Origin of the sequence: Streptomyces pseudovenezuelae (genome assembly GCF_029892565.1) — a bacterium.
GTDB classification, from domain to species: Bacteria; Actinomycetota; Actinomycetes; order Streptomycetales; family Streptomycetaceae; genus Streptomyces; species Streptomyces pseudovenezuelae_A.
In genome coordinates this window covers 169651-1068611 of record NZ_JARXVH010000001.1, presented here as the reverse complement: position 1 = coordinate 1068611, position 898961 = coordinate 169651, and the positions used below count along the sequence as shown (strand labels likewise).

The 898961-nt window shown below is 70.9% G+C and carries 767 protein-coding genes, 1 tRNA gene, 7 pseudogenes and 1 riboswitch; of the genes and pseudogenes, 415 read left to right on the top strand and 360 right to left on the bottom strand.

Annotation, left to right across the window (positions count from 1 at the left end; all coding sequences use genetic code 11):
- Positions 1 to 105 precede the first annotated feature (105 nt).
- Genes M2283_RS04675 through M2283_RS04660 form a run of 4 tightly spaced genes read right to left on the bottom strand, consistent with a single transcriptional unit; the run spans position 106 to position 4563 of the window.
- Positions 106 to 708 carry a GTP-binding protein gene (locus M2283_RS04675; RefSeq protein WP_280874662.1) on the bottom strand — a complete coding sequence of 201 codons (603 nt, stop codon included), beginning with the start codon at positions 706 to 708 and terminating at the stop codon, positions 106 to 108.
- Entirely contained in the window at positions 695 to 1138 is a 444-nt protein-coding gene (locus M2283_RS04670) for a DUF742 domain-containing protein (protein ID WP_280874661.1), read from the bottom strand. Before M2283_RS04670 ends, M2283_RS04675 begins: the two co-directional genes overlap by 14 nt.
- 39 nt (positions 1139 to 1177) lie before the next feature.
- Complete coding sequence (locus M2283_RS04665; protein WP_123996961.1) at positions 1178 to 1654, bottom strand: roadblock/LC7 domain-containing protein; 477 nt, start codon at positions 1652 to 1654, stop codon at positions 1178 to 1180.
- Entirely contained in the window at positions 1651 to 4563 is a 2913-nt protein-coding gene (locus tag M2283_RS04660) for an ATP-binding protein (protein ID WP_280874660.1), read from the bottom strand. The genes M2283_RS04665 and M2283_RS04660 overlap by 4 nt, the downstream gene beginning before the upstream one ends.
- A gap of 360 nt (positions 4564 to 4923) precedes the next feature.
- On the opposite strand from M2283_RS04660, the gene M2283_RS04655 reads away from it, so the two are divergent.
- Positions 4924 to 5880 carry an ABC transporter substrate-binding protein gene (locus M2283_RS04655; protein WP_280874659.1) on the top strand — a complete coding sequence of 319 codons (957 nt, stop codon included), beginning with the start codon at positions 4924 to 4926 and terminating at the stop codon, positions 5878 to 5880.
- 87 nt (positions 5881 to 5967) lie between these two features.
- Here the strand turns inward: M2283_RS04655 and M2283_RS04650 are convergent, their stop codons facing one another.
- From M2283_RS04650 to M2283_RS04625, 6 genes are all read right to left on the bottom strand, one after another.
- Positions 5968 to 7356 (bottom strand): glycoside hydrolase family 43 protein, encoded by a 1389-nt coding sequence (locus M2283_RS04650; protein ID WP_280874658.1) that lies wholly within the window; start codon positions 7354 to 7356, stop codon positions 5968 to 5970.
- Positions 7357 to 7543: 187 nt separating this feature from the next.
- Entirely contained in the window at positions 7544 to 8494 is a 951-nt protein-coding gene (locus M2283_RS04645) for an ROK family protein (protein ID WP_280874657.1), read from the bottom strand.
- Complete coding sequence (locus M2283_RS04640) at positions 8491 to 10203, bottom strand: ABC transporter ATP-binding protein (RefSeq protein ID WP_280874656.1); 1713 nt, start codon at positions 10201 to 10203, stop codon at positions 8491 to 8493. The genes M2283_RS04645 and M2283_RS04640 overlap by 4 nt, the downstream gene beginning before the upstream one ends.
- On the bottom strand, positions 10200 to 11081 hold the full coding sequence (locus M2283_RS04635; RefSeq protein WP_280874655.1) for an ABC transporter permease: 882 nt from the start codon (positions 11079 to 11081) through the stop codon (positions 10200 to 10202). Before M2283_RS04635 ends, M2283_RS04640 begins: the two co-directional genes overlap by 4 nt.
- Positions 11078 to 12037, bottom strand: a complete 960-nt coding sequence (locus M2283_RS04630) for an ABC transporter permease (protein WP_280874654.1) — start codon at positions 12035 to 12037, stop codon at positions 11078 to 11080. The genes M2283_RS04635 and M2283_RS04630 overlap by 4 nt, the downstream gene beginning before the upstream one ends.
- A 3-nt stretch (positions 12038 to 12040) precedes the next feature.
- Entirely contained in the window at positions 12041 to 13798 is a 1758-nt protein-coding gene (locus tag M2283_RS04625; RefSeq protein ID WP_280874653.1) for a peptide ABC transporter substrate-binding protein, read from the bottom strand.
- Positions 13799 to 13980: 182 nt separating this feature from the next.
- On the opposite strand from M2283_RS04625, the gene M2283_RS04620 reads away from it, so the two are divergent.
- Together M2283_RS04620 and M2283_RS04615 are read left to right on the top strand one after the other, a co-directional pair.
- A complete protein-coding gene (locus tag M2283_RS04620) occupies positions 13981 to 15177 on the top strand; it encodes an ROK family transcriptional regulator (RefSeq protein ID WP_280874652.1) in 1197 nt (398 codons plus the stop codon).
- Between the two features lie 34 nt (positions 15178 to 15211).
- Positions 15212 to 16735, top strand: a complete 1524-nt coding sequence (locus tag M2283_RS04615) for a M81 family metallopeptidase (protein WP_280874651.1) — start codon at positions 15212 to 15214, stop codon at positions 16733 to 16735.
- On the opposite strand, the gene M2283_RS04610 is transcribed toward M2283_RS04615, so the two are convergent.
- The 8 genes from M2283_RS04610 to M2283_RS04575 all read right to left on the bottom strand — a co-directional run bounded on the left by M2283_RS04610 (position 16716) and on the right by M2283_RS04575 (position 24005).
- The gene (locus M2283_RS04610; protein WP_280874650.1) at positions 16716 to 17327 is read right to left on the bottom strand and encodes a GTP-binding protein; all 612 of its coding nucleotides are present in this window, start codon (positions 17325 to 17327) and stop codon (positions 16716 to 16718) included. The genes M2283_RS04615 and M2283_RS04610 overlap by 20 nt on opposite strands.
- Entirely contained in the window at positions 17314 to 17670 is a 357-nt protein-coding gene (locus M2283_RS04605; protein WP_280874649.1) for a DUF742 domain-containing protein, read from the bottom strand. Before M2283_RS04605 ends, M2283_RS04610 begins: the two co-directional genes overlap by 14 nt.
- A 1-nt stretch (position 17671) precedes the next feature.
- The gene (locus M2283_RS04600) at positions 17672 to 18103 is read right to left on the bottom strand and encodes a roadblock/LC7 domain-containing protein (RefSeq protein ID WP_280874648.1); all 432 of its coding nucleotides are present in this window, start codon (positions 18101 to 18103) and stop codon (positions 17672 to 17674) included.
- A gap of 14 nt (positions 18104 to 18117) precedes the next feature.
- A complete protein-coding gene (locus tag M2283_RS04595; RefSeq protein WP_280874646.1) occupies positions 18118 to 20517 on the bottom strand; it encodes a sensor histidine kinase in 2400 nt (799 codons plus the stop codon).
- Between the two features lie 130 nt (positions 20518 to 20647).
- Positions 20648 to 21649 (bottom strand): substrate-binding domain-containing protein, encoded by a 1002-nt coding sequence (locus M2283_RS04590; RefSeq protein WP_280874645.1) that lies wholly within the window; start codon positions 21647 to 21649, stop codon positions 20648 to 20650.
- Between the two features lie 249 nt (positions 21650 to 21898).
- Complete coding sequence (locus M2283_RS04585) at positions 21899 to 22717, bottom strand: SAM-dependent methyltransferase (protein ID WP_280874644.1); 819 nt, start codon at positions 22715 to 22717, stop codon at positions 21899 to 21901.
- Positions 22718 to 22923: 206 nt separating this feature from the next.
- Entirely contained in the window at positions 22924 to 23337 is a 414-nt protein-coding gene (locus M2283_RS04580; RefSeq protein ID WP_280874643.1) for a DUF6114 domain-containing protein, read from the bottom strand.
- A 14-nt stretch (positions 23338 to 23351) separates the two neighbouring features.
- A complete protein-coding gene (locus M2283_RS04575; RefSeq protein ID WP_432423027.1) occupies positions 23352 to 24005 on the bottom strand; it encodes a DUF6230 family protein in 654 nt (217 codons plus the stop codon).
- 658 nt (positions 24006 to 24663) lie between these two features.
- Between M2283_RS04575 and M2283_RS04570 the strand changes: the two genes are divergently transcribed.
- A complete protein-coding gene (locus M2283_RS04570; protein WP_280874641.1) occupies positions 24664 to 25320 on the top strand; it encodes a Tat pathway signal sequence domain protein in 657 nt (218 codons plus the stop codon).
- A 33-nt stretch (positions 25321 to 25353) separates the two neighbouring features.
- Here the strand turns inward: M2283_RS04570 and M2283_RS04565 are convergent, their stop codons facing one another.
- Complete coding sequence (locus M2283_RS04565) at positions 25354 to 26286, bottom strand: lytic polysaccharide monooxygenase auxiliary activity family 9 protein (protein WP_280874640.1); 933 nt, start codon at positions 26284 to 26286, stop codon at positions 25354 to 25356.
- Between the two features lie 388 nt (positions 26287 to 26674).
- Here M2283_RS04565 and M2283_RS04560 point away from each other — a divergent pair, with 388 nt between their 5' ends.
- From M2283_RS04560 to M2283_RS04525, 8 genes are all read left to right on the top strand, one after another.
- Positions 26675 to 27322: a ScbR family autoregulator-binding transcription factor gene (locus tag M2283_RS04560; RefSeq protein ID WP_280874639.1), complete on the top strand. Its 648-nt coding sequence runs from the start codon at positions 26675 to 26677 to the stop codon at positions 27320 to 27322.
- 22 nt (positions 27323 to 27344) lie between these two features.
- The gene (locus tag M2283_RS04555; RefSeq protein WP_280874638.1) at positions 27345 to 28523 is read left to right on the top strand and encodes a damage-control phosphatase ARMT1 family protein; all 1179 of its coding nucleotides are present in this window, start codon (positions 27345 to 27347) and stop codon (positions 28521 to 28523) included.
- 151 nt (positions 28524 to 28674) lie between these two features.
- Positions 28675 to 29538, top strand: coding sequence for an LLM class flavin-dependent oxidoreductase (locus M2283_RS04550; RefSeq protein ID WP_280874636.1), 864 nt, complete (start codon positions 28675 to 28677; stop codon positions 29536 to 29538).
- A 167-nt stretch (positions 29539 to 29705) separates the two neighbouring features.
- The gene (gene cyc2 / locus M2283_RS04545) at positions 29706 to 31907 is read left to right on the top strand and encodes a germacradienol/geosmin synthase Cyc2 (RefSeq protein WP_280874635.1); all 2202 of its coding nucleotides are present in this window, start codon (positions 29706 to 29708) and stop codon (positions 31905 to 31907) included.
- Between the two features lie 195 nt (positions 31908 to 32102).
- Positions 32103 to 32717, top strand: a complete 615-nt coding sequence (locus M2283_RS04540) for a PDZ domain-containing protein (RefSeq protein ID WP_280874634.1) — start codon at positions 32103 to 32105, stop codon at positions 32715 to 32717.
- An 88-nt stretch (positions 32718 to 32805) separates the two neighbouring features.
- Positions 32806 to 33441: a LysE family translocator gene (locus M2283_RS04535; protein ID WP_280874633.1), complete on the top strand. Its 636-nt coding sequence runs from the start codon at positions 32806 to 32808 to the stop codon at positions 33439 to 33441.
- A gap of 117 nt (positions 33442 to 33558) precedes the next feature.
- A complete protein-coding gene (locus tag M2283_RS04530; protein ID WP_280874632.1) occupies positions 33559 to 34686 on the top strand; it encodes an aminopeptidase P family protein in 1128 nt (375 codons plus the stop codon).
- Positions 34687 to 34736: 50 nt separating this feature from the next.
- A complete protein-coding gene (locus tag M2283_RS04525; protein ID WP_280874721.1) occupies positions 34737 to 35684 on the top strand; it encodes an aminoglycoside phosphotransferase family protein in 948 nt (315 codons plus the stop codon).
- 81 nt (positions 35685 to 35765) lie between these two features.
- Here the strand turns inward: M2283_RS04525 and treZ are convergent, their stop codons facing one another.
- On the bottom strand, positions 35766 to 37511 hold the full coding sequence (gene treZ / locus M2283_RS04520; RefSeq protein WP_280874631.1) for a malto-oligosyltrehalose trehalohydrolase: 1746 nt from the start codon (positions 37509 to 37511) through the stop codon (positions 35766 to 35768).
- A 173-nt stretch (positions 37512 to 37684) separates the two neighbouring features.
- Between treZ and M2283_RS04515 the strand changes: the two genes are divergently transcribed.
- From M2283_RS04515 to M2283_RS04505, 3 genes are all read left to right on the top strand, one after another.
- A complete protein-coding gene (locus M2283_RS04515) occupies positions 37685 to 38236 on the top strand; it encodes a DUF1707 and FHA domain-containing protein (protein WP_280874630.1) in 552 nt (183 codons plus the stop codon).
- 200 nt (positions 38237 to 38436) lie between these two features.
- Entirely contained in the window at positions 38437 to 39801 is a 1365-nt protein-coding gene (locus tag M2283_RS04510) for a M14 family zinc carboxypeptidase (RefSeq protein ID WP_280874629.1), read from the top strand.
- Positions 39798 to 40214: an SSI family serine proteinase inhibitor gene (locus M2283_RS04505; protein WP_280874628.1), complete on the top strand. Its 417-nt coding sequence runs from the start codon at positions 39798 to 39800 to the stop codon at positions 40212 to 40214. Before M2283_RS04510 ends, M2283_RS04505 begins: the two co-directional genes overlap by 4 nt.
- Positions 40215 to 40259: 45 nt before the next feature.
- On the opposite strand, the gene M2283_RS04500 is transcribed toward M2283_RS04505, so the two are convergent.
- From M2283_RS04500 to glgX, 3 genes are all read right to left on the bottom strand, one after another.
- Entirely contained in the window at positions 40260 to 41510 is a 1251-nt protein-coding gene (locus M2283_RS04500; RefSeq protein WP_280874627.1) for a M14 family zinc carboxypeptidase, read from the bottom strand.
- Between the two features lie 449 nt (positions 41511 to 41959).
- The gene (treY, locus tag M2283_RS04495; RefSeq protein ID WP_280874626.1) at positions 41960 to 44314 is read right to left on the bottom strand and encodes a malto-oligosyltrehalose synthase; all 2355 of its coding nucleotides are present in this window, start codon (positions 44312 to 44314) and stop codon (positions 41960 to 41962) included.
- A gap of 66 nt (positions 44315 to 44380) precedes the next feature.
- A complete protein-coding gene (glgX, locus tag M2283_RS04490) occupies positions 44381 to 46489 on the bottom strand; it encodes a glycogen debranching protein GlgX (protein ID WP_280874625.1) in 2109 nt (702 codons plus the stop codon).
- A gap of 183 nt (positions 46490 to 46672) precedes the next feature.
- Here glgX and M2283_RS04485 point away from each other — a divergent pair, with 183 nt between their 5' ends.
- The 4 genes from M2283_RS04485 to M2283_RS04470 all read left to right on the top strand — a co-directional run bounded on the left by M2283_RS04485 (position 46673) and on the right by M2283_RS04470 (position 51046).
- The gene (locus M2283_RS04485; protein WP_280874624.1) at positions 46673 to 47482 is read left to right on the top strand and encodes a Tat pathway signal sequence domain protein; all 810 of its coding nucleotides are present in this window, start codon (positions 46673 to 46675) and stop codon (positions 47480 to 47482) included.
- Positions 47483 to 47552: 70 nt separating this feature from the next.
- The gene (locus M2283_RS04480; protein ID WP_280874623.1) at positions 47553 to 48869 is read left to right on the top strand and encodes a copper amine oxidase; all 1317 of its coding nucleotides are present in this window, start codon (positions 47553 to 47555) and stop codon (positions 48867 to 48869) included.
- Positions 48870 to 48972: 103 nt separating this feature from the next.
- Positions 48973 to 50211, top strand: coding sequence for an SAV2148 family HEPN domain-containing protein (locus M2283_RS04475; RefSeq protein WP_432423026.1), 1239 nt, complete (start codon positions 48973 to 48975; stop codon positions 50209 to 50211).
- A 112-nt stretch (positions 50212 to 50323) separates the two neighbouring features.
- Positions 50324 to 51046, top strand: coding sequence for a 3'-5' exonuclease (locus tag M2283_RS04470; protein ID WP_123996920.1), 723 nt, complete (start codon positions 50324 to 50326; stop codon positions 51044 to 51046).
- 62 nt (positions 51047 to 51108) lie between these two features.
- Here the strand turns inward: M2283_RS04470 and M2283_RS04465 are convergent, their stop codons facing one another.
- The gene (locus tag M2283_RS04465) at positions 51109 to 51981 is read right to left on the bottom strand and encodes a phosphotransferase enzyme family protein (RefSeq protein WP_280874622.1); all 873 of its coding nucleotides are present in this window, start codon (positions 51979 to 51981) and stop codon (positions 51109 to 51111) included.
- 178 nt (positions 51982 to 52159) lie between these two features.
- On the opposite strand from M2283_RS04465, the gene M2283_RS04460 reads away from it, so the two are divergent.
- The 5 genes from M2283_RS04460 (at position 52160) to mgt (ending at position 57692) form a co-directional block, all read left to right on the top strand.
- Positions 52160 to 53068, top strand: coding sequence for a carbohydrate ABC transporter permease (locus tag M2283_RS04460; protein ID WP_280874621.1), 909 nt, complete (start codon positions 52160 to 52162; stop codon positions 53066 to 53068).
- A complete protein-coding gene (locus tag M2283_RS04455; RefSeq protein WP_280874620.1) occupies positions 53065 to 53898 on the top strand; it encodes a carbohydrate ABC transporter permease in 834 nt (277 codons plus the stop codon). Before M2283_RS04460 ends, M2283_RS04455 begins: the two co-directional genes overlap by 4 nt.
- Entirely contained in the window at positions 53898 to 55199 is a 1302-nt protein-coding gene (locus M2283_RS04450) for an ABC transporter substrate-binding protein (protein ID WP_280874619.1), read from the top strand. Before M2283_RS04455 ends, M2283_RS04450 begins: the two co-directional genes overlap by 1 nt.
- A gap of 365 nt (positions 55200 to 55564) precedes the next feature.
- The gene (erm, locus tag M2283_RS04445) at positions 55565 to 56344 is read left to right on the top strand and encodes an ErmE/ErmH/ErmO/ErmR family 23S rRNA (adenine(2058)-N(6))-methyltransferase (RefSeq protein WP_280874618.1); all 780 of its coding nucleotides are present in this window, start codon (positions 55565 to 55567) and stop codon (positions 56342 to 56344) included.
- A gap of 88 nt (positions 56345 to 56432) precedes the next feature.
- Positions 56433 to 57692, top strand: coding sequence for a macrolide-inactivating glycosyltransferase (gene mgt / locus M2283_RS04440; protein WP_280874617.1), 1260 nt, complete (start codon positions 56433 to 56435; stop codon positions 57690 to 57692).
- Between the two features lie 9 nt (positions 57693 to 57701).
- Here mgt and M2283_RS04435 read toward each other — a convergent pair whose 3' ends face one another.
- Positions 57702 to 58562, bottom strand: a complete 861-nt coding sequence (locus M2283_RS04435; RefSeq protein ID WP_280874616.1) for a DUF1963 domain-containing protein — start codon at positions 58560 to 58562, stop codon at positions 57702 to 57704.
- 143 nt (positions 58563 to 58705) lie between these two features.
- Positions 58706 to 60967, bottom strand: a complete 2262-nt coding sequence (locus M2283_RS04430; RefSeq protein WP_280874615.1) for an MMPL family transporter — start codon at positions 60965 to 60967, stop codon at positions 58706 to 58708.
- Between the two features lie 594 nt (positions 60968 to 61561).
- Here M2283_RS04430 and M2283_RS04425 point away from each other — a divergent pair.
- On the top strand, positions 61562 to 62116 hold the full coding sequence (locus M2283_RS04425; protein WP_280874614.1) for a DUF1697 domain-containing protein: 555 nt from the start codon (positions 61562 to 61564) through the stop codon (positions 62114 to 62116).
- Positions 62117 to 62137: 21 nt separating this feature from the next.
- The gene (locus tag M2283_RS04420) at positions 62138 to 63160 is read left to right on the top strand and encodes a ketopantoate reductase family protein (RefSeq protein ID WP_280874613.1); all 1023 of its coding nucleotides are present in this window, start codon (positions 62138 to 62140) and stop codon (positions 63158 to 63160) included.
- Positions 63161 to 63230: 70 nt separating this feature from the next.
- On the opposite strand, the gene M2283_RS04415 is transcribed toward M2283_RS04420, so the two are convergent.
- The 21 genes from M2283_RS04415 to M2283_RS04320 all read right to left on the bottom strand — a co-directional run bounded on the left by M2283_RS04415 (position 63231) and on the right by M2283_RS04320 (position 87145).
- Positions 63231 to 63968, bottom strand: a complete 738-nt coding sequence (locus tag M2283_RS04415) for a sirohydrochlorin chelatase (RefSeq protein ID WP_280874612.1) — start codon at positions 63966 to 63968, stop codon at positions 63231 to 63233.
- A 7-nt stretch (positions 63969 to 63975) separates the two neighbouring features.
- Entirely contained in the window at positions 63976 to 64866 is an 891-nt protein-coding gene (locus M2283_RS04410) for an ABC transporter permease (RefSeq protein WP_280874611.1), read from the bottom strand.
- Positions 64853 to 65638 (bottom strand): ABC transporter ATP-binding protein, encoded by a 786-nt coding sequence (locus M2283_RS04405; protein ID WP_280874610.1) that lies wholly within the window; start codon positions 65636 to 65638, stop codon positions 64853 to 64855. The genes M2283_RS04410 and M2283_RS04405 overlap by 14 nt, the downstream gene beginning before the upstream one ends.
- Before the next feature lie 31 nt (positions 65639 to 65669).
- The gene (locus tag M2283_RS04400) at positions 65670 to 66788 is read right to left on the bottom strand and encodes an aliphatic sulfonate ABC transporter substrate-binding protein (RefSeq protein ID WP_280874609.1); all 1119 of its coding nucleotides are present in this window, start codon (positions 66786 to 66788) and stop codon (positions 65670 to 65672) included.
- 235 nt (positions 66789 to 67023) lie between these two features.
- Positions 67024 to 68358: a sulfate adenylyltransferase subunit 1 gene (locus M2283_RS04395; protein ID WP_280874608.1), complete on the bottom strand. Its 1335-nt coding sequence runs from the start codon at positions 68356 to 68358 to the stop codon at positions 67024 to 67026.
- 2 nt (positions 68359 to 68360) lie between these two features.
- Positions 68361 to 69296, bottom strand: coding sequence for a sulfate adenylyltransferase subunit CysD (cysD, locus tag M2283_RS04390; RefSeq protein ID WP_280874607.1), 936 nt, complete (start codon positions 69294 to 69296; stop codon positions 68361 to 68363).
- A complete protein-coding gene (gene cysC / locus M2283_RS04385; protein ID WP_280874606.1) occupies positions 69293 to 69862 on the bottom strand; it encodes an adenylyl-sulfate kinase in 570 nt (189 codons plus the stop codon). The genes cysD and cysC overlap by 4 nt, the downstream gene beginning before the upstream one ends.
- A 2-nt stretch (positions 69863 to 69864) precedes the next feature.
- Positions 69865 to 70575 carry a phosphoadenylyl-sulfate reductase gene (locus M2283_RS04380; protein WP_280874605.1) on the bottom strand — a complete coding sequence of 237 codons (711 nt, stop codon included), beginning with the start codon at positions 70573 to 70575 and terminating at the stop codon, positions 69865 to 69867.
- Positions 70572 to 70751 carry a hypothetical protein gene (locus M2283_RS04375; protein ID WP_280874604.1) on the bottom strand — a complete coding sequence of 60 codons (180 nt, stop codon included), beginning with the start codon at positions 70749 to 70751 and terminating at the stop codon, positions 70572 to 70574. Before M2283_RS04375 ends, M2283_RS04380 begins: the two co-directional genes overlap by 4 nt.
- Positions 70748 to 72445: a nitrite/sulfite reductase gene (locus tag M2283_RS04370; protein ID WP_280874603.1), complete on the bottom strand. Its 1698-nt coding sequence runs from the start codon at positions 72443 to 72445 to the stop codon at positions 70748 to 70750. Before M2283_RS04370 ends, M2283_RS04375 begins: the two co-directional genes overlap by 4 nt.
- Before the next feature lie 124 nt (positions 72446 to 72569).
- Positions 72570 to 72653, bottom strand: coding sequence for a putative leader peptide (locus M2283_RS51600; RefSeq protein WP_309486338.1), 84 nt, complete (start codon positions 72651 to 72653; stop codon positions 72570 to 72572).
- A gap of 127 nt (positions 72654 to 72780) precedes the next feature.
- Positions 72781 to 73353, bottom strand: a complete 573-nt coding sequence (locus M2283_RS04365) for a GNAT family N-acetyltransferase (protein ID WP_280874602.1) — start codon at positions 73351 to 73353, stop codon at positions 72781 to 72783.
- Positions 73354 to 73370: 17 nt separating this feature from the next.
- Complete coding sequence (locus M2283_RS04360; protein ID WP_280874601.1) at positions 73371 to 74645, bottom strand: hypothetical protein; 1275 nt, start codon at positions 74643 to 74645, stop codon at positions 73371 to 73373.
- A 239-nt stretch (positions 74646 to 74884) separates the two neighbouring features.
- Positions 74885 to 76174, bottom strand: a complete 1290-nt coding sequence (locus M2283_RS04355) for a GAF domain-containing protein (RefSeq protein WP_280874600.1) — start codon at positions 76172 to 76174, stop codon at positions 74885 to 74887.
- 296 nt (positions 76175 to 76470) lie between these two features.
- Positions 76471 to 78105 (bottom strand): acyl-CoA dehydrogenase family protein, encoded by a 1635-nt coding sequence (locus M2283_RS04350; protein ID WP_280874599.1) that lies wholly within the window; start codon positions 78103 to 78105, stop codon positions 76471 to 76473.
- Positions 78106 to 78208: 103 nt separating this feature from the next.
- Positions 78209 to 79207 carry a 2,3-diaminopropionate biosynthesis protein SbnA gene (gene sbnA, locus M2283_RS04345; RefSeq protein ID WP_280874597.1) on the bottom strand — a complete coding sequence of 333 codons (999 nt, stop codon included), beginning with the start codon at positions 79205 to 79207 and terminating at the stop codon, positions 78209 to 78211.
- 35 nt (positions 79208 to 79242) lie between these two features.
- A complete protein-coding gene (gene sbnB, locus M2283_RS04340; RefSeq protein WP_280874596.1) occupies positions 79243 to 80271 on the bottom strand; it encodes a 2,3-diaminopropionate biosynthesis protein SbnB in 1029 nt (342 codons plus the stop codon).
- Positions 80268 to 81260, bottom strand: a complete 993-nt coding sequence (locus M2283_RS04335) for a TauD/TfdA family dioxygenase (protein ID WP_280874595.1) — start codon at positions 81258 to 81260, stop codon at positions 80268 to 80270. The genes sbnB and M2283_RS04335 overlap by 4 nt, the downstream gene beginning before the upstream one ends.
- A gap of 15 nt (positions 81261 to 81275) precedes the next feature.
- Positions 81276 to 83357: a non-ribosomal peptide synthetase gene (locus M2283_RS04330; protein WP_280874594.1), complete on the bottom strand. Its 2082-nt coding sequence runs from the start codon at positions 83355 to 83357 to the stop codon at positions 81276 to 81278.
- Complete coding sequence (locus tag M2283_RS04325) at positions 83354 to 85873, bottom strand: Pls/PosA family non-ribosomal peptide synthetase (RefSeq protein WP_280874593.1); 2520 nt, start codon at positions 85871 to 85873, stop codon at positions 83354 to 83356. The genes M2283_RS04330 and M2283_RS04325 overlap by 4 nt, the downstream gene beginning before the upstream one ends.
- Positions 85874 to 85903: 30 nt before the next feature.
- A complete protein-coding gene (locus M2283_RS04320) occupies positions 85904 to 87145 on the bottom strand; it encodes a heparan-alpha-glucosaminide N-acetyltransferase domain-containing protein (protein ID WP_280874592.1) in 1242 nt (413 codons plus the stop codon).
- A 498-nt stretch (positions 87146 to 87643) separates the two neighbouring features.
- Here M2283_RS04320 and M2283_RS04315 point away from each other — a divergent pair, with 498 nt between their 5' ends.
- The gene (locus M2283_RS04315; RefSeq protein ID WP_280874591.1) at positions 87644 to 88786 is read left to right on the top strand and encodes a YihY/virulence factor BrkB family protein; all 1143 of its coding nucleotides are present in this window, start codon (positions 87644 to 87646) and stop codon (positions 88784 to 88786) included.
- A 174-nt stretch (positions 88787 to 88960) separates the two neighbouring features.
- Here M2283_RS04315 and M2283_RS04310 read toward each other — a convergent pair whose 3' ends face one another.
- The gene (locus M2283_RS04310; protein WP_280874590.1) at positions 88961 to 89806 is read right to left on the bottom strand and encodes an NAD(P)H-binding protein; all 846 of its coding nucleotides are present in this window, start codon (positions 89804 to 89806) and stop codon (positions 88961 to 88963) included.
- An 81-nt stretch (positions 89807 to 89887) separates the two neighbouring features.
- Between M2283_RS04310 and M2283_RS04305 the strand changes: the two genes are divergently transcribed.
- Both M2283_RS04305 and M2283_RS04300 read left to right on the top strand, forming a co-directional pair.
- Positions 89888 to 90853: an AraC family transcriptional regulator gene (locus tag M2283_RS04305; protein ID WP_280874589.1), complete on the top strand. Its 966-nt coding sequence runs from the start codon at positions 89888 to 89890 to the stop codon at positions 90851 to 90853.
- 22 nt (positions 90854 to 90875) lie between these two features.
- Positions 90876 to 91556: a helix-turn-helix transcriptional regulator gene (locus tag M2283_RS04300; protein ID WP_280874588.1), complete on the top strand. Its 681-nt coding sequence runs from the start codon at positions 90876 to 90878 to the stop codon at positions 91554 to 91556.
- A 15-nt stretch (positions 91557 to 91571) separates the two neighbouring features.
- On the opposite strand, the gene M2283_RS04295 is transcribed toward M2283_RS04300, so the two are convergent.
- The 10 genes from M2283_RS04295 to M2283_RS04250 all read right to left on the bottom strand — a co-directional run bounded on the left by M2283_RS04295 (position 91572) and on the right by M2283_RS04250 (position 102856).
- Complete coding sequence (locus M2283_RS04295) at positions 91572 to 91967, bottom strand: VOC family protein (protein WP_280874587.1); 396 nt, start codon at positions 91965 to 91967, stop codon at positions 91572 to 91574.
- Positions 91968 to 92031: 64 nt separating this feature from the next.
- Positions 92032 to 92661, bottom strand: coding sequence for a VOC family protein (locus M2283_RS04290; protein ID WP_280874586.1), 630 nt, complete (start codon positions 92659 to 92661; stop codon positions 92032 to 92034).
- 162 nt (positions 92662 to 92823) lie between these two features.
- Positions 92824 to 93846, bottom strand: coding sequence for a DUF5954 family protein (locus M2283_RS04285; RefSeq protein ID WP_280874585.1), 1023 nt, complete (start codon positions 93844 to 93846; stop codon positions 92824 to 92826).
- Between the two features lie 157 nt (positions 93847 to 94003).
- On the bottom strand, positions 94004 to 95023 hold the full coding sequence (locus M2283_RS04280; RefSeq protein WP_432423025.1) for a LacI family DNA-binding transcriptional regulator: 1020 nt from the start codon (positions 95021 to 95023) through the stop codon (positions 94004 to 94006).
- A gap of 198 nt (positions 95024 to 95221) precedes the next feature.
- Complete coding sequence (locus M2283_RS04275; protein ID WP_280874583.1) at positions 95222 to 96844, bottom strand: family 43 glycosylhydrolase; 1623 nt, start codon at positions 96842 to 96844, stop codon at positions 95222 to 95224.
- Positions 96841 to 97749 (bottom strand): carbohydrate ABC transporter permease, encoded by a 909-nt coding sequence (locus tag M2283_RS04270; protein WP_280874582.1) that lies wholly within the window; start codon positions 97747 to 97749, stop codon positions 96841 to 96843. The genes M2283_RS04275 and M2283_RS04270 overlap by 4 nt, the downstream gene beginning before the upstream one ends.
- Positions 97749 to 98633 carry a carbohydrate ABC transporter permease gene (locus tag M2283_RS04265; protein WP_280874581.1) on the bottom strand — a complete coding sequence of 295 codons (885 nt, stop codon included), beginning with the start codon at positions 98631 to 98633 and terminating at the stop codon, positions 97749 to 97751. The genes M2283_RS04270 and M2283_RS04265 overlap by 1 nt, the downstream gene beginning before the upstream one ends.
- Positions 98634 to 98652: 19 nt before the next feature.
- On the bottom strand, positions 98653 to 99987 hold the full coding sequence (locus M2283_RS04260) for an ABC transporter substrate-binding protein (RefSeq protein WP_280874580.1): 1335 nt from the start codon (positions 99985 to 99987) through the stop codon (positions 98653 to 98655).
- A gap of 313 nt (positions 99988 to 100300) precedes the next feature.
- Positions 100301 to 101389 (bottom strand): LacI family DNA-binding transcriptional regulator, encoded by a 1089-nt coding sequence (locus M2283_RS04255; RefSeq protein WP_280874579.1) that lies wholly within the window; start codon positions 101387 to 101389, stop codon positions 100301 to 100303.
- 453 nt (positions 101390 to 101842) lie between these two features.
- Positions 101843 to 102856 (bottom strand): hydroxyacid dehydrogenase, encoded by a 1014-nt coding sequence (locus tag M2283_RS04250; protein ID WP_280874578.1) that lies wholly within the window; start codon positions 102854 to 102856, stop codon positions 101843 to 101845.
- Between the two features lie 295 nt (positions 102857 to 103151).
- Here M2283_RS04250 and M2283_RS04245 point away from each other — a divergent pair, with 295 nt between their 5' ends.
- From M2283_RS04245 to M2283_RS04215, 7 genes are all read left to right on the top strand, one after another.
- Positions 103152 to 104501 carry an extracellular solute-binding protein gene (locus M2283_RS04245; RefSeq protein ID WP_280874577.1) on the top strand — a complete coding sequence of 450 codons (1350 nt, stop codon included), beginning with the start codon at positions 103152 to 103154 and terminating at the stop codon, positions 104499 to 104501.
- Positions 104498 to 105553, top strand: coding sequence for a carbohydrate ABC transporter permease (locus M2283_RS04240; RefSeq protein ID WP_280874576.1), 1056 nt, complete (start codon positions 104498 to 104500; stop codon positions 105551 to 105553). Before M2283_RS04245 ends, M2283_RS04240 begins: the two co-directional genes overlap by 4 nt.
- Positions 105550 to 106437: a carbohydrate ABC transporter permease gene (locus M2283_RS04235; protein WP_432423019.1), complete on the top strand. Its 888-nt coding sequence runs from the start codon at positions 105550 to 105552 to the stop codon at positions 106435 to 106437. Before M2283_RS04240 ends, M2283_RS04235 begins: the two co-directional genes overlap by 4 nt.
- A 56-nt stretch (positions 106438 to 106493) precedes the next feature.
- Complete coding sequence (locus tag M2283_RS04230) at positions 106494 to 108029, top strand: glycosyl hydrolase family 28 protein (RefSeq protein WP_280874575.1); 1536 nt, start codon at positions 106494 to 106496, stop codon at positions 108027 to 108029.
- Entirely contained in the window at positions 108026 to 111400 is a 3375-nt protein-coding gene (locus M2283_RS04225; protein WP_280874574.1) for an alginate lyase family protein, read from the top strand. The genes M2283_RS04230 and M2283_RS04225 overlap by 4 nt, the downstream gene beginning before the upstream one ends.
- Before the next feature lie 27 nt (positions 111401 to 111427).
- Complete coding sequence (locus M2283_RS04220) at positions 111428 to 112678, top strand: alginate lyase family protein (protein ID WP_280874573.1); 1251 nt, start codon at positions 111428 to 111430, stop codon at positions 112676 to 112678.
- Positions 112679 to 112809: 131 nt separating this feature from the next.
- On the top strand, positions 112810 to 114402 hold the full coding sequence (locus tag M2283_RS04215; RefSeq protein WP_280874572.1) for a carboxylesterase/lipase family protein: 1593 nt from the start codon (positions 112810 to 112812) through the stop codon (positions 114400 to 114402).
- Here M2283_RS04215 and M2283_RS04210 read toward each other — a convergent pair.
- The 3 genes from M2283_RS04210 to mmuM form a co-directional block, all read right to left on the bottom strand.
- Positions 114284 to 116170, bottom strand: a complete 1887-nt coding sequence (locus tag M2283_RS04210; RefSeq protein WP_280874571.1) for a glycoside hydrolase family 127 protein — start codon at positions 116168 to 116170, stop codon at positions 114284 to 114286. The two genes, M2283_RS04215 and M2283_RS04210, sit on opposite strands and share 119 nt — an antisense overlap.
- A gap of 109 nt (positions 116171 to 116279) precedes the next feature.
- Positions 116280 to 117338, bottom strand: a complete 1059-nt coding sequence (locus M2283_RS04205) for a LacI family DNA-binding transcriptional regulator (protein WP_280874570.1) — start codon at positions 117336 to 117338, stop codon at positions 116280 to 116282.
- Positions 117339 to 117552: 214 nt separating this feature from the next.
- The gene (gene mmuM, locus M2283_RS04200) at positions 117553 to 118500 is read right to left on the bottom strand and encodes a homocysteine S-methyltransferase (protein WP_280874569.1); all 948 of its coding nucleotides are present in this window, start codon (positions 118498 to 118500) and stop codon (positions 117553 to 117555) included.
- Positions 118501 to 118598: 98 nt separating this feature from the next.
- Here mmuM and M2283_RS04195 point away from each other — a divergent pair, with 98 nt between their 5' ends.
- Entirely contained in the window at positions 118599 to 119726 is a 1128-nt protein-coding gene (locus M2283_RS04195; protein ID WP_280874568.1) for an aminoglycoside phosphotransferase, read from the top strand.
- Positions 119727 to 119772: 46 nt separating this feature from the next.
- On the opposite strand, the gene M2283_RS04190 is transcribed toward M2283_RS04195, so the two are convergent.
- Positions 119773 to 121884, bottom strand: coding sequence for an autotransporter (locus M2283_RS04190; protein WP_280874567.1), 2112 nt, complete (start codon positions 121882 to 121884; stop codon positions 119773 to 119775).
- Positions 121885 to 122088: 204 nt separating this feature from the next.
- Here M2283_RS04190 and M2283_RS04185 point away from each other — a divergent pair, with 204 nt between their 5' ends.
- A complete protein-coding gene (locus M2283_RS04185) occupies positions 122089 to 123159 on the top strand; it encodes a glycoside hydrolase family 43 protein (protein WP_280874566.1) in 1071 nt (356 codons plus the stop codon).
- Between the two features lies 1 nt (position 123160).
- Positions 123161 to 124570: an RICIN domain-containing protein gene (locus M2283_RS04180; RefSeq protein ID WP_280874565.1), complete on the top strand. Its 1410-nt coding sequence runs from the start codon at positions 123161 to 123163 to the stop codon at positions 124568 to 124570.
- Positions 124571 to 124578: 8 nt separating this feature from the next.
- On the opposite strand, the gene M2283_RS04175 is transcribed toward M2283_RS04180, so the two are convergent.
- Together M2283_RS04175 and M2283_RS04170 are read right to left on the bottom strand one after the other, a co-directional pair.
- On the bottom strand, positions 124579 to 125652 hold the full coding sequence (locus M2283_RS04175) for a pectinesterase family protein (RefSeq protein ID WP_280874564.1): 1074 nt from the start codon (positions 125650 to 125652) through the stop codon (positions 124579 to 124581).
- Between the two features lie 39 nt (positions 125653 to 125691).
- Entirely contained in the window at positions 125692 to 127371 is a 1680-nt protein-coding gene (locus M2283_RS04170) for a rhamnogalacturonan lyase B N-terminal domain-containing protein (protein ID WP_280874563.1), read from the bottom strand.
- 191 nt (positions 127372 to 127562) lie between these two features.
- On the opposite strand from M2283_RS04170, the gene M2283_RS04165 reads away from it, so the two are divergent.
- From M2283_RS04165 to M2283_RS04145, 5 genes are all read left to right on the top strand, one after another.
- Positions 127563 to 128636 (top strand): rhamnogalacturonan acetylesterase, encoded by a 1074-nt coding sequence (locus M2283_RS04165; protein WP_280874562.1) that lies wholly within the window; start codon positions 127563 to 127565, stop codon positions 128634 to 128636.
- A 111-nt stretch (positions 128637 to 128747) separates the two neighbouring features.
- Positions 128748 to 130457: a DUF2264 domain-containing protein gene (locus M2283_RS04160; protein ID WP_432423018.1), complete on the top strand. Its 1710-nt coding sequence runs from the start codon at positions 128748 to 128750 to the stop codon at positions 130455 to 130457.
- Positions 130458 to 130481: 24 nt separating this feature from the next.
- Positions 130482 to 132455, top strand: coding sequence for a PE-PGRS family protein (locus tag M2283_RS04155; protein ID WP_280874561.1), 1974 nt, complete (start codon positions 130482 to 130484; stop codon positions 132453 to 132455).
- A 182-nt stretch (positions 132456 to 132637) separates the two neighbouring features.
- Entirely contained in the window at positions 132638 to 133006 is a 369-nt protein-coding gene (locus M2283_RS04150) for a VOC family protein (protein WP_280874560.1), read from the top strand.
- A gap of 106 nt (positions 133007 to 133112) precedes the next feature.
- Positions 133113 to 133541, top strand: a complete 429-nt coding sequence (locus M2283_RS04145; protein WP_280874559.1) for an NUDIX hydrolase — start codon at positions 133113 to 133115, stop codon at positions 133539 to 133541.
- A gap of 18 nt (positions 133542 to 133559) precedes the next feature.
- Here M2283_RS04145 and M2283_RS04140 read toward each other — a convergent pair whose 3' ends face one another.
- From M2283_RS04140 to M2283_RS04130, 3 genes are all read right to left on the bottom strand, one after another.
- The gene (locus M2283_RS04140) at positions 133560 to 134291 is read right to left on the bottom strand and encodes a hypothetical protein (RefSeq protein ID WP_280874558.1); all 732 of its coding nucleotides are present in this window, start codon (positions 134289 to 134291) and stop codon (positions 133560 to 133562) included.
- A 40-nt stretch (positions 134292 to 134331) separates the two neighbouring features.
- Positions 134332 to 135684: a hypothetical protein gene (locus M2283_RS04135; protein ID WP_280874557.1), complete on the bottom strand. Its 1353-nt coding sequence runs from the start codon at positions 135682 to 135684 to the stop codon at positions 134332 to 134334.
- A gap of 141 nt (positions 135685 to 135825) precedes the next feature.
- Positions 135826 to 136407, bottom strand: coding sequence for a TetR-like C-terminal domain-containing protein (locus tag M2283_RS04130; RefSeq protein WP_280874556.1), 582 nt, complete (start codon positions 136405 to 136407; stop codon positions 135826 to 135828).
- Between the two features lie 237 nt (positions 136408 to 136644).
- Here M2283_RS04130 and M2283_RS04125 point away from each other — a divergent pair, with 237 nt between their 5' ends.
- The 3 genes from M2283_RS04125 (at position 136645) to M2283_RS04115 (ending at position 139769) form a co-directional block, all read left to right on the top strand.
- Positions 136645 to 138363, top strand: coding sequence for a PHP domain-containing protein (locus M2283_RS04125; RefSeq protein WP_280874555.1), 1719 nt, complete (start codon positions 136645 to 136647; stop codon positions 138361 to 138363).
- Positions 138360 to 138875, top strand: a complete 516-nt coding sequence (locus M2283_RS04120) for a hypothetical protein (protein WP_280874554.1) — start codon at positions 138360 to 138362, stop codon at positions 138873 to 138875. The genes M2283_RS04125 and M2283_RS04120 overlap by 4 nt, the downstream gene beginning before the upstream one ends.
- 297 nt (positions 138876 to 139172) lie before the next feature.
- The gene (locus tag M2283_RS04115) at positions 139173 to 139769 is read left to right on the top strand and encodes a hypothetical protein (protein WP_280874553.1); all 597 of its coding nucleotides are present in this window, start codon (positions 139173 to 139175) and stop codon (positions 139767 to 139769) included.
- Here M2283_RS04115 and M2283_RS04110 read toward each other — a convergent pair.
- The 12 genes from M2283_RS04110 to M2283_RS04055 all read right to left on the bottom strand — a co-directional run bounded on the left by M2283_RS04110 (position 139766) and on the right by M2283_RS04055 (position 155507).
- Complete coding sequence (locus tag M2283_RS04110; protein ID WP_280874552.1) at positions 139766 to 140929, bottom strand: MFS transporter; 1164 nt, start codon at positions 140927 to 140929, stop codon at positions 139766 to 139768. The genes M2283_RS04115 and M2283_RS04110 overlap by 4 nt on opposite strands.
- Positions 140926 to 141726 carry an ABC transporter permease gene (locus M2283_RS04105; RefSeq protein ID WP_280874716.1) on the bottom strand — a complete coding sequence of 267 codons (801 nt, stop codon included), beginning with the start codon at positions 141724 to 141726 and terminating at the stop codon, positions 140926 to 140928. Before M2283_RS04105 ends, M2283_RS04110 begins: the two co-directional genes overlap by 4 nt.
- A 5-nt stretch (positions 141727 to 141731) precedes the next feature.
- Positions 141732 to 142535, bottom strand: a complete 804-nt coding sequence (locus M2283_RS04100) for an ABC transporter permease (protein ID WP_280874551.1) — start codon at positions 142533 to 142535, stop codon at positions 141732 to 141734.
- A gap of 1 nt (position 142536) precedes the next feature.
- A complete protein-coding gene (locus M2283_RS04095; RefSeq protein ID WP_280874550.1) occupies positions 142537 to 143538 on the bottom strand; it encodes an ABC transporter ATP-binding protein in 1002 nt (333 codons plus the stop codon).
- Complete coding sequence (locus tag M2283_RS04090) at positions 143535 to 144710, bottom strand: MFS transporter (protein WP_280874549.1); 1176 nt, start codon at positions 144708 to 144710, stop codon at positions 143535 to 143537. Before M2283_RS04090 ends, M2283_RS04095 begins: the two co-directional genes overlap by 4 nt.
- Positions 144707 to 147583 carry a glycoside hydrolase family 2 TIM barrel-domain containing protein gene (locus M2283_RS04085; protein ID WP_280874548.1) on the bottom strand — a complete coding sequence of 959 codons (2877 nt, stop codon included), beginning with the start codon at positions 147581 to 147583 and terminating at the stop codon, positions 144707 to 144709. The genes M2283_RS04090 and M2283_RS04085 overlap by 4 nt, the downstream gene beginning before the upstream one ends.
- Before the next feature lie 34 nt (positions 147584 to 147617).
- Positions 147618 to 148484 (bottom strand): carbohydrate ABC transporter permease, encoded by an 867-nt coding sequence (locus tag M2283_RS04080; protein ID WP_280874547.1) that lies wholly within the window; start codon positions 148482 to 148484, stop codon positions 147618 to 147620.
- Positions 148481 to 149449, bottom strand: a complete 969-nt coding sequence (locus M2283_RS04075) for a carbohydrate ABC transporter permease (protein WP_280874546.1) — start codon at positions 149447 to 149449, stop codon at positions 148481 to 148483. The genes M2283_RS04080 and M2283_RS04075 overlap by 4 nt, the downstream gene beginning before the upstream one ends.
- 20 nt (positions 149450 to 149469) lie before the next feature.
- Positions 149470 to 150735 (bottom strand): ABC transporter substrate-binding protein, encoded by a 1266-nt coding sequence (locus M2283_RS04070; RefSeq protein ID WP_280874545.1) that lies wholly within the window; start codon positions 150733 to 150735, stop codon positions 149470 to 149472.
- Between the two features lie 258 nt (positions 150736 to 150993).
- On the bottom strand, positions 150994 to 152865 hold the full coding sequence (locus M2283_RS04065; protein WP_432423024.1) for a glycoside hydrolase: 1872 nt from the start codon (positions 152863 to 152865) through the stop codon (positions 150994 to 150996).
- Positions 152866 to 152876: 11 nt separating this feature from the next.
- Complete coding sequence (locus M2283_RS04060; protein WP_280874543.1) at positions 152877 to 154121, bottom strand: ROK family transcriptional regulator; 1245 nt, start codon at positions 154119 to 154121, stop codon at positions 152877 to 152879.
- Between the two features lie 141 nt (positions 154122 to 154262).
- Complete coding sequence (locus M2283_RS04055; protein ID WP_280874542.1) at positions 154263 to 155507, bottom strand: FAD-binding protein; 1245 nt, start codon at positions 155505 to 155507, stop codon at positions 154263 to 154265.
- A gap of 187 nt (positions 155508 to 155694) precedes the next feature.
- Here M2283_RS04055 and M2283_RS04050 point away from each other — a divergent pair, with 187 nt between their 5' ends.
- The 3 genes from M2283_RS04050 to M2283_RS04040 all read left to right on the top strand — a co-directional run bounded on the left by M2283_RS04050 (position 155695) and on the right by M2283_RS04040 (position 159652).
- Positions 155695 to 156387: a pyridoxamine 5'-phosphate oxidase family protein gene (locus M2283_RS04050; protein ID WP_280874540.1), complete on the top strand. Its 693-nt coding sequence runs from the start codon at positions 155695 to 155697 to the stop codon at positions 156385 to 156387.
- A gap of 162 nt (positions 156388 to 156549) precedes the next feature.
- Positions 156550 to 157890, top strand: coding sequence for a radical SAM protein (locus tag M2283_RS04045; RefSeq protein ID WP_280874539.1), 1341 nt, complete (start codon positions 156550 to 156552; stop codon positions 157888 to 157890).
- 268 nt (positions 157891 to 158158) lie between these two features.
- Complete coding sequence (locus M2283_RS04040; protein ID WP_280874538.1) at positions 158159 to 159652, top strand: cellulose-binding domain-containing protein; 1494 nt, start codon at positions 158159 to 158161, stop codon at positions 159650 to 159652.
- Positions 159653 to 159680: 28 nt separating this feature from the next.
- Here the strand turns inward: M2283_RS04040 and M2283_RS04035 are convergent, their stop codons facing one another.
- Entirely contained in the window at positions 159681 to 162629 is a 2949-nt protein-coding gene (locus M2283_RS04035; RefSeq protein ID WP_280874537.1) for a SpoIIE family protein phosphatase, read from the bottom strand.
- Between the two features lie 318 nt (positions 162630 to 162947).
- On the opposite strand from M2283_RS04035, the gene rutA reads away from it, so the two are divergent.
- From rutA to M2283_RS04005, 6 genes are all read left to right on the top strand, one after another.
- Positions 162948 to 164021 (top strand): pyrimidine utilization protein A, encoded by a 1074-nt coding sequence (rutA, locus tag M2283_RS04030; protein ID WP_280874536.1) that lies wholly within the window; start codon positions 162948 to 162950, stop codon positions 164019 to 164021.
- Positions 164022 to 164085: 64 nt separating this feature from the next.
- Entirely contained in the window at positions 164086 to 165621 is a 1536-nt protein-coding gene (locus tag M2283_RS04025) for an MFS transporter (protein WP_280874535.1), read from the top strand.
- Complete coding sequence (locus M2283_RS04020) at positions 165618 to 166262, top strand: isochorismatase family protein (protein ID WP_280874534.1); 645 nt, start codon at positions 165618 to 165620, stop codon at positions 166260 to 166262. The genes M2283_RS04025 and M2283_RS04020 overlap by 4 nt, the downstream gene beginning before the upstream one ends.
- 202 nt (positions 166263 to 166464) lie before the next feature.
- Positions 166465 to 167565: a ribosome small subunit-dependent GTPase A gene (gene rsgA / locus M2283_RS04015; protein ID WP_280874533.1), complete on the top strand. Its 1101-nt coding sequence runs from the start codon at positions 166465 to 166467 to the stop codon at positions 167563 to 167565.
- Between the two features lie 173 nt (positions 167566 to 167738).
- A complete protein-coding gene (locus M2283_RS04010) occupies positions 167739 to 169151 on the top strand; it encodes a DNA-3-methyladenine glycosylase 2 family protein (protein ID WP_280874714.1) in 1413 nt (470 codons plus the stop codon).
- The gene (locus M2283_RS04005) at positions 169148 to 169639 is read left to right on the top strand and encodes a methylated-DNA--[protein]-cysteine S-methyltransferase (RefSeq protein ID WP_280874532.1); all 492 of its coding nucleotides are present in this window, start codon (positions 169148 to 169150) and stop codon (positions 169637 to 169639) included. Before M2283_RS04010 ends, M2283_RS04005 begins: the two co-directional genes overlap by 4 nt.
- Here the strand turns inward: M2283_RS04005 and M2283_RS04000 are convergent.
- From M2283_RS04000 to M2283_RS03990, 3 genes are all read right to left on the bottom strand, one after another.
- On the bottom strand, positions 169636 to 170019 hold the full coding sequence (locus M2283_RS04000) for a PPOX class F420-dependent oxidoreductase (RefSeq protein ID WP_280874531.1): 384 nt from the start codon (positions 170017 to 170019) through the stop codon (positions 169636 to 169638). The genes M2283_RS04005 and M2283_RS04000 overlap by 4 nt on opposite strands.
- 115 nt (positions 170020 to 170134) lie before the next feature.
- Positions 170135 to 170617 carry a DUF456 domain-containing protein gene (locus M2283_RS03995; RefSeq protein ID WP_280874530.1) on the bottom strand — a complete coding sequence of 161 codons (483 nt, stop codon included), beginning with the start codon at positions 170615 to 170617 and terminating at the stop codon, positions 170135 to 170137.
- 71 nt (positions 170618 to 170688) lie between these two features.
- Positions 170689 to 171678 (bottom strand): helix-turn-helix transcriptional regulator, encoded by a 990-nt coding sequence (locus tag M2283_RS03990; protein WP_280874529.1) that lies wholly within the window; start codon positions 171676 to 171678, stop codon positions 170689 to 170691.
- Positions 171679 to 172130: 452 nt separating this feature from the next.
- On the opposite strand from M2283_RS03990, the gene M2283_RS03985 reads away from it, so the two are divergent.
- The gene (locus tag M2283_RS03985; RefSeq protein WP_280874528.1) at positions 172131 to 173840 is read left to right on the top strand and encodes a protein phosphatase 2C domain-containing protein; all 1710 of its coding nucleotides are present in this window, start codon (positions 172131 to 172133) and stop codon (positions 173838 to 173840) included.
- 73 nt (positions 173841 to 173913) lie between these two features.
- The gene (locus M2283_RS03980; protein WP_280874527.1) at positions 173914 to 175656 is read left to right on the top strand and encodes a pyruvate dehydrogenase; all 1743 of its coding nucleotides are present in this window, start codon (positions 173914 to 173916) and stop codon (positions 175654 to 175656) included.
- A gap of 33 nt (positions 175657 to 175689) precedes the next feature.
- Here M2283_RS03980 and M2283_RS03975 read toward each other — a convergent pair whose 3' ends face one another.
- Positions 175690 to 176979 (bottom strand): helix-turn-helix domain-containing protein, encoded by a 1290-nt coding sequence (locus tag M2283_RS03975; RefSeq protein WP_280874526.1) that lies wholly within the window; start codon positions 176977 to 176979, stop codon positions 175690 to 175692.
- A gap of 231 nt (positions 176980 to 177210) precedes the next feature.
- On the opposite strand from M2283_RS03975, the gene M2283_RS03970 reads away from it, so the two are divergent.
- Together M2283_RS03970 and M2283_RS03965 are read left to right on the top strand one after the other, a co-directional pair.
- On the top strand, positions 177211 to 177825 hold the full coding sequence (locus tag M2283_RS03970) for a hypothetical protein (protein ID WP_280874525.1): 615 nt from the start codon (positions 177211 to 177213) through the stop codon (positions 177823 to 177825).
- Between the two features lie 125 nt (positions 177826 to 177950).
- Positions 177951 to 178421 (top strand): hypothetical protein, encoded by a 471-nt coding sequence (locus M2283_RS03965; RefSeq protein WP_280874524.1) that lies wholly within the window; start codon positions 177951 to 177953, stop codon positions 178419 to 178421.
- 23 nt (positions 178422 to 178444) lie between these two features.
- Here the strand turns inward: M2283_RS03965 and M2283_RS03960 are convergent, their stop codons facing one another.
- Entirely contained in the window at positions 178445 to 181453 is a 3009-nt protein-coding gene (locus tag M2283_RS03960) for an alpha-mannosidase (RefSeq protein ID WP_280874523.1), read from the bottom strand.
- A 270-nt stretch (positions 181454 to 181723) separates the two neighbouring features.
- Here M2283_RS03960 and M2283_RS03955 point away from each other — a divergent pair, with 270 nt between their 5' ends.
- Positions 181724 to 182125: an ATP-binding protein gene (locus tag M2283_RS03955; RefSeq protein ID WP_348538894.1), complete on the top strand. Its 402-nt coding sequence runs from the start codon at positions 181724 to 181726 to the stop codon at positions 182123 to 182125.
- A 93-nt stretch (positions 182126 to 182218) separates the two neighbouring features.
- On the opposite strand, the gene M2283_RS03950 is transcribed toward M2283_RS03955, so the two are convergent.
- Both M2283_RS03950 and M2283_RS03945 read right to left on the bottom strand, forming a co-directional pair.
- Entirely contained in the window at positions 182219 to 183265 is a 1047-nt protein-coding gene (locus tag M2283_RS03950; RefSeq protein ID WP_280874522.1) for a DUF2637 domain-containing protein, read from the bottom strand.
- Between the two features lie 303 nt (positions 183266 to 183568).
- Positions 183569 to 184414 (bottom strand): (2Fe-2S)-binding protein, encoded by an 846-nt coding sequence (locus M2283_RS03945; protein ID WP_280874521.1) that lies wholly within the window; start codon positions 184412 to 184414, stop codon positions 183569 to 183571.
- 158 nt (positions 184415 to 184572) lie between these two features.
- Here M2283_RS03945 and M2283_RS03940 point away from each other — a divergent pair, with 158 nt between their 5' ends.
- On the top strand, positions 184573 to 185370 hold the full coding sequence (locus M2283_RS03940; protein ID WP_280874519.1) for a GntR family transcriptional regulator: 798 nt from the start codon (positions 184573 to 184575) through the stop codon (positions 185368 to 185370).
- A 104-nt stretch (positions 185371 to 185474) separates the two neighbouring features.
- Here M2283_RS03940 and M2283_RS03935 read toward each other — a convergent pair whose 3' ends face one another.
- Entirely contained in the window at positions 185475 to 186257 is a 783-nt protein-coding gene (locus M2283_RS03935) for a hypothetical protein (RefSeq protein ID WP_280874518.1), read from the bottom strand.
- A 137-nt stretch (positions 186258 to 186394) separates the two neighbouring features.
- Positions 186395 to 188065 (bottom strand): PucR family transcriptional regulator, encoded by a 1671-nt coding sequence (locus tag M2283_RS03930; protein WP_280874517.1) that lies wholly within the window; start codon positions 188063 to 188065, stop codon positions 186395 to 186397.
- Positions 188066 to 188366: 301 nt separating this feature from the next.
- Here M2283_RS03930 and M2283_RS03925 point away from each other — a divergent pair, with 301 nt between their 5' ends.
- From M2283_RS03925 to M2283_RS03905, 5 genes are all read left to right on the top strand, one after another.
- Entirely contained in the window at positions 188367 to 189257 is an 891-nt protein-coding gene (locus M2283_RS03925) for an FAD binding domain-containing protein (RefSeq protein WP_280874516.1), read from the top strand.
- Positions 189257 to 189841: a (2Fe-2S)-binding protein gene (locus M2283_RS03920; RefSeq protein WP_280874515.1), complete on the top strand. Its 585-nt coding sequence runs from the start codon at positions 189257 to 189259 to the stop codon at positions 189839 to 189841. The genes M2283_RS03925 and M2283_RS03920 overlap by 1 nt, the downstream gene beginning before the upstream one ends.
- 2 nt (positions 189842 to 189843) lie before the next feature.
- A complete protein-coding gene (locus M2283_RS03915; RefSeq protein WP_280874514.1) occupies positions 189844 to 192237 on the top strand; it encodes a xanthine dehydrogenase family protein molybdopterin-binding subunit in 2394 nt (797 codons plus the stop codon).
- A 156-nt stretch (positions 192238 to 192393) separates the two neighbouring features.
- Entirely contained in the window at positions 192394 to 193851 is a 1458-nt protein-coding gene (locus M2283_RS03910; protein ID WP_280874513.1) for an NCS2 family permease, read from the top strand.
- A gap of 50 nt (positions 193852 to 193901) precedes the next feature.
- Positions 193902 to 195053: an XdhC family protein gene (locus tag M2283_RS03905; RefSeq protein ID WP_280874512.1), complete on the top strand. Its 1152-nt coding sequence runs from the start codon at positions 193902 to 193904 to the stop codon at positions 195051 to 195053.
- Positions 195054 to 195089: 36 nt separating this feature from the next.
- Here M2283_RS03905 and M2283_RS03900 read toward each other — a convergent pair whose 3' ends face one another.
- Positions 195090 to 197345 carry a protein kinase domain-containing protein gene (locus M2283_RS03900; protein WP_280874511.1) on the bottom strand — a complete coding sequence of 752 codons (2256 nt, stop codon included), beginning with the start codon at positions 197343 to 197345 and terminating at the stop codon, positions 195090 to 195092.
- A 108-nt stretch (positions 197346 to 197453) separates the two neighbouring features.
- On the bottom strand, positions 197454 to 197894 hold the full coding sequence (locus M2283_RS03895) for an SRPBCC family protein (protein ID WP_280874510.1): 441 nt from the start codon (positions 197892 to 197894) through the stop codon (positions 197454 to 197456).
- Positions 197895 to 198272: 378 nt separating this feature from the next.
- Here M2283_RS03895 and urtA point away from each other — a divergent pair, with 378 nt between their 5' ends.
- The 5 genes from urtA (at position 198273) to urtE (ending at position 203104) form a co-directional block, all read left to right on the top strand.
- Complete coding sequence (urtA, locus tag M2283_RS03890) at positions 198273 to 199526, top strand: urea ABC transporter substrate-binding protein (RefSeq protein WP_280874509.1); 1254 nt, start codon at positions 198273 to 198275, stop codon at positions 199524 to 199526.
- A gap of 108 nt (positions 199527 to 199634) precedes the next feature.
- The gene (urtB, locus tag M2283_RS03885; protein ID WP_124001598.1) at positions 199635 to 200519 is read left to right on the top strand and encodes an urea ABC transporter permease subunit UrtB; all 885 of its coding nucleotides are present in this window, start codon (positions 199635 to 199637) and stop codon (positions 200517 to 200519) included.
- A complete protein-coding gene (gene urtC, locus M2283_RS03880) occupies positions 200516 to 201622 on the top strand; it encodes an urea ABC transporter permease subunit UrtC (RefSeq protein WP_280874508.1) in 1107 nt (368 codons plus the stop codon). The genes urtB and urtC overlap by 4 nt, the downstream gene beginning before the upstream one ends.
- Before the next feature lie 11 nt (positions 201623 to 201633).
- Positions 201634 to 202407 carry an urea ABC transporter ATP-binding protein UrtD gene (gene urtD, locus M2283_RS03875; protein ID WP_432423023.1) on the top strand — a complete coding sequence of 258 codons (774 nt, stop codon included), beginning with the start codon at positions 201634 to 201636 and terminating at the stop codon, positions 202405 to 202407.
- 4 nt (positions 202408 to 202411) lie between these two features.
- Entirely contained in the window at positions 202412 to 203104 is a 693-nt protein-coding gene (gene urtE / locus M2283_RS03870; protein ID WP_280874506.1) for an urea ABC transporter ATP-binding subunit UrtE, read from the top strand.
- 5 nt (positions 203105 to 203109) lie between these two features.
- On the opposite strand, the gene M2283_RS03865 is transcribed toward urtE, so the two are convergent.
- Positions 203110 to 203595 (bottom strand): Lrp/AsnC family transcriptional regulator, encoded by a 486-nt coding sequence (locus M2283_RS03865; protein ID WP_280874505.1) that lies wholly within the window; start codon positions 203593 to 203595, stop codon positions 203110 to 203112.
- Positions 203596 to 203674: 79 nt separating this feature from the next.
- Between M2283_RS03865 and M2283_RS03860 the strand changes: the two genes are divergently transcribed.
- Positions 203675 to 204733 (top strand): Glu/Leu/Phe/Val dehydrogenase family protein, encoded by a 1059-nt coding sequence (locus M2283_RS03860; RefSeq protein ID WP_280874504.1) that lies wholly within the window; start codon positions 203675 to 203677, stop codon positions 204731 to 204733.
- A 143-nt stretch (positions 204734 to 204876) separates the two neighbouring features.
- On the opposite strand, the gene M2283_RS03855 is transcribed toward M2283_RS03860, so the two are convergent.
- From M2283_RS03855 to M2283_RS51895, 6 genes and pseudogenes are all read right to left on the bottom strand, one after another.
- Positions 204877 to 206151 (bottom strand): NAD(P)/FAD-dependent oxidoreductase, encoded by a 1275-nt coding sequence (locus M2283_RS03855; RefSeq protein WP_280874503.1) that lies wholly within the window; start codon positions 206149 to 206151, stop codon positions 204877 to 204879.
- A gap of 100 nt (positions 206152 to 206251) precedes the next feature.
- Positions 206252 to 207293, bottom strand: a pseudogene (locus M2283_RS03850) (amidohydrolase family protein).
- 222 nt (positions 207294 to 207515) lie between these two features.
- Positions 207516 to 208112, bottom strand: a complete 597-nt coding sequence (locus M2283_RS03845) for a cupin domain-containing protein (protein ID WP_280874502.1) — start codon at positions 208110 to 208112, stop codon at positions 207516 to 207518.
- A 62-nt stretch (positions 208113 to 208174) separates the two neighbouring features.
- Positions 208175 to 208882, bottom strand: a complete 708-nt coding sequence (locus M2283_RS03840; protein WP_280874501.1) for an alpha/beta hydrolase — start codon at positions 208880 to 208882, stop codon at positions 208175 to 208177.
- A gap of 128 nt (positions 208883 to 209010) precedes the next feature.
- Entirely contained in the window at positions 209011 to 210096 is a 1086-nt protein-coding gene (locus tag M2283_RS03835) for a 2-oxo acid dehydrogenase subunit E2 (RefSeq protein WP_432423022.1), read from the bottom strand.
- 11 nt (positions 210097 to 210107) lie between these two features.
- Positions 210108 to 210467 carry a hypothetical protein gene (locus M2283_RS51895; protein WP_432423028.1) on the bottom strand — a complete coding sequence of 120 codons (360 nt, stop codon included), beginning with the start codon at positions 210465 to 210467 and terminating at the stop codon, positions 210108 to 210110.
- A gap of 9 nt (positions 210468 to 210476) precedes the next feature.
- Between M2283_RS51895 and M2283_RS03820 the strand changes: the two genes are divergently transcribed.
- The 3 genes from M2283_RS03820 to M2283_RS03810 all read left to right on the top strand — a co-directional run bounded on the left by M2283_RS03820 (position 210477) and on the right by M2283_RS03810 (position 213698).
- Entirely contained in the window at positions 210477 to 210968 is a 492-nt protein-coding gene (locus M2283_RS03820; RefSeq protein ID WP_348538893.1) for an Lrp/AsnC family transcriptional regulator, read from the top strand.
- 100 nt (positions 210969 to 211068) lie between these two features.
- Complete coding sequence (locus M2283_RS03815; protein ID WP_280874500.1) at positions 211069 to 211875, top strand: class II aldolase/adducin family protein; 807 nt, start codon at positions 211069 to 211071, stop codon at positions 211873 to 211875.
- A gap of 203 nt (positions 211876 to 212078) precedes the next feature.
- Positions 212079 to 213698, top strand: coding sequence for a purple acid phosphatase family protein (locus tag M2283_RS03810; RefSeq protein ID WP_280874499.1), 1620 nt, complete (start codon positions 212079 to 212081; stop codon positions 213696 to 213698).
- Positions 213699 to 213790: 92 nt separating this feature from the next.
- Here M2283_RS03810 and M2283_RS03805 read toward each other — a convergent pair whose 3' ends face one another.
- Positions 213791 to 214654 carry a helix-turn-helix domain-containing protein gene (locus tag M2283_RS03805; protein ID WP_280874498.1) on the bottom strand — a complete coding sequence of 288 codons (864 nt, stop codon included), beginning with the start codon at positions 214652 to 214654 and terminating at the stop codon, positions 213791 to 213793.
- A 161-nt stretch (positions 214655 to 214815) separates the two neighbouring features.
- Between M2283_RS03805 and M2283_RS03800 the strand changes: the two genes are divergently transcribed.
- Complete coding sequence (locus M2283_RS03800; protein WP_280874497.1) at positions 214816 to 215541, top strand: alpha/beta fold hydrolase; 726 nt, start codon at positions 214816 to 214818, stop codon at positions 215539 to 215541.
- A 5-nt stretch (positions 215542 to 215546) separates the two neighbouring features.
- Here M2283_RS03800 and M2283_RS51595 read toward each other — a convergent pair whose 3' ends face one another.
- From M2283_RS51595 to M2283_RS03780, 4 genes are all read right to left on the bottom strand, one after another.
- Complete coding sequence (locus M2283_RS51595; RefSeq protein WP_348538891.1) at positions 215547 to 215711, bottom strand: hypothetical protein; 165 nt, start codon at positions 215709 to 215711, stop codon at positions 215547 to 215549.
- A 154-nt stretch (positions 215712 to 215865) separates the two neighbouring features.
- Positions 215866 to 217062, bottom strand: coding sequence for a sensor histidine kinase (locus M2283_RS03790; protein ID WP_280874496.1), 1197 nt, complete (start codon positions 217060 to 217062; stop codon positions 215866 to 215868).
- A gap of 106 nt (positions 217063 to 217168) precedes the next feature.
- Complete coding sequence (locus M2283_RS03785) at positions 217169 to 218332, bottom strand: ABC transporter substrate-binding protein (protein WP_280874495.1); 1164 nt, start codon at positions 218330 to 218332, stop codon at positions 217169 to 217171.
- Between the two features lie 164 nt (positions 218333 to 218496).
- Complete coding sequence (locus M2283_RS03780) at positions 218497 to 219732, bottom strand: MFS transporter (RefSeq protein WP_280874494.1); 1236 nt, start codon at positions 219730 to 219732, stop codon at positions 218497 to 218499.
- Positions 219733 to 219864: 132 nt separating this feature from the next.
- On the opposite strand from M2283_RS03780, the gene M2283_RS03775 reads away from it, so the two are divergent.
- Positions 219865 to 220947, top strand: a complete 1083-nt coding sequence (locus tag M2283_RS03775) for an AraC family transcriptional regulator (RefSeq protein ID WP_280874493.1) — start codon at positions 219865 to 219867, stop codon at positions 220945 to 220947.
- 47 nt (positions 220948 to 220994) lie between these two features.
- Here M2283_RS03775 and M2283_RS03770 read toward each other — a convergent pair whose 3' ends face one another.
- From M2283_RS03770 to M2283_RS03760, 3 genes are read right to left on the bottom strand one after another with little or no spacing between them, the layout of a single operon-like run.
- Positions 220995 to 222407, bottom strand: coding sequence for an aldehyde dehydrogenase family protein (locus M2283_RS03770; protein ID WP_280874492.1), 1413 nt, complete (start codon positions 222405 to 222407; stop codon positions 220995 to 220997).
- The gene (locus M2283_RS03765; RefSeq protein ID WP_280874491.1) at positions 222404 to 223282 is read right to left on the bottom strand and encodes an SDR family NAD(P)-dependent oxidoreductase; all 879 of its coding nucleotides are present in this window, start codon (positions 223280 to 223282) and stop codon (positions 222404 to 222406) included. The genes M2283_RS03770 and M2283_RS03765 overlap by 4 nt, the downstream gene beginning before the upstream one ends.
- The gene (locus M2283_RS03760; protein ID WP_432423017.1) at positions 223279 to 224655 is read right to left on the bottom strand and encodes a flavin-containing monooxygenase; all 1377 of its coding nucleotides are present in this window, start codon (positions 224653 to 224655) and stop codon (positions 223279 to 223281) included. The genes M2283_RS03765 and M2283_RS03760 overlap by 4 nt, the downstream gene beginning before the upstream one ends.
- Positions 224656 to 224857: 202 nt before the next feature.
- Between M2283_RS03760 and M2283_RS03755 the strand changes: the two genes are divergently transcribed.
- The gene (locus M2283_RS03755; RefSeq protein WP_280874490.1) at positions 224858 to 225487 is read left to right on the top strand and encodes a TetR/AcrR family transcriptional regulator; all 630 of its coding nucleotides are present in this window, start codon (positions 224858 to 224860) and stop codon (positions 225485 to 225487) included.
- A 69-nt stretch (positions 225488 to 225556) separates the two neighbouring features.
- On the opposite strand, the gene M2283_RS03750 is transcribed toward M2283_RS03755, so the two are convergent.
- Both M2283_RS03750 and M2283_RS03745 read right to left on the bottom strand, forming a co-directional pair.
- Positions 225557 to 226042, bottom strand: a complete 486-nt coding sequence (locus M2283_RS03750) for an SRPBCC family protein (RefSeq protein WP_280874489.1) — start codon at positions 226040 to 226042, stop codon at positions 225557 to 225559.
- Between the two features lie 49 nt (positions 226043 to 226091).
- On the bottom strand, positions 226092 to 227471 hold the full coding sequence (locus M2283_RS03745) for a flavin monoamine oxidase family protein (protein ID WP_280874488.1): 1380 nt from the start codon (positions 227469 to 227471) through the stop codon (positions 226092 to 226094).
- A 281-nt stretch (positions 227472 to 227752) separates the two neighbouring features.
- Between M2283_RS03745 and M2283_RS03740 the strand changes: the two genes are divergently transcribed.
- Entirely contained in the window at positions 227753 to 230041 is a 2289-nt protein-coding gene (locus tag M2283_RS03740; protein WP_280874487.1) for an MMPL family transporter, read from the top strand.
- A gap of 90 nt (positions 230042 to 230131) precedes the next feature.
- Here the strand turns inward: M2283_RS03740 and M2283_RS03735 are convergent, their stop codons facing one another.
- The 5 genes from M2283_RS03735 to M2283_RS03715 form a co-directional block, all read right to left on the bottom strand.
- The gene (locus M2283_RS03735; RefSeq protein WP_280874486.1) at positions 230132 to 231802 is read right to left on the bottom strand and encodes a serine/threonine protein kinase; all 1671 of its coding nucleotides are present in this window, start codon (positions 231800 to 231802) and stop codon (positions 230132 to 230134) included.
- 160 nt (positions 231803 to 231962) lie between these two features.
- Positions 231963 to 233231 (bottom strand): hypothetical protein, encoded by a 1269-nt coding sequence (locus M2283_RS03730; protein ID WP_280874485.1) that lies wholly within the window; start codon positions 233229 to 233231, stop codon positions 231963 to 231965.
- Positions 233228 to 234451: a bifunctional glycosyltransferase family 2/GtrA family protein gene (locus M2283_RS03725; RefSeq protein WP_280874710.1), complete on the bottom strand. Its 1224-nt coding sequence runs from the start codon at positions 234449 to 234451 to the stop codon at positions 233228 to 233230. The genes M2283_RS03730 and M2283_RS03725 overlap by 4 nt, the downstream gene beginning before the upstream one ends.
- A gap of 149 nt (positions 234452 to 234600) precedes the next feature.
- On the bottom strand, positions 234601 to 235128 hold the full coding sequence (locus M2283_RS03720; RefSeq protein WP_280874484.1) for a hypothetical protein: 528 nt from the start codon (positions 235126 to 235128) through the stop codon (positions 234601 to 234603).
- Between the two features lie 10 nt (positions 235129 to 235138).
- Complete coding sequence (locus M2283_RS03715; protein WP_280874483.1) at positions 235139 to 235645, bottom strand: SigE family RNA polymerase sigma factor; 507 nt, start codon at positions 235643 to 235645, stop codon at positions 235139 to 235141.
- A 328-nt stretch (positions 235646 to 235973) separates the two neighbouring features.
- Between M2283_RS03715 and M2283_RS03710 the strand changes: the two genes are divergently transcribed.
- The 3 genes from M2283_RS03710 to M2283_RS03700 all read left to right on the top strand — a co-directional run bounded on the left by M2283_RS03710 (position 235974) and on the right by M2283_RS03700 (position 242820).
- Positions 235974 to 236939, top strand: a complete 966-nt coding sequence (locus tag M2283_RS03710; RefSeq protein WP_280874482.1) for a discoidin domain-containing protein — start codon at positions 235974 to 235976, stop codon at positions 236937 to 236939.
- A 254-nt stretch (positions 236940 to 237193) separates the two neighbouring features.
- Positions 237194 to 240754, top strand: a complete 3561-nt coding sequence (locus M2283_RS03705) for a choice-of-anchor D domain-containing protein (protein ID WP_280874481.1) — start codon at positions 237194 to 237196, stop codon at positions 240752 to 240754.
- Between the two features lie 92 nt (positions 240755 to 240846).
- Entirely contained in the window at positions 240847 to 242820 is a 1974-nt protein-coding gene (locus M2283_RS03700) for a discoidin domain-containing protein (RefSeq protein WP_280874480.1), read from the top strand.
- Between the two features lie 44 nt (positions 242821 to 242864).
- On the opposite strand, the gene M2283_RS03695 is transcribed toward M2283_RS03700, so the two are convergent.
- Entirely contained in the window at positions 242865 to 243632 is a 768-nt protein-coding gene (locus M2283_RS03695; RefSeq protein ID WP_280874479.1) for an AfsR/SARP family transcriptional regulator, read from the bottom strand.
- Positions 243633 to 243780: 148 nt separating this feature from the next.
- The gene (locus M2283_RS03690; RefSeq protein ID WP_280874478.1) at positions 243781 to 243978 is read right to left on the bottom strand and encodes a hypothetical protein; all 198 of its coding nucleotides are present in this window, start codon (positions 243976 to 243978) and stop codon (positions 243781 to 243783) included.
- Positions 243979 to 244176: 198 nt separating this feature from the next.
- On the opposite strand from M2283_RS03690, the gene M2283_RS03685 reads away from it, so the two are divergent.
- The 20 genes from M2283_RS03685 (at position 244177) to M2283_RS03590 (ending at position 268590) form a co-directional block, all read left to right on the top strand.
- Positions 244177 to 244761 carry a DUF4255 domain-containing protein gene (locus M2283_RS03685; protein WP_280874477.1) on the top strand — a complete coding sequence of 195 codons (585 nt, stop codon included), beginning with the start codon at positions 244177 to 244179 and terminating at the stop codon, positions 244759 to 244761.
- Positions 244758 to 245486 carry a carboxypeptidase regulatory-like domain-containing protein gene (locus tag M2283_RS03680; protein WP_280874476.1) on the top strand — a complete coding sequence of 243 codons (729 nt, stop codon included), beginning with the start codon at positions 244758 to 244760 and terminating at the stop codon, positions 245484 to 245486. Before M2283_RS03685 ends, M2283_RS03680 begins: the two co-directional genes overlap by 4 nt.
- Before the next feature lie 10 nt (positions 245487 to 245496).
- Positions 245497 to 247761, top strand: coding sequence for a phage tail sheath C-terminal domain-containing protein (locus M2283_RS03675; protein ID WP_280874475.1), 2265 nt, complete (start codon positions 245497 to 245499; stop codon positions 247759 to 247761).
- A gap of 42 nt (positions 247762 to 247803) precedes the next feature.
- The gene (locus tag M2283_RS03670; protein ID WP_280874474.1) at positions 247804 to 248259 is read left to right on the top strand and encodes a phage tail protein; all 456 of its coding nucleotides are present in this window, start codon (positions 247804 to 247806) and stop codon (positions 248257 to 248259) included.
- Position 248260: 1 nt separating this feature from the next.
- Positions 248261 to 249760, top strand: a complete 1500-nt coding sequence (locus M2283_RS03665; RefSeq protein WP_280874473.1) for a phage tail sheath family protein — start codon at positions 248261 to 248263, stop codon at positions 249758 to 249760.
- Positions 249757 to 250275, top strand: coding sequence for a phage tail protein (locus M2283_RS03660; protein ID WP_280874472.1), 519 nt, complete (start codon positions 249757 to 249759; stop codon positions 250273 to 250275). The genes M2283_RS03665 and M2283_RS03660 overlap by 4 nt, the downstream gene beginning before the upstream one ends.
- Before the next feature lie 5 nt (positions 250276 to 250280).
- Positions 250281 to 250466 carry a putative phage tail protein gene (locus tag M2283_RS03655; protein ID WP_280874471.1) on the top strand — a complete coding sequence of 62 codons (186 nt, stop codon included), beginning with the start codon at positions 250281 to 250283 and terminating at the stop codon, positions 250464 to 250466.
- Positions 250463 to 251134 (top strand): CIS tube protein, encoded by a 672-nt coding sequence (locus tag M2283_RS03650; protein WP_280874470.1) that lies wholly within the window; start codon positions 250463 to 250465, stop codon positions 251132 to 251134. The genes M2283_RS03655 and M2283_RS03650 overlap by 4 nt, the downstream gene beginning before the upstream one ends.
- Positions 251135 to 251144: 10 nt before the next feature.
- On the top strand, positions 251145 to 252326 hold the full coding sequence (locus tag M2283_RS03645) for a phage late control D family protein (RefSeq protein WP_280874469.1): 1182 nt from the start codon (positions 251145 to 251147) through the stop codon (positions 252324 to 252326).
- Positions 252323 to 253024 carry a phage baseplate assembly protein V gene (locus tag M2283_RS03640; protein WP_280874468.1) on the top strand — a complete coding sequence of 234 codons (702 nt, stop codon included), beginning with the start codon at positions 252323 to 252325 and terminating at the stop codon, positions 253022 to 253024. The genes M2283_RS03645 and M2283_RS03640 overlap by 4 nt, the downstream gene beginning before the upstream one ends.
- Entirely contained in the window at positions 253021 to 253434 is a 414-nt protein-coding gene (locus M2283_RS03635) for a GPW/gp25 family protein (protein ID WP_280874467.1), read from the top strand. Before M2283_RS03640 ends, M2283_RS03635 begins: the two co-directional genes overlap by 4 nt.
- Positions 253431 to 255377: a baseplate J/gp47 family protein gene (locus M2283_RS03630; RefSeq protein WP_280874466.1), complete on the top strand. Its 1947-nt coding sequence runs from the start codon at positions 253431 to 253433 to the stop codon at positions 255375 to 255377. The genes M2283_RS03635 and M2283_RS03630 overlap by 4 nt, the downstream gene beginning before the upstream one ends.
- Entirely contained in the window at positions 255374 to 257422 is a 2049-nt protein-coding gene (locus M2283_RS03625) for a putative baseplate assembly protein (RefSeq protein WP_280874465.1), read from the top strand. The genes M2283_RS03630 and M2283_RS03625 overlap by 4 nt, the downstream gene beginning before the upstream one ends.
- Complete coding sequence (locus tag M2283_RS03620; RefSeq protein ID WP_280874464.1) at positions 257419 to 259443, top strand: phage tail protein; 2025 nt, start codon at positions 257419 to 257421, stop codon at positions 259441 to 259443. The genes M2283_RS03625 and M2283_RS03620 overlap by 4 nt, the downstream gene beginning before the upstream one ends.
- A gap of 10 nt (positions 259444 to 259453) precedes the next feature.
- Positions 259454 to 260776 carry a hypothetical protein gene (locus M2283_RS03615; RefSeq protein ID WP_280874463.1) on the top strand — a complete coding sequence of 441 codons (1323 nt, stop codon included), beginning with the start codon at positions 259454 to 259456 and terminating at the stop codon, positions 260774 to 260776.
- A gap of 2 nt (positions 260777 to 260778) precedes the next feature.
- The gene (locus M2283_RS03610) at positions 260779 to 262827 is read left to right on the top strand and encodes a hypothetical protein (protein ID WP_280874462.1); all 2049 of its coding nucleotides are present in this window, start codon (positions 260779 to 260781) and stop codon (positions 262825 to 262827) included.
- Positions 262824 to 263963, top strand: a complete 1140-nt coding sequence (locus M2283_RS03605; RefSeq protein WP_280874461.1) for a hypothetical protein — start codon at positions 262824 to 262826, stop codon at positions 263961 to 263963. The genes M2283_RS03610 and M2283_RS03605 overlap by 4 nt, the downstream gene beginning before the upstream one ends.
- Before the next feature lie 2 nt (positions 263964 to 263965).
- Positions 263966 to 264496 (top strand): hypothetical protein, encoded by a 531-nt coding sequence (locus M2283_RS03600; RefSeq protein WP_280874460.1) that lies wholly within the window; start codon positions 263966 to 263968, stop codon positions 264494 to 264496.
- On the top strand, positions 264493 to 266256 hold the full coding sequence (locus M2283_RS03595) for a hypothetical protein (protein ID WP_280874459.1): 1764 nt from the start codon (positions 264493 to 264495) through the stop codon (positions 266254 to 266256). The genes M2283_RS03600 and M2283_RS03595 overlap by 4 nt, the downstream gene beginning before the upstream one ends.
- Positions 266257 to 266388: 132 nt before the next feature.
- The gene (locus M2283_RS03590) at positions 266389 to 268590 is read left to right on the top strand and encodes an ATP-binding protein (RefSeq protein WP_280874458.1); all 2202 of its coding nucleotides are present in this window, start codon (positions 266389 to 266391) and stop codon (positions 268588 to 268590) included.
- 474 nt (positions 268591 to 269064) lie between these two features.
- Here the strand turns inward: M2283_RS03590 and M2283_RS03585 are convergent, their stop codons facing one another.
- The 6 genes from M2283_RS03585 to M2283_RS03560 form a co-directional block, all read right to left on the bottom strand.
- Entirely contained in the window at positions 269065 to 269709 is a 645-nt protein-coding gene (locus M2283_RS03585) for a hypothetical protein (RefSeq protein WP_280874456.1), read from the bottom strand.
- The gene (locus tag M2283_RS03580; protein ID WP_280874455.1) at positions 269706 to 273191 is read right to left on the bottom strand and encodes a phage tail protein; all 3486 of its coding nucleotides are present in this window, start codon (positions 273189 to 273191) and stop codon (positions 269706 to 269708) included. The genes M2283_RS03585 and M2283_RS03580 overlap by 4 nt, the downstream gene beginning before the upstream one ends.
- Before the next feature lie 545 nt (positions 273192 to 273736).
- Positions 273737 to 275854 (bottom strand): bifunctional serine/threonine-protein kinase/ABC transporter substrate-binding protein, encoded by a 2118-nt coding sequence (locus tag M2283_RS03575; protein ID WP_280874454.1) that lies wholly within the window; start codon positions 275852 to 275854, stop codon positions 273737 to 273739.
- A gap of 51 nt (positions 275855 to 275905) precedes the next feature.
- Positions 275906 to 278101: a bifunctional serine/threonine-protein kinase/ABC transporter substrate-binding protein gene (locus M2283_RS03570; protein ID WP_280874453.1), complete on the bottom strand. Its 2196-nt coding sequence runs from the start codon at positions 278099 to 278101 to the stop codon at positions 275906 to 275908.
- Complete coding sequence (locus tag M2283_RS03565) at positions 278098 to 278976, bottom strand: hypothetical protein (protein WP_280874452.1); 879 nt, start codon at positions 278974 to 278976, stop codon at positions 278098 to 278100. Before M2283_RS03565 ends, M2283_RS03570 begins: the two co-directional genes overlap by 4 nt.
- Before the next feature lie 223 nt (positions 278977 to 279199).
- Complete coding sequence (locus M2283_RS03560) at positions 279200 to 280360, bottom strand: magnesium and cobalt transport protein CorA (RefSeq protein WP_280874451.1); 1161 nt, start codon at positions 280358 to 280360, stop codon at positions 279200 to 279202.
- 197 nt (positions 280361 to 280557) lie between these two features.
- Here M2283_RS03560 and M2283_RS03555 point away from each other — a divergent pair, with 197 nt between their 5' ends.
- Positions 280558 to 281676 carry a winged helix DNA-binding domain-containing protein gene (locus tag M2283_RS03555; RefSeq protein ID WP_280874450.1) on the top strand — a complete coding sequence of 373 codons (1119 nt, stop codon included), beginning with the start codon at positions 280558 to 280560 and terminating at the stop codon, positions 281674 to 281676.
- An 18-nt stretch (positions 281677 to 281694) separates the two neighbouring features.
- Here M2283_RS03555 and M2283_RS03550 read toward each other — a convergent pair whose 3' ends face one another.
- From M2283_RS03550 to M2283_RS03535, 4 genes are all read right to left on the bottom strand, one after another.
- Positions 281695 to 282342, bottom strand: a complete 648-nt coding sequence (locus tag M2283_RS03550; RefSeq protein ID WP_280874449.1) for a LysE family translocator — start codon at positions 282340 to 282342, stop codon at positions 281695 to 281697.
- Between the two features lie 186 nt (positions 282343 to 282528).
- Positions 282529 to 283320 (bottom strand): S1 family peptidase, encoded by a 792-nt coding sequence (locus M2283_RS03545; RefSeq protein ID WP_280874448.1) that lies wholly within the window; start codon positions 283318 to 283320, stop codon positions 282529 to 282531.
- Positions 283321 to 283524: 204 nt separating this feature from the next.
- The gene (locus M2283_RS03540) at positions 283525 to 286389 is read right to left on the bottom strand and encodes a helix-turn-helix transcriptional regulator (protein ID WP_280874447.1); all 2865 of its coding nucleotides are present in this window, start codon (positions 286387 to 286389) and stop codon (positions 283525 to 283527) included.
- 178 nt (positions 286390 to 286567) lie between these two features.
- A complete protein-coding gene (locus M2283_RS03535) occupies positions 286568 to 287404 on the bottom strand; it encodes a response regulator transcription factor (protein WP_280874446.1) in 837 nt (278 codons plus the stop codon).
- Positions 287405 to 287521: 117 nt separating this feature from the next.
- Between M2283_RS03535 and M2283_RS03530 the strand changes: the two genes are divergently transcribed.
- Together M2283_RS03530 and M2283_RS03525 are read left to right on the top strand one after the other, a co-directional pair.
- On the top strand, positions 287522 to 289195 hold the full coding sequence (locus M2283_RS03530; RefSeq protein WP_280874445.1) for an AMP-binding protein: 1674 nt from the start codon (positions 287522 to 287524) through the stop codon (positions 289193 to 289195).
- On the top strand, positions 289192 to 290811 hold the full coding sequence (locus tag M2283_RS03525; RefSeq protein ID WP_280874444.1) for an AMP-binding protein: 1620 nt from the start codon (positions 289192 to 289194) through the stop codon (positions 290809 to 290811). Before M2283_RS03530 ends, M2283_RS03525 begins: the two co-directional genes overlap by 4 nt.
- A 21-nt stretch (positions 290812 to 290832) precedes the next feature.
- Here the strand turns inward: M2283_RS03525 and M2283_RS03520 are convergent, their stop codons facing one another.
- Together M2283_RS03520 and M2283_RS03515 are read right to left on the bottom strand one after the other, a co-directional pair.
- Positions 290833 to 291339, bottom strand: a complete 507-nt coding sequence (locus M2283_RS03520; RefSeq protein WP_280874443.1) for a GNAT family N-acetyltransferase — start codon at positions 291337 to 291339, stop codon at positions 290833 to 290835.
- A gap of 88 nt (positions 291340 to 291427) precedes the next feature.
- Entirely contained in the window at positions 291428 to 292144 is a 717-nt protein-coding gene (locus M2283_RS03515; protein WP_280874442.1) for a hypothetical protein, read from the bottom strand.
- A 241-nt stretch (positions 292145 to 292385) separates the two neighbouring features.
- Here M2283_RS03515 and gcl point away from each other — a divergent pair, with 241 nt between their 5' ends.
- Positions 292386 to 294170, top strand: a complete 1785-nt coding sequence (gene gcl, locus M2283_RS03510) for a glyoxylate carboligase (protein WP_280874441.1) — start codon at positions 292386 to 292388, stop codon at positions 294168 to 294170.
- A 224-nt stretch (positions 294171 to 294394) separates the two neighbouring features.
- On the opposite strand, the gene M2283_RS03505 is transcribed toward gcl, so the two are convergent.
- The 5 genes from M2283_RS03505 to M2283_RS03485 form a co-directional block, all read right to left on the bottom strand.
- Positions 294395 to 294634, bottom strand: coding sequence for a hypothetical protein (locus M2283_RS03505; RefSeq protein ID WP_280874440.1), 240 nt, complete (start codon positions 294632 to 294634; stop codon positions 294395 to 294397).
- Between the two features lie 302 nt (positions 294635 to 294936).
- Complete coding sequence (locus tag M2283_RS03500; protein ID WP_280874439.1) at positions 294937 to 296409, bottom strand: catalase; 1473 nt, start codon at positions 296407 to 296409, stop codon at positions 294937 to 294939.
- 242 nt (positions 296410 to 296651) lie between these two features.
- A complete protein-coding gene (locus tag M2283_RS03495) occupies positions 296652 to 297542 on the bottom strand; it encodes a 2-hydroxy-3-oxopropionate reductase (RefSeq protein WP_280874438.1) in 891 nt (296 codons plus the stop codon).
- Between the two features lie 54 nt (positions 297543 to 297596).
- Positions 297597 to 298445, bottom strand: coding sequence for a TIM barrel protein (locus M2283_RS03490; protein ID WP_280874437.1), 849 nt, complete (start codon positions 298443 to 298445; stop codon positions 297597 to 297599).
- A 159-nt stretch (positions 298446 to 298604) separates the two neighbouring features.
- Positions 298605 to 299486: a helix-turn-helix domain-containing protein gene (locus M2283_RS03485; protein ID WP_280874436.1), complete on the bottom strand. Its 882-nt coding sequence runs from the start codon at positions 299484 to 299486 to the stop codon at positions 298605 to 298607.
- A gap of 181 nt (positions 299487 to 299667) precedes the next feature.
- Here M2283_RS03485 and M2283_RS03480 point away from each other — a divergent pair, with 181 nt between their 5' ends.
- The 8 genes from M2283_RS03480 to M2283_RS03445 all read left to right on the top strand — a co-directional run bounded on the left by M2283_RS03480 (position 299668) and on the right by M2283_RS03445 (position 307023).
- The gene (locus M2283_RS03480) at positions 299668 to 301095 is read left to right on the top strand and encodes an MFS transporter (RefSeq protein WP_280874435.1); all 1428 of its coding nucleotides are present in this window, start codon (positions 299668 to 299670) and stop codon (positions 301093 to 301095) included.
- Between the two features lie 209 nt (positions 301096 to 301304).
- Positions 301305 to 301556: a hypothetical protein gene (locus M2283_RS03475; protein WP_280874434.1), complete on the top strand. Its 252-nt coding sequence runs from the start codon at positions 301305 to 301307 to the stop codon at positions 301554 to 301556.
- Positions 301553 to 301921 carry a helix-turn-helix domain-containing protein gene (locus M2283_RS03470; RefSeq protein WP_280874433.1) on the top strand — a complete coding sequence of 123 codons (369 nt, stop codon included), beginning with the start codon at positions 301553 to 301555 and terminating at the stop codon, positions 301919 to 301921. The genes M2283_RS03475 and M2283_RS03470 overlap by 4 nt, the downstream gene beginning before the upstream one ends.
- Positions 301922 to 302055: 134 nt before the next feature.
- Positions 302056 to 302571 carry a 2-oxo-4-hydroxy-4-carboxy-5-ureidoimidazoline decarboxylase gene (uraD, locus tag M2283_RS03465; RefSeq protein WP_280874432.1) on the top strand — a complete coding sequence of 172 codons (516 nt, stop codon included), beginning with the start codon at positions 302056 to 302058 and terminating at the stop codon, positions 302569 to 302571.
- Positions 302568 to 302990, top strand: a complete 423-nt coding sequence (uraH, locus tag M2283_RS03460; RefSeq protein ID WP_280874431.1) for a hydroxyisourate hydrolase — start codon at positions 302568 to 302570, stop codon at positions 302988 to 302990. The genes uraD and uraH overlap by 4 nt, the downstream gene beginning before the upstream one ends.
- A gap of 5 nt (positions 302991 to 302995) precedes the next feature.
- A complete protein-coding gene (gene pucL / locus M2283_RS03455) occupies positions 302996 to 303943 on the top strand; it encodes a factor-independent urate hydroxylase (RefSeq protein ID WP_280874430.1) in 948 nt (315 codons plus the stop codon).
- Between the two features lie 104 nt (positions 303944 to 304047).
- A complete protein-coding gene (locus tag M2283_RS03450; protein WP_280874429.1) occupies positions 304048 to 305427 on the top strand; it encodes an 8-oxoguanine deaminase in 1380 nt (459 codons plus the stop codon).
- A 66-nt stretch (positions 305428 to 305493) separates the two neighbouring features.
- Positions 305494 to 307023: a nucleobase:cation symporter-2 family protein gene (locus tag M2283_RS03445; RefSeq protein ID WP_432423016.1), complete on the top strand. Its 1530-nt coding sequence runs from the start codon at positions 305494 to 305496 to the stop codon at positions 307021 to 307023.
- 9 nt (positions 307024 to 307032) lie between these two features.
- On the opposite strand, the gene M2283_RS03440 is transcribed toward M2283_RS03445, so the two are convergent.
- Positions 307033 to 307647 carry a 3'-5' exonuclease gene (locus M2283_RS03440; RefSeq protein WP_280874427.1) on the bottom strand — a complete coding sequence of 205 codons (615 nt, stop codon included), beginning with the start codon at positions 307645 to 307647 and terminating at the stop codon, positions 307033 to 307035.
- Positions 307648 to 307691: 44 nt separating this feature from the next.
- Positions 307692 to 308489 (bottom strand): AraC family transcriptional regulator, encoded by a 798-nt coding sequence (locus M2283_RS03435; RefSeq protein ID WP_280874426.1) that lies wholly within the window; start codon positions 308487 to 308489, stop codon positions 307692 to 307694.
- Between the two features lie 96 nt (positions 308490 to 308585).
- Here M2283_RS03435 and M2283_RS03430 point away from each other — a divergent pair, with 96 nt between their 5' ends.
- Positions 308586 to 309461, top strand: coding sequence for an NAD(P)H-binding protein (locus M2283_RS03430; protein WP_432423015.1), 876 nt, complete (start codon positions 308586 to 308588; stop codon positions 309459 to 309461).
- Positions 309462 to 309548: 87 nt separating this feature from the next.
- Here M2283_RS03430 and M2283_RS03425 read toward each other — a convergent pair whose 3' ends face one another.
- Entirely contained in the window at positions 309549 to 310979 is a 1431-nt protein-coding gene (locus M2283_RS03425; RefSeq protein ID WP_280874424.1) for an MFS transporter, read from the bottom strand.
- A gap of 96 nt (positions 310980 to 311075) precedes the next feature.
- Here M2283_RS03425 and M2283_RS03420 point away from each other — a divergent pair, with 96 nt between their 5' ends.
- Together M2283_RS03420 and M2283_RS03415 are read left to right on the top strand one after the other, a co-directional pair.
- The gene (locus tag M2283_RS03420; RefSeq protein WP_280874423.1) at positions 311076 to 311477 is read left to right on the top strand and encodes a winged helix-turn-helix transcriptional regulator; all 402 of its coding nucleotides are present in this window, start codon (positions 311076 to 311078) and stop codon (positions 311475 to 311477) included.
- A gap of 55 nt (positions 311478 to 311532) precedes the next feature.
- Complete coding sequence (locus M2283_RS03415; RefSeq protein ID WP_280874422.1) at positions 311533 to 312120, top strand: GNAT family N-acetyltransferase; 588 nt, start codon at positions 311533 to 311535, stop codon at positions 312118 to 312120.
- A gap of 9 nt (positions 312121 to 312129) precedes the next feature.
- Here the strand turns inward: M2283_RS03415 and M2283_RS03410 are convergent, their stop codons facing one another.
- The 6 genes from M2283_RS03410 to M2283_RS03385 form a co-directional block, all read right to left on the bottom strand.
- On the bottom strand, positions 312130 to 312552 hold the full coding sequence (locus M2283_RS03410) for an acyl-CoA thioesterase (RefSeq protein WP_280874421.1): 423 nt from the start codon (positions 312550 to 312552) through the stop codon (positions 312130 to 312132).
- A gap of 64 nt (positions 312553 to 312616) precedes the next feature.
- Positions 312617 to 313261, bottom strand: coding sequence for a hypothetical protein (locus M2283_RS03405; protein ID WP_280874420.1), 645 nt, complete (start codon positions 313259 to 313261; stop codon positions 312617 to 312619).
- A gap of 96 nt (positions 313262 to 313357) precedes the next feature.
- Positions 313358 to 313957 carry a histidine phosphatase family protein gene (locus M2283_RS03400; protein ID WP_280874419.1) on the bottom strand — a complete coding sequence of 200 codons (600 nt, stop codon included), beginning with the start codon at positions 313955 to 313957 and terminating at the stop codon, positions 313358 to 313360.
- A gap of 105 nt (positions 313958 to 314062) precedes the next feature.
- Positions 314063 to 314473, bottom strand: a complete 411-nt coding sequence (locus M2283_RS03395) for a DUF5955 family protein (protein ID WP_280874418.1) — start codon at positions 314471 to 314473, stop codon at positions 314063 to 314065.
- A gap of 12 nt (positions 314474 to 314485) precedes the next feature.
- Positions 314486 to 316825, bottom strand: a complete 2340-nt coding sequence (locus M2283_RS03390; RefSeq protein WP_280874417.1) for a hypothetical protein — start codon at positions 316823 to 316825, stop codon at positions 314486 to 314488.
- 137 nt (positions 316826 to 316962) lie between these two features.
- Positions 316963 to 318171: a pyridoxal phosphate-dependent aminotransferase gene (locus M2283_RS03385; RefSeq protein WP_280874416.1), complete on the bottom strand. Its 1209-nt coding sequence runs from the start codon at positions 318169 to 318171 to the stop codon at positions 316963 to 316965.
- A gap of 87 nt (positions 318172 to 318258) precedes the next feature.
- On the opposite strand from M2283_RS03385, the gene M2283_RS03380 reads away from it, so the two are divergent.
- Positions 318259 to 318900 carry a winged helix-turn-helix transcriptional regulator gene (locus M2283_RS03380; protein ID WP_280874414.1) on the top strand — a complete coding sequence of 214 codons (642 nt, stop codon included), beginning with the start codon at positions 318259 to 318261 and terminating at the stop codon, positions 318898 to 318900.
- Positions 318901 to 318976: 76 nt separating this feature from the next.
- On the opposite strand, the gene M2283_RS03375 is transcribed toward M2283_RS03380, so the two are convergent.
- Genes M2283_RS03375 through M2283_RS03365 form a run of 3 tightly spaced genes read right to left on the bottom strand, consistent with a single transcriptional unit; the run spans position 318977 to position 322595 of the window.
- Entirely contained in the window at positions 318977 to 319786 is an 810-nt protein-coding gene (locus M2283_RS03375; protein ID WP_280874413.1) for a hypothetical protein, read from the bottom strand.
- The gene (locus tag M2283_RS03370; RefSeq protein ID WP_280874411.1) at positions 319786 to 321051 is read right to left on the bottom strand and encodes a VWA domain-containing protein; all 1266 of its coding nucleotides are present in this window, start codon (positions 321049 to 321051) and stop codon (positions 319786 to 319788) included. Before M2283_RS03370 ends, M2283_RS03375 begins: the two co-directional genes overlap by 1 nt.
- A gap of 44 nt (positions 321052 to 321095) precedes the next feature.
- Entirely contained in the window at positions 321096 to 322595 is a 1500-nt protein-coding gene (locus M2283_RS03365; RefSeq protein ID WP_280874410.1) for an IucA/IucC family protein, read from the bottom strand.
- A gap of 93 nt (positions 322596 to 322688) precedes the next feature.
- Between M2283_RS03365 and M2283_RS03360 the strand changes: the two genes are divergently transcribed.
- On the top strand, positions 322689 to 324290 hold the full coding sequence (locus M2283_RS03360) for an IucA/IucC family protein (protein ID WP_280874409.1): 1602 nt from the start codon (positions 322689 to 322691) through the stop codon (positions 324288 to 324290).
- Here M2283_RS03360 and M2283_RS03355 read toward each other — a convergent pair.
- Together M2283_RS03355 and M2283_RS03350 are read right to left on the bottom strand one after the other, a co-directional pair.
- Positions 324220 to 325041 (bottom strand): SDR family oxidoreductase, encoded by an 822-nt coding sequence (locus M2283_RS03355; RefSeq protein WP_280874408.1) that lies wholly within the window; start codon positions 325039 to 325041, stop codon positions 324220 to 324222. The genes M2283_RS03360 and M2283_RS03355 overlap by 71 nt on opposite strands.
- A gap of 249 nt (positions 325042 to 325290) precedes the next feature.
- Entirely contained in the window at positions 325291 to 325890 is a 600-nt protein-coding gene (locus M2283_RS03350) for an alpha/beta fold hydrolase (protein WP_280874407.1), read from the bottom strand.
- Positions 325891 to 326004: 114 nt separating this feature from the next.
- Here M2283_RS03350 and M2283_RS03345 point away from each other — a divergent pair, with 114 nt between their 5' ends.
- Both M2283_RS03345 and M2283_RS03340 read left to right on the top strand, forming a co-directional pair.
- Positions 326005 to 326910 (top strand): HipA family kinase, encoded by a 906-nt coding sequence (locus M2283_RS03345; RefSeq protein WP_280874406.1) that lies wholly within the window; start codon positions 326005 to 326007, stop codon positions 326908 to 326910.
- The gene (locus M2283_RS03340; RefSeq protein ID WP_124001663.1) at positions 326907 to 327185 is read left to right on the top strand and encodes a SelT/SelW/SelH family protein; all 279 of its coding nucleotides are present in this window, start codon (positions 326907 to 326909) and stop codon (positions 327183 to 327185) included. The genes M2283_RS03345 and M2283_RS03340 overlap by 4 nt, the downstream gene beginning before the upstream one ends.
- A 15-nt stretch (positions 327186 to 327200) precedes the next feature.
- On the opposite strand, the gene aceB is transcribed toward M2283_RS03340, so the two are convergent.
- Positions 327201 to 328823 (bottom strand): malate synthase A, encoded by a 1623-nt coding sequence (gene aceB / locus M2283_RS03335; RefSeq protein ID WP_280874405.1) that lies wholly within the window; start codon positions 328821 to 328823, stop codon positions 327201 to 327203.
- Between the two features lie 205 nt (positions 328824 to 329028).
- Positions 329029 to 329628 (bottom strand): nucleotidyltransferase family protein, encoded by a 600-nt coding sequence (locus tag M2283_RS03330; RefSeq protein WP_280874404.1) that lies wholly within the window; start codon positions 329626 to 329628, stop codon positions 329029 to 329031.
- Between the two features lie 216 nt (positions 329629 to 329844).
- Between M2283_RS03330 and M2283_RS03325 the strand changes: the two genes are divergently transcribed.
- Positions 329845 to 330138 carry a DUF5955 family protein gene (locus M2283_RS03325; protein WP_280874403.1) on the top strand — a complete coding sequence of 98 codons (294 nt, stop codon included), beginning with the start codon at positions 329845 to 329847 and terminating at the stop codon, positions 330136 to 330138.
- Between the two features lie 20 nt (positions 330139 to 330158).
- On the opposite strand, the gene M2283_RS03320 is transcribed toward M2283_RS03325, so the two are convergent.
- The gene (locus M2283_RS03320; protein ID WP_280874402.1) at positions 330159 to 330854 is read right to left on the bottom strand and encodes a DUF6304 family protein; all 696 of its coding nucleotides are present in this window, start codon (positions 330852 to 330854) and stop codon (positions 330159 to 330161) included.
- Positions 330851 to 331645, bottom strand: a complete 795-nt coding sequence (locus M2283_RS03315) for an IclR family transcriptional regulator (protein WP_280874401.1) — start codon at positions 331643 to 331645, stop codon at positions 330851 to 330853. The genes M2283_RS03320 and M2283_RS03315 overlap by 4 nt, the downstream gene beginning before the upstream one ends.
- Positions 331646 to 331923: 278 nt before the next feature.
- Between M2283_RS03315 and allB the strand changes: the two genes are divergently transcribed.
- From allB to M2283_RS03300, 3 genes are read left to right on the top strand one after another with little or no spacing between them, the layout of a single operon-like run.
- Positions 331924 to 333261 (top strand): allantoinase AllB, encoded by a 1338-nt coding sequence (allB, locus tag M2283_RS03310; protein ID WP_280874400.1) that lies wholly within the window; start codon positions 331924 to 331926, stop codon positions 333259 to 333261.
- Positions 333262 to 333287: 26 nt separating this feature from the next.
- Positions 333288 to 334439 carry an allantoicase gene (gene alc / locus M2283_RS03305; protein WP_280874399.1) on the top strand — a complete coding sequence of 384 codons (1152 nt, stop codon included), beginning with the start codon at positions 333288 to 333290 and terminating at the stop codon, positions 334437 to 334439.
- A 54-nt stretch (positions 334440 to 334493) separates the two neighbouring features.
- Positions 334494 to 335504 (top strand): hypothetical protein, encoded by a 1011-nt coding sequence (locus M2283_RS03300; protein ID WP_280874398.1) that lies wholly within the window; start codon positions 334494 to 334496, stop codon positions 335502 to 335504.
- Positions 335505 to 335507: 3 nt separating this feature from the next.
- On the opposite strand, the gene M2283_RS03295 is transcribed toward M2283_RS03300, so the two are convergent.
- Complete coding sequence (locus M2283_RS03295; protein ID WP_280874397.1) at positions 335508 to 336266, bottom strand: 3-oxoacyl-ACP reductase family protein; 759 nt, start codon at positions 336264 to 336266, stop codon at positions 335508 to 335510.
- A 143-nt stretch (positions 336267 to 336409) separates the two neighbouring features.
- Between M2283_RS03295 and M2283_RS03290 the strand changes: the two genes are divergently transcribed.
- Together M2283_RS03290 and M2283_RS03285 are read left to right on the top strand one after the other, a co-directional pair.
- Positions 336410 to 337225, top strand: a complete 816-nt coding sequence (locus M2283_RS03290) for an AIM24 family protein (protein WP_280874396.1) — start codon at positions 336410 to 336412, stop codon at positions 337223 to 337225.
- 74 nt (positions 337226 to 337299) lie between these two features.
- The gene (locus M2283_RS03285) at positions 337300 to 337926 is read left to right on the top strand and encodes a dihydrofolate reductase family protein (RefSeq protein WP_280874395.1); all 627 of its coding nucleotides are present in this window, start codon (positions 337300 to 337302) and stop codon (positions 337924 to 337926) included.
- Positions 337927 to 337958: 32 nt separating this feature from the next.
- Here M2283_RS03285 and M2283_RS03280 read toward each other — a convergent pair whose 3' ends face one another.
- Positions 337959 to 338552, bottom strand: coding sequence for a hypothetical protein (locus M2283_RS03280; RefSeq protein WP_280874394.1), 594 nt, complete (start codon positions 338550 to 338552; stop codon positions 337959 to 337961).
- A gap of 265 nt (positions 338553 to 338817) precedes the next feature.
- On the opposite strand from M2283_RS03280, the gene M2283_RS03275 reads away from it, so the two are divergent.
- Complete coding sequence (locus M2283_RS03275) at positions 338818 to 339213, top strand: ribonuclease domain-containing protein (protein ID WP_280874393.1); 396 nt, start codon at positions 338818 to 338820, stop codon at positions 339211 to 339213.
- Between the two features lie 64 nt (positions 339214 to 339277).
- Here the strand turns inward: M2283_RS03275 and M2283_RS03270 are convergent, their stop codons facing one another.
- A complete protein-coding gene (locus tag M2283_RS03270; protein WP_280874392.1) occupies positions 339278 to 339478 on the bottom strand; it encodes a hypothetical protein in 201 nt (66 codons plus the stop codon).
- A gap of 169 nt (positions 339479 to 339647) precedes the next feature.
- Between M2283_RS03270 and M2283_RS03265 the strand changes: the two genes are divergently transcribed.
- The 3 genes from M2283_RS03265 (at position 339648) to M2283_RS03255 (ending at position 343152) form a co-directional block, all read left to right on the top strand.
- A complete protein-coding gene (locus M2283_RS03265; protein ID WP_280874391.1) occupies positions 339648 to 340907 on the top strand; it encodes a sensor histidine kinase in 1260 nt (419 codons plus the stop codon).
- Between the two features lie 212 nt (positions 340908 to 341119).
- On the top strand, positions 341120 to 341797 hold the full coding sequence (locus M2283_RS03260; protein ID WP_280874390.1) for a response regulator transcription factor: 678 nt from the start codon (positions 341120 to 341122) through the stop codon (positions 341795 to 341797).
- A 170-nt stretch (positions 341798 to 341967) separates the two neighbouring features.
- A complete protein-coding gene (locus M2283_RS03255) occupies positions 341968 to 343152 on the top strand; it encodes a cytochrome P450 family protein (protein ID WP_280874389.1) in 1185 nt (394 codons plus the stop codon).
- A 9-nt stretch (positions 343153 to 343161) separates the two neighbouring features.
- On the opposite strand, the gene M2283_RS03250 is transcribed toward M2283_RS03255, so the two are convergent.
- A complete protein-coding gene (locus M2283_RS03250) occupies positions 343162 to 344184 on the bottom strand; it encodes a Gfo/Idh/MocA family protein (protein WP_280874388.1) in 1023 nt (340 codons plus the stop codon).
- Between the two features lie 131 nt (positions 344185 to 344315).
- On the opposite strand from M2283_RS03250, the gene M2283_RS03245 reads away from it, so the two are divergent.
- From M2283_RS03245 to M2283_RS03210, 8 genes are all read left to right on the top strand, one after another.
- A complete protein-coding gene (locus tag M2283_RS03245; RefSeq protein ID WP_280874709.1) occupies positions 344316 to 345053 on the top strand; it encodes a GntR family transcriptional regulator in 738 nt (245 codons plus the stop codon).
- 235 nt (positions 345054 to 345288) lie between these two features.
- Positions 345289 to 346437, top strand: coding sequence for an ROK family glucokinase (locus tag M2283_RS03240; RefSeq protein ID WP_280874387.1), 1149 nt, complete (start codon positions 345289 to 345291; stop codon positions 346435 to 346437).
- Positions 346434 to 347027 (top strand): sugar kinase, encoded by a 594-nt coding sequence (locus tag M2283_RS03235; RefSeq protein ID WP_280874386.1) that lies wholly within the window; start codon positions 346434 to 346436, stop codon positions 347025 to 347027. The genes M2283_RS03240 and M2283_RS03235 overlap by 4 nt, the downstream gene beginning before the upstream one ends.
- A 98-nt stretch (positions 347028 to 347125) precedes the next feature.
- Entirely contained in the window at positions 347126 to 349942 is a 2817-nt protein-coding gene (locus M2283_RS03230) for a DEAD/DEAH box helicase (protein ID WP_280874385.1), read from the top strand.
- Positions 349939 to 352128, top strand: a complete 2190-nt coding sequence (locus M2283_RS03225) for an SWIM zinc finger family protein (protein ID WP_280874384.1) — start codon at positions 349939 to 349941, stop codon at positions 352126 to 352128. The genes M2283_RS03230 and M2283_RS03225 overlap by 4 nt, the downstream gene beginning before the upstream one ends.
- A gap of 122 nt (positions 352129 to 352250) precedes the next feature.
- Entirely contained in the window at positions 352251 to 353555 is a 1305-nt protein-coding gene (gene pcaC, locus M2283_RS03220; protein ID WP_280874383.1) for a 4-carboxymuconolactone decarboxylase, read from the top strand.
- A 110-nt stretch (positions 353556 to 353665) separates the two neighbouring features.
- Positions 353666 to 354301: an MBL fold metallo-hydrolase gene (locus M2283_RS03215; protein ID WP_280874382.1), complete on the top strand. Its 636-nt coding sequence runs from the start codon at positions 353666 to 353668 to the stop codon at positions 354299 to 354301.
- Between the two features lie 37 nt (positions 354302 to 354338).
- Complete coding sequence (locus tag M2283_RS03210; RefSeq protein WP_280874381.1) at positions 354339 to 355121, top strand: exodeoxyribonuclease III; 783 nt, start codon at positions 354339 to 354341, stop codon at positions 355119 to 355121.
- A gap of 45 nt (positions 355122 to 355166) precedes the next feature.
- Here the strand turns inward: M2283_RS03210 and M2283_RS03205 are convergent, their stop codons facing one another.
- Positions 355167 to 356954, bottom strand: coding sequence for a GDSL-type esterase/lipase family protein (locus M2283_RS03205; protein ID WP_432423014.1), 1788 nt, complete (start codon positions 356952 to 356954; stop codon positions 355167 to 355169).
- Positions 356955 to 357130: 176 nt separating this feature from the next.
- Between M2283_RS03205 and M2283_RS03200 the strand changes: the two genes are divergently transcribed.
- From M2283_RS03200 to M2283_RS03180, 5 genes are all read left to right on the top strand, one after another.
- Entirely contained in the window at positions 357131 to 357538 is a 408-nt protein-coding gene (locus tag M2283_RS03200; protein ID WP_280874380.1) for a DUF6278 family protein, read from the top strand.
- A gap of 126 nt (positions 357539 to 357664) precedes the next feature.
- The gene (locus tag M2283_RS03195) at positions 357665 to 358408 is read left to right on the top strand and encodes an amino acid ABC transporter ATP-binding protein (RefSeq protein WP_280874379.1); all 744 of its coding nucleotides are present in this window, start codon (positions 357665 to 357667) and stop codon (positions 358406 to 358408) included.
- 17 nt (positions 358409 to 358425) lie between these two features.
- Positions 358426 to 359340 (top strand): glutamate ABC transporter substrate-binding protein, encoded by a 915-nt coding sequence (locus M2283_RS03190; RefSeq protein WP_280874378.1) that lies wholly within the window; start codon positions 358426 to 358428, stop codon positions 359338 to 359340.
- Complete coding sequence (locus tag M2283_RS03185; protein ID WP_280874377.1) at positions 359337 to 359981, top strand: amino acid ABC transporter permease; 645 nt, start codon at positions 359337 to 359339, stop codon at positions 359979 to 359981. The genes M2283_RS03190 and M2283_RS03185 overlap by 4 nt, the downstream gene beginning before the upstream one ends.
- On the top strand, positions 359978 to 360856 hold the full coding sequence (locus M2283_RS03180) for an amino acid ABC transporter permease (protein WP_280874376.1): 879 nt from the start codon (positions 359978 to 359980) through the stop codon (positions 360854 to 360856). The genes M2283_RS03185 and M2283_RS03180 overlap by 4 nt, the downstream gene beginning before the upstream one ends.
- Before the next feature lie 46 nt (positions 360857 to 360902).
- Here the strand turns inward: M2283_RS03180 and M2283_RS03175 are convergent, their stop codons facing one another.
- Positions 360903 to 362468 carry a CocE/NonD family hydrolase gene (locus tag M2283_RS03175; RefSeq protein ID WP_280874375.1) on the bottom strand — a complete coding sequence of 522 codons (1566 nt, stop codon included), beginning with the start codon at positions 362466 to 362468 and terminating at the stop codon, positions 360903 to 360905.
- A 116-nt stretch (positions 362469 to 362584) separates the two neighbouring features.
- Complete coding sequence (locus M2283_RS03170) at positions 362585 to 363343, bottom strand: hypothetical protein (protein WP_280874374.1); 759 nt, start codon at positions 363341 to 363343, stop codon at positions 362585 to 362587.
- A 117-nt stretch (positions 363344 to 363460) separates the two neighbouring features.
- Between M2283_RS03170 and ggt the strand changes: the two genes are divergently transcribed.
- Positions 363461 to 365260, top strand: coding sequence for a gamma-glutamyltransferase (ggt, locus tag M2283_RS03165; protein ID WP_280874373.1), 1800 nt, complete (start codon positions 363461 to 363463; stop codon positions 365258 to 365260).
- Between the two features lie 3 nt (positions 365261 to 365263).
- Here the strand turns inward: ggt and M2283_RS03160 are convergent, their stop codons facing one another.
- The 3 genes from M2283_RS03160 to map all read right to left on the bottom strand — a co-directional run bounded on the left by M2283_RS03160 (position 365264) and on the right by map (position 366805).
- A complete protein-coding gene (locus tag M2283_RS03160; protein WP_280874372.1) occupies positions 365264 to 365392 on the bottom strand; it encodes a hypothetical protein in 129 nt (42 codons plus the stop codon).
- Positions 365393 to 365627: 235 nt separating this feature from the next.
- Positions 365628 to 365975 (bottom strand): sporulation protein, encoded by a 348-nt coding sequence (locus M2283_RS03155; protein WP_280874371.1) that lies wholly within the window; start codon positions 365973 to 365975, stop codon positions 365628 to 365630.
- A gap of 62 nt (positions 365976 to 366037) precedes the next feature.
- Positions 366038 to 366805: a type I methionyl aminopeptidase gene (map, locus tag M2283_RS03150; RefSeq protein ID WP_280874370.1), complete on the bottom strand. Its 768-nt coding sequence runs from the start codon at positions 366803 to 366805 to the stop codon at positions 366038 to 366040.
- Between the two features lie 32 nt (positions 366806 to 366837).
- On the opposite strand from map, the gene M2283_RS03145 reads away from it, so the two are divergent.
- From M2283_RS03145 to M2283_RS03105, 9 genes are all read left to right on the top strand, one after another.
- Positions 366838 to 367089, top strand: a complete 252-nt coding sequence (locus M2283_RS03145) for a helix-turn-helix domain-containing protein (RefSeq protein WP_280874369.1) — start codon at positions 366838 to 366840, stop codon at positions 367087 to 367089.
- Between the two features lie 169 nt (positions 367090 to 367258).
- Complete coding sequence (locus M2283_RS03140) at positions 367259 to 368866, top strand: hypothetical protein (RefSeq protein WP_280874368.1); 1608 nt, start codon at positions 367259 to 367261, stop codon at positions 368864 to 368866.
- A 180-nt stretch (positions 368867 to 369046) separates the two neighbouring features.
- Positions 369047 to 369889, top strand: coding sequence for a nitrilase-related carbon-nitrogen hydrolase (locus M2283_RS03135; protein WP_280874367.1), 843 nt, complete (start codon positions 369047 to 369049; stop codon positions 369887 to 369889).
- Entirely contained in the window at positions 369886 to 371172 is a 1287-nt protein-coding gene (locus M2283_RS03130; protein WP_280874366.1) for an aspartate aminotransferase family protein, read from the top strand. The genes M2283_RS03135 and M2283_RS03130 overlap by 4 nt, the downstream gene beginning before the upstream one ends.
- Positions 371173 to 371201: 29 nt before the next feature.
- Positions 371202 to 372767 carry a PucR family transcriptional regulator gene (locus M2283_RS03125; protein WP_280874365.1) on the top strand — a complete coding sequence of 522 codons (1566 nt, stop codon included), beginning with the start codon at positions 371202 to 371204 and terminating at the stop codon, positions 372765 to 372767.
- A gap of 155 nt (positions 372768 to 372922) precedes the next feature.
- Positions 372923 to 373765 (top strand): nitrilase-related carbon-nitrogen hydrolase, encoded by an 843-nt coding sequence (locus M2283_RS03120; protein ID WP_280874364.1) that lies wholly within the window; start codon positions 372923 to 372925, stop codon positions 373763 to 373765.
- A 103-nt stretch (positions 373766 to 373868) separates the two neighbouring features.
- Positions 373869 to 375272, top strand: a complete 1404-nt coding sequence (gene hydA, locus M2283_RS03115) for a dihydropyrimidinase (RefSeq protein ID WP_280874363.1) — start codon at positions 373869 to 373871, stop codon at positions 375270 to 375272.
- An 11-nt stretch (positions 375273 to 375283) separates the two neighbouring features.
- Positions 375284 to 376303, top strand: coding sequence for a TIGR03842 family LLM class F420-dependent oxidoreductase (locus M2283_RS03110; protein ID WP_280874362.1), 1020 nt, complete (start codon positions 375284 to 375286; stop codon positions 376301 to 376303).
- 131 nt (positions 376304 to 376434) lie between these two features.
- Positions 376435 to 377979, top strand: a complete 1545-nt coding sequence (locus M2283_RS03105; RefSeq protein ID WP_280874361.1) for an NCS1 family nucleobase:cation symporter-1 — start codon at positions 376435 to 376437, stop codon at positions 377977 to 377979.
- Positions 377980 to 378011: 32 nt separating this feature from the next.
- On the opposite strand, the gene M2283_RS03100 is transcribed toward M2283_RS03105, so the two are convergent.
- The 3 genes from M2283_RS03100 to M2283_RS03090 form a co-directional block, all read right to left on the bottom strand.
- On the bottom strand, positions 378012 to 378689 hold the full coding sequence (locus M2283_RS03100) for a hypothetical protein (RefSeq protein ID WP_280874360.1): 678 nt from the start codon (positions 378687 to 378689) through the stop codon (positions 378012 to 378014).
- A 143-nt stretch (positions 378690 to 378832) separates the two neighbouring features.
- Entirely contained in the window at positions 378833 to 379456 is a 624-nt protein-coding gene (locus M2283_RS03095; protein WP_280874359.1) for a class I SAM-dependent methyltransferase, read from the bottom strand.
- The gene (locus M2283_RS03090) at positions 379456 to 380454 is read right to left on the bottom strand and encodes a carboxymuconolactone decarboxylase family protein (protein WP_280874358.1); all 999 of its coding nucleotides are present in this window, start codon (positions 380452 to 380454) and stop codon (positions 379456 to 379458) included. The genes M2283_RS03095 and M2283_RS03090 overlap by 1 nt, the downstream gene beginning before the upstream one ends.
- 165 nt (positions 380455 to 380619) lie before the next feature.
- Between M2283_RS03090 and M2283_RS03085 the strand changes: the two genes are divergently transcribed.
- Genes M2283_RS03085 through M2283_RS03075 form a run of 3 tightly spaced genes read left to right on the top strand, consistent with a single transcriptional unit; the run spans position 380620 to position 383247 of the window.
- Positions 380620 to 381726, top strand: coding sequence for a sensor histidine kinase (locus tag M2283_RS03085; protein ID WP_280874357.1), 1107 nt, complete (start codon positions 380620 to 380622; stop codon positions 381724 to 381726).
- The gene (locus tag M2283_RS03080; RefSeq protein WP_280874356.1) at positions 381723 to 382385 is read left to right on the top strand and encodes a response regulator transcription factor; all 663 of its coding nucleotides are present in this window, start codon (positions 381723 to 381725) and stop codon (positions 382383 to 382385) included. Before M2283_RS03085 ends, M2283_RS03080 begins: the two co-directional genes overlap by 4 nt.
- Positions 382386 to 382425: 40 nt before the next feature.
- Positions 382426 to 383247, top strand: a complete 822-nt coding sequence (locus M2283_RS03075) for a class I SAM-dependent methyltransferase (RefSeq protein WP_280874355.1) — start codon at positions 382426 to 382428, stop codon at positions 383245 to 383247.
- 25 nt (positions 383248 to 383272) lie between these two features.
- Here the strand turns inward: M2283_RS03075 and M2283_RS03070 are convergent, their stop codons facing one another.
- A complete protein-coding gene (locus M2283_RS03070) occupies positions 383273 to 384265 on the bottom strand; it encodes a phospholipase D-like domain-containing protein (protein WP_280874354.1) in 993 nt (330 codons plus the stop codon).
- Between the two features lie 275 nt (positions 384266 to 384540).
- On the opposite strand from M2283_RS03070, the gene M2283_RS03065 reads away from it, so the two are divergent.
- The 8 genes from M2283_RS03065 (at position 384541) to M2283_RS03030 (ending at position 393206) form a co-directional block, all read left to right on the top strand.
- Complete coding sequence (locus M2283_RS03065; protein WP_280874353.1) at positions 384541 to 386388, top strand: gamma-glutamyltransferase family protein; 1848 nt, start codon at positions 384541 to 384543, stop codon at positions 386386 to 386388.
- A 148-nt stretch (positions 386389 to 386536) separates the two neighbouring features.
- A complete protein-coding gene (locus M2283_RS03060) occupies positions 386537 to 387382 on the top strand; it encodes an inositol monophosphatase family protein (RefSeq protein ID WP_280874352.1) in 846 nt (281 codons plus the stop codon).
- A gap of 162 nt (positions 387383 to 387544) precedes the next feature.
- A complete protein-coding gene (locus M2283_RS03055) occupies positions 387545 to 388957 on the top strand; it encodes a phytoene desaturase family protein (protein ID WP_280874351.1) in 1413 nt (470 codons plus the stop codon).
- A gap of 67 nt (positions 388958 to 389024) precedes the next feature.
- Entirely contained in the window at positions 389025 to 389537 is a 513-nt protein-coding gene (locus M2283_RS03050) for an O-acetyl-ADP-ribose deacetylase (protein WP_280874350.1), read from the top strand.
- Between the two features lie 49 nt (positions 389538 to 389586).
- Positions 389587 to 390411, top strand: a complete 825-nt coding sequence (locus tag M2283_RS03045) for an alpha/beta fold hydrolase (protein WP_280874349.1) — start codon at positions 389587 to 389589, stop codon at positions 390409 to 390411.
- A gap of 164 nt (positions 390412 to 390575) precedes the next feature.
- Positions 390576 to 391046: a DUF7144 family membrane protein gene (locus M2283_RS03040; RefSeq protein WP_280874348.1), complete on the top strand. Its 471-nt coding sequence runs from the start codon at positions 390576 to 390578 to the stop codon at positions 391044 to 391046.
- Between the two features lie 150 nt (positions 391047 to 391196).
- Positions 391197 to 392669, top strand: coding sequence for an AlkA N-terminal domain-containing protein (locus M2283_RS03035; protein ID WP_280874707.1), 1473 nt, complete (start codon positions 391197 to 391199; stop codon positions 392667 to 392669).
- A gap of 42 nt (positions 392670 to 392711) precedes the next feature.
- Positions 392712 to 393206 carry a methylated-DNA--[protein]-cysteine S-methyltransferase gene (locus M2283_RS03030; RefSeq protein ID WP_280874347.1) on the top strand — a complete coding sequence of 165 codons (495 nt, stop codon included), beginning with the start codon at positions 392712 to 392714 and terminating at the stop codon, positions 393204 to 393206.
- Positions 393207 to 393237: 31 nt separating this feature from the next.
- Here the strand turns inward: M2283_RS03030 and M2283_RS03025 are convergent, their stop codons facing one another.
- Positions 393238 to 394125, bottom strand: a complete 888-nt coding sequence (locus M2283_RS03025) for a LysR family transcriptional regulator (protein WP_280874346.1) — start codon at positions 394123 to 394125, stop codon at positions 393238 to 393240.
- 130 nt (positions 394126 to 394255) lie between these two features.
- On the opposite strand from M2283_RS03025, the gene M2283_RS03020 reads away from it, so the two are divergent.
- Positions 394256 to 394912, top strand: coding sequence for a dihydrofolate reductase family protein (locus M2283_RS03020; protein WP_280874345.1), 657 nt, complete (start codon positions 394256 to 394258; stop codon positions 394910 to 394912).
- A 14-nt stretch (positions 394913 to 394926) separates the two neighbouring features.
- Here the strand turns inward: M2283_RS03020 and M2283_RS03015 are convergent, their stop codons facing one another.
- Entirely contained in the window at positions 394927 to 395661 is a 735-nt protein-coding gene (locus tag M2283_RS03015) for an SIR2 family NAD-dependent protein deacylase (protein WP_280874344.1), read from the bottom strand.
- A gap of 78 nt (positions 395662 to 395739) precedes the next feature.
- Between M2283_RS03015 and M2283_RS03010 the strand changes: the two genes are divergently transcribed.
- On the top strand, positions 395740 to 395940 hold the full coding sequence (locus M2283_RS03010; RefSeq protein ID WP_280874343.1) for a DUF2191 domain-containing protein: 201 nt from the start codon (positions 395740 to 395742) through the stop codon (positions 395938 to 395940).
- Positions 395941 to 395950: 10 nt separating this feature from the next.
- Here the strand turns inward: M2283_RS03010 and M2283_RS03005 are convergent, their stop codons facing one another.
- Both M2283_RS03005 and M2283_RS03000 read right to left on the bottom strand, forming a co-directional pair.
- Positions 395951 to 396442, bottom strand: a complete 492-nt coding sequence (locus M2283_RS03005) for an NUDIX hydrolase (RefSeq protein WP_280874342.1) — start codon at positions 396440 to 396442, stop codon at positions 395951 to 395953.
- Between the two features lie 65 nt (positions 396443 to 396507).
- Positions 396508 to 397581, bottom strand: a complete 1074-nt coding sequence (locus M2283_RS03000) for an ADP-ribosylglycohydrolase family protein (RefSeq protein ID WP_280874341.1) — start codon at positions 397579 to 397581, stop codon at positions 396508 to 396510.
- Between the two features lie 213 nt (positions 397582 to 397794).
- Between M2283_RS03000 and M2283_RS02995 the strand changes: the two genes are divergently transcribed.
- On the top strand, positions 397795 to 398913 hold the full coding sequence (locus tag M2283_RS02995) for a glycerate kinase (protein ID WP_280874706.1): 1119 nt from the start codon (positions 397795 to 397797) through the stop codon (positions 398911 to 398913).
- 43 nt (positions 398914 to 398956) lie between these two features.
- Here M2283_RS02995 and M2283_RS02990 read toward each other — a convergent pair whose 3' ends face one another.
- Complete coding sequence (locus M2283_RS02990) at positions 398957 to 400153, bottom strand: PucR family transcriptional regulator (RefSeq protein WP_280874340.1); 1197 nt, start codon at positions 400151 to 400153, stop codon at positions 398957 to 398959.
- Between the two features lie 178 nt (positions 400154 to 400331).
- Between M2283_RS02990 and M2283_RS02985 the strand changes: the two genes are divergently transcribed.
- From M2283_RS02985 to M2283_RS02965, 5 genes are read left to right on the top strand one after another with little or no spacing between them, the layout of a single operon-like run.
- On the top strand, positions 400332 to 401144 hold the full coding sequence (locus M2283_RS02985) for an ABC transporter ATP-binding protein (RefSeq protein WP_280874339.1): 813 nt from the start codon (positions 400332 to 400334) through the stop codon (positions 401142 to 401144).
- A gap of 8 nt (positions 401145 to 401152) precedes the next feature.
- A complete protein-coding gene (locus M2283_RS02980; RefSeq protein WP_280874338.1) occupies positions 401153 to 402037 on the top strand; it encodes an ABC transporter ATP-binding protein in 885 nt (294 codons plus the stop codon).
- On the top strand, positions 402034 to 402924 hold the full coding sequence (locus M2283_RS02975) for a branched-chain amino acid ABC transporter permease (RefSeq protein WP_280874337.1): 891 nt from the start codon (positions 402034 to 402036) through the stop codon (positions 402922 to 402924). Before M2283_RS02980 ends, M2283_RS02975 begins: the two co-directional genes overlap by 4 nt.
- Positions 402917 to 403999 (top strand): branched-chain amino acid ABC transporter permease, encoded by a 1083-nt coding sequence (locus M2283_RS02970; RefSeq protein ID WP_280874336.1) that lies wholly within the window; start codon positions 402917 to 402919, stop codon positions 403997 to 403999. Before M2283_RS02975 ends, M2283_RS02970 begins: the two co-directional genes overlap by 8 nt.
- Positions 403996 to 405261 carry an ABC transporter substrate-binding protein gene (locus tag M2283_RS02965; protein WP_280874335.1) on the top strand — a complete coding sequence of 422 codons (1266 nt, stop codon included), beginning with the start codon at positions 403996 to 403998 and terminating at the stop codon, positions 405259 to 405261. Before M2283_RS02970 ends, M2283_RS02965 begins: the two co-directional genes overlap by 4 nt.
- A gap of 115 nt (positions 405262 to 405376) precedes the next feature.
- Here the strand turns inward: M2283_RS02965 and pssA are convergent, their stop codons facing one another.
- The 9 genes from pssA to M2283_RS02920 all read right to left on the bottom strand — a co-directional run bounded on the left by pssA (position 405377) and on the right by M2283_RS02920 (position 416288).
- Positions 405377 to 406159 carry a CDP-diacylglycerol--serine O-phosphatidyltransferase gene (gene pssA, locus M2283_RS02960; protein WP_280874705.1) on the bottom strand — a complete coding sequence of 261 codons (783 nt, stop codon included), beginning with the start codon at positions 406157 to 406159 and terminating at the stop codon, positions 405377 to 405379.
- Positions 406160 to 406217: 58 nt separating this feature from the next.
- Positions 406218 to 406874, bottom strand: coding sequence for a phosphatidylserine decarboxylase (locus M2283_RS02955; protein WP_280874704.1), 657 nt, complete (start codon positions 406872 to 406874; stop codon positions 406218 to 406220).
- A gap of 170 nt (positions 406875 to 407044) precedes the next feature.
- Complete coding sequence (locus M2283_RS02950) at positions 407045 to 408250, bottom strand: acyl-CoA dehydrogenase family protein (RefSeq protein WP_280874334.1); 1206 nt, start codon at positions 408248 to 408250, stop codon at positions 407045 to 407047.
- Between the two features lie 2 nt (positions 408251 to 408252).
- Positions 408253 to 408780: a MaoC family dehydratase gene (locus M2283_RS02945; protein WP_280874703.1), complete on the bottom strand. Its 528-nt coding sequence runs from the start codon at positions 408778 to 408780 to the stop codon at positions 408253 to 408255.
- 2 nt (positions 408781 to 408782) lie between these two features.
- Positions 408783 to 409754 carry an HpcH/HpaI aldolase/citrate lyase family protein gene (locus tag M2283_RS02940; RefSeq protein ID WP_124001729.1) on the bottom strand — a complete coding sequence of 324 codons (972 nt, stop codon included), beginning with the start codon at positions 409752 to 409754 and terminating at the stop codon, positions 408783 to 408785.
- Complete coding sequence (locus M2283_RS02935) at positions 409751 to 411778, bottom strand: protein meaA (RefSeq protein ID WP_280874333.1); 2028 nt, start codon at positions 411776 to 411778, stop codon at positions 409751 to 409753. Before M2283_RS02935 ends, M2283_RS02940 begins: the two co-directional genes overlap by 4 nt.
- 8 nt (positions 411779 to 411786) lie before the next feature.
- Complete coding sequence (gene ccrA / locus M2283_RS02930) at positions 411787 to 413124, bottom strand: crotonyl-CoA carboxylase/reductase (RefSeq protein ID WP_280874702.1); 1338 nt, start codon at positions 413122 to 413124, stop codon at positions 411787 to 411789.
- A 385-nt stretch (positions 413125 to 413509) separates the two neighbouring features.
- On the bottom strand, positions 413510 to 414322 hold the full coding sequence (locus M2283_RS02925) for a TetR family transcriptional regulator (RefSeq protein WP_280874332.1): 813 nt from the start codon (positions 414320 to 414322) through the stop codon (positions 413510 to 413512).
- A 160-nt stretch (positions 414323 to 414482) separates the two neighbouring features.
- On the bottom strand, positions 414483 to 416288 hold the full coding sequence (locus tag M2283_RS02920) for a 3-hydroxyacyl-CoA dehydrogenase family protein (protein WP_280874331.1): 1806 nt from the start codon (positions 416286 to 416288) through the stop codon (positions 414483 to 414485).
- 384 nt (positions 416289 to 416672) lie between these two features.
- On the opposite strand from M2283_RS02920, the gene M2283_RS02915 reads away from it, so the two are divergent.
- A complete protein-coding gene (locus tag M2283_RS02915) occupies positions 416673 to 417248 on the top strand; it encodes an adenylosuccinate lyase (protein ID WP_280874330.1) in 576 nt (191 codons plus the stop codon).
- Between the two features lie 7 nt (positions 417249 to 417255).
- On the opposite strand, the gene M2283_RS02910 is transcribed toward M2283_RS02915, so the two are convergent.
- The 4 genes from M2283_RS02910 to M2283_RS02895 all read right to left on the bottom strand — a co-directional run bounded on the left by M2283_RS02910 (position 417256) and on the right by M2283_RS02895 (position 421025).
- The gene (locus tag M2283_RS02910; protein WP_280874329.1) at positions 417256 to 417756 is read right to left on the bottom strand and encodes a GNAT family N-acetyltransferase; all 501 of its coding nucleotides are present in this window, start codon (positions 417754 to 417756) and stop codon (positions 417256 to 417258) included.
- Positions 417757 to 417788: 32 nt separating this feature from the next.
- Positions 417789 to 418187 (bottom strand): RidA family protein, encoded by a 399-nt coding sequence (locus tag M2283_RS02905; protein WP_280874328.1) that lies wholly within the window; start codon positions 418185 to 418187, stop codon positions 417789 to 417791.
- A gap of 80 nt (positions 418188 to 418267) precedes the next feature.
- On the bottom strand, positions 418268 to 419845 hold the full coding sequence (locus M2283_RS02900; protein ID WP_280874327.1) for an alpha/beta hydrolase: 1578 nt from the start codon (positions 419843 to 419845) through the stop codon (positions 418268 to 418270).
- Between the two features lie 136 nt (positions 419846 to 419981).
- Complete coding sequence (locus tag M2283_RS02895) at positions 419982 to 421025, bottom strand: Rv2578c family radical SAM protein (protein ID WP_280874326.1); 1044 nt, start codon at positions 421023 to 421025, stop codon at positions 419982 to 419984.
- 168 nt (positions 421026 to 421193) lie between these two features.
- Between M2283_RS02895 and M2283_RS02890 the strand changes: the two genes are divergently transcribed.
- The 5 genes from M2283_RS02890 to M2283_RS02870 all read left to right on the top strand — a co-directional run bounded on the left by M2283_RS02890 (position 421194) and on the right by M2283_RS02870 (position 428939).
- A complete protein-coding gene (locus M2283_RS02890) occupies positions 421194 to 421637 on the top strand; it encodes an SRPBCC family protein (RefSeq protein WP_280874325.1) in 444 nt (147 codons plus the stop codon).
- Positions 421638 to 421819: 182 nt separating this feature from the next.
- Entirely contained in the window at positions 421820 to 424243 is a 2424-nt protein-coding gene (locus tag M2283_RS02885) for an MFS transporter (RefSeq protein ID WP_280874324.1), read from the top strand.
- 196 nt (positions 424244 to 424439) lie between these two features.
- Positions 424440 to 426899: an ATP-binding SpoIIE family protein phosphatase gene (locus M2283_RS02880; RefSeq protein ID WP_280874323.1), complete on the top strand. Its 2460-nt coding sequence runs from the start codon at positions 424440 to 424442 to the stop codon at positions 426897 to 426899.
- 185 nt (positions 426900 to 427084) lie between these two features.
- Positions 427085 to 427810: a class I SAM-dependent methyltransferase gene (locus M2283_RS02875; RefSeq protein WP_280874322.1), complete on the top strand. Its 726-nt coding sequence runs from the start codon at positions 427085 to 427087 to the stop codon at positions 427808 to 427810.
- Positions 427811 to 427985: 175 nt separating this feature from the next.
- Positions 427986 to 428939: an SMP-30/gluconolactonase/LRE family protein gene (locus M2283_RS02870; RefSeq protein WP_280874321.1), complete on the top strand. Its 954-nt coding sequence runs from the start codon at positions 427986 to 427988 to the stop codon at positions 428937 to 428939.
- Positions 428940 to 429837: 898 nt separating this feature from the next.
- Here M2283_RS02870 and M2283_RS02865 read toward each other — a convergent pair.
- Together M2283_RS02865 and M2283_RS02860 are read right to left on the bottom strand one after the other, a co-directional pair.
- Positions 429838 to 430283 (bottom strand): annotated as a pseudogene (locus M2283_RS02865) (hypothetical protein); the annotation flags it as partial.
- A gap of 176 nt (positions 430284 to 430459) precedes the next feature.
- Positions 430460 to 431104: a TetR/AcrR family transcriptional regulator gene (locus tag M2283_RS02860; RefSeq protein ID WP_280874319.1), complete on the bottom strand. Its 645-nt coding sequence runs from the start codon at positions 431102 to 431104 to the stop codon at positions 430460 to 430462.
- A gap of 74 nt (positions 431105 to 431178) precedes the next feature.
- Between M2283_RS02860 and M2283_RS02855 the strand changes: the two are divergent.
- From M2283_RS02855 to M2283_RS02815, 9 genes and pseudogenes are all read left to right on the top strand, one after another.
- Positions 431179 to 431962: pseudogene (locus M2283_RS02855) on the top strand (dienelactone hydrolase family protein).
- 97 nt (positions 431963 to 432059) lie between these two features.
- Positions 432060 to 432473 carry a DUF6069 family protein gene (locus M2283_RS02850; RefSeq protein ID WP_280874318.1) on the top strand — a complete coding sequence of 138 codons (414 nt, stop codon included), beginning with the start codon at positions 432060 to 432062 and terminating at the stop codon, positions 432471 to 432473.
- 38 nt (positions 432474 to 432511) lie between these two features.
- Entirely contained in the window at positions 432512 to 433018 is a 507-nt protein-coding gene (locus M2283_RS02845; protein WP_280874317.1) for a MarR family winged helix-turn-helix transcriptional regulator, read from the top strand.
- Between the two features lie 71 nt (positions 433019 to 433089).
- Complete coding sequence (locus M2283_RS02840; protein WP_280874316.1) at positions 433090 to 433923, top strand: M55 family metallopeptidase; 834 nt, start codon at positions 433090 to 433092, stop codon at positions 433921 to 433923.
- Positions 433916 to 435220 carry a M20/M25/M40 family metallo-hydrolase gene (locus M2283_RS02835; protein ID WP_280874315.1) on the top strand — a complete coding sequence of 435 codons (1305 nt, stop codon included), beginning with the start codon at positions 433916 to 433918 and terminating at the stop codon, positions 435218 to 435220. The genes M2283_RS02840 and M2283_RS02835 overlap by 8 nt, the downstream gene beginning before the upstream one ends.
- Positions 435221 to 435236: 16 nt before the next feature.
- Positions 435237 to 437189, top strand: a complete 1953-nt coding sequence (locus M2283_RS02830) for a prolyl oligopeptidase family serine peptidase (RefSeq protein WP_280874314.1) — start codon at positions 435237 to 435239, stop codon at positions 437187 to 437189.
- Positions 437186 to 438109 (top strand): S66 peptidase family protein, encoded by a 924-nt coding sequence (locus M2283_RS02825; protein WP_280874313.1) that lies wholly within the window; start codon positions 437186 to 437188, stop codon positions 438107 to 438109. Before M2283_RS02830 ends, M2283_RS02825 begins: the two co-directional genes overlap by 4 nt.
- 130 nt (positions 438110 to 438239) lie before the next feature.
- Entirely contained in the window at positions 438240 to 438485 is a 246-nt protein-coding gene (locus M2283_RS02820; protein ID WP_280874312.1) for a LapA family protein, read from the top strand.
- A 19-nt stretch (positions 438486 to 438504) separates the two neighbouring features.
- Positions 438505 to 439104 carry a GNAT family N-acetyltransferase gene (locus tag M2283_RS02815; protein ID WP_280874311.1) on the top strand — a complete coding sequence of 200 codons (600 nt, stop codon included), beginning with the start codon at positions 438505 to 438507 and terminating at the stop codon, positions 439102 to 439104.
- Here the strand turns inward: M2283_RS02815 and M2283_RS02810 are convergent.
- Positions 439076 to 439423 carry a DUF6204 family protein gene (locus M2283_RS02810; RefSeq protein ID WP_280874310.1) on the bottom strand — a complete coding sequence of 116 codons (348 nt, stop codon included), beginning with the start codon at positions 439421 to 439423 and terminating at the stop codon, positions 439076 to 439078. The genes M2283_RS02815 and M2283_RS02810 overlap by 29 nt on opposite strands.
- A 165-nt stretch (positions 439424 to 439588) precedes the next feature.
- On the opposite strand from M2283_RS02810, the gene M2283_RS02805 reads away from it, so the two are divergent.
- A complete protein-coding gene (locus M2283_RS02805) occupies positions 439589 to 441550 on the top strand; it encodes a DUF5107 domain-containing protein (RefSeq protein WP_280874309.1) in 1962 nt (653 codons plus the stop codon).
- Between the two features lie 88 nt (positions 441551 to 441638).
- Here M2283_RS02805 and M2283_RS02800 read toward each other — a convergent pair whose 3' ends face one another.
- On the bottom strand, positions 441639 to 441986 hold the full coding sequence (locus tag M2283_RS02800) for a VOC family protein (protein WP_280874308.1): 348 nt from the start codon (positions 441984 to 441986) through the stop codon (positions 441639 to 441641).
- Between the two features lie 220 nt (positions 441987 to 442206).
- Here M2283_RS02800 and M2283_RS02795 point away from each other — a divergent pair, with 220 nt between their 5' ends.
- Together M2283_RS02795 and ligD (M2283_RS02790) are read left to right on the top strand one after the other, a co-directional pair.
- Positions 442207 to 444075 carry a transketolase gene (locus M2283_RS02795; RefSeq protein WP_280874307.1) on the top strand — a complete coding sequence of 623 codons (1869 nt, stop codon included), beginning with the start codon at positions 442207 to 442209 and terminating at the stop codon, positions 444073 to 444075.
- Complete coding sequence (gene ligD, locus M2283_RS02790) at positions 444072 to 445007, top strand: non-homologous end-joining DNA ligase (RefSeq protein ID WP_280874306.1); 936 nt, start codon at positions 444072 to 444074, stop codon at positions 445005 to 445007. The genes M2283_RS02795 and ligD (M2283_RS02790) overlap by 4 nt, the downstream gene beginning before the upstream one ends.
- A gap of 49 nt (positions 445008 to 445056) precedes the next feature.
- Here the strand turns inward: ligD (M2283_RS02790) and M2283_RS02785 are convergent, their stop codons facing one another.
- The 3 genes from M2283_RS02785 to M2283_RS02775 all read right to left on the bottom strand — a co-directional run bounded on the left by M2283_RS02785 (position 445057) and on the right by M2283_RS02775 (position 447730).
- Positions 445057 to 445227 carry a hydrophobic protein gene (locus tag M2283_RS02785; RefSeq protein ID WP_280874305.1) on the bottom strand — a complete coding sequence of 57 codons (171 nt, stop codon included), beginning with the start codon at positions 445225 to 445227 and terminating at the stop codon, positions 445057 to 445059.
- A gap of 42 nt (positions 445228 to 445269) precedes the next feature.
- Positions 445270 to 446091 carry a class I SAM-dependent methyltransferase gene (locus M2283_RS02780; RefSeq protein WP_280874304.1) on the bottom strand — a complete coding sequence of 274 codons (822 nt, stop codon included), beginning with the start codon at positions 446089 to 446091 and terminating at the stop codon, positions 445270 to 445272.
- 151 nt (positions 446092 to 446242) lie between these two features.
- The gene (locus tag M2283_RS02775; protein WP_280874303.1) at positions 446243 to 447730 is read right to left on the bottom strand and encodes a bifunctional phosphatase PAP2/diacylglycerol kinase family protein; all 1488 of its coding nucleotides are present in this window, start codon (positions 447728 to 447730) and stop codon (positions 446243 to 446245) included.
- A 70-nt stretch (positions 447731 to 447800) separates the two neighbouring features.
- Here M2283_RS02775 and M2283_RS02770 point away from each other — a divergent pair, with 70 nt between their 5' ends.
- The 3 genes from M2283_RS02770 (at position 447801) to M2283_RS02760 (ending at position 450503) form a co-directional block, all read left to right on the top strand.
- Entirely contained in the window at positions 447801 to 448448 is a 648-nt protein-coding gene (locus M2283_RS02770; RefSeq protein ID WP_280874302.1) for a histidine phosphatase family protein, read from the top strand.
- A gap of 79 nt (positions 448449 to 448527) precedes the next feature.
- Positions 448528 to 450147: an ABC-F family ATP-binding cassette domain-containing protein gene (locus M2283_RS02765; RefSeq protein ID WP_280874301.1), complete on the top strand. Its 1620-nt coding sequence runs from the start codon at positions 448528 to 448530 to the stop codon at positions 450145 to 450147.
- Between the two features lie 125 nt (positions 450148 to 450272).
- Positions 450273 to 450503 carry a DUF6158 family protein gene (locus M2283_RS02760; protein WP_280874300.1) on the top strand — a complete coding sequence of 77 codons (231 nt, stop codon included), beginning with the start codon at positions 450273 to 450275 and terminating at the stop codon, positions 450501 to 450503.
- A 1-nt stretch (position 450504) separates the two neighbouring features.
- Here M2283_RS02760 and M2283_RS02755 read toward each other — a convergent pair whose 3' ends face one another.
- Entirely contained in the window at positions 450505 to 450897 is a 393-nt protein-coding gene (locus M2283_RS02755) for a DUF2795 domain-containing protein (protein WP_280874299.1), read from the bottom strand.
- Positions 450898 to 451125: 228 nt separating this feature from the next.
- Between M2283_RS02755 and M2283_RS02750 the strand changes: the two genes are divergently transcribed.
- The 4 genes from M2283_RS02750 (at position 451126) to M2283_RS02735 (ending at position 455453) form a co-directional block, all read left to right on the top strand.
- Positions 451126 to 451920, top strand: coding sequence for an RNA polymerase sigma factor SigF (locus tag M2283_RS02750; protein WP_280874298.1), 795 nt, complete (start codon positions 451126 to 451128; stop codon positions 451918 to 451920).
- Between the two features lie 196 nt (positions 451921 to 452116).
- Positions 452117 to 452788, top strand: a complete 672-nt coding sequence (locus tag M2283_RS02745; RefSeq protein WP_280874297.1) for a hypothetical protein — start codon at positions 452117 to 452119, stop codon at positions 452786 to 452788.
- 275 nt (positions 452789 to 453063) lie between these two features.
- Positions 453064 to 454311 carry an aminotransferase class I/II-fold pyridoxal phosphate-dependent enzyme gene (locus tag M2283_RS02740; RefSeq protein WP_280874296.1) on the top strand — a complete coding sequence of 416 codons (1248 nt, stop codon included), beginning with the start codon at positions 453064 to 453066 and terminating at the stop codon, positions 454309 to 454311.
- Positions 454308 to 455453, top strand: coding sequence for an MBL fold metallo-hydrolase (locus M2283_RS02735; RefSeq protein WP_280874295.1), 1146 nt, complete (start codon positions 454308 to 454310; stop codon positions 455451 to 455453). Before M2283_RS02740 ends, M2283_RS02735 begins: the two co-directional genes overlap by 4 nt.
- Before the next feature lie 109 nt (positions 455454 to 455562).
- On the opposite strand, the gene M2283_RS02730 is transcribed toward M2283_RS02735, so the two are convergent.
- From M2283_RS02730 to M2283_RS02720, 3 genes are all read right to left on the bottom strand, one after another.
- Positions 455563 to 456351: an alpha/beta fold hydrolase gene (locus M2283_RS02730; RefSeq protein WP_280874294.1), complete on the bottom strand. Its 789-nt coding sequence runs from the start codon at positions 456349 to 456351 to the stop codon at positions 455563 to 455565.
- Positions 456352 to 456451: 100 nt separating this feature from the next.
- On the bottom strand, positions 456452 to 457078 hold the full coding sequence (locus tag M2283_RS02725; RefSeq protein ID WP_280874293.1) for a DedA family protein: 627 nt from the start codon (positions 457076 to 457078) through the stop codon (positions 456452 to 456454).
- Positions 457075 to 457848 (bottom strand): MBL fold metallo-hydrolase, encoded by a 774-nt coding sequence (locus M2283_RS02720; RefSeq protein ID WP_280874292.1) that lies wholly within the window; start codon positions 457846 to 457848, stop codon positions 457075 to 457077. The genes M2283_RS02725 and M2283_RS02720 overlap by 4 nt, the downstream gene beginning before the upstream one ends.
- Positions 457849 to 457931: 83 nt before the next feature.
- Between M2283_RS02720 and M2283_RS02715 the strand changes: the two genes are divergently transcribed.
- The 6 genes from M2283_RS02715 to dnaK all read left to right on the top strand — a co-directional run bounded on the left by M2283_RS02715 (position 457932) and on the right by dnaK (position 466083).
- On the top strand, positions 457932 to 458333 hold the full coding sequence (locus tag M2283_RS02715; RefSeq protein ID WP_280874291.1) for a hypothetical protein: 402 nt from the start codon (positions 457932 to 457934) through the stop codon (positions 458331 to 458333).
- 161 nt (positions 458334 to 458494) lie between these two features.
- Positions 458495 to 460513: a phage holin family protein gene (locus M2283_RS02710; RefSeq protein WP_280874701.1), complete on the top strand. Its 2019-nt coding sequence runs from the start codon at positions 458495 to 458497 to the stop codon at positions 460511 to 460513.
- Positions 460514 to 460650: 137 nt separating this feature from the next.
- A complete protein-coding gene (locus M2283_RS02705) occupies positions 460651 to 461712 on the top strand; it encodes an ATP-binding protein (RefSeq protein ID WP_280874290.1) in 1062 nt (353 codons plus the stop codon).
- Between the two features lie 62 nt (positions 461713 to 461774).
- A complete protein-coding gene (locus tag M2283_RS02700) occupies positions 461775 to 463508 on the top strand; it encodes a vWA domain-containing protein (protein ID WP_432423021.1) in 1734 nt (577 codons plus the stop codon).
- 121 nt (positions 463509 to 463629) lie between these two features.
- Positions 463630 to 464058 (top strand): OsmC family peroxiredoxin, encoded by a 429-nt coding sequence (locus tag M2283_RS02695; protein WP_280874288.1) that lies wholly within the window; start codon positions 463630 to 463632, stop codon positions 464056 to 464058.
- A gap of 144 nt (positions 464059 to 464202) precedes the next feature.
- Positions 464203 to 466083 (top strand): molecular chaperone DnaK, encoded by a 1881-nt coding sequence (gene dnaK, locus M2283_RS02690; protein ID WP_280874287.1) that lies wholly within the window; start codon positions 464203 to 464205, stop codon positions 466081 to 466083.
- Positions 466084 to 466102: 19 nt separating this feature from the next.
- Here the strand turns inward: dnaK and narJ are convergent, their stop codons facing one another.
- The 3 genes from narJ to M2283_RS02675 all read right to left on the bottom strand — a co-directional run bounded on the left by narJ (position 466103) and on the right by M2283_RS02675 (position 468553).
- On the bottom strand, positions 466103 to 466594 hold the full coding sequence (narJ, locus tag M2283_RS02685) for a nitrate reductase molybdenum cofactor assembly chaperone (RefSeq protein ID WP_280874286.1): 492 nt from the start codon (positions 466592 to 466594) through the stop codon (positions 466103 to 466105).
- A 164-nt stretch (positions 466595 to 466758) separates the two neighbouring features.
- Positions 466759 to 467574, bottom strand: a complete 816-nt coding sequence (locus M2283_RS02680) for an SAM-dependent methyltransferase (RefSeq protein ID WP_280874285.1) — start codon at positions 467572 to 467574, stop codon at positions 466759 to 466761.
- A 115-nt stretch (positions 467575 to 467689) separates the two neighbouring features.
- Entirely contained in the window at positions 467690 to 468553 is an 864-nt protein-coding gene (locus M2283_RS02675; protein ID WP_280874284.1) for a helix-turn-helix domain-containing protein, read from the bottom strand.
- A 328-nt stretch (positions 468554 to 468881) separates the two neighbouring features.
- On the opposite strand from M2283_RS02675, the gene M2283_RS02670 reads away from it, so the two are divergent.
- The gene (locus M2283_RS02670; protein WP_280874283.1) at positions 468882 to 469307 is read left to right on the top strand and encodes a hypothetical protein; all 426 of its coding nucleotides are present in this window, start codon (positions 468882 to 468884) and stop codon (positions 469305 to 469307) included.
- On the opposite strand, the gene M2283_RS02665 is transcribed toward M2283_RS02670, so the two are convergent.
- Complete coding sequence (locus tag M2283_RS02665; protein ID WP_280874282.1) at positions 469289 to 470137, bottom strand: helix-turn-helix domain-containing protein; 849 nt, start codon at positions 470135 to 470137, stop codon at positions 469289 to 469291. The two genes, M2283_RS02670 and M2283_RS02665, sit on opposite strands and share 19 nt — an antisense overlap.
- A 131-nt stretch (positions 470138 to 470268) precedes the next feature.
- Here M2283_RS02665 and M2283_RS02660 point away from each other — a divergent pair, with 131 nt between their 5' ends.
- Positions 470269 to 470574 carry a 4a-hydroxytetrahydrobiopterin dehydratase gene (locus M2283_RS02660; RefSeq protein WP_280874281.1) on the top strand — a complete coding sequence of 102 codons (306 nt, stop codon included), beginning with the start codon at positions 470269 to 470271 and terminating at the stop codon, positions 470572 to 470574.
- Between the two features lie 5 nt (positions 470575 to 470579).
- Positions 470580 to 471329, top strand: a complete 750-nt coding sequence (locus tag M2283_RS02655) for a class I SAM-dependent methyltransferase (RefSeq protein WP_280874280.1) — start codon at positions 470580 to 470582, stop codon at positions 471327 to 471329.
- Here M2283_RS02655 and M2283_RS02650 read toward each other — a convergent pair.
- Positions 471307 to 471774 (bottom strand): hypothetical protein, encoded by a 468-nt coding sequence (locus tag M2283_RS02650; RefSeq protein ID WP_280874279.1) that lies wholly within the window; start codon positions 471772 to 471774, stop codon positions 471307 to 471309. The genes M2283_RS02655 and M2283_RS02650 overlap by 23 nt on opposite strands.
- Positions 471771 to 472250 (bottom strand): hypothetical protein, encoded by a 480-nt coding sequence (locus tag M2283_RS02645; RefSeq protein ID WP_124001781.1) that lies wholly within the window; start codon positions 472248 to 472250, stop codon positions 471771 to 471773. The genes M2283_RS02650 and M2283_RS02645 overlap by 4 nt, the downstream gene beginning before the upstream one ends.
- 62 nt (positions 472251 to 472312) lie before the next feature.
- On the opposite strand from M2283_RS02645, the gene M2283_RS02640 reads away from it, so the two are divergent.
- Complete coding sequence (locus M2283_RS02640; RefSeq protein ID WP_280874277.1) at positions 472313 to 473272, top strand: helix-turn-helix transcriptional regulator; 960 nt, start codon at positions 472313 to 472315, stop codon at positions 473270 to 473272.
- Between the two features lie 39 nt (positions 473273 to 473311).
- A complete protein-coding gene (locus tag M2283_RS02635; protein WP_432423013.1) occupies positions 473312 to 475210 on the top strand; it encodes a rhamnogalacturonan lyase in 1899 nt (632 codons plus the stop codon).
- Between the two features lie 14 nt (positions 475211 to 475224).
- On the opposite strand, the gene M2283_RS02630 is transcribed toward M2283_RS02635, so the two are convergent.
- Entirely contained in the window at positions 475225 to 476226 is a 1002-nt protein-coding gene (locus M2283_RS02630) for an ArsR/SmtB family transcription factor (protein WP_280874276.1), read from the bottom strand.
- 128 nt (positions 476227 to 476354) lie between these two features.
- On the opposite strand from M2283_RS02630, the gene M2283_RS02625 reads away from it, so the two are divergent.
- Both M2283_RS02625 and M2283_RS02620 read left to right on the top strand, forming a co-directional pair.
- Positions 476355 to 476828: a peptidase inhibitor family I36 protein gene (locus M2283_RS02625; protein ID WP_280874275.1), complete on the top strand. Its 474-nt coding sequence runs from the start codon at positions 476355 to 476357 to the stop codon at positions 476826 to 476828.
- A 109-nt stretch (positions 476829 to 476937) separates the two neighbouring features.
- Positions 476938 to 477810, top strand: coding sequence for a hypothetical protein (locus tag M2283_RS02620; protein WP_280874274.1), 873 nt, complete (start codon positions 476938 to 476940; stop codon positions 477808 to 477810).
- 51 nt (positions 477811 to 477861) lie between these two features.
- Here M2283_RS02620 and M2283_RS02615 read toward each other — a convergent pair whose 3' ends face one another.
- Together M2283_RS02615 and M2283_RS02610 are read right to left on the bottom strand one after the other, a co-directional pair.
- The gene (locus M2283_RS02615; protein WP_280874273.1) at positions 477862 to 480522 is read right to left on the bottom strand and encodes a cellulose binding domain-containing protein; all 2661 of its coding nucleotides are present in this window, start codon (positions 480520 to 480522) and stop codon (positions 477862 to 477864) included.
- 241 nt (positions 480523 to 480763) lie between these two features.
- Positions 480764 to 483682, bottom strand: a complete 2919-nt coding sequence (locus M2283_RS02610; protein WP_280874272.1) for a glycoside hydrolase family 48 protein — start codon at positions 483680 to 483682, stop codon at positions 480764 to 480766.
- 307 nt (positions 483683 to 483989) lie between these two features.
- Between M2283_RS02610 and M2283_RS02605 the strand changes: the two genes are divergently transcribed.
- Together M2283_RS02605 and M2283_RS02600 are read left to right on the top strand one after the other, a co-directional pair.
- A complete protein-coding gene (locus M2283_RS02605; protein WP_280874271.1) occupies positions 483990 to 485474 on the top strand; it encodes a cellulase family glycosylhydrolase in 1485 nt (494 codons plus the stop codon).
- A gap of 13 nt (positions 485475 to 485487) precedes the next feature.
- Entirely contained in the window at positions 485488 to 487200 is a 1713-nt protein-coding gene (locus M2283_RS02600; RefSeq protein ID WP_280874270.1) for a glycoside hydrolase family 6 protein, read from the top strand.
- On the opposite strand, the gene M2283_RS02595 is transcribed toward M2283_RS02600, so the two are convergent.
- Positions 487197 to 488054, bottom strand: coding sequence for a phytanoyl-CoA dioxygenase family protein (locus M2283_RS02595; RefSeq protein ID WP_432423012.1), 858 nt, complete (start codon positions 488052 to 488054; stop codon positions 487197 to 487199). The genes M2283_RS02600 and M2283_RS02595 overlap by 4 nt on opposite strands.
- 177 nt (positions 488055 to 488231) lie before the next feature.
- Between M2283_RS02595 and M2283_RS02590 the strand changes: the two genes are divergently transcribed.
- Entirely contained in the window at positions 488232 to 489137 is a 906-nt protein-coding gene (locus M2283_RS02590; protein WP_280874268.1) for a class I SAM-dependent methyltransferase, read from the top strand.
- A 66-nt stretch (positions 489138 to 489203) separates the two neighbouring features.
- Here M2283_RS02590 and M2283_RS02585 read toward each other — a convergent pair whose 3' ends face one another.
- Complete coding sequence (locus M2283_RS02585) at positions 489204 to 490583, bottom strand: glycosyltransferase family 39 protein (RefSeq protein WP_280874267.1); 1380 nt, start codon at positions 490581 to 490583, stop codon at positions 489204 to 489206.
- Positions 490584 to 490887: 304 nt separating this feature from the next.
- Between M2283_RS02585 and M2283_RS02580 the strand changes: the two genes are divergently transcribed.
- Together M2283_RS02580 and M2283_RS02575 are read left to right on the top strand one after the other, a co-directional pair.
- Complete coding sequence (locus M2283_RS02580; protein WP_280874266.1) at positions 490888 to 494388, top strand: hypothetical protein; 3501 nt, start codon at positions 490888 to 490890, stop codon at positions 494386 to 494388.
- 145 nt (positions 494389 to 494533) lie between these two features.
- Positions 494534 to 495232, top strand: coding sequence for an SDR family oxidoreductase (locus M2283_RS02575; RefSeq protein WP_280874265.1), 699 nt, complete (start codon positions 494534 to 494536; stop codon positions 495230 to 495232).
- Between the two features lie 35 nt (positions 495233 to 495267).
- On the opposite strand, the gene M2283_RS02570 is transcribed toward M2283_RS02575, so the two are convergent.
- Together M2283_RS02570 and M2283_RS02565 are read right to left on the bottom strand one after the other, a co-directional pair.
- A complete protein-coding gene (locus tag M2283_RS02570) occupies positions 495268 to 495963 on the bottom strand; it encodes a glycoside hydrolase family 75 protein (RefSeq protein WP_280874264.1) in 696 nt (231 codons plus the stop codon).
- A 212-nt stretch (positions 495964 to 496175) separates the two neighbouring features.
- The gene (locus tag M2283_RS02565; protein WP_280874263.1) at positions 496176 to 497012 is read right to left on the bottom strand and encodes an aldo/keto reductase; all 837 of its coding nucleotides are present in this window, start codon (positions 497010 to 497012) and stop codon (positions 496176 to 496178) included.
- 405 nt (positions 497013 to 497417) lie between these two features.
- On the opposite strand from M2283_RS02565, the gene M2283_RS02560 reads away from it, so the two are divergent.
- From M2283_RS02560 to M2283_RS02550, 3 genes are read left to right on the top strand one after another with little or no spacing between them, the layout of a single operon-like run.
- Positions 497418 to 498602 (top strand): glycoside hydrolase family 88/105 protein, encoded by a 1185-nt coding sequence (locus M2283_RS02560; protein ID WP_280874262.1) that lies wholly within the window; start codon positions 497418 to 497420, stop codon positions 498600 to 498602.
- A 4-nt stretch (positions 498603 to 498606) separates the two neighbouring features.
- Positions 498607 to 503139 carry a glycosyl hydrolase family 28 protein gene (locus M2283_RS02555; RefSeq protein ID WP_280874261.1) on the top strand — a complete coding sequence of 1511 codons (4533 nt, stop codon included), beginning with the start codon at positions 498607 to 498609 and terminating at the stop codon, positions 503137 to 503139.
- Entirely contained in the window at positions 503136 to 505178 is a 2043-nt protein-coding gene (locus M2283_RS02550; protein WP_280874260.1) for a PQQ-dependent sugar dehydrogenase, read from the top strand. The genes M2283_RS02555 and M2283_RS02550 overlap by 4 nt, the downstream gene beginning before the upstream one ends.
- A gap of 22 nt (positions 505179 to 505200) precedes the next feature.
- On the opposite strand, the gene M2283_RS02545 is transcribed toward M2283_RS02550, so the two are convergent.
- Both M2283_RS02545 and M2283_RS02540 read right to left on the bottom strand, forming a co-directional pair.
- Positions 505201 to 507027: an AMP-dependent synthetase/ligase gene (locus tag M2283_RS02545; protein WP_280874259.1), complete on the bottom strand. Its 1827-nt coding sequence runs from the start codon at positions 507025 to 507027 to the stop codon at positions 505201 to 505203.
- A gap of 229 nt (positions 507028 to 507256) precedes the next feature.
- Positions 507257 to 508753, bottom strand: a complete 1497-nt coding sequence (locus M2283_RS02540; RefSeq protein WP_280874258.1) for an MFS transporter — start codon at positions 508751 to 508753, stop codon at positions 507257 to 507259.
- A gap of 148 nt (positions 508754 to 508901) precedes the next feature.
- On the opposite strand from M2283_RS02540, the gene M2283_RS02535 reads away from it, so the two are divergent.
- On the top strand, positions 508902 to 509882 hold the full coding sequence (locus M2283_RS02535) for an Lrp/AsnC family transcriptional regulator (protein ID WP_280874257.1): 981 nt from the start codon (positions 508902 to 508904) through the stop codon (positions 509880 to 509882).
- 145 nt (positions 509883 to 510027) lie between these two features.
- Here M2283_RS02535 and M2283_RS02530 read toward each other — a convergent pair whose 3' ends face one another.
- On the bottom strand, positions 510028 to 510891 hold the full coding sequence (locus tag M2283_RS02530; RefSeq protein WP_280874256.1) for a LysR substrate-binding domain-containing protein: 864 nt from the start codon (positions 510889 to 510891) through the stop codon (positions 510028 to 510030).
- A gap of 180 nt (positions 510892 to 511071) precedes the next feature.
- Between M2283_RS02530 and M2283_RS02525 the strand changes: the two genes are divergently transcribed.
- Positions 511072 to 512085 carry a bile acid:sodium symporter family protein gene (locus M2283_RS02525; RefSeq protein ID WP_280874699.1) on the top strand — a complete coding sequence of 338 codons (1014 nt, stop codon included), beginning with the start codon at positions 511072 to 511074 and terminating at the stop codon, positions 512083 to 512085.
- Here M2283_RS02525 and M2283_RS02520 read toward each other — a convergent pair.
- Both M2283_RS02520 and M2283_RS02515 read right to left on the bottom strand, forming a co-directional pair.
- Entirely contained in the window at positions 512021 to 513229 is a 1209-nt protein-coding gene (locus M2283_RS02520; RefSeq protein ID WP_280874255.1) for a DUF4185 domain-containing protein, read from the bottom strand. The genes M2283_RS02525 and M2283_RS02520 overlap by 65 nt on opposite strands.
- A 101-nt stretch (positions 513230 to 513330) precedes the next feature.
- Entirely contained in the window at positions 513331 to 514248 is a 918-nt protein-coding gene (locus M2283_RS02515) for a quinone oxidoreductase family protein (protein WP_280874698.1), read from the bottom strand.
- Positions 514249 to 514272: 24 nt separating this feature from the next.
- Here M2283_RS02515 and M2283_RS02510 point away from each other — a divergent pair.
- Positions 514273 to 514503: pseudogene (locus M2283_RS02510) on the top strand (MarR family winged helix-turn-helix transcriptional regulator); the annotation flags it as partial.
- Positions 514504 to 514522: 19 nt separating this feature from the next.
- Entirely contained in the window at positions 514523 to 515047 is a 525-nt protein-coding gene (locus M2283_RS02505) for an isochorismatase family protein (RefSeq protein ID WP_280874254.1), read from the top strand.
- A gap of 36 nt (positions 515048 to 515083) precedes the next feature.
- Here the strand turns inward: M2283_RS02505 and M2283_RS02500 are convergent, their stop codons facing one another.
- On the bottom strand, positions 515084 to 515803 hold the full coding sequence (locus M2283_RS02500; RefSeq protein WP_280874253.1) for an SDR family oxidoreductase: 720 nt from the start codon (positions 515801 to 515803) through the stop codon (positions 515084 to 515086).
- A 138-nt stretch (positions 515804 to 515941) separates the two neighbouring features.
- Here M2283_RS02500 and M2283_RS02495 point away from each other — a divergent pair, with 138 nt between their 5' ends.
- The gene (locus tag M2283_RS02495) at positions 515942 to 516751 is read left to right on the top strand and encodes a LysR family transcriptional regulator (RefSeq protein ID WP_280874252.1); all 810 of its coding nucleotides are present in this window, start codon (positions 515942 to 515944) and stop codon (positions 516749 to 516751) included.
- 71 nt (positions 516752 to 516822) lie between these two features.
- Here the strand turns inward: M2283_RS02495 and fdhD are convergent, their stop codons facing one another.
- From fdhD to M2283_RS02470, 5 genes are read right to left on the bottom strand one after another with little or no spacing between them, the layout of a single operon-like run.
- Positions 516823 to 517671, bottom strand: coding sequence for a formate dehydrogenase accessory sulfurtransferase FdhD (fdhD, locus tag M2283_RS02490; protein WP_280874251.1), 849 nt, complete (start codon positions 517669 to 517671; stop codon positions 516823 to 516825).
- A gap of 8 nt (positions 517672 to 517679) precedes the next feature.
- Entirely contained in the window at positions 517680 to 518540 is an 861-nt protein-coding gene (locus M2283_RS02485) for a 2Fe-2S iron-sulfur cluster-binding protein (protein ID WP_280874250.1), read from the bottom strand.
- Positions 518537 to 520369 (bottom strand): NADH-ubiquinone oxidoreductase-F iron-sulfur binding region domain-containing protein, encoded by a 1833-nt coding sequence (locus M2283_RS02480; RefSeq protein ID WP_280874697.1) that lies wholly within the window; start codon positions 520367 to 520369, stop codon positions 518537 to 518539. The genes M2283_RS02485 and M2283_RS02480 overlap by 4 nt, the downstream gene beginning before the upstream one ends.
- A gap of 5 nt (positions 520370 to 520374) precedes the next feature.
- Positions 520375 to 522294, bottom strand: coding sequence for a molybdopterin oxidoreductase family protein (locus M2283_RS02475; protein WP_280874249.1), 1920 nt, complete (start codon positions 522292 to 522294; stop codon positions 520375 to 520377).
- 31 nt (positions 522295 to 522325) lie between these two features.
- Positions 522326 to 523297, bottom strand: a complete 972-nt coding sequence (locus M2283_RS02470; protein WP_280874248.1) for a 2-dehydropantoate 2-reductase — start codon at positions 523295 to 523297, stop codon at positions 522326 to 522328.
- 261 nt (positions 523298 to 523558) lie between these two features.
- Between M2283_RS02470 and M2283_RS02465 the strand changes: the two genes are divergently transcribed.
- The 4 genes from M2283_RS02465 to M2283_RS02450 all read left to right on the top strand — a co-directional run bounded on the left by M2283_RS02465 (position 523559) and on the right by M2283_RS02450 (position 526942).
- On the top strand, positions 523559 to 524893 hold the full coding sequence (locus M2283_RS02465; protein ID WP_280874246.1) for an OFA family MFS transporter: 1335 nt from the start codon (positions 523559 to 523561) through the stop codon (positions 524891 to 524893).
- A complete protein-coding gene (locus tag M2283_RS02460) occupies positions 524862 to 524996 on the top strand; it encodes an MFS transporter small subunit (RefSeq protein WP_280874245.1) in 135 nt (44 codons plus the stop codon). The genes M2283_RS02465 and M2283_RS02460 overlap by 32 nt, the downstream gene beginning before the upstream one ends.
- 184 nt (positions 524997 to 525180) lie before the next feature.
- A complete protein-coding gene (locus M2283_RS02455) occupies positions 525181 to 526128 on the top strand; it encodes a beta-ketoacyl-ACP synthase III (protein WP_280874244.1) in 948 nt (315 codons plus the stop codon).
- Positions 526129 to 526267: 139 nt separating this feature from the next.
- Positions 526268 to 526942: a GntR family transcriptional regulator gene (locus M2283_RS02450; RefSeq protein WP_280874243.1), complete on the top strand. Its 675-nt coding sequence runs from the start codon at positions 526268 to 526270 to the stop codon at positions 526940 to 526942.
- A 34-nt stretch (positions 526943 to 526976) separates the two neighbouring features.
- On the opposite strand, the gene M2283_RS02445 is transcribed toward M2283_RS02450, so the two are convergent.
- From M2283_RS02445 to M2283_RS02435, 3 genes are read right to left on the bottom strand one after another with little or no spacing between them, the layout of a single operon-like run.
- Entirely contained in the window at positions 526977 to 527279 is a 303-nt protein-coding gene (locus tag M2283_RS02445) for a RyR domain-containing protein (protein WP_280874242.1), read from the bottom strand.
- The gene (locus tag M2283_RS02440; RefSeq protein ID WP_280874241.1) at positions 527276 to 528628 is read right to left on the bottom strand and encodes a toll/interleukin-1 receptor domain-containing protein; all 1353 of its coding nucleotides are present in this window, start codon (positions 528626 to 528628) and stop codon (positions 527276 to 527278) included. Before M2283_RS02440 ends, M2283_RS02445 begins: the two co-directional genes overlap by 4 nt.
- A gap of 11 nt (positions 528629 to 528639) precedes the next feature.
- On the bottom strand, positions 528640 to 529131 hold the full coding sequence (locus M2283_RS02435) for a DUF4231 domain-containing protein (RefSeq protein WP_280874240.1): 492 nt from the start codon (positions 529129 to 529131) through the stop codon (positions 528640 to 528642).
- Positions 529132 to 529360: 229 nt separating this feature from the next.
- On the opposite strand from M2283_RS02435, the gene M2283_RS02430 reads away from it, so the two are divergent.
- The 16 genes and pseudogenes from M2283_RS02430 (at position 529361) to M2283_RS02355 (ending at position 549771) form a co-directional block, all read left to right on the top strand.
- The gene (locus M2283_RS02430; protein ID WP_280874239.1) at positions 529361 to 530542 is read left to right on the top strand and encodes an ROK family transcriptional regulator; all 1182 of its coding nucleotides are present in this window, start codon (positions 529361 to 529363) and stop codon (positions 530540 to 530542) included.
- A gap of 109 nt (positions 530543 to 530651) precedes the next feature.
- Positions 530652 to 532169 (top strand): sugar ABC transporter ATP-binding protein, encoded by a 1518-nt coding sequence (locus M2283_RS02425; RefSeq protein ID WP_280874238.1) that lies wholly within the window; start codon positions 530652 to 530654, stop codon positions 532167 to 532169.
- Positions 532166 to 533185, top strand: a complete 1020-nt coding sequence (locus tag M2283_RS02420; RefSeq protein WP_280874237.1) for an ABC transporter permease — start codon at positions 532166 to 532168, stop codon at positions 533183 to 533185. The genes M2283_RS02425 and M2283_RS02420 overlap by 4 nt, the downstream gene beginning before the upstream one ends.
- 17 nt (positions 533186 to 533202) lie before the next feature.
- A complete protein-coding gene (locus M2283_RS02415; protein WP_280874236.1) occupies positions 533203 to 534252 on the top strand; it encodes a substrate-binding domain-containing protein in 1050 nt (349 codons plus the stop codon).
- 59 nt (positions 534253 to 534311) lie between these two features.
- Positions 534312 to 535520, top strand: a complete 1209-nt coding sequence (locus tag M2283_RS02410; RefSeq protein ID WP_280874235.1) for a Gfo/Idh/MocA family protein — start codon at positions 534312 to 534314, stop codon at positions 535518 to 535520.
- Positions 535521 to 535556: 36 nt separating this feature from the next.
- Positions 535557 to 536555, top strand: a complete 999-nt coding sequence (locus M2283_RS02405; protein ID WP_280874234.1) for a sugar phosphate isomerase/epimerase family protein — start codon at positions 535557 to 535559, stop codon at positions 536553 to 536555.
- A gap of 104 nt (positions 536556 to 536659) precedes the next feature.
- Positions 536660 to 539179: a PQQ-dependent sugar dehydrogenase gene (locus tag M2283_RS02400; protein WP_280874233.1), complete on the top strand. Its 2520-nt coding sequence runs from the start codon at positions 536660 to 536662 to the stop codon at positions 539177 to 539179.
- 14 nt (positions 539180 to 539193) lie between these two features.
- Positions 539194 to 540570, top strand: coding sequence for a ThuA domain-containing protein (locus M2283_RS02395; RefSeq protein ID WP_280874696.1), 1377 nt, complete (start codon positions 539194 to 539196; stop codon positions 540568 to 540570).
- Between the two features lie 112 nt (positions 540571 to 540682).
- The gene (locus tag M2283_RS02390) at positions 540683 to 541921 is read left to right on the top strand and encodes an inositol-3-phosphate synthase (protein ID WP_280874232.1); all 1239 of its coding nucleotides are present in this window, start codon (positions 540683 to 540685) and stop codon (positions 541919 to 541921) included.
- 53 nt (positions 541922 to 541974) lie between these two features.
- On the top strand, positions 541975 to 542967 hold the full coding sequence (locus tag M2283_RS02385) for an SCO3242 family prenyltransferase (RefSeq protein WP_280874695.1): 993 nt from the start codon (positions 541975 to 541977) through the stop codon (positions 542965 to 542967).
- Positions 542968 to 543002: 35 nt separating this feature from the next.
- Positions 543003 to 543872: pseudogene (locus M2283_RS02380) on the top strand (sugar phosphate isomerase/epimerase family protein); the annotation flags it as partial.
- Between the two features lie 413 nt (positions 543873 to 544285).
- Positions 544286 to 545110, top strand: coding sequence for an EboA domain-containing protein (locus tag M2283_RS02375; protein WP_432423020.1), 825 nt, complete (start codon positions 544286 to 544288; stop codon positions 545108 to 545110).
- A complete protein-coding gene (locus M2283_RS02370) occupies positions 545110 to 545970 on the top strand; it encodes a TatD family hydrolase (RefSeq protein ID WP_280874230.1) in 861 nt (286 codons plus the stop codon). The genes M2283_RS02375 and M2283_RS02370 overlap by 1 nt, the downstream gene beginning before the upstream one ends.
- Before the next feature lie 3 nt (positions 545971 to 545973).
- A complete protein-coding gene (gene eboE / locus M2283_RS02365) occupies positions 545974 to 547143 on the top strand; it encodes a metabolite traffic protein EboE (RefSeq protein WP_280874229.1) in 1170 nt (389 codons plus the stop codon).
- On the top strand, positions 547140 to 548621 hold the full coding sequence (locus M2283_RS02360; protein ID WP_280874228.1) for a nucleotide pyrophosphatase/phosphodiesterase family protein: 1482 nt from the start codon (positions 547140 to 547142) through the stop codon (positions 548619 to 548621). Before eboE ends, M2283_RS02360 begins: the two co-directional genes overlap by 4 nt.
- Positions 548622 to 548721: 100 nt before the next feature.
- Positions 548722 to 549771 carry a sugar phosphate isomerase/epimerase family protein gene (locus M2283_RS02355; protein WP_280874227.1) on the top strand — a complete coding sequence of 350 codons (1050 nt, stop codon included), beginning with the start codon at positions 548722 to 548724 and terminating at the stop codon, positions 549769 to 549771.
- Positions 549772 to 549841: 70 nt separating this feature from the next.
- Here M2283_RS02355 and M2283_RS02350 read toward each other — a convergent pair whose 3' ends face one another.
- The 5 genes from M2283_RS02350 to M2283_RS02330 all read right to left on the bottom strand — a co-directional run bounded on the left by M2283_RS02350 (position 549842) and on the right by M2283_RS02330 (position 557832).
- The gene (locus tag M2283_RS02350) at positions 549842 to 551248 is read right to left on the bottom strand and encodes an OFA family MFS transporter (protein WP_280874226.1); all 1407 of its coding nucleotides are present in this window, start codon (positions 551246 to 551248) and stop codon (positions 549842 to 549844) included.
- Between the two features lies 1 nt (position 551249).
- Positions 551250 to 552638 carry an OFA family MFS transporter gene (locus tag M2283_RS02345; RefSeq protein WP_280874225.1) on the bottom strand — a complete coding sequence of 463 codons (1389 nt, stop codon included), beginning with the start codon at positions 552636 to 552638 and terminating at the stop codon, positions 551250 to 551252.
- 120 nt (positions 552639 to 552758) lie between these two features.
- Positions 552759 to 554903 carry an acetate--CoA ligase family protein gene (locus M2283_RS02340; protein WP_280874694.1) on the bottom strand — a complete coding sequence of 715 codons (2145 nt, stop codon included), beginning with the start codon at positions 554901 to 554903 and terminating at the stop codon, positions 552759 to 552761.
- A gap of 4 nt (positions 554904 to 554907) precedes the next feature.
- Positions 554908 to 556137: a formyl-CoA transferase gene (frc, locus tag M2283_RS02335; protein WP_280874224.1), complete on the bottom strand. Its 1230-nt coding sequence runs from the start codon at positions 556135 to 556137 to the stop codon at positions 554908 to 554910.
- Positions 556138 to 556149: 12 nt separating this feature from the next.
- A complete protein-coding gene (locus M2283_RS02330; RefSeq protein WP_280874223.1) occupies positions 556150 to 557832 on the bottom strand; it encodes a thiamine pyrophosphate-binding protein in 1683 nt (560 codons plus the stop codon).
- A gap of 143 nt (positions 557833 to 557975) precedes the next feature.
- Between M2283_RS02330 and sucC the strand changes: the two genes are divergently transcribed.
- The 3 genes from sucC to M2283_RS02315 all read left to right on the top strand — a co-directional run bounded on the left by sucC (position 557976) and on the right by M2283_RS02315 (position 561709).
- Positions 557976 to 559106, top strand: a complete 1131-nt coding sequence (sucC, locus tag M2283_RS02325) for an ADP-forming succinate--CoA ligase subunit beta (protein WP_280874222.1) — start codon at positions 557976 to 557978, stop codon at positions 559104 to 559106.
- An 11-nt stretch (positions 559107 to 559117) separates the two neighbouring features.
- Positions 559118 to 560017 (top strand): succinate--CoA ligase subunit alpha, encoded by a 900-nt coding sequence (gene sucD / locus M2283_RS02320; RefSeq protein ID WP_280874221.1) that lies wholly within the window; start codon positions 559118 to 559120, stop codon positions 560015 to 560017.
- Between the two features lie 123 nt (positions 560018 to 560140).
- Positions 560141 to 561709: an aldehyde dehydrogenase family protein gene (locus tag M2283_RS02315; protein ID WP_280874220.1), complete on the top strand. Its 1569-nt coding sequence runs from the start codon at positions 560141 to 560143 to the stop codon at positions 561707 to 561709.
- 33 nt (positions 561710 to 561742) lie between these two features.
- Here M2283_RS02315 and M2283_RS02310 read toward each other — a convergent pair whose 3' ends face one another.
- On the bottom strand, positions 561743 to 562636 hold the full coding sequence (locus M2283_RS02310) for an LLM class flavin-dependent oxidoreductase (protein ID WP_280874219.1): 894 nt from the start codon (positions 562634 to 562636) through the stop codon (positions 561743 to 561745).
- A gap of 71 nt (positions 562637 to 562707) precedes the next feature.
- Between M2283_RS02310 and M2283_RS02305 the strand changes: the two genes are divergently transcribed.
- Positions 562708 to 563151 carry a MarR family winged helix-turn-helix transcriptional regulator gene (locus tag M2283_RS02305; protein WP_280874218.1) on the top strand — a complete coding sequence of 148 codons (444 nt, stop codon included), beginning with the start codon at positions 562708 to 562710 and terminating at the stop codon, positions 563149 to 563151.
- Between the two features lie 111 nt (positions 563152 to 563262).
- A tRNA-Leu gene (locus tag M2283_RS02300) sits at positions 563263 to 563347 on the top strand.
- Positions 563348 to 563657: 310 nt separating this feature from the next.
- On the opposite strand, the gene M2283_RS02295 is transcribed toward M2283_RS02300, so the two are convergent.
- Both M2283_RS02295 and M2283_RS02290 read right to left on the bottom strand, forming a co-directional pair.
- Positions 563658 to 564962 (bottom strand): recombinase family protein, encoded by a 1305-nt coding sequence (locus M2283_RS02295; RefSeq protein ID WP_280874217.1) that lies wholly within the window; start codon positions 564960 to 564962, stop codon positions 563658 to 563660.
- Between the two features lie 633 nt (positions 564963 to 565595).
- Positions 565596 to 566735: an aromatic ring-hydroxylating oxygenase subunit alpha gene (locus tag M2283_RS02290; protein ID WP_280874216.1), complete on the bottom strand. Its 1140-nt coding sequence runs from the start codon at positions 566733 to 566735 to the stop codon at positions 565596 to 565598.
- A 165-nt stretch (positions 566736 to 566900) separates the two neighbouring features.
- Here M2283_RS02290 and M2283_RS02285 point away from each other — a divergent pair, with 165 nt between their 5' ends.
- From M2283_RS02285 to M2283_RS02260, 6 genes are all read left to right on the top strand, one after another.
- Positions 566901 to 567614: a methyltransferase domain-containing protein gene (locus M2283_RS02285; protein ID WP_280874215.1), complete on the top strand. Its 714-nt coding sequence runs from the start codon at positions 566901 to 566903 to the stop codon at positions 567612 to 567614.
- A gap of 76 nt (positions 567615 to 567690) precedes the next feature.
- Positions 567691 to 568854 (top strand): nucleotide disphospho-sugar-binding domain-containing protein, encoded by a 1164-nt coding sequence (locus tag M2283_RS02280; RefSeq protein ID WP_280874214.1) that lies wholly within the window; start codon positions 567691 to 567693, stop codon positions 568852 to 568854.
- A gap of 34 nt (positions 568855 to 568888) precedes the next feature.
- Positions 568889 to 569686 (top strand): phytanoyl-CoA dioxygenase family protein, encoded by a 798-nt coding sequence (locus M2283_RS02275; protein WP_280874213.1) that lies wholly within the window; start codon positions 568889 to 568891, stop codon positions 569684 to 569686.
- Positions 569683 to 570666, top strand: coding sequence for a hypothetical protein (locus tag M2283_RS02270; RefSeq protein WP_280874212.1), 984 nt, complete (start codon positions 569683 to 569685; stop codon positions 570664 to 570666). Before M2283_RS02275 ends, M2283_RS02270 begins: the two co-directional genes overlap by 4 nt.
- Entirely contained in the window at positions 570663 to 571952 is a 1290-nt protein-coding gene (locus M2283_RS02265) for an activator-dependent family glycosyltransferase (protein WP_280874211.1), read from the top strand. Before M2283_RS02270 ends, M2283_RS02265 begins: the two co-directional genes overlap by 4 nt.
- Entirely contained in the window at positions 571949 to 572917 is a 969-nt protein-coding gene (locus M2283_RS02260; RefSeq protein ID WP_280874210.1) for an SRPBCC family protein, read from the top strand. The genes M2283_RS02265 and M2283_RS02260 overlap by 4 nt, the downstream gene beginning before the upstream one ends.
- Before the next feature lie 10 nt (positions 572918 to 572927).
- On the opposite strand, the gene M2283_RS02255 is transcribed toward M2283_RS02260, so the two are convergent.
- Complete coding sequence (locus M2283_RS02255) at positions 572928 to 573230, bottom strand: muconolactone Delta-isomerase family protein (RefSeq protein WP_280874209.1); 303 nt, start codon at positions 573228 to 573230, stop codon at positions 572928 to 572930.
- A 142-nt stretch (positions 573231 to 573372) separates the two neighbouring features.
- Between M2283_RS02255 and rfbD the strand changes: the two genes are divergently transcribed.
- Positions 573373 to 574263: a dTDP-4-dehydrorhamnose reductase gene (rfbD, locus tag M2283_RS02250; protein WP_280874208.1), complete on the top strand. Its 891-nt coding sequence runs from the start codon at positions 573373 to 573375 to the stop codon at positions 574261 to 574263.
- Here the strand turns inward: rfbD and M2283_RS02245 are convergent.
- The 7 genes from M2283_RS02245 to M2283_RS02215 form a co-directional block, all read right to left on the bottom strand.
- A complete protein-coding gene (locus M2283_RS02245) occupies positions 574256 to 575557 on the bottom strand; it encodes an activator-dependent family glycosyltransferase (RefSeq protein ID WP_280874207.1) in 1302 nt (433 codons plus the stop codon). The two genes, rfbD and M2283_RS02245, sit on opposite strands and share 8 nt — an antisense overlap.
- A 78-nt stretch (positions 575558 to 575635) precedes the next feature.
- Positions 575636 to 576073 carry a MarR family winged helix-turn-helix transcriptional regulator gene (locus tag M2283_RS02240; RefSeq protein ID WP_280874206.1) on the bottom strand — a complete coding sequence of 146 codons (438 nt, stop codon included), beginning with the start codon at positions 576071 to 576073 and terminating at the stop codon, positions 575636 to 575638.
- A 53-nt stretch (positions 576074 to 576126) separates the two neighbouring features.
- Positions 576127 to 577440: an activator-dependent family glycosyltransferase gene (locus tag M2283_RS02235; RefSeq protein WP_280874205.1), complete on the bottom strand. Its 1314-nt coding sequence runs from the start codon at positions 577438 to 577440 to the stop codon at positions 576127 to 576129.
- Between the two features lie 40 nt (positions 577441 to 577480).
- Entirely contained in the window at positions 577481 to 578275 is a 795-nt protein-coding gene (locus M2283_RS02230; RefSeq protein ID WP_280874204.1) for an SDR family NAD(P)-dependent oxidoreductase, read from the bottom strand.
- A 206-nt stretch (positions 578276 to 578481) separates the two neighbouring features.
- Positions 578482 to 579705 (bottom strand): nucleotide disphospho-sugar-binding domain-containing protein, encoded by a 1224-nt coding sequence (locus tag M2283_RS02225; protein ID WP_280874203.1) that lies wholly within the window; start codon positions 579703 to 579705, stop codon positions 578482 to 578484.
- A 17-nt stretch (positions 579706 to 579722) separates the two neighbouring features.
- The gene (locus M2283_RS02220; RefSeq protein WP_280874202.1) at positions 579723 to 580907 is read right to left on the bottom strand and encodes a class I SAM-dependent methyltransferase; all 1185 of its coding nucleotides are present in this window, start codon (positions 580905 to 580907) and stop codon (positions 579723 to 579725) included.
- A gap of 114 nt (positions 580908 to 581021) precedes the next feature.
- A complete protein-coding gene (locus M2283_RS02215) occupies positions 581022 to 581840 on the bottom strand; it encodes an NAD(P)H-binding protein (RefSeq protein ID WP_280874201.1) in 819 nt (272 codons plus the stop codon).
- Positions 581841 to 582048: 208 nt separating this feature from the next.
- On the opposite strand from M2283_RS02215, the gene fabG reads away from it, so the two are divergent.
- Positions 582049 to 582840 carry a 3-oxoacyl-ACP reductase FabG gene (gene fabG, locus M2283_RS02210; protein WP_280874200.1) on the top strand — a complete coding sequence of 264 codons (792 nt, stop codon included), beginning with the start codon at positions 582049 to 582051 and terminating at the stop codon, positions 582838 to 582840.
- A 59-nt stretch (positions 582841 to 582899) separates the two neighbouring features.
- Here the strand turns inward: fabG and M2283_RS02205 are convergent, their stop codons facing one another.
- The 3 genes from M2283_RS02205 to M2283_RS02195 all read right to left on the bottom strand — a co-directional run bounded on the left by M2283_RS02205 (position 582900) and on the right by M2283_RS02195 (position 585413).
- Positions 582900 to 583583: a DsbA family protein gene (locus M2283_RS02205; RefSeq protein WP_280874199.1), complete on the bottom strand. Its 684-nt coding sequence runs from the start codon at positions 583581 to 583583 to the stop codon at positions 582900 to 582902.
- Between the two features lie 64 nt (positions 583584 to 583647).
- Positions 583648 to 584421, bottom strand: coding sequence for an ABC transporter permease (locus M2283_RS02200; protein ID WP_280874198.1), 774 nt, complete (start codon positions 584419 to 584421; stop codon positions 583648 to 583650).
- Positions 584418 to 585413, bottom strand: coding sequence for an ATP-binding cassette domain-containing protein (locus M2283_RS02195; RefSeq protein WP_280874197.1), 996 nt, complete (start codon positions 585411 to 585413; stop codon positions 584418 to 584420). Before M2283_RS02195 ends, M2283_RS02200 begins: the two co-directional genes overlap by 4 nt.
- 308 nt (positions 585414 to 585721) lie before the next feature.
- Here M2283_RS02195 and M2283_RS02190 point away from each other — a divergent pair, with 308 nt between their 5' ends.
- Positions 585722 to 586660, top strand: a complete 939-nt coding sequence (locus M2283_RS02190) for an aromatase/cyclase (protein ID WP_280874196.1) — start codon at positions 585722 to 585724, stop codon at positions 586658 to 586660.
- A gap of 101 nt (positions 586661 to 586761) precedes the next feature.
- On the opposite strand, the gene M2283_RS02185 is transcribed toward M2283_RS02190, so the two are convergent.
- Positions 586762 to 587985, bottom strand: coding sequence for an acyl-CoA dehydrogenase family protein (locus M2283_RS02185; protein WP_280874195.1), 1224 nt, complete (start codon positions 587983 to 587985; stop codon positions 586762 to 586764).
- Positions 587986 to 588079: 94 nt separating this feature from the next.
- Positions 588080 to 588847, bottom strand: coding sequence for an NAD-dependent epimerase/dehydratase family protein (locus M2283_RS02180; protein ID WP_280874194.1), 768 nt, complete (start codon positions 588845 to 588847; stop codon positions 588080 to 588082).
- A gap of 132 nt (positions 588848 to 588979) precedes the next feature.
- Between M2283_RS02180 and M2283_RS02175 the strand changes: the two genes are divergently transcribed.
- From M2283_RS02175 to M2283_RS02150, 6 genes are read left to right on the top strand one after another with little or no spacing between them, the layout of a single operon-like run.
- Positions 588980 to 590320: a cytochrome P450 family protein gene (locus M2283_RS02175; RefSeq protein WP_280874193.1), complete on the top strand. Its 1341-nt coding sequence runs from the start codon at positions 588980 to 588982 to the stop codon at positions 590318 to 590320.
- A 16-nt stretch (positions 590321 to 590336) separates the two neighbouring features.
- The gene (locus M2283_RS02170; RefSeq protein ID WP_280874192.1) at positions 590337 to 591548 is read left to right on the top strand and encodes a class I SAM-dependent methyltransferase; all 1212 of its coding nucleotides are present in this window, start codon (positions 590337 to 590339) and stop codon (positions 591546 to 591548) included.
- A gap of 53 nt (positions 591549 to 591601) precedes the next feature.
- Positions 591602 to 592216 (top strand): dTDP-4-dehydrorhamnose 3,5-epimerase family protein, encoded by a 615-nt coding sequence (locus tag M2283_RS02165; RefSeq protein ID WP_280874191.1) that lies wholly within the window; start codon positions 591602 to 591604, stop codon positions 592214 to 592216.
- Positions 592213 to 593160 carry an NAD-dependent epimerase/dehydratase family protein gene (locus tag M2283_RS02160; RefSeq protein WP_280874190.1) on the top strand — a complete coding sequence of 316 codons (948 nt, stop codon included), beginning with the start codon at positions 592213 to 592215 and terminating at the stop codon, positions 593158 to 593160. The genes M2283_RS02165 and M2283_RS02160 overlap by 4 nt, the downstream gene beginning before the upstream one ends.
- Complete coding sequence (locus M2283_RS02155; RefSeq protein WP_280874189.1) at positions 593157 to 594656, top strand: NDP-hexose 2,3-dehydratase family protein; 1500 nt, start codon at positions 593157 to 593159, stop codon at positions 594654 to 594656. The genes M2283_RS02160 and M2283_RS02155 overlap by 4 nt, the downstream gene beginning before the upstream one ends.
- Complete coding sequence (locus M2283_RS02150; protein ID WP_280874188.1) at positions 594653 to 595918, top strand: class I SAM-dependent methyltransferase; 1266 nt, start codon at positions 594653 to 594655, stop codon at positions 595916 to 595918. Before M2283_RS02155 ends, M2283_RS02150 begins: the two co-directional genes overlap by 4 nt.
- Positions 595919 to 595987: 69 nt before the next feature.
- Here M2283_RS02150 and M2283_RS02145 read toward each other — a convergent pair whose 3' ends face one another.
- Positions 595988 to 596425 (bottom strand): nuclear transport factor 2 family protein, encoded by a 438-nt coding sequence (locus tag M2283_RS02145; protein ID WP_280874187.1) that lies wholly within the window; start codon positions 596423 to 596425, stop codon positions 595988 to 595990.
- 177 nt (positions 596426 to 596602) lie between these two features.
- Here M2283_RS02145 and M2283_RS02140 point away from each other — a divergent pair, with 177 nt between their 5' ends.
- Positions 596603 to 597382, top strand: a complete 780-nt coding sequence (locus M2283_RS02140) for a cyclase family protein (protein ID WP_280874186.1) — start codon at positions 596603 to 596605, stop codon at positions 597380 to 597382.
- Positions 597383 to 597437: 55 nt separating this feature from the next.
- Positions 597438 to 598148: a class I SAM-dependent methyltransferase gene (locus M2283_RS02135; RefSeq protein ID WP_280874185.1), complete on the top strand. Its 711-nt coding sequence runs from the start codon at positions 597438 to 597440 to the stop codon at positions 598146 to 598148.
- 38 nt (positions 598149 to 598186) lie between these two features.
- Here the strand turns inward: M2283_RS02135 and rfbA are convergent, their stop codons facing one another.
- A complete protein-coding gene (rfbA, locus tag M2283_RS02130; protein WP_280874184.1) occupies positions 598187 to 599068 on the bottom strand; it encodes a glucose-1-phosphate thymidylyltransferase RfbA in 882 nt (293 codons plus the stop codon).
- A gap of 129 nt (positions 599069 to 599197) precedes the next feature.
- Between rfbA and M2283_RS02125 the strand changes: the two genes are divergently transcribed.
- Positions 599198 to 600307 (top strand): DegT/DnrJ/EryC1/StrS family aminotransferase, encoded by a 1110-nt coding sequence (locus M2283_RS02125; protein WP_280874183.1) that lies wholly within the window; start codon positions 599198 to 599200, stop codon positions 600305 to 600307.
- 60 nt (positions 600308 to 600367) lie between these two features.
- On the opposite strand, the gene M2283_RS02120 is transcribed toward M2283_RS02125, so the two are convergent.
- Together M2283_RS02120 and M2283_RS02115 are read right to left on the bottom strand one after the other, a co-directional pair.
- On the bottom strand, positions 600368 to 600766 hold the full coding sequence (locus tag M2283_RS02120; RefSeq protein WP_280874182.1) for an antibiotic biosynthesis monooxygenase family protein: 399 nt from the start codon (positions 600764 to 600766) through the stop codon (positions 600368 to 600370).
- A gap of 128 nt (positions 600767 to 600894) precedes the next feature.
- Positions 600895 to 602838 carry an AfsR/SARP family transcriptional regulator gene (locus M2283_RS02115; RefSeq protein ID WP_280874181.1) on the bottom strand — a complete coding sequence of 648 codons (1944 nt, stop codon included), beginning with the start codon at positions 602836 to 602838 and terminating at the stop codon, positions 600895 to 600897.
- An 862-nt stretch (positions 602839 to 603700) separates the two neighbouring features.
- Between M2283_RS02115 and M2283_RS02110 the strand changes: the two genes are divergently transcribed.
- The 4 genes and pseudogenes from M2283_RS02110 to M2283_RS02095 all read left to right on the top strand — a co-directional run.
- Entirely contained in the window at positions 603701 to 604993 is a 1293-nt protein-coding gene (locus M2283_RS02110) for a beta-ketoacyl-[acyl-carrier-protein] synthase family protein (RefSeq protein WP_280874180.1), read from the top strand.
- A gap of 47 nt (positions 604994 to 605040) precedes the next feature.
- Positions 605041 to 606231 (top strand): ketosynthase chain-length factor, encoded by a 1191-nt coding sequence (locus M2283_RS02105; protein WP_280874692.1) that lies wholly within the window; start codon positions 605041 to 605043, stop codon positions 606229 to 606231.
- Positions 606232 to 606269: 38 nt separating this feature from the next.
- Entirely contained in the window at positions 606270 to 606527 is a 258-nt protein-coding gene (locus M2283_RS02100) for an acyl carrier protein (RefSeq protein WP_280874179.1), read from the top strand.
- 46 nt (positions 606528 to 606573) lie between these two features.
- Positions 606574 to 606783, top strand: a pseudogene (locus M2283_RS02095) (transposase); the annotation flags it as partial.
- 25 nt (positions 606784 to 606808) lie between these two features.
- On the opposite strand, the gene M2283_RS02090 reads toward M2283_RS02095, so the two are convergent.
- From M2283_RS02090 to M2283_RS51890, 3 genes are all read right to left on the bottom strand, one after another.
- Positions 606809 to 607462, bottom strand: coding sequence for a SpdA protein (locus tag M2283_RS02090; RefSeq protein WP_280874178.1), 654 nt, complete (start codon positions 607460 to 607462; stop codon positions 606809 to 606811).
- A 305-nt stretch (positions 607463 to 607767) separates the two neighbouring features.
- Positions 607768 to 609390 carry a cellulose binding domain-containing protein gene (locus tag M2283_RS02085; protein WP_280874177.1) on the bottom strand — a complete coding sequence of 541 codons (1623 nt, stop codon included), beginning with the start codon at positions 609388 to 609390 and terminating at the stop codon, positions 607768 to 607770.
- 160 nt (positions 609391 to 609550) lie between these two features.
- The gene (locus M2283_RS51890) at positions 609551 to 609907 is read right to left on the bottom strand and encodes a hypothetical protein (protein WP_432423011.1); all 357 of its coding nucleotides are present in this window, start codon (positions 609905 to 609907) and stop codon (positions 609551 to 609553) included.
- 83 nt (positions 609908 to 609990) lie between these two features.
- Here M2283_RS51890 and M2283_RS02075 point away from each other — a divergent pair, with 83 nt between their 5' ends.
- Complete coding sequence (locus M2283_RS02075; RefSeq protein WP_280874176.1) at positions 609991 to 610788, top strand: SAM-dependent methyltransferase; 798 nt, start codon at positions 609991 to 609993, stop codon at positions 610786 to 610788.
- A gap of 40 nt (positions 610789 to 610828) precedes the next feature.
- Here the strand turns inward: M2283_RS02075 and M2283_RS02070 are convergent, their stop codons facing one another.
- A complete protein-coding gene (locus M2283_RS02070) occupies positions 610829 to 612130 on the bottom strand; it encodes an MFS transporter (RefSeq protein ID WP_280874175.1) in 1302 nt (433 codons plus the stop codon).
- Between the two features lie 133 nt (positions 612131 to 612263).
- Between M2283_RS02070 and M2283_RS02065 the strand changes: the two genes are divergently transcribed.
- Positions 612264 to 612623 (top strand): ArsR/SmtB family transcription factor, encoded by a 360-nt coding sequence (locus tag M2283_RS02065; protein ID WP_280874174.1) that lies wholly within the window; start codon positions 612264 to 612266, stop codon positions 612621 to 612623.
- Between the two features lie 17 nt (positions 612624 to 612640).
- On the opposite strand, the gene M2283_RS02060 is transcribed toward M2283_RS02065, so the two are convergent.
- Positions 612641 to 613765 carry an acyltransferase family protein gene (locus M2283_RS02060; RefSeq protein ID WP_280874173.1) on the bottom strand — a complete coding sequence of 375 codons (1125 nt, stop codon included), beginning with the start codon at positions 613763 to 613765 and terminating at the stop codon, positions 612641 to 612643.
- A 181-nt stretch (positions 613766 to 613946) separates the two neighbouring features.
- A complete protein-coding gene (locus tag M2283_RS02055; protein WP_280874172.1) occupies positions 613947 to 614402 on the bottom strand; it encodes a tellurite resistance TerB family protein in 456 nt (151 codons plus the stop codon).
- Positions 614403 to 614627: 225 nt separating this feature from the next.
- Between M2283_RS02055 and M2283_RS02050 the strand changes: the two genes are divergently transcribed.
- On the top strand, positions 614628 to 615374 hold the full coding sequence (locus M2283_RS02050; RefSeq protein ID WP_280874171.1) for an alpha/beta hydrolase: 747 nt from the start codon (positions 614628 to 614630) through the stop codon (positions 615372 to 615374).
- A gap of 321 nt (positions 615375 to 615695) precedes the next feature.
- A complete protein-coding gene (gene fusA / locus M2283_RS02045; RefSeq protein WP_280874170.1) occupies positions 615696 to 617750 on the top strand; it encodes an elongation factor G in 2055 nt (684 codons plus the stop codon).
- 60 nt (positions 617751 to 617810) lie between these two features.
- Here fusA and M2283_RS02040 read toward each other — a convergent pair whose 3' ends face one another.
- A complete protein-coding gene (locus M2283_RS02040) occupies positions 617811 to 619613 on the bottom strand; it encodes a coagulation factor 5/8 type domain-containing protein (protein WP_280874169.1) in 1803 nt (600 codons plus the stop codon).
- Positions 619614 to 619824: 211 nt separating this feature from the next.
- Here M2283_RS02040 and M2283_RS02035 point away from each other — a divergent pair, with 211 nt between their 5' ends.
- From M2283_RS02035 to M2283_RS02015, 5 genes are all read left to right on the top strand, one after another.
- Positions 619825 to 621141 carry an ABC transporter substrate-binding protein gene (locus tag M2283_RS02035; protein ID WP_280874168.1) on the top strand — a complete coding sequence of 439 codons (1317 nt, stop codon included), beginning with the start codon at positions 619825 to 619827 and terminating at the stop codon, positions 621139 to 621141.
- Between the two features lie 8 nt (positions 621142 to 621149).
- Complete coding sequence (locus tag M2283_RS02030; RefSeq protein ID WP_280874166.1) at positions 621150 to 622142, top strand: carbohydrate ABC transporter permease; 993 nt, start codon at positions 621150 to 621152, stop codon at positions 622140 to 622142.
- Between the two features lie 13 nt (positions 622143 to 622155).
- Positions 622156 to 622995 carry a carbohydrate ABC transporter permease gene (locus M2283_RS02025; protein WP_280874690.1) on the top strand — a complete coding sequence of 280 codons (840 nt, stop codon included), beginning with the start codon at positions 622156 to 622158 and terminating at the stop codon, positions 622993 to 622995.
- 28 nt (positions 622996 to 623023) lie between these two features.
- Positions 623024 to 624382 (top strand): GH1 family beta-glucosidase, encoded by a 1359-nt coding sequence (locus M2283_RS02020; RefSeq protein ID WP_280874165.1) that lies wholly within the window; start codon positions 623024 to 623026, stop codon positions 624380 to 624382.
- Between the two features lie 177 nt (positions 624383 to 624559).
- Complete coding sequence (locus tag M2283_RS02015; protein WP_280874164.1) at positions 624560 to 626428, top strand: discoidin domain-containing protein; 1869 nt, start codon at positions 624560 to 624562, stop codon at positions 626426 to 626428.
- Positions 626429 to 626432: 4 nt separating this feature from the next.
- On the opposite strand, the gene M2283_RS02010 is transcribed toward M2283_RS02015, so the two are convergent.
- Positions 626433 to 626837 carry a winged helix-turn-helix transcriptional regulator gene (locus M2283_RS02010; protein ID WP_280874163.1) on the bottom strand — a complete coding sequence of 135 codons (405 nt, stop codon included), beginning with the start codon at positions 626835 to 626837 and terminating at the stop codon, positions 626433 to 626435.
- Between the two features lie 77 nt (positions 626838 to 626914).
- Here M2283_RS02010 and M2283_RS02005 point away from each other — a divergent pair, with 77 nt between their 5' ends.
- Positions 626915 to 627754 carry an SDR family NAD(P)-dependent oxidoreductase gene (locus tag M2283_RS02005; RefSeq protein ID WP_280874162.1) on the top strand — a complete coding sequence of 280 codons (840 nt, stop codon included), beginning with the start codon at positions 626915 to 626917 and terminating at the stop codon, positions 627752 to 627754.
- On the opposite strand, the gene M2283_RS02000 is transcribed toward M2283_RS02005, so the two are convergent.
- A complete protein-coding gene (locus M2283_RS02000; protein WP_280874161.1) occupies positions 627741 to 628133 on the bottom strand; it encodes an SCO5389 family protein in 393 nt (130 codons plus the stop codon). The two genes, M2283_RS02005 and M2283_RS02000, sit on opposite strands and share 14 nt — an antisense overlap.
- Before the next feature lie 68 nt (positions 628134 to 628201).
- Complete coding sequence (locus M2283_RS01995) at positions 628202 to 629149, bottom strand: ATP-binding protein (RefSeq protein WP_280874160.1); 948 nt, start codon at positions 629147 to 629149, stop codon at positions 628202 to 628204.
- 114 nt (positions 629150 to 629263) lie between these two features.
- On the opposite strand from M2283_RS01995, the gene M2283_RS01990 reads away from it, so the two are divergent.
- From M2283_RS01990 to M2283_RS01970, 5 genes are read left to right on the top strand one after another with little or no spacing between them, the layout of a single operon-like run.
- On the top strand, positions 629264 to 629800 hold the full coding sequence (locus M2283_RS01990; protein WP_280874159.1) for a GNAT family N-acetyltransferase: 537 nt from the start codon (positions 629264 to 629266) through the stop codon (positions 629798 to 629800).
- Positions 629801 to 629807: 7 nt separating this feature from the next.
- On the top strand, positions 629808 to 631298 hold the full coding sequence (locus tag M2283_RS01985; protein ID WP_280874158.1) for an ABC transporter substrate-binding protein: 1491 nt from the start codon (positions 629808 to 629810) through the stop codon (positions 631296 to 631298).
- 3 nt (positions 631299 to 631301) lie between these two features.
- Entirely contained in the window at positions 631302 to 633074 is a 1773-nt protein-coding gene (locus M2283_RS01980) for an ABC transporter permease subunit (RefSeq protein WP_280874157.1), read from the top strand.
- Complete coding sequence (locus M2283_RS01975; protein WP_432423010.1) at positions 633071 to 634342, top strand: MDR family MFS transporter; 1272 nt, start codon at positions 633071 to 633073, stop codon at positions 634340 to 634342. The genes M2283_RS01980 and M2283_RS01975 overlap by 4 nt, the downstream gene beginning before the upstream one ends.
- Before the next feature lie 10 nt (positions 634343 to 634352).
- Complete coding sequence (locus M2283_RS01970; RefSeq protein WP_280874156.1) at positions 634353 to 634790, top strand: GNAT family N-acetyltransferase; 438 nt, start codon at positions 634353 to 634355, stop codon at positions 634788 to 634790.
- A 90-nt stretch (positions 634791 to 634880) separates the two neighbouring features.
- Here the strand turns inward: M2283_RS01970 and M2283_RS01965 are convergent, their stop codons facing one another.
- Complete coding sequence (locus tag M2283_RS01965) at positions 634881 to 635669, bottom strand: CDP-alcohol phosphatidyltransferase family protein (RefSeq protein WP_280874155.1); 789 nt, start codon at positions 635667 to 635669, stop codon at positions 634881 to 634883.
- 107 nt (positions 635670 to 635776) lie between these two features.
- Between M2283_RS01965 and M2283_RS01960 the strand changes: the two genes are divergently transcribed.
- The 5 genes and pseudogenes from M2283_RS01960 to M2283_RS01940 all read left to right on the top strand — a co-directional run.
- Positions 635777 to 636748, top strand: coding sequence for a zinc-dependent alcohol dehydrogenase (locus M2283_RS01960; protein ID WP_280874154.1), 972 nt, complete (start codon positions 635777 to 635779; stop codon positions 636746 to 636748).
- A gap of 118 nt (positions 636749 to 636866) precedes the next feature.
- Complete coding sequence (locus tag M2283_RS01955) at positions 636867 to 637265, top strand: 6-pyruvoyl trahydropterin synthase family protein (RefSeq protein ID WP_280874153.1); 399 nt, start codon at positions 636867 to 636869, stop codon at positions 637263 to 637265.
- Positions 637262 to 638446 carry a glycosyltransferase family 4 protein gene (locus M2283_RS01950; protein WP_280874152.1) on the top strand — a complete coding sequence of 395 codons (1185 nt, stop codon included), beginning with the start codon at positions 637262 to 637264 and terminating at the stop codon, positions 638444 to 638446. Before M2283_RS01955 ends, M2283_RS01950 begins: the two co-directional genes overlap by 4 nt.
- Complete coding sequence (locus tag M2283_RS01945) at positions 638443 to 639495, top strand: class I SAM-dependent methyltransferase (RefSeq protein ID WP_280874151.1); 1053 nt, start codon at positions 638443 to 638445, stop codon at positions 639493 to 639495. The genes M2283_RS01950 and M2283_RS01945 overlap by 4 nt, the downstream gene beginning before the upstream one ends.
- Positions 639492 to 640670, top strand: a pseudogene (locus tag M2283_RS01940) (lysylphosphatidylglycerol synthase transmembrane domain-containing protein); the annotation flags it as partial. The gene M2283_RS01945 and the pseudogene M2283_RS01940, both read left to right, overlap by 4 nt.
- Positions 640671 to 640813: 143 nt before the next feature.
- Here the strand turns inward: M2283_RS01940 and M2283_RS01935 are convergent.
- Positions 640814 to 641578, bottom strand: a complete 765-nt coding sequence (locus M2283_RS01935; protein WP_348538890.1) for a creatininase family protein — start codon at positions 641576 to 641578, stop codon at positions 640814 to 640816.
- Positions 641579 to 641617: 39 nt separating this feature from the next.
- Between M2283_RS01935 and ribA the strand changes: the two genes are divergently transcribed.
- From ribA to M2283_RS01915, 4 genes are all read left to right on the top strand, one after another.
- A complete protein-coding gene (ribA, locus tag M2283_RS01930) occupies positions 641618 to 642277 on the top strand; it encodes a GTP cyclohydrolase II (RefSeq protein ID WP_280874149.1) in 660 nt (219 codons plus the stop codon).
- Between the two features lie 74 nt (positions 642278 to 642351).
- A complete protein-coding gene (locus M2283_RS01925; RefSeq protein ID WP_280874688.1) occupies positions 642352 to 643491 on the top strand; it encodes an NAD(P)/FAD-dependent oxidoreductase in 1140 nt (379 codons plus the stop codon).
- A complete protein-coding gene (locus M2283_RS01920; RefSeq protein WP_280874148.1) occupies positions 643488 to 644549 on the top strand; it encodes a saccharopine dehydrogenase in 1062 nt (353 codons plus the stop codon). The genes M2283_RS01925 and M2283_RS01920 overlap by 4 nt, the downstream gene beginning before the upstream one ends.
- A complete protein-coding gene (locus tag M2283_RS01915; RefSeq protein WP_280874147.1) occupies positions 644542 to 645696 on the top strand; it encodes a saccharopine dehydrogenase family protein in 1155 nt (384 codons plus the stop codon). Before M2283_RS01920 ends, M2283_RS01915 begins: the two co-directional genes overlap by 8 nt.
- A 33-nt stretch (positions 645697 to 645729) precedes the next feature.
- Here M2283_RS01915 and M2283_RS01910 read toward each other — a convergent pair whose 3' ends face one another.
- From M2283_RS01910 to M2283_RS01900, 3 genes are all read right to left on the bottom strand, one after another.
- Positions 645730 to 646959, bottom strand: coding sequence for a serine hydrolase domain-containing protein (locus M2283_RS01910; RefSeq protein ID WP_280874146.1), 1230 nt, complete (start codon positions 646957 to 646959; stop codon positions 645730 to 645732).
- 65 nt (positions 646960 to 647024) lie between these two features.
- Positions 647025 to 648413, bottom strand: a complete 1389-nt coding sequence (locus tag M2283_RS01905) for an MFS transporter (RefSeq protein ID WP_280874144.1) — start codon at positions 648411 to 648413, stop codon at positions 647025 to 647027.
- A complete protein-coding gene (locus M2283_RS01900) occupies positions 648410 to 649006 on the bottom strand; it encodes a TetR/AcrR family transcriptional regulator (protein WP_432423009.1) in 597 nt (198 codons plus the stop codon). Before M2283_RS01900 ends, M2283_RS01905 begins: the two co-directional genes overlap by 4 nt.
- Positions 649007 to 649107: 101 nt before the next feature.
- Here M2283_RS01900 and M2283_RS01895 point away from each other — a divergent pair, with 101 nt between their 5' ends.
- Positions 649108 to 649545, top strand: a complete 438-nt coding sequence (locus M2283_RS01895) for a PPOX class F420-dependent oxidoreductase (RefSeq protein WP_280874141.1) — start codon at positions 649108 to 649110, stop codon at positions 649543 to 649545.
- Positions 649546 to 649556: 11 nt separating this feature from the next.
- Here the strand turns inward: M2283_RS01895 and M2283_RS01890 are convergent, their stop codons facing one another.
- Entirely contained in the window at positions 649557 to 650489 is a 933-nt protein-coding gene (locus M2283_RS01890; RefSeq protein ID WP_280874687.1) for an NAD(P)-dependent oxidoreductase, read from the bottom strand.
- 157 nt (positions 650490 to 650646) lie between these two features.
- Here M2283_RS01890 and M2283_RS01885 point away from each other — a divergent pair, with 157 nt between their 5' ends.
- Entirely contained in the window at positions 650647 to 651249 is a 603-nt protein-coding gene (locus M2283_RS01885) for a TetR/AcrR family transcriptional regulator (RefSeq protein WP_280874140.1), read from the top strand.
- Positions 651250 to 651492: 243 nt separating this feature from the next.
- Here the strand turns inward: M2283_RS01885 and M2283_RS01880 are convergent, their stop codons facing one another.
- Together M2283_RS01880 and M2283_RS01875 are read right to left on the bottom strand one after the other, a co-directional pair.
- Positions 651493 to 652833, bottom strand: coding sequence for an MFS transporter (locus M2283_RS01880; protein ID WP_280874139.1), 1341 nt, complete (start codon positions 652831 to 652833; stop codon positions 651493 to 651495).
- Positions 652834 to 652997: 164 nt separating this feature from the next.
- A complete protein-coding gene (locus M2283_RS01875) occupies positions 652998 to 653663 on the bottom strand; it encodes a TetR/AcrR family transcriptional regulator (protein ID WP_280874138.1) in 666 nt (221 codons plus the stop codon).
- Between the two features lie 152 nt (positions 653664 to 653815).
- Here M2283_RS01875 and M2283_RS01870 point away from each other — a divergent pair, with 152 nt between their 5' ends.
- Positions 653816 to 654703 carry a shikimate dehydrogenase gene (locus M2283_RS01870; RefSeq protein WP_280874137.1) on the top strand — a complete coding sequence of 296 codons (888 nt, stop codon included), beginning with the start codon at positions 653816 to 653818 and terminating at the stop codon, positions 654701 to 654703.
- A gap of 75 nt (positions 654704 to 654778) precedes the next feature.
- Complete coding sequence (locus M2283_RS01865; protein WP_280874136.1) at positions 654779 to 656575, top strand: bifunctional sugar phosphate isomerase/epimerase/4-hydroxyphenylpyruvate dioxygenase family protein; 1797 nt, start codon at positions 654779 to 654781, stop codon at positions 656573 to 656575.
- Here M2283_RS01865 and M2283_RS01860 read toward each other — a convergent pair.
- The 8 genes from M2283_RS01860 to tkt all read right to left on the bottom strand — a co-directional run bounded on the left by M2283_RS01860 (position 656562) and on the right by tkt (position 667031).
- The gene (locus tag M2283_RS01860; protein ID WP_280874135.1) at positions 656562 to 658025 is read right to left on the bottom strand and encodes a membrane-associated oxidoreductase; all 1464 of its coding nucleotides are present in this window, start codon (positions 658023 to 658025) and stop codon (positions 656562 to 656564) included. The genes M2283_RS01865 and M2283_RS01860 overlap by 14 nt on opposite strands.
- A 175-nt stretch (positions 658026 to 658200) precedes the next feature.
- Positions 658201 to 658788 (bottom strand): histidine phosphatase family protein, encoded by a 588-nt coding sequence (locus M2283_RS01855; RefSeq protein WP_280874134.1) that lies wholly within the window; start codon positions 658786 to 658788, stop codon positions 658201 to 658203.
- Between the two features lie 7 nt (positions 658789 to 658795).
- A complete protein-coding gene (gnd, locus tag M2283_RS01850; protein WP_280874686.1) occupies positions 658796 to 659671 on the bottom strand; it encodes a phosphogluconate dehydrogenase (NAD(+)-dependent, decarboxylating) in 876 nt (291 codons plus the stop codon).
- A 10-nt stretch (positions 659672 to 659681) separates the two neighbouring features.
- Complete coding sequence (gene pgi, locus M2283_RS01845) at positions 659682 to 661328, bottom strand: glucose-6-phosphate isomerase (protein ID WP_280874133.1); 1647 nt, start codon at positions 661326 to 661328, stop codon at positions 659682 to 659684.
- Positions 661321 to 662256, bottom strand: coding sequence for a glucose-6-phosphate dehydrogenase assembly protein OpcA (gene opcA, locus M2283_RS01840; RefSeq protein WP_280874132.1), 936 nt, complete (start codon positions 662254 to 662256; stop codon positions 661321 to 661323). Before opcA ends, pgi begins: the two co-directional genes overlap by 8 nt.
- Positions 662253 to 663794, bottom strand: a complete 1542-nt coding sequence (zwf, locus tag M2283_RS01835) for a glucose-6-phosphate dehydrogenase (RefSeq protein ID WP_280874131.1) — start codon at positions 663792 to 663794, stop codon at positions 662253 to 662255. The genes opcA and zwf overlap by 4 nt, the downstream gene beginning before the upstream one ends.
- Entirely contained in the window at positions 663791 to 664936 is a 1146-nt protein-coding gene (tal, locus tag M2283_RS01830; RefSeq protein WP_280874130.1) for a transaldolase, read from the bottom strand. The genes zwf and tal overlap by 4 nt, the downstream gene beginning before the upstream one ends.
- Positions 664937 to 664955: 19 nt before the next feature.
- The gene (gene tkt, locus M2283_RS01825) at positions 664956 to 667031 is read right to left on the bottom strand and encodes a transketolase (protein WP_280874685.1); all 2076 of its coding nucleotides are present in this window, start codon (positions 667029 to 667031) and stop codon (positions 664956 to 664958) included.
- A 155-nt stretch (positions 667032 to 667186) separates the two neighbouring features.
- Here tkt and M2283_RS01820 point away from each other — a divergent pair, with 155 nt between their 5' ends.
- From M2283_RS01820 to M2283_RS01805, 4 genes are all read left to right on the top strand, one after another.
- Positions 667187 to 668092, top strand: coding sequence for a helix-turn-helix domain-containing protein (locus M2283_RS01820; RefSeq protein WP_280874129.1), 906 nt, complete (start codon positions 667187 to 667189; stop codon positions 668090 to 668092).
- Between the two features lie 206 nt (positions 668093 to 668298).
- Positions 668299 to 668706: a hypothetical protein gene (locus M2283_RS01815; protein ID WP_280874128.1), complete on the top strand. Its 408-nt coding sequence runs from the start codon at positions 668299 to 668301 to the stop codon at positions 668704 to 668706.
- Between the two features lie 112 nt (positions 668707 to 668818).
- Positions 668819 to 669523 carry a SigE family RNA polymerase sigma factor gene (locus M2283_RS01810; protein ID WP_280874127.1) on the top strand — a complete coding sequence of 235 codons (705 nt, stop codon included), beginning with the start codon at positions 668819 to 668821 and terminating at the stop codon, positions 669521 to 669523.
- Between the two features lie 27 nt (positions 669524 to 669550).
- The gene (locus tag M2283_RS01805) at positions 669551 to 669898 is read left to right on the top strand and encodes a hypothetical protein (RefSeq protein ID WP_280874126.1); all 348 of its coding nucleotides are present in this window, start codon (positions 669551 to 669553) and stop codon (positions 669896 to 669898) included.
- Positions 669899 to 669904: 6 nt separating this feature from the next.
- Here the strand turns inward: M2283_RS01805 and M2283_RS01800 are convergent, their stop codons facing one another.
- Both M2283_RS01800 and M2283_RS01795 read right to left on the bottom strand, forming a co-directional pair.
- Positions 669905 to 671302: a glycoside hydrolase family 16 protein gene (locus M2283_RS01800; protein WP_280874125.1), complete on the bottom strand. Its 1398-nt coding sequence runs from the start codon at positions 671300 to 671302 to the stop codon at positions 669905 to 669907.
- Positions 671303 to 671521: 219 nt separating this feature from the next.
- Positions 671522 to 672745, bottom strand: coding sequence for an MFS transporter (locus M2283_RS01795; protein WP_280874124.1), 1224 nt, complete (start codon positions 672743 to 672745; stop codon positions 671522 to 671524).
- Positions 672746 to 672833: 88 nt separating this feature from the next.
- On the opposite strand from M2283_RS01795, the gene M2283_RS01790 reads away from it, so the two are divergent.
- Both M2283_RS01790 and M2283_RS01785 read left to right on the top strand, forming a co-directional pair.
- Complete coding sequence (locus M2283_RS01790) at positions 672834 to 673595, top strand: DeoR/GlpR family DNA-binding transcription regulator (protein ID WP_280874123.1); 762 nt, start codon at positions 672834 to 672836, stop codon at positions 673593 to 673595.
- A 173-nt stretch (positions 673596 to 673768) separates the two neighbouring features.
- Positions 673769 to 675100: an MFS transporter gene (locus M2283_RS01785; RefSeq protein WP_280874122.1), complete on the top strand. Its 1332-nt coding sequence runs from the start codon at positions 673769 to 673771 to the stop codon at positions 675098 to 675100.
- A gap of 17 nt (positions 675101 to 675117) precedes the next feature.
- On the opposite strand, the gene M2283_RS01780 is transcribed toward M2283_RS01785, so the two are convergent.
- A complete protein-coding gene (locus M2283_RS01780) occupies positions 675118 to 676362 on the bottom strand; it encodes a L,D-transpeptidase (protein WP_280874121.1) in 1245 nt (414 codons plus the stop codon).
- Between the two features lie 317 nt (positions 676363 to 676679).
- Between M2283_RS01780 and M2283_RS01775 the strand changes: the two genes are divergently transcribed.
- Complete coding sequence (locus M2283_RS01775) at positions 676680 to 679370, top strand: FAD/NAD(P)-binding protein (RefSeq protein WP_280874120.1); 2691 nt, start codon at positions 676680 to 676682, stop codon at positions 679368 to 679370.
- Between the two features lie 7 nt (positions 679371 to 679377).
- Here M2283_RS01775 and M2283_RS01770 read toward each other — a convergent pair whose 3' ends face one another.
- The 5 genes from M2283_RS01770 to M2283_RS01750 form a co-directional block, all read right to left on the bottom strand.
- Entirely contained in the window at positions 679378 to 681480 is a 2103-nt protein-coding gene (locus M2283_RS01770; RefSeq protein ID WP_280874684.1) for an MMPL family transporter, read from the bottom strand.
- A gap of 192 nt (positions 681481 to 681672) precedes the next feature.
- Positions 681673 to 682371 carry a response regulator transcription factor gene (locus tag M2283_RS01765; RefSeq protein WP_280874119.1) on the bottom strand — a complete coding sequence of 233 codons (699 nt, stop codon included), beginning with the start codon at positions 682369 to 682371 and terminating at the stop codon, positions 681673 to 681675.
- Positions 682368 to 683570: a sensor histidine kinase gene (locus tag M2283_RS01760; RefSeq protein ID WP_280874118.1), complete on the bottom strand. Its 1203-nt coding sequence runs from the start codon at positions 683568 to 683570 to the stop codon at positions 682368 to 682370. The genes M2283_RS01765 and M2283_RS01760 overlap by 4 nt, the downstream gene beginning before the upstream one ends.
- A 160-nt stretch (positions 683571 to 683730) precedes the next feature.
- Positions 683731 to 684492: an IclR family transcriptional regulator gene (locus M2283_RS01755; protein ID WP_280874117.1), complete on the bottom strand. Its 762-nt coding sequence runs from the start codon at positions 684490 to 684492 to the stop codon at positions 683731 to 683733.
- Positions 684489 to 684920 (bottom strand): MarR family winged helix-turn-helix transcriptional regulator, encoded by a 432-nt coding sequence (locus M2283_RS01750; protein ID WP_280874116.1) that lies wholly within the window; start codon positions 684918 to 684920, stop codon positions 684489 to 684491. Before M2283_RS01750 ends, M2283_RS01755 begins: the two co-directional genes overlap by 4 nt.
- A gap of 271 nt (positions 684921 to 685191) precedes the next feature.
- Between M2283_RS01750 and M2283_RS01745 the strand changes: the two genes are divergently transcribed.
- Genes M2283_RS01745 through M2283_RS01730 form a run of 4 tightly spaced genes read left to right on the top strand, consistent with a single transcriptional unit; the run spans position 685192 to position 689006 of the window.
- Entirely contained in the window at positions 685192 to 686109 is a 918-nt protein-coding gene (locus tag M2283_RS01745; protein ID WP_280874115.1) for an SDR family NAD(P)-dependent oxidoreductase, read from the top strand.
- Between the two features lie 29 nt (positions 686110 to 686138).
- Positions 686139 to 687014: an amidohydrolase family protein gene (locus M2283_RS01740; protein ID WP_280874683.1), complete on the top strand. Its 876-nt coding sequence runs from the start codon at positions 686139 to 686141 to the stop codon at positions 687012 to 687014.
- A gap of 10 nt (positions 687015 to 687024) precedes the next feature.
- Positions 687025 to 688527 (top strand): o-succinylbenzoate--CoA ligase, encoded by a 1503-nt coding sequence (gene menE / locus M2283_RS01735; protein ID WP_280874114.1) that lies wholly within the window; start codon positions 687025 to 687027, stop codon positions 688525 to 688527.
- Positions 688528 to 688550: 23 nt separating this feature from the next.
- The gene (locus tag M2283_RS01730) at positions 688551 to 689006 is read left to right on the top strand and encodes a MaoC family dehydratase (protein WP_280874113.1); all 456 of its coding nucleotides are present in this window, start codon (positions 688551 to 688553) and stop codon (positions 689004 to 689006) included.
- Between the two features lie 21 nt (positions 689007 to 689027).
- Here the strand turns inward: M2283_RS01730 and M2283_RS01725 are convergent, their stop codons facing one another.
- From M2283_RS01725 to M2283_RS01695, 7 genes are all read right to left on the bottom strand, one after another.
- The gene (locus M2283_RS01725; RefSeq protein ID WP_280874112.1) at positions 689028 to 690701 is read right to left on the bottom strand and encodes a PHP domain-containing protein; all 1674 of its coding nucleotides are present in this window, start codon (positions 690699 to 690701) and stop codon (positions 689028 to 689030) included.
- Positions 690702 to 690728: 27 nt separating this feature from the next.
- Positions 690729 to 692555, bottom strand: a complete 1827-nt coding sequence (locus M2283_RS01720) for a LamG-like jellyroll fold domain-containing protein (protein ID WP_280874111.1) — start codon at positions 692553 to 692555, stop codon at positions 690729 to 690731.
- Positions 692556 to 692589: 34 nt separating this feature from the next.
- The gene (locus M2283_RS01715) at positions 692590 to 695514 is read right to left on the bottom strand and encodes a glycoside hydrolase family 2 TIM barrel-domain containing protein (RefSeq protein WP_280874110.1); all 2925 of its coding nucleotides are present in this window, start codon (positions 695512 to 695514) and stop codon (positions 692590 to 692592) included.
- On the bottom strand, positions 695511 to 696347 hold the full coding sequence (locus M2283_RS01710; RefSeq protein ID WP_280874109.1) for a carbohydrate ABC transporter permease: 837 nt from the start codon (positions 696345 to 696347) through the stop codon (positions 695511 to 695513). The genes M2283_RS01715 and M2283_RS01710 overlap by 4 nt, the downstream gene beginning before the upstream one ends.
- 12 nt (positions 696348 to 696359) lie before the next feature.
- On the bottom strand, positions 696360 to 697316 hold the full coding sequence (locus tag M2283_RS01705) for a carbohydrate ABC transporter permease (protein ID WP_280874108.1): 957 nt from the start codon (positions 697314 to 697316) through the stop codon (positions 696360 to 696362).
- Complete coding sequence (locus M2283_RS01700) at positions 697316 to 698602, bottom strand: ABC transporter substrate-binding protein (protein WP_280874107.1); 1287 nt, start codon at positions 698600 to 698602, stop codon at positions 697316 to 697318. The genes M2283_RS01705 and M2283_RS01700 overlap by 1 nt, the downstream gene beginning before the upstream one ends.
- A gap of 68 nt (positions 698603 to 698670) precedes the next feature.
- A complete protein-coding gene (locus tag M2283_RS01695; protein ID WP_280874106.1) occupies positions 698671 to 699729 on the bottom strand; it encodes a carbohydrate kinase family protein in 1059 nt (352 codons plus the stop codon).
- Positions 699730 to 699858: 129 nt separating this feature from the next.
- On the opposite strand from M2283_RS01695, the gene M2283_RS01690 reads away from it, so the two are divergent.
- The 5 genes from M2283_RS01690 to M2283_RS01670 all read left to right on the top strand — a co-directional run bounded on the left by M2283_RS01690 (position 699859) and on the right by M2283_RS01670 (position 707360).
- The gene (locus tag M2283_RS01690; RefSeq protein ID WP_280874105.1) at positions 699859 to 700623 is read left to right on the top strand and encodes a DeoR/GlpR family DNA-binding transcription regulator; all 765 of its coding nucleotides are present in this window, start codon (positions 699859 to 699861) and stop codon (positions 700621 to 700623) included.
- On the top strand, positions 700620 to 701957 hold the full coding sequence (locus tag M2283_RS01685) for a 6-phospho-beta-glucosidase (protein ID WP_280874104.1): 1338 nt from the start codon (positions 700620 to 700622) through the stop codon (positions 701955 to 701957). The genes M2283_RS01690 and M2283_RS01685 overlap by 4 nt, the downstream gene beginning before the upstream one ends.
- Before the next feature lie 44 nt (positions 701958 to 702001).
- Positions 702002 to 705055 carry an alpha-mannosidase gene (locus M2283_RS01680; protein ID WP_280874103.1) on the top strand — a complete coding sequence of 1018 codons (3054 nt, stop codon included), beginning with the start codon at positions 702002 to 702004 and terminating at the stop codon, positions 705053 to 705055.
- A 2-nt stretch (positions 705056 to 705057) separates the two neighbouring features.
- Positions 705058 to 706308: an alpha-L-fucosidase gene (locus M2283_RS01675; protein ID WP_280874102.1), complete on the top strand. Its 1251-nt coding sequence runs from the start codon at positions 705058 to 705060 to the stop codon at positions 706306 to 706308.
- Between the two features lie 146 nt (positions 706309 to 706454).
- A complete protein-coding gene (locus M2283_RS01670; protein ID WP_280874101.1) occupies positions 706455 to 707360 on the top strand; it encodes a sulfotransferase family protein in 906 nt (301 codons plus the stop codon).
- A gap of 32 nt (positions 707361 to 707392) precedes the next feature.
- On the opposite strand, the gene M2283_RS01665 is transcribed toward M2283_RS01670, so the two are convergent.
- A complete protein-coding gene (locus M2283_RS01665; protein WP_280874099.1) occupies positions 707393 to 709072 on the bottom strand; it encodes a carbohydrate binding domain-containing protein in 1680 nt (559 codons plus the stop codon).
- Between the two features lie 148 nt (positions 709073 to 709220).
- On the bottom strand, positions 709221 to 710369 hold the full coding sequence (locus M2283_RS01660; RefSeq protein ID WP_280874098.1) for an ATP-grasp domain-containing protein: 1149 nt from the start codon (positions 710367 to 710369) through the stop codon (positions 709221 to 709223).
- 315 nt (positions 710370 to 710684) lie between these two features.
- Here M2283_RS01660 and M2283_RS01655 point away from each other — a divergent pair, with 315 nt between their 5' ends.
- Both M2283_RS01655 and M2283_RS01650 read left to right on the top strand, forming a co-directional pair.
- On the top strand, positions 710685 to 711572 hold the full coding sequence (locus tag M2283_RS01655) for a metallophosphoesterase family protein (protein WP_280874097.1): 888 nt from the start codon (positions 710685 to 710687) through the stop codon (positions 711570 to 711572).
- A complete protein-coding gene (locus tag M2283_RS01650) occupies positions 711569 to 712255 on the top strand; it encodes a 4'-phosphopantetheinyl transferase family protein (RefSeq protein WP_280874095.1) in 687 nt (228 codons plus the stop codon). The genes M2283_RS01655 and M2283_RS01650 overlap by 4 nt, the downstream gene beginning before the upstream one ends.
- 40 nt (positions 712256 to 712295) lie before the next feature.
- Here the strand turns inward: M2283_RS01650 and M2283_RS01645 are convergent, their stop codons facing one another.
- Entirely contained in the window at positions 712296 to 712529 is a 234-nt protein-coding gene (locus tag M2283_RS01645) for a hypothetical protein (protein ID WP_280874682.1), read from the bottom strand.
- Positions 712530 to 712737: 208 nt separating this feature from the next.
- Here M2283_RS01645 and M2283_RS01640 point away from each other — a divergent pair, with 208 nt between their 5' ends.
- Complete coding sequence (locus tag M2283_RS01640; RefSeq protein WP_280874094.1) at positions 712738 to 713760, top strand: alpha/beta fold hydrolase; 1023 nt, start codon at positions 712738 to 712740, stop codon at positions 713758 to 713760.
- A 96-nt stretch (positions 713761 to 713856) separates the two neighbouring features.
- On the opposite strand, the gene M2283_RS01635 is transcribed toward M2283_RS01640, so the two are convergent.
- Together M2283_RS01635 and M2283_RS01630 are read right to left on the bottom strand one after the other, a co-directional pair.
- Complete coding sequence (locus M2283_RS01635; RefSeq protein ID WP_280874680.1) at positions 713857 to 714387, bottom strand: toxin-antitoxin system, toxin component; 531 nt, start codon at positions 714385 to 714387, stop codon at positions 713857 to 713859.
- Positions 714388 to 714419: 32 nt separating this feature from the next.
- Positions 714420 to 715070 carry a helix-turn-helix domain-containing protein gene (locus M2283_RS01630; protein WP_280874093.1) on the bottom strand — a complete coding sequence of 217 codons (651 nt, stop codon included), beginning with the start codon at positions 715068 to 715070 and terminating at the stop codon, positions 714420 to 714422.
- A 223-nt stretch (positions 715071 to 715293) separates the two neighbouring features.
- On the opposite strand from M2283_RS01630, the gene M2283_RS01625 reads away from it, so the two are divergent.
- On the top strand, positions 715294 to 715956 hold the full coding sequence (locus M2283_RS01625; protein WP_280874092.1) for a hypothetical protein: 663 nt from the start codon (positions 715294 to 715296) through the stop codon (positions 715954 to 715956).
- A gap of 69 nt (positions 715957 to 716025) precedes the next feature.
- On the opposite strand, the gene M2283_RS01620 is transcribed toward M2283_RS01625, so the two are convergent.
- On the bottom strand, positions 716026 to 716808 hold the full coding sequence (locus tag M2283_RS01620) for a cache domain-containing protein (RefSeq protein WP_280874091.1): 783 nt from the start codon (positions 716806 to 716808) through the stop codon (positions 716026 to 716028).
- A gap of 36 nt (positions 716809 to 716844) precedes the next feature.
- Complete coding sequence (locus M2283_RS01615; protein ID WP_432423008.1) at positions 716845 to 717591, bottom strand: FadR/GntR family transcriptional regulator; 747 nt, start codon at positions 717589 to 717591, stop codon at positions 716845 to 716847.
- A gap of 104 nt (positions 717592 to 717695) precedes the next feature.
- Here M2283_RS01615 and M2283_RS01610 point away from each other — a divergent pair, with 104 nt between their 5' ends.
- From M2283_RS01610 to M2283_RS01565, 10 genes are all read left to right on the top strand, one after another.
- Positions 717696 to 718739, top strand: coding sequence for an ABC transporter ATP-binding protein (locus M2283_RS01610; RefSeq protein WP_280874089.1), 1044 nt, complete (start codon positions 717696 to 717698; stop codon positions 718737 to 718739).
- A gap of 17 nt (positions 718740 to 718756) precedes the next feature.
- Positions 718757 to 719965: an ABC transporter substrate-binding protein gene (locus M2283_RS01605; protein ID WP_432423007.1), complete on the top strand. Its 1209-nt coding sequence runs from the start codon at positions 718757 to 718759 to the stop codon at positions 719963 to 719965.
- A gap of 3 nt (positions 719966 to 719968) precedes the next feature.
- Positions 719969 to 720859, top strand: coding sequence for an ABC transporter permease (locus M2283_RS01600; RefSeq protein WP_280874086.1), 891 nt, complete (start codon positions 719969 to 719971; stop codon positions 720857 to 720859).
- Positions 720860 to 720870: 11 nt separating this feature from the next.
- On the top strand, positions 720871 to 721686 hold the full coding sequence (locus M2283_RS01595; RefSeq protein ID WP_280874085.1) for an ABC transporter permease: 816 nt from the start codon (positions 720871 to 720873) through the stop codon (positions 721684 to 721686).
- A gap of 52 nt (positions 721687 to 721738) precedes the next feature.
- Positions 721739 to 722734: a LacI family DNA-binding transcriptional regulator gene (locus M2283_RS01590; protein WP_348538889.1), complete on the top strand. Its 996-nt coding sequence runs from the start codon at positions 721739 to 721741 to the stop codon at positions 722732 to 722734.
- 164 nt (positions 722735 to 722898) lie between these two features.
- Positions 722899 to 724245, top strand: a complete 1347-nt coding sequence (locus M2283_RS01585; RefSeq protein WP_280874084.1) for an ABC transporter substrate-binding protein — start codon at positions 722899 to 722901, stop codon at positions 724243 to 724245.
- 5 nt (positions 724246 to 724250) lie between these two features.
- Positions 724251 to 725210, top strand: a complete 960-nt coding sequence (locus tag M2283_RS01580) for a carbohydrate ABC transporter permease (RefSeq protein WP_280874083.1) — start codon at positions 724251 to 724253, stop codon at positions 725208 to 725210.
- Positions 725207 to 726082, top strand: a complete 876-nt coding sequence (locus M2283_RS01575; protein ID WP_280874082.1) for a carbohydrate ABC transporter permease — start codon at positions 725207 to 725209, stop codon at positions 726080 to 726082. Before M2283_RS01580 ends, M2283_RS01575 begins: the two co-directional genes overlap by 4 nt.
- A 40-nt stretch (positions 726083 to 726122) precedes the next feature.
- Entirely contained in the window at positions 726123 to 727739 is a 1617-nt protein-coding gene (locus M2283_RS01570; RefSeq protein ID WP_280874081.1) for a glycoside hydrolase family 13 protein, read from the top strand.
- Positions 727740 to 727819: 80 nt separating this feature from the next.
- Positions 727820 to 729961, top strand: coding sequence for a discoidin domain-containing protein (locus M2283_RS01565; protein WP_432423006.1), 2142 nt, complete (start codon positions 727820 to 727822; stop codon positions 729959 to 729961).
- Here the strand turns inward: M2283_RS01565 and M2283_RS01560 are convergent.
- Genes M2283_RS01560 through M2283_RS01545 form a run of 4 tightly spaced genes read right to left on the bottom strand, consistent with a single transcriptional unit; the run spans position 729930 to position 733287 of the window.
- Positions 729930 to 730742: an ABC transporter ATP-binding protein gene (locus M2283_RS01560; RefSeq protein ID WP_280874079.1), complete on the bottom strand. Its 813-nt coding sequence runs from the start codon at positions 730740 to 730742 to the stop codon at positions 729930 to 729932. The genes M2283_RS01565 and M2283_RS01560 overlap by 32 nt on opposite strands.
- Before the next feature lie 24 nt (positions 730743 to 730766).
- Positions 730767 to 731543, bottom strand: a complete 777-nt coding sequence (locus M2283_RS01555; protein WP_280874679.1) for an ABC transporter permease — start codon at positions 731541 to 731543, stop codon at positions 730767 to 730769.
- Entirely contained in the window at positions 731543 to 732316 is a 774-nt protein-coding gene (locus M2283_RS01550) for an ABC transporter permease (protein WP_280874078.1), read from the bottom strand. Before M2283_RS01550 ends, M2283_RS01555 begins: the two co-directional genes overlap by 1 nt.
- The gene (locus M2283_RS01545; RefSeq protein WP_280874077.1) at positions 732313 to 733287 is read right to left on the bottom strand and encodes an ABC transporter substrate-binding protein; all 975 of its coding nucleotides are present in this window, start codon (positions 733285 to 733287) and stop codon (positions 732313 to 732315) included. Before M2283_RS01545 ends, M2283_RS01550 begins: the two co-directional genes overlap by 4 nt.
- A 159-nt stretch (positions 733288 to 733446) precedes the next feature.
- Between M2283_RS01545 and M2283_RS01540 the strand changes: the two genes are divergently transcribed.
- On the top strand, positions 733447 to 734298 hold the full coding sequence (locus tag M2283_RS01540) for an IclR family transcriptional regulator domain-containing protein (RefSeq protein ID WP_280874076.1): 852 nt from the start codon (positions 733447 to 733449) through the stop codon (positions 734296 to 734298).
- On the opposite strand, the gene M2283_RS01535 is transcribed toward M2283_RS01540, so the two are convergent.
- Genes M2283_RS01535 through M2283_RS01525 form a run of 3 tightly spaced genes read right to left on the bottom strand, consistent with a single transcriptional unit; the run spans position 734213 to position 736379 of the window.
- On the bottom strand, positions 734213 to 735148 hold the full coding sequence (locus M2283_RS01535) for a PDR/VanB family oxidoreductase (protein ID WP_280874075.1): 936 nt from the start codon (positions 735146 to 735148) through the stop codon (positions 734213 to 734215). The genes M2283_RS01540 and M2283_RS01535 overlap by 86 nt on opposite strands.
- Positions 735145 to 735318 carry a hypothetical protein gene (locus M2283_RS01530; protein ID WP_280874074.1) on the bottom strand — a complete coding sequence of 58 codons (174 nt, stop codon included), beginning with the start codon at positions 735316 to 735318 and terminating at the stop codon, positions 735145 to 735147. The genes M2283_RS01535 and M2283_RS01530 overlap by 4 nt, the downstream gene beginning before the upstream one ends.
- Entirely contained in the window at positions 735315 to 736379 is a 1065-nt protein-coding gene (locus M2283_RS01525) for an aromatic ring-hydroxylating dioxygenase subunit alpha (RefSeq protein WP_280874073.1), read from the bottom strand. The genes M2283_RS01530 and M2283_RS01525 overlap by 4 nt, the downstream gene beginning before the upstream one ends.
- A 264-nt stretch (positions 736380 to 736643) precedes the next feature.
- On the opposite strand from M2283_RS01525, the gene M2283_RS01520 reads away from it, so the two are divergent.
- The 3 genes from M2283_RS01520 to M2283_RS01510 are packed head-to-tail and all read left to right on the top strand — an operon-like array spanning position 736644 to position 742565.
- Positions 736644 to 737630, top strand: coding sequence for a hypothetical protein (locus M2283_RS01520; protein WP_280874072.1), 987 nt, complete (start codon positions 736644 to 736646; stop codon positions 737628 to 737630).
- A gap of 46 nt (positions 737631 to 737676) precedes the next feature.
- Positions 737677 to 739524, top strand: coding sequence for an HSP90 family protein (locus M2283_RS01515; protein WP_280874071.1), 1848 nt, complete (start codon positions 737677 to 737679; stop codon positions 739522 to 739524).
- A gap of 2 nt (positions 739525 to 739526) precedes the next feature.
- Positions 739527 to 742565, top strand: a complete 3039-nt coding sequence (locus M2283_RS01510; protein WP_280874070.1) for a hypothetical protein — start codon at positions 739527 to 739529, stop codon at positions 742563 to 742565.
- Positions 742566 to 742593: 28 nt separating this feature from the next.
- Here M2283_RS01510 and ligA read toward each other — a convergent pair whose 3' ends face one another.
- Positions 742594 to 744723: an NAD-dependent DNA ligase LigA gene (gene ligA, locus M2283_RS01505; protein ID WP_280874069.1), complete on the bottom strand. Its 2130-nt coding sequence runs from the start codon at positions 744721 to 744723 to the stop codon at positions 742594 to 742596.
- A 379-nt stretch (positions 744724 to 745102) separates the two neighbouring features.
- Between ligA and M2283_RS01500 the strand changes: the two genes are divergently transcribed.
- Entirely contained in the window at positions 745103 to 745633 is a 531-nt protein-coding gene (locus M2283_RS01500; protein WP_280874068.1) for a lamin tail domain-containing protein, read from the top strand.
- Between the two features lie 118 nt (positions 745634 to 745751).
- Here the strand turns inward: M2283_RS01500 and M2283_RS01495 are convergent, their stop codons facing one another.
- The 3 genes from M2283_RS01495 to M2283_RS01485 form a co-directional block, all read right to left on the bottom strand.
- Positions 745752 to 746657 carry a TIGR03620 family F420-dependent LLM class oxidoreductase gene (locus tag M2283_RS01495; RefSeq protein WP_280874067.1) on the bottom strand — a complete coding sequence of 302 codons (906 nt, stop codon included), beginning with the start codon at positions 746655 to 746657 and terminating at the stop codon, positions 745752 to 745754.
- 111 nt (positions 746658 to 746768) lie between these two features.
- A complete protein-coding gene (locus M2283_RS01490) occupies positions 746769 to 747833 on the bottom strand; it encodes an AraC family transcriptional regulator (RefSeq protein WP_280874066.1) in 1065 nt (354 codons plus the stop codon).
- Positions 747834 to 747877: 44 nt separating this feature from the next.
- The gene (locus M2283_RS01485; protein ID WP_280874065.1) at positions 747878 to 748654 is read right to left on the bottom strand and encodes an alpha/beta fold hydrolase; all 777 of its coding nucleotides are present in this window, start codon (positions 748652 to 748654) and stop codon (positions 747878 to 747880) included.
- Between the two features lie 206 nt (positions 748655 to 748860).
- Here M2283_RS01485 and M2283_RS01480 point away from each other — a divergent pair, with 206 nt between their 5' ends.
- Complete coding sequence (locus M2283_RS01480; RefSeq protein WP_280874064.1) at positions 748861 to 751059, top strand: protein kinase domain-containing protein; 2199 nt, start codon at positions 748861 to 748863, stop codon at positions 751057 to 751059.
- 18 nt (positions 751060 to 751077) lie between these two features.
- On the opposite strand, the gene M2283_RS01475 is transcribed toward M2283_RS01480, so the two are convergent.
- The 9 genes from M2283_RS01475 to M2283_RS01435 form a co-directional block, all read right to left on the bottom strand.
- Positions 751078 to 751935, bottom strand: a complete 858-nt coding sequence (locus M2283_RS01475; RefSeq protein ID WP_280874063.1) for an endo alpha-1,4 polygalactosaminidase — start codon at positions 751933 to 751935, stop codon at positions 751078 to 751080.
- A complete protein-coding gene (locus M2283_RS01470) occupies positions 751935 to 752594 on the bottom strand; it encodes a spherulation-specific family 4 protein (protein WP_280874062.1) in 660 nt (219 codons plus the stop codon). The genes M2283_RS01475 and M2283_RS01470 overlap by 1 nt, the downstream gene beginning before the upstream one ends.
- On the bottom strand, positions 752591 to 753502 hold the full coding sequence (locus M2283_RS01465) for an NAD-dependent epimerase/dehydratase family protein (protein ID WP_280874061.1): 912 nt from the start codon (positions 753500 to 753502) through the stop codon (positions 752591 to 752593). The genes M2283_RS01470 and M2283_RS01465 overlap by 4 nt, the downstream gene beginning before the upstream one ends.
- A 7-nt stretch (positions 753503 to 753509) precedes the next feature.
- A complete protein-coding gene (locus M2283_RS01460; protein ID WP_280874060.1) occupies positions 753510 to 754223 on the bottom strand; it encodes a nucleotidyltransferase family protein in 714 nt (237 codons plus the stop codon).
- Positions 754224 to 754254: 31 nt separating this feature from the next.
- Entirely contained in the window at positions 754255 to 755256 is a 1002-nt protein-coding gene (locus M2283_RS01455; protein ID WP_280874059.1) for a GDP-mannose 4,6-dehydratase, read from the bottom strand.
- A gap of 91 nt (positions 755257 to 755347) precedes the next feature.
- A complete protein-coding gene (locus M2283_RS01450; RefSeq protein ID WP_280874058.1) occupies positions 755348 to 756754 on the bottom strand; it encodes a hypothetical protein in 1407 nt (468 codons plus the stop codon).
- Positions 756751 to 758283, bottom strand: coding sequence for a GT4 family glycosyltransferase PelF (pelF, locus tag M2283_RS01445; RefSeq protein WP_280874057.1), 1533 nt, complete (start codon positions 758281 to 758283; stop codon positions 756751 to 756753). Before pelF ends, M2283_RS01450 begins: the two co-directional genes overlap by 4 nt.
- A gap of 83 nt (positions 758284 to 758366) precedes the next feature.
- Positions 758367 to 760499, bottom strand: a complete 2133-nt coding sequence (locus tag M2283_RS01440) for a hypothetical protein (protein ID WP_280874056.1) — start codon at positions 760497 to 760499, stop codon at positions 758367 to 758369.
- A 433-nt stretch (positions 760500 to 760932) separates the two neighbouring features.
- On the bottom strand, positions 760933 to 761460 hold the full coding sequence (locus tag M2283_RS01435; protein ID WP_280874055.1) for a hypothetical protein: 528 nt from the start codon (positions 761458 to 761460) through the stop codon (positions 760933 to 760935).
- 364 nt (positions 761461 to 761824) lie between these two features.
- On the opposite strand from M2283_RS01435, the gene M2283_RS01430 reads away from it, so the two are divergent.
- On the top strand, positions 761825 to 763879 hold the full coding sequence (locus tag M2283_RS01430) for a phosphocholine-specific phospholipase C (RefSeq protein WP_280874054.1): 2055 nt from the start codon (positions 761825 to 761827) through the stop codon (positions 763877 to 763879).
- A gap of 25 nt (positions 763880 to 763904) precedes the next feature.
- Positions 763905 to 764684, top strand: a complete 780-nt coding sequence (locus M2283_RS01425) for a phospholipid scramblase-related protein (RefSeq protein ID WP_280874053.1) — start codon at positions 763905 to 763907, stop codon at positions 764682 to 764684.
- Positions 764685 to 764703: 19 nt separating this feature from the next.
- Here the strand turns inward: M2283_RS01425 and M2283_RS01420 are convergent, their stop codons facing one another.
- Together M2283_RS01420 and M2283_RS01415 are read right to left on the bottom strand one after the other, a co-directional pair.
- Complete coding sequence (locus M2283_RS01420) at positions 764704 to 765681, bottom strand: hypothetical protein (protein ID WP_280874052.1); 978 nt, start codon at positions 765679 to 765681, stop codon at positions 764704 to 764706.
- Entirely contained in the window at positions 765678 to 766523 is an 846-nt protein-coding gene (locus tag M2283_RS01415; protein ID WP_280874051.1) for a phosphatase PAP2 family protein, read from the bottom strand. Before M2283_RS01415 ends, M2283_RS01420 begins: the two co-directional genes overlap by 4 nt.
- Before the next feature lie 223 nt (positions 766524 to 766746).
- Here M2283_RS01415 and M2283_RS01410 point away from each other — a divergent pair, with 223 nt between their 5' ends.
- A complete protein-coding gene (locus M2283_RS01410; RefSeq protein ID WP_280874050.1) occupies positions 766747 to 767361 on the top strand; it encodes a TetR/AcrR family transcriptional regulator in 615 nt (204 codons plus the stop codon).
- Between the two features lie 144 nt (positions 767362 to 767505).
- Here M2283_RS01410 and M2283_RS01405 read toward each other — a convergent pair whose 3' ends face one another.
- The 3 genes from M2283_RS01405 to M2283_RS01395 all read right to left on the bottom strand — a co-directional run bounded on the left by M2283_RS01405 (position 767506) and on the right by M2283_RS01395 (position 771117).
- Entirely contained in the window at positions 767506 to 768534 is a 1029-nt protein-coding gene (locus M2283_RS01405) for a DUF2510 domain-containing protein (RefSeq protein ID WP_280874049.1), read from the bottom strand.
- A gap of 128 nt (positions 768535 to 768662) precedes the next feature.
- Positions 768663 to 769817, bottom strand: coding sequence for an anhydro-N-acetylmuramic acid kinase (locus tag M2283_RS01400; RefSeq protein WP_280874048.1), 1155 nt, complete (start codon positions 769815 to 769817; stop codon positions 768663 to 768665).
- A 4-nt stretch (positions 769818 to 769821) separates the two neighbouring features.
- Entirely contained in the window at positions 769822 to 771117 is a 1296-nt protein-coding gene (locus tag M2283_RS01395) for an MFS transporter (protein ID WP_280874047.1), read from the bottom strand.
- A 180-nt stretch (positions 771118 to 771297) separates the two neighbouring features.
- Here M2283_RS01395 and M2283_RS01390 point away from each other — a divergent pair, with 180 nt between their 5' ends.
- Entirely contained in the window at positions 771298 to 773967 is a 2670-nt protein-coding gene (locus M2283_RS01390) for an ATP-binding protein (protein WP_280874046.1), read from the top strand.
- A 47-nt stretch (positions 773968 to 774014) separates the two neighbouring features.
- Here M2283_RS01390 and M2283_RS01385 read toward each other — a convergent pair whose 3' ends face one another.
- From M2283_RS01385 to M2283_RS01350, 8 genes are all read right to left on the bottom strand, one after another.
- Positions 774015 to 774806: an SDR family NAD(P)-dependent oxidoreductase gene (locus tag M2283_RS01385; protein ID WP_280874045.1), complete on the bottom strand. Its 792-nt coding sequence runs from the start codon at positions 774804 to 774806 to the stop codon at positions 774015 to 774017.
- 79 nt (positions 774807 to 774885) lie between these two features.
- On the bottom strand, positions 774886 to 776004 hold the full coding sequence (gene pcaD / locus M2283_RS01380; RefSeq protein ID WP_280874044.1) for a 3-oxoadipate enol-lactonase: 1119 nt from the start codon (positions 776002 to 776004) through the stop codon (positions 774886 to 774888).
- Entirely contained in the window at positions 776001 to 777332 is a 1332-nt protein-coding gene (pcaB, locus tag M2283_RS01375) for a 3-carboxy-cis,cis-muconate cycloisomerase (protein WP_280874043.1), read from the bottom strand. Before pcaB ends, pcaD begins: the two co-directional genes overlap by 4 nt.
- Complete coding sequence (gene pcaG, locus M2283_RS01370) at positions 777329 to 777934, bottom strand: protocatechuate 3,4-dioxygenase subunit alpha (RefSeq protein ID WP_280874042.1); 606 nt, start codon at positions 777932 to 777934, stop codon at positions 777329 to 777331. The genes pcaB and pcaG overlap by 4 nt, the downstream gene beginning before the upstream one ends.
- A gap of 6 nt (positions 777935 to 777940) precedes the next feature.
- Positions 777941 to 778714 carry a protocatechuate 3,4-dioxygenase subunit beta gene (gene pcaH, locus M2283_RS01365; RefSeq protein WP_280874041.1) on the bottom strand — a complete coding sequence of 258 codons (774 nt, stop codon included), beginning with the start codon at positions 778712 to 778714 and terminating at the stop codon, positions 777941 to 777943.
- Between the two features lie 23 nt (positions 778715 to 778737).
- Positions 778738 to 779940 (bottom strand): thiolase family protein, encoded by a 1203-nt coding sequence (locus M2283_RS01360; RefSeq protein ID WP_280874040.1) that lies wholly within the window; start codon positions 779938 to 779940, stop codon positions 778738 to 778740.
- Complete coding sequence (locus M2283_RS01355; RefSeq protein WP_280874039.1) at positions 779937 to 780581, bottom strand: CoA transferase subunit B; 645 nt, start codon at positions 780579 to 780581, stop codon at positions 779937 to 779939. Before M2283_RS01355 ends, M2283_RS01360 begins: the two co-directional genes overlap by 4 nt.
- Positions 780581 to 781336 carry a CoA transferase subunit A gene (locus tag M2283_RS01350; RefSeq protein WP_280874038.1) on the bottom strand — a complete coding sequence of 252 codons (756 nt, stop codon included), beginning with the start codon at positions 781334 to 781336 and terminating at the stop codon, positions 780581 to 780583. Before M2283_RS01350 ends, M2283_RS01355 begins: the two co-directional genes overlap by 1 nt.
- Positions 781337 to 781532: 196 nt before the next feature.
- Here M2283_RS01350 and M2283_RS01345 point away from each other — a divergent pair, with 196 nt between their 5' ends.
- Entirely contained in the window at positions 781533 to 781997 is a 465-nt protein-coding gene (locus M2283_RS01345; protein WP_280874037.1) for a MarR family winged helix-turn-helix transcriptional regulator, read from the top strand.
- 25 nt (positions 781998 to 782022) lie between these two features.
- On the opposite strand, the gene M2283_RS01340 is transcribed toward M2283_RS01345, so the two are convergent.
- Positions 782023 to 783021, bottom strand: coding sequence for a DUF3048 domain-containing protein (locus M2283_RS01340; protein WP_280874036.1), 999 nt, complete (start codon positions 783019 to 783021; stop codon positions 782023 to 782025).
- A 248-nt stretch (positions 783022 to 783269) separates the two neighbouring features.
- Here M2283_RS01340 and M2283_RS01335 point away from each other — a divergent pair, with 248 nt between their 5' ends.
- A complete protein-coding gene (locus M2283_RS01335; protein WP_280874035.1) occupies positions 783270 to 784787 on the top strand; it encodes a hypothetical protein in 1518 nt (505 codons plus the stop codon).
- A gap of 31 nt (positions 784788 to 784818) precedes the next feature.
- On the opposite strand, the gene M2283_RS01330 is transcribed toward M2283_RS01335, so the two are convergent.
- Positions 784819 to 785889, bottom strand: coding sequence for an ATP-dependent DNA ligase (locus M2283_RS01330; protein ID WP_280874034.1), 1071 nt, complete (start codon positions 785887 to 785889; stop codon positions 784819 to 784821).
- 74 nt (positions 785890 to 785963) lie between these two features.
- Between M2283_RS01330 and ligD (M2283_RS01325) the strand changes: the two genes are divergently transcribed.
- Positions 785964 to 786989, top strand: coding sequence for a non-homologous end-joining DNA ligase (ligD, locus tag M2283_RS01325; protein WP_280874033.1), 1026 nt, complete (start codon positions 785964 to 785966; stop codon positions 786987 to 786989).
- A 53-nt stretch (positions 786990 to 787042) separates the two neighbouring features.
- On the opposite strand, the gene M2283_RS01320 is transcribed toward ligD (M2283_RS01325), so the two are convergent.
- Entirely contained in the window at positions 787043 to 789256 is a 2214-nt protein-coding gene (locus M2283_RS01320; RefSeq protein WP_280874032.1) for an OmpL47-type beta-barrel domain-containing protein, read from the bottom strand.
- The gene (locus tag M2283_RS01315; RefSeq protein ID WP_280874031.1) at positions 789256 to 791742 is read right to left on the bottom strand and encodes a ThuA domain-containing protein; all 2487 of its coding nucleotides are present in this window, start codon (positions 791740 to 791742) and stop codon (positions 789256 to 789258) included. The genes M2283_RS01320 and M2283_RS01315 overlap by 1 nt, the downstream gene beginning before the upstream one ends.
- A 189-nt stretch (positions 791743 to 791931) precedes the next feature.
- Here M2283_RS01315 and M2283_RS01310 point away from each other — a divergent pair, with 189 nt between their 5' ends.
- Together M2283_RS01310 and M2283_RS01305 are read left to right on the top strand one after the other, a co-directional pair.
- Positions 791932 to 792909, top strand: coding sequence for a multicopper oxidase domain-containing protein (locus tag M2283_RS01310; RefSeq protein ID WP_280874030.1), 978 nt, complete (start codon positions 791932 to 791934; stop codon positions 792907 to 792909).
- Positions 792910 to 792923: 14 nt separating this feature from the next.
- Entirely contained in the window at positions 792924 to 793859 is a 936-nt protein-coding gene (locus M2283_RS01305) for an ornithine cyclodeaminase family protein (RefSeq protein WP_280874029.1), read from the top strand.
- A 23-nt stretch (positions 793860 to 793882) separates the two neighbouring features.
- Here the strand turns inward: M2283_RS01305 and M2283_RS01300 are convergent, their stop codons facing one another.
- A complete protein-coding gene (locus M2283_RS01300) occupies positions 793883 to 794764 on the bottom strand; it encodes a hypothetical protein (protein ID WP_280874028.1) in 882 nt (293 codons plus the stop codon).
- 140 nt (positions 794765 to 794904) lie between these two features.
- Between M2283_RS01300 and M2283_RS01295 the strand changes: the two genes are divergently transcribed.
- On the top strand, positions 794905 to 795996 hold the full coding sequence (locus tag M2283_RS01295; RefSeq protein ID WP_280874027.1) for a LacI family DNA-binding transcriptional regulator: 1092 nt from the start codon (positions 794905 to 794907) through the stop codon (positions 795994 to 795996).
- Positions 795997 to 796035: 39 nt separating this feature from the next.
- Here the strand turns inward: M2283_RS01295 and M2283_RS01290 are convergent, their stop codons facing one another.
- Positions 796036 to 796821: a VOC family protein gene (locus tag M2283_RS01290; protein ID WP_280874026.1), complete on the bottom strand. Its 786-nt coding sequence runs from the start codon at positions 796819 to 796821 to the stop codon at positions 796036 to 796038.
- Positions 796822 to 797087: 266 nt separating this feature from the next.
- On the opposite strand from M2283_RS01290, the gene M2283_RS01285 reads away from it, so the two are divergent.
- Positions 797088 to 797333 (top strand): WhiB family transcriptional regulator, encoded by a 246-nt coding sequence (locus tag M2283_RS01285; protein WP_280874025.1) that lies wholly within the window; start codon positions 797088 to 797090, stop codon positions 797331 to 797333.
- A 101-nt stretch (positions 797334 to 797434) separates the two neighbouring features.
- On the opposite strand, the gene M2283_RS01280 is transcribed toward M2283_RS01285, so the two are convergent.
- The 3 genes from M2283_RS01280 to M2283_RS01270 form a co-directional block, all read right to left on the bottom strand.
- Positions 797435 to 798409, bottom strand: a complete 975-nt coding sequence (locus M2283_RS01280) for an acyl-ACP desaturase (RefSeq protein WP_280874024.1) — start codon at positions 798407 to 798409, stop codon at positions 797435 to 797437.
- Between the two features lie 239 nt (positions 798410 to 798648).
- Positions 798649 to 799425, bottom strand: a complete 777-nt coding sequence (ddaH, locus tag M2283_RS01275; protein ID WP_280874023.1) for a dimethylargininase — start codon at positions 799423 to 799425, stop codon at positions 798649 to 798651.
- A 126-nt stretch (positions 799426 to 799551) separates the two neighbouring features.
- Positions 799552 to 801159: an ABC-F family ATP-binding cassette domain-containing protein gene (locus M2283_RS01270; protein ID WP_280874022.1), complete on the bottom strand. Its 1608-nt coding sequence runs from the start codon at positions 801157 to 801159 to the stop codon at positions 799552 to 799554.
- Positions 801160 to 801487: 328 nt separating this feature from the next.
- Between M2283_RS01270 and M2283_RS01265 the strand changes: the two genes are divergently transcribed.
- Together M2283_RS01265 and M2283_RS01260 are read left to right on the top strand one after the other, a co-directional pair.
- Positions 801488 to 802126, top strand: a complete 639-nt coding sequence (locus tag M2283_RS01265) for a GOLPH3/VPS74 family protein (protein WP_280874021.1) — start codon at positions 801488 to 801490, stop codon at positions 802124 to 802126.
- A gap of 72 nt (positions 802127 to 802198) precedes the next feature.
- A complete protein-coding gene (locus M2283_RS01260) occupies positions 802199 to 803338 on the top strand; it encodes a GDSL-type esterase/lipase family protein (protein WP_280874020.1) in 1140 nt (379 codons plus the stop codon).
- Between the two features lie 4 nt (positions 803339 to 803342).
- Here the strand turns inward: M2283_RS01260 and M2283_RS01255 are convergent, their stop codons facing one another.
- A complete protein-coding gene (locus tag M2283_RS01255) occupies positions 803343 to 803759 on the bottom strand; it encodes an SsgA family sporulation/cell division regulator (RefSeq protein WP_280874019.1) in 417 nt (138 codons plus the stop codon).
- A gap of 274 nt (positions 803760 to 804033) precedes the next feature.
- Between M2283_RS01255 and M2283_RS01250 the strand changes: the two genes are divergently transcribed.
- The 4 genes from M2283_RS01250 to mmpA all read left to right on the top strand — a co-directional run bounded on the left by M2283_RS01250 (position 804034) and on the right by mmpA (position 806516).
- Complete coding sequence (locus tag M2283_RS01250) at positions 804034 to 805110, top strand: WD40/YVTN/BNR-like repeat-containing protein (RefSeq protein WP_280874018.1); 1077 nt, start codon at positions 804034 to 804036, stop codon at positions 805108 to 805110.
- 55 nt (positions 805111 to 805165) lie between these two features.
- Complete coding sequence (locus M2283_RS01245) at positions 805166 to 805495, top strand: plasmid stabilization protein (RefSeq protein ID WP_280874017.1); 330 nt, start codon at positions 805166 to 805168, stop codon at positions 805493 to 805495.
- A gap of 47 nt (positions 805496 to 805542) precedes the next feature.
- Positions 805543 to 806259, top strand: coding sequence for an endonuclease V (locus tag M2283_RS01240; protein ID WP_280874016.1), 717 nt, complete (start codon positions 805543 to 805545; stop codon positions 806257 to 806259).
- A 110-nt stretch (positions 806260 to 806369) separates the two neighbouring features.
- The gene (mmpA, locus tag M2283_RS01235; RefSeq protein WP_401712917.1) at positions 806370 to 806516 is read left to right on the top strand and encodes a morphogenic membrane protein MmpA; all 147 of its coding nucleotides are present in this window, start codon (positions 806370 to 806372) and stop codon (positions 806514 to 806516) included.
- A gap of 140 nt (positions 806517 to 806656) precedes the next feature.
- Here the strand turns inward: mmpA and M2283_RS01230 are convergent, their stop codons facing one another.
- Positions 806657 to 807115 (bottom strand): MarR family transcriptional regulator, encoded by a 459-nt coding sequence (locus M2283_RS01230; protein WP_280874015.1) that lies wholly within the window; start codon positions 807113 to 807115, stop codon positions 806657 to 806659.
- Between the two features lie 138 nt (positions 807116 to 807253).
- Here M2283_RS01230 and M2283_RS01225 point away from each other — a divergent pair, with 138 nt between their 5' ends.
- On the top strand, positions 807254 to 808351 hold the full coding sequence (locus M2283_RS01225; RefSeq protein ID WP_280874014.1) for an SDR family oxidoreductase: 1098 nt from the start codon (positions 807254 to 807256) through the stop codon (positions 808349 to 808351).
- A gap of 11 nt (positions 808352 to 808362) precedes the next feature.
- On the opposite strand, the gene M2283_RS01220 is transcribed toward M2283_RS01225, so the two are convergent.
- Positions 808363 to 808695 (bottom strand): hypothetical protein, encoded by a 333-nt coding sequence (locus M2283_RS01220; protein ID WP_280874013.1) that lies wholly within the window; start codon positions 808693 to 808695, stop codon positions 808363 to 808365.
- A gap of 35 nt (positions 808696 to 808730) precedes the next feature.
- Here M2283_RS01220 and M2283_RS01215 point away from each other — a divergent pair, with 35 nt between their 5' ends.
- Positions 808731 to 809834 carry an IS630 family transposase gene (locus tag M2283_RS01215; protein ID WP_280874012.1) on the top strand — a complete coding sequence of 368 codons (1104 nt, stop codon included), beginning with the start codon at positions 808731 to 808733 and terminating at the stop codon, positions 809832 to 809834.
- Positions 809835 to 809917: 83 nt separating this feature from the next.
- Here the strand turns inward: M2283_RS01215 and M2283_RS01210 are convergent, their stop codons facing one another.
- Positions 809918 to 811096 carry a saccharopine dehydrogenase family protein gene (locus tag M2283_RS01210; protein WP_280874011.1) on the bottom strand — a complete coding sequence of 393 codons (1179 nt, stop codon included), beginning with the start codon at positions 811094 to 811096 and terminating at the stop codon, positions 809918 to 809920.
- Between the two features lie 91 nt (positions 811097 to 811187).
- On the opposite strand from M2283_RS01210, the gene M2283_RS01205 reads away from it, so the two are divergent.
- The 7 genes from M2283_RS01205 to M2283_RS01175 all read left to right on the top strand — a co-directional run bounded on the left by M2283_RS01205 (position 811188) and on the right by M2283_RS01175 (position 820501).
- Positions 811188 to 811568 carry an MmcQ/YjbR family DNA-binding protein gene (locus tag M2283_RS01205; protein ID WP_280874678.1) on the top strand — a complete coding sequence of 127 codons (381 nt, stop codon included), beginning with the start codon at positions 811188 to 811190 and terminating at the stop codon, positions 811566 to 811568.
- A 176-nt stretch (positions 811569 to 811744) separates the two neighbouring features.
- Positions 811745 to 812875, top strand: a complete 1131-nt coding sequence (locus tag M2283_RS01200; RefSeq protein ID WP_280874009.1) for a CaiB/BaiF CoA transferase family protein — start codon at positions 811745 to 811747, stop codon at positions 812873 to 812875.
- Positions 812872 to 814014 carry an acyl-CoA dehydrogenase family protein gene (locus M2283_RS01195; protein ID WP_280874008.1) on the top strand — a complete coding sequence of 381 codons (1143 nt, stop codon included), beginning with the start codon at positions 812872 to 812874 and terminating at the stop codon, positions 814012 to 814014. Before M2283_RS01200 ends, M2283_RS01195 begins: the two co-directional genes overlap by 4 nt.
- A gap of 22 nt (positions 814015 to 814036) precedes the next feature.
- Complete coding sequence (locus tag M2283_RS01190; RefSeq protein WP_280874007.1) at positions 814037 to 815251, top strand: acetyl-CoA C-acetyltransferase; 1215 nt, start codon at positions 814037 to 814039, stop codon at positions 815249 to 815251.
- A 56-nt stretch (positions 815252 to 815307) separates the two neighbouring features.
- On the top strand, positions 815308 to 817482 hold the full coding sequence (locus M2283_RS01185; RefSeq protein WP_280874006.1) for a 3-hydroxyacyl-CoA dehydrogenase NAD-binding domain-containing protein: 2175 nt from the start codon (positions 815308 to 815310) through the stop codon (positions 817480 to 817482).
- 525 nt (positions 817483 to 818007) lie between these two features.
- Positions 818008 to 819636 carry a thiamine pyrophosphate-binding protein gene (locus M2283_RS01180; RefSeq protein WP_280874005.1) on the top strand — a complete coding sequence of 543 codons (1629 nt, stop codon included), beginning with the start codon at positions 818008 to 818010 and terminating at the stop codon, positions 819634 to 819636.
- Positions 819637 to 819760: 124 nt separating this feature from the next.
- The gene (locus tag M2283_RS01175) at positions 819761 to 820501 is read left to right on the top strand and encodes an IclR family transcriptional regulator (RefSeq protein ID WP_280874004.1); all 741 of its coding nucleotides are present in this window, start codon (positions 819761 to 819763) and stop codon (positions 820499 to 820501) included.
- Between the two features lie 79 nt (positions 820502 to 820580).
- On the opposite strand, the gene M2283_RS01170 is transcribed toward M2283_RS01175, so the two are convergent.
- Genes M2283_RS01170 through M2283_RS01160 form a run of 3 tightly spaced genes read right to left on the bottom strand, consistent with a single transcriptional unit; the run spans position 820581 to position 824219 of the window.
- Positions 820581 to 822071, bottom strand: coding sequence for a sugar ABC transporter ATP-binding protein (locus M2283_RS01170; protein ID WP_280874003.1), 1491 nt, complete (start codon positions 822069 to 822071; stop codon positions 820581 to 820583).
- 1 nt (position 822072) lies between these two features.
- Positions 822073 to 823137, bottom strand: a complete 1065-nt coding sequence (locus M2283_RS01165; RefSeq protein ID WP_280874002.1) for a sugar ABC transporter substrate-binding protein — start codon at positions 823135 to 823137, stop codon at positions 822073 to 822075.
- A gap of 44 nt (positions 823138 to 823181) precedes the next feature.
- Positions 823182 to 824219 (bottom strand): ABC transporter permease, encoded by a 1038-nt coding sequence (locus M2283_RS01160; RefSeq protein WP_280874001.1) that lies wholly within the window; start codon positions 824217 to 824219, stop codon positions 823182 to 823184.
- Positions 824220 to 824371: 152 nt separating this feature from the next.
- Here M2283_RS01160 and M2283_RS01155 point away from each other — a divergent pair, with 152 nt between their 5' ends.
- Positions 824372 to 825097 (top strand): SDR family NAD(P)-dependent oxidoreductase, encoded by a 726-nt coding sequence (locus tag M2283_RS01155; RefSeq protein ID WP_280874000.1) that lies wholly within the window; start codon positions 824372 to 824374, stop codon positions 825095 to 825097.
- Here M2283_RS01155 and M2283_RS01150 read toward each other — a convergent pair.
- Positions 825074 to 825787, bottom strand: a complete 714-nt coding sequence (locus M2283_RS01150; RefSeq protein ID WP_280873999.1) for a MerR family transcriptional regulator — start codon at positions 825785 to 825787, stop codon at positions 825074 to 825076. The genes M2283_RS01155 and M2283_RS01150 overlap by 24 nt on opposite strands.
- A gap of 234 nt (positions 825788 to 826021) precedes the next feature.
- On the opposite strand from M2283_RS01150, the gene M2283_RS01145 reads away from it, so the two are divergent.
- Positions 826022 to 827488, top strand: a complete 1467-nt coding sequence (locus M2283_RS01145; protein ID WP_280873998.1) for an amino acid permease — start codon at positions 826022 to 826024, stop codon at positions 827486 to 827488.
- A gap of 43 nt (positions 827489 to 827531) precedes the next feature.
- Positions 827532 to 828011, top strand: a complete 480-nt coding sequence (locus M2283_RS01140) for a macro domain-containing protein (protein WP_280873997.1) — start codon at positions 827532 to 827534, stop codon at positions 828009 to 828011.
- Between the two features lie 100 nt (positions 828012 to 828111).
- Here M2283_RS01140 and M2283_RS01135 read toward each other — a convergent pair whose 3' ends face one another.
- Positions 828112 to 829611, bottom strand: a complete 1500-nt coding sequence (locus tag M2283_RS01135; protein ID WP_280873996.1) for a M1 family metallopeptidase — start codon at positions 829609 to 829611, stop codon at positions 828112 to 828114.
- A gap of 210 nt (positions 829612 to 829821) precedes the next feature.
- Between M2283_RS01135 and M2283_RS01130 the strand changes: the two genes are divergently transcribed.
- Positions 829822 to 831771, top strand: a complete 1950-nt coding sequence (locus tag M2283_RS01130; protein WP_280873995.1) for a Xaa-Pro dipeptidyl-peptidase — start codon at positions 829822 to 829824, stop codon at positions 831769 to 831771.
- Positions 831772 to 831868: 97 nt separating this feature from the next.
- Complete coding sequence (locus tag M2283_RS01125) at positions 831869 to 832972, top strand: ArsR family transcriptional regulator (protein ID WP_280873994.1); 1104 nt, start codon at positions 831869 to 831871, stop codon at positions 832970 to 832972.
- Here the strand turns inward: M2283_RS01125 and M2283_RS01120 are convergent.
- Genes M2283_RS01120 through M2283_RS01110 form a run of 3 tightly spaced genes read right to left on the bottom strand, consistent with a single transcriptional unit; the run spans position 832927 to position 836318 of the window.
- Positions 832927 to 833550: a hypothetical protein gene (locus M2283_RS01120; RefSeq protein ID WP_280873993.1), complete on the bottom strand. Its 624-nt coding sequence runs from the start codon at positions 833548 to 833550 to the stop codon at positions 832927 to 832929. The two genes, M2283_RS01125 and M2283_RS01120, sit on opposite strands and share 46 nt — an antisense overlap.
- Before the next feature lie 13 nt (positions 833551 to 833563).
- Positions 833564 to 835807, bottom strand: a complete 2244-nt coding sequence (locus tag M2283_RS01115) for a glycoside hydrolase domain-containing protein (protein WP_280873992.1) — start codon at positions 835805 to 835807, stop codon at positions 833564 to 833566.
- A 28-nt stretch (positions 835808 to 835835) separates the two neighbouring features.
- Positions 835836 to 836318, bottom strand: coding sequence for an RICIN domain-containing protein (locus tag M2283_RS01110; RefSeq protein WP_280873991.1), 483 nt, complete (start codon positions 836316 to 836318; stop codon positions 835836 to 835838).
- A 211-nt stretch (positions 836319 to 836529) separates the two neighbouring features.
- Here M2283_RS01110 and M2283_RS01105 point away from each other — a divergent pair, with 211 nt between their 5' ends.
- A complete protein-coding gene (locus M2283_RS01105; RefSeq protein WP_280873990.1) occupies positions 836530 to 838230 on the top strand; it encodes a BCCT family transporter in 1701 nt (566 codons plus the stop codon).
- An 86-nt stretch (positions 838231 to 838316) separates the two neighbouring features.
- Here M2283_RS01105 and M2283_RS01100 read toward each other — a convergent pair whose 3' ends face one another.
- Complete coding sequence (locus M2283_RS01100; protein WP_280873989.1) at positions 838317 to 839279, bottom strand: FAD-dependent oxidoreductase; 963 nt, start codon at positions 839277 to 839279, stop codon at positions 838317 to 838319.
- A gap of 66 nt (positions 839280 to 839345) precedes the next feature.
- Between M2283_RS01100 and M2283_RS01095 the strand changes: the two genes are divergently transcribed.
- Complete coding sequence (locus M2283_RS01095) at positions 839346 to 840368, top strand: oxidoreductase (RefSeq protein WP_280873988.1); 1023 nt, start codon at positions 839346 to 839348, stop codon at positions 840366 to 840368.
- Positions 840369 to 840404: 36 nt separating this feature from the next.
- Complete coding sequence (locus M2283_RS01090; RefSeq protein WP_280873987.1) at positions 840405 to 842045, top strand: ABC-F family ATP-binding cassette domain-containing protein; 1641 nt, start codon at positions 840405 to 840407, stop codon at positions 842043 to 842045.
- An 87-nt stretch (positions 842046 to 842132) separates the two neighbouring features.
- Here M2283_RS01090 and M2283_RS01085 read toward each other — a convergent pair whose 3' ends face one another.
- Positions 842133 to 844544 (bottom strand): Tex family protein, encoded by a 2412-nt coding sequence (locus M2283_RS01085; protein WP_280873986.1) that lies wholly within the window; start codon positions 844542 to 844544, stop codon positions 842133 to 842135.
- Between the two features lie 156 nt (positions 844545 to 844700).
- Between M2283_RS01085 and M2283_RS01080 the strand changes: the two genes are divergently transcribed.
- Together M2283_RS01080 and M2283_RS01075 are read left to right on the top strand one after the other, a co-directional pair.
- On the top strand, positions 844701 to 845660 hold the full coding sequence (locus M2283_RS01080) for a GlxA family transcriptional regulator (protein WP_280873985.1): 960 nt from the start codon (positions 844701 to 844703) through the stop codon (positions 845658 to 845660).
- 10 nt (positions 845661 to 845670) lie between these two features.
- The gene (locus M2283_RS01075) at positions 845671 to 846321 is read left to right on the top strand and encodes a DJ-1/PfpI family protein (RefSeq protein ID WP_280873984.1); all 651 of its coding nucleotides are present in this window, start codon (positions 845671 to 845673) and stop codon (positions 846319 to 846321) included.
- Here M2283_RS01075 and M2283_RS01070 read toward each other — a convergent pair.
- Positions 846293 to 847048: an enoyl-CoA hydratase/isomerase family protein gene (locus M2283_RS01070; protein ID WP_280873983.1), complete on the bottom strand. Its 756-nt coding sequence runs from the start codon at positions 847046 to 847048 to the stop codon at positions 846293 to 846295. The genes M2283_RS01075 and M2283_RS01070 overlap by 29 nt on opposite strands.
- A gap of 66 nt (positions 847049 to 847114) precedes the next feature.
- Between M2283_RS01070 and M2283_RS01065 the strand changes: the two genes are divergently transcribed.
- Both M2283_RS01065 and M2283_RS01060 read left to right on the top strand, forming a co-directional pair.
- On the top strand, positions 847115 to 847747 hold the full coding sequence (locus M2283_RS01065; protein WP_280873982.1) for an HdeD family acid-resistance protein: 633 nt from the start codon (positions 847115 to 847117) through the stop codon (positions 847745 to 847747).
- Between the two features lie 174 nt (positions 847748 to 847921).
- Positions 847922 to 848431, top strand: a complete 510-nt coding sequence (locus M2283_RS01060) for an ATP-binding protein (protein ID WP_280874677.1) — start codon at positions 847922 to 847924, stop codon at positions 848429 to 848431.
- A gap of 3 nt (positions 848432 to 848434) precedes the next feature.
- On the opposite strand, the gene idi is transcribed toward M2283_RS01060, so the two are convergent.
- The 3 genes from idi to galE form a co-directional block, all read right to left on the bottom strand.
- A complete protein-coding gene (gene idi, locus M2283_RS01055) occupies positions 848435 to 849028 on the bottom strand; it encodes an isopentenyl-diphosphate Delta-isomerase (protein ID WP_280873981.1) in 594 nt (197 codons plus the stop codon).
- Positions 849029 to 849286: 258 nt separating this feature from the next.
- Positions 849287 to 850228 carry a cation diffusion facilitator family transporter gene (locus M2283_RS01050; protein WP_280873980.1) on the bottom strand — a complete coding sequence of 314 codons (942 nt, stop codon included), beginning with the start codon at positions 850226 to 850228 and terminating at the stop codon, positions 849287 to 849289.
- A gap of 135 nt (positions 850229 to 850363) precedes the next feature.
- Positions 850364 to 851374, bottom strand: coding sequence for a UDP-glucose 4-epimerase GalE (galE, locus tag M2283_RS01045; RefSeq protein WP_280873979.1), 1011 nt, complete (start codon positions 851372 to 851374; stop codon positions 850364 to 850366).
- 289 nt (positions 851375 to 851663) lie between these two features.
- Between galE and M2283_RS01040 the strand changes: the two genes are divergently transcribed.
- The 20 genes from M2283_RS01040 (at position 851664) to M2283_RS00950 (ending at position 872750) form a co-directional block, all read left to right on the top strand.
- The gene (locus M2283_RS01040) at positions 851664 to 853448 is read left to right on the top strand and encodes a DUF5941 domain-containing protein (RefSeq protein WP_280873978.1); all 1785 of its coding nucleotides are present in this window, start codon (positions 851664 to 851666) and stop codon (positions 853446 to 853448) included.
- The gene (locus M2283_RS01035; RefSeq protein ID WP_280873976.1) at positions 853445 to 854197 is read left to right on the top strand and encodes a phosphocholine cytidylyltransferase family protein; all 753 of its coding nucleotides are present in this window, start codon (positions 853445 to 853447) and stop codon (positions 854195 to 854197) included. The genes M2283_RS01040 and M2283_RS01035 overlap by 4 nt, the downstream gene beginning before the upstream one ends.
- Positions 854185 to 855246, top strand: coding sequence for an iron-containing alcohol dehydrogenase family protein (locus tag M2283_RS01030; protein WP_280873975.1), 1062 nt, complete (start codon positions 854185 to 854187; stop codon positions 855244 to 855246). The genes M2283_RS01035 and M2283_RS01030 overlap by 13 nt, the downstream gene beginning before the upstream one ends.
- Complete coding sequence (locus M2283_RS01025; RefSeq protein WP_280873974.1) at positions 855224 to 856003, top strand: CDP-alcohol phosphatidyltransferase family protein; 780 nt, start codon at positions 855224 to 855226, stop codon at positions 856001 to 856003. Before M2283_RS01030 ends, M2283_RS01025 begins: the two co-directional genes overlap by 23 nt.
- Positions 856004 to 856008: 5 nt before the next feature.
- Entirely contained in the window at positions 856009 to 856881 is an 873-nt protein-coding gene (locus M2283_RS01020) for a glycosyltransferase family 2 protein (RefSeq protein ID WP_280874676.1), read from the top strand.
- 94 nt (positions 856882 to 856975) lie between these two features.
- Positions 856976 to 857905: an ABC transporter permease gene (locus tag M2283_RS01015; protein WP_280873973.1), complete on the top strand. Its 930-nt coding sequence runs from the start codon at positions 856976 to 856978 to the stop codon at positions 857903 to 857905.
- On the top strand, positions 857898 to 858689 hold the full coding sequence (locus M2283_RS01010; RefSeq protein WP_280873972.1) for an ABC transporter ATP-binding protein: 792 nt from the start codon (positions 857898 to 857900) through the stop codon (positions 858687 to 858689). The genes M2283_RS01015 and M2283_RS01010 overlap by 8 nt, the downstream gene beginning before the upstream one ends.
- A 390-nt stretch (positions 858690 to 859079) precedes the next feature.
- A complete protein-coding gene (gene hpnC, locus M2283_RS01005; protein WP_280873971.1) occupies positions 859080 to 859982 on the top strand; it encodes a squalene synthase HpnC in 903 nt (300 codons plus the stop codon).
- A complete protein-coding gene (gene hpnD, locus M2283_RS01000) occupies positions 859979 to 860926 on the top strand; it encodes a presqualene diphosphate synthase HpnD (protein ID WP_280873970.1) in 948 nt (315 codons plus the stop codon). The genes hpnC and hpnD overlap by 4 nt, the downstream gene beginning before the upstream one ends.
- Complete coding sequence (locus tag M2283_RS51885) at positions 860926 to 861063, top strand: DUF6380 family protein (RefSeq protein ID WP_432423005.1); 138 nt, start codon at positions 860926 to 860928, stop codon at positions 861061 to 861063. The genes hpnD and M2283_RS51885 overlap by 1 nt, the downstream gene beginning before the upstream one ends.
- On the top strand, positions 861060 to 862487 hold the full coding sequence (gene hpnE, locus M2283_RS00995; protein WP_280873969.1) for a hydroxysqualene dehydroxylase HpnE: 1428 nt from the start codon (positions 861060 to 861062) through the stop codon (positions 862485 to 862487). The genes M2283_RS51885 and hpnE overlap by 4 nt, the downstream gene beginning before the upstream one ends.
- 62 nt (positions 862488 to 862549) lie before the next feature.
- Positions 862550 to 863617, top strand: a complete 1068-nt coding sequence (locus tag M2283_RS00990) for a polyprenyl synthetase family protein (protein ID WP_280873968.1) — start codon at positions 862550 to 862552, stop codon at positions 863615 to 863617.
- A gap of 119 nt (positions 863618 to 863736) precedes the next feature.
- Positions 863737 to 865743, top strand: a complete 2007-nt coding sequence (gene shc, locus M2283_RS00985) for a squalene--hopene cyclase (protein ID WP_280873967.1) — start codon at positions 863737 to 863739, stop codon at positions 865741 to 865743.
- The gene (locus tag M2283_RS00980; protein ID WP_280873966.1) at positions 865743 to 866384 is read left to right on the top strand and encodes a 1-hydroxy-2-methyl-2-butenyl 4-diphosphate reductase; all 642 of its coding nucleotides are present in this window, start codon (positions 865743 to 865745) and stop codon (positions 866382 to 866384) included. The genes shc and M2283_RS00980 overlap by 1 nt, the downstream gene beginning before the upstream one ends.
- A gap of 5 nt (positions 866385 to 866389) precedes the next feature.
- Positions 866390 to 867412, top strand: a complete 1023-nt coding sequence (gene hpnH, locus M2283_RS00975) for an adenosyl-hopene transferase HpnH (RefSeq protein WP_280873965.1) — start codon at positions 866390 to 866392, stop codon at positions 867410 to 867412.
- A gap of 4 nt (positions 867413 to 867416) precedes the next feature.
- Positions 867417 to 868574 (top strand): flavodoxin-dependent (E)-4-hydroxy-3-methylbut-2-enyl-diphosphate synthase, encoded by a 1158-nt coding sequence (gene ispG, locus M2283_RS00970; RefSeq protein WP_280873964.1) that lies wholly within the window; start codon positions 867417 to 867419, stop codon positions 868572 to 868574.
- Positions 868575 to 868601: 27 nt separating this feature from the next.
- Positions 868602 to 870506 (top strand): 1-deoxy-D-xylulose-5-phosphate synthase, encoded by a 1905-nt coding sequence (dxs, locus tag M2283_RS00965; protein WP_280873963.1) that lies wholly within the window; start codon positions 868602 to 868604, stop codon positions 870504 to 870506.
- On the top strand, positions 870503 to 871888 hold the full coding sequence (locus M2283_RS00960; RefSeq protein ID WP_280873962.1) for an aspartate aminotransferase family protein: 1386 nt from the start codon (positions 870503 to 870505) through the stop codon (positions 871886 to 871888). The genes dxs and M2283_RS00960 overlap by 4 nt, the downstream gene beginning before the upstream one ends.
- 122 nt (positions 871889 to 872010) lie before the next feature.
- Positions 872011 to 872634 carry a helix-turn-helix domain-containing protein gene (locus M2283_RS00955; protein WP_280873961.1) on the top strand — a complete coding sequence of 208 codons (624 nt, stop codon included), beginning with the start codon at positions 872011 to 872013 and terminating at the stop codon, positions 872632 to 872634.
- Positions 872631 to 872750 (top strand): DUF6126 family protein, encoded by a 120-nt coding sequence (locus M2283_RS00950; RefSeq protein WP_280873960.1) that lies wholly within the window; start codon positions 872631 to 872633, stop codon positions 872748 to 872750. The genes M2283_RS00955 and M2283_RS00950 overlap by 4 nt, the downstream gene beginning before the upstream one ends.
- Positions 872751 to 872763: 13 nt before the next feature.
- Here M2283_RS00950 and M2283_RS00945 read toward each other — a convergent pair whose 3' ends face one another.
- Positions 872764 to 873561 (bottom strand): tyrosine-protein phosphatase, encoded by a 798-nt coding sequence (locus tag M2283_RS00945; RefSeq protein WP_280873959.1) that lies wholly within the window; start codon positions 873559 to 873561, stop codon positions 872764 to 872766.
- A 179-nt stretch (positions 873562 to 873740) separates the two neighbouring features.
- On the opposite strand from M2283_RS00945, the gene M2283_RS00940 reads away from it, so the two are divergent.
- The 3 genes from M2283_RS00940 (at position 873741) to M2283_RS00930 (ending at position 878323) form a co-directional block, all read left to right on the top strand.
- Positions 873741 to 875819: an alpha-galactosidase gene (locus M2283_RS00940; RefSeq protein ID WP_280873958.1), complete on the top strand. Its 2079-nt coding sequence runs from the start codon at positions 873741 to 873743 to the stop codon at positions 875817 to 875819.
- Between the two features lie 306 nt (positions 875820 to 876125).
- A riboswitch (cyclic di-AMP (ydaO/yuaA leader) is annotated at positions 876126 to 876297 on the top strand.
- A gap of 2 nt (positions 876298 to 876299) precedes the next feature.
- Positions 876300 to 877292, top strand: a complete 993-nt coding sequence (locus M2283_RS00935) for a M23 family metallopeptidase (protein ID WP_280873956.1) — start codon at positions 876300 to 876302, stop codon at positions 877290 to 877292.
- 245 nt (positions 877293 to 877537) lie between these two features.
- Positions 877538 to 878323: an SGNH/GDSL hydrolase family protein gene (locus M2283_RS00930; protein WP_280873955.1), complete on the top strand. Its 786-nt coding sequence runs from the start codon at positions 877538 to 877540 to the stop codon at positions 878321 to 878323.
- A 116-nt stretch (positions 878324 to 878439) separates the two neighbouring features.
- Here M2283_RS00930 and M2283_RS00925 read toward each other — a convergent pair whose 3' ends face one another.
- Together M2283_RS00925 and M2283_RS00920 are read right to left on the bottom strand one after the other, a co-directional pair.
- Positions 878440 to 879060, bottom strand: coding sequence for a TetR/AcrR family transcriptional regulator (locus tag M2283_RS00925; protein WP_280873954.1), 621 nt, complete (start codon positions 879058 to 879060; stop codon positions 878440 to 878442).
- Between the two features lie 126 nt (positions 879061 to 879186).
- Positions 879187 to 880365 (bottom strand): glutamate dehydrogenase, encoded by a 1179-nt coding sequence (locus M2283_RS00920; RefSeq protein ID WP_280873953.1) that lies wholly within the window; start codon positions 880363 to 880365, stop codon positions 879187 to 879189.
- Between the two features lie 267 nt (positions 880366 to 880632).
- Between M2283_RS00920 and M2283_RS00915 the strand changes: the two genes are divergently transcribed.
- A complete protein-coding gene (locus tag M2283_RS00915; protein WP_280873952.1) occupies positions 880633 to 881829 on the top strand; it encodes an MBL fold metallo-hydrolase in 1197 nt (398 codons plus the stop codon).
- Between the two features lie 108 nt (positions 881830 to 881937).
- On the opposite strand, the gene M2283_RS00910 is transcribed toward M2283_RS00915, so the two are convergent.
- Positions 881938 to 882111: a CsbD family protein gene (locus tag M2283_RS00910; RefSeq protein WP_280873951.1), complete on the bottom strand. Its 174-nt coding sequence runs from the start codon at positions 882109 to 882111 to the stop codon at positions 881938 to 881940.
- A gap of 188 nt (positions 882112 to 882299) precedes the next feature.
- Here M2283_RS00910 and M2283_RS00905 point away from each other — a divergent pair, with 188 nt between their 5' ends.
- The 9 genes from M2283_RS00905 (at position 882300) to M2283_RS00865 (ending at position 889751) form a co-directional block, all read left to right on the top strand.
- Positions 882300 to 883148, top strand: a complete 849-nt coding sequence (locus M2283_RS00905) for a YhjD/YihY/BrkB family envelope integrity protein (protein ID WP_280873950.1) — start codon at positions 882300 to 882302, stop codon at positions 883146 to 883148.
- A gap of 78 nt (positions 883149 to 883226) precedes the next feature.
- The gene (locus tag M2283_RS00900; RefSeq protein ID WP_280873948.1) at positions 883227 to 884060 is read left to right on the top strand and encodes a DUF1206 domain-containing protein; all 834 of its coding nucleotides are present in this window, start codon (positions 883227 to 883229) and stop codon (positions 884058 to 884060) included.
- A 60-nt stretch (positions 884061 to 884120) separates the two neighbouring features.
- Positions 884121 to 884408 carry a hypothetical protein gene (locus tag M2283_RS00895; protein ID WP_280873947.1) on the top strand — a complete coding sequence of 96 codons (288 nt, stop codon included), beginning with the start codon at positions 884121 to 884123 and terminating at the stop codon, positions 884406 to 884408.
- A gap of 437 nt (positions 884409 to 884845) precedes the next feature.
- Positions 884846 to 887005, top strand: coding sequence for a sensor histidine kinase (locus M2283_RS00890; protein WP_280873946.1), 2160 nt, complete (start codon positions 884846 to 884848; stop codon positions 887003 to 887005).
- A gap of 68 nt (positions 887006 to 887073) precedes the next feature.
- Positions 887074 to 887508 carry a roadblock/LC7 domain-containing protein gene (locus tag M2283_RS00885; RefSeq protein WP_280873945.1) on the top strand — a complete coding sequence of 145 codons (435 nt, stop codon included), beginning with the start codon at positions 887074 to 887076 and terminating at the stop codon, positions 887506 to 887508.
- A 2-nt stretch (positions 887509 to 887510) separates the two neighbouring features.
- Positions 887511 to 887882, top strand: a complete 372-nt coding sequence (locus M2283_RS00880) for a DUF742 domain-containing protein (protein WP_280874675.1) — start codon at positions 887511 to 887513, stop codon at positions 887880 to 887882.
- A complete protein-coding gene (locus tag M2283_RS00875; RefSeq protein ID WP_280873944.1) occupies positions 887860 to 888459 on the top strand; it encodes a GTP-binding protein in 600 nt (199 codons plus the stop codon). Before M2283_RS00880 ends, M2283_RS00875 begins: the two co-directional genes overlap by 23 nt.
- A 61-nt stretch (positions 888460 to 888520) precedes the next feature.
- Entirely contained in the window at positions 888521 to 889102 is a 582-nt protein-coding gene (locus M2283_RS00870) for a GAF domain-containing protein (RefSeq protein ID WP_280873943.1), read from the top strand.
- Positions 889103 to 889157: 55 nt separating this feature from the next.
- Positions 889158 to 889751, top strand: a complete 594-nt coding sequence (locus M2283_RS00865) for a TetR/AcrR family transcriptional regulator (protein WP_280873942.1) — start codon at positions 889158 to 889160, stop codon at positions 889749 to 889751.
- 6 nt (positions 889752 to 889757) lie between these two features.
- On the opposite strand, the gene M2283_RS00860 is transcribed toward M2283_RS00865, so the two are convergent.
- Genes M2283_RS00860 through M2283_RS00850 form a run of 3 tightly spaced genes read right to left on the bottom strand, consistent with a single transcriptional unit; the run spans position 889758 to position 891932 of the window.
- Positions 889758 to 890363 (bottom strand): GOLPH3/VPS74 family protein, encoded by a 606-nt coding sequence (locus tag M2283_RS00860; RefSeq protein ID WP_280873941.1) that lies wholly within the window; start codon positions 890361 to 890363, stop codon positions 889758 to 889760.
- Positions 890364 to 890376: 13 nt separating this feature from the next.
- Positions 890377 to 891633: a YbfB/YjiJ family MFS transporter gene (locus tag M2283_RS00855; RefSeq protein WP_280873940.1), complete on the bottom strand. Its 1257-nt coding sequence runs from the start codon at positions 891631 to 891633 to the stop codon at positions 890377 to 890379.
- A complete protein-coding gene (locus M2283_RS00850) occupies positions 891630 to 891932 on the bottom strand; it encodes a muconolactone Delta-isomerase family protein (protein ID WP_280873939.1) in 303 nt (100 codons plus the stop codon). Before M2283_RS00850 ends, M2283_RS00855 begins: the two co-directional genes overlap by 4 nt.
- A gap of 138 nt (positions 891933 to 892070) precedes the next feature.
- On the opposite strand from M2283_RS00850, the gene M2283_RS00845 reads away from it, so the two are divergent.
- The 8 genes from M2283_RS00845 (at position 892071) to M2283_RS00810 (ending at position 898882) form a co-directional block, all read left to right on the top strand.
- Positions 892071 to 893000: a LysR family transcriptional regulator gene (locus M2283_RS00845; protein WP_280873938.1), complete on the top strand. Its 930-nt coding sequence runs from the start codon at positions 892071 to 892073 to the stop codon at positions 892998 to 893000.
- 184 nt (positions 893001 to 893184) lie between these two features.
- Complete coding sequence (locus tag M2283_RS00840) at positions 893185 to 893898, top strand: SDR family NAD(P)-dependent oxidoreductase (protein ID WP_280873937.1); 714 nt, start codon at positions 893185 to 893187, stop codon at positions 893896 to 893898.
- 15 nt (positions 893899 to 893913) lie between these two features.
- Positions 893914 to 894288: a YybH family protein gene (locus M2283_RS00835; protein ID WP_280873936.1), complete on the top strand. Its 375-nt coding sequence runs from the start codon at positions 893914 to 893916 to the stop codon at positions 894286 to 894288.
- Between the two features lie 151 nt (positions 894289 to 894439).
- A complete protein-coding gene (gene tdh / locus M2283_RS00830; protein WP_280873935.1) occupies positions 894440 to 895468 on the top strand; it encodes an L-threonine 3-dehydrogenase in 1029 nt (342 codons plus the stop codon).
- 54 nt (positions 895469 to 895522) lie between these two features.
- Complete coding sequence (locus M2283_RS00825) at positions 895523 to 896716, top strand: glycine C-acetyltransferase (protein WP_280873933.1); 1194 nt, start codon at positions 895523 to 895525, stop codon at positions 896714 to 896716.
- Positions 896717 to 896818: 102 nt separating this feature from the next.
- Entirely contained in the window at positions 896819 to 897721 is a 903-nt protein-coding gene (locus tag M2283_RS00820) for a LysR family transcriptional regulator (protein ID WP_280873932.1), read from the top strand.
- A gap of 46 nt (positions 897722 to 897767) precedes the next feature.
- Positions 897768 to 898349: a helix-turn-helix domain-containing protein gene (locus M2283_RS00815; protein ID WP_280873931.1), complete on the top strand. Its 582-nt coding sequence runs from the start codon at positions 897768 to 897770 to the stop codon at positions 898347 to 898349.
- Entirely contained in the window at positions 898346 to 898882 is a 537-nt protein-coding gene (locus M2283_RS00810) for a GNAT family N-acetyltransferase (RefSeq protein ID WP_280873930.1), read from the top strand. The genes M2283_RS00815 and M2283_RS00810 overlap by 4 nt, the downstream gene beginning before the upstream one ends.
- Positions 898883 to 898961: the final 79 nt, after the last annotated feature.

Below are 898961 nucleotides of genomic sequence, written 5' to 3'. Positions count from 1 at the left end.
CCGGGGGGGGGGGGGGGCGGCGCGCCGACCGGCTCCGAGCCTGGTGGGGGGGGGGGGGGGGGCCGGCCGGGCCGCCGCCGGCCCCCGCTTCTCGTGAGTCTCGTCTCAGGCCTGCGAACGCGCCAGCGCCAGCTCCAGCACGACGAGCAGGGCGTCGCGGACCGAGCCGCGCTCACGGGCGTCGAAGACCACCACCGGGACGGGCCCGGCGACGTCGAGCGCCCAGCGCACCTCCTCCAGCGTGTGCTCGATCTTCCCGTCGAAGGCGTTGACGGCGACCGCGAACGGGATCTGGCGGTGCTCGAAGTAGTCGACGGCCGCGTAGCAGTCGTCCAGGCGGCGGGTGTCGACGATGACGAGTCCGCCGACCGCGCCCTCCACGATGTCGTCCCACATGAACCCGAACCGCTCCTGCCCGGGCGTGCCGAACAGGTACAGCTTCAGGGTCGGGTCGATGGTGAGGCAGCCGAAGTCCATGGCCACGGTGGTGGTGGTCTTGCGCGGGGTGTGGCTGAGGTCGTCCACACCCGCGGCGACCTCGGTGATGGCGGCCTCGGTGGTCAGCGGCTCGATCTCGGAGATCGCGCCGACGGCGGTGGTCTTGCCCACGCCGAAGCCGCCGGCGATCACCATCTTCACCGGGAGCGGCGGGCGTACGGCGGCCACCGGAGCGGCCGTGCCGCGCGTGGCCGGTTCAGTCGGTGTCACGGACTGCCCCTCGGGAGTCGGGTATGGCGCGCAGGGCGTCGATGACCCTGCGCAGGACGGTTGCGTCATGGGTGACGCCGGAGTCGGGAACGTGCACCGCCAGATGCCCGGCGGCACGCAGGTCCTCGGCGAGGACCCGGACGACGTTGAGGTGCAGCCGCAGCCGGGCCGCCAGCTCCGCGATGGACTGCGGCACCCGGCAGGCGGCGACGATGTCGTGCTGTTCGAAGGAGAGCGAGTCGAGCACCGCGAGCCCCTCGGCGGTGGCCACCACCTGGGTCTCGACGGGCACCGGACGGCCGACCGCCGCGGTGGGCGCCACCCGCCCGGCGGTGACCAGGAACGGCCGTACGGCGGAGGCGGGGCCGACCGGGGCCTGGCCCGGGCGCTGCGTACCGTCCTCGCCGGCCGGTGCACGGCCGTCCGTCATCAGCTGTCGTCCTCCTCTTCGGACCGGTCGGTGACCGGGTCAGCGCTTCGACGGGACGCCGACGGTGTTCTTCAGTTCGAGCACGAGCTGGGGGCTGAGCGCGGCCCCGGCCCGGTTGGCGAACAGCGTCATCTCGTAGGCGATGTTGCCGAGCTTGGCCTCCTTGTCGGCGACCACGCCGAGCACGGCGCCGCTGCCGATCGCGGAGACGATGACGTGACCGCCCTCCAGGTCGATGATGACCTTGTTCAGACCACCGAGGCCGTAGTTGCCGGAGGCTCCGGCGGCCAGGCTGGTGATGCCCGAGACGATGGCCGCCAGCCGCTCGGAGTGCGCCCGCTCGCGCAGCTCCGACACGGCGATCAGCAGCCCGTCGGAGGAGACCGCGATGGCGTCCACGACGCCCGCGGTCTCGGTGGCGAATCGGTTGAGCAGCCAGTTGAAGTCTGCTGCGGCGGCCTGCAGATCGGTCGGCGTGGTGCTTCCCGTCGGAGTGTCACCTGTCGACGTACTCACTGCTCCGCTCCTTCCGGGAGATGGTTCTGGTCTTGCGGATCGGGGGTCGTGCGCACGGCGGGTCCGGTGCCCGTGCTGTCGCGGTTGGCGCGCTCCACCGCGGCCTCGAACTCGTCGAGGGAGTCACGGACGGCGTCCGCGTCGGCGGGCCGGGGGGCCTGCCGGGCCGACTGCTGGGCGTCGGCGGTCGTGTGCAGCGTCGCCCCGCGGACGCGGCGGCGCAGCGGGCGGGTCGCGCCGTCCTCGGCGGACACCGTTGTCGGCGCCGGGGATGTCTCGGTACGGGCTATGGGAATGAACGGCGGGTCGGGCTCCGTCGCTTCCCGCTTGGGGACGCGACGGGGAAGCGGGTCCGGCCGGCCGTCGTGCGGTACATGATCCGACAATCCGGGGCCCTCCTCGACACCGGGGTGCGGCCGGGGGCCGGCGGGCGGGTCCTCCTGAACGGCCCAGCTGGGGGTGTTCGCCGGGCCCGGCGCGGTCCCGTTGCGGGCGGCCGAGGAGTCACCCGGTTCGGTTGCGCCGGCACCGGCCGAGTCCCGCGCGATGCCACTGCCGGGACCGACCGCGTCCCACGCGGCCCGCACGGGAGCGCTCGCCGAGCCTCGCTCGGGCAAGCCGGCGGCGGTCGCCGAGTCCCGCGCGTCACCGTCGCCGGCACCTGCCGAGTCCCGCTCGACACCGCTGACAGAACCCGCCGAGTCCCATGTGGCCCCGCCGGTGATGGCCGCAGGGCCTCGCTCGGTCCTGCTGTCGGCACCTGCCGAGTCCCGCTCGGGCCGGCCGGAGGCGGTCGCCGGGTCCCACCCGGTGCTGCCGCCGGCACCTGCCGATTCGCTACCGACCCAGGTGTCCTGCGCGGCCCCGCGGCCGACCGGCGTCGAGCCGATTCCCGTCGAACCGCCGGAGGTCATCGCTCCGACGGGGCTCATCGTCAGCAGCAGGGACGAGGGGACCCTCACCTCGGCCGTGACACCGCCGCCCGGGGTGCGGGAGAGGGTGACGTCGACCTCCCAGCGGCGGGCCAGGGTGCCGACCACGAACAGGCCCAGCACCTTCGTCGGTACGAGGTCCAGGCGCTCGCGGCGGATCAGCCGGGCGTTCTCCTCGGCGATCCGCTCGCTGCTCATGCCCAGACCGTGGTCCGCGATGACGATCGAGGCACCCGAGCCGTCCTCGACGGAGGCGTCCCGTACGGCGACCTCGACCGGACTGCCGGCCGGCGAGAACGACACCGCGTTCTCCAGGAGCTCGGCCACCATCAGCGTGAGGTCGCCGATGATGTCGGGCTCCACCATGATCTCGGTGCGGGCCTGCAGCCGTACCCGCTGGAAGCCCTCGATCTGGCCGAGCGCGGCGCGTACGACGTTGGTGAGCTCGGTCGGCCCGGAGTCCAGGACCGTCTCGCGGATGCCGGCCAGCAGCATCAGGGAGTCGGCGTTGCGGCGCAGGCGTACGGCGATGTGGTCGATGGAGTAGAGGCGTTCGAGGAGCTCCGGATCCGTCTCGCCGCGCTCCACCGCGTCGATCAGGGCCAGCTGGCGGGCGGTGAGGTTGCTGACCCGGCGGCCGACGTTGCCGAACATCTCGGCGACGTTGCGGCGGCTGAGCACCTGCCGCTCCAGGAGCGCGATCGAGGTGGTCTGCACCCGGTTGAACACCTCGGCCAGCGTGCCGATCTCGTCGTTCGCCGTCACCGGCATCTCGCGCAGCATCGGCGGACCGGAGTCCTCGACGTCGTCGTCGGCCACCCGGGCCAGCTCGCGCCCGGCCACCTCGGCGACCTCCTGCGCGGCGCCGGTCAGCGCCATCACCGGACGGACCACCGAGCGGCGTACCACTACGGAGAAGGCGATCCACAGGACGAAGCCGAGCAGACCGATGCCGAGCAGCAGCGCGGCGCGCAGCGAGGCGTCCCCGGAGGCGTCGTCGGCCCGGTCGGCGATGTCGCCGATGAGCGAGGCGGTGATCTTCAGCCGGGTCGCGGACTGGTCGCGGTACTCGGGGTAGTCGGCCAGCGCGTCCGAGAGCGCCTTGCCGATCTGGGCCGGTGACTGTGCCGACAGTCCGCTCGGGTCGATCTGCAGCTCGGCGTAGTGCTGGGTGATCGTCGCCTGCGCGGTGTTGTGCTCGATGCCGCCCAGCCGGTCGGTCTGCTCCTCGGTGGCGAACCGGGCGAAGCGCTCCGACTGGTGGCCGTAGAGCTCGTAGGCGCCGACCGCGTTGATGAACTCGATCAGCGCGTTGGTGTCGCCGGTGCGCGCGGAGAACACGCTGGTCTCGAAGGAGCTGTGGGCGGCGTCCGCGCGCAGCAGCGAGTCCAGCAGGTTGCCGGTGAAGGTGGCGGCGAGGGACGCGTTGCGGTCCAGGCCGAGACCGTCGATCAGACCCTTGGAGGCGTTGGTGTACGCCGGGTCGATGTTGTCGGCGGGCAGATAGCCCTGCTCGATCGTCTCGCGCAGGCTGGTCAGACCCTCGACCTCGCGCAGTGCCTGTGCCTCGGTGCTCGGCAGCTGGTCGCCGAAGGCGTCGCGCACCCTCTCGACCTGCTGGCTCACCGCCTGCTGCGCCGTCCGGTAGCCGGCCAGCGAGGGCTTGGCGCCACCGCCGACGGCCTCGAACCGCACGGAGAGCAGGATGGCCTGCTGGTGCTCGGCCTCCACCCGGTCCACCAGCGTGGCGACCTGGGCGCTGTTGCGCACCAGTCGCGCCGCGTCGGACGCGGAGGTCGACTGACCCACCTGGTCGACGACGAGATAGGCGAGCAGGACGGCCACCACGGCGAGCGGAATGCCGACCAGGAGGTTGAGTTTGCGCCTGAACGGCCACCGGTCGGCGAAGCCTCGAATGCCGCCACTCGACGGCGGAGGGGCCTGCCGGGCGGGCGCGTCCACCTCGGTCGTGGACACCGGTCCTCCTTCGTGCATGTTCTCGTCGGACGCGGCGATGCGCGTGACCGATTCTGATCGATGGGCCGGACCCCGGAAATGGTGCCGAAGACACCGAAGCGGCCCCCGCACACCGCTGTGACCGACGCCAACTGCCGTGAGACTACCGTCTCTTTGAACGATCAAGCGCGTCGCCCTACGTCAAGAATCCGTTACAAAGAGCCTCCCGTTCCCCACCCGTCTGTTCGCGTTTCCTTCACAAGCGATCACGCATTGAGTCCAATCGGTGACCAGGCTGCTCTTGACTGGGTGAGAACAGGCTGGATTGGATCAGTTGCAGCGCTCACTTCACACCAATCCCCAAAGTCCGGAACGGGAATCGTGACTTCCAACGCCCCACGCAGCAGGTCCTTCAGGATTCATCCCGCGGCCGCCGTAGCGCTCGCCGCCACCACGGCCCTGCTGGCGGGATGTTCCTCTTCGTCCGACGACAATTCCGACCCCCTGGCCGGGGACAAGTCCGACGGCAAGACCGTCGTCGTCGGATCCAACAACTTCGCCGAGAGCATCCTGATCGCCGACATCTACGGCGAGGCGCTCAAGGCGAAGGGCGTCAAGGTCACTTACAAGCCGAACATCGGCAGCCGTGAGACCACCTACGGCCTGCTCAAGAACGGCTCCATCACCGTGCTGCCCGAGTACAACGGCGCGCTGCTGGCCTACCTCGACCCGAAGGCCACCCCGAAGACGGTGGAGGCCACCACGGCCGCCATCGACGCCAAGCTGGACACCAAGCTGACGCTGCTCGACCCGGCCTCGGCGCAGGACAAGGACTCGGTCACGGTCAACGCGGAGACCGCGAAGAAGTACAACCTGACCACCGAGTCCAGCATCGCGGACCTCAAGGACATCGCGAAGGACCTGTCCATCGGTGCCTCGCCGGAGTTCCAGACCCGCCAGCAGGGCCTGGTCGGCCTGAAGTCGGTGTACGGCCTGGAGTTCAAGTCCTTCAAGGCGCTGGACGCGGGCGGCCCGCTGACCCAGGCGGCGCTGAAGAAGAACACCGTGCAGGCGGCGGACCTCTTCACCACGGACCCGACCATCGTCCAGGAGAAGCACGTCGTCCTCCAGGACCCGGAGAACCTCTTCGGCTTCGAGAACGTGCAGCCGCTGGTCTACAAGAGCGGCCTGTCCGCGGACGGCGTCGCCGCGCTCAACGCGGTCTCGGCCAAGCTCGACACCAAGGCCCTGCTCGACCTGGACTCGCAGGTCCAGCTCGACAACAAGGACCCGCTGGACGTCGCGAAGGCCTGGCTGAAGACGGTCGGCCTGGACTGACCCACCGGACCTCCGGGGCGGGCGTTCCTCCCAGGGCCCTTCCGAGCCCTTGTGGGAGGGACGCCCGCCCGCGTCCGCCCCGCGCGCTCAGTACCCGACGTAGAAGGTCGCGTCCTGCTGCTCGGCCGACGTGGAGACCGGGTCGATGCGCAGGACGTAGTTGGAGTGGCGGATGTAGCGGGTCGGGTTGTTGTACGAGCGGAACGACGCCCAGCCCGCATTGGCGAGGCCCGCCGTGCGGTAGAAGGTCGCGTCACCCGCGAACGTCGACGTGCCGTCGTTGACGTCGAGTTGGAGCGCGTAGTCGTAGTGCCGCAGATACCGGGTCGGGTAGTTCACCGACTGGAAGGACACCCCCGAGCTGTCGGCGAGACCGGGCACCAGCTTCCACTGGGAGTCGGTGTACGGATCGAAGGCGTACTCGTCGATCCGGCCGATGAAGTTGCTGTGGCGGACGTACCGGGCCGGGTAGTTGTAGGACTTCAGCCGGTTCCAGGCGGGCGTGCCCCACTTGGCGACCAGGTTGGTGTACTGGGCCGTGGTGATCGGCTGGATGCCGCAGTGCTTGGAGTTGAGCGGCTGGGTGTAGGTCTTCTGGTCGAGCGCGGTCCAGGTGCCGGCCGCCAGGCTGCCGGTCTGCCAGGCGTAGAAGACGCCGTTGGGTGACCAGGTGTCTCCCCAGAGGTACCAAGTGCTGCTCGACGTAAGGGACTTGACCAGCGTCGGGGCCTCGGTGCCGTTGTGCGAGACGGCCGTGCTGAACTCGGTGAAGCTGCCCGGGTTCAGCGACGTGGAGCGGGCGCCGACCAGGGTCGAGTTCTTCTTGAAGTACAGGTAGTTGTAGCCGCCCACGCCGACGGCCATGTCCCCGTCGATGACGTCGTAGCCGGGGTCGAAGAAGACCTGCGGGGAGCCGGCGGTCGTGAAGTCGGTGGTGTAGTTCACCATGATCACGTTGTGGCCACTGGAGTTGACCGCCGAGTAGATGACCGCGTACTGGCCGCGCCCGGCGTCCCAGAACGCCTCCGGCGCCCAGCTGTGGGTGTCCATGTCGTGCAGCTTCATCCGCCGGTAGCCGGTGAAGGTGCGCAGATCGGCGGAGTCCCAGACGTGGATGTACTGGCTGACGTACGTCCAGTCGGTGCCGTTGAGGTCGGTCGCGAGTACCACGAACGTGCCGTCCTGCTTGCGCAGGATGAAGGGGTCGCGCAGGCCGAGGGAGCCGGCGGTCGGGGTGGCCACAGGGGCGTTCTGGTTGAGCGGGGTCCACTGCAGACCGTCGGTGCTGACGGCGAGATGCAGGCCGTAGTTGGCGGCGAGCATGTCGGGGGACTCGGTGAAGTAGGCCATCACATACGCCGAGTCGGCTGCGTGGGCGGTGCCGGCACCGAGCGTCAGGGCGCCGGTGGCGGCGAGCGGCACGGTCGCGGCCATGCCGAGGAACAAGCGGCGGGACGGGTGTGGTCTGGCGTTCATCTGCTCTCCAGGGGGCGTGCGGGGGTGCCCGAATGTCGGTATATCGAACAAGGTTCGGTAAACCGATCAGAAGGTAGGGATGTGGTGCGTGAGCGTCAATCACTCGGTCACGCTTGGCTGGATCCGATCGTTGATCCACAAGCACGCCACAGGTGGGACATGGGTGCGCCACGGGGGCGGGCGGGGCCTACGCCCGCGCCCGCTCCTCCGTCGCCCCGACCGCACCCAGCTCCGCCCACGCCCGAGCCGCCGCCCCGACCGCCACCGCGTCCCCGCCGAGAGCCGCGGGCAGCACGCGCAGGGGATGGCCGCTGACGGGCGGCTCGGCGGTCAGCGTCCGGCGTACGGTGGGCTCCAGCAGTGCCCACGACCGGCTGACGCCCCCGCCGATCACGCAGGTCGTGACGTCCAGCAGCCCCGCCGTGATCAGCAGCGCCCGGGCCACGCCGGCGCCCGCCGCCTCGTGGACGGCGAGTGCGTCCGCCTCGCCCCGGGCCGCCGCGTCGGCGACCTCGTGGGCGGTCAGGTCACGGCCGGTGCGCTCGCGGTACCGGGCGGCGATCGAGCGGCCCGACGCCAGCGTCTCCAGGTGGCCGCGCCCGCCGCAGGTGCACGGCAGGTCGCCGAAGCCGGGCACGTGCCCGATCTCGCCGGCCGCCCCGTGCGGGCCTTCGTACAGGGCGCCATCCAGCCACAGCGCCCCGCCGACCCCGGTGCCCAACGTCATGCCCAGCACATACGGTTCGCCCGCGACCGCACCGGCCGTCGCCTCGCCGCGCAGGAACGCGTTGACGTCGTTGTCGAGGAACGCCGGTACCCCCAGGGCCCGTTCGACCGTCGCCGTCACCTCGAACCCGGCCCAGTCCCGGAAGGAGTCGCTGGCCACCAGGATCCGCCCGGCCCGCACGTCCACCAGCCCGGCCGCCCCGACCCCGACTCCGAGCAGCCGCCCGGGAGTTCGGTCGAGCAGCTGTCGTACGGCGTCCAGTGCGGCGCCGACCATCGCCGTCCCGCCCCGGTCCGCGGGAGTGGGTACCTCCAGGCGGTCGCCGATGCCGAAGTCCTCGGCGCACAGCACCACTTGGGTGGTCGTGCCGCCGATGTCGACGCCCGCGACCACCTCGGGAGAGCGCGTCACGCGGTGACCCCCGTACGCAGGGCTTCCCGGCGGCGGCGCTGCATCACCGGGTCCGGTACGGGCACGGCCGCGATGAGCCGGCGTGTGTACTCCGTCTCCGGGCGCAGCAGCGTGGTCATGGTCGGCCCCTGTTCCTCGACCTGCCCGGCCCGCATGACGACGACCCGCTGCGCGAACTGCTGGACCACCGCGAGGTCGTGCGACACGAAGAGACACGCGAACCCGAGTTCGCCCTGCAACTCCGCGATCACCTCCAGCACGGTCCGCTGCACACTCACGTCCAGCGCACTCGTCGGCTCGTCCGCGACCAGCAGCCGCGGTTCCAGGACGAGCGCCCGCGCGAGACTGACCCGCTGCCGCTGACCGCCGGACAGTTCACGGGGCCCGCGCCCCGCCAACTCCCTCGGCAGCCGCACCCGTTCCAGCACCTCCGCGACCCGCGCCCGCCGCTCGGCCGCCGACAGGCCCCGACGGTGCATCCGCAGCGGCTCGGCCACGCACTCCCCGACACTCATCCGGGCGTCCAGCGAGGCCACCGGATCCTGGAGCACCACGCCGACCCCGGACAGCAGGGCCCTGCGCGCACGCCCCCGGGTCCGGCCGAGCTCCCGACCGAACAAGGACACGGTCCCGCCGGCCGGCGCGACCAGCCCCAACGCCACCCTCGCGGCCGTCGACTTGCCGGACCCGGACTCGCCCACCAGCCCGACCGTCTCCCCGGGCCGGACCGTGAGCGACACCTCCTGAAGCGCCTGCACGGCACCCGGACCACGGCCGAACCGCACGGAGACGCCCCGGAGTTCGACGACGGCTTCCCCCTCCGGGGTCGCGGGTTCGGCCTTCTCCACCACCGGCTCGCCGGCCACTTCCCGGGGCACGCTCTCGACCACAGGCGCCTCCACCTCCAGCCGAGGAACGGCCTCCAACAGCCGCTGCGTGTACTCGTGTTCCGGGTGCAACAGCACCTGCTCCACCGACCCGCTCTCCACGACCTCACCGTTCAGCATCACCGCGACCCGGTCGGCGAAGTCGGCGACCACGCCCATGTTGTGCGTCACCAGCAGCACGCCGGTGCCGGAGTCGGCCGCCAACGCCCTGAGCAGATCCAGGATCTCGGCCTGCACGGTGACGTCGAGGGCGGTCGTCGGCTCGTCCGCGATCAGCAGACCCGGCGAGTTGGCGATCGCCATCGCGATGACGACCCGCTGCCGCTGCCCGCCCGACAGCTGGAACGGAAACGCCGACGCCCGCCGCTCCGGCTCGGGAATGCCGACCCTGCGCAGGAGTTCGACGGCCTCGCGGGCGGCCTCGGCACGGGAGACGGACCGGTGATTGCGTACGACCTCGGCGATCTGCGCGCCCACCCGCGTCAGCGGATCGAGCGCGGTGGCCGGTTCCTGGAACACCATCGACGCGGTACGGCCGCGCAGCCGGGCCAGTTCGGCCTCGCCGGCCCCGACGACCTGCGTGCCGTCGACCGAAACCCGCCCCGACGCACGGGCGTTGGACGGCAGCAGCCCCATCGCCGCGAGCGCCACCGTCGACTTCCCGGACCCTGACTCGCCGACCAGCGCCAGCGTCTCGCCGGGCCGGACGTGCAACGACACCTCGCGCACGGCGGGCACGTCGCCGGTGTCAGTGCCGAAGGTGACCCCGAGATCCTCGACCTCCAGGATGTTCGCCACCTTCAACTCCTCTGTTTCCTTCACCCTCGGCCCCTCACGTCGAAGGCATCGCGCAGCCCGTCGCCGATCGCGTTGAACGCGCACACGACGAGGATGATCGCGAGACCCGGCGGAACGATCAGCCACCAGCGCCCGGAGTACGCCGCCGTCAGACCGGCGGACAGCATGCCGCCCCAGTCGGTCTTCGGCGGCTGGACACCCAGGCCGAGATACGAGACGTACGCGACGAGCAGGATCGCGTCGGCGACCTGGAAGGTGGCCGCGACGACGATCGTCGACACCGAGTTCGGCAGGATGTGCCGCCGGATGGCCCGCCCGTGCGTACCGCCGGTCGCGCGCAACGTCAGCACGTAGTCCCGGCTCTTCAGCGTCAGTGTCTCGGCGCGAACGAGCCGGGACGGCACCAGCCAGGACACCAGCCCGAGCACGATGATCAGGCCCAGCGTGTCCGGGGTCGTGATCGCGGAGACGACCAGCAGGATGAACAGCGCGGGGATGGCGATTCCGGCGTCCACGATCCGCATCATCACCGCGTCCAGCCAACCGCCGGCGTACCCCGCCGTGGCGCCCCACAGCGTGCCGATGACGGTGGCCAGGACCCCGGCCGCCAGCCCGACGAGCATCGAGACCTTGCCGCCGTACATCAACCGCCCGAGCTCGTCGTGCCCCACGGCGTCGGTACCGAGCCAATGGGAGCCGCCCGGACCGAGGTTGACCTGCGTGAGGTCCGTGTGGGTCTGGTCGGTGGAGTACAGGAGAGGGCCCACGAAACAGAACAGGAGGAAGAGGACGACCACGGCGAGTCCGGCCACGGCCAGCTTGTTGCGCGTGAACCGCCTCAGCGACAGGCGGTAGTTGGCCACCGGCTCCGCCGTGGGCGTGGTCTGCAGTACGGCCGTCATGCCTGGCCCGCCTTCACTCGGGGATCGACGATCCGTTGGACGACGTCCGCGAGCAGCGTGCCGACGACCGTCGCCACGGAGATGACCAGCACGCACCCCAGCAGCACCGGATAGTCGGAGGACTGCGCCGCACTCCAGAACAGCAGTCCCATCCCCGGGTAGTTGAAGAGCTGCTCCACCACCAGCGCACCGCCGAACAGCACCGGCACGTAGTACCCGAGCATCGCGATCACCGGCGTCAGCGAGTTGCGGAACACGTGCCGGAAGAGAATCGCCCCCTGCCGGGCACCGCCGGCCCGCGCGGTGCGGACGTAGTCCTCGGAGAGGTTCTCCAGCGTCGAGGCCCGCATGTAGCGGCTGAACACGGCGATCATGGACGCGGCGCCCGTGACGACCGGCAGGACGAGCCCCACCGGGTCCGCGAACACCTGAGCCAGCGTGTCGCCTTGGGGTGCCTGGGAGGGGAACCAGTGCAGGGTCTGCGTGAAGACCAGCACCAGGATCAGACCCAGGAAGTACACCGGCGTCGAGTAGGCGACGAAGCTCAGCGTGGTGATCACGTAGTCGGTCGGCTTATTGCGCCGCACCGCCTGCCACATGCCGAGCGGAATCGCGAGCAGCAGCCCGACCAGGGCCGACAGCACGGTCAACACCAGTGTCTTCGGCAGCCGTTGCTCGATGAGCTTGGAGACCGCCTCGTTGAGCGTGTACGAGGTGCCGAGGTCACCGTGCAGCAGGGTGCCCAGGTAGTAGACGTACTGGACCGGGAGCGGGCGGTCGAGGCCCTGTTCGTGGTTGAACGAGGCGATCTGCTGGGCCGTCGCCTGCGGCCCGAGGATCCCGCGTGCGGGACCCCCGGGCAGCGCGTGCAGCAGGCAGAAGACCACGACCGTGACGATGAGGATCACCACGAGGGACTGGAGCACCCGCCGGGCCAGGTAGACGAGAGTCTCCATGCCTCAGCTGGTCCACTTCCACTGTGCCGGGTGGAAGTTGGCGAGCGAGTCCTGCGAGAAGCCGCCCAGGCCCTTCTTCACCACCGAGATCTGGTAGTCGGGCTCCGGCAGCCAGATCACCGGCAGATCCTTGGCGAGGGCCGCGCTGTACTCCTGGACCGCCTGGTTCGAACTCGACGTCGTGGACGCGGAGATGAGCTGGTCGACCGCCGTGTCGGAGTAGTTGCCGAAGTTCGAGCCGCCCTTGGACTGGAAGAGCGAGTCACCGGTCGGGAAGGCGTTGAAGTACCAACTGCCCATCGTGCCGAAGAAGGACAGCTGCCACTTGCAGATCGACTGGCTCGTGGTGCACTGCGGGGTCTGCGACAGCACCGAGTTGACGGGCGCGGTCTTGATGGAGAACTTGATGCCGGTCTTCGCGAGCGAGGACTGGATCGCGCTCATCATGTTGTCGGTCACCGTCGAGCCCGACTGCGACAGCACCTGCATCTGGAACTTCGTTCCCTTGGCCACGCCCTCACCGCACTGCGAGGCGCCCGTGCCCGGGCTGGTGCAGGTCATGACGCCGCCCTGCTCGGTCCAACCGTGCCCGGTCAACAGGGACTTGGCGGCCGAGGTCGAGAACGGGTACGGGTTGGCCTTCTGCGTCGGCGACACGAAGTTGGACGTCTGGGCCTGCGGGATGGGCCCGTAGCCGGGGACCGCCGTGCCGTTGAAGACGACTTTCGCCAACGTCGTCTGGTCGATCGACCGCTGGACGGCCTGACGGGCGTAGAGCTGCTTGAACACCGCGCCCATCGAGGGGTTGTTGAAGTTGTAGGGCATGTACGTGATCGCCCAGCCGGACCACGGCTTCACCTCGTAGCCCTGCGCGGTGAAGCTGTCCTTCTGGTCGAGGTCGGTCGCCTCGATGTAGCCGTAGTCCACGGTCCCCGACCGCAGCGCGTTCTTCTCGGCGTCCGCCGTGGTGAAGGGGAGGAGGTTCACCGTGGGGATGCCGGGCTTCTCGCCGCCGTCGTACTTCTTGTTGGCGGCGAGGACGACCTTGCCGGCCGTCGAGAAGGACTTCACGTCGTAGGGGCCGCTGGTCGTCTTCCAGAGGGCGTTGGTCGCGTAACCGCCGATGTTCTTCGCCGCGTCGTTCAGGTACGTCCAGTCCTTCTTGGCGTCCCCGGGCTTGTCCCAGGCGTGCTGGGGGAGCGGGTTGATCTGGCTCAGCTCGTTGGCCAGCATCCACTGCGGGTTGTAGGCCTTGTCGAAGGTGATCGTGAAGTGGCGGGCGTCCACGGTCTTGAAGGACGTCCAGTTGTCCGGCGCCTTGCCCGGGCTGTAGCCCGCCCACTCGGCTTTGTTCGCCTTGACGAGGTCGAACCAGAACTTCACGTCGGCGGAGGTGATCGGCTTGCCGTCGCTCCAGTGCCGGTCGCCCAGCGTGATCGTGACGCTCTTGCTGTCGGCGGCGAAGTCGGCGGCCGTGGCCACCGACCCCTTCTTGTTCCAGCCGATGGTGCCGGTGGAGCCGTCGTAGGCGACGAGCGGCTCCCACAGCGCGTTCGAGATGGATTTGTTGTTGGTGTTGAGGTGCGCGGCCGTGCCGATCGGCAGGATCCAGTTCGGCGTGAAGTTGGCCGGCAGCGCGTAGTTGATCGAGTCGTGTGACCCGGAGGACGACGTACCGCTCGACCCGGAACAGCCCGCGAGCAGCAGCGTGCCCGCGCTGAGGGCGGCTCCGGTGAGGAGTCTTGTGCGAGCAGGGGACATGGCTCTCCTCGAAGGCAAAAGGTCTGAGGGGCGGAGTGAGCCCAGTGAACGACTCGTGGTGGCGAAGAAACAGGCGTGCCGCTGTAAAAAGCCTGTTACTGCTGTTCTGAAAAAACCCTTGAGGGTGCCCGTGAGGCTTACTCTCGACGCCCCGGCCGTCGAGATCGGAAGTTACTTCGCCCATGGTCGAAAAAAGCCATCCGCCCCGGCGCCACGCAGCGGGCTTCTCCTCACTGGCCGAGCGCGTCCTGGAACTCCTCGCCTCCGGACAGGCGGCTACCCGCACGGAACTGGCCGGTCTGCTCGGTGCCGCACCCTCGACGATCTCGTTCACGGTGGGCCAGCTGCTCGACCACGGGCTGGTCGCCGAGGAGGGCACGGTGGCCTCCGCCGGCGGACGGCCCCGCAAGGTGCTGCGGCTCGGCGGCAGTGACGGGTTCGCGGTGGCGGCCGAACTCGGGGGCCGGCACGCGCACGTGGGTGTGGTGCTGCCGGGCGGCGGGCTCACCGACGTCTCCACCGTGCCGTTCCCGACGGCGGACGGGCCGGAGGCGGCGCTGCCGGGCCTCGCCGAGACGCTGGAGGCGCTCGCCGACAAGCACGGCCGGTCGCTGCTGCGGGGCGTCGGCCTCTCCCTGCCGGGCCCGGTCGACGTCGAGCAGGGTGTCGTCACCCTCCCGTCCCGGATGCCGGGCTGGAACCGCTTCCCCGTCCGCGCCTGGCTGGACGACCGCTTCGGCGTGCCCGCGGCCATCGAGAACGACGCCAACTGCATGGCCGTGGGCGAGCACACCGTCCAGCCCGTCGGGCGCCGCCAGTCGATCATGGTCAAGACCGGCACCGCGATCGGCGCCGGCGTCATCGCCGACGGCCGCCTCTACCGGGGCGGCACGGGCGCCGCAGGCGAGATCACCCACGTCCGGGTCGAGGCCGCCCACGACATCCCCTGCTCCTGCGGGAACACGGGCTGCCTGGAGACGGTCGCCTCGGGTGCGGCGCTGGTCCGCATCCTGCGCGAGCGGGGCCTGCCGGTCACCTCCACCGAGGACGTCGTACGCCTCGCCTCCGACGCCGACCCCGAGGCGACCCGCGCGGTCCGCCAGGCCGGCCGCTACCTCGGCCAGGTGCTCGCCGCCAACGTCAACTTCTTCAACCCCGACGCCGTGTACCTCGGCGGCATCCTCTCCACCCTGGAGCCGTTCGTCGCCGCCGTCCGAAGCCAGCTCTACGAGGGCTGTCATCCGTTGGTGACCGAGCACCTGGTGATCGAGCGGGCCAGCCTCGGCGCGGACGCCGGCCTGGTCGGCGCGGGCCAGTTCGCGCTCCAACGCGCCCTGGCGCAGGCCCTACAGAGGGTCACCGGCCACCACCAACCTTGACCGCACGCAGCCCATCACGCAGCCCGGAGAAGCCATGTCGCAGCCCCGCAGCTCCGTCCCCCGCCCCGTGATCGCGATCGCCGGACTCGGCATCGAGTCGTCGACCTTCTCGCCCGCCCGCACCGAGGCCCCCGCCTTCCACCCGCAGCGCGGCCAGGACGTCCTCGCCCGCTACCCCTTCCTGGACCCGGGCACCCCGCTGCGCACCGCCGCCGAGTGGCGCGGCGCCCTGGTCGGCAAGGCACTTCCCGGCGGCACGGTGACGGCGTCCGCGTACGCCGACCTCACCGCCGAACTCCTGGACCGGTTGCGGGAGTTGGGGCCGATCGACGGCCTCTGGTACGACACCCACGGCGCGATGACCGTCGAGGGCGTGGACGACGCCGAGGCCGAACTCCTCGCTCGCATAAGGGAGTTGATCGGCCCGGACGTCATCGTCTCCACCTCCATGGACCTGCACGGCAACGTCTCCCGCGAACTCGTCCACGGCAGCGACCTGATCACCTGCTATCGCATGGCCCCGCACGAGGACGCCATGGACACCAAGGAACGCGCCGCCCGCAACCTCGTGGACCTCCTGGCCAGCGGCGGGCCCCGACCGGTCAAGGCCTGGGTGCCGGTACCGGTGTTGCTGGCCGGTGAGCAGACCTCGACCCGGATCGAGCCCGCGAAGAGCGTGTACGCGGCGGTCGAGGAGGTGGAGGCGGCCGACGGCGTGACGGACGCGGCGATCTGGGTCGGCTACGCCTGGGCCGACGAGCCGCGCAACCGGGCCGCGGTCGTGGTCACCGGGCCGGCCGAGGCGGCCGTCGCGGCGGGCGCCGAACGCCTGGCCCGCGGCTTCTGGGAGGCACGGCACGACTTCGCGTTCGTCGCCCCCACCGGCACCCTGGACGAGTGTCTGGACGCGGCCCTCGCCTCTGCCGCCCGCCCCTACTTCGTCAGTGACACGGGCGACAACCCGACCGCGGGCGGCGCGGGAGACGTGGCCTGGGGTCTCCAACACCTGCTGTCCCGCCCGGAGTTCAAGGACGGCACCGGCCCGGTGGCGATCTACGCCTCCCTGCCGGGCCCCGCCGCCGTCGACGCGGCCGAGCGGGCCGGCCTCGGGGCGACCGTCACCGTCACCGCGGGTGCGGAGGTCGACGACCGCCACGCCGGACCCCTCACCCTCACCGGTGTGGTGCACGCGATCCGGCACGGCGACCGGGACGCCGGGACGGAGGTCGTCCTGAAGGTCGGCAGCGTGCATGTGATCCTGACCCGGCTGCGTAAGCCGTACCACCACGAACACGACTTCACCGACCTGGATCTGAGCCCCCGTCAGGCGGATCTCGTCGTCGTCAAGATCGGCTACCTGGAGCCCGAGCTGTTCGCGATGGCCGCCGACTGGAAGATGGCCCTCACCCCGGGCGGCGTCGACCAGGACCTGACCCGCCTGGGCCACCACCGCATCCGCCGCCCGATGTTCCCGTTCGACCCGGAGATGGCCGAGCCCGACCTCACGGCACGGCTCGTCGCCCCGTCCGACCAGCCCCTCACGGGCCCTGACGAGTGAGCCTGCCGTTCCCGTCGGACCCCGACGCGGTGGCGATCAACTGGTCGATCAGCGCGATCAACACGTCCCGGCAGGAACCGCGTTCACGCGCGTCGCACAGCAGGACCTTCACATGGTCCGGCAGGGCCAGGGAGTCGCGGATCTCCTCGGCCGGGTAGGGGTGGCTGCCGTGGAAGCCGTTGACGCCGACGACGAAGGGAATGCCCCGGCGTTCGAAGAAGTCGATGGCGGCGAAGCTGGACTCGGGGCGGCGGACGTCGATCAGGACGACCGCGCCGAGGGCGCCGATGGCCAGGTCGTTCCACATGAACCAGAAGCGCTGCTGGCCCGGGGTGCCGAACAGGTACAGGACCAGTTCCTGGCTGATGGTGATGCGGCCGAAGTCCAGGGCCACGGTGGTGGCCGTCTTCTCCTCGATGCCGTCGAGGTCGTCGACGTGCATGCCCGCCGAGGTCAGCGGCTCCTCGGTGCGCAGCGGGACGATCTCGCTGACCGCGCCGACCATGGTGGTCTTGCCGACGCCGAACCCCCCGGCGATCAGGATCTTGACCGTGTCGGGTGCCGTCCGGGTGGTGACGTCAGAGCCGGCCAAGGCCGTCCCTCACTTTCTGCAGCAGGTCCATGTCCGGGGTGCGGGAGACGGGGTGCGGCGGGCGGGCGGTGATCCAGCCCTCCTCCAGCAGGTCGCAGAGCATGATGACGACCACGCTCACCGGCAGGTCGAGCAGGGCCGCGAGCTCCGCGACGGCGATCGGCTGGGCGCACCGGCGCAGGATGCGCTGGTGCTCGGGCTGTGACCGGGTGGCCCAGGTCGGCGGCGGGTCCACCGCGGTCACGGTCGTGATGAGGGTGAAGTCGGCGCGGCTGGGCGAGGTCCGCCCGCCGGTCAGCGTGAACGGCCGTACCAGCCGGCCCGCCGTGTCGCCTCCGCTCACCTCACGCGCCGGAGTCGGCGGTAGGCCCGATGCCCGCCCGCGGTGCCGCGCTCAGGTGCTCGCCGATCTTCTTCACCAGCATGTTCATCTGGTACGCCACCACACCGACGTCCGCGCCCTGGGTGGTGAGCACGACCAGGTGGGCGCCAGGCCCGGCCGTGGTCAGGATCAGATAGCTGTGCGCCATCTCGATCAGCGCCTGCCGCACCGGGCCGCCGCGGAAGTCCATGGAGACGCCCTTGCTCAGGCTCATCAGACCCGACGCGGTCGCCGCCAGCCGTTCGGCGTCGTCCCGCAGGAACCCGGTCGACTTGCTGACCACCAGCCCGTCCTCGGACAGGACGACGGCGTGGTTCACCTCGGCGACCCGGTCCACAAGACCGGTCAGCAGCTGGTCCAGTTGAGTGTGCGTGGCGGGTATCGGGCGTGTCATGGCGGTGTCCTTCGTCAGCTGTCGGCGGCGGGCGGAGTCGAGGTGACAGAGGTGCCGTTGGCGGGAACGTGGGCATCCGGTGCCGGCGGTGGGGACGGTTCCTCCCGGTCGTACCGCTCCTCGGTGTCGTCGTCACGTGCCTGGAGCGTGCCGCGCTGGAAACCGGCGAGCGAGGACGCGGCGCGATCGGCGGTGAACTCGTCGCCGTCGACGTCCTCCTCGGCGGGCGCGGCCTCCTCGCGCAGCTCGGCGGCCAGACTGGTCTGCGGGACCCGGCGGGGGAGCGGCGTCAGCCCCTCGGGGCGGGCGGCGGAGGCCGGCGGCGCGCTGCGCGCCGGAGCGGAACGTGGCTCCCGTACGGCCTCCGAGGGGCTCTCCTCGGCATGGCTGTGGCTCTCCTCCCGGGCGTCCTCCTGCTCGGGTGCCTGCCGCGGGGCGGGCACGCCCGATGGGTCGGACGCCCCGGGCGCAGCCGAACTCTCCGGTGCTTCCTGTACGACGATGTCGTGCGGGAGCAGCACGATCGCCGTCGTGCCGCCGTACGGCGAGGGGCGCAGGGTGACCGCGATGCCGTGCTGGGTGGCAAGGCGGGCGATGACGAACATGCCCAGCCGCAGGTCGTCGGCGAGCGCCACCACGTCGAACTGCGGCGGCTGCGCCAACTGGGCGTTGAGCGAGCCGTACTCCTCCTCCGACATGCCGAGACCGCGGTCCTCGACCTCGATGGCCAGGCCCCTGGCGACCAGGGCGGCCCGCACGCCGACCGGGGCCGGTGCGGGCGAGTACACGGTCGCGTTGTCGATCAGCTCGGCCAGCAGGTGGATCACGTCGGCCACCGCGGGCGGCGCGAGGTACACGTCCTCTTCGGTGTGCACCTCCACCCGCTGGTACTCGGCGACCTCGCCGACGGCGCTGCGCAGGATGTCGATCAGCGCGACCGGCTCCCGCCAGCTGCGCCGGGGCTGCTCACCGCTGATGATGACCAGGTTCTCCTCGTACCGGCGCAACTGGCTGGCCGTGGAGTCCAGTTCGTACAGGCCCTTGAGGACGTCCGGGTCGTTGTGCCGGCGCTCCAGCAGGTCCAACTTGGTGAGCTGCAGGTTGACCAGGTTCTGGCTCTGCCGGGCGATGCCCAGGATGACCTTCTGGAAACCGCGCCGGGTGTCGGCGAGTTCGACGGCCGTGTGCACCGCTGTGCGCTGTGCCTTGTTGAACGCCCGTGCCACCTGGCCGAGTTCGTCGTCGCCGTAGTCCAGCGGCGGGGTCGCGAGGTCGGCGTCGACGGTCTCGCCCCGGTCCAACCGGGCGACCACGTCCGGCAGTCGCTCCTCGGCGAGGCTGAGGGTGGCCTCCCGCAGGCCGCGCAGGCGGCGGGAGAGCGAGCGGGTGATCCGCCAGGACATGCCCACGCACAGCAGCAGCGCGACCAGCCCGCCCAGGCTCAGCGAGGCGGCGGTGATCAGCAGGCTGTCCGCCTTGTCGGAGCTGCGGTCCAGCAGGCCGGTCGTCTGGCGCTGGATCAACTTCCCGTACTCGTCGCCGACCTCCACCAGCGCGGCCCGCCACTGCTTCGCCTCGTTCGGCAGCGCGACCTTCCCGTCGGCGCCCGTGGGCCGGGCCGCGAGCACCCGGTCCTCGATGCTCTGCAGGGTCCGCCACGCGGGGCTCTGCAGGATCTTCTCGGTCTCCGTCTTCGCGCTGCCGCGCAGCGAGGGGACGATCTGGTCCGAGACCAGCCACCGGCGGGTGTCGACGACCCGGGTGAACGCGGTCCAGGACTTGGCGTCGAAGTGCCCGGTCGGGAAGGCCAGGGTGAGCTGCGCGTCCTCCTGGGAGACCAGCTCCGCCGCGTGCTCCAGCGCGACCAGCGGGCCGGCCTGCGAGGTGAGGTCGCCGTCGTCGACCTGGGACAGCTCCTGGAAGGCGTGGATCTGGTCGTCGATGATCGAGCTGTACTGGTCGAGGGACTGCGCCGCGGTGATGTCCGTCGGCCGGTCGACCTGACCGCGGTAGTACTCCAGGCTGCCCACCGAGCCGAGGACCGAGTAGAGCCGGTCCGAGATGCGCGCGGGCGCGCTCTGGATCGCGTCGGACTGGCGGACCAGCTTGGCGACCGCCCGGTCGGTCTCCGTGCGCTGCTTTTCGAGCGCCTCCCGGGAGCCCGTCGGCGCACCGGCCAGCCAGACGGCCGACAGACTGCGCTCCCGCTGCAGCGCGAGGGTCGCGTCGGTGCCCATGGCGCCGGTGGAGCGGCTCAGGTCCGTCTGTCCGCGCAGCCGCAACCCCTCGGCGAACATCTGGGTCGTCGTCACGCCCCACACGGCGGCGAGCGTGACGCTCGGCACCAGGGCCAGAAGGATCAGGGAGAGACGTATGGAGCCGAGACGGCGCCGGGCACCTGTCCGTGGAGACATCGTCGTCCTAGGCGATCAGCGGGGCGGGAACGGGAAGGGGACAAGGGGTGTTCAGGATGCTATCCGTACAAGTGACCGCACGTGGCGCAGGTCACCGAATCGGAGCCGACAACCGGAACGGAAGTGTCCGTCAGCGGGTGCCGTCTGCCGCGAACCTCGCCACCGAGGCCACGTTGGTCTTGGTCACGAACGCCGGGCCGGTCAGTACGGGGGACACCCCGCCGCCGCTGACGTTGCCGTTGGACTTGTACAGCCACAGCGCGTCCACCGCCAGATAGCCCTGCAGATACGGTTGTTGATCCACCGCGAACTGTACGTCGCCGCTCTGCACGGCCTTGACCAGGTCGTCGTTGAGATCGAAGGTCGCGACATGGGCCCTGCTGCTCGCCGACTTCACCGACTTGACTGCGGTGAGCGCGAACTGCGCGCCGTTGGCGATGACTTCGTCGATCGTCGGGTCCTGGCGCAGCCTGGCCGTGATCATGGCCTCGGTCGCGTCGAAGTCGGTGCCCTCGACGTAGAGCATGTCGGTCTGGCCGTCGAAGGTCTTCTTCACGCCCGCGCAGCGCGCCTCCAGGGCCACGTTGCCGCGCTCGTGGATGACGCACAGGGCGTGCTTGGCCTTGAGGTCGTCCAGCTTGTCGCCGACGGCCCGGCCGGCCACGCTCTCGTCCTGGCCGAAGTACTCCAGCAGCCCCACGGACTGCCAGGCGTCGATACCGGAGTTGAGGCCGACCACGGGGATGCCCGCAGCCTTCGCCTGGGCCACCGGGCCCGTCATGGCCTGCGGCTTGGCGAGGGTCAGCGCGATGCCGTCGACCTTGTCGCGGACCGCGTCCCGCACCAGTTCGGCCTGGCCCGTCGGGTCGGGGTCGCTGGCGTACGTCAGTTGGACGCCGTCCTTCGCGGCGGCGGCCTCCGCCCCCTTCCGTACGCGGTCCCAGAAGGCGTCGCCCTTGCCGCCGTGCGTGACCAGAGTGATCTTGAGCCCGGTGCCCGCCTTGCCGGCGGAGTCCGTGCCGGAGTCCGACCCGCCGCCGGAGGAGCAGCCGGCCACGAGCAGCCCGACCACGGCCGCAAGGGCGGCGGCGCGGGGGAGTCTGTGGGACGCGGGGGGTGGGGGAGTGTTCATGAGGGTGCGGCACCTCGCTGTGCGCAGAGCTGGAGGAACGGCGAGAAGGAGCCTTCCGGGCGGCGTTCGCTGCGTAGTACGCCGACCGGGTGACTCTCGCTCGCCGGAGCCAATCGTGTGTGACCACCGGTAGTCAAGTGAGCAGCCACTTGGAGTGAGTTGTCGACGCCCCATCGTGATGATGTTCCGGCCAGTGGGACGTGGTGGATTCCGGCTGGCGGGACGTGGTGGTTCCGGCTGGCGGGAGCATCACGGCTTGCGCGCCACGGCCCCGTACATCGCGATGTCCTCGTCGCGGATCTTGCCGGAGTCCGTGCCGTCGGGGTGCCAAGTGTGGACCTGGACGACGCCCGGATCGACGAGTTCGAGCCCCGTGAAGAACTCGTTCGCCTCGGCCAGGGTGCGCAGCCGCATCGGCATGTCGCGGGCCGCGTACTCGCGCGCGACCCGGCCGACCTCGTCGGGCGCGAACTCGGCCGTGCCGATGGACATCGCCAGGTAACTGCCGGACGGGAGCGGCTCCATGAGGCGGCGGACGATGCCGACGGCGTCGTGCTCGTCGAGGAGGAAGTGGACGATGGCGACGACGGTCAGGGCGACCGGCTCGGTGAGGTCGAGGGTGTCGCGGAAGGCGGGCGCGTCCAGGACGGCCGCCGGGTCGCGCATGTCCGCCTCGATGTACGCCGTCCGGCCCTCGGGGGTGCTGCTGAGCAGGTCCCGGGAGAGTTCGAGGACCAGCGGGTCGTTGTCGACGTAGACGACCCGGGAGGACGGGGCCGCCGCCTGGGCGATCTCGTGGATGTTCGGCGAGGTGGGGAGACCGGTGCCGATGTCGAGGAACTGGCGCACGCCCGCCTCTTGGGCAAGCCAACGCACCGCGCGGTTCAGCCAGTCGCGGTTGGCGCGCATGTGGATCGGCAGGGCGGGCCACTCCCGGCACATCGCGTCGGCCGCCTCCCGGTCCGGCGGGTAGTGGTCCTTGCCGCCGAGGATGTAGTCGTAGATCCGCGCGGCGTGCGCGGTCCCGGTGTCGATGCGGCCGGGCGGCGGGGCACTGTCGTCGGGCACGTTGGTCGCTCCTCTCGTCGGGCGGTCGGGTCTCTCGGGTACCTCGTCAACTCCCGGACACCGCAAACCACTTGAGCCTCACCGGACACGGGCCGGTCCTGCTGGACAGGCACACCGAAGGGGCCCTCGGTGGAGAGGGACTGCGCGATCGCGCGACCGGCGGACCCACGGACGTGGACCCGCAGTCGGGGGAGCGGCCGAGGGGGTTACAGCTGGACCGCCTCCGCCGCCCGTGCCTCTTTCCTGCGGCGCCGGCGGCTGACGCGGGGCTCCTGCTCCGGGAGCCAGCCGAAGATCATGCTGCTGCCGATCAACCCGAGGAGCAGCCCGATGAAGAAGCCGCCCAGGTTCGAGGTGACCCAACTGGCCAGGGCGGCCAGGACGCCGACGATCGAGTAGAAGAGGCGCTGGGCGGGACTGAAGAGCGTCAGCAGACCGCACAGCACCATCAGGGCGGGCAGCAGATAGCCGGTCAGGCCCTGCATGCCGATGTGCATGGCGACCTTCAGCGAGACCTTCTCGGTGACCAGGATCTCGGCCCCGCCCAGGGTGAGCAGCAGCCCGCCCCAGAACGGGCGGGCGGCCCGCCAACCGCGGAAGGCGGACCGCACGTCGTGCATCGAACGGCCCTTCATCAGCAACCCGTGTCGCTGAAGCTGAGCTTCAGGCCCGGCAGCTTGAACACCCCGGCCGTGGTCGCGTAGTTGGTCTGCCGCAGGTTGGCGATGTGCACGGTGTCGGCCTGCTGGCTGAAGACGCCCTTCTTGCCCTTCACCCCGGCCTTGGTCAGCGTGCTGGCGTCGTTGCCGATCTCGATGTTGTTGAAGGCGGCGTCGCCCGACAGCTCGGTCGAGTCGGTGGTGAGGTCGCTCGCGGTGACCTTCGTCGCGCCCGAACCCGCCTTGATGAGCAGGTTGATGCCGCCGAGGTCGACGCTCTGGCAGAGGCTGTCGAGCGTCGCGTTCTTGATCGCGGACGTGATGATCAGCACCTGACCGCCGGTGTCGCCCGCGTTGGGGCTGTTCTCGATCATGTTGTCGAGGTCGCCGAACTGCTCGAAGCCGGTGCCGTCCAGCGACTTGGCGGTGACCGTGAAGGGCATGCCGGAGATCGAGAACTGCACGCCCAGGGCGCCTTCGGCGGTGAGGATCGCGAGGCCGGCGGTGACCGCGACGGCGGGAACCGCCATCACGGCGGCGCGGCGCATCCGGACCCGGCCGCGTCTGGCGGGTTCGGTCGAGGAACCGCTTTCGGGGTTCTCGGGGGTGTTGTCGGCGGACGAGGCCATTTCTGCTCCCATGTGCATAGTTAGTGCGGGTTGGGCATCACGGCACGTTGTCCTGGCGCGGACAGCGGCTGCGGCGCACGCTCCTCACTGCTCCCGGTGGGCGCAAGGGCTTACTCGTACTCCGCAGTAGCCGCCGAGGAAGTTACCGGGGGTTACATTTGGTGGTCAAGGGAGTTGTGCAAAAAGAGTGTTGGTTATGTGTCATCTGTGCGTCACGGGCACGATGCGTCCCCCGCCGGGTTTTTGAACGAACGTCAACTCCCTTGCGAGCTATTGACGTTGACTGACTCTCAGGTCTAGAACTGCCCCTGGCTTCCCTTGGATCCGTGGCGCCGGATCCCGCCACGCGGCACTGCCCGCGTCTCCCGGAACCCTCCTGTCCAGCACGGGCACTTCCCCCTGGGTCCGTGTCGGACGCCCTCCCCGCCCGGCCCCGCCGACGGCCCTCCCCACGGATCTTCGGCGGGACACCGGCCGGTCGTCGTCGCCGGTCCGTTGCGTACGGAGAAGGCGTAACGGGCCGGCGACGACGGGCGCCCCTTGGTGTCCCCCATCCACGGCGGACACCCGTCGGCGCCCTCCATCCCCCCAATCCCCGAGGGAGTTCCCTCGGTCCCCCCAACCCTCAAGCCCCACTCCTGGAAAGAGGCACGCCCGCATGCGCACTCGCACCCTCATCACCCTCGTCGGAGCCGTCGCCGCCCTCTCGATCCCGGCGGCCGTCGTGCCCGCCTCGGCGGCCGACACCGCCGTGCTGACCACCGGCTCCCTCGGCGGTACCGCCGTCGCCGTCGGCGATGTGCTGACCGCACCGCTCGCCGGCGGCACCACCGCCACGCTCTACTCCAGCGCGACCGGCACCAGCGGCATCAAGTGCACGGCGTCGCAGCTCACCGCCACCGTCACCGACAACCCGGCGGCGCCCGGCACGGCCACCGAGACGGCCACCGCCCAGACCTTCGACTCCAGCAGCTGCACCAGCAACGTCCTCGGCGTGCTCGGCGTCAGCAGCATCACGGTCGACAACCTGCCGTACAACACCACCGTGGCCTCGGACGGCACCCTCACCGTCACCCCGGCCGGCGGCTCCACCATCCAGACCACGGTCAAGCTGACCACCCTGCTGGGCAGCATCACCTGCGTCTACCAGGCCCCGAGCCTGAGCGGCACCACGAGCAACACCGACACCAGCATCGCCTTCGCCAACCAGGCGTTCACCAAGACGTCGGGCTCGTCGCTCTGCTTCAGCGCCGGCTACTTCACCGCCAAGTACTCCCCGGTCACCGACAACGGCGCGCCGGTCTACGTCAACTGACGATCTGTCAACAGTGCTGCGCCGGCGCCGACTTCAGCGTCGGCGCAGCCGCAGCGCCAGGGCGACGCCGCCGGTGAGCACGAGCACCGCGGCGGCGCCGCCCGCCATCATGGGCGCGGACGGGCTCGAGTCGGCGGTGGGCGTGGAGGCGACCGGAGTGCTGTCGGGCGTCGACGCGGCCGGCGAATCCGCGGTCGCCGGCGTGGGACTCGCCTTCGCGGGGCTCTGCTTGGCCGTCGGCGAAGGGGACTTGCTCGCGGGCTTCCTCATGCTCTGCCCGCTTCCCCCGCTCGACGAGGAGGCCGTCGTCCCCGTACCGCCGGACTTCGCCGTCGGGAACACCACGTCGGAGCAGGAGTAGTAGGTGTCCGACGTGCTGGTGTTCTGCCAGATCGTGTACAGGACGTGGTGTCCCGTGCGGTCCGCCGGGGGCTTCGCGGTGATGCGGTAGGCGCCGTTCGTCAGGGCCGGGTCGGTGACCGCGGCGAAGGGCTGGTCCGGGATCTCGGACCAGGTGAGCGGCTTGGCCGGGTCGTAACCGGGCTTGGTGAGATAGAGCTTGAAGGTGCCGGTGTGCGGGATGGTCGAGGCGTACTTCATCGTCATCGTCGCGCCGGGCTTGAGCTGGGTCGACGGCCAGTCGGAGCGGGTCAGGTCCAGGCCCTTGTAGGCGGGCAGATTGCCGCTGCACAGCTTGCCGTCCGGAATCGTCTGCCGGTCCCGGCCGTTGACGTCCGCCACCCGAAGGTTGTCCCACAGCGTGAAGGGCGCGCCGTTCGCGGCGATCGCCGCCCGGCAGGCCGAGGTGCCCGCCGAACCTCCGTCCGGGGAGCAGGCGTACACCCGGCTGACCGGATCCGTCGGGGCGCCGTGCGCCTGCGCTGGACCGGCCGCCCACAGGGGCAGCAGGAACGGGGTCACGAGGACTGCCGCCAGGGCGGTGCGGTGTGCGGTCATCCGGGACATCCGGAACGTCTCCTCGGCCGGCGCGGGAACGGGGTACTCCCGAGGAGTACGGGAAAAGGGGGCGGCGCGTTCATCGTGTGACACCGGGCGTGAAGACGGGTAATACCGGTCAACGGGGCGAGGGTTACGGGCCAGTCCACGCCGCATTGAAAACCAACCGGTCGCCTCGTACTCTTGGCGGTCAACGGCACGGGAACCTGTCCGTCCGGTTTGTCGGCGCGAGTACCACGGTGACACGTGTCGTCGAAACCCGTCGGATGAGCCTCCCGGTCGGGCCGGCGATCTCAAGGTGCGCAGGTCGGAGCCGTCGTACGGTGAGCTATCGTCTACGGGGAGTGAAGAACAAACGGCATGACCCGTTCTTTCCAGTCCCAGGAGTGTTCAGTCGATGCCGAGGCAGTTACGCGCCGAGCAGACCCGCGCGACGATCATCGCAGCCGCCGCCGACCTGTTCGACCGGCACGGCTATGAATCGACCAGCCTCAGCGACATCGTCGAACACGCCCAAGTCACCAAAGGCGCCCTGTACTTCCACTTCGCCGCGAAGGAAGATCTCGCGCACGCCATCATGGAGCTCCAGTCCAGGGTCTCGCGCGAGGTGGCGAGCGAGCTGGAGGGCCGGGGCTACTCCTCCCTCGAATCCCTGATCCGCTTCACGTTCGGCGTCGCGCGCCTGTCCGTGGAGGACCCCGTCCCGCGCGCCGGACTCCGGCTCGCCACCGGGGTCGTCGCGATGCCGCCGCCCCTCACGCACCCGTTCACCGAGTGGCGGGACCTGGCCGCCCGCAAGCTGCACGGCGCGGTCAAGGAGTCCGACGTCCACCCGGACATCGACGTCGAGGCCGTCGCCCACGCCCTCGTCAGCTGGTTCGTCGGCACCCGCGTGGTCGGCCGCTCCCTCGAACCCGTCGCCCGCCAGCCCCGCCGGGTCGCCGAGATGTGGCACGTCATGATCCGCGGCCTGGTCCCGGTCACCCGCCGCGCCCGCTATCTGAGCCTCGCCTCGCGCCTGGAGCGGGAGATCCGCCCCGCCTGACCCGCGCGATACGGTGAGGCGCATGCCCGCCACCCCGTCCGCGCCCGTGCTTCTGGCCGACGAACCCGGATCGTTCCCGCACAGCGTGCTCGCCGAGCGCCACCCCGCGATCATCCGGCAGGTACGGGAGGCCTTCCCGTACGGCCCCGCACAGCACCGAGCGCTCGACGCGCTCCTCGCGAACTGCACCAAGGGCGTCATCGAACCCCTCCCCACCGACGCGCCCGACCAGGACCGCTGGACGGCCTGGGGCCTGCCCGAGTACACCGGCCGGTCCTGGTTCGACGTACCGTGGCTGTGGTCGGAGAGCTGGTTCTACCGTCAACTCCTCGACGCCGTCGGCTACTTCACCCCCGGACCCTGGCAGGGCATCGACCCCTTCCGCCCCTTCAAACTGGCCGAGCTGGACGGCCCGGAGACGGACGAGGAACTCGCCGCCCTCGACGACCTCGCGAACAAACCGGCCGACGAGCGCGGGCGGGCCCTGCTTCACGGCTCCCTCTGGGGCAACCGCGCCGACCTCGGCTTCCGCCTCTCCGACGCGAGCGCGGCCGACGCGGAGGTCGCCCCCGCACTGGTCGCCGACGACAGCGAGGCCTTCTGGTCGCTGCTCCCGCCCGCCGGCGCGGGCACGCTGCACCTGATCGCCGACAACGCGGGCCGTGAACTCATCCCCGACCTCCTGCTCATCGCCCACCTCCTCGATGAGGGTCACGTCCGGCGAGCCGTCCTGCACCTCAAGCCGTATCCGTACTACGTCTCCGACGCCACGACCGCCGACTTCGTCGACGCCCTGCGGAAGTTGACCGGGGCGAGCGGCGCCGCCGCCGGTTACGGCCGCACCCTGTGGTCCGCGACGGCCGACGGCACTCTCACGGTCCGCGCCCATCCCTTCGCCGCCGCGCCCCTGCCCTTCTCGGAAATGCCCGACGACCTGCGCGCCGAACTCGCCACCGCCGAGCTGACGGTGGTCAAGGGCGACCTCAACTACCGCCGTCTGGTGGGCGATCGCCGCTGGCCGCCGACCACTCCCTTCCAGGACGTCACCGCGTACTTCCCCGGCCCGGCCGCCGCCCTGCGCACCCTCAAGTCCGATGTCATCACCGGCCTCGACGCCGACACGGAGACCGCGCTGGTGGCGGCCGAGGGACAGCGCTGGCGGACCGGCGGCACCCACGCACTGCTCCAGGTACGCGTCTGACAGCACGTCAACTTCGTCTGGGGAACGTGCATACGGCCGGAGATGACGTGGTGCGCGGGCCTATGTCTGACAGTCCGCACAGGCGCAGACGTAGCCTTTAGCGTGGTCGGTCAAGGAACCAGCACCGCCGGACGAGGGAGTACCGAACCGCATGCTGCGTATCGGAGTGGCACCGCACTGTCTGTGGCCCGCGCGGGACGAGGAGGTCGACGGGGTCCTGGCAATCGCCGGCACGGCCGAGGAGTTGGGCTTCGACCACGTCTTCGCGAGCGGCCACGCCCTGGCGGGCGACTCCGGCGTGACCCCGGACCCGCTGGTGACGCTGGCCGCCGTGGCCGGGGCCACCGAGCGCATCGGCCTTGTCACCAGCATCCTCGTCCTGCCGCTCTACAACACGATCGTCCTCGCCCACCAGGCCGCCACCCTCGACCGGCTCTCCGGCGGCCGGTTCACCCTGGGCGTCGGCACCGGCTGGGACGCGTCCGAGTTCGCGGCCGTCAGCGTCCCGTTCGCCGGCCGGGGCCGCCGGATGGACGAACAGCTGGGCACCGTACGGAAGTTGTGGCGTGGTGAGGGCGAGCCGCGGCTCGGGGTGCTGCCGCGCACCGAGGGCGGCCCGCGGGTGTGGGTCGGCGGCGGAAGCGACGCGGCGCTGCGCAGGGCGCTGCGGTACGGCGACGCCTGGCACGGGGCCGGGCTCGACGCCGCCGGACTGACCGCCGTACGGGAGCGGTTGGACGGCCTCGCCGAGGGAACCGGGCGCGACCCGGGGACGCTCGCGCTGACGACGGGCGCCTTCCTGGTGCCGCCGGGCTTCGCGCCGGCCGTTCCGGTACCCGGACGGCCACTCGGTGGCGCGGACGCGAGCATCGAGAGCGTGCGCGACGAACTCGGCGCGCTGGCCGAGGCCGGGCTCGCCGCCTGCTCGCTGTGGCTGCCGGTCGCCACCGAAGAGCTGCCGGAGGCGCTCGGCTGGGTCGCCGACGAGATCCTTCCGCACTTCGCCAAGGACTGACGTCCCTCCGTCATGGACTGACGCCACTGACGAGTCGGACTGCCCCGCGCGGGGGTGAACGTCACAAGAGGCCCTCACAGCTCCCGACTTCGCCCCTGATTCACGCGATGGTGTGATCATGTGTCGCCGCGCGGATGCCCCCGGAGGGTCGCGGGTAGGGCCCGGCCATGACGCAGCAGCCCTTTGAACTCCCGCACTTCTACATGCCGTATCCCGCGCGGCTCAACCCGCATGTCGACGAGGCGCGCGCCCACTCGACCGTGTGGGCGCGCGAGATGGGCATGCTGGAGGGATCCGGGGTCTGGGAGCAGTCCGACCTCGACGCGCACGACTACGGCCTGCTGTGCGCCTACACCCATCCCGAGTGCGACGGCCCCGCCCTCTCCCTGATCACCGACTGGTACGTGTGGGTCTTCTTCTTCGACGACCACTTCCTGGAGATCTTCAAGCGCACCCAGGACCGCGCCGGCGGCAAGGCCTACCTGGACCGGCTCCCGCTGTTCATGCCGATGGATCTCTCGACGCCGATGCCCGAGCCGCAGAACCCGGTCGAGGCCGGCCTCGCCGACCTGTGGATGCGTACGGTGCCGGCGATGTCCGAGGAGTGGCGGCGCCGTTTCTCGATCGCCACCGAGCACCTCCTCAACGAGTCGCTGTGGGAGCTGTCCAACATCAACGAGGGCCGGATCGCCAACCCGGTCGAGTACATCGAGATGCGCCGCAAGGTGGGCGGGGCGCCCTGGTCGGCCGGGCTCGTGGAGTACGCGTGCGCGGAGGTCCCCGCCGCAGTCGCCGGGGCGAGGCCGCTGCGGGTGCTGATGGAGACGTTCTCGGACGCCGTGCACCTGCGTAACGACCTGTTCTCCTACCAGCGCGAGGTCGAGGACGAGGGCGAGTTGAGCAACGGCGTGCTCGTCCTGGAGACCTTCTTCGGCTGCACCACCCAGGAGGCCGCCGAGATCGTCAACGACGTACTGACCTCACGCCTGCACCAGTTCGAGCACACGGCGCTCACCGAGGTGCCCGCGGTGGCCCTGGAGAAAGGTCTCACCCCGGCCGAGGTGGCCGCGGTCGCCAAGTACACGCAGGGACTGCAGGACTGGCAGTCCGGCGGCCACGAATGGCACATGCGCTCCAGCCGCTACATGAACGCACGCGCGCGTGCCACCACCCCCTGGCAGGGCCCGACCGGCCCCGGCACCTCCGCCGCCGACATCGGCGCACTGCTCGCGTCGGCCGGCGCCGAGCGGCTGCGCGCGTACACGCACATGCCGTACCAGAAGGTCGGCCCGTCCCTGCTGCCCGACTTCCACATGCCCTTCGAGGTCGAGCTGAACCCGCACCTGGACGCCGCCCGGCCCCGGCTCACCACCTGGATGCACGCCATGGGCATGCTGGAGGAGGGCGTGTGGGACGAGGACCGGCTCGCGGCGGCCGACCTGCCGCTGTGCGCGGCGGGCCTCGACCCGGACGCCACGGCCGACTCCCTGGACCTCAGCTCGTGCTGGCTCGCCTGGGGGACCTACGGCGACGACTACTACCCGCTCTTCTTCGGCCACCGCCGCGACCTGGCCGCCGCCCGGCTGACCACCCTGCGTCTGTCGGACTGCATGCCCGTCGACGGGGAGGCGGTCCCGGTCCCGGCGAACGCCATGGAGCGCGGGCTGATCGACCTGTGGGCGCGCACCACGGCGGAGATGTCCTCCGAGCAGCGAGGCACCCTCAAGGTCGCGGTGAACAAGATGACCGAGAGCTGGGTGTGGGAGCTGTCCAACCAGATCCAGAACCGCATCCCCGACCCGGTCGACTACCTGGAGATGCGCCGCTCCACCTTCGGCTCCGACCTCACCGCGGGCCTGTGCCGCATGGGCCACGGCCCCGCCGTCCCGCCCGAGGTCTACCTCAGCGGCCCCGTCCGCTCCCTGGAGAACGCGGCCTTCGACTACGCGTGCCTGATCAACGATGTCTTCTCGTACCAGAAGGAGATCGAGTACGAGGGCGAGATCCACAACGCGATCCTCGTCGTGCAGAACTTCTTCGGCATCGACTACCCGACCGCGCTGTCCGTCGTCCACGACCTCATGACCCAGCGCATGGACCAGTTCCAGCACGTCGCAAAGCACGAACTGCCGGTCATGTACGACGACTTCAACCTCTCCGAGGAGGCGCGCGAGGTAATGCAGGGCTATGTCGCGGACCTGCAGAACTGGCTGGCCGGGATCCTCAACTGGCACCAGAAGGTGGACCGATACAAGGCGGAGTACCTGGCCGGCCGCACACACACCTTCCTGCCGGACCAGGCGCCGGCGCCGGTGCGGATGGGGGCCTTGACGGGGATGCCGACGGGGGTGTCGGTGCCTGTCGGCTGAGGTCCGAGGCCTGTTTCACCACGGCTCGCGTCGGCGCCCGGACACCGGGTGCGGGCGCGAGCCGCCGTGCGTCGGGGCGGCGGAAGGGTCCCTCTTCCCGCCTTTGACCGCATGTCAGTCTCACTCTTTCGTGGCACGTCGGGCGCCGGTGCCCCGGGTAGATCCCTCCCGGAGGCCGAACCACGGAGGCGATCCATGGCACAGACCGCGTTGCGTCCCAAGCCCATGCCCGGCCAGGAGCCCGGCGGCGGCGCCCCGACCGACCCCGCCCGGCGCCCGCACGCCGCGCGTCGGCGCGGGCGCCGGCTCAGGGCCCTGCTGTTCGGCCTGTTCGTCGGCACGGTCCTGGTGCTCTCCGGGGTCGGCCTCGGCACCGTCGGCGCCACCGTGATCGGCATGAGCAAACTCGCCGACATGCAGCGCCAAGCGGCCGGGCAGGCGCCGAGGTCCCAGGCCGGCGCGCTCCCCAAGCCCCCGGCATCGACGGCGACACCGGGCTCGTCGGTGACGCCGGACTCGTCGTCGACCCCGTCATCGGCCACCCCGGCCGCCACCCTCGGCGTCGAGGCCGTGGACGCCGAGAAGACCGGCGCCCTAGTCGTCGGCGTCCACGTGCCCGGCCCCGGCTATACGGCGGGCCTGGTGCGCGGCGACGTACTCCTCAACCTCGACAAGACCCGCATCGACTCGGCCGCCGATCTCGCCCGAGCCGTCGCCCACGCCCGCCCCGGCCAGGAGGTCACTCTGACGGTTCGTCACCAGAGCGGCGGCTACCAGCAGTTGACCGCCGTACCCGGCATCGTGACCTGACCGCCCGGCGGCGGAGGGTGAGCCGCCGCGTCCGGGCGACCGGGAAATCCGGTGGCCCGGCTCCCCGGCACGGGCCACGATGAGCGCCATGCTGAGCACCCTCCTCGCCTTCCTCGGCGCCTGCACGCTCATCGCGGCCTCGCCGGGCCCCAGCACCGTGCTGATCATCAAGCAGTCCCTGCGCAGCCGACGCTCCGGCTTCCTCACCGTGCTCGGGAACGAGACCGGTGTCTTCGTCTGGGGCGTCGTCGCCGCGTTCGGCCTGAGCGCCCTGCTCGCGGCCTCCCAGATGGCCTACGACGTGATGCGGATCGTCGGCGCGGTCGTCCTGGTCGGCTTCGGCGTGCAGGCGCTGCGCCAGGCGAGCCGTACGAAGGGGGCGGCGGAGGGGGTGGCGGACGGTGAGTCCGGGGACGCGCCGGGGGAGAGTGGCTGGGCGGCCTATCGGCGCGGGCTGCTGCTCAACCTCGCCAACCCCAAGGCGGCCGTCTTCGCCCTCTCCTTCCTGCCGCAGTTCGTGCCCCAGGGCGCCCCGCACCTGCTCACCACGGTGGGCCTGGCCGCGCTCTGGGCGGTCTACGAGGTCGGCTACTACGGCCTGTACGTGTGGTTCGTGGGCCGACTGCGGACCGTCCTGTCGCGCGCGGGAGTGCGTCGGCGCCTGGAGCAGGTCTCCGGCGGTGTGCTGCTGCTCCTCGGCGTCCGCCTCGCCCTGGAGGGCTGACGGCATGCCCGTCGGGCGCCCGCGAGACCCGCGAACCGGCTCGCGCGACCCCCTGGGTCCGGGCAGGATGCTCCCCGTAGGCCCCAGTGGTTCCCTCACCCGTCCCGGGAGGCCCGGATGACCGGCAGCACGCCCGCGCCCTTCACCGCCGACGACTACCGGGCCCGCATGGAGCGCGCCGCCCGGTCCGCCGCCGAGGCCGGCCTCGCCGGGCTCCTGGTGGCCCCGGGGCCCGACCTCGTGTGGCTCACCGGCTACGCGCCCACGGCGATCACGGAACGCCTCACCCTGCTGGTCCTCGCCCCGGGCCGGGCCCCCGTCCTCGTCGTCCCCACCCTGGAGGCCCCGGACGCCGCGAAGGCCGCGGGCGCGCCCGCGCTGAACCTGCGCGACTGGACCGACGGCAAGGACCCCTACGCCGCCACCGCCGCGCTGCTCGACAGCACCGGCCGCTTCGGCGTCAGCGACAACGCCTGGGCGATGCACCTGCTCGGCCTCCAGCGGACCCTGCCCGGCACCACGTACGCGGCCCTCACCGAGGCCCTGCCGATGCTGCGGGCCGTCAAGGACGCGGCGGAACTGGAACTGATGGCAGCCGCGGGCGCGGCTGCGGACGCAACGTTCGAGGAGATCCGGAAGGTTCCCTTCGGCGGCCGGAAGGAGTCCGAGGTCGGCGCGGACCTCGCCGGCCTGCTGCGCCGATTCGGCCATTCCCAGGTCGACTTCACCATCGTCGCCTCGGGTCCCAACGGCGCCGACCCGCACCACGAGGTCGGCGAGCGGGTCATCGAGCAGGGCGACATGGTCGTCCTCGACTTCGGCGGCCTCAAGGACGGCTACGGCTCCGACACTTCCCGCACGGTCCACGTCGGCGAGCCCACCGACGAGGAGCGCCGGGTGCACGACCTGGTGCGCGCGGCCCAGGAGGCGGGCTTCCGGGCGGTGCGGCCCGGCGTCGCCTGTCAGGAGGTCGACCGGGCCGCCCGCGCGGTCATCGTGGACGCCGGGTACGGGGAGTACTTCATCCACCGCACCGGGCACGGCATCGGCGTCACCACGCACGAGCCGCCGTACATGATCGAGGGCGAACAGCAGTCCCTCGTACCCGGGATGTGCTTCTCCGTGGAGCCCGGCGTCTATCTGCCGGGCCGGTTCGGCGTGCGCATCGAGGACATCGTCACGGTCACCGAGGACGGCGGCCGGCGCCTCAACAACACCGATCGCGAACTGGTCGTGGTGGACTGACCGGCCGCGTGGACAACCCCAGCACACCCCCGAGCGACAACGGCGCGACCATGACCCAGGCATCGACACCCACCGCGGACACCGTCCGCCGACTGGTCCGTTCCCTGCTCAAGGACGGCACCGACAGCGGCACGGGCCCCGAGGTGCGGCCCGTCGCCGAGAGCGGCGAGCACTCCACCTGGTGGGTCGGCTCCCGCCATGTGCTGCGCCTCGCCCCCGACCGCGAGGCCACCGTCCGGCAGCGCCGCGAACTGCGTCTGCGCGACCTGGTACGCCCGCACCTGCCGGTCGCGGTGCCGACCAGCGTGGCGCACGGCGAGTGGTCGCCCGGGCTGACGTACACGCTCGACACCCTGGTGCCCGGCGGCACGGCGCGCGAGCACGACGTGTCCGCCGTCGGCGAGGCCGACCTCGCGGGGCTGCTGACGGGGCTGCGCGAGGTGCCCACGCGACAGGCCGAGGTGTTCGGGGTACCGCGCGTCCCGCCGCGCTCCCTGGAGGCGCTGCGACGGATGGCGGTGCAGGACGCCGAACGCCTGGGCGCCGCCGACGAGTTCGACCCGGCACGGCTGCACCAGCTGCCGCCGCAGGCCGCCGTCCAGTTGGCGGCGGCCCAGCACGGCGGCGCGGTCCTCGTCCACCACGCCCTCAAGGGCGAGCACCTCGTGGTGAGCGCCGACGGCCGGGTGCGCGGTGTCCTCGACTGGACCGACGCGGCTCTCGGCGACCCCGCCGAGGACATCGCCGGACTCGCCGTCGCCGTCGGCTCACCCGCCGCCGTCCGCGCCGCCACCCTCGCCGGCTACGGTGCCCGTCCCTGTCTGCGCGGCCTGTGGCTCGCCCGCTGCGACACGGTGATCCGCCTGGCCGCCGCCCTGAACGGCCACGGCACCGACCCCCTGCCCCTGCTCGCGCTCCAACTCCGGCACGCCTGGGAGGCGATCCTGCTGGAACGGGTCACGGAACTGCGGGAGGACGGCCCGGACGGGGAGCCCTGACGGGCCGGCTCGGACGAGGGACTCTGAGGAACTCCGAGGCGCCCGTCGCCCGGCCTTGGTTCCTTCCCCCGGCCCCGGCGCCTACCCCTGCAACAGCACCACAGCCGACTCCCCGGGCACGTTCAGCACCCCGTCCGCCCCCGGTGCCTCGACCGGCTCCCACGCGGCGAGCACGCGCGCCTGACGCGGCCCCAGCGGGATCGCCGCCGGCTCCTTCGCCAGGTTCACGGCGACGCGGACGTCGCCGCGCCGGAAGGCGAGCCAGCGCTCGCCCTCGTCGTACGCGACCTTGGTGTCGGCGAGGTCGGGGTCGGTGAGGTCGGGCTGTTCCTGACGCAGGGCGAGGAGGCGGCGGTACCAGGCCAGTACGCGCGCGTGGGGCTCGTCGTCGAGTTCGCTCCAGTCGAGGCAGGAGCGGTCGCGGGTCGCCGGGTCCTGCGGGTCGGGCACGTCCTCCTCGGCCCACCCGTGCGGCGCGAACTCCCGCCGCCTGCCCCGCCGTACGGCATCCGCGAGCTCGGGATCGGTGTGGTCGGTGAAGAACTGCCAGGGCGTGCCGGCCGCCCACTCCTCGCCCATGAACAGCATCGGTGTGAAGGGCGCCGTCAGCATGAGGGTGGCCGCGCAGGCGAGCAGGCCGGGGGAGAGGATGGCGGAGAGGCGGTCGCCCTGGGCGCGGTTGCCGACCTGGTCGTGCGTCTGGGTGTAGCCCAGCAGGCGGTGCGCCGCCACACGCACCCGGTCCAGCGGGCGCCCGTGGTGGCGGCCGCGGAAGCTGGAGTAGGTGTTGTCGTGGAAGTAGCCGCCGGTGAGCGTCTTGGCGACCGCGGCCAGCGGGGCGCGCGCGAAGTCGGCGTAGTAGCCCTGCGACTCGCCGGTCAGCGCGGTGTGCAGGGAGTGGTGGAAGTCGTCGTTCCACTGCGCGTGCAGCCCGAGTCCGCCCCCCGCGCGCGGGGTGATCAGCCGCGGGTCGTTGAGGTCGGTCTCGGCGATCAGGAACAGCGGCCGGCCCAGGTCGGCGGAGAGAGCGTCGACAGCGCTCGACAGCTCCTCCAGGAAATGCAGCGCGCGCGTGTCCGCCAGCGCGTGCACCGCGTCCAGGCGCAGCCCGTCGAGCCGGTAGTCGCGCAGCCAGGACAGCGCGCTGCCCAGCAGGTAGGGCCGCACCTCGTCGGAGCCCGGCGCGTCCAGGTTCACGGCCGAACCCCACGGCGTGTGGTGCGTGTCCGTGAAGTACGGCCCGAACGCGGGCAGATAGTTGCCGGAGGGACCCAGGTGGTTGTGTACGACGTCCAGGACGACGCCCAGGCCCAGTTCGTGCGCCCGGTCGACGAACCGTTTCAGCGCCTCCGGCCCGCCGTACGGCTCGTGCACCGCCCACAGCGAGACGCCCTCGTAGCCCCAGCCGTGCCGGCCGGGGAAGGGGCACAGCGGCATCAACTCGACGTGCGTGATGCCCAGTTCGACGAGATGCTCAAGCCGCTCGGCAGCCGCGTCCAGGGTGCCCTCGGGCGTGTACGTGCCCACGTGCAGCTCGTACAGGACCGCGCCCGGCAGCGGCCGTCCGGCCCACTCGGCGCGCCACTCGTAGCGCCCCTGGTCGAAGACCGCGCTCAGCCCGTCGGGGCCGTCCGGCTGCCGGCGCGAGCGCGGGTCCGGCAGCACCGGGCCGTCGTCCAGCGCGTATCCGTAGCGCGTGCCGTCCCGCGCCGTCGCCTCGCCCCGCCACCAACCCTCCCGCTGCGGATCGCGCTCCAACGCGCGCGTGGCGCCGTCGCAATGGAGCGTCACACGGTCTGCCTGCGGTGCCCACACCTCGAACTGCACGGACGGTTCCCCTTCGTCTGCTCACCGTGATGTAGCCCGTCCATGGTGCTTCAAACGAGATCAATCCGCTTTTGGATCCGCCCTTTTGTGGCGGGTGTCGTCAGGTACGCACGTGTGGTGACCGTTTTCTCGTTTTCTGGACACCCGGAGTTCGCTGCCCGACAATCACGAACGTGACGTCGTCATTCGAGTTCAACACGTACCCCGCGCGGCTGTCCGACGCGGAGCGCGACAAGGCGCTGAAGGTGTTGCGTGACGGCGTCGCCATGGGACGGCTGTCGCACGACACGTTCATCCGCCGGATGGAGGTGGCGCTGGCCGCCCGCCGGTCCGACGAACTGGCCGCGCTCACCGCCGACCTGCCCACCGAGAGCCGCGTCTCGCGCCTGGTGTTCGGCACGGTGGAGGCCGTCTCCGGCTTCACCGTACGGCTGCGCAGGGCCTGGCAGGCCGAGCGCCTGCCCAAGCTGCTGCTGCCGCACCCCGCGAGCGGCTACCCGCTGCGCATCGGCCGCGACCCGGCGAACGGGCTGCGCCTGACCCATGAGACGGTCTCCCGGGTGCACGCCGAACTCAGCCGGCAGGGCGGCATGTGGGTCCTGCGGGACCTCGGCTCGACCAACGGCACGACCGTGAACGGACGCCGTGTCATCGGTGCCGCCGTCGTCCGCGAGGGCGACCAGATCGGCTTCGGGCGGATGACGTTCCGGCTCGCCATCACCTGAAGCCTTTCCGCGACGCTTTCAGTGCCCCCTCCCGCCGACTTTCGACTGCTTGCTTTCGGCCAGCCTTGGCCCGAGCATGACAGGCTGTTGATCTCTTGTGGTGGCCCGAATCCCTTTCCTGGCAGCGCTGTTGACGTACCTCCCCAGCCGTGACTGACTGTGCGTACACCATGCACATCCGGTGAATCGACGGCACCACTATGTGGAGGTGTGCCCTGGTACCCCTCCTCCGCTACCCGACCGTCGACGAACTCGGCGCGCGGGCGGCGGATCTCGTCGCCCGGCGCCCCGAGGACGCCCGGCTGCGCAGGGTAGGCACCTCACGCGCGGGCACCCCCCTGTGGCTGCTTTCCGTCGGACACGGCGTCAGACAGGCCCTCGTCGTCGCCGGACCCCATGCCAACGAACCGGTCGGCGGCGCCACCGTCCTGCGCCTGGCCGAACGCGCCCTCGCCGACCCCCGGCTCACCGAGGGCGCCGACGCCACCTGGAACCTGCTGCTCTGCCTCGACCCCGACGGACTGCGCCGCAACGAGGGCTGGCTGCCTGGCCCGTACACACTCGGCCGGTACTTCCGGAACTTCTTCCGGCCCGGCTTCATGGAACAGCCCGAATGGCTGCCCGACGGCGCGGCGGGCGCCGCACTGCCGGAGACCCGCACCCTCCTCGACCTCCAGGACGAACTGCGGCCCTTTCTGCAGTGCTCCCTGCACGGCGTCGACGTCGGCGGCGGCTTCGTCGAGCTCACCCACGACCTGCCCGGCCTCGCCCGCCGCGTCGCGCACACCGCCGCGCGCCTCGGCGTACCGCGCGAACTGGGCCCGTACGACACCCTGTACTGGCCGAACCTGGGGCCCGCCGTCTACCGCATCCCGCCGCCGCAGCGCGGCGACCTGGCCGCGGCCATCACCGAGGCCGCCGTCGAGTCGACCTGGTTCCACCCCTACCGGCACGGGACCGTGACGGCGGTCGTCGAGGCGCCCATGTGGGCCGTCGACTCCGTGGCCGACGGTTCGCCGCCCGCCGACGGGGCCGCCGTCCTGCGCACGGTCAGCCACACCCTGCGCCACGACGCCCGGCGCCTGGCGGACCTCCTCGCACGCATCCGCCCGCACCTCGTGGGCGTGCCGGACGCGGCGCGCCTGCTCGCCCCGGTGGACGACTATTTACTGGTCTGCCCCGGCCTCGCCGACACCTGGGACCCCGACATCGCCGCCGGCGCGCGCCCGCTGCCACCGCTCAGCACCGCCCACCTGGCCGCCCTGCGCATCGCGGGACGGCGCCTGGCGCTGCGCACCGCCGGACTGCTGCACCAGCTCGTCACGCGCGCGGGCCGCGACCTGGCCCGTGTACGGCAGGACCTCGACCGCCTGATCGACGAGTGGTGCGCCGACTACCGGGACGGCTGCGGGGCGCGGTGGATCCCGGTCGCGCGCCAGGTCGAGTACCAGGCGCGGGTCGTGCTCGCCGCGTTCGAACTCGCCGGGCGGTACGCGCCCGGGCGCTCCCGTTCGGGTGAGCCGGGGTGGGGATCCGAGGCCGCCGTGCCGATGCCTCTGGAATGACTGCATCTGCTTCGACCGCGACCCGGGGCGGGCTGTTGTCGGCCGCCCTCCTGCTCCTCGCCAGCGCGGCCCCCGCGGTGGCGGCGCCCGCGGACTCCTTCCCCGGCAACCACCTCTACCTCACCGTCACCAAGGGCGACGCCCGCTCCAGCGACACCCGCGGCACGCTGCTGCTGTGCGACCCGCCCCAGGGCCACCGGCACGCGGCCGAGGCCTGCGCGGAACTCGCGGCGGTGGACGGCGACATCACCGCGATCCCGGCCAAGGACGTCTTCTGCTCGATGATCTACGCGCCGGTCACCACGCACGCGCGCGGGGAGTGGCACGGGCGCCCCGTCGAGTACACCGAGACCTTCTCCAACGGGTGTGTGATGGCGGCACGGACGGGATCGGTGTTCGCACTGGACAGCTGACGGCAGGGAGCGACGGTACGGCGATGAGCTGTACGCGTGCGTGACTCACGCCGCCCGTTCGCGCGCGTACAGCGCCGCCGCCACGACCGTGCGGGACTGGTGCTCGACCTGGTGCTCCAGCGGGACCCAGCGGGCGCGGAAGCGTTCCGCGAAGGCGTCGCTCCAAACCGCCACGAGACGGTCCAGGCGTGGTGCCGCGAGGTCGTCGGTCTCCCGCAGGACCCGCAGCAGCATGGCGGCGGCCCGCAGCGGCAGCCGCCGGGCGAAGGCGTCCACACTGCCGACGTACGCCATCGTGTTGTCGGCGGGCGGCGTGTGCATCCAGTCCGCGGCCAGACCCGGCACCAGCTCCAGCGCCCACCTGGCGGCCCGCAGCAGCGGCCCGTCGACACCCTCCAGCCGCGGCAGCGCCTCGGCGAGCACGCGGTCGACCTCCGTGCCGTCCCGCAGCAGTCGGCGCGCCAGCCGGCGGATCGCCGCGGCGGGCGCGGGATGCTGCGCCGCGTCGTCCACCAGGTCGCTCGCCCACATCGGCACCTCGACCACCGCGGTCAGGCCGCCGTAGCGGTGGGCGTGGTACCAGGTGCTGTGCCGTGCGTCGTCCGGCATGCTCGGGTACGCGGCGCCCGCGCCGGGCGAGGGCATCACATGCACGCCGGGACCGGACGCCGACCAGCCGGCCGCGTCCGAGGCGCCCGTCTCCACCGGGATGTGCAGCTCCGCCGCGGACTTGGCGAACGGCTCGGCGAGCCCCGGCAGGTCCTTGGTCAACTGGACCCAGCTGCCGCCCAGATCGGTCCCGTGCAGGGTCACCTGGAGGTAGGGGCGCAGCTCGTCGATGACCCCGGTCAACGCCTGGGTCTCCGGCGGCAGTCGGTCCGGCGGCAGCACCGACGGCGCCCACTCCGGCTGTTCCTCGGCGGCCGGCCGGAAGAAACCGAGGTGGTACTCGTACAGGCTGCGCGGTGCGGGCGTGACGTGCAGGCTCGCTCCGTCGGGGTCGGCGCAGAGCAGGAAGTGCCAGGACGTGTCGGAGCGTAACTCCCGTTCCCCCAGCACGCGTTCGGCGAGCGCGAGGAGCGTGGCGCCGCCGGTCGGCTCGTTGGCGTGGGCCCCGGCGACGACGAGCACGGCGCGTCGGGCATGGCCCACGGACAGCAGGTGGATGGGCCTGCCCGCGCGGGAGACGCCCACTTGTCGCAGCGCGCAGAGGGCCGGCCGACGTAAGGCCAATGCCCGTGCGAATGCCACGAGTTGGGCCACGGTGGGGTAGCGCAGCTGCGGCAGGAGACTCACCCCCGTCACGTCCGCCCGGCTTCGCAGTTCGCAGTACCCCACGGCCGCTCGGGGGCTGTCAAGGACGGAACGGGGGAGGCTCCAGGGGGCGCCCAGAGGCATTTACCGCCAGCGGGAAGGGCCGTTGCTGCCAGCGGGGGCGTGGTGCTCGCGAGCCCGGGGGCGTGGGCACCGGCGTGCGGGCGTCGGGGCCCACCGGGTGCATGCCGAACGCCCGGTCGCCGGCCGCTTCTTCGTGAACGGCGGGTGGGTCGGCCCGATTCTGCCGCCGCCCGGTACCGGTACGGCCGTGGGGAGCCCGGGCGCGCACCGGGCGTCGGCGCTCGGCACCGCGCGCCGGCCGTCCGGCTCCGGCCCCGGGAGCGTGCGCCGACATGAGCCGGTGGCCGGCCCGATGTACCGGCGCGCCAGGAGGTTCCGCACGCCGGGCGCCGGACCCCCGGGGCCCCTCAGGCGTCCTCGACCCGCTCCAGCAACACCACCGGCAGGCGCTCGAAAAGCTCCTCCACGCGTGCGTGCCCGGTGAACTCCCGTTCCGGAGCCAGTACGTCGGCCCAGCGGCCCGGCGGCAGCGTGAGGTGGGTGTCGCGCCAGCCGCCCGCCTCCGCGAGGCGCAGCGACAGGCGGGTCACGGCCGTGACGGTCTCTCCGGAGCGCGTGAACGCCACGCAGTGGGCCGCAGCCGGGCCCTCGGCCTCCAGCGCCGTGCAGGTCGCCGTGTCGCCGAAGACGCCCGGCCTGCGGGCGCGCAGTCGCAGCGCCGCCTCGGTCACCGCGTCCTTCTCTCCGGGATCGGCCGCCGGGAACGGCACCGGGCGCCGGTTGTCCGGGTCCACCAGGGCCCGGTACTCGCTCTCCGTCCCCTGGTAGAGGTCCGGCACCCCCGGCATCGTCAGGTGGACCAGGGCCGTGCCCAGCACGTTCGCCCGGATGTGCGGCGCCAGCTCGTGGCGCAGGGCGGTGACCTGCTCGCCGGGCTGCCCGCACGGCCCCGCCGCGACGAACGCCGCCACCGCGTCCTCGTACGCGGGCTCCTGCTCGGTCCAGCTCGTGTACAGCCCCGCCTCGCGCACGTGCTTGAGCAGGGCCTGCCCGACGCGTTCCACGTCCGTCTCGCCGAGCCCGAACACCGTCTGCCAGGCCACCCACGCGAGCTGCGGATCCGGCACGCCCTCGCCCGCGAGCGTCACCTCGGCCAGCAGGTCCGCCCAGCGCTGCGGGCTCTCGGTGAGCACGGCCAGCGCGGCCCGCACATCGGCGCTGCGCTTGGCGTCGTGCGTCGACAGGGCGGTCCCGGTCAGCGGCCAGTCGCGCTGCACACGCGCGCAGTACGCGTGGAAGTCCGCCACGGACACCGCGGGACTGCCCGGGTCGCCGCCCACCTCGGTCGCCGACAGCAGCGGCACGTAGCGGTAGAACGCCGTGTCCTCAACGGACTTGGCGCGCAGCGCGGACGAGGTCTGCGCGAACCGGACCTGGAACTCGGTGAGCGCGGGCTCCTCCCCGGCCCGTCCCAGCACCAGGTCGCGCACCACGTCGACCGCGCCCGCCTCCTCCGGCACGACGAAGGCGAGCTTGGCCTCGGCGGCGGCCTCCTCGGTGACGACGGCCGCCGCGTCACCGGAGGTGTAGGGCCGGTAGACCTCCATGCGGACCAGCAGCTCCTGCAACGCCGTGCGCAGCGCCCAGGGGGCCCGGTCGCGCAGCGCGGGATCCGGCGAGGTCGCGCACAGCCGGGCGGTCACCCGGGTCAGCCGGTCGACCTCGGCGGCCAGCTCGTGCGTGAGCACCCGGTACCCGGCCCGCCGCACCGTCGCCGCCCAGTCGCCGCCCCGGTCCGCCTGCGGGGCCGCGAACCGGCGGTACTGGCCGAGGAGTTCACCGAACCCGGCCGGGTCCGTGAAGATGCCGTCGACGTGCCGCAGGGCGTCGTAGCCGGTGGTGCCCGCGACCGGCCAGGAGGCCGGCAGGGTTTCCCCGTCCGCCAGGATCTTCTCCACCACCGTCCAGCGCCCGTCCGTCGCCTCGTGCAGCCGGCTCAGATACGCGTCCGGGTCGGCGAGCCCGTCGGGATGGTCGACGCGCAGCCCGTCGATCACGCCCTCGCGCAGCAGCTGGAGGGTCTTGGCGTGCGTGGCCTCGAACACCTCCGGGTCCTCGACCCGCACCCCGATGAGCTCCGAGATGCTGAAGAAACGCCGGTAGTTGAGCTCGGTACGGGCCAGCCGCCACCACACCGGCCGGTACCACTGCGCGTCCAGCAGCTGCGGCAGCGGCAGCTCCTCGGTCCCCTCGCGGAGCGGGAACGCCTGGTCGTAGTAGCGCAGTACGTCCCCGTCGACCCGCAGGTCCCCGAGGACCGCCCCGAGCGGCTGCCCGAGCACCGGCAGCAGCATCTGGCCGCCCTGCGCCTCCCAGTCGATGTCGAACCAGCGCGCGTACGGCGACTTGGGCCCCTCCCGCAGCACCTCCCACAGGGCGTGGTTGTGGCGGGGGACGGCCGCCATGTGGTTGGGCACGATGTCCACCACCAGGCCGACACCGTGCTCCCGCGCGGTGCGGGCCAGCGCGCGCAACCCCTCCTCGCCGCCCAGTTCCTCGCGTACGCGCGCGTGGTCCACGACGTCGTAGCCGTGCGCCGAGCCCGGCACGGACTCAAGCACGGGCGACAGATGCAGGTGCGAGACGCCGAGCGAGGCCAGGTACGGCACGGCCGCCGCGGCGGCCGCGAACGGGAACTCGGGCTGCAGCTGTAGTCGGTAGGTGGCCGTGGGCACCACGGGGTCGGGTCGCTCAGGTGTCATGCAGCCTACGTACCCGCCCCGCCGCCTTTCGTGTCATCGCAGCCGCCATGCGTGTGCCCGCGTGGCCTAGACCGGCCGTTGCAGCACCGTCATGCTCCGGTCCACCAGCGTCAGCCGGTCCCCGGCCTGGACCTTCGGCCCGTCGGCTGGCGGCACCCCGTCCGAGCGGGCGGTGTCGACCACCACCTGCCACTGCCGGCCGTGATTGACCGGGACCACGAACTCCAGCGTCTTCGGTGAGGCGTTGAACATCATCAGGAACGAGTCGTCGCCGATCCGCTCACCGCGCGAGCTGGGTTCGGAGATCGCGTTACCGTTCAGGAACACCGTCAGCGCCGAGGCCCGGGCCGAGTCCCAGTCCCGTTGGATCATCTCCTCGCCCTCGGGCGTGAACCAGGCGATGTCCGACAGCTCGTCGTGGGTGCCCTCCACGGGCCGGCCGTGGAAGAAGCGCCGCCTGCGGAAGACCGGATGGTCCTTGCGCAGCCACACCATCGCGCGCGTGAAGGCCAGCAGTTCGCTGTCCTCGGTGGGCCAGTCCAGCCAGGCGACCTCGTTGTCCTGGCAGTACGCGTTGTTGTTGCCGCGCTGCGTGCGCGCGAACTCGTCGCCGTGACTGATCATCGGCACGCCCTGGGACAGCATCAGCGTGGCGACGAAGTTGCGCATCTGGCGCGCCCGCAGCCCCCGCACCTCGGGATCGTCGCTCTCGCCCTCGACCCCGCAGTTCCAGGACCGGTTGTGGCTCTCGCCGTCCCGGTTCTCCTCGCCGTTGGCCTGGTTGTGCTTGTCGTTGTAGGAGACCAGGTCGTTCAGGGTGAAACCGTCGTGACAGGTCACGAAGTTGATGGAGGCCAGCGGGCGCCGGCCGTCGTCCTGGTAGAGGTCCGAGGACCCGGTCAGCCGGGACGCGAACTCCGCGAGCGTGCGCTGCTCACCGCGCCACATGTCCCGCACCGTGTCGCGGTACATGCCGTTCCACTCGGTCCACAGCGGCGGGAAGTTGCCCACCTGGTAGCCGCCCTCGCCCACGTCCCACGGCTCGGCGATCAGCTTCACCTGGGAGACCACCGGGTCCTGCTGCACCAGGTCGAAGAACGACGACAGCCGGTCCACCTCGTGGAACTGCCGGGCAAGCGTGGCCGCGAGGTCGAAACGGAAACCGTCCACGTGCATCTCGGTGACCCAGTACCGCAGCGAGTCCATGATCAGCTGGAGCACGTGCGGGGACCGCATGAGCAGGGAGTTCCCGGTGCCCGTGGTGTCCATGTAGTAGCGGGGATCGTCCGTCAGCCGGTAGTACGACGGGTTGTCCAGGCCCCGGAAGGACAGCGTCGGGCCCAGATGGTTGCCCTCCGCCGTGTGGTTGTAGACCACGTCCAGGATGACCTCGATGCCGGCCTCGTGCAGCGCCCGCACCGCCGACTTGAACTCCAGCACCTGCTGGCCGCGGTCGCCCCAGGAGGCGTACGCGTTGTGCGGGGCGAAGAAGCCGATCGTGTTGTAGCCCCAGTAGTTGTTGAGCCCCATGTCCACCAGGCGGTGGTCGTTGACGAACTGGTGGACCGGCATCAGCTCCAGGGCCGTGACGCCGAGCTCGGTGAGGTGCTCGATGATCGCCGGGTGCGCGAGCGCCGCGTAGGTGCCGCGCAGCTCCTCGGGCAGCCCCGGGTGGCGCATGGTCAGGCCCTTCACATGGGCCTCGTAGAGCACGGTCTCGTGGTAGCCGCGCCGCGGGCGCCGGTCGTCGCCCCAGTCGAAGTAGGGGTTGACCACGACCGACGTCATCGTGTGCGGCGCCGAATCCAGGTCGTTGCGCTCCTCGGGGGCGCCGAAGTGGTAGCCGTACACCTCCTCGCCCCAGCCGATCGAGCCGCTGATCGCCTTCGCGTACGGGTCGAGCAGCAGCTTCGCCGAGTTGCAGCGCAGGCCGCGCTCGGGAGCGTACGGGCCGTGCGCCCGGAAGCCGTAGCGCTGTCCGGGCATGATGCCGGGCACGTACGCGTGGCGCACGAAAGCGTCGCTCTCGCGCAGTTCCACCGCCGTCTCCGAGCCGTCGTCGTGCAGCAGACACAGCTCTACTCGGTCCGCGGCCTCCGTGAAGACCGCGAAATTGGTGCCGGCGCCGTCGTACGTGGCACCGAGCGGATATGCCTCGCCAGGCCAGACCTGCATGGTCACGACTCTTTCAGGTGGAGCGCGCCGCGGGGGGCGCCTTGGTCATGAGTCTCCCCGAAAGTGATGGAACCACCTATGACTTACGTCCCTCTTACCGAGCGACCAGTGGGCATACGCGGTATGCCAACCATGTGGGGCAGACACGTACTCCCTGTGACCAAGGGGGAGTAGGGGGAAGATGTGCGCAATCTAGTGCACCGCCATCTGGGCAAGGTGGTGGCCGGTGCGGCCATCGCGGTCGCCGGGACCGCCGTGATGATCGGGATCACCCTGCCGGGAACGGCGGGGGCCGACGAATCGGGAGACGGCAAGAGCGGCGGTACCCAGGCCGCGCAACAGGCCGGGCAGGACGGGGCCGTTCAGCCGGGCGTCGTCCAACAGGCGCCGGCCGAGGGCGACAAGGGCACGGGCGGTGACCCGCTCACCGACGACGAGACCAAGCGGGCCGAGCAGCTCGCCGCCAACCGGCAGCTGCTCAACTCCACCGAGAACGTGGCCGGTCAGCGCGGTCCGCAGCGTCTCACCGTGGATCTCGCCGATCCCGAGAACAACGAGACGGACGCGGACGCGCCAAGGCGTGCCGATGTCACGTTCTACGACTACAAGGACGACAGCCTCGTCACCAAGACCGTCAACCTCGACACGGGCAAGGTCGAACAGACCGGCACCCAGCACGGTGTTCAGCCTCCGCTGAGCCGTGCCGAGAACGTCGAGGCGGGCAGGCTGCTGATCGCCGATCCGCTCGGCGCGGGCCTGAAGGCCGACTACAAGGACGCCACCGGCAACGAACTCACCTCCCCGGACCAGCTGTTGTTCAACGGCGCGGTGTACCGGGCCACTCCCGGCGCCCAGCCCGCCGCACTCGACCAGTGCGGCGAACACCGGTGCGTGCGGTTGTTCCCGAAGGTGAAGAACGGGCCCTGGATCGACGCCCGTGAGCTCGTGATCGACCTGAGCGCCCGAAAGGTCGCCCGGCTCGACCGCGGCTGAGTCTCCCACCGCCCGCCGAACACCGACCACTTGTCCAACTGACACCTCCTGCAAGGGGAGTTACTTCGTCATGCGCGTGAACAGACTCAGTCGCGCCCGCACCCGCACGGCCGTCGGCCTCTCGGTGGCCGCGCTGGCGGCCGGTGCGACCACCGGTGCCGGACCGGCCGTGGCCCAGCCGAAGGCCGCCGCGGCGGCCGCCGACTGCAGCGCCGCCTACACGATCGAGCAGAAGCTCTCCACCGGCACCACCTGGCGGATGTGCTATCGCTACGACAGCAAGGCCGGGCTGGTCCTGAACAACATCTCCTACCAGCCCAAGGGCGAGACCAAGCCGATCAAGGTCCTCAACAGCGCCCGGCTCGCCCAGATCGACGTCCCCTACGACGACGGCAGCGTCGAGTACGACGACCTGACCGGCTTCGGCTTCGCCCAGGGACTGGTGAACCTGGCGTCCGGCGAGTGCCCCGGCGGCACCATCAAGACCGTCAAGGTTCCCGACGCCTGGGACCCGGAGCACCCGAACGTCAAGGGCCTGTGCACCACCACGCGTTCGCGCGGCCACGCCTACCGCATGCAGGGCAACAGCGCCAACCAGGTCTACCAGGCCCAGGGCAAGGACCTGCTCGTCTACACGGTCAACCAGGTCGGCTGGTACGAGTACATGACCGAGTGGCGCTTCCAGGACGACGGCACCATCAACATGAACGTCGGCGCCACCGGCAGCCTCTCCTACGAGGACTACGACGCCGGCGACGGCCGCGGCTGGCCCATCGGCAAGGGCGCCAAGGCCTACGCCACCAGCCACAGCCACAACGTCTTCTGGCGGCTCGACTTCGGCCTGGACGGCTCCTCCAAGGGCAAGGTCGAGCAGTACGACTCGGCCGTCACCGCGCCCGCGGCCGGCCAGCAGGCCCCGACCAACAAGACCACCCGCACCAGCGTCACCAAGGAACTGGCGGGCGACGCCAAGACCTACCGCTGGTGGCGCATGGTCAGCGCGACCGGCAAGAACAAGGACAACCACGCGCGCTCGTACGAGATAGTCCCCGGTACGACCACCAGGTACCCGGGGCGCAGTTTCACCAAGCACGACGTGTACTTCACCCAGTACAACAAGTGCGAGCAGTACGCCAGCAACAACCCCGGCAACTGCCCTGCCGGAGCGGGCAAGACGGTGGACAAGTGGGTCAACGGGCAGACGCTCACGCACCCGATCGTCTGGATGAACGTGGGCTTCCACCACATCGCCCGGGACGAGGACCAGCAGCCCATGCCGGTCCACTGGCAGGGCTTCTCGATCGCCCCGCGGGACGTCACCGCCATGAATCCGCTCACTCCCGACGCCCTCGCGTCACAGAACGGCCACTGGCAACCGAGGAGTTGAGAAACGACCCTGTCCATCCGGCTGCACCGCCGACCGCTCCCGGAGTACCCTTCCTTGATCGTTGACACGGAGAGTGCTCGGGGGAGCGGAAGGCGGTGCGCGGGTGGGCTCGGGAGGGCTGGAGCTGCCCCCTGGTGACGAGGGTCACGAGGGGAACTCCACAGACGTCCCGCCCGGCACGGTGTCCCTGGCCAGGCCCATGGAGACGAGTTCCATCGGGCCGGAGCTGGACTGGGACGCCGACGCCTGGCGCGAGGTGCGTACGCGCGCCCAGCGAGCCGGCCGGGCCTACATCTGGCTGAACCTCGTCGAACAGCGGCTGCGAGCTGTCGTGGCCGCTGTTCTGCGTCCCATCTACGAACCCGTCCACGGCGACGACTGGGTGGTCGCCGCCGCCGGACCAGCCGGCCAGGAGTGGGTCCAGCGCGCGGTCGCCGTGCGCGAAGTCAGCCGCCGCAAGGGCTACTTGCTCGACCCGGCCGACGACAACGTCCTCAGCTTCCTCACCCTGCCCCAGCTGCGCGAGCTGATGGTGCAGCACTGGCCGTGCTTCGAGCCGTACATAGACGACCGCCGGGACGTCGAACTGGCCCTGGACGAGCTGGAGGTGACCCGCAACGTCGTCTCCCGCAACCGGGCGCTGTCCGAGGCCGTCCTCAACCAGGCCGAGCGGGCCTCGGCGAAGCTGCTGGACATCCTCGGCGCCGGCGGCGACGTACCGTCCGCGCGCCGCTTGCCTGTTGACGCGGTCGAGGACCTGGTCGGCGACCGGTACGCGGACGTGGTCGCCGTACACACCGACCGGGTACGGCTGTTGCGCCAGTTCCCCGCCGAGGACATCTTCGGCGGCGCCCGCCGCCTGGACGCCGTCGGTATCGGCCTCAACCTGCTCGTGCAGAACTTCTCCGGGCGCCGTCTGGTGCGCCTGGCCGAGGCGGGCTGCCGGGTGCGGCTGCTCTTCCTCAACCCGGCCTCCAGCGCGGTCAAGCGGCGCGAGCGCGAACTCGGCATGAAACGCGGCGAGTTGAGCCGCGCCGTCGAGATGAACATCCTGCACATGCGCCGGGTGCGCTCCCGACTGCGCGACCCGGGCGCCTTCGAGATCCAGGTCTACGACGAGACCCCGCGCTTCACGGCCTACCTCGTGGACGGCGACGGCGCCGACGGCATAGCGGTCGTCCAGTCCTATCTGCGGCGCTCCAGAGGCATGGAGGGCCCGGTGCTGGTCCTGCGCAGCGGGAACCGGGTGGTCAAGTCGGGCGATGTGGACGACACCGGCCTCTTCCCGACCTACCGCGAGGAGTTCGAGACGTCCTGGGTGGATTCGCGGCCCGTGTCCTGAAGTGTCGTGCACGCCTTCCACCGGTAAGCGGAACGCGGTCCTCTGATTGTCAGTGGCCCATGGGATCGTGGAGACCACTGGGGGAAAGCACCACCAAGAAGGGGGGCCGCCGATGGGCTGGCACCAGGAGCTGCTGGTCGGCTTCGACCTGGAGACGACCGGGACGGATCCACGGCAGGCGCGCATCGTCACGGGCGCCGTGATCGAGGTCAGGGCGGGCGAACCCGCCGGGCACCGGGAGTGGCTGGCGGACCCGGGCGTGGAGATCCCGGCGGACGCGGTCGCCGTGCACGGGATCAGCAACGAACGGGCGGCCGGCGAGGGCCGCCCCGCCGACCAGGTGGCGGACGCCATCGCGGACGTCCTCGCGGGGTACTGGAAGACGGGCGTCCCGGTCGTCGCGTACAACGCGGCCTTCGACCTGAGCCTGCTCTCCGCCGAACTGCGCAGGTACGCCCTGCCGTCCCTGCGCGACCGCCTGGGCGGCATCGACCCGGCCCCGGTCATCGACCCGTACACCATCGACCGCTGGGTCGACCGCTACCGTCGCGGCAAGCGCAACCTGGAGGCGGTCTGCACGGAGTACGGCGTCCCGCTCGACTCCGCCCACGACGCCTCGGCCGACGCGCTGGCCGCCGCCCGGCTGGCCGGCGCCATAGCCGACCGCCACCCCAAGATCGCGGCCCTCGGCCCGGCGGAGCTGCACCGCCGGCAGATCGAGTGGTACGCCGAGTGGGCGGCGGACTTCCAGAGCTTCCTGCGCCGCAAGGGCGACGAGACGGCGGTGGTGGACGGCGTCTGGCCGCTGCGGGAACCGGCCGACGAGACCGTCTGAGCTGAATCCCGCGCGGGACTTCGCAGTGGGGCCTCGTAGCGGAGTCCCCTCGCGCGAAGGGCTCAGAACGGATACCAGCGCACCGACTCGTCCCCGTCCCGCAGGGACGCCACCCGGCGTTCGAACTCGGCCAGTGCCTTGGGGTTGCTCGGCGCGTGCTGGGCGACCCAGGCGCAGCTGGCCGTCTCGCGGGCACCGCGCAGCACCGAGCAGCCGTCCCACTCGCGCACGTCCCAGCCGTACGCCTCGGTGAAGGAGTCGTAGGCCTCGGCCGGCAGGCCGTAGCGGTCGCGGGAGAGGGCCATGACCACCAGGTCGTGCTCGCGCAGGTCGGCAGAGAAGGTCTCCAGGTCGACCAGGACCGGGCCGTCCGGGCCGACGTGCACATTGCGGGGCAGCGCGTCGCCGTGGATCGGGCCGGGCGGCAACTGCGGGGTGAGCGCGGCCGAGGCCGACGCGAACCCGTCGCGGCGCTCGCGCAGATACGCCGCGTCCGCGGGGTCGATCGCGTCGCCCGCGAGCCGCAGCCAGCGCTCCACTCCGCCCAGCAGCTCGCGGGGCGGGAGTTCGAGAGTGCCGGGGGCGGGGGAGGGGAGGGCGTGGACGAGGCGTAGCAGTTCGGCCAAATCCCGGGGCTCGGCGGGGCGTACGGGATCGGGCATGCGGTGCCACACGGTCACCGGATGCCCCTCGACCAGCAGCGGCTTCGGCTGCGCCGCGCGCACCGCGGGTACGCCCGACTCAGCCAGCCACAGGGCGATGTCCAACTCGCGGCGCGCGCGGTCCAGGAGTTCGGCGTCGCGGCCCACCTTGACGACCAGGTCACCGGCGGCGAACACCGCGTTCTCGCCCAGGGCGAGGAGCTGCGCGTCCCGCGCCGGGCCGGGCAGCATCTCCGCCGCGGCCAGTACGTCCCGCGCCCGTGCCTCGTCCATCGTCCGCCTCCGTGTTCGACCTCGCGTTGGCGTCGAGTTCTCGCCATCGGACGTTCAGTCTTGCATCCGTACAGGTGAGACCTGGTGCGCACGCCCTTGACGGGGCGGTTCGCGTTCACGACCATGACCGGGTTTGGCCACGCCGAACCAAGGAGAGTCGAGCAAAGGGGAAGATTCCGTGGCGTTGGTGTCGAATGCCGGGAGACCGACTGCGCGCCCCGGCGAACGCACCGCATGGTTCCTCGTGCTGCCCGCGCTGCTGCCGATCCTCGTGCTGAGCGTCGGACCCCTGCTCTACGGAATCCTGCTGGCCTTCACCGACGCCCAGTCGGGCCGCACCCGGTCCACCCAGTGGATCGGCGGTCTCAACTTCCAGGATCTGCTGCACGACACGCTGTTCTGGGAGTCGTTCCGGATCGGGCTGGTGTGGGCGGTCGGGGTGACCGTGCCGCAGTTCCTGCTCGCGCTCGGCCTCGCCCTGCTGCTCAACCAGGACCTGCGCATGAGATGGCTGGCCCGCGCCCTGGCCATCGTCCCGTGGGCCATGCCCGAGGTCGTCGTCGGCATCATGTGGCGGCTCGTCTACAACCCGGACGCGGGCGTCCTCAACGAGACCCTGCGCGACCTCGGCCTCGGCGACGGCCGCGACTGGCTCAGCGGCCTGGGCACCGCTCTGCCCGCGGTGATCGTCGTCGGCGTCTGGGCGGGCATGCCGCAGACGACGGTCGCGCTGCTCGCCGGCCTGCAGAACACCCCGCGCGAACTCCACGAGGCGGCGGCGGTCGACGGCGCGGGCGCCTGGCGCCGCTTCCGCACCGTCACCTGGCCCGCCCTCAGACCGATCGCCCTCGCCATCACCGCGCTCAACCTGATCTGGAACTTCAACTCCTTCGCCCTGGTCTACGTGCTGACCAGCGGCGGCCCCGGCGGCCGGACCCGGCTGCCCATGCTGTTCGCCTACGAAGAGGCCTTCCGCTACGGGCAGTTCGGCTACGCGGCGGCCATGGGCTGCGTGATGGTCGCCGCGATCTCGGTACTCCTGGCCCTCTTCCTGGTGGGCCGGCTCAGGGGAGGTGACGACGCATGAGGACCCGGACCGGCACCCGAGTCGGCCAGTACACGGCCCTGCTCGCGTACCTCGTCTTCCTCGCCTTCCCCTTCCTCTGGCTCATCTCCACCGCGTTCAAGTCACCGCGCGAGCTGGGCAGCCTGCACCCCACCTGGATCCCCGAACACCCCACCCTGGACAACTTCCGCCAGGCCTTCGACGAACAGCCTCTGCTGCACGCGGCGTTCAACTCCCTGCTCGCCGCGGCCGGTGCCGCGCTGGTCGCCGTGGTGATCGCGACCCCGCTGGCCTACGTCATGGCCCGGCAGCGCGGTCCGCTCACCCGGGCCGCGACCGGCTGGGTGGTGGTCAGCCAGGCCTTCCCGCTCGTCCTGGTGATCATCCCGCTGTTCCTGGTGCTGAAGAACCTGCGCCTGATCGACTCCCTGGTCGGCCTGATCCTCGTCTACGTCGTGTGGGCGCTGCCGTTCTCCCTGTGGATGCTGGCCGGGTATGTCCGGGCGGTACCGGCCGAGTTGGAGGAGGCGGCGGCGGTCGACGGGGCCGGGCGGCTGCGGACACTGGTGTCGGTGGTGGCGCCGCTGCTCATGCCGGGAATCGTGGCGACCGCGCTGTTCGCCTTCGTCACCGCGTGGAACGAGTTCTTCTTCGCGCTGGTCCTGCTGAAGACCTCCGACAAACAGACCCTGCCGGTGGTGCTCACCCACTTCATCGGCGCCGAGGGCGTGGCGGACCTCGGCCCGCTGGCGGCGGCGGCCTTCCTCGCGACGCTGCCCTCACTGGTCGTCTTCGCGGTCATCCAACGGCGTATCACCGGCGGCATGCTCACCGGGGCGGTGAAGAACTGATGCGCGGCAAGGCAGTTGGTGTCCTCCCTGCGTCCCTGGCCCTCCTGACCGTCCTGGCCCTGCTGCTGGCCGGCTGCACGAGCGGCGGCGGCACCGAGGACGGCCGCATCACCCTGCGCTTCCAGTCCCTGGCCTGGCAGGAGGAGTCGGTCGAAGCCAACAAGGAGCTGGTCGCGGAGTGGAACAAGAGCCATCCGGACGTCAAGGTCGAGTACGTCCAGGGCAGTTGGGACAGCGTCCACGACCAGCTCCTCACCTCCTTCGAGGGCGGTGAGGCGCCCGACATCATCCACGACGCCTCGGACGACCTGGCCGACTTCGCCTACGGCGGCTACCTCGCCGATCTGAGCGAGCTGCTGCCCGAGCGACTGAAGTCCGATATCCCGCAGCGCAGTTGGGAGACGGCGACCTTCGGGGACGGCGTCTACGGCGTGCCGTTCCTCCAGGAGCCGCGCGTGCTGATCGCCAACGCGACCTGGCTGAAGAAGGCGGGCGTACGCATCCCGACGCCCGAACACCCCTGGACCTGGGCGGAGTTCGGAGACGTCACCCGTCGGCTGAGCGGGGACGGGAAGTACGGCGTCGCCTGGCCGCTCAAGGAGCCCGTCTCCGCCACGCTCAACCTGTCCCTGTCGACCGGCGGACAGCTCTTCCACCGGGGCGCGGACGGCAAGGTGACGGTCCGTTTCGAGGCGGCCGACGAGACGGTGCCGCGCACGGTGCACGACCAGGTGAACACCGATGACGGCGCGCCGAGTTCGACTCTCGGCAGCGGCGGCTCGGACACCCTGCCCGGGTTCTTCGGCGGCAGGTACGCGATGGTCCCGCTCGGTTTCTCCTACCGCCAGCAGATCATGCAGCAGGCACCCAAGGGCTTCAAGTGGCAGGTGCTGCCCGCGCCGGCCGGCGCCGACGGACTCACCCAGGGAGTCAGCCCGCAGACCCTGTCCATCGCCGAGGACAGCCCGCACAAGAAGGAGGCCGCGGAGTTCATCGACTTCCTGCTGCGGCCCAAGAACATGGTGCGGCTCGCCCTCGGCGACTGGATGCTGCCCACCGGCACCCAGGCCCTCAAGGACCCGGCCCTGCACACCGCCGAGAACGGCTGGGCCACGGGCACGGCCCTGGCGCGGTACCTGCGGCCGGCGCCCGCGCAGTCCGTGCGGGGCTATCCGGAATGGAAGGACAAGGTGGCGACCCCCGCCTTCCAGGAGTACTACAGCGGGGCGATCGACCTCGACGAACTGCGCGAACGGCTGGAGAAGGACGGCAACTTGGTACTCGCCCGCTACCAACGCTGAGGCCCGGTGACAGAGCTGAGGCCCGGTGCCAGAGCGTGGGCCCGCCGCCGTCGTTGACACCCACGGCACGGAAAACCCGTTGCCGCGTGGAGCCGGGTCCGCCTAGCGTGCCGTCCATGGCAGCGTTCAACGCGATCATCATCACCGGTCTCGGCCGGGGCACCACGTACTCCATCCGGATGCGTCGTGGCCCCGGTGCCCTGACCGGTACGGGAAGCCACGCCCGCTGATCGCCACTGATCTCAGCTGACCTTCGCTGATTTCCTCGCGGTGCGGCTCGCGCTCCCTCCTGCTTTCTCTCCTGTCTTCCGGTCAGGGCCTTCGGCTGCCCTTTCCCCCTTCACGGAAGACAAGGACCGCAGGCCATGGCCCGCCCCACACAGACGTCCCGCGCGCTCTCGCAGAACTTCCTCGCCGACCGCGCCACCGCCGAATACGTCGCCCGCCTCGCCGTCCCGCGCGGACGACAGGTGCCCCTCCTGCTCGAAGTGGGAGCAGGGAAAGGCGCGTTGACCGCGCGGCTCGCGCCCCACTGCCGGGAGCTGCACGCCCACGAGATCGACCCCCGTCTCGTACCCAAGCTCCGCACCCGCTTTTCCGTCACACCCCAAGTACACGTCGTCGTCGGGGACTTCATGGACACCAGGCCCCCACGAACCCCGTTCTCCGTCGCCGGGAACGTGCCCTTCTCCCGTACCGCCGACATCGTCGACTGGTGTCTGCGGGCACCCGCGCTCACCGACGCGACCCTGCTCACCCAGCTCGAATACGCCCGCAAACGCACCGGCGACTACGGCAGTTGGACCCTGCTCACCGTCCGCAGCTGGCCCCGCCACGAGTGGCGGCTGGTCGGCCGCGTCGCACGAACGCGGTTCCGGCCGATGCCGAGCGTCGACGCGGGGATCGTCCGGATCGAGCGGCGCCCGACTCCGCTGCTCGAACCAGCCGCGTACGAGAGCTGGCGGCACCTGGTCGAGCTGGGTTTCTCGGGAGTGGGCGGCTCACTGCACGCCTCGCTGCGGCGGGCGCGTCCTCGGCGGCGGGTGGATGCGGCGTTCCGGGCGGCGGGGTTGGATCCGCGGGTGCTGGTGGGGGAGGTGTCGCCGGGGCAGTGGTTGAGGCTGCATGAGGTGTTGGCGGGGTAGGGCGGGCGTGGCGTTGGCGGTGGGAGGCGGGCTCGGCGGGTCCGTAATTAGTTGGACGAGACGTCTCGTCTCGCCTACCGTCACTGGCATGACCAGTCGCCCCCGCCCCGCCGCTCCCGCCCACACCACCACCGCTTCCACCCGCACCACCACCCCCGCCCACATCGCCATGTTCTCCATCGCCGCCCACGGTCACGTGAACCCGAGCCTCGAAGTGATCCGTGAGCTCGTCGCCCGTGGGCATCGGGTCACCTATGCCATCCCGCCGGCGTTCGTCGAGAAGGTCGCCGAGACCGGTGCCGAGCCCAGGCCGTGGAACTCCACGCTGCCGGGGCCCGACGCCGATCCGGCGGCCTGGGGCAGCACCCTTCTCGACAACGTCGAGCCGTTCCTGGCCGACGCGATCCAGGCGCTGCCCCAGCTGATCGAGGCCTACGACGGGGACGAACCGGACCTCGTGCTGCACGACATCACGTCGTACCCGGCGCGCGTCCTCGCCCACCGCTGGGGCGTGCCCACGGTCTCGCTCTCGCCCAACCTCGTCGCCTGGAAGGGCTACGAGGAGGAGGTCGCCGAGCCGATGTGGGCCGAGCCGCGCAGCACCGAGCGCGGCCAGGCCTACTACGCCCGTTTCCACGCCTGGCTGGAGGAGAACGGGATCACCCAGCACCCGGACGCGTTCGCCGGCCATCCCACTCGCTCGCTCGTCCTGATACCGAGGGCGTTGCAGCCCAACGCCGACCGGGTCGACGAGTCGGTGTACTCCTTCGTCGGCGCCTGCCAGGGCGACCGCGTGGCACAGGGTGACTGGCAGCGGCCGGCCGGCGCCGAGAAGGTGGTGCTCGTGTCGCTCGGGTCGACCTTCACCGACCGGCCCGACTTCTACCGCGCCTGCGTCGAGGCGTTCGGCGGGCTGCCGGGCTGGCACCTCGTCCTCCAGATCGGCAAGCACGTGGACCCGGCCGCCCTCGGGGACGTACCGGCGAACGTCGAAGTCCACTCCTGGGTCCCGCAGTTGGCGATTCTCAAGCAGGCCGACCTGTTCGTGACGCACGCCGGCGCGGGCGGCAGCCAGGAGGGTCTGGCCACCGCCACCCCGATGATCGCCGTACCGCAGGCCGTCGACCAGTTCGGCAACGCGGATGTGCTTCAGTCCCTCGGCGTGGCCCGCCACCTGCCCACGGAGGAAGCGACGCCCGAAGCCCTGCGCGCGACCGCCCTGTCCCTGGTCGACGACCCCGAGGTCGCCGGCCGTCTCAAGGAGATCCAGGCGGACATGTCCAAGGAGGGCGGCACCCGAAGGGCGGCCGACCTGGTCGAGGCCGAACTGCCGTCGCACACCTCGTAGTTGCTGGTGTCACGGGTTCCAGAACACCGTGGTGTACGTGCGGTCGAAGCGGTGGGCCGCCAGGTCCTCGCGTTGCATCGCCCAGTGGACCGTGGCACCTTCGATGCCGTCGATGCCGGGGTCCCAGTCGGCGAGCAGGACCCAGTCCCCGACATCGGCGGAGACCGCCTCGCCGCCGCCCCAGCGGCCGTCCTGCGCCGCCGTGACCGCGCCGTGCACGACAGCGGCGACCGGGTCGAGATAGACGGCCTCCTCCGAGGCGTATCCGCCGATCTGGAGCGGCCCCTTGCCGACGATGTCGTCGAGGACGTCGTCCCACAAACGGGCCAGTTCCTTGGAGTGGGGGTGTCCGGGGAGGGGTTGGCTGTAGCGGACTTCGGGGGTCTCGACCGCGCCGTGGTAGGGCAGGGAGACGTTGGTCGTCGCGCGCAGCTCCTCCTGCGGGAACCTCTCGATCAGCTCCTGGTACTCGTCGACCTCGGACCAGGGGCCGGCGTTCTTGTCCCGCTCCGTCACGGCCGTACCCGCGGCCACGTACACCACTTCGCCCATGTTGGCGAGGTCGCCCTCGCCTTCGGGAAAGGCGAACAGCAGCAGGTGGCCGTCGGCCGGCAGGGAGAGGTCCGTCGCGTCGGCGGGCAGGGCCGCGAGGTCGATGGAGGCGACGAAGGGGAAGTAGGGGTCCGGGGCGTCGGCGGGCAGCAGCAGGGGTCCGCCGAAGCGGCCCACCATCGGCCCGTCCCCGTCCTTCGACAGGGTCGCGCAGGGGCGAGCGAGGTCCAGCCACCGCTCCACGTCCTCGGCGGGGATGCCCCGGGAGATCGCCGCGTCACGGAAGGGACCTAATCTGTCCCGCAGTTCAGAAGTCATGCCGGGAACCGTAGTGCCCGGGTCCGACACCGGGACGGCTAGGGCCCGTTGGCTCCCCCGGGATGCCAACGGGCCCTAGCCGCGCGGTGGTTGAGGCCCCACGGTTGTCCGACCCTGTGGAGGGCCGGACCACGCGCGGAGGGTCAGACCCGGACCCGCTCGCCCTCGTCGTCCCGCGTCACCGGCGGTGCGGCGATCTCGGCGGACTCGTCGTGCGTGAGGTCGGGCAGCCGGTGCAGCCACTTCGGGAAGTACCAGTTGCGCTCGCCCAGCAGGGCCATCACCGCGGGGAGCAGTACGCCCCGGATGATCGTCGCGTCGATGAGCACCGCGGCCGCGAGGCCGACACCCATCTGCTTCATGGACTGCATGGACAGCGTCCCGAAGATCGCGAACACGGCGACCATGATGACCGCGGCACTGGTGACGACACCGGCCGTGGTGACCACACCGTGCTGGATCGCGTCCCGCGTGGTGCGCCCGCGCAGCCGCGCCTCGCGGATCCGCGAGACCACGAACACGTGGTAGTCCATCGACAGGCCGAACAGGATCACGAACAGGAACAGCGGCAGCCAGGTGATGATCGCGCCGACACCTTCCGCGCCCACCAGGGACGCGCCCCAGCCGTGCTGGAAGACGCCCACGAGGATCCCGTAAGCGGCGCCCACCGACAGGAGGTTGAGCACGATCGAGGTGATCGCGATCGTCAGCGAGCGGAACGACAGCAGCATCAGCGCGAAGGCGAAGACCACCACGAACACGAAGACCGGGACGACGGCGCCACCGAGCTGGTCGTTGAAGTCCTGCGAACCGGCGACCTGTCCCGTGATCGGCGCCTGGACGCCGTCCACCTTGCCGAGCGTCGCGGGCCGGACCTCGTCGCGCAGCTTCTTCAGACTCGCGCCCGCCTTGTCGAGGTCGGAGCCGCCGACCAGCGGGACGTACACGTAGGCGATGTTCTGCGCGTCGTGCAGCTTGATCTCGACCGGGCCGCGCGAGGCGCCCGAACTGATCGACCGGTCACGGAAGTCGGCGAGCGCGGACTTCACCGCGGGTGCGTTGATGTCCTTCGCCTTGACGACCACCTCGGCCGGCTCGGAGCCGCCCGGGAAGGCGTCGTTGACGCGGTTGTACGTCTGCACGATCGGCAGCGAGTCGCCGAACTCCTGGTCCAGCGTGAGGTTCTGGGTCTTCATGCCGACCGCGGGTGCCGCGATCGCCAGCAGTGCGCCGGCCGCGACCAGTACGGCCACCAGCGGCTTGGCGAGCACCCCGCGCAGGACGGCGGTCCAGAACCGGCTCTCCCCGCCCGTGCGGGCGGCCCGGCGCTCCATGGCCTTGCGCAGGAAGGGGATACGGCCCTTCTCGACCCGCTCGCCCAGCAGCGAGAGCACCGCGGGCAGCACCGTCACGGAGCCGACCATGGCGACCGCCACGACCATCAGCGAGGCCAGGCCCATCGCCTCGAACTCGGCGAGCCCGGTGAAGAGCATGCCCGCCATCGCCACGCACACGGTGACACCGGAGACGATGATCGCGCGGCCACTGGTGGCGGCGGCGATCTGCAGTGCCGTGTGGGCGTCGTGGCCCGCGGCGCGCTCCTCGCGCTCACGGCGCAGATAGAACAGGCAGTAGTCGACACCGACGGCCAGACCGACCAGCAGCATCACGGAGTTGGCGGTGTCGCTCATCGGCATCACATGGCTGACGACGCCCATCAGGCCCATCGTCGCCATGATCGCGGTGACCGCCAGAGCCACCGGCAGCAGGGCCGCCACCAGCGCGCCGAAGGCGATGAGCAGAATGCCGAGGGCCACCGGCACCGCGGAGAGCTCGGCCTTCTCGAAGTCGTCCCCGAACGCGTCGTCGAACGTCTTCTGCATGCTCGCGCCGCCGATCTCCTCGATCCGCAGCGTCTCGTGCTCCTTCTGTACCCCCTCGACGGCCTTCAGCACCGGCTCCACCCGCTCACCCGCGGTCTCGGAGTCGCCGCGCATGTCGAACTGCACCAGCGCGCTGCGCCCGTCCTTGGAGATCGTGTCCGTGTCGTACGGCGACGTCACGTCCGTGACCTTGCCGGTCCCGTCGACCGCCTTGACGACCGCGTCCACCGCGGCCCGGAACCGGGCGTCCGTCGCCTTGACCCCGCCGCTCCTCGCCTGGACTAGGACCGTCTCACTGGCCGGCTCGTCGATCCCCGCGTCCTCGATGATCTGGGCGGCGGTGTGTGTCTCCCCCTTGAGCTGGTCGCTGTCCTTGACATCGACCCGGCCCGTCGCCGAACCGAGCCCCATCGCCAGGACGACGAACAGCACCCATATGCCGATCGCCGCCCATCGATGCCGAGCGCTCCAGCCACCGGCTCGGGCTGCGACGCCCCGCACCCGCGATTCTCCGTTCCCCATGACGGGCTTGCCCCCTCGTCACGGTGACGACCCCTGCCGCCACCTGTCCTCTCGAAGGTATGGGCCGGATAAACGCATCTCATCGTGCTCGCCGGTGAGGTGTTCCGCCCCGTGTCATCCCCACGACCCCCCGGTAAACCCCCGGTCGTCACCGTCTGGGAGGACGAGGGTCCCCTACATCTATCCGGGACACGGCGGCTCGGCATCAAGGTGTCCGACCCGTCGAGGTGTCCGGTCCGTAGGGCGGGATCCCGTTTGTGATTACGAAAGCTTGTTGAACAAGTCACAGCTGTGTGCAGGTGTTGCCCCCGGCCCGCCCATGGGCGAGAGTTTCGCGCAGCCCGCCCACGCATACCTCGCCCACGCGGACCCGGCCGTCGTGCCCACCCCCACGGGGCACGACGGCCGAGGCCCTGTCGTCAAATTCCCGTCTGCCCCGCGACGCCGTGCACGCACTCTCGCCGCACCGGGCACAGCCCCACGTACAACCAGTACGAGGGGCCGCGCCCGGCATGCCGAGAGCACGCACCTGGCGCCGCGGGGCCGCCCTCCGGGCGACGACGGGAATCTGACGACAGGACCTATGGTGTGCCCATGACGACGACGTACGCGGCGCTGCTGCGCGGGATCAATGTGGGTGGCAAGAAGAAACTCCCGATGGCCGAGCTGCGTCAGCTCATGGACGGCCTCGGCCATGGCGACGTCCGCACTCACCTCCAGAGCGGCCAGGCGATCTTCACCACCGCCCACGGCGACGAGGAGTCGCTGGCCGCGGAGCTGACGCAGGCGATCGAGAAGCAGTTCGGCTTCCCGGTGGACGTGATCGTCCGCGACCACGCCTACCTGGCAGCGATCGCGGCGGCCTGCCCCTTCCCGGCCGCGGACCTGGAGCCGAAGCAGCTCCACGTCACGTACTTCTCCACCCCCGTGGACGCGGACCGTTTCGCGGAGATCGACCGGGACACCTACCTCCCGGAGGCGTTCCGCCTGGGCGACCGCGCCCTCTACCTCTACGCCCCCGACGGCCTCGGCCGCTCCAAGCTCGCCGAACACCTCGCCAAGCCCCGCATCAACAAGGGCCTGATCGCCACGACCCGCAACTGGAACACCGTGTCCAAGCTGGTGGACCTCACCGCCACCCCCGTTTGAGCACTGTGCGAGGCTCGTGCCATGCGCTACATCATCATCGGAGCAGGGGCCGTCGGCGGCGCGATCGGCGGGCGCCTCGCGGGGGCCGGGCATGAGGTCGTTCTGGTAGCGAGGGGCGCCCACCTAGCGGCCTTGCAGGACGGCGGGCTGCAACTGCGCGTCCCGGACGGCGAGTTCACCTACCGCCTGCCGGCCGTCGAGAGCCCGGACGACCTCGGCGAACTGCGCACCGACGACGTCCTGATCCTCGCCGTCAAGACACAGGACACAGTCGCCGCCCTGGCGTCCTGGGGCCCGGCACCGGTCGCGGGCGGCGGCACGGCGGCAGAACGCCTGCCCCTCTTCTGCGCCCAGAACGGAGTCGAGGGCCAGCGCCTCGCCCTCCGAGTCTTCCGACACGTATACGGCGTCTGCGTCTGGCTGCCGGCCACCTTCGTCGAACCCGGCTCCGTCTCCGCGGGCGGCGCGCCTCTCACCGGCATCCTCCACCTCGGCCGCCACCCCCACGGCACCGACGAGACCACCCGCCTGGTAGCCGCCGACCTGGAGAAGTCCCACTTCGAGGCCCCGGTCATCCCGGACGTCTCCCGCTGGCAGTACGCCAAGCTCCTCGGCAACCTCGGCAACGCCCTGGAGGCGGTCACCGGCCCGGTCGACACCGAGGAGGCCGAGGAGCTGTTCGGACGAGTACGGGCCGAGGGCGCGGCGGTGCTCGACGCGGCCGGCATCGCGTACGCGAGCGTCGAGGAACAGCGAGAACTACGGGGCCACAAGGTCGACTTGGTCCCCCTCGCCGGAGCCCCAAGGGGCGGCGGCTCCTCCTGGCAGTCCCTCACCCGAGCCACCGGCACCATCGAGGCGGACTACCTGAACGGCGAGATCACCCTCCTGGGCCGCCTGCACGACGTACCAACTCCCCTGAACGACCTGCTGCAACGCCTGGCCAACCAGTTCGCAAGGGAGCACCGGGCCCCCGGATCAATGCCGCTACGGGAACTGCTCAGGCTGGCAGAACAGGCCAACTCCTTTAGGGCAACGCCCTAAAGGGGCGCGGGGAACTGCGCGACCAGCCACAATGCAGCCGCACCCGCCAAACAACAAACCGCGGCAATTCCTAGGCCCCTACGGCAGCAAGCGCCGGCGTGAGTGCTTCGTCGAACCTCTCCAATAGCACCTGTGCCACTTCTGGCGCCGGGCCAAGGACCTCGGCAAGCATGTCCGCCTCGCTCGCGCCCTGCGCAATCCGGTCCGGCAGAAATCCGGGAGCGAGAACATACCGGGCAACAGCAACCCGCCCACACCCAAGCGCCCGCAACTCCCGCACCGCATCCTCGGTCCGAGGCAGCGCCGCTGAGGCGAAAGCAGGCCGCACCGCAAACCACCCCCCACGCTGCCACTCCCGCGCGATCCCGGAGATCACCGCGATCGCCTCCGGGTCAGTGGACCCCGCAGACGCCAGCACAACCCCCGTCGATGACCTGTCCGCAGCCGTCAACCCCGCCTCGAACAACCGCCGTTCAAGCGCAGACAGCAACAACGGCGACGGCCCAAGAACCTCCGCCTGCCGAATCCGCAACCGCGCCGGCGCGGACCGCAACACCGCAGGAATATCCGCCTTCGCATGGAACGCCCGGGTCAGCAACAACGGCAACGCGACGACGTCCCGAACCCCCTCCGCCGCCAGCGACTCCAACGCCCCGTTCACGGACGGGACGTTGAAGTCCAGGAACCCGACCTCCACCCGCACCCCCGGCCGCGCCGCCCGAACCCGCCGTACCAGGGCGTGCACGGTCGCCGCATGCCGCGGATCACGGCTGCCGTGGGCGATGACGAGAAGGACCGGAGAGCGCATACGTCGTTCAGCCCTTCACCAACAGACCCCGGCTGCGCAGCACCCACCGCTCCAGCGGACTGAAGATCAGCAGGTCGATCGCGATGCCGACGAACAGGATGAGCAGGATCGCCTCGAACACCATGGCCATGTCGCTGGCGGTGCGCGCGTTCTCCAGCAACTGCCCCAGGCCCACGCCGAGATCGGGGAAACTGGCGATGATCTCGGCCGCCATCAGCGAGCGCCACGAGAACGCCCAGCCCTGCTTCAGACCGGCCACATAGCCCGGCAGCGCGGCTGGCAGGGTGACATGCCAGATGCCCTTGAGACCCGTGGCGCCCATCGTGCGACCCGCGCGCAGGAACAGCGGCGGCACCTGATCGACGCCGGAGACAAGGCCGTTGGCGATGGAGGGGACCGCGCCGAGCAGGATCACCGCGTACATCATCGAGTTGTTCAGGCCCAGCCAGATCACGGCCGGCGGCACCCACGCCACCGACGGCAGGGACTGGAGCCCGGACAGGATCGGGCCGATGGCCGCGCGGATGAACTTCACCCGCGCCACCAGCAGTCCCAGCGGGGTGCCGATGAGCAGCGCGAAGAAGAAGCCCAGCAGACCGCGCGAGACGCTGGTCCAGATGTAGCCGAGCAGATCGCCCTTCAGCCAGGCTTCCTTGAACGCGCTGCCCACGGCGCCGGGGGAGGGCAGCTTGGTCGGGTCGTCGACGATCGGGTAGAGCAGGAACCAGACGGCGAGGACCACGCCGAGCGCGATGATCGGCGGCAGGATCTTGCTGACGAAGGTCTGCCGGAAGGTCGGCCGGCCGGTGGCCGCCGTCTCCAGCGCGTCCAGGCCCGCCTCGACGCTGCCGTTGCCGTTGCCGGCGTCCCGGACCGGTGTGGTCTCAGTGCTGGCCATGACGGCGGATCTCCCCACGCAGGACATCGGTGATCTCGACGGACAGTTCGGCCACGGGCGCGTCCTCGATGCGGCGCGGCTGCGGGATGTCGACCGTCCACTCGCGCGCGATCCGGCCCGGCCGGGAGGACAGCAGGATCACCCGCTGCGCGAGCCGCACCGCCTCACGCACGTTGTGGGTGACGAACAGGACGGAGATCCCGGTCTCCGCCCAGATCCGGGTGATCTCGTCGTGCAGCACGTCCCGGGTGATGGCGTCGAGCGCGGCGAACGGCTCGTCCATCAGCAGCAGATTGCTCTGCTGCGCCAACGAGCGGGCCAGCGCCACGCGTTGGCGCATACCGCCCGACAGTTCGTGCACCCGCTTGCCGTACGCGCCCTTCAGGCGGACCAGTTCGAGGAGTTCCTCGGCCTTGTCGCGCCGCTCGGGCTTGGGAACTCCCCTGAGTTTCAGGGCGAGTTCGATGTTCTTGCCCGCGGTCAGCCACGGGAAGAGGGCGTGCTCCTGGAACATCAGGGCCGGGCGCCCCTCCGTCGTGATGGAGCCGCCGGTGGGTCGGTCGAGGCCCGCCACCAGGTTCAGCAGCGTGGACTTGCCGCAGCCCGAGGCGCCCAGGAGGGTGACGAACTCGCCCGGAGCGACATCGATGCTGATGTCGTCCAGCACGAGCTGCTGCCCACCCGGCGTCGCGAAGGACTTCGAGACATGATCGAGGCGTGCGGCGTACTCGACGGACTCGTCGGCCTTGGCGAGTGTCGTGGTCGTGGCCATGGTCGTCACCTCCTGGGACTCGTCGGGTACGTCAGCTGGTGCCGAGACCGGCGGCGTCTACCGTGCTCTCGCCCGCGGCCTTGAGAACCTTGTTGAGGAGCGTGAGGTCGTAGATGCCGTCGAGGTTCGGCTTCTCCAGCAGACCGGCCTTGACCGCGTGCTCCGCCTCGGAGTTGAGGGTGGAGGCCAGCGGGTCGTCGGTGATCTGGATCGACTTCCAGGCCGGGTCCAGGACGTCGGCGGACAGCGCCTTGCCGGAGTCCGTCTCCAGCTGCTTGTTCGCCGAGGCCTTCGCCGCGTCCGGGTTGGCGTTGATCCACTTGTTGGTCTCGACGGAGGCCTTCAGCACGGCCTCGACGGCCTTCGGGTGCTCCTTGAGGAAGGCGGCCCGCACGATGATGTTCGTGATCACGAACTTCTTGTCCGGCCACAGCGTCGACTCGTCGAGGATCGCCTTGCCGCCCTCGGCGACCAGCTTGGACGCGGTCGGCTCCGGCACCCAGGCGCCGTCGATCGAGCCGGACTTGAAGGCGTCCGGGGTGATCTTGTTGTCGGTGCGGACGACGGTGACGTCACCCTTGCCGCTCTGCGCGTCGACCTTCCAGCCCTGCTCGGCGGCCCAGTTGAGGAACGCCACGTCCTGCGTGTTGCCCAACTGGGGCGTCGCGATCCGCTTGCCCTTGACGTCCTTCAGGGACTTGATCTTCTTCGGGTTGACGACCAGCTTCACGCCGCCGGAGGCCGAACCGCCGATGATCTTCAGGCTCTTGCCGTCGGACTTGGTGTAGCCGTTGATCGCCGGGGAGGGGCCGATCCAGCCGATGTCGATGGAGCCCGAGTTCAGCGCCTCGATCTCGGAGGGACCGGCGTTGAAGATGGCGGGCGCGACCTTGGTGGCGCCGAGCTCCTTCTGGAAGAAGCCCTTCTGCACGCCCACGAGTGCGGTGGCGTGGGTCAGGTTGCCGAAGTAGCCGATCTTGACGGAGTCGAGGCCGTCGATCTTCTTGGCGCCGGCGGCGACCTTGGAGGTTTCCGCCTTGTCGGAGTCGGAGCCGTAACCGCAGGCGGCGAGCGCCAGCAGGGGAAGTGCGGCGAGCACGGCTATGCCGGTGCGAAAGGACCCACTACGGGGTGAGCGGTTGGCAGGCACGGGAGGCGTTCCTCTCGTTGGCCCGGCGGGTCACGGTCTCTCAGGTCGTGGCCGGGAAGTTCGGCAGGGGTCTTCGTCGTGTCCGGGACGTCGGGTGGGGGGACTGGGCGCGCAAGCGGTGCGCGTACGTCAGCACACACATCGCGCCACTCCGCCCTGCCCGCTGCCGAGGGCGCCGCTGCCGACGCGGCCGCCCTCCTTCGCGAACGTGGAGTAGACGTCGGGGGAGTTCATGTCAGAAGTCCCAACTGTCGTCGTCGGCCTCGCCCTTGACCGGCTCCGGCGCCGCGAACGACTCGCCGACCATGCCGGCGGTGAGCGTCGTCCCGTCGTTCGGGTCGATCAGGATGAACGACCCCGTGCGCCGGGAGTCGGCGTAGGAGTCCACCGGCAGGGGCTCCGCGGTGCGGATCTTCACCCGGCCGATGTCGTTGGCGACGAGCTGTCCCGGGTGCGGGTGCAGGGACAGGTCGTCGAGCGTGAGACGGGACGGGATGTCCTTGACGATCGCCTTGACCGTGCGGGTGCCGTGCTTGAGCAGCACCCGGTGGCCGACGGTCAGCGGCTGGTCGGCGACATGGCAGACGGTCGCCTCGACGTCCTGCGTGGTCGCCGGGGCGTCCTTGCTGGGCACGATCAGGTCGCCGCGCGAGATGTCGATGTCGTCCTCCAGCAGGAGGGTCACCGACTGCGTGGTCCAGGCGGCGTCGACCGGCTCGCCGAGCAGGTCGATACCGGAGATCCGGGAGGCGCGGCCCGAGGGCAGTACGGTGACGGGCTCGCCGACGTGGAAGCTGCCGGCGGCGATCTGACCGGCGTATCCCCGGTAGTCCGGGTGCTCGGCGGTCTGCGGCCGGATCACGTACTGCACGGGCAGCCGGGCGTGGCAGTGGCTCAGGTCGTGGGCGACCGGGACCGTCTCCAGGTGCTCCAGGACGGTCGGGCCGCCGTACCAGTCCATGTTCGCGGACGGCTCCACCACGTTGTCACCGGCGAGCGCCGAGATCGGGATCGCGGTGACCTCCGGGACGCCCAACTCGTGCGCGTACGCCGTGAATTCCTCGGCGATCGCCGCGAAGACGGACTCCTTGTACTCGACCAGGTCCATCTTGTTGACGGCGAGCACCGCGTGCGGGACGCGCAGCAGGGCCGCGATCGCCGCGTGCCGGCGGGTCTGCTCGACGACGCCGTTGCGCGCGTCGACCAGGATCACCGTCAGCTCGGCGGTGGAGGCACCGGTGACCATGTTGCGGGTGTACTGCACGTGGCCGGGGGTGTCGGCGAGGATGAACCGCCGCTTGGGGGTGGCGAAGTAGCGGTAGGCGACGTCGATGGTGATGCCCTGCTCGCGCTCCGCGCGCAGGCCGTCGGTCAGCAGCGCGAGGTCCGGGCCCTCGGCGCCGCGGCTCGCCGAGGCACGCTCCACGGCCTCCAGCTGATCGGTGAGGATCGACTTGGAGTCGTGCAACAGGCGCCCGACGAGCGTGGACTTGCCGTCGTCGACCGAACCGGCCGTCGCGAACCGCAGCAGGGTCGTCTCGGCGAGTTCCGTGAGTTCCGTGGTGCTCATGCTTAGAAGTACCCCTCGCGCTTGCGGTCTTCCATCGCGGCCTCGGACATCTTGTCGTCGGCCCGGGTCGCGCCGCGCTCGGTCAGCCGGGAGGCGGTGATCTCGGCGATGACGGTGTCCAGCGTGGTCGCCTCGGAGTCGACGGCGCCCGTGCAGGACATGTCACCGACGGTCCGGTAGCGCACGAGCCGCTTCTCGACGGTCTCGCTGTCGCGCGGCCCGCCCCACTCGCCCGCGGTCAGCCACATGCCGGCCCGCTGGAACACCTCGCGCTCGTGCGCGAAGTAGATCTGCGGCAGCTCGATGCCCTCGCGGGCGATGTACTGCCAGACGTCCAGTTCGGTCCAGTTGGAGAGCGGGAACACGCGGACGTGTTCGCCGGGTGCGTGGCGGCCGTTGTACAGATTCCACAGCTCGGGCCGCTGCCGGCGCGGGTCCCACTGCGAGAACTCGTCCCGCAGCGAGAACACCCGCTCCTTGGCGCGGGCCTTCTCCTCGTCCCGCCGTCCACCACCGAAGACCGCGTCGAACTTCTCGTGCTGGATCTTCTCGGTCAACGGCAGCGTCTGGAGCGGATTACGGGTCCCGTCGGGACGCTCCTTCAGCACACCGCGGTCGATGTACTCCTGCACGGACGCCACATGGAGCCGCAGGCCGTACTGCTCCACCGTCCGGTCCCGGTACTCAAGAACCTCGGGGAAGTTGTGTCCCGTGTCGACGTGCAGCAGCGAGAAGGGGACCGCCGCCGGAGCGAACGCCTTCAGCGCCAGGTGCAGCATGACGATGGAGTCCTTGCCGCCGGAGAAGAGGACCACCGGCCGCTCGAACTCGCCCGCCACCTCGCGGAAGATGTGCACCGCCTCGGACTCCAGGGCGTCCAGGTGGGAGAGGGCGTACGGACTGGCCGTACCGTCCTCGGTCGTGGCGACGGTCGTCATGCCAGTCCCCTCTCGGTGAGCAGCGCGTGGAGCGCCGCCGCGGACTCCTGGACGGTCTGGTGCTGGGACTCGATGCGCAGGTCGGGCGACTCGGGCACCTCGTAGGGGTCGTCGACCCCGGTGAGCCCGCTCAGTTCGCCCGCCGCCTGCTTGGCGTACAGACCCTTCACGTCCCGCACGGAACACACCTCGACCGGGGTCGCCACATGCACCTCCAGGTACGCGGCGCCGCTCTCCTGGTGGCGCCCCCGCACCTCCTCGCGGCTGTCCGCGTACGGCGCGATGACCGGGACCAGCGCCTTGACGCCGTTGCGGGCGAGCAGTTCGGCGAGGAAGCCGATGCGCTGCACGTTGGTGTGCCGGTCCGCGCGGCTGAAGCCGAGGCCCGCGGAGATGAACTCGCGGATCTCGTCCCCGTCGAGCACCTCGACGCGGTGGCCCTCCTCGCGCAGCCGGCCGGCCAGCTCGTAGGCGATGGTGGTCTTGCCGGCGCTCGGCAGACCCGTGAGCCAGACGGTGGCTCCGGTCGTCACGTGTGTCTCCTGAATCTCCTGAGTGATCGTCATGGTCAGCCGTGCAGCCCGCACTCGGTCTTGTTGCGGCCCGCCCAGCGCCCGGCCCGGGCGTCCTCGCCCTCCAGGACGCGGCGCGTGCAGGGGGCGCAGCCGACGGACGCGTAGCCGTCCATCAGCAACGGGTTGGTCAGTACGCCGTGTTCGGCCACGTAGGCGTCCACGTCGTCCTGGCTCCAGCGGGCGATCGGCGAGACCTTGACCTTCTGGCGCTTCTCGTCCCAGCCGACGACCGGGGTGTTCGCCCGGGTCGGGGACTCGTCGCGGCGCAATCCGGTCGCCCAGGCCAGGTACTTGGTCAGGCCCTGCTCCAGCGGCTGGACCTTGCGCAGCTTGCAGCACAGGTCGGGGTCGCGGTCGTGCAGCTTGGGGCCGTACTCCGCATCCTGCTCGGCGACCGTCTGGCGCGGGGTGAGCGTGATGACGTTGACGTCCATCACGGCCTCGACCGCGTCACGGGTGCCGATGGTCTCCGGGAAGTGGTAGCCGGTGTCGAGGAACACGACGTCCACGCCGGGCCTGGCCCGGGAGGCGAGGTGGGCGACGACCGCGTCCTCCATGGAGGAGGTCACGCAGAACTGCTTGCCGAAGGTGTCGACGGCCCACTGGAGGATCTCCAGCGCGGAGGCGTCCTCCAGGTCGCGGCCCGCCTGCTCGGCGAGCGCCTTCAAGTCGTCGGTCGTGCGGTCTTCCTGAACGGTGGTCATATCTCGTCCCCTCCCGTTTCGTTGAGCTGGAGCCCCCGGGACAGCAGCCCGAGGAACTTCAACTGGAAGGCTCGATTGCACGCTCCGCATTCCCACGCGCCGTGGCCCTGCTCGCTGGGACGCAGGTCCTCGTCGCCGCAGTAGGGGCAGTAGAAGGGGGCGGCCCGCTCGCTCACGACAGGGCCTCCTCGGAGGCACGGGTGGCCCAGGCGGCGAACCGCTCACCGTCCTCGCGCTCCTCCTGGAACCGCTTGAGGACGCGCTCGACGTAGTCGGTCAGCTCGTCCGAAGTGACCTTCAGGCCACGGACCTTGCGGCCGAACCCGGCCTCCAGGCCGAGCGCGCCGCCGAGGTGCACCTGGAAGCCCTCGACCTGCTCGCCCTGGTCGTTGAGGACCAACTGGCCCTTGAGACCGATGTCCGCGACCTGGATGCGGGCGCAGGCGTTCGGGCAGCCGTTGACGTTGATGGTGATCGGCTCGTCGAACTCCGGGATGCGGCGCTCCAGTTCATCGATCAGCGCGGCGCCGCGCGCCTTGGTCTCGACGATGGCGAGCTTGCAGTACTCGATGCCGGTGCAGGCCATGGTGCCGCGCCGGAAGGAGGAGGGCCTGGCGGTCAGGTCCAGCGCCGCGAGGCCCTCGACCAGCGAGTCGACCTGGTCCTCCTCGACGTCGAGCACGATCATCTTCTGCTCGACGGTGGTACGGACCCGGCCCGAGCCGTGCGCCTCGGCCAGCTCGGCGATCTTCGTGAGGGTGGCGCCGTCGATACGGCCGACGCGCGGGGCGAAACCGACGTAGAAACGCCCGTCCTGCTGGCGGTGGACGCCGACGTGGTCGCGCCAGCGGGCCACCGGCTGCGCGGGCGCGGGACCGTCGACGAGCTTGCGCTTGAGGTACTCGTCCTCCAGGACCTGGCGGAACTTCTCCTGGCCCCAGTCGGCGACGAGGAACTTCAGGCGGGCACGCGTGCGCAGCCGCCGGTAGCCGTAGTCGCGGAAGATGCCGATCACGCCGGCCCAGACGTCCGGGACCTCGTCCAGCGGGACCCAGGCGCCGAGCCGGACGCCGATCTTCGGGTTGGTGGACAGGCCGCCGCCGACCCACAGGTCGAAACCGGGACCGTGCTCGGGGTGCTCGACACCGACGAACGCGATGTCGTTGATCTCGTGGGCCACGTCCAGGAGCGGGGAGCCGGAGATCGCGGTCTTGAACTTGCGCGGCAGGTTGGAGAATTCCTTGGTGCCGATGTAGCGGCTCTGGATCTCGTCGATGGCCGGTGTGCCGTCGATGATCTCGTCCTCGGCGATGCCGGCGACGGGCGAGCCGAGGATCACGCGGGGCGTGTCACCGCAGGCCTCGGTGGTGGACAGACCGACCGCCTCCAGGCGGTTCCAGATCTCCGGCACGTCCTCGATCCGGATCCAGTGGTACTGGACGTTCTGCCGGTCGGTGAGGTCGGCCGTGCCGCGCGCGAACTCCTGCGAGATCTCGCCGATCACGCGCAGCTGGTCCGTGGTCAGCCGGCCGCCGTCGATGCGGACGCGCAGCATGAAGTACTTGTCGTCCAGCTCCTCCGGCTCCAGGATCGCGGTCTTGCCGCCGTCGATCCCGGGCTTGCGCTGGGTGTAAAGCCCCCACCAGCGCATCCGGCCGCGGAGGTCGTTCGGGTCGATCGAGTCGAAGCCGCGCTTCGAGTAGATCGTCTCAATGCGTGTCCGCACATTGAGACCGTCGTCGTCCTTCTTGAACTGCTCGTTGCCGTTGAGCGGGGTGAAGTGTCCCGCTGCCCACTGACCCTCACCGCGGTGACGGCTCACCTTGCGGCGGGGCGCTGCGGCAGCAGGGTTCTGCGGGGTGGCGGCCATGGTTGTACGTCCTCCGGGACAGACGGTGAGCGGCTCTTACCTGCGGGTACGGGCGCATGGGTGTACCTGCGCGGCGTTGCGCGGGGTGAGACGTATGCAGGAGATGTCGGTGTCGCTGCGGCTCTCAGCTCGCCGGACAGATGGCGCTGGACATGCGGCCGAGGTCGACGTGCCGCCGACTCACCAAGGCAATTCCAGTTCCGGACATGACGGAAGCGTGTCACGGCGTTCTGGACACAGTCCAGCTTCGTCCGACATGCGGACACCCTTGTCTCGAAGTGCGAGACGAGGGTGTCATCGATCACATGCGCCGCGCACGGTCTTGTCCGCGCAGGTCAGGCGGGGTATGCCCCGGGCCAGGGGCCCGGCGTGGCCACCTCCCGCTCCTCCTCGACCTTGGTGTCGAAGAGGGTGAAGCCCCGGCGCAGGTAGTTGTCCATGGCGTGCTCCCCGTCCTTGCTGCATGTATGCAGCCAGACCCGCTTCGTGCGCGCGAGACCCGGCCAGCGGTCCGCGAGATCCCAGGCCCGGGCGGCGCCGTACGACAGCAGGTGGCCGCCGATCCGGCGGCCACGGAAGGCCGGGATCAGCCCGAAGTAGGCGATCTCCACGACCCCGTCGTCCTGCGGCTCCAGCTCCACGTAGCCGGCGGGTGTCCCGCGCTCGTGGGCGACCCACGTCTCCACGCCCGGCCGGTCCAGATACTGCTCCCAGCGCGCGTACGGCCAGCCGAGCCGGTCGATCCAGCGGATGTCGCCGCCGACGGAGGCGTACAGGAAGCGGCTGAACTCGGGGGAGGGCAGCTCGGAGCGGACGATCCGCACGTCCCCGTCCGGTGCGGCGGCCGGCAGCAGGTCGGTCGGGGCGGTCTGCTCCAGGGACCAGGTGGTCACGGGGAAGGTGCTCATGCCCGTCAGGGAATCATCTAGCCCGCGGACTTGTCGATCGAGGCCAGCGGCAGCGCGTACAGCATCCGCCCGGACTGGGACCAGACCTCGCCGGTCTCCGCCCAGTAGGAGAGCGAACCCGCCCGGCCGCTCCAGCACTGGTGCGAGGCGTCCGAGCCGCACTCGGTGGTCTTCGCCTTGTGCGCGTCCTGCCGCCAGAGGGTGCCGTGGTCGCCCGCGGTGTCGGCCGCACGGTCCAGATACCAGGTGGACCCGTGCGACAGAACGCCCGCCACCCCGGTCACCTTCGTCTCGTAGGCCGCGTCCGCGATCGCGTACCCGGCCGAGTCGACGGCCGGCAGCCCGGCCCGCGCCGGGTCCGAACTGAGCGCGTAGCGCCACAGCCGGGTGCGCAGATCACCGTCCACGGGCACCCGCTCGCTCGCGACCAGGCTGTCGGGCGCGGTGCTGCGGTCGAGGGAGATCGCCGTGGGGCGGGGGGACCCGCTGCCGAGCGCGTACGAGCCGATCGCGGGCAGCACATACCGGTAGCCGTACGCCGCCCAGCCGCCGCGCACCTTGCCGACCTTGCCGCTGTCGACGCCGGCCCGCTGCACGCGGCGCATGTCGTACACGTAGAGGCCGGCGGTGGTGGTGACCAGCAGCTTGCCCTGGTACCAGACCATGCCGGAGACGGCCGAGGACAGGCCCCGGTAGTCGCGTCCGCCGTCCGTCGGGACCACGAGGAGTGCCCAGGTGTACGTCAGATGCGCGGGATCGTCGGCGTTCACGAAGGCGACCCGGGCGAGGCCGGTGCCCTTGCCGTGCTCGGTGTCGTGGCTCCAGCCGGAGAGGATCACCCGGTTCTCGCCCCAGTGACCGTCGTTGTCCGCGTCCCCGGAGGTGGTGACCGCGCCGGCCTGCCAGCCGCTGGTGTCGGCGGTGTCAAAGCAGTACGCGCGCGTGGCCGTCGGTTCGACGGGCAGGGCGCTGCGCTCGGTGGTCGTGCAGTCGGCCGCGCCGCGCAGGGTGCGGTCGGTGTCGTCGAGGACGGCGCGGACGCCGACCGGCTTGCCCATGGAGGAGGAGAGTCGGTCGAGGGTGTCCTGCGGGACCAGGCGCTCCTGGAGTCGGAGGCCGGCCCCCTTGGCGTCGGCCGCCAGGGGCTTCAGGCCCCCGGGACTGTCACTGACGGTGGCCTGCGAAGCGCTGATCATGGTGGCGGCCGCGGTGAGTGCGAGGGCGGTCCCGGCGAGGAAGCCGCGCACCGCCTGGCCGCGCCTTTGCCTGCGGTGTCTGCCGCGTTGCTTCATCGAACCTCCCGAGGCGAGCCAACTGCGGCTGTTGGTCCGAGCGTTGACCAAGGAGCAGGTGGGGTGGCCCGTAGTGGGATGCTACGGCAGGCAAGGGCCGCAGGGGACGAAGACCCTGCAAATATGCGGAAGATGCCATCGCTTGGGCACGCACGGTGACGGAACGGCATATTCATGGGCTCAGGTCGGGGGCTTCAGGGGCTTCCGCCGGAGTCCTCCGCGGGCCTCGGCCGGCATCCTCAAGGGGTCTCTGTCGGTTTCCGACCCGCTGTCAATGCCGGGGCCGTCGAGTGAGGCAGGAGGTCCAGCGGGTCGTCGGGGGTGAGCACTTCGACCTCCGCCTGCTCGCAGAAACGATACGGCCGATGCTCCAACAGCCCCCCGAGATACCGGCGTACGCGTGACATCTCGGCCCGCACCGTCACCGTACGGCCCGCGTCGCCGAACACGTCCTCGGCCAGGCCGGCCGCACTGCGCCCGGTGCGGTGCAGTGCCAGCAGGTAGAGCAACTCGGCGTGCCGGGGGCTCAGTTCGTGGGTCCAGGAGCCCGCGCATCCCGACACCGTCACCGACCAGCGGCGCGGGCGCGTCAGGTCCAGCACGATGCGGGTGGCGCCGCGCGGACCCGGATCGTCGGACGCCCTGATCAGCCAGCCCTCGGCCAGCGGCTCCACCGAGCACGGCCCGAGCGGCGGCAGCCACCGGCGGCCCGGCGCAAGGGACTTGGGCAGCGTGATCCGGCTGGCGGCCGGCAGTCCGGTCACCGCGGCGGTCCAGCCGTCCCGGTCCACCACCAGGGCCCGCCCGGTCAGCCGGGCCAGCACCGGGGCCGCCACCGCGCGCAGCCGCTCCAGCGAGGTCAGATGCAGTTCGCGCAGCCCGGCCTCGGCGAGCTTGGCCACCGAGTCGACCCAGGCGAGCGTGGCCGGGTGCATCGTCTCCAGCGGTCCGCTGACGTCCACCACCCCGAGCAGCCGGCCGTCGCGCGGGTCGGTGATCGGGGCGCCGGTACAGGTCCAGGTGGCCAGTGAGCGCACGAAGTGCTCGGAGGCGAAGATCTGTACGGGCCTGCGCACCACCGCCGGGGTGCCCACGCCGTTGGTGCCGACGACCTCCTCGCGCCAGTCGGCGCCGACCTCGAAGCCCAGCCCGTCGGCCCGGCGCAGCACCGGTGTGCTGCCCTCCCGCCACAGCACCCGGCCGTCCGCACCGGCCACGACCATGATGTGGTGCGCGACGTCCGCGACCGACAACAGCCCCTCCCGCAGCACCGGCAGGACATGCCGCAGCTCCGTCGACTCCCGCCGTCGCCGCACCTCGTCGGTGGACAGCACCCCGGCCCGCAGGTCCCGCTCGGGATCGACACCGCTGCGCAGCGTGCGCCCCCAGGACTGCTCGATCACCGGCCGCGGCGCGACGGGCGCGCGCTGCCCCGCGAGTGTGGCGGAGCGGACCTCGCTGAGCACCCGCGCCGCGCGCGTGGTGTCGACCGCGGCGAGCTGAGTGACGTCCGCCGGCGAGAGCGCCACGGGACCTCCAGGGAGAAGGGGGCGGGACCGCCGGCGCACCGGCGCGATTCGGCCACGGAGCCGACAATCCGTTGACTGACCGTCTCATAGTGCCGTTTCCGCCTGAGGGAAGTGCACTGTCCAGCCACAGAAAGCAGCAAGTTGCAACCCTCTGCAACCCTGGTGAACTGCCAAACCCTGGTTGAAACTTGAGCAACGCCGTCCCGAGCGGCGTACCAGGCCTGTCTACGGGCCACTTGGCGGGGGTGGTGCCGTGTCGGCGCAGCACCACCCCCGCGTCCGGCCCTCCGTGCAGGTCAGGACAGCGGCCGGGCCCGCTCCACCACCGACGCCAGGTCGAGCGTGGAGGGCAGCGTCCCGAAGGTCGCACCCCCGTCGCTGCCCAACCGCGAGGCGCAGAAGGCGTCCGCCACCTCGGATGGCGCGAACCGGACCAGCAGTGACCCCTGCAGCACCAGCGCGAGCCGCTCCACCAGCCGTCGCGCGCGTCCCTCGACGCCCTCCAGATCGGCGAGTTCGGTCAGCACGCCCTTGATCGCCGCGTCCAGCCGATGGTCCGCGCCCCGCGCCCGGCCGACCTCCTGGAGATACGCGTCCAGCGCGGCCGGCTCCCGTTGCAACGCCCGCAGCACGTCCAGCGCCTGGACGTTGCCTGCGCCCTCCCACACCGAGTTGAGCGGCGACTCGCGCACCAGCCGGGGCAGTCCGGACTCCTCGACATAACCGTTGCCGCCCAGACACTCGGCGGCCTCGACCGCGACCGGCGTACAGCGTTTGGTCACCCAGTACTTGGCCGTCGGCACCGCGATCCGCAGCAGCGCCCGCTCCTGCTCGCCCCCGTCGTCGTACGCCGCCGCGAGCCGCAGTGCGAGGGTGGTGGCCGCCTCGGACTCCAGCGCGAGGTCGGCCAGGACGTTGCGCATCAGCGGCTGGTCGACGAGCTTCGCGCCGAACGCCTCGCGGTGGGTGCAGTGGTGGACGGCCTGCGCGACGGCCTGGCGCATCAGCCCCGCCGAACCCAGCACACAGTCGAGGCGGGTGGCCGTCACCATGTCGATGATCGTGCGCACCCCGTGCCCCTCCTCGCCGACCCGGCGCGCCCAGGTGCCGTCGAACTCGACCTCGCCGGACGCGTTGGAGCGGTTGCCCAGCTTGTCCTTGAGGCGCTGGAGCAGGAACACGTTCCGGGTGCCGTCCGCCAGGACGCGCGGCACCAGGAAGCAGGTCAGTCCGCCCGGAGCCCGGGCCAGGACCAGGAAGCCGTCCGACATCGGCGCCGAGCAGAACCACTTGTGGCCGGTCAGCTCGTAGGTGCCGTCCTCGGCGAGTGGCCGTGCGGTCGTCGCGTTCGTACGGACGTCGCTGCCGCCCTGCTTCTCCGTCATCCCCATCCCGAACAGCGCCCCGGCCTTGAGGCGGGCGGGGCGCAGCTCGCGGTCGTAGACCATCGACGTCAGCCGCGGCTCCCACTCGGCGGCCAGCTCCGAATCGGAGCGCAGGGCGGGCACCGCCGCGTGGGTCATCGACAGAGGACAGCAGTTGCCGGCCTCGACCTGCGTCCACACCAGGAACGCGGCGGCCCGGCGGACATGGCCGCCGGGCCGGTTCCAGGCGGCCGTCAGCCCCGCCGCGACGCCCTTGCCGAGCAGCCGGTGCCAGGCCGGGTGGAAGTCGACCTCGTCGATCCGGTGGCCGTGCCGGTCGTGCGTGCGCAGTTGCGGCGGGTTCTCGTTGGCCTGCGCCCCCCACTCCTGCACCTGCGCCGACCCGGCGGCCCGGCCGAGGGCGGCCAGTTCGTCACCGGCCTCCTCGGACAGGTCCGGGTCGAGGTGGCGTTCGACGGCCTCCGTCAGGACGCGGTCGGCGGTGTAGACGTCGTAGCCGGTCAGGGGCGGGGGCTGGTTGGTCACGGTGTGGGTGGTTCGTGCCATGTCCGCGAACCTACCGCGCACGGGCCTGCACCGAAGCGACTGCCCTGCCCCCGACCGGCCTGCGCCGAAGCAACCGCCGGGCCCGCCCGCACCCGCCGCCGTGTCACGCCGGGCGGGCCATCGCCACCGCCTCCTCCGCCTCGATGGCCTCGATCCCCTCGACCGTCTCGGCCGCCGAGACCGGCCAGTCCTGGTGGTAGACGGTGTCGAGATAGCGCTCGCCGAGGTCCGGTGCGATCGCCACCGAGGTGAGGCCGTCCCGGCCGTTGCGGGCCAGCCACTGTCCGGCGCCGCTGACGACCGTTCCCGTCGAGCCGCCGAACAGGAAGCCGCGGGCGGCCAGTCGACGGCAGGCGAGCACGGTGTCGGTCTCCTCGACGTGCACCACGTCGTTCACGTACGACTCGTCGAGCATGGGCGGCGGCACGCTGGTGCCGAGCCCGGGAATCATCCGCGGGCCGGCCGGACCGCCGAAGCTGACCGAGCCGACGCTGTCCACGGCGACGATGTGCACCCGGCGCCGCCACTGCCAGAACCAGCGGGCGCAGCCCATCAGGGTCCCGGTCGTGCCGGCCCCCACGAACAGGACGTCCAGGTCCGGGAAGCGGCGGGCGATGGCCGGCGCGGTGGTGCGGAAGTGCGCCCGCCAATTGCCCTGGTTGGTGTACTGGTTGAGCCACGTGTACCGGTCGTCGGACGCGCACAGCGCCCGTACGTACGCGAGCCGCGCGCCCAGGAACCCCCCGTGCACGTCCGGTTCCCTGATGACGTGCACCCGGGTGCCGAGCGCCTCCATCAGCCGGATCGTCGGCAGGTTGCAGCGCGAGTCGGTCACGCACAGGAACCGGTGGCCCCGGCTCGCGGCGATCACGCTCAGAGCCACGCCCAGGTTCCCGGACGACGACTCGACCAGGACCGAGCCGGGCCGCAACAAGCCTTGGCGCTCGGCGGCGTTGACCATCTCGGTCGCCGCCTTCAGCTTGACGGAGCCGGCGAAGTTGAACCCCTCGCACTTCAGGTAGAGCGGGAGCCCCAGTGCGGCCCGAAGGTCGACATAGAGCTCTTCCTCGTTGAACTGTGCAGGATCAGAAATTACGGGCATGACGCCCCCCTCCTCATGCGCCACGTGCATGGCCGTCAGCCGTACCGGCGCAGCTCGTGGAAGAACCCGTCGACGACGTGCAGCCCGCCCCTTCGGGCCACTTCGTCATGGACGAACTTGCCGACCGCGAGGTCGAGCACCCCCAGTCCGAACGGCGAGAACACCACCGTCCGGTCACCCGGGACGGTGGCCCGCCCGGTGAGTACGTCGTTGAGTGTCCCGTCGAGGAACTCCCGCCCGCCGGTGAGCTGTTCGGCCAGGTGCGGGGAGGTCTCGGCCTTCAGACAGTGCTCGACGTCGTCGACGAAGTTCGCCGAGTCGAGCAGGATCCTCGGGTCGAGGTCCCGCAGCGACACATGCAGCACCAGCGGGTGGTGGGCGAACCAGGACGGGTCGTGGATGTACGGCGCGGACGCGACGGTCGCGAAGACCACCAGGTCCGAGGAGCGGATCAGGGACTCGGGATCGTCGTGCAGGGTGATCCGGCCCTTGGTGTCCGACCGTTCCAGATAGCCGCGGAACCCGGCCGCGCTGTCGGCGTTCAGGTCGTGCACGCCCGTCTCCTCGAACTCCCAGCCGGTGCCGGTGAGATGAGTGTGGACGTAGCGTGCGATGAGACCGGTGCCGATGAAGCCGACCCGGGTCGGACGCGTCCGGGTCCGGCTCAGCCGGTCCGCGGCCAGCGCCGCCGAGGACGCCGTCCGCGTCGCGCTGATCACCGAACTCTCCAGACAGGCGAACGGATAGCCCGTGTCGGGGTCGTTCAGGATCAGCACCGCCGACGCCCGCGGCAGCCCCGACTTGGTGTTCTCCGGGAAACTGGAGATCCACTTCAGCCCGTCCACCGGCAGCGGCCCGCCCAGCGAGGCGGGCAGCGCGATGATCCGGGACGAGGGCCGGTCCGGGAAGCGCAGGAAGTACGACGGTGGGTTCACCGAGTCGCCCTCCCCGTGCAGCCGGTACACGGCCTCGACGAGCTCGCCGATCTCGGACTCCCGTCCGGCCAGCGCCTGTTGGACCTGCTCGCCGGAGATGACGGCGAAGTCCGGTGCGGTCGTGCTCATCCGCCGCTCACCTCGCAGTCGGTGCGCCCCACCGGGTTGCCGAACGCCACCAGCACCTCGCGCGGTCCGTCGAACGGCTCCCGGCCGTGCGCGGTACGGATGTTGTCCACGAGCAGCAGATCCCCGGAGCGCCACGGCTCGCGCAGGGTGTGCGCCGCGTAGGCCTCGTTGATCTCCCGCACCACGTCCTCGCCGATCGGATCGCCGTCGCCGAAGCGGGTGTTGAAGGGCAGCCCGTCGGCCCCGTACTCGTCCACCAGGTATTCGCGCACTTCGGGTTCCATGGTCCATTCGTTGAGGAAGGCGATCTGGTTGAACCAGCAGCGCCGCCCGCTCACCGGATGCCGCAGCACCGCGCCGCGCCGCTGCCGGGTGCGCAGCGAGCCGTCGGCCTGCCAGGCGAACTCGATGCCCTGGGCGCGGCAGTAGCGCTCGATCGCGCCGCGGTCGTCGGTGCCGAAGGCCTCCTGGACCGACGCCCCGATCTCGTCGTTGTAGGAGCGGGTCAGCAGCCAGCCCTCCCGCTCGAACCGCTCGACCAGCGCGGCGGGCAGCGACCGGAGCACCGCCGACGAGTCGGCGACCACGGTCGCGCCGCCGGACTCGGGCGCCTCCAGACAGGCGAACAGCAGCAGGCCGGGGAACTCCAGGCCGTAGCTGACCTCGTGGTGCATGCACATCTGCTGGTTCGGCGGCCACTTGGTCGACGAGTAGACGCCGTCCGCGTAGCCGCGCCGGGGCGCGAAGGGCTCCCGGTCGGACATCAGCCGGTCGGTCAGCCGGCGGGCGACGGACTCCGTCGCGTCGGGGTCGGCGAGCCCCAGCCCGCGCACCAGCACGCAGCCGTGCTCAAGAAGGACGGCGTGCAGCGCGTCCCGGTGTGCGGCGACCCAATTGGCCGGGTGGAGATCGGACTTGGCGTGCAGAAGAGGTGGAGCGCCGGGCGCGAGTTCCAGGCCCGGAAGCATGGCTTCAGACGTGTACGACATTGCGGGTGTTCCCTTTCAGTGTTGCTGGTCGAGCAGCCCGGCCAGGTCCGCGAGGACCGGGTGACGGGTGACGTCCTTGAGGGTGATCGCCCGGTCCAGGACGATCGCGAGCTTCACGGCGGACAGCGAGGTGCCGCCGCGGTCGAAGAAGTGGTCCTGGCGGCCGATCCGTTGCTCCGGGATGCCGAGCACCTCGGCCCAGGCCGCGGCCAGCCGCCGCTCTTCCGGTGTTCCCGGGGTGCCGGAGCCGGCGTCGTCGAGGTCCTCGGCGAGCGCGGTCAGCGTCTTGCGGTCGGTCTTGCCGTTGGCGGTCAGCGGCAGCGAGTCCCGCCAGTGCACCAGGGACGGGACCATGTAGGCCGGGAGCGAAACCCCCAGCACCTCCCGTACCTTCTCGGCGTCCACCGGGTGCGGCCCGGTGCAGAACGCCACCAGCCGCACACCGCCCACGACCACCACCGCGCCGTCCCGTACACCGGGCACCCGCAGCAGCGCGTTCTCGACCTCGCCGAGCTCGACGCGGAAGCCGCGGATCTTCACCTGGCTGTCCCGCCGGCCGAGGAACTCCAGCTTCCCGTCCGGCAGCCAGCGCCCGTGGTCGCCGCTGCGGTACAGCCGCTCACCTGGCCGGTAGGGGTCCTCGGTGAAGGCGGCCCGGGTGCGGTCGGGGTCGTTGACGTAACCGCGCCCGACACAGACCCCGGAGAAGACGATCTCGCCGGGCGCGCCCAGCGGTACGGGCACCAGGTCCTCGTCGACGACGTACACCCGCACATTGCGGATCGGCCGCCCCAGCGGAACCCGGTCCCCGTCCGGCACCCGGTGCATGACCTCGTGGTTGGTGTCGTCCGAAGTCTCCGTCAGGCCATAGGCGTTGACGAGCCGGATCCCGGGCATCGCGGTGAACCAGCGCTGCACCAGCTCCTGCTTGACCGCCTCCCCGGTGACCGACACACAGCGCAGGTCGGGCAGTTCACGCGGGCGCTGCTCCAACTCGGCCAGCACGGCCTCCAGATACGAAGGCACGATCTGGACCACGTTGACCCGGCCCCGGACGATCGTGTCCACGAAGCCCGACACGTCGAGGATCGTCTCCTGCCCGACCAGCAGCGTGCGCCCGCCGACCAGCAGCGCCGAGACCAGCTGCCACAGGGAGATGTCGAAGCACTGCGGTGCCGTCTGCGCGACCGTGCCCCCGGTGTCGAAGCCCAGGTCCTCGATCTTGGCGAGGACGTGGTTGAGGAACCCGGCGTGCTCACACATCGCACCCTTGGGCTCGCCCGTGGAGCCGGAGGTGAAGTAGATGTACGCGGCCTGGTCCGCGGTGACGGGCACACCCAGATCACCGTCGGCGTGGTCCTCGGCGTACGCCGTCTCCACGAACAGCCGGTCGATCGCGGCCAGGTTGGTGTCGCTGCCCCGCTCGGTGAGGACGAGGCCACAGCCGGCCCGGCCGAGAGTGCGGGCGATGCGGTCGGCCGGGAAGTGCGGCTCGACCGGCAGATACACCCCGCCCGCCTTGAGGACGGCGAGCACGGACGCGAGCCAGTCCAGGTTGCGTTCCATCACGACGGCGACCACGCCCTCGCGCTCCAGCCCACGGGCGAGCAGCGCCCGACCGACGCGGTTCGCCCGGGAGTTGAGCTCCCGGTACGTCCACCGCCGGTCGCCCTGAACGGCGGCGACGGCGTCCGGGTGGGCGGCGACCCGCTCCTCGAACAGCTCATGCACGCGCCGGTCCGGCAGTTCCTTGAGCGGTCCCGCCAACTCGTCGAGCTGGAACCGGAGTTCCTCCTCGGACAGCAGCGTGGGCCGGTCGGGTTCGGCGAGCGCGGTCAGGTGGTAGCCGGCGATCCGCGCGGCGGCCCCGGCGTCCAGGACGTCGGTGCGGTAGCGCAGGCGCAGGACGCCGTCGGTGACACTCACGTGCAGGTCGTCGTCCTCGGCGCCCGGCTCACCGGTCAGCGCGGCGAGCACCTTGGCGTGCGCGGACGCGAGCGCGGTCGGCCCGGTCGGTGGCCCCGGCGGCAGCGGGACCTCGTACTCCGCCGTGCCCGGCACCGGAGTCAGCGTCCAGTGCGGGATCGGTTCCCTCATGTGTTTCCCCCCTTGACGGGCACCCCGTTGAGGGGCGCCCCTTTCACAGGCACCGCTCGCGCGGACCCCCCTGTCACCGGCGCCGCCGTCACGGGCACCGCCGGATTCCCGCCCCAGGCCGCGCGCGCCGGCATCTCCTCGCCCTTCATCAGGAAGGAGTCGGGTGCCAGCAGCGCGCCGTCGCCCATCGAGACGCCGTAGTGCACCAGCGCGGCGGTGCCGAGCGTGCAGCCGGCGCCGATGGTGATGCGCTCGGACTTGTAGGTGCCGTCCTCCTGGGAGTGGGCCTGCACCTTGGTGTGCGCGGCGAGCGTGCAGTCGTCGCCGATCGCGGTCAGCGTGCGCTCGGTGATGTAGCAGCCGTCGTCGAAGACCCGACGGCCGAGACGGACGCCCAGCAGCCGCCAGACGAGGTTCTTGAACGGCGTCCCGTTGAAGACGACGAGGTGGTTGTCCGGCACCTTCCACAGGCGCTCCTGCCACCAGAACCACGGGTCGTAGATCGAGCACAGCGTCGGCTCCAGCGACCTGAACCGCCCGATCAGCCGCTCCACCAGCACGTAGTAGGCGGTGCTGAACAGCAGGCCCACCACGAGCGAGGCGCCGATCAGCAGACCGCCGACGGTGCCGTGGGCGCCGTAGAGGTCGATGGTGGCGAAGCCGAGCACCGTCAGCGAGAACCAGTGCAGCCAGCGCACGAACAGGAACAGGCCCATCGAGCGCAGGTTGTAGCGGTTCTTCGCGGCCAGCCTGCGCGCCAGCTCGGGGCCCTCGCGCAGGTGGTCGAAGCGGGAGTCGCGTTCCACCGAACGCGGGATCTCGAAGCTGGGCGAGCCCAACAGGCCCACTCCCTCGCGGAGTTCGCCGTCCAGCGGGACCATCACCTTGGTCGCCAGCAGGCAGTTGTCGCCGGTGCGGCCGCCGCTGGGGTAGGCGATGTTGTTGCCGAGGAAGTTGTGCGGTCCGATCGTCGCCCGGCTGACCCGGAAGGAAGTCGCGGAGAAGTCGGCGTTCACGATCGACAGACCGTCCGCGACCATCGTGCCGCTGCCCACCGTCGCCAGGTACGGGGTCTCGTGCTGCACCTCCGTACCGAAGTTGGAGCCGGTCTGCTCCACGTGCGAGAGGTCGTAGCCGATGGCCCGCAGGTAGTGGACGATGTACGAGCTGTCGCCGCACAGCCACTTGAAGAACTTGATGTTGGTCATGCGGGCGATCGCGCGCTGCACCGAGTAGTGGAAGCCGTAGAGCGGATAGACCTCGTCCGGGCGCAGGAACGGCTTCAGCAGACGCGGGATCAGCGACACGGCCGTGAGGCCGACGAAGAGGGAGGCCACGAACAGGCCGACGGACAGGCCCAGTGCCTCGCTGTAGAACTCGGCCGAGTCCAGCTGCTGGGTGGTCGGGTCGAGCAGGGTGTCCAGGGCGGGCATCAGGGTGAGCAGCAGATACGAGCCGCCCACCGCGAGCGGGACGTACAGGAACACCGTCTGCAGCAGACCGCCGAGTCCGAACAGGGTCCGGCGCAGGGTGGTGCAGCGGGCCGGTGGTACGCGGACGTAGTCGACGTCCGTGCGGACGGCCGGGGAACCGTGCCAGCGTTCGCCCGCCGGGACCGCGGCGCCGCCGTACAGGGCGGAGGAGTGGCCGAGTTGGGCGCCGTCGCCCATCGACGTGCCGATCTCCAGGACGGTCTTCTCACCGATGTACACATCGCTGCCGAGCGTCACGCGGCCGGTGCGGATGAGGCCGGCCTCCGCGCGGTAGCAGAGGAGGTAGGAGTCCTTGCGGATCACCGTGCCGGCGCCGACGGTCAGCAGGTCGGTGCAGACCGGCACCGAGTGGGACAGGATCGTGACGCCCTTGCCGATCCGCGCGCCCAGGGCCCGCAGGTACAGCACGTACAGCGGGCTGCCGGTGAACAGGATCAGCGGGTTGGCGTGCAGCAGCGCCTTGACGGTCCAGAAGCGGACGTAGGCCAGGCTCCAGACCGGGAACTCCGTCTCCTTCCAGCGGCCGACCAGCAGCCACTTCGCGACCACCGGCAGGACGCACGCCCCGGCGAACACCGCGGCGCCGAAGACCAGCGAGCGCAGATAGACCGAGACCACGGCGTCGGTGGCGGAGATCCACTCGTAGCCCCGGCCCAACACCAGCCCGGCGAGCACGCAGTAGAGGGCGAAGACGAGCAACTGGAGTGCGCCGCACAGGAGATAGCGCGCGGTGCTGCCGGGCGGCGTCACCGGGACCGCGACCTCGGCCGTCGGTGCGGCGGTCGGTGCGGTGTCGAGGGCCGCGGCCAGGCGGCGGATCGTCGGATGGCCGTAGACGTCCTTCATCGAGACCGACGGCAGGTCCTCGCGCTTCCTGACGCGGGCACAGAAGTGGGCCATCACCAGGGAGTTGGCGCCGAGGTCGTCGAAGAAGTGACTGTCGACCGGTATGTGTTCCTTGCGTACTACACCGGCCAGCACCTCCGCGAGGACGCTCTCGGTGACAGTGTCGGTTTTTCCCACCACGTGTGCTCCTTACTGGTTTTACATGTTTTACGAGCTTTGTGAGCTCTGCGGTTCCACCGACGGCCGGGTAACTTGGCGCGCTCCTCGGGCGATCACGGCGATCCCGGTCTCCAGCGGTCCCCGGCCCACCGCGCGCCGCCAGCAGGCGGCGAAGAGCAGCGAGCCCGCGACGAGCAGGCCGTAGAGGAGGTCGGGGGAGTCGCCGAGGGCGCCGGTGGCGAGGAGCAGGACGTGGGCGCAGTAGAGGGTGAGCGGCATGGTGCCCGCCGCCGTGAGAGGGCTGAGCAACCGGCGGGTGGGGGTGAGCCGGGTCAGCAGGAGGGCGGCGCCGAGCAGGGAGCATGCCGAACCGAGGGTCTGGAGCAGGTCGAACGGCGAGGTCGAGTGCGGGGCACGGGAGAGGAGCGACCACCAGGTGGAGTCGTTGCCCGTGTCCCACAGCACCTCGTGCCGCGCCTGGGGCCACGGCGTGTGCGGGAACTCGGCCCGCCACAGGTGCCACAGCCCGCCGAACCGCGTCAGCAGCGCGGTCGCGGTGAGCCAGGCGGCGGCTGCCAGCGCGAGCCCGCCCACGAGTAGCCGCCTCGCGATCCGCGCCGATGTCAGGTCCAGCCGGCCGACGGCGAGTCCCGCACACAGGTACGCCATCCATGCGAGCGCCGGGTAGTTGCCCTGCACCAGCAGGTTCGAGAGCAGCCCGAGCGGATCGGTGAACACGTCCGTGAGCACGGGATCGCCGTCGAAGGCCGGCTGGGGCAGCACACCGCGCAGGACATGCACGACGACGGGACCCGCCACGGCCAGGGTGAGGGAGAGGGCTGTCAGGGCGCCGGGGCGCAGGCGCATTAAGGGGATCGCGAGCAGGAACAGCAGGGCGTAGTACGCCAGGATCACGTCCACGTCGAGGTCCGCGGCCCGCGAGGCATACCCCAGCAGCAGCCCTACGAGCCCGATCAGCGCCGCCCGGGTGGCGACCGCCGCGTACTGCGGGCGTCCGACGTCCGGTCGCCGCCCGCCGGTGGTGAACGCCAGGCCCACGCCTGCCAGCAGCGCGAACGTGGCCGCCGACCGGCCGCCCGCGAACACCCAGGCCGGGGTGGGCGAACCGTCCGAGGCGAAGGCGCCGTACACATGTACGGCGAACATCCCGAGCAGTGCGAGACCGCGGGCCGTGTCCACCCCGACGATCCGCGGCGCGGCGGAGCCGGCGTCGCCCGGCAGAGCCTGTGGCGGCGTCGGTTTACGCGTCAACGGATAATGAACAGGCATGCGAATTCCCCGAAAACGAGTACGAAGGAATTCGCTCCGCTGTTCAGGGCAGGGCGGAATTCCATAACATTGGGAAAGGGTTGGATTCAAGTTCAGAGTGGTGCGGATGTGTGTCGAGTGGTCGCGTGAAAATGGCGCAGGGCAGCACGGCGCGATCCGCATGGATCCCATGCGGACCACGGGTAACGCGACTGGATCGGGTCCTGGTCAGAGACCCGCGATGTCCCCCGTGTCGTGTGCGTCTGAGTCGTCCTCAGCGAACGCAACGAATGTAAGGCGGATTCTTTCGGAAACTTCACGAATGGTTCAAGGGGGTTTCGGCCATTGGCTGATTTAAGACCGTCCGGAATTCGTGATCAAGTCGCCGACGTGTGACGTTTACAGAAATGACCTATTGAGGAGGTGAACAAACCGGCCATCACGGGCATGACAGAAAATTCGTTCGTTTCCGTCGGGCCGGGGATGAGTGCACGCAGCTACGGCGGATACCTTTAGGTCGTGCAGCCAGCAAGTGACTCCCCTCAACGGCCCTCCGGTCGTCTCCACCGGGCGCGTGCCCTCTATCGGAACGTCTCGAAGCGCAGGACCGCCTGGCTGCTGCTCAAGGACACCGTCAACTCGTGCATGGAGTACCGGATCCTGGGCCTCGCGGCCGAGGCCGCGTTCTTCACCCTGCTGTCCGTGCCACCGCTGCTGCTCAGCCTCATCGGCCTGCTCGGCTACGTCGACGACTGGACCGGCACCGACACCATCACCAGCCTCGAGAACAACATCCTGGAGGCGTCCCGCACCGTCCTGTCCGACAAGGGCGTGGCCGAAATCGCCCAGCCGATCCTGCACGACGTGGTGAAGGGCGGCCGACCCGACGTCATCTCCGTCGGCTTCCTGTTCGCCCTGTGGTCGGGCTCGCGCGCGGTGAACGTCTTCATCGACACCATCACCGTCATGTACGGCCTCGACGGCGTCCGCGGCATCGTCAAGACCCGCGTGATGTCGTTCCTGCTGTTCGTCGTGGGCCTGCTGATCGGCTCGGTCGCGCTGCCGCTGATGGTCGCCGGACCCGACGCGGTGGTCGGGATCGTGCCGTGGTCGGAGACCCTCGTACAAGTCCTGTACTGGCCCGTGGTGATCGTCCTGTCCGTCGTCTTCCTGACGACGCTCTACCACGTGTCCGTCCCCGTGCGCTCGCCCTGGATCGAGGACGTGCCCGGCGCCCTGGTGGCACTGGCCATGTGGGTGCTCGGCAGCTTCCTGCTGCGTATCTACATCACCAGCACCATCGAGGGCGCCACGATCTACGGCTCGCTCGCCGCGGCCGTCGCCGTGCTGCTGTGGATCGGCGTGTCCGCGTTCGCCGTCCTGGTCGGGGCCGCGGTCAACGCCGCGATCGACCGGATCTGGCCGACCGCCGCCACGGCCGCGGCCCGCGCCTCCAACGAGCGGCTGCGCGAGGCGCAGGTCGCCGAGTACGCGGCCCGGGCCGTCGCCGTCCGCGACCCCGACCAGGACCCCGACGACCCGGACATGCCCTCGGAGTTCCCGGAACGCTGGTCGCGCTTCCTCCCCCCGGAGGACGTCACCTCACGCCTGCGCACCCACGCCAAGAGCACGCATCCGCCGCGCAAGCGGGAGGGCTCCTGAGCGGTCCGCTGCGCGAGCGAGGGGTCTTCACCGGTTCGCCGCGCAAGCGGAGGCTCCAGAGCAGTCCGTCGCGCGAGCGGGAGGGATCCTGAGCGGTCCGTCGCCGTGCGCGGGAGGGCTCCTGAGCCGGCCGCCGCGCACGCGAATGGGTTCCTGAGCCGGCCGTCCGCCGGGTCAGGCCTTCCAGGTCCCCGCCGCCGCGGCCTCCCGCGCGAAGTCCGCGAAGTCGCGCGGTTCGCGGCCCAGGATCTCCTGAACCCCGTCCGACAGACGGGAGTTGCGGCCGTCCAGCAGCTCGCCGAACAGCTCCACCAGGAACCCCACCTCCTGCGCCGGCACCCCGAACCCGACCAGCTGCGCCCCGTACTCGCGCGGTGACACCGCCCGATACGTCAACTCCCGCCCCGTCGCCCCGGCGATCTCGGCGACCGCCTCCCCGAAGGTCAGCAGCCGCGCGCCCGAGATCTCGACGTTCTGCCCGACATACCGTTCGCCCGCCGTCAGCACCGCCACCACCACGTCCGCGATGTCCCGCACGTCGATGAACGGCTCCCGCACCTCACCCCCGGGAAACACCAACTCCCCGCTCTGTCGCAGCCCTTCCACCATCGGACCCTCGCTGAAGTTCTGCGCGAACCACGCGGCCCGTACGACCGTCCAGTCCGCGCCGGACTCCCGCACCCCGTCCTCGGTGGGCCGCGCCCGGTCCTCGCCCCGCGAGGACAGCAACACCAGCCGCCGTACGCCCAGTTCCACCGCCTCGCGCGCCAACAGCCCGATGTCCCGGGCCGCGTCCGGCGAGCCCACATCCGTCGGATAGGCCAGATACGCCGCGTCCGCGCCGCCCAGCGTGGCCGCCCACGTCGACCGGTCCTGCCAGTCGAAACCCTGCGCCCGCGACGCCGCCCGCACCGTCAGACCCGCCGCCTCGGCGGCCTGCGCCACCCGGCTCCCGGTCCGCCCCGAGGCCCCCGTCACCACGACCGTCATGCCCTGCTCGCTCTGCGTGTTGTCTGTCATGCCCGCCAGTCAACTGCCGCACTTCACAAGGAACCATCGCTGAACGGCTCATTCCCATAATCGCGCGTCTACGCTGGCCCCATGGACGCCCTTGCAGGCCTGCTGGAGGGTCCACGCGCGCGTGGCGCCTTCATGATCCGTGCGTGCTTCGACCCGCCCTGGGCGGTGCGGGTCGAGGACCGCGCCCCGCTCACCGTGATGCTGATGGTGCGCGGCGACGCCTGGATCACCCCGGACACCGGACCTCCGCTGCGGCTGCGCGCCGGCGACCTCGCCATCGCCCGCGGCCCCGACCCGTACACCTGCGCCGACGACCCCGCCACGCCCCCGCAGGCGCTGATCCTGCCGGGCGCGGAGTGTTCGTACCCCGACGGTCGCCCCCTCCAGGGCTCCATGGACCTCGGCGTACGCACCTGGGGCGACCGCCTCGGCGGTTCCACCGTCATGCTGATCGGTACGTACCTGATGCAGGGCGAGATCAGCGGACGCCTGCTGGACGCGCTGCCGCCGCTGCTCTCCCTCCCAGGCGACGTCTGGGAGTGCCCGCTCACCTCGCTCCTCATGGAGGAGATCGTCCGGGACGAGCCCGGCCAGGAAGTCGTCCTGGACCGCCTCCTCGACCTGCTGGTCATCGCCGCGCTCAGGGCCTGGTTCTCCCGCCCGGAGGCCGCGGCGCCCGCCTGGTACGGGGCGCTCGCGGACCCCGTGGTCGGCCGCGTCCTGCGCCTGCTCCAGGACGACCCCGCCCACCCTTGGACGGTCGCGTCCCTCGCCGCCAAGGCCGGCGTCTCCCGCGCGGCCCTGGCCCGCCGCTTCTCCGAGCTGGTGGGCGAGCCCCCGATGACCTACCTGACCGGCTGGCGCCTGGCCCTGGCCGCCGACCGCCTGCGCGCCTCCGACGCCACCCTCGACAGCATCGCCCGCCAGGTCGGCTACGGCAGCGCCTTCGCCCTGTCCAGCGCCTTCAAGCGGGTGTATGGCGTCAGCCCGCAGGAGCACCGGGCCCGGGCCGCCGACGACGCCCCGCTCGTCGGCGCCCGCCCCTGACACCCGGCGTAGCCTGACCCACGTGTACACGGAACGGGCGTCCCGGCTGACCGGCGCGATCGTGTGGACGAACACCCCGTCCCCGGCCGCACCGGGCCGGGTGCTGCCCGACGGCTGCATGGACCTGCTGTGGCACGAGGGCCGACTCCTGATCGCGGGACCCGACACCCGTGGATACGTCACCGAGGGCGCCCCCAGCGCCTGGGCGGGCGTCCGCTTCTACCCCGGCACCGCGCCCGCCCTCCTGGGCGTGCCCGCGCTCGAACTGCGCGACCGGCGCGTGGAGCTCACCGAACTGTGGCCGACCGCCCGCGCACGCCGGCTCACCGCACGCGTGAACGCGGCGCCCGACCCGGCCCACGGCCTCGACGAGGCGGCCCTGCGCCTGGCGGCGGACGCCGACGCCCCCGACCCGCTCCTCGGCCACCTCGTGACGGCCCTCGACGCGGGCCGCCCCGTCGCCGCCACCGCCGACGAACTCGGCCTGGGCACCCGCCAGTTGCACCGCCGCGCCCAGTCCGCCTTCGGCTACGGCCCCAAAACGCTGGCCCGGGTACTACGGCTGCAACGCGCCCTGCGACTGGCCCGCCGGGGCATGCCGTTCGCGGAGACCGCGGCCCACGCCGGCTTCGCCGACCAGGCCCATCTGGCCCGGGACGTCAAGGAGTTGGCGGGACTGCCGCTCGGCGAGCTGCTGGGGTAGCGGCGCGCGGGCGGTCTACTGGGGAAGCGGCGCGAACAGGTCGACGCCGTTGCCGTCCGGGTCGTGCACCGTCGCGTACCGCTGACCCCAGACCGCGTCCCACGGCTTGAGCTCCCCGTGGTACCCGGCTCCGACCAACTCCCCGTACACCGAGTCGACTTCGGCGGGGCCCGCACACCGGAAGGCGAGCGCGATCCGCCCACCGCCGACCGGCGGCTGCCACCCGGCATGGAACGAACGGACGGTCTCCTCGGTGTCCAGGGCCAGCTTCAGCCCACCGGGCAGCTCGGCCTCGACATGGGGCAGTTCCTCGGCCCCGTCCGGAAAGACGAGCCCGAGCCGACGGTAGAAGGCGAGCGAGGCGGCCAGGTCGGAGACGACGAGGCCGAGCACGGAGAAATGTGGAGTCATGCGATCACCGTAGGCAGGACGCGGGCGCCCGGTCTTGAACGAATCGGACACGCGGGTTCTGCTGCTAGAAGGTGACCTGCCCCCGAGGCGTGCCCACGGTGAACGAGAGCCCGAACGGGCCCTCGGACAGGGCGAGTTCGGGCCCGACCGCCGCCAGCAGCGGCCGGATCTCGTCGAGGTCGGGGGCCGTCGCGGACAGGGTCAGCAGGGGAGTGGCGGGCAGGCCGGACGCGGTCGGGTGGTCGGAGACCTGCCAGTCGATGAGGAACGGCACCAGACCGGACGGATGCGCTGTCTCGCCGTCGGTCAGCCGCCACTCCAGGAGGGCGCCGTCGGGCCGGCGCCGGCTCATCGGGTGGATGCGGCCGGGATCGTAGCCCCGCGCACGGGCGCCCGCGACCGCCGCGTCGAGGTCGGGCGGGCTGATCGCCCAGGTCACCGTCCGCGCGACGGCCAGATCGTCGACGTCGAACGGGCGAGGACCGCTCGGCTCGGGCTGCTCCGGGTCCGGCCCGATGATCTCCAGATAGCTGCGACCACCCAGCGACACCAGGTAGTTGCGGGTGCCGAAGCCGATGTGCACACCGCCGGGCGCGGGCGCCACACCGGTGCGCCGCGTGAAGTCGGCGACCGTCGCGGCCAGATCGGGGGTCGCGAGGACGAGGTGGTCCAGTTGTGCGGGGATGGCGTTCATCGCAGCAGAGGCTACGTGGCGCGGTGGCTTGAATGGAACACCTGTGCGGCGTGAGGGGGGCGGAGGGCGACGGGCGGGCGGCAGGGCGGCGAGGGGCGGCAGGACAGGCCGCGGGCCGTCCGTTGCTCCTCCGTCCCCGGTCCGTTGCCCCCTCCGCCCCGGTCAGTCCCCGTGCGTCAGGGTGCCGTCCTCCGACATCCTCGGGTGCAGCTTCATCGGGCCGTACGCGTCCACGTCCGAGGGGCGCGGGGACTCCGGCCCCTCGGGTCCGGTGCGGAGGATGCGCTCCACGCGGCAGATCCGGAAGAGACGGTCGTCGACCTGGAACTCGTCGGCGCGCTGAAGGCCGCGGAACTTCTCGGCCGCCGCCGCGTACCTGGCCTTGGTCCCGTCGTCGAGGCTGTAGAGCAGGGCCCACACCTCGGCCAGGCCGTCGTACAGCATCTGGCGGGCCGCGTGCGGGGTCGGTACCAGGACGCCGATCGGCCGCCAGCCCTCCCGCTTGACGCGCTCGACCACGCCGAAGCCGGTAGGCAGCAGGACCGGATCCGGATGAGTCGCGACGGACCGCTCGGAGTCCGTGCGGACATCGACGGGGAAGTGGGCGCCGGTGTACGTGAAGGCCCGCAGCCCGAGTTGGATGGCTCCCGCGGACGGGCCCTCGGCGAGCCCCGGATCGATCGTGAAGCCGACGTCCCGGAGCCGATGGTCGTGCGCCTGCCGGTCCCAGGACCGAATCGTCGGCTCGGGGTCGGTGGGCCGGGGCGGTTCCGGACCGCCGTCGCCGATCCGCGCGAACTCGTCCCCACGCACGACGCGGTAGCGCACCCCGCACGCGGTCACCTCGTCCACCCGCTTGCGCTCCAACACGGCGACGCCGGCCAGCAGTTCACGCCGTACGGCCCGGTCGTCGGTGTCGTCCTTCGCGGTGAAGAACAGGTGCGACTGCAACCCGTCCCGCGCCGTCTGCGGCACACGGTCCACGACCGGCTTCAGCACCCGCCACTCGGGCCCGACCGCCGGATCCTGCGCGGCGACCCCGAACACCGGCCCACGCAGGGCGAGACGGGGATAGCGCCGGGCACCCTCCATGGCGTCGGCCTCGCGCACCCAGGCGGCGGGGTCGTCGCGACGGATCAACTCCTCGTGGAGCGCGTCGATCTGTTGCTGCCAGTCATCGGACATGAACGCATTGTGCCGAGTGTGCAGGGCGCAGGCACCCGAACCGACGCAACTTCCACCGAGGTTGGAAAGGAAGCCGGCACGGAGGTCGGCGAGGAGGTAAGAGAGGAAGTCGGCAGGGAGGTCGGCAAGAACGGCCCCCGCCGAGGTCGCCGACGAGCTACGCCCGTGGGCGTGCCGTGCTGCTCCGCTCCACCAACCGCGTCGACAACTCCGTACGCGTGCTCTCCGGGCGCTCGCCCTCCATCATGCGAACAAGCAGCCGCAAAGCCGTCGCCGCCATCTCGGCCAGTGGCTGGCGGACCGTGGTGAGGGCCGGGGCGATCCAGCGGGACTCGGGCAGGTCGTCGAAACCGACCACGCTGACGTCGTCCGGAACGCTCAACCCCCGTTCCGCCAGGGCCTCGTACACCCCCAGCGCCATCCGGTCCGAGCACACGAACACCGCGGTCGGCGGCTCGCGCAGATCGAGCAGGTCCAGCATCCGCCGCCGGGCCACGCTCTCGTCGAACCCGGCGTGCCGGACGTACTCGACGCGGTGGCGCACCCCGGCCGCCGCGAGCGCCGAACGGTACCCGGCCACCCGTGCGCTGCTGCACATCTTGCGCTGGTGGCCCGCGATGACCGCGATCCGCTCATGGCCGAGGGCGAGCAGGTGCTCGGTGGCGGTGACCCCGCCCTGCCAGTTGGCCGCGCCCACCGACACCACACCCGGCGGGGGTTCGAGCACCGGGTCGATCATCGCGAACGGGATCCGGTGCTGCTCCAGCCAGGAGTACTGCGCCGGCGTCAACTCGGCCAGATTGAACAGCACTCCGGAAGAACCGCGCACGACCAGCTTGTCCAGCCAGCCGCGATCGGGATGCCCGGTCCGGGTCCGGTTCAGCGCCGCCGAGACCACGACCTCAAGGCCCGCGTCGTGCGCCGCCGCCTCCACCCCGTGCAGCACGGCGCCCGACCAGGAGGTGTCGAGCGAGTGCACCACGAGGTCGACCAGGCCGGGCACCTTCGTCGTGTCGAAGCGGGGTCTGCGCACATAACCGAGCCGGTCGAGCGCCTCCGTGACCCGGCGGCGCGTCTCGGGCGCCACGTCCTCCCGCCCGTTGACCACCTTGGACGCGGTCGGCACGGACACCCCCGCCTCGCGGGCCACGACCGCCAGCGTCGGCCCGGCGGCCACGCTCGCATTCCCCGTACGGACCATCGGGAACCACCTCTCCGGCCCGCCCGAGGGCCAGCGAAAGTTTCGACCCGCGACGAAGCGGTAAGCGCTTCCTACCCTAGGTTCACCGCAACGCACCGGGAAGAGGTTGGACTTCGCAGGCTTGGAACGTCCGTGGCTTTCGAAACTTCGAACAGGGCGGCGACTCCCCGGCGGCTACCGGCAGTTGAGCCGAAACCCGCTGAAGTCGGCCGTGAACGCCCCGCCGACGAGGTCCACGGCGTGGATGCCGACCATCGCACCCGTGAAGCGCAGCTTGGTCCCGTAGTCGTCGGTGAGCTTGCTGAAGTCGACCACCGGTCCTACGGCGGTACGGGCCGCGCCCCCGACGGCGTACCAGAACCGTGCCTCGACGTCATCGATCGTCACCCCGAGCGTCAGCGGTCCGTCCGCGTCGACGTCGACCACGGCCGCTTGCCGGGTGGCGGACTCCTCGCGCTCGACAAGACTGAGCACCGTACGACCCCGTCCCTGCCACTGTTGCCCTTGCTGCTCCTCGCCTTCCGGCTCCGCCCACGTCACGTCGAGGCTCACGTAGGCCTCGGTGTTGTACCAGAGCACCAGCCCCGCGGCCTGCGTGAAGGTGCGGGGCCGCGCCTCGACGGTGACCTCGGCCTCCGCGCGGTGCTCGGTGATCCGCTGGGCGAGCAGACTGTGCGCCCACCGCGACTCGGGCCCGTGCCGACCACGCAGCCGGATCCAACCGGGGCGGGTGTGGGCGTCGGCCCAGGAGGGATCGGGATATCCGCGCGGGGAACTCCAGGGCCAGCCAAGCTCCTCGCGCCCGTCTCCGGGAGGCGGCCCCGCCGGCACATCAAGAAGCGCAGGGGATGCAGGAAGCGCACGAGCTGTCGGCACATCGACCTCGACCGCCGGATGATGACCGCCCTGCCGAAGCCGCGGCCACCCCACCTCGTCCCACACCACCGCCTGGACCGCGGTCTCCCGCCCGAGCGGACAGCGCGGCCCGCCACCCGTGTCCAGCGGACGAGCGGTCAGATGGCTCAACACCCACTCGCCACCCGGCAGTTGGACCAGTTCCCCGTGCCCCGCCTTCTGCAACGGCAGCGAGGGATCATCCCGCGAGGTCAGCAACGGCCGCTCATCCAGCGCGTACGGACCCGTGACCGCGCGACTCCGCGCCACCCGCACCCCGTGCTCGAACCCCGTACCGCCCTCCGCGAGCACCAGGTAGTACCACCCGTCCCGCCGCACCAACTTGGGCCCCTCGATGAGCCGTTCGTGCTGCACCAGCAGATGCGTACCCCCGACCGGAGCCAGCGTCTCGCGGTCCAACTCGCTCAACACGATCCCTGAGAACCGCCGCCCACCCGGACGGTGATCGTTCTGGAGATTCAGCAGCCACAAGCGCCCGCCCTCATGAAACAGCGCGGGATCGAAGCCATGACCGGCCACCCGCCGAGGAGCGCTCCACTCACCGCCCACCCCAACGGCCGTACTGACAAACACATCCGTATCGAAGTACGCCGTCCCCACCGACCGCACGACCGCGTACACCACCCAGAACCGCTCGCCGTCCCGGCTCAGCGACGGCGCCCAGATGCCGCCCGAGTCGGGCACCCCGGCCAGCGAGTCGCCCGGCACCGCGCCGCGCACATGGCCGGCGTACTCCCACTGCGCGAGGTCGCGGGAGCGGTGGATCGGGATGGTCGGGAACCACTCGAAGGAACTGTTCGCCACGTAGTACCAGTCACCGACCCGCACCAGGGAGGGATCGGGGGTGAAGCCACGGAGAACAGGGTTGCGCAGCAAGGTCACTTGAGCGCTCCCAGGGTGACTCCGGTGCGCCAGTACCGCCGCATCGCGACCATCATGATGGCCATCGGGACGATGGAGAGCAGCGCGCCGGTCAGCACCAGGCTGGTGAGGTCGACGCCGGACTCCAGGCGTTTGCCGGACCAGTTGTACAGGCCCAGGTTGAGCGTCCAGTTCTCCTCGCCGCGCAGCACGGTGAGCGGCAGGAAGAAGGCGTTCCAGGTGTTGACGAAGGCCAGCAGAAAGACGGTCGCGCCGCCCGTCGTCATCATCCGCAGCACGATGCTGAAGAAGATCCTGAGCTCACCGGCCCCGTCGATCCGGGCGGCTTCCAGCAGCTCGAAGGGGATGGTGGCCTCGGTGTACACCTTGGCGAGATAGACGCTGAACGGGTTGATCAGACACGGGATCAGCATGGCCCACGGGGTGTCGACGAGCCCGATCTCCGAGAACATCAGATACAGCGGCAGCGTCAGCAGCGCGATCGGGATCAGGAACGACCCCACCACGCACGCGAACACCAGGTTCCGGCCCGGGAATTGGAAGCGCGCGAGTCCGTACCCCGTGGCGAGAGCGAGCAGCGTGCCGCCGAGGGAGCCGACACCGGCGTACAGGAACGAGTTGGCGGTCCACCGCAGGAAGATGCCGTCCTCGTAGGTGAACAACTGCCGCAGATTGCCCCACAGATGCCACCCGGAGAACCACAGCCCATTGCTCTGATAGAGCCCGGTACGGTCCTTCGTAGAGGCGACGATCAGCCACCACACCGGAAACAGGCTGTAGACACTCGCCAGCACCAGCCCGACAAGCACAAACCGTTGCCCGCCCCGCGACCGCGAAGCCCGGTCCGGCGCACTGATCCTGCCCAACTGCCGGTCCCTGGTACGGGGTTCATCGGTGAGCGTCATCAGTCGGCCTCCCTCGAAGTGAGCCGGTAGAAGAGGAAGGAGGCCACGCCGAGGATCAGGGCGAGCAGGACCGACAGGGCAGCCGCGTAGTGGTAGTTGCCGGCGTTGAACGCCTGGTTGTAGATGATCATGATCGGTGTGAAGCTGTCGCTGACCGTCTGCGGGGTGATGTTCCGGAACAGCGCGGGCTCGTTGAAGATCTGCAGCATCTGGATGACGGAGAGCATCCCGGTGAGCACCAACGCGCCCCGCACATACGGGATCTTGATGCTGACGGCGATCCGCGGCTCCGAGGCACCGTCCAACCGGGCGGCCTCGAACAGCTCACGCGGGACGCCCTGGAGCGCCGAGTAGATGATGACCATGTTGTAGCCGATGCCGTGCCAGGTCAGCAGGTTGCCGATGGACGGCCACACCATGGACGGCGCGAAGAAGTTCCAGTCGAAGCCGAACACCTTGCCCAAGGGTGTGAGCGGACCGACCGCCGGGCTGTACAGGTTGATCCACACGAGCGCGGCCACCACACCCGGGATCATGTACGGCACCAGCAGCACGATCCGGAACCGGCTCGCGGCCCTGGAGGCGAGCGAGTCCAGGAACAACGCGAGCAGCAGGCTGACGACGAGCATCACCGGAATCTGCACACAGGCGAACAGCACCACCCGCAGCACGGACCCCATGAACGCCGAATCGGTCAGCCCCTGCCGGTAGTTCTCGAACCCGGCGAACTTCTCCGTCGAGCCACCGAGCCCCAGCCCGGACTGCTGCTCACGAAAGAGCGACTGATAGACGGCGTACCCGATCGGAAGCAGATACAGAAAGACGAAGCCGAGCTGGAAGGGCACCGTGAAGGCGGCACCCTTCCAGCGCAGTGAGCGAGTCATCGTCGGTCGACCTCAGCCTCTAACCCTCGACACTGATGCCGCGGGACTTCAGGTCCTTGACCGTCCAGTCCTGCATGTGCGCCAGCAGATCGGACACCTTCTGCTCCTTGTTGACGACCTTGGCCCAACCGGCCTGCATCTCGGTGAACATGGCGGTCCAGTCGGGCCCGAAGGTCCAGTCGGTCGTCACGGCCCCCAGACTCTCCGTCACCACCTTCTGCGCAGCCTGATAGTTGCTCCCGAGCAGCTTCTCGGAGACGGCCTCACCCACATACGACTGACTGTCGGCCAGGGCCGGCATCACCCCGTTGCCGGTGGTGGGGGAAGCCATCGTCTTCACGGCACCGGCATTGGTGGACATCCACAACGCGGCCTCCGCGGCCTGCTGAACGTTCTTGCACTGCTTGGTCACCAGCGTCACACTGCCGGTCAGATTGGTCCCCGCAGGCGTCTTGGCAGCCTCACCCGCATACGTCGGCCACGGCGAAAGGGCCCACTTCCCAAAGGACTTGGTGAAGTTCTGCACCATGCCGGCCATCTGCCAGGTCGAGATCTGCCGGGTCGCGGTCCCACCGTCGTCGTAGTTGCGCTGCACGGCGGCGTAGTCGGCGAAGGACAACTTCGAATTCAGATCACCGTCGATGATCTCCTGAATCACCTTGGCCGCCTTCAGACTGCCCGCGTCCTGGAAGTCCACCTTCCAGGAGTCGCCGTCGATGGCGTACCAGTGCGCCCCGGCCTGCATCGCGAGCACCTCCAGCGTGCTGGGATCCTCCCCGGCGAAGTTGGTGATCTTCACCCCGTGCTTCTTCAGCACCTTGCCGGCGGCGATGAAGTCGTCCCACGTGACCGGAGCCTCGACGCCGTACTTCTTGAAGACATCGGTCCGATAGATGGTGAAGTTGGGCGAGGAACTAGTAGGCACCCCATACGACTTGCCCTGCACCTGGGCACTCGCCCAGGACCCGCCATTGAACTTGCCCTTGCTGCCGTCCACGTACTGACTGATGTCGGCGAGCGCCCCCTGCGAGACCCAACTGGTCACGTACTCGGCGGTGTTCTGCACGAGACAGGGCGCGTTGCCCGCCTTCACGGCGTTGGTCAGCTGCTTCTGCATGGTCAGCTGGTCGGTCACCTTGGTGTACTTGAGCTTGATGTCCTTGTGGGCGGCGTTGAAGGCCTTGACCACCGCCTCCTGACCGTTGGCCCAGCCCCAGAAGGGCAGGGTGACCGGGCCGGACGACTTGGTGTCGTCCCCTGAGTCCGACCCGCCACAGGCGGCGAGCAGACCCGTCAGCGCGATTCCGGCGACGGCGGCGTGGGCGAACCTTCTCCGGGAGCTGGTGAAGTTCATCTGACCGTGATCCTTCGGGGATTGGGCGTTCTCAGAGGAAGAGGACGGCGGCTCGGGCGCCCACCGGAACGGTGGCCTGACAACCATCGGCTCGCGGCTACGGAGAACCGGCGGGGAACCGACCAAGCGGAAGCTGCGGAAGCGGTAGAAAGCGGTTGTCGAGAAGGTAGGCCGACAGCTATGCCAGTAGCAAGAGGTGTGCGCGAACTTCTTATCTGAGGTGGGCAAACGCGCTGGTAGAACGCAGTAACCGTTTACGAAACGACACCGCAACCGGTTCCCGAACGAGCCCGCCCCACACCACCGTCAGCGCCTACGGCTGGGCGGCGGGCGGCCGCACGGAGTTGCGCACGACGACATGGGTGCCCAGCACCATATGGTCGCCGTCACCCCCCTTGCGCCGCCCCGAACCACCCTCACGCCGGTCGGCCACGGCACGCAGGGCAACCCGGCCCATCTCCTCGTACGGCACGTGCACGGTGGTCAGTTGGGGAGTCAACTGTGAAGCCAGCGGGATGTCGTCATAGCCGACGATCGAGACGTCCTCCGGCACCCGCAACCCGGCAGCCCGCAGCGCCTGCATGGCCCCCGCGGCAACGACGTCCGTCCCGGCAAGCACGGCGGTGAAGTTCAACCCCGCCCCCAGACTCCCCTCAACGGCCTCGTACCCGTGCTCATAGTCGTACGGCCCGTGCCGCACCATGTCCGCCTCGAAGGGCACCCCGTACGCCTCGAAGGCCCGCCGAGCACCCCTCAATCGCCCCTGAGCGGTGGTGAGTTCGGCGTGTCCCGGCAGGACAAGCACCTTGCGATGCCCGGCCGACAACAGATGGCTGGCCATGGCATAGGCGCCGCCCTCGTTGTCGTAGTCGACGGTCGTGGCCGGCACGTCCCCCTCCAGCGGAGGCCGCCCCACCAACACCAGATGGGACCCAGCAGCGTCCAGCGACCGCGCAAACCGGGCCATGCGCAACTGATACTCGTCGTAGTCGTACGCGCCCCCCAGCAACACTACGGCGGCAACGCCCTGTTGCCGCATCAGGTTGACCAGCGCCAACTCCCGCTCGGGATCGTCCCCGGTGGTACCCACCAGCGACAGCCACCCCCGCAGCGTGGCGGCCCCTTCAACTCCCTTGGCCACGTGGGCAAAAGCGGCCCCGGTGATGTTGTTGATGAGGATGGCGACGGTCGGAGTCCCACCCCCCGCCAGCGAGCGAGCATGCGCATTGGTGACGTAGTCGAGATCCTGCACGACCTTCATCACCCGCCGCCGCAACTCCTCCGACACCGGATAGTTCCCGGACAACACCCGGGAAACACTCGCGACGGAAACTCCGGCCCGCTCGGCCACGTCACGGATGGTGGCCCGCCCGACATCACTGGCAGCCTTGCGCTGACTCACGGCCGCGACTCCTCGAACTCACAGGCCAGACCCCACCGGAACAGATCAGTCACCGGCCCAGAAACCGTATCCCATACAAAACCCCGTCCCCCCAAACAACCACAGACCAACGGCAAGGGCCCACCAACGGCCCGTGGACCAACGCGCCGGCCGCGAGAGAGCCGTAGGGGCGCGCCGGTGTCGAGAGACCGAACGCGCGGAGGCGCGAAGCGCTGAGCACGATCGGGCTCTCGACACCGGCATGGAGCGCCCCGAAGGCGACCGAGCAAGACATTGTGCACGGCACCTGCAAAAGTCACAGCCAAATGCCGTGCACGCAAACGCTGTTCACGCCCCCTCACTCAGCTCACCTCACCCTCACTCAAACCGCCTCAAGCCAAACCGCCCCCAAAAACCCACTCAACTACAAGCCGCCCACCCCTCAACCCACCCACCCCTCAACCCACCCACCCCTCAAGCCACCCGAACCAAATCCGCAAACCGCACCTCATGCCCCAACCCCACCCCCTGCGCCACCCGCTCCAACTCCTCCACCACGATCAGCCCGAGCCGCTCCAGCTCGTTCCCGAGCGACCCGGCGATATGAGGCGTGAGAAAGACATTGGGCAGCCGGTAAAGCGGTGACCCCGCAGGCAGCGGCTCGGGTTCGGTCACGTCGAGCACCGCATGCAACCGCCCGGAGACCAGTTCCCCCTCCAGCGCGTCGGGATCGACCAGCGCCCCCCGAGACGTGTTGATCAGCACGCCCCCGTCCCGGATCAACGCAAGCCTCGACGCATCGAGCATCCGATACGTCTCGGGAATGTCGGGCGCGTGCAGCGACACGATGTCACTCCGCCCCAACAGCTCCTCCAACCCGACCAACTCGGCCCCCAGTGCCGCGGCTTCACTCGCCGTCACATACGGATCGTGCAGCAGCACCGAGAAGTCGAACGGCCGCAAGAGCTCCAGCAGTCGTCGCCCCACCCGCGAAGCCCCGATGACCCCGACGCGACGGCCGACGTTGCCCGTGCCCGCCGTCTCGGCGTGGGACGGATACCGGTGCTCGGCGCGGAAGCGCTCGCGGTGGGCGAAGGTGTCCTTCCCGGTGAGCAGGATCATGGCCAGCGTGTACTCGGCGACCGGCAGCGCGTTGCCGGTCACCGCGCTGGAGACGGTGATTCCGCGTTCCCACACCGCGTCGCCGACCAGTGAGCGGATGGAGCCGGCGGCGTGCAGGACGGTGCGGAGTCGGGGCGCGGCGGCCAGGACGTCGGCGTCGAGCGGTGGGCAGCCCCAGCCGGTGATCAGGACCTCGGCGTCGGCGAGGGCACCGGCCACCGCCGGGTCGGCGAAGTCCCGTACCACGAGCGTGGGGTCGAGGTCGGAGGCGCGTGTCAGCCGGGCCATGAGGGGCGGTGGGAAGAGCAGCGGGAGGTGGACCGGATCCATCGCGAACACGGCCCTGGGCGGCTGCGGGTTGGGCATGACTCTCCTGACCACGAGATCTGACCACGGGACGGAAACATTTTCAGAAAGCGCCTTCTACCGTAGATCTACCGTAGGTCTCCCGAGAAGGGCCGGTCAATCACTCGGACCGAAGGCCAACCGGTTGCCCGATTCACCGGGAACGCAAGCCCGCACCCCCCACCCACCGGCACCCCCAGAGTTTTCGAAACTTGGTCATCCCTCTTGACGCCCTCGGCGCCCAGAAGGAAGCTCCCTCCACCGCCTATAGAAACCGGTTCCCGAAAACTTCTCAGCGTAGAGACCTGGAGGGTTCATGCGCACCCAGGCCGGTGCTCCGCCCAGCCGCCGCCGCTTCCTCGCCCTGTCGGCGGGAGGCGCCGCGGCCGGCGCGGCAGCGTTGAGCGGCTGTGCCCTGCAAGTGGCCGGTGCTGCGCCCGGCGGCGGCGAGCGCGTCACCGTGATGGTCAAACTGGACGACATCTCCCCGGAGTTGATCCAGCAGGCGCAGAAGGAACTCGGCATCGGGATCACCGTGGTGCAGGACGACATCACCCGGCTGATCGCGATGCTCACCAACGGGAGCCCGCCGGACCTGGTGCGCGGCAGCGGCGCTCTCGACGTGCCGTACTTCGCCGCCCGGGGTGTGGCCGAGAACCTGGACCCGTACTTCGCCAGGTCGACCGTGCTGAAGGTGGACGACCTGGACCCGGCCAACGACCTGTGGCGTTACGACGGGCGGACCCAGGGCAAGGGCCCGCGCTACGGCATGGCGAAGGACTTCTCGCAGGACGCGATGTTCTGGTACAACTCGGCGCTGTTCGACAAGGCGGGCGTCGACTACCCGCCCGACACCGAGCCGATCACGTACGACGCATGGCTGGAGAACGCCAAGCGTCTGGCCCGGCGCAAGAACGGCCAGACGACCGTCTACGGCGGCAGTTACAACGGCCTGGGTCTCGGCATCCTCTTCACCAACCTCACGGCTGCCGCCGGCGGCAGCCTCTTCTCCGCCGACTTCAGTCGTGTCGACTTCACCAAGCCCGAGGCCCGCAAGGCCCTGACCTGGTACGTCGACTACGCCAAGGCCCGGATCGGACCGAGCCTCGTCCAGCCCAACCCCGACGGCTGGGACGGGCCCACCTACGTCGCGAACCGGATGGCCATGTCCGGCAGCGGCTACTGGCTGGGCGGCATGATCAACGCCGAGCCGAAGCTGGCCGAGGTGTCCCGGCTGGCGCCCGCGCCGGTCTTCGAGGGCGGCCCGCGGCTCAGTTCCTGCCAGGGGGCCACCGGCATGTGGATGCCGAAGAAGGCGCGCAACAAGGACGCGGCCTGGCGGGTCTTCGAGTGGTTCTTCGGCGAGGGTCCGGCCAAGGCGCGCGCGGAGGGCGGCTGGGGGATTCCGAGCCTGAAGTCGCTCCAGCCGCTGATGCCGCACAAGGAGGACTACCAACAGCGCGTCATCGAGGTGCAGAAGGCCGAGTTGAAGCACTTCTCGGTGACTCCGTTCACCCCCTACATCAAGTGGGACGCGCTGGAGGCCCTGATCAACCAGGTCATTCCGGCCGCGATGAACGGCCGGATCTCCGTCGACACCCTCGCCGGACGCCTCAACTCGGTCGTCAACGAGCAGATGAAGCGCGGTAAGGAGCAGGTGGGATGACAGCCGAACAGATCCCCGAAGCCGTACGGCGGCCCCGAACCGCCGCTCGCCCCGGCACCGAACGCACCACCTCCGCCGGCACCACCCCCACCCCCAACTCCATCCGCACCGGCGCCAGCCGCTCCACCGACCTGCCCCGCGGTTCCATGACGGTCCGCCGGCGCCGGGCGTTCTACATGTTCACCTCGCCCTGGATCATCGGTTTCGCGCTGCTGACCGTCGGTCCGATGGCGTACGCGCTCTGGCTGAGCTTCACCACCTTCGACGGCATCTCGCCGCGCTGGCGCTACGTCGGCCTCGGCAACTACCGCGAGCTGCTGTCCGACCCGGTGACCTGGGACTCCCTGGGCCGCGCGGGGGTGTTCGCGCTCACCTCCGTACCGCTGTCGATCGTCGCGGGCCTCGCCCTCGCGGTCCTGGTCAACCGCCCGATCAAGGCGCGCGGTCTGTTCCGCACGCTGCTCTATCTGCCGGCGGTGGTGCCCCCGGTCGGCGCGGGGCTCATCTTCAAGCAGCTCTTCAACCGGGACTCGGGTGCCGCCAACGGCGTCCTGCATGTCTTCGGCATCGACGCCCTCGCCTGGCTCGACGACCCGTACGCCCGCTACGTGATCCTGATGGCGGTGCTGTGGGGCGCCGGAAACGTCATGATCATCTCGCTGGCCGGCCTCCAGGACGTACCCCGCGAGCTGCACGAGGCGGCGCGTATCGACGGCGCGAGCGCCTGGCGGACCTTCCGTAGCATCACCGTTCCGCTGCTCTCGCCGGTGCTGCTGTTCCAGGTCGTGACCGGGATGATCGCGTCGGTGCAGACGATCATGCCGCTGCTGATCGCGCCCGTCCCAACTCCCGCCGGAGTCACGGCGATTCCGCAGACCAACTACATGTACATGATGCACGTGTTCGCCCAGTACTTCGCGATGGGCCGCTACGGCTACGCCTCCGCACTGCTGTGGGTGCTCTTCGTCCTGATCCTCATCGTGACCGGAATCGTCTTCAAGGCCACGTCCGGAGTGGTGTTCTACAACGTCGATCCGGAGGCGAAGAAGTGACTCCCACGACCCTGCCCCCGAAGAGCTCGCACCCGACGGCCCCGACACCCCCGGCAGGCGTCCGCATCCGCGTCAACCGCCTCGTCCTCTACACCGTCCTCGTAGCGATCACCGGCCTGATGCTCGGCCCCTTCGGCTGGCTGATCGTGACGGGCCTCAAGACGACCCCCGAACTGGCCGCCTCCCCGGTGCACTGGCTGCCCGACCGGATCCAGTGGCACAACTTCGCCGACGCCTTCACCCAGATCGACTTCCTGGGCTACGCCCGCAACTCCCTCATCATCGCCCTGATCTACGCCACCCTCGTCACCCTCAGCTCTGCCTGGGTCGGCTTCGGGTTCGCCCGCCTCAACGCCCCTGGAAAGAAAGCCCTGTTCGGGGTGCTCCTCGGCTCGATGATGCTGCCGCAGATGATCACGCTCTTCCCGACCTACCTCATCTTCGCGAAGCTCGGCATGGTCGACACGTACTGGCCGTGGGTGCTGTGGGGCCTGGCCGGCGCCCCCTATCTCGTCTTCCTGTTCCGGCAGTTCTTCGCCGGGATGCCGCGGGAGCTGGAGGAGGCCGCGATCGTCGACGGCTGCGGGTACGCGGGGATCTTCTGGCGGATCTTCCTGCCGCAGTCCTGGCCGGTGCTGGCCGCGAGCTTCGTGATCGCCTTCACCTGGAGCTGGGGCGACTTCATCGCCCCGATGCTGTTGCTCTCCAACGACCGCACGACGCTCTCCGTCGCCCTCATGACCTCGTACGTCACTCCGGGCGGGCTGCCCGTGAACAACCTGCTGGCCGCGGGCTCGGTGATGTACGTCGTGCCGATCCTCCTGATCTTCCTCGTAGCCCAGCGCGGTTTCGTCGCCGGCATGTCGACGACCGGCCTCAAGTAGCCCCTGCCGTAAGCCCTTCACCAGTCCCTTCCCCAACACCTTGCAAGGAGTCGCAGATGAACACGCCCCTGTCCCGTCGAACCGCCCTCCAGGCCGCCGGCGCCACCGCGCTCGCCGCCGGTCTCGCGAGCGGCCTCACGGCCACGGCCGCCCACGCGGACGGCCAGGGCCTTGGCCACAACTCCCGCCCGAAGCTGGTCACTTACCCCCGCCCGGCCACCATGCCGACCAACACCACCTTCAAGGTGCGGGCCCGCACCGCCCCCGACGGCGAGTGGCGGACCCTGGACATCTGGCGTCCGCAGTTGGAGGAGATCAACGCCACCACCGGCTCCGGCAAGGTCTACAACTCCTCGATGGTGTACTTCGACTTCCGAGGTTCCGTGGAGTTGGAGGTCACCTACCTCAAGGGCGGCACCACCAAGGCCCGGGTGAGACCGGACGCGCTGGGCATCTCGCCCGAACTCCTCGGCGACACCCTGCGGTTCACCCTCGACGAGCCGCGTGACGTCGTCGTACAGATCAACGACGAGATCTTCGACTGCCTGCACGTCATCACCAACGCCCTTGAGAAGCACGCCCCTTCGGCCGACGACCCGGACGTCATCTACTTCGGCCCGGGCGTGCACACCGTCACCGGCAACGTCCTGACCGTCCCCAGCGGCAAGACCGTGTACCTCGCGGGCGGCGCCGTGCTCACCGCGCAGGTCTACTTCAAGGACGTGGAGCGGGCCCGCCTCACCGGACACGGCGTGCTCTACAACAACCCCGGTGGCGCGATCCTCTGCGAGGGCAGCCGGAACATCCGGATCGAGGACGTCATCATCCTCAACCCGGCCGGCTACGCGGGCACCTTCGGGGAGAGTCACAACGTCCGTGTCCGCAAGGCCCGTTCGTTCAGTTCGAAGGGCAACGGCGACGGCTTCGACGTGTTCTCCTCCACCGGCGTCCACTTCGACGGCTGCTTCATGCGCAACTCCGACGACTGCTTCGCGATCTACGCCCACCGCTGGGACTACTACGGCGACACCCGCGACATCACCATCGAGAACTGCACGCTGTGGGCCGACGTGGCCCACCCGGTCAACGTCGGCACGCACGGCAACAGCGACGCCCCGGAAATGATCGAGAACCTCGTCATCAAGAACGTCGACGTCCTCGACCACCGTGAGCCCCAGATGGGCTACCAGGGCTGCGTCGCCCTCAACCCCGGCGACTCCAACCTCATCAAGAACGTCCGCATCGAGGACCTCCGGATCGAGGACTTCCGGCAGGGCCAGGTGATCCATATGCGGATCATGTACAACACGAAGTACAACACCTCGGTCGGGCGCGGCATCGAGGACGTCTACATCAAGAACCTCACGTACACGGGCACCCACGCCAACCCGTCCCTCTTTCTCGGCTACGACGCCGACCACGCCATCAAGAACGTCACCTTCGAGAACCTGGTGATCAACGGGCTGGTCGTTGCCGACTCGATGAAGAAGCCGACCTGGTACTACACCACCGACTCGGTCCAGTGGTTCTCCAACGAGCATGTGACGAACCTGAAGTTCCTCACGACCGCCGAGGCGGCCGCCGCGTCATGACCGTCCCAGTCACCGCCCACGCCTCCACCGACGCTCCCGTCACCCCGAGCCGTCGGGGCTTCCTCGGCGGTACGGCCGCCGCCCTGCTGCTGGCGTCCGGCACGAGCGGACTGCTCGTGCCCGGTACGGCCCGGGCCGCCGTACCGCAGCACCACGGCACCCCGAGAACCTTCACCCACCCGGGTCTGCTCCACACCACCGCCGACCTGGCACGCATGAAGACCGCCGTCGCCGCCAAGTCGGCCCCGATCCATGACGGTTACCTCGCGCTCGCCGCCCACGCCCGTTCCCAGTCGACCTACGCCGTCCAGAACACCGGCCAGATCACCTCCTGGGGCCGCGGCCCCGCCAACTTCCAGAACCAGGCCGTCGCAGACTCGGCCGCCGCCTACCAGAACGCCCTGATGTGGTGCGCCACAGGGGAGCGCACCCATGCGGACAAGGCCCGCGACATCCTGAACGTCTGGTCGTCGTCCTTGACGACGATCACCGGCGCCGACGGACCGCTCGGCGCCGGGCTGCAGGCCTTCAAGTTCGTCAACGCGGCCGAACTCCTGCGCCACACCGGCTACGACGGCTGGGCGCAGGAGGACATCGCGCGCTGCGAGCGGTCGTTCCTCGACGTCTGGTATCCGGCGGTGTCCGGCTACATGCTCTACGCCAACGGCAACTGGGATCTGACGGCCCTTCAGACCATCCTGGCCATCGCGGTGTTCTGCGAAGAGCCGGTTCTCTTCGAGGACGCCCTGCGCTTCGCCGCGGCCGGCGCAGGCAACGGCAGCGTGCTCCACCGCGTCGTCACCGACGCCGGCCAGGGCCAGGAGTCCGGCCGCGACCAGGGCCACGAACAGCTCGCCGTCGGCCTGACCGGCGACCTCGCCCAGGTCGCCTGGAACCAGGGCGTCGATCTGTGGGCCTTCGACGACCACCGCATCCTCGCCAACTTCGAGTACGCGGCCCGCTACAACCTCGGCGGCGACGTCCCCTTCACCCCCGACCTCGACCGCACCGGCAAGTACATCAAGCAGGCCGTCTCCGCGACCGGCCGCGGCACCCTGCCGCCGATCTACGAGATGGCGTACGCCCACTACTCCGGCGTCCGCGGCCTCGACGCCCCGAACATCAAGGCCGCAGTCTTTCGCGGTACCGCCGGCACCCGCACCGTCGAGGGCGGCAACGACGACCTGCCCAGCTGGGGCACCTTCACCTACGCCGGTACGACCGCCCCGACGCCGACCGCACCCGCAGCCCCGGCCGGCGTCACCGCGAACGGCACCGACGACTCCGTCACCGTGGCCTGGCTGCCGTCCACTTGGGCGGACACGTACACCGTCCGCCGGGCCACCCGCCCCGAGGGCCCGTACGAGGAGATCGCCACCGGAGTCACCCAACCGACCTACCGCGACCGCAAGGTGCGCCCGGGACGGACGTACCTCTACACCGTCCGCGCCTCCAACTCCCAGGGCGGCAGCGGGGATTCACCTCCGGCGGCCGCCACGGCCGGCCTCCCCGGACCTTGGTCCACGCAGGACCTCGGCGACGTACGGATCCCCGGCTCCGCCGCCTTCGACGGCGAGCGCTTCGTCCTGGAGGCGAGCGGCACCGCCGACACCTACCGCCTCGCCCATCTCCCGCTGCGCGGCGACGGCACGGTCACCGCGCGGATCGTGTGGCCGCTCAGCTCGCAGTACGCCAAGATCGGCGTCACCGTGCGCGCTTCTCTGGACGCCGGCGCACCGCACGCGGCCATGCTGATCCAGGGGCTGCCACTGCACACCTGGAGCGGGGTGTGGAGCGTCCGCGCCAAGACCGGAGCTGTCGTCTCCGCGACCGGAAGCACGCCCGTCCCGCCCTCGCAGCAACAGGCGATCACCGTGAACGCCGCCTTCCCGATCTCCGACCTCGGCGCCCTGCCCGAGTCGGCCACCCCGCTCGAAGCCCCGTACGTAGAAGGCGCGGGCGACGGCTACCGGCTGCGGGCGCCCTACTGGGTGCGGGTCACCCGCAGGGGCCGGCGGCTGACCGGCGCGATCTCGCCGGACGGCGTCCGCTGGACCCAAGTCGGTTCCGCCGAAGTCGAGTTGGGGCGCACCGCGTACGCCGGTCTGGTTCTCACCTCCTGCCTCGGCGTCGACGCGGAGTACGCCGAGACCGGCACCGGAGCCTTTGACAACGTCAGCGTGACCGGCGCCGTCGGCGAGGTGTGGTCCGTGCCGAGCCCCGCCGGCACGGCCACCGGCCTGCACGCCACCAGCGGCGCCGACGCCGTCGAGCTGGCCTGGACCGATCCCGATCCCGCCGCCCGGTTCAAGGTGCTGCGCGCCACCCACGCAGACGGCCCGTACCGCACGATCGCGACCGGCATCGGTGCGGTCGGCTTCGGCACCCGCGTCCGGTACGCGGATGTGACAGGCGTGCCCGGTACGACGTACCACTACGTCGTCGCGAAGACCAACGCCGGTGGCAGTGGCCCGCGTTCGCGGTCCGCCGCCGCGACGATGCCGACGCCTACGGCTCCCCAACTCACCTCGTCCACCGCGCTCTTCGCCAACAAGGGCGCCCCTTTCCAGTACCGACTACGCGCCACTCACGAGCCCGTGCGCTTCACCGCGCACGGCCTGCCCGACGGGGTGCGCCTCGACCGGCGTACCGGTCTGATCTCCGGAACGCCCAGCGGGACGGGGGAGTTCACCATCACGGCCGGTGCGGGCAACGCGGCCGGTGTCGGCTCCGGTGTCCTCGCGCTCGCGGTCGGCAGCGCGCCGCCCGCGCCGTGGACGTACGGCGACCTCGGCGACACCGTGCTCGACGACCGTGTCTTCGGGACGCTGGGTGTGGTGGCGATCACGACGCCGGGCAGTACGTCGTATGACGGCGGGACCTTCACCGTGCGGGGCGCGGGGGTCGATCTCAACGCCAACGGCCAAGGAATGACAGGCCAGTTCGTGCGGCGGCCGATCAGCGGTGACTGCGAGGTCGTCGCGCGGATCGTCTCCCGCAGCGGGGTGAGTACGGACCGGATCGGGCTGCTCATGGCGAAGTCGCTGTCGCCGTTCGACCAGGCGGCGGGGGCCGTCGTCACCGGCGGGAGCACCGCTCAGCTCATGCTCCGCAAGACCGTGGCCGGTGCCTCCGTCTTCACCGGTGGCGCGGCCGTCACCCTCCCCGCCCTGCTGCGGCTGAAGCGCGTCGGGACCGCCTTCAGCGCAGCGCTGTCCACCGATGACGGCGTCACCTGGACCCCCCTCGCCGACGGAGTGATCCCCGGCTTCGGTGACGCCCCCTACCACGTCGGCCTGGTGGTCTGCTCGCGCAGCCAACCGGTCCGCTGCACCACCGAGTTCGACGAGGTGAGCATCACGCCCACCTGATCCGTCATGGATTGGAGATGCACAGCGATGAGCCGCACGTCCCCCCACCAGCACCTCCCCAGCACCGAGTTGAGCCGCCGCGGTCTCCTGAAGACCGCCGGTGGCCTCACCGCCGCCCTCACCCTCGGCGGCGCCACGGTGGCCACCGCCGCGCACGCGGCCCCGGCGACCTTCACCCACCCCGGCATGCTGCACAACGCCGGTGACATCAACCGAGCCAAGGTCAGGGTCGCGGCGGGAACCGACCCCTGGCTGTCCGGCTGGAACAGGCTGACCGCCAACTCCCACTCCCAGTCCACCTGGACCAACCGGGCCACGGCCACGATCATCCGTGGCGGCACCGGACAGAACTACAGCCTGCTCTACAACGACATCGCCGCCGCCTACCAGAACGCCCTGCGCTGGCGGGTCGGCGGCACCGAGGCCAACGCGGCCTGCGCCGCCAGGATCCTCAACGCCTGGTCGACGACGCTCACTTCGATCGGCGGCAACGCCGACCGCTTCCTCGCCTCCGGCCTCTACGGCTGGCAGTTCGCCAACGCCTGCGAACTGATGCGCGGCTACGGCGACTTCGACCTCGCCGCCGCCCAGGAGATGATGGCGAACGTCTTCTACCCGCTCAACAACAGCTTCCTGACCAACCACAACGACGCCTGCATCACCAACTACTGGGCCAACTGGGACCTGTGCAACATGGCCTCGATCCTGGCCATCGGGATCCTCAACGAGGACAGCGCCAAGTACGACCAGGCCGTCACGTACTTCAAGTCGGGGGCGGGCAACGGCTCCATCGCGCACGCGGTGCCGTACCTGTACACCGACTCCGACGGCTACGCGCTGGGCCAGTGGCAGGAGTCCGGCCGCGACCAGGGCCACACCGTCATGGGCATGGGCCAGATGGGCGCGATCTGCGAGATGGCCTGGAACCAGGGCGACGACCTCTACTCGTACGACAGCCGTCGCTTCATGAAGGCCGCCCAGTACGTCGCGAAGTACAACAGCGGCACCGACGTGCCCTTCACCACCTACACCTGGGGCACCGGGCAGAGCTGCGCCCAGTCGTCCCAGACGATGGTCTCCTCGGCCTCGCGCGGGCAGATCCGGCCCGTGTGGGCGATGCTCCACTTCCACTACAACCGGCGCATCAGCCTCGACGACAAGTACATCTCGGCCATGTACTACAACCTCGTCGCCCCCGAGGGCGGGGGAGGCGACTACGGCTCCGACAGCGGCGGCTACGACCAGCTCGGCTTCGGCACGCTGATGTACGCCAAGTAGCGACCTGTACGCAGACAGGCCGCTTGTACGCCAAGTAGCCCTCTGGCCGCGCTCTGCGCCGGAATACCGGAGCGATCTGTGGTGCTCTGTTGTTCACGGTGCGGTAGCGCGGTGAGAGGGCTGGTGGGCAGATGACAGCAGTCAGGGCAGGAGTGCAGGCGGACCCCGTGGTGAGCACGCCGTACGGGGCCGTGCGCGGCCGGTACGAGCACGGGATCGCGGTGTTCCGGGGCATCCCCTACGCGGCGCCCCCGTTCGGCGCCCGCCGGTTCAGGCCGCCCGTGCCGCCCGAGCCCTGGGACGGGGTGCGGGACGCGGGTTCCTTCGGGTCGACGCCGCCGAAACCGCCGTACTCCGAAGCCTTCGCGCAGCTGCTCGCCGATCCCGTCGTGCCGGGCGACGACTGCCTGAACCTCAACGTCTGGACCCCCGAGCCGGGCCCCGGCGCGCGCCTCCCGGTGCTGGTGTGGCTGCACGGTGGCGCCCTGACCAGGGGATCCTCGGCCGTGCCCGTGTACGACGGGCAGACCTTCGCCCGGGACGGCGTGGTCTTCGTGTCGGTGAACTACCGACTGGGCGTGGAGGGCTACGGACTGTTCCCGGACGCCCCCGCCAACCCCGGCCTGCGCGACCAGCTGGCCGCGCTGGAGTGGGTGCACCGGACGATCGGCGCGTTCGGCGGCGACCCGGGCCGGATCACCCTCGCCGGACAGTCGGCCGGAGCGATCAGCATCGGCGCCCTGCTGGCCGCCCCGCAGGCGCGCGGGCTGATGCGGCGGGCGGTCCTGCAGAGCGGGCCGCCCGAGGCGTTCGACCGGGACAAGGTACGGCGCATGGTGCGCCGGATGGCCACCCGGCTGAAGATCCCCGCCACCGCCGCGGCCTTCGCCGAGGTCGACCGCGAGCTGCTGCTGCGCGTCCAGGCCGACGTCGGCCGGCTCAGCAGCCCGGTGCTCGGCGGCCCCACCTTCGGGATCGTCGTCGACGGCGACCTCGTCCCGCGCGACCCCCTGGAGGCGCTCGTCGACGGCGACGCCTCGACGGACGTCGACCTGATGCTGGGCTGGACCAGCGACGAGTACCGCCTCTGGCTGGTCCCCGGCGGGCTCCTGGAGCGCGTCGACCGGCTCGGCACGGTCGCCCTGGCCGGGGCCATGGCCCGCTGCCGCTGCGGTCACGAGGTGCCGCGCGGCTACCGCGCCCTGCACCCGGAGGCCGGCACCGCCGAGATCGTCGGCCAGCTGGTCACCGACCACCTGCTGCGCCTCCCGCTGCACCGCCTGGCCGACGCCCGCCCCGACCGCTCCTACGTCTACGAGTTCGCCTGGCCCTCCAACCTGCCCGACCTCGGCTCGTGCCACGGCCTGGAGCTGGGCTTCGTCTTCGACACCGGGGACGTGCCCGAGTCCCGCAGGCTGGCCGGCGAGGGCGCCCCGCAGGAGCTGGCCGACGCCATGCACGGCGCGTGGGTGCGGTTCGCGACCGACGGCGACCCCGGCTGGCAGCGCTGGGACGACTCGCACCCGGTGCGGATCTTCGACGGGGGCGAGCCGCACATCGCTCACGGCCCGCGCGACGCCGAGTTCGCCCTGTGGGCGGCCGACCTCACTCCCGCGGAATCCACACCCGCATCGGTCCCGGCCGCCGGTTCGCCCACACGTGGTACGGAACTGCGGTCAGTGGTACGACGTCTGCGCCTCCCCGGCTCCGTCCGTCGGCCGTGACCACGGTGACCCCACCCAGCAACTCCGGCTCGTGCCGGACGGTCAGGTGGGCGTCGTGGGGGAGGGTGAGCTCCTCGAACGGGACGCCGGCCCGCTGGTCCTCGCCCTCCAGGCAGTGCACCAGCGGGCCGTGCTCGATCGCGACACAGCCGCGTACGCCGTCCACGCGCGGGTCGGGCCTGGTCAGCCGGGGGCTCAGGTCCAGGTCGACGGTGAGCGAGTCCCCGGGGTGCCAGCGCCGGCGCAGCCGCAGCCAGCCCGGCACCGTCTCGGCGGGCGAGTCCCCGTCCGGGGCGGTCGCCGTGAAGTCCGGACACCAGGACGGGATGCGCAGCGACAGCGTCCAGTCGGCGTCGGCGGGCGCCGCCTCGACGGTCACCGCGATCCGGCCCCGCCACGGATAGTCGGTCTCCACCCGGACCCGGCCGCCGCCGGCCTCGTACACGCCCGTCGCGTACTGGTGCAGCTGCAGGCCCTCGGCGTCGCCGCTCACCATGTAGTGAGGGAGCGAGGCGAGCAGCCGCATCACGTTGGGCGGGCAGCAGGCGCAGCGGAACCAGGGCGTGCGGCGGACCGAGTCGTCGCCGCCGAACTCCTCGTGCGCCTCCCGGACTTGGAGCGGATTGACGTACAACCAGCTGTCTCCGTCGAGGCCCACGCCGGACAGGAAGCCGTTGAACAGCGTCCGCTCGACCAGGTCCGAGTACTTCGCGTCGCCGGTCAGCAGCGCCATCCGCCACGACCACTGGACGGAGGCGATCGCGGCGCAGGTCTCGGCGTAGGCGCGGTCCGGGGGCAGTTCGTACGGGTTGCCGAAGGACTCCCAGTCATAGCGCGCGCCGAGCCCGCCGGTGAGGTAGGTCTTGGTGCCCGCCATCGCGGCCCAGATCCGCTCCAGCGCGGCCCGCAGCCCCGCGTCCCCGGTCTCCACCGCCAGATCGGTCGCGCCGGCCAGCAGATACAACTGCCGTACGGCATGACCGGTGACCGTCGTCGCCTCGCGCACCGGGATGTGGTCCTGCCAGTAGCCGGCGCCCGGGTCCCGGCCGGCGCCCTCGCTCAACAGGCCCTGTCCGCGCCGCTCGACGAAGTACGCGGCCAGGTCCAGCCAGCGCTGCTCCTCGGTCTCCCGGTACAGCTCCATCAGCGCGGTCTCGATCTCGGGGTGACCGCACACGCCGTCGATCGCCCGGTCCTGGCCGAAGAGCGTGTCGATGAGCACGGCGAACCGCACGCCGATGGCGAGGAGTTCGTACTGCCCGGTGGCCCGGTGGTGCGCCACGGCCGCCTGGAGGAGATGACCCGCGCAGTACAACTCGTGGCCCCAGCGCAGGTCTTGCCAGCGCTGTTCGGGCCGGGCGAGCCGGTAGTACGTCTGCAGATAGCCGTCGGCCTCCTGGGCGCCGGCCAGCAGAGCGATCAACTCGTCGACGTGTGAGGCCAGTTCGGTGCCCCCCTCACCTTCGCCTTCGCCTTCGCCGTCGTCCTCGGGCCGGTCGGCGAGTTGCCAGGACGCGGCCTCCAGCCACTTGTGCACGTCCGAGTCCTGGAACGGGTAGTCGCCGGTGAAGGTGCCCTTGCCGTCGGCGGCGGCCCGGAGGTTGGCGAGATTCCCGGCCGCCTCCAGCCGTGCCGGGCCCTGCGGGATGCTCACCTCGGCGTTGGTGCGGCGCCGCGCGGCCCAGAAACCGCCCGTGATCCGCGCCGCGGAGGCCGGGCGCAGGGCGGTGTACGCGCGGCCGGTGGGACGGATCGGGCCAGTGCTCATACTGGGCGCTCCGGGATGAGAAACCGTTTTCCGACGGCGTGAGCTTAGGAAACGGGGCCGATGCGGACAAGAGGGCGGCCGCTTCCGGGGAACCGCCTGCTTCCGCCCGCTACCGCTCCTTGGGCGGGGCCACCGAGTCGCGGACCACCACATGCGTCCCCAGCAGCAGGTGCTCGTCCGGGGCTTCCGGGGTGCGCCCCAGGACCGTGCGGACGGCCAGGCGGCCCAGCTCCTCGTAAGGGACGTGGACCGTGGTCAGGGCGGGGTACAGATCGCGGGCGAACGGGATGTCGTCGTAGCCGGCGAGCGAGACATCGCCCGGCACGTCCAGACCCCCCTCACGCAGGGCGGTCAGCGCGCCGGACGCCACCATGTCGGTGGCGGCGATCACGGCCGTGAACTCCAGACCCTGCTTGAGGGCCCCGCGCATCAGACGGTGGCCCGAGTCGCGGGTGAAGTCGCCGTGCAGGAGCAGCGCCGGGTCCGGCTCCACCCCGCGGGCGCTGTGCGCGGCGAGATAGCCGCGCTCACGGCCCTGGGCGGTGGTGTGGTCCGGCTTGCCGCCGAGGAACAGGATCCGTCGGTGGCCCTGCGCGAGGACATGGGCGACCAGGGCGTAGGCGCCGCCCTCGTTGTCGTACTCGATGACCGTCACCGGCGCGCCGGGCCCCAGCGACGGGCGCCCGCACAGAACGAGACGGGAGCCGGCCGACGCGAGCGAGTCGGCGATACGACGGGTGCGCTCGCGGTATTCGGCGGTGTCGGCGGCGCCGCCCACCAGGATCACCGCGGCGGCACGCTGGGCCCGCATCATCTCGACGAACTCCAGCTCCTGCCGCACGTCGCCCTCCGTGCCGTGCACCAGGCACAGATGGCCGAGCCGCGTCGCCTCGCGCTCCACGCCGTACGCCATGTGCGCGAACGACGGCCCGGTGATCTCCTCCAGCACGAACGCCAGCGTGGGCGTGCCGACCCCGGCGACCGCCTTGGCGCGCGCGTCGGCGACGTAGTCGAGATCCCGGACCGCCCGCGTCACGCGCGCGCGGGTCGCCGAACTGACCGGGTACACCCCGCCGAGCACCCGTGACACCGTCGACGCGGACACCCCCGCGCGGGCGGCCACATCCCGGATCGTGTTGCGCCCGACGTCCTCGCTCTTCCTGGTCATCCTTGCCCGCCCCTCTCCCCGTCCCTGTCGCCCACTCCGCGGGAACTGCGGCAACAAAGGGGGCAACCGGTTTCGGGTGCGGAGGCTAGCAGGGGGTGGGGGTGGTGACAGGAGGCCGGAGGCAGGTGAGAGGAGCGGGGCGGGGGAGCGCGGGGGCGGGACCGGCGGGCGGGCGGTCGTTTACGCCCCCTGCCGGCACCCTCCAGGCGGTCGGCTACGCGCCCGCCAGCACCTTCCTGATCCCCGCGATCCCCTCCGGTCCCACCCGGCAGCATCCCCCGATCAACCGGGCGCCGGCGTCCCGCCAGCCGGTGACCTGCTCCGGCGCGAACGTGGCGCGGCCGTTCCAGGCGCGGGCCTCGGCGTCCCAGGTCTCGCCGCTGTTGGGATAGACGACGACGGGCTTGCCGGTGACGCGGGCGGCCGTCACGACCGCGTTGTCGACGTCCTCGGGGGCACAGCAGTTGACGCCGACCGCGATCACCTCGTCGGCGTCGGCGGCCAGGGCGAACGCCTCCTCAAGGGGCTGACCTGCGCGCGTGCGGTCGCCGGCGATCGAGTACGACAGCCAGACGGGTACGTCGAAATCGCGCACCGCCCCGAGCAGCGCCTCGGCCTCGACGGTGTCCGGGATCGTCTCCAGGGCCAGCACGTCCGGCCCGACGGCGGCCAGCGCCTCGATGCGGGGCCGGTGGAAGTCGGCGAGCTCGGCCACGCTCAGCCCGTACTGCCCCCGGTACTCGGAGCCGTCCGCGAGCATCGCGCCGTACGGGCCGACCGAGGCCGCCACGTAGAGGGGCCGGTCGACACCCCGCCGCCACGCCTCCGTCGCCGCGTCCAGGGCCAACTCCACGCTGAGGCTGATGAGTTCGGACGCCTTGTCGTGCTTGATCCGGCGCCGCGCGAAGCCCTCGAAGGTGGCCTGGTAGCTGGCGGTGATCGCCACGTCCGCGCCCGCCTCGAAGTAGGCGAGGTGCGCCTCGGTGATCGCCTCGGGCGAGTCGGCCAGCAGCCGGGCCGACCACAGTTCGTCGCTCAGGTCGTGCCCGGCGGACCTCAGCTGGTTGGACATGCCGCCGTCGAGCACGAGCGGTCCGGCCGCGAGCGAGTCGCCGAACGAGCGGGAGAGATGGGCGGGCGGGAACGGGGTGTCGCTGGTCATGCCAGAACGCTAGTCGAAGGGGCGCGTGAGGGCGGAGTATGTCCGATGCGTGAACGAATCGCCCAGCATGTGGGATACCCGGAACATAGGCTTGGGGGATGCCCGACACCGCGCTCCCCGCCGACGAGTCCGAGGCACGCGAGATCCTCGGCCCGGCCGAGCCCGCCTTCGAACCCCTGGTCCACAACCCGAGGAACGGCGTCACCGGAGGCGTGTGGCGGGTTGCGGCCGGCGACCGCACGGCCGTCCTGAAGGTGCTCACCCGCAGCAAGAAGGCCACCGGTCGCTGGGCCGCCACCGAGGACCCCCGGCACTGGAACTACTGGCGGCGCGAGGCGTACGTCTACGAATCCGGCCTCGCGCAGTCCTGGCAGCCGTACGGCATCCGCGCCCCCCGACTCCTCGCCAGCGTCGAACGGCCCGACGGGGACGTCGCGTTGTGGCTGGAGGACGTGCACGGCGAGCAGGCCACGGCCTGGCCGATCACCCGGCACGTCGAGCACGCCAGCCGCATGGGCGCCGCCCAAGGAGCCACCCGGAGTGCCGAGTCGGCGGACGACCGGCCCTGGCTGTCCCGCCGCTTCCTGCGCGAGTACGTCGGCAGCAACACCCTCGGCCAAGAGCTCCTCGACGCCGACGAGGCCTGGCGACAGCCCCTGATCCGCGACCACTTCCCGCCCGGGCTGCGCCACGACATGGTCCGCCTGCACCACGACCGCGAGTGGTTCCTGCAGATCATGGAGACCCTGCCCCGGGCCCTCTCGCACCTCGACCAGTGGCCCGCCAACGTCCGCGCCGACGGTCCCGACAGCGTGCTCCTCGACTGGGCGTTCACCGGCGACGGGGCCCTGGGCGAGGACCTCGGCAACTACCTGCCCGACTCGGTCTTCGACCTCTTCGTCCCCGTCGCCCGCCTCCCCGAATACGCGGCAGAGGCGTACCAGGCCTACCTCCACGGCCTGCGGCAGAGCGGCTGGAGGGGCGACGAAGCCCTCGTACGCCTCGCCGTCCGCGCCTCGGCCGTGAAGTACGACTGGCTCACCGCACTGATGCTGGCCCGGGCCGGCGAGGAGCAGCTGGACTACGGCGGTGGGAGGACCGTGTCCGCCGAACTCCGTTACCGGGAGCGAGGGTTGACCCTCGCCTTCCTCGCCGGGTGGGCGACGGAGGCGCGTGCGCTGGCACCACGGCTGGGGTTCCCGGAGGCGCCGAGCGGCAGCGACTAGCGCAGGCATCAGGGGGCAGCGATCAGCGCAGGGGTCGGGGCAGCGATCAGCGCCCGTGCGACGCGTGGCGACCGCCCCGGCGGCGGCCCCCGCGCCGCACGGCCGGTATCGCGAGTCCGACGAGCAGGCCGACCGCGAGGACGTAGGGCCACCAACCGAGCCTGGCGCTAGCGGTGTTGGCGGTGTGGAGGTCGGCGGTGGTGGTCGGGGTGCCGGACGCCGTGTCGGGGTGGTTCGCCGCAGGTGTGGGGCTCGCCGTGGTCGCGGTGAGGACGACGTCGTTGCCGTCGCCGCCCTTGTAGCTGATCCGGTAGGTCGTGTCGGCGAGCTTCAGGCGGGCGCCCTCCTTGAGGCCCTTGAAGGCGCCGGTGGTCTTCGCCTTGCCGGTGTGCTCCAGGACGGTGATCCTGCGGGCGGGCGCGGTACCGGCGGCCGAGAGGTCGAGGTCGCCGGCCAGTCGGACGGCCCCGCTCACCCTCAACGGCTTTTCCCCGAGGACCAGTTCGCCCTTCGCGCCCTGCGTGTAGTCGCCGGAGACGGTGACCCCGCCCACGACCACACCGTCGTTGGTGACCGCCCCCTTCACCGTGCCCTTGCCGCTCAGGGTGGTCGCCACCCGCAGCCCGGCCGGCCCCGCGTCCAGCCGCGAGCCCGCCGACGTGAGCCGAACCGCCGTGCTACGGGCCAGAGTTGCTCCGTCGCGCAGCGCCAGCGTGCCCTTGGTGACCGTCGTCTTCCCGCTGTACGTCACCGCGCTGCCCGTCAGCGTGGTCGTCGCGGCGCCCGACTGGACGAGCGAGCCGGAGCCGCCGATCCGGGACAGAGAGACGGGAGTCGACGCGTTCCGTACGACGAGCGTCCCGTCGTTCACCACCCGGCGCCGGTCCGTCCCCGTCATCAGGGAGCCGTCGCCCTGGGCCGAGGTCCCGAGCCCCAGCCGGAGTGTCGCCCCCTTCTCGATGGTGGTCGAGCCGTCGTAGTACTGCTTCGCCGCGAAGGTCACGTCGTTCCCGCGCGTCCCCGCGATGACGACGTCCCCGGCGCCGGGCGCGGCCAGCGTGTCGTGGTACCGGCCGCCGCCGATCGGCGCGCCCAGCGTGACCGGGCCGTCGTAGTCGAAGGTCAGCTTGGAGCGGCGACCGCTCGCCTCGTGCAGGTTGATGTAGACGGTGTCCTTCGTGCCCGGCATGAAGATCTCGTGCGTCGTGCCGTCGCCCCAGCGCACGTCCGCGCCCTCGATGTTGGTGCCGCGCTTGTTCAACTGGTGGGCGATCGCACGCCAGTTGAGGTCCGGGTCGCTGAGCGAGGGGTTCGTGTCGCCGCCCCGGTCGCTGTAGCTGTACTGACCGGTGAGCACGACCTTGCTGCCGGGCCGGCTGTGGACGTTGACGTCACTGCCGTACTCGCGCTGGTAGAAGTTCTGCCGCAGGGTGATCGTCTGGTACAGCGGGGTGTCGATGATCCAGGACCCCTGGTTGAGGATCGCGCGGGCGTCGGGCAGCGCCACCGCGTACTCGGGGCGGCCGACCGCCATGCCGGTGCCGTTGTCGATCACCCCTGAGAACGGGTGGGTTCCGGCGAGGTCGAGGGTGCCCCACATGTTGCGCGGCTGGGTGACCAGGCCCGAGCCGCTGATGGTGCCGATGTTGAAGGTGCGGGTCAGCGACAGCCGCAGGGTCCCGTCGACCCGGACGTTGAGCTGGTTCAGCTGGTAGCCCGGGGTGTTGTACGGGAAGTGTCCGAGCAGGCCGGTGCCGCCGCCCGTGCCGTACTGGAGGGTCGCCCCGCGCTGGACCGTGATCGCGGGCGGGTCCGGGTTGGTCACCGTGGTGTACGGGTGGTTGCCGCCCTGCGTCTTCACGACCTGCCGCTGCCGTGCCTTGGGGAGCGTGAAGTCGCTGTCCTTGGTGAGGACCAGCGTTCCGCTCCCGCGCACGGTGAGCGTGCCCTCGCCGCGCAGGACACCGTCGTACGTCGTCGTCCCGGACGGCACGGTGACCACCGTGTCGCCGGTGAGGGAGACGTCCCGGTCGGCCAGGACGTCGGCGGTCACGTCCCGGGGGCCGGCCGCCGCGGCCGGGGGAGCGGTGGCGAGGAGGGCGGCGACCGCGGTGAGGGCGCTGGCGGTTGCTGCTGTCGTGTGGATATGGCTGCGCACGGGGTGGAGACGGGCTGAGGCATGCCGGGATAACAGAAATTCCGCATCAGGCGGCATCAGCCGGCGTCAGATGGAAAGCGCTCTCTCTTTGTCTCGTCGGACCCGTTGACCTCGTGGTGACACGCCCTTACCTTTTCGGCGTTCGAAGCCGTTCGTAATGACAGATGGTGTTCGCCATCTCGAACGTTTCCGAGAGGCAGCCGTATGAGCCGCAATGACGACCTGCCCCATGCCCCCAGCCGAAGGCTGATGCTGAAGGGGGCCGCCCTGGCCGCGGGCGCCCTCGCCATCACCCCGACCTCGGCGACCGCGTCCCCGAAAGCAGCCCCGTTCGTGAACCCGCTCGTCCGTCGGCGTGCCGACCCCCACATCCACCGGCACGCCGACGGCCACTACTACTTCACCGCCACCGTCCCGGAGTACGACCGCATCGTCCTGCGCCGCTCCCGCACCCTCAACGGCCTTGCCACCGCCGCCGAGTCGGTGATCTGGACCAAGCACGCCACCGGCGTGATGGGCGCCCACATCTGGGCGCCGGAGATCCACCGCATCGGCGGCAAGTGGTACGTCTACTTCGCCTCCGCGCCCGCCGAGAGCATCTGGGACATCCGCATCTGGGTCCTGGAGAACGCCAACGCCGATCCGTTCCAGGGCACTTGGGAGGAGAAGGGCCGGCTGAGGACGGCCTGGGAGACCTTCTCCCTGGACGCCACCACCTTCACCCACCGAGGCACCCGCTATCTCGCCTGGGCCCAGCACGAACCCGACATGGACAACAACACCGCCCTGTGGCTGTCGAAGATGGCGAATCCGTGGACCCTGACGGGCCCTCAAATACGCCTGTCCACACCCGAGTACGACTGGGAGTGCATCGGCTACAAGGTCAACGAGGGCCCGGCCGTCATCGCCCGCCAGGGTCGGCTCTTCATGTCGTACTCGGCCAGCGCCACCGACTGGCACTACTGCATGGGCCTGTTGAGCGTCGACGCGAACGCCGACCTGATGGACCCCGCGAACTGGTCCAAGTCGCCGACCCCCGTGTTCACCAGCAACGACACCACCCGGCAGTACGGCCCCGGCCACAACTGCTTCACGGTCGCCGAGGACGGCCGCAGCGACGTCCTCGTCTACCACGCCCGCCAGTACAAGGAGATCACCGGCGACCCCCTGAACGACCCCAACCGCCATACCCGGATCCAGCGCCTCGGCTGGTACCCGGACGGCACCCCCGACTTCGGCGTCCCCGTGGCCGACACGGTGAAGGAGAGTGTGTGAGATGAGACGTGCGTACGCCATCCTGCTCGCCCTGGTCTGCGCCCTCGCCGCCGCCCTGGTGACGGCGGGCCCGGCCCAGGCCGCCGCCCAGACCGTCACCAACGGCACCCGGTTCACCGACACTTCGGGCAACGTCGTGCACGCCCACGGCGGCGGGGTCATCAAGGTCGGCTCCTCCTACTACTGGTTCGGCGAGGACCGCAACGCCGACAACACCTTCAAGTACGTGGACGCGTACCGCTCCACCGACCTGAAGACCTGGGAGTTCCGGGGCCACGTCCTCACCCAGTCCAGCGCCTCCGAACTGGGCACCGCCTACATCGAGCGGCCCAAGGTCATCTACAACGCGTCCACCGGCAAGTTCGTGATGTGGATGCACAAGGAGAACGGCGTCGACTACAGCGAGGCCCGCGCGGCCGTCGCCGTCTCCTCGACCGTGGACGGCAGTTACACCTACCAGGGCAGCTTCCAGCCGCTCGGCCAGTACATGTCCCGGGACATCACCACCTACGTCGACACCGACGGCACGGCGTACATGGTCTCCGCCGCCAACGAGAACTACGACCTGCACATCTACAAGCTCAACTCCGCCTACACCGGCATCGACAGCCGGGTCGCCAACCCCTGGGCGGGCGGCCACCGCGAGGCCCCCGCACTGTTCAAGCGGGGCAGCGTCTATTTCATGCTGACCTCGGGCGCGACCGGCTGGAGCGCCAACCAGCAGCAGTACGCCACCGCCACCAGTCTCGCCGGCCCCTGGACGTCCTGGACCAACGTCGGCGACTCCACGGCGTACAACTCGCAGACCGCCTACGTCCTGCCCGTGACCGGCAGTTCGGGCACCTCGTACCTCTACATGGGCGACCGCTGGGGCAACTCCTTCGGCGGCACCGTCAACGACTCCCGCTACGTGTGGCTGCCGTTGTCCTTCCCGACCTCCACCACGATGTCCATGTCCTGGTACCCGGAGGTCACCGTCGACACCACCGCCGGGACGATCGGCGGGACCAGCGCCACCTACAACACCCTGGTCGCGCGACACAGTTCCAAGTGCGCGGACGTGGCGGACCAGTCCCTGTGGCAGGGCGTCGCGATCAGCCAGTACACCTGCAACAGCGGCGCCAACCAGAAGTGGTGGTTCAAGGACCTGGGTACTGGCTACTACCAACTCATGGGCCGGGGCAGCTCGTTGTGCCTCCAGGAGAACGCCACGAACGTCACCCAGGAGAACTGCACCGGCGCCACCGCCCAGCAGTGGAGCCTGACCACGTCGGGCGGCTACGTCCTGGTCAAGGCCCGCGCCAGCGGTGAGTGCCTGGACGTGAACGGTGCGTCCACCGCCAACTCCGCCGCGATCATCACGTACACGTGCAGCGGAGGGACCAACCAGCAGTGGACGCGCGGTAGTTGACAGCCGGGTTACCGGACCGGATTCCAGCCGTCCGTGCCCGCCAGGTACTTCTGGGCCGTGTAGCTCGCGGCCTGGGAGTCGGTGAGCTGCGGGCGGTTGGAGTTCACCGTGGCGCCCGCGCCCGTGTTCCTGTACTCGAAGAAGCGGGCGTTCTTCCAGGAGTAGCCGCTCATGTCCGTCCAGGGTCCCGCGACCTTCACGGCGGCGGGCAACGAGGTCTCCCGGATCACCAGCTGGCCCACCGCGTCCGCCGACGGATGACAAGGGCGGCCCAGGTAGTACGTGTTGGCCGCCGCCGAGCTGGTCACCGAGCTGCCGGTGACGAGGATGCCGTACGTCTTGGCGGAGCTGGTGTTGGGCGCCGACAGGAAGCCGTTGAGACCGCCCGCCGCGGCGCCCGAGTTGCGCAGCTGGATGGTGACCCGGTCGTAGACGGCGGTGGCGTTGCCGAAGACGAAGTCCACGTCGCCCGAGACGAACGACGAGTAGAAGTACTGCCGGTACTGGCCGGTCGACGACGGCGACCAGTTGAGGACGGTGTCCTGGCGGCTGATGAACCGGTCGTTGGTGAACGTCTGCCGGTCGCCCTGCGCGGTGATCGCGACGGCCTGCGTGTCCGTGACGTCGGGATGGGCCGTCTTGTCGAAGGTGTTCTGGACGGTGATCCCGGTGACGGTGAGGCCGCTCGCCGAGAGGGTCGCGACCGAACTGCCCAGCGTCCCGTACTTGTTGCCGCCGGAGTCGGTGTAACCGGCGGCCCGGTCATAGGTGATGACGACGTCCTCGGCGTTGCCGGTGGCGCCCTTGATGGTCAACCCTGTCCTGCTCACAGGCACGTTGACGATCTCGGTGTACGTGCCCTTCGCGACGGAGATCGTGTCGCCGGCGGCGGCCGCGTTCACGGCGGCCTGCACGGTCGTGTAGCGGCCCGAACCGTCCTTGGCGACGGTGATGACGGTGGCGGCCCGCGCCTGGGTCGCCAGCGACACCGCGACCAGCCCGAGGGCGGCCGCGGTACCGGTCGCCACGGCGGCGGCTCGACGCCGCGCGGGGGAGCGGCGGTGCGTGTTCGGATCGGTCATGCCTTCAAGTCGCCGCTCCCCGCCCGGACGTTGCCGCCTTTACGTGAGCAGATCGATCGCGTCGATCGACGTGCCCGCGCTCAGGAACGACGTCGACCCCGAGCCGCTCGCCACGTAGATCTTGAGCGTGTTGTACGCGCCGGTGTCCGTCAGCCAGGCGGACGCCGGCACGCTGTAGGTGAACGTGTGGTTGTTGCCCCGGTAGGAGCCCACGGTCAGCGACCGGGTGCTCGGCTGGCTGGGCGGCGAGGGGACGGCGGAGGTCCAGGTGTCGTTGACGACGACCTGCGGCCGGCCGTTGGCGTAGGCCGTCGTCACGCCGATCCGCAGGGTGTGCGCGGCGGCGGCCTGGGCGGCCGTCAGCTTGAAGTACACGACGATGCCGCTGTTGACGTCCTTCCAGAGGTAGCAGGGGAACGCAGAGGTCTCGGTGCCGCTGCCGACGACGACATTGCCGGTCCAGGACGCGGCCCGGACGTCGGACGGATGCGCGTACGTCATCAGGGCCGCGTTCTTGAAGCCGCCCGGTGTGCCGTCCCAGTCGTTGATCCGCCAGATCGCGCTCGCGTTGGACGGGTCGTTGGAGGACGGGATCGCGATGGTGTTCAGGGTGGTCGTGCCCCCGGCCGTGACCGTCACCGACCCCGTGTAGACGGCGAGTTCACCCTTGAAGACGGTCAACGTGTACGTCCCCGGCAGGACTCCGCCGATGGCGAAGTAGCCGTCCGAGGAGCGGGCCGAAGCCCAGTACTGCGCGGTGGAGTTGGCGAGCCCGACCGTGTACGCGTACGCCGTGTTCCGGCCGCTGATCCCGACGCCCGCGACCCGGCCCCGGCCGCTCGCGGCGACATAGCCGGAGATGCCGAGCGAATCGGCCCAGGAGGTGGTGAGGTTGGCGTGGTACAGCGCGGAGGAGGGTGCTCCGCCGTCCGTGAAGGCGATGACGTACGGGCCCTGGAGGCCGAAGCGTTGGGCCTCCGTCTGGTTCTCGCCGTAGTACAGGATCTCGTACAATCCGCCGCCGCCGGAGCTCTGGTGGCGCAGCAGGGAGCGGTAGAACGGGCCGCCGGAGGCCTTCTCGTGGTTGGAGCGGACGACGTAGAGCCCCACGCTGCCGGTGCTCCAGCCGATGTAGTCGTAGTCGGCGACGCGCAGTTTCGAGTAGTGCTTGGAGCGGGTCTGGCCGTCGGACTTCTCGAAGACGTCCGAGGCCTCGATGGTGGTCGGCGCGTAAGTGTACGAATCCGGCTCGTCGTTGAGGAACAGGCCGGCCTTGACGCGCACGATGTAGCGGGTCGCGCTGACCGAGGTGTCGGCCTTGTTGGTCCACAGATAGACGTTGTTCTCGCCGCTGCGGGCCGCGTAGTAGTGCTTCAGCGTCCCGTGCGTGACGGAGATCAGGATCGTCGTACCGGACTGCGCGAGCGTCACCGTGGAGGCGCCGAGGCCGGACTCGATGTGCGAGTTCATGCCGCCGTAGCCCTGGTACTCGGTGCCCTTGTAGACCAGCGAGGTCAGGTCGCCGTTGGTCTTGCTGACCTTGAACACGAGGCTCGCGCCGGTGTCGACGACGTAGTTCGAACCGTCGTCGCTCCAGCCGAAGCTCGCGGCCGACGCGGACCCGGCGAGCGGACCGGCGAGCGCGGCGGTGCCGGCGGCGGCCGCGCTGCCGAGCACGAAGGTGCGGCGGCCGACGGCTCTGTTCACGAGGTCGGACATGGGGGTGCCTCCTTCGGAAGCGGTGGGGGTGCGGGTGTCAGGCAGAGTGACACTTGAATCGATTACGCGAAAGGGCTTTCTCAGCCTGGAGGTAGGCAGTTCGGTGAAATTGGTCGAGGGGCTAGAAAGCGCTTGTCGATAGCGGTACGGTCCCAGCCGCCAGGCATGTCGACCTGTTCGAGGAGCCGTGAATGAGACGTTTCAATCTCGCCGTTCTGGCGGCGCTGATCCTCGGCACCACCCTGACCGGCGCACCGGCCCAAGCCCAGGCGGGGGCCCCGGCCCAGGCTCACCGGGGCGGCGGCCCCCGCCCCCTGGGCATCGAGAACTGCACCGCCACCGCCTGCCACTTCGACGTCCCGCCCGGCACGTACGACGTGCGGGTGCTGCTCGGCGGCGCGGCCGGGTCGAGCACGAGCGTCAGCGGCGAGACCCGGCGCTCCCTGCTCCCCGAGACGGCGGTCGCGGCGGGCGGGCGCGCGGCCCGGAGCTTCACCGTGAACGTCCGCACCCCGGAAGGCGAACCGACCGGCCCCGACGGCACGCCCGGCCTAGACCTCGTCCTCGGCGGCACGGCCCCGGCCCTCGCCGACATCCGCGTCACCCCGGCCCGGCAGGCCCGGCAGATCCTCCTGGTCGGCGACTCCACCGTCTGCGACCAGCCCGGCGACCCCTACGACGGCTGGGGCCAACAACTGCCCCGGTACCTGCGCGCGGGCCTGTCCGTGGCCAACTACGCGGACTCCGGCGAGAGTACGGTTACGTACCTGGGGAACCCGCAACTGTGGGGAACCGTCCGGCCGTTGATCCGCCCCGGCGACCTCGTCCTGATCCAACTCGCCCACAACGACAAGACGACCGACGAGGCGACCTACCGTGCCAACTTGGAGACACTGGTGGCGGGCGTACGGGAGAAGGGTGGACGGCCGGTGCTGGTGACCCCCATCGTGCGGCGCTGGTTCAATGCGGACGGCACCCTGAACAATGACACCGCGCTTCTGGTCAACGGGCTCGGCGTGGACCATCCTGCCGTCATCCGCGCGATAGCGGACGAACAGGACGTTCCGCTGATCGATCTGACGGAGAAGACGAAGACTCTGGTGGAATCCCTCGGCGTGGAGGGCTCCAAAGCGATCTACTTGTACAACGAGAAGAGAGACAACACCCACACCTCCGTGCACGGCGCCTCCGTGTACGCGGGCCTGGTGCGCGACGAACTCGTCGCACGGCATCTGGTGCCCGCGGCCCTGGTGCGGGTGGGATGAAACCCTGGGGCGTCCCGACCGGAACCGGGGCGCCCCAGGCCTCAACAGTGAGAGCCGACGCAGCAGAGAGTGCCGACGCAGCGGAGAGGGTCGATGCGGGAGAGTGGGCCGATGTCGCAGGGGGAGCCGGTGCAGTTGCCCGCCGAAGAGCGCGACCTCAGCCCGCGCACCGGCTTCACCCGGGCCCACTGGGAGGCCGCCGCCGACGCCCTGCTCGCCGCGGTCGAGCCCTACGCGGTCCAGGGCGGCGCGCTCTACGACCTGCCCGGCGACCGCGTCAGCGGATCCGGCCGGCTCTCCGACGGCCTGGAGGGCTACGCCCGTACGCTGCTGCTGGCGGCCTTCCGCCGGGACGAGACCGCTCTGCAGCGCTACGCCGACGGACTCGCGGCCGGCGTGGCCGGTGTCTGGCCCCGCATCGAGGACCGCAGTCAGCCCCTGGTCGAGGCGGCGTCCATCGCCCTCGCCCTGCGCCTGACCCGCCCCCTGCTGTGGGACCGGCTCGACGACGGCGTACGACAGCGCGCGGCGGCCTGGCTCGGCGACGCCCTGACCGCCGAACCCTGGCCCTGCAACTGGGAGTTGTTCCCGGTCACCGTCGGCGGCTTCCTCCAGGAGATCGGCTACGAGACCGACGAGTCCCGCAAGGCGATCGACCGCGGCCTGGAACGCATCGAGGACTGGTACGTCGGCGACGGCTGGTACACCGACGGCGACGGCCGCAAGTTCGACTACTACAACGGCTGGGCGATGCACCTCTACCCGGTCCTGCACGCGTGGCTGGCCGACGACCCCCGCCTGCTCGCCCTGTACGGCGACCGACTCTCCCGCCATCTCGCCGACTACGCCCACCTGTTCGGCGGCGACGGCGCCCCCATGCACCAGGGCCGCTCCCTCACCTACCGCTTCGCGACGACGGCCCCCCTGTGGCTGGGCGCGCTGGTCGGCCGTACGCCGTTGCCGCCGGGGGAGACGCGGCGGCTGGCGTCGGGCGCGCTGAAGTACTTCCTGGAGCGGGGCGCGGTCGACGACCGTGGTCTGCTGACCCTGGGCTGGCACGGCCCCAACTCGGCCATCCTGCAAGGCTATTCGGGCCCGGCCTCCCCGTACTGGGCCAGCAAGGGCTTCCTCGGCCTGCTCCTCCCCGCGGACCATCCGGTCTGGACGGCCCCGGAGGAACCGTCCCCGACCGAGCGCGCCGACTCCCTCACGGCGATCGCCCCCGCCAACTGGCTCCTCCAGACGACGAGTTCGGACGGCGTGGTACGCCTGCACAACCACGGCAGCGAGGACGTCCGTTACGACCCGTACTACACGCGGCTCGCGTACTCGACGGTTACGGAGCCGTCTTCGGCGTACGACAACAGCGTGATCGTGGGCGAGGATCCGAGCCGTACGGAGATCGAACCGCTCGGCGTGGGCGACGGCTGGGTGGCGTCCCGGCATGTGGCGGGTGCGGGAGCTCGGGTGACCAGTGTGGTGCTGGCTCGGGGGGCCGTGGAGGTGCGGGTGTATGTGGTCTCCGGGGCCGAGGCAGGGACGGCGATCCGGGTCACCGGTTGGGCGGCCGAGCGGGACGGTGTACGGGCCGAACTCCGGCCCGCCGTCGGGCTGTCCGACGCCCTGACCGGGGTGACCGGGGAGGGGGAGACGCTGTTCGTCGCGCTGGCGCGGCTGACCGGGGAGGCGGATCCCGGGCCGTTGGACGAGGCCGTGAGCGTGCGGGTGGACGGGGCCGGGGAGTTGGCGGTGCGCTGGGCGGACGGGCCTGACGTGCGGGTTCGGATGGACGGAACCGGGGCCGAGATCGTCGTCGTATAGCCGCGTCGTGCACGATGAGGCCCTATGACCACGAGGAGAGACGAGCTCACGGAGTTGCTGCGGCGTGCCGGGCTGGAGGGCACGGGTGATCGGCGCGCCGAGGAGGTGCTGCCGCCCTGGGTCGCCTGGCGTCCGGTCGTCGCGCTGGAGACCGAGCCGACGGTGACCGTCCAGGGGAGCGCGGCCGATGAGGTGAACGCGCAGTGGCATCGGCTGGCCGCCGAGCGAGGGATCCTCGCCGGGGACGGGGTCTTCCTCATCGATGTCGCCGGTGACTGGACGGGCCGGCGGCGAGAGTGGACACGGGTCCGGCTCGGTGCCGAGTGGGATCTCGCCGGGGTACTGGGGCAGGAGTTCGTCACGGCCTCGGTGGACGGGGGCGCGGTGGTCGGCGTCACCTCTGAGGAGGGCGCGGTGTGGCTCGTCGTCGTGGACCGGATCAGGGAGCGGCGGGAGGAGGCGGCGCGGGTGGCCGTCCGGGAGACGCCGGAGGAGCGGGCGGCCGCCTGGGCCGCGTTGATGCGGGGCCCTGGTCCGGGTGAGCCCCTGAGAGGGCCGTGGGCCGACGGGATCGTCGTGAATTTCGCGACGCCGGACGACGTGTCGGTCGGCCTGCTGGGCCAGTCGCGCTACGTGCTCTTCCGTCCCCTGCCGCCGGAGGTGGCGGACGCGGCGTTCGCCCACCCGGACTGGCACGTCCGGTCGATGGCGGCCGAGATGCAGCGGGACGTCACGCCCGAGCAGTGGGCCCGGCTGATCCTCGGTGAGCAGGACGCCCGACGCCGTCGAGGTCTCGTCATGATCGCCGTGGACCGCCGTGCCGAGCTGCCCGAGGACGTCGTCAGGCAACTTGCCGCCGATCCCGTCGCCCTGGTCCGCGCGGAGGTCGCCCAATTGCCGGGCCCGCCCGTCGACTTGGCGATCGAGCTGACCCGCGACCCCGAACCCGCCGTACGCGCCGCCGCCTGCCGGGTGGCCTGGCCACGTCTCGACCTCCCCGGACGCGAGGGCCTCCTCGCCGACCCGGAGCGCGAGGTGCGCCGGTCGGCCCGGTCCGAGCACCACAGGGAACACCCCGTGACCCTGGCGGTCTTCGAGACCGGGGACCTCGACCACAAGCTGCTGGGCAGTCGTCCGCTGGCTCCCGACCTCGCCGAGCACCTGGCCCGGCAGGAGGACGCGACGATCCGCCGTACCCTCGCCCACCACGCGCAGCTGCCCCCGGACCTGGTCGCGTTCCTCGCCGAGGACCCCGACCCGGGCGTCCGGTTCGCGGTGTCCACCCGCGCCGACCTCTCCGAGGAGCAACGGGCGGGTATCCGTATCGAGTTCGAGCCGGGCACCCACTACGGCGACCTGAAGTGGGTCAGGGCGCTGCACGACGATGCCGACGCGATGCGCCGCCTGGCCCTCTCCGCCCACCCGCTCGTCCGCCGGAGCGTCGCCCGGGCCCGCCATCTGCCGCCCGACGTCGTCGAGTTGCTCGCCCGCGACGAGGACCGCGTCGTACGCCTCTTCCTCGCCGAGTCCTGCGACGACGCGCCCGCGGACATGCTGCTGGAGGTCTGGCAGTGGTGGACCGGCAGCCTCTCCTGCCCCGACCGCCCGCACGGCCACCCCAACTTCCCCCGCACCGACCTCCTGCGCTACGCCGACGACCCGAATCCGCGCCTGCGCCAACTGGCCCTGGACGACCCGGAGTCGACGCCCGAGCTGGTGGAACGCCTCAGCCGCGACCCCAGCGCGGAGGTCCGCCGCCGAGCCGTGGCCGACCCGCGGCTGACGGCCGTCTCCGCGGTACGGCTCCTCGACGATCCGGACGACTCCGTCCGGCACGAGGCGATCAGTCATCCGCACCTCCCGGCCCACGTCCTGACCGGCCTGCTGCGGGACCCCGACACGGCACGGGCGGCAGCCGAACATCCGGCGCTGCCCGTCGAGGTGCTCCGCTGGATGTCCGAGCGGCTGCACGAGGAGGTTCCGTCGGTCACGGCGTGAGACGGGCGATCCGCCGGGTCGCCGAGGCGGTGAGTCCGGCGCCGACGGGCCTGCGGGCCGCCCGGACCCGGCGGTGGGTGGAGCTGGGTCCTGCGGAGGCCATGCCCCCTCGTCGCCCCCGATGATCGAAAGGTTGCCGCAGACGTTGCCCGGATCCGCCGGCACGGCCGAGAATCCCTCCCATGACCTCCGCCATCCGCCATGTGACGATCGACTGCGCCGACGCCTACGCGGTCGCCCATTTCTGGTCCCGGGTCCTGGACCTGCCCCTGGCCGAGGAGGACCGGCCCGGGGACGAGGAGGCGCTCATCGAGCGCGCGGGCCTGCTCTTCGTCACCGTCCCGGAGGCCAAGACCGGCAAGAACCGTCTGCATTTCGACCTCCAGCCCGGCGACCGCACCCGCGACGAGGAGGTTCGGCGCCTCGTCGGTCTCGGCGCCACCGTCCTCGACGACCAGCGCACGGGGGACGGGGCGGGGTGGGTCGTCATGGGTGACCCGGAGGGCAACGAGTTCTGCGTGGAGCGGAGTGCGGCGGAGCGGGAGCGGTGAGGGAGCGACCTGACTCACAGCGTTCCGTAGGGCCACCCTGGTAGAGTTGGGACTTTCTTGGGTATCAAACCCTTTGGACTCATCACCGGCGAGGGACCGAGGAACCATGGACATGGAGATCCCCGGCGACAGGCGCCTCGCGGCGGCCGTCGTGATGGACGACGACAACCGGGTGCTGCTCGTGCGCCGGAGTGAGAACGAGCGGTTCCTGCCCCGGGTGTGGGGTGTTCCGTGCGGGAAGCTGGAGCCGGGGGAGAGTCCCGAGGCCGGTGTGCTGCGTGAGCTGAAGGAAGAGACGGGACTGCGCGGCGAGATCGTCGCCAGGATCGGTGAGTCGTCCTTCGTCAGCGAGTACCGCGGCCACGAGGTCAAGAACTGGCAGCAGAACTTCCGGGTGCGGTTGCTGTCCGACCCCGACGAGATCAAGCTCCCCGAGGCCGATCAGGACAGCAAGTGGCTCAGCCTTGAGCGGCTGACCGAGGTCGACATCGACGACTACAACCTCGACGTCGTCCGCCAGGCCTTCTCGTACTGACCCACTGATCACGTTCGCTCACGTAGTCCGCAGCAGCTCGGCCAGCCCCCGCAGCGCCCCCACATACTCCTCCGCGTCCAGCGGCACCTTCGGCACCGCCCCCGGATGCGGTCCCGCCGCCGTGAACACGTCGGTGTGCTCGCGGCGTTCGCTGCCCGTCTCCAGGAACAGCGTCACCGTCGGGCCGTCCGTCTCGCACCAGGCGCGGTGCAGGGTATGGGCAGGCAGGGCGTAGGAACTGCCCGCCGCGTACTGGCCCACGTGGGTCAGCCGCAGTCGTGCCGGGCCGGTCGGCTCCAGGAGCCAGTCCGCCGAACCCTGGTCCAGGGACTCCTCGTAGCGGGCGGCGGCGATACCGTCCCCGTCGCCGCGCTCGACCTCGTACAACTCCATGGCGAGCCGGCCGAGGACGATGTACGAGGCAAGCGGTGAGCGGTGGTTGTGGATGTCCTCCTCGCCGACCGCGCCCGTTCCCCGGTGCCACAGGTGGGCGCGCAGCATGTGGCGCGGTCCGCCGTCGATCAGCAGCAGCTTGTCGAAGCCGAGGACGTGGCGGTACGACAGCCGGGCGCACCACTCGGGATCGCCCTCGCCGCAGGCGAGTTCGGCGATCAGCTCCAACAGCCGTTCTCTGGTGCCCAGTTCGGCGACGACCGAGCGGGCCGCGTCGGCCAGCCGGCGTTCCGGCAGCTCCCTGTCCAGCGTCTCGGTCAGTAATCGCCGTGCCGCCAGAACCTGCCGACCGCCCATGCACTCCTCCTCAACGACCGCCCCCGTGCGCCGAGTTCGGTCAACTGGTCTCTTCCTGCCGATATACCCATACGGCATGTGCGCGCAGCGCCGATAGCCCCTGGTAGGTCATCCACATCGGATGACGCAGTTCGCTGTTCTCGATCCGCCCCCAGGACCAGATGCCGTCGGTCTGCGCGGCCCACACCGTGGCGGCGGCCCGCTCCAGCAGGGCCCGCCACTCCGTTTCGAGGCCGTCCTGCTCGGCGACCTCCCTGGCCCCCGGGGTCATCAGCGCGCGCAGGGTCCAGGACGCGGTGAAGTGCCGTACGTTCAGGACCTCGTGGCGCGAGGGGTCGTCCGGGCGGGGCCGGCGCACCTCCTCGCGCAGGTTCCGTAGATCCTGGGCCGGGTCCGGGCAGGCCAGCAGCCAGCGGACGCCGTCCTCCCGGGCGGCCTTCGAGGCGGCGCCCTCGCCGAGGATCCGGGCGGTCCGGTCCAGGGCGACCACGGCCTGCGCGGTGTGCAGCGCGGAGGGCAGTCCGTACGGCGGCTCCAGCCGGTAGCTCCAGCAGCGCAGGTGGTCGCGGCGCGGGTCGCTGACGGCGCTGTCGACGAGGGCCTCGCGCAGCCGGGGGATGACGTCGGAGTGGGGTGCGGCGCGCAGCAGTCCGCGCAGGACGGTCGTCACGACGTGGGTCGACTCCCGTCCGGCGCGGTCGAGTTCGTGGGTGAAGCCGGCCGTGCACCGGCCGACCTCCGCCGCGACCCGTTCGCTGGACGCCCCCGCGCGGGCCAGCACACCGAGTACGAGTGCCGTGATCTCGGGGCGGGGCTCGGTCCCTTGGGAGCGTGCCGACCAGCCGCCGCCGGGCAGCCGCAGCCGCCACAGGGTGTCCACCAGGTCGCCGGTGCTCAGCCGTCCGTCGGGCACGCCGAGGTCGAGCATGATGTGCAGGCCGTAGGAGGTGCCGAGTGCGGTGGGGCGGGACGGGGCGCTCTCGCCGAGAGAGTGCGACCAGCCGGTGAGCAGGCCGCGGGCCGGGTCGTCGACGACGGACACCTGGGTGACGAGGGCGTGGTGGGCGGCGGCGAGGATCTGGGGGAGCGGGCCGGGTGTGCTGGGTGCCGGGGCCACGGGGGCCGGGGTGTTGGCGTCGGCCCGGCCGACCGCCGCGCGGGCCCGGACCAGGGCCGCCGCCAGCCAGGCGGACGCGGCCGTGCCGATACCGCTGACCCCGGCGATCAGGTACTTGGCCGCCTCCCCGCCGAGCGAGTCGGGCAGCAGACCGAACAGGAACTGGAACACGACGTACCCGGCGGTCGCACAGCCGAGACTGCCCAGCCAGCCCACGAAGCGCGCGGCCTCACTTGAGCCGCCCGGCTCCGGAGCGGTGCTGTCGTCGGATCTCAAGGGACCGCGTCCCAGCTGCTGTTGAGACAAGGCGCGCTCCCTCCCCCGGGGCGGCACGTGACCATCGCGAAGATTCCAGTCTAAGTGGTCCACGAGACACCTGTGGCACCGACCGGAACCACCACTTCTACGTGGGCGGGTTCAGTGGTCGTCCTTCTCCCTCGGCCAGTTCTCCAGTGCGATGTGCAACGCCGACACGGCCTTGTCCCACGACCTCCGCACATCGCGCGGGGCGCCGAAGCCGCCGGTGGCCTCCAGGGCGCTGTAGCCGTGGAAGGTGGCGCGCAACAGGCGGACGGCGTCGGTGAGGTCGGGTTCTTCGAGGCCGTAGGAGCGGAGCATGCCGTAGGTGATCTCGGCGGTGCGGCGGAAGGCGGGGGTGTCGGCGATGAGGGCCTGGTCGATCCGCAATTGGGTGGCGGCGTAACGGCCCGGCCGCTCAAGGGCGTACTCCCGGTAGGCGTCGGCGAAGGCGGCCAGCGCGTCCTTGCCGGCCCGACCGGCCACGGCCGCGGCGATACGGTCGATCAGCTCGCCGCCGGCCAGGAGGGCGACGCGGGTGCGCAGATCCTGGGCGTTCCTGACATGGACGTACAGGCTCGCGTCCTTCACGCCGAAGTGTCGTGCCAGTGCGGACAGGGTGACGTTCTCGAAGCCGACCTCGTCGGCGAGGTCGGCCGCCGCCGCGACGACACGCTCGGTGGTGAGCCCGGCTCGGGCCATGCGTCACTCCCTGTGAACCTAGGATGCCTAGGCCGGAGCCTACTGTGTCCAGGCCATATCGCCCGGAACGAGAGATAGTTGAGGGAAAAGGTAAGAGAGAGGTGAGACGCCGTGCGGGGGACGTCCGGCGATCATCCTTCGGTTGTCCGCAATTCATCTCCTCCCTCAATTCTCCTCACGCGACGTGGTCGCGTCGCGGAAGGCAGCCGCAGCAGGCAGCGGCATCGGGAGGGTTCCATGGGGCACGGGCACACACACGGACCGCACCATCACGGTCATGACCACGGGCACTCGCACGACGGGGCGACGGCTCCGCTGCCCGCCGCGTTCGACACCTCCGTGCCCGACGAGGCCCTGTCCCCCGAGCAGTCCTCGCGCCGCTCGATGCTGCGCCGCGCCGGCCTCCTCGGCGCGGGCCTGGCCGCCGGTGGCGTGCTGGCCGGCGCAGCAGGTGCGGCACCCGCCCACGCCTCCTCCGCCTCGGGCGGCCGTCGCAAGAACGGCTTCCTGTGGCTGGCCGGCGACCACCACATCCACACGCAGTACAGCAGCGACGGCAAGTACCGCGTCGTCGACCAGGTCCGCCAGGGTGCCCGGCACGGCCTGGACTGGATGGTCATCACCGACCACGGCAGCGTGGCGCACGCCAAGATCGGCGTGGACAAGGTGAATCCGGACATCCTCGCCGCGCGTGACGCCTACGACGACACCCTCGTCTTCCAGGGCCTGGAGTGGAACATCCCGGGCGCCGAGCACGGCACGGTGTTCGTGCACCCAGGCAAGAACGAGGTGTCCGTCCTCAAGCAGTTCGAGAACGACTACGACGGCAGCGTCAAGAACGCCTCCGGCTCCTCGCCCGCCAACGAGGCCCTCGCCGTCGCGGGGCTCGCCTTCCTCGGTGACCAGGTCAAGCGGCGCAAGGTCAAGGACGCGCTGATGCTCGCCAACCACCCGGCCCGGCGCGGTGTCGACTCCCCGCACGAGATCCGCGCCTGGCGCGACGCGACCTCCCGGGACCACCAGATAGCCGTCGGCTTCGAGGGCGCGCCCGGCCACCAGGCCGCCGGTCTGCCCGCGCCGCTCGGTATGGGCCGGGCCCGCGGCATCTACGACAACAACCCCAGCGTCGACTCCTTCGCGGGCTACCCGCTGGAGAGCTACCGCACCTGGGGTGGCTTCGACTGGATGACCGCCACCGTCGGCGGCCTCTGGGACAGCCTGCTCGCCGAGGGCCGGGCCTGGTGGATCACCGCCAACTCCGACTCCCACCAGGTCTACGCCGACACCGCCGCGCGCGGCACCGGCGGCAACTTCGACACCGACGGCCGCCACCCGGACCCGATCTACAACGGCCAGATCGACATCACCCAGGGCGACTTCTGGCCCGGCCACTACAGCCGCACGCACGTCGGCGCCGACGGTTTCTCGTACGCCGCCGTCATGGACGGCATCCGGGCCGGCCGTGTCTGGGTCGACCACGGCCAGCTGATCAGCGGCCTCGACGCGCGGCTGTCGGGCGGTGGCCGCTGGTCCACGCTGGGCGGGGCGCTGCACGTCCGCAAGGGCACCCGCGTCACCCTCACCGTGGACGTGGCTCTGGCCGGCGGCCCCAACTGGGCGGGATTCCAGCCGAAGTTGGCCCGCGTCGACGTCATCCAGGGCGATGTGACCGGCCCGGTCGCGGACAAGGACACCTTCACCGCGCCGACGGCCAAGGTCGTCAAGACGTACGAGGTGAACAAGTCCACCGGCACCGTCCGGCTCACCTATGACCTCGGCCGCGTCGACACCCCGCGGTACGTGCGGCTGCGCGGCAGCGACGGCAACCGGTCCGCCCCCGGCGCGCTGGGCGCGGCGGTCGACCCGGCCGGTCCGGCGATCGACGTCGTCGGCTCCGCCGACCCGTGGGCCGACCTGTGGTTCTACTCCAACCCCGTGTGGGTCCTGCCCTCGTGACCCGGCACACCCTCACGGTGGACGCCGGCCTGCGCGACCTCCCCGCCGCCGACCACCTGCTCCACACGCTGGCCGCCGAACTCGCCCTCCCGGAGGGCGTGTTCGGCTGCACGCACCTGATCCGCGACGACCGCCCACGCGTCGCCGTCTCCCTGACCCTGCCGTCCGAGCCGCTCCTGCGCACCGCCCTGGAGCGGCTCGCGGGGGCGGCCCACGAGGTGACCCCGGGCACCCCGGACGACCTGGGCCGCGCGGTCCTGTTCCCCGGCGCCGCGTCCCTCACCGGCACGATGACGATCGCGGAGCTGCTCTCCGGCTCCGCGATCGACCGGGTCACGGTCCTGGGCACACCCGCCCAACCCGCCCCGGACACCCGCCTGGTGACGCGGAATCACGTACGCCCGCAGTGGACGCCGTCCGGGGAACTCGTCCTCACCGCGATGCCGGCGGCGGGGGACACGCTTGTCCCGTTCGAGGTGCCGGATCCGACGCCGTGCTGCGCTGATCACTGACGGTCCGGTCACGGGCTCGGCAGGTGCTGTTCGCGTCGAAGACGGTGAGCGGGGGAGGCCGGATGGGCGCGAGCGATGTGCCGCAGGGCTCGCGCTGTGCGGTGGGGGACGACACACGGGGCGGAGCCGGATCGGTGAGTCGCCAAGTGGCGGTGGGTTTTGGACCGGGAGCCACGGCCGAGACCTGACGTCGAGTCAAGACGCCTCGTTGTCGGGCCTGTTGCCGCCGCCGACACTCGCGGAATGGGCAGCAAATGCGGTGCGGCGACGCTCAAGCGGACGGCTTGTCGAAGGCGGGTGCGTGAATCCGGCCTGCGCTGCTATCAGCACCTGGGGCGAGCGGCGCTCCCGGATCCTGGTTCGGGTCCGAGGCCCGGGACCACCTCGGACCGCAGTCCGGGGCGAGTCCCGCCCGCCGTTGCCGCATGGTGCGCCGAACTGCTGGACGAGCCCGCGCTGGACGTGATCTCCGCGCATGCCGCCGAGTACGCCACGGAGCGGGTCTGGCGGGATCTCGTGAAGCATCATCGACGGCCCGGCGGATGTGACGACCTGGCCGCCGCCGCCCGCGAACTGTTGGACATGCGCAAGACCGTCCGCGACAGCCTGACCGCAATGATGCCGAGAGCCCACCGCGACGGATTCGTGGTCGCCTTCATCGGTGAGGCTCTCAGTCGCCTGGTCACGCTTCCCCTCGAATCCCAACTCGCCGTGGCAGCCCGTGGATTGCAGATCGCAGGCATCTGCGTGTGCGTGCTGAGCGGAGATCTCGACAACTGCGCCTGCCTTGAGGACGTCCTCAAGTCCGAAGGCGAGGAGCAGGTCAAAGCGCTGGTGACCGGTGCCATGGAGGATTGGCGAGATCTCCCCCGCCGAATGGGCGACACTCCCTAGCCGCCGTTGGGCACCACCACCCACCTGGTAAGAACGGCCGCTCCCACCGCCGCCCCGATCAACGCCACCAGCGCCACCCGCAGATCCGTCACCCCCGCCAACACCCCCACCGCCGGTCCCGCCAGCAGGAAGCCCGGCCACTGGCCGATGGTGATGACCGAGACGCCCTCTCCCGCCGGTACGCCCGGCTGGCGGCCGGCCAGGGCGATGGCTGCCGGGAGGACGCAGGCGATGCCGAGGCCGATGATCGTGAAGCCGGTCAGGGCGAGCCAGAGGGTGGGGTGGGTGACGACCGAGGTCACGCCCAGGGCCACTGTCAGGAGAGACGCGCGGAGGAAGGTGCGGCGGCCCAGGCGGGCCACGAAACGGTCGCCGAACAGGCGGCAGGCGAGGATCGCCACCGAGAACGATGTGTATGTCGCCGCGCCCAGGGCCGCGCCCTCGTTCAAGTAGTCCGCTGTGTAGACCGAGCTCCATTGGGAGGCCGCCCCCTCCACGAAGGAGCCCAGGAAGGCGATTGTCGCCAGCAGGATCAGTTGGGGAGTGAAGCGGTCGCGGAGTGGGCGGCGGTCTTCCCGGCGAGGTGCTTCCTCGTTCGGGAGGTGGGGGCCCAGGTAGAGGAGCAGGGCGCCCAACACGCCGCTGCTGGCTGCCATTTGGATGCCAGGTGAGACGCCGGTGGCCGCGGCCAGGGTGCCCAGGACGCCGCCCGCCAGGACTCCGATGCTGTAGGAGGCGTGGAACTTCGACATCAGGGGGCGTCCGTGGGTGCGCTCCACCGCGACCGCGAGGGCGTTGACCGGTGTGGCCAGGAAGGTCGCTCCCACGCCCCATGCCGTCAGGCCCAGGATGAGAGCGGGGACCGATGACGCGCCCGCCAGGACCGGCGCGTTCAGGAGTACCAACGTCGCCGCGAGCAGGCTCAGCAGGCGGGTGCTGACCCGGCCGATCAGCAGGGTGATCAGGACGATCGCGACCAGGTCGCCGGCCGCCGAGGAACTGCTCAGCAGCCCCCACTCGGCCGTGTCGACGCCGACCTGGTCGCGGATCGCGGGGATACGGGCCATCCAGCCGCCCTGCGTGCCGCCGAGGACGACGAACACGAGACAGACGGCGAGGCGGGACCTTAAGTCGGACTTGGCGCCCGCCGGCGCCGTCATCCGTTCACCCCTGTGTAGTGGTTCAGGCTCCAGCGCCAGAGGAGTCGTGCCGACAGGTATGCGGCCAGGCCCAGCAGCGGTGACGCCGCCGCCAGCCAGTACGGCGTCCCGGTGGAGTGGCCGTGGCCCGTGAGGACCGCCGCCGGGAAGTAGGCGACGAACGCGAGCGGGAGGCCGTAGGTCAGGAGGCCGCCCACCGCCCGGGGCAGGACGTTGAGCGGGTAGCTGCCGAAGGTGCCGAGGAGTTCCTCCAGCCAGCGGCCCCAGTAGTCCGCGGCCGGGAAGCGCAGCGACGCGGACGCCACCACCGTGAACAGCGCCGCCTCCAGGAGCATCCCGCCGAGCACGGCCGCGATCAGGTACGAGATGCGGCCCGCCGTCCAATCGAGGTCGCTGCGGCTGATCGCGCCCACCATCAGGCCGGTCGCCACGGTCAGGTCGCCGATCGCGTTCGTCGGGAAGTACTGGAGCTGGATCTGGCGGTAGACCGGCATCGGGCGGAGCAGATACGCGTCGATCTTGCCCTCCTGGATGTGCCGGCCGAGGCCGTGCACCCTGCCCAGGAGCAGTACGAACAGGCCGTGCGCCAGCATCCTGGTGGCCGGGATGAGCAGCACGTCCGAGCTGTCCCAGCCGCCCATCCCGGTGAACCGGGTCAGCAGCACGGTCGCGAAGACGATCACCGACACCTGCCAGATCGCACCGATCGCGATCATCATCAAGAACTCGGTGCGGTACTCCAGTTGGGCGCGGAAGTTGAGACGCGTGATGCGCCACATGATCCGGACGGCATTCATAGGCATCAGCCTCCTTGTGAGACGACACGGCGGGCGGCCCGCCGCCACAGGAACCGGGTGACCAGGCTCAGCGCGACCACCCAGGCGGCCTGCAGGGCGAGTTGGGCGCCCGCGTCGGACAGCGGGATACGGCCCACGTACAGCGACAGCGGCACGCTGAGGGTGGCCTGGAAGGGCAGGAAGGCGCTCAGCGTGAGGAACCAGTCGGGGAAGAACCACAGCGGCGCGTACACCCCGGACAGCAGGTTCTGCGCGAAGATCAGGATCATGATCGCGGCGTCGTTGCGCAGCGTCCAGAAGCACAACTGGTCGATGAGCAGCATGACGTAGTACAGGACCCACTGGCCGAGCAGCAGGCTGAGCGCGAACACCCCCGTCACGGCAGCCGACCCGGGCGGTTCGACCACCCCGGCCGCCAGACAGATCACGTATCCGGTCAACGCCCAGGCGAAGCCGTACAGTTGCTCGCCCAGCGCCCGCAGCGCGTAGTAGCGGTGCGGTGGGAGCGGGCGCAGGTACCAGTAGACGATCGTGCCGTAGTGCAGGTGCTGCACGACCGTGTCCCGGGCCGCGTACTGGTCCAACTCCCGCAGCCGGGAGGCGAGTACGGCCAGTACGGCGTACGTCACCGCCTGGTCGCGGGTGAGTCCGGCCGTCGTGCCGGTGTGTGCGTACAGGCCGTGCCACAGGGACGCGACCAGCACGATCTGCACGGTCAGCCGGAGCACCGCGGCGGTGATCCGGGGCGGTGTGTACAGCTCGCCGAGCGGGGTGACGCGCGCCGCGCGCCAGCCGTGCAGGGTCGCCATCTCAGACCGCCTCGGCGTTCGCGTGCACGTAGGCGGCCCGCATCACGTCCTCCAGGTCCGCCTCGTCGACGGCGACGCCCGTCACCTCGTACCGCTCGATGACCAGCTTCAACGCCGTGTGGACCGTCGGCGCGGCCGGTCCGTCCGGGCCGAACACCACCTGCGGGCCGTCCCGGCGCACCAGCACGATGCCCGGCAGCGGGCCGACCGGCGTGTGCGGATCGGCGAGCGTCGCCCGCACCTGCCACGTCGAGCCGAACCGGCGGCGGATCTCGTCGAGTGTGCCGTCCAGGACGAGCCGCCCGTGGTTGATCAGCACCACCCGCTCGGCGAGCCGCTCGACCTCCGTCATGTCGTGCGTGGTCAGCAGGACCGTACGCCCGCGCTCCTCCACCTGGTGCCGCAGGAACTCCCGCACCTGCTCCTTCACCACCACGTCCATGCCGATGGTCGGCTCGTCCAGGAAGACGACCATCGGGTCGTGCAGCAGCGCGGCGGCCAGATCGCAGCGCACCCGCTGGCCGAGCGAGAGATGCCGGACGCGGGTGTCCCAGAAGGTGGACAGTTCGAGGATGTCGTCGAACTCCCGCAGCCGGGCGGCGTGTTCGGCCCTGGGCACCTCGTAGATGTCGCGCAGGATCGCGAACGACTCCCGCACCGGCAGGTCCCACCACAACTGGGTGCGCTGCCCGAACACCGCGCCGATGTTACGGGCGTTGCGTTCCCGTTCCCGGTACGGCACCACGCCCGCGACCCGGGCCTCGCCCGAGGTGGGCGTCAGGATGCCGGTGAGCATCTTGATGGTGGTGGACTTGCCGGCGCCGTTCGGGCCCAGCAGGGCGAGGAGTTCGCCCTGGGACACGTCGAAGGTGATGTCGGAGACGGCGTGTTTGACGGCCCGCTCCGGATTGACCAGGGAACGGAGCGCGCCCGTGAAGCCCGGGCGGCGGACGGTGGTGTGGAAGGTGCGGGACAGTCCGCGGACCTCGATGCTGCCGATCACTCGACGAACCTCCGGGTGAGCTGGATCAGCCAGACGGTGGCCGCGAGCGAGGCGGCGGAGAGCGCGGCAAGGAGCCAGGGGACCGCGTGGATGCCCCAGGCCTCGATGCCCACGCCCAGCAGTGGCGGCGCTGCCACTCCGCCGATCATCGACGCGGCGATGACCCAGGCACCGGCGCGCTTCGCCTGGGGAAGCGCCCTGTTCAGCCAGGGCAGTCCGGTCGGGAAGACCGGCGCGATGAACAACCCAACACCCGCGTACGCCACGGGCGCCACTCCTTTTACCAGCGCCAGGAGCAGGCACACCGTCATGCCGGTCGCGCAGATCGTCAGGATGCGCTCGGGGGAGTACCGCAGCGTGAGCGGTACGACGAGGAAGCGGCCGACCGTCATCATCAGCCAGTACACGGAGGTCGCCGTGGCGGCGGCGGTCGCGCTGTGGCCGACGGTCTCCAGATGGGTGGGCTCCCATCCGCCGACGCCCGCCTCCACGGCGACGTTCAGGATGTAGAGGACGACGAAGCCGACGAGGATGCGGGAGAGACCGAGGCCACGATCCACCCGGGCCGCGGCCGGTGTCGTATCGACCGCCTTCGTACGTACGCCCTTCGAGCCCGGCACGATCAGCGCCGCCGCCAGCACCGCACAGGCCCCGAAGGCGTACGGATACGAGTCCGGCCCCAGCCACGCCACCACCGCCGGGCCGAGCACCGCGCCGATGCCGAAGTGGGCGTTCAGGACGTTCAGCATGGCCGTGGAGCGGTCGCCGAAGCCGGCCGCGAACAGCAGGTTGAGGCCGTAGTCGATCCCGCCGAAGCCGAGCCCGCCCAGGAACGCGGCGGCCAGTGCGAGCGGCCAGGTCGGGGCGAGCGCGAAGCCCGCCGCGCCCAGCGCCATCAGGACGTAACTCACCGACAGCAGCGTCCTGTTGCTGATCCGGGAGTGGATCGCGTTGAAGGCGAGGACGCCCGCGACCCCGCCCGCGAAGTGCAGACTCAGGCCGAGTCCGGCGCCCGACGGGGGCAGCCCGAACTCCGCGCGCAGGCCCGGGACGGACGGGCCGTACAGCGCTTGGAGCATGCCGATGAGGACGAAGCCGACGCAGGACGCGACCGCGGCCGGCCGGGTGAACAGCCGGCCGGCCGCGGGGGTCCTCAGGACCGTGTCGCTCAACTGACCTCCGAGAACACGAAGGAGAACTCGGCGGGCTCCGCGCGCAGGTAGTACTGCGGCAGCGGGCCCGGGCCGCAGGACTGCGAGCCGATGCCGTGCTGCCCGTGGTCGAGGTTGACCCACACTGTGTCACCCGGCGTGAGATCCGGGAGGTGGGTGGCCGCCGCCAACTGCTCGGTCGTCCAGCGCCGGGCGGTGAAGGAGAACTCCGGGTCGCCGTCGATCCGCAGCCCGCCGATCTCCGTCCAACGGACGTCGGCCCGCGCGCCGTTCTCCTGCGGACGCACGTACGGCGTCTGGAGTTCGTCGACGGTGGCGTCCCAACGGGCGATCCGCGAGGCCGACTTGGTGTCCGGGTAGCCCTCGCCCGGACCGCCGCCGAACCACCGCACCCGGTCCGCCGAAGCGTCGATCCCGAAGCGCACGCCGAGCCGCGGCAGCGGCACCGTCCAGTCGCCCTCGGGCCCCACGGACACGGTCAGCCGCAGTCGGTCGCCGTCGGAGGTCCAGCGGTACACCGTGCTCAGGCTCACCTCCCAGGCGGCTGGCGCGACCCGGGTGCGCACGGTCAGGGAGTCCTCCCCGACCTCCACCGCGTCCAGCCGGTGCCGCATGCGGTGCAGGCCGAACTTGCGCCACAGCAGCCCGTAGCGCGTGTCCGTCTGCCACTCGGCGCCGTCGTCGTTGTCCGTCGGGGCCCGCCACACGTCCAGCCGCAGGCCGTTCACGTGCACGCCACCGATCGTGCGGAGCTCGCCGGTGCGGGCGTCGAAGGTGGCCGGGCCGAGGGTGATCAGCCGCTCGCCGACCACCGGAGCGTCGGACGCGGCGAGGGACGGCAACAGCCGTGCCGCGACGGCGACTTGGCCCCACGCGACCTCATGCCCCTTCGGTGCCCAGAGGGTGTCCTCGGCGAGCAGCGCCCGCACGGTCCACCCGGTCTCGGCACCCCGTCCGTCGGGCGCCCCGGGCAGCTTGACGTCCGCGGACTCGCCGGCCGCGAGCGGCGGCACGGACAGACTGCCCGACTCGACCGTCTCGCCGTCCACTTGGTAAGACCACTCAAACGCGAACGCGGACAGATCGGCGAAGTCCTGCTTGTTCGTGATCCGTACGGTGCCGTCCGACCCGTCACCTTCGATGCCGACCGGCTCGATGACCTTCTTGAACTCGACGAGCCCGGGGGAGGGTTGCCGGTCGGGGAAGACGAGACCGTCGCAGACGAAGTTGCCGTCGTGCAGCTCCTCGCCGAAGTCGCCGCCGTAGGCGAAGCCCAGCTCCTCGTGCTTGATGCCGTGGTCGATCCACTCCCAGATGAAGCCGCCCTGGAGCCGCTCGTGCGCCTCGAACAGCCGCTGGTAGTCGGCGATCCCGCCCGGGCCGTTGCCCATGGCGTGCCCGTACTCGCAGAGGATGAGGGGGAGCCCGCGCCGCTTGTGCGTGCCCCCGTCCAACTCCTCGCCGATCCGCTCGACTTCGGCGTGGAAGGCGTACATCCGCGAGTACATGTCGGTGTCACGGCAGTCGATGTCGCCCTCGTAGTGCACGAGCCGTGAGCCGTCCCGGTCGTGGATCCACTCGGCCATCGCGGTCAGCCCGCGTCCGGTGCCGGCCTCGTTGCCCAACGACCAGATGACGACCGAGGGGTGGTTCTTGTCCCGCTCGACCATGCGGGCGGCGCGGTCGAGGAGGGCCGGGGTCCAGCGGTCGTCGTCGACGGGGTTGTCGCGCCAGGCCTGCTCCACGAAACCGTGGGTCTCCAGGTCGCACTCGTCGATCACCCACAGCCCGTACTCGTCGCACAGGTCGAGGAAGGCCGGGTGCGGCGGGTAGTGCGAGGTGCGGACGGCGTTGAGGTTGTGCCGCTTCATCAGCAGCACGTCCGCGCGCATGGTCTCCAGGTCGAGGGCGCGACCCTTCTCGGGGTGCCACTCGTGCCGGTTGACTCCCTTGAAGAGAAGGGGAGTTCCGTTGACCTTGATCAGGCCGTCCTCCAGCACGACGGTACGGAAACCGATACGCAACGGCACCCGCTCGCCCTCGGTGACCAGCTCACCGTCGTACAGCACCGGGCTCTCGGCGGTCCACGGCCGCACCGGCACCGTGACGGTCTCCCCGGTCGCGACATCGATGTCCAAGGCGGGCACGGACACCCGCCCGTCGACATCCGAGTCGACGCGCAGGGTGCCCTCGCCCGCGACATGGTCGTAGGAGGCGTGCACGAAGTGGTCGAGGACGCTGCCCGCCGGGCGGTGCAGCAGCGTCACGTCACGGAAGATGCCCGACAGCCACCACTGGTCCTGGTCCTCCAGGTAGGAGCCGGCCGACCACTGGTGCACCCGGACGGCGAGCACGTTGCCGCTCGGCTTGAGCAGATGCCCGACGGCGAACTCGTGCGGCAGCCGGGAGCCCTTGAACTCCCCGATGTCCGTGCCGTTGAGCCAGACCCGGGCGCAGGACTCCACGCCGTCGAAGCGCAGGACGACACCGCCGTCGCCGAGGTCGGGCCAGTCCGCGGGCAGGTCGAAGACGCGCAGGTGGTCGCCGGTCGGGTTCTCCGTCGGCACGTGCGGCGGGTCGACCGGGAAGGGGTAGAGGTGGTTGGTGTAGATGGGCGAGCCGAACGCGCCGTCGCCCTGGAGGACCCAGTGACCGGGGACCTGGACCTCGGCCCACTCCCCGAAGTCGAACCCGGGCTCGGCGAACGCGTCGTCCTCGGCGTCGGCCGTCGCCGACACCCGCAGGCTCCACGCGCCGTTCAGGGAGAGGGACGCGGCGTCCGAGGACGCGTACCAGGCGCGGGGCGGGAGGGCCCCGCTGCCTGGGGAGACGTCCTCGACGTAGTCGACGGCCGTTGTTGTGCGGAAAGACATCGGACTCCAGGTCTTGGGTCGTGAGGTGGGTGCGTCAGCCCTTGATGCCGGTCTGCGCGATTCCTTGGACCAGCCAGCGCTGGAGGAAGAGGAAGACGAACACCAGGGGAAGGATGGAGATGGCGGTGGCCATGAAGATCAGGTGGAAGTTGACGGTCTGGTTGGTCATGAAGGAGGAGAGCGCGATCTGGACGGTCCAGGAGCTCGGATCCTGCCCGATGACCAGCGGCCACAGGAAGGCGTTCCAGCCGCTGATGAAGGTGATCGTGGCGATCGCGGCGAAGAAGTTCAGCGAGTTGGGTACGACGATCCGCCAGTACGCGCCCCAGTAGCCGAGCCCGTCCACGCGTGCCGCCTCCTCCAGTTCTTTGGGGAACCCCAGGAAGTACTGCCGGAACAGGAAGCAGGTGAAACCACTGAACAGGCCCGGGATGATGAGGCCCCGGTAGGTGTCGACCCAGCCGAGGGACGAGACGAGAACGAAGCTCGGCACGAAGGTGACGGCCGTCGGAACCATCAGGGTCGCCAGGACGGCGTAGAAGACCTTGTTGGCGTGCCGGTAGGGGATGCGGGCCAGGCCGTAGCCGGCGAGGGAGCACACCAGCAGGGTGCCCAGGGTCATCAGGACGGCGACGACCGTGGAGTTCCACAGGGAGCGGCCGAACTGGACGGTCTGGTCGTCGAACAGCTCGGAGATGTTGCTCCACTGGAAGGAGGGGAGCAGCTTCCAGTTCTCGCCGGTGATCTCCGGGTCCGTGGAGAGGGCGTTGCGCAGGATCAGGTAGAAGGGGATCAGGAAGAGCAGGGCGGCGATGCTGACGGCGATGTACAGGCCCGTGTTGCCGAGGATGCCGCCGCGCTTCTTGCGCTTGCCGCCGACCTGCGGTGCGGTGGTGGTCACTTGGATTCCTCCCCCCTTCCGAAGCCCATGATCTTGCCCTGGGCGAGGGTGACGATGCAGATCAGCAGGGACAGGATGACCGCGCCCGCGCTGCCGGCGCCGTAGTCCTGGCTGGAGCCGAGAGCCGTCTTGTAGAGCTCCATGAGCGGTGTCTGCGCCCAGGTCGCCTTGGTCCCGATGATGTTGAAGAACTCGTCGAACGCCTGGTAGGCGGCGATGAGCAGCAGCAGGATCACCGCGGTCGAGGTGGCCCGCAGTTGGGGCAGGGTGATGTACCGGAAGGTCTGCCAGCCGGGCTTGGCGCCGTCGATGGCAGCGGCCTCGTACAGCTCCGCCGGGATGTTCTGCAGCGCCGCCAGGAACAGGATCATGTAGAAACCGGCCTGGATCCACAGGCGCAGGGTCAGGATGACCAGCCAGTACCAGGGCGGGTTGGGACTGGCCAGATAGGCGATGTTCTCGACGCCGAACCAGCCGAGGACCGTGTTCATCAGGCCGAAGCGGACGCCGCTGAAGATGGACATCTTCCAGATCAGCGCGGCGGCGACGTACGACACGGCGGTCGGCAGGAAGAACACCGACCGGAAGAACGCCCGCATGAACCGCAGCCGGTTCACTAGCAGCGCCAGACCCAGCGACAGCGCCCATGTGGTCGGCACGATGAACGCGGCGAACAGCGTGAACGTCACCAGCGAGTCGGGGAAGTTGCTGTTCGTCAGGATCTGCTTGTAGTTGTCGAAGCCGACGAAATGACTCGGCGTGACGGTGTAGCGGGCGTCGAAGAAGCTGAGCCAGATGCTCCATCCGATGGGGACGAAGACGAAGATCACCAGGCCGATGAGGAACGGGCCGGTGAAGAGCCAGAAGTTCAGGGTGGCGTTGCCCCGCAGCCCGCGCCGCGGCCGGGCCTGGGAGGCCTTGGCCGCGGCGGGCTGGGCGACCCCGTGTGTGGTGGTGGTCGACATCTCGGGTTCCGTCCGCCGGCCTATCCGAACAGCTTCTTGAGCTCGACGTCGACCTTCTTGTCGCAGGCGTCGAGCGCGGCCTCCGGGTTGCCGTTCTTGCGGACGGAGTTCGCGATCACGTCGGCGAACGCGGTCTGCATCGTCTGGTCGTAGGCGATGTTGTCGAAGTGGCCGTAGTCCGTGAAGAGCTTGACGCCCTCGGCGGGCAGTCCGGACTTGAGTTTGGTGGCCGAGTTGGCGATCGAGGTGCGCGGCGGGATGTGGAAGCCGTAGGAGGTCGCCCAGTCCTCCTGGTACTTCTTCTGCTCGATCCACAGCCACTTGACGTACGCCTTGGCCGCCTCGACGTTCTCGCCCTTGGCGTTGACGAACATCGACCAACCGCCGTTGTAGACCGACTGCTTGCCCTTGCTGCCGATGCTGGGGAAGGGGAAGATGCCCAGGTCGTCGCCGAGTGCCTTCTGCATGACCGGCATGGACCACATACCGCCCCACTGGATGGCGCACAGGCCCTGGTCGAGCGAGGACGGGTCCCAGAAGTCGGTCGGGGCGTCGAGGAGCACGTGACCGCTGGTGAAGAGCTGGCGGAGCTGCTTGAGGCCCTGGACGACACCGTCCGTGTGGTACGCGATCTTGTTGTTCGCGTCGATCGTGTCGGCGCCGGCGGACCAGATGATGGGGTTCTGGATCGCGGTGAAGTCGTTGCCGAGGAAGACGCCCTTGACCTTGCCGGTGGTGAGCTTGGCGGCGGCTTCCAGCAGCTCGTCGAGGGTGGTGGGGACGTCGACCTTGGCCTTCTCCAGCATCGACTTGCGGTAGTAGAAGAACTGCGGGTCGTCGATCATCCGGATCCCGTAGATCTTCCCGTCCACCGTGTGCGACTTGATGTCGGCCGGGTTGAAGTCGTCCTTGACCGGATCGATGATGTCGCTGAGGTCTGCCACCTGACCGCTCTTGACCAGCTGCAGCTGCGGGTGGAACTCGAAGACGTCGGGCGCCTGCTTGGTCAGCAGGGACGAGAAGAGCTTGGCCTCGAAGTTGTTGCCGGTGATCCAGTTCGTGGTCACGTCGGCCTTGGAGTACGCCTTCGCGTACCGCTTGATGGCCTGCTCGGTCCCGGCCTCGCCGTACGCGTGGAAGTACTGGACGAGCTGCTTGCCCGAACCGCTGCCGCCCCCACGCCCGTTGTTGCCCCCACACGCGGCCAGCGTCCCCGCCGCCGCCATGCCCGCGGCGGCCCGGAAGATCGATCGGCGGGACCAGTTGCTGTTGCTCATTGCCGACATGCTGACGTCCTTGTCTGTCGAGTGCGGCTGCGGCTCCACGGCTCAGTGGCCAGGTGGCTGAAATCAGGTGCGGTGCGGGACGTTAACCTTCGGCTAAGGCTTCGGCAAGGGGTTGGACGAAGTCTGTTCGAAGCGTTGTGTGCGGTTCGGAATGCCGAACGTAGGCGTGTCGCAAGGGGGTTGAGGGCTGCCGGCCGAGAAGCGGTCGGCAGCCCTCTGTGCAGGGGAAATGGGGTGCGGGGGACCTAGTGCGAGGGGCTAACCGCTCTTGGTCCAGACCTCGTTGGTCCCGCCGTTGCAGCTGTACGGAATCACCTTGCTGCCGTCGGCGGTCGCCTGCCCGCTGACGTCCAGGCACTTGCCGGACGCCTCGCTGAGGATCTGCCCGTTGGCGTTCAGCAGCCAGCGTTGAGAGGCGTCACCGGTGGCGTCGGCGGCCGTCGCGAGGGCTCCCGCACTCCCCGCCGTCAGATAGCCGTTCACGCCCTTCAGGCGACCCTTCGCGTCGTACGACCAGGACTGCCCCGCGTCACCGGTGCACGTACCGATCGCGGCCCCGGATGCGTCCGCGACCAGGCACTTGCCGGACTGCTTCCCGACCAGCGCGCCCGTGACCGCCGTACTGCCGTGGCCCTTCTGGTCCAGGACGTACGTCGTGATCGAGCGGCCGGCGAGCGTCGCGGAGACCGTGCCCGAACTCACCGACGGCTTCGCCGCCTTGGCCCAGTCCTCGGTGGCCGAGGTCCGCACGGCCTGTGAAGTCCGCACCGGAGTACGGCTGTTGAAGTGCAGACTCAGGGGCGTGTCCGTGGAGTTGTGGTTGTTGACCACGACCACCCACTTGCCGTCCCGGTCGTACGTCGACACCTCGACCCCGTCAGGTACGCCGGTCACGTTGTGCGCCACCGAGCCCGGCTTCACGAACCGGCTGTACTGGCCCAGCGCGTAGTACCGCTTGGTGAAGTACAGCGACTGGTTGCCGTTGGTCGCGTAGTCGGGGTCGTAGTAGATCAGGCCGTCGTTCCAGCCCTCGTCGTTCCTCGTGTACGGGTCGCTGCCGTAGCCGCTCGCGAGCGCCACCCACCACTGGAAGGCGGAGTCGTGGGAGCTCGCGAAGTCCTTGTAGATGATCCGGGACATCAGCAGGGCGTTGTCGATGCCGGGGTCGTACTCCTGGTTCCAGCCGGTCGTGCCCTTGCCGAAGCAGCAGATCTCGGTGGCCCAGGAGGTCCTGCCGACCGACTTCGCCGTCTCATAGACGTTGCCCAACTGGCCGTCGCTGGGGTTGTTGTACGTGTGGTGGGCCAGCTTGGACACGTACTGCGCGGTGTCCGGCTGGTTGATCCACTGCGGGACCTCGGTGCTGAACTGGACCGTGCTGCTGGACTCGTCGGCGATGATCCCGGTCCGCTGGTGCCGGGCCTTCTGCTCGGCGCCCAACGCCCGCACGATGTCGTCGCGTTGGTCGACGGTGACCTGCATGCCCTCCTGGCCGCAGTCGCCGAAGGTGTTGTCGGGCTCGTTGAACGGGCTGATGTAGTCGAACTTCGCGCCCTGGCGGGCGAGGTGATCGGTCACGTCGGCCACGTACTTGGTGAAGTCCGGCACGTTCTCGGGCTTCAACCGGCCGCCGCAGCTCTGCCCGTTGGTCGTCCACCGGGCCGGCGCGCTGTTGACGAAGCCGATCAGGTCCTGGACGCCGTACTTCGCCGCGTACTTCAGGAACGTCCGGCCGCCCTTGTCCTTGCTCCAGTCGTAACCGCCGTCAGGGTTGAGGAAGTCCTGGGCGGCGCGGGCCGGTGTGGTGACCGCGGTGCCGCCACCGCCGATGTTGTAGCGGTACGAACTCAGGTCCAGGCCCTGCTCGGAGAAGAGCAGCTTCGCCACCCGGGCCTGCGTCTTGGGGGAGAAGTGCTGAAGGTCGTTGACCCACCAGGCGCCGGACACGCCGATGTCGTCGATGGTCTGGGCCGCGTGCGGCGAGACCTGGGCCGGCGTGGTGGCGGCCGAGGCGGGCGGGGCCGATATCAGGGGTCCCGCGACGGCGAGTGCGGCTGCGGCCGTCAGCAGGAACGGTCTCCTGGGGTGGGGGCGAGGGTGGGGGTGGGGGTGGGGGTGAGTCATGTGCATCCCTTCCGTCGTCATGAAGGCGGTGCGGTACGGCTCCTTGCGGGAGTGGTGCGTTTCGCATTCCTCTGCCCAACCGACTGCAGTGCCCCTTCGAGCGCGAACGTGGCCGCGCCCAGGCACACCGGGTCGGTGGGGATGGGGGAGAGGACGATCTCGGTGGCGGCGAACGGCCGGGGCAGCGCGTGCCGGGCGACGGCCTCGCGCACCTCCGCGACCAGGGGTTCGCCGAGGGCGGCCGCGACCCAGCTGCTGAGCACGACCACTTCGGGGTTGAACAGGTTGACCAGGTCGGCGACGCCGGCGCCGAGGTACTTGACGGTGTCCCGGATCGCCTTCACCGCGACCGGGTCGCCCGTACGCAGCCCCTCGGCCAGCGCGGCGATGGTGGCCGTCTGGTCCTCGGGGTGCAGCAGGGTGCTGTCGGGGCTCAACTCCCGCAGATTCAGCATGATTCCGGACGCGCCGACGTAGGCCTCCACGCAGCCGTGCTTGCCGCAGCGGCACAGCCGGCCGTCCAGCACGATCGTGGTGTGGCCCCATTCGCCGGCGCTGTTGCTGACGCCCCGGTGCAGCCCGCCGCCCAGGACGAGCCCGGCGCCCACGCCGGTCCCGAGGTTGACCACCACGGCGTCCCCGCGCCCGCGCGCGGCCCCGAACCACAGCTCGGCCACCGCGGAGGCACGCAGCGGGTTGTCCAGGTAGAGCGGGTAGGCGATGTGCTCGGTGAGCAGGTCGAGCAGGGGCACGTCGTGCCAGTTCCAGTTCGGCGCGTACTCCGAGACGCCGGTGGCGCGGTCCACCTGTCCCGGCACGCTCACCCCGACGCCGAGCACCCGCGCGCCCTCGATGCCGGCCTGCGCGACCACCGAGCCGACGGCGGCGGCGACATGGCTGACCACCTGCTCGGGGAGGCTCTCCCCGGGACGCATGTCCTCGTCGGCGCGGGCCAGCACGTTCAACGCCAGGTCGAACAGCTCGACATGGACGTACGTCTCCGCGATGTCGACGCCGATCAGCGCGCCCCCCGACGCGTTGACGGCCACCAGGCCCCGGGGGCGGCCGCCCGCCGAGTCCTCGAACCCGACCTCCGTGATCATCCGCAGGTCGAGCAACTCACCGACGAGCGTGGCGACCGTGGCCAGGCTCAGTCCGGTCGCCGCCGCCAACTCCTGCCGGGAGGTGGGAGATGCGGCGATGATCTGGCGCAGCACCTCGTATCGGTTCGCCGTACGGATGTCACGTGATGTGCGCTTCACCGCGTCTGTCCCCCGTCCCTTCGCTCCTGCGGACCGGGACACGACGGCACCGGCGCGGCGCAAGGCTATGGGCTGGCGGGGACTTTCGACAAGGGGTTAGGAAAGGGGCTTTATAAAGTCGTGAAGCCCACGAGTGGAGGGTCAGTCGCCCAAGACGTCCCGCACGAAGGCGTTGGCGAACTTGCCGCGGGGGTCCAGCGTACGGGCCAGCTCCCGGAAGTCGCCGAGCCGCGGATACCGCTCGCGCAGCACCGGTGCCGGCATCGTGAACACCTTGCCCCAGTGCGGCCGCGCGTCGAAGGCGTCCAGCGCCGTCTCCACCGCCCGCACCACCGGCAGCACGGCCTCGGTGTCGTCGATCCAGGTGAAGTGCGCGGCCACCGTGTCCCGTCCGTACGCCGGGCTGAGCCACTGCGCGTCCGCGGCCACCGTGCGCACCTCGCAGACCTGCAGCAGGGGTGCGATCGTCGTCCGGATCGCGTCCAGCGCGTGCAGCGCGTCGAGGGCGTACGGCCTCGGCAGCAGGTACTCGGACTGCAGCTCGGTGCCGCTGCTCGGCGTGAACTCGGCCCGGAAATGCGGGAGTCGCTCGTGCCACGGGCCCGGCACGCCGAACTGCTCGGTGCAGTTGAGGGCGGGCATCCCCGGCACCGGGTGCAGCTTCTCGGTCGCCGGGGCGGCCCACGGGAAGTCCGGGAGCGGCTGGTCGGTGCGCCGCTTGAGCCACACCTGCCGAAAGCCCGACGCACGCCAGTCGGTGAACAGGCTCACGCTGTACGCCGTCGCGGCGACCGTCTCGAAGTCCAGCCCCGCGAGCGGGAGTTCGGTGAACACGTACTGCTCGACGTCGAAGCCCGGCTCCAGGTCGAGGGTGAGGGTGGTGACGACGCCCAGCGCGCCCAGCGAGGTGACGGCGCCGTCGAAGCGGTCGTCGCCGCGCCCGATCGTCACCGTCGAGCCGTCCGCCGTGACGATCTCGACCTCGTGCACGACCGACGCGAGCGAGCCGTTGGCCACCCCCGAGCCGTGGGTGCCGGTCGCGACCGAGCCGGCCACGGAGATGTGCGGCAGGGAGGCCATGTTGGGCAGGGCGAGGCCGTGCGCGTGCACGACCCGGGCCAGCTCGGCGTACCGGACGCCGCCCGAGACCCGTACCGTGCGCGCCGTGGTGTCCACGTCGATCACCGGGGGCAGTTCGGCGGTCGACAGCAGGACGCCGTCGGCACCCGGCTCGGCGATCTCGTTGAAGGAGTGCCCGCTGCCCAGCACCCGCACCTTCGCGCTGTCGGCCACCAGGGCCCTCAGGGCGTCGAGCGAGTGCGGGCGGTGCAGCTCCTTGGCGGCATAGGTGATGTTGCCCGCCCAGTTGGTGACGGTCCCGGTCATCCCGTTGTCCCTCCCCGTGGCATCGAGAGCCACGACCTCACAGGTGGAACCTACCTCGCCGCTCCGGGGTCCGCGCAGCCGGTATCGGGCGCTGCGGTGCGACGGATTTCGTTGCCGTAGGCGGGCACGGCAACAGATACAGCCACCCCCTATCCGGCCTGGGTGCGTTTTCGTTAGCTTTGCGCCCATGACGTCCAGCCCGCCGCCCGCCCAGCCCCCTCTGTCCGCCGACCTCCCGCGGACCGACCTGACCCGTCACCGCCGGCTGCGCGAGCAGGGCAGCCTCGACCGGGCCGACCTGGACGCGATCCTGGACGCCGGGTTCGTCTGTCACCTCGGTGTGGTCGTGGACGGGCGGCCCCTGGTCGTGCCGACGGTGTACGGGCGTGACGAGCGGTGGCTCTATCTGCACGGCTCGGTGGCCAGTCGCAGCCTCGCCGGCGACCTGCCCGTCTGCGTCACCGTCACCCACGTGGACGGCCTGGTCCTGGCCCGGTCGGTGTTCGAGCACGGGGTCAACTACCGGAGCGCCGTGATCCACGGTGTACCGCGCGAGGTCACCGACCCCGACGAGAAGCTGGTCGGCCTGCGCACGCTCACCGAGCACGCGACGCCCGGCCAGTGGTCGTACGCCCGCCGCCCGAACCGCAAGGAACTCGCCGCCACCACCCTCCTCGCCCTCTCCCTGGAGGAGGCCTCGGTCAAGATCCGCACCGGGGCCCCGGACGACGGCGACGGCCCCGACGCGGAGCTGGGGGTGTGGGCGGGAACGCTGCCGCTGACCTCGACGTGGGGCGCGCCCGTGCCGGATCCGGTGCTGCCGCCGGATATCCCGGTGCCGGAACACATCGCGCGCCGCGAGGGGGCCAGGCAAGGCTGACCCGGCAGTGGTCTTTGAACCCGCGCCCGTGTCGCTCGCGCGCCGGGGCGGTATGGCCGACCCGACCCGATCCGCACCACATCATGCCCCCCGCTCCCACCCCGAGACCGCCGGAGGCATACCGTGAGGAGTCGAACGACTGAGCCGGGAGGAGAGATCGGGATGGGCAGCCGTACCGCACTGGTCGAGGATCTGATGGAGCGGTTTCCGCACGTACCGCGGGAAGCCGTCTTCAAGGAGGACCTGCTGCGTGGCGGCGTGGCCTTCGACCCCTCCGCGCTGAGCGACAACGAGTCCGGCGAGGTCAAGCCGAAGTCGTACTTCATCTTCTCCTTCGACCACGGCACCCTGCCGGAGCTGGGCGAGGCCGCGCTGCGCCGCCCGCCGGAGGAGATCATCCTCACCGGCGGCCCGTACGACCTGCGCCGCACCGTCGTCTCCGTGCGCGTGAACCCGGCCTCGCCGTACCGCGTGGCCTCCGACGAGCACGGTGTCCTCGGCCTCTACCTCGACGGCAAGCGCATCGCCGACGTCGGGGTGCCGCCGATGCCGGAGTACTACCGGCACAAGCTCGCCAACGGGAAGTCCGTGATGGAGGTGGCCCCGACCATCCAGTGGGGTTACCTGATCTACCTCACCGTCTTCCGCGTCTGCCAGTACTTCGGCGCCAAGGAGGAGTGCCAGTACTGCGACATCAACCACAACTGGCGCCAGCACAAGGCGGCCGGGCGCCCGTACACGGGCGTCAAGGACGTCGAGGAGGTGCTGGAGGCGCTGGAGATCATCGACCGGTACGACACCGCGAAGGTGTCCACCGCCTACACCCTCACCGGCGGCGCGATCACCAAGACGGTCGCCGGGCGCGACGAGGCCGACTTCTACGGCCACTACGCCAAGGCCATCGAGGAGCGCTTCCCGGGCCGCTGGATCGGCAAGGTCGTCGCGCAGGCGCTGCCGAAGGACGACGTGCAGCGCTTCAAGGACTACGGCGTGCAGATCTACCACCCCAACTACGAGGTGTGGGACGAGTACCTCTTCAAGCTGCACTGCCCCGGCAAGGAGCGGTACGTCGGCCGCGACGAGTGGCACAAGCGGATTCTCGACTCGGCGGAGATCTTCGGCGCGCGCAACGTGATCCCCAACTTCGTGGCGGGCGTGGAGATGGCGGAGCCGTTCGGCTTCAAGACCGTCGACGAGGCGATCGCGTCGACGACCGAGGGCCTGCGTTTCTTCATGTCGCAGGGCATCACGCCCCGCTTCACCACCTGGTGCCCGGAGCCCACCACCCCGCTCGGCAAGGCCAACCCGCAGGGCGCCCCGCTGGAGTACCACATCCGTCTGCTGGAGGCCTACCGCGCCACCATGGAGGACTTCGGGCTCCAGTCCCCGCCCGGATACGGCGAACCGGGCCCCGGCCGCGCCGTCTTCTCCGTCAGCTCCTTCATGGACAGCCTGCCCGCCCGCGAGGACAGCCCCTCCGCACCGGAGCCGACTCAGGTGTGACTCCCGCCGTCCCGCCGGACACGGAGGGATGTCATCGAAACATCTCGGCGTTCCTTCCGTATAACTCTCGTAGCAACGAGGAGTGGATGCAGGAGCGGTAGCGGGGGTGCACCGGCGGTCGTCGTCAGGCGACCGCCGGTAACCGGAATTGAAACGGGCGCTTGTCAGTTGTGTCGAAGACGTGAAAGGCTCTGGCCCTGCCGCGAGGTTCCCCACAACTCCGTTGCCAATACGGTGAGTTGACCTCGCTTGTGGATGCAGGAGACCCATGCCCGACCTGCCGACCCCGAAGGACGCCGCCGAGGCCGCGCTGTTCTCGGAGTGCTGGGACGCGGTGCTTTCGTACGCCGATCTGTGCACCGCGGGTTCCATCGCGGCCACACAACTGGCCACGGAAGCGTTCGCACTCGGCATACGCGAAGCACGCGCCGCGGACAGCGGCCATGCCAGGAGCACCGGCCGCCGTGCGCCCAAACTCCCCGTGATCCCCCTGCTGTTGACCGCCGTACGCACCACCGCGGCGGCCTGGGAAGCAGGCGGACAAGGCCACGACCTCGACTCCGATCTGCGGCTGTGGCTCAACTCCGACAAGGCCGCCCGCTACACCGGACCGCCGCTGCGGCGCCCGATCGCCCTGCGCGGTCTGCGTGACCTCCAGGAAGCGGACGCCGCGCTGCTGTGGCTGGCCGAGGTGGAGGCGCTGCCGCTGCCCGTGGTGGCCCGCCGCCTCGGTCTCGACTCGGCCCTCGTCGCCGACGAACTCGCCCAGGTGCGCGGCCTGTTCCGGGACCGCTGCCACCGCAACCACCTCGACACACCGATGGACGCGCAGTGCCGCAGCTATGTGCGACTGCTCGACGCGGTCACCCGGTCGCCCACCGCCGACATCCCCGAGGACCTCTCGCACCACCTCGCCCGGTGCGTGAGCTGCGCGGAGGCCGCCGCCTGTCTGCGGCCGAACAGCGGCGGGCTGCCCGTGGCGCTGGCCGGCGGGGTGATCGGCTGGGGCGGCCTCGCCTACCTGGAGCGCCGACGCCGGGCCGCCGAGGTGCGGCTGGGCGCCGGACGCCTGCAGCTGACCGCAGGCGAGGGCGGTGAGCCACAGGACGGTGCCAAGCGGGCGAAGGCCCTACGCAACGGTCTGCTCGTCGCCGCCGTACTGGTGTCGCTGCTGGCGCTGGCCGTGTCCATGATGCCGATGGGCGGCGGCATGGACGACGACGCCTCGGCCTCCGGCAACCCCTCGAACGACAGCAGTCCGGTGGCCGCCCCGCAGCCGTCCCTGCCGGTTCTCGACCCGTCCCCGAAGTCGGCCTCCCCGCTCCCGTCCGCCACCACGACGGCGAAGCCGACCGGCCAGGACGAGAAGGCCGACCCGGACCCGGAACCCCAGGGCACCTCCTCGTCCACGGCCGACGGCAAGCCGTCCCCGAGCAAGTCCGCCCCGGCGGCCTGCGCGTTCGAGTTCGACCTCGTCAACCAGTGGCCCGACGGCTTCCAGGCCACCATCAGCGTCACCACCGAGAAGGCCATCGGCGACTGGCGGGTGGCCTGGTCCTTCAAGGACGGCCAGCGGGTCGGCCAGATGTGGGACGCGAACTTCGCCCAGAACGGCTCCCGGGTCACCGCCACCGCCGCCGACTACAACAAGTCGGTCCCCGCGAACGGCAGCCTCTCCTTCGGCTTCATCGCCTCCTGGTCGGGCAGGAACTCCCCGCCGTACGACGTCACGCTGAACGGACAGACCTGCGCGAAGTCCTGACCTCGCGTCACCCTCCGGACGAGGACCGCTAGCGGTCCTCGTCCCCGAGGAGCAGGGCGTCCAGATCGCCCGTGAACTCGTCCGTGTTCAGGAACATCAGCTCCAAGGCGTCGGACGGCGGTGCCGGCCGGTTCTCCGGGGCGAGCAGGGCCTGTTCCGTCCAGATGCACTTGCCGGTGGCCGTGTAGCGCGTGCCCCAGCGCTGGGACAGGGCCGTGATCAGTTGCAGGCCGCGGCCGCCCTCGTCCGTGTCCGTCGCACGGCGGATCCGCGGCATCGTCAGGCTGCCGTCGAAGACCTCGCAGATCAGCTCGGCACCGTGCAGGAGGCGCAGCCGCAGGGGGCCCCTCGCGTGGCGGATCACGTTGCCCACCATTTCGCTGGCCAGCAGTTCCGTGGTCGCGGTCAGGTCGTCCAGCCCCCACAGGGCGAGCTGTTCACGGACGTGACGGCGGGCCTGGCCGGCCGCTCGCGGGTCCTCGGGCAGGGGCCAGGAGGCCATCCGGTCGCCCGCGAGGGCGTGCAGGCGGGCCACCAGCAGGGCCGCGTCGTCCATCGTCGCGCTCTCGGCGGGCAGCAGCCCCGCCGTCAAGGTGTCGCAGAGGCGTTCCAGGTCCGTGCCCGTGCCCGGACCGGCCTGGTGCGCCTCGTGCAACAGCCGCGCCAGATCCGCCATGCCCTCTTCCATCTCGCGCTTCGAGGACTCCACCAGGCCGTCGGTGTAGAGCACCAGCAGGCTGCCCTCCGGCACCGTCAACTCGACCGTTTCGAAAGGGGGTTCCGCCGCGCCCAGGGGAGGGTCCGCCTCCAGGGGCGGGAAGTGGACCGTGCCGTCCGGGTGGACCACCGCCGGCGGTGGATGGCCGGCCCGCGCGATGGAGCAGATCCGGGAGGTCGAGTCGTAGAGCGCGTACAGGCAGGTCGCGTACGACTCCTCGCCCATGCCGGCGACCAGGTCGTTCAGGTGGCTCATGATCTCGTCGGGCGGGAGTTCCAGGTCGGCGAGGGTGTGGACCGCCGTGCGCAGGCGGCCCATCGTCGCCGCCTCCGGCAGACCGTGGCCCATGACGTCGCCCACCACCAGGGCGACCCGGCCGCCCGAGAGCGGGATGATGTCGTACCAGTCGCCGCCCACGTCCATGCCCTGGCCCGCGGGCAGATAGCGGGCCGCCGCCGTACAGGCGGGCAGGTCGGGCAGGGCACGGGGGAGCAGGCTGCTCTGCAGTTCGCGGGAGCGGGTGTGCTCGGCGTCGTACAGCCGGGCCCGCTCCAGGGCCTGGGCGACGAGGGCGCTGATCGTGGTCAGCAGGGTGCGCTCCTCGTCGTTGAGGCGGCGCGGGCGGTCGAAGGCGACGACGCAGACACCGAAGGTGTGACCGGACGCCGTCAGCGGCAGAAACGCCCAGGACCGCATGCCCGTACGGTCGGGCGAGTCGGTCAGCTGTGGTGCGCGCGCGACGAACTCCCGCACGGAGGACAGGAACACGGGCGCACCGGACGTGATCGTCTCCCAGGACGGGTCGCCGGACGCGCGAGGACGGCTGTTGACCGTGGCGAGGAAGTCCTCCGGGTAACCGACCGCACCCACGTTGTACAGCCGGTCGCCCTCGACGGCCTGCACCAGGAGGCCGGCCGCGGCGAACGGCGGCAGCACCCGTCGGGCGACCGCGGCCACCACGTCCTGCGAGGTCGTCGCCTTGGCCAGGGCCGTCGTCAACTCGCCCATCCGGGCCGCCCGTTCGACCGCGGCGCGCTCGGACGCCCGGCGCTCCTCCTCGTGCTGCCGTTTCTCGGTGACGTCGGTGAAGTACAGGGTGCGGCCGTCGGGGCCCGGGACCAGCCGCACGTGGTGGCGACGGCCGGTGTCGCCCATCCGCACGTCGAAACCGACGGACCTCTCCTCGGCCGCGGCCTCCCGGCAGCGGCTCTCCATGCCGGGCACCTCACGGGTGGCGGGCAGCTCCCACAGCAGCCGCCCGAACAGCTCCTCCTCGGAGAAGCCCAGCGTGCGCTCCGCCTCCAGGTTGGCGAAGGTGATCCGCCACTCGTCGTCCACCGCCAGGAAGCCGTCGCTCATGTGGCGCAGGGCGCGGCCGAGCGCGTCCCGGGCGGACCGGGACTCGTTGCTCTCCCAGCCCACACCGATCATCCGGTTGGGTTCGCCGTTCTCGTGGTACGTCACCCGGGCCCGGGCCTGCGTCCAGCCGTACGTGCCGTCCAGGCGCCGTACCCGGTACTCGGCCTCGAACACGCCGTGGTCGCGGATCGCCCGGTCCACCGCGTCCAGCGTCGGCGCCAGGTCGTCGGGGTGGACGCACACCATCCAGTTCTCGACCCGGGCGGTGTAGTCCTCCGGCCTGAAGCCGTACAGCTCCATGGCCGCCTCGTCCCACAGCAGCTCGCCGCCCTGGATGTCCCAGTCCCAGGAGCCGACGCTGACCTCCTTCAAGGCCTGCCGCAGACGTTCGCGGGAACCGGTCAGCTCCGTCCGGGAGGGGGTGGAGGGCGGCGTGGCCTGGCTCATGCGCTCCTCGGTCCAGGTGATCAGCTCCTGGAGGAAGTCCCACTGCCGCGAGGTGGGCTCGCCCTGGTCGCCCGCCAGGACCGTGAGCGCGCCGATGCTGCGGTCCCCGCCGAACAGCGGCAGGGCGGCCAGGCCGGTGCCGGGCCAGACGACCTGCGGGTCCGGGGTGCCGGTGGGTGTGGGCTTCAGCGGCACCCACACGCCCCGGCCCTCGTGCAGGGCCCTGGCCTGGGCCGACGGGCCCACCTGGTCGACGATCTCCCAGGAGCGGGCGAGCGCGGGAGGCAGACCGGTCGACGACACCAGCCGCAGCGCGGACATGGGGCCGCGAAGGTGAATCGTTCCCCCGAGGGCGCTCAGCTCGCCCACGGCATGCTGGAGCGCCAGCCGGAAGACCTCGCTCTCCGCCACGCCGGGGTCCACCGTGCCGAGGAGAGCCAGACGCGCGTTCATGTTGTGGACTTTACCGTTCCAGCCTCCCGTGACGTATTGCTTCGCACGATTCCCACCAGCGACTCCGACAGCCCACACGTGCTCAACTGGCGGAAATCCAGGCCGAGTTACCGATTGATCACACTGGGCTCGCACTCGATTACGTTGCGTGATCCGTGTCGCCGTGTAGCGCGGCGTTCACAGACCGGGAGGGGGGCAGCAATGATCGACGAATACCTTCGGAGTCCTCCCGGAATCCCTGGCGTTCCTGGAACTCTCCGATCATGCAAGCGCGTTGTCACCCCGTCAGATTCACCCCACCCGCCATCGAGGAGCGGTATGGACATCGGCGTCTTCATCCCCATCGGCAACAACGGCTGGCTCATATCGAAGAGTTCGCCCCAGTACCTGCCGAGCTTCGAGCTGAACAAGGCCATCGTGCAGAAGGCGGAGGAACACGGGCTCGACTTCGCGCTCTCGATGATCAAGCTCAAGGGATTCGGCGGCGAGACCGAGTTCTGGGACCACAACCTGGAGTCGTTCACGCTGATGGCGGGCCTGGCCGCCGTGACGGACCGGATCAAGCTGTACGCCTCCACGCCGATCCTCGCGCTGGAGCCCGCCATCGTCGCGCGCATGGCCGTGACGATCGACTCGATCGCCCCCGGCCGCTTCGGCATCAACATCGTCACCGGCTGGGCACCCGGCGAGTACTCCCAGATGGGCCTGTGGCCCGGCGACCAGCACTTCGGCAACCGCTACGCCCGGGCCGCCGAGTACGTCACCGTGATGAAGGAGCTGTGGAGCGAGGGCGTCAGCAACTTCAAGGGCGAGTTCTACGAGATGGACGACTGCGTGCTGTCGCCGCGCCCGACGGACGGGCACATCGACATCGTCGCCGCCGGCCAGAGCAGCACCGGCATGAAGTTCGCCGCCGAGCACGCTCAGTACAACTTCATCCTCGGCAGCGGCGTCAACACCCCGCTCGCGCTCTCGAACACCACGGCCAACCTCGTCGAAGCGGCGCGGGAGACCGGCCGTGACGTCGGCGCGCTCTCGCTCTTCATGGTCATCGCCGACGAGACCGACGAAGCCGCCCACGCCAAGTGGCAGGACTACCACGACAACGCGGACCGCGCGGCGCTGGCGTACATGGCGGGGGAGACGGCCACGGACACGACCTCCGACGGCACCTCGACCGCCCGCACCATCGCGCTGCCCGAGGGCGCGGTGAACCTGAACATGGGCACGCTGGTCGGGTCGTACGAGACCGTCGCGAAACTGCTCGACGAGGTCGCCGAGGTCGACGGCACCAAGGGGATCATGCTCGTCTTCGACGACTTCCTCGAAGGCCTGGAGAACTTCGGTACGCGCATCCAGCCGCTGATGAAGTCGCGCTCGACGTCTCGGTGAACGTCCCGGTGAACGTCCCGATGAACGTCCCGGTGAACGGGCACCCCTGGGCCCGGTCGGACTGATGCACGAGGAGGGGCCCGCGGTCCGTGATCCGCGGTGGGTGTTCGCCGCCACCGCGGTGGGCGTGGTCGCCGTGTTCCTCAACATGAGCGGTCTCGCCGTCGCGCTGCCCACGATCACCCGGGAGCTGGGGGCGGGACCCGGGCAGGCCGACTGGATCCTGCTCGGCTACATGCTGGTCACCACCGCGCTGATCCTCGTCTTCGGCCGGATCGCCGACCTGGTCGGCCGCCGCAGGCTCTATCTCGCCGGGCTCGTCGTCTTCACCGTCGCGACCGGGCTCGCGGCGCTGTCCCCGTCGGCGGAGTTCCTGATCGCGGCACGGGTCGTACAGGGGGTCGGGGCCGCCGCCGTGATCGCCAACAACACCGCCCTGCTGACCGACGTGTTCCCCGCGCGGACCCTGGGCCGGGCTCTCGGCTGGAACGTGACGGTGGCCGCGCTGGCCCAGATCGCCGGGCCGGTCGTCGGCGGCGCGGCGACCGAACTCCTCGGCTGGCACGGACTGTTCGTCGTCTGCGTGCCGATCGGGCTGCTCGCGATCGGCGCATCGGCGCTGGTCGTTCCGGCGAGCGGAGGCGGCACCGCCCGGCGGGCCGGCGGGGTCCGTGAACCGTTCGACCTGCCGGGCGCGCTGCTGTCCACGGCGATGCTGACCGCGCTGGTCCTCGCCCTCACCCCCGGCACCACGGCCACCGTCGCAGGCTGGCTGCCGTGGGTCTGCGGTGGCGCGACCCTCGCGCTGTTCACGGCCTTCGCCGTCGTCCAGGCGCGGCGGTCGCATCCCCTGGTCGACGTGGCGTTGCTGCGCACCCGCGCGATCACCCTGGTGCTCGTCGCCGTGCTCGCCAACGCGGTCGGCTCCTACGCCGTCGTACTCCTGGCCTCCTTGCACGAGCAGGCGGTGACGGGTGCCACGTCCCTGGAGGCGGGGGTGTTGGTGACACCGGTCGCGGTCGGCACGCTGATGACCTCGGTGGTCGCCGGTTCACTGTTCGACCGCTTCACCCCGCGAGCGCTGACGACGGCAGGCATGGCCATGACGGCGTGCGGTCTGCTGGGCTTCTCGCTGACGCTCTCGACGACGGCGGTGCCGTTCCTGGCGGCGGCCCCGTTCCTCTTCCTCGTCGGGGCCGGCACCGGGCTGTTCATGACACCCAGCACGAGCGCCCTGATGCTCAGCGCGCCGGCGGACCGGCGCGGGATGGCCAACGGCCTGCGGTCGACCACACAGAACGTGGGTTACCTGCTCAGTACGGCGCTCGCGCTCGCGGTCACGACGACGGGGCTGAGCGAACCGGCCCGCCGGGCCGCGTACGACGGGACACTGAACACACTGAACGTGCTCGCGTCGGGCGAGCTGAACCGCTTCGTCGCCAACATCCGCGCCACGGGGTTCGTCCTCACGGGCATCGTCGTCGCGGGGGGAGCGATCTGCCTGGCGTTTCCGACGTCGCTGCGAGCGCCTCGTACGACTGATGCGGTCGCCGCCAACGCCCCACCGGAGTCCGCCACTTCACGAAGGACATCGCCATGACCGGTTCCCGACAGGAGGACTACGAGCATGCCGGATTCGACGGACAGCTCACCCCCGGCACCTCCCCGGCGCTCCTCCTGGTGGACCCCGCCCGCGCCTACGTCGACCAGGACTGTCCGCTCTACGCCGGGGTCGAACCGGCGGTCGAGGCGATGAGGCTCCTGCTGGCCGACGCACGCCGGGCCGGGATTCCGGTGATCGTCACGCGGGTGCTGCTGCGGGCGGACGGCAGTGACGGCGGCCTCTTCTTCCGCAAGGTGCCCGTCCTACGGGCCTTCGTCGAAGGCAGCCCCTTCGGCGAGTTCATCGACGGGCTGGCCCCGGCGCCGGACGACCTGACCGTGACGAAGCAGTATCCGAGCGCCTTCTTCGGCACCGCGCTGGCCGCTCACCTCACGGCGAACGGCATCGACACCCTGTTCATCGGCGGACTGTCGACGAGCGGCTGCGTCCGTGCCACCGCCATGGACGCCATGCAGCACGGATTCGTTCCGATCGTGGTCGAGGAGGCCGTGGGCGACCGCGATCCGGACATCCACGCGGCGAACCTCTTCGACATCAAGCACAAGATCGGCGAGGTCTGGCCGATCGGGCGGGTGCAGGAGTATCTCGGGAAGAGGGGCGGGGCCGGGTCGCCGTAATTCGATGGCGCCGTGGCCCGGGTGCCCCTAAGGTCGTGCTCGTTCACATCGTGCTCGTTCACGAGGAGACCCGGGAGGTGTTGACCGATGACTGTCGTTGCGCTGGGCGCTGCCCGCATCCACGAGTTCGTCAAGTCCACCTCCGTGGCCGCCGGCTGACCTCAACTCCTTTCGCCGGGGCCGTCCTTGTGAAGGATCTCCCTTGACTTCCAGCAGTTCCAGTTCTGTTGTCCCCGCGCTCGCTCCCTACGGCTGGGACGACGCATGGGCGGAGGAGTTCGCCCCCTACGACACCGAAGGACTCCTGCCCGGGCGCGTGGTCCGCGTCGACCGCGGCCAGTGCGACGTGGCCACCGCCGACGGGACCGTACGGGCCGACACCGCCTTCGTCACTCCGAACGACCCGATGCGGGTCGTCTGCACCGGCGACTGGGTCGCCGTCGAACCCGGCGGGCACCCCCGCTACGTCCGCGCGTATCTGCCACGCCGTACCGCCTTCGTCCGTTCCACCTCCTCCAAGCGGTCCGAGGGGCAGATCCTCGCCGCCAACGTCGACCACACGATCGTCGCCGTCTCGCTCGCCGTCGAACTCGACCTCGGCCGCGTCGAGCGCTTCCTCGCCCTGGCCTGGGAGTCGGGCGCCCAGCCCGTCGTCGTCCTCACCAAGGCCGACCTGGTGCCGGATCCGGTGGGCCTGTCGTACCTCGTCGAGGACGTCGAGACGACCGCGCCCGGAGTACCGGTGCTGACCGTCAGCGCCATGCGCGGAGAGGGGCTCGACGTCCTCGTCGCGCTCGTCGCGGGCGGTACGTCCGTGCTGCTCGGCCAGTCCGGCGCGGGCAAGTCCACCCTCGCGAACGCCCTCCTCGGGGAGGACGTCATGGACGTACGGACCACCCGCGACGCGGACGGAAAAGGCCGTCATACGACGACCACCCGCAACCTCCTCGCCCTGCCCGGCGGCGGTGTCCTGATCGACACACCCGGACTGCGCGGCGTCGGCCTCTGGGACGCGGAGACCGGGGTCGGCCAGGTCTTCGCCGAGATCGAGGAACTGTCCGGACGCTGCCGCTTCCACGACTGCGCGCACGAGAGCGAGCCGGGGTGTGCGGTGCTTGCCGCGCTCGACTCGGGTGAGCTGTCGGTTCGGCGGTTGGAGAGTTACCGGAAGCTGAAGCGGGAGAACCAGTGGATCGTGGCCAAAACCGATGCGCGGGTCCGTGCGGAGCTTCGGCGGGATTGGAAGCGGAAGGGGGCTGACGGGAAGGCGGCGATGGAGGCTAAGCGTGGTCGGTGGGGGTGACCGGGGTTGTCGTGGCCGTCTGGGGGCTGCCGCCCCCAGGCCCCCGCTGTCGGCCTGGACGGCCTCGTCCTCAAACGCCGGACGGGCTGGAGATGGACGTGCCCGGGGTGTTCAGCTCCACGTCTGATTTCCGCTAGCTCGGTGCCTTCCCTCGGCGGAGACTGGAAAGCGTGATGGACGAGGACAGCAGGTATGAAGCCGTGCGGAGCAGGGACGGGCGGTTCGACGGGGAGTTCTTCTTCGCCGTTCTGACCACCGGGATCTACTGTCGGCCCAGTTGTCCGGCGGTGACGCCCAAGCGGCGCAATGTGCGGTTCTTCGCTACGGCCGCCGCCGCCCAGGGCTCGGGGTTCCGGGCCTGTCGGCGGTGTCGGCCGGATGCCGTGCCGGGGTCGGCGGACTGGAATGTGCGGGCGGATGTCGTGGGGCGGGCGATGCGGCTGATCGGCGACGGGGTCGTCGACCGGGAGGGTGTCGCCGGGCTCGCTACGCGGCTCGGGTACAGCGCCCGGCAGGTGCAGCGGCAGCTCACCGCCGAGCTCGGTGCCGGGCCGGTCGCGCTCGCCCGGGCCCAGCGGGCGCACACCGCGCGGGTGCTCGTGCAGACCACCGACCTGCCGATCACGGAGATCGCGTTCGCGTCCGGGTTCGCGAGTGTGCGGCAGTTCAACGACACCGTCCGGGCCGTGTACGCGGCCACGCCGAGCGCCCTGCGGGCCGCCGCGCCGAAGAGCGACAGGGGTGGCGGGGGTGGGCCGCGGGTGGCTACTCCCGCGGCCGGGATTCCGCTGCGGCTCGCCCATCGTGGGTCCTATCAGGCCGGCGCCGTCTTCGATCTGCTGGCGGCTGAGGCCGTGGGTGGTGTGGAGGACGTCGGTGGGGTGTCCGGGCGGCGCGTCTATCGCCGTAGCCTCAGGCTTCCGCATGGCACCGGCCTCGTCGCCGTCGACGAACGGGGCGGTACGGTCCGGTCCGTGTCCGGCGCTCACCCTGGTGGGTGGCTGGACGCCCGGCTGCACCTCACCGATCCCCGCGACCTGACCACCGCCGTGCAGCGGCTGCGGCTGCTGTTCGACCTCGACGCCGATCCGTACGCCGTCGACGAGCGGCTCGGCAGCGATGAGCGGCTCGCGCCCATGGTCGCCGCCCGGCCGGGGATACGGTCGCCCGGTGCCGCCGATCCGGCCGAGCTGGCCGTGCGCGCACTGGTCGGGCGGGACGCGGCCGAACGGCTCGTCCAGCGCTACGGCAAGGCGCTCGACGCGCCCTGCGGCAGCCTCACCCACCTCTTTCCCGAACCGGCGGTCCTCGCGGAGGCCGAACCGCACGGCACCCTGGGCGCACTCACCGCCGCCCTCGCCGACGGGGCCGTACGCCTCGATCCCGGCGCCGACCGTGACGACGCGGCGGCTTCCCTGCTCGCCCTGCCCGGCATGGACGCGGCCACGGTCGCCACGATCCGCGCCCGCGCCCTCGGCGACCCCGACGTTGCCCCGCCCGACCTCGACGTACCCGACAGCTGGCGCCCCTGGCGCTCGTATGCCTTGCAACACCTGCGTGCCGCAGGGGAGTTGGAGTCTCGATGAACCACCCCGTCCGCTATGCGAGCGTCGACAGTCCGGTCGGGCCGCTCCTTCTCACCGCCGACGGCGCCGATGGCACTCTGACCTCCCTTTCCGTGCCTGGCCAGAAGAACGGCCGTACGGTTCAAGAAGGTTGGCTGCACACGCCCGGTCTCTTCCGTACCGCCGACGAACAGCTCGGCGCCTACTTCGGCGGTGAACTCAAGGAGTTCGAGCTGGAGTTGCGGAGTGAGGGGAGTGAGTTCCGGGAGCGGGTGTGGGGTGCTCTCGGGTCCGTGCCGTACGGGGAGACCACGACCTACGGTCGGATCGCCGCTCGTATCGGTGCCTCCCGGGCTGCCGTACGGGCCGTCGGTGGTGCGATCGGCGCCAATCCGCTGTTGATCGTCCGGCCCTGTCATCGGGTGATCGGCGCGGACGGCTCCCTGACCGGGTACGCGGGTGGGCTGGAGCGCAAGACCGCGCTGCTTGCTCTGGAGGGCGTGCTCTAGGCCTCCCCGTCCACCTCTTCCAGGCCCCAGCTGTGGATCCGGCGTGGGTGGACGCGGATCACCTCCTCGCTGAAGTGCGGGCCCAACTCGTGGGGTCCGGTGAGGAGTTCGGCCTCGCCGCGGATGTCCACGCCGCGTACCCGCCACGGGCGCAGGCTCGCGATGTCGTCGACGACCAGGGCGACCTTCGGGTTCTTGAGGAGGTTGCGCCACTTCTTGGTGGTGCCCATCGCGTAGCCGCCGATCAGGACGGTGCCGTCGTCCTGGAGGAAGAAACCGACCGGGTTCGCCTGCGGCTGCCCGTGCGGGTCGACCGTGGCCAGCCGGCCCAGCCGCTGCGATGTCAGGTACGTACGCTCCGCCTCGCTGAATTCGGTCATGACAGCAAGCCAAGCACCCGGTGCCGGTCCGCACATCGGCTGCACGGACCAAGACCGCAGGCCTACGTCCGTCCCGGCGGGCCTTCCCGACCGGCCGTGCCGACGAGCCGTGCCGTCAGCCCCAGATCACCGCCCCCAGCCACGCCCCTGCGATCAGCAGACAGGTGAACAGCTCCGCCAGCACGCTGGAGCCGCCCGAGCGCATCGCCGTACGCAGTGCCGCCTTCGCCTCTCCGTGGCCGCCCAGGCGGAGCCGTTCGCCGACGTAGATGCCGCCCATGAAGCCGGGTATCGCGCCCAGCACCGGGATCAGGACGAAGCCCAGGAGCGCGCCCGTCCCCGCGTACACGCCCATCCGGGGTGTGGCGCCGCTCGCGCGCAGCCGTCTCGGGGGCAGCATCCAGCGCACCACCTGGGAGAGCAGGAGCGCGATCGTGGCACCCACCAGCACGCCCCATGCCACCGGCTGCGGGTCCTTCAGCGCCCACCACAGAACCGCGGCCCACACGAGCCACGATCCCGGCACCCCGGGCACGAGTACTCCACACAGGCCGAGCAGGAGGACCAGGCCGACCAGCAGGAGGTCCCACACTCCCATCTGACCAGAGTGCCGGAGGGGAGACGAAGCCGCAGATCAGCCGTGGCCCACAAAGGCCGGCCGGCCCCGGATCAGAAGGAGCCGTCCCTGGTCACCCAGCCGCGCTCGTACGCGTGCCAGCCCAGCTGCAGGCGGGTCGTCACGCCGGTCAGTTCCATCAGGCGCTTCACCCGGCGCTGTACGGTCCGCAGGCCCAGGTCGAGCTGTTTGGCGACGCTCGCGTCGGTCAGGCCGGCCAGGAGCAGGGACAGCACCTCCAGGTCGGTGCCGTCGGGACCGTTCGGGTTCTCCTCGGTGACGCCGGACGCGCCGAGGCGTAGCGGCAGCGCGTCCCGCCAGACCGACTCGAACAGGCCGGAGAGCAGTTCCAGGAGCCCGCTCGCGTGCACGACCAGCGCGGCGGGCTCCGCGGTGTGCGAGGTCAGCGGCACCAGGGCGGTCGTCCGGTCGGCCACCACCAGCTTGGTCGGTACCCGGTCCACCACCCGGATCCGCTCGTCGCGGCCGAGCGCGGCGGACAGCTCGGTGATGCCGTGCGGCAGTTCGAGGACGGACCGCTCGACCACCACCCGGTAGACCACGCCACGGTCGGTCGCCTGCTCCTCAGCTTCGTTCTCGACGCCGGAGACGACGGCCGGGTTGCCGGTGACCAGCGCGCACACCTCCTCGCTCGCGCCGAGCTGGAGCTGCAGAAAGCGCTGGGCGACCGCGGCCGCGCCGATCACCACCTCGACCAGGTCGTGCACGGCGGGCTCGGCCGCCGTCGCCCGGTACTCCTCGGCCAGCAGCGCCGCCGCCAGCTCCGCCTTCTCCAGCTCGTGCCGCTGCTGGGTGAGCAGCGCGCCCAGGGCCACGCCGGGCGGGGCGGCGACCCAGCGGCCGGGCCGGGCCGAGGACTGGGCGGCCAGCCCGTGCCGTTCGAGGCGGCGCAGCGTGCGCTCCGTGTCGTGCTCGCCGAGCGTCAGCCGCCGGGCCAGGTCGGGTACGTCGGCGGCGCCCACGGACACGAGGGCGCGGTACGCCGACTCATGCGTCTCGTCCAGCCCCAGTACTCCCAGCATCAGCTGTCGCCCTCCCCGTCGAACCGGCCTCGCGCGTGCCCACGCGTGGCGGGAAACAGCCACGGCGCAAACCCGCCTCGGCACATCATCGCCGTACCACCCGGCACTCTGCCAAGGTGGCGCCACCGCGGACGCATTCCTGAATCACAGCTGGTCTTCAGGGTGCGGGGGCACAATCAGGCCGGTCCGGCAGGCGCGGGGCGGGACGCGGTCACCCAGAACGTGATCCGGGCCCGAGACGTGTCGCTGGCACGAAGGGGATCCGGGCCCGGGTCACCTCGCTGTCGCCGGGCGGTTCTCCCGTGGGGGGTGGAACCGTCCGGCGGCTTCAACTCGCCACTCCCGCATCACTGTTCGACAATTCACTCGACACGCCGTTCGATGCGCGATGTCGCGCCGGTTTTTCCCGATGCCCCGTTTTCATCGGGCCCGCGCGGTGGACAATTAGGGGCATGAGCCAGCAGGGGGGAAGTCCCACCGGTCACGAGGACGACTGGTGGGGACAGCTGTACGACGACGCCACCGAGGACACGGGCCCGGCGGGCGCCGCCGACTCCCTCGACGACCGTTTCGCGTCGGCGACGGAAGCGGTGACGGACGGTTCCGGCGGGAGTGCGGGTGCCGGTGCCGGCGGCAATGGCGGTGCGACTGCCGCTGGCGGTGCGGCTGCCAGTGGTGGGGCCGTGGGCTGGAGTGCCGGCGGCCGAGCGGGGACCGGCGTTCCCGCACAGCGCCCGGCCGCCGCCGACACGCCGGAGCCGCCCGACGCCGGGCCCATCCGGGACCGCGTCCCCTGGGAGCCACCACCTGCCGCCGCACCCCGCGGCCCGGAGACTCTCCCGCTGACTCCACCGGCCCCGACCACACCACCTCCCGAACCCCGAACCCCGCCGGGCACCCCGCCAACCCCGCTCGGGCCCCCACCAGCCGGTTTCATCGCCGAGCCGATCCCGAATCCGATCCCGATCCCGAACCGGGACCCGAATCCGGGCCTGAGGCCTGCCCCCGCCGCCCCTCCGCCGCAGGACCTTGCCAGTGCCGCTGCCGCCCCCACTGACGTCGGCCCCGGCTCCGATCTCAGCCCCAGCCCCAGCCCCGCGCCCGCCCCCGTCTCCGTCCAAGACGCCCCACCCGCCCCGACCACCTCCCCCGTCCTGCGCACCGCCACCCACCTGGATCTCCCCACCCTCCCCCCACCCCACGTCGACTATGTCGGCTCCGGGCCACCCACCTACGACGCCGAGCCCACTGCGCTGCCGTCCGCCGATCCGGACGATCTCGACGATCTGGTCGCGGACACCGTGCTGGACGGCGCCCGGTACGGGGCCTGCACGCTGCGGGCCGCGTCCGTGCGCGGGGACTCCGCTCGGTTCCGGGGTGAGCCGCGCCGCGACTCGTTGCTCACCGCGCGGTTCGGTACCGGTGAGCAGGCGCTGGTGCTGGTGGCGATGGCGACCGGTGCCCGGGCCACTCCGGGCGCGCACCGGGCCGCCGCCGAGGCCTGCCACTGGATCGGGCGGGCCGTCGGCCGTAGCCATGCCCGGCTCGCGGAGGACATCAGGTCCGGTCGGCGCGGTGACCTGAAGTCGGGGCTGCACCGGCTGACCGACCGCAGCCTCGGCAAGCTCCGGGCGGGCGCCGCCGAGCAGGGCATCGACCCGGAGGAGTACTCCGCGACCCTGCGCTGTCTGTTGCTGCCGGCCGACCCCGAGTGCCGTACGCGCGTCTTCTTCGGCGTCGGCACGGGCGGGCTGTTCCGGCTCAGGGACGGCGAGTGGCAGGACATCGAGCCGCGCGTCACCGACGTCACCGGCGACGCCGTCGTCGGCTTCGGCTCGCTGCCCTCGGAGACGCCCGAGGGCGACCGGCTCACCATGGACCTCGGCATCCCGACCCCGCCGAGCCCGTACGAGCCCGCCCCCGAGCCGCCCCACGAACCCTTCCGCTTCCGCGCCTCGGTAGCCCGCCCGGGTGACACCCTCCTGATGTGCACCGGCGGACTCGCGGAGCCGTTGCGCGGCGAACCCGATCTGTGCCGGTATCTGACCGGCCGGTGGTCCGGGGGCGGCGCCCCGGGACTCGCCGCCTTCCTCGCCGACACCCAGGTCCGGGTCAAGGGCTACGCGGACGACCGGACCGCGGCCGCTGTTTGGGAGGCGTGACGCTTCGGGCTGTGAATTCATGGAACCCAGAGGAATCTGAAAGATCGCGGAGACCGAAGGGGTGCCCAGAGCCATGGCCAAGCAGAACGTCGCCGAACAGTTTGTCGACATCCTCGTCCGCGCCGGAGTCAAACGCCTCTACGGAGTCGTCGGCGACAGCCTCAACCCCGTCGTGGACGCGATCCGCCGCAACTCCGCCATCGACTGGGTGCACGTCCGCCACGAGGAGACCGCCGCCTTCGCCGCCGGCGCGGAGGCCCAGATCACCGGCAAGCTCGCCGCCTGCGCCGGTTCCTGCGGGCCCGGCAACCTCCACCTCATCAACGGCCTCTACGACGCCCACCGCTCCATGGCCCCCGTCCTCGCCCTCGCCTCGCAGATCCCGTCCAGCGAGATCGGCCTGGGCTACTTCCAGGAGACCCACCCGGACCGGCTGTTCACCGAGTGCAGCCACTACAGCGAGTTGATCTCCAGCCCGAAGCAGATGCCGCGGTTGCTCCAGACCGCGATCCAGCACGCCGTCGGGCAGTCCGGCGTCAGCGTCGTCTCGCTCCCTGGTGACATCGCCGCCGAACCCGCCCCCGACAAGGCCGTCGAGACCGCCCTCGTCACCTCCCGGCCCACCGTCCGGCCCGGCGACGCCGAGATCGACAAGCTCGTCGACCTGATCGACCGGGCCGAGAAGGTCACCCTCTTCTGCGGCAGCGGCACCGCGGGCGCGCACGCCGAGGTGATGGAGTTCGCGGAGAAGATCAAGTCGCCCATCGGCCACGCGCTGCGCGGAAAGGAGTGGATCCAGTACGACAACAAGTTCGACGTCGGCATGAGCGGTCTGCTCGGCTACGGCGCCGCCTACGAGGCCACCCACGAGTGCGACCTGCTGATCCTGCTCGGCACCGACTTCCCGTACAACGCCTTCCTCCCCGACGACGTGACGATCGCTCAGGTCGACGTCAGGCCCGAGCACTTGGGGCGGCGCTCCAAGCTCGACCTGGCCGTGTGGGGCGATGTGAAGGAGACCCTGCGCTGTCTGACCCCGCGCGTGAAGCCCAAGCAGAACCGGCGCTTCCTCGACCGGATGCTCAAGAAGCACGCGGACGCGCTGGAAGGGGTGGTGAAGGCCTACACCCGCAAGGTCGAGAAGCACACCCCGATCCACCCCGAGTACGTGGCGTCGGTGCTGGACGAACTCGCCGACGAGGACGCCGTGTTCACCGTCGACACCGGCATGTGCAACGTGTGGGCCGCCCGCTACATCACCCCCAACGGCCGCCGCCGCGTCATCGGTTCGTTCTCCCACGGCTCGATGGCCAACGCGCTGCCCATGGCGATCGGCGCCCAGTTCACCGACCGGGAGCGACAGGTCGTGTCGATGTCCGGGGACGGCGGATTCTCCATGCTGATGGGGGACTTCCTGACGCTGGTGCAGTACGACCTCCCCGTGAAGGTCGTCCTCTTCAACAACTCCTCTTTGGGCATGGTCGAGTTGGAGATGCTGGTCGCCGGACTGCCCTCCTACGGCACCACCAACAAGAACCCCGACTTCGCGGCCGTCGCCCGCGCCTGCGGTGCCTACGGCGTGCGCGTGGAGAAGCCCAAGGACCTGGCCGGCGCCCTGAAGGACGCCCTCAAGCACAAGGGTCCGGCCCTCGTCGACGTCGTCACCGACCCCAACGCCCTGTCCATCCCGCCGAAGATCAGCGCCGAGATGGTGACCGGCTTCGCCCTGTCCGCCTCGAAGATCGTCCTGGACGGAGGAGTCGGGCGCATGCTCACGATGGCCCGCTCCAACCTGCGCAACGTGCCCAGGCCGTAAGGGGGGTCGCCCTCGGGGTCGCGCGGATGGGTCCTAGCTGTTGTACGGCACCCACGCCCGCGCGCCGGAGTCGTTCGTCCCGTACCAGTAGCGCGGCCGGCCCTTGGTGCTGCTGGTGCGGAACGGCTGGCCGTGGTCGTCGATGCGGACGGTGCCGGTGCGGCCCTGGGAGGACCAGTCCAGCTCCAGGTACCAGTTGCAGTCGCAGGTCTGGGTCGTCGCCGTGACCAGCAGCACCTCGGGGTCCTGGGCCGAGACCTTGTACGGGAACTTCACCGCCGGGATGGGCGTCCCGGTGTCGTTGCCGGCGTGCGCGCGGGCGATGGGGCGGTCCTTGTCGAGGTTCACGTCGAAGTAGCGGGGCGTGAGTCCGCCGCCGCAGCCCTGGTCCATGGCGTAGTCGTTGCCGGCGATCGGGGCGGCGCGGCCGACGACCCGGACCCGCAGCGCTTCGAGGACCACCGCAGTCGACGACCGCCCCTGCACCGAGATCTGCACCTTGGTCTTGTACCCGTGCACCGCGCCCTGCGTCGCCGCCCACGCCCCGGCGTCCTGCTGGACCGGCGGCGGGGGCACCTCCGTGATCGGCTTGTCGATGACGTAGTCGTGCCCGCAGCCGCCTTCCCAGATCTGGTCGTCGGCCGTCCAGGTCAGGGGCGTGCCGCTGCCGCCGACGGTCGGCGCGCTGCTCTGCCCGCCCGCCGGGCCCTTCTTGGGCGTCGGGGTCGCCGAGCTCTTCTTGCCGGACGACGGCGATGCCGAGGCGGAGCGGCTGGGGGAGGGGCTCTTGCTCGCGGCCGACGAGTGGGTGGAGGCGCCGCCCTCCGTCGTGCCGGACGTGTTCGGCGTACCGGCCGCGTGGTCGGCCGGAGGACGGTCGTCCGAGAGGGCGGACAGGCTGCCCAGCGTGAGCATCAGGACGGAGGCCGCGGCGGCGCCGACCAGGATGCGGCGCCGGCGGTACCAGGGGTGGGCCGACGCGGGGGCGGAAGCGGGCCCGGGCAAACCGCCCTCGGCGTTCACCACCTCGTCCGCGTCCTTGGCCCACGCCGGTCCGACGGCCCGCGGGCGCTGCCGGGCCGCCACGGCGAGCAGCCACAGGCGGTGCAGTTCGTGCCGCTCCTTGGGCGTCGCATCGCAGAAGGCGGCGAACCGCTCCACCGGAGCGAAGTCCGTCGGCACCGCTTCGCCCGCGCAGTAGCGGTGCAGCGTGGAGGTGTTCATGCTCAGCCGGCGGGCCAGCGAGCCGTAGCTCCGGTCCGTGCGCGCCTTCAGCAGACGCAGCAGCGCCGCGAACTCCTCGACGTCGTCCCCAGTCGACACCGTACCCCCGTCGTTTTCTCGGATCCCAGGCTCGGACCCGTATCCCAGGCACTCCATATACCTGCACGTCAGATGGGCTGGGATGGTTCCATCCCGGCGCATCCGGCGTCGGCTGTTGCAGCCGGCCGCAGGGACGGCCGATGCTTCTGGTGTCGCACCGACCAGGGCCGGACCGACCAACCGCCTCCGGTACGACACCGACACCCATGCACTCATCCACGGGGGACACCCATGCCCAAGCGCACCAGAGCCGGCGCGCTCACCGTACTCGCCATCGCGGGTCTCGCTCTCGGCACCGGACTCGCCGCACCGGCGAGCGCCGCTCCGAAGGCGCCCGGCTTCCTCGCGGCCAAGGACCTGCCGCCGCACTCCTCCTCGTCCTGGACGGCCGACAAGGTCACCGCCGGGGTGCCGGAGGAGACGAGCTGGGACACCTGCCTGCGGGCACTGCCCGGCCAGAAGAACGCCTGGCACCGCGACTTCCGGACCGACCTCGACACGAACGCCCGCCAGATCACCGTCACCCTGGCCAACACCAAGGCGGCCAAGGCCCTGGTCTCGAAGCTGAACAAGGACCTCAAGTCCTGCCCGACGCGGCTTGCGGCCGACCCGGACTTCGAGGCCTTCGGCAAGGACTACGGGACGGTGGCCGTCGAAGAGGGCGCCCATGTGTACGGCGTGCACACCGAGGCGTCCTGGGGGGCCAGCGACGTCCGTCTCGTCTCGGTCGGCCGGGACGGGACCACGGTCACGGTCGTGAACTGGGCCCAGATGGGCGACTTCACCGGCGCGCCCGTGAAGGCCTTCAAGAAGACCACCGTCACGGCGGTCAACAAGCTCCACTGACCGCCGCCACAGACCGGGGCCGCCCTCCCGCACGGGGGTCGGGCGGGCGGCCCCGCACCTCTCATCGCACACGCAGCACAGACAGCACGATCAGCGACGCACGACCAAAAAACGGGGAAACAGACATGAGCAGCAAGAAGAGCATCGCCCGCCGTTCCGCCGTGGCCGCGGGCCTCGCCCTGGCCCTCGGCCTCGGCGCCACCGCCCAGGCCTCCGCCGGAGCGCCGCACAGCGTCAGCGGGACGCCGTCCGACAACGTCACCCGCATCGCCGACTTCTACGGCGCCTACATCGACGCCGTGACCGACGAGGGCAGCGGCGACCTCCGTGACGCGCTGCGGGAGCACTACCTGTCCGCCGCCTACCAGAAGGAACTGGCCGCCTGGGAGGACAAGGAGCACGCCGACGGCGTCCTGCGCGCCCAGAACGTCCCGCTCTCCTGGAAGGTCACCGACAACGGCTCCACGAAGAAGTACACGGAGGCCGTGGTCACCCTCAACTGGAGCAAGGACACCTCGACCAAGCTCGTCGTCGACATCACTCGCGACACCCGCGAGATCTACCACATCGGCGAGAAGGGCCTGGCCAAGAAGTAGGCAAGAAGTAGGCCAGGAAGCAGTCACTCCGGGCGCAGTCGCAGGGTGAGGATCTGGAACGGCCGCAGTTCGAAGGTCAAGTCGCTCTCGTGCAGTGGCCGTTCCAGCAGATCCGTCACCTCTGCCCGGCTCACCGGGAACCCGGCGTTCAGCGTGGCCCGTGCCCGGCCGCCCCGGGACTCGTAGAGCCGGACCACCACATCGCCGCTGCGGTCCTCCGCGAGCTTGACCGACTCGACGGTCACGGCCGGGTGGTCGATCTGTACGAGTGGCGCCACGACCGGTCCCTCGGCCACCCGCAGCGGCAGGTTCAGCGCCAGCCCTTCGGCGACCGCGTGCACGATGTCCCCGCCGGGCAACAGGGCGTAGGTGAGCCGGTGGTGGCCCAGGTCCGTCTCCGGGTCCGGGCTGTGCGGGGCGCGCAGCAGGGTCAGGCGTACGGTCGTGCCGAGGCCGTCGGCGTGCGGACTGCGGGTCACGTCGTGGCCGTACGTCGAGTCGTTGAGGACCGCGACGCCGTACCCCTCCTCCGCGACCCGGATCCAGCGGTGCGCGCAGATCTCGAAACGGGCCGCGTCCCAGGACGTGTTGGCGTGCGTGGGACGGTGGACGTGCCCGAACTGGATCTCCGCGGTGGAGCGTTCGGCGTGCACGTCGATCGGGAAGGCGGCCTTGAGCACCTTCTCCGACTCCTGCCAGTCGACGTCCGTGACGACGTCCACCCGGCGGCCGCCCGCGGCCAGCCGGATCTCCTGTGTGATCCGCGACGTCCCGAACGTCCGCGTCACCCGCACCGCCGCCAGCAGCGGCCCGTCCGACACCAGCTCCACCGACTCGACGTCCGTCAGGTCGGTGTGCCGGCGCCGGTAGTGCCGGTCGATGTCCCAGGCGTCCCAGGCATTGGGGTGGTCGGGGTGCAGCTGGAGGAGGTTGCCGGGAGCGGACAGCACCTCGCGGTCGGCGCGCAGGTCCCGGACCGAGGTGAGCAGACCCCGCGCGTCCACGGTGACCCGGAGCCGGGAGTTCTCCAACACGTGGGTGCCGCCGTCCCGTCGGGCCCGGACGCTCTCGTCCGCCGTTTCCGGCACCGGCGCACTGCCCAGCCCCGGCACGGTCACGAGACCGTCCCCCACGACCTCCGTGCGCGCGTACGGCGAGGCGTTGAAGACGGTCGGCCCGCCTGATCCCAGTGCGGTAACCGCTCCTGCCGTGATCTCCTCCACCTCCGCCAGCACGCGTGCGTACGTCTCGCGTGCCTCCCGGTGCACCCACGCGATCGACGACCCGGGCAGGATGTCGTGGAACTGGTGCAGCAGCACCGTCTTCCACAGCCGGTCCAGCGCGTCGTACGGGTAGGCGTACGAGGGATCGCGCACCGCAGCCGTCGCACACCACAACTCGGCCTCGCGCAGGGCGTGTTCGGAGCGACGGTTGCCCTGCTTGGTCTTGGCCTGGGTGGTGTAGGTGGCCCGGTGCAGCTCCAGGTACAGCTCGCCCGACCACACCGGCGCCTGGGGACCGTACTCCTCCTCGGCGGCGGCGAAGAAGGCGGACGGCTTCTCGACCGTGACCCGCGGTGAGCCCTCCAGGGAGCGCAACCGCCGTGCCTTCTCCAGCATCTCGCGGGTCGGACCGCCACCGCCGTCGCCCCAGCCGAAGGGGACCAGCGAGCGGGTCGCACGGCCCTTGTCGGCGAAGTTGCGCTCCGCGTGCGCGAGTTCGCGACCGTGCAGTTGCGAGTTGTACGTGTCGACCGGCGGGAAGTGGGTGAAGACGCGGGTGCCGTCGATGCCCTCCCACCAGAAAGTGTGGTGAGGCATCCGGTTCGACTGGTTCCAGCTCAGCTTCTGGGTCAGGAACCAACGGATTCCGGCCAGTTTCGCGAGCTGTGGGAAGGCGGCCGTGTAGCCGAAGGAGTCCGGCAACCAGACCTCCTCGGTCTCGGTGCCGAGCTCCTCGACGAAGAACCGCTTCCCGTGCACGAGCTGCCGGGCGAGCGCCTCGCCGCCCGGCATGTTGGCGTCCGACTCGACCCACATCGAGCCCACGGGAGCCCAGTTGCCCTCCCGCACGGCCTTCCTGATCCGCTCCCAGATGTGCGGCTGGTGCTCCTTCACCCACGCGTACTGCTGGGCCTGCGAGCAGGAGAAGACCAGCTCGGGGTAGTCGGCGGCGAGCGCCGTGACGTTGGCGAAGGTGCGGGAGGCCTTGCGGACCGTCTCGCGCAGCGGCCACAGCCAGGCCGAGTCGATGTGCGCGTGCCCGGTCGCGAAGACCCGGTGCGCGCTCGCCGACGCCGGCCGGGACAGCACCTCCGCGAGCGCCGCACGGGCCGCCTGCGCCGTACCGGAGACGTCGTGCAGATCCAGTGTGTCGAGCATGTCCTCCAGGGCGCGCAGCACCTCGTGCCGCCGCGCCCGGTCCATCGGCAGCTCGTGCATCAGCTCCGAGAGCACCTCGATGTCGAGGCCCAACTGCCACACGGCTTCGTCGAGTACGGCCAGGTCGGCAGCCCGGAATCGGTAGATGGGCGCATCCCCGGCGGTCCGTACGTCGCCCAGACGCGTAGGCTCGAAGCCGTGCAGTACGGCCGGATTGGCGGCCGCCTCCAGGAGCAGATGCACCGGTTCGCCTCCGCTCGCCGGGGCGCCGAGGGTCAGGTGGCGGTTGCGCGGGTGAACGCCTTTGAGGGGGACGCCCGCGGCGTCGTACAGCAGGCCCTCCGCCTGGAAACCGGGCCCGTCGCCGGTGAAGCCGGGGTCGATCACCGCCTCGACCCGACGCCCCGCCCACTCCTCGGGTACCCGCCCGGTCAACCGGAACCAACTCGTCGACCAGGGCTTTCCCCACTCCGTCCCGGTCGTGAAGGGCTCATAGGCGGCCTGCAGCGCCTGGTCCACCGGCACCGGCTCGCCGGGCACATGCCACACGGACAGGGCCAGCGGCACCCGCACCGAGTACTGCGCCGGCGAGATGAACTGCCGTACCGCGCGCTCCAGTCGGGCCTCAACCAACAATCGGTCGTCGTGCACGGCGGCTCCCTCGACGCTCGGACGGCTCGATCCAGGGTGTCATCCATCCGACGGGCGGGACCGCGTCCGTGGCCGAACACCTGGTCGTCCAGGATTGGACATGACTGGCGCGTGTCCCAGAGGGCATGGATCCCCGTGAACGTGTTCGACAAGGAGGGGACCGACATCGGCACGCGGGCGGGGGTCATGAAGAGGTACGCACGAGGGGGCGGTCCTGTGGCGATCGGGGCCTCCTCGGCCAGGACAGTGGAGGAAGAGGACGACGGCGCCATGGAACAGGCGCAGTCTCCGCAGCTTCGGCGCCGACTCGGGCGCGCCGATCTGAAGGAAGTGCCCGAGGCACGCCGGGCGTTGCGTGAACTGCTGCGGCAGTGGGGCAGGCCCGGACGATCGGAGATAGCGGAGCTGCTCACCAGCGAGCTCGTCACCAACGCGCTCATCCACACCGACCACGACGCGGTACTGACGGCCACCGTCGGACCGCACGGACTGCGGGTGGAGGTACGGGACTTCGTGGCCTGTCGGCCGAGGCTGCGGGTACCGAGCGCCGACGAGGGAACGCACGGCAGAGGCCTGGTCCTGGTGCAGTCCCTCGCGGACGCCTGGGGCGTGCGGGCGCACGGGGTGGGCAAGGCGGTGTGGTTCGAACTGGACGACGCCGAGGCCGCCTGACGTCTGCCGGCACGCGCCTGACACAGCCGGACACGCGAGAAGGGGCGCGACCCGTGGGTCGCGCCCCTTCTGCCGTTGCAAGAGCCCGCTCGGCTAACCGAACTGCTGCTCCAGGTCCTTGAGCTTGCGCTCAAGGGAGTCAAGGCGCGGCAGGGCCATTGTGTCGTCCTCCGCGGTGAGGTCGACGGTCAACGACTCGGAGCCGGACTTGCGGACGGGCTGGAGCGAGGGCCGTGAGCGTACGGGCAGCGGCTCGGGCGCCGATATGGCGGTCTCCGCGGAGGCCGGGGCGGACGCCCGCTCCAGGGCCTCCATCTGGCGCCCGCCGTTGCCGCCGCCACGGCCGACGAAGCCGCGATGGCCCCGGCTGATGGCCTTGAGCTGAGCGCGCTCCAGACGGTCCTGCTCCCGGCGGCGCAGCCGGTTCTGCTCGTGCTGCCGCTTGTCCTCGCGCACCTCGTCGACCGCCTCGTCCAGGCTGCGCACGTTCTCCAGCAGCATCAGCGACCAGGCCCTGTAGGTCTCGCGAGGGGCACGCAGCCAGCGCACGATACGGATCTGCGGCAGCGGACGCGGCACCAGACCCTGCTCGCGCAGCGCGGCCCGGCGGGTCTGCTTCAGCGCGCGGTCGAACAGCACGGCCGCGGACAGCGACATGCCGGAGAAGAACTGCGGGGCACCGTCGTGGCCCAAGCCCCTGGGCGCGTGCACCCAGTTGAACCAGGCCGCGGCACCCGCGAACGTCCACACCAGTATCCGGGAGCCGAGCGCCGCGTCACCGTGGCTGGCCTCGCGCACCGCGAGGACGGAGCAGAACATGGCCGCGCCGTCCAGGCCGAACGGCACCAGGTACTGCCAGCCGTTGGAGAGGCTCAGGTTCTCCTCACCGAAGCCGACCAGGCCGCGGAAGGAGAGGGCGGCCGCCACCGCCGCACAGCAGAACAGAAGGACGTAGGAGGCGGTGCCGTATATGGCCTCCTTGCGCCTGCGGCGCTCCTCGCTGCGCTCCCACGAGTCGTCTTTCGCGTGCTCCCCGCCGGACCGCTTGCTCCGCGCGAGCACCGCTACCGCCGCCAGCATGCCCAGGAGCAGTACGGCGCCCGGAAGCAACCAGTTCAGCGATATGTCGGTCAGTCTCATCTGGGGTCCCTTGCATTGGGATAGGGCGTAACGCCCGCCATAGTGACCCAATCCCAGCGGCCCTCAGACGTTTTCGGGGCAAGAGGCCGCCAAGGAAGTGCAAGGGGATGCCCAGGGCGGCGTTCTGCTCGAACTGCCGCATGAGGGGCGGGAGTTGAGTTCGAATAAGACTACCCGTGCGAGTGGTTCCACGGAAAGTTCCTGCGGCAAGTGAGGAAATTGTGAATCCCCCGTAACCTGCCGGGCGCCTCGTTCGCCGGTGATCTTACGGGACGGCTCGCGGCGCCCGCGCCTGAGGGTCCCTCAACTCGCCTGTGGCAGCAGCTTGGTGACCCGCTCGGCGTCACAGGTGCGGGGGCAGGTGGCGCAGGTGTCCTCGGGGCGCAGCGTGTAGAACATGCAGCAGCTCGCCCGGTCGCGGGTGGGCAGCGACTCCCCGTCCGGGCCGGTGAGTTGACGGAACGCCGCCGAGCCGACGTACGGCCGGGTCGCCCCCGGCAGCAGCGCCTCCAGCTCGCGCCGCGCCCGCTCCTCCTCGCCGACCAGATGACCGACGTACCAGAGCCCCTCCACGACCTCGTCGGTCGCCATGCCCCACAGGGCGCGCCCGCGCCGCCGCATGCGCGGGCCGAAGCCGGCGAGCACGGGTTCGAGGTGCTCGGCGACGGCGGCCCGCACCTCCGCGTGCAGCGCCTCCTCGTCGGCGACCACCCGGGCGCCGGGCAGCGCCGCCGCCGGATCGCCGGGCAGACAGGCGAAGCCCTCCGCCCGCGCCGACAGGCGCCCTATGGAGAGGTCCGGCACGGTGCGGTCGTACGAGACGTGCGTCACGGGATAGCGCGGCACCCGGCGCAGCAGGAACCACGGCACGGTGATCAGGAGACAGGCGGGCCAGGCGTACCGGTGGAGCCCGAAGCTGGCGACCACATCCGGGCGGGCCCGCTGCCCGTAGTCCCGCACCACCTGGTCGTCGTCCCAGGTCAGGAACGCCTCAAGGCCGGCCCCGCCCGCAGCGAGCGAGTCGGCGGCGACCCAGCCGTCACCCTCCGGAAGTGGCTCCCCGACGGACCGCTCCACGACCTCCAGGCCCGGCAAGACCTCGGTCAGGCGGGTGTACGCGTCCGTGAGCGGCGAGCCGGGCACCGGCATGCGAGGACCACCCAATCCGCGATCGTCTAGAGGTAAGGCTTACCTTACCCAAGATCATTGGGATTTGAACTGACGGCTTGTGCCCTTATGGTGCTTGACGGACGAGTAACAACGCGCCGTTAATGACCCCAAGTACCGAAACGTCCGGAGGAGGACCCGTGAGGCAGAGCACCCAGGGCTCCGCAGAGACGGGAATTCCTCAGGCGTGGACCGGCGCGACCCGGGTGCCGCAGCAGCCGGGCGCGCCCGACGTGCAGCGGGAGCGGGCCCTCGCCGCCGGTGCCACCCGGGGCGAGCACACCCACAGCGAACTGCCGATCCCGGCCCCGCGCCCGGTCCAGCGGGCCTCCGTCCGCGGCCAGATCCTCGACGCCCTGCGCACCGCGCTGGTCGCGGGCGACCTGATACCCGGCGAGGTCTACTCGGCCCCCGCCCTCGGCGACCGCTTCGGCGTATCGGCCACACCGGTCCGCGAGGCGATGCAGCAACTCGCCCAGGAAGGCGCCGTAGAGGTGGTCCCCAACCGCGGCTTCCGAGTCATCGAACGCGGAGCCCGGGAACTGGCCGAACTCGCCGAGATACGCGCCCTGATAGAGGTCCCCGTCATGCTGCGGCTGGCGCGCACGGTCCCGGCGGAACGCTGGTCCGACCTACGCCCCCTCGCCGAGGCGACGGTCCGCGCCGCCACCTCCGGCTGCCCGGCCACCTACGCGGAATCCGACCGCACCTTCCACCGCGCGGTCCTCTCCCTGTCCGGCAACGACCAACTGGTCCAGATCGCCGACGACCTGCACCGCCGAGCCCAATGGCCCCTGGTGGGCGGCCCCCCAACCCGAGGCCGAGCCGCCCTCCTGGCAGACGCGGCGGAACACACGGTCCTGCTGGAGGCCTTGATCGCCAGGGACGTGGAGGCGGTACGGGGCTTGGTGGGCGAGCACTTCACAGGCGTGTCGTGAGCGGACGGGAGCGCCAACGCCCTTAGGGGCGCGGGGAACTGCGCGACCAGCCACGACGGCGCCGCGCCAAACAGACGACATGGCGCGGCGGTATCGCTGAAGTTCTAAGCACTTGCCGCATCCGGCTCAGGCGGGGCCAACTGCCGCGCCAGCCAAGTAGGCACCCCACCCAACAACCGAAACAACCGCCGGGCTTCCTCCCGCAACCGCGAAGCCTCCGGTTCGGACTCCGCATCGGCCAGTGAAGCAAGGGCCGGCGCCGTCCCGACCAGATACCCCAACTCCTCCCGAATCCGCAGCGATTCGGCGAAGCCGTGCCGCGCCTCGACCAACTCCCCTTCCCGCAAGGAGAGTCCGGCCAGATGCCGCCAGGTGAACGAGAGCAACAACGGATCCCCCTGCGCGGTGGCCCCCGCGTGCGCCCGCCGATACGCGGCCCGCGCTGACTGCGGAGACCCGGTCAGATTCTCGGCAAGCAGCCCACGCCGAAAGTCCAACAGAGCCCGCCCCGAAGCCCCCGGAGGGATGAGCGCCGCAGCCCGCCCGAGCGCCGCCCGCGCCTCGTCGGCCCGGTCCCGCACGGTGTGCAGCGTGGCCGCGTACGCAAGGTGCCCGCGTTCACAAGCGGCCGCGCCCCGCTCCTCGTCACCGTGGGCCAGCGCCTCGGCCGTACGCAGCGCGTCCTCGGCCTCCTCCCAGCCCTGCTCGGTGTACAGACACCGTTCGACCAGCAGCGACGCCCGTTGCAACGCGGCCGGTGCCGTGACCGGTTGGAGGAGGGCCGCCGCGTCGGCCCAGCAGGCCCGCGAGCGCAGCCGCCATACCGCGGTCTGGAGGGGATCGTCACCTGCAGTCGTTCCGGTACCAGACATGGCGGTATGCGCCACGTTGCCCTCCCCGAGCACGCCATCGAGCTTTGAGTGGTGGCCGCATCTCAGCACGAATCCAGGTACCGGGCCAAGGGGGTAGGTGAAGGATTTCACAAAGTCGTGGGAGTCTTCCGTGCCGCGGGCCCCGCCGGAGGTCAGCTCATCCGCAGTGCCAGAAAGAAATCCAGCTTGTCCTCAAGGCGTGAGAGATCACGGCTCGTCAACTGCTCGATCCGGCCGACGCGGTAGCGCAGCGTGTTGACGTGCAGGTGGAGCCGGGTCGCGCAGCGGGTCCAGGAGCCGTCGCAGTCCAGGAAGGCCTCCAGGGTGGGGATCAGCTCGGCGCGGTGGCGGCGGTCGTACTCGCGCAGCGGGTCCAGGAGGCGGGCGGTGAAGGCGCGGCGGACGTCGTCCGGGACGAACGGCAGCAGCAGGACGTGCGAGGCCAGTTCCTGGTGGCCGGCCGCGCTGACCCGGCCCGGGCGGGCCGCGGCCACCCGGCGGGCGTGCCGGGCCTCCTCCAGGGCGCCGCGCAGGCCCTCCGCCGAGTGCACGGCCGCGCTGACGCCGAGGGTGACCTGCCCGTCGTCGTCGAGGCCGGCCGACAACGGTTGCCGTACGGATTCCAGGAGCGCGTCGGCGACGATCCCGGTCTCCGAGCCGTCGTGCTCGGCGGAGACGGCGGGCAGCGGGACCAGGGCGACGGCCTCGTCGCCGGTGTGGGCCACGGCGATGCGGTCGGAGGGCTCGGGGCCGGTGGCGAGCGGGTCGACGAGGATCTCCTCCAGGAGTGCCTGCGCGACCGGTCCTGGCTCGATGTCGGCGCCCGCCCAGTCGACCCGCGCCACGACCACCTGCCAGTGGGGGGCGGCGCCCAGGCCGGGCAGCAGCACCGGGGCCGCGACTCTCAGCCGGGCCGCGACCTCGCCGGGGGCGGCGCCGGACTGGACGAGTTCGAGGACCTCCTGGGCGAGGCGCCGGCGGACCGTGCGCGCCGCGTCCCGGCGGTCGCGCTCGACCGAGATCAGCTGGGTGACGCCCTGGAGCAGATCGAGCCGTTCCGCCGGCCAGTCGCCCGCGTCCGCCTCGACGGCCAGCAGCCAGTCCGACAGCACGGTCTCGCGCACGTCCCGGGCGGCCTGCGCGGAACGGCCGGTGCTCCGGATCGGGAAGAGGCTGTACGTGGAGGAACCCAGGGCCAGCCGGTGGGGGCCGCGGCGGCCCGTGCGGGCGGCGGCGAGGTGCGCGGCGGCCAGCTTGGCGCAGATGTCCGCGGGCAGCGCGCCGGTCACCTTGGGGCCCGCGATCAGGCGGCCGGTGGGGGACAGGACCCAGGCCCGCAGGTCCAGGTCGGAGCCGAGCAGGTCCAGGACCACGTCCGGGCCGCCGCCCGTCGGGCCCGAGGTCATCATCCGGCGGTGCCGGTCCACGACCGCCGCCAGGTCCCCGGCGCGCTCGCCGCTGACCTGCCGTACGACGTGCTCGGTGATCGTCGCGAAGGCGACCGACTCGTGCACCGCGAACAGCGGCAGCCGGTGCCGGGCGCAGGCCGCCACCAGGTCCTCCGGGATGGCCCCGAGCTCGGCCTCGCCGGCCGCCAGGCCCGCCACCCCGGCCTGCGACAGGAGCCGTACGAACGGCTCGGAGTCGCTGGCGTCGTGGCGCCAGGCCAGGCCCGTGAGCACCAGCTCGCCGCCCGACAGATAGCGGCTCGGGTCCCGGAGGTCGGTGGTCATGACACCGCGTACGGTGCGATCCAGCTCGTCCTCACCGCCGAGCAGCCTGAGGCCCAGCGCGTCCGTGTCCAGAAGTGCGCGCAGCCGCATCTCGTCGCCGCCGTTCCGTGTCTCGAAAACTACGATGAATCCTGAGGGGTCGTGGGCGCGGGACCGTGTCCCACGTTTCCACAGGAAATCGGAGAGGTTGCTGATGACCTCTATTCATACGAATCTACAAGATGCCCGCGTTGGCCAGCCAACTCCTTCATGGTTTCGGTGACTGACCCTGGTGGAGTACGGCGCTGTGTACTGAGCCCACTCCGCGTAAACAGCACATGAACGAGCCGGGGCCGCCGCACACGATCTGGCTCATTCCGTACGACTCACGAGACGAAGAAGAGAGCCGGTCATGGACTTCCTTCGCCCCGCCAGCTGGGAGGAGGCGCTCGCCGCGAAGGCCGAGCACCCCACCGCTGTGCCGATTGCGGGCGGCACCGACGTGATGGTCGAGATCAACTTCGACCACCGTCGGCCCGAGTACCTGCTCGACCTGACCCGCGTCGCCGACCTCTACGAGTGGGAGGTCGGCGAGGAGAACGTGCGGCTCGGTGCCTCCGTCCCGTACACGCAGATCATGGAGAACCTGCGGCCCGAGCTGCCGGGTCTCGCCCTCGCCTCGCACACGGTCGCCTCCCCGCAGATCCGCAACCGCGGCGGCGTCGGCGGCAACCTCGGCACCGCCTCCCCGGCCGGCGACGCCCACCCCGCCCTGCTGGCGGCCGGCGCCGAGGTCGAGGCCGAGTCGGTGCGCGGCACCCGCCTGATCCCGATCGACGCCTTCTACACGGGCGTGAAGCGCAACGCGCTGGCGCCCGACGAGCTGATCCGCGCCGTCCACGTGAAGAAGGCGGACGGCCCGCAGCAGTACTCGAAGGTCGGCACCCGCAACGCCATGGTGATCGCCGTGTGTGCCTTCGGCCTCGCCCTGCACCCCGAGACCCGCACGGTCCGTACCGGCATCGGCTCGGCCGCGCCCACCCCGGTGCGCGCGAAGACGGCCGAGGAGTTCCTGAACGCGGCGCTCGACGAGGGCGGCTTCTGGGACAACGGCAAGGTCATCACCCCGTCGGTCGCCAAGCAGTTCGCGGACCTCTGCGCCGCCGCCTGCAACCCGATCGACGACGTCCGGGGCACCGCGAGCTACCGCCGCCACGCGGTCGGCATCATGGCCCGCCGCACCCTGACCTGGACCTGGGAGTCCTACCGCGGCACCGCCGCCCGCTCGGAGGGAGTCGCGTAATGCGCGTCAATTTCACGGTCAACGGCCGCCCGCAGGATGCGGACGACGTGTGGGAGGGCGAGTCCCTGCTGTACGTCCTGCGCGAGCGGATGGGCCTGCCCGGCTCCAAGAACGCCTGCGAGCAAGGCGAATGCGGCTCCTGCACGGTCCGCCTGGACGGCGTGCCGGTGTGTTCCTGTCTGGTCGCGGCCGGACAGGCCGAGGGCCGGGACGTGGTGACCGTAGAAGGGCTCGCGGACTTCGCCAAACAGCGTGCCGAGCACGGTGGTTGCGCGGCCGGCGCCTGCGGCACGTCCCTCCAGGACGCCCAGCAGTGGCAGGCCAGGGGCACCGACTCGCAGACCGGCGAGGGCACCCAACTCGCCCCGATCCAGCAGGCGTTCATCGACGCCGGCGCCGTCCAGTGCGGCTTCTGCACGCCCGGCCTCCTTGTCGCGGCCGACGAGATGCTGGAGCGCACCCCGAACCCGACCGACGCGGACATCCGCGAGGCGCTGTCGGGCAACCTGTGCCGCTGCACCGGCTACGAGAAGATCATGGACGCGGTCCGCCTCGCGGCCGCCCGACAGGGAGAGGCGGTCTGACGATGCCCAGCAACGCTCCCCTCGGCACTCCCACCAAGGTCACCCAGGGTTCCCCGACCAAGGGCGGCATCGGCGAGTCCACGCTCCGCCCGGACGGCACCCTCAAGGTCACCGGCGAGTTCGCGTACTCCTCCGACATGTGGCACGAGGACATGCTCTGGGGCCAGATCCTGCGCTCCACGGTCGCGCACGCCGAGATCGTCTCCATCGACACCGTCGAGGCGCTCAAGACCCCGGGCGTCTACGCCGTCATGACGTACGACGACCTGCCCACCGACGTGAAGAACTACGGCCTGGAGATCCGGGACACCCCCGTTCTCGCCCACGGCAAGGTCCGTCACCACGGCGAGCCGGTCGCGATCGTCGCCGCCGACCACCCGGAGACGGCCCGCCGCGCCGCCGCGAAGATCAAGGTCGAGTACCGCGAACTCCCGGTCATCACCGACGAGTCGTCCGCGACCGCGCCGGACGCGATCCTCATCCACGAGGGCCGCGACGACCACCACATCGGCCATGTCCCGCACCCGAACATCGTGCACCGCCAGCCGATCGTCCGCGGAGACGTGGCATCCGCCCGGGAGCGCGCCGACTTCATCGTCAAGGGCGAGTACACCTTCGGCATGCAGGACCAGGCGTTCCTCGGCCCGGAGTCGGGTCTCGCGGTCCCCGCCGAGGACGGCGGTGTCGACCTCTACATCGCCACCCAGTGGCTGCACTCGGACCTCAAGCAGATCGCGCCCGTCCTCGGCCTGCCCGAGGACAAGGTCCGCATGACGCTGTCCGGCGTCGGCGGCGCGTTCGGCGGTCGCGAGGACCTGTCGATGCAGATCCACGCCTGCCTGCTCGCCCTGCGCACCGGCAAACCCGTGAAGATCGTCTACAACCGCTTCGAGTCCTTCTTCGGCCACGTCCACCGCCACCCCGCCAAGCTCTACTACGAGCACGGCGCGACGAAGGACGGCAAGCTCACGCACCTCAAGGCGCGGATCGTCCTGGACGGCGGCGCCTACGCGTCGGCCTCCCCGGCGGTCGTCGGCAACGCCTCCTCGTTGGGCGCCGGACCGTACGTCGTCGAGGACGTCGACATCGAGGCCATCGCCCTCTACACCAACAACCCGCCCTGCGGCGCGATGCGCGGCTTCGGCGCGGTCCAGGCGTGCTTCGCCTACGAGGCCCAGATGGACAAGCTCGCCGACGAGGTGGGCATGGACCGGGTCGCGTTCCGTCAGCTCAACGCGATGGAACAGGGCACCCTCATGCCGACCGGACAGGTCGTCGACTCGCCCGCCCCGGTCGCCGAACTCCTGCGCCGCGTCCAGGCGATGCCCATGCCGCCGGAGCAACAGTGGCTCACGGCCGGCGAGGCCGCCGACGTACGGCAGTTGCCGGGCGGCCTGTCCAACACCACGCATGGCGAAGGCGTCGTCCGCGGGGTCGGCTATGCGGTCGGCATCAAGAACGTCGGCTTCTCCGAGGGCTTCGACGACTACTCAACGGCCAAGGTCCGCCTGGAAGTTGTCGGCGGTGAGCCCGTTGCAGTCGTGCATACGGCGATGGCGGAGGTCGGCCAGGGCGGCGTCACCGTCCACGCGCAGATCGCCCGCACCGAGCTGGGCGTCACCCAGGTGACGATCCACCCGGCGGACACCCAGGTGGGCAGCGCCGGTTCGACCTCCGCGTCCCGCCAGACTTACGTCACCGGCGGCGCCGTCAAGAACTCCTGCGAGCTGGTCCGCGAGAAGGTCCTGGAGCTGGGCCGCCGCAAGTTCGGTACGTACCACCCCGCTTGGGCCACCGCCGAACTCCTCCTGGAGGGCGGCAAGGTCGTCACCGACGGCGGAGAGGTCCTCGCCCACCTGGCCGACGTACTCGAAGGAGAGACCGTCGAGATCGAGGCCGAGTGGCGGCACCGGCCGACCGAGGCCTTCGACCTGCATACCGGACAGGGCTTCGGGCACGTCCAGTACACCTTCGCCGCGCACCGCGCCGTCGTCGAGGTCGACACCGAACTCGGCCTGGTCAAGGTCATCGAACTGGCCTGCGCGCAGGACGTCGGCAAGGCGCTCAACCCGCTCTCCGTCGTCGGCCAGATCCAGGGCGGCACGACCCAGGGCCTGGGTGTCGCGGTGATGGAGGAGATCATCGTCGACCCGAAGACGGCGAAGGTCAGGAACCCCTCCTTCACCGACTACCTCATCCCGACCATCCTCGACACGCCGACCATCCCGGTCGACGTCCTCGAACTCGCCGACGACCACGCCCCGTACGGGCTGCGCGGCATCGGCGAGGCGCCGACCCTGTCGTCGACGCCGGCGGTTCTGGCCGCCATCCGCAACGCGACCGGTTTGGAACTGAACCGGACGCCGGTACGCCCCGAGCACCTCACGGGAACGTGACGCTCCGGGAGTTGTGACCGGCGCTCTTTTCCTGGGGGATCGTCCCCCAGGTCCCAGCTGTTCGTCCTGGGCCGTCCCCCGGGTCGTGCACATCCCAAATCCCGCTGATCGTAAAGGCGTTCACGGGTGCACCTTTGAACCTTGGGAGACGGCACCATGACCCAGCAGTCCCTTGAGCCCAGGACCACAGCCGAAGACGCGGGCGAAGGCACCCGCGTCCCGGCCGGCAGGTCCTGGCTCGACCGCTACTTCCACATCACCCAACGGGGATCCTCCGTCTCGCGCGAAGTGCGCGGCGGCGTCACCACCTTCATGGCGATGGCGTACATCCTCCTGCTCAACCCGCTGATCCTGTCCGGCAAGGACGCGGCGGGGGACACCCTCGGCCAGAACGCGCTCATCACCGCGACCGCGTTCGCCGCGGCCTTCACCACCCTCCTGATGGGCTTCTTCGGCAAGGTGCCACTCGCCCTCGCCGCCGGCCTGTCCGTCTCCGGCGTGCTCTCCTCGCAGGTCGCCCCGCAGATGACCTGGCCGCAGGCCATGGGGATGTGCGTGATGTACGGCGTGGTCATCATGCTGCTGGTCGTCACCGGCCTGCGCGAGCTGATCATGAACGCGATCCCGCTGGCGCTGAAACACGCGATCACCATGGGCATCGGCCTGTTCGTCGCGCTCATCGGTTTCTACAAGGCCGGCTTCGTGCACCAGGGCGAGGCGACCCCGGTCACCCTCGGCCCGACCGGTGAACTGGCGGGCTGGCCCGTGCTGTTGTTCGCCGTGACCCTCCTGGCGATCTTCATGCTCCAGGCGCGCGGCATCCCGGGCGCCATCCTGATCGGCATCGTCGGCGGTACCGTGCTCGCCGTGATCCTGAACGCGGTCGGCGCCATCGCCCCCAAGCAGTGGGCGAGCGGCGCTCCAGAACTGCACGGCAGCGCGGTCTCCATGCCGGACTTCTCGATCTTCGGCAAGGTCGAGTTCGGCGGCTGGGGGCAGGTCGGCGCGATGACCGTCGGCATGATCGTGTTCACGCTCGTGCTGGCCGGCTTCTTCGACGCGATGGCGACCATCATCGGCGTCGGCACCGAGGCCAAACTCGCCGACGCGCAGGGCCGGATGCCGGGTCTGTCCAAGGCGCTGTTCATCGACGGCGCGGGCGGCGCGATCGGCGGCGTCGCGGGCGCCTCGGGGCAGACCGTGTTCGTCGAGTCGGCGACCGGCGTCGGGGAGGGGGCCCGGACCGGACTCGCCTCCGTCGTCACCGGCCTGTTCTTCGCGGCCTGTCTCTTCTTCACCCCGCTCACCGCGATCGTCCCGGGCGAGGTCGCGGCCGCCGCCCTGGTGGTCATCGGCGCCATGATGATGATGAACGCACGGCACGTCGACTGGGCCGACCGGGCCACCGCGATCCCGGTCTTCCTGACCGTCGTGATCATGCCGTTCACCTACTCGATCACCGCGGGCGTCGCGGCCGGCGTCGTCTCGTACGTCGCCATCAAGATCGCCCAGGGCAGGGCGCGGGAGATCGGTGCCTTTATGTGGGGCCTGACACTGATCTTCCTGGTCTATTTCGCCCTCAATCCCATTGAGAGCTGGATGGGCGTCCACTAGCGCCCCGCCCGAACGCCCCGCCACGCAGCCGCTGTTAAGGAGACCAAGAGATGCTGGACATCGCCGAGGAGCTGAACCGCTGGGTCGAGCGGGGCCGCGACTTCGCCGTGGCCACCGTCGTGGCCGTCGGCGGCAGCGCCCCCCGTCAGCCGGGTGCCGCCCTCGCGGTGGACGCCGACGGCACGGCGATCGGCTCGGTCTCCGGCGGTTGTGTGGAGGGCGCGGTGTACGAGCTGTGCCGCCAGGCCTTGGAGGACGGCGAGTCCGTCCTGGAGCGCTTCGGCTACAGCGACGAGGACGCCTTCGCCGTCGGTCTGACCTGCGGCGGCGTCATCGACATCCTCGTGACCCCGGTGCGGGCCGGCGATCCCGCCCGGCCGGTGGTCGCCGCCGCGCTGGCCGCCGCCGCGAACGGGGAGGCGGCGGCGGTGGCACGGATCGTCTCGGGCCCGGCGGACCTGACCGGCCGCGCGCTCGTGGTACGCCCCGACGGCTCCTGCGAGGGTGGCTTCGGCGCCCATCCGGAACTGGACCGCACGGTCGCCGCCGAGGCCGGCGCCTTCCTGGACGCCGGCCGCACCGGCACCCTGGAGATCGGCGAGCAGGGCTCGCGCTGCGGGGCGCCGCTCACGCTGCTGGTGGAGTCCTCGGTGCCGCCGCCCCGGATGATCGTCTTCGGCGCGATCGACTTCGCGTCGGCGCTGGTGCGGATCGGCAAGTTCCTGGGCTACCACGTGACGGTGTGCGACGCCCGTCCCGTCTTCGCCACCAGGACCCGCTTCCCGGAGGCCGACGAGATCGTCGTCGAGTGGCCCCACACCTACCTGGAGCGGACGCGGGTGGACGGCCGTACGGTCCTGGGCGTGCTCACCCACGACGCCAAGTTCGATGTCCCGCTGCTTCAGCTGGCGTTGCGCCTGCCGGTCGCCTACGTCGGCGCGATGGGCTCCCGCCGGACCCACCTGGACCGCAACGAGCGGCTGCGCGAAGTCGGCGTGACCGAGCTGGAGTTGGCGCGGCTGCGATCGCCCATCGGTCTCGACCTGGGCGCCCGTACGCCGGAGGAGACGGCCCTGTCGATCGCCTCCGAGATCGTCGCCAACCGGCGCGGCGGCAGCGGGGTCGCCCTCACCGGCGCGCACACCCCGATCCACCACGACGCCACGTCGGCACCGACGCGGCGGATCGGGTCGGTGGCCTGAACGGAGGCCGACGGGGCAACGGCCCGGGCGGGACGGTCACTTCGCGACGGACCTCGGCCTGTCCGGTCGTACGGAGAACGCCGTGTCGCCCGCCACGGCCACGATCGCGTCCTTGACGAGCAGCACGTACGGCGTGGTCTCCGAGGCCGAGTCCCCGGGGTCCTGGACCGAGGCGGTACGCCAACGCACCGCCCCCGTCGCGGGGTTGAGGGCCAGCAGGCGGCCGTACTGGTTCGCGAGGTACAGCGAGTCGGACTTCGTGGAGAGCACCGGCGCCGACAGGTTCTCGACGTCGGTCGTCCGCTGCCACAGCCTGGTGCCGTCCGATCCCCGTACGGCGGTGACCGAGCCGTTGGCCCGGACGAAGTAGACGACCCCGTCGATCAGCGTGGCGGTGCCGCGCGTCCCGGTCTTCAGCGGCAGCCGTTGGATCGCGCCGGTGTCCGGATCCACCCGCGACAGGGACGCGTAGGGCCAGTCGCCGAGGGGGGCCGACGCGTACTCCTTCGCGGGGCTCAGCAGCAGCGGCTGCCCGTCGACCACGCCCAACGCCTCACTGTTCGCGGGGAGTTCGGCGATCTCGCGGGCCGTGCCGTGGGCGGGGTTCAGACGCAGCAGACTGATCGTGCCCTTCGTGGGGTCGTCCCCAGAACACAGGCCGTACGGGGCGCCGTCGAACACCGCCGTGGTGCAGTAGGGCCCGGACTTCGACTCCGTCGGCGCGGTCCACAGCTGCCGGCCCGTCTCGTCGTAGGCGATGAACTCGGTCTTGTCCGCGTCCATCGTCAGGATGCCCCCGTCGAAGAGCCGGGACGGTTCGTCCTCGGTCACCGGGTGGGCCCAGAGCTCGGCGCCGGTGGTCGCGTCCAGAGCGACCAGCCGCCGGGCGACGTACGTCTCGGTCGAGTCCGGCTTGCGGTAGGCGAACACGCGCTTGTCCCGTACGCCGATGGGGCGCGAGGTCTCCGGGCTGGTGCCCCGGCGCCACTTCACGAGGCCGGAGGCGGCGTCGAGCTTGACGGTCGTGAAGCCGGTGCCGGCGCAGTACAGGGCGGTCGCACCGCTCGGGACACAGCCGGACTCCAGTTCGTCGAGCGGCTGGCCCGTCTTGTCGGTGCGCAGGCTCGCCCGCCAGGGGTGCCAGCCGGCGGGCAGGGCCACGACGGAGGCGCTGGGGCTCGCGGAACCGCCCGGGTCGCGGGAGCCGCCGCCGTCACTGGCGACGACGTGCGCCGCCGTCAGGCCGACCGTGGTGAGGGCCAGCGCCGAACCGAGGCCGACGAGAACCCGCCGCACCCGGCGCCGACGCCCGACGGTCGTGCCGGTTCCCGTACCCGTCGCGGTGGCCGCCTGGTGGTCCGCCGGTCCGGGGTGCGGGCGGGAGCCGCGACGATGCCCGGACCCTGTCCCCGTCACGCCGTCTGCCACGGTGGGAGCGGAGTCGAAGAAGTCCGGCAAGGACTCCGCGGACTCGTCCGCAGGCAGGGCCAGCAGAGCGCGGTGGAGTTCCTCCAGGCCGGGCCGGACCGACGGGTCCTTCTCCAGGCAGCGGGCGGCGATGGCGCGGAGGGGTTCCCGCACCCCGTCCAACTTCGGCGCCTCGTACATCACTTGGTAGCCCGTCAGATACGGACTTCCGCCCTCGAAGGGGCGGTTCCCGGTGGCCGCGTACACCAGCACCGAGCCGAGCGAGAACACGTCCGAGGCGGCGGTGACGTCCCTCGGGGAGGAGAACTGCTCCGGCGACATGAAGGGCGGGGTGCCGATCAGCCGGCCGGTCACCGTGAGGTCCTCGTTGTCGGCGGCGCGCGAGATGCCGAAGTCGATGACGCGCGGACCGTCCTCCGCGATCAGGACGTTGCTCGGCTTCAGGTCCCGGTGCACGACTCCCGCCCGGTGGATGTCCCGCAGCGCCTCGACCAGGCCCAGGGCGAGGGTACGCAGTCGGCGTCCGCTCAACGGGCCCTGATCGGCGACCACTTCGGTCAGCGTGCGACCCGGCACGTACAGCGTCGCCATCCACGGCTGCGCGGCGTCGGGATCGGCGTCCACGACGGGGGCGGTGAACGCGCCGCTCACCCGTCTCGCCGCCGCGACCTCCTGCCGGAAGCGGGCCCGGAACTCCTCGTCCAGCGCGTACTGCGCGTGCACGACCTTGATCGCGACCTGTCGCCCGGACTCGGAGAGCCCGAGGTGCACCACGCCCATGCCGCCGCTGCCCAGTTGGTCGATCAGCGTGTAGCCGGCTATGGACGCGCCGGCGGACTCGGCATTTCCGGGGCTCAGCGACATGCGCCGGTCACCTTTCTCACTCTCCTGACCTGGACGGACCGCTCAAGGGGTTCACACTAGGGCGTCGGTTCGCGGGACAGTGCACCGACCAGCGAACCGACCGGTCGGTCACTCCGTCCTGAGCAGCCGGTTGACCGCCCGCCCGAACACGTACCGGGCCACCCGCGCGAGCACCGGATCGAAGAGGCCCGGCAGCAGCCGCACCCCCAACTCCTCGCGCCACACCACCCGGCTGCGCCCGCCGGGCCCGGGCCGTACCTCGATCTCGGCCCAGCCCCGCACGACCCGCCCGCGCTTCTCCAGCCGGCACAGGCCCGGCTCGTCGTCCGTCGGCGGACGCCACACCGTGACCTCCATCCGGTCGTCGAAGCCGAGCGGGCCGAACCCCGAGCGGGCCACGAACACCGTGCCCACGTGGGTCGGAGCGGGCGTGGCCACGGTGACCCTGGTCAGCGGGACCACCTCGCCGTGCCGGGGCCACTCGGTGAGGCGGCGCCATGCCTCGGCGAGAGGGAGGGGTGCCGTGCGTTCGAGCTCGAAGGTGACCACGAGACGATCGTAGGGAATCGCGGCTGCTCAACGGCGGGTTCATCGGCCTGTCACGCACTTGGCCCAGCAGCCTGACCGTCGAAGGACGCAGGCCGGTCGGGGAGCGGTGCTCTTAGTCCGTGAACAGGATACTTTCCGCAGGAAGCAATAATTTCCCTTACTGAGATGCCGCCAACCGCGCATCCGCAGACGCATGTTGATTCTTTTGCCGTGCGTCAAGCGCAACGGTTCATCAATCGCCGCGAAACGCGAAGGAAACAGGCCCGGCGCAGTCTGTGGTCCGCGCTTCCGCAGCTCAGCCGCCGCGTGAGCGGCTCGTATTTCCCTTCCCGAATTTCACGATCTCTTTTCATCTGCCTTCGGGCAAGGAGGTATTGCATGTCCGGGTTCAGCATCAGCCGACGTGGTCTGCTGGCCGGCGCCTCGGCCGTCGGTGCGTCCGCCGCGCTCAGCGCCTGCGGTGCCAAGACCGGCACCGAGACCTCGTCCGGCGCCGGCGCCAAGGCCGACACCTCCGGCAGTACCGTCAAGGTGGGTCTGCTGAACTCGCTCTCGGGCACCATGGCCATCAGCGAAGTGACCGTCCACAACGCGCTGTTGCTCGCCGTGAAGGAGATCAACGCGGCCGGCGGCGTGCTGGGCAAGAAGCTCAAGCCGATCAGCCAGGACGGTGCCTCCGACTGGCCGACCTTCGCCGAGAAGGCGGAGGCCCTGATCAAGGACGACAAGGTGGTCGCCACCTTCGGCTGCTGGACCTCGGCCAGCCGCAAGGCCGTCAAGCCGGTCTTCGAGCGCTACAAGTCGCTGCTGTTCTACCCGGTGCAGTACGAGGGCCTGGAGCAGTCGCCGTACATCTTCTACATCGGCGCCACCACCAACCAGCAGATCGTGCCCGCCCTCGACTACCTCAAGAAGCAGGGTCTGACCCGGCTCTACCTGGTCGGCAGCGACTACGTCTTCCCGCGCACCGCCAACAAGATCATCAAGGCGTACGCCAAGGCCAAGGGCATGACGGTGGTCGGCGAGGACTACGCGCCGCTCGGCTCGACCGAGTTCAGCACCATCACCAACAAGGTCAGGACCGCCGGCGCGGACGCCGTCTTCAACACCCTCAACGGCGACAGCAACGTGGCCTTCTTCAAGGAGTACAAGTCCGCGGGCCTGACCGCCAAGAGCCTGCCGGTGCTCTCCGTCTCCATCGCCGAGGAGGAGGTCAAGAGCATCGGAACGCAGTACCTGGAAGGTCAGTTGACCGCCTGGAACTACTACGAGACCACTCCGGGCGCCGCCAACACCAAGTTCGTGAAGGCCTACCAGGCCGCCTACGGCAAGGACAAGCCGACCTCCGACCCGATGGAGGCCGCCTACATCTCCCTCTACCTGTGGAAGGAGATGGTCGAGAAGGCCGGCTCCTTCGACGTCGCCAAGGTCAAGGCGGCCAGCGACGGCATCCTCCTCGACGCCCCCGAGGGCAAGGTCACCGTCGACGGCGCCACCCAGCACGTCTACAAGACGGCCCGGATCGGCAAGGTCGGCTCCGACGGCCTCATCGAGGAGGTCTGGAACTCCGGCAAGCCCATCAAGCCGGACCCGTACCTCAAGGGCTACTCCTGGGCCGCAAGCCTCTCCTGAGTGACCGTCAACTCCGGTTGTCCGTCGCCCAGTTCCCCGTACGCAGTCGCCATCCGCCCCGCACCCGCGTCCCCGTTCCCCTCACCCGGAGCCCCCCGGAGCCGCTTCATGACGGTCGTCCTCAACCAGTCGTTCACCGGCATCAGCATCGGTGCCGTCCTGCTTCTCATCGCCCTCGGCCTGACCCTGACGTTCGGTCAGATGGGCGTGATCAACATGGCCCACGGCGAGTTCATCATGGCCGGCGCCTACACGACGTACGTCCTGCAGAAGTCCATCAGCAGCGCCGGCGCCTCCCTGCTCGTCGCCCTGCCGCTGGCCTTCCTCGTGGCCGGCGCCATGGGCGCGCTGCTCGAATGGCTGCTCATCCGGCGCCTGTACACCCGTCCCCTGGACACCCTGTTGGTCACCTGGGGGGTCTCCCTGATGCTCCAGCAGCTGGCCCGGGACGTCTTCGGCGCTCCCAACGTGCAGACGGCAGCGCCCGACCTCCTCACCGGCAACATCTCGGCCGGCGGTGTCACCTTCGCCAACAACCGCCTGTTCATACTGGGGTTGGCGCTCCTGTGCGTTCTCGGTCTCACGCTCGTCCTGCGGTTCACCCCGCTCGGCCGCCGCATCCGGGCCGTCGTGCAGAACCGCGACCTCGCCGAGGTCTCCGGCATCGCGACCGGTCAGGTCGACCGGATCACCTTCTTCATCGGCTCGGGCCTCGCGGGCGTGGCCGGCGTCGCGCTCACCCTGGTCGGCCCGATCGGCCCGACGATGGGCACCAACTACATCGTCGACGCCTTCCTCGTCGTGGTCGTCGGCGGCATCGGACAGCTCAAGGGCGCGGTCATCACGGCCTTCGCGCTGGGCGTGCTCCAGTCCGTGCTGGAGTACTCGACCACGGTCAGCGTCGCCAAGGTCGGCGTGCTCGTGGCGATCGTCGCCTTCCTCCAGTGGCGGCCCCAAGGCCTCTACACGCTGCGCACCCGGAGCCTGGCATGACGACGACCCTCACCCGCCTCCGCGTCCCGGGCGCCTTCCTCCTCGGCGCCGTCCTGCTCCTGGGCGTCGCCCCGCTCGCCCTCTCCGACTTCCGCCTCTCCCTGTTCGCCAAGTACCTCTGCTACGCCATCGTCGCCGTCGGCGTCAGCCTCGCCTGGGGCCGCGGCGGACTGATGGTCCTCGGCCAGGGCGTCTTCTTCGGCCTCGGCGGCTACGCCATGGCCATGCACCTCAAGCTCACCGACGCCGCCGCCACCGGCGAGAAACTCCCCGACTTCATGCAGCTGTACGGCACTTCGGACGCGCTGCCCTGGTGGTGGGAGCCGTTCGCCAACCCGTTCTTCGCGCTCGCCATGACCGTGCTGCTGCCCATGGTCGTCGCGGGCGTGCTCGGCTTCTTCATTTTCCGGCGCCGGGTGAAGGGCGCGTACTTCGCGATCCTCAGCCAGGCGCTCGCCGCCGCCCTGTCGATCTGGCTGATCGGCCAACAGGCCACCACCGGCGGCACCAACGGACTCACCGACATCCAGGGCTTCTTCGGCTACTCGCTGGACGACCCGGTCAACCAGCGGATGGTCTACTTCATCATCGCCGCCGTGCTGCTCCTGCTGATGGCCCTGGCCCGCCAGCTGTTCGTCAGCCGGTACGGCGAACTCCTCGTCGCGGTACGGGACTCGGAGGAACGGGTCCGCTTCCTCGGCTACGACCCCGCCAACGTGAAGCTCGTCGCCTACGTCGTCGCCGCGGGCATGGCCGGACTCGCGGGCGCCCTGTTCGTACCGGCCGTGGGCATCATCTCGCCCGCCCTGATCGGGATCGTGCCGTCCATCGGCTTCGTGATCGGCGCGGCCGTCGGCGGCCGGGCCTCGCTGGTCGGCGCGGTCCTCGGCGCGATCGCCGTGGCCTGGGCGCAGAGCACCCTCTCCGACGCCTTCCCGGCCGCGTGGACCTACCTCCAGGGCCTGCTGTTCGTGCTGGCGGTCGGCTTCCTGCCGGGCGGCCTGGCCTCCCTGTGGTTCGTCCTGCGCCGACGGCGTACGCGTCCGACTCCCGTGATCCGTACGGAAGAACCGGTTGCTGTGACGGTGGGAGAGACGGCATGAGCGGCGAGGTACTGAAGGGCGAGGGGCTGACCGTCCGCGACCTGCGGGTCACCTTCGACGGCTTCACCGCGGTCGACGGCGTCGACCTGGACATCCGCCCCGGCGACCTGCGCTTCCTCATCGGCCCGAACGGTGCCGGCAAGACGACGCTCGTCGACGCGGTCACCGGCCTGGTGAAGGCCACCGGATCCGTGCGCTTCGGCGGCGACGAGCTGCTGGGCAAGCCGGTGCATCGGATCGCCCGGCTCGGGATCGGCCGTACGTTCCAGACGGCTACGGTCTTCGAGGAGTTGACGGTGCTTCAGAACCTGGACATCGCCGCCGGCGCCGGACGCGGGCCGCTGACCATGCTGCGTCGCCGCACGGGCGTACCCGAGTCGGTCACCAAGGCGCTGGAGACCACCGGCCTGACCGAACTGCGCGACCGCCCGGCCGGCGTCCTCGCGCACGGCCAGAAGCAGTGGCTGGAGATCGGCATGCTGCTCGTGCAGGACGTCCAACTCCTGCTGCTGGACGAGCCGGTGGCGGGCATGAGCCACGAAGAGCGCGAGGCCACGGGCGAGTTGCTGCAACGCGTCAGCGCCGAGCGCACGGTCGTGGTCATCGAGCACGACATGGACTTCATGCGCTCCTTCGCGCGCAGCGTGAGTGTCCTGCACGCCGGCAAGGTGCTGAGTGAGGGCACGGTGGCCGAGGTGCAGGCCGACGCCAAGGTGCAGGAGGTCTACCTCGGGCGGGTTTCGGAACCAGAACCCGCCGCTGTTCCTGTCGCCGAGGAGGCGTGACGCCATGCTGGAGTTGAGCAACGTCCGGGCCGGTTACGACCACAGCCCCGTCCTGCACGGCGTGTCCGTCTCCGTCCCGAAGGACGGCGTCGCGGCCGTCCTCGGTCACAACGGCGCCGGCAAGAGCACCCTTCTGCGCACCGCCATGGGTCTGCTGAAGCCGAAGTCCGGGACCGTCCTGCTGGACGGCGAGGACATCACCCGCCTCGCCCCGCACCAGCGGGTGTCCCGCGGTATGGCCTACGTCCCGCAGGGCCAGCAGTCCTTCCCGCACCTGACCACCGCCGAGAATCTCCAACTCGTCGCCGACGGACGCCCGGACGGCAAGGAGGCGATCGCCGAGGCCCTCGACCTCTTCCCCGTCCTGCGTGAGCTCTCCGGCCGCCGGGCCGGGTTGCTCTCCGGTGGCCAGCGTCAGCAACTCGCCGTCGCCCGCGCCCTGGTGACCCGGCCGAGGCTGCTGCTGCTCGACGAGCCGACCGAGGGCATCCAGCCGTCCGTGGTCGCCGAGATCGAGGAGACGATCCTGGCGCTCGCCCGGCGCGGCGGTCTGTCGGTCCTGCTCGTCGAGCAGCACGTCGGGTTCGCCATGCGTGCGGCCCAGCGGTACTACGTGCTCGAAGCCGGCCGGGTCACCTCCACGGGGGCCGGCGGCGCCGAGTCCGAGCAGGCGGTGCGGGAGGCACTCAGCGTGTGAGGCGATCAGCGTGTGAGGTCGGCGCCGGGGCCGGGGACCGGCAGCGGTTCCAGGACCGGGTTGGTCAGATGCTGGTAGATGATCATGGTGCGGAAGCTCAGGATCTCGCGGCGGTTGGTGAACCGGTCCAGCAGAAAGGCGTGCAGGTGCTCGATGTCCTGGACCGCGACATGGACCAGGAAGTCGTCGTTGCCCGCCATCGTGTAGACGGACAGGACTTCGGGCAGCCGGGACACCGACTGCTCGAAGCCCGCCACCACCTCCCGGCTCAGCGGCCGGACCGTCGCGGCCACCATCGCCTGCACCCCGCGGTTCAGCGCCGGCAGCGCGACCTGCGCGTGATAGCCCCGGATCACCCCGCGCTGCCGTAGCAGCCGGATGCGCTCCAGACAGGTGGAGGGGGCGATGCCGACCTTCTCCGCGATGGCCCGGTTGGACTGCCGTGCATCCTCCTGGAGATGCCGCAGGATCGCCGTATCAAGTTCGTCCACGATCGCCTCCACGTGCCCACTGCCGAATTTCGTTCGGGATCTTGTCCATCGTCCGGAACATCGCCCTAGCCTCCCGGTCATGACGCAAACATTCGAGCACGAAGAGGTGACCGTCCGCCGTGGCCCCCGCTCGGGGCTGCCGATCATCGTCGCGATCCACTCCCGCGCCCTGGGCCCGGCCGTCGGCGGCTGCCGCATGCGGCGCTACGGCAACTGGCGCGACGGACTCACCGACGCGCTGCGGCTGTCCGAGGCCATGACCTCCAAGTGCGCCGCGTCCGGGCTGGACTTCGGCGGCGCGAAGAGCGTGGTCGCCCTCGACGAGTGCACCGAACTCACCCCGGAACTACGGGAGTCGGCGCTGGCCGACCTGGGCGAGCTGATCGCATCCTTCGAGGGTTCCTACCTCGCGGGCCCCGATGTGGGCACCACGCCCGACGACATGGTGGTGCTGCGCCGCTCCTCGCCGTACGTCTTCTGCCTCCCCGAGGAGCACGGCGGTACCGGCGACTCCGGTGTCCCGACGGCCACCGGAGTGCTCGCCTCCCTACGGGCCGGCGCGGACCACGTCTTCGGGGCGCCCTCCCTCGCCGGCCGCACCGTCCTCGTCAGCGGCTTCGGCTCCGTCGGCAGCCGGGTCGCGGCCGGCCTCACCGCCGACGGCGCCCGCGTACTGGTCTCCGACGTGGACCCGGCGAAGCGGGCGGTCGCCGCGCGGTCCGGCCTCGACTGGGTCGACCCCGACGCGGTGCCCGACACGACGGCGGACGTCCTGGTGCCGGCCGCCGTCGGGGGAGTGCTGAGCCCGGAGACAGCGGCCAGGCTCGACGTACGGCTCGTGGTCGGCCCGGCGAACAACCAGCTCACCGATGACTCGGTCGCCGAACTCCTCGTCGAGCGGGGCGTCGTCTGGGTACCGGACTTCGTCGCGAGCGCGGGTGGCGTTGTGTACACCCTCGGCCGTGAGATCGACGGCCTCGGGCGGGAGGAGGCGGTACGTCGGGTCGAGGGCATCGGCGACACGGTGACGGTGATGTTGGACGCGGCCCGGCGGAACGGCACGACTCCGCTGCGCGAGGCTCAGCAGGTCGTCGTGGAGAGGCTGGCGCAGCGGGATGGGAAGGTCACGGTCGGTTAGGGGCTGTTGGGCAGGGGGCCCGGGCCGACGGGCGGCTGAGCGGATGGGTGCCTGAGCCGACGGCCGGCCGTGGCATGGGCCGGGTGCCGGATGACAACGACCGGCCGTCGGTTGTGGGGCGGCGAGGTTGTCGGCCCCCTCGGTCAACTGTCTTTCGTCGTCCAGATGTTGGCGTCCCAGTCCAGGTGCCGGATGAGGTCGTCCTCGCCGGGGCGGGATGGTGGCGCGCCGGGGCCGGGGCGGGTCGGAGGCTTCCCTGAGTCCGGCCGGGTCGGGGGTGCGCTGGAGGCTGGTCGGGACGGCGGCGCCCCGGTACCCGGGCGGGACGGGGCGTTGCCGCCGCGCGAGATGTTTCCGCTGACCGTGATGTTGTGCTCCACGCGCGGGCGCCGGAGCGTCTCGTAGAGGGTGAGCGCGGAGTCGGTGTCCGGGGCGTCGCGCAGGCACTTGGCGAGGATGACCGCGTCCTCCATGGCCATCGACGCGCCCTGCCCGGTGGCGGGGGATGCGGCGTGCGCGGCGTCGCCGATCAGCAGGGTGCGGCCGAAGCGCCAGCGCGTGCCCGTGGGGATCTCGGTGGCGTTGGTGACCATGAGCTCGTCGGAGGTGGTCGCGACCAGGTCCGCGGCGGGCGTGGAGTCCTTGCTCAGCAACGGCACGAGCAGCTCACGCCAGTCGGCGGGCGTGCCCTGCGCCAACTCCTCTGCGGACAGCGGGTCACCGGCCACGCGCGCGAACCAGTACGTCTCCTCGGTGGGCGACACCGCGTAGCCGAAGGCGACGGCACTGCCACGCACCATGGTGATGCGGGCGTCGTCCGTCGAGGCCTCCGCCTCACTCCGGGCCCCCGCCTCACCCCTGGCCTCGGTATAGCCGTAGAACACCCGCTGCCCCGCATACACCGGCCGCACCTCGGGAGCGAACGTCCGCCGGACCGTGGAGTTGAGCCCGTCCGCGCCGATGAGCAGGTCGCCCGTGTCCGTGCTGCCGTCGCTGAAGCGGACCGTCACTCCGTCCGGGCCCTCCTCGACGGCGGTGAGTCGCGCACCGTGCCGGATGTCGATGCCGCGGCGCCCGGCCTCCTCCTGCAGCGCGGTGTTGAGCTCGCCGCGCCGCAGGCACCGGTACCTCAGTGGCGGGTCGTCGGCCTCGCCCAGGGGCACCTGCGCCAACTGGCCGCCGGTGTCGTCGAGCACGCGCATGGAGGTCAGCGGGAAGCCGGCCGCGCCGACCGCCGCCGACGCGTCGAGCTGCGCGAGGGCCCGCATGCCGTTGCTCGCCAGCGTCAGGAACGCGCCGATGTCCTCGGCCGAGTCGGGGTGCGCCTCGTACACGACGACGTCAAGTCCCGCCCTGTGCAGGGCCAGCGCCGTCGTCGTACCGGCGATACCGCCACCGATGACCAGTACCCGTGCCATGTAGCTCCCCGTTCCGGCTCCACCACGACCGTCCTGATGACTCCTGACGACCTCTGATGATCCAACGCCCGACCCACCCCTCGGGTTCCTCGGTCCGTCCTCAGCCGGTGCCGGGTTGGACGAGCTTGAAAAGGAGGCGGACGGCGGCCCGTCGAGCGGCTTGGCGCAGGCGTACGGGAGGCGCGGGGACCGGCGTCGCACCCACGCGCGGGAGGAGTGCTTCGGCGTTCGTGCGGTTGACGGCGCGCAGGATCTCGGGCGCCACGCCGGTGTCGAGGCCCTGGGCGAAGTACTGCCCGGCCGGTCCGGGCGCGTACGGCCAGTCGCTGCCGAACAGGACGTGCCCGGGGCGCGCGAAGGCCGGCAGCGTCGGCAGCGCGGCCGGGCTGGAGGACAGCGCGGTGTCGAAGTAGAAGCTCCGGAAGTCGTCCAGGGTGTCCAGCGGGCTGCGTCCGATGTCACCGGCGAGGGCGATGGCCATGCGGTGCGAGGCGTACGGCACGAAGCCGCCCGCGTGGCTGAGGATGAAGCGGATGTTCGGGTACGTGCGCACAATGCCGTTGCGTACGAGGAGGTAGGCGGCCCGCGTGGTGTCCAGGAGGAAGTCCGCGGCGAACGGCGGGATGCCGTCGATCGCCGGAGCCGGCAGCTCGGCCGGGTGGACGAACACCACGGCACTCCGCTCGTCCAGGGCCCGCCACAGGGCGTCCTGGCCGCCCGCGCCCAGATAGACCCCCTGGTTGTTGGCGAGCAACGTGACCCCGTCGGCACCGAGTTCGTCCAACGCCCGCACGGCCTCCGCGGCGGACGCGGCGACATCGGGCATCGGCAGGGTCGCGAAGTACCCGAAGCGGCCGGGGTGTTGGGCAGGTAGGGAGGCGGAGTAGTCGTTGAGCTGCCTCGCCACAACACCCGCCTCGGCCGGGTCGTCGAGAAAACCGGTACCGGGCGTGGAGACCGACAAGAAGGCCGTCTCCGTACCCAACAGGTCCATCAACTCCAGCGCTGATTCGGCACTCCACTCCGGCAACGCCCGGCCCCCGGCCCCCGGCGTCGGTGAGGCCCGCCTTGGCGAGCAGATCGCGGTAGAAGGGCGGAACGAGGTGCTGGTGTACGTCGATTCGGCGGGTGGCGGGTGTCATCCCTTGTTCCTTTCTGCCATGCGGACACCGTCAGCGCCGGCTCCGGTCCTCCGCCCCACCCGGACGTCCCACCCGTACGTTCCGCCCGTACCTCCACCGGTACTCGATCGCCGGCGTGCCGATCCAGCTGCACCTCAGTCGTCTCGCCCGCCCTCTTGAATATTTCCTCAGTTCCCTTGACCAAGGTGCACGACATCGCGTGGGTGGAGTTCGCCGGGGTGATCAGCCGGCCGCGCCGCGGCGTGACGCGGGGATGGGGTGTCGCATGGGGACGGTCGCGGCCGTGGAGGCGATCAGAACGGTGGCGTCGGCCTCCTCGTCGTTGAGGACGCGGTGCTCCTTCGACGAGTCGAAGTGCACCGAGTCGCCCGCCGCGAGGTCCAGCGACTTGCCGGAGATGTCGAGGGTGATCGCCCCGGACAGGACGTGCAGCCACTCCTCGCCCACGTGCTTGGCCATCTTGGTGTGCTTGCCGGGCTCCAGTACCACCCGGATCACCGACATCGTCTCGCGCGGTCCGCTCAGGACGGTGTACCGGCCGTCCTGGCCGTCGTGGGTCATCGCCGCCTCGGCGCGCACCAGATGGAAGTCGTCCGCGTCCGGTTCCTGCACCAACTCGCTGATGGAGACGCCGTAGACGCGGGCGATCTGCAGCAGGCTCCCGATGGACGGCTTGCGCAGCCCCTTCTCCAGGCGCGACAGGTGCGCCGACGAGATGCCCGTCTGCTCGGCCAGCGTCGTCAGGGTGATGCCACGCTCGCTGCGCAGATCCTTCAGGCGTCGGGCCACCCAGAGATCAGCGTCGTCCTCGATCGACATTTCGGCACGATAACACGCCTGTGAGGCAATTCGACGCGCCTGTCGGGTACGGTCGGGCGGCGTCAGCTCGCCTCCGGGACCAGGGCCAGCAACTCGTCCGCGAGCGTCTGCGGCTGGGTCAGCAGTCCGACGTGGGTGATCCCGCTCAGGCCGACGATCCGGAAACCGCGCTGCTGCGCCGAGGGGATCAGATCCGCGAAGAAGCCCTGACCGGTGCAGTGGAGGTAGGTCACCGGTTTGGTGGCGAGCGCTTCCTCACTGCCGGGGCCCAGCGGTTCCTGGTGCGTGCGCACGGGCATCGGCGCCAGCTTGCTCGCCAGCCAGGCGGTGCCCTCCTCGTCCGCGCCGAGGAGGGCGGGATCCAGCGGTGCCACCTCCCACTCCGCCGACGCGGGCGTCTCGGCGAACGCCTTCTCCAGCCAGGGCAGCAGGGAGAACGCCGAGTCACCGGTCGTCGGGGAGAACGCGTCCGCGTACACCACCTGGCCGACACGATCGGGGACGAGCGCGGCCGCCGCCGTGATCACCATGCCGCCGTAGCTGTGCCCGACCAGGATCGCGTCCTCCAGCCGGTCGAAGGTCAGCAGTTCGGCGATGTCCTGGGCGTGCACGCTCACCCCGACGTCCGGCGTGGAGAGGTGATGCCGTTCGGCGAGACCGGTGAGGGTGGGCGTCAGCACCGTGTGACCGGCCTTCTCCAGTGGCGGCCGCAACCGGTCCCAGACCCAGCCGCCGCCCCGCGAACCGTGCACGAGTACGAAGGTCGCCATCTCTTCCACTCTCCCTGAGGTCCAACGGCCGCATGGCCGATGCCGACAGGATCGTGGTTCGGCTCTGCCAAGGTGAGCCTGTGTGGCAATTAATATTGCCTTTTAGGTCAGGGGGCTAGGTGTGAGTCCTACAGCAGAGCCAACCCCGGTTCGTGCAGCACGGCCGCCACATCGGCCAGCAGCTCGGAACCCTGCTTGCCGTCCATGAGCCGGTGGTCGAACGAGAGCGCCAGTTGTGTGACCCAGCGCGGCTCGATGCGCTCGTCGCCGTTGTCGTCCTGGACCACCCACGGCATACGGCGGATGGCGCCCACGGCGAGGATGGCGGCCTCACCGGGGTTCAGGATGGGCGTGCCGGTGTCGACGCCGAAGACACCGACGTTGGTCAGCGTGATCGTGCCGCCCAGCATGTCCTGCGGAGACGTGCGGCCGGCGCGGGCCGTGGCGGTCAACGCCGCGAACGCCTCGGCGAGTTCCCGCAGCGACATCCGGTCCGCGCTCTTGATGTTGGGCACGACCAGACCACGGTCCGTGGCCGCCGCGACCCCGAGATTGACGTAGTGCTTCAGCACGATCTCCTGCGCTTCCTCGTCCCAACTGGCGTTGGCCTCCGGGGTCGTGGCCAGGGCGATGAGGAGAGCGCGGGCGAAGAACACCAGGGGAGTGACCCGTACCTCACGGAACTCCCGTCTCCCTGCCACGAGTTCGCGCAGCCGCATCGTGGCGCTCACGTCGACCGTGATGAACTCGGTGACATGCGGCGCGGTGAACGCCGAGGCGACCATCGCGGCGGCCGTGTGCTTGCGTACTCCTCGGATGGGGATGCGGGTCTCCGGGGACTCCGAGTGATGCTCGATCGACCCGATGCCACCGCCGTACGGGATGCGGATCACGACGGGCATGGACAGCAACCCGGCCGAGCGGTGCCGGAGTTTGGCGAGCTGGCTGATGATCTGGTTGACGGCCGGATAGACGAAACCGTCGAACTGGATCTCGCAGACCGGCCGGTAGCCGCGCATCGCCAGCCCGATGGCGGCTCCGACGATGCCCGCCTCGCCCAGCGGAGTGTCGATTCCCTTCAGGTCGCCGAACTCCTTCCGCAGTCCGTCCGTCACGCGGAACACGCCCCCGAGCCGGCCGATGTCCTCGCCCATGAGGAGAACCTTGGGATCGTCGAGCAGCGCTTGGCGCAGGCCGTCGTTGAGGGCTTTCATCATGGACACGGTCACTGCGGCGCTCCGTCCTGCTGCCCGAGGGCGACGGACTCCAGGTGGTCGTGGAGCTGTCGGCGCAGCTCGGCCGGCATCTCCGTGTACGCGTGCTCGAAGGGGGCGGCGGGATCCGGTTCGGGCAGGGCCCGGCAGCCGCTGCGCAGGCGTTCGGCCAGTTCGCGCTCGCGCTGCTCGACGTCCGCGAAGTACGCCTCGTCCACGGCCTCGCCGAGCAGGCCGAAGACCTCGCGTGGGAAGCGTTCCGTCTCCTCGAACTCGGCTGCGCGAGGCGCGAGTTCGCGGTCCGCGATGTCGATCGTCAGCTCCAGCAGCTCGCGGGCTTCACTGGAGGGCAGTTCGCGCTCAACCTTCACCGCACGGAGCTGATCGACGGCGTCGACCGGGCCATCCTCGACCTGCTCGTGGAGGACGGCCGCAGAACCATGACCGAGATCGCCGACCGCGTGGGCCTGTCCCCGTCGGCGGTCAAGCGGCGGGTCGACCGGCTGGAACGGGTCGGGGTGATCTCGGGCTGCACCGTCCTGCTCGACCACGGCAAGCTCGGCACCAGCCTGGAGGCCTTCGTCGAGCTCCGGTTCGCCGGGGACGTCAAGGTCGAGACGATCGCCATGGCCGCGGCCAGCGTCGCGGAGGCCCAGGAAGTGTTCACCGTGGCCGGCGACCCCGACGCCCTGGTGCGTGTCCGGGTCGCCAACGTCCAGCACCTGCGCGACGTCATCGACCGGCTGCGGCGTACGGGCGCGGTGATCGGCACCAAGACGCTGATGGTGCTGGGCACTTGGCGGCGGGGGGCTGACTCCGGATCGACTCCGGACCGCCTCCGCGCCCGGCGATCGGCCCGTCTAGTTGCCTAGTAGGCAAATGATATTGCCTGGGAGGTTGACGCGTCGAGGGAGATGGTTGCAGTCTGAACGGAACTTCACTTCACTTCGGCGTATGGGAGGGCGGGACACGATGGCCGTCACCGCTGACAGCAGCACGACGAACACGGACGACGTCCAGGAGCTGGACATCCCCCAGCTCGCGGAGGCGCAGGGCGGCGTCGAGGCCGAGCGGGCCCACCGGAAGCGTCAGCTGGCGGTGGCGTTCCGGATCTTCGCCCGCTACGGCTACGACGAGGGGATCGCGGGGCACATCACCGCGCGGGATCCCGAGTTCCCGGACCGGTTCTGGGTCAACCCGTACGCGGTCCACTTCTCCAAGATCCGGGTGAGCGACCTGCTGCTCATCGACGAGGAGGGGCGCGTGATCGAAGGGGAGCGCCGGACCAACAAGGCCGCCTTCTGGATCCACTCCTCCATCCATCACGCCCGCCAGGACGTCGTCGCGGTCGCCCACGCCCACACCATCCACGGCAGGGCCTTCGCCTCCCTGGACAAGCCCCTCGCGCCGATCGTCCAGGAGTCCTGCGCGTTCTACGGCGACCACGTCCTGTTCGACGAGTACAAGGGCCTGGTCCTGGAGAAGTCCGAGGGCGAGCGGATCGCGGTCCGCCTCGGTGACCGCAGGGCGGCCATCCTCCGGCACCACGGGCTGCTGACGGTCGGCCGGTCCGTGGAGGAGGCCGCGTGGTGGTTCATCACCATGGAGCGCGCCTGCCAGATGCAGCTCCTTGCCGATGCCGCGGGAACTCCGCGCGTCATGAGCGAGGAGGAAGTGACGCTCGCGCACCGCCAGTTCAGCAACGCGAACATGGCACGGCACAACTTCAACCTGCTCGCCGACCTGGTCGTGGAGCAGGAGCCCGACGTCCTGAAGTAACCAGCAAGCCCTCCCGGCAGGCCGGTTCCCTCCCGGCCGTGCCAACAGCTGGGCGGCCGCCGGCAAAGGCAGGGGCAAGGTTCGCCTCCCCGGCCCGCCACACGCGGCGCAACGACCAACTGGCAACGCAACGTTCACTCAGGGGCCTTTGTGGCCCGCCAGGGTGCGGTCGTTCAGCTCAACTGCTCGTCAGGGAGGGCATCATGACCGCACATGCGGGGACATCGGACGGGTCGACGAAAACTTCCGAATCTTCCGAGGGGTTCAGCCGTCGGCACGCGCTGGGTCTGCTCGGCACCGCGGGGGCCGGCGCCGCCGTCACCCCGTTGCTGGGGGCGGGCACCGCGGACGCTTCTCCGCTCGCCGACCCGGCCTTTCACCTCACCGCCGACTCGTCCGGCGCACCCCCGGTCCAGGGGCTGCACCTGACCTTCGGGGCGGATCCGCGCACCCAGATGACGGTTTCGTGGATCACCGACAGACCGGTGGTCAAACCCGTGGTGCGCTACGGCACCCTGGAGCACGGCTTCGGCTCCAGTGCGAAGGCCCGGACCGTCACCTACGTCGACGGCACCTCCAACCGCACGGTCTACGTCCACCACGCCGCGCTCAACCGGCTCACCCCGGGCACCGACTACATCTACCTCGCCACGCACGAGGGCACCACGCCCGACAGCGGTACGTTCCGCACGGCGCCGCGCGGGCGCAAGCCGCTCACCTTCACCAGCTTCGGCGACCAGTCCGCCCCGCAGGTGACCTGGGCGGCCGACGGCACGGTCGCGCTGGACGCGAACTCCACCCCCGCGACGAAGGACATCGTCACCGGCATCGAGCAGGTCGCCCCGCTCTTCCACCTGCTCAACGGCGACCTCTGCTACGCCAACCTGGACGTCGACCGGGTGCGCACCTGGAACAACTTCTTCACCAACAACACCCGTTCGGCGCGCTTCCGTCCCTGGATGCCGGCAGCCGGCAACCACGAGATCGAGAAGGCCAACGGCCCGATCGGACTCGGCGCCTACCAAACCTACTTCGACCTCCCCTCCACCGAGACCGACGACGAACTCGCGGGCCTGTGGTACGCGTTCACGGCCGGCTCCGTCCGCGTGATCGTGCTGCAGAACGACGACAACTGCCTCCAGGACGGCGGCGACGTCTACATCAGCGGCTACTCCGGCGGACGTCAACTCGCATTCCTGGAAAAGGAGTTGAAGGCGGCGCGGGCCTCTCGTGACGTCGACTGGGTGGTCGTCGCCATGCACCAGGTGATGATCAGCTCCTCGGACGCCAACGGCGCCGACCTCGGCCTGCGCCAGAAGTACGGCCCGCTCTTCGACCGCTACGGCGTCGACCTGGTCCTGTGCGGCCACGAGCACAACTACGAGCGCTCGCTGGCCGTCCGTGGAGTCGTCAACGGCAGCGAGACGCTGACCCCCAACCCGGTCTCGCACGCCACCGACTCCATCGACACCGGCCTCGGCACCGTCCACATGATCCTCGGCGGCGGTGGCGTCTCCGGCACCACGAACCAGGCCTTCTTCAAGGACGGCACCGGCAAGGTCATCACCGCCGTGTCGGCGACCCCCGGCTCCAACGGCAAGCGCACCTCCACGTACGTCAAGGAGGAAGCGGTCTGGATCGGCGTCCGCGACACCGAACACCCCTACGGCTTCGCCGCGTTCACCGTCGACCCCGGCCATCACCCGGGCGACACCACCCGCATGCACGTCACCTACTACAACGTGAACAAGCCGCACGGCGAGCTGTCGGTCTTCGAGAACTTCACCCTCCACCGCAAGCGCTCCGATGGCCACGGCAGGTAACACGTCCGAGGGTCCGACCGAGCCCAACAGGGCCTGGCAGAGCCCGACAGGGCCCGATACCCGGTCCGCGGACGCCGTCCCGACGGGACCCGTCAGCGGACCAGGTCGCTCGGATCGGCGCCGACTGCCGGCGTCTGTACGGCGGAGGCGAGCAGCGCCAGTCTGTCGGCGCTGTCGGTGCCGGCGTCCGGGTGGTAGACGACGAGTGTCTGGCCTTCGGCGCCGTCGATGCTCAGCCGCTCCCGGTTCAGTTGCAGCCCACCGACCTGGGGGTGCTCGATGTGCTTGGGCGCGGCTTCGCAGGCCTGTACGTCGTGGCGGGCCCAGAGTCGGCTGAACAGGGGGCTGGCGAGGGAGAGTTCACCGACGAGCTCGATGAACCGGGGGTCGTCCGTGTCGGCGCCGACCGACTCGCGGAAGCCGGCGACCATGCCCCCGGCCGCGCTCTCCCAGTACGGGTAGAGCGCCTGCTCGGCCGGGTCGAGGAACAGGGACCGCAGCCGGTTGGCTCCCGCCGTGAAGCGCGGTGACAGAGCCGTCGCCAAGGAGTTGGCGGCGAGGACGTCGAAGTAGCGGCCCTCGACCAGTGCCGGCAGCGGGAGCGTGGCGATGAGCTTGGCGACACCCGACGGGACCGTCTCCTTCCGGGGCCGGGGCCTCGGGCGGTGCCGTCGAGGTCGGTCGGCGCCGAGCAGCAGCAGGTGCGCCGTCGCGTCGGCGTCGAGAAGCAGCACGCGCGCGATGGACTCCAGGACCTGCACGGAGGGGTTGCGGTCGCGGCCCTGCTCCAGCCGCAGGTAGTAGTCGGCGCTGATGCCGGCGAGCATCGCGACCTCTTCCCGACGCAGGCCCCGCACCCGTCGTACCCCGATCACGGGGATACCGACCTGCTCAGGGGTGACGAGCTCGCGGCGGGCGCGCACGTACTCGCCCAGCAGATTCGATTCGTCCGGCATCTCCCCACTGTAAATCGCCTGCTCGCGCGCCCGCCTGGTCCTGTCACCCCCAGGATCGCGGGGGCCCTGGCTGGGGCCGAGCGCGGGCGGCAGCGTGACCGGTGGCCAGTCGAAGGCGTGCTGATCAGCGACGCCGGCCACCACAGCGAGGAGCGACAGCCATGTCTACGTATCTACTGGTGCACGGTGCCTGGCACAGCGGACAGTGCTGGGAGCGGGTGGTGCCGCTGCTGACGGCGGCCGGACACCGGGTGCTCGCGCCGTCGCTGACCGGCCACGGCGACAAGGCACATCTGCTCAGCCGCGAGGTCGGCCTCGACACGCACGTCGACGACGTCGTCGGGCTGATCGTCGAGGAGGACCTCACCGACGTGGTCCTCGTGGGACACAGCTACGCCGGACTGGTCGTCTCGTCCGCGGCCAACCAGGTCCCGGACCGGATCGCCCAGCTGGTCTACCTCGACGCGATGGTCCCGGTGGACGGCGAGCGCGCGACCGATGTCCTTCCCGTGACCCAGGCGCTGATCGACCTGGCCGTGCGGTCCGGCAGTGGCTGGCGGATTCCGCCGATGCCCGAACTGCCGCCGCCCGGTGGCCTGTTCGGGGTCACCGACCCGGCGGACATCGCCTGGCTGCGCACGACGCTGTCGGACCAGTCGGCACTCTGCCTCCAGCAACCGGTCCGACTGGACAACCCCGCGGTGAACGAGATCCCCCGGACCCACATCCACTGCGTGGGCAGCGAACCGGAGGGCTTCGAGCGACGCCCCGTCCCCGCGACACAGCCCAACGGCACCCCGGCGCAGGTGTGGGAGCTGACCAGCGGCCACGACTGCATGATCACCACGCCGGCCGAACTCACCGACCTGCTGCTCAAGCTCGGCTGACCGGATCAGATCAAGCTCGGCTGCTGCCCGCTGAGCAGGCGGCCCGCGCCGGGCACGACCGTCGGCAGGCCCAGCTCGACGAGGACGCGGTACGCCGTGGCGGTGGCCGCCGAGAGCACCGGCAGCCCCGCTGCCTCCTCCACCGGCTGGATCGACGGGAGCGAGGGCATCTGGACGCAGGCGGACAGGACGAGCGCGTCGGCCCGGGACAGGTCCAGGCGTCGCCAGTGTTCGTGCAGGTCGGCGGGGCCCGCAGACCGGCTCGTACGACGGCATGGTCGTCGACGATCAGGATGCGCACCGCCGCGACCGCGGCGCCGTCGCTCATGCCGCGCCCGCGGTGATACGCGCCCGCACCGGTACGGTCGCTCTGGCTCGGGTCCCGCGTCCAGGAACGCCGTCGACGGTGAGCGTGCCCTCCAGCTCGGCCAATCGGTCGCGCGCGGCGGCAAGTCCGAAGCCCCGTCCGTCCGTTGAGGAGAGTGTGGCCGCCGCCGGGTCGAATCCCGTTCCGTCGTCGCTGACCTCGACCGCCACGGCCCCGTCGGCGTGCTGGAGGGTGACCTGGACCTGCGTGGCGTGAGCGTGCTCGCACGCGTTCGCCAGCAGCCCCCGGGTCACGCGGAGCAGGGCGACGGCCTGGTCGGCGGGGACCGAACCGGGCTCGCCCTGCGTGGATATGGAGACCGAGGGAGCACCCGGAGCCGCGTCCGCGCGAGCGCACAGCTCGTGCAGTGCCGTCTCCAGGCCGTCGCGTTCCAGGCCGGGCGGGGTGAGGTCGTGGATGATGCCGCGGGTCTCCGCGAGGTGTGTGCCGAGGGCGTCGACGACGGCCCGTACCTGTCGTCGTGCCGCGTCCGGCCTGCGGTCCCAGTCCCGTTCGGCGGCCTGGAGCAGCATGCGGCTGCCCGCGATCTCCTGCGCCAGGGTGTCGTGCAGGTCCCGGGCGAGCCGGGCCCGCTCGGCAAGACGCCCGGCCTCGCGCTGCCGGGCCGCCAACTCGCCTCTCGTGGCGGTCAGTTCACGCATCAGGCGGTCCTGGGTGCGGTGGAGGGCCACGGTCGCCCAGATCGCGGCGGTCGGCGGTGCGACGAGTTCGAGATCGAACCCGCCCCTGATCCGGACGAGCGTCGCCACGAACAGCACGGTCGTCACCCATAGCGCCGCGAGCGGCAGCCGGCGGCCGGGCATCCGCTGCGCCACGACGGCCAGGGGGACGGCCAACCAGACGTACCCGGTGGTGAGTTCGGGCGGAAGGACCCAGCAGACGCCTCCCCACAGCAGCAGGAGCAGCGCCAGCCAGGCGGGCCTGCCCCGGGTGCCGAGCCGGTCCCACCGCACCAGTCCGCCCACGTACACCACGGCCAGCACCACCATGGGCGGGGCGACGACCCAGCACAGCCATGTGTGCACGGCGAAGAGCCGGGCGAGGGTGCCGGCCGCGACGGCCAGGAAGACCAGGTGCGGCAGTTGCCTCGCCGACAAGGACAGCCTGCGCAGGGTGAAACGAGAGGGGGGCACGGCAGCGGCTCCCTGCTGGGCGACGGTCACGACAGGAGCGGCAGACTGTAACCCGAACCAGTGTGTGACCGGCGTAAACCGGCAGGGAGCCGCAGGGCACCCGGTGTCAGCGACCCGGGTGCAGGCCCAGGACCCCGGGGGAGGGGGCGCCCTGCACCTCGCCGAAGTACAGCGCGAAGGTCTGCTTGAGCTGCTCGACCGTGGCGCGGTCCTCCATGAACACCGGGAAGCCGTCCAGGTTGGCGTCCTTGTACTCCCAGATCGGCTTGAGGCCGCTCTTCACCGGCATGTCCGTACGGACCGACCAGCCGCTGTACGACGTCTGCTGGACCTCGGGAGACAGCATCCAGTTCAGGTACAGCTTGGCGGCCGCGGGGTGGGCCCCCTGCTTCAGGATCGCGGCCCGCTGGCCCCACGCCATGAACGGGTGCCCCGCGCTGGGCAGCGCCCACCTCGACGCCCCGCCGGTGGCGAGCAGGCTGCCCGACGAACCGACGCCGATGCTCTTCTGGCCGGCCCCCACCGCGACCCCCGCCTTGTGGGAGCCGCGGGCGAACTGCGGCTGCTGCGCGGCGAACTTGGCGACCCACTCCCAGCCGTACTTCCGCACATAGAGCGAGAACAGGTAGAACACCGCGTCGTCGTCATGCGGGTACGAGGAGGCGATGGCGCCCTTCCAGCGCGGGTCGACGAAGTCCAGCGGGGTACGGGGCACGTCGGCGCCGACCGCCGCCACGTTGTAGACGAAGCTGAACGCGACGGCCATGACCGCCGTCCAGGCACCGCCCGCGTCCTTGAACTTCGGGTGGACGACGGAGAACCCGGCGGGCTTGTAGGGCAGCAGCTCGCCCTGCCGGGCCCAGCGGGTGAAGTCCTGGAGCGTCTGGAGCTGGACGACATCCGGGACCAGGGTGTCGGTGGCGAGCTGGTTGTCGATCCGTACGTCGTGGAACTTGCTGTAGTCCACGACGATCGTCAGGTCGATATCAGGGAACCTGCTCCCGAACCCCGCCCGGAAGCCCGCCAGTTGGTCGTCGACATCACCGCCCGCGTAGACGACGAGCCTGCCGCCCTCGGCGAGCGCGGCCGCATACAGCTCGTCCAGCGACCGGGTCTCCTCCCGTACGAAGACACCGGAGGACGATCCGGCGCCGCTCCCGCTGCCGCGCGCGTTCTCCGCGGCGCTCGCGGTGGCGGCCCCGGTCGCCGCGGCCACGGTCGCTCCGGCACCGACCGCGAGAATGCAGCGCCTGCTGATGTTGCTGGACATGGGTGGGGGCCCTCTCTCCGCCTGCCGAGCCCTGGTCCCGCGCGTCGCGGACCCGGGCCTGATCCGGGTCGACCGCGACTCCGGCTCGCTCCGGTCGACCGCGGGCGAGTCGAGTCTCCGGCCCGGGCAGGCGTCCGCGCGTCGCCCATCGGCACGCACCCCGTTCAACTCTTCGGTTGAACGGCGCTCGCCGTCGCGGGCTCCTGTACGGCCGCGCTCGGTGGCTGGGTGAAATGGCGGGCCGCGCCCAGGACGAGCACCGCCAGGACGGCCGGTGCCGCGTAGGCCAGCCGGAACTCGCCCGTGGAGCCGAGGAGCCCGCTCACGGCGCCACCGGTGACGACACCCGCGTAGTTGAAGAGGTTGAGGCGGGCCAGGACCGCTTCCGAGGCGCCGGGACGCAACCGAGCCGCGGAGGCAAGACACAGCGGGGCCAGCACGGACGCCCCCAGCCCCACCGCCCCGGCCGCGAGCACGGCGAACGGCCAGCTCGGCGCGGCGGCCATGCCCGCCAGCGCACCCGCGACCGACAGAGCGGCGGTGCGTACGACGGCGCCCGCCCCGAACCTCTGCACAAGGCGGTCGGTGGCGGCGCGGCCGACGACCGTGCCGGCCTGGTAGGCCGCGTACGCCATCGGCGCCACCGTGAGGGACGCGGCGAGGGTCTGGCGCAGATAGACCGCCGACCAGGCCGAGACGGTCGAGTCCACGACGTAGACGACGAGGAGGACCAGGCCGAAGGGGAGGAGCCGGGTCCACAGGCGGCGCCCCAGGGGCGGCTGCGCCGACGGGGATGTCGATTCCGCGGCGGCGGGCAGGGCGTGCGCGCAGATGCAGACGGCGATGACCAGGAGGATGCCCGCCTGCACGGTCAGGCCGCCGGCCACGGGCCACTCCAGCCGGGCGGCCCCGGCGGTGAGCAGGGCCGAGACGACGGCGCCCACGCTCCACGCCGCGTAGAAGGAGCCGAAGACGCTGCGGCCGTAGGCGCGTTCGATCGCGGCGGCCCGGGTGTTGATCCCGACGTCGAGGGCACCGATCGCGAGGCCGAAGAGGACGTACGCGCAGACGGCGGTCGCCTGGCCGGGGGCCACGCCGATCAGCGTCAGCGCGGCGGCGGCTGTCACCAGGGCCCCGCGCGTCGTCGGGACGGGACCGGCGACGCGGACCGCGGCCAGCCCGAGGAAGCTGCCGGCGCCGGCCATCAGGGCCACCGCGACCAGCGTGGTGGTCGTGAGGAGCGGGGTCATTTTGAGGTGTTCGGTGACCGCGGGGACGGTCGTGTACACGGCGGCGACGGACACACCCTGCGCGGCGAACGCGAGCGTCGCCGCCCTTCGGGCGCCGGCCTTGGCGGCGGGGCGCCCGGCCTGGGCTCGACCTGGAGCACTGACGGACATGTACGGACCGTAGTCAGCCGTAGCAGGACGAACGCAGGACGCCGGGGGCCGTTGAGGGGACTCCGGCGGCCAGCGCGCGTGTCCGGTGATGCCCGGATGCTTACGGTGGTCGCCCACGAGGAGGTGAGTGCGATGCTCCCTGCCCCCACCCCGGCAGACCCGCACGGGACCAACCGCAGCACGTCGGCGACGATCCAGCCGAACATCCTGCGCTATCTCGTCATGGTCGCCGACGAACGCGGCGTCGACCTACGTCCCCTGCTGAGCCAGGTCGGCCTCGACGAGACGCTGATGCGCTCCGCCGCGCTGCGGGTGTCCTACCGGCAGGGCAGCGCGGTGATCCGGCGTGCGCTGGAGCTCACCGGGGACGAGCGGCTGGGGCTGAGGGTCGGCGCGGCGCAGCACCTGACCGCGTGGGGCCTGCTCGGCTTCGCGCTGCTGGCCGACGACACGCTGCGGCACGCCATCGAGACCGGGGTGAAGTACCAGAACCTCTCCGGCGCGATGACCGTGTGGTCGACCGGAGTCGGCGAGGACGGCGCCTTCTTCCTGCGCGCCGACCTGCCCGACCCCGCCATCGACCCGAGCGTGGCGTCCTTCCTGATCGAGGAGGGGCTCGCCTCCGTGGTCACCCTGTCCCGACTGGCCGTCGGCCCGGACTTCGCCCCACGCGTGGTGGAGTTCTCCTCCTCGCCGCCACCCCGCCAACGCGAGCTGTACGGCGCCCTGTTCGGCTGCCCGGTCCGCTTCCGCGCCCCGGCCGACCGCATCGTCATCGACCCCGCATGGGCCCGCGCCGCAATGCACGGCCGCGACCCGGTGACGTACGCCTCGACCCTGGAGACACTCGACGCCCAACTGGCCTCCCGCACCGACCAACAGGACCTCCTCGAAGTCCTGGAGGTGTCCGTCGCGCAGAGCCTCCCGGTGATCCCGTCCTTCGGCGAACAGGCACGACGGCACGCGACGAGCGAGCGGACACTGCGCCGCAGGCTCGCCGACTGCGGCACGACGTACGAGGCACTCGCCGAGGGAGTACGCAGGGAACGCGTCGAACAGCTGCTGCTCCGACCGGAGTTGACGCTGCGTGACATCGCCCACCGCGCGGGATTCTCCGACGAACGGGCCCTGCGCCGCGCGGTACGCCGCTGGCACGGCACCTCCCCGGTCCAGCTGCGGGAGCAACTACTCCGGGCGGCGGCGCACCGCGAGTGACCCGGTCAACGGGTCGGGATCCAGACCGCCTTCTCCCGCTGCTCGGGTCAACGAGTGCGGATCCAGACCGTCTTCTCCCGGGTCCACTGGTCGAAGGCGTTCGTGGACTTCTCCACCCCGCCGAACCCCGACTGCTTCCAGCCGCCGAAGGGGGTGGTGATGTCGCCCTCGCTGTACGCGTTGACGGAGACCACGCCCGCCTCGATGCCACGGGCCAGCCGCAGCGCGGTGTCGAGGTCGCGGGTCCAGACGGAGGCGGCGAGCCCGTACTCGGTGGCGTTGGCCCTGCGTACCGCCTCGTCCTCCGAGTCGAAGGTCTCGACGGTGACCACGGGACCGAACAACTCCCTTGTGAGTACGGCGCTTTCGGCGGGTGCGCGGGTGATCACCGTGGGCGGGTAGTAGGCGCCGCGCGAGGGCAGCCCGTGGGGGAGTCCCGCGGTGTGGATCTGGGCTCCGGCCGCCCGGGCGGCATCCACGGCTTCCGCGACCCGGTCGAAGGCGGCGCGATTGATGAGCGGTCCCTGCTGGGTCCGCGGGTCCGCCGGATCGCCGATGACGAGGTCCCGTGCCGCGGCCGTGAACCGCTCCACGACCTCCTCGGCGATGCTGCGGTGCACCAACACCCGTGATCCGGCAGTGCAGTTCTGGCCCATGGTCAGGAACGCGGCCTCGATCATGTCGGCGATGAGGTCGTCGCCGTAGGAGAGCGCGTCGGCCATCAGTACCTGGGGGCTCTTGCCGCCCATCTCCAGGGAGACGCGCTTGAAGTTGCTGTCGGCGGCCGCTTTGAGGATGCGGCGGCCGGTGGCGGTGGAGCCGGTGAAGGAGAGTGCCTGGACGAGGGGATCGCGGGCGAGGGCGGCTCCGGCTTCCTCGCCGTAGCCGGGGAGGGCCGTGAGTACGCCGTCGGGCAGGCCGGCCTCGGCGGCGAGGGCGGCGAGGTGCAGGGCCGAGCGGGGAGTGGCCTCGGCGGGCTTGAGCAGCAGACAGTTGCCCGCCGCCAGGGCGGGGCCGACCTTCCAAGTGGCCATCGCCAGGGGGTAGTTCCACGGGAGGATCGCCGCGGCGACACCGACCGGTTCGCGGGTGATGAGACCGAGGCCGTCGGGTCCGCTCGGTGCGACCCGGCCGAAGACCTTGTCGGCGGCCTCGGCGAACCAGCGGATCGACTCGATCGCGCCCGGTACGTCGCCCGTACGGCACTCGGTGATGGGCTTGCCCGCGTCCTCGCTGTCCAGCCGGGCGAGGATCTCGGCGTCGCGTTGCATCAGGTCGGCGAGGCGTAGCAGTACGGCGCTCCGCTCACGGACCGGCAGCCGGGACCATATCCCGGTGTCGTAGGTGAGTTGGGCCTGTTCAGCGGCCTTGGTGACGTCGGCGGTGCTCGCGGCGGGGAGGGTGGTGATCGGTTCGCCGGTGGCCGGGTTGACGATGGTCAGCGTCTCGTTCCTGGTCATGCCTCCTCCACCAACTCCCAGCGCCCGTCCGTCTGTCGGGCCAGTCCGCGGCGGCGCAGCTCCTCCAGATAGCGGGCCATGCCGCGGTCACCGCGCTTGCGGAACAGAGGGAAGAGCCTGGGCAGCAGGTTCGGTACGAGCATCGCGAACCGTACGAGACGGGACTCACCGGCCCGGGGGTAGGCCTCCAGGCGGGGCTTGTCCAGCAGGCTCACGACGGCCGTGACGACGTCGGTCGGCTGCTGCGGTGGGTCCTGGAACTGCATGGAGTTGCCGCCGTCCACCGCCTCCTGGCGCAGCATCCGGGTGTCGGTCGCCGACGGGAGTACCGACCCGGCCAGGATGCCCTTGCTGCGCAGGTCGAGGCCGATGGCCAGCATCGCGCCGCGCAGCCCGAACTTGGACGCCGTGTAGATCGGGGTCTCGCCCAGCGGGAAGACCCCGCCGAGGGAGACGGTCGTGACCACGCGGGCGTCCGGGGAGGCCTTCAGCAGGGGGATCGCGATCCGGGTGGCGACCAGCGGGGAGGTGAGGTTGAGGGTGATCTCCCGCTCGATGCTCTCGACACTGCGGACGTCGAAGCGCTCCGAGCTGGTCATGCCCACGTTGTTCACGAGCACGTCGAGACGACCGTAGACGTCGGCGACCCGCTCGAACAGCCGCTCCATCTGGGCACGGTCCAGCAGATCGCAGCCGATTCCCGTGTGCCCGACGCCGGGCAGCTCCGCGGCCACCTTCTGGGCTCGGACCTCGTCGATGTCGACGACGACGCAGCGGGCCCCTGCGGAGGCGAAGCGGCGGCACAGGGCACTGCCGATGCCGCCCGCGCCACCGGTGACCAGCATGACCTTGTCGGTGAAGTCGAACCTGCTCATACCGTCGCCTCCGCCGCTGCCCCTGTTTCCGCCGCCTCCGTGCGCCGCAGGGGCCGTACCGGCGGCGGCTGGCCCTCGGTACGCCAACCCATCCGGCGTGCGACCTTGCCGAGGTACTTCACGAACGCCCCGCTGTCGACGTAGCCGGTGTGCCGGGGCGAGGCCACGAACTTCAGGCCGCCGGACAGGTCCGGACGGTCGGCGCGGATCATCTGGGCGAACCGCTCCGCGTTCGGCAGCCGGTGCCGCGCGTCGTGCACGTACCCGGCGATCAACTGCGCCTGGGTGTCGAAGAGTTGGTACGCGCCGGAGTTGGTCTCGATGAACCCGATGCCGAACAGGCCCTCGTGCTCGCGCGAGAACGACGACAGGTACAGGTCGGGATGCTGCTCGTCGCCGAAGTACCGCTGGGCGACCGGCACTTTGTGGACGTAGCCCGTGGCCAGCAGGACGAGATCGAAGTCGTCGCTCGTGCCGTCCGTGAAGTGCACGGTCCTGCCCTCGGCGCGGGCGATGCCGGGCCGGGCGGTGATGTCGCCGTGCTGGAGGTGGTGGATCAGCATGGAGTTGATGGCCGGGTGGGTCTCGAAGAGCTTGTGGTCCGGCTTCTGCAGGCCCAGCCGTGTCGGGTCGCCGTTGATGACGCGGAGCAGGGTGCCGAAGACGCGCTGCGCCAGCCACATCGGCAGATGCGGGCCACTGTTGGCGATGGTGTCCACCGGCCGCCCGAACAGATGCTTCGGAATGAACCAGTACCCGCGCCGCATGCTGACCACCGCGTGGTCGGCGGTCCGGGCCGCGTCGCACGCGATGTCGCAGCCGGAGTTCCCGGCGCCCACGACCAGGACGCGCTTCCCCCGCAGCTCCTCCGCGCTGCGATAGTCGACGGTGTGCCGGACCTCCCCGCTGAACTCCCCTGGAATGTCAGGGATGTTGGGGTGCCACTGCGCGCCCGTGCACACCACGACCTGCCCGTGCACGCTCGCCCGCCCGTCGGCCCGGGTGACCGTCCAGGTGCCGTCCGCGTTCTTCTCGACGCCCGCGACCTCGGCGCCGAACTCGATCCGGCCGGTCAGCCCGTAGGCGTCGGCGAAGGACCGCAGGTACGACAGGATCTGCCGGTGCGGCGGGTAGTCCGCGAAGTGGTCGGGCATCGGGAAGCCGCCGAAGCCCGAAAGCGTCCTGCTGGAGATGAAGTGGGCCGACTCGTACATCGGGCTGCCGGGGTTCTCGATGTCCCAGATGCCGCCGGGCCCGGTGTGCCGCTCCAGATGCGTGTACGGCAGATCGCGCTCCGCCAGGGCCCTGGCGACCGCCAGCCCGGCAGGTCCCGCGCCGATCACACACGTATCAAACTGGTCTTCTTCGTTCACGAGCCTGCCTCCTCGTTCGTCCCGTTTCACGGGCGGTGGAGGAAACGTATGCAAGTGCTGTTCCGAGGGAACTGACCCGCGCGGCCAGGGACCGGACCTCAGCGGCCGTGCCCCGGCCGTCGCACGGTCAGGGCGTTCAGCTGTGCGAAAACCGACTTGTTCGGGCGACTGGTTCGTGAGACTCAGTCGCTATGATGGGGACATGGCTCATGTCTCCGCGGCCGAGCGCCGTCCCCAGCTGATCAAAGCGGCCATCGACTTCATGACCCGGGAAGGGGTCGCGGCCGGCAGCACGCGGGCCATCGCCGCCGAGTTGGGGGTGGCCCAGGCCACGGTGCACTACACCTTCGGTACGAAGGAAGGGCTGTACCGCGCCGTCATGGAGCAGCTCACCCAGGATCTGCTGGCCCAGGTCGAACAGGCGGCACCGGCCGACGGCGGTTTCGAGGAGACGCTCGGCGCGCTGGCGGCGGCGCTGTGGCGGACGGTGCGTGAGCAGCCCGCGAGCCATCAACTCCTCACGGAACTCACGATGTTCGCGCTCCGCTCGCCCGCCTTGCGCGAGGCCCTGGATGCGCACTACCGGGGAGTGATCGAGGTGACCGCGAGACTGATCACCGAGGCGGCGGAACGCACCGGCCGGCCCCTCGCGCAGCCCGCCGACACGATCGCGCGGTTCTTCCTCGCCGGCTTCGACGGGCTCACGCTGCAACACCTCTCGACCCTCGACGACGAGGCCGAACACACCTGTCTGCAGGCCTTCGTGTCCGCGGCGGTGGCGATGGCCGGGGGGCGGCTGGAGCTGGTGGCGGTGCCTGTGGCCGCGTCCTGAGCCGACGCGGTGAAGGGCGCCCTCGTGCGGTACGAGGGCGCCCTTCGTCCGTGGTTCGGCCGCCGTCGGTCAGCCGCGCACGCTGAGGGTCTCGGAGCGGATCAGCGTGTTGAGGTTGGCCATCGAGGTGCGCATGTTCGCCCGCATGCCGGGTTGCTGGATCCGGTCGAGGAGGAGCCCGAGGGGGCCGAGACCGATGACGTACTCCACCTTGTAGGTCATCCGCGTGACCTCCCTCCCGTCCGCGCTCCGGACCGGCTCGAACTCGAAGATGCTGGTCACCTCCTTCAGCGGGGCGAACCCGACCCCGGCGTCGACGCGGCGCCTGAGGGGGTCGATCTCCACCACCGTCCACACCGAGTCGGTGCGCAACGGGCCGAGGGTGCGGTTGCGTTCGGCGTAGGTCCCGCCCAGAGCGGCGATGCCGTGGTGGTCGGTGACCTCGATGGCGCTGGCGACCCACTCGGCGTACCGGTCGGTGCGGGAGACGACCTCCCAGACGCGCTCGACGGGAGCGTCGACGACGGCGCGTTCGGTGACGTGGAACTTGGTCATGTGCGGTTCTCCTTCTTGCTGTTGTCGTTCTTCTGACTTCTGATCGCGGTCAGCTCTGGTGCAGGAGTTCGGTGGCGGTGTGCCGGCCGGAGCGGACGGCGCCGTCCATGAAGCCGTTCCAGTACGGGGAGAACTCGGACCCGGCCCAGTGCACGCGCCCGAACGCCCGGCCCAGCCACTCCCCGTACTCGGTCAGCACTCCGGGGGCGGCGACGGACGTCGGGCCGCCCCGGGTCCACTGCTCGGCGGTCCAGTCCTGCTCGACGTAGTCGACGGTGTCGTAGGCCCGTTCCCCGACGACCTGGGCGAAGGAGCGCAGCACCGCGCCACGGCGCTCGCCCGCCGGGCGGTGCGCCCACTTGCGCCACTCCTTGCCGCCGAGGAATCCCATGAGCACGCCCGGTCCGCCGTCGGGCGGGGAGTTGTCGAACATCTCGCGGATCGGCGAACCGCCCCGCAGCAGCCCCATGCCGGACAGGCCCTCGGCCCGCCAGAACGGGGTGTCGTAGACGGCCACGCACTTCATGAGCGTGCCGAACGGCAGCCGCTGGAACAGCTGGTCCTGCTGCGGCGGCAACAACGGGTCCCAGACGATGCGCGAAGCGAGCAGCGGCGGTACGGCGACGATCACGCGGTCGGCCCGCCAGTCACCGGCGTCGGAGACCACGGTGACCCCGTCGGCGTCCTGACTGATACGGCGGACCGGGGCCGACAGGTGGACGCGGCCGTCGAGTTCCTCGGCCAGCCGCGTCGCGACCAGCTGCGAGCCGCCGACGAACCGGCTGTCCTGCGCGCCGCCGGAGGTGCCGGTGCCGCGCTCCATGGTGCCCGGGTGGATCTCGTCGCCGAACGTCGAGACGTACCAGAGGCTGAACAGCGCCGACGCGTCGCGCGCCTCGCCGCCGTACGCGGAGTTGAGAAAGATGTTGATCAAGTCGACTGCGTCACCGGTGACTTCGGCCTTGCGCAGCCAGGTCTCGTACGTCATCCCGTCCAGGTCACGGGCGTTGGGGGCCCGCCACGGCGCCGCCGGGGGCACCTTGCCCGCCGCCCGGCCGATGCGGGCCAGGGCGATGCCCATGTCCGGGAGGGCGAGGAGGTCCGGGGGAGTGTGCCCCGCGAACCGCCGGGCCTTGCCGTCGCGGACGTAGACCCGCTCGCAGGGTACGGCGGCCTCGTACGTGGCCACGCCGACCTCCTTGGCCAGCGCCAGGATGTGGTCCTGGGTCGGGCCCACGAACTGCCCCCCGATCTCGGTCACTTGGCCGTCACCGAGGTCGTGGTTGAGCAGCCGCCCGCCGACCCGGTCGCGGGCCTCCAGGACGGCCACGGACCTGCCCGCGGCGACGAGTTCACGTGCCGCGGTGAGTCCGGCCAGCCCGGCGCCGATCACGACGACGTCTACCCGCGTGCTGTGCGTACTGGTCATGGTCACTCCTTGGCTCACAGCGGTGAAGGGGTTGCCGCACAACCTACAGGCGACCTTGTCACTCGACAAGGTCGAATGGTCTTGTCGCCTGAACTGTGGCTCTGAGCTGGGCTTGTCCCGCAAGAGACATGCGTCACGGTTGAATGACTTGGTCGCCCGACTTGAGCAGGTGATAAAGTCGAGCTCATCGATCGGGACGCCCCTCTGCACCGGCCCGTCACGCGGCCGGCGTCCGACCGGCGCTCCTTCCCCATTTCCCGCCCCGTTCCAGGGAGTTCGTCATGGCCGTCCTGCTTCACCGACTGGGCCACAGCGCCTACCGGCACCGAAAGCTCGTCCTGGGTATATGGCTTTTCGTTCTCGCCGCGCTCATCACCTGCGTCGGCATCTTCGGCGGCAAGCTCGACGACCGCTTCTCGGTGCCGGGCACCGAGTCGCAGCGGGCGTTGGACAGCCTGAGCAAGACCCTTCCGGAGGCCTCGGGCGCCAGCGCCCAGATCGTCTTCACCGCGCCCGAGGGCCACCGGGTCACCGAGGCGACCTACACGGCGGCCATCGCTCAGTCCGTGGCGGAGGCCAAGAAGGCGCCGCAGGTCAGCGGGGTCGTCGACCCCCAGTCCTCCGGCGCCGTCTCGGCCGACCGCACGACGGCGATCGTCCAGATCCACTACCCCGTACAGACCGCGGAGGTCCGTACGTCATCCGTGGACGCCATCCAGGACGCGGCCCGCGCGGCCGAGACGGACGGGCTGCGGACCTCGGTGGGCGGCTCCGTCTTCAACAGCAAGGGCGTCCACATCGGACCGTCGGAGATCATCGGCGTGGCCGTGGCGCTGCTCGTCCTCGTCGTCACGTTCGGGTCGCTGCTCGTCGCCGGCATGGCACTGCTGCCCGCGCTGATCGGCGTGGCCGCCGGTCTGGCCGGGCTGCTGGCTCTCGCACCCGCGGTCAGCATCTCCTCCACGGCCGTGACGCTCGCCCTGATGCTGGGCCTGGCCGTGGGTATCGACTACGTGCTGTTCATCCTCTCCCGCCACCGACAGCAACTCGCCCGTGGCGCCGACCCGAAGGAATCCGTCGCGCTGGCGGTCGGTACGGCCGGCAGTGCCGTCGTCTTCGCCGGCGCCACCGTGATCATCGCGCTCGCCGCGCTGAGCGTCATCGGCATCCCGTTCCTGACCACGATGGGTCTCGGGGCCGCCGGCGCCGTCCTCATCGCCGTACTGGCCGCGATCACTCTCGTCCCCGCCATCGCGGGATTCGCCGGTGCGCGGCTCGCCCCCAAGCCCGGCAGCCGCGCCGCCCGGCGGGCCGCCGACGCCGAGGGCTCCGCCGATACGGAGGGTTCCGCCGACGCCGAGGGCTCCACCGACGTCGAGAGGGTCACCGGCCGTACCACTCTGGGCACTCGCTGGACCAAGTTGGTCATCGCCAAGCCGCTCCTGACCGTCCTCGCCGTCGCGGGCGTCCTGGTGACCCTCATGCTGCCCGCCGCCGACCTGCGCCTGGCCCTCCCCGACAACGGCTCCGCGCCACACGCCTCCACCCAACGCACGGCCTACGACACGATCGACGACAAGTTCGGCCCCGGCTTCAACGGCCCTCTGCTCGTACTGGCCGAGACCAACGACGGTACGGCTGCCGCGAGTTCACAGGTCGGCGCCCAAGTGGCGGAGAAACTGCGGACCTTGAAGGAGGTCAAGGCCGTCCTGCCACCCGAGCCCACCAGTGACCCGACGCAGAGCGTCATCACCGTGCTGCCCGACTCCGGGCCCGACAGCGTCCGTACCGACCGACTCGTCCGTGAGATCCGCGAGGCCGCGCCCGAACTCCGCGTAACCACCGGCGCCTCGATCGCGGTCACCGGCACCACCGCCGTCAACATCGACGTCTCCAACCGTCTCAGCGACTCCCTGCTGCCCTTCGTCGCGATCGTCGTCGGCCTCAGCCTGCTCCTGCTGATGATCGTGTTCCGTTCCCTGGTCATCCCCGTCAAGGCCGCCGTCGGCTTCCTGCTCTCGGTGGGCGCCTCGCTCGGTCTGGTCGTCGCCGTCTTCCAGTGGGGCTGGCTGGCCGACGTCCTCGGCGTGCCGCACAGCGGCCCTGTCGTCAGCTTCCTGCCGATCATCCTGATCGGCGTGCTGTTCGGACTGGCCATGGACTACGAGGTGTTCCTCGTGTCCGGGATGCGCGAGGAATGGGCCCACACCGGCCGGGCCCGCCAGTCGGTCGTCGACGGCGCGCGGCACAGCGTGCGGGTCGTCACCGCCGCCGCGCTGATCATGTTCACCGTCTTCGCCGGGTTCTTCCCGCTGGACGACTCCCTCATCAAACCCATCGCGTTCGCCCTGGCCGTCGGCGTCGCCATCGACGCCTTCGCCGTCCGCATGACACTCGTACCGGCGGTCATCGCGCTCGCCGGCCGGGGAGCCTGGTGGCTGCCGGGCTGGTTGGACCGGATCCTGCCGGACCTCGACGTCGAGGGGAGCAGCCTTCAGAAGGCGGCATCGGTGGGAGCGGTGGCATCGGCGGCGCCGGGGGACCACAAGGAACCCGAACGCGTCTCCTGAACGTCACGGACCGGGTCGGCGTCGTCAACGGGGTGTCCGCGGAGGTTCAGGCGCCGAGCCCCAACCCGCCGTCGACAGGGCCGGGCCCGGTCACTGGAGTGTCCAGGTCTGGTTGTCCCTGCCGTTGCACTCCCACAGGACCGCCCCCGTTCCGCTCGCACCCCCGAAGATGTCGACGCACTTCTGGGACTGATCGGCCATCAGCTGGGTGCCGGCGAGGTGGAACCGCTGACTGGAATCGCCGTTGCAGTCGGCTAGTTGGATCTGGGTCCGGTCGTCGGTGGCCCCTCCGGCCACGGTCATGCACTTCCCCGCTGAGCGGAGGGTGCCACCCGATCCGGTCTGCCAGCGCTGCCCCGCGGAGTTGTCGCAGGTGGCCTGGATCAGCTGGATTCCCTCGGTGGCGGCGCCGCTGCTGAGGCACTTCCCGGACGCGGCGACCACCAGGGCGTGGCCTGTCGGGGCGGCCGGTGCGTCGGATCCGTTCGCCGGGGAGGTGTCCTTGCCTTCGGATTCCGGCTCGTCGCCCTCCTGTGCGGCTATGGATGCCGACTGCGATGAGGCGGGTGTCGGCGAGGTGACGTCGGAGTTCGCGGAGTGGGACGCCTTGGGGGAGGAAGTGGCGGGTGCGGATGCGTCCGTGGAGTGTTGAGCGGGGTCGTCGGCCGGGAGCGGGCCGTCCGATGCCGCGGCGACGGTGCCGTTCTTCTCCGTCGGCAGGTTGATCAGGACGGCGATCGTGATCAACAGGGCCGTGGCGATGGCTGCGGCCAGGACTACCGGCTGCTTCGAACGGCCCGGGGACCGCTGCGTCTGCAGGTCGGTGGTACCGGGCTGCGGCGGTTCTGCGGGCGGCTCGGCAGCGGATGCCCCGGACACCGGAGCCGGAGCCGGAGCCTTGTCGGGCGTCGCCCGGGCGGCGGGCGGAACGACAGCCGCGCCGCCTTCACTTGCTGGTAGTCGCAGCAGATACTCGGCGTCCTCGGCCGACAGCCGGTCGGCCGGTTTGGCCACGAGCAGCCCCTGGATCAGCGGGGTGAGAGACCCGGCGCCGCGCGCTTCGGGAGCCGGCTCCATGGCGATGGCGTACATCGTCTGCGCAGCCGTTTTCCGGAGGAACGGTGAGCGGCCCTCGATCGCCTGGAAGAGCGTTGCGCCCAGCGCCCACAGGTCGCCCTCCGGTCCCGGCTTGGCGTCGACGAGACGTTCGGGGGCCATGAAGTCGACGGACCCCACGAGTTGGCCGGTGCGGGTGAGATTCGAGGTCTCGGTGGCCTGGGCGATGCCGAAGTCGGTGAGGACCACGCGTCCGTCCTGGGCGAGCAGTACGTTGGCGGGTTTCACGTCCCGGTGCAGGACTCCGGCCCGGTGGGCGGCCCGCAGCGCGGCGATCACGCCGCGGCCGATCCGGGCGACCTCGTCGAGCGGGACCGGGCCGTGCGCCTTGATCCGGTCGGCGAGGGTGGTGGAGGGCACGTACTCCATGACGATGGTGGGCCGGCCCTCGTCGTCCACGACGTCGTGGACGACAACGACGTTGGGGTGGCTGATCCGGGCGGCGCTGTGCGCCTCGCGCCGTGCACGCTCGAAGAGGGTGGCGAGTTCGTCGTCGTCGAGTTGGGGCTGGGGGTGGAGCTTCTTGACGGCGACCTGGCGGCCGAGGAGTTCGTCGTGGGCACGCCACACGGTGGCCATGCCGCCTCGGCCGATGCGGTCCAGGACGCGGTACCGGCCGGCGATCAGCCGCCCTTCGTCGGACACCGTGGCTTCCCCTCCGCTGCTGCCGGGCCCATTCGGCTAACCGTTAGTTGAAGGGGGAGTATATGCCGATACGGCAACACGAGGCGTTGGACGGCACGTCAACATCCGCGGACCGCACGCAAGTTGGACAAGAGGGACGTCCCGCTGACCTCACCCCCGTCTACGGGACCCCCACCTCGAAAAGCATGTACCCGGCGTACGACCCCGACGCGACGGCCGCGATGCCGAGCAGCAGGCACAGCGTCGGCAGGCCGAGGGTGCGCAGTTTGATCGCCAGGGGGATGAAGAGGGGGAAGCACGGGAGCAGATAGCGGGAGACGTTGCCGAAGATCTGCTGGCTGCCCAGGACCAGGGCGATGGTGAGCACCGTGTGGACGACCAGGACGGCAGGTGGGCGCAGCCGGATCAGGAGGGGGAGCAGGAGCGCGGCGAGCAGGACGACGGCGACGCCGATGACGTCTTCGAGGGGGTACGCGAACAGGTAGTCGAAGCGGCCGACCGCGATGGAGCCGAAGACGTCGACGGTGTGTTCGCCGTAGTCGAAGGTGTGCGCCCAGGCGCCGCTCTGGAGCTTGAAGTAGCCGGTCAGGTCGCCCATCCGGTTGCCGACCCAGAGGAGGTAGCCGAGCAGACCGAGCGGCGCGATCGCTATCGCTATCCAGGGGCCCGCGAAGTTCTCCCGGCGGCGGTGGAGCGTCTGTAGCGCGGCGACGGTGAGGGCGGCGATGAGTGCGACGGCGGTGGGGCGGTTGAGGCCGGCCGTGAAGGTGAGGACCCCCGCGGTGAGCCAACGGTCGGTCAGGACGGCGTGGCAGGCCCAGACGGCGAGGGCGATGTAGAGGGAGTCCGAGTAGGCCGACCACTCCGTGCCGGAGCCGGGCCAGACCGCCCACAGCCCGGCCGCGGCCAGCCCGGCCCGCCGGCCGCCGAACCGGGCGGTGACGGCGTAGATGCCGAGTGCGGCGGCGAACGAGGCGACGACCGAGACCAGCATCCCGGAGCCGTACAGGCCCAGGCCCGTGGCGTCGGAGACGAGCCGCATCGTCGCCGGATAGAGCGGGAAGAAGGCCGCGGAGTTGCCTTCGAGGGTGATCAGTCCGGTGGCGCCGGGGATCTTGACGAGCGCGGGGTGGTAGCCGTCCGCGGCGATCTGCTGGTACCACCAGCCGTCCCAGGTGGCGAGTACGTCCCAGGCGTGGGCGCCGCCGCCGAAGCGCGGGTTCCTCGTCCGGAAGCCACCGTCGGAGTCCAGCAGGTACATGAAGACGCAGAAGCCGATGAGTTTCAGCACCCCGTACAGCGCGAGCACGGGGCCGTAGTACCTGAACGACTGGCGCAGGTGTGTGCCAATGTCCTTGTAAGGAACAGCAGTCGAGCTAGCGGGAGCGGTTTGAGCGATGGGCGGCGTCAAGGTCGTCGTGTCGCTCATATCGCGCTCTCCTCCGCCTCGCGGCGGCGCCTGGTGGGGAACACCCAGGCCCGAAAGAGCAGGAAGCGTACGAGAGTTGCGGCCAGGTTGGCGGCTACCAGGACCCCCACTTCCGTGGTGCGCGAGGGAGTTGGTGTCATGTGGTGCAGAAGGGCGAGTGAGCCGCTGGTGAGGGCCAGGCCGACCGTGAAGACCAGAAGGCCCTGGGCCTGGTGGCGCAGTGCGCCGGTGCGGCCGCGCAGTCCGAAGGTGAGGCGGCGGTTCGCGGCGGTGTTGGCGAGTGCGCAGACCAGCAGGGCCAGCGCGTTGGCGGCCTGGCCGCCCGCTATCGGGCGCAGCGCCACGTACAGCAGGACGTATCCGAGGGAGCTCACCGCTCCCACGGCGGCGAAGCGCAGCAGTTGGCCGACCAGGCCGCCCGAGGGCGAAGCGTCGGTGCCCCGGCGCAGGCTCGCCGTCGGGAGCGTGCCACGCGCCAACTCCCGTCCTATGCGGGCGATTCCGCGCAGGTCCGCCAGTGCCGTGGACAGGATGTCGACCCGGCTGTCGGGGTCGTCCACCCAGTCGACCGGCACCTCGTGGATGCGCAGTCCGGCCCGTTCGGCGATCACCAGCAGTTCGGTGTCGAAGAACCACCCCGAGTCCTTCACCAGGGGCAGCAGCCGCTCGGCGACATCACGTCGTACCGCCTTGAATCCGCACTGCGCGTCGGAGAAGCCGACGGCGAGGGTGGAGCGCAACAGGGCGTTGTAGCAACGGGAGATGGCCTCCCGCTTGGGACCGCGCACGACACGCGAGCCACGGGCCAGGCGGGTGCCGATCGCGATGTCGGAGTGGCCGGAGATCAGCGGGGCGACCAGCGGGAGGAGCGCCGCCAGGTCGGTCGACAGGTCCACGTCGACGTAGGCAAGTACGGGTGCCCGTGATCCGGACCAGGCCGCGTGCAGCGCCCGGCCGCGTCCCTTCTCGGCGAGCCGCAGCCACTCCAACTCGGGTAGTTCGGCGGCCAGTTGGGCCGCGATGCGCGGGGTCTCGTCCGTACTGGCGTTGTCCGCGACCGTGATGCGGAACGGGTAGGGGAACGTTTCCCGCAGGTGTGCGTGCAGCCGCCGTACGCTCGGCTCCAGGTCCTTCTCCTCGTTGAACACGGGGACGACCACGTCGAGGACGGGCTCGCGGTGGTGTGCCGACACCGGTGTGCGGAACGGTAGTTGACTCATCCGGCTCATCCGGCTCATCTGGCTCGTCTGACTCATCAGCATTGTCACGTTCTGTCCAGGTCTGTGGGCCGTCGCGGGGCATGCCGATATCGCCTGCGGGCAGTACCGCGGTCAGGGAGTACGGGTGGGGGGTGGTCGGCGGGCCAGGGTTATCCGGAGCCCGCCGTGCCCACGGTCGCGGACGTCTCCGTCGTCGGCGGTGTCGTGGTCGGCGTCGAGGTGCTGTGCTCCGAAGGTGCGCCGGACGTCGCAGGACCGGAGGGCGGTGGTGCCGTGTCGGTCGAGGGCGGGTCCGAGGACGAGGCGGTCGAACTTCCCGTCGGGGTCGAGGTCGGTGTGGTGGGGGACCCGGTGGTGTCCGTGCCTGTCGGGCTGATGGTCGCGCTCGGAGGTGAGTCCGGTGTCCGGGTCGGGCCGGCGGTCAGGAGTGTCGGGGTCACGGCGGGCCGGGGGAGTGGGGCCTGCGGCCTGTTGTCCACCCGGTCGTGGGGCAGCAGGAAGAAGCCGAGGCTGATTCCGGCGACGGCCAGGACGGAGCCGACGGCCCGCTGCGCCGCACGGACCCGGCGCCGGGCCCGCACGCCGGACCGGAGGCGGGTCTGGTGCCTCGGTTCGAAGGGGGTCGTTTCCCGGGTGTCGCGCATCATCCGCGCGAGCTCCCGCTCGAAATGGTCCATCAACTCCCCCTCATCCCACCGGCTCGATGACATCGCCGAGGATCCGGCGCAGCCGCGCCACGCCCCGTGACGCATGGGACCGGGCGGTGCCGACCGGACACCCCAGCGCTTCGGCGACCTGCCGGTCGGGCAGGTCCTGGTAGTAGCGCAGGACCACGGCGGCCCGCTGCGCCGACGGCAGTTGGGCCAGCGCCGACTCCAGTCGCGTGCGCTCCGCCACGGCGGCGGACACGTCGTCCACCTCCGCGCGATCGGGCAGTTGCTCGACCGGGCGCTCACCCCACCAGCGCCGCCGCGCCGAACGGGCCGCCGCCCGCGCCAGGACCTTCCGTACGTACGGCTCCGGTGCCTCCTCGCCGATCCTCGGCCAGGCGAACCAGAGCTTGACCATGGCCTCCTGGAGGAGGTCCTCGGCGCGGTGCCGATCGCCTCCCACGAGCAGACAGGCCAGATGGAACAGCGTCGACCAGCGTGCTGCCACGAACCCGTCGAACCCCTCGGCCCGACCCTGTTCCATCCGTACCGTCCCCGTTCCGGCAAGCCCCTTACACAGAGAGAAAGGCCGTGGACCCCGCAGTGCGCTGCACTTCAGAGCTGTGATCCGGGTTACACCCTCGCGATCCGGGCCGCATTCCGGCAGTGATTCAAGATTTGCGAATATTCGTAAGAAACTTGTAGCATCTTGCGTATTTCATTCTTTACTTCGTCGGAATCTAGCGGGGCGGATGGGGTCTCTGTACGGTCGGGGCGCCGGTCTCCCCCCACTCCGTGAAGGAGCCTCACATGCTGATGATCCTCAGACCCCGGCAACTGGCGGTGGCCGCCGTCGCCGCGGTCGGCGCGATGTGCGTGTCCGTTCTACCGGCCGCTGCCGCACAGGCCGCGCCGCCGTCCAAAGCGCCGTCGGCCAAGGTGCCGGCGGCGGCGAGCGCGGCGGTGGGTGCGACGACGTCGTTCAGACCTGGGGCACCGCGACCACCCAGGTGACCCTGCCCGCGGGCCGGCAGATCCTGACCCTCGACCAGGACAGCGGCGGCTGGAACATCAACCACCTCGGCTTCACCGCGGGGAGCGGCTCACCGCAGGCCACCCTGACCGCGTCTCCCGGATCACTGACCTTCGCCGACCAGGCGGTGAACACGACCAGCGCCGCGCGGACCGTCACCGTCGCCAGCTCCGGCACCGCAACTGCCTCGTTGGCCGGGGTCACCGCCGGCGGTGACTTCGCCCAGACCAACACCTGCGGCACCACCCTGGCCGTCGGCGCGAACTGTACGGTCTCCGTCACCTTCGGACCGACCGCCGCCGGCACCCGCACCGGCGCCCTCACCCTGACCGGCAACCAGTCCAACAGCCCCACCACGGTGGGCCTTTCGGGCACCGGCACCGACAGCGCCGGGACCAATCTCGCCGCCGGCAAGCCCACCAGCGAGTCCAGCCACACCGACGTATACCCGTCGTCGAACGTGACCGACGGCAATCAGAACTCCTACTGGGAGAGCGCCAACAACAGGTTCTCCCAGTGGGTCCAGGTCGACCTGGGCTCGGCCCGGAGCACCTCCCGCGTGGTCCTGCAACTGCCCGCCGGCTGGGGCGCCCGCACCCAGACCCTGACCCTGGGCGGCTCTACCGACGGCACCACCTTCACCACCCTGAAGTCCTCGGCCACCTACACCTTCGACCCGAGCGCCAGGAACACCGTCACGCTCACCTTCCCCGCCTCCGCCCAGCGCTACTACCGCGTCACCATCGCCGCGAACACCGGCTGGCCGGCGGGCCAGGTGTCGGAATTCCAGATCTGGAGCGCCTGACCCCAGGGTCCTCCTGACCCCACCCTCCCCACGGTGCCGCCGGACATTCCGTCCGGCGGCACCGTCATGTGCGCGGGGCACATGAGATCTTGCAGTCCACATTTTTGTTTGTTGCAGAGTCCTGTCTAGTTATTGCGTGATCATGTCAACGATATTACGGTCCCCCATGCATCGTCACCAACCCCGCGTTTCCCCTCCCTCTCTGGCGGCGCCAGCGCGACAGTTCCGGCATTTCGTTACGTAAGGAGTGGCACGTGTTCCATTCCATCCGAGATCTGAGACGAACCCTCGTCTGGGCGGTCAGCACCGCGATGCTGGCCGCCGTAGGCGTCTTCGCTCTGGCCGTCCCACCCGCCTGGGCGGCGTCCACCGCCACCGGCGGCAGCGGCGCGAGCCTGCCGTACGTCGAGGTGCAGGCGGAGAACTCCGCCACCAACGGCTCGTCGATCGGCCCGAGTTACACCGCCGGCCAGTTGGCCGACGAGGCGTCGTACCGCAAGGCGACGACGCTCCAGGGCACCGGCAAGTACGTCACGTTCACCACGCCGGTGGCGACCAACTCGATCAACTTCCGCTACAGCATCCCCGACACCTCGAACGGCTCGGTCTACACCGCCGCGCTGTCGCTGTACGTCAACAACGTCAAGCAGCCCGACTTCACCCTGACCAACGCCTACAGCTGGTACTACGGCAGCTACCCCTTCACCAACACGCCGGGCAGCAACCCGCACCACTTCTACGACGAGGCCCACCGCCTGTTCACCACCACCTATCCGGCGGGCACGACCTTCAAGCTGCAGGTCGACGCGGGGGACACCGCCTCCTCGTACACGATCGACTTCGCCGACTTCGAGCAGGTCGGTGCCGCCCTGCCCGCGCCCTCCGGGTCGGTGTCGGTGACCAGCAAGGGCGCCGACGCGACCGGTGTGGCCGACGCGACCAGCGCGTTCAACGCCGCGATCAGCTCGGCAGGACCCGGCGGCACCGTGTGGATCCCGCCGGGCACCTTCAACATCCCCGGCCACATCAGCGTCAACAACGTCACGATCGCCGGCGCCGGCATGTGGCACTCGACCGTCATCGGCACGGCCCCCGGCTTCTACGGCAACTCCGCGCCCTCGGCGAGCACCAACGTGCGCCTGCAGAACTTCGCGATCTTCGGCAATGTGCAGGAACGCGACGACAGTGCCCAGGTCAACGGCATCGGCGGCGCGATGAGCAACTCGACCGTCTCCAGTGTGTGGATCGACCACATGAAGGTCGGCGCCTGGATGGACGGGCCGATGGACGGCCTGACGTTCACCGGCATGCGCATCCGGAACACCACCGCGGACGGCGTCAACTTCCACGGCGCGGTCACCAACTCGAAGGTGACCAACAGCGACATCCGCAACACCGGCGACGACGGCATCGCCACCTGGGCGGACGCCGGCATCGGTGCCGACGCCAACGACACGATCTCCAACAACACCGTGTCACTTCAGATCCTCGCCAACGCCATCGCGATCTACGGCGGCCACGACAACACCGTCAGCGGCAACCGCGTGGTCGACACCGGCATCGCCCAGGGTGGTGGCATCCACGTGGGGCAGCGCTTCACGTCGACGCCGGTCGGCCTGACCACGATCTCCGACAACACCATGATCCGAGCCGGCAGCCTCGACCCGAACTGGCAGTTCGGGGTCGGCGCCCTGTGGTTCGACGGCAGCCAGGGCGCGATCACCGGCCCCATCAACGTGACCAACGCGCTGATCCAGCAGAGCCCGTACGAAGCCGTCCAGTGGGTCGAGGGCACCATCAGCGGCGTCAACCTCAACAACGTCACCATCGCCGGCACCGGAACCTTCGCCCTCCAGGAACAGACCGGCGGCGCAGCCAAGTTCACCAACGTCACCGCGACCGGCGTCGGTTACTCGTCCCCGGTGTACAACTGCTCGGGCGGCAACTTCGTCGTCACCGACGGCGGCGGCAACTCCGGCATCAGCGGCACGCCGTACTGCGGCGGCTGGCCCGCTCCGGTCTACCCGCCCTACCCGTCGGAGGGCGTGACGGCCACCCCCGGCGCGCTCAACTTCGGTTCGGTCGCGACCGGTTCGACGAGCGCCGCGCAGACCGTGACGGTCGCCAACCCGACCGGCTCCGCCGCGCCCGTCTCGTCGGTCTCCGCCAGCGGCGACTACTCGCAGACCAACACGTGCGGTTCGTCGATCCCGGCGAACGGCTCGTGCACCGTCAGCGTGAAGTTCGCGCCGACCGCGACCGGCAGCCGTAACGGCGCTCTGACCGTCGACGCGGGCGGGACCACCAACACGGTCAGCCTCTCCGGTACCGGCACCGCGCCGGGCCCGGTGCTGAACACCGACCCGGGGAGCCTGTCCTTCGCCGGCACGGTGGTCGGCTCTTCGGCCCCCGCGCAGACGGTGACGGTGACGAACTCCGGCACCGCGCCGGCGACCGTCTCGGCCGTCGTGGCGACCGGTGACTTCAGCCAGAGCAACAACTGCTCCACCCTCGCGGTCGGCGCCTCCTGCACGGTGAGCGTCGGCTTCAAGCCCACCGCGGGCGGATCACGCGCGGGCAACCTGTCCGTCACCAGCAACGCCAACAACAGCCCGACCACCGTCTCCCTGACCGGCACAGGCATCGACAGCACCACCAACATCGCCGCCGGGCGGCCCGCGTCGGCGAGTTCGAGCAGCAGCCCGTACGTCGCCTCGAACCTCACCGACCCGGACGCGTCGACCTACTGGGAGAGCGCCAACGGATCGTTCCCGCAATGGGCCCAGGTCGACCTCGGCCAGAACTACAGCGTCGGCAAGGTCGTGCTCAAGCTCCCGCCGGCGACGGCGTGGTCGGCTCGTACGCAGACGCTGTCGGTGCAGGGGTCCACGGACGGCTCCAGCTTCTCCACGATCAAGGCCTCGGCGGGGTACACCTTCGACCCGAGCGCCAACAGCAACACGGCGACCATCACGTTCAACGCGGCCACGGCGAGATACGTGCGGGTGAACATCACCGCCAACACCGGCTGGAACGCAGCCCAGTTGTCGGACTTCGAGGTGTTCCCCAGCGGCGGCGGCTCCTCGCTGGCGACCCTGTCGGCCGACCCGACGTCATTGACGTATCCCACCCAGGCGCTCAACACCAACAGCAGTGCGCGGACGGTCACGGTGACCAACACCGGAACCGCCGCCGCGACCGTCTCCGGCATCACCGTCACCGGCGACTACTCGCAGACCAACAACTGCGGGACGTCCATCGCGGCGAACGCCTCCTGCACGGTGAACGTCACGTTCAGGCCCACCGCGTCCGGCACCCGCGCCGGTGATCTCAGCATCGCCAGCAACGCGTCGAACGGCACGACCACGGTCGAACTGACCGGCACCGGGGCCGGCACGGTGAGCAGGAACCTGGCGGCCGGCGCGGCCACCACCGAGTCCAGCCACACCGCCGTGTACCCGTCGTCGAACGTGACGGACGGCAACCAGGGCTCCTACTGGGAGAGCGCCAACAACGCCTTCCCGCAGTGGGTGCAGGTGGACCTCGGTTCCGCGCAGAGCGCCGACCGAGTCGTCCTCCAACTCCCGGCCGGCTGGGGCGCCCGTAGCCAGACGCTGTCCCTGTCGGGCAGCACCGACGGCTCCGCCTTCTCCACCCTCAAGTCGTCGGCCGCGTACACCTTCGATCCCACCACCAACAACACGGTCACCATCACGTTCACCGCGACCACCCAGCGATACCTCCGGGTGAACATCACGGCGAACACCGGCTGGCCGGCCGGTCAGCTCTCCGAGTTCCAGGTCTGGAACACCTGATCCGACCCGACGGTGCCGTCGAGCGCGAGCGTGAGCGCGCTCGACGGCACCGCCCACCGAAACAGAGCCAGGACGAGTCCGGGGGAGTCCACATGGGTGTCACACGCAGAGTCTTCTTGAGGGCCGCGATCGCGGCCACCGCGGTGGGAACCGTGGGAGCCACCGAGACCGTACTCGCCCAGACCGCGTCGGCGGCCAGCCCGCCGGGCGACGTGGTCGGCAAGATCACCGTCGGCTACCAGGGCTGGTTCGCCTGCATCGGCGACGGCGCACCCATCAACGGCTGGTGGCACTGGACCCAGAACTGGGGCCAGCCGCCGTCCCCGACCAACACCGGCATCAGTTGCTGGCCCGATGTGCGGGAGTACACCAACACGTACCAGACGTCGTACGCCGCCCTGGGCAACGGCCAGCCCGCCAAGCTGTTCTCCTCCTACGACCAGCGGACGGTGAACACCCACTTCCTGTGGATGCAGCAGAACAACATCGACACCGCGGCGCTCCAGCGCTTCAACCCCACCGGCGGCGAGGGCCCCACCCGCGACGCCATGGCGACCAAGGTGCGCAGCGCCGCCGAGGCGTACGGCCGGAAGTTCTACATCATGTACGACGTCTCCAACTGGACGAACATGCAGTCCGAGATCAAGACGGACTGGACGAACAAGATGTCCGCGCACACCGCGTCCTCGGCGTACGCGAAGCAGAACGGCAGGCCGGTCGTGTGCATCTGGGGCTTCGGCTTCAACGACCCCAACCACCCCTTCACCCCCGCCGCCTGCCTCGACGTCGTCAACTGGTTCAAGGGCCAGGGCTGTTACGTCATCGGCGGCGTCCCGCGCGAGTGGCGAACCGGCACGGGAGGCTCGCAGCCCGGCTTCCTGGGCGTCTACCACGCCTTCAACATGATCTCGCCGTGGATGGTCGGCGCCATCGGCAACGTGACCGAGGCCGACAACGCCTACAACACGTACACCGTCCCCGACCAGGCCGACTGCAACGCCAACGGCATCGACTTCCAGCCCTGTGTCCTGCCCGGCGACGTCTCCGGCCGGCAGCGCGCGCACGGCGACTTCATGTGGCGGCAGTTCTACAACATGGTGCGGGCCGGGGTGCAGGGCATCTACATCTCGATGTTCGACGAGTACAACGAGGGCAACCAGATCGCCAAGACGGCCGAGACCCAGGCCTGGGTGCCCACCAACTCCGGGTTCCTCGCCCTCGACGAGGACGGCACCGCCTGCTCCTCCGACTACTACCTGCGCCTGACCGGCGACGGCGGCCGCATGCTCAAGGGCCAGATCGCGCTGACCGCCACGCGTCCCACCCAGCCGACCGTCCCCACCGGCGGTGACACGACACCACCCGCCGCGCCGGGTGCCCTGACCGTCACCGGACACACGAGCAACTCCGTCTCGCTGAGCTGGAGTACATCGACGGACAACGTCGGCGTGAGCGGCTACCGCATCCTGCGGGTGTCCGGCTCGACCAGCACCCAGGTGGGCACCACCGGCTCAACTTCCTTCACCGTCACCGGACTCGGCGCGTCCACCGCGTACACCTTCGACGTCGTCGCCTACGACGCTGCGGGAAACGTCTCGCAGCCCTCCACCCAGGTCACCGCCACCACCGACCCGCCTTCCAGCACCACCAACCTGGCCCTCAACCGCCCCACTTCGGAGAGCAGTCACACCCAGACCTACGCCTCGGGCAACACGACCGACGGCGACGCCAACACGTACTGGGAGTCGTCCAACAACGCCTTCCCGCAGTGGGTCCAGGTCGACCTGGACGCCGTGACAGGCGTCAAACGGATCGTCCTCCGTCTCCCCCCGGCCACCGCCTGGGCCACCCGCACCCAGACCATCGCCGTCCAGGGCGGCACGGACGCCGGCACCTCCACCCAACTCCTCGCCCCGGCGGGCTACACCTTCAACCCGGCGACAGGCAACACCGCGACCCTCACGCTCCCCGCCACGGTCACCACCCGCTACGTACGCCTCACCTTCACCGCCAACAACGGCTGGCCGGCCGGACAGGTCTCGGAGTTCCAGGTGTTCGGCGCCTGATCGTCGGCTGCGGGCGGTCGGCGGAACCTCGTGGTGGCATGACATCACACCTCGAGCTGGGTCCCGGAGGATCGAAGCCGCGACCGCCCGTTGCGCTCGGCGAGGGGCGGCAGGAGGGCCCTCAGCGCCGGGGAGGGCTCCAGTCCCAATTCCTCCCGCAGGATGTGGTGGCATTGTTCATATTGGCGCAGTGCCGCGCCTCTGTTGCCGGCTGCCAAATGCGCCTTCATCAGCACGCGATGAGCGCTTTCCCGTAAGGGCTCGGTACGCACGGCCGTGAGTCCGGCAGCGACCGCTTCACCGTGGCGCCGAGCTGCGGTGAGGCGCTCGGTCATTGATTCCAGGGCGTAAAGCCGGAGCTGATGATATTGCTCCTGCTCGATCAGCATCCAGTCGTTTCCCGGCCATTCCGGGAGCAGGTCCGCCGACAGGTCCGCCAGTGTTTGCATGGTGAGGATGTCGTCGCACGCGCGTGAGTTGTCGAGCAGTCTGTGTGCGCGCGCAACGGCTTCGTGCAGGTCGACGGCGATGTCCTTGGAGATGGCCAGTTCGTGCGAGGAGACGTCGAGGATGGGGTGGCCCATACGTGTCGCTCGCCAAAGAGAAGACCTCAGGTTTGCGTTGGCGCGTGACGCCGTGACATTCGGCCAGAGAATTCCGGCCACGTAGATGCGTGAGCGCGGCATGTCCTGCAGGGCCAGGAACGCAATGAGCCGTTGTGTGCTGGAGCAGACCGGAATGCGGGTGTGATCAATCGCTAGTGCAAATCCCTTGAGTAACCTCAGGGATATGGGCTGTGTTCGTCCGTTCATCGACGCCCCCGATACCGATGTCGGCTTCGGTGATCTTCGGTGTGGTTCCAGAGATTCCCGAGGCCAGATTATGAGCAAGTTACGATCGCAGGTTCGACTATTAACGTGGCGGGCGTCAAAAAGGAATCACCGGAGCGTCGCGGAATCGTCACCCATCGCGTTCCAGGAGCTCATCGAGCCAGGTCCGCACCGCTGCGAGGGCGTCGCCGGTCCTGCTCACCGCGGTGGGTGGTTCCTGCTGCCCGTCGACGGTCTGGATGATGCGTGCACGGAAGCCGTCCTCCCTGCCGCTCTCCACCCATACCCGGAGGATCAGGACGCCGGACCGTGTTGAGGGGGTCTCCATGAGAGAGCGAGTGTCCCTCACCGCCGTCACCCGGGCGTTGTCGATCCGTGTCCGGTGACGTCATCGCGAGCGGCGCGGACGGATTCACGTACGCGGTGGTGACGCCGGTGTGACGGGTGAGTCGCGGGCGGACCACGGGGGGCTCTGCATGCTCCTCCGTATACGTCGTCAGCGCGCGCCGGGCCGAGGGGGCTTCGCATGGGTGACTTCGGTGTGATCGCCGATGTCTCGTCAGTCATCGTGAGCACTCTGACGCAGTCCCTGCGCGGGTTGGGCCAGCGCGACGTGCCACCACCCATCGCGGAACTGAACGACCTCTCCGAGACGGTGCAGACGCCGCCCCCCAAACTCACGGTGTTCCTCTACGAGATCGCCGAGGACCCCACCTCGCGCAATCGGCCGCCGGTACGTTCCCAGCCGCCCGACCCGCTGACCGCCCGCAAACCGCCGATGGCCCTGCTACTGCGGTATCTGATCACTCCCTGGGGCGGTGACCAGGCGACCCAGCACCGGATGCTCGGGCGCGCCCTGCAGACCTTCTACGACGACGCGATCCTGGACGGCACACAGTTGTCCGGCAGCCTGGCGGGCAGCACGGACTCACTGCACACGACGCTGACGCCCCTGACCCTCGATCAGAAGTCCTGGGTCTGGTACGCGATCCAGAAGCCGTACCGACTCTCGCTGAACTACGAGATCCGCGTCGTCAACCTGGACTCGGTGGTCGAGACGCCGGTGCGCCCGGTGCGGAGCCGGATCATCGAGGGGACGGCGACGCCATGAGCGCCTTCCTGCCCCTCGCCCGGTCGACGCTCTACAGCCCCGTCTGGCTGGTGCCGTTCGACGACCACGCCCGCCGGGTGCGCTCCGCGGGCGTGGAGGTCCGCCTCGAACGGTTCGACGACGAGGGCGGCTGGCTGCCGCTGGACGACAGGGCGGTGCGTACCCCCAGCGGCCACCTCGCCTACCCGGGACTCGGCAGACGGGCCGAGCCGTGGGCGGCCCGGCCGGAGCGCCACCGGATACGGATCGAGGCCGCCGGCTACCAGCCGCTGTACCCGGCCGACGACGAGCCGTTCTCGGCCGACCTCGTCGGCGTCGAGTTCCTGGTGTATCCGTACGACAGCACCCATCCGCCGTCCGTGGAGGCCTCCCCGAGGGTGGTACGGCTGCTGCCGGGGGTTGTCTTTCCCTACCCGCCGGGTGTGCGGACCGTCCGCGGCGTCGTGCTCGACGCGACCACCCGGGCGCCCGTCGCGAACGCGCTCGTCGAGGCCGAGGGACGGACCGGTCAGGACCTGACGCAGTGGCACGAACGCACCCTCTCCGACACCACGGGCGCCTTCCGGCTCGCCCTTCGCTGGGAGGGCGAGAAGGCCACAGAGAACGCCTCCGAGGAGACCTTCCTCCTGGAGGCCACCGAACGGCCGGGCCGGGCCGGGTCTCTGACCGTGCGCCTGCCCCAGGAAGCCGAGCGCCGACACGTCATCGAGATCCGTGAGCAGTGAAGGAGCATCCATGCCCGAGTATCTGAGCCCCGGGGTCTACATCGAGGAGATCGATGCGGGGCCACGGCCGATCGCGGGGGTGAGCACGAGTACGGCCGGCATGGTCGGGGTGACCGCTCGCGGCCCGTACACCGGCAAGCCCAAACTGGTCACGAACTTCCTTGAGTTCCAGACCGTCTTCGGTGGCTTCCTGCCCGAGCCGGACGCGGGCGTACGGGACGCCTGGGCCAACAACCCGTCCGAAGGCGGACGTTGGTGGCTGTTCCCGTTGGCCGTCAAGGGCTTCTTCGACAACGGCGGCCGGCGGCTCTACATCAAGCGGGTCGCCGGCCAGAACGCGAAACCCGCCTCCGGGGCGCTGGCCCGGGGCCTGGTGAGCCCCATCGCGTCCGACGCCGCGCGCGGCGCGACCAGCCTCCAGCTCGGCCACCTGATCGGCTTCGCCGGGGTCGGCCAGCAGATCGAGATCTTCCGTGGCGACGACCAGCAGACGATCCACACCGCGGTGGTCGCCGACTACGACATGACCGCCCGCCGGATCGAGTTGGAGACGGCGCTGCCCGCCGAGGTCAGGACGGCCCGCGGGGACTACGTCCAGGTCGGGCAGCGCGACGCGGAAGAGACGCTGCGGCTGTCCGCGGTGAGCCCGGGTTCGTGGGGTGGCGGCGTCCAGGTCCGGGTCCAGCCGATGATCGGCGCGTCGCTGCCGGTGCTGCCCGATCCGCAGGAGGGCGCGCTGTTCATCACGCGCCTGGTCGCGGACGCGGACACGGACAGCGAAACCGTCGAGGTGGCCGCGGCGAACGGGCTCGACCCCGACGACCTGCCGGCCGACGTGTGGGTGCAGATCGGCCCCCGCCGGTTCAAGGTCCAGGCGAGCCAGCCGGCCGACGGCAAGGTGACGTTGACCCTCCCGGCGGGCACGACCCACGCGGAGTGGGAGACCGGGCTCACGGTGCGCCGCGTGCGCCGGGGCAACACCGCGGCCGGACCGACCGTGCGGGTCGGCGGCGCGAGCAGGCTGTACGAGGGCGCGGTCGTCCAGGTCGACGACGGCACCGCCCTGACCGCCCTGACCGTCCAGTCGGTCGCCCAGGACACCGTCACGCTCGACCGGAACGTGCCCGGAACGCTCTTCGAGACCGACCGGATCCATCTGGTCGAGGCCGAGGTCAGCACCCGGTTCACGGACACGGCAGGGGCCGCGGCCACCGAGACGTTCCCCAACCTCCGGCTCACCGGCGACAATCCGGCGAACGTGACGACCGCCCTGCAGAGCCGGTCGCAGCTCGTGCGGGCCACGGCACTGTCCGGCCTGTCCACCGATCCCACGCGGTTCCCGGTGCCCGCGACGGGCTCCTGGCTGACGCTGGCCGACGGCGACGACGCGTACGACAGCCTCAGCGTGGCCGACTTCGTCGGCACCGACGGCGGCAGCGGCCGGCGTACCGGAATCGTCGCGCTGGAGGACATCGACGAGGTGGCCGTCTGCGCGGTGCCCGGCATGTGGTCCGGCACCGTCGAATCGGCCCTCGTCACCCACTGCGAACTGCTCAGGGACCGGTTCGCGATCCTCGATCCGCGCGACGGCCTCGACATCGAGGGCATCCAGGCGTTCCGCGAGCCCTTCGACACCAAGTACGCGGCGCTCTACTACCCGTGGCTGGTCACCCGCGACCCGTCCACCAACACTGACGTCGAGGTACCGCCGTCCGGCCACATGGCCGGGATCTACGCGCGGGTCGACGTGGAGCGGGGCGTGCACAAGGCACCGGCCAACGTCGTCATCCGCGGCATCCGGCAGACCGACGGCATCGCCCAGGACATCACCAAACGCCATCAGGACCTGCTCAACCCCAAGGGGATCAACGCACTGCGGTTCTTCCCCGGCCTCGGCCACCGGGTGTGGGGCGCGCGCACGCTGTCCTCGGACACCTCGTGGAAGTACATCAACGTCCGGCGGCTCTTCCTCTTCCTGGAGGAGTCGATCGACGAGGGCACCCAGTGGGTGGTCTTCGAGCCCAACGACGAGTCGCTGTGGGCCCTGGTCCGCCAGACGGTCACCAACTTCCTCACCACGGTCTGGCGCAGCGGCGCGCTCAACGGAACCACCGCCGACGAGGCGTTCTTCGTCGCCTGCGACCGCACCACGATGACCGACGACGACCTGGCCAACGGCCGGCTCATCTGTGTCATCGGTGTCGCGCCGGTCTTCCCTGCGGAGTTCGTGATCTTCCGGATCCAGCAGAAGACCCGCGAGACCCAGCTCGCCTGAGCACCCGACCGAGCCCGAGCACCCGACTGAGGAGCGGCCACCATGCCACCCGTGACCAGGGAAGATCCCTACGCGTCATACAACTTCCAGATCATCGTGACCAACGTCAGCGACGACGGCGTCGCGGTGAGCGGAGCCTTCACCGAGATGAGCGGTCTGGAGCTGGAGATCCCGCCGATCGAGTACCGCAACGGCAGCGAGGACATCACCGTCCGCAAGATCCCGGGACTGAAGAAGTTCACCAACCTCACCTTCAAGCGCGGCATCACCGGTCACGTCGGCTTCTGGAACTGGGTGGTCGAGGCCCTCAACGGCAAAGTGCGCCGCGCCTCCGGCTCGATCGTGCTGCTCGACGAGAACCGCCAGGAAGCCATGCGCTGGAACTTCGACCGGGGCTGGCCGACCAAGTACACCGGCCCGACGCTCAGCGCGACCAAGAACGAGATCGCCATGGAGACGCTCGTCCTGGCGGTCGAGAAGCTGGAGATCGACGTCTGACATGACCAGTGAAGCGCTTCCCGGCGTATCCCTGACGCTCGCGCCACGCGGCCCGGAACCGGAGCCGCTGCGCACGGACGTGGCGGCGTTCCTCGGCCGGTTCCGCCGTGGTCCGGTGGGCACACCGGTGCGGGTGGAGAGCTGGAACGACGTGGTGGACGCCTTCGGGCCGCCACCGCCGGAGGGCGCCTTCGCCACGCCGTACGCACTGCGCGGCTTCTTCGAGAACGGCGGCCGTACGGCCTGGGCGCTCCGGGTGTCCGGGCCGGCCGTCACCGCCCGTGCCGTGTGGACGGTGGGGGACATCGGCGGATTCGCGGCCACGCGCTACCGGGTGGTCGCCACCAGCCCGGGCGCCTGGGCCAACGGCGTGCGCGTCGCCATCCGCCACCAGGCCAGTACCGTCGCCGGACCGCCGACGGTGAGCCTGCGGGTCACGGTGCCCGGCGAGGCGCCCGAGACCTTCTCCGGCCTGCCGCCCGCCGGCGTGGCCGACCTGGTGACCGGGTCCCGCTACATCCGGCTGGTCCCCGACGGACCCGCACCGGCCCCCGGCCGGCCCGGCCCGATCTCGACGTCCTGGTCCCTGACGCTCGCGGGCGGTACCGACACCCCGCCGGCCCGCCAGGAGTACACGGACGCCGTGACCGTGCAGTCCGAACTCCCGGAACCGGCCCTGGTGGCACTGCCCGACCTGGGCACGGACCTGTCCGGGACCGTGCACACCGACATGGTTCTGGAACTGCTGGGGACCGTGTTTCCGCTCCTCGACCGCCTGGTCGTCCTGGACGTCCCGCCCCGGCTGGCCTCCGTCGACGCCACGGTGGAGTGGGTGGAGTCACTGACCGCGACCGGCGACAGCCAACTGCTGAGCTGCGCGGCCGTCTACCACCCGCTGCTGCGGACCCCCGACGGACCCGCACTGCGCACCGTCCCTGCGTCCGGCCACGTCCTGGGCGTGATCGCCAGGCTCGACGCCGAGCGCGGAGCACACCACACCCCCGCGGGCGCCGTCATCCTGGAGGCGGTCGACCTCGCCGTCGACCTCCCCGAGCCCCAGCAGGTCCGCCTCTTCGACGCGGGCGTCGACCTGATCCGGTGCACCCGGGGCAGGGGACTGATCGTGTGGGGCGGACGCACCCTGTCCGCCGACCCCCGCACCCGCTACATCGCGCACCGCAGACTGCTGCACCTCCTGGTGCGCGCGATCAGGCGGGTGGCGACCCCGCTGGTGTTCGACGTCAACTCGCCCGAGCTGAGGCTGACCCTCGTCCGTGCGATCACCGCCGTACTCCTGGCCGCGTTCCGGGCGGGCGCACTCGCCGGAACGCGACCCGAGCAGGCGTTCCGGGTGGTGTGCGACGACACGAACAACCCGCCGGAGCAGGACCCGGGACAGCTCGTCTGCGAGATCGAGGTCGCCGCCGCCGTGCCCATGGAGTTCATCCGGCTGCGTCTCGTACTCGGCCAGGACCGCGGTCTGGAGGTGATCGAGGCATGAACCAGGACCCGTTGCCGAAGTACCGATTCCTGGTGACGCTCGACCTCGGCGACGCCTATCTGCCGCCCGCGCAGGCGCAGTTGCTGCCGCTGGTCGCCGCGGGAGCGTTCCAGGAGGTCGCCGGGCTCGGCGCGCAGCTGGAGGTGACGAGCTACTCGGAGGGCGGCCGCAACGACTCCGTCCACCAACTGCCGCTGCGCCACTCGTGGAACCGGATCACCCTCAAACGCGGAGTGGTACGCGACTTCGGCCTGTGGGCCTGGTACCAGGCCGGACTCGCCGACTCCCTCGGCGCCCGCCGCGACGGCGCGGTGATCCTGCTCGCCCCGGACGGGACGCCCGGCGCGGCCTGGGCGTTCCACGGCGGGCTCGCCGCCAAGTGGAGCGGACCGGACCTGCACGCAGAACAGAACGCGGTCGCCATCGAGTCACTGGAGATCGCACACGAGGGGCTGACCAGAGTCGAGCAGGACATCGCGGCGAACGTCCTGCCGCCACAGAGCCAAGGGAGGTGACCGGCGTGCCGAAGGTGACGATTCACAACCTCGAAGTCCGGTTCCAGGTGGAGGGCGACGACGGCGCCGTGTTCACCCGGCTGTTCAACAAGCACATCCAGGCCTGGGCGAAGCTGTACGAGGACGCCTGCGCCCGCTCGAAGCACACCGAGGCCGAACGCAGCTTCGGCGACGGGGAGGGCCCGCTGTGAGCGTGACGCCCGTGTCCTTCGCCCGGCAGGGCGCCGCCCAGGCCCGCCTGGAGATCGTCCGACCGGTGATCGCCGATGAGCGGCAGCGGCGTATCCCGCTGCGGTTCAACCCCACCGACTACAAGCTCAGCAAGAGCAACACCTTCGCCGAGATCACCATCCCGGGCCTGGAGACACCGCCCCTGCAGTACATACGCGGCGGCACGGAGACGCTCACCGTCCAGGCGCTGGTCGACACCTCCGACACCCTGGACAACGTTCGGACCGCGTACGTCGACGCCCTGCGGAACCTGCTGCGTCCCGACAGTCGCGAACACGCGCCGCCCATCGTCCGGTTCGTGTGGGACGAGGAGGTCTTCACCGGCGTCGTCGAGAAGCTGGACGTCAACTACCAGCTGTTCCGGCCGGACGGGGTGCCGCTGCGGGCCATGCTGGATCTCTCCCTCAAGGAGTACCGCACGGCCGCCGTGCAGGTCGCCGCCGTACCGCGTTCCTCGCCCACGGTGGAGAAGAGCTACGTGGTGCGCCGCGGCGACACCCTCAGCTCCATCTCCACCGCGGTGTACCGGCGCCCCGACGCCTGGCGCGAACTGGCGCGCGCCAACGGGATCGACGATCCGCGGGACCTGCGACCGGGCCGGGTGCTGACCGTGCCCCGGCTGCCGTGAGGAGCGCGCGATGAGCTCTCCCACGCCCGAGGTCGCCTCCCCCGACCGGTACGCGCCCGAGTTCGAGGTGCGCATCGAGGGACTGGAGATGGATCCGTCCACCAAGAACGACATCATCGACATCAAGGTGAACCGGGACATCGACGAGATGTCCGGCTTCGACCTCACGCTGAACAACTGGGACGACCTCAACCTGAGGTTCAAGCACAGCGACTCGCCGAGTTTCCGGCTCGGCTGCCGGGTCTCGGTCCGCCTCGGCTACGCCGACCAGCTGCTCACCGTCGCCACCGGGACCATCTCCACGCTCAGCCCGAAGTTCACCGACGGATCGTCGCCCACCGTCTCGGTCAGCGGTGTCGACGGGCTGTTGCGGCTGAAGGACCGCAAGCCCACCGAGAACGAGACCAAGATCTACCTCGACAAGCGGGACTGGGAGATCGCCCAGGAGATCGCCCAGCGCAACCACCTGCGGATCGAGGTCACCGAGGAGGGCCCGGTCCACGACCGCGTGGTGCAGAAGAACCAGGACGACGCGAGCTTCCTGCTGGAACGTGCCAAGCGGCTCGACTTCGACTGCTACATGCTGCCGGACCCGGTCACCGGCGAGGACAAGCTGTACTTCATCAAACCCACCGACGGCCGGGACGGCCGCCCCATCCGGGTGTACCGGCTGGCCTACGCACCCGGGCTGTCCACCGGCCCCACCGGCCAGCCCGCGGGGCTGATCCCCAACCTGATGGAGTTCACCCCGACGCTGACGGTCTCCCAGCAGGTCAGCAAGGTCACCGTACGAGGCTGGGACCCCCGCACCAAGCAGCCGATCGCGTTCACCGCGACCGCCGAGAACCTCCCGGCCGGACAGAACACCGCCGACGGTCAGAGCGGGCCGCAGGCCGCCGAGTCCGCGGCGCAGGGCCGCCAGGAGGTCATGGTCGACGCACCGGTCACCAGCGACCAGGAGGCCCGCGAACTGGCGATCAGCCTGCTGCGCGAGCGTGCGTACGAGTTCATCACCGCGACCGGCAAGGTGGCTGGCCTGCCCGAACTGAGGCCCGGCGACAACCTGGAGATCTACGGCCTCGGCCGCCGCTTCTCCGGCACGTACTTCGTCAAACGGGTCGAGCACACCCTCAACACCAGTGGTTTCTTCACTCAGTTCACCGGCCGGCGGATCCACCAGGGGGACCAGTGACGACCAGGACCACACCACGGTCCCGCAGCACCGACAAGCGGTTCTACGGTGTCGTCGAAGCGCTCGTCGTGGAGTGCGAGGGCGACGACGAGGGCCGGGTCAAGCTGAAGTTCCCCTGGTTCGACGGGACCACGGTCACCGACTGGTGCCGGGTGAGCCAGCTGTACGCGGGCAACGGCTACGGCTCCGTGTTCGTCCCGGAGAAGGACGACGAGGTGCTCGTCGCCTTCGTCCACGGGGACATGCGGTTCCCCGTCGTCCTGGGCGGTCTCTACAACGGCCAGGACAAGCCGCCGACCGCCCGTACCGACGGACGCGATCAGAAGGTCATCAGGACCAAGCACGGCCACCAGATCCTCTTCGACGACGCAGTCTCCCAGGCCGCCGTACGCGTCACCTCGGCCGCCGGACACGTGGTGGAACTCGACGACCAGGGCAAGGAGATCCGGATCACCGCCGCCGAGGGCGGCAGCGTCACCGTGTCCGCGCAGGGGGAGATCACCCTCAAGGCGCCGAAGGTGACCGTCGACTCCTCCTCCATCGAACTCGGCGCCGGCGCGACCGAACCGCTCGTGCTCGGCAACGCGCTGCTCAAGGCGTTCAACACGCACACCCATCCGTCCTCCGCCGGGCCGACCGGCCCGCCGGCCATACCGCTCACGGCCGACGTACTGGCCAAGAAGGCGAGGACGGCATGAGCGAGGACTTCCTCGGTACGGGCTGGCGGTTTCCGATCCTGCCCGACGAGGCCGGGCGGCTGGGCTACGCCGTCGGTGAGGAGAGCATCGAGCACTGTCTGCGGGCGCTGCTGCTCACCGGCCGCGGCGAGCGCGTGATGCAGCCCGAACTCGGCACCCGCGCACCGGAGTTGGTGTTCGCTCCGGGCAGTGTGCAGAACCTGCGCGACCTGGAGAACTCGATCGCCGAGGCCGTCCGCACCCACGAGCCCAGGGTGGAACTCGACGAGGTCCGTGCGGAGGCCGACCCGGCCGACGAGTCACAGGTCACCGTCTCGGTCGTCTACCGCATCCGGCGCAGCAACACCAAGGCGAACCTGGTGTTCCCGTTCTACGTCGGTCTCACCGGCCCCACGGGGAGCACGCCATGACCCTGCCCGCGCCCACCTTGGACGACCTCACCTGGGCCGACATGATGGCGGCCATCCGCCGCCGGATCCCCGCCGAGTCGGACGGCACCTGGACGCTGCACGCCCCCGTCGACCCGGGCGTCACCCTCCTCGAACTCTTCGCCTATCTCCTCGAACAGCGGCTGTACTGGCTCGACCAGGTGCCGGACGCCCTGGTCGTCGCCATCCTGCGCCTGCTCGGCCTCGACCCGCCTCGACCCGCCCGACCCGCGGCCACGGTGCTGCGGCTGTCCGCGTCGCGGCCGGGCACGGACGTTCCGGTCGTGCCCGCCGGAACGGCGCTGACCCGGGACCAGATGGGAAGTGTCGTCTTCACCCTCGACGACGACGTCACCGTCCTCCCACTCGCCGAGAGCGGCGGGATCACCGTGTGGACCGACCGCGACCGCACGGCGGACCTGCGGGCCCGCAGGGGCGTCGCACTCCTCGCGAGCGACGGCGCGCCGGCCCGGGCCCGGTTCACCCTGCCGCTCACCGGAGAGCACTCCGCACCCGGCCCGATCAGCCTCCTGTTCGAACTGGACGCCTCCGCCGCGTCCGTGGCGTCCTGGCTGCCCACCGCGGTCGCCGACGTCCCACCTCCCGCCGAGCTGACCTGGTCCTGGTTCCGGCCGGACTCCGGCCTCTCGGGTCCGTTCGAGAAGGTCGAGGACGGTACGGCCGGACTGAGGCGCTCCGGAGTCGTCCGCCTGCACCCGCCCGCCGGCTGGTCCACCCAGGAGACCGGCGTGACGGTGTCGACCTCGGCCGCGACCTACGCGGCACCGCCCCGCCTGAGCCGGCTCGCCGTCAACGTCTCCGTCGCCCGCCACCGCCGCAGGTTCACCGCACGGGGCGTCGACCTGGCGGAGCAGATCGCCGGGTGGCTCAAACTCCCCGGCCAGCATCTCGTGCTGCCGGACGCCGCAGGACGTCTCCTCGAAGCGGCCGTGCGCCTGGCCGGCGAGGAGTGGCGGCCGGTGCCGGACTTCACCTTCGGCGCGCCGACCGACCGGATCCATCTGGTCGACCGGACCGAAGGCGCGGTGGTCTTCGGCGACGGACTCACCGGGCGCATCCCCCGGCCGGACCCGGACGCCATCGTCAACTACGTGCTCGGTGGCGGCCGGGAAGGCAACGGCGGCCTGACCGACAACTGGGTCGCGGCCCCGGACACCCCGGCGGACCTCGCGGTCACGGCCGCCAGCCTCGTACGGGCCGAGGGCGGCCAGGACCCCGAGACGGTCACCGCCGCACGACAGCGCGCGGCCGCCTCCCTGGGGGAGGTGACCCGGGCGGTCACCGCGGACGACTTCGTCACCCTCGCCCGTACGACTCCGGGTGTCGCCGTCGCCCGCGCCTACGCGTCCCTCGGGGAGCACGCCGGATTCGCGTGCGACCTGGTGCCCGGCGCGGTGACCGTCCACATCGTCCCGTCGGCGCAACGGACCGACCCCGACCGCGAGGACTTCGTCGCGGCGCCACAGCCCGACCCGGGCATGCTGCGCGCGGTCGCCGCCCGCCTCGACGAGGCCCGGCTGCTCACCTCCGAGGTCTTCGTGCGCGGGCCCCGCTACCGGGACGTGGCGCTCCGCGTCGACCTGTCGGGCGACCCGGCCGACCGCGCTCGCGTGTCCGCCGCGGTCACCTCCGCGCTACGGCGCTTCCTCGACCCGCTCGTCGGCGGCGAGGAGCAGGACGGCTGGCCGTTCGGGGAGGCACTGCGCCCCTCGGCCGTGCTGCGTGCCGCCCAGCGGGCCCTGGGAGACCTCGCGGACGTCGCCGGTGTGGCGATCGGCCTCGACGGGGCCGACCCGGACGAGGACTGCGACGAGGTGCGGCTGCGCGCCGGTGAACTGCCCGTGCTGCGGTCGGTCCGCACCCGGATCGTGCCCGCCGTCGAACCGGGGGAGGGGCTGGAATGACCGGCGACGTGTGGTGGGAGGAGGACGCGCGGACCGAGGGCGACCTCGTACCGGGCCCCGGACCGTCCGGAGTCCAGCCGGAACTGGTCGAGGCGACCCGTGAGGCCGTCCGCACCGATGTACGCGGCCGGATCGCCGGCTACACCCCGGACTGGACCGACCCCGACCGCCAGGACGCCGGGGTGGCGCTCGTACGCCTCTTCGGAACCCAGGCCGAGCCCGTGCTCTCCCGCGTCAACCGGCTGCCGGAGAAGATACTGGCCGAGCACCTGGCCACGGCGGGAGTGCGACGGCGGCCCGCGAGCGCGGCGGCCGCGCTCCTGGAGTTCACCGTGAACCCGCCGGACGGCGCCTCCGTGCTCGTCCCCGCGGGCTTCCAGAGCGCGGCCTCGACGCCGGCGGGCCGGGTCGTCTACGAGACGGACCAGGACCTGTACGCCACCCCGGCCACCCTCGCCGCACTCGCCGCCCAGGAGGGCGGCACGCTGGAGGACCTGCCGCTGGGACCGGCCGGTCCCGGCCGCCCGTTCGCGCCGTTCGGCCGCGACCCGGAACCCGGCAACGGCCTGTGGATCGGCCTCGCGGGAACGGCCGTCCCCCACCCGCGTCTCTCGCTGGGCTTCGTGGTCGCCGCCGCTGCCCCCGCCCCCGCGGACTCCGGCGGCCCGACACCCCTTCCGCTGCCCTCCGCACCCCTGCTGCGCTGGGATGTCCTCGACGGCACCCGGCTCGTGCCCGCCGAACTGGTACGTGACTCCACGGCCGGGCTGAGCGCCGACGGGACCGTGGAACTCCGGGTCCCGCGCTCGTGGGAGCCGGGCAGTCCGCCCGGTTCCCGGCCACGGCCGCTGCTGCGCTGGCTGCGGCTGCAGATCGCGCACGGCGCCTTCGGTGGACCGGCGCCCGTGCTGTCCGGACTGCGGCTGAACACGGTCGCGGCCACCGCCGCCCGCACGATCAGGGACGAGCCGCTGCAGCCGGTCCAGAGCCCGGGGGCGAGCGGCCTGCGGCGGATGACGCTCAGTCAGACCCCCATCCTGGCCGGGTCGGTCGTCATCGAGGTCGATGACGTCACCGGCGGCGACGTGTTCGGCACCACGACCGGCACCACGTCCAGCACGTCCTCCCGCTGGCGGGAGGTGGAGAGCCTGGCCCAGTACGGCGCCGACGACCCGGTGTTCACCGTGGACCACGAGAGCGGCGAGGTGACCTTCGGGGACGGCGTCAACGGCATGGCCGTTCCGCCCGGATTCCGCAACGTACGGGCCGTGCGCTACCGGGTCGGCGGCGGCAGCGCCGGTGCCGTACGCGCCGGTGCCATCAACTCGGTGGTGACCGCGCTGCCGTTCGTCACCGGCGTCAACAACCCCTTCCCGGCCACGGGCGGCGCGGACGCCGAGCCCGACGCGGACGCGATGCGCCGGGGCGTCGGCCAACTGCGCGCCCGGGGGCGGGCCGTGGCACCGGCCGACTACGGCCTCCTCGCCGTGCGCGCGCCCGGCGCGTCGGTGGCCCGCGCCCAGGGCGTGCCCGGCCTGCACCCCGAGTTCGCCGGAGTACCCATCCCCGGCGTCGTGGGAGTCCTCGTCGTACCGCCCGGTGACGACACCGGCGAGGCACCGGTTCCCACCGCCGCCACCCTGCGGGCCGTCACCGAGTTCCTGACCCGCGAGGTCGCCCCCGCCGGGGTCACGGTGGTCGCCGCCCCCGCGTCGTACCGGAGGGTCGCCGTGGAGGCGTGGGTCGTGCTCGACCCGGGCCTCGACCGGGCCACTGTCCTGGCCGGGGCGGGCGACGCGGTGCGCACCTACCTCGATCCGCTCACCGGCGGGGAGAACGGCGCGGGCTGGCCGTTCGGCGGCGCGCTGCGGCACACGGCACTGGTCCGGCGGCTGCTGGCGGCCGACGGCGTCCTGGCCGTCTCCCGGCTCTCGCTCGTCGTCGACGGGATACGGCAGCCGGCCTGCGCCGACCACACGATCCCGCCCCACACCCTCGTCTGGCCGGAACGCCCGCTGCTGATCCCGGTAGGAGACCGGACATGACGTGCACCCCGCACCCCGCCACCTTCCGCCTCCTCGACGCTTACGTCGGCTGGGAGGAGCCCACCGGCGGCGAGCCGGGACGGGAGGGCATCGTCGGGTTCGACGACCCGGCCGGCATCAGGCTGGCCCACAGCGGCCCGGCGCCGGACGGACCCACCAGGGCGCAGTTGCTGCCGTGGTTCCCCGACCGTCGTCTCGCGCCGGGGCACGGTCCGTGCTCCTGGTACCTGCTCGTCCCGGACGGACCGGGCCTGCTGCGCCGCGACGCCTGCACGGGCACGTGGACCGCCGTATGGCCGCCCCGGTGCGACCCCGGCCTGCTGCGCGAACCCGTCTCCGTCGCCGCGTGGGAACACCGGCTGGCCGTGGTGGACGGGGACCGGGTCCTGGTGTGGCGCCGTGAGGGAGCGCAACTCGCCGGTGTGATCAGGGTCGACGAGCCCCGGTGGGCCGCGCTCGCGCCCGGCGACGAGGTCCTCGTGGCCTGCGCGGACGGTACCGACCTGCGCCGGTTCGACTCGACCGGTGCCTTCCGCGGGCTGCTGCGCACCGGCGCGCAAGGAGAGATCGTCGGGCTGCGCACCGGAGCGGGCCGTACGGTCTGGCTGCTCACCGACGACGACGGTCTGCTGAGGATCTACCGGAGTGTCGGCCGAGGGCGCGGGCAGGGCGCGTTCCGCACCGCCACCGTGGACGAACTCGCCGCGGCCCTGCCGCCCTCCGCGCTCGTCTCGGCGGACGAGGACGGGTTCTGTCTGCGGGAGGACGGCCCGGACGGCGCCGTGACCACCTGTCACACCTGGCAGGGACAACCGCGGCAGACCCCACCGACGGCAACGGCACCGTATGTGACCGACGGATTCCTCCTCACCGGCCTGATCGACAGCGGCATCTCACGGTGCCGCTGGCACCGCGTGCGTGTGGACGCCGACGTGCCGACCGGCACGGCGGTCGCGGTCGAGATCGTGGTGTCCGAGGACGGCCGGTACGACGAGACCGACTGGCAGGCCTCGCCCCCCGGGGTCACCGACTTCCTCGTCGACCAGCCGCCCGGCCGCTACCTGCGACTGCGACTGCGGCTGTCCGGCGACGGCGGCGCGACTCCGGTCGTACGCCGGATCCGCCTGGACTTCCCCCGGTCCACCAGTGCCGAACTCCTGCCGCCCGCCTACCGCATGGACCCCGCGGCCGACGATTTCACCGAGCGTTTCCTGTCGCTGTTCGACGCCTCGCTGGCCGACCTCGACCGGGTGATCGAACGGTACCCGGCGCTCCTCGACCCGTCCGGCGTCCCGGACCGGGTGCTGCCGTGGCTGGCCGGACTGCTGGGCCTGTCCTTCGAGACCGGCTGGGACGCCGGGACCCGGCGCGCGCTGCTGGCGGCGGCTCCGGCCCTGTACCGGCGCCGGGGGACCCCATGGGCACTGCGGGAAGCGGTACGCATCGTGTTCGGGGTGAACCCGGTCATCGAAGAGCTGGCGACGGACCGCCGGTGGGCGTGGCTGCGCGAGGCGGTCGGCTCCCAGGAGCCGCAGCAGGCCCAGCAGGCCCAGCAGGCCCAGCAGGCCCAGCAGTCCAAGGGGGCTGGCCTCGGCGCCGTGCGGCTGTTCAGCCGGTCGTCGAGCCGGTTCCGGCTCGACGGCTCGGCGCTGGGCGCGGCGCCCCTGCGGGCGTTCGGGGCGCCGGACACCGACCCGCTCACCGCGCACGCGCACCGGTTCCGTGTGCTCCTTCCCGCCGGAACGGCGGACGAGCAGGCGTTGCGGCGGCTCGTGGAGCGGCAGGCACCGGCACACACGGTGGGCTCGGTACGGACGGGTGGCGCGGGCTTCGTGGTCGGCTCGCGGTCCACGGTCGGTGTGGACACGGCGTTCGTACCACTGCCGCCGCCCGTACTGGGCGGCGAACACCCGCTGCGGCTGGGCCGCGACGGGGTGATCGGACCAGGACCGAGAGGGACGCGCCGAGGAGTGGGTGCGGGAATCGTCTCCGCCGTCGGTGTGCATACGCAGGTGTGGTGAGAGGACAGCGATGACGGAGACAGGGACGCGACGGTCGGCGGAGTTCGACGCGCCGCCACTGCGCAGGCTGCGGTACTTCCACGGCCAGATGCTGGGGGCCAGGGACTTCCAGCGTGAACAGGAGTACCACCGCGAGAAGTTGAAGCTGCGCATGCGCTGTCTGCTCGGGTACGGCGTGGTGTGCGGCCTGTTCGTGGAGCCGGTGGGGCACCACGGCGAGGACGGCCACACAGAGCAGACCGAACAGGCCGAACAGGCGGAGCAGGCCGAGCCGTCGGGCCACTCCGGCCAGGACGGCACGGAGACGGAACGCACCCGGCACAGGGCCAAGGTGCGGATCACGCCCGGTCTAGCGGTGGACTGCGACGGCAACGAGGTCGTGGTGCGCGGCGGTTGCGTGATCGACCTGTGGAAGGCACTGCCCCGGGAGGAACGGGACACGGACACGGTCTGGATCGGCGTCCAGTACGCCGAGCGGGCCGTGGAAGCCACCCGGGCCGTCTACAACGACGCGTGCGCGGACACCTCCGAGTGCGAGTACGGCTGGACGGAGGAGTGCTTCACGGTACGTGTCACCGGGTGCGAGCCCCCGGCGGACGAACGCTGCGACACCTGCTGTTCCCCGTGCGAGCACAAAGTGCTCTGGCTGGCCAGGATCGACTGTGCCGACCTGGACGAGCCGGTGCGCGAGGATCGGATCCACATGAACGTCCGCCGCCCGTTCGGCCGGCACGTGCCCACCGTGATCACCGGCGTGAACTGGATCCACGGGCACACCTACACCATCGACGAGGCCAAGGCCCTGCTCGGCACCCAGGACAAGGGCGGCGGGCTGGTCGTACGTTTCTCCGGCGACATCCGGACCGATTCGCTGCAGCGTGGCGTGGTCGATCTCCAGGTGATCGAGGGCGGGAGCGGCCGTAACGCCTCCACCTGGTACATGGGCGGGGAGTTCACCGAACCCGCAGACAAGTCCTGCGAGTTCACTCGGGAGTTCAAGCACCGGCAGACGACGCGGGAGTCGCTGCAGGACGGCGACCGGCTGATGATCACCGTCCGGACCGCGTTCATCCTGGACCGCTGCTGCCGCCCGGTCGACGGCACCCACGTGGGCGGACGCGTACCGCAGATCGACGCGGACACCCGCGCCACCGACGCGGCCGGTACCACCGAGACCGGCGGTACCACTGATTCCACTGATTCCACCGACTCCGACGGGGCGGCCAGGCACGGCGGTTGCGACATCCCGCCGTCCGGCATCGGGCCCTGGACGTCCGGCACCGGTCTGGGTGGGGACGTCTTCGAGAGCTGGTTCTTCGTGAAGGAGCGCTGATCATGCGAACCGACTGCGGATGCGGCTGCGGGGGCGACACCACCCGTACCTCCGCCTTCGTACGACCTCGCTTCTTCGCAGGACAACTGCTGACCGAGGACGACCTCAGCCTGCTCGTCGACTACATGACCGCGAAGGGCAGACTGCACAACCGCTCGCTGTCCGGTCCGGGAGTGATCTGCGGACTCGGCGTCAGTTGCGATCCCTGCGGCGGCGGAACCGTGGCGGTGCACCCCGGGCACGCCCTCGACTGCGCGGGCAACGACATCGTGGTGTCCTGCACCGAACAGGTCGACGTGCGGGCCCTGGTGCAGGAGCAGCGCGTCAGCGGCCACGGCGTGGACTGCCAGGAGCCCTGCGACGACGACGGCGCACGCCGCTACGGCCTCTTCGTGCGGTACCAGGAGCTGCCGGTCGAGCCGGTGGCGCCGTACGCCACGGAGGAGCCCTGCCCCTCGCCGGGGTGCGTCCCCTCCCGGGTCCAGGAGGGCTTCCGGTTCCTCGTCAAGGGCGGTGACTTCGAGGACCATCGCCACAACCCCGGCACCCAACTGCTCGCCGGAATTGGCAATCTGGTCCGGGCCGACCAGGCCCGCAGCCGCGACCGACGGCTCGGCCACTACGTCGACGCCCTGTTCGCCGCGTCCGCCGGCACCGGCCGTACCTTCCGTTTCGACGCCTCCGACGCCAAGCGGTACGCCGCCGCCCTCGCCTGGCTGAGCGAGAACGCGGGCGGCGAGGGAGCACTGCCACCGGCCACGGCCCGCGAGATGACGGAGCACGTCCGCGCGCTGGCCAGTGCCGTCGCCCGGTTCGACACCTACGACGCGAACGGGCAGGGCCAGCTCAAGAAGCAGTACCAGGACCTCGCGTCGGTCCAGGACGCCCGCCGTACGCTGGGCTCGGCGTGCGACCGGCTGCGCGGCATCGACGAGGAAGCCACGTGGCCGGATCCGCTGCGCCGATCCATCGCCCGCGCGGTGGTCACCGAGACCGCGGCGCGGGTCGTACCGGAAAACGGAGACCCGGACGCGCAGCTGGAAGTACGCCTGATCGCCCAGGGCACACCGCTCAGTCACGCGCTGCGGGTGGAGTTCCGCGCCGACCTGAGCCTGATCCGGGAGTGGCTCCTCGGCCGCCTGGAGCAGAGCCCCGGCCTCACCGACTGCACGCTGCGCAAGAACGTAGCCGCCGTCGACGTACCACCGCTTCTGCCGCCCCCACCACCGGACAGCGTGGAGACCGCGACCATCGCCGAGCTGCAGCAGATCGCGGAGGCGGCCGCGGAACTGTCCGTGGCGGTACGCAGGTTCGTGACCGACGCGGCGTGCGCCACGCTGAACCCGCCGTGCGGGGACTGCACCGACACCGACGTCCTGCTCGCGTACGTCGAACTGAAGGGCTGTGACGTTGTACGGATCTGCTCCGCCACCCGGGAACAGGTGCTGCCGGGCGGATCGGCGTACGGGGAGTGGCTGCCCAAGCTCTACCGGCTGCGGGAACTGGCCGAGCGGCTGTGCTGCGAGCCCCCGCCGTGCCACCGGAAGCCGGAACTCCCGTCGCAGGGCCCCGTGCCGCGTCCGTACGTCGAAGGACTGCTCGACGACTGGCCACGCACCGGTGACCTGGAGGAGATGCTCTCCCTGCTGCTCACCCGGGCCCCCGGCGAGACCCCGCCCAAGGCTCTGCACGAGCAGGTCTACACGACCCCCAGCGAAGTGACCGACAGCATGCAGGAACTGGCCATGGTCAGGACGCAAGTGGCCGATCTGAACGCGGCGTTGGAGGGACTACGCGCGCAACTGGGCAACGCACAGCAGCAGGTGAGCCAGGTGGCGGAGCAGCTGCCGGAGCGGCTCGGACCCCGGCTGGAGGAGCTCGAAGGGGCACCGCATGGCGACGACGCGCCACGGGGCGGCGACGCACCGCAGGGCGACGACGCCCAGTCAACCGAGCCCGCCCCAACCGCCGAGCCGGCCAAGGCTCCCGCCAAACCCCCGGCGAAGCGGACCCGGTCCTCCCGTACCAGGAAGCCCGGTGAGACACCATGACGGGCCCGATGCGCCCCGCGTTCCACGAGGGCCAGGTGCTGGCCGCCGCGGACCTGTCGGCGACGGTCGAGTACGCGCGCGGCCAGTCCGCCCGGCACGCCCGGCACCTGCACGAGTGGGGCGTCGCCGAAGGGCTCGCCCTCGCCACCGAACCGCGTACCGACCCGTTGACCAACGCGCGGTACGTCGAGGTGCGGGTGTCGCCCGGGTACGCCGTCGACGGCACCGGCCGCGAGGTGGTCCTCACCGACCCGGTCGTGCTGCGGGAGAGCGACTTCGAAGAGGTCAACGGCGCGGACCCGAGTGAGAAAGAGCCCTATCCGGTCTTCCTCGCCGCGGCCGACCGGGAACCGGCCACGTCCGCGCGCCCGGACTCGTGCGGCGGTACCGGCGCGAGCACACGGGTGGAGGACTCGTACGAGATCTCCTTCGGGCGACTCGGCGACGAGCGGACGGTGGCCGAGCAGCAACCACCCGCGATCGGCGCCCAGTTGGCCGCCCCACCGGCCGTGTGGCGCATCCTGCTGGGCTACGTCCGCTGGGCGGGCGGCCACTTCAGCGACGTCGAGACCGAGGCGCGCGGGGTTCCGGTGCGGTTCTCCGGAGTGCGCGCGGACATCGTCTCGGCCCAGTCGGGCTCCCTGACCCTGCGCACGGGCCAGGAGGCCCAGGAGGGCAAGCCCGCGATCGTGCTGTCCGGCGGCGACCGGCCGAGTCTGGTCTTCGGCCTGTACCAGGGCGGCGGCACGGTCGACCCGTTGCTGACCATGGCGGCCAACGGCAACCTGACCATCGCGGGCAGCTTCGAGGGCACGATGCCGGCGGGCAGCACCCTGGTGACGTCGGGGACGGCCACCGACGGCATGCTGCTGCCGCTGCCTGCGGGCATCACGGCACAGCAGGTCGCCGACGGCCGGGTCGTCGTGCACGTCCACCTGGCCGCGCGTACCCCGCCCGCCCTGGAGGAATCGGTGCTGTACATCCCCGCGGAGGCCACGGTGGACGGCGACCTGCGGGTGAGGTGCCGGGCGCGCCTGTACGACCCCGTGAACAGCCCGGGCGAAGTCGTCGAACGCCCGGGGGCGGTCGACTTCCTGGTCGTGGCGACGGTCTCGGCAACGAACGGCGGTGGCTGACGATGGCGCTCTCCGTGGTGTACGCGGTCGACACCTGCCACGTCCTGGGCGCGGTGGCACTCACCGGCGCGAGCGCGTCGAACGACGCGGCCGAACTCGTCGGCCCCGCCCTGCCGTTGCGGGTCTCCCTCGGCGCGGACGGCACCGCGACCCTTCCGGTCGACGCCCGTGAGCTCGCCGTGGCGGCCGTGGACGACGAACCGGGCGCGCTCGCCGAACCGTTGGCCTACGCGGTCGAGTTCGGGTCCGACGAGAAGCCCAAACCGAAGTTGCTGCACCTGCCGTCGTGGAACAACGAGCTCAAGCTGACGACGGACAAGCTCACCGTCACCGTGCCCTTCGACACAACCGCCCCCACCCCGGTGGTCGCACTGGTCTCCGACCACCAGGCCACCCATGTTCTCGCCGGCGAGATCCCCGCCGGGGGGACTGAGGCGAAGTTGGCGGTGAGTCTCGCCGCGGACACCGCATACGGAGTGCTCGTGCTGGTGGTCGGCTGGGCGGGTCGTCTGGAGAGGGTGAAAGTGGCATGAGCGCACCCACCACCCGGACCGCCGGAGAGATCGAGGTGCACCGCTGCACGATGACGGTGGTCCGGCGCGGTGGGTGGAGCTGGGGGCCCGATCCACGCGGTCTGGTCCGCCAGGTCGTCGACGCTCTCCCCGAGGCGCTGGAGGACCACTTCGCGGAGCACCTGGCGGGCGACGGCCCGGACGTGGAGATCGCCGAGCCGGTGACCGTCACCGTCCGGCCGCGCAGGCCCGATTGGTCAGGGCGGGGCGAGACGACGTTCGAGGTCCATGTCGCGCCGGCATCCGTGGCGGAACTCCCCGCCGACCCGCCCCCCGCGGAACCGGTGTCATTCGAGGAGGCCCTGTCCCCGACACGGCCACGGTGGTCGGCGCCACCGGCCGCCGCGCTCTTCGCCGAACTCGCCGAACGGAACGAACTGGACGCACTCCTCGCCCTGCTCCCGGACCACTCGCTCCGCGTCTACCTGCTCGCCCTGCTCGGGGACGACGACGCGTCGGCCGGGCGGCTGCTCGCCGAACTCGCCCGGCGCGACCTCCTGGCCGGGGCGACGGAGATACTGCCCGAGCCACTGCGCGATGTCCGGCCCGGAGCGTCCCTGACCGACCTCCTCACGGACTACCTCGCGTCGGCGGACCGCGAGGAGATCGCCCGACTCGCTGACGCGGTGGGGCACTCGGACCAACAGGGCGGCCGCACCGCTGAGTCACCGTCCCCGGCGACCGAGGGCACATCCGTGTCCCGCACCGCCGCGCGCGAGGTTCGGGTGTGCTCGGCGCTGCCCTTCCTGCTCGCCGGGCCGCTGGCGCGGATCGGCTACCTCGACGCGATCGGGCCGGCTCTGGCGGGCATTGAACTCGCCGATCAGGCACCGCTGTTCGCGGCCGCCCTGGCGTACAAGGTGCTGGGCGCGACCGCACGGGGCTGGCGCCACGCCGAGCAGGACCGGGAAGCGGCGGCCGTCTTCGCCGGCCTCGACCCGCCCGTGCCCGAGGAGCGGCTCACCGACTTCGCGAGGCATGTACGTCCCGCGCTCCCGCTCCTCGACGGTGTCCTGGCGCTCTCGGTGTGCCGGGGACACGACCCCGCCGACCCACTCCTGGTCACCGGCGTCGACGACGGGTTGCTCCTCGTCGACGCCCAGGGCATGTTCCCGATCGCCTGGGCCGGGGAGACCGCGCGACTGCTGCCGTACTGGCAGGCGTGCGGACGTCCGCCCGTACTGATCTGCGACGGCCCCCTCCCACCCGGAACCCTGCGCGAACTCGCGGTGGCGGGCGTGCCGTTCATGACCGCAGTACGACCACTGCGCGGAGACCCGGCGACGCGCCTGCCCTGGCGCACCCCGCTGTGGACGTCCGGCCACGGACCGGGGGAGGGACGGCCGGATCCCCGGCTCGCCGCGGAGCTGCCCGGCCACGCGGCACGGCTCGCGGACCTGGTCACCGCCCTGGCCGTGGAACGGAGGGCGGTACCGCTCGCGGACGACGGCGACCTGGAGCACACCGTCACCCTCGCCGCGACCCTGGGCCTGTCCACGATCGCCTGGACACTCTGGCAAGGGCGCGAGACACCGCATCCGCTGCTGTCCCTGAGCCGCTTCGCGGACCTGGAGGCCACCGTCCGATTCGAGCCCCATGCGGTCCGCGTGCGCGTCCCGTTGGGGCGACGGCATGCCGATCTGTTGCGGGGCGGGCTGCTGCCCGACGTGCCTGACGTGGTGTGGCTGGACGGCCGGACCCTGACGTTCTCGGGCGGGTGACGGGCATGTGCGAACCGTGGGAGGGACGGGGGACGGGCATGGGTGATCCGTGGGAGGGACGGGGGACGGACTCGGGTGATACGACGGGTGGGCGGGGGACTGGCATGAGTGAGCCACGGGTGGGTGACGGGCATGGGTGAGCCGGCGGTCGAACACCTGCGGATCCGGCTGGCCGACCTGCACCGGGCGCTGCGCGCCGCCGTCGAGCGGCAGGCGCGGATCGCCGCGAGGCTCACCCGGCCGGACCTCACGCCGTACTGCGTGACCGACGAACAGGTCGGGGTCCTCCTCGACGAAGTGCACGACCTGACCGAGGCCATGGCGGGACCGTACGCACCGGCGCGGCCCGAGCCGGAGGCCGAACGGCTGCTCAGGCGACACGCGTCCGCCGAGGGCGGCACCCTGCCGCTGGACGCGCTCGCCACCAGGTTCGGCCTGACCCGCGCCGACCAGGACGCGCTGCTCCTGGTCGCCGCGCCCGAACTGGACCGCGGATACGAGCGGATCTACGCCTACATCGTGGACAACCTGAACCGGCGGCTGCCGAGCGTGGAACTGCTTGTCACGGTGGGTGCGGTCGGCGGGGTGGGTGCGGGGATCGCGGGGGATACGGGAGACGTGGTGGGTGCGGAGGGCCCCGGGACCTCGGAGGGCCACGGGACTGCGGAGGGCCACGGGAGCGCGGCGGCCCGACTCGCCCTGCGCCGAGCCCTCGGACCGACCGGGCCCCTGCGCCGGTACGGCCTTCTGTGCGCCCATGGTGAGGCCCCGGTCGAACTCTCCCAGGAACTGGTCCTCGGGTCCGGTGTGCTGGAGTTCCTGCTGGGCTGGGGCGGCGACGTCGGTCTGCTCGGCCACGATCCCGGCGAGGTCATGGAGCCGGAACCCCGCGTGCTGTCCTCGTACCTGTCCTCGGACCACCTCACCCGCCTAGGCCGCGCGCTGGGTTCCGGCGACATCGACCTCGCCGGGCTGTGGGGATGCCCGCCGGACGGTCAGCTCGACGCCGTACAGGCCCTGGCCCGAGCGGCGGGTGCACCGTTGCGGCGGCTGACCGCGGACCCCGGGGCAGATCTGCGTACGGCCGCCGCGCTGGGCGCGGTGCTGTGGATTCCCACCGACGATCTGCACGGTGAACCGCGCGGCGGGCAGGCCGAGTTGGTGTCGGCGGCGCTGCTCCGCTCTCGCGTACCGGTGTGCCTGACCGGCCTCAAACCCTGGCGCCCGGCAGGCCTGCTCGCCGCCCGCGCGTACGCCGAACTCACTGTGCCCACACCGGGGTTGGGGGACCGCCGAGCCATGTGGTCGGCTGCGCTTCCGGACCTGGACGGCCCTCTGCTGGAAGACCTCGCCGCCCGCTACCGGATGAGCGGCGGGGAACTGCGCGCCGTGGCGTCGGTCGCGGGCGCCGGGGCGCGCCTGGCCGGAAACGGCAGCCCGGAACCGGTCTCCGGCCACGTCGAACCCGCCATCGCCACCGTCACGCGCGGGCGCAGCGGCAGCGGCGTCCAGTCGATCATGCCCCGGCGCACCGTGGACGACCTGGTCCTCCCCGACGCCCAGCTGAACCAGATCCTGGAGATCGCCTCGGCCTTCCGCGCCTGGCCCCGGATCGCCGAGGCATGGGGCTTCGCCCACCACACGGCGCACGGTGGGGTGAAGGCGCTCTTCACGGGCGAACCCGGCACCGGAAAGACGATGTCCGCGGAGATCGTCACCGGCATGCTGGGCCTGGAACTGCTGAAGGTGGACCTCGCCCAGGTCGTGTCGAAGTGGGTGGGGGAGACGGAGAAGAACATGGAGGCGGCGTTCCGACAGGCGGAGGAGAGCCACGCGGTACTGCTCTTCGACGAGGCGGACTCCCTGTTCGGCAAGCGCGGAGAGGTGAAGCACGGCACGGACCGCTACGCCAACCTGGAAGTCGGCTACCTCCTGCAACGCCTGGAGGCGAGCGAAGGCCTGGTGATCCTGACGAGCAACCTCAAGGACAACATCGACCCGGCGTTCACCCGCCGCTTCCACTTCGTCCTCCACTTCCCCCGCCCGGCCGCGCCGGAACGCCGCAGACTCTGGCGCCTGGCCTTCCCCCCGGAGGCCCCGCTGGCCCCCGACATGGACCTGGAGATCCTGGCCCGCCTGGACATGACGGGCGCGGGCATCACAGCGGCGGCCCGCACCGCCGCACTGGCGGCAGCCGACGGCGACAGCGCTACGATCGGGATGCGCCACGTCGTACGAGGCGTGGCCCGCCAGTTCCAACGAGAGGCCCGCCTCCTCCGCCCGGCCGAACTCGGCCCCCACGCCCACCTGCTCGACGACGGATCCCAGGGGTGACACGAATGCTGCCTACTGAACCGCCGCTTTCGCTGCACCGGTTGGTGGCGCCTGTGCCGCCGGCTACGGCTCGCGAGAACACCACCGCCGGGATCGCTCCACAGCCCCGGGCACCCGTGGTCGTGGTCCCGACGGCGATGAGCAACGCCGTGGTGGCCCACAGTGCCCAGGTAAAGCAACTGGCCCATGGGACGCCGATGACCGGGGCCGCACACGACCAGACGGGTAACGCGGCGGTAGCCAAGGCGGCTCTGCACGCGACTCCGGTTGTACTGCCACCGATAGGGGCGGCCCACGGGCCGTGCGCGTGTCATGGAGGCCGGAGAGTCACACCGGCAGGTGAGCCCTGAACTCACTGAGTTCGATCATCGCCAAAAAACCTACGCGTACGTGTGGTGAGTGCAGCGATGGCGCTGGGGGAAGATGCTCTTCGCGCGCTGAGCCGTCCGCCGTAGCTCGGTGTGGGTGACCCCTTCAGTAGTCCGGCTCCTTCCAGTTCGTACGGAGGCCATGTTCGCGGCATCGTGCGAGCACTCCGTCAATCAGCGCTACGTCGTCGGGAAAGTCGAGTACCCCGAGGTCGAGCGCGACCATTCCTTCGAAGATACCGATGTCCGCAGAAAGGACACCTTCGGTGGACACAAGCGATGCTAGGTCGACCTTGGGCCCGTATGCCGTGCCCGCGATGATCAGCACTCGGTCGCGAAGCCGCTCCCCTGCCTCGTCCTCATTTTCGAAGGTGCTGTCGTAGGCGTGGCTGCCATGCGGGCCAGGATCGTGCGTGCCGGCGTCCTCGGGATCGTCGTCGCTGTCGGTTTCGATCTGAACGTCCCAGGCCAACGCCAGTTGATCCTCCCAGCCGTTGGCGTCCGGAAAGTCGGAAAGGAATGTCGTACGGTACCGCTCGCTCGACCAGGTGATGTTATTCGCCTCGGTCTGACCGAGATCGGCGAGGAACTGGGTCATACACTCCGATGTTCCCTCGTTGAGCTGGGTCAGGCCTACAGTTGTCGCCTGGAAGCGGCAGCGTAGGCGGCCATGGCGCGAGTCCCATTGGGGAAGCCACAGTTTGAAGTTGATCGGCCCGGTGTCGGGGACGCTGTCCACACGATCGGTCACGGCGCATCTCCCGGTCCTCGGAAATCGGGTCCCACGTCTAGCTTGTAGCCGGGACCGCTCTTGCTGCCATTGCAGCTAGTGCACATCGTCACGTGATTGGAGATGTCGTTGTACCACGTCTCTCGTGGTGGGTGTGGAGTGTTGTGACCTTCTGTGTTCCACTGGGTGGAGACTTCCATGTCATGGTCAATGGCGGGCAGGCCTTTGTCGGTCAACTTGTCGGCAAGGTGTGGGGGGCGGGAACGAGTGCCGGGACATATAAACCAATTCGAGCTCGTATGTGTGCTGTTTGGGTCCCATTTGGCTCTTTCCTGAATCAGGCGCTGTGTGTGCTCCTTGAGCTGTCTGTCCTTCTCCGTCTTGGCGGCGCTGTTCCAGCTTGGGTAGAAGGTCGCTCGGATTGCCTCGCCGTTGCGGTAGGCGTCCAGTAGCTGGCCGTTGGCGGTGTATTTGCTTTTGGTGAAGTCGGCGAGGTTCTTCATGCTGAATGTGTGACCGAGGAGATTCAGAGCTCGGGTGATTTCGATCAGCTGTCTCTCGATCTTTTCCTTCTTGGCTTGCGTCAGCTGGCCGTCCTCCAACTTCTCCATGGCCTTCACCTGGGCGTCCATTGCGTTGAGGTACTTCAGCAGACTCGACCGCTTCTGTCCTTTCCTCTCCTTCTCCAGTGCCGAGGTGATGAGGGAACCGATCCACTCCCGTCGCTGCGAGGCCATCTCGACATGGACCTTGCGACGCTTGACCTCTACGTACACCGTGTGGCCCTCGCCGGCCATGTCCGTACCTTGCTTGAGCGACAGGTCGCCGACGACCTGTCCCTGATTGTCTTTGCCTTCGCTGTCTTTCTGTTTCGGCCCGCGCGGGTCGGGACGGTGCCGTTCGTCCGGACGCCTCCGGCCCGGTCGGCGCTTCGGCTTCTTCTTGTCGAACTTCGACTTGATCTTCGCCCAGAGCTTCTTCACCAGCCCCACGATCTTCTCGATCACCCAGTCCACCGCCCGGCCGACCGGCTTGGACAGGGCCTGGACGATCTGCTTCACCTTGGCGGCGATGCCGCCGATGCCCAGGAGGGCGGCGAGGAAGCCGAGGAGGACGGGGATGGCGCGGGCCAGGGCGCGTTCGATCAGGGCCGGTACGCCGCCGCTGCCGCCCCGCGCGATCGCGATGACCGCGTCGAGGACGGCGTTGACGAACTCGAAGATCTGACGGGCCTGGGTGACCACGAACTTGACGATGTCGATGATCAGTTTCACCGCGCGTACGAACGCGGACGCGGGGTTGAGCAGCGACAGCACCCACATGATCCCGGCCTGGACGATCGTGGGCGTCACATACGCGATGACCTTGTCGAGCAGGTCTTTCTTCATGTCGCCGACGCGGGTCTTGAGGTCGTCCCACATGCCGGCGACGCCCCGCTTGCGGACCTCGGCGACCAGCGGCACCGCAGTCTCCGCCGCCGTGATCGCCGGTTCCATCTTCGGGACCTTGCGTACGATCCGCGCGCGGATGTTCTGCCAGGTCAGCCCGAGCAGAGAGGCGAGCATCTGCACGATGCCCTGGGTGTCGAACTTGGCGGGCAGTTGGATGCCCGCCTCGGACGTCTTGCCCAACAGCCAGGACATGATGCCCTGTTGCAGGTGGGTACCGATGTTCCGCAGGAACTGCTTGAGACCCGCGCCGACAGCCGTCACCAGGTTGCGCAGGAAGCCGATCGGGTCCTTGAGGATCAGCATCACCGCCTGCGCGGCCTTGGCCAGGACCGACAGAAGCAGGTTCTTGAGCTCGATGATCGTGTTGATCACCGCCTTGACCGCGTCCACGGCCTTGGCGACGAGCCCCTTGTTCTTCTCCTTCTCCGCGGCGATTTCGTCGTCCACGGACTTGAGGGCGTCGGTGTACTTGGTGGCCAGCGTGTCGACGAGTTCGGTGCCCTTGTCGTCCACGGACTGGGTGAGTTCGTCGAACTTGTCGGTGAACTCGGCTGCCGCCTCCTTGCCGATGGACCGCAGGTCGGCCGGGAGTTTCTGCACCGCGTCCCGCATCTCGGTCCGGCCCTGCGCGATGCGCTTCTTGGCCCGGTTCAGCTGCGCACCGATGGTGTCGGCGACGTCGGAGATTACCTGCCGCATCCGGCGGACGTAGTTGTCGCGGGCCTCTTCGAAGATCTTGTCGGCTTCGGCGGGCAGTCCGGCGAACAGATCCCGTAGCCAGCGTAGTTTGCCCGTCGCACCGGAGTACCGCTCGTCCTTGTACTCCTCCATCTTTTGTTTGTGCTCGGCGGTGAACGCGTCCCGCGCCTGCTTCTCACCCCTGCCGAACTGGTCGTCGACCAGCTTGTCGAGACCGTCGAGAATGCCCTGGACGTCCTTCTGCATCGTGTCAAAGACACCCTGGAGGAGTGTCGTGACCTGGGCCCTCTTCTCCTCGTCCCGGCCCTTGGCGCCACCCTTGCCCTTGGCTACCCGCTGCCCGGTCGCCACCCGTTGGGCGCCCATCGCGCCCATCGCGGCGGTGCCGAGCCGCTTCGCCTGAACGGTGGCCGCGTTCAGTTCCTTCTTCTCGTGTCCGCGCATCTGGCCGGGGGCCACCGCGGAGTGCTGTTCGGCGGCCTTCTTCTCGCCCACGGCCTTCTTGAACGTGGGCTCGTTGGACTTCTGCAGCTGCGCTTCGGTGACCTGCGCGTCCGCCATCCTCTGATTGACCTCGGCGGGGCCGGCGGACAGGTCGGTGGCCGACGGCGGAAGCTTGTCCGGCACGGCGTTCGCGGGCGCCGGGGTGCCCGGGGTCCCGGGTGGCCGGTCCGCGGCCATCGGTACGACCTTCTTGGGCACGGCCGCGGACGTGTTCGGCGGGGCGGCGGTCGTCGTGGCGATCTGCTGCGCCGAGTCCGACTTGCCCTCGCCGACCTTGCCGTCCACCTCCGCGCGGACCTCGTCGGCCTTGCCGGATTCGGCGAACTTGTCTGCCTCGTCGAGGTTCTTGGGAGCCTTGTCGGCGATGGCCTTCTCGACCGCCTTGATGAACGCGTCCTTGTCGAACTCCTTGGGCTGAGCCTCGTTCATCTGCTCGGCGTTGGCCGTCTTGCCCTGCGCCTCGGCGTCGTCCTTGGGCGGAAGCGCCGCGTCCTGCGCCGCGCCCGCTTCGGTCCGCGGCGGTGGATGCGAGGCGGCCAGCGTTCGCTTCTTGTGCCCCACGTCCTTCTTCAGCTTCGCGAACTTCGGGTCCGCGTTCGGGCCGGGCCGCGATGTGACGTCCTGCGCGGCACCGGAGGCAGGTGCCGTCTCCACGGCGTCCGGCGCTGCCGGTTCGGCGGCGGCCGGGGCGGGGGTGGGCGGAGCGGTGGCGGCCGAAGAGAGGGTGGCGGATCCGGCGGCGGCCGGAGCGAGGGTGGCCGATCCGGCGGCGACCGGAGTGCCGACGCCCGGCCGGGCCGCGCCGGCCCCGCCGCGACCGGCCGCCGCTACGGCGCTGTTGCCGAACATGTCCTGTGCGGCAGGCGGCAGCCGACCCGGGAAGGGAGGGGCCGGTGCGGGTCCGCGTCCGCCCGCCAGGCCGGCCGTCACCGCCGCGTTGGACGACGTAGACGTAGACGCAGACACAGAACGGGCGGGACCGGATGTCTCCGACTGCCCCTTCGCGGCCGTGAGCACTGTCGTCGACACCTTCGGCCGCAGCCCGAGAGCCTTCGGCGCTGGCATCGGACGGAACCCCTCCCACAGCTGGCGGTGGCGACAGGAACTGGGTGTCCAGGGGACATCCCGACGCAGTGTGCCAACAGGGGCGTGACGAGACCGTCACCTCTGTGTCCCCGACGCGTCTCCAGCAAGCGCGCGGTACAGACAGGAGATCGGCGCGCAGGCGTTGTACGCAGCACCCCACAGGGCGTCTGACCGGTGCGACCGCACGCACTCGACTGCCGTGGCCGGGTGTCCGAGGCGACCGCCCGCCCAGGGCACGGTGGCCCTCGGCACCGGGAACGAGTCGCGTGAAGAGGCTCAACGGGCTTTCGCCTGTGCGGAATCCTGGTTCAGGTCTTCTTGCCGATGTCGTCGGAGCGCGCCACGAAGCGGGCGGCTCCCCCGGTCACGCGGAACAGGAACTGCCCGCTGCCGTCACCGGTCAGGAAGAACTGTGAGTCGGCGTCGAAGCTGACCCGGCGGGTGATGCCCTGCCAGGGGCTGCGCAGGAGTTCGGAGCGCAGGGCGGACCGGCCGTCGTCGCCGACGGCGGCGAGACCGTGGGCGGCGAACCGGACGGCGTCGTACGCCTCGGCGGCCCAGGGGCCGGGCGGGTGTCCGTGGCGGGCACGGAACGCGGCGGCGAACGCCTTGGTACGGGGGTCGGCGTTCGCGTCGGTGTAGCCCGTACTGATCCACCAGTCCTCGCCGGCTGCGCGGAACGGGGCGGAGAGGACGTGCTCGGTCGCGCCCCGGGCACCCTGGTGGCCCGCGTTCCGCAGCGCGCGGGCGCAGGCGGCGGCGCGCTCGGGGCTCACCCCGCCGAAGAGGACGGCGTCCCGGGGCCGGGCGGCGATGCGGCGCGCGGCCCCGGTGAAGCCCTCGTCGGCCGCGACCTCCTCCACCACCGTCTCGCCGTCGAGCTTGCCGTGGACCGTGGTGACGCGGACCGTGGCCAGGCTCTCCGCCTCGGTGGCCAGGTCGTGCACGATCACCGTACGGGCGGGCTTGACGACCCGGTTCAGATAGCGCAGAACCGCGGTCGGGCCCAGCAGCAGGGTGGGGCGCAGCACGAGGGCCGTGGTGGTGTTGACGTTGTTGAAGGTCTCGGCGTCGGCGCGGGTGACCAGCAGGGTGAGCCGGGCCTTCGTGCACGGGGTCAGGGCCGCGAGGACGGTCGCGTTCGGGCCCGTGGCGATCACCACGGACACGTCCGGGTCGGCGGCCAGCCGGGCGGCCGCCGCGGCGGAGCCCGTCGCGGTGCCGCGGTCGTCGGCGGTGCGCAGCACGAGGTCCAGGGTGCGACGCGCGTCCTTGTTGTGCTGCTCGACGGCGAGGAGGGCGCCGCGCCTGTGGTCCGTGAAGAAGGGGTCGTCCGGGCTGCCGAGCAGCGTGACCACGTGCCGGGACCGCCGTACCGAGCCGGTGTTCGCCGAGGCGTCGGCGCGGCCCCACTCCCACCACGCGCCCGCCCCGGCTGCCGCGGTGACACCGAGCGCGGCCCCCGCTACGAGCAGGCGCCGCCGGGTGGGCGAGGGCGGCGCGACCGGCGAGAGGGCGGCGGGGGGCCCGGTGACCGCGGTGGGTTCGGGAGTGGGCAGGTCGAGCACGCGTGCGGCACGGGTGGCGACCAGGGCGGGCAGCCCTTCGGGCAGCCACCCTTCCGAGGCGAACTCGCCGAAGATGTCGCGGAGTTCGCGTGTGCCGGGACGCCGCTCCGGTTCCTTCGCCAGGCATCTCCGTATGGTCCGGTCGAGGTTTTCCGGTACGCCGTCCAGGTCCGGTTCCTGGTGCACGGTGCGATACAACACGGCCGCGGCGCCCCCGGTGCCGAACGGAGGCCGGCCGGTGGCGGTGTGGGCGAGGACGCAGCCGAGCGAGAAGACGTCGCTGGGCGGACCCACGGTGTGCCCGCGGGCCTGTTCGGGCGAGAGATAGCCGGGCGAGCCCACGACGGAGCCGTCCGCGGTGAGCGCGGTCGCGCCGACGGCCCGCGCGATCCCGAAGTCGATCAGGCGCGGCCCGTCCGCGGCCAGCAGCACGTTCGCGGGTTTGACGTCCCGGTGGACGAGCCCGGCCGTGTGCACCCCTTCCAGCGCCTCGGCCAACGCGGTTCCCAGGCCGCGCAGTTGTGCCTCGGGCCAGGGGCCGTGCAGCGCCACGGTCTCGGCGAGGGACGGGCCGGGCACATAGGCCGTGGCCAGCCACGGGGAGCGGGCCTCGGCGTCGGCCGCGACGACCGGCACGGTCCACCGGCCGGTGAGGCGCGACGCGAGGTCGGCCTCACGGCGGAAGCGGGCGCGGAAGTCCTGGTCGTCGGCGTACTCGGCGCGGATCACCTTCAGTGCGCACCAGGCGCCGAGCGGTGAGCGCGCCAGGTAGACGACGCCCATTCCGCCCGCGCCGAGCCGTCCCGCCAGCCGGTGGCCGCCGATCAGGGACGGGTCGGAGGGCAGCAGCCGTTCCACGTCAATCGCCTCCGGTCCCCACTCGTCCCCGCCCGTCTGCCCGGGACTTCATCAACTCTGCGCCTTGGCCTTGGCGTTCAGATCGGCCAGTGAACCCAACTGCCGGAAGCGCCCGTCGCGGACCTGGTGGACGTAGGTGTCGGCCGCCCAGCCTGTGCCGCTGTTGTCGTACTGGTGGAAGTCACCGAAGGTGTACGTCCGGGCGATGCCGGCGAACTTCACCTTCGCCAGCCGGGTGGCGAGGGCGGCCCGCACCGGGCGTCGACGCGCTCCGGCCGGGACCGTGCCGGCGAACTCGGTGAGCAGCATCCGCGCACCGTCGTACGCCTCCGTGGCGTACGGCTCCGGAGTGTCGCCGTAGCGCTTCCGCCACGCCGCGGTGAAGTCCTTCGCCTTCCGGGTTGTCAGTACGGAGGGGTCCACGGCCGCCGTGACCACGTACCAGCCCTCGCCCGCGGCCCCCGCCAGGCGTGGGAAGTCCGAGCCGTACAGCTGGTGCTGCATCCAGCGTGGACCGGTGAAGCCGGCCGCGGCGAGTTCCTGGGCCGCGTGGACGGTGGCGTCCAGGGCGCCCAGGTACGCGAAGGCACCGACACGGGCGGCGAGCAGTTCGCGGACCGCCTTGGGGCCGTCGTTCGTGCCCTCCGCGACGACGCGGGGTTCGACCGTGGCGCCCAGGGTGTTGCGCCAGTTCCTGACCAGGAGGGTGCCCTGGTCCTGGATGGCCGTGCCCCCGGCCCGGTCGATCACGACGCCGAGGGGCGCCACCAGCCCGCTCACGTACGCGTCGAGCGCGATCCAGCCGCCCAGCGCGGTGTGGGAGGCGCCGCTCTGGAACGAGGTCTTGGACGAGGTCAGGAAGTAGTCCTGCTGGCCCGTGCTGGTGGACACATGGGTCAGTCCCGCCTCGCCGTAGACGGCCGAGGCCGCGCGCATCGGGATCTCGGCGACCGGTCCGAGGACGGCGACGACGTTCCGGTCGGCGGTGAACCTGCGGGCCACCTCCTGGGCGGTGTCCACATCGCCCCGGTCGGCGAGGACCTTCACCTTCAGGTCGTACGAGCGCTTCGCCGTGGCGTTGTGCTTGGCCACGGCGAGGCGGGCGGCGCGTTCACTGCTCCGGCTGACAGCCGCCTCGGCGGTGTTGGTGGTCGTGTGCACGCCGAGGACGTACACGGGACGCCCGGGCTTCGCCGGTGGGGTCCTGTCGTCCTCCGACGCCCACACCGCCGCGCCGGTCCCGCCACCCGCCAGCAGCAGTGCCCCGCCGGCGATCAGCAGCCGGCGCCGGCCTGGATGCCGGACGGGGGCGTCCGACACGACCGGTTCATCCGCTCCGTCCACGACCGTGGGCTCGATACCGGGCAGGGCCAGGCTCTCGGCGGCCCGCGCGGCGACCATCCGGGCGGCGGAGTCGGGGAGCCAGCCGCCGGTGGCGTCCGGAGCGTCCGCGGCGAGCAGGCTCCGTATCTCCTCGGCCGTGGGCCGCGAATCCGGGTCCTTGGCCAGACAGCGTTCCACCAGGTTCCGCAACTCGCCCTGCAGACCGTGGAGTTCGGGCTCGTCGTGGACGGTGCGATACAACAGGGCGTCCGGCGTCCCGGTGCCGAAGGGCAGGGTGCCGGTCGACGCGTACGCCAGCAGGCAGCCCAGCGCGAAGACATCGCTCGCGGAGGAGGCCGACCGCCCCTCGGCCTGCTCCGGGGCGAGGAATCCCGGTGTGCCGACCACGACCCCGGACGCGGTCAGCGCGGTGTCGCCGACGGCACGCGCGATGCCGAAGTCGATCAGGCGCGGCCCGTCGAGGGTGAGCAGTACGTTGCCCGGCTTGACGTCCCGGTGGACCAGCCCGGCCGTGTGTACGGCGTGCAGCGCCTCGGCCAGCGCGGCACCGAGTACCCGCACGGCACCCGACGGCAGCGGACCGTGCGCGGCGACCGCCTCGGCGAGGGAGGGCCCGGGGACGAACGTGGTGGCCAGCCACGGCTCGCCCGTCCCGGCGTCGGCGTCCAGGACGGACACCACCCACGGGCTGTCCACCCGTCGCGCCAGCTCCACCTCCCGCGCGAACCGGGCACGGAAGTCCTCCTCACCGGCGCCCTCTCCCCGGATCACCTTGATCGCCGCAAGCGCCCCCGCGTCGGTGCGCCCGAGATAGACGACGCCCATGCCACCCGCACCGAGCCGCCGTAGCAGCCGGAACTCCGCGATCCGTGACGGATCGGACGACCGCAGGTTCTCGCTCATCGCTCCGCCCCCTCGGTCCCGGCCGGCGTGCCCGCCGCCGTGTCCGCTGGTTCGTCCGTGCCGCCCGTACCACCGGCCTTGCCCAAGCGGTCGATCTCGGCGGCGACGTAGCTCAGTCCTTTGACCATGTCGGTGGTGATGGCGGAGTCTTCCTCCGTGCTACGACCCGCTCCATGCCGTGCCGTCGCAGCCACGGTGACCGGCCCGACCCGGAACTTGTACCAGTCGAAGGGGTGCGCCTTGCTCGTGCCGTCGCCGGTCCACTGCCCGGACTCCGCCAGGTCGTCCTCACTGATCGTGTGCCGCGCGTCGGCGAACGCGTCGACCCGGGAGTACAGATCGCGCACCACGTCCGTGCCGTTCAACTGCTGCTCGGGACAACGCAGCGCCGACTCCTGCGCCCCCGCCATGTCGCGCCGCGCCGCCAGGTCGTCCTCGTGCACGGTCACGGTCAACGAGAGGTACACCGGCCCCTTGCCGACCTTCTCCGGTAACTCGAACGCCCGCGTGAGGCTGGACAGCACGGTCTTCGGCAGCGCCTCGCGCTCCCAGAGACAGTCCTTGTGGAGTACGGCCCAGGTGGCCGGATCACTCTCGTAGGGCTCGCGTTTGCGATACCCGATACCGAAGTCGTCCGGTCGTACGGCGAGTCCACGGACGAACGCGACCGCCTCCTCCCGCGTCTTCGGCGCGCGTTCCTCCGCGAGCGTGTACGGCTCGTTCTCAGGGGCCGCCGACGACGAAGCCGGGGGAGAGACGCTGGGACTCGCCTTCCCCTTCGTCTTCCCTCCCGCCGCGTCGTTCGGCTCGCTCGTACACCCCGTCAGCAGCAGCGTCCCCACCGCCACGGCCAGGACCGGTCTCCACCCGTCCATGCGCCACTCCCGTTTGTCCGCCGGTCCCCGTGGAGGCAGTGTGGCGCAAGTGAAGCGCACACCAACTACCCTTGTGAATATGCCCAGTTAAGTTTCCTGACGGCAATGCGGGGCGTTCCGGTTGCACCCGGCGCGGGACCGCGCGTGCGCCGACAGGGCGGGGGAACCGGCCCTGTTCCGGGCGGCGCCGAGGGTCGTACGGTCGTCGCCGCCCGGCTACGGCCTAGAGCCAGTCCCGCCGCTTGAAAATCACGTACAGACTCACGCAGACAATCCCCATCAACCCGATCGCGAAGGGGTATCCCAAGCTCCAGCCCAACTCGGGCATGTGCTCGAAGTTCATCCCGTAGATCGTCCCGACGAGCGTCGGAGCGAACAGGATCGCCGCCCAGGACGAGATCTTCTTGATCTCCTCGTTCTGCTCGAACCCCGCTTCCGCCAACGCCCGCATCTCCGCGTTCTGTTGCTGGGTGACCAGTGTCGCGTTCACGGTGAGGATGTCCGACAGGGCTTGGCGGAAGACGTCGACGCGTTCGCTGGTGTGGGTGACGTGGTCGGCGACGTCGCGGAGGTAGCGCTGGAGTTCCTCGTCGGTGTCGTACTTGGAGAAGCCGGCGATCAGGCCGTGCAGCATGCCGACGAGGGGGCGGGTGGCGCGCTGGAACTCGACCATCTCACGGGAGAGTTCGTAGATACGGCGGGAGACCGCGGGGTCGCCGCGGAAGACCTCCGTCTCGATCTCGTCGATGTCGTTCTGGACGCCGGAGACGACGGGCGCGTAGCCGTCGACGACCGCGTCGAGGATGGCGTACAGCACCGCCTCGGGGCCGAGCTTCAGCAACTCCGGGGTTTCCTCCATGCGGTGGCGCACCGCCGAGAGGTCGGGGGCCGCGCCGTGCCGGACCGTGATCACGAAGTCGGGGCCGACGAACACGTGCAGCTCGCCGAAGTCGACCTCCTCCAGGGCGTCCAGATAGCGGGCGGCCCGCAGGACGACGAAGAGGGTGTCGCCGTAGCGCTCCAGCTTGGGGCGCTGGTGGGCCTCCATCGCGTCCTCGACCGCGAGCGGGTGGAGGTCGAACTCGGCGGCGAGGGAGAGGAGTTCGCTCTCCGTCGGGCGGGCCAGGCCGATCCACGCCATGCCGGACGGCTGCTCCCGCAGTTCGCGGAAGGTCTCGGCGAGGGAGTCGGGGGCCGAGACGCGTACGCCGTCGCGGTACAGGGCGGCCTGGACGATGCTGACCTGCTCGGCCGGGTCCTGGGGCGCAGTTTCGGCCCGCGGTGGCGACGGGTGCGCCTCGGGCGGCTGCGGCGGGGTCAGGGCCCGGCGCCAGGCCGACTTCACCGGGTTCCTGGAGGCGGGACGGGCGCGTCGCTCGGACATACGGCTGCCTCTCGGGGTCGAGCCCGCGGCTGCGGGACGCGGGGCCCGGGGCAGGTCGGGCCGGGACAGGGCGGGCCAGGTCAGGCGTGATCACCGGCAGGATATACGGGGCATACGGCGCTCGGGTGGTGGGCGGATCCGGATTCGGTGAGAGTTGCGGACCGTGGCTGTCCGCGATCGCCGTTAGCGTGCGGGGCATGACGAAGACGACAGGGACGGCCTCGACGACGGCTCCCGTGCTCGGCATCCACGAGCTCAACCGCGCGACCCTCGACCGGCAGCTCCTCCTGCGTCGCGCCCCGCTCGGCGCCGCGGCGGCCGTCGAGCACCTCCTCGGCCTCCAGGCCCAGAACGTCAAGCCGCCGTACTACGCCCTCGCCGCCCGCCTCGACGGCTTCGCCCCAGAGCAGCTCTCCGCGCTGATGGCCGACCGCGAGGCCGTCCGCATCGTCACCATGCGCTCGACCATCCACACCCACACCGCCGCCGACTGCCTCACCCTGCGCCCGCTCGTCCAGGCCGCCCGCGAGCGCGAACTCACCAACTTCCGCAAGGGACTTGTCGGTGTCGACCTCGACCGTCTCACCGCCCTCGCCCGCGACCTCGTCGAGACCGAGCCGCGCACCATGAAGCAGTTGCGCGAGGAGCTGCTCGTCGAGTGGCCGGACGCCGACCCGCAGGCCCTCGGCATCGCCGCCCGCTGCCGGCTCCCGCTCGTCCAGGTCACCCCGCGCGGACTGTGGGGACAGAGCGGCCAGGTCGCCCTCACCACCGCCGAGCACTGGCTGGGCCGCCCCGCCGAACCGGCTCCCACCCCCGACGCCACCGTGCTGCGCTACCTCGCCGCCTTCGGCCCCGCCTCCGTCAAGGACATGCAGACCTGGGCAGGGCTGACCCGGCTGCGCGAGGCCTTCGAACGCCTTCGCCCGCAACTCGTCACCTTCCGCGACCCGAACGGTGTCGAGCTGTTCGACCTCCCCGACGCCCCGCGCCCCGACGCGGACACCCCGGCCCCGCCCCGCTTCCTCCCCGAGTTCGACAACCTGCTCCTCTCCCACGCCGACCGCAGCCGCGTCGTCCCGCCCGAGTACTGGGGCCGCAACTGGGCGGGCAACCTGGCCTACTGCGCCCTCCTGGTCGACGGTTTCCTCGCGGGCGTGTGGAAGCTGACCGGCGACGCGCTCGTCGTCGAGCCCTTCGGCAGGCTGACCAAGGCCCAGCGTGCGGACGTGGTCGAGGAGGGCACGCGGATGCTCGGCGTCATGCATCCGGGGACGTCGTACGACATCCGGTTCGGGACCGTCGTAGGACAGTGAAGGCGGAAAGGGACGGCCTCAGTCCGCGCGGCCCGTCACCGCGACCGTCACGCCCAGGCCGATCATCGTGAAGCCGCCCGCGCCGCCGATCAGGGACAGGCGGCGGTCGGAGCGGGCGAACCAGCCGCGGGCGGCCGAGGCGGTCAGGCCCCACAGGGTGTCCGTGACCAGGCCGATGGAGATCGGGATCAGGCCCAGAACGAGCATCTGCAGCGGGACCCGGCCCGCCGCGTGGTCCACGAACTGGGGGAGTACGGCGGCGAAGAACACCACGCCCTTCGGGTTGGTGACCCCGACGAGGGCGCCGTCGAGGACCGTGCGCAGATCGCCGCGGGCCGGCTGTTCGGGGCGGGTCGCGATCGCCGACGCCCTGAGTTCCTTGCGGTGCCGGACGGCCTGCACGCCCAGGTAGACGAGATAGGCGGCGCCCGCCAGCTTCACCGCGAGGTAGAGCGTGACCGACCGCTCCACCAGCGAGCCGATGCCCACCGCGACGGCCACCACCAGCAGGTACGAGCCGATGAGGTTGCCCATCGCCGTCGCGACGGCGGTGCGGCGGCCGTGTGCCAGGGCCCGTCCGATGACGAACATGACGCTCGGCCCGGGGATCACGATCACCAGCAGCGACATCGCCGCGAAGGCCAGGAAACGGTCCGTGGACACCATGCGTATCAACTCCCTCGGCCGCTCATTGAAACAGGCGGAGGGCGGGCGCCTCTAGGACCCTTCTGGAAGCTTTCCCGAGGTGATCCCTTGGACGCGGACATGGATAGGGGGCGTTGCGAACTGCTCGTGGAAGCTCGCAACGCCCCCTGGTATTTCACCTGAGGAGTGCTCAGGAGACCTTCTGGGTTACGAGTTGACCTGCGTGGTCACCAGGCTGGAGAAGGTGGTCAGCCGGGTGTAGACACCCGGGTAACCGGCCTCCGCACAGCCCTCGCCCCAAGAAGTGATCCCTGCCAGGACGCCCCCGATGAGCAGGGGACCGCCGCTGTCGCCCTGGCAGGTGTCTACGCCGCCGGATGTGTATCCGGCGCAAACCATGTCGGTCGCGACGTAGTCGGAACCGTAGGAGCTGCGGCAGCTGGTGTCCGACACGGTCGGGACCGTCGCGGTCCGCAGCTGGTTGGAGGAGCTGCCGTTCTCCGAGGTGGTGCCCCAGCCGATGATGCGGGCCGTGGTGCCGGCCGCGTACACCCCGGTCTGGGAGGAGGAGACGTAGGAGGCCGTGGTGTACGGCATCGACGTCGAGAGGGTCAGGACGGCCACGTCGTCGCCGTTGGTGGCGTCCGTGTAGCTGGGGTTGATCCAGATCTTGCTGACCCGGGCGACCGTGCCGTTGGTGCCGTTCAGGTAGGTGCGGCCACCGACGACTCTGACGCTGCTGGTGGTCTCGCCGACCATACAGTGGGCGGCCGTGACGACCTTGGTCGCCGACACCAGGGTGCCGCCGCAGAACTGGTTCTGCGAGGCGTCCGTGATCTGCATCATGAACGGGTACGTCGTCGTCGTGGTCGTGGTGCCGCCCACGATGGGCTGGGGGGCCGCTACAGCGGTGGGGGCGCTGAGCAGTGCGGTCGCCGCGGCGGCCGCGGTCGCCGCGATGACGGCGGCGGTCTTCTTGGCGCGGTTGAGCCCGAACATGAGTCTCCTCAGTGGGGGTTGCCGGTGGGGGTTCGCGCGGGTGTGGGGGTGGTGCACGGGGGCCGCGGGACCGACCCCCGTGTGCCCGGGCGAGCGGCACGTCCTCACGCTAGAACCAGGCACACCTCGCGCCCAATGAGGGAACCCCCTAGGGGAGTTGGGCAGGGAAAACCCTCGGTCGCCCTCAGTAAACCCGGGTCGGCCTCACTTCGTACGGCGCCCCGCCGCCAGACGGACGATGTCCACCCGCGAGCGGATCCCCAACTTGCGGTAGACCCGCGTGAGGGTCGCCTCGACCGTCTTCACGCTGATGAACAGACGTGCGGCGATCTCCCGGTTGGTCGCGCCCTCCATGACGAGCGCGGCGACCTGACGCTCCATCGCGGCGAGCCCTTCCAGGGCGGCGAGCCCTTCCGCGCCCTCTGACGTCGCGGAGGGGGCGATCGGTTCCCGCGGGTTCGCCGAGGCCGCCGCGTCCACCTGACGCAGCCACGGCAGCGCCCGGCAGCGCCGGAACAGCCGGGCGGCCTCGTCGTAGGTCGTCGGCCCCGGAACGGGGGTTCCGTCCGGTCTGGCGAGGCCGAGCACGTGCGGGTCGGTGCGCAGGGCGGCCAGCGCGAACGCGGCCCGCGCCTCCTCAAGGCCGTAGCCCAGCTTGGCGAGCCGGTCCTGAACCGACGTCAGCTGGGCGAGCGCGGCCTCGTGTTCGCCGCGCGCGGCCCGCACCAGCGCCTCGGCCCGGTCGAGTACGGCCAGCACGCTCTCGCGGCCGAGCCGCAGCGCGTGCTCGCGCGTCACGGCGACGAGTTGCCGCGCCTCCTCGACCTCGCCGATCCGGACGAGGGCCTCGGCGAGGTCGCCCTGCCAGCGGCCACGCGCCGGATCGGTGATGCCGAGCCCGTGCTCCAGCTCCCGCACCCGGCGCAGCGAGCGCGCCGCGCCCTCGGCGTCCCCGGCCACCAACTGGGTGTACCCGAGGGCCGTCAGCCCCCGGGAGACGTACATCTGGTCGCCGACCTGCTCGGCCTGCTCCACGGACTCGTGGGCGAGGGCGAGGGCGCGCTCCGGGTCGCCGCCGGTGGCCTCGGCGAGGGAGTTGAGCACGGCCGAGGGGATCTCGCCGATCCCGGAGTCACGGGCCAGCCGCATGCTCTCGCGGGCCAGGTCCAGGGCGCGTCCGCAGTGCCCGGAGCGCAGTTCGGTCTCGGCGAGCAGCCGGACGAAGTGGACCTCGCTCTCGACCATGCCGCGCCGCCGCACCTCGCGCAGCAGCGCGGTGACGGTCGAGCGGGCCTCGGGCAGCTGGTCGCTCATGATCAGCCAGCGGTACCGGGCGGCGCCCGCGCCGTTGTGATGGCAGGAGACCGCGGGATCCTGCGGCTCCTTGAGCGCCCGTTTGATGGTCGCGGGGGCGTCCGGGTGACCCATCAGGGTCTCGGTCTGCGCCTGGAACGCGAGCGCGAGCAGCTCCGTGCGCCGGTCGCCGGCCCGGGCCGCCAGCTCCGCGGCGCGCGCGGCCTCCTCCCGGCCGATGGCGAAGTCGCCCTCCACGACCAGTCCCCGCCAGGCCAGTTGGTAGTGGACCAGGGCGAGCAGCCGCGGGTCGTCGCCGGCGTCGGCCAGCACCTGCGGGTAGACGGTGTCGACCTCGCCGATCGCCTGCCCGGCCGACTCGATCACCACCATCCAGGCCCGCACCCGGTCGGCGGGCGCGGTGGCCCGGGTGAGCACCTCGCGCGCGATGTCCCGGGCGAGGTCCACCTCGCCGGCGGTGATCGCGTCCTCGGCGGCCTGCAGCCGGTGCTCGTCGGGGCCCGGCGTGTCGTCGGCCGGGGTGTGCCGGGCGGCGAGCAGGCCGAGCGAGGCGGCCACCGAGGGCGCCCCGCGGTCCCGGGCCAGCGCGGCGGCCTCGGCCAGCCGGGCGGCGGCCTCCGGGTCGGTGCCGGTGGTGGCGAGAGCGAGGTGGCGGGCGCGCTCGATGGGGTCGGAGGCCGCCGTGGACAGCGCGGCGTGCGCGGCCCGCCGCTCCTGCGCGGGCGCCTCCGCGTACAGGGCGGCCGAGATCAGCGGGTGCGCGAACCGTACGGCGGGGCCCTCGGGTTCCGTGGCAAGGAGGCCGAGTTCGGCCGCCTGCGCGGTCTCGGCCTCGGCGTTCTCGCGGCCGGCCGCGTGCAGCAGGGCCAGGGTGGGGCGGGCGCCGGCGCTGGCCACAAGGAGGGTGTGGCGGGCCGCGGCGGGCAGCATGTCCAGCCGGTTCAGGACGAGGGCGCGCAGCGAGGTCGGCACCGGGAGCGGCTCGCCGGGGCGGGGCGGGGTGGGGTTCTCGGCCAGGGCACGGCCCAGTTCCAGGGCGAAGAGCGGGTTGCCGGCGCTGGTGCGGTGGATGTCGCGGACCGTGGAGCGGGGCAGGCCGGTGTAGCCGCGGTGGTCGAGCAGCGCGGAGACCTGGGCGCGGGAGAGCGCGCCGAGCCGGACGGCGAGGGTGTCCGGCGGGGACGCGCGTAGATGACGGTCGTACTCCTGCCCCTCGGTCCGTACCGCGCACAGCAGCTGGACGGGGGTGTCGCCGAGGCGGCGGGCGGCGAAGCCGAGCAGTTCCGCGCTGGCCGGGTCCAGCCACTGGAGGTCGTCGGCGACGATCAGGACGGGGCCCTCGGCGGCGAGGGCGCGCAGGGTGGACAGGACGGCCAGGCGCAGGGCGAGGCCGTCGCGTTGCAGAGTCGATTCGCCGCGGCCGGTGAGCGCCGATTCCAGGGCGGTGCGCTGGGCGGCGGGCAGCCGCTGGGAGACCTCGTCGGCGACCAGGCCGAGCAGGTCGGCCAGCGCCAGGAAGGGGAGATGGGATTCGGACTCGGTGGCCGAGCAGCGCAACACGGTACGTGCATGCGCCCCGTATTCGGTGGCCAATGCCCGCAGCACGGTCGACTTTCCAATTCCGGCGGGGCCGTGGAGCAGCACGCTCCCGCCGTGGGTGAGCTGCTCGTGCGCCGCGCCGAACAGCTCCTCCCTGCCGATGACCAGGTCGGGGCGGCATCTGGCAGGTTCCTTGAAGTCCCGTGGCACGGTCACCGCTCCCCTCCGTGTGTCGTGTCCGGGCCAAATTCTAGGCAATGTCTCATTGAAATTCGGACGGACCAGGTGGTGAGGGATATAACAACATTGAGGCATAGGCAAATTCAAAGCGTGGCTGAATGAATAGATTGCCCACCCGGGAACCCCGGCACACCTGACCACAGCCCCGGCACACCTAGGGCAACAGCCCCGCGCGCCGCGCCGACGCCACCGCCTCTCCCCGGGTGTGGGCGCCCAGCCTGCGCATCGCCGAGCGCAGATAGCTCTTCACCGTCTCCGGCCGCAGCCCCAGCCGCTCGGCCGCCGCCGCGTTGGTCGCCCCCGCCGCCAGACACGCCAGCACGTCCAGTTCCCGGGGCGCGAGCCGCACCTCCCCGGCCGACTCCCCCGACGCCAACAGCTCGCAGGCGTCGAGGAGTTCGGCCCGCAGCACCGGGTCGGCGATCCGCGGCCCCAGCGCCCGCAGCGCCGCGTGCGCCTGTCGCACCTGCTCCACCACGGCCCCTCCCGCCGGGTCCCGGTCCGGCTCGGTGTGTGCGGCCACCGCCATCAGGCCGCGCACCTCCTCCTGGACGACCAGCGCCTGCTCGACGTCCCGCGCGGCCTCCATCGCCAGGCTCAGCGTCCGGTCACCGAGCGGCTGGGCCGAGCGCAGGGCGCCGTACAGCACACCGCGCACCCGGCGCCGCACCACCACCGGCACCGCCAGCATCGAGCGCAGCCCCTCGGCGGCGACCGGCGCGTCGTACTCGTGACTGATCTGCGGCGAGGACGAGTAGTCCGCCACCGCGCACGGCCGGGCCAGCGCGACCGCCCGACCGCCCAGCCCGTTGCCGGAGGCCACCGCGAGGGCCCGCAGCGCGGGCGTGGCGGTGCCACTGAGCTCGCTGATGCGCACCTGCCCGCGCCCCGCCTCCACCAGGCCGCCGAAGGCCACCGGCAGCCCGGTCAGGCGCCGCATCCGCACCAGCGCACCCCGTATCTCCACCGACCCCGCAGCGTCCGTCGTCACCTGATCGCCCTTTCCCCGCAGCGCACACCCCCGTTCGGGGGTAGTGAGACCTGCATCACGGATTACACGATGGCAGAGAGCCGCCCGGCAATGGTCCGGTAACGAGGAGGACGCAAGATGACGACGGCGACGGAGCTCTTCCGCGGCGCGCGAGACTTCCTGCTGGAGCACCGCGACGACTACGCGAAGGCGTACGAGGGATTCAGCTGGCCCCGGCCCGAGCGGTTCAACTGGGCGCTCGACTGGTTCGACGTCATCGCCGAGGGCAACGACCGGACCGCGCTGCACATCGTCGAGGAGGACGGCACCGAGGTCCGGTTGTCCTTCGCGGAGCTGTCCGAGCGCTCCGACCGGATCGCGAACTGGCTGCGCGACCGCGGTGTCGGCCCCGAGGACCGCATCCTCGTCATGCTCGGCAACCAGGCCGAACTGTGGGAGACCGCGCTGGCCGCGATGAAACTGCGCGCCGTCGTCATCCCGGCCACCCCGCTGCTCGGCCCCGCCGACCTGCGCGACCGCGTCGAGCGCGGGCGGGTCGGGCACGCGATCGTGCGCGCCGAGGACACCGCCAAGTTCGCCGACGTGCCGGGCAGTTACACGCGCATCTCGGTCGGCGGCCTGCCGGAGGAGGGCTGGGAGCCGTACGAGGACGCGTACGTCGCCCCCGCCGAGTTCCTCCCGGACGGGCCCACCCTCGCCGACGACCCGCTGATGCTGTACTTCACCTCGGGCACGACCGCCCACCCCAAGCTGGTCGAGCACACCCACACGTCGTATCCGATCGGGCATCTCACCACCCTGTACTGGATCGGCCTCAAGCCGGGAGACGTGCACCTGAACATCTCCTCGCCGGGCTGGGCCAAGCACGCGTGGTCGAACCTGTTCGCGCCGTGGAACGCCGAGGCGACCGTCTTCATCCACAACTACACGCGCTTCGACCCGGCCCGGCTGATGGCCGAGATGGACCGCGCGGGCATCACCACCTTCTGCGCCCCGCCGACCGTCTGGCGCATGCTGATCCAGGCCGACCTGACCCAACTGCGCACCCCGCCGCGCGAAGTCGTGGCCGCGGGGGAGCCGTTGAACCCCGAGGTCATCGAACAGGTGCGGCGCGCCTGGGGCGTGACCGTCCGGGACGGCTTCGGACAGACCGAGACCGCCGTGCAGGTCGCCAACAGCCCCGGCCAGCCGCTCAAGACCGGTTCGATGGGCCGGCCGAGCCCGGGCTACCGGGTCGAGCTCCTGGACCCCGTGACCGGCGCCCCCGGCGTCACCGAGGGCGAGATCTCCCTCGACCTGTCCGTCAACCCGGTCGGCCTGATGACCGGCTACCACGGAGACCCCGACCGTACGGCGGAGGCGATGGCCGGCGGCTACTACCGCACCGGCGACATCGGCTCCCGCGACGAGGACGGCTACATCACCTACGTCGGCCGTTCCGACGACGTCTTCAAGGCCTCCGACTACAAGATCAGCCCCTTCGAGCTGGAGAGCGCGCTGCTCGAACACGAGGCGGTGGCCGAGGCGGCGGTCGTGCCCGCGCCGGACGAACTGCGCCTGGCCGTACCGAAGGCGTACGTCGTCCTTGCCGAGGGCTGGCAGCCGGGCCCCGACACCGCGAAGGTGCTCTTCGAGCACTCCCGCGAGGTCCTGGCCCCCTACAAGCGCGTCCGCCGACTGGAGTTCGGGACGCTGCCCAAGACCGTCTCCGGCAAGATCCGCCGGATCGAGCTGCGTGAGGCCACGGCCGCCGGCTCGGCGGACGAGTACCGCGAGGAGGACTTCCGGTGAGCGCACAACCCTCGTACACCCACGGCACGAGCGGGACGACCCTGCTCGGCGACACGATCGGCGCCAACCTCGACCGGGCCGTCGCCGCCTGGCCCGACCGCGAGGCGCTGGTCGACGTCCCCTCCGGACGGCGCTGGACCTACGCCGAATTCGCGGCCGACGTCGACCAGTTGGCGTACGCGCTGCTCGCGACCGGAGTCGCCAAGGACGACCGGGTGGGCATCTGGGCGATCAACTGCCCGGAATGGGTGCTGGTGCAGTACGCCACCGCCCGGATCGGCGCGATCATGGTGAACATCAACCCGGCCTACCGCACCCACGAGGTCGAGTACGTCCTCAAGCAGGCCGGGATCTCCCTGCTGGTCGCCTCCCTCAGCCACAAGACCAGCGACTACCGAGCGATGGTCGACCAAGTGCGCGGAAAGTGCCCCGAGTTGCGCGAGGTCGTGTACATCGGCGACCCGAGCTGGGAGGCGCTGCTGCGACGAGGGACGCCCGACCTGTACGAGGACCTGTGGACGCGCAAGAGCGAGCTGTCCTGCGACGACCCCATCAACATCCAGTACACCTCGGGCACGACGGGCTTCCCCAAGGGGGCCACCCTCTCCCACCACAACATCCTCAACAACGGTTACTTCGTGGGGGAGTTGATCTCCTACACGGAGCAGGACCGGGTCTGCATCCCGGTGCCCTTCTACCACTGCTTCGGCATGGTGATGGCCAACCTCGCGATCACCTCGCACGGCGGGTGCATGGTCATCCCGGCCCCGTCCTTCGACCCGAAGGCCAGCCTGGAGGCGGTCCAGCAGGAGCGCTGTACCTCCCTCTACGGCGTACCGACCATGTTCATCGCGGAGTTGAACCTCCCCGACTTCTCGACCTACGACCTCTCGTCCCTGCGCACCGGCATCATGGCGGGCTCGCCCTGCCCGGTGGAGGTGATGAAGCGGGTGGTCGCCGAGATGCACATGGCCGAGGTCTCCATCTGCTACGGCATGACCGAGACGTCTCCCGTCTCCCTCCAGACCCGCAGGGACGACGACCTGGAACACCGCACGGGCACCGTCGGCCGGGTCCTGCCGCACATCGAGGTGAAGGTCGTCGACCCGGCCACGGGGGTGACCCAACCCCGCGGCGCCGCGGGCGAGTTGTGCACCCGCGGCTACAGCGTGATGCTCGGCTACTGGAACGAACCCGAGAAGACCGCCGAGGCCGTCGACCCCGGCCGCTGGATGCACACCGGCGACCTCGCCATGATGCGCGACGACGGCTACGTCGAGATCGTCGGCCGCATCAAGGACCTCATCATCCGCGGCGGCGAGAACATCTACCCGCGCGAGATCGAGGAGTTCCTCTACGCCCATCCCAAGATCGCCGACGTCCAGGTCGTCGGCATCCCGCACGAGCGCTACGGCGAGGAGGTCCTGGCCTGTGTCATCACCCGGGACCAGGCCGACCCGCTGACCCTGGAGGACCTGCGCGCCTTCTGCGAGGGACGGCTCGCGCACTACAAGATCCCGAGCAGGCTGCAGCTGCTCGACTCCTTCCCGATGACGGTGTCCGGGAAGGTGCGGAAGATCGAGCTGCGGGAGAAGTACGCCGTCCCCGGCGACTAGGCCGTGTTCGGAAGGTGGCTTCTAGTCGCGGCGCATGCAGACGCGCGGCCACCCGTCGAGGCCGAGCTCCCGCTCGTGGGCGCGGATCGCGCGCAGTCCGGGCGTGAGGTCGGCCTCGGGCAGGACCCGGAAGCCGAGACGGGCGTAGTACGAGGCGTTCCACGGCACCTCGGCGAAGGTGGTCAGCGTCAGACCGGTCAGGCCCTCCTCGCGTGCACGGTCGGCGGCGTACGCGAGGAGAGTCCGGCCCACGCCCCGGCGGGCGGCGTGGGGGTGGACCGAGACCTGCTCGATGTGGAGGGCGCCGTCCATGGGTTCACAGACCAGATAGGCCAGCGGGCGGTCCGTGTCGTCGGCGGCGGCGACCCAGGCGCGGCCGGACCTGCGGTAGCGGTCCAGGACCTCCAGGGTGGGCGGCTCGTCATCCGCCACCGCCTCCATGCCGAGTTCCCGGAAGGCGGCTCCGGCGGCGCGCTCGATGTCCTGGAGGGCGGGGAGTTCGGCGGGCAGGGCGGGGCGGATGCGCATCCGCCGAGTCTCGCGCGGGGCGGCGGCCGGGGCGAGCGGAATTCGGGGCGGGACCGGGAGTGAAGCAGCAGGGGAGTCCGGGCTTACGTCAGGCGCCCGCCGCGTCCAGGTCGTCGGCGAGGGTGTTGACCGGCTGCGGGGTACCGGTGAGGTCGAGGACGAACAGGGGCATGCCGAGGGAGTCGGCGCAGGTGCGGGCTTCGGTGGCGTAGCCCGCGAGGGAGAAGTAGACGCAGGCCGACGACTCCGTCATGGCGGTCAGCCACAGGCACTCCACGTCGCGCAGTGCGGCCGGGCGGACGGTCGGGTCGACCTGGGCCAGCAGACCGCGGGCGGCGAGCCCGATGCCGGACGGGGGACGCTGGTCGGCCCGGCGGATGTCCTCGTAGCCGAGCCAGCGCAGGTACAGCGCGGCGGCCGTCACCGCGTCCCGCGCCGTACGGATCGTGACCGGCTGGAAGGCCCGGCGCGGCGGCGTCTCGCCGGCCGGTGCGGCGGCGGGGGTCAGCTGCGGCAGCCGCTCCGGAGGCGCGGACCGGCCGTCCGTCCGGGACACCGGGATCCGCAGCACGGTCCCGCACGGGCAGCCCAGCTCCGGGTGCGGCCACTGGTCCAGGCGGTCGCAGGAGGCGCAGCGCACGCCGACCCACTCCTCGTCCCAGACCTGGTGCGTGACGGCCGTCGGCACGCCCCCCGGGTCCAGTGGCGGGGTGACCGGGGCACCGCACACGCACGGATAGGACGGCGCGGTGAATCGGTGCTCGCGCCGGCAGGCCGGGCAGCGCACCGGCACGCTCTCGGGCATGGCCCACTCCAAGGCGTCGCATCGGGACGGCGGTCCCATAGTGCTCCCGCACACCCGCGCTTGTCCGACGCTTTGCGTCGCCCGACGGACGGGGGCCGCCGGGCGCCCATCCCTTGACGGCCCCCGCCCCTCCACCTACATTGCTTCCAGATAGTAGAAACTAAATTCCGCATTACGGAATAGATGCTCACCGCGGGGCGCGACGGGAGTGCCGTTCCGACAGCCGAAGCAGGAGTACGCAATGGCTCGAATGACCGCTGCCCGCGCGGCAGTTGAGATCCTCAAGCGCGAGGGCGTCAGCAACGCGTTCGGTGTGCCCGGCGCGGCGATCAACCCCTTCTACGCGGCGCTCAAGGCCTCCGGCGGCATCCACCACACCCTCGCCCGCCACGTCGAGGGCGCCTCGCACATGGCCGAGGGCTACACCCGTACGCACCCGGGCAACATCGGCGTCTGCGTCGGAACCTCGGGCCCGGCCGGCACCGACATGATCACCGGGCTGTACTCGGCGATCGGCGACTCCATCCCGATCCTGTGCATCACCGGGCAGGCCCCGACCGCCGTGATCCACAAAGAGGACTTCCAGGCCGTCGACATCGCCTCGATCGCGGGGCCGGTCACGAAGATGGCGGTCACCGTGCTGGAGGCGGCCCAGGTCCCGGGCGTCTTCCAGCAGGCCTTCCACCTCATGCGCTCGGGCCGCCCCGGCCCGGTCCTGATCGACCTGCCGATCGACGTCCAGCTCACCGAGATCGAGTTCGACCCGGAGACGTACGAGCCGCTGTCGGTCTACAAGCCGACCGCGACCCGCGCCCAGATCGAGAAGGCGATCGGGATGCTGAACGCCGCCGAGCGCCCGCTGCTCGTCGCCGGCGGCGGTGTCATCAACGCCGACGCGGCCGAACTCCTCGTCGAGTTCGCCGAGTTGACCGGCACCCCGGTCGTCCCGACCCTGATGGGCTGGGGTGTGCTGCCCGACGACCACGAGCTGAACGCCGGCATGGTCGGCCTGCAGACTTCGCACCGCTACGGCAACGCGACCTTCCTGGAGTCCGACTTCGTCCTCGGCATCGGCAACCGCTGGGCCAACCGCCACACCGGCAAGCTGGACGTCTACACGGCCGGACGCAAGTTCGTCCACGTCGACATCGAGCCCACCCAGATCGGCAAGATCTTCGCCCCCGACTACGGCATCGCGTCGGACGCGAAGGCGGCGCTGGAGCTGTTCGTCGAGGTGGCAAGGGAGTTGAAGGCGGAAGGCCGCCTCCCCGACCGCTCGGCGTGGGCGGCATCGGCGCAGGAGAAGAGGTCAACTCTCCAGCGCCGTACGCACTTCGACGACATCCCGATCAAGCCGCAGCGCGTCTACGAGGAGATGAACAAGGCCTTCGGCCCGGAGACCCGGTACGTCTCCACGATCGGCCTCTCGCAGATCGCCGGCGCCCAGATGCTGCACGTCTTCAGGCCGCGGCACTGGATCAACTGCGGTCAGGCGGGCCCCCTCGGCTGGACGATCCCGGCCGCGCTGGGCGTGGCCAAGGCCGACCCGGAGGCGTCCGTCGTCGCCCTGTCCGGCGACTACGACTTCCAGTTCATGATCGAGGAGTTGGCGGTCGGCGCGCAGCACAAGATCCCGTACGTGCACGTCCTGGTCAACAACGCCTACCTGGGCCTGATCCGCCAGGCGCAGCGCGCCTTCGACATCGACTTCCAGGTCAACCTGGAGTTCGAGAACATCAACTCGCCCGAACTGGGCGCCTACGGCGTCGACCACGTCAAGGTCGCCGAGGGCCTCGGCTGCAAGGCGATCCGGGTGACCGACCCGGCCGAACTTGGCGCCGCCTTCGAGCAGGCCAAGAAGCTCGCCGCGGAGTTCCAGGTCCCGGTGGTCGTCGAGGCCGTCCTGGAGCGCGTCACCAACATCTCCATGTCGACCACGAACGACATCTCCAACGTGGTCGAGTTCGAGGAGATCGCGACGGAGCCGGGGCATGCGCCCACCTCGATCAGGACGCTGAAGGTCTGACGGGTCCCAAGCAGCAGGAGAGCGGCTCACCTTGAGGTGGGCCGCTCTTTCGGTGCGCACGAGTCTTTTCGGTACGCGTGGGGCCCGCCGCCCCCGTGTCGGCGGGCCCCACGCGTGACCAGAATGTGCCCACCCCCGAGGGTGGTTGAAGCCTCTTGAACAATATTCAGAGCTTGATTTGAGGATTGCGTAGACGTCCTACGTCCCCCCGCACGCGCCCGTGATCACGCCCCCTCATGGTGCTCCGACAGCCCCGGCCAGTCCTCGGGACCGCCGCCCTGCCACTCGATGAGCTCGCTGTCCTCGACGTCGGTGACGTACAGATCGGCCAGTCGCAGGATCTCGGCGACGTCGTCGACGTGGGTGGCGATGCCCAGCGTCTCGTCCCCGGACGTCACGCGCCGGGACCCGTCCAGGGCCGGCGCGTGGACCACGATGTGCGGGTTCTCGGTTGGATGTGCCATGCCCTCAGACTGCTGGGGAAGGGGTGGCCACGCACCCGGAAGGCCGGAAATGCGGAAGGCGCCGGATACGGGACTGTCCGCATCCGGCGCCTGGTGTCGCTCGGTTGTCGTTCATGTGGGGCCGGGACCGCGGTGGAGGCGATGGGACCGGGGCGCTCCTTCCCTCTGGTCGAGATGGAGGCCCGGGTCCTTCACCACCGCACTGGCTCGCACTCCGCCGCGGTCCTCGCCCTACCCGCACCGTGTCCTGTCCCGCGTGACCACCCCTCATCCGGGTCACCGGGTCGGACACGGCCGGGGGCTCAGTCCTCGCGCAGGGCGCGGACCGCTTCTTCCACGCGCCGGCCGTATTCGGGGTCGGCGGCGTGGAAGTGCGCGAGGTTCTTCTCGATCACGTCGTCGCGGGAGACCTGCGAGAGGCCACCGGCGATGTTCGCGACGAGCCGGGACCTCTCGTCCTCGGACATCAGGCGGTACAGCTCGCCCGCCTGGAAGAAGTCGTCGTCCTTGGTGTGCTGGGGCGCCTCGTGGGTGCCGGTGTACCCGGTCACCGCGAGCGGGGCGGACTGCGGGCGGCCGGTCTCGACCGGGCCGTCGTAGGAGTTCGGCTCGTAGTTCTTGGCGTAACGGCCCTGGGAGTTGGCCGCCATCAGGCCGTCGCGGCCGTAGTTGCGGGCGGTCGTCGCCCTGGGGGCGTTCACCGCGAGCAGCGTGTGGTTGACGCCCAGGCGGTAGCGGTGGGCGTCCGCGTACGCGAACAGGCGGCCCTGGAGCATCTTGTCGGGCGAGGGGCCGATGCCCGGAACGAAGTTGTCCGGGGAGAACGCGGCCTGCTCGACCTCGGCGAAGACGTTGTCCGGGTTGCGGTCCAGCACCAGTCGGCCCACGCGCTGGAGCGGGTAGTCGCGGTGCGGCCAGACCTTGGTCAGGTCGAACGGGTTGAAGCGGTACTCCGCCGCCTCGGCCGCCGGCATGATCTGCACGTGCAGCGTCCAGGACGGGTTGACGCCCCGCTCGATGGCCTGAAGCAGGTCTGTCTGGTGCGAGCCGGCGTCCTTGCCCGCGATCTCCGCGGCCTGCTCACTGCTCAGGCTGCGGACGCCCTGGTTGGTCTTGAAGTGGTACTTGACGAAGAACGCCTCGCCGTCGGCGTTCGTCCACTGGTAGGTGTGCGAGCCGTAACCGTTCATGTGGCGGTACGACGCCGGGATGCCGCGGTCGCCCATCAGCCAGGTCACCTGGTGCGTGGCCTCGGGGGCGTGCGCCCAGAAGTCCCAGACGTTGTCCGGCTCCTGACGGCCCGTGAAGGGATCGCGCTTCTGCGAGTGGATGAAGTCGGGGAACTTGATGGGGTCCTTGATGAAGAACACCGGGGTGTTGTTCCCGACCAGGTCGTAATTCCCCTGCTCCGTATAGAACTTGACCGCGAAGCCGCGCGGGTCGCGCACCGCGTCCGCGCCGCCCAGCGAGTCGGCCACGGTCGAGAAGCGCAGGAACAGCTCGGTGCGCTTGCCGACACCGCTCAAGAAGTCGGCGTGCGTGAAGCCGGTGACGTCGTCGGTCACCTCGAAGTAGCCGTACGCCCCCGAGCCGCGGGCGTGCACCACGCGCTCCGGGATGCGCTCGCGGTTGAAGCGGGCGAGCTTCTCCAGCAGGTGCTGGTCCTGGAGCAGGAGCGGGCCGCCGATGCCGGCGGAGGCGGAGTTCTGGTTGTCGGCGACCGGGGCGCCGGACTCTGTGGTGAGAGTCGGCGCGGTGAGCGCACGCTTCGACATCGTGGACCTTCCGTGCAGGTGTCAGCGGAAAACTGTTTCCGCTTCGTGGAGCCTCTTCGTGGAGCCTAGAAGGGGGCGATCTGGGCGTCAACAGTTTGTTGAAGTGGTTTCCGGGCGGCGCCTCGCCTGGGCGCGACAGGACAGTTGTCGGCGTCGGCGCCGCCCGGAGCTTTTGGGGCCCCTGGATCAGGGCTCGGCTCCTGGACCGGAGCCGGCCCTCGGATCAGAGCTGGGCCCTCGGATCAGAGCTGCGCGCCGGAGAGTCGCTCGACGGAGCGCAGCAGGGCCGAGTGGTCGAGGCCGCCGTCGCCCTGGGCGCGCAGGCTGGCGACCAGCTGGGCCACCACGGCCCCGACGGGCAGTGCGGCACCGACGTTGCGGGCCGCGTCGGTCACGATGCCCATGTCCTTGTGGTGCAGGTCGATCCGGAAGCCCGGCTTGAAGTCGCGGTTGAGGAAGTTGTCCTTCTTCCGCGTCAGCACGGTGGAGCCTGCGAGCCCACCGTTGAGGACGTCGAGGGCCGCCGCGAGGTCCACGCCCGACTTCTCCAGGAAGACCACGGCCTCGGCGCACGCCTGGATGTTCACGGCGACGATCAGCTGGTTGGCGGCCTTCACGGTCTGACCGGAGCCGTGCGGACCGCACAGCACGATGGTCCTGCCGAGCGCGTCGAAGATCGGCTCGGCCTCCTCGAAGTCGGACTGCCCGCCGCCGGCCATGATGGACAGCACGGCCTCGATCGCGCCCGCCTCACCACCGGAGACGGGGGCGTCGAGCACGCGGATTCCCTTGTCCCGGGCGGCCGTTGCCAGGTCCACCGAGGTCTGCGGGGTGATCGAGGACATGTCGATCAGCAGGGCGCCGGAGCGCGCGTTCTCCAGGATGCCGTCGGGGCCGTACGTGATCGCCTCGACCTGCGGGGACGCGGGCACCATCGTGATGACGACGTCGGCGTCCCGCACGGCCTCCGCGATCGAACCGGCGGCCGTGCCGCCGGCGGCGGTGAGCCGGTCCAACTTGTCCGGCTCCAGGGTGAAGCCGGTGACGTCGTAACCCGCCTTGATCAGGTTCTCGGACATGGGGGAGCCCATGATGCCGAGGCCTATCCAGGCGATCTTGGGGAGGTTGCTCATGCTGGGAGCCTCTCTAACTGCTCTGCGAAGTCTGGGAGTTCGGCGTCGATGAGGTCAGCGCGCCGCGCGCGGGAGCCACTCGAAGGCCTCGGCGCTCGGCCGGTCGCCCGGCTTGTACTCCAGGCCGACCCAGCCGTCGTAACCGGCCTTCGCCAACTGGTGGAGGAGGTCTTCGAGGGGGAGCGAGCCGGTGCCGGGGGCGCCGCGGCCCGGGTTGTCCGCGATCTGCACGTGCCCGGTCTTCGCCGTGTAGCGCTCGATCACCGACGGCAGGTCCTCGCCGTTCATGGACAGGTGGTAGAGGTCCATCAGGAAACGCGCGTTGCCGAGGCCCGACGCGTCGTTGACCTTGTCCACGATCCCGACGGCGGCCGGCGCCGACACCAGCGGGTACAGCGGCGACTCGGGGTTGTTGAGCGCCTCGATCAGGAGGATCGCGCCGATCCGGTCGGCCGCGCGGGCCGCGAGTACCAGGTTCTCCAGCGCGAGCGCGTCCTGCTCGGCCGGGTCGACGCCGTCCACGCGGTTGCCGTAGAGCGCGTTGAGCGCCTTGGTGCCCAGGGAGTGGGCGAAGTCGGCGGCCACGTCGATGTTCGCGCGGAACCGCTCCGACTCCTCGCCCGGGATCGACAGGGCGCCGCGGTCGGGGCCCGGCAACTGTCCCGCGTAGAAGTTGAGGCCCGTGAGCTGGACGCCCGCGTCCTCGATCGCCTTCTTCAGGGCGTCGAGCTCGGACCGCTCGGGGGTGGGGGAGTCGACCCAGGGCCACCACAGCTCGACCGCGGTGAAGCCCGCCGCGGCGGCGGCCGCGGGGCGCTCCAGGAGCGGGAGTTCCGTGAAGAGGATCGACAGGTTGACGTTGAAGCGCTGGTCTGCGGCGGCGCTGAATCCAGAACCTGGCATCGGGGGCCGCGCTCCCTTCCGTATCGAGATTCCGTATTGCGGAAGTTAGTTTCTGCTTAATGGAAGATTGCCGTCGCGGGCCGGGGCTTGTCAAGGGGGCAGGGCGCACGAAGGCGCCCACGTCAGGGAAGCCGTGGGTCGTCCTGCGAGGTGGTGGGGTCAGTGCCGGTCCGCGGTGGCCGTGGGCGCGGTGAGGCTGCCCAACAGGCGCAGTGCGGCTTCCGAGGGGGAGCCCGGGGCGGCCGTGTAGGCGATCAGGCGTTGCCCGGAGGCGCCGGGTATGCAGAGGTTCTCGAAGGCGAGTTCCAGCGGACCGACCGTCGGATGGTGCAGTCGCTTGGTGCCCGAGGTGCAGGTGCGTACCGGATGCCGGGACCAGAGGGCGGCGAATTCGGCGCTCTGGATGGACAGTTCACCGACCAGTGCGGCGAGCGCGCGGTCGTCGGGATGGCGGCCGGCCACCAAGCGCAGGGAGGCGACGGCCAGTTCGGCCTCCGTGTCCGGATCGTCGTACAGCGCCCGGTACCTCTCGTCAAGGAACAGCATCCGGACGAGGTTCGGGCGCGCCGCCGGCCGCTCGGGGCCGTCCGGTGCCAACTGTCCGGCGAGCAGGGCGTGTCCGAGCCGGTTCCAGGTGAGTACGTCGCCTCGGCGGTCCAGGACGAGGGCCGGTACGTCGGTCATGGCGGCGACCAGTTGGCGGGCCGAGGCGCCGGCGTGTTCGGCGCGGGGTGGGGCGGGTGGCCGGGGCACGGACGCGTCGGCGGGGCGGGCGAGGGCGAGCAGGTGGGCGGTCTCGTCGGCGCCGAGCCGCAGGGTGCGGGCGATCGCGTACAGCACGGAGTCCGAGACGCCTCGCGCGCGGCCCTGTTCGAGGCGGGTGTAGTGGGTGATGCTGACGCCCGCCAGCGTGGCCAGCTCCTCGCGCCGCAGCCCCGTGACCCGGCGGCGGGTCGGGTGCGGGGTGAGGCCGAGTTCCTCGGGGCGCAGTGCGGCCCGGCGGGATCTGAGGAACTCTCCTAGCTCGGACCGGGTGTCCATGCCTGCCTCCTCGATGTGGGCGCCGCCTCTCCATCATGCCCGTGGGTGCTCCCGAACGGGATCCGCAAGGGTGGTCACGCCGTGACCACCCTTGCGGTGCCTGCCCAACTCCGGGATCTGGCTGGGCGGTTGGCGGCGGGCGAGCCTTTCCTTCATCACCGTGAGGAAGGAACACGACGCCATGACCGTCACCGACACGAGGGCGGCCGGCACAGGGCCGGCCGCCCTCACCCCCCGGCTCCGGCTGGTCCTGGTGCTGCTGCTCGCGGCCCAGTTCATGCTGGCGGTCGACTTCTCCATCCTGAACGTGGCGCTGCCCGTGATCGGCGACGGCCTGGGCTTCTCGCTGGCGCACCTGCAGTGGATCGGCACCGCGTTCGCGCTGTGCGCGGCCGGGTTCACCCTGCTCTTCGGCCGGGTCGCGGACCTGTTCGGGCGTCGGCGGATCTTCCTCGGCGGCCTCGCCGTGCTCGCCGCCGCCTCTCTGCTGGGCGGCCTCGCGCAGAGCCCGGAGACGCTGATCACCGCCCGCGTCCTCCAGGGCCTCGCGACCGCGGCGGTCACCCCGGCGGGCCTGTCCCTGCTGACCACCTCGTTCCCGGAGGGACCGCTGCGGGAGCGGGCGCTCGGTCTCAACGGGGCGCTCATGTCGGCCGGGTTCACCACCGGAGCGATCCTGGGAGGCATGCTCACCGATCTCCTGTCGTGGCGGTGGGCGTTCTTCCTGAACATCCCCGTCGCCCTCGCCGTCCTCGTCGTCGCCCCATCGGTCGTCAAGGAGTCGCGGCCCGCCGAACGCCCGAAGCTCGACCTGCCCGGCGCGGTCACCGTCACACTCGGTCTGCTGGCCGTCGTGCTCGGCTTCACGCAGGCCGGTGAGCGCGGCTGGGGCTCGCCGCTCGCTCTGGGTGCGCTGGGCCTGGGCCTGTTTCTGCTGCTCGTCTTCCTCGCCGTGGAGCGCCGGGCCCCCGCACCGCTGGTGCCGCCGAGCGTGCTCGGCAGGCGGTCCGTGGCCTGGGGCAACGTGGCCGGGCTGATCGCCTTCCTGACCGAGACGTCCCTGGTCTTCCTGATGACCCTCTACCTCCAGGAGGTGCTCGGCTTCTCCCCGCTGGCCGCCGGGCTGAGCTTCGGCGTGCTCGGCCTCGGCACGGTCCTCGGCGGCCTCGCCGCGCCCCGGGTCATCGGCCGGTTCGGCAGCCGGTCGACCCTGGTCGCCGGCGGACTCGTCCAGGCCGTCGCCACCGCCGCACTGCTCGGCCTCGGCGTCGACCGGTCCTGGCTGTGGCTGCTGCTGACCGGCACCTTCCTGGGCGGGATCGGCAACATGCTGGCCATCGTCGGCTTCATGGTCACGGCCACGTCGGGTCTGGCCGACCGGGAACAGGGGCTGGCCACCGGGCTCGCCACCATGACCCAGCAGATCGGCATCACCGTGGGCACACCGGTCATGAGCGCGGTGGCCACGGCGGCGATGGTGGGGACCGGACCCGCGGCCGTCCTCGGCGGCCTGAAGACGGCCGTCGCGGTGAACGCCGGTGTGGTGCTGCTCGGGGTCATCGGCAGCCTCGTGTTTCTGCGGGGTGAGGGGCGGGCGCCCTCGGAGTGAGGCCCCGGCCGATCCGTCCGCTGTCGTGTACCCGGCGAGGTGATCCCTGGGTCCGTTAGAGTCGCTCGCGGGCGGACCGACCGGCGTCGCCGGTGTCCGGAGTGCACGGTCCCGGTGTCGCCGAGATGTCCTCCCGGTGGTGCCCCGATGTGCCCTCGCTACGGGTGATCCGGGCGGGTACGCAGGTCAGGACCGTGTCTGGGGGCAGTATGCGACTGAGAGTGGAGTTCACCACCGAACCCTTCGACCTCGACGAGGCACCCGCGCACGCGGTCGTCGCCCGTGAGGTCATCGAGGCCGGTGAGCTGGACGCGGTGGACGTCGGGCCGTTCGGCAACACGGCGGAGGGCGCCTCCGACGCCGTACTCACCGCCGTGGACGCGCTGCTGCGCAAGAGCCTGGAAGCAGGCGCCACCCGGATCTCCCTGCAGGTCAACGTGATCGGGGAGGACGGCGCGTGAACCGCACCGGGGACGAACCCTTCATCACGGCCGTGAAGCCGCTGGTCGACGCCATGGGCGGGGAGATGGTCCCGCCGGACGAGGCGGGACCCGACGACGTCGTGCTCGCCTGGGAGGGCGTGGACGTGGTCGCCGTACGACTGCCGCAGCTCGCGGACTCGCTGGACCACATCCTGGCCGCGATGGAGCGCAAGCAGGGCAAGCCGCTCGCCGAGCTGGACCGCAAGGCCAAGCAGGAGGTCGTACGGATACTGGAGGCGCGGGGCGCCTTCTCGGTACGGCACGGCGTGGAGACCGTCGCGGGTGCGCTGGGGGTCAGCCGGTTCACGGTTTACAACTACCTGAACCGGGAGAAAGAGGCCTGAGCCGGGCCGCCGGGCGGCTTCCGTGGCTTTGTTACCCGGAATTTTCAACAAAGTGTTGACGCGGTGTTTCCGAGGGCGTTAGCTACTCGCAGCCCGTTCAGCACGAAGGCCGTTCCGCGGCCACGGAGGCACCCGTGACGTCGACTTCCACGCCCCCGGGGCTCGCCCGGTTCAACGTCCTGGAGGAGCACGCGGCCCTCGCCGCCCTCCACGAGGCGTGCGCTTCCACGGCGTGGGCGAAGCGGCTGCTGGCCGCCCGTCCGTACGCCGACCCCGAGGACCTCTGCTCCGCGAGCGACGCGGCGATGGCCGAGCTGACCGCGGACGACCTGGCCGAGGCGATGGCCGGCCACCCGCCGATCGGCCGCCCCAAGCCGGGCGACCCGACCTCCAGCCGGGAGCAGCGCGGCATGGCCGGCGCCTCCGAGGAGCTCAAGGCGGAGATGCTGGAGCTGAACCTGGCCTACCAGGAGCGGTTCGGCCATGTCTTCCTCATCTGCGCCACCGGCCGGACCGGTGAGCAGATGCGGGACGCGGTCAAGGAACGGATCGGCAACTCGCCCGAGCAGGAGCGCGAGATCGTCCGCGCCGAACTCGGCAAGATCAACCGCATCCGGCTCGGCAACCTCGTACAGGAAGAGCAGGCATGAGCACGAGCACCACCGCCTCCGTGTCCACCCACATCCTGGACACCTCCGTCGGCCGCCCCGCCGAGGGCGTCGCCGTCCAACTCGCGGCCCGCAGCGGCCAGTTGGAGGAGTGGCAGCCGCTCGGTGGCTCCGCGACCGACGCGGACGGGCGGTGCAAGGACCTGCCGGCGCTGCCGGAGGGCACCACACACGTACGGCTCGACTTCGAAGTGGAGCCGTATTTCCTGAAGTCCGATTTCTCGAAGTTCGAGAACAAGCAAGCCGATGCGCAGCAGGACGCCCCCGCGAATCGGGACAGCGGTGCGACCGGAGTGTTCTTCCCCGAGGTGGCGATCACCTTCGCTGTGCAGGCCGGGGAGCACTACCACGTGCCGTTGCTGCTCAACCCGTTCGGCTACTCCGTATACCGAGGGAGCTAGCAGACATGGCAGTCAATTCCCGCCCACCCCACCCTGTGATCCTTGGGCAGAACCAGTACGGCAAGGCCGAGAACCGAGTCGTCAAGATCACGCGGGACGGCGCCACCCATCACATCAAGGACCTCAACGTGTCCGTGGCGCTGAGCGGCGACATGGACGAGGTCCACTACTCCGGCTCGAACGCCAACGTGCTGCCGACCGACACCACCAAGAACACGGTGTACGCGTTCGCCAAGGAGCACGGCATCGAGTCCGCCGAGCAGTTCGGCATCCACCTCGCCCGGCACTTCGTGACCAGCCAGGAGCCGATCAAGACCGCGCGCATCCGCATCGAGGAGTACTCCTGGGAGCGGATCGAGACCTCCGACGCCAACTCCAAGTTCATCGGCGCCGACGAGGTCAAGCACTCCTTCGTCCGCAAGGGCCAGGAGACCCGGGTCACGCAGATCACCTACGACGGTGAGTCGTGGGAGGTCATATCCGGGCTGAAGGACCTGGTCGTGATGAACTCGACCAACTCCGAGTTCTGGGGCTACGTCAAGGACAAGTACACGACGCTCCCCGAGGCCTACGACCGCATCCTGGCCACCCAGGTCTCCGCCCGCTGGCGCTTCAACTGGTCCGACGACGAGGAGAAGATGCCGAGTTGGGAGAAGTCCTACGAGCAGGTGAGGAAGCACATGCTCCAGGCCTTCGCCGAGACGTACTCGCTCTCGCTCCAGCAGACCCTGTACCAAATGGGTTCGCGGATCCTCAACAGCCGCAGCGAGATAGACGAGGTCCGCTTCTCGCTCCCCAACAAGCACCATTTCCTTGTGGACCTGGAGCCGTTCGGGCTGAAGAACGAGAATGAGGTGTACTTCGCCGCCGACCGGCCCTACGGCCTGATCGAGGCGACGATCCTGCGGGACGGCTGTGAGCCGAAGATCCCGGTGGACCTCACCAACCTCTGAGCAACTCCCTTTGCGGCACCCGTGGTCCGCCCTCTCGTGCGGGCCACGGTACTCAAATCCCGGGGTCCTGCCGTGCCCATTCCACACAGCGAATAGGACGAACCATGGCAGCAGCTCAGCGCATCGTCATCGAGAACTGTTCGATCGCGACCGTCGACGCCAAGGACACGGAGTACGCCACCGGCCACCTCGTCGTCGCCGGCAACCGCATCGAGTCGCTCGGCGCGGGCCGGGCCCCCGAGGGCCTGGAGAACGTCGTACGCCGCATCGACGCCACCGGCCACCTGGTGACCCCCGGCCTGGTCAACACCCACCACCACTTCTACCAGTGGATCACCCGGGGCCTGGCCACCGACCACAACCTCTTCAACTGGCTCGTCGCCCTGTACCCGACCTGGGCGCGCATCGACGAGCCGATGGTCCGCGCCGCCGCGCAGGGTTCCCTCGCGATGCTGGCCCGCGGCGGTGTGACCACCGCGCTGGACCACCACTACGTCTTCCCCAAGGGCTCCGGCGACCTCTCCGGCGCCATCATCGGCGCCGCCCGCGAGATGGGCGTCCGCTTCACGCTGGCCCGCGGCTCCATGGACCGCAGCGAGAAGGACGGCGGGCTGCCGCCGGACTTCGCCGTCGAGACCCTCGAAGGCGCGCTGGCCGCGACCGAGGCGACGGTACGGGAGCACCACGACGCCTCCTTCGACGCGATGACCCAGGTCGCCGTCGCGCCCTGCTCGCCCTTCTCCGTATCCACCGAACTCATGCGTGAGGGCGCCGAGTTGGGCCGCCGGCTCGGTGTACGGCTGCACACGCACGGCTCGGAGACGGTCGAGGAGGAGCAGTTCTGCAAGGAGCTGTTCGGCATGGGCCCGACCGACTACTTCGAGTCCACCGGCTGGCTCGGCGAGGAGGTGTGGATGGCGCACTGCGTCCACATGAACGACTCCGACATCGCCGCCTTCGCCCGGACGAAGACCGGCGTCGCCCACTGTCCCTCCTCCAACGCCCGCCTCGCCGCCGGTATCGCCCGCGTCCCCGACATGCTCGCCGCCGGCGTCCCGGTCGGCCTCGGCGTCGACGGCACCGCCTCCAACGAGTCCGGCGAACTCCACACCGAACTGCGCAACGCCCTCCTCATCAACCGCCTCGGTGCCCACCGCGAGGCCGCTCTCAACGCCCGTCAGGCGCTGCGCCTCGGCACCTACGGTGGCGCCCAAGTCCTGGGCCGCGCCGCCGAGATCGGCTCGCTGGAGCCCGGCAAGCTGGCCGACCTGGTGCTGTGGAGGCTGGACACCCTCGCCCACGCGTCCATCGCCGATCCGGTGACCGCGCTGGTCTTCGGCGCGGCGGCCCCGGTCACCGCGTCGTTCGTGAACGGCCGTCAGATCGTCGAGGCGGGCCGCCTGTTGCATGTCGACGAGGACGCCATCGCCCGCTCCACGCGGGAGGAGGCCCGGCGCCTGGCAGGAATCGCCGCGCAGGGCTGACCAGTTGAAGATCTCCGGTCGAGGGGGACGGCCCTCGTCCGGTGGCCGTGGCCGGGGCGTGCATGGATGTGTGCGCCCCGGAACGGCCTTACCCGCCCCATTCATTGGGTTCCGTCCCGGTCCCGCACGACCGCGCATCACCTCCTGAAACCCACGTCAGAGCCGACGTGTTACCCGCCCGGAGGAGCCGCCGTGACCGCCCACCCCGTCACCCACCCAGACAGCCAACCCGTCGTCCATCCCGTCGACGAAAAACTTCCCGCACTCAAGATGGCCACCACGGGCCTGCAACACGTGGCGGCCATGTACGCGGGAGTCGTCGCCCCGCCGCTCATCGTCGGGGCGGCCATCGGCCTCTCCGGCACCGAACTGACCTTCCTCACCGGCGCCTGCCTCTTCACCGCGGGACTCGCCACCTTCCTCCAGACGCTCGGCATCTGGAAGATCGGCGCCCGCCTGCCCTTCGTCAACGGCGTCACCTTCGCCGGCGTCGCCCCGATGACCGCGATCGTCGCCTCCACCGAGGGCAAGTCCGACGCGCTGCCGATCATCTTCGGCGCGGTCATGGTGGCGGGCCTGCTGGGCTTCATCGCGGCGCCCTTCTTCAGCAAGGCGATCCGCTTCTTCCCGCCGGTGGTTACCGGCACGGTGATCACGCTCATAGGCGTGTCCCTGCTGCCCGTCGCCTTCGGCTGGGCGCAGGGCCCCAACCCCGCCGCGCACGACTACGGTTCGACGAGGTTCCTGGGTCTTGCAGGCCTGACCCTCCTCATCGTCCTGCTCCTGCGCCGCTTCACCACCGGCTTCGTCAAGCAGATCGCCGTACTGCTCGGCCTGGTCGTGGGCACGCTTGTCGCGATCCCGTTCGGCGTCACGGACTTCGGCCCGGTCACCGACGCGGACGTGGTGGGCTTCCCGACGCCGTTCCACTTCGGTGCGCCGCAGTTCCAGCTCGCCGCGATCGTGTCGATGATCGTGGTGATGGTGGTCTCGATGACCGAATCCACCGCGGACATGCTGGCGTTGGGCGAGATCGTCGAACGCCCGGCGGACGAACGGACCATCGCCGCCGGTCTGCGCGCCGACACGCTCGGCTCGGCCCTCAGCCCGCTCTTCAACGGCTTCATGTGCAGCGCCTTCGCGCAGAACATCGGCCTGGTCGCGATGACCCGCATCCGCAGCCGGTTCGTCGTCGCGACCGGCGGCGGCTTCCTGGTCCTGATGGGCCTGTGCCCGATGGCGGCCTCGCTCATCGCCGTCGTACCGCGTCCGGTCCTGGGCGGCGCCGGCGTCGTCCTGTTCGGCTCGGTCGCCGCCAGCGGCATCCAGACCCTCGTCCGGGCCGGCCTCGACAAGGACAACAACGTCCTGATCGTCGCCGTCTCCCTGGCCGTCGGCATCGTCCCGATCACGGCGCCGGACTTCTACCACGCCTTCCCGGAGACCGTGCGGATCGTTCTCGACTCCGGCATCTCGACGGGCTGCGTGGCCGCCGTCGTACTGAACCTGCTCTTCAACCACCTGGGCAGGCAACGGGACGCACAGGACGTGACCCATCCGATGGAGGCGGGCGAGGAGATCGCGGCGGCCCACTGAGCCGGGGCGTCACTGCGAGGCGGCGGGCGAACTGCCGTTCCACGCCATGAGGTTGGCCAGCAACTCGGCCTGCTCGACGGCGTCGTCCAGGGCGTGATGGGTGTGACGGCGCCTCGACAGCAGCTGGCGGGGCATCGTGCCCTTCGCCACCGCCCGCAGCGGGACCCCCGCCTTGGTCGCGTACAGGGTCTTCATGTCCAGGCAGCCCGAGTGCCCGAAGGGACTCGAACCGGTGAAGCGGATCAAGTACCAGTACAGGAAGGTCCAGTCGTACGGCGCCGGGTAGCCGCACATGACGGGCTGCGCGCCGGCGTCCGCGCCCACCTCACGGACCCACGCGGTGAACTCGCCCAGCGCGTCGGCCGGTTCGGTGCCCTCCACCCGCAGCCGCTCCCGGTCGAGCCCGCTGACGGCCAACGCCTCCGGGACGAACTCCTCGCTGATCGGCCGCAGTTCGCGGTAGAAGGTCTGCCGCTCCGGGTCCGCGGCCGTGAACCCGTCTGCGTTCTGCACCCCGGCGACGGCGGCACCGAAGCTGAGCATGGAGTACGGGCCGGGGATCGGGCCGTCGGCCTCGATGTCGACGGAGATGTACAGGCTCGGCTTGACGCGTCGTGCGGACATGATCCGGAGCATCCCAGCCGCCCGGCCGGCTCCGCAGCCGATTTTCAGCGCCGCGGGATCGCCTGGCAGGGCGTCGCCTGCGGCAGGCGCCCGGTGAAGTACGAGCGGGGCGGGACACCCATCAAAGTGCGGAAGTCGGTCGTCATGTGCGCCTGGTCGTAGTAGCCGGTGGCGGCCGCGAGGTCGGCCCAGGAGCGGGTCGCGGCGTGGTCGAGGACGGTCCGTACGCGGCTGATGCGGGCGAAGTGCTTGGGGGAGAGCCCGACGCCCTCGGCGAACAGGTTGCGCAACTGCCGCTCGCTGACGGCCAGTTCACGGGCCACGTCACCGACGTGCGCGGGGACCTGCCCGGACCGGATCGACATCGCGTCGACTCCCGCACGCACCAACTCGGTTCGCGCCCGGTCGGCGGTGGACGCGAGCCGCTCCGGGAGCACGTGGGTGAGGTGGGCCAGCGACTCCTCGGGATCCAGCCGACGCAGCTCCTGTGCCAGCCGTACGGCCGCGGCACCGGGCAGGTCGCCCAATGGCACGGCGTGGCCGAGGAGTTCGACGGCCGAGACGCCGAGCAGGGGACGGACCGTGCCGGGCGCGAGCCGCATCTCCACACAGGAGACGAAGCGCTTGCCCCGGTGGTAGGAGGCACGGGCGCGCGGGCCGACGACCAGGATGCTGCGGCTGCCGTTCGGCCCGCCGCGGATGACCACCTTGGTGGCGGCCTCCGGCAGATGGATGAACGTCTCCGTCGGCACATCGTCGACCGTCACGGTCCCGATGCCCGCGATCCACGGGCGCAGCGTCTCGGGCGTGGGCAGGATCTGGCGGGACACGGCGTACGTCACCCCTCCACCGTAGGCGCGCCGCACACCCCCGCGGGCCGTGGAACCGTGCCGGAATTTCCAAGAGATCCGGGGCGCCCGCCGCCCACCGTGGTGGACATGATCCTTGTGACCGGTGCCACGGGCACCATCGGCAGTGAAGTCGTACGACAACTCGCGGCGCGCGGCGAGAAGGTGCGCGCCCTGAGCCGGGACCCGGCGGGTGCCCAGGTGCCCTCGGGAGTGGAGACCGCGCCGGGCCATCACCGCGACCGGGCCTCGGTCGAGGCGGCGATGACCGGGGCGGAGGCCGCGTTCCTGGTGGGCGTGTTCGGACCGGACGACGCGGAGCACGACCGGGGACTGGTGGCGGCGGCGCGAGCGGCGGGCGTACGGCGGATCGTGAAGCTGTCGGCGATCGGCACGGGTGACCCCCGTCTGGGTGCGGGCGACCCGGATGTCGGCGGCTTCGGTACCTGGCATCTGCACGGCGAGGAGGCGGTCCGGGCGAGCGGGCTGGAGTGGACGATCCTGCGACCCTCCAACTTCGCGTCCAACACGCTGAGTTGGGCCCAGTCCGTTCGGGATGGCACGCCCGCGCTCAACATGATGGGCGCGGGGAAGCAGGGAGTCGTCGACCCGAGGGACATCGCCGAGATCGCGGTGGCCGCGCTGCTCGACCCACGGCACTCGGGACGGACGTACACCCTGACCGGCCCCGAGACGCTCTCCGCGCACGAGCAGGCCGCCGTGCTCGGCGAGGTCCTCGGCCGCCCGGTGGCTCTCCAGGACCTGTCACCCGAGGAGCGGCGTGAGCAGTTGCTCGCCGCCGGGCTGGGAGAGGTGTACGCGGACGGTCTTGTGATCGCCGCGCGCTTCATCCAGGACGGCGGGAACGACGTCGTCACCGAGGATGTGCGGGAGGTGCTGGGGCGGGAGGCGCGGACGTACCGGGAGTGGGCGGTGGATCACCGGGAGGCGTTCGGGGTGTCGTGAGCCCTGCTCCGCCGGAGAGCGGTGGCCGAGGCCGGGGGAGGGGCGGCGGGAACCGGAGTCCCGTCGCCCCCGCAAGGGCCGCGGCGGTCAGCCTCGCCGCGGCCTGAGCACCGCCGCCGCCAGCACCAGCGCCGCCGTCGCGAGCACGGCACCCACGCCGAACGCCAGCCGGTAGCCGGCGGCGGTGGCCGCGACCAGCTCCTCGCCCCGGCCCAGGAGGGTGTCCGTGCGGTCGGCCGCCAGTACCGACAGCACCGCCAGACCCAGCGAACCGCCCACCACCTGCGTGGTGTTGAACAGTCCCGACGCGAGGCCCGCGTCCTCCTCCCGGGCGCCCGACATGGCGAGCCCGGTCAGCGCGGGCATCGCGGCGGCGAACCCGGCGGCGAGCAGCAGGAGCGCCGGCAGTACGTCGACGGCGTACGAACCGTCGACGGGCGCCCGGCCCAGCAGCGCCATCCCGGCGACGACGAGGACGAGCCCGGCCAGCAGCACCCGGTACGCCCCGAACCGGCCGATGGTCCGCGCCGACAGCCCCAGCATCAGCACGCCGATCGCGATCGGCGCCGGCAGGAAGGCCGTGCCGGTGAGCAACTCGCCGTAGCCGAGGACGCGTTGGAGGTAGAGCGCGCCGATGAACTGGAAGCCGAACATCGCCGCGATCATCAGGATCTGGACGGCGTTGGCGCCGCTCAGCAGCCGGGAGCGGAACAGGCGCAGTCGCAGCAGCGGGCGTGCGGCGCGGGATTGCCGAACGGTGAAGGCCAGCAACAGGGCGAGGGCCAGGGCGCCGAGGAGGAGCGTGAAGGTGAGCGAGCGGTCGCCGGAGCCGACGATCACGAACACGGCCAGCATCAGCGCGCCGGTGACCAGTACGGCTCCCGGGTAGTCGGCGCCCTTGCCGAGGCCGGCGCCCTGTTCAGGGGCGATGACGCGCAGGGCCGCGAGGAGGGCGACGGCGCCGATCGGCAGGTTGATAAGGAAGATCCAGTGCCAGTTCAGGGCCTGGGTCAGCGCCCCGCCGAGGAACGTGCCGAGCGCCCCGCCCGCCGCGCCGACCGCGCTGAACACCGCGATGGCGCGGGCCTGTTCGCGAGGCTCGGGGAAGAGCGCGACCAGCATGCCGAGCACCACGGCCGCCGTCATCGCGCCGCCGACACCCTGCACGGCACGTGCCGCGATCAGCATGCCCTGGCTGGTGGCCACCCCGCACAGCACGGACGCCGCGGTGAACACGGCGAGCCCCGCCACGAACATCCGCTTGCGGCCCACCAGATCGCCGAGTCGGCCGACCAGCAACAGCAGTCCGCCGAAGGGGATGAGATACGCGTTGACGACCCAGGCGAGCCCCGGCGCCGAGAAACCGAGGTCGCCCTGGATGGCCGGCATGGCGACCGTGACGATGTTGCCGTCCAGGATCGTCATCAGCGTTCCCGCGCACAGGACGACGAGGGACGCCCAGCGGGAGTACGTTCGGGACGGCACGGCCGGTGCCGTCGACTTGATCGTGGTCGACATGACCTTCGCTCTCCTCGCGGATGAGTAACTGAGTGCACGACTTGTAACTGGGTGCATCGTCAGTGACTATGAGGAGAGGCGTAAGGAGGCAGCTCGATGTCCCAGAGGAACACCGGTGTAACCGTCCAGGAAGTGAACGCGCACGCGTGCCCGGTCCGCGAAGTTCTTGACAGGGTCGCCGGCAAATGGAGCGTCCAGATCCTCGTCGCGGCGGCCCACGGCCCCATCCGCTTCACCGAGTTGGAGCGCGGCATCGAAGGCATCAGCCGCCGCATGCTCACCCTCACCCTGCGCAATCTGGAACGCGACGGTCTCGTCACCCGCACGGTCCACCCGACCGTCCCGCCCAAGGTCGAGTACGAACTGACCCCGGTGGCCCGCGAGTTGCACGAGACCCTCCAGCGCCTCACCGACTGGGCGGAACGCAACCGCCACTACGTCGCCGATGCCCGCGCCGCCTACGACACCGAGCACGCACCGGAGTTGGTGGCCGAGTAGACCGAGTGGACCTCCGGTCATCGGGCGGGGCGTGGGTACGACGTACGCTCTGGCCATGAAGAGGATCACCGCGTGGCCGACGGCACCGGCCACGGCGACCGCTCCCGAACTCGCCCTGCGCCCTTGGCGGCTGGAGGACTCTGCAGCCCTGGTCGACCTCTACCGGGACGAGGCCCTGCGTCACTGGACGAGCGTGGCCCTGGACGACGAGACGGGCGCCGACCACTGGGTGCGGGAGCAGCAGCGGGGCTGGTCGGAGGGGAACCGCTTCGGGTTCGCCGTGGTGGAGGCCCGTGAGGGGGAGGGCGCGGGTGCGGAAGTGGCCGAAGGGCGCCCTCTCGGCCATGTCGTCCGCAAGGGCATCTCCCCGGACAGCCCGTCCGCCGAGGTCGGCTACTGGACGGCCGCCCCCGCACGCGGCCGCGGAGTGGCGCCCCGGGCGCTGCACGCGCTCACGGACTGGGCCTTCGCCACCTTCGCCACCGACGGGCTGACCCGCCTCGAACTCCTCCACCAGGTCGACAACACCGCCTCCTGCCGGGTCGCCCAGAAGTGCGGATACGACCTCTCCGCGCACCTGCCCGCGTCGCCCCCGGCCTTCCCGCTCGACGGCCATGTGCATGTGCGGGTGCGCGCGGACTGACGGTCGGTGTCAGAGGCCGAACAGCTTCGGATCCTCCGCCAGTTCCTCAAGGACCTGCCGGGGATTCGGCACCAGCCGCCGCGCCTTGAGGTCGATCAGGCCGCCCACCGCCGTTATCTCGGCCGCGACCGTGCCGTCCGCCTTGCGGATGGTCTGCTCGACGCGGAACGTCTTGCCCTCGCCCAGGACGAAGGCACACGTCACCTCGACCTCGTCGCCCGCGAGCAGTTCACGCCGGAAGCGGATGGTCGTCTCAAGAGCCACCGGGCCCACACCCTGGCCCACGAGACGCGCCTGGCTGATCCCGGCCGCCTGCAGTAACGACCAACGGGCGTGCTCCCCGTAGTTGAGATAGACGCTCTGGTTGAGGTGTCCCTGGACGTCGGTCTCGTATCCGCGGACGGTCACAGGAACGGAAAACGGTTCGCTCACGGCTTCCCTCTCTGGTCGTGGAAGGGTTCCACGACCGTCTGACCGACTGATCTTGGCATGTCCCTCACACCCGGCGCGGGGAGGCCAGCAGATAACGGGCCCTCGTCCGCGGTTCCGTGTACTCGCCGACCTGCCACCCCGCCCTCTCCAACGTGCCCGCGCATGCCCGCAGCGCCTCGGGATCCGGCTCGTGCACGGCGACGGCCTCCGGCTGCGGAGTCACGCGCACCCGGTAGCCGGCCCCGTCCGCCCCCGCCGGGCGGTGACCCGCCGCTTCCAGGGCGAGCGCGGCGGCCGGTACCAGATGGCTCCGCTCCCAGCCGCACGGCCGCTCCGTGGACCCGTCCGGATTGGTCATCCGGCGCAGCTCCAGCAGGCCCTGCCAGGCGCTGTGCACCTCGCGGGTGCGGGCGGGCGAGGCGACCGCGCCCTCCGGCTCACCGCCGACCCGTGCGGCGAACACGCCCGTGGCGGCGGGCGCCTCGGGCTCGGGCGGCGGTGGCGACGTCTGCGGCTCGGTCGGCTCCGTCTCCCGTATGCGGTGTCCGGCCGGGGTGAGGAAGTGATCGTGCGGCGGCCGCGGGTGGCGGAACGCGAGGCCGTACTTGACCAGGGTCGCGAGCTGCGCCTCCGTACCCCTCAGGCGCCCGCTCACGGGATCGGCGGCGTCGATGACACGCCGCTGAGCGGCGGTCGGCGGTCGTGTCACGGCGTGCTCCTCCCCAGGTGTCGGCCATAGCTGGACCGTAGAGAGACGGCCCATTCGAAGCGTACGACCGGGGTCTGACAGTCCCGCCGGCAGTGACTACGACGGGGGCCGGACGTTCCACCCCGCGACCACCGGCCGCCCATGCTCCGTGCCCAGTCGGCACACCGTTCCCGTCGCCAGTTGGAACAGCGCCCCGGCCGACGGGGCGAGCCCGAGCCGTCGGGCCGTGAGGACGCGCAGGATGTGGCCGTGGGCCACCAGCAGGACGACGCCCTCGGTGTTGGCGAGTGCCGCGTCCACCTTGGCCAGCATGCGGTCGGCGCGCGCTCCGACCTGGTCCGGGGTCTCCCCGGGTTGTTCCGGCGGGCCCGGCGCGACGCCGTCCGTGAACAGGAACCAGCCCGGCCGGGTGCGCTGGATGTCGACGGTCGTGATGCCCTCGTATCCGCCGTAGTCCCATTCGCGCAGGTCCACGTCGACCCGGGCGTCGTGCACCCCGATCAGTTCCGCCGTCTCCCGCGCCCGCTGCATCGGGCTGACGAACGCGGCGCCGATCCGGTGCGAGCGGATCAGCGGGACCAGGCGCCGTGCCTCCTCCCGCCCGTGCTCGGTCAGGGGCACATCCGTCGAACCCGTGTGCCGGCCGGAACGGGACCACTCGGTCTCCCCGTGCCGGACCAGAAAGAGATCACCCACGTGCGCGCCCTTCCCGTTCGCCTACCGGCACCGTGCCACACGGTGCCGGAGACCCGCAGGACGAGCTGGGCCGGACGGCCGTCCCGAGGAACCGGCCCTTCGGTCTCAGTGCCCCGGCAGGCCCGGCAGCCCCTGCACCGACTGGGCGAGCTGTCCGACCGCGACGACCAGCGGGGTCACCGGTTGGACGAACGCGTTCAGACGGTCCAGGGCGCGCCGCAGGACCGTCGGCTGGGGTTCCTCCTCGTCCAGTTCCTCACGCAGGCGTCGCAGCTCCCTGGTGGTGGCCTCGGGATCGGCGAGCGCCGCGCGGTGCTCCGTCAGCAACTGCTCGACGTGGGCCAGGAGTTGGGCCGTACGGGCGGACTGTTCGGTGTCCTGCGGCTGGAAGGAGACCGAGCCGGAGAACGCCTGGGCGCCGTGGCCCACGGCCTGGTTGCCCACGTAGTGCGTGCCGCCGTTGATCACGACGCCGTTGTTGACGGGAGGATCGAGCCGCCCGTCGTCGCTCTGCATGATGAGGACCCCCTACTTGTCGGAACCGCCGGCGGTGCTGACGGCGGCCGCGCCGGGCTGCTGCGGGATGTTCTGCGTGGCGGTCGCGCCGGTGCCGATCGCCTGGTTGCCGATGATGCTCGTGCCGCCCTGCTGGATCAGGCCCTGGTTGAGGATGGTCTGCTGCTGGGCGCGGAAGTCGTTGGTGTCGTAGCCGTGCGCGTCGAGGAACTCGCGGATCGCGGCGAAGGTGTGGCGCTGTACCAGGGACGTGATCCGCTCGGCGTCCACGACCTGGAAGTAGTTGTGGTAGTTGGTGCTCAACGCCGTTTCCCGGATGCTCAGTCGGGCTCCGTAGTCGTAGACCGGGTCCTGCTCCATGGCCTTGATCTCGTCGGACATCCGCCGGTTGTGGCGGACCTCGAAGCGGGCGTGGCGCAGTGCCCGGAACGGCGCGGCGAAGAACGCCGGGCCGGCGTGGAAGAGAGCGGTCACCAGCAGGCCGCGCTGCCGCTCGGGCGTGAGCGGATCACGGAGCCGGTCCACGACGTGGTACGCGGCGTTCACCGGGCCGAGCACGTGGTTGTCGATGTGCAGGTGCAGCGTCTGGCCCAGGGTCGAGAAGTGCAGGAGGACGCTCGGTACGACATCGCCGCCCCACAGCGGTACATGGATCGCCAGATAGTGCCGGACCGTGCCGGTCGGACGCAGCATGATCCGCTCGACCGCCTCCGGCGACAGCCGGGCCGCCGGGGCCAGGGTCGTCGACCTGATGAACCGGTCGTCGTCACCGATGGTCGTGCCGTTCGCGAAGACCCGGTCCTCGATGACGAGGGAGCCGAGGCTCTCCCCGCTAGCCGAGGCAGAGGCCGGGACCGAGTCCGTCGGCGTTCCGTCGGCGACCCCGCGCGCGGCCACCGCGTGGAGCTGTCGGCGCACGTGGTCGACGAGTTCGGTGACCGTGAACGGCCGTGGCTCGGCGGGGCGTCGGCTCATCCCGGCGGGGTCCTCGGCGGGCAACAGCGGCACGGCGATCGCCGCCTTGGAGCTGGTCGCCGAGTAGCCGATGAAGGGGCTGTAGCCGCTGTACACCGTGACGTTGCCGTCCCGCGCCTCCTTGATGGCGAGCAGCCGCTCGGCGATCCACTTGCGCCGGGGCACCGTCGGGCGGGGCTGCCGGGCGAACGTCTCGCGGGTCATGGTGGTGCGCAGCAGCCGGTCGACGTCGAGGTCGTGCCGTACGACCGTCGCGTACGCGAATCCCGCGGCGCCGACGGACGCGAGCACGGCGGGCACCCCGGCCAGATAGGAACCGAGCAGCCAGCTCGCGAAGCCGCCCACGGGCAGGGACGAGAAGACGACACCGAGGTAGAAGGCGAAGATCACCACCACCCCGACCGCGATCCCGGTGTTCACCAACACCCGGCTGCCGGGCTGGCGTTGGCCGCGGGTGGCGAAACTCTGCTGTACGCCGCCTCGTTGGGCGGCCGACAGGATCACCAGGACGAAGACGAGCCACAGCGGCGCGAGGAGGGCCACGGTCCCGAAGGCCGCCGCCAGGCGCAGATCGCGCCGGTACCGGATCTCCTGGGCGGACAGACAGTGGCGTACCACCGCCAGCAGGTCGACACCGGGTGAGGGGGCCACGGCGCTGGCCTCGTCGGCCAGGACGCCCTCCACCACCCGGTCGGCGAACCCTTCGTCGACGTAGGCCGCGGCGCACAGATAGCGGGTGACGTCACCCGGTGCGCTCCCGACCGGCATGTGGCCCGGCGCGGTCGTCATACCGAGCCCTCCCTTTTTCCTCCGACGGAGCGACGCCGTCGTGGCGTCGACGGACTTGGCGGCGTGCGGTCTTCGCGAACGGGTGGTGAGGAGGGCGAGCAGCACGCCGACCGCCAGGCCGAAGATCAGGCCCGAACGGAGCAGGTTCTTCAGCAACTCACCGGAGAACGTCAGGTCCGGAACGAAGGCGCCGGGCATGACGCACTGCAGCAGGACCACGAACTCCGAGGCCAGTACGCCCGCGAGGAGACAGCGGATCAACTCCGGCCCCCGGCGGGCCGACAGCCGTGACGTGAAGAAGACGATCCCCGCGAGCAGCAGCACGGTGGCGACATCGTTCACGAGCAGGTGGCTCACGCCGCCGAAGTCGTCGGGGGAGTACCCCCAGCCCGGCATGAACAGGGCCTGGACGAACCAGCGTTGGGGCCCGTCCTCGATCTGCATGGTGTAGAAGTGCCGGAAGTAGTAGTCGCTGACCGGCCGTTGCACCCATGGGCTGCCCACGACGATCAGGAGCAGGATCAGCGGCGCGAGTCGGTGGCGTAGGACCGACGGCGTGCCCGACGCACGCCGAGGAGACATGAACATCTGGGGTTCCCCCATCCCCCGATCCCCGAGATCAGTGGCCGCACTCTATGGCATCCCCACTCTCCGCGACCGCGAATCCGTGAACATCGAGACCATCGACAACACGGCCGAACCCCGAGGCCGACTGCGGATATCCGCTACTGCCGGTATCCGCTCAGGAACCGCCCGATCCGGCCGATCGCCGCCTCCAGGTCGTCCGCGTACGGCAGCGTGAGGATGCGGAAGTGGTCGGGGGTCGGCCAGTTGAAGCCGGTGCCCTGGACCACCTGGATCTTCTCCCGCAGCAGCAGGTCCAGGACGAACCTCTCGTCGTCGTGGATCTTGTGCACCTTGGGATCGAGACGCGGGAACGCGTAGAGCGCGCCCTTGGGCCGCACGCACGACACACCGGGGATCTCGTTCAGCTTCTCCCAGGCCACGGTGCGCTGCTCGTTCAACCGGCCGCCCGGCGCGGTCAGTTCGTGGATGGACTGGCGACCGCCGAGCGCGGCCTGGATGGCGTACTGGGCGGGCGCGTTGGCGCACAGCCGCATGGAGGCCAGCATCGTCAGGCCCTCCAGATAGCTCTTCGCGTGCTGCTTGGGGCCGGTGACGACCAGCCAGCCCGAGCGGAACCCCGCCACGCGGTACGTCTTCGACAGGCCGCAGAAGGTGAGGACCACCAGGTCGGGGGCGAGCGCGGCGGCCGAGTGGTGCACGGCGTCGTCGTAGAGGATCTGGTCGTAGATCTCGTCGGCGAAGACCATCAGGCCGTGCCGGCGGGCCAGATCGAGGATGCCCTCGATGATCTCCTTCGGGTAGACCGCGCCGGTGGGGTTGTTCGGGTTGATGATGACCACGGCCTTGGTTCGGTCGGTGATCTTCGACGCCATGTCGTCCAGGTCCGGGTACCAGTCGGACTGTTCGTCGCAGAGGTAGTGCACCGCCTTGCCGCCGGCCAGGGTGGTGACGGCGGTCCAGAGGGGGAAGTCCGGGGCGGGGATGAGGATTTCGTCGCCGTCCTCGACCAGCGCCTGTACGGCCATGGAGACCAGCTCGGACACGCCGTTGCCGAGGAAGACGTCGTCCACGCCGACCTCAAGACCCCGCTCCTGGTAGCGCTGGGCGACGGCGCGGCGGGCGGAGAGGATGCCGCGCGAGTCCGTGTAGCCGTGCGCCTGCGGGAGCATCCGGATCATGTCCTGGAGGATCTCCTCCGGCGCCTCGAAGCCGAACAGGGCGGGATTGCCGGTGTTCAGGCGCAGCACGCTGTGGCCCGCCGCCTCCAACGCGTTGGCCTGCTCGATCACCGGGCCGCGGATCTCGTAACAGACCTCGCTGAGCTTGTTCGACTGCCGGAACTCCATGCGCGCTCGCCTCTCCGGTGACTTGTGTTGCTTGGTTTTACCAAGTTCGAGCTTGGAAAGTCCAACGACATGTCTAGACTGCGTCGCATGTCACCACGCCGAAGCTACGACCAGTACTGTTCCGCAGCCCGTGCCCTCGACGTCGTGGGCGACCGCTGGACCCTGCTGATCGTCCGGGAACTGCTCGCCGGCCCGCGCCGCTACACGGACCTGCACGCCGACCTGCCGGGCGTGAGCACGGACGTACTCGCCTCCCGGCTTAAGGACATGGAGAGCGTCGGCCTCACCACCCGCCGCCGGCTGCCCCCGCCCGGTGCGGCCTACGTCTACGAACTCACCCCGCGCGGACGCGAGTTGCTGCCGGTGGTGCAGGCCCTCGGGGCGTGGGGGCAGGCCGAGCTGGGCGAGCGGCGCCCCACGGACGCGGTGCGCGCCCACTGGTTCGCGCTGCCGATGCTGCGGTCCCTGGGCGAGATGGGGGACCTGGGGGAGGGGCTCGTTGAAGTCCGGCTGGAGGAAGGGGACTTCCATCTCTACGTCGGTGCCGAGGACGGCCCGGTCTACGGTGACGGACCCGCGCCCGGCGAGCCCGACGCCCGGCTCGTCCTGGACACCGGGACGGGCACGGCCGTCGGCAGCGGGGAGTTGAGCGTGGCCGACGCGGTGCGGGACGGACGGATCGAGGTGACCGGCGACGGCATGCTGGCGAAGGCGTTGCGCGAGGTCTGAGGACGTCGAACCGAGGCGCCCGAGGATGCCGAAAGGCCCGCCGTACCCCAGGTGCGGCGGGCCTTTTGACGAGCCGTCAGGCGCCCGGAGGCAGCCGCGAAGGACGGCCCGAACCGCGCGTCAGCGCGTACCCGCCGACGCCGGCCAGCGCGGCCAGCACACCGCCCACCGCGGTCCACACCCAGCGGTCGGACCACCAGCCGGAGGACCAGCCGTCATCGGGCTCGATGCTGGACAGCACGGCGGACGACGACGAATCCTCGTCGCTGTCCTCGGAGTTCGACGTCACCGCGATCCCAGGCACCAGCGGCTTCGCCAGCGAGCCGTCCACCGCCGCCGAACCGCCGACGTCCTTGGAGTCGACCCGCACCTCGGTGCTCACCGGCAGACCCAGGTCGGCCGTGGCGAGGTTCACCGCGGTCAGCCGGATGTAGTACGTGCCCGGCAGCGGGTCGTCGGCCCAGGTCTCCGACCAGGCGCGGACGGTCCGCAGCGTGCAGGCCAGGTCGACCGAGGTCGCACCCTGGGCCGCGGTGCGGGTCTGCGCCCCGTACTGGCAGGCCTGACGGCGGCGCAGTCCGTCGTACACGTCGAGCTGCCAGGTCTGGGCGGCGTGCGCGTCCGGCAGCTTCACCGTCGCCTTGACGGTGGGGCGTTGGCCGGCGTCCGCCGGGAACGACCAGTACAGGTAGTCGCCCGTGGAGGCGCCGGCGGTGGCCTGCCGGCCCTGCTCGAACTCGGCCGCCGTACGGAACGACGTGCCCGCCGAGGTCGGCGCCGAGCCGTCGTCCGACGCGCTCGGCGCCGGGGTGGAGTCGGCCGCGGCGGGCCATGCGGCCAGCCCCAGCGTCAGCAGGGCCGCGCCCAACACTCGTGTGATCCGCATCAGTTGGTCCTCCAGACCGCGAGCCGCCAGCGGGACACCCAGCCCCAGAGCACGCCGGCCAGGAAGCCGACCAGCACCAGCAGGCCGAGCAGCCACCAGCCGCGCCCGAGGCCGAAGGAGGCCACGTCGCTCGCCTTCGAGGGCGCGTCGACCACGTCCACCGTCAGCTCTACCGGCATACCGGGCGTCGTCTTCACGCCGGCCGCCGCCGAGTAGGAGTTGGTCACCTGGAGGCACACGGTCTCGGCCGGGGCGTCCTCGTCGTCGCTGTCCGCCTTCGGATAGCGCAGTCCCGTCGAGATGACGTCCGTGCGGCCGGTGCCCGAGGCCTCGCCGCGCACGATCTCGCGGCCGTGCGCCGTCACCGCGCGCAGCAGCACGCCGTAGTCCGGGTTCATCGCCCGGTCGGCCGACACGCTCACCGAAGTGCGCAGCTCCTGACCGGGGTTGACGTCCACCCGGTACCAGCGCTGCTGCCCGAACTCCTCGCGGTCCGTGTAGAGACCGGACTTCAGCGTCGGCGCCTTCGCGCAGGAGTCGGCGCCCTCCGTGGCCACCGGAGTCACCACCGGGTCGGCCGCGCGGTCCACCAACTGGTTGACCTTGTCGGTGAGTTCGTCGGTGTGCTCGACCGAGGTGTACGTCCCGCCGGTCGCCTCGGCGATGCAACTGAGCTGCTTGCGCAGCTTGGTGCTCGGCACCAGGCCGAGGGTGTCGATGGTCATGCCGATGCCCTTGGCCGCGATCTCGCGGGCCACCTCGCACGGGTCGAGCGGGGCGCAGGTGTCCTCGCCGTCACTGATCAGCACGATCCGCTTGGAGCCCGCGTCCTCGCCGAGGTCGTCGGCCGCCTTGAGGAGCGCGGGACCGATCGGCGTCCAGCCCGTCGGCGAGAGGGTCGCCACCGCCGTCTTGGCCTCGGTGCGGTCCAGCGGGCCGACCGGGTAGAGCTGCGCGGTGTCCTTGCAGCCCGTCTTCTGGTCGTCGCCCGGGTAGTTGGCGCCGAGGGTGCGGATGCCGAGCTGGACCTCCTCGGGTGTCGCGTCGAGCACCTCGTTGAACGCCTGCTTCGCCGCCGCCATCCGCGTCCCGCCGTCGATGTCCCGGGCCCGCATGGACCCACTGACGTCGAGGACGAGGTCGACCTTCGCGACGCTTTCGCCCGTGGGTTCGCTGGCGGCTGCCGCGGCCGGGAACGCGAGCCCGGCCGCCATGGCGGCGAGCAGGGCGCACACTCCTGCCGCCAGCCGTTGAGTTCTGATCATCGGCGGATCCTATTGATCAAAGGTGCCGTGCTCCAAAACGGCGGTCAGTGAAGGGGGTTGGGCAACTGGGTCCACTGGTCCCCGGGCGTCCCCGGCGACAGCCGCATCAGCGTCAACGCCTTCGCGGGCAGAGGCTCTTCGAGCAGCGTGACGAGGTCGGGGGTGCGCGGCAGATCTCGTACGGCCGCCTCCAGCGCGGTCCGCAGGGCCGGCTCCGAACCGGCGATGGCCGCGAGTGCCCCGGCCACCAGGGACCCGAACAGCTTGCGACGCAGAGACGTTTCGTCGTCGGTGATCACCCGTCCGGTCAGCCCGGGGTCCGGGACGCCGTGCCGGGCCAGTCGGACCGGGCTGACCCGGATGTCGGCGAGGTCGCGGTAGACCAGCCGCAGGGGGGCACCCGAGTCCGACAGGACGACCAGGAGGTTCTGACCGTGTGCCTCAAGGGCCACCCCCTGCTCCAGCAGGCGCAGGCAGACCGTGAGGGTGAGGCGGGTGAACTCGGCGAGCCAGGAAGGGGAGTCGGGCAGCTCGGTGGTGGCGAGCGCGGCCACCGGCACGACCCGCTCGCCGCGTTCCGTCGCCGCGTACGTCTGCGGTGACTCGCGCAGTACGGCCGCGAGGTCGGGGGAGTCCGGGGTGGCCGCGCCCAGCGTGCGGGTGACGTGCAGCAGTCCGTCCGAGCGGGCCGCCAGCGATTCCGCGAACGCCGACAGGGTCGCCGACATGCCGATCGAGTAGACCGAGATGTCCCGCACCGAGGACGTCAGCCGGGCGCTCAGCGCCGTCTTGACGTGCGGGCCGTCCTGCACGGCGAGCGTGCGCAGCGACATCAGCGGGTGGGCGCGCGGTCCCTCGTTGCAGGTCCGCTTGAGCACGTGGTGCGCCTGCCAGGGATGCACCGGCAGCAACAGCCGCTCCCCGTCCCGCATTTCGGCCGGCCAGACGCCCGTCACCAGGCACTCCCGCGCCGGCAGGGACGCCATGCCCAGCTCGACGACCGGCCGGTGCTCGGGACCGTAGGCGAGCTGCTCGGCCACCGAGAAGCCGGGCCGGGAACGGCAGTTGGGGTGGTACGGGTGCCCGTCGACCACCCGCTGCTCCCACTCCCAGTCGCTCGCCGGCCACTCCTTCGGACGGTCCACTTGATCGGCCCGGGACAGCGCCAACGACGCGACGCTGTGCGCCAGTTCGGTCGCGAACCCAGTGCCGTGGGGTACGCCGAGGTCGGTCATCAACCGCGCCGGATGGTCGTAGGCGCTCTCGTCGAGTCGTACGACGGTGACGTACGCGGACGTGGCGTACGGGTCGGCGGGCGGCCCGTGCAGCCGGCGGCCGTCGCGCAGGCGCAGGGTGGTCCCGTCGGGGCCCGGATCGCGGCCCGTGATCCACGGCAGCGGCTCGTGGGCCAGCGCCCGCCACAGCCGGGTCAGCACGGCCGCCCGGGCACCCGGCAGCTCTGCCGCGTACCGTGACAGGAGGTCGGGACGTACGACGGCCAGCTCGTCGGCGACCACGGCCTCCGTGGGGTGGGGACGGTGCACGGGCGGGCTCCTCGGGTACGAGTAGGGCGTCACGAACGGGGAGTGACGGCATACATACTGATCATCTTCGCCTGTACGGACCTCAGGGCACGAATGGATCGAGTGGATCGCGTGGTTCTCATCCCCCCGCCCGCCGGTGACGACGCCGCGGCCGGCGCCACCGTCCCGGCCCGCGCCGACGCGTACGCGGCCGCACCGCTCCTGAACTGTCTGCTGCGCGAAGTGGCCGAGCCGCTCACCGAGCGCGGCGAGCGCCACGAGTACCGCCTGCCCGGCGTGGACCGCCTCCTACGCGTGCGTGGCGAGCGGCGACCCACGGAACCCGAGGTGTACGCGGCGGGCCGCTGGCACCGCGTCGGCCACACCGAGCTGGTCAAACTCGTCGCCGAGGAGCTGCGCCGCACCACGGGCCTGTCCAACCACGAGCTGCCCGCCGAGATGACCGACAGCCGGGACGCGGTCGCCGCGCTGCTCACCGCCCGCGCCGGGGCGACGGCGCCCGAGGACCCGTACCGGCGCTCCGAGCAGTCCCTGATCACCGGCCACCCCTACCACCCGGCCCCCAAGGCGCGCGGCGGCGGCCCGGTGGCCGGCTGGCTGCCGTACGCCCCCGAGGCGTACGCCGACTTCCCGCTGGTGCTGCTCGGGGTGCGCGCGGACGCGGTCGTCGAGGAGGGCGACACGTCCGCGCTCGACGCCCTCGGCCAGGCCCCGCCCGGCTACCGGCTGCTGCCCGCCCACCCCTGGCAGCTCGATCTGCTCGGCGCCGGCCTCGCGCCGGCCTTCGCGGACGGCCGGCTGGTCCGCCTCGGCACGACCGCCTTCGACACCTGGCCGACGGCCGCGATCCGCACGGTGTACGCCCCCGAGCGTGACCTGTTCCTGAAGTTCAGCCTCGATGTGCGCATCACCAACGACATCCGCCGGCTGTGGCGCCACGACCTGCTGAAGCTGCGCCGCACGGACACGGCGGTGACCTCGGCGTTCGCCGCGATGGAAACCCACGCGGCCTGGCTGAGCGACCGCGGCTACCGCACCGCCGACTTCGCCTTCGAGGAACTCGCGGTCCTCGTGCGCGACGGGCTGCACGGCCATCTGCTGCCCGGTACGACACCGCTGCTCGCGGCGGGGCTGGTGGAGGGTTTCGAGGGCAGTCCGATGGCCGCGCCGTCGGATCCGGCGGCCTGGTGGGAGGCGTATCTGCGGGCCGTGGTTCCGCCGTGTCTGACGGCCTTCGCGGACCACGGCGTCGTACTGGAGGCGCACCTGCAGAACACGCTGGTCACGGTGGACGCGGACGGGACCCCGGTGCAGGCGCTCTTCCGGGACGCGGAGGGCGTGAAGCTGCTGCCGGAGGTGACACGGGCTGCCGGCTGGGAGCGGCTCGTGTACTGCCTGGTCGTCAACAACCTCATCGAGATCGCCGGCGCCTTGGCGGAACCGCGTCCCGGCTTCGACCCGTGGCCCGCCGTGCGCCGCGAGCTCGCCCGGCACGACCTCCCCGAGGCCGCCGCTCTGCTCACCGCCCCCGAGCTGCCCGGCAAGACGAACCTGCTGCTGCGCTGGACGGGCGCGGACGGCGCCGACGCGCGTTATCTGCCGCTGCCCAACCCGCTGTGCACAGTCAGGAGTTCGGTCCCGCCTTCCGCCCCGCCTTCCGGACCGCTCTCACCCGGCGGTCGAACTCCCGGTTGAGCAGGGGCGTCAGCACGCTGCCGAACCTCGACAGTGCGCGGGTGCCCAGGTCGGGGCAGATCAGGAAACGTCGTCGGTCGATGCCCTTCACTATCGCCTGCGCGACTTGTTCCGCCGGGATCGGCTTGATCGTTCCGCCGACCGCCCGGGTCTCCGCCGGCTTCCAGCGGTTCTCCTCGGCGAGTTGGGGGGTGTCCACGTCCGGCGGGAAGACGACGCCGACGTGGACACCGCACGGTGTGAGCTCGGCCCGCAGTGACTCCATGAGCCCGCGGACCGCGAACTTGGCCGGCCCGTAGGCGCTGTAGCCGTAGATGCCGAGGAGGCCGGCGGCCGAGGAGACCGCGACCACGCTGCCCCGCCCGCGCTCGACCATCCCGGGGACCACGGCCCGAAGGGCGTGCAGTGTGCCGAAGTAGTCGACGTCGATCATCTGCCGGAACACGTCGTCCGGGAGTTCCAGGAACCGGCCCGGACGGGCGAGCCCGGCCGAGCTGATCAGGATGTCGCAGGGCTCTCCCTGCTCCTCCTCCAGCTCGGCGACGGCCCGCGTCACGGCCGTCCGGTCGGCCACGTCGGCCGTGCGTGCGGCGGCCGACAACTCCTTGGCCGCCGCCTCCAGTCGCTCCCGGCCCCGCGCGATCAACGACACCTTCGCGCCGCGCTCCGCGAGCGACCGGGCCGTGGCCAGCCCTATGCCGCTGGATCCCCCGGTCACGATCACGTGGCCGAGGTCCCTCGTCCTGCTCATCGCCGTACTCCTGTCCGCCGCCCCGCGCTCCCCGCGGGCGTGCCCGTCGCTGACGCTCCGTCAATTCTCTGTGGGCTGCGAAGACCAGGGCCACGAAGGCGTCCGGATCCGGCAGGGGGAAGAGGTGACTGCCGCGGACGCGGGTGCATCGTACCGGCGTACCCCCACGGCGCAGGGCGTTGACGAAGGCGCGCTCGTCGGCGCGGAAGACGAGGTCCGAACGGCCGTTGACGACGAGGGTGGGACGGTTCAGGGGGGGGCGGCGACGGTGAGGAAGTCGACCTTCCGCAGCTCCCGGACCGCCTCTCCGAAGGCCCGCATGGCCAGGCCGTCGGCGAGGACGGCGTCCGCGCATTCCGGGGTGGTGCGGCGGCGGAAGAGCCGTTCGTCCCGGGCGGCGCTGCGTTGCGGCCCCATGAGGTCGTTCAGCCGGGCGGCCGCCCCGTAGACGAGGCCCTTGAGGCCGCGTGGCTGGGCGGTGGCGCCGCACAGGACCAGGGCCGCGGCGTGGTCCGGGAACCGTGCCGCGTGGGCCATCGTCGTGAACCCGCCGAGGGACATGCCGACGACCAGAGGCCTGCGGCCCGTCGACTCGGTCGACTCGCGCACCGCGCCGTCCAACTCCCGTACCGCGTCGGCCGACGTGAACGTACGGTCCGTGAGCGCGCCGTGCCCCGGCAGGTCGACGGTGCTCACGCGGAAGTCCGGTACGAGGCGGCGGCCATGGGGTGTCCACATGGACGCCGAGACGCGGACACCGTGCACGAGCACGATGGGCGCCGCCGTGTCGTCGCCGCAGACCCGCAGGCCGGGATGACGGCGACAACTCGACTCGCCGCCCCGCGTCACCGGGACGACGGAGGCCGACTGACCGCCGCCTCACCGACGATCACCCTCGGTTACTATGGTCACTTCATACCGCAAGCCGGAAGCAGGCGGAGAAGAGGGGGGTGACCTGAGGAAATGCTGCGAGAGGTCACCGCGACCCGCTACGTCGCCCCTCTGCGCTCCGGCGGCTCCGTACCCGGAGTCGTCGAGGCCGACGACCTGGGCACCTACGTCGTGAAGTTCACCGGCTCCGCGCAGGGCCGCAAGGCGCTGGTCGCCGAGGTCATCGTCGGCGAACTGGCACGCGCCCTCGGGCTGCGGTTCCCGGAACTCGTCCTGGTCCACTTCGACCCGGTGATCGCCGACGGTGAGCCGCACCAGGAGGTGCGCGACCTGCATGCCGCGAGCGCGGGCGTCAACCTCGGCATGGACTACCTGCCGGGCGCGAAGGACCTCACCCCCGACCTCGCCCAGTACTTCCGCGTCGACCCCCTGGAGGCGGGCCGGATCGTCTGGCTGGACGCCCTGACCGTCAACGTCGACCGCACGGTCCACAGCTCCAACCTGATGGTCTGGCCGACGCTGGGCACCGTGCCCGCGCGTCTGTGGCTGATCGACCACGGCGCGGCCCTCGTCTTCCACCACCGCTGGGACGCCTCCGACCCCGCCAAGGCCTACGACTTCCACAACCACGCCCTCGGCCACTACGCCCCCGACGTGCGCGCCGCCGACGCCGAACTGGCGCCCAAGGTCACCGAGGACCTGCTGCGCGCGGTCGTCGCCGAGGTCCCGGACGCCTGGCTGACGGAGTTCGGCACGCCCGACGAGATGCGCGACGCGTACGTCGGCTACCTCCACGCGCGCGTGCGGGCGTCCGCCGCGTGGCTGCCCACCGACTTCCCCACCCGGGAGGAACTCGCCGCCGAGGAGGCCCTCCGCGCGGCGCAGACCCGACAGGGCCGGCCGAAATGGCTGAAGCAGGTCCCCGACCTGCACGGCAAGCCCGCCGCGGAACAGGATTGGTCGGTGCACCTCGGATGAGTGGCCGTGTCGAGATCGAGTACTGCACCCAGTGCCGCTGGCTGCCCCGCGCGGCCTGGCTGGCCCAGGAACTCCTGACCACCTTCGAGACGGAACTGTCCGAACTCGCCCTCAAGCCCGGCAAGGGCGGGGTGTTCATCGTCCGCGTCGACGACGAGGTGGTCTGGGACCGCCGCGACCAGGGCTTCCCCGAGCCGACGGCGGTCAAGCAGGTCGTACGCGACCGAGTGGCCCCGGGAAGGTCCCTGGGCCACTCGGACAAGCCTGCTTCCTGACGGGTCGGTGACGGGTCAGCCCCTGAGCTGCTCGTACGCCGGCAGCGTCAGGAAGTCCGCGTAGTCGGCGTCCAGGGACACCTGGAGCAGCAGGTCGTGGGCCTGCTGCCAGTGGCCGGACGCGAAGGCCTCCTCGCCGATCTCCGCGCGGATGTCGGAGAGTTCCTCGGCGGCGACCTTGCGGGCCAGTTCCGGGGTGGCGAGTTCGCCGTTCTCGAACTCGACGCCCGCGTTGATCCACTGCCAGATCTGCGAGCGGGAGATCTCCGCGGTGGCCGCGTCCTCCATGAGGTTGAAGATGGCCACCGCGCCGAGTCCGCGCAGCCAGGCCTCGATGTAACGGATGCCGACCTGCACGGCGTTGACGAGACCGGGATACGTCGGCTTCGCCTTCAGCGAGTCGATCGCGATCAGGTCGGCGGCCTCGACGTGGACGTCCTCGCGCAGGCGGTCCTTCTGGTTGGGCCGGTCGCCGAGGACCTGGTCGAAGGACTCCATGGCGATCGGCACCAGGTCGGGGTGGGCGACCCAGGAGCCGTCGAAACCGTCGTTCGCCTCACGGTCCTTGTCGGCGCGGACCTTCTCGAAGGCGACCTTGTTGACCTCGGCGTCCCGGCGGGACGGGATGAAGGCCGCCATACCGCCGATCGCGTGCGCACCGCGCTTGTGGCAGGTGCGGACGAGGAGTTCGGTGTACGCCCGCATGAACGGGGCGGTCATCGTCACCGCGTTGCGGTCCGGGAGGACGAACTTGGTGCCGCCGTCACGGAAGTTCTTCACGATGGAGAACAGGTAGTCCCAGCGGCCCGCGTTCAACCCCGAGGCGTGGTCGCGGAGTTCGTAGAGGATCTCCTCCATCTCGTACGCCGCCGTGATCGTCTCGATCAGCACGGTGGCGCGGACCGTGCCCTGCGGGACGCCGACGTAGTCCTGCGCGAAGACGAACACGTCGTTCCACAGGCGCGCTTCGAGGTGCGACTCGGTCTTGGGGAGATAGAAGTACGGGCCCTTGCCGAGGTCGAGCAGGCGCTGGGCGTTGTGGAAGAAGTACAGGCCGAAGTCGACGAAGGCGCCCGGCACTTGCTCGCCGTCCACCTGGAGGTGCCGCTCGTTGAGGTGCCAGCCGCGCGGGCGCATCACGACGGTGGCCAGCTCGGCCTCGTCCTTCAAGGCGTACGACTTACCGGAGTTGGCGTCCGTGAAGTCGATGGTCCGCGTGTAGGCGTCGATCAGGTTGACCTGGCCCAGGATCACGTTCTCCCAGGTCGGCGCCGAGGCGTCCTCGAAGTCAGCGAGCCAGACCTTGGCGCCCGAGTTGAGGGCGTTGATGGTCATCTTGCGGTCGGTTGGGCCGGTGATCTCGACCCGGCGGTCGTTCAGGGCCGCGGGGGAGGGGGCCACCTTCCAGGAGTCGTCCGCGCGGATCGCGGCGGTCTCCGGGAGGAAGTCGAGCGTGGAGGTGCGGGCGATCTCGGCGCGGCGCTCCGCACGACGGGCGAGGAGTTCCGCGCGGCGCGGTGAGAACCGCCGGTGCAGCTCGGCCACGAAGGCGAGGGCCGCGTCGGTGAGGACCTCCTCCTGCCGGGGCAGGGGCTCGGCGTCGACGATGGCCAGCGGGGACGGCGCTGGTGCGGACATGAGCTGTCACTTCCTTCAGCGTGCGTGGCACCGGGTGACAGGAGACCCGGGTAGGGCGATGAGCACCCGTGGAGCGGGCGGGCGCTTCTGAACAGTGGATACTAGTTTCCTCATCGTGGAACTTCAATGGTTTGTTGATATCGAGATTCTTCGGGTCGAGGGAACGTGGCGCTCAGTGCCACAGCCTTCACTCAAGGTGGACCGCTCACTCGAGGTGGACCAGGTCGGCCTCCGTGTCGATGTCGTACGGCTCGGCCACGTCGCCGCACTCGACGAGCGTGATCGCCTCCTCGTGCGCCTTGAGGTAGGCGCGCGCACCCCGGTCACCGGTCGCGCTCGCCGCGATAGCGGCCCAGTGGGCGGCCCCGAACAGCACGGGATGGCCGCGCACACCGGCGTACGCCGCCGAGACCAGCGACGTACGGTCCCGGTGGGCCGCGAGCACGCGGGCGACCGCCGCCGGGCCGATCCCGGGCTGGTCGACGAGCGAGACCAGCGCGGCCGAAGCGCCCGTCCCGGCGAGCGAGTCGAGCCCCGCCCGCAGCGAGCCGCCCATGCCCTCGGCCCAGTCCGGGTTCTCCACCAGGACACAGCCCGTCAGATCGGCACGCGCGCGTACGTCCGCCGCCCCCGCGCCCAGCACCACGTGCACGCGCGCGCAGCCGGCGGCGCGCAGCACGCCGACCGCGTGTTCGACGAGCGGCCGGCCCCGGTGTCCGAGCAGCGCCTTGGGCCGGCCGCCGAGCCGCCGGCCGCCGCCCGCGGCGAGCAGGAGTCCGATCACGCCGTCTTCTTTCTCCGTCATGCGTCCTGCATACCTGACGCCCGCGCGAGTGCCCGGTTTCCAAGGGTTGAATTTCGGTCCACGCAGTGGCGCGCCCGGCATCGGTTGGCGTTTACTGACCCGCGTCTCCCGGCGCCCGACCATCGCCGCGGGGGCGCTCGGCGGGATCACGACGTAGAGGCGCACGACGGCGTGCGCGGGGGGAGAGCTGTGTTGCGGAGCTTGGGGCAGAGACCAGTGACCGGCAGCGGTGAGGACCCTAGAGTGGCGGGACTGCGGACCGCCGTGTCCCGGCTGCGCCGCCAACTCGCCACGCATCCGGCGGAGTTCCCCGACCGTGGCATCGCGGAGGACGAACTCGCGGCCCTCGCCGCGATGACGATCGACGGCGTCCCCGAGATCCCGCGCTTACGCCGCTCCCTGCTGCTCATCGCCGGCGCGATCGGGTCGGTGAGCGCGCTGGCACGGGGACTGTCGGACGTACGCGACGCGGTGGAGCTGTTCGGGCCGCCGCCCCGCGGGCGGGGCTAGAACGTCACCAGAGGGTGCGGTCAGAGCCTTCGGTACGGGAACGGGCCGCGGTAGCCCCGGTCCGCGACCCGATGCTCGAACTCCCCGCAGAGCCAGGTCTCCTGGACGAACTCGGTGCGCGACGGCCAGACCGCGAAGATGCCGTGCGGGCCGTGCTTGCCGTCGACCTGCCGGTAGAGTTCCTTGACGTCACGGAAGCAGGCGAGCCCGCCCATCAGGCCGTGGCCGACGGGGTGGTAGTCGGACCAGGCGCACGAGACGCACGCCTTGAGCCGCGCAGCTCGCGGCAGTTGACGCTGGACCTCGTGCAGGGCGTCCTCGAAGTCGTCCTGGTCGTCCGCGTTGCGGTACTCGCGCCCGTCGAGGCGCAGGAGCGTGGTCAACGTCTCGGCGTCCAGGCCCTTCCTCGGTCCGGCCGGCGCCCCGAGCCGCAGCGCGCAGTGCAGCACCGCCGGGCGTACACCGCTGCCTCTGACCTCGACCGGTATGGGCACCTCCCACTCCAGGAGGCAGGAGCACAGCGCCCCGTCGAAGAACGAGAACGCCTGCTCGGGCGGCTCGCCGCTCAGCGCGCCCAGGTCGTCCATCGTGTCCCCCTCGAAGAGGACGCCCCGGATCGTCGCACGGATCACTTCCCGGCCGTCCGACTCGAAGACGACGTCCTGCGCGCCGTGCCGGTCGGTGTACCTGACCGGCCAGTACGCCGGTTTGGTCACGCCTGGGCCTGGCTGGCCAGCGCCTGCGACAACTCTGCGGCCACCTGCTGGAGCACCGGCACGATCTTGTCCGTCGCCGCCTCGGTGACCCGGCCTGCCGGGCCCGAGATCGAAATGGCGGCGGCGGTGGGGGAGTTGGGCACGGAGACCGCGAGGCAGCGGACGCCGACCTCCTGCTCGTTGTCGTCGACCGCGTAGCCGAGGCCGCGCACCTCCGCGAGGGCGGCCAGGAAACCGTCTGCCGTGGTGATCGTCTTCTCCGTCGCGGCGGGCATGCCCGTACGGGAGAGAAGGGCGCGCACCTCGTCGTCGGGGACGTTGGCGAGCAGGGCCTTGCCGACGCCCGTGGAGTGCGGCAGGACGCGCCGGCCGACCTCGGTGAACATGCGCATCGAGTGCTTGGACGGCACCTGGGCGACGTAGACGATCTCGTCCCCGTCCAGCAGCGCCATGTTCGCCGTCTCGCCGGTCTCCTCGACCAGCCGGGCCAGATACGGGCGGGCCCAGGTGCCGAGCAGCCGGGAGGCGGACTCGCCGAGGCGGATCAGGCGCGGGCCGAGCGCGTACCGGCGGTTGGCCTGCTGGCGGACGTAACCGCAGGCCACGAGCGTCCGCATGAGACGGTGGATGGTGGGCAGCGGCAGCCCGCTGCTCGCGGAGAGCTCGCTCAGTCCGACCTCGCCGCCCGCGTCGGCCATCCGTTCCAGCAGATCGAAGGCGCGCTCAAGTGACTGGACCCCGCCGGTCGTGGACTTGGCGGAGTCGGTGGTGCTGGCGCTGGACGACGGCACGGCGCGTTCCTTTCGGGACTGACAGGAAGGGCTGAAGCCTACCCGTCAGTCGGTTGACTCCCTGGTTGTGCGTAGCTACGTTCTGCTTGCCGGAAGTCTAATTCCGCTTTGTGGAAACGTCCAGAGTGTGGGCGTGGTGACCGCCAAGGGGAAGTGTGCCCTTGACGGCGCGGGAGCGGGAGTGAAGACTTCTTCAACAGAACGTTGAATTCCGTTACGTGGAAGTAAATCCCGTTTCCCGGAAGTAACGGAAGAGACGGCGGCAGAGAGGGGTCCGGGTGTCCGACGTAGAACTGGTGCTGCGCTCGACGCGCGTCATCACGCCCGAGGGGACACGCGCCGCCTCGGTCGCGGTCGCCGCCGGCACGATCACGGCCGTACTTCCGTACGAGGCCGAAGTGCCGTCCGGGGCCCGGCTGGAGGACCTCGGCGACGACGTCCTGCTACCCGGCCTGGTCGACACGCACGTGCACGTCAACGACCCCGGCCGCACCGAGTGGGAGGGCTTCTGGACCGCCACGCGCGCGGCGGCGGCCGGCGGCATCACCACCCTCGTCGACATGCCGCTCAACTCCCTCCCGCCGACCACGACGGTCGGCAACCTCCGTACGAAGCAGGCGGTCGCCGCCGCCAAGGCCCACATCGACGTCGGCTTCTGGGGCGGCGCCCTGCCCGACAACGTCAAGGACCTGCGCCCGCTGCACGAGGCCGGTGTCTTCGGCTTCAAGGCGTTCCTGTCGCCGTCCGGCGTGGACGAGTTCCCGCATCTGGACCAGGAGCGACTCGCCCTGTCCCTGGCCGAGATCGCCTCCTTCGGCGGCCTGCTCATCGTGCACGCCGAGGACCCGCACCACCTGGAGGCGGCTCCGCAGCAGGGCGGTCCGAAGTACGCCGACTTCCTCGCGTCGCGGCCACGGGACGCGGAGGACACGGCGATCGCCCAACTCATCGCCCAGGCAAGGCGCCTGGACGCGCGCGTGCACGTGCTGCACCTGTCCTCGTCCGACGCGCTGCCCCTGATCGCCGCTGCCAAGGCGGACGGCGTCCGCGTCACCGTCGAGACCTGCCCGCACTACCTCACCCTCACCGCCGAGGAAGTCCCGGACGGGGCGAGCGAGTTCAAGTGCTGCCCGCCCATCCGCGAATCGGCCAACCAGGACCTGCTGTGGCAGGCGCTGGCCGACGGCACGATCGACTGCGTGGTCACCGACCACTCGCCGTCCACGGCCGACCTGAAGACCGACGACTTCGCGACCGCCTGGGGCGGCATCTCCGGCCTCCAGCTGAGCCTTGCGGCGGTGTGGACGGAGGCCCGGAAGCGCGGCCACGGCCTGGAGGACGTGGTCCGCTGGATGTCGTCGAGGACGGCCGGGCTGGTGGGACTTGACCACAAGGGCGCCATCGAGGCGGGCCGCGACGCCGACTTCGCGGTCCTCGCGCCCGACGAGACGTTCACCGTGGACCCGGCCGCCCTCCAGCACCGCAACCGCGTCACGGCGTACGCGGGCAAGACCCTGCACGGCGTCGTGAAGTCCACCTGGCTGCGCGGCCGACGCATCGTCGCGGACGGCGAGTTCACCGACCCGAAGGGACAACTGCTGACCCGTACCCCCTGATTCACCGCACCCGCAGCGGCCGACCCATGAAAGGACACCAGATCACCGTGACGGCGCAGAGCCAGTCTTCCTCGACTCACTTCACCGGCGACGCGAACCCCTACGGAGGCGGCGACCCGTACGCGGATCACCGCACCGCGGACCTCCCCTTCACCCAGTACGCCAACCTCGCCGACCGGCGGCTCGGCGCCGGTGTGATCGCCGCCAACGACGAGTTCTTCGCCCAGCGCGAGAACCTCCTGGTGCCCGAGCGGGCCGAGTTCGACCCCGAGCACTTCGGGCACAAGGGCAAGATCATGGACGGCTGGGAGACGCGGCGGCGCCGTGGCGCGTCGGCCGAACACCCGTGGCCGACGGCCGAGGACCACGACTGGGCGCTGGTGCGCCTCGGTGCCCCCGGCGTCGTTCGCGGGATCGTCGTCGACACGGCCCACTTCCGCGGCAACTACCCCCAGGCCGTGTCGGTCGAGGGTGCGTCCGTGGCGGGCTCCCCGTCGCCGCAGGAGCTGCTGTCGGACGACGTGAAGTGGACGACGCTGGTGCCGCGCACGCCGGTCGGCGGCCACGCGGAGAATGGTTTCTCCGTATCGGTCGAGCAGCGCTTCACCCATCTCCGCGTCAACCAGCACCCCGACGGCGGCATCGCCCGCCTGCGCGTGTACGGCGAGGTCGTGCCGGACCCCAACTGGCTTGAGGTGCTGGGCACGTTCGACGTCGTCGCCCTGGAGAACGGCGGCCAGGCCGAGGACGCGTCGAACCTCTTCTACTCCCCGGCGACCAACACCATCCAGCCCGGCCGCTCCCGCAAGATGGACGACGGCTGGGAGACCCGGCGCCGCCGCGACCAGGGCAACGACTGGATCCGCTACCGCCTGGTCGCCCAGTCCCAGATCCGCGCGATCGAGATCGACACGGCGTACCTCAAGGGCAACAGCGCGGGCTGGGCGTCGGTCTCGGTGCGGGACGGCGAGGACGGCGAGTGGACGGAGCTCCTCCCGCGCACCCGCCTCCAGCCCGACACCAACCACCGCTTCGTCCTGCCGACCCCGGCCGTCGCCACCCACGCACGCGTGGACATCTATCCCGACGGTGGCATCTCGCGCCTGCGGCTGTTCGGCTCGCTCACGGAGAAGGGTGCGAACGGCCTCGCGGCCCGGCACCAGGAGCTGGGCGGCTGACCTCCGCTACCGTGAACACCCCCCGCGGGAACGGGGTGTTCACGGGGAGGCGCGATGGCGGTTCTGCTCTACTACCCGTTGGTGAAGCCGCCGGCGGAGGTGCTCCACCAGGCACTGCTGTACTGGGACGGCATCGCCACGGTCGTACCCCGTGCGCCTGAGGTCTACGAGGCTGCCGTCTCCCCGGAGTTGAAGGATCTGCGGGACCGGTCCCTGTACACGCCGCTGCGCTTCGGCGCGGAATCCATGGATGTGCTGGACGATCCGGACTTCGGCAGCGTCTTCCACGGATCACGCACCTCCCAGGTGCTGCGCGAGGAACTGCGCCGCCTGGCCGCGGGCCCGGACCGCCCCAGAGTGCCCGCGCCGCCGGACGCGTTCCTCTACGTCTCCAAACTCTGCTCCTGGCTGGAGCATGAACTCCTGGTCCTCGGCCTGGCCGAGCGCTCCGGCCACAGGTTCCGGACCCTCGCCGTGCCGTCCGAGGTCCAACAGCTGATCATCGGCGTCCTGGCCCGTGAACTGGCCGCCGACGGCCCGGTCCCGTACGTCCCGTACACCGACCACCCGGACGCGTACGCCTTGTCCCTGCGCCCTTCGCGCGAGCAGCGGCTGACGGCGTACCAGGCGGATCTCGGTGCGTTCCTGCCGGTCCCCGCGCCGGGTACTCCCACCGTGGACGTCCTCGCCTTCCGCGACCGGTACGTCGACGAACGCCACCGCCTCATGCGCGCCCTGCACCGCCTCCTCGGCGACCTCCGCCGCGACTACGAGCACCCGGCCGACGTCCTGGCCGAACTGCGTCGCGAGATCGACGAGTCCGTCAGGGACTACCGTGCAGCGGCGAAGAGCAGCCGTACGGCCTGGGTGGAACGGTCGGTGACGGTGACCGTGGGGCTGACGGCGGCTGCCGCGGAGGTGGTGCAACCCGGTCTGGGCTGGGTCCTGGCGCCGCTGGGCGGCATCGCCCTGAACGTGGCCACGCGCGAGATCCGCCCCCTCTCCCGTGCCCGCGACAGCCATGACTTCAGCTATCTGCACCGGGTTCGGCAGACGCTCACTTGACCCTCACGCCGCGTGGCCCCCGTCCACCGCGAACTCCGCGCCCGTGACATAGTCCGCCCCCGCCAGATACGCCACCGTCGATGCCACCTCGTCCGCCGTCCCGAAGCGGCCGAGGGCCGTCATCTCGGCCTGGGCAGGGGCGTACGGGCCGTCGGCCGGGTTCATGTCGGTGTCGGTCGGGCCGGGGTGGACGATGTTCGCGGTGATCCCGCGGGAGCCCAGCTCGCGGGCGAGGGCCTTCGTCAGGCCGATCAGGGCCGACTTGCTCGTCGCGTAGAGGGTGCCGCCGGGGCCGGGCACCCGCTGGGTCATACAGGTGCCGATCGTGATGATCCGGCCGCCCGACGGCATCCGCGCGGCGGCCGCCTGCGAGGTCAGGAACACGCCCCGGACGTTCACCGCCAGCACCCGGTCCACGTCGGTGAGCGAGAGGCCCTCCAGCGGGCCCAGCACCCCCACACCCGCGTTGTTCACCAGCACGTCGAGCCCGCCCAGCGCCTCGGCCGTACGCTCCACCGCGCCGGCCGCCTCCGCCGGGTCCGCCGAGTCCGCGCGCAGGGCCACCGCCCGCCGCCCGAACGCCTCGACCCGCCGTACGACGTCCTCGGCGGCCTCCTTGCCGTTCACATAGGTGAGGGCCACGTCAGCGCCCTCCCGCGCGAGCCGTACCGCGGTGGCCGCGCCGATGCCACGGCTGCCGCCGGTGACCAGGGCGACCTTGCCGTTCAGGGATCCATTGGCCGTGCTGTGTGTCGTTGTCATGGGTCCATCCCAGCCGCCGCGAGCCCTCGGTACCGGCGGCGAACGGACGCCGAGGTCGCGCGGCCGGAATCCGATGGCCGGAACCGGACGATCGGACCCGCATGGGCGGAACCATTCGCTCCGTCTCACGCGTTGTCACTGGCGTGACTCTTCAGCAAGAGATTGTCGGCAGCGCCATGCAGATGGCGGTCGTCAGCCTGCGCCCCGGTCAGACCGTGTACTGCGAGGCGGGCAAGTTCCTGTTCAAGACGACGAACGTGACCATGGAGACGCGCCTCTCCGGTCCGTCGAACAGCGGCGGCGGCCAGCCCCAGGGCGGTGCCGGCGGCATGGGCGGCATGCTCCGCCAGGCCATGGGCACCGCCATGCAGGTCGGCCAGCGCGCGCTCGCGGGCGAGTCGCTGGCGTTCCAGTACTTCACCTCCCAGAGCGGCGAGGGCACGGTCGGCTTCGCGGGCGTGCTGCCCGGCGAGATGCGCGCCCTGGAGCTCGACGGCACGCGCGCGTGGTTCGCCGAGAAGGACGCGTTCGTGGCGGCCGAGTCGAGCGTCGACTTCGGCATCGCTTTCCAGGGCGGCCGCACCGGCATGAGCGGCGGCGAGGGCTTCGTCCTGGAGAAGTTCACCGGGCACGGCACGGTGATCATCGCCGGCGCGGGCAACTTCATCGACCTCAACCCGGCCGACTTCGGCGGCCGTATCGAGGTCGACACGGGCTGCGTCGTCGCCTTCGAGGAGGGCATCCAGTACGGCGTCCAGCGCGTCGGCGGCCTCAACCGCCAGGGTTTGATGAACGCCGTCTTCGGCGGCGAGGGTCTGTCCCTGGCCACCCTGGAGGGCAACGGCAAGGTGATCCTGCAGTCCCTCACCATCGAGAGCCTGGCGAACGCCCTCAAGAAGGCGCAGGGCGGCGACAAGCAGGGGCCGACGGGCGGCCTCTTCTCGACGCACGCCGGATAGAGCGATGAGTTGCGGGGGCCCGCGCGGTCTGAGGTGATGACAACAGCCCCCGCACCAGGAAGCAGGCACCCGACATGGGCAAGCTCGTCTCCACCCTCTTCGTCACCCTCGACGGCGTCTACCAGGCCCCCGGCGGCCCCCAGGAGGACCGCCGGGGAGGCTTCGAGCACGGCGGCTGGAGTTTCCCGTACGGCGACGACGACTTCGGCCGGTTCATCACCGAGGTCTTCGAGCGCCCCGGCGCGTTCCTCCTCGGCCGCCGCACGTACGACATCTTCGCCTCGCACTGGCCGAAGGTGACCGACCCCGCGGACCCGGTCGCCGCCAAACTCAACGGACTCCCGAAGTACGTCGCCTCATCGACCCTGACCGCCCCCGACTGGGCCAACACCACGGTGCTCGGCGGCGACCTCGCCAAGGAGGTCGCGGCCCTCAAGGAGCGCACCGACGGCGAGGTCCAGGTCCACGGCAGCGGCGCCCTCGTCCAGTCCCTGCTCGCCCTCGACCTGGTCGACACCCTCCACCTGCTGACCTTCCCGGTCGTCCTCGGCTCCGGCTTCCGCCTCTTCCCGGAGGGCGCGGTACCGACCAAGTTCACGCACGCGGGCGGCAGCGTCACCGGAACCGGCGTCTCGATCCAGTCGTACGACCTGGCCGGGCGGCCGGAGTACGGGTCGTACGAGCTTCCGGAGAACGCGTGACGACGACCTAGGGCGCTGCCCTCCGGGCCGCGTCAGTCCCAGCCGCCGAGCAGCCCGGAACTCAGCTGCGCGGTGCAGAGGTTGTACCCGCCGGACGCATGCCCCTTCTTCGTGTGGCCGTCGACGGTGACCGAGCAGTTGATGTCACCGGAGCCCTGCAGTTGGGCCGTGACGTTGTAGTACAGCGCGTCCTCGTCGAGGGGCAGCGTGGCCTCGAACTTGCCGTTCGCGAACTTGCCCTTGCGGTTGTCGGAGTCCGAGCCGTAGGTGATGTCCAGCGGACCGAGGGCACCGGCGGGCGCGGTGCCCCACACCTTGAAGGTGACGACCTTCTTCTCGGCCTTCTTCTCGTTGTTCTCCGCCGAGGCGGGCTTCTCCTTCTTCGGCGTGGAGGCGGTCGGCTCGACGCCGTTCGAGCCGCTGGAGTCCTTCGAGTCGTCGCCGTTGCTGAGCAGCGCCCCGATGACGCCGAACAGGACGATGACGCCCACCAGGCCGAGGCAACCGAAGCCCAGGATCTTCCCCATGCCGCTCTTCTTCGGCGGCTGCGGCGGGAATGGCGGCTGCCCGTACGGCTGCTGCGGTCCGCCCCATCCGGGCTGCTGTGGATCCTGCGGGTGGCTCATGGTTCCTCCTGGGGCATGCCGCGTTGAATGCGAGGTGTGTGACATGCGGAGAAGGCGTGTGGTTGCCGCGAATCGGCGTTAGTCACTCGATCGTGTTGAAAAGGGCCGTATCGATCTCGCGGCGCCAAGACGAGGAGATGCTTGTGGGGACCGCGTGGGGACCCGCGGCGCCACGTTAACTCGCGGAAAACTCATCGGACTTGACGGGAAAATCTCCGGAGTTGTCATTGACATGCCACTGTCTACGCGCGTCATCATGGGGGGCATGAGATTCCCCCCACGAATCACCCGCATCGGTGCCGCTGCCGCCGTCCTGTCCGCACTCCTGGTCGGCGGCACGGTCTCCGTCACCACCGCGGACGCCGCCGCGGCCTCGGTCGGCAGCATCTGCTACGGCGACCTGCCCTCGCAGGCGTACGACACGCTGGACCTGATCGACGCGGGCGGCCCCTACCCGTACTCGCAGGACGGCACGGTCTTCCGGAACCAGGAAGGCGTGCTGCCCGGTCAGTCGTCCGGCTACTACCACGAGTACACGGTCAAGACGCCCGGTTCGTCCACGCGCGGTGCGAAGCGCATCGTCACCGGTCAGCAGTCCCAGGAGGACTACTACACCGCGGACCACTACGTCACCTTCGACCTGATCGACTTCGGCTGCTGAGCGACTTCCCCCGCTCAGCTGCCGTCGAGGGAACAGCGCGACCAGCCGGGAGCCCGGACCACGGTCAGCCGGACTTCAGACTCTCCGCGGCGGCGAACAGCGCGATCGCCAGCACCACCAGTGCGACGCTCGCGTAGACCCCGTAGCCGTCGAGGAAACCGAGCTTCTGTACGAAGCCCACATGCCAGTGGGTGAACTCGTGCAGCAGGCCCAGCACACCCTGTACCAGCGCGAGAAGACCGAGTAGTTCCAGCAGCTGTTTCATGGCACCACCCTCGCCCCGCGGTCCCCCCACCCACATCGGCCGCGGGGCGAGGCATGCCCGCCGCAGGATGATCCTTGACGCCCATGGGTGCGTCGAAAGTCCATGGCGGCGAGACTTTGGTCGCCGATCTCGTACGGAAGGCGGTGGCCTGGCCCCGCCGCGCATAGATTTGTCGACTGTGAGCTCAGACAAGCCGGCCCCGACACCGCAGACGATCACCAGCCGCCGATGGCTGTTCCCGTCCGCGGTGCTCCACGACCTCGATCCGGACGCCACGGCGGCAGGGCGCCGACCGCGGCGCACCGCACGCGACTGGGTGGTCGACTTCAGCGCCTTCCTGCTGGCCTCGGCGGTCGGCATCGCGGGCGCGCAGAGCGTGGCCGACGACCCGAGCCTCTCGCAGGGCTTCATCGCCGTCGACCAGTTGGTCGGCGCGCTCGCCTGCGCCGCCCTCTGGGGGCGCCGCCGCTGGCCGGTCGGCCTCGCCGTCGCCATGATCCCCGTGGGTCTGCTGTCCAACACCGCGGGCGGCGCCTCCATGGTCGCGCTGTTCACCGTCGCCGTGCACCGGCCGTTCCGCTATGTGGCCTGGATCGGCGGCACTCAACTCGTCCTGATCCCGTTCTTCTTCTGGCTGCGCCCCGACCCCGACCTGCCCTACGCGGGCATCGTCGCCTTCACGACCCTGCTCATCGTGACCGTCATCGGCTGGGGCATGTTCGTACGGTCGAAGCGGCAGTTGATGGTCAGCCTGCGCGACCGCGCACGGCGCGCCGAGACCGAGGCACGGCTGCGCGCGGAGCAGGCGCAACGCCTCGCGCGCGAGGCCATCGCCCGGGAGATGCACGACGTCCTCGCCCATCGTCTGACGCTGCTCAGCGTGCACGCGGGCGCCCTGGAGTTCCGCCCGGACGCGCCCCGCGAGGAGATCGCGCGGGCGGCCGGCGTCATCCGGGAGAGCGCCCACGAGGCGCTGCAGGACCTGCGGGAGATCATCGGCGTACTGCGCGCGGGCGAGAACGAGGAGAGCGGGCGGCCCCAGCCGACGCTCGCCGCGATCTCCGCGCTGGTCGCCGAGTCGTGCGAGGCCGGCATGAAGGTCGTCCTCGACAACCGCGTCGGCGACCCCACCGCCGTCCCCGCCTCCGTCGGCCGCACCGCGTACCGCATCGCCCAGGAGGGACTGACCAACGCCCGCAAGCACGCGCCCGGTACGGAGGTCGCGGTCTGCGTCACCGGCGCTCCGGGGGAGGGGCTCGTGGTGACCGTGCACAACCCCGCCCCCGAGGGTGACGTACCGGCCGTCCCCGGCTCGGGTCAGGGCCTGATCGGCCTCACGGAGCGGGCGACGCTGGCCGGGGGACGGCTGGAGCACGGGACCGGGGAGGACGGCGGATTCCGGGTGCGGGCCTGGTTGCCGTGGGGGTGAGGGTGGTTGCCGGGAGTGGGCTGGGGCGCCGTACGCGTTCTCGCCGAGCCGGCGTCCGCTTTCCAGCCCCGTATCCACCCTCCGACTCCGTATCCCCCCTCCGACCCTGCGCCCACTTTCCAAACCCGCCTCCACGCGCGCGTGTTGACCGGATCGCCGGTCCCGTCCACAGCCGTGCCGTGCGGCCGGCGCAACCGTGATTACGTAGGCCCATGACTGCGATCAGACTGCTCCTCGTCGACGACGATCCGCTGGTGCGGGCGGGCCTGTCCCTGATGCTGGGCGGCGCGGACGACATCGAGGTCGTCGGCGAGGCCGCGGACGGCTCCGAGGTCGAGGCCCTCGTCGACCGCACCCGGCCGGACGTCGTCCTCATGGACATCCGGATGCCGACGGTGGACGGACTCACGGCCACGGAGCGGCTGCGCACCCGCAAGGACGCCCCGCAGGTCATCGTCCTCACCACCTTCCACGGCGACGAACAGGTGCTGCGCGCCCTGCGCGCGGGCGCCGCCGGATTCGTCCTCAAGGACACGCCCCCCAAGGAGATCGTCGAGGCGGTGCGGCGGGTCGCGGCCGGCGACCCCGTCCTGTCGCCCGCCGTCACCCGCCGACTGATGGAGCACGCCGTGGGGAACGCCGCCGACACCCGGCGCGCACGCGCCCGTGAGCGGATCTCCGTGCTCAACGACCGCGAACGCGAGGTGGCTGTCGCGGTCGGCCGGGGGCTGTCCAACGCAGAGATCGCCGCCCAACTCTTCATGAGCGTCGCCACCGTCAAGACCCACGTCTCCCGCATCCTCGCCAAGCTCGACCTGAACAACCGTGTGCAGGTCGCACTGCTGGTGTACGACGTGGGACTCCTGGAGGAACCGGGGGAGGGCAACTAAGAGGGCAAGCAGAGGGCGGGAGTTGGAAGGCGGGCACTCACGGCGGGTTCCGGACGTTGTCGGGGTGGAAGACGGGTGCGGGTTCGCGTGGTCCGGGGTGTGGGGGTGTGACCGGGCGAGACAGCCGCAGTCGTCGGAGACGGTCGGGACCGGTCGGGACGGGGGAGGCCATGGTGGAAGTGATCGACCTGGGGAAGTTCGGGGACGGGTTCCGCGAGGATCCGCATCCCGTGTACGCGCGGCTGCGCGAGCGCGGGCCGGTGCACCGGGTGCGGCTGCCCGTGCCCGACGCGCACCACGAGACCTGGCTCGTCGTCGGGTACGAGGAGGCGCGCGCGGCGCTCGCCGACCCGCGGCTCGCCAAGGACGCCACCAAGATCGGGGTGCGGTTCCTCGACGAGGAGCTGATCGGGAAGAACGTGCTGACCACCGACCCGCCCCAGCACACGCGCCTGCGCGCGCTGGTCTCCCGCTCCTTCACCATGCGCCGGGTGGAGGAACTGCGGCCCAGGATCCAACAGATCACAGACGAACTCCTCGACGAGATGCTGCCGCTGGGCCGGGCCGACCTCGTGGACTCGTTCGCGTATCCGCTGCCGATCACCGTGATCTGCGAGCTGCTCGGCGTGCCCGAGATGGACCGCACGGAGTTCCGGAAGATCTCCAACGAGGCGATCGTGCCGACCGACTCGGAGAGCGAGTACGGCGCGTTCACGCGGCTCGCCGACTACCTCACCGAGCTGATCGAGGACAAGCGGTGCGCGGGGGCGAGCGACGACCTGTTGGGTGACCTGATCCGCACGACCGCCGAGGACGGCGACCGGCTCTCCCCGAGCGAACTGCGCGGCATGGCCTTCGTGTTGCTCATCGCGGGCCACGAGACGACGGTGAACCTGATCACCAACGCCGTCCATGCCCTGCTCGCCCACCCGGACCAACTCGCCGCCCTGCGGGCCGACATGAGCCTCGTCGACGGCATGGTCGAGGAGACGCTGCGCTACGAGGGACCGGTGGAGAACGCGACGTTCCGTTTCGCCGCGGTGTCCCTGGAGATCGGCGGCACGCACATCGAGATGGGCGACGCGGTGATGGTCGGCCTCACCGCGGCCGACCGCGACGGACTGCGCTATCCCGCCCCCGACCGCTTCGACATCCGCCGCGACACCCGCGGCCACGTGGCGTTCGGCCACGGCATCCACTTCTGCCTGGGCGCCCCGCTGGCCCGCCTGGAAGGCCGTACGGCGATACGGACCCTCTTGGAGCGTGCCCCCGCCCTCACCCTCGACGGCCCGCCCGGCGACTGGCTGTCGGGCATGCTGATGCGAGGGGTGCGCAGCCTGCCGGTGCGCTGGTAGAACTCCCGGTCATCTGTACACCGACTCGGTCCACCCCGGGATCTCCGCCAGGGCGACCGGTCTGCGGTCCCGTCTGGACACCTCGCAGGCTTCGGCGATGCGCAGCGCCTGGAGGGCCTCGCGTCCGTCGCAGGGGTTCGCCCGGCGGCCGAGCACGACCTCGACGAACGCGGACAGCTCCGCCTCGTAGGCGGGCCCGAAGCGCTCCAGGAAGCCGGCCCACGGCTTGTCCGCGGCCGGCGGCCCGGTCGGCTCGGTGGAGGCGATCGGCGTCCGGTCGTCCAGGCCGACGACGATCTGGTCGAGCTCCCCGGCCAGCTCCATGCGGACGTCGTACCCGGCGCCGTTCAGCCGCGTCGCGGTGGCCGTGGCGAGGGTGCCGTCGTCGAGCCGCAGCAGCACGGCGCCCGTGTCGACGTCGCCCGCCTCACGGAACATCGAGGGCCCTGCGTCGGACCCGGCGGCGTAGACGTCGACGACCTCGTGGCCCGTCACCCAGCGCAGGATGTCGAAGTCGTGGATGAGCGTGTCCCGGTACAGCCCGCCGGACAGCGGCAGCCACGAGGCGGCGGGCGGGGCCTGGTCGCTGGTGAGCGCCCGGACGGTGTGCAGCCGCCCGAGCCGCCCCGAGCGCACGGCCTCCCGCGCGCCCGTGTAGCCCGCGTCGAAGCGGCGCTGGAACCCCATCTGGAGAATCGTCCCGGCGGTCTCGACCTCGGCGATGGCACTTAAGGTGCCCGGCAGATCGAGCGCGATGGGCTTCTCGCAGAACACCGGCAGGCCCGAGCGCGCCGCCCGGCCGATCAGTTCGGCGTGCGCGGAGGTCGCCGTCGTGATCACCACGGCGTCCACGCCCCACCGGAAGATCTCGTCCACCCCCGGCGCCGCCGTCTCCCCGAGGCGGAACGCGAGCTCCTGGGCCCGTGCCGGATCCACGTCCGTGAGGATCAAGGAACCGACCTCGCGATGACGGCTGAGCGTGTTCGCGTGGATGGTGCCGATGCGGCCCGTACCGATGACCCCGATGCGCATGGAACAAAACATGGGGGTCAGGACCGTACGCTGTCAATGCGTATGTCCGGACAATCGAACTACACAACTTCCCGTCAACAACTCACAGAGCTACGCTCGGCCCCGTGCCGAAACCAGAAGTGGACCCCACCGTGTCGCTCGACCTCAGTGTGGACCGGAGTTCTCCGGTGCCGCTGTACTTCCAGCTGTCGCAGCAGCTGGAGGCCGCGATCGAACACGGAGTGCTCACCCCCGGCAGCCTGCTGGGCAACGAGATCGAGCTGGCCGCCCGGCTGGGTCTGTCCCGGCCCACCGTCCGCCAGGCCATCCAGTCGCTCGTCGACAAGGGCCTGCTGGTGCGCCGCCGAGGCGTCGGCACGCAGGTCGTGCACAGCCAGGTCAAGCGGCCACTGGAACTCAGCAGCCTCTACGACGATCTGGAGGCGGCAGGGCAGCGCCCCGCGACGAAGGTGCTGGTCAACGCGATCGTCCCGGCGACCGCCGAGATCGCCGCCGCACTGGGCGTGGCCGAGGACAGCGACGTGCACCGGGTGGAGCGGCTGCGTCTCGCGCACGGCGAGCCGATGGCGTACCTGTGCAACTTCATGCCGCCTGGCCTGCTCGACCTGAACACCGACCAGCTGGAGGCCACCGGCCTCTACCGCATGATGCGCGCCGTCGGCATCACCCTGCACAGCGCCCGCCAGACCATCGGCGCCCGCGCCGCCACCGCCGCCGAGGCCGAACGCCTCGCCGAGCCAGAGGGTGCCCCCCTGCTCACCATGCAACGCGTCACCTTCGACGACACCGGCCGAGCGGTCGAATTCGGCACCCACACCTACCGTCCGACGCGCTACTCGTTCGAATTCCAGCTCCTTGTACGGCCCTGAGGACCGTGTTCGTACGGTCATGAGCGCGACGCTGGTACGGTCCTGATGGCCGCCCTCTGAGGGGTGCGATTGGTCGCAATGTCAGGACAACCTGACGTCCTGCGCTGCAACGCCCTCAGGGGCGCGGGGAACCGCGCGACAAGCCACGGTGGACCCGCACCCGGCACCCCTCGCGCGCCCCCCTTTGCTCCCCCGTACAGCACTGTGAGTCACGGTGAGGCAGAATCGGGCCTTGATGAGCACCTACGGCAACTTCACCGCCCCCATAGGCTCCCGCCGCGCGCCAGCGCTCCGCACGGTCGGGACGAGGGAACGCCGGTCACACCTGACCGCCCCCCGCGTCCCCACCGTCGGCATCGACATCGGCGGCACCAAGGTGATGGCCGGCGTCGTGGACGCCGACGGCAACATCCTTGAGAAGGTGCGCGCGGAGACGCCGGACAAGTCCAAGAGCCCCAAGGTCGTCGAGGACACCATCGTCGAACTGGTCCTGGACCTGTCCGACCGCCACGACGTGCACGCGGTGGGCATCGGCGCGGCCGGCTGGGTCGACGCCGACCGCAACCGCATCCTCTTCGCGCCCCACCTCTCCTGGCGAAACGAGCCGCTGCGCGACCGCCTCGCCGGCCGCCTCGCCGTGCCCGTCCTGGTCGACAACGACGCCAACTCCGCGGCCTGGGCCGAGTGGCGCTTTGGTGCAGGCCGCGGTGAGGACCACCTGGTCATGATCACGCTGGGCACCGGTATCGGCGGCGCGATACTGGAGGACGGCCAGGTCAAGCGGGGCAAGTACGGCGTCGCGGGCGAGTTCGGCCATATGCAGGTCGTGCCCGGCGGCCACCGCTGCCCGTGCGGAAACCGCGGCTGCTGGGAGCAGTACAGCTCAGGCAACGCCCTGGTCCGCGAGGCCAAGGAACTGGCCGCCGCCGACTCCCCGGTCGCCTACGGGATCATCGAGCACGTCAAGGGCAACATCGACGACATCACCGGCCCGATGATCACCGAGCTGGCCCGTGAGGGCGACGCGATGTGCATCGAGTTGCTCCAGGACATCGGTCAGTGGCTCGGCGTCGGCATCGCCAACCTGGCCGCCGCCCTGGACCCCTCCTGCTTCGTCATCGGCGGCGGCGTCAGCGCGGCCGACGACCTGCTGATCGGCCCCGCGCGGGACGCCTTCAAGCGCCAGCTCACCGGCCGCGGCTACCGCCCAGAGGCGCGCATCGCCCGCGCCCAACTGGGCCCCGAGGCCGGCATGGTCGGCGCCGCCGACCTGGCCCGCCTGGTCGCCCGCCGCTTCCGCCGCGCCAAGCGCCGCCGGGTCGAGCGATTCGAGCGGTACGAGCGCTACACGCAGGCCCGCCGTTCGACCAGGGACACCGCGTGACGGCATCGCTGCCGCGGCAGGCGGCACCCCCCGACGAACCGTCCGGGCCGGCCGAGGACCGCCGCCACAAGATCCGCCGGCGGGCGCTCACCCTGCTCATCATCGTGCTGCTGATCGGCGTGCCCGCCGGCTACCTGATGATCTCCGCCGACCAGAGCCGGCAGAGCGGCAAGGACAAGGAGGACAAGTACTCCGCGACCGGCCTCCGAGAGGGCTGGCCGTCGAAGGTCCAGCGCCGGCTCTACCAGGTGCCGATCCCGCACCCGTCGAACCAGGTCGCCTACTACGAGACGAACAACTGGAAGACCAGCCGTCTCTACGCGCAGTTCCAGACCACGAACGCGGGCCTGGACGCCTTCCTCAAGGACATGGGCGTCACCCGCGCCGACCTGAAGAAGGGCCACATCACCATCGGCGAGCGCGACCGGAAGGTCACCGGCTGGAAGTTCGCGGGCCCCGGCGCCCGCGGCGGCGACAGCTTCGGGCTCGCCCACAAGCAGAAGAACCCGAAGCCGACGCAGGACGTGATCGTGAACACGCAAAACGCGATGTACCCCATGGTGTACGTCGTCTCCCGCGCGGTGCCGTAGGACGCCGGCCCCGGCCGGTCGCCGGGGCCGATTGTCAGAGGCCGCCCGTAGAGTCGAAGACGTCTGATCCGACACACGGGCGGGAGGTGACAGGTCGTATGAGCGAGACGGCTGCGGTGGCCGAGCGGACGGGGCAGGAGATCCCCCTCCGGCTGGCGGCCGTCTTCCTGCCCGCACCCCTGCCGCGCGACGGGCGGGTCGCCTTCTGGGACCCGGAGGGCGGAGAACTGCCCGCCGTCGGAGACACCGAACTCACGGTCGTACGACCGCACGGCGCCGGAGTACGGCGCAGGACCGCACCCGCCCTCACCCTCCCGGTCGGCGAGGCCCTGCCCCTCCTCGTCCGGGCCCGGCGCGACCCGGCCGCCCACCCGGCCACCGCCTGCTGGGGCGCGGCCACACTGCACGCGCTGCGGCTCACCGCGCGCGGCCGGCTGCTGCCCGGACTGACGGCCACCGGCCACGACGCGTGGCGGGCAGGCCCCCTGGACCAGGCCGACATCGCGCACCTCAGGGCGGTCGCCGCGGCCCTGCCGTACGAGGGCCATCCGGTCCCGCTGCCCGGCCCCGGCCCGCTCCGGCTGCCCGAGCCGGAGGCGCTGATGCGCTCCTTCCTGGACGCGGTCGCCGACACCCTGCCCCGCACCCCCGCCGCACCGCACGTCTCCGGCCGGCCCTTCGCGGACCGCCGCCCGCAGCGGCTGCCGAATGCGCAGGACTGGGCCGCCGAGGTCGCCGCCGGCATGGACGCGGGCGTGCGGGTGTCGCTCCGCCTGGACCTGTCGGCGTACGAGCTGTTCGACGGGGGCGAGCGGGTGCGCACCGCGGGTGCGGCGATCGTCCAGGTGCACAGCCTCGCCGACCCCACCCTCGTCGTCGACGCGGCGGCGCTGTGGGCGGGCGAGGCGGACGCGGCGTTCGGTCCACGCGCGCGTGTGGACGCGGCCCTCGCCGTGCGGCGCGCGGCCCGCATCTGGCCGCCCCTCGACCGGCTCGGCGAGCAGGACGTGCCGGACGTACTGGCCCTGTCGGACGAGGAGTTGGGCGACCTGCTGGGCGTGGCGGCGACGCGGCTCGCGGCGGCCGGGGTCGCGGTGCACTGGCCCCGGGACCTGGCGCAGGACCTCTCGGCGGCCGCGGTGGTCCGGTCGGCCCCCGGCTCGGCGACCGACGGCACGGGCTTCTTCGAGAGCGAGGAACTCCTCCAGTTCCGCTGGCAGTTGGCGCTGGGCGGTGACCCGCTCAGCGACGCCGAGATGGATGCGCTGGCCGAGGCCCACCGGCCGGTCGTGCGGCTGCGGGACCGCTGGGTGCTCGTCGACCCGGCCCTGGTCCGCAAGGCCCGCAAGCGCGAACTGGGCCTGCTCGACCCGGTCGACGCCCTCTCCGTCGCGCTCACCGGCAGCGCGGAGGTGGACGGCGAGACCGTCGAGGCGGTACCGGTCGGTGCCCTGGCCGCCCTGCGCGACCGCCTGACGACCGGAGTGCTCCCGGCCGAACCCCCGCCGGGACTCGACGCCCGCCTCAGGGACTACCAACTCCGGGGCCTGGCCTGGCTGGACCTCATGACCACCCTGGGCCTCGGCGGCTGCCTCGCCGACGACATGGGCCTCGGCAAGACGATCACCCTCATCGCCCTGCACCTCAAACGTGCGCACAGCGAACCGACGTTGGTGATCTGCCCGGCCTCCCTGCTGGGCAACTGGCAGCGGGAGATCACCCGTTTCGCCCCCGGCGTCCCCGTCCGCCGCTTCCACGGCCCGGACCGCTCGCTGGACGAGGTGACCGACGGCTTCGTCCTGACGACATACGGCACCATGCGGACGGCGGCAGCGCGACTGGCCGAGCAGCACTGGGGCATGGTCGTCGCGGACGAGGCCCAGCACGTCAAGAACCCCTACTCGGCAACGGCGAAGGCCCTGCGCACGATCCCCTCCCCGGCGCGCGTGGCCCTCACCGGTACACCGGTGGAGAACAACCTGTCCGAGCTGTGGGCCCTGCTCGACTGGACGACACCGGGACTCCTCGGCCCCCTGAAGTCCTTCCGCGCCCGGCACGCGCGCGCGGTGGAGAACGGCGAGGACGAGGAGGCGGTGCAGCGCCTCGCCCGCCTGGTCCGTCCCTTCCTGCTGCGCCGCAAGAAGTCCGACCCCGGCATCGTCCCCGAACTGCCGCCCAAGACGGAGACGGACCACCCGGTGCCGCTCACCCGCGAACAGGCCGCCTTGTACGAGGCGGTGGTGCGGGAGTCGATGCTGGCCATCGAGACCACCGAGGGCATCGCGCGCCGAGGCCTGGTGCTCAAGCTGTTGGGCGCGCTGAAGCAGATCTGCGACCACCCCGCGCTGTACCTGAAGGAGGAGGCGCGCGGCGACGGCCTGCTCGACCGCTCCGGCAAACTCGCCCTGCTCGACGAGCTGTTGGACACGGTGCTGGCGGAGGACGGCTCGGCGATCGTCTTCACGCAGTACGTCGGGATGGCCCGGCTGATCACCTCCCACCTGGGCGCCCGCGCGGTTCCGGTGGAACTCCTCCACGGCGGCACGCCGGTGCCCGAGCGTGAACGCATGGTGGACCGCTTCCAGGACGGCGCGACACCTGTCCTCGTCCTGTCCCTGAAGGCCGCGGGCACCGGCCTGAACCTCACCCGCGCGGGTCACGTCGTCCACTTCGACCGCTGGTGGAACCCGGCGGTGGAGGAACAGGCCACCGACCGCGCCTACCGCATCGGCCAGACCCAGCCCGTCCAGGTGCACCGCCTCATCACCGAGGGCACGGTCGAGGACCGCATCGCCGAGATGCTGGAGGCCAAGCGCGCCCTCGCCGACGCGATCCTCGGCTCCGGCGAGTCGGCCCTCACGGAACTGACCGACCGCGAGCTGTCCGACCTGGTGTCCCTGCGGAGGCCGTCATGACCCCCAGTCCGGCCGACCGGGTGCGGCGCGCGCTGCGGGAGGCACGGGAAGCCCGGGAGGGGCGGGAGGCGGTCCCGGGCGAGGAGCGTGAGGAGGCGCAGGCGCAGTCGGGACCTGGGGTGGAGCCGGAGTCGGCGTCGGAACCGGGGCTGGGGTTGGAACGAGGGTTGGAGCCGGCGTCGGGGCTGGGGTCGGAATCGGAGTTGGCGGCGGGACCGGCCATCGCCGAGCCCGCTCCGGATGCCGAGGCGGCACGGCCCGGTGATGCCGCGCGGGAGGCGCTGCGGCGCGCGATCTCTGCCCGGCGTGGTCTGGGGGAGGGCGATCCCGAACGGGCAGTTGATGCCGAGGGCGACACCCCCGCCGCTGAGTCGACCGACGCCGAACCGACCGACGCCGAACCGACAGACGTCGAGTCGACGGGCGCGAAGTCGACCGGCGTGGAGGCGGGAGCCGTACGGTCCCCGTCCCCTTCCCCGTCTTCGGATTCCCCGGACGACCTGGACGTCTCAGCCAGTGGCCAACTTTCGACACGCGCCGCAGGCACGCGCCCCGCCGATGCCGTACGCGAGGCTCTGCGGGCCGCCCGGAGCGAGGCACGACAGGCTCGGACGGATACCGGACAGGCGGGAGCCGAAGCCGCCGCTCGCCGCCACCGTCACCCCGCGCCCCCTTCCATGAACCGTCGGTCCGCCGGCGTACAGGCGCGTGACGTACGGGAGTTGCTCGCCGGGGCCTTCCGTATGCCAGATGAGGAGCCGGAGTTCGACTACGCGGAGACGGAGCACGACCACAATGACCGGACGGACAAGGCGAGTTCGGAGTCTCGGCAGGACCTAGACCTTGCTGCGTCCCCGTCCGACGCTCTCGACCCCGCCGCACCTCGCCTCCTCCACTCGATGGCCGCCCCCACCCGCGACGGCGAGCTGCGCCGCACCTTCCCGGCGCTCCCGAACCGCGCCGAGGCCGAGGCCGAAGCCGGTGCTGAAGCCGGGTCCGGCTTCGCGGAGACGTGGTGGGGCAACGCGTGGGTCACGGCGTTGGAAGAGGGTGCGCTGGACGTCAAGCGGCTGGTGCGTGGGCGGAGTTACGCCGAGCAGGGGCATGTGGACGCCATCACGGTCACGCCCGGGTTGGTCCTCGCGTACGTGCAGGGCAGCCGGCCGCGCCCGTATCGCGTGCAGGTGCGGTTGCGCACGCTGTCCGACCAGGACTGGGAGCTGTTCCTGGACGCCGCCGCCGAGCGCCCCGGGCACATCGCCGCGCTGCTGGACAAGGAGTTGCCCCACTCGCTCGCCGACTGCGGGGTGCCGTTGCTGCCCGAGGCGGGCGATCTAGAACCGCACTGCAGTTGCCCCGACCGAGGCCACCCCTGCAAGCACGCCGCCGCCCTCTGCTACCAGACGGCCCGTCTGCTCGACGCCGACCCCTTCGTACTGCTTCTGCTGCGCGGGCGCGGCGAGCGCGAGTTGCTCGACGCGCTCTCCCGGCTGAGCGCCACCCGGGCGGCCCGCGCAGCGCGGGAGCAGGAACCGCCCCCGGTGCCCGGCGTACGTGCCAGCGAAGCCATCGCCCGACGCGAATTCCCGCGCCTGCCGCATCCGTTGCCGGTGCCGGCGCATCCCGAACAGCCCCCGGTCTATCCGGCGGCTCCGGGCGGCCCGGACCCCTTCGCTCTGGACCAGTTGGCGACCGACGCGGCAGCGCGCGCCCACGCCCTGCTCAGTACGGGCCGCGATCCGGTGGCGGAGCTGACGCTGTGGCAGGACGCGGTCCGGCTCGCCGCCGCCCGTCCCGGCTCCGGCCTCACCGCGGGCACCCGCGCGCTCTACGCCTCCCTCGCCACAGCCGCGGACCGCACCCCGGCCGACCTGGCCCGCGCGGTCGCCGCCTGGCGGCAGGGCGGGCCGGAGGGACTCGCCGTCCTCGAAGAGTCGTGGGACCCGCCGGCCGGCCGCTTCGACCGCGCCCGCCCGCTCCTCCTCGCCGCCGACCTCCCCGCCTTCCGCCCCTGGCACAACCACCTCACCCACCCGCGCGGCCACGTCCAGCTCCGCCTGGGCCGCGACGGCCTCTGGTACGCCTACGAGTCCGAACCGGGCGACGACGACTGGTGGCCCCGAGGCACCCCCGACCTGGACCCGGTGGGCGCCCTGACGGGCCTGGGCTCACCGAACGACCTCTGACCGCGGCGGCGGCACCCTCCCGTGAAGGCGATGTGTGGGTTCGTCGGTGATGTTCGGTAGTGGGGTGTAAGGACTGGGGGCTCCACGGTCGGGCACCCAGGAACGCCGGTTAGCGTGGAGCGGTGAGTGAGACGAAGACCCCCGCCCTTCAGTACCGCTTCGACGGCCCGGAAGACGCCCCGGTCCTCATCCTCGGTCCCTCCCTCGGAACGACGTGGCACATGTGGGATCGCCAGGTCCCCGAGCTGGTGAAGCAGTGGCGCGTGTTCCGCTACGACCTGCCCGGACACGGCGGTGCACCCGCCTATCCGGCCGGCTCGGTGTCGGATCTCGCGGCCCGGCTGCTGGCCACCCTCGACGCGCTCGGCGTGCAGCGCTTCGGCTATGCGGGCTGCGCGTTCGCCGGTGCGGTCGGCATGGAGCTGGCGCTGCGCCACCCGGAGCGGGTCGCCTCGCTCGCGCTGCTCGCCGCCTCGCCGCGCTTCGGCACGGCCGACGAGTTCCGCCAGCGGGGGGTGATCGTGCGGACGAACGGCCTCGACCCCATCGCCCGTACGTCCCCCGACCGCTGGTTCACCACCGGGTTCGCCGCCGCGCAGCCCGCGATCACCGACTGGGCCGTACAGATGGTGCGGACCACGGACCCCGGTTGCTACATCGCCGCCTGCGAGGCGCTCGCCGCGTTCGACGTACGGTCCGAGCTGTCCCGGATCGGCGTACCGACCCTGGTCCTGGTCGGTTCGGACGACCAGGTCACCGGCCCCGCCGAGGCCCGCACGCTGGTCGCCGGCATACCGGACGCCCGGCTCGCCGTCGTCCCCGGCGCCTCCCACCTGGTCCCGGTCGAACAGCCCGCCGCGGTCACCGACCTCCTGGTCCGGCACTTCTCCACCGCCTGGCAGCCCGCCTTCGACTCGTCCACCGGCCAGATGGCCATCCCTCCGGTCCCGGTCAAGCCCGTCCTGAGCGCGCCGCCCCTGCACTCCGTGCCGATCGCCGAGATCGCCCCCGCCGTCGTACCGCCGCAGGCCCTGCCGATGGGGCGGCCCGATCCGTACGACGCCGGGATCAAGGTCCGCCGGGAGGTGCTCGGCGACGCGCATGTCGACCGGGCGCTGGCGCAGGCCGATGAGTTCTCCGGCGACTTCCAGGAGTTCATCACCAGATACGCGTGGGGCGAGATCTGGGACCGGCCCGGCCTCGACCGACGCTCCCGCAGCTGTGTCACCCTCACCGCCCTGGTCGCGGGCGGCCACCTGGACGAACTGGCCTTCCACACCCGTGCCGCCCTGCGCAACGGTCTGACCCCCGTCGAGATCAAAGAGGTGCTCCTGCAGGCGGCCGTCTACTGCGGTGTGCCCGCCGCGAACAGCGCCTTCAAGGTGGCGCAGCAGGTCATCCGGGAGGAGACGACCCCGACGGAGTGATCGGCCGCGGCCGTCGTCGTAACCGCATGCGCATCCACCGCCCCAGCCTGGCAGCGAAGGCACCAGCCTCGACCGCCCGCCCCCGCGCGCGAGGCGGCAGGATGGGCACCATGAAGCTCACGAAGAAGTCGCACGCGTGCGTACGTCTCGAAAAGGGCGGTCGGACGCTCGTCCTCGACCCCGGAGGGTTCACCGAGGAGGACGCCACCGTCGGCGCGGACGCGATCCTGGTCACGCACGAGCACCCCGACCACTTCGACGAGGGCCGGCTGCGCGCGGCCCTGGACGCCGATCCGGCCGTCGAGATCTGGACCCTCGCCTCTGTGGCGCAGCAGCTCTCGGCCGCGTTCCCGGGCCGCGTGCACACCGTCGGTCACGGCGACACCTTCACCGCCGCCGGCTTCGACGTCCAGGTGCACGGCGAGCTGCACGCGGTGATCCACCCGGACATCCCGCGCATCACCAACGTCGGGTTCCTCGTCGACGGCGGCAAGGTCTTCCACCCCGGCGACGCCCTCACCGTCCCCGACCAGCAGGTCGAGACGCTGATGCTCCCGGTGATGGCGCCCTGGAGCAAGATCTCCGAGGTCATCGATTACGTCCGTGAGGTCAAGCCGCAGCGTGCCTACGACATTCACGACGCCCTCCTCACCGACCTGGCCCGCCCGATCTACGACCACCAGATCGGCGCGCTCGGCGGCGCGGAGCATCTTCGGCTCGCGCCGGGAGCCTCCGCGGAGGTCTGAGACCGGGTTGTCAGACCCGCCCGGTAGGTTGTGAGGCATGCGTATCGCGACCTGGAACGTGAACTCGATCACCGCCCGCCTGCCGAGGCTGCTGGCCTGGCTGGAGAGCAGCGGCACGGACGTGCTGTGCCTCCAGGAGGCCAAGCTGGCCGAGGCGCGGTTCCCGTTCGACCAGCTGCGCGAGCTGGGCTACGAGGCGGCGGTCAACGCGACCGGCCGGTGGAACGGCGTGGCGGTGCTGTCCCGGGTGGGCCTGGAGGACGTCGTCAAGGGCCTGCCCGGCGGCCCCGAGTACGACGGCGCCGAGGAGCCCCGCGCGGTCTCGGCGACCTGCGGCGGGGTCCGCGTCTGGTCGGTGTACGTGCCGAACGGACGCGAGGTGGACCACCCCCACTACGCCTACAAGCTCCAGTGGTTCGAGGCCCTGAAGGCGGCCGTCGCGGGCGACGCCACCGGCAGCCGCCCCTTCGCGATCCTGGGTGACTACAACGTGGCGCCGACGGACGACGACGTCTACGACGTGGCCGCCTTCGAGGGCCTCACCCACGTCACCGCGCCCGAGCGCGCCGCCCTCGCCACCCTGCGCGAGGTGGGCCTGTCGGACGTCGTACCGAGGCCCCTCAAGTACGACCACCCGTACACGTACTGGGACTACCGCCAGCTCGCCTTCCCCAAGAACCGGGGCATGCGCATCGACCTGGTGTACGGCAACGAGCCGTTCGCCAAGGCGGTCACCGACTCCTACGTGGACCGCGAGGAGCGCAAGGGCAAGGGCGCCTCGGACCACGCGCCCGTGGTGGTCGACCTGGACGTGCCGTAGCGGCCACGGCGGCGACCGGCGCCCTAGCCTGACCCTCTCGGGCCGCTAGAGGAGCGTCAGGTCCACCGCCCCCGCCAGCGCGGCCAGTCCCGCCTCGCCCGGATGCAGATGGTCCCCGCCGTCGTACGCGGGCAGCAGGCGCGCCGGTTGGCCGGGGTCGCGCAGTGCCGCGTCGAAGTCGAGGACACCGTCGAACACGTCGGCGTCCCGGATCCAGGCGTTGACGGCGGCCCGCTGGGTGTCGACGGCGGCCGTGCACCGCGCCTCGCCCGCGCAGGGCAGGATCGTGGCCACCAGCATCCGCAGCCCCCGCTCGTGACCACGCTCCGCGATCTCCCGCAGCCCCGCGACCACCTGCGCGGCCGTCGCCTGCCAGCGCACGTCGTTCACGCCCTCGAAGACGATCGCCGTCCGTACCGAGGTCTGGGCGAGGACGTCCCGGTCGAGCCGGTTGAGGGCATTGACCCCGGTCGCGTCGGTCGAGATCCCGTCGCCGTGATAGATCTCGGCGACCACGCGGTTGCCGGAGATCCCCTGGTTCAGCACCCCGTACCGCGGCACCGCGCTCTGCGCCAGCAGCCTGGTGGCCAGCGCGTTGGGCCACCGCCGGTTGGAGTCCGTCGTGGACCCGGCGCCGTCGGTGATCGAGTCCCCGAGCAGCACCACGGACCCGGGCCCACCGCTCACGTCCACACCGGTCAGCAGCGGCCAGGTGGTCAGGGTCGTGGTGTACGCCGTCGAGGCACCGTCCGCCGTGTGGTCGCCCGGCTCGCTCAGGTACGACCGCTGCTTGGCGAGCCGGTGCTCGGCCACTGCCGCCACCGTGTCCGGCAGATGAAAGCTCACCAGCAGATTGGCGTCGGCGGGCACCTCGAAGCCGAGCGGATCGGTGAACACCTCGGCCCCCGCCGGGATTTCGACGCCCGCCGCGCCCCCGAAGGACAACGCGACCGGCACGTCCCGCGTGGTCGCCCCCGCCGCCTGCAGCGCCACCGTCGCGCTCCCGATCCGTACCGGCGCCGCCGCGAAGGTGTTGTCGAACCGCAGACGCACCCGCGGCCCGCCCACCGAGGCGTGCACCACGAGCCGCAGCGTCCGGTCGGTCCACGGCCCCACCGCCGGATATCCGGAGGTCGAGGCCGTCCAACTCCCCGTCCAGCCCGTCGACTTGGCCCGCACGGACAGCGCGAACATATGCAGGCCGGCCGCGCTCGGCAGCCGCACCGAGACGACCTCGCGCCCCGGCGCGATCGGGACGGTGACGACGTACAGCCGTGCCTGCGTGGTGAGTTGACCGGCGGGGCCGTTGATGTGGGGGAGGGCGACGGCCTTGGTGGCGAGGGGGCCGGTGCGCCAGTCGGGGGCGGTCAGCCGGTACGTCGATGTGCTGCCGTCGGCGTAGGAGACCGTGCCCGAGCCGGTCGCCGCGGCGCCGCCCGTGGCCGTGGCGAGGAAGGCGAGCGCGTCGCCGGTGCCGGTCACGAGGACGGACTGGCCGGCGGCGCGTACGTTGTCCGGCTCGCCCGGCCGGCGGTCGGGCCAGGTCAGTTCGGCGCCCTGCACGGTGAGCGTGCGGCCGCGTGTCCAGCCCGCGGCCGTGAGGTCCCGCGCCGACAGCGAGGCGCCCGAGCCGTCGAAGTCGGCCGTGCCCGGGAGGGCGTCGTCGCTGACGGCCGTGTTGTCGAAGAGCTGCTCCAGCGGGAGCGGCTCCACGGCGCGCGCGGTCTCCGGGCGCGCCGTGGCCTGCGCACCCGCGGGCCCGGCCACCGTGACCAGACCGAGCAGTACGACCCCGATCGCGGTGATTTCTCGTCCCAAGGACCGTCGTCGCACGTCCGGTCTCCTTTCGCACAGTGAGCACTGACGTGCAGACGGTAAGGGGAGGTCACAGCGATGCACGGGAGACACTCACGGGCCGGGCGCCGCTCGGTCGCACGCCCTCCTTCTTGCCGAATCCATGGCCCGCGCGCCTGTGGTGCGCGGGCGGTACCCGGTGCGAGGCTGAACGTATGAACATCCCTTTCCTGGGCAAGCGTCGCGAGATCCCGCCGGTGCATGACGCGGAGGGCATCGCCGGACTCCTCTCCGAGTGCGAACTGCTCCGCTCACAGGCGTCCCAGGAGGGCGTCCGGCTCGACGACACGGTGGCCTCGCTGGAGGCGCTGGACCAACTCCTGCCGCGCTGGCGGGACGACGCGGAGACGCTGCCGTGGCTCGGCAACGACGCCGGCCTCTATCTGGGCACCGTCATCGTGCGCACCGTGGACGGCGCCGCCTGGGAGATCCGGGAGGACGGCCAGCCCGTCGTCCGGCTCGCCTCCGGGCGCGAGTTCGACGTCGTCGAGTCCGGCCACGACTGGGCGGACTGCGGAGTTCCCGAACTCTCCCAGTTGTACGCGGAGGTCTCCGAGGTGTGAACCTTTGACCCGTAGTTCGACGTAAATACGGCTAATGCCCGAAAAGTGCGTGTCGTGCGTTAACTCCTCTCCGGTGTGGATAGTTTGCGGCAACCACGACACAGCTGAGAGTGAGTAGGGCTGCGAATGGCCGTCGATCCGTTGATCGAACTGCGTGACGTCAACAAGTACTACGGGGAGCTGCATGTCCTGCAGGACATCAACCTCACCGTCGGCAAGGGGGAGGTGGTCGTGGTCATCGGCCCTTCGGGGTCGGGGAAGTCGACACTGTGCAGGACGGTCAACCGCCTCGAGACCATCCAGTCCGGCACCATCCTGCTGGACGGACGGCCGCTGCCCGAGGAGGGCAAGGCGCTCGCCAAGCTCCGCGCGGACGTCGGCATGGTCTTCCAGTCCTTCAACCTCTTCGCCCACAAGACGGTGCTGCAGAACGTCTCGCTGGCCCAGACGAAGGTGCGCCGCCGCAAGCGCGACGACGCCGACAAGCGCTCCCTCGAACTGCTCGACCGTGTCGGCCTCGCCTCCCAGGCGCCCAAGTACCCGGCGCAGCTCTCCGGCGGCCAGCAGCAGCGCGTGGCCATCGCGCGTGCCCTCGCCATGGAGCCCAAGGCGCTCCTGTTCGACGAGCCCACCTCCGCCCTCGACCCCGAGATGATCAACGAAGTGCTGGAGGTCATGCGGCAGTTGGCCCGTGACGGCATGACGATGGTCGTCGTCACCCACGAGATGGGCTTCGCCCGATCCGCCGCCCACCGCGTCGTGTTCATGGCCGACGGCCGTGTCGTGGAGGACCGCACCCCCGAGGAGTTCTTCACCAACCCGCGCAGCGACCGCGCGAAGGACTTCCTGTCAAAGATCCTCAAGCACTGAGCGGGGGAGCGCGATCCATGTTCCGTACCACACGTGTGCGCACGGCCCTGGCCGTGTCCGTGGCGCTGCTCGCGGCGGCCTGCGGCAAGGACGGCAGTCCGCCCAGCAAGGGCCCCGCGGCCGACCGACTCCCCAACTACCGGGTGGCACAAGGCTTTCAGCTGACCTCGTCCAAGACCTGGAAGCGGGCGAAGAAGCGCGGCCACTTCGTCGTCGGCGCCAAGGAGGACCAGCCCTACCTGGGCGAGAAGGACCCGGCGACCGGCACCTACTCCGGCTTCGACATCGAGATCGCCAAGATGATGTCGGCCTCCCTCGGCTTCACCCCGAAGTCGGTCCGCTTCAAGACCATCGCCTCCGCCAACCGCGAAACCTCCCTGCAGAACGGCCAGATCGACTACTACGTCGGCACCTACACCATCAACGACAACCGCAAGAAGCTCGTCGGCTTCGCCGGCCCCTACTACCTGGCCGGACAGTCCCTCCTGGTCCGCACCGACGAGAACGACATCCACGGCCCCCAGGACCTCGAGGGCAAGCGCGTCTGCTCGGCGGCCGGCTCGACGCCGTACCAGCGCATCAAGGACGACTACTCGAAGGCCGAACTCGTCGCCTACGACACCTACTCGGTCTGCGTCGACAACCTGCTGACCTACCAGGTCGACGCGGTCACCACCGACGACGCCATCCTCATCGGCTACGCGGCGAAGGTCCCCGACGAACTCAAGGTCGTCGGCAGGCCGTTCTCGAAGGAGCCGTACGGCATCGGCGTCCCGCACTCCGACAACGCCCTGCGCTTCGCCCTCGACGACGCCCTCCAGGCCCGTGAGAAGAACGGCGACTGGAAGAAGGCGTACGCGGCCACGCTCGGCCTGTCCGGCGTCCCCGCGCCGACCCCGCCCGCGATCGACCGCTACCGGGCCGGCTCATGAACGTACTCACAGACAACTTCTCCACCTACGGCGAGGGCTTCCTCGGCACGGTCGAACTCACCGTGTACTCCTCGGTGTTGGCCCTGGTGCTCGGCTTCGTCATGGCGTCCTTCCGGGTCGCGCCCGTCGGGTCCATCCGGGTCTTCGGCACGGCGTGGGTGACCGTCCTGCGCAACACCCCGCTCACCCTGCTGTTCTTCGCGGTGCTGCTCGGCCTGCCGCGCTTCGGACTCGTGCTGCCCTTCCAGGTGTTCGCGATCCTCGCCCTGGGCTGCTACACCTCGGCGTTCATCTGCGAGGCGCTGCGCTCCGGCATCAACACCGTGCCCACGGGGCAGGGCGAGGCGGCCCGCAGTCTCGGCATGACCTTCGGGCAGACGCTCGGTCTGGTCGTGCTGCCGCAGGCGTTCCGCTCGGTGATCCCGCCGGTCGGCTCCACGCTCATCGCGCTGGCCAAGAACTCCGCGATCGCGGGCGCGTTCAGCGTCACCGAACTGCTCGGCACGTACAAGACGCTCAGCGAGCTCGGCTACAACATCGTCTGGACCTTCGTCTGGATCGCCGTCGGCTACCTGATCATCACCCTCGCCATCAGCGCCCTGTTCAACGTGCTGGAGCGGAAGTGGGGTATCGCCCGATGACCGAAGCCTCCGCCCTCTACGACATCCCGGGCCCCAGGACCAGGCAACGGCACTTCGCCTACGGTGTCCTGTCCACCGTCGTGATCCTCGGCCTGCTGGGCTGGATCCTCCATCTCCTGTTCGACACCGGCCAGTTCACGTACACGAAGTGGATGCCCTTCGAGTACAAGGGCATCCAGGAACTCCTGCTGCGGGGCCTGGGCAACACGCTGAAGGCCTTCGCGATCGCGGGTGCCCTCTCGCTGGCGCTCGGCGGACTGCTCGCGGCGGGGCGGCTGTCGGACCACCGTCCGGTGCGCTGGCTGGCCACCGTGCTCGTCGAGTTCTTCCGTGCCATGCCCGTACTGGTCATGATCTTCTTCGTCTTCGTGGCGCTGAAGGTGCAGCCGCTGCCCGCGCTGGTCGCCGGGCTCACCCTCTACAACGGCTCGGTGCTCGCCGAGGTCTTCCGCTCGGGCATCGGCAGCGTCGAACGCGGCCAGCGGGAGGCCGCGTTCGCGCTCGGGATGCGCAAGTCCCAGGTCATGGCACACGTGTTGGTGCCACAGGCGGTGCGGGCGATGCTGCCCGCCATCATCAGCCAACTGGTGGTGGCCCTGAAGGACACCTCCCTCGGATACCTCATCACCTACGAGGAGTTCCTGCATGCCGGCAAGCTGATCGCCTCGAACCTGGACTACGATTTGCCGTTCATCCCCGTGGTGCTGGTGATCTCGCCGATCTACATCGGGATGTGCATGCTGCTCTCCTGGTTCGCAGGATGGGTGTCCCGGCGGGAGCAGCGCAGTCCCAAGACCGAGGCCGTGGACGTCGCCGCGGCCGCACCCGGGACGCTGCTGCCGGGTGGGGATCCCCCCACGGCCCCTGGACCGTAAGGGGGCAGCAGTCACAGAGCCATACCCGCCCGGCGGCGGCCGGAGATCACTGCTCGCGCAGCGGAATCGACACGTACGACGGGTCGTTCGCAGGCGAGGAGAAGGTCAGCCGCGCGCCGGACGGGTTGTGCTCGATGTAGAGCGGGTCGACCGTGTCGACGACCAGGGCCAGCCGGTGCCCTGCCGGAACGTCGTAGGCCGTGGAGTACAGCTCCAGGTCGACGCCGAACGGCTTGCCGGGTGCCTGCCCGTGGAAGGTGAACGGCGCGTTGCTGACCAGCTTGCCGAGGCCGAGCGGCCCCACGTCGTACAGATAGGCGACGAGGGTGCCGCTCTCCTCGGTCGGAGTGACCGTGGTGTGCAACTTCGTGGTGCCGCGCACGTGTTGGGCGCTGGCGTACTTCTCCGACCGCCACACGGCGGCCCAGCGGCGGGGGAGCAGGGGGATCGAGGCGACCGGGGGCAGTTGGGCCACCTGGTCGAGGATGCTGGACAGGAAGACGACTCCGCCGTCCGCTCCCGAGTCGACGTTGGTGTGGATCGTGGTCGTGCCGCCGAGGGCGATCTTCCGCTCCGTCGCGGCGACCGACTTCCAGTCCGGGTAGCCCTCGTAGCCGCCGGTGGAACGGGACTTGAGCTGGACCGGCTGCTCGCGGTCGATGCCGTTGTCCGTGCCCTTGAGGTAGTGGTCGAGCCAGCGCCCGGTGTCGGTCCACACGTCGTTGGGCAGGCCGAGCAGCCCGGGCAACTCGGCCGTGGCGTGGTCGCCGGGGCGGAACTCCAGCCGCTTCGGGCCGGTCAGCTTCTCGTAGAAGTCCGCGTACGAGTTGGGCGGGAAGATCGTGTCGCCCCACGCGTTGGCCATCATGACCGCAGCGCCGTTCTTGTTGAGTTGATCCACATATGTGTCGGCCGAACGTTTCTTCCCCCAGTTGATGATGTCCTGTTCCCGGGACAGGTCGGAGGCGTAGAAGTCGTCGAAGATGGACCGGATCTCGGGGCTCTGGCGGCCGGTGACCAGGCTCGCGCCGTCCAGCAGGGCGGCGGCCTGGACGTGCTGGGTGCGGCCGGAGTAGATCGAGCCGATCAGGTCGGCCCAGCCGCTGAGGGCGGCAACCGCCTTGACGCGCTTGTCCTTTGCGGCGGCGAGGAGGCTGATGCCCGCGCCGTAGGAGACGCCCGCCATACCGATGTGCTGTGCGTCGGACGGGGTGTTGGCCAGCGCCCAGTCGATGACCTTGGACGCGTCGGCCGTGTCGGAGGGGCCCGCCACGTCGATCTCGCCGCCCGACTGCCAGAAGCCGCGGACGTTGTAACTGACCACGACATAGCCGGAGTTGGCGAGCTTCTGGGCCTGCGCGAGGTACTCGACCTGGGGCAGACCCCAGCTGGTGGGCAGCACGACCAGCGGGTAGCGGTGCGTGCCGTCGGCGCCGGCGGGCGTGATGACGTTCGCCTTGAGGACGGTGCCGCCGTCGCCGCCGATGTCTACGAAACGAACGGCGTCCGCCGCCTGGGCGGTCGGGGCGAGTCCGAGGGCGCTACCGGCGACCAGAGTCGCGGAGACGGCGCCCACGGCGGTCGTACGCAGGGCCTTGCGAGGGAGTCCCACGGGCCACTCCTCACTCGTGTAAGTGGAAAGTGACCCGACGGTAACCTCGGCGGCTTACCGCAAGTAACCCGTCGGTAAGTTACGTGCGAGTAACGATTGTTGAATTGTGTGCGAACTCAGGAGGCGCGGTGGGAGTTGGGGGGAGGGGCGGGCGTCGGCAGCGGTGCCTGGGCCGCGCGCGTCACGTCGGCCACCAGCTCCACGACGTCCGGGCCGTACGCCTGCGAGTTGACCACCTTCAGCAGGAGAACGAACGTGTTGTTGCCGTGCTTGCGGGCCAGTCGCTCGTGGTTGCGGGCGAGGTAGCGCGTCGCGGCCTGGTTGGTGATCGCGCGCTGGCCGCAGAACAGGAACACGGGCCGGGACACGCCGGGTTGGCCGGCCGTGAGGCGGGCCAGCAGGACGAATTCGGTCAGGCCCTGCTCCATGCGGTGGCGCTCGCTGCCGATCTGGAACGCCAGCCGGTCCGGGCCCGGATCCGGGTCGGTGTTCACCCGCACCCCGGGCAGCATCGCGTGCATGTGCGCGGCCATGCGCCGGTTCGACCCCGGGCCGCCGACGCAGAACTCCGTCCGCTCCCCGAAGCCCTGCCGGGCCATGTCCTGGGTGATCACCTCGGCGTGCGCCCCGCAGTCCTTGATCAGCGCGGCCAGCTCCAGCAGGGCGAACACGTCGTAGCGGTGCACCGCCAGATCCGGGCTGCCGGCGTCCCGGTTCACGACGAGCAGCGACTCGGAGTTGTCGGGCAGCCCGAAGAACGCCTGCTTGCGGCGGAGCTTCCGCTTCCACAGGTAGGTGCGGGCCAGCCAGCCGAGCGCGGCACTGATGCCGGCCGCGAGCACGCCCAGGACGATGTTGCGCACGTCGTCATTCATGGGCGCGCATGCTAGCGGGCCCAGGCAAACCCGTGTTCGAGCCAGGTGGCCGCGCGCTCCTGACGTGGTCATGGTGATGGCATAGGCTGCGCGAACGGCCTTTTACTGGAGGTGCGGATGCGTCGCCCTGTCGCACGGAAACTGTCGGTCCTGGCGGTCTCGGCCGCCGTGGTGTCGGTGGGGGCGGCAGCGCCGCCGGCCGCCCAGCACACCACCGCTCGGAAGGTCCCGGTCGCCGTCGGCTACGGCGGCGCGGTCTCCAGCGTCGACGCCGACGCCTCGGCCGCCGGCATCGAGGTCCTGAAGAAGGGCGGCAACGCGGTCGACGCCGCCGTTGCCACGGCCGCCGCCCTCGGCGTCACCGAGCCCTACTCCTCCGGCGTCGGCGGAGGCGGCTACTTCGTCTACTACGACGCCAAGTCCCGTACCGTGCGCACGATCGACGGCCGTGAGACCGCGCCGCTGACCGCCGACTCCAACCTCTTCGTGGAGAACGGCAAGCCGCTCGCCTTCGCCGACGCCGTCAGCAGCGGCCTCGGCGTCGGCACGCCGGGCACGCCCGCCACCTGGCAGACGGCGCTCGACAAGTGGGGCAGCAAGAGACTCGGCACGGTGCTCAAGCCCGCCGAGCGCATCGCCCGCGACGGCTTCACCGTCGACGACACGTTCCGCTCGCAGACCGCGGCCAACGAGACCCGGTTCCGCTACTTCCCGGACACAGCGAAGCTCTTCCTGCCGGGCGGACAGCTCCCGGTCGTCGGCTCCACCTTCAAGAACCCCGAACTCGCCCGCACCTACGACGAGTTGGGCAAGAAGGGCGTCGGTGCGATCTACCGCGGCGACCTCGGCAAGGACATCGTCGACACGGTCAACAACCCGCCGGTGGACCCGAGTTCCGGCTGGAACGCCCGGGCCGGCAAGCTCTCCGCCAAGGACCTCGCCGCCTATCGCGCCAAGCTCCAGGCGCCCACGGAGACCTCGTACCGCGGTCTCGACGTCTACTCCATCGCGCCCTCCTCCTCCGGCGGCACGACCGTCGGTGAGGCGCTCAACATCCTGGAGAAGACGGACCTTTCGAAGGCGAGCGAGGTCCAGTACCTGCACCACTTCATCGAGGCCAGCCGGATCGCGTTCGCGGACCGCGGGCGCTGGGTCGGCGACCCCGCCTTCGAGGACGTACCCACGAAGGAACTGCTCTCGCAGAAGTACGCCGTCTCGCGGGCGTGCCTGGTCAAGGACGACGCGGTGCTCACCAGCCCGCTGGCGCCCGGCGATCCGCGTCACCCGGCGGCCTGCGCGGCCGGTGGCACGGCGGCGCCGACGACGTACGAGGGCGAGAACACCACGCACCTCACGGTGGCCGACAAGTGGGGGAACGTCGTCTCCTACACGCTCACCATCGAGCAGACCGGCGGCAGTGCGATCACGGTCCCAGGCCGCGGGTTCCTGCTCAACAACGAGCTGACGGACTTCTCCTTCACCCCGGCCAACCCGGCCGTGCACGACCCGAACCTGCCAGGGCCGGGCAAGCGGCCGCGGTCGTCGATCTCGCCGACGATCGTGCTCGACAAGTACGGCAAGCCCGTCGTCGCGCTGGGCTCGCCCGGTGGCGCGACCATCATCACCACCGTGCTGCAGACGCTGACCGAGTTCGTCGACCGCGGGCTGCCGCTCGTCGACGCCATCGCCGCGCCCCGTGCCAGCCAGCGCAACGCGGCCAAGACGGAACTCGAACCCGGCCTCTACAACGGCGACTTGAGGACGAAGTTGGAGGCCATCGGCCACTCCTTCTCGCTCAACCCCGAGATCGGGGCGGCGACGGGCGTGCAGCGGCTGCCGAACGGGAAGTGGCTGGCCGCCGCGGAGACGGTACGGCGGGGAGGCGGCTCGGCGATGGTGGTGTCTCCGGCACCGTAGCTCTCACTCCTCGGGGGCGGTCGGCTCCTTCGTGTCTTCCGTACGGGCCGGGTGGTCCGTACGGAAGGCGAGCCGCCCGTCCTCGACGTCCACCGCCACCCGGTCGCCCTCGGTGAGGCGGCCGTCGAGCACCTTGCGTATCCGCGGCCGCCAGTCGACGTGGCCGACCTCGTGGTGGGCCGCGGGAAAGCGGCGGGCGGGGAGTTTGTCCTCCCAACGGCGCTCGTGGGGATCGGCACGCCGGACATGGACCAGGGCGCCGACGGCGCGTCCAGGACGCTGTCGACCAGGGGAGGGGCGGACACGTGCAGCAGATCGGTGTCGATGTCGGTGCCCTCAAGGCTGCCGTCGAGGTGGAGCGTGCTCTTCACCGAGAGCACGACTCCCAGCGCCCGGCCGCCGAGCTCGCCGACCGGGTCTCCCACGACAGCCGCTGGGCGAAAGCGAGCCGTTGTTCCTCGCCCTTGCGGAGGGTGAAGTAGCTGGGCTCGGCGGAGCAGGCATCGGTCTCGTCGCCCTGTTCCTCGCCGTCGTACCCCGTGGACCGGACCAGGACGCGGAGGTACACGTAGGAGACCTCCAGGTCGCGTCCGCCGCCCCTGAGGACGACCCCGCCCCGCAACTCCCCGCCGGGCGCCCCACCCCCCAGGATCTGCGTGTCCATCTCGATCGCCTCGTCCGGATCCCCGATCCCGAACAGCCGCTTGAACCCCACGTGCGCCCTCCCCGAGCCCGCGATGATCAGAGGTGCGGGCTAGCAGCGGGCTCCGGTCCTGGTCAGCGGGCTGTCAGGATGCGTGGGCCGCTGTCCGTGATCGCCACCGTGTGCTCCACGTGGGCCGCGCGCGAGCCGTCGTTCGTGCGCAGGGTCCAGCCGTCGGGCGCCGCGTGGTAGTCGTCCCGGCCGCCGGCGATCAGCATTGGCTCGATGGCGATGGCCATGCCGTGGCGCAGGGGGAAGCCGCGGCCGGGGCGGCCCTCGTTCGGGACCCCCGGGTCCTCGTGCATACGTCGGCCGATGCCGTGGCCGCCGAAGCCCTCCGGGATGCCGTAGCCGCCGGCCCGGCAGATCGTGCCGATGGCGTGGGCGATGTCCCCGATGCGGTTGCCGACCACGGCCGCCTCGATCGCCGCCGCGAGGGCCCGCTCGGCGGTCTCGATCATGCGTACGTCGGCCGGGCGCGGTTCGCCCACGATGAAGCTGAGCGCGGAGTCGCCCACCCAGCCGCCCAGTTCGGCACCGAAGTCGGCGGAGACCAGGTCGCCGTCGCGCAACCGGTAGCCGGTCGGGATGCCGTGCACGATCGCGTCGTTCACCGAGACGCAGAGGACGGCCGGGAACGGGGTCGGCGCGAAGGAGGGGCGGTAGCCGAGGAACGGTGACTCTGCCCCGGCCGCGCGCAGCGCCCCGTGCGCCACCTCGTCCAGCTCCAGCAGGGAAACGCCCACGTCAGCGGCGTTTTGTACGGCCGTCAGGGCCTGTCCGACGACCTGTCCCGCTGCGTACATGGCGTCGATCGATGTGTCTGTCTTCAGTTCCACCATGCCAATTACTATACCGGTATTAGAATGACGGCATGGTACGCACCCCTCTCACCACCGAAGAGCGTGAACGCGGCGAGCGATTCGGCCGGCTGCTCCGCGAGGCCCGCGGCGGTCGCAGCATGACGGACGTGGCCGCGAGCGCGGGCATCTCCGCCGAGACCCTCCGGAAGATCGAGACCGGACGGGCCCCGACGCCGGCCTTCTTCACGGTCGTCGCGCTGGCCCGCGCCCTCGGTCTGTCGATGGACGAACTGGCCACACGCTGCGAGTTGGTGATCGCCTGACGCCCATCGGCCGTCGGCGGGGCGCGTGTTGGTCGCGCGCCGGTCGCACATTGGTCAAGATCCCGCAATGAGCTGGCTGCGCGCCCGCTGAAAACCTAACGTAGCAACCCCGTAACACGGCTGGTGTTGCCTACGAACCGGAGTGCTCCGGTCTGGCGGGAGTTGAGCGATGGCTGTGGATCAACTCCCGGGTCGGGTGCGGGAGTTCGCGAACTACCTGAACGGCCTGCTGGCGCGTCTTGACCAGGCCGGCGGTTGGTGCGCGGTGTTCTGGCAGCGCGATCCCGACGGCATGCAGGCCTGCCTCGACGGGCGTGAGATGCCGCCCTGGGACGTGATCGAGGCGCTCCTCCAGGATGTGGCCGCGGCATACGGCCCCGGCGCCGCCGCCCAGCAGCGGGAACAGGCCCGCGCCCTGCATACGGCCGCGCTCCTCGTCTACGACGCCCGGCCCGGCGCCCGGGACGCCCTCGGCGACCGACTCGACGTCATGCTCCGCGAACAGCGCTACGCGGCCGAACGCCAGGCTGAACTGGGCCGGTTGCTCGCCTCCGCCGCCACCCGCGAGGAGGCCGACGCCCTCCGCCTCGACCTCGCCTGGGCCCACGACGACCACGAACGAGCGACCGCCCGCTGCGCCGAACTCCGTTCCCGCATGGCCGAGTCGGACCGACGCTCGGGTGACGGCCGGGCGGAGGCGATCCACCGGGGGCAGCCCGGGGAGGGGTCGGTGCGCTGGGTCGACGACGCCTCCGCCGGGGGCGAGGGACGGGGTGCCCGCGAGTCCGGATTCCCCCAGCAGCGGGGCCCGTACGAGCCCGCATGGGAGGAATCCGCCCAGGAGCAGCCCGCCCAAGGCCGGCCCGCCCACGACTGGCCCGCTCGGGACGAGTCCTCCCGGGATCAGTCCACCCACGATTGGCCCGCCGAGGGCGAGTCCGCGCAGGACTGGCCCGCCCAGGAGCAGCCCGCCTTCGAAGAGCCGTTCTCCGATGAGCCGGCCCCCGCCGACCCGCCTCCCGCCGAACCCGCGCCCGCCCCCCAGAAGCAGCGCAAGCGGCGCCGGGGCAGTGCCCGCTTCGCCGGGATGGCCGACGAGGAGGTCGCACCCGTCGTCGTACCGCCGACCGCCCAGCCGAACCCGCAGGCGCCGGTCGCGGCCACTCGCAAGACCCCGCGTGGCGCCCGGTTCGCCGGGGCCGGTGCGGGGAACGAGAAGGCGCAGCCGCAGGCCGAGCCGTTGGACGACGGGGCTCCGCGGGAGGTCGTCGGGGTGGTTGAGCGGCTGGTGCGGCTGCGTGCCGAGGGCCGCAGCGGCGAGGCGCACGCACTGCTCGTCGAGGCCGCCTACTGGCCCGCGGCCCGGTTCCCGGTGCTCGCCGCCGAACTGCACCGCGCCGGGCTCGCCCACGACTGGGCGACCCTGCTCTGGGAGGCCGCGTCCCTGCCCGCCGACCAGCTGGTCGCGGCGGCCGACGCCCTGGTCGCGGCCGGACGCGACACCGACGGGGAGCAGATGCTGCGGCAGGGCGTGGCACGGCCCGCCGCCGAGGTGGGACAGGCCGTCCTGGAGCTCGTGGCGGAGGGGCGCCGGCGCGAGGTGCGCGCCCTGCTGGACGCGTACGTCCGCGTCCGCACCCCCGAGGAGGCGGCCCGCAGCGCCGAGCCCGACCCGCAGGCCCTCGCTCCGCTCCTGCTCGAAGCTGCGCAAGGCGTGTCCGAGGAGCGACACTGGGACCTGGTGCACGCCCTCCGGGTCGCCGGTTTCGCCGCCTGACCCATCCCCCACCACCCCGCTGACCGGCCGCGCGGCTCACCCACCGGAGTGTGAAACGTGATCGACTCCGCGGGTTAACGACGATGGTCTTGGCAAGGCTCTCCCGGAGGCTTACGTTCATCCCTCTACGGCCTGTTCTACGGGCGTAGAGAGACGGACGTCCCGTCGAAGGAGCAGCTCATGGCCAACGTCGTACGTGCCGCTCTGGTCCAGGCCACCTGGACCGGCGACACCGAGTCCATGGTGGCGAAACACGAGGAGCACGCCCGCGAGGCGGCTCGCCAGGGCGCGAAGATCATCGGGTTCCAGGAGGTCTTCAACGCCCCCTACTTCTGCCAGGTGCAGGAGCCCGAGCACTACCGCTGGGCCGAGCCGGTGCCCGACGGGCCGACCGTCGTTCGTATGCAGGCGCTGGCGCGCGAGACCGGCATGGTGATCGTGGTGCCGGTCTTCGAGGTCGAGCAGTCCGGCTTCTACTACAACACCGCCGCCGTGATCGACGCCGACGGCACCTTCCTCGGCAAGTACCGCAAGCACCACATCCCGCAGGTCAAGGGCTTCTGGGAGAAGTACTACTTCAAGCCGGGCAACGCCGGCTGGCCCGTCTTCGACACCGCCGTCGGCAGGGTGGGTGTCTACATCTGCTACGACCGGCACTTCCCGGAGGGCTGGCGGCAACTCGGTCTCAACGGCGCCCAGTTGGTGTACAACCCGTCGGCCACCTCGCGCGGTCTGTCCGCCCATCTGTGGCAACTGGAGCAGCCCGCGGCGGCCGTCGCCAACGAGTACTTCGTCGCCGCGATCAACCGTGTGGGACAGGAGGAGTACGGGGACAACGACTTCTACGGGACGTCGTACTTCGTCGACCCGCGCGGACAGTTCGTCGGCGAGACCGCCGGCGACAAGGGCGAGGAACTCCTCGTCCGTGACCTGGACTTCGACCTGATCGACGAAGTGCGCCAGCAGTGGGCGTTCTACCGGGACCGCCGACCCGACGCGTACGAGGGGCTGGTGCAGCCGTGACCAAGGACCTGCTGGGACGTCACCGCGCGGTGCTTCCCGACTGGCTCGCCCTCTACTACGAGGACCCGCTGGAGATCACCCACGGCGAGGGCCGGCACGTCTGGGACGCCGAGGGCAACAAGTACCTCGACTTCTTCGGCGGCATCCTCACCACGATGACCGCGCACGCCCTGCCCGAGGTCACGAAGGCGGTCAGCGAGCAGGCCGGCCGGATCATCCACTCGTCGACCCTGTACCTGAACCGGCCGATGGTCGAACTCGCCGAGCGCGTCGCCCAGTTGAGCGGCATCCCGGACGCCCGCGTCTTCTTCACCACCTCCGGCACCGAGGCCAACGACACCGCCCTGATGCTCGCCACCACTTACCGGCGCAGCAACACGATCCTGGCGATGCGCAACAGCTACCACGGCCGCTCCTTCAGCTCGGTCGGCATCACCGGCAACCGCGGCTGGTCACCTACCTCGCTGTCCCCACTGCAGACTCTGTACGTGCACGGCGGCGTCCGCACCCGCGGCCCGTTCGCCGCCCTCAGCGACGACGAGTTCGTCGCGGTCTGCGTCGACGACCTCAAGGACCTGCTCGGCCACACCCGCCCGCCCGCGGCCCTGATCGCCGAGCCCATCCAGGGCGTCGGCGGCTTCACCTCGCCGCCCGACGGCCTGTACGCCGCCTTCCGCGAGGTGCTGCACGAGCGAGGCATCCTGTGGATCGCCGACGAGGTGCAGACCGGCTGGGGCCGCACCGGCGACCACTTCTGGGGCTGGCAGGCACACGGCCGCAGCGGCCCGCCGGACATCCTCACCTTCGCCAAGGGCATCGGCAACGGCATGTCCATCGGCGGTGTCGTCGCCCGCGGCGAGATCATGAACTGCCTCGACTCCAACAGCATTTCGACGTTCGGCGGCACCCAGATCACCATGGCCGCGGGCCTCGCCAACCTCACCTACCTGCTGGAGCACGACCTCCAGGGCAACGCCCGGCGCGTCGGCGGCCTGCTCATCGAGCGGCTGCGGGCCGTCGCCGCTCAACTGCCGTACGTCCGTGAGGTGCGCGGACGCGGGCTGATGATCGGCATCGAAGTCGTCAAGCCGGGCACCGACCAGGCCGATCCGGACGCCGCGTCCGCCGTACTCGAAGCCGCCCGCGCGGGCGGACTGCTCATCGGCAAGGGCGGCGGCCACAACACCAGCGCCCTGCGCGTCGCGCCACCCCTGTCCCTCACGGTCGCGGAGGCCGAGGAGGGTGCCGCCATCCTCGAAAACGCTCTGAGGAGCCTGGGCTAGCCGCGAACTGAACAAGGGAACACACCGCCATGACCACCACCTTCGGAACCCTGGAACCCGCCCTGTCGGTGCGCCAGGTACTGACCATGGAACGGGTCCTCGCCGGGGAACCCGAGGTGGTGGCCGGCGCGGCCCAGCTCGACCGGGCCGTGCGCTGGGTACACGTCGCCGAGGCACCCGACGTGGGCGTGATGCTCACCGGCGGCGAGATGGTCCTCACCACCGGCGTGCTGCTGGCCGGCGACGAGGAGAAGCAGGCCGAGTACATCCGCTCACTGCACCGCGCGGAGGCCGCGGCCGTCGTCCTCGGCCTGGGACGCGCCTTCCCGGCACCGCCGGACGTGATGCGCCGGGCCGCCGAGCGGTGCGGACTGCCGATGATCGTGCTCCACCGGCCTTTCCCCTTCGCGGAGTTGACCGAGGAGGTCCAAGCCCGGCTGATACGGCGCAAGTTCGCCGCCGTCAGCCTGTCGGAGTCGGTGCGCACCGCCCTCACCGGGCTCATCACCGCGGACGCACCCCTGCAACGCCTGCTCGACGAGATCGCCTCGCACAGCGCCTGCCCCGTCGTCGTCACCAACCTCGCCCACCGCGTCCTCGCCACCGCGGGGGAGCGGCCGGCCGTGGACGACGTGCTGCGCGACTGGGAACGCATCGCCCGACAGGCCGGCGGCAGCGAGGGCGACGGCTGGATCCGGGCCGAACTCACCGGGCGCGGCGAACGCTGGGGCCAGATCGTGCTGTGCGGATACCGCGGCGACACCACCACCGGCCGCGTGCTCGCCGACCGGGGCGCCGAGGCCCTCGTCCTGCACCGCATGCTCGCCGGCAATTCGGCCCACACCTGGGAGGAGCAGTCCGCGCAGGGCCTGCTGACCGACCTCGTCTCCGGCGTCGTACCGGCCCGGCAGTTGCTGCCCCGCGCGCGGGCCGCCGGACTGCCGGTCAACCGGCGCAACTTCGTGCCCCTGGTCGTGCGCGAGGGCGAGGCCGCCCAACTCGACCGCGTACTGCGGATGCTGGGCCTGCCCGGACTGGTCGCCGAACTCGCGGACGGCGCGACGGCGGTGCTGCTCAGCCTCGCCCGCGACCAGGACGCCGAGGCGCTCACCGGACACTTCGCGGCCCGCCTGCGCAGCGAGTCCGGATCGCTGAAGGCAGTCGTGGCGGCGGCCGACCCGCGCATCGCCTGGGACGACGTGCCGGCCGGACTGCGCGAGGCACAGCACGTCGCCGACGCCGTCGCGGACACCTCGGACGTCCTCGACCTCCCGGCCGTCGTACGCCTCAAGGACGTGCATCTGCGCGGCCTGGTACGGCTGTTGCGCGACGACCCCTACGTCCAGTCGTTCGCGGAGCGGGAGTTGGACGGGCTGCTGTGCGCGGACGACGAGGATCTGCTGTCCGTGCTGCGCACCTACCTCGCCACCGGCCGCAACAAGTCCCGCACCGCCCAGCTCCACCACGTCTCCCGGCCCGCGCTCTACCGCAGGCTGGAGGCGATACAGGGCCGGCTCGGCGTCGACCTCGACGACTTCGAACAAGCCGCCTCGGTGCACATCGCGCTCCTCGCGCATGACGCGCAACAGGGGTGAAACATGCGACGACCTGGGAAAACGGCGGTGAAACATGGGGCGACCACAGCGTGACACGGTGACACGCCGTGCGCCCGCAGACGTGACACCGTGCAACTCAAAGGCTGCTTTCGGACTTCCTAGCCTTCTCGCACACCGAGTGACCGGAGGTCCCGATGAGCAGAGTGATTCGCGCCGCCCTCTTCCAGACCGCGTGGACGGGCGACAAGGAATCGATGATCCAGGTACACGAGCAGGCGGCCCGCGACGCGGCCGCGCAGGGTGCTCAGGTCCTGTGCTTCCAGGAGCTGTTCTACGGACCGTACTTCTGCCAGGTCCAGGACAAGGCGTTCTACGAGTACGCCGAGCAGATCCCGAACGGCCCGATCGTCAAGCGCTTCCAGGCGCTCGCCAAGGAACTGGGCATCGTCCTGATCCTGCCGATGTACGAGGAGGAGCAGCCCGGCGTCCTCTACAACACCGCGGCCGTGATCGACGCGGACGGCTCCTACCTCGGCAAGTACCGCAAGCACCACATCCCGCAGGTGGCCGGCTTCTGGGAGAAGTTCTACTTCCGCCCCGGCAACAGCGGCTGGCCGATCTTCGAGACCGCCGTCGGCAAGATCGGCGTCTACATCTGCTACGACCGCCACTTCCCGGAGGGCTGGCGGGCGTTGGGCCTCGCGGGTGCCGAGATCGTCTTCAACCCCTCGGCGACCTCGCGCGGCCTGTCCGCCTACCTCTGGCAGCTGGAGCAGCCTGCCGCGGCCGTCGCCAACGAGTACTTCGTCGGCGCCATCAACCGGGTCGGTGTCGAGGAGTTGGGCGACAACGACTTCTACGGCACGACGTACTTCGTCGACCCGGAGGCCCAGTTCGTGGGCGAGGTGGCGAGCGACAAGGAGACGGAACTCGTCGTCCGGGACCTGGACTTGGCCAAGCTGCGCGAGGTGCGCGACCGCTGGCAGTTCTACCGCGACCGTCGTCCCGACGCGTACGAGCCGCTGACCGCTCCGTAGCCGACCGCGACCGGCGTGTCCGCCGGTCCGGTGCACGGGGATCGGACCGGCGGCGTCAACCGACCCGCACCACACCAGTGTTGAGCACGGTAGGAGAGGGAGCATGAGCAGCCGTACCGTTATCCGGGGTGGCCTCGTCATCACCGCGTCCGACGAGATCCACGCCGACGTCCTGATCGAGGACGGCCGCATCGCCGCCCTCGCCACCTCCGGCACCCCGGCCGCCGAGGCGTGGACGGCCGAGCGGGTCATAGACGCCACCGGGAAGTACGTCATCCCGGGCGGGGTCGACGCCCACACCCACATGGAGATGCCGTTCGGCGGCACCAAGGCAGCCGACACCTTCGAGACCGGCACCCGGGCGGCCGCCTGGGGCGGTACGACGACCATCGTCGACTTCGCCATCCAGAGCGTCGGCGGCGCCCTGCGCGAGGGCCTCGACGCCTGGCACGCCAAGGCCGAGGGCAACTGCGCCATCGACTACGGCTTCCACATGATCGTCTCCGACGTCAACGAGGACACCCTCAAGGAGATGGACCTGCTGGTGGAGGAGGGCGTCACCTCCTTCAAGCAGTTCATGGCCTACCCGGGCGTCTTCTACAGCGACGACGGCCAGATCCTGCGCGCCATGCAACGCGCCGCCGACAACGGCGGGTTGATCATGATGCACGCCGAGAACGGCATCGCCATCGACGTGCTGGTCGAGCAGGCGCTGGCCCGTGGTGAGACCGACCCCCGCTACCACGGCGAGGTCCGCAAAGCCCTCCTCGAAGCCGAGGCCACCCACCGCGCCATCAAGCTCGCGCAGGTCGCCGGCGCACCGCTCTACGTCGTGCACGTCTCCGCGATGGAAGCGGTCGCCGAGCTGGCCCGGGCGCGCGACGAGGGCCTCCCCGTCTTCGGCGAGACCTGTCCGCAGTACCTGTTCCTGTCGACGGACAACCTCGCCGAGCCCGACTTCGAGGGCGCGAAGTACGTGTGCAGCACGCCCCTTCGCCCCAAGGAGCACCAGGCCAAGCTGTGGCAGGGCCTGCGCACCAACGACCTCCAGGTCGTCTCCACCGACCACTGCCCCTTCTGCTTCGTGGGCCAGAAGGAACTGGGACGCGGGGACTTCTCGAAGATCCCGAACGGCATGCCGGGCGTCGAGAACCGCATGGACCTGCTTCACCAGGGCGTCGTCGACGGGCACATCAGCCGCCGCCGCTGGATCGAGATCGCCTGCGCCTCCCCGGCGCGGATGTTCGGCCTCTATCCGAAGAAGGGCACCATCGCCCCGGGCGCCGACGCCGACGTCGTCATCTACGACCCGCACGCCGAGCAGACCGTCTCCGCCGAGACGCACCACATGAACGTCGACTACTCGGCGTACGAGGGCAAGCGCCTCACCGGCCGGGTCGAGACCGTCCTCTCGCGCGGCGAACTCGTCATCACCGAGCGGGAGTACACCGGGCACGCGGGCCACGGCGTCTACACCCCGCGCTCCACCAGTCAGTACCTCAACTAGGAGTGGCGCACATGGACTTCGGACTCGTCCTGCAGACGGACCCGCCGGCCTCGAAGGTCATCAGCCTGATGAAGCGGGCCGAGCGCAACGGCTTCACCTACGGCTGGACCTTCGACTCCGCCGTGCTCTGGCAGGAGCCGTTCGTGATCTACAGTCAGATCCTGTCGAACACCACGAAGTTGACGGTCGGCCCGATGGTCACCAACCCGGGCACCCGCACCTGGGAGGTCACCGCCTCCACCTTCGCCACCCTCAACGACATGTTCGGCAACCGCACGGTGTGCGGCATCGGCCGTGGCGACTCCGCGATGCGCGTCGCGGGCCGCACGCCCAACACGCTGGCCCGGATCAGCGGCGCCATGAAGGTCATCCGGTCGCTGGCCCGCGGCGAGGAGGCCGACCTCGGCGGCACGGTGGTCAAGTTCCCGTGGATCAAGCCGGGCGCCGAACTTCCCGTATGGATGGCCGCGTACGGCCCCAAGGCCCTGAAGATGACCGGCGAGGAGGCCGACGGTTTCATCCTCCAGCTCGCCGACCTCTACCTCACCGAATACATGGTCAAGGCGGTCAAGGACGCGGCCGTCGCCGCCGGACGCGACCCGTCCGAGGTGAAGATCTGCGTCGCCGCCCCGGCCTATGTCACCGAGGACGACTCGCCCGAGGCGCTCGCCCACGCACGCGACCAGTGCCGCTGGTTCGGCGGAATGGTCGGCAACCACGTCGCCGACCTCGTCTCCAAGTACGGCGAGCACTCCGCCGCCGTTCCCGACGAACTCACGGAGTACATCAAGGCCCGTGAGGGGTACGACTATTCGCACCATGGCCGGGCCGACAACCCCGACACCCAGTTCGTGCCCGACGAGATCGTCGACCGGTTCTGCCTGATCGGCCCGGTCGAGAAGCACATCGAGAAGCTGAACGCCCTGCGCGAGCTGGGCGTCGACCAGTTCGCCGTGTACGACATGCACGACGCGCAGGAGAGCGTGATCGACGCGTACGGGACGAAGGTCATCCCGGCCGTCAACGCCTGACCCACCCCGGTACCGCTCAACTCCCCGTCCCCCCACTCCAGTTCTCCCCCTTCCCCGCCGTCCCGGGGGAGGGGGGCCGGAGCCACCCGCACGGCCTCTCCGGATCCGCCCCTCGTTTGATTGGCCTGCCCATGACCGACACCGCTCCCACGGCCATACCGCCGACCTCTCAAGTCACCCTGGCCGACGGCCGGGTGGAGATCGCCCCTGGTTCGCCGCAGCCCAGCGGCCCCTACGCCAACGAGGACCTGCTGCCGGTCCCGGTGGAGAAGCGCACCTGGACCACGTACAACTTCTCCGCGCTGTGGGTCGGCATGGCCCACAACACGGCCTCCTGGACCCTGGCCTCCGGTCTGATCGCCGTCGGCATGGACTGGAAGCAGGCGGTGTTCACCATCGCCCTGGCCAACCTGATCGTGCTCGTGCCCATGCTGCTCACCGGGCACGCGGGACCGAAGTACGGGATTCCCTTCCCGGTCTTCGCCCGTGCCTCCTTCGGTGTGCGGGGCGCCAACCTGCCCGCTGTCGTACGGGCGTTGGTGGCGTGCGGCTGGTTCGGCATCCAGACCTGGATCGGCGGCGAGGCGATCTACTTCCTCGCCGGGAAGCTGATCGGCGACAACTGGGCGAACGCCTCGCACATCGGCGGCTACGCGTGGACGATGTGGCTGTCGTTCGCGATCTTCTGGGCGATCCAGGTCGCGATCATCTACCGCGGCATGGAGACGATCCGCCGCTTCGAGAACTGGGCGGCGCCCTTCGTCATCGTCGGCGCGGTCGTCATGCTGATCTGGATGAGCAACAAGGCGGGCGGTTTCGGCCCGTTGCTCGACCAGCCCTCCAAGCTCGGCTGGGGCGGCGAGTTCTGGAAGCTGTTCTGGCCCTCGCTGATGGGCATGATCGGCTTCTGGTCCACGCTGTCGCTGAACATCCCCGACTTCACCCGCTACGGCAAGAGCCAGAAGGCGCAGACCTGGGGGCAGGCGCTCGGCTTGCCCACGACCATGACGCTCTTCGCGCTGCTGTCGGTGATGGTCACCTCCGGTTCGCAGGCCGTGTACGGCGAAGCGGTCTGGGACCCGGTCCAGTTGGCCGCGAAGACCGACAACGTGGTGGGCCTGCTCTACGCGTTGGTGACCGTCCTGGTCGCGACCCTGTCCGTGAACATCGCGGCCAACCTGGTCTCCCCGGCCTTCGACTTCTCCAACATCGCGCCCCGGAAGATCAGTTTCCGGGCCGGCGCCCTCGTCACCTGTGTGCTCGGCGTGGTCATCTTCCCGTGGAAGCTGTACTCCGACCCGCAGGGCTACATCTTCACCTGGCTCGGTCTGGTCGGCGGTCTGCTGGGCACGGTGGCCGGCATCCTCATCGCCGACTACTGGATCCTGCGCCGCGGCAAGCTCGACCTCACCGACCTGTACCGCGCGGGCGGCCGTTACTGGTACGACGGCGGCTGGAACTGGCGGGCCGTCGTCGCCTTCCTGGTCGGCGGCATCCTCGCCGTCGGCGGCGCCGACTTCCACCCGCTGATCGACGGCCGGCCCATCCCGGCCCTGTCCTCGCTCGCCGACTACGGCTGGGCCGTGGGCCTGGGCACGTCGATGGTGCTCTACGTGGCGCTGATGCTGTTGCGCGGAAAGGACCCGGAGCCGGAGGCGGTGACCAACGAGGCGTAGGACCGCGGCAGTTGACGGGGCGGTCGGGCCGGCTAGCTGGCCAGGCCGCCCTGCAGCGCGGTGACCGCCTCCTTGGCGGCCTTGATGGCGCCCTTGTTGATCTCGTCGGTGCTCGGGGCCTTCTTCGACTCGAAGTCGCTGCCGTTGTAGGTGATGACCACCAGGGCGTTGGACACCTGGGCCACCACCTCGCCCTCGCGCGTCTGCTGCTTGTCCTCGGTGGTCAGGTTCACCACCGAGTAGGCGGTGTCGCCGAGTCCGGGAACCGCGCCGCCGCCGCTCTTCTCCGTGAGCCGTTCCTTGTACGACTTCTGTGCCGCCGCCTCGGAGCCCATGATCTCGAAGGACACGTCGAGCCAGCGGTAGTCGTAGCCCTTGAGCGCGTTCCACGAGCAGGTCCGGCGGATCTTCGCGTCCGTGGACCTGATCTCCTTGCCGGCCGTCTTGGCGCCGGGCACGAGCGAGGTGATCGTCTTCTTGGCCAGGCTGCCGCAGGGCGCGGGGGAGGCCGCGTACGACTTGGACACGGCGGCCGTCGCGGGCGCGGAGGGTGACTGCGTGCCGGTCTGCCCGCTCTCCTGCTTGTGCTGGGAGTCGGCGGACGACGTGGTGGCGAACGGACCGGACGTCAGCGCCCAGCCCGCCGCGGCCAGCACGACGACCGGGGAAAGTCGCGCGGTCAGAGCGATCGGCAGAGGAAAATCGCGCACGGCACACTTTTCGGTGGGGGACGGTGTGCGGACGGGTCCGCACTGCGGACGGGGGCGCCAGTTTCACACGAGTCCCTGTGAGACGGAAGTGCCAACTCGCTCCGTGCGCGCCCGGTCACGCAGGCCTCACGCCTGACTACCCCTCACCGCGGGCGTTTCGCGGTGACCAGCCAGATATCACCCCGAAGGCGCACGCTTCGACCGGTCTCGTGCGGAACGTCGACGGCGAACGCCGCGTTGTCGCCTCCCCACACCGTCTCCACGGGCACGCCCCTGACCGTGACGTTCTCGTAGTCCCGCAGGTCCGCGCGGATGCGGTCCGGGTCGGAAAGGGGCTCCGGACACACGAACGCCAGTCTCCCGCCCGGCAGTAACGCCCGCGCCAGGTTGGCGAACGCGACCGCCGGGTCGGTGAAGAACATCACGCCGCCGCGGCTGATGACGACGTCGTACCCGGCGCGCGGGAACGGATGCACTTGGGGGTCCGCCTCCATGTACGCGGCATTCCGGATCTTCTCGGCGACCATACGCGCGCGTGCCCGCCGCAGCAGCGGTACGGAGGTGTCGACGCCGACGACATGACCGCGCGCGGCGAGCCGTGCCGCGATCCGGGTCGTGGCCCCGGTGCCGCAGCCGACGTCGAGAACGCGGTCGGCCAACTTGATGCCGGCGCCCGCGAACAGGGCGTCGTTGGCGCCGCCGACGAGGACGTCGTAGCGCTTCTGGCGGGTTTCGGAGGTTTCGGATACTTCAGCCGTTTTGTACATCAGGCCTCCCGGGCGGTGGGCAGGGCGAGTGCGCTCTCGATGCGGTCCACGGCAGCGAACGCGCCGTACGCGATCAGGTGCACCAGGCAGTGGTCGGTGTGCTCCGGTCGCCGCCAGGCCGTCACGTCCGCGTCCGTGATGCGGTACGGCGCGAGCGCGGCCAGCAATGCCAGGCGCGCGCCGGGACGCTCACGGCGGTCGGGGACCCCGGGCAGGGCGAGCGGCGGATGCGAGCCGTCCCAACCACCCACGGTCCGCCGTACGAGGGCCTGGTCGTCGGCGTCGAGCAGGCCCGCGCCCGCCAGCGCGGCCTCGCGCAGGGCGCCGTACGCCGGACCGACCGCGGTACCGGCCGCCCAGGCAGGCCCCGGGGGAGGGGCGTCGAGCAGCGGGAGGGCCGCGCCGGGGACGGCGGTACGGCGTACGGTCCCGGCGAGCGAGCGTCCCGCCAGACTCCGTACCGGTCGCAGTCGCTGCGCGTTGCCCGGCAGCAGCCGCTCGGTCAGCAGGGCCGACACGATCCGGTTGATGAAGTGGAAGGCGAACGCGGTGCCCAGGTAGGCCGGGGCGTGCTCGCGCGGGAACGGGTACGGGTGCAGGTCGGCGCCGGGCACGCGCGTGTGCTCTCCCCAGTGGAGCACACGCGCGTGCGCGTCGTCCTCCGGCCGCTCCCCGCGCGCCAGTTGCTCGGCGAGGGCGTGGTCGCCGGTGGCGTGCAGCAGGACGGTGTGCGCGGCCACGCAGAACGGGCAGCGGTTGGCGCGGGACACCCCGTAGGCGGCCAGCTCCTTGCCGGTGCGGCTGCCCGCTCCGGCGATCAGTGACTCGCGCATCAACGCCCAGGCGGGGGCGAGGAGTTCGGGCGTCGAGGAGAGGACCACGAACGTGGCCGCTCTCTCGATGCCGAAGTCGTGGGCGAGTTGGGCGTACACCTCGGCGACGCGATCGGTCGCCGCCCTGGGCGCCGGCGGTTCGGTGAAGCGGAAGGCTGTGGACATGGAAGGAGCGTGCGCCTCGGAGGCGCTCCCGGTCGTCGTACGGCCGAAGGGTGTTCGCGGGACGCCACCGGGTGTGCCGGGACCGCGGACTACTGCACCGGGAGTAGCCCCAGAGCCGTCCACAGGGCTGACGCCGGTGTCGGTGCGTCCGTCTACTGTGCGGACATGGGGAGTGGGAATCCGGTCGTACGCAGGAACCTTGCCGACGCGGCCCTCGCGGTGGTCGTCGGTGCGCTGGTCGTGATCACGGCCGCCTTCGACGCGGACACCGCGCCCGTCGACTACGCGCTCATCGCCGTGGCCTCGGCCGCCCTGGCGTTCTACCGCACGGCTCCGCGCGCGGTGCTCGCCTTCGCCACGGTCGCCGGCGGGGCGTACGTCGTGCACGCGCACCCCGGCCCGCTGGCCGCCCTGCCCGTCCTCGCCGCCGTGCACACGGCCTCGCGCGCGGGACACCGGGGTTACGCGGCGGGCGCGGGCTTGGCCTTCCTCGCGGCGTACGTCGCCACCGGCCCGACGACCCAGGAGGTGGCCGAGAAGGCCGCGCTGCTCGCGGGCTGGTTCCTGTGCGCCGTGGTCACCGGTCTCGCCGACCGCAACTGGCAGGCGTACCTGCGCCAGACGGAACAGCGCGCCCTGGAGGCGGAACGCACCCGGGAGGAGGCGGCGTTGCGCCGGGCGGGCGAGGAACGACTGCGGATCGCCCGGGAGTTGCACGACTCGCTCACCCACAGCATCTCCATCGTCAAGCTCCAGGCGGGCGTCGCCGTCCACCTGGCCCGCAAGCGCGGCGAGGAGGTGCCGCCCGCCCTGCTCGCCATCCAGGACGCGAGCGGCGAGGCGATGCGCGAACTGCGCGCCACGCTGGAGGTGCTGCGCAGCGACGAACCCACCGGCACGCCCGCGCTGTTGGTGGAGCGGGCCTGCGCGGCCGGCCTCGCCGTCGAGCTCACGGTGACCGGCGAGGAGCGGCCGCTGGCGGCGACGGTCGACCGTGCCGTGTACCGCATCGTCCAGGAGGCGCTGACCAACGCGGCCCGGCACGCGGGCCCGGCCAAGGTGAACGTACAACTCGCCTACGACGAGGACGACTTGACGATACGAGTCGAGGACGACGGCACCGCCGACCCGACCTCCCCGCCGACGCCCGGCGTGGGCCTCACCGGCATGCGCGAGCGCGTCGCGGCCCTCGGCGGCACGCTGGACGCCGCCCCGCGCACGGAGGGCGGCTTCGCGGTGCGGGCCCGGCTGCCGTTGGGGGAGACGGGATGATCAGGGTCGCGCTGATCGACGACCAGGCGCTCATGCGGGCCGGTTTCCGGGCGTTGCTGGAGGCCGAGGACGCCGTCGAGGTGGTCGGCGAGGCGGCGGACGGCGCGCGGGGCCTGGCCCTCGTCCGGGCCCTGGTGCCCGACATCGCGCTGATCGACGTACAGATGCCGGTGATGACGGGCATCGAGACGACCCGCCACATCGCCGCGGACCCCGCCCTCGCGGCCGTACGCGTGGTGATGCTCACCAACTACGGCCTCGACGAGTACGTCTTCGAGGCACTGCGTGCGGGCGCCAGCGGCTTCCTCCTGAAGGACACCGAACCCGCCGACCTGCTCCAGGCCATCGAGGTGGTCGCGCGCGGCGAGGCCCTGCTCTCCCCGGCGGTCACCCGCACCCTCATCGGCGAGTTCGTGTCCCGGCCGCCGGACCGGGCGACGCCTCCCGGCCTCGACCGCCTGACCCGCCGCGAACGCGAGGTGACGGCCCTGGCCGCCCGGGGTCTGACCAACGAGGAGATCGCCGCCCACATGGTCATCAGCCCCTTCACGGTGAAGACCCACATCAGCCGCGCGATGACGAAGCTGGGGGCACGGGACCGGGCCCAACTGGTCGTGTTCGCCTATGAGTCGGGGCTGGTGGTCGCGCGCGGCGCATAATCCTTTGCGCGCGTCGGCGGCAGGTCAGCACGCTGGTGCCATGACGGAGACGACACGCGCACAGGACCCCGCCGTCCGCGAGGAGATCCTCTCCTACTACGCCCGCGGCGAGGAGGACGCCCGCCTCAGACAGGGCGGCGCCGGACGGCTTGAGTTCTGGCGCACACAGGACGTACTGCGACGGATCCTGCCCGCGGCTCCCGCGCGCGTGCTCGACGTCGGCGGCGGCAGCGGAGTGCACGCCGAGTGGCTCGCCCGGGACGGGTACGAGGTCGAACTCGTCGACCCCGTACCGCTGCACGTCGAGCAGGCCGCCCAACTGCCCGGAGTGACGGCCAGGTCAGGGGACGCGCGGTCGCTGCCCGTGGCCGACGCCGACCACGACGCGGTGCTGCTGCTCGGCCCGCTGTACCACCTGCCCGAACGGGCCGAGCGGGTACGGGCGTTGGTCGAGGCGCACCGGGCGGTCCGCCCCGGCGGGCCGGTGGTCGCGGCCACCATCAACCGGTTCGCGGGCCTGCACGACCTGCTCCACCAGGAGCTGTACTTCGACCCCGCGCAGCGCGCCCGCACCGACGAGGAGGGCGATCACGGCCGGCACGGACCCGAGGGCGGCCTCTTCACCACCGCCTACTTCGCCCAACCCACCGAAGTCCCCGGCGAGTTCACCGACGCGGGCCTCGTCCCGGAGGGGCAGTACGGCCTGGAGGGCGTCGCCTGGCTGATGGGCGGCCTCGACGCGTGGCTCGACGACCCCGACCGCCGGGAGGCCGTCCTGGCGGCCACCCGGCGCATCGAGTCCGAACCGACCCTGATCGGCACGAGCGGGCACGTGCTCACGGTGGGCAGACGGCGCTCGTGACGGACCGGTCGGAGGCGGTGACCGACTACGCGGCCGTACCGCCCGCGTAGTCGCTCTTGAAGGTCGCCTCGACGGTCGTGGCCACCGACTGGGCCACTCCCGTGCCCGTGAGGATGATCCCCAACTCCCGGTTGTTGGAGAGCGAGTTGCTGCTGATGTTCATGGACCCCGCCTCCACTTCCTGAGTGGACAGGCCATAGTCGGCGACCATGGCCTTGGCGTGGATGTAGAACCCGTCCGGGTCGGAGTAACCGACGACCGTGCCGCCCGCCGCCTTGATCGCGGAGACCTCGCTGGAGTAGTCGCCCGGGGTCTCCAGGACCACCCGGACCGTCACGCCCGCCTTCGCCCGCGCCACGATGGCGTTGACCACCGTGCTGTCGCTGAACTCCAACTCCTCGACGTCCAGCGTCTTGGTCGCGGCGTTGATGATGGACACCAGCCTGCTGCGCGAGTCCGTGGGGGACCAGAGCAGATGGTCGCCGTCGGTCGGCGTGACCGAGGTGCCGGCGTAGTCCGCGTCGAACACCTTCTCGATCGCGGCGACATCACGGGTGTCGTCCGTGAACACTCCGTAGTCGCGGCCCGTCGAGTAGTACTGCGAGGTCAGATTGCCGGTCAGGACAAGCGACTTGGTGCCGTCCACCGTGATCGTCTTCTGGTGGGTGTAGACGAAGCTCGACGGCGACCACACCACACCCACGCCCGCGTTCGTCAGGGCCGTGTACGCCGAGCTGTTGGCGGACTGGTGCGCGCGGTCGAGGACCACCCGCACGGTGACGCCCTTGTTCTTCAGGGCTATCAGGTCGTTGACCGCGGTCGTGTCCTCCAGCTCGTACATGGTCATGTCGAGCGAGGAGGTGGCCGAGTCGATGAAGTCGTAGATGGTCGGCTGGCTGCCGGTCTGCGAGAAGGCGAACGCGGTGTAGCTCGCCGCGTTGGCGGGGACGGAGGTGGCGAGCACGGCGGCGCCGGCCGCCAGGGCGACACCCGCGCGCACGAGGACCTTCCTCAACATGTGTGACTCCTGGTCGAGTTGACGCCCACCTGGGGGGCGTGGGCGCGTGCATGACACCACGCGCGTAGAACGACGAGGAAGGGAAGCCCGGTGAACTCGGGGTTACCGAGCCTCCGGGCAACCGGGCAAAGGGGACTTCGTGCAGGTGGGAGGTCGTTCATGGGGTGCCCGTGGGTTCGCAAAGACTTCGTTGGCCGCCCGGGTGGGCATAGCCTGCTGCAAGATCCGGAGCGCCGGTCGGACGACCGAGGCGCGCGAGCAGCGAGAGGTGAGAGATGCGGTTCACCACCCGGCCGACCCTGCAGGGCACCTTCGGCATGGTGTCCTCGACCCACTGGCTGGCCTCGCAGTCCGCGATGGCCGTCCTGGAGGACGGCGGCAACGCCTACGACGCGGCCGTGGCGGGGGCGTTCGTCCTGCACGTCGTCGAGCCGCACCTGAACGGCCCTGCCGGCGAGGTGCCGATCCTGCTCGCCCCGGCGGACGGCGAGGTACAGGTGCTCTGCGGCCAGGGCGTCGCGCCCGCCGGGGCCACGGTCGCGCACTACAAGTCACTCGGCCTCGATCTCGTCCCCGGCACAGGACCGCTCGCCGCCGCCGTGCCCGGCGCCTTCGACGCCTGGATGCTGCTCCTCCGCGACCACGGCACCAAGCCCCTCGCCGACGTGCTCAAGTACGCCATCGGGTACGCCGAAGACGGCCACGCGCCCGTGGAGAACGTCGGCGCCACGGTGGAGGCGGTCAGGGAGCTCTTCGAGACGGAGTGGACGTCGTCCGCCGAGGTCTACCTGTCGGACGGAAAGGCCCCACGCCCCGGCGAACTCCTGCGCAACCCCGCCCTCGCCGCCACCTGGAAGCGCCTGCTCGACGAGGTCGCCGAAGCCGGTGACCGGATCGCGCAGATCGAGGCCGCACGGGAGGTGTGGCGCTCCGGGTTCATCGCCGAAGCCCTGATACGGCAGTCCGGGCGCCCCACCATGGACACCAGCGGCGAGCGCCACACCGGCACCCTCACGGCCGCCGACCTCGCCGGCTGGTCCGCGACCTACGAGGCGCCGGCGACGTACGACTGGAACGGCTGGACCCTGTGCAAGGCCGGCCCCTGGAGCCAGGGCCCGGTCCTGCTCCAGCAGCTCGCACTGCTCCCGCCGGAGCTGGCGGAGCTGCCCGCGTACGGCTCCGCCGACTACGTTCACCTGCTGATCGAGGGCTGCAAGCTCGCCATGGCCGACCGGGAGGCCTGGTACGGCGACGGGGACGGCGCGGACCAGGTGCCGCTCGGCGAGCTGCTGTCCGCCGACTACAACGCTGCCCGGCGCGGACTCGTCGGCGACAAGGCCTCGTACGAACTGCGCCCCGGCAGCCCCGGCGGGCGTACACCGCGTCTCAGTACGCACGCGCGCGTGGTCACCCCCTACGACCCCGGCTTCGACCCCATGGGTGCCGGCGAGCCGACGGTGGCCAAGGCCCCCACGTCCCCCGTCCCGGGCGAGCCCGAGGTCGGATCCGACGGCGCCACCCGTGGCGACACCTGCCATCTCGACGTCGTCGACCGCTGGGGCAACATGGTCGCGGCCACCCCGAGCGGTGGCTGGCTCCAGTCCAACCCCGTCGTGCCCGAACTGGGCTTCCCGCTCGGCACCCGGCTCCAGATGACCTGGCCGGAGGAGGGCCTGCCGAACTCCCTCGCCCCGGGCCGCCGTCCCCGCACCACCCTCACGCCGTCCGTCGCCCTGCGCGACGGCGTCCCGGTCATGGCCTTCGGTACGCCCGGAGGGGACCAGCAGGACCAGTGGCAGCTGCATTTCTTCCTGGCCGTCGCCCTGCGCGGACCGGTTCGCGGCGGCCTCGACCTGCAGGGCGCGATCGACGCCCCGAACTGGCACAACGACAGCTTCCCCGGGTCGTTCTACCCGCGCGGGATGCGTCCGGGGAGCGTGACCGTGGAGTCCCGTACGGACCCGGAGGTCGTCGCGGAACTGCGGCGGCGCGGGCACGACGTGACCGTCGGCGACGCCTGGTCGGAGGGCCGGCTGTGCGCCGTCGCGCGGGATCCGAGGACCGGGATCCTGTCGGCGGGGGCGAACCCGCGCGGGATGCAGGGGTACGCGGTCGGGCGCTGAGGGGCGGCGCCCGGAGGCGGGGCGCTGGGCGGGCGACCTCAGTGCGGGAAGTGCCGAGAGTGCAGGGCGTGCCTGGATTTCATCCCCATTCCACCCGTAGTGCACCGGGCGGGTGGGGATTGTCAGTGGCGCGTGCTCTCATGGACACATGATCGAAGACACGGAAACCATCGAAGAGTTTCTCGCACAGCACTCGGCCGACGTCGAGCAGGCGGTCCGTGAGGCCGCCGCGAAGGAGATCACGCCGCGCTTCCGCCGGCTCGCCGCCCACGAGGTCGACGAGAAGGCCGGTCCGCACGACCTGGTGACGGACGCCGACCGCCTGGCCGAGAAGTACCTGACCGGGGTGCTGAGCGCCCTGCTGCCGGGTTCCGTCGTGGTCGGCGAGGAGGCGGTGCACGCCAACCCGGCGACGTACGAGGCGATACGGGGTGAGGCGCCGGTCTGGATAGTCGACCCGGTCGACGGGACCCGCCAGTTCGTGCACGGTGACCCCGGGTTCTCCACGCTGGTCGCCCTCGCGCACCACGGAGTCCTGCTCGCCTCCTGGACGTTCGCGCCGGCCCTCGACCAACTCGCCACGGCGGTGAAGGGCCAGGGCGCCTTCCTCAACGGTGAGCGGCTGTACGCCGGTCCGCCCACCCCCGGCCGCGACCTCGAAGTGGCCACCTCCCACCCGGACTACACGACGGACGAGGAGAAGCGCTCCCTGCTCGGCCTGTGGACCGAGGGCGTCGCACCGCGCGCGTGCGGGTCGGCGGGACTGGAGTACCTCGCCATCGCCCGCGGCGAGTTGGACGCGACGGCGTTCTCCTGGGAGGCCGCCTGGGACCACGCGGCGGGCCTCCTGCTGGTCGAGGAGGCAGGCGGCACCCACCTCACGGTCACCGGGGAGCCGTTCCGGATCGTGGGCGGCAACGCCCTGCCGTTCACCGCGGCCCGCGACGCGGCCACGGCACGCCGGATCGTGGGACTGCTGTCGGGCACGGCCTGACCTCGAAGACCGAGGAGACCAAGGAGGTCGGGGCGGTCGGGGGCACGCCATCTCCGGACGACCGCCCCAATGTGCAGCACCCGTGACCCAAAGGTGTCAGTGCCCCGTCATATCCTGACCCCGCAGGCCATCGGCTGACGAAGGGGTCCGAAGGTGCCGTCGATGCTCGATGTGGTCGTGGTGGGAGCGGGGCCCAACGGGCTGACCGCGGCCGTGGAGCTGGCCCGTCGCGGCTTCTCCGTGGCGGTCTTCGAGGCACGTGACACCGTGGGCGGGGGAGCCCGTACGGAAGAGCTCACCCTTCCCGGCTTCCGCCACGACCCCTGCTCCGCCGCCCACCCGCTCGGGATCAACTCCCCGGCGTTCCGCGCCCTGCCCCTGGAGCGGTACGGCCTGGAGTGGCTCCAGCCCGAGCTGCCCATGGCGCACCCCTTCACCGACGGCACCGCCGCCGTGCTCTCCCGGTCGGTCGCGGAGACGGCCGCCTCCTTCGGGCCCCGGGACGCGGGGCCGTACCGCAGGCTGGTCGAGCCCTTCCTGCCCAAGTGGGACACCCTGGTGCGCGACTTCATGTCGCTGCCGCTCACCTCGCTCCCGCGCGACCCGGTGACCCTCGCCCGCTTCGGCCTCGTCGGTCTGCCGCCGTCCGCCCTGCTGACCCGCCGCTTCCACGACGAGCGCGCCAAGACCCTCTTCGCGGGCCTCGTCGCGCACGTCATGGCCCCGCTCACCGGCCTCGCCACCGGGGCCGTCGGCCTGGTCTTCGCCCTCGCGGCACACGCGCGCGGGTGGCCGGTCGCCCGCGGCGGCTCCCAGTCCATCTCCGACGCGCTCACCGCCTACCTGAAGGACCTCGGCGGCACGGTCCACACGGACTACGAGGTCAAGCGCCTCGACGACCTGCCGCCGGCCCGCGCGTACGTCTTCGACACCTCGCCCACCGCCCTGGCCCGCATCGCCGGCTTCGGCCGCTACTACGAGGGCTACCGGTACGGACCGGGAGTCTTCAAGGTCGACTACGCGCTGGACGGCCCGGTGCCGTGGATCGCTGAGCAGGCCCGCGTCGCAGGCACGGTACAGATCGGCCGCGACAGCGCGGAGATCGGTGCCGCACTGCGCGCGGCCTCCAAGGAGGGCCGCGCGCCCGACAGGCCGTTCATGATCACGGTGCAGCCAGGCGTCGTCGACCCCACCCGCGCACCCGAGGGCAAGCAGGTCTTCTGGGCCTACGGACACGTCCCGAGCGGCTGGACCGGCGACCTCACGGACGCGATGGAACGCCAACTGGAGCGCTTCGCCCCGGGGTTCCGCGACCGCGTCCTCGCCCGCGCGATCGCCGGACCACCCGAGCTCGCCGCGCGCAACGCCAACTACGTCGGCGGAGACATCGCCTCCGGCGCGGTCTCCGGACTCCAGATCCTGCTGCGCCCCAAGCTCACCCTGTCGCCGTACACCACCCCGCACCCCGCCGTCTTCATCTGCTCCTCGGCCACGCCGCCGGGGCCGGGTGTGCACGGCATGTCGGGGCACAACGCGGCGAAGGCGGTCTGGCGCAGACTGCGGCAGCAGTCCTGAACTGAACTGAACTGGTCCGTCCCGACCAGCTGTGACCGACCGGGAACGGCCTGCCATGGAGGCACGTATGACCCCCACCATCACCCTCGTCCAGGGCGACATCACGCGCGAGAGTGTCGACGCGATCGTGAACGCGGCCAACTCCTCCCTGCTCGGCGGCGGAGGCGTGGACGGCGCCATCCACCGCCGTGGTGGCCCCGCGATCCTGGAGGAGTGCCGCAAGCTGCGCGCCTCGCACTACGGCAAGGGCCTGGCCACGGGGCAGGCGGTCGCCACCACCGCGGGCAACCTGGACGCCCGCTGGGTGATCCACACCGTCGGCCCGGTCCACAGCGCGACCGAGGACCGCTCCAGCCAACTGACCTCCTGCTACCGGGAGTCACTGCGGATCGCCGATGAACTCGGCGCGCGTACGGTCGCGTTCCCCGCGATCTCCACCGGCATCTTCGGCTGGCCGATGGACGACGGCGCCCGGATCGCCGTGGAGACGATCAGGGCTGCCGACACCGCGGTCGAGGAGGTGCGGTTCGTCCTCTTCGACCGGCCTGCCTATGAGGTGTTCGCGGCCCAAGTGGGCTGACGGGCCAGCCGGAGCCGAAGCCGATGCCGATGGGATGCGAGGCGGGAACATGGCGCGAGTCGGAGTCAACGGCGTAGACCTCTACTGCGAAGTCCTGGGCGACGGCGACCCGTTGGTCCTGGTGCACGGCTCCTGGGCGGACCACTACACCTGGCTGCCCGTCCTCGACGCGTTCGCGGAGCGGTTCCGGGTTCTCGTCTACGACCGCCGTGGGCACAGTCTCAGTGAACGCCCGCCCGGGCAGGGGTCCCGCTTCGAGGACGAGGAGGACCTGGCCGCGCTGATGGCGACGCTCGGGTCCGGGCCGGTGTACGTGGCGGCCAACTCCTTCGGCGCGTCGACCGCACTCGGCCTGGCCGCCCGGCGCCCCGAACTCTTCCGCGGGCTCACCGTGCACGAGCCGCCGCTCCTGGACGTCGTCGCCGACGATCCCGTACTGCGGCCGATGATGACGTCGGTCCGGCAGGAGATGGCCGTCGTCCTCGACCAGCTGCGGGCGGGCGAGACCCTGGCGGGCGCACGCCGGTTCGTGGAGGAGATCGCGCTGGGCCCGGGGGAGTGGGAGAAGCTCCCCGACAAGGCTCGCGACACCCTGCTCACCAACGCCCCCACCTTCCTGGACGAGCACGGCGACCCGGCATGGGCGGCCCTGGACCTCGACCGCCTCGCCGGTCACACCGTTCCCGTCCTGGTGACGCACGGCACGACCAGCCCCGTATGGCTTCACCGGATCACGGCCCGACTGACCGAGGCGCTGCCGCAGGCGCGGGCCCACACCTTCGAGGGCTCCGGACACGTCCCTCATGTGACCAGTCCGGAGGAGTACGTGGATGTCATGACCGGCTTCGTGGAGGAGATCCGGCGGTCGGGCTGACGAAGGCGTGGGCCGTGGCGGACGACCTGCGCTTCCTCGGGTCGTCCGGGCTGGTGGAGCACCTCTCCCGTTCACCCGTTCGGCGTAGTCAGGATGGCGGCCCCCTGCCGTCGGCCGAAGGCTCGGTCTCACCGAAGCGGGGGCCGGAGAAGGGACCACCACCCATGAGCCAGCAGGCAGCGCACCCGACCGGCACGCCCACCGGCACCACGTCCTCCCCGCGCTCCCCACGCTCCCGAGGGGACGGCGACGGCTGGGTGTCCGGCGGTGTCGTCTTCGCCGGTGTGCTGATGCTGTGCAGCGGTGTCCTCGCCGTCCTGCAGGGCATCGCGGCGATCGCCAAGGACGACGTCTACGGCAGTGTCGGCAACTACGTCTACGAGCTCAACCTCACCGGTTGGGGCTGGATCCACGTCATCCTCGGCGCCCTGGTCGCCGTCACCGGCTGGGGCGTGCTCAGGGGCGAGTCCTGGGCCCGGTTCACGGGCATCTTCCTGGCCTCGCTGAGCCTGGTCGCGCAGTTCCTGTTCCTGCCGTACGAGCCCCTGTGGTCCCTGGTCATGATGGCCATCGACGTGTTCGTCATCTGGGCGCTGGCTTCGCAGCAGGAGACGGCGGGCCGCAAGGTGGCATGACGTGGGCCGCGGGAACGGCCGGTGAGTGGGGTTGGCGGATGAGTGGGGTCGGCCGATGATCCGAGGTGCCCCAGGGCACGCAAGGTTGATGTCGGATTCTCGCCAGCCCTGCCCCTGCGCATCGCCGATGCTGGACGCATGCAGAACGGGATGCACACCGACCGAGAGCGCTGCGTACGCGCCGTCCAGTCCAAGGACGCGCGCTTCGACGGCTGGTTCTTCACGGCGGTCCTGACGACCCGGATCTACTGCCGGGCCAGTTGCCCCGTGGTCCCGCCCAAGCCCGAGAACATGGTCTTCCACCCCAGCGCGGCGGCCTGCCAGCAGGCCGGTTTCCGGGCCTGCAAGCGGTGCCGGCCCGACACCAGCCCCGGTTCCCCGGAGTGGAACCAGCGCGCCGACCTCGTAGCGCGTGCGATGCGGCTGATCGCCGACGGCGTCGTCGACCGCGACGGTGTCCCTGGCCTCGCCGCCCGCCTCGGCTACAGCACCCGGCAGGTCGAACGCCAGTTGCTCGCCGAGGTCGGCGCCGGACCGCTCGCGCTCGCGCGGGCCCAACGCGCCCAGACCGCACGCCTGTTGATCGAGACGACCCCGCTGCCGATGGCGGAGCTCGCCTTCGCCGCCGGCTTCTCCTCGATCCGCACCTTCAACGACACCGTGCGCGAGGTCTACGCCCTCTCCCCGACCGAACTGCGGGGTCGCCGCCCCAAGAAGGCCACGGCGGCCCTCACCCCCGGCGTGCTGACGCTCCGCCTTCCCTTCCGTGCGCCCCTCAACCCCGACAACCTCTTCGGCCATCTCGTGGCGACCGCCGTACCGGGGGTGGAGGAGTGGCGGGACGGCGCCTACCGCCGGACGCTGCGCCTCCCGTACGGGCACGGCATCGTCGCGCTCGCCCCGAAGTCCGACCACATCGCGTGCCGGCTCACCCTCAGCGACCTGCGCGACCTCACCGTCGCCATCAGCCGCTGCCGCCGCATGCTCGACCTGGACGCCGACCCGGTCGCCGTCGACGACCAGCTGCGCACGGACCCGTTGCTTGCCCCGCTCGTCGACAAGGCCCCCGGCCGACGCGTCCCGCGCACGGTCGACGAGGCGGAGTTCGCCGTACGCGCCGTGCTGGGCCAGCAGGTCTCCACCGCCGCCGCCCGAACCCATGCCGCTCGCCTGGTCGTTGCGCACGGCGACCCGGTGGACGACCCCGAGGGCGGCCTCACCCACCTCTTCCCGACCCCCGAGGCGCTCGCCGCCCTCGTCCCCGAGTCCCTGGCGATGCCCCGCACCCGCCGCACCACGTTCACCACGCTCGTACGCCAACTGGCCGACGGAACGCTCCAGTTGGGCCCGGACAGCGACTGGCCCGAGACCCGGGCCGCGCTCCTCTCCCTCCCCGGCTTCGGCCCCTGGACGGCCGACGTCATCGCGATGCGCGCCCTCGGCGACCCCGACGCGTTCCTCGCCACCGACCTCGGAATCCGCCGCGCCGCCCAGGAGTTGGGCCTCCCGTCCACACCGGCGGCCCTCATGGCCCGGGCGACGGCCTGGCGCCCCTGGCGGGCGTACGCCACCCAATACCTGTGGGCGACCGACAGCCACCCGATCAACTTCCTCCCGGTATAAGGGATGTCAGGAAGTTCACGGACACAAGGGCACTCGCACCCAATGAAGCAGCACACCGTAACCCCCAGCCCCTACGGCCCCCTCACCCTCGTCGCCGACGACGGCGTCCTGTGCGGCCTCTACATGACCGAACAGCGCCACCGCCCACCCGAGGAGACCTTCGGCCCCCGCGACGACACCCTCTTCGGCGAGGCCGAGGAACAACTGGAGGCCTACTTCGCAGGCGAGTTGAAGGAGTTCACCCTCGACCTGAAGCTGACCGGCACCCCGTTCCAACGCAGCGTCTGGGACCAACTCAACCTGATCCCCTACGGCGAGACCCGCTCCTACGGCGACCTGGCCGACGCCCTGGGCAACCCGGGTGCCTCCCGCGCGGTCGGCCTAGCCAACGGCAAGAACCCCATCGGCATCATCGTCCCCTGCCACCGCGTGGTCGGCACGAGCGGCGGCCTGACGGGTTACGGCGGCGGCCTGGACCGCAAGCAGCGGTTGCTGGCGTTCGAGGGCGGATCGGAGAGCGCGACGACCCTGTTCTAGCCGGACCTGGACGCCGTCGTCACCCCTGGGGTCAGAACCCCGCGTCCCCGTCCGGTACTCGCGCCTGCGCCGTCAGGATCTCGATCAGTGCGGTCGTGGCGGGTGGGTCCGGTGGGTCGCCGTAGGTGGCGGCGTAGATCCGGCGGGCGTTGCCGGTGAGTTGGGTGGTGTGGATGCCCGGCGCCCGGTGGGCCTGCAGCGCGAGGCCGTTGAGGATGGCGACACCCATCCCGGCGGCCACCAAGGCTTGGGAGACGACCGTGTCGTCGCAGGAGTAGGCGATCCGCGGTGCGAAGCCGGCGCCTTCGCAGGCCGTGATCGTGGCGGCCCGACAGCGTTCGCAGCCGCCGACCCATGGGGAGTCGCGGTGGTCCTCGAGACGCTGACGGGGTTGGTCGCTGACGAGGTAGAGGGGGTCGTCCAGCAGGTGGGTGAGCCGGAATCCCTCCTCCTCCAGCGGAGTCTCGGTATGCCGGAAGATCAGGGCGATGTCGACGTGCCCCGAACGCAGCATCTGCAGGCCCTCGACCGGGTGGGCATCCACGAGGTTCAACTCGATTCCCGGGTGCTCCCGGGACAACTCGGTGGCCGCCTTCGGCACCAGCGTGCTGAGGACCGTCTGGAAACCGGCGAGCCGTACCCGTCCGGCACGGAGCCCCACGCGGGCGGCGAGCTCGACGGACGCGGAGTCGACCCGCCCCAGGATCTCTCTCGCCCGCTGCGCCAGGAATTCGCCCTCGGGGGTGAGCCGGATACCGCGGCCCACCCGTTGGACGAGCCTCGCCTCGGTGACCGCCTCCAGCCGTCCCAGGTGGTGGCTGACCGACGGCTGAGAGTAGTGCAGCTCCTTCGCCGCCTCGGTCACCGATCCAAGACGGGCGACCGCCTCCAGCACCTTGAGGTGCGTCAGGTTCAGCATTGATTAAGTTTATCTATGCGTCCCGAGATGGAGTGGCATTGGACGTCATGACGACGGGGCGACCATCATCTCTGCGAGACCGAGTTGATTCGACGAAACTGGACCAGCAGAAGGAAAGGAATCGCCGCTCATGTCACACGCCCGCGTCCACAACTTCTCCATCTCGCTCGACGGCTTCGGCACCGGTGACGTCCAGAGCCAGGACGCGCCGTTCGGCCACGCCGGCGAAAGGCTGCACCAGTGGATGTTCACCACTGGGTTCTGGCACGACATGACCGGCGGGTCCGGCGGCACCGGCGGTATCGACGACGCCTTCGCCCGGCAGTTCATGCCCGGGATCGGTGCCGAGATCATGGGCGCCGGGAAGTTCGGCCCGCCCGGCTGGCACGAGGACCCGGAGTGGAAGGGGTGGTGGGGGCCCAACCCGCCGTTCCACACACCGACCTTCGTCCTCACCCATCACCCGCGCCCGTCGATCGAGATGGAGGGCGGCACGACCTTCCACTTCCTCGACGCGTCGCCCGACAAAGCGCTAGAGACGGCCCGTGAGGCCGCGGGCGGCCAGGACGTACGCATCGGCGGGGGACCCACCGTGATCCGCGACTTCCTCGCCGCCCGCCTCGTCGACCGCATGCACGTCGTGGTGGTCCCGATCCTGCTCGGCCGAGGCGTACGCCTCTGGGACGGACTGGAGGACCTGGAGAAGGACTACGAGGTCGAGGCCACCTCGTCGCCCACCGGAGTCACGCATGTGACGTTCACCCGCGCGGACTCTGAACAGGCCTGAGTTCAAGCGAGTTGTCACTCCTCCTTCGCGCTCAGCCGGCGCAGGAGCGCGGGCAGGGCTGTGCCGATCGGTTCCCGAACGACCTCGTCGGCCCGTTCGTCGTACGGCGTCGGCTCGGCGTTGACGATGACGAGCCGTGCGCCGTGGTCGGCGGCGACCCCGGCCAGCCCCGCCGCCGGGTGGACCTGCAGGCTGCTCCCGACGGCGATGAACACCTGGCAGGCCTTGGCGATCGCGGCGGCCTCGCCCAGCACCACCGGATCGAGCTGCTCGCCGAAGAAGACGGTCGCCGACTTGAGGATGCCCCCGCAGTCGAGGCAGGGCGGGTCGTCCTCGCCGGCCTCGACCCGGGCGATCGCGTCCTCCATCGGCCCGCGCGCATCGCACTTGGTGCACACGAAACTCCGTGCGCTGCCGTGCAGTTCGAGCACCTTGCGGGCGGGCATCCCGGCCAGCTGGTGCAGCCCGTCGACGTTCTGCGTGAGGACCCGCACCGGTACGCCGTCGCGCTCCAGCTCGGCCACCGCCACGTGTGCGGCGTTCGGCTCGGCCGTCAGCGTGCGGTTCTTGCGCCGCATCTGCCATGAACGTCGGCGGATCTCCGGGTCGTTCATGTAGTACTCGTACGTCACGAGCTTCTCGGCCTCGGGATCCTTCCGCCACAGGCCGTTGGGCCCCCGATAGTCGGGGATGCCGGAGTCGGTGGAGATACCCGCGCCGCTGAGAAGGGCGACAAGTGGTCTGCTCATGGCGTCGAGCGTAGGTCGGCGCATCCGTGGGCGGCCAACGGATATCGGCGAGGTCGGGTGGGGTGTCAGCGTCCCGGCATGGCCAAGGTCACCATTTCGCTCGATGCCGAACTCGTCGTGGAAGTCATGGTGCTTGCGGGCGTGGGCAACCCCCAGGACGCCGTCGAGCTCGTCGTCCGCGACCACATCCAGCGCGGGCATCGGACCGAGGCCCGCGTGGCCGCCCGCGACGAAGTCCTGCGCGAGGTCGACGGCAAGCCCAGGGACATCGAGGGCTGATCGACCCGCCTCAGCCGACCCGCTGCCCGTTCTCCAGTTCCGCCGTGCCCGAGCCCTGCGCCAGGACGTCCAGGGCGATCAGGACGCGGTGGCCGAGGGGGCCTTGGAGGTACTCGGTGAGTTGGCCGGGCTCCACCAGGCGCCAGGAGAGCAGTTCCTCCTCCTGGAGGCGGATCGCCTTGAAGTCGTCCTCGGTGAGGACTCCGCCGTCGTACAGGTACGCCACCAGCGGCGGCCAGGTCGGCCGGTACACCCAGTCCACCGCGAGGAGTTGGCCGAGTTCGCGGTCGAGGCCGATCTCCTCGAGCGTCTCGCGCCGCGCGCCCTGGCGCGGGGTCTCGCCGTCGTCGGACTCGATCGTGCCGCCCGGAAGCGCCCAGCCCTCACGGTAGTTGGGCTCGACGAGCAGAACCCGGCCCTCGGCGTCGCGGAAGAGGGCGGCGGCCCCGGCGAGCACGCGCGGCAGGCCGGCGATGTACGTGGCGAAGTCTTGGGTGGTCATCCAGGAAGGGTAACCAGCTTGCGCAGGCGCCTCGGACTCACTGCGCGGCTGAGGGAAGTGGCAGATCAGGCGTCCGTGTCCGCCAACTGCACTGTCCGCTCCGCCAGTTCGCTGATCCGCATCCGGTCGAAGCCGAAGACCGCGCTGCGTACCGTGTCCTCCAGCGGTTCCTTCCATTGGGTCGGGATGGCGTCCGCGCCGGTCAGTACGCCCGCCACCGAGCCGGCGGTCGCGCCGTTGGAGTCGGTGTCCAGGCCGCCGCGGACGGTGAGCGTGATGGTGCGGGTGAAGTCGCCGTCGCCGTACAGGAGCCCGGCGGTGAGGACGGCGGCGTTCGGGATGGTGTGGATCCAGCCGAGTCCGGTGGTCTCCTCGGACACCGTGGTCAGGGTGTCCTCCCAGGTCATCCGGGTGTCGTGGAGCGAGACGACCCGGCGCACGGTCCGGGCGAGCCGGCTGCCCGCCGGGATGACGGTCAGCGCCTGGTCCACCGCGTGCCGGACGGTCGGCGCCGTGAAGGCCGCCGAGATCAGCGCCGCCGCCCACATCGCGCCGTAGACACCGTTTCCCGTATGAGACAGAACCGCGTCACGGCGGGCCAGGGAGGCGGCCCGGCGGGGGACGCCCGGGCAGGTCCAGCCGTAGATGTCGGCGCGGATCAGCGCGCCGATCCACTCCTGGTACGGGTTGTCGTACGTCGCCGTCAGCGGCGGCTTGAGCCCGTTGGCGAGGTTGCGGTACGCGGCCCGCTCCGCCGTGTAGGTCTGCAGATACGGCAGCCGCAGCAGCCACAGATCGCCGACCTGCTCGGTGCTGAAGCCGAAACCGTGCGTCTCCAGCAGGTCGAGGCCGAGGATCGCGTAGTCGACGTCGTCGTCCCGGCAGCTGCCGTGGATACGGCCGCGCACGCACTGGCGCCACTCGGGGCGCAGCTCGAAGCCGTCGCTCTCGTCGGCGGGCGCGGGGAGGTAGTCGGTGAGCGGCAGGGCGGCGGCCTGCCGCAGATAGCGGTCGATCCGGTCCCGCGTCCACAGGTCGCCCTGCTCGACCGGCTTGCCGAGCATGTTGCCCGAGATCCGGCCCAGCCACCCTCCGAGGACGCGGTCGGCGAGCTCTGGCGCGGTGCCCACAGGGGTCATAGTTCCGGTTTACCCGAATCCTGGCGCCGCCGTACGGTCTTCGGCGGTCCGCACAGGGGTTTCCCACGGCGCTCGTACGTTGGTCTCACCCCGTTCTCAGGGATCGGTCGGGGCATGACGGCGAGGCCGTCCTCCGGTTAAGGTCACAGCGGCGCGACTGGTCCTGACATGTGCGGGACCCGGAGAGCAAGGGGATATCTGGTGACACAGCGGGTGCTCATCGCCGCGGACAAGTTCAAGGGCTCGCTGACGGCCGTACAGGTCGCCGAGCGGGTGACGACCGGGCTGCGCCGGATCGTCCCAGGGCTCACGGTGGAATCGCTCCCCGTGGCCGACGGCGGTGACGGCACCGTGGACGCGGCGGTGGCGGCCGGTTTCGAACGGCACGAGGTGCGGGTCGCGGGCCCGCTCGGGCACGAGGTGACGGCGGCCTTCGCGCTGCGCGGCGACACGGCGGTCGTCGAGATGGCCGAGGCGAGCGGGTTGCAGCGGCTACCCGCGGGCGTCTTCGCGCCGCTCACGGCCTCGACGTACGGCTCCGGAGAGCTGCTGCGGGCCGCGCTGGACGCGGGTGCGCGGACCATCGTGTTCGGCGTCGGCGGCAGCGCGACGACCGACGGCGGCGCCGGCATGCTGTCCGCGCTCGGTGCGCGGTTCCTGGACGCCGAGGGAGAGCCGGTCCCGCCGGGCGGCGGCGGTCTTGCCGAGCTCGCCTCCGCCGACCTGTCGGACCTGGACCCCCGCTTCGCCTCCGTCGAACTGGTGCTCGCCAGCGACGTCGACAACCCGCTCACCGGCCCGAAGGGCGCCCCGGCCGTCTACGGGCCGCAGAAGGGCGCCTCGCCGGACGACGTGGAGGCGCTGGACGCGGCCCTCGCGCACTACGCCAAGGTGCTGGAGGACTCGGTCGGCGCCAAGGCCGCCGAGTACGCCGTCGCGCCGGGCGCGGGTGCCGCGGGCGGCATCGGCTACGGCGCCCTCCTCCTCGGCGCCCGCTTCCGCCCCGGCATCGAGGTCATGCTCGACGTCCTCGGCTTCGCGGCGGCGCTGGAGCACGCGGACCTGGTGATCACCGGTGAGGGCTCCCTGGACGAACAGACCCTGCACGGCAAGGCCCCCGCGGGCGTCGCCACCGCCGCACGGGCCGCCGGCAAGGAGGTCGTCGCGGTCTGCGGACGGCTCGGGCTGCAACCGCAGGCGCTGGGGCAGGCCGGCTTCCGACGGGCGTACCCGCTGACCGGCGTCGAGCCGGACATCGCCAAGTGCATCACGGAGGCCGGGCCGATCCTGGAGAAGGTCGCGGAGCAGATCGCGCGGGACTTCCTGGTCTGAGGCCCGCGCACGTCCGCCCAACTCCCCTTCACCTCACGGCCGTTCACCTCCGCACCCCCGACAGTCGATACGCGTCCAACGCCAGCGTCATCTCGATCAGGTCCCGGGGGCGGGCCAGCGACCGGGACGTGAGCTGCTCCAGCCGCCGTAACCGGTTGAAGACCGTGTTGCGGTGGCAGTACAGCCGCGCCGCCGCCCGGCCCGCCGAGCCCTCGCAGGCCAGCCACCCGTCGAGGGTCCCCAGGAGCACGGCCCGGTCGGCGGGCTCCAGCTCCAGGAGCGCGCCGAACACGTCGGCCACCAGCCGGTCCGCCAGCTCCGGCTGGCTCACCACGAGTGCGGTCGGCATCCGTTGGTCCAGGCGTACGACCGCGGTTCCGTCCGGCGGGCAGGTGCGCAGCGCCAGTTCGGCCAGCCGCCGGGCCCGCCCCAGTTCGGCAAGACCGGGCACCACCGGGCTGATACCGCCCGGTCCCGAGCAGCGCCCGGCGAGCACGCGCGCGACGCCGTCCAGGCCCTGACCGGGCGCGAGCGCCACGACCCCCACCTCGCCGTCGGCCCGCATCCGCCAGATGAACCGCAGCCCGGCACCCCGCACCGGCCGCTCGTCGGGCTCCCGCCGTTCGGCCCGCAGCACCACCACGGCGTACGGCCCGTGCTCCGGCAGGTCCAGCCCCGCGGCCGCCCGTGCCGCGAGCCCGGGCGTGGCCTGTCCCTCCAGGAGCGCGTCGAGGAGCGCCTGCAACTGCTCGTCCGTGCGCCGGCGCAGCTCCGCCTCGGTGGCCCGGTAGGCCTCCGACGCCGTCTGGGCCTGCGCGTCCACCGCCGACCACACCATCGTCGTCGAGCGCATCAGCGCCGTGAGCCGCTCGGGCTCCCGGCCGGCCGTGCCGTCCACGAGCGCGTCCCACAGCAGATAGCCGGCGCTGCGGTAGGCGTGCACGAGGAGGTCCAGCGGCAGTCCCTGCCGGGCCCGGCGCCGGCCCGTGTCCTCGGCGTGCTCCAGGTCCCGGCGCGGTGAGTCGCGGGGCGCGGACAGCGTCTCGATGCCGATCCGCATCGCCTCCTCCGCCTCCCGCCACTGCTGGTCGTGCGGGAGCACCTGCCCGTAGACGGGGGAGTGCACGGTGAGCTGCCGCAGATGCTCGTCGACGAGCTGCGGCAGCCGTTCCAGCAGAGCAGTGCAGGACTCCGCCAGCAGCTTCCAGTCATGACCGGTCCGCGGCCTTCGCGCTCCCATGGCCGGAGGATGCCATCGCGGGACGGTCCCGCACAGGCCCCTGACACGCGGTGTTGTGCGCGTGCACAACACCCGGCCCGACCCGCTGGGCACCCGCAGCGATTCCGCCACGGGCCGTGGACGGGCGGCCCCTCCGGTGCTGGGGTGAGCGCCACACCAAGTCGAACAGGGGGTGTTCATGGGCGGATCCGGACTGGTCGTACGCGATCTGTCGGTCGGATACGGACCCGTACGGGCAGTGCGCCGGGTGTCCCTCGAAGTGCCCGAGGGGGCGGTGGTGACCGTGCTCGGCAGCAACGGCGCGGGCAAGTCCACGCTGCTCAGGGCGGTCAGCCGGACGCTGTCCTTCCACGGCGGCGCGATCACCGAGGGCAGCGTGAGCCTGGGCGACCGCCGTCTCGACGGACTCGCACCGGACCGGGTGGTCGCCGCGGGAGTGTCCCAAGTTCCGGAAGGGAGACGGGTGTTCGCGCGGATGACGGTCGCCGACAACCTGCGCGCGGGTGCCCTCGGCGCCGCCCGCTCGGGCCGGGCCGCCGCCCTCGCCCGCGTCCACGAACTGTTCCCCGTCCTCGCCGAACGCTCGGGGCAGCGCGCCGGCCTGCTCTCCGGCGGCGAACAGCAGATGCTCGCCGTCGCCCGCGCCCTGATGGCGGCCCCGAAGGTGCTGCTCCTCGACGAGCCCTCCCTCGGCCTCGCCCCGCTCATGGCCCAGCGCATCGCCGACACCGTCCGCGAGATCAACGCCCAGGGCACCTCGGTCCTCCTCGTCGAACAGAACGCGGCACTCGCCCTGCGGCTCGCCACGCGCGCATACGTCCTCGAAGTCGGCGAGGTCACGCTGTCCGGACCCGCCGATGAACTCGCCGCCTCCGACGAGGTGCGCCGACGGTACCTGGGCGTGGTCGACGAGGACGCGGTCGCCGAGGCCGACGCGGATGCCGAACGGGCGGGTGGCGTACGGCGGACGCTGACCCGGTGGCGGGGGTGAGGCGCCGGATGGAACCGCGAGACGCGCCGCGGCCGGACCCGGCCGAAGGGCCGCAGCCGGACCCGCGTGAAGCACCCGGGCCGGACTCGCTCGAACAGCCCTCGCCGGACCCGCTCGATGTGCCCCCGACCGACCCGCTCGAAGTCCGCGGTCTGACCGTCCGGTTCGCCGGGCTCACCGCCCTGGACGACGTCGGCTTCACGGTCCGCCCCGGCACCGTGCACGCGCTCATCGGGCCCAACGGCGCGGGCAAGTCGACCTGTTTCAACGTGTTGTCCGGGGTCTACCGGGCCACCGCCGGCAGCGTCCGCTTCGGCGCGCACGAGCTGACCGGCATGCCCGCGCACCGCATCGCCGGCCTCGGCGTCGCCCGCATCTTCCAGAACCTCGCGCTGCCGCCCCGCGCCTCCGTCGAGAACTGTCTGCTCCTCGGCCGGTACCGGCTGACCCGAACGGGCTTCCTGGCGGCGGGACTCGGTCTGCCCTCGGCGGCCCGCGAGGAGCGGCTGCATCGCGAACGCGTCCGGGAGATCGCGGAGTTCGTCGGGATCGCCGACTGCCTCGACCGCCCGGCGGGTTCGCTCCCGTACGGACAGCAGAAGCTCGCCGAACTCGCCCGCGCGCTGTGCATGGAACCGCGCCTGCTGCTCCTGGACGAGCCGGTCGCGGGCATGACCGCCGACGAACGGCGCCGAACAGCCGCCGTCATCGCGGGCGTTCGGGACGGACTCGGCATCTCGATCGTGCTGGTGGAACACGACATGGGGGTGGTGATGCGGCTCGCGGACGCGGTGACCGTACTGGACTTCGGGCGCCTGATCGCGGACGGCGCCCCCGCCGACGTACAGAACGACCCGGCCGTCGTACGCGCCTACCTGGGGGCCGGAGCATGAGCACCTTCGCCGAAGTCCTGCTCAACGGCGTCTCGTTGGGCTCCGTCTACGCACTCATCGCGCTCGGCTTCGTGGTCGTCTTCCGGGCCACCGAGGTCGTCAACTTCGCCCATGCCTCGCTGCTGCTCGCGGGCGGCTACATCACCGCGACCCTGCACGACGACATCGGCTTCTGGCCCGCGCTGCTGGCCGGGATCGCGGGGGCCGCGCTGGTCGGCGCAGCCGTGGAGTTCCTGGTGATACGGCGCTACCGGGGCAACGACCACAGCGTCCTCGCCATCGTCACCATCGGCGTCGACATCCTGCTCACCACCGAGCTGACCCGCCGTATCGGCACCGACGTCATCCCGCTGGGCGACCCGTGGGGCGACGCCGTGCTCAAGATCGGGCCGGTCTCCATCGCGCACACGCGGATCGCCGCGTTCGTGGCCGCCGCGCTGCTCATCACCGCGTTCCTGCTCGCCTTCCGGTACACCTCGTGGGGCGTGGCGATGCGGGCGGCGGCCGAGAGCGGGGAGACCGCGGCGCTGATGGGTGTACGGCTCGGACGGGTCTCGCTGGGCGCCTGGGCCGTGGCCGGGGGCCTGGCCGCCGTGGCCGCGCTCTTCCTCACCGTCTTCCCGACCCCGGGCCTGGAACGGGCCACCTCACTGGCCGCGCTCAAGGCGTTCCCGGCGGCGATCCTCGGCGGCCTCGACTCCACGACGGGAGCGCTCGTGGGCGGCCTGCTGGTCGGCATCACGGAGTCCCTGGCCACCGGCTACCAGAGCGACCTGACCTTCCTGGGCCGCGGCCTGGGCGACCTCGCCCCCTACCTCGTCATGGTCGCGATCCTGCTCATCCGACCCGCGGGACTGTTCGGCACGAAGGAGCTGGCGCGTGTCTGAGGTCCTGGTCAAGCCGTTGCGGGTGATCCGGTCACGCGGATACGTCTGGGCCGCGGCAGCCGTCCTCCTCCTGGCCTTCCCCTTCTACCTGGACCGGTTCTGGCTCCAGGCCGGCCTCTTCGCGATGGCCGCCGCCATCGGGGCGATCGGGATCAACCTGCTCACCGGCGCGACCGGCCAACTCTCCATGGGGCACGCCTTCTTCCTCGCCGTCGGTGCCTACGGCTACTGCGTGTTCGCGGCGGACGGTGGTGACGGGCTGACCGGGCTCGGACTGCCGACCTGGCTCGCGGCCGTGCTCGCGGTGCTGGTCGCGGGGGTCGCGGGCGGGCTGTTCAGCCCCATCTCCGGCCGGCTCGGCGGCGCGTACCTGGGGATCGCCACCCTCGCCCTCGTCTTCATCGGCCAGCACGTGATGTTCAACGCCCATGACCTGACCGGCGGGGCGAACGGGCGTGACGTACCGCCCCTGAGCCTGTTCGGCCTGACCTTCGACGACCGTGAACTCCTCGTCGCCGCCGTGCCGTTCGGGTCCGCCGAGAAGCTCTGGTACGCGGGCCTGGTCCTGCTGCTCGCCGGCGCGCTGTTCGCCCGCGGAGTGCTGCGCGGGCGTCCGGGCCGGGCCATGAACGCGATCCGCGACCACAGCGTCGCCGCCGGCGTCCTCGGTGTGCCCGTCGCCCGCCACCGCGCCGCCGTCTTCGTGCTGTCGTCGATGTACGCGGGCCTCGCGGGCGTCCTGCTCGCGCTGATCTTCCAGCGGACGGTGCCCGACTACTTCGGCATCACGCTGTCCCTGGAGTACCTCGCCATGATCGTCATCGGCGGGCTCGGCTCGGTCTCCGGCGCGGTGGCCGGGGCCGTGTTCGTCTCCCTGCTGCCGCAGCTGCTGACCCGCTACAGCGATGCGCTGCCGCTGGTCTCCGCCCCCGGCACGGGCGGGATCGCACCGGGCGAGGCGTCCCGGTACCTCTACGGCGCCGCCGTCGTGCTGGTGGTGCTGTTCCTGCCCGGCGGCCTGGTCAGCACGGCCGCCCGGCGTCGCGTCAGAACCGATCCAGGGGAGGAACGATGAACAGGACGTACGGGGCCAGAGCCGCGGCCGGTGCCCTCGCGGCACTGCTCGTGCTGGCCGGATGCAGCTCCAAGGCCAAGGACAGCGAGGACGGCGACAAGGCGGGCGCGGGTGGGATCAAGACCGGCCAGGGGATCTCCGGGAAGACGATCACGCTGGGCGCGCTCACCGACATGACCGGCGTCTACGCGACCCTCGGCAAGAGCGTCACCCAGGCCCAGCAGCTGTACGTGAAGCAGCTGAACGCGGCCGGCGGCGTCTGCGGCTACAAGGTGGCCCTCACGGTCCGCGACCACGGCTACGACCCGCAGAAGGCCGTCTCCGGCTACACCGAACTGGCGCCGAAGGTGCTGGGCTTCGCGCAGTTCATCGGCTCGCCGTTCGTCGCGGCGGTCAAGCAGCGCATCGACGGCCAGGACAAGGGGCTGGTGCTGCCGCAGGCGTGGTCGGCGGCGCTCCTGGGCAGCCCGTACATCCGGGTCATCGGATCGACGTACGACATCGAGACGATCAACGCCGTCGACTTCCTGATCAAGGAGAAGGGGATCAAGAAGGGCGACAAGATCGGGCACGTCTACTTCGAGGGCGACTACGGCGAGAGCGCCCTGGTCGGCTCCAAGTACATGGCGGGCAAGGCGGGTCTGTCCGTCGTCGAGCAGAAGATCAAGCCGACCGACAACGACATGACCGCCCAGGTCACCGCCCTCAAGAAGGCAGGCGTCAAGGCGATCGTCGTCAGCGCGGGGCCTCGTCAGGCGGCCTCGCTCGTCGGCGTCGCGGCGGCGAGCGGCTTCGACGTGCCGGTCATCGGCAACAACTCCGCCTTCGCGCCCCAACTCCTCGCCACCCAGGCGGGTCCGGCCCTGATGAAGAACTACTGGGTGGCCTCGCCCTCACTGCCGATCGGCGCGGACACCCCACAGGCGAAGAAGCTCGTCGCCGACTACAGGGCGGCCTATCCGAAGGACTCCCTCGACAACGGCATCGTCGCCGGCTGGACCGCGGTCTCGGCCTTCGGCGAGGCCCTCAAGAAGGCCTGCGCGAGCAAGGACCTCACCCGCGAGGGCGTCGACAAGGCCCTGCTGACGCTCGACTCCTTCGACTCCGGCTTCGGCACCGTCCAGGACTTCACCGACCCCGCCGCCCCGTCCTCCCACGAGAGCGTGATCCTCCAGCCGGACAAGAGCGCCACGGGCGGCATGAAGGTCGTACGGGAGGCAGGCGCGTCCGAGGAGGCCGAGGCGTACACACCGAAGGCCTGAGACGACCGAGAGCCCGAAGCGACCGAGAGCCCGAAGCGGCCAAGAGACCGAAACGAGCGAGGGGCCCGAACCGGAATCGGTTCGGGCCCCTCGCGAGCGTCACGGATCAGACGTCCTACGGCAGCTGTGCCGCCCGCGCCTCGCGACGGTTGCCGCGGAAGTTGTTCACCCGGCGGGCCGTGGCGAACAGCGGGATGACCGCGCCCATGACCAGCTGCAGGGCGCAGCCCGTCTGGAGCAGGAGCTGGCCGCTGGGGGCGTCGAAGGCCCAGGCGGCCAGGAGGCCCATGGACACGACGATCCAGGCCAGCATCGCCACGGCGAGGCGGCCGCGCGGCTTGGGGTACTCGACCCGGCTCACCATCAGCCAGGCGGTGCCGAGGATGGCCAGGAGCGTTGCCACGAAGGGCAGCTCCAGGAGCACGATCGAGACGACCGTCAGCGCACCGAACGGGGATGGCATGCCCTGGAACATGCCGTTCGGCACTGTCACGCACGAGAAACGCGCCAGGCGTAGCACCACCGCCAGGAGCACCACGACGGCACCGACCGCCGCCACCTTCTGGTACGCGTCGTCAGCGACCATGCCGTAGACCAGGACGAAGTACGCCGGGGCCAGGCCGAAGCTGATCAGGTCGGAGAGGTTGTCCAGCTCGGCGCCCATGGGGGAGGACCGCAGCTTCCGCGCGACCAGGCCGTCGAACAGGTCGAACACCGCCGCGCACAGCATCAGGATCACCGCGGTGGCCGCGCTGTTGCGCGCCATGCCCGATTCCTGGCTGTCGGTGAGGTGCGGGATCAGGATGCCGGTGGTGGTGAAGTACACCGCCATGAAGCCGCACGTGGCGTTGCCGAGGGTGAGGGTGTCCGCTATCGAGAGGCGGAGAGAGAGGGGCATCTCCTCCTCGTCGTCCACCTCGTCGGCCTCGGGAACCCAGCCCGCCTGCGTCTCAGGATCAATCACGGTCAATGCGAGTCACCCCAGCCACGGTCTTCTGACCGACCTCGACCGCCACCTCCACGCCCTCGGGCAGGTAGATGTCTACACGCGAGCCGAAGCGGATCAGACCGATACGGTCGCCCTGCTCGACCTTCGTCCCCTGCGGGATGTAGGGCACGATGCGGCGGGCCACCGCGCCGGCGATCTGGATCATCTCGATGTCGCCGAGTTCGGTGTCGAAATGCCAGACTACGCGCTCGTTGTTCTCGCTCTCCTTGTTGAACGCCGGAACGAACCCGCCGGGGATGTGCTCGACCGACGTCACCTCGCCGGAGAGCGGCGCGCGGTTGACGTGGACGTTGAGCGGGCTCATGAAGATCGCGACGCGGGTGCGACCGTCCTTCCACGGCATGATGCTCTGCACCACACCGTCGGCGGGCGAGATGACCCGGCCCGGGCCGATCTCACGCTCGGGGTCGCGGAAGAACCACAGCATGCCCGCCGCGAGCGCGGTGGCGGGCACGGCGACGACCTTGGCGGCGCCGGACTTGCGTGCGCGTACCAGACTGAGGGCTGCGGTGGCGACGGTCGGGAGAAGCCACGGCGATGCTCCGCGCGCGAGGCGTACGCCGGCCCGGCTGTCGCGTGGTGCAGAGGTTTGGCTGTGGGGCATGGATGACCTTCGTAGCGGATGATGCCGCGCTGTAACGGGGGACGGCGGCTTTCCCGGGATCGTACCGGTCGACGGCCACAACTGGGTAAGCCAGGAAGCCGAGTCGGCGGCTGAAGGGCGCTGACGGGGTGTGATCTTCTTCTCCAAGAAAACACCCCGTATCCGGACATCTAGCCCTGGAATCGATACTCTTCGAGCAGCCTGCGACCGATGATCATTTTCTGGATCTCGGCGGTACCTTCACCGATCAGCAGCATCGGGGCCTCGCGGTAGAGGCGCTCGATCTCGTACTCCTTGGAGAAGCCGTAGCCGCCGTGGATCCGGAAGGAGTCCTCCACGACCTCCTTGCAGTACTCGGACGCGAGGTACTTCGCCATCCCAGCCTCAAGGTCGTTTCGCTCACCGGAGTCCTTTTTGCGTGCCGCGTTGACCATCATCGCATGGGCGGCCTCGACCTTGGTAGCCATCTCGGCCAGCTTGAACTGGATGGCCTGGTGCTGGGCGATCGGCTTGCCGAAAGTGTGGCGTTGCTGGGCGTAGCGGACGCCCAGTTCAAAGGCACGCTGAGCGACTCCGCAGCCACGCGCAGCCACGTTGACGCGGCCGACCTCGACGCCGTCCATCATTTGGTAAAAACCTCGGCCGGTGGCCCCGCCGAGCACGCGGTCGACCGGAATGCGCAGGCCATCCATGATCAACTCGGTGGTGTCGACGCCCTTGTAGCCCATCTTGTCGATCTTCCCGGGGATGGTGAGCCCGGGGCGGACCTCACCGAATCCGGGCTCCTTCTCGACCAGGAAGGTCGTCATCGACTTGTGGGGCGCGGTCCCTTCGGGGTGTCCTTCGTCACTTCGGACGAGTACGGCAACCAGATTTGACGTGCCACCGTTCGTCAGCCACATCTTCTGGCCGGTCAGGAGGTAATCGTCGCCGTCCTTGACCGCCTTGGAGGTGATGGCCGAGACGTCCGAGCCGAGACCCGGCTCCGACATCGAGAAGGCGCCGCGGACGTCACCGGCCGCCATGCGCGGCAGGAAGTGCTCCCGCTGCTCCTGGGTGCCGTGCTGCTTGAGCATGTAGGCCACGATGAAATGGGTGTTGATGATGCCGGACACCGACATCCAGCCGCGGGCGATCTCCTCGACGCACAGGGCGTAGGTGAGGAGCGACTCGCCAAGACCCCCGTACTCCTCGGGGATCATCAGACCGAACAAGCCCAACTCCTTGAGCCCGTCGACGATCTGCTGCGGGTACTCGTCACGGTGCTCCAGCTCGGTCGCGACCGGGATGATCTCCTTGTCCACGAAGTCGCGGACGGTGGACAGGATCTCCTGCTGGACATCGGTCAGACCGGCGGTCTGGGCGAGGCGGGCCATGGCTACTTCTCCGTGTTCTTCTCCGCGGGTGCGGTGAGCTCCGGGCGGCCGGGCTGCTCGCCGCCGCGCTCCTTGATGTACGTCTCGGTCGGCACCATCACCTTGCGGCGGAACACGCAGACCAGCGTGCCGTCCTGCTTGTAGCCCTTGGTCTCCACGTGCACGATCCCGCGGTCGTTCTTCGACTTGGAGGGCCACTTGTCGAGCACGGTCGTCTCGCCGTAGATCGTGTCGCCGTGGAAGGTCGGCGCCACGTGCTTGAGCGACTCGATCTCCAGGTTGGCGATCGCCTTGCCGGAGACGTCCGGCACGGACATGCCCAGCAGCAGCGAGTAGATGTAGTTCCCGACCACCACGTTCTTGCCGAAGTCCGTCGTGTTCTCGGCGTAGTTGGCGTCCAGGTGGAGCGGGTGGTGGTTCATGGTGAGGAGACAGAACAGGTGGTCGTCGTACTCCGTGACCGTCTTGCCCGGCCAGTGCTTGTACGTCGCCCCGACCTCGAACTCCTCGTAGGTGCGCCCGAACTGCATGCTCACGCCTCCGGAATCTCGAACTCGGTGGTGCGCTTCATGCCGGCCGCGCGCCCCTTGCCGGAGATGACCAGCGCCATCTTGCGGCTGGCCTCGTCGATCATCTCGTCGCCGAGCATCGCCGAGCCCTTCTTGCCGCCCGCCTCGGACGTGTAGTAGTCGTACGCGTCCAGGATCAGTTCGGCGTGGTCGTAGTCCTCCTGGGAGGGCGAGAAGATCTCGTTGGACGCCTCGACCTGACCCGGGTGCAGCACCCACTTGCCGTCGAAGCCGAGCGCGGCGGCGCGCTGCGCGACCTCGCGATAGCCCTCCACGTTGCGGATCTGGAGGTAGGGGCCGTCGATCGCCTGGAGGTTGTTGGCGCGGGCGGCCATCAGGATCTTCATCAGGATGTAGTGGTAGGCGTCCGCCGGGTAGCCGGGCGGCTGTTCGCCCACGACGAGCGACTTCATGTTGATCGACGCCATGAAGTCGGCGGGGCCGAAGATGATCGTCTCGACACGTTGACTGGCCTGAGCGATCTCATTGACGTTGTTGAGGCCCTGAGCGTTCTCGATCTGCGCCTCGATGCCGATCTTGCCGACCTCGAAACCCATCGTCTTCTCGATCTGCGTCAGCAACAGGTCGAGCGCCACGACCTGTTGGGCGTCCTGGACCTTCGGCAGCATGATGCAGTCGAGGTTGGGACCCGCGCCCTCGACGACCGTGACGACATCGCGGTACGTCCACTCGGTCGTCCAGTCGTTGACGCGCACGACCCTCGTCTTGCCCGTCCAGTCACCCTCGTTGAGGAACTTGACGATCGTGTGCCGGGCCTCGGGCTTGGCCAGCGGGGCGCACGCGTCCTCCAGGTCGAGGAAGACCTGGTCGGCGGGGAGTCCCTGCGCCTTCTCCAGGAAGCGCGGGTTGCTCCCGGGGACCGCGAGGCAGGAGCGCCGCGGCCGAAGCCGGTTCACGGGGGCGGGCGTGGTCATGCGGGGACCTCCAGAGGGTCGAGCTTGTTCGCTTTCCGGATCTCGTCGACGATGCGGCCGATGATGCCGGTGATGTCGAAGTCCTTCGGGGTGAAGACCGCGGCCACTCCGGCGGCCCGCAGCTGCTCGGCGTCACCATTGGGGATGATGCCACCGGCGATCACGGGTATCTCTGTGGCACCGGCCACACGGAGCCGCTCCAGCACGTCCGGGACCAGCTGGGCGTGCGAGCCGGACAGGATGGACAGCCCGACCGCGTGCACGTCCTCGGCGACGGCCGCGTCCACGATCTGCTCGGGCGTCAGCCTGATGCCCTGGTAGACCACTTCGAAGCCGGCGTCACGCGCGCGTACGGCGATCTGCTCGGCGCCGTTTGAGTGCCCGTCCAGGCCCGGCTTGCCGACCAGGAAGCGGAGCTTGCCGACACCGAGGTCCTTGGCCGTCAGGTCCACCTTGCGGCGTACCTCGCCCATCGCCGAGCCCTCCTCGGCCGGGACCGCCACGGGCGCGGACGAGACGCCCGTCGGCGCCCGGAACTCCCCGAACACCTCGCGCAGGGCCCCCGCCCACTCGCCGGTCGTGACACCCGCGCGGGCGCACTCCAGGGTGGCCTCCATGAGGTTGCCGGTGCCCTTGGCGGCCTCCTTCAGCCGCTCCAGCGCCTTGCACGGGCGCGGGTGGTTGAAGGGCGGCTGGTAGCGGGTGTCGCGCCAGTGCTGGAGCGAGGCGATGACCCGGGCCTCGACAGCCGGATCGACTGTCTGGATCGCGGTGTCGAGATCCGCCGTCAACGGATTGGGCTCGGTCGTCTCGAAGATGTTGACGCCCACGATCTTCTCTTGACCCGACTCGATACGAGCGCGGCGCTCCGCGTGCGAGGAGACGAGCTGCGACTTGAGATAGCCCGACTCCACGGCGGCCATCGCGCCGCCCATCTCCTGGATCCGCTCCATCTCCGCGAGCGACTCCTCGACGAGCACCGCGACCTTGGCCTCGATGACGTGCGAGCCGTCGAAGATGTCCGCGTACTCCAGCAGATCGCTCTCGTGCGCGAGCACCTGCTGGATGCGCAGTGACCACTGCTGGTCCCAGGGGCGGGGCAGGCCCAACGCCTCGTTCCAGGCCGGGAGTTGCACGGCACGCGCGCGTGCGTCCTTCGACAGCGTCACCGCGAGCATCTCCAGCACGATCCGCTGGACGTTGTTCTCCGGCTGCGCCTCCGTCAGTCCCAGGGAGTTGACCTGGACGCCGTAGCGGAAGCGCCGCTGCTTGGCGTTCTCGATGCCGTACCGCTCCCGCGTGACCTGGTCCCAGATCCGGCCGAACGCCCGCATCTTGCACATCTCCTCGATGAACCGCACACCGGCGTTCACGAAGAAGGAGATACGGGCGACCACGTCACCGAACTTCTCGGCCGGCACCTGGCCCGAGTCGCGCACGGCGTCCAGCACCGCGATCGCCGTGGACATCGCGTACGCGATCTCCTGCACCGGCGTGGCACCCGCCTCCTGCAGGTGGTAGCTGCAGATGTTGATCGGGTTCCACTTCGGCAGGTGGGAGACCGTGTACGCGATCATGTCCGTCGTCAGCCGGAGCGAGGGCACCGGCGGGAACACGTGCGTGCCGCGCGACAGGTACTCCTTGACGATGTCGTTCTGGGTCGTGCCCGACAACTGGGTGATGTCGGCGCCCTGCTCCTCGGCGACGACCTGGTAGAGCGCCAGCAGCCACATGGCGGTGGCGTTGATCGTCATCGAGGTGTTCATCTGCTCCAGGGGGATGTCCTGGAACAGCCGGCGCATGTCACCGAGGTGCGCGATCGGCACGCCGACCCGGCCGACCTCGCCGCGGGCGAGGATGTGGTCGGAGTCGTAGCCGGTCTGCGTCGGCAGGTCGAACGCCACCGACAGACCGGTCTGGCCCTTGGCGAGGTTGCGCCGGTACAGCTCGTTGGAGGCCTCGGCCGTGGAGTGACCGGCGTACGTGCGCATGAGCCACGGCCGGTCCTTCTGACGCTCGCTCATGGGTGCCCTCAGATGTTCCGGAAGCGGTTGATGGCGTCGACGTGCTGCGCGCGCTTCTCGTGGTCGCGCACGCCCAGGCCCTCCTCGGGCGCCAGGCACAGCACTCCGACCTTGCCCTGATGGAGGTTGCGGTGCACGTCGTAGGCGGCCTGCCCGGTGTCCTCCAGGGAGTACACCCTCGACAGGGTCGGGTGGATCTTGCCCTTCGCGATGAGCCGGTTGGCCTCCCAGGCCTCGCGGTAGTTGGCGAAGTGCGAGCCGATGATCCGCTTCAGGGACATCCACAGGTAGCGGTTGTCGTACTCGTGGTTGTAGCCCGAGGTCGAGGCGCAGGTGACGATCGTGCCGCCCTTGCGGGTGACGTAGACGCTGGCGCCGAAGGTCTCGCGGCCCGGGTGCTCGAAGACGATGTCGACGTCCTCGCCACCGGTGAGTTCGCGGATGCGCTTGCCGAAGCGCTTCCACTCGCGCGGGTCCTGGTTGTGCTCGTCCTTCCAGAACTTGTAGTCCTCGGCGGTGCGGTCGATGACCGCCTCGGCACCCATCGCCCGGCAGATGTCTGCCTTCTCGGGGCTGGAGACGACGCAGACCGGCGTGGCACCGCCGGCCAGCGCGAACTGGGTGGCGTACGAGCCGAGTCCGCCGCTCGCGCCCCAGATGAGGACGTTGTCGCCCTGCTTCATGCCGGCGCCGTTGCGGGAGACCAGCTGGCGGTACGCGGTGGAGTTGACCAGGCCGGGGGAGGCGGCCTCCTCCCAGCTGAGGTGGCCCGGCTTGGGCATCAGCTGGTTGGACTTGACCAGGGCGATCTCGGCGAGTCCGCCGAAGTTGGTCTCGAAGCCCCAGATCCGCTGCTCGGGGTCGAGCATGGTGTCGTTGTGCCCGTCGCTGGATTCCAGCTCGACCGACAGACAGTGCGCGACGACCTCGTCGCCGGGCTTCCAGGCGTTCACGCCCGGGCCGGTGCGCAGGACCACGCCCGCGAGGTCGGAGCCGATGACGTGGTACGGCAGGTCGTGCCGCTTGGTGAGCTCGCTGACCTTGCCGTAGCGCTCCAGGAACCCGAAGGTCGACAGCGGCTCGAAGATCGAGGTCCACACGGAGTTGTAGTTGACCGAGGAGGCCATGACGGCCACCAGGGCCTCGCCCGGGCCCAGTTCGGGCACGGGCACGTCGTCCAGGTGCAGTGACTTGCGCGGGTCCTTGTCGCGGGTCTGCATGCCCGCGAACATCTCCGTCTCGTCCTTGTGTACGGTGATCGCGCGGTACGACTCGGGGAGCGGCATGGCGGCGAAGTCGGCCGGCGTGGAGTCCGGCGATTGGATCGCGTCCAGGATGTCCTTCACGGTCACGGTGTTGCCTCCGGCGAATGGCGTCTTGAGGGGGAGACGCTGAGGGTTACGTCGGTACTGCTGAGGGCGCTTTGTGGCGCGGGAGGGTGCCTGTGACGCAGGCGTCCGGGCGAGCAGGTCGATGACTTGCTGGGACAGCCGACGTGCGAATGGTCTCTGCACGTCGGCCGCCCGGACTCCTTCAACGTATGACACTGCGTGTCACCTCGCAAGGCACCGAGTGCCAGTAATTCCTCTCAGGTGAAATCTTTACGTAACAAATGAGCGATGATCGATCGAACGGGCTCTGAAATCCGCGCGAAAAGGTGCCCTGACATGCCAAAACGGCCACCCCGAGGGGTGGCCGTCATCACAGGGACGCTGGCGGGGGCGCTGCCGCTCAGCGGTCCCTGAGTGCCTCTTCGATCGTTCGCATGACCTCGTCCAGCGGGGCGTCCGTGCGGGCGACGGTCACCAGGACCTCGCCCTGGGTGGAGACCGCAGCGAGGGTCGGCGGCTTCGGCGGAGCCGTACGCCCGGCGCCGATCCCCGTCCCGAACGTCTTGCGCACGATCGCGAAGGCGTGGTCGAGCTGGGCCTCCACGTCCCCCTGGCCGCCGGCCCGCAGCCAGCGCCGCAGGACGTGGTTGTGGGCCGTGACCACGGCGGACGCGGCGACTTCCGCCAGCAGCGGGTCGTCGTTGGCGTCGTCGTCGTGCGCGTGCTCGTCGAAGTGGCCCAGCAGGTAGCGGGTGAAGAGGCGCTCGTAGCGGGCCACCGACGCGATCTCCGCCTCGCGCAGGGTGGGTACCTCGCGCGTGAGCTTGTAGCGGGCGACCGAGATCTCCGGCTGGGCCGCGTACATGCGCATGACTTCCTTGATGCCCCGGCACACCGTGTCCAGCGGGTGCTCGTGCGCAGGGGCCGCGTTGAGCACGGCCTCCGCGCGGATCAACGTGTCGTCGTGGTCCGGGAAGATCGCCTCTTCCTTGGAACGGAAGTGACGGAAGAAGGTGCGGCGGGCCACGCCGGCCGCCGCCGCGATCTCGTCGACCGTGGTCGCCTCGTACCCCTTGGTGGAGAACAGCTCCATCGCCGCGGCCGCCAGCTCCCGGCGCATCTTGAGCCGTTGGGCCGCCGCGCGCGTGCCTGCGGCACTCTCCGGCGCGTCGGGCGTAGCTGGTGTACGTGAGGACTTGGCGGGCTGGGACATGCCCCGAACGTACTGCATGCGCGCAGCTTGGTGCGCACGTCGGGGGTTCCCCCCGACCGGCACGGGCGGGGGCACACCGGGCCGGTGGGGCGGGTGCGGGCCACCCGGATCGAGCAGCCCGCCCCAGTCCGCCTCCGTCGCGAACCAGTCCCCGGCGCCGTCAGCGCCGGGCATATTCGCGGAAGCCACGGCCCGTCTTGCGGCCGAGGCAGCCCGCGGCCACCAGATGCTCCAGGAGCGGGGCCGGAGCCAGGCCCGGATCGCGGAACTCGCGGTGCAGGACCTTCTCGATCGCCAAGGAGACGTCGAGCCCGACCACGTCGAGGAGTTCGAACGGCCCCATCGGGTAGCCGCCGCCCAACTTCATCGCCGCGTCGATGTCGTCAAGAGTCGCGTAGTGCTCCTGCACCATCTTGATCGCGTTGTTGAGGTAGGGGAAAAGCAGTGCGTTGACGATGAATCCGGCCCGGTCACCACAGTCGACGCCATGCTTCTTGATCTTGACGCAGACCTCGCGAACCGTTGAGTGGACGTCCTCCGCAGTCAACACCGTACGGACGACCTCGACCAGCTTCATCGCCGGTGCCGGGTTGAAGAAGTGCATGCCGATCACGTCCTGCGGGCGCGAGGTGGCGCGGGCGCAGGCGACGACGGGCAGCGAGGAGGTGGTCGTTGCGAGAACCGCGCCGGGCTTGCAGACCTTGTCCAGGGTGGCGAACAGCTGCTGCTTGATCTCCAGGTCCTCGGCGACCGCCTCGACGGCCAGGTCGACGTCGGCGAAGGAGTCGTAGGAACCCGCAGGGGTGATCCGGTCGAGGGTCTCGGCGGCTGCCTCCGCGGTCAGCCGTCCCTTGTCGACGGATCGCGAAAGCGACTTGCCGATACGGGCCTTGGCGGTCTGCGCCTTCTCCTCGCTGCGGGCGGCGAGCACGACCTCGTACCCGGCCTTGGCGAACACCTCGGCGATGCCGGACGCCATGGTCCCGGAGCCGGCGACGCCGACCGAGCGGACCGGGCGGCCGGGGGTGAGGGCGGCGCCGTCCAGCGGCGTGAGCGCGTCCCGCACGACGACGGCGCTGCCCGGGGCCTCGTAGGTGTAGAAGCCGCGGCCCGACTTGCGGCCGGTCAGGCCCGCCTCGCTGAGCTGCTTGAGGATCGGGGCGGGGGCGTGCAGCCGGTCGTGGGACGCGGCGTACATGGCCTCCAGGACCGTACGAGCCGTGTCGACGCCAATCAGGTCGAGCAGCGCGAGCGGGCCCATGGGCAGTCCGCAGCCCAGCCGCATCGCCGCGTCGATGTCCTCGCGGGAGGCGTACTTGGCCTCGTACATCGCGGCGGCCTGGTTGAGGTACCCGAACAGCAGCCCGTCCGCGACGAATCCCGGCCGGTCGCCGACCGCGACGGGCTCCTTGCCGAGGTCGAGGGCGAGGTTGGTGACCGCGCCGACGGCCGTCGGGGCGGTCAGCACGGACGAGACGACCTCGACCAGCCGCATCGCGGGCGCCGGGTTGAAGAAGTGCAGGCCGAGCACCCGCTCCGGACGGGCCGAGTCGGCGGCGAGCCGGGTCACGGACAGGGCGTTGGTGCCGGTCGCCAGGATCGTCTCCGGGCGCACGATCCCGTCCAGCTCCCGGAAGATCTGCTGCTTGATCTCGTACGACTCCGGCGCCACCTCGATGACGAGGTCCGCGTCGGCCGCGGCCCGCAGGTCGGTGGAGGTGCGGACGCGGGCGAGCAGCTCGGCGCGCTCCGGCTCGGTCAGCCGGCCCCGCGTCACGGCGCGGGCGGTGGCGGTCTCCAGGGCGGCGACGGCCTGCGTGGTCGCGGCCTCGCTGATGTCGATGCCGACGACTTGGCGACCGGCCTTGGCGAGGACCTCGGTGATACCGGTGCCCATCGTGCCGAGGCCGATGACGGCGACGGTCCTGATCGGGGAGAGAGGGGTGGCGGACAGGGGAGTGGCCATCGCGGGACTCCAGGAATGAGGGGTGACGACTGGGAGCACGCCCGGGTGCGCCGAGGGAACCGGGCCGAAGCCGGACCGGTGGCGCACCGGGTGCGTGAGGAGTGCGGGTGATGCCGGGCTACGAGCGCACACGCCCGGAAACGGTGGAGAGCGACCGGCCCTGTCCCAAGCCGGGTCGTACTGCGGTGCTTTGAAGCACCGAACCGCTTGCTCTTACGGCGGCTGCGTCACCAGGCCACCGCAAGGGAGAACGCGAGTGGGTAACTCGCTCGTCTGAGCTTAACCGGTGAGTAACGAGCGCGCCAGCCCCTGTCCGATTCTTGTCCTTGTCCGTCTTTGTGATGTAGGTCCCGAGAGATCCAGGGCGCCCCTAGGCTCGGTGTCATGGACGAAGAGTTGCGATCGCTCACGGAGCGTTTACGAACGGAGGCGGGAGCGTCCGCCGTGTACGACCGGCTCGTGGTGACCGAGGACCCCGACGCGTTGGCCGACGCGCTCACCGAACCCGGACAGCCGCTGTGGGCCAGGGAGTTGACCGCGTTCAAGCTCGGACTCGCGGGCGACCGGCGTGCCTTCGAGTCCCTCGTCCTGTTCCTGAACCACCGTGATCCCCAGCGCTGCGCCTCCGCCGCGTACGCCCTCGCCCGGCTCGACGACCCCCGCACCGCCCGCGCGGCAGCGGCCCTCGCCACCAACGAACTGCGCGTCGCCTATGCCCTGCACCCGATCCGCCTGCTGACCGAACTGCGCGCCCCGGAGTCCGTACCCGCGCTCATCACCACACTGGAGCGACGGCTGCGCCCGCACGATCCGTACCGGCGCGTGGCCCTCGCGTGCGTGGACGGGCTCGGCAGCCTGGCGGACGCCCGCGCCCGGCCCGTACTCACCGAGGCGCTCGCCCACCCGGCCCTGGCGGAGGCGGCGGTGGGGGCGCTGGGGCGCATTCCGAGGCAGCGCTGACGTCAGGTCAGACAGTGAGGTCTCGCGCGTACCGGACCTCGGGCACCTCGGCCCCGTCCACCTCGAAAGGCTCCTCGGTGCCGTCGGCGCGGAAGCCGGCGCGTTCGTAGAAGTGCCGGGCGTGCGTGTTCCCTTGGAGGACCCAGAGGTACATGCGCGTGTGGCCGGCGGCCGTACATCGCCGTAGCGACTCGTCGAGCAGGGCGCGTCCGGCACCCGTGCCCTGGCGGGCCGGGTCCACGTAGATCGCGTACAACTCGACGCCCCCGGCGGGTACTTCACCGTCCCGGTAGGGGCCGTGGCAGGCCCAGCCGACGATCTCGCCGTCCCGTTCGGCCACGATGTTCACCACGCTGCCATCCCCTTGCAGGAGGCGGGCGCGGCTGCGCTCGGCGTCCTTCGGCACGCTCATCGCGTCGAGGTACGACTGCGGCATGAGTCCTCGGTAGGCGCTGCGCCAGCCGCGGACGCGGATCTCGGCCACGCGGTCGCAGTCGACCAGAGCCATGTCCCGGACCCGGAGACCGGTCTGGGGAGGAGTCACTCGGCCACGACTGCGAACGCCTCGACCTCCATCAGGAACTCCGGCCGCACCAGCGCCGCGACCTGGACCGCCGAGGCGGCCGGGAGGCGGTCGTCGGGTATGTGGGCGGCTCGGGCAGTGCGGATCGCCGGCATGTGGGCCATGTCCGTGACGAAGTAGGTGAGTTTGACGACGTCGTCGAAGGTCGCGCCGGCCGCGGTCAGACAGCGGCGGAGGTTCTCGAAGACCTGGCACGCCTGGGCTTCCGCGTCGCCCTCGCCGACCAGCTTGCCGTCCTCGTCGAGGGCGAGTTGGCCGGAGACGGCGACGAAGCGGCCGGTGCCGATGACGACGTGGCTGTACTGGGCGGCGGGGAAGACCCCGTCGGGGGCGGGAATCCTGGTCGTCTCACTCATGCGTCCATCGTGGACCATGGGTCTGACAACCGGGATTTCCGCCCCCGACGGGACTTCGTATCCGGATATCCGGTCGGTGCTCAGCCGCGGAAGCCGACCAGGCCGTGCAGGGTCGAACCGCGGGTGGACTTCGCCGCCGCCGCGGAGCTCAGCGGTGCGGGGGCGGGCACCTTCTGGCAGACCGCGTCGACCTCGCCGCCGCTGCGTGGCACCTTGCCGTTGGTCAGATACGTGGCCAGGTACTTGTCCAGGCAGGCGTTCCCGCTCAGCGTGATGCCGTGGTTCCCGCCGCCCTGCTCGACCACGAAACTGGAGCCGGCCAGCAGTCGATGGACCGTCGCGCCGCCCTCGTACGGGGTGGCCGCGTCGTTCGTCGCCTGGAACAGCAGCACCGGCGGCAGCTTGCCGTTGGCGATGTTGATCGGGCGCTTGGTGTCCGTCGGCCAGAACGCGCACGGCGCGTTGTACCAGGCGTTGTTCCAGGCCATGAAGGGCGCCTTGTCGTACACCGCCCAGTTGTCCTTGCGCCACTGGTTCCAGTCGCGCGGCCAGGAGGCGTCACGGCACTGCACCGCGGTGTAGACGCTGTAGCCGTTGTCCCCGGAAGCGTCGATGGCGGCGAAGTTCTCGTACGCCTCGACCAGTGGATCGGCGTTCTTGTCGTTCACGTAGGCCGCGAACGCCTCGGCGAGATAGGGCCAGTAGCCGTTGTAGTAGCCGCCCGGGATGAAGGTGTCCTCGAACTCCGAGGCGCCCACCTTGCCGCCCGCCGGCTTCTTGGCCAGCGCCTTGCGCGCCGCGTACCACTTGGCCTCGATCTTCTCCGGATCGGTGCCGAGTTTGTACGTCGAGTTGTACTTCGCGATCCAGGTCATCAGGGCGCGCTGGCGGTCGTTGAAGGCGTAGTCCTGCCCGATGTTGTCGTCGTACCACACGCCCGTGGGGTCGACGATCGAGTCCAGGACCAGGCGCCGCACCCGCTCCGGGAAGAGCTTCGCGTAGACCGCGCCCAGGTAGGTGCCGTAGGAGTAACCGAAGTAGTTGATCTTCTTGGCGCCGAGTGCGGCCCGGATCGAGTCCATGTCCCGTACGGCGCTGATCGTGTCGATGTACGGCAGCAGGCTCGCGTACTTCTTGCCGCAGGCGGCCGCGAAGGACTTGGCGCGCTGCAGGTTGGCCTTCTCCAGGGCCGGTGTGCTCGGCACGGAGTCCGGGCGCACCGGGTTGAAGTAGCCCGGCTTGCAGTCCAGGGCCGGCTTGCTCGCGCCGACCCCGCGCGGGTCGAAGCCGATGACGTCGTACTGGGACGCCACCGCCTTGGGCAGCGAGGACGCGACGAAGCCGGCGAGCGACAGGCCGCTGCCGCCGGGACCGCCGGGGTTGACCAGCAGGGGGCCCTGGCTCTTGCTCGCGGTGTGCGGCACGCGCGAGAGGGCGAGGGTGATCTGCCGACCGTGCGGGTTCGCGTGGTCAAGGGGCACTTTGAGGGACGCGCACTGGAGCGTCGGATAGTCGGTGGTGCCGCATTTCTTCCAGGTGAGCTTCGCGGCGTGAGCGGTCGCCGCGCCGCTCGGGGCGCTCGCGTCGGCGGGGACGGCCGTGAAGGTTCCGGCCACCACCACGGCGACGCCGCACAGTACTGCTGCGCGTTTTCTCATGGGGTCCTCCCAGGACGGAGGGGTTTCGGACCGCGGGGCTCGTGGTCCTCGCCGCATAGTCCCGGAAAGCCGCACCGGAGGAACGTGTTCTGCCGATACTTGACCCGATCGGATCGAGGGATGCGCTCGAACGCTCTCAAATCAGCGAGAGTTGGGTCGGTTCGGACACCGCCTCCTCGACCTGCTCCGGGGGCGTGATCCGCCGGGGCATCCCCGCGCGCGAGGGGCCGATCCCGTACTCCTGGGATAGCTCGTGGACCTGACGGGTGATCCGGCGCTGGTACCACTTCGGGGCGTACGCGCCGTCCGCGTACAGCCGCTCGTAGCGGCGCACCAGATACGGGTGGTGCTGCGCCAGCCAGGCCATGAACCACTCGCGGGCGCCCGGCCGCAGATGCAGCACCAGTGGCGTGACGGAGGCGGCCCCGGAGGCGGCGATCGCGCGCACGCTGGCGCGCAGCTGGGCCGGGTCGTCGCTCAGGAACGGGATCACCGGGGCCATCAGGACCCCGCAGTCGATGCCGTGCTCGGCGAGGGCGCGTACGACGTCCAGGCGGCGCTCCGGGGCGGGCGTGCCCGGCTCCACGGTGCGCCACAGCTCGGGGTCGGTGAAGCCGACCGAGACGGAGATGCCGACGTCGGTCACCTCGTTGGCCTGCCGCAGCAGGTCGAGGTCGCGCAGGATCAGCGTGCCCTTCGTCAGGATCGAGAAGGGGTTGGCGTGGTCGCGCAGGGCGGAGATGATCCCCGGCATCAGGCGGTAGCGGCCCTCGGCGCGCTGGTAGCAGTCGACGTTGGTGCCCATCGCTATGTGGTCGCCCTGCCAGCGGCGCGAGCCGAGTTGGCGGCGCAGCAGCTCCGGGGCGTTCGTCTTGACCACGATCTGCGAGTCGAAGTCGATCCCCGTGTCGAGGTCCAGATAGCTGTGTGTCTTGCGGGCGAAGCAGTACACGCACGCGTGCGAACAGCCGCGATAGGGGTTCACCGTCCACTCGAACGGCATCCGGGAGGCCCCCGGCACCCGGTTGATGATCGAGCGGGCGCGCACCTCGTGGAAGGTGATGCCGCGGAACTCGGGGGTGTCGAAGGTACGGGTGATCACCGCGTCTGTGCCGAACAGCGCGGCGTCGCTCGGCCGGCTGTGGCCGCCGGACTCCACGGTGAGGTTCTCCCAGCGCATGACGCCTCCTCCTGGTAGGCCTGCCCCCAGAGTGAAACACTTGTTCGAATTACTGTGCAAGTGCTCTTTTCGATCGCCCGGGACGCCCGGGGCCCCCGATTTGGGCGGCCGTGCGCGGGGGTGGTTGGCTTGCCCCGACACCGAGAACCCAGGTCCTGGAGGAAATCGATGGCGCAGGTCGAGGCCACTACGGAGCGCATCGTCGCGGCGGACGCGGAGACGGTGTTCGACGCGCTCGCCGACTACAGCGGCACGCGCGCGAAGGTGCTGCCCGAGCAGTTCAGCGAGTACGAGGTCCGCGAGGGCGGTGACGGTGAGGGCACCCTCGTCCACTGGAAGCTCCAGGCGACCAGCAAGCGGGTCCGGGACTGCCTCCTTGAGGTGAGCGAGCCCACCGACGGTGAACTCGTCGAGAAGGACCGCAACTCCTCGATGGTCACCACCTGGCGGGTCACCCCGGCCGGCGAGGGCAAGTCCCGCGTCGTCGTGACCACCACCTGGCAGGGCGCCGGCGGTGTCGGCGGCTTCTTCGAGAGGACCTTCGCGCCCAAGGGCCTCGGCCGGATCTACGACGCGATCCTGGACAAGCTGGCCGCCGAGGTCGAGAAGTAGTTCCCCCGAGTCGGGCGAGTCCCCGCGTCGGGTAAGTCCCCGGCGTTCCGGGGGTGTTGACGCCCCTCACCGGTTCGAGTGGATCTCCACCTGTCGAGCCGTTCTGCCGTAACTCGTCGTGCTTGCTCACAGTTGTCGCCTTAAGCGGGAATTGTGCGGCGGTGCGACGAGGGGAGCGGTAGGTGGGCGGGACGACTCTGGTGCGGGACGAACCGGTCGTGGCGGCTGTGGAGAGCCCCCCTCCTACGGCGGCCGGTGTCGCCCAACTGAGCCCGCGCCGGGTCCGGTTGGTCTTCCTCGGGCTGATGCTCGCCCTGCTCCTGGCCGCCCTGGAGCAGATGATCGTCGCCACGGCGCTGCCGAAGATCGTCGGTGAGCTGCACGGCCTGGACAAGATGTCCTGGGCGATCACCGCCTATCTGCTCACCTCCACCGTCGGACTGCCGATCTACGGCAAACTCGGCGACCTGCTCGGCCGCAAGGGCGTCTTCCAGTTCGCCATCGTCGTCTTCGTGATCGGCTCCGCGCTCGCGGGACGGGCGCAGACGATGGACCAGTTGATCGCCTTCCGAGCGGTCCAGGGCGTCGGCGCCGGCGGCCTCATGATCGGCGTCCAGGCGATCATCGCGGACATCGTGCCGCCCCGGCAGCGCGGCAAGTTCATGGGCCTGATCGGCGCCGCCTTCGGGCTCGCCTCCGTCGCCGGACCGCTGCTCGGCGGCTACTTCACCGACCACCTCACCTGGCGCTGGTGCTTCTACTTCAACGTGCCCTTCGGCCTCCTCACCCTGGCCGTGGTCACCGTCGTCCTCAAACTCCCGAAGCCGCAGACCAAGCCGCGCCTCGACATCCTCGGCGCGCTCCTGCTCGCCGCGGCCTCCACCTGCCTGGTCCTGCTGACCAGTTGGGGCGGCACCGAGTACGCCTGGGGCTCGCGCGTCATCCTCGGGCTCGCCGCGGGCGCCGTGGCCGCCGCCGTGCTCTTCCTGGTCGCCGAGCACTATGCGGCCGAACCCCTCATCCCACTGCGGCTGTTCAGGGACTCCGTCTTCAACGTCACCGGTCTGGTGGGCCTGGTGATCGGCATCGCGCTGTTCGGTGCCGCCAGCTATCTGCCGACCTTCCTGCAGATGGTCGACGGGGCCTCCGCCACCGAGTCGGGCCTGCTGATGCTGCCCATGATGGGCGGCATCGTCGGCGCCTCCATCATCGCCGGACAACTCATCACCCACACCGGGCGCTACCGGATCTACCCCGTGCTCGGCAGCGCCCTGTCCGCCCTCGGCATGTGGCTGCTGTCCCGCCTCGAAGTCGACACCTCCCGGCTGCAGTACAGCCTCTGGATGGCCGTCCTCGGCGCGGGCATCGGCATGGTGATGCCGGTGCTCGTCCTCGCCGTGCAGAACTCCGTGCGCCCCGCCGACCTCGGCACCGCCACCAGCGCCAACAACTACTTCCGGCAGATCGGCGGCAGCGTGGGCGCCGCGATCTTCGGCACCCTCTTCGCCGACCGGCTCGCCGACTCCCTCGCCGAAAGGCTCTCCACGCGCGCGGGATCCCAGCTGCCCGACCCGGAGTCCCTCACCCCGCAGCTCGTCCACGCGCTGCCCCCGGCGCTGCGCGACGACTACATCGAGGCGTACGCCGACGCGATGCCCCGGATCTTCCTCTACCTCGTGCCGGTGCTCGTCCTCGGCCTGCTCATCGCCTTCTTCCTCAAGGAGAAACCGCTGGTGTCCCACAACGCCGCCGAAACGGAGACCGCGCCCGTGAACGCCCCGATTCCGCAGGCCCTCCCCCAGCCTTCGGCCGGGGGGACCCCGATCTCGCTTCGCTCGTCGTACGCCGCCGGAATCCCGGTCTGCGGCACGGTGCAGCACCCCGACGGGACCGTCGTACCGCGGGCCGCGCTCACGCTCATCGACGTCACAGGGCAGCAGATCGGGCGGGGCGCGAGCGGCGAGGACGGACGGTACGCGCTGTCCACGCCCGGCTCGGGGGCGTACGTCCTGATCGCCGCGGCCGGCGGCCACCAGCCGCAGGCGGTCTCCGTCACCGTCGGCGAGCGCCCCGTCGAACTCGACGTCGTCCTCGGCGGCGCCGGCCGCCTCGCGGGCAGCGTGGTCACCGCCGACGGCACGCCCGTACGGGAGGCAGCCGTCACCCTCACCAACGTGCACGGCGAGGTCGTCGCGAGCACCCGCAGCGGGCGCGAGGGCGGCTACGTCATCACCGAGCTGGTGGCCGGCGAGTACACGCTCGCCGCCAGCGCCCCCGCGTTCCGCCCGGCCGCCCTGCCCGTCAGCGTCCAGGCCTCCCGGGAGACCCGCCAGGACATCGAACTCGCGGGTGGCGCCGTGCTGCGCGGCACGGTGCGTGCGAGCGGCGGGCGGCCCGTCGAGGACGCGCGCGTGACGCTGCTCGACGCGGCCGGCAACGTCGTGGACACGCTCACCACGGGACCCGACGGAACGTTCCGGTTCGTCGACCTGTCCTCCGGCGAGTACACCGTGATCGCCGCCGGCTACCCGCCGGTCGCCACCGTGCTCCAGCTCGCCGGCGGCGGCCGCACCGAGCGGGACCTCCAACTGGGACACGAGGACTGAACCGACTGAACCGAGCGAACCGACCGAACGGCCGCGGGGGTTGAGCGCCCCCGGCGCGCCTTGTCGGCGTGCGTTCCCGAACCGGTGCGCCCGCGTGCCACCAATTCCCCCGTTGCCGCACATCACCACCTGGGGGCGCCGTACGGTGGTGACGGCGGACAGATCTTGCGGAGCCGTGGGAAAGAGGGCCTGGGTCATGGACCGTGGCACCGAGAGGGAAGCACCTCCCAGCCGCGGAGCCGGGGGCGGAGCGGTGGAGGACACCGCGGTCGGCCGCGTCCCGTTGGCCGTCGTCGTGGTCGACCGCGACGGCCTCGTGTCCCACTGGAGCACCGGCGCACGCCGTCTTTTCGGCGTCTCCAAAGAGGACGCGATCGGACACTCGGCGGTCGACCTGCTGCCCGTCTCCGGCGCGCTGCCCGAGGCACAGGACGTCACGCCGTACGGGACGTACGCGGACTACGACGGACTCGGCCCCGGCCTGGAGTCCTCCCTGGACGGCGGGTTGTCCTACCCGGCCGCGGGCCGCGCCCGGCTGACCGTCCCCGAGCGCGACCGCGTGGACGTCCTGTGGTGGGCGTACCCCCTGGTGGGCCCGGGCAAGGAGCGGCTGCTCGTGCTCGGCGCGGACACCGGCGGACTGCGGCCCGACGACCCCGAACACGACATGGCGTACGAGCGGATCGCGCCCGGCTTCGCCCTGCACACCGACTTCCCCGGCGCCCAGGAGCTGGCCCGCCGGCTGCCCGAGATCCTGCCCAGCATGAGCGTCGACGAGAGCGCCCGCATCGTCGCGCAGATCCTCGAACTGGGCTATCCCGTCCTGGAGTTCAGCCAGAACGACCGGGTTCCCGTCACCCCCGACTGGGGCGTGCCCCGGCGCGCGGAGCGCAGGGCCCGGCGCGAGCAGGCGGCCCGGGCGGTGGCCGAGGGGCTGCCCACCCCGCAGGAGGCCGCCGACGAGGCCGAGGACCTGGAGTACGCGGCCGTCCGCGAACACCTGGAGTTCCTCAACGAGGTCAGTGGACGCATCGGCACCTCCCTCGACCTCACCCGCACCATCGTCGAGGTCAGCAGAGCCGTCGTACCGCGCTTCACGGACGTCGCCGGCACCTATCTGCGCGAACAGGTCGTCGCGGGCGAGGGGTTCCCCGACGGCGTGCCCGACACCACCACCATGTGGCACCGGGTCGCCCTCGAACACACCGACGAACCGGGCCGCTGGGACGACGTCGTGCCGGTCGGTGAGGCCATGCCGTTCCCGGCGCACACGCCGTTCTTCCAGTGCATGACCAGCGGTGAGCCCGTCCTGGTGCCGCGGATCAGCGTGGAGATGGGCCATGCCATCGCCTCGCAGTTCGAGAAGCGGGACATCCGGCCGCTGATCACCAACCGCTCCATGCTGGTCGTACCGCTCAAGGCCCGCAACGTGGTGCTCGGGTTCATGATCCTGCTGCGTCACCCGGAGCGGCCCGTCTTCAACGACATGGACCGGGTCACCGGCGCCGAGCTCGCCGCCCGAGCGGGCCTCGTGCTCGACAACGCGCGCATGTACACCTACCAGGAGAACGTCGCCGAGACGCTCCAGGACAGCATGCTGCCGGTCATCCCGGCCCGCATGGCGGGCTGTGACATCGCCACCCGCTATCTGCCCGGCACGCTGCTGGGACGGGTCGGCGGTGACTGGTTCGACTCCGTCAAGCTGCCCGGCGCCCGCACCGCCCTGGTGGTCGGCGACGTCATGGGCCACGGCCTCAACTCGGCCGCCATGATGGGCCAGTTGCGTACGGCCGTGGAGACCATGGCTGCCCTGGACCTGCCGCCCGCCCAGCTGCTGCGCAACCTGGACGACCTCGCGCAGCGCCTCGGCGACACCTACCTCGCGACCTGTCTGTACGCGGTCTACGACCCGATCGCGGGCGAACTGCACATCGCCAACGCAGGTCACATCCCGCCTGTTCTGGTGCGCGCCGAGGACGGCCGCAGTGAGCTGCTCGACCTGCCGACCGGAGCGCCGATCGGTGTGGGCGGGGTGCCTTTCGAGGCGGTACGCGTGCGCGTGGAGCCCGGCGACCGGCTCGTGATGTGCACCGACGGTCTGGTCGAGGTGCGCGGCGAGGACATCGGTGTCGGGCTCGCGGCGCTCTCCGAGTCCGCCGCCCACCCGGCCGCCTCCATGGACGAGGCCTGCGACACGATCATCCGCGCGCTGAACGTCACGGGCGGCCGCAAGGACGACGTGGCCCTGCTCATGGCCCGTCTCAACGGTGTCGAGCCCGAGGACGTCGCCGAATGGCGGCTCGCCCTCGACCCGGTCGAGGTCGGCCGCGCCCGAACCGCCGTGCGGGAACAGCTCCATGACTGGGGGCTCGCCAAACTGGCCGACAACGCCGCTCTGATGGTCAGCGAGCTGGTCACCAACGCCGTACGGCACTCCCACAGCCGCCCGGTGGCCCTGCGCCTGGTGCGCGGCGACACCCTGCTGTGCGAGGTCGAGGACGACGACCACGAGCTGCCCAACCTGCGCGGCGCCGGCCCGACGGACGAGTTCGGGCGCGGCCTGCGGGTCGTCAGCACCCTCGCGCGCGAGTGGGGCACCAGCCGGACCCGGAGCGGCAAGACGGTCTGGTTCGAGTTGACGCTGCCGCGCCGCTGACCGGCCCCCGCCTTGCCAGGGGTGGCCGGCCGCACGCCTGGGGCGCGAGAGGCGCGCAGGGGCGTGCGGCAGTCGAATGCGGAGTGAAGGAATGCGCCACGCGCTTGTCGCCATGACCAGGGCGCGATAGACCGTACTCGCCCGTCACTTGCGGCGGACGGCCTTCACATCCTGGGGAGTTGGGCATGAGTGTGACGAGTCGCTACCGGGAGGCCTGGGAGGGCTTTTGGCGCGAGGCTCCGGAGGAACAGGGCGCGGTGTTCTGGGACGCGGAGCCGCCCCTGACCGCCGGACCGCACCTGGCGCTCTTCGAGCCGTACGTGACCGACCCGGGCCTGGTCATGGTGGACCTGGGCTGTGGCAACGGCACCCAGACCCGCTTCCTCGCCGACCGCTTCCCGCGCGTCGTGGGCGCCGACCTGTCGGAGGCGGCCGTCGAGCACGCGCGGCACGCCGACCCCGCCGGACAGGCGACGTACCGCGTGCTCGACGCCATGGAGAAGGACGAGACCGAGACGCTGCACGCGGAACTCGGTGACACCAACGTCTACATGCGCGGCGTCCTCCACCAGGCCGACCCGGAGGACCGGCAGGCACTGGTCGACGGAATCGCCACGCTGGTCGGTGAATGCGGCCGGGCCTTCCTCGTCGAACTCTCCGAGCAGGCCAAGCCCGTTCTGCTGGGCCTGGCCCAGAGCCCCGACGGACCGCCGCCCAAGCTCGCCCCGATCTTCCGGCACGGCATCGCGCCCGGCGAGGTGTCCGACGAGGCCGTGCCCGCATACGTGCGCTCGGCCGGCCTCACCATCATCGCGAGCGGTGAACTCCCGCTCACCACCACGGAGTTCACACCCGAGGGCACCCGTATCGAGCTGCCCTCGAAGTGGCTGGTCGCCGGTCGCGCGAGCTGAGGGCCGACCTTCCTGAGGTGGGGGTGGGGCGCGGGGGAACTCCGGTTGTGGGCGGTTCGTTTGCTACGAACAGGATTCGAAATCCCGGCCAAGGCCGGGTCATCGGGTCCCCAAGGTTCGTACAGCTGTCGAGTTCGCCGCGTCCCCACTCCCCACCTCACGGAGGCCCGAGCCCATGACCCCGAACCACCACCCCCACCCGTCCCGGCGCGCCCTGCTCGGCGGAGCGGCCCTGGCCACCCTCGCGGTGGCGGCCGGCACCGGCACGGCCACCGCCGCCCCGGCCGGCAGCAGAGCCGGCTGGCCGACGGAGTTCCCCCTCCCCGACGGCTGGCTCCCCGAGGGCATCGCCATCGGCCGCAAACCGTACGCCTACATGGGCTCGCGGGCCAACGGCGCGATCTACCGCACCGACCTGCGCACCGGCGAGGGCACGGTCCTCTACGCGGGCGCCACCGGCCAGGTCGCCGTCGGCCTGAAGCTCGACCAGGACGGACTGCTGTACGTCGCGGGCAGCACCGGAGTCGCCCGCGTCCACGACTCTCGCACCGGCGAGATCCGCACCACGCATCAACTCACCGACGCCACCAGCCACTTCATCAACGACGTCACCCTCCTCGGCGACCGCGCCTGGTTCACCGACTCGCGCGCCGCCGCCCTCTACGGTGTACCCCGCGGCTGCGACGGCACCGTCCGCACCCTCCCGCTCACCGGCGACTGGGTGCAGACCCCCGACGTCAACAACGCCAACGGCATCGTCGGCGCCCCCGACGGCCGCGCCCTGATCGTCGTCAGCAGCACGCCCGGCAAGCTCTACAACGTCAGCGTCAAGACCGGGTACGCCACCGAGATAGCCCTGGTCGGCGCGGACTCGGTCGCGGCCGGCGACGGCCTCTGGCGCATCGGCCGCACGCTGTACGTCGTCCAGAACCGTCTCAACCTGATCAGCGTGTTCGACCTCGACGCCAAGGCCACGACGGCCACGCTGCGCCGCACGATCACCGACCCGCGCTTCGATGTGCCCACCACGGCCGCCCAGTTCGGCGACCGGCTCTATCTCGTCAACGCCCGCTTCACGAGCCCCCAGACGCCGGAGACGACATTCAACGCGGTCGCGGTGCCGGTCTGAGGCGAGAAGCCTCTGGACGAGGTGAGTCCACCCTTCGGGGCGGTGCTGCCGAAGGGCGGACTCGCTTGTGCGGTGGGCCAGTTGAGGCCGGACGGGTCGGCTGAGGGCGGGTGGTTCAGCTGACGCTGCGTCCTCGGCGGTACGCCGCCCACCCCGTGCCCAGCAGGGCCGCGGCGAGTGCGGCGGCGGAGAGTGCGCCGACGCCGGTCGAGGCGAGGCTGCCGCCGGAGGTGGTCGCGCCGGTGGTGCCGGAGGCGACGGTGCCGCCCGTGGTGCTGCCGGCGCCTCCGGTCGTCGTACCCGAATCGCCGCCTCCGGAGCCGGAAGCCGAGCCGGAACCCCCGGACGCGGAACCGGTGCCGCCCGTGGTCCCGCCATTTCCGCCGGTGTCGCCCGGGCCCTCCGTGCCGCCGTCCGCCCCACCGTCACCCCCGTCGTCAACCTCGGTCACTGTCAAGGTGACCGGCGTCGTGCGGGTGGTGCCGACGGAGTTGGTGAACTCGGCGCGGTAGCGGTAGCCGTCCTGTTCGGCCCGTGCGGTGAAGGTGTACGACGTCGCCGTCGCGCCCTCGACCGCGGACCAGGTCTGGCCCTCGTCGCCGCTGACCTGCCAGCGCACGGTCGGCTCCGGGGTGCCCTCGGCGGTGGCGACGAAGGTGACCTCGTCGCCCGGTTCGGCGGACCGGTCGGCGGGGGAGCGCAGCACCTTCGGGGACGTCCGCCGGTCCAGCCGCAGCACCTTGCTCTCGGCCTGGTCGGTGACGTAGACGGTGGATCCGCCGGGGGTGACGGCGACGCCCGCGTAGGCCTCGGCGCGGTTGCCCGGCAGTGCGACCGGCTCGGTCGTCCGCTCGACCTTCGCGCTGTCGTAGACCTCCAGGGAGCCGACGTTGTCCGCGCCGCAGACGCTGCCGTCGTCGAGGGTCGCCTTCACGTAGATCGACACGCTGAAGGTGCCGCCGGCGCCGAACTTGGAGCTGTTGGCGAAGAGCCCGCCGAAGGTGTTGTTGACCCAGTGCGAGGCGCCGGTGGTGCCGGACTCGTCCTGGCCGCCGAGGCAGGGGCTGGGCTTGTTCGCGCCCTGCGCGCCGTCGACCACGCAGAGGCCGATGTACACGCCCTGGCCCGTGTTGTAGCCGGAGCCCGTGACGGTGATCGTCTGGCCGGACGCGGTGGCCGTCGCGGGGCGGTGAGCGACAGGTTGTACGTGGTGCCCGAGTCGGTGACCGTGCGGGTCGAGGTGGCGGCGGAGGCGGAGCCGGCCAGGCCCAGGGTCAGCGTAGCGGAGGCGGCGACGGCGAGGGTCGCGCGGGCGGCGGTACGTGCGGAGGCGACACGTCTCATACGAGGAGTGCACCTTTCGGCGAGGTGATTTTAGGTAAGGCTTACCTAGATGCAAGCTCCCGGCCTTTGTCAACGCACTGCAAAAAGGGTCAAGTTCGCGCCATGGGTGAGGGGTTGGGTGCTTGGGGTGAGGGGTTGGGTGCCGGGGAGGCCGGCTGGGAGTCGCGGGCGACGGCCTACTGGCCCCGCCCTGCCCTCTTGGTGCCGCCCGGCCTCTTGGTCCCGCCCGGTCGCTGTGCCGCGAGTGCCGCGAACGCCTCGTCCAGCAGTCGCACCAGGTCGAGTTCGCCGTCCGAGACGAGCCAGTGGTCGAGGGCGACGTTCAGGCAGTCCAGGGCGGCGGCCGCGCGCACCGACTGGGCGAGCGTGGGCTGTTCGGCGCCGGCCCGCTCGGCCAGGGCCGCCTCCAGTGCGGGGCGCCAGGTGTACTGCTTCTCCAGATTCCGGGCGCGCAGGGCCGGCGTCTCCCGGACCAGCCGGGTCGTCGCCAGCGAGCCCGCCGGGTCCTGTCGGTAGCGGACGATCAGGGTGTCCAGGGCCCGGCGCAGCGCCGTCCAGTCGTCCTCGTCGGCCGGGCGGGCGCGCAGGGCGTCGGCGAGCCGCCGGTCGGATCCGTCGAAGGCGGCGAGGACGGCGTCCTCCTTGGTGCCGAAGTAGCGCAGGAAGGTGCTGCGGGAGACCCCGGCGGCGGTCGCGAGGTCGTCCAGGGTGACCTGGGCGAACCCGTCCCGGCGGAACAACTCCAGCGCCACCCGGGTGAGTTCGGCCCGCACGGCCGCCCTGGCGATGTCCCTCGTGCTGCCGCGTGCCGCTTCGTTCACTTGGCGATCCTAACGTCGACGATCTTGCTTGCAGTGCTGGCACCTGGTGGCTACCGTGACACTCAGTTTCACATATGACATGGAGGCGCAGCATCGTGAGTGACATTGCCGTACAGGGCTCGTCCGTCGACATCCCCACCCAGGACGGCACCGCCGACGCCTACTTGGCCGCCCCCGACGACGGTGCCGCGCATCCCGCCGTCCTCTTTCTACATGGACGGCTTCGGACTGCGCCCGCACCTGAAGTCGATGGCCGACCGGCTCGCCGCGGCCGGTTACGCGGTTCTGGTCCCCAACGTCTTCTACCGCGCGGGCCGGGCGCCCCTGGTCGAACTGCCCGAGTTCATCAACCCTGTTGAGCGCCCCGAGCTGCTCGCGAGCCTGCGCCCAGCCGCGCTGTCGCTGACCCCCGAGGGGGCCATGCGCGATGCCGTCACCTATCTCGACTGGCTGGCCGACTCCCCGCTCACCACCGCGGGACCGGTCGGCGTCACCGGCTACTGCATGGGCGCCGGACTCGCCCTGCGCACCGCGGGCGCCCACCCCGACCGGGTCGTCGCCATGGCCGGCTTCCACGGCGCCTACCTCGCCACCGACGCCCCCGACAGTCCGCACCTGCTCGCCGACCGCATCACCGCCGAGCTCTACTTCGGCCACGCCGACCAGGACACCACCAACCCCGCCGAACAGATCGACCGCCTCGACAAGGCTCTCACCGCGGCCGGCGTCCGCCACCGCGGCGAGGTCTACACCGGCGCCCACCACGGGTTCACGCAGGCCGACACGGCGATGTACAGCGCCGAGGCGACGGAGCGGCACTGGACGGCGCTGCTCGACCTCTTCGGCCGCGCGCTCTGAACCTTGAAGTTTCAAACGGATTCGGTCAGACTCTCGTTTGAGACTTCAATCATTCCGTTGGAGGTCTCTGTCCGCAGCTGCCTTCCTTGGAGTGGTCATGTCCGTTGCCTCTGACGCCGTCGCCGTCCGCCGTGGTCCGCTCGTCGTGGCGGGAGGTGTGCTGGCCGCGATCGTGGTTGCCTCCGTGGTGGACACCGTGATCGCCCTGCTCGCCCTGGCCGCGGGCGCACCTGATGACTTCGAGCCGCTGAAGGCGCCCTCGTACATCTTTCTGACGGCGGTCGGGGTGGTGGCGGGTGCCGTCGGCTGGGCCGTCGTGCGCAAGGTGTCCAAAGACCCGCAGGCGCTGGTGCGTTGGCTGGCGCCGACCCTCGTGGTGGTCTCCTTCGTTCCCGACTTCTTGCTCTTCGGTGACGGCGGGGCACGGGGCGTCGGTGCGCTGCTGCTGATGCACGTGGCGGTCGCGGCGACAGCGGTGTTCGCCTACCGCAAGGTCATGCCCCTGACGTAGGTGTGAATGTTCAAACATCCGCTGACTAGGCTGTGTCCATGTCCACGACGCCACGCTGGCTCGATGCCGAGGAGCGGCGGGCCTGGCTCGCCTACGTCGAGTTCTCGACCCTGCTTTCCGACTACCTGAACCGGCAGCTGCGCCAGGAGGCGGGGGTCCCGCACACCGACTACATCCTGCTCGCCCATCTCTCCGAGCTCCCGGACCAGGCGCTGACCATGTCCGAGCTGGCCGAGCGTCTGAAGATCACCCGCAGTCGGCTCACCCACGCCGTGAACCGCCTTCAGGAGTCCGGTTATGTGGAGCGCCGTGACGACCCGGCGAACCGGCGCAACCAACTCGCCGTGCTCACCGAGGGCGGGCGCCAGCTCTTGGAGCGGGCGGCGCCCGGTCACGTGGAGGCGGTACGCCGTGCGGTCTTCGACGTGCTGACCCGTGACCAGGTCCGCCAGTTCGCGGAGGTCGGCGAGGCGATCAACTCCGCACTCCAGCGCATGGACGCCGCCGAGGACGACCAGGAGGTTCTGCCCTGGCGGCGACGGTAGGGAGGGAAAGTGGTTGAACCTCCGTACCACTTCGTGGCAGGTTCCCCCGTCGGCGCGTAACGTGACGCACCATGAAGATCCTGATCAGCGCCGACATGGAGGGTGCCACGGGCGTCACCTGGCCGGCCGACGTGCTGCCGGGGACACCGCAGTGGGAGCGGTGCCGCTCGATGTTCACCTCCGACGTCGACGCGGCCGTGCGGGGCTTCTACGACGGAGGCGCGGACGAGGTCCTGGTCAACGAGGCCCACTGGTCCATGCGCAATCTGCTCCTCGAACGCCTCGACGAGCGCACGCAGATGCTCACCGGCCGGCACAAGTCCCTGTCCATGGTGGAGGGTGTGCAGCACGGAGACGTCGACGGCATCGCCTTCGTCGGCTACCACGCGGGCGCCGGCATGGAGGGCGTCCTCGCCCACACCTACCTCGCCAACTCCATCACCGGCGTCTGGCTGAACGACGTACGGGCCAGCGAGGGGCTCCTGAACGCGCATGTCGTCGCCGAGTACGGGGTACCCGTGGTCCTGGTCACCGGCGATGACGTGGCCTGCGAGGACGCCCTCGGCTACGCGCCCGAGGCGCTGAAGGTCGCCGTCAAGGACCACGTCTCGCGCTACGCCGCCGTGTGCCGCACGCCGGCCCGCACCGCCGCCGACATCCGGGCCGCCGCCAAGGAGGCCGCACAGTTGGCGGTCCGTCAGGAACCGGTCCAGGCAGGGCCGTTCACCGTCGCGCTCGAGTTCGACGCCGAGCACCTCGCCATGGCCGCCACCGTCGTGCCGGGTGTGGAGCGGATCGGGGAGCGGAAGGTGGCGTACACCAACGAGACCATGTACGAGGGCATTCGTACCTTCAAGGCGGTCACCACGATCGTCTCGGCCGCCGTGGAGGAGCAGTATGGCTGACCAGCAGGCGTTGGACGAGGTCGTCCGGTTCACCTCCGACCTCATCCGCATCGACACCACCAACCGCGGGGGCGGGGACTGCCGGGAGCGGCCCGCCGCCGAGTACGCGGCCGAACAACTCGCCGGAGCGGGCCTGGAACCCGTGCTGCTGGAGCGGACCGAGGGGCGTACGAACGTCGTCGCGCGGATCGAGGGGACGGATCCCGGCGCCGACGCGCTGCTCGTCCACGGTCACCTGGACGTCGTGCCCGCGCAGGCCGAGGACTGGGCCGTGCACCCCTTCTCCGGGGAGATCCGCGACGGGGTCGTCTGGGGGCGCGGCGCGGTCGACATGAAGAACATGGACGCCATGATCCTGGCCGTCGTACGGGACTGGGTCCGCAATGGCGTACGGCCCCGGCGGGACGTCGTGATCGCGTTCACCGCCGACGAGGAGGCCAGCGCGGCCGACGGGTCGGGGTTCCTCGCCAACCAGCACCCTGGGCTCTTCGAGGGCTGCACGGAGGGCGTCAGCGAGTCGGGGGCGTTCACCTTCCACGACGGCAGCGGGCGGCAGATCTATCCGATCGCGTCCGGAGAACGTGGCACGGGCTGGCTGAAGCTCACCGCGCACGGGCGGGCCGGGCACGGCTCCAAGGTGAACAAGGAGAACGCGGTCACCCGCCTCTCCGCCGCGATCGCCCGGATCGGCGAGCACACGTGGCCGACGCGGCTCACGCCGACCGTACGGGCCGCCCTCACCGATCTCGCCGCGCTCTACGGCTTCGAGCCGGACCTGGACGACGTGGACGGGCTGCTGGAGAAGCTGGGCCCGGCGGCCAAGCTGGTCGAGGCCACCGTGCGCAACAGCGCCAACCCGACCATGCTGGAAGCCGGTTACAAGGTCAACGTGATCCCGGGGGAGGCCGTGGCGTACGTCGACGGACGCTACCTCCCGGGCGGCGAGGACGAGTTCCGCGCCACCCTCGACCTGCTCACCGGGCCCGACGTCGACTGGGAGTTCGCCCACCACGAGCGGGCCCTCCAAGCACCGCTGGACTCGCCGACCTACGCCAACATGCGGGCCGCCATCCGGGAGTTCGCGCCCGAGGGGCACCCGGTGGCGTACTGCATGTCCGGCGGCACCGACGCCAAGCAGTTCTCACGCCTCGGCATCACCGGGTACGGATTCACACCGCTGAAGCTGCCCGAGGGCTACGACTATCAGGCCATGTTCCACGGGGTCGACGAGCGGGTCCCGGTCGAGGCGCTGCACTTCGGCGTCCGGGTCCTCGACCGTTTCCTGCGGACGGCCTAGCGAGGTGGGGGAGAACGTGCAGACCCTGGCGTACGGTTCGTGGCCCTCGCCCATCGACGCGGCGCTCGCCGCCGCGCACGACGGGCAGCCCGAGTTCGTGGGATTCGTGGGCGACGAGGCCTGGTGGACCGAGCCACGGCCCGCCGAGGGCGGCCGGCGCACCCTGGTGCGGCGGCGCGTCGGCGGGCGCGAGGAGTCGGTGCTGCCGGCTCCGTGGAACGTCCGCAGCCGCGTCATCGAGTACGGCGGCCGACCCTGGGCCGGGACCGTGGTGGACGGCGAACCGCTCGTGGTGTTCGTGAACTTCGCCGACCAACGGCTCTACCGCCACGAGCCCGACGGCGAGCCCCGGCCGCTCACCCCCGTGTCCTCCGTGGGCGGCGGACTGCGTTGGGCAGAGCCGCAGTTGAGACTGGACCGCGGTGAAGTGTGGTGTGTGCTGGAGGAGTTCACCGGTGAGGGGCCCAGCGATCTGCGCCGGGTCCTCGTCGCGGTGCCGTTGGACGGCTCGGCGGCCGAGAACCGGGACGCCGTACGCGAACTCATCGACGAACGGCAGCGGTTCGTCACCGCCCCCCGGATCTCGCCGGACGGTCTGCGCGCCGCCTGGCTCGCCTGGGACCACCCGCGCATGCCGTGGGACGGCACGGAGCTGATCGTCGCCGACGTCACCGAGGACGGCACCCTGCGGGGGCCGCACACGGTCGCCGGCGGACCGGACGAGTCGATCGCCCAGGCGGACTGGGCCCCCGACGGTTCCCTGCTGTACGCGAGCGACCGCGGCGGCTGGTGGAACCTCTACCGCGACGGCACCCCGGTGTGCCCGCGCGAGGAGGAGTTCGGCGGGCCGCTGTGGAAGCTCGGGCAGCGCTGGTTCGCCCCGCTGGACAGCGGACTGATCGCCGTCGTGCACGGCCGCGGCGCCAGCGCGCTCGGCGTGCTGGACCCCGAGACCGGCGAGGTCGTCGACGCCGCGGGACCCTGGACCGAGTTCGCCGCCACCCTCGCGGTGCACGGCGAACGGGTCGTCGCCGTCGGCGCCAGCCCGCGCAGCGCCCAGGAGGTGGTGGAGCTGGACACCCGCACCGGCCGGGCCCGGGTGATCGGCGCCGAGCACGACGACGCGGTGGACCCCGCGTACTACCCCGAACCGCAGATCCGCACCTTCACCGGACCGGCCGGACGCGACATCCACGCGCACATCTACCCACCCCACAACCCGGGTTGTGTGTCACTCGGCGACGAACTGCCGCCGTACGTGGTCTGGGCGCACGGCGGCCCCACCAGTCGGGTGCCGCTCGTACTCGACCTGGAGATCGCCTACTTCACCTCCCGGGGCATCGGCGTCGCCGAGGTCAACTACGGCGGCTCGACCGGGTACGGCCGCGAGTACCGCAACCGGCTGCGCGAGCAGTGGGGTGTCGTCGACGTCGAGGACTGCGCGGCCGTCGCACAGGCCCTCGCCCACGAGGGCACGGCCGACCCCGACCGGCTCGCGATCCGCGGCGGCAGCGCGGGCGGCTGGACCGCGGCCGCATCGCTCGCCTCGACCGATGTCTACGCGTGCGGCACGATCATCTACCCGGTCCTCGACCTGACCGGCTGGGGCGTCGGGGTGACCCACGACTTCGAGTCGCAGTACCTGGAGAGCCTCGTCGGACCCCTCGCCGAGGTGCCCGGCCGGTACGCGGAACGCTCGCCCGCCGAGCACGCCGACCGCGTCACCGTGCCCTTCCTGCTGCTCCAGGGGCTGGACGACGTGATCTGCCCGCCCGCCCAGTGCGTACGGTTCCTGGAGCGGATGGCGGGTCGGGGGGTCCCGCACGCGTACATCACCTTCGAGGGCGAGGGACACGGGTTCCGGCGCGCGGAGACCATGATCCGGGTGCTGGAGTCCGAACTCTCCCTGTACGCCCAGGTCTTCGGCCTGCACCCACGCGGCATCCCGGTGCTGGAGCTGTCCACGTGAGGGAACTGGTACGGCCCTACCGACTCGCCCCCGGCGCCCGCGTGGCCGTCGTCGCGCCCAGCGGGCCCGTCCCCGAGGAGCGGCTGCAGGCCGGCCTCGACGTGCTGCGCGGCTGGGACCTCGACCCGGTGGTGGCGCCCCATGTGCTGGACCGGCACGAGGAGTTGGGCTACCTCGCGGGCACGGACGCGGACCGGGCGGCCGACCTGCAACAGGCCTGGTGCGACCCGTCGGTGGCGGCCGTGCTGTGCGCCCGGGGCGGGTACGGAGCGCAGCGGATGGTCGACCTGCTCGACTGGGAGGCGATGCGGGCGGCCGGGCCGAAGGTCCTGGTGGGCTTCAGCGACGTCACGGTGCTGCACCAGGCGTTCGCCACCCGGCTGGGCCTGGTCACGCTGTACGGCCCGGCGGCCGCGGGCGTCGACTTCATCAAGGACCCGCGGACGCAGGACCACTTGAGGGCCACCCTCTTCGCCCCGGAGACGGTCCGCTCGATCGCCTCCCGCGGTACCGCCCTGGTCCCCGGCCGGGCCCGCGGCGTCACCCTGGGCGGCTGTCTGAGCCTGCTCGCCACCGACCTCGGCACACCGCACGCCCACGCCGGTGCGCGCGGTGGGCTGCTGCTGATCGAGGACGTCGGGGAGCGGGCGTACCGCCTCGACCGGATCCTCACCCAACTCCTGCGCGGCGGATGGCTCGACGGCGTCACCGGGTACGTGCTCGGGTCATGGGCGGAGTGCGGACCGTACGAGGAGGTGCGTGCGGTCCTCCTCGACCGGCTCGGTGGCCTTGGTGTGCCCGTGGCCGAGGAGTTCGGATTCGGGCACTGCGCGGGGGCGTTGACCGTGCCGTTCGGTGTGCCGGCCGAACTCGACGCGGACGCGGGCACGGTGACGCTCGATGAGCCCGCCCTTCGCTGAACCAGGGGCACCGACGGCGGTTCGTGACTGCGGTGAGCGATGGTCCAGTCGCTTTTCGTGGTCGGCGGTCGAATCGCCCGGAGAGCAGCCTCACCGTGCGTGACGGCCGCTTCGGGCGCACCCTGGTGCCATGAGCACGAAGACTTCCGAGCGCGGCACCAAGAGCGGGGGCCGGGTCAGACAGGTGATGACGCCCGCCCGGGCCGTCGTCCTGCTGCTCGCCGTCCTCGCCCTGATCTTCATCTTCGAGAACACCCGCGCCACCAGGATCCGCCTGCTGATCCCCGAGGTCACGATGCCGCTGTGGATGGCACTGCTGGCCACGGGCATCATCGGCGCCCTGTGCGGGGCGTATTTCATGAGGCGCCGGGACTGACCCGTCGTAGGGTGTCGGGATGCCGCACACCGCGTCCCGTTACCTCGCCGAAGGCCCCCGCGTGGGCATACGCCACTTCGCCTACGAGGACGGTGCCGAGTTCACCGCCCGTGCCCGCGAGAGCAAGGATCTGCACCATCCGTGGCTGTTCCCGCCGGACAGCTCCGACGGTTACCTCGCCTACGCGAACCGGCTGATCAAGGACCCGACCAAGGCCGGGTTCCTGGTCTGCGAGAAGGTCGGTGAGAAGGGCGGTGACGAGGGCGGCGAAGGGGGTGGTGAGCGCGCCGACGGGGCCATCGCCGGGTTCATCAACATCAACAACATCGTCGAGGGCGGTTTCCAGTGCGGCGCGCTCGGCTACGGCGCCTTCGCGCACTCCGCCGGGCGCGGGCTGATGCGCGCGGGCCTCGACCTCGTCGTGGCGTACGCCTTCGGGCCGATGCGGCTGCACCGCCTGGAGATCAACGCGCAGCCCGGCAACGCCGCCTCGATCGCCCTGGCCCGCTCCTGCGGGTTCCGCCTGGAGGGCTTCTCGCCGAACATGATCTACATCGACGGCGGCTGGCGGGACCACGAGCGCTGGGCGCTCACCGCCGAGATGCGGGCTTCCGGTTGATCTTCATGGTGTCGAGGTCGGTGACGGTCGACTTCAGTTCCCCGAAGCCGTAGTCGAGCCCGCGCAGCAGGGTCTCCGCCCGGTCCTCCGCGATCGCGGCCGCCATCTCGTCGCCGTCCGCCGCGTCCGACACCACCACGAACCTCATCGAGAAGTGCTTGAGCGGCGCCGGCTCGTAGGACAGCGAGCCCTCCTCGGTGAACCGCATGCTCGTCATCCCGTGCTCGCCGGCCTCGGTGAGCAGCCGCTCGCGGGCCTGCTCGGTCAGCCCGTCCCACGTGCCCCGCACGATCACCCGGTACGTGTGCTGCTCGCTCATGCGTCCGCTCCCGCTTCGTCCTGCGTCGAAGGCCCGACTGTATGCGGTCGACGATCCGGTGCCCACGGAATTTCCGCGCGCCCGATCCGCCGGCCGCGCAGGTCGGCGCCTTTGCGTAATCCTGACCGGTAGGGACCCTGGCCAGCTCACCGGTGAGCGGCTTCCATGGTGATCGTGACGACGATCCGACGTGAGGTAATCACCCTGCCCGCAGCGGACCTGGGCCCGGACAACCCGCTGCCCCCGCTCCGGCCGCTCGACGAGGTGCACCGCATCGAGGAACGGGACCGGGACGAGCTGCCGCGCGACATGGCCCGGCAGGTCGGCTTCGCGCCCCTGCGCAGCCTGCTGCCGGCGCGCGTCCGGGACGGGTACGGCAGAGAGCGCGCCCCCCGGGAGATCGACGCCCTCGTGCTGGAGAACGACCGGCTGCGCGCCGCCGTACTGCCCGGTCTGGGCGGCCGGATCGCCTCCCTGTTCCACAAGCCCACCGGACGTGAACTCCTCTACCGCAACCCGGTGTTCCAGCCCGCCAACTTCGCCCTCAACGGCGCCTGGTACTCCGGCGGCATCGAATGGAACATCGGCGCCACCGGCCACACCACCCTCTCCGTCGCCCCGCTGCACGCGGCCCGCGTCACCGCCCCCGACGGCGGCGAGATGCTCCGCCTGTGGGAGTGGGAACGCCTGCGCGACCTGCCCTTCCAGGTCGACCTCTGGCTGCCGGAACACTCCGACTTCCTCTACGTCGGCGTCCGCGTCCGCAACCCGCACGAGAAGCCCGTGCCCGCCTACTGGTGGTCCAACATCGCCGTGCCCGAGGAGCGCCGGGTGATCGCACCGGCGGACGAGGCCTGGCACTTCGGCTACGAGCGCCGACTGCGCCGCGTGCCCGTGCCCTCGTACGACGGGATCGACCGCACGTATCCGCTCAACAGCCCTTACGCCGCCGACTACTTCTACGAGCTGCCCGAGGAACGGCGGCGCTGGATCGCCGCGTTGGCCGCCGACGGCCACGGACTGGTGCAGACGTCCACCGACGTGCTGCGCGGGCGCAAGCTGTTCGTGTGGGGGAACGGGAGCGGCGGGCGGCGCTGGCAGGAGTGGCTCACCGAGCCGGGGACCGGCGGCTACTGCGAGATCCAAGCGGGGCTCGCGCGCACGCAGTTGGAGCATGTGCGGCTGGACGCGGAGAGCGAGGTGAGCTGGCTGGAGGCGTACGGGCCGCTGGACGCCTCGCCCGACGGGGAGTGGGAGACGGTGGTGTCCGGCGTGGAGGAGCGGCTGGCGGCCGTCCTGCCGCGCGCCGACGTCGACGCCGCGTACGAGGCCTGGAAGCCGCACGCCGACGCCGAACCCGGCGAGATCCTCGCCGTCGGCTCCGGCTGGGGCGCGCTCGAAGTCCTGCGCACCGACTGGAAGTTGCCCGGCACGCCCTTCGACGAGAGCACGCTGGGCGAGGACCAGGAGCCCTGGCGCCAACTGCTGCGCGCCGGGTCGCTGCCCGATCCGCGCCGGGTGCGGCCGCCCGGCGAGACGCTCGTCGCCCGGCACTGGCGGGACATGCTGGAGACCGCGCCCGCCACCCCGCTCACCGAGTACCACCTCGGCGTCGCCCAGTGGCACGACGGCGATCAGGCGCAGGCGGTACGAAGTTGGGAACGGGCCCTCGAACTCGCCCCGTCCCTCTGGCCGTTGCTGCGCTGCCTCGCCGTCGCCGACCACGAGGCCGGCAACCACGAGCGGGCCGCCGACCGCTACACCGAGGCCTTCGACGACCTGTGCCACGAGCGCCGCGACACCGGCGCTTCCTGGACGGCGGCCACGGCCGCGCTGGGCCGCGAGGCGATCGAGGCCCTGCTCGCCGTACGCCGCACCGAGCAGGCGCGGTCCGTGTGGGAGCGGCTGCATCCCGCGACCCGGGAGCGCGGCCGGTTCCGGCTGATCGAGGCCGGGCTGCTGCTGGCGGAGGGCCGGCGCGAGGAGGCACGGGCCGTCTTCGACGCCGGTTTCGAGGTCGCCGACCTACGGGAGGGCGCGGAGGCCATCGGACGACTGTGGGCGCGGCTCGCCGAGGAGCCGCTGCCGGAGCACTACGACTTCCGGATGCGGCCGCAGGAGACGTGAGGGGCGGGGCGGGCGACACCTTGGAGCTCGCGGGCCGCGTCCGCGGGGCCTGCCCCGCTCGACCCGGGCTCGTCCCGCCCCGTCGCCGCTAGGAATTGCGGTCCACGTACTCGTACACCACCCCGTCCGGATGCATCGCGATCAGGTTGCGGCCCGCCGGGGTGGCCACCGGGCCCGCGATGACGCGGGCGCCCAGTTCGGTGAGTACGCGGTTGGCCTCGTCGACGTCCTTCACGGCGATCGTCGCGGAGACCTTGCGCAGCACTTCCAGCTCGGCCTCGGGGCCGCTCATCAGCAGGAAGCAGCCGACGGCGGCCACCTGGACCCCGGCGCGTTCGAAGCGCAGGGCGGTGCCGCCCGCGAGCCGTTCGTAGAAGGGGACCGCGGTCTCCAGGTCGTCGACGCAGATCCGCAGCGTGGCTCCCAGAATGTCCATGCGGACGAGCCTAGTTCGGACCGGCGGGGGAGGAGATCCCTTCCGGCGATCCATTTCGGCCGCCGCGGGCTCCGGCGCGGGCCGGGGCCCGGTGCACGTTTGGCCGAGCTGACCAGGGGGACGCGGAGAAGTCCGGACCGAGGTGAACGACCAATTCTGTGACGCTTCTCGAACCGACCGACTACTTTCCGTATCTGCCTCCGTTGCCGCAAGGAGAGTCATGAACACCGCCGAACTCGCCGAGCTGGGTCAGCAGTTGCGCGTGGACAGTGTGCGGGCCGCCGCGGCTGCCGGCTCCGGACACCCGACGTCCTCGATGTCCGCCGCCGACCTGATGGCCGTCTTCCTGACCAACCACTTCCGCTACGACTTCGACCGCCCCGACCATCCCGGCAACGACCGCTTCGTCCTGTCTAAGGGACACGCCTCGCCCCTCCTCTACGCCGCCTACAAGGCGGCCGGTGCCATCGACGACGCCGAGTTGCTGACCTTCCGTACGCGGGGCAGCCGGCTCGAAGGGCATCCGACGCCGCGCAGGCTGCCGTGGGTCGAGACGGCCACCGGCTCGCTCGGTCAGGGGCTGCCCGTCGGCGCCGGGATCGCGCTGGCCGGCAAGAACCTGGACCGCGTCGGGTACCGGGTGTGGGTGCTGTGCGGGGACAGCGAGCTGGCCGAGGGCTCCGTGTGGGAGGCCGCCGAGCAGGCCTCGTACGAGCATCTCGACAACCTGACCGCGATCGTCGACGTCAACCGGCTCGGGCAGCGCGGGCCGACCCGGCACGGTCATGACCTGCACGCCTACGCGCGCCGTTTCGAGGCGTTCGGCTGGCACACCGTCGAGGTGGACGGGCACGACGTCGACGCGATCGAGCGCGCCTACGGCGAGGCCGAGTCGACGATCGGCCGGCCGACCGTGATCCTCGCGCGCACCCTCAAGGGCAAGGGCGTCGCCTCCGTCCAGGACCGCGAGGGTCTGCACGGCAAGCCGCTGCCGGACCCCGAGGAGGCGATCGCCGAACTGGGCGGTCCCCGCTCGCTCCGGGTCCACGTGCAGGAGCCGCCCGCCGCACGGATGCTGCACGCCGTGGGTGGTGGCGGGGTGCTCGAACTGCCCCGCTGGGACAAGGGAGATGAGGGGAAGAGCGGCAAGGGGGTGGCCACCCGCGACGCCTTCGGGCAGGCGCTCGTCGCGCTCGGCACGGCACGTGGCGACGTCGTCGCCCTCGACGGAGAGGTCGGCGACTCCACCAAGGCCGAGCTCTTCGCCAAGGAACACCCCGACCGCTACTTCGAGTGCTACATCGCCGAGCAGCAGATGGTCGCGACGGCCGTGGGACTCGCCGCGCGCGGCTGGGTGCCGTACGCCACCACCTTCGCGGCGTTCCTCACGCGTGCGTACGACTTCGTGCGGATGGCGTCGATCAGCGGCGCCGGCATCAACCTCGTCGGCTCGCACGCGGGCGTCGCGATCGGCCAGGACGGGCCCTCGCAGATGGGCCTGGAAGACCTCGCGATGATGCGCGCGGTGCACGGCTCGACCGTGCTGTACCCGTGCGACCCCAACCAGACCGCCCAGCTCGTCACACAGATGGCGGGCCTGGACGGCGTCCGCTATCTGCGCACCTCACGCGGCGAGGGCCCGGTGATCTACGGCGCCGACGAGGAGTTCCCGATCGGCGGCAGCAAGGTGCTGCGCTCCTCCGACCGCGACCGGCTGACGATCGTCGCCGCGGGCGTCACCGTCCACGAGGCGCTGGCAGCCGCCGACGCGCTGGCGGAGCACGACATCGCGGTCCGGGTGGTGGACCTGTACTCGGTCAAGCCCGTCGACCGGCTCACCCTGCGCCGGGCCGCCGAGGACACCGGCTGCCTGATGACCGTGGAGGACCACCACGAGGAGGGCGGCCTCGGGGACGCCGTCCTGGACGCGTTCCTCGACGGGCGGCCGGTACCGCGGCTGGTGCGCCTGGCCGTACGGACGATGCCGGGCTCGGCGTCCCCGACCGAGCAGCTGCACGCGGCGGGCATCGACGCCGAGTCCATCGCGGCGGCCGGCCGCCTGCTGGTCGAGGAGGCGGTCGTGCGGTGAACGGCGACGAGGTCCGCAGAGTCCGGGCCGGACACCGCACGGTCGAGGTGCATCGGCCCGGCAAGGTGCTCTTCCCCGGCGAGGGGAAGGCGAAGGAGTACACCAAGGGCGACCTCGTCGACTACTACCGCTCGGCCGCCCCGCTGATGGTGCCGCACCTGCGCGGCCGTCCCCTGATGCTGGAACGGCATCCGGACGGGATCGACGGACCCCGCTTCGTGCAGAAGAACACCCCGCAGAGCTACCCGGACTGGATCACCCGCGTCGAGGTGCCCAAGGAGGGCGGCACCGTCCTGCACACCGTGTGCGACGACTCCGCCACCCTCGTGTACCTCGCCGACCAGGCCTGTCTCACCGTGCACCGGTGGCTGTCCCTGGTCGGGCGGATCGAGCTGCCCGACCGGCTGGTCTTCGACCTCGACCCGGCCGACGACGACTTCGCCGCCGTGCGCGAGGCGGCCTGGCTCCTCGGGGAGCTCCTCGACCGGCTCAAGCTGCCCTCCGCCCTGATGACCACCGGCTCGCGGGGACTGCACGTGATCGTGCCCCTGGACGGCCGGAGCGACGTCGACGAGGTCCGCACCTTCGCCCGTGACGTCGCCGACCATCTCGCCGACGCCCACCCCGACCGGCTCACCACCGCCGCGCGCAAGAAGGACCGCGGTCATCGGCTCTACCTGGACGTGGGGCGCAACGCCTACGCGCAGACCGCGGTCGCGCCGCTCTCCGTCCGCGCCCGGCCCGGCGCCCCCGTGGCCACGCCCCTCGCCTGGACACAGCTCGACGACCCCGGCCTCAGCGCCCGCCGCTGGACGATTTCCGACGCCGTGGAACAGGCCCGCACCGACCCCTGGGGCGGCATCATGCGGATGCGCCGCGCCCTGGGACCGGCGCGGCGCAGGCTGGACGCGGCTCGGGGGCGCGGCGCCTGATCGCGCCACGCCCCCGACTCACCCCAGGCGCCCCGTCACGGGTACCGACTCACCATCGGTACCAGCGACTCCGGCCGCCGGCCGATGTCGTGCCGCGCATCAGGAACCCGAGCACCCACAGCACGAGAACCACCAGTGCGATCCACCAGAGCAGCTTCACCGCGAAGCCGGCGCCGAAGAGAACGAGGACAAGAAGCAGGACAAGCAGAATCGGAACCATGGTGTGAACCTCCTGCACTCCGAGTAACCCGACTGCGGAGATTCAGACGTCCTTCCGGCACAGGATCTCCGCATGCAGGACCGAGAACCAGCCGTCCTCCCGCCGCCCCCACTCCCGCCAGGCCTCCGACACCGCCCGCAGCTGCTCCGGGGTCGCGTGGCCGCCCTCCGTGGCCCGCTCGGCGTACGCCGACGCCAGCGTCCGGTCCGCCCACAGGCCGCTCCACCAGGCCCGTTCCTCGGGTGTGGAGAAGGTCCAGGTGCTGGAGGTCGCCGTGACGTCGGTGAGTCCCGCCCGCAGCGCCCAGGACTTCAGCCGCCGCCCGGCGTCCGGCTCGCCGCCGTTGGCCCGGGCCACACGGCGGTACAGATCCAGCCACTCGTCCATTCCTCGGGACGCCGGGTACCAGGTCATGGCCGCGTAGTCCGAATCGCGGACGGCGATGAAACCGGTCGGTTTGGTGACCCGCCGCATCTCGCGCAGCGCCTGCACCGGATCGCCGACGTGTTGCAGCACCTGATGGGCGTGGACCACGCAGAACGTGTCGTCCGGGAAGTCCAGTGCGTGGACGTCGGCGACCGCGAAGTCGACGTTGTCCAGGCCGCGTTGGGTCGCCGTCGCCCGGGCCTGTTCCAGGATCCCGGGCGCCTGGTCGACGCCGGTGACGTGCCCTTGGGGGACCAGCTCCGCCAGGTCGGCGGTGATCGTGCCGGGACCGCAGCCGATGTCCAGGATCTTCATGTGCGGCTTCAGCGAACCGAGCAGGTAGGCCGCGGAGTTGGCGGCGGTCCGCCAGGTGTGCGAGCGCAGCACCGACTCGTGGTGGCCGTGCGTGTAGATGGCGGTCTCCTGCGGCCTGGACATGGCGGGTCCCCTCTCGACGTACCTGCTCGCGGGGCGCTCACGGCCCCGTCGGCGGTACGCCTCACGGTACGCGCACATGTCGAATTGTGAGACCCGTATATTACCATGTGGACTGACGGTCAGTCAGTCCACATGGCGGTGCGGAGGGTGATCACGGCAGCGGGCGATAGACCCGCAGCGCGTGCGGCAGCTTCTCCAGCGTCACCTGGCCCGCCACCTCGGTGACTTCACCGTCGAAGGCGAGGAGCGTGCCGGGGGTGACGCCGTCCAGGCGCAGCCGCGTGACCTGGACCGCCGCGTGCGCGGGGGAGCGGGTCAGCGGGCCCGCGGCCGCCGCCGCGAGCAGCCGCAGCGCGGGCCGCCGGCCGCCGTGCACCACGCGTACGTCGAGCCGGCCGTCCGCGAGGTCGAGGCGGCGGCCCGGCGTCAGGCCCATCCGGTGGTAGGTGCCGTTGCCGACGAACAGCAGCCACAGCGGGTGGGTCCGGCCGCCGAACTCGGCCTGCAGCGGGTGCTGGTCCGTCCGCAGCACGCGCAGCGCCCCGAGCACCCCGGCCGGCCAGCCGCCGATCCGGCCCGACCAGCGCTCACGCTCACGCACCAGCTCCGGATAGACGCCCAGGCTGCACGTGTTGAGGAAGATGCCCTTCGTCTCGCCCGCGTCGAACCGGCCGACGTCCACGCGCACCCCCTCGCCGCCCTGGATCGCGCGGGTCAGGGTGCGGGCGTCCTCCACGCCCAGGTCGTAGGCGAAGTGGTTGAGGGTGCCACCGGGCAGCACGGCCAGGGGCAGGCCGTGACGCAGGGCGATCTCGGCCGCGGTGTTCACCGTGCCGTCGCCGCCGCACACACCGAGCACGGTGGCGCGGGCCGCGGCCTTCTCCAACTCGGCGTGTATGTCGGCCGGTTCGCACTCGACGATCTCGGCCAGCGGCAGACCGTCACTCAGCGCGCGCACGCGGTCCGCGGTGCCCGAGCTGGTGTTGGCGACCATGACCAGCCCCTCGCCGTCCGGCAGCTCCGGCACGTCGGTACGGGGCCGGGCCGGCGACACCGACTGGACCCGGGTGGGCACCAGACCTCGTACGGCGAATCCGGCGACCGCGCCGAGGGCGGCGCCCGCGAGGACGTCGCTCGGGAAATGGACGCCGGTGTAGACGCGGGACATCGCCACCGAGAAGGCGATCGGGCCGACCGCGGCGCCCCAGGCAGGGGACTCCAGGGCGACCCCGGTCGCGAAGGCCGCCGCCGAGGCGGCATGACCGGAGGGGAACGACGTGGTGATCGGCTGCCGCTTCAGCTGCCGGGCGACCGGTACGGGGTCGAGGACGGGGCGCGGACGGCGTATCGACCGCTTGCCGATGGTGTTGATGGTCAGCGAGGCGACGCTGAGCGAGGCGAGCCCGCGGGCGGCGGCGCGACGGGACCGAGGCGTACGGGCCGCGGCCAGCGCCGCCGCCGCCGCGAACCACAGCACACCGTGGTTCGCGGCCCGGCTCAGCCGCGGCAGGACGGGCTCCGCCGCCGGCCAGTTCCGCTCGGCCGCGAACTCGAACAGCCTGGAGTCGAGCGCGAGCAGCCGGTCACGCAGGGGATGGAGGCCGGGCTTCGGAAGGGTGAGGTCGACGTCTGGGCTCATATGCTCCCGGTACCCTGAACTCGCCGTTTATTGTCCGGCGGACGGCAACCGACACCCGGAGGGTCCCTGCATGCGTCTGATTCTCGTCCGCCACGGCCAGACGCCGTCCAACGTCGACTTCGTACTGGACACGGCCGTCCCGGGCCCGGGTCTGACCGCCCTCGGCGAGCAGCAGGCCGCCGCCCTGCCCGAGGCGCTGGCCGACGAGGACATCGAGGCGCTCTACGTCTCCACCATGGTCCGTACGCAGCTCACGGCCGCCCCGCTGGCCGCCGCCCGGGGTCTCGACCCGGTCGTCCGGGACGGCATCCGCGAGCTGTCCGCGGGCGATCTGCAGATGCTGCCGGGCGACTCCGAGCGGGCGCGGGTCTACATGCGCACGGTGTTCGCCTGGGCGGCCGGGGACACCGAGCTGAGGATGCCGGGCGGGGAGAACGGCGTCGAGGCGCTGGCCCGCTACGACGCCGTCGTCGCCGAGGCCGCCGCCAGTGGGGCCGGGACGGTCGCCATGGTCAGCCACGGCGCGGCCATCCGGATGTGGACCGCCTCCCGCGCCGACAACGTCGACGTGCCCTTCGCCGCCGCCCACCCCCTCGACAACACCGGCGTGGTCGTCCTGGAGGGCTCGCCCACCGACGGCTGGAAGGCCATCTCCTGGGCGGGCGCGGTGGTGACCCCGGCCGGCGAGGGCGGACCGGCCGGGCAGGCACTCGATTAAGGCCTGCGTCTCGGCGGACGGGCCCCGAGCGGCATAAGGGTTTGCCCGACCTGCCGGGCGGCCCGCAGAATGCCTGTTCATGGGACATCTGGAAGCCGCACACCTCGAGTACTACCTCCCCGACGGGAGGGCGCTGCTCGGCGATGTGTCGTTCCGGGTGGGCGAAGGGGCCGTCGTGGCCCTCGTCGGGCCCAACGGCGCCGGCAAGACGACCCTGCTGAGGCTGATCTCCGGCGAGCTGAAACCGCACGGCGGGACCGTCACCGTCAGTGGCGGCCTCGGCGTGATGCGCCAGTTCGTGGGCTCCGTACGCGACGAGACGACCGTGCGGGACCTGCTCGTGTCGGTCGCCCCGCCGCGCATCCGCGAGGTGGCCAAAGAGGTCGACAAGGCCGAGCACGGCATCATGACCGTCGACGACGAGGCCGCCCAACTCGCCTACGCACAGGCCCTGTCCGACTGGGCCGAGGTGCACGGCTACGAGTTCGAGACGCTGTGGGACATGTGCACCATGGCCGCGCTCAGTGTGCCCTACGACAAGGCGCAGTTCCGGCAGGTCGGCACCCTGTCCGGCGGCGAGCAGAAGCGGCTCGTGCTGGAGGCGCTGCTGCGCGGCTCCGAGGAGGTGCTGCTGCTCGACGAGCCGGACAACTACCTCGACGTGCCCGGCAAGCGGTGGCTGGAGGAACGGCTCAAGGAGACCCGCAAGACGGTGCTCTTCGTCTCCCACGACCGCGAACTCCTCTCCCGCGCCGCCGAGAAGATCGTCTCCGTCGAGCCCTCGCCGGCCGGCGCCGACGCCTGGGTGCACGGCGGCGGCTTCGCCACGTACCACGACGCCCGACGTGAACGCTTCGCCCGCTTCGAGGAGTTGAGGCGCCGCTGGGACGAGAAGCACGCGCAGCTGAAGAAGCTGGTGCTGAACCTCCGTCAGGCGGCCTCCATCAGCCATGAGTTGGCCTCCCGCTACCAGGCCGCCCAGACCCGGCTGCGCAAGTTCGAGGAGGCGGGCCCGCCGCCGGAGCCGCCGCGCGAGCAGGACATCACGATGCGGCTCAAGGGCGGCCGTACCGGCGTAAGGGCCGTCACCTGCAAGGGACTTGAGCTGACAGGACTGATGAAGCCCTTCGACCTGGAGGTCTTCTACGGCGAACGGGTCGCCGTCCTCGGCTCCAACGGCTCCGGCAAGTCGCACTTCCTGCGGCTGCTGGCCGGCGAGGAGGTGGCGCACACGGGGGCGTGGAAGCTGGGCGCGCGGGTCGTGCCGGGCCACTTCGCGCAGACCCACGCCCACCCCGAACTGCAGGGCCGCACGCTGCTGGACATCCTGTGGTCTGAGCACTCCCAGGACCGGGGCGCGGCCTCGTCGCGACTGCGCCGCTACGAGCTCACCAACGAGGCCGAGCAGACCTTCGACCGCCTCTCCGGCGGCCAGCAGGCCCGCTTCCAGATCCTGCTCCTGGAACTGGAGGGCGTCACCGCCCTCCTCCTCGACGAGCCCACCGACAACCTCGACCTGGAGTCCGCCGAGGCGCTCCAGGAGGGCCTGGAGGCCTTCGACGGCACGGTCCTCGCGGTCACCCACGACCGCTGGTTCGCCCGCTCCTTCGACCGCTACCTGGTCTTCGGGAGCGACGGCCGGGTCCGGGAGACGCCGGAGCCGGTGTGGGACGAGCGGCGGGTGGAGCGGGTCCGCTAGGCACGCGGCCGGGTGCGTGCGCGGCTTCGGAGGACCGGGGGCGTGGTTCTTCGTACAGTGGGTGAGGAGACGCCGGCTCCACGGCACCCTCCCGGAGCCGTACCCACGACGAGCGGGGCACCACGATGACCGGAGTCGAGCCCAGCCGACTGGACGACCAACAGCTCATGAAGGAGCTGGAGACGATCCACCGCACGCGCCACGACACCCTGCTGCACGGCTCCAGCGACGCCCTGCGGGCCCACAACGACCGCATGGCGTCACTGGAGGGCGAGTTCCTGCGCCGCAATCCGGAGCGCATGGTCGCCGCGGGCCGCACGCGCGAGGGCGCACGGGAGCGGTCCTCCGGCTGCTGACCTACCCGCGCCGCTCGGTGTCCGCGCTGATGAGGGCGTCGGTCAGTTCTTGGACGGTGGTGTAGCGGGCCGTGCGGGGCAGGCGTGCCACCGGGTCGGCCAGGGCGTCGGGCGCGTTCGCGTCGCGCAGGGTGAGGGCGAGGGCGAACGGGTCGGCCGGGAACGAGTGGCGGCTCAGGTAGCGGGAGAGTTCCAGGCGGACCGCCTCCGGTGTCGCGGACGAACCGCCGGGTGCGATCGGGCCGCCCGCGAGTTCCGGGTCGTCCTCGGCGGCGGGCTCGGAGCCGTGCCACTCCTCGGTCTGTGCGGGGTGGCCGGACCTGAGCAGGTCCCGCAGTTCGTGCTTCAACTCCTCGTCGCGGTGGGCGCTCAGTCGGTTGCTGCCTCGTTGCATGTGTCCCTCCTGGATCTTCGGCGTGTGCGGCGCGTACCCGAACGTCGGGCGTCGACACGGGGGTTTGCCCGGAGAAGTCGAGGGCAGGCGGAGGTCAAGTGCTTCGGACCGGAGGCACGTCCGTGGGAACGGCTCTCTTGCCGCCCCGGCCGTGTCCGTCCGGATTTCGGCCGCTCTCCCACGGTGACCTTCCACCCAAAGCAGCACCGAGGGAGTTGCGACGCAACCATGGCCACCAAAATGAGCGCGAAGCACCACCCGCACGACGACGCCCCCGACACCGCGGAGGCCTTCCGTACGCTCGCCGCGCTTCCGGCCGGCCAGCAACGGGACACCCTGCGCGAGAAGTTGGTCGAGGCCTGGCTGCCGATGGCCGACCGGCTCGCGGGACGCTTCCGCAGCCGTGGCGAGAGCTTCGAGGACCTGCGCCAGGTCGCGGCCCTCGGCCTGGTCAAGGCCGTCGACCGGTACGACCCAGCTCTCGGCAACGCCTTCGAGAGCTACGCCGTACCGACCATCACCGGCGAGATCAAGCGGCACTTCCGGGACCACATGTGGACCGTGCACGTGCCGCGCCGCGTCCAGGACCTGCGTAACCGGGTCCGGTTCGCCAGTCAGGACCTGTCCCAGACCATCTCCGGCCGGCGTCCCACCGTCGCGGAGATCGCCGCGCAGGCGAACATGAGCGAGGAGGACGCGCAGGCCGGTCTGGAGGCGCTGGAGAGCTTCACGGCGCTCTCGCTCGACGCGGAGCTGCCCGGCAGCAACGACGGCTACTCCCTGAGCGACGCGCTCGGCGCGCCCGACGGCCGACTGGACACGGTGGTGGACCGCGAGGCCGTCGCGCCCCGGCTGGCCGCCCTGCCCGAGCGTGAGCGGACCATCCTCTACATGCGGTTCTTCGACGACATGACCCAGAGCCGCATCGCCGAGCAGCTGGGCATCTCGCAGATGCACGTCTCCCGGCTCATCAACCGTTGCTGCACCCAGGTGCGCGACCAGATCATGAGCGGCGCGGCCTAGGGCCCGGGGGACCGGGATGGGGAACGGGGGGAAGCGTGCCGCCCAGATCCTTGGGCGGCACGCCGCTGTCACCCGGTCGGCCGTGCGCGTCCCGCGAATGGTGTCCGGCCGCGCGCGCGGTGCGGCCGGGCGGGCTGTGATGGCTGCGGGGCACGAACTCCGTGCCCCGCAGCCGCCGGCCGAAGGAGCCCTTCCCATGCGCCGCACCGCCCGTGCCCTGTCCGCCGCCGTCCTGGCCGGTGCCGCGCTCGGCGCCGCCGCCGCGGCCGCCTTCGCGGACCCGGCCGCGGAGGTCAGCCCGAGCAATGTCTCCCCGGGCGGCAGCGTCACCGTCTCGGTCTCCTGCGACGCCACGAGCGGCCCCGCGCCCGCCACCCTCGACGCCACCTCGCAGGCCTTCGACGACGGCACCGTCCAGCTCCAGCGCGTCCCCGGCAACGACGACGCGGTCGCCGGTCCCGCCTACCGCGGCACCGCCCGTGTCGCCCCCGCCGGCGACTTCGAGGGCAGCGGTCCGAACGCCGTGACCCGGGACTCCGCGTGGACCGTCGACGGCACCTGCCCGGCGGCACCCGGCGGCCAGGGCAAGGCCTGGAGCGCCACCTTCACCGTGACCCGCGGCGGCGGCGGCGACGGCGGCGGCCGGACCTGCGCCGAACCCCACGCCGACCCTCACGCCGGACCGCGCACCGAACCGCGCGGCGACTCCTGCGCCGCCGCCCCGGTGCAGCGCGGTGTCCAGGCCGGCGAGGGCGGTACCTTCACCGACTCCGTGCCCGCCCTGGTCGCAGGCGGCGTCCTGATCGCGGGCGGCCTGGGCGCCGCCGCGTACCGGCTGCGCCACCGGGACGCCGCCGTGGACAGGTGATCCGGCGGGCCGCGCCCGGCACCGCCCGGGTGACCGGAGCAACCCTGCCGACGCACATCGGCGTCAGTCACTCCGGGTACGCGGAACCCGACGGCACGACCTGCCTCGTACGCACCGGTGACCACCGGGCGCGGACGCGGGGACAGCGAACGGGACAGGGACGGGGAGGCGGCTTACCGGGCGGCGGAGAACCGGCGCGGGGGACGGGGGCGGACGGTCGTCCGACGGTCTTCGAGGGTGACGGACACGGCAGCAGGCACGGCGCGGAGGTACGTATGCGGCGGACGGCCCCGGAAGGCCACGGCCCCGTCCGCTACGGGCCGCACCTCCCCGAGGACGGGTTGCCCGTGCTGCCCGAACTCAGCGCCGCACTCGCCGCCGCGGCGGCCACCGCCGACGGGGAGCCGGTCGGCGGCGGCACCGCACTGCGGGAGGCGGCGTGCGGCTACTGGCAGCGCCGCGGACTGCCCGTCGAGCCCGCCGGGGTGGCCGCGGGCCCCGGCGCCCCCGCCCTGCTGCTCGCGCTGACCGCCGCGCTCGGCGGCGACGTCCTGGTGCCCCGGCCGTGCGCGGCCTGGTGGGCGCCGTACGCACGCCTGTTGGGCAGGCCCGTCTTCCATGTGGCGACGCCGGCCGAGTGCGGGGGTGTGCCGGATCCGTACGCCCTCATGGAGACCGTGCGCCGGGTGCGTGCCGAGGGCGGGGATCCGCGGCTGCTGGTGCTGTCCGTCGCCGACGATCCCACCGCGACCGTCGCGCCGCCCGATGTGCTGCACGCGTGCGTGGAGGCCGCCGTCGCGGAGGGGCTGCACGTGGTCAGCGACGAGACCTGGCGCGACACCGTGCACGCCCCGCACGACTCCGTGCAGCTCAGCCCCGCCGAGATGCGGCCCGACCGGGTCACCGTCGTCACCGACCTGGCCGGCGCCCTGCTGCCGGCGGGCTGGCCGGCCGCGATCGCCCGCTTCCCGGCCGACGAGGACGGAACCGCCCTCCACGCGCGCGTGCTCGACGTGCTCACCGCCATGGGCGCCCGCATCGCCGGCCCGATCGCCGCGCCGGCCGCGTACGCCCTGACGGAACCCGAGCCGGTCACTGGGCGTCGCGCCGCCGCCGTACGCCTCCACGCGCGCGTGGCCGCCGCCGCGCACCGCGCCGTCGTCGAGGCCGGTGCCGTGGCCCGTCCTCCGCAGGCGGGCCGGCATCTGTACGTCGACCTGGACCCGCTGCGCCCCGCGCTCACCGCGCACGGCGTGGGCGACGCCCAGGAACTGGAGGACTTCCTCGCCGCCCGGCTCGGCATGCCCGCACCCGGCGGCCACCGCTTCGGCGACGAACTCGGCGCCCTGCGCGTGCGGTTGTCCACCGGCCCGCTGCTGGGCCGTACGGACGACGAACGCGCGGAATGCCTCACCTCACCCACGCCGTTGGAACTGCCACACGTGCAACGCGCGTTGATCCGACTGAAGTCGGTCTTCGACGATCTCCGCGACGACGCTCAGCGATGGGAGCCTCCTCGATGACGCAGCAGTCAGAGTCGACCACCACGAGTACGACCACGAGTGCGAGTGCGAGTCCGGCCATGAGCGGGAGTACGGCCACCAGGGGAGCCGGCGATCCGGCGGCCCTGTCACCGCTGTCACCCATGTCATCCGCGTCACCGCTGTCCCCTCTGTCACCGCCGCCGTCCTCTCCGCCGCTCGCCGAGCCCCGCCCGCTGGGTGAGCGGCGGGTGTGGCCGCGGACCTTCCACGACCGTCTGACCGCCCCGTTGCCCGGCCTCAAGGCCACCGCCCGTTTCGCCCGCGAAGGCTCCGTCCGCCCCGGGCGCGAGGGCCTCGCCGACATCCCACGGCTCCCCTTCGAACCCGGCCCGCTGCCCCGAGTCGACGCCCGCACGGTCGCCGTCTCCTGGGCGGGACACGCCAGTTGGGTCGTCCGGATCGGCGGCCTCACCGTCCTCACCGACCCGGTCTGGTCCCGCCGCATCCTCGGCACGCCCGCCCGCATCACCCCGGTCGGCGTCGCCTGGAGCGCCCTGCCGCGCATCGACGCGGTCGTCATCAGCCACAACCACTACGACCACCTGGACGCCCCCACCCTGCGCCGCCTGCCGCGCGACACCCCGGTGTTCGTGCCGGCCGGGCTCGCGCGCTGGTTCCGCCGCCGCAGATTCACCGCCGTCACCGAGCTGGACTGGTGGGAGGCGGCCGAACTGGACGGCGTCCGCTTCGACTTCGTCCCCGCCCATCACTGGTCCAAGCGCTCCCTCACCGACACCTGCCGCACCCTCTGGGGCGGTTGGCTGCTCACCGCCCGTGACGGACAGCGCGTGTACTTCGCCGGCGACACGGGCTACGGCCACTGGTTCGACCGAATCGGCCGCCGCTACCCGGGCATCGACCTCGCCCTGCTCCCCATCGGCGCCTACGACCCCCGCTGGTGGCTCAGCGACGTCCACTGCGACCCCGAGGAGGCGGTCCGCGCCACCCAGGACCTGGGCGCCCGCCGCATGGCCCCCATGCACTGGGGCACCTTCGTCCTCTCCGCAGAACCGGTCCTGGAACCCCTCACCCGCGTCCGTACGGCCTGGGAGAAGGCCGGCCTCGCGAGATCGGACCTCTGGGACCTGCCGGTGGGCGGGTCGCGCGTACTGGGGGAATGAGCGGAGGAGCGACTGAACGGGACACGGCGGCCACGGCGACAACGGCGGCCACGGGCGGTTCCCGGTGCGTGTGGCCGCCGTATCCCGTTCCCCTTTTTTGCCTTCTCCTCTATGGCTTGAGGAACGCTCGGATCGACGGTGCCGTCGCGCGGGCCAGGTCCTCGGCTGTGTGCAGGTCGCCGTCGATCCGGGCCGTGGCCAGCAGGCCGTGCGGGAGGGTGGCGGCGGCCTCCTCGGCGAGGGCGGTGGGGTGGCGGGGGTCCGTGCCGGGGAAGACCAGGGTCGGTGCGGTGATCGTCGCGAGTTCGGCGACGCTGCGGAAAGAGCGGTCGTGGCCGATCGCCGCGGCGGCCACGATGCTGGCGGGGTCGGAGCGTGGGATCGCGTCGCGCACCATTTCGCCGACGACGGGTGGGAACGCGGCGAGGACGGGCGCCCAGCCCGCCTCGATGCCGTCGGCCGCGACCCGCTCCGCGAACGCGTCGAGGAACCGGATCTCGGCCTCCTTCGCCTCGTCGTCCTCGATGTCCTCGACCCCGATCAGCACGGCGGCCCGCACGCGCGCCGGGTAAGCGGCCGCGGTCCGGAGCGTGATCGTGGAACCGATACCCGCCCCGGCGAGTACGGTGTCCGGGAGACCGAGGTGGTCCAACAGCCCGATGACGTCCTCGGTGTACCGATCCCAGGTGAAGCGCTCCGGATCCCTGCACACCGAACGTCCGTAGCCCCGCAGGTCGGGCAGGACGACCAGCCGGCGGTCGGCGAGCAGCTCGGCCAGCGGGAGCATGCTCCGGTGGTCGGGGCCACCGGCGTGCAGGAGGACCAGGGGCGGGCCGTCGCCCACGGTCGTGGCGTGCAGGGCGCAGCCGTCGGACGCCCGGTAGCTGATCTGTGCCATCGCCCGAACGTAGCCCGCCCGCCCCGGAGTCGGGTACGCGCCAATCCGCCGGGTGATACCGAATTCCCGCCCCCTGGGGGGCGCCCGACAACAGCGCCGCCTAAGCCGCCCGCGGCTTCCGCACTCGTCGCCACAGACTGGGCGCCGCGCTGAGCACCACCGTCAATGCGACCGCCGCGACCACGCCCTCCCACGGCTCGTTGAAGAGGGAGCCGCCGAGGACGCCGATGAGTTGGTAGGTGACGGCCCAGGCGAGGCAGGCCGGGAGGTTGCCGCGGGCGAAGCGGCGCATCGGCCAGCGGGCCAGGAGGCAGGCCAGCATCACCGGGAGGCGGCCCGCCGGGACCAGGCGGGACAGGACCAGGACCGCGACCCCGTGGTCGGCCAGCTTTTCCTGCGCCTGGGTCAGGCGGTCCTCCGGTGCCCGCGACCGGATCGCCTCCAGCCAGCGCGAACCGTTCTTCGAGTGCATGCCGCGCCGGCCCAGCCAGTACAGCGTCGCGTCGCCGAGGAACGCGGCCAGCGAGGCCGTCACGAAGACCAGCACCATCGCGAGCGGCGCCTCCTGGTGGAAGGCCACCACGGCCGCCGAACTCACCAGCGCCCCCGTCGGCACCACCGGCACCAGTGCCCCGAGCAGCACCAGCAGGAACAGCGTCGGATACCCGATCGCCTGCTGTGCGGTCTCGGGCGCGGTCGATGTCGAGGCCGCGGCCAGCGCTATCACCGGGTGACCCCCACGCGCACGCTCTCCCCGTGCCCGAGCAGGTGCACCGCCACGCCCGGCGCGCGCTCGGCCGCGAGGCGCACGAACTCCTCGCCGGGCGCGTGGAATTCATGGGGGCGTACCGCGTCCATCCCGATCGGCCAGTACGTGCCGTAGTGCACCGGCACCGCACTGCGCGGCGCGAGCCGGGCCAGCGCCTCGGCCGCCCGCCCCGCGTCCAGATGCCCCTCGCCGAGATACGGTCCCCAGCCGCCGACCGGCAGCAGCGCCACGTCGACCGGCCCGACCTCCTCGGCCATGGTGTCGAACAGCCCGGTGTCCCCGGCGAAGTACGTCCGCGCCTGGCCCTCGACGACGAAGCCGAGCGCGGGCGAGCGATGCGGTCCGACCGGCAACCGCCGCCCGTCGTGCCGCGCCGACACCACCCGTACCACCACATCGCCGACCGGGATCACGTCCCCGGCCGCCACCTCGGTCACCGACAGATGCGCGAGCCGGCGCAGCCCCGGCACCGCCCGTGGTGCGCCCCGGGGCACCAGCAGGCGCGTGCCCGGATCGAGCCGCTCAAGGGACGGAACGTGCAGGTGGTCGGCGTGCAGATGGGAGACAAGGGCCAGGTCCGCGCGCCGGGCGTCGACCGTGGGGACCGCCCCGCGCCGGCGGCGCAGATGCGCGAGCCGGCGTGCGAACAGGGGATCGGTGAGCACACGTACGCCCGAGTCCGCGACCGTGCAGGTGGCGTGACCCCACCAGGTGATCTCCACCGGCACCTCTTTGCCTCCTTCGCGCGACTCCCCGAAGCCTACGGGCTGGAGTAGGGTCGGCGGCGAAACCCGGAGGTGAGGGGGACGCCATGGGACCGGTGCGGGTCACTGCGATCGCGAGTCTGACGCCGCTCGAAGAGCTGGACGCCGATCCCTTCCTGGTGGACTCCCGCAGCCAGCACGCCATGTGCGCGCGCTGGGCGGCCGAGCGGGGCTACATCATCAGCCGGGAGCTTCTGGTACGAGGGCTGCGGGCCGACCACTGTGTGCTGTGGGACGGTGTCCGCCCCGGCTCCGACCTGTTCGTGGCGCCCAGCCGACGGGTCTTGGAGAGCGCGCTGTCGTCCGTCGAGGAGTTCACCGCGGAGTGCGCGCGACGCGGGGTGCGGGTGGAGACCGTGGGATCCGCCGAGCCCGCCTACGACGCGCAGATGAAGGCGCGGGTGCATCGCCGCCTGTCCATGCCGACGGCCGGATACGACGGCCGCTGACGGGAAACGGCCGGTCGCCGACGTGATCGACGGGTCGCTGTCGGGAAACCGGTCGGTCAGGGCCGTATGACAGGGTAGGGAGACAGGGGCCCGCTCCGGCGTCGGGTCGGGAGAGGTGGCAGGGCGTGCGTGGCGGGCGTTGGCGGCGGATCGCCAGTCAGATGGGGCGCAGCATCGCCGTGTGGGCCGTCTCCACGGTCACCATGCTCGTGCTCGCCGGGATCCTGCCCGACTTCCAGATCCAGTCACCGGACGGCGACACCGCGACCCGGATAGCGGTCACCGCGGCGTTCGCCGCCGGCGCCTTCGGTCTGCTGTCGGCGCTGGTGTGGCCGTTGCTCGTACGGCTGCTGCTGCTCGTACCCGCCCTGGTCCTGGGCCTGTTGGTGTTCGTGCTCAACGGGTCCCTGCTGCTGATCGCGCTGCGGATCAACCCGTCAGGACGGGGCGAGGTGGCCCCGGAGACCGCCGTCGTGGTGGCCGCCGTGATGTCCGCCGTGGCCTCCGCCACCGGTGGTGCGCTGGCCGTGCGCGACGACGACGCCTACCGGCGCCGCCTCTACCGCCTCGCCGACCGCCGCAGTGGCCCCGGTCCGACCGGACCGTCCAGCCCTGGCACCGTCTTCCTGCAACTCGACGGCGTCGGCCACGACGTCCTGCTCGCCGCCGTCGGCAAGGGCCTGATGCCCACCGTCGCCACCTGGCTGGAGGGCAGCCACCGGCTCACCCGGTGGTGCACCGACTGGTCCAGCCAGACCGGCGCCAGCCAGCTCGGCATCCTGCACGGCAGCAACTTCGACGTGCCCGCCTTCCGCTGGTACGAGAAGGACACCCGCGAGGTCATGGTCTGCAACCGGCCGACCAGCGCGGCCGAACTCCAGCGCCGCGCCGTCGAGCGCACCGGCGACGGCGGCCTGCTCACCGCCGACGGAGCGAGCCGCGGCAACCTGTTCAGCGGCGGCGCCGACGAACAGGCCCTGGTGCTGTCCATCGCCACCCGCAGGCGCGGGCGCGAGAACCGGTCCAGGGCGGGCTACTTCGCGTACTTCTCCGACCCGGCCAACGCCGTGCGCACCGCGATGTCCTTCGTCGCCGAGGTCGGCCGCGAGATCGGCCAGTCCACCCGGACCCGGGTCCGCAAGCAGCGCCCGCGCGTCAAGCGCGGCGGCCTCTACCCCCTCATCCGCGCCTTCGCGACCGTCGTCGAGCGTGACGTCGTCGTCGCCGCGGTGATGGGCGACATGTTCGCCGGGCGCACCGCCGTCTACGCGGACCTGGTGGCGTACGACGAGGTGGCGCACCACTCCGGGCCGCACAGCCGGGACGCCGAGAAGGTCCTCGCCCGCCTCGACCGCTCGCTCGCGCTGATCCAGAACGCCGCCGAGCACGCCCCGCGGCCGTACCGGATCGTCCTGCTCTCCGACCACGGCCAGAGCCCCGGCGAGACCTTCCGGTCCCGCTACGGCCTGGGCCTGGGCGAGCTGGTGCGGGCCGGCTGCGGGCTGCCCGTGCCGCGCAAGGCGCAGCGCACGCACAGCGGGGCCGAGGCGCGCGCCGCCGTGCGGGCCGCGCTGCGCCGGCCCGTCGAGGAGGGCGGCGAGCAGCACCGGCCCTCCCGCCGCTCCGAGCCGATCGTCCTGGCCTCGGGCAACCTCGGCCTGGTCTCCTTCCCGGACGTGCCGCACCGGATGAGCAAGGAGGAGATCGACGCCCGCCACCCGGCCCTGCTGACGACCCTCGCCAACCACCCCGGCATCGGCTTCCTGCTGGTGCGCAGCGAGCGGCACGGCGGGGTCGTGCTCGGCGCGTACGGCGCGGAGATCCCGTTGGACCAACTCGACGGCGATCCCGGGCCGTTGGGGGCGTTCGGGACCGGCGCCGCCGACGCCGTCCGGCGCACGCACGACTTTCCGCACACCGCCGACATCATGGTCAACTCGGCCCACGACCCGGCCGACGGCGAAGTGCTCGCGTTCGAGGAGCAGATCGGGTCGCACGGAGGGCTCGGCGGGGCGCAGGCCAGACCGTTCCTGCTCTCCCCGGTCGCGTTCTCCCCGCCGGTACAGGAGGGCTGCGAGCTGGTCGGCGCCGAATCGGTGCACCGGGTGCTGCTGCGCTGGCTGCGGGAGACGGACGGGCCGCAGGTGCCGTTGCCCGCCCGGGAGGACCGCGTGGCGTAGACGTTCCTGTCGATGGACGTTCCTGTCGAACGGGCGGCGGAAAAATCGGCTGCGTCGGATCGGCTCCCGGCACACACTGGTCGTATCGGACGTCGCGTGTCGCGCGCGCCCCTCGAACCTTTCCCAGGAGCCCCTGCGTGCAGGCAGCCGTCACCGTCACTCCCGCCCGTATCCCCGAACTGCTGCTCGGCCTCGCCACCGTGCGGCCGGTCTTCCTCTGGGGCGCGCCCGGCATCGGAAAGTCCTCCCTGGTAAGGGAGTTCGCCGTGTCGCTGGGGCTGGAGTGCGTGAGTCTGCTCGGGACCCAGCTCGCGCCCGAGGACCTGATCGGGGTGCCGCAGATCCGGGACGGGCGCTCGGTGTTCTGCCCGCCGGAGGCGATCGCCCGCGACGAGCCGTACTGCCTGTTCCTGGACGAGCTGAACGCGGCCTCGCCGGATGTGCAGAAGGCGTTCTACTCGCTGATCCTGGACCGCCGCATCGGCAACTACGAGCTGCCGAAGGGCTCGATCGTCATCGGCGCCGGCAACCGCGCCACGGACAACGCGCTCGCCCGCCCGATCGCCTCCGCCCTGGTCAACCGGCTCGCCCACGTCCACCTGGAGGCCTCCGCCAAGGACTGGCTGATCTGGGCGGCGAACAACGACATCCACCCCTGGATCCTCGACCACCTCACCGACCGCCCCGACCACCTGTGGTCCAAGCCGCCCAAGACCGAGGAGCCGTTCTCCACGCCCCGCTCCTGGCACATGCTCTCCGACGCGCTGCACTCCTTCGGCCGCGACCTCGACGAGGAGACCCTGAAGGTGCTCGCGCACGGCACGCTGACGCCCGCGCACGCCACCGCGTTCTGCGGCTACGCCAAGATCGTGCGCAGCCAGTACGGCATCGAGGCCATCATCAAGGGCGACGCTGGCTGGCCGCACCGCATGGAGGACCGCGACCTGCTCTACTACCTCGCCGAGTCATTCCGCGGGCGCCTGGTCAAGGAACTCCCGGTCAGCAAGGAGCACATGTCGGCGAACGGACGGCAGACCGCGTACCGCGCCAAGTCGCTGCTCGTGCAGCTCGCCGAGATCTCCGTCGAGGTCGCACAGACCGTCATCGCCTCGGACGCCGACGGCAACCCCGTACTGCCCTCGTGGTTCCTGGTCGAGGCGGCGCGGGACATGCCGCGTTTGGTGGAGGCGCGGCGGTGAGCCGGGCCCGGACCAAGGGCGAGAAGAAGCGGGACCTCGCGGCCGAGGCCTTCGCCGAGGGGATGCGGCTGGTCGGGGCCAACCCGGCGCTGGCCGCCGTCGAGTTCAACGTCTGCCGGCACGAGGACTGCCGACTCGCGCCCCGGAACGGCCTGGTGCGCGTCGACTCCGACGGCGACCTGCACGCCCACCCGCAGCGCCTCGCCGAACCGGCCGCCTGGGCCTGGGCGGTGGCGCACGCCGTGCTCCACCTCGGCTTCGGACACGTACCGGCCGTGAAGGGCGAGCGCACCCAGCCGGACCGCTTCGACCTCGCCGCGCGCTGCGTCGTCGTCAACCGCTTCCTGCTCGGCTTCACCATCGGCAGAACCCCCGAGGAGCTGCCCACCGCCTACCCCGACGGTGACGAGGAGCAACTCGCCGCGCGCTGGCGGCGGGACGGACTGCCGGCCGTGTACGAGCACTGCGGTACCGCGGGCCACGAGCCCGACCAGCTGCTCCTGCCGTGGCACGGGTGGCTCGGTCAACCCCCGGACTGGCAGCTGGCGTTCGCCACCGCGCTGACCCGGACCGTGTCGGCGGCGATGGACATGGCGGGCGGCCGCCGCGACTCCCTGGATGGCCAGGTGGCGCAACTGCGGCCCTGGCAACGGGCGTTGAGCTGGTTCGTCTCCTCCTACCCGCTGCTCGGCGGCATCGCGGCCGGCATCAAACTGGTCGCCGACGCCGAGCTCGCCCGCGCCCACGGCATCGCGGTGGCCGCCGTCAACGTCGAGGCCGGCGAGATCTACGTCAACCCGCTGCGGACCTTCGACGACGAGGAGTGGCGGTTCATCCTCGGCCACGAGATGCTGCACGCCGCCCTGCGCCATGGCGACCGCTGCGGCACCCGCGACCCCTACCTCTTCAACATCGCCTGCGACTACGTCGTCAACGGCTGGCTCAGCGAGATGCAGGTCGGCACGATGCCCGAAGGCCTGCTGTACGACCGTGAGTTGACGGGCCTGTCCGCCGAGGAGGTCTACGACCGGATCGCCGGCGACCTGCGCCGCATGCGCCGCCTGTCCACCCTGCGCGGCAAGGGCGTCGGCGACGTGCTCGGCGCCCCGCTCGGCCCGCCCGGCGACTACGTCGACCTCGACGAGTTCTACCGGCGCGGCCTGTGCCAGGGCCTCGACCTGCACCAGCAGCAGGAGCGCGGCTACCTGCCCGGCGGCCTGATCGAGGAGATCCGCGCCCTCAGCCACCCGCCGCTGCCCTGGGACGCCCAACTCGCCCGCTGGTTCGACGAGTTCGTGCCCCGCCCCGAACCGGTCCGCTCCTACGCCCGTCCCTCGCGCCGCCAGTCCTCCACTCCCGACATCCCGCGCGCGGGCCGCTACTTCCCGCCCGAGGAGATCGCCCGCTGCACCTTCGGCGTGGTCCTCGACACCTCCGGCTCCATGGACCGCGTCCTGCTCGGCAAGGCGCTCGGCGCGATCGCCTCGTACGCCGAGGCCCGGGACGTACCGGCCGCCCGCGTCGTCTTCTGCGACGCGGCCGCGCACGACGCCGGCTTCGTGCCGGTGACGGAGATCGCCGGCCGGGTCCGGGTGCACGGCCGCGGCGGTACGGTCCTCCAGCCGGGCATCGACCTGCTGCACCGCGCAGACGACTTCCCGCCCGGCGCCCCGATCCTGGTCATCACCGACGGCTGGTGCGACGTCCTGCGGGTGCGGCGAGAGCACGCGTACCTGATCCCGCAGGGCGCCCGACTGCCGTTCAGTGCGCGGGGGCCGGTGTTTCGGGTGCGGTGACCTCGGGGCGGAGACGACCACCGAGCCAGTCAGGTGGGTGCGGCGGCCGGAGGTGTGATCGGATGGTGTCCTGGCACCCGGATACGGGTCACGCACGGGACCCCACCCGAAAGGAACAATCGTGGCAACCACGCGCTCCGCACACACCGTCTGGGAAGGCAACCTGATCGAGGGCCAAGGTGTCGTGAACTTCGACTCCTCCGGTGCCATCGAGGCGCAGCCGGTCACGTGGGCTTCGCGGTCTCAGGACGCAAACGGCAAGACCAGCCCGGAAGAGCTGATCGCCGCCGCGCACTCCAGCTGCTTCTCCATGGCGCTGTCGCACGCTCTCAACGGCGCCGGCACCCCGTCCACCAAGCTCGTCACCTCGGCCGACGTGAACTTCCAGCCGGGTGAGGGCATCACCGGCATCCACCTCACGGTCGAGGGCACCGTCCCCGGCATCGACGACGAGGCCTTCGTCGCCGCCGCCGAGGACGCCAAGAAGAACTGCCCGGTCAGCCAGGCGCTCACCGGCACGACCATCACGCTGTCGGCCAAGCTCGCCTGACCCTCGTAGGCCTGGTCCTTTTTTCGGTGCCGCGTTCCCCGATCGGGGGCGCGGCATCGTCGTTTCCGGGTAGGCGGCATTGACAACAGCGCACTCAAGTTTTGTGCTGTAGTCGGGGAAGTGCCCTGGCGGAAGGGGACCGAAATGGCACGTGCGGTCGGGATCGATCTGGGGACCACGAACTCGGTGGTCGCCGTCCTGGAGGGCGGCGAACCCACCGTCGTCGCCAACGCGGAGGGAGCCAGGACCACACCGTCGGTGGTGGCCTTCGCCAAGAACGGGGAGGTGCTGGTCGGCGAGGTCGCCAAGCGGCAGGCCGTGACGAACGTGGAGCGCACCGCGCGCTCGGTGAAGCGGTACATGGGGGACGCGGAGTGGCGTTTCCCTGATCAGGGCTCTGTGGATGGGACTCGCTACCGGGCCCAGGAGCTGTCGGCGCGGGTGCTGCAGAAGCTGAAGCGGGACGCCGAGGCCTACCTCGGCGAGGACGTCACGGACGCGGTGATCACCGTGCCGGCGTACTTCGACGACTCGCAGCGGCAGGCGACCAAGGAGGCCGGGGAGATCGCGGGCCTGAAGGTGCTGCGGATCATCAACGAGCCGACGGCCGCCGCGCTCGCCTACGGCCTGGACCGGGGCGAGGAGCAGACCGTGCTGGTCTTCGACCTCGGCGGCGGCACCTTCGACGTGTCGTTGCTGGAGATCGGCGACGGTGTCATCGAGGTCAAGGCGACCAACGGTGACACGCATCTGGGCGGTGACGACTGGGACCAGCGGGTCGTCGAGTACCTGGTCAAGAGGTTCAAGGGGCAGCAGGGCATCGACCTCGGCAACGACAAGATGGCGCTGCAACGGCTGCGCGAGGGCGCGGAGAAGGCCAAGATCGAGCTGTCCAGTTCGACCGAGACCACCATCAACCTGCCCTACATCACCGCTTCCGCGGCCGGTCCGCTGCACCTCGACGAGAAGATGACCCGGGCCCAGTTCCAGGAGCTGACCGCGGATCTCCTCGACCGCTGCAAGACGCCCTTCCACCAGGCGGTCAAGGACGCGAACGTGCCGTTGGCGGCGATCGACCACGTCATCCTGGTCGGCGGCTCGACCCGGATGCCCGCGGTCACCGAACTGGTCAAGGAACTCACCGGCAAGGACCCGCACAAGGGCGTCAACCCCGATGAGGTCGTCGCTGTCGGCGCGGCCCTCCAGGCGGGCGTCATCCGCGGCGACGTCAAGGACGTGCTGCTGCTCGACGTCACCCCGCTGTCCCTCGGCATCGAGACCAAGGGCGGCATCATGACCAAGCTGATCGAGCGCAACACGACGATCCCGACCCGGCGTTCGGAGATCTTCACCACCGCCGCCGACAACCAGCCCTCGGTCGGCATCCAGGTGTATCAGGGCGAACGTGAAATCGCCGCGTACAACAAGAAGTTGGGCGTCTTCGACCTCACAGGGCTGCCGCCCGCCCCGCGCGGGGTGCCGCAGATCGAAGTCGCCTTCGACATCGACGCCAACGGCATCATGCACGTCTCGGCGAAGGACCTCGCCACCGGTCGCGAGCAGAAGATGACGGTGACCGGCGGCTCGGCGCTCCCGAAGAACGACATCGACCGCATGATGCGGGAGGCGGAGCAGTACGCCGACGAGGACCGCAAGCGCCGGGAGGCCGCCGAGACCCGCAACCAGGCCGAGCAACTCGTCTACCAGACCGAGAAGTTCGTCCGCGACAACGAGGAGCGCATCCCGGCCGACACCAGGTCCGAGGTCGAGGCCGCGGCCACCGAGCTGAAGGCTCTGCTGGAACAGGACGCCGACACCGCCGCGTTGCGCACCGGCGTCGAGAAACTCGCCTCCGTCAGCCAGCAGATGGGCCAGGCGATGTACGCGCAGGCCGACCGGCCCCCTACGGACGACCCCGGCACCGGTGCCGGCACCGAGCAGGACACCTCGCCGCAGGACGACGAGGGTGTGGTGGACGCCGAGATCGTGGACGAGGAGCGGGACCAGAAGGGCGGCGCCGCCTAGTCGCTCCGGCGCACCCCGCTCATCGCACCTCGGTGGGTGCGGTGGGCAGGGTGGCGCAGACGGCGTCCAGGACGGACGCGTACGGCGTGCCCAAGTCGGCCAGTCGGGTTCGGAGTTGATCCAGAGCGGCGCGGTACTCGGTCAGCAGGTCGAGGTTGCCTGTGCGGGCCGTGAACTCCAGGACCGCGGGCAGGTAGTCGGGCAGCTCCTCGCCGGTGAACTCCAACTCGTGCGTGCGGTACAGGTCCTTGAAACGGGCCAGGGACATCCCGCGCCGCCGGGCGTCGCCGTCGTACCACCAACTCAGGTACAGGCTGTGCCGGTTGTCGAGGTCGAAGACCTGGACATAGTGCGTGGCCAGCTCCTGCGGCGGTGTGAGGGCCGCGTGGTCGACGAACTCCCGCAGCTGCGGGGCGGCTTCGCGCAGCAGGGGCAGCCTGGCGCGGAGGTCGCCGTCGGGGAAGGTCAGGCAGAGCGCGGCCGCCTGGTACAGCACAGCGTCCGAGGGCATCAGGCCTCCTTCGCGTCGTCTGCGGCCCGCCGGCCGCGCGGCAGCGCCGCTCCCGGCTCGGCGGGCGGTGTCCGCGTGTCGGTCACGTGCGCTCCCTTGCTTGCCCGTGGTGTCGAACCTAGGGCGGGGCAGGGGAGCGCACCCGTTCACCGCAGCCGTACGGGTCAGGCCTTGCGGGCGACCGCGCCGTACAGGGGCACGATGCCCTCCGCCTGGGCCGCCACGTCCTCCGGGTCCGGCCGCCAGCCGTAGACCGAGATGACGCCGGGGCCCAGCAGTTCCAGACCGTCGAAGAACCGCGAGAACTCGGCCAGGGTGCGCGGATAGAACGGTGTGCCGCTGTGCCGGAAGTGGTCGGCCGCCTTCGCGATGGCCTCCGGGTTGAGGTCCGGGGTGACCTGCGACATGACCAGGTAACTGCCCGGGGCGAGCACGTCGACGTACCGCTTGACCAGGCCGTACACGTCGTCGCCTGCGGGCTCCTCGCCCAGGTAGTGGGTGAGCGCGACCAGCGACAGCGCGATCGGCCGCGTGAAGTCGAGGGTCTCGCCGGCCAGTCGCAGGATCGTCTCCGGGTCGCGGGCGTCGGCGTGCACGTACTCGGTGCTGCCCTCGGCCGAACCGTGCAGCAGCGCCTGCGCGTGCCGCAGCACGATCGGGTCGTTGTCCGCGTACACCACCCGCGCGTCCGGGGCGACGCGCTGCGCCACCTGGTGCAGGTTGGGCTCGGTGGGGATGCCCGTGCCGATGTCCAGGAACTGGCGGATGCCGGCCTCGGCGGTGGTACGGGTCGCCCGGTGCATGAAGCGGCGGTTGGCGCGCGCGCCGCGCACCGCCGTGCCGTCCGCGGTGAGGATGCGGCGGGCCAGCTCCTCGTCCACCGGGTAGTTGTCCTTGCCGCCCAGCCACCAGTCGTACACCCGGGCCGGGTGCGGCCTGCTGGTGTCTATCCGGGCGGCTGCGGCGTCGGATCCGGTCATGCCGTGTCTTCTCCTCGGTGTGGGAAAGGTGCGGTGCGTGACTCAGGCGGTGCCGGGGGTGGCTCGGTGTCGCTCAAGGTGCCGCAGGAGATGGCTCGGTGCCGCTCGGGCACGCTCAGAAGTCCTCGCGGCACTCCCGCAGGAGCTTCTTGGTGCGCTCGGCCGAGGCCGCGCGCGCCGTCATGTGGTCGAGGACCTCCAGGTGCGCGGAGACCTCGCTGCGGGAGTCGAGGTACAGGGCGCCGGTCAGGTACTCGGTGAAGACCATGTCGGGCAGCTCCGGCTCGGCGAAGCGGAAGAGGGTGAAGGGCGCGTACGTCCCCGGGTGCGGACCGTCCTCGAACTCGGCGATCTGCAGCGTGACCCGGTCGCGCTCGGCGTACTCAAGGAGCTTGTCCAGCTGCCCGCGCATCACCTCGCCGCGGATGCTCACCGGCCGCCGCAGCACCGTCTCGTCCATGATCACCCACAGGTGGGGCGGGTCGGGGCGGTCCAGGAGCCGCTGCCGGGTCATGCGCAGGGTCACATGCCGCTCGATGGCCCCGGGCTCGGTCTGCCCGACCGTGCCCGCCTCCATGACGGCACGCGCGTAGTCCTCGGTCTGCAGCAGCCCGGGCACGAAGTGCGGTTCGTAGGAGCGGATGAGCCGGGCGGCGCCCTCCAGGCTCACGTACAGGCTGAACCAGTCCGGCAGCACGTCGTGGAACCGCTGCCACCAGCCCGGCCGGTTCGCCTCCTCGGCCAGCGCGACGAACGCGGCAGCCTCCTCGTCGGCGACCCCGTACGTCTCAAGCAGCACCTGGACATACGGGATCTTCAGCGCGACGTCGGCCATTTCCATCCGCCGTACGGTCGCGGGGGCCACCCGCAGTACCTGGGCGGCCTCCTCACGCTTGAGGCCGGCCGCCTCTCTCAGCTCCTGCAGGCGCTTGCCGAGCACCACCTGGCCCACGGTGGGCGCGGGACGCCGCTCACTCACGTCACGCCTCCCCTACGCGCCGAAGTATGCGCGAAGCAGTGTGTCATGTTCCGCCGACAGTCTCATGGGATCAAGGTCAGGCACATACCGAGCCCGCGATCTCCCCTCTCCTTACCCCAGAGGTAATCGACCGGGCGGGCGACGCGCGGGACCGTGGGGACATCGGGTTCCGGGACGGCGCACTCCGGTCCGGAACCCGGCCCGGCTCCTGTCGCGAGAGTCTCGCCCGTCCCGCGACGCCCGGCACGTGTTCTCAGTGAGTCGACAGCTGATTCCCAGCGCGTCCGCAGCACATTCCCCGCGCTTTCCCAGCGAAAGGTGACGCCCGATGTCCGCGACCACTCTCGGAGCCCTCGCCCGGACCTCCGACCCGAACGCGGTGCTACGACGCCTCCTCGCCGCGGACGCCGTGGTGACCGGCGCCAACGGCGTCGTCTATCTCGCCGCCGCAGGACCGCTCGGCCGGTTCCTCGGCGTCGACCGGGGGCTGCTGCTCGTCCTCGGCGCGATCCTCGCCGCGTACGGCGCCGCCGTCGGCCTGCTCGCCTCCCGGCCCCGGCCCGCCGCCTTGCCCGTCCGGGCGGTGATCGAGACCAACCTCGCCTGGACGCTCCTGAGTTGTGCGGCCCTGGCCCTGTGGCTGGCCCCCACCACGTCCGGTGCCGTCTGGACGGTGCTCCAGGCGCTGGTCGTCGCCGCCCTCGCGGTGCTCCAGCACCTCGCACTGAAGGGCCGTCAGGACATCAGCGCCTGAAGGTACTTGGCGGTCGCCGGGTCGGCCGGGAGCAGCGTCTCGATGGCCAGCTCGGCGACCGTCACGTCCATCGGCGTGTTGAACGTGGAGATCGACGAGATGAACGACAGCGTCCGGCCCTCGTGCTCCAGCTGCATCGGCAGCGCGAAGTACGGCACGGGCTCGGCCGGTTCGGCGGACGGGTCCGACTCGGGCACCGGGTAGGCGGCGACCTCCTCGTACAGCTGCCGCAGTGGTTCGGAGCGGTGCAGGGCGATCTCGCGCCGCATCTGGTCCAGGAGGTGCCCGCGCCATTCGCGCAGGTTGCGGATGCGCGGTGCCAGGCCCTCCGGGTGCAGGGTCAACCGCATCGCGTTCAGGGGCGGTTGGAGCAGATGGGGCGGGATGCCGTCGAGCAGGATCGCGATGCCCCGGTTGGCGGCCAGCACCTGGTACGTCGCGTCCACCACCAGCGCCGGATACGGCTCGTAGCACTGGATCAGCCGCTCCACGCCCTCGCGCAAGGCGTCCAGCGCGGGGGAGTCCAGCGGGGTCTCCGGATAGCGCGGCGCGTAACCGGCCGCCAGCAGCAGGGCGTTGCGCTCACGCACCGGCACGTCCAGGTGCTCGGCGAGCCGCAGCACCATCTCCTCGCTGGGCCGGGAGCGACCCGTCTCGATGAAGCTGATGTGCCGGGCGGAGGAGTCGGCGCGCAGAGCCAGCTCCAACTGACTCACCCGCCGCCGCTCCCGCCAGGCCCGCAGCAGCGGGCCGACACTTTTGTCCGAGGACGCGGAGGCGGACCTGGACGCGGTGGTGGCGGTGGAGTCTCCGTGCGCGGCGGCGGTCATACGACGACCGTAGTCGACGTCCGGGCACGGGAACCGGGCGGCGCTCGGGGCGACCCCCTCTGACCAGCGCGGCGACGGCCCGGACTGTGGCACGCTGAAGGGGTATCCGGCGTTCACGAAGGAGCGATGCCATGGCCGTGAAACCGCTGTCGCAGCAGGAGATCGAGGAGGGGCTGGCCGGGTTGCCGGGCTGGTCGCTCGACGGAGACCTGCTCACCCGCTCCTACCGGCTCGGCACGCACTTCGCGGCGACCGCGATGGTCGTCCACATCGCCCAGGTCCAGGAGGAGTCGGACCACCACTCCGACCTCACTCTCGGCTACAACACCGTGTCGCTGTCGGTGAACACGCACAGCGTCGGCGGCCGGGTCACCGAGCTGGACCTCGCGCTCGCCCGCCGGGTCGAGGAGTTGGCGCAGGGCCACGGGGCACACTGACGTCCGTGCTCGACTACGACAAGGAAGCCGACGCCTACGACGCGAGTCGCGGCGGTGAGCCCCGGGCCGCCGCGGCGGCGGACGCCGTACTGGGCCTGGTCCCCGCCTCGACCGGCCGACTGCTCGACATCGCCTGCGGAACCGGCATCGTCACCCGGCGGCTCGCGGCGGCGCGGCCCGCCGCCCGGGTGACGGGCGCGGACCTGACGTACGGCATGGCCCGGATGGCCGCGAGGCGGCTGCCCGGCGCGATCGTCCTCGCGGACAGCCGCACGCTGCCGTTCCCGGACGCCACCTTCGACGCCGTCACCAGCGTGTGGCTGCTGCACCTGCTCGACGAACCCGAGCACGTGCGGGCGGTCGTCGCCGAGTGCGCCCGGGTGCTCAAGCCGGGCGGGGTGTACGTCACCACCGTCGACAAGGCCGCCGCGCACGACGTGGGCAGCGACATCGACGCCGTGCTCGCCCCGCGCCCGCGCCGCCCGGCCCCGGACGCCGCCCTGCTGGTGGAGACGTACGCCGCCGCGCACGGCCTGCGTCCGGCGGGGCAGGCCCGCTTTCCGGGCCGAGGGCAGGGCCGCAGCCCGCGCCGTACCGCCGCCGATCTGCGCCGCGGCTGGTTCACCCGGCTGCCGCCCGACGACCCGCTCACCGAACGGTTCGCCGAGCGGCTGGAGGCGCTGCCCGACCAGGAACGGCCGCGCGCCGACCCGGAGTTCACGCTGCGGGCCTTCAGGAAGCCGTCGGCCGACTGAAGTCCATCGTCCAGTTGGTCAGCCAGTTCTCCCCGTCGTCGACGGAGAAGGCCTGCTCCCAGCGGGCGTGGCCGGGCGACGGGACCGTCCAGACGTACCGCACCCGCACGTCCTTGCCTTCATGGGTGTCGTCGCCGAAGAACTCGCCCCGGTCGCCGTCGAATTGACCGGTCAACGGCGGGAAGAGCGTGCCGCTGCGGCTCGCGGCCCAGTACAGCGACCACCGCTCGGTCGCCCGGTCGAAGAGCCGCAGGGTCGCGCCCTTGGCCCCGAGGTGCGGCAGGTCGATCTCGTCGACGTTCGCGGCCCCGTCGAACAGCGGCCGGCAGCGGCTCGTCGCCGGGAACTCCGCCCAACCGCTGTCCGGGTCGAGGAAGTCGGTGCGGCGGCGGTTGACCACCTCCCACTCGCCGTGGAAGAAGTCGAAGTCGTGCGGGCTGCTCATGAGCGGTCTCCAGTCGTTCCCTCGGGCAGGGAGTCGGTCAAGTAGGCGTCGAGATCCGGGACTTCGGGCGCTAGCAGGTGCCGGACCCAGGCGTCCCGTTCGTGCAGGATCGGCGGCAGCTCCCAGACGCAGCCGATCCAGGGCAGGTCGGGCCGGATGAAGTGGGTCGGGTCGTCGTCCGGGCAGCCGAGAACCGGCTGGCCCGCCGAGGCGCCCCGGAAGTGCAGCACGTTGTCCCACACCCAGCTGTAGGCGTTGAGATAGGCGCCGGTGTCGCCGCCCTTGTGCAGCACCACGAAGGTGGCCGGCGGAGTGCCGTCCGGCTCCGGCAGCAGCTCCGGCAGGATCGCGTACGCCGCCTTCTCGATGTCGGGCGCGATGCCCGCCGGGTCCGCGGTGACGTGGTAGCGCTTGATGTGCCGGCCCGCCAGCTCGATCGGGGGCGGCACGGTCAGCAGTTTCTCCGTGAAGGCCATGGCAGGACGCTAGGACGACTTCACTGACAACATGTGTCAGTGAAGTCTGGGATTCTGGAACCGTGAAGTCCAGCCGACTCGTCTCGATCCTGCTGCTGCTCCAGACCCGGGGCCGGATGACCGCCGCCCAGCTCGCCGAGGAGCTGGAGGTCTCGGTGCGCACGGTCTACCGGGACGTCGAGGCGCTCGGCGCGGCGGGCGTCCCGCTGTACGGCGACGCGGGCCACGCCGGCGGCTACCGCCTGCTCGACGGCTACCGCACCCGCCTGACCGGCCTCACCGCCGGCGAGGCCGAGGCCCTCTTCCTGGCCGGCGCCCCCGGCCCCGCCGCCGAACTCGGCCTCGGCTCCGTCCTCGCCGCCGCCCAGCTCAAGGTCCGCGCCGCCCTGCCGCCGGAGCTGCGCGCCCACGCCGACCGGATCAGCGGTCGCTTCCACCTGGACGCGCCCGGCTGGTACGCGGACGCCGACGAGGCCCCGTACCTCCCGGCGGTGGCCGACGCGGTCTGGAACAGCCGTGTGCTGCACGTCCGTTACCGCCGCTGGGCCGAACCGACCGACGTGGAGCGCCGGTTGGAGCCGTACGGACTGGTACTGAAGGCGGGCCGCTGGTACGTCGTCGCGGGAGCCGCCGGATCGGCGCCGCGCACCTTCCGCGTCGACCAGATCCTCGAACTGGCCACGTCCGACGAGGAGTTCACGCGCCCCGACGCCTTCGACCTGGCCGCGTACTGGACGGCGTACCAGCGCGACTTCCACGACCGGCTGTACCGGGCGGAGGCGGTGGTACGCCTTGCCCCCGGCGTGACACTGCCCAGGGCGGTGAACGGGCGTACGGGTGAGGACGGTTGGACCCTCGCCCGGGTGCCCATCGAGTCGGTCGGACACGCGCATGGCGAGTTCCTGCGCCTGGGCACGGACATCGAGGTCCTCGAACCGCCCGAGCTGCGCGAACGCATCACCCGAACGATCGCCGAACTGGCCGAAAGATACGGCAACGTGGCGGACGGCGGCGGCGACTGAACGTGCGGAACCCGTCCGTCCTCTCTGGAGGTATGTCACGTGCAGCACCCGCATCCGCACCCGCATCCGCAGTCGCACTTGAATCGCAGACGCCGGGCCTACCTCTCGGCGACGGTCGCGGCAGTGGCCCTGATCGCCGCCGGACTCACCGGCCTGACCACCGGCACGGCCCAGGCCGCCACCGCCCGCCAGGTCGAGAAGCTCGACCGGGGCGTAGTCAGCGTTCACACCGACAGCGGCAACCTGGTCAGCTGGCGCTGGCTGGGCACCGACCCGAACGACGTCTCGTTCAACGTCTACCGCGCCGGCACGAAGGTCAACTCAACCCCGATCACAGGCTCGACCACCTACTTCCACGCCGGCGCCCCCGCCCAGGCCGACTACACGGTCCGCGCGATCGTGGGCGGCGTCGAGCAGGCGGACTCGGTCCACGCGATCCAGTTCCGCACCGGCTACAAGGACGTGCCGCTGAGCCCACCCGCCGGCGGCACGACTCCCGACGGCGTCGCCTACACCTACGAGGCGAACGACGCCTCCGTCGGAGACCTGGACGGCGACGGCCAGTTGGACTTCGTCGTCAAGTGGCAGCCGACCAACGCCAAGGACAACTCCCAGTCCGGCTACACCGGCAACACGATCCTGGACGGCGTCAAGCTCGACGGCACCCGCCTGTGGCGCATCGACCTGGGCCGCAACATCCGCTCCGGCGCGCACTACACGCAGTTCCAGGTGTACGACTACGACGGCGACGGCAAGGCCGAGATCGCCATGAAGACGGCGGACGGAACGGTCGACGGCACCGGCACGGTGATCGGCAGCTCCTCCGCCGACTACCGCAACTCCAGCGGATACGTACTCTCGGGCCCGGAGTACCTGACGATGTTCAACGGCCAGACCGGCAAGGCGATGGGGACCGTCGACTACGTCCCGGCGCGCGGCACGGTGTCGTCGTGGGGCGACTCGTACGGCAACCGCGTCGACCGTTTCCTCGCGGGCACGGCGTACCTGGACGGCGCCCGCCCTTCCCTGATCATGGCGCGCGGCTACTACACCCGCACGGTGATCGCGGCCTGGGACTGGCGCGGCGGCGCCTTCACCCGTCGCTGGACCTTCGACACCAACTCCTCGACCAACTCCGGTAAGGGGTACGACAGTCAGGGCAACCATCAGTTGTCGGTCGCGGACGTCGACGGGGACGGCAAGGACGAGATCGTGTACGGCTCGATGACCGTGGACGACAACGGCTCCGGCCTGTGGACGACCAAGAACGGCCACGGCGACGCCATGCACGTCGGCGATCTCGACCCGTCCCGCGCGGGCCTGGAGGAGTTCAAGGTCGACGAGGACTCCTCGAAGCCGTCCTCCTGGATGGCGGACGCGAGGACCGGCCAGATCCTCTGGTCCACACCCGCCAACGGCGACAACGGCCGGGGCGTCTCCGGTGACATCTGGGCGGGCAGCGCCGGCGCCGAATCGTGGTCGGCGTCGGAGAGCGGCATCCGCAACCCCAAGGGCACGGTGGTGTCGACCCGCAAGCCGTCCAGCACCAACTTCCTTTCCTGGTGGGACGGTGACCCGGTCCGTGAACTCCTCGACGGCACCCACATCGACAAGTACGGCACCGCCTCCGACACCCGCCTCCTGACCGGCGTCTCGGTCCACTCCAACAACGGCACCAAGGCGACCCCGTCCCTGTCCGGCGACATCCTCGGCGACTGGCGCGAGGAGGTCGTCTGGCCGACGTCGGACAACACGGCGCTACGGATCTACTCGACGCCGTACGACACAAGCACCCGCATCACCACACTCCTCCACGACACCCAGTACCGCACGGCGCTGACCTGGCAGAACACCGCCTACAACCAGCCCCCGCACCCGAGCTTCTTCATCGGGGACGGGATGGCGACGGCGCCGCGGCCTGCGGTGTACACGCCGTGAACAGGGGCAGCGGCTCATAGGGCGGCCGTCGAGGCTCCGGCGTCGGCGCGGAGCATGGAGACACCGGCGGGAGTGAGCGTATGCAGAACGTTCCCGCCGTGTCGGCTGCTGATCAGCAGACCCGCGCCGCGCAGCACCCCGACGTGTTTGCTGACGGAGGACGGGGAGATCCCCGCCGCGCGGGCGATCTCCCCGGTGGTGGCGCCCGCTCCCGACGCCGCCACACGCAACACGGTCGCCCGGGTACGCCCGAGCAGTGCGGTCAGCGGGGTGCCGAGGGTCGCCGCGGCCGGTTCGTGCAGCAAGGGGTAGAACAGCACGGGCGGTAGCCGGGGGTCGGCCAGGCTGACGGGGGTGTCCCAGCAGAAGTAGGACGGTACGAGCCGTATGCCTCGGCCGCCGAGATACAGGTCCCGGTCTGCCGAGTAGCGGACGTGGAGGACCGGCGGCTGCCAGCGCATGGTCGGCCCGAGCCCGGCCAGCATCCCCTGCACACCCCCGGCGAGCAGGTCGCGGCAGCACGACGACCGCTTCGCCTCCAGATGAGCGTGGATCTGGTCGCCGAACGGGCGCACGGCGACGTCGTGGTAGGCGCGGATCGTGGCCACGAGATCCCGGCGCTCTTGAGGGTCGGTCAGCCGTCGCACCCACGCCGGAGCTCCGACCCTCCGGTCCAGCAGGGCCAGTTCGTGACTCACACGGTCGACCGGTGTGGACACGATGGCGTCGAGTCCGGCGTCCAACCCCTGGCCGGCACAGCCCGGCTGACTTGGCGTCAGGAAATCAGGAAAGTACCGGGCTCTTGGAAACAGCGGCAGCAGGACCTCGCGCACGATGCGGTCGAGGTGCCGCTCACGTAATCGGTCGTGGGTGGTCCGGTACCACCCGGCGTAGGCCCAACGGCCCGCGCGGGTCTGGAAGCGGTGCAGACTCGCGGCCACCTCCCAGAGTGCGTCAGGTGCCGTCGCCACCCGGGTTGTCGCCAGGTCGGCATCCGTGAAGTGAATGCGGAGCATGCAGTTCCCCCCGGCAGCCACGGCTTTTTCCCCCTGGCGACACAGCATGGCCAGGTGGGGCAGGTGCTGGCAATAGTGAAGGCGACCAACTCGAACAGTAAGGGGGAAAGATGAGGCGTATATTGGCCATGATCGCAGGAGTGGTACTCCTGCTGGGGGCCATGGCCGGGACCTCGGCGGCCAGTTCGGCGAACAACTCGGGGAAGCAGGGGCAGGTTTCGGCGACGGCATTCAAATCGGTGAAGATTGCCGCCGCACCGGCTGGATGCGGTAGCGGTAACTTCTGCTTCTGGCCGAATGCCAATTACTCACCGGCGGGAAATCCGGGCGAACTCTCCGGTAGGAATGCCGACTGGGCAATCTTCTCTCGTGGCGACTGTCCCAACGACAACTGGGACAACTGCGCGACCTCGGACTACAACAACGGAAACAGCTGCGAAGCCGTCGTCTGGACCGGGAAGAGCTACACGGGAACCGGGGGCTGGATCTACCGCGGTACGGGCGGAAACTTCAGCTCCACCTTCAACAACGCTGTGTCCTCGAACAGTTGGGGCACCGCTTCCGGCGGTACGAGCTCGTCATGCGGCGGCCCAGTGCCGTAAGCCGGCACTCAAGGAACCTGCCGTTCCAAGGTGTCCGCGGGCAACAGCCCGCGGACACCGCACCTCTCTCCTCGCCTTCCCACCCAACGACCGAGAGGGTCCGGGCACCATGCGACTTGCTCCGCTCGCCTGCGCGGTGGCGGGCGTTCTCGCGCTGACCGCCTGCGGGACATCCGCCACCGACAGCGACGGCGCCGACGTTCAACTCACCGGCGTCGAACTCGATCTCCTCACCCGTTCCGGGTCCTTCTCCCGGACCAATCTCGATCTCGCGAACGCGGAATCGGAACGGATATCGGCATGCATGACAGCGAAGGGATTCCGCTACCGAGCCCAAGTGTCGGACCCGGCGGCCGAAACGGATGAGGAACGGACCCTGAACATGCACGATCGGCGCACCAGGGGCTATGGTCTTGCCTCCCAATACGGCTCCGGCTCCGATAAGAAGGCCGTCGACGCCGAGGTCAGTGACGCCTACATCAAAGCTCTGCGCGGAAGCGCCACCGACTTCCGGGAGATGAGGTTCGGGGGCGGTCAGAACATCACCTTCTCGGCGCGTGGCTGCGAGGCGAAAAGCCGTACTTCTCTTTACGGAAGCCTCGACGACTGGGTATCGATCGCCTACTTCCCGCAGAATCTCAACAGTGGGCTCAGTTCCCGCGTGGAGAAGTCCCCCACATATCGCAGGGCCATGAACGACTGGCGGACCTGCATGCGTGGCAAGGGATACACGTACGCGTCCCCCGACACGGCCTACGATCAGCTCAAGGCCGCCTACCGCAAGCAGGGTGCCACCACTGCCCTGCGCCAACGGGAGGTCGCCGTCGCCGTGGCAGACGGCGACTGCGGCGCCGAACTCCACATCCCTTCCACCGTCCTGGCCCTGCGACGCGCCTACGCCCAGTCGCTGCCCACCACGGACAAGCTCCGGCTACGGCGGCTCACGACCATCTGGAAGGCGGCCGCCGACAAGGTTCGGTGACACCGGGAGGGTTCGGCTCGGCCGCCCTCCCGGCTGTCTCACCCCGGTGCGTCAGGTCACCGTGCAGGACTGGTCACCGAACCTGTAGGCCGTCGGTTTCCCGTTGGCCCCCGACCACGACGCCGTGAAGCCGAAGGCGACCGACGAACCCGCCGTCACCGTGCCGTTCCAGCCCACGTTCTTCGCCGTGGCCGTCGCCCCCGACTGGGTGTGGTCGGCGTTCCACATCTGGGAGATCGTCTGGCCGTCGGGGAAGGACCAGGCCAGGGACCAGCCGTTCCAGGTGGAGTTGCCCGTGTTCCCGAGCTGCACATCCGCCTGGAAACCGCCCGACCACTGGCTCGTGATCTTGTACGACACCGTGCAGGCGCCCGTGGGGGCGGGATCGCCTCCTCCTCCACCACCGCCGCCACCCGCGTCGGACGTGTCGCCGTAGATGACACCCCGCCCGTTGGTCGAGACGTACACCCGGCCGTACACCCGCGGGTCGCCGGTGATGGCCGCGCCCGTCCAACCCCACTGGTGGGCAGCGTCGTTGATGCGGGTCCAGGTTGCGCCCTTGTCCGTCGAGCGGAAGATGCCGCGGATGCCGGCGATCTTCGCGCTGGTGTAGAGGGTCTGGTACGAGGCACCGGGCGCCGCCTTGCCGAAGCCGATCGTGTCGGCCTGTTCGACGTTGGACAGCTTGGTGAAGGTCGCGCCGGAGTCGGTCGAGTGCCACAGGCCGTACGCGCTGTCCGAGGCGCCGCCCGCCAGCCAGACATCGCCCTTCGTGCCGGGCAGTGCCTTGAAGCGCACGCTGTCGCCGATCGGCAGCCCGGTGGCGGCGGAGGCGGTGAAGGTCGCGCCGCCGTCGGAACTGACGTAGAACGTGCCGGACTTGAAGCCGTAGAAGGTCTTCGCGTCGACCCGGTCGGCCTCGACGATCGCGCCGGTGGGAATGCCGCTGGACGCCGACCAGGACGACCCGAAGCCGGTCGTGTACTGCACGCCGGTGCCCGCGGGGCTCCAGACGAAGCGGCTGCCGTCGGACGCGGAGGCGACCGTGCCGCCGCCGCTGACGCCCGAAGGGTCGGTTCCCGCGAACCAGTTGGCGCCGTTGTCCGTCGAGAACGCGATGTGCGGGCCGGAGTCGAGGTTGCCGACGCGGACGACCGTGCTGGGGTTCGGCTCGGCGAAATCCAGGCTGGTGGTCGTGGTGAAGTTCGGGGAGGTGTACATCATCGACGGGACCTTGGTCAGGTCCGTGTGCCGGAAGCCGCCGATGTCACCGAGCGCGCTGAGGAGTTGGGCGCCGCCCGAAGGGGGAGCGGCGAGGTCGTTCACCGCCGTCTCCTCCAGGCCCTGCACCATGGGCTTCACGGTGAACTGGCCGCCGCTGTCCCAGTTCGTCAGATTCTCCGTGCCGTAGAGCGTCGCGCCCGTCCCGTACATCATCCGCGCGGAGTTGAACGGGTCGATCTCCAGCGACTCCGTCATCCAGCCGAGTTTCGGGGCCTGTTCGGGAGGCGAGGGGTTCGCGCCGAAGGTCAGCCAGGGGGAGGACGAGACGTCGATCGTGTAGCGGTTCGCGCGGTTGGGGTACGACGTGTAGTCCCACGCCTTCGTCCACGTGCCGCCGCTGTCCGTCGTACGGAAGATCTGCGTCTCCGGCCACCAGGAGCTGTACGCCGTCGCCATGACCGTGCCGGGATGCTGCCGGTCGACGGTCAGTCCGCTGAACCCGTAGTAGGTGTCGGCCTCCGCGACCGGGCTGATGTTCGTCCACGTACCGCTCGCCGTCGCGTACCGCCACAACTGGCCCTTGCCCCCGTCGTACGGCCCGCCCTTGTCGCTGTACGCGAGATAGAGATAGCCGTTCTTCGCGTCCAACACGCCTTTGTGGGCGAGGAATCCGGTGGGCTGCCCGGCGAGACGCGTCCACGTCGCGCCGGCATCCGTAGAGCGGTAGACCGAGTTGGCGGTGTCGGCGACCCCGACGTAAATGGTCCTCGTCGAGGTGCCGGCGCTCCCGCTGGACTCGCCAAAGGTGACCCAGACGATCCCCTGGTTGTCACTGGCGTAGCCACTCGTGTCGGCCGGATCCTGCACGTAATTGCCGACGTTGGGGAAGTTCGTCACCTGCGACCAGGACACACCGGAGTCCGTCGACCGCCACAGCCCCTTGCCGCTGGGCGCCCCCAGATACAGCACACTGTCCTTGTTCGGGTCGACCGCCAGCCGCTCACCCATGCCCCGCCCGGGCATATTGCCCCCGAGCTTGAACGGCAGATCCGTCTTCTGCCAATTGGCCCCCCGATCACCCGACCTGAGCACGGCCCCATTGGTCGGATCCCAACTGTTGGTGTACGTCCCCACCGCCGCGTACACCTTGTTCGGATCGACGGAATCGGACGCGAGACTCACCACCCCGGTATGCCCCCAGTCGTCCCACCCGACCGAATCCAACAACGGCGTCCAGGTCTTGGTCGCCTCCTGCCAGCGGTACGCGCCGCCGATGTCCGTGCGGGCATAGGCAAGGTTCTTCTCACTGCGGTTGAAGACGATCCCAGGGACGAATCCACCCCCGTCGATCCGAGCGTTCTTCCAGGTGTACGTGTCGGCGGCGAGTGTGACATGTGCGGTGCCGTCGGCGGCGAGGGCAGGTGGGCTGCCCGCGAGTAATCCGGCCGCGAGCGCCAGAACGGCCGTGAGGATATGGGTTCTTCGCACGGGGAGTTCCTTCCGGAAATGGGACGCGCGAGAACCGGGCGGCCCTCAGTGCGGGAGAGGGCCACCCGGCCGATCGGCTCCGCCGTCAGGTGACGGAGCAACGTACGCGAAGCCTGACAAACGCTTCCGGCAAGGACGGTGTCTTCCCATGCCCCTTCAAGGGGCGCGGGGAACTGCGCGACCAGCCACACACGGCCCGCAGTCGAAACACAGCCCTTCCCGCGAAGCGCCTGGCGGGGCCTTACTCAAGAAGCTCCGCGTACGAACCCATGGACATGGCGATATCCGCCTGGGCCCAGAACCGGTGATACGTGAACGAAGGAGCCGCCCCGCCCGCCAGATACGCCTCGATCTTCGACCAGGCAGGGTCGTTCTTGTAGAAGGACCTCAACGAGGCAAAGGTCGACGAGGAGTTGATGACGTCGCCGTTCGGCATCTTGCCGCTCCACCCACTCGGCACGTACACCGAGTCGTCGAACCGGTTGTAGTCGGCCCGAGTCTCAGGGGCGGCAACACCGAGCCCGTCCTGGTAGTTGGCCCACATGCCGTCCAGCAACGCCTTCGCCGTCGTCTTCGCCTCCGCGTCACCGGACTTGGCGGCGTAATACGTCAATGTCTTGGCATAGGCGGCGGCCACACCGACGTCATCCGTGTAGTCGGCGACGGTGACGTGAAGTCCGCTGTTCGCACCGGGACTCGACGCGTTCCAGGTGTCCGGCTGCCCCGACCACTGAAGCGTGGACGGAATCCGATACGTCCCGTCCGGATTGATCGTGGTCTTGGACAACGCCCAGTCGACCCACTTGTCGAGTACCGCCTTGGCGCTGGCGTTGCCCGTCTGCTGGTAGTACTCGGCGACCCGCTCCATCGACCACGCCTGGAATCCGAACCACTGGTTGGACGGCGGGTCGTGATAGACGGGCTGCTGGTCGTAGTACATGCCGTAGAAGGTCGACGTACCGGCCGGAGGCGTCGCGTACCGCCCCGCCCAACTGTTGGTCGCACCACCGGCGATGGCGCCCTCGTTCGACTGCAGCCAGCGGTAGAACTCCAGTTGCCGGGTGAGTGAAGTCCCCCAATCGGCAGCACCTGTGGTCGACTTGGGCTTCAGATCCGCGTACGAGCTGAGCGCATACGCGGCGAGCGGGTTCTGATAGCCCCCGTGCACATGACTGGACCCGATCCGCCAGGCCCACCCCGCGCTCGTATCCGTCGCCCCGCCCCACGCGTAGTACCAGGACAGCAGATACGACGAGGCGTCCTTGCCGGTGCCGGCCGGGCAGGTCGACGGGCCGACGCAGTTGCCGATTTTCTTGAAGTACTTGTCGTACATGGCGTAGCGCAGATAGTCGCCCATCTTCGCCGCCTTGCCGACGGTCGCGGAGACGTCACCGCCCTTGCCCTGCGCCTTGGCCCATACGTCCGCCCAGTACGCGGCCTGCACGGCGCGCGCGTCGGCGTCCGGGGCGTCGGTGTACTTCCACTGCCTGGCGTACGAGGAGTCACCCGTGAAGAGGTCCAAGTACCCGTTCGTTCCGCCGTACTTGAAGGCGTCGCAGGTCGGCTGCGGCACCGTCTCCCAGACCGACTCCTGCGCGCCGCGCTGGAAGGTGTTGATGTACGACGGCCCCTCGGCCGTCGGCCCGGCCTCGCAGCCGCCGCCGGGTGTGTCGCCGTACCCGTAGACGTTGTCGACGTCCTGCAGCCAGTGCATGCCGTACACGTCGTCCGTGCCGTACGCGCTCTTCAGCTCGCCCGCGATCGGGTCCGAGCCGACCGAGACCCCGGTGTCGAGCTTGGCTGGGTACTCGTTGGGGGTGTCCAACTCGGGTGCGTAGGTGGCCGGTTTGGATGCGTTGTAGAAGGAGTTGGTGGGCTGGTCGGCGTGCGTGGGGATCATGTACTTCTCCATGAGGGCCCACGCGCCGTTGAACTTGGACCAGTCACCGGTGACCTTGCCGTACATGGCCTGCAGCCACAGGAGATAGCTGTACGCCTCCGACGTGGTCTCGTGGCCCTGGTCCGGGGCCTCGACGATCAGCGTCTCGACCGAGTGGTACGGGACACCCTCGGGTGAGAAGTAGCCGTTCGCCGGGTTGGTGATCTTCCCGTAGAGATCAAGGAAGCGGGCGTCGTACGCCTTCGAGGCCGCCAGCTCCGTCACCGTGACCGCCGCCTTGGCGTGGCCGGTCGCCGACGACTCGAAGGAGGCCGAACCCGTGCCGGAGGCATCCGCGGTGATCGTCACCGTCTGCGCGGTGCTCCAGTTGGCGGGCGTGAAGGTGAGCGTCGCGCCACCGGTGACGGACAGGCCGCTGTTGCCGCTCGCGCGGGCCGTCGTGACGGTGACATTGGCGGTCGGCTGCGTCGACAGCTTCACCGCGTACGTTCCCGTCCTGCCCTGCTGGACGCCGAGTTGGGTGGGAGAGGCGACCACCGTGGGGCCCGAGGCGACCGTGATGCCGACCGGCGTCGACGACGCGGACGCGCCCAGGCTGTCGTACGCCTTCGCCACCAGGGAATGACTGCCTGCGGTCAGCCCAGTGGCCGAGAACGTGAACGGCGCGCTGGTGTCCGTGCCGAGCAGGGTCGTGTCGTCGTAGAACTCGACCTTGCTGATCGTCGCGCTGTCCGCGGCGGCCGCCGTCGCCGCGAGCGGGACCGCGGTGCCCTGGGTGTAGACCGCGCCGGCCGCAGGGCTGGTCAGCACGGTGACCGGCGGCTGGTGGGCGCCGACGCAACTGGTGCCGTTGACCGCGAAGTTGGTGGGCGCGGTGTTGGTGCCGCTGTAGGAGAACTGCCCACCGGTGGAGGCGGCCGCGCCCGCCGCGATCGTCCCGTTGTAGGAGGCGTTCTGCACGGTGATCGACTGGCCGGACTGCGACCAGGTGCCGTTCCAGCCGTTCGAGAGCTTCTGGTTGCCGGAGTAGGCGTACGTCAGCGTCCAGCCGCTGATGGCGTCCGTACCGCGGTTGGTGAGCGTCAGGTCCGCGGTGAAGCCGGAGCCCCAGTCGTTCGCCTTGTAGTCCACGCTGCACTGAAGTGCCGCTGCCTGCGCGGGTGTTGTGCCGGTGCCGAGCATCGTGAGGGGAAGTGCGAGGGCGGCCACGACGGCGGTCCACAAGCGCCGCGCGCGGCGGCGTCTCCTGCTGGGGTGCATGTGCTGGTTCCTCCTTGCGGCTCTGAGGGGGAGCTCTGAGAGGCGGCTCTGAAAGGGGTGGGGGATCGAGCGGCAACAAGCCTTGAACCAGTGGGAGCGCTCCCATAGTGGGGATGAGGGTGAGAGGGGTCAAGGTGCTTGAAGAGTCGAAAAGATTCGACGAGCGGTGGTTGGGGGAAAGTCAGCGAAAGTCTGTGACTCCCCTGTCCTTTGCCGTCACTTGGCGCTAGCTTCGTTGACACCAGTGGGAGCGACTCCATCAGTCGACGCGTCCGTCACGACGCGCCCGAGCTGCAAGGACTCGCTCATGCGACACCCTCCGCGTTCAGTACTTTTAGCCGTTTCCGGAGCGGTCGCCCTTGTCGGGGCCATGACCATTCCGGTTGTCGCGGCGCAAGGAGCAACACCCGCCTGCACGGTGGAGTACTCCGTCACGAGCCAGTGGGACACCGGCTTCCAGGGCTCGGTGACGATCACCAACAACTCGGCGGCCGTGAGCAGTTGGAGCCTCGCCTTCGACTTCGCGGGCGGCCAGAAGGTCACCCAGGGCTGGAACGCCAAGTGGTCCCAGTCCGGTACGACGGTGACCGCCGCCAACGAGAGCTGGAACGGCGCGCTCGGCACCGGCGCGAGCGTCAGCGCCGGGTTCCTCGGCTCCCGGTCGGGGACCAACGCCGTACCGACGTCGTTCAAGCTCAACGGGACCACGTGCAACGTCGATTCGCAGCCACCGACCGACCCGACCGACCCCACGGATCCACCGGATCCCGGTGACGGCACGGCGCCCGCTCTGCACGTCTCGGGGAACAAGCTCGTGGACGCCGGCGGCGCCACCCGACGCCTCCTCGGCGTCAACCGGTCCGGCGGCGAGTTCATGTGCGTCCAGGGCTACGGCATCTGGGACGGTCCCGTGGACGACGCGGCGATCAAGGCGATCGCCGACTGGAAGGCCAACACCGTCCGCATTCCGCTCAACGAGGAGTGCTGGCTTGGCCTTTCCAACATCAAGCCCGAGTACGGCGGCGCCAACTACATCGCCGCCGTCAAGGACCTGGTGGCCCGCGTCGAGGCGCACGGCATGACCCCGGTCGTCGAACTGCACTGGTCCTACGGCCAGTACACCGGCAACTCGGCCGGCTGCTCCGACGCGCACGCGACCTGCCAGAAGCCGATGCCGGACATGCAGTACACGCCGTCCTTCTGGTCCTCGGTCGCGAGCACCTTCAAGGACGACCAGGCCGTCGCCTTCGACCTGTTCAACGAGCCCTACCCGGACCGGGCCACCTCCACGACCACCCAGGCGTGGCAGTGCTGGCGCGACGGCGGCACCTGCCCCGGCATCTCCTACGAGGTGGCCGGCATGCAGGACCTGGTCGACTCGATACGCGGCACCGGCGCGAAGAACCTGATCCTGGCCGGCGGGCTCGCGTACTCGAACGACCTGAGCCAGTGGCTGACGTACAAGCCCGCCGATCCGACGGGCAATCTCGCCGCCGCCTACCACGTCTACAACTTCAACACCTGCGCGAGCGAGAGCTGCTGGAACTCCACGCTCGCCCCGGTCGCGGCCCAAATACCGCTGGTCGCGGGGGAGATCGGTGAGAACACCTGCTCCCATGCCTTCGTCGACCAGGTCATCAAGTGGTTCGACGACCGGAATCTGTCCTATCTGGGCTGGACCTGGAACACGTGGGACTGCTCCTCGGGTCCGTCCCTGATCTCCAACTACGACGGCACGCCCACGTCGTACGGCATCGGACTGCGCGACCACCTGCGCGCCCTCAACGGATAGGAAACCCGCACTCATGAGCCGTACCAGAACAGCGATACTCGCCGCCCTGGCGCTGGTCGCCGGGGCCACCGGGACGGCGGCCGCCGTCGTGCCCGGCGACGTCGGGATCGCCGCGATCCCGTGCAGCGTCGACTACAAGGTGCAGAGCCAGTGGGACGCCGGCTTCACCGCCGCCGTGACGATCACCAACAACAGTGCCGCCAAGAGCAGTTGGGCGGTGAAGTGGTCGTACGCCGGAAACCAGAAGGTCACCAGTGGCTGGAACGCGAAGATCAGCCAGAGCGGGGCCGCCGTCACCGCCAACAACGAGACGTACAACGGGAGCCTGGCGAGCGGCGGTTCGGTCAGCTTCGGGTTCAACGCCTCCTACAGCGGCACCAACGCGCTCCCGACCACGTTCACCCTCGACGGTGTGACCTGCAACGTCGATGACGGCGGCGGACCGACGGATCCGGGCGACCCCGGCGACCCGTCCGCCAAGGTCGACAACCCGTACTCCGGCGCCAAGGTGTACGTGAACCCCGAGTGGTCCGCGAAGGCGGCGGCCGAGACCGGCGGCAGCCGGATCTCCAACCAGCCCACCGGCGTCTGGCTCGACCGCATCGCCGCGATCAACGGCGTGGGCGGCGGCATGGGTCTGCGCGCCCATCTCGACGCGGCCCTCGCCCAGAAGGGCAGCGGCGAGGAAGTCGTCCAACTCGTCGTCTACGACCTGCCCGGACGGGACTGCGCGGCCCTCGCCTCCAACGGCGAACTCGGCCCGACGGAGATCGACAAGTACAAGACGCAGTTCATCGACCCGATCGCCGCGATCCTCGCCGACAGCAAGTACGCGGGTCTGCGGATCGTCACGACCATCGAGATCGACTCGCTGCCCAACCTGGTCACCAACACCGGCAGTCGGGCCACCGCCACGCCCGCCTGCGACACCATGCTGGCCAACGGCAACTACGTGAAGGGCGTCGGCTACGCGCTCGCCAAGCTCGGCGCGATCCCCAACGTCTACAACTACATCGACGCCGGCCACCACGGCTGGCTCGGCTGGGACGACAACTTCGCCCCCTCCGCCACCCTGTTCAAGCAGGCGGCGACCAGTGAGGGCGCGACCGTCGACGACGTGCACGGCTTCATCACCAACACGGCCAACTACAGCGCCCTGAAGGAGAACAACTTCACCATCAACGACGCCGTGAACGGCACGTCCGTGCGCCAGTCCAAGTGGGTCGACTGGAACCGGTACGTGGACGAGCTGTCGTACGCCCAGGCCTTCCGTACCCAGTTGGTGTCGGTCGGCTTCAACTCCGGTATCGGCATGCTGATCGACACCTCCAGGAACGGCTGGGGCGGCACCGCACGGCCCACCGGTCCCGGCGCGACGACCAGCGTGGACACGTATGTCGACGGCGGGCGCTATGACCGCCGGATCCACGTCGGCAACTGGTGCAACCAGTCCGGGGCCGGCCTCGGTGAGCGTCCGAAGGCCGCGCCGGCAACCGGGATCGACGCGTACGTGTGGATGAAGCCGCCGGGTGAGTCCGACGGCTCCAGCACCGCGATCCCGAATGACGAGGGCAAGGGCTTCGACCGGATGTGCGACCCGACGTACACGGGCAACGCCCGTAACGGGAACAGCATGTCGGGTGCGTTGGCGAATGCGCCGTTGTCGGGTCATTGGTTCTCGGCGCAGTTCCAGCAACTGATGCAGAACGCGTATCCGTCGCTCTAGGCATTGGCGGGTGGGCTGAGTTTTGACTGCGGGTCCGTTGTGGCTGGTCGCGCAGTTCCCCGCGCCCCTTCCGGGGCGCGGGGGTCAGCCGTTTCTGACAAGCCCCGGCGGATCGCGAACTCCACCGCCGAGTAGTTGCCGTCCGTGCGGTCCAGTTCCAGGGGTGCGTCCAGGTACAGCGGTGGCTGGGCCATGAAACGTGGGTGTGTGCCGTGGTGGGGCTGGGCCGCGTGGACCAGGAACGGGTGGCAGAGGTAGACGTCGCCGGGGTGGCCGGTGGCGTGTGCGAGGGGGCGGTCGGCGGAGGCCGCGGCCACCTTCGGGCCGAGCTCCAGGAAGGAGGCGCCCGCCTCGCCGTACGGCTCCAGGACCGGGGGTACGTCGAGATGCGAGCCGACCCGGATGCGGGTCGGGGCGTCGGCCTCGGTGACCTCGCTGAACAGGAACAGCATCAGCAGGGCCCGCTCCCGGGAACGCAGGTTGGTGTGCCAGTGCGCGGCGCCCTCGGGGAGGTAGCTGCCCTCGATGTGCCAGCCGGCGTCGTCCGGCTCCTCCTCGTGCGGGAACCGCAGCGGGAAGCTGCCCAGCGAGTAGCGGGGCTGCCAGCGGCCCTCGCCCACCAACACGTCGAACGCCTCATGCAGGACAGGGGAGTTGACGGCCGCCGCGAACGGGCCCTGCGCCATCCCGGCCACCCACACCACCGGCGCCTTCCAACTGGCGGGGTCCTCGGGGTCGTACCCCGTCTCCTTCCACAGCAGCCGGGCGCAGTCCTCGGCGACCCGCGGTGGGAACGCGCCCTCGATCTTCACGAACCCGTCCTCGAGGAAGCTCTCCACCATGGCGTCGTCCATCGGGCCATCGTGGGCGACCCGTCCCGCGCCGCGCATCCCATTTTCGGCGGCGCGTTCGGCTGTTGCCCTTCTCGGGAGTTTTCGCTGTCATTTTTTGCCGACACGGCAACAGTGATTGCCGTTCCGTGGTGCGCCGGAGCAGGCTGGGACCCGGATCCGGACGAGAGGCTGACTTCCATGGGGCACGACCACGATCACGGGCATGAGCACGGACACCACCACGGTCACGATCACCACCACACGGACATCGACTGGTCCGCGATGGCCCCGCGGCTCGAAGTACAGGCGGAGCTGTTCACGTCGTTGTACGAACGGGCCATGGCCTGGCTGGCCGACAAGCAGACCGAACCCGGGCTGATCGTCGACGCGGGCAGTGGCCCGGGTGTCGTCGCCTGTCTGCTGGCCGAGGCCTTCCCTGGCGCCCGGGTCGTCGCGGTCGATGGTACCGAGCCGCTGCTCGATCACGCCCGGACCCGTGCCGATCGGCTCGGCGTCGGTGACCGCTTCGGCACGCTCGCCGGTGAACTGCCCGGTGTCCTGGACGAGTTGGACTACCCGGCCGATCTGCTGTGGGCCAGCCGCAGCCTGCATCACCTCGGCGACCAGCGGGCCGCGCTCGCCGCCTTCGCCGCGCGGCTCGCGCCCGGCGGCACGCTGGCCCTGATGGAGGGCGGCCTGCCCCCGCGCTTCCTGCCGCGCGACCTCGGCTTCGGCCGGCCCGGGCTGCAGGCGCGGCTCGACGCGCTGGAGGAGGAGTGGTTCGCCGACATGCGGGCGAACCTGCCGGGCGCCGTCGCCGAGACGGAGGACTGGCCGGCGCTCATGACCTCGGCGGGTCTGCGGCCGACCGGCACCCGCACCTTCCTCCTCGACCTGCCCGCCCCGGCCAAGGACCGGGCCCGCGCCTACATCGCCGATTCCCTCACCCGCCTCCGGGACGGCTTCGGCGACCACCTCGACGCGGACGATCGCACGACCCTCGACCGGCTCCTCGACCCCGACGACAAGGCGAGCGTGCACCACCGCCCGGACGTGTTCGTGCTGGCGGCGCATACGGTGCATACGGCTGTGCGGGCCGCGTGACGCAATTTTGCGTCAGAAGTTTCTTGGGGCGTCCGGCACCCAGCAGTCTCCCCAGGCGTCCGGCGCTCAGCAACCGCCCGGGCGCGCGTACACCGTGAGCCGCGCGCCCCGCAGCCGCTGCGTGCCGCACTCCACGAAGTCCTCGGCCAGTACCTCCCGCTTGGCGGCCTCCCGCGCGGTCCGGTCGACGGGCCGGCCGGCCGGGTCGCGCAGGGCGACGATCCGGGTCGCGGCGCGCATGCGGGCGCGGATGTCCGACGACGGCAGCTCCGTGCCGTACAGCGTGTGCGAGGCGGCCGGGGTGCCGGACAGGGCCAGGTCGGGCAGCGCGCGGAAGGGGCCCGGGTCGGGCAGGGACCACACCCGGCGCCGGGACGGCAGGTACACGATGCCGTCGGCGCCCTGGCCGGCGCTGCGGACCGCCTCGGCGATCGCGGTGACATCGTCGGTACGGCTGTGCGGGGTGCGCAGGTCCAGGGTCACCGGCAGCAGCGCGAGCACGGCGGCCCCGGCGGCGAGCACGGCACCGGTGCGGATCCGGCCGCGTGCGCGGATCAGCCGGTCGAGGGCGGCACCGACCAGCAGGGCCGTCCCGGCGTGCGCGTAGAGGACGTAACGGTCCACGTACAGCGGTTTGACCAGGGAGACCAGCAGGAGCAGGAGCGGGGGGAGTACGAGGAGGGACAGCGCCGGTGCGACGGGCTCGCGGCGGCCGGCGCGGCGGAGTACTGCCGCGCAGGCCAGGCCGAGCACCGACACCCCGGCGAAGCCCAGGACCGCGCTCGCCCCGATCCCGCCGATCCACGCCACCTGTTCGGTCTGGCGTGTGCTCACCACGATCAGCGGGGCGAGGCACACGCAGACGCCGGCCATGACGCGCGTCCCGGCGGCGCGGGCGCCCCTCGGCAGTGCCAACAGGTGCGCGGGCAGGGCGAGTACGGCGAACTCGTGCACCGCGCACGCGGCCAGCGCGACGGCGCCGTACGCGATCCAGGCCCGGCCGGTGCCCGTTCGCACGGCTCGCAGCAGCAGGTACGTCGCCCAGACGACCAACGCGCAGACCAGCGCGTACGAACGGCCCTCCTGCGCATAGCGCTGCACCGGCGGCAGCAGCACGAAGACGACCCCGGACAGCAGCCCCGCGCGCGGCCCGGCGAGCCGGTGCCCCAGCAGCGCCACCGTACCGGCCGCCGCCGTGATCGCCAGCAGCGAGGGCAGCCGGAGCACGAGCAGCGGATCCGCCCCGCCGGACAGCGCGAACAGGCCGTGCATCAGCAGGTAGTACAGGCCGTGCACGGCGTCCGCGTGACCCAGCGTCGCCCACAGGTCGGGCAGCGAGCGCCGTGCCATGTCGTACGTCACCACCTCGTCCCGCCACATGCTGCCGCCGCGCCCGAGACCCCACAGCCCGAGGACGAGGGAGAGGACGACGGGGACCAGGACCACGGCAGCGGGGGTGCGCGCGGGCCGCGCGGTGCGGGTGACGTGGGTGTCGTGTCCGCCGTCGGACCGGACGGGTGGGGCCAGTTGCTCGGGTGCGTGTGTCGTGGCGATGGTCGGCTCCGGTGTGTGGCAGTGGTCGCAACAGGCATGCGGGATCGCGAAGAGGCATGCGTGGGTCGCGAAGCGGCGCGTACACCGTCGAGTTCAGGGGTCAGCGGATTGTTGGGCAGCCCCCATCCGGCGCGCCGAACAATTCGACGGGCGGGTTGTTAGCGTGTGAAGCGACCGTGGCGAAGGGGGAACGCGCATGGGGCGCAGGGAGAAACCGCTCGATCCGGGGGACGGCGTCGTCCAGCGGTTCGCCTACGAACTGCGCAAGTTGCGCGACGAGGCGAACAGTCCGACGTACCGCGCGATGGCGCTCCGCGCGGGCTACTCGGCCCCGACCCTGTCCGCGGCGGCCGGCGGCGAACGGCTGCCCAGCCCGCCGGTGTTGCTCGCCTACGTCACCGCGTGCGACGGCGACCCGGTGGAGTGGGAGCTACGCCTGCGGGAGGCCGTCGCCGAGGCCGCTGACGCCCGCGCGACCGACGACACGGAGGCGGAGGACAGCCCCTATCCCGGACTCGCCCGCTTCGAGACCGGCGAGGGCGAGCACTTCCACGGGCGCGACGACCTGATCGCCGAACTGCTGCGGCTCACCGGCCGTTCGAGGTTCGCGGCGGTCGTCGGCGCGTCGGGGAGCGGTAAGTCGTCGTTGTTGCGGGCGGGGTTGATACCGGCGCTGCGGGAGCCGGGAGGTGCGGTGCCGGGGGAGCGCGCGGGGGTTGCGCCGGGGGAGCATGCGGGGGGTGTGCCGGGAGAGCACGAGGGAGTCGCCTTCCGGCCCGCCGCCATCCGGCTCCTCACCCCGGGCCCGCATCCGGCCCGCACCCACGAAGCCCTCTTCACTCCCCACGACTCGCCCGGCGACACCCTGTTGGTCGTCGACCAGTTCGAGGAGGTCTTCACGCTCTGCGCCGGCTCCGCCGAACGCGCCCGATTCCTCGGGCAGTTGCTGCGCGCGGCCGACCCGACGTCACGGCTGCGCGTCCTGCTCGCCGTACGCGCCGACTTCTACGGCCGCTGCGCCGAACACGGGCCGCTCGCCGAGGCGTTGCGGGACGCCACACTGCTGGCCGGGCCGATGACGGCGCGGGGGCTGCGGGAGGCGGTGGTGCGGCCGGCCGCGGCCTGTCGGCTCGTCGTCGAGCGTGCGCTCACCGCCCGGATCGTCGCGGACGTCGCCGACGAACCGGGCGGCCTGCCCCTCATGGCCCACGCCCTGCGCGAGGTCTGGCGGCGGCGCACCGGCAAGACGCTCACCCTCGCCGCGTACGAGGCCGTCGGCGGCGTCCATGGCGCCGTCGCGCACACGGCGGAAGAGACCTACGCGCGGTGCACGCCCGCCGAGGCCGCCGCCGTCCGGGCGCTGCTGCTGCGGCTGGTGAACCCCGGCGAGGGCACCGAGGACACCCGACGGCCGGCGCGGCGGGCGGAACTCGACGCCGACGAGACCACCGCCCACGTCCTCGAACACCTCGTCCGCGCCCGGCTGTTGACGGTCGACGGCGACACGGTCGACCTCGCCCACGAGGCACTGATCGGCGCCTGGCCGAGACTGCGCGCCTGGATCGACGAGGACCGCGAGCGACTGCGCCTGCACCGCAGGCTCACCGAAGCGGCGGGCGCCTGGACGGAGTTGGGCCGGGACGCGGGGGCGTTGTATCGGGGGATACGGCTGTCGGAGGCTCGGGAGGCTTTTGGGGACGGGAACGAGGAGGGCAGGGGCGCGTGTGGGGGCGAGGGCGGCCCCCGGACACGAGAGTTGAACCCTCTCGAACGCGACTTCCTCGCCGCCAGCGTCTCCGCGTACGAGCACGGCGTACGGTCCACCACCCGCGCCGCCCGCCGCCTGCGGGCACTCACCGGCGCTCTCGCCGTACTGCTCTGCCTGGCCGTCGTCGCGGGCGTCGCCGCCTGGCGCCAGAACGGGGTCAGCTCGCGGCAGCGCGACGAGGCCGAGGCCCGCCGGGTCGCCGCGCAGGCGGACACCCTGCGCGCCACCGAGCCGCGCACCGCGATGCGCCTCGCCCTCGCCGCGTGGCGCACCGCCGACCTCCCCGAGACCCGCCAGGCGCTCAGGACGGCCGCCGCACAGAGCGAACAGGACGAGTTCACCCAGCCCGAGGAAGGCGGCCGGGCCCTCAACGCGCCCGTCTGGCTCAGCCGGGACGGCCGGATCCTCTCAACGGTGGTGCACGACAAGGTCGTTCAGTGGGATGTGCCGAGCCACCGGCAACTGCGCTCGGTGTCGCGCCACGGGCTGTCCGCGAACGTGGTCGACGTCAGCCCGGACGGCCGCCTGGTCGCGTACCGGGACCCGGGCGGCCACGGCGTGCTGATCGGCGGACTCACGGACGGCAGCACGCGTCGGCTCGGAACCGGCGCGTGGGAGAGCTCCGACGGAGGGTTCGGGCCGAGCGGGCACACCTTCTTCCAACGCCGCCCCGGGCGCGGCACGGCCGCCGGGCGCGCGACGCTGGAGATGTGGGACGTGCGCACCGGGCGGGCGCTGCTCCGCTACGACCGGGGCGACGACGACGGCGGGCTGCCCGTGCAGAGCCCCGACGAGCGCTACATCGCCTGGTGCACCGACTACGACGGGCAGTTGCGCGTTGTCGACGCGGTGCGGCGCCGCCCGGTGACGACACCGGTGCCGGCGGCCACCGAACGGGCCCTGTGCCGGGGTGACCAACTGGTGTTCTCCTCGGACAGTCGGGCCGTGGCGACCACCGCCTCCGACGGCATCGTGACCTGGGACCTCCGCACCGGCCGGGAACGGCCCCGGCTGCCCCTGGACGGCGCCGCGAACGCCGTGGAGTTCGTCGGCCCCTACGCCCTGACCTGGAGTTCGGGCTCCCTCGCCCTGTGGCGCACCGACCTGCCGGCCCCGACGGACGACAGCCCCCGCGAGCCACTGCTCACCCTTCCCGTCGCCTCCTCGTCCGTCGGCAGCATCCGACTCGACACCGAGGCCGGGGTGCTGCGCTACCAGGAGGGCGGCCGGACCAGCGTCGTACGGACCTTCTCGCTGCAGGGGTTGATCGGCGGGACCTGGCGGGAGAAGGCGGCCACCGTCGCCGCGTTCGACCGGCGGGGCCGGCCGGTACGGCCCGTGGCCGTGAAGGACTCCGCGCCCGTCGTCGTCGATCCGACCGGGCGCACCGCGCTGACCGAGGAGGGCACCCTCGTCGACGTCACAACCGGCAAGCGGCGCACAGGGGATGGGGGTGTGAAGGGCGAGGACCTGCTGACCGCCGGTGCCTTCAGCCCCGACGGGAGATACCTCGCCGTCGCCGACTTCCAGGACCGCGTCACCCTGTGGGACGTGCACGACTGGCGCCGGCTCGCCGTGCTGAAGTCGGTCGGCTCCACGAGGCACAAGGCCGCGCTGGCGTTCTCCGCCGACGGTTCACTGCTCGTGGCCGGGGCGCCGGACGGTTCCGCCAAGGTGTGGGAGACGGCGACGCCCGCCCTGCCCGCGGCGACGCTGCCGGCGGGGGACGGGCCGATACTCGCCGTCGGCCTCACACCCGACGGTTCCCAGGTACGTATCGCCACGCCCCATCTGCCCGACCGGGCCCGCGCGTTGGCGCCGAATCGTGCCGCGGCCACGGTGTGCGAGCGGGCGGAGGGCGGGTTGAGCAGGGCCGAGTGGGACCGGTACTTCCCGTCGGCGGAGTTTCAGGACACGTGCGGGGCGTGATGCCTGCGGCGCCTGGTGCGGGACGCCTGTGGCGCCCGGTGCCGGACTGTTGCCCGTACCGACGCCGGGACGGCCGCCGTCCTTGACATCGAGCGCGCTCCAACTGATCTACTCCCACCGTCACTGAGACACAGGGGGTAATCACATGACCGACTCTCCGGTCGCACTCATCACCGGCGGCGGCAGCGGCATCGGCGCCGCCGTGGCGCGGCGCCTGCTCGACGCGGGCCACCGGGTGGCCGTCACCGGCCGCGGGGAGGCACGGCTGCGCGGCTTCGCCGAGGAACTCGGCGACCCGGACGGCCTGTTGACGCTCGTCGGCAACGCGGCCGACTACGACGACGTCCAGGCGGCCGTCGCGACCACCATCAAGGAGTTCGGGCGGCTGGACACGGTGGTGGCCAACGCCGGTTCCGCCACCCACGACACGGTGGCGGAGGGCGACCCGGCCGGCTGGACCGACATGGTGCTCACCAACGTGCTCGGCCCCGCGCTCCTCATCCGGGCGTCCATCGACGCCCTCAAGGAGACCCGGGGCCGGATCGTGCTGGTGGGCAGTGTCGCCGGCTTCGTGAACGGTCCGGGCAACATCTACGGCGCGACGAAGTGGGCGGTGACCGGTCTCGCCGAGAACACCCGGCGCCAGGTCACCGACTGGGGCGTCGGCGTGACCCTGATCGCCCCGGGCCGCGTGGAGACGCCCTTCTGGGACGGGAACGGACTCCCGCCGGGGCATCTGCTCACCGCCGACCAGATCGCGGAGACGGTCGTGTGGGCCGTCCGGCAGCCCGACGGTGTCGACATCAACACCGTCGTCGTACGGCCGCTCGGACAGCCCAACTGACCGTCGCTCCTGCGTAGTTCCTGAGCTGGTTCCTGTCAGTTGTTCTGCAGGAACTGCTTGGCCAGGCTGTCCCCCAGCGTGACCGCCGAGTTGTGGTTCTCGATGGGGGACACCTTCGAGTTCTTGAACAGGATGTAGGTGACGCCGGAGTCGGTGCCGCCGGTCTCGGGGTTGGGGTCGATGCCGAGCGCCTTGGCGGTGGCGTAGGAGGCCTCGCCGATGATGTTCGTCGGGCCGGTGTCGCCCACGACGGCGTACTCCACCTTGTTGTTGTAGATCACGGCGACCACGCCGCCGCCCTTGATGCCGGCGCTGGAGTAGTTCCAGATGCTGCTGGAGCTGGGCACGACGACGTACGGCAGTGAATCGGCCCTGAGGGGCTGGCCGTTGGACTGGTGGAAGGCCGTGTCGTCCTGGTACCAGGGGTCGGTGGACTCGCTGCACTTCGCGGTGCGCTGTCCGTCGCAGTCGATGTCCATGTCGGCCTTCCAGAACACGGCGCCGTTCTTGCCGCACACCGGAATGGTGGCCGAAGTCTCGTCGTCGGTACGGTACTTGCCGTTGGAGAGCTGCTGACACGAGGTCACCTTGGCGAGGAGGGAGGCCGCGCTGACCGAGCCCTCCTGGGCGGACGCCGGACCCGCGGAGCCGGTCGCTTGGGCCGGGAGGACTCCGGCCGCGAGGAGAGCGGCACCTGAGGCCGCGGCGAGGGTCAGTGTTCGTATGCGCACTGGTGGGGGACCCTTCTGTTAGGAAAGTTTCCTTACCGGGTGCGGTACAAGGTGGTCCCATCGACGTGTCCGCGTCAACCCCTCCGACCTTCTTTTGGTACGGACCTGGTCCGCCGTACGGGTGAGTACCCGACGGTCGAGTGGGCGCGGGCACGCCAAAGGGCCGCCCGTCCTGGGTGGACGGGCGGCCCTGAAGGGGTCGTCGGGTGCGGTCAGCCGGCGTTGAACGTCGACGGGTCCGGGCCGAGGCGACGGTCCTCGTTCAGCGCGCTGATCGCCGCCAGATCCTCGGTGTCCAGGCTGAAGTCGAAGACCTCGATGTTCTCCTTGATCCGGGACGGCGTCACGGACTTCGGGATCACGACGTTGCCGAGCTGGAGGTGCCAGCGCAGCACGACCTGGGCCGGGGTGCGGTTGTGCTTCTGGGCGATGGCGATGATCGCCGGGACCTCCAGGAGGCCACGGCCCGAGCCGAGCGGCGACCAGGCCTCGGTCGCGATGCCCTGCTCCGCGTGGTACTCACGCCCCGCGTGCTGCTGGAACTGCGGGTGCAGTTCGATCTGGTCGACCGCCGGGATCACCGACGTCTCCGCGATGAGCCGCTTGAGGTGCTCCGGCTCGAAGTTGGAGACACCGATCGCACGGACCCGGCCGTCGGCGAGGAGCTTCTCGAACGCCTTGTACGTGTCGACGTAGTCGTCCCGGGCCGGTGTCGGCCAGTGGATCAGATACAGGTCGAGATACTCCAGGCCGAGCTTGTCCAGCGACGTGTCGAAGGCGCGCAGCGTCGCGTCGTAACCGTGGTCGGCGTTCCAGAGCTTGGTGGTGACGAACACGTCCTCGCGGGGGACGTCGGAGGCCGCGATGGCCTTGCCGGTGCCCTCTTCGTTGCCGTAGATCGCCGCTGTGTCGATGCTGCGGTACCCGGCCTCGAGCGCGGTGGCGACCGCCCGCTCCGCCTCGTCGTCCGGCACCTGCCAGACGCCGAAGCCCAGCTGGGGCATCTCGACGCCGTTGTTGAGGATGATCGGGGGGACCTTGCTGCTCACGAGCTCTCGATCCTTACGGTTGCCGTCGGGTGGTACTCCCATGGTCAACGATTACGTGCCGTGATGCATTCCTGACCCCGGAATCCGCGCAGATTCCTCTCGAACTGACCGGCGGTTCAGTTCCGGAGGCCGAGAATGGCCGGAAAGCATCCGACCTCCTGGGCCGGAACCATTGACCGTGCCTCGTCATGCCGGGACTCTGGATCGCGCTGTCGAACGTATCGATGAACCCGGTGCACGCATGTGAACGTCGCCTGTGCTTGGGTTTTGCACGCTCCCAGACCCCCCACTCCCCTGGAGAGCAGGTATGCGCACATGAACGAGAACGTGTTCGCGGCCTCCCGAACGGAGCCGTCCACTCCGAGAACATCGGATGAAAGCGTCCGTCGACGTCGGCGCCCGCGGGTGGCGCTCACGGCAGTCGCGCTCACCACCGCCATCCTGACCGCCCTGCCGGCCGCCGTACCGGCGTCGGCCGTGGCCGCTCCCGCGCCCCCTGCCGGGGCAGCGGTGGGCCGTCCCGTCGCCGCCCCCGACTGGTCCACGGCCGTCGTCGACTCCACGACCGCCCGCTACACGCCGAGCACCATCGGCGGTTGGTCCTACCCCGTCGGCCTCTACCTCTACGGCCAGTACCTCACCTACAAGCGCACCCACGATCCGCGCTATCTGACCTACATCAAGAGCTACGTCGACCGCTTCGTGAAGAGCGACGGCTCCATCGACCAGTCCTTCGACAGCCTGGACAGCATGCAGGCCGGGCGGCTGCTGGTGGTCCTGCACCACGAGACCGGCCAGGACCGCTACCGCAAGGCGGCCAAAAAGATCCGCGACCGTCTCAACACCTATCCGCGCACGAGCGACGGCGGTTTCTGGCACGCCGACACCAGCAGCCGGGCGCACCAACTGTGGGCGGACGGCGTCTACATGGTGAACCCGTTCCTCGTCGAGTACGGCAAGGAGTTCGGTGACCGCGCCTACACCGACGACGAGGCGGCCCGGCAACTCGCCGTCTACGGCAGCCACCTCCAGGTCGCCAACGGACTGCTCAAGCACGCCTACGACGAATCCAGGACGGTGAGTTGGGCGGATCCGCAGACCGGTCTCGCCCCCGAGCACTGGTGCCGGGCGGTCGGCTGGTACTCCATGGCGATCGTCAACGTCCTCGACGCGATCCCCGCGAACCAGACACGCAGGGCCCAACTCCTCGGCATCCTCGGGCGGTTGGCGGCCGGCCTGGAGAAGTACCAGGACCCGGCGTCCGGACGCTGGTTCCAGGTGATGGACAAGGGTGACCGGGCCGACAACTGGACCGAGACGTCCTGCTCCAGCATGTTCACCTACGCCCTCTCGCGCGGCGCCCAACAGGGCTATCTGGACCCGCACTTCGCCACCGTCGCCCGGCGCGGCTACGAGGGCGTGCTGGCGAAGCTGTCGGTCGGCGCGGACGGCCGCACGAACCTGGCCGACATCACCGTCGGCACGAACGTCGGCGACTACGCGTACTACATCGCCCGCACCCGTGCCACCAACGACTTCCACGGCCTCGGGGCCTTCCTGATCATGAACGAGCAGCTGCGAGGTGATTAGTGTCATGAGCACGTTCAGAAGTGGGCCCGGAAGCGCGCCCGGAAGTACGCCCACCCCTCGCACCCGTGGTGCGGCGACGATCGTCCTCCTGGTCCTCGCCGTCGTCCTCGGTCTGACCCACCCCTCGACCGCTCTCACGGCCCAGCGACACCCTGCCGCCACGTACGACGTGCGTGACTACGGCGCCAAGGGCGACGGCTCGGCCAACGACACCCCGGCCATCAACAAGGCGATCGACGCGGCCGGTTCAGCGGCGGGTGGCGGCACCGTCCGCTTCCCGGCCGGCGCCTACAAGTCCAAGAACACCATCCGCATGAAGAGCCATGTGACGCTCCAGGTCGACCGGGGCGCCACGATCCAGGGCTCCAGCGCCGACACGTACGACAAGGCCGAGGCCAACCCGTACGACGCCTACCAGGACTACGGGCACAGCCACTTCCACGACGCGATGATCTACGGCGACCGGCTGACCGACATCGGCTTCGTCGGCGAGGGTGTCATCGACGGCATGGGCAACCTGATCACCGGCAACCCCAAGTCCGGCGAGGCCGACAAGATCATCTCGCTGACCCGGTGTGACGGGCTGAGGATCGGCGACGGCCTCACCCTGCGTCGCGGCGGCCACTTCGCGGCCCTCATCAACGGCTGCGAGGACGTCACCTCGGACCGGCTGACCATCGACACCGCGAGCGACCGCGACGGCTGGAACATCATCTCCACGACGAACGTCACGGTGACGAACGCGAACATCAAGGCCAACGACGACGCCCTGGTCTTCAAGAGCGACTACGCGCTCGGCGCCAAGCTCCCCAACGGCCATGTCAGGGTGCGCGATTCGTATCTCTCGGCCAAGTGCTGCAACGCCCTGATGTTCGGCTCCGAGACCTGCGGCGACTTCTCGGACTACCAGTTCGAGAAGATCCGCATCGAGGGCGCCGACAAGTCCGGCCTCGGCATGGTCTCGATGGACGGCGCGAAGATCTCCGACGTCCACTACCGCGACATCACCATGACCGGCGTCCACTCGCCGATCATGCAGAAGATCGGGACCCGGAAGCGGTGCGGGAACAGTCCCGGCATCGGCTCCATCAGCGACATCACCTACGACAACATCACAGCCACCGGCAACTCCCCGTCGTTCAGCCCGACTCTGTGGGGCGAGACCGGTCACCGGATCCACGGCGTCACGTTCACCAACGTCGACATCACGGTCCCCGGCGGCAACGGCACCATGTCGACCGGCGTGCCGAGCAACGACCCGAACGACTACAACCCCAAGGCCATCGGCACCCGGCCGGCCTACGGCTGGTACCTGCACAACGCCGACGACGTCCAATTCACCGACAGTTCCGTGAAGTTCGCGGCGAACGACGGACGGCCGGCGGTCATCGCCAACGCGGCGAGCGATATCCGATTCACCGGCTTCACCGCACAGCGCGGCACCGACTCGCCCTACGACCTGGGCTTCCAGAACGTGAGTGGTTACTGCGTGAGCGGCGCCGGTTCGCCGCGCGTGTCCAGCGCCGGCTCCACCGAGAACTGCGCGACCGCGAACGCCCGCCCGCTCGACCTCGACAACCCCCGCCAGGACTTCCTCCGTGCCTCCGTCGGCGGCCTCTTCCTGCACTGGGGCCTGCGCACCGCCCCCGCCCACACCAGTTGCAGTGCCTGGGAGAGTGACGTCACCAACGGCGGCTGGACGCCCGACTACTGGGTGAACGAGGCGCGCAAGCTGCACACCCAGTACCTCGTCCTCGCCACCTTCCACAGCCGCCTCGGCTACGCCCGCCCCTGGCCCTCGAAGATCCCCGGCTCCTGCGCCACCAAGCGGGACTTCCTCGGCGAACTCATCACCGCCGCCAAGGCCAAGGGCATGAAGGTCGTCCTCTACATGACCGATGACCCCCAGTGGCACGACGAGGGCGGCCACGAGTGGCTCGACTCGGCCGCCTACTCCGCCTACAAGGGCAAGGACGTCGACCTGACCACCCGCGACGGCTTCGGGCAGTTCGGCTACGACAACTTCTTCGAGGTCATGGACCGCTATCCCGACCTCGGCGGCTTCTGGATCGACAACGACAACGCGTACTGGGAGAGCCACGACCTCTACCGGCAGATCTACGAGAAGCGCCCGAACTACACGATCAGCAACAACAACGAAGACACGCCAATCATGGACATGATCAGCAACGAGCAGAAGACGGGGATGACTCCCGACTACGACTACCCGCAGGCCGTCTACGCGGCCCAACCCCGCCTGACCGAGGCCGACTTCAAGCTGCCCTCGACCGGAGCGTGGTGGTACGACGGCTCCGACCCGTCCGTCGACAGAAAGCTCACCCTCGGCCGCCTGGTCACCAACGCGGGCTCCTCCGTGAAGGCGTTGATGGCCGAGACCGCCCAGGTCAACGGCAGGTTCCCGGCCAACCAGACCGCCTTCAACACCTTCGCCGACTCCTATCTCGACCCCATCCGGGAGTCGTTGCACGGCACCGAGGGCGGCGGGTACATGTACGGCGGCCTCAAGCCCGGCTTCTGGAACGACGGCGCGCACGGCGTGACGACGATCAGCCGCAGCGACCCGGACCTGCAGTACGTCCACGTCCTGACCCCGCCGTCCACCGGCACCCTGCGCATCCGCGACAACGGCTACCGCATCGCCTCCGTCACCAACCTCCGTACCGGAGCGCCGATTTCGTGGTCGCAGTCCGGCGGCGTCCTCACCCTGACCGGCCTCGGCTCCTGGGACCCGTACGACACCGTCTTCAAGGTCACGACCGCGGGCCGCCAGGGCATCCTCACCGGAGTCAAGGTGAGCGCGAGCGCCTCGGCGAGCGGGCACGCGGCGACGGCCGCCGGTGACGGCAGCTACCTCACCTACTGGGACAACGACAAGACCCTCCCCGTCAACCTCACCTTCGACCTCGGCGCGGCCAAGAAGGTGCGGTACATCGGGCTCAACCAGCGCGAGGACTCCGTCGCCTACGCCCGCTCGGCCACCGAGCAGTCCGCCCGCATCAAGGACTACAAGGTGTTCCTGAGTAACGACGGGACCACCTGGGGGAGCGCGGTGAAGACCGGGCAACTCCCCAGCCGGCGCGGCATCCAGGGCATCGACCTCACCACCGCGAACGCCCGCTACGTACGCCTGGAGGTCGACACCACCTGGGCCGAGTCCACCGACACCACCCGCTACCGGCGACTGCGCGTCGACGAGGCCTGGATCGGCACCTCGTACGCCACCCCGGCGACCTACACACCCAAGTCGGACAACGGCCAGTCCCTACGGCCCTCGATGGGCTGGAGCAGTTGGAGCTTCGTGCGCCGTACGCCCACCGAGGCGAAGATCAAGGCGCAGGCCGACGCGATCGTGTCGAGCGGGCTCAAGGACCACGGCTTCGTGAACGTCAATCTCGACGACTTCTGGCAGAAGTGCGACGCCAACGGCTTCGTCGTCGACTCCTACGGCCGCTGGACCGTCGACCCGGCCAAGTTCCCGTCCGGCATCAAGGCGTTGGCCGACTACATCCACGGCAAGGGGCTGAAGTTCGGCTTCTACGTCACGCCGGGCATCGCCAAGAACGCGGTCACCGCCAACACACCGATCGAGGGGACCTCGTACCACGCGAAGGACATCGCGGACACGTCCAGGACCGAGAAGAACTACAACTGCAAGAACATGTACTACATCGACTACGGGAAGCCGGGCGCGCAGGAGTTCGTGAACTCGTGGGCCAAGCAGTTCGCGTCCTGGGGAGTCGACTACCTGAAGATCGACGGCGTGGGCAGCGCCGACATCCCGGACGTCCAGGCCTGGGACAAGGCGCTGCGGGCGAGCGGACGGCCCATCACCTTCGCCCTCTCCAACAACCTTCCGATCGCCGACGGCGCCACCTGGCGGCAGCTCGCGAACAGTTGGCGCACCCAGGGGGACGTCGAGTGCTACTGCGGCCCTGGCTCCAACGGCAGCGGCTATCCGCTGACCGACTGGTCCCATGTGTCCGCCCGCTTCAACTCGGCCGCCTCCTGGCAGCCGTACGCCGGTCCGGGCGGCTGGAACGACCTCGACTCGCTGGAGATCGGGAACGGCGACCAAGTCGGCCTCACCGCCGACCAGCGCCGCGCGCACTTCACGCTGTGGGCGATGGCGGCCTCCCCGCTGCTGCTCGGCACCGACCTCACCCAACTGGACGCCGTCGACAAGGCGATGCTGACCAACGACCGACTGATCGGAGTCGACCAGGACGGGGTGGCCGCGAAACGGGTTGTGAACAGTGGTGTCAAGCAGGTCTTCAGTAAACGGGAGAACAGCGGTGCCTACGTGGTCGCGCTGTTCAACACCGGGACGTCCGGCAACTCGACGGTCTCCGTGAACTGGTCGCAGGTGGGGTTCACCGGCTCCGGTGACGTCACGGACCTCTGGTCCGGCTCCCACAAGGGCGTGATCGCCGATTCATACAGCGCGACGCTGCGGCCGGGCGAAACACGGCTGATCCGTGTGAACCCGGTCAACAGCGAGGTGAGGGGACAATCATGAAACGCGACAGAGTTCTCGCCCGGGCCGTCCCGCTGGCCCTCTCCTTCGCCCTCGCCGTGCCCCTCGTCGGCCTGGGCCAGGGCACCGCGAGCGCGGCCACCGACTACCAGGCCGAGGACGCGGCCATCTCGCAGGGCACGGTCGCCACCAACCACACCGGCTACACGGGCACGGGCTTCGTCGACTACACCAACATCAAGGGCTCCTATGTGGAGTTCACGGTGAGCGCGACCGCCGCCGGCACCTCGGCGCTGACCCTCCGCTTCGCCAACGGGACCGCCGTCGACCGGCCGATGGACATCTCCGTCAACGGCGCGGTCGTCCAGTCCGCCGTCTCCTTCCCGGCCACCGCCGACTGGAACACCTGGACCACCAAGACCCTCAACGTCCCGCTGACCGCGGGCTCCAACAAGGTCCGCGCCACCGCGACCACCGCCGACGGCGGCCCCAACCTCGACCGCGTCAGCCTCGCCGCCGCGGCCGACACCCAGGCCCCGACCCGCCCCGGCCAGCCGAGTTGCCCGGACATCGGCGAGGACGGGCTCACCCTGGCGTGGGGCGCCTCGACGGACAACGTGGCCGTCGCGGCGTACGACCTCTACGAGCACGGCAACAAGATCGGGGAGGCGCCCGGGAGTTCGACGTCGAAGGCGCTGACCGGGCTCACCCCGAACACCACCTACAACCTCACGGTCATCGCCCGCGACGCGGCCGGCAACACGTCCGCCGCCAGCCCCGTCGTCGACTGCACCACCGAGACCAGCTCCGACACCACCGCGCCGACCGAGCCGGGCACGCTGTCCGCGACCGACATCACGGCGAACAGCGTCGGCCTCGGCTGGGGCGCCTCGACGGACGACCGCGCGGTCGTCGCGTACGACGTCCGCAGTGACACCACGGTCTACAAGACCGTCACCGGCGGTACGACGACCACGCTGACCGGGCTCGCCTGCAACAGCCCGTACAGCCTGAACGTCGTCGCCAGGGACGCGGCCGGCAACGTCTCCGCGGCGAGCAACACCGTCACCTTCACGACGAAGGCCTGCGCGACGGACGGCGGGGTCCCGTCCTCGGTCGCGTCCCTCTCGACCGGCTGGACCATCCCGTGGGGCACCTACTGGATGCCCGACGGCAAGACCGCGCTGGTCACCGAGCGGGACGACTTCCGGGTCTGGAAGGTGACCAAGGACGGTGCGCGGACGCAGGTCGGGACCGTGCCCGAAGCGGTGACCACGAACGGCGAGGGCGGACTGCTCGGCGTGGCCGCCGACCCCAAGTGGGAGACCAACCACTACGTCTACTTCATGCACACCGCGTCCGAGGGCAACCGCGTCGTCCGCATGACCTACGACGGCACCAAGCTCACCGACTACAAGATCCTGCTCCAGGGCATCAAGAAGAACCGCTACCACAACGGCGGCCGCCTCGCCTTCGGCCCCGACGGCTACCTCTACGTCTCCACCGGCGAGGCCCAGACACCCGACCTCGCCCAGGACAAGAACTCCCTCAACGGCAAGATCCTGCGCATGACGACGGACGGCAAGGCGGCCCCCGGCAACCCGTTCGGCAACTACGTCTACAGCCTCGGTCACCGCAACCCGCAGGGTCTCGCCTTCGACCGCAACGGCCGGCTGTGGGAAGCGGAGTTCGGCAACAGCTCCAAGGACGAACTGAACCTCATCAAACCGGGCGCCAACTACGGCTGGCCCACCTGCGAAGGCACCTGCGGCGTCTCGGGCATGACCAACCCCAAGGCCACCTGGAACGTCAACGAGGCCTCCCCGAGCGGCATCGCCATCGTCCGCAACGTCGTCTACATGGCGTCCCTGCGCGGCGAGCGGCTGTGGCGCATCCCGATCAACGGCGACAACGAGAGCGTCGGCACGCCGACGGCGTACTACGTGGGGACCTACGGGCGGCTGCGCACGGTCACCAAGGTGCCGGGCGCCGACCAGTTGTGGCTGTCGACCACCAACTGCGACAACAACGGAGGTGCGGCGGACGGTGCGGACAAGATCTTCCGCGTGAACATCAGCTGAGCGAGCCTCGGTTGAGGGAGTGTCAGGCCCGGTAGAGAGCGTCGACCTCGTTGGCGTACGCGTTCTCGATGGCCTTGCGCTTCAGCTTCAACGACGGTGTCAGCAGGCCGTGTTCCTCGGTGAACGGCTGCGCCAGTATGCGGAAGGTACGGATCGACTCGGCCTGTGAGACGAGGGTGTTGGCGGCCACCACCGCGCGCCGCACCTCCGTCTCCAGGTCGTTGTCGCGCACCAGCTCGGCCGCGGACATCTGCGGTTTGCCGCGCATCGTCAGCCAGTGCTCGACGGCCTCCTGGTCGAGGGTGACCAGGGCGGCGACGTACGGGCGGTCGTTGCCGACGACGATGCACTGGTTGACGAGGGGGTGGTCGCGGACGCGCTCCTCCAGCAGCCCCGGCGAGACGCTCTTGCCGCCGGAGGTCACCAGGATCTCCTTCTTGCGGCCGGTGATGGTGAGGTAGCCGTCCTCGTCGAGCGCGCCCAGGTCACCGGTGGCGAGCCAGCCGTCGTGCAGGGTCTCGTCCGTGGCCTTCTGGTTGTTGAGATAGGCCTGGAAGGTGTTGGGGCCGTGCAGCCAGATCTCGCCGTCGTCCGCGATGTGCACGGTGACACCCGGGATGGGCTGGCCGACCGTGCCGTAGCGGGTGCGGTCGGGCGGGTTGGCGGTCGCGGCGGCCGTCGTCTCGGTGAGCCCGTACCCCTCGTAGATCTGCACCCCGGCGCCCGCGAAGAAGAGTCCGAGCCGTCGGTCCATGGCCGACCCGCCGGACATGGCATTGCGGATGCGGCCGCCCATGGCCGCTCGCACCTTGGAGTAGACGAGTTTGTCGAAGAGCTGGTGCTGCATGCGCAGTCCTGCGGAGGGGCCGGGCCCGGTGCCCCAGGCCTTGGCCTCCACCGCGTCCGCGTACTTCACCGCGACCTCGACGGCCTTCTCGAACGGACCGGCCTTGCCCTCCTTCTCGGCCTTGCGGCGGGAGGCGTTGAAGACCTTCTCGAAGATGTACGGGACCGCGAGGATGAAGGTGGGCTTGAACGCCTGCAGATCCGGCAGCAGGGCGGCGGCGTTCAGCTGCGGCTGGTGGCCGAAGCGGACCCCGCCACGGATCGCGGCGACCTCCACCATCCGCCCGAAGACGTGCGCGAGCGGCAGGAACAGCAGGGTCGCCGCCTCGTCGCCCCGCTTGGAGTGGAACACCGGCTCCCAGCCCTCGATGACGGTGTCGGCCTCCCACATGAAGCTGCCGTGCGTGATCACACAGCCCTTGGGGCGGCCGGTCGTGCCCGAGGTGTAGATGATCGTCGCGGTCGAGTCCGGGGTGACCGCCTGCCGGTGGCGGTGCACCACGTCGTCGTCGATGGAGGCACCGGCGTCGTACAGCTCCTGCACGGCGCCGGAGTCCAGCTGCCACAGCTGGTGCAGCTGCGGCAGCCGGCCGATGACGGTGGCGATGGTCATCGCGTGGTCCTCGTGCTCCACGATCGCCGCCGTGCACTCGGCGTCGTAGAGCATCCAGAAGCACTGCTCGGCCGAGGACGTCGGATAGACGGGCACCACCTGGGCACCGATCGTCCACAGTGCGTAGTCGAACAGGGTCCACTCGTAGCGGGTACGGGACATGATCGCGACGCGGTCGCCGAACCGGATGCCCTGGGCGAGCAGCCCCTTGGCGAGGGCCAGCACCTCGTCCCGGAACTCGGCGGAGGTGACGTCACGCCACTGACCTGCTTCGTCCTTGCGACCGAGGGCGATATGCAGCGGGTCTTCCTGGGCACGTTCGAAGACGACATCGGCCAGACCACCCACCGGCGGTGCCGACGCCAACGGAGGGTTGGTGAACTCGCGCAAACCCCGCTCCCCGCCTCTGGTGACGCTCCGCAGCGCCGTGAAAGCTACCCCACCCGGCGACAGGGCGGGAGGGGGTCGGAAGCCGAGCGGTGTTCAGGTACAGCCTGGTCAGTGCCGGAAAATGCGCTCACATAGGGAAGGGTCGGACAGAAAGCTGACGGTTGAGTAAGTTTCGGGCCCGTAATCTCCACCGAATCTGTACGACCCGACTACCGCCCTCGGACACGTGTCAGCGGGGTCGTCCGGAGGCCGCGTCCGCGGTCGTCCGAGGGGCCTTCGGGGGCTGGCCGGCGGTCGTCCGCGGGGTCCTGACCAGGGCCAGGACCAGTACGCCCGCGACCGCCGCGGTCACACCCGCCAGTACCGCCGCCGTGTTGAGCCCCGAGGCGAACGCGGAGCGCAGCGCGTGCTCGGAGAAGGCGCCGCGCAGTGCGCCCGCCGCGCCGCCCGCCAGCGCGTGGGCCGCGTCGTGCGGCAGCGTGTCCTGCATCCGGGAGGTCAGCACCGTGCCGTACAGGGCGATGCCGAGCGCGTAGCCGAGCTGCCGGAAGGTGTTGACCGCGCCGCCCGCCATGCCCGCCCGCTCCTGCGGTACGGCGGCCAGCGCCGCGCCCGCGATCCCGGGCGACACCAGACCCGTACCGACGCCCACCAGCACCAGACCCGGCACCAGCGCGGACGCCGTCGAACCCGCGCCCAGGAACGCCATGCAGAACTGTCCCGCACCGACCACCAGCAGCCCGCCCCCGACGGTGATCCGGGCCGACACCCCGTGCAGCAGCCGCCCGCCGGCCGCCGCCACCACGAACGACGCCAGCGACAGCCACAGGAAGACGAGCCCCCCGCGCACGGGACTCATCCCGAGCATCGTCTGCAGCCAGATCGAGTCGTACGCCAGGAGGCTGAACGCCGCCGCGTTGAAGGCCAGCGCGCCCACCATGACGCCCGAGAACGCCGGCTTCAGGAACAGCCGCGGATCCAACAGCGGGTCGGCGCCGCGCAGTTCGACGGCGAGGAAGCCGGCCAGCGCCACGACGGCCGCCCCGAGGGCGACGAGCGTGCCTGTCTCGCTCCAGCCCTGCTGCCCGGCACGCACCGCCCCGTACGTCAGCGCGGCGGCGAAGGCCGCGAACGTCACCGTGCCCGCCCAGTCGACCTTCCGCTCGCGCGAGCCGTGCGACTCCGGCACCACCCGCAGCGTCAGCCACACCGCGACCACGCTCACCGGCAGATTGACGTAGAAGATCCACCGCCAGCCCGGCCCGTCGGTCAGCAGCCCGCCGAGCACCGGCCCCACCGCGGCCGCGGCCCCGCTGACCGCGCCCCACACGCCGAGCGCCACCGACCGCCGCCGCCCCTGGTAGATCGAGCCGAGCAGCGGCAGCGTGGTCGCGAACATCGCCGCGGCCCCCAGCCCCTGCACCCCGCGGGCGGCGACCAGCATCCCCGGCCCGGTCGCAAGCCCGCACAGCAGCGACGCCGTCGCGAACACCACCACACCCACCACATGCACCCGCCGTCGCCCCAGGATGTCGGCCGCGGCCCCCACCCCGAGCAGCAGCGCGGCCAGCGCCAGCGCGTACCCGTCCATCACCCACTGCAGATCGCTCAGCGACGCGTGCAGCGACCGCGCCATGTCCGGCAGCGCGACCACCGCGATCGTGACGTCCAGCAACAACATGAACGTGCCCAGGCACACAGCCGTGAGCGGCCCCCATGTACGCATGTCCTCAACTCCCTGTCCGACCTGACCGGCCTGTCCGGCGGTTTCGCCCTGTTCGACAGATCCGTTTCGGTTCGTACGATGAGCAGTGCGCGGCCGATCGGAGCGGTAACCGATGGCCGGGCGACGGAATCCGACGGGAGCGGCCGGTATGCAGATGGAATCCCACACCTTCGACGAGCTCGACCTGCGGCTGCTCAGCGCCCTGGAGACCAACGCCCGGGCGTCCTTCAGCCGGATCGGTGCGGTGCTCGGGGTCTCCGACCAGACCGTCGCCCGCCGCTACCGCCGGCTCTGCGCCGAGGGCGGACTGCGGATCGTCGCCGTCCGGGACGGGGTGGCGCTGGGCCAGGACGACTGGACGCTACGCCTGCGCTGCGTGCCGGACAGCGCGCTGACCATCGCGGACGCGCTCGCCAAACGGCCCGACACCAGCTGGATCGCGATCGCCTCCGGCGGTACCGAGGTCATCTGCGGCACCCGGCCGCGCAGCGTCGGCGACCGGGACGACCTGCTCCTCGGCAAACTGCCGCGCACCCCGCGACTGATGGAGATCCGCGCCCACCAGCTGCTGCACCGCTTCGCGGGCGGCCCGACCGGCTGGCTGCGCAGATTCGCGGCGCTCACCGAGGAGCAGATGACGGCCCTGCACCCCGACCACCTGCCCGACCCCGGACCGGCCCGCATCGACCCGGAGGACGAGCCCCTGCTCGCCGTCCTGGAGCGCGACGGCCGCGCCACCTACCCCGAACTCCAGCGCGCCACCGGCCGCTCCGAGTCCGCCGTCAAACGCCGCCTGGCCGCCCTGCTCGCCTCCGGCGCCGTCTACGTCGACGTCGAGTTCCGCCCCGAGGCCCTCGGCTATCCGGTCTCCGCCGTCCTCTGGCTCACCGCCACCCCCGCCGCCCTGCACTCCGTCGGCGAGGCCCTCGCCACCCACGACCCCATCGCCCACGCGGCCGCCACGGCCGGCCCCAGCAACCTGATGGCCACGGCGGTCGTACGGACCACGGCGGACCTCTACGCCTACATCAGCGGGCCGCTCGGCCGCCTGCCGGGGCTCCAGCACGTGGAGGCGACGCCGTATCTGCGCCGGATCAAACAGCTGACGTATCCGAAGCCGGTGCGGTAGCACTCCGTCGGGTCGGCGCGAGGTGCCGTCGGTTCGCGGAGCGGACGCCCCGACCTGCTCAGCGCGTCCCGTCGGAGGTCGGCCGAGCGGCGTCCGGGATCCGGCCCGGAGTTCCGGGAGTTGACGTCCGCGGGCCGGCCGGGGACTAGCGCCGGTGCAGACGGTCCCCGCCGCCCAGGATCGACTGCGCCAAGGCCTCCGCGGCGCCCGACGCGGACGTACGGCGGTGGCCGTGGACCAGGACGAAGTCGACGCGGCCGAGTTCGGGGAGGGCGAAGCGGTCGGGGACGCGGACCAGGCCCGGCGGGACGAGGCCGCGCGAGTGGGCCATGACGCCGAGGCCGGCGCGGGCGGCGGCGATGAGGCCGTTGAGGCTGCCGCTGGTGCAGGCGATGCGCCAGGAGCGGCCCTGGCGTTCCAGGGCCTCCAGGGCGAGGGCGCGGGTGATGCCGGGCGGCGGGTAGACGATCAGCGGCACCGGGCGGTCCGGGTCCAGGCGCAGCCGCTCCGCGCCGATCCACACCAGCCCGTCGTGCCAGACCAGCTCGCCCCGCGGATCCTCCGGCCGCCGCTTGGCCAGTACCAAGTCGAGCTTCCCGGCGGCCAGTTGTTCGTGCAGCGTGCCCGACAGCTCCACCGTCAGTTCCAGGTCGACCTCGGGGTGGTCGTGCCGGAAGCCCTCCAGGATCTCCGGCAGCCGGGTCAGCACGAAGTCCTCGGAGGCGCCGAAGCGCAGTCGGCCGCGCAAGCGGGTACCCGTGAAGAATGCCGACGCCTGCTCGTGCACCTCCAGGATCCGGCGCGCGAACCCGAGCATCGCCTCGCCGTCCTCCGTCAGCTCCACGGAGTGCGTGTCCCGGGAGAACAACTGCCGCCCGGTCACGTCCTCAAGCCGCCGCACATGCTGGCTGACGGTGGACTGGCGCAGCCCGAGCCGCCGGGCGGCCTGGGTGAAGCTCAGGGTCTGGGCGACCGCCAGGAAGGTGCGCAGGTGAGAGGGGTCGTACACGCGGAACAGAATAGCTCGTTATCGCGAAACGCGATGACAGTCAGAGCGGTATGACGGATTCCCGATCAAGTTCCGGAGGAGGACGATGGCCGGGGGACTCCTCGTCTCCGAATCACCGACGGCAATGAGCACGCAACGAGCAAGTGGAGCACCGTGAAACGCCTGCAATGGCCGAGTTGGATGCCGATCGACCCGTACATCCTGGTGTTGCTCGGCACGGTTGGTCTCGCGGCCCTGTCGCCGGCACGCGGGGCCGGGGCCGACGTGGCCTCCGGCGCCTCCACGGCGGCGATCGCCTTCCTCTTCTTCCTGTACGGCGCCCGCCTGTCCACCCGCGAGGCGATGGACGGACTGCGCCACTGGCGGCTCCACATCACGGTCCTGGCCTGTACGTTCCTCGTCTTCCCGCTGCTCGGCCTGGCCGCCCGCGGTCTCGTCCCGGTCCTGCTGACCCACCCCCTCTACCAGGGCCTGCTCTTCCTCACGCTGGTCCCCTCGACCATCCAGTCCTCCATCGCCTTCACCTCGATGGCCCGCGGCAACGTGCCCGCCGCGATCTGTGCCGGCTCCTTCTCCTCCCTCGTCGGCATCGTCGTCACCCCGCTGCTCGCCGCCGCCCTGCTCGGCAGCAGCGCCGGCGGGTTCTCGGCCGACTCGCTCGTCGAGATCGTGCTGCAACTGCTGGTGCCGTTCCTCGCCGGCCAGGTCCTGCGCCGCTGGATCGGCGGCTTCGTCGCCCGGCACAAGAAGGTCCTCGGGCTGGTCGACCGCGGCTCGATCCTGCTCGTCGTCTACACCGCGTTCAGCGAAGGCATGGTCCAGGGCATCTGGCACCAGGTGAGCGCAGTCCGGCTCGGCGGCCTCCTCGTCGTCGAGGCCGTCCTGCTCGCCGTGATGCTCACCCTGACCTGGTACGGCGGCAAGGTCCTGCGCTTCAACCGCGCGGACCGGATCGCCATCCAGTTCGCCGGCTCCAAGAAGTCCCTGGCCTCCGGACTGCCCATGGCCAGCGTCCTGTTCGGCGCGCACGCCTCTCTGGCGGTGCTGCCGCTGATGCTCTTCCACCAGATGCAGTTGATGGTCTGCGCGGTGATCGCCAAGCGCCGCTCGCGCGACCCGCAGGAGGACGTCACCCCGGCTCCGCCAGCCGCAGCGTCACGAACCGCGGTCGGTACAGGGTCACATTCGCGTTGATGCTCGCCGAAGCGCCGATCGTCTCCAGCCAGTTGACGTCGTAACTCAGCACCAGCCGCCCACCGCCGCTCAGTTCGAGATGCACCTGCGGGTTGTACGCGGCGACCCCGCCGTGCGGCAGCGCCGGGCTGAAGTCCTTCGTCGGGCCGTGCCAGGGCCCGGTGGGGGAGCAGGCCCAGTACGAGGTCACGGTCGTCAGCCCGGCGGCACCCGCGGCCATCGTGAACAGGACGTACGTCCCCTCCGTCCGCACCACCGAGAACGCGCTGCCCACCTTCGCCCCGCGCACCGGGCGCGGTTCGCCGCCCCACCCCGAGCCGTTCCAGTACCGCCAGGCGCCCGGCTCTCCGAGCCGCCCCTCCGGCACCCGCGCCACGTACGCCGACGAGGCCGGCCGGGACGCGGCCTGTCCGTCGTCGCCCCCGAACACATACGTCCAGCCGTCCTCCTCGACCAACGTCGTCCCGAACAGCACCCGTTGGGACGGATCCGGCACCAGCGACTGGTCGAGCACCTTCACGACCGACTCGACCCGCAGATCGGGCAGCGAGAGCGTGGCGACCTCGGTGGCGGTGGGCACCCCGTAGATCCACGGCGACTGCCCGGCCGTCCGCACCCACAGCAGCACCCGGACGACCGACTCCGCGGAACCTGGCGAGCGCGGCTCGACCCGGGCGGCCACCGGCCAACGCCACTGGTTCGGGGCGGGATCGGCGAAGAGCGGAGCGGGCAGCGTGCTCTCCAGCCGGCCCTTGCCGTCCATCACGACGGCCGAGTTGCGCACCAGCGGGGCACTCGTGTCCCGCCACGCGGACGACTCGCCGACCGGATTCGGCGGCCCGTGCACCTGACCCAGATACGTGTCCGAGAACAGCCACAGCACCCGACCGTCCGGCAGCCGCACCGAGTGCGTACCGTCGCCCCCGGTCCAGTCGTCACTGCGGCTCGCGTCATCGCCGTACCGGGCGAACTCCCCGGTCAGCCCCGCGTCGGCCGACCACGACCGAATCGCCCGCGCCCCGCACCCGCCCTTCGGACCGCCACCGTCCGGCAGCGAGGTGAGCAGCACGGCTCCGAGAACCAGCGCCAGCAACACACCGAGCCCGGCCCCCACTCGCTGTCGTGCTCGTGCGTCGTCGGGCACCCAAGGGACGTTAGTGGCTGTCGCTCGCGTGGTCCATGGGGCGATATCGGCCTCCGGCGCGACACATGTCCCTCACCTCCGACGCACCTACGCCGCAGATCTCAGGTGCGCAGCACCACCTTCCCCAGATTCCCCCGCGACTCGATCACCGCATGCGCCTTCGCCGCGTCCTCCAACGCGAACTCCCCGTGCACGGCGGGCCGTAGCGCCCCCTCCGCGAACAGCGCCCACAGCTCCTGTCGCCACCGTTCGTACAACTCCGGCCGCCCGCGCGCGATCCGCGCCATCTGGAAGCCGATCACGGACTTGGCGCCCACGAGGAGGTCGTATGCCTGGATCGTGCCGCCGCCCGAGCTGTACGCCACCAGTCGCCCGCCCGGGGCCAGGGCGCCGATCGCCGGGGTGAGCAGGTCGCCGCCCACCGCGTCGAGGGCGTAGTCGACGGGTTCGCCCCAGCTCTCGTCGGCGTAGGCGATCACCTCGTCCGCGCCGAGGGAGCGCACGAAGGGGGCCTTCCCCGGATCGGACACGGCGGCCACCACCCGGGACGCGCCCCGGATCCGTGCCAACTGCACGGCCAGGTGGTCGACCCCGCTCGCCGCCGCCGTGACCAGGGCCGACTCGCCCGGCTCGGGGTGTGCGGCGGCGAGGGCGCCGAGGGCGACCAGGCCGCTGCGGACGAGGGCGACCGCGTCGACGGCGGAGGCGGTCTCGGGGACCGGGGAGGCCATGGCCTCGTGCAGGAGCGCGAAGTCGGCGTAGCCGTGCCCGAAGCACAGGCCCGTCACCCGGTCGCCGGCGCCGAAGCGGGTGACTGCGGCGCCCACCGCCACGACCTCGCCCGCGATCTCGCCGCCCAGCGGGATCGGCTCGGCGGTCTCGGTGACCTTGCGGACGACCGGCAGCGTGACGCCGATCGCCTCGCAGCGGACGAGGAGTTCGCCGGGGCCCGGTTCGGGGACGGGGGTGTCCTCCAGGAACAGGGGGCCGCCGGTGGACTCGTAGCGGACGCGGCGCATCGCACCTCCAGGCGGGGGACTCCCCTGGTCGGTGTCCTCAACGACCTTCAGGCCGCGGGCCACATCGTGCGCGAGCCCGATCCGAAGGACCGGCGCAAGAACGCGGTGTCCCTCACCGTGCAGGGTGCCTGGCTGCTCGAGCGCTGCGAGCGGGCCGCTCGCGCGGCCAACGACGAGCTGCTCGCCCCGCTCTCCGCCTCCGAACGCGACCAGTTCATGGACCTGTTGATCCGGATTTCCGGTACGGACGGCTGACGACGGATAACGTTCCGTCATGACCGCACCCCTCGCGCTCGACCCCGCGCGCAGCGCCCTCGTGCTCGTCGATCTGATGGACCGGATCGTCGCGCTGCCCCTGGAGCCCCGCAAGGGCACCGAAGTCCTCCACGCCGCCGAGGAGTTGACGACCACCTTCCGCTCGGCCGGCGCACCCGTCGTGCTGATCCGGGTCGAGCGGCCCGGCATCGCCGAACAGCCGGCCGGCAGCGAGCTGGTGGCGGGGCTCGCCCAGGACGGCGACATCGAGGTCGTGAAGCGGACGATCGGCGGCTTCCAGGGCACCGACCTCCACGACCGCCTCCATGAACGTGGCGTCACCACGCTGGTGTTCGGCGGTATCGCCACCAATCTCGGCGTCGAGTCCACCGCCCGCGCCGCCGGCGATCTCGGCTACGACCTCGTGTTCGTCGAGGACGCCATGGCCGCGTTGACCGGCCCCGAGCACGACGCGTCCGTACGGCTGGACTTCCCGCGCCTCGGGACCGTGGTCACGGCGGCGGAGGTGCGGTTCGTGGCCTGAGCCTCCGAGGGGCGTGGCCGGGGCGTGGCCCGATCCTCAGACCAGCGTTCCGCCGCCGTCCACGGTGACGACCGAGCCGGTGCTGTAGCCGCCGCGCATCAGGTAGAGGTACGCCTCGGCGATGTCCGCGGGCTCGCCGACCCGGCCGACGGGGAGCGCGGCGGCGGTGGACGCGTACAGGCCCTCGCGGTCCTCCTGGGCCAGGTCCCGCCACAGCTCGGTGCGGACCACGCCGGGGGAGACCACGTTGACGCGGACCGGCGCGAGCTCCAGGGCCAGGGCCCGGGTGAGCGACTCCATCGCCCCGCACAGGCTCGCCGCGACGGTCGTGCCCGGCATCGGACGCTGCCCGGCCGTCCCCGTCGTCAGGACGACGGAGCCGCCCGGGCGGATCGACGGGGCGCCATGCTTGACGGCCGTGTACGCGCCCCACAGCCGCGTGTCCAGGAAGCGCCGGGCCTGCCCGAGGTCCGACTCGGCGAGACTGCCCATGAGGATGGACTCACCGGCCGTGTAGACGAGGTGGTCGAAGGCGCCGACCCGAGCGAAGAAGCCGCGTACGGACTCCTCGTCGGTCGCGTCCAGGACATGTCCCTCGGCGCCACCCGGCAGCCGCTTCAGCGCCGCGTCCACGCTCTCCTGGCGGCGCGAGGCGACGACCACGTCCGCGCCCTCCTGGACGGCGGCCTCCGCGACCGCCAGTCCGATACCCCCCGTACCCCCGATGACGACGATCCGCTGTCCCTGCACGCTCATGGCGCGTTCCTTCCGTGGTGTCCCGACTCCTGCTGTCCTGACGTCGTCCAGCCTGCGGGCGACCGCGTCCTGCCGTCCAAGACCTCTTTCAGCTCTGGCGATACCCTGGAGGCATCGCCAAGAGAGAGGGCGGGCGGCATGGATCTCGACCTGCGCAAGGTCCGCTACTTCGTGGCGGTGGCCGAGCAGCTGCACTTCGGGCGAGCCGCCGAGGGGCTGCACATCGCGCAGCCCGTGTTGAGCCGTCAGATCCGGGTGCTGGAAAAGGACTTGGACGCCACGCTCTTCGAACGCGACAGCCACGGCGTCACGTTGACCGGAGCCGGTCGCCAATTCCTAGACGACGCCCGCCCGCTGCTCGCCGCAGCCGAAGCCGCCCGCCGCCGGGTGCACCGGGCCGCCCGCGGACCTCGCCGGTTCGTCGTCGGCTTCCGGGCGGGCGTCGTCGTATCGCAGGCCCTGCGGGCTTTCGGCGCCGCTCACCCCGGCATCGCCGTCGAGGCCCGCAGGGTCGAGTGGGACGACCAGGAGGAGCAGATCCTCGACGGCACCGTCGACCTGGCCTACCTGCGCCGGCCGATCCGGGAGCGCGGCCTGAAGCTGCTGCCGCTGTTCACCGAGGCGCGTGTGGCGATGCTGCCCGCCGACCACCGGCTCGCCGGCAAGCAGGAGCTCCTCATGGCGGACCTCGCGGACGAGCCCCGGCTGCGTTACGTCGACCCCGGCCCTGACCAGGTGCCGATCCGCACGATCGAGGAGAAGTTCGAGCGCGTGGTGGCGGGCCAGGGCATCACCCTGGTCCCCGTGTCGGTCGCCGAGCAGTACTCACGGCCCGACATCACGTATGTGCCCGTCGCGGACGCGGAGCCCGACGAGGTGATCCTCGTCTGGGACGCGAGCCGTCGGTCACCGCTGATCTCGGAGTTCACGCAGGTCGCGAACGTCTGAGACGGGGCCCCTGCGGCGCAGGGGGCGCTCCCCGCCGGTCGGGGCCCCGCCGCCGTGTCGCGGAGAGCCGGTCACGCCTGGGCGGCCGCGGTCCGCAGGGCGATGCGGTGCTCGCCCGCGTACACGTTCATGGAGCTGCCCCGCAGGAAGCCCACCAGGGTCAGACCGGTCTCCGCCGCCAGGTCCACCGCCAGCGAGGACGGCGCCGAAACCGCCGCCAGGACCGGGATCCCGGCCATGACCGCCTTCTGCGCCAGCTCGAAGGAGGCCCGGCCCGAGACCAGCAGGAGTGTCCGGGACAGCGGCAGGTTCCCCTGCTGCAGGGCGCGGCCGACGAGCTTGTCGACCGCGTTGTGCCGGCCCACGTCCTCCCGGATGTCGACCAGTTCGCCGTCCTCGGTGAACAGGGCAGCCGCGTGCAGACCCCCGGTCCGGTCGAAGACCCGCTGGGCCGCGCGGAGCCGGTCGGGGAGGCTCGCGAGCAGCTCGGGCTCCACCCGGACCGGGGGAGTGTCGGCGATCGGCCAGCGGGTCGTCGTCCGCACCGCGTCGAGGCTCGCCTTGCCGCACAGGCCGCAGGACGAGGTCGTATAGACGTTCCGTTCGAGAGTGATGTCCGGGATCCGCACACCGGGGGCCGTGCGAACGTCCACCACGTTGTACGAGTTCGAGCCGTCGACCGTGGCGCCGGCGCAGTAGACGATGTTCTGCAGGTCGTCCTGCTCGGCGAGCACGCCCTCGCTGACCAGGAAGCCCGCGGCCAGCGCGAAGTCGTCGCCGGGGGTGCGCATGGTGATCGCGAGCGGCTTGCCGTTCAGCCGGATCTCCAGCGGTTCCTCGGCGACCAGCGTGTCCGGGCGCGTGGAGACGGCCCCGTCCCGGATGCGGATCACCTTGCGTCGTTCCGTGACTCGTCCCATGTCGTGCCTCAGTCCCGGTTCTGTACGTGCTGGTAGCCGAAGCGGCCCTTGATGCAGAGGTTGCCGTGGGTCACCGGGTTGTCGTGCGGCGAGGTGACCTTCACGATCTCATTGTCCTGCACGTGCAGCGTGAGGTTGCAGCCCACTCCGCAGTACGCGCACACGGTGGTCGTCTCGGTCTGCTCGGACTCCTGCCACGTACCCGCCGCCCGCATGTCGAACTCCGACTTGAACGACAGCGCTCCGGTCGGGCAGACCTCGATGCAGTTGCCGCAGTACACACACGCGGAGTCGGTGAGCGCGGCGTCGTGCTCGACCGCGATCCGGGCGTCGAAGCCGCGGCCGACGACGGAGATCGCGAAGGTGTTCTGCCACTGGTCGCCGCACGCGTCCACGCACTTGTAGCAGAGGATGCACTTGTCGTAGTCGCGCACGTACAGATCGTTGTCGACCCTCGGCTCCTCGTCGAGGCGGGCCGCGTCCGGGCCGAAGCGGTCCGGTTTCGCCTCGTACTCCTTGATCCAGTCGGCGACCTTCGGGGTGGTCGACAGGTCGACCGAGGAGGCGAGCAGTTCCAGGACGATCTTGCGGCTGTGGCGGGCGCGTTCGGTGCCCGTGCGCACCTCCATGCCGGGCTCGGCCTTGCGGGAGCAGGCCGGGACGAGGGTCCGGGACCCCTCGACCTCGACGACACAGACCCGGCAGGCGTTCTTGGGGGTGAGGGTGTCGCCCTGGCAGAGGGTCGGCACGTCCTTGCCCGCGGCCCGGCAGGCGTCGAGGATCGTCGAACCCTCGGGCGCCCGCACCGGCTCCCCGTCGATCGTGAACTCCAGCAGCCGGCGCGGAATCCCCAGCGGTGTCACGGTCACTTGTACGCCCCCAGACGGTCGATGGCGGATTCCACGGCGTTCCACGCGGTCTGTCCCAGACCGCAGATCGAGGCGTCCCGCATCGCGCGGCCGACCTCCCTGAGCAGCGCGATGTCCTCGGCGGCGGCAGCGCCCGTGCGCTCCGCGATCCGGTGCAGCGCCTCCTCCTGCCGCACGGTCCCGACCCGGCACGGCACACACTGACCGCACGACTCGTCACGGAAGAACTCGGCGATTCGCAGCAGTAGTTGGGGGAGTGGCACCGTGTCGTCGAAGGCCATCACGACCCCCGAGCCGAGTGTCGTGCCGGCCTCCCGCGTGCCTTCGAAGGTGAGCGGGATGTCGAGTTCGTCCGGCCGTACGAAGCCGCCGGCCGCGCCGCCGAGCAGCACGGCCCGCAGCCGCTCCCGCACGCCGGCCTTCGCCAGCAGCTCGCCCAGCGTGGCGCCGAAGGGGAGTTCGTAGACGCCCGGTCGGTCCACGCTCCCGGAGACGCAGAACAGCTTGGGCCCGGTGGACCGTTCGGTGCCGATCGCCGCGTAGGCCGGTGCGCCCATCGTCAGGATCGGCAGTACGTTGACCAGCGTCTCGACGTTGTTCTCGACCGTCGGCTTGCCGAACAGGCCTTTCTCCACCGGGAAGGGCGGCTTGGCGCGCGGCTCGCCCCGGTAGCCCTCGATGGAGTTGAACAGGGCGGTCTCCTCACCGCAGATGTAGGCGCCCGCGCCGCGCCGGATCTCGATGTCGAAGGCGTAGCCCTGACCGAGGACGTCCTCGCCGAGGAAGCCACGCGCGCGTGCCCGGGTGATGGCGTGCTCCAGGCGGCGCAGGGCGCGCGGGTACTCGCCGCGCAGATACAGGAAGCCCCGGTGGGCGCCGGTCGCGTACCCGGCGATCGTCATCGCCTCGACCAGCGCGTACGGGTCGCCCTCCATGAGTACGCGGTCCTTGAAGGTGCCGGGCTCGGACTCGTCGGCGTTGCACACCAGGTAGTGGGGGTGGTCGGGCTGCGACGCCGTGGCCTGCCATTTGCGGCCGGTGGGGAAGGCGGCGCCGCCCCGCCCGACCAGGCCGGAGTCGGTGACCTCGCGGATGACTCCGGCGGGACCCAGTTCGAAGGCCCGGCGCAGGGCGGTGTAGCCGCCGTGGGCGCGGTAGTCGTCGAGGCTCGACGGGTCCACGACACCCACGCGGCGCAGCAGGACCAGCTCTTCCTCGCCTGCCTGGGGCACGGCCAGCGCGGCCGGTGGCTCCTCGCGCGCCGAGTCCGGAGCGCTCGCCGCGAGCACGGCCTCGTGGACGGTCGCCGGCGCCGAGACCGCCGTACGCACCGGCTCGCCCGCCTTGATCGCGAGTGCGGCCGGAGCCCGCTCGCACAGGCCGAGGCAGGGGCTGCGCTCGACGTGGACGCCGCTGCCGGGGCCGAGGCGGGCCTCGATCCCCGCGCACAGGTCCGAGGCCCCGGCCGCCGTGCAGGCGAGGTCCGTACAGACGTGCAGGACGGTGGCCGGGCGGGGCTTGACGGAGAACATGGCGTAGAAGGTGGCGACCCCGTAGGCCTCCGCCGGGGGCACGGTGAGGCGGCGGCAGAGGTAGTCGAGGGCGCCGTCGCTGATCCAGCCGATCCGGTCGTTGATCGCGTGCAGCCCCGGCAGCAGCAGGTCGCGGCGGTCCCGGGCGGCACGTCCGCCGCGCGCCCACCGCAGGTCCGCGGCCTGCATCTCATCGCGGGCGGCGCCCTCCCAGGAGGACTCGGGAGGGCCCAACAGGGCGTCGACGGCGGCCCGTTCGTCGTCCGTCGGTTTGCTGTCGCCGAAGTGCAGGTCCACTTGCGTCACCTCACGATGGTCGCCACGGGAAGCTTCTCGATCCGGATCGCCGAGGCCTTGAACTCCGCTGTCCCCGCGATCGGGCAATTGGCCTCGATCGTCAGCTGGTTGGTGTCCACCTCGTCGGGAAAGTGCATGGTCATGAAGGCCAGTCCGGGCCGCAGCGCGGTGTCGACCCACACGGGTGCCACCACGGCGCCGCGCCGTGAGGACACCTGGACCTCCTCGCCCACGACGACCCCGTAGCGCTCGGCGTCCTCCGGGCACAGCTCGATGTACTCGCCGCGCCTGAGCGGGGAGGCGAAACTGCCGCTCTGCACACCGGTGTTGTAGGAGTCCAGGCGCCGTCCGGTGGTCAGCCGGATCGGGTACCGCTCGTCCGTGAGGTCGACCGGCGGGTCGTGCAGCACGATCCCGAAGGGCGCGAGCCGCCCGCGCCCGGCCGGGTCCGACTCCCACAACCGGCCGTGCAGATAGGTCGGTTCGAGCTCCTCGGTGCTCGGGCACGGCCACTGGATGCCCTGGTGCTCCGCGAGACGCTCGTACGTCATCCCGAAGTGGTCGGGCGACACCGAGCGCAGCTCGTTCCAGACGGCCTCGGCGTCCGCGAACTTCCAGTCGTGGCCCAGGCGCGCCGCCAGCTCGCAGATGATCTCGATGTCCTCGCGGGCCTCGCCGGGCGGGGTGACCGCCCGCCGGACCCGTTGAACTCGCCGTTCGCTGTTGGTGGTCGTACCGTCGGTCTCCGCCCAGCCTGCGGTGGCGGGCAGGACGACGTCCGCCAGCTCGGCCGTCTTCGTGAGGAAGATGTCCTGCACGACGAGGAAGTCCAGCTGCCCCATCCGGCGTACCGCCTGCTCGCTGTCGGCCTCCGACTGCGCCGGGTTCTCGCCGATGCAGTAGACGGCCTTGAGCGTGCCCTCCTCCATCGCCTCGAACATCTCGGTGAGGTTCAGCCCGTAGTGCGGCCGGATGACGGTGCCCCAGGCCGACTCGAACTTCCGGCGCGAGTCGGCGTCGAGGATGTCCTGGAAGCCGGGCAGGCGGTTGGGGATCGCACCCATGTCGCCGCCGCCCTGCACGTTGTTCTGCCCGCGCAGGGGCTGCAACCCGCTGCCGTAGCGCCCGACATGGCCGCTCAGCAGGGAGAGGTTGATGAGTGCGCGGACGTTGTCGGTGCCGTTGTGGTGCTCGGTGATGCCCAGGGTCCAGCACAGCTGGGCGCGCTCGGCGCGGGCGTAGGCGTGCGCCAACTCCCTTATGGCGGCGGCCGGTACGCCGGTCACCTTCTCGGCGAGCGACAGCGTCCACGGCTCGACGAGTGCCTTGTACTCCTCGAAGCCGGTGGTCGCCCGCTCGATGAACGCCTCGTTGGCCAGGCCCGCTCGGATGATCTCGCGGCCGATCGCGTGCGCCATCGGGATGTCGGTCCCGACGTTGAGGCCGAGCCAGCTCTCCGCCCACTCGGCCGTGGAGGTGCGGCGGGGGTCGACGCCGTACATCCGGGCGCCGTTCCTGATCCCCCTCAGGACGTGCTGGAAGAAGATCGGGTGCGCGAAGCGGGCGTTGGAGCCCCACATCACGATGACGTCCGTGTGCTCGATCTCCTCGTACGACGAGGTCCCGCCGCCCGAGCCGAACGCGGCCGTCAGGCCCGCCACGCTCGGGGCGTGACACGTCCGGTTGCAGGAGTCGACGTTGTTGGTGCCCATGACCACGCGGGCGAACTTCTGGGCCACGTAGTTCATCTCGTTGGTCGCGCGGGCGCAGGAGAACATGCCGAACGCGTCGCGGTTGCGGGCCAGGCCCTGGGCGGCCCGGTCCAGGGCCTCCTCCCAACTCGCCTGCCGGAAGGGCTCGTCGCGGGAGTCGCGGACCAGGGGGTGGGTGAGGCGGGTGTAGGTCTTCGGCTGCCGCTTCCTCATACGACGCTCCTCATGCGGCGCTCCTCGCTCCTCATGCCGCGCTCCTCAGCGCGAGCAGATCCGAGATGGCGTGCACGGTGCGCAGGGTGGGCACCTCCACGCCGGTGATCTCCGCCAACTCGACGACGGCCGCGAGCAGTACGTCGAGTTCGAGCGGCTTGCCGCGCTCCAGATCCTGGAGCGTGGAGGTGCGGTGGTCGCCGACCTTCTCGGCGCCGGCCAGCCGGCGTTCGATGGAGATGCCGACCTCGCAGCCGAGCGCCTCGGCGACGGCGAGCGTCTCGGCCATCATGGTCTCGATGACCTTGCGGGTGCCGCCGTGCAGACACATCTGCCGCATGGTGGCGCGGGACAGCGCGCTGATCGGGTTGAAGGAGATGTTGCCGAGCAGCTTGAGCCAGATGTCGTTGCGCAGCTCCGGCTCCACCGGGCACTTCAGGCCGCCGGCCACCATGGCCTCGCCGAACGCCGTGCAGCGCGCCGACACGCTGCGGTCGGGCTCGCCGATGGAGAACCGGGTCCCTTCCAAGTGCCGTACGACTCCCGGCCCTTCGAGTTCGGTGGCCGCGTACACCACGCAGCCGATGGCCCGCCGGGGCGCGAGCACCGCACTCACCGCGCCGGCCGGGTCCACGCTCTCGACGCGGTGGCCGTCGTAGGGGCCGCCGTGTCGGTGGAAGTACCACCAGGGGATGCCGTTCTGGGCGGCGACGACCGCCGTGGTGTCGTGCAGCAGTGGCTCGATCAGCGGCCCGCACGCCGCGTACGAGTTGGCCTTCAGGCCCAGGAAGACGTAGTCGACCGGGCCGATCTCGGCCGGGTCGTCGGTGGCGTGCGCGTGCGCGGTGAAGTCGCCGCGCGGGCTGAGCACCCGTACTCCGTGCTGCCTCATGGCCGCCAAGTGCGGTCCACGGGCGACGAGATGGACATCGGCACCGGCGCGGTGGAGCGCGGCACCGACGTAGGCGCCGATCGCACCGGCGCCGAGAACTGCGACTTTCATGGCTGGGAAGCTCCGTTCGGTCGAGGGATACCGCGGAGTTGGCCGAACTGTCGAACTCTGTCGACGGAATATTGTCTACAGTATGGAACTTGGGGCAGCAAGGGTTCGCGCACGACCTGACCAAGCCTTGGACGCGCGCCGGGCCGATCCCCGGACACCGGCCGCCGGTACGACCGTTCGTCGCGTCCCGCATACCGCTCACCGCATACGGTCGACCGATTGGCTTTTCAACTTCCCGTGCAGTCCCTACCGTCCGGGATCATGAGTCCTCCCGTCGCCCCCGCCGGCTGGAGCCGGTGGCTCGTTCCCCCCGCCGCTCTCTCCGTCCATCTCTCCATCGGCCAGGCCTACGCCTGGAGTGTGTTCAAGCCGCCGCTCGAATCCTCGCTCGGGCTCAGTGGCACACAGAGCGCGCTGCCCTTCCAGCTCGCCATCGTCATGCTGGGTCTGTCGGCCGCGTTCGGCGGCACGTTCGTGGAGCGCAACGGGCCGCGCTGGGCCATGACCGTCGCCCTGATCTGCTTCTCGTCCGGCTTCCTGATCTCCGCCCTCGGCGCGGCCACCGAGCAGTACTGGCTGATCGTCCTCGGCTACGGCTTCGTCGGCGGCATCGGCCTCGGCATCGGCTACATCTCGCCCGTCTCCACGCTGATCAAGTGGTTCCCGGACCGGCCCGGCATGGCCACCGGCATCGCCATCATGGGCTTCGGCGGCGGCGCGCTCATCGCCTCGCCGTGGTCCACCCAGATGCTGGAGTCGTTCGGCAGCGACAGTTCCGGGATCGCGAAGGCGTTCCTCGTGCACGGCCTGGTGTACGCCGTGTTCATGTCGCTCGGGGTGCTGCTGGTGCGGGTCCCGCGCAGCGAGAAGCCCGTCGAGGGCGCGCCGAGCGCCTTCCAGGGACCGCAGGTCTCCGCGCGCGGCGCCGTACGCACCCCGCAGTTCTGGTGCCTGTGGGTGGTGCTCTGCATGAACGTGACCGCGGGCATCGGCATCCTGGAGAAGGCCGCCCCGATGATCACGGACTTCTTCGCGGACACCTCCACCCCGGTCTCCGTGTCGGCCGCCGCCGGCTTCGTCGCGCTGCTGTCCGCCGCCAATATGGCGGGCCGCATCGGCTGGTCGTCGACCTCCGACCTGATCGGCCGCAAGAACATCTACCGCGTCTACCTGGGCGTCGGCGCCGTGATGTACGCGCTCATCGCGCTGTTCGGCGACTCCTCGAAGCCGCTGTTCATCCTGTGCGCGCTGGTGATCCTGTCCTTCTACGGCGGCGGCTTCGCGACCATCCCCGCCTACCTCAAGGACCTCTTCGGCGCCTACCAGGTCGGCGCGATCCACGGGCGGCTGCTCACCGCCTGGTCCCTGGCCGGCGTCCTCGGACCGCTGATCGTGAACTGGATCGCCGACCGCCAGGAGGACGCCGGCAAGCACGGCTCCGCCCTGTACGGGCTGTCGTTCGTCATCATGATCGGGCTGCTCGTCGTCGGCTTCGTCGCCAACGAACTGGTCCGGCCCGTCGACGCCCGCCACCACATCCCCGCCCCGAGGGAGGAGACCGCCGATGTCGAACGACAGCAGCCAGAGTCCGCCTGACCGCCGCCCGCTGATCGCCTTCGCCTGGCTGTGGGTGGGCGCACCGCTCGTGTACGGACTGTATGAACTCGTACAGAAAGCGACGCAATTGTTCACCGGCTGAGCGTCCTGCTCGCCGGGTAACTGTTCGGAATGTGTTCGGGCGTCCGTCTCTAGGCCAGGCGGCTGACAGAAGCCGACAACTCGGGCGCCCGAATCCTGTCGCCTTACTTGCCGTCGTACCGGTGAGTCACTCATCAGACTGGAGGATCCCGCAACTCAAGGCGACAACGAGGGGGACCACCCAGATGAACGGCACGCGCATCGCCGCCGTCGGTCACTACCAGCCCGCACGGGTACTCACCAACGAGGACCTGGCGGCCATGGTGGACACCAGCGACGAGTGGATCACGTCCCGGGTGGGCATCCGCACACGCCACATCGCCGGTCCCGACGAGCCCGTCGACGAGCTGGCCGCGCATGCCGCCGCCAAGGCGCTCGCGGCCGCCGGGCTCTCGCCCGCCGACATCGACCTGGTCCTGGTCGCCACGTCCACCGCCGTGGACCGCTCGCCCAACATGGCCGCCCGCGTCTCCGCCCGGCTCGGCATCCCCTCGCCGGCCGCGATGGACGTCAACGTCGTGTGCGCCGGCTTCACCCACGCCCTCGCCACCGCCGACCACGCGGTCCGCGCGGGCGCCTCGACGCGGGCCCTGGTCATCGGCGCCGACAAGATGTCCGAGGTGACCGACTGGACCGACCGCACCACCTGCGTGCTGGTCGGCGACGGCGCGGGGGCCGCCGTGGTCGAGGCGTGCGGGCCGGGGGAGGAGGCCGCCATCGGGCCGGTGCTGTGGGGCTCGGTGCCCGAGATGGGCCACGCCGTGCGGATCGAGGGCCAGCCCGCCCGGTTCGCGCAGGAGGGGCAGAGCGTCTACCGCTGGGCCACCACCCAGCTGCCGGCCATCGCCCGCAAGGCCTGCGAGCGGGCCGGGCTCACGCCCGAGGAACTGGCCGGGGTCGTCCTGCACCAGGCCAACCTGCGGATCATCGAACCGCTGGCCGAGAAGATCGGCGCGGTGAACGCCGTCGTCGCCCGGGACGTGACGGAGTCCGGGAACACCTCGGCGGCCAGCATCCCGCTCGCCTTCTCGAAGCTGGTCGAACAGGGCGCGCTCACCACCGGCGACCCGGTCCTGCTGTTCGGCTTCGGCGGCAATCTGTCGTACGCGGGTCAGGTCGTCCGCTGCCCCTGACCTGCGCGTTCCTGTGAATGTGACGGAGTCGACCCCGGAATTGGCTGGCCGCTGTGCGCCGTAGACTGTAGACGAAAGACAATTCATACTGGCTTTCCGGCTGCAGTTGCCCCGCGCTGCCCAGGAGGGGGACGGACCGATGTTGTCGACAGGACTGCCGCAAGGCGCGGTGCCCAAGCTCGAACGGCCCGGACCGCTGCGCGACCGCGTCTACGAGGCGCTGCTCGAACTGATCACCACCCGCGCCCTCCAGCCCGGCCAGCACCTGGTCGAGAGCGAACTCGCGGGCCATCTCGGCGTCTCGCGTCAGCCGGTGCGGGAGGCGCTGCAGCGGCTGAACACCGAGGGGTGGGTCGATCTACGGCCCGCCCAGGGCGCGTTCGTGCACGAGCCGACGGAGGAGGAGGCCGACCAACTCCTCACCGTCCGCACCCTGTTGGAGGCCGAGGCCGCCCGCCTCGCCGCCGCCAACGCGGGCAGCGCCGGCATCAAGGTCCTCGAAGAGCTGTGCGCCGAGGGCGAGAAGGCCGTCGCCGCGGACGACGTGGACAGCGCGGTCGCGATGAACGCCCGCTTCCACGCGAAGGTGATGGAGCTGGCGGGCAACACGGTCCTCGCCGAACTGGCCGCCCAGGTCGACCGCCGGGTCCGCTGGTACTACACCCCGATCGCCCGCCAGCGCGGCCACGAGTCCTGGATCGAACACCGGGCGCTGATCGAGGCGATCTCGGCGCGGGACGAACAGCGGGCGACGGCGCTGATGCGGGAGCACACGGAGCACACGCGGCGGTCGTATCACGCGCGGGGGGAGTGAGCGGGGCCGCAGGACGGCGCCGGGTTCAGGCGGTTCAGGTGCTCGGCGGGGTGATCCGGTAGCCGAGCCCTAGGACCACCTTGATGGTCTCCAGGGCGAGTTCCCGGTCGTACTCCTTCTCGGACTCCGGGAGTTCCGCGTAGGGGATCAGCAGAGGGTGCGTCCGCTTGACGTCGTCACGTTTCCGGCCGTAGCGCCAGTGTTCGGCGAGGCGGCGCAGACCCCAACGGGCATGTGTGTTCTCCGCCAACAGCTCGACCAGGCTCAGCAGTTCAGGACCGAGCCGCACGGCGCTCGTGTCGATGGGCGTGGGCTGCCACGCACCCGGTTCCGTCATGCCTCTGCTCCTGAAACGGGGTCCTGGGCGGGGCGGTCGGTGAAGTGGGTGTCCATGTCGCCGACGATCCGGCCCACCCGCTCCGCCTCCGTCAAGTCGGCTATGTCCGTGCCCTGTTCGGGAATCGTCTCCCCGGAACTGCCGTCCAGGAAGTAGGGGATGATCGTCAGCCGCCCCTCGTCGCTCAGCTTGCGCGCGGTCACCAGCTCGCGTCTGCACCAGTCGCTGCGCCAGTACGCCTCGCTCACGAGCGGCACGAACACCTGGCTGGCGGTGAGCTGTTCCTCCAGCCGCAGCTGCCAGTTCGAGCCCTTCGGGATCGTGTTGTTGTAGACGTAGTGGAAGAAGTCGAAGTTGTGCAGCTTGAGCACCCGACCCACCTCCCGCGACAGCGCGTTGTCCGGTCCGGCGGTGCTCAGGAAGATCCGGCCGTGGGCGCGCCCGGTGCTCCGGATGTACCCGATCCCCTCGTCCATGGTGCGGAACTGGTTCCGCGGCAGGTCGAACCGGGCCAGCTGGCGCTCCAGTTCGGTGGCGAGCTGCCCGGGATCCCGCCACCACAGGACGGGATCGTAGGGCTGGGTCGCGTCGCGCAGCACCTCGCCGACAACCATCTCGGGAACGCGCCGGTCGCTGCGGTCGGCGGCCTCGTGGTGGACGAGGTTGAGCGTGGGAATGAAGCGGCCGAACAGTAGCGGGTAGAGCCACTTGGGCAGGCGCCTGGCGGCCACGTCGATCATCACGAAGTCGAAGCGGTCCAACTGGAAGGCGATGCCGCCCGGGTCCCGGAAGTCGAGGTCCACCTTGCTGACGGCGTACCCGAAGCGCTGCAGGGCCTGTGTGAGCAGCGGCATCGCCCTGCGGTAGGCGGGTGAATCGGGCAGCGCGAGACCTACCTCGCCGATCAACTGGTCGCCGGCGGCGGAGTACCCCTGCGCCTGCAACAGAAGTCTGCGCACCGGCCCCTCGAAGCCGTCGTACGTGTCCAGGTCGTCGCGGTCGAACACGAAGCGTTCGGTCGCGTCGGGGAAGAGGTGCGCCGGGACCCCCTTCTCCGCGAAGACCAGCCGCGGCTTGCGCGCCCGCACCGCCAGTCCGTACTCGTAGACGATGAACGGCGAGCACTTGTACGTGTGTTGCTGGCGGCGCAGGGTCACCACGGCGACGAAGCAGGCGCTGCGCCGCATCACCATCTCCAGATGGCAGGTCGACAGCGGACCGGACTGGGGGTCGACGGTGAACCCGAAGCGGTGCGCGTCGAAGGTTCGCCAGAAGAACTCGTTCACATCCCGGTCTTCACGCCGGTAGCTGTGGCTGAAGTAGGTGGGGATCCGTCGTGCCGTGTTCATGAACCCGTCCGTCACTTCCCCGAGGACTCGGTCCGCGCGCTGGCGAGTTGCACCCAGGTGCCCATCTCGCGCTGCTCGATCCGGGTCACACTGGCGGCGAGCACCTGGTCGCGGGTGGCGGGGTCGTCGTACGGCTCGGAGCTTGTGCGGTAGAGCCTGCGTTCCGCCTCGACGGACTCGCGGGCCTCGCTGAAGCGCAGGTAGTCGTCCTGCCAGTGGAAGACGGCGCGCAGGCCGGTGATCACGACCACGACACCGCCGAGGACGGCCGGGACCTGGGCGTTCTCGGGTGAGATGACGGCGGAGACCGGGATCGCCGCGGAGAGCAGGAGTTGCAGGGCCTCGGTGAGCCGGAAGTAGCGGCGGGCCTTGATCGCCGCCGATCGGTACCAGTTGTACGAGCCGTTCGCCACGTTCATCGCGTAACCGGGCTCGGTGTTGGTGCCGGTCACGGTGCCGGCGTCGCCGGTGTCGATCCGACCGGGCGATGGGTCCTGAGTCATTCGCGCTCCCCCCAAGCACTCCTGCACCGCAGCCAAAGGGTAGCCAACAACGGCCTGCTTCAACCCTCTTGGCGCCAGGAGACGTCCGGCACCCCTTTGTCCTCTCAGTGGAGAAAGTCGACGGCAATTCGCGCACAGATTCTTCCCAGGTTCGGCGCCCGCTGCTACGTTCCCCTCGAAAGCCCGAACAGAGGCGGCCGATTGAGGCGGGGAGGGGCCAGTGAGACGCATGACGGCACGACCCGCCAACGCCCATCAGGCCAGGCTCCTCAAGCTGCTGCGCGACGGAGGTCCCAACTCCCGTGCGCAGTTGGGTGATCAGGTCGATCTGTCGCGGTCGAAACTGGCCGTGGAGGTGGACCGGCTGCTGGAGACGGGCCTGATCGTGGCCGACGGACTCGCCGCCTCGCGCGGCGGCCGGCGTTCCCACAACATCCGGTTGGCCCCGAACCTGCGGTTCCTCGGCGTCGACATCGGCGCGACCTCGGTCGACGTCGCCGTCACCAACGCCGAACTGGAAGTGCTGGGGCATCTCAACCAGCCCATGGACGTACGCGAGGGCCCGGTCGCGGTCTTCGAGCAAGTCCTGTCCATGGCCGCGAAGTTGAGGGCCTCGGGGCTCGCGGAGGGGTTCGATGGCGCCGGCATCGGCGTCCCCGGACCGGTCCGTTTCCCCGAGGGCGTCCCGGTGGCGCCGCCGATCATGCCGGGCTGGGACGGCTTCCCGGTGCGGGAGGCGCTCAGTCAGGAACTCGGTTGTCCGGTGATGGTCGACAACGACGTGAACCTGATGGCCATGGGGGAGCAGCACGCGGGCGTCGCCCGTTCCGTGGGCGACTTCCTCTGCGTCAAGATCGGCACCGGCATCGGTTGCGGCATAGTCGCCGGCGGTGAGGTCCACCGCGGGGTGACGGGCAGCGCGGGCGACATCGGGCACATCCAGGCCGTGCCCGACGGACGTCCGTGTGCCTGCGGCAACCGGGGCTGCCTGGAAGCCCACTTCAGCGGCGCGGCCCTGGCCCGGGACGCGCTGGAGGCGGCCCAGCAGGGTCGGTCGGTGGAGCTCGCGACCCGGTTGGAGGCGACCGGCACCCTGACCGCAGTGGACGTCGCCGCCGCGGCCGCCGCGGGTGACGCCACCTCCCTCGATCTGATCCGCGAGGGCGGCAACCGCACCGGCGAGGTCATCGCCAGTCTCGTCTCCTTCTTCAACCCCGGCCTGGTGGTGATCGGCGGCGGGGTGACCGGCCTCGGCCACACCCTCCTCGCCGCGATCCGCACCCAGGTCTACCGCCAGTCACTCCCGCTGGCGACCGGCAACCTGCCCATCGTCCTGGGTGAGTTGGGCCCCACCGCCGGAGTCATCGGCGCGGCCCGACTGATCAGCGACCACCTGTTCTCACCCGCGTAAGCGCACTCATCTAGGTACCTGCGTCAGCACGCATTCCAGCGCACACCCGCACAGCGCCCTGCTTCGCCCTGCCCTGAAACCGGCCCGCACGCCAGCCAAGGGGAACACGATGGCACCCGAACCACCCCTGCTCAGCATGTCCGGCATCACCAAGTCGTTCCCCGGAGTCCGGGCCCTCGACGGTGTCGACCTCGACGTACAGGCCGGCGAGGTGCACTGTCTGCTCGGCCAGAACGGGGCCGGCAAGTCCACCCTCATCAAGGTCCTGTCCGGCGCCCACCAGCCCGACACGGGCACCATCCACTGGCGCGGCGAGCCGGTAACGCTGCGCTCGCCGATCGCCGCCATGCGCCTCGGCATCGCCACCATCTACCAGGAACTCGACCTGGTGGAGCACCTGTCGGTCGCCGAGAACGTCCACCTCGGCCATGAACCCACGGCCGCCGGCTTCGTCGTACGGGGAAAGGCGGCGAAGGCTTCAACCGCCGCACTGCTCAAGCGACTTGGGCACCCGGAGATCGACCCGGCCCGGCTGGTCGGGGCGTTGTCCGCGGCCCAGCAGCAGATCGTGTCCATGGCGCGGGCGCTCTCCCACGACGTACGCCTCATCGTGATGGACGAGCCGTCCGCCGCCCTCGACCCGGACGAGGTCGACAACCTCTTCCGTATCGTCGGCGACCTGACCGCCGACGGGGTCGCCGTCGTCTACATCTCGCACCGGCTCGAAGAGATCCGCCGCGTCGGCGACCGCGTGACCGTGCTGAAGGACGGGCGTGCGGTGGCGGGCGGGCTGCCCGCCGAGTCGACGCCGACGCGTGAGGTGGTCGCGCTGATGACCGGACGCAACGTGGAGTACGTCTTTCCCGATCGGCCAGCGACGCAGCCGCAGGGCACACCGGTCCTGGAGGTCCAAGGGCTGGCCAGGGACGGGGAGTTCGAGGCGCTCGACCTGAGCATCCAGCCGGGCGAGATCGTCGGTCTCGCGGGACTCGTCGGCTCGGGGCGGTCGGAGATCCTGGAGACGATCTACGGCGCCCGCAAGGCGACCGCCGGTCAAGTCCGTGTCGACGGGCGGGCGTTGCGGCCCGGGAGCGTGCGCGCGGCCGTCCGGGCCGGGCTCGGGCTCGCCCCCGAGGAGCGCAAGGCGCAGGCGCTGCTGATGCTGGAGTCCGTCACCCGCAACGTCTCGGTCTCCTCCATGTCCCGCTTCTCACGGGCCGGTTGGATCGACCGGGGAGCCGAGCTGGGCGCGGCCCGGGCCGCGACGCGCGAGCTGTCGCTGCGGCCCGACAACCCGTCCGTACCGATCCGCACCCTGTCCGGCGGCAACCAGCAGAAGGCCGTCCTGGCCCGCTGGCTGCTGCGCGGCTGCCGGGTGCTGCTGCTCGACGAACCGACCCGGGGCGTCGACGTCGGCGCCCGCGCCGAGCTGTACGCGGTGATCCGCCGGCTCGCCGACGAGGGCCTCGCCGTACTGCTGGTCTCCAGCGAGGTGCCCGAGGTGCTCGGCCTCGCCGACCGCGTACTGGTGCTCCGCGAGGGGCGCGTCGTACACACGGCGCCCGCCCGGGAGCTGGACGAACACCGCGTACTCGACCTGGTCATGGAAGGAAGCCCGGCGTCATGACGCAGCATGCCTCCCCGCCGCGGGACAACACCGACAAGGTGCCGACGGTCGGCCAACCTCCCGTGTGGCGCGGCGTGTTCGCCCGCGCCGACGTCCGCACCCTGTCCCTCCTGGGCGTGCTGGCCGTACTGATCCTGATCGGCGGGATCACCAAGCCCGACGAGTTCCTGGACACCCGCAACCTCCAACTCGTCCTCACCCAGGCCTCGGTGATCGGCGTCGTCACCGTCGGCATGACCTTCGTCATCACCTCCGGCGGCATCGACCTGTCGGTCGGCGCGATCGTCGCCCTCTCCTCGGTGTGGGCGACGACGGTGGCCACGCAGGAGTACGGCTTCGCGGGCATCCTGTTCACCGCGGTGATCGTCGGCGTCGGCTGCGGCCTGGTCAACGGACTGCTCATCGCGTACGGCGGGATGGTCCCGTTCATCGCCACCCTCGCCATGCTGGCCTCGGCGCGCGGACTCGCGCTGCAGCTCACCGACGGCAAGACGCAGATCGTCACCATCACCAGCGTCCTCGACCTCGGCGAACGCGACGCCTATGTGCTCGGCATCCCGCCGCTGGTCATGGTCTTCGCCGTGGTCACGATCATCGGCTGGCTGATCCTCAACCGCACCACCTTCGGCCGCCGCACGGTCGCCGTCGGCGGCAACGCGGAGGCCGCCCGGCTGGCCGGTATCGACGTCCGCCGCCAACGCCTCTACCTCTACCTGCTGTCCGGACTGTGCTGCGGCATCGCCGCCTTCCTGCTGATCATCCTGGCCGGCTCCGGCCAGAACACCAACGGCAACCTCTACGAACTCGACGCCATCGCCGCCGCGATCATCGGCGGCACGCTGCTCAGCGGCGGCCGCGGCACCATCACCGGCTCCGTCCTTGGCGTCCTGATCTTCACCACGATCACCAACATCTTCGCCCTGAACAACCTGCAGAGCGACGTCCAGCAGATCGCCAAGGGCGCGATCATCGTCGCCGCCGTGCTGGTCCAGCGCCGTACCGCGAGCACGACCTGAGGAAAGGGTTCACCGCCATGCCAGAGCCGACGCCTTTCACGAGCCGCAGAGGACTGCTCTTCGGGGCCGCCGCCGTATCCACCGGTGCCCTCCTCGTGGGCTGCACGAGCAACGACTCCAAGGACGAGACCTCCGCGTCCGACAACCAGCCGGCCGCCTCCGACGCCCCCGGCAAGCACGTCACCATCGGCTTCGCCGGACCGCAGGCCGACCACGGCTGGCTCAACGCGATCAACGACAACGCCAAGAGCCGCGCGAAGAAGTACTCGGACGTCTCCCTGGAGATCACCGAGGGGTCCAACGACACCGCCCAGCAGATCGGGCAGATCGAGACCCTCATCAACAAGAAGGTCGACGTGCTGGTGGTGCTGCCCGCCGACGGCAAGGCGCTCACCCAGGTCGGGCTGAAGGCGATGCGCGCGGGCATCCCGGTCGTCAACCTCGACCGGATCTTCAACTCCCCGCAGGCGTACCGCTGTTGGATCGGCGGCGACAACTACGGCATGGGCCTCAACGCCGGTACCTACATCGGCGAGCAGCTCAAGGACACCAAGAACGCCCGGGTCATCGAACTGGCCGGTCTGGACAACCTGGAGCTGACCAAGCAGCGCACCCAGGGCTTCGACGACGCCCTGAAGAACTACCCCAACGTCAAGAAGGTGGCCCGCCAGGCCGCCGAGTTCACAGTCGAGTCAGGTCAGGCCAAGATGGCCCAACTCCTGCAGGCGCAGTCCAAGTTCGACGCCCTGTGGAACCACGACGACGACCAGGGCGTGGGCGCGCTGCGCGCCATCGAGCAGGCAGGGCGCGACGACTTCCTGATGGTCGGCGGCGCGGGCGCGCTCTCCGCCTTCCAGGCCATCAAGCAGGACAACGGCGTCCTCAAGGCGACGGTCCTGTACCCGCCGACGATGGCCGCCTCCGCGATCGACCTGGCCCGCGCGCTGGGCCAGGGCAAGGGAGTCGGCGGCCTCGCCGAGTTCGAGATCCCGGCCTCGATGACGCTCTACTCCGCCGTCGTCGACAAGGACAACGTCGACCAGTACATGTCCACCGGCTTCCGCTGACCGGACCCGCCCCGCACCCCCCACGGCGCATTCACCACGAGGACGAGGAGGACATCCGTATGGGACAGCCGCAGCAGTCGGACGGGTCACCGGGAGAACAGCCGCCACTTCGGGTCGGCATGGTCGGCTACGCCTTCATGGGTGCCGCCCACTCCCAGGGCTGGCGCACCGTGGGCCGGGTCTTCGACCTGCCGCGCCGCCCGGTCCTGGCCGCCATCTGCGGGCGCGACGCCGCCGCCGTACGGGCGGCGGCCGACCGGCACGGCTGGGCGGCGGCCGAGACCGACTGGCGGGCCCTGGTGGCGCGGGACGACGTCGACCTCGTCGACATCTGCACCCCGGGCGACAGCCATGCCGAGATCGCCCTCGCGGCCCTCGCCGCCGGCAAGCACGTGCTGTGCGAGAAGCCCCTCGCCAACACCGTCGAGGAGGCCGAGGCGATGACGGCGGCGGCCGAAGCGGCTTACGGGCGCGGGCAGTTGGCGATGGTCGGCTTCAACTACCGCCGGGTGCCCGCCACCGCGCTCGCCCGGAACATGGTGGAGGAGGGGCGGCTCGGCGCGCTACGGCACATACGGGTGACGTACCTTCAGGACTGGCTGGTGGACCCCGAGTTCCCGCTCACCTGGCGGCTGCGCAAGGAGACGGCGGGCTCCGGCTCCCTCGGCGACCTGGGCGCGCACATCGTCGACCTCGCGCAGTACCTCGCGGGGGAGCCGCTGGCCGGGGTCTCCGCCCTGACCGAGACCTTCGTACGACAACGACCGCTGCCCGGCGGTCCCACGAGCGGCCTGTCCGCCGTGTCGGCCGTCGGCACCGGCACGGTCACCGTCGACGACGCCGCCCTGTTCACCGGCCGCTTCGCCTCCGGCGCCCTCGCCTCCTTCGAGGCCACCCGCTACGCGACCGGCCGCAAGAACGCCCTGCGCATCGAACTCAACGGCGAGCGCGGCTCGTTGGCCTTCGACCTGGAGCGCCTCAACGAACTCTCGTACCACGACGGTACGGAACCCGGGGCGCACGCCGGCTTCCGGCGCATCCTCGTCACCGAACCCGACCACCCCTACCTGGACGCCTGGTGGCCGCCGGGCCACGGCCTCGGCTACGAGCACACCTTCGTCCACCAGGCCCGCGACCTCGTCCACGCGATCGCCGAGGGCCGGCAACCCCGCCCCTCCTTCGCCGACGGGCTGCAAGTCCAGCGGGTGCTGGCGGCGGTCGAGGAGAGCGCCGAGAAGAACTCCGTCTACACGCCCATCGCCGTCTGACACCCGCCCGTCGCCGTCCGAGGAGGATTGAGGGAAATGCCGCGTCAGTTCACGCTCTTCACCGGTCAGTGGGCCGACCTTCCGCTGGAGGAAGTCTGCCGCCTCGCGCGCGACTTCGGCTACGACGGGCTCGAACTCGCCTGCTGGGGCGACCACTTCGAGGTCGACAAGGCGCTCGCGGACTCGTCGTACATCGACTCCAGGAAGCAACTGCTCGACAAGTACGGCCTCAAGTGCTGGGCCATCTCCAACCACCTGGTCGGACAGGCCGTCTGCGACGCCATCATCGACGAACGCCACCAGGGCATCCTGCCCGCCGAGGTGTGGGGCGACGGCGACCCGGAGGGCGTACGGCGGCGGGCGGCGGACCGGATCAAGGACACCGCGCGCGCCGCGGCGGCCCTCGGCGTCGACACCGTCATCGGCTTCACCGGCTCCGCGATCTGGCACCTGGTCGCCATGTTCCCGCCCGCCCCCGAGGCGATGATCGAGCGCGGTTACGAGGACTTCGCCGAGCGCTGGAACCCGATCCTCGACGTCTTCGACGAGGAGGGCGTGCGCTTCGCCCACGAGGTCCACCCCAGCGAGATCGCCTACGACTACTGGACAACCCACCGCGCGTTGGAGGCAGTTGGGGGTCGTCCCGCCTTCGGCCTGAACTTCGACCCCTCGCACTTCGTCTGGCAGGACCTCGACCCCGTCGGCTTCCTGTGGGACTTCCGCGACCGGATCTACCACGTCGACTGCAAGGAGGCCCGCAAGCGCCTCGACGGACGCAACGGCCGCCTCGGCTCCCACCTGCCGTGGGGCGACCCGCGCCGCGGCTGGGACTTCGTGTCGGCCGGCCACGGTGACGTCCCCTGGGAGGACGTCTTCCGGATGCTGCGCTCCATCGACTACCAGGGCCCCATCTCGGTCGAGTGGGAGGACGCCGGCATGGACCGGCTCCAGGGCGCTCCCGAGGCCCTGACCCGGCTCAAGGCCTACGACTTCGAGCCGCCGACGGCGTCCTTCGACGCGGCCTTCGGCAACTGAGGCTGCCTCACAGGCAGCTGACCCCACCACAGCTCTCCGGGATGACGGCGCATCCCGGCGTACCCGCACCCGCCCGTACAACCAGCCCCACTCTGGAGGCATTCGTGCACGGGAACGATCGCACCACCAGCACCGACAGAATCGAGACCCACAGACGACGCCCGTCCTTCCGCAAGGCGGTGGCCCTCTTCAGCGGGGCACTCCTGGCGGGCGCCACCCTCACCCTCACCGCCCCCCAGGCCGGCGCAGCCGTCGCCGACCCGGGAACCGCACCGGCCGCACCCGCCGCCGTGGCGGCCGACGACTTCCAACAGGTCACCCTCGCCAAGGGCGAGCCCGAGGTCGGCGAGCCCATGTCGCTCGCCGTCCTCCCGGACCGCTCGGTCCTGCACACCTCGCGCGACGGCGAGTTGAGACTGACGGACGCCGCCGGAAACACCCGGCTGGTCGGCAAGCTCGACGTCTACTCCCACGACGAGGAAGGCCTCCAAGGCGTCGGCGTGGACCCGGACTTCGCCACCAACCGGGCCATCTACCTCTACTACGCACCCCCGTTGAACACCCCGGCGGGCGACGCCCCCGAGACCGGCACCGCGGCCGACTTCGCGCCCTTCGACGGCGTCAACCGCCTCTCCCGCTTCGTCCTGAACGCGGACGGCACCCTCGACAACGCCAGCGAGAAGAAGGTCCTCGACGTCCCGGCCTCCCGCGGCCTGTGCTGCCACGTCGGCGGCGACATCGACTTCGACGCGGCGGGCAACCTGTACCTGTCGACGGGCGACGACTCCAACCCCTTCCAGTCCGACGGCTACAGCCCCCTCGACGAGCGCGCCGACCGCAACCCCGCCTTCGACGCCCAGCGTTCGGCCGGCAACACCAACGACCTGCGCGGCAAGATCCTCCGCGTCAAGGTCGCGGCCGACGGCTCGTACACGGTCCCCGACGGAAACCTCTTCGCCCCCGGCACGGACAAGACGCGGCCCGAGGTCTACGCGATGGGCTTCCGCAACCCGTTCCGCTTCAGCGTCGACAAGAAGACCGGCATCCTCTACGTCGGCGAGTACGGCCCCGACGCGGGCGCCGCCGACCCGGCGCGCGGCCCGGCGGGCCAGGTCGAGTTCGCCCGCGTCACCGGCCCCGGCAACTTCGGCTGGCCGTACTGCACCGGTGCCAACGACGCCTACGTGGACTACGACTTCGCGACCAAGACGTCCGGCGCGTCCTTCGACTGCGCGGCGCCCAAGAACAACTCCCCGCACAACACCGGCCTCACCGACCTGCCCCCGGCCCAGCCGGCCTGGATCCCCTACAACGGCCCCTCCGTACCGGAGTTGGGCGACGGCTCCGAGTCCCCGATGGGCGGCCCGGTCTACCACTACGACGCCACGCTCGACTCGCCGGTCAAGTTCCCCCAGGCGTACGACGGGAACTTCTTCGCGGGTGAGTTCGGCCGGCGCTGGATCAAGCGCATCGTGAGCGACGGCAGCGGGAGCGTGCAGTCGATCAACGCCTTCCCGTGGACCGGCACCCAGGTGATGGACATGGCCTTCGGGCCGGACGGCGCGCTGTACGTCCTCGACTACGGCACCGCGTGGTTCGGCGGCGACGAGAACTCGGGCCTCTTCCGCATCGAGAACGCGACCGACGGCCACTCCCCGGTGGCGCAGGCCGCGGCCGACCGTACCTCGGGACAGGCTCCGTTGAAGGTCAAGTTCTCCTCCGAGGGCAGCAGTGACCAGGACGGCGACGCGCTCACCTACAGCTGGGACTTCGGCGACGGCGGCACGTCGACGGCGGCCAACCCGACGTACAAGTACAAGAAGAACGGGACCTACACCGCGACCCTGACCGCCAAGGACGCCTCGGGCCGCACCGGCAGCGCGAGCGTGCAGATCGTCGTCGGCAACACCGCGCCCAAGGTGGTCCTGGAGACGCCGAAGGACGGGCAGTTGTTCAGCTTCGGTGACGCGATCCCGTTCACGGTGAAGGTCACCGACCCCGAGGACCGCAAGACCGTCGACTGCGCCAAGGTCAAGGTCACCTTCGTCCTCGGCCACGACACCCACGGCCACCCGCAGACCTCCGCCAACGGCTGCACCGGCACCATCCAGACCAGCGCCGACGGCGGCCACGACGAGGACGCCAACATCTTCGGTGTGCTGGACGCCGAGTACACCGACAACGGAGGCGGCGGCCAGGCCCCGCTCACCTCGCACGACCAGAGCGTCCTGGAGCCCCGACACCGCCAGGCCGAGCACTTCGGCAACAACTCCGGCGTCTCGGTCATCACCAAGGACACCGCGCACGGCGGAAAGACCGTCGGCGACATCGACAACGGCGACTGGATCTCCTTCACGCCGTACGTCCTCAACAACGCCAAGTCGGTCACGGCCCGCGTCTCTTCCGGCGGCGCCGGCGGCACGCTGGAATTCCGGTCGGGCTCGGCCACGGGCACGCTGCTCGGCAAGGCGACCGTCCCGGTGACCGGCGGCTGGGAGACCTTCCAGGACGTCACCGCGAACCTGTCCCGCGCACCGAAGGGCACGACCACGCTCTACCTGGTCTTCAAGGGCGGCTCGGGCACGCTGTTCGACGTGGACGACTTCACCTTCACGACCGGCTGAGGGGAGGCGACATGATGCGCTCAACCGGCCGACTGACGACCGCTGTTGTGGGGGCCGCCCTGCTCCTCGGCTGCGTCTCGGGTCCGGCCTCCTCGCACCCTGGGGACGCCGGGGACTCCGATGGTGCCTTCGGTTCCGCCGGGAAGCGGGTGCTGGTCTTCTCCAAGACGGCCGGCTTCCGGCACGACTCCATCCCCGAGGGCGTCGAGGCGGTGCGGCAACTCGGCACCGACGGCGGCTTCACGGTCGACGCGACCGAGGACGCGGGCGCGTTCACCGACCGGAACCTGCGGCGGTACGACGCGGTCGTCTTCCTCTCCACCACGGGTGACGTCCTCGACGCGGCCCAACAGCAGGCGTTCGAGGGCTACATCAGGCACGGCGGCGGCTATGTCGGCGTCCATGCCGCCGCCGACACCGAGTACGACTGGGCGTTCTACGGCGGCCTCGTCGGCGCCTACTTCCAGTCGCACCCGGCGATCCAGCCCGCGACCGTGAACGTGGAGGACCGCGCCCACCCGGCGACCTCGCAACTGGCCCCCACCTGGGACCGCACCGACGAGTGGTACAACTACCGCTCGAATCCCCGGGATCGGGCCCACGTCCTGGCCTCGCTCGACGAGTCGTCCTACACCGGCGGCACGATGAACGGCGATCACCCGATCGCCTGGTGCCAGAACTACCAAGGTGGCCGCGCCTTCTACACCGGCACCGGCCACACCAAGGAGTCCTACGCCGAACCCGCCTTCCGCGCCCACCTGTTGGGCGGGATCCGCTGGGCCGTCGGCGACGCCCAGGCCGACTGCCGCCCGGAGAACGGCTATCGCCCGCTCTTCGACGGCACGGCCACGTCGCTGGAGGGCTGGCGACAGGCGGGCCCGGGCTCCTTCGATCTCGCCGACGACGGCACGCTGACGTCGTCGGGCGGGATGGGCCTGCTCTGGTACGCGACGTCGGGCTTCACCTCGTACTCCGTGAAGCTCGACTGGAAGATGGCCGGCGCCTCGGGCGACGACAACTCCGGTGTGTTCGTGGGCTTTCCGTCCTCGGACGACCCGTGGTCGGCCGTGGACAACGGTTACGAGATCCAGATCGACGCCACGGACGTGCCCGAGAAGACCACGGGGTCCGTCTACGGCTTCCGCTCCGCCGACCTGAAGAAGCGCGACCGTGCGCTGAATCCTCCGGGGGAGTGGAACACGTACGAGATCCGCGTGGAGGGCGAGCGCCTCCGCGTCTGGCTCAACGGCGTGCAGATCAACGATTTCCGGAACACCGACCCGGCCCGGAGCCTGCGCGACGGACACCTCGGCATCCAGAACCACGGAGCCGACGACCAGGTGTCCTTCCGCGACATCCGGCTCAAGGAACTGCCCGCCAAGGGCAATTGAGCGGCGGTGGGCGGGAGACGCCGGACTCTCGCCCACCGTCTTCCGGCCGGCCCCGCCCTGGGGTGCGCGCACGAGGCGTTTGATGCCGACGCGTTCGACAAGGAGGCTGCCCATGTCCGCGTCCGTTTCCGTTTCCGACTCCGTCTCCTCACCACTCGTCGGCGTCTGGCTGATCGGGGCTCGCGGCTCCGTCGCCACCACGGTCGTCGCGGGCTGCGCCGCCATGACCGCCGGACTGCATCCACCGACGGGCCTGGTCACCGAAACCCCCGCCTTCGCGGACAGCGGCCTGCCACCCCTGGCCTCCCTCGTCTTCGGCGGCCACGACACGGTGGACTGCCCCCTCCCCAAACGCGCCGAGGCCCTCGCGGCCGGCGGCGTCCTCCCACCCGGCCTCCCCACGGCGGTCGCGGCCGAACTGGCCGCCGCCGACCGGGAGATCAGACCCGGAGGCCCGGCCACGGGCGACACGCGCACCGAACAGGAACTGATCGAGGCCTTCGCGGCGGACATCGAGGACTTCGTACAACGGCGCGGCCTGGCACGGACAGTGGTGGTGAACGTCGCGTCGACCGAACCCTCTGCTGTGGGACGCGCGCTCCCGCCCAGCTCCCTGTACGCGGCGGCGGCCCTGCGCGCCGGCTGCCCGTATGCCAACTTCACCCCGTCGACGGGCCTGCACCACCCGGCGCTGGCGGAGTCGGCTGAGGCGAGCGGGCTGCCGTACGCGGGCCGCGACGGCAAGACCGGTCAGACACTGCTCCGTTCCGTGCTCGGCCCGATGTTCACCCAGCGCGCCCTCACGGTCCGCGCCTGGTCCGGCGCCAACCTCCTCGGCGGAGGCGACGGCGCCGCCCTCGCCGACCCGGCCGCGGCCGCGGCCAAGAACGCCGGCAAGGAACGCGTCCTAGCCGACACCCTCGGTACGACCCCCGAGGGCGAGGTCCACATCGACGACGTCCCGGCGCTCGGCGACTGGAAGACCGCCTGGGACCACATCGCCTTCGACGGCTTCCTCGGCACCCGCATGATCCTCCAGACCATCTGGCAGGGCTGCGACTCGGCCCTCGCGGCACCGCTGGTCCTGGACCTGGCCCGGCTGACGGTGCGGGCCCAGGAGGCGGGCCTGTCCGGCCCGCTCGGCGAACTCGGGTTCTTCTTCAAGGATCCGGTGGGGGAGGGGCCCGCAGGGTTGGGGGAGCAGTACGAGGCGCTGGTGGGCTTCGCGGGGCGGTTGAAGGGGACTGAGCGGGGCGCGGGGGATGTTGTCGGTGGGCGAGCCGAGGACGAGGGTCAGCTCCGGCACGAGAAGGGCTCCTCTGGGGCGGGCAGTTCGGGGGAGCTGTGGTGACCGGGGGACCCGCGCTGACGGACGGGTCCGCAACCCGGGGCGCGAAGAGGCCGATCGGTACGTCGACTTCAGGGCGCGGCAATGCGGACCGCCGCCCGAGCCGCCGGCTCGCCTGGGCCGAACTCCTGCGTCTCCCCGCCCTGTTCACCGTCCCTGGCGACGCCCTCGCCGGCGCCGCGGCAACCGCCGGCACCCCCAACTCCCGCACCCTGCTCGCCATCGGCTCCTCCCTCTGCCTCTACGAGGCCGGCATGGCCCTCAACGACTGGGCCGACCAGGACGAGGACGCCGCCGAACGCCCCCACCGCCCTCTCCCATCGGGCCGCATCCACCCGACCGCCGCCCTGTCGGCGGCCTGCCTCCTCACCGGCGCCGGCCTGGCCCTCGCCGCCCGCGCCGGCCGCCCGGCCCTCGCGGTCGCCGCACCGCTGGCAGCTACGGTCTGGGCGTACGACCTCACCCTCAAGCACACCGCCGCGGGCCCCCCGGCCATGGCCGCCGCCCGCAGCCTCGACCTTCTGCTCGGCGCCGCCGCGACGTCGGGCCGCGTCCACGAGGCACTCCCCTCCGCGGCCCTGCTCGGCACGCACACCCTCGCGGTGACGACGGTGTCCCGCCGGGAGACGACCGGCGGCTCACCCTTGCCTCCGCTGGCGGCCCTGGCCACCACGGCCCTCCTGACTCGCCTCCTGACGCGCCGGCCCTCGCCGGGCCCCCGGGAAGCAGCCACCCACGACCTGCCGGGCACCGGGACGGACACAGCTCCACCCGCCCGAACCGGTGATCATGCCTCCCGCTCCTTTGCGGACACCCTGCGCCTGGCCATGGCCGCCACCTACGCCGCCACCGCCGGTCGCCGCTATTTCCACGCCGCCCTCAACCCGTCACCCCCACTCACCCAACGAGCCGTCGGCGGCGGCATCCGCGCCACCATCCCGCTCCAGGCCGCCCTCACCGCCCGCTCCGGCGCCGGCCCCACGGCCGTGCTGATCGCGGCTCTGGCTCCACTCGGCCGAAGGTTCGCGAGGAAGGTGAGCGTCACGTGACCCCTGCGACGCGGCGCCCGGACGGCCCCGACCCCATCGCCTCCATCCCCGCACCTCCCGCTCCCGCCAACACCCCCCTCCGCTTCGGCTACGGCACCAACGGCCTGGCCGACCTCCGCCTCGACGACGCCCTCACCCTCCTCGCCGACCTCGGCTACGACGGCGTCGGACTGACCCTCGACCACATGCACCTCGACCCACTGGCGCCCGACCTCACCGCCCGCACGCAGCGCCTCGCGGGCCGCCTGGACGCGCTCGACCTGGACGTCACCGTGGAGACCGGGGCCCGCTATGTCCTGGACCCGCGCCGCAAACACGGCCCGTCGCTCCTCGACCCGGATCCGGACGACCGCGCCCGACGCGTCGGCCTGCTGATCCGCGCGGTCCAGGTCGCCGCCGACCTCGGTGCGCACGCCGTCCACTGCTTCAGCGGCGTAACCCCCGCCGGTACCGACCCGGACACCGCGTGGAAGCGGCTGGCCGAGGCGCTCACGCCCGTCCTTGAGGTCGCCGCCGACGCCGGCGTCCCCCTCGCGGTCGAGCCCGAACCCGGTCATCTCCTCGGCACACTCGCCGACTTCCACCGGCTCCGCCACATCCTCGGCGACCCGGAGAACCTCGGTCTGACCCTGGACATCGGCCACTGCCAGTGCCTCGAACCCCTCTCTCCCGCCGACTGCGTACGTGCCGCCGCCCCGTGGCTGCGGCACGTCCAGATCGAGGACATGCGCCGCGGCGTCCACGAACACCTCCCCTTCGGAGACGGCGACATCGACTTCCCGCCCGTCCTCGCGGCCCTCGCCGCGACCGGCTACCAGGGCCTGACCGTCGTCGAACTACCCCGCCACTCCCATGCGGGGCCTCACTTCGCCGAACACTCCCTCCCGTTCCTGCACCACGCGGCGTCCCAAGCGGCTGCATTGCCCATGGCCCAGCCCGACCCCGCGCTCGCTCCCAATCCGGGCCCCGACCCTGCCCGCAGCCTCGCCTCCGGCCTCGGTACCGGTCGCGGCTCCGGCTCCGGGTTCGTCGTCGATCGCGGCCCCGGTCGTGACCCCGGTCGTGACCCCGACCGCGACCTCGCCCCTGGCCTCGATCCCGGGCGTGGCCCTGACCAAGTCCCCGGCCACGGCGCCGCGACTGGCCTCGATCCCGGACTTGGCCTGGCTCCTGGACGCGCCCCCGGGGCTGGCCGCACCCCTGACCTCGACCCCGGGCACGGTCCCGGCCTCGCCCCCAACCCCGCCCCACCACCCGGCGATCCCTCCGCCACCCCCGAAGGGAGCAGCACCTCATGAGACAGCCGATCGGCCAACCCATGAGCCAACCCGTGGAAAACCCCACGGCGGACCCCGCCCCGCACCCCACCCCGCACGCCCACTCCACACCGGAGACCCAGGCCGCAGAACCAACGGCCCCGGACCTCACGGCCACCGACCTCCCGACCCCCGACCTCACAGGCGCCGCCCTCGCCCGCACCCCACCGGCAGACCTGCACCGCCTCCTCGCCACCCGGCTCGGCGGAGCCGCCCGTGCGTGGCTCGACCAGGCACTCGAAGAGGCCGCCACCCACCCCGGCATCCACGGACCCATCTCCGTCTGGGAGTTGCGGCTGGCTGAGGCCGGACGACGATGCGGTCCGGAGCACGCCGACGTCGCCCGCGTGCTGATCCTTCACGCCGCCCGCGCCGGCACGGACGCCGTCAGCCGCGTCTACTTCCAGGGCACCGCCGCCGAACGCCGCGCCGTCCTGCACGCGCTGCCCCATCTCGTCGCGGGCCCCGACGCCCTCCCGCTCGTCGAGGACGCCCTGCGTACCAACGACACCCGGCTCGTCGCCGCCGCCGTCGGCCCGTACGCCGCCCGGTATCTCGCCCCCCACCACTGGCGCCACGCCGTCCTGAAGTGCCTCTTCACCGGCGTTCCCGTGGACGAGGTCGCCGAGCTGGACCGACGCGCCCACGCCGACGCCGAACTCGCCCGCATGCTCGCCGACTACGCCGCCGAACGCACCGCCGCGGGCCGTCCCGTGCCCGAAGACCTGCACCGCGTCCTCACCTTGACCGACCCCACGGCCACCCCACCCGCGCCCGCCGCCGAACACGACCCCGGCCCGCGCGGAACCGACGGCAAGGAGTCCTGATGCGCATTTTCGACCCCCACATCCACATGACCTCCCGGACCACCGACGACTACGAGGCCATGCACGCCGCAGGCGTCCGCGCCGTCGTCGAACCCTCCTTCTGGCTCGGCCAGCCCCGCACCTCACCCGCCTCCTTCTTCGACTACTTCGACTCCCTCCTGGGCTGGGAGCCCTTCCGCGCCGCCCAGTACGGCATCGCCCACCACTGCACGCTCGCCCTCAACCCCAAGGAGGCCAACGACCCGCGCTGCGCGCCCGTCCTGGACGAACTGCCCCGCTATCTCGTCAAGGACCAGGTCGTCGCCGTCGGCGAGATCGGCTACGACTCGATGACCCCCGCCGAGGACACCGCCCTCGCCGCCCAGCTCCAACTCGCCGCCGACCACGGGCTGCCCGCGCTCGTCCACACCCCGCACCGCGACAAGCTCGCCGGCCTGCGCCGCACCCTCGACGTGGTGAGCGAGTCCGCACTCGCCCCGGACCGTGTCCTCGTCGACCACCTCAACGAGACGACCGTCAAGGAGGCCAAGGACAGCGGCTGTTGGCTGGGCTTCTCCGTCTATCCCGACACCAAGATGGACGAGGAGCGGGTGATCACGATCCTGCGCGAGTACGGGCCCGAGCAGGTCCTGGTGAACTCCGCCGCCGACTGGGGGAAGAGCGACCCGCTGAAGACCCGCGGAGTCGGCGACCTGATGCTGGCGGAGGGCTTCTCGGACGACGAAGTCGACCGGGTGCTGTGGCGCAACCCCGTCGCCTTCTATGGGCTGAGCGGGCGGTTGGACCTGGACCTCGACCTGGACGTCACGGCCACGGGCGCCACCCACGAGGGCAACTCCGTCCTCCGCGGCGGAGCGTGAGCCATGCGCTTCCGCCACCCCGACGGCTCCACCGTCCACCTCGCCTACTGCACCAACGTCCACCCCGCCGAAACCCTCGACGGCGTCCGCGCCCAACTCCGCGACCACTGCGAGCCCGTCCGCCGCCGCCTCGGCCGCGACCGCCTCGGCATCGGACTGTGGCTCGCGAAGGACGCCGCCCACGCCCTGGTCACCGACCCCTCCGCCCTGCGCGGCCTGCGCACCGAACTCGACCGGCGCGGCCTCGAAGTCGTCACCCTCAACGGCTTCCCCTACGAGGGCTTCGGCGCCGAGGAGGTCAAGTACCGCGTCTACAAGCCGGACTGGGCCGACCCCGAACGCCTGGAGCACACCACCGCCCTGGTCCGCGTCCTCGCCGGACTCCTGCCCGACGACGTCACCGAGGGCAGCATCTCGACCCTGCCGCTCGCCTGGCGCACCGTCTATGACCCGAGCCGCGCCGAGAAGGCCCGTACCGCCCTCGTCACCCTCGCCGAACGCCTCGACGCCCTCGACGAGTTGACCGGCCGCTCCATCCGCGTCGGCCTGGAACCCGAACCCGGCTGCGTCGTCGAGACCACCGGCGACGCGATCGCCCCACTGACCGCGATCGCCCACGACCGCATCGGCATCTGCGTCGACACCTGCCACCTCGCCACCTCCTTCGAAGACCCAGACACCGCCCTGGACGCGCTCACCGAAGCCGGCGTCCCCGTCGTCAAATCCCAGCTCTCGGCCGCCCTGCACGCCGAACACCCCCATCTCCCCGAGGTCCGCACCGCCCTCGCCGCCTTCGACGAACCCCGCTTCCTGCACCAGACCCGCACCGCCTCGGCCGCCGGCCTGCGCGGCACCGACGACCTCGGCGACGCGCTCCGGTCCGACGCCCTGCCCGACGCGACCCCCTGGCGCGCCCACTTCCACGTCCCCCTGCACGCGGCCCCCGCCGCGCCCCTCACCTCCACGCTCCCCGTGCTCAAGGCAGCCCTCACCCGGCTGGTCGGCGGCACGCACCCGCTCACCCGCCACCTGGAGGTCGAGACCTACACCTGGCAGGCCCTCCCGCCCGAGCTGCGCCCCCGCGGCCGAGCCCAGCTCGCCGACGGCATCGCCGCCGAACTCACCCTCGCCCGCGACCTGTTGACCGACCTCGGCCTGAAGGAACTCCCATGAGCGACCGACCGGCCGAACCGCACGGCACCGGGGACCCTGTCCCACAGGCCGCCTCGAACCATGGCCCGCAGGCCACCCCGCACCCTGTCCCGCACAGGGAGTCGCACCCCACCCCCCTCCTCGTCCTCGACGTCGTAGGCCTCACCCCCCGTCTCCTCGACCACATGCCCCACCTCAAGACGCTCGCCCAGTCCGGCTCCCGCGCCGCACTCGGCACCGTCCTGCCCGCCGTCACCTGCGCCGCCCAGTCCACCTTCCTGACCGGCACCCACCCCTCCGAGCACGGCATCGTCGGCAACGGCTGGTACTTCCGCGAACTCGGCGATGTACTGCTGTGGCGCCAGCACAACGGCCTCGTCGCCGGCGACAAACTCTGGGACGCCGCCCGCCGCGCGTACCCCGGCTACACCGTCGCCAACATCTGCTGGTGGTACGCCATGGGCGCCGACACCGACTTCACCGTCACCCCCCGCCCGGTCTACTACGCCGACGGCCGCAAGGAACCCGACTGCTACACCCGGCCCCCGGCCCTGCATGACGAACTCACCGAGAAACTCGGCACCTTCCCCCTCTTCCACTTCTGGGGACCAGGCGCGGACCTGGTCTCCAGCCGGTGGATCATCGACGCGACCCGCCACATCCTGCGCACCCGCCACCCCGACCTGGCGCTCTGCTACCTCCCTCACCTCGACTACGACCTGCAGCGCTTCGGCCCCGACGACCCGCGCTCCCTGAAAGCGGCCGCTGATCTGGACGCCGCGATGGCCCCGCTCCTGGACGACGCCCGCGCCGAGGGCCGTACCGTCGTCGCACTGTCCGAGTACGGCATCACCCGCGCGGACCGGCCCGTCGACATCAACCGGGCCCTGCGCCGCGCCGGACTCCTCGAAGTGCACACGCAGGACGGCATGGAGTACCTCGACCCGATGACGTCCCGTGCCTTCGCGGTCGCCGACCACCAGATCGCCCACGTGTATGTGCGCCGCCCCGAGGACCTCGACGCCACGCGGGCAGCCCTGGCCGACCTGCCCGGCATCGAGCAACTCCTGGACGACGAGGGCAAGAAGACCCACCACCTCGACCACCCGCGCTCAGGCGAACTCGTCGCCGTCGCGGAGCCGGACGCCTGGTTCACGTACTACTACTGGCTCGACGACGACCGAGCGCCCGACTTCGCGCAGCTCGTCGAGATCCACCGCAAACCCGGCTATGACCCGGTCGAGTTGTTCATGGATCCGCTCGACCCCTACGTCAAGGTCAAAGCGGCGAAGGCACTGGCCCGCAAGAAGCTCGGCATGCGCTATCGCATGGCGGTCGTGCCCCTGGATCCGTCACCTATTCGCGGCAGCCACGGCCGCCTTCCGGCGAGCGACGACGACGGTCCGCTCCTCATCTGCTCCACTCCCCGTGCTGTCGGCGACCGCCTCGCGGCCACCGATGTGAAGTCACTGCTGCTCCAACTCGCCGGTCTCACCTGACGCACCGGCCCCATCGACCCGTCCGATCGCTGTGATCCGACTGGTACCGAGTGAAGCACTCACCACTGACAACGCCCTCCGAATCCGAGGAGTTCCAGGCATGAGCCGCATCTCCCAGCCCGATCCCGAACTCACCCACCGCCTCAGCAGACGAGGCATGCTCGGCGTGGCCGCGGGTGCCACCGCCGCCGCACTGCTGGGCGCCGCGGCGACCCCGGCGACGGCCGCCGAGAGCACGTCCGCCGGTGCCGCGTCCGGCGGTCGCGGCCGTCCCGTCCTGCCGCCCGGCCGGCTCGGCATCCAGCTCTACAGCCTGCGCGACAAGGTCTCCACGCTCGGCTTCGCCCCCGTCTTCGCCGAGTTGGAGAAGTACGGGTACGACGAGGTCGAGTTCGCCGGATACACACAGGGCTCCGCGGGCCCCATAACCCTCGCCCAGCTCAAGCGCCTGGCGCGCAGCCACGGGCTGAACCCGATCGGCAGCCACGTCGGCTACTACGCGGACGACCCGAACGCGTACACCTTCGCCCAGAACCTCACCAAGGTCCTCGACGACGCCCAGGCCCTCGGCCTCAAGCACATCGGCACCGCGTCCGGCCCGTTCCGATACGGCTCGACCGTCGACGCGTGGAAGCGCGCCGCGGAGGAGTTCAACACCTACGGGGCGGCCGCCAAGAAGCGCGGCATGAAGTTCTACCAGCACAACCACTCCGACGAGTTCGGCTTCGCCTCCGACGATCCCAAGGTCCGGCTCTACGACGTGCTGCTCGCCGAGACCGACCCCGACCTGGTGTTCCTGGAGATGGACATCTTCTGGGCGTACGCGGGCCAGTTCCGCTTCTCGATCCGGCCCGACGGCAAGCCGGCGCCGTTCGACCCCCTGCGCTACGTGCTCAAGCAGCCGCACCGCTACCCGCTCTTCCACGTCAAGGACGGGGTGAGCGACCCCTCGAACGAGTTCGGCTACCGGATGGTGGACGTCGGCGACGGCGACATCGACTACCAGAAGTTCATCTCCGCCGTGTCCCGGCTGCGCGGCGAGCGCCTCGCCCACCACTGGCAGACCGAGCACGACCAGCCCACCGAGTCCTTCACGTTCGCGCGCCGCTCCAGCGCCTATCTGCACTCCCTGCGCGAGAAGAAGTGCTGAACCACGGCTAGGCACGCCTCAGGAGGCCCTCCCCGCACCCGGGGAGGGCCTCCTCACGCGCGTGTGGCCGTCAGCCGGCCGGTTGCGGCTGGGGAGTCGGCGTCACCTCCCGGCTGCGACCCGGCTGCCGCAACAGCAGCGCTATCGCCGCCGCGGCCATCGAGACGCCGCCGGCCAGCGCGTACGCGCCGTCGTAGCCCCAGGACGCGACCACCATGGAGCCGAGGCCGCCGCCGAACAGACCGCTGACCAGCTTTCCGCTGTACACCAGCCCGTAGTTGGTGGCGTTGTAGTTCTCACCGAAGTAGTCCGGGGTCAGCGCCGCGAACATCGGGTAGAACGCGCCGCCGCCGAAGCCGGACAGGAAGGCGAAGAACAGGAACAGCCACTCGCTCTTCAACTCGCCCGCCAGGATCACGCCGAACTGCGCGAGCCCGAGCACCACGATGACGAACACCAGGGTCGGCTTGCGGCCCCACTTGTCGGACAGCCAGCCCACGACACCGCGCCCGATGCCGTTGATGACCGCCATGACGCCCATGGAGGACGCGGCCACGAGCGGTCCGAAGCCGACCTCCTTGGCGTAGTCGACCTGGAAGGAGATCCCGAAGATCGACACGCCGGCGGTCATCACGATGGCCACCCACATCAGGGGCAGCATGCCTGTCCTGATGGCCTCCTTGGGCGTGTACTGCTTGGCCGCCGGCGGGTTCTTCGCGAGGCTCTGCGCGTTCTTCTCGTTGCCGGCGAACGTCAGCGGGTCGATGTCCGCGGGCCACCAGTTCTTCGGCGGGTCCTTGAAGAAGAACGCGCACCCGAAGACCACGATCATGATGTAGCAGCCGATCAGGTCCAGGACGCGGTGGTAGTTCCCGGTGTCGAAGGCGTAGTTGAAGATGAAGATGAACGGCAGCGACCCGTAGGCGAAGCCGCCGTTGACGAAGCCGGTGCGGGCGCCCCGGCGTTCGGGGAACCACTTGCCGACCATGTTGATGCAGGTCGCGTAGACCAGGCCGGCGCCGATGCCGCCGATGACGCCGAAGCCGAGGATCGCCAGCAGGACGTTGCTCAGGTGTGACAGGGCGAAGAACCCGATCAGACACATCACGGAGCCGATGTACATGGCGCTGCGGGCCGTCAGGATGCCCTTCTCGCGCATCCAGCCCGCCGGGAAGGCGATGCCGGCCTGGAAGAACACCCAGACGCTGAGGATCCAGAAGGTGTTGCTCTGCGTCCAGCCGTGCGCGCTGGACAGGGTGTCCTCCGCGGAGCCGTACGCGTACTCGAAGACGCTGATCGCCATCATGGCGATCCAGGGCAGGTAGATCATGAACTTGCGGGAGTGGCCGAGGATGGCCCGGTCGGTCTCGCCTATGCGGTAGACGCGGCCTCGGGAGTCGGTCACTTCACGGTAGGGACGGTGTGCGGCATCGGGGTCTGCCGACGAGTTGCCGGCTGCGATGGGGTCCGCCGTCATGTCAGGCCATCTCCTCGCCGAGCGGTTGCGGGTTGGGGACGATGCGTTGGGCCTTGGGGCGGCCCGGGGACTTCAGGAAGAGCGCGAGCACGGCGGAGGCCAGCCCGACGGAGCCGGCGAGCACGAAGGCACCGTGGTAGTCCCACGCGCCGACGACGACCGCGCCCATGCCGGAGCCGACGAGTCCGGAGATCAGCTTCGAGCTGTAGACCATGCCGTAGTTGGAGGCGTTGTTGTTCTCACCGAAGTAGTCCGCCGTCATGGCCGCGAACAGCGGGAAGATCGCGCCGCCGCCGAAGCCGGAGACCATGGAGCAGAACAGGAAGAACGGCATGCTGCCCATCTGGCCGGACGCCAGGACGCCGAACTGGGCCGTACCGAGCACGAGGCACACGATGACCAGTGTGTTGCGGCGCCCGTAGCGGTCGGAGATCCAGCCGATGACACCACGCCCCGTGCCGTTGACGATCGCCTTGAGCGACATCGCCGTGGCCACTATCCCGCCCGCGAAGCCCATGTCCTTGCCGAAGGGGACCTGGAAGGCGATACCAAAGATGTTGATGCCAGCCGTGCACAGGAGGCAGAACCACATCATCCACAGCACGGGCTGACGAGCCGCCTCCTTGGGGGTGTACTGCTTGACGGCCGGCGGGTTCTTCTCCAGCGCCCGCCGGATCTTCGGGTCGTCGGTCAGCCGCAGCGGGTCGACGTTCGCCGGCCACCAGTTCTTCGGCGGGTCCTTGAACAGCCAGCCCGCCGACGCCACCACGAGGCACAGCCCGACACCCACACAGGCCAGCACGACCTCGTAGTTGCCCAGGTCCATGTACGAGGTGAACAGGAAGACGAAGGGCACGGATCCGTAGGCGAAGCCGCCGTTGACGAAGCCCGTCTTGCCGCCCTTGCGCTCCGGATACCACTTGCCGACCATGTTCACGCAGGTCGCGTAGACGAGGCCGGCGCCGATGCCGCTGCACATACCGAAGCCGAAGTAGGCGACGAGCACGTTCGGCGCGAACGCCAGTGCCAGATAGCCCAGCAGGGTCCCGACGGCGCCGATCATCATCGCCGTACGGGCCGGCAGCCTGCCGCTCTCGCGCAGCTGCCCGGCGGGGAAGGCCACGGCCGCCTGGAAGAAGATCCAGACGCCCATCAGCCAGAAGATGTGTCCGCTGCTCCACAGATGCGCCTCGTGGAGCGTGTCCTCCGCCGACGTGAACGCGTATTCGGCGGAGCTGATGCCCATCATGCCCACCCAGGGCAGGATGACCATCCACTTACGTGGTCGGCCCATGATGTCGACGTCCGACTCGCCGATCCGGTACACGCGGCCGTTTCGGTCCGTCACCTCCCTGTAGGGGACGGACGTCGAGTAGTCGGTGGTTTTCATCGCTCAGTACCCCTAGCGTCGAAAGCTCTGGCCAGCGCCCCCTGTCCAATGCCTTTCGTGCGCGCACGGGTCCCGGGGCCGGCCGACGCGCACCGTCGGCCGGCCCCTTGTCCGCTCACCTCATGAGCCGCCCCCCAACAGCCCCGCCGCACGCGCCCAGCGGTACTTCGCGCCGAGCACGGCCACCGGCTTCTCGGTCGTGTACGGGTACGCCACGACCCCACGCTCGTAGAGGTACTGACAGGCCTCCTCGACCTCGACATCGCCCGCGAGCGAGGCCACCACGGGCTTCTCGATGCCGCGCTCCCGGAACTCGGCCACCACGCGCGCGGTGAGCTCCGCGAAGACCATCGGGGGAGTGACGATCGTGTGCCAGTAGCCGAGGACGAGCGCGTGGATGCGCGGGTCCTCCAGACCGAGCCGGATCGTCGCCTCGTACGTCGAGGGCGGCTCGCCCCCGGTGATGTCCACCGGGTTGCCCGCGGCCCCGAAGGGCGGGATGAACTTCCGGAAGGCCTCGTCCAGGTCCGGGGGGATCTCCATCAGGGTCAGGCCGTTGTCGGTCACCGCGTCCGACAGCAGTACTCCGCTGCCGCCGGCCCCGGTGATGATCACGACGTTGTCGCCCTTGGGAGCGGGCAGCACCGGCAGCCCGCGCGCGTACTCCAGCATGTCGTTGAGACCCGGTGCCCGGATCACCCCGGCCTGCTTCAGGATGTCGTCGTACACAGCGTCGTCGCCCGCCAGAGCGCCGGTGTGCGAGCCCGCGGCCTTAGCGCCGGCCGCCGTACGGCCCGCCTTGAGCACCACGACCGGCTTCTTCGGCACGGTGGCCCGCGCGGCCTCCACGAAGGCCCGGCCGTCCTTGAGGTCCTCCAGGTGCATCGCTATGCAGTCGGTGTGCGGGTCCTCGCCGAACCAGGTCAGCAGGTCGTCCTCGTCCAGGTCCGACTTGTTGCCGAGGCCGACGATCGCTGACACGCCCGTCTTCGTGGTGCGCGCGAAGCCCAGGATGGCCATTCCGATGCCACCGGACTGCGAGGTCAGCGCGACACCGCCCTTGACGTCGTACGGCGTGCAGAACGTGGCGCACAGGTCCTGCCACGTCGAGTAGTAGCCGTAGATGTTCGGGCCAAGCAGCCGGATGCCGTACCGCTCGGCGATCGCCACGATCTCGTCCTGGAGCGCGACTTCACCGGTCTCCGCGAACCCTGAGGGGATGAGAACGGCGTTGGGGATGTTCTTGCGTCCCACCTCCTCCAGGGCCGAGGCCACGAACTTGGCGGGGATCGCGAAGACCGCCACATCCACCTCACCGGGAACGTCGGTGACACTCTTGTACGCCTTGCGGCCCAGAATGTCATCGGCCTTGGGGTTCACCGGATGGATCTCCCCGGCGAAGCCGCCGTCGACGAGGTTGCGCATCACCGAATTGCCGATCTTGCCCTGCTCGTTGGAGGCACCGATCACGGCGACCGAGGCGGGCTCCATCAGACGGCGCATCGAGATGAGGATCTCCGCGCGCGTGTACTTGCGCCGGGGCGGCGGCTGCTTCTCGGCGAGGATCACCCGGATGTCGGCGGCGACCGCGCCCTGGGGCGTGGCGATCACCGGGTTGAGGTCGACCTCCGCGATCTCCGGGAAGTCCGCGATCAGTTGGGACACCCGCCGGATCTGCTCGGCGATCGCCCACCGGTCCACACCCGCCTGGCCGCGCACCCCGCGCAGGATCTCCGCCGACCGGATCGAGTCCAGCATCGACAGGGCCTCGTCCGCGCTCACCGGCGCGAGCCGGAAGGTGACGTCCTTGAAGACCTCGACCAGCACCCCGCCGAGCCCGAACGCGACGATCTTCCCGAACGTCGGGTCCGTCACCGCGCCGACGATGACCTCCTGCCCCTGCGGCAGCAACTCCTGTACCTGCACGCCCTCGATGCGGGCGTTCGCGTCGTACGCACGCGCGTTCTCGATGATCCGGCAGAACGCGGCCCGCACGTCCGAGGCCCCTTCGACACCGACGACGACTCCGCCGGCGTCGGTCTTGTGCAGGATGTCCGGCGAGACGATCTTCATCACCACCGGCCCGCCGAAGCGTGCCGCGTACGCCACCGCCTCGTCGACGTCGGTCGCCAACTCCTCGCCCGGTACGGCGATCCCGTACGCGTCGGCGAGCACCTTGCCCTCGGGCGCGGTCAGCGCCGCCCGCCCCTCGGCGCGCACGGCGTCGAGGAGCGACCGCACCGTCAGCTCCCGGTCTTCGGCCATCACGTCAGATCACTCCGTTCGACTTGAGCAGGCGCAGTTCCCCGTCGCCGAGGCCTAGCTCGCCGATGTAGACCTCTTCGTTGTGCTCGCCGAGCAGCGGCGAACTGGTCACGTCCACGGGGGAGTCGGAGAGCTTCAGCGGGCTGCCCACGGTCACGAACTCGCCGCGCTCGGGGTGCGGCACGGTGACGACCATCTCGTTGGCGACCAGCGAGTCGTCCTCGATGATCTCCCTGGTGGACAGGATCGGCCCGCACGGGATGTTGTGGGCGTTGAGCCGCTCCAGGACCACCCACTTGGGCAGGGTGGAGGACCACTCCTCGATCAGCTGGAACATCTTGCCGAGCTTGGGCAGCCGGGCCTCCGGCGTCGCCCACTCGGGGTCGGCCGCCAGCTCGGGCCGGCCGATCAGCTCGCTCAGCGGCTGCCAGCCGACGGGCTGCACGATGACGTACACGTAGTCGTTCGGGCCGCCCGGCGCGCACCTGACCGCCCAGCCCGGCTGACCCCCGCCGGACGCGTTGCCCGAGCGGGGAACTTCGGTGCCGAAGTCCTCGTTCGGATATTCAGCGAGCGGCCCATGTGCCAGGCGTTGCTGATCCCGCAGCTTCACCCGGCACAGGTTGAGTACGGCGTGCTGCATGGCCACGTTGACCCGCTGCCCACGCCCGGTGTTCTCCCGCTGGAACAGCGCCGCGAGAATCCCCGCCACGGCGTGCACACCCGTCCCGGAGTCCCCGATCTGGGCCCCCGTCGCCAGCGGCGGCCCGTCCTCGAAACCGGTGGTCGACATCGACCCGCCCATGGCCTGCGCGACGACCTCGTACGCCTTGAAGTTGGTGTACGGGCCGTCCCCGAACCCCTTGATGGAGGCATAGACGATCCGCGGATTGATCTCCTGGATGCGGTCCCAGGTGAAGCCCATACGGTCGACCGCGCCCGGTCCGAAGTTCTCGACCATGACGTCGGAGCGCCGGATCAGCTCGGTGAGGATCTCCTTGCCGCGCTCGGTCTTGGTGTTGAGGGTGATGCTCCGCTTGTTGCAGTTGAGCATCGTGAAGTAGAGGGAGTCGACGTCCGGGAGGTCGCGCAGCTGCTTGCGCGTGATGTCACCGGTCGGCGCCTCCAGCTTGACCACGTCCGCACCGAGCCAGGCGAGCAGCTGGGTGGCGGAGGGCCCGGACTGGACGTGCGTCATGTCGAGGACACGGATGCCTTCGAGAGCCTTCGTCATGGCCGGCTCACCTCACTTGTACATCGTCTGGTTCATGGTTCCGGGGGCGTACGCGTCCGGGTCGACCCAGACGTTGATCAGCGAGGGCTTGCCCGACTCGCGGGCCCGCTGCAGGGCGGGGCCGATGTCGGCGGGGTCGCGGACCTCCTCGCCGTAACCGCCCAGCATCTGGGCGAACTTGTCGTAGTGGACGTCGCCGAGGGTGTTGCCGACCCGCTCGCGCTCCAGGCCGTACTTCTGGGCCTGGCCGTAGCGGATCTGGTTCATGGAGGAGTTGTTGCCGACGATGCCGACGAAGGGGAGGTCGTAGCGGACGAGGGTCTCGAAGTCCCAGCCGGTCAGGGAGAACGCGCCGTCGCCGAAGAGGGCGACGACCTCCTTGTCGGGCCGTGCCTGCTTGGCGGCGAGCACGAAGGGGATGCCGACGCCGAGGGTGCCGAGCGGGCCCGGGTCCATCCAGTGCCCGGGCGACTTGGGCTGCACGACCTGCCCGGAGAAGGTGACGATGTCGCCGCCGTCGCCGATGTAGATGGAGTCCTCGGTGAGGAAGTCGTTGATCTCGCTCACCAGGCGGTACGGGTGGATCGGTGAGGCGTCCGACTTCAGGCTGGGCAGCCGCTTCTCCAGGGCGGTCTGCTCGGCGGCGCGCAGCTCGTCGAGCCACTCCTTGCGCTTGGCGGCCCCGCCGTTGACGCGGCCCGAGGCGGCCTCGGTGACCGACTTCAGGACGAGTCCCGCGTCGCCGACGATGCCGAGGTCGATGTCGCGGTTCTTGCCGACGGTGCGGTAGTCGAGGTCGATCTGCACGACGGTCGCGTCCGGCGACAGCCGCTTGCCGTAGCCCATGCGGAAGTCGAAGGGCGTGCCGACGATGACGATGACGTCTGCGTTGGAGAAGGCGTACCGGCGCGACAGCTGGAAGTGGTGCGGGTCGCCGGGCGGGAGGGTGCCGCGGCCGGCGCCGTTCATGTACGCCGGGATGTTGAGGGTGCGTACGAGGTCGATGGCTTCCTCGGTGCCACGCGTCGTCCACACCTGGCTGCCGAGCAGGATGGCCGGCTTCTCGGCGTGGACCAGCAGGTCGGCGAGCTTCTCGATCGCCTCGGGGTCACCGGCCGAGCGGGTCGAGGCGCGGTAGGCGCCCGGCTTCGGCACGCGCGCCTTGCTCACCGGGACCTTGGCGTCGAGGACGTCGCGCGGGATCTCCAGGAAGGAGGGACCCGGTGCGCCGTGGTAGCACTCGCGGAACGCCATCGACACCATGTCGGCGGCGCGCGCGGTGTCCGGCACGGCCGCGGCGAACTTGGTGATCGGCGTCATCATGTCGACGTGCGGCAGGTCCTGCAGGGACCCCATCTTGTGCTGGGTGAGAGCCCCTTGGCCGCCGATCAGCAGCATGGGGGACTCCGCGCGGAAGGCGTTGGCGACACCGGTGACGGCGTCGGTCGTCCCCGGCCCCGCGGTGACGACCGCGCAGCCGGGCCTGCCGGTGATGCGGGCGTAGCCGTCGGCGGCGTGGGCGGCGACCTGCTCGTGGCGGACGTCGACGACCTCTATGCCCTCGTCGACGCAGCCGTCGTAGATGTCGATGATGTGGCCGCCGCACAAGGTGTAGATGCGGTCGACGCCCTCGGCCTTGAGTGCCTTGGCAACGAGATGACCACCGGAAATCACATCCTGGGTGTCGTCGGGCATGGCGAAGTCCTGTCCCTTCGTAGGGGGTTGGAACGCTCTCGCGGTACATTGCATACAGTCGACGAATACTGTATGAAGCTTGTTATCCCGCATCCAGTGAGTGGTGTCCAGGGGGCGTGCGGCACTTTTAAGAGGGAGCCGAGATGGACCTGTACGAACACCAGGCAAGGGAACTCTTCGAGGAACACGGCATCTTGGTGCCGAGGGCGGAGGTCACCGACTCGTCCAAGGAGGCCCGCGAGATCGCCCGCAGGCTGGGCGGACGGGTCGTGGTGAAGGCCCAGGTGAAGACCGGCGGACGCGGCAAGGCGGGCGGGGTCAAACTCGCCGCCGACCCGGCCGCCGCCGAACTCACGGCACGCCAGATCCTCGGCATGGACATCAAGGGCCACACGGTCGGCAAGGTGATGCTGGCCCATCCGGTCGACATCGAGAGCGAGTTCTACGTCTCCTACGTGCTCGACCGCGCGGCGGGCACGTTCCTCGCGATCGCCTCCGCAGAGGGCGGCATGGACATCGAGGAGGTCGCCGCGACCCGGCCCGAGGCCGTGGCCCGTATCCCCATCGACCCGGCGGAGGGCGTCACTTCGGCGAAGGCGGGCGAGATCGCCGACGCGGCCGGGCTGCCGCCGCAGACGGTCGACGTCCTCGTCCGGCTGTGGGACGTGCTCGTGCGCGAGGACGCCCTGCTCGTCGAGGTCAACCCGCTCGTGCGCACCGCACAGGGCCAGATCCTCGCCCTCGACGGCAAGGTCACCCTCGACGACAACGCCCGCTTCCGCCAGTCCCGTTGGGGCGCCGACGACGTGGAGCACGACGACGCGCTGGAGGCGACGGCCGCCGCCAAGGGACTCAACTACGTCAAGCTCGACGGCGAGGTCGGCATCATCGGCAACGGCGCCGGCCTCGTCATGTCCACCCTCGACGTGGTCGCCGGCTGCGGCGCCCGGCCCGCCAACTTCCTCGACATCGGCGGCGGAGCCTCCGCGAAGATCATGGCGGACGGACTGTCCGTCATCCTCTCCGACCCGGCCGTGAAGTCGGTCTTCGTCAACGTCTTCGGCGGCATCACCGCCTGCGACGCGGTCGCCGACGGCATCGTCCAGGCCCTGGACGCCGTGCAGTTGACCAAACCCCTGGTGGTCCGCCTCGACGGCAACAACGCGGCCCGCGGCCGGGCCATCCTCGACGACCGCGGCCACCCGCTGGTCCAGCAGGCCACCACCATGGACGGCGCCGCCCGCCGCGCCGCCGACCTCGCCAACGCACGCTGAGGAGCAGGGACATGGCGATCTACCTCACCAAGGAGAGCAAGGTCCTCGTCCAGGGCATGACCGGCGGCGAGGGCATGAAGCACACCCGGCGCATGCTCGCGGCCGGCACAGATGTCGTCGGCGGCGTCAACCCGCGCAAGGCCGGCCGCACCGTCGACTTCGACGACCGTGCCGTCCCCGTCTTCGGCTCGGTCCGCGAGGGCATCGAGGCCACCGGCGCCGACGTCACCGTCGTCTTCGTGCCGCCCGCCTTCGCCAAAGCGGCCGTCATGGAGGCGGCCGACGCCGGCATCGGCCTCGCCGTCGTCATCACCGAGGGCATCCCCGTCCACGACTCCGTCGCCTTCCACCGGTACGCCAAGGCGAGCGGCACGCGCGTCATCGGCCCCAACTGCCCCGGCCTGATCACCCCCGGCCAGTCCAACGCGGGCATCATCCCCGCCGACATCACTAAGCCGGGCCGTATAGGCCTGGTGTCCAAGTCCGGCACGCTCACCTACCAACTCATGTACGAACTCCGGGACATCGGCTTCTCGACCTGCGTCGGCATCGGCGGCGACCCCGTCGTCGGCACCACGCACATCGACTGCCTGGCCGCGTTCCAGGAGGACCCCGACACCGAACTCATCGTCCTCATCGGCGAGATCGGCGGCGACGCGGAGGAACGGGCGGCCGCGTACGTCCGCGAGCACGTCACCAAACCCGTCGTCGGCTACATCGCCGGCTTCACCGCCCCCGAGGGCAAGACCATGGGCCACGCGGGCGCCATCGTGTCCGGCTCCTCCGGCACGGCGTCGGCGAAGAAGGAGGCGTTGGAGGCCGCGGGGGTCAAGGTCGGAAGTACCCCGACGGAAACCGCGCGGCTGGTACTGGACCACCTGGAAGCAGCACGTGACGTCACTCATAGTTGACGCGACGTGACTGTCGCGCTCCTTGGAGCGCAACTAGCTTCATCTGTACGGCAGTTCCTGCCGCACGCAAGACAGTTCCTGCCTCACCCCGCCCCGACTGTGCACCGAGAGCGGAGCAGAAGCATGGCAACAACCCTCACCCCCGTCCCCATCCATCCCCACCTGACCCTCAAGGCGGGCACCTCCTGGAGTGACGCTTGGCGGCGCTGCCTCACCGTCGCCCCGGAGGCCTTCCAGGACGACCGCGTCCTCAACCTCTGGGGTTCCGCCTGGCGGGCCGACGGCCGGGCCCTGTCCGCCACCAGCCCCGTCGACGGCAGCCCCATCGCCGGCCCGCCCCGCCTGGACCGGGACACCGCCCACCAGGCCGTACGCGCCTCCCTCGACCAGCACCGCGCCTGGCGGCACATCCCCCTCGACGAACGCCGAGCCAGGGTCGCCGCCACCCTCGACGCCCTCACCGAACACCGCGAACTTCTCGCCCTGCTGCTGGTGTGGGAGATCGGCAAGCCCTGGCGACTGGCCCAGGCCGACGTCGACCGCGCCATCGACGGCGTGCGCTGGTACGTCGACGGCATCGAGCCGATGCTCGACGGACGGGCCCCGCTGGACGGCCCGGTGTCCAACATCGCGAGCTGGAACTACCCGATGAGCGTGCTCGTTCACGCAATGCTGGTACAGGCACTGGCAGGCAACGCGGTGATCGCCAAGACCCCGACCGACGGCGGCGTCGCCTGTCTCACCCTGGCCTCGGCGCTGGCCGCCCGCGAGGGGATTCCCGCCACCCTCGTCAGCGGCAGCGGAGGCGAGCTGTCCCAGGCGCTCGTGCGGGCGCCCGAGATCGGCTGCGTCTCCTTCGTCGGTGGCCGCGACACCGGCGCCGCGGTGGCCACGGCCGTCGCCGACCTCGGCAAGCGACATGTCCTCGAACAGGAGGGACTCAACACCTGGGGAATCTGGAACTACTCGGACTGGGACGCGCTCACAGCCGTCGTTCCCAAGCTCTTCGACTACGGCAAACAGCGCTGCACGGCGTACCCGCGCTTCGTCGTCCAACGGCAGCTGTTCGACGAGTTCCTGGCGGCGTACCTCCCGGCGGTCCGCACGCTCAGGGTCGGCCACCCGCTCGCCGTCGAGAAGCCCGACGACCCGTACCCGGAGCTGGACTTCGGGCCGGTGATCAACGCGGCCAAGGCCAAGGAACTGCGCGACCAGGTCGCCGAGGCCATCGACCGCGGCGCCGTCCCGCTGCACCGCGGCCGCGAGGCCGACGCCCGCCTCCTGCCCGGCCAGGACACCTCGGCGTACGTCCACCCCGTCACGCTCCTCAACCCGCCGCCGTCCTCGCCGTTGCACCACGCGGAACCCTTCGGCCCGGTCGACACCATCGTCCTGGTCGACACCGAGGCGGAGCTGCTGGCCGCGATGAACGCCTCCAACGGCGCGCTGGTGGCCACGCTGTCCACGGACGACCGGGCCACCTTCGACCGACTGGCGCCGCAGATCCGGGCGTTCAAGGTCGGCCACGGCAAGCCCCGCTCCCGCGGCGACCGGGACGAACTGTTCGGCGGCTTCGGCGCGTCCTGGAGCGGGGCGTTCGTCGGCGGCGAACTCCTCGTGCGCGCCGTGACGCAGGGCCCCGACGACGAGCGGTTGCCCGGGAACTTCCCGGACTACCACCTCATGGCCTGACCGACGGCCGGGTGGCTCCCCGTCCCCGGGGCGTCACCCGGCGATCACCTCGTCGGCCAACCACCGTGCCACGCCCGGCGGATAGGGGCGGGGCAGACTGAGTACGACGTGGTTCACGCCGGCGGCGACGAGCGCACGCACCGTGGCGCGCGTCGCCGCCGGGTCGTCGTAGGACACCAGGACCTGCACGGACCGGGTGATCTCGGCGGGGTCGCGGCCGAGTTCGGCGCAGTGGGCGTCCAGGACGCGGGCGCGCTCGGCGACGAACTCCACGGTGTTGTGCGGCGGACCGGGCACGTTCCACATGTCGGCGTGCTCGGCGACCAGCCGCAGCAGGCGGGTGCCCCAGCCGCCGATCAGCAGTGGGGGACCGGGGCGCTGCACGGGCTTGGGCTCGTTCCGGGTGCCCTTGAGCCGGTAGTGGCGGCCCGCGTAGTCGAACACGTCCTTCGTCCACATCAGCTTCAGGATCTCGACCGTCTCGGCGAGGCGGGCGATGCCCTCGCCCGGCGGCACCAGCGTCAGCCCGTACGCGTCGTACTCCTCGATCGCCGGATTCGCGCCGGGAACCCCGCCCGCGCCCGGCGGCTGATGGGTGCCCCCGGCCCCGAGGCCCATGATCAGCCGCCCGCCCGAGATCACGTCCACGGTGGACGCCATCTTGCCCAGCACGGCCGGGGGACGGATCCGGTTGCTCGTCACCAGCAACCCGAGCCGCAGCCGTCGAGTCTGCGCGGCGAGCGCGCTCAGCAGGGTCCAGCCCTCGTGTATCCGTCCGTCCTTCGGTCCGGCGACCGGCAGCAGGTGGTCCCAGAGCCAGGCGTCCTCGATCTCCGGCACCGCGTCGGCCTCCAGCCAGACGCGGCGGATGTCCTCGTAGGACACGTGCATGGGGGTGGTCTTGATGCCGTAGCGCACTCTCGTCATGTTCGTCAGCGTACTAAATCATCAGGAGTGCTGACGATCAGCCGGGAGTACGGCGCGGATACAGTCGGCGTATGGCTATTGAGGCGAGACCCGCACCCCTCGAATCCCGGCTCGGATACCTCCTCAAGCACGCGCAGGCCAGGTTCGCCCGGACGTCCGCCGAGGCGCTGGCCCCGCACGGGGTGGACGGGCACGAGCTGGCCGTGCTGGTGGTGCTCTCCGGCGACGAGCCGCTCTCCCAGGTCGAGGCGGCCGGACGGCTCGGCGTCGACCGCACCACGATGGTGTCCCTGATCGACGGCCTGGAGGACCACGGCCTGGTGGAGCGCCGGCGCAGTCAGCGGGACCGGCGCAAGAACATCGTCGAGCTGACCTCCGACGGAACGGAGTGCCTGCGGCAGGCGGAGAAGGCGCGTCGAGCCGCCGAGGCCAGGTTCCTCGCGCCACTGGGGGAGGAGACGGCGGCCGTGCTGGTCCGGGCCCTGCAGACGCTGGTGGCGGAGGACCAGGCGTAGCCGCCGTGCCTTCGTCCGGGGGCGGATATGCAGGTGAAAGGCACCCCGAAACCTTGGTATTGTTGTGCGTGTCGCCGCGGGGAACATCCCCGGCCAGGCGGCAGACACCTGGTCCGGGTGGCGGAATGGCAGACGCGCTAGCTTGAGGTGCTAGTGCCCTTTAACGGGCGTGGGGGTTCAAGTCCCCCCTCGGACACACCATTGCCCCTTGAGCTCCGTTTTGCGGGCAGGGCAGACTGGCACCCGCCTCCGGCTTCCGGCCGGGCGCGGGTGTTTTGTCGTTTCGGCAGCTTTCTGACTTCCTCCTTCTCTGCGCTTGTGCATGCGCGTGTGGGCCGTGGTGCCTGTCAGCCGATGGCGATCCTTTCTCCTCGTGGGGTGTCTGCGGTCAGGGTCCGGGGGGTCGGGTCGAAGGTCAGGGAGATCGATTCGGTGCGGAGGTACTCGACGGCGGCCGTCGGTGACGGTGGGGCTGCCGGTCCGTTCAGGTTGGCCTCGGCCTGGTGTTAGGTGAGGCGGATGAGGAGTGCGGGCAGGTGGGGCAGGATGTGGTCTTCGCGGACGTAGGCGTTGGGTGTCCGGCGGGGGATAGGTGGCGTGGCGCTGGAGTGGCCGTGCCGGCATCGGTAGGCGGGTCGGTGGGACCAGTGGGATTCCATCCGGCGCCCGCACACGCCGCAGCGCAGTAGTCCCGCCAGTGCGTAGATCCGTCTGGCTGTTGTCTGCCGGTCGGCGCGGATGTGTTGGACGGTGATGAAGTCGGCTTCGCCGACCAGCGCTGGGTGGGCCGGTTTCGTCGAGATGACCCAGTCGGTAGGGGTGTTCCAGCGCACGATGTCGCGGTGGCCGAGGCTGGTGTTGGCGGGGTCGATGAGGTCGTGGTCGGTGCGTTGCCGGTTCCAGACCTGGTGGCCGGTGTAGCGGGGGTTGGCCAGGATCGTGCGCACCGTGGTGAGGATCCACCGTTGGTTGGTGGGGTGGGGGTTGCGGCTTGGGTCGGCTGCGGAGGGGCTGGGGATGCCGGCGTCGTTGAGGGCGCGGGTGATGCGGGCGACGCTGTGCCGGGCGAGGCGTTGGGCGAAGATCCAGCACACGACGGGCCCGCACTCCGGATCGACGTCCAAGCGCTGGATGCGGACGCCGCGGCGGGCGAAGGCGCAGTTGGGGTGCGGCCCCGCGTCGACCAGTCGGTAGCCGTATGGAGGCCGACCGCCGAGGTAGCGGCCCTGGTCGCGGGTCTGCACGGTCATCGCGCTGCGTACCCGGATACGGGCGCGGGCGATCTCCCGTTTGGACAGGATGCCGAGGAGGATCATGAGTTCCTCCTGGCCGGCGATCTGCGGGTCGACAGCGCCGCCCAGCTCGGGCACCCACATTTCCACTCTGTAGTGCTCGAAGAGTGGGGCCATGGTGGCGAACTGGTTGCCGTAGAAGGCGCGTTCGCTGGAGCCGATGATGACCGCGTCGAAGTCCCGGTCCGGATCGGCCATCGCGGCGAGTAGCGCGGCTGCCTGCGGTCGGCGGGCCCAGGGCAGGGTCCGGCTGCGGCCGACGTCGAAGTACTGGGCCACGATCCGTCCGTGTCCGGAGGCCAGTGCCTGGGCGCCCAGCAGTTGCCAGGCACGTGATGTGGCTGGGTCCTGGTGGTCCTCGGTGGAGACCCGTCCGTAGAACGCAAACCGCAGGCCACTGCTGTCCGGACAGTCAGTGGGGACAGAGTGCAGGCTGGAAGTGTGGGCCCACAGCGTCAGGAGCCCGCGGTCCGCCGACGAGTCCGGTGATTCTCGGGCTACAGCGTTGTGTGCTGCCACGTTCGACGCCTCCTGTCGGTCGTCGAGCTACCCCGCACCGAGGAGATGCCCGCAGGGGCGTCACCGTGCGCGAAGGACGGGGACGGTTGACCCGAAGGAGTGAAGATCGGAACGCCCGACGGTCACGGACCGACCATGAGGTGCTCAGGCCTCTATGCGGTCCGCGCAGAGACCGAGAAAGTCCATGCTCTGGATCCGGTCCGTGTGAGTACGGTTCACGGTGTCGAGCTGGCGCTCTTCTGGATGATGTGTGAGGTGTGCGACTGGTCAGGGGATCTGATGCGCAGTTCGGCTGAGGAGCCCAGCGATCGCACCGTGGCCCCCAAGCGGGGATTCTCGAGTTCATGCCGGGAGCGCCGGCGGTTTCTTCCCCTGCTGGTGGTACTGGTCGCACGCGCCGGTGACCTGTACAAACGCTTGACTGTAGGAGGAGTGATCGAACTCTGGCCCGCGTATGGTCCGGATCTTGGTCAGAAGTAGACCAAGGCCAGAATTAGCCGTGGGCGTTGTGAGCTGAGGCGCGGTCCGTGAAGCCGGTGGGACGAAGAGATCTACTTGGAGTTGTATACCCCTGGAGTGCTAACCCGGGACGACACGAACACGTATCCCGCTGGTCCCCTGTCTCCCTGAGGATCAGAGCTCACCGGGCCATTCGGCGTCCTCGCGGAGCAGGGCGCGGGCCAGGCCCCGGTAGAAGAGCAGGACGCCGGGTTCCTTGGGGGAGAGATGGCCCCGCTCGGCGAAGCGGGAGACGGCACCCCGCTGGACCTCCTCAAGACCCCGCTGGTCCTCCCCGTTGATCAGGGCTGCGTACGCCTCGGCCTCCTTGCGGACGGCCTCACGGTCCTGACCCTCGATCATGGCGGCCGGCATGAGCACGCCGCCCCGGACCAGGGTGCGGTCGATGGCCGACGGGATCAGGCTGAGCCAGATGACCATGTCGCCGGACGCGGCGAGGCTGCCGGAGGGGAAGACGAAGAAGCCGTACAGGTGGGACCGTTCCTCCTCGGTCAGGTCAAGGACCACTGGTTCCAGCGGGGTCGCGTACCGGACCCGCATGCTGTCGGCCCACGGCGAGTCCGCGCGGACCCGTGTCTCCGCGCCGCCGGGCGTGGTCGGTTGCAGGGTCTCCGGGTGGAGGCCCATGACGTGGTAGTTCTCGTGTGCGTTCTCGACCGCGATCTTCCAGTTGCAGTGCCACTCCTCGGTCCAGCCGGCGACCTGAGTCAGTTCCGACAGCCGGTAGTTGGTGAGGTTCTCGTCGATCCGCCGCAGATGCGGGCCGAGGGGCTCGACCGAGGTGTCCAGATTGACGAAGACGAAGCCTCGCCACTCCTCCACCGCGAACCGCGGCAGTCGGCACGCGGACGGATCGAACGCCGGATTGCGCTTCATGTGGGTGGCGCCGATCAGCTGCCCGTCCAGGCCGTAACGCCACAGGTGGTACGGGCAGGTGAACACGTCGGTCCGGCCGGCGCCCTCCTCCACCACCGGCATCAACCGGTGCCGGCACACCGGCGAGAGACCGCGCAGCGTGCCGCCCTCGTCCCGGACCACCACCACCGGCTCGCCCGCCACCGACAACGCCACGTACGACCCGGTCTCCGCGAGCTCGTCCGCGTGCGCAACCAGGATCCAGGATCGTCCGAACACCCGCTCCCGCTCGATCTCCCACAGTTCCGGCGAGGTGAACGCGGCCGGTGGCAGGCTCAACTCCGCCGCGTCCGGCCCCAGATACCGCTCCAACTCCGCCACGATCTCCTCGGTGTCCACCTCGGTCCTCCCTCGCTCCGGTTCGGTCCGGCCCGGATTCGCCCCGGTCCGGCCGAGGGTGGCCGCGCGCACTGGTGAAACGGTCGCCGCCCGATGGACGCGGCGCCGGCGCCCGCTCCACCCGGCGTAGGCGATTCCTCAAGGTCGCCCTCCGACGATCCGTCCATGTACGGCGCTGACCTCACCGAGATCCACGACCTGATCCACGAGAGCCGCGGCAAGGACTACGGGGCCGAGGCCCGCGAACTCACCGGGCGCGTACGCCGGTTGCGGCCCGACGCGCGTTCCCTGCTCGACGTGGCGTGCGGCACGGGTGCCCATCTGCGGCACTTCGCCGGGCTCTTCGACCGCGTCGAGGGGCTGGAGCTGTCCGAGCCGATGGTCCGCGCCGCGCGTCGCGCGCTGCCGGACGTCCCCGTCCACGTCGGCGACATGCGCACCTTCGGCCTCGACGCCCGCTTCGACGTGGTGACCTGCATGTTCGGGTCCATCGGCTACGCGACCGACGAGGCCGAACTCCACGCAACCCTGGCCGCCTTCGCCCGGCATCTGAACCCCGGGGGAGTAGCGGCCGTCGACCCCTGGTGGTTTCCCGAGACCTACCTCGACGGCCATGTCTCGGCGGACGTAACCACGGCGGCGGGCCGGACCGTGGCCCGGGTCTCCCACTCCGCCCGCGAAGGGCCCGCATGCCGGATGGACGTGCACTACGTGGTGGCCGACGCCCACGCTGGGGCCAGGCACTTCACCGAGTCCCACCGGATCTCCCTGTTCGGCAGGGCGACGTACGAGACCGCCTTCCGAGCCGCCGGACTCGGCGTGGAGTACATCCCGGGCCTGCACTCGCGCCGGGGCCTCTTCCTCGGGCTCGCCCCGTGAGGCCGGCACCGCGGCGACGGCCGGCACGCTCGCGCCGACCGGCGTTCGACACCGCCCGACAACTCACCGACGTCCCATGGCTGGAGGCAGTATGCGCGTCCTGTTCGTGACCTCTCCGGGCCTCGGCCACCTCTTCCCGACCATTCCCCTCGCCCAGGCGTTCCGCGCGGCGGGCCACCGGGTCCGGTACGCCACCGGAGGGCTCAGCCTGGCCGCCGCCGAGGCCGGGTTCGACGTCGTGGACGTCACCCCCGGCCTGGACTACCTGCCCGTCTACCTCCCCCAGGAGCCCGAGGCTGACGGTCCGGGCGACCACCCGATGTTCGCCGAGGACCCCGAGGACGCCGAACTGGCCACGCTCTTCGCCAGGGTCTCCGGCGTCATGGTGGACGGCGTCCTCGCGGCAGCCCGGGACTGGCCCCCGGACCTAGTGGTCGCCCCGCCCCTCCAGGCCGCAGGCCGGCTCGTGGCCGCCGCGTCACGCACGTCCCTGATCGAACCGCGCCTGGGCTCGTACGACAGCGGGGCCCGCCTGAAGAGCCTGCTCCGGGCCGGCATGGAACCCCACTGGGCCCGCTGCGGTGTCACCGGCGAACCCCCGCGGACGATTCCCCTCACGACGCTCCCGCCGAGTCTCACCGACCTGCTCCCCGAGGATCGCCGCACCCCCGACGCCCGGCCCCTGCGGTACGTGCCCTACAACGGCGGGGCCGTGCTGCCGGACTGGCTGTCGGAGCCTCCCCGGCTGCCGCGCATCGCCGTCACCCTCGGCACCATCGAGGCCCAGTGGGGCGGCATCGCGATCCTCGGCCCGCTGATGGAGGCGGCCCGCGGCTTCGACGCCGAGTTCGTGGTCACCCTCGGCGGCGGCGACCCCGCACTGCTGGGAGAGGTCCCGCCCAATGTCCGGCTGGTCGACTGGGCACCGCTGGATCTGCTCCTTGACACCTGCGCCGCGGTCGTCCACCACGGCGGCAGCGGGACCATGCTGACCGCCGCCGCGGCCGGCCTCCCGCAGTGCGTCATCCCGCGCGGCTCCTACCAGCAGACGGGCGCCGACCTGCTGCCCGCGCGCGGCATCGGCATCGTGGCCGACTTCGAGACCCTCGGCGCGGCCGAGTGCCGGACCCTCCTCAAGGACGCGGGCCTGCGGGAGAACGCCCGACGGGTCCAGGCCGAAATGCTCGCGATGCCCGCCCCGGCCGAGACGGTCGGCCGACTCGTCGAATCCATCGGATGAACGCCCGCCCACCCCAACGAGGAAAGACGATCACATGCTGACAACCGCCGATCTGACGGAGACCGGCCGTCCCACCGAGGAGATCCTCCGCCGCTTCCAAGAGCAGGGGTTCGTCCATCTCCGGTCGGTGCTCTCCGCCGACGAGGTGGCCGGCTTCCGGGCCGCCGCCGAAGAACTCCTGGCCGGTGAGGGTCCGGAGATCTGGGGCGCCTCCGAGGAGGAGACCCAGGTCCACTACGTGGAGGCGGCCTGGCGCAAGCACCCCGCCCTGCGCGAGCTGGCCCTGCACCCGGTGGTCACCCGCGTCGCCGAACGACTGGCCGGCGGAACCCTGCGCCTCTACGGCACCGACGTGCTCAAGAAGGACCCGCACATCCATCTCCCCACCGTCGTGCACGACGACGAGCCGGGCCTGCCCCTGGCCGGCCTGACCCGGACGCTGACGGCGTGGGTCCCCCTGGTGGACGTACCCGCCGACCGGGGCTGTCTGATCTACGTTCCCGGTTCGCACCGACGCTCCCTGGAGCACCGGCAGGTCCATCTGGCCGGTTTCCAGGATTACCGGCCGATGGAGGAGGTCTGGCCGGAGTTCCCGTTCCGCCCCCGGGTGGCCGTTCCGATGCGAGCCGGCGACGTGGTCTTCCACGACTTCCGCACCGTGCACATGGCGGGCGTCAACACCGACGGGGAACGCCGACTCGCCTTCGCCTCCGTCTACATGGACTCCGACGCCACCTACCGTCCCGGAGTGCAGGACCACCCGGTGGCCCACCTGACACCGGGCGCTCCCGTCGACGGCGACCGGTTCCCCCTGATCGCCGCCGCCCCGTGACCACGGCCCTCGCGGAGCTGGGCGAACGACTGCAGCGCGAGCACGGGACGCTGTGGCTGCACCGGCTCAAGGGCGACCCCTACGCCGCTCTGCTCTGCGACGTCGACGAGGACCCGGGGCCGCTGCGCGAACTCGTCCGGGCCGCCGGGCCGTTGTGGCGCTCCGCTGCCGGGTCCTGGGTCACGGCCGACCCGGCCACGGCCGCCGCCCTGCTCGCCCACCCCGCGATCGAGCACGTCCCGACCCTGCCGGGAGAGGCACCTGTGACGGCCGTGGACGTGCCGGACCTCGAGCCCCTGTGCGCCCGGGTGCTCGACGCGGCGGGGCCGGAGTTCGACCTCGTCACCGAGGTGGCCGAGCCGCTGGCGGCGGGCGCGCTCGCCGTGGTCTGCGGGATCCCCGCGGCCGAACACGGCAGGTTCACCGAGGCCGTCACGGCCTGCGGGATCGCCCAGGACGCGGTGGTGTGCCCCCAACGGCTCGACGCCACCCGGCAGATGCGCGGATCCCTCGACTCGCTACGGTCCCTCCCCGACACCGTCCCGGGCCCGGCGACCGTCGTGACCGCCGCCCGCACCGGCGCCGACCTCGTGGCCCGAACTGTCCTGAGGGCGCGCCTCCCCGTCCGGGCCGATGAGATCGGGCCGACCGTCGAGGCAGCCCTGCGCGCCGAACCGCCCACGTGGATCGCCCCGTTGGAGGCCCGCGCCGATCTGGAACTCGCCGGCGCCCGGATCGCCACCGGCGAACGGCTCGCGGTGCTCCTCCAGGGCGGCCCCGGACCGGCGGAGGTCCCCGCCCACCGCGTACTCGCCCCCCTGTACCGCGCCCTGGCCGAGTCCCTCCTCACCGCCCTGGCGGACCGCTGCACCGACGTACGACCCACCGCCCCCCTGGTGCGTCGGCCCAGGGCACCGCTGACCCGAGGTCCGGCGCGTGCGCCCATGGCCGCCGGGACGACGAGCGGAGGCGCGCGATGAGAGTCCTGTTCACCTCGCTGGAGGGCAGCCACTTCCAGCTGCTCGCCCCGCTTGCCTGGGCGCTGCGCACCGCGGGGCACGAGGTGCGGGCCGTCTGTGTCCCTGGTGTGGTGGAGACCGTCACCCGGGCCGGTATCACCGCGGTGCCGATCGAGAGCCCGTCCTGGTACGAGGGACTGGAGGAGTTCCACAAGGAGGCCATCGCCCACTTCGGTACCGCCGACCAGGACCGGGACCCGGACCGCGAGGAGACCTGGGAGGAGCAGCTCGGCTACGAGAGCGTCATCGTCCCCGCCCTCAACTCCCGGCTGAACTCGGACCAGGTGATCGACGAGATGGTGGCCTTCGCCCGGCACTGGCGGCCCGACCTGGTCGTCTGGGAGACGCTGTGCCTCGCCGGTCCGATCGCGGCGCTCACCGTGGGCGCGGCCCACGCCCGCCTGGTCTCCGGACCCGAACTGGCCATGCAACTGGGCACCCGGCGGGCGTTTCGCCGGCTGGCCGCCGAGCAGCCGCCGGAGCACCGCGAGGACCCGACGGCGGAGTGGCTGAACTGGACACTGGAACGCCTGGGCGCCCGGGCGCGGTTCGACGAGTCGACGCTCACCGGCCAGTGGCTCGTCGACACCCGCCCGGCGAGCCTGCGCGAGGACCTCGGCCTGCCCGTCGTACCGGCCCGCTACATCCCGTACAACGGGAGGGCCGTCGTGCCCCGTTGGCTGCGCGAGCCGCCCACCCGGCCCCGGGTCTGCCTCACCCTGGGCGTGAGCATCGACAGCGGCTACGGGCTCTGGGACCTCGACGCGATCCTCGCCGGCATGCTGGGCGCGCTGGCCGACGCGGACGTGGAGGTCGTCGCCGCCCTCTCCGAGCGTCAGCGCGCCCACCTGCCACCGCTGCCGGACACCGTCCGGGTGGTGGACCACGTCCCGATGCACGACCTGCTGCCGACCTGCGCGGCGGTCGTGCACCACGGCGGCTACCAGACCAAGGCCACGGCGGAGTTCCACGGCGTCCCCCAGCTCCTGCTCACGGGGTGGGAGTGGGTCACCGAGTCCATGGGCACGGCCTACGAGAAGCAGGGCAACCTATTGGCGCTCCCGCTCCGCGAGTTCACCGCCGACCGCTTCCGCCGGGCGATCGCGCGCGTCCTTGAGGCCCCGTCCTTCCAGGAGCACGCACAGCGGCTGCGGTGGGAGATCGCCGGGATGCCGACACCCAACGAGGCCGTGGCCGAGATCGAACGGCTGACGCGCCGGCACGGAAAGGAACGGCGAGCATCATGACGCACACGGAGATCGTGGCGGAGCTGGGTCGGTACCTGGAGGCGGACGCCCCGGAGATGAGCCTTCCCCCCGCCGCCTTCACTTCACCGGAACTGTGGGAGACGGAACGGGAACGGGTCTTCGGCCGGTCCTGGGTGCTGGCGGCCCACGTCGAGGAGCTGGCCGCGCCGGGCGCGTCCGTGACCGTCTCGCCCACCGGCGAGCCCCTCACGGTGGTCCGGGACACGGACGGTGCGCTGCGCGCGCGGTCCGCGCTCGGCCCGCACCGCCCGGCACCGGCGGTCGAGGAGTGGCGGGGGTTCGCCTTCGTCAACCGCGACGCGTCCGCCGAACCGCTGGCCCCGCACCTGCGGCGGATCGGCGTGGAACTCGACGCCTACCGGCTGCCGGAGATGACACCGCTCGCCGCGTGGCGCGAGGAATGGCGGTGCAACTGGAAGATCGCGGTCCAGAACGCCCACGAGAACTACCACGCGATGGGGCTTCATCCCACGACGGTGGCGCTCATCACCCCGCCCGGCGGAGCCATGGAGGTGCGCGCGGAATCCCGCTGGGTGACCCGACTGCTCAGCCCGTTCCGCGAGCCGCTCGCGGCCACCGCGCTGCCGCTCACCGCCGAACAGCGCGCCACCATGTACAACTGCGCCGTCTTCCCCTCCGGGAGCCTCGCGGCCTTCGGCGACTCGGTCGTCTGGATCAGCATGATCCCGCTGGCCATCGACCGCATCGAGGTCCGCGGCGGAGTGCTCGTGCACCCGAGCGCGCTCGAAGGGCAGGACCGCGACGCGCTCCGCGTACAGAACGAGGAGAGCGCCGCGGTGGTCAACCGGGAGGACCGGCTCGGCATGGAGGCCGTCCAACGGGTGGTCGGCTCCCGCTTCGCCGAGCGCGGTCACCTCTCCCCGAAGGAACCCGGGGTGATGGCCTTCTACCGCGGCCTCGCCCGGGCGGTGCTGACCGACTGACGGCGTCGGCTCAACCCGCCTGCTTCTCGAAGGCCGTCGGGTCGAAACCGCCGACCTCGGCCAGCGGGATCACCTCGAAGCGCAGATGCGGGCTCAGCGGATTCCCGTACAACAGGGTGTTCAGTTCCTCGTGCGAGTCGACCTCGTAGATCAGCAGGCCGCCCGCGGCGCCGACCCGGATCCAGTTGTGCCGGATGACTCCCTTGTCCACCAACTCCCTGACGTACGCGAAGCCTTCGGGCAGTCGTCGGCGGAACTCCTCGGCGGGGATTCCGGTGGGGGACTGGGTGGCGAGGACGGCGAACAGCGCCATCGTTCCTCCAACGCTCGGGGTCTCGGCGCCCGAGTCTGGGGCGCCTCGGTCGGCGACCCGTCGACGACGGATCGAGCCGACGACCGGCCGCCACCAGGAGACCTCGTCGGATGCTCGAACCGGCTCGGGCAGGGTCGTGCCCGTGAATCTCCCGGCTCCTGACGACCGACCTGCCGACGCGACGAGGTGGTTGGTCACCGGTGCGGGCGGGTTGCTCGGCCGTGCGGTGACGGCGGCCCTGGCGGCCGACGGCGCGGACGCGGTCGGCCTGGACCGGCACACCCTGGACGTCACCGCCCCCGACGCGCTGGCCGCGGCCTTCACCCGGCACCGCCCCGACGTGGTGGTCAACTGCGCCGCCTACACGGACGTGGAGGCGGCTGAGACCGAGCAGGAACTGGCCTTCCTCCTCAACGCGGAAGCCCCCCGGCACCTGGCCGCCCGCTGCGCCCACCAGGGCACCCGCCTGCTGCACCTCTCCACGGACTACGTCTTCCCGGGCGACGCCGGCTCCCCGTACCCCGAGGACCATCCCACGGGCCCCCGCAACGCCTACGGCCGGAGCAAGTCAGCCGGTGAACGGGCCGTCCTCGACCTGTTGCCGGACCGGGGGACCGTGGTCCGCACGGCCTGGCTGTACGGCGAACACGGCCGCAGCTTCGTGTGCACCATGCGCGAACGGGCGCGCGGCCGGGGCCCCGTGGACGTGGTGGCCGACCAGGTGGGGCAGCCGACCTGGGCGGCGGATGTGGCACGACTCCTGCTCGCCTTGGGGCGCACCCCGCAGGCGCACGGGGTCTTCCACGCGACCAACGCGGGCCGGGCCACCTGGTATGAACTGGCCCGTGAGGTCTTCCGGTTGGTGGGCGCAGACCCCGACAGGGTGCGACCTGTCCCGGGCGCGGCCTTCGGCGGCCGAGCTCCCCGGCCCCGGTACACCGTGCTCGGGCACGGCCGTTGGCGCGAGTTGGGCATCCCGGAGCCCCGGCCCTGGCGCGAGGCCCTGGCCGAGGCAATGGGGCGGATCAGCTGACCTGCCGATGGCGAGCGGTTAACTCCTCCAGTACGGGGACCAGTTCGCCGGGGGAGGGCGTGGCCCGGATCTCCGCCCGCAAGCGCGCCGCGCTTCGTGCGAACGAGGGCTCGTCCAGGACGCGTGCCACCAGCTCGCGCAACTCCGCCGGAGCCAGGGGGCCCGGTCCGGCCGGACGCAGCCCCGCACCCGACCGCACGATGAGTTCCGCCCGGGGATGGATGTCCCAGAGGTCGTTGGGGATGATCACCTGGGGGACACCGTGCACCAGCGCGTTCTGCGCGGTGCCGTATCCGCCCTGGTGCACGATGGCGGAGCAGGAGGGCAACAGCGCGTCCAGCGGTACGAAGTCCACCACCCGCACGTTGTCGGGGACCCGGCCGACCTCGGCCAACTGCCCCGCGTCCAGAGTCGCCACGACCTCCGCGTCCAGCTCGCCCAGCGCCTCCAGGAGGGCCGGGACGGACGCCTGGTCACCGCCCATCACCTCGCGGAAGGAGAGACCGAGGGTGAGACAGACACGGCGCCGGGCGGGCGGTTCGCGCAGCCAACTCGGTACCACGGACGGTCCGTTGTAGGGGATGTGCCGGACGGAGAGCCACGGCAGTTCCGTGGGCGGCCGCAACGAGGCGGGGGTGGGGTCGATGGTCCACTGGCCGGTCACCAGCTCCTCGTCGAAGGCGCCGCCGTGACGGGCCGAGGTCCACTCCAGCCACTCGGCGAGGGGATCCTCGCGCAGTTCCCGGGGCCGGGCGGCGAGCGAGGCCGTGTGCCGCTCCCGCATCGCGCCCACCAGGTCGAGGCCGTAGAGCAGGCGGGCGTGGGCCGCCCCACAGGCCCGGGCGGCGACGGCTCCGCCCATCATCAGGGTGTCCCAGACGACCAGGTCGGGGCGCCACCGCCGGGCCAGGGCCACCAGGTCGTCCACGGTCTCCTCGTCCGTGAAGTTCTGGAAGATGGCCGAGGTCATCACTGTGAACAGGCCGTCCAGGAAGTCGGGGGTCAGCCGCTCCGGCCGGTGTTCCGCCATGCGCATCAGTTCCTGCGCGTCCGGCGGCTCCGTCAGGCGCTCGGCCGCCTTCTCCTGCCGGCGCCGCAGCTTCTCGACGGACTCGTCCTGGGCGAGCCGGGGGCCCACCGGGGTCGCGGGCAGCCCGGCCCCGGTGATGGCGTCCACCAGATCGGGCTGACTGGCGACGCGCACCGAGTGTCCGGCGGCACGCAGGGCCCAGGCCAACGGCACCTGGACGTGGAGGTGGGGTGAGGCGGCCAGGGTCACGAACAGCACACGCATGGCGGTGACTTTAGGGACGGGATCTCGATCCGGCCTCGACTCCCGGTGGTCGTAGGGCCGTTGACCGTCGAGCCGGTGTCAGCGGCCGGGCAGCCACGCCTCGTCGTCGGTCGCGTGCGCCAGGACGCGCTGCAGGAGCCGGCGCAGGGTCTCGGCCTCCTCCGGCGTGAGGTCCCCGAGCAGCTCCGTCTCCACCTGCTCCAGCGGACCGTCGATCCGGGTCAGCAGATAGCGCGCGGTGTCGGTGATCTCCAGTCGGCGCGAGCGGTCGTCGGCGCCGGGGCGCCGGCGGACATGTCCCGCCTCGACCAGCTCGCTGACCAACTGGTGCACCGACTGGCGGGCGATGCCGAGTTGGCGGGCCAGTTCCGCCATGGTCAGCTCGGGTTCGAGCGAGAGCTGGGTGAGCAGCCCGTACTGACGCACCGTCAGATCGTAGTCGTGCAACCGCTCGTCCACCCGGCGGGCGGCCACCGTGCTCGCCACGGCCAGGAGATAGGGGATGTGGGTCCTCAAGACGGGTTCACCTCGACCGCGGGAAGAACGTGTTGTCTCGACCCGACGGTATGTCATGATCCCCCGCGCCGGGCGGCCGAGCGGTGCGCGGCCGTCAGCCGCTCCAGGGTCGGGACCAGCTCGCCCGGCGTCGGCGTGGCGAGCATCTCGGCGCGCACGCGGGCCGCGTTGCGGGCGAAGGAACCGTCCTCCAACACCCGTGTGACCATCGCCCGCAGCCGGGCCGCCGTGAGCTGCTCCGGCGGACAGGTCAGGGCGATCCCGGCCGCCCGGGCGCGCTCGGCCCGGGGTGTGTTGCACCACATGCGGGCCGGGACCACGATCTGGGGCACGCCGTGGGCCAGTGCGGTCAGGAAGGTGCCGGCTCCGCCGTGGTGGATGATCGCTCCGCAGCTCGGCAGCAGCTCGTTGAGCGGTACGAAGTCGACGGCCCGCACGTTCGGCGGCAGCGGGCCCAGCGCGGCGAGTTGCTCGGCGTTGAGTGTGGCCACCACCTCCACGTCCAGATCGGCCACGGCCGCGAGCAGTTCGCCGACGGAGGCCTGGTCCTCGCCGACCACCTCACGGAAGGAGACGCCGAGGGTCAGGCAGATCCGCCGCCGCTGCGGCGGGTCGTCCAGGTCGGCGGGTACGGTCGCGGGGCCGTTGTACGGCACGTAGCGGACCGGGACCCGGGGGTGGGCGAGCGGCAGGGAGAGCGAGGTGGGGACGGGGTCGATGGTCCACTGGCCCAGCACCAACTCCTCGTCAAAGCCGAGGTCTTGGCTGTGGCCGTGTCGCTCCAGGACGTGCCCCAGCCACTCCTCCAGCGGGTCGTCGCGCAGCTCCGCCGGCAGCCGGTCCAGGATGGCCCGGTAGCGCTCGCGCAGCAGACCGACCAGGTCGAGGCCGAACATCAGCCGGGCGTGCGCGGCACCGCAGGCACGGGCGGCGACCGGACCGGCGTACGTCATCGTGTCCCAGACGACCAGGTCCGGGCGCCAGTCCGCGGCGAATTCGACCAGGTCGTCGATCATCCGGTCGGGCACCGTGTTGCGGTGCACCAGCGGCGTCCACGTGGCGAAGACCCCGTGCAGATACTCGGGGGTGAGCCGCTCGGGGCGGATCTCGCCGGGGTCGAGCACCCGCAGCCAGGCGTCGTCGCGCAGTTCGTCGACCAGGTGCGCGTCGTCCGGGTTCATCTTGGCCGCGACGTGCAGCGGGTCGCCGACCGGCACCGCCGTGAGCCCGGCCCGGGTGATGTCCTCGACCGCGTCCGGCTGGGTCGCGACGCGCACCTCGTGTCCGGCGACGCGCAGCGCCCAGGCGAGCGGGACCTGGGCGGCGACGTGGGTGGCGGCGGCGAAGGGCTGGAACAGGACACGCATCAAGGCTCCTCGGGGCGTTTGGGCCGGGTCGCGGGACGGATCAGGTGAGGGAGAGCCCGCCGTCGACCGCCACCACGATGCCGTTGGCGTAGGCGGCCTCGGGGCGGGTGAGCTGGGTGATCCACCAGGCCATCTCCTCGGGGCGGCCGGTCCGCCCGCTCGGCGTCCGGCCGGCGATCTCCTTGAGGAAGCCCGCGTAGCCCGGGTCGGGGCCATCCTCCCCGGGACCGCCGGAGATGTCCGTCACCCCGGGGGCCAGCCCGACCACCCGGATGCCGCGCGGGGCCAACTCGACGGCCCAGGTCCGGGTGAGGAAGTCCAGCGCGGCCTTGGCGGCGCCGTAGAGCCCGTTGTCCGGCCAGGACCGCAGGCCCAGAGCTCCGGACGAGCCGATGTTCAGCACGGTGCCGGACCGTTCCGCCAGGGGTTCGAGGGCGGCCCGGGTGAGCAGGACGGGGGCCAACAGGTTGGTGCGGAGCTGCCGTTCGGCCTCCGCCCGGTCCAGCGCGGCCAGTGGCCGGTAGCCCATCGCGGCCGCGTTGTTCACCAGGACGTCGAGTCGGCCCAGGGCGCTCAGGGCCGCCTCGACGATCCGGTCCGGCGCGTCCGGCTCCGTGACGTCGGCGACCAGGACGCGGATGCCGGGGTGCCCCTCGGCGGTCGCGGCCAGCGTGGACGCGGTGCGTCCGACGACGAGCACGTGGTCTCCTTGCCGGGCGAAGGCGTGGGCCGTGGCCCGTCCGATGCCGGTGCCGCCGCCGGTGATGACGATCCCGCGCGCGGCGCCGGCCTCGGCCCGGCCCGTACGGTCGATTTCTTCGGTTCGCGTGGTCATGCCGGGCAGGATCCGGGGCGCCCCTCGCACAGGACTCGACCCTCGCGCACCGAGCCCTGCCAGGGGCTTGGCGCCAGAGTTCCGGTCCGGCGAGGAGTGCGGCCGGTGTCGGGTGTTTCGGTGGTCTGGGTGCGGAGGCGTGTGGTCGGGGTGGGGGCGAGTTGTCGATCGGCTGGTCGACCTCCGGTCCCGTCGAGGCCCCGCCCTCAGTCGGCGGTGGCCAGGGCCTCCAGTCGATCGACGAGTGCGGCCGGTGTCGGTGTCTCCGCGATCTCGGTGCGGAGGCGTGCGGCCGAGGACGTGTGGGTGCTGTCGTCGAGCAGCCGCTCGACCCCGGCCCGGATCGCCGTCTCGTCCGCGAGATGTCCGGGGACATGGAGGGCGGCCCCGGTGGCGGCCACCCGCTCGCCGGTGATCTGTTGCTCAGAGGCGAAGGTCGCGATGAACTGCGGCACCCCCGCCCACATCGCCGTCAGGGAGCTGCCGCTGCCGCCGTGGTGCACCACGGCGGCACAGCCCGGCAACACGGCCGCGAGCGGCAGATGCTCGGCCACCCGGACCCGGGCGGGCACCGCGCCGAGCGCGGCCACGTCCCGCGCGGTGGCGGTGAGGACCACCTCGCAGTCCAGGCCGTCGAGGGCGGCGACGATCCGGGGGAGCAGATAGGAGTCGGGACCGGAGACCGTGGACAGGGCGGTGGACCAGGTGACGACGACCCGGGGACCCTCCGGCGGCCGAGCCGTCCACGCGGGGGCGGGCCCGCCCCCGTTGTAGGGGACATAGCGGACGGGCAGCCGCTCGGCCTCGACCGGGACCTTCAGCGACGGCGGGTTGGGGTCCACCACGCGCTCGATCATCGTGAGATCGAACGTGCCCAGGCCGTACCGGGTGAACGAGCCGCTGTGATCCGTGGGCACGATCCGCATGTGCTCCGGATCGTGCGGGCTCGCCGGCCCCCAAAGGCACAGCGCCGAGGGGATCTTGAGCACCTTGGCCGCCAGTAGACCCTCCAGGCTCCCGGGGTCGTGCAGGACCAGATCCGGCTGCCACTCCCGGGCGTGCGCCACGGCCGCGTCGAAACTCCGGGCGGCCGACTCCGCCAGCTCCGGCGCGATCACGGTATCGAAGTGCCCGGCGTCGAACGCGTCGAGACGCTCGATCCGTTCGCCGGTCAGTGGGTGCGGCGGAAGCCACGGATACGGCCAGACGCCGGTCACCGCCTCCGCGTGGTACTGCAGCCGCAGCCGCAGCACCTCCTCCATTCCCGCCAGGACCGGGACGGGCACCAGGCCGGCCCGGCCGACCGCCGCCGACTGCGAGGGGGCGCACAGCACCCGTACCTCGTGGCCGGCCGCCTGGAACGCCCACCCCAGGGGCACCATGGCCGCGTACTGCGTGGGCCAGGAGGACACGGTGAACAGAACGCGCATGGTCGAATCCCTGTCTCTCACTTGGCGCCGAGGGCGGTCCACACATCGGCGTCCATCCACCCGGGCAGGGTGTCCTCGCCGTTGGTCCCCTTCTCCACGAACACGATGTTGTGGTACGCGTGCACCCCGGTGACCGTGCTCTGCGTCGGGGTGGGCCGGGTGACGGACGGCTCCCGGTGCTCCCGGTGGTGCAGATCGTCGATCAGCCCCTTGACCAGCCCGAGCGAGGTGTCGGGCCCGGCGACCCCGCCCGTACTGCCGCCGAAGTCGGGGAAGTAGGCGGTCTGGAGGTCCTCGATCACATAGAGGCCGCCCGGGCGCACATACGGGAAGAGAGTGCGGAACGAGGTGCGGACGTGCTCGTTCATATGGCTGCCGTCGTCGATGACGAGGTCGAACGGGCCGTGCTCGCGGGCCATCACGGTCAGGTACTCAGGGTCGTTCTGGTCGCCTACCAGCGCCGTCAGCCGGGGTTCCGTGAGCGCCGTCTTGTCGTAGAGGTCGAGACCGAAGACGGTGCCCCGGGGGAAGTAGCGCTTCCACATCTTCAGCGAGGAGCCGCCGAGGTCGTCGTCGAACCCGCCGATCCCGATCTCCAGCACCCGCACCTGCCGGTCCCGGTAGGGGGCGAAGTGACGCTCGTAGTGGGCCGTGTACCAGTGGAAGCTCGCCCACTTGTCGGAGCCGTACCGGATCGAGAGCTCGCCCAGGTCGGGGGAGCGGCTCGTACATCCGGCCATCAGGGTGGCGGTGGCCTGGGCCGCCGCGCGCAGCACCGTGTTCATCTCGGCGAGGAGCTCCGACACCTGCCCGGGATCATCGGGCGTGGGCACGAAGGTGTTCTCGAAGTCGCCGGTGCGCGGGGTGTCCGCCGGCCCGAAGAGCCGGCGGACCAGTCCCGCGGCGGTGAACGCCACCCGGGAGCGCACCCGCGCGGAGTCGTCCTCGACCATCGCGATCGGCTCGTCGCGCACCATGCGCAGCGCGACGGTGTACCGCTCCCCGCTGTGGGTGACGTCCAGGGCCACGTGGACCGGGGCGGTGTTGGCCGGCTCCGGGCATCGGAACAGCACCTCCTCGATGAGGACGCGCGCCACCTCGGCCAGACCGACGTCCTTGAGCAGGGCGTCGATCTCGTCGTCGGTGCTGGTGCCGGCCCTGATCAGTCGTCGGATCAGTGCGTTCTGTGCGGTGTCCACCATGACGGCGCATCCCATCGGTCCGCGGAGCAGGTCCCGAACACCGTCGGCGGATCACCTGGAGACCGGCTCAACCGACGCTGAACACCGGACGAGACGGCGTCGTCGCGGTGTCCCTCAGAAGTCCGCGCGGTGGTCGGCCACCCACTGGGCGAAGGTACGGCCGGGCCGCCCCGTGACCCGCTCGGCGGTCGGCCCCACCGGCACGTCGACCGGGTCCTGGAGGAGCCAGTCCACCGCCTCCACCGGCATGCCCTGCCCCAGCCACAGCGCGCGGGCCTCGTCCACCGTCAGTTCCTCGAAGCGGACCGCGCGGCCGAGGACCTCGCCCAGCACACGCACCTGTTCGTGCTTGGTCAGCGATTCCGGCCCGGCGAAGGAGAACGCCTTTCCGACATGCCGCTCCTCCAGCAGCGCGGCCACCGCCACATCGGCGATGTCCGCCTCGTGCACGGGCGTACTGCGGACCGCGCCGAAGGGGGCCCGGACCGCGTTCTCGGCCCGGATCGTGGGGGCCCACCAGCTCAGCAGGTTGGCCATGAACTCGCCGGACCTGATGTGTGTCCACTCCAGCCCGGACGCCTCCACAGCCCGTTCCACCGCGGTGTGGTGGTCGCCGCTGTAGTCCCCGTCCGCGTACTCGGCCGACACCGAGGAGAGCACGACGATCCGCCGCACCCCGGCCTTCACCGCCCGTTCGGTGAACCCCTCCGCGGTACCGGGCAGCGGGAAGAGATACGCCTTGTCGACGCCGGCGAGGGCCGCGTCCAGGCTCGCCGCGTCGGCCAGGTCGCCGCGCACCACGTCTACCTCCGCGGGCAGTGCGGCACTCCGCGGCGACCGGGTCATCGCCCGCACCCGCTCGCCGGCCCGCAGCAGTCCCGCCACCACGTGCCGGCCCACGTTCCCCGTGGCACCCGTCACCAAAACGGTCATCGCTTCTTCTCCTTCGTCCGTCATACGGCCACCGCCGCGCGCTGTGCCGCTGAACTGTCGTGCGGCGGGCACGGACCCGCCGACCTTTCCGGGCCGTCCTCTCGGACGGCTCGAACCGCCCTGAACCCGGCGTCCAGCACCTGTCGAGCGCTCGTTGCCACCCTCGGGCCGCACAGCGACATCCGAAGTCACGAGTCCGGGAGGGACCATGACCGGCACGGAAGCGGAAGCACGGCTCGCCGTCGTCACCGGCGCCACCAGCGGGATCGGCCTCGCCGTGGCCCGATCGCTGGGCCGCGGCGGACTGCGGGTCTTTCTCTGTGCCCGCGACACCGACGCGGTCGCCGAGACCGTCAAACTCCTGCGGGAGGAGGGCGTGGACGCCGAGGGACAGGCCTGCGACGTGCGGTCCACCGAGCAGGTGGACGCCTTCGTGCGGGCCGCCGTCGACGCGTCCGGCCCGATCGACGTCCTCGTGAACAACGCGGGGCGCAACGGAGGAGGTCCCACCGGCGAGTTGACGGACGAGCTGTGGCTCGATGTCCTCGACACCAATCTGACCAGCGTGTTCCGGGTGACCCGGGCCGCTCTGACCACCGGGGGCATGCTGGACCGCGGCCGGGGACGGATCATCAACATCGCCTCCACCGGCGGCAAACAGGGTGTCGTGCTCGGCGCCCCGTACTCGGCCTCCAAGCACGGAGTGGTCGGCTTCACCAAGGCGCTGGGCCTGGAGCTGGCCAAGACCGGCATCACCGTCAACGCGGTCTGCCCCGGATACGTGGAGACGCCCATGGCGGAGCGGGTCCGCGCGGGGTACGCGACGGTGTGGGACACCACCCCCGAGGCGGTGCGCGAACGGTTCGAGGCGAAGATCCCGCTGGGCCGGTACACCACCCCCGAAGAGGTCGCGGGCCTGGTCGGCTATCTGACCACCGACACGGCCGCGCCCATCACCGCCCAGGCACTCAACGTCTGTGGCGGCCTCGGCAACTACTGACCCCGGAGGACACTCAGGCGGCCCCCGCAGGCCCCAGCAGCCCGCCCGCGCGGTCTCGGTCATGTCGCGCTGTCCAGCGCGAGGACGTCTGGGTCCGGGTCGGCGGGCGTCCCCTTGAGCTCGTGGAAACCGGGGGTACCGGCCACCAGCAGCGTCCCGTCCCACAGCCGGCCGGCTGCCTCACCGCTCGGCACACGGGAGAGGACCGGCCCGAAGAAGGCCACCGGCGCGCGGTCCGGTTCCGCCGGGTCCCCGGTGGCGACCACCGGGGTGCCGGTGCGCGGGCCGAGCAGCCCGACGGCCCCGGTGTGCGAGGCCCGCAGCTCTTCGTCGTACGCGGTGGAGGTGCCGGCCGCCACCAGGGAGATGGGCAGTTCGGCATCGGCCAGGGCGACGGCCGGGTCGTTGATCCACCGCGTGCCCTCGTCCCCGTTGGGGCGGTCGGCCCACAGAGCGGCGTGGAAGCGGGCCAGGGCGTCCTGCCCGTGGTGGCGCAGAACAGCCGTGGCGATCCGCACCGGCACCATGAGGTACCCCTCGGGATCGCCCTCGGGATCGTCGTCCCGGTCCTCGTTGAGGAGCGTCAGGCTCATCAGGTGCCACCGCAGGTCCAACGGGCGTACCCGGGCCGCCTCGGTCAGCCAGCGGCAGGTCAGCCACGTGTAGGGACAGGCGGGGTCGAACCAGACGTCCACGGCGCGGCGGTCGGCAGGCCGCGCGCCCGGAACGGCTTCGGAGGTCACTGAAGCTCCTTCGGATCGGGGGGAGTCGTGGCCGGCAGGCGGCCGGGGTGGCACAACAGGCGCGTCACACGGAGGCGTTGCGCATGCCGCGGATGCCGGCCGCGACCCCCAGTACGGCGACGGCCGCGGCCGCGAGGACGCCGTACAGCACGTTCATCTCGCCGAACCGGCCGTCGAACAGGGCGCGTTCGGCCTCGACCACATAGGTCACCGGGTTGATCCGGCTGAGGACGTACAGCCAGCCCGGTGCCGAGTCCTGGGTGATGGGCAGCAGGACGCCGGAGAGCAGCAGCAACGGGAAGAAGATCACCTGCTGAACCCCGTAGAAGAGGGTCTGCTGTTTGCGGGAGTGGAGGGCCAGGGTGAAGGAGAGGGCGCCGATGCCGATGCCGAAGACGGTCAGCAGGGCCAGGCCCGCGAGGGCGCCGAGCGGGCGCAGCCGGAAGTCGGTGGGCAGCAGGAGGATGAGGATCAGCAGGGCCTGGGTCAGCAGGACCACGACCTCCTTCAACGCCCGGCCGACAAGCATCGCGGCCCGGTTGAGCGGCGTGACCAGCATCCGCTCGAAGGTGCCCGAGGACATCTCGTTGAGCAGGGAGGCGCCGGCCCCGGCGGTGGAGGAGAGGCCCAGCAGGACGAGCATGCCGGGCACGAACCACTGCCAGGGGGAGCCCGGGTCCGTACCGCCGCCGCCCTTGCCCATGCTCGGGAGCAGGGGCGCGAAGAGCGCGAGGAAGAGGAACGGCAGCATCATCGTGAAGAGGAGGCCGGCGGGCTGACGGAGTTCGGGCGCCAGTTCGCGGGCGAACGCGGTCCGGGTGTCGGTGATCACCTTCATGCTCGGGCTCCGTCCGGTGTCGTGGTCGGGGCGTCCGCGTCCGCGTTCTCCCGCAGGGTGCGGCCGGTCAGCGTGAGGAAAACGTCGTCGAGGGTGGGGCGGGCGACGCGTGCGGTGAGCGCCTGTACGCCGGTCGCCTCCAAGTTCCGCAACAGGATGGGGAGTTGGGTCTCGCCGTGCGGGGTACGTACCCGTACCTCGGTCTCCTCGACGGTCACCTCGCGGACGGTGGACAGGGCCCGGGCGACCTCGGCGGCCCGGTCCGCGTCGGTGGGTCCCGCGGTCCCCAGGGTGATGAGATCGCCGGCCAGGTCCGCCTTGAGCTGCTCCGGGGATCCGTCGGCGATCACCCGGCCGTGGTCGACCACCATGACCCGTTCCGCCCAGAGGTCGGCCTCCTCCAGGTAGTGCGTGGTGAAGACGACCGTGGTGCCGAGGTCCTTGTGGAGCCGCAGCACGTGCTTCCAGATGTTGGCGCGGCTCTGCGGATCGAGGCCGGTGGTGGGCTCGTCGAGGAAGAGCAGTCCGGGTTCGTGGACCAGGGCCATGGCGATGTCCAGGCGGCGGCGCTGGCCACCGGAGAGGGTGCCCACCGTGCGCTTGGCCAGGTCCGCCAGTTCGAGCGCGGCGAGCAGACGCTCGGCCCGGGCACACGCGTCGGCACGGCTGAGGCCGTACGCCCGGCCCTGGGTGACCAGTTCGTCGGTGACCTGGAAGTTGGCGCCGGCGCTGTTGCCCTGGCCGAGGTAGCCGATGCGGCGGCGGACCCCGGCGGGGTCGGTCACGACGTCGTGGCCGGCGACGGTCGCGGTACCGGAGGACGGGGGGAGCAGGGTGGTCAGCATGCGCAGACTGGTGCTCTTCCCGGCGCCGTTCGGCCCGAGGAAGGCGACCACCGAACCGGCATCGATCTCGAGGTCCAGGCCGCGCACGGCATCGACGGTGTCTCCCTTGACGCGGAAGCTGCGGGTGAGCCCGCGGGTATGGATCATGGGGTCTCCGTACGGGTTCGTGGAGGGGCACGGGGCCACGGAGAGCACGGTCCGCGCGGGATCGGTCGGCTCGGCCCCGCGCAGCCTGATGGAGAGTCAGATGCTCTCGGCTCTTGACTTCTGAGAGCTTAGAGACGTTAATGACGTCTTTGTCAGTACACCTGACAGTCCCGATCGTCTCTTCGAACCGCCCTGCCGGCACGACGACATGGACCGGAAGGGAAGTGCCGAGCCGTCGTCGAGTCACCGACCAGAGACGGAACCGAAGCTGGCCGCGCTGAACCCCGAGCGGAGCCGGACGGAGGACCATGTCACATCCCGACACCCACCACACCGAGCACACGGTCACGGTGGACGCCCCGGCGCGGCGCGTCTTCGACCTGATCGTCGACGTCGGCCGCTGGCCGGAGACCTTCCCGCCCACCGTGCACGTCGAGCACGTCGAGCGGAGCCGGACGCAGGAGCGCATCCGGATCTGGGCCACCGCCAACGGCGAGGTCAAGAACTGGACGTCGCACCGGCGGTTGGACCATGACCGGCTGACGGTGTGCTTCCGTCAGGAGGTCTCCCAGCCGCCGGTGGCCGCCATGGGCGGGGAGTGGATCGTCGAGCCCGTCTCCTCCACCGAGACCCGGGTGCGCCTGCTGCACGACTTCCGCGCCGTCGGCGACGATCCCGAGAAGGTGGCCTGGATCGAGCAGGCCATCGACCGCAACAGCGGCGCCGAACTGGCCGCACTGCGCACCGCGGCCCACCAGGCCGAGGCCCGCGCCGACTTGATCCTGACCTTCGAGGACACGGTCGAGATCAGCGGTGGCGCCAAGGACGCCTACGCGTTCGTCAACGAGGCGCACCTGTGGCCTGAGCGACTGCCCCACGTGGCCGGCGCCTCCCTGGCGGAGGACGTCCCTGGGGTGCAGACCCTGGAGATGGAGACCCGCGCACCGGACGGGAGTACACACACCACGCGCTCCGTGCGCATCTGCTTCCCGCACGAGCGGATCGTCTACAAGCAGCTGCGCACCCCGGCGTTGATGACGGCCCACACCGGGCGGTGGCTGTTCCGGGAGGACGCGGACGGGACCCGGATCACCTCCGTCCACACCGTGGTCCTCAACGAGGAGGCCATCCCTGCCGTCCTCGGCCCGGACGCCTCCGTCGCCGACGCCCGCGCCTTCGTCCAGAACGCCCTCAGTCGCAACAGCACGACCACCATGGAGCACGCGGCGGCCCACGCGCGGGGATAGCGCAGGGCGCGGGCCCGAGCTCAGTGGGCACGGGAGGCAGACAGGGAGGGGAGGGCCGAAGTCACCGGCCCTCCCCTCCCTGTCTGCTCCCCCTCCCCGGCTCAGGTCTTCGAACCCTCCAGCGCCGCTTCGCAGAGCCAGTCCACCGCGTCGGCATAGGTGAACGGATGCATGAACGCGCCCGCTCGGACGTCCCGGTGGAACCGGGCCAGCGGATGGGACCAGGCGTAGGAGGCACCGCCGACGACCGTCACACAGTCGGCGACTATCTCCGGTGCCATCCGGTTGACCGTCAGCTTCGCGCGCTGGAAGTCGAACATCATGCGCCGGCCGCGCTCCACCGGGTCGCCGTCGAACTCGTACGCCAGGAAGTCCGCCACGGACAGGGTGCCCGCCACCGTGGACCGCAGCGCGTGCAGGCGGGCCTCGATCTCGGCGAGCAGGGTGCGCGTTCCCGCCGCCGGCGCTCCGCCCCGGCGGTTGAGTTCGGCCGCCGCATGGTCCCGGGCGGCCTGGGCCACACCGACATAGATCCCCAGCATGGTGACCGAACTGACCGTCTGCCCCGCCAGGGCCGCGTCGTCGCGCTCCCCGACCGGTCCTCGCAGGAAGACGTCCCCGGCCCGGATCGGACAGTCCTCCAGCAGGATGTCCACGCTGCCGGAGGCCCGCATGCCGAGCCCGTCCCAGTTGTCGAGGACTGTCAGCCCCGGGGTGTCCCGCGGCAGCACGGCGGCGGCCGACCGGGTCACGCCGGCCACCTCCACCCGGGCGGAGACCACGAAGTCGGTGGCGATCGGCGCGAGGCTCGCCAGCGTCTTGCGCCCCGACAGGGTCCAGCCGCCGTCCGGCGCCGACCGCAGCCGGGTGACCACCCGGCCCCCACCCGCGTCCTTGACCGTCGTGCACACCACCGCCTCGCGCGAGCCCATGCCCCCCAGCAGCCGCTCGGCCAGCGCACGTGCCCGACCCGCGCCGTGCCGCCACTCGTGGGTGAGGGTCAGCCCCCGGCTGAGCTGCATGTGCAGCGCGAGCGCGGTGGACGCGTCCGCCTCGGCCACGGTCGACAGGGCCAGACAGACGTCGTGCAGCGAGGAGACGCCCAGCCCGCCGAGTTCCGTCGGCACGGTGGCCGCGAGCACGCCCTCCTCGCGCAGTCCCTTGAACACCTCGACCGGGAAGACGCCGTCCCGGTCGGACCGAGGGGCCCCCTCCCGCACCAGGGGAAGGTGTCCGCTCAGCAGATCGAGCAGCGCGCGCCCCGAGGAGGTTCTCGGGTCGCGCAGATCCGCCGTGACCGCCCGGTCCCTGTCGTGCGTAGCCATCGCGTTCCCCGCTTCCTTCACTCGACTTCGGTCGCCCCGGTGCGTTCGGGACGGAGCCGATGATGTCCGGCGGGATTCGACGACCGTTGGAGGGTCACTGCCCTCCCGTCGGCGCCGACCAGTCGCCCGTCTGTCGCAGGTAGCGGTCCAGGGCGCGCCGGTGGTAGCCGGGGCCGAAGACCGAGCCGGCGGACTCGGGAAGGAGGGCCCGCAGTCGGGCCACCGAGGGACAGTGCGAGAAGGCGCTTTCACCCCCGCCCGCCACCACCTCCTCGGCATCCAGAGCCAGGCGCCGCTTCAGGTGCGCGACCACGTCCAGCACGTCCACGCAGTCCCCGGACGCCACGTTCACCGTCTCATCGCGCACACCGGAGGCCAGCAACGCGTCGACCAGCGTGACGAAGTCCGCCACGTGCAGCAGGTCGCGCCGGGCGCCGGGATGCACCCGCACCCGCCCCGCCCGCACCTGCGACACCAGGGCGGGCACCAGCCGGAAGTCGGGCCCGTGCGGCCCCAGCACATAGGCCAGGCGCAGCACCAGGTGGTCCACCCCCGACTCCCGTACGACCCGCTCAAGGGCGAACTTGTGCCGGCCGTAGCGGGTGGTCGGGACCACCGGGTCGTCCTCGCGGCCCCGGCAGCCGGGGCCGCCGTACATGCTGGCCGTGGAGAAGAAGACGAGCAGTTCGCCCCGGTTCCGGCAACGTGCGACCGTGTCGCGCACCAGCTCCGCCTCCCGCTCGTGCTCGGAGTCCGGCAGCTGCTGTCGCGGAACGCCCGCCGCCAGCACCGTCACCCCGGGATGCGCCTCGCGCAGCGGCCACAGATGCCGGGCGATGAAACCCTTGCCGATGATGTCCATGGCCGCGTCACCCTAGGGCTCCGGTGCCACGCCCTCCTCGTGCCCGGCTCGACGGCCGGTCCGGCCCGAGCCACGGAGAATCGAGGGGCGGTCGAGGATGCCTGCCTAGCGTCCCCTCCCATGGTGGCGAGCATGACCGACGCCGCGCTGGGACGCGTACTGCTGACCCTGCGCGGAGTCCAATGGATCCTGGGCACCAAAGGCGACCCGTACGCGCTGCTGCTCCGCGCGGCCGGAGACGACCCGGCCGAACTGGGCCGACGCGTCCGCCGACGGGGCCCCCTTTACTGGAGCAGCGCCGGGGCATGGGTGACGGCCGACCACGAGGTGGCCGCCGCGGCCCTGGCCGACGGACGCATGACCCCACGCCCTCCGTCGGCCCGCACCCCGCACGTCGAGTTGGCCGAGGAGCCAGCGCCTTGGGACGTGCCGGCCCTGTACGAGGCACTTCCGTTGACCGGTCTTCCGGCCGCGCTCGACCGGGAGGAGTACGAGCGGCTACGGCACTGGGCCGACCCTTTCCTCGGCGAGCAAGCCCTGCGTCCGTGGCACGCTGCGGCTGTCCGGAACTACCGGAGCCGGGCGTCAGCGCTGGGGGAGCGGTTCGACCTGGTCGACGACCTGATCCGGCCGGCCACGGTGGAGGCCGCCCGCGTACTGCTCGGCCTGCCGGACCACCGGGCCGCCCGCTTCGCAGAGCTGTCCGCGGCGGTCGCCGGCGTCCTGGACGCCACACTCTGCCCACCCCGCCTGGACACAGCCCGCCGCTACCGCACCGCCCTTCCGGAACTGCACACCCTGCTTGCGCAGACGGTTGAGGAAGCGGCCTCCGGCGGTTTCGCGGGCGGGCGGGGGCTCATCAGCCGGCTGCTCCGGACTCCGGGACGTGACCGGTCTCCCGTGGCCACCGACGTGGTGACCGTGTGCGCCCTGCTGACCTTCGTCGGTATCGAGGCCGCCACCACGTTGACCGGCAACGCGGTCGCGCTCCTCCTGGACCACCCCGACCAGTGGCGGGCGTTGTGCGAGGACCCCGAACTCGCCTCGGACGCCGTCGCGGAGACGCTGCGGCACGCGCCGCCCGTCCGGCTGCACCGGCTCTACGCGCGCCGGGACCTGGAACTCGCCGGGACCCCGGTGGCGGCGGGTGAGGAACTCGTCGTACTGATCGGGGCGGCCCACCGCGACCCGGGCCGGCACCCCGACCCGGACCGGTTCGATATCCATCGGCCCGCCCACGACCGGCATCCCCTCCCGGAGGACGGGCACGCGGGCGGTCTCGTCGGCTCCGCGACGCGCCTCGCGACGGACGCGGCGCTGCGGGCGCTCGCCGCGAACCTGCCCGGTCTCGTCCGGACCGACGAGGTACTGCGTCGGCTCCGCTCCCCGATCACGGGGAGCGTGTTCCGCTTCCCCGCCGCCCGCCACGGAACCGTCCGCGAGCAGTTCCCGCCCGGACCTCGGACCCTATGAACCAGAGGAAGGCCCCATGTGCCGTGTCTGTGGAGGACCCGTCCGTCAGTTCTTCGACTTCGGGCGCCAGCCACTGTCCGACGCGTTCGTCGACCCCGACCGCGTCGACGAGGAGTACTTCTACCGACTCGCCGTCGGGACCTGCGAGTCCTGCGGCATGGCCCAGCTCCTGGACGAGGTCGACCGGGACCGGATGTTCCACGACGCCTACCCCTACCACTCGTCCGGCTCGGTCCACATGCGCCGCCACTTCGAGCAGACCGCCGGCCGGCTCTCCGGTGAACACCTGCGCGGCCCCGACCCGTTCGTGGTGGAGATCGGCTGCAACGACGGCGTGATGCTGCGGGCCCTGGCCAAGGAGGGCCTACGCCACCTCGGCGTCGAACCCTCCGGCGGCGTCGCCGAACTCGCCCGTCTGCAGGGCGTCCGGGTGCGCACCGAGTTCTTCGAGGAGGCGACCGCGGCCCGGATCGTCGCCGCGGACGGGCCCGCCGATCTTGTCTACTCGGCCAACACCATCTGCCACATCCCCTACCTCGACTCCGTCTTCCGCGGCCTCGACACCCTGCTGGCACCGGACGGCGCCTTCGTCTTCGAGGACCCCTACCTCGGCGACATCCTGGAACGCACCGCCTTCGACCAGATCTACGACGAGCACTTCTACTTCTTCACCGTGCGCTCGGTGCAGGCGGCCGCCGCCCGCTTCGGCTTCGAGGTCGTCGACGTCGAACGGCTCCCGGTGCACGGTGGCGAACTCCGCTACACCCTCAAGCGGGTGGGCCGGCAGACCCCGAGCCGCGCCGTCGCCGAGCTGGCCGCCGAGGAGGAGCGCCGGGGGCTCGACACTCCCGAGGTGCTCGACCGCTTCGCCGCCGGGGTCGAACGCGTCCGCACCGAACTGACCGAACTGCTACGGAAGTTGCGCGCCGACGGCAAGCGGATCGTCGGCTACGGCGCCACCGCCAAGAGCGCAACGGTGACCAACTTCTGCGGCATCGGGCCCGATTCGATCGACTGGGTCTGCGATGTGACCCCGGCCAAGCACGGAAAGCTCATGCCCGGCTCGCACATCCCGGTCCGCCCCACCGAGGCCCTCACCGAGCCGTACCCGGACTACGCGCTGCTGTTCGCCTGGAACCACGCCGAGGAGATCACGGCGAAGGAGCGACTGTTCCGCGAGTCCGGCGGGCGCTGGATCGTCTACGTGCCCGAGGTCCGCGTCATCTGACCGCAGGATCCGCCGGCCATGCCGGCGCCACCACCAGCAACGAGGACGGTGTCATGGAGTCGCGACAACTCGCCGTGGACGGCGCGTTCGAGTTCCGGCCGAGGATCTTCACCGACGAACGAGGCCTGTTCGTCTCCCCCTTCCAGGAGGCAGCGGCCCGAAAGGCCCTGGGCCACCCTCTGTTCCCGGTGGCCCAGACCAACCACAGCCGCTCCCGGCGCGGTTCGATCCGGGGCGCCCACTACACGCTCACGCCCCCGGGCGTCGCCAAGTACGTCTACTGCCCGCGCGGACGGGCCCTGGACATCGTCATCGACGTCCGCGTCGGCTCTCCCACCTACGGTCGATCGGAGGCCGTCCTGCTCGATCAACAGGCGTTCCGTGCCGTGTACTTCCCGGTCGGCGTCGCCCACGCCTTCGTGGCCCTGGAGGACGACACCGTGATGGCGTACATGCTCTCCGGCGAGTACGAGCCGGAGCACGAACTGGCCCTCTCCGTGTTCGATCCGGCCCTCGACCTCCCGATGCCCGAGGACATCGACCCGGTCATGTCCGAACGGGACCGGGCCGCGCCCACCCTGGAGACGGCCGAGAAGGCCGGCACCCTCCCGGAGTACCGCCGGTGCCTGGAGATCGAACGGGCCTTGTGCGGCGGCCCGGTCCGATGAGCGCCGACCGTGAGCCCGCCGTCGCGGTGCTCGGCGCGACCGGCTGTGTGGGCCGCGCGGTGACCACCGCGTTCACCCGGGCCGGCCGGCCGGTCCTCGAAGTGGCGCTCCGGCCGCCGCCGGACCCGACCGGCCGCCGGTTCCGCGCCCTCGACGTGGCCGCCGCCGACCCGGCCGAACTCGCCGGACTGCTGACCGGGGCCCGGGTGGACACCGTGGTCAACGCGGCCGGCGGCTGGGTCAGCGGCGAGGCGGAGAACCAGCGCGCCCACGTCCGGCTGGTGGAGAACCTGATCGCCGCGCTTGCCCGGGCGCCGAGCCCTGTGCGCCTGGTGCAGATCGGGTCCGTGCACGAGTACGGCCCGCTGCCCGCCGGCACCGCCGCCGACGAGACGCGCGAGCCGCGCCCCGTGTCGGCCTACGCGCGCACCAAACTCGCCGGCGCCGAGGCCGTCCTCCGCGCCACCCGTGCCGGGCTCGTGGACGGTGTGGTGCTGCGCGCCGTGAATCTCTGCGGCCCGGACGCGGCGGGCGTCGGTTTCCTGGGCGTCGCCGCCCGCCGACTGCGCGCTGCCACGCCGGACCGGCCGACCGAGCTGACGGTGGCCGACGCCCGCCGGGACTTCCTCGACGTACGGGACCTGGCAGCTGCCGTCCTCGCGGCGGTGGCCGCCCCGGTGACCGGGCAGGTGATCAACGTGGGCCGCGGCGAGGCCGTCCCCATGTCCCACCTGCTCGACCTGCTCATCGGCGTCGCCGGACCACCCCCGGGCGCGGTCCGGGTGCGCACCGCCCCGGTGGACTCCCGGGGCGGCGACTGGACCCTCGTCGACATCGGCCGTGCGGCCCGGCTGCTGGGCTGGCGGCCGACGGTGGACCTGCCCGAATCGATCAAGGACATGTGGGCCGCCGGCCGCGCGGACCACCCTGTGGAGCAGCCATGACCGAAGCCACCACGCGCCTCGCGCGCCGGCCCCGCACGACCGCCACACCATTGCGCGTCGCCGCTTCGGCGCACGCCCGCGACGGCGGACTCACCGCGCACACCGACTTCCACGACTGGTACGCCGAGGCGGGCAAACGCGCCTTCACCCGGGTGGAGCGGGTCCCGCTCGACGACCTGACCGGCTGGGAGACCGACCCGGACACCGGCAACCTGCGTCACCACAGCGGCGGCTTCTTCACCGTCGAGGGCCTGGACGTGCGGATGCCGGCCGGCCCCGTGCCCGCCTGGAGCCAGCCCATCATCAACCAGCCCGAGGTCGGCGTCCTGGGCATCCTGGTCAAGGAGTTCGACGGGATCCTGCACTGTCTGATGCAGGCCAAGGTCGAACCCGGCAACGCGGGCGGCGTGCAGATCTCCCCGACCGTGCAGGCAACGCGCAGCAACTACACCGGAGTTCACGGCGGCCGGCCCGTGCCCTACCTGGGCCGGTTCCGCGACCCCGGGCCCCGGGGCCCGCTCGTCGACGTCCGGCAGTCCGAACAGGGCTCGGCCTTCCACCACAAACGCAACCGGAACATGGTGGTCGAGGCCGACGGGGAGGTGGAAGTCCACGAGGGCTTCCGCTGGCTGACGCTCGGCCAGCTGCACCGGCTGCTCGCCGAGGACGACCTGGTCAACATGGACGCCCGTACCGTCCTGTCCTGTCTGCCCTTCACCCACGCGGAGCTGGCCCGCGAACTCGGCCCGCCGGCGGACGCGTTCCGCGCCGCCCTGCTGCGCTCCTGCGACCCCTCCGCCGAGTCCCGCCACCCCCTCGGCGCCGTACTCAGCTGGATCACCGAGGCCCGCACCCGCACCGAGGTCCGTGCCCGCCGCGTTCCGCTGGCCGGACTGCGCGGCTGGCACCGCACCCCGGAGCGGATCTCGCACGACACCGGAGCCTTCTTCGACGTCATCGGCGTCCGCGTGCAGGCCGGTGGACGCGAGGTCGCCCACTGGGCCCAGCCGATGGTCGAGCCGCACGGCACCGGCGTCGTCGCCTTCCTGACCCGGAGCGTCGACGGGGTGCTGCACGTGCTGATGAACGCCCGGGTCGAAGCGGGCTACATGGACGTGGCGGAACTGGCACCCACCGTTCAGTGCACCCCCGCCTCCTACGAACATCTGCCCGCGAGCGCCCGGCCACGCTTCCTGGACGCGGTGGAACAGGCGGCACCCGAACGCGTCCGGTTCGAATCGGTCCTCTCGGAGGAGGGCGGCCGCTTCCACCACGCGCGCAACCGCTACCTGATCGTCGACACCACCGCCGACGCCGGCCCCGACGTCCCGCCCGACGATCCCGAGTACCGGTGGATGACCGTGCACCAGCTCGTCGAACTGCTGCGCCACAGCCACTACCTCAACATCCAGGCCCGCAGCCTGGTGGCCTGCCTGCAGAGCCTGCTGATGCCGGCGGAGCCGGCGCCGACCGCGGAGAGGAAGGTCCGGACATGAACACCGAGAACGTACGGCCGGTCACCAGGTGCAGGGTGTGCGGCGCGAGGGACTGGCAGGAGGTGGTCTCCTTCGGCGAAGTGCCGCTGGCCAACGCGTTCCTGGAACCGGCCGCCTCCTACGAGCACGAACCGGCCTACCCGCTCGGCGTGGTCTCCTGCCGCTCCTGCCGGCTGATGAGCGTCACCCACGTCGTCGATCCCGAAGTGCTGTACCGCACCTACAGTTACGTCACCTCGGACTCCGAGACCATCACCCGGCACATGGAGTTCGTCGCGTCCGTCTGCCGGGAGCGCGGCCGACTCGCCCCCGGCGACCTGGTGGTGGAACTGGGCAGCAACACCGGCCAACAGCTCGCCGCCTTCGCCCGGGACGGTGCCCGGGTGCTCGGCGTGGACCCCGCCCTCAACCTGGCGGCCGTCGCCAACGAGCGCGGTATCCGCACGCTCCCCGAGTTCTTCGACCCCTCCTGCGCCGAGGCCGTCCGCGACGAGCACGGCCCAGCACGGCTCATCCTCGGCCGGCACGTCTTCGCCCACATCGACGACCTGACCGGAGTGCTCGCCGGCGTCCGCGCGCTGCTCGCCCCCGACGGGGTCTTCGCCATCGAAGTCCCGTACGCGGTCGACCTGTTGGAGAAGCACGCCTTCGACACCATCTACCACGAGCACCTGTCGTACTTCCTGGTACGCACCCTGGACACGCTCTTCACCCGCCACGGGCTGCGCCTGTTCGACGTGGAGCGGCTCGCGATCCACGGCGGCTCGCTCCTGGTCCTCGTCGGCCGGCCCGAGGCACGGCACCCGGTCACCGACATCGTCGGCGAGCTGATCGCGGCGGAGGAACGGGCGGACCTGGGCAGCGACATCGGGTACGAGGAGTTCGTACGCGGGGTGCGGGGCGTGCGGGAGGATCTGCCGGCCCTGGTGCGCACCCTGGTCGCGGAGGGCAGCCGGGTGGCCGGCTACGGGGCCTCGGCCAAGGGCACCACGATTCTCAACATCTGCGGCCTGGGACCGACCGAGGTCTCCTACTGCACGGACACCACCGTGCTCAAACAGGACAAGGTGCTGCCCGGTACGCACATCCCGGTCCGCAGCCCCGACCACGCCCGGGCCGACCCGCCCGACGTCTATCTGATGCTGGCCTGGAACTACGCCGACGAGATCCTGCGCAAGGAGGCCGACTTCCTGCGCGGCGGCGGCCGTTTCATCCTGCCCTTCCCCAAACCGACGATCGTCTCCGCCGACTCCGTGCGGTAGACGCGGACGGCGGCACGCCCGAGGCCCGACGGAACGTCAAGGAGACGTCCGCCGGGCCTCGCCGGGCGCTCAGGGACGGTCGTCGCGGGACACGTACCGCTCGCGCACCTTCCACTCCCCGTCCTCGACGACCAACACGTCCTCGCACACGCACATGAGCAGCAGCCGGGGCGCCTCCGCCCGCCGGGTCGCCACCACCTGCACGTACGAGCGCACCCGGACCGAGCCGTCCGGCTCCGGGTCCGCCACCGCCGTGGTGGTCAGCAGGTGACGGCGCGTCTCGCCCTCAGCCGCCAACTCCTCGTGCGCGGCGCGGACTCCGGCCGCCAGGGCGGCGCGCCCGCGGATCGGCTCGGGCGCCGAGGGCGGTGCGAACAGCCCGTCCTCGGTGAAGGTGGCGGCCCACGCCTCGGCGTCCCCGGAGTCCAGCAGGTGCATCTGCCGGGCGTGGAACCGCTGTACGTCGGCGCAGAGCGACGCGTACGGGGGACTGACGGACTCCAACACGGATCTCCCTCCTCGCCCGCGGGGCCGCGGGACGCTGGCGTCGATGCTCGCGCGCCTCCTTCGAGCCGGGCTCGACCTGGGCCGGTCCGGGCCTCCAGCACGGCTCCACCGTTGCTCCGGCCCCGGTCGCGAGGATGCCGAGCCTCACGCCGGCTCCCGACCGCACGGAGGTACGACTTGCGGCTCATCGACCTGTCCTCGCCGGTGGACGCGGCGCAATGGGAACCCGACCCCGTGGAGCACCACGTCCTCACCCCGCGCGAGGGCGCCCTGCACATGAGCGAGGAGATGCGCACCCACTTCGGCATCGACCTCGACCCGGACGAGCTGCCCGACGGGGAGTTCCTCTCCCTCGACCGCATCACCCTCACCACCCACACCGGCACCCACGTGGACGCCCCCTCGCATTACGGGTCCCGGGCCGGCTACGGCGACGGCGTCCCGCGGCACATCGACCGCATGCCCCTGGACTGGTTCCTGCGTCCCGGCCTGGTGCTGGACGCCAGCGACGCGCCCACCGGCGTGATCGGCGCGGACCGGCTGGAGAAGGAGTTCGCCCGGATCGGGCGCACCCCGCGCCCGCTGGACATCGTGCTGCTGCACACCGGGGCGCAGCGCCACCGGGGCACCGAGCGGTACTTCACCGAGTTCGCGGGCCTCGACGGACCCGCGGTCCATCTACTCCTCGACTTCGGCGTCCGGGTCATCGGCACGGACGCGTTCAGCCTGGACGCCCCCTTCGGCGACATCATCGCCCGCTACCGGGCCACCGGGGACCGCGCGGTGCTGTGGCCCGCGCACATGATCGGCAGGGACCGCGAGTACTGCCAGATCGAACGGCTGGCCCACCTGGACGCGCTGCCCGGACCGGACGGCTTCCAGGTCTCCTGCCTCCCCGTGAAGATCGCCGGGGCCGGCGCCGGTTGGACCCGCGCGGTCGCCCTCGTCGACGACTGAGCCCCGTCCCGATCCCATCGCCGCCCGATCCCGGGCCCGCACTCGAAGGAGGCCGATGTTCGGCCACGACCTGGCGGACGTCTACGAACTGGTCTACCGCGCCCGCGGCAAGGACTGGGACACGGAGGCGACCGACATCGCCCGCCTGATCAGGGACCAGTTGCCCGCCGCGGACTCCCTGCTGGACGTCGCCTGTGGGACCGGCGCCCATCTGGAGACCTTCGCCGGTCTCTTCGCCCACACCGAGGGACTGGAACTCTCCTCCGCCATGCTGGCGCGTGCCGCCGTCCGGCTCCCCGAACTGCCGCTTCACCAGGGCGACATGCGCGCCTTCGACGTCGGGCGCGCCTTCGACGCAGTGGTCTGCCTCTTCACCGCCATCGGCTATTTGCCGACCCTCCCGGACCTGCGGGCGGCCGTCGCCACCATGGCCCGCCACTTGAATCCCGGCGGGGTGCTCGTGGTCGAACCCTGGTGGTTCCCGGACCGGTTCCTCGACGGATACGTGGCCGGCGACCTGGCGAGCGACGAGCACCGGACGGTCGCCCGGATGTCACATTCCACCCGCCAGGACCGGACCACGCGGATGGAGGTCCGGTTCCTGGTCGGAGAGGCAGGGGGCATACGGGAGTTCACCGAGATCGACCTCCTCACCCTGTTCACCGAGGAGGAGTACCTGGCCGCCTTCGCCGACGCCGGGTGCCCTGCGGAGTACATCCGGTCCGAGTGGACGGCCCGAGGCCTTTTCGTCGCCCGCCGCCGCTGAGAGGCCGCGGCGCCCGGGGAGCGTTCACAGCGGGCCGTTCACCGTGCCGCCGCGACCTCGTCGGCGATGGTCATCACGTAGCGGCCGTAGTCCGAACTGTCCATCAGCGCGCCCAGCCGGTGGCACTCCTCGGGGCCGATGAACCCCTTCCGCAGGGCGACCTCCTCGACGCAGGCGATCCGCACCCCCTGTCGCTCCTCCAGGGTCCGCACGTACTGGGCGGCCTGGAGCAGGGACTCGGGGGTCCCGGTGTCCAGCCAGGCGAAACCCCGGCCGAGTGCCCGCAGCCGAGCCCGGCCGTCTTCCAGGTAGATGCGGTTGAGATCGGTGATCTCCAATTCGCCGCGCGCGGACGGGCGTAATTCGGCAGCCCGGGCGACCACGTCGTTGGCGTAGAAGTACAGGCCGGTGATCGCTCGATTCGAACGCGGTCGAGACGGTTTCTCCTCGATCGATATCAGCATTCCTTCCTTGTCGGTCTCGCCCACTCCGTAACGCTCGGGGTCGTGCACTTCGTAACCGAAAAGCAGGCACCCGTCCAATTCCTCTCGTTCCTTCGCGAGCACCTTGGAGAAAGACGGCCCGTGGAAGATGTTGTCGCCGAGGACCAGGGCCACGGAGTCGTCCCCGATGTGGTCGGCGCCGATGACGAAGGCCTCCGCGATGCCGTTCGGCTTGGGCTGTTCCGCATAGTCGATGTGGAGTCCCAGGTCGCTGCCGTCGCCGAGCAGGCGCTGGAACTGGGGGAGGTCGTGTGGTGTGGTGATGATCAGGATCTCCCGGATGTCCGCGAGCATCAGGACCGAGAGCGGGTAGTAGATCATCGGTTTGTCGCCGACCGGCAGAAGCTGTTTCGACACGGCCAGAGTGATCGGATGCAGACGACTTCCGGATCCTCCGGCCAGAATGATTCCTTTCATGTTCAGGATGCTATACACGTGATATGAGGCGCCACAAGAACAGAAATCCCGAATTGAGGCGCAATCGAGGTCGATACGAGCGTAATCCGCTGAGATCGATAACCATCCGAGCGGAATTGGAGAGTATCTGTGGTCATTCGTGTGTGGGGATATCTGGACGAGTACGCGGCCGAACGGGAGGAGATTCTCGACGCGGTCGACACCGTCTTCGGCTCCGGTCGGCTGGTCCTCGCCGACGGTGTCCGGTCGTTCGAGGAGGAGTTCGCCGCCCGGCACGGGGTCCGGCACTGTGTCGGCGTGGACAACGGCACCAACGCCGTCAAACTCGGCCTGGAGGCCCTCGGTGTGGGGCCAGGGGACGAGGTGATCACCGTCTCCAACACCGCGGCCCCGACCGTGGTCGCCATCGTCGGCACCGGAGCGACACCGGTCTTCGTCGACGTGCGCGAGGACTACCTCATGGACGTCTCCCAGGTGGCGAGCGCCATCACCCCGCGTACCCGCTGTCTGCTCCCGGTCCACCTCTACGGACAGTGCGTCGACATGGCACCCCTTGAGGAACTGGCGGCCCGGCACGGTCTGGCCATCCTGGAGGACTGCGCCCAGGCGCACGGCGCCCGCCACCACGGCCGACCGGCCGGAACCATGGGCTCGGCCGCCGCCTTCTCCTTCTACCCGACCAAGGTCCTGGGCGCCTACGGCGACGGCGGCGCCGTCATCACGGCCGACGAGGAGGTGGACGCCAGGCTGCGTCGACTGCGCTACTACGGCATGGAGGAGCGGTACTACGTCACCGCCCTGCCCGGCCACAACAGCCGGCTCGACGAGGTGCAGGCCGAGATCCTCCGCCGCAAGCTCAAGCGGCTGGAAACCTATGTGGCGGACCGGCGCGAGGTGGCCCGGCGCTATGCCGAGGGGCTCGCCGACACCGAGCTGATCCTGCCCGAGACGGTCCCGGGCAACGAGCACGTGTACTACGTCCATGTGGTGCGCCACCCGCGTCGGGACGAGATCATCGACGCCCTCAAGGACCGGGACATCGAGCTGAACGTCAGCTACCCCTGGCCCGTCCACACGATGACCGGCTTCGCGCACCTCGGGTACCCGGAGGGCTCGCTGCCCGTCACCGAGCGGCTGGCCCGCGAGATCTTCTCGTTGCCCATGTACCCCTCGCTGGCACCGGAAGCGCAGGACAGGGTCATCGAGGCCCTTCGTGAGGTCCTCAAGACCCTGTCCTGACCGTCTCGTTCACCGCCGTCGACCTGGCCGGTCGGCCCGGGGCACGCGTCGCCGCCGAGGTCAGCGCGTGCGTTCCGGGGCGGCCTCGCCGACAGCGCCCGCCGTCACCGACAGCCGGGCCGTGAAGAGCCCGTTCTCGCTCCGGCTCAGGGCGCGCAGCGCTGCGGCGTGCGGAGCGAACTCCGGGTGCTGTACGGCCTGTTGGAACGAGGCCCGGTCCGTCCACACGGCGATGTTCACATAGTCGGCCGCTCCGTCCGCCTCGCGCAGCAGGCTGTGTCGCACGAATCCGGGCCGGCGCGCCATGAAGGCGGACGTCCGGGCGAAGACCTCCTCGAACTCCTCGGCCGGCCCGTGCACGGTGAACCTGTTCACGAAGGTCACTTCCGGGCCGGCCCCGGCGTCTTCGGTCGTGCGGACGTCGCTCAAGGCGTTGCTGTCGTGCTCACCGATCGGCATGGTCAAGGCCGTCCTCGTCTTGTCGTGTCCCGCGGTCCGGCACCCGCGGACGCGTGCCGACGAGCCTGACGGGCGGCCGTGGAGAACGTCTCGACACCGGCTGGGCGCGGTCTGGGCACCGACTCGTGTCACCGGGCCCCCAGCTCCTCGATCACCGGCGGCGAGGCGAGCGTGTCCTCAAGGCGCTCCTTGGCGTAGGCCTGGGTCAGCCGGTCGAACACGTAGCGGTCGATGCCGTCGGCCCGACGGTCCGCGGCCAGCAGGTGGTTGTCGGCGAGGGTCTCCAGGGTGTGCTCCAGGTCCCGGGCCGGCCGGCTCAGCAACTCGGCAGCCTGCGCCGCGGTGAACGGCGTCTCGCCCAACATGCTGAGCAGCCGGAACGCTCCCTGCTCGGTATGGGTGAGCGCGTCGTAGCTCTCGTCGAACCGGGAGCGCACGTCCAACTCGCCCAGCCGGGCCACGTCGAGTATCCGGGGAGCGACGGCGAACCGCTGGGCGAGGGTGGCCAGCGAGAGGCCCGGTCCGGCCGCGAGCCGGCCACCCACGCAGCGCAGGGCCAGCGGATGCCGTCCCAGCAGCTCGACGATCCTGTGCGCGGCGTTCGGGTCCCGCTCCACCCGCTGTCTGCCCGCCAGGACGGCGAGGATCTCCAGGGCCTCCTCCGGGCTCGGCGGACGCAGTTCGACGTGCTTCGCCTCCACCAGCGCGGCCATCCGCCGGCGGCCGGTGACCAGCAGCGCGCAGCGCGGGTCGGCGGGCAGCAGATGCCGGACCTGGGCCGACGACGCCACGTCGTCCAGGAGCACCAGCACACGGCGCCCGGCCGTGCGGGACCGGAACAGGGCCCCGCGCTCCTCCAGGCTCTCCGGTATCCGCGAGGTCGGGACGTCCAGGGCGCGCAGGAAGCCGCGGAGCACCTCCGACGGGTCGCGCGGCTCGGCGGAGGAGCCGCCCAGGTCCGCGTAGAGCTGTCCGTCGGTGAAGCGCGGCCTGAGCATGTGCGCCAGGTGGACGGCCACCGCGCTCTTGCCGATCCCCGGGAGTCCGGTCACGACTCCGATGCGGGCCGCCGTGCCGCCGGCGCCCGGTCCGTCGGGCTCGTGCAGTGCCGCTTTCAGCTCTTCGAGGACCTCGTGCCGGCCGACGAACCCGACCAGCCCGGCGGGCAGTTGGGCCGGGCGCCCCATCGCCGCCGCGACCGGAGCCGGCGCGGTCAACGGCGGGGGAGCGGCCAGGGAGGCGAGCGAGGGCAGGACCACGGACGCCGGCGCGGACAGGAGGGCGGGGGGAAGCGCGGTGGTTCCGTTCGGCTGTGCGAGCGGACCCGCGCCGGGCGCCGCCGCGGGTCCGGGCCCGGGTCGGCGTGGGGGCTCCCGGGGTTCGGTGGGCGAGTCCGACAGCAAGGTGTGCTGGAGCCGCGCGAGATCCTTGCCCGGCTCCAGGCCCAGCTCGTCGATCATCTTCTGACGCAGACTCTGGTACGCCTCCAGCGCCTCGTGCCGTCGGCCGGAGCGGTGCAGGGCGAGCATGAGCAGCCCGTGGAGGTGCTCGTGCAGCGGGTGGGCCAGCACCAACGACTTGAGTTCGCTGATGAGTTCGCGGTGCCGGCCGGTCTCCAGGTCGGCCTCGATCCGCAGCTCCAGGATGCGGAAACGCAGCTCCTCCAGCCGCGTCACATATGAGAGGAGACGTCCCCCGGTCTCGACGTCGGCGAGTGCGGGCCCGCGCCACAGGGCCAGGGCTCGCTCGAAACTCGCCAGCGCGGCGGCTGAGTCCCCCTTCTGGAGAAGCTCCTGCCCCTCCTCGGCTTTCCGCTCGAACAGGCTCACGTCGAGACTCGACGCGGGAATGGTCAGGCTGTATCCACCCGGTTGGGTCTGCAGGAGGTTCCCGACCTCCTGCTTCAGCAGGAGTTTGCGGAACTTGTAGATGTAGGTCTGGAGGGTGGTGATTGCGCTCGGCGGTGGGAGCTCGGGCCACAATTCGTCGATCAGCTCGGATGCCTGGACAACGGTGTTGTGACGGAGCATGAGCAGGGAGATGACCTGACGTGGCTTGGGCGCGGTCGGCATGATGTTGCGCCCCCTCCAGAGGATTTGGACGGGGCCTAAAAGCCGGAACTCCAAGATTCTTTTCCTCCCGTTTCAGGTTGTCCTGCGCAGACGCTCAGCACGGGGGAGGGTCGGCGATCGCGGCAATGCGTGACCACGCGGTATTCGCGCTTCTGGCTCTCGCTTGCCCATCGCCCCCCGTAACGGCGCAGCGCTCCGGATGCGATCTTGCACGCACCGCTCGGTCGGCTGATCACCTGTCCTCAAGGTAGATGCTTGAAATCGACTGGTCAATGTTGAGTCACGCTGAGCGAGAGGCTCTGAAGTACCTTGACTGGCGACAGAAATGTCCATTTTGCCGGTGTTCGACTCGCATTCTCCAGGAAAAGCTCAAGTAAAGTCACGGTAATCTCGAATTGGTGGAAAATGGACCAGGGCCCGGCCATGTACCTGCGCGCATTCGGCACCCCACCGACCGGTGAGCCGTGGTTCCTGGCGCGCCCCGGTGGTCGACGAGCCGTAGGTGCGTCTTCCCGCCCGTCACGCCGCAGGCACCTCCTTCCGGTTACCTTCTTGTGTGGAATGAGGTCGTCCGGTCGGCTGTGGGGCGACGCGGAGCTGCCCGTTCGCGGCTGAACCGAGTTACCGGTTCGAGCGTTCCTCCAGCAGGACTCCAGCGCGATCGCCTCTCGCCGCCGGTCCCGCCCCGAGGGTCGGATGCCCGTCCGGCGTCTCCGTCACGACCCCGCACCCCTCCAATCGGTCTTGAGCTGAATACGAGCCATTCCCCGCACGCTCACTCCGTGGAAATTTCTGCTGAGGCCGGCACGGGGTCGCGCTCGGTAATGAAACCGGCCGCTCGGCCGCTGAAGGGACGACGCGGATGAAATCACCGAATAATCGCCGGGTGGTCATCACGGGAATCGGAATAGTGGCTCCCGGCGCCATCGGTGTGAAACCGTTCTGGGACCTCCTGGTCGCCGGCCGCACCGCCACCCGGACCATCAGCACATTCGATCCCGCACCCTTCCGTTCCCGCATTGCGGCGGAATGTGATTTTGATCCGTCGGCGGAGGGGCTCACACCCCGGGAGATTCGGCGCATGGACCGCGCCGCACAATTCGCGGTCGTCGCGGCCAGGGAAGGCATCGAGGACAGCGGAATCGACCGCGAGACACTTGACGGCTCCCGGGTCGGAGTGGTGATCGGCAGCGCGGTCGGCTGCACCACGAGCCTGGAGAACGAGTACGCCGTCGTCAGCGACAGCGGCAGCCGCTGGCTCGTTGACCACACTTACGGCGTACCGCACCTCTTCGATTACTTCGTGCCCAGCTCCATCGCCGCCGAGGTGGCCCATGACCGCATCGCGGCGGAAGGCCCGGTCTCCCTGGTGTCGACGGGGTGCACCTCGGGCCTGGACGCGGTGGGCCGGGCCGCCGACCTGATCGCGGAGGGCGCGGCCGACGTCATGGTGGCCGGCGCCACCGAGGCGCCCATCTCGCCCATCACCGTGGCCTGTTTCGACGCCATCAAGGCCACCAGCCCCGACAACGACCGGCCGGCCGAGGCCTCCCGCCCCTTCGACCGCACCCGGCGGGGCTTCGTGCTCGGCGAGGGGGCCGCGGTCTTCGTCCTGGAGGAGCACGATGCCGCCCGCCGCCGGGGCGCCGAGGTGTATGCCGAGATCTCCGGATTCGCCACCCGCTGCAACGCCTTCCACATGACCGGACTGCGCACCGACGGGCGGGAGATGGCCGAGGCGATCCGCGTCGCGCTGGCCGACGCCCGCACCGAACCGTCCGCGATCGACTACGTCAACGCCCACGGCTCCGGCACCCGGCAGAACGACCGCCATGAGACGGCGGCCTTCAAACGGAGCCTCGGCGAACACGCCCGCCGGACCCCCGTCAGCAGTATCAAGTCGATGATCGGCCACTCACTGGGAGCCGTCGGATCCCTGGAGATCGCCGCTTGCGCGCTCGCCATCCGGCACGACGTGGTCCCGCCCACCGCCAACCTGCGTGAACCCGATCCCGAGTGCGACCTGGACTACGTACCCCTGGAGGCCCGGCCCTGGCCGGTCGCGAACGTCCTCACGGTCGGCAGCGGATTCGGCGGTTTCCAGAGCGCCATGGTGCTCTCCGAGCCCGACGCCCGGGGACGGTCGGCCGCGTGAGCACGGACACGGAAGGCCTCGCGCTCGACGACACGGTCGTCACCGGAATGGGGGTCGTGGCCCCGACCGGCCTCGGCCGCGACGAGCACTGGACCAACACCCTGCGCGGCGCCTCGGCGATCGGCCCCGTCACCCGGTTCGAGGCCGGGCGCTACCCCAGTCGGCTCGCCGGCGAGGTGCCGGGCTTCGATCCCGCCGCCCATCTGACCAGCAGGTTGCTTCCCCAGACCGACCACATGACCCGGATGGCGCTCGTCGCCTCCGACTGGGCCCTGACCGACGCAGAGGCCGACCCCGCCCAACTGCCCGAGTACGGCATGGGCGTGGTCACCGCAGTCTCGGCGGGCGGCTTCGAGTTCGGCCACCGGGAACTGCAGAACCTGTGGGGCAAAGGCCCCGAGCACGTCAGCGCCTACCAGTCCTTCGCCTGGTTCTACGCCGTCAACACCGGTCAGATCTCCATCCGCCATGGACTGCGCGGCCCCGGCGCCGCCCTGGTCACTGAACAGGCGGGCGGACTCGACGCTTTGGGGCAGGCCCGCCGGCAACTCCGGCGAGGGCAGCCGATGGTGCTTGCAGGCGCGGTGGACGGCTCGCCCTGCCCGTGGGGTTGGGCGGCCCAGCTGAGCACCGGCCGGATGAGCGAGGAACCCGATCCCGTCCGCGCCTATCTACCCTTCGACGCCGAGGCCGGCGGCTATGTCCCCGGCGAGGGCGGGGCCCTGTTCGTCCTGGAGACCGAGGAGGCGGCGCGTGCCCGCGGGGCCCGCCGCCGGTACGGACGGATGGCGGGATACGCCGCCACGTTCGACCCGCCGCAGGGCTCGGGCCGGCCCGCCAACCTGGAACGGGCCGCGCGGGCCGCCCTCGACGACGCGCGACTCGGTCCCGAGGAGATCGACGTGGTCTTCGCGGACGCGGCGGGCACGTCGGAGGAGGACGCCATTGAGGCCGAAGCGCTGCGCGGGCTCTTCGGCCCCCACGGCGTCCCGGTCACCGCCCCTAAGACCATGACCGGCCGGCTCAGCGCGGGCGGCTCCGCGCTCGACGTGGCCACGGCCCTGCTGGCACTGCGTGAGGGCATCGTCCCCCCGACGATCAACGTCTCGCGGCCACGACCAGAGCACACCCTCGACCTGGTGACCGCCCCGCGCCGGATTCCCCTCGCCACGGCTCTGGTCCTGGCCCGGGGCCAGGGGGGATTCAACTCGGCGCTGGTCCTGACGGGTCCGTGCTGACCCCGCCCACCACCCACTCGTAAGAGGAAGAAGACAACATGGACCAGCTGACGACCGACCGACTCATGGAGATCATGCGGATATGTGCAGGGGAGGTCGACCCGGTCGTGACCACCGCCGACCCCGAGGACATCGATTTCGCCGACCTGGGCTACGACTCCCTTGCCTTGTTGGAGACGGCCGGCCGGCTGGAGCGCGAGTTCGGGGTGGCCATCGGGGAGGGTGAACTGGCCGACGCCAGGACCCCCGCGGATCTGACCGCACTGATCAACCGTCTTCTGGCGAAGACGGCCTGAGATCCCGCCAGAGACAGACGTGAGTACATCCTCAGACAGGCTCGCCCTGCACACCGGGATCCAGTGGGAGTACCTGCCGCAGGACCTCGGTTTCGGCTCGGGCATGACTTGCTGGCGACAGCTGCGGAACTGGAACGAGGCCGGCGTCTGGCAACGGCTGCACGAGATCCTGCTCGCCGAACTCAATGCGGCCTCCCGCCTGGCCTGGTCCCGCTGCGAGGTCGACTCCTCCCACGTCCGGGCGCTAAAAGGGGGGCAGCACACCTGGAACTACAAACGCGTTAAAGCTGTTCCCACGCGGAGCCTCTGTGCTGTCTGACGTTGGGAAGGTCTTCTCTCCTGTCGTTGCGGAGTGTGGCCACGAGGGTCCTTGAGCGGGCTGCGCCGATATGGACTCGTTTGCGCAGGGTTTCGGCGGAGATTGGCCGCTGGTGCTGTTGCCAGTGGTCGGCGTCTTCTCGCCGGGCCCGTTCGAGGAGGGCGTCGTGTGCGGTCTGTATGGGCGTGGGCTCGTACTGCTCCACTTCTTCGCCAGACGGTCCCTTGGTCGCCGTCGGGTGCGTGTTGTTCCGTTCTCGCACGGCGTTCATTGCCTGCAGGAGGCCGGGGCCGACCTCGGCCCAGCCGATCAGGAGCAGTGGGCCCACTGCGTCGAAGGCGGCCTTGCCGGGTTGGCCGGAGAGGAGTGGATCTGTGACGTTGAGGGCCAGGGTCATCACGCTGGACAGGACCAACAATCGCCGCGCGGGCCGCAGTTGTGCCGGCGGGGCGCCCTGCAACGCCAGATAGTGGATGCCGAGGAGGAGACCGAGCACTGAGAGGTCAACTGCCGGTGCCACCAGTGGGGCGACGAGGGCCGGGACGCCGAGGCGTGCGGCCAGGGCCCAGACGTTGCCGAAGCCGAACAGGAAGGTCAGGCCGACGACTGCACCCATGATCACGGTGACGGCGCGGAAGACCGGTGCCTGTTCACGAGGTCGTCGTTCGTCAGGCAAAGTCCGGAGTGGCTGTTGCCAGTTCCTCATGTCGAGCTGCCCCGGGGGGAGGCTTCCGTCTCGTCGTCGCGCTCTGCGCCCGACTGAAGGTCGAGAGAAGCTCGTAGTACGACTGGTTGGGGTTTCGGTTCAAGTCCCCCCTCGGACACAAACTGTATGTATCTCCAACTTGTGCGGGTCGAGCTGAGTCTCGGCCCGCACAAGCTGTTTTGCCGTGGTGCGCCGAAGGATCACCGGCCTGCGGCTCAGCCCGCGTAGGTCGCGAACAGTCTGGAGAACTGGTACGGCGTCTGCGGGATGTTCGTGCACTCGCTCAGGCCACCGGTGCAGGCGTTCCCGTCGCGGGTGACGTCCCAGAAACCCAGCTCGCCCAGGTGGTTCTGCTGGGCGAAGGTGAGCACCTGCTGCGCGTCGGCGGCCGTGAACACCTCGCTTGCGGTGTCGTTCTGGCCGAGCATCGGGGTGAGACCGACCATCGCCCAGGTCTGGGCGGTGGTGAGGTTCGGCCACACCGAAGCGATCTGGGCGCGGGTCGAGGTCGCGGCCTGGATGGCGTACGTGCCCATCTTCCCGGACGGGTTGGGCGCGGCGCCGTCGCCGTAGTCCATGGCCATCAGGTTGACGGTGTCGACGTTCAGGTTGTGCGACTTGGCGGAGTTGAGGATGTAGATGCCGTCCGCGGTCAGGCCGCTGGGCAGGACCGGGAGGGTGAGCGTGACCTTGAGGTCGCGGCCCTTGGCGCGCTGTGCGGCCTGGACGGCGGCGACGGCCGTCGAGCGCCGGTCGATCGAGGTGTGGTCGACCGTCGCGGCGCCCTCGATGTCGAAGTCCACGCGGTCCAGGGCGTAGGCGTCCACGACCTTCTGGTACTGCGCCTGGAGCGCGGTCGTGCTGGTGCAGGCGAGGGCCAGTTCGGTGCCCGCCTGGCCACCGAAGGACGGCCGGACGTCACCGCCCATCGCGCGCAGCGAGTCGAAGTCCGCCCGGTCCCAGGCCGCGCCCGGGTCGAAGGAGTTGAACCAGCTCGCGTTGCAGCCGGTCGACCCGGCGGTGATGAAGCCGAGCGAGAACTGCCGCAGCCCGGTGTTCGTGGCGATCTGCGTGAGGTTCGGCGTCGGGTAGGCACCGAGATCGATGAAAGGGGCCGCCACACCGGGAGTTGTGCCGCTGCCCGCGGTCGCGGTGAGCGTCGCGGAGTGCGCCGACTGGTTGTTGGAGTCGTCGAGCGCGGTCACCGAGAAGCTGTGGCTGCTGCCGGGGAGCAGGCCGATCACCTTGAAGGTGGTGCCGGTGCCGGAGGTGGTGGCGATGACGTTGCCGCCCTCGTAGATCCGGTAGCCGACCACGCCGACGTTGTCGGTCGAGGCGTTCCAGCCCAGCGTGACGCTGCCGGGGCCGGTGGCCCGGACGGCGAGGCCGGAGGGGACCGAGGGCGCGACGGTGTCGGCGGGGACGCCGGCGCAGGGGCTGTTGTTGATCAGACAGGCGCTCGGCTCGATGACCGAGCCGCTGTAGCTGAAGTCCATGCCGACGACGGGCGCGGAGTCACCGGGGGCGAGAGGGGCCTCCCAGGTGGGGGAGGTGATGGTGTACCGCGTCCCGCTGTGGGTGACCGTGCCGTTCCACGAGCTGGTGACGGCCTCGGTGGCGGGCAGGGTGAAGGTGATGGTCCATGAACTGACCGTGTGGGTCGACTTGTTGGTGACCGTGTAGCCGCCCTCGAAGCCTGCACCCCAGGTGGAGGTGACGCCGAAGGAGGCGATCAGACCGGTGTTGTCGGCCGCGTGTGAGGCGGGGGCGGCGATCGTGGCCATGCCGCCGACCACCAGGGCGGCGGCCGTCGCGGCGCGCAGCGGCGCACGTCTCATGCGGGTGCTCCTCCGGGGGCGAGGTAAGGCGGGGGAAACCGTTGACCGGAAGGTCGTGAACCTAATCGGAAACTTTCCTTACATCTGCCTGCGTACGGAAGGGTGGCGGGCCGCGGCGGACGCCGTCAAGAGATCCGCGAAAGATTCGTCTAGACCAATTTCAGGTCCGGGGCCCCGGCCCAGGCGTCAGAGGCGTCGCGAGATCATCAGCCGCATGATGTTCGAGGTGCCCTCCTCGATCTCCTCCGGCTTGGCCTCGCGCATCCACTGCTCGACCGGGAAAGGTCCTCATCAGACCGCGGAAGTCCTGCCCCTCGTCCCCGAGGCGGTCGGACTCGGGCACGAAGACCTCGTCGAAGAAGATCTCGCGGCAGACGGCGGCGCGCCGGCCCGCGTCCGAACCCGCCTCCGGTTCGGTCGGCGCCAGTGCGGTGTAGAGGGGGTTCGGGCCGGCGAGCGGACGCACCCACTCGGCCTTCTGCTGCTCGGTGCCGTCCGTGCCGTCGACTCCGGTCACACGGAGCCAAGTTGATATGCGAAGCTGTCGTCAACCGATCACGGGTCCGTTGGCCGTGGCGGTCGTGGAGAGGGGAGCGCAGGGTGGGTAAGGACGGCTTCCGCGCCGAGGAGATCGACACCAGCAGGCCACATCCTGCGCGGATCTACGACTACCTGCTGGGCGGCAAGGACCACTACGAGGTGGACCGCCAGGCCGGCGACGCACTCGCCGCCGCCGCCCCCGAGGCGCGGATCGGCGTACGGGCCAACCGCGACTTCATGCGACGCGCCGTCCGTTACGTCGTCGACGCCGGCGTCCGCCAGCTCCTCGACATCGGCACCGGACTGCCCACCTCGCCGAACGTGCACGAGACCGCGCAGGCGACCGCGCCGGACGTGCGGGTCGCGTACGTCGACAACGACCCGATCGTGAAGGTGCACGGCGACGCGCTGCTCAGCGACACGAGCGCGACCAGCATCGTGCTCGGCGATCTGCGCGACCCGCGGGCGGTCGTGGACCACCCCGACGTCCGCCAGGTCATCGACTTCGACCAGCCGGTCGCCGTACTCCTCGTCGCCGTCGTCCACTTCCTCACGGAGGCGGATAAGCCGGAGCAGATCGTGACCACCCTGCGCGACGCGCTGCCGGTCGGCAGCTATCTCGTTCTCTCCCACGCCACCGGTGACTTCGCCGACCGCCGCGAGGCCCAGGCCATCTACAACAACGCCAGCGCCAGCCTGAATCTGCGCTCCCGCGCCGAGATCGAGCGGTTCTTCGACAGCTTCGAACTGGTCGAGCCGGGCCTGGCCCAGGTGCCGTTCTGGCGCCCGGACGCCCCGCCGCCGGCGCGCTCCGAAGAGATCGGCTTCTACGGGGGTGTGGCCCGCAAGCTGGGCTGACTCGCCCGCGAGCAGGGCCAGTTGGGGGCGGGAGCACACCCTAGCCGTGGCTGTGGCGCCAACCCGCCGCCACCCGAACCGCTCCGGCGAGATGCGGGTGGCCGTCGTGCAGGTCGGTGTGCTCGTGCTCGGCCGTCGGCCGGGGCACCCGCCACAGATGGACGGCGAGCAGGGACGCGGCCAGCGTGAGGGCGCCCAGGGTGAACACGGTCCCCTGCAGCCCAACTGCCGCGCCCAGCAAGCCCGCCAGCGGATACGTCAGCAGCCAGCAGCCGTGCGACAGCGAGAACTGCGCCGCGAACGCCGCCGTCCGCTCCTCCGCCGGGGCCGAGCGACGGATCAGCCGGGCGGTCGGCGTGAGGATCGTCGAGCACCCCGCGCCGAACGCGGCCCACAGGACCAGCAGCGCCGGTGCGCGCCAACTCCCGTACCGGGAAGCCGTGATGGCGCCGAGCCCGGCGAAGACGACACCGAGCAGCAGGGCCCCGCGCAGCATCACCGTCCGGTCCGCCACCCGGTCCAGCACACGCGGCAGCGCAAGGGCGACGGCCATCGAACCCGCGCCGTACGCGCCGAGCGCCAGCGGCACGGCATCGGCCGACAGCCCGAGGAAGTCGCGTACGTAGACGACCGAGTTGACGGTCACCATCGCGCTCGCGCAGGCCACCGCGAGGTTCAGGGCGAGCAGGGCGCGTAGTTGCGGGACGGCGAAGAAGAGGCGGGTGCCGGCCGTCGCCTTGGCGTAGGCGCGGCCCGGTGATCGCGTCCAGGACGGCCTCGGCAGCGGTGTCGAGAGCACCAGCGCGGCCGAGGCGAGGAAGCCCAACACCGTACCGGTGAAGAGCCAGTTGTACGTGATCACCGACAGCAGCGCGGCGGCCAGCGCGGGCGAGAACAGGCTCTCCAGGTCATAGGCCAGCCGGGACATGGACAACGCCCGCGTGTAGTCGCGCTCCGCCGGCAGCACGTCCGGGATCACGGCCTGGAACGTCGGCGTGAACGCGGCCGACGCGGACTGGAGCAGAAAGACCAGGACGTAGACCTGCCAGACCTGGTCGACGAAGGGCAGTGCCGAGGCGACGCCGGCCCGTGTGAGATCGGAGGTCACCATCAGCGCCCGGCGCGGCACCCGGTCGGCCACGGCACCGACGAGCGGGGCGATCCCGACGTACGCCACCATCTTGATCGCGAGGGCGGTGCCGAGCACCGAACCGGCGTCGGCGCCCGCGATGTCGTACGCCAGCAGGCCGAGCGCCACGGTGGCCAGACCGGTGCCGACCAGGGCGACGACCTGGGCGGTGAACAGCCGGCGGTAGGTGGGGTTGCGCAAGACGGCGAGCATGCGGACGGCTCCCTGGCGTGGGGCGGTCGGTTCGACGCCGTCAGCATAGTCGTCATGTGCGCATCTGCGCACATGACGATCGAAAGAGGGCCGGTCGAACGTGACCGGCTCGCCCGGGCTCTAGGCTGACCCCATGTCCTCACGCGAGTCCGTGCCACCTGCGGCCGATACGCATCTGCGGGCCCCGGACGGTGCGCGGCTGGCCGAGGCGACCGAGGTCTTCGCGCTGCTCTCCGACGCGACCAGGCTGCACCTGCTGTGGCTGCTCGCGCAGGGTGAGTCGGACGTCGGCTCACTCGCCGAGCGCTGCGAGGCGTCCCGGACCGCCGTCAGCCAGCACCTGGCCAAGCTGCGGCTCGCGGGTCTGGTGGAGACGCGGCGCGAAGGACGGCATGTCCACTACAGCCTGCGCGACGGGCATCTGCGGCGGCTGGTCATGGAGGCGCTCAGCCATGCGGACCACCGGGTCACCGGCAAGGCACCGCATGACTGAGGCGACTCAGCCGGAGGTCACGTGCGTGACCTGAACGCCCACTCCATCCTGGGCTCCATGGCGAAACGGAAGATCCGTCGGACCGGCGGTGTGCACAGCAGGGTCACGGCCACGGCGGCGAAGAGCGTGACGACGATCTCGCCGACCGGCCGGTAGATCCAGTCGGGGGAGTACCAGCCCCAGGGCTTCGACCCCTGGGCGATGAAACCGTGCAGCAGATAGCCGTAGAGCGTGCCCGCGCCCAGCACCGTGAACCACGTCCGGCGCCCCGGCACCCAGGCCAGGAAACAGGCGACCAGGACCGTCGAGCAGCCGAAGATGGCCAGGGTCATCAGCGGCCCCGTCCAACTGGGCGACCCCAACTGCTCGGCGCTGTCGCGGTGGAAGAACCACGCGCCGGTCATCCGGGGCACCGTCCAGTACGCCACGGCGAGCGCGCAGAGGGCCACCGGTACGGCGAGCAGGCGCACCTTCCACTGGCGCAGCAGTTGGAAGTGCTCGGGCCGCAGGCACAGGCCGAGCACGAAGTACGGCAGGAACTGCAGCAGACGCTGCATGTCGAGATCCTCGCCGATGGAGGGTGACATGGTCGCCAGCATCGCTGTCACCAGCGCGAGCGGCAGCGGCCACCGCACCTGCCGCCAGATCGGGGTCGTCAGCCGCCAGACGAACAGGGCGGCGAGGAACCAGGTCAGGTACAGCGGGTCCAGCAGGCTGATCGCGCGGTCCGGCTCGTGGTCGGTCCACCGGGTGAACAGGGTGTAAGCCGTCTCGAAGAGGACGTAGGGGACGGCGACGCCCGTCACCAGGCGCCGGATCCGCTGCGGGCTCGCGTCGAAGGAGCGCGAGAAGTAGCCCGAGATCACGATGAACGCCGGCATGTGGAAGGCGTAGACGAACGTGTAGACCGCGCTGACGGTGCGGCTTCCGTCCCGCAACGGCTCCCACGCGTGACCCATCGCGACCAGCAGGATCGCGAGGTATTTGGCGTTGTCGAAGTAGGAGTCGCGCGCCTTCGCCGTTTCGGGCGTGGCCGCGGCCGACCGCTTGGTGCCGGATTCGGGCCCGGTCCGCGTGGGGGCGGGGGCGGGCTCGGTCCGGGTGGTGCCGAGATCGGGCTCGGTGCGTGTGGTCTGGCTCACCACGTCACCTGCGCACGATGTGGGTGGTCCTCGCGTGCGTGGACGAGTCTTTCCGGGGGGACGGCGGCGGTGTGGAGGGGATGACACATCCCACGCGCCTCACCGGTTCCGGCAAACGTAAACCCGGCCCGGGAAAATCCGGGCCGGGTCGGGCAGCGAGCTGCCGGTCAGAGCATGGTGCTCAGAGGTCGAACTCGTGCGGCGGCAGGTCGAGCGCGAAGCACGCCTCTCGTACGACGGCCTGTTCCGTCTTGTCGAAGTCGCCGTCGGCGCCGCCGATGACGATGCCGATCTGGATGACGGCACGGGCCTCGGCGGGCTTCTTCTTGGCCTTGGCGATCTCCTGCAGCACGGTGACCTTGCCGAAGGCGAAGTCGGCGGTCAGCTTGTTCAGGTTCTCCTCGAAGCGGCGGCGCAGGTCGTCCGCGGGGAAGTTCTGCAGGACCTCGTTGGTGGAGATGAGCTGGGCCACGCGCTGGCGCTCGGACGGGTCGATGGTGCCGTCCGCCGCCGCGACGAGCGCGCACATCGCCATGCTGGCGTCACGGAACGCACCGCTCTTGAGGTCGTTCTTCTTCGACACCAGCTGGGTCTGCATCGTCGATGCGGATTCCTTGATGCGGTCCCACAGGGCCATGCGCACTCCTGGTATTCGGGTCGGTGGCCCGGTCCGCCCGGGCGGCGGCCCGAGGCCCCATCGGTATCTGTCGATATCTACAGCATCGTGGAAACTGATGGCCGGGTGGATAAGTTCCCACCGTTTTCCCGATGTTCACGACGGTCGCCGGGGGCGCTGTGCGATGCATTGACGGGAGGTGGCCCGGCCGTTAGCTTGCGGCAGATTCTCGACGGGGGAGGACGCGTGAACTCAGCGATGCGGGCTGCCGTGATGCTGGTCTGTACGGGGATGCTGGCGCTCGTCGCGTGCGGCGGCGACGGTGACGGCGACCAGGGGGACGGGCCGTCCACGACGCCGGAGGCCGAAGCCACCGGCAACGACTTCGGGTGTCTGTCGGGCAAGCAGCTCAAGAAGTCGGTCACCTTCAAGGACACCGAGGGGGCCGACGTCAACGGCTACGAGACGGGCACCGGCACGACCGGGGTCATCCTGTCCCACCAGTCTGACAACAACGTCTGCTCCTGGGTCGTCGGCGCCGAGGAGCTCGCGACCGACGGCTATCGCGTGATCGCGGTCGACAGCAACGGCTCCGAGGTGGAGGAGATCCAGGGGGCCGCCGAGCGGCTGCGCGGCGAAGGGGCCGGGAAGATCGTCCTGATGGGCGCCTCCAAGGGCGGTACCGCCTCGCTGGTCGCCGCGTCGAAGGTGCGGCCGGCGGTCGCGGCGGTGGTGTCGGTGTCCGGGCCGGGGCTGTACCAGAACATGGACGCGACCGCCGCCGTACCGAAGTTGACCATGCCGGTGTATTTCATCGCCGCGAACGGTGACGGCCAATTCGCCGATGACGCAAAGGAGTTGGCGAAGCTGACCAAGAAGTCTCCGGGGAAGAAGCTGGAGTTGGTGGACGGGGTCGCGCACGGCAACGACCTGCTGAATCAGCAGCCGTCCGTGTGGGACGAGGTGAAGGCGTTCATCGCGAAGTACCGCTGAGGTCTTTGGGGCCGCCGAAAAAACCCGGTGACCGGCACGCGTCGATCTCCCTACACTCGGCAGGCCACGTCAGACCAGTCGAGGGGAGCCCAGCCATGCGTCACCGCGCCGCTGTCGTCGTTCCCCGTTCCCGGTACCAGGTGATCCTGGTGTCTCCGTCCGCCCGGTGCTCGCTGCGCGGCCGGCACCGGAAGCCCGTGACGAACGTCTGACACGTATCTCCCGTCCACCGACGCGCCTTCACGCGCTCGTCGTGACGTTCCGTCCGGGAATCGCGCTGCCCTTTTCCGATCGTGAGATCACCAGAAAGGCCCATGGGCCGTGCGCACCCACCTCAACCCACTGACCACCGTCCGCAACCTCGGCATCCTCGCCCACGTGGACGCCGGCAAGACCACCGTCACCGAGCGGATCCTGTTCGCCACCGGCACCACGCACCGGCGCGGCGAGGTCCACGACGGCACCACCGTCACCGACTTCGACCCGCAGGAGCGCGACCGTGGGATCACCATCTTCGCGGCGGCGGTGAGCTGTTCCTGGGACGGCCACCGGATCAACCTGATCGACACCCCCGGGCACGTCGACTTCGCCGACGAGGTGGAGCGCGCGCTCAGGGTGCTCGACGGCGCGGTCGCGGTGTTCGACGCCGTCGCGGGCGTCGAGCCGCAGAGCGAGTCCGTGTGGCGGCAGGCCGATCGGCACGGCGTGCCCAGGATCGCGTTCGTCAACAAGCTGGACCGCGCGGGCGCGGACCTCGACAGCGCCGTCGACTCGATCCGGGAACGGCTGCACCCGGCGCCGCTGGTCGTGCAGTTGCCCATCGGTGCCGAGGACGGTTTCACCGGAGTCGTCGACCTGTTGCGGATGCGCGCACTGGTGTGGGCGGACGGCGCCGAGGCGCCCGAGGTCGTGCCGGTGCCGGCGGAGCTGCGCGAGGAGGCGCACCGGCGTCGGCGACTGCTGGAGGAGGCCGTCGCCGAACTCCATCCGGCGGCGCTGGAGGAGTTCTGCGCCGACTCGACGCTGTCCGCCGAAACGCTGGCCGCCGCGCTGCGGGACCTCACCCGCAGCGGCGACGGCGTGATCGTGCTCTGCGGCTCGGCCTACCGCAACCGCGGGATCGAGCCGCTGCTCGACGCCCTCGTGTCCTACCTGCCGTCACCGCTCGACGTGCCCGCCGTACGGGGCACCGGCGACGGCACGGCGGAGGGCACGCGGGAGGAACGGCCCGCGGATCCGGCGGCGCCCTTCGCGGCACTGGCGTTCAAGGTGAACGCCACCCCGACAGGACGTCTGACGTATCTGCGGGTGTACTCGGGAACGATCGAGAAGGGAGACACCGTGTGGGACGCGGTCGCACACCGCACCGAACGGATCGGGCGCATCCTGCGCGTCCGGGCCGACCGGCACGCCCAGGTCGACCGCGCGGTCGCCGGGGACATCGTCGCGGTGGTCGGGCTGAAGTCCGCCCGCGCCGGTACGACGCTGTGCGCGCCCGGCGCCCCGCTGGTGCTGGAACCGCCCGGTGTCGCCGAACCCGTGGTCTCCGTGGCGGTCGAGGCCCGCAGGTCGACCGAGACCGGCCGGCTGGCCTCGGCGCTCGCGCGACTGGTCGAGGAGGACCCCTCGCTGGTCGTGCGGACGGACTCCGAGACGGGTCAGACGGTGCTGTCCGGCATGGGCGAGCTCCATCTGGAGGTGGCGACTGAGCAGTTGCGGAGCGTCCACGGCGTGGAGGTCAACGTCGGGCGCCCGAGGGTGAGTTACCGCGAGACGGTCGGGCGCGGGGTGTCCGGCCATGTCTTCCGGCACGTCAAACAGGACGGTGGGGCAGGGCAGTTCGCCCATGTCGTCCTCGATGTCGAACCGGCGGACGGCGGCTTCGAGTTCCGCTCGGCGGTCGTCGGCGGGCGGGTTCCGCAGGAGTACGTCCGGGCGGTCGAGGCCGGCTGCCGGGACGCCCTCGTCGAGGGGCCGTTGGGCGGGCACCCGGTGACCGGGCTGCGCGTCACGCTCACCGACGGGTCGACCCATGTGAAGGACTCCTCCGACACCGCCTTCCGCACGGCGGGCCGGCTCGGACTGCGGGAGGCCCTGCGCGCCTGCGCGATGGTCCTCCTTGAGCCGGTCGTCGAGGTCACGGTCACCGTGTCCGACGAGGCCGTCGGCGGGGTGCTCGGCGACCTCGCGGCGCGCCGGGGCCGGGTCTCGGGCTCGACCACGCGCGGCCGATCGGCGGTCGTGACGGCGACCGTGCCGCTGGCCGAACTCTTCGGCTACGCGACCCGGTTGCGCAGCCGGACCCAGGGCCGTGGCACTTTCACGGCCCGTCCCACCGGCTACGCGCCGGCGCCCGCCGGGACGCCGGCGCAGTAGTGGGGGACACCGGCCGAAACGGCGGTCCCGCTCCTCACCGGGGCGGGGCCGCCGCCCGGCTCACGGGTACGACACCACCGTTGACGGGATGGTCGACGTTCCCGAGGTCGGCGAGCCGGTCTCGTTGATGACGCGCTCGTACTGGCCCTGGCCGCCGAGCGAGACCACGAGCAGGTCGTGGAACTTCACCCCCGACCGGTTCGGCGCCGCGAAGCCGTTGTGCTGCACGATCGCCGGGTTGACGTTGTAGTAGCAGTAGCTGCCCAGACCCCAGCCCTCGTGCACCGTCACGTTGTCGCCGACCTTGTAGGCGGCGTACCCCTTGATCGAACCGTTCTGGATCGCGGCCTGGTTGGGCGCGTCGTACGCCTTCTCGTTCTGGAAGAAGATCGTGCGACCGCGCTCGCCGTTCCACTGCACGTCGTACTTGTTGAAGTGCTCCACGAACAGGCCGGTGGCCAGCACGTCGGCGCCGTTGACGACGAGGCCGTAGTCGGCCCGGTTGGTGTCCCAGCCGATGCCCGAGCCGTGGTCGGCGCGCCAGAGCCAGGTGTGGTCGACGATGGTGTGGCGGTTGTTGATGACCATGCTGGTGGTCGCCTTGCCCGCACCCGCGCCGCCGATGCGGACGAACACGTCCTGGACGGTGGTGGGGTTGGCGGAGTGGTCCGTCGTCGTGCCCGCGGGGCCGACTTCCAGCAGGGTGGTCGAGTTGACCGTGCCCGCGTCGATCAGGAAGCCCGCGAGCCGCACGCCGTCGACGTCGGCGACCTTCAGCGCCGTAACTCCGTTGTCCGGCACCAGAGTTGCGTAACCCAGGCCCAGGACGACGGTGCCCGCACGGTTCACCTGGATCGGCTGGTTCAGGTGGTAGATGCCCGGCGTCAGCAGGAGGTGGAGTCCCTGCGTGAGCGCCTCGTTGAGGGTGGCCGCGGTGACGCCCGGCTTGGCGACGTAGAACTGCGACAGGGACAGCGAGGTGCCGCGCGGTGTGCCGCTGCCCCACGTCACCCCGCTCGCGTTGGTGCGCTTCTCCGGGAGGAAGATCCGGTACTCGGTGCCGTTCAGGTACAGGAAGGGCTTCTCGCGGGAGACCGGCGTCGTGCCGAGGGTGGTGTACACCGGGTTCGGGAAGCCCTGCGGGGGCGCGCCCTGGACGCCCGAGAACACCATGTTCCAGACGCCGTTGAGCCAGCTGCCGATCACGCTGTCGCGGGTGTACCACTGCTGCTGCGAGTACGGCTGGACCTGGCCGTCGATCCGGCTGTCGGCGATGTAGCCGCCGCTGGCCCAACCGTAGCCGTTGGGGGCGAGGTTGAGGTTCCCGCGCACGTGCATACGACGGAAGGGGGCCGCCTGAGCCACGGCCCACCTGTTCGTGCCGTTCACGGGGACCAGTGCGAGGTTCTCCGCCGAACGCCAGAAGTTCTGGGTGGCGTTGCCGTTGAACCAGCCGGCGTCGACGGTGATGTCGCCGTTGATGGTGGTGTTGTCGGGGGACAGGCCGAGGCCCGAGATCGAGGTGTAGAAGCCGAGTTGGGCGTTGAGCCCGCTGTAGGTGCCGGGCTTGAAGAGCAGTTGGTAGCGGCCGGTGCCGAACTGGGCCGTCTCCTGCTGCTGGAAGATCTGGTCCAGCCTGCTCTGGATGCTGCCGGACGACATCGACGGATCGAAGACGATCACGTTGGCGCCGAGGTCGCCGCCGCCGGGGAGGAGGGCCGCACCCGGGGCGGCCGCAGCGGCGGAGGACGCGGTGGACGTGGAGGTGGCGGCGTCCGCGCGTGCGGACAGGCCGAGCACCGCGGGTGCCGCGACGGCCGCGGCTCCGAGGATGGTTCTGCGAGGTAGGGCGGGCAGAGACATATGGCGGCTCTCCTGTTCAGGAAGTGAACACGGTGGGGTCTGGGAGCGCTCTCTTGTCGTTGAATGCTTCAACTGCCCGAACGGATGCGTCAAGAGGTGTGACCGTAGTTCCACGATGGTTGCCGTACCCCTTGACGAGGCCATCTCTTGAGGTTTAACTCACGTCCTAAATTAAGTCATGACTGTAATGCCTGAAGGGACACCGGGAGCCATGCGCAGCATCCGAGCCGCGGCCGTAGGCGCCGTCACCATGTCACTCGCCCTTGCCGCCACGGCCTGCGGAGGCGGTTCGTCGACGGACGGCGGGTCCAACGACTCGCCGAAGACCCTCACGTACTGGGCCTCCAACCAGGGCGCGAGCATCGCCATCGACAAGAAGGTCCTCCAGCCGGAGCTCGACAAGTTCCAGAAGCAGACCGGCATCAAGGTCAAGCTGGAGGTCGTGCCCTGGTCGGACCTGCTGAACCGGATCCTCACCGCGACGACCTCCGGCCAGGGCCCCGACGTGCTGAACATCGGCAACACCTGGAGCGCCTCCCTGCAGGCCACCGGCGCGCTGCTGCCCTGGGACGCGACGAACTTCGGCAAGATCGGCGGCAAGGACCGCTTCGTCGACTCCGCGCTCGGCTCGACCGGCGCCGAGGGCAAGGACCCGGCCGCGGTCCCGCTGTACTCGATGGCGTACGCCCTCTACTACAACAAGGAGATCTTCGCCGACGCCGGCATCGCCAAGCCACCGACCACGTGGGCCGAGCTGGTCGCCGACGGCAAGAAGATCCAGGCGAAGGGCAAGTCGGCCCTCGGCGCGGAGGGCGCCAACGTCTCCGAGAACATCCACCACACCTTCGTCTTCGCCAAGCAGCACGGCGGCGAGTTCTTCACCGCCGGCGGCAAGGCCGACTTCACCAACGACGCGGTGGTCGCCGGAGTGAAGCAGTACGTCGACCTGATGGCCAAGGACAAGGTCATCCCGACCGGTGACGCCGAGTACGCGCAGAACCAGTCCGTGAGCGACTTCGCCAAGGGCAAGCAGGCGATGCTGCTGTGGCAGTCCGCCGCCGCCAACCTCAAGTCGCAGGGCATGGCCGATGACAAGTACGGCATCGCCCCGGTGCCCGTGCAGTCCGGCACCCCCGGCACCGGCGCGCAGGTCAACTCGATGGTCGCGGGCATCAACCTCGCGGTCTTCAAGAACACCGACAACCTCGACGGCTCCACCAAGTTCGTGAAGTTCATGACCAGCGACGCGGAGCAGAAGATCCTCAACACCGCCTACAGCTCCATCCCGCCGGTCAAGGCCGCCCAGGAGGACGCCTCCTTCAACTCCGCCTCGAACTCCGTCCTCAAGGACACCCTCGCCACCAGCGCCGCGGCCCTGCCGCAGGTCGCCGACGAGTCGCAGTTCGAGACCGCGGTCGGCACGGCCGTCAAGGACCTGTTCGCCGACGTCGCCGCCGGCCGCGCGGTGACCACCGCATCGGTCAAGGCGAAGCTCGAGAAGGCCCAGCAGCAGATGCCGGCGAAGTGAGAGAAACGATGACGACCACTGCACCCGCAGAGGCCGCCGTGCACAAGAACTCTCCCGGGTCGGCGGAGAAAGCGCCCCGCCGCCGCCCCGGGAGGATCCGCCGCATCGCACTGCCGTATCTGCTGCTCCTGCCCGCCCTGTTCCTCGAACTCCTGGTCCACCTGGTGCCGATGGTGATCGGCATCGTGATGAGTTTCAAGGAGCTCACCCAGTTCTACATCCGGGACTGGGGGACCGCGCCCTGGTCCGGTTTCGACAACTACAAGGTGTCGGTTGACTTCGACGCCCCCGTCGGCCAGGACCTGCTGCACTCCTTCTTCGTCACCGTCGTCTTCACCATCCTGTCGGTCAGCTTCTGCTGGCTGATCGGCACGGCGGCGGCGGTCTACATGCAGGACAACTTCCGCGGCCGTGGCATCCTGCGCGCCCTGTTCCTGGTCCCGTACGCCCTGCCGGTCTACGCGGCCGTCATCACCTGGGTGTTCATGTTCCAGCACGACAACGGCTTGGTGAACCACGTCCTGCACGACCAGCTGCACATCACGAGCAAGCCGTCGTTCTGGCTGATCGGCGACAACAGCTTCTACGCGCTGCTGATCGTGCACGTGTGGAAGGGCTGGCCGTTCGCCTTCCTCATCGTGATGGCCGGCCTGCAGAACATCCCCAAGGAGCTGTACGAGGCCGCCGCGCTGGACGGCGCCGGGATGGTGCAGCAACTGCGCCGCATCACCCTGCCGTCCCTGCGCCCGGTCAACCAGGTCCTTGTCCTGGTGCTGTTCCTATGGACGTTCAACGACTTCAACACGCCCTACGTCCTGTTCGGCAAGGCCGCTCCGGAGGCCGCGGATCTCATCTCGGTCCACATCTACCAGGCCTCGTTCGTCACCTGGAACTTCGGCACCGGTTCCGCCATGTCCGTACTCCTGCTGCTGTTCCTGCTGGTGGTGACGGGCGTCTACCTCGCGCTCACCTCGCGCGGACGGAGGACCGCCGATGTCTAGCCCCAGCTCGCCGATGGCGCCGCCGCGCTCCTTCATCTGGTCCCGGCGGATCTTCCTGACCCTGCTCACCGGCTTCGTCCTGCTCCCGGTGTACGTCATGGTCTCCAGCTCGCTGAAGCCGCTGGCCGATGTCATGGGCAAGTTCCGCTGGCTGCCGAGCGGGCTGACCATCCGCCCGTACATCGACATCTGGTCGACCGTGCCGCTCGCGCGCTACTTCGTGAACTCGCTGGTCGTGGCGGGTGCGGCGACCGTCCTGTCGGTGGTGATCGCGGTCTTCTCGGCGTACGCCGTCAGCCGCTACAGCTTCCGCGGCAAGCGGGTCTTCACGGTCACCGTGCTGTCCACACAGATGTTCCCGGGCATCCTCTTCCTGCTCCCGCTCTTCCTCATCTACGTCAACATCGGCAACGCCACCGGCATCGCCCTGTTCGGCTCGCGCGGCGGGCTGATCCTGACGTATCTGACCTTCTCCCTGCCGTTCTCGATCTGGATGCTGATCGGGTACTTCGACTCGGTGCCGCGTGACCTGGACGAGGCCGCGCTGGTGGACGGCTGCGGGCCGCTCGGCGCGCTGTTCCGCGTCGTGGTGCCGGCCGCGATCCCCGGCATCGTCGCGGTCGCCGTCTACGCGTTCATGACCGCGTGGGGCGAGGTGCTGTTCGCGTCGGTGATGACCAACGACACCACCCGGACCCTCGCCGTCGGTCTCCAGGGCTACTCCACGCTCAACGACGTGTACTGGAACCAGATCATGGCCGCCTCGCTGGTCGTCAGCGTGCCCGTGGTCGCCGGCTTCCTGCTGCTCCAGCGCTACCTCGTCGCCGGGCTGACGGCGGGCGCCGTCAAGTGAGCGACTCCCCCACTCCGAAGGGACATCTGTGACCATCGACTTCGCCGCACTCCCGCACGACTTCCTGTGGGGCACGGCCACCGCGGCGTACCAGATCGAGGGAGCAGTCGCCGAGGACGGACGCGCGCCGTCGATCTGGGACACCTTCTCGCACACGCCCGGCAAGATCGCGAACAACGACAACGGCGACGTCGCCTGCGACCACTACCACCGCTGGCGCGAGGACATCGACCTGATGCGCCAACTGGGCACCAACGCCTACCGGTTGTCGATCGCCTGGCCGCGCGTCGTACCCGGCGGCGACGGCCCGGTCAACGCCAAGGGCCTCGCCTTCTACGACCAGTTGGTCGACGCCCTGCTGGAGGCGGGCATCACCCCGTCGGTCACCCTCTACCACTGGGACCTCCCGCAGGCCCTCCAGGACCGGGGCGGCTGGCCGGAGCGGGCGACCGCCGAGCACTTCGCCGCGTACGCCTCCGTCGTCGCCGAACGCCTCGGCGACCGCGTCTCCCACTGGGCGACCCTGAACGAGCCCTCCTGCTCGTCCTGGATCGGCCATCTGGAGGGCAAGATGGCGCCGGGCTGGACCGACCTGACCGCCGCGGTCCGCACCTCGTACCACCTGCTCCTCGGCCACGGACTCGCCGTCCAGGCGATCCGCGCCGCGGCCCCGGACGCCCAGGTCGGCATCGTCAACAACCTCTCCACCGTGTACGCCGCCACCGACCGCGAGGAGGACGTGCAGGCCGCCCGCCGGCACGACGGCCACGTCAACCGCTGGTGGCTGGACCCGATCCACGGCCGCGACTTCCCGGCCGACATGCGCGAGGTCTACGGCGTCGAACTCCCCGAGCAGCCGGGCGACTTGGAGACCATAGCCGCGCCCCTGGACTGGCTCGGACTGAACTACTACTTCCCGGCCACCGTCGCGGACGACCCGCGCGGCCAGGCACCCCGCGTCCGTTCGGTGCGCCGCCTCGGCGTGCCGCGCACGGGCATGGACTGGGAGGTCGACGCCAGCGGCATCGAGACCCTGCTGCTCCGCCTCACCGAGGAGTACGGCGCCCGCAAGCTGTACGTCACCGAGAACGGCTCCGCCTACCCGGACGTCGTACGGCCCGACGGAACCGTCGACGACCCCGAGCGCCAGGACTACCTGGAGCAACACCTCGCGGCCTGCGCCTCGGCGGCCCGCAAGGGCGCCCCGCTGGCCGGCTACTTCGCCTGGTCGCTGCTCGACAACTTCGAGTGGGCCTACGGCTACGAGAAGCGCTTCGGCCTCATCCACGTCGACTACGACACGCAGGTGCGCACCATCAAGGGCACCGGACACCGCTACGCGGACATCGTGCGGGCCCATCGCAGCAAGGCACAGCGGGCCGCCTGACGGTCACGGCGGCGGGCACGGTGGACGTGGGTGCGGGAGCCCACGGCCACCGTGCCCGGTCGGCGGATCTCTTCGGGTGACCGGAACGACCGATCCTCATGGATGTACAGACCCTCAAGTCTGTCATGAGCACGCCATTAAGATCCCCACCTCGTCCCCAGCTCAAGGGAGAGTCGCATGAGATCCCGCACCTATTTGGCCGCCCTGGCCGCCGTGGCCCTGCTGTCCGCGACCCCTGCCTTCGCCGCCCCCGCTCCGGAGGCCGCGGCTGCCGCCGCCACCTGGGACACCGACCGCGCCGGCACCGCCTACACCGCGAACCCGGCCGGCGTCACCGCCTCCGGCAGCGAGAACGCCGGCACCGCCCCCGGCCTCGCCTTCGACGGCAACGGCGCCACCCGCTGGTCCAGCGACTTCGCCGACGACGCCTGGATCCGGATCGACCTCGGCGCCACCATCCGCGTCGACCGCGTCACCCTGGACTGGGAGGCCGCCTACGGCAAACGCTACGTCCTGGAGGTCTCGAAGAACGGCACCGACTGGACGCCCTTCTACACGGAGACCGCCGGCACCGGAGGTTCGGTCACCGCGAACACGTATCCGCAGGAGGCGACGGGCCGTTACGTCCGGATGCGGGGCCTGGAACGCGCCACGCCCTACGGCTACTCGCTCTACTCCTTCAGGGTCTACGGCGGCGAACCGGCCCCCGCGTCCACGACCCGGAGCAACCTCGCCCTGAGCCACCCGGCGTACTCGAACTGCTACCAACACTCGGGCAACTCACCGGTGTTCCTCACCGACGGCGGCTGGCCCGCCAACCTCAAGGACGACGCGACCCGTTGGTCCAGCGACTGGAACGGCGACCGCTGGGTCTCGGTCGACCTCGGCGCCACCTCGACCATCTCCTCCGTCGACTTCTACTGGGAGGCGGCCTACGCCGTCGACTACCAAGTCCAGGTCTCCGACGACAACCGCACCTGGCGCACCGTCTACCAGCCCTCGGCCGCCGACGTGGCCGCCCGCCGGGCCGACATCAAGTCACCGTCGGAGGCGACGGGCCGGCACGACACCGTCACCCTCCCCACCCCGGCCACCGGCCGCTACGTCCGCATGCTCGGCAAGGAGCGCCGCAGCTTCTACAACCCGGCCCCTGACACCGCCCAATTCGGCTACTCCCTCTACGAGTTCCAGGTCTGGGGCACCGGCGGCAGCGCCGCGGCCGCCTACCCGGCGCTGCCCGGCGAGCAGTCGGGCACGTACCAGACAACGTTCTTCGACGACTTCACGGGGACGAGCCTGGACCGCTCCAAGTGGCGGGTCGTCCGGACCGGGTACGAGATGGGCCCGGTCAACGGGGAGTCCCAGGCGTACGTCGATTCCACCGACAACATCGCCACGCAGAACGGCAGCCTTCTGCTGAAGTCCAGGTACTGCAACGACTGCACCCAGACACCGGCCGGGACCTTCGACTTCACCTCCGGGCGCATCGACACCAACACCAAGTTCGACTTCACCTACGGCCGGGTCAGCGCCCGCATGAAGCTCCCGGTCGGGGACGGCTTCTGGCCTGCCTTCTGGCTGCTCGGCAGCAACGTCGACGACACCTCGGTCTCCTGGCCGGCCTCCGGCGAGACAGACATCATGGAGAACATCGGCTACCCGGACTGGACGAGCACCGCCCTGCACGGCCCCGGCTACTCGGCCGACGGCAACATCGGCGCCCGCCAGACCTACCCGAGCGGCGGCACGGCCGACCAGTGGCACACCTACGCGGTGGAGTGGACACCGACCGGAATGCGCTTCTACGTCGACGACCGCCTCGTCCAGGAGACGACCCGCAACAAGCTGGAGTCGACGCGCGGGCAGTGGGTCTACGACCACAACAACTACGTCATCCTCAACCTCGCCCTGGGCGGCGCGTATCCCGCGGGCTGGAACCAGGTGACCACTCCCTATTGGGGTCTGCCGCAGTCCAGCGTGGACAGGGTCACGGCCGCGGGAGTGCAGGCGGAGGTGGACTGGGTGCGGGTGGAGCAGAAGCGGTAGCCCGCTAGTCCGTGTGCTGTGCCCTGGCCGCGTCCATCTCGCCGGCGTGCAGCACCGCCCAGTCCGCCAGTGCCGACAACGGTTCCAACAGCGTGCCGCCGAGCGGGGTCAGGCTGTACTCCACGCTCGGCGGCACGGTCGGATACACCTGCCGCCGGACCAGTCCGTCGTTCTCCAGGCTGCGCAGGGTGCGGGTCAGCATGCGCTGGCTGATGCCCTCGACGGAGCGGTGCAGTTCGTTGTAGCGGTGCGGCCGCGTGCCCAGCAGGGACAGGAGCAGCAGGCTCCACCGGTCGCCCAGGCGCCGGAAGACGTCCCCGACCGGGCAGTGCGCCAACTCGTCGAGCGGTACCGGGCGGGGAAGCTCATGGGCGAGCACCGAGGGAACACCGATGTGCGTACCGGACATCAAACTGCCTTCTTTCGGCGGCCGTTGGCACGGACCCACGATGGGACCACCGCCATTCGACCCCAAGGAGGACGTCCGTGCCGGGCCAATCACCGAAGACCGTGATCATCAGCGGCGGAACCGACGGCATGGGCCGCGCGACCGCGCTGGCCAGACTGAGCAGAGGCGACCACGTCACGGTCATCGGCAGCAGCCGGGCGAAGGGGGACCGGCTGCTGGCCGAGGCGGACAGCCCCCGCCTGCGTTTCCTCCAGGCGGACCTGTCCTCGATCGCCGAGGTCGAACGCGTCGTCGCCCGCATCCAGGAGCGGCACGACACGATCGACGCACTGGCACTGTTCGCCAACCGCATCAGCCCAAAGCGCCGCGAGACGCCCGACGGCCTGGAGTACACCTTCGCCCTGTACTACCTGAGCCGCCACCTCCTGGGAAACCTGCTGCGCCCCCAACTCGACTCCGCCGATGCCCCGTTGGTCATCAACATCGCCGGCGTCGGCACCACCGCCGGCCGCATCGACTGGGAGGACCCCCAACTCACCCGCCGCTACGGCCAGATCCGCGCCCAGCTCCAGGCCGGCCGGGCGAACGACCTGTTGGGGGTCGCCTTCGCCGACCAGGCCGGAAGCAAGGCGCGGTACGTCCTCTACCACCCCGGCTTCACCCGGAGCGGCGCCGACTCCAACCCGAACCCGGTGACCCGTGCCGCGATCAGGCTCCTGGCCCGCTTCTTCGCCCGTCCGGTCGAGGAGGCGGTCCGCCCGATCGTGTCCTGGATCGACGCCCCACCGACCGACGCGCTGACCGCGAACGACCGCGGCCGGCCGGTGGACCTGTCCCTACGGACCCTCGACCCGGAGGCGGCCAAGCGCCTGGCTGCTTACACGGAGCAGTTGCTGGGCGGGGTCAGCAGTCCCTGAACTCCGGTGACTGGTTCAGGACTTGGGAGCGCACCGACGTGAACTTCGCGTGCGACTCCCCGTTCAGCGACTCCGGCCGGAACGCCGCCACCCGGTGGCAGTTCTGGAAGGCCAGCGCCACCCTGAAGTGACGCTCCAGGCTGCCGCGGATGGCGTCGCTGGCGAGGGCGCGCAGGAGCTGGCCGCGTTCCTGCTCCGACGGGGGAGGCGTCTGGTTGTCGGTGAAGTCGGCCGTGCCGCCACGCAGTTCGGTGGCGAGGGAGGCGATCAGGTCGTAGGCGTAGGGGAGGGACGTGCGGACCGTGTCCACGAAGTCCGCCTCGCGGATGTCACCGTTCTCGGCTGCGGCGAGGAGCTTCGGGGAGACGTCGAGAGACATGAAAGGGGGTGTCCTGTCTGGTAGTTGGTGAGTACGGGGTCGTTGGACCGTGCGGGGGGCATTGGTCTTTACGGCAGTGCCGTCGGGCCCGGTACGAAGTCCGGGTCCACCTGGGAGGCCAGGTCCAGGCCCGTTGCCCGGTCCGCCCACGCCCGGGCGTTGCGCAGGTGGAAGTCGACGGCGTGGCGGTGCAGGGTCGGCCAGTCCCTGGGGTGGGCGTCGACCGTCTCGCGGAGGACGTTCAGGGCGTGGCGGTTGTGCGGCTCCAACTCGCCCTGGGTGCGGCCCTGTTCGGCGGCCCGCACCCAGGGGGACTGGACCAGGTGGGTCAGGAGGTCGTCGCCCACCTCCTCCTTGAGGAAGAGCAGGTCGTCCTCGCCCGTCACCTTGTTGCCGACGACCGCGATCCGGACGCCGAACTCCCGGGCGTGGTCGCGGTACTGGCGGTAGACGGAGACGCCCTTGCGGGTCGGTTCGGCCACCAGGAACGTCAGGTCGAAGCGGGTGAACAGGCCCGACGCGAAGGCGTCCGCGCCCGCCGTCATGTCGACCACCACGTACTCGCCGGGGCCGTCGACCAGATGGTTCAAGTACAGCTCCACCGCGCCGAGTTTGGAGTGGTAGCAGGCCACCCCGAGGTCGCTCTCCTCGAACTCGCCCGTCGCCATCAGCGGTACGTCACCCGCCCGGACCACGTGCCGGGCGTGCACCTCGTCGTCGCCGAGCAGGCGCAGCAGGCGTGAGCCGCGCCCCGGTGGTGTGGTCTTGATCATGGCCTCGCGGGAGGCGATGCGTGGGTTGGTGCCGCGCAGGAAGTCCTTCAGCTCGCCCAGGTGGGCGCCCAGGGGAGGGGCGGTGGCGGGTTCGGTGTCAGGGTCCAGCGCCGCGGCCAGGTGCTGGTTGATGTCGCCGTCGATGGCGAGCACGGGTGCGTCGGAGCGGGCCAGGTGGCGGGCGAAGAGGGCCGACAGCGTGGTCTTGCCGCTGCCGCCCTTCCCGACGAAGGCAACCCGCACTACCGGACCGCGTTTTTGAAAATGAATGTCATGTGGGTAGGTTTTAGGGGTCGGCCGCGAGGCTGTCAAATCGAGGCGATCAAGGTTCAAGGGGCTAATGCATATGATGTGCAAGTGCTTGACTACTGCATCAGGGCGGCGCGCCCGGACGACCTCGACGGTGCGCGAGCCGTGATGCTCGACACCGTCTACCGCGACTTCGGCACCGGCTACGTGCCCCGCTGGCACGGCGACATCATCGACCCGGCCGCCGCCTACCTGGCCCCCGCCCGCCACACCCTCCTGGTGGCGCTCGACCCGGCCGACGGCACCGTCGTCGCCACCGGCGCCCTCGACTCCCGCGGCCCGGCCCACCCGCCGAACCCGCGCGATCTCGCCGAGCGCTACCCCTCCGGCGAGACCGCCCAACTGCGCCGGATCTACGTCCGCCCGGACCACCGCCGACGCGGCCTCGCCCGGCGTCTGGTCGGCGAGCTGCTCGCGTTCGCCGCCGCCGACGGCGACTACCGCGCCGTGTACCTGCACACGGATCCGGCGGTGCCGGGCGCCGAGCCCTTCTGGCGGTCGCTCGGCAAGGTCGTGCTCGACGAGCGCGAGGAACCGGGCGGCGGCCAGGGGATCATCCACTTCGAGATACCGATGGGGCGGTAGACGCACCGTGCACCGTTTTCGACTTCTGCTCGCTCTCCTCCTCGCCCCGGCCCTGACCGGCTGCTTCGCCTCAGGCGGTGCCGAGGACGCGGCCGGTGACGCGAAGGACGGCTCGCGACTGCGGGTCGCCCTCGCCTTCCCGCCCGCCGAGAACCTCTCCCCGTACGGCGCCGACGCCACCATCCTCAGCCGCCTCGGCATCACCGAGAGCCTGACCGCCCTGGACGCCAACGGCGCCGCGGCCCCCGCGCTCGCCGCCTCCTGGCGCCGCGAGGACGACCGCAGTTGGCTGTTCACCCTGCGCGAGGCCACGTTCCAGGACGGCACGGACGTCACCCCGGCCGCCGTCGCCACTTCCCTCACCCACGCCACGGAGGCGAAGCCCGCGCCCGCGGCCCTCTCCGGCGTCACCCTCAAGGCCCAGGCCGACGGCGACTCCGGCGTCCGGATCACCACGGACCGGCCGGACCCCGTCCTGCCCCTGCGCATGTCCAGCCCGAGCCTCGCCGTCCTGTCGACGAAGGCCTACGGCAAGGCCGGCGCCGTCGATCCGGCCGGCACCGCCACCGGCCCCTTCGAACTCACCGACGTCACCGGCGCCACCGCCGCGAGCCTCGACCGCTTCGACGACTACTGGGGCGGGCGGGCCCAAGCCGCGGGCGTGGACGTGAAGTTCATCGCCGACGGCACGGCCCGCGCCGCCGCCCTGCGCACCGGACAGGCCGACCTCGCCGAGGCCATCCCCGTCGCCCAGGCCGCCACCCTCGACAAGGCGACCCGCGAGGAGACGGCCACGACCCGCACCACCAGCCTGCTCCTCAACACCGACTCGGGCCCCTTCAAGGACCCGAAGCTGCGGGCCGCCGCGCGCGAGGCCGTCGACACCGGCGCACTCGCCGACGGTGTCTACGAGGGACACGCGGACGCCGGAGCCGGCGTCTACGGCCCCGCCGTCACCTGGGCCGAGGGCAAGCGCAAGCGGCCCGCCGGGCGCGCCGAGCCCGCGGCCCCCGACGGCACGAGGATCACCCTCGCCACGTACGACAACCGGCCCGAACTCCCCGAAGTCGCCCAGGTGTTGAAGCAGCAGCTGGAGAAGGCCGGGTTCAGGGTCGAGCTGGAGGTGCGCGAGTACTCGCGATTGGAGAGCGACGCGCTGGAGGGGAAGTTCGACGCCTTCGTGCTCGCCCGCAACACCCTGGTCGACACCGGTGATCCCGTCGCCGTGCTGGCCAGCGACTTCACCTGCGACGGCGGTTACAACCTGGCGCTGCTGTGCGACAAGGACGTCGACCGGGCCGTCGCCGAGGCGGAGGGCGTCGCCGACACCGCGAAGCGGCAGGACGCGGCGATGGCGGCCGAGGCCGCGATCCTCGGCACCGACGCCGTTGTCCCCCTGGTCCACCAGCGGATCATCACCGGCGTCGGCACCTCGGTCCGCGGCGCGCTCCTCGACCCGTACGAGCGCACCCTCGTCGGCACCGGCACCCGGCGCTGACGCGTGCGGCACCGAGTGATCGCGCTGCTGTGGCGCGCCGGTCTAGCGGCCGCCCTGGTGTGCGGCATCGGCCTGCTGCCCTGGCTCTCGCGCACCGACCCCGCGCTCACCGTCCTGAAGGCGCGCTCGGCCGACCGCGACCCCACGTCCGAGGTGCTGGCCGCCATCCGGTCCCAACTCGGCCTCGCCGACGGTCCGTTGGCGCTCCTCGGGCGCTGGGTCGGCGGGCTGTGGCGCGGGGACGCGGGCCGGTCCTGGATCTCCGGGACCGAGGTCACGCCCGCCGTGCTCCAGGCGCTCGGCGCGTCCCTGCTGCTGATGGCGGTCGCGCTCGCCGTCGCGGTCGTCACGGCCGGGCTGGTCTGCGCGCCCACCCTCAACCGGCAGGGCCGCAGGGGGCGTTCGGCCGGCGGCGGTTCCGCCGTGCTCGCCGCGCTGCCCGAGTTCCTCACCGCGTCGATCCTCGCGACCGTCGTCGGCGTGCAGTTGGGCTGGCTGCCGGCGCTCGGCTGGTACGGCCCGCAGTGGACGGTGCTGCCCGCGCTCGCCCTCGGTCTGCCCGCCGGGGCCGTGCTCGGTCGGCTCCTCGACGACCTGCTGCCCAGCGCCTTCGCCGAACCGTGGGCGCTGGCCGCCGCCGCGCGCGGACTGCCGAACCGGCGCATCGCACAGCAGGCCGTACGCCGCTGTCTGCCCGGACTCCTGCCCAACGTCGGCCTGTTCGTGGTCGGGATCACCGGCGGCTCCGTCGCCGTGGAGCAGATCTTCGACATCCCCGGCCTCGGCCGCACCACCCTCCAGGCCGCCCTCGCCCAGGACCTGCCCGTCCTCCAGGCCGGCACCCTGCTCCTCCTCCTGCTCGCCGCCGCCTCCACAGCCGCCGCCCGGCTCGCCACCCGCCTCCTCATAGGCCCGGCCCTGCGCGACGGCACGCTCCCCTCCCTGCACCGCCCGACCCCACCCGCCCGCACCGTCCAGCCCTTCCTCTACGGCGGGGTCCTGCTCGGCGTCGTCGCGCTCGGCCTGCCCCGCGACCCACTCGCCCTCGACACCGGCCAACGCCTCCGGTCCCCGTCCTGGACCCACCCGTTCGGCACGGACGCCCTGGGCCGGGACGTGCTCGCGCGGGTCGCTCACGGCGCCCTCGACACCCTGCTGCTCGCCCTCGCGATCGGCACCGTCACCCTGCTGGTCGGCGTGCTGCTCGGGCTCGTGCCCCGGCTGTCCGGGCCGCTCGTCGACACCGTCAACGCCGTGCCGCCGGTGCTCGGCGCGCTCCTCGTCACCGCCGTCGCGGGCAGCGGTGCCGGCACGCCCGCGCTCGCCGTCGGGGCCGTCGCCTGGGCGCCGCTCGCCACGCACACCTCGGCGTTGCTGCGGCAGGAACGGGCCGCCCTGCACGTGACCGCGACACGCGGCCTGGGCGCGGACCGCCGGTATCTGCTCCGGCACGAACTCCTGCCCGCCGTACTGCCGTCCGTCACCCGGCACGCCCTGCTGCGCCTGCCGGGCATCGCCCTCGCGCTGGCCTCACTCGCCTTCCTCGGCCTCGGCGCCCAGCCACCCACCCCGGAGTGGGGCCTCCTCCTCGCCGAGAACCAGCCCTACGCCGAACGCGCCCCCTGGGCCGTCCTCGCACCGGCAACAGCGCTCGCCCTGCTCGGCGCGCTGGCCGTGAGCGCGGCCGGGGGAGTGCGGTGGCCGCGACGTCGTAGAGCGGCTGTCGCGGTCGTCGAACAGCCCGCGCGGGCAAGGGAGTTGGTGGGCGCCGAGTGACCGTGCCGGCGGTCGGTCTGCGGAAGGTTGAGGGTGGCGTCCGGCTCACGCCCCTTCTGAAACTCCTGATTCTCACTCAACTCGCCTTCAACATCGGCTTCTTCGCCGTGTTGCCCTTCCTGTCCGAGCATCTGGGGCAGGCGATCGGGATGGCGGGGTGGCTGGTCGGGCTCGTGCTCGGGCTGCGGACCTTCAGTCAGCAGGGGCTGTTCGTGGTGGGCGGGGCGCTGGCGGACCGGTACGGGATACGGCCGGTGGTGCTGGCGGGGTGTGTGCTGCGGATCGCCGGGTTCGGGTGGCTCGGGTACGCAGGGGAGACCTGGTCGGTCGTCGGGGCGGTGCTGCTGATCGGATTCGCCGCCGCACTGTTCTCGCCCGCCGTGGAGTCCGAAGTCGCCCGGCAGGCGGTGCTGTTGGAGCAGTCGGGCGGTGGTTCGCGTACCCGCGTCCTGGCGTTGTTCACGGTGGCCGGACAGGCGGGGGCCTTCGTCGGGCCGTTGCTGGGTGCGCTGTTGCTCGGGGTGGACTTCCGGGCCGTGTGCCTGGCGGGCGCCGGGATCTTCGTCCTCGTCCTCGCCGGCCACGCGTGGCTGCTGCCGCAGCACATCCCCGGCCGCGCGCGGACCCGGCTGAAGGGCGGCCTGCCCCTGCTCCTGCGCAACCGCCGCTTCCTGGCGCTGTGTTGTGCCTACGGCGCCTATCTCCTCGCCTACAACCAGCTCTATCTCGCGCTGCCCGCCGAGGTGGAGCGCGCGGTGGGTTCGCAGGCGCCGCTGGCCTGGCTGTTCGCGCTGTCGTCCCTGCTCGTGGTGACGGCCCAACTCCCCGTCACCGGCTGGGCGACAACGCGCCTCACCCTGCGCCGCTCCATGGTCATGGGCCTGGTCCTCATCGCGACCGGCTTCGCCCTCGTGGCCGCGGCCCGCCCCGCCGACACGACCGGCACGACGGCGCTGCTGCCCGCCGCCGGCTTCGTCGTCCTCCTCACCCTCGGCCAGATGCTCATCGCACCGGCCGCCCGGGCCTGGATCCCCGACCTGGCGCAGGACGGCCGACTCGGCCTCTACACAGGGGCGTTGTCCTCGGTGTCCGGCCTCATCGTGCTGGCGGGGAGCTCGGCGACGGGCATGCTCCTCGACGCGGGTTTGCCGCCGGCGGTGCCATGGTTGGTGCTGGCGGTGGTGCCGGTCGTGGCGATCGGGGCGTTGCCGCGGAGGCAGGAGGTAGGGGAGCGGCGGCTGGAGCTGAGGCGACGGTCGCGTCGATAAGGTCCACCCCATGGACATCCAGGTGGAGATCGCCCGCAAAGCCGACCAGGAACTCGTCGACGCCTTCGGCCGGTTGCTGCCGCAGCTGTCGCGGTCGGCCAAGGCCCTCGACGCCGACGCGGTCGGCCGCATCCTGGCCTGCGACGCCAACACCGTGCTCGTCGCCCGGGCCGACGGGGAGATCGTCGGCACGCTGACCCTCGTCATGTTCCCGGTGCCGTCCGGGCTGCGGGCCCGTATCGAGGACGTCGTCGTGGACGGAGCCGCGCGGGGGCATGGAGTGGCAGGGCTGCTGACGCGGAAGGCTCTGGAGGTAGCCCGGGAGGCCGGGGCCCGTACCGTCGATCTGACCTCGCGGCCCGACCGGGAGGCCGCGAACCGGCTCTACGAGCGGCTCGGGTTCCAGGTCAGGGAGTCGACGGTGTACCGGTCTGCGCTCGACGGGTGAGGGCGCGGCGCGTGCTCATGGTCGCCGCCCGTCGGCAGAGCCGCCGGCGTCGGTCGGGACGCCGTGGCTTCGGGCGACGTCCCTCGTCGCTCAGGAGCTGACCGTCTCGCGCTCCGGCTCCCGCTCCGCCGCCAACTCCAGCATCTCCTCGACCTCGCCGTCCTGGACCCGGGAGGTCCGGTGGAGCCAGAGAACGTCGCGGCCGAAGGACCAGGTCAGGAGAGCCAGCGCGGTGGCGGCGACGGCGAAGGTCGGGCCGTAGGGCAGGTAGCCGGAGGCGGCGAGGAGGAGGAAGACGCCCTGGAGGGCGGCGACCGTCTTGCGGGCCGTGCTCGGGGGGAGCGGGGCGTTCAGCCAGGGCCAGACGCGGGCCGCCGCGACGAAGGCGTAGCGCATGCCGCCGATCAGCATGACCCACGGGCCCAGGCTCATGGAGAGGTAGATGCTGAGCACCAGGATCAGGAACGCGTCGACCTCCATGTCGAAGCGCGCGCCCAGCGGGGTCGAGGTGCCGGTCGCCCGGGCGACCTTGCCGTCCACACCGTCGAGGATCAGCGCGACGGCCGTGAGACCGACGAACAGCGTGACCGGCGGCGAGCTCTCGAAGGAGTCCGCGACCAGGGCCGTCACACCGCCCACCAAAGTCGCCCGACCGAGGGTCACCCGGTTGGCCGGGCCGAAGGACCGCGGCCGGCTGCGATGCAGTGCCCGTGAGAGCACCGCCCACGTGGCGACGGCGAAGGCGAGGCCGGTCAGCCAGCCCGCCGGCCCCATGCCGATCGCCGTACCGAGCAGAGCCAGCAACAGGATCTGTAGACCCGCTCCCACAGCGGTCTCCTGCTGGACCAGCCTTGCGTCGTAAGTGTTGTTCAGGGCCACCGCACACCCTCCGGCCAAGTGACAAGTCGATCAACGCCGCGTACTGTGCGCGGCCTGTGCACACCTCCGTACGTGCACCACTTCCCGATCGTTCAGGAGGAGGCCGGATGAACCGCATCGCTCGCGCGTTCTGGCTCAGCCGTCCGGGTCAAGGAGAGCTGCGGGACGTAGACCTGCCGGAACCCGAGGCGGACGAGGTTGTGGTGCGCGCGCTGTACTCAGGAGTCAGTCGTGGCACGGAGACACTCGTCTTCCGCGGCGGCGTCCCGCAGAGCCAGCACGCGGTGATGCGGGCCCCCTTCCAGGAGGGCGACTTCCCCGCCCCCGTGAAGTACGGCTATCTGAGCGTGGGCGTGGTGGAGCAGGGGCCCGAGGAACTCGTGGGGCGCACGGTCTTCTGCCTGTATCCCCATCAGACGCGGTACGTCGTCCCGGCCGCCGCCGTCACCGTCGTACCGGACACCGTGCCCGCCGAACGCGCGATCCTCGCCGGCACCGTCGAGACCGCCGTGAACGCCCTCTGGGACGCGGGCCCGATGATCGGCGACCGGATCTCCGTGGTCGGCGGCGGCATGGTCGGCTGCTCGGTGGCCGCCCTGCTCGCCAGGTTCCCGGGCGTACGGGCGCAACTGGTCGACGCCGACCCGGCGCGCGCCGAGATCGCCAAGGCCCTCGGCATCGACTTCGCACTGCCCGCCGACGCGCTCGGCGACCGCGACCTCGTCGTGCACGCCAGCGCCACCGAACAGGGCCTGGCCCGCTCGCTGGAACTGCTGGCCGCCGAGGGCACCGTCGTGGAACTGAGCTGGTACGGCGACCGGAAGGTCGGCCTCCCGCTCGGCGAGGCCTTCCACTCCCGACGGCTGACCATCCGCGCCAGCCAGGTCGGCACCGTCTCCCCGGCCCGCGCGAGCCGCAGCTACGCCGACCGGCTCGCCCTCGCCCTCGACCTGCTCGCCGACCCGGCGCTCGACGCGCTCATCACAGGGGAAAGCGCGTTCGAAGAGCTGCCCGAGGTGCTGCCGAAGCTGGCAGACGGTGTCATTCCGGCCCTCTGTCACCGGATCCGGTACCCCTGACCTTGAGAAAAGAGTGAGAGTGGGCTGAACGCGGGGAAACGAAGAGCCGTACTACACGGCATCCCCCGGGCAGCAAACGGCCGGGGGACCAGACGCGCCGCACCTGGAGGGTCGTCCGTTGTTCAGTGTCACCGTCCGCGATCACATCATGATCGCCCACAGCTTCCGCGGTGAGGTCTTCGGACCCGCACAGCGCCTGCACGGAGCGACGTTCCTGGTGGACGCCACATTCCGGCGCGAGCAGCTGGACGACGACAACATCGTCGTCGACATCGGACTCGCCACGCAGGAACTCGGCGCCGTTGTCAGCGAGCTGAACTACAGAAACCTCGACAACGAGCCCGAGTTCGCCGGGATCAACACCTCGACGGAGTTCCTGGCCAAGGTCATCGCCGACCGGCTCGCCGACCGCATCGAGAAGGGCGCGCTGGGCGAAGGAGCCCGGGGCATCGCCGCGATCGCCGTCGCACTGCACGAGTCGCACATCGCGTGGGCGAGTTACGAGCGTGCGCTGTGACCGACACGACCGTGGACCGTGCGCGGCTCGGCTACGTGCCCCTGCAGCAGTCCGCCCCGAGGAAGAACGTAGAGATCCTGCCCATGTCCCTGCGCTCCGTGCACTTCGTCATGCCGGGCGGTGTCGACGACCCGGCCGTACCGAGCGGCGGCAACGCCTATGACCGACGCGTGAGTCTGGACCTGGCCGGCTTCGGCTGGCAGGTCCACAAGCACGCGGTGGACGGCAACTGGCCCCGACCCGGCGCGAGTGCCCGGGCGGAACTCGCCCGTACGCTGCGGGAGTTGCCCGACGACTCGATCGTCCTGCTGGACGGCCTGGTCGCCTGCGGGGTCCCCGAGGTCGTCGTCCCCGAGACGGAGCGGCTGCAGCTCGCCGTCCTCGTGCACCTCCCGCTCGGCGACGAGCGCGGGCTCGACCCGGCGGTGACCGCCGAGCTGGACGCCCAGGAACGCGACGTCCTGCGGGCCGTCCCCGCCGTGATCGCCACCAGCGACTGGGCGGTGCGCCGCCTGGTCTCCCACCACGGCCTGGCCCCCGAGCGCGTCCATGTCGCCGCCCCCGGCGCCGACATCGCGCCGATCGCCTCCGGCACCGACGGCGTCTCGCGGCTGCTGTGCGTCGCCTCGGTCACCCCGCGCAAGGGGCAGCACCGACTGGTCGAGGCACTGGCCGCGGCGGCCGACCTGCCCTGGAGCTGCGTCTGCGTCGGCGGCCTCGGGCAGGACCCCGAGTACGTCGCCCGGCTGCGGACGCTGATCGCCGAGCACGGCCTCCAGGACCGCATCCACCTCGCCGGCCCGCAGGCCGGCGCCGAGCTCGACGCGACCTACGCCGCCGCCGACCTCATGGTCCTCACCTCGTACGCGGAGACCTACGGCATGGCGGTCACCGAGGCACTCGCCCGCGGCATCCCGGTGCTCGCGACCGACGTCGGCGGGCTGCCCGAGGCGGTCGGCCGCGCACCCGACGGCGGGGTGCCCGGCATCCTCGTCCCGCCGGAGGACCCCGCCGCACTCGCCGTCGAACTGCGCGGTTGGTTCGGCGAGGCCGATGTACGACGCCGGCTGAAGGCCGCTGCCCGGGGCCGGCGGGCCGCCCTGGACGGCTGGGCGACCACGGCCCGCAGTCTCGCCGGAGTACTGGGCCGGCTCCCCAGCGAACCCAGGAGGGCCGCATGAACAGGACGGCACAGGCGAGCGGAAGGATTCCGGCCCAGCCCGGACCCCGAGAGGCTCGTATCGCAGAGTCGGCGCGGCAGGAGCGGGGTGTCGGAGTGCAGGACGTGAGCGACGTGGTGACGGAATCCCAGGAGCCGGGTGCCGTGATTCCCGGCGCCGGGCCCAGCTCCCGCCCCGGCGAGCGCGCCACCGTACGGCTGCGGGAGACCGGGCCCGAGGAGCCGCCGCGCTACGCCCCCGAGTGGCTGGAGCTGCGCGAGCCGGCGGATGCCGACGCGCGCGCCCACGACCTGCTCGACCCGCTGCGCATCCGGCTCGCCAACCTGCCGGGCAAGGCCGGCCTGGTCATCCACGACCTCGGCTGCGGCACCGGCTCCATGGGCCGCTGGCTCGCCCCCCGCCTGGACGGCGCCCAGCACTGGATCCTGCACGACCGCGACCCCTACCTGCTGCACTTCGCGGCCGTCGCCTCCCCGAGGTCGGCCGCCGACGGCAGCCGGGTCACCGTCGAGACCCGCCGCGGCGACGTCGCCCGGCTCACCCCGGACGCCCTCCTCGGCGCCTCCCTGGTGACGGCCTCCGCGCTGCTTGACGTCCTCACCCGCGAGGAGATCGAGACCCTGGCCGCCGCCTGCACCGGCGCCGGCTGCCCGGCCCTGCTCACGCTCTCGGTCGCCGGCCGCGTCGAACTCACCCCGTCCCACCCGATGGACGCGGAGATCGCCGAGGCGTTCAACGCCCACCAGCGCCGCGACGGACTGCTCGGACCGGACTCGGTGACGGTGGCCTGCGAGGCGTTCTCCGAGCGCGGCGCGACGGTACGCCTGCACCCGAGCGCCTGGCGCCTGGGTCCCGCGGAGTCCCAGCTGACGGCCCAGTGGCTGCGCGGCTGGGTCGGCGCGGCCGTCGAGCAGCGCCCCGATCTCGCAGCGCGCGCAGAACGGTATCTGCAGGACCGCCTGGCCGCCTGCGAGGCCGGTGATCTGAACGTAGTGGTCCACCACAGCGACCTCCTGGCGCTGTCCCGCCCGACGGGGAGCGCGGCATGAGCGTGGAGACGGTACGGGCGCACGTGGTCCGGCGCGCGCCGGCCGAGCGCAAACGACGGCCCGGCAAGGGCGCGCCGGGCGGCGAGACCCGGGTGGCCGACGGGCTGAGTCCCGTTGCTCCGGCGGGCGTTGCCGTCGCGGTGCGCGGTGACGAGGTCGCCGGTGCGTCGAGCAGGACGCCGGTCGAGCGCGTCGGGGCCGTGGCCCTCCCCGACCGGCCCCGGTTCGTTCCCGGCCCGCCGGCCGGTGCCGCCGTCTCCAAGGACCGTATCGGCGTCATCGTCTCCGCCGCCCGGTCCGACGCGGGGTCGCGGCCGGCCTGGTGGCGGCGGGCGCTGGCGGTGGTCAACTCCCGTGCCGTGCGGACCCACTTCGGGACCGTCGCCGGGGTCGCCATCCTCGCCGCCCTGCTGTGGCGGCTCGGCACCGGGGTGTTCCTGGACGGGCTGAGTCGCATCGACGGGTCGACGCTGCTCATGGCGCTCGCGATCGGCGTGGTCACGACCGTACTCAGCGCGTGGCGTTGGGCGTTGGTGGCCAGGGGGCTGCGGATCGCGCTGCCGCTCGGTCCGGCCGTCGCCGACTACTACCGCGCGCTGTTCCTGAACGCGGCGCTGCCCGGCGGCGTCCTCGGCGATGTGCACCGCGCGGTACGGCACGGGCAGAGCGCCGGCGACATGGGCCGCGGTGTCCGGTCGGTCGTCCTCGAACGGGCCGCCGGACAGATCGCGTTGACGGTCTTCGGCGGAGTGGTCCTGCTGACCATGCCGTCCCCGGTGCTCGCCGAGAGCCGGCACTTCGCGCCGCTGGTCGCGCTGGCGGTGGTCGGCGCGCTCGCCGTCGTCCTCGCCGTCCGCATGAACCGGGCGCCCTCCGCCTCCACCTCCCGCCGCGGTCGTGCCGTCCGCGAGACGCTCGCCGAGGCACGCGAAGGACTCCTGTCCCGCCGCAACGGACCGGGCGTCGTCGTCTCCTCCGTCCTCATCCTGGCCGGCCACATCGCGATGTTCGTGCTCGCCGCCCGGGTCGCCGGCTCCGCCGCCTCCGTCGCCGCCCTGCTCCCGATCGCCGTGCTCGCACTGGTCGTCATGGGACTCCCGCTCAACGTCGGCGGCTTCGGCCCCCGAGAAGGCGCCACCGCCTGGGCGTTCGGCGCCGCGGGCCTCGGCGCCAGCACCGGACTCGCCGTCTCCGTCGTCTACGGCGTACTCAGCTTCGTGGCCGCGCTGCCGGGCCTCGCCGTACTCGTCGCGCGCTGGTACACCGGCCTGCGCGCGGGCTCCGGGACACCCCCCACGGCCCCGGAACCCGCCGCCGACTATCCGCGCCCGTCCGCCGAGGTGAGCAGCGAGAAATACGCGCCGAAGGAATCCGTGAGGCTCGCCAGGAGTTCCTTCCCCTTTTCCGCGGAGCCCAGCGAGGGGCGTCCGATGACACCCGAGTCGGTATAGCCGGACATACCGAGGGTGAGCAGATGACGTCGGTCGTCCGCGACGAAATCGGAGGTCTCGTAACCGGGTCGAAGGAATTCGGGGTGAGTGTGCAGAAGGATGGAGGTCTCGATTTCTCCCGCATGCATGTCGGTCAGCGGCGAGGTGGCCACCCCCGCCCGCCGCAGCGCCTCGTCCCAGTCCTCCACGGCCGGGAACAGCGCCATCCGCTCGCCGCGGGCGGAGGATTCCTGAACGACGTTGCCCAGTACGTAGTTTCCGCCGTGCCCGTTGACCACCACCAGGGCGTCGACACCGGAGCGGCGGAGCGAGGCCGCGATGTCGTTCACCACCGCATGCAGGGTAGTCGAGGAGATGCTGACGGTTCCGGGCCAGGCCGCGTGCTCGTGCGAGCAGGCCACCGTCACCGGAGGAAGGAGGTGCACCGGGTACGCCGCGGCGATCTCCCGGGCCACGGCACAGGCGACCAGCGTGTCGGTCGCCAGCGGAAGGTACGGACCGTGCTGCTCGAAGCTGCCCACGGGAAGGACGGCCACCTGCGTTGAGACACCCGCCGCCCTGGTCCGTACGTCATCCGTAGTGTCCGTCGGCACCAGACCGTATGCCGCCGCATGCGCGCCCGAACCACTCATTTCTTCACGGCCTTTCGTCTCTGTTTAGGAATCAGAATCATGACAGATAAAGTCGGCGTACTCGGCAAGAAGTCACCGCAGCGCACGGGCGTGGAACGTATCGTGAATGCGCCGCTGCCCACCGTGTACGGGCAATTCCGGGCGGTCGGTTACATGGATCACGACCGCGGTGACGAGCAAGTGGCCCTTGTGCACGGCGAGATAGGCGCCGAACGCGTTCTCGTCCGGCTGCACTCCGAGTGCCTGACCGGCGACGCGTTCGGCTCCCAGCACTGCGAGTGCGGCGACCAACTCGCCTCCGCACTGCGTGCCGTGGTCGCCGAAGGCAGCGGCATCATCGTCTATCTGAGGGGCCACGAGGGCCGCGGCATAGGCCTGCTCGGCAAGTTGCGCGCGATGGCCCTGCAGGCCGAGGGCCTGGACACGGTCGAGGCGAACCTCGCGCTCGGACTGCCGGTGGACGCCCGCGACTACGGCGTCGCCGCCGACATCCTGCACGACCTGGGCGTGAACTCCGTCCGCCTGCTCTCCAACAACCCGCGCAAGCGCGAGTCGTTGCTCGCCCACGGCATCGAGGTGGCCGAGACGGTGCCGCTGCTGATCCCGCCGTGCGAGAGCAACATCACCTACCTGCGCACCAAGCGGGAGCGGCTCGACCACATCCTGCCCCACCTGGACGCGGTGGCCCACCTGTCCTGAATACCGGCGCGGGGGCCCGGACAGGAAGAAGGGGTGACCGACCCCGACAACCCTCTGGAGGCTCGCCCGTGAAGATGCAGGCCAGTGCCGTCGTGATCGGCGGCGGAGTGATGGGCGCCAGCGTCGCCTACCACCTCGCCGCCGCCGGTGTGCGGGACGTCGTACTCGTCGAGCGCGACGAACTCGCCTCCGGCTCCACCTCGAAGGCCGCCGGCGGAGTGCGGGCGCAGTTCTCGGACGAGCTCAACATCCAGCTGGGCGCGCGGAGTCTGGAGGCGTTCGGGCGGTTCGAGGAGGAGACCGGACACGACATCGGCCTGCACCGGGTCGGCTATCTGTTCCTGCTGTCGACGCCCGAGGAGGTCGCCTCCTTCGAGGCGGGCGTGCGGCTGCAGAACTCCCTCGGGGTGCCGAGCCGCATGATCACCCCGAAGGAGGCCCACCGGCTCTCCCCGCTGATCACCACCGACGGCCTGCTCGCCGCCGCCTTCTCGCCGGACGACGGCCACTGCACCCCCGAGGCCGTCGTCCAGGGCTACGCCTCCGCCGCCCGCGTCCACGGCGCCCGCATCCTGCGGCACACCGAGGTCACCGGCGTCGAACTGCACGGCGACCAGATCACCGCCGTCTCGACCACCCTCGGCCGGATCGCCACCGACACGGTGATCTGCACGGCGGGCCCCTGGTCCCGGGCCGTGGGCGCGATGGCCGGCGTCGACCTGCCCGTGCAGCCGCTGCGCCGCCAGGTCGCCGTCACGGAACCGGTCCCGGACCTGGCACCGGACCTCCCCATGACCATCGACTTCACCAGCAGCCTCTACTTCCACGCCGAGGGCCCGGGCCTGCTGCTCGGCATGTCCGACCCGGACGAACGACCCGGCTTCGCCACCGACACCCACGACCGCTGGATCCCCGGCCTGTACGCGGCCATGGAGCGCCGCGCGCCGGCCCTCCTCGACCTGCGCCGCACCGGCGGCTGGGCAGGGCTGTACGAGATCACCCCGGATCACAACGCCCTGATCGGCGAGGCGACTTCGGTCTCCCGCTTCCTCTACGCCACCGGGTTCTCCGGCCACGGCTTCCTCCAGGGACCCGCCGTCGGCGAGGTCGTCCGCGACCTGTACCTCGGCCGCGTACCCTTCGTGGACGTCCGTCCCCTGAGCGCCGGCCGGTTCGCGGCCGACGCCCCGCGCCCGGAGGCCAACCTCGTATGACCGAACTCCACCTGTGGCTGCGCCACGAGGACCGCGACACCGAACGACGCACGCCGGTCGTGCCGTCCGACGCGCGGCGGCTGCTCGCCGCCGGAGTGACGCTGACTGTGGAGGAATCACCGCACCGGATCTTCCCGATCGAGGAGTACGAGGCGGCCGGCTGCCGGATCGCGCCCACGGGATCGTGGGTCTCGGCACCGGCGGACGTCGTCGTCATCGGCCTCAAGGAACTCCCGGACGAACCCGCCGGGTTGATCCACCGGCACATCTTCTTCGGCCACGCCTACAAGCGGCAGCCTGGCGCCGAGGCCCTGCTGCGGCGCTTCGCCGCCGGGGGAGGCAGCCTCTTCGACCTGGAGTACCTCGTCGACGAGGACGGCCGGCGGCTCGCCGCCTTCGGCTTCTGGGCCGGCTACCTGGGCGCCGCCCTGGCCGTGCTCCAGCACCGGGGCAGGCTCAAGGCGCCTCTGGCGCCCACGTCCAAGGCGGAGTTGGACGAGACCCTGCGACCCGCCGCCGGAGACGCCGAGTTCACCGGGCTGGTGGTCGGCGCCCTGGGCCGCAGCGGCCGGGGAGCCCGCGTCGCCTTCGCCACGGCCGGGGTCGAGCCCACCTGCTGGGACCTCGCCGAGACCCGCGACCTGGACCGCCCCGCCCTGCTCGCCCACGACGTCATGGTGAACGCGGTCCTCGCCACCACCCCCGTCCCGCCCTTCCTGCGCGAGGCGGACCTGGACGATCCCGGCCGCCGCCTGCGCACCCTGTGCGACGTCACCTGCGACGTCGGCTCGCCCCTGAACGTCCTGCCGGTCTACGACCGCACCACCGACTGGACGGACCCGGCCCGCCGACTGCGCGAGGAACCCCCGCTGGACCTCATCGCCATCGACAACCTGCCGTCCCTGCTGCCACTGGAGTCCAGCACCGACTTCTCCGCGGCCCTGCTGCCGCAGCTCCTGGAGTTCGGAGTGGGCGGACCGTGGGGGCGCGGTCTGGATCGCTTCCACCAGGCCGGCCGTGAACTCGGCATCGAGGAAGGGGAGTCCCGTCATGTCTGACCGGGTTCCGGCAAGTGGCACCGTGCACTGGGTGGGCGCGGGGCTGTCCACGGGCAGCGGCCTCGCCCGCCTCTGCGACACGGCTGAGCGGGTCTTCCTGTGGCACCGCACCGAGGAGCGGGCCGCCGAGGCCCTCGACCGACTGGACCTCACCGGCCGCGCCGAGCCCCGCGCCTACTCCCTCCCCACGCTCACCGCCGAACTGGCCCCCGGCGACACCGTCGTATCGATGCTGCCCGCACCGGAACACGCCGGAATCCTCGTCGCCTGCGTCGGGGCCGGAGCCCACTTCGCCTGCTCCAGTTACGTCTCCGACACCGTCCTCGAACAGGTCCCCGAGGCGACGAAGGCCGGCCTGGTCGTCCTCACCGAGGCCGGGCTCGACCCGGGCATCGACCACCTCTTCGCGCACAGCCTGGTCGCCCGCGCCCAGGAGGCGATCGGCGGGAGTATGACAGCTTCGTACGCCTTCACCTCGTACTGCGGCGGGATCCCCGCCGTGCCGAACGACTTCAGGTACCGCTTCAGCTGGGCACCCGCCGGTGTCCTCAACGCGCTGCGCTCGCCAGCCCGTTACATCGAGGGCGGCGCCGAGACCGTCGCCGAGCGGCCCTGGGAGGCCACCCGGCGGCACCTGCTCGACGGGGAGGAGTTCGAGGTCTACCCCAACCGGGACAGCGTGCCCTTCGTCGAGCAGTACGGGCTGCCGGCGGGCTGGGAGGCGCGGTCCTTCGTGCGCGGCACGCTGCGCCTGGAGGGGTGGCTGACCGCCTGGGCCGAGGTCTTCGAGGAGCTCAAGGCCGGGGACGACGAGCGGATCGCCGCCCTGGCAGGGGAGTTGGCGGCCCGCCACCCGACCACGGACGCGGACCGCGACCGGGTCGTCCTCGCCGTCTCGCTCGACGTGCGCGCCGAGACGGGGCGTACCTGGTCGGGCAGCTATGTCCTCGATCTGGTGGGCGACGCGGAGGAGAGCGCCATGGCCCGCTGCGTCTCCCGACCGCTCGCCCTCGGGGTCCGGCACATCCTGGACGGCACCCTGCCGGCCGGTCTGAACCGCGCCGCCGAGACGGCGGCCCGGTCGGACCAGTGGCTGGGCGAACTGGCCGGTGAGGGAGTGGACTTCACCCTCCGTGTCGACGAGTAGCCGATGACCGGACGGTAAGGGGCGGGCCCCGGCTCAGTCGGTGATGGCCTCGTGCACGAACTTCTTCAGGTCGAGGATCATCGTGTGCGAGGTCTTCGGTCGCACCTGCGTGTAGAACTGCACGGTGAGATCGCGGCTCGGGTCGACCCAGAACGTCGTGGTCGCGGCGCCGCTCCAGCCGTAGGTGCCGAGCCCGAGGGGCGCCAGGGTGCGGTCCGGGTCGATCACCACCGAGACACCGAAGCCGAAGCCGATGCCGTCGTTGCCGGGTTCGTCGTGGGCCGGGTGGCTGCCGAAGACGCGCAGGTCGACGCGGCCGGGCAGGTGGTTGCTGGTCATCAGGTCCACCGTCTCGGGGGCGAGCAGGCGCACCCCGTCGAGTTCGCCGCGACGGCGCAGCAACTCCATGAAGCGGTGCACGTCGTGCGCCGAGGCGACCATGCCGCCGCTGCCGGACAGGAAGCGGGGCCGACCGCGCAGCGGCAGACCGGCGATCGGCTCGATCCCGCCGCCGTCGGACTCGCCGTACAACTCCGAGAGCCGGCGGGCCTGTTGGTCCGTGACGCAGAATCCGGCGTCGGTCATGCCGAGGGGGCCGAAGATCCGCTCGGCGAAGAAGGCGTCCAGCGGCTGCCCGGAGACCACCTCGATGACCCGGCCCATGACATTGCTGGCGACCGAGTAGTTCCACTGCGTGCCCGGCTCGAACTGCAACGGCAGGCTCGCGTACACGTCCATGGTCCGCGGCAGGTCGGCGCCCGCCGGCACCGACGACTCAAGACCCGCCTCGCGGTAGAGGGCGTCGACCGGGTGCGAGTGGTAGAACGCGAAGGTCAGGCCCGCGGTGTGGGTCAACAGGTGCCGGATCAGTATGGGTTGGGCCGGCGGACGGGTCTTGGTGTCGGCCCCGGACCCGCTCTCGTACACCTGGACGTCGCCGAAGACCGGGAGATGACGGGAGACCGGGTCGTCGAGCGACAGCCTGCCCTCCTCCACGAGCATCAGTGCGGCGACCGCGGTGACCGGTTTGGTCATGGAGTAGATCCGCCACAACGTGTCCGGCTCGACCGGCAGTCCGGCCGCGATGTCGCGCCGGCCGTGGGCGGTGAGGTGGGCGACGCGTCCGCCACGGGCCACGGACACCAGGTAGCCCGGCAGCCGGCCCTCGTCGACGTAGTGGGCGAGGTACTGGTCGAGGCGGTCCAGCGCCTTCGCGTCCAGTCCGGCCTCGCCCGGGTCGACCTCTTGTCGCAGCTGTGCCATCGCTCTCCTCCGAATACGTTCGTCGAGGCGCGATCCCGCATACCCCGCGGGAACGCCCTCAGACCTCATGGTCGCGCAGGAACGGGGGCCCGGTCCCCAGGTTGACCGGGATTGATCGCAGAGAAGGAACCTTTCGGCAACGCGACACCAGTCACCGCACCCGCCCCGGCGACGCCCGTGAGCACCAGCAGAGCGGGCCCGTGACCGCCTCCGAGCCCCGTCAGCGTGGTCGCGAGGGCCACCCCCAGCGTTGGCCCGATGTTCATCGCGGTCTGCTTGAGACCGCCCGCCACACCGGCCGACTCCACGGGCGCCTGCCGGACGACGACATGCGTGATCGCCACCATCACCGTCCCGAACCCGGCGCCGAGCAGAGCGAACGCCGTGCAGAGCGCGAGCGTGCCGGACGCCCGCGAGAGCAGCAGGATCCCGGCGGCGAGCACGACCATCGCCCCCACCGTCGTACGCCGGGTTCCCACCAGGCGCAGCAACAGCGCGCAGCCGGGCGCCGCGAGGATCATCGCCACGGCAAGCGGCAGGCTGAGCAGGGCTGTGCGGAAGGCGGTGAGACCGAGGGTGTCCTGCAAGAGGAAGGCGGCCACGAACACCGTGCCGTTCAGGGCGGCGGACGCGGCTAGGAGGACGCCGAGGGCGGGGCGGATGCCGGGTGAGTGGATGACGTCGGCCGGTATCAACGGGCTTGCCGCGCGGCGCTCGTGGCGGAGGAAGACGGCACCGGCGGCTGCGGCCACGGCCACCGAGAGCCCGGCCACGCTCATGGCGGTCGGGCCGTCGTCCGACAGCGCGACGAGGGCTTGGACGAGGGCGGCGAGAGTGAGGGCCAGGAGGAGGGCGCCGGGGAGGTTGAGGGGGGTGGTGGGGTGGGAGCGGTGGGGGTTGGCGCCGGCGCGCGCGGTGAGCGCGAGCACGCCGAAGACGAGGGTCGGTACGACGTTGAGGTAGAAGGCGGCCCGCCAGCCAGGGCCGGCCACCAGCGCACCGCCGAGCACCGGACCGGCGGCCGCGGCAAGCCCGATCGCGCTCGTCCGGATCGCGATCGGCATCCGCAACCGGTCGGGTGGATAGGCGGTCCGCAGGATGCCGAGCGTGGCCGGTTGCAGCAGCGCTCCGAACACGCCCTGGACGGCGCGCAGTCCGATCACCCAGCCGACTCCGGGCGCGAGTCCGATGCCGGCGGACGTCACTCCGAAACCCAGCATCCCGATGGCGAAGGTGCGTTGATGCCCGTACCGGTCGCCGAGCCGTCCCGAGAACACCAACAGGCTCGCCACCGCGATGAGATAGGCCGTGCTGGTCCATTGGACCTCGGTGAAGGAGGCGCGCAGATCGCGTTGCAGGGTCGGCCGTGCCACGCCGAGAACCGTGCCGTCCAGGGCGACGACGGCGGCCCCCGCCACGCTGCTCGCCAGCGTCAGGGTGCGGCGCTGCCTCACTCGCCGCTCCCGAGGTGGGCGTCGAGCGCCGCGTGCAGCAAGGGCGCGAAATCCTCGGCGCCGGTGGCGAGTTGGAGGCTGCCCCAGTTCCAGAGTTGGGCGATGCCGTGCAGGTTCGCCCACAGGGCACCCGCCACCAACCGCGCGTCCAGGTCGGGACGGGCCACGCCGACAAGCTCCACCAACCGCCCGAACAGCGGCAGGCTGGTGTCCCGCAGCCCCAGATGACCGCTCTCCAACAGGTCATGACGGAACATCAGCTCGTACATGCCGCGGCTGTCCAGCGCGAACTGCAGATACGCGCCTGCCAGCGACGCCAATTGCTCCCGCGCGGGCGCCGGTCCGTCCCCGTGCTCAACCACAGCCGACGCCCGCTTCCCGAGCTCGGCGAAGCCGCGGCGCGCGATGGCGGAGAGCAGTTCCAGGTGGGTCGGGAAGTAGCGGCGGGGTGCTCCGTGCGAGACGCCCGCTCGGCGCGCGATCTCGCGCAGGGTCAGCGCTTGCGCCCCCTCCTGGGCGACCAGATCCACACCGACGTCGACGAGTCGGGCCCGCAGCCCGGTCTCCGTTTCATCCACTTCCTCCAAAGGCATAGACACTGTCTACCAAATGGCCGTAGACAGTGTCTACCGGGTGAGTGGGGTCTGCCGTCGGGACGGGAATGCGGGGACCCGCGCCACGAGTTGACGGGTATATGACTCAGGACACACTGCTCGAACTGCTCTCCGACGGCCGCAGCGGGGTGCTGGTCACCCTCAAGCGCGACGGCCGGCCCCAGTTGTCGAACGTCAGCCACCACTACTACCCGGACGAGCGACTCATCCGGATCTCGGTCACCGACGACCGCGCCAAGACCGGCAACGCGCGCCGGGACCCGCGGTTGTCGTACCACGTGTCCACCCCTGACCGCCGGGCCTACACGGTCGTCGAGGGCACCGCGGAACTCACGCCCGTCGCCAAGGACCCGCACGACGACACCGTCGAGGAACTGATCCGCCTCTACCGGGACGTCCTCGGCGAACACCCGGACTGGGACGACTACCGCGCCGCGATGGTCCGTGACCGGCGGTTGGTGCTGCGGCTGAAGGTGGATCGGGCGTACGGGATCCCGGCCGGCGCCAACCGCGGCTGACGAATCAACGGCTAGTACGGCAAGGGGGTTTGCCCCTGCGCCCCCTCCTCCGTGCGGGCCTCGATCGCACGCACGACCGCCGCCATGTCCTCACCGCCGTACCCGAGCGACACCGTCTCCCCGAAGAGGGCGTGGCAGACGTCGAGCAACGGCGAGGCCAGCCCGGTCTTGCGTGCGGCCTCGGCGATGAGCCGGTTGTTCTTCAGTACGTCCGAGGCCGCCGCCTGTACCGCGAAGTCCCGCTCCAGCAGCTTGGGCGCCTTCATCCGGGAGACGGCGCTGGCCATCGGGCCCGCGTCCAGTACGTCCAGGAACAACCGGCGGTCCAGGCCCTGGCGTTCGGCGAAGTGGAAGGCCTCGGTGAGGCCGGTGACCTGGGTGATCAGGAACAGGTTCACGGCGAGCTTCATCAGCAGGGCGTTGGGTGCGGGTCCGCAGACGAAGGTGCCGTGGCACATGGGTGCGAGCAGCGGACGTACGACCTCCACGGCCGACTCCTCCCCGGCCAGCATGGCGACCAACTGCCCGTTCTCCGCCGGGACGCGCGAGCCGGAGACGGGCGCCTCGACGTAACTCCCGTCCGCCGCGCGGATGTCGGCCTCCAGCGCCTGCGAATACTCCGGCGAGGTCGTGCCCATGTGGACGACCACGCGTCCGGCGACGCGCGCGGCGAACTCCGGGGCGCCGCGACCGAGGACGGCGTCGATCGCGAACTCGTCGGCCAGCATCAGGATCACGACGTCCGCCTGCGCGAACACGTCGGCAGGGTCGGCCGCGACCGAGGCCCCGGCCGCGCGCAACGGTTCGGCGCGGGCGGGCGTGCGGTTCCAGACGGTGAGGGGAGTTCCGGCGTGGGCGAGGCGCAGCGCCATGGGAAGGCCCATGACACCGAGGCCGAGGAAGCCGACGTGGGGCGCGCGGTCGCCGTGGCGGGCCTGGTGGATCGGATTGACGTCGTCAACCTGGTCGCCGTGCACGATCCACCGCCTGTCCGTATCCCCGTACCTGTGTCTGTGTGTGCGGGCCGTCTATGACCGTGGTCATAGTAGCCGCTGTTATGACGGCGGTCATAGGGTGGGCGAGAACGAGGAGGTGCGGCCCATGGCGGTGTCCGAACGGGGTCCGCGTGAGCGGATGGTCTTCAGCGCGGCCCAGCTCATCCGGCGGCACGGCGTCGGCGCGACCGGTATGCGCGAGGTCGCCGTCCACGCGGGGGCGCCGCGCGGCTCGCTCCAGCACTACTTCCCCGGCGGCAAGGAACAGCTGGTCAACGAGGCGGTGGCGTGGGCGGGCCGGTACGCGGGCCGGCGGGTGGCCCGCTTCATGGAGGGCATGGCCGAACCGACACCCGGCGGACTGTTCGCGGCGATGGTGCGCCAGTGGACCGACGAGTACGAGACGGCCGGCCTCCTCGCCGGCTGCCCGGTCGCGGCGGCGACGGTCGACTGCGCAGACGCCACCGAGTCGACCCGTGAGGCCGCGGCCGGCGCCTTCGCCACCTGGACCGCTCCGGTGGCCGGTGCCCTGACGGACATGGGCGTGCCGACCGAGCGTGCCGAGCCCCTCGCCACCCTCATGATCAGCTCCCTGGAGGGCGCACTCCTGATCGCCCGCGCCGAGCGCGACACCCGAGCGCTGACGACCGTGGCCGGGGAACTCGCGCCGATGCTGGACGCGGTGGCGACAGGAGCAGCGTGTTCATGAGCGGGCCCGTTGGTCCGGGAAGCCGTGCCCATGGGCGCCTGTCACCACGGCGGACAATGGCAGGTGTCAGGTTCAAGGGTGATCGCGTTCAAGGGTGATCGCGCCCACGGCCCCCGCTCGACTGGACGACGTCGCCGTGTCCGCTCCCGCGCCCGATCGCGAGGACGATCACGCGATCGGGCGACGACAGCTACCGCACTGGCTACGCGCTCCGGCCGGAGCGCGTAGCCAGTGCGACCGGGATCAGGCCGTCACCCTCTCCGTCCGCGACGCCTGCACGGGCGTCTTCTCGCCGAGCAGTTCGGTCGGGACCTTGCAGGTCTCGCGGGCCGAGAAGGCGGCGATCACCGGCGGGACGCAGAGGGCCGCGGTGAAGAGGGCCACCGAGGACCAGTCGGTGCCGTCCGGGCCCGCGATCTGCGCGGCGAACGTGACCGCGAAGCCGGCCACCGCGAAGCCGATCTGCGTGCCGATCGCCATGCCGGACAGGCGGACGCGGGTCGAGAACATCTCGCCGTAGAAGGAGGGCCACACGCCGTTGGCGGCGCTGTAGACGACACCGAAGGTGACGATGCCCAGGAGCATGATCAGGGGGTAGGAGCCGGTGGAGATGGCCCACAGGTAGAGGAACATCGTGATCGCGCTGCCGACGGCGCCGATCAGGAAGACCGGGCGGCGGCCGATGCGGTCCGAGAGGGTGGCCCACAGCGGGATCGCGGCGAGCGCCACGAGGTTGGCGAGCGCGCCGACCCAGAGCATCGAGGTGCGGGACATGCCGACCGCGTCGCTGGTCGCGTACGCCAGCGCCCACACCGTGAAGATCGTGGAGACCGAGGCGATCAACGCACCCCCGATCACCCGCAGCACATCCGCCCAGTGCTCGCGCATCAGCACCACCAGCGGCAGCTTGACCACACCTTCCGTGGCCGCCTGCCGGGCGAAGGCCGGCGTCTCCTCCAGCCGGCGGCGGATGACGTAGCCGACGACGGCGACCGCGATGCTCAGCCAGAACGGCACCCGCCAGCCCCAGGAGAGGAGTTGGTCCTCGGGCAGCGAGGCGATCGGGATGAAGACCAGCGTGGCCAGTAGCTGTCCGCCCTGCGTGCCGCCGAGCGTGAAGCTGGTGAAGAAGCCGCGCCGGTGCGGTGGCGCGTGTTCGAGGGTCATGGAGTTGGCGCTGGCCTGCTCGCCCGCCGCCGAGATTCCTTGCAGGACACGGCAGGCGACCAGCAGGACGGGCGCGAGGGTGCCGACCTGGTCACGGCTGGGCAGACAGCCGATCAGGAACGTCGACAGGCCCATCAGGATCAGCGTGAAGACCATGATCTTCTTGCGGCCGACGCGGTCGCCGAAGTGGCCGAGGAAGAGCGCGCCGACCGGCCGGGCCGCGTACGCGACGCCGAACGTGGCCAGCGACAGCAGGGTCGCGGTGGCCGGGTCGGACTCGTCGAAGAAGACCTTGGGGAAGATCAGTGCTGCGGCGCTGCCGTAGATGAAGAAGTCGTAGTACTCGAGGGCGCTGCCGATCCAGGCGGCGGTGGCCGCCTTTTTCGGTTGCCCGACGGCTTCGGCGGGGACGGACACGGCGTGCTCCTTCGGGGGACTCCAACGTAGGGAGTGAGCGGTGCGGAGAGCGACCGAGAGACCGAGGGGACGGTCGGCTAATTAACCCACTGGGTAGTTAGTCTCGGTGGGTAGGGATGTTGCGCTCGCGTTTCCCGGGTGTCAAGAGGTCGTGCGGCGCCGGGTCAGTCGGTGGTGCGCTCCGCCGTCAGGTAGGCGATCACCATGTCGCCGAGCATGGCGCGGTAGTGCTCGCGCCGGTCCGGGTCGGTGAGGTCACGGCCGAACAGGGCGCCGAAGGTGTGCCGATTGGCGACCCGGAAGAAGCAGAACGAACTGATCATCGCGTGCAGGTCGACCGCGTCGACGTCGGCCGTGAACAGGCCGGACTCCTGCCCGGTGGCCAGGATGCGGCTGATCACGTCGAGCGCGGGGGAGCCGATCTTGCCCAGCTTCTCGGAGGCGGCGATGTGCTCGGCCTCGTGGATGTTCTCGATGCTGACCAGACGGATGAAGTCGGGGTGCTGTTCGTGGTGGTCGAAGGTGACCTCGGCGAGCTTGCGGATGGCCGCGACCGGGTCGAGGTGCTCGACGTCCAGCCCCTGTTCGGCCTCGCGGATCACGCCGTACGCCCGCTCCAGGACGGCGGTGAAGAGCTGCTCCTTGCCGCCGAAGTAGTAGTAGATCATCCGCTTCGTGGTGCGGGTACGGGCGGCGATCTCGTCGACGCGGGCACCGTCGTAGCCGGCCCGCGCGAACTCCTGGGTCGCCACGTCGAGGATCTCGGCCTGGGTGCGGACCGCGTCGCGGATCCGCCCGTTCGGTCGTGCCGGTTCGTCGACGCTGGTCATCGGGTTCCTTGGCTTCCTTCGGGAGTGCGGCCGCTGCGGCAGATTGTAGAAGGCGCGGTGCTCGCGACGGCCCCAGGCCTTCCCCGGGGGCGGTGCGGCTGGTATAGCTAACGTACTGGTTCGTACATTAGTGATCGGCTCGGGAGGTCCGCGTGGCCAAGGACTCGTTTCTCGTCGGACTGATCGGCGCCGGCATCGGGCCGTCGCTCAGCCCGGCGCTGCACGAGCGGGAGGCGGACCGGCAGGGCCTGCGGTATCTGTACCGGCGTATCGACATCGACGCGCTCGGCCTCCGGCCCGAGGCGGTTGGCGACCTGGTGCGGGCCGCGCGGGACCTGGGGTTCGACGGGCTCAATATCACCCACCCTTGCAAGCAACTGGTCATCGAGCACCTGGACGCGCTTGCTCCGCAGGCTGAGGCGCTCGGTGCGGTGAACTCCGTGGTTTTTGAGGATGGTCGGTCCGTAGGGCACAACACAGACGTCACCGGGTTCGCGGCGGCGTTCGCGCGCGGGTTGCCGGATGCGGCGTTGGAGCGGGTTGTGCAGCTGGGGGCGGGGGGTGCGGGGGCCGCCGTGGCCCACGCCATGCTCACGCTCGGCGCGGGGCGGGTCACTGTCGTGGACGCGTTGGCCGATCGGGCCGTGGATCTGGCTGCGGCGCTGAATCGGCACTTTGGTGTGGGGCGGGCCGTTGCGGCCGGCCCCGATCGTCTTGCCGGGCTGATTGCTCGCGCCGACGGGGTCGTGCATGCGACGCCCACCGGGATGGCTGCGCATCCTGGGCTGCCGTTTTCTGCGGAGTCGCTTCGGCCGGGGTTGTGGGTTGCCGAGGTGGTGTACCGGCCGTTGGAGACGGAGTTGTTGCGGGCCGCTCGGGCGGTGGGGTGTGCCGTTCTGGACGGGGGTGGGATGGCGGTGTTTCAGGCTGTGGATGCGTTTCGGTTGTTCACCGGGCGTGAGCCGGACAGCTTGCGGATGTTGAGGGATTTTGCGGAATTGGGCGGAGTCGTCGAGAGCTCGGCGGGTCCGGTCGTGTGACCGGTGCCGGTTCGTTGTGGCTTGTCGCGCAGTTCCCCGCGCCCCCAAAAAAGCAAAAAGCAGAGGAGTGCGACCGTGCGTACGTCTATTGCAACCGTCTCCCTCGGCGGGTCCCTCACCGAGAAGCTTGCGGCTGCCTCTCGGGCCGGGTTCGACGGAGTCGAGATCTTCGAGAACGACCTGCTCGCCAGTCCGCTCACGCCCGAGGAGATTCGGGGGCGTTGTGCCGATCTTGGGCTCACCATCGACCTCTATCAGCCGATGCGGGACGTCGAGGCCGTGCCCGTCGACGAGTTCGGGCGGAATCTGCGGCGCGCCCGGCACAAGTTCGAGGTGATGCGGCGGCTTGGCGCCGACACCGTTCTCGTCTGCTCCAGTGTGTCCCCGCTCGCCGTGGACGATGATGCCCTGGCCGCCGAGCAGTTGAGCCAACTTGCCGATCTTGCCCAGGAGTTCGGGATTCGCGTCGCCTACGAGGCGCTCGCCTGGGGACGGCACGTCAGTACGTATGACCATGCCTGGCAGGTTGTCGAGGCCGCCGGACACCCGGCTCTTGGGACCTGCCTCGACAGTTTCCACATCCTTTCCCGCGGGTCCGATCCCAAGGGCATCGAAGACATCCCCGGTGAGAAGATCTTCTTCCTCCAGCTCGCCGACGCACCGCTGCTCGCCATGGACGTCCTGCAGTGGAGCCGTCACTATCGCTGCTTCCCGGGGCAGGGTGGGTTCGATGTCGCGGGGCTCGTGCGGCATGTGGTGCGGGCCGGATATACCGGACCGCTCTCCCTGGAGGTCTTCAACGACGTGTTCCGGCAGGCCGAGGCGGGGCCGACGGCTGTGGACGCGCTTCGGTCGCTGCTCGTTCTGCAGGAGGCGGTCGGGGTGGCGGAGTTGCCTGCCCCCGTCGTCCCCACCGGCGTCGCCTTCGCCGAGTTGGTCACTCCCGATGCCGAGCCGGTCTCGGCCGTACTCGGCGCCCTGGGTTTCGTGCGTGCCGCGCGGCACCGGAGCAAGCCGGTCGACCTGTGGCAGCAGGGGGACGCCCGGGTTCTGGTCAACACCGGTCCCGCCGCCCGCCGTGACGGTACCGGTCTCGCCGCGATCGGGCTGGAGTCACCGGACCCCGAGGGCGCCGCCCGTCGTGCCGAGGCGCTGTTGGCACCGGTGTTGCCGCGACGGCGGGCACGCGAGGACGCGCCCCTCGAAGCCGTCGCCGCTCCCGACGGCACGGAGTTGTTCTTCTGCGCGACGGGCCGGCCCGAACTGCCCGACTGGCGGGCCGACTTCGAGGACGTCCAGCACACCCCGGCGGCATCGGACATCCGCCGTATCGACCACCTGGCCCTCACCCAGCCCTGGCACCACTTCGACGAGGCCGCCCTCTTCCATCAGGGCGTCCTCGGTCTGGACGCCCAGGAGAGCGTGGACGTGGCCGACCCGTACGGGCTGCTGCGCAGTCGCGCCGTCACCGGTGCCGACGGCGGTGTCCGGATCGCCCTGTCCGTCGGCGCGGCGCCCGCCGACGACACGGTCCACGCCCAGCACATCGCTCTGGACACGCGGGACGTGGTGGCCGTGGCACGCCGATTCCGCGCGGCGGGCGGGCTGCTGTTGGAGATGCCGGCGAACTACTACGACGACCTCGCCGCCCGGTTCGAGTTCGCCGACGGCGAGTTGGCGACGTACAAGGAGCTCGGGATCCTCTACGACCGTGACGCGTACGGGGAGTTCAGGCACTGCTACACCCGCACCGTCGGCCGTGTCTTCTTCGAACTCGTCCAGCGGGACGGGGGCTATCGGGGGTACGGCGCGGCGAACGCGCCGGTCCGCCTGGCCGCCCAGCACGCCGCTCGGCGTCTCACTGGCGGCTGACGCTCCTGGTCACGCCCGCGATGACCGTCGTGGCGAGGATCCAGCCGGTGATGATGAGGACGTAGGACAGCGCCTGGTAGCCGCCGTGCGGGGCGAAGGCGCCCTCCTGGCCGAAGGAGATCACCGGGAGGAGCAGGTCGAGCGTGAAGAACACCGCGTTGAAGGGCGGGGCTTCGGACGGCTTCAGCGCGGGCGGGTTGTGGAGGGCGTACGCGATCGAGCCCGTGGCGAGCAGGGAGAGCAGCCAGATCATCGCGCGCAGGGGGCGGAAGCCGTAGCCGACGGTGACTTCCTGGAGGTGGCCCCAGGCGCGGCCGTACCAGGGGAGTGTGGCGCGGTGGCGGAGCTGTTTGGCGAGTTGGACCTCGCGGGCCGCCCGGTCGTCGCCGATGCGCCGGTAGGCGGCGGTCAACTGCTCGTAGGCGTACGGGACATAGCCCTCGCCGTCCCGTTCCAGCATCGGCAGTCGCCGCTCGGCGGGCAGGTGCGGGGTGAGCGTCGTGAAGCTGAGGTTGTTGATCCGCACCTCGTCCGGCAGCACCTCCGGTCCGAAGCTCAGGACCTCGATGTGCGCGCGGCGCAGATTGAGGAGGCCCTCCACGGGATCGCTTCCGTATAGCCACAGTTCCCCGATGACGCTGCTGCTGGCCCGCAGTGCCGTGCCGCCGGGGTGGGACAGGTGCGAGCGGGACAGGTCGAGGCGGCCGGCTATGCGGGCGCCGCGCAGTTCGATCTGACCGTACGCGCGCAGCCTGCGGGCGTTTACGTCGGCGTTCGCTTCGAGTGCCTCCGCGCTGAGCGCCATGCCGCCGGGGTTGTGGAACTCGGCGTTCTCCAGATTCACCTTGCCGGCGACCGAGGCCCCGTTGAGCCGTGTCTCGCCGTACACGCGCAGGCCCGTGGCCACGAAGTCATGGCCGATGGTGGACTGGTTGAGCTGGAGCGCCGGCTGTGTGGCGTCCGGCGCGTCGATCTCGGCCCCGTTCAGGAAGACCGCGCCCGAGATCTGTGTCCCGCCCACCTTCACCAGCCCTCGTACCCGGCAACGCGTCAGCCGCAGCGGGCCGTCGACCCGTGAACTGCCGAGGGTGAGGGCGGGGAAGACCGAGTCCATGAGGTTGAGTTGGCGGAGTCGGGAGCTGTAGAGGTCGAGGGGCTCGTCGAAGTGGCAGTGGCTCAGCCGCGCGGCGTGTTCGACCACGGCGTAGATGAGGTTCAGCACGCCGGTGACGCGGGCGCCCGAGAGTCTGAGGGCGGCGACCTCGCCCTCCTCCTGCGGCGCGCTGAGCAGGAGTGCCTTGAGCACCTTGGCGCGGACCGTCCGTTCCGGTCCCCACTCGGCGCCAGCCGACACGTCCTCGTCCGGCGACTCGCGGAAGTCCACGGACTCGCCCCGGGGAAAGGCCCGCCACACCCGTAGTTCGGCCGGTGTCAGATCGCTGATCTCCATCAGCGGTGACTCTGACCCGGCCCGCGTGAGCTGTCAACACCCCGTTGCGAGCGTGCAGTTGCGCAGCTCGGCGAGGGCTGTTCGACGGCCGGTGCGAGCCCTCCTCCGACTGCGACGAGAACGGCCCGGGCCGCGACGCCAACGCGTCGGCCCGGGCCGTTCTTGAGCGCAGGGCCTACGCTCTGGCGTTCCACTCCGCGATGACCGGTCGGTCGTGCTCGGTCGACAGACGGCTGACCGTGCCCGTCGCCAGCTGGAACAGTCGTCCCTCCGCGGGCGGCAGGCCCAGGCGGCGGGCCGTCAGGACGCGCAGGAAGTGGGCGTGCGCGACGAGGACGACGTCGCCGTCGGTGAGGGCGGGGTCCACGTGGGACAGGACGCGGTCGGCGCGGGCGCCGATCTCGGCCGGGGACTCGCCGGGGTGGCCCTCCGGGCCGGGCGGGACGCCGTCCAGCCACAGGTCCCAGGCGGGGCGGGCGCGGTGGATGTCGACGGTGGTGACGCCCTCGTAGGCGCCGTAGTCCCACTCGTGCAGGTCCGGGTCCGGTACGGCTCCGGTCAGGCCCGCGAGTTCGGCGGTCCGTATCGCGCGGCCGAGCGGACTGGTCAGGGCGAGAGCGAAGGTCCGCCGGGAGAGGAGGGGAGCGAGCGCCTTGGCCTGCTCCTCACCGTGCTGGGTGAGGGGCAGGTCGGTCCAGCTGGTGTGCTGGCCCGACACGCTCCACTCCGTCTCGCCGTGGCGGACCAGGAGAAGGTCCCCCACGGCGGGCCTACTTCGACTCGACGGCGTGACCGCCGAACTGGTTGCGCAGGGCGGCGATCATCTTCATCTGCGGCGAGTCGTCCTGCCGGGACGCGAACCGCGCGAACAGCGAAGCCGTGATCGCGGGCAGCGGCACCGCGTGGTCGACGGCCGCCTCGACGGTCCAGCGGCCCTCGCCGGAGTCCTGCGCGAAGCCCTTGAGCTTGTCCAGGTGTTCGTCGCTGTCGAGCGCGTTCACGGCGAGGTCCAGCAGCCAGGACCGGATGACCGTGCCGTCCTGCCAGGAGCGGTAGACCTCGCGGACGTTGTCCACCGAGTCGACCTTCTCCAGCAGCTCCCAGCCCTCGGCGTAGGCCTGCATCATGGCGTACTCGATGCCGTTGTGGACCATCTTGGAGAAGTGCCCGGCGCCCACCTTGCCCGCGTGGACATAGCCGTACGGGCCCTCGGGCTTGAGCGCCTCGAAGATCGGCTGGAGCCGCTCGACGTACTCCTTGTCGCCGCCGACCATCAGGGCGTAGCCGTTCTCCAGGCCCCAGACGCCTCCGGAGACACCGGCGTCGACAAAGCCGATGCCCTTGGTCGCCAGCTCCTTGGCGTGCTGCTCGTCGTCCGTCCAGCGGGAGTTGCCGCCGTCCACGACGACGTCACCGGCCTCCAGCAGACCGCCGAGCTCGTCGACGACCGACTGGGTGGCCGCGCCGGCCGGGACCATCACCCAGATCGTGCGGGGCGCTTCGAGCTTCTCGACCAGTTCGGCGAGGCCGCTCACGTCGGAGACCTCGGGGTTGCGGTCGTAGCCGACGACGGTGTGGCCGGCGCGGCGGATGCGCTCGCGCATGTTGCCGCCCATCTTGCCGAGACCGATCAGACCGAGCTGCATCGTTGCCATGTCAGTTCACTTCCTTGAGCTCGCGGTAGGCGGCCACGAGAGCGGTGGTGGAGGGGTCGAGGCCGGGGACGTCCGCGCCCTCGGTCAGGGCGGGTTCGACGCGCTTGGCGAGGACCTTGCCGAGCTCCACGCCCCACTGGTCGAAGGAGTTGATGTTCCACACCGCGCCCTGCACGAACACCTTGTGCTCGTAGAGGGCGATCAGCTGGCCGAGCACCGACGGAGTCAGCTCGCGGGCCAGGATCGTCGTGGTCGGGTGGTTGCCCTTGAACGTCTTGTGCGGCACCAGCTCCTCGGGCACCCCCTCCGCACGCACCTCGTCCGGCGTCTTGCCGAAGGCCAGCGCCTGTGTCTGCGCGAAGAAGTTCGCCATCAACAGGTCGTGCTGCGCCCTGAGTTCGTCGCTCAGCTCGGCCACGGGCCGGGCGAAGCCGATGAAGTCCGCCGGGATCAGCTTCGTGCCCTGGTGGATCAACTGGTAGTACGCGTGCTGCCCGTTGGTGCCGGGCGTGCCCCACACCACGGGGCCTGTCTGCCACTCCACCGGGCGGCCGTCGCGCTGCACCGACTTGCCGTTGGACTCCATGTCGAGCTGCTGGAGATACGCGGTGAACTTGGAGAGGTAGTGGCTGTAGGGCAGCACCGCGTGCGACTGGGCGTCGTGGAAGTTGCCGTACCAGACACCCAACAGGCCAAGGAGCAGCGGGGCGTTGGACTCGGCGGACGCGGTGCGGAAGTGGTCGTCGACGATCCGGAAGCCGTCGAGCATCTCCAGGAAGCGGTCCGGGCCGACGGCGATCATCAGCGAGAGGCCGATCGCGGAGTCGAACGAGTAACGCCCGCCGACCCAGTCCCAGAACCCGAACATGTTGTCTGTGTCGATGCCGAACTCGGTGACCTTGCCGGCGTTCGTGGACAGCGCCACGAAGTGCTTGGCCACCGCCTTGTCGTCCCCGCCGAGGCCTTCGAGCAGCCAGGAACGGGCCGACGTGGCGTTGGTGATGGTCTCGATCGTGGTGAACGTCTTGGACGCGACGATGAACAGCGTCTCCGCCGGGTCCAGGTCGCGGGTCGCCTCGTGGAGGTCGGCGCCGTCCACGTTCGACACGAAGCGGACCGTCAACTCCCGTGCGGTGAACGCCCGCAGGGCCTCGTACGCCATCGCGGGGCCCAGGTCGGAGCCGCCGATGCCGATGTTGACCACGTTCTTGATGCGCCTGCCGGTGTGGCCGGTCCACTCGCCCGAGCGGACCCGGTTCGCGAAGGCGCTCATCCGGTCGAGGACGGCGTGCACGGCCGGGACGACGTTCTCGCCGTCGACCTCGATCACCGCGTCACGCGCGGCGCGCAGCGCGGTGTGCAGCACGGCGCGGTCCTCGGTGGCGTTGATGTGCTCGCCGCGGAACATGGCGTCGCGCAGGCCGAACACGTCGGTGGCGGTGGCCAGTTCCTGGAGCAGGGCCAGCGTCTCGTCGTTGATCAGGTGCTTGGAGTAGTCGATGCGCAGGTCGCCCACGCGCACGACGTACCGCTCGGCACGTCCGGGGTCCGCGGCGAACAGCTCACGCAGCTGCGGCTGTCCCTGGGCGCGGTGGTCCTCCAGGGCCGCCCACTCGGGGCGCCGGTCGAGCGTCGGGGAGTCAGACATGAGAAGGGGTCTCCTTGGTGGCCTCGCCGCGCAGGGCGATGGCGTACATCTCGTCGGCGTCGAGGCGCCTGAGCTCCTCGGCGATGAGTTCGGAGGTGGGGCGTACCTTCAGGGCGAGGGTGCGCGGCGGCTGGTCCGGCAGGGTCAGCGTGGCCAGCGGGCCCTCGGGTCGGTCGATGACGATCTCGCCGTTCGCGGTGCCCAGGCGCACGGCCGTGACCACCGGTCCGGCGCTCTCGACCCGGTCGACGTTCACCTTCAGGCGGGCCTCCAGCCAGCGGGCGAGCAGCTCGGCCGCCGGGTTGTCCGCCTCGCTCTCCACGGCCGCCGAGATGATCGGCACCCGGGCCTGGTCCAGGGCCGCCGCCAGCATCGAGCGCCACGGCGTCAGCCGGGTCCAGGCCAGGTCCGTGTCGCCCGGCGTGTAGGCGCGAGCCCGGCCGGCCATGGCCTCCAGCGGCCGCTCGACCGCGTACAGGTCGGTGATCCGGCGCTGCGCCAGGGCACCCAGCGGGTCCTTGGCGGGCACCTCGGGCGCGTCCGCCGGCCACCACACGACCACCGGGGCGTCCGGCAGCAGCAGCGGCAGGACGACCGAGTCGGCGTGGTCGGACACCTCGCCGTAGGTGCGCAGGATCACCGTCTCGCCGGTGCCCGCGTCCGCGCCCACCCGGACCTCGGCGTCCAGCCGGGACGTCGTACGGTCGCGGGGCGAGCGGGCGAGCCGCTTGATGACGACCAGGGTGCGCGAGGGGTGCTCGTGCGAGGCCTCCTCGGCCGCCTTGATCGCGTCGTAGGCGTTCTCCTCGTCCGTGACGATGACCATCGTCAGGACCATGCCCACGGCAGGTGTGCCGATGGCGCGGCGACCCTGCACCAGCGCCTTGTTGATCTTGCTTGCCGTGGTGTCGGTCAGGTCGATCTTCATGGCCTGCGCCAGCTCCGTCCATCTCGTGCGAGCATCTCGTCGGCTTCCTTCGGCCCCCAGCTGCCCGAGGGGTACTGAGCGGGTTTACCCTGCTTCGCCCAGTACTCCTCGATCGGGTCGAGGATCTTCCAGGACTCTTCCACTTCCTGGTGACGCGGGAACAGGTTGGCGTCACCCAGCAGCACGTCAAGGATGAGCCGCTCGTACGCCTCCGGGCTGGACTCCGTGAAGGACTCGCCGTACGCGAAGTCCATCGACACGTCCCGGATCTCCATCGAGGTACCCGGCACCTTGGAACCGAACCGGACCGTCATGCCCTCGTCCGGCTGGACCCGGATCACGATCGCGTTCGCGCCCAGTTCCTCGGTGGCGGTGGAGTCGAAGGGGGAGTGCGGGGCCACCTTGAAGACGACCGCGATCTCGGTGACCCGGCGGCCCAGGCGCTTGCCGGTGCGCAGGTAGAAGGGGATGCCCGCCCAGCGGCGGTTGTCCACCTCCAGCTTGACGGCCGCGTAGGTGTCGGTCTTCGACTGGGAGTCGATGCCGTCCTCCTGGAGGTAGCCGGGCACCTTCTCGCCGCCCTGCCAGCCGGTCGCGTACTGCGCCAGCACCGTGTGCTCGCCCAGCTCCTCCGGCAGCCGCACCTGCTTGAGCACCTTGAGCTTCTCGGTGAGCAGCGACTCGGCATCGAAGGCGATGGGCTCCTCCATGGCCGTGAGCGCCATCAGCTGGAGCAGGTGGTTCTGGATGACGTCACGGGCGGCGCCGATGCCGTCGTAGTAGCCGGCCCGGCCGCCGATGCCGATGTCCTCGGCCATGGTGATCTGGATGTGGTCGACGTAGGACCGGTTCCAGATCGGCTCGTACATCTGGTTGGCGAAGCGCAGCGCCAGGATGTTCTGGACCGTCTCCTTGCCCAGGTAGTGGTCGATGCGGAACACCTGGTCCGGCTCGAACACGTCGTGCACGAGCGCGTTCAGGTCCCGCGCGCTCGCCAGGTCGCGGCCGAACGGCTTCTCGATGACCGCCCGCCGCCAGGAGCCCTCCGCCGCGTTCGCCAGCCCGTGCTTCTTCAGCTGCTTGACGACCTTGGGGAAGAACTTCGGCGGTACGGAGAGGTAGAAGGCGAAGTTGCCCCCGGTGCCCCGGGAGGCGTCCAGCTCCTCGACGGCCGACTTGAGCTGCTTGAACGCCGTGTCGTCGTCGAAGTCGCCCGGGATGAACCGCATCCCCTCGGCGAGCTGCTGCCACACCTCCTCGCGGAACGGGGTGCGGGAGTGCTCGCGCACGGAGTCGTGCACGATCTGCGCGAAGTCCTCGTCCTCCCAGTCCCGGCGGGCGAACCCGACCAGGGAGAAGCCCGGCGGCAGCATGCCGCGGTTGGCGAGGTCGTAGACGGCCGGCATCAGCTTCTTGCGGGACAGGTCGCCGGTGACGCCGAAGATGACAAGGCCGGACGGGCCGGCGATGGTGGGCAGCCGCCGGTCGCGCGCGTCGCGCAGCGGGTTCGCCCAGTCGATGGCAGGACTCTCGGTCATTCCCCGTCGACCCCTTCGCTGTTCAGGGACTTCGTCACGGCGTCCAGCAGGTCCTGCCAGGCCGCCTCGAACTTGGCCACGCCCTCGTCCTCCAGCTGCTTGACGACCTCCTCGTACGAGATCCCGAGCCGCTCGACGGCCGCGAGATCGGCGCGTGCCTGGGCGTAGCCGCCGGTGACCGTGTCACCGGTGATCACGCCGTGGTCCGCCGTCGCCTTCAAGGTGCCCTCCGGCATCGTGTTGACGGTGCCCGGCGCGACCAGCTCGTCCACGTACAGGGTGTCCTTGTACGCCGGGTCCTTCACCCCGGTCGAGGCCCACAGCGGACGCTGCTTGTTGGCCCTCGCGCCGGAGAGAGCGGTCCAGCGACCGCCCCCGAATACATCTTCGTACGCCTCGTAGGCCAGGCGCGCGTTGGCCAGCGCCGCCCGGCCCTTGAGAGCGAGGGCCTCATCCGTGCCCAGGACGGTCAGGCGCTTGTCGATCTCGGAGTCCACGCGGGAGACGAAGAAGGAGGCCACGGAGTGGATGGCGGCGAGGTCGAGGCCCTTCGCGGCGGCCTTCTCCAGACCGGCCAGGTAGGCGTCCATGACCTCGCGGTAGCGCTCCAGCGAGAAGATCAGCGTGACGTTGACGCTGATCCCGAGGCCGATGACCTCGGTGATCGCGGGCAGGCCCGCCTTGGTCGCCGGGATCTTGATCATGACGTTGGGACGGTCGACCAGCCAGGACAGCTGCTTGGCCTCGGCGATGGTGGCCGCCGTCTCGTGGGCCAGACGGGGGTCGACCTCGATGGAGACCCGGCCGTCCCGGCCGCCGGTGGCGTCGTACACGGGACGCAGCACGTCGGCGGCGGCGCGGACGTCGGCGGTGGTCATCATCCGCACGGCCTCGTCGACCGTGACACCGCGGACGGCGAGGTCGGCGAGCTGCTCCTGGTATCCCTCGCCCGTGCCGATGGCGGCCTGGAAGATCGAGGGGTTCGTGGTGACGCCCACGACGTGCTGTCCGGCGACGAGTTCGGCCAGGTTGCCGGACTCGATCCGCTTGCGCGACAGGTCGTCCAGCCAGATGGAAACGCCCTCGTCGGACAGGCGCTTGAGGTTGTCCGCGGACGCGGTTGCATCGGTCACAGCGATCATCTTCTTTCTGGCGAACGGATCAACCGCGCGCGGCGGCCACGGATTCCCGGGCGACTGCGGCGACGTTCTCCGGGGTGAAACCGAACTCGGCGAAAAGGGTCTTTGCATCGGCGGAGGCGCCGAAGTGCTCAAGAGAGACGATGCGTCCTGCGTCACCTACGAACCGGTACCACGTGAGACCCACACCCGCCTCGACGGCGACACGGGCCTTCACGGCCGGCGGCAGGATCCGCTCGCGGTACTCGCGCGGCTGCTCCTCGAACCACTCCACGGACGGCATCGACACCACGCGCGTGCCGATCCCCTCCGCCTCCAGCTGCTCACGCGCCTCGACCGCGAGGTGGACCTCGGAGCCGGTGGCGATGAGGATCACGTCCGGGGTGTCCTTGGAGGACTCGCGCAGGACGTAACCGCCCTTGGCCGCGTCCGGGTCGGGCGCGTACACCGGCACGCCCTGCCGGGTGAGGGCGAGGCCGTGCGGGGCGGGGTCGGTGGCGTGCCGCTTGAGGATCTCGGCCCAGGCGATCGCGGTCTCGTTGGCGTCGGCGGGCCGGACCACGTTCAGACCCGGGATGGCGCGCAGCGAGGCGAGGTGCTCGACCGGCTGGTGGGTCGGCCCGTCCTCGCCGAGACCGACGGAGTCGTGCGTCCACACGTACGTCACCGGGAGCTGCATCAGCGCGGCCATGCGGACGGCGTTGCGCATGTAGTCGGAGAACACCAGGAAGGTGCCGCCGTAGATACGGGTGTTGCCGTGCAGCGCGATGCCGTTCATCTCGGCCGCCATGGAGAACTCGCGGATGCCGAAGTGGATCGTACGGCCGTACGGGTCGGCCCCCGGCAGCGGGTTGCCCTCGGGCAGGAAGGACGACGTCTTGTCGATGGTGGTGTTGTTCGAGCCGGCCAGGTCGGCGGAGCCGCCCCACAGCTCGGGCAGTACCCCGCCCAGCGCCTGGAGCACCTTGCCGGAGGCGGCGCGGGTCGCGACGGAAGCGCCCTCCTCGAAGACCGGCAGGACGTCCTGCCAGCCCTCGGGCAGCTGACCGGCGACGATCCGGTCGAACAGGGCCGCCCGCTCCGCGTCGGCGCCGCGCCACTTGTCGAGCTGCTTGTCCCAGGCCGCGTGCGCCTCCGCGCCGCGGTCCAGGGCGGTGCGGGTGTGGGCGAGGACGTCGTCGGCGACCTCGAAGGACCGCTCCGGGTCGAAGCCCAGCAGCCGCTTGGTCGCGGCCACCTCGTCGACGCCGAGCGCGGAGCCGTGGGAGGCCTCGGTGTTCTGCGCGTTCGGGGCGGGCCAGGCGATGATCGTGCGCATCGCGATGATCGAGGGCCGCTCGGTCTCGGCCTCCGCGGCCTTCAGCGCCGCGTACAGGGCGGCTACGTCGATGTCGCCGCCGAGCGCCGGCTCGATCCGCTGGACGTGCCAGCCGTAGGCCTCGTAGCGGCCCAGCACGTCCTCGGAGAACGCGGTCGCGGTGTCGCCCTCGATGGAGATGTGGTTGTCGTCGTAGAGGAAGACCAGGTTGCCGAGCTTCTGGTGGCCCGCCATGGAGGAGGCCTCGGCGGAGACGCCCTCCTCCAGGTCGCCGTCGGAGACGATCGCCCAGATGGTGTGGTCGAAGGGGGAGGTGCCCTCGGGGGCCTCGGGGTCGAACAGGCCGCGCTCGTAGCGGGCGGCCATCGCCATGCCGACCGCGTTGGCGACGCCCTGGCCGAGCGGTCCCGTGGTGGTCTCGACGCCGGCGGTGTGCCCGTACTCCGGGTGACCGGGGGTCTTCGAGCCGTGGGTCCGGAAGGCCTTGAGGTCGTCGAGCCCGACCTCGTACCCGGCCAGGAAGAGCTGGGTGTAGAGCGTCAGCGAGGTGTGGCCGGGGGAGAGAACGAAGCGGTCACGTCCGGTCCACTCCGGATCCGCCGGGTCGTGACGCATCACCTTCTGAAAGATCGTGTATGCGGCAGGGGCCAGGCTCATCGCGGTGCCCGGGTGCCCGTTGCCCACCTTCTGCACGGCATCGGCCGCCAACAGGCGGGCCGTGTCGACGGCACGCCGGTCGAGTTCGGTCCATTCGAAACTGTCCGGTGTCTGCGCGCTCATCGTGCTCATCTTCAAGAAGTCCTCGATCGGAGCGGAGTAGCTGGTCTGACGCGTTCAAAACTAAAAGTCTGACTTTTTAGAGGGAAGGTCCCTGTGTGTCAGCCTGTGGTGAAAGTGGGACACGGACGGCGCGATCGAGGCGGCACGAGAAGGACATGGCGGACAGAACCACCCAAGGTGGCGACGGTGAAGGCGGCGTGGACGCCATCAGAACGTTTCCCTTCCCGGTCGAGCTGAGTGTGTGCGGGGTCGGTATGCAGGTCGGCCCGATGGGCACCGACCGCACCTGGCACGCGGATGCCCCGCTGCACCGCGTCCACCGCATCGACTTCCATGTCGTGATGCTCTTCGACGAGGGACCGGTCCGCCACATGATCGACTTCGCCGAGTACGAGGCGACGGCCGGCGACGTCCTGTGGATCCGCCCCGGCCAGGTCCACCGCTTCTCGCGGTTCGACGACTACCGCGGCACCGTCCTGACCATGCAGCCCGGCTTCCTCCCGCGCGCCACGGTCGAGGCGACCGGCCTCTACCGCTACGACCTGCCGCCCCTGCTCCGCCCCGACCCTCCCCAGCTGACAGCCCTGCGCTCGTCCCTGACCCAGCTCCAACGCGAGTACGAGGACACGGCGACCCTCCCGCTGAGCCTGCACACCTCGGTCCTGCGCCACTCACTGACCGCGTTCCTGCTCCGCCTCGCCCATCTCGCGGCGAGCTCCGCGGAGGCGGCCCGCGGCCAGGCCGACACGACGTTCACCCTCTTCCGGGACGCCGTCGAGAAGGGCTTCGCCACCAACCACAGCGTCAGCGCCTACGCCGACGCCCTCGGCTACTCCCGCCGCACCCTCGTCCGCGCGGTCCGCGCCGCCACCGGCGAGACCCCCAAGGGCTTCATCGACAAACGCGTCGTCCTGGAGGCCAAGCGCCTCCTCGCCCACACGGACATGCCCATCGGCCGCGTCGGCGCGGCGATCGGCTTCCCCGACGCGGCGAACTTCACCAAGTTCTTCCACCAGCACACGGAGCTGACGCCGGCGGGGTTCCGGGCGGAGATGCGGTGAGGTGCTGCGGGGTGCGGTGAGGTCGGGCGGGGCCGCGGCGCCCCGCGGAAACCGGTAGCCAGGTAAATCTCCTCGACCTGCGACCTCGATGCCGCCGGAACGTCTGTCCGGGTGGAGGCGCCTCCGGGCCAGGGGCTTCACCACGGGAAGCCACCCGTGGTGCTCGTCCCGACAGACCGGTCACCATCGAGGATTCGAGGAAGAACATGTCCGCAGGTCAGGCTCTCCGACACAGCCTCCGCTCGGGCCGCGTCCGTCTCGCCCTGGGCGCCACGGTCGCCGCCGCCGCGTTCGCCGTCGGCGGCACCCTCACCGCCCACGCCGACAGCGCCGCGTCCGCCCCGCAGCACAAGCTCAAGCAAGTGTCCGTCACCGACGTGTGCGTGGATCCGGACCCGAACCCGGACCCCGACCCCGTCGACGCGGTGCCGGGCGGGGACGACGACCTCCCCAAGCCCGACTCCACCGAGAACATCTACTACGACGGCGACGACTGCGCGGAGCCCGTTCCGGGCGACGGGGACGCGGTCACCGCGGTGCCCGTCCCGGGTGACAAGTACGGCACCCCGCACGGCCCCTTCAGGGAGGCCAAGCCCGCTCCCGCCAAGCACTGACGGGGAGCCCGGGCTGAGGTGGAGCCGCCGGACGGGTGTCCGGCGGCTCCACCGTCCCTCCGCCCGGTGGTTCGGCGCGGAGGGTGTCAACACGATCGTGTCCAGGAGATGCATGAAGGCAGCGACGATCCCGGCCGCCCCGGCCCAGCCCCACGGTGTGCCAACAGGCGGGTACAGAGCGGTACTTCACCCCACCCGTACCTGGACGGACGCACTGCACCGGGCGTGGGGCCGCCTGGTGCGCGGGCTGTCGCAAAGGGGAGAGGGGACCTCGGCGGGCCGGCCGCCACCGTCGGTGCCGGGCTCACCGGCTGCCTACGCCGATCTCGACGAGCCCGGTATCGACGAGCTCTACTCACACCGCCGTCTGGACCTGGTCCGCCTGGCCCTGCTCCTGGTGGACGACCTCCCCACGGCGGAGGACGTGGTGCAGGACGTCTTCGCCGCGCTCTACCGCCGCTACGGCAGGACGCTGGCCGGCCTGGACAGCCCCGACGCCTATCTGCGGACGAGCGTGGTCAACACCTCGCGCTCGGTCCTGCGCCGCCGCCGCACGGTACGAGCCCACGTCCCCGAACGCGAAGGCCACGCACCCTCGGCCGAGGAACCCGTGCTGCTGCGCGAGGAGCACGGAGAGGTGATCGCCGCCCTGCACCGGCTGACCCGGCGACAGCGTGAGGTGCTGGTCCTGCGGTACTGGTCCCACCTCAGCGAGGCCCAGATCGCCGACACCCTGGGACTGTCCCGCGGGGCGGTCAAGTCCACCGCGAGCCGGGCACTGGCTGCCCTGCGCCGACAGTTGGAGGCCCCGAGATGAAGCCACACGTGATGCCGGAGGCGTCCGATGATTGACCAGGACTCCGGCTCCGGCCCGCACCCGGATCCCCTCGAACAACGGCTGCGTGACGCCCTGCGCGCCCGGGCCGACTCCGTCGACCGGTTCGATCTGCGACCCGCCGCCCCGCCGTCCGCGCAGGCCCGGTTCCGACTCACCGTCGCTCACCCCGTCCGCCGTACCGCCCTCGCGTTGTTCCTCCTGGCCGCCGTGGTGGTCGGCGTCCTGTTCGTGGAGGCGCACCGGGGACGGGGGGAGCCGGTCCGTCCCGCGGACGTCCCGTCGGTGTCACCCAGCCCCGATGTCGCTACGGCGGTGCCCGGGGACGGCGATGTCGACGCGTCCCCGGGTCCCTAGCCGGAACTAGTGCCCGAAGTCGAACCAGTTGACGTTCACGAAGTCAGCCGGCTGGCCGCTGGTGAAGGTCAGATAGACGTCGTGCGTGCCCGTGACCGCGCTGATGTTGGCCGGGACCGTCCGCCAGGACTGCCAGCCGCCCGTGTTGGCGAGGGCGAAGCTGCCGATGGGGGTGCTGGTACGGCTGTCGAGGCGCACCTCGACCAGGCCGCTCACGCCGGAGGCCGCACCGCTCGCCACCCGCGCGACGAACTGATGGGCCGCCGTGGAGCCGAAGTTGACGCCCTTGTATTGCGCCCAGTCGCCGTTGGCGAGCGAGCCGATGTCCTGGCCGCCGCCGCTGTCGGTGGTCGTCTCGGGGACCGTGCCGGACTGGCTGTCGTAGGACTCGGCCTGGATGGCGCTGTAGGCGTCCCGGTTGCCGGTCGGCGGAGGTGTGGTACCGCTCCCACTTGCCGACAGGACCTGGACGTAGTCGACGACCATCGGCACGCCGGACCGGGTGTCGCCGTCGAGGCCGCCGCCGAACGCGTCCGGGAAGCCGCCGCCCATCGCCACGTTCAGGATCAGGAAGAAGCCGTGGTTGGTGGCGTTGGCCCAGGTGGTCGCGTCCACCTGACTCGCCGTCACCGTGTGGTAGTTGACGCCGTCGACGTAGAAGCGGATCGCCTCGGGGCTCACCGAGCGGTCCCACTCCATGGAGTAGGTGTGGAAGCCGGACTGGCAGGTCGAGCCGGGGCAGGCGACCGAATTGCCGATGCCCGTCGTCTCGTTGCACGGGCCGCCCGGGCTGGTGCCGCAATGCAGCGTCGCCCAGACCTTGTTGAGCCCCTGGACGTTCTCCATGATGTCCAGCTCGCCGACGCCCGGCCAGTTCTGGTAGTTGCCGCGGTAGGGGGCGCCCAGGGCCCAGAACGCCGGCCAGTAGCCCTCGGCCGCGGTGCCGGTGACGTTGGGCATCTGGATGCGGGCCTCGACGCGCAACTTGCCGCCGGCCGGGGGCTGGAAGTCGGTGCGGTTGGTCTCGATGCGGCCCGAGGTCCACTGGCCGGCCGCGTTGCGCACCGGGGTGATGCGCAGGTTGCCGGAGCCGTCGAGCGAGACGTTGGTGGTGCTGTTCGTCATCGTCTCGACCTCGCCGGTGCCCCAGTTGGCGGGGCCGCCCGGATACGAAGTCCCGGTGTCGTACTGCCAGTTGGCGGTGTTCACGCCGGTGCCGGCGGTGCCGTTGAAGTCGTCGAGGAAGACCTGCGACCAGCCCGCCGGGGGTGTGGGCGCGGAGGCGTTCGCGGCGGGGACGGCGGCCAGCGCGGCGGCCGCCGCGAGACCGAGGGTGCCGAGAGCGGCGACGAGTGCCCGCCGCAGCGGGCGCCGTCTACGGCGAGTTCCGGAGGTGTCACGCATGTGGGGTGCCTCTCGGGTACGGAGGGGAGGGGAAGAGCGGGTGCCACTTCGAGACCACTCTTGAGAGCGCTCTCAAAGTGCGCCCAATGTGCTCCCCGCCACTCCGGTCGTCAAGAGTTAAAACAAGGAAAATCCGTACCCCACAGGTGAGTTCACCCCATGAATGCCATTTGTGGCTGCCCGGCGCCCAGGTCCTGTCCGAGCCTGCGCGGCACGGTGTCAGGGGTCGTGCCGCACAGGCGGTCGGTGGCTGCCGTGTGCCGTCTCGCGCGTGCGATCGGATTGGGCGCGCAGGACTCCCGCGGCAGCAGCGGTGATCGCACACAGCAGGGTCAGCAGCAAGAAGGCGTGGTTCAGCGCCACGAGATGGGTCATCCAGCCGATGACGGCAGGGCCGGCAAGCATGCCGACGTAGCCGAGGCTTGCCACACGGGAGACGTTGGCGCCGGCGGCGGAGGGGTCGGCGTGCCCGGCCGCGCTGAACAACTGGGGGACACAGCCGGACAGTCCCAGGCCGAACAGTGCCCATCCGGCGAACGCGGACCATACCCAGGGGGAGACGGCCGCGATCGTGATGCCGACGGCGGCTGTCGCCGAGCCGTAGCGCAGGATGGCCATGGACCCGAACCGGGCGACGAGACGGTCGGCGAGCAGCCGGCCGATGGTCATCGCCGCCGCGTAGGTGCCGTACGCGAAGGCGGCGGTGCTCGCGGGTGCGCCGAGAATGTCCTTCAGGTGCAGGGCGCTCCAGTCGTTCGCGGCCCCCTCGCACAGCATGACGATGAGGGCGAGGCAGGCGAGGATCCCAATGCGCCCGGGGGCGCTGTGCCGCTTCGCGGCCGGTGCCCGCTCCTCTTCCGCGGAGCCGCCGGCGGCGGGTGGCGGCGTGGCCGGCAGCAGGGCGCGTGCCGACGCCAGTGCGGTCACGACGCCTGCTGCTCCCAGGATGCCCATGGTCGCGGCCGGGCTCATCCGGATGCTCGCGGCACCCGCTGCGAAGAGCGAGGCGATGACGCCGCCGACGGAGAACATGGCGTGGAAGGCCGACATGACGGGTCGGCCGTACGCCTTCTCCACATGCACGGCGTGGGCGTTCATGCTCACGTCCAGGCAGCCGTTGGCGAAGCCGAAGATCAGCAGGGCGCCTGCCAGCGTCCCCGGATCACGGGGCAGGCCGGGCAGCACCAGGGTCGCGCTGCACAGAACGCCGGCGACGGGGACCACCACGCGCGCCCCGAGGCGGTCGGCCAGACGCCCGGCCACCTGCATACCGATGAAGGCCCCGAGCCCCAGCAGCACCAGCAGGCCCCCCAACGTCGCGTGGCTGATGCTCACGCGCTCCTCGATGGCGGGGATGTGCACCACCCAGGTGCCCATCAGGGTTCCGCAGAGGATGAAGTAGGTGAAGGTCGCCACACGGGCGGCTCGAAGTGAACGATCCATGCCGCCACCGTAACGAACATTTTTTCTGTGCGAAAGTCAGCTTAGTGAACGCATTGAATGTTCATTTCTCTTGGTGTTCAATCGCGGTATGACCAACACGGACCGGCACGGGCTGATCGCCCGGGCCGTCGGAGAGTCGGGCAGCGCCACGGTCCAGGACCTCGCCGAGCTGACCGGTGCCTCGGAGATGACCATCCGACGCGACCTCGACACGCTGGCCGCGCAAGGCGTTCTCGAACGCGTCCGGGGCGGAGCGCGCACCCTGCTGCTCAGGGGCGAGGAGCCGCCCTTCGCGCTGCGCGCCCGCGAGGCCGTGGACGCCAAGCGTCGGATCGCGGCCGAGGTGGCCTCGCTCATCACCGACGGTGAGACAGTCCTCCTGGACAGTGGCACCACCTGCCTGGAGGTGGCCCGCCTCCTGCGTCAACGGCCGGTCACGGTGATGCCCCTGTCGCTCCAGGCCATCCACCTGTTCGGCGAGGCGCCGGGCTCGACCACGCTGATGGTGCCCGGCGGACGGCCCCGCGCCGCCGAGGGGGCTCTCACCGGCCCTCTCACGCTCGCCTCCCTGTCGGCGCTGCGCTTCGACACCGCGGTCATCGGCTGTTGCGGCCTGAGCGCGGCCGAGGGCCTGACCGCCTACGACCTCGATGACGCGGCGGTGAAGAAGGCGAGCATCGCCTCCGCGCGCCGCGTCATCGCCGCTGCGGACGGCAGCAAGCTCGGCCGCACCGCCCACGCCTACGTCGGCCCTTCCGCTCTCCTGCACACCCTCGTCACCGACTCCTCGGCGCCCGCCGAGGAAGTCGCCGCGCTCGAAGGCACGAACACCGTCGTCAAGACGGTCTGACAAGGCCGGCAAGGGGCGCATCGATCGCCCGGCGCCGACCATCGACCTCGACACCGGCAACAGCCGCCTCAGCGGCAACGAGCCCATGCCTGGCTGGAGTCCATCGTCGACCGGCCTCAATTCGGACGCGGCAGCGCGGAGTTCGCTGCCGCAGGGGGGACGTCGGTCCGCGCATGAGCCAACATGACGACATCGGGCGGCAGTCGGGTTCCGTCGAGGACGTGGTCCCGGGGGTGGTGGCGGCCGAGCAGGCGGCACAGGACTCCGCACTCCGACTGGTGCTGGCCTCGCCCCTGTACCGCGGCGCGACCATCGCCCTGTTTCTGGCGGGGCTGGGTCAGTCCGCGGCCGCGCCCCAGATCGCCCTGTTCCTGACCAGGGAGCTGGGCGGCTCGCTGACCACCGCCGGCCTGTTCTACCTCACCAACCTGACCGCGCCGGTGGCCGGCTACCTGGTCGGTGCGCGGTCGGACCGCACCGGGGGACGGCTGGGGCTGTTTCGCGTGTGCGCCGTCGCGGGCTTCCTGGGCTGGGCGGGCATCGCCTGCGCGACGCAGCTGTGGATGCCCTTCGTCATCAGCGCCGTCGTCCTTGGGTTCGCCGGTGGCGCCGCCTCCCAGATCTTCGCCGCCATCCACGACGAGCTGAGCGTCCGGCCCAGCCCGGTCGGCGACGGGGTGGTCTCCGTCGTGCGGATGGCGCTGACGGCCGGCTGGATCGTCGGACCGTCCGCCGGAGCCGTCCTCGCGGCCCGCTTCGGACTACGGCCCATGCTGTTCGCCACCGCACTGCTCGCCCTGGCGCAGCTCGTGCCGCTGGGCATGCTCCGGACGCCCTCGAAACCGGCGCCCGCGGGCCCGTCGCCGAAGAAGGTGCGGCCGGCCGCGCCCCTTCGGACGAAGATGCGGACGATGCGACCACTGCTGCTGTTCACGGCGCTGTACGTGTTCGTGTACGCGGGCGAGCCGGTCAAATACGCGTATCTGCCGATCTACATGATCGAGCGCCTGCACTTCCCCTCCGGGGTCGAAGGCGCGATCATCGGCATCCAGCCGCTGGTGGAACTGGTGCTGATGCCGTTCGCCGTCCTGGCCGCCCGAAGAATCGGGATGATGCGGCTCATGGTCGTCGCGGCCGGCTTCGGCGTCGCCGCCAACATCTGCTTCGCCACCACCGCCAGCGCGCCCGGACTCTTCGCCGGGCAGATCCTCATGGGCGGGGTGTGGGGGGTCTTCGCGGCGCTCGGAATCATCATGGCCCAGCGCCTTCTCCCCGGCGCCGTGGCCACCGCTTCCGCGATCTTCATGAGCTCCACCGCGCTCAGCTCCGCGTTGGGCGGGTCCGTCGGAGGACTGGGAGTCGCGGCGCTCGGTCTGCCCCACGTCTTCCTCATACCGGCCGGGTTCGCGCTCCTCGCCGTCATCGGGCTCTCTCTGATGGACCGGTCCACCAGAAGGTCGCAGACATCGTCCTCGGGTCCGCCTGCTGATCCGGACCGGGTGTGATCATCGCGGGACGGCCTTCAGGCGGCGCTGCCCGCCTTCCAGTTCGCCCACGACATGTTCCAGCCGTTGAGGCCGTTGGCCGGATCCACCGTCTTCTCGCCCGAGTTCTTGACGATGACGACGTCGCCGAGCATCGAACTGTCGTAGAACTTGTAGCCGGGCACCGAGGTGTCGCTCGCGCCCTTGGCGTCGTGCAGGCCGACGCAGCCGTGGCTGGTGTTCTGGTTGCCGAACACCGCGGTGGACGCCCAGTAGTTGCCGTGCACGAAGGTGCCGGAGGTGGTCAGGCGCTGGGCGTGCGGGACGTCGGAGATGTCGTACTCGTCGCCGAGCCCGACCGTCGAGGACTCCATGCGGGTCTGCTTGAAGCGCTCGCTGATCACCATGATCCCGGACCAGGTGGTGTGGTCGGAGTCGCCGCCGGAGACGGCGTAGGTGGCGCGGGTCGCGCCGTCCCGTTTGACCACCATCTCCTTGGTGGACAGGTCGACCGTGCTGATCTGCTCACGGCCGATGTGGAAGGTGACGTCCTTGGACTGGACGCCGTAGACGCCGTCGGAGCCCTCGATGTCCTTCAGGCGCAGGCTGAGCGTGATCGTCGTGCCGGACGCCCAGTACGTCTCGGGGCGGAAGTCGAGCCGGGTGTCGCTGAACCAGTGGCCGACCACCTCGACGGCCGGCTCGGCGGTCACCGTGATCGCCTTCTGGACGGCGGCCCGGTCGGCCACGGCGTGCGTGAAGTTGATCGACACCGGCATGCCGACGCCGGAGGTGGTGTTCGCCTCGGGCGTGAAGTAGCCCACGAAGGTCTCGCCGGGCGCCTTGGTGGTGAAGGTCGCGGTCTGCTCGGCGGCGCCCTGGGCCGTCGCCGCGACCGTGTACTTCGTACCCGAGTACGGGTTCTTCGTGGACGTCCACTTGGTCTTGGCGTCGTTGAGTGAACCGGCCAAGGTGGAACCGTCATTTCCGGTGACCTTGACCGAGGCGAGTGTGCCGTCGGTCACGGTCACCTCGACCGGACTGGCGAACCCGGCCTTCTTGGTGCCGTCGGCCGGACTCACCGTGATGGTGGGCCGCTTCGTGGCTGAGGCCGAGGCGACGCCCGACGCGGCGGCCTTCGTGGTGTCGCCCTCCGAGGCGCCCGCCGAGCTGCACCCGGTCAGGACGGCGGCCGGTACCACGCCGAGCGCGGTGAGTATCCCGCGCCGGGACCACCTCCCCGACTGCTGCTCGGACCGGTTCGATATGTGCGATGCGCCCACGGCAGGCCTTCCTGAGAAATCCACCTTGCGGGTGCATCCTGCGCCGCGGACATGGGTTGATCCTTTGAATCCGTGGGCCGCTCCCTGAGATTCCTGTGAGGACACGGTGAGAGAAGGCCTGAAAGCACGGTTGTCGGGGCGCCCGGGTTTGTGAACAGAGTATGAACGCCCCGACCGGGGCGCTGAGTATCCGGTGAGATCCCCGTCCCGGCATGGCTTCCCCACCTTCCCGGTCGGAATAGTTCGGAAGCGAGGAACGACTGAAGGCGGAGTTCCGTTCACCGCGGCTCCGCTGCCGATCACAGCCGGAGGTATTCGTGACCGAAGTCCGCGAGCGGCACACCGTGGCCATCGTCGGAGCGGGCGCGGCGGGCACCCTCACCGCCGTCCAGCTCTGCGAGACGGCTACGCGCCGCCGGACCCCGCTCGACCTCGTCCTCCTGGATCCGGCCCCGGAAGCCGGCCGCGGCACCGCCTACGCCACCCGCGACCCGCGCCACCGCCTCAACGTGCCCTCGGGCGGCATGAGTTGCTACCCCGACGACCCCGGCCACTTCACCCGCTGGCTCTGCCGCCACGGCGAACCGACGGTCACCGCCGCCGACTTCGCGACCCGCTACCGCTACGGCGCCTACCTGGCCGACACCCTCGCGCAGGCGATCGTCCGCGCTCAAGGCACGGTCACCGTACGTCGATTGCGCACCCTCGCCGAGAGTTGTACCGGCACCCCCGACGGCCGGGTGGACCTCCACCTCGCCGACGGGGGACACCTCACCGCGCACAGTGCCGTCCTGGCCACCGGCCCCGCCGCCCCGGCCGCAGGCTGGGCCCCGCCCGCCCTGCGCGCCTCGGCCCGCTTCGTCGCCGAGCCCTGGACCACGGGCGCTCTCGACGGACCGCGGGCCGACACCGCCGCCGTCCTCCTGGTCGGCACCGGTCTCACCGCCGTGGACCTCGCCCTCGCCCTCGACCGCCCCGGCCGCACGGTGCACGCCCTCTCCCGCAGCGGCCTGCTGCCCCAGCCGCACGCGCTCACCCCGGCCGGCCCGATGACCCCACCGGACGGCCTCGACGACACCTCGCTGGGCCGGCTGCGCCGCGCCGTCTACCGGCACATCAGCCGGTCCGTACGCACCCACGGCGACTGGCGCCCCGCCCTCGACAGCCTGCGCCCGCACACCGCGCGCCTCTGGCACAGCCTCACCCCCGAGGACCGCGCCGAGTTCCTGGCCCGCGAAGGCGCCCTGTGGAACACCCACCGCCACCGCATGGCCCCCGCCACCGCCGAGTCCGTCTCCCGGGCCCGCACGGCACGCCGGCTCACCGTCCACACGGGCGCGGTCACGGACGTGGTCGAGCACGAGGGCGCGCTCGCGGTCACCCTCTCCAACGGCCGTTTCCTGAACGTCGGTTGGGTGATCGACTGCACGGGACCCGGCCGCCGCTCCGACGCCCCCCTCTGGCGCTCTCTGCTCGACTCCGGTGCCGCGGTGGCCGGGCCGCTCGGCATGGGCGTGGCCACACTCGACGGACGGCTCCTCGACGCCGAAGGCCGTGCCGACCGGCCGCTGTTCACGCTGGGCGCCCCGCGCCGCGGTGAACTGTGGGAGACCACCGCGATCCCCGAGATCCGGGTCCAAGCGGCGGCCCTGGCCAGGCAGTTGCTCGCCCCACTCGCCCCGAAGCGCCATGCGAACCGCCGCCCCTCCCGCCGTCCGGTCGACGGACACGACCTCGCCCTCTCCACCCACGCCGAGTCGGCCGCCGCCTACCGCACCGGCCTGGAGCGGGTCCTCAAGGTCCGGGCCGGCGCCGAGGACGCCTTCGCCCGCGCGGTCGCGCTCGACCCCGGCTTCGCCCTTGCCCACGCGGCCCTCGCCCTGCTGGGCCACGAGTGCGGCGCCACCGTCGACGTACCCCGGGCTCTGGCCGAGGCGCAGCGCAGCGCGCGCGAACGGGGCGACGAACGGGAGCGGTCCTTCGTGGAGGTGGTGACACGCCGGGTGCACGGCGAGAACGGCGACACCGCACTCGTACGACACCTCGACGCGCACCCCGCCGACGCGTTCGCCCTCGCGGTCGCCGTGCCCACCATCGCCTTCTCCGGCGTCACCGACCTCGACGACGACCAGGCGCTGCGCCTGGTCGAGGCGACGTCCGCCGCGCACGAAGGCCACTGGTTCCACACCTCGCTGCTGGCCTTTCTGCGCCAGGAGCAGGGGCGGCTGCACGAGGCCGGTGAGCTCGCCCACCGCGCGCTGGCCGCCGAGCCCGCCTCAGGACACGCCGTGCACGCGCTCGCCCACGTCCACTACGAGTCCGGCGCGCACGAGGCGGGCCGCGACTGGCTGGACGCCTGGGTCGCCGGGCAGGGCCGGGGCGCCGTGCACCGGGCGCACTTCTCCTGGCACATCGCGCTGCACGAACTGGCCCTCGACGACCCGGACGCCGTGCGCCGACGCTGGTTCGCCCAGCTCGCGCCGGGGCGGGTGGTGACCGGGGTGCGGGCGCTGGTCGACTCGGGGTCGCTGCTGTGGCGGGCCCGGCTGAGCGACAACTGGCCGGGCGAGCTGCCCACTTCGGACGTCCTGGAATCGGTGACCCACGAGGTCCTGGAACGCCCCGCGACCGCTTTCACCGCCCTGCACGCCGCCGTGGCCCTTGCCGCCGCCGGAGACCTCCCCGCCCTGCAGCGACTGCGCGACCATGCCGCCGGCGCCGACCAGGTGCAGCGCGAAGTGATCGTCCCGCTGTGCGAGGCGTTCGCCGCGCTGGTGGAGGAGCGTTTCCAGGAGGCGGCCCGGGGCCTGGACGCCCTGCTCCCGGTCCTGCGCCGGGTGGGCGGCAGCTCGGCTCAACGGGAGGTCGTCGAGGAGACGCTGCTCTACGCCCTGGTGGCGGCGGGCCGGTGCGAGGCGGCACGACGGCTGTTGGACGCGCGGTTGGACCGGAAGGAGGCGCCGCGGGATCGGCGGATGCGGGAGGGGCTTGCGGGGGTGGGGAGTTGAGGTGACGTCAGTTGCTCCGGCTCAACTCCCGCTGTTCAGGCGCCTCTTCGTGCAGTCCGAACCGGTCGTGCACCCGGCGCAGCGGCTTCGGTGCCCACCAGGCGTAGCGCCCGAGCAGTGCCATCGTCGCCGGGACGAGGAGCATCCGGACGACCGTCGCGTCGATCAGGACGGCGAGGGTGAGGCCGAGCCCGATCTGCAGGATGGGGGAGAAGCCGCCGGTCATGAAGGCGCCGAAGACGACGGCGAGGAGCAGCGCGGCGCAGGTCACCACGCGGCCGGAGCGGCGCAGACCGGTCACCACGGCATCCTGGTCGTCGCCCGTCCGCCGCCGTGCCTCGCGCATCCGGGCCAGGATGAACAGCTCGTAGTCCATGGCGAGTCCGAAGGCGATCGCGATGATCAGCGGGGGTGCCGTGAGGCTCAGCGCGCCCAGGCCCTCCGCGCCGAGTACCCCGGCGAGATGCCCGTCCTGGAAGACCCAGACCACCGCTCCGAGCGCGGCGCCCAGGCTGAGCAGTGTGGTCAGGATCGTGCGCAGCGGGATCAACACCGAGCCGGTGAAGGCGAACAGCAGGGCGAAGATGCCGATGAGCACGGTCACCGCCGCCCACGGCGCCCGGTCGGACAGCATCGCGCGGAAGTCGACCAGTCGGGCCGCGGGTCCGGTGACCTGGACCGGTGTGTCACCGCGTACGTCCCGGACCCGCTGAACCAGGTCGGTGGCCGCCTTGCCGTCCACGATCCCAGAGGGCTGGATCTCAACGATGCTTGTGCCGCCGGGCAGTTGGCGGGTCTGCGCGGTCGGGGAGAGGGCCCGGATGCGGTCGGCGGTCGCCGTGTCGGTGCCCGGCTTCAGGACGACGGTGACCGGGGAGACGCCGGTGCCCGGGGGGAAGTGCGCGTCGACGGTGTCGTACAACTGGCGTGCCTCGGTGCTCGTCGGGAGCTGGGTGGCGTCGCCGATCTGGATCTTCATGCCGGCGGCGGGCAGCGCCAGGACGAGCAGGACGGGTACGACGACGGCGACCACGGCGACGCGATGGCGGGCCGAGAAACGGGCGAGGCGGGCGAAGACACGGCCCTCCTCGCCCTCCGCACGGGTCTTCGCCGGCGGGATCCTGCCGCCGAACCTGGTCAGCAGCGCGGGCAGCAGGGTCAGCGCGGCCAGCATGTCGATGACCACCACTGCGGCCACGGCCAGGCCCATGCTGCGCAGGAAGACGCTCGGGAAGACCAGCAGCCCGGTCAGGCTGACGGCCACGGTGAACCCGGAGAACAGCACGGTCCGCCCGGCCGCGCCGACCGTACGGTGCACGGCCTCGACGACGTCGTCGGTGTGCCGGCGTTCCTCGCGGAAGCGGACCAGCATCAACAGGGCGTAGTCCACGGCGAGTCCGAGCCCCAGCATCGTCGTCACCTGGATCGCGTACACCGAGATGTCGGTCACCTGGCTGAAGCCGAACAGCGCCAGGAACGCGCCCGCGATCCCGCTGACCGCGATCACCAGCGGCAGCCCGGCCGCACGCAGTCCGCCGAACACGACCAGGAGCAGGGCCAGTACGACCGGCAGGGAGATCAACTCGGCGTTCCGTACGTCCTCCTGGGCCCGCTCGCCGATCTGCGTGCCCAGCAACGGGCCGCCGCTGACGTGGACTTCGAGCGCGTCGATCTCCTTGATCCGGTCGGCCGCCGCGTCCACGGCCCGCTCCTCGGCGTCGTCGTCGAGACCGCCCGTGAGGGTGACCGGGATGAGCAGGGCCCGCCCGTCCTCGGCGGTGAGGCCGCGGGTCGTGTACGGGTCCGGCACGGCGGCGACCCCGGCGATCGCGCGTACGTCGGTGACGGCCCGCTCGACCTGGCCGCGCAGTCCGGGATCGGTGACCGCGACGCCCTCGACGACGGCGGTGATCGACTCGCCGGTCGGGTCGGTGCGGTCCAGGTACTGCGCGGCGCGCTCGGACTCGGTGCCCGGGACTTCGGGCACGTTGTCGGAGAGTCGTGCGAACACGCCCGTCCCCAGCCCGAAGCCGAGCAACAGGAAGAGCACCCAGAACAGGATCACGGTGAGCGGACGACGGGTGGCCGTCCGGGCGAGTGCGGAGAGCACGGTCCCTCCCTGCGAGGTGTGCGAGGCATCGATGGACATGCCCCTCAGGCTCGTGCGGGAGGGGGTGCCACCAGATCGCCGGAGGGAGCGGTTTCCGGGACTCCGTCGTACGGGGGAGACGGGGCCGCGACTCACTCCCGCGCGGGAGGAACAGGCCCTTCCGCCAACGGCCCTTCCGTCAACGGCGCTCCGTCAACTGTCCTCCGCCGACGGCCCGTCCGTCCCCGGCGCGCCCGCCACGACCAACCCCGTCTCGTAGGCGCAGATCACCGCCTGCACCCGGTCCCTGAGGCCCAACTTGCTCAGCACATTGCTGACATGGGTCTTGACGGTGTGCTCGCTGACGAAGAAGGTCGTGGCGATCTCGGCGTTGGACAGCCCGCGGGCCAGCAGCGTCAGGGTCTCCGTCTCGCGGGTCGTCAGGACGTCGAGCCGCTGCGGGGTGACCGAGGCGGCGGCCTCCTCGCGGCGCCGTCGCACGATGTCCGCGACCAGGCGCCGGGTGACCGTCGGCGCGAGGAGCGAGTCGCCGGCCGCGACCACCCGCACGGCGTGCACGAGGTCGTCGCGGCGGACGTCCTTGAGCAGGAAGCCGCTGGCGCCCGCGTACAGCGCCTCGTACACGTACTCGTCCAGGTCGAACGTGGTCAGCATGACGACCTTGCAGCTCGACTGCGCGCACACCCGCCGCGCCGCCTCCAGGCCGTCCATCACCGGCATCCGGATGTCGAGCAGCAGCACGTCGGGCGCGTGCCGCCGCACCGCGGCGACCGCCTCCTCGCCGTCCCCGGCCTCGGCGACCACCTCCATGTCCCGTTGCGCCTCCAGGATCATGGTGAACCCGCTGCGCACCAGTTCCTGGTCGTCGGCGACGACCACGCGGATGCTCACCCCAGCGCCGCCTGCCGGTCCGCGGCCACCGGCAGACGTACGACGACCCGGAAGCCCCCGTCCGGTCCGCGCCCCGCCTCGGCGGTGCCCCCGCAGGCCGCAGCCCGTTCCCGGATGCCGATCAGCCCGTGTCCGCCGTCGCCGGGAGCCGACGGGCCCCGGCCGTCGTCCGTCACCGTCAGGGTCAACTCCCGCTCCGTCCAGTCGAGTCGGACCGTCGCGGAGGAAGCGTACGCATGCTTCACGGTGTTGGTCAGGGCCTCCTGGACCACCCGGTAGACGGCGATCCCGGTGTCCGGCGGAAGCGGGCACGGCTCGCCCGAGGTGCTCAACTCGACGCGCAGGCCGGTGGTTTCGCCGACCTGGCGGAGCAGCTCGGGCAGGGCGGTCACCCCCGGCTGCGGTGAAGTCCCTTGCCGTTGCTCCTCCTTGAGGACCCCGAGGATCCGCCGCAGCTGCCCCATCGCGTCCCGCCCGGCCCCCGCGATCGCGTCGAACGCGGCCTCCGCGCGCGCCGGATCACTGCGCACCACGACCGGCCCTGCCTCCGCCTGCACCACCATCAGGCTCACCGCGTGCGCCAGGATGTCGTGCATGTCCCGGGCGATCCGCGCGCGTTCCTGCGCCGTCGCCCGCGCGGTGTCGGCGGCGCGCTCCCGCTCAAGCCGACGCGCCCGGTCCTCCAACTCCGCGGTGTAGGCGCGCTGGACGCGGGTGAGCATCCCGAGCGCGTAGGCGCAGAGGATGGTCATCAGATGGAAGGCGTACTCGAAGGGCCGGGTGTCCTCCTTGTGGTGCATGGTCAGCGTGACGCCGAGGACCCAGCCGGCCAGCATCACGCGCCGCTGCCACGGCCGGCCCTGGGCGCCCATCGTGTAGAGGACGACCAGTCCGCCGTAGACCACGTCCGGCGGTGGCGCGTGGTAGACCGCCATCGCGGGCGTCGCGGCCGACACCGCGCAGGCCGTACCGAACGGCGCCCGGCGCCGCCACACCAGCGGCACCGCCGTGGCCGCGCCCAGCAGCCAGCCCTGCCAGGTCAGGCGGTCGTCGCCCTCGTCGGGGAAGAGCCACTGGAGCGAGACGGCGAACAGCACGAGGGTGGCGAGCGCGGCGTCGACGGCGTAGGGATTCGCGGTGCGCAGCCGGGTGTTGAGCTGCGCGAACCAGGAGTGTGCGAAGGAGGACTGCGGGGACATGGGCGGCTCCTCGGGGCAAGGGCCGTTCCAGTATCACGAGGGCATGGTGGCCTGGTCCTCACCGGTGAGAGGGATATCCGGGGGCCGATGTTCAGAGGAGTGGCGTCCGCCCTGTCCTACGGTCGGCATCCGCCTCGCCCCGACGCCGGACCTCATGACCTCACGTCTCCTTCCGCTCCGGCCGCCACCCCAGCGCCCGGGATATGCCGCGCGCCGCCAGCCGTACAGCGGGCACCAACACCGGTACCTGTGCCTCGACTTGGGGCACCACCACCGACACGGCGGCGACCACCGTGCCGCCCGGCCCCCGCACCGGCGCGGCGACCGAGAGGGCGTCGGCCGTGACCTGCCGGCTGCTCACGGCGATCCCGGTGTGCCGCACCTCGGCGAGCAGCCGGCGCAACCGTCCCGGATCGGTGACCGTGTACGGCGTGAAGGACGCGAGCGGACCGGCGCAGTACTCCTCCTGGAACTCGGCTTCCCCGTGGGCCAGCAGCGCCAGCCCGACCCCGGTGGCGTGCAGCGGCCAGCGCGCCCCGACCCTGATGTGCACGCCCACCGCCGAACGCCCCGACAGCCACTCGGTGTAGACGACCTGGCCGCCGTCCCGGACCGCCAACTGCACGTTCTCGTGCGTCGCTTCGTAGAGGTCCTCCAGATACGGCAGCGCCACCTGCCGCAGCGCGAGCCCGCGCGGGGCGAGCGCGGAGATCTCCCACAGCCGCAGTCCGACGTGGTAGACGCCCGACTCGTCCCGCTCCAGCGCGCCCCACTCGGTCAGCGCGGCCACCAGCCGGTGCGCGGTGGTGAGGGTGAGGCCGGCCCGGCGGCTGATGTCGGTCAGGCACAGGCCGGGGTGCTCGTGGTCGAAGGCGGCGAGCACGGCGAGCAGCCGGTCGGGCGCGGAGCGGCTGTCGCTCATGGCGAGCCGAAGCCCTCCTCGGTCATCCGCAGCAGCAGCGTGTGCAGCGTCTCGCGCTCGGCCGCACCGAGCGGTCCCAGCAGGTCGTTCGTCACGCGCAGCCCCGCCTCGTCCGTGTCCCGCAGGAAGGCGCGGCCGTCCTCGGTCAGCACGACGATCCGGCTGCGGCGGTCGTCGGGGGAGGGGCGGCGCTCGGCGAAGCCCTGCTTCTCCAGGTCGTCGACCAGGCCGACGATCGCGCTCGGGTCGTAGCCGAGCCGGGCGCTCAGCTCGCGCTGCAGGGCGCCCTCGGAGGTGGCGAGGAAACGCAGCACCGCGTAGTGGCGCAGGCGCAGCCCCGACTCCTGGAGGAACGTGTTGAACAACTGACCGGAGCGCAGGCCCAGGCGGTACAGCAGGTAGCCCGTGTCCGCGTGCAGCCCGCGCATCCACGGCTCGTCCGCGTCGATGGGGTTCGGGGTGACGTGCTGGCGTGCGATGGCGGGCTCCCGGTGCGGCTCGATACGTGCTGAGGGTGCTGGGAATTACAGCATCCCGCACCATCGGGTAATCAACAACTATTGACGTCAACAATTATTGCTCTTAGCTTCGATCTCGAAGCCGCAACTACCGTCTCGAAGTCGCAGTCACGCGTCTCGAAGCGGTAGCCGCGCGCCGCCAAGCCGCACCACCCGCATCAGCTCGTGAAGGGACACCCCCGTGCCCAGCATCGATCTCACCGGCAAGGTCGCCGTCGTCACCGGCAGTGGCCGGGGCCTCGGCCTCGCCTATGCCCATGCCCTGGCCGCCCATGGCGCCTCCGTGGTGGTCAACGACGTCGACGAGGCGGTGGCCGAGCAGGCCGTGAAGTCCCTCGTCGGGGCGGGCGGCACGGCCGTCGCCGAGGTCGTCCCGGTCGGCACCGCCGAGGCCGCGGACCGGCTGGTGAACCGGGCGGTGACGGAGTTCGGGCGGCTCGACGTGCTGGTCACCAACGCCGGCATCCTGCGCGACAAGGTGCTGTGGAAGATGACCGACGAGGACTTCGACGCGGTGCTCACCACCCACCTCAAGGGCACCTTCACCTGCGCCCGCGCCGCCGCCGTCCGGATGCGCGAGCAGGGCGAGGGCGGCACGCTGATCCTGGTCGGCTCGCCGGCCGGCCAGCGCGGCAACTTCGGGCAGACGAACTACGCCGCCGCAAAGGCCGGCATCGCCGCCATGGCCCGCACCTGGTCGATGGAGCTGGGCCGCGCGGGCATCACGGTCAACGCGATCGTGCCGGTCGCCGCGACCGCGATGACCGAGACGATCCCCGCCTTCGCCCCGTACATCGAGGCCATGAAGAACGGCGAGCCGCTGCCGGGCTTCCTGCGCAAGGGCGAGGGCTTCGGCACCCCTGAGGACTGCGCGGCCCTCGTCCCCTACCTCGCCTCCGAGCAGGCCCGGGGAGTGACCGGTCAGGCCATCGGCATCGGCGGCGACAAGGTGGCACTCTGGTCTCATCCGCAGGAGATCAGGACGGCGTACGCCGACGGCGGCTGGACCCCGGACACCCTCGCCGACGCCTTCCCCACCTCGGTCGGCGCCGAGCTCCAGTCGGTCGGCATCCCGGCGCCCAAGCTCCCGGAGGCGTGATGTCCCCCTTGTCCCCCTCGACGCCGTCGATGAACGTCGACGGACTGGTCGCGATCGACGTACACACCCACGCGGAGGTCTCCTCCAAGGGGCACTCATCCCTCGACGAGGACCTGCACGACGCCTCCTCCGCCTACTTCAAGGTCGAGGGCAACCGGAAACCCACGCTCGAAGAGACGGCCGCGTACTACCGCGAGCGCGGCATGGCCGCCGTGATCTTCACGGTGGACGCCGAGTCCGCGACCGGCACCGCGCCCGTCCCGAACGAGGAGGTCGCCGAGGCCGCCGCCGCCAACGCCGACGTCCTCATCCCCTTCGCCTCCATCGACCCGTTCCGGGGTAAGGCGGGGGTGAAGCAGGCCCGGCGCCTGGTCGAGGAGTACGGGGTCAAGGGCTTCAAGTTCCACCCCAACATCCAGGGCTTCTTCCCCAACGACCGCTCGGTGGCGTACGACCTCTACGAGGTGATCGAGGAGACCGGCACCATCGCCCTGTTCCACACGGGCCAGACGGGTATCGGCGCCGGTGTCCCCGGTGGGGGCGGCATCCGGCTCAAATACTCCAACCCCCTGCATGTCGACGATGTCGCCGCCGACTTCCCGGAGTTGAAGATCATTCTGGCGCACCCGTCCTTCCCCTGGCAGGACGAGGCGCTCGCCGTCGCCACGCACAAGCCGGGCGTGCACATCGACCTGTCCGGCTGGTCGCCGAAGTACTTCCCGCCGCAGCTCGTGCAGTACGCCAACACGCTGCTCAAGGACAAGGTCCTCTTCGGCTCCGACTTTCCCGTCCTCACCCCGGACCGCTGGCTCGCCGACTTCGAGAAGCTGCCGATCAAGGACGAGGTCAGGCCGAGGATCCTCAAGGAGAACGCCGCCCGACTGCTCGGGCTGACCACACCGTAAGGGGCCGGACATGCGCAACGAGGGACTGGGGTCGTGGCCCGCACGCCGGGCCCGCAAGACCCCGCACCGCACCGCCCTGATCCACGGCGCCACCACGCTCACGTACGCGGAGCTGTACGACCGCACCACCCGCCTCGCCCACGCCCTGCGCGCCCGCGGCATCCGGCGCGGCGACCGCGTCGCCTACCTCGGCCCCAACCACCCCACCTACCTGGAGACCCTGTTCGCGGCGGGCACGCTCGGCGCGGTCTTCGTCCCCCTCAACACCCGCCTGACCGGGCCCGAGATCGCCTACCAGCTCGCCGACTCCGGCGCCAAGGCCCTCGTCCACGGGCCCTCGCACACCGGGCTCGTCGCCGGACTGCCGGGCAGCACCGACGTACGGACCTACATCGAAGTCGGCGCCGAATACGAGGAGTTGCTGACGTCGGCCGCGGCCGAGCCCATCGACGAGCCGGTCGCGCCCGACGACACCTGCGTCATCATGTACACCTCGGGCACGACCGGCCGCCCCAAGGGCGCGATGCTCACTCACGGCAACCTGACCTGGAACGCGGTCAACGTCCTCGTCGACACCGACCTGATCGCCGACGAACGCGCCCTGGTCTGCGCCCCGTTGTTCCACACCGCGGGCCTGAACATGCTGACGCTCCCGGTCCTGCTCAAGGGCGGCACCTGTGTCCTGGTCGGGGCCTTCGACCCGGCCGAGACCCTCGACCTGATCCAACGGCACCGGATCACCTTCATGTTCGGGGTGCCGACGATGTTCGACCAGGTGGCCCGGCACCCGCACTGGCCGGCCGCCGACCTGTCCTCCCTGCGCATCCTGACCTGCGGCGGCTCCCCAGTGCCGACCCCGCTGATCGCCGCCTACCAGGAGCGCGGGCTGACCTTCCTCCAGGGCTACGGCATGACGGAGGCGTCCCCCGGCACGCTGTTCCTGGACGCCGAACACGCGGTGAGCAAGGCGGGTTCGGCAGGCGTGCCGCACTTCTTCAGCGATGTGCGGGTCGTACGGCCGGACTTGGTGCCCGTCGACATCGGTGAGACCGGCGAGGTGGTGGTCCGCGGGCCGCACGTCATGCCCGGCTACTGGGGGCTGCCCGAGGAGACGGCCGGCTCCTTCATGGACGGCTGGTTCCGCAGCGGGGACGCGGCCCGCATCGACGAGGACGGGTACGTCCACATCGTCGACCGAATCAAGGACATGATCATCTCCGGTGGCGAGAACATCTACCCCGCCGAGATCGAGGACCTGCTCCTCGCCCACCCCGACATCGTCGAGTGCGCGGTCATCGGTGTGCCGGACGAGAAGTGGGGCGAGGTGCCGCGGGCGGTCGTCGTGCCGCGCGAGGGCGCTTCGCTGGATATGGACGAGGTGCTCGCCTCCCTCTCCGGTCGGCTCGCCAAGTACAAGATCCCGAAGTCGGTCGTGCTCGCGGACGAACTCCCGCGCACCGCCTCCGGCAAGCTCCTCAAGTCCCGGGTGCGCAAGCGCTTCGGTGACCGGTAACTCCCCTAAGGAACAGGCTACTTATGAGCATCACCGTCAACGGCCTCGACGAACTCAAGAAGCTCGCCGGCAGCGACCTCGGCACCAGTGAGTGGATCGAGGTCACGCAGGAGCGGATCGACACCTTCGCCGACGCGACAGGCGACCACCAGTGGATCCACGTGGACCCGGAGAAGGCGGCTCAGGGTCCCTTCGGCGCGCCCATCGCCCACGGCTACCTGACCCTGTCCCTCTTCATCCCCCTGTTCACCGAGCTGTTGGACGTCCAGGGCGTCACCACGAAGGTCAACTACGGCCTGAACAAGGTGCGTTTCCCCTCGCCGGTCAAGGTCGGCTCGCGCATCCGGCTGATGGCAAAGCTGGCGGCGGTCGAGGACGTACCGGGCGGGGTGCAGATCACCGTCGACGGGGCGATAGAGATAGACGGCGGCGGGAAGCCCGCCGCCGTCCTGCAGAGCCTGTCAAGGTTCTACGCCTGATCCCTAAGGGGAGTTCACGCCTCAGCGGCCACCCGCCACGTCGACGAAGACGGGGTTGGAGTAGAACCACGTGTCCGCCCACGGGTCACCGTTGCCGGGCTCGTGCGTGATCGGGCCGTGCGGGTCGACGGAGGCGCCGAGGTAACCGGCACCGTGCCGGTTGCCGTCGCTGCCGCGCAGTCGGACGTAGAAGGACTCGTCCCCGGCGGTCAGCGGGATGCGCAGGGTGTACGTCCCCTTGCGGCCCGACACGTCCTTGGAGTGGACGACCTTGGTGTCCGGCGCCTTCCAGGTGTCCCGGTCGCTCACCTTGCCGCGCACCGCGCCCCGGATGACGTCGACGTGCGCCAACTCGGGCAGGATCCCTTGCGGGTTGGCCCGGGAGGCGCTCGTCACCGTCACGTACAGGGTGATCTTCTCGCCCTTGCGCACGCGCAGCCGGCCGCCGAGGGTGACACCGCGACCGGCGTCGCAGTCCCGCTTGACCCGCACGTCGAGTCCGTCGAGGAGATGCCCCTGGTCGAGCCAGACCCGGCCCGCGCGCAGGCCCGCCATCACGGCGGTGTAGCCGTAGCGGGTCACGCCCACGTGGGTGCGGCTGAACTCGCCGGGCCAGAAGTCGCTGCCGGGCTGCGGGGTGTCGGTGTTCACCGGGTCGGGCAGCTTGCCGGTGTTGTCGAAGTTCTGGCCGTCGGGCCAGGCGCCGTTGGCCCAGGTGTCGAAGACGGTGCGGTGGTTGTCGGAGTTGGTGCTGATCGAGAACAGCCTGCCCTCGGCCAGCATCGAGTCCCACAGCCCGCCGACGGTCGCGGTCGCCCAGTCGAAGCCGCCGTACGTGAGGTAGGCATCGGCCGGGTAGCCCGCCCAGGACTGCGCAGAGGGCTTGTTCTCGTACTCGCCGCGGATCGAGGTGGCGCCGCGCCAGCCGGGGATCGCCGCGCCCTGGGCGCCGGGTGCGCCCTCCATGCCGATCATGATCTCGGGGGCCGCGTCGCGCCAGTTGCGGATCTCGTGCGGGGAGTCGATGCCGAGGCGCAGCGGGTGGTTGGCGAGGACCAGGACGTCGTCGACGTAGCCCGAACGGCGCTGCTCGGCCAGCCACTTGATGGCCTTGACGGCATGGGCCTCGTTGCGGGCGGTGTCCGCGTCGGCGACGCCGCCCTTGTCGTAGCCCAGCAGCTTGCCGTCGTAGGCGAGCTCGAACCTCGTGAGCAGGTCCACCTCGTGCCGGCCCGGCGCGGCGAACACCGTGCAGTGCTCGGCGGCCGGGATGTACCACTCCAGGCCCTGGAAGATCAGCTGACGCGGGTTCTGCGCGCGGGCCTTGAGGATCTCCTTGTGCTCCAGCGCGGCGCCGTAGGCGGCGTGTCCGAAGTTGGAGTGCTCGTTGAACACCATCCAGTCCAGGCCGTACTTGGCGGCGGCCCTGGCCTGCTGGGAGAAGGTGTACTTCGCGTCGTGGCTGTAGACGGAGTGCACGTGGTGGTCGCCGACCAGGTAGGCCAGGCGCGGGTCGTTGCCGCCGAAGCCGCCGCGGTCGGCGGCGAGGGCGGGCGTCGCGGCCGAACCGAGGGCGAACGCGGCGCCGAACAGGCCCGCGCGGCGCAGGAGTTGGCGCCGCGAGACGCCCTGGGCGTCGAGGGCGGCGGGGGAGACGGACGGGTCGGCCCAGACGGGCAGCTGCTGCTCGGTCATGATCGTGGAAGGTCCTCTTCGAGGGCGTCAGTGGGTCATGAAGGACGTGACGGGCAGCGCCCGCGAGACGATCCGCACATCGCCGAGGCGGCCGTGCAGGATCTGGTCGATCTTGTCGGCGTACGTGTAGCCGCCGAGCAGCCACGGCAGGCCGACGGAGGTGATGCCGACGGCGGCCGGCCTCGGATTGCGGACGACCGGGCAGCCCTCGACGTAGAGGGTCGTGTGCCTGCCGTCGTTGACGACGGCGAGGTGCCACCAGGTCTCCAGCGGGGTCTCCTGACCCCAGTTGGTGGCGATGCCCTGCTGGTTGAGCGGGCGCATCGCCCACTGCGGTTCGCGGTCGTTGGACAGCGACAGCGTGGCGAGCGGCTCGTCGGGGTCGTCACCGGTCCTGCCTGCCGCGCCGCCCGTGCCGGTGCGGCTGACGATGCCGGACCAGGCGTTGTGGTCGGGGTCCCAGTCGGCCGGCAGCCGGTAGAACGCCTCGATGGTGTAACCGTCCTTGAAGGTCGCCGAGTTGAGCGGCGCCTTGTCGACCGTCTTGAGGTACGCCCCCTTCAGCGGGGACTTGAAGCCGGTGAACTCCAGGCTGCCGTGGCCGGGTTGGTCGGGATGGTGGTCCGCCGACCAGCCGAGCGTGCCGCCGCCCACCGAGACCGTGGTGAGGTCGTTGCCCCGACCGGAGAGGTCACGGACCGTGCCGGAGGGGGCCGCGTCGAAGCGCCAGTACGCCTGCGTGCCCGGGATCAGCAGCCGCGATGCCGGGCGGGCAGGGCGCGCCGGCACCGGGGCGAAGCCGGCGAAGCGGTCCGCGAAGTCGATGTCGACGGAGAACCGGTCGGCGTCGCCGCTGAGTTCGATCTCCTGCCGCTCCAGCTCGTTGAGGCCCTTGGCGGCCCGGCCTAGGATCCACGGGGAGACCGTCTCGACGTCGATGACGTTGCGGTCCAGGTCGAAGTGGTAGAGGCGGATCATCGCCGCGCCGCCGAAGTACCGGTTCTGATAGTTCGTCAGGTGCAGGTGGACGTCGTGGCCCGCCGCGTTCTTGCGGACCGCCCGACCGGCCGGCCAGTAGTGCCCGCCCAGCGCGAGGAAGATCTGGTCGTGGTCGGCGACCAGTCGGTCCCACAGCTGCTGCCCGTACGCGGACAGGGCGTCGTCCTCGACGACCAGTTCGTGCGTGGTGAGGACGACCGGTGTCTTCGGGTGCCGGGCCAGGACGTCCTTCGCCCAGGCGTAGCCCTTCGCCGACAGCCGCCAGTCCAGCGCGAGCACCATCCACTCGCGCCCGGCGGCCGTGAAGAGGTGGTAGGTGTTGTAGCCGTCGTCGGACGCGCCGCCGAAGGTCTTCCGGCCCTTGAACCGCTTGGGCCCGAAGGTGTCCAGGTACGGCGTCGAGCCGCGCTGGTCGTCCGTGGACGAGTTCACGTCGTGGTTGCCGGCCAGGACGCTGTAGCCCACGCCCCGCCGGTCCAGGATCCCGAACGTCTCGCCGATGGCGTCGAATTCGGCCTCGGCGCCGTTCTGGGTGAGGTCGCCGAGGTGGCTCAGGAAGACGATGTTGTCGTCCTTGCCCTGTTCCAGCAGATAGCGCAACGAGGCTTCGAGCGGCGCGGGGTGGATGCTCGGCCCGTCGAAGAGGTACTGGGTGTCGGGCATCACGGCGAGCGTGAAGCGCCGGCTGTCCGGGTCCGGACGCCAGCCGCCCTTGTCGGACGCCTCGGCGACGGTCGGCAGCGCGACCCCGGCCGTGGCGGCGGCGCCGAGCAGCGCGGTGGCGCGCAGGAAGCCGCGTCTGCCGGCTCCGGTGGGCGTGGGCTCGCCCTGGTTGTGGTCATGCGAAGTACACACGGGTGCTCCGTAAGTGACGTGAGAAAGCCTGGAGTTACAGCACGCGCAGGGTCCAGCTCCAGCGGTGGAGGCCCGGTGCGATGCGGTACGAGGGGAAGGTGTCCGGGCCGCAGGAGGCGGTGCCCAGACCGCGGTGCGCCGCGTCGATGTGCACCACGCACCCGGCGCGCGGCGCCAGTTCGTCGTGGTGGGTCGTGGTGGTCAGGTCGTCGGCGCGGAACCGGGTGACGGAGACCTGGCGCGGTTCGTCCAGCGCGACCGCGAGTCCGGTGGCGTCCGTGGCCGAGAGCGTGAAGCGCCGCACACCGTGCCGGCCGCCGCTCTCCTGCGGACGCAGGTAAGGGGTGAACAACTCGTCGACGGGCACGGCGTGATGGCCGACCGGCGCGCCCGCGCTGCGGTCGGGGTACGACTCCCAGGGCCCCTGCCCGAACCACTCCAGCAGGTCAAGACCCGCCACGGTCTCGAACACCGAGCCGACCCGGGCCACGTCGTCGAACTCGTCCGGCAGCTCGACCTCTTCGTCGATCCGGATGCCCCCCTCGACCGGGGTGAGCTCCTGCCGGTGCCGCACGACACCGCCCGTGCCGGCGTACTCGGCGAGCACGGTCACGCTCTGGCCGGTCTGCCGTACCGACACGGCCTTGCGGACCAGCGAGTCAAGACCCCAGGTCCGCCAGCGCAGCGCCATCCCGCCCAGTTCGTCGTTGTCGGTGGGCGCCCGCCACAGGGACAGCGTCGGCGCGGCCGTCAGCAGCGGATGCAGCAGCAGCCCCTCGCCGTCCACCTCGACGGGCCGGTCCACCGGCACGCCCTCGGGTACGACGGGCCCGCGCAGCCGCACCTGCGGCGCGCACACCTCGGTGCCGACCGGCGCCCACGGCAGTTCCTCGGCCGTCGTCACCCGCAGCGTCAGCCAGGCCTCGCCGCCGTCGCGCGGCACCTCGAAGGGCAGCGGCACCGCGACCGTCTCGCCGGGCACCAGCTCGGGCAGCACGGCGGGCGCGGTCAGCGTACGGCCGTCGGCGAGGGCCAGCTCCCAGGTGCCGTTCAGCCAGTCCAGGCCCCGGAAGTGCTGGTGGTTGCCCAGCACGATGCCCTCGTGCCGACAGCACTCGATCCGCAGCGGGGCCGCGATCTCCCGGTGCTCGAACAGCACGGGCTTGGGAGTGCGGTCGGGGAAGACCACCCCGTCGGCGATGAACGCGCCGTCGTGGATGGTCTCGCCGAAGTCGCCGCCGTACGCCCAGCGGTGACCGGGCGCAGCGACACCGTTGTCGTACAGCCCGGCGCCCGCGCGCCCGGTGGGTCTTCCGTCGCTCACGCTCTGCAGAATTCCGTGGTCCCAGAACTCCCAGATGAACCCACCCTGAAGACCTGGCGTTGACTCGATGGCGGCCCAATGGTCGGAGAGCGTGCCGTTGCTGTTGCCCATGGCGTGCGAGTACTCGCACTGGATGAGCGGCCGGGTCTGCCGTCCCGACAGCGCGTGCGCGACGCAGTCCTCCAGCGGCGCGTACATCGGACACGCGATGTCGGAGGCGTCGTCCGTCGCCGCCCAGCCCAGCTTGGCGGCCCCCTCGTACTGGAGGGGCCGCGTCGGGTCGTGCCGGCGCAGCCAGCCCGCCGCCGCGTCGTGGTTGGCCCCGTAGTCGGACTCGTTGCCCAGCGACCAGATGATGATCGACGGATGGTTCTTGTCCCGCAGCGCCATCCGCGCGACCCGGTCCACGAAGGCGTTCAGATAGCGCGGGTCGTCGGCGATCTCATGCGCGTGGTCGTGCGACTCGATGTCCGCCTCGTCGACGACGTAGAACCCCAGCTCGTCCGCGAGGTCGTAGAGGGAGGGGTCGTTCGGGTAGTGCGAGGTGCGGATCGCGTTGAAGCCGAACCGTTTCAGCAGCACCAGGTCCGCGCGCATGTCGTCGTACGACACCGTGCGGCCGGTCAGCGGATGGAAGTCGTGCCGGTTCACGCCCCGGATGTACACACGCTCGCCGTTGACCAGCAGGTCCCGCCCGTCGATCTCGACGTCACGGAAACCGATCCGGTGGTACGAGGTGTCGGCGACCGTTCCGTCGGCGTGGTGCAGGCGGACGGTGAGGCCGTACAGCTCGGGCGTCTCGGCGTTCCAGGTGCGGACCTCGGGGACGACGGCGTCGATGCGGGCCTCGCCGAGGAAGTCGGATACGCGGTCGTCCTCGGCGTTGGCGCGGTCGAACTCCACGTTCTGCACGAGGAGTTGGCCGTCCAGGTCACCGCTGACCCACCAATCCGCGGGCAGCGCACCGCCCGCGTCCCGCACCAGGCAGTCCACCCGCAGCCCGCCCTCGAAGGACGCCCGCACGCTCACGTCGGCCAGATGCAGCGGATCCGTCGCGTACAGCAGCACCGAGCGGGTGATCCCGCCGTGCCACCACTGGTCCTGGTCCTCGATGTGCGAGGCGTCCGACCACTTGACCACGGTGAGCCGTACGGTGGCCCGCTCGCCGCCGCGTACGACAGCGCTCAGGTCGAACTCGGCGGCCAGGTGGGAGTCCTTGGAGACGCCGACGGGCCGCCCGTCCACGTGCACGAGCAGCACGCTCTCGGCGGCGCCGACCTGGAGCACGATCCGGCGCCCCGCCCAGTCGGCGGGTACGTCCACCTCACGCTCGTACACGCCCGTCGGGTTGGCCGCGGGGGAGTGCGGCGGGAACTCGGCGAACGGCATTTGGACGTTGGTGTACTGCGGCAGGTCGTCGGTGCCCTGCACGGTCCAGGCGCCGGGGACGTATGTCGACGACCAGGCCGCGGCGAGCGGTGCGTCTGGGCTCGGCAGCAGCTGGAAGCGCCAGTCGCCGTCGAGCGGCACCGTCTCGCGGCGGCGGTCGACGGCGTTCATGGGCAGCCGCCCCCAGGAGGTCACCTCAGGTGCCTCCCAGGGGCGGAGCGCCAACAGGGGGTCCCTGTCCCTCACTTGATGGCTCCCTTGGCGAGGTCCCCGATGATCTGGCGGGCACCGATCGCGAAGACGATCAGCAGCGGGACGAGCGCGAGCAGGGCGCCGGTCATGACCATCCCGTAGTCGGTCGTGCCGTGGGTGCCGTTGAGCTGGGACAGCGCGACCTGGAGGGTGACGTTGTCCGGGTTGGTGAGGGCGATCAGCGGCCAGGCGTAGTCGTTCCACTGGCCCATGAAGGTGAAGATGCCGAGAAAGGCCAGACCCGGGCGGACCACCGGGAGGGCCACGTGCCAGTACTGGCGCAGGAAGTTGGCGCCGTCGATGCGCGAGGCGTCCAGGAGTTCGTCGTGGATCGCGGTCTTCATGTACTGGCGCATCCAGAAGATGCCGAACGCGTTGGCGGCCGCCGGCACGATCAGCGCGGTCATCGAGCCGATCCAGCCGAGCTTCGCCATGATCACGAACTGCGGGATCGCGGAGAGCTGCGCCGGCACCATGAAGATGACCATCAGCAGCGCGAACAGCACGTTCTTGCCGGGGAACTGGAACTTGGCGAAGACGAACGCGGCCAGCGAGTCGAAGAACAGGACCAGGAAGGTCACCGACCCCGCCACCAGCAGCGAGTTGAACATCGAGCCGAAGAAGTCGATGTTGTCGAAGAGGCTGCGCGCGTTCTGAAGGAAGTGCGAACTCGGCAGCAGCTTGGGCGGGTAGGAGAAGATCTCGGACGTCGTGTGGGTCGACATGATGACGGCCCAGTAGAACGGGAAGGCCGAGAGCAGCAGCCCGACGACCAGGACGGCGTGCAGCGCGATACCGCGGCTGCGGGTTCCCTTGATGGATGCCATGGCGCGGCCTCCCTAGTCTTCGCCCCGGCGCTGCACAAGGCGCCAGTTGACGATCGAGAAGATGATGACGACGAGGAAGATGCCCCACGCCACGGCGGCGCCGTAGCCGAAGTCGTTGTTGTCGAAGGTCTGCTGGAAGAAGTAGAGGACCATCGTCTGGCCGGAGTGACCCGGACCGCCCGCGTACGTCGAGTCGTTGGCGGTGGTCTGCAGCAGCACCTGCGGTTCGGAGAAGCTCTGCAGGCCGGTGACCGTCGAGATGATGAGCACGAACAGCAGCACCGGCCGCATCATCGGCAGCGTGATCCGGAAGAAGGTCTGCACGGGTCCCGCGCCGTCCATGCGCGCCGCCTCGTACAACTCGCTCGGGATGGTCTGCAGTCCGGCGAGGAAGATGATCGCGTTGTAGCCGGTCCACTGCCAGGTCATCAGCGTGGCGATGGCGATCTTGATGCCCCACGGGGTGTTCAGCCAGGCCACCTGGTCCAGGCCGACCGCCTGCAGGAAGGCGTTCACCAGGCCGAAGTTGGTGGAGAACACCGAGCCGAAGATGATCGCGATGGCGACCACCGAGGTGACGTTCGGCAGGAAGTAGGCGAAGCGGTAGACGTTCTTGAAGCGGACCGCGGAGTTGAGCATCACGGCCGTCACCATCGCCAGGAAGATCATGGGGAAGGTGGCCAGCGCCCAGATGATGATCGTGTTCCCGACCGAGTTCCAGAAGTCGGTGTCGCCGAGCAGGTACTGGTACTGCGAGAGCCCGGCCCACTCCATCGAGCCCAGGCCGTCCCAGCGGTGCAGGGAGACGTAGAGCGAGAAGCCGACCGGGATCAGGCCGAAGCAGAGGAAGAGCAGATAGAAGGGGGAGATCGCCGCGTACAGATGCCAGTACTTGCGGAAACCCGTGCGGGGGCGGGTGGTCGACACCGTCTCGACGGTGACCGGGGGCTTGTCCAGTGCGGTGGCCATCAGTAGCTCACCCCCAGGTGCTTCGCGATCCGCCGGCACTTGCTCATGGCGTCACTCCAGGCCTTCTTGGGGTCCTTGCCGAGCACCCCGACGTTCTTGATCTCGTCCTTGAGGGGCTGCCCCAGCGCGATGTCGAAGGGGCTGTTGTAGGCGACCGTGATCTTCTGCGCGGCGGGCCCGAAGACGTCCATCGTGACCTGACCGCCGAAGAACGGGTCGGGCTGGCGGAGCGTCTTGAGCTCGTACGAGGCGGGGGTGGAGGGGAAGAGTCCCGCGTCGGCGAAGCCCTGGGCCTGGTTGGCCGCGTTCAGGATCCACGTGATGATCTGGAACGCTTGCTCCGGCTCGCGGCACTCCTTGGTGATCGACAGGAACGAGCCGCCGTTGTTGGAGGGCCGCACCGGCATCTGCGCCACTCGCCAGCGGCCCTTGGTCTTCGGCACCCCGGTCTTGAGGTCGCTGGTCGCCCAGGAGGCATTGAGCTGGCTGGGCAGCTTGCCGTCCTGGACCGCCGACAACTGGTCCGGCGTACCGCTCACCAGGTCCGAGACGATTCTGCGGCGCTTGGCCTCCACGGCCAGCGCCCAGGCGTCGCGCACATGCTGCTGGTCGCCGATGAAGTGACGGTCCTTGTCGACGTACCGCTTGCTGCCCTGCTGCACCACGTTCTCGAACACGGCGTTGATGTCACTGAGCAGATACGTCCCCGGGATCCGCTTCTTCAGCTGCTCGCCGGCCGCGAAGAACTTCTCCCAGGTGTTCAACTCCTTGGAGACGTCGTCCGGTTCGTACGGCAGCCCGGCCTTGTCGAAGACGGCGAACTGGTAGTAGTGCGCCACCGGACCGCAGTCGATCGGGAAGCCGACCATCGTGCCGTCGTCGGCGATGCCCTGGTCCCACTTCCAGTCCAGGTACTGGCTCTTGTACTTTTCCGCGCCGAGCGTGCGCAGGTCCACGAACTGGTTGGCGTTGGGCAGGTAGGACGCCATGTCCTCGCCTTTGAGGCCCGCGATGTCGGGGACGTGGGCGTTGCCCGCCATCGTGGTGATCAGCTTGGACCGGTAGTAGCCGCCGATCTTGATGGCCTCGAGGTCGACGTTGCTGTCGTAGCGGGCCTTGGCGTTCTTCAGGACCGTGTCGCCGAGGCCGCCGTCCCAGTACCACAGGACCATGTTCCGGCCGGTGGAACCGGTCGGAACGGCACAGCCGGACGTCAGGCCGCCGAGCGCCGTGGCGGCCGTACCGGCCAGGCCCGCGCGGAGCAGGCCTCTTCGTGAGAGCCGCACAGCTCCCACCGCCTTTCGGATCTTTTCAGGACGTGCGAACGAGGGGCTTGTGGGGGGGTGTTGGGGATTCAGTGCTGCCGTGCGGTGTCGCGTGGGGGGAAGGGGTCGTGCCGGGCCGGCGGGGTGACCGGGGCGTGGCGCACCGGCGGGCCGACGTCCGTCGGGAGCCGGTCCGCCAGGAAGCCGTACGGCCGCCTGAGGTCCGGGTCCGTCAGCGAGCGCCACCAGCGGTCGACGCCGTACCAGCCGGGTGCCGCGAGTGCCCCGCCGTGGTGCTGCACCGACAGTCCGGCGGAGAGCACGGCGAACCGCAGCCGCTCCGCCAGCGGCCAGCCTGCCAGCGAGGCGGTCACGAAGCTCGCACCGAAGACGTCACCGGCGCCCGTCGCGTCGAGGACGTCGACGTCCAGGGCGGGGACCTCCGCGTACTCGCCGGTGATCTGGTCGACGGCGACCGCACCGTCGCCGCCCCGCGTGACCACCGCCACCGGGACCAGCTCGGAGAGCGTGCCGAGGGCCGCCACCGCGCTGTCGGTGCGGGTGTAGGCCATCGCCTCGGTCTCGTTGGGGAGGAAGGCGTGGCACAGAGCGAGCTGGTCGAGGAGGTCCGAGGACCACTGCTGGGTGGGGTCCCAGCCGACATCGGCGTAGATCTGCGTGCCGTTCGCGGCGGCCTTGGCGAGCCAGGCGCGGGGCTCCGCCTCGATGTGCACGAGGGCGGTGCGCGCCTCGGGCGGGTCGCCCATCAGCACGTCCTGCGAGTACGGGGGCTCCTGGCCGTGGGTGACCAGGGCCCGGTCCTGGCCGTGCGCGAGGGAGACGGTGACGGGGGTGGGCCAGCCGTCCGCGACGCGGGAGAGCGAGAGGTCGACGCCTTCCTGACCGGCCAGGACGTCGTGGCAGTAGGCGCCGTAGAAGTCGTCCCCGAAGACCGTGGCCAGCGAGGTGCGCAGGCCGAACCGGGACGCGGCGACCGCCAGGTTGGCGATGCCGCCGGGGCCGCAGCCCATGCCGGCCGTCCAGATCTCCTCGCCGGGCGTCGGGGGCTTGCCAAGGCCGGTCAGGACGAGGTCGTAGAAGAGCAGCCCTGTCAGCAGCACGTCGGGCCGATCGTGGTCCTCGGACACGAAGGCGGTCCTCTCGTCAGAACTCTTCAAATTCGATGCAGGGAATCGTGCGCCCCTCTGCGAGATTGGTCAATAGTTGAGCAGAACTGAGCATGGAAATGATTGAAGATGACGAGTAGTGTTCAGCGCGTGCTGGCAGAACGACGACATCAACTCATCCTGCGGGCCCTGCGCTCCGGTGGCCCCGCGGCCGTGACCGATCTCTCCGAGCAGCTGGGCGTGAGCCCGGCCACGATCAGGCGAGACCTGCTCAAGCTGGAGGAGGACGGTCTGCTCACCCGGGTCCACGGCGGCGCCGTCGCGGAGGAGGGCGACCAGCCCTTCGCCGAGGTCGCCGGGGTGCGGGTGGCCGAGAAGGACGCGATAGCGGCGCGGGCCGCGGCGATGGTCAAGGACGGTCAGTCGGTGCTGCTCGACATCGGCACCACCGCCTACCGCCTGGCCCGACAGCTGCACGGCCGCCGCCTCACGGTGATCACCAGCAACCTGGTGGTCTACGAGGAGCTCGCCGACGACGAGGGCATCGAGCTGGTGCTCCTGGGCGGCATGGTCCGCCGCGAGTACCGCTCCCTGGTCGGCTTCCTCACCGAGGACAACCTGCGCCAGCTCCATGCCGACTGGCTCTTCCTCGGCACCAGTGGAGTGCGGCCCGGTGGGCAGGTGATGGACACGACGGTCGTCGAGGTGCCGGTCAAGCGAGCCATGATCGAGGCGAGCGACCGGGTCGTCCTCCTCGCCGACCAGGCGAAGTTCCCGGGCACGGGCATGGCGAAGGTCTGCGGTCCCGAGGACCTGGACGTGGTGGTGACGAACGCGCCGGTCGACGCGACGACCCGCTCCTCCCTGGAGGAGGCGGGCGTCGAGATCGTGCCGGCAGGAGAGGTGCAGGCGTGAAGCTGACGATTCTGGGCGGCGGCGGATTCCGGGTCCCGCTCGTGTACGGGGCGCTCCTGACGGACCATGCCGAGGGCCGGGTCACCCAGGTGGTGCTGCACGACCTGGACGCGGGGCGGCTGTCGGCGGTGACCCGGGTCCTGGCCGAACAGGCCGCGGACGTGCCGGACGCCCCGGAGGTGACCGCGACGACCGACCTCGACGAGGCCCTGCGCGGCGCCGACTTCGTCTTCTCCGCGATCCGCGTCGGCGGCCTGGAGGGCAGGGCGAACGACGAGCGGGTGGCGCTCGCCGAGGGCGTGCTCGGCCAGGAGACGGTCGGTGCGGGCGGCATCGCCTACGGACTGCGCACCGTCCCGGTCGCCGAGGACATCGCCCGTCGCGTGGCCAGGCTCGCGCCCGACGCCTGGGTCATCAACTTCACCAACCCCGCGGGTCTGGTCACCGAGGCCATGTCCCGCCACCTCGGCGACCGCGTCATCGGCATCTGCGACTCCCCGGTCGGCCTCGGCCGCCGTATCGCCCGCGTCCTCGGCGGCAACCCGAAGGAGGCGTGGATCGACTACGTCGGTCTCAACCACCTCGGCTGGGTCCGCGGCCTGAAGATCGCCGGACGCGACGAACTGCCCCGGCTGCTGGCCGACCCCGACCTGCTCGGCTCCTTCGAGGAGGGCAAGCTCTTCGGCGTCGACTGGCTCCAGTCGCTCGGCGCGATCCCGAACGAGTACCTGCACTACTACTACTTCAACCGCGAGGCCGTCCGCTCCTACCAGCAGGTGGAGAAGACCCGCGGCGCCTTCCTGCGCGACCAGCAGGCGACCTTCTACGAGGGGATGCGCGACCCCGGCGCCCGCGCGCTGACCGCCTGGGAAAGCACCCGCGCCGAGCGCGAGGCGACCTACATGGCCGAGAACCGGGAGACCGCCGGCGCCGGCGAGCGCGAGGCCGACGACCTGTCCGGCGGCTACGAGAAGGTCGCCCTGGCGCTGATGCGGGCCATCGCCCGCGACGAGCGCACCACCCTGATCCTCAACGTCCGCAACGCCGGCACCCTCTCCGCCCTGGACGGGGAAGCCGTCATCGAGGTCCCCTGCCTGGTCGACGCCAACGGCGCCCACCCGGTCACGGTGGACCCGCTGCCCGACCACGCCACCGGCCTGGTCTGCGCGGTGAAGGCGGTCGAGCGCGAGGTGCTCGCCGCCGCCGAGTCCGGGTCCCGCGCCAGTGCCGTGAAGGCGTTCGCGCTGCACCCGCTCGTCGACTCGGTCAACGTGGCCCGTCGGCTGGTCGAGGGCTACACCGGGGTCCACCCGGGCCTGGCGTATCTTAAGTAGCCGACCGCCGGAAAGCGCTTTCCATCCTTCTTCTGGAGACTTCCATGCACGACGAACGCCGCCGGATCGAGGAGCGCGTCGAGCGCCTCCACAACCAGCGCATCAAGCCCGCGATCTACGCGGCCTCCGTCCCCTTCGAGGTCGAGGCCTGGCAGGCGCCGGGCGAGCCGGTGCCCTTCGAGGAGGCGTCGGCCGCCCCGTACGAGCCCTTCGCGATGGACACCCCGTGGGGCCCGCCCTGGGGGACGACCTGGTTCCGGATGCGTGGGCAGGTGCCCGCGGAGTGGGCCGGAAAGCGCGTCGAGTCGGTCATCGACCTCGGGTTCGTCGGTGACTGGCCCGGCAACCAGGCCGAGGCGCTGGTCCACCTGACCGACGGGACACCGCTGAAGGCGGTCAACCCGCTCAACCAGTACGTGGCGATCGCCAACCCGGCGGTCGGCGGCGAGCAGATCGACTACCTGGTCGAGGCCGCCTCCAACCCGGACATCCTCGCCAACGACTTCGCGGCGCCGACCCTGCTCGGCGATGTCCTCACCGCCGGCGACAAGCCGCTCTACACCTTCAAGCGCGCCGACATCGCCGTCCTCGACGAGAACGTCTGGCACCTCGACCTCGACATCCAGGTGCTGCGCGAGCTGATGCTGGAGCTGGGCGAGCACGACCCGCGCCGGCACGAGATCATGCACGCCCTGGACCGCGCGATGGACCTGCTCGACCTGGACGACATCGCCGGCTCGGCCGCCGCCGTGCGCGAGGCGCTGCGGCCCGTGCTCGCCAAGCCCGCCAACGCCAGCGCGCACGTCATCTCCGGCGTCGGCCACGCGCACATCGACTCGGCCTGGCTGTGGCCGATCCGCGAGACCAAGCGCAAGACGTCCCGCACCTTCTCCAACGTGACGTCGCTTGCCGACGAGTACGAGGACTTCATCTTCGCCTGCTCGCAGGCCCAGCAGTACGAGTGGGTGCGCGACAACTACCCGCAGGTGTGGGGCCGCATCCAGGAGTCCGTGAAGAAGGGCCAGTGGGCGCCGGTCGGCGGCATGTGGGTCGAGGCCGACGGCAACCTGCCCGGCGGCGAGGCCGTGGCCCGCCAACTCATCCACGGCAAGCGGTTCTTCATCGAGCACTTCGGCGTCGAGACCAAGGGCGTCTGGCTGCCCGACTCCTTCGGCTACAACGCGGCCTACCCGCAGCTCGCCAAGCTCGCGGGCAACGACTGGTTCCTGACCCAGAAGATCTCCTGGAACCAGACCAACAAGTTCCCCCACCACACCTTCTGGTGGGAGGGCATCGACGGCACCCGCATCTTCACCCACTTCCCGCCCGTCGACACCTACAACGCCCGCTTCAGCGGCGAGGAGATGTCCCGCGCGGTCCGCAACTACCAGGAGAAGGGCAACGCCACCCGCTCCCTGGCCCCCTTCGGCTGGGGCGACGGCGGTGGCGGCCCCACCCGCGAAATCATGGAGCGGGCCCGCCGGTTGAAGGACCTGGAGGGCTCGGCGAAGGTCGAGATCGAGCACCCCGACGCCTTCTTCGCCAAGGCCTGCGCCGAGTACCCGGACGCCCCCGTCTGGGTCGGCGAGCTCTACCTGGAGCTGCACCGCGCCACCTACACCTCGCAGGCCCGCACCAAGCAGGGCAACCGACGCAGCGAACACAAGCTGCGCGAGGCCGAGTTGTGGGCCACCACGGCCGCCCTGCACGCGCCGGACTACAGCTACCCGTACGAGAAGCTGGACCGCCTCTGGAAGACGGTCCTGCTGCACCAGTTCCACGACATCCTGCCGGGCTCCTCGATCGCCTGGGTGCACCGCGAGGCCGAGGCCGAATATGCCCGTGTGGCCCAGGAGTTGGAGGCGCTGACCGCCGAGGCGGTGGCCGCGCTGGGCGCCGACGGGACCCGGGTGTTCAACGCCGGCCCGTTCGACCGCGCCGAGGTCGTGCGTACGGCGGCGGGTGTCGCCGCGTACGTCGAGGTGCCCGGCAGCGGCAGCGCGCCCCTCACCGACGCCGAGCCGCCGCAGCCGGTGACCATCACGGGCCGCGTCCTCGACAACGGTCTGATCCGGGTCGAGGTCGCCGAGGACGGCACCCTCTCCTCGGTGCGCGACCTGCGCGCGGGCGGCCGTGAAGTCCTCGCCGAGCAGGGCAACCTGCTGCGTCTGCACACCGACCTCCCCAACTACTGGGACGCCTGGGACGTCGACAAGCACTACAAGAACCGCTACACGGACCTGCTGGACGCCGACTCCGTCGAGGTGGCCGACGAGGATCCGCTGCTCGGCTCGATCCGCGTCACGCGCTCCTTCGGCAAGGGCTCGAAGATCACCCAGACGATCACGGTCCGCGCGGGCAGCCCCCGGATCGACTTCGAGACGGACATCGACTGGCACGAGGCCGAGAAGTTCCTCAAGGCCGGCTTCCCCGTCGACATCCGCGCCCCGCACTCCTCGGCGGAGATCGCGTTCGGCCATGTCCAGCGGCCCACGCACACCAACACCACCTGGGAGGCAGCCCGTTTCGAGGTCTCCGGCCACCGCTGGGTGCACATCGGCGAGCCCGGCTACGGCGTCGCCGTCATCAACGACTCGACCTACGGCCACGACGTCTCCCGCACGGTCCGCGAGGACGGCGGTACGACCACCACGGTCCGCCTCTCCCTGGTCCGCGCCCCGCGCGTCCCGGACCCCGGGGCCGACCAGGGCCGCCATCGCTTTACCTATTCGCTGCTGCCCGGCGCGAGCATCGAGGACGCCGTCGCCGAGGGCTACGCGCTCAACCTCCCGCTGCGCATCGCCGATTCGGCGGGCACACCGGAACCGGTCGTCTCGGTGACCGGTGAGGGCGTCACCGTCGAGGCGGTCAAGCTCGCCGACGACGAGTCCGGTGACGTCGTCGTCCGGCTCTACGAGTCCCGCGGCGGCCGCGCCCAGGGCGTCCTGCGCACCGGCTTCCCGCTCGCGGGCGCCGAGGTGACCGACCTCCTGGAGCGGCCCCTGGAGACCGCGTCGGTCGACGGCGGCGGTGTCCTGGTCGAGCTGCGCCCCTTCCAGATCCTCACGCTGCGCCTGAAGCGGGCGGGGGTGAGCTGACCTTGGCCATGCAACCCTGGTTCACCGACGCCAAGTTGGGGATCTTCGTGCACTGGGGCATCTATGCCGTCGACGGCGTCCAGGAGTCCTGGTCGTTCTACGACGACATCGTGCCGCACGAGCGGTACATGTCCCAGCTGGAGCGCTTCACCGGCGCGAAGTACGACCCGCGCGCCTGGGCGGACCTGTTCGCCCGGGCGGGCGCGAGGTACGCGGTCCTGACGAGCCGTCACCATGACGGAGTGGCCCTGTGGGACACGGAGTTCGGCGACCTCAACCTCGGCCGCGACTATCTCTCCGGCTATGCCGAGGCCCTGCGCGAGAAGGACCTCAAGGTCGGCTTCTACTACTCGCACTCCGACTGGAACCACCCCGACTACGCCTCCACGCGCAAGCCGGGCCGCCCGCCGGAGCAGGAGGACAACCGCTACTCCGAGGTCGCCGCCGAGGACGAGGACCTGGTCGCCTGGGAACGCTTCATCGCCTACCGCGACGGCCAGATCCGCGAACTGGCCTCCCGCTACCGCCCCGACCTGATGTGGTTCGACGGCGAGTGGGACCGCAGCGAGGAACAGTGGCGGATCCCCGAACTGGCCGCGCTCATACGGTCGTACGCGCCGCAGGTCGTCTTCAACGCCCGCATGCTCGGCGAGGGCGACTACGCCACCCCCGAGCAGGGCGCCCCCATCGTGCCGCCGGACGGCCCGTGGGAGCTGTGCCTGACGATCAACGACTCGTGGGGATATCAACACCACGACCACAACCACAAGTCGCTCGCGCAGCTCGTCCGCTACTTCACCGAGACCATCGGCGGAGGCGGCAACCTGCTGCTCGACGTCGGCCCGATGGAGGACGGCACCATCCCGCAGCCGCAGGTCGAGCGCCTGGAGGGGCTGGGGGAGTGGATCCGCAAGCACTCCGAGGCCGTCTACGGGACCGTGCGCGGGCTGCCGGCCGGGCACCACTACGGGCCCAGCACGCTGTCCGCCGACCGCCGGACCCTCTACCTCACCCTGTTCGACGCCCCGCGCGCCGAGATCGGGGTGCGGGGCGTGGCCACGAAGGTCCGCCGGGTGAGCGTGCTCGGCACCGGCACCGAGCTGGGTCACCGGGTCGTCGGCGGTCTGCACGAGGCCGTCGGCGTGCTGTGGATCGACCCGCCCGGCGCGGCGGACCTCGATCCGTACGCCACCGTGCTCGCCGTCGAGTTGGACGGGGAGTTGGAGCTGTACCGGGGAGCGGGTCGGTTCTGATTCCCATGGAGAATTAAGAGAACGGTAAGTCCCCTGGTCAGGGCCCGCATTTAGGCTTCGCTGACCAGGGGTGTTCCTTTTTCGGACACCTGGAGTTCGCCTGTCGCGCCTGAGATGCGCCGGTAAGGCGAGAGAAAGGTGTCAGCGTGCGTGACCCGCGTATGTCCGCGATAGGGAAGGGCCTCAGGCGTCGGGGGCGCCTGGTGGCCGAGGCGGTGAGCCCGCCGCGCCGGAGCCTGGACGCGATGCCGTCACCCCGCTCCGCCCCCAAGGCCCCGCCTGGCACGAAGAGTTCGACCGTGCCGTCGTACACCGCCCCGTGCGCACCGCGCCTGGTCGAGTCACCGGTCTTCGTGCTCTCCTCGGTGCGCTCAGGGTCGACGCTGCTGCGCGTCCTGCTCAACAGCCACAGCCGGGTCCGCGCCCCGCACGAGATGCATCTGCGCACGCTGCACGTCGACCTGAGCCGGACCTTCAGCGCGGACGCGATGCAGGCGCTCGAACTCGACAAGGAAGAGCTGGAGCACATGCTGTGGGACCGGGTGCTGCACCTGGAGCTCACCCGCAGCGGCAAGGACGTCATCGTCGACAAGACCCCGCCCAACACCCTCATCTGGCCGCGCCTGCACCGATGTTGGCCCGGCGCCCGCTACATCCTGCTGCTGCGTCACCCCGGCGCGATCGTCGCCTCCCTGACCGACCGCCGCAAGGACCCCGACCACGAGGCCATCCGCGCCGAAGTCCTGCGCTACGCCGAGAAGTTGGAGGAGGCCCGGCTGGGTCTCGACGCCGCCCACGTCATCACGTACGAGGAACTCACCGCCGATCCGGAGCGGGTCACGCGCGGCCTGTGCGACCACCTCGGTGTCGTGTGGGAGCCGGCCATGCTCGACTACGGCAGCAAGGACCACGGGACCTTCCGCCCCCAGCTCGGCGACTGGTCCAGCACCATCAAGTCGGGCCGCGTCCAGCCCGCCCGGTCCGCCGACGGCACGGCCGAACTGCCGCCCAGACTCGTGGAGTTGGCGAAGGCGTGGGGGTACCCGACCTGACGGGTGCCCCCACGCCTCCTGTCGCTACCCGCTCAGCCGGTGAAGCCGGCCGTGATCGAGGTGAACTGCCAGTTGTTCTGGCTGATGCCGGAGCAGTTGCTCACCACGCCACCGCCCGGGCACGGCCGGTCGCGGTTGACCGCCCAGAACGCGAGGCGGGCGATGTGGTGACTGTTGGACCAGTCCTTGATCTGGGTCCAGATCGCGGGCGTGGTGTTCTCCTGCTGGTCGGACAGGCCGTTCATGCCGGAGATGCCGATGTGGGAGTAGGCGGTGGCGTCGTCCCAGCCGAAGGTCGACTTCAGCTTGGTCTTCAGGCCCTCCGCCGCGTTGACGGTGTTGCCGTACATGTTCGAGCCGCCGCCGAAGTCGAACGGCATGATGGTGAAGACGTCGATGTTCGCGCCGAGCGACTGCGCCTGCTCGATGAGCCGGTTGCCGTAGTAGGTCGGACCGGTGGTCGACGTCCCGAAGGTGACGATGGTCTTCAGGCCGGGGTTGTTGGCCTTGACCGTCTTCAGGGCGGTGAGGATCTTCGCCTGCGTGGCCTCGTTCTCGAACTCGTCGGTGTTCTCGATGTCCATGTCGACGGCCTTGAGTCCGTAGGCGTCGATCACCTTCTGGATCGCACCCGCCAGCGCGCTCGCCGAGGAGCAGTTGGCACCGAGCTTGCTGCCCTGCCAGCCGCCGAACGACGGGACGATGTCACCGCCGGCGGAGCGGATCTGGTTGATGGCGGTCTGGTCGACGCCACCGGTCAGCGCCCGTTGGCCGTCCCACGAGGGGTTGCAGCCGCCGGAGTCCAGCACGAAGGCCATCGTGAACCACTTGACGCCGGTCGCGGCCATCACCGTGGTCGGGCTCGGCGGGTCGCCCCAGCCCTCGAAGAGGTAGGGCGCGGCCTGCTTGAACCCGGTGGGGGTGCCGGTGCCCGCGTCCGTCGTGACGCTCACGGAGTTGGAGGCCGCCGAGGCGTTGCCGGCCGCGTCGCGCGCCCTGACGGTGAAGGTGTAGGCGGTGCTGGGTGAGAGCCCGCTGACCGTCGCCGTCGTACCGGAGACGCTTAGCACCTGACTGGAGCCGGCGTAGATGTCGTACGCCGTGACGCCCACGTTGTCCGTGGAGGCGTTCCACTTGAGCGACACGCTCGACGAGGTCTTGCCGGTGGAGGACAGGGCACCGGGGGTCGTCGGCGCCTGGGTGTCGCTACTGCCGCCGGGCCCGTCCAGGCTGATGTCGTCGGCGTAGTAGGTGCCTTGGGCGTACCAGCCGTGCGTGTAGATCGTCGCGCTGGTCTGCGAGGCGCCGGTGGTGAAGGAGACGGTCAACTGGCTGTACGCGGAGGGGGACGAGGTCCACGTCGAGGCGCCGCCGTTCACACCGAGGTAGACGTAGGAGCCGCGCACCCAGCCGCTGAGCGAGTAGGTGGTGTTCGGCTGGACCGCGACGGTCTGGCTGCACTGCGCGATGTCGCTCGAACTCACCGCGCCCTGAAGGGCCTTGGAGCCGCCGTGCACGGGGGAGGAGACGACCGAGCCCAGGTTGCCGGTGCAGCTCCAGGGCGAGAGGACGCCCGACTCGAAGCCGGGGTTGGGAAGGATGTTGGCCGCTTCGGCCGTGCCGGGCAGGGCGACGGCTCCGGCGAGCGCGAGAGCGGCGGTGCCGAGGAGTGCGAGGAGTCGACGTCCGGGACGTCTGAGTGGGTTACGCACGCGATCTCCCTGAAGTAATGGGGATGTTCGGGAGTGCAGACTCGGGAGTACCGAGCAGAGCGGGGTGCGCAACCCAAGTTGGTATGGACCAATCGCGGTGTCAAGATGCTGCGGCGCGATTGGTCCAGACCGGTATGAAGTTGTTCGTCTAGGCAGTCGCGCCGGCGTGGCTGCCGGCCGACTGCGGGGCGACCTCGACGGACTCGGCGGTCTGCGCGGGCACGGACGGCAGCGACACCTGCTCGTCCTCGTCCATCCGCTGGTGCGACGCCGTCAGCGGCCGCAGCTGGCGCGGCCCGGAGACCACCGTGTAGTCCTGTCCGAGGAACGGCGGCACGACCTCGCCCGGGTCTTCGCCGAGCGCCAACTGCACAGCCGCCCAAGGGGCGTTGACCCCGCACAGCGACAGCTGGTGGAGCCCGCCGGCGGGCCGCGTGTTGACGTCCATCAGCACCGGCCGGTCACCGAACATCCGGAACTGGATGTTGGACAGATAGTGCAGCCCGAAGCCCTCCGCGATCCGTCGCGCCGGCTCCAGCCACTGCTCGTGCAGCGTGAACCCGCGCCGCCGCCCGTTCTTCGTACGGCCGATCGCCAGCCGCACCCGGTTGTCGGGACCCGTGAGGCAGTCCACCGACACCTCAGGCTCCTCCAGACGCGGCATCACCAGCCAGTCGACCGGCTCGTCGGTCTCCTTCAGCGCGCCAAGCACCAGATCCAGCGGCACGTACGAGCTCGGGAACCCGGTCAGGTGCATCATCGAGAACGGCGTACGCGTGATGACCCGGAAGCCCACCCCGCCCGCACCGGACGCCGGCTTGAAGCACGCCTTGTGCCCGTCGGCCTCCAACTCCTCGACGGCGGCGAGGAGTTCGTCGGCGTTGCGGACGCGGAACCACGACGGCACCGGCACACCGATCGCCTGCACGGCCTCGTAGGCGATCACCTTGTCGTGGAAGACGGCCACGGCCTCCGGCGGCGGCGCCAGCAGCGCGGTGCCGACCGACTCGAAGTCGGCGCGGTGCGCCACGATCGCCGACTGGTGCAGCCGGGGCACGAAGACATCGATGCCACGACGCTGACACTGGTCGAGCGCGTACTCGACGTACGCGGCGGGGGACAGGCCCTCCGGCTCCAGGTCGGCGGTGTCGGCGGCGGCCAGCACGGGAGAGTCCGCGTCCCCGTGCGTCGCATGAATCTCGACGGCTCGATCGCTGGGATTTCGCCGCAGCTGATCCATGAAGAACACGTTCTCCGCGTACGTGCGGTTGAGCCAGACGCGTACGCGAGAGACCATGCAGGCCGCCTTTCACGGTTCGCGGGCAGGGCAAAGCAGGCCCGTGCCCGGGCAGGGGGGAGGGAGGGTCGCCAAACCACCCCTGTGTGAAGGGAAGTTCGTGGCGGTGGTGTTGGGGCGATCATACGGCTTCGCGGAGGCCCATCGTGCAACGTACGTGTTACGGATTTTCCGATCATGCCCACCCGGAGCAGGAGTTCCGCACGCGCCGCCGCGGTCCGCGCCGGACCGCCTTGTCGGGGCGCCGCGAATATGTTGTCGTGGTCCGAACCGGTGCGCGCGCGGGACGCGCCGGGTGTGCGGAGGGGGCGCGAGGTGACGTCGACGGCCGGTGGTGCCGGACAACTGCTGGCCATCAGTGACCTGCACATCGGGTACGCCGAGAACCGTGCCCTCGTCGAGGAGATGCGGCCGGACACGGACGACGACTGGCTGCTCGTGGCCGGCGACGTCTCCGAGACCGTCGCCGACATCCGCTGGGCGCTGAAGACCCTCGCGAGCCGCTTCCGCAAGGTGATCTGGGCGCCCGGCAACCACGAGCTGTGGACCCACCCCAAGGACCCCGTCACCCTGCGCGGCACCGCCCGCTACGAGCACCTGGTCACCGTCTGCCGCGAACTCGGCGTGACGACCCCGGAGGACCCGTACCCCGTCTGGGACGGCCCCGGCGGCTCGGTCGTCGTCGCCCCGCTCTTCCTGCTGTACGACTACTCGTTCCTCCCGGCCGGCTGTGTCACCAAGGCGCAGGGGCTGGAGTACGCGTACAAGACCGGCATCGTCTGCAACGACGAGTACCTCCTGCACCCCGACCCGTTCCCGAGCCGTGAGGCCTGGTGCCGGGCCCGGGTCGCCGAGACCGAACGCCGGCTCGCGGAGATCCCCGACGACCTGCCCACGGTCCTCGTCAACCACTACCCGCTGGACCGGCACCCCACCGACGTCCTGTGGCACCCCGAGTTCGCCATGTGGTGCGGCACCGAACTCACCGCCGACTGGCACCGCCGCTTCCGGGTCGAGACCATGGTCTACGGACATCTGCACATCCCGCGTACCACCTGGCACGAGGGCGTCCGCTTCGAAGAGGTGTCGGTCGGCTACCCGCGTGAGTGGCGCAAGCGGGCGCAGCCACCGGGGAGGCTGCGGCGGATTCTGCCGTACCGGCCGGACGCGTCGGACGTGTCGAAGGAGGTCGGGACCCGGTGATCGAGGAGCTGCTGCCGCCCGAGGTGGTCGCCGTGGAGGTGCTCGGCGACGACGGGAGCGAGCCCGCCCCGCTGTACCCGGAGGAGGCGGCGGTGGTGGCGCAGGCCGTCGCCAAGCGCCGCCGCGAGTTCGCCCTGGTCCGCGCCTGCGCGCGCCGCGCCATGGAGAAGCTCGGCGTGCCGCCGGGGCCCCTGCTGCCCGGTGAGCGCGGTGCGCCCGGCTGGCCCGCGGGTCTGGTCGGCAGCATGACCCACTGCGACGGCTACTGCGCCGCCGCCCTGATCCGCGCCACCGACCTCGCCTCCCTCGGCATCGACGCCGAACCCCACGGACCGCTCCCCGAGGGCGTCCTGGACGCCGTGTCCCTGCCCGCGGAGGCGGACCGGCTGCGCGGGCTCGCCCAGGAGCGTCCCGGCGTCCACTGGGACCGGCTCCTGTTCAGCGCCAAGGAGTCCGTCTACAAGGCGTGGTTCCCCCTCACCGGGCAGTGGCTGGAGTTCACCGAGGCCGACATCGAGGTCTTCCTCGACCCCGGCGAGCGGCTGCACGGCGGTTTCCGCGCCGACCTGCTCGTCCCGGGGCCGCTCGTCGGCCGACGGCGCGTCAGCCACTTCGAGGGCCGCTGGACCGTCCAGCGGGGGCTGGTGGCGACGGCGATCAGCGTGCCGCACACCGCCGCCTGAAGCGCGGCTGCCGCGGAGCCCCAGCGGTTGCCACGAGGGCCTAGCCGCCCGGGCACCAGCTCTGCAGAAGTCGGAAGAACTCCTCCTCGTTTCCTTGCAGCCCCGCGTCCGCCAGGGCCCGCTCCGCCTCCGCGAGCACGGCGGGCGGAACGACGGGTGGTCGGCGCGTCTCCGGCGGGCCGTCGCCGTCGAAGGCGGCCCGCACGGTGTGCAGCAGTCGCATGTAGGCCTGCACGGCGGTGCGCTCGCGGTCGGTCAGAACGGCGGTGGGCATCATCGGGCGGCTCCTTCTGGATCGGCGTCGTCGGTCGCTCGTCCCAAGCTTGCCGTCCACCACTGACAATCGGGTTTCGCCGCCTTCCGGTTCGCCCGCTTAGCGGAGGCGAAACGTCCTCGAAATCCCTTGTGGGAAAGCAGTCCTAGGCTGGGAGGAAGGGCTTTCGGCCGTGTTCCGCACGGCCAACGGAAGGGGAGGCGAACGCGTGGTCGACGTCCCGCGTCGGCGCCCGGTGCGCGCCGTACGGCTGCGTCCGGTGGGCGACGACGAACTCGAGCTGCGGTACCGCGTCGTGCACGGTTACCGGCGCGCCTACCGCATGGCAGGGGAGGGCCCCGCACTGGTCCTCATCCACGGCATCGGCGACTCCTCGGCGACCTGGACCGAACTGATCCCCGACCTCGCCCGCACCCACACCGTCATCGCCCCCGACCTGCTCGGCCACGGAGCCTCCGACAAGCCGCGCGCCGACTACTCGGTGGCCGCGTACGCGAACGGCGTGCGGGACCTGCTGACGGCCCTCGGCATCGAGTCGGCGACCCTGGTGGGGCACTCGCTGGGCGGGGGAGTGGCCATGCAGTTCGCCTACCAGTTCCCCGAGCGCACCGAGCGGCTCATCCTGGTCAGCGCCGGAGGTGTGGGGCGCGAGGTCAATCCCGTGCTGCGGCTGGTCTCGTTGCCGGGCGCGCATCTGATGCTGTCGTCCCTGCGGCTGCCGGGGATGCGGCTCCAAGTCGGCCTGACGATACGGCTGATGAAGCTGCTGAACACCGACCTCGGGCAGGACGCCGGCGAGTGGCTGACGCTGGTCGACGCCCTGCCCGACGAGACCGCGAGGAACGCGTTCGTGCGGACGCTGCGCGCGGTCGTCGACTGGCGCGGGCAGGTCGTCACCATGCTCGACCGGTGCTATCTGACCGAGGGCATGCCGACCATGCTGCTGTGGGGCGACCGGGACAGCGTGGTGCCCGTGCGGCACGCGTACGGGGCGCACGAGGCGATGCCGGGCAGTCGGCTGGAGATCTTCGAGGGGGCCGGGCACTTCCCGTTCCACAGCGATCCCGGGCGATTCGTGTCGCTGGTCGAGGAGTTCACGCGGACCACGGATCCGGCCGACTGGAGCCGAGAGCACTGGCGGGAGCTGTTGTGCGACGGACAGTCGGACACGGCGTACGGCCGGGCGGCGGAGGCGGATCTGCGGGAGGCCAGCGAGCGCAGTGCCACCTGAGGGTGAGCGGGGTGCGCGGGGCGTGCGCCGCTCGGCAACGCGCCACATCGGCACGGGACTTGATCGCACGGGCACACTGTCACCGCGCGTAGCGCTTCAGCCCTGTGGCCCCAGATACCCCAAGGACGCCCCGATACGGCCCGCCAGGTGGTCGCGCTGCACCGGGCCGCGCAGCCCCGAACCGGCAAGCCACGTACGGCACTTGCTGGCCAGCAGCAGCCCGAAGGCCTCGGCCTCCTGCTCCTCGGCCTGGTCGAAGTGGCTGCGGGCGGCGACCGCGCGGACGGTGGCGAGGAGGTCGGCCCCGTCGTCCAGGAGCCGGGCCGCCACCTTGGCGCCCTCGACGTGATGGCCGTGGTGGCCGGCCTGCATGTGCCACAGCTCGTGACCCAGGATCACCAACTGGTGGTCGGGTGCGGTGCGTTCCTCGATGACGACGAGATCCTGGTCGGTCATGTCGAGCCACAGGCCGCTGGCCGTCGCCGTGGGGAAGGCGGCCGTACGGAAGTGCACCGGGCGGCCGCGGCGCCTGCTCATCGCGGAGCACAGGGCGCCGTACAGGTCCGCCGGTGGCGCGGGCGCGGGCAGCGTGAGTTCCGTGACCAACTCGCCGCACAGGCGGCGCATCTGCTTGCCGATGCCCACAGTTCTCCCCCGGCTCACGACTCGGGCCGCTTGACGCTCTCCAGGAGCATGTCCAGCCACTCCGCGACCTTGTCGCGGTGCTGGTCGGTGGGCAGTTGGGCGGCCCGCCAGGCGATCCCGCGCACCCCGTGGTCCTGCAGCAGCCGCTCCAGCGGGTCCTCGCCGGTACCGTCGGCCTCGCGCTCGGCGAGCTTCTGGAGCAGCTCCTGCTCGGTGCTCTGCAGGGCGCCGGTGAGGGCCTCGGGGTCCTCGGCGGTCAGGAAGCCCGCGTGCACCCGGAAGAAGCGCTGGATGGCGTCGCAGTGCTCCATCGTGGGGCGCCGGTCGCCGTTGATGAGGGCGCCGGCCTGCTGGCGGGACATGCCCGCGCCGTCGGCGATCTCCTGCTGGGTGTACTTGCGGCCGTTGGGCTTCAGGCGCGTGCGGCGCAGCAGGCCCAGGCGCTGGAGGAAGCGGGCCTGGACGTCGGGCTCGCCCGCCGGACGGCCGTTCAGCAGGTCCCTGACCACCGGCTGCGGCACTCCGGAGGCGGCGGAAAGGCGGCCGACGTCGAAGACCTCCGTGTGCGCGACGCCCAGGCGGTCGGCGAGCGCGGCGACGCGAGCGACGACGGCCGGCAGCGCAGCGGTCGCCGTGGTGCCCGGACCCTCGAAGCCATCCGTCACCGACAGATCTCCTACGTTTCTCACCGGCTTTTCACAAGCCGTTGCCGTGAACCCGACGGACATTACCCGTAGGTTCGAACTCACATCCAGGTCTCGCCACAACTGTGGCCAATTTAAGCCGTCAACAGGCACGGAATGCCACGATAGTTGACACGGCTTGCGTCGGGACCGCAGGATCAAGGCGCCGCGTGAAGGCCGCATAGGCAAGAGGGGTGACCTCCCGATGGCGTATCAGGCAGGAGGGCAGCGGCCGGCACCGCGGCCCGTCCCCGAGAGTCCAGAGGCCCAGGCGTATCTGCAGGACTACGCCACCCTCGTGGAGGCTGTCCCCTTTCCGTCCGTCGTCCTCGACCACCGCTGGGACGTCGTTGTCTCCAACAGCGCATTCGCGTCACTTTTCCGCGAGATGAGCCCGCATCCGACCGCGATGCCGTGCGACAACCTGCTGCGTTTCGTGCTGTTCCACCCGGACGCGGGCTCGGTCCTCTGCGATCACGAGTCCCTGTGGTGCCTGCCGATGCTGGCGCAGTTCTCGTCCGCCGTGGAGCGGTGCGCGCACGACCACGGACTTCAGGCCATTCGCCGTGAGATCGCCCAGGACCCGATCATGGAGGCCGCCTTCCGCCAGGGGCTGCCGCACTGGATCCGGGTGGCCGGTGAGGCCGCGCTCGAACAGGACGGTGTCGTGCGGCCCGTGCGCCATCCCGACCCGCGCTGGGGTGTCACCGATTGCCGGGTGGTGGACGAGACGCCGCCCACGCTGCGCGAGTTGGGGTACCGGCGGCTGACGCTGGTCCTGCGTGAGACCCGCCGTGAGCGGTCCCGGCCGCGCGGTGCCAGGTCGGCGGTCGCACATCTGAGGGTGGTCCCCACCCCCGAGGCCTGACCGGGCACCGTCGGCGTTCAGGTCGCCGACGGCGCCCAGTCGGTAACCTGCCAGTTCGCGAGCCGGAGTTCAGCGCGCGGCCGTCACCAGAACCAGCGGGATGCCGTGGCACGGGAACAGCCGCATTCCGTCGAAGTCCGCGGGCCGCGCCCGCTCCAACACCCCCGCGAAATCAGGGCCCTTGGTGAGGGACCCGGCGAGATGGGCGGGGTCCGCGGAGGCCGCCACCCGGCCGCGCGCGTTCACCAGGTACGCCGGTCCCGGCAGCCGTCGTAGCAGCGGCAGGGCGGCCGCCTCGAAGTGCCGCAGGTACACGTCCGCCGCGGCCACTCCGACGAACCGGCCCGCCACCTCGACGGGTGCGGAGAGCGTGAGGCTGTACTCGTCCGAGCAGAGGTAGTCGACGTACGGGCCCGCCACCGCCCGCCGGCCGGTGTCGCGGGGCAGCGCGAACCAGTCCCAGTGCGTGTAGTCCGAGTACGCCGAGTGCTGCGGGTCGAGGTCCAACAGGAGAGGTTTCAGATCCCCTTCGGCGCCGGACTGCCACCACTCCAGCCAGGACGGCACGTCGGTCAGCAGGCCGGGGGCGGCGACGAAGCCCACGCCCGAGACCAACTCCTGGCGGGTCAGCCGCAGATGGAGACCGGGGCGGAGCGCGGCCAGGTCGGCGGTCGCGGGGCGGCGCTGCCGGGCGGCCACTCGGGTCAGCAACTCCGTCGCGTCCGCGCGGGTTTCGGCCACCGCGTCGAACACGGCCTCCAGCGCGTCACCCACCCGCGCCGCCACCTGTTCCTGGGTGGGCGCGTCCAGCGTCGGGGTCGCCGTGCCGACGAGGCCGGGGCTGCTCCTCATGGGGCCCTCCAGCGGACGGGGACCGGTGCGGCGCGGCTACAGGGCGAGACGTACGGCGATGAGCCGCGCCGTCGACTCCTGGACGCACCGCTCGGCCAGTTCCCTGGCCGAATCGTGGGCCCCATCTTGCACGGCCGAGATTACGGAGCGGTGACGGTCCGCCACCTCTTCACGATATTCGTCGTCGCCGAGCACAAGGCACAGCAGCGCCCCGACCTCCGTCTGCAGCGCGACCTGCTCCCGGGTGAGCCGGGCGGACTGGGCGGCGGCGGCCAGCTCCACATGGAAGCGCCCGTACATCCGGGAGCAGGCCGCGGGGTCCGGTGCCTGGCTCAACTCGACCGCGGTGCGGTGCAGTTGGACGAGGTCGTCGGGTTCCGTGCGGTCCGCGGCGAGGCGGGCCGAGGTGCCCGACAGGGCCGCCCAGTGGTCGCCCAGGTCGCGCAGTTCCTCCGGGCTCCAGCCGCGCAGGCGGACCCTGAGGCGCTCCTCGCCCGGGTCCTCGGGCAGCGAGACGAAGGAGCCGCCGCCGCGGCCCCTTCGGGTGGTGACCAGGCCCTGCTGGCGCAGGGCCATGAGGGCCTCGCGCAGGGTCACGGTGGACACGCCGAGCTGCCCGGCCAGCTCGCTCTCGCCGGGCAGCTGCTCCCCGTCGGCGAGCAGGCCCAGCTCGATGGCGTCGCCGAGCCGGCGTACCACGGCGTCCACGCGCGCCCGGTTGTCCACGGGTGCGAAGACGGCTCTGCGGGCGCCGCCGTCGGTCGATTGCTTCACGGCCACCACCTTGTGCGTTGACTCAAGCTTTACCCTAAGGGGGCCTTGAGATTTGAACTATGACTTCATATGTTTCCGTGCAACGTACGAGAGCGCCAGAAAGGTTCCCGCCCATGGAGGGAAGTGCGATCCGGCTGCACGATCTGCGGAAGTCGTTCGGTGAGACGACCGCCGTGGCCGGCATCGACCTGGAGATCCGGGACGGGGAGTTCTTCTCGCTGCTCGGTCCCTCCGGCTCCGGCAAGACCACCGTCCTGCGCATGATCGCCGGGTTCGAGACACCGACCGGCGGCCGGATCGAGCTGGCCGGCCAGGACGTCACGGGCCTCGCGCCCTTCGAGCGGGACGTCCACACCGTGTTCCAGGACTACGCGCTCTTCCCGCACATGACCGTCGAGCAGAACGTGGCCTACGCCCTCAAGGTCCGCAAGGTGCCCAAGGCGGAGCGGCTCGTGCGGGCCCGCAAGGCGCTCGCCGAGGTGCGCCTCGACGGGTACGGGAAGCGCCGGCCCGGCCAGCTCTCCGGCGGGCAGCGCCAGCGCGTCGCCCTCGCCCGCGCCCTGGTCGGCCGGCCCCGGGTGCTGCTGCTCGACGAACCGCTCGGCGCCCTCGACCTCAAGCTGCGCGAGCAGATGCAGGTCGAACTCAAGGCGCTGCAGCGCGAGGTCGGCATCACCTTCGTCTTCGTCACCCACGACCAGGAGGAGGCCCTGACGATGAGCGACCGCATCGCCGTCTTCGACCAGGGCCGCCTCGAACAGGTCGGCACCCCCGCCGAGATCTACGAGCGACCCGTCACCTCGTTCGTCGCGTCCTTCGTCGGCACCTCGAACCTGCTGGTGGGGGAGGCGGCCCAGCGCGTCGTCGGCACCCACGGCACCTTCAGCGTCCGGCCCGAGAAGATCCGGATCGCCGAGGAGTCCGCCGAGGAGCTCACCGACGCCGACGGACCCGAGCACACCACCGCCGTCGGCACCGTCGCCGAGGTGGTCTATCTCGGGGACTCCACCCGCTTCCTGGTCGACCTCGACGCGGGCGGCCGCCTCACCGCGCTCCAGCAGAACCTGGAGACCTCCGCCGAGGACGTCGCCGCCTACCGCGGCACCCGGGTCCGCCTGCGGTGGCAGCGCCGCCACACCGTCCACGTCCCCGACTGATCCGCCGTCCCTCACGTATGGAGAACGTCGTGCGCCACATCCGTACCCTCCAGACCGCGGCCGCCGCCGCGCTGCTGCTGGCCGTCACCGCCTGCGGATCCTCCGACTCCGGCAGCGGCTCGGCCGGCGGCCTCAACCCCCCTGATCTCAAAGCTCAGTCGAAGCTCGGCAAGACCGAGGGCCAGGTCAACCTGATCGCCTGGGCCGGCTATGTCGAGGACGGCTCCAGCGACCCCGAGGTGGACTGGGTCAGCGACTTCGAGAAGCAGACCGGCTGCCAGGTCAACTCCAAGGTCGCCGCCAGCTCGGACGAGATGGTCAAGCTCATGAAGACCGGTGAGTACGACGCCGTCTCGGCCTCCGGCGACGCCTCCCTGCGCCTCATAGCCTCCGGGGACGCCGCGCCCGTCAACACCAAGCTCGTGCCCAACTACGCGGACGTCTTCAGCGGGTTGAAGGACGGGAACTGGAACTCCGTCGACGGGCAGATGTACGGCATCCCGCACGGCCGCGGCGCCAACCTGCTGATGTACAACACCCAGAAGGTGACGCCCGCGCCGACGTCCTGGGCTGCGGTCTTCGACGACGCGTCGAAGTACAATGGCCACGTCACCGCGTACGACTCGCCGATTTACATCGCCGACGCGGCCCTGTATCTCAAGGCCACCAAGCCGGAGTTGAAGATCAAGGATCCCTACGCGCTCGACCAGAAGCAGTTCGACGGCGCGGTGGCGCTGCTCAAGACGCAGAACTCCAGCATCGGCGAGTACTGGGGCGACTACCTGAAGGAGGTCTCCGCCTTCAAGAGCGGGGACTCCGTCGTCGGCACCACCTGGCAGGTCATCGCCAACCTGGCGGCCGACGAGGGCGCCAAGGTCAAGGCCTTCGTGCCGAAGGAGGGTTCGACCGGCTGGTCCGACACCTGGATGGTCTCGGCGAAGGCCAAGCACCCCAACTGCGCCTACAAGTGGCTGGACTGGATCATCTCGCCGAAGGTCAACGCACAGGTCGCCGAGTACTTCGGCGAGGCCCCCGCAAACACCAAGGCGTGCGAGCTGACCAGCGACAAGAACTTCTGCACCACCTACCACGCCACCGACGAGAGCTACTGGAAGAACATCGCCTTCTGGAACACGCCCATCGAGCAGTGCCTGGACGGCCGCACGGACGTCAAGTGCGTGCCCTACGCCAAGTGGGTCCAGGCCTGGACCGAGATCAAGGGCTGAACCATGACCGTAGAGGCGCAGACCGCCGGGCGGGGCACCGTCCGGCGGCTCGCCGGGGCGCTGCACCGGCGCCCCCGGCTCCGGCTGGGGCTGCTGCTGACCGCCCCGCTGCTGTGGCTGGCCGTGCTCTATCTCGGCTCGCTCGCCGTGCTGTTCGTCTCCGCGTTCTGGACGACGAACTCCTTCACCTCCGAGGTGGTGAAGGTCTGGTCGACCGACAACTTCCATGAACTGTTCACGACGCCGGTGTACCGGCAGGTGATCCTGCGCAGCGTCGGCGTCGCGCTCGCGGTGTCCCTGCTGTGCGCGGTGATCGCGTTCCCGCTCGCCTTCTACACCGCGCGGGTGGCACGCCCGAAGTGGCGCCCACTGCTCGTCGTCGCCATCCTCACGCCGCTGTGGGCGAGTTACCTGGTGAAGGTGTACGCGTGGCGGCTGATCCTGTCCGAGGGCGGGCTCGCCGACTGGATGCTGAAGCCGTTCGGGCTGAGCGGTCCGGGCTACGGCCTGCCGGCCACCGTGCTGACACTCACGTACCTCTGGCTGCCGTACATGGTCCTGCCGATCCACACCGCGCTGGAGCAGTTGCCCGCCAACCTCCTTGACGCGTCTGCCGACTTGGGCGCCCGGGGCTGGCGGACCTTCCGGTCGGTCGTGCTGCCGATGGTGCTGCCGTCCGTGGCCGCCGGGTCGATCTTCACGTTCTCGCTCAGCCTCGGCGACTACATCACCGTGCAGATCGTCGGCGGCAAGACCCAGCTGATCGGCAACCTCGTCTACTCCAACATCGAACTCAACCTGCCCATGGCCGCCACCCTCGCCACGGTCCCCGTCGCCGTCATCGTGCTGTACCTGCTCGCGATGCGCCGCACGGGCGCGCTGAGCAGCCTGTAGAGGAGCCCGTCGTGCAACTCTCCCGTTCCGCGCGGATCGCGCTGCGCGTCGCCGCCGGGCTGGGCTTCGCGGTGATCTACGTGCCGCTGCTGCTCGTCCTCGTCAACTCCCTGAACCCGGACCGCAGCGCGAGCTGGCCGCCGCCGGGACTCACCCTGCACTGGTGGTCCGTGGCCAAGGACAACTCCGGTGCGCGGGAGGCCCTTTGGGTCTCGGTGAAGGCGGGCCTGGGCGCCACCGCCATCGCGCTCGTCCTCGGCACGCTGATCGCCTTCGCCGTCGCCCGGTACCGCTTCTTCGGCCGGGACGCCATCTCCTTCGTGGTCGTCCTGCCGATCGCGCTGCCCGGCATCGTCACGGGCATCGCCCTCAACTCGGCCTTCAGCACGGTACTTGAGCCGCTCGGGGTCGGCCTCGGCCTGTTCACCGTGGTCGTCGGGCACGCCACCTTCTGCATCGTCGTCGTCTTCAACAACGTCGTCGCCCGGCTGCGCCGCACCTCCGGCACGTACGAGGAAGCGGCGATGGACCTCGGCGCCCATACCTTCCGCGCCTTCGTCGACGTCACCTTCCCGCTGGTGCGCTCGGCGCTGTTCGCGGGCGGACTCCTCGCCTTCGCGCTCTCCTTCGACGAGATCGTGGTGACCACCTTCACGGCGGGACCGGGTGTCCAGACCCTGCCGCTCTGGATCTTCGACAACATGACCCGACCGCAACAGGCACCGGTCGTGAACGTCGTGGCGGCCGTCCTTGTACTGTTCTCGGTGATCCCGATCTACATCGCCCAGCGCATGTCGGCGGACACGGCGACGAGCAGCCGGGTCTGAGGATCCGACCTCTACGCAAGCCGTTTGCGTTTCTTGCGCTATTCTTGCGCACATGACGCGACGACTTGCCGAGGTAGCGAAGAAGGTCGGGGTCTCCGAGGCCACGGTCAGCCGGGTGCTCAACGGCAAGCCGGGGGTCTCCGAGCCCACCCGGCAGGCGGTGCTCAGCGCCCTGGACGTGCTGGGCTACGAGCGGCCCACGCAGTTGCGCGGCGAGCGCGCGCGGCTGGTCGGCCTGGTCCTGCCCGAGCTGCAGAACCCGATCTTCCCGGCCTTCGCCGAGGTGATCGGCGGGGCGCTGGCCCAGGCCGGGCTGACCCCGGTGCTGTGCACCCAGACCAAGGGCGGCGTCTCCGAGGCCGACTACGTGGACCTGCTCCTGCAACAGCAGGTGTCGGGTGTGGTCTTCGCCGGCGGTCTGTACGCCCAGGCGGACGCGCCGCACCACCACTACCGGCGGCTCGCCGAGCGCAACATCCCGGTGGTGCTGGTCAACGCGTCCATCGACGACCTCGGCTTCCCGGGTGTCTCCTGCGACGACGCGGTGGCCGTGGAGCAGGCCTGGCGGCACCTCGCCTCCCTCGGGCACGAGCGGATCGGCCTTGTCCTGGGGCCGGACGACCACATGCCGTCGGCGCGCAAGCTCACCGCGGCGCGGGCCCTGGGTGAGCTGCCCGACGAGCACATCGCGCGGGCCATGTTCTCCATCGAGGGCGGTCATGCGGCGGCCACCCGGCTCATCGACCGCGGTGTCACCGGTTTCATCTGCGCCAGCGACCCGCTTGCGCTCGGCGTCATCCGGGCCGCCCGCCGCAAGGGCCTCGACGTGCCGGGGCGGATCTCCGTCGTCGGCTACGACGACTCCGCGCTGATGAACTGCACCGAGCCGCCCCTCACCACCGTGCGCCAGCCCATCGAGGCGATGGGACGGGCGGCGGTCGAGCTGCTGAACGCGCAGGTCGGCGGCAGTTCCGTACCCGCCGACGAGCTGCTCTTCGAGCCGGAACTGGTGGTCCGCGGCTCGACCGCGCAAGCGCCGCGGGACTGATTTCCGGAAGCGCTGTCGGACAGTGACCCAGCGCAGTCGGTTGGAGATCCACCACATCCATTCCTCTGTCAAGTAATTACGGATTCTGCGCGATATCTTGCGGACAGCTGTCGGCGGTGCTTGAGTGTGCGGCGCCCACCGCTCCTGCCACGAGGGGTCCACCGATGAGAATCACCGGGTTCCGCCGTACCTTCGCCGCACTCGGCGTCTGTTCGCTTGCCCTGGCCGCCTCCGCCTGCGGGTCGAGCGACGACTCGGCGAGCGGCAAGACCCGCATCACGGTCAACTGCATGCCGCCCAAGAGCGCCAAGGTCGACCGTTCGTTCTTCCAGCAGGACATCGCGTCCTTCGAGAAGAAGAACCCGAACATCGACGTCGCCGCGCACGACGCCTTTCCCTGCCAGGACCCCAAGACGTTCGACGCCAAGCTCGCCGGCGGGCAGATGGAGGACGTCTTCTACACGTACTTCACCGACGCCAAGCACGTCGTCGACGTCCGACAGGCCGCCGATCTCACGCCGTACGTCAAGGAGTTGAAGAGCTACGACACCATCCAGCAGCAGCTGCGCGACATCTACACCGTGGACGGCAAGATCTACGGCATCCCGCGCACCGGCTACTCGATGGGCCTGATCTACAACCGCGCGCTCTTCGAGAGGGCCGGCCTCGACCCCGACACGCCCCCGGCCACCTGGGAAGAGGTGCGCGCCGACGCCAAGAAGATCGCCGCGCTCGGCGGCGGCACCGTCGGCTACGCCGACTACTCCGCCCAGAACCAAGGGGGTTGGCACTTCACCGCCGAGATGTACTCCCAGGGCGGCGACGTCGTCAGCGCCGACGGCAAGAAGGCCACCGTCGACACCCCCGAGGGCCACGCGGTCCTGCAGAACCTGCACGACATGCGGTGGACCGACAACTCGATGGGCAGCAAGCAGCTCCTCGTCCTCAACGACGTCCAGCAGCTGATGGGTTCGGGCAAGCTCGGCATGTACCTCTCCGCCCCGGACAACATCCCGATCCTGGTCAAGGAGAAGGGCGGCAACTACAAGGACCTCGCGCTGGCCCCCATGCCCGGCGGCAAGGGCACGCTCATCGGCGGCGACGGCTACATGCTCAACAAGAACGACTCGCCCGCCCAGATCCGCGCCGGCCTGAAGTGGCTCGACTCCATGTTCCTCACCCCAGGAGACGGCTTCCTCGGCGACTACGCCCGCGCCAAGCAGAACAACGCCCCGGTCGGCCTGCCCGAACCGCGGCTGTTCACCGGCGCCGCCGACGCCAAGGACCAGCAGGTCAAGAAGGCCAACGCCAATGTCCCGGTGGAGAACTACCAGGCCTTCCTGGACGGCAACCAGTCGCTCGACATGAAGATCGAGCCGCCGGACGCCCAGCAGATCTACTCCGTCCTGGACAGCGCCGTCTCCGCCGTCCTCACCAAGAAGGACGCGGACATCGACAAGCTCCTCAAGGACGCCTCCGGCAAGATCGACAGCATCCTGGCCCGGGGTTGACCGAGATGCCCAAGACCACCGCAGCACACCGGCCCGTCGAGGCGGTCGCGGTGCGCCCGGTGCAGGCGCCGCCTCCGGCAGGGGACCGGAGGCGGCGCCGTCTCGCCGAACAGGTGCGCGCCTACGCCTTCCTCGTCGGCGGCCTGATCTGCTTCGCCCTGTTCTCCTGGTACCCGGCGATCCGCGCCGTCGTGATCTCCTTCCAGAAGTACACGCCGGGCTCGTCCCCCGAGTGGGTCGGCACCGACAACTTCACCCGCGTCTGGCACGACCCCGAGTTCACCGCCGCCTGGCGCAACACGCTCACCTTCACGCTGCTCGCCCTGCTCGTCGGCTTCGCGATCCCGTTCGTGATGGCCCTGGTCCTCAACGAACTGCGGCACGCCAAGGCCTTCTTCAGGGTCGTGGTCTACCTGCCGGTGATGATCCCGCCGGTGGTCAGCGCGCTGTTGTGGAAGTGGTTCTACGATCCCGGAGCCGGCCTCGCCAACGAGGTGCTGCGCTTCCTGCACCTGCCCACCTCGAACTGGTCCAACGGCGCCGACACGGCCCTCATCTCCCTGGTCATCGTGGCCACTTGGGCCAACATGGGCGGCACCGTCCTGATCTACCTGGCCGCCCTGCAGTCCATCCCCGGCGAGCTGTACGAGGCGGCCGAGCTGGACGGCGCGAACATCCTCCAGCGCATCCGGTACGTGACGATCCCTCAGACCCGGTTCGTCATCCTCATGCTGATGCTTCTTCAGATCATCGCCACCATGCAGGTCTTCACCGAACCGTTCGTCATCACGGGGGGCGGCCCGGAGAACGCCACGGTCACCGTCCTGTACCTCATCTACAAGTACGCGTTCCTCTACAACGACTTCGGCGGCGCCTGCGCGCTCAGCGTGATGCTCCTGGTGCTGCTGGGCGCCTTCTCCGCCGTGTACCTGCGCCTGACCCGATCCGGAGAGGACTTCGCGTGAGTACCCGCACCCTGGTCTCCCCGGCGGCGCTCGCCCGGCCGCGCGGCCGGGCCATCTACTGGAGCGTCTTCAGCGGCGTCGTCCTCCTCTTCGCGCTGGCCTTCCTCTTCCCGGTCTACTGGATGGTGACCGGCGCGATGAAGTCACCGGACGAGGTGACCCAGACCCCGCCGACGCTGATCCCCAAGCACTGGCACCTCACCGGCTACACCGATGCCTGGGACCTGATGCAGCTGCCCCAGCACCTGTGGAACACGGTGGTCCAGGCGGCCGGCGCCTGGTTCTTCCAGCTGGTGCTGTGCACGGCCGCGGCCTACGCCCTGTCCAAGCTGAAGCCGGCCTTCGGCAAGCTGATCCTCGGCGGCATCCTGGCCACCCTGATGGTCCCGGCCCAGGCCCTGGTCGTACCCAAGTACCTGACCGTCGCCGACCTGCCGCTGATCCACACCAGTCTGCTCAACGACCCGCTCGGCATCTGGCTGCCGGCCGTCGCCAACGCCTTCAACCTCTATCTGCTCAAGCGGTTCTTCGACCAGATCCCGCGCGACGTGCTGGAGGCCGCCGAGATCGACGGCGCCGGCAAGCTGCGCATCCTGTGGTCGATCGTGCTGCCGATGTCACGGCCGGTCCTGGGTGTGGTCTCGATCTTCGCCCTGGTCGCCGTGTGGCAGGACTTCCTCTGGCCGCTGATGGTCTTCTCCGACACCGACAAGCAGCCGATCAGCGTGGCGCTCGTCCAGCTGTCGCAGAACATCCAGCTCACCGTGCTCATCGCGGCGATGGTGATCGCCAGCATCCCCATGGTCGCCATGTTCCTGGTCTTCCAGCGGCACATCATCGCCGGAATCAGCACGGGCAGCACGAAGGGCTGACACCGACCGCCCTCCGCCCCGAGACAGAAAGGCAGGCACAGTGGGACAGCCCACCCATACCCACAAGCAGCCGAAGGACCAGGACTGGTGGCGCTCCGCCGTCATCTACCAGGTCTACGTCCGCAGCTTCGCCGACGGCGACGGGGACGGCACAGGCGACCTCGCCGGGGTCCGCGCCAAGCTGCCGTATCTCGCCCAACTCGGTGTGGACGCCCTGTGGTTCAACCCCTGGTACCTGTCCCCGCTGAAGGACGGCGGCTACGACGTCGCCGACTACCGCGCGATCGACCCGGCCTTCGGCACCCTCGCCGAGGCGGAGAAGCTGATCTCGGAGGCGCAGCAGCTGGGCATCCGCACCATCGTCGACATCGTGCCCAACCACGTCTCCGACCAGCACCCCTGGTTCCGGGCCGCGCTCGCCGCCGGGCCCGGCAGCCCCGAGCGCGAGTTGTTCCACTTCCGGCCCGGGCGCGGGGAGCACGGCGAACTCCCGCCCAACGACTGGCCGTCGCAGTTCGTCGGCTCCACCGAGCCGGTGTGGACCCGGCTGCCCGACGGCGACTGGTACCTCCACCTGTTCACACCCGAACAGCCCGACCTCAACTGGGCCCACCCGGCCGTCCGTCAGGAGCACGAGGACATCCTGCGCTTCTGGTTCGAGCGTGGCGTCGCGGGCGTCCGCATCGACTCGGCCGCCCTGCTCGCCAAGGACCCGCGACTGCCGGACTGGGTCGAGGGCCGCGACCCCAACCCCTTCGTGGACCGCGACGAACTCCACGACATCTACCGTGCCTGGCGTGCGGTCGCCGACGAGTTCGGCGGCGTGTTCGTCGGCGAGGTGTGGCTGCCGGACGCCGAGCGCTTCGCCCGCTATCTGCGCCCGGACGAGCTGCACACGGCCTTCAACTTCTCGTTCCTGTCCTGCCCTTGGGACGCGGACCGGCTGCGTACGTCGATCGACACCACGCTCGCCGAGCACGCCCCGGTGGGCGCCCCCGCCACCTGGGTGCTGTGCAACCACGACGTCACCCGGACCGTCACCCGCTACGGCCGCACCGACACCGGCTTCGACTTCGCGGCCAAGGCCTTCGGCACCCCGACCGACCTCGTCCTCGGCACCCGGCGCGCTCGCGCGGCGGCCCTGCTCTCGCTCGCCCTGCCGGGAGCGGTCTACCTCTATCAGGGCGAGGAACTCGGCCTGCCCGAGGCCGACGTCCCGCGCGACCGCATCGAGGACCCGATGTACTTCCGCTCCGGCGGCACGGATCCGGGCCGCGACGGCTGCCGGGTCCCGCTGCCCTGGATCACCGACGCTCCGTACGCGGGCTTCGGCTCGCAGCAGGAACCGTGGCTGCCGCAGCCCGCCGGCTGGGCCGAGTACGCCGCCGACCTGCAGGCGGCCGACCCCCGCTCGATGCTCGCCCTCTACCGCGAGGGCATCAGGCTCCGGCCGCTCATCGGCGACGGCCCGCTCGGCTGGCTGCCCGCCCCCGAGGGTGTCCTGGCCTTCACCAGGGCCTCCGGCGTGCTGTGCGTGGTCAACCTCGCCGACGCGCCCGCCGACCTCCCCACCCACACCGAACTGCTCCTCGCCAGCGGCCCGTTGGACGACAACGGCCGACTGCCGAGGGACACCGCGGCCTGGCTGCGTACCTGACCCGCGGCCAGGCCGCGCGCACCCCGCTATCCCCTACCCCCACCACGAAGGGATCAGCAATGCACAGAACTGTCAGGGGCATGCCAGCACTGATGGTGGTGGCCCTCTCCGCCGGACTGCTCACCGCGACCGCCCCCACCGCCCACGCGGCCGCCGGCGCGAGCCTCCCCTTCACCTCCGTGGAGGCCGAGTCCGCGACCACCACCGGCACCAAGGTCGGCCCCGACTACACCCAGGGCACCCTCGCCTCCGAGGCCTCGGGACGGCAGGCCGTACGCCTCACCTCGGGCCAGCGCGTCGAGTTCGCCGTGCCGAGCGCGGCCAGCGCCGTGAACGTCTCCTACAGCGTCCCGGACGGCCAGTCCGGCACACTCGACGTCTACGTCAACGGGACCAAGCTCGCCAAGACGCTCACGGTGACCTCCAAGTACTCCTACATCGACACCGGTTGGATCGCCGGTGCCAAGACGCACCACTTCTTCGACAACGCCCGGCTGCTGCTCGGCCGGAACGTGCAGGCGGGCGACAAGGTCGCCTTCCAGTCGACGGGCACCCAAGTCACCGTCGACGTGGCCGATTTCGAACAGGTCGCCGGGGCCGCGGGCCAGCCCGCCGGTTCGGTCTCCGTCACCTCCAAGGGCGCCGACCCCAGCGGCAACGGCGACTCCACGCAGGCCTTCCGGGACGCGATCTCCTCCGCGCAAGGCGGAGTCGTGTGGATCCCGCCGGGCGACTACAAGCTGACGTCCTCGCTCAGCGGCGTCCAGAACGTCACCCTCCAGGGCGCCGGCAGCTGGTACTCCGTCGTGCACTCCTCACGGTTCATCGACCAGTCCAGCTCCTCCGGTGGCGTCCACATCAAGGACTTCGCGGTCCTCGGCGAGGTCACCGAGCGCGTCGACTCCAACCCGGACAACTTCGTCAACGGCTCGCTGGGACCGAACAGTTCGGTCTCCGGCATGTGGCTCCAGCACCTCAAGGTCGGCTTCTGGCTGATGGGCAACAACGACAACCTGGTCGTCGAGAACAACCGAGTCCTGGACACCACCGCCGACGGTCTCAACCTCAACGGCAGCGCCCACGGGGTCCGCGTCCGCAACAACTTCCTGCGCAACCAGGGCGACGACTCCCTCGCCATGTGGTCGCTGAACGGGGCGGACAGCAACAGCAGCTTCGAGAACAACACCATCTCGCAGCCCAACCTCGCCAACGGCATCGCGATCTACGGCGGCACCGACATCGCGGTGCGGGGCAACCTGATCTCCGACACCAACGCCCTCGGCAGCGGCATCGCGATCTCCAACCAGAAGTTCCTCGACCCTTTCTCCCCGCTGGCCGGCACCATCACCGTCGACGGCAACACGCTCGTCCGGGCGGGCGCGATCAACCCCAACTGGAACCACCCGATGGGCGCCCTGCGCGTCGACTCCTACGACAGCGCCATCAACGCCACCGTCAACATCACCAACACGACGATCACCGACAGCCCGTACAGCGCCTTCGAGTTCGTCTCCGGCGGTGGTCAGGGCCACCCGGTCAGGAACGTCAACGTGACCGGCGCGACCGTCCGCAACACCGGTACGGTCGTCGTCCAGGCCGAGGCCCAGGGCGCGGCCACCTTCCGCAACGTGACGGCCACCTCGGTCGGCGCGGCGGGCGTCTACAACTGCCCCTACCCGGCGAACTCCGGCTCCTTCGCCCTCACCGACGGTGGCGGCAACTCCGGCTGGAGCAGCGCCTGGTCGGACTGCTCGACCTGGCCGCAGCCGGGTCAGAGCAACCCCGACCCGGATCCCGGCAGCAACCTCGCCAAGGGCCGCCCGGCCTCCGCGAGCAGCTCGCAGGATGTCTACACGCCCGGCAAGGCCGTCGACGGGGACGCGAACAGCTACTGGGAGTCCGCCAACAACGCCTTCCCGCAGTCGCTGACGGTCGACCTGGGCTCGGCCAAGGCCGTACGCCGACTGGTGCTGAAGCTGCCGCCGTCCTCGGCCTGGGGCGCGCGCACCCAGACCATCACCGTGCAGGGCGGCACCGACGCCTCGACCTCCTCGACCGTCGTCGGCGCCACCGGCTACCGCTTCGACCCGGCCACCGGCAACACGGTCACCATCGCCCTGCCCAGCAGCACCAACCTGCGCTATCTGCGGCTGTCCGTCAGCGCCAACACCGGCTGGCCGGCCGCGCAGTTCAGTGAAGTGGAGGCGTATTCGACTTCGTGACCGCGTCCTGCGGTATCCCGCGCTTCGCCGCCTGGATCTGCTCGTACACATGGGTCCGCAGCTCGGCGAAGCGCGGGGCCACACGCGTGTGCAACTGGTCGCGCTCGTCGGGCAGATCGACCTTCAGCTGCTCCTGCACGACGGTCGGGGAGGCGGACAGCACGATCACCCGCTCGCCCAGGTACACGGCCTCGTCGATGTCGTGGGTGACGAACAGGATCGTGATCCCGCGCTCCCGCCACAACCCCCGTACGAGGTCCTCCAGATCGGCCCGCGTCTGCGCGTCGACCGCCGCGAACGGCTCGTCCATCAGCAGGACCTGAGGCTCGTAGGCCAACGCCCGTGCGATCGCGACGCGTTGCTGCATGCCGCCGGACAGCTGCCACGGATACGCCCCGGCGGCGTCCGCGAGACCGACCGACTCCAGCGCGTCCGCGACCAGCTCCTTGCGGCGGGCCTTGGTCAAGTTCTTCTGCTTCAACGGGAGTTCGACGTTCTGGCCGACCCGCATCCAGGGGAAGAGACTGCGTCCGTACTCCTGGAAGACGAACGCCATCCCGGGCGGCGGGCCGCTCACCGGCTTGCCCGACAGCAGTACCTCGCCGGCCGTCGGCGTGAGCAGACCGCCCATGCACTTCAGCAGCGTCGTCTTGCCGCAGCCCGACGGGCCCACCAGGCAGACGAGTTCACCGGCCGACACCGTGAAGGTGAGGTCGCGCACGGCCTCCACGCGGCGCCCTGATCCCTCGTAGACCTTGTGCAGGCCGCGTATGTCGAGCATGGACCGCCCCTTCACGAAGTTCACTCAGGACCGCCGGGTGGAGGCGCGCAGACCGTGGTACCAGCCGAGCACCCGGCGCTCGACCAGTTGGAAGACGACGGAGAGCAGGAAGCCGAGCAGGCCGAGGACGAGGATCCCGGTCCACATGTCGGGGATCGCGAAGCTGCGTTGGAACTGGACGACGGTGAAGCCGATGCCGTTGCTCGCCGCGAACATCTCGCTGATGACCATCAGGATGATGCCGATCGACAGCGCCTGGCGCAGGCCCGCGAAGATCTGCGGGCTCGCGGAGGGCAGGACCAAGTGGCGCAGGCGCGCCGGGCCCTTGACACCGTACGAGCGGGCCGTCTCCAGCATCACCGAGTCCACCGCGCGGACGCCCTCGACCGTGTTGAGCAGGATCGGCCAGACGCAGCCGCTCGCGATCACCACGATCTTCATCGTGTCGCCGATGCCCGCGAACAGCATGATGACCGGAATCAACACCGGTGGCGGCACCGCCCGCAGGAACTCCAGGACCGGTTCGCACACCGCACGCACCCCGCGGTAGGAGCCGATGACGGTGCCGAGCGCCATGCCGACGACGGCCGCTGTGGCGTAGCCCGAGAGGAGGCGCAGGACGCTCGGTACGACGTCCGTGCGCAGCCGGTCGACGGTCCAGACGTCCGGGAAGGTCCTGAGGATCGTCCGCAGCGGCGGCCAGAAGGGGTCGGTGTTGCCGTCCGACGCGGCCCACCACAGGGCGACCAGCACCACGGGCAGCGCGAGCACGAACAGCAGCCGCAGCAGCAGGCGTCCGATCACACCGCCACCTCCCCGCGCACCGACTGGTGCCAGGCCAGCGCCCGCCGTTCCACCGTACGCGCGCCGACGTTGATGAGCAGCCCCAGCACCCCGGTGACCACGATCAGCGCGTACATCTCCGGCACCGCCTGTGAGGTCTGCGCGACGGCGATCTCCTGGCCCAACCCCGGTGCGCCGATGATGAGTTCGGCGGTGATGGCGAGGATCAGCGCCACCGCGGCGGCGAGCCGCACCCCGGTCATGACGTAGGGCAGCGCCGTCGGCCACAGCACATGGCGCACCCGCGCCCAGGTGCCGAGGCCGTACGAGCGCGCCGTCTCCTCGGCGACCGGGTCTACGTCCTGGACGCCGTACAGGGTCTGGACGAGCACCTGCCAGAAGGAGGCGTACACGACCAGGATGAGCACCGACTTCAGTTCGGCGCCGTACAGCAGGACGGCCAGCGGGATGAGCGCCACCGACGGGATCGGGCGCAGGAACTCGATGGTCGAGGCGGTCGTCTCGCGCAGGTACGGCACGATCGAGACGGTCACGCCGACGACGACACCCGCGCAGACCGCGATGGCCAGGCCGACCGCCCAGCCGGTGAGGGTGTCGCCGAGCGCCGACCAGAAACCGTCGGTGGTGACCTCGTCCCACAGGGCCGACGCGATGCGGCTGGTCGGCGGGAAGTAGGCCTCCTTGACGAGACCGAGCCGCGGCACCGCCTCGCCCAGGGCGAGGAAGACCGCGAGCCCGGCCGCGCCGAGCGCGGTGTTCGATCCCCTCACGGCAGCAGCTTGTCGAGGTCGGGGGCCGTCTTGAAGAGGCCGTACTGCTCGCTCAGCTTCTCCAGCGCCTCGATCGAGGAACGGTTCGCGTCGGCAGGCCACTTGGGCAGGGTCAGCGCGGCCAGCACGTTCGCCGGGGTCTTGGTGTACGTGGTGACGATCTGGCGGACCTCGTCCGGGTGGGTGTCGGTGTAGGCGAGGGACTCGGCGGTGGCCTCCTGGAACTTCTTCACGATGGCCGGGTTCTTCTGTGCGTACGCGGTCGAGGTGAAGTACATGGCGACCGTGAGGTCCGGGGCCACGTCGACCATGGGGGAGGCGATCTCGACGGCGCCCTGGAGCTTCATGGTGGTGAGCGCGGGCTCGACCGCCATCGCCGCGTCGATCTGGCCCGAGTCCAGCGCGGCCGGCATCTGGTCGAAGGCCAGCTCGACCAGGTTCACCTTGTCCGGGTCGCCTCCCGCCCTGCGGATCGAGTCGCGCACCACGATCTCGTTGATGTTCTTGAGGGTGTTGACGGCGACCTTCTTGCCCTCGAGTTCCTTCGCCGACTTGATGGGGCTGCCCTTCTTCACCACGAGCCCGCCGAAGTCCTTGCCCTCGACGCCCGTTGAGGCGACGCCGTTGGCGATGGCCTCGATGGGCACGTTGTTGGACTGGGCGACCATCAGCGAGGTCATGTTGGAGAACCCGAACTGGAACTGACCACTCGTCACGCCGGGCACGATGGCCGCGCCGCCCTGCGCGAGCGTCATCGAGAGCTTCAGTCCCTGCTTGCTGAAGAAGCCCTTCTTCTGGCCGAGATAGAGCGGGGCGACGTCGACGATGGGGATGATCCCCACCTTGACGGTGGTGGTGCCGCCGGACGACGAGCCCTTGTCCGACGACGAGTTGGAGTCGTCGGACGAACCACAGGCGGTCGCGACGAGCAGGAAGGCACCGGCGGTGAGACCGGCGAGCAGACGGCGCATGGCTCCTCCTGTGCAGACAACAACGGTGCAACGGTGTTCCGACAGGTCGTGCGCAAGGCGCACAGTAGTGCGCGGACTCGCACAGCCGGAAGGTAGAAGCCGCAACGGGTCGGGTCAATGGGTTCGCCGACAACATTGTTGACACTTTTGGAGGCGGCAATGCCAGCGGGCGCCCGTGCACCACACTTCGTGAGGTCCTTCGAGCGCGGTCTCGCCGTGATCCGCGCCTTCGACGAGGAGCATCCCGCCCGCACCCTGAGCGAGGTCGCCGACACCTGCGAGCTGACCCGCGCGGCCACCCGCCGCCTGCTCCTCACCCTGGTCGACCTGGGATACGTCCATCAGGACGGGCGTCTGTTCCGCCTCACCCCGCGCGTCCTGGAACTCGGCTACTCCTACCTCTCCAGCGTCACCCTGCCGCAGATCGCCGAGCCCCATCTGGACCAACTCGTCGCCCAGGTACGGGAGTCGTCGTCACTGTGCGTCCTCGACGGCGACGACATCGTCTACGTGGTCCGGGTACCGACCCGCCGCATCATGTCCGCCACGATCACCCTCGGCACCCGATTCCCGGCCCATGTGACGTCGGTGGGCCGGGTCATCCTCGCGTACCTCCCGGACGAGGAGGTCGACGCCCGGCTCGCCCGCGTGGAACTGCGCCCGCTGACCGACCGGACCATCGTCTCGGCGCGGGCCCTGCGGGCGGAGCTGCGCCGGGTGCGCCGACAGGGGTACGCGATCGTCGACCAGGAACTGGAGGAGGGGCTGCGATCGGTCGCCGCCCCGGTGCGGGACCGGGACGGCATGGTGGCCGCGGCCGTCAACATCGCGGTGCCCGCGGGCCGCACCTCCGTCGAGTCGATCCGCCGCGACCTGCTGCCGCACCTGTTCGCGACGGTCGACCGGATCGACGCCGACCTCGCGATCACAGGTCCAGCACGAGCCGCTTCCCCCGGCAGCGCGACACACAGATCATCATCGTCTCGCCGCCCGCCCGCTCCTCTGCGGTGAGCACCGAGTCCCGGTGGTCCGGGACGCCGTCGAGCACATCGGTCTCGCAGGTGCCGCAGGTCCCCTCGGTGCAGGAGAACAGCACCTCGACACCGGCGGCGCGGACGGCGTCGAGCACGGAGACGTCCGGGGCGACCGTGACGGTACGCCCGCTCTGCGCCAGCTCGACCTCGAACTCGCCGTTCTCACCGCCCTGTTGGACCTTCGGCTGGAACCGCTCGACCCGCAGCACCGGCGCCGGACACCGCTCCTCCACCGCGTCGAGCAGCGGCCCGGGACCGCAGCAGTAGACGAGCGTGCCCTCGGGCAGGTCGTCCAGCACGGAGGCGAGGTCCAGCAGCCCGGTCTCGTCCTGCGGGGCGACGGTGACCCGGTCCCCGTACCGCCCCAACTCCTCCGTGAACGCGATGGATTGCCGGGTCCGCCCGCCGTAGAGCAACGTCCATTCCGCACCCGCCGCCTCGGCCGCGGCCAGCATCGGCAGGATCGGGGTGATCCCGATCCCGCCGGCGACGAATCGGTACCGGGGCGCCGGCTCCAGCCGGAAGTGGTTGCGCGGCCCGCGTACCCGGACCTTGTCGCCCTCCCCCAACTCCTCGTGCACATGGGCGGATCCACCCCGCCCGTCCGGCTCCCGCAGCACGGCGATCCGCCAGGCCGTATGGTCCGCGGGGTCCCCGCACAGGGAGTACTGCCGCTCCAGCTCCGGACCGAGCACGACGTCGATGTGGGCACCGGGCTCCCAGGAGGGGAGTTGCTCGCCGAGCGGGTGGCGCAGGGTGAGGGCGAGCACGCCGTCGGCGGCGAAGTCCCTTCCGGAGACGACGAGTTCGGCTTCGTACGCGGTCATGAGTCGTGTCCCTGCGGTTCGTGTCCGTTCGGGTGGGCGAGCATCCACTCCCACATCTTGATCGGATCCTGCGAGGTGTGTTCCCGGCCGCAGTGGCACGTACCGTGCAGGACGTCCGTGCCGGGCAGCCAGTCGATGCGGTAGACCTCCCCGGTGGGGCTGCCGCTCACAGCACCTTCTCCACGGGCTTGTCGCCCTCCTCGACCAGCCGGGCGAGGATGCGGCGCGCGGCCAGGCCGCCGGTGTCGATGTTGATGCTGAGTTCCTGGTAGCCCGTCCGCTCCGAACCGAGCGTCTTCTGCAGGAGGTTGAGCGCGTCGACGTCCTGCATCACGACGGTGTGGTTGTTGCCCCGCAGGAACTCGGTGACCTCGGCGTCCTCCGTCGCCCAGTCGCGCGAGACGGCCCAGAAGTCGTAGACGTGACCGTCGGCGGAGGGCGTGATGGCGTACGTGATCTCGGTGTGGAAGCCGTTCGGATCGCTGCCGTCGGCCTCCGGCACCACACCGACCGGCGCGATCCGGCTGTGCAGCAGATACAGGCACGGCGCGTGGTACTCGATGTCCTGCCAGCGAGTGATCCGCCCCTCGATCCCGGTCGAACGGGCGTAGAACGGCGGGCACTCGGCGTCGTCCATGTGCCGGCTCACCCGCACGATCCCGGCGCCCTCGTCGACCTCGGTGGTGATCGGCGTCTCGGCGACCTCGGGCGTGCCGATGTACCCGCCGTGCAGATACGTCTCGTGGGAGAGGTCGAGCAGGTTGTCGACGAGCAGCCCGTAGTCGGCGTCGATCGGCTCCATCCCGGAGACGGTGACCCAGCCCGGGGAGTCGAGGTGCCGGGCGCGCGGGATGGTCCCGGCGTCGGCGAGGGCCGGGTCGCCGATCCACACCCAGATCAGCGCGTCCAGCTCGACGACCGGGTAGGAGGCGACGCGGGCGGTACGAGGTATGCGTTTCTGCCCGGGCACGTACACGCAGGCGCCGCTCGTGTCGTACGTGAACCCGTGGTACCCGCAGACGATCCGGTCCCCGTCGAGCCCGCTCTCGGAGAGGGGGTAACGGCGGTGCACACAGCGGTCGTGCAGGGCGACGGGGGTTCCCTCGTCCTCGGTGCGGTAGAAGACCAGGGGCTCACCGAGGATCGTCCGGCCGAGCAACTCCCGGCCGATCTCGTGGCTGTAGGCGGCGACGTACCACTGGTTCCTGGCGAAGGCGGTCGTGTGCGGCATGGCGATCCCGTCCCTGAGAGCGGGGCGCCCTCGCCCCGCGTGCCGTGGTTGGGACCAGCGTCGTGACGCGCGCGACAGCTCGGCAAGACGGCTTCTGTCAGGCGGAAGGGATTCCCTGGAGGCGCTGATCGGAGCGTCGGCTCGGCGAGCGGACGGGACCTGGCCCGGAAGCGTGGAGCACCGGTGAAAACCCTGTGGAAGCGGTGTCGGTGGTGCCGTTTATGCTGCTCCGGACGATCACGCGGGACCAGGGGAGGGCGCGGCATGTTGGGGAAGCTGTTCGGGAGAGGTGCGGAGAGACCGGCGGAGGATCCGCACGCCCTTCCCGGCCCGCGCCTGCAGAGGAACGGGATGTACACGCTGCGCGCGCTCGGGGACACGCGGGTGCTCGCGCTGGTGGAGGCGGCCGACGCGGGTGACTGGGAGGCGGTCAAGGCCGCGCTGGCCCCCTTCGACCTCGGCCGTGAGCACCAGGTGCTGGGCGAACTCGCCGAGCTGGACGGGGTGCAGGACTGGATCGGCCGGGCCGTCGAGGAGGACAAGGAGCACCGGGCGACCGCCCTGCTGATATCCGGGGCGCGCCACATCAGTTGGGGCTGGGAGGCGCGCACCGCCGACCGTGCCGTGAACGTCACGCAGGAACAGTGGCGGATCTTCCACGAGCGGCTGCACATAGCCGAGGAACAGCTGCTGGAGGCCGCCGAGTTGAGACCCGAGTGGGTCACGCCGTGGCGCCGTCTCCTCACCTCCGGCCGGGGCATGTCGCTGGGCCCCGCCGTCAACGAGACCCGGCGCGACGCCGCCCTGCGCCGCGACCCGCTGGACCTGGAGACCCACATCGAGTGGCTGTCGTACCTCCAGCCCCGCTGGAGCGGCGAGCCGGGCCAGGCCCTCGCGTTCGCGCGTGAGGCGTTCGCCGGCGCGCCCGAGGGACACCGTCTCGGCTGTGTGATCGCCATGGCCCACATCGAGAACTGGGTGGAGTCGGACAACAAGAACTGCCTCGTGGCCCCCGAGATCCAGGACGAGTTGCTGGACGCGGCCGAGCGCAGCATCCTCCACCCCGGCTACGCGCGTTTCCCGGGCTGGCAGGAGGACTTCAACACCTTCGCCATGGCGTTCTCGCTGGCGTCCTCGCGCAGCGCGTTGCCACGCGTCTTCCAGCAGCTCCGGGGCGCCTACACACCATGGCCGTGGAAGTACATGGCGCAGCCGGAAAAGATGTACGCCCGCGCCCGGCGCAACGCCTGATCCACCCCGCCCGCCGCTCGTCGCTCACCTCACCCCGGACTGCCCGATGACACTGCCCGACACCCCTTTGAGCCCGGCCGGCGCCGACCGCACCTTCCAGGTGGATCTGCGCGGCCTCGTCGACCTCCTCTCCCATCACCTCTACTCCAGCCCCCGCGTCTACCTGCGTGAACTCATGCAGAACGCGGTGGACGCGCTGACCGCCCGGCGGCGCCTCGAACCCGCCGCGCCCGCCGACGCGTTCGGCATCCGTCTCTACGCCGACGGATCCGTCGTACGCGTCGAGGACGACGGCGTCGGTCTCACCGAGGCCGACGTGCACACCTTCCTCGCCACGATCGGCCGCAGCAGCAAGCGCGCGGAGAAGATCGCCGAGCAACGGGCCGACTTCATCGGTCAGTTCGGCATCGGCCTGCTCTCCTGCTTCCTGGTCGCGGACGAGATCCACGTACTGAGCCGGTCCGCCGCCGCGCCCGACGCGCCCGTCGTGGAGTGGCGGGGACGCGGCGACGGCAGCTACACCGTCCGCACCCTGCCCGCCTCCGCCCGCCCCCGGCCCGGCACCACCGTCACGCTGACCCCGCGCGCCGACGCGGGCGAGTGGACCCGCCCGGTCCAAGTGCACGCGCTCGCCCGGCACTTCGGCTCCCTGCTGCGCCACCCGGTGACCTTCGACGACGGCAAGGGCGGCACGGGCACGTCCGTCAATCCCGAACCGGCGCCCTGGGCTCGCACGTACCCCACACCGGGAGCCCGCTCCCGTGCGCTGGCCGCGTTCGGCGAGGAGACCCTCGGGTTCACCCCGCTGGACACCATCGAGCTGGACCTGCCGGCGGTCGGCCTCAAGGGCATCGCGTGCGTCCTGCCCGAGGCGGTGCCCGCCGGACGCCGGCACGGCCATCGCGTGCACGTCAAGGGCATGCTGCTGTCCGAGCAGGCCGAGGAGATCCTGCCCGAGTGGGCCTTCTTCGTCCGCTGCGTCGTCGACGCCGAGAGCCTGCGCCCGACGGCCTCCCGCGAGTCCCTGTACGAGGACGACACGCTCGCCGCCGTCCGCGACGCCCTCGCCGAGCGGCTGCGCGCGTGGATCGCCCGGGCCGCCGCCAGCGACCCGGACCTGCTCGCCCGCTTCCTCCAGGCGCACCACCTGGCCGTGAAGTCGCTCGCGGTGCACGACGACGAGATCCTGCGGATGCTGCTGCCCTGGCTGCCGTTCGAGACCACCGACGGGCACAGCACCCTCGACGAGTTCGCGCGCACCCACCGCACCGTGCTCGTGACCTCCAGCGTGGAGGAGTTCCGGCAGGTCGCGGCGATCGCCTCGGCCGCCGGGCTCGGCGTAGTCAACGGCGGCTACACCTACGACCGTGAGCTGGTCCACCGGCTGCCCGAGATCAGGCCCGAGGTCAGCGTCGCCGACCTCGACCCGGCGACCCTCACCGCCCACCTCGACCCCGTCGACCGGGAGACGGAACTGGCCGCCGCGCCCTACCTCGCCCTGGCCCGCGACGCCCTCGCCGTCTTCGACTGCGACGTCGCGCTGCGCACCTTCCACCCCGCCTCCGCGCCCGCCCTCCTGGTGGACAGCCGCGAGGCCCGGCACGAGCGCACCCGCTCCCAGCTCGCCCGCGAGTCGGAGGGCGGCCTGTGGGGCGACATCCTCGGCGCCCTGCGCCAGGAGGCACCGCGCGCCCAGCTGATCCTCAACCAGCTCAACCCGCTGGTCCGCACCGCCGTCTCCATCGACGAGCCCGAGCTGGCCCGCACCAGCGCCGAAGCCCTCTACGGGCAGGCCGCGATGCTCTCCCGGCGCCCGCTGCGGCCCGCCGAGTCGAGCCTCATCAACCGCTCCTTCCTCGACCTTCTCGCCCACGCCCTCCGAAAGGACAGCTGACGATGCCGACCGCACCCCACCCCCAGAACACGGACGAGCTGTTCCAGGCGCTGCAGGAGAACGACCGGCGGCCCTACGGCCGCACCCGCACCGTCACCGCCGAGGAGCTCGTCGACGCCGCAGAGCAGTTCGCGGAGCCCGTCCCGCTCATCCACGCGCTGCTCGAACTCCAGGAGGCGTACACCTACGGCTCCGAACCCCGGAAGTCGCCCGTCGTCTTCGCCCGGCTGCTCACCCTCTTCGACGAGCAGCCCGACGTCTTCGACGAGCGTCTGCGCCACATGCTGTTCTGGCGGTTCAAGTGGGTGGCCACCGCGCTGCGCGCACTGCCCGAGATGCCGCTGGCCAGCCTGCGCCAGTGGCTGCAGGAGATGCGCGACCGGTACGAGAAGGCCGACCTCGGCCTCCAGCCCTACTACGGACAGGCCTACCAACTCGCCGTCCACACAGGCGAGGACACCTCCCTCGCCTACGAGCTGTGGGCGGGCCGCACCCGCATCAGGCTCAGCGACTGCGAGGCCTGCGAGATCTGCGAGCGCGCCCTGTACCACCTCACGGCGGGCGACGACGAGCGGGCGCTGAGCGCCTGGGAGCCCGTCCTGGCCGGGAAGGAGTCCTGCCAGGAGGAGCCGGCCCGCTCCGTCTCGTACGCGCTGCTGCCCCTGCTGCGCACCGGCCGCACCGACCGGGCCCGCGAACTGCACCTGGTCGGCTACCGCGGCTGCCGCCGCAACCCCTCGATGTCCACGGAGGTCGGCCGGCACCTGGAGTTCTGCGCGCTGACCGGCAACGAGGCCCGCGGCCTGGAACTGCTCGCCGAGAACCGGAACCTGTTCGACGACGTCGACTCGCCGATGGACCAGCTGGGCTTCCTCACCGGCGTGGAGGCCCTCCTCCAGCGCGTCGAGGCCCTCGGCCACGGAGAACTGCCCACCGCCGGGTACCCGGGCCGCAGCTGGACGGTGGCCGCCCTGCGCGCCGAGGTGCGCGGTCGCGCGGACGACCTGGCCGCCCGCTTCGACGCCCGCAACGGCACCACGGCCCACGCCGACCGCCGCCGGGCCCGCCTCGACCGCGCCCCGCTGCTGGACGCGCTGGACCTGACCCTGCGCACCCGCAGCCTCGACGACGTGGCCACGGCCGCGCCCGCCGCCCCGCGTGCGGACGCCGACCTCCCCGACTCCCTGCCCGAACTCATCGTCCGGGCAAGGGAGTTGGACCGGCAGGGACACCCGGACGCGCAGGCCTGCTGGGCGCGGTTGCGTACGCTCGTGGCCGCCCGGGACTACACCCACCCCGACGATCCGGCCGCGGGCCCGCTCGAACAGCTGCGCGCGGACCTGCTGGCCGACGAGGCGAGCCGGGCTGGCGACAAGGACGAGTTCGCCGACGCCGCCGCGCTCCACGAGGAGGCCGCGGCGCTGTACGACGACGCCGGAGCGGCGGGTGACGCGGCGCTAGCCCGAGCCTGCGCCGTGCTCGCCATCGCCGAGATCCCCGCGGAGGACGCCGGGGGAGCCGAGGCGAGGACCGCGGATGCCGCCGTGGAGGGAGCTGAGGCGACGGGCACGGACGGAGCCGAGGCGAAAACCGCCGTTGAAGCCGAGGTGAAGGCTGCCGCTGGGGTCGAGGCGAAGGTCATCGCGCTGACCGCCGCCCACGCCTCGGTGGTCCGTCTCCACGAGGAGACGCCCGGACTCGCGCCGTACCAGGAGGCCCGGCTGCTGCGGCTGCGCGCGACCGCGCTCGGCCTGCGCCTGCAGGCCACCGGGAGCGACGAGCATGTCGCGCCGCTCCTCGCCGAGGTGGACCTGCTGCAGGACTTCGCCACCCGGCACGACGTCGGCACACAGATCTCCGGCGCCCTGCTGATGCGGGCCAGCGCGCACGCCCTCTCCGGCGACCTGCCCGCCGCGATCACCGAGATCGACGCCCTCCTCGGCCGGCTGAAGGCGCGGGGCCCCGCCTGGCACCTGCCCCGGACGCTCGGCCTGCGCGGCCGGCTCCAACTCGGCCTCCGGGACGCGCAGTCCGCCTACGACGACCTCACCGAAGGCCTGCGGCTGGCCGCCGAGTGGCCGGCGGACAGCGTCGACACCTCCCGACTCCAGGGCGATCTCGCCGAAGCCGCCATGCGCCTGGGCCGACCTGACGAGGCCTTGCGTCACCTGACGCGCTCGGCGGAGGTGGCCCTGCGCCGCGGCAGCCGGACGGAGGCGTTCTGCTCCTACAGCAACGCGGCCCAACTCACCCTGGACCTGGGCCGCGTCGAGGACTGCATCGCGCTGCTCGACTCCCTGCTGGCCGAACCGGACGTCGTCTCAGGGGAGTTGGACGACCGGCTCGTCGCCCAGCTGCGCCTGACCCGCGCCCGTGCGCTGCGCGCGGGGGAGGACCTCAAGGCCGCCACGGCGGAGTTCGTCACCCTCGCGGCCGCGTCGGCAGGCTGGGACGACGACCCGGGCAGCCACGCCATGATCGCCGCGGAGACCGCCGTACTCCTCGGTGAGTCCGGCGAGTTCGGCAGGGCCCGCGAGGTCGCGGACCAGGCGATCGCCGCCCACGCCAAGGACCCGCGCTACGAACAGCTCAGCAGCTGCCTGCGCGAACTCGCCCGCCTCCAGGCCCAGCAGCAGGGCCCCGACGGCCTGTCCGACGCGCTCCGCTTCCTCGACGACGCGGGCCGGATCGCCGAAGAGGCGGCCGCCGCCGAGTACCACTACCACGGCCGTTCCCTGGACTCCGCCCTGGCCTACGAGCACGGGCGGGTCAACGCATACGCGGGCGAGTACGAGGACGCGCTGGTCGCCCTGGAGAAGGCGCTCTCCCTGCTCGGCGAGCCTGGAAAGGACGACGAACGCGTCGGCGAATGGGCCGAGTGCGTCCGCCTGGCGGGCGCCGTGGAGGGCCTCTACCTGGAACGCCCGGCCCCCGCACTCACCCGCCTCGACGCGGCGGTCTCCCGACTGACGGCCCTGGGCCACACCGAAGTGACCGAGGACCTGACCTCTTTGGCGGCCCGGCTGCGCGACGAGGAGTAACGCGGAGAGGGGCGGAGAGGTGCGCCGATCAGTCGACGAAGTCGGCGACCAGGGTGGCGAATTCGTCCGGGGTGACCAGGCGGATGCCGAGCGTCTCGGCCTTGGCGCGCTTGGAACCGGCGCCCTCTCCGGCGACCACCAGGGTGGTCTTCTTGGAGACGCTGGAGGAGGAGCGGCCGCCGGCGCGCTCGATGAGCTCGTTCATCTGGTTGCGGCTCAGCTTCTCCAGCGGGCCGGTCATCGCGCCGGTGACGACCACCGTCATCCCGGTCAGCGGTCCGCTGGCGGCCTCGGCGGCCTCCGTCTGGCCGTCGGGGTCGGCGTCGGTGTCGGAGCCGGCGTTCGCGTCGGTGTCGGCATCGGCGTCCTGCGGGGGCGGCGGAGTGGCGCCGGGCTCGGTCATGTTCACCCCGGCAGCCGCCAACTTGTCGATGAGCGGGGCGAGTTCGGCGACCTCGGCGACGATGGACGGCGCCTTCTCGGTACCGATGCCGTCGACCCGCTGCATCGCCTCGGCGTCGGCGGCGCGGATGTGGTCCATCGTGGCGAAGTACCGGGCGATCCGGCGGGACATGGAACGGCCGGTGCCGCGGATCCCGAGCGCGCACAGCACCCGCGAGAGCGGCTGCCGCTTCGCCGCGGCGATCCCGGCCAGGAGGTTGTCGGTACTGGTCTCGCCCATCCGCTCCAGTTCCAGGAGTTGCTCGCGGGTGAGGGCGAACAGGTCGGCGAGGTCGGTCACCAGGCACGCGTCGACGAGCTGCACCACACGGGTGTGGCCGAGGCCCTCGATGTCGAGCTGGTCGCGGCCGGCGGCGTAGGAGAGGGCGGCCACCAGGTGGCAGTTGCGCCCGTTCTCACAGCGCCAGCGCTGCTCGCTGGTGTCGATGCCGGCCCCGCAGCGCGGACACACCTCGGGGAAGGCGATGGGCTGTTCCTCGCCGGTGCGCAGATGGGCGACGGGGGCCTCGACGCGGGGAATGACGTCGCCGGCCCGGTGGACCATGACGTGGTCGCCCAGGCGCAGATCGCGACGGGTGATGTCGGCCGGGTTGTGGAGGGTGGCGTAGGTGATGGTGGCGCCGTCGATCTCGACCGGTTCGAGCACGGCGCGCGGGGCGATGATGCCGGTGCGGCCCACGTTCCACTCCACCTCCAGGAGGCGGGTGATCTTCTCGACCGCGGGCAGTTTGTAGGCGATCGCCCAGCGCGGGGCGCGTGTTCCGGAACCGGCCGTCCGCTGGTCCTCGGCCAGGTCGGCCTTGATGACGATCCCGTCGATGCCGAACGGCAGCTCGGCCCGCAGGGCGGCGATCTCGCGCACCCGGGCCAGCACCTGCTCGACCGTGTCGGCGGTGGTGCCGGGCACGGCGGTGGTCGCGGTGGTGTTCACCCCGTACGCCGCGGCCTGCGCCATCAGGTCGCTGTGCGCGAGCTCGCCCAGGCGGTCGGCGAGCGCGGGCTCGGTGTCGGGCAGGGGCAGCAGACCGTAACCGAAGAACGTCATCGGCACGGTGTAGGCCCGCTCCCTGGCCCGCAGGGAGCCCGCGGACGCACCGCGCGGGTTCGCGAACGGCTGACCGCCGTGCGCGGTGCGCACCTCGTTGGCGTGCTCGAACTGGGCGCTGGTCATGAGGACTTCGCCTCGTACCTCGATGGTGACCGGCTCGGCCAGCTCCACGGGCAGCCCCTCGATGGTGCCGATCGCGTGCGAGACGTCCTCCCCGGCCGTCCCGTCGCCCCGGGTGATCAGCTGTCTGAGGCGGCCGTCGGTGTAGCGGGCCGCGATGGCGAGGCCGTCCAGCTTCGGCTCGATACTGAACTGCTCCACGTCGTGGCCGATCCTCCGGGCCAGCGACGCGGTCCAGGCGGTGAACTCCTCCGGCGAGAACACGTTGTCCAGGCTCAGCATCGCCACCGTGTGCGGGACATCGCCCTCCACGGCGCCACCGGCGACCTTCCCGGTCGGCGAGTCGGGCAGCACCTGCTCGGGATGGTCGGCCTCCCATGCGGCGATGCCGCGCACCAGCCGGTCGTAGGCGTCGTCGTCGAGCACGGACGTGTCGCCCGCGTAATAGGCGGCCGAAGCCTTCACCGCGTCCTCGACCGCCTGTGCGTAGGCGGCGGCATCCACGATCACTGCAGCTGGTGTCGTCATGCCCTCCATCCTGCCTGCCACCACTGACAACGCCCCCGGAGCGATTCCACGGCCTCACCGGCTGTTACTCACTTTCGGGTGACGGCCCTCGGCGAGGTGGGGTGGCGTGGTGTGGCGAAAACGGGGGTGCGGCCAACTGCCGCACAGAGACGGGTCGTCAACCTCGCGCATACACGACATACATGGACAGTGCAGTCGAGAGTTACGGATACATGGTCAACAGGCAAAAGCATCCACGATTCCCACCCGTGTCCCGCACTCGGTGGACAGAGTGTGGGTGTGAGGCCGACCGGCCGCACAAGCACACCGCACCGAATCTCTCGGGGACAGTCATGACCGCTGCTCTCGAGAGGGTGCCCGCACTATGCAGGGGGACTCTGTGTCCGATTCCGCTTCTGTCACCGCCCGCCGTCTCACCGCCGCCGCACTGGCCGCCGGTGCCCTGGTGTCGGTGGTGACGTTGCCGGCGTCCGCGGCCGACCACGCCCGACCGCACGGGCCGAAGGTGAAGATCTCGGCCCTCCAGTACGACTCCCCTGGACGCGAGGACCGCTCCAACCGTTCGCTGAACAACGAGTGGGTGGACCTGACCAACACCACCCGCGACGCGGTCAACCTGAACGGCTGGACCCTCAAGGACGACCACGGCCGCACGTACACGTTCCACCACTACCGCCTGGCCCCCCGCGCCACGGTCCGCGTCCACTCCGGTGAGGGCCGCGACACCCGTAAGGACCTCTTCCAGGACCGCCGAAACTACGTGTGGGACAACGACCGCGGCACCGCCACCCTGCGCAACGACCACAACCGTCTCGTCGACGACTTCTCCTGGGGCCGGCACCAGGGTGGCGGCCACCAGGGCGGCCACCAGGGCGGCGGCCACGGCGGCGGTCACCAGGCCCGCCGCTGACACCGCACACCACTTGGGGGGTGCTGAACAGGTAGCTCACATCGGGCAATGAGCAGGCGGCGCGTCGGACCTACGGGTCCGGCGCGCCGCCTGCGTCGTGCCCTGCGCGCGGGGCCGGTCAGGCGCCCACGAGCGCGGGTGCGAGTTCCCGCCACGGCTCGGTCGGTACCTCGAAGGCCGATTCCATCAGGACCTGGACGCAGACGTGGTCGGCCCCGGCGGCGAGATGCTCGCGCACGCGACGGAGGATCGCCGCCTCGTCGCCCCAGGCGATGAGCGCCTCGGCCAGCCGGTCGGAGCCGCCGCGGCCGAGGTCCGTCTCGTCGAAGCCGCCCCGCAGCCAGTTGTTCCGGTAGTTCGGCAGACCGGTGTAGATCTCCAGGTGGGTGTGGGCCCGGCGCAGCGCGGTCTCGCGGTCCTCGGTGAGTACGGCGCCCATCTCGACGGCCACGAGCTTGTCCGGCCCGAGCGCCGCCCGCACCTCGGCGGTCTGTTCCGGCGTCACCAGATACGGGTGGCTGCCGTCCGCGAGTTCGCGGGCCGCCTCCAGCATCCGGGGCCCGAGGGCGGCGATCAGGACGGGCGGGCGCGCTGCGTCGGCCTCGGCGGCGTAGAAGGTCGCGTCCGCCATCGCCGTGAGGTACTCCCGCATGGCGGCGACCGGTTTGGCGTAACTGCCCCCGCGCACCCGCTCGACCAGGGGCCGGTGGCTGACCCCGAGCCCGAGCACGAACCGCCCGTCGTGGGCCGCGGCCAGGGTGCGGGACGCCGCGTTGGCCGCGACCGCGTCACGGGCCCAGATGTTGGCGATGCCGGTGGCCACGCGCATGCGTCCGGTGGCGGCGAGCAGCAGCCCCGCCTGAGTGAAGGCCTCCCGCCCGTAGGCCTCGCCGAACCACAGGGTGCCCCACCCCTGGGCCTCCAGCTCCGCCGCGATCTGCCCGGCCGCCGCCGGAGGCACCGCGTCCAGGCTCGCGGTCCAGATCCCCACACGCCCGAGCCCCGCTTCTACGGCCACTGTCATGCTCCGCCTCTCCGGATTCGATGCTCGTACGGTACGAGTTCGGGCCGGGCGGATGCCGTGACCGTGCCGCTCAAGGTCGTTGACCCGGGCGTTCGTTCCAGGGCAGGTCGGTCAGCCGCCGGGTTGGTAGGCGCGGGGAGCCGAGCCGGTCCAGCGTTTGAAGGCGCGGTGGAAGGCACTCGGCTCGGAGAACCCCACCTGCCGCGAGATCTCCTCGATGGAGACGGCGCCCGTGGCCAGCGCCGCGATGGCCACATCGCGCCGCAGTTGATCGCGGATCCGCTGGAACGAGGTGCCCTCCGCCGCCAGCCGCCGACGCAGGGTCTGCGTACTCACCGCCAGCCGCGCCGCGACCTCCTGCGGGTCGGGCATCCGGTCCGGCAGCGACTGCCCCAGCAGTCGGCGCACCTGAGCCGCGGTGGTGTCGCCGTAGTCCCGGCGGGCGAGCACATCGCCCGGAGCCCGGCGCAGGAAGGCACGCAACCCGGCCTCGTCCTGGAGCACCGGTCGATCGAGGATCGCGCGGTCGAGGACGAGGGCGGTGCGCGGGGCCAGGAACGTGCACGGAGCACCGTAGAGCAGGTCGTACTCCAGCGAGTGCGGTGGCGCCGGGTGGCTGAACTCCACCCGGGTGAGGTCGATCCGTCGGCGGATCAGCCAGCCCGCGAAGCGGTGCGCGACGACGGTGGCGGACTCGGCGAGGTAGTGATCGGGATCGTCGAAGCCCGTGAGGTCGAAGACGACGCGCGCCTCGCCGGTCTCCTGCCCCAACTCCCCAGGCTCCTCCTCCAGTTGGAACCGGGGTCCGCCGGGGAACAGCCCGTAGAAGGCGCTGGCGCGGTTCAGCGCGGTCCGCAGGTCGGGGCTGCAGTGCACCACGGCGTGGCACATCATCGCGAAGGTGCCCACCTTCAGGGGCCCGGGCCCGAGGCCCTGCAACTCGTCGTCGAGGGCCTGCCACACCGCCTGGGTGAGCCGGGCGAACTGCCGGGGCGACACCCGGGCGAGCGGCACCTCCAGCAACTGCGCCGGGATGCCCGCCCGTTCGAGGAGCACGGTGACGTCCACGCCGTGCCGCTCGGCTCCGCGCAGCGAGGCCCGCACGTGGTGGACGGCGACCGAGCGGACCGGTGAGTCGTACGAGGGAGGCGTGTCGTCCTCCGGTGGTGCGGCCATGATCGCCGATCGTAGGGAACCCGGTTCGACTGCCACTCGGAGCGTCAGCTCTTGGCCGTGGCCCGCAGGATCAGCCTGGTGATCACTTCAGGGTGGGCCACGAGCGACAGGTGGCCCGAGTCGACCTCGATGGTCGTGGCGCCCATGCGCCGGGCCATGAAGCGCTCCAGGTCGGGATCGATGGTGCGGTCGTTCTTCGAGACCGCGTACCAGGACGGCCGCTGGTGCCAGGCTGCGACGCTCGTGGTGGGCGCGGCGGTCGAGAGCGGGCCCTGGGCGGCGTAGAGCGTCAGGGCCTCCTTCCTGGGGACGCCGTTCGCGAAGTCCCTGAGGAATGCCGGCTGGTTGATGAACTTGAAGCCGCCCGAGGTGATGATCCCGGAGTTCACCGGAGGGGTGGGGAACTTCGCGGCGAGCGCGGCGAAGTCCTCGCCGGCCTCCGGGGCGCGGGCGGCGACGTAGACGAGGCCGGTGACGTTCGGGGCGAGTCCGGCTTCGGAGATGACGGTGCCGCCGTACGAGTGAGCGACCAGGACCGTGGGCCCGTCCACCCGGGCCAGGGCGAAGTTCGTGGCGGCTACGTCGTCGGCCAGGGAGGTCAGGGGGTTCTGCACCGCGATGACGTTCAGCCCCGCCGCCTGGAGCAGCGGGATGACCTTCGCCCAGGAGGAGCCGTCCGCGTAGGCGCCGTGCACGAGGACGACATTGCGTACCGCGGGCTTGCTGCTGCGGGTCGTCGCGCGGGCCGTCGTGGCCCCGGCGAGCGTGGCCGCTGCGGCTCCCGCGCTCACCGCTGAGAACTGGCGTCGATTGATCACCATCGTTACCGTCCTTCGTCGATCTTCCCTTATGGGCGAATTTACCCGGAGGTGGTGGCCGGGGTCGGAACCGGCTCCCTGGTACGAGAAGGACCTGGGGAGGTTGGAGTGGCGCAGGCGCTAGCCTGATGCCGCTGAACAGCTGTGCGGCGCAGCAGGGTTGGAGAGGGTAACCGGCGATGCCACCAAGCACCGGGGAATCGGGGCCCATGGGGTCCATAGGCGGCTACGCGCTGATCGACCGGCTCGGCAGCGGCGGTATGGGCGTCGTCTATCTGGGACTGTCGGCCTCGGGGCGGCAGGCCGCGGTCAAGGTCGTGCACGCGCAGTACGCGCTGGACGAGGAGTTCCGGGCCCGGTTCCGGCAGGAGATCGCGGCGGCGAGACGGGTGAGCGGCGCGTTCACCGCGCCCGTCGTGGACGCCGATCCCGAGGCCGAGATGCCGTGGATGGCGACGCTGTACGTGCCGGGCCGCACCCTGGCCGAAGCGGTGGAGAAGGAGGGCCCGTTGGGCGGGCGGGCGCTGCGCATGCTGGCGCTGGGCCTGGTCGAGGCGCTGCGGGACATCCACCAAGCGGGCGTGGTGCACCGGGACTTGAAGCCGAGCAACGTGCTGATGGCCGAGGACGGCCCGCGCGTCATCGACTTCGGCATCTCCCGCGCCGCCGACAACCAGGCCCTCACCGTGACCGGCCGGCTGATCGGCACCCCGCCCTTCATGTCGCCGGAGCAGTTCTCCTCGCCGAAGGACGTCACCGCCGCCTCGGACGTGTTCTCGCTCGGCTCGCTCCTCGTGTACGCGGCCACCGGCAACCGTCCGTTCGACGGCGCCAGCCCGTACTTGACGGGCTATCAGGTGATGTACGAGCAGCCCCGGTTGGACGGAGTGGCGGAACCGCTGAGGAGCATCGCCGCCCGCTGCCTCGACAAGAACGCGGCGGAGCGCCCCCAACTCGCCGAACTCCACCGCCTGTTGCTGGACCTGCCGGACATGACGGACCCACCGACGGTGACAGGACACCGGAGAGCCCCTCGGCGGCCCGGCGGCACGACTGTCGTCCCCGCGGCCGGTGGAGCCGGTGCGGGTGTCCGTGGGCGTCGGGTACGGCGGCTCGTCGTCCTCGGTGCGGCGCTGGCCGGCACCGTGGTGTGCGCGTCGACGGCGTACTACCTGACGCCCGCCTCCACGAGCCCCGCCGACCCGGCCGCGCCGGCGTCCGAGGCCGGCGGCTCCGCATCCCGCGCCGCGGCGCTGCCCGCCGGGTGGCAGCCCTGGCGGACGAGCCTGGTGCGGGCCGTGAAGGACAAGTCCCTGTCCGTCAACGTGGACAGCGTGCAAGCCGGTTGTGCCTCCGCCGGTTCCTCCGTGTACTGCTCGGGGACCGGCTTCACGGTCGGCCGTCTCGACGCCGCCACGGGGCGCGTCAAGTGGCGGTTCGGCAGCAGCCCGCAGAGCGCGGAGCGACCCCTCGGGGTCCGCGACGGGATCGTGTACGGATACGACCGGCCGGACGAGACCGAAGTGAACTCGGCCCAGCGGGTGTTCGCCCTCGACGTCGAATCCGGGGATCCGGTCTGGACCCGGACGGTCGACGCGGGCTCGCCCGCCGCCCTGTTCGACGGCGGCGCCCTGGCGATGACAGAAGGGGGCAAGGAGTTCGTCGCCCTCGACGCCAGGACGGGCAAGGACCTGTGGCGGTCACCGGTGAAGTCGTCGGCCGGCACCAACTGCGCCCCGCTGGTCCTGGGCGACGCCCCCTACGGCGTGTGCGTCGACGCGAACGACCCCACCCAGGGCCAGGCCGCCTTGCTGCACCTGGACCCGGCCGACGGCACGGTGCACGAACTCCACACGCTGCCCCTGAGCGCGACGCCCCTCGGCGACGTAGGCGGGCAGCCGCTGTTCCTGGTGCCCCAGCAGGCGGAGTGGGAGTCGAACGACGGGCGGGACGAGGCGTACAAGAGCCTGTTGCAGGTGGACCCGAGCAGCGGCAGGGCCGTCCGGCTCCCGCTGGCGGGCACCCCGCGCGGCACCGCCACCCTCGTCGACGGAACCGTCTACTTCGTCCGCCCCGACGGGACCGTCACCGCGAACAGGGCGTCCGACGGTGCCCGGCTGTGGCAGCAGGGGACACAGATCGAGAACCTGTCGGCGCCGGTCCTGTCATCGACGTACGACGACCTCTACTTCGCCAACCGCTACGGCCGGTTGCTCGCGCTCGACCGGAAGACGGGCGCCGAGGCCTGGACCACGGACAAGGTGGACGACCTGGGTACCTCGGCGGAGGACCGGATCCCGAGCCTGGTCCTGGTGAAGGACGCGATCGTGGCCGTCGCGGGCGACAAGGCCTTCTCCGTGAGCTCCGACCGCCTCTCGGGCTCACCGACGCCGTCCGCCGTCAACTGACCTCGCTCCGAAGGGTGTTCAGCAGGGCCGGCGCCACACTCCGAGGTCCAGTTTCTTACTCATGGACGACAGCTTCAGCTTGCGGGACTCGGCGCAGAACTTGCTGTTGGGCACCTCGTACTCGACGTGGAAGACAGCCTTGTCCGCCGCGGTGAACGGACGGAGTTCCCCGCACTCGTCGTACTGAGCGCACTCCTCGTTGACCGCGAAGTCGAAGTGGGACAGGAGTTGGGGGATCTGCGGGAGGTCGTTCTTGAGGCCGACGGCCAGGCCGCGTTCGTGCGCGATGTCCGCGATCATGCGGTTGTACGCCAGTTGGTCGGCGGCGGTCAGCGGGAAGCCCGTCTTGTTGGCGTAGCCCTCCACCAAGTCCGGTTCCACGGCGTCGAATCCCTTGGCGCGGCACATGTCGAAGCGGTGCTCCATGATCGGCCGCAGCACGTCCAGGCGTCGGATGTCCAGCCAGCGCTCGCCCGCCCAGCCGTTGCCGGCGCCGAGCACCGACTTCGGGAAGGCGTTCTTGTCGGGGCGGTAGTTCTCCCAGGCGCCGACGTTGATGTAGCAGATGACCTTGCGGCCGGCGCGGTGCAGCCGGGTCACGTCCGCCGCCGTGTTCTCGAAGCCGTCGATGTCGTAGACGGGCACGTCGACGGAGGGCGTGACCTCCCCGTCGAGCTGCCACTGCCAGGCGACGCCGGGGCTGGGCTGCCAGCGCTTCGGCGGGGCGGGAGTCGTCTCCACGGGCGGGTCCGCGGCGGGATCGGTGGAGCGCCCCGGCGCGTCCGACGCCGTACGGTCGCCGTCCCCCGATCCCGAACACGCGCTCAGCGCCAGGGCCGCGGTCAGTAAGCCGCACGCCAGCGCGGTGCCTCTCATCACTCCGTCTCCTCCAGTGCGGGTGTCAACTGCGTCCAGGGGTTGGGAAGTTCACCCGTCACCGGTCCGGCGACACCCGCGCCGCGTTCGCGCGCGGTGCGGACGGCGAGGGGCACCAGCGCCTCGGGCACACCGTAGACCAGGTGACAGAACCGCTCGGGCGGATGCCGGGACGTCCATGACGGTCTGCTGAACGTGGAGACGTACGTCGACCAGTGGCCCTCGAAGGTGACCACGAGGTCGGCGAGCCGGGCGTACCCCGGCGCCGGGTGGATGCCGGGGTTGAGGACGACCGGCGCGGCACCGAGCTTGCGCAGGGAGCGCACCAGGCGTCTGCAGGCGGGCAGTTCGTCCGGCGAGGCCGTCACCTGGTCGAGGAAGCAGCCGTCGGTCCGGTACCACTCGCGGTACCGCAGGACGTCGTCCGTCATCTCGGCCGGGCTGCGGGCGCCGTAGTCGGTGTCGACGTACGCCAGCAGCCGGGCACCGGCCGCGCGCAGGGCCTCCGCCGCCGCGGCGAACGCGGGATCGGGCACCTGGCCCGGTCCGTTCGCCGGGTTGATCACGACCGCGTAGGTGCCGGCGGCCGCCCCGATCAGGCGGTGCCAGGCGCCGGGGTCCTCGGCGGGATGGACGTAGAGCGGAATGAGCAGGCTCACGGCGCCCGGTCGCCTTCCGGGCCCGCCGTCGCCGTCCACAGTGCGGTGAGTGAGTCGTCGAGGGGGTACGACGGCCGCCAGCCGAGGGACTCCTCGGCGGCCGTGATGTCGGAACACTGCCACGAGACCTCCCCCGAGCGTGCGGAACCGCCGCCGTTCTCCTCGATCCGCCCCCGGAACCCGGAGACGCGCGCCAGCGTGTGCACCAACTCCCGTACGGGGGTGGCCTGTCCGGCGCCGATGTTGAGGATGCTCGGCAGGGTCCGCGGGGCCGACACCGCGAGGGCCGCGGCTCGTGCGACGTCGCGCGCGTCGACGAAGTCGCGGTACGCCGACAGGTCGCCGAGCCGGATCACCGCGCCGGGGTCGCGGCCCGCCTCGCGCAGCAGACCGGCGACCCGGCCGGGCAGTCCGGCCGCCGGGGCGCCCGCGCCCACCGGGTTGCCCACCCGCAGCACCACCGCGTCGAGCCCCGAGGTGGTGACCGCGACCGTGCCGGCGAGCTTGGTGGCGCCGTACACGGCGACCGGTCGGGTCGCCGCAGACTCGGTCACCTGCACGTCCGGGACGCCGGGGCCGTACTCGGCGGCCGAGCCCAGATGGATCAGCCGGGCCGTCGGCGCCGCCTTGCGCAGCGCCGCGCAAAGGACCGCGGGGCCACGGGAGTTGACCTCGGCGATGGTCACCGCGTCGCCCCCGGTCATGCCCGCGCAGTTGATCACGGCGTCGGGTGCCGCGTCGGCCACCGCGCGCGCCAGGTCGTCCGCGCGGGCGGTGGCGAGGTCGATGCCGAACTCCGCGGCGGGGGAGCGGCCGCCGCCGAGCACCCGCACGCCCGTGAGGGTGCGCAGGTGCCCGGCGACATGGCCGCCCAGATAGCCGGTGAAGCCCAGGACGAGAATGCGCATGGGATGGTCAGGCTCCCTTGAGCAACAGTGACTTGCGGGAGGTGAACTCGGCGTTGGCCCGGTCGTAGTCGTCCGGGCGTCCGATGTCCAGCCAGTACCCCTCGAAGTCGTAGGCGTGCGGCGGGTTCTGCGTCTTCAGCAGGTCGAGGACCAACTCGTCGAAGCCCAGCGGCAGTCCGGCCGTGTAGCCGGCGAGTGTGGACCGGGACAGCCCGTACACGCCCATGGAGACGCGGTAGTCGATGCTCGGCTTCTCGGTGAAGGCGACGACCCGGCCGTCGTCGGTGGTCAGCACCCCGAAGTCGATGTGCACCTTGCGGGCGTACGTCGCGATGGTCAACGGCGCGTCCGAGTCGCGGTGTTGGCGCAGGACGTCCGCGTAGTCGAGGTCGGTCAGGATGTCGCCGTTCATGACGAGGAACTTCTCGGGCAGTCGGTCGAGCATCGTGAGCAGCGGGCCCATGGTGCCCAGTGGACTCTCCTCGGTGGCGTAGTCGATGGACATGCCCCACTGGCTGCCGTCGCCCACGTAGGCGCGGATGATCTCGCCCAGGTGGCCGATCGCGATGGTGCAGCGGGTGAATCCCGCCGCCGCGAGCTGGCGCAACACGATCTCCAGTATCGCGTGCTGATCTCCTATCGGCACGAGCGGCTTGGGCAGTGCCGTGGTGTAGGGCCGCAGCCGGACGCCCTTGCCTCCGGCCAGGATCACTGCGTGCATGGGACTCCTCCTTCTGGACGTACCGGTCGGGTCAGATGTTGTAGATGCCGGTCTTGTACCGGGCGAGGTTGGCCGGGTCGCGGAAGAACTCGACGGTCCCCAGGAGGCCTTCCTCCAGGGAGTGGGCGGGCTGCCAGCCGGTCGCGGCGGTGAGTCGGCTCGCGTCGGCGACCAGCCGCATCACCTCGGAGTTGACCGGCCGGATGCGCGCGGTGTCCTCGCGCACGTCGAGGGCGGTGTCCATCACCTTGCCGATCAGCGAGACGAGGTCGCCGATGGAGATCTCGCCGCCGGTGCCGGCGTTGAAGGTGCGGCCCACGACCTGCTCGGCGGGCGCGGTGCCGACCGTGAGGAAGGCCTGCGCGGTGTCCTTGACGTAGGTGAAGTCGCGGGTGGGGCGCAGGTCTCCGAGGGTGATCGTCCGTTCCCCGGCGGCCACTTGGCCGATGACGGTCGGGATGACCGCCCGCATCGACTGGCGGGGGCCGAAGGTGTTGAAGGGCCGCAGCGTCACCACCGGGGTGTCGAAGCTGGCGTGGTAGCTGTCGGCCAGCCGGTCGCCGCCCGCCTTCGAAGCGGCGTACGGGGACTGGGTGTTGATCGGGTGGTCCTCGGTGATCGGCACCGTCTGCGCGGTCCCGTACGTCTCGCTGGTGGAGGTGTGCACCAGCCGGGGCGTCCCCAGCGCGCGGACCGCCTCCAGCACGTTCAAGGTGCCGGTGACGTTGGTGTCCACGTAGCTGTGCGGCGCCTGGTAGGAGTACGGGATCGCGATGAGGGCGGCCAAGTGGTAGGCGGTGTCGGCGCCTTCGAGCAGGCCGCGGACCGAGCCGGGGTCGCGGACGTCGCCGAGGACGATGTCGACCTGGTCGAGGACGTCGGGGTGGAGGGTCTCCAGCCAGCCGTAGGAGGAGAAGGAGTTGTACTGCGCCATGGCCCTCACCCGGTGACCGGAGGCGACCAGCGCCTCGGTGAGGTGGGAGCCGATGAAACCCTCGGCTCCGGTGACTGCGGCGAGTGGTGCGGTGGTCAACTCGTGCTTCCTTCCTGTCGGTTGTGCTTCCTGTGGGGGGTGTCGCGATAAGGAGGTGGTGCGCGTCCGGACGGGGGCCGGGTCCGGACGGTCAGGCGTGCGGAGCGGGGCGCCCCAGCAGGCGCAGCACGCACGCCGTGAGGCACAGGGCGGCGGCGCCGCAACACAGCGACAGCGCCTCGACGCCCGGGAGCGAGTCCAGGAGGGTGAGCGCACCCGCCGCCGCGGCGGCGGCGAGGCACACTCCGGCCGGCGGCCAGGCCGCCCCGAACGCCTGGAGCAGCAGGGCCGTCCACAGCGCCGCGGCGAGCAGCAGCAGCGGGGCCGGGTCGGAGTCGGTGAGCAGGGCCGCCGGGAGCAGGGGCAGCAAGTAGGCGCAGAGGCAGAGGGCGAGGATGCCCGCCGAGCGCACCTGGAAGGCGGTCGGCGTGGCCGTCGCCCGCAGCGCCGCCACCGACAGTCCGCGGTACCGGTACAGCAGCCACTCGGCCGGCCCCATGCTCACGGTCAGCACGATCACCGCGTACGGCTGCTCCCGGCCCGCCAGCAGCACCAGTGATCCGGCGGCGAGTCCGAACAGGCCGTAGGGCAGTGAACGGCGCAGCGGGGGACGGGAGTTGCCCGGCGCCGGAGTGGCGGAGAGAGCGGTACGCAGGGTCCAGGCGGCCGCGGCAACCGCGCCCAGCAGGGACAGCAGCGGCAGTCCGGCCCGCAGCAGAGTCCCCGGTTCCCACCACGGCAGTACCGCGGCGCCGGCGATCATCGGTGTGAGTGCGGCCAGCAGCAGCCGTTCCCCGCCCAGCACCAACAGCACACCGGCCGCCGCGAGATACACCGACTGCGCCCCCGCGGCCAGCGCCGCCGGTCCTGAGCCGGTGACCAGCGAGCCCGCCGCCGTCGCCACCGCGGCACCCAGCGGGGCGCCCTTGATGAGGGTGCGAGCCGCCTCCCGTCGCCCCGAGGTCATGCGCAGGAAGGCCCGGTGGCCCAGCGCCTGGCCCCAGGCCCAGGAGATCAGTCCGGCCACGACCAGGACCGAGACCGAGCGCTCGGCGTGCCACAGCGGTCCGGTGAGCAGATAGGCAAGTCCCGGCAGTGCGAACAGGGCCCCGCGCAGGGCGCAGCGCACATGGTCCGGGCGCCAGGGATCGGTAGGCCGCGCGGGCTCCGGGAAGGTGCGCGGTACCCGTTCGTAGAGGGCGGCGGCCAGGGAGAACAGGCTCGGATGGCCGTACCGCTCCTTGATGAACTCGGCGGTCAGGCCCTCCGACTCCAGCAGCGCGGCGACCTCGTAGGCGTGCACGGCCGGTCCTATGCGGTCGGCCAACTCCGCGGCGAGTTCGTCGACCGCGGCGTGGTCAGCGCCCCAGTGCGGCTGGCGCAGCGCCAGGGTGCGGTCGTCGCCGAGCCGCCCGCGGCGTGAGCGGTCCTCGGCCAGCCGGAGGGAGAGCGTGTCGCCTTCCGCGCCGCCCGGTTCGAGCGCCATGGGCCCGCTCATCCGGCCATGCTCCCGGTTCTCGACGACACCGAGTCGTCCCCGCCCGCTTCGGCGAGTTCCACGGCGGTGTCGGGCGTCCACATCCGGCCCAGTGCCGACAGCTCCAGATAGATCGAGCGGAAGGTGTCGACGGTCTGGCGCAGGGTGAACTGCTCGATCACGCGCAGCCGGGCCGCCTCGCCCATCGTGCGGCGGCGGTCCCGGTCGGCCAGCAGCTCCAGCGCGGCGGCGGCCATCCGGGCCGGGTCGCGCGGCGGCACGACCAGGCCGGTGTCCCCGACGGCCTCGCGCACCCCGCCGACGTCCGTCGAGACGGTCGCCCGCCCGCACGACATGGCCTCTATCAGGGTGAAGGGGAAGCCCTCGCTGATGCTGGAGAGCATCACGACGTTCCCGGCCGCGTAGGCGTCCTTGATGTCCTCGACCCGGCCCTCGAAGGTGACCGCGTGGCCGTGCCCCAACTCGGCGGCCAGCGCCTCGCACCGCTCCCGGTAGGCCTCGCCGCCGCGCGGGGTGCCGCCGAACAACCGCAGTGCGGCGTCCGGGAGTTGACCCCGCACGAGCGCGAAGGCGCGGATGAGCGTCTCCAGGTCCTTGATCGGGTCGACCCGGCCGGCCCAGCTGAGGGTGGGCCGCTCCGGCTCGGGACCGGCCATCGGGAAGGCGCCCGGGTCGACGCCGTTGTACACGGTGCGTATCGATCCGGGGTCCGCGCCGCCCTGTTCCTCCCACAGCCGGTTGTAGCGGTTGCCCGGGGTGATCAGGGCCGCCCGCCGGTACGTTTCCTCGGCCAGCAGCCGGAAGAAGCCCAGCACGACGGCCTTCACGGGCCAGCGGTAGGGGGCGGTGCGATAACCGAGGTAGCGCTCGCGCAGATACACGCCGTGCTCGGTCAACAGCAGGGGTACGCCGTGCCGTTCGAGCGCGGCGAGCCCCGGCAGCGCGGCCACCCCGCCGCTGACCGCGTGCGCCACCCCGTCCTCGGGCAGCGGCGTGGCCAGCGGACGCAGGGCGTGCTCCAGCAGGGCGGTCGCGGTGATCGCGTCGTGCAGGCTCGGCCGGGCCTCCCGTACGGCCAGGCCCGGGCGGTTCCACACCGCCGTCAGCACGCCGATCGCCCGGTCGCCGCGCAGGAACGGGCTCAGCGTGCCGTCCGCCGCGGCCCGCGCCATCGTGTACAGGGCGGCGGCGAAGCCGTGCTCGGCCCGGGGGTCGAGCAGCGCCGTCAGGAACTGCTCGTAGGCGGCGGCGAGTTGGTTGCGGCTCCTGCCGCGCGGCGGGCGGCCGTCGGGCGCCGGACCCCACATGGGGACGGAGACCACGCGCGAGACGTGGTCCGGGATGTCCCACACCAGGGGTTCGCGTCCGGTGCCGGTGACGGCGACGACCTCGAAGTCGAGGTCGGGCATGCCGGTGACGAGCTGGTCGCACCAGACACTCACCCCGCCGTGACTGTGCGGGTAGGTGCCTTCGGTGAGCAGGGTGACGCGCGTTGAGCCGGAGCGGCGCGCGCCGTCGTGAACGTGCATGGTGGGGCTCCACGGCCGAGGTCGGTGGCGGTCGTTCCGGTCCCGGCCGCGATGGGTGCGGCCGGGACCGTCGGGCGTGCCGCTCAGTTCTCTGGGACGTAGGGCACCTGCTCGGTCACACCGGCGGGCACCTTGGTCGGGGGAGTGGTGGAGGTGGACGCCGGGTCCGCCGCGTCGGCGGTCGCGGTGAGGGAGGGGGTGGACGACGGCAGGGCGAGGGTCAGCGGCTGTCCCGTCGAGGTGGTCCAGCCGGAGACCTCGCCCGCGTACGCCGAGCCGAACGCCGAGCCGCCCTGCGTGGTGCCGCTGGGCAGGGTCGCGCTCACGGGCACACCGTTCGGCGCCTGGACGGTCACCGTGTCTCCGATGCGGTACGCGGTGACCTGACCGGCGTCGAGTGCCGCGTCCCGGGCCGCGCGCCGCTGCAGTTCGGTGCCGATGTCCTTCATCCGCAGGTTCACCACCGGGGTGTCGTCCGCGAACAGCGCGTGGTAGCCGTCCAGGACACCGTCGAGCACCGGGTAGGCGATCCGGTCCTCGGTCAGGTTCGACTGGTGGATGAAGTGCGGCTTGGGGTCGTTGGAGAGGACGTGCCCGAGCGCGGTCCTGGTCTCCAGCGGCACGATGTAGTCGGCGTAGCCGGTGGAGGTGCTCAGCGGAGCGGTCAGACAGGTCGAGGTCGCCGGGTTGTCCTCGCAGATGCCGCTGCCGCCCTGGGCCCGGCCGGTGTAGATCCAGTTGTACTCGTCGACCTGCTCGGCGGTCCGTCCCGCGTTGTAGAAGACGTTCATCGGGTAGCGCGAGACCGTCGTCGCGGGACCGACCTGACGCTGCACCGGGTCACGGGAGTTGTCGGAGGCGAGCCACTTCACGCCGTTGTCGGTCAGGGCCGGCGCCAGGTTGGGGTTGTCCACGGGCTGCTGCGGCAGGATCCGCAGGCCCGAGTGCTCGCCGGTCACCAACTCCTCGGTGTCCAGCGGGAGTCCGACCGACTGGCCCCAGGCGCGGTTGGTGGCGATCTCGTCGGAGATGTCGTTGCGGCTGACCCACTGGGTGCTGCCGTCGGCGTTGGTGGCGCACTTCCACGGCACCACGGTGACGTCCTGCACACAGCCCAGGAACGGGTGCGAGTAGGTGTGGTTGACCCAACGGAAGCTGTCGCGGTCGGTGACGAACTCGTCGGCCAACTCGTCGACGCCGTCGTTGTCCTCACGCTGGTTCACGGTGCCGACGGCGTTGTACACCATGTCGAGGGTGATGCCGTGGTCGGCCTGCCAGTCGGCCGCGTGGTCGACGTCCGCCGCGGTCATCCGGATCGGGTTCTCCACGCCCTGGCCGGGCGGGCAGTCGATGTCGCCCGGTGTGCAGTTGAGGGTGGAGTCCCAGCGGTCGTCGGCCGCGAACACGTCGTCCACGTGGACCGCGAAGTAGTTGCGGGAGGCGCCCAGATGCACCCCGCCGGTCATCCACTCCACGATGCCGCGGGCCAGAAGGCGGAACTGCTCCTGGTACTGGTTGTAGACGAAGGTGACGACGAGCTCCCGCCGCCCGTCGTGCCGGTACTCGCCCACCAGCGAACCCCGGGTCGACTTTCCGGGGATCGGGGCGTCGACGTACGGGGTGAAGTCCGCGCCCGCGATCGGCGTCGACAGGTACGCGTAACTCTCGCCCACGGTGGGGGAGTTGTCCTCGAAGGGCACGGACCCGTCCAGATATCCGAACGGCCCGGCCGCGCCGGCGTCGGTGACCTGCGCGGCGACGCCGTCCAGGCTGCCCGAATAGCCGCCGTTGACCGGATAGTCGAGCCCGGCCTCCGGACGCGCGTAGGTGTAGGCGTCGACCTGCGGGATCGCGTAGGTCTGCTCGTAGGCCGCCAGCGCCGTCATCTCGGCCGAACCGGCCGCGAACGGGTTGTCGTTGGGCAGGACCACGGCCTGGAACTTGGCGCGCGGAACGCCGTCCACCGTGTCCGCGAGGAAGTCCGCGTCGATGACGGGTCTCGCGGAGTCCTGGAGGTCTATCTCGGTGTACGGCGTTCCCTCGGTGTCCAGTTCGGCCGCGACGGCGTCGGTGGACGGGCCTCCGTCGCTCACGATCAGGACCCGCAGATCGACGCGGGGCGTGACCGCGTCGGCGTGGGCCGTGGCCACCGGCAGGGCGAACGAGGCTATGAGGGCGCCCACAGTGAGCGCGGTCGTGCGTATGGTCCGCTTCATGCGGTGTTGTTCCCTCCCCGGGCAGGGGTGACCACTTGCTCCCGCCGGAGCGGACGCACCCCAGTGCGCGGCGCCACGCCCCCCTCAGACGCCAGTCGCCACGCACTCGTCGCGTCACATAGTGGTGCCCCTGTGTAGCTTTTGTGGTCATGCTGCGAAACGTGACGGAAAAGTGAGGCGTCCATTCGGTCATCGCGTCGCCCGAACGGGCGCCCGCAGAACGGGAGTCCGGCAGGCGGCAGAGGTGTATCGAGGCCCCTGCCCGCTGGTCCGGTATCGATCACCGGCGAGGAAACGGCCCCCGGTCCGCCGAGTGATCGACCGGTCTGCCGGGCCGCGCCGCGTCTTTCCGATCTCGTCCGGATTTGGACCACGCCGATCTCGCCATACGGGCGGCGGCCGGTCGGCGCGGGCCGGCCGCCGTGCGGGGCCGTCAGGCGCAGAGCACCCGGGTCTCGGGCGTGTAGGCCGGGCCGCCGCTGATGTTCGTGCTGTCGCTGAACTCGACGTAGTAGTACGAGTAGAAGCCGATGTTGCCGTTGCAGCCGGAGTCGGCGGCGACCTGCAGGGTCAGGGTGACGGTACGGCTCTGACCGGGCGGGATGGTGGCGCCGTAGTTGGTGCCGAGGTTGGCGGGGCCGGTCCCGGAGCACGGGGTGGAGCCCTCGGCCGTGGCCAGCGTGCACCCGGTGAAGCTGTACTTCAGGTCGGGACGCTGGGTGGTCAGCCACGTCGGGTCGATCGTCTGGTAGACGAACCAGATGTCGTAGGTGTGGTTGTTGGTGAGCGTCATCGACACGTTCACCGTGCCGCCGGGCGTGGTGGTCGCGCTGTCGGTGGCGAACGTGACGTCGGCCTGGGCGGCCGGAGCCGCGCTCGCGCTGGGGGCCAGGCCGAACCCGGCGAGGGCGAGGGCGAGTACGGCAGTGAGGCCGAGGCGTCTCAGCAGTGTGGATCTCATGGCTCGGGAGGCTAGGCAGACGCCCCGCGCCCCGTCTGCCCCACGAAGCCCACCAGGAACGCAGGTCGGCCAGAAGTGCACGTCTTGTGAAGGTGCCGTAAACGCGTCGTCGCGTGGTGCTTCGTGGGTCGCCGTGGTCGGCCCTGGCCGACGGTGGCCGGGCGTGATTGGCGAATATCCCACTGTTGCCACCATGGGACGTTCTTTGCCAACACACCTCACGTACCGCCGAGTTTCACATCGGCGACACCCGACCCTTCCCTGACGTTCGGTGCCCTTGTAAAACTCGCAGCGCGCGGATTCCGTCACGTTCCGGACTGTTCGCACCGGCAAGTCGCACCGTCAAGAGGAGAGGCACTCCCCCATGCCCGAAGTCAACCGGCGCAGATTCCTCCAACTCGCGGGCGCCACCACGGCCTTCACCGCGCTCTCCAGCAGCATCGAGCGCGCCGCCGCGCTGCCCGCGAACCACCGCACCGGGTCGATCGAGGACGTCGAGCACATCGTCGTCCTGATGCAGGAGAACCGCTCGTTCGACCACTACTTCGGCTCGCTCAGAGGCGTCCGAGGCTTCGGTGACCCGCGCCCGGTGACCTGGCCGGACGGCACGTCCGTGTGGCACCAGAAGGACAGCGGCGGCAAGGAGATCCTGCCCTTCCACCCCGACGCCGACGACCTGGGCCTCGCCTTCATCCAGGACCTCCCGCACGGCTGGAACGACGGGCACGCCGCCTTCAACGCGGGCAAGTACGACAAGTGGGTGCCGTCCAAGGGCTCCACGACGATGGCGTACCTGAACCGCGACGACATCCCGTTCCACTACGCGCTCGCCGACTCCTTCACCATCTGTGACGCCTACCACTGCTCGTTCATCGGCTCGACGGACCCCAACCGCTACTACATGTGGACGGGTTACACGGGCAACGACGGCAAGGGCGGCGGCCCGGTCCTCGGCAACGATGAGGCGGGCTACAGCTGGACCACCTACCCCGAGCGCCTGGAGCAGGCCGGCGTCTCCTGGAAGATCTACCAGGACGTCGGCGACGGCCTCGACGCGGCCGGCGGCTGGGGCTGGATCGGCGACGCCTACCGCGGCAACTACGGCGACAACTCGCTGCTGTACTTCAACCAGTACCGAAACGCCCAGCCCGGCGACCCGCTCTACGACAAGGCCCGCACCGGCACCGACGCCACCAAGGGCGAGGGCTTCTTCGACCGGCTGAAGGCCGACGTCAAGGGCGGCAAGCTGCCGAAGATCTCCTGGATCGTCGCCCCCGAGGCCTTCACCGAGCACCCCAACTGGCCCGCCAACTACGGGGCTTGGTACGTCGCCCAGGTCCTGGACGCGCTCACCGCCGACCCCGAGGTGTGGGGCAGGACGGCCCTGTTCGTCACGTACGACGAGAACGACGGCTTCTTCGACCACCTGGTCCCGCCGTTCCCGGCCGGCTCCGCCGCGCAAGGCAAGTCGACCATCGACCCCGCCCTCGACCTGTTCACGGGCGACAGCGGCCACCCGGCCGGCCCCTACGGACTCGGCCAGCGCGTGCCGATGCTGGTCGTCTCGCCCTGGAGCAAGGGAGGCTTCGTCTGCTCCGAGACGCTCGACCACACCTCGATCATCCGGTTCATGGAGCGCCGCTTCGGCGTCCACGAGCCCAACATCTCGCCCTGGCGGCGGGCCGTCTGCGGTGACCTGACCGCGGCCTTCGACTTCTCGGACAAGGACACCGAACCGGTCGCCCTGCCCGACACCGACGGCTACCGGCCGCCGGACAAAGTCCGCCACCCCGACTACGTGCCGACCCCGCCGGCCAGTGGCACCCTGCCCAAGCAGGAGCGCGGTCTGCGCCCGGCCCGCCCGCTCAAGTACGCCCCGCGCGTGGACGGTTCGGTGGACGCGGCGGCCGGGAAGTTCACGCTCGGCTTCTCCTCCGGCGCGAAGGCGGGCGCCGCCTTCCTGGTCACCTCCGGCAACCGCACCGACGGCCCCTGGAGCTACACCACCGAGGCCGGCAAGACCGTCTCCGACACCTGGAACTCGGCGTACTCGAACGGCTCGTACGACCTGACCGTGCACGGCCCCAACGGCTTCCTGCGCGTCTTCAAGGGACCGAACAAGACCGCCGGACCCGAGGCCACCGCCCGGCACACGGGCGACGACGTCGAGCTGATCTTCACCAACAAGGGTTCCCGCACGGCCAAGTTGAAGCTGGCCGGCGGATACGGCTGCCGGCCGCGGACGTTCAGCGTGCGCCCCGGTGCCACCGTGAAGCACACCGTCGACCTCGCGGCGAGCAAGCGCTGGTACGACCTGACGGTCACGTCCGAGGGCGACGCGGCGTTCCTGCGGCGCTTCGCCGGACACGTCGAGAACGGCCGTCCCGGTGTGAGCGACCCGGCGATCATCACGAGGTGAGAAAGGCGCGGGGTACTGTGCGAAGGTGACCACTGATTCGAACGTCCCCGCAGGCTGGTATCCGGATCCACACGGAGCGCCGCGGACCCTGCGCTATTGGGACGGCGCCCAGTGGACACAGCACACCAACCCGGACGGCTCCCAGGCGACGGCCGCCCAGGAGGTGCCCCAGCAGGCCGGGGCCGCGCCGGGCGGCCCCGGCGGCCCCCTCTTCACCGAGCCGGTCCTGGTGATCAGCCAGAAGGCCAAGCTGATCGAGCTGACCAACGAGTACAAGGTCATGGATCAGCACGGCAAGCAGATCGGTTCGGTCACCGAGGTCGGACAGAGCACGCTGAAGAAGGCGCTCCGCTTCGGCTCCAGCCTCGACCAGTTCCTCACCCACCGGCTGGAGATCCGGGACGCCGAAGGTGAGCCGCAGCTGCTGCTGACCCGGCCCGCGAAGCTCCTCAAGTCGAAGGTCGCGGTGACCCGTCCGGACGGGACGCCCGTCGGCGAGATCGTCCAGCAGAACGTGGTCGGGAAGATCAACTTCGCGATCAACGCGGACGACGACCAGCAGATCGGCGCGATCAGGGCCGAGAACTGGCGGGCCTGGAACTTCGCCGTCGTCGACCACTGCGACAACGAGGTCGCCCGGATCACCAAGACCTGGGAGGGTCTGGCGAGAACGGCGTTCACGACCGCGGACAACTACGTCCTGCAGATCCACTACCAGCTGCCCGAACCGCTCCTGAGCCTCGTCGTCGCGGCGGCGCTCACCGTGGACACGGCCCTGAAGCAGGACGACCGCGGCCTCGGCTGAGGCTCCCGCCGTACGGCGATCAGAGTGAGGTGAGGTGTCCCGGTTCCGGCTGGCGGGGCACCAACGCCGGTTCCTGGGACGCCGTTTCGGGCTTCAGGGCCAGTACGGCCGCCACCGGGTGCTCGTCGTCGACGGCCGGCACCGGATACCCGTCCGCATACCTGTCCCCGGCGACCGCGTCGGGCGTCGCCCGGGTGAGCAGCACCACACCCCAGGAGGCCACTCCCGCACCCGCGAGGGCCAGCAGCACGCCGGCCGCCCCGCCCTGCAACCGCTCGCCGAGCAGGGCGAGTCCGATCGCCGCGGCGGCCACCGGATTGGCCAGCGTCACCACGGCCAGGGGCGCGCCGAGGCCGCCCCGGTAGGCGGTCTGCGACAGCAGCAGCCCGCCCGTCGCGAAGGCCGCGACCAGCAGCGCCACCCCGATCACCTGCCAGCTGAGCAACGGGCCCGAGCGGTCCGTCGCGGCCACCGTCACCGTCTGGGTGAGCGCCGAGGCGACACCGGAGGCGAAGCCGGACGCGCTCGCGTGCCGCAGCCCCGGCCGGGCGCCCGGCCACGCCAGCATCCCGATGAGTGTCGCCGTGACACCCGCGACCCCCACCGCCTCCGGCACGCTCAGTACCGTCTCGGGCGCCTGCCCGGATGCCGTCACGAGGATCGCGGACAGACCGAGCAGCGTGAGGGCCGTACCCCGCCACTCCACGGCACTGACCTTCCGGCCGGCGATCCGCGCCCCCATGGGCACCGCCGCGACGAGCGTGAGCGCGCCGAGCGGCTGGACCACGGTCAGCGGACCGTACTTGAGGGCCACCACGTGCAGCAGCGCGGCGGACGCGTTGAGCAGCACCGACCACCACCAGGCGGTCGAGCCCAGCAGCCGCACCAGGCCCGAACCGGGGTGCCGGGAGGCCAGTCGCTCCTGGGCGACCGCGGCGGCCGCGTAGGCGACGGCGGAGAAGAGGGACAGCACGACGGCGACGGCGGTGGCGCTCATCGGCCCGCTCCGACCAGGATGTTCTCGTCAGTCTGCGATCCGGTCCGTGATCCGGCAGGCGATCCGGTCGGTCCTCCGGCCGGTACGAGCTTCTCGGTACCGCGGCCGGCGGTCGTCGCCGTCCGCCGCGGCCGGTGGATCAGGGCGAGCGCGGCACCGACCATGGCGGTCGCCACGATCGCGTCGAGCCAGTAGTGGTTCGCCGTCCCCACGATCACCATCAGCGTCACCAGGGGGTGCAGCAGCCACAGCCAGCGCCAGCGGGAACGGGTCGCGGCGATCAGACCGACGGCCACCATCAGGGCCCAGCCGAAGTGCAGCGAGGGCATCGCCGCGAACTGGTTCGACAGGTGGTCGGACGAGGGCGGCCCGTAGACCGAGGGCCCGTACACGTGCGCGGTGTCCACGAGGCCGGTGGCGGCCAGCATCCGCGGCGGGGCCAGCGGGAAGACGAAGGGGAGCACCAGGGCGGCCGAGGTGAGAGTGGCCAGGACCCGGCGGGCCCACACGTAGTGGGCGGGGCGCCGCAGGTAGAGCCAGACCAGGAAGCCCGCGGTGGCCGGGAAATGGACCGTCGCGTAGTAGGTGTTCGCGATCTGGGCCAGGTCGCCGCCGTGCAGCAGCAGGGACTGCACCGAGCCCTCGCCGGGTAGATGGAGCGTCCGTTCCAGGTCCCACACGCGGGTCGCGTTGTGGAGGGCCTCGCCGGTGTGGCCCGTGGCCAGCTGCCGGCCGAACTTGTAGACGAGGAAGAGTCCTGCGACGAGCAGGAGCTCACGGACGACCGGAGGCCGCGCTATCGCGTCGGACTCCCCTTCTGCAGGCTCGGTGCGGGCATTCATCCCCCGGCCCTTTCGCTGGTGCGTGTGGTGGTGCGGTAGGAGACTCCGGCCGAGGCCGGAACTCATCGATACGTCGCCGTACCGATACGCCAGTGTACCGATACGAATGTGTACCGGTACACTGGCGTATCGATAGATGTTCTTCACACCAAGAAAGTGCGACACACTGGAATAACCGGCCCTCGGACGGGGGACCGCGGGACCAGAGCGAGGAGAAGAGCCGATGACGTCGCAGGCCGCCGAAGAACCGGAGACGGTCGCCGCCTCGCGCCGCTCCAAGATCACGCGGGAGCGTGAGCAGGAGTTCTTCGACGCCGTGCTCGAGCAGGTCCGCGAATGCGGGTACGACTCCGTGACCATGGAGGGTGTCGCCGCGAGCACGCGCTGCAGCAAGTCGACGCTCTACCGCCAGTGGCGGACCAAGCCCCAGTTCGTGGCGGCGGCGCTGCGCTCGGGCCGCAAGGTGCGCTTCGGCGGCATCGACACCGGCTCGCTCGCCGAGGATCTGCGCCAGGTCGCGCGGGCCGCCGCGCAGTGGGGACGCAAGGACACCAGGCTCCTCTCGGCGCTCGGCCATGCCATCACCCAGGACCCGGACCTTCAGCAGGCGCTGCGCGAGGCGCTCGTCGACCCCGAGATCTGCGCGCTGCAGGGCATCCTGCGGCGCGGTGTGGAGCGGGGCGAGATCGCCGCCGACCATCCGGCGCTGCCGTACGTTCCGGCCCAGATGTTCGGTGTGATGCGCGCCCGGCCCGTCCTGGAGGGCGAGGACGCCGACCCCGACTATCTCGTCCGCTTCGTGGAGGCCGCCGTGCTCCCGGCACTCGGCCTCACCTGAGAACCAGGCCGCCGTCCACGGGATGACTGGACGGTGACCTGCTCGCGCCGCACCGTGGGGACGGGGGCGGCGCGTAACCCCGGCCGGGCGGGGCCTCTCTTGAGCGGAGGGGGCCCTGCCCGGCCGATCCATGTGCGGGGCGGTTCAGACGGTCTGGCCGTCGCCGCCGCCGGTCGACACCTTGATGCCCTTGGTGATGTCGTCGATGACGGTCTGCTTCTCGCCGACGTCGATGCCGAAGCGGATCACGACGATCAGCTTCGGGTTCGCGGGCGCCGGGAAGGCGAGCGACTCGACATAGCCGTCGGAGCCCTTGCTGGTGACCGCCTTCCAGCGGACCAGATAGCCCTTCTGCCCGGCCACCGTGACGGCCTTGGACGCCAGCACGTCGTGCGAGGTGATCGAGCCGTAGGTCTTGCCGCCGTACGACTCGTCCGCGTTCGTCGAGATGTCGGCCTTGGCGACCGCCTCGGCCGTGCTGCCGGCGGTACCCAGCGCCTGGGCGGGTGCCGAGTACGCGCCGCCCTTGGTGCACGACTGCGAGGTGTCGCCGGGGCACTTGTAGGAGTCGTTGGACGTCACCTGCGCGCCCACCGATATCTCCTGGCCGTACCAGTCCTTCGGGATCGGGATGCTGATCCCGCTGATCGAGTCGGTGACGGAACCGCTCTCGATCTTGGGTGCCTCGGACTGGCTCGGATCGGGCGCGGGAGTGCTGCCCCCGGATCCACCGGATCCGCCCGACCCACCGGTGCCGCCGTTGCCGCCGAACGGGCCGCCCTGACCGCCGCCTCCGTTCTGCCCGCCGGTACTGCCCGGCCCCGGCTGCGCGGTACCACCGCCGCCCGAGCCGCCGTCGCCGGTCAGCGCCCACACGCCCACACCGATGCTGGCGAGCACCGCCACGGCCACCGCGACGGCTATGCCCGTGCGCAACCCGCGCCGCGGGGCCGCCGGCGGCTGGCCGGGATACGCCGGATAGGCCGGGTAGCCCGGCTGCACCGGATACCCCCCGGCCGTCGGCGCCTGCGCCGTGGGACCCCATTCGGCGGCCGAGCCCGCGGGGCGGGTCTGGTCCGTCCATGCCTTGCCGTCCCACCAGCGCTCGGCGGCGGGACCCTCACTTGTCTGCCCGGGATCGGGATACCACCCGGGAGGAGTCACCTGCGTCATGTCCCCACCGTATGAGGCGTCAGTGAAAGCGGGATGAGAGGACCCGGCCTTCCGGACACGAGAACCGGGCGACTCGGCCGCCCGCCCCCACTCCGGGCCACCCCCGTGGGTCCGCCGCGACCCGCTCGTCAGGCGACCACAAGCCGCACCGGCGCCCGCGCCCCGGAACGCGGCAGCCGCCAACCGTCCCTGCCGGGCGTGATCGAACCGAGCACGCTCGCGTGCCGTGCCCCGGTGCTCACCGGGTCGGTGCCGGGCAGGCCGTGCGCGGTCAGGAATCCGAGGGCGGCGAAGGCGTACGCCTCCTTCGCGTCCGAGGGGAGGCCCAGTTCGTCGGAGGTGCGTACCGCCACCCCGGGCAGCCGCTGGGCCAGCATTCCCATGAGCGTCGGATTGCGGATGCCGCCGCCCGAGGCGATGACCTCGGTGCCGCCCACGGAGCGCACGGCGTCCGCGACCGTCTCGGCGGTCAGCCGGGTCAGGGTGGCGACCACGTCCTCGGCCCGCAGCGTCCCGAACCCGGCCAGCGCGTCCCGGAGATACCCGAGGTGGAACAGCTCCTTGCCCGTCGTCTTCGGCGCGGGCAGCGCGTAGTACGGCTCCGCCAGCAGCCGGCGCAGCAACGGCTCGTGCACCCGGCCGCGGGCGGCCACCGCCCCGTCGACGTCGTACGCGAACCGCCCGCCGCTGAACCCGCTCGCCGCCGCGTCGATCAGCGCGCACCCGGGACCGGTGTCGAAGGCGGTGCCGTCGGGCGCCGTGAGGTTGGCGATGCCGCCGATGTTGAGCGCGACCGGCGTACCGGGCCGGCCGCGCAGCCACAGCAGGTCGACCAGGCTGACCAGGGGCGCGCCCTGACCGCCCGCGGCGATGTCCCGGGGCCGGAAGTCGGCGACCACCGGCAGCCCGGTCGCCTCCGCGATCCAGGCCGGCTGCCCCAGCTGGAGCGTGCCGTGGACGGTGCCGCCCTCGACCCAGTGGTAGACGGTCTGTCCGTGCGAGGCGACCAACTCGGCCTCCCCGTCGCACAGTTCGCGATCCGCCCGGACGGCCGCCGCCGCGAAGACCTGCCCGATCCGGGTGTCCAGTCGGCATACCTCGGCCAGTGAGCAGGTTCCCGGTGGAAGGGCGGCCGCGAGTGCCTCCCGCAGTTCCTCGTCGTACGGCTCGCTCACCATCCCGAGCGGCTTCAGTACGAGGCTGTCGTCGGCGAGGCTCAGCTCGGCCGCCGCCGCGTCGATGGCGTCGTAGGACGTGCCCGACATCAGGCCGATCACCCGCATCCGCTCAACTCGCCTTTCTCTCCGGCGTATTTCTCTTCGGCGTCCCGGCCAACGCCAGCACGCTCACCGCACAGGTCCCCGCCGCGTAGTACCCAGGGATGTCGACGTTCCCCGTCCGCTCGACGGTTTCCGTGATGATGAGCCCGGCGCAGCCCGAGAACACGGCATTCGACAGGGCGTAGGCGAGTCCCAGGCCCGTATGGCGCACGTTCGTCGGGAAGAGCTCGGCGAGCATCGCCGGTCCCGGTCCCGCCATCAGCCCCACCACCGCGCCCGCGCCGAACAGCGCCGCCCCCTTCACCGCGTGCGAAGTCGCCGTGTCCTGAAGGAGGTTGAGCAGCGGCAGTGCGAGGACCACCACGAGCAGCGCGCCCGTCAGCATCACCGGCCGCCGCCCGATCCGGTCGCTGAGCGCGCCCGCCGGAAGGATCGTGGCCGCGAACCCCAGATTGGCCAGCGCGGTGGCGAGCAGTGCCTGCTGGAAGGACGCGTTCAGCGTGCTCTGCAGATACGAGGGCAACACGACCAGGAAGGTGTACCCGGCCGCCGCCCAGCCCATGACCCGCCCCGCCCCCAGGGCGATCGCGCCGGCCACCTCACGCGGCGGCGGTCGCACGGCCGCGGCCTCCCGGACGAACGCGGGCGTCTCGTCCAGCCGCAGCCTGAGCCGCAGCGCCGCGAGCCCCATCGGCAGGGTCAGCAGGAACGGCACCCGCCAGCCCCAGTCGCCCAGTTGAGCCTCCGTCAGCAAACAGCCCAGCACCGCAGCCATACCCGCTCCGGCCAGCAACCCCAGCGCCACCGTGAACGACTGCCACGCTCCGTACAGCCCGCGCCGGCCCGGCGGCGCGAACTCCGTCATCACCGCCACCGCGCCCCCGAACTCCCCACCCGCGGAGAGCCCTTGAACCACCCGCAACAACGTCAGCAGCCACGGCGCCAGGGCACCCGCCGTCGCGTACGTCGGCAGCACGCCGATCAGCGTGGTCGCGCCCGTCATCAGCACGATCACCAGGATCAGCACCGGACGGCGCCCGATCCGGTCCCCCAGCCGCCCGAACACGGCCGCGCCGACGGGCCGGAAGAAGAACGCCAGCGCGAACGACGCGTACGTCCGCACCAGCGCCTGCGCCTCACCGCCGCCCGCAGGCGTGAAGAAGCGCGCCGCGACGACGGTCGCGAAGTATCCGTAGACCCCGAACTCGTACCACTCGACGAAGTTGCCCACCGACCCCGCAGCCAGCGCCCGTAGCGCAGCCGAGCCCTTCGCCGTGGGGCGTTGTCCGAAAATCAACGTCATTTGAACGCCTTTGACTGTCTGTTACTCCAACACAGGCAGGTCACCGCTCCGGCGCGTCGACCGCGCGAACCCACCGTCACCCATCACGGCAACAGCTGCCCGGACCCGCCTCCACTTCGGCATTCCTGCGGCTACGCTCAAGGGCTGTACGTCGTTCGGGCGACTTGGGGAGGTAGCGGGATGACGGAGGCAGTGCCCTCGGACTCCCTCTGGGAGCGGGAGGAGGAAGTCGCCGCCGTCGAGCGGACGATCGACACCCTGAAGTCCGACAACTCGACCGCGGGCAGCCTCCTGGTGATCCGGGGCGAGGCAGGCATCGGCAAGACCGCCCTGCTCGCGGAGACCCGCCGCATCGCCGAGCGACGCGGCTGCACCGTATGGGCGGCGCGCGGCGGCGAGACCCTGCGGTCCGTCCCCTTCAACGTCGTACGCCAACTGCTGCAGCCCGCGCTGCTGTCGCTGATGCCGGAGGAGGCCCGCGAGTACCTCGGTGACTGGTACGACATCGCGGGACCCGCCCTCGGCATAGCGGAACCGGGCGAGCGCCGGGCCGACCCGCAGGGCGTGTGCGACGGACTGGTCGCCGCGGTGCGCAGGCTGGCCCGCCGCGACTGGCCCCTCGTGCTGTTGATCGACGACGCCCACTGGGCCGACCAGGAGACCCTGCGCTGGCTCGCCGCCTTCGCCGAGCGCCTCGACGACCTCTCCGTCCTGCTAGTCGTGGCCCACCGCCACGGCGAGGTCTCCGGCGAGAGCGCCCGCCACCTCGACACGGTCGCCGCCGCGGGCCGCCCCCTGGACGACCTCAGCGCCCTGACCCCGTCGGCCACCGCCGGCCTCACCCGCGCCACCCTGGGCCCGCACGCGGACGCCCCGTTCTGCCGCGAGGTCTGGGCCGTCACCGGCGGCAACCCGTACGAGACCGTCGAACTCCTCGCCAAGGTGCAGGACAGCGAACTGGCGCCGACCGAGGGCGCCGCCGCCGAACTGCGCGCCCTCAACCGCTCCGCGCGCGGCGGCGGCCTGGTCGCCCGCCTCGAAGAACTCGGCATCGACGCCACCCGGTTCGCCTGGGCGGCCGCCATCCTCGGCACCGGCATCTCCGTCGGACTGGTCGCCAGGCTCGCCACCCTGGAGTACGAGGACGCGGCGCGCTGCGCCGAACTCCTGCTCGCCGCCCGTATCCTGACCGAACCCGACCCGGCGAACCAGCAAGTGGGCGACGGCGACCTGGAGTTCTTCCACCCGCTGATGGCCACGGCCATCTACAACTCCATCCCCGACGCCCTGTGCACCGCCATGCACGGCATCGCCGCCAAGGTCGTCACCGACTACGGGTTCGGCGCCGCCATGGCCTCGCGCCATCTCCTCCAGGTCCACCCGGACAGCGACGAGGAACTCGTCGAGCAACTGCGCGAGGCAGCCCGCGAACACCTCGCCGTCGGCGCCCCCGACGCGGCCCGCCGCTGTCTCGAACGCGCCCTGGTGGAACCGCCCGTCACCGAGGTGCACGCCCTCGTGCTCTACGAACTCGGCTGCGCCACCCTCCTCACCGCGCCCGCCCGGACCATCACTCACCTGCAGACGGCCCTCGCGATGCCCGGCCTCGACAGCGACACCCGCGTGGAAGCCGTCTACCGCCTCTCCCAAGCCCTGCTCCACAACGACCAGTTGGAGGAGGCCGTCCGCACGGTCGAGGCGGAGACCGCCCGGCACAAGGACGGCCCCGCCCGACTGCGGCTGCAGGCCGTGCACTTCATGTGGGAGGGCATCCACGCCGGCGAGGCCAGCTCACCCGGGCGCTCCGAGCAGCTCGCCAAACTCGCCGCGACCTGCACAGGGCGCGACAACTCCGAGCGCGCCCTGCTCATCCTGCGCGGCTTCGACGCCATGACCCACGGCGAGAACGCGGAGGAGGTCGTCGAGCTGTGCGACCGCTCCCTCGTCAACGGCCGCCTCGCCCCGGGCCTCGGCTGGACCGACACCGAGTGGGGCATCGAACTGCTGATGATGCTCGCCGGTGCCTACGCCTACAGCGACCGCCTCGACCGCGCCGAGTCCCTCTACAACGAGGCCCTGCGCGCCTACGAGTCGGCCGGCTGGAGCGGCGGCCACCTCTCCCTGGCCCACGCCTACATCGGCCTCGGACACCGCAGGCGCGGCCGGCTCCGCGAGGCCGAGTCCTCCCTGCGAGAATCGCTGCGGATCGCCGAGCGCGTCGGCCGCGGACTGCCCCTGTACTGGTCGGCGACCTGCAACCTGGTCGACGTGCTGCTGGCCCGCGGCCATGTCGACGAGGCCTGGGCGATCGCCGAACAGTACGGCTTCGCACCGCCGTACCCCTCCACCATCGTGCTGCCCGATCCGCGCTCCGTGCGCGGCCGGCTGCTGCTCGCCGTCGGCCGCACCAAGGACGCGATCAACGAACTGGAGCAGGCCGAGAAGGCCGCGACCGCCCGCGGCCACCACAACCCGGTGCTCGTCCCCTGGGCGTTCGACCTCGCCCCCGCGCTCGCCACGGAGGACCCGGTCCGCGCCGCCCGGCTCGTCAGCGACGTCCGCCGCCGCGCCGAGCGTTTCGGCACCGACACGGCCATCGGCGAGGCCCTGCGCTGCGCCGCCGCCCTGGAGACCGGCCAGCGCGCGGTACGCCTGGCCGCCCAGGCCGTCGCCTATCTGGAGGCCTCGCCCTGCCAGTACGAACACGCGGCGGCCCGGGTCGAGTACGGCATCGCCGCCCGCTCGGTCGCCGAGCTCAACCGGGGCCTGACACTGGCGCGTTCGTGCGGCGCCGACGGACTGGCGACGAAGGCACGGGAGGTGCTGGACACGGGACGCGGGCTGCGCTGAGCACCGTTCTCGGGGCGAGCCGAGCACCGCGCGCGGGCCGCGACGGGTCAGAGCGTCAGCAGCTGATCGGTCACCGCCGACAGCCGCTTGCGCACCGCCGGGTCGTACGTCTCCTCGTGCGCCCGCGCCGGACGGGTGCCGTCGAAGTAGCCGCCCGTGCCCGACTCCCGGGTCGCCAGGGCCAGCACGCCGGGCGCGCCGTCGGCGACGGTGTTCCAGGGCGTCACCCCGCCCTCGCGCACCATCGCCGTGTCCATGAAGGTCGCCGGATGCAGCACGTTCACCGAGACGCCCGTGCCGGCCAGCTCCTCGGCGAGGGTGAAGGTGTACGCGGCCAGCGCGAACTTGCTGCGGCAGTACGCCGCGAAGCCGCCGTACCCACGGGTGAACTCGGGATCCTCGGGGTCGAGAGGCTCCTGGCCCGCCGAGCCGACGTTGACGATCCGGGCCGGCGGGTTGGCGCGCAGCACGGGCAGCAGGGCGCGGGTGAGCGCGACCGGCGCCAAGAAGTTGACGGCGAGCCGGAGTTCGTGGCCGTCGGCGCTCAGTTCCCGGCCGCCGTCGGGCGCACCGCCGCCCACTCCGGCGTTGTTGATCAGCACGTCGAGGTCGGGGTGCGCGGCGGCGACCTGCCCGCCCAGCTCGCGCACCTGGGCCAGCGAGGCCAGATCGGCGACGAACCCCTCGGCGTCGCCCTCGGTGCGCAGTTCCTCGACCAGACTCTCCGTGCGGCCCCGGTCGCGGCCGTGGGCGAGGACGACGTGTCCGGCACGGACCAGCTCGAAGGCGAGGTACCGGCCGAGACCGGAGGTGGCACCGGTGATCAGAAGCGTGGACATACCCCCACGGTAGGCCTGCGGGGGAGAGAACCGCGAGGCACTGCTGAAGCTACGACCACCAGGGACACCCTCGTCACCGTCACTCGTCCTCCTCCGCCAGCACCCGCTGCGCGGTCGCGAAGGCCGAGTTCGCCGCCGGGACCCCGCAGTACACGGCCGTCTGCAGCAGCACCGCCCCGATCTCCTCCGGGGTGAGCCCGTTGCGCCGGGCCGCCCGCACATGCATGGCCAGCTCGTCGTAGTGCCCGTGCGCGACCAGCGCGGTCAGCGTGATCATGCTGCGCTCGCGGCGGGTGAGCGTCGGGTCGGTCCAGATCTCGCCCCAGGCGTAGCGCGAGATGAAGTCCTGGAAGCGCGCGGTGAAGGGCGTCTGCCGGTCCTGCGCCCGGTCCACGTGCGCGTCCCCGAGCACCTCGCGCCGTACCGCCATGCCCCGCTTGGCGCCGCCGTCGAGGTGCGCCCGCAGCGCCGTGAGGACGGCCTCGGGGCACTGTGCGGGCGCCAGGTGCGAGGCCCCCGGGATCTCCACGAGCGCGGCGCCCGGCACCGCGTCGGCGATCTCCCGCAGCTGCGCGGGCGGGGTCGCGGGATCGTCGCGGCCGGCGATCAGCAGGGTCCGCGCGGAGATCTCGCCGAGCCGGTCGCGCAGGTCGAAGGCGGCCAGCGCGTCACAGCACGCGGCATAGCCCTCGGGGTCGGCCTCGGCGTGGTCCCGGACGAGCTCCGGCACGGTGAAGTCACCTGAGAACCAACGGGCGTTCGCGCTCTCCACGAGCCACGCCAGCCCCTCCCGACGGACCCGCTCGGCCCGCTCCTCCCACGCCTTGGCGCCGTTGAAGTGCGCCGAGGAACAGATCACCGCCAGCGACTCGACGCGCTCCGGATGATCCACGGCGAGCTGCAGCCCGACCGCACCGCCCAGCGACACCCCCGCGTACGCGAACCGCTCGATCCCCAGCGAGTCGGCGAGCGCCAGCACCAGATCGGCGAGATCACCGACGGTCGCGCCGGGCCCGATCAGACCGGCCGCCGACCCGCCGTGTCCGGGCAGGTCCCAGCGCACCACCCGATGGGTGACGGACAGCTCGGGCGCCACCTTGTCCCACAGGGCGTACGAGGTGCCCAGCGAGGGCCCGAGCAGCAGCGGGGGAGCGGAAGCGGGTCCCTCGGTGCGGTAGTTGAGGATCTGGACGGTCAACGTCGCTCCAGGGCACGGTCGGTGAGGGCTCCGGCGGAGCCGGTGTAGCGGGCGGGGTCGGTGAGTTCGTCGAGGTCGACGTCCTTCAACTCGGGCTCCTGCGCGAGGAGTTCGGCGAGCGGGCGGCCCTGGCTGTACGCCCGTTTGGCCAGCTCGGTGAGCAGGGCCTTGGCGCGAGCCCGGCCGAGCACCGGCGCCAACTCGGCGGAGAGCCGTTCCGAGACGATCAACCCGTGGGTCAGCGCGAGGTGTTCCCGCATGGCCGCCGCGTCGACCCGCAGCCCCTCCGCCAGTTCGGCGGCGTCCCGCGCGGCCCCGCCGACCAGCCGCAGCAGATCCCGCAGCGGCTCCCACTCGGCATGCCAGGCCCCGGCGGGCCGCTCGTCCTCGGCCACCAGCGACCCGTACAGCGTGGCCGCGAGCTGCGGCGCCCGCCGGGCAGCGGCGGCGATCAGCGTGGACCGTACGGGATTGGCCTTGTGCGGCATGGCGGACGAACCGCCACCGCTGCCCTCCGTGACCTCGGCGATCTCCGTCCGGGCGAGGGTGAGCACGTCCGCCGCCGCCTTGCCCAGCGCTCCGGCCGCGAAGGCCAGACAGCCGGCGAGATCGGCGATCGGAGTGCGGAGGGTGTGCCAGGGGAGGAGGGGTTCCTTGAGGCCCAGTTCCCGGGCGAAGGCCGCCACGACGGCTTGCGGATCCTGGGCGCCGTACGCCGTGAAGGCGGCCAAAGTGCCTGCCGCGCCGCCGAGTTGGGCGGGGAGTCCGGCGCGTACCGTCTCGATCCGGTCCCGTGCGTCGAGAATCAGCGATCGCCAGCCGACCGCCTTCAACCCGAACGTCGTCGGGACGGCGTGCTGGGTGAGCGTGCGGCCCGGCATCGGGGTGTCCCGGTGATCGGCGGCCAATCGGGCCAGTGCGCGCTCGGCGCGGGCGAGGTCGGCAAGGACGAGGTCCAGGGTGCGTGCCGCGACCAGCATCGTGGCCGTGTCCAGGATGTCCTGGCTGGTCGCGCCCCGGTGCACGTACGGCCCGTACTCCTCGCCGACCGCCTTCGTCAGGTCCGCGACGAGCGGGATGACCGGGTTGCCGCCGGCCCGGGCCCGCTCGGCGAGGGAGCGTACGTCGAAGCGGTCGGCGTCGGCCGCCTCCGCCACCGCGCTCGCCGCTTCGGCCGGGGCGAGGCCCAGCCCGGCCTGGGCCCGGGTCAGGGCGGCCTCGGCGTCGAGCATCGCTTGCAGGTACGCGGTGTCGCCGGTCGCGGAGGCGGCCGGGGAGCCTGCCCACCCGGGGGTGAGCAGGCCGGTGTCGGGGTCGACAGGTGTCACTGGAACTCCAGGAAGACCGTTTCGCCTTCGCCCTGAAGGCGGATGTCGAAACGGTATGTCCCGTTGCCCTGGTCCGTGGCGATCAGCGTGTCGCGTCGCTCGTCCGGCAGCCGGGACAGCAGCGGGTCGGCGGCCAGCGCGGCCTCGTCGCCCGGCAGGTATATCCGGGTGAACAGGTGCACCAGCAGCCCGCGCGCGAATACGCACACACTGATGTACGGCGCGCTGTGCCCCCGCGCCCCAGGCCGCAGCGTCCGCGCGTACCAGTGGCCGTCGGCGTCCGTCTGGATCCGCCCCCAGCCGGTGAACTCCACACCGTTGCGGCCCAGATAGCCGCCGGTCGCCGGGTCGCGCCGGATCGAGCCGTCGGTGTCCGGCACGTTCCCGTCGGGGTCGGCGCCCCACAGCTCCACGAACGCGTCCGGCAGCGGGGTGCCCTCGCCGTCATGGACGTATCCCTGGAGCGTGATCGTGTCCGGGTGGCCGACGGGCGCGATGTCACCGCCGCCGGGGAAGGGGAGCGCGTAGCCGTAGAAGGGGCCGACCGTATGCGAGGGGGTGGGCAGGACGGAGTCCGGACGGCTCGTGTCGATCTTCGTCATGGCGGGTCAGCGTCCTTCTTCGATCCAGGTGGCATTCGGGCCGTCCAGCACGATGTCCCAGTGGTAGCCCATCGAGAACTCCGGCACGGACAGGCTGTGGTCGTACGTCGCGACGAGGCGCTGGCGTGCCGCGTCGTCGGTGACCGACTGGATGATCGGGTCGTAGGGGAAGAGCGGGTCGCTGGGGAAGTACATCTGCGTCACGAGCCGCTGCGTGAACGCCGTGCCGAACATCGAGAAGTGGATGTGGGCCGGGCGCCAGGCGTTGACGTGGTTGCGCCAGGGGTAGGGGCCCGGCTGGATGGTGGTGAAGCGGTACGAGCCGTCGGCGTCGGAGATCGTGCGGCCGACGCCGGTGAAGTTCGGGTCCAGCGGGGCGTCGTGCTGTTCGCGCTGGTGCGCGTAGCGGCCGGCCGAGTTGGCCTGCCAGATCTCGATCAGCTGGCCCCGGACGGGCCGGCCGTCGCGGTCCAGGAGCCGTCCGGACACGGTGATCCGCTCGCCGATCGGCTCGCCCCGGTGGTGCCGGGTGAGGTCGTTGTCGATCTCGGTTATGTCGCGGTCGCCGAAGGCGGGGGAGCGCAGCTCCACCAACTCCGGGTCCTGGCTGACGTCGATGGCGACCGGCGGCTGCTTCGGGTGGCGCAGCACGGAGGAACGGTACGGCGCGTAGTCGCGGCGCGGATGGTGCTCGACGGGGGCGCCGTCGGCGACGCGCTTCTCGTAGGCGGCGTGCTCGGCCGCGATCTCCTGGTCGATGTCCTGCTGGGTGAGAGTCATGGGGGTTCCCGGCGTTCCTGTTCCTAGCGTTCGAGTACGAGGGCCAGTCCCTGACCCACGCCGATGCAGAGGGTCGCGACACCGACTCCGCTGCCCTTGCGGGCGAGTTGGTGGGCGACGGTACCCGCGAGACGGGCACCCGAGGCGCCGAGCGGGTGGCCGAGGGCGATGGCGCCGCCCTGCGGGTTGAGGATCGCGGGGTCGAACTCGGGCCATTCGGCGACGCATCCGAGCACCTGGGCGGCGAAGGCCTCGTTCAGTTCGAGGACTGACAGGTCGTCAAAACCCTTGCCCGCCTTGGCGAGTGCCCGGTTCACGGCTTCGACCGGGGCAAGTCCGAAGTACTGCGGGTCGAGCGCGTTCACACCGGTGGCGGACACCCGGGCGAGCGGCTCGCGACCCGTTGCCTTCAGGCCCTCCTCGTCCACCAACAGCAGCGCCGCGGCACCGTCGTTGAGCGGCGACGCGTTGCCCGCGGTGACCGTGCCGCCCTCGACGCGGAACGACGGCTTGAGCCGGGCCATCGCCGCCAGGGAGGCGTCGGCCCGCACGGACTCGTCGGCGGCGAAGGAGACCGGGTCGCCCTTGCGCTGCGGGACCGGCACGGGCGCCAACTCGGCGTCGAACAGGCCATGTTGCTGTGCGGCGGCCGCCTTCTGGTGACTGGCGAGCGCGAACTCGTCCTGTTGCTCGCGGCTGATCTTGTGCTTGTCGGCGATGAGTTCGGCGGACTCGCCCAGCGGGATGGTCCACTCCGGGTTCATCTTCGGATTGACCATCCGCCAGCCCAGGGTGGTCGAGTACAGCTCGGTGTGTCCGGCGGGGAACGGCCGGTCCGACTTCGGCAGCACATACGGCGCTCGGGTCATCGACTCGACGCCACCCGCCACGACGATGGAGGCGTCGCCCACCGCGATGGCGCGGGCCGCCTGGATGACGGCTTCGAGGCCTGAGGCGCACAGCCGGTTGACGGTCACGCCCGGCACGGAGGTGGGCAGCCCGGCGAGCAGGCCTGCCATGCGGGCGACGTTGCGGTTCTCCTCGCCGGCGCCGTTGGCGTTGCCGAAGTAGACGTCCTCGATGCGGGCCGGGTCCAGGTCGGGCGTACGGGCGAGGAGTTCGCGCAGGGCGTGCGCGGCCAGGTCGTCCGGGCGGACGCTCGCCAGGCCGCCGCTGTAGCGGCCGATCGGGGTGCGGACCGCGTCGACGATGTAAACCGAGTTCACAGCAGAACCTCCGGGACGGTCAGTTTCGCGTCGGTCTTCGCGGTGACCTCGTCCACACTCACACCGGGCGCGGTCTCGACGAGGACCAGGCCGTCCTCGGTCACGTCGATCACGCCGAGGTCGGTGATGACTCGGTTCACACACGCCTTGCCTGTGAGCGGCAGGGCGCACTCCGAGAGGATCTTCGGGGAGCCGTCCTTGGCGGTGTGGGTCATGACGACGATGACGTAGCGGGCGCCGTGGACGAGGTCCATCGCCCCGCCGATCCCGGTGATCAGCTTGCCGGGGATGGCCCAGTTGGCCAGGTCGCCGGCGGCCGACACCTGCATGGCGCCGAGCACGGCCACGTCGATGTGCCCGCCCCGGATCATCGAGAAGGACAGCGCCGAGTCGAAGAAGGAGGCACCCGGCAGGACCGTCACGGTCTCCTTCCCGGCGTTGATCAGATCCGGGTCGACCTGGTCCTCGGTCGGGTAGGGGCCGGTGCCCAGGATGCCGTTCTCGGACTCCAGGATCACCTCCACGCCCGGCGGGAGGTAGTTGGGGATCAGCGTCGGCAGGCCGATGCCGAGGTTGACGTACTGCCCGTCCTGAAGTTCGCGGGCCGCGCGGGCCGCCATCTCCTCGCGTGTCCAGGCCATCAGCTGCTCACCGTCCGCTGCTCGATCCGCTTGTCGGCGGCCTGCTCGGGGGTGAGCGCCACCACCCGCTGTACGAAGATCCCCGGCAGGTGCACCGCGTCCGGGTCGATCTCGCCGGGCTCGACCAGCTCCTCGACCTCGGCGATCGTGATCCGGCCCGCCGTCGCCGCGAGGGGGTTGAAGTTGCGCGTGGACTTGTTGAAGACCAGGTTGCCGTGCCGGTCGCCCTTCGCCGCCCGCACGAGCGCGAAGTCGGTGCGGATGCCCAGCTCAAGGACGTACTCGGTGCCGTCGAAGTCGCGCACCTCCTTCGGCGGGGAGGCGAGCGCGACCCCGCCCTCACCGTCGTAGCGCCAGGGCAGTCCGCCCTCGGCGACCTGGGTGCCGACGCCCGCCGGGGTGTAGAACGCGGGGATGCCGGCGCCGCCGGCCCGCAGCCGCTCGGCCAGCGTGCCCTGCGGGATCAGCTCCACCTCCAGCTCGCCGGCCAGGTACTGGCGCGCGAACTCCTTGTTGGCGCCGATGTACGAGCCCGTCACCCGGGCGATCCGGCCGGCCGCGAGGAGCACCGCGAGGCCGGACTCCATGGCGCCGCAGTTGTTGGAGACCACGCCGAGACCGCTGACCTCGCGCTCGTACAGGGCCTGGATCAGCACGTTCGGCACACCGCTCAGTCCGAAGCCGCCGACCGCGAGCGTCGCGCCGTCCGGCACATCGGCCACCGCCTCGGAGGCTGTGGGGACCACCTTGTCCATCCGCGAAGCTCCATCTCGTCCGGAGGTAATCAGGGCACTGAGCGATGTAGTGAAGTTTCCTTCACGCTGCCACTGGTCGGGTGCGGCGTCAAGAGCTGGGAGAAGTGCCGGGCCAACAGGAGGCGCAGCCATGGAGACACTTGGGAAAACCGCAGGTATCGTCAGTGCACAGACGAATTCGACCTCGGGGGCGCACATGGCCGCGCTGGACCTCACCACCCACCCCGGGCATCTGGCCCGGCGGTTGCAGCAGGCGCACTACCTGCTGTGGAACACGATGGTCTCGGAGGAGATCACCTCGCCGCAGTTCGCGGTCCTCAACGCGCTCGTCGAGGAGCCGGGCCTGGACCAGCGGACCGTGGGGGAGCGGGTGGGGCTCGACCGGTCCACGATCGCCGAGGTGATCAGCCGGCTCGGCCGGCGCGGGCTGCTGGACAAGGTGCGCGACCCGCAGGACGGCCGCCGGTTCCTGCTGCGCCTCACCGACGAGGGCGAGCGCACCCACCGCAAGCTGAGCGTGCGCACGGCGCGGATGAACTGCGTCTTCCTGTCGCCGCTGTCGGCCGCGGAGCAGACGGTGTTCTGCGACCTCATCCAGCGGGTCGCCGACGCGGCCGAGGGGCTCCGCAACCCGACGGAACCCCTCGTGACACAGCGCTGAGTGCCGGGGCCGGTCCGGTCGCCCGTCAGGACGCCTTCGCGAACACCACCCACACCTGGCCCTTGGCGAAGTTCACCGGTGAGCCGTCCTTCGTCGTGAACTCCGTGCCGTCCTTGGCGTTGTCGCGCTTCCAGTCGACGTCGTAGGCCCGTCCGCCGCGCAGCACCTGCGCCGTGCCGGAGCCCACCGTCTCGGTGTACGGCGTGTTGTTGCCGAGGACGTCGTGGAAGCGGGACGTGCGCACCTTCACGTACTGCACGACGACCGTCGCCGGTGCCACCCGCTTCCCGTCGGTCGTCACGGTCGGCGTGCCGTCCATCGAGACCAGCCAACGGTGGCTGCGCGCCGACCAGTTGAAGGTGAAGGAGGCGGACGGGTAGCGGACGGTCCGCGAGGTCTCCTTCGTGCCGCCGGAGGGGGCCGCGCCGAAGCGGAAGCCGTTCGTCAGCGCGTCCGCGCCCGGGGCGGAGGGCATCAGTTTGGACGGGTGCAGATAGAGGTTGTGCGGGGCCGCCTTGTCGGTGCCCCGGAAGTAGGCGTCGGACGCGTCCTCGGGCGGCACCGCCCGCAGCGGCGCCTTGTCGATCAGCGGCAGCAGCTTGTGCTGCGCCCCGGAGAAGGCGAGCGTCGGGTCGTCGTACTGGCGCAGCAGCTCCAGATCGGACTCGCGCGCACTGCGCACCGGCCCGATCGACTTCGGGAACTGGGTCGCGTACACCGCCATCAGCCGGCTCAGACCGCCCTCGACCTGCTCGGCGTAGACGACGTCCGCGGCGCGCAGTCCGGTCTGCGGGCGGGCCGCGCGTACGTTGTCGATCTTCACGGCGAGTACGGAGCCGGTGTCGGCGGTCTTCTCGGCGCTCTTGCTGGGGGTCGGGACCGGCGTCCGCAGCTGTCCGCGTCCGTCGTCCACCGGGTTGTGCGTTCCCGTGCAGCCGGCCGCGAGCGCCGCCGTCACCGTGGCGGCCAGCAGCGCCACCGTCGTCGAGGCGCGTCGTGTGCGCGCCGTACGTCCCTTGCCCACCGTGGCACCACATCCTGTGTCATCGATTGTGCGCTTATAAGTTCATTGCTGCGCATACCCCCTCGATGACGATTGCGCGCGTCCAATGGGCCGATCGGCCGCAGGTCGTCGTCCGTGGTGATTGCCCAGGGCCTTGTGCCCGGCCGCGATCGGCTCAGTCCTTGCCCTGGCGTGCCCCGGTGTCACCGACAGCCCGGTGGCGTGAAAATCCTGAGCCGATCGGGCACGGTCCGGGCAGGATGCCCTCCGTGAACCCTGTCCTGTGCGGGCTCGCCGCCAACGCGGCCCTGCCGTCCGAGCTGGTCGACCGGCTGATCGCGATCGCGGATGACGACATCGCCGTGGACCTCGCCGGTCGGGCGGACCTCAGCCGTGCGCAGGCGGTCGCGTTGCTCTCGCGCGTCGAGGAGAGCGGTGCGCGGCTCGCGTGCGAGGGCCGGCTGACCGCCGCCGACGTGGATCCCGGGGCACGGCCGCACGCTGCCCTCGCCCTGCTCCACGAGGGCGCCGGGAGTCCGGAGTGGGCGCGTCCTTTCGCGGCGGATCCGGATGTGGAGCGCCGGGAGAAGCTGGCCGCCTGCTCCGGCCTCCCGGCCGAGGTGGTGGAGGCGCTCGCCGCGGACCCGGACGTACGCGTCGTCGCGGAACTCGCGCGGTGGACCACGGCGGACGTGGCCGCGGGGCTCGCGGAGCATCCGCATGCCGAGGTCCGGCGCGCGGTGGCGGCCAACGAGGCGACGCCCCCGGACGTACTGGCGGCGCTCATCACCGGCGAGGGGCTGCCTCCCGCGCGACGGTGCCTGGTCTACGACCGCGAGGCGACGCCGTTCGTGCACGATCCGCACTGCGAGCGGCCCGACTGCGATCTGCTGCCGGGCGCCTCCTGCGACGGCTCCCACGAGTCCTCCGTGCACCAGGTGCAGGTGGCGGCCCTGCGGAACCCGGCGACTCCCGCCGAAGCCGTCGTCGGCTTCGTGGACCATCCCTCGATGATCCTGCGCTGGACGCTCGCCGCCCGCTCCGACCTGCCCCCGGAGGTGTACGGGCGGCTGGCCGCGGACCCCGTTCCCGGTGTCCGGGCCGATCTCGCCGGGAATCCCGCGATTGAGGAGGCCCTGATCCGCACCCTGGCCGACGACGGCGGCCACGACGTGCGGCGCAGCCTCGCGCACAACCGGCATGTACCGCTCGACGTGCTCGTCCACCTGGCCGGCGCGACGAAGATCGGCGCCACCCTGCTGCCGCGAATCGCCGCCGCGTCTCCCGCCGAGGTCCAGGAGCTGGCCCGGTCGCCGCACCCGGCCGCGCACATGCTCGTGGCCCAACGACGCGATCTGCGGCCTGAGTTCCGCGACGCGCTGGCCGCCGATCCCGACGCGAAGGTGGTCAAGTCCGTCGCCCCGCACCCGGGCCTGTCCGAGGCCCAACTGCGCGCCATGGTCGACCGGCACGGAGTCCGGGTCCTCGCCAAGGTGGCGACCAACCCGGACGCGAGTCCGGCGCTGCTGGAGGACCTCACCCGGCACGAACCATCAGTGCAGAAGGCGTTCCGCGAAATCGCACGGCACCGGAACGCGACGGCCCAGGCTCTGCTCGCCTGCCTGGCGGACCGACAGGCGAGGCCCATAGCCGCCGGCCATCCGGCGCTCCCTGTGCCGGTCATCGTGGACCTGCTCACCGACGCCGAGTGGCAGGTGGCGGAAGCGGCGGCCGCCAACCCGTCGCTGCCGCGCGCCGTGATGTCGGATCTCGTGCCCCGGCTGTAGGAGCCCTGTTGTGTGCTCGGCCGGAATCCCCTCAGTCCTGGGGGCCGAAGATCTCCGCGAGGTCGTACCCGACCGGCTCCTCCAACTGCGCGTACGTGCAGCTCTCGGGGGTGCGGTCCGGGCGCCAGCGGCGGAAGCGGGCCGTGTGCCGGAAACGGGCGCCGTTCTCCATGTGGTCGTAGGCCACCTCGGCCACCCACTCGGGGCGCAGCGGCACCCAGGACAGGTCCTTCTTGCCGGACCAGCGGCTGGGGGCGCCGGGCAGCCGGGCCGTCTCGTGCGCGGCCTCCTGCGCCCAGGCCGCCCACGGGTGACTCTCGACGTCCGCCATGCGCAGCGGCTCCAGCTCGTCGATCAGCTCGGCCCGCCGCTTCATCGGGAACGCGGCGGACACGCCCACGTGCTGCAGGGTGCCCTGGTCGTCGTACAGGCCGAGCAGCAGCGAGCCCACGATCGGGCCGCTCTTGTGCAGGCGGTAGCCCGCGACGACGACGTCCGCCGTGCGTTCGTGCTTGATCTTGAACATGGCGCGCTCGTCGGGGAGATAGCGCAGGGCGAGCGGCTTGGCGATGACGCCGTCCAGGCCCGCCCCCTCGTACTGGTCGAACCAGCGCCGGGCCACCTCGATGTCGGTGGTCGCCGGCGCCACGTGCACGGGCGCCGACACCCCCGACAGGGCCATGGTGAGCAGCGCCCGCCGGTCCGCGAGCGGCACGTCGAGCAGCGACTCGTCCGCCAGCGCCAGCAGGTCGAAGGCCACGAAGGACGCCGGGGTCCGCTCGGCGAGCGTCCGCACCCGGGAGTCCGCCGGGTGGATCCGCTCGGTGAGCGCGTCGAAGTCGAGCTTGCCGTCCCGGGCGATGACGATCTCCCCGTCCAGCACGCACCGCGGCGGCAACCGCTCCGCGAGCGCCGCCACCAGCTCGGGGAAGTACCGGGTCAGCGGCTTGCCCGTACGACTCCCGATCTCGACGTCGGCCCCGTCCCGGAACACGATCGCCCGGAACCCGTCCCACTTCGCCTCGTACTGCATGTCGGGCGGGATCCTCGCCACCGACTTGGCGAGCATCGGCTTCACGGGTGGCATCACCGGCAGGTCCATGGCACCGATTCTGCTCTCATACGAAGCCTGCCGCCCGGTGTGCGTGGGACCCGAGGTGCGCCTACCGTGGCCGCATGGGCGAAGCGGTGGAACTGGAAGCGGGCGGCCGTACCGTCCGGCTGTCCAGCCCGAGCAAGATCTTCTTTCCCGAGCGCGGGTTCACCAAGCTGGACCTGGCCAACTACTACATCGCCGTCGGCCCCGGCATCCTGCGCGCCCTGCGCAACCGCCCCACCACGCTGGAGCGCTATCCCGACGGCGTGACCGGCGAGAACTTCTTCCAGAAGCGGGCGCCCAAGAACATGCCCGACTGGATCCCGACCGCCCACATCGCCTTCCCCAGCGGGCGCAGCGCCGACGAGATGTGCCCGACCGAGGAGGCCGCCGTCCTGTGGGCCGCCCAGTACGGCACGCTCACCTTCCACCCCTGGCCGGTCCGCCGCGACGACGTCGACCGCCCCGACGAACTCCGCATCGACCTCGACCCGCAGCCCGGCACCGACTTCGACGACGCCGTCCGCGCCGCCCACGAACTGCGCGCCGTCCTCGACGAGTTCGGCGGTCTGAAGGGCTTCCCCAAGACCTCCGGCGGGCGCGGTCTGCACGTCTTCGTGCCGATCGAGCCGAACTGGACCTTCACCGAGGTCCGCCGCGCCGCCATCGCCGTGGGCCGGGAGCTGGAGCGCCGGATGCCGGACCACGTGACCATGAAGTGGTGGAAGGAGGAGCGCGGCGAGCGCATCTTCGTCGACTACAACCAGACGGCGCGGGACCGCACCATCGCCTCCGCCTATTCCGTACGTCCCCGCCCGCACGCCCCCGTGTCGGCGCCCCTGCGCTGGGACGAGGTCGGCACCGCGCACCCGCAGGACTTCGACCTCGCGACGATGCCCGCGCGCTTCGCCCAGCTCGGCGACGTGCACGCGGACATGGACGACCACCGCTACTCCCTCGACGCCCTGCTCGAACTCGCCCGACGCGACGAACACGACCACGGGCTGGCCGACCTGCCCTATCCGCCGGAGTACCCGAAGATGCCGGGCGAGCCGAAGCGGGTGCAGCCGAGTAGGGCGAAGAAAGAGGCGCCGCCGGCCGAGTAGTCCCGGCCGGGGCGCCTCCCACGGACGCTATGGATACATCCGTGGCTCTACGGCTACGGCAGCTCCTTGATCCGGATGTCCCGGTAGGAGACCACGTCCGTCGTGCTGTGCACCTGCAGTCCGACGTAGCCGGAGGCGAACCGCCGGCCGTCCGTGCCCGGGTCGTCCGAGCGCGGCGGGTAGAAGTCCTGGCCGCCGATGTTGTCGAACTCGTTGATCAGGACGCCGTTGCGGTAGACCGAGTAGTGCTGGTCGACCACCTGGATCTCGTAGTCGTTCCAGGTGCCCTTCTGGGTGACGCCTGCGCCGGCGAGTCCCACCCGGTCGAAGCCGTAGATCGAGCCGGTCTTGTACAGGTCGCCGTCGGGCCGGTCGAACACCTGCACCTCGTGGCCGTATTTGATGGCGGCCCACTCCGGCCGGGGCTCCTCCGGGTTCCCGTGAACCCATGGGAACCGCACGAACACACCGGAGTTGGCGTTGCCCGTGCCCGGCGCGTCGTCACGCCACTGGAGCTTCAGCGAGAAGTCCCCGTACTTGCGCTGCGGGAACCAGAGCATGCCCAGGCCGTCGGACGTGGTGCCGCTGGTGATCGAGCCGTCGCCGTTGAGACCGAACGAACCGCCGCCGACCTGCTCCCACTTGGCGAGGGAACCCGCCGTGCCGTCGAAGATCGTCCGGTAGCCCTCGGTCTGCCCCGGCTTGCCGATCCCGGACTCCTCGGCGGCCTCCGTGATCGTGTCGTACTCGCGCTCGTCGACGACCCCTTCCTTGAACAGCTTGTCGAGGACCGTCTTCACGTGCTTGAGGAACAGCGCGTGGGACGTCCACTCCTTCTCGTCCTCGATCAACTCGTTGATCCGGCACCGGTTGTTGGTGACCCGGTTGGGGACGCCTGAGTCGACCGTGCCGACGATGACCGTCAACCGCTCGTCGAACTCGGGGCAGTTGGGCGCGGGTACCCCGCCGCCGGCCACCACCGTGAAGCTCACGGTCCGCGGCTGGGAGGTGTTGCCCGCCTTGTCGCTCGCCCGGTAGGCCACCGTGTGCGTACCGGCCCGGTCGACCACCACGGGCCCGCCGTAGGCCAGATAGGGCCCGGCGTCGAGCGAGTACTCGATGCCCGCGACCCCCGAGCCACCCTCGTCGGCCGCGCTCACGGTCACCTTGGCGTTGCCCACGTACGCCCCGTCGGAGTTGCGCGTCCCGCCGACGGTCACGCCCGTCACCGGCGGGGTCGTGTCCTGCGTGGGCGGCGCGACGACGGTGAACGTGACGCTCTTGTCCGCCGCCACGTTGCCCGCCTTGTCGGTGGCCCGGTAGCGCACGGTGTGCGTGCCGAGCTGATGCACCATCACGGGCCCCGAATAGGCCTGCCAGGCACCGGAGTCGACCGCGTACTCGATGGTGTTGACGCCGGACCCGGTGTCGGAGGCCGAGACGGTGACCGTGGCCATGTCGAGGTAGTTCCCCTCGGGGTTCTTCTCCCCGCTGACCGTCGCCGAGGTCTCCGGCGCGGTCGTGTCGTCCGTCGGCGGCGCGACGACCGTGAACTCGACGCTCTTCTCGGCGGCCACGTTGCCCGCCTTGTCCGAGGCCCGGTAGCGGACCTTGTGCGCGCCGACCTGGTCCACCACGACCGGGGTGGTGTACGGCAGCCAGGCGCCGTCGTCACCCAGCGCGTACTCGACCCGGTCCACGCCCGAACCGCCCGGGTCGCTCGCGGCGATCGCCACGCTCGCCGAACCGACGTACTGGCCCTGCGAGTTCTGCGTCCCGGTCACGTCGACCGAGGTCTCGGGCGCGGTGGTGTCCTCGCCGGTGCCCTCGGTCACCACCAGGATGCCCTGCATCTGCCCGTGGCCCGGGATCGTGCAGTGGTAGAAGTAGCGGCCCGGGGTGAGCGTGACCTCCGCGGTGTGGAGGCCGCCCTGCGCGTCGTTCGGATTGGCGAGGATGTTGAGCTCGACGTCGCTGTTGAACTCCGGGTCCGACGTCGCGAACGTCAACGTGTGGGGCATTCCCATGGTGTTGCCGGTCGCCACGCTGTTCTCGAAGACGATCGTCGCCGTACCGGCGACCGCCGTCGTGGGCGCCGAGACGTACTTGGTGATGTCGTCGCCCGCGGTCCAGGTGAGCGTCTGGGCCGCGGCCGCCCGTGTGGCACGCTCAGGTTGGGCGCCTGCCGTGGTCTGCAGGCCCAGCATCATCAGCATGGTGGCCAACAGGGCCGCCCAGACTCTCCGTTGCCGTAGAAGGTGCCGCATCACTGCCCTCCCCTCGCCAGTCGGTTCGCGGCCGGGGTCGCCCCGCCGCCGGTGTAAGTGACCTTCCACAGCGCCGACTTGGCGTCCGAGGTGAAGAAGCCGCGCCCGTAGTCGAGGACGTACAGCGCCCCGTCCGGACCGAACTTCCAGTCCATGAGGTTCTTGATGCCGTCGTTGCCGATCGGCACGATCTTCTTCAGGGACTCCGAGTGCACCGGCAGACCGCCGTCGCCCTGCGTCTTGGGGTCGGTGAGCACGGCGTTGCGCGGCTGGTCGGCGTCGTAGAAGTCACCGACGAACCACTTGCCGTCCCAGTACGAGGGCCACTTGGTCTCGCTGGTGCTCGCCGCGTCGTACCGGTAGACCGGGCCGTTCATGGCCGCCTGGCCGCCGCCCTTGAGCCACGGCAGCAGATACTTGGCCTCCTCCTGCTTGTACGAGGGGATGCCGCTCGCGTCGCGCGGGTAGTCCGGTGCGCCGCCCTGCGGCGAGTACCAGATGTTGTTGCCGGTCACCGGCGGGAGGTTGACCAACCCGTTGTTGTTCGGTGACTCGTTCTTCGGGTGGTCGCAGTCGTACCAGCCCAGCGGTTTCGTCGGATCGGGCAGATTGCGGTCCCGGTAGGGCTGCTTGTTGCCCATGCAGTACGGCCAACCCCGGTTGCTCGCCTTGGTGATGACGGCGAACGTGTCGTACTTGGCCGGACCCCACGTGGTCGACGGCGCGCCCGCGTCCGGACCGACCCAGCCCGCGTAGAGGGTGTCGGTCTGCTGGTCGACGAAGATGCGCGCCGGGTTGCGGACGCCCATCACATAGATCTCGCCTCGCGTCTTGCCGCCGCCCTCGTCGGTCTCCTGGCCGGTGAAGAGGTTGCCCGCCGGGAGGGTGTACGTCCCGTCGGACTCCGGGTGGACGCGCAGGATCTTGCCGTTGAGGTTGTTGGTGTTGCCGGCGGTGCGGCGCGCGTCGGCGAAGGAGACGCCCTTGTAGTTCGGCGCCGGGTTGTTGCCGGAGTAACCGTCGCTGAAACCACTGGAGTTGTTGTCGCCGGTCGCGATGTACAGGTTGCCCTTGGAGTCCCAGGCCATCCCGCCGCCCGCGTGGCAGCAACTGTGCACCTGCACCGGCCACTTGAGCAGTACCTTCTCGCTGCCCAGGTCCAGCTTGTTCGTCGTGAGGTCGAGTGTGAAGCGGGAGACCCGCCGCTCGGCCATCTGTGTGTCGCGGTTGAGCTGCGAGTGCGGCGTGTAGTGCAGGTACACCCAGCCGTTCTGCTCGAAGCGCGGGTCGAGCGTGATGCCGAGCAGGCCTTCCTCGACCTTGACCAGCTCGTCGCCGCCGCCCTTGTTGCCGAAGACCGTCAACTCGCCCGCCAGCGTGACCTTCTTGGTCTTCGGGTCGTAGACGTGGATCTGACCCTTGCCCTTGCCGACGTCCGGGTTGTTCCAGTCGGTGACCACGGGCTGCGAGGAGTCCGCGCCGCCCCGGCCGATGTAGAGCACGCGTCCGTCGGACGCGGTGACCAGGCCGTGCGGCTCGCCGATCTGGTCGTTCTGACCGGGCTGGTTGGCCTGGGTCAGGCGCTCCGCCTTGTAGTTGCCGTTGATCGTCGCCTTGCAGTCCGCCCGCACCAGCCGGGAGGTCCACAGCAGCGCACCCCGCAGATGGGCGCGGAACTCCGTCTCGTCGTACGACGACACCGTGCCGCCCATACCGGTGTAGAAGGACCGTCCGCCGTCGTAGTCACGGCACCAACTGACCGGGTGGTCCCAGCCGTTGGCACTCGCCCCCGGCTGATACGTCGACTCGCGCACCCGCGCCACGGTGTGCACGTCGCCCGACGGGTTCTTCACCCAGTTCGGCCACTGGTCCGGCCGCTTCCACTGCAGCGGCAGATCCTTGGTGGCCGGGTGCTGCCGGTCGCCGACCTCGACCACGGCCCGCTGTACGGCGGTCGGGCTGGAGGCGGCCGGCCGGGCGCCGACCAGACCGGTGAACCAGTCCGAGTACGGCTCCGCGCGGGCCGCGTCATGGACGCCGACGAAGCCGCCGCCCGCCTCCATGTACGTCTCCAGGCCCGCCTCCTGCTCCGGATCGAGGACGTCACCGCCACCGGTCAGGAACACGATCGCGTTGTAACTGCCCAGCCTGGCCTCGTCGGTGAAGACCGAGGCATCGTCCGAGGCCTCGGTCTCGAAACGCTGCTCGGCGGGTCCGGTGAGGCCGATCTGCTCGATCGCCCCGATCCCGGCGTTCACGACGGGGGACTCGTCCCCGGCCGCCGCGGAGCCGTAGAAGACCAGCACCCGCACATTCGGGCCGCCCGGGGGCGACTTGACGGACATCGTTGTCGGGGACGGTTCCGGGGCTGGCCGCGCGCTCGCGACGGGTCCCGACAGCAGTCCGGCGGTGACGACCCCGGCGGTCACGGTGGCCGCCCAGGCCCGTCTTCTGACGCCTCTTGTGCTCAACCCTCGTAAGTGCATGGGCACCTCCTCGGTCACAGCGGCAACGGCAAGGAAGCTAGACCCCTTTGCATGACTCGCCAATACCTATGACCGGGATCCCACGAACTTTGTCCTGAGTGTGGATAAACGGCGGAAGGGCGGCTACCGTCTCACAGGTTCATCACAGGTACACCTCCGCAAATTCCTTACCAGGGTGGGGAGTTCCGCATGGACAGACGCGGGTTCAACCGGCGGGTGCTGCTCGGCGGAGCGGTCGTCGCGACATCGTTGTCCCTCGCGCCGGAGGCCGTGAGCGCCGCCGCTCCGGCGAAGACCGCCCCGGCCGGGGGAGAGGTCAAACGCATCAAGCTGTACGCCGAGCGGCTGACCGGCGGGCAGATGGGCTACGGCCTGGAGAAGGGCAAGGCCTCGATCCCCGGGCCGCTCATCGAACTCAACGAGGGCGACACGCTGCACATCGAGTTCGAGAACACCATGGACGTGGCCGCCAGCCTGCACGTGCACGGCCTGGACTACGAAGTCTCCAGCGACGGCACCAGGTTGAACCGGAGCGACGTCGAGCCCGGCGGCACCCGCACCTACACCTGGCGTACCCACGCGCCGGGCCGCCGCGCCGACGGCACCTGGCGGGCGGGCAGCGCCGGTTACTGGCACTACCACGACCACGTCGTCGGCACCGAGCACGGCACCGGCGGGATCCGCAACGGCCTCTACGGCCCGGTGATCGTGCGCCGCAAGGGAGACGTCCTGCCGGACCGGACGTACACGATCGTCTTCAACGACATGAGCATCAACAACCAACCCGCGCACTCCGGGCCCGACTTCGAGGCGACCGTGGGCGACCGGGTCGAGTTCGTGATGATCACGCACGGCGAGTACTACCACACGTTCCACATGCACGGGCACCGCTGGGCGGACAACCGCACGGGCCTGCTGACCGGCCCGGACGACCCCAGCCAGGTCGTCGACAACAAGATCGTCGGCCCGGCGGACTCCTTCGGCTTCCAGGTGATCGCGGGGGAGGGCGTCGGGGCGGGCGCGTGGATGTACCACTGCCATGTCCAGAGCCACTCCGACATGGGGATGGTGGGGCTGTTCCTGGTGAAGAAGGCGGACGGCACGATCCCCGGGTACGACCCGCACGACCATGAGCAGCACGATGTGAGCGACCAGCACGCGCACTGACGGATCATGGACGGGTGACGCTTGTACTGACGCGAAGTGATCTGGAATCCGTACTGGACGTCGAGGACTGCCTCGGCGCGCTTCGAGCCGGATTTCGGGCGCCGACGGGGGCGGTCGTGGGGCAGCGGGTGCGGACGGACCTGCCGTTCCCGGGCACGGCCACCGCGCTGATCCCTGGTTTGCTGCCCGGCATCGAGGCCTACACGGTGAAGGTCAACGCCAAGTTCCCGGGCGCCCGGCCCGCGTTGCGCGGGGTGATCTGCCTGCACGCCGGGGCGGACGGCGAACTCCTCGCCCTCCTCGACTCGGCGACGGTCACCGCGTGGCGAACCGGCCTCGCGGCGGCCCTGGGCACCGACCTCCTCGCCTGCCCTGGCGACTCGGCGGGCGTGATCGGCGCGGGCGCACAGGCCGAGTTGATGCTCCGCGGGCTGCGCGCCCTGGGGCGCCCGTACCCGGACCTCGTCGTCCACGACACGGACGACGAGCGCGCCGCCGCCTTCGCCGCACGGCACGGAGGCCGGGCGGTCGGCTCGGCAACGGAGGCCGCCGCGACCGCCGACACCCTGCTGCTGGCCACTTGGTCGAGGCAACCGCTGCTGAAGCTCGCGGACACCCGCGCCGGACAGCACTTCACCAGCCTCGGCGCGGACGAGCCCGGCAAACAGGAACTCGCCGCCGACCTGCTCGACAACGCCCTGCTCGTCGTCGACGACCGCGAACTCGCCGCCGGCATGGGCGCGTTGGCGGCGGCCGGCCTCCCGGCGACGGCCGCCGACGCGACCTTGGGCGAGGTGCTGCGGGGCGAACATCCCGGACGGGCGAGCGAGGAGACTCGGTCCGTGTACGCGCCGGTGGGGTTGCCGTGGCAGGACTTGGCGCTGGCTTGGGTGGCGTACGAGAGGGCGGTGCGGGACGGGGTGGGGCGGCGGGTGGATCTGCTGGCGTGAGGGGCGGGGGCGTGCGGCGCGGATCAGACGATGCCGATGTCGCCGCCGTTGCCGATATCGAGGAGGAGCCATTCGGTGAACGGCTCCGGCTGGACGTAGAGACGGGAGCCGCGGCAGACCACACGGCGGCGGCCGAGGACGGTGCCGTCCGGATGCGTCAGGCGGGTCTCCGCCCCGGGTTCGACGGCGGTCTCGGTGAGGGTGCCGGTGACCAGCCGGTCCTGCGTGTCTCGGCTACCGCCGAAGAACGCGACGCGCTCGCCGTGCACGACGACACCGTGCGCGTACCCGACCGGCGTGGTCCGCACTCGCACCACCCGGCCGTCCCGAACCTCCAGGAGCGGGAAGCCGGTGTAGGGGTACACCCAGGTCGCCCGCCGGTCGACGTTGAGGGCGTAGCAGTCGAGGATGCTGTCCGCACCGGCCGTCGACTGATACGCCCACAGCGGTGTGCCCGTGCTGCTCCAGCGGCGTACGCCCGCTTCGCTGAGACGGTCGCCCAGGACACCCTCGTCGAAGTGGCCGACCCAGAGGTCGCCGGACTCGTCGGCCAGGAGGTGCTCGATGCCGTCGCCGACCCGGAAGTGCCAGGACGGTCGCCCCAGCGCGTCGAAGACCTGCACCTGGTCGTCGCCCGCCTTGCTGCGGATGTCGGCGAGCACGAAGCCGCCGTCCGGCAGGGCGTCGATCAGCGGATGGTGCGGGCGTACCGCGCTGAGGTGCGTCTCCTGGGCACGGCCGTCCTCGATGGTGACGGCCACCGCGTCGTACGGGCCGTCCGGCTCGGCCGAGCCGCGCAGCAGCCAGTGCGCGCGCCCGAACGCGTCGACCGTGCTGTGCAGGAGCGTTCGGTCGTGGTAGGCCCGGGGGAGGCGGGCGTACCTGGTCAGGCGGTCAGCGGCCATGGGCCTTTCGCATCGTCATACGGTGATCCTCGGCTCGCTCCGGCCGGCCGCGCAACCCGATTTCTCCTGATGCCAGAGCGCTCTCTCCCCGTGCCCCACCGGGCGTTATCCTGATCCGCAACCACCGAGGAGGCCCCGAAGTGAGCGACACCGCACCACGTCCCACGCTGGAGGCCGTGGCCGCGCGGGCCGGGGTCTCGCGGGCCACCGCTTCCCGGGTGGTGAACGGTGGGGACGGGGTCAGGGAGCCGCTCGTCGCGCGGGTGCGCAAGGCGGTCGATGAGCTCGGGTACGTGCCGAACCAGGCCGCGCGCAGCCTGGTGACCCGGCGCCACGACGCCGTCGCCGTGGTCATCGCCGAGCCGGAGACCCGGGTCTTCGCCGACCCCTTCTTCGCCCTGCAACTGCGCGGCATCAGCAAGGAGTTGACCGCCCACGACAACCAGCTCGTGCTGCTGCTCATCGAGGGCCGCGACGACCACGCGCGCGTCGGCCGGTATCTGGCCGGCGGCCATGTCGACGGCGCCCTCGTCTTCTCGCTGCACCTCGACGACCCGCTGCCCGGCCTGATCCAGCACGCCGGAGTGCCGACCGTGTTCGGCGGCCGGCCCGGCTGGAGCGACGGCAAGGGCGGCCCGGTGTACGTCGACTGCGACAACCGCGACGGCGCCCGTACGGCCGTACGCCATCTCGTCGGCCTCGGCCGCAGCCGCGTCGCGCACATCACCGGCCCGCTGGACCAGACGTCCGCGGCGGACCGGCTCGACGGCTTCCGGGACGTCATGACCGACGTCGACCCGCGGCTGATCGTCGAGAGCGACTTCACTCCGGCCGGCGGCGAGCAGGCGATGCGGGAGCTGCTGGACCGCCGCCCCGACCTGGATGCCGTGTTCGCCGCCAACGACCTCAGCGCGGCCGGCGCGCTGCGGGTGCTGCGCGAACGCGGGCGGCGGGTGCCGGAGGACGTCGCCGTGATCGGCTTCGACGACGTGGGCCCGGTGGCCGAGCAGACCGACCCGCCGCTCACGACGGTCCGTCAGGACATCGAGGAGATGGGCCGGTTGATGGCCCGTCTGCTGCTGGGCCGACTCGACCATCGCGGCGGTGGCGAGACCGCCGGGAACCTCGTGAGCACCGAGAATCTCCGGATCGTCGGGACCGGCGAGAACTCGGAGGGCGCGCCGTCCGGCGTGGTCCTGCCGACGACACTGGTACGGCGCGCCTCCGCGTAGGTCTGTCCCCCTCAGCTCTGTCGCCTCGGCTCCGCTCGCTCAGCCCGGCTGCTGTGCGTTCTTGATCACCGCGAAGCGTGCCCCGTACGGGTCGGCGAGCTTGGCGACGCGGCCGACGCCCTCGATGTCGATGGCGGGGACGCGGATCGCGCCGCCCAGCTCCCGCGTCTTGGCGACCACGGCGTCCACGTCCTCGACCTCGATGTACGGCAGCCAGTACGCCGTGTCCTCGGTCGGGTCGTCGGCCAGCGGGACGATGCCGCCGAACATGGCGTCCTCGTCGGCCCCGGCCGGGTTGACCGTCGTGTACGTGCCGCCCGGGAAGTCCACCGCGGCCGTCTCCAGGCCGAGCGTCTCGTGGTAGAACCAGGCCGCCGCCGCGATGTCCGGCGTGTAGAGCTCGACCCAGGACAGCGAACCGGGCTCGTTCGCCACGTCGACGCCCTTGAGCCGGCCCGGCTGCCAGATGCCGAACGGCACGCTCGCCTTGTCCGCGAGGATCGCCATGCGGCCCTCGCCCATCACGTCCATCGGCTGCATGAGCACGCCGCCGTGCGACTGCTCGGCCGCCTTCGCGGTGGCCTCCGCGTCCGCGCTCTGGAAGTAGACGGTCCAGGAGGGCGGTCCCTGCTCGGGCGTCGTCTGCATGCCGCCGGCCACGGTCTTCCCGTCCAGCTGGAAGAAGCCGTAACCACCGGCGTCGGGTCCCGCCGACTGGAACCGCCAGCCGAAGACACCGCCGTAGAAGGAGATGGCGCCGTCGATGTCGGATGTGCCGACATCGATCCAGTTCGGTGCGCCGTTGACGAAACGGGTGGTGAGCATGTGCGCCCTCCTCGGAAGGGTCCCGTTCTCTGCTCTGCCGAGTCTTGCACCGCACACTGACAATCGCCGCCGTACCGGCGTGAAGGACGCGTATGGACCTGGGGTACCGGCACCGACTCCGTGGTTTTGACAACCCACCGTGTCATGCCGCGCGCCGCCGTGCGCTGCCGTGTGCGGTGGGTCACCATCGAGTGGCCGGAGGCCTTGGGGCATGGCGTTGATCCCGCGTTGATCGAACGTTTTTCGCCTTCCGGCACGATCTCGCCATGCACATCGACACCATCACCCCGGCCGACCCCGGCTGGCAGGCCCAGGCGCTCTGCGCGCAGACCGGGGCGGAGTTCTTCTTCCCCGAGCCGGGCAGCTCGGTACGTGAGGCGAAGCGCATCTGCGGCATGTGCGAGATGCGCTCCGCCTGTCTCGACTACGCCCTGGCGAACGACGAGCGCTTCGGTGTCTGGGGCGGCCTGTCGGAGAAGGAACGACTGGAACTCAGGCGGAACCGCCCCTGACGCACGGCCTGTCCCGACGCAGACGACGACGCGGCCGGTACGGACGTTCCCGTACCGGCCGCGTGCGTGTGCCGTCGGCCCACGCGCGTGCGTGCGTGTCGTCAGCCCGCGGCGCGCGCCGCCATGCGGACCTTGCGGGCCGCGAGCTTCTCGTCGAACTTGGAGGCCTCGGCGTCCAGGCCGCCCATGTACATGCCGAGTTCGCTCTGCGCCTGCTGGCCCTCGGGGCCGAGGCCGTCGATGTCCATGACCTTCAGGTAGCGGAGCACCGGCTGGATCACGTCGTCGTGGTGGATGCGCAGGTTGTAGACCTCGCCGATCGCCATCTGCGCGGCGGACCGCTCGAAGCCGGGCATCCCGTGTCCGGGCATCCGGAAGTTCACCACGACGTCCCGCACCGCCTGCATGGTGAGGTCGGGGGCGAGGTCGAAGGCGGCCTTCAGGAGGTTGCGGTAGAAGACCATGTGGAGGTTCTCGTCGGTCGCGATGCGGGCCAGCATGCGGTCGCAGACCGGGTCGCCGGACTGGTGGCCGGTGTTGCGGTGCGAGACGCGGGTGGCCAGCTCCTGGAAGGCGACATAGGCGACCGAGTGCAGCATCGAGTGCCGGTTGTCCGACTCGAAGCCCTCGCTCATGTGGGCCATGCGCAGCGCTTCCAGCTTGTCCGGGTCCACCGCGCGCGAGGCGAGCAGGTAGTCGCGCATCACGATGCCGTGGCGGCCCTCCTCGGCCGTCCAGCGATGCACCCAGGTGCCCCAGGCGCCGTCGCGGCCGAAGAGCGAGGCGATCTCGTGGTGGTAGCTGGGGAGGTTGTCCTCGGTCAGCAGATTGACGACCAGCGCGATGCGGCCGATCTCGGTGACCTTCGACTGCCCCTTGTCCCAGGCCTCGCCGTCGTCGAAAATGCCGGGGAAGTTACGGCCGTCCGTCCACGGCACGTACTCGTGCGGCATCCAGTCCTTGGTGACACTCAGGTGTCGGTTGAGTTCCTTCTCGACCACTTCCTCCAGCGCGTACAGCAGTCGGGCGTCGGTCCAGACGGAAGGGCTGCCGAGGTGCGGGGAGGTGATCGTCACGGGAACTCCAGGGGGACGGGCAATAAAGGCGGAACAGAGCGGAACGGAACCGGGTGGGTCCGGCGAGCGGTTGCCGGAACCTACGGCATCGTAGGCTACGTATCCGTAGGTTACGATGCCGTAGGTTAAGCAGGGCGTAAAGATCCCTGTTCAGGCCATGTGCCCCGGTCTTTCGGGGGTATGCCAAAAAGCCTCAGGACCCGCAGGTCCCAGGGCCGTACGGGTGACACGATCACCCATCAGGCGTACAGGTCGCGGAGTCGGACCGAGAGGCAAGTCACACAGCCTTCGAGCTTCTCGAACTCGCTGATGTCCACCAGGACCGGCTGGTGACCGAGGTCGGCGAACAGCTCGGCCGTCAGTGGCGCGCTCGCCGCCATCAGCAGCTTGTCGCCGCCGAGGAGCACCACGTGCGAGCCCGACTCCTCGGGGACGGACAGGAAGCGCGGGAACAGGGACGGGCGGTCCACCTTCGGGATGTGCCCGACGACCGTCCCGTCGGGCAGCGCCGTGACCGCCGACTTCAGGTGCAGCACCTTGCTCACCGGCACGGCGACGACCCGCGCTCCGAGCGGTTCGAAGGCGGCCCGCAGCTGCTGGACGCCGACCGCGTTGGTCCGGCCGCCCCGGCCGACGTAGATCGTGTCGTCGATCTTCAGGACGTCGCCGCCGTCCAGCGTGCCCGGGTCCCAGATCCAGTTGACCGAGCAGCCGAGACGGGCCACGGCCTCCTCGACCCCGAGGGTCTCCTCGCGCCGGGACTCCGCGCCGGAGCGGGCGATCAGCGCGACGTTCTTGTACATGACGACGGTGTCCTCGACGAACACCGAGTCGGGGCAGTCGTCGGCCGGGTCCACCTCGAAGGTCTCCCAGCCGTGCGCGCGCAGCGTCTCCCCGTACGCCTCCCACTGCTCCAGCGCGAGGTCGGCATCGATCTTCTCCCGCTCGACGTGCGTCACCAGACCTTCGGCGAGGCGCGGGCTCGGGCGGCGGACGAGGACCTTCTTGCTGGGCACGACAGGACTTCCTCACGGCGGGACGGCGGACCGGGCCCGTGGTGCGAGCCCGGTCCGGCCATCATGCAGGGCCGTCACGCAGGTAGAAAACCCCCCTTGTCAGGCTGTGCCCCTCCTGCAACGCGCTCACCCGACCTCCTCCGGCTCCGTCTCGCGCAGCTCGCCGTCCAGCAGCAGCCAGCGCGTGATGCCGATCGACTCCAGGAACGGCAGGTCGTGGGAGGCCACGATCAGCGCCCCCTCGTAGGACTCCAGCGCGGTCGTCAGCTGCCGCACGCTCGCCATGTCGAGGTTGTTGGTCGGCTCGTCGAGCATGAGCAGCTGCGGGGCCGGCTCGGCCAGCATCAGCGCGGCCAGCGCCGCCCGGAAGCGTTCGCCGCCGGACAGGGTCGCCGCCTTCTGGTCGGCCTTGGCGCCCCGGAACAGGAAGCGGGCCAGCCGGGCCCGGATCCGGTTGTTGGTGGCGCCCGGCGCGAACCGGGCCACGTTCTCGGCGACCGACAGCTCGCCGTCGAGGACGTCGAGCCGCTGCGGCAGAAAACGCAGCGGCACGTGCGCGTGCGCCTCGCCCGACACCGGCGCCAGCTCCCCGGCGATCGTGCGCAGCAGCGTCGTCTTGCCCGCGCCGTTGCGCCCGATCAGCGCGACCCGCTCCGGACCGCGCAGATCGAGCCCGCCCGCCACGCGCGCGCCGTACGCCAGCTCCAGGTCCAGCAGGGTGAGGACGGTACGGCCTGGCGGTACGGCCGTGTGCGGCAGGTCGACGCGGATCTCGTCGTCGTCCCGTACGGCCTCCACTGCGTCGTCGAGCCGCTCCTTGGCCTCGGCCATCCGCTCCTCGTGCATGATGCGGTGCTTGCCCGCGGACTCCTGCGCCGCGCGCTTGCGTGCTCCCATGACGATCTTCGGCTCGCGCTTCTGGTCCCACATCTTCTGCCCGTACCGCTTACGGCGCGCCAACTTGACCTGGGCGTCGGCCAGTTCGCGCTTCTGCTTGCGCAGATCGGACTCCGCGACCCGCACCATGCGCTCGGCCGCCTCCTGTTCGGTGGCCAGCGCCTCCTCGTACGCGGAGAAGTTGCCGCCGTACCAGGTGACCTCCCCGGCCCGCAGATCGGCGATCTGGTCGACCAGGTCGAGGAGTTCACGGTCGTGGCTGACCACGACCATGACGCCGGACCAGGACGACACGGCCGCGTACAGCCGCCGGCGCGCGTACAGGTCGAGGTTGTTGGTCGGCTCGTCCAGGAGCAGCACGTCGGGGCGGCGCAGCAGCAGGGCCGCAAGACGCAGCAGCACCGACTCGCCGCCCGAGAGTTCGCCAACCGTGCGGTCCAACTCGATGTGGCCGAGCCCGAGTTCGCCGAGCGTGGCGAGCGCGCGCTCCTCCACGTCCCAGTCGTCGCCGACCGTCTCGAAGTGCTCCTCGGCCACGTCACCCGCCTCGATGGCGTGCAGCGCGGCCCGCCGGGCGGCGATGGCGAGGGCCTCGTCGACACGCAGCCGGGTGTCGAGCGTGACGTTCTGCGGCAGGTAGCCGACCTCGCCCGCGACCCGCACGAGGCCGTCGGCCGGCGTGAGTTCACCGGCGATCAGCTTCAACAGGGTTGATTTCCCCGAGCCGTTGACCCCGACGAGCCCGGTCCGGCCGGGACCGAAGGCGACGTCGAGGTCCTCGAAGACGGGGGTGCCGTCGCGCCAGGCGAAGGAGAGGGACGTACACGTGATGGACATGGTCGTAGACATAAGGGCGCCTCGCGATTGCTTGATGCGGTGATGGGCAAACGCGTATCGAGACACCGGTGGCGGCGACGGGGAGGGAGCGAGCGGGACACAGTCCTGGGGCCATGAAAAGGCCCCGCTCCGTCGGGACGGCTCGAATGCCGAGGTCGCACACGGCGCACACACCACAGATGGGTGGGTGGCTCGGTGTCTCAGAACCTCAGACGAGCAACGTCCTTCTCCAATCGACGGCAACAGGACGTCACCAACGGTACGAACGCGCCCGATCGCTGTCAACGAATTAACGTGAGCCCCCGACCGCCCCCTGAAGGAGACCCCCGTGTCCGACGGTTCGCTCTCGCTCCCCGCCCTGCTCTATCTGGTCGCCTGGGACACCGAGACGGGCGAGGCCGCCGGCGCCGCCCCGCTAGCCCGGGCCGGCGCCCTGGTGGAACTGGCCCGGCGCGGCCTCCTCGTCGACGAGGAGGACATCGTCACGCCCGTCGACATGGACGCCCTGACCGGGGACGACCCCCTCGACGAGCTCCTGGAACTGGTCCGCGAGTCCCGGCCGCACGGCTGGCGTGCGTGGGTCACGCTGCACGCGCGCGAGACGGCGGACGCCCTGCGGGAGCAGCTGACCGCCGAGGGCTATCTGCGCACGGAGCGCAAGCGGGTCCTCGGCGTCTTCCCGGGCGTGGAGCACCGGCTGGACCGGGTCGCCGACGTGGCCGCCCTGCGCGAGGAGACCCAGGAGGTCCTGGACGGACCGGGCCCCGTCGCGGAGGTCCCGGAGCGGGACGCGACCGCCGCCGTCCTGGCCGCCGCGGCCGAGCTGAGCACCCTGACCCCGGTCAAGGACCGGGAGCGCGCCGAGGCACTGGCCGCGCACGCCGGGGCGGGCGTGCCCGGGCTGCGGAAGGTGCTCGACGAGGTGCGTACGGTGGTCACGCCGGTGCCTGCGGAGTCGGGGGAGTAGGGCCTTCCCGGAGCCTTCTCCGACGCCCTCCGCGGAGCACATCGACCCAGGACAGGAGCGGTTGCGGTGGCCATGCGAGGGGTTCCACTGGTGGGCGGTCCTGTCGAGTTCCGGGGCGCCCTGGACCTGGAGACCACGCGGGTGGGCGTGATGCCGCGTCGGTTGCCCGCGTGGACCAAGGATCAGTATCAGGACCCGTCGGTCTACGGCGTGACCCTGATGCCGTCGGGAGTACGGCTGGTGTTCCGCACCGACGCCCGCTCACTGGAGTTCGAGGTGCTCACCTCCACCGGACAGCTCGACGGTGACCCCCACCCTCGCCCGCCCGGGATGCTGGAGCTGCTGGTGGACGGCGCTCTGGCGGGGCGTCGGCGGGCACCGGTGGGCAACGTGCTGCGCATGGCGGGCCCCGGGGCGGAGCAGCGACTGATCCCGGGCGAGCCGGGGACCGTACGGTTCGTCGGGCTGCAGGCCGGGATGAAGAACGTCGAGTTGTGGCTGCCCCAGCAGACCCCCACGGAACTGGTGGCACTGCGCGCCGACGGCGAGGTGCTGGCACCGCTCGCGGACGGTCGGCGCAACTGGGTGCACTACGGCAGTTCCATCAGCCAGTGCATCGAGGCCGACGGTCCGACCGGGACCTGGCCGGTGGTGGCGGCCGCGCTCGGCGGCGTGGAGGTGATCAACCTCAGCCAGGCGGGCAACGCGCTGCTGGATCCGTATGTCGCCCGGACCATCCGTGACATGCCCGCCGACCTGATCAGCCTCAAGGTGGGCATCAACATCGCGAGCCTGTGCGCCTTCCGGCTGCGGACGTTCGGCCCGGCGGTGCACGGATTCCTCGACACGATCCGCGACGGGCACCCGGACGTCCCGCTGCTGCTGATCTCTCCGGTGAGCTGTCCGGCACTGGAGGAGGTTCCCGGCCCGACCTCGATGGGCCCCGACGGGAGGGTCACCGCCCTGGGCGACCCGGCCGATGTGGCCGGCGGGGCGTTGTCACTGACGGTGGTCCGTGCCGAGCTGGCCCGGATCGTGGCGGCACGGCGGGCCTCCGATCCCCATCTCCACCATCTCGACGGACTGGAGCTGCTCGGTCCGGACGAGGCGGACGACCTGGCCGACGGCCTTCACCCCACCGCGGCCGCGTACCGCCGGATGGGCAAGCGCTTCGCCGCCCACGCCTTCGCGAGCGACGGTCCCTTCCGCTGACGCGCTAGCAGGCGTCCCGCATCAGTTCGGCCAGGTCGTGGTCGAGGTCGAGGTGCAGGTGCTCGAAGCCCACGGGCACGAGGTCGCTGGTGGCCTGGAGGAACCGGCGTATCTCCTCGGAGTGGACGTGCACCACCGCGGTGCCCTCCGGGGCGTGGAACTCCAGGACGGTGCGGTCGTATCCGTACGGCCGCACCCGGACGTCGCCGGTGCCCTCGGCGCCGTGCAGGCCGGCCGAGAGGAGTTCGCGCGCGAAGGTCCAGCAGACCTCCACGCCCTCCAGGGTGGCCGGGGCCGGGAAGGTCATACGGATCGCGAACGGGTCGCGGCGGTCGTAGTGCAGCTTGGCCGGGATGCTCGGCATGCGCGGAGCGGCCGCGACGAGGCGGGCCTCCACGGGCTGCTCGATGACGGTGATCAACGCCTTGCTCCCTCGTGACGGCTGGACGGGCGGGTCGACGGATAAAGCCGGCCAATGGAAGAGACGTCGGAATCGGTCAATGAGTGCACACAAATTGCTAGTGACCTCCGTCACCGATTTCATTCACGGAAGTGAAATAGTCGGCCTGCCGGGTCGCGACGGGCCCTTGCGGCGGACCACGGGACGTGCGCCGGGGCGCCGGCGGCCATCTGGACGGCACCCCGGCAGTGAGCTAGCTTCGCCCGCCATGAGGCGCATGGGGAAGACGCGACGCATGAGACGTACGGTTCGCACGGTGGCGGCGGGGGCGGTGAGCGCGGCGGCACTGGCCGCCCTGACCGCCGTACCGGCGCAGGCGCACGAGCCGCAGCACCGGGCGCCGCACTGGGAGCTCAAGGACACCGGGGCCGCCGGCGTGCGCTTCCGGGGCCTGGCGGCCGTCGACCGGGACACCGCCTGGGTGGCCGGCACCGGGGGTACGGTGCTGCGCACCACCGACGGCGGGAAGAAGTGGCGGAACGTCTCGCCGCCGGGCGCGGCCGAGCTGCAGTTCCGGGACATCGAGGCGTTCGACGCGCGGCGCGCCGTGGTGCTGGCCATCGGTGAGGGCGAGGCGTCCCGCGTCTACCGCACCGAGGACGCCGGCCGGACCTGGACGGAGTCCTTCCGCAACACCGACGCCGCCGCCTTCTACGACTGCCTGACCTTCTTCGACAGCCGCCACGGCCTCGCCATGAGCGACCCGGTGGACGGAAAGTTCCGCATCCTGTCGACCGGCGACGGCGGCCGCTCCTGGAAGGTGCTCCCGAACGCCGGCATGCCCGCCGCCCTGGCCGGTGAGGCCGGGTTCGCCGCCAGTGGGCAGTGCCTGGTCTCCTCGGGCCCGTCGGACGTCTGGCTGGCGACCGGGGGCGGCGCCCACGCGCGCGTGCTGCACTCCTCGGACCGTGGAGTGCACTGGACGGCCACCGATACGCCGATCCCGGCGGGCGACCCGAACAAGGGCGTCTTCGCGCTCGCCTTCCGCGACCGCACCCACGGTCTCGCGGTCGGCGGCGACTACCGGCCCGACCAGACCTCACCGCTGGCCGCCGCCCGCACCGCCGACGCGGGCCGCACCTGGCAGCCCGCCGGCCGGCCGCCGCCCGCCTACCGCTCCGGCGCCGCCTGGCTCGCGCACAGCCGCACCACCGCCCTCGCGGTCGGCCCCACCGGCACCGACCTGACCACGGACGGCGGCCGCACCTGGCGAACCGTCGACACCGGCTCGTACGACACCGTGGACTGCACCGCCGACCGCGCCTGCTGGGCCGCCGGCGAGCTGGGTCGGGTGGCCCGCCTGGAGCGATGACGCATCCGCCGGAAACGGGGGTACCCGGGCGTCGACGCCGAGAGGAGTGACGACCATGCCACGCGGTTCGAGCCCCAAGCGGGAACGCCAGTACGAGCACATCAAGCAGAGTGCGAAGGACCGGGGAGAGAGCACGGGGCGCGCGGAGGAGATCGCCGCGCGCACCGTCAACAAGGAACGCGCCCGCTCCGGCGAGTCGAAGACCGCGAGCCGCGTCTCGACCGAGGACATGTCCTCCGGCCGGCGCGGCGGGCAGCGGTCGGGCAAGGGCGCCCAGGGGCCCACGTACGACCAGCTCTACGCCGAGGCCAGACGCCGGGGTGTCAAAGGCCGTTCGGACATGAACAAGGGCCAGCTGCAGCGCGCGCTGGGCGGCAAGAGCTGACCTGAGCGCCGGCCGGCCCGACCGGGAACCGTACGCTCGTCCCCACCATGACGACCGTACGCATTCCCGCGGGCTGGCCCGCGACCGAGGAGCAGGCCCGCGCCGTCCAGGACGAACTGCGCGCCCAGGTGGTGCTCGACGAGCCCGGACCGGCGCCCGGGACCGGTCGTGTGACCGGCGTCGACGTGGCCTACGACGACGAACGGGACGTCGTCGCGGCGGCGGCCGTCGTCCTGGACGCGGCGACCCTGGACGTCGTCGCCGAGGCCACCGCCGTCGGCCGGGTCTCCTTCCCGTACGTCCCCGGCCTGCTCGCCTTCCGTGAGATCCCCACGGTCCTGGCCGCCCTCGAAGCGCTGCCCTGCCCGCCCGGCCTGGTCGTCTGCGACGGCTATGGCCTCGCCCACCCGCGCCGCTTCGGCCTCGCCGCCCACCTCGGCGTCCTGACCGGCCTGCCCACGATCGGTGTCGCCAAGAACCCGTTCACCTTCGCGTACGACGAACCGGGCGCCCCGCGCGGGAGCACGTCCCCGCTCCTCGCGGGCACCGAGGAGGTCGGCCGCGCCCTGCGCACGCGGGACGGCGTCAAGCCGGTCTTCGTGTCCGTCGGCCACCGCACGGGCCTCGACAACGCCTGCGCGCACGTGCTCGCCCTGACCCCCTCGTTCCGCCTCCCGGAGACGACCCGCAAGGCGGACGCCCTGTGCCGCAGCGCGCTGCGGGCGGCGACGGGAGAGGTGAGCGCCGCGACGCAGGATGGGTGAGGGGCGGGCGTGAACTGAGTACCCGGACTGAGTATCTGTACGGATGTGGACGCGCCCTCCCGATCGGCAGGCTGTGCGCCATGACGACGCACCGCATGACGACCCGCCGTATGACGAGCCGCCGCGACCCGAAGCCCCTCGCGGACCCGAACCGTCCCGTCGAGCGGGTCGTGAACCTCGCGCTGGTCCTCGCCGTGCTGGCAGGGATCGGCTGGATCGGCGGGATGATCTACACGGTCGCCGGGTGGACGCTCTAGCCCTCTAGTGCTGCTCCGCGGAAGTGCGTTGAGGGGCGGCCGATCCGCCGAGGTGTAGGCCTTCTGCGCAGCGGAGGGCTCCACCTCGGGAGAGCCGACGGGCAGTCCGTTGGGCAGGTTGTTGTCCCGGTAGCTGTCACCTAGGCCGGTTGGGGCTTGTGGCTGTCGAGCAGTTTGGCGAGTAGGGCCTGGAGCTGGCGTTGTTCCGCGGTGTCGAGGCCGGCGAGGAGTTCGGCCTGGACGGCATCGGCGTGCTGTTGGAGTTGTTCGAGATGCCGCCTTCCGGCGGCGGTGAGGGTGACGACGTTGCGGCGCCGGTTGGCGGGGTCGGCCTGGCGGTCGACCCGGCGGCAGTCCTCCAGGCGGTTGAGGATGCCGCTGACGTCGTTGCGGTCAAGGCCGAGGCGCCGCCCGATCTCGGCCTGGCTGAGCGCCCCGTACTCCTCCAGTGCCGCCAGTACGGCGAAATCGGCGCGGGCGCCCAGCGGCATGCGTCGCGCGGTCAGCCGGGCGCCGAGCGTCGACACCTTGCTCGCCTGCCAGCTGGCTAGCCCTCGCAGTCGGGCCGGGGGTTGCAATGCGTGATCCATGTCCGCCATTTCCCCATCCTAACTGTTGGCCACCCCAACACATGCCTGCTATGTTGGACAAGCCAACGTTGGTTTGGCCAACACGTGAGCGGGATCAGTGGCGGATCGCCGGTCCACTGCCCCTCACCGCTCCCGAGGAGTAGCCCCATGCACAGCATCACCACACTTCCCGACCTGCCCGGGCGCCGGGTTGTCGTTCCGGGCGGCACCGGAGCCGTGGGCGAGGGTGTCGTCCGCAGCTACCTCGCCGCCGGCGCGGACGTCCTCGTCCCGACCCGCACCCAGGAGCGGGCGGAGGAGTTCCGGCGCGTGCTCGGTGACGCGGCGACCGACCACCTGCACCTGGTGGTCCACGACTACACGACGTTCGCCGGCGCCGAGCAGCTTGCCGACGAGATGCAGCGCAGGCTCGGCGGCATCGACGACGTAGTGGCCCCGATCGGTGGGTGGTGGGCCGGCAAGCGGCTCTGGGAGATCGACGAGAGCGACTGGCAGAGCGCCTTCGTCGGGCTCGCCGCCGCGCACGTTGCCGTCCTGCGGGCCTTCCTGCCCCGGCTGAACGCCGGCGGCGCCTACACGCTGATCGTCGGGGAATCCGCGCTCACGCCGGTACCCGGCAGCGGCTTGGTCAGCATGGAGCAGGCCGCCCTGTTGATGATGCGGCAGGTCCTGCAGGCCGAGGCCGCAGGACGGCAGCGAGTCTTCGCCCTGGTCCTCGGGCCGGTCAGGACCCGCCTGGCCGACTCCGGCGATCCGGACCGGGTCAGTGCCGACCAGGTAGGTGCGGTCGCCGTCGCGGTCTCGGCCGCAGCAGCGGTGGACGGCCGGGAGATCCTGCTGCGCGGTCGGGCCGAGGCGGACCAGGCGCTGGCACTGCTCCAGGGCGCCCAGCCCGTCAGCACCGGCACGGTCGTTGCCGTGTCCACGATGGAGGCCAAGAACGGACGACGCGAGGACCTCGTCGAGGTGCTGGCCGAACTCGCGCCGCAGATCCGTGCCGAACCTGGGTGCCTGCACTACTCGGTGCACCGCGCGCGCGGCGACGCGGACGGACCGCTGCTGGCCATCCAGGTGTTCGCCTCGATCGAGGCGTTCACGCAGCACAGCGCGAGCGTGGCGGCTCAGATCCCGAGGATCGCAGCCCTCCTCGCCACGTCCCCCGTGCCACCAACCCTATTCGAACCGGTCCCGCAGCCCGCTCCCACCGAGGGCGTCGGCAACGGCGAGAAGAGCCACGTTTGCTGACGTCACCCCACTCAGGGCGTCGGGTCGCCGAGGTAGAAGCCGCAGGCGCAGTCCAGGGCGTCTTCGGGTGAGCCGAAGGGCAGCCCGGTGGGCAGGAAGTTGTCCTCGTACTTGCCGCGACTGGCGAGGTAGAGGGCGAAGCCCCAGGTGTGCAGGACGCCGGTGAAGCGCAGGCGGCACAGGGGCAGTGGTTCCTCCTCGTTCGGCAATTCCCCCGCCACGTAGGCGAATCCGGAGCGGAAGCGCACCTGGATGCGGGTGAGCTGGGGCCAGCGTTCCTTGGCGCGAGCGTTCAGGCGGTGGCGCAGGTGGTCCTGCATGGACTCGGGTGGATTCTTCGGCACGGGTCCATACTGCCGGGCCGCCCCCTGGATACGCCATGATCATCACTTTGGTCGGGGCGGGCGAGGGTGTGGCGGGGATGGGCGAGGCGGTCGTGGTGGAGGTGGACGAGACGGTGCGCGAGCGTCTGGTCCGTACAGCGGTCTCCTCGAAAGCGCAGGTGCGGGCGGTGCTGCGGGCGCGGATCGTGCTCGCGGCGGCTGAGGGACTGAGTAACAGGGCCGTCGCGCGGGAGCTGGCGGTGAGCGTGAACACGGTCCGCAAGTGGCGTGGACGGTTCGCCGCCAAGGGCCTCGAAGGGTTGAAGGACGCTGCCCGCTCGGGCCGGCCCAAGACGTTCGGGCCCCTGGTGAGGGTGGCAGTCGTGGCCGCTGCCACCAGCGCGCCTCCGCACCCGGAGGCGACCTGGTCGCACCGCACGATCGCCGCCCGGGTCGCCAGCACCGTCTCCGCCACCATCTCCGCTTCCCAAGTCGGCCGGATCCTGGCCGACTTGGACCTCAAGCCGCACCGCATCCGCAGCTGGCTCACCCGCCGCGACACCCCCGACTTCTGGGACCACGTCGCGGACGTGTGCAACCTGTACCGCGACCCGCCCGAAGGAGCGGTGGTGCTGTCCATCGACGAGAAGACCGCGATCGCCGCCCGCTCCAGGCGCCACCCCGGCCGTCCCGCAGGGCCGGGCGAGCCCGCACGGGAGGAGTTCGAGTACCGTCGCCACGGCACCGCCTCCCTGGTCGCCGCCCTGGATGTGCGCACCGGCGAGGTCCTGACCGAGATCATCGCCCGCAACGACGCGGTGACGTTCACCGCCTTCCTCGACCGGCTCGACACGGTCATCGCCCCAGGCCAGGACATTCACGTCGTCCTGGACAACGGCTCCTCGCACACCGCGAAGCACACCAAGAAGTGGCTGGCCGACCACCCGCGCTGGACCGTGCACTGGACCCCGCCGCACGCCTCCTGGTTGAACCAGATCGAACTGTTCTTCTCGGTCCTGACCCGCCGCGTGCTGCGACATGGTGACTTCTCCAGCCGCGATGACCTCATCGAGAAGCTGGAGAGCTACGTCATCGGCCGCAACGAAACCGCGAAGCCGTACAAGTGGACCTACGACGGCAGCCCACTCAAGACCTCCTGATCGGACCCAACACCCTCCACGAACTTCCGCGGAGCAGCACTAGGTCCGCGACGACGGCCCCGGCGCTGGTCCCACAGGCCGGATCACCAACTCGCCACCACCCGGAAGGTGAGACCGGCCGTGCGCAGTCGCTCGGTCAGCGCGTCGCCCATCGCGACCGCCGTGGTGACCTGACCGGACGTCGGCGGCAGGTCATCGAACGCCAGGGACAGCGCGGACTCGGCGAACATCTTCGCCGTCTCGCCGTAGCCCGGGTCGCCGCCCGCGACCTCCGTGAACACCCGCCGGCCACCGCCCTCGCCGACGAAGCGCACCGTGAACCAGCTCTTCGCCCGCCTCTCCGGGCTCGGCCCGTCCCCGGGCTTGAGCCGGTCGGACAACCAGCGCCGGGCAGCCGGTAGTTGGGCGGCCGCGAAGATCCCGCCGGTGAGCGCGATCCCGCCCACCGCGACGGGCAGATGCCGTGCGGCCGCGTAGTGCCGGTAGCGGAAGTCGGGACCGTAACGCTCCAGCGCCCGCGCCGACCGGCGCACGATCTGCGGGTCGATCGTCGGCAGCGGCAGCGCCCACGCACCGACCTCCTTCGCGAAGTGCGGAGCCCCCGTCGGTGCCAGCGCCCGGCGGCCCACCAGCCGGGGCTCGTGCCGCCTGCGGTCCCGTTCGGCGGTCAGCATCGGCCGCACGCGCGCGAACTGGTTGAGCGCCGAGGCGAACGTGCCGCCCGAGAACATCGCGTTCGTCGTCACGTACCCGTCGACCGTCAGCGGCACCCCCTCCGGCAACTGCCGGACCGTGAAGTACGCGCCCAGGTCGTGCGGCACCGAGTCGAAACCGCAGGCGTGCACCAGCCGGGCGCCGGTCTCACGCGCGCGTGCGTCGTGCCGGACATAGGTGAGGTCCACGAACTCGGGCTCGCCACTGAGGTCGAGATAGTCCGCGCCGCTCTCGGCGCACGCGGCCACCAGATCCTGGCCGTGCAGCACATACGGGCCCACCGTCGTCGCCACCACGCGCGCGTTCTGGGCGAGTTCACGCAGCGAGCCGGGATCCGCGACGTCCGCCCGCAGCACCCCGACCTTCCCTCCGCCGGGCAGTCGCTCGCGCAGCCGCTCCAGCTTCTCCTCGTCGCGGCCCGCGATCGCCCAGCGCAGATCCTCCGGCGCGTGCGCGGCGAGGTACTCCGCGGTCAGCGTTCCGACGAAGCCGGTGGCTCCGAAGAGAACGATGTCGTACGGACGGTCCGTCCTGTTCAGCCTGCTCATGACACCCCTCGGTCCGCGGCGCGCGCCGTTGTCGGTGGCCGAGGCTAGCGTGAAGGGTGCGGAGCCCGACGACGAGCCCGGAGGTGTGCAGGTGGAGGTGGACAGGAATGCCCTGAAGAAGTGGGAGAAAGTACGCGAGTTCGCCCTGGGGCTGCCGGGTGCCGTCGAGGAGTTCCCCTGGGGCGAGAGCGTCGCGAAGGTCAACAAGAAGGTGTTCGTCTTCCTCGGCGTCGACGACGGCAGCTATCCACTGGCCCTCACCGTGAAGCTCAAGGACGAGGAGGCGCACGCCCACGCCCTGACCTCCCCGGGTGCCGAGCCCGCCGGGTACGGCCTCGGCAAGGCGGGCTGGGTGCGGGTGCCGCTGGCGGAGAAGGGGGCGCCGGTCGCGGAGTTGCTGTGCGACTGGGTGGAGGAGAGCTACCGCACGATCGCGCCGAAGCGGCTGACAGCGGAGCTGGACGAGCGCTGAGCGGTGCCGGGTCCCTGAGGGTGGGGCCGGTACCGAGTCGGCGGGGCCGGTGCTGAATCGGTGAAGCCGGTGTCGGAAAAATGTCTAAGCGCTTGCTCGTTCGGGCTTGTGCTTGATGGAACGTGTTCTTAGCATCACTGGTGTTACATCAGTTGTGTCACACCTCTGGGGGCTGGATGGCAACGACGCCAGGGCAGGGCCCGCTCGTCGGCGTGCGCGTGGTCGAGCTGGCCGGGATAGGGCCGGGACCCTTCGCCGCCATGCTCCTCGCCGACCTGGGCGCCGACGTCGTGCGCGTGGACCGCCCCGGCGGCGTGGGACTGGGGATCAACCCCGACTACGACGTCACCAACCGCAACAAGCGGTCGGTAATCGTCGATCTCAAGTCCCCGGACGGCCCCGCCCGCGTCCTCGACCTCGCCGAACGCGCCGACATCCTGATCGAGGGCTTCCGCCCCGGTGTCGCCGAGCGCGTCGGCGTGGGCCCCGAGGCCTGCCACGCCCGCAACCCGCGCCTCGTCTACGGCCGCATGACGGGCTGGGGGCAGGACGGCCCCCTCGCCCACCGCGCCGGCCACGACATCGCCTACCTGGCCGTCACCGGCACCCTCGGCATGATCGGCGAACCGGACCGGCCGCCGGCCGTCCCGGCCAACCTCCTCGGCGACTACGCGGGCGGCTCCCTCTATCTCGTCGTCGGCGTCCTCGCCGCCCTCCACCACGCGCGCGTGAGCGGCGCCGGCCAGGTCGTGGACACCGCGATCGTCGACGGCGCCTCCCACCTCGCGGCGATGATCCACGGCATGGTGGCCGCGGGCGGCTGGCAGGACCGGCGCGGTGCCAACCTCCTGGACGGCGGCTGCCCGTACTACGGCACCTACGAGACCGCCGACGGCAAGTACATGGCGGTAGGCGCCCTGGAGCCGCAGTTCTACGCGGAGTTCGTGACCCTCCTCGGCATCCCGGACCAGGCCGACGCCCGCAAGGACTGGGCCCGTTGGGGCGAACTGCGGGAGGCCGTCGCCGCGCGCTTCCGCAGCCGTACGCGCGAGGAGTGGACGGCCGTCTTCGAGGGCACCGACGCGTGCGTGGCGCCCGTCCTGTCGCTCGGCGAGGCCCCGCACCACCCGCACCTCGCCGCCCGCGGCACCTTCACCGACCACGGCGGCATCACCCAGCCGGCCCCCGCGCCCCGCTTCTCCGCGACCCCCACGACCGTCCGCACCGGGCCGGCCCAACCAGGCGCGGACACCGCCGAGGTGGCGCGCGACTGGGACGTACCCGACCTGACCAAGGACCTCGCATGAAGCGCCAGATCTTCGCCCCCGAGCACGACGCCTTCCGCGAGACCGTGCGTGCCTTCCTGGCCAGGGAAGTGCTGCCGCACTACGAGCAGTGGGAGAAGGACGGCATCGTCGCGCGCGAGGCCTGGCGCGCGGCCGGCAAGCAGGGGCTGCTCGGACTCGCCGTACCCGAGGAGTACGGGGGCGGCGGCACCCTCGACTTCCGCTACAGCGCCGTACTCGCCGAGGAGTTCACGCGCGCGGGCGCCCCCGGGATCGCCATCGGCCTGCACAACGACATCATCGGCCCCTACCTCACCGGCCTCGCCACCGAGGAGCGGAAGCGGCGCTGGCTGCCCGGCTTCTGCGACGGCTCGCTGATCACGGCCATCGCGATGACCGAGCCCGGCGCAGGATCCGACCTCCAGGGCATCCTGACGCACGCCGAGGACAAGGGCGACCACTGGCTGCTCAACGGCTCCAAGACGTTCATCTCCAACGGGATCCTCGCCGACCTGGTGATCGTGGTCGCCAGGACCACGCCGGAGGGCGGTGCGCGCGGACTGTCACTGCTGGTCGTCGAGCGGGACATGGCCGGCTTCGAGCGCGGTCGCAACCTCGACAAGATCGGCCAGAAGGCGCAGGACACCGCCGAGTTGTTCTTCACCGACGTACGCGTCCCCAAGGAGAACCTGCTCGGGGAGCTCAACGGCGCGTTCGTGCACCTGATGACGAACCTCGCCCAGGAGCGCCTGCACATCGGTGTCGCGGCGATCGCCGCGGCCGAGCACGTCCTGGAGATCACCACCGACTACGTCAAGGAGCGGGAGGCCTTCGGCCGGCCGCTCGCCACCAAGCAGCACATCCGGTTCGAGATAGCCGAGATGGCCACCGAGTGCACTGTCACCCGCACCTTCCTCGACCGCTGCATCGAGGAGCACGCGAACGGTCAACTCGACGCCGTGCACGCGTCCATGGCCAAGTGGTGGGCGACCGAGCTGCAGAAGCGGGTCGCCGACCGCTGCCTCCAACTGCACGGCGGCTACGGCTACATGACCGAATACCCCGTGGCCCGGGCGTTCACCGACGGCCGCGTCCAGACCATCTACGGCGGTACGACCGAGATCATGAAGGAGATCATCGGCCGTTCCCTGCTGGGCTGACCCTCATTCGAAAGGCTTCCCTGTGAGCACCGAAGCGTACGTGTACGACGCGATCCGCACCCCGCGCGGCCGAGGCAAGGCGAACGGCGCACTGCACGGCACCAAGCCCATCGACCTGGTCGTCGGACTCATCCACGAGATCCGCGACCGCTTCCCGGGCCTGGACCCGGCCGCGATCGACGACATCGTGCTGGGCGTCGTCGGCCCGGTCGGCGACCAGGGCTCCGACATCGCCCGGATCGCCGCGATCGCCGCCGGACTGCCGGACACGGTCGCGGGCGTACAGGAGAACCGCTTCTGTGCGTCGGGCCTGGAAGCCGTCAACATGGCCGCCGCCAAGGTCCGTTCGGGCTTCGAGGACCTGGTCCTCGCGGGCGGCGTCGAGTCCATGTCCCGGGTGCCGATGGCCTCCGACGGCGGCGCCTGGTTCAACGACCCGATGACCAACCTGGCCGTCAACTTCGTGCCGCAGGGCATCGGCGCCGACCTCATCGCCACCATCGAGGGCTTCACGCGGCGTGACGTCGACGAGTACGCGGCGCTCTCCCAGGAGCGGGCGGCCACGGCCTGGAAGGAGGGCCGCTTCGAGCGGTCCCTCGTGCCCGTCAAGGACCGCAGTGGGCTCGTCGTCCTCGACCACGACGAGCACATGCGCCCGGGCACCACCGCCGACTCCCTCGCCAGGCTGAAGCCGTCCTTCGCGGACATCGGAGACCTGGGCGGCTTCGACGCCGTGGCCCTGCAGAAGTACCACTGGGTCGAGAAGATCGACCACGTCCACCACGCGGGCAACTCCTCCGGCATCGTCGACGGCGCCTCCCTGGTCGCCATCGGCACCAAGGAGGTCGGCGACCGCTACGGGCTCACCCCGCGCGCTCGGATCGTCTCCGCCGCCGTCTCCGGCTCCGAGCCCACCATCATGCTCACCGGCCCCGCCCCCGCCAGCCGCAAGGCGCTCGCGAAGGCCGGCCTGACCGTCGACGACATCGACCTCTTCGAGATGAACGAGGCCTTCGCGGCGGTCGTCCTGCGCTTCGCGAAGGACATGGGCATCTCCCTGGACAAGGTCAACGTCAACGGCGGCGCGATCTCCCTGGGCCACCCGCTCGGCGCGACCGGCGCGATGCTGCTGGGCACCCTGGTCGACGAACTGGAGCGCCAGGACAAGCGGTACGGCCTCGCCACGCTGTGCGTGGGCGGCGGCATGGGCATCGCGACGATCGTCGAACGCATCTGATTCCCGGCGGAATCGGCGGACCAAGAGACTTCAACGGCTTCTACGGAGACCCTGCCATGACACAGAGCACCACCATCCGCTGGGAACAGGACCGCAGCGGCGTCGTCACGCTCGTCCTCGACGACCCGAACCAGTCCGCGAACACCATGAACGCGGCCTTCCGCGACTCCCTCGCCGTGGTCACCGAGCGCCTGGAGGCCGAGAAGGACTCCATCCGCGGCATCATCTTCACCTCGGCCAAGAAGACCTTCTTCGCCGGCGGCGACCTGCGCGACCTCATCCGGGTCACCCCGGAGACCGCGCAGGAGCTCTTCGACGGCGGCCTGGCCATCAAGCGCAACCTGCGCCGCATCGAGACGCTGGGCAAGCCGGTCGTCGCCGCGATCAACGGCGCGGCCCTGGGCGGCGGTTACGAGATCGCGCTCGCCTGCCACCACCGGGTCGCCCTGGACGCGCCCGGCACCAAGATCGGCTGCCCCGAGGTCACGCTCGGCCTGCTCCCGGGAGGCGGCGGCGTCGCCCGCACCGTCCGCCTGCTCGGCATCACCGACGCGCTGCTCAAGGTCCTCCTGCAGGGCACCCAGTACAACCCGCAACGCGCTCTGCAGAACGGCCTGATCGACGACGTGGCCGCCACCCCCGACGAACTCCTCGCCAAGGCCCGTGACTTCATCGAGGCCCACCCCGAGTCGCAGCAGCCGTGGGACAGGCCGGGCTACCGCATCCCGGGCGGCACCCCCGCCAACCCCAAGTTCGCGGCCAACCTCCCCGCCTTCCCGGCCAATCTGCGCAAGCAGACGAACGGCGCGCCCTACCCGGCTCCGCGCGCCATCCTCGCGGCCGCCGTCGAGGGCTCCCAGGTCGACTTCGAGACCGCGCAGGTCATCGAGGCGCGCTACTTCGTCGAACTGGCCGCCGGCCAGACCTCGAAGAACATGATCCAGGCGTTCTTCTTCGACCTCCAGGCCGTCAACTCCGGCGCCAACCGACCCAAGGGCATCGAGCCCCGCAAGGTCCGCAAGGTCGCCGTCCTCGGCGCCGGCATGATGGGCGCGGGCATCGCCTACTCGTGCGCCCGCGCGGGCATCGAGGTAGTCCTCAAGGACGTCTCGGCCGAAGCCGCGGCCAAGGGCAAGGCCTACTCCGAGAAACTGTGCGCCAAGGCGGTCTCCCGAGGCCGTACGACCCAGGAGAAGGCGGACACCCTCCTCGCCCGCATCACCCCCACCGCCGACCCGGCGGACCTGGCGGGCTGCGACGCGGTGATCGAGGCGGTGTTCGAGGACACGACCCTCAAGCACAAGGTCTTCCAGGAGATCGAACACGTAGTAGAGCCGGACGCGTTGTTGTGCTCCAACACCTCGACGCTCCCGATCACCGCACTGGCCGAAGGCGTGGACCGCCAGGCCGACTTCATCGGACTGCACTTCTTCTCGCCGGTCGACAAGATGCCGTTGGTGGAGATCATCAAGGGCGAACGGACGGGCGACGAGGCATTGGCCCGAGCCTTCGACCTGGTCCGCCAGATCAACAAGACCCCGATCGTGGTGAACGACTCCCGAGGCTTCTTCACCTCCCGGGTCATCGGCCACTTCATCAACGAGGGCGTCGCGATGGTCGGCGAGGGCATCGAGCCGGCGTCGATCGAACAGGCGGCGGCCCAGGCGGGCTACCCGGCCAAGGTCCTCTCCCTCGTGGACGAACTGACCCTCACCCTCCCGCGCAAGATCCGCAAGGAGTCCAAGCAGGCCGTCGAAGAGGCGGGCGGCACCTGGCCCGCACACCCCGCCGAGGCCGTCATCGACCGCATGGTCGACGACTTCGACCGCACCGGCCGCAGCGGTGGAGCGGGCTTCTACGACTACGACACCGACGGCAAACGAGCCGCCCTCTGGCCCGGCCTGCGCGAACACTTCACCAAGCCCGGCCACGAGATCCCCTTCGAGGACATGCAGGAACGCATGCTCTTCGCGGAGGCCCTGGACACGGTGAAGCTCATCGAGGAAGGCGTGCTGACCTCGGTGGCCGACGCCAACATCGGCTCCATCTTCGGCATCGGCTTCCCCGGTTGGACCGGCGGAGTCCTCCAGTACATCAACGGCTACGAGGGCGGCCCGACGGGGTTCGTAGCACGCGCCCGCGAACTGGCGGCGCGCTACGGCGAACGCTTCAACCCGCCGGCACTGCTGGTGGCGAAGGCGGAGAAGGGGGAGACGTTCGGGGACGCGTAGACCTGGCCGGTCCGGCGTGGACGGGTGGGTGTCTTGTCGATGCCGGTCGGGCAAGCCGAGTCCGACCGCATCCCGGCGCCGGCCGGGCAGGCCGAGCCCGTCCGGCGTCGGAGGCCGAGGTTGTGCTGTCCCGAACCCACCCCCACCCACCCGCAGGGGGCCACGCCTCTTGGACGCCGGTCCGGTCTTTGGCTTTCAGCCCGTGCGTCGTCCGAGGCCAAGGCTCTGACATCCCGAACCCCCACCCACCCCCACGGGGCTGCGCCTCTTGGGTGGCGGTCCGCACAATTCAGCCCGTCCGGCGTTTGAGGACAAGGCCCGTTCAGGGCCGTCGGGGGTCCAGGGGGCGGAGCCCCTGGTGGGGTCGAAGGGGCTGCGCCCCTGGGGATGGGACGGGCAGGGGCGGCGGGGGCGAGAAGAGCCCCATACCGCTGAGCGACACACCCCGCTTGCCCCCACCCCCCAACTCCCCGACGCTGCCCCCTGAACGCCCCCACACACCCGCCCCCACGAGGGGAGCCCTCCATGGGCCACCGCCCCGCCCTCGCCGCCCTGAACATCCTCCGAGGCGAGGGCGTGGACCGAATCTTCGGCAACCCCGGCACCACCGAACTCCCTTTCCTCGCAGCCCTGTCGAACACCCCCAGCGCCCCCGAATACATCCTCGGCATACACGAGGGCGCCGTCATAGCGATGGCGGACGGCTACGCGAGAGGCACCGCCCGCCCCGCCTTCGCCAGCCTCCACATAGCCGCCGGCCTGGCAAACGGCCTCATCGGCCTCCTCAACGCCCGCCGCTCCCACACCCCCCTCGTAGTGACCGCCGGCCAACAGGACCGCCGCCACCTCCAACAGGACCCCATGCTCACCGGCGACCTCGTAGCGCTGGCCACCCCCGCGGTGAAGGCGGCCCACGACGTCCAGCACGCCCACGACCTGCCCCTCGCCCTGCGCCGCGCCTTCGCATTGGCCGTACGCCCACCCGCCGGCCCGGTCTTCCTGTCCGTCCCCATGGATCTGTTCGACGAGGCGACGGAGGTGGAGATCCCGGCCCGCACCCCCGCACCCCCACTGGGCCCGGCCGCAGGCCTGGAGCGCGCCGCCGCCCTGCTCGGCGCAGCCGCCCGCCCCGCGATCGTCGCGGGAGACGGCGTCGGCCGCGAGGACGCCCTGGACGCACTCGTCCGCACGGCGGAGGCCTGCGGCGCGGTCGTCCACCACCAACCGATGGCCGACTGCCTCAACTTCCCGACCACACACCCCCTGTACGCCGGAATGCTGCCGCCCCGCCACGACGCCATCCGCGCCGCCCTCACGCCGTACGACACCGTCCTGATCGCGGGCGCGCACGCCTTCACGCCCCACCACTACAGCCCGGGACCGGCGTTACCGCCCGGCCTCACCGTCATCCAGCTCGACTCCGACCCGCACGAGATCGGCCGCAACTTCCCCGCCGCGGCAGGGCTGGTCGGCTCACTCGCCCCCTCCCTGCACCGCCTCGCCGAGCTGCTCCGCGACCGCGTGCCCGCGCCCACCGCCAAGGGCCGCATCCTGCGCGCCGGCGAACGCCACACCGCCGACCGCGACCGCGCCGAGTCCGAGGCTCGCGCCGCCTACTCCCCGGCCCCGCTCGCCCCCTGGGCCGCCGCGCACGCCGTGGCCCGCGGGCTGCCGGCGGACGCCGTGGTCGTCGAAGAGGCCATCACCGTAGGGCTGTTGCTGCGGCGCCTGATCCGCCTCGACCGCCCCGGCAGCTACACCCACACCGTCGGCGGCGGCCTCGGCTGGGGCATCGGTGCCGCCGTCGGCCGCGCGCTCGCCGAGCCCGCCCGGCCGGTGGTCGCCGTACTCGGCGACGGCTGCACCCTGTTCGGCCTGCAGGGCCTGTGGAGCGCGGCCCGCCAACGCACCCCCGTCCTCTTCGTCGTGCTGAACAACGGCGCCTACCGCACCCTCCAGGACACCTACCAGGCCATGGGCGGCCGGGGCAGCTGCCCAGGCACCGAACTGGGCCCCCTCGACTTCACCCGGGCCGCCGCCTTCTTCGGCATCGACGCGGTCCGCGCGGCCGACGCCGACCACCTGCGCGAACTGGTCGCCGGGGCGGCCGACTTGACGCGTCCGCTGCTGGTGGACGTACCCCTGAGATCGTGATCCGGCGACACCGCACCAGCCTCGGCGGCCCCCGTGCTCGCCCCCGCGTTCCGCACACTCGCCCCCGCATTCACAGTGCCGCACGCCTTGTCACCCGCCCGCGCGAGCCACCACCATCGGGACCATGACGGACGGTCCGCTACCCAAGTCGGTGCTCGCCCGCGGGGTCATGCTGCTGCGCGCCTGCGGCGACTCCGGGACCTCCCTCAGCCTCGCCGAACTGGCCCTGGGCACGGGCCTTCCCAAGCCCACCGCGTACCGGCTGATCGGCGAACTGGTGCGGCTCGGGCTGGTGGAGCGCACCGAGGCGGGCCGCTACCGGATCGGGCTGGGGCTGTTCGTGCTGGGCCAATCGGCGCCGAGCGTGCGGGAGTTGCGGGACGCGGCGCTGCCGTATCTCGGCGACCTGCACGAGATGACCCACGAGAACGTGCACCTGGCCGTCCCCGACGGCCCCGACACCCTCTTCCTGGAGAAGCTCACCGGCCGCCGTGCCACCCCGATCGTCTCCCGCACCGGCGGCCGACTGCCCGCCCACTGCACCGCCACCGGCAAGGTGTTCCTCGCCCAGGACCCCCGCCCACCGCACCGCACGCTGCCCCGGCTCACCCCGCGCACCATGGTCCTGCCCGGCCAACTCGCCCGCGACCTGGCCCTGACCCGGGCCCGCGGCTACGGCGTCAACCTGGAGGAGGCCGAGGTCGGCATCTCGGCCGTCGCCGCGCCGATCTACGCCCGCGGCCACGGCCCCCGCCCGATCGCCGCGATCTCCGTCACCGGCGGCACCCGCCGCCTCGACGTGGACCGGGTCGGCGCGAAGGTCTGCGCCGCGGCGAGGGCGTTGACGCGATCACTGTCGGCCTGACGGGGGCTCAAGGGAGGGGTTCCCTGCGTTGTCTGGAGAGCCGGCACTCCTCGTCCACTTCGGCGCGAGAGGCCTGCCGTCACCCCACCGCCCCCGGCCCCACCACCCCCTTCTGCATGGCCACCGCCAACTCCCGCTCCGTAAGCCGCTCTCCGCGCACCTCCCCAACAACCCGGCCCCGCACGAAGACCAGCGCCCGGTCGCACACCTCCGTCAGTTCCGCGAGGTCGGTCGACGCGAGGAGCACGGCCGCGCCGCCCGCCGCCAACTCGCCGATAATGCGGTGTATTTCGGCCCGTACGCCGACGTCGACGCCCCGGGTCGGATCGTCGAGGACGACGACCTTGGGCTCGGTGGCCAGCCACTTGGCGATGACGACCTTCTGCTGGTTGCCGCCGGACAGCCGCGCCACGAGGTCGTGGGGGCCGCCGCGCAGTCGCAGACGCTCCGTCAGGTCGGCGGTCCTGCGCACGAGTTCGGCCCGGGAGGGCAGTACCCCGCCGCGGCCCAGCGCCAGCCAGCTCACGGTCGTCGTGTTCTCCCACACCTCCCGGTCCACCATCAGCCCGTACCGCTTGCGGTCGCTCGGCACGAACGCGACACCTGCCCGCACCGCCTCCCGCAGTGAGCGCGGCAGCCCGTGCCCGGCGATGTCGACCCGCCCGGCCGAGACCGCCGTACGCCCGCACACCACCGCCAACGCGTCGAGATGGCCCGCCCCTTGGAGCCCGGCCACCCCCACCACCTCGCCCGCCCGCACCGTGAAGGTCACGTCCGACAGCCGCCCTGGCACCTCCACCTCGGACAGCACCACCGGCGGCGGCAGGTCCACCTCGGCACGCGCACGGCGGGCCGGTGGGGGCGGGCTTCCGCCCAGCATCGCCGTGACCAGCTCGGGCACGTCGACCTCGGCCCGCCGCGCCCCGGCCAGCGCCACCCGCCCGTCCCGCAGGACCGTCACCCGTTGCGCGAAGCGCATCACCTCGTCCAGGAAGTGGGTGACGTACAGGACGGCGATGCCCCGCCCGGTGAGGGTGCGCAGGACCCGTTCCAGCCGGTCGACGGCGGCGGCCGGGAGCGCGGAGGTGGGTTCGTCGAGGATCAGCAGCCCCGGCCGGCGCAGCAGGGCGCGCGCGATTTCTGTCAACTGTTGGTCCGCGAGGGGGAGTTCGCCCAGCGGTACACCGGTGTCGACGTCCAGTCCCAGCTCCGCCAGCACCGGACGGGCCGCGCGGTCCATCGCTCCCCGGTCCAGCAGTCCGAGGCGGCGCGGAGGGTCGTACGGGAAGAGGTTCTCCCGCACGGTGAGGTCCCGGAACAGGCTCAACTCCTGGGAGACCACGGCGATCCGGGTGTCCGGTGTCGTCCGCACCTCGCCCGCGTCCGCCGTCAGCGTCTCCGACAGGATCCGCACCAGCGTCGACTTGCCGGCGCCGTTCTCACCGACCAGCGCGTGCACCTCGCCGCCCCGCAGCCGGATGTCGACGCCGTCCAACGCCCGTACCCCGCCGTACGACTTGACCAAGTCCCGCGCCACCAGGGCGTCGTCGTACGTCACTTCGGCCGTCATCTCAGCGCGCGTCGTCGAGGGGCTTGAGATTGGCCTTCTGGTCGCCGAGGAGCTTGTCGATCGTCGGCTTGTACCAGTCGTAGGCCGCCGTGGCGGACTTCTGCCGCGTGATGATCTCGTCGATGTTCGAGGAGTCCACCACCCCGCCCGGGGACAGGAACCAACCGTCCGCCAGCCTGCCGTCGTTGTCGCGGACCGTCTCGATCAGCATCGCCGTCGACAGATAGCCCTTGAGGAAGTGCTGCGGGTCGATGGTCACGAAGTTGGAGCCGTCCTTCACCGCGTCGAGCGTCTTCGGGTCGACGTCGAAACCGGCCGTCAGCCACTTGCCGTGCTCCGCCTTCTTGATCTTGGCGAGGTTGTAGCTGTCCGCGTCCCCGACACCGAGGAAGGCCAGCGCGTCCGGATGCGCGTTCACCTGCGCCGACCAGGAGCTGTAGTTCTGCCCGGGATCGCTGTACGTCTGGAAGGGACCGAGCACCTTCACGCCCGGCGCCTCCTTCGCGAAGGTCTCGGAGATGCCCTTGGCCCGGTTGTCCAGCACCGGCGTCCCCGGGTTGGGCACGCCTATGACGATCTCGCCCTTCGGGTCGTCGCCGAGCCGCTTCAGCGCCTCCTTGGCCATCAACTCGCCCAGCGCGTAGTTGTCGTTGCCGACATAGAAGGTGACCTTGCTGCCGTCGGTGGGAGAGGTGTCCAGGGCGACGATCGGGATGCCCTTGTCGACGGCCTGCGCGGCGGGGCGGGTGAAGATCGGCGGGTCGAGGTTCTCCAGGACGATGCCGTCCTTCGCACGCGCGGTGAGGTTCTGGAAGAGCTGCACCTCGGCCGGTCCGTCTGTGTTGGGCGGCCCGACGGCCTTGAAATCGACCTTCCCCGCGTGACTCGCCGCGCTCTCCGCGCCCAGCACCATCTCGTGGGCGAAGTTGAGCGAGATGTTGGCGACCGCGATGCCCATCTTCAGCTCACCGCCCCCGGATCCGGGGCCGTTGTCCCCGCACCCGGCGGCGCCGAGCAGCACCAGGGCGCCGAGCACGGCGGCGGTCGTACGGAGTCGGGGATGCATCACGGCCTCCAAGTGCCTTGCCCGGGCGGGGTGTTCACCTGCGTTCACCTGCGCCGCCGTCCCGTGCGGCGCAGCGCGCTGTCGGCCGCGACGGCGACGAGGATGACCCCGCCGGTCGCGAACGACGTCCAGTTGATCGGGACTTCGAAGAACACGAGCCCGGAGGCGACGACCGAGAGGATCATCGCCCCGGCCACCGCGCCGACCACCGAACCGCGCCCGCCGGCCAGCGGGGTGCCGCCGATGATGCACGCGGCGATCGCCTGCAACTCGTAGCCCTGGCCGAGCGTCGGATCGCCCGCGCCGTAGAACGCGAGGGCGAGCGCGGCGGCACACGCCGTGGTGAGGCCGGACAGCGCCAGGGCCTGGACGCGGGTGCGGACCACCGGGATGCCGCTGAACGCGGCGGCGTCGGGATTGGACCCGATCGCCCGCACCCGGGCCCCGAACCGGGCGCGGGTGAGCACCACGGTGAGCACGACGACCACCGCGAGCAGCACCCACAGCGCGAACGGCACCCCGCCCGGATCGCCGCCCGCGAAGGTGAACAAGGAGTCGTCCAGCGGCAGATCGGTGATCTGCCTGCCGTCGGCGAGCGCGAGCCCGACACCCCGGAAGAGCAGCAGCGTCCCCAGCGTCACGATGAACGACGGCAGCGCGAGGAGCGTCGTCACCAGCGCGTTGAACACGCCCGCCGCGATCCCGCACACCAGCATCACCGGCACCGCGAGCCACGGCGCGAGCCCGTCCCGCACCAACAGCGCCCCGACGACCAGGCACATGGCGTAGGTCCCGCCCACCGACAGATCGACCTCGCGCATGGCCAGCGCGAAGACCATGCCGCACGCCATCAGCGAGATGTAGACCGAATTGTGGGCGGTGGTCAGCAGGTTGTCGGTGTCGAGGAAGTCCGGGTACGGGATCCCGATCGCGGCGATCAGCAGACCCAGCACGAGCAGAACGCCGAACTCGTCGCGCACCAGCCGCCGCGGTCGCCATCGAAGCGGCCCCGACTTGCCCAGCCTGCCGCCCTGTTCGCGGGCGCGCTCGGCCTCTTCCACGGCACGCTCGGTCTCGGTCATCGGACACGGCTCCCGTACGGCTGGCGCTGGGGGCGGGCCGGCGGCAAGGCCCGCCCGCAGCGTCGGCCCGCCGGCCACGGGCGGCAACCGCGCCGTTCCGGCGAGTGAAATGCGCCCTTGCCGAGCGCCTGACGGGTCACCACACTCGCCCCATGGAGACGCGTACCGCACTGGTGACCGGAGCGGCACAGGGCCTCGGGCAGGAGTTCGCCGTCGCGCTCGCCGGGCGCGGCTACCGGGTCGCGGGACTCGACCTGGTCCCGCAGCGGCAGACCGCGGGGAAGGTCCTCGACTACGTGGAGCTGGTCGCCGACGCGACCGACGAGGAGCAGGTGCGGGCCGGCCTGGAGCGGGTGATCGACCAGTTCGGCACCTTGCACGTCGTGGTAAACAACGCGGGCCTGTATCCGGCCAAACCCTTCGAGGAGACGACCCTGGAGGACTGGCGACGGGTCATGCGCGTCAACCTGGAGGCGCCGTTCCTGGTCACCAGTGCCGCGCTGCCGTATCTGAAGGCGGCCGGGTGGGGGAGGGTCGTCAACATCGCCTCGGCCGCCGTGTTCACCGCGCCGCCCGCGATGGTCCCGTACGTCACCTCGAAGGCGGGCCTGATCGGCTTCACGCGCGCGCTGGCGGTGGCGCTCGGGCCGTACGGCATCACCGTCAACGCGATCGCGCCGAGCATGGTGCGCACCGCGACGGCCGAGCGGACCGTCGGCGCGGACGGCGGTTTCGAGGCCGTACGGGCCGGGCAGATCGTGGCGCGCACCCAGCAGCCGTCCGACCTGGTCTCGACGCTGCTGTACGTGGTGGACGAGGGCAGCGGCTTCCTGACCGGGCAGACGCTCAACGTCTCAGGAGGGTCGGCGTTCCTGTGACCCGTCGACCCAGGCGTGCAGCTCCTCCTTGAGGGACCGCTGGAAGGTCGTCAGCAGGGCCTGCAGCACGAGCGGCTCCATGTGGGCGGACAGGGACCTGACGGCCCGCGCGTCCCGCTCCCGGACCTCTCCGCGGAACAGCTCCGACAGTTCGTGCGCCGCCGCGCGCGAGTGCTCGATCAGCACCCGGCGCGAGGCGAGGATCGCCTCCTCGGACAGCGGTACGTCGAGCAGCCGCACCCCGAGCCGGAGCAGCCCGATGTCGACGAGGTAGGCGTCTTCCCGCGACCGGACCACGCCCATCGCGCCGAGCCGCTCGACGTCGTGGTCGCTCAGCTCCCGCCCGGCCCGCTCGCGCAGCTCGGCCCGGGTCAGCGTCTCCAGCGTCTCCGGCGCCCAGGAGGACATCACGGCCCGGTGGATGGCGAGATCCTGGGCGCTGAGATCCGGCGGCAGCTGCTGCAGATACCGCTCGATGGCCGCCAGCGTCATGCCCTGGTGCTGCAGCTCCTCGATGAGCGCCAGCCGGTCCAGGTGCTCCCCGCTGTAGTGGCCCACCCGGCGCGGACCGATCACCGGCGGCGGCAGCAGCCCCTTGGTGCTGTAGAAGCGGACCGTACGGACCGTGACACCGGCCCGCGCGGCCAGTTCGTCGATCGTGAGCGTCGGCTCCTCGGTGTCGGTCGTCATGTGCAGCAGTATCGCTGTCTCACCAGTGCTGTGACACCTCTCGTGCCATTCCAGCGCCGACACTCCGGCCCTGTGAGAAGCGCACCTGTGTGACATGGACCACCGCATACCGGGTGATCTCTGTGGGAAGCCGCCCCCTTGGCCCGTACCGCGAGACAAGGCGGTACGGGCCGAGTCATGTACGGCCCCCCGGACGGCGAATCCGCCCGGGCGCACCAGAGAGTGGAACCACCTGTGAGCAAGGACGCCGTGGACACGGCACCGGCCACCGCCTCCACCGGGGCGGCCCAGGTCCCCGCGGACGCGGGCGACGCCGGCTACAGCAAGGACCTCAAGGCCCGCCACGTCAACATGATCGCCATCGGCGGCGCGATCGGCACCGGCCTCTTCCTCGGCGCCGGCGGCCGGCTGCACAACGCGGGCCCGGCGCTCGCGCTGGCCTACCTGGTCTGCGGCGTCTTCGCCTTCTTCGTGGTCCGGGCCCTGGGCGAACTGGTCCTGTACCGCCCGTCCTCCGGCTCCTTCGTGTCGTACGCGCGCGAGTTCCTCGGCGAGAAGGGCGCGTACGTCGCCGGCTGGATGTACTTCCTGAACTGGTCGACGACCGGGGTCGCCGACATCACCGCGATCGCGCTCTACACGCACTACTGGAGCATGTTCACGAGCGTCCCCCAGTGGACGCTCGCCCTGATCGCCCTCGCGGTGGTCCTGGCCGTGAACCTCATCTCGGTGAAGATCTTCGGCGAGATGGAGTTCTGGTTCGCGATCATCAAGGTCGCCACCCTCGTCGGCTTCATGCTGATCGGCGTCTTCCTGCTCGCCACCCAGCACGAGGTGGGCGGCGGCACTCCCGGCATCGGCGTGATCACCGACCACGGCGGCGTCCTCCCGCACGGCGTCATGCCGGTCGTCCTCGTCATGCAGGGCGTGATCTTCGCGTACGCCGCCCTCGAACTCGTGGGCGTCGCCGCGGGCGAGACCGCGGAGCCGGAAAAGGTCGTCCCGCGCGCGGTGAACTCCATCATGTGGCGCGTGGGCCTCTTCTACGTCGGCTCGGTCGTCCTCCTGGCCCTGCTCCTCCCCGGCTCGCTCTACTCCGCCGACGAGAGCCCCTTCGTCACCGTCCTGTCGAAGATCGGCATCCCGGCGGCCGGCGACGTGATGAACCTGGTGGTCCTCACGGCCGCGATGTCCTCGCTCAACTCGGGCCTGTACTCCACCGGCCGCATCCTCCGCTCGATGGCCATGGCGGGCTCGGCCCCCCGTTTCACCGCCCGCATGAACCGCAGCCAGGTCCCCTACGGTGGCATCCTCCTCACCTGCGCCGTCTGTGTCCTGGGCGTGGGCCTCAACTACCTCATGCCGAGCCAGGCCTTCGAGATCGTCCTGAACGTCGCCTCGCTCGGCATCATCAGCACCTGGGTGATCATCATGATCTGCCACCTGGTCTTCGTCCGCCGAGCCAAGGCGGGCCACCTCACCCGCCCCACCTTCCGCCTCCCCGGCAGCCCGGCCACGGAGATCACCACGATCGTCTTCCTGATCGCCGTCCTGTCCCTGATGTGGAACGACCCGGAAGTGGGCCGCAAGACCCTCCTCCTGATCCCGGTGATCACCGCGATGCTGGTCGCGGGCTGGTTCGCGATCCGCCACCGCATCGGACGCGACACGACCCGGGAACTGACGGACCTCACGAAGTAGCGGCCCAGGGGCCGTTGTCAGTGGCGACCCGTACCGTGGCGTCATGTCAGAGATCATCTACACACGGGGTGACGCCACCGTTCCGTCGGTGAAAGGCGTCAAGGTGATCGCCCATGTCTGCAACGACCTCGGGGGATGGGGAAAGGGCTTCGTCCTGGCCCTCTCCCGCCGCTGGCCCGAGCCGGAGGCCGCCTACCGGGCCTGGCACCGCGACCGCGCGGCCAACGACTTCGGTCTGGGCGCCGCTCAGTTCGTGCAGGTCGAGCGGTACGTGTGGGTGGCCAACATGGTCGGGCAACGGGGCACGCGGACCGGCAGCAAAGGCGTCCCGGTCCGCTACGAGGCCATCGACACGGCACTCGGCAAGCTCGCCGACAAGGCCCTGGAGCTGGGCGCCTCCGTCCACATGCCCCGCATAGGCTGCGGCCTGGCCGGCGGCAAGTGGTCACGCGTCGAACCACTGATCACGGAGCGCCTGGTCCGGCGCGGGGTCCGGGTCACGGTCTACGACCACGGGGACTGACCAAGAGACGCCAAGGACCACGCCCCAAAGGGGCGCGGGGAACTGCGCGACCAGCCACAACGGACCCGCAGCCCCCCACCCCACCGAACCCGGCGATTCCTCAGTGGGCGCCTTCGTGCACGTCGTTGGTCGCCGCGATCTTCTTCCACGACTTCGGCCGCACGAGATCCGTCGACGCACCCGCGATCGCCGCGCTCCGCGCCGCCGGAGCGGCCGGCTTGACCGGCTGGAACAGCCACGCGTCGAAGAGGGCCGCCAGCGACTTCCCGGACACCCGCTCGGCGAACGCCTGGAAGTCGGCCACGGACGCGTTGCCGTACGCGTGCTCCTTCGGCCAGCCCTTCAGGATCGCGAAGAACGCGTCGTCGCCGACGGCGTTGCGCAAGGCCTGCACGGCCAGCGCGCCCCGGTCGTAGACGGCGATGTCGAACTGGTTGTCCGCACCGGGGTCACCCGGCTCGACCTTCCAGAACGCGTCGTCGGCCGGGTGCGAGGCGTACACGTAGTCGGCGAGTTCCTGCGCCGTCCCCTCGCCCTCGTGCTCGGACCACAGCCACTGCGCGTACCGGGCGAAGCCCTCGTTGATCCAGATGTCCTTCCAGCCCTTCAAGGACACGCTGTCGCCGTACCACTGGTGCGCCAACTCGTGCACCACGACCGACGTGTTCGAGCCGTTCGCGAACTGCCGGGGGCTGTAGTAGACGCGGGTCTGCGTCTCCAGCGCGTACCCGGTGGTCGTGTTGGGCACGTAGCCGCCGGCCGAACTGAAGGGATACGGCCCGAAGTAGCCGCTCAGCCAGTCGACCAGCTCCCCGGTCCGCTCCACGCTCGCCCGCGCCGCCCCGTCGTTGTCGCCGAGGTCCTTGCTGTAGGCGTTGACGACCGGCACCCCGCCCTCGGAGGTGCTCGTCGTGATGTCGAACCTCCCGACCGCCAGCGTGGTCAGATAGGTCGCCTGTGGCTTGTTCTCACGCCAGTTGTAGCGGGTCCAGCCACGCTGCGAACTCGACGACTGGAGCAGCCCGTTGGAGATCACCTGCGTGCCGTCCGGCACCGCCACCGACACGTCGTAGGTCGCCTTGTCGAGCGGGTGGTCGTTGCTCGGGTACCACCACCAGGCCGCCTCGGGCTCGTCCGCCGCGATCGCCCCGTCCGGCGTCCGGTGCCAGGTCGAGAAGCCGTACGCGCTCTTCGTGGACGGCACCCCGCTGTAGCGCACGACCACCGTGATCGGCGTGCCCTTGGCCAGCGGCGTCTTCGGCGTGACCACCAGCTCGTGCTGACCCGAGGTCGTGAAGGAGGCCGCGGCGCCGTTCACCCGCACCTCGCTGACGTCCAGCAGGAAGTCCAGGTCGAAGCTCGACAGATCCTGCGTGGTCTTCGCCAGGATCGTCGCCGTACCCGCCAACTCGTCGGTGGCGGGCTGGTATTGAAGTCTCAGGTCGTAGTGGGAGACGTCGTATCCGCCGTTGCCGTAGGCCGGGTAGTAGGGATCGCCGATGCCCGGCGCGCCGGGGGAGTAGCTCGCGGCCGATGCCGGGATCGCCAGCATCAGGGAGGCCGCAGCGAGTGCGCCCGGCGCGATGATTCTGCGGTGCACGAAAGGCTCCAAGTGTTGGGGGCACGAAGTCTGTTCGGAGCCTATTCAGTCCCTGTGCACCCACCCCTGTCCACGGCCCCTCCTGTCACACGATCGCCATTCGGCCGACATGAGCGAAGTCCACGCATGGGCGTTATTCGGCCACAGGAGCACCACAGTTCGCGCATAGTCCTCTTCTGTGCGGGAGTTGACCGAGGTACCGTCCCGCGCATGCCGACACGCACGCGCTTCACGACCTGGAGACCGCTCGCGACGGCGGCCATCGCCGTCCTCATGGCCGCGTTCCTCACCCCGATGGCGGCCCACGCGGCCCCCAGGGAGAGCCAACCCGTCTACTCCTACGACAACGCTGTCCGCGAGGCCGTCTGGGTGGACACCGGCCTCGACGGAGACGGCGACGGCCGGCACGACCGCGTCGCCGTCGACATCGTCCGGCCCCGCGAACCCGCCCAACAGGGCCGCAAGATACCCGTCATCATGGACGCCAGCCCGTACTACTCCTGCTGCGGCCGAGGCAACGAGAGCCAGCTCAAGACGTACGACGCCAATGGCGACGTGGTCCAGATGCCGCTCTTCTACGACAACTACTTCGTGCCGCGCGGCTACGCGTTCGTCGGCGTCGACCTCGCCGGCACCAACCGCTCCGACGGCTGCGTCGACGTCGGCGGCCGCTCCGACATCCAGTCCGCCAAGGCCGTCGTCGACTGGTTGAACGGCCGCGGCAAGGCGTACACGACCCGCACGGGAACCGCACGCGCCAAGGCGAGTTGGACCAACGGCAAGACCGGCATGATCGGCAAGAGCTGGGACGGCACCATAGCCAACGGCGTCGCCGCCACCGGAGTCGAGGGCCTGAAGACGATCGTCCCGATCAGCGCCATCTCCTCCTGGTACGACTACTACTTCGCCAAGGGCGCCCCCCTCTACGACTCGGGCCCCGACTGGCTCTCCGACTACGTCGACAGCCCCGACGCCCGCGCCAAGTGCGCCGCCGTCCAGCAGAAGATCGTCGACGGAGCCCCGCGCACCGGCGACTGGACGAAGTTCTGGACCGAGCGTGACTACGTCAAGGACGCGCGCAAGGTCAAGGCCAGCGTCTTCCTGACCCACGGCCTCCAGGACCTCAACGTCCGCACCAAGAACTTCGGCCAGTGGTGGGACGCCCTCGCCAAGAACGGTGTCGAGCGCAAGATCTGGCTCTCCCAGACCGGCCACGTCGATCCCTTCGACTTCCGCCGCGACGCCTGGGTCGACACCCTGCACCGCTGGTTCGACCACGAACTCCTCGGCTACGACAACGGAATCGACCGCGAGCCGACGGCCGACGTCGAGCGCCACCCCGACCAGTGGGTCACCTCCTCGGTCTGGCCCCCGCGCTCCACGGCCACCACGACCCTGCGCCCCGACCAGGGCAGCCAGGCGGGCGTCGGCACCCTCGGCCTCACCAAGGGCGACGGCACCGAGACCTTCACCGACGACCCGAAGTTGAGCGAGACCGACTGGGCCGCGCAGATCGACACGTCGACACCCGGCAAGGCGGGCTTCGTGACGAAGCCCCTCAGCCGCGACCTGCGCCTGTCCGGCTCCTCCAAGGTCACCGTCACCGCGACCCCGACCACCGCGACGGCCCACCTCTCCGCCGTCCTGGTCGACCTCGGCCCCGACACGATCCGCGACTACGCCGCCGGCGGCGAGGGCATCAGCACGCTCACCGACCGCAGTTGCTGGGGCGCGAGCACCACGGGCGACAGCTCCTGCTTCCTGAACACCGCGGCGAAGAAGACCGCCGTCGACTACACGGTGTTCAGCCGCGGTTGGGCCGACCTCGGCAACCACGCCTCCGACCTCAAGGGCGCTCCGCTCACCCCGGGCAAGGCGTACACCATCACCCTCGACCTGGCGGCCGGCGACCACGTCGTCCCGGCAGGACACCGCCTCGCCCTGATCGTCGCGGGCACCGACAGGGACCTCATCGACCCGCCGGCCGACAAGCCGACGCTCACCGTCGACCTGTCCCGTACGTCCGCGCGCGTACCGCTGGTCGGCGGCGCGTCCGCGTTCAAGCACGCCACCGCGGGCTCGTCCGGCGCGCCGGCGGAGGCGACGGACCTCGACGGGGTCCGCGCGCCGCGTACCCAGCGCGTCCCGGACGGAGACTGACGGACGGCCGGTCCCCGGCGCCCGCGCCGGGGACCGGCCGATCCGGGACGGCAACAGCTGCTGACCACAGCGCATGAAGCACCACGGGGGAACAACCATGCTGAACTTTCATTTCACGGACGCCGACCTGGCCCGGATAAGAGTCGCGAACGGCCCGCATCCCATGTGGGAGGTGCTGCTCAGCCTGCATCTGCTCGCCGCGTGCGACGGGGCGGTCGTCTTCGGGCCGTGGCGGCGGCACGTCCGCACCCGGCTGCCCGCCGGCGTCCGCATGCTGCTCGATCTGGCCCCGCCCCGCGGCTACTCGGCCGACTTCCTCACCCCCGCGCTCGGCCGGAACGACCTGGAGTCGGGGATCGACGCCGTTCTGTCCACCCCGCGCAGACTGCTGCGGCGGGACGTGGCCGGACTGGCCGCGGCACGGCGCCTGGGGACCTGGACCCGGCCCCTCGCCGAGGGGGACACCGGCACGCTGGGCCGCCTCGGCGCGGCCCTGCGCGGCTACTTCGACCACGCCCTGCGCCCGCACTGGGCGCGGGTGCGCACGACGTTCGAGGCGGACCGCGCGCTGCGGGCGCGGGCCGTCCTCGACGGCGGCACCGAAGCCATGCTGGCCACCGTGCACCCGGGTCTGCGCTGGGAATCGGGCGTGCTCTCCATGGCCAGCGCCTACGACCGCGACATCCACCTGGAGGGCCGCGGACTGCTCCTGGTGCCGTCGTTCTTCTGCCAGCGCGCTCCGATCACCCTGCGCGACCCGGACCGTCCCCCGGTGATCATCTATCCGGTAGCCCACGACCTCGGCTGGGCCCAGGAGGAGGCGGGGACGGCACGCGACGGGCGCGAGGCACTGCGCACCCTGCTGGGCCGCACGCGGGCTGAACTGCTCAGCGCGGCCGCGTCGGGCGGTGGCTCGACCGGTGAGCTGGCCCGGCGGCTCATCGTGTCCCCGGCGACGGTCTCGCAGCACGCGGCGGCCCTGCGCGAGGCGGGCCTGATCGTCACCCAACGCCGAGGACAGGGTGTCCACCACAGCACGACGCCGCTCGGTCGGGCCCTCCTGGACGGCCGGCGCGGCATCCCGCAGCGCTGGCCGGAGAGCGGAGTGCACCTGGTCGCCGGACCCGGGGGCGCGGCGACCAGGTGGGACTCGGGTCAGGCGGCCAGCGGGAACACCCCCGCGCCCTCGCCGGGGAGTTGAGTCCAGCCCCCGATCCGGGCGGCAAGGCGCCGCAGCCGGGGATCATCGGGGCGGACGTCGATCTGGAAGTGCGCCACGTGCGGCCGACGCAACCGGCCACCCCAGGCCACCACGCCCTCGCACTCCCGGACGATGTCCCGCACCGCGCGCTCCTGGTGCGGGAACAGGACGCCCTCCGCGCCGAGCGGGTAGGCGTCCGGGCGGACGGCGACGGCGGTCCCGGAGGCGTAGTTGGTGCGGTGCCCCGTCAGCCCGGCGGCGGCCCGGTGCCCGGCCAGTTCGTGCCGGGCCACCTCCTCGACCTCGTAGTGGAAGCGGCGTATGACGTGCAGGAGGACCACCGAGACCTCGCCCTCGCGCAGGGCGACGGACGCCGGGGTGCCCGGCACAGGCAGGGTGCTGATGCCGCCGGTGGTGACGGGCCATCCGTTCGCACTGGTGGTACCGGCCGCGGCCGAGGCTTGAGCGGCCGTCGGCAGGGAGATGCCGGCCGCCACCGCCCCTGCGAGTCCGGTGAGCAGCAGGGTCCGCCGCGGCAGGCCTCTGCCGCCCGGTCCGTCCGTGTCTCTGATCTGCATGCCGGTTCCCCTTTCAGCCGCGCACGACTGCGTTGTAGGCCTCGAAGATGTTGTAGAGGTCGCGCGCTCGGCGGCCGTACTCCTGGGCGTCCTCGTTGGTGCCGTTGTAGCGGGCGAGCACCGCGACGTTGTCGGCGTCGGAGTAGCTCAGCCGGTCGGCGGTGACGCCCTTGAGGAAGGCGGAGTGGATGTGGACCAGGGCGACGGTGCTCACGTTGTAGTCGTCGTCGTTGCGCAGCTGGTCCCAGACCGCCCGGCGGGCCCGCCAGTCCTCCGGGTCCTGGATCGGGGCCGAGATCACGTCCGCGTCGATGCAGTGGTTGCGGGCCTTGATCGCGGTCCTGCCGTAGATCTGGGCGACGCCCGTGCTGGAGTCGTCCCTGATCACGGTCGGCGGGGTGGGCGGTGACCCGATGGGGCTCTGCTCCCAGGCGGCCTGCGCATCCTTCCAGTTGTAATAGGCCTCGACCAGCACGTCCACGGCCTCGTCGGTGAAGTCGGCCTGGTACTCCCAGAAGGTCACGGCCTGGATGAGCGACTTGCGCATCCGGAAGGAGCGGGCGAGACCTGTGATCAGCGCGTCCATGTCGAGGACCTTGGCGATGCACTCCGCGGCACTGCGGGCTCGGTACCAGTCGTCGTGGCCGTTGGCCACGATGTAGTTGACGAGACCCGAGGTCAGGCCGCTGCGCATGCTCATGTCGAAGGGCACGTCCAGCGCGGTGTCCGGCCCCCGGGGCGCGAACTGGCTCTGCCCGACGTCGCGGCCGGACGCCACGTCCTTGTCGATCTCGATGAACCCGGTGCCCGAGCCCACCGTGATCGTCGCGATCTGGTCGAAGGCCCAGTCCTTCGGCAGCGGGAAGCCCAGGTTGCCGCTGTACCCGGTCGACATGTCGGACACGAAACTGGCCTCGGTCAGACCGGCCTTGGCGAGCCGGCTGCAGATGTTGCGGGGCGCGTAGACGCCGACGCGGTACTCGCTGCCGTAGGCGTTCATACGGTTGACCAGGCCGCGGAAGTGCGGGATGACCCGGCTGGTGATCTCCTCGTCGACGGCGTCGTAGTCGACGGAGAAGTAGAGGATGGTGCCGGCCTTGAAGCCGTGTCCCCGAGCCGCCTCCAGGGCCGCCAGGGCGTCCGTGGCGCCCTGCTGCGCGTTGAAGTACTCCGGGTCGCCGCCGTTGGTCTGGTAGATGGGGAAGACGGAGAGTCCGCCCGCGACGATGTTGGCGAGTTCACCGGGCTGGATCTTCTTGTTCTTCGGGTTCGTGACGTTCGCGTTGGTCAAGTACCGCCCCACCGTGGTGTATCCGGCGGAGCGCAGCGCCTGGGCGCGGGCCGGGGTGATCTCGGTGATGCAGTCGGCCGCGGTGCCGGCCCGGCTCGGGTCGCCGGTGCTGACCAGGAGCGACGCCCAGGTGCGGAAGTCCGCGGTGCCGGTGGTGGGCAGCAGTTGGGCGAACCGCTGGAAGTCCACGACGGTGCTGAGCAGCGACCCCGAGTAGAAGCCGTCGAACGCGACGTCCCAGCCGTTGAACCGCATCGCCGCCTGGAACAGGTGCACGAACTGCTTGGCGCCGTCGGCCGAAGCGAGGCCGAGCAGCGCCTGCGTCCTGACGCCGTCCTGAGTACCGGGCCCGAAACGCCCGTTGGCGACGTCGTCGCTCATGCCGATCTCGTACTGGATGGCGAAGACCAGCGCCTTCTGCACGTCCCGGGAGAAATTCCCGTCGGCCGGGCAGATGAAGAACTCCCGGCGCTGGACGTACCGCCCGTTGAGCCACTGCTGGATCGTGCGGACCTGCTCGGTGCCGTTGCCCACCCGGACGTACGGGTCCATCGTGAGCAGCGCCTTGAACACCTTCGGCTGGAGCCCGGTGCCCGGATAGGCCCCGCCGACGCCCATGTCGGACTTGAGCTCGGCGACCGAGGCCGCGGTCCTGCCGTTATAGGTGCCATCTATGCCGCCGCCGTCGTAGCCCTTGCAGTACAGGCCCGACTGGATGATCCGGTAGACGTTGTCGCGCCGGGTCTGCTCGTCGATCTGCGCCCCGAACCGGGACTGGAGCGTGCTCAGTGTCGTCGGACCGAAGGTGTCCGAGAGCGAGGTGATGCCCAGCTCGTACTGGAGCGCCCGGGTCAGGGCGTACATCACCGTCCAGCTGGTCTTCCCGTTCACCTCCACCTTCGGGATGCCGGACACGTTGTAGGAGTTGATGAACTGCTGCGCGAGTTCCACCATCTCGTCGGCCATGTGCGCCTCTTCTCCGTGTGGTGGGGCGTCAGACCCAGTCCTGGTAGATGCCGCCGTTGCAGCCGGTGGTGCGGAAACCGCTGTCGTCGCTGTCGTCGATGCAGTCGCCGGTGTACTGGTTGCGGAAGGTCAGGCGCACCTCGTGATGGCGGACGATGTACCAGCTCACGGACTCGGAGCTGCCGCAGAACTGCGTGCTGAACCCGGCCGGGCCGTCGTAGAGACAGCGTCCCGTGGCCTGGTTCTGGAAGCGGCGCGTGCCGTCGTTGAAGACGTGGACGTCCCAGTTCTGGTAGATGCCGCCGTTGCAGGGGTACGTGCGGAACCCGTATTCCCTGCTGTCATCCATGCAGCGCAGCGTGCCCAGGCTCTGGAACGTGTTCAGGACCAGGACGGAGGTGCCTCCGTCGGCCGTCTCCTGCACGGCGTCCGCGGTGCCCGTCGTGGCGACCAGGGCGCCCGCGCACAGCACGGCGGCCAGCATCGCCTTGAGCGACTTCTTCTGCCTCATCTGATTCCCCCGGGGTCTGAGTGGTTCGGCCTCGTCCTGGGGTCAGGGTGGGGTCGCCTGACATGGCACCGCCAGACGTTTCAGGCATAGCTGAAACCGCGACTCGGACCGGGACCGAGCGCCGGAGCCGCCCGGACCGCGGCACCTGTGATAGGCCCTTGGGGCAAAGCGCAACGGATATGCCGAAAACGCCCAGGGGAAGGTGCCGCCGATGACCGACGACCCGCAGCAGGGAGGAGGCCGGGAGGGTCCGTCGGACGCTCCCGGCAACCACACCGACCAGGTGGTGTTCGGAGTCACCGCCGCCATCACCGTGGCCTTCGTGATCTGGGGCTGGGCGGCCACGGACTCCCTGGAGAGCGTCTCCACGACGATGCTCAACGGGCTGATCCACAACGGCGGTTGGGCCTTCATGCTGTCCGCCTCGTGCTTCGTGGCCTTCGCGCTGTGGCTGGCGATCAGCCGCTACGGCCGCATCCACCTCGGCGCCGAGGGCGAGGAACCCGAGTTCCGCACGGTGTCCTGGGTCGCGATGATGTTCAGCGCCGGCATGGGCATCGGCCTGATGTTCTACGGCGTCAGCGAGCCGCTCGCGCACTACACGACGCCGCCGCCCGGCACCACCCCCGCCGACTCCGGCGAGCGCATGCAGACGGCGATGGCCACCACCCTCTTCCACTGGACACTGCACCCCTGGGCGATCTACGCGGTGGTCGGCCTCGGCATCTCCTACAGCACCTTCCGCAAACGCCGCCGCCAGACCATCAGCGCGGTCTTCACCCCGCTCATCGGTGAGCGGCACGCCAACGGCGCCGTCGGCCGGGTCATCGACATCCTCGCGATCATCGCCACCGTCTTCGGCTCCGCGGCCTCCCTGGGCCTCGGCGCCCTCCAGATCGGCTCCGGATTCCAGGTGTTGGACTGGATGGACGACGTGAGCACCGGCCTGCTCGTCGCCATCATCGCCGTCCTGACCCTGGCGTTCGTCGCCTCGGCGGTCTCCGGTGTGGAGAAGGGCATCCAGTGGCTGTCCAACATCAACATGGTGCTCGCCCTGATCCTGGCGGTCTTCGTCTTCATCGCGGGCCCCACGATCATCGTGCTCGACCTGCTGCCCACGTCGATCTTCGCCTACCTCGGCGACCTGCCCCAGCTCGCGGGCCGCACGGAGGCCAGTGGCGGCAAGGGCGTCGCGGACTGGCTGGGCAGCTGGACCGTCTTCTACTGGGCCTGGTGGATCTCCTGGACGCCCTTCGTCGGCATGTTCATCGCCAGGATCAGCCGCGGCCGCACCATCCGGCAGTTCGTCGGCGGTGTCATCCTCGTGCCCAGCACGGTCAGCCTCGTCTGGTTCGCGGTCTTCGGCGGTACGGCGATGAAGCTGAAGGAGGGCGGCGCGCTGGGCGGAAAGTCGACGCCTGAGGCCCAACTCTTCGGCGTCCTCCAGGAGTTCCCCATCGCGACCGCCACCAGCCTGCTGGTGATGATCCTGGTCGGCATCTTCTTCGTCTCGGGAGCCGACGCCGCCTCCATCGTGATGGGCACGCTCTCCCAGAAGGGCGCCCTCGAACCCGGCCGGTTCGTCGTCGTGTTCTGGGGCGTGGTCACCGGGGGCGTCGCCGCCATCATGCTGCTCATCGGCAGCGGCGAGGGCGACGCCCTCACCGGCCTGCAGAACCTCACCATCCTGGCCGCCGCGCCCTTCGTCCTGGTGATGATCGGCATGTGCGTCGCCCTCCTGCGCGACCTGCGCCGCGACCCGGTCATCGTGCGCGGCGAGATGGGCTCCGAAGCCGTCGAACTCGCCGTGATCGAGGGCCACAAGAAGTACGACGGCGACTTCGAGATCAAGGTCGGCCCGGGCCCCGGCACCGACACGGAGGGCGACCCCCTGGGCCACGACCACGGCTGAGCGGGGCCGAACGGGGCCCGGTTCACCCGCCGTTCGGGCGTGACCCCGTCCGGCTCACCCGCCCCTCGGGCGGAACGCGGCCCGGTTCACCCCGCCGCTCGCGTGGAGGAGGCGAGCCCGGCCGCCTCCTCCGCACACCCCCAGGCCACCGTCACACCCGCCCCGCCGTGACCGTAGTTGTGCACCAACACCCGCCCGTCCGCGAGGACTTCACGCTCAAGGCGGACCGAGTTCCGGGCCGGCCGCAGCCCCACCCGGTGCTCCAGCACCCGCGCCCCGGCGATCTCCGGCCGCAGCGCCGCACACCGCCGTACGATCGCCTCGGCCACCGCCGGATCCGGCTCGGTGGACCAGGCGTGCTCGTCCGCCGTGCCGCCGAGCAGCAGCCGGCCGGGCTGCGGGAAGAAGTACGCCATCTCGCCGTCGGCGCCGGTGGTGACCAGCCAGGTGCGGATCCCGGGGTTCTCCACCACGACCAACTGCCCCCGCACGGGATACACCGAGGAGTCCGGCACCAACTCACGGGCGCCAAGGCCCGAGCAGTTGACCACCACCGGCGCGTCCGCCTCCGCGAGCCCGGACACCGTACGCTCCTCGACCACCCCGCCCGCCTTCACCAACCGCCCCAGCAGCCACGGCAGATGGGTCGACATGTCGATGAGCGGCAACCGCGCCCACAGCCCCGTCCCCGAGTACTCCTCGCCCGTCGCCGCCCGCAGCCCCGGTACCTGGGCCGCCCACGGCCCGAGCTCGTCCAGCCGCGTCTCCCCGAGTACGCCCTCGGCCATGCGTACGCCCGTCTCCGCGGGCCGCTCCGCCAACTCCTCGTACACGCCGAGGGATCGCAGCGCCCACGCCCCGGCGCGCGCCTCCGGTTCGATCCGGTAGGGCCACCAGAGCGCCCCGGCAACGGCCGAGGTCGTGCGCTCGGCGGGATCCCTGGACCAGACCCGCACCCGTATCCCGCGTTCGGCGAGGACGACCGCCGTGGTCAGCCCCGCGACACCGCCGCCGACCACGATGACATCGTTGTTCGATCCGCTCTCCATCCCGGGACGGTAGCGGAATGTCCCATGCCGTGCGCAGACCGCGGTCGGTGCGGGAATACTCACAGCATGTCTGCCGAGTACGCGACCTTCGGCCTGGCACCGGCGATGCGTGCCGGTGGAGTCCTCGTCAATGGTGACTACCAGGTTCACCGGGACTTCCTGGACTTCATCGTCGACGGACGTCCGCTGCTGTTCCAGCTCTCCGACCTCGATGCCGTCTCACCACTGGCCTCCGACATCCCACCCGCGATCTTCACCGAACAGGTCCGCAGCCTGCTCCTGGACGCGGACGCCCCGCTCCCGGACGGGCGTTACGTCATCTACGGCTGCCCCGAGTGCGCCGACCTGGCCTGCGGCGCGGTCACCGCGGCCATCGAGAAGGACGGCGCCGACTACATCTGGCGGGACTTCGCCTGGCAGACCGACGAACACGCCGACCTGGAGCTCAACGGCTACCACGGCATCGGGCCGTTCCGCTTCGACGGCACCGAGTACCGCGAGGTACTGGGCGCACTCCTCGACAGCGGCTCGGGAAACACCCGCCGCCGCGTCCTGCTGATCGGCGCCCGCGTCGCCCTGCTCGCCAAACTCGCCGCCGCCCTGCGCATCATCGGCATCGGCGCCGACATCGCCCACGACACCAACGGCGTCCACGCCGACGAACTGCGCGGCTACGGCGCCGTCGCCTTCGGCCGTGCGGTCACCGAGGAGGAACGTGCCTCCGTACGCCACGCCTTCGAGCAGGCCGGCGTCGACGTCGCCTACGTCGACGGCCTGGCCCCGATAGTCCCGCTGCTCGTCGCCCAGATCGAACACGCCCTGGACCGCAGCCCGGTGGAACTGCGCCGTCTCACCCGCCTGGTGGCCGCCGACGGCGAGGCGGGCGTCGAGGTCACCTCGTCCTGCCGGGTCAGCCTCACGGCGTACCGCCTCGACCGCCTCTACCGCGCCCACGCCCACGAGGTCTTCGACGGCGTCCTCGAACCGGGCCGCCACCGCATCGCCCTGGACGCCAAGGCGGTGAAGGGGGAGTCCTTCGTGGTGGCGCGGACGGCCGGGAGTGTGCTGGTGGAGGCGATGGCACGCTGAGGACGACCGGATACGGCCGCTAGGATCGACGACCTGATGACTGCCACCCTCGTCGCCAAGAACCTCGCCGCCGGACACGGCGACCGCTCCCTCTTCGCCGGACTCGACCTCGTCGTCGCGCCCGGCGACGTGATCGGGCTCGTCGGTGCCAACGGCGCGGGCAAGTCCACCCTGCTCAAGATGCTCGCGGGCCTGCTCGCACCCGAGGAGGGGGAGCTCAGGCTCTCCCCGCCGACCGCCACCGTCGGGCACCTCCCGCAGGAGCCGGAGCGCCGGCCCGGCGAGACGGTACGGGAGTTCCTGGCCCGCCGCACCGGCGTCGCCGAGGCCCAGCGGGTGATGGACGAGGCCACCCAGGCGCTGGTCGACGGCGCGCCCGGCGCAGACGACGCCTACTCGACGAGCCTGGAGCGCTGGCTCGACCTCGGCGGCGCCGACCTCGACGAGCGGGCCGCGGAGGTCACCGACTCCCTGGGCCTGTCCGTGGACCTCGACCAGCCCATGACCGCCCTCTCCGGCGGCCAGGCGGCCCGCGCCGGACTCGCCTCCCTCCTCCTGTCCCGCTACGACGTCTTCCTCCTCGACGAGCCCACCAACGACCTCGACCTGGACGGCCTGGAGCGCCTCGAACGCTTCGTCTCCGGCCTGCGCGCCGGCACCGTCGTCGTCAGCCACGACCGCGAGTTCCTCACCCGCACGGTCACCAAGGTCCTCGAACTCGACCTGGCCCAGCAGCAGATCACCCTCTACGGCGGTGGCTACGAGGCCTACCTGGAGGAGCGGGACGTGGCGCGCCGGCACGCGCGCGACGACTTCGAGGAGTACGCCGACAAGCGCTCGGCCCTTCAGGACCGCGCGCAGATGCAGCGCGGCTGGATGGACAAGGGCGTCAAGAACGCCCGCCGCAAGGCGAACAACGACAACGACAAGATCGGCCGCAAGTTCCGCAGCGAGGCCAGCGAGAAGCAGGCCGCGAAGGCCCGCCAGACCCAGCGCATGATCGAGCGCCTCGATGTCGTGGATGAGCCCCGCAAGGAGTGGGATCTGCGCATGGAGATCGCGTCGGCCCCGCGCTCGGGCGCCGTCGTGGCCACCCTGCGGGACGCCGAGATCCGCCGCGGCGACTTCGCGTTCGGCCCGGTCACCCTGCAGATCGACTGGGCGGACCGGGTGGCGGTGACCGGAGCGAACGGTGCCGGCAAGTCGACCCTGCTCGGCGCCCTCCTGGGCCGCATCCCGCTGGACTCCGGCACGGCCTCCCTCGGCTCCGGCGTCCTGGTGGGCGAGGTCGACCAGGCCCGCCAGCTGTTCCACGGCGAGGAGTCCCTGCTGGACGCGTTCTGCGCGGCCGTCCCCGACACGGAACCGGCCGAAGTACGCACCCTCCTGGCCAAGTTCGGCCTCAAGGCCCACCACGTCATGCGCTCGGCGGCAACCCTTTCCCCGGGCGAACGCACGAGGTCGGCCCTGGCCCTCCTCCAGGGCCGAGGCGTCAACCTCCTCGTCCTGGACGAGCCCACCAACCACCTGGACCTACCGGCCATCGAGCAGCTGGAATCCGCCCTGGACGCCTACGAGGGCACCCTCCTCCTGGTCACCCACGACCGCCGCATGTTGGACGCGGTCCACGTGACGCGCCGCTTGGAAGTGGCGTCGGGCAAGGTGGAGGAGCGCTAACAGACTGTCCGACGTCCAGGGAGCGCCCCTTCAGGAGCGCGGGGAACTGCGCGACCAGCCACAACGGCCCCGCAGTTCCCCACAACCTCAGCGCTTGCCGTTCTTCGGATTGAGCAGCCCCGCCTTGCGAAGAGCATCGGCCATCGCACTGTTGGCAGGCGCCGCAGCCTGCCGAGAGCCACCCCCCTGACCCCCACGGCCGCCTTGACCGCCCTGCCCCTGCTGCTGACGTTGCTGGCGCGGCTGGGGCGGACGCCCACCCCGCTGCCGACGCTCGCCGCCCCCGCCATCCTGCTGCCCCTGGGGAGCGGCCTCGTCGTCGAGCCGAAGCGTCAACGAGATCCGCTTGCGCGGAATGTCGACGTCGAGAACCTTCACCTTGACGATGTCACCCGGCTTCACCACGTCACGCGGGTCCTTGACGAACGTCTTGGACAGGGCGGAGACATGCGCCAGCCCGTCCTGGTGAACGCCGACATCGATGAACGCCCCGAACGCGGCGACATTCGTGACGACCCCCTCCAGAACCATCCCGGACGTGAGGTCGGAGATCTTCTCGACGCCGTCCTTGAAGGTGGCCGTCTTGAACGCGGGACGCGGGTCGCGCCCGGGCTTCTCCAGCTCCTTGAGGATGTCCGTCACGGTCGGCAGACCGAACGTCTCGTCCACGAACTCGGTCGGCTTCAGCGAGCGCAGCACCCCCGTGTTGCCGATGAGCGAGGCCACTTCCTGCCCGGACGTCTTCACCATGCGACGGACCACCGGGTACGCCTCGGGGTGGACGCTGGACGCGTCCAGCGGGTCGTCGCCGCCGCGGATCCGCAGGAAGCCCGCGCACTGCTCGTACGCCTTGGGGCCGAGCCGCGCCACGTTCTTCAGCTGGCCGCGTGAGGTGAACGGGCCGTTGGAGTCGCGGTGGGCCACGATGTTCTCGGCGAGTCCGGAGGTGATGCCGGAGACCCGGGACAGCAGCGGGGCCGACGCCGTGTTGACGTCCACGCCGACGCCGTTCACGCAGTCCTCCACCACCGCGTCCAGCGAGCGCGACAGTTTCACCTCGGACAGGTCGTGCTGGTACTGGCCGACGCCGATCGACTTGGGGTCGATCTTCACCAGCTCGGCGAGCGGGTCCTGGAGGCGACGCGCGATGGAGACGGCGCCGCGCAGCGACACGTCCATGTCGGGCAGCTCCTGCGAGGCGAACGCGGAGGCCGAGTACACGGAGGCGCCGGCCTCGGACACCATCACCTTGGTGACGTTCAACTCCGGGTGCTTGGCGATGAGTTCACCGGCGAGCTTGTCGGTCTCGCGGGACGCCGTGCCGTTGCCGATCGCGATCAGGTCGACCGAGTGCTGCGCGGAGAGCCGGGCCAGCTTGGCGAGCGCCTCGTCCCACTTGTTGGCCGGGACGTGCGGGTAGATCACGTCCGTGGCCACGACCTTGCCGGTCGCGTCGACGACGGCCACCTTCACACCCGTACGGAACCCGGGGTCCAGGCCGAGCGTCGCGCGGGTGCCGGCCGGGGCGGCGAGCAGCAGGTCGCGGAGGTTGGAGGCGAAGACGTTGACCGCCTCGTCCTCGGCGGCCGTGCGCAGCCGCATCCGCATGTCGATGCCGAGGTGCACCAGGATGCGGGTGCGCCAGGCCCAACGGACCGTGTCCGTCAGCCACTTGTCACCCGGACGACCGCGGTCGGTGATCTGGAACCGGTGGGCGACCATCCCCTCGTACGACGAAGGCCCCTCCGTCGCCTCCTCCGGCTCCAGGACGAGGTCGAGGATCTCCTCCTTCTCGCCGCGCAGCATGGCGAGGGTCCGGTGCGAGGGCAGTGCGGTGAACGGCTCGGCGAAGTCGAAGTAGTCGGCGAACTTGGCGCCGGCCTCCTCCTTGCCCTCCCGCACCTTGGCGGCGAGGCGTCCGCGCACCCACATGCGCTCGCGCAGCTCGCCGATCAGGTCGGCGTCCTCCGCGAACCGCTCGGTGAGGATCGCCCGGGCGCCGTCGAGGGCGGCCTGCGGATCGGCGACGCCCTTGTCGGCGTCGACGAACGCGGCGGCCGCGGCGAGCGGTTCCACGGTCGGGTCGCCCAGCAGCCCCTCCGCGAGCGGCTCCAGGCCGGCCTCGCGCGCGATCTGCGCCTTGGTGCGCCGCTTGGGCTTGTACGGCAGGTAGATGTCCTCGAGCCGCGCCTTGGTCTCGGCGGCGCGGATCTGCGCCTCCAGCTCGTCGGTGAGCTTGCCCTGCTCGCGCACCGACTCCAGGATCGCCGTGCGCCGCTCCTCCAGCTCCCGCAGATAGCGCAGCCGCTCCTCGAGCGTGCGCAGTTGCGCGTCGTCGAGCATCTCGGTCGCTTCCTTGCGGTAGCGCGCGATGAAGGGCACCGTCGAGCCGCCGTCGAGCAGCTCCACAGCCGCCCTGACCTGCCGCTCCCGTACGCCGAGTTCCTCGGCGATCCTGCCTTCGATGGACCCTACTTCGATGGATCCGGCTGTCGTCACGATCCCGTACCGCCTTCTCGCTGGGGTTGCGCGGCAATTGTGGCAGGTCGCACCGACACCCGGGGATCAGGGCGGCGCCCGGCCGTGAATGCGCATGGCAGGAAAGGTGGGGTGTGCGTCATTGCGGCCATGTGCGGGGCGGTCGAGAATCGACGCATGGCGCAGCGAACCGTTCTCGTCGTCCTCTTCGACGGCGTCCAGAGCCTCGATGTCACCGGGCCCGTGGAGGTGTTCGCGGGTGCGGAGCTGGGCGTTCCCGGTTCGTACCGCATCCGTACGGCCTCCCTGGACGGCGGTCCCGTGCGCACCTCCAGCGGTCTGACCCTCGTACCGGACGAGCCGCTCACCGGGGCGCCGGACCCGCACACCCTCCTCGTCCCCGGCGGCTCGGGCACCCGCAGCCCGGACCCGCGCCTGGTCGACTGGCTGCGCGAGCACGGCACGCGCGCGAAGCGCCTGGTCTCGGTGTGCACCGGAGCGCTTCTGCTGGCCGAGGCGGGTCTGCTGGACGGTCACCGCGTGACCAGCCACTGGTCGGTGTGCGAGAAGCTCGCCCGCGACCACCCGGCCGTCGAGGTCGACCCGGACCCCATCTACGTCCGCGACGGACGCCTCGCCACCTCGGCAGGCGTCACCGCCGGCATCGACCTGGCCCTCGCCCTGGTCGAGGAGGACATCAGCAGGGAGGCCGCCCTCGCCATCGCCCGTCACCTGGTCGTCTTCCTCCGACGCCCTGGAAACCAGGCCCAGTTCAGCGCCCAGCTCGTCGCGCAGACGGCACAGCGCGAGCCGCTGCGCGAGGTCCAGCAGTGGATCACCGAGCACCCCGGCGACGACCTCTCCGTGGAGGCCCTCGCGACCCGCGCCAGTCTCTCGCCCCGCCACTTCGCCCGCGCCTTCCAGACCGAGACCGGCATGACACCGGGCCGCTACGTCGACCGCGTCCGCCTCGAACACGCCCGCCGCCTCCTGGAGGACACCTCCGACGGGATCGAGGAGATCTCCCGCGCCTGCGGCTACGGCACGCCCGAGGCCATGCGGCGCGCCTTCGTCAAAACCCTCGGGACGGCACCGGCCGAGTACCGCCGCCGGTTCCGGCCGGCCGCCACCCGCTGAAAGGAATCCGATGCAGATCGCGATCGTCCTCTACGACCGCTTCACCGCCCTCGACGCCGTCGGACCGTACGAGACCCTGGGCCGGCACCCGGACGCCGAGGTCGTCTTCGTCGCCGAGCGGACCGGCCCCGTCCGCACCGACAGCGGGAGCCTCGCGCTGATCGCCGACAAGACCCTGGCCGAGGTGCCGGATCCCGACATCGTGGTCGTCCCCGGCGGCCCGGGCCAGACCCCGCAGATGGAGAACGAGGCGCTGCTCGACTGGATCCGCACCGCCGACGCGACGAGCACCTGGACGACGTCCGTGTGCACCGGCTCCCTGCTGCTCGCCGCCGCCGGGCTCCTCCAAGGGCGCCGCGCGACCTCGCACTGGCTGGCCCTCGACGAGCTGAAGAGGTTCGGCGCCGAGCCGACGGGGGAGCGGGTCGTCACCGACGGCAAGTACGTCACCGCGGCCGGGGTCTCCTCCGGCATCGACATGGGCCTGGCCCTGCTCGGCCGGATCTCCGGCGATGTCGTCGCCCAGGCCGTGCAGTTGGGCATCGAGTACGACCCGCGGCCGCCCTACGACGCGGGGTCCCCGCAGAAGGCGCCCGCGGACGTCGTCGAACTGATCCGCTCGATGAGCCGGTTCATCCTCGGAACGGAACCGACCACGTGAACCGCGGCTGACGGCGTTCCAGGAACGCGGCGACCCCCTCCGCGGTGTCGCCGCTGCCGCGCGCCTGCTCCGCCCAGTAACCGTCCCTGTCCGTAAGCCCGTTGGCGAACTCCTTCGCCGCGGCCTGCGTGAGCCGCGAGCGGACGGCCAGGACCTTGGTGAACTCCGCGACCCGCTTGTCGAGTTCGCCCGCCGGCAGCACCTCGTCCACCAATCCCGTACGCAGCGCCCGATCCGTGTCGATCAACTCGCCAGAGAACAACAGGTACTTGGCGGCAGCAGGACCCACCAACGACACCAACCGCCGAGTGGACGAGGCCGCGTAGACGATGCCCAGCTTCGCCGGTGTCACCCCGAACAGCGCGCCCTCCTTGGCGAACCGCAGATCGCAGGCCGCCGCGAGCTGCGCGCCGCCGCCCACGCAGTGCCCGCGGATCGCGGCGAGCGTCGGCTTGGGGAAGGCCGCGAGGGCCTCCTCGGCCCGTACCGCCAGCGACTGCGCCTCCTGGGGCGATCCCCGGAGCGTGGAGATGTCGGCCCCCGCGCAGAACGTCCCGCCCTCCCCGGTCAGCACCAGCGCCCGCACCTCCGGGTCGGCCGCGAGCGCGTCGAGCAGCGGCGGCAGCGCGGCCCACATCGCGGCCGTCATGGCGTTGCGCTTGGCCGGGTGGTGGATGACGACCGTGGCGACGGAGTCGGTGACCGTGTGCAGCAGCTGGGGCTCCATGGCCGGATGCTAGCCGCCGCGCCCGACCGTACGATCAAGGAGGGGGCCGAGCGCGAGGAGAGGCCGATGGCCGGAGCCCGACAGGACGAGGCCGCGAAACTGCACCGGGGTTTCAGCTGGCTCGCCGCGCTCGGCGTGATCCTGGTGCTCGCCGGGCTCGTCGGACTCGTCTACACCGGGGTCGCGACCCTGACCTCGATGCTGCTCTTCGGCTGGCTGCTGCTGATCGGTGGCGCGGTCGGACTGCTGCACGCGGTCCAGGCGCGCGGCACCAACTTCTTCTGGCTGGGCGTCATCGTCGCGGCCCTGAACATCGCCGCGGGCGTGGTCGTCATCCGCCGTCCCGACGCCGCTGCCGCAGCCCTCACCATGTTCGCGGCCCTGCTCTTCCTCACCGCCGGACTCTTCCGGCTCGTGGGCAGCCTGGTGGTGCGCGGCCCACAGTTCGGCTGGACCCTGCTCCTGGGCGCCTTCGACCTGCTGCTCGGCATCCTGGTGCTGGCGAACTGGCCGAGCAGCAGCAAGTACGTCATCGGCTGTTTCTTCTCGCTCGCCCTGCTCTTCGACGGACTCGGACTGATCGCGACCGGGTTCGGCGGGCGGCGGATCGTCGGCCTGGTGTCCGAACGGCTCGCCGGGGAGGACGACGCGCGGGACGGACCGGGTCGGGCGCACGCCAAACCCGTACCCCCCGATTAGGTCGCGAAGTCGGCGCGGAGCGGACAGGAGCGGTCGCGCGGCCGACCTCGTCATACGGCAACGGTCATAAGTGCTCGATACTCGCTGACTTCTGTTCAGTCATCCGGAGCGGAGCGGGTCGTTATCAACACTCGATGTGTGGTGACAATCGAGCGCAAGGGTGGCGACCGGACGATGGAGAACCACGGGCGCGGGTCCGGCCCACGCCCAGACGGCGGCACGGACGGGCCCCGTGACCCGAGGGCCCCGGATCCGCTGCCGTACGAAGGTGTCTGGCGGTTCACCGCGCCGGCCGTCGACGCCTCGGTCCCGCAGGCACGACATGCCGTGCGGGACCTGCTGTACCGCCAGGGAGTGCCCATCTCCGACGACCTCGTCCAAGGCCTGCTGCTGATCGTCTCGGAGCTGGTCACGAACGCCGTCCGGCACGCGGCCCTGCTGTCGCCGATGCTCGCCGTGGAGGTCGCGGTGGGCGCCGAGTGGGTGCGGGTGTCCGTCGAGGACAACCACCCCTACCGCCCGACCGCCCTGGAGGCCGACCACGGCCGGACCGGCGGCCGGGGACTGCTGCTGGTGCGCGAGATCACCCGGGAGGCGGGCGGGGTGTGCGACGTCGAGCACACGTCGAGCGGCGGCAAGGTGATCTGGGCCGCGCTGCCGCTCAAACCCGTGCGGGTGCCCTGAGACTCACCAGCCGGCCGACGGGCCGGTCAGCTCCCGGACCGCGGGCCGGGCCGCGTCGAGGACCGTCATGAACCAGGACGAGAAGGTGTCCTTGGCGTGCCGCTCGGCCAGCTCGGCGGGGGTCACGAACGCCGTGTCGCCGACCTCCGCCTCATCGGGTCGCAGCCCGGACTGCACCAGGCCGACGAAGAGGTGGTTGTACTCCTGCTCGACCAGGCCCGAGGCCGGGTCCGGGTGGTTGTAGCGGACCGTGCCCGCCTCGGCGAGCAGCGTCGGGGACACCCCCAGCTCCTCGTACGTACGCCGGGCCGCCGCCGCGAAGGGCGCCTCGCCGGGGTAGGGGTGGCCGCAGCAGGTGTTGGACCACACACCGGGGGAGTGGTACTTGCCCAGCGCCCGCTGCTGGAGCAGCAGCCGGCCGCGCGCGTCGAAGAGGAACACGGAGAACGCGCGGTGCAGCCGACCCGGGGGCTGATGGGCGGAGAGCTTCTCCGCGGTGCCGATCGTGACGCCGTTCTCGTCGACCAGTTCGAGCAAAATGGCGTCAGCGGTGCCGTTCGACGGACTGTGCGTCGCGGTGGCTGGTGTGATCGGCATACCCATCCTTCGCATCGGTTCTCGCCGCCCAAGTCTGCCGTACGAAACCGGCACTCCCGGCACTTCGCGGCGCGCCCGCATGTCCCGCGCACGGCACGGGCAGCGACCGTCGCCGGCCGGGCGCCGGAAGAAGGGGCCCGGTAGGTGATCGTGCCCTTCGCGGTCGAAGGGGAACCGCCCGGGGCGGGGCGCTCTGGGGTGCAGGACGCGGGCGCGCGCCGGACGGATGCATTCCGCGCCGGGGGTGCCCCGTGCGCCTCAGTGGCAGAGTTTCGCCTCGTGCTCCGCGTGCCCGCCCGGTTCCAGCTGGAAGGTGCAGTGCTCCACGTCGAAGTGGTCGCCGAGGCACTCCTGGAGTTCGTGCAGCATCTTCTCGTGGCCGATCGCGCTGAGCACGTCGGAGCGCACGACCACGTGCGCCGACAGCACCGGCATGCCGGAGGTGATCGTCCAGGCGTGCAGGTCGTGGACGTCCTCCACCCCGTCCAGGGCCAGCATGTGGGACCGCACGTCCGCCATGTCGACGCCCTTGGGAGCCGTCTCCAGCAGCACGTCCAGCGTCTCGCGCAGCAGCTTCAGGGTGCGCGGCACGATCATCAGACCGATGACGAGCGAGGCGATCGGGTCGGCGGCCTGCCAGCCGGTGCCCAGGATCACCAGCGCGGAGATGATCACCGCGAGTGAACCGAGGGCGTCCGCGACGACCTCCAGGAACGCCCCGCGCACGTTCAGGCTCTCCTCCTGGCCGCGCACCAGCAGCGTCAGCGACACCATGTTGGCGACCAGACCGATGGCACCGAACACGATGGTGAGCCCGCCCTCGGTGGCGGCCGGCGTGACGAACCGCTGGATCGCCTCGTACAGGACGTATCCGCCGACCCCGAGCAGCAGCAGACAGTTGGCGAGCGCGGCGAGGATCTCGGCGCGGGCGAGCCCGAAGGTGCGGTTGCCGGTCGCGGGGAGGTTGGCGAAGTGGATGGCGAGCAGCGCCATGCCCAGGCCCAGAGCGTCGGTCGCCATGTGCGCGGAGTCCGCGATCAGCGCGAGCGAGTCCGCGAGCACTCCGCCGACCACCTCGATCACCATGACGCCGAGCGTGATCGACAGCGCGACGCGCAGCCGACCGCGGTACGCCGAGGTGGCCGTCCCAGTCGTCGGCGCGTGCGAATGCGCGTGTCCGTGGTCGTGTCCTGCCCCCATGACAGCCCTTCCTGTGTTCCGCCCGGGATCACAGTGAACTACGGGTGGGGGGTATCGGGCAACGCGGCACTGAACACCGTTGTCATGTGCCGTGACCTGCGGAAACGATACGCAGGTCAGGGCACCCTCAGTAGCTCAGCCGGTGGTTCGGCCGGTGGTGGTTCGGTCGGCGGCTCGGCCGCCGTGGTGCAGCAGCCAGCCCTGCCACGCCGACTCCACCGTCTCGCGTACCCCGCGCCGGGCCGTCCAGCCGAGTTCCCGCTCGGCGAGCGCGGCCGAGGCGACGGCGCGCGGCGCGTCACCGGGGCGGCGCCCCTCGACGACCGCAGGCCGGGCGTCGCCGGTGATCTCGCCGATGAGCGTGACCAGCTCCCGTACCGAGACGCCCTCGCCGCGGCCGATGTTCACCGTGAGGTCGCCGGTGCCGGCGTCCTGGCCGAGCCTCCGGGCCGCCGCCAGATGCGCCTCGGCCAGGTCGGCGACGTGGATGTAGTCACGGACGCACGTGCCGTCCGGCGTCGGGTAGTCGTCGCCGAAGATCCGCGGGGCCTCGTCGCGGGTGAGCCGGTCGAAGACCATCGGCACGATGTTGAAGACACCGGTGTCGGCCAGCTCCGGCGCGGCGGCGCCCGCCACGTTGAAGTAGCGCAGGCACACGGTCGAGATGCCGTGCGCCCGGCCCGCCGCCCGGACCAGCCACTCCCCGGCCAGCTTGGTCTCGCCGTACGGGTTCACCGGCGCGCACGGGGTGTCCTCCGTGATGAGGTCCACATCGGGGTTGCCGTACACGGCCGCCGAGGAGGAGAAGACGAACCGCCCGATCCCGGCCTCGGCCACCGCCTCCAGGAGCGTGGCGAGGCCGCCGACGTTCTCCCGGTAGTAGCGGGTCGGCTGCGCGACGGACTCGCCGACCTGCTTGCGCGCGGCCAGATGCACCACGCCGGTCACCTCGTGCTCGGCGAAGACCCGTTTGAGCACGCCGGCGTCGAGTGTCGAGCCCTCGGTCAGCGGGACGTCCGCCGACAGCCGGGCCGGTACTCCCGCGGTGAGGTCGTCCAGTGCGACGACCCGCTCACCGGCCCCGGCCATGACTCGCGCCACATGGGCCCCGATGTATCCCGCTCCGCCTGTGATCAGCCATGTCATGGTCGCCCACCCTATGTCGGCACCACCGGGCGCCCTCGATGTCCTGGATGCCCGGTCCGAAGCGGTGGATAGCGGTCACGGTTTGTGGGCGGAGCCCCGGATCACCGATGATGATCGCGGCAAAGGCCAGTGGATCCGGCGTTGATCAGCTCATGAACGGGCGGTGAACGCAGGCCTTCGGGCATCCGATAGCCTCTGCCGACATGCCGCCCGCCTGGTGCAACCAAGGGGCGCCTCCACCGTGTACATGACCGGCGCCCGTGCGTCGGCACCCAGGGAGTGAGTTCGGTTGTCGACCGCCATCCTCACCGGTCAGCCGGTCCCCGGATCGTCGATCGAGGGAGATCTGCGGTCCCTCGGCTTCGACGTGCTGGTAGCCGTCGACGCCGTCGACGCCGAGCGGCTCGTCGCGCAGGCACCCTCCGACGGGCGGGTCGCCCTGGTCGACGCCCGGTTCGTGGGCCACGTGCACGCGCTGCGCCTCGGGCTGACCGACCCCCGCTTCCCGCTCGCCGCGATCGCCGGCGCCGTCACCGCGCAGCCCGAGGGCCGGGCGACGCTCACCCGCGCACTGGCCCGTGAGACCTCTTCGGGAGGCGGTACGGCACTGGCCGTCGACAGCCTTCCCGACCGCATCGTCACCGCTCTGGACGACGACGGCGCCGACGTGCGCCGCCCCGAGCTCGGCAGCCTGGTCGCCGCCGTTCCCGTCGACCCGCAGGCCCGCAACGAGGCACGGCAGGCCGTCGCCGACGTGGACGACGAGGCCGTACGCCTGAAGTCGGCGGTGAAGGCCCGCGACGGCTTCTTCACCACCTACTTCATCAGCCCGTACTCCCGCTACCTCGCCCGCTGGTGCGCCCGCCGCGGCCTGACCCCGAACCAGGTCACCACCGCCTCGCTGCTCACCGCGCTGATCGCGGCGGGCTGCGCGGCCACCGGCACCCGCGTCGGGTTCGTCGCGGCCGGCGTGCTGCTGATCGCGTCCTTCGTCCTGGACTGCACCGACGGCCAGCTCGCCCGCTACTCCCTGCAGTACTCCACGCTCGGCGCCTGGCTCGACGCCACCTTCGACCGGGCCAAGGAGTACGCCTACTACGCCGGCCTCGCGCTGGGAGCCGCCCGCGGCGGAGACGACGTATGGGCCCTCGCCCTCGGCGCGATGGTCCTGCAGACCTGCCGGCACGTCGTCGACTTCTCCTTCAACGAGGCCAACCACGACGCCACCGCCAACACCAGCCCCACCGCGGCCCTCTCCGACAAGCTCGACAGCGTCGGCTGGACGGTGTGGCTGCGCCGGATGATCGTGCTGCCGATCGGCGAGCGCTGGGCGATGATCGCGGTCCTCACCGCCGTCACGACCCCGCGCATCACCTTCTACGTCCTGCTCATCGGCTGCGCCTTCGCGGCGACGTACACGACCGCCGGGCGGGTGCTGCGCTCGCTGACCCGCAAGGCGCGGCGCACGGACCGGGCGGCGGCGGCGCTGGCTGACCTCGCGGACAACGGGCCGCTGGCCGGGCTGGTCTCGCGGGTGGCCCCCCGCTTCCCGGCGCCGGTGAGCGCCGCGGCCGGCGGGCTGCTCGTGGTGATCTCCGCCGCGGTCTGGGGCGCCGCCTGGCCGACCGTGCTGGGCGCCGTCGGCTATGTCCTGCTCGCCGGCGTCGCCGTCTCGCGCCCCCTCAAAGGCGCTCTGGACTGGTTGGTTCCGCCCTTCTTCCGGGCCGCCGAGTACGGCACCGTCCTGATCCTGGCGGCCAAAGCGGACGTGAACGGAGCGCTTCCCGCAGCTTTCGGCCTGGTGGCCGCTGTCGCCTACCATCACTACGACACGGTGTACCGCATCCGTGGCGATGCCGGAGCACCCCCCGCGTGGCTGGTGCGCGTCATCGGAGGACAGGACGGGCGGACGCTGCTCGTCACCGTGCTGGCCGCGCTGCTCACGGCCTCGCAGTTCACGGTCGCGCTCACGGTCCTCGCCGTGGCCGTGGCTCTGGTGGTGCTCGCCGAGAGCATCCGCTTCTGGGTGTCCGCAGGGGCCCCCGCAGTACACGATGAAGGAGAACCCGCATGATCGGCCTCGTGCTGGCGGCCGGCGCCGGACGGCGTCTGCGCCCCTACACCGACACCCTGCCCAAGGCACTGGTGCCGGTGGGGCCCGCGGGCGCAGAGGACTCGATCACGGTGCTCGACCTCACCCTCGGCAACTTCGCCGAGATCGGCCTGACCGAGGTCGCCGTCATCGTCGGCTACCGCAAGGAGGCCGTGTACGAGCGCAAGGCGGAGCTGGAGCAGAAGTACGGCGTCAAGCTCACCCTCATCGACAACGACAAGGCCGAGGAGTGGAACAACGCCTACTCCCTGTGGTGCGGCCGTGACGCCCTCAAGGACGGCGTGATCCTCGCCAACGGCGACACCGTCCACCCGGTCTCCGTCGAGCGGGCGCTGCTCGCCGCGCGGGGCGAGGGAAAGCGGATCATCCTGGCCCTGGACACGGTGAAGGATCTGGCCGACGAGGAGATGAAGGTCGTCGTCGACCCCGAGAAGGGGATGACGAGGATCACCAAGCTGATGGACCCCGCCGAGGCAACCGGCGAGTACATCGGCGTCACGCTCATCGAGGGCGACGCAGCCCCCGAACTGGCCGACGCGCTCAAGACGGTCTGGGAGACCGACCCGCAGCAGTTCTACGAGCACGGCTACCAGGAGCTCGTGAACCGCGGCTTCCGGATCGACACCGCGCCGATCGGTGACGTGCAGTGGGTGGAGATCGACAACCACGCCGACCTCGCCCGCGGACGGGAGATCGCGTGCCAGTACTGACCCGGCTCATTCCCTCGCCGCTCGTCGTCGACATCCGCCCGGGTGCCCTCGACGACCTGGCCGGAGTGCTCGCCGACGAGCGGATCTCGCAGTCCGGGCGGCTCGCCGTCGCCGTCAGCGGCGGCTCCGGGGCCCGGCTGCGCGCGCGCCTGGAACCGACGCTGCCCGGTGCCACCTGGTACGAGGTCGGCGGCGGCACCCTCGATGACGCCGTGCGGCTGGCCGGCGAGATAAAGGCCGGCCACTACGACGCGGTCGTGGGTCTGGGCGGCGGCAAGATCATCGACTGCGCCAAGTTCGCCTCGGCGCGCGTCGGCCTGCCCCTGGTGGCCGTGCCGACCAACCTCGCGCACGACGGCCTGTGCTCGCCGGTCGCCACCCTCGACAACGACGCCGGGCGCGGCTCCTACGGTGTGCCGAACCCGATCGGCGTGGTCATCGACCTGGACGTGATCCGCGAGGCCCCCGCACGCTTCGTGCGGGCCGGCATCGGCGACGCGATCTCCAACATCAACTCGATCGCGGACTGGGAGCTGTCCCACCGAGTCACGGGCGAGAAGGTCGACGGGCTCGCCGCGGCCATGGCCCGCCAGGCCGGTGAGGCGGTGCTGCGTCACCCCGGCGGCATCGGGGACAACGACTTCCTCCAGGTCCTCGCCGAGGCACTGGTCCTGACCGGTGTCGCCATGTCGATCTCGGGCGACTCCCGGCCCGCCTCGGGCTCCTGCCACGAGATCAACCACGCCTTCGACCTGCTCTTCCCCAAGCGCGCCGCGAGCCACGGCGAGCAGTGCGGCCTGGGCGCGGCCTTCGCGATGTACCTGCGCGGAGCCCACGAGGACGCGGCCTACATGGCCGAGGTGCTGCGCCGGCACGGGCTGCCGGTGTTCCCGGAGGAGATCGGCTTCACGACGGAGGAGTTCGTCCGGGTCGTGGAGTTCGCCCCCGAGACCAGGCCCGGCCGCTACACGATCCTCGAACACCTCGACCTCAAGACCGACCAGATCAAGGACATCTACGCCGACTATGTCAAGGCCATCGGTAGCTGAACTCCGCCCGGTCGTCCACCCTCCTGGGGTCAAGGACCGGCGCAGCGGTGAGCACTGGATGGGGCGCCTCTACATGCGAGAGGTGTCCCTGCGCGTCGACCGCTACCTGGTGAACACCAGGGTCACGCCCAACCAACTCACCTACCTGATGACCGTCTTCGGGGTGCTCGCGGCGCCGGCGCTGCTGGTGCCGGGGATCCCGGGCGCCGTGCTCGGCGTGCTCATGGTCCAGCTGTACCTGCTGCTCGACTGCGTGGACGGCGAGATCGCCCGCTGGAAGAAGCAGTACTCGCTGGGCGGGGTCTATCTGGACCGGGTCGGCGCCTATCTGACCGACGCGGCGGTGCTCGTCGGCTTCGGGCTGCGCGCCGCCGACCCGTGGGGCAGCGGCCGTATCGACTGGCTGTGGGCCTTCCTCGGCACCCTGGCGGCGCTCGGCGCGATCCTGATCAAGGCCGAGACCGACCTGGTCGGCGTCGCCCGTCACCAGACCGGCAAGGCCCCGGTCCAGGAGGCCGCGTCCGAGATGCGCTCCTCCGGCATGGCCCTGGCCCGCCGGGCCGCCGCCGCCTTCAAGTTCCACCGGCTGGTCCTCGGCATCGAGGCGACCCTGCTGATCCTGGTCCTGGCGATCGTGGACCAGGCGCGCGGCGACCTGTTCTTCTCGCGGCTCGGTGTCGCCGTACTGGCCGGCATCGCGCTGCTGCAGACCCTGCTGCACCTCGTGTCCATCCTCGCCTCCAGCAGGCTGAAGTGAGCGCCATGAGGGTCGGCGCGGTGATCATCACCATGGGCAACCGCCCCGACGAACTGCGGGCCCTGCTCGACGCGGTCGGCAAGCAGGACGGCGACCCGGTCGAGGTCGTCGTGGTCGGCAACGGCTCGCCCGTCCCGGACGTCCCCGACGGCGTCCGCACGATCGAGCTGCCCGAGAACCTCGGCATCCCCGGCGGCCGTAACGTCGGCATCGAGGCCTTCGGCCCCAGTGGCCGTGATGTCGACATATTGATGTTCCTCGACGACGACGGCCTGCTCGCCCATCACGACACCGCCGAGCTGTGCCGCCAGGCCTTCGAGGACGACCCCGAGCTCGGCATCATCAGTTTCCGTATCGCCGATCCCGAGACCGGGATCACCCAGCGCCGGCACGTCCCGCGCCTGCGCGCCGCCGACCCGATGCGCTCCTCCCGGGTCACCACCTTCCTCGGCGGCGCCAACGCCGTCCGCACCAGGGTCTTCGCCGAGGTCGGCGGCCTCCCGGACGCGTTCTTCTACGCCCATGAGGAGACCGACCTGGCCTGGCGGGCCCTCGACGCCGGCTGGATGATCGACTACCGGTCCGACATGGTGCTCTACCACCCCACGACCGCCCCCTCGCGGCACGCGGTCTACCACCGCATGGTCGCCCGCAACCGCGTCTGGCTCGCCCGCCGCAACCTCCCCGCGCCGCTGATCCCGGTCTACCTCGGCAGCTGGCTGCTGCTCACCCTCGTCCGCCGCCCCTCGCGGTCCGCCCTGCGCGCGTGGTTCGGCGGTTTCCGGGAGGGCTGGAGCACTCCGTGCGGACCGCGCAGGCCCATGAAGTGGCGTACGGTGTGGCGGCTGACCCGACTGGGCCGCCCCCCTGTGATCTGACAAGCTCGTTCCTGTGAGCCGTCGGGTCCCATCGGCTCCGGTCCCCTGCCAGCCCGCACGGGTGCGCATCCCGAAGACGAAAGTGTTTCCACTGGTGAGTGAGACAACGCACGACGGCACGGTCGCACCGAGTGCGACCGCCTTGCCCGCCGAGGGCCTCACAGCGGCCCAGCTCGCCTCCAAGTACGGGCTGACCGTGAGCGGGGCCCGGCCCTCCCTCGTCGAGTACGTCCGTCAGCTCTGGGCCCGGCGGCACTTCATCCTCGCCTTCTCGCGGGCGAAGCTGACCGCCCAGTACAGCCAGGCGAAGCTCGGCCAGCTCTGGCAGGTGGCGACCCCGCTGCTGAACGCGGCGGTCTACTTCTTCATCTTCGGCATGATCCTCAAGGCGAACCGCGGCCTGTCGCACGACGTCTACATCCCGTTCCTGGTCACGGGCGTCTTCGTGTTCACCTTCACGCAGAGCTCGGTGATGGTGGGCGTCCGCGCGATCTCCGGCAACCTCGGCCTGGTCCGCGCCCTGCACTTCCCGCGCGCCTCGCTGCCGATCTCCTTCGCGCTCCAGCAGCTCCAGCAGCTGCTGTACTCGTTGATCGTGCTGTTCGCCGTGGCGACCGCCTTCGGCAGCTACCCGGACCTGTCCTGGCTGCTGATCGTCCCCGCGCTCGCCCTGCAGTTCCTCTTCAACACCGGACTCGCCCTGGTCTTCGCGCGGGCCGGCTCCGCGACCCCGGACCTGGCGCAGCTGATGCCGTTCGTGCTGCGCACCTGGATGTACGCGTCCGGCGTGATGTTCTCCATCCCGATCTTCCTTGCCGACAAGCCGCAGTGGCTGGCGAACGTCCTGCAGTGGAACCCGGCCGCCATCTACATGGACCTGATGCGCTTCGCCCTGATCGACGGCTACGGCGCCGAGAACCTCCCCGACCACGTCTGGGCGGTCGCGGTCCTGTGGGCGGTGTGCCTCGCGATCGGCGGTTTCATCTACTTCTGGAAGGCGGAGGAAAGGTACGGCCGTGGCTGAGCACAAGTCCGTCGAGCAGGACGGTGACCGCGTCCCCACCGTCGTCGCCGAGGAACTGCACATCGTCTACCGGGTCAACGGCACCAAGGCCGGCAAGGGCAGCGCCACCTCCGCGCTCAGCCGGATCATCAGGCGCGGCGAGGAGCGGGGCGTGCGCAAGGTGCACGCCGTGCGGGGCGTGTCGTTCGTCGCCTACCGCGGCGAGGCCATCGGCCTGATCGGCTCCAACGGCTCCGGCAAGTCGACCCTGCTGCGCGCCATCGCCGGGCTGCTGCCCGCCGAGAGCGGCCGGGTCTACACCGGTGGCCAGCCCTCCCTGCTCGGCGTGAACGCGGCCCTGATGAACGACCTGACGGGCGAGCGGAACGTCATACTGGGCGGCCTCGCCATGGGGATGACCCGCGAGCAGATCAGGGAGCGCTACCAGGAGATCGTCGACTTCTCCGGGATCAATGACAAGGGCGACTTCATCACCCTGCCGATGCGCACCTACTCCTCCGGCATGGCCGCCCGGCTGCGCTTCTCCATCGCCGCCGCCAAGGACCACGACGTGCTCATGATCGACGAGGCACTGGCCACCGGCGACGCGGCCTTCCGCAAACGTTCCGAGGAGCGCATCCGCGAGCTGCGCAAGGAAGCCGGCACGGTGTTTCTCGTCAGTCACAACAACAAGTCGATCCGGGACACCTGCGACCGCGTCCTGTGGCTGGAACGCGGTGAGCTGCGGATGGACGGGCCCACCGAAGAGGTCCTGCAGGAGTACGAGAAGTTCACGGGCAAGTAGTCCACCCCGACATGGGCAGTCAGGCCCACCACGCTTCCACGGGCCCCGCCGGAACCTCTCCGGCGGGGCCCCGCGTCTGCAAAGGAAACGTCAACTAGTGGCCGCCTTAGGAATCTTGGCGCCAATCGGTGTGTTGTTGTGATGTGCAGGACACCCCAGAGAACCTCGCTGCGTTGTACAACGTAAGCTGGACCGGTCCCGAAACGCGGCAAGTGGGGCGATAATGCGCGACACCCTCGTGCCGGAAGGCTGCGCGGACGGCTGGGCGGCGTGTCCGAAATAGTGTGTATTGGGTCGGCAGTGTAGAACGGGAGATGTGACGGCAATGGCTACGGAAACTCCCCAGCTCAACGGAGCTGCCTGTGCCGTCCCCGCGCCGGGAAGTGAGTGGTGACGGGAACCGGCACGCCGGCCTCCGGTGATCCGGAGCGTGGCACGCTCGACAAGGCCGCGGGCGAGAACTTCCCCGTGGCACCTTTCTTCCTGCCCAAGGCCTGGCGCACCGACCTGATGGCGGTCTACGGCTTCGCCCGCCTCGTCGACGACATCGGCGACGGCGACCTCGCCCCCGGCGGCGCCGACGCCCGGCTGCTCGGCGTGGAGCCCGCGGTGGCCGAGGACCGGCTGCTGCTCCTGGACGCCTTCGAGGAAGACCTCCACCGGGTCTTCGACTCGACCCCGCGCCACCCCCTGCTGCGCCGCCTGCAGCCGACCGTCCGCCGCTGCGCGCTGACCCCCGAGCCCTTCCTCGGCCTGATCGCCGCCAACCGCCAGGACCAGCTCGTCAGCCGCTACGAGACCTACGACGACCTGCTCGCCTACTGCGAGCTCTCGGCCAACCCCGTCGGCCGCCTCGTCCTCTCGGTCACCGGCACCTCGACCCCCGAGCGGATCCACCTCTCGGACGCGATCTGTACCGCACTTCAGATCGTCGAACACCTGCAGGACGTGGCCGAGGATCTCGGCAACGACCGCATCTACCTGCCCGCCGAGGACATGAAGCGGTTCCATGTCCAGGAAGCGGATCTCGCCACGGCCAGCGCGAGCGCCTCGGTGCGCGCCCTGGTTGCATACGAAGCGGAACGCGCACGCGATCTCCTGAATGAAGGCGCCCCCCTGGTGGGTAGCGTCCACGGCAGGTTGAAGCTGCTGCTCGCGGGGTTCGTGGCGGGGGGGAGGGCGGCGATCAAGGCGATCGCCGCCGCCGAATACGACGTACTTCCCGGCCCGCCCAAGCCCGGCAAGATCCAGCTGCTGCGCGAGGTGGGCGTGACTCTGCGAGGAGAGGGGTGATCCGGACCGTGGACTCACCACAGGTGTCCCCGCCGGTACTCGCCGCCTACAGCTACTGCGAGGCCGTCACCGGACAGCAGGCCCGTAACTTTGCTTACGGGATCAGACTGCTGCCCACGCCGAAACGTCGCGCCATGTCGGCGCTGTACGCGTTCTCCCGGCGAGTGGACGACATCGGGGACGGCACGCTGGCGGTCGACGTCAAGGGCGCGAGACTCGAGGACACCCGGGCGCTGTTGACCCGGGTCCGCGAGGGGGCGGTCGAGGAGGACGACACCGACCCGGTCGCGGTCGCCCTCGCCCATGCCGCCCAGGCCTTCCCGATCCCGCTCGACGGCCTGGACGAGCTGATCGACGGCGTGCTGATGGACGTACAGGGCGAGACCTACGAGACCTGGGACGACCTGAAGGTCTACTGCCGGTGCGTGGCGGGCGCGATCGGGCGGCTCTCGCTCGGTGTGTTCGGCCCCGAGGCGGGGGCGCCCGGCGTCGAGCGCGCGTCGGAGTACGCCGACACGCTCGGGCTGGCGCTCCAGCTCACCAACATCCTCAGGGACGTCCGCGAGGACGCCGAGAACGGGCGGACCTATCTGCCCGCCGACGACCTCGCGAAATTCGGGTGCTCGGCCGGGTTCAACGGGCCGACCCCACCGGAGGGCTCCGACTTCGCGGGTCTCGTCCACTTCGAAGTGCGACGGGCCCGCACCCTTTTCGCCGAGGGCTACCGGCTGCTCCCCATGCTCGACCGGCGCAGCGGCGCGTGCGTGGCCGCCATGGCCGGGATCTACCGCCGGCTCCTCGACCGGATCGAGCGCGACCCGGAGGCCGTGCTGCGCGGCCGGGTCTCGCTGCCCGGGCGGGAGAAGGCGTACGTCGCCGTGCGCGGGCTGTCCGGCCTGGACGCCCGCGGTGTGACGCGGAGGACCATCAGGAGGCGCGCCTGATGGACAATTCGGTCCAAGGCGATTCCACCGGAGAAAAACGGCACGCAACCCTCCGGTCGGAGACGGCGTCCCTGACTGCAACGGCCTGCCGCGCGGGGTTCGACCGCGGTGGCCGCTCGGGGGAGGGCGCACGATGACCGACGGGACGCAGTCCGAGGGGCTGCCCGCGGACGTCCCGGCACGAGCCGGGCGGGACGCCGTCGTGGTCGGCGGCGGGCTCGCCGGCATCACCGCCGCGCTCGCGCTGGCCGACGCGGGCGTACGCGTCACCCTGATCGAGGGCAGGCCGAGACTGGGTGGCCTGGCCTTCTCCTTCCAGCGCGGCGAACTGACCGTCGACAACGGCCAGCACGTGTACCTGCGCTGCTGCACCGCCTACCGCTGGTTCCTCGACCGGATCGAGGGCACGGCGCTGGCACCGCTGCAGGATCGTCTCGACGTGCCCGTACTAGACGTCGACAAGCCCGAGGGACGGCGGCTGGGACGGCTGCGCCGCGACGCGCTGCCGGTACCGCTGCACCTGGGGCGCAGCCTCGCCACGTATCCGCACCTCTCGCTCGCCGAGCGTGCCAGGGTCGGGCGTGCCGCGCTCGCGCTCAAAGGGCTCGACCTCGCCGATCCGAGCCTGGACGCACAGGACTTCGGCAGCTGGCTGACCGCGCACGGTCAGTCGGCGCGTGCCATCGAGGCCCTGTGGGACCTGGTCGGGGTCGCCACTCTCAACGCGGTCGCGGGCGACGCCTCGCTGGGGCTCGCCGCGATGGTGTTCAAGACCGGTCTGCTGTCCGAACCGGGCGCGGCCGACATCGGATGGGCGCACGTCCCGCTGGGTGAACTGCATGACCGGCTCGCCCGCAAGGCGCTCGACTCCGCGGGCGTGCGTACCGAGATCCGTACACGAGTCACCTCCATCTCTACTGACGAGAACGGGCGTTGGATCGTTCAGGTTCCCGGCGAGACGTTGGAGGCGGACACGGTCGTCCTCGCCGTCGCCCAGCGCGAGGCCCACGACCTGCTGCCCCAGGGCGCGCTCGACGCTCCCGAAAAGCTCCTCGACATCACCACCGCGCCGATCCTCAACGTGCACGTCGTCTACGACCGGAAGGTGCTCGACAAGCCCTTCTTCGCGGCGCTGGGCACCCCGGTGCAGTGGGTCTTCGACCGCACCGACGCCTCCGGGCTGCGCGAGGGCCAGTACCTCGCGCTGTCCCAGTCCGCCGCCCAGGACGAGATCGACGCGCCCGTGGCCGCGCTGCGGGAGCGCTACCTCCCGGAGCTGGAGCGGCTGCTGCCCGGCACCCGCGGTGCCGAGGTGAAGGACTTCTTCGTGACCAGGGAGCGCACGGCGACGTTCGCTCCGACCCCAGGCGTCGGGCGGCTGCGGCCCGGCGCCCGCACCAGAGCCCCCGGCCTGTACCTGGCCGGTGCGTGGACCGCCACAGGGTGGCCCGCGACCATGGAGAGTGCGGTCCGCAGTGGGGTGAGCGCGGCGGACGCCGCACTCGCCGCCCTGGGCCGGCCCCGCCCCCGCCACCTCTTCGAAGTCGAGGAGGCGGCGTGATGCTCGATCAGCAGGCGGCAGGCGGCCCCCGCACCTCCGGTACCGCAACAAGAGGAGAGACTGTGCCCACTGTGCCCCCGGCCTCGACGGCTGCCGACGCGGTGGACGTGACCGCGCTCCTGGAGCGCGGCCGGACCCTGGCCACACCGGTACTGCGGGCGGCCATCGACCGCCTGGCCCCTCCCATGGACACCGTTTCCGCCTACCACTTCGGCTGGATCGACGCCGACGGCAACCCCGCGCACGGCGACGGCGGCAAGGCCGTACGTCCCGCCCTCGCGGTGCTGTCCGCCGAGGTCACCGGCGCCGCACCCGAGATCGGCATCCCCGGCGCCGTCGCCGTCGAGCTGGTCCACAACTTCTCGCTGCTGCACGACGACCTGATGGACGGCGACGAACAGCGCCGCCACCGTGACACCGTCTGGAAGGTGCACGGCCCCGCCCAGGCGATCCTGGTCGGCGACGCCCTGTTCGCCCTCGCCAACGAGATGCTGCTGGAGCTCGGCACCGCCGAGGCCGGCCGCGCCGCCCGCCGCCTCACCTCCGCGACCCGCGCCCTCATCGACGGACAGGCCCAGGACATCTCCTACGAGCACCGCGACCGCGTCAGCGTCGAGGAGTGCCAGGAGATGGAGGGCAACAAGACCGGCGCCCTGCTGGCCTGTGCCTCCTCCGTCGGCGCGGTGCTCGGCGGCGCGGACGACTACACCGCCGACACCCTTGAGAAGTACGGCCACCACCTCGGCCTGGCCTTCCAGGCCGTCGACGACCTCCTAGGCATCTGGGGCGACCCGGTGTCGACCGGCAAGCAGGCCTGGAGCGACCTGCGCCAGCGCAAGAAGTCCCTGCCGGTGGTGGCCGCGCTCGCGGCGGGCGGTCCCGCCTCCGAGCAGCTCGGCGAGATCCTCGCCGCGGACGCCAAGAGCAGCGACTTCGAGAACTTCTCCGAGGAGGAGTTCGCGGCCCGCGCCTCCCTCATCGAGGCGGCGGGCGGCCGCGAATGGACGGCCGAAGAGGCACGCCGTCAGCACACCATCGCCATCGGTGCCCTCGACGCCATCGACATGCCCGACCGGGTGCGGGCACAGTTCGCGGCGCTCGCCGACTTCGTCGTCGTACGAAAGAGATGATCACTATCGGTCGAATAACCCTCGCGTAGTCGCCGGCCGGTGCCTTGGGCACCACCCATGCACCGGCCGACGGCGGACCCACAGCAGCACGATTTGAACGACTGCACGAAGGGGAAGCCATGACAGCGACGACCGACGGAAGCACCGGGGCCCTGCCGCCCCGCGCTGCCTCGGCCAGCGAAACCGACAGCACGACCCCCGTGGCGGCGGGGGGACCGGACACCGCCGTACGCGCCGTACAACGCGCCACCGACTACCTGCTGTCGCGGCAGGACCCCCAGGGTTGGTGGAAGGGCGACCTGGAGACGAACGTCACCATGGACGCCGAGGATCTGCTCCTGCGTCAGTTCCTGGGGATCCGCGACGAGGAGACCACGCGTGCCGCCGGCCTGTTCGTCCGCGGCGAGCAGCGCGAGGACGGCACCTGGGCCTCGTTCTACGGCGGACCGGGCGAACTCTCCACCACCATCGAGGCGTACGTCGCCCTGCGGCTGGCCGGCGACGCGCCGGACGCCCCGCACATGGCGAAGGCCTCGGCGTGGATCCGTGAGCGGGGTGGCGTGGCCTCGGCCCGGGTCTTCACCCGGATCTGGCTGGCGCTGTTCGGCTGGTGGAAGTGGGAGGACCTGCCCGAACTCCCGCCGGAGCTCATCTTCTTCCCCAAGTGGGTCCCGCTCAACATCTACGACTTCGGGTGCTGGGCGCGGCAGACCATCGTCCCGCTCACCGTCGTCTCCGCGAAGCGGCCGGTACGGCCCGCGCCGTTCGCGCTCGACGAGCTGCACACCGACCCCACCCAGCCGAATCCGCCCAAGCCCCTTGCCCCGGCGGCGAGTTGGGACGGCGCCTTCCAGCGCCTGGACAAGGCGCTGCACCAACTGCGCAAGGTCGCGCCGCGCCGGCTGCGCAGGGCGGCCATGAACTCCGCCGCCCGCTGGATCGTCGAGCGACAGGAGAACGACGGCTGCTGGGGCGGGATCCAGCCGCCGGCCGTGTACTCGGTGATCGCGCTGTCCCTGCTCGGCTACGACCTCGAACACCCCGTCATGCGCGAGGGGTTGGCGTCCCTGGACCGGTTCGCCGTCTGGCGCGAGGACGGGGCCCGGATGATCGAGGCCTGTCAGTCGCCGGTGTGGGACACCTGCCTCGCCACCATCGCGCTGGCCGACGCGGGCGTGCCCGCAGATCATCCGCAACTCGTCCGAGCGGCGGACTGGATGCTCGGTGAGGAGATCGTCAGACCCGGCGACTGGGCCGTGAAGCGACCCCAACTGCCGCCGGGCGGCTGGGCGTTCGAGTTCCACAACGACAACTACCCCGACATCGACGACACGGCCGAGGTCGTCCTCGCGCTGCGCCGGGTCAGTCACCACGACCCGGAGCGGCTGGAGAAGGCGATCGGGCGGGGGGTGCGCTGGAACCTCGGGATGCAGTCGAAGAACGGGGGCTGGGGCGCCTTCGACGTCGACAACACCAGCCCGTTCCCCAACCGGCTGCCGTTCTGCGACTTCGGCGAGGTCATCGACCCGCCGTCGGCCGACGTGACGGCGCACGTGGTGGAGATGCTGGCCGTCGAGGGGCTCTCGCACGATCCGCGCACCCGGCGCGGCATCGAGTGGCTGCTCGCCGAACAGGAGCCGGACGGCTCGTGGTTCGGACGCTGGGGTGTCAACTACATCTACGGGACCGGGTCCGTCGTACCGGCCCTCGCGGCCGCCGGCATCCCCGGCTCGCACCCGGCGATCCGCCGGGCGGTCACCTGGCTGGAGTCGGTCCAGAACGACGACGGCGGCTGGGGCGAGGACCTGCGCTCCTACGACGACGCGAAGAAGTGGAGCGGCCATGGCGCCTCCACCCCCTCGCAGACGGCATGGGCACTGATGGCGCTGATGGCGGCCGGGGAGCACGACTCCAAGGCCGTCGAACGCGGTGTGGAGTGGCTCGCCGTCACCCAGTTGGAGGACGGCTCCTGGGACGAGCCCTACTTCACCGGGACCGGCTTCCCGGGGGACTTCTCCATCAACTACCACCTCTACCGGCAGGTGTTCCCACTCACCGCTCTCGGCCGGTACGTGCACGGGGAGCCCTTCGCGAAGAAACCCTTCCCAGAGGTCGAGGGGGGCTGATGAGCACACAGCCCGCACCGGCCCCGCTGCTGATCGCCTGCGCGCTCGGCATCGAGAGCCTCGCCCTGCGCAGCCGCGACCACCGCGGGGCCGACGGGCCGGTCACCGTCCTGCGCACGGGGATGGGACCGGAGGCCGCAGAGGCCTCCACCACCCGGATCCTGGCCCAGCCGGAGCTCGCGGGGGCCGCCGTCCTCGCTACGGGCTTCTGCGCGGGTCTCGCCCCGGGGATGCACCCCGGGGACCTGGTGGTCGCCGAGGAGACCCGGCACCCGCGCGGGACCGTCCCGTGCGTCGGAACCGACCTGCTGGTCAAGGAGCTCATGCGCGCCGTGCCCGGGCGCACGGTCCACACCGGACCGCTCACCGGCTCCGATCACGTCATCCGCGGTCACGAACGGTCGGAGTTGCTCGCGACCGGCGCGATCGCGGTCGACATGGAATCCGCGGCGACGCTCCTGAGCGCCGTACGCACCGGTGAGCGCCCTGTTGCGGCCGTACGGGTGGTCGTGGACGCTCCTGAACATGAACTCGTCCGGATCGGCACGGTGCGCGGTGGAATATCGGCTTTCCGCGTTCTTCGATCCGTTCTTCCCGCTTTCTTCGAATGGCACCGTTCTTTGCTGCTCCCCAGGAGGTGAGCCAGATGGCCATGCCGCTGCGTCAGACCATCAAGGTCGCTACATACTTGGCCGAACAGAAGATCCGCAAGCGGGACAAGTTCCCGCTGATCGTGGAGCTGGAACCCCTCTTCGCGTGCAACCTCGCATGCGAGGGCTGCGGCAAGATCCAGCACCCCGCCGGGGTGCTCAAGCAGCGCATGCCGGTGGCCCAGGCCGTCGGGGCGGTGCTGGAGTCCGGTGCGCCGATGGTGTCCATCGCCGGCGGTGAGCCGCTGATGCACCCTCAGATCGACGAGATCGTGCGGCAGTTGGTGGCGAAGAAGAAGTACGTCTTCCTCTGCACCAACGCCATGCTGCTGCGCAAGAAGATGGACAAGTTCACGCCCTCGCCCTATTTCGCCTTCGCCGTGCACATCGACGGGCTGCGCGAACGCCACGACGAGTCGGTGGCGAAGGAGGGTGTGTTCGACGAGGCGGTGGCGGCGATCAAGGAGGCCAAGAAGCGCGGCTTCCGGGTCACCACCAACTCGACCTTCTTCAACACCGACACCCCGCAGACCATCATCGAGGTGCTCAACTTCCTCAATGACGACCTGCACGTGGACGAGATGATGATCTCGCCCGCGTATGCCTACGAGAAGGCGCCCGACCAGGAGCACTTCCTGGGCGTGGAGCAGACCCGAGAGCTGTTCAAGAAGGCCTTCTCGGGCGGCAACCGCAAGAAGTGGCGGCTCAACCACTCCCCGCTCTTCCTGGACTTCCTGGAGGGCAAGGTCGACTTCCCGTGCACCGCGTGGGCGATCCCGAACTACTCGCTCTTCGGCTGGCAGCGCCCCTGCTACCTGATGAGCGACGGGTACGTCCCGACGTACCGCGAGCTGATCGAGGAGACCGACTGGGACAAGTACGGCCGCGGCAAGGACCCGCGCTGCGCCAACTGCATGGCGCACTGCGGCTACGAGCCCACCGCCGTCCTCGCCACCATGGGGTCCCTGAAGGAGTCGCTGCGCGCCATGCGCGAGACGGTCTCCGGAAACCGGGAGTAGCACGATGACCGCCATCTCCTTGGGAGTTCCCGAGGTACCGGCCCGGCCGATCGCCGAGCGGCGCGTGTCGCGGCAGATCCATGTCGGGCCGGTGGCGGTCGGGGGCGGCGCCCCGGTGTCGGTGCAGTCGATGACGACGACCCGCACCTCGGACATCGGCGCCACCCTCCAGCAGATCGCCGAACTCACCGCGTCCGGCTGTCAGATCGTCCGCGTCGCCTGTCCCACACAGGACGACGCGGACGCGCTGGCGACCATCGCCCGCAAGTCGCAGATCCCGGTGATCGCGGACATCCACTTCCAGCCGAAGTACGTGTTCGCGGCGATCGAGGCCGGGTGCGCGGCCGTCCGCGTCAACCCCGGCAACATCAAGCAGTTCGACGACAAGGTGAAGGAGATCGCGCGGGCCGCGAAGGACCACGGCACGCCGATCCGGATCGGCGTCAACGCCGGGTCGCTCGACAAGCGGCTGCTGCAGAAGTACGGCAAGGCCACGCCGGAGGCGCTCGTGGAGAGCGCGCTGTGGGAGGCGTCGCTCTTCGAGGAGCACGGCTTCCGGGACATCAAGATCTCGGTCAAGCACAACGACCCGGTCGTGATGGTCGAGGCCTACCGGCAGCTCGCCGCGCAGAGCGACTACCCGCTGCACCTCGGTGTGACGGAGGCGGGACCGGCCTTCCAGGGCACGATCAAGTCGGCCGTCGCCTTCGGGGCGCTGCTCAGCCAGGGCATCGGCGACACCATCCGGGTGTCGCTGTCCGCGCCGCCCGCCGAGGAGGTCAAGGTCGGCCTCCAGATCCTGGAGTCGCTGAACCTCAAGCAGCGCCGGCTGGAGATCGTCTCCTGCCCGTCCTGCGGGCGGGCCCAGGTGGACGTCTACAAGCTGGCCGACGAGGTCACGGCCGGTCTTGAGGGCATGGAAGTCCCGTTGCGGGTCGCCGTCATGGGGTGCGTGGTGAACGGACCCGGTGAGGCGCGCGAGGCGGATCTGGGGGTCGCCTCCGGCAACGGCAAGGGGCAGATCTTCGTCAAGGGCGAGGTCATCAAGACCGTTCCCGAGTCGAAGATCGTGGAGACCCTCATCGAGGAGGCGATGAAGATCGCCGAACAGATGGAGCAGGACGGCGTCGTGTCGGGGGAGCCGGCCGTCACCGTGAGCTGAACAGCACGGACCGAAGGGGGCCCGAGCGTGACGATTCTGGAGAGTATCCGGGGACCACGCGACCTTAAGGCGCTGTCCGAGGCGGAACTCGGTGAACTGTCCGAAGAAATAAGAGAGTTCCTGGTGCACGCGGTGGCCAGGACCGGCGGTCACCTCGGGCCCAATCTGGGGGTGGTGGAACTCTCCATCGCCCTCCACCGGGTCTTCGAGTCACCGGTCGACCGCCTCGTGTGGGACACCGGTCACCAGAGCTACGTACACAAGCTGCTGACAGGCCGTCAGGACTTCTCGAAGCTGCGCGGCAAGGGGGGCCTGTCCGGCTACCCCTCGCGCGAGGAGTCCGAGCACGACATCGTCGAGAACAGCCACGCGTCCACCGCGCTCGGCTGGGCGGACGGGCTCGCCAAGGCCCGTGAGGTGCAGGGGGAGAAGGGGCATGTCGTCGCGGTGATCGGCGACGGCGCGCTCACCGGCGGGATGGCGTGGGAGGCGCTGAACAACATCGCGGCCGCCAAGGACCGGCCGCTGATCATCGTCGTTAACGACAACGAGCGGTCCTACTCGCCCACCATCGGCGGCCTCGCCAACCACCTGGCGACCCTGCGCACGACCGACAGCTACGAGAAGGTCCTCGCCTGGGGCAAGGACGTCCTGCTGCGCACCCCGGTCGTCGGTAACACCGTCTATGAGTCGCTGCACGGCGCGAAGAAGGGCTTCAAGGACGCGTTCGCGCCGCAGGGCATGTTCGAGGACCTGGGCCTGAAGTACGTCGGCCCGATCGACGGGCACGACATCGGGGCCGTCGAGTCCGCGTTGCGCCGAGCGAAACGGTTCCACGGGCCGGTGCTCGTGCACTGCCTCACGGAGAAGGGGCGCGGCTACGAACCCGCGCTCGCCCACGAGGAGGACCACTTCCACACCGTCGGCGTGATGGACCCGCTCACCTGCGAGCCGCTCACGCCCTCCAACGGGCCTTCCTGGACCTCGGTGTTCGGCGACGAGATCCTCGCGATCGGCGAGGAGCGGGACGACGTCGTGGCGATCACCGCGGCCATGCTGCACCCGGTGGGGCTCGGCAAGTTCGCCGCGCGCTTCCCGGACCGGGTGTGGGACGTCGGCATCGCGGAGCAGCACGCGGCGGTGTCCGCGGCCGGCCTGGCGACCGGCGGACTGCATCCCGTCGTCGCCGTCTACGCCACCTTCCTCAACCGTGCCTTCGACCAGCTCCTGATGGACGTGGCCCTGCACCGCTGCGGGGTCACCTTCGTCCTGGACCGGGCCGGCGTCACGGGCGTCGACGGGGCCTCCCACAACGGCATGTGGGACATGTCGATCCTCCAGGTCGTGCCCGGCCTCAGGATCGCCGCCCCGCGCGACGCCGACCAACTCCGCGCCCAACTGAGAGAGGCCGTCGCCGTGGACGACGCGCCGACGCTGATCCGCTTCCCCAAGGAGTCAGTGGGACCGCAGATCCCGGCGGTGGACCGGATCGGCGGTATCGACGTCCTGCACCGGGGTGAGCGGCCGGACGTGCTCCTGGTGGCCGTCGGCGTGATGGCGCCGGTGTGCCTGCAGGCCGCCGAGCTGCTAGCGGCCCGCGGCATCAACTGCACGGTCGTGGACCCTCGTTGGGTCAAACCCGTCGACCCCTCGCTCCCGGGCCTCGCCGCCGAACACCGCATGGTGGCCGTCGTCGAGGACAACAGCCGGGCCTCCGGTGTCGGCGCGGCGGTGGCGCTGGCGCTGGGCGACGCCGAAGTCGACGTACCCGTACGGCGGTTCGGCATCCCGGAGCAGTTCCTCGCGCACGCGAAACGCGGTGAGGTACTGGCCGACATCGGCCTCACGCCGGTCGAGGTGGCCGGCCGGATCGGCGCGAGCCTGGCCGCCAAGGAGCGGACGGACGGCCCAGTCAAGGAGAAAGCTGAATGACCAAGGAGTTCGACCTCGCCGCGCTGCTGGCCGAGCGCGGAGCCGAGCGCTACGAGCTGCACGGCAAGTACCTGAACCACCAACTGCCGCGCATGCTGCACACCATCGGCTTCGACAAGGTCTACGAGCGCGGCGAGGGCGCCTACTTCTGGGACGCGGACGGCAACGACTACCTGGACATGCTGGCCGGGTTCGGGGTGATGGGTCTGGGCCGCAACCACCCCGTCGTCCGCAAGGCGTTGCACGACGTCCTCGACGCCGACCTCGCCGACCTCACCCGCTTCGACTGCCAGCCGCTGCCCGGACTGCTGGCCGAGAAGCTGCTGTCCTACAGCCCGCACCTGGACCGCGTGTTCTTCGGCAACAGCGGTACGGAGGCCGTGGAGACCGCGCTGAAGTTCGCCCGGTACGCCACCGGGAGGCCCCGGGTCCTGTACTGCGACCACGCCTTCCACGGCCTGACCACCGGCTCGCTGTCGGTCAACGGCGAGGACGGCTTCCGGGACGGCTTCGCCCCACTGCTGCCCGACACGGCGGTACCGCTCGGTGATCTCGACGCCCTGGCACGGGAGTTGAAGAAGGGCGACGTCGCCGCCCTGGTCGTCGAGCCGATCCAGGGCAAGGGCGTGCACGAGGCCCCGCCCGGCTATCTGCGGGCCGCCCAGGAGCTGTTGCACCAGCACAAGGCGCTGCTGATCGCCGACGAGGTGCAGACCGGCCTCGGCCGCACCGGCGACTTCTACGCCTACCAGCACGAGGAGGGCGTCGAGCCGGACCTGGTGTGCGTGGCCAAGGCCCTGTCCGGCGGCTATGTGCCCGTCGGGGCCACCCTCGGCAAGGACTGGATCTTCAAGAAGGTCTACTCGTCGATGGACCGCGTGCTCGTCCACTCGGCGAGCTTCGGGTCCAACGCCCAGGCCATGGCGGCGGGCCTCGCCGTGCTGTCCGTCATGGAGAACGAGCAGATCGTCGCCAATGCCCGAGTCACCGGGGAGCAGTTGAAGACGCGGCTCGCGGCGCTGATCGACAAGTACGAGCTGCTCGCCGACGTGCGCGGCCGGGGACTGATGATCGGCATCGAGTTCGGCCGGCCCAAGTCGCTCAAGCTGCGCAGTCGTTGGACGATGCTGCAGGCCGCGCGCAAGGGCCTGTTCGCCCAGATGGTCGTCGTACCGCTGCTGCAGCGGCACCGGATCCTCACCCAGGTCTCCGGCGACCATCTGGAAGTGATCAAGCTGATCCCGCCGCTGGTCGTCGGCGAGCGGGAGGTGGACCGGTTCGTGGACGCCTTCACGGCCGTGATGGACGACGCGCACAGCGGCGGCGGGCTGATGTGGGACTTCAGCAAGACGCTGGTGAAGCAGGCGGTCGCCAACCGGTAGGGGGCGCCGGCTGATGGCGGGCGGTCCTTGCGGCGGGCCGTCCCTGTAGCGGGTCAGCCGGGTTTTTTGTCTCTGAGGCAAGAGATTTGCCTCGGAGACAAGCCTGCGGCTGAATGGAGGGCATGAGCTCTCCCGAGACGGAGCCGGCGGACGGGCCGGAGGAGATCCTGCCCGTCGTCGCTCCACAGCTGCGTGCCCTGCGCCGCCGAGCCTCCCTGACGCTGGAGGTGGCGGCCCGGTCCGCCGGGCTGTCGCCGGCCCACCTCTCCCGACTGGAGACCGGACAGCGCCAGCCTTCGCTGCCGATGCTGCTCGCCCTCGCCCGTATCTACGGTACGACCGTCTCGGACCTGCTCGGCGAGACGGTCGCCGACCGGGACTCCGTCGTACGCGCCGCCGACATGGAACCGACCGCGGCCGGCGGCTGGACCTACTGGCCGGCCGGGGCGCCCGGCCGCGGCATGCAGGCCCTGCGCGTCCATGTGCCGCACGGCTCGCAGGGCGACATCGTGCGCGTGCACCCCGGCGAGGAGTGGCTCTACGTCCTCAAGGGGCGGCTGCGGCTGCGCCTCGGGGACACCGCGCACCTGCTCGCGCCCGGAGACAGTGCGCACTTCGACTCCCTCACCCCGCACCGGATCGCGGCGCAGGACCCCGACGGGGTCGAGCTGCTGTTCGTCCACACCCTGCTGCAGAGTCCCACGGCCACGCTGTGCCTGGGTCCCCTCACTGGAGAGATGCCATGAGAGACATGGAGGAGAAGTTCCCGCGCGCGTTGTGGGTCCGTCTCATCGTCTACATCGCCGTCGGACACCTGTTCGCGGCGTTCATGTTCCTGCTGTTCGAGATCGGCGCCAAGTAGCCCCGGCCGTACGTCAGTCGAGCAGGCGCTCCCGCAGCCGCTCGCGGATCTCAGGGGTGACGCCCAGACCCTGCTCCAGGTAGGTGTCGACGTCGCCCCACGTCTCCTCGATGGTCTCGAAGGCCGCGGTCAGATACTCGGCGCGCGCCTCGAAGAGGGGGCTGAGCAGTTCCATGACCTCGGGGGAGTACGCGGACTCGGAGCTGCCGCTGCGGCGCACCTTGTAGCGGCGGTGCTTCGCGTTCGACTCCAGGTAGTCGGCGATGATCGCCTCGCGCTCGACGCCCAGGGCGAGGAGCGTCACGGCTATCGACAGGCCCGCGCGGTCCTTGCCCGCCGCGCAGTGCATCAGCGCGGGCGCGCTGTCCTCGGCGAGCGAGTGCAGTACGCGTGCGTGCTCGGCGGTGCGGGTCCTGATGATCGAGCGGTAGGAGTTGATCATCCGGTTCGCGGCCTTGCCGTCGCCGAGGATCTCGCGCAACTGCTCGATCTCGCCGTCCCGGACCATCGTCCAGAAGTCGGCGCCGTGGGCCGGGTCGGTCAGCGGGAGGTTCACGTTCAGCACGCCCGGCAGCTCGACGTCCGGGCCCTCCAGCTTCTGGTCGGCCGCGTTGCGGAAGTCGAAGATCGTGTGCAGCCCCAGGGACGAGAGGAACACCGCGTCCTCCGCGGTCGCGTGCGCCAGGTGCCCGCTGCGGAACAGCACACCCTGCCGCACCCGCCGTCCGTCCACCGTCGGCAGCCCGCCCACGTCGCGGAAATTGCGGACTCCGGTCAGCTCGGGCTCGGTCGACGGGATCTGCTGCGTCACGGGGGCTCCTCCCAGTCCACCCGGCCGGCGCGGCTCGGCATGGTGGCCGACGGGGTGCGTCTTCGACGATACGACACGCGTTTCGGGGGCAATGAGTTGTCCACAGGCGTTGCCTCGGGCCGCACGACCGTTGATGATGTTGGTCCTTGATTGCGTCTGTTGGGAAGTGTGGAGCCTTGATGCTGGAGATCTCCGACAACGGTCGTACGTGGCTCCTCTCCGGGCCGCTCAGCAGTTACGCCGTCCACCTCACCGAGGACGACGAACTGCTGCATGTGCACTGGGGCCCCCGGATCGCGCTCGCCGACGCCGAGGCCCTGGCCGCGCTTCCGTTGCCCGCGTACCGGGGCTTCGAGTCCCAGCTCGACGGCCGCGAGGAGTACCCCGTCGAGGGCGGCCCGCGCTTCGTCCGGCCTGCCCTGTCCGTGCGCACCGAGGAACGGCGCGGCACGGAGTGGCGGTTCGAGGCGTACGAGGCCGAGGAGGGCGACGACGGCGAGCTGCGGCTGCGCTTCCGGGACGGCGGGCTCGCGATCACCCTGCACTACCGGATGCGGCACGACGTCGTGGAGCGCTGGGTCACCCTCGACAACGAGGGGCCCGTCCTGGAGCTGCTGCGTGCCGACTCCGCCACCTGGACGCTGCCCGACCGCGAGGGCTGGCGGCTGTCCCACCTGCACGGCCGGTGGGCGGCGGAGTCGCAGCTGGCCTCGGTACCGCTCACCTACGGCGAGAAGGTCATCGGCAGCCGCCGCGGCCACACCAGCCACCAGCACCTGCCCTGGGTCGCCCTCGACACCGACGCGACCGAGGAACTCGGCGAGGTGTACGGCTGCGCGCTCGGGTGGTCCGGTTCCTGGCGGATCGCGGTGGCGCAACTCCCCGACGCGCGCGTGCAGATCAACGGCGGCGCCGGGTACGACGAGTCCGGGCTGCTGCGCCTGCAGGCCGGGGAGTCGTTCACGACCCCCGTCTTCGCCGGCCTGTGGAGCGAGGGCGGCTTCGGCGGCGCGAGCCGTGCCTGGCACGCCTACCAGCGGGCGTACGTCATCCCGCACGCGGACCGGGACCGGCCGGTGCTGTTCAACTCCTGGGAGGCCACCGAGTTCGACATCTCCGAGGAGCAGCAGGGCGCCCTCGCCCGGCAGGCCGCGGCGATCGGTGTCGAGCTGTTCGTGGTCGACGACGGCTGGTTCGGCAAGCGCGTCAACGACCGGGCCGGACTCGGCGACTGGACGCCCAACCCCGACCGCTTCCCGGGCGGCCTCAAGCCGCTCGCCGACGAGGTGCACGCGCTCGGCATGCAGTTCGGCATCTGGGTCGAGCCCGAGATGGTCAACGCGGACAGCGACCTGTACCGCGCGCACCCCGACTGGGTGCAGTTCCAACCGGGACGAAAGCGGACGGAGTTCCGCAATCAGCTCGTACTCAACCTGGCCCGGCCGGACGTCCAGGAGTACCTCTGGGAGCGGCTCGACACCCTCCTCTCCAGCGCGCCGATCGACTACGTCAAGTGGGACTTCAACCGCTGCTTCACGGACGCGGGCTGGCCCGGCGAGGCGTACCCGCAGCGGCTGTGGATCGAGCATGTGCACGCGCTGTACGCCCTGTTCGACCGGCTGCGGGCGGCCCATCCGGGCGTCGCCTTCGAGTCCTGCTCGGGCGGCGGCGGGCGGATCGACCTCGGGATCATGAGCCGTACGGATGAGGTGTGGACCTCCGACAACACCGACCCGCTCGACCGGCTCGCCATCCAGCACGGCTTCACCCAGATCCACCCCGCGCGCGTGATGGCCGCCTGGGTCACCGACAGCCCCAACACCCAGCTCAACGGCCGGGTCAGCTCGCTGCGCTTCCGGTTCGTGAGCTCCATGGCGGGCGTCCTGGGCGTCGGCGGGGACCTCACCCGGTGGACCGAGGAGGAGCTGGCCGAGGCGGGCGACTGGGTGGCCCTGTACAAGGAGATCCGGCCTCTCGTGCAGCGCGGTGACCTCTACCGGCTGCGGCCCCCGCAGGGCGGGCTCAGCGCCGTCCAGTACGTGCACGGGGACGAGTCCGTGGTCCTCGCCTGGCTCCAGGCGCAGAGCTACGGCGAGCCCGTGCCTGCGCTGCGGCTGCGCGGACTGGATGCGACGGCATCGTACGAATGCCTCGAAACGGGCGAAGTTCACCGGGGTGCCGTACTGCTGCATCACGGACTGCGGACCGGGCTGCGCGGCGACCTCGATGCGACGGTTCTCCGACTCCGTCGCATCTGACTCTTCTGTCCGAATTGGCGCCTTGGTTCGCCTTCGTTCCAACTCGCTCTGGAATAAGGCGGACTGGGGTGGCGTCACGTGAGGAGCGTCATATCCGTGACCGTGCGTGGTTCTGCATGTCCACGTAATCCATGTGCTTTTCAAGGGTGTTTGTGCCGCGCGGCGGGTCTTTAATTCACGGAGGGTGACCGTGAATTCTCGCAAGGGATCAAGAGAAACGTATTCACAGGGAACCTCTACTTGTTCCTTTGCGTCCTGGTCGCTTACGTTCGCCACCAATCCGGACGGACGCCCAATCCTGCCGCCGACCGGAGTCCGCTCAACTCACCCGTGAACGGCAGGAGCGGGGGACCCACAGGTACAACCGCCTGTTCCGGTCTCCGGAAGAGGCTTGGGGTAAAGCCGTGCCGAAAAGCACGGCCGGGCATCTCCAGCTCGCACCCGACAGCTCACCTCGCAGGCGCCGGAGAGGAATTCGTCATGCCCGCGAAGGGTAAGCACCGCCGCCCCAAGTCCCAGCGCCTGACCCGCACCATCGCCGTCGCCGGCACCGGGGGCGCCGCGCTCGCCCTCCCGCTCATGGGGGCCACCGGCGCCCACGCGGCCACCTCCGAATCGGCTTCCCAGTCCGTTTCGGAAAAGGCCGCCCAGGCGCTTCCGGTCGCGCAGAAGGCGTCGGTTCAGCAGAAGTCGACCGCGCAGAAGTCGGCCAGGAAGAGCACCGCCAACACCCAGGGTGTGCGCACCTATTCGGTGCGATCCGGAGACTGGCTCGCGAAGATCGCCGACGAGGAGAACGTCACCGGCGGCTGGCAGAAGCTCTACTCGGACAACCGTGAGGCGGTCGGCGACGACCCGTCGCTCATCCACCCCGGCCTGAAGCTCACACTCGGCAAGAAGGCCGCGACCGGCACCACCGAGTCGTCGCCCTCTTCCTCGTCGTCTTCGAAGAATTCCACCTCGTCGTCCTCGAAGGACTCCTCCTCGAAGAGTTCCTCCTCGGACAGCCAGGCCTCCTCGAACTCGACGAGCACGCAGTCCACCGACTCCGCCGGCAGCTCCAGCGGCTACACCCTCCCGGTCACCGGTGCCACCATCGGCACCGGCTACCGCGTGGCCGGCAGCATGTGGTCAAGCGGGTACCACACCGGCGTCGACTTCGTCGTGCCGACCGGCACCTCGCTCAAGGCCGTCGCCGCGGGCACGGTCGTCTCCGCGGGCTGGGGCGGCGCGTACGGCAACCAGGTCGTCATCCAGCTGAGCGACGGCTACTACGCCCAGTACGCGCACCTCTCGCAGCTCTCCGTCTCGGCGGGTCAGACCGTGACCGAGGGGCAGCAGATCGGCCTCTCGGGCGCGACCGGCAACGTGACCGGACCGCACCTGCACTTCGAGATCCGCACCACGCCGGACTACGGCTCCGATGTCGACCCGGTCGCCTACCTCCGTACGAAAGGTGTCGCCGTCGGCTGACGCACCCCACCGAACCATCTGCCTGACACGCGGCCGAAGGCCGGACCCTTATCCCCGGGTCCGGCCTTCGGTGTGACATTCCACCCGTCAACAGCCATGGGAGGAAACCTATTCCTGGTTTGGTGAACACTTTAGGAGTGGCTTATCTCACCGCACGTCAACCCCTTCCTACGGTCGCGTAGGTCACATTCGAAGGTGAATCATGTTCGCTTGTGGCAGACGATTCGAAGAGTGACAGCAGATCAGTGATCGGGTCGTACGTTGCGGTGGGGGACAGCTTCACCGAGGGCGTCGGCGACCCCGGCCCCGACGGGGCGATGGTCGGTTGGGCCGACCGGTTCGCGGTACTGCTCGCGGACCGGGAGCCCGAGGGCCACTTCACGTACAACAACCTCGCCGTACGCGGAAAGCTGCTCGACCAGATCGTGGCGGACCAGCTTCCGCAGGCCGTCGAACTCGCCCCGGACCTTGTCTCCTTCAGCGCGGGCGGCAACGACATCATCCGGCCCGGTACCGACCCCGACGAGGTCGCCGAGCGTTTCGAGCTGGCGATCTCCCGACTCACCAAGGTGGCCGGCACCGTAATGGTGACGACCGGCTTCGACACCCGTGGCGTCCCGGTGCTCAAGCATCTGCGCGGCAAGATCGCCACCTACAACGGACATCTGCGCGCGGTCGCCGACCGGTACGGCTGTCCCGTGCTCGACCTGTGGTCCCTGAAGACCGTCCAGGACCGCCGGGCGTGGGACGGCGACCGGCTGCACCTCTCGCCCGAGGGGCACACGCGCGTGGCGCTGCGCGCGGGTCAGGTGCTCGGTCTCGAGGTGCCGGCCGACCCGGACCAGGCCTGGCCGCCGCTGCCGCCGCGCGGCACCTTGGAGGTCCGGCGTGACGACGTGCACTGGGCGCGCGAGTACCTGGTGCCGTGGATCGGGCGGCGGCTGCGGGGCGAGTCGTCGGGCGACCACGTCACGGCGAAGGGCGCGCTGTCGCCGGACGACATCAAGTCTCGGATCGCCCGGGTGGCCTGAACGACGCCAGCGGTGTGGGCCGTGCCGACCTGAAACGGCGCGGCCCACACCGCTGGAGCATTGAGGTGTCCGACTGCCGGAGTCGGTGGGATCGACCGGGGGAGCGGGGGTGACCCTCACCGCTCCGAAGCGGTCAACGCCTCGCGCGCGAGCCCCAGTTCCCGGGCCACCGCCTCGTCCACCCACTCCTGCGCCCGTGCCCGCGGCACCGCGCCGGCGTACGACGTCAACTGGACGGCGAGCCCGTCGAGCAGGGCCGTCAGCCGCAGGGCCGTGCCGTGCGGGTCGGGGCAGTGGAACTCACCGGCGGTGACGCCCTCCGCGATGACCTCGGCGAGCGCGGCCTTCCACTGCCGGTCGAGGTCCCGGGTGACTTCCCGCAGTGCGGGCTCGCGCAGGGCCGCCGCCCAGCCCTCGATCCACAGCCGCCAGCCCTTGGCCGGGCCGGTCGGCGCGTACCAGCGCACCGCCGAGCGCAGTCGACGTAGCGCCGTCGTACGGCGGCCGAGCAGCTTGCGCAGATGGGCGAGGTCGTCCTCGGCGGCGTACGTGAACGCGGCGGCGACGAGTTTCTCCTTGGTGGAGAAGTGATAGAGCACCAGGGCGTTGCTCACGCCGAGGGTCGAGGCCACGTCGGCGATCCTGACCGCCGCCACGCCCCGTACCTCGATCTGCTCGATGGCGGCCCGCAGCAAGTCCTCGCGCCGCTCGGCCACACTCAACCGCACTCTCGCCACGCGGTCACCTTATTCCGTTTGCGCAGGATGATGCCTCCGCCGGTGCCGGACCCGGCCCCAACGGGCAACACGGCCGCACCATTTCGGCGCTCGCCGCCTGCCGGTACAGGGATTCCGCGACCGCCGTCAGCGGTACCAGCCGAACCGCTCGGCGATCACCGGCATCCGGTCCGCGACGATGGCGTGCGCGGCCGCCCGCGGGGTCGTGCCGTCGGCCTCCGCGCGGGCCAGCATCTGGTCGATCAGGGCGCGCATGGAGCGGCGGGTGTGCGCGAACGCCTCGTCCGCGTCGGGGCCGATGTCGCCGAACAGGGTCCACCACCACCAGGCGTTCGTCCCGGAGTTGACGACCACGTCGGGCAGCACGGTGACCCCGCGTGCGGCAAGCAGTTCCTCCGCCGCCGGCAGGACGGGCATGTTGGCGGCCTCGACGATCCAGCGGGCGGTGATCCGCTCCTGGTTCGCCGTGTCGATCGCGTACGAGACGGCCGCCGGCACCAGCACCTCCGCCTCGGCGGACAGCCAGGCGTCGCCGGGCAGTTCGTGGTCGGCCGGGCGCAGCGCGGAGCGGTCCACCGTGCCGTACGCGTCCCGCGCGGCGAGCAGCGCCTCGACGTCGAGGCCCGCCGGGTTGGCGATCGTGCCCTTGATGTCGGCGACGGCGACGACGGTGAGCCCCGCGCGGGCGAGGAAGCGCGCGGTGGCGCCGCCCATGGTGCCCAGGCCCTGCACGGCGACCCGCGCGCCCGCGTACGGCACGTCCGCACGGTCCAGGGCGGCCAGCGCCGACTCCGCGACCCCGCAGCCGCCGGCCAGTTCGTCCAGCCCGATGCCGTCCACCTCGACCGCGAACGCGTCCGCGAGCCGCCGCCGGGCCGCCGCCTCGTCGTCCAGCAGCGGATACACGGCCTGGATGGAGGAGACGAGCCCCGCCTCCTCGACCGCCCGGTCCACCAGGTCCTGGGTGAGACCGAGGTCCTCGCCGGTGGTCCAGAAGCTCTCGACGTACGGCTTCATGGCACGCAGATAGCGCACCAGCAAGTCGTACGCCCCAGGGTCCTGGGGGTCGCAGTCGATGCCGCCCTTGGCACCGCCCAGGGGGATGTAGCGGCCCTCGGGGTTGTAGTGCAGGGCTTCCTTCATGGTCATCCCGCGGGCGAGCCCCGCGACCTCGTCGAGCGTGCAGCCCCCGCGCATGCGCAGCCCGCCGCTGCAGACGCCCCGCACCAGCCGGTCGACGACCAGGAAGCCCTGGCGGCCGGTGAGGTGGTCGGTCCAGGTGAGCGTCATCAGGGGGGCGGTCATGCGGTCTCCTCGGGTGCTCACGGACGAGCGGTTACTGAATCGCCGGTCAGTCTCCGGAGCCGGAGCGGTGCATGTCAACGCACTGAACGGATCACCGGTGGTGCATAGGCCTGCGCAAATGTCCGATACGGGGCGTCCTGGCGTGGTTACGCTCCGCCGTACCTTTGGGTTTTCTTTGGAAACTTCGGGATGCGAACGCCGACGGTCGGGTGTTGTCGGAGGGGCCGACCATAATGGAATGTCTCACCGTCTCCACCAGGAGGTACCGTGTCCGGTTTCCGTTCCCTGAGCTCCGGGCTCCGCTCGCTGCAGCCCGCGGCCTTCGGCGCGGACCCGAGTGGTGAGCGCCTCGCGCGCATCCGCAGATCACCCCACTTCAAGGACGGGGTCTTCCAGAACCCCGGCGGCACCGCCCGGACCCGCCCGTCCGGCTCGATGATCGAGCTCGCGAAGGTCTTCTTCGACAAGGAGCAGCGCCCCCGCCGCGCCCCCACGGGCACGATCCCGGTGCACGCGACGACGCTCGCCGACATCGCCCGGCCGCCCGCCACCGGCCTGCGGCTGACCTGGATGGGTCACTCCAGCGTGCTCGCGGAGATCGACGGACACCGGGTGCTCTTCGACCCGGTGTGGGGCGAGCGCTGCTCCCCGTTCTCCTTCGCCGGGCCCAAGCGGCTGCATCCCGCGCCGCTGCCGCTGGCCGCGCTCGGTCCGGTCGACGTCGTCGTCATCTCGCACGACCACTACGACCACCTCGACCTGCCCAGCATCAAGGCGCTGGCCGGCACGGACACCCTGTTCGCCGTCCCGCTCGGCGTCGGCGCGCACCTCGAACACTGGGGCGTCTCGGCCGACCGGCTGCGCGAGCTGGACTGGCACGAGGAGACGAAGATCGGCGGCCTCACCCTGACCGCCACACCGGCCCGGCACTTCTGCGGCCGGGGTCTGCGCAACACGCAGCACACCCTCTGGGCCTCCTGGTCCGTCGCCGGGGACGAGCACCGGATCTACCACAGCGGTGACACCGGCTACTTCGACGGCTTCAAGGACATCGGCGCCCAGCACGGCCCGTTCGACGCCACGATGATCCAGATCGGCGCGTACTCCGACTTCTGGCCGGACATCCACATGACGCCCGAGGAGGGCATGCGCGCCCACCTCGACCTCCAGGGCGGGCAGCCGCACGGCGCGATGATGCCGATCCACTGGGGCACGTTCAACCTGGCCACGCACGCGTGGGCCGAGCCCGGCGAGTGGACGGCGGCGGCCGGCGACGCGGTCGGGCAGCCGGTCGCCGTGCCCGTCCCGGGGCAGCCGTTCGAGCCCGGGGGAGAGCTTCCCGGGCGTCCTTGGTGGCGGGATGTGTCGCTGCCGCTCACGCGTGAGTGGCCCGTGCCGGAGCTCGCCCCGAAGGTCGCGCAGGGAGCCGAGGCCGAAACCCTCGATCTCGTCGAGGAGAGCTGAGGGAAGAGGAGAGCCGAGGGGCGGGGAGCGCGTCCCTCAGGGCTCGTACGCGCTGAAGCACGCCGGGTGGCAGTCATATGGCGTGGGTGCTGCCCGGGGCCGTGCCGGTCACTTCCCGAAGGCGTCCTTGGCCTTGTCGCCGGACTGCTTCAGGTCCCCGGCGATCCGGTCGGTCCGGCCATGGCGCTGCAGTCGCCTGTTGCGGGTGGTCCGGCCGACGCGTTCGGTGACCCGGCCCTTGAACGACTGGGTCATGTGCTTGATCCGCTGTCCGACGCTCATGGCTGTCCTCCGCGCGGTCGTCTGGTCTCCGCGGGGTCCTGGCGAAGCGGGAAGGCGGAATGCGCCGCCCGAATGATCCGGATTGGCATGGCCTGCACCGTGCTGTCAATCAACGCCGGGCTCCTCTCCGTGTCAACGGCGTGCAGACCGGGGCGCATCGAGATGCGTATATGTGATAGTCGACCTCCATGCCGAAGAAGTCTCCTGAGGACGGGGACAGTTCGTCCGCGTCGGTACGGCTGCGCCAGGTACTGCGTGACTCACCTGCCGAGCGCGGGTGGCAGCGGAGCCGAGAGATCGAGCTGGGCTCCAGGTCGATGGGATTCGCGGCGCTCGGATTCCTCACGCTGGTGCCCCTGCTGGTCGTCGTGTCCGCCGCGGATCCGGAGCACGGGCGGGGCTTCGCACAGTGGCTGGGGGACGGGCTCGGTGTGTCGGGGGAGGCCCGGGAGCAGGTCGGGCAACTGTTCGCTCGGCCGGGCCAGGTGCTGGAGACCACGACCGCATTCGGCCTCGCCGCGCTCGCCGTCTTCGGCCTCAGTTTCGGGGCGGCGGTGCAGACCGGCTACGAGAAGATCTGGGAGCTGCCCTCGGCCCGCTGGTATGCCAGATGGCGCCAGGTGCTGTGGCTCGCCGTGCTCGTCGGGACCCTCTACCTGACCGCCACCACCACGCTGTGGCGCCACTCCGCGGCCGGCACGCTGGCCGCGACGCTGAGCGCCGTCCTGTTCTTCGGCTGGTCGCAACGGATGCTGCTCGGCGGGCGGATCGCCTGGAGCGCGGTGCTGCCCGGCGCGGTGCTGACGGCGCTGGGGCTGCTCGGTCTTCGGGTCTTCTCCCGTCTCGTCTTCTCCCCGCTGATCGCGTCCAGTGCCGTCACCTACGGTCCTTTCGGAACCTTCCTGGTCGTCCAGTCCTGGCTGGTCGGCGTAGGTGTCGTCGTCTTCGGCGGAGCACTGGCGGGCCGCCTGCTGCACGAGGAACTCCCGCGCGTGGCACAGGTCCTGAGACCGCGGGCGTGGCGGCGGCGCCCCTGACGCGTGCATCAGATTCCCTGCCCAGGGCACTCGGGGGCGGTGGACGCGACCGTGCGGCCACGGAATGGGGAGGGCATCGTGACGTCGTCGCACACACAAGGGCGCGGCCGGGCCGCGAAGTCCGCGGCTCGTTCCACCCAGAACGAGACTCTGACCGCAGCTGGCCGGGCGGGCTTCTCCGCGCGGGGCGTCGTCTACGTACTGATCGGGGCGCTGTCCATCCGGATCGCCGTCGGCAGCGGCGGCGGCCAGGCGGACCGGCAGGGCGCCCTGCACGAGATCGCGACGAAGCCCTTCGGCGAGGTCATGCTGTGGGCGCTGGTGGTCGGCTTCGGTGCCATGGCGCTGTGGCGGGGTTCTCGCGCGGTGCTCAGCAGGGGGCCCGACCGGAAGGCGGGTTCCCGTGCGCTGGACGGCGGCCGGGCCGTCTTCTACGCCTTCGTCTGCTGGGGAACGGCCGTGTACGCCTCCGGCGGCGGGCAGGGTTCCAGCAGCAACGAGCAGTCGCAGGACTGGACTTCGTCGGCGCTCAAACTGCCGTTCGGCCAGGTGCTGGTGGGTGCCGCGGGCTGTGTGCTGATCGGCATCGGCGTGGTGCTCGCCGTCCGGGCGGCCATGCGGAAGTTCCTGCGCCGGCTGAACACCGGCAGCATGAGCCCGCGTACGAAGCAGGTCGTCACCGCTCTGGGCGTGGGCGGCGGCGTGGCACGCGGCGCGGTGTTCGCCGCGGCCGGGATCTTCATCCTGGTGGCGGCCGTCCGCTTCGACCCGGACAAGGCCAAGGGCGTGGACGCCACGCTCCGCAGCTTCGCGCAGACGCCGGCGGGACCGTGGCTCCTGGTCGCCGTCGCGATCGGCCTGATCCTGTTCGGAGTCTTCTCGTTCGCCTCGGCCCGGTGGCGCCGCCTGTGAATCCGTGGCCCAAGTGGGTCGGCGAGGTTTCAACTCCCTTGACGGGGCCAGTCGTCGTACATGTCCAGACGCTACGGCGGAAGCCCCGCGGGGACGGTCATCTCCGTCATCGCGGATCTCGCGGCACTGATTCTGATCCTGTGGATCGCCTTCTACCTGTTCGACGCCAACACCGCCAACAACGTGGTCTCGTGGATCCACGACGCGGCGAACTGGCTCTCGGGCTGGTCGCACAACCTCTTCTCCATCGACTCGGACAACTGGCGCACGGTGGTCAACTACGGACTGCCCGCCCTCGTCTACCTGTTCATCGGTCACGCGGTGGCCGGCCGGACCAACCGCGCCTAGCCACTGAACACGCTCGGTAATGTTCGGGGGATGACCGGCGGGAGTGCCGGAGGGCCCGAAACGGTCCTCGACAGTTGGTGAGCGAACAGAAAGCGGTACCCGGCGAGAGGTGGGGAGCGGTCGCCCCCGGATTCTCGCCGGGTTTCGTGTGACCGCTTCTGACCAGCTCTGATCGAACGTCCACCGCGTGAGGGTGTGCGCCCTCCGGGTTTATCGGACGGCCGTGCGACGCCTCATACCAGAGCGGGACGCTCCCCGTGGGAGTTTGTCAACTGCCCACCGCACATGATGTCTTGCCGACTACTGTCGGTGTCCGTCGGGCGACACGAGGCCGAATGCCGATGCTTCGTGGCCCGCCCGACCGACACCGCGACGGCGCATGCCCGAGCCGCGCAGACCGCGCCCCTGGCACCCGACGGATCAGTACGAGGACACCGATGTCTCACCTCCGCGCACCGGCCGCACGCGCAGACCGCCGCGAGGGCGGACGGCACGGACGGCCGGTCTCCCACACCGCTCCCGCACTGCCCGAGACGCACATACGGCCGCAGCTGCTGCGGCTCGCCGTGCTCCCGCCCCTCGCGGTCGCCCTCAGCGCGTGCGCGGCCGTCCTGTTCACCGTCCGCTCCACCGGCGCCCACACCGGACTCACCCTGTGGGGCGTGCTCGCCGGAGCCACCGCGGTCGCCCTCGCCGGCATCCTGATCGCCGCCGTGGCCGCCGACCGGACCGCCAAGGCCGTGAGCGACCGCGTCGGCGCCCTGCGCCGCAGCAGCGCCCGCGGCGAGGCCGAACTGCGCGCCCTGGTCGAGGCGTTGCGCCGCGGCGAGACCCTGCCCCAGCGCAGGCCGCGCAGCGGCCCCGCCGACGACGCCGACGACTTCGAACTGCTCGCCTCCGACCTGGGCCGCGCGCACGAGGGAGCCGTCATCGCCGTCGTCCAGGCCGCCCAGCTCTCCAGCCAGGCGGGCAGCGAACAGAAGCTGGAGGTCTTCGTCAACCTCGCCCGGCGGCTGCAGTCGCTGGTGCACCGGGAGATCTCGATCCTGGACGAGCTGGAGAACGAGATCGAGGACCCCGATCTGCTCAAGGGCCTCTTCCACGTCGACCACCTCGCCACCCGCATCCGCCGCCACGCCGAGAACCTCGCCGTGCTCGGCGGCGCAGTCTCCCGGCGCCAGTGGAGCCACCCCGTCTCCATGACCGAGGTGCTGCGCTCCGCCATCGCCGAGGTCGAGCAGTACTCCCGGGTCAAGCTGGTGCCACCCATCGACGGCACCCTGCGCGGCCACGCCGTCGCCGACGTCATCCACCTGCTGGCCGAACTCGTCGAGAACGCCACGGTGTTCTCCGCCCCGCACACCCAAGTCCTGCTGCGCGCCAACCTCGTGACCTCCGGGCTCGCCGTCGAGGTCGAGGACCGCGGGCTCGGCATGCCCGTCGGTGAGCAGAAGAGGATGAACGCCCTGCTCGCCGACCCCGACCAGGTCAACGTCGCGAGCCTCCTGGCGGACGGCCGGATCGGCCTGTTCGTGGTCTCGCAGCTGGCCAAGCGGCACGGCATCCACGTCCGGCTGCAGACCAACATCTACGGCGGAGTGCAGGCCGTACTCGTCGTGCCGCAGAGCCTGTTGGGCGGCGCGCCCGGTGCACCCGGCGTCGCCGCACCGCACCCGCAGGGCGCGCCCGGACCGGCCCTTCCGCAACAGCCCCCGCAGCAACACGCGCATCCACAGGCGCCGTCCGGTCCCACGGCGGCCGGTCCCGCGACCGCCGGACGCCACGCCGAACCCCTGCCTCCCGCACCGCGACAGCCCCGGCACCGCGAGGCCGCGCGGCCGACGGCTCCGCCACCGAACGGCAGCGTGCCCGGCCCCGACCTGTCCGACGGCGGCCCGCCCGGCGGCGGCATCTCCCACGGCAACGGCCTCAACGGCCATGCCACCAACGGCCATACCGCCAACGGCACCGTCCCCAACGGCAGCGCACCGCCCCCGCTCCCCGTGCGCGGCGCCCATGAGGAGCGGCCCACCCCGGCGGAGGCCGTGCCCGGCATCGGGACCGACGACCGGAGGTTCGTCGCGGACCGCGGGGCCGCGCCGCCCACGCCCCGCAGCGGACCCGTCCGCGGCACCATGGGCAAGCCCCAACTGCCCAGGCGCCGTGCGCAGGAACACATCGTGCCCCAACTGCGCGACGGCCCCGCGCCGCGCCAGGACTCCGAGCACGTGGCCGGCCACGACCCGGGTCTGATGGCCGCCTTCCAGCGCGGTATCGGCCTGGCGGAGGCCCAACAGCACCTGGAGGCCGAGCAGTTGGAGGTCGAGCACATGGGGCTGGAGCGCATGGCGTCGGCGGACTTCATGGAGCCGGCGTTCAGCGAGTCACCGCACACGTCCGGTTCCTTCGCCATGGACGTACCACCCATGGACGTACCCCCCGTGCCGCTACCGCCCCTGGACCTGGCCCCCATGGATCTCGCCCCCCTGGACGTGACCCCCATGGACCCGGCCCACATAGCCCAGGCGCGGCCCGCGTCCGCGCGTGGTGCCGATCACCCCACCATCCGGCACGACGGGAGCGCGCCGGCCGGATGACCACCCCCCGTTCCACCCCCACGCCCAGCGCTCCCGCAGACCTTCGTACCCCAAGGAGTCGATCCACCATGGCGAGCGATGCGCCCACCGGCCATGCATCCGATCTCGACTGGCTGATGAGCGGTCTCGTGCAGCGCGTACCGCACACGACCAGTGCGGTACTCCTGTCCTGCGACGGGCTCGTGAAGTCGGTTCACGGCCTCGACGTGGACAGTGCCGACCACATGGCCGCGCTGGCCTCGGGGCTGTACTCCCTCGGCCGCAGTGCCGGGGCCCGGTTCGGCGACGGCGGAGACGTCCGTCAGGTCGTCGTCGAACTCGACTCGACCCTGCTGTTCGTGACCACGGCGGGGTCAGGCACCTGTCTCGCCGTGCTCGCAGGACGCGAGGCCGACGCGGCGGTGCTCGGCTACGAGATGGCGATGCTGGTCAAGAGCGTCCGGCCGTATCTGATGACCGCGCCCCGGCAGCACGCCGTCGAACCCCCGGCGATGAGGCCTTGAGCGTGGCGGCGGCCGGCGACGGGCCGTGGCTCGACGACGCGGCCGGTCGGCTGGTGCGCCCCTTCACGGTCAGCAACGGCCGCACCCGGCCCACCATCGCCCTCGACCTTCTGTCGCAGGTGATGGCCACTGGAGCCACCCCCCTCGGCTATCTCGGCCCCGAGCACGCGCAGGCGCTCGACCTGTGCCGCGCGCCCGTCCCGGTGGCCGAGGTCGCCGCCCATCTGAAGCTGCCGGCGGTGGTCACCAAGGTGCTGCTGTCGGACCTCGTCGACTGCGGGGCGCTGACCACCAAGCCCCCCGTGTTCCACGACTTTCCCACTGACCGGGCCCTACTGGAGGCAGTGCTCGATGGACTACGACGACAGCTCTGACCCGTTCCCCACCGCACTGAAGATCCTCGTCGCGGGCGGGTTCGGGGTGGGCAAGACGACCTTCGTCGGCGCGGTGAGCGAGATCGCGCCGCTCAGTACGGAGGAGTTGCTCACCACCGTCAGCGCCGCGACCGACAGCCTCGACGGGATCGAGAACAAGGTCGAGACCACCGTGGCCATGGACTTCGGCCGCATCACCCTCGACCCCGAACACGTCCTGTATCTGTTCGGCACCCCCGGACAGGAGCGGTTCTGGTTCATGTGGGACGAACTCTCCGAGGGCGCCCTCGGCGCCGTCATCCTCGCCGACACCCGCCGCCTGGAGGAGTGCTTCGCGGCGGTCGACTTCTTCGAACAGCGCGGCCTCGGCTTCATCGTCGCGATCAACGAGTTCGACGGCGCCTACCGCTACGACCCCGAGGAGGTCCGTGCCGCCATCGACCTGTCCCCGGAGGTCCCGATCGTGCGCTGCGACGCGCGGATCTCCAGTTCCGGCGTCCAGACCCTGCTGACCCTCGTACGCCATCTCATCGCCCACGCGCCGACGCACGCGCCGATCCACGGCGTCCACAGGTGATGCCGCCACACCCGCCACGGAGCCCCTCCATGACCCACGTCCACTGCGACGGAGCCCGCCCATGAGGTACGACCCGCCGCGCCCGGCCGGTCGGCTGCTGCTCACCCCCGAGGACAAGGAGGCCCCTGCCAGGACCGAGCGACTGCGCAGCCTCGGTCTCGGCGAGCAGCCGGATCCGGCCCTGGACGCCTACGCGGACCGGCTCGCCGAGCACACCGGGGCGCCGTACGCCATGGTCAACTTCATCGACGAGCGGCGGCAGTTCTTCGCGGGCCTGCACCTCCCGGCCGTCCGCCCGCCCGTGCCCGAGGGCGACGAGGAGAAACCGGAGCTCGGCCGTCATCTGGAGCGCGACCACGGTTTCTGCCCCCATGTGGTCGTTCGGCGCAAGGCGTTGGTCCTGGAGGACGTGTGCGACTACCCGCGGTTCGCCGGCAATCCGGTCGTCGACGAGTTCGGCATCCGCTCCTATCTGGGCGCACCGCTCATCGACAGCACGGGGATGGTGCTGGGCACGGTGTGCGTGGTCGACGTGGAGCCGCGGCCCTGGGGGAAGCCGGGCCTGGAGACCATAAAGGCGACGGCGGCGGACCTGGTCGCCCGGCTGGAGCGCCGGGAGGCGGACGGACTGCCCACGCTCTGACCGCCGTCGGCCGACTGCCAGCCGACCGGTCTAGTACCTACGTACACTCGAAACCGTGGGACGCACCAGTGATGCCAGGGAGAAGGTCCTCGGGGCCGCGCGCACGCTCATCGAGGGCCGCGGCTACTCGGCGCTCGGCGTGGCCGAGATCTGCAAGGCGGCCGGGGTGCCGAAGGGGAGCTTCTACTACTTCTTCGAGTCCAAGGAGGCCCTCGCCCTCGCCGTCGTGGACGAGCACTGGGCGGGCCAGCGCCGGGACTGGACCCGGATCCTGGGCGGCGACGGCGAACCGCTGGGGCGGCTGCGGCAGTTGTTCGAGGAGACCGAGGCCGGGCAGCGCGCCGTGCAGCAGGGCTGCGGCACCGTCTCGGGCTGTCTGTTCGGGAACCTCACCCTGGAGCTGAGCAACCAGACCGAGGCCGTCCGCATCCGCCTCCAGGAGATCTTCGACGCCCAGGTCGACATGGTCGAGGCCGTCGTCGCCGAGGCCCGCGACCGCGGCGATATCGACGTCACCGACCCGCACGAGGCGGCCCGGGCCGTGGTGGCCCAGTTGGAGGGCCAGGTGATGTTCGCCAAGCTGTACAACAGCACGGAGCGACTCGGTCCCCTGTGGCAGAACTGCCTGGCCCTGCTGGGCGCCCACTGACGCCTGCTACATCCCGCGCCAGATGTTGTCGTAGGCCGCGTCCTGGATCTGCTTCCGCTGCCGCACCGCCTCCAGCTCCATCACGGCGTCGCCGACGGCGGCCAGCACGGCGGTGACCGCGTCCTCGGTGATGTCCTCGGAGTCCTCGGCCGGCTCGTCGCCGAACCCGGCGGCGGACGCCAGGTTGAGGAGGACGGGCTCGCCCGCGGTCCAGCGCTCCTCGGCGCGGCGGCGGTCGGGCGAGTCGACCAGCTCGGTGGGCACGGCCCGCAGCGGATTGCGCAGCCCGCGGGGCTTCGCGGTCAGCCCGTCCTTCTCCAGCTCGGTCACATAGACCGCGGACAGTCCGCGTCCCCGGCGCCACAGCCAGTCCTCGACCGACTCGTACGGTTCCTGCCGTACGAGCTGCTCGGCGGCCTCGTCCAGCAGGCGGTCGCCCGTCTTCGACCCGGTGTCGGGCACGAGGCGGTCGCCGTCGACCGAGACGGCGCCGGCGTCGAGGAGGTCGAGCACCTCGGCCCCGGCGAGCGCGAGCGACAGGTCCCCCCGCTCCAGCGGATGGTCGGGTGCCGTGTCGATGGCGACGATGACGAGGTCCCGGGCGGTGTTCATGAGTGACTCCAGGTCAGTCGGGCGGGTGCGGGGCGACGACGCCGGGGCCGGCTGCCCCGGATCGATCGTCCCGCGTCGATTCTCGCCGCCGATCGGGCATTGTGTGGCGTACTACGACCATGTGGTGCGGGAAGCCGATCCGCAGCACGGCGGCTGCCCCCGCCGCGGCGAGCACCACCAGGGCGGCGAGCAGCAGGGCCGACCGGTAGCCGTGCCCGAGCAGCGGGGCCACGACCAGCGGACCGAGGATCTGGCCGACCGAGTACCCGGCGGTCAGCAGCGCCACCGAGCGAGGGAACCGCAGCTCGGCGCCGGTGGCCAGGGCGAGCGTGCTGACACCGAGGAAGGTGGCACCGAACAGCACCGCCGAGACCAGCGCGGCCCCCACCCCGCCGACCAGTGCGGGCAGCGCGATGCCGACCGCCTGGATCACCAGCGCCGCGAGCAGCAGATCGGGCCGGGACCAGCGGCGCCCCAGCCGCGCCCAGAGCGCCGAGGACGGTACGGCGGCCAGCCCCACCAGCACCCAGGCGCCGCTGCCGATCCAGCCGGGGGAGCCCTGCGCGATCGCGGCGACCAGGAAGGTACCGGCGACGATGTAGCCGACGCCCTCCAGGCCGTAGCTGACGAACAGCGCGCCGAACCAGCGGTGCGTGCGCGTCGCCGTGACCTCGGAGCGCGCGGCGGCCTCGGGCGGTCGCAGATTCCACGCACCCGCGGCGAACAGCGCCGCGAGCGCGGCCGAGGCCCACCAGGCCGCCCGCCAGTCGGCGACCGACCGCAGAACGAGGACCAGCACGCCGGACAGCGCGATGCCGGTCCCCACCCCGCCGAACGCCCAGCCGGGCAGGTGCGCCGGGTGGTCCCGCAGCCGGTGGAGCAGCGCGTTCACCGCGACGACGAAGACCAGCGCGCTCGCCACCCCGGCCAGCAGCCGCAGCACGCCCCACACGGCGGGGCTGTGCGTGACCGGCATCGCGGCGAGCGTGCCGGTCAGCAGGACCAGGGAGCCGCGCAGGACGGCCTGCGACCGGACCAGTGCGGGGGCCAGGGTGCCCGCGAGCGCGCCTATGAGGTAGCCGACGTAGTTGGCGGTGGCCAGGTTCGCGCCGGTCCCTGCCGACAGGCCCGCCTGGGTGTGCATCAGGGGCAGGATCGGCGTGTAGACGAAGCGGCCGACGCCCATGGCGGCGGCGAGCGCGGCGGCGGTCCGGGCGAGGTAGGGCCAGGGGGAGGGGAGCGCGGCGGGCGGGGGAGCCGACGCGGTCATCGCGTGGTGTCGGCGCGGCCCGGGTCGTTGGGGTGGGATACGAGCGGGGTGACGGTGAGCGTCATCCACGGGCGCAACGGCAGTGTGCCCAGCACCTTCTCGTGCAGCTCCGCCTCGTCGTCGGCCCGCCACACACCGACGCTGCGCAGCTCGCCCACCGGACGCCACAGCCGCGCCAGATGCCCGGTGGCGGCCAGCTCCTTCGCCCGGACCGCCTCGGCGGCACGGCGCGCGTCGACCTCGTCCTGGGGGGTGCCCTCGGGCACGGTCGTGGTGATCTCGACCAGGAACTCACGCATGGCGTCTCTCCGTTCGGGCGGTGTCCGCGGTCCTGAGCCGCAGGGCCGGCATGGGTTCATCCTGGGCCCGGCACCGGTCCGGCGCCACGACGGACTTCCTCGCTGCTGATAGGCGCAGGCTCCCAGTGGCCGCGTAGCATGACGGGCGTGGAGCTGCGCCAGTTGCGGTATTTCGTCGCCGTCGCCGAGGAGCTGAACTTCGGCCGGGCCGCCGAGCGGCTGTTGATCGCCGGACCCTCGCTCTCGCAGCAGATCAAGGCGCTCGAACGGGACCTGGGCGTGCGGCTGTTCGACCGGGACCGCCGTTCCGTCTCCCTCACCCCGGCCGGCGCCGCCCTCCTCCCGCACACCCGCGCCCTCCTGGAGCGGGCCGAGGACCTCAAGCTCCGCGCCGGCCGTCTCGCGGACTCACAATCGGTACGGCTCGGCTACGTCAACTGGCTCCCGCCGGACCTGCTCCGACGTACCGCCTCGGTGGCCCGGGTGCACATCGACGCCTGGGTCGCCCCCTCCCACACGCAGGCCGCCCGGGTCGCCGACGGCAGCCTGGACCTCGCGGTGTGCTGGGTACGGACCGAGGATCTCGAACGCCTCGGGCTGCGGGCCCGGCTGATCGGCGCCGACCGCCTCTACGCCGTGTCCACCGGCAGCGACACGGCGGACGTGTCCGCCCGGGACACCGACGTCCTCATCGACGACGACATCACCTCCTGGGCGTCCTGGAACGTGTACGCCGAAGAGCTCACGAAGGCCACGGGAGCCCGTACGGTGCGCATCTCGGACGGGGCGATCACCGGTCCGGCCTTCTTCGAGCACGTCCGCCGTTGCAGCCGCCCGGTCGTCAACTCGCCCAAGGGGCAGACCGATCCGCTGCCGCCGGACCTGGTCCGACGCGAGGTCGTCGGGCCGAAGGTGTACTGGACGTGGTCGGTGGTCCGGCGGGAGAGCGAGAAGCGCGAAGGGGTCCTCGCCGTGGTCGACGCCCTGTGCGACGGAGTCGGTGACCTCGGCATCCATGCCGCGGACGCCTGGCTGCCGGCCGACGACCCGTACGCGCAGTCCGGCTGACCCGTAAGCGCCGCCCGGCGGACCGTACGTGCTCCCTGGCTGATCTGGGCTGGGAGCCTGTGCCTCCCAGACGGGAGGAAAGGGGTCCTGAGCAGGTCCTTCCGGATGCCCGGTGGCTCGCCCTACCTTCCAAATAGTCGACCGGTCGTCTAGTAGCCGGTCCCGGTTTTCGGAGAAGGTCACCATGAGCACTCAGGACCAGAAGGTCGCGGTCATCACCGGCGCGTCGCAGGGCATCGGGGCCGCCCTCGTCGAGGGCTACCGCAAGCTCGGCCACGCGGTCGTCGCCACCTCCCGCACCATCGAGCCCCTCGACGACGCCGACGTCCTCACCGTCCAGGGCGACATCGCCGACCCCGCCACGGCCCAGCGCGTGATCGCCGCCGCCCTTGAGCGGTTCGGACGTGTCGACACCGTCGTGAACAACGCCGGCGTCTTCGTCGCCAAGCCCTTCACCGACTACACGCCCGAGGACTACGCGGCCGTGGCCGGCATCAACCTGTCGGGCTTCTTCCACCTCACCCAGCTCGCCGTCCCGCACCTGCTCGCCCAGGGCGGCGGCCACATCGTGAACGTCACCACCAGCCTGGTCGACAACGCGGACGCCCGAGTCCCGTCCGTCCTCGCCTCGTTGACCAAGGGCGGCCTGCAGTCCGCCACCAAGTCCCTCGCCATCGAGTACGCCACCCGCGGCATCCGCGTCAACGCCGTCTCGCCCGGCACCATCAAGACCCCGATGCACTCCGCGGAGACCCACGACTTCCTCGCGGCTCTGCACCCCGTCGGCCGGATGGGTGAAGTCAGCGACGTGGTCGACGCCGTGCTGTACCTGGAGGCGGCCCCGTACGTCACGGGCGAGATCCTGCACGTCGACGGCGGCATGAGCGCGGGTCACTGAGAAAGGTCCATGGACATGAACAGCACGAACGACGACGAACCGATCCTGCGCGGTGTCCTCGACCCCTGGAAGGCGGCCGTCGACGCGCACGAGCCGAAGGAGGTGGCCCGGCTCTTCACCGAGGACGCGATCTTCCAGGGGCTTCACCCCTACAGCGTCGGCAGGCCCGGCATCGCCGAGTACTACGCCTCCCAGCCCCTCGGGATGAAGGCCGCCTACCGGATCCTGGAGACGCGGCGGTACGCCGACGACCTCGTACTCGGCTATCTGGACACGGAGTTCACGTTCACCGACCGGCCGCCGGTCGACGTCAAGCTCGCCGTGTTGGTGAAGCGGCTGGCGGACGGCTGGTACATCGCCCACTACCAGGTGTCGCGCCTGGACGGGTGACAGACGTGAAGGTGAGCTGCGGCACCGCTTAAGAAAACCTCGATGGACCCGGGCGCTCCCGTACGGCAGATTGCTGAAGGAATCCACCCCTCACTCGGTTCGGGCTCCTTCGGCATGCCCGCGCCCGGGTCTCACCCACAGGAGCCGTCGCGTGAAGGCGCTGGTCAAAGAGAAGGCGGAGCCCGGGCTCGCGCTCGTGGACGTCCCGGAGCCCGCCGTCGGACCCGGCGACGTACTGATCAAGGTGCTGCGCACCGGCATCTGCGGCACCGACCTGCACATCAGGTCCTGGGACGGCTGGGCACAGCAGACGATCTCCACCCCGCTCGTCATCGGGCACGAGTTCGTCGGCGAGGTCGTCGAGACGGGGCAGGGGGTCACCGACATCGCCGTCGGCGCCCGGGTCAGCGGCGAGGGCCACCTCGTGTGCGGCAAGTGCCGCAACTGCCTCGCCGGGCGCCGCCACTTGTGCCGGGCCACGGTCGGGCTGGGTGTCGGCCGGGACGGGGCTTTCGCGCAGTACGTCGTCCTGCCCGCGTCCAACGTGTGGGTGCACCGGGTCCCCGTGGACCTCGACGTCGCCGCGATCTTCGACCCCTTCGGCAACGCCGTGCACACCGCCCTGTCCTTCCCGCTGGTCGGCGAGGACGTCCTGATCACCGGCGCCGGACCGATCGGCCTGATGGCGGCGGCCGTCGCCCGGCACGCGGGCGCGCGCAGCGTCATGATCACCGACGTCAGCGAGGAGCGCCTGGAACTGGCCCGCAAGATCGGCGCGAGCCTCGCCCTCAACGTCTCCGACGCGTCGATCGCCGACGGACAGCGGGAGTTGGGCCTGCGCGAGGGCTTCGACATCGGCCTGGAGATGTCCGGCCGCCCCGAGGCAATGCGCGACATGATCGCCAACATGACGCACGGCGGCCGCATCGCCATGCTCGGCCTGCCGTCCGAGGATTTCCCGGTCGACTGGGCCCGGATCGTCACCTCGATGATCACCATCAAGGGCATCTACGGTCGTGAGATGTACGAGACCTGGTACGCGATGTCGGTGCTCCTTGAGGGCGGTCTCGACCTCACCCCCGTGATCACCGGCCGATACGGCTACCGCGACTTCGAGGCGGCGTTCGCCGACGCGGCGAGCGGTCGCGGCGGCAAGGTCATCCTCGACTGGACCGTGTAACTCCCTCGGACCGCGTAACTCCCTTTCGGCGAAGGCATTTTAGGAGCTTCCCCCATGTTCGACTCCGTGCGCGACGACCTCCGCACCACCCTCGACGAGATCCGCGCCGCCGGTCTGCACAAGCCCGAGCGCGTGATCGGCAGCCCGCAGTCCGCGACCGTGAACGTCACCGCGGGCGGTCGCCCCGGCGAGGTACTCAACTTCTGCGCCAACAACTACCTCGGCCTCGCCGACCACCCCGAGGTCGTGGCCGCGGCCCACGAGGCCCTGGACCGCTGGGGCTACGGCATGGCGTCCGTGCGCTTCATCTGCGGTACGCAGGAGGTGCACAAGGAGCTGGAGGCACGGCTGTCGGCCTTCCTCGGCCAGGAGGACACGATCCTCTACTCCTCCTGCTTCGACGCCAACGGCGGTGTCTTCGAGACGCTGCTCGGCCCCGAGGACGCGGTGATCTCCGACGCCCTCAACCACGCCTCGATCATCGACGGCATCCGCCTGTCCAAGGCCCGCCGCTTCCGCTACGCCAACCGTGATCTGGCCGATCTGGAACGGCAGTTGAAGGACGCGTCCGACGCGCGACGGCGGCTGATCGTCACCGACGGCGTGTTCTCGATGGACGGTTACGTGGCGCCGCTCGGCGAGATCTGCGACCTCGCCGACCGCTACGACGCCATGGTCATGGTCGACGACTCGCACGCCGTCGGCTTCGTCGGCCCCGGCGGCCGCGGCACCCCCGAGCTGCACGGCGTCATGGACCGCGTCGACATCATCACCGGCACCCTGGGCAAGGCCCTCGGCGGCGCCTCCGGCGGTTACGTCGCCGCCCGCGCCGAGATCGTCGCCCTGCTGCGCCAGCGCTCGCGCCCGTATCTCTTCTCGAACACCCTCGCCCCCGTGATCGCGGCGGCCTCCCTCAAGGTGCTCGACCTGCTGGAGTCGGCAGACGACCTGCGCGTCCGGCTGGCCGAGAACACCGCGCTGTTCCGGCGCCGGATGACCGAGGAGGGCTTCGAGATCCTCCCCGGCGACCACGCCATCGCCCCCGTGATGATCGGCGACGCGACGAAGGCGGGCCGCCTGGCGGAGCTGCTCCTTGAGCGGGGCGTGTACGTGATCGGCTTCTCGTACCCGGTGGTGCCGCAGGGCCAGGCCCGGATCCGGGTCCAGCTGTCGGCGGCGCACTCGACGGAGGACGTGAACCGGGCGGTCGACGCGTTTGTGGCGGCTCGGGCGGAGCTGGAGGGCTGAGCGGAGGCGGGTGAGAGGGCGAGCGAGGGGCCGGGAACGCCTGAGCGGCTGGTCGTCCGAGGGTGCGCAGGGCGCACGGGCGTGTTTGAGACAATCGATCCCATGATCGAAGCGCGGCGGCTCCACATCCTCCGGGCGGTGGCCGACCATCGCACGGTGACGGCGGCTGCCGCCGCGCTGTACCTCACCCCCTCCGCCGTCTCGCAACAGCTCGCCGCGCTGGAACAGGAGACCGGTCACCGCCTGGTCGAGCGCGGGGCCAAGGGGGTACGGCTCACCGCCGCCGGCGAGATCCTGCTCAGCCACACCAACGCCGTCCTCGCCCAGTTGGAGCGGGCCGAGGCCGAGCTCGCCGCGTACAGTTCCGGCGCGGCCGGCACGGTCACCGTCGCCTCCTTCGCGACCGGTATCGCCCTGGTCGTGGCGCCGGCGCTTGCCCGGCTCTCCTCGACGGCCCCCGGCATCCGTATCCGCGTCCAGGACGCGGAGGGCGACGCCAGCCTCCCGATGGTCCTCGACCGGCAGGTCGACGTCGCGGTCGCCGTGGAGTACCGCGGGGCGCCGGCCGCCGACGACCCCCGGCTGACCCACGTGCCGCTGTACGCCGAGCCCTTCGACGCCGTCGTACCGGTCTCGCACCACCTGGCCGACACCGCCGAGGTGCCGCTCGCGGAGCTGGCTAAGGACGCGTGGATCGGCCCGTACCCCGGCAACCCCTGTCACGACGTGGTGGTCCTCGCCTGCGAGAGCGCGGGCTTCCAGCCCCGGCTCGAACACTCCTCGGACGACTTCCGCGCGGTCGTCGCCCTTGCCTCGGCCGGCGCGGGCGTGGCGCTCGTGCCGCGCTCGGCGCTGATCGGCATGGATCTAGCCGGGGTGGTGGTCCGTCCCGTCGACGGGGTCGCGCCCACGCGCCGGGTCTTCGCGGCCGTACGTCGTGGTGCGGAGGAGCATCCGCTGATCAGGCCGGTGCTGGATGCGCTCGGTGCGGCGGCTCGGGAGTGAGCCGTACGTAACCCGCCCGTTTCATATGTGGGCTAGCGTCCCGGATATGAAACAGGCCGAAGAGGCGGCTCTGGATGCCGTCGATGCCCGGCTCGGTACTCGCCTCGCCGAACTGCGTGCCGAGCGCGGATGGTCCCTGGGGGAGCTCGCGGAGCGCAGCGGGATCAGCAAGTCCACGCTGTCCCGGGCCGAACGCGCGGAGATCAGCCCGACCGCCTCCCTGCTCAACCGCCTCTGCAACGCCTACGGGCGGACCATGTCCCAACTCCTCAGCGAGGTCGAGGCCGAGCCCGCGCTGCTGTTGCGGGCCGCCGAGCAGCCGGTGTGGCAGGACAGGGCCTCTGGTTTCGTACGACGATCCGTGTCCCCGCCGCACGCCGGGCTGCGCGGTGAACTCGTCGAGGGGCGGCTGACGGTGGGCGCCGACCTCGCGTACGACCGGCCGCCCGTGCCCGGTCTGGAACAGCACATCTGGGTACTGGAGGGGGCGCTCGACGTGACGGCACAGGATGTGACGCATCACCTCGACACCGGGGACTGCCTGCGATTGCGGGTGTGGGGGCCGACTCGGTTCCGGTGCGCGGGGCGTGCCGATGTGCGGTACGTCTTGGCGGTGGTGCTGCCGTGATCGTGCGCCGACTTGGCGGTGGTGAACTGCTTCCGCGGGTGGGGGAGTTGGCCGAATTGCTGGTCGACACGGTGGATGGTGGCGCGTCCGTCGGGTTCCTCGCGCCGCTTGATCGCGCGGAGGCTCTTGCCTGGTGGAAGGGGCGAGCCGCGGGGGCGGACGCCGGGCAACTCGCCGTCTGGGCGGCATACGAGGGGGAGCGGGCCGTCGGCACGGTGAGCCTCGCTTTCCCGAACAAGCCCAACAGCCGTCACCGGGCCGAACTGGTGAAGCTGATGGTGCACCGGGACGCCCGCGGACAGGGTCTCGGCCGCGCTCTGCTCGGCACCGCCGAAGAGGCGGCCGCCGCGTCCGGCATCACCCTTCTCCACCTGGACACCGAGACCGACAGCCTCGCCGAGCGGCTCTACGGCGGGGCGGGTTGGACCAGGATCGGCGCGATTCCGGACTACGCGGCGAGTCCCGACGGGGTGTTGCGGCCGACGTCGATCTATTACAAGCGGTTGGGGGCGGGCGTAACCGCCAGCGCTTGAGGGGGTGCGGCGGTGAGGTCGTGCGGCAGTGTGCGCGGGGGCGGATCGGCGCTCTCACCAGGTGGTTGTCAGTGGGAGG

Bases quoted from the DNA above. Each gene is read 5' to 3' on its own strand.
- M2283_RS01405 (WP_280874049.1), bottom strand. From the start codon at position 768,534: ATGACGCAGGTGACTCCTCCCGGGTGGTATCCCGATCCCGGGCAGACA.
- M2283_RS01035 (WP_280873976.1), top strand. From the start codon at position 853,445: ATGATCGGCCTCGTGCTGGCGGCCGGCGCCGGACGGCGTCTGCGCCCC.
- tal (WP_280874130.1), bottom strand. From the start codon at position 664,936: ATGATCGCTGTGACCGATGCAACCGCGTCCGCGGACAACCTCAAGCGC.
- M2283_RS02175 (WP_280874193.1), top strand. From the start codon at position 588,980: ATGACCGACGCCGCGCTGGGACGCGTACTGCTGACCCTGCGCGGAGTC.
- M2283_RS01515 (WP_280874071.1), top strand. From the start codon at position 737,677: ATGACACTGCCCGACACCCCTTTGAGCCCGGCCGGCGCCGACCGCACC.
- M2283_RS02580 (WP_280874266.1), top strand. From the start codon at position 490,888: ATGGGGCGCAGGGAGAAACCGCTCGATCCGGGGGACGGCGTCGTCCAG.
- cyc2 (WP_280874635.1), top strand. From the start codon at position 29,706: ATGACGCAGCAGCCCTTTGAACTCCCGCACTTCTACATGCCGTATCCC.
- M2283_RS01620 (WP_280874091.1), bottom strand. From the start codon at position 716,808: ATGAGGAGCAGCCCCGGCCTCGTCGGCACGGCGACCCCGACGCTGGAC.
- M2283_RS00820 (WP_280873932.1), top strand. From the start codon at position 896,819: ATGATCGAAGCGCGGCGGCTCCACATCCTCCGGGCGGTGGCCGACCAT.
- M2283_RS02065 (WP_280874174.1), top strand. From the start codon at position 612,264: ATGTCCTCACGCGAGTCCGTGCCACCTGCGGCCGATACGCATCTGCGG.
- M2283_RS03630 (WP_280874466.1), top strand. From the start codon at position 253,431: ATGACCCTGCCCGCGCCCACCTTGGACGACCTCACCTGGGCCGACATG.
- M2283_RS01065 (WP_280873982.1), top strand. From the start codon at position 847,115: ATGGCCGGAGCCCGACAGGACGAGGCCGCGAAACTGCACCGGGGTTTC.
- M2283_RS03050 (WP_280874350.1), top strand. From the start codon at position 389,025: ATGACCCCCACCATCACCCTCGTCCAGGGCGACATCACGCGCGAGAGT.
- M2283_RS03840 (WP_280874501.1), bottom strand. From the start codon at position 208,882: ATGGCGACCTTCGTACTCGTGCACGGTTCGCGGGGCGGCGGCTGGGTC.
- M2283_RS04290 (WP_280874586.1), bottom strand. From the start codon at position 92,661: ATGAACGCCATCCCCGCACAACTGGACCACCTCGTCCTCGCGACCCCC.
- M2283_RS03120 (WP_280874364.1), top strand. From the start codon at position 372,923: ATGAGCAGAGTGATTCGCGCCGCCCTCTTCCAGACCGCGTGGACGGGC.
- M2283_RS01560 (WP_280874079.1), bottom strand. From the start codon at position 730,742: ATGCTCGACATACGCGGCCTGCACAAGGTCTACGAGGGATCAGGGCGC.
- M2283_RS01020 (WP_280874676.1), top strand. From the start codon at position 856,009: ATGAGGGTCGGCGCGGTGATCATCACCATGGGCAACCGCCCCGACGAA.
- M2283_RS01050 (WP_280873980.1), bottom strand. From the start codon at position 850,228: ATGGGGGCAGGACACGACCACGGACACGCGCATTCGCACGCGCCGACG.
- M2283_RS03215 (WP_280874382.1), top strand. From the start codon at position 353,666: ATGAAGCTCACGAAGAAGTCGCACGCGTGCGTACGTCTCGAAAAGGGC.
- shc (WP_280873967.1), top strand. From the start codon at position 863,737: ATGACAGCGACGACCGACGGAAGCACCGGGGCCCTGCCGCCCCGCGCT.
- M2283_RS03740 (WP_280874487.1), top strand. From the start codon at position 227,753: ATGGCCGTCCTGCTTCACCGACTGGGCCACAGCGCCTACCGGCACCGA.
- M2283_RS03440 (WP_280874427.1), bottom strand. From the start codon at position 307,647: ATGTCCGCACGACGCGTCAAGCCGAGCCTGTACATCTCCGTCGACATC.
- M2283_RS03690 (WP_280874478.1), bottom strand. From the start codon at position 243,978: ATGGAGACCCCCTCAACACGGTCCGGCGTCCTGATCCTCCGGGTATGG.
- M2283_RS02550 (WP_280874260.1), top strand. From the start codon at position 503,136: ATGAAACGCGACAGAGTTCTCGCCCGGGCCGTCCCGCTGGCCCTCTCC.
- M2283_RS00910 (WP_280873951.1), bottom strand. From the start codon at position 882,111: ATGAGCGTCGGACAGCGGATCAAGCACATGACCCAGTCGTTCAAGGGC.
- M2283_RS01535 (WP_280874075.1), bottom strand. From the start codon at position 735,148: ATGACCGCGTACGAAGCCGAACTCGTCGTCTCCGGAAGGGACTTCGCC.
- M2283_RS02440 (WP_280874241.1), bottom strand. From the start codon at position 528,628: ATGAACACGGCACGACGGATCCCCACCTACTTCAGCCACAGCTACCGG.
- M2283_RS03280 (WP_280874394.1), bottom strand. From the start codon at position 338,552: ATGAGCCACCCGCAGGATCCACAGCAGCCCGGATGGGGCGGACCGCAG.
- M2283_RS01230 (WP_280874015.1), bottom strand. From the start codon at position 807,115: ATGGCGGACATGGATCACGCATTGCAACCCCCGGCCCGACTGCGAGGG.
- M2283_RS03955 (WP_348538894.1), top strand. From the start codon at position 181,724: ATGGAACAGGCGCAGTCTCCGCAGCTTCGGCGCCGACTCGGGCGCGCC.
- map (WP_280874370.1), bottom strand. From the start codon at position 366,805: ATGGTGGAACTGAAGACAGACACATCGATCGACGCCATGTACGCAGCG.
- M2283_RS02905 (WP_280874328.1), bottom strand. From the start codon at position 418,187: ATGAGTGAGACGACCAGGATTCCCGCCCCCGACGGGGTCTTCCCCGCC.
- M2283_RS03170 (WP_280874374.1), bottom strand. From the start codon at position 363,343: ATGAATGACGACGTGCGCAACATCGTCCTGGGCGTGCTCGCGGCCGGC.
- M2283_RS02415 (WP_280874236.1), top strand. From the start codon at position 533,203: ATGCCAGAGCCGACGCCTTTCACGAGCCGCAGAGGACTGCTCTTCGGG.
- mmpA (WP_401712917.1), top strand. From the start codon at position 806,370: ATGACGAGCCGCCGCGACCCGAAGCCCCTCGCGGACCCGAACCGTCCC.
- M2283_RS01090 (WP_280873987.1), top strand. From the start codon at position 840,405: ATGACTGCCACCCTCGTCGCCAAGAACCTCGCCGCCGGACACGGCGAC.
- M2283_RS02730 (WP_280874294.1), bottom strand. From the start codon at position 456,351: ATGGCACAGATCAGCTACCGGGCGTCCGACGGCTGCGCCCTGCACGCC.
- M2283_RS02925 (WP_280874332.1), bottom strand. From the start codon at position 414,322: ATGTCCCAGCCCGCCAAGTCCTCACGTACACCAGCTACGCCCGACGCG.
- M2283_RS02625 (WP_280874275.1), top strand. From the start codon at position 476,355: ATGATCGCAGGAGTGGTACTCCTGCTGGGGGCCATGGCCGGGACCTCG.
- M2283_RS03505 (WP_280874440.1), bottom strand. From the start codon at position 294,634: ATGGCACATCCAACCGAGAACCCGCACATCGTGGTCCACGCGCCGGCC.
- ggt (WP_280874373.1), top strand. From the start codon at position 363,461: ATGCGTCGCCCTGTCGCACGGAAACTGTCGGTCCTGGCGGTCTCGGCC.
- M2283_RS01195 (WP_280874008.1), top strand. From the start codon at position 812,872: ATGAAGCGCCAGATCTTCGCCCCCGAGCACGACGCCTTCCGCGAGACC.
- M2283_RS03765 (WP_280874491.1), bottom strand. From the start codon at position 223,282: ATGAGCAGGTTCGACTTCACCGACAAGGTCATGCTGGTCACCGGTGGC.
- M2283_RS02750 (WP_280874298.1), top strand. From the start codon at position 451,126: ATGGCCACCAAAATGAGCGCGAAGCACCACCCGCACGACGACGCCCCC.
- M2283_RS03945 (WP_280874521.1), bottom strand. From the start codon at position 184,414: ATGCCGGTGCCCGGCTCGCCGCTCACGGACGCGTACACCCGCCTGACC.
- M2283_RS02575 (WP_280874265.1), top strand. From the start codon at position 494,534: ATGACCGACTCTCCGGTCGCACTCATCACCGGCGGCGGCAGCGGCATC.
- M2283_RS02220 (WP_280874202.1), bottom strand. From the start codon at position 580,907: ATGGTGGACACCGCACAGAACGCACTGATCCGACGACTGATCAGGGCC.
- M2283_RS03075 (WP_280874355.1), top strand. From the start codon at position 382,426: ATGACGGAGACGACACGCGCACAGGACCCCGCCGTCCGCGAGGAGATC.
- M2283_RS03685 (WP_280874477.1), top strand. From the start codon at position 244,177: ATGGGTGACTTCGGTGTGATCGCCGATGTCTCGTCAGTCATCGTGAGC.
- M2283_RS01330 (WP_280874034.1), bottom strand. From the start codon at position 785,889: ATGGACCTGCCGGTGATGCCACCCGTGAAGCCGATGCTCGCCAAGTCG.
- M2283_RS02555 (WP_280874261.1), top strand. From the start codon at position 498,607: ATGAGCACGTTCAGAAGTGGGCCCGGAAGCGCGCCCGGAAGTACGCCC.
- M2283_RS04025 (WP_280874535.1), top strand. From the start codon at position 164,086: ATGCACGAGGAGGGGCCCGCGGTCCGTGATCCGCGGTGGGTGTTCGCC.
- M2283_RS02465 (WP_280874246.1), top strand. From the start codon at position 523,559: ATGAGTCCTCCCGTCGCCCCCGCCGGCTGGAGCCGGTGGCTCGTTCCC.
- M2283_RS02085 (WP_280874177.1), bottom strand. From the start codon at position 609,390: ATGAGACGTGCGCCGCTGCGCGCCGCGACGGCCGCCGCCCTGGTGGTC.
- cysD (WP_280874607.1), bottom strand. From the start codon at position 69,296: ATGACGACCGTCGCCACGACCGAGGACGGTACGGCCAGTCCGTACGCC.
- M2283_RS04320 (WP_280874592.1), bottom strand. From the start codon at position 87,145: ATGCCTGTTCATTATCCGTTGACGCGTAAACCGACGCCGCCACAGGCT.
- M2283_RS03680 (WP_280874476.1), top strand. From the start codon at position 244,758: ATGAGCGCCTTCCTGCCCCTCGCCCGGTCGACGCTCTACAGCCCCGTC.
- M2283_RS01075 (WP_280873984.1), top strand. From the start codon at position 845,671: ATGCAGATCGCGATCGTCCTCTACGACCGCTTCACCGCCCTCGACGCC.
- M2283_RS01885 (WP_280874140.1), top strand. From the start codon at position 650,647: ATGGCGGTGTCCGAACGGGGTCCGCGTGAGCGGATGGTCTTCAGCGCG.
- M2283_RS04590 (WP_280874645.1), bottom strand. From the start codon at position 21,649: ATGAACACTCCCCCACCCCCCGCGTCCCACAGACTCCCCCGCGCCGCC.
- M2283_RS03925 (WP_280874516.1), top strand. From the start codon at position 188,367: ATGGACTTCCTTCGCCCCGCCAGCTGGGAGGAGGCGCTCGCCGCGAAG.
- M2283_RS01170 (WP_280874003.1), bottom strand. From the start codon at position 822,071: ATGACGGCCGAAGTGACGTACGACGACGCCCTGGTGGCGCGGGACTTG.
- galE (WP_280873979.1), bottom strand. From the start codon at position 851,374: ATGACATGGCTGATCACAGGCGGAGCGGGATACATCGGGGCCCATGTG.
- M2283_RS02120 (WP_280874182.1), bottom strand. From the start codon at position 600,766: ATGCCGATCGGTGAGCACGACAGCAACGCCTTGAGCGACGTCCGCACG.
- M2283_RS04335 (WP_280874595.1), bottom strand. From the start codon at position 81,260: ATGTCGTACACGTCTGAAGCCATGCTTCCGGGCCTGGAACTCGCGCCC.
- M2283_RS01415 (WP_280874051.1), bottom strand. From the start codon at position 766,523: ATGAATGCCCGCACCGAGCCTGCAGAAGGGGAGTCCGACGCGATAGCG.
- M2283_RS02600 (WP_280874270.1), top strand. From the start codon at position 485,488: ATGAGCCGTACCAGAACAGCGATACTCGCCGCCCTGGCGCTGGTCGCC.
- M2283_RS04480 (WP_280874623.1), top strand. From the start codon at position 47,553: ATGCGCGTGAACAGACTCAGTCGCGCCCGCACCCGCACGGCCGTCGGC.
- M2283_RS02745 (WP_280874297.1), top strand. From the start codon at position 452,117: ATGCGCCGCACCGCCCGTGCCCTGTCCGCCGCCGTCCTGGCCGGTGCC.
- M2283_RS00850 (WP_280873939.1), bottom strand. From the start codon at position 891,932: ATGCGTGAGTTCCTGGTCGAGATCACCACGACCGTGCCCGAGGGCACC.
- M2283_RS02910 (WP_280874329.1), bottom strand. From the start codon at position 417,756: ATGGCTCTGGTCGACTGCGACCGCGTGGCCGAGATCCGCGTCCGCGGC.
- M2283_RS03590 (WP_280874458.1), top strand. From the start codon at position 266,389: ATGGGTGAGCCGGCGGTCGAACACCTGCGGATCCGGCTGGCCGACCTG.
- M2283_RS02395 (WP_280874696.1), top strand. From the start codon at position 539,194: ATGCGCTCAACCGGCCGACTGACGACCGCTGTTGTGGGGGCCGCCCTG.
- M2283_RS01120 (WP_280873993.1), bottom strand. From the start codon at position 833,550: ATGCAGATCAGAGACACGGACGGACCGGGCGGCAGAGGCCTGCCGCGG.
- M2283_RS03010 (WP_280874343.1), top strand. From the start codon at position 395,740: ATGGCCAAGGTCACCATTTCGCTCGATGCCGAACTCGTCGTGGAAGTC.
- M2283_RS01245 (WP_280874017.1), top strand. From the start codon at position 805,166: ATGCCACGCGGTTCGAGCCCCAAGCGGGAACGCCAGTACGAGCACATC.
- M2283_RS02940 (WP_124001729.1), bottom strand. From the start codon at position 409,754: ATGACCACGCCCGCCCCCGTGAACCGGCTTCGGCCGCGGCGCTCCTGC.
- M2283_RS03345 (WP_280874406.1), top strand. From the start codon at position 326,005: ATGCTGCGAGAGGTCACCGCGACCCGCTACGTCGCCCCTCTGCGCTCC.
- M2283_RS03260 (WP_280874390.1), top strand. From the start codon at position 341,120: ATGACTGCGATCAGACTGCTCCTCGTCGACGACGATCCGCTGGTGCGG.
- M2283_RS03355 (WP_280874408.1), bottom strand. From the start codon at position 325,041: ATGAGCAGGACGAGGGACCTCGGCCACGTGATCGTGACCGGGGGATCC.
- M2283_RS02160 (WP_280874190.1), top strand. From the start codon at position 592,213: ATGAGCGCCGACCGTGAGCCCGCCGTCGCGGTGCTCGGCGCGACCGGC.
- M2283_RS03420 (WP_280874423.1), top strand. From the start codon at position 311,076: ATGTCCCAGAGGAACACCGGTGTAACCGTCCAGGAAGTGAACGCGCAC.
- urtA (WP_280874509.1), top strand. From the start codon at position 198,273: ATGTCCGGGTTCAGCATCAGCCGACGTGGTCTGCTGGCCGGCGCCTCG.
- M2283_RS02660 (WP_280874281.1), top strand. From the start codon at position 470,269: ATGGCCGTGAAACCGCTGTCGCAGCAGGAGATCGAGGAGGGGCTGGCC.
- M2283_RS03620 (WP_280874464.1), top strand. From the start codon at position 257,419: ATGACGTGCACCCCGCACCCCGCCACCTTCCGCCTCCTCGACGCTTAC.
- M2283_RS01115 (WP_280873992.1), bottom strand. From the start codon at position 835,807: ATGGCCGACGAGATGGTGGAACTCGCGCAGCAGTTCATCAACTCCTAC.
- urtC (WP_280874508.1), top strand. From the start codon at position 200,516: ATGACGACGACCCTCACCCGCCTCCGCGTCCCGGGCGCCTTCCTCCTC.
- M2283_RS01450 (WP_280874058.1), bottom strand. From the start codon at position 756,754: ATGAGCGGGCCCATGGCGCTCGAACCGGGCGGCGCGGAAGGCGACACG.
- M2283_RS01815 (WP_280874128.1), top strand. From the start codon at position 668,299: ATGTCCGCAGGTCAGGCTCTCCGACACAGCCTCCGCTCGGGCCGCGTC.
- M2283_RS01410 (WP_280874050.1), top strand. From the start codon at position 766,747: ATGACGTCGCAGGCCGCCGAAGAACCGGAGACGGTCGCCGCCTCGCGC.
- M2283_RS03495 (WP_280874438.1), bottom strand. From the start codon at position 297,542: ATGAGCAACCTCCCCAAGATCGCCTGGATAGGCCTCGGCATCATGGGC.
- M2283_RS04180 (WP_280874565.1), top strand. From the start codon at position 123,161: ATGAGACGTGCGTACGCCATCCTGCTCGCCCTGGTCTGCGCCCTCGCC.
- M2283_RS03695 (WP_280874479.1), bottom strand. From the start codon at position 243,632: ATGAACGGACGAACACAGCCCATATCCCTGAGGTTACTCAAGGGATTT.
- M2283_RS02165 (WP_280874191.1), top strand. From the start codon at position 591,602: ATGGAGTCGCGACAACTCGCCGTGGACGGCGCGTTCGAGTTCCGGCCG.
- M2283_RS04230 (WP_280874575.1), top strand. From the start codon at position 106,494: ATGAACACGCCCCTGTCCCGTCGAACCGCCCTCCAGGCCGCCGGCGCC.
- M2283_RS01420 (WP_280874052.1), bottom strand. From the start codon at position 765,681: ATGAGCGCCACCGCCGTCGCCGTCGTGCTGTCCCTCTTCTCCGCCGTC.
- M2283_RS03490 (WP_280874437.1), bottom strand. From the start codon at position 298,445: ATGCCAGGTTCTGGATTCAGCGCCGCCGCAGACCAGCGCTTCAACGTC.
- M2283_RS00895 (WP_280873947.1), top strand. From the start codon at position 884,121: ATGTCCAGACGCTACGGCGGAAGCCCCGCGGGGACGGTCATCTCCGTC.
- M2283_RS03770 (WP_280874492.1), bottom strand. From the start codon at position 222,407: ATGACCAGGAACGAGACGCTGACCATCGTCAACCCGGCCACCGGCGAA.
- M2283_RS00920 (WP_280873953.1), bottom strand. From the start codon at position 880,365: ATGACCGCCCCCCTGATGACGCTCACCTGGACCGACCACCTCACCGGC.
- ligA (WP_280874069.1), bottom strand. From the start codon at position 744,723: ATGACGACACCAGCTGCAGTGATCGTGGATGCCGCCGCCTACGCACAG.
- M2283_RS01910 (WP_280874146.1), bottom strand. From the start codon at position 646,959: ATGGCACAGCTGCGACAAGAGGTCGACCCGGGCGAGGCCGGACTGGAC.
- M2283_RS00870 (WP_280873943.1), top strand. From the start codon at position 888,521: ATGAGGTACGACCCGCCGCGCCCGGCCGGTCGGCTGCTGCTCACCCCC.
- M2283_RS01790 (WP_280874123.1), top strand. From the start codon at position 672,834: ATGACCAACACGGACCGGCACGGGCTGATCGCCCGGGCCGTCGGAGAG.
- M2283_RS01495 (WP_280874067.1), bottom strand. From the start codon at position 746,657: ATGACAGTGGCCGTAGAAGCGGGGCTCGGGCGTGTGGGGATCTGGACC.
- M2283_RS02150 (WP_280874188.1), top strand. From the start codon at position 594,653: ATGAACACCGAGAACGTACGGCCGGTCACCAGGTGCAGGGTGTGCGGC.
- M2283_RS04215 (WP_280874572.1), top strand. From the start codon at position 112,810: ATGACAGCAGTCAGGGCAGGAGTGCAGGCGGACCCCGTGGTGAGCACG.
- M2283_RS04105 (WP_280874716.1), bottom strand. From the start codon at position 141,726: ATGAATGCCGTCCGGATCATGTGGCGCATCACGCGTCTCAACTTCCGC.
- M2283_RS02000 (WP_280874161.1), bottom strand. From the start codon at position 628,133: ATGTCTCTCGACGTCTCCCCGAAGCTCCTCGCCGCAGCCGAGAACGGT.
- M2283_RS03835 (WP_432423022.1), bottom strand. From the start codon at position 210,096: ATGAAAGCCCTCAACGACGGCCTGCGCCAAGCGCTGCTCGACGATCCC.
- M2283_RS01805 (WP_280874126.1), top strand. From the start codon at position 669,551: ATGATTGACCAGGACTCCGGCTCCGGCCCGCACCCGGATCCCCTCGAA.
- M2283_RS03380 (WP_280874414.1), top strand. From the start codon at position 318,259: ATGTCACCACGCCGAAGCTACGACCAGTACTGTTCCGCAGCCCGTGCC.
- M2283_RS02870 (WP_280874321.1), top strand. From the start codon at position 427,986: ATGACCCCGAACCACCACCCCCACCCGTCCCGGCGCGCCCTGCTCGGC.
- M2283_RS03810 (WP_280874499.1), top strand. From the start codon at position 212,079: ATGACCGCACATGCGGGGACATCGGACGGGTCGACGAAAACTTCCGAA.
- ribA (WP_280874149.1), top strand. From the start codon at position 641,618: ATGACAGATAAAGTCGGCGTACTCGGCAAGAAGTCACCGCAGCGCACG.
- M2283_RS02800 (WP_280874308.1), bottom strand. From the start codon at position 441,986: ATGGACATTCTGGGAGCCACGCTGCGGATCTGCGTCGACGACCTGGAG.
- M2283_RS04395 (WP_280874608.1), bottom strand. From the start codon at position 68,358: ATGAGCACCACGGAACTCACGGAACTCGCCGAGACGACCCTGCTGCGG.
- M2283_RS02200 (WP_280874198.1), bottom strand. From the start codon at position 584,421: ATGAAGGTGATCACCGACACCCGGACCGCGTTCGCCCGCGAACTGGCG.
- M2283_RS03500 (WP_280874439.1), bottom strand. From the start codon at position 296,409: ATGTCGAAGCGTGCGCTCACCGCGCCGACTCTCACCACAGAGTCCGGC.
- M2283_RS02350 (WP_280874226.1), bottom strand. From the start codon at position 551,248: ATGACGGCGGACCCCATCGCAGCCGGCAACTCGTCGGCAGACCCCGAT.
- glgX (WP_280874625.1), bottom strand. From the start codon at position 46,489: ATGCAGGTCTGGCCTGGCGAGGCATATCCGCTCGGTGCCACGTACGAC.
- M2283_RS03430 (WP_432423015.1), top strand. From the start codon at position 308,586: ATGATCCTTGTGACCGGTGCCACGGGCACCATCGGCAGTGAAGTCGTA.
- M2283_RS04130 (WP_280874556.1), bottom strand. From the start codon at position 136,407: ATGGCCCGAGCCGGGCTCACCACCGAGCGTGTCGTCGCGGCGGCGGCC.
- M2283_RS01350 (WP_280874038.1), bottom strand. From the start codon at position 781,336: ATGGACAAGGTGGTCCCCACAGCCTCCGAGGCGGTGGCCGATGTGCCG.
- M2283_RS02985 (WP_280874339.1), top strand. From the start codon at position 400,332: ATGGGCGGATCCGGACTGGTCGTACGCGATCTGTCGGTCGGATACGGA.
- M2283_RS03210 (WP_280874381.1), top strand. From the start codon at position 354,339: ATGCGTATCGCGACCTGGAACGTGAACTCGATCACCGCCCGCCTGCCG.
- M2283_RS04405 (WP_280874610.1), bottom strand. From the start codon at position 65,638: ATGGCCACGACCACGACACTCGCCAAGGCCGACGAGTCCGTCGAGTAC.
- M2283_RS04155 (WP_280874561.1), top strand. From the start codon at position 130,482: ATGACCACGAGGAGAGACGAGCTCACGGAGTTGCTGCGGCGTGCCGGG.
- M2283_RS02015 (WP_280874164.1), top strand. From the start codon at position 624,560: ATGAGATCCCGCACCTATTTGGCCGCCCTGGCCGCCGTGGCCCTGCTG.
- M2283_RS03815 (WP_280874500.1), top strand. From the start codon at position 211,069: ATGGCCGTCACCGCTGACAGCAGCACGACGAACACGGACGACGTCCAG.
- M2283_RS04010 (WP_280874714.1), top strand. From the start codon at position 167,739: ATGGACGAGGACAGCAGGTATGAAGCCGTGCGGAGCAGGGACGGGCGG.
- M2283_RS01610 (WP_280874089.1), top strand. From the start codon at position 717,696: ATGGAGGGAAGTGCGATCCGGCTGCACGATCTGCGGAAGTCGTTCGGT.
- erm (WP_280874618.1), top strand. From the start codon at position 55,565: ATGGCCCGCCCCACACAGACGTCCCGCGCGCTCTCGCAGAACTTCCTC.
- gcl (WP_280874441.1), top strand. From the start codon at position 292,386: ATGGCTCGAATGACCGCTGCCCGCGCGGCAGTTGAGATCCTCAAGCGC.
- M2283_RS04240 (WP_280874576.1), top strand. From the start codon at position 104,498: ATGACAGCCGAACAGATCCCCGAAGCCGTACGGCGGCCCCGAACCGCC.
- M2283_RS03560 (WP_280874451.1), bottom strand. From the start codon at position 280,360: ATGTCCGAGCGACGCGCCCGTCCCGCCTCCAGGAACCCGGTGAAGTCG.
- M2283_RS01150 (WP_280873999.1), bottom strand. From the start codon at position 825,787: ATGACGACCGACACCGAGGAGCCGACGCTCACGATCGACGAACTGGCC.
- M2283_RS03520 (WP_280874443.1), bottom strand. From the start codon at position 291,339: ATGCGCATCCGCCCCGCCCTGCCCGCCGAACTCCCCGCCCTCCAGGAC.
- M2283_RS02755 (WP_280874299.1), bottom strand. From the start codon at position 450,897: ATGCAACGAGGCAGCAACCGACTGAGCGCCCACCGCGACGAGGAGTTG.
- M2283_RS02370 (WP_280874230.1), top strand. From the start codon at position 545,110: ATGCGCATTTTCGACCCCCACATCCACATGACCTCCCGGACCACCGAC.
- M2283_RS03285 (WP_280874395.1), top strand. From the start codon at position 337,300: ATGGGCAAGCTCGTCTCCACCCTCTTCGTCACCCTCGACGGCGTCTAC.
- M2283_RS04085 (WP_280874548.1), bottom strand. From the start codon at position 147,583: ATGTCTTTCCGCACAACAACGGCCGTCGACTACGTCGAGGACGTCTCC.
- M2283_RS04535 (WP_280874633.1), top strand. From the start codon at position 32,806: ATGCTGAGCACCCTCCTCGCCTTCCTCGGCGCCTGCACGCTCATCGCG.
- M2283_RS02225 (WP_280874203.1), bottom strand. From the start codon at position 579,705: ATGCGCGTTCTGTTCACCGTGTCCTCCTGGCCCACGCAGTACGCGGCC.
- M2283_RS02735 (WP_280874295.1), top strand. From the start codon at position 454,308: ATGACGCAGCAGTCAGAGTCGACCACCACGAGTACGACCACGAGTGCG.
- M2283_RS04470 (WP_123996920.1), top strand. From the start codon at position 50,324: ATGGGCTGGCACCAGGAGCTGCTGGTCGGCTTCGACCTGGAGACGACC.
- M2283_RS01580 (WP_280874083.1), top strand. From the start codon at position 724,251: ATGCCCAAGACCACCGCAGCACACCGGCCCGTCGAGGCGGTCGCGGTG.
- M2283_RS01740 (WP_280874683.1), top strand. From the start codon at position 686,139: ATGAACGTCGACGGACTGGTCGCGATCGACGTACACACCCACGCGGAG.
- treY (WP_280874626.1), bottom strand. From the start codon at position 44,314: ATGACACCTGAGCGACCCGACCCCGTGGTGCCCACGGCCACCTACCGA.
- M2283_RS02475 (WP_280874249.1), bottom strand. From the start codon at position 522,294: ATGAGGAAGCGGCAGCCGAAGACCTACACCCGCCTCACCCACCCCCTG.
- M2283_RS01095 (WP_280873988.1), top strand. From the start codon at position 839,346: ATGTCTGCCGAGTACGCGACCTTCGGCCTGGCACCGGCGATGCGTGCC.
- M2283_RS03080 (WP_280874356.1), top strand. From the start codon at position 381,723: ATGATCAGGGTCGCGCTGATCGACGACCAGGCGCTCATGCGGGCCGGT.
- M2283_RS03085 (WP_280874357.1), top strand. From the start codon at position 380,620: ATGGGGAGTGGGAATCCGGTCGTACGCAGGAACCTTGCCGACGCGGCC.
- M2283_RS03720 (WP_280874484.1), bottom strand. From the start codon at position 235,128: ATGGACCATTTCGAGCGGGAGCTCGCGCGGATGATGCGCGACACCCGG.
- hydA (WP_280874363.1), top strand. From the start codon at position 373,869: ATGAGCAGCCGTACCGTTATCCGGGGTGGCCTCGTCATCACCGCGTCC.
- M2283_RS04245 (WP_280874577.1), top strand. From the start codon at position 103,152: ATGCGCACCCAGGCCGGTGCTCCGCCCAGCCGCCGCCGCTTCCTCGCC.
- M2283_RS03140 (WP_280874368.1), top strand. From the start codon at position 367,259: ATGGCTGTGGATCAACTCCCGGGTCGGGTGCGGGAGTTCGCGAACTAC.
- M2283_RS01645 (WP_280874682.1), bottom strand. From the start codon at position 712,529: ATGCCCACCGCCGTTCTGACCGACCGCGAGCGCACCGCCGTGCAGGCC.
- M2283_RS01465 (WP_280874061.1), bottom strand. From the start codon at position 753,502: ATGCGCATTCTCGTCCTGGGCTTCACCGGCTATCTGGGCGGCCATGTC.
- M2283_RS04055 (WP_280874542.1), bottom strand. From the start codon at position 155,507: ATGACCGGGACCGTCACCAACTGGGCGGGCAACATCACCTATGCCGCC.
- M2283_RS04020 (WP_280874534.1), top strand. From the start codon at position 165,618: ATGACCGGTTCCCGACAGGAGGACTACGAGCATGCCGGATTCGACGGA.
- M2283_RS02990 (WP_280874340.1), bottom strand. From the start codon at position 400,153: ATGGGAGCGCGAAGGCCGCGGACCGGTCATGACTGGAAGCTGCTGGCG.
- M2283_RS01105 (WP_280873990.1), top strand. From the start codon at position 836,530: ATGACCGACGACCCGCAGCAGGGAGGAGGCCGGGAGGGTCCGTCGGAC.
- M2283_RS01310 (WP_280874030.1), top strand. From the start codon at position 791,932: ATGGACAGACGCGGGTTCAACCGGCGGGTGCTGCTCGGCGGAGCGGTC.
- M2283_RS01795 (WP_280874124.1), bottom strand. From the start codon at position 672,745: ATGGATCGTTCACTTCGAGCCGCCCGTGTGGCGACCTTCACCTACTTC.
- M2283_RS03035 (WP_280874707.1), top strand. From the start codon at position 391,197: ATGCACACCGACCGAGAGCGCTGCGTACGCGCCGTCCAGTCCAAGGAC.
- M2283_RS03480 (WP_280874435.1), top strand. From the start codon at position 299,668: ATGACCGTCACCGACACGAGGGCGGCCGGCACAGGGCCGGCCGCCCTC.
- alc (WP_280874399.1), top strand. From the start codon at position 333,288: ATGAAAGGACACCAGATCACCGTGACGGCGCAGAGCCAGTCTTCCTCG.
- M2283_RS04380 (WP_280874605.1), bottom strand. From the start codon at position 70,575: ATGACCACCGTTCAGGAAGACCGCACGACCGACGACTTGAAGGCGCTC.
- M2283_RS00980 (WP_280873966.1), top strand. From the start codon at position 865,743: ATGAGCACACAGCCCGCACCGGCCCCGCTGCTGATCGCCTGCGCGCTC.
- M2283_RS01180 (WP_280874005.1), top strand. From the start codon at position 818,008: ATGGGCCACCGCCCCGCCCTCGCCGCCCTGAACATCCTCCGAGGCGAG.
- M2283_RS01200 (WP_280874009.1), top strand. From the start codon at position 811,745: ATGGCAACGACGCCAGGGCAGGGCCCGCTCGTCGGCGTGCGCGTGGTC.
- idi (WP_280873981.1), bottom strand. From the start codon at position 849,028: ATGCCGATCACACCAGCCACCGCGACGCACAGTCCGTCGAACGGCACC.
- M2283_RS03425 (WP_280874424.1), bottom strand. From the start codon at position 310,979: ATGTCGACCACGATCAAGTCGACGGCACCGGCCGTGCCGTCCCGAACG.
- M2283_RS02680 (WP_280874285.1), bottom strand. From the start codon at position 467,574: ATGACCGGATCCGACGCCGCAGCCGCCCGGATAGACACCAGCAGGCCG.
- M2283_RS03025 (WP_280874346.1), bottom strand. From the start codon at position 394,125: ATGCTGAACCTGACGCACCTCAAGGTGCTGGAGGCGGTCGCCCGTCTT.
- M2283_RS04430 (WP_280874615.1), bottom strand. From the start codon at position 60,967: ATGGGGAACGGAGAATCGCGGGTGCGGGGCGTCGCAGCCCGAGCCGGT.
- M2283_RS00875 (WP_280873944.1), top strand. From the start codon at position 887,860: ATGGACTACGACGACAGCTCTGACCCGTTCCCCACCGCACTGAAGATC.
- M2283_RS04220 (WP_280874573.1), top strand. From the start codon at position 111,428: ATGAGCCGCACGTCCCCCCACCAGCACCTCCCCAGCACCGAGTTGAGC.
- M2283_RS03755 (WP_280874490.1), top strand. From the start codon at position 224,858: ATGGCTCATGTCTCCGCGGCCGAGCGCCGTCCCCAGCTGATCAAAGCG.
- M2283_RS03110 (WP_280874362.1), top strand. From the start codon at position 375,284: ATGGACTTCGGACTCGTCCTGCAGACGGACCCGCCGGCCTCGAAGGTC.
- M2283_RS04065 (WP_432423024.1), bottom strand. From the start codon at position 152,865: ATGCACATGACTCACCCCCACCCCCACCCCCACCCTCGCCCCCACCCC.
- M2283_RS02765 (WP_280874301.1), top strand. From the start codon at position 448,528: ATGGGACATCTGGAAGCCGCACACCTCGAGTACTACCTCCCCGACGGG.
- M2283_RS04530 (WP_280874632.1), top strand. From the start codon at position 33,559: ATGACCGGCAGCACGCCCGCGCCCTTCACCGCCGACGACTACCGGGCC.
- M2283_RS03230 (WP_280874385.1), top strand. From the start codon at position 347,126: ATGAGCGAGACGGCTGCGGTGGCCGAGCGGACGGGGCAGGAGATCCCC.
- M2283_RS03900 (WP_280874511.1), bottom strand. From the start codon at position 197,345: ATGTCGCTGAGCCCCGGAAATGCCGAGTCCGCCGGCGCGTCCATAGCC.
- M2283_RS01710 (WP_280874109.1), bottom strand. From the start codon at position 696,347: ATGGCATCCATCAAGGGAACCCGCAGCCGCGGTATCGCGCTGCACGCC.
- M2283_RS02605 (WP_280874271.1), top strand. From the start codon at position 483,990: ATGCGACACCCTCCGCGTTCAGTACTTTTAGCCGTTTCCGGAGCGGTC.
- M2283_RS04595 (WP_280874646.1), bottom strand. From the start codon at position 20,517: ATGTCTCCACGGACAGGTGCCCGGCGCCGTCTCGGCTCCATACGTCTC.
- M2283_RS04225 (WP_280874574.1), top strand. From the start codon at position 108,026: ATGACCGTCCCAGTCACCGCCCACGCCTCCACCGACGCTCCCGTCACC.
- M2283_RS03730 (WP_280874485.1), bottom strand. From the start codon at position 233,231: ATGAGCGACACGACGACCTTGACGCCGCCCATCGCTCAAACCGCTCCC.
- M2283_RS02610 (WP_280874272.1), bottom strand. From the start codon at position 483,682: ATGCACCCCAGCAGGAGACGCCGCCGCGCGCGGCGCTTGTGGACCGCC.
- M2283_RS03065 (WP_280874353.1), top strand. From the start codon at position 384,541: ATGCGGTTCACCACCCGGCCGACCCTGCAGGGCACCTTCGGCATGGTG.
- uraH (WP_280874431.1), top strand. From the start codon at position 302,568: ATGAGCACGAGCACCACCGCCTCCGTGTCCACCCACATCCTGGACACC.
- M2283_RS01060 (WP_280874677.1), top strand. From the start codon at position 847,922: ATGGAGAACCACGGGCGCGGGTCCGGCCCACGCCCAGACGGCGGCACG.
- pssA (WP_280874705.1), bottom strand. From the start codon at position 406,159: ATGCCCCTCTCTCTCCGCCTCTCGATAGCGGACACCCTCACCCTCGGC.
- M2283_RS01705 (WP_280874108.1), bottom strand. From the start codon at position 697,316: ATGGCCACCGCACTGGACAAGCCCCCGGTCACCGTCGAGACGGTGTCG.
- M2283_RS03225 (WP_280874384.1), top strand. From the start codon at position 349,939: ATGACCCCCAGTCCGGCCGACCGGGTGCGGCGCGCGCTGCGGGAGGCA.
- M2283_RS02025 (WP_280874690.1), top strand. From the start codon at position 622,156: ATGGCGCCGCCGCGCTCCTTCATCTGGTCCCGGCGGATCTTCCTGACC.
- M2283_RS04270 (WP_280874582.1), bottom strand. From the start codon at position 97,749: ATGACGCTCACCGATGAACCCCGTACCAGGGACCGGCAGTTGGGCAGG.
- M2283_RS01165 (WP_280874002.1), bottom strand. From the start codon at position 823,137: ATGCATCCCCGACTCCGTACGACCGCCGCCGTGCTCGGCGCCCTGGTG.
- M2283_RS04560 (WP_280874639.1), top strand. From the start codon at position 26,675: ATGCCGAGGCAGTTACGCGCCGAGCAGACCCGCGCGACGATCATCGCA.
- M2283_RS00860 (WP_280873941.1), bottom strand. From the start codon at position 890,363: ATGAACACCGCCCGGGACCTCGTCATCGTCGCCATCGACACGGCACCC.
- dnaK (WP_280874287.1), top strand. From the start codon at position 464,203: ATGGCACGTGCGGTCGGGATCGATCTGGGGACCACGAACTCGGTGGTC.
- M2283_RS03270 (WP_280874392.1), bottom strand. From the start codon at position 339,478: ATGAAACAGCTGCTGGAACTACTCGGTCTTCTCGCGCTGGTACAGGGT.
- M2283_RS04570 (WP_280874641.1), top strand. From the start codon at position 24,664: ATGCGCACTCGCACCCTCATCACCCTCGTCGGAGCCGTCGCCGCCCTC.
- M2283_RS04615 (WP_280874651.1), top strand. From the start codon at position 15,212: ATGTCGCAGCCCCGCAGCTCCGTCCCCCGCCCCGTGATCGCGATCGCC.
- M2283_RS02770 (WP_280874302.1), top strand. From the start codon at position 447,801: ATGCGTCTGATTCTCGTCCGCCACGGCCAGACGCCGTCCAACGTCGAC.
- menE (WP_280874114.1), top strand. From the start codon at position 687,025: ATGCGCAACGAGGGACTGGGGTCGTGGCCCGCACGCCGGGCCCGCAAG.
- M2283_RS02650 (WP_280874279.1), bottom strand. From the start codon at position 471,774: ATGAGCAGCCCGCACGACTTCGACTTCTTCCACGGCGAGTGGGAGGTG.
- M2283_RS01680 (WP_280874103.1), top strand. From the start codon at position 702,002: ATGCACGACGAACGCCGCCGGATCGAGGAGCGCGTCGAGCGCCTCCAC.
- M2283_RS02760 (WP_280874300.1), top strand. From the start codon at position 450,273: ATGACCGGAGTCGAGCCCAGCCGACTGGACGACCAACAGCTCATGAAG.
- M2283_RS03070 (WP_280874354.1), bottom strand. From the start codon at position 384,265: ATGTTGAGGAAGGTCCTCGTGCGCGCGGGTGTCGCCCTGGCGGCCGGC.
- M2283_RS02410 (WP_280874235.1), top strand. From the start codon at position 534,312: ATGGGACAGCCGCAGCAGTCGGACGGGTCACCGGGAGAACAGCCGCCA.
- mgt (WP_280874617.1), top strand. From the start codon at position 56,433: ATGACCAGTCGCCCCCGCCCCGCCGCTCCCGCCCACACCACCACCGCT.
- M2283_RS03360 (WP_280874409.1), top strand. From the start codon at position 322,689: ATGGATCGAGTGGATCGCGTGGTTCTCATCCCCCCGCCCGCCGGTGAC.
- gnd (WP_280874686.1), bottom strand. From the start codon at position 659,671: ATGCAGCTCGGTCTGATCGGTCTCGGCAAGATGGGCGGCAACATGCGC.
- M2283_RS01970 (WP_280874156.1), top strand. From the start codon at position 634,353: ATGGACATCCAGGTGGAGATCGCCCGCAAAGCCGACCAGGAACTCGTC.
- M2283_RS03750 (WP_280874489.1), bottom strand. From the start codon at position 226,042: ATGACCAAGTTCCACGTCACCGAACGCGCCGTCGTCGACGCTCCCGTC.
- M2283_RS02945 (WP_280874703.1), bottom strand. From the start codon at position 408,780: ATGCAGTTCGGGCGCACCTACGAGGAGTTCGAGGTCGGGGCGACGTAC.
- M2283_RS00950 (WP_280873960.1), top strand. From the start codon at position 872,631: ATGAGAGACATGGAGGAGAAGTTCCCGCGCGCGTTGTGGGTCCGTCTC.
- M2283_RS03985 (WP_280874528.1), top strand. From the start codon at position 172,131: ATGAGCCAGCAGGGGGGAAGTCCCACCGGTCACGAGGACGACTGGTGG.
- M2283_RS02495 (WP_280874252.1), top strand. From the start codon at position 515,942: ATGGATCTCGACCTGCGCAAGGTCCGCTACTTCGTGGCGGTGGCCGAG.
- M2283_RS03805 (WP_280874498.1), bottom strand. From the start codon at position 214,654: ATGCCGGACGAATCGAATCTGCTGGGCGAGTACGTGCGCGCCCGCCGC.
- M2283_RS02845 (WP_280874317.1), top strand. From the start codon at position 432,512: ATGTCCACGACGCCACGCTGGCTCGATGCCGAGGAGCGGCGGGCCTGG.
- M2283_RS02070 (WP_280874175.1), bottom strand. From the start codon at position 612,130: ATGCTCGCCGTCTTGCGCAACCCCACCTACCGCCGGCTGTTCACCGCC.
- M2283_RS02710 (WP_280874701.1), top strand. From the start codon at position 458,495: ATGGGGCGCAGCATCGCCGTGTGGGCCGTCTCCACGGTCACCATGCTC.
- M2283_RS04425 (WP_280874614.1), top strand. From the start codon at position 61,562: ATGACGACGACGTACGCGGCGCTGCTGCGCGGGATCAATGTGGGTGGC.
- M2283_RS03665 (WP_280874473.1), top strand. From the start codon at position 248,261: ATGACCAGTGAAGCGCTTCCCGGCGTATCCCTGACGCTCGCGCCACGC.
- M2283_RS02875 (WP_280874322.1), top strand. From the start codon at position 427,085: ATGAGTGTGACGAGTCGCTACCGGGAGGCCTGGGAGGGCTTTTGGCGC.
- M2283_RS02630 (WP_280874276.1), bottom strand. From the start codon at position 476,226: ATGCTCCGCATTCACTTCACGGATGCCGACCTGGCGACAACCCGGGTG.
- M2283_RS01565 (WP_432423006.1), top strand. From the start codon at position 727,820: ATGCCAGCACTGATGGTGGTGGCCCTCTCCGCCGGACTGCTCACCGCG.
- M2283_RS02470 (WP_280874248.1), bottom strand. From the start codon at position 523,297: ATGAAAGTCGCAGTTCTCGGCGCCGGTGCGATCGGCGCCTACGTCGGT.
- M2283_RS03625 (WP_280874465.1), top strand. From the start codon at position 255,374: ATGACCGGCGACGTGTGGTGGGAGGAGGACGCGCGGACCGAGGGCGAC.
- cysC (WP_280874606.1), bottom strand. From the start codon at position 69,862: ATGACGATCACTCAGGAGATTCAGGAGACACACGTGACGACCGGAGCC.
- M2283_RS04185 (WP_280874566.1), top strand. From the start codon at position 122,089: ATGAGCCGCAATGACGACCTGCCCCATGCCCCCAGCCGAAGGCTGATG.
- M2283_RS01730 (WP_280874113.1), top strand. From the start codon at position 688,551: ATGAGCATCACCGTCAACGGCCTCGACGAACTCAAGAAGCTCGCCGGC.
- M2283_RS00905 (WP_280873950.1), top strand. From the start codon at position 882,300: ATGCCGAAGAAGTCTCCTGAGGACGGGGACAGTTCGTCCGCGTCGGTA.
- M2283_RS02405 (WP_280874234.1), top strand. From the start codon at position 535,557: ATGCCGCGTCAGTTCACGCTCTTCACCGGTCAGTGGGCCGACCTTCCG.
- M2283_RS04075 (WP_280874546.1), bottom strand. From the start codon at position 149,449: ATGTCGACCACCACCACACACGGGGTCGCCCAGCCCGCCGCGGCCAAG.
- M2283_RS02740 (WP_280874296.1), top strand. From the start codon at position 453,064: ATGCGGCGGACGGCCCCGGAAGGCCACGGCCCCGTCCGCTACGGGCCG.
- M2283_RS01080 (WP_280873985.1), top strand. From the start codon at position 844,701: ATGGCGCAGCGAACCGTTCTCGTCGTCCTCTTCGACGGCGTCCAGAGC.
- M2283_RS02115 (WP_280874181.1), bottom strand. From the start codon at position 602,838: ATGCCGACCGCGCCCAAGCCACGTCAGGTCATCTCCCTGCTCATGCTC.
- M2283_RS01285 (WP_280874025.1), top strand. From the start codon at position 797,088: ATGCACATCGACACCATCACCCCGGCCGACCCCGGCTGGCAGGCCCAG.
- M2283_RS00940 (WP_280873958.1), top strand. From the start codon at position 873,741: ATGCTGGAGATCTCCGACAACGGTCGTACGTGGCTCCTCTCCGGGCCG.
- M2283_RS01355 (WP_280874039.1), bottom strand. From the start codon at position 780,581: ATGGCCTGGACACGCGAGGAGATGGCGGCCCGCGCGGCCCGCGAACTT.
- M2283_RS02035 (WP_280874168.1), top strand. From the start codon at position 619,825: ATGCGCAGCATCCGAGCCGCGGCCGTAGGCGCCGTCACCATGTCACTC.
- M2283_RS01490 (WP_280874066.1), bottom strand. From the start codon at position 747,833: ATGGCCGCACCACCGGAGGACGACACGCCTCCCTCGTACGACTCACCG.
- M2283_RS01400 (WP_280874048.1), bottom strand. From the start codon at position 769,817: ATGCGGGTGATCGGCCTGATGTCGGGCACGTCCTACGACGCCATCGAC.
- M2283_RS02030 (WP_280874166.1), top strand. From the start codon at position 621,150: ATGACGACCACTGCACCCGCAGAGGCCGCCGTGCACAAGAACTCTCCC.
- M2283_RS01225 (WP_280874014.1), top strand. From the start codon at position 807,254: ATGCACAGCATCACCACACTTCCCGACCTGCCCGGGCGCCGGGTTGTC.
- M2283_RS02235 (WP_280874205.1), bottom strand. From the start codon at position 577,440: ATGCGTGTCCTGTTCCAGCCCTTCGCCGCCGCCACCCACGTCGCCGCC.
- M2283_RS03905 (WP_280874512.1), top strand. From the start codon at position 193,902: ATGCTGGACATCGCCGAGGAGCTGAACCGCTGGGTCGAGCGGGGCCGC.
- M2283_RS02785 (WP_280874305.1), bottom strand. From the start codon at position 445,227: ATGGTTCCGATTCTGCTTGTCCTGCTTCTTGTCCTCGTTCTCTTCGGC.
- M2283_RS02425 (WP_280874238.1), top strand. From the start codon at position 530,652: ATGGCACCCGAACCACCCCTGCTCAGCATGTCCGGCATCACCAAGTCG.
- M2283_RS03125 (WP_280874365.1), top strand. From the start codon at position 371,202: ATGACCACCACCTTCGGAACCCTGGAACCCGCCCTGTCGGTGCGCCAG.
- M2283_RS01300 (WP_280874028.1), bottom strand. From the start codon at position 794,764: ATGGCCGCTGACCGCCTGACCAGGTACGCCCGCCTCCCCCGGGCCTAC.
- M2283_RS01520 (WP_280874072.1), top strand. From the start codon at position 736,644: ATGTTGGGGAAGCTGTTCGGGAGAGGTGCGGAGAGACCGGCGGAGGAT.
- M2283_RS01945 (WP_280874151.1), top strand. From the start codon at position 638,443: ATGAACAGGACGGCACAGGCGAGCGGAAGGATTCCGGCCCAGCCCGGA.
- M2283_RS03375 (WP_280874413.1), bottom strand. From the start codon at position 319,786: ATGCGGATCACACGAGTGTTGGGCGCGGCCCTGCTGACGCTGGGGCTG.
- M2283_RS02040 (WP_280874169.1), bottom strand. From the start codon at position 619,613: ATGTCTCTGCCCGCCCTACCTCGCAGAACCATCCTCGGAGCCGCGGCC.
- M2283_RS03600 (WP_280874460.1), top strand. From the start codon at position 263,966: ATGGCGCTCTCCGTGGTGTACGCGGTCGACACCTGCCACGTCCTGGGC.
- M2283_RS02215 (WP_280874201.1), bottom strand. From the start codon at position 581,840: ATGACCGTTTTGGTGACGGGTGCCACGGGGAACGTGGGCCGGCACGTG.
- urtE (WP_280874506.1), top strand. From the start codon at position 202,412: ATGCTGGAGTTGAGCAACGTCCGGGCCGGTTACGACCACAGCCCCGTC.
- M2283_RS51595 (WP_348538891.1), bottom strand. From the start codon at position 215,711: ATGCCCTCGCTCCCGTCGATCCAGCCGGTGGAGGAGGCAGCGGGGCTG.
- M2283_RS03580 (WP_280874455.1), bottom strand. From the start codon at position 273,191: ATGTTCGGCAACAGCGCCGTAGCGGCGGCCGGTCGCGGCGGGGCCGGC.
- M2283_RS01100 (WP_280873989.1), bottom strand. From the start codon at position 839,279: ATGGAGAGCGGATCGAACAACGATGTCATCGTGGTCGGCGGCGGTGTC.
- M2283_RS02260 (WP_280874210.1), top strand. From the start codon at position 571,949: ATGACGCACACGGAGATCGTGGCGGAGCTGGGTCGGTACCTGGAGGCG.
- M2283_RS03910 (WP_280874513.1), top strand. From the start codon at position 192,394: ATGACCCAGCAGTCCCTTGAGCCCAGGACCACAGCCGAAGACGCGGGC.
- M2283_RS04465 (WP_280874622.1), bottom strand. From the start codon at position 51,981: ATGGACGAGGCACGGGCGCGGGACGTACTGGCCGCGGCGGAGATGCTG.
- M2283_RS04350 (WP_280874599.1), bottom strand. From the start codon at position 78,105: ATGGCACGAACCACCCACACCGTGACCAACCAGCCCCCGCCCCTGACC.
- M2283_RS04420 (WP_280874613.1), top strand. From the start codon at position 62,138: ATGCGCTACATCATCATCGGAGCAGGGGCCGTCGGCGGCGCGATCGGC.
- M2283_RS00815 (WP_280873931.1), top strand. From the start codon at position 897,768: ATGAAACAGGCCGAAGAGGCGGCTCTGGATGCCGTCGATGCCCGGCTC.
- aceB (WP_280874405.1), bottom strand. From the start codon at position 328,823: ATGTCCGCACCAGCGCCGTCCCCGCTGGCCATCGTCGACGCCGAGCCC.
- M2283_RS00845 (WP_280873938.1), top strand. From the start codon at position 892,071: ATGACGGGCGTGGAGCTGCGCCAGTTGCGGTATTTCGTCGCCGTCGCC.
- M2283_RS03040 (WP_280874348.1), top strand. From the start codon at position 390,576: ATGAGCCAGCAGGCAGCGCACCCGACCGGCACGCCCACCGGCACCACG.
- M2283_RS02055 (WP_280874172.1), bottom strand. From the start codon at position 614,402: ATGGCCCTGTGGGACCGCATCAAGGAATCCGCATCGACGATGCAGACC.
- M2283_RS01250 (WP_280874018.1), top strand. From the start codon at position 804,034: ATGAGACGTACGGTTCGCACGGTGGCGGCGGGGGCGGTGAGCGCGGCG.
- M2283_RS02315 (WP_280874220.1), top strand. From the start codon at position 560,141: ATGGCAACAACCCTCACCCCCGTCCCCATCCATCCCCACCTGACCCTC.
- M2283_RS02230 (WP_280874204.1), bottom strand. From the start codon at position 578,275: ATGACCACGCGAACCGAAGAAATCGACCGTACGGGCCGGGCCGAGGCC.
- sbnB (WP_280874596.1), bottom strand. From the start codon at position 80,271: ATGAGCACGACCGCACCGGACTTCGCCGTCATCTCCGGCGAGCAGGTC.
- M2283_RS00935 (WP_280873956.1), top strand. From the start codon at position 876,300: ATGCCCGCGAAGGGTAAGCACCGCCGCCCCAAGTCCCAGCGCCTGACC.
- M2283_RS02010 (WP_280874163.1), bottom strand. From the start codon at position 626,837: ATGTCCGGTACGCACATCGGTGTTCCCTCGGTGCTCGCCCATGAGCTT.
- M2283_RS02595 (WP_432423012.1), bottom strand. From the start codon at position 488,054: ATGGACGACGCCATGGTGGAGAGCTTCCTCGAGGACGGGTTCGTGAAG.
- M2283_RS03415 (WP_280874422.1), top strand. From the start codon at position 311,533: ATGAAGAGGATCACCGCGTGGCCGACGGCACCGGCCACGGCGACCGCT.
- M2283_RS04045 (WP_280874539.1), top strand. From the start codon at position 156,550: ATGGGCAGCCGTACCGCACTGGTCGAGGATCTGATGGAGCGGTTTCCG.
- M2283_RS01175 (WP_280874004.1), top strand. From the start codon at position 819,761: ATGACGGACGGTCCGCTACCCAAGTCGGTGCTCGCCCGCGGGGTCATG.
- M2283_RS04175 (WP_280874564.1), bottom strand. From the start codon at position 125,652: ATGACCGATCCGAACACGCACCGCCGCTCCCCCGCGCGGCGTCGAGCC.
- M2283_RS02155 (WP_280874189.1), top strand. From the start codon at position 593,157: ATGACCGAAGCCACCACGCGCCTCGCGCGCCGGCCCCGCACGACCGCC.
- M2283_RS04635 (WP_280874655.1), bottom strand. From the start codon at position 11,081: ATGACGGCCGTACTGCAGACCACGCCCACGGCGGAGCCGGTGGCCAAC.
- M2283_RS51600 (WP_309486338.1), bottom strand. From the start codon at position 72,653: ATGTCCGGAACTGGAATTGCCTTGGTGAGTCGGCGGCACGTCGACCTC.
- M2283_RS03185 (WP_280874377.1), top strand. From the start codon at position 359,337: ATGAACGTACTCACAGACAACTTCTCCACCTACGGCGAGGGCTTCCTC.
- M2283_RS03635 (WP_280874467.1), top strand. From the start codon at position 253,021: ATGAGCGAGGACTTCCTCGGTACGGGCTGGCGGTTTCCGATCCTGCCC.
- M2283_RS01385 (WP_280874045.1), bottom strand. From the start codon at position 774,806: ATGTCCACGCTTCTGATCACCGGTGCCACCTCCGGTCTCGGCCGGTAC.
- M2283_RS02170 (WP_280874192.1), top strand. From the start codon at position 590,337: ATGTGCCGTGTCTGTGGAGGACCCGTCCGTCAGTTCTTCGACTTCGGG.
- M2283_RS02195 (WP_280874197.1), bottom strand. From the start codon at position 585,413: ATGATCCATACCCGCGGGCTCACCCGCAGCTTCCGCGTCAAGGGAGAC.
- M2283_RS01660 (WP_280874098.1), bottom strand. From the start codon at position 710,369: ATGGTCTCTCGCGTACGCGTCTGGCTCAACCGCACGTACGCGGAGAAC.
- M2283_RS01290 (WP_280874026.1), bottom strand. From the start codon at position 796,821: ATGCTCACCACCCGTTTCGTCAACGGCGCACCGAACTGGATCGATGTC.
- M2283_RS02450 (WP_280874243.1), top strand. From the start codon at position 526,268: ATGTTGTCGACAGGACTGCCGCAAGGCGCGGTGCCCAAGCTCGAACGG.
- M2283_RS03965 (WP_280874524.1), top strand. From the start codon at position 177,951: ATGAGCAGCAAGAAGAGCATCGCCCGCCGTTCCGCCGTGGCCGCGGGC.
- M2283_RS01545 (WP_280874077.1), bottom strand. From the start codon at position 733,287: ATGCGCCGTCTGCTCGCCGGTCTCACCGCCGGTGCCTTCCTGCTCGTC.
- M2283_RS04550 (WP_280874636.1), top strand. From the start codon at position 28,675: ATGCTGCGTATCGGAGTGGCACCGCACTGTCTGTGGCCCGCGCGGGAC.
- M2283_RS03515 (WP_280874442.1), bottom strand. From the start codon at position 292,144: ATGCCCGAGAGCGTGCCGGTGCGCTGCCCGGCCTGCCGGCGCGAGCAC.
- M2283_RS01475 (WP_280874063.1), bottom strand. From the start codon at position 751,935: ATGAGAGGCACCGCGCTGGCGTGCGGCTTACTGACCGCGGCCCTGGCG.
- M2283_RS04650 (WP_280874658.1), bottom strand. From the start codon at position 7,356: ATGAACGCCAGACCACACCCGTCCCGCCGCTTGTTCCTCGGCATGGCC.
- M2283_RS01320 (WP_280874032.1), bottom strand. From the start codon at position 789,256: ATGCGGCACCTTCTACGGCAACGGAGAGTCTGGGCGGCCCTGTTGGCC.
- M2283_RS03295 (WP_280874397.1), bottom strand. From the start codon at position 336,266: ATGACAACGACACACAGCACGGCCAATGGATCCCTGAACGGCAAGGTC.
- M2283_RS01485 (WP_280874065.1), bottom strand. From the start codon at position 748,654: ATGGTGATCAATCGACGCCAGTTCTCAGCGGTGAGCGCGGGAGCCGCA.
- M2283_RS04565 (WP_280874640.1), bottom strand. From the start codon at position 26,286: ATGTCCCGGATGACCGCACACCGCACCGCCCTGGCGGCAGTCCTCGTG.
- M2283_RS02180 (WP_280874194.1), bottom strand. From the start codon at position 588,847: ATGGACATCATCGGCAAGGGTTTCATCGCCCGGCATCTGTGGCCGCTG.
- M2283_RS03970 (WP_280874525.1), top strand. From the start codon at position 177,211: ATGCCCAAGCGCACCAGAGCCGGCGCGCTCACCGTACTCGCCATCGCG.
- M2283_RS03250 (WP_280874388.1), bottom strand. From the start codon at position 344,184: ATGCGCATCGGGGTCATCGGTACGGGCCGCATCGGCACCATCCACGCG.
- ligD (WP_280874033.1), top strand. From the start codon at position 785,964: ATGGGCGAAGCGGTGGAACTGGAAGCGGGCGGCCGTACCGTCCGGCTG.
- M2283_RS04510 (WP_280874629.1), top strand. From the start codon at position 38,437: ATGTGGAGGTGTGCCCTGGTACCCCTCCTCCGCTACCCGACCGTCGAC.
- M2283_RS01860 (WP_280874135.1), bottom strand. From the start codon at position 658,025: ATGGAGATCAGCGATCTGACACCGGCCGAACTACGGGTGTGGCGGGCC.
- M2283_RS51885 (WP_432423005.1), top strand. From the start codon at position 860,926: ATGGACAATTCGGTCCAAGGCGATTCCACCGGAGAAAAACGGCACGCA.
- M2283_RS00855 (WP_280873940.1), bottom strand. From the start codon at position 891,633: ATGACCGCGTCGGCTCCCCCGCCCGCCGCGCTCCCCTCCCCCTGGCCC.
- M2283_RS02840 (WP_280874316.1), top strand. From the start codon at position 433,090: ATGAAGATCCTGATCAGCGCCGACATGGAGGGTGCCACGGGCGTCACC.
- M2283_RS04450 (WP_280874619.1), top strand. From the start codon at position 53,898: ATGCGCGGCAAGGCAGTTGGTGTCCTCCCTGCGTCCCTGGCCCTCCTG.
- M2283_RS03015 (WP_280874344.1), bottom strand. From the start codon at position 395,661: ATGAGCAGACCACTTGTCGCCCTTCTCAGCGGCGCGGGTATCTCCACC.
- fabG (WP_280874200.1), top strand. From the start codon at position 582,049: ATGACCGGCACGGAAGCGGAAGCACGGCTCGCCGTCGTCACCGGCGCC.
- M2283_RS01510 (WP_280874070.1), top strand. From the start codon at position 739,527: ATGCCGACCGCACCCCACCCCCAGAACACGGACGAGCTGTTCCAGGCG.
- M2283_RS02435 (WP_280874240.1), bottom strand. From the start codon at position 529,131: ATGACTCAGGACCCATCGCCCGGTCGGATCGACACCGGCGACGCCGGC.
- M2283_RS02780 (WP_280874304.1), bottom strand. From the start codon at position 446,091: ATGTCCAGGCCGCAGGAGACCGCCATCTACACGCACGGCCACCACGAG.
- M2283_RS03475 (WP_280874434.1), top strand. From the start codon at position 301,305: ATGCGACTGAGAGTGGAGTTCACCACCGAACCCTTCGACCTCGACGAG.
- M2283_RS03715 (WP_280874483.1), bottom strand. From the start codon at position 235,645: ATGGAACAGGGTCGGGCCGAGGGGTTCGACGGGTTCGTGGCAGCACGC.
- M2283_RS01800 (WP_280874125.1), bottom strand. From the start codon at position 671,302: ATGCGTGACACCTCCGGAACTCGCCGTAGACGGCGCCCGCTGCGGCGG.
- M2283_RS01210 (WP_280874011.1), bottom strand. From the start codon at position 811,096: ATGAGCAGGCTGAACAGGACGGACCGTCCGTACGACATCGTTCTCTTC.
- mmuM (WP_280874569.1), bottom strand. From the start codon at position 118,500: ATGACCAGCGACACCCCGTTCCCGCCCGCCCATCTCTCCCGCTCGTTC.
- M2283_RS01215 (WP_280874012.1), top strand. From the start codon at position 808,731: ATGATCATCACTTTGGTCGGGGCGGGCGAGGGTGTGGCGGGGATGGGC.
- M2283_RS02310 (WP_280874219.1), bottom strand. From the start codon at position 562,636: ATGACGAGAGTGCGCTACGGCATCAAGACCACCCCCATGCACGTGTCC.
- M2283_RS01315 (WP_280874031.1), bottom strand. From the start codon at position 791,742: ATGCACTTACGAGGGTTGAGCACAAGAGGCGTCAGAAGACGGGCCTGG.
- M2283_RS01935 (WP_348538890.1), bottom strand. From the start codon at position 641,578: ATGAGTGGTTCGGGCGCGCATGCGGCGGCATACGGTCTGGTGCCGACG.
- M2283_RS04625 (WP_280874653.1), bottom strand. From the start codon at position 13,798: ATGTCCCCTGCTCGCACAAGACTCCTCACCGGAGCCGCCCTCAGCGCG.
- M2283_RS00885 (WP_280873945.1), top strand. From the start codon at position 887,074: ATGGCGAGCGATGCGCCCACCGGCCATGCATCCGATCTCGACTGGCTG.
- pucL (WP_280874430.1), top strand. From the start codon at position 302,996: ATGGCAGTCAATTCCCGCCCACCCCACCCTGTGATCCTTGGGCAGAAC.
- M2283_RS03055 (WP_280874351.1), top strand. From the start codon at position 387,545: ATGCTCGATGTGGTCGTGGTGGGAGCGGGGCCCAACGGGCTGACCGCG.
- M2283_RS04125 (WP_280874555.1), top strand. From the start codon at position 136,645: ATGGGGCACGGGCACACACACGGACCGCACCATCACGGTCATGACCAC.
- M2283_RS04620 (WP_280874652.1), top strand. From the start codon at position 13,981: ATGGTCGAAAAAAGCCATCCGCCCCGGCGCCACGCAGCGGGCTTCTCC.
- M2283_RS03990 (WP_280874529.1), bottom strand. From the start codon at position 171,678: ATGCTGGGAGTACTGGGGCTGGACGAGACGCATGAGTCGGCGTACCGC.
- M2283_RS03930 (WP_280874517.1), bottom strand. From the start codon at position 188,065: ATGCGGCTGCGCGCACTTCTGGACACGGACGCGCTGGGCCTCAGGCTG.
- M2283_RS00840 (WP_280873937.1), top strand. From the start codon at position 893,185: ATGAGCACTCAGGACCAGAAGGTCGCGGTCATCACCGGCGCGTCGCAG.
- M2283_RS02895 (WP_280874326.1), bottom strand. From the start codon at position 421,025: ATGCGCTGGGAGAACCTCACCGTGGAGTCCGGCGGCCACAGCCGGCCG.
- M2283_RS01760 (WP_280874118.1), bottom strand. From the start codon at position 683,570: ATGTCCCCGCAGTCCTCCTTCGCACACTCCTGGTTCGCGCAGCTCAAC.
- M2283_RS01130 (WP_280873995.1), top strand. From the start codon at position 829,822: ATGCCGACACGCACGCGCTTCACGACCTGGAGACCGCTCGCGACGGCG.
- M2283_RS01900 (WP_432423009.1), bottom strand. From the start codon at position 649,006: ATGCCTTTGGAGGAAGTGGATGAAACGGAGACCGGGCTGCGGGCCCGA.
- M2283_RS03725 (WP_280874710.1), bottom strand. From the start codon at position 234,451: ATGAGTCAACTACCGTTCCGCACACCGGTGTCGGCACACCACCGCGAG.
- M2283_RS01430 (WP_280874054.1), top strand. From the start codon at position 761,825: ATGCCCGAAGTCAACCGGCGCAGATTCCTCCAACTCGCGGGCGCCACC.
- M2283_RS04100 (WP_280874551.1), bottom strand. From the start codon at position 142,535: ATGGCGACCCTGCACGGCTGGCGCGCGGCGCGCGTCACCCCGCTCGGC.
- M2283_RS04005 (WP_280874532.1), top strand. From the start codon at position 169,148: ATGAACCACCCCGTCCGCTATGCGAGCGTCGACAGTCCGGTCGGGCCG.
- M2283_RS01725 (WP_280874112.1), bottom strand. From the start codon at position 690,701: ATGACCGAGCAGCAGCTGCCCGTCTGGGCCGACCCGTCCGTCTCCCCC.
- M2283_RS02355 (WP_280874227.1), top strand. From the start codon at position 548,722: ATGAGCCGCATCTCCCAGCCCGATCCCGAACTCACCCACCGCCTCAGC.
- M2283_RS02525 (WP_280874699.1), top strand. From the start codon at position 511,072: ATGCCGATCGACCCGTACATCCTGGTGTTGCTCGGCACGGTTGGTCTC.
- sucD (WP_280874221.1), top strand. From the start codon at position 559,118: ATGGCGATCTACCTCACCAAGGAGAGCAAGGTCCTCGTCCAGGGCATG.
- M2283_RS01820 (WP_280874129.1), top strand. From the start codon at position 667,187: ATGGCGGACAGAACCACCCAAGGTGGCGACGGTGAAGGCGGCGTGGAC.
- M2283_RS01895 (WP_280874141.1), top strand. From the start codon at position 649,108: ATGACTCAGGACACACTGCTCGAACTGCTCTCCGACGGCCGCAGCGGG.
- M2283_RS02890 (WP_280874325.1), top strand. From the start codon at position 421,194: ATGGCGCAGGTCGAGGCCACTACGGAGCGCATCGTCGCGGCGGACGCG.
- M2283_RS02280 (WP_280874214.1), top strand. From the start codon at position 567,691: ATGGCTGGAGGCAGTATGCGCGTCCTGTTCGTGACCTCTCCGGGCCTC.
- M2283_RS03555 (WP_280874450.1), top strand. From the start codon at position 280,558: ATGACGAAGACGACAGGGACGGCCTCGACGACGGCTCCCGTGCTCGGC.
- M2283_RS02935 (WP_280874333.1), bottom strand. From the start codon at position 411,778: ATGAGCGAGCGTCAGAAGGACCGGCCGTGGCTCATGCGCACGTACGCC.
- M2283_RS03240 (WP_280874387.1), top strand. From the start codon at position 345,289: ATGAGCACCTACGGCAACTTCACCGCCCCCATAGGCTCCCGCCGCGCG.
- M2283_RS03030 (WP_280874347.1), top strand. From the start codon at position 392,712: ATGAAGCAGCACACCGTAACCCCCAGCCCCTACGGCCCCCTCACCCTC.
- M2283_RS04525 (WP_280874721.1), top strand. From the start codon at position 34,737: ATGACCCAGGCATCGACACCCACCGCGGACACCGTCCGCCGACTGGTC.
- M2283_RS03445 (WP_432423016.1), top strand. From the start codon at position 305,494: ATGTGTGCGCCCCGGAACGGCCTTACCCGCCCCATTCATTGGGTTCCG.
- M2283_RS03860 (WP_280874504.1), top strand. From the start codon at position 203,675: ATGACGCAAACATTCGAGCACGAAGAGGTGACCGTCCGCCGTGGCCCC.
- M2283_RS03660 (WP_280874472.1), top strand. From the start codon at position 249,757: ATGAACCAGGACCCGTTGCCGAAGTACCGATTCCTGGTGACGCTCGAC.
- M2283_RS00955 (WP_280873961.1), top strand. From the start codon at position 872,011: ATGAGCTCTCCCGAGACGGAGCCGGCGGACGGGCCGGAGGAGATCCTG.
- M2283_RS01600 (WP_280874086.1), top strand. From the start codon at position 719,969: ATGACCGTAGAGGCGCAGACCGCCGGGCGGGGCACCGTCCGGCGGCTC.
- M2283_RS04455 (WP_280874620.1), top strand. From the start codon at position 53,065: ATGAGGACCCGGACCGGCACCCGAGTCGGCCAGTACACGGCCCTGCTC.
- M2283_RS02850 (WP_280874318.1), top strand. From the start codon at position 432,060: ATGTCCGTTGCCTCTGACGCCGTCGCCGTCCGCCGTGGTCCGCTCGTC.
- M2283_RS02955 (WP_280874704.1), bottom strand. From the start codon at position 406,874: ATGCCCCACAGCCAAACCTCTGCACCACGCGACAGCCGGGCCGGCGTA.
- M2283_RS02835 (WP_280874315.1), top strand. From the start codon at position 433,916: ATGGCTGACCAGCAGGCGTTGGACGAGGTCGTCCGGTTCACCTCCGAC.
- M2283_RS02330 (WP_280874223.1), bottom strand. From the start codon at position 557,832: ATGCCCGACGACACCCAGGATGTGATTTCCGGTGGTCATCTCGTTGCC.
- M2283_RS03775 (WP_280874493.1), top strand. From the start codon at position 219,865: ATGCTCCCTGCCCCCACCCCGGCAGACCCGCACGGGACCAACCGCAGC.
- M2283_RS02920 (WP_280874331.1), bottom strand. From the start codon at position 416,288: ATGGCCACTCCCCTGTCCGCCACCCCTCTCTCCCCGATCAGGACCGTC.
- pgi (WP_280874133.1), bottom strand. From the start codon at position 661,328: ATGTCTGACTCCCCGACGCTCGACCGGCGCCCCGAGTGGGCGGCCCTG.
- M2283_RS01070 (WP_280873983.1), bottom strand. From the start codon at position 847,048: ATGGAGCCCCAGCTGCTGCACACGGTCACCGACTCCGTCGCCACGGTC.
- M2283_RS04415 (WP_280874612.1), bottom strand. From the start codon at position 63,968: ATGCGCTCTCCGGTCCTTCTCGTCATCGCCCACGGCAGCCGTGATCCG.
- M2283_RS02420 (WP_280874237.1), top strand. From the start codon at position 532,166: ATGACGCAGCATGCCTCCCCGCCGCGGGACAACACCGACAAGGTGCCG.
- M2283_RS03190 (WP_280874378.1), top strand. From the start codon at position 358,426: ATGTTCCGTACCACACGTGTGCGCACGGCCCTGGCCGTGTCCGTGGCG.
- hpnH (WP_280873965.1), top strand. From the start codon at position 866,390: ATGGCCATGCCGCTGCGTCAGACCATCAAGGTCGCTACATACTTGGCC.
- M2283_RS04050 (WP_280874540.1), top strand. From the start codon at position 155,695: ATGACGTCCAGCCCGCCGCCCGCCCAGCCCCCTCTGTCCGCCGACCTC.
- M2283_RS03980 (WP_280874527.1), top strand. From the start codon at position 173,914: ATGGCCAAGCAGAACGTCGCCGAACAGTTTGTCGACATCCTCGTCCGC.
- M2283_RS03605 (WP_280874461.1), top strand. From the start codon at position 262,824: ATGACGGGCCCGATGCGCCCCGCGTTCCACGAGGGCCAGGTGCTGGCC.
- M2283_RS02185 (WP_280874195.1), bottom strand. From the start codon at position 587,985: ATGGCTACGCACGACAGGGACCGGGCGGTCACGGCGGATCTGCGCGAC.
- M2283_RS03195 (WP_280874379.1), top strand. From the start codon at position 357,665: ATGGCCGTCGATCCGTTGATCGAACTGCGTGACGTCAACAAGTACTAC.
- M2283_RS01785 (WP_280874122.1), top strand. From the start codon at position 673,769: ATGAGCCAACATGACGACATCGGGCGGCAGTCGGGTTCCGTCGAGGAC.
- M2283_RS01435 (WP_280874055.1), bottom strand. From the start codon at position 761,460: ATGAGATCCACACTGCTGAGACGCCTCGGCCTCACTGCCGTACTCGCC.
- M2283_RS04670 (WP_280874661.1), bottom strand. From the start codon at position 1,138: ATGACGGACGGCCGTGCACCGGCCGGCGAGGACGGTACGCAGCGCCCG.
- M2283_RS02810 (WP_280874310.1), bottom strand. From the start codon at position 439,423: ATGAGCGAGCAGCACACGTACCGGGTGATCGTGCGGGGCACGTGGGAC.
- M2283_RS02915 (WP_280874330.1), top strand. From the start codon at position 416,673: ATGGACGAAGAGTTGCGATCGCTCACGGAGCGTTTACGAACGGAGGCG.
- M2283_RS03370 (WP_280874411.1), bottom strand. From the start codon at position 321,051: ATGATCAGAACTCAACGGCTGGCGGCAGGAGTGTGCGCCCTGCTCGCC.
- M2283_RS04330 (WP_280874594.1), bottom strand. From the start codon at position 83,357: ATGAGGGAACCGATCCCGCACTGGACGCTGACTCCGGTGCCGGGCACG.
- M2283_RS04165 (WP_280874562.1), top strand. From the start codon at position 127,563: ATGAGACGTTTCAATCTCGCCGTTCTGGCGGCGCTGATCCTCGGCACC.
- zwf (WP_280874131.1), bottom strand. From the start codon at position 663,794: ATGACCGAGAGTCCTGCCATCGACTGGGCGAACCCGCTGCGCGACGCG.
- M2283_RS03005 (WP_280874342.1), bottom strand. From the start codon at position 396,442: ATGACCACCCAAGACTTCGCCACGTACATCGCCGGCCTGCCGCGCGTG.
- pcaH (WP_280874041.1), bottom strand. From the start codon at position 778,714: ATGACTCTCACCCAGCAGGACATCGACCAGGAGATCGCGGCCGAGCAC.
- M2283_RS02245 (WP_280874207.1), bottom strand. From the start codon at position 575,557: ATGCGTGTGCTGTTCGTGACCCTGGCCGCCTCACCCCACCTCCACGTC.
- M2283_RS02135 (WP_280874185.1), top strand. From the start codon at position 597,438: ATGTTCGGCCACGACCTGGCGGACGTCTACGAACTGGTCTACCGCGCC.
- M2283_RS03200 (WP_280874380.1), top strand. From the start codon at position 357,131: ATGAACATCCCTTTCCTGGGCAAGCGTCGCGAGATCCCGCCGGTGCAT.
- M2283_RS04410 (WP_280874611.1), bottom strand. From the start codon at position 64,866: ATGGCCAGCACTGAGACCACACCGGTCCGGGACGCCGGCAACGGCAAC.
- M2283_RS01625 (WP_280874092.1), top strand. From the start codon at position 715,294: ATGGCGTATCAGGCAGGAGGGCAGCGGCCGGCACCGCGGCCCGTCCCC.
- M2283_RS02455 (WP_280874244.1), top strand. From the start codon at position 525,181: ATGAACGGCACGCGCATCGCCGCCGTCGGTCACTACCAGCCCGCACGG.
- M2283_RS03395 (WP_280874418.1), bottom strand. From the start codon at position 314,473: ATGCAGAGCGACGACGGGCGGCTCGATCCTCCCGTCAACAACGGCGTC.
- M2283_RS02340 (WP_280874694.1), bottom strand. From the start codon at position 554,903: ATGGCCGAAGACCGGGAGCTGACGGTGCGGTCGCTCCTCGACGCCGTG.
- M2283_RS03550 (WP_280874449.1), bottom strand. From the start codon at position 282,342: ATGGTGTCCACGGACCGTTTCCTGGCCTTCGCGGCGATGTCGCTGCTG.
- M2283_RS03610 (WP_280874462.1), top strand. From the start codon at position 260,779: ATGCGAACCGACTGCGGATGCGGCTGCGGGGGCGACACCACCCGTACC.
- M2283_RS01750 (WP_280874116.1), bottom strand. From the start codon at position 684,920: ATGCGCGGGCTGCACGCGGACACGGGCTACCTGCTGTACCGCCTGGGC.
- M2283_RS04435 (WP_280874616.1), bottom strand. From the start codon at position 58,562: ATGACTTCTGAACTGCGGGACAGATTAGGTCCCTTCCGTGACGCGGCG.
- M2283_RS00835 (WP_280873936.1), top strand. From the start codon at position 893,914: ATGAACAGCACGAACGACGACGAACCGATCCTGCGCGGTGTCCTCGAC.
- M2283_RS02505 (WP_280874254.1), top strand. From the start codon at position 514,523: ATGACCGCACCCCTCGCGCTCGACCCCGCGCGCAGCGCCCTCGTGCTC.
- M2283_RS02305 (WP_280874218.1), top strand. From the start codon at position 562,708: ATGGCTATTGAGGCGAGACCCGCACCCCTCGAATCCCGGCTCGGATAC.
- M2283_RS02880 (WP_280874323.1), top strand. From the start codon at position 424,440: ATGGACCGTGGCACCGAGAGGGAAGCACCTCCCAGCCGCGGAGCCGGG.
- M2283_RS02900 (WP_280874327.1), bottom strand. From the start codon at position 419,845: ATGAGAAAACGCGCAGCAGTACTGTGCGGCGTCGCCGTGGTGGTGGCC.
- M2283_RS00960 (WP_280873962.1), top strand. From the start codon at position 870,503: ATGACCAAGGAGTTCGACCTCGCCGCGCTGCTGGCCGAGCGCGGAGCC.
- M2283_RS02620 (WP_280874274.1), top strand. From the start codon at position 476,938: ATGCGACTTGCTCCGCTCGCCTGCGCGGTGGCGGGCGTTCTCGCGCTG.
- M2283_RS02110 (WP_280874180.1), top strand. From the start codon at position 603,701: ATGAAATCACCGAATAATCGCCGGGTGGTCATCACGGGAATCGGAATA.
- M2283_RS03675 (WP_280874475.1), top strand. From the start codon at position 245,497: ATGCCCGAGTATCTGAGCCCCGGGGTCTACATCGAGGAGATCGATGCG.
- M2283_RS03105 (WP_280874361.1), top strand. From the start codon at position 376,435: ATGACCGACACCGCTCCCACGGCCATACCGCCGACCTCTCAAGTCACC.
- M2283_RS04540 (WP_280874634.1), top strand. From the start codon at position 32,103: ATGGCACAGACCGCGTTGCGTCCCAAGCCCATGCCCGGCCAGGAGCCC.
- M2283_RS01260 (WP_280874020.1), top strand. From the start codon at position 802,199: ATGCGAGGGGTTCCACTGGTGGGCGGTCCTGTCGAGTTCCGGGGCGCC.
- M2283_RS03135 (WP_280874367.1), top strand. From the start codon at position 369,047: ATGGCCAACGTCGTACGTGCCGCTCTGGTCCAGGCCACCTGGACCGGC.
- M2283_RS01810 (WP_280874127.1), top strand. From the start codon at position 668,819: ATGAAGGCAGCGACGATCCCGGCCGCCCCGGCCCAGCCCCACGGTGTG.
- M2283_RS03340 (WP_124001663.1), top strand. From the start codon at position 326,907: ATGAGTGGCCGTGTCGAGATCGAGTACTGCACCCAGTGCCGCTGGCTG.
- M2283_RS03595 (WP_280874459.1), top strand. From the start codon at position 264,493: ATGAGCGCACCCACCACCCGGACCGCCGGAGAGATCGAGGTGCACCGC.
- M2283_RS01395 (WP_280874047.1), bottom strand. From the start codon at position 771,117: ATGACGTTGATTTTCGGACAACGCCCCACGGCGAAGGGCTCGGCTGCG.
- M2283_RS04295 (WP_280874587.1), bottom strand. From the start codon at position 91,967: ATGACTCCACATTTCTCCGTGCTCGGCCTCGTCGTCTCCGACCTGGCC.
- M2283_RS02255 (WP_280874209.1), bottom strand. From the start codon at position 573,230: ATGGCGCTGTTCGCCGTCCTCGCCACCCAGTCCCCCACCGGAATCCCC.
- M2283_RS03045 (WP_280874349.1), top strand. From the start codon at position 389,587: ATGGCGCGAGTCGGAGTCAACGGCGTAGACCTCTACTGCGAAGTCCTG.
- sbnA (WP_280874597.1), bottom strand. From the start codon at position 79,207: ATGCCCGTAATTTCTGATCCTGCACAGTTCAACGAGGAAGAGCTCTAT.
- M2283_RS04365 (WP_280874602.1), bottom strand. From the start codon at position 73,353: ATGAGCACCTTCCCCGTGACCACCTGGTCCCTGGAGCAGACCGCCCCG.
- M2283_RS04035 (WP_280874537.1), bottom strand. From the start codon at position 162,629: ATGAACGCGCGTCTGGCTCTCCTCGGCACGGTGGACCCCGGCGTGGCG.
- M2283_RS02105 (WP_280874692.1), top strand. From the start codon at position 605,041: ATGGGGGTCGTGGCCCCGACCGGCCTCGGCCGCGACGAGCACTGGACC.
- M2283_RS03645 (WP_280874469.1), top strand. From the start codon at position 251,145: ATGAGCTCTCCCACGCCCGAGGTCGCCTCCCCCGACCGGTACGCGCCC.
- M2283_RS04040 (WP_280874538.1), top strand. From the start codon at position 158,159: ATGCCCGACCTGCCGACCCCGAAGGACGCCGCCGAGGCCGCGCTGTTC.
- M2283_RS03090 (WP_280874358.1), bottom strand. From the start codon at position 380,454: ATGTCCACAGCCTTCCGCTTCACCGAACCGCCGGCGCCCAGGGCGGCG.
- M2283_RS01635 (WP_280874680.1), bottom strand. From the start codon at position 714,387: ATGCGCCGCCTGTGCGGCGAGTTGGTCACGGAACTCACGCTGCCCGCG.
- M2283_RS02360 (WP_280874228.1), top strand. From the start codon at position 547,140: ATGAGCGACCGACCGGCCGAACCGCACGGCACCGGGGACCCTGTCCCA.
- M2283_RS02445 (WP_280874242.1), bottom strand. From the start codon at position 527,279: ATGACGGAACCGGGTGCGTGGCAGCCCACGCCCATCGACACGAGCGCC.
- M2283_RS02275 (WP_280874213.1), top strand. From the start codon at position 568,889: ATGCTGACAACCGCCGATCTGACGGAGACCGGCCGTCCCACCGAGGAG.
- pcaG (WP_280874042.1), bottom strand. From the start codon at position 777,934: ATGACGAAGATCGACACGAGCCGTCCGGACTCCGTCCTGCCCACCCCC.
- M2283_RS02950 (WP_280874334.1), bottom strand. From the start codon at position 408,250: ATGGCCCGCCTCGCCCAGACCGCCGGTCTGACCGATGTCCAGCAGGAG.
- M2283_RS02390 (WP_280874232.1), top strand. From the start codon at position 540,683: ATGTCCGCGTCCGTTTCCGTTTCCGACTCCGTCTCCTCACCACTCGTC.
- M2283_RS04360 (WP_280874601.1), bottom strand. From the start codon at position 74,645: ATGAAGCAACGCGGCAGACACCGCAGGCAAAGGCGCGGCCAGGCGGTG.
- M2283_RS01755 (WP_280874117.1), bottom strand. From the start codon at position 684,492: ATGAGCGACAGCCGCTCCGCGCCCGACCGGCTGCTCGCCGTGCTCGCC.
- M2283_RS03745 (WP_280874488.1), bottom strand. From the start codon at position 227,471: ATGACCAGTACGCACAGCACGCGGGTAGACGTCGTCGTGATCGGCGCC.
- M2283_RS03485 (WP_280874436.1), bottom strand. From the start codon at position 299,486: ATGGACACCCGGTCCGAGCTAGGAGAGTTCCTCAGATCCCGCCGGGCC.
- M2283_RS04310 (WP_280874590.1), bottom strand. From the start codon at position 89,806: ATGACAGACAACACGCAGAGCGAGCAGGGCATGACGGTCGTGGTGACG.
- ispG (WP_280873964.1), top strand. From the start codon at position 867,417: ATGACCGCCATCTCCTTGGGAGTTCCCGAGGTACCGGCCCGGCCGATC.
- M2283_RS04205 (WP_280874570.1), bottom strand. From the start codon at position 117,338: ATGACCAGGAAGAGCGAGGACGTCGGGCGCAACACGATCCGGGATGTG.
- M2283_RS03390 (WP_280874417.1), bottom strand. From the start codon at position 316,825: ATGTTCATGTCTCCTCGGCGTGCGTCGGGCACGCCGTCGGTCCTACGC.
- M2283_RS04195 (WP_280874568.1), top strand. From the start codon at position 118,599: ATGCCCGACACCGCGCTCCCCGCCGACGAGTCCGAGGCACGCGAGATC.
- M2283_RS03095 (WP_280874359.1), bottom strand. From the start codon at position 379,456: ATGTACAAAACGGCTGAAGTATCCGAAACCTCCGAAACCCGCCAGAAG.
- M2283_RS01925 (WP_280874688.1), top strand. From the start codon at position 642,352: ATGCAGGCCAGTGCCGTCGTGATCGGCGGCGGAGTGATGGGCGCCAGC.
- M2283_RS02265 (WP_280874211.1), top strand. From the start codon at position 570,663: ATGAGAGTCCTGTTCACCTCGCTGGAGGGCAGCCACTTCCAGCTGCTC.
- M2283_RS02815 (WP_280874311.1), top strand. From the start codon at position 438,505: ATGCCGCACACCGCGTCCCGTTACCTCGCCGAAGGCCCCCGCGTGGGC.
- M2283_RS04580 (WP_280874643.1), bottom strand. From the start codon at position 23,337: ATGCACGACGTGCGGTCCGCCTTCCGCGGTTGGCGGGCCGCCCGCCCG.
- M2283_RS02590 (WP_280874268.1), top strand. From the start codon at position 488,232: ATGGGGCACGACCACGATCACGGGCATGAGCACGGACACCACCACGGT.
- frc (WP_280874224.1), bottom strand. From the start codon at position 556,137: ATGACGAAGGCTCTCGAAGGCATCCGTGTCCTCGACATGACGCACGTC.
- M2283_RS02775 (WP_280874303.1), bottom strand. From the start codon at position 447,730: ATGAGCCCAGACGTCGACCTCACCCTTCCGAAGCCCGGCCTCCATCCC.
- M2283_RS04140 (WP_280874558.1), bottom strand. From the start codon at position 134,291: ATGGGCGGTCGGCAGGTTCTGGCGGCACGGCGATTACTGACCGAGACG.
- M2283_RS03785 (WP_280874495.1), bottom strand. From the start codon at position 218,332: ATGTCCAGCAACATCAGCAGGCGCTGCATTCTCGCGGTCGGTGCCGGA.
- M2283_RS03060 (WP_280874352.1), top strand. From the start codon at position 386,537: ATGATCGAAGACACGGAAACCATCGAAGAGTTTCTCGCACAGCACTCG.
- M2283_RS02665 (WP_280874282.1), bottom strand. From the start codon at position 470,137: ATGACCGCCGCCGCGCACGGAGACTCCACCGCCACCACCGCGTCCAGG.
- M2283_RS02805 (WP_280874309.1), top strand. From the start codon at position 439,589: ATGGTGATCGTGACGACGATCCGACGTGAGGTAATCACCCTGCCCGCA.
- M2283_RS03950 (WP_280874522.1), bottom strand. From the start codon at position 183,265: ATGAGACTGACCGACATATCGCTGAACTGGTTGCTTCCGGGCGCCGTA.
- M2283_RS03255 (WP_280874389.1), top strand. From the start codon at position 341,968: ATGGTGGAAGTGATCGACCTGGGGAAGTTCGGGGACGGGTTCCGCGAG.
- narJ (WP_280874286.1), bottom strand. From the start codon at position 466,594: ATGCCCTCGGACGCTGTGCTGTACCAGGCGGCCGCGCTCTGCCTGACC.
- M2283_RS03780 (WP_280874494.1), bottom strand. From the start codon at position 219,732: ATGTCCGTCAGTGCTCCAGGTCGAGCCCAGGCCGGGCGCCCCGCCGCC.
- M2283_RS04630 (WP_280874654.1), bottom strand. From the start codon at position 12,037: ATGGAGACTCTCGTCTACCTGGCCCGGCGGGTGCTCCAGTCCCTCGTG.
- M2283_RS02820 (WP_280874312.1), top strand. From the start codon at position 438,240: ATGAGCACGAAGACTTCCGAGCGCGGCACCAAGAGCGGGGGCCGGGTC.
- M2283_RS04505 (WP_280874628.1), top strand. From the start codon at position 39,798: ATGACTGCATCTGCTTCGACCGCGACCCGGGGCGGGCTGTTGTCGGCC.
- fdhD (WP_280874251.1), bottom strand. From the start codon at position 517,671: ATGGGACGAGTCACGGAACGACGCAAGGTGATCCGCATCCGGGACGGG.
- tkt (WP_280874685.1), bottom strand. From the start codon at position 667,031: ATGAGCGCGCAGACACCGGACAGTTTCGAATGGACCGAACTCGACCGG.
- M2283_RS04555 (WP_280874638.1), top strand. From the start codon at position 27,345: ATGCCCGCCACCCCGTCCGCGCCCGTGCTTCTGGCCGACGAACCCGGA.
- M2283_RS02090 (WP_280874178.1), bottom strand. From the start codon at position 607,462: ATGGGTGCAGTCGTCGGCCTGACCTTCCTGTTCGGCTTCGGCAACGTC.
- M2283_RS00890 (WP_280873946.1), top strand. From the start codon at position 884,846: ATGTCTCACCTCCGCGCACCGGCCGCACGCGCAGACCGCCGCGAGGGC.
- rutA (WP_280874536.1), top strand. From the start codon at position 162,948: ATGGACATCGGCGTCTTCATCCCCATCGGCAACAACGGCTGGCTCATA.
- M2283_RS03670 (WP_280874474.1), top strand. From the start codon at position 247,804: ATGCCACCCGTGACCAGGGAAGATCCCTACGCGTCATACAACTTCCAG.
- M2283_RS01920 (WP_280874148.1), top strand. From the start codon at position 643,488: ATGACCGAACTCCACCTGTGGCTGCGCCACGAGGACCGCGACACCGAA.
- M2283_RS01525 (WP_280874073.1), bottom strand. From the start codon at position 736,379: ATGCCGCACACGACCGCCTTCGCCAGGAACCAGTGGTACGTCGCCGCC.
- M2283_RS01590 (WP_348538889.1), top strand. From the start codon at position 721,739: ATGACGCGACGACTTGCCGAGGTAGCGAAGAAGGTCGGGGTCTCCGAG.
- M2283_RS02285 (WP_280874215.1), top strand. From the start codon at position 566,901: ATGTACGGCGCTGACCTCACCGAGATCCACGACCTGATCCACGAGAGC.
- M2283_RS01480 (WP_280874064.1), top strand. From the start codon at position 748,861: ATGGGGTCCATAGGCGGCTACGCGCTGATCGACCGGCTCGGCAGCGGC.
- eboE (WP_280874229.1), top strand. From the start codon at position 545,974: ATGCGCTTCCGCCACCCCGACGGCTCCACCGTCCACCTCGCCTACTGC.
- M2283_RS01915 (WP_280874147.1), top strand. From the start codon at position 644,542: ATGTCTGACCGGGTTCCGGCAAGTGGCACCGTGCACTGGGTGGGCGCG.
- M2283_RS01960 (WP_280874154.1), top strand. From the start codon at position 635,777: ATGAACCGCATCGCTCGCGCGTTCTGGCTCAGCCGTCCGGGTCAAGGA.
- M2283_RS01240 (WP_280874016.1), top strand. From the start codon at position 805,543: ATGACGACCGTACGCATTCCCGCGGGCTGGCCCGCGACCGAGGAGCAG.
- M2283_RS04305 (WP_280874589.1), top strand. From the start codon at position 89,888: ATGGACGCCCTTGCAGGCCTGCTGGAGGGTCCACGCGCGCGTGGCGCC.
- M2283_RS03545 (WP_280874448.1), bottom strand. From the start codon at position 283,320: ATGTTCGGGCTCAACCGCGCCAAGAAGACCGCCGCCGTCATCGCGGCG.
- M2283_RS03915 (WP_280874514.1), top strand. From the start codon at position 189,844: ATGCCCAGCAACGCTCCCCTCGGCACTCCCACCAAGGTCACCCAGGGT.
- M2283_RS03920 (WP_280874515.1), top strand. From the start codon at position 189,257: ATGCGCGTCAATTTCACGGTCAACGGCCGCCCGCAGGATGCGGACGAC.
- M2283_RS04150 (WP_280874560.1), top strand. From the start codon at position 132,638: ATGACCTCCGCCATCCGCCATGTGACGATCGACTGCGCCGACGCCTAC.
- M2283_RS04110 (WP_280874552.1), bottom strand. From the start codon at position 140,929: ATGACGGCGCCGGCGGGCGCCAAGTCCGACTTAAGGTCCCGCCTCGCC.
- M2283_RS04145 (WP_280874559.1), top strand. From the start codon at position 133,113: ATGGACATGGAGATCCCCGGCGACAGGCGCCTCGCGGCGGCCGTCGTG.
- M2283_RS04210 (WP_280874571.1), bottom strand. From the start codon at position 116,170: ATGAGCACTGGCCCGATCCGTCCCACCGGCCGCGCGTACACCGCCCTG.
- M2283_RS03570 (WP_280874453.1), bottom strand. From the start codon at position 278,101: ATGAGCGAGAACCTGCGGTCGTCCGATCCGTCACGGATCGCGGAGTTC.
- M2283_RS04070 (WP_280874545.1), bottom strand. From the start codon at position 150,735: ATGTCGGCAATGAGCAACAGCAACTGGTCCCGCCGATCGATCTTCCGG.
- M2283_RS01390 (WP_280874046.1), top strand. From the start codon at position 771,298: ATGACGGAGGCAGTGCCCTCGGACTCCCTCTGGGAGCGGGAGGAGGAA.
- sucC (WP_280874222.1), top strand. From the start codon at position 557,976: ATGGACCTGTACGAACACCAGGCAAGGGAACTCTTCGAGGAACACGGC.
- M2283_RS03330 (WP_280874404.1), bottom strand. From the start codon at position 329,628: ATGACGGAGAAAGAAGACGGCGTGATCGGACTCCTGCTCGCCGCGGGC.
- M2283_RS03385 (WP_280874416.1), bottom strand. From the start codon at position 318,171: ATGGAGTTCCGGCAGTCGAACAAGCTCAGCGAGGTCTGTTACGAGATC.
- M2283_RS03700 (WP_280874480.1), top strand. From the start codon at position 240,847: ATGGGTGTCACACGCAGAGTCTTCTTGAGGGCCGCGATCGCGGCCACC.
- M2283_RS03180 (WP_280874376.1), top strand. From the start codon at position 359,978: ATGACCGAAGCCTCCGCCCTCTACGACATCCCGGGCCCCAGGACCAGG.
- M2283_RS02700 (WP_432423021.1), top strand. From the start codon at position 461,775: ATGCGGCTGGTCGGGGCCAACCCGGCGCTGGCCGCCGTCGAGTTCAAC.
- M2283_RS03020 (WP_280874345.1), top strand. From the start codon at position 394,256: ATGTCACACGCCCGCGTCCACAACTTCTCCATCTCGCTCGACGGCTTC.
- M2283_RS03530 (WP_280874445.1), top strand. From the start codon at position 287,522: ATGACGACGGCGACGGAGCTCTTCCGCGGCGCGCGAGACTTCCTGCTG.
- M2283_RS01270 (WP_280874022.1), bottom strand. From the start codon at position 801,159: ATGTCCATCACGTGTACGTCCCTCTCCTTCGCCTGGCGCGACGGCACC.
- M2283_RS03995 (WP_280874530.1), bottom strand. From the start codon at position 170,617: ATGGGAGTGTGGGACCTCCTGCTGGTCGGCCTGGTCCTCCTGCTCGGC.
- M2283_RS02515 (WP_280874698.1), bottom strand. From the start codon at position 514,248: ATGCGCCGCGTCCGCTACGAGTCCACCGGCGGCCCCCTGTTCCTGGAG.
- opcA (WP_280874132.1), bottom strand. From the start codon at position 662,256: ATGAAGATCGACCTGACCGACACCACGGCAAGCAAGATCAACAAGGCG.
- M2283_RS02535 (WP_280874257.1), top strand. From the start codon at position 508,902: ATGCAGATGGAATCCCACACCTTCGACGAGCTCGACCTGCGGCTGCTC.
- M2283_RS03855 (WP_280874503.1), bottom strand. From the start codon at position 206,151: ATGGCACGGGTACTGGTCATCGGTGGCGGTATCGCCGGTACGACGACG.
- M2283_RS02645 (WP_124001781.1), bottom strand. From the start codon at position 472,250: ATGGCCTTCACGGAGAAACTGCTGACCGTGCCGCCCCCGATCGAGCTG.
- M2283_RS01025 (WP_280873974.1), top strand. From the start codon at position 855,224: ATGTCAAGGCCATCGGTAGCTGAACTCCGCCCGGTCGTCCACCCTCCT.
- M2283_RS01585 (WP_280874084.1), top strand. From the start codon at position 722,899: ATGAGAATCACCGGGTTCCGCCGTACCTTCGCCGCACTCGGCGTCTGT.
- M2283_RS02100 (WP_280874179.1), top strand. From the start codon at position 606,270: ATGGACCAGCTGACGACCGACCGACTCATGGAGATCATGCGGATATGT.
- M2283_RS04250 (WP_280874578.1), bottom strand. From the start codon at position 102,856: ATGCCCAACCCGCAGCCGCCCAGGGCCGTGTTCGCGATGGATCCGGTC.
- M2283_RS02715 (WP_280874291.1), top strand. From the start codon at position 457,932: ATGGGACCGGTGCGGGTCACTGCGATCGCGAGTCTGACGCCGCTCGAA.
- M2283_RS03800 (WP_280874497.1), top strand. From the start codon at position 214,816: ATGTCTACGTATCTACTGGTGCACGGTGCCTGGCACAGCGGACAGTGC.
- M2283_RS01440 (WP_280874056.1), bottom strand. From the start codon at position 760,499: ATGAAGCGGACCATACGCACGACCGCGCTCACTGTGGGCGCCCTCATA.
- urtB (WP_124001598.1), top strand. From the start codon at position 199,635: ATGACGGTCGTCCTCAACCAGTCGTTCACCGGCATCAGCATCGGTGCC.
- M2283_RS01345 (WP_280874037.1), top strand. From the start codon at position 781,533: ATGGCCGCGCTGGACCTCACCACCCACCCCGGGCATCTGGCCCGGCGG.
- M2283_RS02540 (WP_280874258.1), bottom strand. From the start codon at position 508,753: ATGCGTACATGGGGGCCGCTCACGGCTGTGTGCCTGGGCACGTTCATG.
- rfbA (WP_280874184.1), bottom strand. From the start codon at position 599,068: ATGAAAGGAATCATTCTGGCCGGAGGATCCGGAAGTCGTCTGCATCCG.
- M2283_RS03145 (WP_280874369.1), top strand. From the start codon at position 366,838: ATGGTACGCACCCCTCTCACCACCGAAGAGCGTGAACGCGGCGAGCGA.
- M2283_RS02965 (WP_280874335.1), top strand. From the start codon at position 403,996: ATGAACAGGACGTACGGGGCCAGAGCCGCGGCCGGTGCCCTCGCGGCA.
- M2283_RS01540 (WP_280874076.1), top strand. From the start codon at position 733,447: ATGCCAGCGGGCGCCCGTGCACCACACTTCGTGAGGTCCTTCGAGCGC.
- M2283_RS01185 (WP_280874006.1), top strand. From the start codon at position 815,308: ATGACACAGAGCACCACCATCCGCTGGGAACAGGACCGCAGCGGCGTC.
- M2283_RS02345 (WP_280874225.1), bottom strand. From the start codon at position 552,638: ATGAAAACCACCGACTACTCGACGTCCGTCCCCTACAGGGAGGTGACG.
- M2283_RS03615 (WP_280874463.1), top strand. From the start codon at position 259,454: ATGACGGAGACAGGGACGCGACGGTCGGCGGAGTTCGACGCGCCGCCA.
- M2283_RS02430 (WP_280874239.1), top strand. From the start codon at position 529,361: ATGACGGCACGACCCGCCAACGCCCATCAGGCCAGGCTCCTCAAGCTG.
- M2283_RS04575 (WP_432423027.1), bottom strand. From the start codon at position 24,005: ATGGCCTCGTCCGCCGACAACACCCCCGAGAACCCCGAAAGCGGTTCC.
- M2283_RS00825 (WP_280873933.1), top strand. From the start codon at position 895,523: ATGTTCGACTCCGTGCGCGACGACCTCCGCACCACCCTCGACGAGATC.
- M2283_RS03300 (WP_280874398.1), top strand. From the start codon at position 334,494: ATGGCGGTTCTGCTCTACTACCCGTTGGTGAAGCCGCCGGCGGAGGTG.
- M2283_RS04170 (WP_280874563.1), bottom strand. From the start codon at position 127,371: ATGTCCGACCTCGTGAACAGAGCCGTCGGCCGCCGCACCTTCGTGCTC.
- M2283_RS01460 (WP_280874060.1), bottom strand. From the start codon at position 754,223: ATGCACGCAGTGATCCTGGCCGGAGGCAAGGGCGTCCGGCTGCGGCCC.
- pelF (WP_280874057.1), bottom strand. From the start codon at position 758,283: ATGCACGTTCACGACGGCGCGCGCCGCTCCGGCTCAACGCGCGTCACC.
- M2283_RS02500 (WP_280874253.1), bottom strand. From the start codon at position 515,803: ATGAGCGTGCAGGGACAGCGGATCGTCGTCATCGGGGGTACGGGGGGT.
- M2283_RS03450 (WP_280874429.1), top strand. From the start codon at position 304,048: ATGGCAGCAGCTCAGCGCATCGTCATCGAGAACTGTTCGATCGCGACC.
- M2283_RS03845 (WP_280874502.1), bottom strand. From the start codon at position 208,112: ATGTCGATCGAGGACGACGCTGATCTCTGGGTGGCCCGACGCCTGAAG.
- M2283_RS02375 (WP_432423020.1), top strand. From the start codon at position 544,286: ATGAGCCAACCCGTGGAAAACCCCACGGCGGACCCCGCCCCGCACCCC.
- M2283_RS04370 (WP_280874603.1), bottom strand. From the start codon at position 72,445: ATGGCCGCCACCCCGCAGAACCCTGCTGCCGCAGCGCCCCGCCGCAAG.
- M2283_RS01605 (WP_432423007.1), top strand. From the start codon at position 718,757: ATGGAGAACGTCGTGCGCCACATCCGTACCCTCCAGACCGCGGCCGCC.
- M2283_RS01155 (WP_280874000.1), top strand. From the start codon at position 824,372: ATGGAGACGCGTACCGCACTGGTGACCGGAGCGGCACAGGGCCTCGGG.
- M2283_RS02975 (WP_280874337.1), top strand. From the start codon at position 402,034: ATGAGCACCTTCGCCGAAGTCCTGCTCAACGGCGTCTCGTTGGGCTCC.
- M2283_RS04000 (WP_280874531.1), bottom strand. From the start codon at position 170,019: ATGACCGAATTCAGCGAGGCGGAGCGTACGTACCTGACATCGCAGCGG.
- M2283_RS04600 (WP_280874648.1), bottom strand. From the start codon at position 18,103: ATGACACGCCCGATACCCGCCACGCACACTCAACTGGACCAGCTGCTG.
- M2283_RS02980 (WP_280874338.1), top strand. From the start codon at position 401,153: ATGGAACCGCGAGACGCGCCGCGGCCGGACCCGGCCGAAGGGCCGCAG.
- M2283_RS02670 (WP_280874283.1), top strand. From the start codon at position 468,882: ATGTCCGCGACCACTCTCGGAGCCCTCGCCCGGACCTCCGACCCGAAC.
- M2283_RS03565 (WP_280874452.1), bottom strand. From the start codon at position 278,976: ATGGACGGGTGGAGACCGGTCCTGGCCGTGGCGGTGGGGACGCTGCTG.
- M2283_RS04265 (WP_280874581.1), bottom strand. From the start codon at position 98,633: ATGACTCGCTCACTGCGCTGGAAGGGTGCCGCCTTCACGGTGCCCTTC.
- M2283_RS02795 (WP_280874307.1), top strand. From the start codon at position 442,207: ATGAACACCGCCGAACTCGCCGAGCTGGGTCAGCAGTTGCGCGTGGAC.
- M2283_RS02460 (WP_280874245.1), top strand. From the start codon at position 524,862: ATGTCGAACGACAGCAGCCAGAGTCCGCCTGACCGCCGCCCGCTGATC.
- M2283_RS03275 (WP_280874393.1), top strand. From the start codon at position 338,818: ATGAGATTCCCCCCACGAATCACCCGCATCGGTGCCGCTGCCGCCGTC.
- M2283_RS04160 (WP_432423018.1), top strand. From the start codon at position 128,748: ATGTCGCAGGGGGAGCCGGTGCAGTTGCCCGCCGAAGAGCGCGACCTC.
- M2283_RS02190 (WP_280874196.1), top strand. From the start codon at position 585,722: ATGTCACATCCCGACACCCACCACACCGAGCACACGGTCACGGTGGAC.
- M2283_RS01110 (WP_280873991.1), bottom strand. From the start codon at position 836,318: ATGAGGCAGAAGAAGTCGCTCAAGGCGATGCTGGCCGCCGTGCTGTGC.
- M2283_RS01875 (WP_280874138.1), bottom strand. From the start codon at position 653,663: ATGACCAGCGTCGACGAACCGGCACGACCGAACGGGCGGATCCGCGAC.
- hpnE (WP_280873969.1), top strand. From the start codon at position 861,060: ATGACCGACGGGACGCAGTCCGAGGGGCTGCCCGCGGACGTCCCGGCA.
- M2283_RS01160 (WP_280874001.1), bottom strand. From the start codon at position 824,219: ATGACCGAGACCGAGCGTGCCGTGGAAGAGGCCGAGCGCGCCCGCGAA.
- M2283_RS01125 (WP_280873994.1), top strand. From the start codon at position 831,869: ATGCTGAACTTTCATTTCACGGACGCCGACCTGGCCCGGATAAGAGTC.
- M2283_RS03000 (WP_280874341.1), bottom strand. From the start codon at position 397,581: ATGACCCCTGTGGGCACCGCGCCAGAGCTCGCCGACCGCGTCCTCGGA.
- M2283_RS04285 (WP_280874585.1), bottom strand. From the start codon at position 93,846: ATGTCCGATGACTGGCAGCAACAGATCGACGCGCTCCACGAGGAGTTG.
- M2283_RS04260 (WP_280874580.1), bottom strand. From the start codon at position 99,987: ATGAACTTCACCAGCTCCCGGAGAAGGTTCGCCCACGCCGCCGTCGCC.
- M2283_RS01140 (WP_280873997.1), top strand. From the start codon at position 827,532: ATGTCAGAGATCATCTACACACGGGGTGACGCCACCGTTCCGTCGGTG.